Here is a 760,462-nt window from a genome sequence, read left to right as displayed (position 1 = left end):
TTCCAACCAAAGGAATCCGTCATATACATGACGGGGTTGTGCATCATGCACTGGCTTTTAACACACTGTTGAGTTCTCAAGAAACGGACGCGTACACCCGCTGACCGATCAGGTGGCATTTCGTTCCGTTGTGTCTCTATTCTCGCATTCCGCCCGATTCATGTCAAATTGACACTCATGAACGTTCCTGCGGGAATTTCGACCACCCCGTCTCCGGGGCAACCCTCGTAACTTACCGTGCCATCCGCGCGTTGTCGAATCAAACGGTTTTTCGCCGATCGATCGAAGACGCCCAGATGCCCCAGGCTCGATGATCACCGAGGCCGGGATGGCTTGTTCCGTGGGCTTGCCCGGGGCCCGTCCGCCAGATAGGCGTCCGGCTCACTCCCGGGGCGAAGAGAAGACTAGGTCGGGATTCGCCAGCCGTCAAATCACACGTTGGTCACGCCGTACACCAGCAAAAAGGGGCGGGCCGAGGCCCGCCCCCGCCAAGCGCGAGGTCAGCCGACCTCGACCCCGCCGATGCTCTTCTTGCCGCGCCGCAACACCAGGAACCGCCCCTGGAGGAGGTCGGCAGACCCCGGCACGAACTCCTCGTCCGTGATCTTCACGTTGTTGAGGTACGCCCCGCCCTCCTTGACCGCGCGGCGGGCGGCCGACTTCGACTCCACCAGACCGCTCTCGGCCAGCAGGTCGATGAACGACGCGCCCAGCGCGGGCACGGCCGCCTTGGGCACCTCGGCGAGCGCGGCCCCCAGGGTCGGCGCGTCGAGCTCCTCCAGCGCCCCCTGCCCGAACAGCGCCCGCGAGGCCGCGACCACCTTGGCCAGCTCGTCGGCCCCGTGCAGCAGCGTGGTGAACTCCTCGGCCAGCGCCCGCTGCGCCTCACGCGCGAACGGCCGCTCGGCCACCGACTTCTCCAGCTCCTCGATCTCCTCCCGCGAGCGGAAGGAGAAGATCTTGAGGAACTTCACCACGTCGCGGTCGTCGGCGTTCAGCCAGAACTGGTAGAAGGCGTACGGCGAGGTCATCTCGGGGTTGAGCCACACGGCTCCCCCGGCGGTCTTGCCGAACTTGGTGCCGTCGGCCTTGGTGATCAGCGGCACGGTCAGCGCGTGCACGTGCGCGCCCTCGACCCTGCGGATGTAGTCGACGCCCGCGGTGATGTTGCCCCACTGGTCGCTGCCGCCGAACTGCAGCGTGCAGCCGTAGCGGCGGTAGAGCTCCAGGTAGTCGTAGGACTGCAGCAGCTGGTAGCTGAACTCGGTGTAGCTCAGCCCCTCGCCGGCCAGCCGCGTGGCGACGACGTCGCGCGCCAGCATGCGGTTGACCGGGAAGTGCTTGCCGACGTCGCGCAGGAAGTCGATCGCCGACAGCCCGGCCGTCCAGTCGAGGTTGCTGACCATGATGCCGCGCGCCTCGTCCGACAGGTCCAGGAACCGCCCGACCTGCACCCGGATGCGCTCGACCCACTCGGCGACCAGCTCGACCGGGTTGAGCGCCCGCTCGGTGCTGCGCCCGCCCGGGTCTCCGATGAGCCCGGTGGCGCCGCCGACCAGGCCGATCGACCTGTTGCCCGCCTGCTGGAAGCGGGCCAGCGCGAAGAGCGGCACGAGGTTGCCGACGTGCAGCGAGGGAGCTGTGGGGTCGAAGCCGCAATAGGCCGTGATCGGACCCTTCGCCAGCGACGCGCGCAGGGCGTCGAGGTCGGTGGACTGCGCGATCAATCCGCGCCAGGCGAGGTCATCCAGGATGTCGGTCACGATCTCGGCTTTCCAGGTAGAAGTTGGCTAAGCACAGCCTGCCCGATCGGCGCGCGTGCGCGCCACTTGGATACGCTCGGTGCCCATGTGGAAGGTCCGTCGCGAGCTGGCCGTTTTCAAGATCCTAGGGGCTCTGCTGTGCGCGGGGCTCGGGATCTACTGGTACGTGCAGGGCGATCTGCGCGGTCTCATCCTGGCCGTCCCGGCGACGGTGCTCCTGGGCGCTATGGCGCTGCGTGATTTCCTGGTCCCCGTACGGCTGCAGCAGGACGAGTCGGGCATCACGGTGGTCCACGGATATGCGGGCAAGCGGCACATCCCGTGGGCGCAGATCGAGGACATCAAGGTGGACATCCGCAGAAGGTACGGCCTGCGCAGCGAGATGCTGGAGATCGACACCGGCGACAACCTGCACATCTTCAGCCCGAACGACCTCGGCGCGTCCTGCACGGAGGTCGCGGCGGTCCTGCGCGATCAGCGCCGCCGCGCCACGTGACGCCGGTACGGCGAGACCGTCGGGTCACCGTCGATCCAGAACCGCCACGGCGTGTCCGCCCCGGTCGACACCCCGGTGCGCGGTCCTGACCGGATGGCAGAGGGGGATTCACCCTCCAGGAGCACCAACTCCCCGTCACCGGAACAGGCGTCGAGACCGTTGTGCGCACGGTCGAACCCCATGGCGACTGCGAGCCGTGCGGGACCGCGCGCGAGATCCCGATCGGAGACCGCGACGCCCCGGCGGGCTCGGGCCTGCGAAAGCCCGGAAACGATCTCACCCGCCCGCAGCAACACGCCACACCCCATCCCCTCGGGCAGGCACGACAGGTTCGCGCAGAAATGCATGCCGTACGTGAAGTACACGTACAGATGCCCCGGCGGCCCGAACATCACCGCGTTGCGCGGCGTCGGCCCGCGGAAGGTGTGCGAGGCGGGGTCCTCGCCCGGCAGGCCGTACGCCTCCACCTCGGTCAGCCGGACCGCGACCGGCCCGTGCACCAGGATCCGCCCGAGCAGGTCGGGCGCCACCTCGTGCGAAGGCCGGTCGAAGAAGTCCCGCTTCAGGAGCCCGCTGCCCATGCCGCCTGGCCGTCGACGAGCTCGCGCAGCGCGGTGAGCTGGTCGCGGACCCGGTCGGGCGCCGTCCCGCCGGGCGCCTTGCGCGCGGCGAGCGCGCCTGGCACGTTCAGCACGTCGCGCACGTCCGGCGTCAGGTGCGGCGACACCTTCAGCATGTCCTCGTCGGACAGGTCGCCCAGGTCGACGTCGTTGACCTGGCACCACACGACGAGGTGGCCGACCGCCTCGTGCGCCTCGCGGAACGGCACGCCCTTGCGCACCAGCAGCTCGGCCAGGTCGGTGGCCAGCGCGAACCCGTCGGACGCCGTCGCGGCCATGCGCGCGGTGTTGACCCGCATGGTCGCCACCAGCCCGGCCATCGCGGGCAGGACGAGCAGGAGCGTGTCGACGGAGTCGAACACCGGCTCCTTGTCCTCCTGCAGGTCGCGGTTGTAGGTGAGCGGCAGGCCCTTGAGCACGGTGAGCATCGCCATGAGGTTGCCGATGAGCCGCCCTGACTTGCCGCGGGCGAGCTCGGCGACGTCGGGGTTCTTCTTCTGCGGCATGATCGACGACCCGGTGGAGTAGGCGTCGTCCATCTCGATCCAGCGGAACTCCTGCGAGGCCCACAGGACGATCTCCTCGCCGAGCCGCGACAGGTGCACCCCGACCATGGCCGCGTCGAACAGGAACTCGGCCGCGAAGTCGCGGTCGGCGACGGCGTCCATGGAGTTGGGCGCCGCCTCGGCGAACCCGAGCTCCTCCGCCACCACGACCGGGTCGAGCGGCAGCGAGGACCCGGCCAGCGCGCCGGATCCGAGCGGCGACACCGAGGCGCGTACGTCCCAGTCGCGCAGCCGGGAGACGTCGCGGGCGAAGGCGTGCACGTGGGCGAGCAGCTGGTGCCCGAACGACACGGGCTGGGCGTGCTGCAGGTGCGTCATGCCGGGCGCGGCGGTGTCGGCGTGCTGGGCGGCCTGCTCCATGAGCGCCGTCTCCAGCTCCACCAGGCGCGACACGATGGCCCGCGCGTTGTCGCGCAGGTAGAGGCGCAGGTCGGTGGCGATCTGGTCGTTGCGCGAACGGCCGGCGCGCAGCTTGCCGCCGAGCGAGCCGAGCCGCTCCAGCAGGCCGCGCTCCAGCGCGGTGTGCACGTCCTCGTCGGCGATCGTGGGCCGGAACTCCCCTGCCTTGCAGGCCTGCTCCAGGTCGTCGATCGCGGCCAGCATGCGGTCGAGCTCGTCCTGGGTCAGCAGGTCGGCCCGGCGCAGGACGCGCGCGTGCGCCCGCGAGGCGGCCAGGTCGTACGGCACGAGCCGCCAGTCGAAGTGCACGCTGACCGACAGCCGGGCGAGGGCGTCGGACGGGCCACTCTCGAACCGTCCACCCCAGAGCCGCATCGGCTTGCCACCATCACTCACCGTAAATTCCCTCCTCAGTTACCGCGACCATAAACCCTGTTGTCGTACGGCGGAGCCGTTCCCCCCGCCACCCGCCGACCGTGGACCCGTCCATCCGAAGAACGGTCCTCGGGCATGCGGTGGCGGGCCGCCGCGACGACGGCCCGCCAGGCACCGGGAAGAAAACTACGCCCGCTTCGCGTCCCTCGCCGCGGCGATCTTCGCGGGCAGCGAGAAGAGCTGCACGAACCCCTTGGCCAGCGACTGGTCGAACGTGTCTCCCGTGTCGTAGGTGGCCAGCGAGAAGTCGTACAGGGACTCCTCTGAGCGCCGCCCGGTCACGACGGCCTTGCCCGCGTGCAACGTCATGCGGATGTCGCCCGACACGTACTTCTGCGCGTCGGCGATCAGCGCGTCGAGGGCGCCCTTGAGCGGCGAGAACCACAACCCGTCGTAGACGAGCTCGCTCCACCGCTGGTCGACGCCGCGCTTGAACCTGGCCAGGTCCCGCTCGACGGTGACGTTCTCCAGCTCCATGTGCGCCGTGATCAGCGCGATCGCGCCGGGCGCCTCGTAGACCTCGCGCGACTTGATGCCGACGAGCCGGTCCTCGACCATGTCGATCCGCCCGACGCCCTGGGCTCCGGCGCGGGCGTTGAGCTCGGCGATCACCTGGTAGGGGGTCAGCGGGCGGCCGTCCAGCGCCACGGGCACGCCCTGCGCGAAGGTGATGACCACCTCGTCGGCGTCACGCTGCACGGACGGGTCCGCGGTGTAGGCGTAGACGTCCTCGGTCGGGCCGTTCCAGATGTCCTCAAGGAAGCCGGTCTCGACGGCGCGCCCCCACAGGTTCTGGTCGATGGAGAACGGGTTCTTCTTCGACGTCTCGATCGGCAGGTTCTTGGACTCGGCGAACTCGATGGCCTTGTCACGGGTCCACGCGAAGTCACGGGCGGGCGCGACGACCCGCAGGTCGGGCGCGAGCGCCGCGAGCCCGGCCTCGAAGCGGACCTGGTCGTTGCCCTTGCCGGTGCAGCCGTGGGAGACGATCGTGCCGCCGAACCGCTTGGCCGCGCTCACCAGGTGCTTGACGATGAGCGGCCGGCTCAGCGAGGACAGCAGCGGGTAACGGTCCATGTAGAGGGCGTTGGCCTGGAGCGCGGGCACGCAGAAGTCGGCGGCGAACTCCTCCTTGGCGTCCACCACGACGGACTCGACGGCGCCACAGTCGAGGGCGCGCTTCTGGATGACGTCCATGTTCTCGCCGCCCTGGCCCAGGTCGACGGCGACCGCGACGACCTCGGCGTTCATCTTCTCGGCGAGGAACGGGATGGCGACGGAGGTGTCGAGGCCTCCGGAGAAGGCGAGGACTACTCTTTCTTTCATTGCTTCAAGATCCTTAACTGGGTCGTACGGCTGGCGCTGGGGCTGGCCCGCTGGTGCAGCGGGCTAACTACGTCGGTCGGCGACCTTCAGCAGCGCGTCAGCGACGGCCTGCCCGCCCTGCGGGTCGCGGCTGATGACGAGGATCGTGTCGTCACCGGCCACGGTGCCGAGGATGGACTCCCAGTCGGCGTGGTCGATGGCCGAGGCCAGGAACTGCGCCGCCCCTGGCGGGGTGCGCACGATGACCAGGTTGGCGCTCGCCTCGGCCGAGACGAGGAGCTCCTCGGTGTATCGGTGGAGCCGGGCAGCGGGAGACTCGCCGGTGCCGAGCCTGGCCAGCGGGATCCGGCCGCCGCCCTCGCCGGGCAGCGCGTACACGAGCGAGCCGTCCTCGGCGCGCAGCTTGAGCGCGCCGAGCTCGTCGAGGTCGCGCGACAGGGTCGCCTGGGTGACCTCGACGCCGCTCTCGGCGAGCAGCTTGGCGAGTTCTGGCTGGGACCGTACGGCCTGCCTCTGCAGCAGGTCGGTGATCTTCGCCTGCCTTGCCACCTTGGTCATCGGAATGGTCATCAGTGGTTCACCAGCCAGTGCAGGAGCGCCTTCTGGGCGTGCAGGCGGTTCTCCGCCTGGTCCCACACCACGCTCTGCGGGCCTTCGAGCACGTCGGCGCTGATCTCCAGCCCCCGGTAGGCGGGCAGGCAGTGGAGCACGATCGCCTCTGGCGCCGCGTGCTGCAGCAACGAGGCATTGACCTGGTACGGCATGAGCGTCTTCACACGCTCCTCCTTACCATCCTGACCCATGGAGACCCACGTATCCGTGGCGATGACATGCGCGCCGCGCGCCGCCTCGGCCGGATCGGTGTAGGCCACCACACCCGGCGGCTGGTAGCCCTCAGGGGAGCAGATGCGCACCTCCATGCCCGCCAGCGCGCAGCCGAGCAGGTAGGAGGCGGCCATGTTGTTGGCGCCGTCGCCGAAGTAGGCGAGCGTCAGCCCCTCGGTCCTGCCGAACCGCTCCCTGACGGTCTGCAGGTCGGCCAGGATCTGGCAGGGGTGGTAGGCGTCGGTGAGCGCGTTGATCACCGGCACGTTCGACGCGGCCGCCATGGCTTCGAGGTTGGCCTGCGCGTAGGTGCGCCACACGATGGCGGCGACCTGCCGGTCGAGCACGCGGGCGATGTCCTCGGTCGGCTCGCCGCGCCCCATGAGGACCGAGACGTTGTCGATGACGAGCGGCTGGCCGCCGAGCTCGCCGATGCCGACGTGGAAGGAGACCCGCGTCCTGGCCGACGGCTTGTCGAAGAGCACGGCGACGGTCTTGGGGCCCTCGAAGGGGCGGTAGCCGTACCGGTCCTTCTTCATCGCGTCGGCGAGCTCCAGGACCTCCAGCTGCTCGGCCGCGCTGAGGTCGTCGTCCTGAAGGAAGTGTCTAGGCATGGGACAGCACCCCCGGCACGGCCGCGACGAACGCGGCGATCTCCTCGGCGGTCACGACCAGCGGCGGCGCGATCCGCACCGCGTCGGGCTGGAGTGCGTTGACCAGGAACCCGGCCTCGGCTGCCGCGGCTTGGACCTGGGCGGACACGGGCTCGTTGAGCACGAGGGCGAGCCACAGGCCGCGGCCGCGCACGCCCTTGAGCAGCGGGTGGTCGACGGCCTCCAGCCCCTCACGGAGCTGGGAGGCGACCGTGCGCACGTGGGCCAGGTCGACGTTGCCGAGTACGGCCAGCGCCGCCGCGCAGGAGACCGGGTTGCCGCCGAAGGTGGAGCCGTGGTCGCCCTTGGCGAACAGGGTGCCCGCCTCGCCGAAGCCGATACAGGCGCCGATCGGCAGGCCGCCGCCCAGGCCCTTGGCCAGGGTGAGGATGTCGGGGACGACGCCGTCCGCCTGGTGGGCGAACCAGTGTCCCGTCCTGCCGATGGCGGACTGGATCTCGTCGGCGACCAGGAGCGCGCCCGCGCTGGTGCAGATCTCGCGGGCGGCCTTGAAGTAGCCGTCCGGCGGCGGCACGACGCCCGCCTCGCCCTGCGTGGGCTCCAGGAAGACCGCGATGCAGTCGCCGGTCACGGCGTTCTTCAACGCGTCGGCGTCGCCGTACGGGACGAACTTCACCTCGACGGGGAAGGGGCCGAACTGCTCGCGGATGGACGGCTTGCCGGTCAGGGAGAGCGCGCCGATCGAGCGGCCGTGGAAGCCGTTCTCCGTGGCGACGAAGTAGGAGCGGCCGGTGGCCTTGCCGTACTTCACAGAAAGCTTGTAGGCGGCCTCGTTGGCCTCGGTGCCGGAGTTGGCGAAGAAGATCTTCGCCGGCTCGCCGAGGAGCTCCAGGAGCTTCTCGGCGAGGAGGACCTCGGGCTCGTTCACGAACAGGTTGCTGGTGTGCGCGATCGTGGCGACCTGCTTGGAGACCGCCTCGACCAGCGCCGGGTGCGCGTGGCCCAGGGACGTCACCGCGATGCCGCCGATGAAGTCGAGGTACTCCTTGCCGTCTGCGTCCCACACGCGGGTGCCCTCGCCTCGCGCCAACGCGATCGGCGGGACGCCGTAGTTGGGCATGAAGGCTTTCTCGAAACGCTCTTGCAGCGTCATCAGGGCATCACCATGGTTCCGATTCCGTGGTCGGTGAAGATCTCGAGCAGCAGGGAGTGCGGCACGCGGCCGTCGAGGACGTGTGCTTGGGGCACGCCGCCCTGGACCGCGGTCAGGCAGGCCTCCATCTTGGGGACCATGCCGCTGGACAGGGTGGGCAGCATCTCTTCCAGCTCGTCGGCCTGGAGCTGGGCGATCACGTCGGTGTCGTCGGGCCAGTTGGCGTAGAGGCCCTCGACGTCGGTGAGGACGATGAGCTTCTGCGCGTTGAGCGCGACGGCCAGCGCCGCCGCGGCGGTGTCGGCGTTGACGTTGTAGATCTCCCCGTCGACGCCGCGGGCGACGCTGGAGATCACCGGGATGCGGCCGTCCTTGAGGAGCGCTTCCACCGCGCCGGGCTCGACCTTGACGATCTCGCCGACCTGGCCGATGTCGACCGGCTCGCCGTCCACGATGGCCGGTTTGCGCTCGGCGGTGAACAGGTGGGCGTCCTCGCCCGACATGCCGACCGCGAACGGGCCGTGCCTGTTGATCAGGCCGACGACGTCACGGTTGACCTGGCCGGTGAGCACCATCCTGACCACCTGCATGGCCTCGGGCGTGGTGACCCGCAGCCCAGCGGTGAAGGTGGACTCGATGCCGTGCAGGTCGAGCGCCTTGCTGATCTGCGGGCCGCCGCCGTGCACGACGACGGGCTTGAGCCCGGCGTAGTGCAGGAAGACGATGTCCTCGGCGAAGCCCGCCTTCAGGCCCTCCTCGGTCATCGCGTTGCCGCCGTACTTGATGACGACGGTGGCGCCGTGGAAGCGGGCCAGCCAGGGCAGGGCCTCGATGAGCGTGCCGACCTTGTCGGTGCTTCTCATGAGGAGTACGCCGAGTTCTCGTGCACGTAGGCGGCGGTCAGGTCGGTGGTGTGGACGGTCGCCGAGTGCGCTCCGGCCGACAGGTCGATGGTGATGGTGACGTCGCGCGGGCGCATGTCGACCTTGGACCGGTCGTCGCCGACCGCGCCGCCCCTGCAGATCCAGATGCCGTTGATGGCGACGTTGAGGCGGTCGGGCTCGAAGACGGCGTCCGTCGTGCCGACGGCCGCCAGGACCCGGCCCCAGTTGGGGTCCTCGCCGTGGATGGCGCACTTGAGCAGGTTCGAGCGGGAGACCGTACGGCCGACCGTCACGGCGTCCTGCTCGCTGGCGGCTCCGACGACCTCGATCGCGATCGCCTTGGAGGCGCCCTCGGCGTCCACCAGGAGCTGCCTGGCCAGGTCGGCGCAGACCTCGGTGACCTTGCCCTCGAATTCGGAAATTTCGGGCTTTACCCCGGCGGCTCCGCTCGCGAGCAGCAGGACGGTGTCGTTGGTCGACATGCAGCCGTCCGCGTCGAGCCGATCGAACGTCTTGGCGGTGGCCGCCCTGAGCACCGCGTCCAGCTCCTCCGACGTCAGGTCGGCGTCGGTGGTGATGACGCAGAGCATGGTGGCCAGCGCGGGGGCGAGCATGCCGGCGCCCTTGGCCATGCCGCCGACCATGTAACCGCCGTCGCCGCGCTTGAAGGAGATCTTCGAGACGGTGTCCGTGGTGCGGATGGCGTCGGCGGCGGCCAGGCCGCCGTCGCGGGAGAGCTGGGTGGCGGCCTCGTCGACCCCGGCGAGCAGGGCCTCCATGGGGAGGCGCTCACCGATCAGGCCGGTGGAGCAGACCGCGATCTCGCCGGCGGAGTCCTGGAGCGCCTCGGCGACCTTCTCGGCCGTGGCGTGGGTGTCCTGGAAACCCTCGGGGCCGGTGCAGGCGTTCGCGCCGCCCGAGTTGAGCACCACGGCTCGCACGCGCCCGCCGGACAGGACCTGCTGCGACCACAACACGGGGGCTGCCTTCACGCGGTTGGCGGTGAAGACGCCCGCAGCGGCGCGCGAGGGTCCTTCGTTGACGACGAGAGCCAGGTCGCGATTGCCGGAGGACTTGATGCCTGCGGCGATACCTGCGGCGCTGAAACCGAGGGGGGCAGTGACGCTCACGCGTCCTCCTTCGTCGGACGCCTGAGCGTCACAAGAGTGCTGTGTTTATTGGTGCCCTCGCTCCGCTCGGTCACGGTCACGGTGCTACTCCATTGAGGGGAAGGCCGAGTTCTTCCGGCAGGCCGAGGGCGAGGTTGGCGCTCTGGATCGCGCCACCGGCCGTGCCCTTGGTGAGGTTGTCGATGGCGATGACGGCGGTCACGCGCCCGGCGCGCTCGTCGAGCGTCACCTGCAGGGCGGCGGTGTTGGCGCCGTAGGTCATCGCGGTGGCCGGCCAGACGCCTTCGGGCAGCAGGTGCACGAACGGCTCCTTGGCGTACGCCTCTTCGTAGGCGGCCCTGAGCCCCTGGCGGGTCAGGCCAGGCTTGGCCGGGGCCGAGCAGGTGGCCAGGATGCCCCTGCTCATCGGGGCCAGCGTCGGGGTGAAGGAGACGCGGGCGCCGAGGCCCTGCTCCATCTCCGGGGTGTGGCGGTGCACGCCGCCCACGCTGTAGGCGCTGACCGAGCCCATGACCTCGCTGCCCAGCAGGCTGGTCTTGAGCGACTTGCCGGCGCCGCTGGTGCCCGACGCGGCGACCACGACGACGTCGGGTTCGACCAGGCCGCCGGTGACGGCCGGCGTCATGGCGAGGATGACGGCAGTGGGGTAGCAGCCGGGGACGGCGATCCTCGTCGCCTCCCTGAGCACGTCGCGCTGGCCGGGCAGCTCGGGCAGGCCGTACGGCCAGGTGCCCGCGTGCTCGCCGCCGTAGAACTCCGCCCACGCCCCGGGGTCGGCCAGCCGGTGGTCGGCGCCGCAGTCGACGACGAGCGTGTCGTCGCCGAGCTGGGCGGCCACCGCGGCCGAGTGCCCGTGCGGGAGGGCCAGGAAGACGACGTCGTGCCCGGCGAGGGTCTCTGGCGTGGTGTCCTGGATGACGCGGTCGGCGAGCTGGGGCAGGTGCGGCTGGTGGGCGCCCAGGTGGGTGCCCGCGCTCGAAGCGGCGGTCAGCGCGCCGATCTCCAGCTCAGGATGGGACAGGAGCAGGCGCAGCAGCTCACCGCCCGCGTAGCCGCTGGCTCCCGCGATCGCCGCTCTCATTCCGACCTCCTGCATGTTCATGCATCCTACCTCATGTTCTTGCCTGTGAAGATGATGCACTGGAGGGGATGGATATGCAAGCCGGATAAGGGTTGCGCGGGTTTCCCGAATCGGACATTTCATGCATAACGCCGCATGATTCGGGGCCTAGCGCTCCGTACCTACCGGTCGGTACTGTGAAATATCCGGTTAACACAGCCCTGCGGGAGTCCTACGCATGAGTCTTAGCCACGCCCAGGTCCGAGCCCAGCTCACGGCCCCCGGCCAGCTCTTCGAGACCGAAGAGATCGCCGGAACCGGAGTGCGGACCTGGAAGCACGCCCCGCCGCACTTCCGCGTGATGCTGGAGAACAGCCGCTGGCAGGGCGCGAAGGACTTCCTCATCTACGAGGACGAGCACATCTCCTACGAGGAGCACTTCAGGCGCGCTGCCACGCTGGCCCGGCGGCTCATCGACGAGTACGGCGTGGCCAAGGGCGACCGGGTCGTCATCGCGATGCGCAACTACCCGGAATGGGTGGTCTCGTTCTCCGCGGTTCTGGCGGCCGGGGCGATCGCCGTGCCGCTCAACGCGTGGTGGACCGAGCAGGAGCTCGCCTACGGCGTCACGGACTCCGGCGCCAAGCTGCTGATCGCGGACGGCGAGCGCGCGCCGCGCCTGGCCGCCACCGGGGTGCCCATGATCGTGGCGCGGGGCTCCTACGAGGGTTCGCGGTCCTTCGAGGACGTCATGGGCGAGGTGCGCGCCGACGTCACCCTGCCGGAGGTCGAGCTCAGCCCCGAGGACCCGGCGACGATCTTCTACACCTCGGGCACGACCGGTCACCCCAAGGGGGCGCTGGGCAGCCACCGCAACCTCGGCCAGTCGCCGATGACGGTCTCCTACTCGCTGATCCGCGCCGTGGCCCTGGCGGGCAAGGACACGTCGAAGACGGCCGGGGAGCGCAGGGTGACGTTGCTGACCGTGCCGCTGTTCCACGTGACGGGGTGCTTCGCCGTACTCACCGGAAGCATGTTCACCGGCGGCGCGATCGTGCTCATGTACAAGTGGGATCCGGGGCTGGCGCTGCGGCTCATCGAGCGCGAGAAGATCACCGGCATGAGCGGCGTGCCGACGAACGCGTGGCAGCTCCTGTCGCACCCCGACGTGGAGAAGTACGACCTCTCCAGCCTTACCGGCATCTCGTACGGCGGCGCCCCGGCTCCGCCGAAGCTCATGGAGCGCATCCAGAGCGAGCTGCCCGGCCGGGCGCCCACCAACGGCTACGGCATGACCGAGACGACGGCGCTCGCCATCAACAACTCGGGCGCCGGATACGCCGCCAAACCGGACAGCATCGGGGTGCCTTCGGCGGTCGTGGACGTGCGGATCGTGGACCCGCTCGGGCAGGAGCTGCCGGTCGGCGAGGTGGGCGAGCTGTCGCTGCGCGGGCCCAACGTCATCCTCGGCTACTGGAACAAGCCTGAGGCCACGGCGCAGACGTTCGTCGGCGAGTGGCTGCACACCGGAGATCTGGCGCGTGTGGACGACGAGGGGTTCGTCTACATCGTCGACCGGGCCAAGGACATGGTGATCAGGGGCGGGGAGAACGTCTACTGCGCCGAGGTCGAGGCGGCGCTGTTCGAGCACCCGGCGGTGGAGGACGCGGCCGTGATCGGGGTGCCGCACGACGAGCTGGGCGAGGAGGTGGGGGCGGTGCTGCGGGTGTCGGCTCCGGTCACGCCTTCCGAGCTGCAGGAGTTCCTGGCGGCGCGGATCGCCAAGTTCAAGATCCCGGTGCATTACTGGTTCAGGGACACCGAGCTTCCGCGCAACCCCGGGGGCAAGATCCTCAAGACCCATCTGCGCAAGGAAGTGCTGGGCAGCTGACCCACCGCGGCCCCTGACCCACCACCGTGGTGCTTGGCGCGCCGCCGTTGCGGCGGCGCGCCGGGGAGCTCGGTGAGCGTCACCCTCCCAGGGAGCCCGGCCCCTTACGGCGGGTGGCGCGTCCCCTGGCTCCGCCGTACCCCCTGATGTTTGCAGGTCAAGCGGCGGTGACGCCCAGGTGCTCGGCGATGGCGGCGGTGAGCGGGGTGACGGTCGGCAGGCGGTCACCGGTGAAATGGCCGGGTTTGTGGGTACGCAGAAGGGCCTCGCCGCTGCGTGTCCACTCGAAGCCGCGCTTGTTGAGCAGCCGCGCGAACACCGCGCTCGCCTTCGCCGGGTCCCTCTCGGCCAGCCGCCTGAGCGGCACCGGCGACACCGCGTCACCACGCAAGTAGGCCGTCAGGACCTTCTTGTAACGGGCCTTGATGAGCAGCGTCGGGTCGGCGAACGCCTCCTCCAGCAGCCCGAAGTCGGCGTAGTAGCCCAGCCCCTCCACCTCGTCGAAGATCAGCGCGACCGTCTCCGCCTCCTTGAGGTGCGCGGGCAGGTCGAGGTCGGTGTGGCCGTCGAGCTTGTTCAGGTAGCCGCGCATCGTGCTCGTCAGGTCGTGTCCCGTGGTGACCACGAGGTCGGAGCCGAAATGCGCGACGAACCGCCGGCGCTGCTCGGCCTGCAGCTGCCTGGCCTTGGCGAGGGCGTCGGGGTTGCGGAAGACGTAGGGCGGGTTGTTCAGCGCCACGTGCGCCGCGACCGGCACCAGCGTGTCGCGGGCGTCGGCGGTGTAGACGGTCGGGGTGGCGCTGATGAACCACTCGCCGTCACCCAGGGGGACGAGCCTGCCGACGACGAACATGCCCTGCTCCAGGGGCTCGAACGCGTCCTCGCCCAGGTTGGAGTGGGCGAGGTAGGTGAGCTCGTCGACGAGGTTGAACAGGGCGACGCCGGTGCCGAGCAGGTCGCGGCCCTTGACCTCGAACACCCCCTCGACGACGTCCTTCCAGCCCAGGAGCAGCCGCTTGTCGGCGTCGTCGAGATCGGGATTGTCTTCCACGAACCGGTCGACCACCGTGTCTCCGGTCGGGAGGCGGTGCTGGAGGACGAAGTAGTCGATGGGCAGGAAAGCCGACGCCTCGTCCTTCGCGGGGCCGTCGGCGAAGAACCGGTCGAGGACCGTCTTCAGCTCCTTGGCGAACTGGCCCGCCGTCGCGTAGTGCACCAGCTGCGGCTTCAGCTCGGTCGCCCGTGCCAGCAGATCCATCGCCACTCCTCGTGTTCGCGCGATCGCAGGGCGCCACACTAACGGGACAACCCCCTCCCCCACGCCCGTTTCCCCCACTTCCCCACCCCTCCACCGCCCTGCCCCCTCACCACTGCCCTGCCCCCTCACCACCTCCGCCCTGACGGCGCGACCCGCCCGATCCCACGCCCGACTGCGGGCACGCCCCCCACGCCCGCCTTTGGACGCGCCACCCGTCAGATCCCGCACCCGCCTTGGACGCGCCACACCGGCCACCCACGCGCGCCTGTCCGCTCGACAGGCCCCATGACCTGGGAGACGTCCACCACCAGCGACCTGGAAACAAGTTTTCCGCCCTCGACCTGGAGATAGTGCTCGCCATTACCTCACGCGTAATCGCGCAGGTGATGCCCCGGATGACACGGTTGCTCCATCGGAACGAAACACCCCGAAGGAGCACAAGATGACCCCCATCACCGTCACCGCCGACCGCACCAGGTTCCTGCGCCTGGCGCTGGCCCTCGACGCCGTCGTCACCGGCGTCAACGGGCTGGTCTACCTTGCCGCCGCCGCCCCCGTCGGCGACCTGCTCGGCCCCGACGCCGGGCTGCTGCGGGAGATCGGGGTGTTCCTGCTGGTCTACACGGCCGGGGTCGCCTTCGTCGCCTTCCGCCCGAAGGACGCCGCCGTCAAGGCCGTGATCGCGCTCAACGCCGTCTGGACGCTCGCCAGCATCGCCGCCGTCGTCTTCGGCCTGCTGGAGTTCACCACGCTCGGCGCGGTCTGGGCCATCGCCCAGGCGCTCGTGGTCGGCGTGTTCGCCGAACTGCAGATCATGGGCCTCCGCAAGGCCAACCGCTAACCGACTTGCCCGACCTGTCAAAACCTTGAAAGGGATCACGATGACTCTCATCGACCGCTACCTCGCCGCCTGGAACGAGACCGACGCCGACGCCCGCGCCAAGGCCGTCGCCGAGCTGTGGACCGAGGACGCCACCTACACCGACCCGCTGGCCGACGTCGCCGGACACGAGGGGATCGCCGCGGTGATCGCCGGAGCGCAGGGCATGTTCCCGGGCTTCGTGTTCACCGCTGGGGAGGTCTTCGAAACCCACCACGACCTGGCCCGCTTCACCTGGCACCTGGCTCCCGAGGGTGCTGAGGAGCCGGTGGTGATCGGCTTCGACGTGGTACGGCTGGCCGAGGACGGCCGCATCCGCGAGGTGCTGGGCTTCCTCGACAAGCTCCCCGCCTGACCACCGCATCCCGCAACAGGCCCCCACCCTTGGGGGCCTTTTCGCGTCCTCCACTCCAGAGGCCCCTTCGCTTCTCTCCCACACAAGAGACCTCCTCGCGCCCTTTCCCCGCGAAGATACGGCCTCACGCGGCGGCCAAACGGGCGACGGAGCGACGCCCAGCCGCACGGTACTCAAAGACCCGAGCCACCCGACACGGGAGGCGCGCCGCGACGGGACCACTCCAGCGGCAGGGCGGGCGATGTTGCGGCGGCCGGCCACGTGGGTCTGGAGTGCCGTGATGGACAGCGCCTGGCCATGGTCGGCGGGTGGCGGTTGGTGCGGCTTGCCGTAAAAGACAAAGGACGGAAAGCAGCGGGCGGCGAGGAGGCCGTGGGCAGGCCGCCAAAGGGGACGGGCGGCTGCGTAATTGGTTTGCCTGGGGCAGCGCTGATGTCCACAATGAGACCCCGTGCGTGGTCTCCTGAAACACCTGTCGATGGATCTAGGGCCGTTGCGGGAGTCCAGGGACTACCGGCTGCTGATGATCTCCGGATTCATCACCATGTTCGGCACCTTCATCACCATGGTCGCCGTCCCCTACCAGATCTGGCAGCTGACCCACTCCTACGTCGCCGTCGGCGCCATCAGTCTCGCCGAGTTCGTCCCCATGGTCGTCTGCGGCCTCTGGGGCGGCGCGATCGCCGACGCGCTCGACCGCCGCAAGGTGATCCTCCTGTCCGAGATCGGCCTCATGGTCACCTCGGGCCTGCTCATGGTCAACGCGCTGCTCCCCAGCCCCCAGGTGTGGGTCATCTACGTGGTCGGCGCCGTCTCCACCGGCCTGGGCAGCCTCCAGCGCCCCAGCCTGGAGGCGCTGATCCCGCAGATTGTCCGCCACGACCAGCTTTCCGCCGCCGCCGTCCTGGCCAGCTTCCGCTGGAACATCGGCGCGATCGTCGCCCCCGCCCTGGGCGGCGTCCTGGTCGCCGCCTACGGCCCCGCCACCGCCTACGGCATCGACACCGTCAGCTTCCTCCTCTCGCTGGTCATGCTCTGGCGCATCAGGCAGGTGCCGCCGCCCGAGGACGCCGCTCCAGCCTCGCTGAAGACGATCGCCGAGGGGGTGCGTTACGCGGTCAGCAGACCCGACCTTATGGGCACCTACCTCGTCGACATCGCCGCCATGGTGTTCGCCATGTCCACCGCGCTGTATCCGGCACTCGCCCAGCAGCTCGGCGCCCCACAGGCGATCGGCCTCCTCTACGCCGCAGCCGCGGTCGGCTCGCTGATCGCCTCGCTCACCGCCCGCTGGACCGAGCGGGTGCACCGGCACGGGCTCGGCGTGATCATCTCGGCCGCCTGCTGGGGCGTCGCCGTGGCGCTCGCCGCGCTCATGACGGACATCTGGGCCGTCTTCGCCTGCCTGGCCCTGGCGGGCGCGGCCGACATGATCAGCGGGATCTTCCGCAGCACCATGTGGAACCAGACCATCCCCGACGAGCTGCGCGGACGGCTGGCCGGGATCGAGCTGCTCTCCTACGCCAGCGGCCCCATGGTCGGCAACGCACGCGCCGGGCTCATGGCGCAGCTCGGCGGCCCCAAGTTCGCGCTCGGCGCTGGCGGGCTGCTCTGCGTCGGCGCGGTGGGGCTGATGGCGGCGCTCATGCCGAAGTTCCGCCGCTACGACGCGCTCACCGACGAGCACGCGCTGCGCGAGAAGGCCAGGCGGGCCGCTCAGAGCTTGCCGAACACCTCCAGCGCATCGGTGTCGGAGTAGGTGGACAGGACGAACTCGCCCACCCAGCTCTCGACCTGGTCGTAGCCGGACTCGGCGACGATCCTGGCCGCCGCGGCCTCGGCGTCGAAGCGGGTACGGCGCAGCGACACCGCGCCCGTCTCCCCGTCGAGCAGCGCCCAGTGCGCCCTGGCCGCGCCGTACGGCATGCCGACGGAGCCCGGGTTGACGGCGAGCACCCGGTCGACGAGGCGCACGAACGGCATGTGCGTGTTGCCCATGACCACGGTGTCCGCCGTGACCCCGGCCATCACCTCGGCCCAGCGGGCGATGGGGCTGTCGACGAGGATGATCTCGTCGTCCCTGCGCGGGGTGGCGTGGAAGAACAGCGTGGAGCCCAGCGCGCCGAGGTCGAGCTGCCTGGAGAAGGGTAAGGAGGCCAGGAGCTCCACCTGGTCGGGTCTGAGCTGGCGGGCCGCCCAGACCCCGATCTCGGGTGTATCAGGGCCTGGGTGGACGAGCTCGCGGTCGGCGTTGCCGTTCACCCACAGCGCCCGCTCCCCCAGCGCGACCAGCGCGTCGAGGGTCTGGACGGGCATCGGGCCCGAGGCCAGGTCGCCGGTGAGCAGCAGCAGGTCGGCGCTCGCCACGTCGGGCTCGGCCAGAACGGCTTCGAGGGCGGGCAGGACCCCGTGGATGTCGGACAGGACGGCTACGCGCATGCCCCAACTCTGACGTGCGGGGCGGGGCGGTGACAGGGCGTTCTCGTCTGGCGGAATCAGTCGCTCTCGACCCAGCCGTCGTACTTCTCGGCGAGTTCCCCGACCCTGGCCACGGCGCCCTCGGCGAGCCCCTCGACCACGACGACCCACTGCGCGTCCTCGGCGTCGTCCTCGCCCGCCAGCGTCTCCCGCACGACGGGCGGCAGGCCGAGGGGCGGGAACCACTCGGCGAGCGTCTCCGCCACCTCTTCCGCGTCGTCGCGGTCAGCGAAAACCAGAAGGTGCCTCATGGGGCAAAAGCGTAGGGCTCGGACCGGCCTGCTCGTTCCCGGGGCGCGATGGACGTAGATTGCTACCGTAGTGACATGACGGCCGAAGCGGTGATCCCGAGCATGACTTCCTCACTGCCCGACTGGGTCTTCCCGCCTCCGGGCGGCTTTACCGCCGAGAGCCTCGATCACCTACCGGATTTGCCTGCGCACACCGAGTTGATTGACGGAAGCTTGGTGTTCGTGAGTCCTCAGCGCGCCTTCCACTCCACGATCCTGTTCGTGTTGCAGAAGGAGCTGGTCAAAAGCGTCCCGCCTGGCTTCAGGGTCCGCAGGGAGATGAGCATCATCCTCGACTCGAGCCAGCGACCTGAGCCCGACCTGATCATCCTGCGCCCCGAAACGGAGATCAACCGGGATACCACCAGCTTCTCGGCAAAGGATGTGCTGCTCGTCGTCGAAGTCGTCTCACCGGAATCCGCCGTGCGCGATCGCAAGCGCAAACCGCAGCTCTACGCCGAGGCCGGGATCCCGCACTTCTGGCGCATAGAGGACACGGTCGTCCACGTCTACGAGCTCGACGCCCCCAACCCCGTGTACGCCGTCACCGGTATCCACCATGACCGGCTGAAGCTCAGTGTCCCGTTCGACCTCGACATCGACCTCACGGAGGTCGACGCTCTCTGACGGACGAGCGCAGGGCCCGGAGGGTGTTCCCCCGAGCCCTACCGCCTCAGACTCCGCGGAGCTGCGCCCCCACCCGGTCGGCCGCCACGGCCACGGCTGCGTCGCGCGCCGCCGTCGTCTCCTCGGCGGTCAGGGTACGGTCACCCGCACGGAACCGCAGCGTGTAGGCCAGCGACTTGTTCCCCGCCCCCACCTGCGCCCCCTCGTAGACGTCGAACAACCGCACCGACTCCAGCAGCGGCCCAGCACCGTCACGCAGCGCCGCCTCCACATCGGCCACCGGCGTGAAGTCCGGCACGATGAGCGCGACGTCCTGCGTGGCGACCGGATAAGCGGACACCGAAGGCGCCTGAGCCGGACCGGCCATGGCCGCCTCGATGCGCGACAGCTCGACCTCCATCGCGCAGGTGCGCGGCGGCAGGCCGTACGCCTCGATGACGCGCGGGTGCAGCTCGCCCGCGTGCCCGACGAGCGTGTCGCCGACGTAGAGCGCGGCGCAGCGGCCCGGGTGCCACGGCTCGTGCTGGTCGGCGCTGACGCCGAGCTCGACCCTGGCCTCCCCCGCGACCAGGCGCGCGGCCTGCACCGCGTCCGCCCAGTTCGCCGCACGGCCCGCGCCCCACCAGCCGGACCGCTCGAACTCCCCGGCCAGCACCGCGGCCACCCGCTGCGGCTGGTCGGGCAGCGCCGCGGCGACCGAGGCCAGCTCCGCCTCGGACGGCCGCCGCTCGACGCCGAGCACGGGGGCCTGCGCAGGAGCGCCCTCGCGCGGCCGGTACACCAGCCCGGTCTCGAACAGCGCCAGGTCGGTGAAGCCGCGCCCGACGTTGCGCACCAGGGTCTTGAGCAGCCCGGGCAGCAGCGTGGTGCGCATGAGCGGCTCGTCCTCGGACAGCGGGTTGGCCAGCCTGGCCGCCCTGCGCCTGGCGTCGCCCTCGGGCAGCTGCAGGTTGTCGAAGTCGCGCTCGCCGACGAACGGGTAGTTGAGCACCTCCACGTAACCGGCCGACGCCAGCGCCCTGCCGACCCTACGGCGCAGGCGCTGCGCCTCGGTCAGCCCGGCCCCTGCCGACGCCTTGGGCAGCGCGGACGGCAGGTTCTCGTACCCTTCGAGCCTGATGACCTCTTCGGCCAGGTCGTTGGGGTCGGTCAGGTCGGGACGCCACGACGGCGGCACCACGGTGATCATGTCGTCGCCGGTCACGGCCAGCCGCGCCATGAGCTCGGCGTCGCCGCCGGACACCACGCCGGTCGGGTCGACGCCGCCCCTGCGCGGAGCGGGCGAGGCGCCCTCGGTGATGGTGCAGCCGACCTGCTCCAGCCGCCTGACCACGGTCTCCCTGGCGTACGGCACGCCGGCCACGTCGCCGGGGTGGCTGGTCGGGATGGCGATCCGCACCGGCTCCACGTCGACCTCGGCGTGCGTGACGCCGGGCACGACGGTCGCGCCGCCGAGCTCGGCCAGCAGCTGCGCGGCGCGCCAGGAGGCGACCAGCGGCAGCTCCCTGTCGACGCCGCGCTCGAAGCGCTTGGACGCCTCGGAGACCAGGTTGTGGCGGCGCGACATGCGTGCCGTACCGGTCGCTGAGAAGTGGGCGGCCTCGATGACGATGTCGGTGGAGGCGTCGGCGATCTCGGTCTCGAGCCCGCCCATGGTGCCCGCCATGGAGATGGCGCCCGAGTCGTCGGTGATGAGGATGTCGTCGGCGTCGAGCTTGCGTACGACGTGGTCGAGCGTCTCCAGCGTCTCGCCCGGCGCGGACCTGCGCACGACGATCTCGCCGCGGAGCTTGGCCCGGTCGAAGGCGTGCAGCGGCTGGCCGAGCTCCAGCATGAGGTAGTTGGTGATGTCGACGGCCAGCGAGACCGGGCGCATCCCGGCCCGCGACAGCCGTACACGCAGCCAGAGGGGGCTCTCGGCGGCCGGGTCGAACCCGCGGACCTCGCGCAGCACGAACCGGTCGCACGCGGTCGGGTCGGCGATCGAGGCCGGATAGGACGTGGCGCTCTCCTCCGGCAACGCGACCTGGGCCGGGTCGCGGAACGGCACGTCGAACGCGGTGGCGGCCTCGCGGGCCACGCCCCTGATGGACAGCGCGTAGCCGATGTCCGGGGTGATCTCCAGCTCCAGCACGTCGTCGCGCAGGCCGAGCAGGTCGACCACGTCGGCGCCGATCGGCGTGTCCTTCGGCAGGACCATGATGCCGTTGTGCTCGTCGCTGAGGCCCAGCTCGCGCTCGGAGCAGATCATGCCCTCGGACATGCGGCCGTAGGTCTTGCGCGCGCCGACCTCGAACCCGCCGGGCAGCACGCCGCCCGGCAGCACGACGGGCACGCGGTCGCCCGCGACGAAGTTGGTGGCGCCGCAGACGATCTCGCGCGGCGTGGCCTCGCCGACCTCGACCATGCAGTGCCTGATCGGCTTCTTGAAACCGGCCAGCTCCTCGACGCTGAGCACCTCGCCGACCACGACGTTCTTGACGTCGTGGCCGAAGGAGGTGATGGCCTCCAGCTTGAGCCCGGCGGCGGTCAGCTTGTCAGCCACCTCGTGCGCGGTGACGGCGGGGAGTTCGACGTACTCCCGCAGCCAGGAAAGAGGGACCTTCATCAGATCTCCGTTCCGAACGGGAGGGTGAAGCGGATGTCGCCTTCGACCATGTCGCGCATGTCTCCGGCGTTGTGGCGGAACATCACCGAGCGCTCGATGCCCATGCCGAACGCGAAACCGCTGTAGCGCTGGGGGTCGACGCCGCACGCGACGAGCACGCGCGGGTTGACCATGCCGCAGCCGCCCCACTCGATCCAACCCTCGGACTTGCAGGTGCGGCACGGCGGGTTGCCGGGGATCGCGCTGGCCCCCCGGCACACGAAGCACTTGAGGTCCATCTCCGCCGACGGCTCGGTGAAGGGGAAGTAGTTGGGGCGGAACCGCGTCGTGATGCCCTCGCCGAACATGACCTCGGCGAAGCGGTCGAGCGTGCCCTTGAGGTGCGCCATCGTCAGGCCCTCGTCGATCGCCAGCCCCTCGACCTGGTGGAAGACCGGGGTGTGGGTGGCGTCGAGCTCGTCGGTGCGGAACACCTTGCCCGGCGAGATCACGTAGACCGGCAGCTTCCTGCCGAGCAGGGCGCGGATCTGGACGGGACTCGTCTGCGTACGGAGCACCATGCCGGACTCCGTCGACTCCACGAAGAACGTGTCGTGGTCGGAGCGCGCCGGGTGGTCGGTGGCGATGTTGAGCGCGTCGAAGTTGAACCACTCGCCCTCGAGCTCGGGCCCCTCGGCCACCTCGTAGCCCATGGCGACGAAGGTGTCGGCGATGCGCTCCTGCATCGTGGTCAGCGGGTGGCGGGCGCCGCTCGGCCGGCCGTCCCACGGGAGGGTGACGTCGACCGCCTCCTCCACCAGCACGCGGGCGTCGCGTTCGGCCTCCAGCTCGGTCTGGCGGGCGGCCAGCGCCTCGCCGACGGCCTTGCGCGCGCCGCCGATGCGCTTGCCCGCCTCGGCGCGGGCGGCCGGCGGCAGGGCGCCGATCTCGCGGTTGGCCAGCGCGATGGGCGAGCGGTCGCCGGCGTGCGCCAGCCGTACCTGCTTGAGTGCGTCGAGGCTGTCGGCGGCCTTGATCGCGGCCAGCGCGTCGGCCTCCATGCGGGACACCTCGTCGGCATGCAACGGTGTCACCTCGACGGGGTCGTAGTCAGACAAGAGAGAGCTCCGTATCCAGGGCTGTGAGCGACAACGAGTCTAGTGGGGGGCGCCCACCGGGTTTCTTCCGCTTCGGCTTCAGGCGAAGTCGGGCGTGCCGGTGGGCACGGTAAATCGGAACTCCGCGCCGCCCTCCGGCGCGCGCTGCACGGTGATCGTGCCGCCGTGCGCCTCGACCAGGCCCTTGACGATGAACAGGCCCAGGCCGGTGCCGCCGCGCCTGCGGCTGTTGCCGCGCCAGAACTGCCTGAACACGCGCGGAGCCAGCTCGGGCTCGATGCCCTCACCCTGGTCGCGCACGGACACGGCAACTCCCCAGCCGACGGATTCGATGTCGATCGACACGGTGCCACTGCCGTGGCGTACCGCGTTCTCCACCAGGTTACCGAGAATCTGGTCGACCTTGTCCTGGTCGAGCCACGTCTCCGGCAGGTCGGTCGCCACGTTGAGCCGGAACCGGTCCTCGGACTCGCCCGCCGCGACCCGGCCCGCGATGATGCGGCGCGTCCTGGCGGGCAGGTCGACGACCTGCTTGTGGATCTCCAGGCGCCCCGACTCGATGCGGGACACGTCGAGCAGCTCTGTGATGAGCCTGGTCACCCGGTCGGCGTCGTTGTTGACGGTTTCGAGCATGACGAGCTTCTGCTGCTCGGTGAAGCGGTCCCACTTGGCCAGGAGCGTCGCGGTGAAGCCCTTGACGCTGGTCAGCGGGGAACGCAGCTCGTGGGCGACGGTGCTCACCAGGTCGGCGCGGCTGCGCTCCAGCCTGGCGCGGGCGCCGCCGTCGCGCAGGGTGATCGTGACGCGCTGGACCTCGCCGCCGCGCTCCCGCACCAGGCGGGCCGCGACGTGCAGCTCCTGGCCGCCGGGCAGGTGCAGCGGCCTCTCCGGGACGCGGGTGCGGGTGCACAGGCCGCTGTCGGGGTCGAGGCACTTCCACCACTCGCGGCCGTCGTGGTCACGGAAGGGGAAGACGTCGTTGATGTCGCGGCCCAGGGCGGCCTCGCGGTCGACGCCGGTGAGGCGGGCGGCGGCGCGGTTGACGGCCAGCACACGGCCGAACCTGTCGGTTACGATGAGGCCGTCCGGGAGGTCGTCGATCGCGATCGCGCACGCCGGATCGGCCATCCGACCGTCGGTGTCATCGCCGTGCACGAACCCCGCCTCCTCGACCTACAAGGCCGACAATAGCGGGTTTCCCGTCATGCGGCTTCTGTCGTCCCCAGCCGAGGATGACGGATGGTGGTTTCGGTGGGCGAGGCAACGGCATGGTGTGGGATTGGCTTGCTTCTGCGTGGGGGCGGGTTGAGAGGTTGATGACGATCGCCTCCCGGCCCATACCCCCCCACGCGGCCTCGTCGGCCCTCAGGACGTACGGCTGCGCAACCGTTCACCGTCGAGCGCGCGCCGTTCACGAGCGCTGGAAGGCACCGTCGCCCCGACCCGCCGACGCGGCGCTTGGAGCCTCCCCGCACAGGGCGTGTCTCGCGGTCCCCCGCCGGGCGAGACGGGTGGTCCGTACGGTGCCAGGAAGGGTCAGGGGTGGCGTTGGGCGCGGGCTGATGCGTACAGGCAGACGGCGGCGGCGGTCGCGAGGTTGAGGCTCTCCGCCTGCCCGTAGATGGGCACCCGCACCACGTCGTCGCACAGCGCCAGCACGTCCTCGGGCAGCCCCCACGCCTCGTTCCCGAACACCCACGCGGTCGGCCCGGACAGGTCGACGTCGTCCAGCGTGTGCTTGCCCGCCCCGTCCGCCGCCAGCACCCGCATCCCCCGGTCCTTCAGGTGCTGTACGGCCTGCGCCACCGGGCTGCCGATGACCACGGGAAGGTGGAACAGGCTGCCCGCGCTGGCCCGCACGCACTTGCCGTTGTACGGATCGACCGACGCGTCGGTGAACACCACCGCGTCCGCGCCGGCTGCGTCGGCCGTGCGCAGGACGGTGCCCGCGTTCCCCGGGTCGCGCACGTGGGCCAGGACGGAGACCAGCCGGGCGTCGTCACCGACCGCCGCCTCCAGCGGGACGTGCACGAAGCGGCAGATCGCCAGCAACCCCTGCGGGGTGACGGTCTGCGACAGTTCTGCCATGACCTCGCCGCTGGCCCGGTGGACCGGCAGGCCCTGCAGGGTGGCCTCGGTGAGCAGTTCCGCGTACTTGACCTCGGCCTCGCCGGTGGCGAACACCTCCACGGTCACACCGTCGAGCCTGAGCGCCTCGCGGACCGCCTGGGGGCCCTCGGCGAGGAAGGCCTTGTCGCGGTCGCGGAAGGCGCGCTTGGTGAGCCTGCGCGCGGCCTTCACGCGCGGCGCCCGCACGTTGGTGAGCTCTGATACCGCCATGCCCTTGTCCCCCAAGTCCGCGTAACCCGAACCCCAGAGAGAAACCCCTCTGTGTGCCGAACTCCAGGGGAAACCCCCTGGTCACCCCTGGACGGAAGACGCCCAGAGGCACCCCGCTCCTGCATAAGGAGCCCGGCCCCGCGCAGACGGGACACCCTCCCGAAGGACGTGCTGTCCGCATCCGCAGGGCCGTACCCCAGGAGGCCTCGCCCCGCTCAGGCGGGCCGTACCCCCGAAAAGGGAGAGGGGTTCACCGCAAGACCGGTGAACCCCTCTGTCAAACGCTGGAAAGTCAGCCGGCGACCGGCGCGTTGACGTTGGCGGGCAGCGCCTTCTTGGCGGCCTCCACCAGCGTCGCGAAGGTCTGGCTGTCGTTCACCGCGAGCTCGGCGAGGATCTTGCGGTCGACCTCGATGTTGGCCAGCCGCAGACCCTGGATCAGGCGGTTGTACGTCATGCCGTTCTGACGAGCAGCGGCGTTGATCCGCTGGATCCACAGACGACGGAAAGCGCCCTTGCGGTCCTTGCGGTCCCTGTAGGCGTACGTCATCGAGTGGAGCATCTGCTCCTTGGCCTTGCGGTACAGCCTCGACCGCTGGCCACGGTAACCGCTCGCCCGGTCGAGGACGACCTTGCGCTTCTTCTTGGCGTTGAGCGCCCGCTTCACGCGTGCCATGTTGTATCTCCCCGGGGGTTCGCGCTACTTAGCGAGCAGCTTCTTGATCTTCTTGACGTCGGCGTCGGCGACGACGACCTCACTCTTGAGACGGCGCGTCAGCGTGGACGACTTCCACTCGTTGTAGTGCGCGCGGTTGGAGCGGCGACGCTTGATCTTGCCGGAGCCGGTGATCCTGAACCGCTTCTTCGCACCGCTGTGCGTCTTCATCTTCGGCATTCGCCGTCTCTCCCTCTATTCGTCCGTGCCGCTGACCGGGTCGGTGGTGGGCCGGCCCGGTTTCGGCGTCTTCGTCTGCGGGGTGGCTGGGTGCCTGTAAGGCTAACCCGAACTCCGCGTCACTCTTCCGGTTCTGAAACCTCGGAAGGTGCCGCCTCGCCCTCGTCGCCACGCTGTGCCTTGGCTGCGGCCTTTTCGGCCTTGGCCTCGGCCTTCTTCTTGTGCGGACCGATCACCATGATCATGTTTCGGCCGTCCTGCTTGGCGTGGGACTCCACGAAGCCGAGCTCCTGGACGTCGTCCGCGAGCCGCTGCAGGAGCCGGAAGCCCAGCTCGGGTCGCGACTGCTCGCGCCCGCGGAACATGATCGTGACTTTGACCTTGTCCCCGGCCTTCAGGAACCGCACCACGTGACCCTTCTTGGTCTCGTAGTCGTGCGGGTCGATCTTCGGCCGGAGCTTGATCTCCTTGATGATCGTGTGCGCCTGATTCTTGCGCGCCTCGCGCGCCTTCATCGCGGACTCGTACTTGAATTTGCCGTAGTCCATGAGCTTGCACACGGGCGGTCGAGCTGTGGCCGCGACCTCGACCAGGTCGAGATCGGCCTCCTGGGCGAGCTTCAGCGCATCGTGGATGGAGACGATGCCGACCTGCTCGCCGTTCGGGCCCACGAGGCGAACCTCGGGAACTCGGATACGCTCGTTGATGCGGGGCTCAGTGCTGATGGGGCCTCCTAGGTATGCGATCCCTACGTGCTCGTCGTACGGAGGCTCTCATGGAGAAAGCCCCGCACGTCGCGCATGCGGGGCCACTGAGCTCTTTGGCTCGAATGGCCGTAAAGCTCCCCGGAGTAAGTCCGGCGTGATCCTGGACCCGGCCGCCTCGCGGCGACGTAGGTGGGAGGAGACCTCCGCTTGCGCGTCCAGCAAACATGCCGGACCGATCGGGTTGCTACGTTACCACAACCACGCCGCTACTCAGAATCTTCCCGATCCCCCGCGACGCCCGCCCATCGCACCCCGGACTTCAAGCATGACGACGTAGTGATCCTCGGCATTGCCGAGTACCGGCGCCTGTGCGGCGCGGCCGGCGCGGAGGATGGTCAATCCGTTTGAGTGGCCCGTCTGAGGATCTCCGCTTCGCCTGCCGCGCGCATCGCCTCCACCGGGACGTCGCTGCGGCCGGTCATCAGCTCCACCTGCCGCACCGCCTGGTGCAGGAGCATGGAGAAGCCTCCCACCACCTTTCCGCCCGCCGCCTGCACGGCTGTGGCGGCGCGGGTGGGCCATGGTGAGTAGACGACGTCGAACAGCGCCGGGACCCGCACCAGCCGCGAGGCGAACACGTCGGCCGCGCCCGAGGGCAGCGACGAGACCACCAGGTCCACGTCCAGCAGCGCGTCGATCTTGTCGAAGGTCGCCACCGACAGCGCCACCCCCAGGCGCTCGGCCACCGCGACCGTCTCGCCCGCCCGGCCCGTGTCGCGGACCACGAGGGCGGCGGCGCTCGCGCCCAGGTTGCGCAGCGCGGCGAGTATGGAGGCCGCGGTCGCGCCGCCGCCGAGCACCAGCGCCGACCTGGGCGCCGTGACGCCCGCCTCGGCCAGGGCCCGTTCCACGCCGTAGACGTCGGTGTTCTCGCCGTGCCTGGCGCCGCCGTCGAAGATGACGGTGTTGGCGCCGCCCACCTCGACGGCCAGGTCGGAGACGGTGTCCAGCAGCGGCAGGACGGCGCGCTTCAGGGGCATCGTCAGCGACAGGCCCGCCCAGGCGGTCTTGCCGTCGGGGTTGTCACCGCCGCGCACGGGCCTGAGCTTGTCCAGCATCCAGGGCAGCTGGGTGTCGTCACACTCGAACGCCTCGTAGCTCCAGCCACCCAGGCCCATGGCCCGGTAGGCGGCCTTGTGCAGGTGGGGCGAGAGGGAGTGGGCGATCGGCGCCCCGAGGACGGCGGCCCGCATGCTGTTCACCCCAGAACTCTATCGATCTCCCCTCCCAGACTGAATATGTCCGTACGGCGGAGCCGGGAGATGCCCAGTCGCCGTAGGTGGCTGGCGACATTCCAGGGACACGGCCGACCGACCTCCCCGCTGACCCGCCGCAACGGCCGCAAGGAACCGCGCCAAGGGCGGAACGCAGCGAGCGCCGCTCCTCGCGCCCGACCACGAAGGGCGCCTCACCCCACTCCGCGCACCAGCCTGGGCGACGTCGCCCACCACCGTCAGCGAACGCGCGGGAGCCCGGCGTCGCCGACAGCCCCTGCACCCCATCCACGATCACGGGCCGTCGACACTCGGGCAGCCTCCCCACCGGCACGCTGCCACCGGGCACCGCTGCACCTCGGCGGCCGGATCCATGCTCTCCACCGAGGTGCCGCAGTTGACCGGAAGGTCAGTTCCCCTGGTTCCTGTCGAACTCGGCCTTGAGCTTGAAGAAGTCCGCCTCGTTGTCCGCGAACTTCGTGATGCCCTTCTTCAGGTCCGTAGTCACGAAATACAGCCACTTACCCTTGGCCGGGTTCAGCGCCGCGCTCAGCGCGTCCTCCCCCGGGTTCGAGATCGGCCCCGGCGGCAACCCCTCGTATTCATAGGTGTTGTACTTCGACTTGCTGTGCGTCTGCGCGTCGCTCAGATGCGTGCCGTACAGCCCCAGCCCGTAGAACGTCGTGCTGTCCATCTTGAGCTTCATCGGCGGGTTGAGCGCCATCCGGTTGTAGATGACCCGCGCGATCTTCGGCATGTCCTCGGCGCTGCCCGCCTCGGCCTGCACGATGCTCGCCAGCGTGACCACCTGCGCCGGCGTGAGCCCCACGGTCTTCGCCCCCTTGACCAGGTCGACCTTGGTCGCCGCCTCGTCGAACCGCTCGACCATGGCGCCCAGGACGCTGGCCGGGGTGGAGTTGGGGGTGATCTCGTAGGTCGCCGGGAAGGCGTAGCCCTCCAGCCGCCCCTTGGCGTACGCGGGCAGCCCCAAAGCCTCCGCGTCCTTGGCCGCCGCGACGAACTCCGCCTTCGGCTTCTTCATCTTCTCGGACAGCTGCGTGATCACGTCGGTGAGCCGCAGCCCCTCCTTGAGCGTGATCTTGGACTGCAGCAGCTTCGCCGGGTCGAGCAGGGCCACCGCGTTGGCCGCGGACATGCCCTTGCGCATCGTGTAGTGGCCGGGCGTCAGCGAACCGGTCTTGCCGGCGGCGTCGGCCGCATTGGTGAAGGCGCGCGCGCTCTTGACCACGCCGGCGCGCTCCAGCATCTCGCCTACGACGGTCGCGTTGTCGCCCGGGTTGATCTCGACGACGACCTCGCCGGTGCCCGCCCCGGTGTAGTCCTCGGGGATCAGCGCCTTGTTGATCGCCAGGTAGGCGTAGTAGCCGCCGCCGCCCAGGATGCCCAGGATGATGATCAGGGCCAGCATGGGGGCGACGAAGCCGCCGCGCTTGCGGTTCCTGCGGCGCCTGCGGCCGCGTCCCGAACGGGAACGGGGACGTCTGGCGTCGTCCTCCGAGCCGAGCAGGGCGTCGATATCGAGATCGTTCATAGATGCGCTGGCCAATCTCCCGGTGTTACCGGGCCGGCGTCAATGGGGGGCGCCAAACCGGCGGGGGTTACCGAGCCGAACAGGGGCAGAGGCCGGTCGTGCGTCGACGACCAGCGCTCATCACTCTGGGTAGCCATGCTAGGGGACGCGCGGAGTGCGAGCGCCCGATCGGCGCTCGGGACGGGGGGTGTCCCGAGGAGCATCAGCTGGTCCCGAGGTTCTCGTTCAACTCTTCCCGGTATCTCACGAACTCGCTCTCTTTGTCGGTGAATTTCGTGATTCTATGCTCCGGATCGGTGGTGACAAACCAGTACCAATCTCCCCTGGCTGGATGCAATGCCGCCATCAGTGCCTTCTCCCCAGGATTGGAGATCGGGCCGGGCGGCAGCCCCCTGCGCAGGTAGGTGTTGTACGGCGAGCCGACCCTGGTGTCCTTCTCCGAGACCTTGAGCGTGCGCCTGCGCTGCGCGTAGAGGACCGTGGTGTCGAGCTGCAGCGGCATGCCGTCCCTGAGCCTGTTGTAGATCACCCTGGCGATCTTCGGGTAGTCGGCGTCCCTTCCGCCCTCCGCCTGCACGATGCTGGCCAGCGTGACCACCTGCAGCGGCGACAGGTGCAGCTGGGCCGCCCTGCCGACCAGCCCCAGGTTGTCCGCCGCCTGGGTGAACCGCTCGACCATGGCGGCAAGCACGTCCACCTGCGTGGAACCCGGCTCGACCTCGTAGGTGGCCGGATACAGGAACCCCTCGGGCCCCTTGGCGTAGGCGGGCAGGCCCAGGAGCTCCTCGTCGACCTGCTCGAAGCCGGACAGCGGCAGCCCGGACTCCTTGGCGATGCGCGGCAGCGCCTCGCTCATCCGCATGCCCTCGGGCAGCACGACCCGCTTGACGACCTTGGCGCCCGGGTTGAGCAGCAGGTCGAGCGCCGCACCCGCCGCCATGCCCTTACGCAGCCGGTAGTGGCCCGGGTGCAGGCTGGCCGCCTTGGCCCGGTCCTCGGCGATGTTGACGAAGGAGCGGGCACTGGCCACCACCCCCGCGTCGGCCAGAAGCGTCCCGATGTCGGTGGCCGAGGAGCCCGGCGCGATGCGCACCGTCACCGCGCCGCTGCCCGCCCCGTCGAAGTCGTCAGGACTGATGTACGGCTTGGCCAGCAGGTAGGCCCCGCCACCGAGCACCAGTACGGAGGCGGCAGCGCCCGCCAGAAGCAGCGGCGCCACGCGCCGGGCGGGCCGCTCCGTGGCGTCCGACAGCGGGATGACCTCCGCCAGCGGCTCGGTGTCCTGGGCCTCGGAGGCCTCGGAGCCGGGCTGTGGATCGTCGTCGCTCCGGAGCGGGATCACCTCGGCGAGGTCGTCGTCGTTCTTGTCGTCGCCGCCGCTCATGTCGCAGCCCCGCCGTCCGCCGCTGCGGGCGGATCGACGGGTCTGCCTGGTGGTCTGTCCTGGGCTCGCTCGGCGTCGAGCGCGTCCTGCAGCAGCACGACGGCCGCCGCCTGGTCGATGACCGACCGCTGGTTCTTGGCCTTGCGCCCGCTGGCCCGCATGCCCTGCTGGGCGGCCACCGTGGTGAGCCGCTCGTCGAAGAGCCGCACGGGCACCGGCGCGACCGCCCCGGCCAGCGCGACGGCGAATTCCCGCGCCAGCCCGGCGGCGGGCCCCTCGCGGCCGGACAGCGACGTGGGCAGCCCCACGATCACCTCGACCACGTCGTACTCGGCCACGAGCGCCGCGATGCGGTCGAGATCGCCGCCGCCGCGCCTGACCGTCTCCACCGGCGTGGCGAGCATCCCCGAGGGGTCGCTGCGCGCCACGCCGATGCGTACGGACCCGACGTCGACGCCGAGCCGTGAACCGAACCTCATGTCAGCCGAGCTGCCCCGCGATGGTCTCCTGGACCAGTCGCAACGCGTCGTCGATCGCACCGGCGTTCGTGCCGCCGCCCTGCGCGACATCGTCCTTGCCGCCACCGCCACCCCCAAGCGCCTTGGCGGCGACGCCGACCAGCTGGCCAGCCTTGAGACCGTGAGAGCGCGCCGCCTCGTTGACCGCGGCGACGACCACCGGCCTGTCACTGGGGGCACCGGCGATCACGACGACCGCCGCGCGGTCGGCCGGGAACCTGCCGCGCACATCAAGCGCGAGCTTACGCAGGTCGTCGGCCCCGGTGCCATCAGGCGCGCGGTGCGTGACCACGGAGACTCCTTGCAGGTCACGCGCCTGGGAGGCGAGTTCGCCCGCGATCGCCAGCACCTGCGAGGAGCGGAGCTTCTCCAGCTCCTTCTCCGCCGTGCGCAGCCGGGTGACGATGCCCTCGATGCGCTCGGGCAGCTCCTCGCGGCGCGCCTTGAGCTGCTCGGAGAGCTGCGCGACCAGCACGGACTCCTTCGCCAGGAAGCGGAAGGCGTCGATGCCGACCAGCGCCTCCACGCGGCGCACGCCGGCGCCGACGGAGTTCTCGCCGAGGATCTTGACCAGGCCGAGCTGGCCCGAGCTGTGGACGTGGGTGCCGCCGCAGAGCTCGCGCGAGTAGTCGCCGATCTCGACGACGCGGACCTCGTCGCCGTACTTCTCGCCGAACATCGCCAGCGCGCCCATCGCCCTGGCCTCGGCCTGGGAGGTGTAGAACGCGTTGACCTTCATGTCGTTGATCAGGACGGCGTTGACCTCGTCCTCGACGTCGCGCAGCACGCTGGGCGACACCGCGCCCGCCGCGGTGAAGTCGAAGCGGAAGCGGCCGGGCGAGTTCTCCGAACCGGCCTGCGCCGCGGTCTCGCCGAGGAAGTTCTTGAAGCCGCGGTGCACCAGGTGGGTGGCGCTGTGGCTGCGCGAGATCGCCTTGCGCCGCTCGACGTCCACCTCGGCCTGCACCTCGTCGCCGACCTTCAGCTCGCCGCTGCGGATCTTGCCGCGGTGCACGACCAGGCCCTTGATCGGCGACTGCACGTCGACGACCTCGACCTCGGCGCCGGAGGTGCGCAGCACGCCCTGGTCGGCGAGCTGGCCGCCGCCCTCGGCGTAGAAGGGGGTGCGGCCCAGCACGACCTCGACCGTGGTGCCCGCGCCCGCCGTGGGCACGTTGAGCCCGTCGACGAGGATGCCGATGACGGTGGACTCGGCGCTGGTGGTGTCGTAGCCGAGGAAGTCGACCTTGCCGGCCTTCTCCAGGAGCTGCCCGAAGACGGAGATGTCGGCGTTGCCGGTCTTCTTGAGCTTCGCGTCGGCCTTGGCGGCGTCGCGCTGCTCCTTCATGAGGCGGCGGAAGCCCTCCTCGTCGACCTGCAGACCCTGCTCGCTCGCCATCTCCAGGGTGAGGTCGATCGGGAAGCCGTAGGTGTCGTGGAGCTGGAAGGCCTGCGCGCCGGCGAGCGTGCTCTGCCCCTTGCGCTTGGTCTCCTCGACGGCCACGTCGAAGATCGCGGTGCCGGTGCGGAGGGTGCCCAGGAAGGACGCCTCCTCGGCGTCGATGATGCCGTGGATCTGCGGCGCGTCGACCTTGAGCTCGGGGTAGGTCTCGCCCATCGCGTCGATCGTGGTGGCGGTGAGCTCGTGCATGTAGCGCTCGTCGCCGGAGCCGAGCAGGCGCAGGTTGCGGATCGAGCGGCGCAGGATGCGGCGCAGCACGTAGCCGCGGCCCTCGTTGGAGGGCAGCACGCCGTCGGCGACCAGCATGGTGCCGGTGCGCACGTGGTCGGCGACGACCCGCAGGCTGATGTCGGCGCGCTGGTCGCGGCCGTAGCGGGTCCTGGTGAGCTCGGCCGCCTTGTCGAGGATCTTGAAGGTGGTGTCGATCTCGTAGAGGTTGTCGACGCCCTGGAGGATCGTCGCCATGCGCTCCAGGCCCATGCCGGTGTCGATGTTCTTGGCGGGCAGCTCGCCCAGCACGTCGAAGTCGGTCTTCGAGCGCACCTCGCCGAGCTGGTACTGCATGAAGACGTTGTTCCAGACCTCGAGGTAGCGGTCCTCGTCGGCGACCGGCCCGCCCTCGCGGCCGTGCTCTGGCCCGCGGTCGTAGTAGATCTCCGAGCAGGGGCCGCCGGGGCCTGGCACGCCCATGTGCCAGTAGTTGTCCTCCAGGCCGCGGCGCTGGATGCGCTCGGACGGCACGCCGACCTTGCGCCAGATCTCGATCGCCTCGTCGTCGTCGAGGAAGACGGTGACCCAGAGCTTCTCCTCGGGGAAGCCGAAGCCGCCCTCGGACTCGGACTTCGTCAGGAGGTCCCAGGCGAAGGGGATCGCCTGCTCCTTGAAGTAGTCGCCGAAGGAGAAGTTGCCGAGCATCTGGAAGAAGGTGCCGTGGCGGGTGGTCTTGCCGACCTCTTCGATGTCGGGGGTCCGCACGCACTTCTGCACGCTTGCCAGCCGGGCCGCCGGAGGCGTGCGCTGCCCCAGGAAGTACGGCTTGAAGGGCACCATGCCCGCAGGCACCAGGAGCAGCGTCGGGTCCTCAGCGATCAGGCTGGCCGAGGGCACGACCTTGTGCCCACGCTCCTCGAAGAAGCGCAGGAAGCGGCGGGCGATCTCTGCCGACTCCATATCAGCGGCCATCCTTTACGTTAGGTCAGTTGGTCTTTTCAGCCTGGTCGAGCCCGAACTGGGTCCGCAACTCGGTTTCGCGGTCGGCAGCTTCGCCGAGCGCGTCAGAGGTAAAGTCTCTCACCTGCGCGAGCATCCCCATCGCGCTGTCCGCCGTGCGGCGGGCGACGTGGTCGGGGCGCAGGGCGTTCAGCTTGCGCATGACCCATATCGCGCCGAACGCGCCGAGGGCCATGTAGAACAGCCTGCGGATCATCGCCTGATCGCCTTACGCCCGCCCTTGCGCGCCTGCCAGGCCCTGCCGATGCCGGTCAGGATGGCCGACAGCTTGATGAGCGGCCCGGTGACCAGGGTCTGGGTGATGCCGCTGAGCTTGGCGGCCTGGCCGCTGACCTGCTTGACGTCCCTGGCGATGGCGTCGACGGTGACGAGCTGGCGGTTGGTCTCGTTGACGGTGACCGTCACGTCCTCCAGCAGTGGCGTCACCCGGTTGCTCAGGTCGGAGACCATCTTGGTGGTCTCGGTGAGCAGCCTGGCGAGCTTGACGAGCACCATAGCGAGGAAGCAGACCAGGATCGCCCAGAACATGGCGACGATCAGGCCGGCGACCTCTCCCGCGGTAAGCATCAGCGGATCCGTCCCCGTAGGCAGCGTGGAATGGGAAAGACCCTATCGTGCCGGATAGCGGCCGATGGCCTCCTGCGCGCATGTGGCGCGTTCCCTTCAGGCAGGGAGGGTGGCGAAGGCCCGCACGGCCGTCCCGTCCGGCATGGGGACGGCGGAGAAGCGCGCCCCGGTGGGCGGCAGCGCCTCCAGCCCGGTCAGCCCGGTCGCGGCGGGCAAAGGAGGGCGGGTGCCTTCAAAAAACCCATCGACTCCGACCAGCGCCGCGCCGTGTTTCACCAGCCAGTCGGCCGCCTCGGCCGTGAGCTCGGCGCCCTCCCCGGCGGTGTCCAGCAGTACGGCGGCGCCGCGCACGTCGAAGGCCGCCAGCGAGCCGACGTCGACCCGCCGCGACCGGGCCCCGGCCAGCCGTACCACCACAGCGGGCAGCCCCACGGTCTCGGCCAGCTCCACCGGGCGCGACAGCAGCGTGCCCGGCCCCGTGAGGTCCACCACGGGGCCCCGGGCGGCGGCGGAGGGCCGGTCGGCCGGGCCGCCGCGGGTGCCCTTGTGCGGCTCGGCGAAGATCTCCACGTTGTCGAGCTTCACCTCGTCGGTCATCAGCAGCCCCAGCGAGGCGACGAACAGGGCGCCGATCTCCGCCTCCGTCGAGGAGGGGCCGGGCAGGTCCACGCGGAAGCCGTGCACGGCCAGGTCGCCGCCGTTGCTGAAGGCGATGGAGGCGTCGAAGGACGCCCGGAAGTCGGTCACCGTACAAGCTCCACTTCGAACCCCGCGTCGTTCTCCAGGTAGGCGGCGTAGTGCTCGGGGCCGCCCGCGTATGGGTGCCGGTCGGCGAACATCAGCGTCCAGCCGTGCCCGACCGCCTCCTCGACCAGCTTGTCCACGTCGTCGACGCGGAAGGCCAGGTGGTTGAGGCCAGGCCGCATCCTGTCATAGGGCTCGCGGCGTACGGCGGGCGACTCCTCCAGCACGATGTAGGTCTCGCCGTGCTTCCAGGAACGGCCGCCCTCCCAGTGCTGGAACGGCTCGTAGCCCATCGCCAGGAACAGCCATTCGAAGGACGGCAGAGCCGCCTCCAGGTCGCTGACCCACAGCTCCACGTGGTGCAGGCTCACGAACCGCCCCGCAGGAACTCGCGGATCTTGGCCCAGCGCTCGGCCACGGGCGCCTCCGCCCCGTGCTTGGTCGGCTCGTAGTAGCGCCGGTCGCGCACCACCTCCGGCGCGTAGTCCTGGCGGACGACGCCGTGGTCGAAGTCGTGCGGGTACTTGTAGCCGTCGCCGTGCCCCAGCTTGGCCGCGCCCGGGTAGTGGCCGTCGCGCAGGTGCTGCGGCACCTGGCCGATCAGCCCCTTGCGCACGTCGCCCGAGGCTGCGCCGATGGCCTTGATCACCGCATTCGACTTGGGGGCGAGCGCGCAGTGGATCACGGCGTGCGCCAGGTTGATCTGCCCCTCGGGCAGCCCGATCATCTGGACGGCCGTCGCGGCGGCGACCGCGGTCTGCAGGCAGGTGGGGTCGGCCATGCCGACGTCCTCGGAGGCGAAGATGACGATGCGCCTGGCGATGAAGCGCGGGTCCTCCCCCGCCTCGACCATGCGGGCCAGGTAGTGGAGCGCGGCGTCGGCGTCGGAGCCGCGCATCGACTTGATGAAGGCGCTGATGACGTCGTAGTGCTGGTCGCCCTGACGGTCGTAGCGCACGGCCGCCTTGTCGACGGCCTTCTCGACGACCTCGACGGTGACGTCCTCTTCGAGCATGGCCGCGGCTTCGAGGTAGGTGAGCGAGCGCCTGGCGTCGCCTCCGGCCAGCCGTACCAGGTGGTCGAGGGCCTCGGGGGCCAGCGTGTTGCGCCCGGCCAGGCCGCGCTCGTCGGTCACCGCGCGCTCCAGGACCGCGCGCACGTCCTCGTCGGACAGCGATTCCAGGGTCAGCAGCAGCGAGCGGGACAGCAGCGGTGAAATGACCGAGAAGTAGGGGTTCTCGGTGGTCGCGCCGATGAAGGTGACCCAGCGGTTCTCCACGGCGGGCAGCAGCGCGTCCTGCTGCGCCTTGTTGAAGCGGTGCACCTCGTCCACGAACAGCACGGTCTGCCTGCCGCTCATGCCCAGCTCGCGCTTGGCCGCCTCGATGGCGGCCCGCACGTCCTTCACCCCGGCGTTGACCGCGGAGATCTCCACGAAGCGGCGCTGGGTCACCCCGGCGACGACGTAGGCGAGCGTGGTCTTGCCCGTGCCCGGCGGCCCCCACAGGAACAGCGACATCGGCGCCTCGCTCTCGACGAGCCGGCGCAGCGGCGTGCCGGGGCCGAGCAGGTGCCGCTGGCCGAGCACCTCGTCGAGGTTGCGCGGCCGCATCCGCACCGCGAGGGGCTGCGGGGTGGCCTCCTCGGCGGCGGAATCGAACAGGCTATCCACAAACCGAGATTACACGCCCCACACGGCCCTCGCTCCTGAGTCGCCCGCCCTGAACACGTAGTAACCGGCGACGCCCGCGAGCAGCACGGTGACCACGGAAAGGACCACCGAGGCCGCCTTGTTCCTGACGAAGACCAGGAGGAGCGCGACAACGCCCAGCCCGATGACGGACATCAGCAGCGGGTTGGCGAAGCTCTGGTGGGTGGCGATGCGGCCGGCCACCGAGCCGTCGGCATGGGCGAACCTGGCCGCCCTGAGGCTCTCGCCGCTTTCCTTGGCGGCGAACACGGCGCCCGGAGCGGCGACGGCGAGCGCCACCACCGCCCAGGCCAGATACGGACGGAACCGGGGCAGGACGGCGTAGAGGACGGCCAGTAGAGCCAGGAGGGGGGTGAGCATGACGGCCGCGTGGATGATGAGCGGGTGGGCGGGCAGCCCCAGAATCTGGTCGAACATACTTCCCCTTACGGTTGCGGTCTTCAACTGGTTCCGAGGTCGCCACACTGGTCACGTTTCGCCACTTACGTCCAGCACATTCCCAACCCCGGTAACATGCGCGGAGTTGTTTGGTCATGTGTCGGCAAACGTGGAGGACATACCGTGAGCGGGGACGACCGCCAGAGCCAACTGGCTCAGGAGCACAAAGAGCGGCAGGCCAAGCGAGCGGCCGAGCAGACCAAGGGCAAGCGCAACACCGTGATCGGCGCGGTGGCCGCCCTGGTCCTGGTGGGCGGCGGCATCTTCGCCGCGACCGCGTTCGCCAACAAGGACGACGCCCAGCCCGCGGCTGAGGCTCCCGTCACGCCGTCGGCCTCGCCCACGGAGGATGCGGCCTCGCCGAGCGCGACGCCGACCGCGAAGGCGGGCCCGGTCTCGTGTTCCTACAAGCGTGACACCTCGGTGCCGAACAAGTTCGTCGGCCTGCCGGGCAAGAAGCCCAACATGAAGATCAAGACGCTGACGGTGGTGACCAACCACGGCAACGTCGTCATCGACGTCGACCCGCAGGTCACGCCGTGCACGCTCAACTCGTGGGAGTTCCTCGCCAAGAAGGGCTTCTACAACAACACCAAGTGCCACCGCCTGGTGACGCCGGAGACCGCGGGCCTCTCGCTGCTGCAGTGCGGCGACCCGCTGGCCAAGGCGGACGGCGTCAACCCGACCGACGGCATCGCCACGGCCGGTTACACCTACCTCGACGAGAACGCCGGGGCCGTGCCGTACAGCAAGGGCGTGGTCTTCATGACCCAGCCCGACGGCGCGGAGGGGCAGAACAACAGCCAGTTCGCCATCTCGCTGTCGGACGAGAACGGCTCGCTGATCCAGAACGCCTACACCGAGATCGGCATGGTCAGCAAGGGCATGGAGATCCTCGACCAGATCGTCAAGGACGGTGTGATCGTCAACAAGGACGACATCACCGGCGACGGCGGCTCCAGCGCGCCGAAGAACCCGGTGATCATCAAGAGGGTCCTGGTCAAGTAGCGGGGACGGGCCCCCTCGGGGGCCCTGGCCACGCCTCCCGTGATCTTCTAGGGTGCTTGCGTGCCGGACAAACTGCCTTTCGAGTTCCTGTTCACGCCCGAGTTCAGCAGAAACCCCTACGCCGTCTACGCCCCGATGCGCGCCGAGGGCCCGGTCTTCCCGATCGACTTCCCGCCCGGCTTCGAGGCATACCTGGTCGTCGACCACGAGCACGGCAGGGCCGCGCTCAACGACCAGCGGCTGTCGAAGGACCTGTCCCTGTTCGGCGACTACCTCCAGGTGATCGCCACCGAGGACGACATCCTGTTCGAGGCGAACATGCTCGCCGTCGACCCGCCGGAGCACACCCGGCTGCGCAGGATCGTGTCCGGCGCGTTCACCCCGCGCCGCGTCGAGCTGCTGCGCCCGCGCGTCCAGCAGATCACCGACGAGCTGATCGGCGCCTTCTCCGGCGGCTCAGTGGAGCTGCTCGACGCGTTCGCCTTCCCGCTGCCGATCATCGTGATCTGCGAGCTGCTCGGCGTGCCGTCCGACGACCGCGACCTGTTCAGGCAGTGGTCGGGGCTGCTGGTCAACCCGACGTTCGAGCCCGAGGAGGTACGGCAGCGCCAGGCGGCGGCCCGCGCCACCCGCGCCTACTTCCTCGACCTGATCAGGGAGCGTACGGCCCAGCCGCGCGACGACCTCATCAGCGCGCTGGTGACCGGCGGCGAGCTCACCGAGAAGGAGCTGGTCTCCACGCTGTCGCTGCTGCTGGTGGCCGGGCACGAGACGACGGTGAACCTCATCGGCAACGGCGTGCTGGCGCTGCTGCGCGAGCCGTCCCAGCTGGCCCTGCTGCGCGAGCGGCCCGAGCTGCTGCCGAGCGCCGTGGAGGAGTTCCTGCGCTTCGACGGCCCGGTGGAGCGCTCGACGCCGCGCTTCGCGACCGAGGACCTGGAGATCGCGGGCACCAGGATCCCCAAGGGGGCGATGGTGCACATCTCGCTCGGCGCGGTGGGCCGCGATCCTGCCGTGTTCGCCGACGCCGACCGGCTCGACGTCACCCGTACGGACAACAGGCACGTCGCCTTCGGTCACGGCATCCACTTCTGCCTGGGCGCGCCGCTGGCCAGGATGGAAGGGCAGATCGCGATCGGCGCGCTGGTGGAGCGCCTCCCCGGCCTCGCCCTGGGATGCGCCGAGGAGGAGCTGAGCTGGCGCCTGACGGGTTCCGTGGTGCGGGGGCTCGCCGCACTGCCGATCCGCTTCTGAGGGCGTGTACGGCCGTCGTACACGCCCTCCGCTGGGTCAGCAGTCGAGGGCTACGCCGTCGACCCGGTTGTCGGCCCAGCGCGGGAAGTTCCAGTACTGCCCGGGGTGCAGGGTGACGATGTGGATGTAGCCCTCGTCGTCGTCCCAGTCGTAGAGGCTGACGTCGACGTCCGTCCTGTTCCAGGCCGAGGACATGCGGTCGCCGATGCCCATGTCGTTGAAGTTGTAGAAGTCGCACTCGTCGAGCTCCGTTAAGAGCCGGCGGCCGCCGATCCCCGCGTAGAAGCACGCGGTGTCGCGCTGGCAGCGCCAGGACTGGCTGCCGGTCTCCGCCTGGGCGGGCGCCGCGAGGCTCGCGAGCACCAGGGCCGCCCCCGCGACCACGCCCGCCACCATCTTTCCGATCATGATGACCCCCTTCGTTGTTCCTCACCCCTTTGGATGCGGGCGGGGATCAAGAAGTTGGCCGAGATCCCATCTGTGACAAAGCCTCAACAGAACCCCAACAAATGTCCGTTTTCGCGCACCAAAAAAGGCCCTCGCCAGAACGGCGGGGGCCTTTTCGCGAGCTACTCCTCGGACTTGGGCTTGGCGTCGACGCCGGCTTCCTTGCGCTGCTCCACCGTGATCGGCGTCGGGGCGCCGGTCAGCGGGTCGAAGCCGGAGGCCGTCTTCGGGAAAGCGATCACGTCGCGGATCGAGTCGCCCCCGGCCAGCAGCATGCACAGCCGGTCGAAGCCGTAGGCGATGCCCCCGTGCGGCGGCGGGCCGTACTTGAACGCCTCCAGCAGGAAGCCGAACTTCGACTCCGCCTCCTCCTTGGAGATGCCGAGCACGTCGAAGACGCGCTGCTGCATCTCGGCGCGGTGGATACGGATCGAGCCGCCGCCGATCTCCATGCCGTTGCAGACCATGTCGTAGGCGTAGGCCAGCGCCTCGCCCGGGTGGTCCTGGAAGTTGTCGGCCCACTCCGGCTTGGGGCCGGTGAACGGGTGGTGGACCGCGGTCCATCCGCCCTCGCCGTCCTCCTCGAACATCGGCGCGTCCACGACCCACAGGAACGACCACACCGACTCGTCGATGAGCCCGCAGCGCCGCCCGATCTCCAGGCGCGCCGCGCCGAGCAGGTCGCGGGAGGCGCCGCGCGCCCCGGCGGCGAAGAAGATCGCGTCACCCGGCTTGGCCTCGACGTAGGCGGCCAGGCCGGCCGTCTCCGCCTCGGACAGGTTCTTGGCGACCGGGCCGCCGAGTGTGCCGTCCTCCTGGACCAGCACGTACGCCAGGCCGCGCGCGCCGCGCGACTTGGCCCAGTCCTGCCAGCCGTCCAGCTCCTTGCGGGTCTGGGAGGCGCCGCCCGGCATGACGACGGCCCCGACGTACTCGGCCTGGAACACGCGGAACGTGGTCTCGGCGAAGTAGGCGGTGACGTCCACGAGCTCCTGGCCGAAGCGCAGGTCCGGCTTGTCGGAGCCGTAGCGCGCCATCGCGTCGGAGTAGGTCATCCTGGGCAGCGGCGTGGGGATCTCGTAGCCGAGGATCTCCTTCCAGATGCGCCCGACCAGCGCCTCGCCGACGGCGATGACGTCCTCCTGGTCGACGAAGGACATCTCGATGTCGATCTGGGTGAACTCGGGCTGCCGGTCGGCGCGCAGGTCCTCGTCGCGGTAGCACTTGGCGAGCTGGTAGTAGCGCTCCAGCCCGGCCACCTGAAGCAGCTGCTTGAACAGCTGCGGCGACTGGGGAAGGGCGTACCAGTTGCCCGGCTGCAGGCGGACGGGCACCAGGAAGTCGCGCGCGCCCTCGGGGGTGGAGCGGGTCAGCGTCGGCGTCTCGACGTAGACGAAGCCGTGCTCGTTCATCACCTCGTTGGTGAGGTAGGTCGCCTTGGAGCGGACCCGCATCGAGTGGGCGATCTGCTGCCGGCGGATGTCGAGGTAGCGGTACTTGAGCCGCGCCTCCTCAGACACGCCCGCGTTGCCCTCGATCGGGAACGGCAGCGGCGCGGCCTCGCTCAGCACCTCGACCTCGGTGGCGACGACCTCGATCTCGCCCGTGGGCAGGTCGGGGTTGGCGTTGCCCTCGGGGCGGACGCGCACCTCGCCGACCACCTTGACGCAGTATTCCGCGCGCAGGTCGTGGGCGTGGTCCTCCTCGCGGAAGACCACCTGCGCCGAGCCGGAGGCGTCGCGCAGGTCGATGAAGACCACGCCGCCGTGGTCGCGTCGCCGCGCCACCCATCCAGCCAGCGTCACCTGCTCGCCGGCATGCTCCTTGCGGAGACTCCCGGCGGTGTGCGTGCGAATCACTGCAGCTTTCCCTTCAAAACTTCCACGACCTGGGCCAGCGGCACCTCGGTCTGGTCTCCTGTGGTCAGGTCCTTCAGCTGTACGGCTTCCGCCGCCAGGTCACGCTCGCCCAGGATCAGCGCGAAGCGGGCGCCGGAACGGTCCGCCCCCTTCATCGCCGCCTTCACGCCCTTGCCGCCGAAGGCCATGTCGGCGCTGACACCCGCCTGGCGCAGCTCGTTGACGAGCAGGAACAGCCGGCGGCGCGCGTCCTCGCCCAGCGGGACACCGTACACCTCGACGCGCTGGGACGTGAGGTCGTCCAGCAGACCCTCGGCCTCCATCGCCAGGAACGTGCGGTCGACGCCCAGCGCCCAGCCGACGCTCGGCAGCGAAGGCCCGCCGATCTGCTCGCTGAGCCCGTCGTAACGCCCGCCGCCGCCGACCGAGGCCTGCGCCCCGAGCCCGTCGTGCACGAACTCGAACGCGGTGCGGGTGTAGTAGTCGAGCCCGCGCACCAGCTTCGGGTCGTCGGTGAACGGCACGCCCAGCGCCGTCAGGAGCGCGCGCACCTCTTCGTGGTAGGCCTTGCACGCCTCGCACAGGTGGTCGACGGCCAGCGGCGCGCCGGCGAGCTTGGCCTGCACGTCGGGGCGCTTGTCGTCGAGCACGCGCAACGGGTTGATCTCGATTCGCGCGCGGGTGGCCTCGTCGAGGTCGAGCTTGCGCAGGAACTCCACCAGGGCGGCGCGGTAGGCGGGGCGGCAGTTCTTGTCGCCTAGCGAGTTGAGCAGCAGCGTCACCCGCTTCAGCCCCACAGCGGCGAAGCCCTGCCAGGCCAGGAGGATCAGCTCGGCGTCGAGCGCCGGGTCCTCCGCGCCGAGCGCCTCAGCCCCGACCTGCCAGAAGTGCCTGTACCGGCCCTTCTGAGCGCGTTCGTAGCGGTACTGGCTGCCGGAGTACCAGAGCTTGACCGGGAGCTGCCCGGCGTTCTGCAGGCTGTGCTGGAGTACGGCGCGCACGACGGAGGCCGTGCCCTCCGGGCGCAGCGTGATCGAGCGGCCGCCCTTGTCCTCGAAGGTGTACATCTCCTTCGTCACCACGTCGGTGGACTCGCCGACGCCGCGCTTGAACAGGTCGGTGTCCTCGAACGTCGGTGTTTCGATGTAGCCGTAACCGGCTCGCCGTACCGCCTCGACCAGGGTCTCGCGCACGGCGAGGATCCGGTCGGACTGCGGCGGCAGCCAGTCGAAGGTGCCTTTCGGTGCCTGGAAGCTCATTAGATCCCTCGTGTGGGACCGGCGTGCGGCGCCGCCTCTTTGAGATACGGGTTGGAGGCGCGCTCGCGGCCGATCGTGGTCTGTGGTCCGTGACCCGGCAGGACGACGGTCTCGTCAGGCAGCGGCAGGGCCTTGGTGGCCAGGCTGCGCAGGATCGTCGGATAGTCGCCGCCGGGAAGGTCGGAGCGGCCGATGGAGCCGGCGAACAGCAGGTCACCCGAGAACATGATCTCCTCGGCGGGCACCCTGAAGGACACCGACCCCCTGGTATGGCCGGGGGTGTGGTCGACCACGAGCTCCAGCCCGGCCAGCTTCAGCACGGCGTCGTCGGCGAGCTCCTTGACGTCGTCGGGCTCGCTCAGCGTGATGCCGCCGAAAAGCTGGCTCGACGTGGACGACCATCCGGCCGACGGGTCGCTCAGCAGGTGGCGGTCCTCCGGGTGGATCCACGCGGGGATGTCACGAGCGCCGCAGACCGGGGCGACCGACCAGACGTGATCGAGATGGCCGTGCGTGAGCAGGACGGCGACCGGCTTCAGCCGGTGCTCGCGCAGCAGCTCGTCGACGCCCTCAGCGGCGTCCTGGCCGGGATCGACGATCACGCATTCCTCGCCTGCCGCGGGCGCGACGAGGTAGCAATTGGTCTGGAAGGCCCCTGCGGGGAAGCCTGCGATGAGCATCTGCCTCACCAAAAAAGCGGATGGGAATGTAACCGAAGGGTACCGGTGCGGGTCGCCGGGCTGCGAACCATTACCCGTTGGCCGATACGATTCGCCCACCTCGGTTAGTTGACTATGGGAGGCAAAGCGGTGGCCACCGGCAAGGAGCGACAGAAGCAGTTGGCGCGCGAGCACCACGAGCGGCAGCTTCAGCGTCGTCTCGAGCGTGAAGCGCGCGTCAAGCGCACTGCGATCATCGGATCCAGCGTGGGGGTCGTGGTGGTCGTCGGCGGCATCGTGGCCGCGACCACGCTGCTGGGCGGTGGGAACGGAGACCCGCAGGCAGCGGCCTCGGCGACCGCGTCAGCCTCTACTTCGGCCTCGGCCGAGCCCACGCCGTCGGAGCCGCCCCAGCCGACCCCGACGCCGATCGACCTCAAGACGGTCTCGTGCACCTACACCAAGGACGCCCAGGGCAAGGTGAAGGACGTCGGCCTGCCGCCGAAGAAGCCGAACCTCAAGGCCCAGACGATGACGATCAAGACCAACGAGGGTGACATCGTCGTCGACCTGATGCCGAAGAAGGCGCCGTGCACGGTGAACTCCTTCGACTACCTGGCGTCGAAGAACTACTTCGACGGCACCAAGTGCCACCGCCTGGTGACGCCGGACACGGGCGGCCTGGCCGTACTCCAGTGCGGCGACCCCCTGGCGAAGGCCGACGGCAAGGAGCAGGGCGGCAACGGCGGACCCGGCTACAAGTACGCCGACGAGAACCTGGGCGGCATGAAGTACAACCGCGGCGTGGTCGCCATGGCCAACGCGGGCGCGGGCACCAACGGCAGCCAGTTCTTCATCGTCTATGGCGATGAGACCGCTTCGTTGCCTCCGCAGTACACCCCGTTCGGTACCGTCACCAAGGGCATGGAGATCGTCGACAAGGTCGCCAAGGGTGGATTCCTTGAGGATCAGACCTCTCCGAAGGTGCCGGTCGACATCAAAGACGTGACAATCACTGGCAAGAGCTGACGTAATACAACTAGGGACGGACAAAGTCCCGAAGGGTCTGATGGAAAGTGCGGGAGGACACGGTGAGCACCGACCCGTGGGGCCGGGTAGACGACGACGGCACCGTCTACGTGCGTACGGCTGATGGGGAGCGGGCCGTCGGCTCCTGGCAGGCGGGCGAGCCAGAAGAGGCGCTGGCCTACTTCCATCGCAAGTTCGACGAGCTGGCCGGGCAGGTGCAACTGCTCGAGCAGCGCGTCAAGGGCACCGACCTGGCTCCGGCCCAGGCCGAGGCCACCATCGTCAAGCTGCGCGAGGCCGTCGCCGACGCGCACGCCGTCGGTGACCTGGCCGCGCTCGTGGCGCGCCTCGACGCGCTGACCACGCTCGTCGGTCAGCGCCGCGAGGAGGTCAAGGCCGCCCGCGAGGTGGCCCGCGCCGAGGCGAAGGGCGTCAAGGAGCGCATCGTCGCCGAGGCCGAGCGCATCGCCGACGAGACCACCCACTGGAAGTCGGGTGGTGAGCGGCTGCGCCAGCTCGTCGAGGAGTGGAAGGCGGCCGAGCGCATCGACCGCGTCACCGAGGCGGCGCTGTGGAAGAGGCTCTCGGCTGCCCGTACGGCTTTCGCCAAGCGCCGCAAGACCTACTTCGCCGGGCTCGACGAGCAGCGCGAGGGCGTGCGTTCGCTCAAGGAGCGCATCGTGGCCGAGGCGGAGGAGCTGGCCTCCTCCACCGACTGGGGTCAGACGGCCTCCATCTACCGCGAGCTGATGCAGCAGTGGAAGACGGCGGGCCGGGCCTCCCGCGAGGCGGAGGACGAGCTGTGGGGCCGCTTCAAGGCCGCGCAGGACCAGTTCTTCCAGGCGAGGTCGGCGGTGTTCGCCGAGCGCGACGCGTCGCTGGCGGCCAACGCCACGGTGAAGGAGGAGCTTCTCGCCGAGGCAGAGAAGATCCTTCCGGTCACCGACGCCCGTACTGCTCGCGCCGCCCTGCGCGGGCTGCTGGAGCGGTGGGAGTCCGTGGGCGCGGTGCCGCGCGAGCAGCGTGACCGGCTCGAGGGCGGGCTGCGCAAGGTGGACGACGCCGTGCGCAAGGCGGAGGAGGCGGAGTGGAAGCGCTCCAACCCCGAGGCCAGGGCGCGCGCGCAGAGCACGGTCGACCAGCTGCGCACGTCGCTGGAGCAGCTGGAGAAGAAGCTGGCCAAGGCTCAGGCCGCCGGGCGGGCCAAGGACATCAAGGAGGCCGAGGAGGCCATCACGGCTCGCCAGTCGTGGCTGGAGGAGGCCGAGCGCACCCTGGCCGAGTTCAGCTGACGTCACGGGCCCGGTCCCCTCGGGAGCCGGGCCCCGTCACCTGATGGCGCAGAGGACCTTGTTCACGAGGTCCTGCGAGGCGGCGTCCTGTTTCTGGCCGGTGACGCCGTCCAGGCTCATGCTGGACACCGAGAGCACGATGCCGCGCCTGCCGTCCGCGACGAAGCCCTCGTAGGTGAGGTAGCCGGGCACGGCGCCGCCGTGCCGCCAGTAGCCGTCGCCGCACGGGAGGTCGCTCCAGGCCAGCCCTAGCCCGTACCTGCCCTCTTCTGCGGGGACCGTGCGTTTCATCAGGTCCAGCGCGAAGGGGCGCAGCAGCTCTCCGCCCAGCAGGGCGCCGAAGAAGCGCAGCAGGTCGCGGGGCGTGCTGATGATCGCTCCGCCCGCGTCGCCCGCGCTCGGGTCGAGCAGTGTGGTGTCCACCAGCGGGCCGTCCAGGCTGAAGCGCGTGTATCCCCTGGCGTGCGGCTCGGGCAGCGCCGGGCCGTCCCCGACGCTGGTCCCGGTCAGAGCGAGCGGCTCGATGATCCTGCGGCGCACCTCGTCCTGCCATCGCCGCCCGGTGAGCTTCGCGATCACCATGCCGAGCAGCACGTAGTTGGTGTTGGAGTACTTGTGCGTGACGCCTGGCGCGCTGAACGGCGCGTGCCGCATCGCCACCGCCACCAGCTCCTCGGCCGTGTAGTGCTGGTAGCGCCGCCGTTCGAAGGTCTCGCGCGAGGCGAACGGGTCCCACTCCGGCGCCACGCTGTAGTCGTAGAGCCCGCTGGTGTGCCTGAGCAGGTCGAGCAGCGTGATCCCGCCGCCCACCAGGCCGGGCAGGTGTTTCTCCACCGGGTCAGCCAGCGCCAGCCGCCCCTCGGCCAGGAGCTGCAGGATCACGGTGGCCACGAAGGTCTTGGTGTCGCTGCCGATCCTGAAGTGCCCGTTCCCGGGTACGGCCGGGCCGCTCGTGGCCGAGGTGACCCGCCCGTCCACGATCACCATGGCCTGCGCCCCGACGGCCCCGGCGTCCCTGATGGCACGCAGCCCGGCCCGCAGGTCGTCCGCCTGGTAGCCGCCGCACCCGGCGACCAGCGCGAGGACGAGCAGGATCCGCCTCACTCCAGCACCCGCCTGGCGATCGCCGGGGGCTCGCGGCCCGACAGCAGCCACGCCCCCGCGGTGGCCACTGCCGGAACCCCGGCGCACAACACGAGCAGCTGGCCCACCGGCACGGGAAGCAGCACCTCGAAGTCGCCGAAGTACACCGCGGCCACCCCGAGATACGCACCGGCGAGGCCCAGGAGGACGCCCAGCCCGGCCAGGGTGCCGACGGTGGCCGCGGTGATCGTCCTCCTGGTGGCGCGGGTGGCCCCGGCGGCCGCCAGCGTGCGCAGGTCGGCCGCGCTCTCCGCTCTGACGAGCACGACCGCCATGGCCAGCACACACAGCGCGACCGCCACGGCCACCCCGACGACGGCCTGCCGCGCGGAACGCAGCTCGGCCAGCGCCGCGCCGTCCCTGGCCACCACGAGCAGCCCTGACCCGCCCGCCACGGCCAGCGCCTGGCCGACCTGGGCGTTGGTCAGCGGCTGGGCGGACTCCACCAGGAACCCGGCGAACGCGGCGCTCCAGCCCCTTCGCGCCACGGCCGCCGGGGTGATCAGCGAGGTGGGCGCCATGGCGTAGGGCGGGACGTCGAGCCGCCGCACGCCGCCGACGACCTCCTCGTGGATCAGATGGCGCAGCCCGACCTCCCCCTGCCTGACGGTCAGGACCTCCACGCGCGGATCCAGGTCCGCGGGGTCGAGGCCGTAGTGGCGCAGCAACTCAGGGGTGGCCACGAACAGCGGGCCGGGCCGCGCCGTACGCGGGCCGTCGCCGATGAGGACGGCGTGCCGCCAGCCGTTGTTGCCGCCCCTGCCGGGACTCTCCTGCTCGTCGGGGTCCACGACCTCCAGCAGCTCGATCACGGCGGGACGGTCCAGGTGGGCGGCGAGCCGGTCGACGCTGGAGCGTAGGCCGGCGACCTCCTGCGGGGTGCGCGTGGTGACGAGCTCCCTGATCCTGTTGCCCTCCTTGGTCACGAGGAGCTGGCGCTCGGACAGGTTGCCGGTCGCCGCGTCCCGCTCGGCGACGCCCACGGCGACGATCACCGCTGCGGCGATGCCGAGCACCAGCCCGATCGCGGCCAGCGCGGCCCCCGACCGCGACTGGTAGCGGGCCAGATCCCGTACGGCGAGCCGTACCGCGACCGGGGCGGGGCCCGCGTGCGCGCCTACCCACCTGATGGCCACCGGCCCGAGGGCGAGCAGCCCGAGCACGACCGCCAGCGTCCCCCCGGCGATGAGCAGCGGCGGCGCCCAGCCCTCGCCGGTGAGGTCCACCGCGGCCAGCGCGGACACCCCGGCCAGCAGCAGGACCGCGGAGAACACGATCGACCTGCGCACCGGCGCGGGCGGGCTCGGCCTGCCGGACAGCGCGTCGGTGACCGGGATCCCGGCCAGAAACCGGGCCGGCCACCAGGCGGCGACCGTCGACGCCAGCACGCACACCGCCATCGTGGCGACGACCAGCCACCACGGCAGGAGCTGGAACCGGTCGATCCTGGCCTGGATCACGCCCTCGGCGTACGGCGCAGCCAGCACCCAGCCGAGCAGCCCCACGGCCGTCCCCAACAGAGCGGCGACCGCCCCGACGATGGCGCCGTTGGCCACCATGACCAGCCGGAGCTGGCGTTCCGTCGCGCCGATGGCGGCGAGCATGCCGAGCTGGCGCTGGCGCCGCCTGCCGATCACCGTGAACCCGGCTGCGGCGACGAGCGCGACCAGCACCATCGCCACCGTGCCCGCGACGAGGGCGATGACCGCCGCCATCACCTGGACCTCGCCGAGCTCCTGCCCGGCGACCCCGAGGTCGAAGCCGTCTGCCCCGGCCGCCGGGCCCGGGTCGCCGCGGGCCAGCACCGTGACGGTCTGCGGCGGCTTGGCGTGCTCCGGGGCGACCAGCGCGAAGTGGTCGGCCAGGTTGCTGGGGTTCTCCACCTGCCCGACGACGCGCCACGCGACGCCGTCGAGCGTGAACGTGGGGCCGGGGAACAGCCGGGCGACCCCCGGGGTGAGTGCGGTCTCGCCCGCGGCGCGCGGGTAGCGTCCCGCCGTGAGGGCCAGCATCGGCCCGGAGTACGGCCCGCCCGGCCGCTGCGCACGGAACTCCACCAGGCTCGCCGCTCCCGGCACCGGGACCTGCCTGCGGCCGATCACGTCGGCTTCGCCGTACCACTGCCTGATCCGGCTGACTCCTGAGGACAGCCGGTCCGGTTCCGAACCGGCGAACCTGAAGGCCAGGTTCGCGGTGCCGAACTCGGCGGCGTGCTGCGCGGGGACCAGGCCGTAGGCGGCTGAAGCGCCGCAGATCGCCACGGTGACGGCGACGGCGAGCAGCGACAGGATGAGGAGCTGGGTTCGCCACTCGCGGCGGACGAGACGTACCGCCCAGTGGATGAGGGCCCGCCGCGCGCTCATCGGCCCAGCAGCGACTCGGGGCCGGTGCGCGGCTCGCTGCGGTCCACCACGCGCCCGTCCCTCAGGAAGATCACCCGGTCGGCCCACGCGGCGAGCTGGGCGTCGTGCGTGCCGACCATGCCCGCCACGCCGCGCTTGCATGCCGCGCGCATCAGGCGCATGACGGCGTCGCCGTTGACCGAGTCGAGCGCGCCGGTCGGCTCGTCGGCCAGCAGGATCTGGCGCTCGCCCACCACGGCCCTGGCGATGGCCACTCGCTGGCGCTCGCCGCCCGACAGGTCGTCGGGGTAGTGCCTGGCCCGGTCGGCCAGCCCGAGCTCGGCGAGGATCTCCATGCCCGCCGCACGGGCCGCTTTGACGCCGTGCCCGTCGAGTTCGAGGGGCAGCGCGACGTTCTCCACCGCGGTGAGCCCGGCGAGCAGGTTGAAGTCCTGGAACACGTAGCCGATCGAGCGGCGCCTGAGGCGGGCCAGGTCGTCCTTCGACAGCTCGGCGACGTCGCGTCCGCCGATGTGGACCGTGCCGCCGCTCGCCCGCTCCAGGGTGCCCGCGATGGTCAGCAGCGTGGTCTTGCCGGAGCCGCTGGGGCCCATGACGGCGACCAGCTCGCCCGGCCGTACCTCGACGTCCACCTCGCACAGCGCCCGCACCTCGGCCGGGCCGCTGCCGAAGACCTTCGTGACGGCGCGTAACGCGATCATGTCCTGGCCTCCAGCCGCTGTGGGGCCTCGGCGTTCCTGTGGCCCTTCAGGCGGACCTCGGCGGCGTCGAGCCACCTGGCCACGCCTTCGAGCCTGAACAGCTCGGCGTCCACCACCAGGGCCAGGCCCAGCTCCGGCTCGTCCTCCTTGAGCTGGGTGTACTGCTGCATCTGCCGCACGACGTGCCGCCGGTGGATCTGCAGCAGCTCGCCCACGTCCACGCCGGGCACCCTGACCGCGACCAGCACCTTGATGACCAGCTCGTCGCGCGGCGGGGCGCTCGCCCCCGACGGGGTGCGCAGCCACGCGGTCAGTTCCTCGAGCCCGGCGGGGGTGAGCCGGTAGATGTTCTGCAGCCCCTCGCCCGCCGCCTCGTCCGAGGCGACCAGCCCGTCGCGGTCCAGCCGCTGCAGGGTCGTGTAGACCTGGCCGACGTTGAGCGGCCACACCTCCCCCGTGCGCGTCTCGAACTCCTGGCGCAGCTGGAGGCCGTATTTCGGGCCCTCGCTGAGCAGGGCCAGCAGGGCGTGGCGAATGCTCATACTCGGTATAATACTCAGTATATTGCCCGCGCTCCAGAGAGCGCGGGCGCTTTTTTCAGCCGTGCGAGTTGGTGCGCGTCCCGGCGAAGGTCTCGCAGGAGGGGCCGTTCGGGCCGCCGATCTTCACCGAGTTGAAGTAGTCGCGGAAGGTGATGTAGAAGTTGCCCTTCGCGCCGGCACCCGTGCCGGTCACCGCCGAGCAGCCCTGGTAGTTGGCCTCGGAGTAGAGGTGGATCAGCGAGCTCGTCCGGTTCCAGTCGGACTTGCCCCTGCTCGCCATGTTGAGCGCGGCCAGGTCGGGCGTGTCGCTCTGGATCTCGATGATGTCGCCGGTGCCGTCGAGCCCGGAGAACATGCAGTAGTAGCCGGCGTGACACCTGTCGTAGCCGGTGGCGGCCGCCTGCGCGGGAACGCTGCTCAGCACGGCGGCCGCCGCGATCGGCAGGGCCAGCAGGTGAAGCTTCTTACCCATCAGACCTCCATAGGTGAAACTTTCCTTCGGGCTGAACCATACAGTGAAGGATCTTGTCGAGGGAAGACTGAGTTAGCGTGGCGTCATGGATGAGGTGTCAGCGGCCCGCGCTCTCGTCGAGGAGCGCTTCCCCGAGGCCTCGATGGCGTTCCTGGCCGCCAACGAGGCGCGCACGGCGACCTCCGACCTGGACGTCGTGGTCGTGCTGCCGGGCCTGGGCCTGCCGTACCGCTCGTCCGTGCGGTGGCGTGGGTGGCCGGTGGAGCTGTTCGTGCACGGGGAGACGAGCCTGGCCGCCTACCTGGAGCGCGACTTCGCGCGCCGCCAGCCGTCCCTTCCCCGCATGTGCGGCTTCGGCGAGGTCCTCGCCGACGCCTCGGGGCGCGCGAAGGGGCTGCAGGAGCTCCTGCGGCGGCGTGTCGAGGCCGGTCCTGGCCCGTCGGACCTCGACGGGCGCCGCTACGGTCTGACCGACCTCCTGGACGACCTGACGGGCGGCGGGGACCCGGCCGAGCAGGCGATGGTCAGGTGGCGGATCGTGGAGTCGTCGGCCAGGCTCGCGCTCGCCGCCGCAGGGCGGTGGGAGGGGACGGGCAAGTGGCTGGTGCGCGAGCTCCGCGCGCTGGATCCCTCGCTGGCCGACGCCCTGCTGTCCGCTCATGACGACCCTGTACGGCTGGCGGCCGTGGCGGGCGGCGTGCTCGAAGGGGCGGGCGGACGCCTCTGGGAGGGCTACCACGCCGACGGCGACCCGTTCCACCAGCGGCTGCAGCACATCACGCCGGGGGACCTGAGCTCGGAGACCGCCCAGTCGTCCGGCATGCACCGCCTGGCCGCCGTGCGCGGCTCCAACCGCCTCTGGATGGGCCAGACCCGCGTCGCCCCGTCCACCGCCTCGGCCGACCACCATCACGGCGACTCGGAAACCGCCATCTACGTGGTGAGCGGGACTCCCCGTTTCGTCTTCCTGGAGGCGGGCGAGGAGGTGCGCCTGGAGACCGAGCCAGGCGACTACATCTTCGTCCCCCCGTACGTCCCCCACCGCGAGGAGAACCCCGACCCCTCGCAGGAGGCGGTCGTGGTGATCGCCCGCAGCACCCGCGAGGCGATCGTGGTCAACCTCCCCGATCTGCGGCTGCCGTAGTCTGGGTGCCCATGACGTGTGTGATCTTCGACCTCGATGGGGTCATCGTCGACTCGGAGCCCGTGTGGGAGCAGGTGCGCAGGGCCTTCGTCGCCGAGCACGGCGGCACCTGGCAGCCGGACACCCAGCGCAGGCTGATGGGCATGAGCACGCAGGAGTGGGCTGCCTATCTGAGTGGTGAGCTGGGGGTACGGCTGACGCCTGACGAGGTCGCGCGCGGGGTGGTCGACCAGATGGCGGCGCGGTACGCCAAGGAGCTGCCGTTGCTGCCCGGCGCCGTGGAGGCCGTGACCAGCGTGGCCGCCCGCCACCGGCTCGGCTTGGCCAGCTCCTCCCCCAGACGGCTCATCGACACCGTGCTCGCCGAAGCGGGGCTGGCGGGCTTCTTCGAGGTCACCGTCTCCACGGAGGAGGTCTCCCGCGGCAAGCCCGACCCCGAGGTCTACCTCACGGTCGCCGGTCGTCTGGGCGTGGATCCTGGCGAGTGCTGGGCGGTGGAGGACTCCAGCAACGGCCTGCGCTCGGCGGCGGCAGCGGGCATGCGCGTGATCGCCGCACCCCATCCCGCCTACCCACCGGACCCCGACGCATTGGCGGGCGCGGAGCACGTGATTTCCACCCTTTCCGACCTGGAGCCAATCGTGGCGGACCTCTGACATGAGCCGCTCCCAAGGTGAGCGCGGTCGGCAGAAAACCCGCATGACACACCGATGTTGCGGCGGGCCACCGTCGCCGATGGAGTGCCATGCTGGAGGGCCGGTCAGCCGCGTCGGCGCTTGGCTGTCTGCTGGCGAGAGCCGTACAGACTCTTTAGCTTCCGGCCCCTGAAACACGGTAGACGTCGAAGACGCCCTGGATGCTGCGGACGGCCTTGAGCACGTGGCCGAGGTGTTTCGGGTCGCCCATCTCGAAGGTGAACTTGCTGATCGCCACCCGGTCCCGCGACGTCGTCACCGATGCGCTCAGGATGTTCACGTGCTGGTCCGACAGCGTCCGCGTCACGTCGGACAGCAACCTCGGCCGGTCCAGCGCCTCTACCTGGATCGCCACCAGGAACACCGAGTCGTCGCTCGGCGACCAGCTCACCTCGACCAGCCGGTCCGGCTGCTCCTTCAGCTGCTGCACGTTCGTGCAGTCGTTCCTGTGCACGGACACCCCGTGCCCCCGCGTCACGAACCCGACGATGTCATCCCCTGGCACCGGCGTGCAGCACTTCGACAGCCGCACCCACACGTCCGCGTCCCCGGCCACCACCACGCCGGACCCGCCGCCGCTCCTGGGACGCCTGCTGAGGCGCGTAGGCAGCGAGGCCTCGGCGATGTCCTCCTCTGCGCCGTCCACCCCGCCTATGGAGCTCACGAGCTTCTGCACGACCGTCTGCGCGGCCACGTGCCCCTCGCCCACCGCCGCGTAGAGCGCGGAGACGTCCGGGTAACGCAGGTCGCGGGCCAGCGCCAGCAGCGACTCGCCCGACATCAGGCGCTGCAGCGGCAGGCCCTGCTTGCGCATCGCGCGGCCGATGGCCTCCTTGCCCGCCTCGATCGCGGTCTCGCGGCGCTCCTTGGAGAACCACTGCCTGATCTTGTTGCGGGCGCGGCCCGACTTGACGAACTTCAGCCAGTCCCTGGACGGCCCCGCGTCCGGCGACTTCGAGGTGAAGATCTCCACCGTGTCGCCGTTGCCCAGCCGCGACTCCAGCGGCACCAGGCGCCCGTTGACGCGCGCCCCGATGCAGCGGTGACCGACCTCGGTGTGTACGGCATAGGCGAAGTCGACCGGCGTGGCGCCCTCGGGCAGCGCGATGACCGTGCCCTTGGGGGTGAAGACGTAGACCTCGGAGACCGACAGGTCGAAACGCAGCGACTCCAGGAACTCGCCCGGGTCGGAGGTCTCCTTCTGCCAGTCGAGGAGCTGGCGCAGCCACGCCATGTCGCTGCCCTGCTTGACCTTGCCGGGCGGGCCGCCGACCTCCTCCTTGTACTTCCAGTGGGCGGCCACGCCGTACTCGGCCCTGTGGTGCATCGCGTGCGTGCGGATCTGCAGCTCGACCGGCTTGCCCTCGGGACCGATCACCGTGGTGTGCAGCGACTGGTACATGTTGAACTTGGGCATCGCGATGTAGTCCTTGAACCGGCCGGGCACCGGGTTCCACCGCGCGTGGATCGTTCCGAGCGCCGCGTAACAGTCGCGCACGCTGTCGACCAGGACGCGGATGCCCACCAGGTCGTAGATGTCGTCGAACGCGACGTCCCTGGCGATCATCTTCTGATAGACCGAGTAGTAGTGCTTCGGCCTGCCCTTCACCACCGCGCGGATCTTCGCGTCGCGCAGGTCGGCCGAGACCTTCTCGATGACCTCCTGCAGGAACAGGTCGCGGCGCGGCGCCCGCTCGCTGACCATGCGGGCGATCTCGTCGTAACGCTTGGGGTAGAGCATCGCGAACGCGAGGTCCTCGAGCTCCCACTTGATCGTGTTCATGCCCAGGCGGTGCGCCAGCGGGGCGAAGATCTCCAGGACCTCGCGCGACTTCTGGTGGCGCTTGTGCTCGGGCAGGTAGCGCATCGTGCGCATGTTGTGCAGGCGGTCGGCCAGCTTGATCACCAGGACGCGGATGTCGCGCGACATTGCCACGACCATCTTGCGCACCGTCTCGGCCTGCGCCGCGTCGCCGAACTTGACCTTGTCCAGCTTGGTGACGCCGTCGACGAGCAGGGCGATGTTGTCGCCGAAGTCGGCGCGCAGCTCGTCGAGGGAGTAGGCGGTGTCCTCGACCGTGTCGTGCAGCAGGGCAGCGCACAGGGTCTCGTCGTCGGTGCCCAGCTCGGCCAGGATCGTCGCCACGGCCAGCGGGTGCGTGATGTACGGGTCGCCGGACTTCCGCTTCTGGTCGCGGTGGTGGTAGGCGGCCACGTCGTAGGAGCGCTCGATGAGGCGCAGGTCGGCCTTGGGATGGGTGGCCCTGACCGTGCGGAACAGCGGCTCCAGCACCGGATTCATGGCCCCACCCCCAAACCTTCTTCGACGCGTACCATTGCCGCCGGGCACGCTCTCGGTGTTACCGGCGTCGGTTACGTCGGGCACGACCACATCACGGGGCACACAGACTCCTCACGTTCGAGTCCAGATCCCATCAGTGTATCCAGGTGTCAGACCTGGGCTGCTGTGGGTGCCTGTTTCAGACGATCACCAAGGGGCGGAAGTCCACTCCTGCGAGCCGTTCGCGGCCCTTCAGGAAGGCGAGTTCCATGAGTACGGCGACGCCGGCCACCTCGGCTCCGGCCCGGTTGATCAGGTCAACCGCCGCCTCGGCCGTGCCGCCGGTGGCCAGCACGTCATCGATGATGAGCACGCGGTCGCCCGGGGCGAACGCGTCCCTGTGGACCTCGATGGTCGCTGAGCCGTACTCCAGATCGTAGGACGCTCCGAGCGTTTCGGCGGGGAGTTTGCCCTTCTTGCGCACGGGGACGAAGCCGGCTTTGGCTTTGTATGCGGCGGGGGCGGCCAGGATGAAGCCCCGGGCCTCGATTCCGACGATCTTGTCGATGCCGGGGAACATGGTCGCGAGGGCGTCCACGACGGGCTCGAAGGCCTCCGGGGTGCCCAGGAGGGGGGTGATGTCCTTGAACAGGACGCCTGGCTGGGGGTAGTCGGGGATGTCGCGCACGTGGTCGAGGATCAGTTTCGTCAGGTCGCTCATGGCTCCGGCTCTCATGCTTCACGGGCGCTCAAGCCCACAACAGATCTTCCTGCCCCAAGGACTCATGCTTGGGGGATCTTCACCCTCTTGGGGCCTCCGCCCTCATCGGGTCCTCACCCTTCGAGCGTCTTCACTCCTCGGGAGTTCGCCTCGTGCAAGGCGTGTTGGGCCTCCGGGCCCCGGGAAATGCGAACGCCCCCGCCCGTGGGTGGGCGGAGGCGGGTCACATGGTGCTTAGCTCTTCGCGGTGGCCGCACGCTTGGCCGACTTCGCCCCACCACCGGTGGAGGCCAGCCTGCGCGCGATCGCCTGGTACTTCGGCTCCCGCTCCTTCAACGTCACCAGCAGCGGCGTGGCCACGCACAGCGAGGAGTACGTGCCCACCAGCATGCCGACGAACAGCGCCAGCGACAGGTCCTTCAGCGTGCCCGCACCCAGCAGGGTGGTGCCGATGAACAGGATCGCCGCCACCGGCAGGATCGCGACCAGCGAGGTGTTCAGCGACCGGATCAGCGTGTGGTTCAGCGCGTCGTTAGCCGCCTGCGTGTACGTCTTCTTGGAGGTCGTGCCGAGCTTGGCCGTGACCTCCTTGATCATGTCGAACACGACGACCGCGTCGTACAGCGAATAACCCAGGATGGTCAGGAAGCCCAGCAGCGTGGCGGGCGTGACCTCGAACCCCGACCAGGCGTAGATGCCCGCCGTGATCACGAGGTCGTGCACGAGCGCGACGATGGCCGCCAGGGCCATCTTCGGCTCGAACGCCATGCTCAGGTACAGGATGATCGCCAGCATGAAGACGCCCAGGCCGATCCAGGCCTTGTTGGCGACCTCACCGCCCCACGACGCGCCCACCTGCTGCACGTCGATCTGCTTGGGGTCGGCCTTGTACTCCTTGACCACCGCGTCCTGGATCTTGGCGACCTGCTCGGCGGGCAGCGTCTCCGTCGTCACCCGCCAGCGGTCACCCGCCTCCTGGACGATCGGCTGGTGCACGCCCAGCGTCTTGAACTCCGTACGGACCTGCTCGATGTTGGCCGTGGGGGCCTTGAACGAGAAGACCGTGCCGCCCTTGAACTCCACGCCCAGGTTGAGGCCGTTGATCAGCAGACCGGCGAGCGAGAAGATCAGCAGCAGGCCCGACAGGCTGTACCAGAGCTTCTTGCGACCGACGAAGTCGACATCGATCTCGCCACGGTAGAGGCGACGCCCGAGTCCCATGTCAGGCCTCCTGCGGGGTGGTCGTGTGGTGGGTGTCGGCCATGCGCTCGGCATCGAGACCGGAAAGCTTGTGCCCCTTGGAGAAGAACTTCAACCTAGCCAGAAGGGCGATGAAGGGCTTCGTGAACAGGAACACCACCACGATGTCGATCAGCGTGGTCAGGCCCATCGCGAACGCGAACCCAGCCACACCGCCGACGGCGAGGAAGTAGAGCACGACGGCCGCGATGAACATGACGGCGTCGGCGATCAGGATCGTGCGCCGTGCGCGGACCCAGGCCACTTCGACGGCCGCGCGCAGCGTCCGCCTGCCTTCCTTCATCTCGTCGCGGATGCGTTCGAAGTACACGATGAACGAGTCGGCCGTGATACCGATCGACACCACCAGACCGATGATGTGCGGGAGCGAGAGCGCGAAGCTCGCGTTCTTGCCCAGCAGCACCACGGAGAAGTAGGTGAGGACCGAGGCGACCACGAGGCTCAGCACCGCGACGATGCCCAGGCCCCGGTAGTAGAGCAGCGAGTAGAGGACGACCAGCCCGAGGCCGATCGCGCCGGCGATCAGACCGCCCATGAGCTGGTCCTGGCCCAGCGTCGAGGAGATCGTGATGGCCTCGCTGAGCTTGAACTTCAGCGGCAGCGCGCCGAACTTCAGCTGGGAGGCGAGGTCTTCCGCCGTCTTCTGGGTGAAGCCGCCGGTGATCTCGGCCTTGCCGCCCGGAATGGGGCTGATGATGTTCGGCGCGGTGATGACGACGCCGTCCAGCACGACCGCCACGCGGTTGCGCGGCTCCTGCGAGTTGTAGGCCTTCGTGGTCAGCTTGCTCCACGCGTCAGGGCCGTTGCCCTTGAAGGAGAGCTGGACGATCCAGTCGGTACGGCCCTGCGGAATGCCCGCGCTGGCCGAGTCGATGTCCGTGCCGACGACCTTGGCCACGTCGAGCAGGTACTTGGCGCTGCCGTCCGCGTCACAGGCGGCGAACTGCTTGTTCGGGTCGTCCTGCACACCCTTGCCGCGGTTCTTCGGGTCGGCGCAGTTGAGCGCCTGGAACTGCTTGACCACCGCCGGGTCGGCGCCCGAGAGGTCCATGCCCGCGTTGGGGTCCTGGCTCGGCTGGGCGGTCGGCTGCGTCGTGGCCGTGGTGGTCGGCGTCGCGCTCGGAGTCGCCTTGGCGTCCTTGCCCTTCGCCGTGGGGGTCGGGGTCGGCGCGGTCAGCGCTGACGACAGGGCCTTGCCGGTCGGCGACGCCGACGGCGTACCCGCCTGCTTGGACGGCTGAGTGGAGGGGGTTCCCGTGCCTGTGGCCGACGGCGTCGCGCTCGGCTTGGGCGCGTCGGTGGCCATCGGGTTGGCCGTCGGCTGCGTGGCCTGGACCGCCAGGACCTGGCGGAAGCGCATCTCGGCGGTCGTACCGACCTTCTTGATGACCTCCTCCTGGCCTGCGCCCGGCACGGAGACGACGATGTTGTCACCGGACTTGACGACATCGGCGTCGGCGATACCCGACCCGTTGACGCGGTCGCGGATGATGTTCACGGCACGGTCAAGGGCGTCCTGGGTCGGAGCCTTGCCGTCGAGCGTGACGGGTGAGAGCGTCACCGTCGTGCCGCCCGCGAGGTCGAGGCCCAGCTTCGGCGTGAACGCCTTCTGCAGGAGCATCGTCCCGCCCATGGCGAGGATGAGCGCCAGGAGCACCAGGAGCGTACGCCCCGGGCTGCTATGGCGGCTGGTCGGTCGGGCCACTGGTCGTCAGTTCTTTCAGGGTAGGGGTTTGTCGCAGAGCCTAGTCAGGACTTCTTGGTGCTCGAGTCCTGCTCGCCATCGCTTGTCTGGGTTTCCGCAGTATCTGCTACCTCAACGGTTTCCGCCACGGGCTCGTCGGCCACGGGCTCCACAACCTCCGGAGCCTCGTCCACCGGCGTGACCACGCGGCCGATGGCGGCCTTGACCCAGCGGGTCTCGATGCCGGGGGCCACTTCGAGGACGACGTCCTCGTTGTCGACGGCCACCACGGTGGCGAACAGACCCGTCGTGGTCATGACGCGGGTGCCCGGCGCCAGGGAGTTCTGCATCTTCGCCGCCTCCTGCTGCCGCTTGCGCTGCGGCCTGATCAGCAGGAAGTAGAACACCACCACCAGCAGAATCAGCGGCAGGATGCTTCCGAGTTGTCCCATGTCCATCGAGGGCGACCTTCCATCATCTGTACAAGATGTTGACACCGGCTTTGCGCCGGAAATTCCATGTGATGCGTCGGGCTTCGCCGCTCAGCCCCGTCAGCCTACACAGCCAGCCAAGCCACGGAGTGTAGGCCGTTGTTGCGAAACGCGGCAACGAGGCAGCGATTCGGCGCGCGGGGAAGTTCCCAATTTGCAACGGTTGGTACCGTTCCGTGATCAGTCGAAGAGCGTGGCTCCGAACGCATCCGGCGGTGGTGTCATGCCCAGGTGGTGCCATGCCGCCGCCGTGGCCACCCGGCCCCTCGGCGTACGCGCCAGCAGGCCCTGCCTGACCAGGAACGGCTCCGCGACCACCTCGACCGTCTCCGGCTCCTCGCCCACGGCGACGGCCAGCGTCGACAGCCCGACCGGGCCGCCGCCGAAGCGGCGCAGCAGCGCGCCGAGAACCGCCCGGTCGAGCCGGTCGAGCCCTTCCGCGTCGACTTCGTAAAGATTCAGCGCCGCTGAGGTGATGTCGCGGGTGATGAGGCCTTCCGCGCGTACGTCGGAGAAGTCGCGAACCCGGCGGAGCAGGCGGTTGGCGATGCGGGGCGTGCCGCGCGAGCGCCTGGCGATCTCGTTGGCGCTGTCCTCTGGAAGATCTACCTTGAGCAGCCTCGACGAGCGGCGCAGGACCTGCTCCAGCTCGTCGACCTCGTAGAAGTCCATGTGCGCCGTGAAGCCGAACCGGTCGCGCAGCGGGGCGGGCAGGAGCCCGGCTCTGGTGGTGGCGCCGACCAGGGTGAACGGCGCGATCTCCAGCGGGATCGCGGTGGCGCCAGGGCCCTTGCCGACGACGATGTCGACGCGGAAGTCCTCCATCGCGAGGTAGAGCATCTCCTCGGCGGGGCGGGCCATGCGGTGGATCTCGTCGATGAACAGCACTTCGCCCTCGGCCAGCGTCGACAGGATCGCCGCCAGGTCGCCGGCGCGCTCCAGGGCGGGGCCGGAGGTGATGCGCAGGGGGGCGGACAGCTCGGCGGCGACGATCATGGCGAGGGTGGTCTTGCCCAGGCCAGGGGAGCCGCTCATGAGGATGTGGTCCGGGGGGCGCTGGCGTCTGAGGGCGCTCTCCAGCACGAGGGAGAGCTGCTCGCGTACGCGAGCCTGGCCGATGAACTCGGACAGGCGCTTGGGACGGAGGGCGGCCTCGATCTGCAGTTCGTCCCTTTCCGCTTCGGGCGACACCAGATCACGTTCCAGACTCACCTCGCCACCCCTCTCTCCCCATCACCGGAAACCACCTGCTGGACTCCATCGGCGAGCGGCTGCACACCGGTCCCGCCTTGCGCCACGCCTGCTCGGCGACCGCAGCGCCTGGAGGGCGACGGCCACCGCCCCTCGACGAGTCCATCGGTCGCCCAGGTCGTCAGGTCTCTGCCGAATGTTCGGGGTGTTGGCGCGGCGGCTGTGGGGGTGGGGTTCATCGGACGCTCAGTGCTCGCAGGGCGCTCTTCAGCAGCGCCGCGATCTGCGGAGGACCGTCGATCTCCGCCTCGGGTTCGATGATCGCGATGGCCTCGTCCGCGTCCCTGGCGGAGTAGCCGAGCCCGACGAGCCCGGAATGCACCTGGTCGCGCCACGTCGGCACCTTGCGCCGTCCGTTGATCGCGGCGTTGACGGCCTCCTCCGGCGTACCCAGACGGTCCTTGAGCTCCAGCACGATGCGCTGGGCGCCCTTCTGCCCGATGCCCGGCACCTGCGTCAGCGCCTTGAGGTCGGCCGAGGCGACCGCCACCCGCAGGGCGTTCGGGGTGTGTACGGCCAGCATCGCGAGAGCCAGCTTGGGGCCCACGCCGCTCGCCGTCTGGACCATCTCGAAGACGACGCGCTCGTCGTCGGTGGCGAAGCCGTACAGGGTGAGTGACTCCTCGCGGACGACCAGCGACGTGGCCAGCCTGGCCTCCTCACCCACGCGGAGCGTCGCCAGCGTGCCCGGCGTGCAGTGGGCCAGGATGCCGACCCCGCCCACCTCGATCACCGCACCGTCCGGCGCGATCGCCGCCACCCTTCCGGCCACCGACGCGATCACCGCACACCTCCTGCTCCGTGTTGCTCACCGGCATGCCATCCCACCACAACCACCCGACCCGGCACGGCCCGCCGCGCACAACCACCCTGCGCCCACACCACCAGACGGGCGCGGCCTACCAGGCGGGCGCGGCCTACCAGGCGGGTGCGGCCTACCAGGCGGGTGCGGCCTACCAGGCGGGTGCGGCCTACCAGGCGGGTGCGGCCTACCCGGCGCGCCACCAGGCGGGCGCGGCGGACCCGGCGCCCCATCACCAGACGGGCGCGACCCACCGGGCGCCCCGCCAAACGGGCGCGACCCACGGGGCGCCCCACCAGGCGGGCGCGGCGGACCCGGCGCCCCACCACCAGACGGGCGCGGCACGCCCGGTGTTGCACCACCGGCCACACAGGATCCGCCTGAGGCCGCACCTCTGCCTGCACGAAGTCCTCGTGAGGACGCGTTGCCTGCCGTGAGCGGTTCTCCTGGCGTCCTTCCCCGAGACACGGTCGTGGAAGGACGCTCTGAAGCCCTGGGGTTCGCCTGTGCGGCCGAGGGGCCGTGGGTTCTTCGCGGCAGGTTGTGAGCTCGGGGTGCGCGGGTCGGCCGGGCGTCTGGGGTGTTCGCGGTGGCGGGGCTGGTGGGGTCATGGGCGGGACCTGGCCTTGGCGAGGGCTTCGGCGATGCGGTTCTGGGTGCCGCCGCGCCAGACGTGGCAGATGGCCAGCGCCAGGGCGTCCGCCGCGTCGGCGGGTTTGGGCATCTCGGACAGCCTCAGGAGCCGGGTCACCATTGTGCCCACCTGCTTCTTGTCGGCCGTGCCGCTGCCCGTGATGGCCGCCTTGACCTCGGACGGCGTGTGCAGGGCCACCGGGAGGCCGCGCCGGGCGGCGCAGAGGATGGCGATGCCCGCCGCCTGGGCGGTGCCCATCACGGTGCGTACGTTGTGCTGGCTGAAGACGCGCTCCACCGCCACCGCGTCGGGGCGCACCTCGTCGAGCCACTGCTCGATGCCCGCCTCGATGCCGACCAGCCTCGTGCCCAGGTCGGCGTCGGCGTCCGTACGGACCACTCCTACGGCCACGAGGGACAGCGGCGCTCCGGGACGGCCCTCGACCGAGCCGATACCGCACCGGGTCAGCCCCGGGTCAACGCCCATCACCCGCACGCAGCCCTCCCCGCCGCCGAACACCTGTTCGGCACAGGACTCTACCGCGAGGATCGCCCCGACGCACCGGGAACACGCGGCCCCGACGCCCGATCGCCCACGTGGCCAGGGGCCACACCCAGCCCGAGGAGGGTGGGCAGGTCTCCAAGGTCCCGCCCCAGAACGAGAGGGCGGGGTCATCGGCGGAGTGCTGGGCCAGGGCCCAGGGGCCAGGGCTGAGGGGCCAGGGCTGAGGGACGGGAGGCTGCGGGTGGGGCGCAGAGGGGCGGGGGCTCTGGGGGGGAGGGGGCGGGATGGGCTGGGGGTGCGTGGGAGGGGTGGGTTAGATGTCTGGGCGGGTCCAGCTGGTGCAGAAGATGCCGTCCCGGCCAGGAGTCCATTCGGCTTCCGGGGGTTGGGCGCATGCGCGGAACCAGCGTTTGTTGTCCTCCCCGTCCCAAGCCATCACCCCCGGCGTCTGCGCCCCCCGCGACACCAGTTGCGGCCCGCACCGCCGTACCTGGGAAGGATCCCCAGGCCTCTGGTGGTAGCTCCACTCCAGCCACACCTTGTCCAACTGGCTCGTAGGCCGGTCCAGGTGCGACCACACGATCCACTGCCCCCTGCTCACCTGCGTGCGCAGCTCCACCTGACGCACCGGATAGGGGTTCCCCGGCGGCCCGGGCTCGAAGAGGAGCACCGTATAAGCCGCCCCAGGATCAGCCACCACCCCCTCGGCACACGGCGCGAAGGCAGTCAAAGCCGGTGGCTCCCCCGCCGCGTTGGCCACCGTGATGCCGAGCGTGAGGCCGATGGCAGCGGCGACCGCCACGACCGCGACGGCCAGCCGTACCCGCCGACGAGGTTCGGTGACCAGGGCCTTGAGCAACGCCCTGGCAGACGCGTCGGAAAGGGCGGGCCCCGAGGGGGCATGCGCAGAGGGACGTCGCAGAGGGACGGGTTCGTTCTGGTCGGAGAGGATGCGCCGCCAATGCTGCTCCCACCGCGCCGTCTCCGCCTCGACCTCGGACGCGGATGCCCCGCCCAGCGCCAGGCACCCCGCCACCACCACGGTGACGAAGTCCAGCTTGGGCAGCGCGTCCGCGTATGTGCGGTTGCGCAGGTCGTAAAGGGTCGACTTGGCGATGCGCAGATCGGTGTACTGCCGCGCCGACGCCGACAGCACCGGGTGCGACGGCGACCCACTCCGGGTGTAAAGGTCAATCAGCGCTTCACGGAAGCTCCGTGCCGAAGTAGCCGACTCCAGCGCATCCTCGCTCATGTCCCGCATTATCCCGAGAAAAGATCAGATCCAGCCGCGCTTCGCCGCCGCTGCCCCGGCTGCGAAGCGCGACTCGACGCCCAGCACGTCCAGGACCGCGCGCACGTGGCGGTGCACGGTGCGCACGCTGGTCCCGATCTCCCTGCTGATCGCGGTGTCCGACCGTCCAGCAGCCAAGAGCCGCAGCACCCGAAGCTGCCCCGGGGTCAGCGAGGTGCGCTGCGGCGTGACCGCGACCGTGGCGGCGTCCGCCCACATCAGGTCGAACCAGGCCGCCAGCGCCCCCAGCAGGCCCGGGTCGGTGACGAGCAGCCGCCCCGCGACCGCCGCCCGGTCGTCGACGTGCACCAGGTCGAGCGGCACCCCGTGCCGGATCCTGGCCTCCTCCCCCGCCCGCAGGCCGGTCGACCAGACGGCGTACGACGCGTCGTACACCGTCCGCACCCGAGCCTCCGACGAGGGCGCGGACGCTGGCAGCCCCGACGTCACCACCGCCACCCGCACCTCCCGCCTTGCCGACAGCCGCAGCTCGATCGCGCGCTTGGCCGCCTCCTCGGCCCCCAGCAGCACGTCGCCACCGGAGGCGGCGGGCGCGACCAGGACGGAGAACTGCCGCCAGCTGTCGGCCAGCGCGCTGTGCCGGTCGGCCAGCTCGCGGTGCTGCCGCTCCAGCAGCAGCCGCAGCGCGATGGGCGGCGAGACCGGCAGCAGCCGCGCCTCGTTCCCGTTGAGGTAGGCGGCGCCCGCCTCGATGAGCTCCTCCGCCCCGGGCGACGGCTCGCCGCCCACCGGGACGACGCCCTCGCGCAGCAGCCGGTGGTAGAGCCGCTCGGCGTCGGCGCTCAGCAGTCCGCCCAGATCGGGCACAACCGTGGTGTTCATGGGCACCAGATGTCCCACATCGGCGGCGGTTCGTGCAGACTGATCAAGTTCGGCGTTCCGGACCCTGACCTGCGTCCGGACCGCCGGACGCAGGTCCAGACCCCCGAGGAAGTGCCATGTCCCCCGTTCGCCTCGCGCTCGCTGCGGCGCTCGCCGCGCTGCTCGGCTTCCTGGGCGGCCTGTGGGTGGCCTGGCCGCCGGGACGGGCCGCGTCGGCACCGCCCGATCTGGCGTTCGGCCCGTGCGCGGAGGCGATCCCCGTCGATCAGAAGGCGCCGCGCAAGGTGCTCGTCGGCGAGGTGGGGCCGGACGGCTACGCCAACCCGGATCGCCGGGTGGAACTGCTGGCGCAGCGGCAAGGGCGCGGGCTCGTCGTGTGGGCCAGGTTCACCACGTCCACGTCGATCTCCGACCGCATCTGGTTCGACTGGACGTATCACGACACCGACGAGGGCGACTACTCCAAGTACCGCCAGTGCGGCGCGCAGCCCGTCACCAGGAGCCCGGACACGCCCGCCGCGCTCGCCACGGACGCGGCCGGGCTGAACCGCATGTTCCGTGCCTGCGGGCAGGTCCCCGCCGCCGACCGGGTGCCGGGCGAGTCCGGCACCATCTGCACCCAGTGGGTCATACCGGCAACCCTGCCCGACCAGCAGCCCTGAGATAAGGCGCAGTTTCCGCCACTGTCAGAAATAGTCCAGCATGTACGGCTTCGCGGCGAAGGCCGCGTCGAGCGCCTCGTCGGCGGGTCCCGACAGCATCCCCGCCACCCGCAGTGTCGCCGTCGGCACCCCCGCGTAGAGAGCGGACAGCCCGTTGAGAGTCAGCCGCGTCCCCTGCTCAGAAGACGGCGTCGCCGTACCCACTCCGTCGGAGACCGTCAGGTGCCACGCGCCCGTGTTGGCCTGCCGTACCGGATCGACGACCTCCACCACGGTGTCCAGCGTGACCCCGGCGGGGAAGCCCCTGCGGGCGATCGCGGACGGCACGTCCACGATCCTGAACATCCACCGCACCGGCGTCACCGCGTCCCTGGTGCGCTCGCGCAGCATCCAGAGCACCGGGTCGTCCGGCGCCAGGCAGGCCACGACGTTCTTGGCGATCGAGGAGGAGCTGCCGACCAGCGACCACAGCGCCGCCGCCGTGTCGGGCGAGCCGGCGACGAGGTTGTCGACCTCCAGGTCGGACCCGTCCCAGCGGTAGACGACGAAGCCGTCGTCGGCGAGGTAGAGGAAGTCGTCCTCCTCCTGCAGCCACAGCCGCCAGGTGTGCTCGTCCCAGGAGATCGGGCCAGAGGCGTGCGAGGCGGCGTGCAGGCGGCCGAGCAGCGCGATCAGCTCAGGCGCGTCGTCGGGGCCCATCCTGCGCAGCTTGACCTGGTTGGACGCGCGTATCGCGCGCAGCGCGTCGGCCGGGATGGTGACGCGGAGCTGGGCTCCTGCGTGCTCGTAGCCGAGGCCGCGGTAGATCGGCGTGGTCGCCGGATAGAGGGCCGAGACGGCGTCGCCCAGCTCGGCGGCGCGCTCGATGACGGCGCGCATGATCTGCCCGCCGATCCCCCTGCCGCGATCCTCGGGGTTGACGGTGACCCCGGCGACGCCCGCCATGGGCTGCGGACGTCCGTGCCACCACTGGGTGAAACCGCGCAGCCGCGCGGCGGCGGCGATCCTGGCGCCGTCGAAGGCGCCGAGGTAGCGCCCGGCCTCCAGCTGGGGCAGCACCGTCTTGCGCCACTGCTCCCGGTCGGCGGCCGACAGCACGCCGAAGGAGCGTTTACGGATGTCGAGGACGCCGTCGAGGTCGTCGGGCGTCAGGTCGCGAATCTCCACGACCTGACACCCTACGGCTTCTCCTATGCGTCCAGCTTCTCCATTATTTCGTCGGAGACGTCGAAGTTGGCCCAGACGTTCTGCACGTCGTCGCTGTCCTCGAGCGCGTCGATGAGGCGGAACACCTTCTTGGCGCCGTCCTCGTCGAGCGGGACGTTCATGGTGGCCAGGAAGCTGGACTCGGCCGAGTCGTAGTCGACGCCCGCCTCCTGCAGCGCCTTGCGCACCGTGACCAGGTCGGCGGCCTCGGAGACGACCTCGAAGGACTCGCCCAGGTCGTTGACCTCCTCGGCGCCCGCCTCCAGGACGGCGTCGAGGATCTGGTCCTCGGTGTATTCGACCGTGGTGCCCTTCTTGGCGTCCGTCACGACCGACTTGGGCACCAGGATGACACCCTTGCGGCTGAACATGTACGACACCGAGCCCGGGTCGGCCAGCGAGCCGCCGTTGCGGGTCAGCGCGACGCGCACCTCGGAGGCCGCGCGGTTGCGGTTGTCGGTGAGGCACTCGATGAGCACCGCGACGCCGTTGGGGGCATAGCCCTCGTACATGATGGTCTGCCAGTCGGCGCCGCCGGTCTCCAGGCCGCCGCCGCGCTTGCGCGCCCGCTCGATGTTGTCGATCGGGACCGAGCTCTTCTTCGCCTTGGTGATGGCGTCGTAGAGGGTCGGGTTGCCTTCTGGGTCGGGGCCGCCGGTCCGTGCCGCTACTTCGATGTTCTTGATGAGCTTCGCGAACATCTTTCCGCGCTTGGCGTCAACGACGGCCTTCTTGTGCTTTGTCGTTGCCCATTTGGAGTGGCCGGACATTACCTAGAGCTCCCTCACCATGTTGACGAAGTATTCATGCACGCGTACGTCCCCGGTCAGCTCGGGGTGGAACGATGTCGCGAGCACTGGCCCCTGTCGGACCGCGACGATCCTATCCCCCGGCTCGGCCGTTGCCAGAACCTCGACGCTCGCGCCCACCGATTCCACCCAGGGCGCACGGATGAAGACCGCGTGGATCGACGCGCCGGCGAACGAGAGGTCGGACTCGAAGGAGTCGACCTGGCGGCCGAAGGCGTTGCGCCTGACGACCATGTCGATGCCGCCGATGGTCTGCTGGCCCTCGATGCCGTCCTCGATCCGGTCGGCCAGCATGATCATCCCGGCGCAGGAGCCGTAGGCGGGCATGCCGTCCTTGATCCGCAGACGCAGCGGTTCGAGCATCTCGAAGGTGTCGGCCAGCTTCCACATCGTGGTGGACTCCCCGCCGGGGATGACCAGGCCGTCGACCGTCTCCAGCTCGGCCGGGCGGCGCACGGACACGGCCGTGGCGCCTGACTCCTCCAGCGCGCGGGCGTGCTCGCGCACGTCTCCCTGGAGTGCGAGTACACCGATCCTGGGCACAGTCGTCCTTCCGTCGTGGTCCGGGTTTCCCTGAATTCAACACCACGGACGCGCGGCGTCTTCCTACAGGGCCACCTTCACGAACAGCGGCCGGTGGTCGGATCCGCCGAACGGCCCCAGACGGCACATCCTGATGGTGCCCTTCGGCGCGAACAGGTAGTCGAGCTTCTTGCCGTTTTCGTGGGTCGCACGCAGGCGCGGGTCGCACTCGTCGAAGCCCCGGTAGGCGGGCGCGACGGCCGGGTTGCCCGGCTGGGTGTTGAGATCGCCCCCGAAAACGGCCCTTTCACCTGCCGCAGCGAGGAGCTGCCTGATCTGCTTGGTCCTGTACGGCGAGCCGGGCTGCCGGTCGTCGTCCGCGCGTCCCGACGACAGGTGCGTGCCGCACACCTTGACCCCGGTGAGCCGCGCGCACAGCACCGCGCGCCCGACGTACCAGGGCGGCGAGGTCAGCTCGTGCGTACGGAAGGCCGCCTCACCGGCCACCGCGACGGTGACGCTCTGCGCGCCGCGCGGGCGGCCGTTGCGGTCGGGGTGGCAGGCGTACGGCGAGCCGTCCTGGCCCGTCAGCCCCCACGAACGCACGGTCCACTGGCGTCCGGTCGCGAGCTCGAGACCCTGCTCCAGGTCCCAGGTGGCGCTGGTGCAGAACTCCTGGAGGAAGATCACGTCCGCGCCTCCGGCCTGGCCGCTGACCGCCCAGGCCAGTTCCTGCGCCGTGGTGCGGTAGAGGGCGCAGTCGGCGTTGGTGCCGGCGCAGACGTTCCATGTCATGACGGAGAGCAGCAGCGCGTTTCCCCACATAGGCGGCTATCCAACCACGGCGAGCGCTCCCAGGTGCTGGCGCCTGCCGTACAGGATGGCCATGCCCACGAGGCAGCAGGTGGCCCCCAGCACGTACGGCACGGCCACGCCGACCTCCTCGCCCAGCTTCGTCGCGACGAACGGGGCGAGCGCGCCGCCCATCCAGCGCACGAAGTTGTAACCCGCCGACGCGACGGGCCTGGGCGCGTCGGAGACCTCCATGGCCGACTCGGTGAACACGGTGTTGCACAGCCCGATGGGTACGCCGGAGGCGATCGTGAACACGATGATCCCCGCGTGGCCGGACAGCGCGATGCCGACCTGACACACCGCGAGTACGGCCAGCGCCAGGTGCAGCACGTTGACCGAGCCGAGCCTGCGCTGCAGCGGCGGCGCGCCGAACACCGAGGCGAGCGCCACGCAGACGCCCCAGCCGAAGAACACGGCGCCGATGCCGTAGGCGTCCATGCCCAGGATGAACGGGGTGAAGGCGAGCACGGTGAAGAAGGCGAAGTTGTAGAACAGCGCGGTGAACGCCGTGGTCGACAGCCCGCCGTGGGCCAGCGCCCTGAGCGGCGCGCTCAGCCTGGTCTTCACCTCGGGGACGGGCGTGGACCTGAGCATGGTGGCGATGAGGACGAACCCGACGGCCATCAGGGTCGCGGTGCCGAAGAAGGGGGCGCGCCAGTTCCAGTCGCCGAGCAGCGCGCCGACCAGCGGTCCGGCGGAGATGCCCAGCCCGAGCGCGGCCTCGTACAGGATGATCGCCGACTCGGCGCCGCCGGTGGCCGCGCCGACGATCACCGCGAGGGCGGTTGCCACGAACAGCGCGTTGCCCAGGCCCCAACCGGCGCGGAAGCCGACGAGCTCGGCGACGCTGCCGGACGTCCCGGCCAGCGCGGCGAACACGATCACCAGCGTGAGGCCCAGCAACAGGGTGCGCTTGCCGCCTATGCGGCTGGAGACCCATCCGGTGACCAGCATGGCGACTGCTGTGACCAGGAAGTAGCTGGTGAACAGGAGTGACACCTGGCTCGGGGTCGCCTGCAGTCCTTGGGCGATGGAGGGGAGGATCGGGTCGACCAGGCCGATGCCCATGAAGGCGATGACCGCGGCGAACGCGGTGGCCCAGACCGACATCGGCTGGCGTAGGAGGGACATTTCTTTCTTTCCTTTCAGGCGCGCCCGAGCTTCTCCAGGACGGGGAGGGCCTTTTCGAGGGCTGACTGCTCGTCGGGGGTGAGGGCGGCGAGCTCGCGGGCGAGGTGGGCGATCCTGGCCTGCCGTACGGCACGCAGCCTGCGGCGGCCTTCCTCGGTGAGCTCGACGGTCCTTACTCGGGCGTCGGCGGGGTCTGCGGCTCTGGTGACGAGACCGGGGTCTTCGAGCCTGTTGATCTGCACGGTCATGGTGGGGAGCTGGACACCGTGCTCTTCGGCCAGCTCGGTCATGCGGCGGGGGGCGGCTTCGAGGGAGCCTAGGACTGCGTATTGCTGGCTGGTGATGGGTTGACCGGCGACGGTTCTGCGGAGGAGGAGAACCAGGTGGCGGAGGGCGGTGGACAGCTCGGTCGCCAGGGCTTCGGGGTCGGTCATACTTAGCTAGGCTAACTTAGCCTGGCTAACTATTCAACCAAAGCAGCCCCACCCCTCCCCCCGCCTTCCACCTGCCCCCATCTCCCCACACTCTCCACCGCTCCGCCCGCCCGCCCACCGCCGCCCACCCTCCCGCCCCCGGTCCTGCTGTGGCGAGCGACCTCTGGCAGTGACCGTCTGTGCACGCGACTCCTTTCATGACAACCTGGGTTGCGGCGGACCGCCAGGAGACGCCGTCCGAACGTAGGCAGCTCAAGACCGCTCAGGTCACATGGGAGCGACTGGCCAAAGGGGCGCTTACGCTCTCTGACAGCGCTCGTTTGACGTGCCCCTGGACCAACTGCGCGTGGCCAGTACACGCAAAACAGCGTGGGTGGCGTCACGCGCTCGGTGATCCTCCTTGGCGCCAGCCACCGGCTATGCCGAACTCTTCGGATGCCCTAAAACGCTGCGTCTCATGGGCAAGCAGCCCACAGCGTCAAATGCGATGTGGAGAACTCGCGGAGGCACCTCGTCCCGTCGTGGATCTTCCGGCGCTGCGGCCCTCCGCTCACCTCAGGGTTCCTGCCCCACTCCTAGCTCGCCCAATGACATCGGGGTGTCTTCGCCGCAGGCGGAGACGCCCCGCGCACAACCCAACGAACGGACGGACAGTGCCAGAGGTCGCCCGCCCCTGCAGGACCAGGGGCGGGCGGGTGGGCGGGCGGTGGGTGGGCAGGCGGGGGTGGGGGGTTGGGGGTGGTGGTGGGAGGTGGAAAGACGGGGGAGGTGGTGGGAGGGGGAAAGACGGGGGAGGCGGTGGGGATGGGTTAGGGGCGGTCGGTTTCGAGGCGGACGGTTTCTTCGATAGTGGTCTCCGGCAGCGACCGGGCCAGGGTCGGGTCCACTGGGCGCAAGTACGTCTGCTGCACCCCAGGCACCCGGTCCTCGATCACAAACGTGGCCTTCGTGTGGACCTCCGAGCCAGGCACCTGCACCCGGGGAACCACCTTGAAGTCCGCCGTCATCCTGTCGCGTTCGATGCGCGTCAGCACATAACCCCGCTGGTTGTTGTAGAACTTCAGGTGCGGGTTGATCTTCAGGAACGGCTGCGTCTGCGGGTCCGAGTCGCGCCCGTCACCACCCGTGGAGATCGAGCTCGCCACCAGCTCCGACCCCACAGTCGCAGTGGTCGGGTCGTCGTAGTTCAGCTTCAGGTCGCTCGCCCAATGCGCGTGCACGTCCCCCGTCAACACCACCGGGTTGCGGATCCCCGCATCCACCCACCCCTGGGTGATCCGCTGCCGCGAAGCCACGTACCCGTCCCAGGCGTCCATGCTCGTCACCTTCAACGGCCCGGCGTTGTTGTCGCGCTGCGCGAAGAACACCTGCTGCCCGATCACATCCCACTGCGCCCGCGAGCGATGGAACCCGTCGATCAGCCACCGCTCCTGCTCGTCCCCGGTGATCGACCGCGTCGGGTCGACGGCGGCCGGACAGTCCTTGTACCCGTCCCCGCACCCCTGGTCGCTGCGGTACTGCCGGGTGTCGAGCATGTGGAAGGTCGCCATCTGCCCCCACCGCACCCGCCGGTAGAGCTGCATGTCGATCCCGCGCGGGATCGACGTACGGCGCAGCGGCATGTTCTCGTAGTACGCGCGGAAGGCGGCCTCGCGCCGCTGCAGGAAGGTGGGCTGGTCCTCGGCGTGCTCGGGGATCTCGTCGGCCCAGTTGTTGTCGACCTCGTGGTCGTCGAACACCACCAGCCACGGCGAGGCCGCGTGCGCCGCCTGCAGGTCGGGGTCGGCCTTGTACTGGGCGTGGCGCTGCCGGTAGTTGGCCAGCGTGACGGTCTCGGGCCCCTCGTGGTCGCGGACGTTGCCGCCCGGAATGACGTAGGTGTCCTTGGTGTACTCGTACTGGTAGTCCCCCAGGTGCAGGATCACGTCCGGCCGCTCCTCGGCGAGGTGCCGGTAGGAGGTGAAGTAGCCGTGCTCGTACTGCGCGCACGATACGAAGGCCATCGTCAGAGCTCCGCCGTACGACAGGGGGTGCGGTGCGGTCCTGGCGCGTCCGACGGGTGAGACGTGGGCGCCGACCCGGAAGCGGTACCAGTACTCGCGGTCGGAGCTGAGGTTGTCGACCTCCACGTGCACGCTGTGCCCCCACTCGGGGGCGGCGAAGGTCACCCCGGCGCGCACGACCCGCCGGCAGCTCTCGTCGGCGTAGATCTGCCAGAGCACGGGGAAGGGCCGGTTGGGCATGCCGCCCATCCCGTCCTCGGCCAGGGGGTTGACGGCCAGCCGGGTCCACAGGACGAAGCCGCCGTGGTCGGGGTCGCCGCTGGCCACCCCGAGGGTGAACGGGTCCGCGCGCAGTTCTGGCGAGGCGGAGGCGGTGCCGGGGAGGGCCGCCACCGCGCCTGCGGCCAGTCCGGTGACGAGGAAGTGGCGTCGGTTGAGCTTGGGCATGGGGGGCTCCCTGGACGATCAAGGGCGGGGGACGCCCGTAGCCTCCCTCAACGCCATGAACCCCGAGTAAACGCAACACAACACCCATACGACGACATTCTTCGCCGAGTCTCAGCTCATGAAATTTTCCACCAGCGCCCGGTGGTCGTCGGCCCGGCGCACCAGCGCCACGGACGTCCGTACCGCCGAGTCGATCTCCCGGTAGACGACGCCAGGAATCCCGACACTCGCCACGCCCTCGGGTGCCAGCGAGACGCCCAGCCCGGCCCCGACGAGGGCGCACACGGTCTGCCACTCCACCGCCCGCTGCCCGATCACCGGCTCGAACCCCGCCGCCCGGCACACGCCGACGATGCGGTCGTGCACGGTCGGCGCGCTCTCCCTGGGCAGCAGGACGAACCGCTCCCCCGCCAGCGCCTCCACGGGTACGGCGGGCAGGACGGCCAGCGGATGCCCGGCGGGCAGCACGGCGACGAACCCCTCGAAGACGACAGGCCCCACCATCAGCGCAGGGTCGTCGGGCGGCTCGCGCATCAGGCCGACGTCGATGTCACCGGCCAGCAGCGCCGCCACCTGCGGCGCCGTGGTCATCTCCCGCAGGTCCAGCTCGACGAGGGGGTGGCGCCCCCGGTGGGCGCGCAGCAGCCGGGGCAGTACGGTCACCGCGAGCGAGGCGGCGAACCCCACCCTGAGCCTGCCCGCCTCCCCCCGACCGGCCCGCCGCGCCGCCTCCAGCCCGAAGGCGAGCCCGTCGATCGCGCTCCGCGCCGCCGGGAGGAGCTCGCGTCCGGCGGGCGTGAGCCGTACGCCGGAGGGGTCGCGTTCGAACAGCGGATGGCCGACCCGTTCCTCCAGCCGCCTGATCTGCTGGCTGAACGGCGGCTGCGCGACGCCCAGGCGGTCGGCGGCCCGCCCGAAGTGCAGCTCCTCTGCGAGCACGACGAAGGCGCGAAGGGACGGAAAGGTAAGCCGGTCCATATCTCAGGAGATATCACACGATACGTTGCCATATGTCGTACGGTGCCGGGATGAGTGAGCGACGAGCGATCCTGAGCGGGTCCACCTTCGAGGAGCAGATCGGCTACGCGCGGGCGGTCGTGGACGGCGACCGGATCCACGTGTCCGGCACCACGGGCTTCGACTACGCGGCGATGACGATCTCCGAGGACGTGGTGGAGCAGGCCGAGCAGTGCCTGCGCAACATCGGCGCGGCGCTGGAGGAGGCGGGGTCGGGGTTCGGCGACGTGGTCAGGGTGCGGTACCTGCTGACGGACCGCGACGATTTCGAGCCGTGCTGGCCAGTGCTGCGCGCGTGTTTCGGCGACGTGCGCCCGGCGGCGACCATGATGGTGTGCGGCCTGGCAGACCCACGCATGAAGATCGAGATAGAGGTAGACGCGAGACGCCGACAGTAACGCCATGAAGCGAAAACGGCCACCCGCGTCGGCGGGTGGCCGTTCCCTGGCGAAGCCGTACAGAAAGAAAGAGCTACCAGCCGCGCTCGGCGAGGCGGTGGGGCTGGGGGATCTCGTCGACGTTGATGCCGACCATCGCCTCGCCCAGCCCGCGCGAGACCTTCGCGATGACGTCCGGATCGTCGAAGAACGTCGTCGCCTTGACGATCGCCGCCGCGCGCTTGGCCGGGTCGCCCGACTTGAAGATGCCTGAGCCCACGAACACGCCCTCGGCCCCGAGCTGCATCATCATCGCCGCGTCCGCCGGGGTCGCGATGCCGCCCGCGGTGAACAGCACGACCGGCAGCTTGCCGGTCTTGGCGACCTCGGCCACCAGCTCGTACGGCGCCTGCAGCTCCTTGGCCGCGACGTACAGCTCGTCCTCGGGCAGCGAGGCCAGCCGCTTGAGCTCGCCGCGGATCGTGCGCATGTGGGTGACGGCGTTGGACACGTCGCCGGTGCCCGCCTCGCCCTTGGAGCGGATCATGGCCGCGCCCTCGGTGATGCGGCGCAGCGCCTCGCCCAGGTTGGTCGCGCCACAGACGAAGGGCACGGTGAACTGCCACTTGTCGATGTGGTTGGCGTAGTCGGCCGGGGTGAGCACCTCGGACTCGTCGACGTAGTCGACGCCGAGCGACATCAGGACCTGGGCCTCGACGAAGTGGCCGATGCGGGCCTTGGCCATGACCGGGATGGAGACGGCCGAGATGATGCCCTCGATCATGTCGGGGTCGCTCATCCTGGAGACGCCGCCCTGGGCGCGGATGTCGGCGGGCACGCGCTCCAGCGCCATCACGGCGACCGCTCCGGCGTCCTCGGCGATCTTCGCCTGCTCGGGGGTGACGACGTCCATGATGACGCCGCCCTTGAGCATCTCGGCCATGCCGCGCTTGACGCGGGCGGTTCCGGTGACGGGCGTGGTTTCGGACACGGTCTTCCTCACAACAGGCGGTAGTAAGTTCTCAACACCATCGTAGGTCCTGAGACGTCTGGCCCCGAACACGCCATCCTGTCGGGGTATGGCGTACGAACACTACGGAATGACAGGCTTCTTGGCCGCGAGGGCGATCCAGACCTGGCCCGGGGTGAAGTTCATCGGCTCGCCGGACTCGGTGGTGTAGGTGGTGCCCTCCTCCTCCGAGGCGCGCGACCACTTGGCCTTGTAGGCCTTGCCGTCCCGCAGCACGATCGCCGAGCCCTTGCCGACGGTGTGCACGAGCGGGGTATAGCTGCCCATGAAGTCGTGGAACTGCGAGCGCTCGGTCTTGGCGTACTGCACGACGATCGTCGGCGCGCTCAGCTGCCCGCCTTCGGCGGCCATGTCCTTCTTGCCGTCCTGCCAGATGAGCCACTGCTTCTTCTCGTCCGACCACTGGAACGTGAAGCGGGCGCCCGGCCACTTGACCGTCCACGACTTCTTGTCCACGCCGCCCTCGGCGGGCGCTTCGCCGAAGGTGAAGCCGATGTCCTTGGCCTTGCTGGCCTTGGGGTTCTTGGCCAGCAGCTGCTTGGTGTTGGCGAACAGGTTGTACGGCGCGTGCCGTCCGGGCTGGCGGAAGTAGGCGCCGGGGTTGCGGCTGTCGGAGGAGTCGAAGAGCGAGGCCTGCGCGATGAGCGGCAACATCTTGGTCTGCGCGCCGGAGTAGGCGAAGGCTGGTTTGCCGAACTGCGGCACGATGTGCAGGTCGGAGATGCGGGCGCTGCGCACGGGGCCGACCTGCTTGGGGATCTTCGAGGAGAAGATGGCCATGAGGCGGGTCAGCCCGGCCTCGACCTGCTCGATGTAGACGATGTCGGCGCTCTTCAGCCCCAGCTGGGGCTTGCCCGCGGCGGTGTTCTCGATCTTCACGGCGAGCACGGGCCTGCGCTCGTCGTCGGGCAGCCCGGTGAAGGGGTGACCGGGTCCAGCGGTCTCGGTGGGGGTCGGCGCGGCCGTCGCGGCCTGCGGCACTTTGGCGGGTGGCTTGTCCGACGAGCACGCGGCCACCGGTGCGAGGACGGCCAGCGTGACCACGATCATCTGGGGAACCCGCACGTAGACACTCCTCCGCTTTACCGAGAAAACGGGAGAAGCTTACCGGCCTGCCCCAAATCGGGTCATTCAGATGCCATAGTCTCCGGCGGATTGTCATCGATCTCGAAGAATTCCGGATAGTCCGTATGTCCGGCCAGGCGCAGCGTCCTGGCGAGCCAGCGCTTCTGCGCGGTGCGGGTCACGCCGACCGCGTTGTTGTAGAAGCGGCGCGAGTAGACGACCTTGGTGACGGCCGCGTCGAGCTGCTCGAGGAGCTCGGGGCCGCCGGGGCGCTCGGTGATCTTCTCGCGGAACCGCTCCTGGTCGACGGCCGCGCGCAGCGCGTTGGACAGGTCGCTCTCGGCGTGCTCGCGCTCGTCCGGCCCCGCCGTACGGGCCTCGTGCGCGGCTGAGGCCAGGAACAGCGAGGTGGCCGGGTCGAGCAGGCGGGAACCGGCCAGTTCGAGCACCACGGCCCTGCGCTGCAGCAGCGACGCGTCGAGGGACTCGCGGGCCAGCTCCAGCCTGATGTGCAGCCGGTCGAGCCGCCCGGCGCGCCAGGAGACGTAGACGGCGGCCAGCACCACGGCGATGCCGACCAGCAGAACAATGATCGTCGGTGTCATGCGTCCTCCTCCACCCGCGCGCCGGTGGCGACGGTCTCGTAGACGCGCACGACGTCGCGGGCGACCGTCGACCAGTCGTACTTGCGCACCGCGACCAGCGCCTCCTCGGCCAGCTTGGCCCTGCGCTCGGGCGAGTCGAGCAGCGCGGCGCACTCGGCGGCCAGCGAGGCCGGGTCGCCGTTGGTGAACAGCGCCCCCGCCTGGCCGTCGCCCAGCACCCTGCGGAAGGCGGCGATGTCGCTGGCCAGCACGGTCGCGCCGGACGCCATCGCCTCGGCCAGCACGATGCCGAAGCTCTCGCCTCGGGTGTTGGGCGCGCAGAACACGTCGACGGAGTGATAGGCGCGGATCTTGTCCTGCTCGCTGACCATCCCGAGTACGGTGACCCGGTCGTGGAAGCGCTTGGGCACCTTGGCGTACACGTCGTCGGCGTCGCCGGGCCCGGCGATGAGCAGCTTGACGTCCGGCCGGTCGGCGGCGAGCTTCTCGAACGCCTCCAGCAGGATCGGCAGCCCCTTGCGCTCCTCGTCCATGCGCCCGAGGAAGCCGATCGTGGACCCGTCGGGCCCCCAGCCGTCCAGCGGCTCGGCCTCGGTGTAGCGGGCCACGGTCACCCCGTTGGGGATCACCACGGTGTCGCCGCCGAACTGCTCCACCAGGCTCTTGCGCGCCGCGTCGGACACGGTGATGCGCCCGCTGATCTTCTCCAGGGCGCTGCGCAGCAGCGGCTCGGCGATCGCGATGGCCCGCGAGCGCACCCACGAGGCGTGGAAGGTCGCCACGATCGGCCCCTTGGCCGCCCAGCAGGCCAGCACGCCCAGCGAGGGCACCAGCGGCTCGTGGATGTGCAGCACGTCGAAGCCGCCCTCGCGCACCCACCTGCGCACCCGGGCCGCCGAGATGAAGCCGAACGACATCCTGGCCACCGACCCGTTGTACGGCACGGGCACGGCCCGGCCCGCCCCCGCCACGTAGGGCGGCAGGTCGGCGTCGTCGCCGGCCGGGGCGATGACGCTCACGTCGTGGCCCTGCGCGATGAGCGCCTGGGCCAGGTCGTCGATGTGCTGCTTGACCCCGCCTGGAACCTCCCAGGAGTAGGGGCAGACGATGCCGACCTTCACGGGCGCGGCTCCAGGTCCTCCAGCCACAGGCGCTGCAGCATGTGCCAGTCCTGGGGGTGTTCGGTGATGCCCTTCTCGAACGCCCTGATCAGGCTCTGCGCGACCTGCTGCGTACGCTCGGAGAGGGAGCCCTCGGCCGGGACCGGGATCTCCTCGTCGATGCGCAGCCCCCAGTCGTCGCCCTCGAACCACATGATCGCGGGCAGCAGCGCCGCGCCGGTCTTGACCGCCAGCAGCGGCGGCCCCGCGGGGACCTTGGTGGTCGCGCCGAAGAACTCCACCTCGATGCCGCTCTTGGTCAGGTCGCGCTCCGCGGGCAGGCAGACGACCCCGCCCTTGCGCACCCGCTGGGCCAGCGTGCCGAAGTTGTGCCCGTCGCCGCCGGTCAGCGGCAGGACCTCCATACCGAGCCCCTCGCGGAAGGCGACGTAGCGGCGGAACAGCGACTCGGGCTTGAGCCGCTCGGCCACCGTGGTGAAGCGGTGGCCGCTGCCGACCAGCCAGGCGCCCGACTGGTCCCAGTTGCCCATGTGCGGCAGGGCGAGCACCACGCCCCGGCCACTGGCCAGGGTGTCGAAGATGTGCTCCGCGCCGGTCACGTGGGTGCGGCGCACGACGTCCTCGCTGCGCATCTTGGGCAGCCGGAAGATCTCGTGGAAGTAGCGGAAGTAGGAGCGCATGCCCTGGCGGCTGAGCTCGCGCATCTCCGCGCTGTCGCGGTCGAAGCCGGTCACTCTGGACAGGTTGGACTCCAGCCGCCGCACCGAGCCGCCGCGCTTGCGCCACACCCGGTCGGCGACCTTCTCGAAGGCGGCGGCCGTCATCTTCTCCGGCAGCAGAGGCACGAGCTTCCACCCTGCCGCGAACCCGGCCGCGATCACGCGGTCCTGAAATGTCGTCATCACTCCCCCGGCTGCTGGGTCTGGCGGTAGACGTGCACGACGCGCTGCACCACGGTGATCGCGCTGGCGACCGCGAGGATCCACATCCCCGCGGCCAGGATGTACGGCACGCCGAGCCCGTCGAAGCCCGCGGCGACGAGCACGACGACGAGGCGCTCGGGGCGCTCGGCGAGTCCGACGTCGCAGGTGAGGCCGAGCCCCTCGGCGCGGGCCTTGGCGTACGACACCACAGCCCCCGTCACCAGGCAGAAGAGGGTGACCCCGACCATCAGATGGTCCTGCTGGACGGCGAAGTAGAGGATCAGCCCGGCGAAGATGGCCGCGTCGGCCACCCGGTCGAGCGTGGAGTCGAGGAAGGCCCCCCAGGTGCTGCCACCGCCGCCGCCGAGCCGCGCCACCACGCCGTCGAGCAGGTCGAACAGCACGAACACGGTGATGGCCACCGAGCCCCACCACAGGTGGTCGGTGGGGAACAGCAGCAGGGCGGACACGACGGTGCCGAGGGTGCCCACGGCCGTGACGGCGTTCGGGCCGATCCCGCGGCGGACGAGGGCCCTGCCCAGCGGGGTGAGTATCCGGGTCATGGCCGGGCGCAGGAGTTTCAGCATCGCGGAATCGATCGTAGGCCATTTTCTTTGGCCGCCACCTCTTGTGATATTCGCCACACGGGTAAATGGTGAACACACCGCGTCCTTGCGGTGACACACCTCGCCCGGGGCGCGGCGTTGGAACACCCAACCGACGACGCGGACAGGTGGCTGAGCCCGCCTGTCCTCGGGAAACGGAGGCGTTGTGGCGGAAAAGCACCCCGGCGGAACCATGGGAGCCGCGGGCAGGGCACCATCGGTCGACAGGGCGGACGCGATACGCAATGTCGTCCTGGTCGGCCACTCAGGAGCGGGCAAGACCACGCTCGTCGAACAACTGCTGGCCGCTACAGGGACCATCCAGCGCACGGGCCGCGTCGAGGACGGCAACACCGTCAGCGACTTCGACGAGGTGGAGGTGCGCCAGCAGCGGTCGGTGAACCTCTCCGTCGCCCCGGTGATCCACAAGGGCATCAAGATCAACCTCCTCGACACCCCCGGCTACGCCGACTTCGTGGGCGACCTGCGCGCAGGACTGCGCGCGGCGGACGCCGCCCTGTTCGTCGTCTCGGCCGCCGACGGCGTCGACGGGCTCACCCAGATGTTGTGGGAGGAGTGCGCCCAGGTCGGCATGCCCAGGGCCGTCGTCATCACCAAGATCGACCATCAGCGTGCCGACTTCGAGGAGGTGCTGGCCACCTGCCAGGACGTCTTCGGCGACGGCGTGGCCCCCCTCTACCTTCCCGTCATCACCAACGGCCACGTCAACGGGCTCATCGGGCTGCTGTCGCAGAAGTTCTACAACTACGCGACCGGCACCCGCATGGAGAAGGAGCCGGGCGCCGAGTACGCCACGCAGATCGAGGAGCACCGCGGGGTGCTGATCGAGGGCATCATCCAGGAGAGCGAGGACGAGTCGCTCATGGACCGGTACCTGGAGGGCGAGGAGATCGACGCCAAGGCCCTGGTGGAGGACCTGGAGAAGGCGGTCGCCCGCGGCAACTTCTACCCCGTGCTCTGCTCCGGCCTGGGCATCGGCGCGCAGGAACTGCTGGAAGTGATCACGCAGGCCTTCCCCTCGCCGCTGGAGCACCCGCTGCCCGACATCACCACGCTGGACGGCAAGTCGGTGCAGCTCAAGGCGTGCGACCCGGACGGCCCGCTGGTGGCCGAGGTCGTCAAGACCACGAGCGACCCGTACGTCGGCCGCATCAGCCTGGTGAGGGTCTTCTCCGGCGCCCTGCGCCCGGACATGACGGTGCACGTCTCGGGCCACGGCATGACCGACAGGGGCCACGAGGACCACGACATCGACGAGCGCGTCGGCACGCTCACCAGCCCGCTCGGCAAGCTGCAGCGCGGCATCGCCAAGGGCATAGCGGGCGACATCGTCGCCGTGGCCAAGCTGCAGCGCGCCGAGACCGGCGACACGCTGTCGGAGGTCGAGCGGCCGCTGCTGATGACCGCGTGGAGCATGCCTGACCCGCTGCTGCCTGTGGCCATCAGGGCCAAGTCGAAGGCCGACGAGGACAAGCTGTCGCAGGCGCTGCAGCGCCTGGTCGCCGAGGACCCGACGCTGAAGCTGACCAACGACGCGGAGACGCACCAGCTGGTCCTGTGGTGCATGGGCGAGGCGCATACCGACGTGCTCCTGGACAAGCTGTCCAAGCGGCACGGCGTCGAGGTGGAGCGGGTCGAGCTGCGGGTTCCGCTGCGCGAGACGTTCGGCGGCACGTGCAAGGCGATGGGACGCAACGTCAAGCAGACCGGCGGCCACGGCCAGTACGCCATCTGCCACCTCGAGGTCGAGCCCCTGCCGTCCGGCGGGGGTTTCGAGTTCGTGGACAAGATCGTGGGCGGCGTGGTGCCCAGGCAGTTCATCCCGTCTGTGGAGAAGGGCGTGCGGACCCAGATGGAGCGGGGAACCGTCTTCGGCTACCCGATGGTCGACGTGCGGGTCACCCTCTACGACGGCAAGGCGCACTCGGTGGACTCCTCCGACATGGCCTTCCAGATCGCCGGGGCGCTGGCGCTGAAGGAGGCCGCCGCCAAGATCCCGACATTGCTCCTGGAGCCGGTGGACGAGCTGTCGGTGCTGGTGGCCGACGACTACGTGGGCTCGGTGATGTCCGACCTGTCGTCCAGGCGCGGGCGGGTCCTCGGCACGGAACCGGTCGGCACGGGACGCACGCTGGTCAAGGCGGAGGTTCCCGAGCTGGAGATCACCAGGTACGCGATCGACCTGCGGTCGATGTCGCACGGGACGGGCACCTTCCAGCGCTCCTTCCTGCGCTACGAACCCCTGCCGCCGCACCTGGCGGAGAAGGTCGCCGCGGCCGAATGAGATGTGGTGTGGCGGGGCGCACTGGGAGGGGCGCCCCGCAACACCCGCCTCATTTGTCACACGAACATCACGAATCGATTTCTTTTTTTCGGCCAAAGCACCTCAGGGGCGATGCCACACTGAGGAACCATGCGAACCGGACGTCCCCTGCTTGCAGCCACCGCCATCGCCCTCGTCACCGCGGGAGCGGCTTACGTCCTCGGTCCAGGCGCCGAGGCCAAGCCCACTCCCCCGGCGTCTTTGTCGAAGAAAAAGGCGACTTGTACGGCTGACGCCAGGTTCCCCAAGCGGCAGCTCCGCGGGGTCTGGATCGCCACGGTCAAGAACATCGACTGGCCCTCCGACACCGGCCTGACGGTCGCCAAGCAGCAGGCCGAGTACGTCAGGATCCTCGACAACGCGGTCAAGCGGCGGCTCAACGCGGTCTTCGTCCAGGTGCGCCCCGCCTCCGACGCGCTCTACAAGTCGGCGCTGGAGCCGTGGTCGCAATACCTGACCGGTACGGCCGGCAAGGACCCGGGCTGGGACCCGCTTCCCTTCCTGGTCGACGAGGCCCACAAGCGGGGCCTGGAGTTCCACGCCTGGTTCAACCCCTACCGCGCCGCCTACGACACCAACCTGTCCAAGCTGCCCGCCAACCACCCGGCGCGGGTGCACCCGGACTGGACGGTCAAGTACGGCGACCGGCTCTACTACAACCCGGGCCTGCCCGAGGTGCGCGACCACGTGACGGCCGTGATCACCGACGTGGTCAAGCGTTACGACATCGACGGGGTGCACTTCGACGACTACTTCTACCCGTATCCGGGCGGCGGCGGGAAGTTCAACGACACCGACGCCTTCAGCAAGTACCGCAACGGGATGAAGCTGGCCGACTGGCGGCGCGACAACGTCAACAAGCTGGTCGCCCAGGTCGACAAGGCGGTTCACGACACCAGGCCCGAGGTGAAGTTCGGCATCAGCCCGTTCGGCATCTGGCGTAACAAGGCCCAGGATCCGTCCGGCTCGGCGACCAACGGCATGTCCGCCTATGACTCGATTTATGCGGACGCGCGGGCGTGGATCCAGGCGGGCACGGTCGACTACGTGATGCCGCAGCTGTACTGGCCGCGCGGGCTCAAGGTCGCCGACTACAAGGCGCTCGTGCCCTGGTGGGCGGACGAGGTCAAGGGCACCGGCGTCGACCTGTACATCGGCCAGGCCCTCTACCGGGTCGGCACCACCGACGACAAGGCGTGGACCAAGGTGGGCGAGCTGCCCGCGCACCTCACCCTGAACCGGTCCTACAAGCAGGTCGACGGCGACGTGTACTTCAGCGCCACCCAGGTCCGCACCAACCCCCTCGGCGTGATGGACAAGCTCGTCAAGGACCACTACAGCCGCCCGGCGCTGCTGCCGATCATCAAGGAGCGCGGCGGCAGCGCGCCCGCCAAGCCCGCCGGTCTCACGGCGGCCGGATCCGTGCTGCGCTGGACCGCCGCTCCCGGCGCCCGCTCCTACGCCGTCTACCAGCTGCCCGCCTCCGGCGCCGCCTGCGCCACGGTCGACGCGCGCAACCTCGTCGCCGTCGTCACCAGCCCCACGTTCGCCACGCGGGCGCCGGGCACGTACCTGGTCACCTCGCTCGACCGGCTCCAGCACGAGAGCGGCCCGGTGAAGGTCGTGGTGAATCCCGTCTGATTCCGGGTAGGGACCGGCGCTGGAGTCGCCGCCTGTTTACCGTGAGTAATCGGATCCGCCGGACCTGGTGGCCGATGTTCCCCTAACGTGCAGCGACGACGGGTCGAGCGCGGGAGGGCACGCGGGTGAGGCGGGCGCTGGTCTTGGGGTTCGTGCTGGTGAGCCAGCTGTGGTTCGGCGCAGCGCACGCCGATGTGGGTGCGCGGGTGGCGTTGATCGGGGTTCCCGGGTTGACGTGGAGTGACGTCGACCCGGTGGACACGCCGAACCTGTGGCAGCTGGCGCGGTCCAGTGCTGCCGGGTCGTTGTCCGTACGGACCGTGGGGTCGGTGACGTGCCCTTACGACGGGTGGCTCACGGTGTCGGCCGGGGTTCGGTCGGCGGCGGGACACCGGTGCGGCGCGCCTCCCCTGCCCTCGGGCACCCGGGTTCCCGTGGCCGCGGCGGAGCACTGGGGAACCCTGGGCGCTGCTCTCAGGGCGGCGGGCGAGTGCTCGATCGCCATCGGTCCCGGCGCGGCGCTCGCGCTGGCGACGCCCGACGGGCAAGTTCCGAACTATCACACCTCGCCCATCCAGGTCAGTACGGCCGACCTGGCGAGGTGCCGGGTGGTCGCCATGGACGTCGACGACCTCATCAGGCCCTACCTCGGCGGTGGCACGCTGCCCGCCGTACCGGAACGGTTGACGGAGCAGCAGCGGCGCGACGCCCTGCGCCTGGCCGACGCCAGGACCGGCGCGCTCCTGGCCGCGCTGCCGTCCGACACGACGGTGCTGCTGGCCGGGCTGTCGGACCACGGGTCGGTGCCGCACCTGCGCGTCGCCATGCTGCGCGCGCCCGGCGCGGCCGGTCACGCGCTGGGCGCGGCCTCCACGCACCGCGACGACCTGTCGATCCTGCCCGACCTGACCGCGACCGTCCTGACCACCCTCGGCGTCCCCGTCCCGAACACGGTGGTCGGCGTCCCTCTTCAGGTCGGCGGCCGGGCTTCCGGTCTCGTGGAGGCTGACGAGGCGGCGCAGACGGTCCGGGCGGTCAAGGGGGTGTTCTTCGCGGGTCTGGCGATGGCTCAGGTCGCCTTCTACGTGGCCGCCTTCATGCTGCTGCGCCGCCGCAGAGCCCTCCGTGCTGTACGGCTGGCCGCTGTCGCGCTCGCCTCGGTACCGGTCTCGTGCTACCTGGTCAACCTGCTGCCGTGGTCCACCGTCGCGGCGCTGGCAGGCGGGCTCGCCGCCTGCGTGGCGTTCGTGACGGCCGCGGCGCTCGCCGGGCCGTGGCGCAGGCACCCCCTGGGGCCGCTGGCCGTCGTGTCCGGCGTCACCGCGCTCACCCTCGCCGCCGACCTGCTGACCGGGACGACGCTGCAGCTCAACTCCGTCATGGGTTACAGCGCCGACGTGGGGGCGCGGTACTTCGGGCTGGGCAACATCCCGTTCGCGCTGCTCGCCACCGGCACCCTGCTGGCCACCACGGTGATCGCGCACCGGTGGCCGGGCCGTACGGGAGTGGTGGCGGTGGCCGGGCTCGGGGCGTTCGCGATGGTGCTGGGCGGGTCCGGGCTGGGCAGCGACTTCGGCGGCGTGATCGCCTTCGTGCCCGGCATCGCGGTGACCGCGCTGCTCGTCGCCGGTCGGCGCGTCTCGCTGGTCAAGCTGGGCGCGTTCTGCGCGGCGGGCGGGGTCGTCGTGACGGGGTTCGCGGTGGCCAACTACCTGCGCCCGGCGGCCGAGCAGACCCATCTGGGCAGGTTCGTCGGGCAGGTGCTGAGCGGCGAGGCGCTGGACGTGGTGGCACGCAAGCTGCAGGCCATGCTGGCCACCCTCCTCAGCCCCACCCTCATGCCGATCGTCCTGGCCGCGGCCGCGTTCCTCATCTACGCGATCCTCCGCCCGGGGGCGGCCAGCGCCGGAGTGCTACCCGCAGCCTTCGCGTACTCCCCCGCCCTCAAAGCAGGCCTGACCGGCACGCTGGTCAGTGGTGTCCTGGGCATGCTCGTCAACGACTCAGGCGCCGCCGTACTGGCCATGGCCCTGGCTCTGGCCGCCCCACTGACCATCTCGGCAGGCATCGCCGTCCTGCCTACTCCCAGGCCTGCGCCAGCATCTCCCGGGTGTCGTGAAGCAGTTGCGGCAACACCTTCGTCTGCGCCACGACCGGCATGAAGTTCGTGTCCCCACCCCAGCGAGGCACGACATGCTGGTGCAGATGCGCCGCGATCCCCGCACCGGCCACATGCCCCAGATTCATCCCCACATTGAACCCCTGAGCCCCACTCCCCTTACGCAAAGCCCTCAGCGCCCGCTGAGTGAAGTCCCCCAACTCCGTCATCTCAGCGACGTCCAGCTCGTCATACCCCGACACATGCCGGTAGGGCACGACCATGAGATGCCCGGAGTTGTAGGGATAAAGATTGAGCACAGCGAAGACGACCTCGCCCCGGGCCACGACGAGCCCGTCCTCGTCACTCAGCTTCGGAATCTCGCAGAACGGACACCCGTCCTCCGCACCGGACCCGGTGGGCTTGTTCTCACCCTTGATGTAGGCCATCCGGTGCGGAGTCCACAGCCGGTCAAAGTTGTCGGGCTCATGCATAACCAGCAGCATAGAGGGCGGGGTCAGTTGGGCTCCTTCGTGATGTGCTTGGCCTTGAGCGGCCCGTCGGGATTGCTCCACCAGCCCGACTTCGTGCCGCCTGACGCAGGCATCGTCCTGACGTACCAGTAGCCGGAACTGCCGATGTGCATCTCGAATTTGAAGGAGCCGTTGGACTTGGCCAGAGGCGTCCATGTGGGATCGATTTCCCTGGCGTCCTGCGTTTTGGTCGCGCGGAAGGAGAAGTGCAGGCGTGCCCCCGATGAGGCGGCGGTGTCTCCGGGGCTCGTCTCCCGCACAGAGCCCTTGAGGTAGTACACCTTGCCTGCCCGACCCGCGAAGGACTCGGTGTTGAACTTGGCGACTACCACCCTTGGCCCTGTCGCGTTCATCACCGACGTCTCGAACGCCGCGGTACGCAACGAAGTGGTGTCGGCCCGCCCCGCCTCCCTGGCCTCCTCGTCGTAGGTGACGCCCGCGTACTTGATCAGCCATGAGCCGCTGGCCTCCGCTGGCACACCGACCAGGAATTCGCCACGCCGGTCCGTCCTGAGCCTGACGACCTCCTCCCAGAGGAAGGACTCGGCCTCGCGGAACACCAGCACGACCTCCTGACCCACCAGTTCGTCCTCCGGCAGCCCCCCGAGGATGCCGCGGACGATCAACCGCTCGCCGTACTCGGCCGTCTGCGGATCGATGGTGAACTCGATCCTCGACAGGTTCTTGAATCCGGCGATCTCCACCGGGAACTCCAGCTCCAGGAGGTCCTCGCCGTCCCGTGCCTCCACTGTCCAGAGGCCTGGACTGCTGTCCTTCGGCAGCTCAGCCAGCGCCCGCCAGAGCGGGCCCTCCTGGCGCAGGTGCAGCTTGAGCCGCGTCTCCCCGTCCGGCGAGACCAGTTCCCCCTGGACGTCGGCGGATTCCGGGGCCGCGATCTCGACCACGAACGTGACGGAGTCGAACTCACCCCGCACGACCGGATTCGGGTCGACATTGATGGCGACGATCTCTGGCATGGTCAGCACACCTTCCTTGGTGGTGTCTCCGGGATGAGCCGCCGCCACTGGTCGTCCGACAGCGTCCGGTGGACGCGGTCGCAGACGGCCAAGGCGGCACGATCGGCATCGACAAGATGGCGCTGCAAGCCCCCGCCTGCAGCGATGCTGTAGAGCTCCCTTCCGTCAGCGCTGAAGGAGAGCGCCACTACTTCCTTCGCGTGTTCGGTGTACGGCAGGCCCAGCGGCACCCGGCTGTCCACCCGCCACAGTCGCACCCTTCCTGTGACGCCGCCGGCGGCAAGCAGGTTGCCATCCGGCGAGAAAGCCAGACGGACGAAGTCATCGTCCTGGCCGGCGGGCGCGGCCAAATGACCTGTTCTGGTCCTGCTCACCGCGTCCCACAGGTCCACGCCGCCGCTGGCGTTGCCGGTGGCGATCAGCCGGCCGTCATCGCTGACGGCCACAGAACGCGGCTGGCGGCCGAACGGGCGGGCGAGGTCGCCCCCACCGGACAGCGATGTCAGGGAGTTCTGCACGCCACCGATGGCCAGCGACCGCCCATCGGGCAGGAATGCCATCGCCGGGTCGGCCGGGCCTGCCGCGATCGGCATCCTCACCATGGCGCGCACGTCCCACACCTGGGCCGCTTCCTGTTCTCCCGTGTAGACGGCGACGGCGAGCTTGCTGTCGTCGTGACTGAAGGCCAGCCCGATGGCGCCACCCACCTGCAGCACGCCGGAGCGCACGCCTCGGGTGGCGTCCCAGAGGGTCACCTTGTCCGGCTCGGCCACGGCCAGGAGGGCACCGTCCGAGGTCAGGGCGACCGCCGAGGCCGCCGATGTACCCAGCGTGCCCCCGGTGCCCGCTTCCGGATTCCTGGGATCGCCGAGCCGAACCCCTGATGCGTTCACCACAGCCAGGCGCCTGTCTCCGGCGAGAGCCGCGGCCTTCACTCCCGTCCCGAGGGGCAGGGGGCCCGTGGAGCGGCTCACATCGACGATGGCGAGAGCACCGCGCCCCAATTTGTACGTGAGTCGCTGGTCGCGGGCGTCTATCCGCACCTCCTCCAGGGAGGAAACGTCGTCGACCGGCTGTCCGAGCAACCTCTCGCCTGTGGCCGTCCAAAGGGTGATTCCGCCGGATCCCCAGGTCATGAGGTACCGTCCGTCGGCGCTGTAGCCAATCCAGGCCGCCTCTGCCCCACGAAGGAGAGTGGCGGTCGGCTTCCCCGTGCGCACGTCCCAGAGCCGAGTGTCCACCCCCTGGCTCACGGTCAGCCGAGCACCGTCCGGGCTGAGCGCCGCCTGGGTACCTGGCACGCTCAGCAGGCTGTGGAAGGAGGCGTCGAGGACCTCAACGCGGTCGCGGTGGACGAGGAGGTGAAGCCGGTCACCGGCGGAGACGCCGATGCCGATCAGGTTGGGGTCGTGGCGGTCGAACATGGGTTTGCCGAGGCTTCCGGTGTCCCACACCTGCACGTGGTCGTCCAGCGTACGGGTGAGCAGCCGGCGGCCCGTGGCGCTGAACTCCACCACGTCGGAGCCGCTGCCGAAGGCAGGACCGACCGGCCGTCCCGACGCGATGTCCCACAGGCGCACCGAACGCTCTCCTCCGACGGCGAGAGTGCGCCCGTCCTGGCTGATCGCCGCCGCCTGCGCGGTGGGGTCGAGGCCGGTGAGGGTGGCGAGCGCGCGCTCGGAGTCGACGTCCCACACGGTCGCGGCTCCCCGGTCCACGGCCGCGGTCCTGCTGCCGTCCGGACTCAGCGCGAACGCGGCCGCGCCGCTGACCTGGGGGGCGGGGAACACGTGGAGCTCTCGCTGGGCGAGGGAGGAGTAGAGGGCGGCTCTCGCCTCGTCCACGGGGGCCAGGCGCCAGGCGGCGACGCTCAGGAGCATCGCGGTCCTCGGGTCGGACGTGCGCAGGGTGTCGGCCAGGGCGGCTGTCTTCCTGGCGGTGGCCAGGTCGCGGTTCTCGGCGGCTGTCGCGGTCTGGCGTACGGCGAGGCCGGTAGCGGCCAGGGTGACCAGCAGGAGGGCGGCCAGGGAGGCGGCCAGGTTACGGAGCAGGCGCACCCGGCGTCGGGTGGCGCGGGCCGCCGCGTTCTCCTCATAGGCGGAGGCTTCCAGGAACTCGGTTGTCAGGGGGGCCAACTCCTGGGCGGTCGTCCACTCCAGGGCCAGGGCGAGGCGGGCGCCGCGGTACAGGCCCGAGGGGTCGCGGTGGTCGCGTTCCCAGGCCAACGCCGCGTCCAGCAAGTGCTGCTCGACCAGCGCCCCCGCCCGGTCCTCGTCGATCCACGCGCGCAACGTCGGCCACGCGTGGATCAGCGCCTCGTGGGTCAGCTGCACGTGCTCCTCGTCCACCGTGACCAGCCGTTCGGCCGCGAACGCCTCGACGACCTCGGCGGGCACGTCGGCGAGCATCAGGTCGCGGTCCACCCGCCGCCTGGTGTCCTCCATGCCCTCGCCCACGTGCACGAGGCGCCGCATCAGCGCCCTGGCCGCGCGCCGGTCGCCGACGGCGGCCAGGGTCCTGTCGGCCGTCGCGGCCAGCGCGCCGTGGATGCCGCCCGTCTCCCGGTACCCGGCCACGGTCAGCTCGTCGCCCGAGCGCCCCTGCCACGTGGCCAGCAACGCGTGGGAGAGCAGCGGCAGCCGTCCCGCCTCGTAACGCGCGCCCAGGTCGGCGAGCAACAGCTCCACCAGACCGGGCTCCAGGGTGAGCCCGGCGAGCTCGGCAGGGCGGACGACCACCTCGCGCAGCTCCTCCGGGGACATGGGGCCCACGACGACCTGACCGTCGCCCATCGCGACGGCGAGCTGCGGGTAGGCGGCGCACCGCCCGTAGAAGTCGGCGCGCACGCACAACACGACGAGCGCGGAAGCCGACAGGGCGTTCAGGCGGGCGACGAACTCGGCGCGCGTCCCCTCGTCGCCGCATTCGGTGAAGAGCTCCTCGAACTGGTCGATCACCACCACCCGGTGCCCTGACGCCCGTTCCAGCGCGCCGAGCGGGTCGGCCGTCGGCGTCAGCACCACGCTGGACCAGGACGCCGAGCCGTACACCTCCAGGCCGCCCCTGGCGATGGCGGGCAGCAGGCCCGCGCGCAGCAGCGACGACTTGCCCGAGCCCGACGCGCCGGTGACGACGAGCGGGCGCGGGTCGTCCAGCCGGCGGGCCAGGCGGCGCAGGAGCTGGGTGACCAGACTGTCCCGCCCGAAGAAGAGCGCGCCGTCGCCCCGGTCGAAGGGGGCGAGGCCCTGGTACGGCGGGCCGTCGTGCACGCCCAGCGTCCCGCGCCGGGAAGGGGAGACGGCCTGCGCCGCGCGCGCCGGGTTGGGTGCCAGGACGAGCTCGCCCGCCGTACCGCTGGACCGGCAGCGCGGCCGGGGAAAGCCCGCAGCGGGCAGCGCGGTGCTCAGGTGGCGGTGCACGGCCTGCAGGGTGAGCGCGGCGGGCGCGTGCGGGTCGCCGTGCTCCAGCAGGCGCAGCAGCGCGCCGCCGAACGCGGTGTGCCGGTCGCCCTCCGGCGCGAGCGCCATCTCGCTGCGCCCCGAGGCCGTCACCACGAACGCGCCGTCGATCTCGGTGAGCCCCGCGACGTCGTCGGACGGCCCCATGGCCGACACCGCCCACCCGGAGAAGCAGCAGTCGAGCAGCACGATGACGGGCCTGGCCGCGCTGTCGAGCAGGTAGCGGCGCAGGGTGTCGTACGGCAGCGCCGTGTGCTCCAGCCGCGACCGCCGAGGGTCGGTGCGCGCGGTGGCCAGGTAGAGCGTGCCGGTCGGGCTCACGAGTCCGTGTCCGGAAAATGACACGAGAATCGGGCCCTGCGCCGACTCGGCGACGGCGGCGATCGCGTCGCCCATCTGCTCGGGGCCGGACAGCTCCGTGGCGACGTGCACGGCTTCCGGGCTGAGTCCGCTGCGCCGTACGAGGGCCTGGGCCAGGTCGGTCACGGTGGTGGCCACGGCGGGGACGTCGGGCAGCGTGGTGTAGACGCTCGTGCCGAGCAGTAGCGCCGTCGCCCCCGGGAGGCGGCCGAAAACCGTCACGTCCTCATGAAACGCGGCCAGAACTTCCGTGGGAAGAGAGTGGTTACCCGCAGAACATTCCGGCACAATCCGTAAGATCCGTGCATAAGGGAGCGTGCGATGACCGAGACCACAGCACCTGAACGTGTACAAGACCCCCTGACGGCCGCCGTGGTGAAGGGGCGGATCAAGGTGGCGGACGAGGTCGTCGAGAAGGTGGCCGCGCTGGCGGCGCTGGAGGTGTCCGGCGTGGCGGACATGGGCGGCGACCTGGCCAGGGCGTTCGAGTCGGTGCGCGACCGGATCGGCATCGGCTCCCGCCGCGGCAACCAGGGCGTCAGCGCCGAGATCGTGGACCGTCAGGTGGCGGTGGACCTGACAATCGTCGTGGAGTACGGGCACGTGGTCATGGAGGTGGCCGCCGAGGTCAAGTCGAACGTGGCCCGATCGGTCAGCCGCATGCTCGGCCTGCGGGTGAGCGAGGTCAACGTCACGGTCGACGACGTCCGCCTCCCCGGCCAGCCCCGCCACGAACCCCTCACACCGGAGGAGTTCCTCGACCACTGACCTGGCTAGGGTGAGGGCATGACCGACTCTCTTGAACCGATGCCCGGCGACTGGACGCGGGCCCTGGCGATCGTGGCGCACCCCGACGACCTCGAGTACGGCTGCGCCTCAGCCATCGCCGCCTGGACCGCAGCCGGCAAGCAGGTCGCCTACGTGCTGGCCACCAGGGGCGAGGCGGGCATCGACGACCTGGAGCCGGCCAAGGCGGCCCCGCTGCGCGAGCAGGAGCAGCGCGCCAGCGCCGCGGTCGTCGGGGTGTCGGTGGTGGAGTTCCTCGACCACCTGGACGGGGTGATCGAGTACGGCACGGCCCTGCGCAGGGATCTGGCGTCCGCGATCCGCAGGCACCGCCCGGAGCTGGTGATCACGCTCAACCACCACGACACCTGGGGCGGCACGTCGTGGAACTCCCCCGACCACAAGGCGGTCGGCCGCGCCACGATCGACGCCGCGTCGGACGCGGGCAACCGCTGGATCTTCCCCGACACCGAGGAGGAGCCGTGGGACGGGGTGCGCTGGGTGGCCGTGGCCGGCTCGCCGTACCCCACGCACGCGATCGACGTCACGGACACGATGGAGCTGGGCGTGCGCTCCCTGCTGGAGCACCGCACCTACATCGAGGCGCTCACCGACGAGGACCCGGAGACCTACGCCCGCGCCTTCCTCGACCGGGGCACTTCTGTGGCATTCCAGCTGTTCCCGCGGTGATTTATCGTTTGTCAACCATCTGTCACACGGTCCTCCCTAGGGTGACGTTCTCTTCAACGCGATCACTTTCGGAAGGTTCGTTCCCATGCAGAAGTCCTGGATCGTCGCAGTTCTGCTCTGCTTCTTCTTCGGCGTCCTAGGCGTGCACCGGTTCTACGTCGGCAAGATCGGCACCGGCATCCTCCAGCTCGTCACCCTCGGCGGGTTCGGCATCTGGGTGATCGTCGACTTCGTCGTCATCCTCATCGGTAAGTTCACCGACAAGCAGGGCCAGCCGCTCGCCAAGTAGGACATACGAAAGGCCCCCCGCACGGAGCAGGGGGCCTTTCGCGTATCTCAGACCTGCACGCGCCGCTCGACCGCGCTGACGATCTCGGCGACCGCGTCCTCCACGGACACGCCGTTCTTCTGCTCGCCGTTGCGGTAGCGGAACGAGACGGCGCCGTTGGCGATGTCGTCGTCACCGGCCAGCAGCATGAACGGCACCTTCGCCTTCTGCGCGTTGCGGATCTTCTTCTGCATCCGGTCGTCGGCCGTGTCGACCTCGACCCTGATGCCCCGCTCGCGCAGCTTCTTCGCGACGTCCTGCAGGTAGGCCACGTGCGCCTCGGCGATCGGGATGCCGGCGACCTGCACCGGGGCCAGCCACGGAGGGAACGCGCCCGCGTAGTGCTCGACCAGCACGCCCATGAACCGCTCGATCGACCCGAACAGCGCCCGGTGGATCATGGCAGGGGTCTGCCGCGTGCCGTCCGCCGCCTGGTACTCGAGGCCGAACCGCTTGGGCTGGTTGAAGTCGAGCTGGATCGTCGACAGCTGCCAGGTGCGCCCGATGGCGTCCTTGGCCTGCACCGAGATCTTCGGCCCGTAGAAGGCCGCGCCGCCCGGGTCGGCCACCAGCTCCAGCCCGGACTCCTCTGCCGCCTGGCGCAGCGCCTCGGTCGCCTCGTCCCAGTCGGCCTGCTCGCCGATGAACTTGTCGGAGTCGTCGCGGGTGGACAGCTCCAGGTAGAACTCCTCCAGCCCGAAGTCGCGCAGCACGCTCAGCACGAAGGTCAGCAGCGACTTGATCTCGTCGCCCATCTGCTCCTTGGTGGTGTAGATGTGCGAGTCGTCCTGCGTCATGCCGCGCACCCGGGTCAGGCCGTGCACGACGCCGGACTTCTCGTAGCGGTAGACCGAGCCGAACTCGCACAGCCGCAGCGGCAGCTCGCGGTAGGAGCGCCCGCGCGCACGGAAGATCAGGTTGTGCATCGGGCAGTTCATCGGCTTGACGCGATATTCGGTGCCGTCGAGCTCGAAGGCGGGGAACATGTCCTCGCCGTAGTAGGGCAGGTGCCCGGACAGCTCGAACAGCGAGGACTTCGTCAGGTGCGGGGTGTTGACGAACTCGTAGCCCGCCTCAGACTGGCGGCGGCGCATGTAGTCTTCCATCTCCTTGCGGATGATCCCGCCCTTGGGGTGGAAGACCGGCAGCCCGGAGCCGAGCTCCGGCGGGAAGCTGAACAGGTCGAGCTCGCTGCCCAGCTTGCGGTGGTCGCGCTTCTCCGCCTCGGCCAGCAGCTCCAGGTAGGAGTCCTGCTGCTCGCGCGACTCCCACGCGGTGCCGTAGATGCGCTGGAGCTGCGGGTTCTTCTCGCTGCCCCGCCAGTAGGCGCCGCCGGTGCGCATGAGCTTGAACGCCGGGATCGCCCGGGTGGTGGGCACGTGCGGGCCGCGGCACAGGTCGAACCAGCGCAGCTTGCCGTCCTTGGCGTCGTGGTTGTCGTAGATGGTCAGCTGACCGCCGCCCACCTCGACGTTCTCCTCGTCGGAAGCCCCGCCCTTGAGCCCGATCAGTTCGAGCTTGTACGGCTCGGCCGCCAGCTCCAGGCGGGCCTCGTCGTCGGAGACCTCGCGCCTGGAGAAGGTCTGCCCCTCCTTGACGATCTCCCGCATGCGCTTCTCGATGCGCTTGAGGTCGTCGGGCTGGAAGGCCTGGTGCACGTCGAAGTCGTAGTAGAAGCCGTTCTCGACCGGCGGGCCGATGCCCAGCCGCGCGTCGGGGAACAGCTCCTGCACCGCCTGCGCCATGACGTGGGCGGCGGAGTGGCGCATGATGGCGCGGCCGTCGGCAGAGCCGATCTCGACGGCCTCGACGACGTCGCCCTCACGCACGACGTGGGCCAGGTCGCGCAGCTCGCCGTTGACGCGGGCCGCGATGACCGTTCTGCCATCGGCTTCCAGCGCGTCACCGGCCGTCGTCCCCGCCGCGACCACACGCTCGGCTCCGGCGAGGGTGATGCGTAGCTCGGCTGACACGGTGACTCCCTTGGATAGCACTGGATCGGTGAGATCCGATGCTATCGCGGGTGGTAACCCAGCCTGGTCAGGTCCTCGCGGCTGCCGTGGAAGACGTTCCTGTCGACGGGGCTGTTGGAGTACTGGTGGATCGTCCAGTCGTTCCACGGCCTGGGCACCACGGGCTCGCCGCGCGGGCGGGCGGGCGAGGCGATCCACAGCGGGTATTCGGCCAGGCCGGCGCAGTTGCCCGAGCGCGCGAACCACGTGTAGGTGTAGACGAAGGGGCGCACGCCCGCCTGCTTCTCGATGATGCGGCACCAGCGGCGGGCGTACCTGGCCACCTGGTCGGGCGGCAGGCCGTCGTCGGCCTCCAGGTCGAGGGCGATCAGGTCGCCCTTGCGCAGCCCGCCCGCGGCCCTGATCGTGCGCAGGAAGTGTTGCGCCTGGTCGGCGGGGTCGCCCTTGGGCCTGGCGAAGTGGTAGGCGCCGCAGACCATCCAGCTCTCGCGCATGCCGTGCCAGTTGCGCTGGAACCACTTGTCGGTGAACCCGCCGCCCTCGGTGGCCTTGGAGAAGGCGAAGGAGATCCCGCTGTCGGCGTGCTCGGACCAGTCGACCGAGCCCTGCCAGTTGGAGACGTCGATGCCGTGCAACAACTTCTTCACCGAGCCTCCTTCGTCGGCACGGCGAAGAAAATCTTGCTGTGCCTCCTGGCTCGCTCGCTACGCTCGCTCACGTTGCCGGAGTTTATTGAGGTGTCACCCATTCAGGTCCTCGCCGCGCCGCGACAACCATAATGTGCGCTATGAGGCCGCCACCGAGCGTCGCCGGAAAAGTCATGGCGATCCTGGACACTTTCGCACACGGGGACGCTCCCCTGACGCTGAGCGAGATCTGCCGCCGCGCCGCGCTCCCCCTGGCGACCGGGCACCGCCTGGTGGGTGAGCTCACCCGTGGCGGGTTCCTGGAACGGCTGCCCGGCGGCTCCTACCGGGTGGGCGTCGGGATGTGGCGCATCGGGGCGATGGCCGCGCCTGGCGAGCTGCGCGAGCTGGCCCTGCCGTACATGGAGGACATCTACGAGGTCACCCACGCCAACGTCCAGCTGGCCGTACGGAACGGGGTGAAGGCCCTGTACGTCGAGAAGCTGCGCGGGCCGCGCAGCGTGCCGATCGTCAGCCGGGTGGGCGGCGAGCTGCCGCTGCACGCGACGGGCGTGGGCAAGATCCTGCTGGCCTTCGCGCCGGAGGAGGTGACAGCCGAGGTGGTCGCCGCCGGGCTGCAACCGCTCACCAGGCACACCGTCACCGACCCGGCACGGCTGCGCGCCGCGCTGGCCGAGGTCCGCAGGACCGGCGTGGCCGTGGTGCGCGAGGAGATGACGCTGGGCACCTGCTCGGTCGCTGCGCCGGTGCGCGGCGCGGGCGGTGACGTGGTGGCCGCGCTGTCGATCGTCACCACCCCGCGCACCGACCTGCGCACGTTCGTCCCCGCCCTGGTGACCGCGGCCAAGGCGCTGTCGCGCGACGTGAGCGGCCACTTTTCCACTGAGCGGAAGGGTAATGGCCACGCCGGGCCGTCGGCCCAGCACGATCGTCCCGACTGAAGGAGGTTGACGATGCGCACCCAGGTCGCCGTCATCGGCGCGGGCCCCGCCGGGCTGGTCCTGTCCCATCTGCTGCGCCGGCGCGGCATCGACTCCGTGGTTCTGGAGAGCCGCGACCGCGACTACGTCGAGCACCGGCAGCGGGCGGGGATGCTGGAGCAGTCCACGGTCGACCTGCTGCGTTCCATGGGCGCCGGCGAGCGGCTGGACCGGGAGGGGCTCACCCACCACGGGCTGGAGCTGCGCTTCGACGGCGCGGGCCACCGCATCGCGCTGTCGGAGCTGACCGGCGGGAAGACGGTGACGATCTACGCGCAGACCGAGATCGTGAAGGACCTCATCGCGCTGTCGGACGACCGGGTGCGGTTCGAGGCCGAGGTGCTGTCGGTGGATCCCGCCGCGCCGTCGGTGACCTTCCGCGAGAACGGGGTGGTGCGGACGCTGGAGTGCGACCTCATCGCCGGGTGCGACGGCTTCCACGGGGTGTCGCGGTCGGCGATCCCCGAGGCAAGGGCGTTCGAGCGGGAGTACCCGTTCGCCTGGCTCGGCGTGCTGGCCGACGTGGCGCCCTCGACGGAGGAGCTCATCTACGCCCACCACCCGCGCGGCTTCGCCCTGCACAGCCTGCGCTCCCCCAGCGTCAGCCGCCTGTACCTGCAGGTCGACCCGGCGGACTCGCTGGAGGCGTGGCCGGACGAGCGGATCTGGGACGAGCTGCGCACCCGCTTCGCCACCGACGACGGCTGGACGCTGAAGGACGGGCCGATCAGGGAGAAGGCGATCACCCCGATGCGCAGCTTCGTCACCGAGCCGATGCGCCACGACAAGCTGTTCCTGGCCGGCGACGCCGCGCACATCGTCCCGCCGACCGGGGCCAAGGGGCTCAACCTGGCCGTCGCCGACGTGGCAGCCCTGGCGGACGCGATCGCCTCGGGGTCGCCCGAGCTCCTGGACGGCTACTCGGCGGCGCGGCTGAAGAAGGTGTGGCGGGCCGAGCACTTCTCCTACTGGATGACGACGCTGCTGCACGCCGACCCCACGGCCGACGCGTTCGCGCGCAGGCTGCAGCTCTCGCACCTCGACTACGTGGTGTCCTCGCGGGCGGCCTCGGCTAGCCTCGCGGAGAACTACGTCGGCCTCTGACGCCCAGGACGACCAGCACCGCGCCGGCCAGGACGACCGCGAGGCCGATCCAGAACCACTGCATGGCTCCGGACATGAAGCTGCCGCCGACGTAGCCGAGCCCCTGCAGCACCCAGATGCCGCCCATCACCACGAGGATGGCGCCCAGCCATATCTTCACAGCAGTCCCTTCAGGAACGCCCTGGTGCGGTCGCGCTCGGCGAACTCGGCCGCGACGAAGTCGGTGACGCCTGCCTTGGCCAGGACGTCGATCTGGGCGCGCACGCTGTCCTCGTCACCGACGACGGCCACGTCGCCCGGTCCCGCGGCGCCCTCCTTGTCCAGCATGGCGCGGTAGGAGGGCAGCTGGCCGTACCCGGCGAAAACCTGGTCGGCCCGCGCCCTGGCGGTGTCCACGTCGTCGGTGACGCAGACGGGCAGCGCGCACACGACCCTGGGCCGCTCCCTGCCCGCCTCCTGCGCGGCCGCGGTGATCGCCGGAACGACGTGCTCGGCGACGGTCTTCGGTCCGGTCATCCACAGGACGGTGCCGTCGGCGACCGCGCCGGCCAGCTTGAGCATGCGCGGCGCGAGCGCGGCGATCAGCACCTGCAGCCCGGTGCCCGGCGTGGACAGGGTGAGGTTGGCCGTGACGGTCTCGCCCTTGAAGTCGACCCGCTCGCCGCGGGTGAGCGGCATGAGCACGTCCAGGTACTCCTTCATGTGCCTGGCGGGCCGGTCGAAGCTGTAGCCGAACATGTGCTCGATGACGATCTGGTGCGACAGCCCGATGCCGAGCGTGAAGCGGCCGCCGAGCGCGGCGTTCACGGTCAGCGCCTGCTGGGCCATGACGCCGGGGTGGCGCGGGTAGGTGGGCACGACCGCGGTGCCGAGCTCGATGCCCGGCACCGTTGTGCCCACCACCGCGAGCGTGGTCATGGCGTCCAGGCCGAAGATGTTCGATATCCAGGCGGACGGGAAGCCGTCGTCGGCGGCTCTGGCGATCCTGTCGCGCAGCGTGCCGATCGGGTCGTCGCCCTTGGGCCCGTCGAAGAAGAGTCCTATACGCATCGCTACCGAACTCCGTTCTGGTCGATGCGTCGAAGTCTAGTCCCCGGCTTGCTCCGGAACCGCGTCGGCCACCGTGATCCTGCGGTCGATCAGCCCGGCGGCGAAGAAGAGGTCGGCGGCGCGCTGCTGCTCGGCGACGAACTCGGCGGTGACCGGTTCGAGGCCGAAGGGCCGGTTGCGCAGCGCGTGCTCCCAGTCGTCCACCGATCCGCCGTCGTCGGCGGCGAACAGCTCGGCCGCGGCGCGGTAGTTGCGCGTGATCCACTCGTCGGACTCGCGGAGCGCGGCGACGATCCTGGCCAGCTCCTCCGGCTGCTGTTCCGCGAAGTCGCGCCGGGTGAACCAGAGCGAGCGGTGGCTGAACAGCCCCTGGGTCTCCACCAGCGTGCGGGTCTTCTCCTCCACCCTGCTGAGCGCGGGGTAGGAGCCCACCCAGGCGTCCACCTCGCCGCTGACGAGCAGGTCGGCAGCGTTGCCCCCGGCGTCGACCGGTTCCACGTCGCGCCAGCCCAGCCCGGCGTCGTCGAGGGCGAACAGCAGCAGCGTGGTCTGCCACGAGCCGTGCCCGAGCGCGACCTTCCTCCCCTTCAGGTCGGCCACCGAGGTGATCGGCGAGTCCGCGCGCACGACGAGCCTGCCGTTCTCGTGGCGCGGGCCGGAGACGGCGACGTAGACGATGTCGTGGCCCTTGCCCTGCGCGGTGACGGGCGGGGTGGAGCCGGTGCCGATGAAGTCGTAGCCGCCGTCGAACAGGTGGTCGCCGTGCAGCGACGGCAGCCCTTCCAGGGGCGAGGGGCGCTCGCCCTGCGGCAGCGTACGGAGGTCGACCCATTCGACGCCGCCCAGGATGTCGCGGTGCCGCAGGACCCACAAGGAGTTGTTACTGGGGAAAAATCCGATCTTGGTCATGATGCGCCTTTCAGTAGGGGAAGGACGTTCTCGCCCACGCGGTAGGCCTCCTCCAGGTGCGGTACGCCCGCCAGGATGAACGCGTCCACGCCGAGGCCGACCAGCTCGTCGAGCCGCTCGGCCACCTGCTCGTAGCTGCCGACCAGGCCGAAGGCGGGCCCGCCGCGCAGCAGGTGGAAGCCGCCCCACACGTTGGGCTGCACCTCCAGGTCGCGGTAGCCGTTCACCGCGCCCTGGACGAACGACCGGCTGCGCTCCCAGCCGATCGAGTCGCCCGTCGCGCCGCGCAGCACCGACGGGTCCACGTTGTCCCAGCCCTTGGCGATCTCCGCCCAGGCCAGTTCCTCGGTCTCCCGCGCGACCACGTCGATGCGCACGGCGAACTTCGCGCGCTCGGTCAGCAGGCGCACCTGGTGGAACTTCTCCTCCAGCGCCCAGAACGGCTCCAGCCACGACAGGTAGTAGTCGGCGTGCCTGCCCGCCGCCTCGATGGCCGCGCGCGAGGAGCCGGAGAAGAAGATCTCGGGGAACGGCTGGCGCGCCAGCGGCTCGGGCAGCCGCGCGCCCTCCACCCGGTAGAAGCGGCCGTCGAAGTCGAACGGCTCGCCCCGCCACACGCCCTTGAGCACGTCGAGGAACTCGCTGGTGCGCGCGTAACGGTCGTCGTGGTCGACCTTGTCGCCCCACCAGAGCTGGTCGGGCCCGCCGCCGCCGGAGATGACGTTGTAGACGACGCGCCCGCCCGAGGCGCGCTGCAGGCTGGCCGTCATGCGCGCCGCCTGCACCGGGTGCAGGAACCCCGGCTGGAAGGCGACCATGAACCGGTAGGTGGAGGTCTCGCGGGCCAGCGTCGCGGCTGCGGCCCAGGGGTCGTCTGTGTTGGGGAAGGACGGCAGCAGCCCGCCGACGAAACCGGCGCTCTCCGACGCCCTGGCCACGTCGCCCATGTGCTCGACGTAGCTGTAGTCGTCGCGCGGGCCAGGCGCGAGGCTGCCGGGCAGCGTCGGCGCCCAGTCGCCCCTGCTGGCCACCCGCCTCCTGAGCGAGGGCTGGTCGCCGTGCGTGCCGATCCGCCAGTACACGTCAACCGGCATGGACGTCCTCCTTGGCCAGCAGCGGCAGCAGGTGCTCGCCCAGCCGGTAGGTCTCCTCCAGGTACGGCGCGGCCTCCAGGAAGAAGGTCGTCACCCCCCTGTCCTGGAAGCTGCGGATGTCGTCGGCGACGCTCTCGTAGGAGCCGACCAGCCCCTCGAACCCGCCCAGCCGTACGGCCGCGTGCCAGGCCTCGTCCACGTCCTCGCGGGCCAGGACCGGCAGGCGCAATGCGTACTCGACGCCGGGCAGCCGGTCGATGGCGCCCTCCAGGTCGTCGTCGCGCTCGAAGACGTGCACGTCGGCGTGGCGCGCGGACAGCTCGAGCGCCCGCCGCGAGGTGCCTGACAGGTGCACGCGCGGGAAGGCGCTGCCGGACAGCGGCGGCTGGAAGCCCCCGGCGAGCACCTCGTAGAAGCGCCCCGCGAAGGTGTAGCCGGGCTCGTACCAGACGCCCTTGGCGACTGTCAGGAACTCCTCCGCCCTGGCGTAGCGGTCGGCGCCCTCGTGGAAGTCGCCCTGGGCGCGGGCGAGCGCCGGGTCGAGGTCGACGGCCAGCCGCCAGTCCAGGCGGCTGCCGGAGAACCGCTGCAGGGAGGCGGCGATCTTGGCGGCGTAGACCGGGGTGGCGATCCCGGTGTGGAACTCGGCGACCAGCCGCAGCCACCGGGTCTGGCGCAGCAGCCCGGCGGCCACGACCAGCGACTCCTCGCCCTCGGCGTCGAAGGGGGCCAGCGCGCCCGCGTACCCGGCCAGCTCTGCCGCGCGGCCGAGCTGGGTCAGGTGGTCGAAGGAGTTGCCGCCGCGCGGGTCGGTGATGAAGGGAGGGAAGGGCCGGTGCGCGTCCGGGTGCCAGTCGCCGCGCGGGCCGTCGCCCCTGGTGGGCAGCGTGACGTAGAACTCAGGCATGGACGGCCAGCCTCTCCCTGGCCTCGGCGAGCGGCTCCAGCGCCGCCCAGCCGTCGATGTCGACGTCACCTGCCAGGAAGCCGTGCAGGCGCAGGAACTCCTTCTGGATCTCCAGCAGGTCCAGCCGCTCGACCGACAGCTCAGGGTGCAGCGAGGTGTGGAAGTCGCCGCGGTAGGCGGTGGCCACGCCGTCCGCGCCCGACCGGGTCTCGCGGGCGAGGATGGCGCGGACCTCGTCGAGGTTGGCCGCCGCCCAGTCGGCCGCGCGCAGCGTCTGCACGAGGAAGTCGACGACGACCTCGGGCCGGTCGCGCAGGAGGTCCTCGTGCACGGTGATGGGCCGCGGGGTGCCGTTGTTGACGCGGGTGCGCGGGTCGGGGTGCACGTCGAGGTCGACGGCGACGACCGCGCCGATCTGCCTGGCCTGCTCGGCGGCGCGCGCCCCCTTCACGTAGACGGCGTCGACGGTCCCGTCGGCCAGCTCGGCGATGCCGGGCCAGGCCCACGCCCTGCCGTCGTCCCGCCCGACCGACGGGCGCGCGTTGGCGGGGACGTCCACGAACCGCACGTCGTCCAGCGTCAGGCCCGCCTGCGACAGCGCGCCCTTCGCGCCGTGCAGCGCCATCGCCCTCGGGAAGCTCTCGGCGCGGCTGTCGGCCCACGACGGCAGCGCGAACCTGGCCCCGCGCAGCCCTTCCGCGCCGGTGATCCCGGACCCCGCGCGGACCAGGATCGACTGCCACTCCTCGATCCAGGTCAGCCCGATCAGCCGCGTGCGCGCACCCTCGGAGCGGGCGGCCAGCGCGGGCACGTTGCCGCCCTCGCGGAACAACCCCAGGAGGTCGTGGTCGAAGTGGTGCCTGGCCAGCTCGGGCGGCGCGTCCTGCAGGACGCCGAACCCCTCCAGCCAGCCCAGGTTGTAGGCCAGCCCGGACGCCGTGGGCACCGGGCAGCGGGTGTACCAGAGACTCATGTCAGCACTCCAAGATGGGACAGGAACAGGGTTCTCAGGGCGAGGAACGCGGGGTCGGCGCGGTCGCGCGGGCGCGGCAGGTCGATGGGCACGTCGACGGCCAGCTCGCCGTCGCGCAGCACCGCCACCCGGTCGGCCAGCGCCACCGCCTCGTCCACGTCGTGGGTGACCAGCACGACGGCCGGCCGGTGCCGCGCGCACAGCTCGGCGACGAGCTGCTGCATCTGCAGCCTGGTCAGCGCGTCGAGGGCGGCGAACGGCTCGTCGAGCAGCAGCAGTTGCGGCTCGCGCACCAGGGCTCTGGCCAGGGCGACGCGTTGCGCCTCGCCGCCGGACAGCGTCCCTGGCCAGGCTCCGCCGTACCCGTCGAGGCCGACCTCGGCCAGGGCCCGCGCGCCCGCCTCGCGCCGGGCGCGTGGCAGGCCGAGCGTGACGTTGGCGAGCACCCTGCGGGCCTGCACGAGCCTGGGCTCCTGGTAGACCGTCGTACGGCGGGGCGGCACCAGCACGGTGCCGCTGTCTGGCCGCTCCAGCCCGGCCAGGAGGCGCAGCAATGTGGTCTTGCCGGTGCCGCTCGGGCCGAGCAGGGCGAAGAACTCGCCGGGGGCGATCGTCAGGTCGAGGCCGCGCAGCACGGCCCTGCCGCCGAACGCCTTGGTCACACCGGTCATCTCCATCGCAGGACCAGCCGTTCCACGCCGCGGATGGCCAGGTCGATGGCCAGGCCGAGCACCGCGTAGATCACGACGCACAGCACCATGTAGTCGCCGCGGAAATACTGCTGGGCGAGGGTGACCAGGTAGCCGATGCCCTCGGTGGCGCCGATCTGCTCGGCCGCGATGAGTCCGGTCAGCGACACCGACAGGCAGATGCGCAGCGCCATGAGGATGCTGGGCAGCGCGGTCGGGATGACGACGCCGAACGCGAGCCGCCACCCGCGCAGCCCGAAGCCGCGCGCCGCCTCCACCACCTTCCTGTCGACGCCGCGCACGCCGAGGTAGGTGTAGGCGTACATGGGCGCGACGGCCGACACGCCGATGAGCACCACCTTGAACGTCTCGCCGACGCCGAACCAGGAGATGAAGAGCGGCACCAGCGCGAGGAACGGCACGGCCCGCTTCATCTGCATGGTCGGGTCGACCAGCTCCTCCCCCAGTGCCGACAGCCCGGACACGACGCCGAGCACCAGGCCGATCCCGCCGCCGAGCAGGACCCCGAGACCGGCTCGGTGCGCGGAGGCGGCCAGGTACTCGGCGAGCTGCCCGGTGGCTGCCAGCTCGCCCAGCGCCCGCACCACGGCTCCGGGACCCGCCAGCACGTCGGCGGAGATGGCTCCACTGGCGCTGCCGTACCACCACAGGGCCAGCAGCAGCAGCGGGACGGTCACCCGGACGGCCAGCGAGGCGGCAGGAGCCCTGCGCCGGACCGCGAGGAACGCCGGGGCCTCCAGCTCGACGCGCTCCTCGACGACGGTCATTGGGCGGGCCGCAGGTCGGCGATGACGTCCTGGGGCTTCACCGTGACGGGCAGCACGCCGTACTTGTGGAAGGTGCCCGCCACGTCGGAGATGTAGCTCGCGTCAGCGGGGGTGACGAACCGGGGCGGCAGGGCGTAGCGGGACTTGGCCAGCTCCTCCTCCAGCCGCGCCCCGGACAGCGCGGTCGGCCCCTGGGTCTGGAAGACGTTCTGGAACTTCGCCGGCTCCGTCCTGGCCTGCTGGGTGAGCTCCTGCAGCACCTGCAGGTAGACGCGCACCGCCTCAGGGTGTTCCTGGAGCAGCTCTGTGCGCGCCGCCTGGATGCTGAGGTCCTGGTCGGGCAGGTCGCGGCCGTGCACCAGGACGCGCGCCCCCTTGGCGACCACCTCGGGGTAGGCGCGCACGATCGCCCACCAGGCGTCGACCTTGCCGGTGGCGAACGCCGAGGCCGCCTGGTCGGGGTTGAGGTAGACGCGTTTGACCTGGTCGGGGGCTATCCCGGCGCGCTCCAGGGCGAGCAGCAGCAGGTACTCGCCGCGCCCGCCCTTGTTGACGGCCACCTGCTTGCCGACGAGGTCCTTGACGCCCTTGACCTGGCTGTCGGCCGGGACGACCAGGCCGTCGGTCTGCGGCGCGGCCGCGTCGGTGACGCGGTCGGTGATCGAGAAGATCTTGATGTCCTTGCCGTTGGCCAGGTAGCCCAGGGCGGGCGAGATCGCGCCTTCCAGCACGTTCACCGAGCCTGAGCGCACGGCGTCGATGGTCGCGGTGAACGAGGCGTAGGAGCCGCCCCACTCGACCTTCGCGCCGACGGCGGCCAGCCGCTTCTCCAGGATCCCGTTCTTCTTGGCGTACGCCAGGGGGCCGGCGTTGCCCGGGTCCTTGATCTTGAGCACCGCACCGGAATCCTCGCCGGAGCAGGCGGTCACCGACAGGGCGAGTACGGCCAGCGCGATCAGAAGCCTCATATTTCCTATAATTCAGGTAGGTTTAATCTGAGTCAAGGGCTGTTTGTAGGCTTGCCCCATGACCCACGAGCGAGCGGGACAGCCCGCCCAGCCAGCCGACCTGGTCGACGTCGCCCGCCTGGTGACCGCCTACTACGCGTTGCACCCGGACCCGGCAGAGGTGGGCCAGCGGGTGGCGTTCGGCACGTCGGGGCATCGCGGGTCGTCGCTCAACACCGCGTTCAACGAGGACCACATCCTGGCCACCTCGCAGGCGATCTGCGAGTACCGCGCCGGGCAGGGCATCACCGGGCCGCTGTTCCTGGGCGTCGACACGCACGCGCTGTCGGAGCCCGCGCGGGTGTCGGCGCTGGAGGTGTTCGCGGCCAACGGGGTGACCGTCCTGGCCGACAGCCGCGACGGCTACACGCCCACTCCTGCCGTCTCGCACGCGATCCTCACCCATCCGGGCTCGGACGGCGTGGTGGTGACGCCGTCGCACAACCCGCCGGGCGACGGCGGGTTCAAGTACAACCCGCCGAACGGCGGGCCAGCCGACACCGAGGCGACCTCGTGGATCCAGGACCGGGCCAACGAGCTGATCGCGGGCGGCCTGCGCGAGGTGCGCCGGGTCCCCTACGCCAGAGCCGCCTTCGAGCGCTACGACTTCCTCGGCAACTACGTCGACGACCTGCCCAATGTGGTCGACCTCGACGCGATCCGCTCGGCCGGGGTGCGCATCGGCGCCGACCCGCTGGGCGGGGCGAGCGTGGCCTACTGGGGCGAGATCGCCGAGCGCCACAACCTGGACCTGACCGTGGTGAACCCGCTGGTCGACGCCACGTGGCGGTTCATGACGCTCGACTGGGACGGCAAGATCCGCATGGACTGCTCCTCGCCGTACGCCATGGCCTCGCTCATCGCGAACCGGTTCTCCTACGACATCTCCACCGGCAACGACGCCGACGCCGACCGGCACGGCGTCGTCACGCCCGACGGCGGCCTGCTCAACCCCAACCACTACCTCGCCGTGGCCATCTCCTACCTGTACGGTCACCGTCCCGGCTGGCCGTCGGGGGCGTCGGTCGGCAAGACGCTGGTGAGCAGCAGCATGATCGACCGCGTCGTGACCTCGCTCGGGCGTCAGCTCACCGAGGTGCCGGTCGGGTTCAAGTGGTTCGTCCCCGGCCTGCTGGACGGTTCGCTGGCCTTCGGCGGCGAGGAGAGCGCGGGCGCCTCGTTCCTGCGCCGCGACGGCTCGGTCTGGACGACCGACAAGGACGGCATCATCCTGGCGCTGCTGGCCTCGGAGATCCTCGCCGTCACCGGGCGCAGCCCCAGCGAGCACTACGCCGCCCTGACCGAGAGCTTCGGCGCGCCCGCCTACGCGCGGGTCGACGCACCCGCCACGCGCGAGGAGAAGGCCGTCCTGGCCAAGCTGTCGGCCTCGCAGGTCACCGCCTCCACGCTGGCGGGCGAGCCGATCACCTCCATCCTCACCTCGGCGCCGGGCAACGGGGCCGAGCTCGGCGGGGTCAAGGTGTCCACGGAGAACGCCTGGTTCGCCGCCAGGCCGTCCGGCACCGAGGACGTCTACAAGATCTACGCCGAGTCGTTCCTGGGGGCCGACCACCTGGCGCTCGTCCAGGAGGAGGCGCGCGCGGTCGTGTCGGCCGCGCTCAAGTGAGCTCCTTCTTCGCCGTCAGGCCGGCGCGGTTCAGGTCCGCCCGCCGGCCGGCCTCGACGCCGTCGCGGTAGCCGGTGCCGCTGGTCCTCGGTACGCTGCGGCGGATCTTCGGGTAGTGCTCGGCCACCGCCTGGTCGACCTCCCGCGTGCGGTCGGCCAGCACGAGCTCCATGCCCCGGCCCGCGCTCGACTCCTCGGCGCTCAGCAGCCGGTAGACCTCGTCGGTGAAGCCCAGCATCCACGAACGCCGGTAGGCCACGCCGGGCACCGGTACCCGGCCCAGGCCGGTGGCCATCTGCAGCAGCAGCGACGTGGCCAGGAGGTCGGCCCGCTCCAGGTCGCCGCCGAAGCCGAACACGTGCACGCGCTGCCCGCCGTCCCCCCTGCCGATGAGGAGGGGGCGGCAGCGTACGGCCTGCGCCACCAGGGACACCAGCCTGGCCTTCTCGCGCGCCCACGGGTCGGGCAGGGTCACGACGCGGTTGCCCGGCCTGGACCGCGTCTCGGCGGGCTCCAGGCTCTCGATGCCGTACTTCGCCATCAGGGCCGCGGCGGCCGCCATGAACGTGGCCCGCTCGTGCTCGTTGTCCGTGCCCTCGGCTTTGGCGAGCAGCTTGCGTACCCGGTCGAGTGTGCGCCTCACACCGCACACTATGCCTTGAGCACGAGGTCCTCATCCTGGATGGCGGGGAAGGCGCCCGTGTCGACGATGCCGTGCTCCTGGTAGAGCGCCTCGATCAGCGCGTGCGCGGCGGGCTCCAGCTTCCACAGCGCGCGGTACTCGCGCGCGGTGGACAGGGAGATGCCGATCTCCTGGGCGATGTCGACCGTGCGCGGCACGATCCGCTTGGCGATCTGCTTGTCCCAGTAGGTGCGGGCGTTGCGCATGAGCCGCGCCCGCTCGGCGGTGTCGACGATCTGCGGGGTGGCGTCGAAGACGTCGTCCTCGTGCTCGTCATCGTCCACGAGCTGGGCCAGGGCGGCGGGCAGGGCGGGGCGGGCGGGCACCGGCACGTGGTCGGCCTCCGGCTCCCACGGCACGCGCGGGTCGGCGTCGATGAGCGCCGAGGTGTTGTACAGGGCGGCGATCTGCGCCAGCAGGGCCTCCTGACGCTCCGGGTCGACCGCCAGGCCGGTGTGCTCGACGGCCTGGTCCATGGCCTTGTCGAGCTTGGCGAGCGCGATGCGCATCTTGCGGTCCGAGGCGCCCTGCTCGCGCAGCGCCTTGGCGCGCTTGGCGGCCAGCGCCACCCTGGTCAGCCTGCGGTGGGCGTCGACCTCGCTGGTGGTGCGGTCGCTGACCTCGGCCAGGCCCAGCCGTACGAGCATGCGCTCGGGGGTGAGCCGCCAGTTGATGCGGCCGGTGCCGCGGATGCGGTGACGCTCGATGGCCATGCCGCGCTCCCACAGCCAGGCGGCGACCAGCGGGGCCGCGAGCCTGAAGACGGCCTCGGCGGCGCTGCGCGCGTCCATGCTGGACAGGATCGCGGTCAGGCAGGTCAGCGCCCATACGGCGATGCCGTCGATGCCGGCGGAGAAGTTCTCGCGCATGTTGCGCCTGGCCCGCACGGCGCTGGTGACGACGGCGACCTCTATGAAGGCGAACAGCAGGATGCGCAGCGGCCCGTCGAAGCCCAGCACGTCACCGGAGAAGCGCCACATGCCCTGGGCGGAGACGCCGGTGGCGATGCTGGCCGCGACCACGGTCAGGACGTCCTCGATGGGACGGGGGGCGATGTAGCGCTTGAAGAGGTAGGAACCGACCCGCCAGGCTCCGCGCAGCGCGATGTACGCCACGACCATGCCGATGAGGCTGAGCACGCAGATGAACGCCGTGACGACCGGCTTTTCCGAAACGAATGCGGCAATCTCGTCGAAAGAGGGCATCAGTCACTGTCCGTCAGGTTCGATGTCCGGCTGTATACCGACGAGATCATTGCAGACTCCTGCGCTCCTGTACGCCAAATGGCAACTCACTACCCATAGGCCCCACCTGCCCTATAAGTCCCGATATTTCATGATCTCGCCAGGCTCGGCATGTGTTGCGTTCATGCGCGAGATCCACTCTGTCCGGTGCTCATCAGCACGACAGAGAGGCACCACCCCGATGCGGCCCGCGGCGCCGCGTTCTCCGCGCCCGACGGGTCGATGCTCTACAAGACGGTGGTGGAGAGGAATCCGAACGTCTTCCTCATCCCGGCCGGGCACGAGCACGGCGTGGGCACCAACGTGAAGCCGAAGGTGGGCCAGGTCGGCAACGGCGTGGTCGAGCTGCTGGCCGACTACCAGTTCTACACGGTGCCGGCCGACCGCCTCGGGCTCACCCAGATCGGCGGCTACAACCCCACCGACCAGCTGCAGTTCAACGTCCAGCGGTCGGAGCTGACCGTCGACACCTACTCGCCGCTGCTCGGCGAGTTCGGCGCCAACGAGTACGACACCCTGCACCGCTACGACGGGCGCGAGGACAACATGGTGCTGCCGGTCGACCTGACCTCGCGCACGACGACCTTCCAGACGGACTCCGTGGCGATCGGCACTCGTACGGTCACCTCAGGGCAGGTCGCGACCGTGCCCTGGGAGCGGCTCAAGCGGGACACGGCCTACGCGTGGTTCGTCACCGCCCGCTCCGCCGATGGCGGGGTGACGGCGTCCGAGCCGAGCGTGTTCGTCACCACGGACGAGCACGGCCGTCCTGGCAAGTGGGACACGGGATCGCCCCTGTACCCGTGGTTCAACCGTTCTTGATCCTCTGGCCGCCGCCCTCGTCCGGGGGCGGCGGCCCTGTTTCTGGAGCTCTACGACACATGCTGCGCTGGCTGCCCGCCCTCGTCCTGGCCTTCCTTTCGCTCCTGGCGGCTCCGGCGCGGGCGCATGACGCGACCACGACCGCCCACGCCACGCTGACCGGCTCAGGGCCTTCCGCGAGGGTCGTGCTCGACCTGGAGTACGACCTCCTCATGAAGTCCGCCTGGCTGTACGCCTCGGCGTACGAGGCCACAGGGCGGGACGCTCAGCTGCGCCAGCTCACGATCAACCGCGCCGCCGTGCTCTCCTACGTCAACGACCGCTTCGCCGTGGTCAGCGGCGGTCAGCGCTGCGCCGCCGTCCAGGCGGGCGACGCGGATGTACGGCTGCGCGGCACGAAGGCCTTCGCCGTCCTCACCTGCGCGGGCGGCGGGCCACGGGAGATCTCCAGCGCGCTCTTCCCCGACGCGGAGAGCTTCGTGCACAGCACCCGGACGCTCGTCGGCTACACGTGGGACGGCCTGCGCGGCTCCGCCGTACTCACCGCCGCCTCGCCCACCCTGCGCCTGGCAGAGCACCGGCCCTCGGCGCAGGTCGGCGAGTTCTTCCTGCTGGGGGCCGAGCATCTGCTGCTCGGGTTCGACCACATCTTCTTCCTGCTGGCCCTGCTCATCGGCGCGCGGCGGCTGCGCGACGTCGTGATCACCTCCACCGCCTTCACCGCCGCCCACAGCCTGACGTTCCTGCTGGCCGCTCTCAGCATCGTCGCCGTCCCCAGCGCTCTGGTGGAGCCGGTCATCGCCCTGTCGATCGTCATCGTGGCCGTGGCCAACCTCTTGGGGCGGGGTGAGGACCGCCTGGGCCGGTGGCGGTTGCCGATCGTCTTCGCCTTCGGCCTCATCCACGGTCTGGGCTTCGCCGGGGCGCTGGACATCAGCACGCGTGGTTCGTGGGAGCTGCTCCTCTCCTTGCTCAGCTTCAACGCAGGCATCGAGGCGGCCCAGCTGGCGATCATCGCCGTGGTCTTCCCGTTGCTGACCCTGGCCCGCCGCAGATCGTGGATCCCCGTAGCCCTGTCGATCCCCATCGTCGGAATGAGCCTTTACTGGCTGATCGACCGTATTTGACGGGTTTGACGGGTCGCCATCGGCCGGACGGCGGGGCGACAATGAAAGCCCTGCCCGAGGAGGGCCCGTGAGCAGGAGATCACGCAGACGCCGCGCATTTCCCAGCGGAGCACCGGGGTGGCTCCCCGGCTTCGGCCCAGGCGAGCCACACGGTCCGGACGAGGACGAGCAGCGGGGCGAAGGCGGCGTCCGCGAACCCCGCCGACCGAAGCCCGCACCCCCATCGCTGATCGCCGAAGCCCCCCTCCCCGACCCACCCCTCCACGCCAGGGACCGCTCCCTGATCCACGCCTCCCAGTAGAGCCCGTCCCGCAGGACCGCGGCGCGTCGGCTCCGGCAAGCCGCTCATCCCTCCCCTGGAGGACCAACGCGAAGAGGCCGTCTCCCCGAGGGGAAACGGCCTCTTGTGTGATGTGGGCGATACTGGGATCGAACCAGTGACCTCTTCGGTGTGAACGAAGCGCTCTCCCGCTGAGCTAATCGCCCGCCCTGTCCGGCCCTTGCGAGCCCGACGGGGAAAACCATACCGCATCCCTGACGCACGCGCGAAGCGGCGACGCTCCGAGGATGATTCGAGCAAAAGGCGGCGGTTGCCCATCGGCGCGGTAGCTCGTTGGCATAGCATCGTGCTGTTCCGGAAGGTGGTGAACGGGATCTTTCGCCCGAAAGATCCCGAGACGGCACGCCGGGACGGGCCCTACAACTCGCAAAACCCTAGCAAACATGGACCGATTGATGATGTTTAGCCAGGTAGATGCCTAAATGTCCTGCTGTGATGTGCGTTACAGAACGGCCCAGGAGCGGAATCTTTCCTACAGGTTTCTTCGTTCCGCGTCATAGCTCAGGACGAAGTCCGTCAGAGCAGTGAAAGCCCCGAAGAGGGGACCGTACGACGAAAAGGTTTGGCTGACGATGAACAGCACCACCGTCTCCGCCGAGCTTGGCCTTCGGCTTGTGGTCCCCGACCGTACCACCGTCCCCCTGCTCGCCGGACTGAGCTACACGGCAGACGACCCGTATGCCATCCGGATGGCTTTCCACGTGGGGAACGACGAGCCGGTCGAGTGGATCTTCGCCAGAGAACTGCTGACTGTAGGCATCGTGAGGCGAGTCGGTGACGGCGACGTGCAGGTGTGGCCCGCACGCGCCGACGGCGAACGAACGCTCCACATCAGCCTCACGTCACCGTTCGGACAGGCGCTCTTCGAAGTCCCGCTGGCTCCGCTCACGGAGTTCCTGCACCGCACCTACGAGAAGGTGCCCGCGGGCCGTGAGACCGATTTCATGGACCTGGACGCCGAGCTGACCAACATGCTCTGGCCATCCTGACGGGGAGCGGCAACGGCGCAACGTTGCCGCAACCCCGGCAAATCTAGGCTTTTGCCCGGTGTCCATGCCCGTCGCCCCCGTGCGGACGCGGACACGAACGCCGGGCGGACGGCCCGCCGTAGCCGTCCGTCCGGCACGGCAAGACACGGCGCGGCAAGACACGGCGCGGCATAAAACAGCTACAGGTCGTTGCCCGCGTACGACAGGTTGAAGCTCTTGTTGACCAGCGGGAAGTCGGGCACGATCGCCCCTTCCAGCGCCACGGGCAACGCGGGCCAGTTGAAGAACGACGGGTCCACGATCTTCACGCGCTCCAGCACCCCGGCGGCCCCCACCTCCACCCGGTGCGCGATCGTCCCGCGCCACCCTTCCACGAGTCCCACGCCCACCCCGGACCCCGAGCCGGACAGCACAGCGCGCCCCCCGGAGCCGAGCAGCCGCGCGATCAGCGCCACCGACGCCTCCACCTCGCGGGCCCGCACCTCGAAGCGCGCCAGCACGTCGCCGCCGTTCAGACAGACCGGCTCGAAGCCGCCCAGGGAGACGAACGGGTGGTCGGCCCGCGCGTCCAGGTCCAGCCCGCTCCCACGGGCGACGTAACCGAGCGCTCCCAGGTCGTGTGCGGCCTGCGCGGTGAGTACGGCGGTGCCGAGGAACCGGTCGGCGACGACGTGGTGCGACAGCGCCAGAGCGACGATCTCCGCCACATCCGCGGCGATCTCCGACAGCTCCTCGGGCGAGGGCAGCGCCGGCACCGAGCAACCACCCACCCGCACCGCCCCGCGCAGCAGCCGGTGCCCGGTGACGCGGGCGTTGATCCGCAGCAGCCGTTCCCGCACCCGCAGCGCCTGGGCGTTGAGGATGCTGTGGGCGACGTCGTTGCAGAGCGCCCCCAGGTCGGTCACGTGGTTGTAGAGGCGTTCCAGCTCCAGCAGCACAGCCCGCAGCACCTGCGCGTCGGCGGGCACCTCCAGACCGAGCGCGTCCTCGACGGCCAGGCAGTACGCCAGGGCGTGCCCGAGCGAGGTGTCCCCGCTCACCCGCTCTGCCAGAGGCAGCCCTTCAGCGAAACCACGCCCGTGGAACAGCCGCTCGATGCCCTTGTGCACGAACCACAGCCGCGCCTTGAGCCGCAGCACCGTCTCCCCCACCACCGAGAACCGGAAGTGCCCGGGCTCGATGAGCCCCGCGTGCACGGGCCCGACCGGGATCTCGTACACCCCGGGCCCCTCGACCTGGAGGAACGGGAAGGGCCCCTCGGGGTCGCCGAAGGCCTCCAGCGGCCCCGACGACCGCATCGGGTACCAGCCGCGCGGCCAGTGATGGTGGCGCACCAGCCGGCGGGGACGCGGATGGTCCAGCGGCACGATCCCGTACAGGTCACGCATCTCCCGCTCGAACCGCCCGGCGGGGAACGATATCTCCGCCAGGCTCGGCACCTCCAGGCGCGACGGCGACAGCCGTACGAGCAACTCCACCCTGCGGTCGGGGGCCCCGGCCACGAACAGGTAGGCGACGCTGTACTCCCGCGCCGACACCAGCGCCAGCCGGTACCCCTCCGCCAGCAATCGCGCCGCCTCCCCGGGCAGCTCGTCGGGCGTCACGGCGCCAGCCCCGCGACGGCCGCGTTCAGCAGCACCTGCAGCGGCCCCAGGAACAACCCCAGCACCGCGCACGCCCCCAGCCCGAGCACCAGCGGCACGACGTCACGAGCCGGTACGGCCGCGCCCCCGGGAGAGGGCCCGAGCAGCATGTCGCGCGCCCGCCGTCCCATCGCCGCCACCACCACCAGCATCAACGCCAGCGCCACGGCCACCGCCCACCCGAGCCCGGCTCCGAACCCGGCCCGCACGATGCCCACCTCGCTGGCGAACAGGCTGAACGGCGGCAGCCCCAGGATCGCGAACAGCCCGAGCGCGAACGCGGCCCCCAGGAACGGCGCCCGCACGGCCAGCCCGCGCACCCGGTCGGTCGCGCTGCCGCCGAAGGCCTGCTGGAGCTGCCCCGACGACAGGAACAGCGCCGACTTGCCGAGCCCGTGCCCCAGCACGTGCAGGAGCACAGCGCCGAGCGCGAGCCGCCCGCCGATCGCCGCGCCCAGGGACAGCAGCCCCATGTGCTCGATGCTGGAGTAGGCGAGCATGCGCTTGTAGTCGCGCTGGGCCAGCAGCAGGAGCGCGGCCACGGCGAGGGAGGCCAGCGCGGCGACCACGAGGATCGTCCTGGCGAACGGCGCGCCGAGCGCCGCGTCCGAGATGACCTTGACCCGCAGGATCGCGTAGAACGCGACGGCGGACAGCACCCCCGACATGAGCGCCGCGACCGGCGCTGGCGCCTGGCTGTAGGCGTCCGGCAGCCAGCCGTGCATGGGCGCGAGCCCCGCCTTGGTCCCGAACCCGAGCACCAGCAGCGCGATCGCCATCCTCGTCACCCCGGGGTCGAGGAAGGCGGCATGGGCGGTCAGCACGTCCAGGTCGAGCGAGATCACCCCGGCGTGCGCGGCGGCGAAGTGGATCATCACGATGCCGAGGAGGGCGAGCGCGATCCCCACCGAGCAGATCACCACGTACTTCCAGGCCGCCTCGGTGGCCCGGCGGGTACGGCGGAAGCCGACCAGGAACGCGGCGAGCACGGTCGTGGCCTCCACCGCGACCCACAACACCCCGAGGCTCGCCGCGAGCACGGCGACGGCCATCGCGGCGACCAGGGCCTGGGTGAGGATCCCGTAGCGGCGCAGGGCGCGCGGCCCGGTGCGTTCCGCCTTGAGCTCCGCGTCGAGGTAGGACGGGCTGGCCAGCATCGCCATCAGCGCCACCGCGCCGATGACGATCAGCATGAACGCGCTGAGCGCGTCGGCCCGCAGCAACCCCCAGCTCCCGGCCGGAGGCGCGATCCCGCAGGCCAGCACCCCGGCCGAGGCGGCGGCGCCGAGCCACGCGGTGACCCTGTTCCACCCCAGCAACGCGTAGAGCAGGGCGGCGAGCGCGGGAAAGGCAGGCGCGAGGAAGGTCATCAGTCGTGCAACTCCCGCAACTCGTCCAGGTCGGTGCCGCCGAACGCGGCCCGCATCCTCATGGTCAGAACCTGCAGCACCAGTACGGCCAGCAGCACGTCGAGCGAGACGCCCAGCTCCACCACCAGCGGCACCCCGCTGGTCGTCAGGAACGCCACCGCCGTGATCGCGTTGTCCATCAGCAGGAACCCCACCACCTGCGACAGCGCCCTGCGCCTGGTGACCAGGACGAAGAAGCCCACCAGCAGCACGGTCAGCGCGACCGGCACCGCCTGCGTGGCCGGGGTGGGCGAGAGCCGTACCAGCGGCTGGGAGACGGCGTAGGCGAGCATCGCCAGGACGGCCGCGACCAGCAGCGAGGCCGCGACGTTGACCAGCGGCCTGGTCTCGCGCTCGCCGTCGGCGGCGCGCAGCAGGAGCCAGGGCAGCAGCAGGGCGCGCAGCCCGCCGATCGCCAGGCCGAGCAGCAGGAGCCGGTTGTCGAGCGTGACGATGATCGCGCCGAGCGCCACCCCCTGCAGCGCGAACAGGCGCACGATCGCGCCCACGTCGCGCCGCCACAACACCAGCACCCCGGTCAGAAGGAAGGCGCCGCACGCCAGGTTGAGCATCGTTTCACCCCAGGAAGAAGGAGGCGGCCACGGCCAGCAGCGCCAGCAGGAACGAGCCGGCCAGCAGCTCGGGGATGCGGAACAGCCGCAGCTTGGCCATGAACACCTCACCGGCCGCCAGCAGCACCCCGAGCACGCCGACCTTGACGGCCAGCGCCACCACGGCCAGGACGGTCACCCCCGAGGTGGCGATGCCCTCGGGGACGAACAGGTTGGCCAGCAGCCCGAGCAGCACCGACAGCCGCATCGCCGACGCCCACTCGATCAGCGCCAGGTCGGGGCCCGAGTACTCGAGCACCATCGCCTCGTGCACCATGGTCAGCTCCAGGTGCGTCGAGGGGTTGTCGACGGGCACCCGCCCGGTCTCCGCGATCGTGACGACGGCCAGCGCGACCGCGGCGAGCACGCTGACCGGCGAGACGACGCTGGCCGGGTGGGTCACGGTGGAGGTGACGATCTGCCCCAGGTTGGTGGAGCCGACCCGTACCGACAGCGCGAACACCGCCATCAGGATCGTCGGCTCGACCAGCGCCAGCACGGTCATCTCGCGGCTGGCGCCCATGCCGCCGAACGCGGTGCCGGTGTCGAGCCCGCCCAGCGCGAGCGCCACCGACCCCAGGGCGAGCAGCGCGGCGACGGCGAACAGGTCGGCGCCGAACGGCGACTCCGTCGACACCAGCGGGATGAACGCGGCCACCACCAGGGCGGTACCGGCCAGAACGGGCGGGGCGAGCTGGAAGACCCACCCGGTGCCGCGCGGCGTGATCGCCTCCTTGCGGAAGAGCTTGCGCAGGTCGCGCCAGGGTTGCAGGATCCCGGCCCCGGCCCTGCCCTCCAGCCAGGCGCGCACCTGGCGCATCAGCCCGATGAGGAACGGCGAGCCGCCCGCGACGAGCACCACCTGCAGGAGCGCGGTCATCGCAGCACCGCCAGCAGGAGCAGCACGCCGGTGCAGGCGGCGAAGCCATAGGCGAGGTAGCGGTGGATGCTGCCGTCGGCCAGCCGCCTGGCGCCCGCGCCGAGCGCGTCGAGCCTGGCGATGAGCGGATCGTAGAGGCGGCGTTCGATCCGGTCGGGCACTCTCGCGTGGAAGCGCATGCGTTCCACCAGGTAGGCGGAGTGGCGTACCGGGGTGACCGAGACGTCGCTCTCGGGGGCGAGCACGTCGTCGAAGACGCGTTGCAGCGGTTCGGCGAAGGAGGTGGCGGTGTATTCCATCCTGGCCGACATGGGGCCGCCGCCGCAGTCCCAGAGCCTGGCCTCGCGCCGCCTGCCGCGCAGCCGTACCAGAGCCATGAGGCAGCCGGTCGCGGTGATCAGCGAGGCGGCGATGAGCAGCGGCGAGACGGCCCCTGAGACGCCGGTGAGCAGCACCGTCACCTGACCGGCGACGACCGGGGCGCCGGGCAGCACGACGGCAGCGGCGCGCTGCAGGACGGGTACGACGGTCGTCGGGGCCAGCGACAGGAGCAGGCAACACGCCCCGGCCAGGCCCATCCCGGCCAGCATGGCGGGCGGCGACTCGTGCGCGCCGGCGGCTTCCGGGCTGCGCGGCTTGGCCAGGAAGCCGACGCCGAACGCCTTGACGAACGTGGCCACCGCCAGCCCGGCCGTCAGCGCGATCGCCGCCACGGCCAGGGGCATCGTCACCGCGGCAGCCACGCCGTTGCCCGGCAGCGCGTGGATGAGGCTCTGCAGCAGCAGCCACTCGCTGAAGAAGGCGTTGCCCGGCGGCAGCGCAGAGGCGGCGAGCGCGCCGACGCCGAACAGGACCGTCGTGTACGGCATGCGGTCGCGCAGCCCGCCGAGCCGGTCGAGGTCGCGCAGCCCGGTCGCGTGCAGCACCGAACCTGCCGACAGGAACAGCAGCGACTTGAACGCGGCGTGGTTGACCACGTGCAGGAGCGCCGCGAGCAGGGCCAGCGAGGCGAGCGCCGGAGTGTCCATGAAGAGCCCGGCCGCGCCGACGCCGATGAGGATCAGGCCCATGTTCTCCGTCGTCGAGTAGGCGAGCAGCCGCTTGAGGTCGGCCGCGACGACGGCCTGGAGGATGCCGTAGAGCGCCGAGGCGGCGCCCAGGACGAGCACGAGCAGCCACCACCACTGCGGCCCGCCGTGCAGCAGGTCGAGGCCGACGCGGACGATGCCGTAGCAGCCCAGGTTGACCATCGCGGCGCTCATCAGCGCCGAGACCGGGCTGGGCGCCTCGGCGTGCGCGCGGGGCAGCCACACGTGCAGGGGGACGATGCCCGCCTTGCAGGCGAACCCGGCGAACGTCGCCAGGAAGACCGCGTTCCTGGCGGCGGGCGACAGGGCGGCGGCGCGCAGGTCGGCGAAGCTCTCGCCGTGGGTCGCGAACAGGGCCAGGCCGACGAGGATGGCGGCGAAGGCCAGGTGGGTCATCACCGCGTACCAGAGGGCGGCCCGGCCGACGGGCCTGCCGCGCCGGTTGTGCTCGGCGCAGACCAGGACGAGGGAGGTGAGTGCCATCAGCTCCCAGGCCAGCAGGAACGTGCTCACGCTCGCCGCAGCGGGCACCAGGAACATCGCGGCGGCGAACAGCGGCACGACGGCTCCGGCGCGGGCGCGGTAGCCGATGCCGTAGATCGCCGCGCACACCGTGACCGCGCCGGTCACGGCGAGGAAGAGGCCGCCCATGGGGTCCAGCGCCAGCCGTACTCCGGCGAAGGGGAGCAGCTGGGGCAGCCACAGCGACCAGCCGGTGCCCGCCACACCCGCGCCGACCGCGCAGGCTCCGGCGGCGGCCAGCACGAAGCCCCTGGAGAACACGGCGGCGAGCAGGCACAGCCCGAGGGCCGCTGCGAAGAGGATCATCGGCCGGTCAGCCCGCGCAGCGCCTCGATGATCGCCTCGGGCGGCGGCGGGCAGCCGGGTACCTCGACGTCAACGGGGACCACGTCGGACACCGCCCCGGCCACGCCGTAGGCTCCGGCGAAGACGCCGCAGTCGCGGGCGCAGTCGCCCAGCGCGACCACGACCCTGGGCTCGGGCACGGCCTCGTAGGTGCGGCGCAGGGCCATCTCCATGTTGCGCGTCACGGGTCCGGTGACGAGCAGCGCGTCGGCGTGGCGCGGCGAGGCGACCAGCCGCGCGCCGTACCGCTCCGCGTCGTAGACGGGGCCGAACGCGGAGGCGATCTCCACCTCGCAGCCGTTGCACGAGCCTGCGTCGACGTGGCGGATCTGCACAGACCCCGCCAGCTCCGGAAATTTCGGCTTACCGGGGGTGTGCTCAAGCTCAGGCTCAGCCACCCGGCCCGTCTCTCTGATCTTCCGCCACAGACCCCGCATTCGCTCATTGTGCTCAGTCGTTTACTTAGCGTGGTCGAACATGAAGATTTCTTCAACTGCTAACTTGAGCGGATGGATTCCCTGGCGTGGCGTGCGATGGAGGCGGAGCTGGTGGCCAGGTGGTCGGAGCCGCACCGGCGCTACCACACCCTCGACCACCTGCGCGCGGTGCTCGCGGCCGTCGACGAGCTCGCCGCCGACGCCGACGATCTGGAGGCGGTACGGCTGGCCGCCTGGTTCCACGACGCCGTCTACGACGGGCGGCCTGGCTGGGACGAGGAGCGCAGCGCGCAGCTCGCCCAGGCGCGGCTGCCCCGCTGCGGCGTTCCCGCCTCCCGGGTCGCGCAGGTCGCGAGGCTGGTACGGATGACCGCCACGCACGACCCCTCGGACGCCGACGGCCACGTGTTGTGCGACGCCGACCTGGCGGTGCTGGCGAGCCCCGGCTACGACGCCTATACGCGGGCGGTGCGCCAGGAGTACCGGCACGTGCCCGACGACCTGTTCAGGCTCGGCCGTGCCGACGTCCTGTCCAAACTGCTGGCCGTACCGAGGCTCTATCGGACGGAGACCGCGTATGAGAAGTGGGAGAAGGCGGCGCGGGAGAACGTGGCCGCCGAGCTAGCGGTGCTTTCTGCGGCGCAGTCCTGAGGCGATGAGGCGGGCCAGCAGCTCCTTCGAGCCGACCGGCTCCGCCCCCAGCTCGACGGCCTTCTGGTGCACGGTCTCGGGGACGTCGTAGTGGTCGCGGTCGAACGCCCTGGGCGGCACGCCGAGCGACTCGGCGAAGGCGTGCAGCTCCTCCAGGGAGCTGTCGCTGACCAGGTGGGACCACAGGAGACCGCGGGGGCCCGGCCAGTTCGGCGGGTCGATGAGCACCGTCACGCCCCTCAGGATAGGCGGGTGCGTCCCGTTACTGTGAGTTCGCCCAGGTCGCGGACCACCACGTGGGCGCCGCGTGCGGTCAGTTCCGCCGCCCTGCCGCCCCTGTCGAGCGCGACCACCAGCCCGAACCCGCCCTTGCCCGCCGCCTCGACCCCCGGCAGCGCGCTCTCCACCACCGCGACCCTGGACGCGGGCAGCTCCAGCCGCCTGGCCGCCTCCAGGAACAGCGCGGGGTCCGGGCGGCCGGGCAGGTTGAGCAGCGTCGCGTCCTCGCCGTCGACCATGAGATCGACCAGGTGCATCACCCCGGCGGCCGAGACGAGCTTGCGCCCGTGCATGCTGGCCGACACGACGGCCGTACGGCTGCCGCGCCGCCGTAGCTCGTGCAGCAGCGCGACGGTGGAGCGGAAGGCGGCCACGCCGTACTTGTCGACCTGGTCCAGGAAGAAGCGGTCCTTGGCCAGCCCCAGCCCGTGCACGGTCGGCGCGCCCGGCTCGTCGCCTGGATCGCCCTCGGGCAGGTCGAGTCCGCGCGCCGCCATGAACGTGCGCACACCGTCGAGCCTGGGGCGGCCGTCGACGTGGCGCAGGTAGTCGGCGCTGATGTCGAACGGCGCCGACTTCCCGCGCAGGTGACCGTCGAAGACGTGCTTCCACGCGGCGGCGTGCACCCGCGCGGTGTCGGTCACCACGCCGTCGTCGAACACCACCGCGCCGATGGCCGTGAGGTCGATGCCCATGTCTCGGACGGTACGCGTCTTACGCCCTGCTCACCAGGCGACGGGCAGCGACTCCACGCCGTAGACGATCGCGAGCTTCCTGAACGGCACCTCGCCGTTGACCCGCAGGTCCGGGAAGCGGCGCAGCAGCGCGGGGAAGGCGATGCGCATCTCCATCTGGGCCAGCGGCGCGCCGATGCAGCGGTGCAGGCCGTGACCGAAGGCGACGTGCGAGGCGGCGACCTCGCGCTCGGGCAGCACGCTGTCCATGTCCCTGCCGAGGGCCGGGTCGCGGTTGGCTGCCGTGAGCGAGCACAGCACCATCTCGCCCTTGGCGATCTGCTGGCCGCCCAGCTCCATGTCCTCCTTGGCGAAGCGCGGGAAGGCGACCTGGACGACCGTCATGTAACGCAGCAGCTCCTCGACGACCTGGACGACGTAGCCGTCCTCGTCGCGCACGCGGGCGGCCTGCTCGGGGTTGTGCAGCAGCCACAGGGTGCCCAGGGCGAGCATGCTGGTGCTGGTGTCGTGGCCGCCGGTCAGCAGGCCGTCCGCCATGCTGGCCAGGATGCGGTCGTCGATCTCGTCGCCGTGCTCGCGCAGCAGCATGCCGAGCAGGCCGTCGCCGGGGTTCTTGCGCTCGCGGGCGACCAGGTCGGTGAGGTAGGTCATGGCGTCGTTGATCGCCTGCAGCGACGCCTCGGGGCCGGCCGTGAAGTCGAAGCGGTCGGTCGACAGGCGCAGGAAGTCGGCTCGCTCGTCGTACGGCACGCCGAGCAGCTCGCACACCACGAGCGACGGGATGGGCAGGGCGAACGCCTGCACCAGGTCGGTCTCGCTGCCCTGCGCGGCCATCCGGTCGAGGTGCTCCTCGACGATGGCCTCGATGCGGGGCTCGAGGCGCTTGAGGCGGCGCATGGTGAACTCGGGGGTGAGGAACTTGCGCAGCCTGGTGTGCTCGGGCGGGTCGCGGAAGCCGAGGCCGCCGGGGTCCTCCTGGTTGGAGCCCATGCCGGTGATGTTGCCGAAGTCGTTGCTGAACCTGTCGGAGTCGCCCAGCACGGAGCGGACGTCGTCGTACCTGGTCGCCAGCCACACGGTGGAGCCGCCGGGGATCTCCATCGGGAAGATCGGCTGCTCGGTGCGGATGCGCGCGAGTTCAGCCACGGGGTCGAAACCCTCGCGCATGAACTGGACGAGTGGGAACTCTGTGTCTGACATCGAATCCGTCCTGCGGGAGACATCGCATGTTTTTGAGGGATAAATCCCTATAGAGATGGTCCCATCTGGACAGACGGCTTTTCGCCACCCCCAGGCATGAGTCTTCCCCTCGTCCCTGCGCATGAGACCCCCGCCCACTGGCAGGGTGACACACCCCACCCCGCGACGCCACGCCCCTGCCACTTCCGGCAGGCCCGCGCCTTAGGGGGCCCAACGAGAAAAACCCCAGGGAGGATCGCGAGTCTCGGTCCGCGGCCCGGGAGCCGCGGGCTGGGGTTTTTCGGGGCTCCGTGGGCGCGAAGGGGCTGCGGGAGAGGGCCGGGGCGCTGGGAGTGTTGAGGGGCTATGGGAGGGTTCGGTCAGCGGCGGCGGAGGAGGCGGAGGGCTACGGCGGCGCCTGCGGCGAGGGTTAGGGCGCCGGCGGCTACCAGGCGGCGTTGGTGGGCTATGCGGCGTTCCACCTCCGCGTACGGGACCGTACTGAAGGAGACCAGCTCGTAGCGCGACACGTACCGCCCAGGAAGCACGCGCTCCAACGCGTGTTCCACCCGCTTCTGCGCGAGAAACATCCGCGACGCCACCTTGTCCCGCATCTCCACGAAGTTGTCCAGCGCCAGAGACGCGATCGTGTCCGCGTTCACCTTCCGCCGCGACTCGAACAGCGCCAGCGCCGCCCCGAAGTCGTCCCCCGTAGCGTCCAGGCACCGGTCGAGCTCCACGCAGTCCTCGAACCCGCAGTTCGCCCCCTGCCCATAAAACGGCACGATCGCGTGCGCCGCATCCCCCACCAGCCCCGCGACCAGCCCAGCCCCCGCCACGTGCCAGGGCGAGCAGCGTACGGTCACCAGCCGCCCGACCGGGTTGGCCGCGTAATCGGCGGACAGGTCGGGCATCAGGGCGAAGGCATCCGGATACACGGACGCGAAATGTCCGGAAATATCGTGAATACCGAAGTCGGCCAGCGGCCAGAACAGCGTGCACGTGAACGACCCGTCCGGGTTCGGCAGCGCGATCATCATCGACGACCCGCGCGGCCAGATGTGCAACGCCCCCTGCGACAACCCCGACCCCGGCGGGATCGTCAGCTCCTTGTACCCGTAGTCCAGATACTCCTGGCTGTAGTCCACCCCCGGCAGGTTCCGCAACCGGGCCCGTACGGCACTGAAAGCCCCGTCCGCCCCCAGCACCACGGACGCCTTCTCCACGACGGACCCCGACGGCGTGTCGAACTCCAGCCGCCCCGTCTGCTCGTCCATGGAGGTCAGCCGGTGACCGAACCGCACCGTCACCCCGGGCTGCGCCGCCGCCTCGTCCAGCAGCAACCGGTTGAGGTCCCCCCGGCTGATCGAGTTGATGGACCGCCTGCCGTCCGCGCTGTAGGGCTGGAAGGTGAGCTCGCCGTCCTGAGCGTGCATCATCCGCCCCGACATGGGCAAAGCCGCGGAAAGGACCCGCTCCTCCAAGCCGAGCCGGCGCAACGCGTCCAGCCCGCGCTCGGAGATCGCCAGGTTGATCGAGCGTCCGCGCTCCGCCCCCGCCTCGCGCGGGTCCGGCCGGCGCTCGTAGAGGGTGACCTCATGGCCGCGGCGGGCCAGATAGCAGGTGAGCAGGCAGCCGACCAGTCCGGCGCCTACGACGGTGACCTCCACGGGAACACTCCTTACATGCGGGTGCGGGCCGACCACAGCTCGGGGAAGATGTCGCGGCGCATGCTCTGCTCCAGGAAGCGCAGCCCGTTGGACCCGCCGGAGCCCGGCTTGGCGCCCATCGACCTGCGTACGGCCAGCACGTGCCGGTAACGCCAGTCGGAGAACTGCACGGCCAGGTCGATCAGCGCCTCGGCCAGGTCGGCCAGCTCGCCGTCGCGGTAGGCGGCCACCCACGCGTCCTCGACCAGCGGGTCGGGCTCAGCGTCCTCCTCACGCACCCCGTCGGGTACGGCGAAGCCGCGCCTGGCCAGCAGCGACAGCACCGAGTCGTAGAGGCTGGGCGCGCGCAGCGCCGCCTCCAGCTCCTCGTGCACCTCGGGCACCCGGCGGTAGGGGCGCAGCATGACGCTCGACTTGTTGCCCAGCAGGAACTCCACGTGCCGGTACATCGCCGACTGGAACCCTGACGCCTCGCCGAGCGCGTCCCTGAACCCGTTGAACTGCTCGGGGGTGAGCCAGCTGAGCGAGGCCCAGGCGGCGTTGAGCGCCTCGAAGTGCCTGATGCTCCGCCGTACGGTCAGGGTGGCCGCGGCGACGTCGGCGGCGTCGAGCTGCGTCTGGGCCAGCCGCCACTCCGACCTCAGCAGGCCGAAGTAGAGCTCCATGACCTGGGTGGTGACGAGGAACGCGAGCTCCTCCGGCGCGTCGGTGACGGTGTGCTGGAGATTGTGCAGGACGTCGGTGCCGACGTAGACGTCATAAGGGGTCGCGCCGTCGAAGGCGAGCGTCGGACTGCCCTGGTTCGCCGCTGCGCGGGCGTCGCGTTGCGTCGCGGTGCTCGGCGTGATCATCGTCCCCGGCCTTTCCTGGTGCGGGTTGGTGCCCCTTCATCTTCTCTCCCCCGATTGCGGCTTTGAAGGCCGGTCGGGGCGCAGGGCGGCCGATTGGGTTTACGATCGGAAGCCATTCATCCCCTTTGACCTGTGATGTGGCGGAGAGTAGTCATGGACGCGATGGACTGGGCCCTTCTGGCCGAACTTCAGGCGGACGCACGGCTGTCGTACAGCGAGCTGTCCCGGCGCGTGCACCTGTCGGCGCCCGCCGTTGCCGAGCGGGTGCGCCGGCTGGAGGAGTCGGGGGTCGTGGCCGGCTACCACGCGCGCATCGACCCGGCGCTGGCCGGGCGGCAGGTCAACGCGATGATCCGGATGTCGTGTTACGGCCCGCTCTGCGTGCTGCGCTCGCCCGAGGTGCTGGCTTGGCCGGAGATCCTCCAGGTGGACCGGGTGACCGGCGACACGTGCTGCCTGCTGCGGATCGCCACGACCTCGATGACCGCCTTCGAGGAGCTCATCGACCGCCTCGCCCCGCACGGCCAGCCGTCCAGCACCATGATCCTGTCCACGCCCGTCCCGTGGCGCGCGGTCACCGGCTGAGGGTCTGGCCCGCTTCCACGGCGTCCCTGACGCTTCTGGCGAGGGTGGTCTCCAGGGCCTTGCTCTGCGCGTTGAGCTCGCGCATGCCCTGCTCGTCGTCGGTCTGGGCGAGCAGGTCGCGGTACTTGTCGTTGTTGGCCAGCGCCTCGCGGGCGCGCAGCGCGGCGTCGGCCTCCTGTACGCGGTAGGCGTAGCGCTCCAGGCCGCTCACCCGGGCGGTCACCGCGGCGATCGAGCGTTCCAGCGCCGCCTGCTGCGGCTCCAGGACCGCGCGCAGCTCGGGCGTGACGACGCCCTGCCTGGCCTTGCGCTGCTCCTGGCGCAGGTGCGTCTGCGCGCGCAGGATCCTGGCGATCTCCCAGAGTTGCTGCGGCAGGATCAGGTCGTTGGCCACGTCGTCCAGCAGGTGCTGCCGCTTGACCTCGGCGGTGTTGACCGTGGTGACGGCTTTCCTGGCCCGGTTCATGAGGACCTGCGAGGGCGCGGACAGGTCGGTGACCACGACGTAACGGTCCGTGTGCCGCAGAGGGGGACGGATGTGGCCGTCCACGATCTCCAGCGTCTCCTCCGGAGTCAGCGCGGGGTCGAGGACCATGTCGACGCTCTCGCGCACCATGGCGCGTTCCTTCTCCAGCCACCGCCGGGCCGCCGCGGCGTCGAGCCGCCGCCGCCGGACCACGGCGAAGATCACGGCTCCGCTGGCCACGGATAACAACAGGAGGGCGAAGGCGATCAGGCCTTCCATCCCCAGCGTCCCGGCCCCCTCGTAGACGGAGCTGCCCACCCACAGGATGCACCAGGAGGCGGGAAGTGCCGCCAGCATCAGCACGCATCCCGAGCGACGTCTGGCCACGCGACCCCCTGGAGCGAGATGCGTGTCAGTATAGAGCGCGCATTCGGGCGATTTCGACCGTTTGGCCGCTGGAAACGTCGCGCGCCATCAGCAGCATCCGCCGGTCCCGCCCCGCCTTCAGCTCCTCGACCGCCATCCGGACCGCACCCTGGTGGTGCCTGATCATCAGGTCGAGGAACATCCGGTCGAAGGCCGTCCCCCTGGCCGTCCTCAGCGCGTTGAGCTCGTCTTCCGAGGCCATGCCGTACGCATCAGAGCCGCCGTGGTGCCCCGCTGGGGCCTGCCGTCCCAGGGCGGTCAGCCACGAGGTCATCGCGTCGATCTCGGGCCGCTGGGTCAGGGCGATCTGCGCGGCCACCGCCCTGATCGCGGCGGTCGTGGTGCGTTCCGGCGCCAGCCCTGCCATCTCCAGCGCCTGGCGGTGGTGCGGGATCATCGCCTCGGCGAACCGGACGTCGGCCGCCGCCACCTCCGGTGTGGAGCCGATGCGCTCGCCGGGCGTCGCCGTACGGGCTGGGGAGCCTGGACCGCCGGGGACGATCACCGGCGTGCCCGTGCCCACCGGCGACCGGACGTCGGTGGCGGGCGAGCAGGCCGCCACGGCGAAGAGCAGAACCCACGCCTGGATCCTTGGTGGCATAGCTTCCATACTGGGCCACACAACCTAGGGGGCGTCCGTTGAACTCTGCGAAGCTGCGTGTCGGGGTGGTCGCGTTGCTGCTGGTGTCGGCCTGCTCGGGGCCCACGGGCACGGCGTCGCCCCCTCCCTCCCCCACGGTGTCGGCCCCGGCGACGGCAGCGACGCCGTCGGCGAAGCCGTCCGAGGACGTGCGGACCAGCGCCAACGTCAAGCTGGTCGCCGAGGTCAAGCGCGCTGCCCCGCTCGACGGCCCCGAGTCGTGGAACAGCGACCTGGCCTTCCAGGGCGACTACGCGTTCGGCGGCAACTTCTCCGGCTTCACGATCTACGACATCAGCACCCCGACCGCGCCGAAGGTGGTCAGCAGCGTGTCGTGCCCGGGGGCGCAGAACGACGTGTCCGTCTACGGCGACCTGCTCTTCCTGTCCGTCGACGAACCCCAGGGCGACGACGCCTGCAAGGGCAAGGAGGGCGACGACTGGGAGGGGCTGCGGATCTTCGACGTCAGCGACAAGAAGGACCCGAAGTACGTCACGTCCATCGCCACCGAGTGCGGCTCGCACACGCACACCATGATCCCCGGCGCCGACGCGGACACCCTCTACATCTACGTCTCCTCGCCCGGCCCCGAGCCTGACTCGAAGACCTGCCCGGCGCCGCACGAGCTGATCCAGGTCGTCAAGGTGCCGTTGAAGAACCCCAAGGACGCCAAGGTGGTCGCCAAGCCGGACATCTTCCCCGGCGGGCAGAGCCAGGAGAGTTACTCCGCCGGGTGCCACGACGTGACCGCCTACCCGGAGAAGCACCTGGCGGCGGCCGCCTGCTTCGGCGACGGGGTGCTGCTCGACATCACCGACCCGGTCAGGCCCAAGGTGCTGCAGCAGGTGCGCGACTCGGAGAACTTCCAGATCTGGCACTCGGCGACGTTCAACAACGACGCCACCAAGGTGGTCTTCAGCGACGAGCTCGGCGGCGGCGGGATGCCGACCTGCGACAGCAAGACGGCCAAGACCAGGGGGGCCAACGCGATCTACGACATCGTCGGCGGCAAGCTGGAGCGCAGGGCGTACTACAAGATCCCGCGCGAGCAGACCACCACCGAGAACTGCGTGGCGCACAACGGCTCACTGGTGCCGGTCAAGGGCAGGGACGTCATGGTCCAGGCGTGGTACCAGGGCGGGGTGTCGATCTGGGACTTCACCGACTCCAACGCGCCCAGGGAGATCGGCTTCTTCGAGCGCGGCCCGTCCCACAGCGGCTCGCCGATCGCCGGGTCGTGGTCGGCCTACTACTACAACGGCTACATCTACTCCAGCGACATCCTGGAGGGCCTCGACGTCATCGAGATCAACGACCCGATCACCGACCCCGCCAAGCAGGTCACGATGGACGACTTCAACGTGCAGACGCAGAAGACCTACTAGGTAGGGGTCTACTCATGTGACCACCCGCCTCCCCTCCGCACACTGCCGGTGGAGACGAGAGGGGACACACGATGTTGCAGATCACCGCGGAGCTGTTCAGCGGACGGCCCAACCCCACCTGGATCATCACGGACGAGGACGCCGCGCGCGAGGTCATCGGCGCGGCCGGGGAGTCCGCCGAGCTGACCGGCGCGCCGGGCGCCGGATATGACGGGCTCGGCTGGCGCGAGCTCGTCGTGACCTCGCTCGACGACGACGAGGACCGCTGGCCGGAGGGCCTGTCGCGGACGTTCGCGCTCGGCACCCTGGCCGCGCGCGACCTGCGCCGATCCGGCGAGCTGGCCCAGCGGATCGTGACGGACATGACCCGCTACGCCGACATCATCCGCCCCGAGCACGATCTGACGCCGATCGACGGCGAGATGCGCGACCTGGTCCTGTCGTGGCTCGACCGGTTCCTGCGCGAGCCCCCCGAGTGGGTACGGCCGGACATCCTGCCTCCGCAGAACCCGCTGCGCACCACGGTCCGCGACCGGCGCTGCGACCAGTGCACCTACGAGGTCAGCCAGTTCAACCCGGTGTTCTGGAACCGGCTGCAGGTCCAGCCGCGCAACAACTGCTACAACTACGGGCGGAACTGGCGCACCGACACCTTCGCCCAGCCGGGGCGGGCGCACGGGGCGCAGACGCGGGTGATGAGCTGCCCGACGGTGACGGCCGCGGCGCTGGCCGACGGGCTGAAGCATCGGTGCGACTGCCTGCCGGACGGGGAGTACCCGCGGCGGCACGTGGCGCTGGTGGTGGCGCCTGGCGGGGACTACCACTGGTACCGGGAGCAGCGCGACGGCTTCTGGGGGCACAAGCCGGGGCCTACGGCGGCGCGGAACACCGACAACAAGGGCGTCGTGATCACCGATCCTGAGTCGTGCGACCGCGGGTGGTACACCGACTTCTGCGGATACTTCTACGCGGGGCGATCGGTGGTCATCAGCTAGATGGTGGTGGAACTGGACGTGTTCAGCGGGAGGGCGAACCCCCGGTGGACGGTGGCCTCCGGCGATTTCTGGATATTTCTGGACTCGTTGGGGCCGGGGTCCGCGCCGGAGCCGCCCGGCCTGGGATACCGGGGTTTCGTCTGCCGTGACGGCGCCCGGTGGTGCCGCGTCTTCCACGACCGGGTGGACGGCTCCTCCGGCCCTCGCGCCGATCCCCTGCTGGAGGCGGAGCGGCGGCTGATCGCCACCATGCCGGACGAGTTCCGGAGACTCGTCGGCTGACCAGATGCCTTCCTCAGCCGGATTTGCCGTCATCCCAGGTGTAGAAGAGATCGTAGACCCGCGCCTCCGAGTACTTGCAGAAGAACGCGTCCCAGTGGCGCTTGGCCTTCAGTTTCCCTCCGGCCTTCCAGCACGCGCCCCATCCCGGATAGGTGGCGTAGTGATGCCAGACGGTGGGCGGCTTCGCGGCCGCCCCCGCCGTGGGTGCGAGGGAGCCGAACGCGGCTCCGCCCACGAGTAAAGCGATGGCCAGCCTTCTGATTCGCATAACCGCTCTCCCTCTCCGCGCGGACGGTTCCCGTCACCCAGAGCTATCCCAAAGTGGTCAGAGCGACAAGATCCCGACCTACGTGAATGTCGCCCACGGCACTGACCTCGAACGCGGGCCACAGCTCGGCGGCTATACGGAGAGGGGGTAACCCGGATCAAGGTTCGCGGCAGGGGCCCGCGCGAACCCACCTTCGTTGGCGTAGCCCGTCTCCTTAGGGGCGACGTTAGGGTGCGGCGGCCTGTTCGGTGGGCTACAGTGTGCGGCGATGACTCCCGGGATGGCCTCGCGCCGCACACAGTTGGGTGACCCGGTGCTCTTCTGAGCGCCGGTGCGGGCCCGCTGCCCCGCGCCCCGCCTCCCTCGTGTTGATGATCACAGTTGCACCCCATCAACCACGACAGGAGAGCTCATGCCCACCAAGAACCTGCACATCCCCACCCAGGACGGCCAGGCCGACGCCTTCGCCGCCTACCCCTCCGACGGCGAGCGGCACCCCGGCGTGCTGCTGTACACGGACGCGTTCGGGATCCGCCCCGAGCTGGAGAACAAGGCTCGCGAGCTGGCCGAGCACGGCTACTACGTGCTGGTCCCCAACCTCTACTACCGGCACCGCCCGGCCCCGGTGCTCGACCTTCCCGAGTACATCGGCGAGGACCTCCGCCCGGGGTTCATCGCCGAGGTGATGCCGCTGGTCCAGGCGCACACCACCGACCGCATCCTGCGGGACGCCGAGGCCTACCTGGGCTTCCTCACCGCCCAGCCCGAGGTGAGCGCGGGGCCGTCGGGGGTGGTCGGCTACTGCATCGGCGCGGCCCTGGCCCTGCGCACGGCCAGTGCCCATCCCGGGCAGGTGGCCGCCGTCGCCGGGTTCCACCCGGGCTTCCTGGTCACCGACGCCCAGGACAGCCCGCACCGCCTCGCCCACAGGCTGACCGCCGAGGTCCACATCGGGCTCGCCGTGAACGACATGACCCCCGAGACGATCACGGACCTCACGAAGGCCTTCGATGCGGCGGGTGTGGAGCACACGATCGAGATCTACCCCGGCACCATCCACGGCTTCACGATGTCCGACACGGCGGCCTTCAACCCGTCCGCGCTGGAGCGCCACTGGGACCGCCTCCTCCCCCTCCTCACCCGCACCCTGACCAGCGGCACGTGAGACCGGCCCGCCCTTGAGCCGACGTCCGGAAACCGCCCGGGTGGAGCGGCTTCCATCTCGAAATCCTCTGGGGTGACGGTGAGAGGCCGCGCCGGGCGCGGAGATGGCCGTGGACAGCCCTCGCGAAGGTGAGCCTCGTGCCGGGGCGTGACCCCCGGCCGAGATGGGCTATCGGGGGTCGAGGTTCTTGCTGGAGCGGTCGGCGAAGATCTCCATGGCCTTGGCGGTGATCGGGCCAGGATAGGCGGGCAACACCGTGTCGTCGACCAGCCGGATCGGCTGGATGTCGCGGGTCGTGGAGGTCAGGAACGCCTCCTCCGCCTCGTACAACGCCGACAACGGCACGTCCTCCTCGTCGCCCCCGCACCACTCCAGGGTCAGCGCCCGGGTCACCCCGGCCAGCGGACCGGCCTCCAAGGTGGGGGTGAGGAGCCGCCCGTCGCGGACGATGAAGATGTTCGAGCCCGTCCCCTCGCACAGGTTCCCGGCGAGGTTGCCGAAGATGGCCTCGCCGCCGCCCCGGGCCTTGGCGTACGCCAGGGCCTTGGCGTTGTCCCCGTAAGAGGTCGACTTGACCCCCGACAGCGCCCCGCGCTCGTTGCGCGGCCACGGCACGACGGTGACGTTCGCGCTGGCGGGGAACGGCTTCTGCTCGTCGACGATCACGACCGCGGTCGTGCCCTGGTCGCCGCGGTCGGACCCGAGGGGGCCTGGACCGCTGGTGTAGGTGACGCGGATGCGGCCGAGCGCCCACTTCGGGGCGACGGCCAGAACGCGCAGAATGCCGTCCGCGATGGCCTCCACGTCCGGGTCGGGCAGGTCCATGCGCTGCGCCGACAGCGTGAGCCGGTCGAGGTGGCGGGTCAGCGCGAAGGAGACGCCATCGACGATCTTGATGGTCTCGAACACGCCGTCCCCGACCATCAGCCCGTGGTCGAACACCGAGACGCTTGCCTGCGCCGGGTCGAGCAGTTCCCCGTTGACCCACACGGGAACGTTCATTCCATGCCTCCTGAGGATGCCAGTGCGATGAGTCTGGACGCCTTCAACTCGGTCTCGCGCCATTCACGCCCGGGGTCGCTGCCCCAGGTGATGCCCGCACCCGTGCCGAAGCGGATCTCCTGACCGGATATCCAGAAGGTGCGAATGCCCACTGCGAGCGCCGCCGTGCGCCGGTCGGCGTCGACCCAGCCCACTGCCCCACAGTACGGCCCGCGCGGCTCGGGTTCGAGCTCATTGATGATGCGCAGAGCAGAAGATTTCGGGGCACCTGTCACCGAACCCGGAGGAAATGTGGCAGCGAACACCTCAGGCCACCCGATTCCCGGCGCCAGCCTGGCGCGCACGGTCGAGACGAGATGCACGGAACCGGGGTATTCCTCCACGGCGCAGAGCGCGGGGACCTCGACGGTTCCGACGGCGGCGACCCGGCCCAGGTCGTTGCGGACCAGGTCGACGATCATGACGTTCTCGGCGTAGTCCTTGTCCAGCAGGTCGTCCTGGGTGACGCCGGTGCCCTTGATGGGGTGCGACTCGACGACGTCGCCGTCGCGCGACAGGTACAGCTCGGGCGAGGCGGACACCACGCACAGGCCTGGGACGTCGATATAGGCCGCATAGCGGGCGGGGTTGCCGGAAGCGAGCCGATTGGCCAGAGCGAGAGGCTGGGCGTCGGCAGCCAAAGGCGCCGTGAGGACTCTGGTGAGGTTGGCCTGGTAGACCTCGCCCTGCTCGATGTAGGAGCGGATGCGCTCGACGCCGTTCTCGTAAGCGGCCTGGTCGAGAGAGGTGCGCCAGTCGCCGGGCCTGGGTCCGTGCCAGGGACCGGCGGCGGGCAGCGGCGCCTGCCGTACATCGTCGAAACGCGCGCACGTGACCTTGCCCTCGTAGTCGACCACGACGGCCCACCAGCCCTCGCCGTCGAGCGCGGCGAGGTCGGTCGTCAGGTCGCGCAGACCCGTGGCGTGGAGTCCTGCGACGTGGGCGAAGCTGTCATGCACCGGCCCATTGTCCCAGCACCCCGACGAACGCGAGCGCGGCGGGGGACGGAACGTCCGGCAGGGCGGCGTAGACGTGCCGCCGCGGCGCGTGCTCGCCCAGCGGGCGCAGCACCACGTCGGCGGGTACGGCCCGCGCCGCCAGGCGGGGCACCAGCGTGACGCCGAGTCCGGCGGCGACGTAGCCGAACTTGCCCGACCACTCGGCGATCCGCAGCCCGCTGCGCGGCGTGAACCCGGCGGCGGCGCAGGCGGCGACGAGCAGGGTGGGCTGGCCGCGCGGCGCCGCCTCGATCCAGTTCTCCCCCGCCAGGTCGCGCAGGTCGACGACGTCGTGCGCGGCGGCCGGGTGGCCGGCGGGCAGGGCGACGAGCAGCTCGTCGTCGGCCAGCGGCACGATCTGGCCGCCCTCGGGCAGCCCGGCCGGGTAGTCGCTGATCACCGCGAGGTCGAGCGCGCCCGCGCCGAGCCTGTCGAGCAGCCGGGGCGTCAGCCCCTCGGTCACCCGCAGCTCGACGCCCGGGTGGCCGCTCGCGAACGCCTTGAGCGCCCTGGGCACGAGATCGACGTTCGCGGTGGCGAACGCGCCGATGCGCAGCGTGCCGCCGCTGCCGCGGTGGATGGCCGCCAGCTCCTCCCCCGCCCGGTCGAGGCGTTCGAGCACGGCGACGACGTGGCGGTGCAGCGCGACGCCCGCCGGCGTGAGCCGTACGCCCCTGGCCAGCCGCTGGAACAGCGGCCCGCCGGTGGACTTCTCCATCGCGGCGACGCGGCGGGAGACGGCCGACTGGGTGTATCCGAGCAGCTCGGCGGCTGCGGTGAACGATCCGCTGCGGGCGACCTCGTCGAACAGTCGCAAGTCATTCGATTCAAGCATGGCTGATATGCAATCTAGTTGTTTGTGGAATGACTCGCATCCCTGGAGGATCGTTGACGTGATTGCATTTCTCGGACAGGGACGCATGGGCGTCCCCATGGCCAGGCGGCTCCAGGACGCCGGGCACAAGGTGACGGTGTGGCGGCGCGGCACGGGCGTGCCGGTCGAGGAGGCGGTGGCGGGCGCATCGGTGGTCATCACGATGCTGCGGGACGGCGACGCCGTCGTAGAGGTTCTGAAAAAGGCTCTGCCGGGGTTGTCGGCGGGGGCGACGGTGGTGGAGATGTCCACGATCGGCCCCGAGGCGGTGCACGCTCTGCGGCGGCTGCTGCCGTCCGAGGTCGAGCTCGTGGACGCGCCGGTGCTCGGCAGCGTGGCACCGGCCGAGCAGGGGACGCTGACGGTCCTGGCGGGCGGTTCCGTGGACGGCGTGCGCGAGGTGCTGGAGGTGTTCGGCACCGTGCGCGAGTGCGGGCCGCTGGGGTCGGGGGCGGCGCTCAAGCTCGCCGTCATGAGCGCGATCGTGCCCGCCCAGGTGCTGCTCGCGGAGACCTTCGCGTACGGCGAGGCCCACGGCGTGCCGCGCGCCGTACTCCAGGAGGTTCTGTCGGCGACGCCCCTGGGCGCGGCGATCAGGGAGCCGTCGGCGGAGACCCGCTACGCGCTCGGCCTGGCCGCCAAGGACGTGCGGCTGGCGGCGTGGGAGGGGTCGACGCTGGCGGCGGCGGCGCTGGCCCGCCTGGAGGAGGCCGAGGCGGCCGGGCTGGGCGACCGGGACCTGACCGCGATCGGCGAGCACGTGCGCGCGGCGAGGGTGCACGCGGTCAACCCGCCGTCCGTGCCCGCCACCAACGGCATGTACTCCCACGCGGTCAGGCACGGCAACACGCTCTACGTCTCCGGCCAGGTCGCCCTCGACGAGCACGGCCAGGTGATCGGCGCGGGCGACATGGCGGCGCAGTCCGAGGCGGTGTTCGACGCGCTCGGCAAGATCCTCGCCTCCCAGGGCGCGACGTTCGCCGACGTCACGTTCATCAGGACCCACCTGACCGACATGGACCAGATCCTGGCCTATGGCGGGGTGCGCAGGCGCTACATCACCGGCACACCCCCGGCCAGCACGACAGTGGAGGTGTCGCGCCTGTTCCGTCCTGGCCTGATGGTCGAGGTGGATGTGATAGCGGCCCTCTAGTTGAGCGGCCCGGTCACCGACTCCGCTGCGGCCACCACGGCGCCGTCGGCCACCAGGCGGACCACGGACTCGATCTCCGGCGCCAGGAACCGGTCGGGACCGGGCGCGGGAACCGTCTCGCGCAGCGCGGCCACGACGGCGCCGGTCGCGGGGGCGGGCACCAGCGGGGCGCGCAGGTCGAGCGCTCGGGCGGCGGTCAGCACCTCGATCGCCAGCACCCTGCTGAGCCCGTCGACGGACCTGCGCAGCTTGCGCGCCGCGCTCCAGCCCATCGAGACGTGGTCCTCCTGCATGGCCGAGCTGGGGATGGAGTCGACGCTCGCCGGTACGGCCAGCCGCTTCATCTCCGACACGATGGCCGCCTGGGTGTACTGGGCGATCATGTGCCCGGAGTCGACCCCCGGGTCGTCAGCCAGGAAGGCGGGCAGGCCGTGGTTGCGCGAGACGTCGAGGAACCGGTCGGTGCGCCGCTCCGACATCGACGCGACGTCGGCCGCGACGATCGCCAGGAAGTCCAGGACGTACGCCAGGGGCGCGCCGTGGAAGTTGCCGTTCGACTCCACCCGGCCGTCGGCGAGCACGGCCGGGTTGTCGACGGCGCTGGCCAGCTCCCAGGTGGCGACGTTGGCCGCGTGCGCGACGGTGTCACGGGCAGCTCCGGCCACCTGGGGGGCGCAGCGCAGCGAGTAGGCGTCCTGGACGCGGGTGCAGTTGTTGGGGTCGCGATGGCTGGCCATGACGCCCGAGTTCTCGAGGATCTTCAGCATGTTGGCGGCGGCCAGCGCCTGGCCGGGCTGCGGGCGCAGCGCCTGGAGCTCGGGGGCGAACACCGCGTCGGTGCCCAGCAGGGCCTCGACGCTCATGGCCGCGCTGATGTCGGCGGTCTTGAGCAGCCTGGTGAGGTCGTCGATGGCCATGATCAGCATGCCGAGCATGCCGTCGGTGCCGTTGATGAGGGCCAGGCCCTCCTTGGCGGCCAGCTCGACGGGCTCGATGCCCGCCTGCTTGAGCGCCTCCCCACCCGGCAGGACATTTCCCGATTTATCCCTTACGACGCCCTCGCCCATCAGGGTCAGCGCCACATGCGCCAACGGCGCCAGGTCGCCGGAGCAGCCGAGGCTGCCGTACTCGTGGACGATCGGCGTGATGCCTTCGCTGATGAGCGCGGCGAGCGCCTTGGCCGTGCCTGGCCGTACGCCCGTGTGGCCGGTGGCCAGGGTGTGCAGGCGCAGGAGCATCAGCGCGCGCACGACCTCGGCCTCCACCTCCGGCCCGTTGCCCGCCGCGTGCGAGCGCACCAGCGAGCGCTGCAGCTGGGCGCGCAGCGACGGGTCGATGTGCCTGGTGGCGAGCGCGCCGAAGCCGGTGCTCACGCCGTACGCGGGCACGGGGCTCTCGGCCAGCTCGTCCACCCGCTGGCGGGCGGCCGCGATGGCGGCGACCGCGTCGTCGGTCAGATGTACGGCTGCGCCGCCCCTGGCCACTCTGATGACGTCGTCGAAGCTCAGCGGCTCAGGACCGACGTTCACGACTCCGTTGTCGCGCATGCTGCCACTCTCTCGCATCTAGGTAACCGGCAAATGCGATGTTAGCTCCTTACCGGAGAAGATCGCAGCCAGCCCCTCCCTGCCCGTGTCGGTGAGAACCACCGCGCGTGGCGTGGTGCCCCGCTTGTACCATCCCCTGTCCAGGAGTGCGCTGGTGAGCGCCGCGCCGAGGGCGCCGCCGAGATGGGCCCGGCGTTCGGTCCAGTCCAGGCACTCCGGTGCGAACCTCCGCCTGGTGCTCCGTACCCGGTCGAGGTCGACGCCCAGGGCGTTCATCACCTTCTCCCCCTCGGCGGTGACGTCCTCGCCGGTCAGGTAGACGTGCGTGCGCAGGCCGTCGAGCAGCCCGACGCCCGCCCGGCCCGCGAGGTGGTCGTAGCAGGTGCGCGCCTCCTCCAGCATGCGGGCCTGCCTGGACTGGCGCAGCGAACGGATCGGCGGGCGGGTGCCGAGCCTGGCCAGCACTTCCAGGACCTCGGCCACCTCGTGCCCGGCGAGGCGGTAGTAGCGGTGGCGGCCCTGCTTGACCACGTCGACCAGGTTGCCGTCGAGCAGCTTGGCCAGGTGGGCGCTGGCGGTGGCGGCGCTCACCCCGGACAACCTGGCCAGCTCGCCCGCCGCCAGCGCGCGGCCGTCGAGGAGCGCGGTGAGGATGGCCGCCCTGGTCGGGTCGGCGATGAGCGCCGCGACGGGCGCGATGTCGGCGTCCTGCACGATATGTTCCACGCCTCCGACGCTATCCCCGGAACACTTCGCCCGGCGTCGAAGGATGGCTCGGTTTGGGGACTGGGCGAGGATTCGCTAGAGTTCTCTCCGTCGCCGTGAACGAACGGCAACGCGGAAGTGGCTCAGTGGTAGAGCATCACCTTGCCAAGGTGAGGGTCGCGGGTTCGAATCCCGTCTTCCGCTCGCAGGTCCCGGGACGATTAGCTCAGCGGGAGAGCACTTCCCTGACACGGAAGGGGTCACAGGTTCAATCCCTGTATCGTCCACCAGCGCGAAGCCCCAGATCGGATGATCTGGGGCTTCGCTGTTTCTCACGGCTCAGGGATGAAGGACAGGACCTCGGTGCAGAAGGTCCGCCAGTCCGGCGTCACCTCCTTGAAGATCACCTCGGCGTCCGGGAACGGGGTGCCGGCGACGGTGTAGTCGTCGCGGATGTACGCGACGCCGTCCGACGAGGGAAACCCGGGGAACGCGGCCAGCTCGGCCATCGGGTAGGCGCGGGAGTAGTGGATGGCCACCCGGGTGCTCACGCCGTGGCCTCCATGCGCCGCCGCAGGCTCAGCGGACGCATGTCGGTCCAGACCTGCTCCACGTGGTCCAGGCACTCCTGCTTGGTCCCCGCGACCCCGACCCCGCGCCATCCGGCGGGCACCTGCCGCCCCTGGGGCCAGATCGAGTACTGCTCCTCGTCGTTGATCACGACCTGGTAGGTGTCAGACATCGTGCTTTCCTCTCGATCGGATCGTTGAACGGGTGGCGCTTCCCACCCATGCCCCGGACGCGGTCAGCAGCGCGCCGACCGCCACGGTTGCGGCGATGACCACCGGGCCCGAGCCCAGCCCCGCCAGCGAGGCCACCACGCCGGCCAGGTGGGCCACGTCGGCCTGGGTGGCGAGGAGGGCGAGCGGGACGCCCCACCCCGCCGCCCCTGCGAGGACCGCGACCACCGGTACGGCCCAGCCGCGCGCGACCAGCCCGATCGCCACGCCCACCGCGAGGGTCAGCTGCCAGAGGCCCACGTACCCGGCGAGCCACACGGCCACGGCCGCGCCGATGGTGCCCAGGGTGAGCCAGCGTGCGGTGCCCCCGCGGGGCGCCGCGCCCGCGGGTGCGGGCCTCCTGGTCAGGGTTGCAGTGTCCATGTCCGTCCCTTCGTGTAGGTTCCCGCGCCGTCGTGCAGGGGCTCGTAGGCGCCCGCCCGCCAGCCGGGGTAGAGGTTGCGGTACCAGGGGGAGACGGGGTTCTCGCTCTGGCCGCCGGGCAGCGCGGCCACGGCCTGGCCGGTGCCCCAGTCCATGACGAACCGCCAGCTGGAGCCGCCGATCACGATGCCGTGTCCCGGTGCGGCGCCCGGCCGCAGGAGCACGCCGGTGGCGACGTTGATGGTGCGCCCGTTGCCGTCGGTGGGCACCGGCGGTTCGTCGAGCGCCTCGATCCCGGCCAGCGAGGGCAGCATGCGCTGGTTGGCCAGGCCGTAGTTCCACTTCGACGCGTCCTTGCCGAAGTCCTTGGCCAGGTCGGCGACCATGGTGTGGAACGACTGGCGCATCGCGTCGACGGCGTTCCGCTTCGGGGTGCCCGGCGAGGTGAAGGCGGGGTTGTCCTGGTCGGTGAGAATCCAGTGCGACAGCGTCTCGCGCAGGACGGTTCCCGGCTGGGAGCCCTCGTAGGGCGCCAGGATGAGCGCCTCGCGCTTGGGCATCTTGGACCACGTCCACCAGGGCTGGAAGACGTCGTAGCTGAGCCGGTTGGCGAACCGCTCCCAGGCCAGCGGGGCGAGCTGGTCGGCCTTCATGGTCAGGTCCCAGGTGCGCAGCCGTTCGACGACGAGCTTCTCGTCGGCGGTGAGCTGCTGGCCTTCGAGCGCCTTGAGCAGGCTCGGCAGGACCATGCGGGCCTGGGTGTCGTGCGTGTCGAGCTGCAGGCGCTGGGTGTCGGCCGCGGTGAGGCCGCGCGCGTCCTTCAGCTGCCTGGTGAGCTCGGCCGCCCGCCAGCCCGGGTCGTAGAAGTCGTAGTTGCTGCCGAAGAAGTAGGGGTAGTCGTCGCTGACCTCGCGCTGGTTGGCGGTGATCACGACGCCGCTGTCGGGGTTGTAGACGGTGGGCATGGCGTCGTAGGGGACGGTGCCGATCACTTCGCTGCCGCCGCTGCCGGGCATCATCCCGTTGGGGTCGCCGCTGCGCACCTGCGCCGCGATGCCTGCGGAGACGGCGCCGATGTTGCCGGCGCTGTCGGCGTAGACGAAGTTCTGGGCGGGCGCTCCCCAGGTGCGCAGGGAGGAGCGGAAGGTGGCGAAGTCGGTGGCCTTGACCGCGCCGAGCATGGCGTCGAGGTTGTTGGAGGCGACCTGTCCCGCCCACCACACGGTGACGGTGCGGCCGTCCTTCTCGCTGATGACCGGGCCGCTGGCGGTCTGCCTGACGTTGTAGTCGACGTCGGCCTCGCCGCGCACCTTGATCTTCTCGGCGATCTTCTGCATGGGACGCCAGGAGCCCTGGTAGAAGTACTGGTCGGGGCGCGCCTTGTCGGTCTTCTCCAGGTAGAACAGGGTCTGCGTGTGCTGGGAGTTGGTCAGGCCCCAGCTGATCCTGTCGTTCTTGCCGATGAGGATGATTGGGATGCCGGGGATGCCCGCTCCGGAGAAGCGGTAGCCGGGCGACCGGGCGGACAGCTGGTACCAGTAGGCGGGCAGCGTGGTCTGCAGGTGCGGGTCGCTGGCCAGCAACGGCTTGCCGCTGGCCGTACGGGTGCCCGAGACGGCCCAGGCGTTGCTGTTGGAGATCGTGTGCATGGCGGTCTGGGGCAGCGTGTCCATGCGCGCGAACAGGTCGCCGATGGCGCGGACACCGTCCTGGCCGGTGTCTCCGCTGCCCTGGGCGCCGGACGAGGGAACGGCGACCACGCCGTCCAGCCGCTGCGGCGCCGGGTCCAGCGGCAGCTTCTTGTACGGTCCCCGGTCGAAGGGGTAGTAGAGCGCCGGGCCGTTGATCGGCAGCCACTCCCTGGCCCGCTCCTTGCCGAGCGCCTCGGCGACGAGCTGGTAGTTGAGCGCGCGGGCGTGGTAGCTGAGCTCCTGGGCCATCTCGCGCTGCACGACGAGCGAGTCGACCGGCGTCCACGGCCGGGGCTCGACGCCCAGCAGCTTGAACATCATCGACAGCTCGCCGCTGCCGCGCAGCTCATCGATGCCGGCGTTGACGCCCGCCGCGTAGTCGACGAGGACCTTGCGCGAGGGGGCGTCCTGCGGCAGTGCCGCCCATTCCGCCTCGGCGGAGCGCAGCAGCCCCAGGTCGCGCTCGAACTTGTCCGAGGCCACGCCGTCCGGGCCGAGCACCTCGGCCAGCTCGCCCCGGCCCCTGCGCCGCTCCACCTCCATCTGGAACAACCGGTACCTGGCGTGCAGGTAGCCGACGGTGCGGAAGAGGTCGGCGTCCGTGCCCGCCTTGATGTGCGCCACGCCGTTGGCCTCGAATCCCACCTCCGCCGGTCCGTCGAGGGCGGGAAGCTGCAGTGTGGCGTCACGTGGTAGTTGCGCGTCGCGTCCTGTAGCCCACACACCAGTCTGTGGGTTCGTCACAGAGCCGAGGGCGGGGACGGGCCCCACGCCCTGCACGGCGACGAGCATGGCCACGACGCTGGTCGCCAGCGCCACAGCCAGGCCTGCTCCTGATCTGACTGTTCTTCTCATGCCCCAAGTATCGTCACATATGACGATACAAAGCAATACACTCTTGCCATCGTAGTGCTACATGAGCGAAGCTTTGTAGCATCACAAACGTAGGAGATGTCATGACGGAGCTGACACCAGACCGATGCCTGCACGAGCTCTTCGAGGAGCGGGCCAGACTCAACCCCGACGCGCTCGCCGTGGTGGACGCGCGCATACGGGTGACATATGCGGAACTCGACGCGCTGGCCGACCGGGTCGCGCGCGCTCTCGGCGAGGTGGCGCCGGAGACCCTCGTCGGGGTGCTGGCCGACCGCTCGGTGCACGCGGTGGCCGCCTTTCTCGGGGTGCTGAAGGCGGGCGGCGCGTACGTGCCCGTCGACCCGGCCAACCCGCCGCACCGGCTCACCTACCTGCTCGCCGACGCGGGCGTGACGACCGTCCTGTCACGCGGCGAGCACCAGGTCCCCGAGGGACCGTGGGCGGTGGTCCGGCTCGACGCCGACCTCCCGTACGGCGAGCGCGGGAACACCGCACACCAGGACAACCTCGCCTACGCGATCTACACCTCGGGTTCCACCGGCGCCCCCAAGGGCGTGCTGGTGTCGCACCGCCAGATCGTGCTCTCGACGCTCGCCCAGTTCGCCTACGACCGGCCCGACCCCGGGGTCTTCCTGCTGCTGCCGTCCCTGTCGTTCGACGCGGCAGCCGACGGCCTGTACTGGACGCTCCTCTCGGGCGGCACCGTGGTGCTGCCCGGCGAGCAGATCCTGCTCGACCCGCTGGCGCTGCGTGACCTGATCGCCCGCGAGCAGGTCACGCACTCCGACTGCACGCCGTCCCTCTACTCGCTGATCCTCGGCGAGGACGCGGCGGGGCTGTCGTCGCTGCGGTGCGTCAAGGTCGGCGGCGAGGCGTGCCCGCCCGACCTGCTGCGCCGCCACCACGCGCTGCTGCCGGACGCGGTGCTGGTCAACAACTACGGGCCGACCGAGGCGACGGTGTGGGCGACCACCTACCTGAGCCGGTCGGCGCGGCTGCCCGGCGCGACGGTGCCGATCGGCGCGCCGATCCCGCACGCCCGCGTCTACCTGCTGGACGACCGCATGGAGCGGGTACCCGCCGGGGAGACGGGCGAGCTCTACATCGCCGGGGCCGGGGTGGCCCGCGGCTACCTGGGCCGGGGCGGGCTGACCGCCGAGCGGTTCCTGCCCGATCCGTTCCACGGGGGCGAGCGGATGTACCGCACCGGCGACCTGGCGCGGGAGGGGGCGGAGGGGCTGATCGAGTTCGCCGGCCGTACGGACGACCAGGTCAAGATCCGCGGATACCGCATCGAGCTGGGCGAGATCGAGAACGCGCTCACCGAGCACGAGCAGGTCCTGGTCGCCGCCGTCGTGGCGCACGACCTGGACGGCGCGACCCCGCAGCTCGTCGCCTACGTCCAGAGCACGGCGGACCCGGAGACGCTCAGGGACTTCCTGTCCGACCGGCTGCCCACCCACCTCATCCCCCGGCACATCGTCGTGGTCGAGCGGTTCCCGAGGACGGTCAGCGGCAAGGTCGACAAGGCGGCGCTGCCCAGGCCGGAAGCGGTGCGCGAGTACGTCGAGCCCAGGACCGAGCTGGAGGTCAAGGTCGCCGCGATGGTCGGCGAGATCCTCGAGCTCCGCGGCACCGAGCGGGTCGGGCTGACCGACAACCTGTTCGACCTGGGCGCGAGCTCGCTGCACATCTCGCAGCTCGCGCTGCGGATCTGGACGGAGCTGGGCGCGATGGTCGCCGTCCACGCGCTGTTCGAGATCCCGACCGTGGCCGGCACTGCTCTCGCCATCGAGGCGCTCGCGCTCAAGGACACCAACGCGTGGGACCTGGACAGGCTGGCCGAGGAGTGCGCGCTCGACCCGTCGATCGACGCCACCGGGCTGCCGCACGCGCGGCTGACCGATCCGCGCACCGTCCTCATGACGGGCGTGACCGGCTACCTCGGCGCGCACCTGCTGGAGCGGGTGCTGCGCACGACGCGGGCCGAGGTGTTCTGCCTGGTGCGGGCGTCGGATCCGGCGGCCGGGCTGGTCAGGATCCGCGACACGATGGCCGCCTACCGCATCGAGGCGGATCTGGACCGGGTCCGCGTCGTCGTGGGCGACCTCGGCGAGCCCCGGCTCGGCCTGAGCGAGCGGCTGTGGGACGAGCTGGCCGAGCGCGTGGACGTCATCTTCCACAACGGCGCCCTGGTCAACTTCCTCTTCCCCTACTCCAAACTCAAGGCGCCCAACGTCGAGGGCACCGTGGAGATCCTGCGCCTGGCCTCGACCACGACGGTCAAGGCCGTGCACTACGTCTCCTCGATCGACAGCTTCCTCAACACCGGCATCAGGCGGCCGTTCCTGGAGGACCCGCCGCTGTCTCCCGCCGAGGTGCCCGACGGGTATCCGCGCAGCAAGTACGTCGCCGAGCAGCGGGTCATCGCGGCCCGCGAGCGCGGCATCCCGGCCTGCGTCTACCGCACCGGCATGATCATCGGCCACACGGTGAGCGGCGCGACCGCGCCCGACTACATGCTGCTCCAGATCAAGGGAATGCTGATCTTCGGCGTGGTCCCGGCCGCTGAAGGGCTCGTGGACGCCATCCCCGTGGACTTCGCCGCCCAGGCCATCGCCACGATCGCCTCGCGCCCTGACTCGCTGGGCCACTCCTTCCACCTGTGGAACCCGCAGATGACCACGTTCGAGCAGGTCTACGAGTGGATCCGCTCCTATGGCTACATCTTCGAGTCCGCCTCCGAGCAGGCCGTGATGGAGAAGGTGCTCACCATCGAGCTCGACAACCCGCTGTTCCCCCTCCTGCCGCTGTACGCGGACCCGAAGTGGCGCGACCAGCCGGAGGACCTGCAGCCGGCCAGGGCGGCGCAGGTCGACGTCCGGCAGGAGCTCGCCAACACGCTGCGCGCGATCGAGGGCACCGGCCTGGTCTGCGCCCCGCTCACCGAGGAGTACGTGCACGGCTCGATCGACTTCATGGTCGAGACCGGCTTCCTCGACGCCCCCCAGGTCCAGCGCGCCAGGCTCACCCGAGGTGACTGACATGTACGAGTTGTTCCTGCTGGAGCCGGCCGATCTGCCCAGCGACCAGGAGTCCCTGTCCAGGGCGGTGCGCGCGGCGCGCGAGCCGCACGACCACCCGGCCATCTCCGACGCCGAGCTGCTCGGCCACATCGCCGCCGCGCTGCGCGAGGAGCCCGCCCTCGTGCCCGTCCCCCAGTCGACCGAGCAGATCGGCGGCAAGACCGGGCCAGGCGCGCTCGCCGAGCACGACTTCTACTTCCTGGTGCACCGGGTGCAGGGCGACCCTGCGGCGGTCTACCGGCACAGCGTGCTGCTGGCCTACCGGGAGCTGCTGGAGAGCGCCCGCGAGATGGGCTCGACCATGGACGACGGGCCGTGGTGCGCGTTACGCGACGGCTTCGACGCGATGTTGCACTACATCGGCGTGCCGTTCGCCGGGTTCGCCTGCGGGCGCAGACCGCAGCCGGCGGGCGAGCTGACCGCGGGCGACTACGACCCGCACCGGCGCTGGCGGGCCGGGCACCACCTGTTCTTCGTGCAGATCCAGAGCCTGGTGATCGCGGTCAACTGCCTGACCAGGGCGTTCGACGAGGACGACCTGGCCGGGGCCGAGTCGGCGCTGACCCTGATGACGGTGCTCATGGCGAGCTCGGCCGCCACGCTGCGGTTCGCCGCCGACTTCTCCCCCGCCGACTACGACGAGCTGGTCGTGCCGTCGATGAAGCCGCCCTACCTGGAGCCGGGTTTCAGCGGCATCCAGTCGCGCGACCACCTGTACCTGGTGCGGCTGCTCATGAAGCTCAAGCCCAGGTTCAGGACGCTCGACCCGCGGCTGGCGCCAGCGCACCAGCGGTTCGTCGAGGCGCTGGCCGACGCCTACGACGCGCACGCGCTGGTGTGCTCGCGCTTCGGCGGCGAGGACCGGCCGAGCCTGCTCATGGCGGGCGACGCGCCCCAGCTGGCCACCCAGGCGATCCGCAGTCTCAAGCGCAACAGACTCAGGACGGTGAACCCATGAGCTTCTCCAGCATCCTGCGGTCCAGGGCGGACGAGCGCCCGGACGGCGAGGCGTTCACGTTCCTGCTGGACGGCGACCTGACCGAGGTCACGGTCAGCTACGGGGAGCTGGACCGCCGGGCCAGGAACATCGCCGCCCTGCTCCAGGAGCGCGGCGGGCGCGGCCAGCGGGTGGTCCTGCTGTACCCGCCCGGACCCGACTACGTGGCCGCGTTCTTCGGCTGCCTGTACGCCGGGGCGATCGCGGTGCCGGCGTACCCGCCGCTGGAGGAGCGGCAGATGCCCAGGCTGCTGGCCATCGTGGCCGACTGCGACCCGGCCGTGGTACTGACCGTCAGCGCGTTCCGCGGCCTGGCCCAGGGTTCGCTGGCGTCGCTGACCTGGCTGGAGACCGACGGGTACGGCGAGGCCGAGCCGTCCCTCGTGGCCGCCGGGCCCGAGGACGTGGCGTTCCTGCAGTACACCTCGGGATCCACCGGCACCCCCAAGGGCGTGATGGTGACGCACGGGAACCTGCTGCACAACTCGGCGATGATCAAGGAGCGGTTCGAGCACACCGGGGAGAGCCGCGGGGTGATCTGGCTTCCGCCGTACCACGACATGGGGTTGATCGGCGGGATCCTGCAGCCGATCTACGCCGGGTTCCCGGTGACGCTGATGTCGCCGCTGGACCTCCTGCGCCGGCCGTACCTGTGGTTGAAGGCGGTCTCGCGGTTCGGCGGGACGACCAGCGGCGGGCCCAACTTCGCCTACGACCTGTGCGCGCGCAAGGTCACCGAGGAGGAGCGGGCCGGGCTGGACCTGAGCAGCTGGCGGGTGGCGTTCGACGGCGCCGAGCCGGTGCGTACCGAGACGATCGACCGGTTCTGCGCGGCCTTCGAGGGGTCCGGGTTCCGTCGCGAGGCGTTCTACCCGTGCTACGGGCTGGCCGAGGCGACGCTGATCGTCACCGGCGGCCGGGTCTCCGACGTGGCGGTCACGGCGTCGCACGAGGGCCGTACGCACGTGAGCTGCGGGACGTCCGCCGGCGACCAGTCGGTCGTGGTGGACGCGGCCGACGGCGAGGTCGGCGAGATCTGCGTGCGCGGGCCGAGCGTGGCCGCCGGGTACTGGGGCAATCCCGCCGAGAGCGCCGCCGTGTTCGGCGGCGGGTACCTGCGCACCGGGGACCTGGGGTTCCTGCGTGACGGCGAGCTGTTCGTCACCGGGCGGATCAAGGACGTCCTGATCGTGCGCGGGGTCAACCACTACCCGGACGACATCGAGCGGACGGCCGCCGAGGCGCATCCGGCGCTGCGTCCCGGGTGCGGGGCCGCCTTCCAGTCGGGCGACCGGCTGGTGCTGGCCTTCGAGCTGGACCCCAGGGCGGACGCCGATCCGGCCCAGATCACCCGCGCCGTACGGCAGGCCGTGTTCGCAGCGCACGGCCTGCACCTGGACGAAGTGGTGCTGCTCGCCAAGGGCGCGATCCCCAAGACGTCCAGCGGCAAGGTCAGGCGCTCGGCGTGCCGCGACACCTACGAGTCCTCCGCGGCCGGCGGTGCGTTGTTGCGTATCGCCCGTGAGGTGCTGGAGAGCGACGACGTCACCCCTGACGAGCCGCTGTCGTCGTTCGGGCTGGACTCGTTGCGCGCCATGGAGTTCTGCGCGCGGGCCGAGCGCGAGGTCGGCGTGGTGGACATCGCCGACCTGCTGAGCGGCTGCTCGGTCGACGACCTGGCCGGCCGGGTCAAACCGGTCACGACCGCGGACCAGCCCCTGGATGGGGAGACGCGGCTGACCGAGGGTGAGCAGGCCATGTGGTTCCTGCACCACCTCGCGCCCGCCAGCGCCGCCGCGTACCGGATCACGGTCGCGGCCGACGTGACCGGCGACCTGGACGTGGAGGCGCTCAGCCGCGCCTTCGACACGCTGGCCGCCCGGCACCCGGGCCTGCGCACCCGCTTCCCCCTCGTGGACGGCGAGCCGGTGCGCGTCGTGGACCAGCGGTTCCACCTGACCGTGCACGAACCCGTCCCGCTGGACTGCCGGTCGCTGGGGGATCCCGACCCCTACGACGTCAGCGTGCCGTTCGACCTGCAGAACGGGCCGCTCTGGCGGGCCGACCTCCACGTGCGGGGGCCGGGACGGGCGGTGCTGGTGATCAGCGCCCATCACATCGTCAGCGACCTCTCCTCGCTCGGCCTGCTGTTCGCCGAGCTGCGCAGCCTCTACGAGGGCGACGGGGCCGCGCTGCCCGAGCCGGGCGACCCGCGGGCGAGCGTCCGCCGGGAGCGGGCGCTGCTGTCCGGGAGCGGCCCGCTCGTGGAGTTCTGGCGCGACCGGCTCGACGAGGCGCCGGCCGCGCTGGAACTGCCCGCCGACCTGCCCCGCCCGCCCGTCCAGACCTACCGCGGCGCCACCAGGACCGTCACCCTCGGCCAGCCCGTCCTGGACGCGGTGCGGCGGGCCGGGTCGGGGGCCACTCAGCACGCGACCCTGCTGGCCGCCTACGCCTGGCTGCTGCACCGCTTCACCGGGCAGGACGACCTCGTCATCGGCACCCCGTCGGCGGCGCGTACCCACCACGACGTCTCCAGGCTGGTCGGCTACCGGGTGAACCCGCTGCCGATCAGGGTCGGCGTCTCCTCCCGCGAGCCGTTCGCCGCGTTCGCCGGGAAGGTCCAGGAGGCCATGGCGGCCGCGCTCGCCCACCAGGACCTGCCGTTCCCCGTCCTTGTGCAGGAGCTCGCGCCGCCGCGCGACGCCTCGCGCACGCCGGTGTTCCAGGTGTTCTTCGCCTCCCAGGACCTGCCTTCCGCCGGGGCGCTCGGGCCGTTCTCGCTCGGTGCCGGCTCGCTGCGGCTCGGCTCCGCCGTACTGACGCCTCGTGCCGGGGAGCCGGCCACGGCGCAGATGGACCTCATGCTGGAGGTGGCGTCCGGCGCTGACGGGCTGACCTGCAGGTTCACCTACAACGCCGACCTGTTCACCCCTGCGGTGATCGACCGCATGGTGGCCGCGTGGCGGACCCTGCTCACGTCGGTGGACGCCTGGATGCGCCCGCTCGACCTGGACCTGGTCGGCGACAGGGCGGCGGGCGCGCCCGTCGTCGCGGTCGACCTCACGAAGCCGCTGCACACGCTCGTCGAGGAGCAGGCCGACCGGACCCCTGCGGCCCTGGCCGTGGGCACGCTCACCTACGCCGAGCTGGACCGGCGCGCCAACCGGGTCGCCGCCGCGCTGCGCGAGGCGGGCGTGGGCGTCGAGGACCGGGTCGGGATCCGCATGCAGCGGGGCGTCTCGATGATCGTGACGATGCTCGGGGTGCTGAAGGCGGGCGCGGCCTACGTGCCGCTCGACCCGGGACTGCCCGAGGCCCGGCTGGCGTACATGGTCGAGCAGGCGGGCGCCAAGGTCGTGCTGACCGGCGAGCCCGAGCACGCCTGCGACGAGCGGGTGCCCGTCCAGGTGACCGGCGCGAACCTCGCCTACGTCATGTACACCTCGGGCTCGACCGGGGAGCCCAAGGGCGTGGCCGTGCCGCACTCCGGCGTGGTCAACCTCCTGGCGGCCTTCGACCACGTCGAGCCGCTGGAGCCGGGGGCCAGGTGCGGGTGGTGGACGAGCTTCGCGTTCGACGTGTCCGTCCACGAGATCTTCAGCGCGCTGTGCTCCGGCGGGTCGGTGCACGTCGTGCCCGAGGAGGTACGGCCCGACCCGCGCGGGCTGCTCGGCTGGCTGGCCGAGCAGGCGATCGAGGTCGTCTACGTCCCGCCGTTCCTGCTGGCCGACCTGGCCGGGCTGCTCGCGGCCGGTGCTCCTGCGCCGCCGCTGCGCCGCCTGGTCAGCGCGGTCGAGCCGATCCGCGAGCAGGTCGTCGCGACCCTCCTGGAGCACCTGCCCGGGGCCAGGTTCGTCAACGGCTACGGACCGACGGAGGCCACCGTGTACGGCACGGCCCACTGGACCGGCCGCTCCGGCCTCGGCGACGGCAACCTGCCCATCGGCACGGCCCTGGCCAACGTGCCCGCCTACATCCTCGACGCCGACCTGCGCCCGGTCCCGCCGGGCGTGACCGGGGAGATCTACCTCGGCGGCGCAGGGGTGACCCGCGGCTACCACGGCAAACCCGGCCTCACCGCGGAACGGTACCTGCCCGACCCGTTCGTCCCGGGCGGCCGCGTCTACGCGACGGGCGACCGGGCCAGGCATCGGGCCGACGGGGCCATCGAGTTCCTGGGCCGCTCCGACCAGCAGCTCAAGGTGCGCGGGCACCGGGTGGAGCCGGGCGAGGTCGAGCAGCTGCTCGTCCGCCACCCGGCCGTCCACGAGGCGCTCGTCCTGCCGCGCCCGGGGCCTGACGGCTCCACGCTCCTGGTGGGGTACGTGCGGCTGCTGTCGGCCGCCGACCTGGTGTCCTACCTGCGCGAGCACCTGCCCGGCTACCTGGTGCCGAGCGCCCTGGTCGAGGTCGGTGAGTGGCCGGTGACGCGCAACGGCAAGCTCGACCGCCGCGCCCTGCCCGACCCCGACTGGGGCTCGGGCACGTTCACCGCCCCGCGCACCGAGGCGGAGCGCGCCGTCGCCGACGTGTGGCGCGCCCTCCTCGGCGTCCCCAGGGTCGGCGTCGACCAGGACTTCTTCGCGATGGGCGGCCACTCGCTGCTCGCCGCCCGCGCGGTGACCGAGCTGCGCGAGCGGCTGCACGCCGACCTGCCGATCACCGCCGTCTTCGAACATCCGACCGTGGAACGGCTGGCGCGCGCCATCGGCGCCAGGCCGCAACTCCCTCCGATCACCGCGCTCCCGCGCAGAAGGGTGATGGCGCCATGACCGAGGACGTCTTCCCGCTGTCCTACGCTCAACGCCGGCTGTGGCTGGCCGAGCAGCTCGCCCCGGGCACGGCGCGGTACGCGGTCCCGGCGGCGCTGCGGCTGCGCGGCCCGCTGGACGCCGTGGCGCTGCGCCGGGCGTTCGACGCCGTGGTGGCCAGGCACGAGGTGCTCAGCACCACGTTCGGCGACCAGGACGGCGAGCCGGTGCAGTTCGTCGGCGGCTCCCCCGCGCCCGCGCTGGAGGTGGCGGAGCTGCCGCTGCCCGAGGCCATGGCCGCGCTGCGTGACCTGGCCGCGCAGCCGTTCGACCTGGTGCGCGGGCCGCTGGTCAGGGCGCGGTTGTGGCGGGTGGCCGACGACGACCATCTGCTGCTGGTCTGCCTGCACCACATCGTGGCCGACGCCTGGTCGCTGGGCGTGCTGCTGTCCGACCTGGCCGCCTGCTACGAGGGCCGGGACCTGCCCGCGCTGGCCGTGCAGTACGCCGACTACGCCGCCTGGCAGCGCGCGCACGTGACCGGGCAGGCGCTGGAGGGGCAGCTCGCGCACTGGCGGGAACGGCTCGCCGACCCTCCGCTCAGCCCGCCCAGGGAGAACGACCCCGGGTTCGCCGCAGCCACGCTGCGGGTTCCGCTGCCTCCCGCGTTGGAGGAGGCGGTGGGCAGGGTGGCGCGCGCGTCCGGGGCCACGCCGTTCGCGGTCGTGCTCGCGGCGTTCGCCGCGCACGCGGGGGCCGACGACATCGTGATCGGCACGGCCACGTCCGGGCGGACACGGCCCGAGCTGGAGCCGCTGGCCGGATATTTCGTCAACACGCTGGCCGTACGGCTGCAGGCCGAGGATGACCCGTCGTTCTCCTCGTTCGTCACGCACGTCAAGGAGCGGCTGGTCGACGCCTACACGCATGACGCCGTGCCGTTCGAGGTGCTGGTGGAGGAGTTGCGTCCAACGCGGCGGGCAGGGCGTGACCCGCTGTTCGACGTGATCGTGGCCGCCCGTGAGGATCCGCTGTCCGTCACCGGGATCGGTGCTGCCTCGCTGGAGCTGATCGACCTCGACACGACCCAGGCGAAAACGGACCTGACGGTGGAGCTGCAGCGTCTCAACGGGTCGAGCGTGTTGCGGTTCGACTACGCGACCGGGGTGTTCTCCTCGGCCGCGATCGAGGAGCTGGCCGCCGCGCTGCTCGCGGTGCTTTCCGCCGCGTCGTCTGATCCGTCGGTGCGGCTGTCGACGCTGCCGACGCTGTCGCCGTCCGAGGCTTTCGAGGTCCTGCACGCCTGGAACGCGACGTCCCGGCCGCTGCCGCCGGTGCCGACGATTCCCGCGGTGTTCGCCGATGTGGTGGCCGAGCGGTTCGGCGAGGTCGCGGTGGTGGACGGGGCGGTTTCGCTGACGTACGGCGAGCTGGACCGGCGTTCCGACGCGCTCGCCGCGGTGTTGCGCGAGCGTGGGGTGTCGGCGGAGAGCCCGGTGGGCGTGTGCCTGGAGCGGTCGGCGGACCTGATCGTCGCGCTGCTGGCGGTGGTGAAGGCCGGTGGGGCCTACCTGCCGCTGGATCCCGCCTATCCGGCGGACCGGCTGTCCTTCATGGTCGCCGACGCGGGTGCGCGGCTGGTGGTGACGTCGTCGCCGGGTTTCCCCGCCGACGTGCCGACGATCGTTGTCGGGCAGGAGCACCCTGTACCGGCCGTTCCCCTTCCTGTCGCCGACCCCGACGGTCTGGCGTACGTGTTGTTCACCTCCGGGTCCACCGGGACGCCCAAGGGGGTCGGGGTGACGCACCGCGGGGTGGTGCGGCTGGTCCGCGACGTTGGTTATGCGCACCTCGACGCCACCCGCACGATGCTGCACATCTCGTCGATCTCCTTCGACGCCGCCACCTACGAGATCTGGGGCGCGCTGCTCAACGGCGGCAAGCTGGTCGTGGCCCCGCGCCAGGCCTACAGCCCGGCCGAGGTCGGCGCGCTCGTCCGCGCGCACGGCGTCACGTCGGCGCTGCTCACCACCGCGCTGTTCAACACGATCGTGGACGAGGATCCGGAGGCGTTGCTGCCGCTGGAGGAGATCCTCACCGGCGGCGAGGCCGCCTCCCCCGCCCACATGGCGCGGGCCGCGCGGGCGCTGCCCGGCACGAGGATCGTCAACGCGTACGGCCCGGCCGAGATCACCGTGATCGCCACGACCCACCCGGTGGCGGACACCGGTGGCGCGATCCCGATCGGGCGGCCGATCACCAACACCCGCGTCTACCTGCTGGACGCGCACCTGCGGCCGGTCCCCACGGGTCAGGTCGGGCAGGTGTACGCGGCAGGTCCCGGGCTGGCGCGCGGGTACGTCGGCCGTCCTTCCCTCACCGCCGATCGTTTCCTCCCCGACCCGTACGGCTCGCCGGGCGACCGGATGTACGACACGGGTGACCTGGCCTGCCGCACCCCCGAGGGGGAGCTGGTGTTCGCCGGGCGGGTGGACGACCAGGTGAAGATCCGTGGCCGCCGGGTGGAGCTCGGCGAGATCGAACACGCCCTGACGCGGCTGCCCGGCGTCTCCCAGTCCGTCGTCGTCGCCCGGCCCGCCCAGGACGGGACCCTGCGGCTGGACGGGTACGTGGTCGGCGACGGCGCCACGGTGCTGGCGCGGCTCGCCCGGGTGCTGCCCGCGCACATGATCCCGGCGACGCTCACCGTGCTCCCCGCCCTGCCGGTGACCACGGGCGGCAAGATCGACCGCCGCGCCCTCCCCCTGCCCACGACCGCGACGGCCCGAGAGGCCACGGGCTTCTCGGGGACCGCCCATCCTGGCGAGGTCGCGTGGGCGCCTGGGACGGCAGCCGAGCGAGCGGTCGCCGCGGCCTTCTCCGACGTGCTGGGGGTGGAGGCCGGCGGGGATGACGACTTCTTCGCCCTCGGCGGCCACTCGCTGTCGGCCTCCCGTGCCGTCTCCCGCATCAGGGCGGCCCTGGGCGCGGACGTCCCGCTGCGTGCGCTGTTCGAGCACCCCACCGTCAGGGAGCTGGCCGCCTGGGTGGCTGCGGAGAGCGCCGCCGCCACCGGTCCCGAGCTGGTCAGGCGCGCGCACGACGGCGACGCCGAGGCCTCGTTCGGGCAGGAGCGGCTGTGGTTCCTCGACCAGCTCTCCGCCGACCCGTCCGTGTACGTCGTCCCCATGGGTCTCGACGTCGAGGGTGACCTCGACCTCGCCGGGCTCACCCGGGCCCTGGCCGGTGTCGTCGACCGGCACGAGACGCTGCGCACCTCGTTCACCGTCGCCGACGGCGTGCCCAGGCAGCGTGTGCACAGCGAGGTGACCGTCCAGGTGACCCTGGCCGACCTCCAGGGCCTGCCGCCGCAGACCGCGGCGGAGCACCTGGACAGGCTCACCGACGACCAGGCCGCGCGCGCCTTCGACCTGGCGCACGCGCCCCTGATCCGGGTCACCCTCGTACGGCTGGCGAGGCAGCGGCACGCGTTGCTGTTCGCCGCGCACCACCTCGTCTTCGACGGCTGGTCGGCGGCGGTCCTGGCGCGCGACCTGGTCGCCGGGTACCTGGGCGAGGGGCTGCCCGCCCTGACCGTCCAGTACGCCGACTTCGCCGCCTGGCAGCGCGCCTGGCTCAGCGACGACGTCCTGGAGGGGCAGCTCGCCTACTGGCGCGACAAGCTCCAGGGCGTCGAGCCGCTGGAGCTCGCGGCGGACCGGCCGCGGCCCGCCGTACCCACGCATGCGGGGGCCACCGTGCCCGTGCACCTGGGCAGGGAGCGGGCCGAGGCGGTCCGTGCGGTCGCCGAGCGGCACGGGGTGACCGCGTTCATGGTGCTGCTGGCCGGGTTCGCCGTCCTGCTGGCCCGGCACTCCGGGCAGCGGACGGTCACCGTCGGCACGCCGGTCGCCGGGCGGCCTCGCGCGGAGCTGGAGGAGCTGATCGGGTTCTTCGTCAACACGCTCGTGCTGCGGGTGGACACCGGGGGCGAGCCGACCGTGGCGGAGCTGCTGGCGCGGGTCAGGGAGGACACGCTGGGCGCCTACGCGCACCAGGACGTGCCGTTCGAGCGGCTGGTCGAGCAGCTCGCGCCGCGGCGTGACCTGTTGCGGTCGCCGCTGTTCCAGGTGATGTTCGCCCTGCAGAACAGCCCTGGGGCGGTGGTCGAGCTGCCCGAGCTGACGGCGACGTCGATCGTGGTGCAGCCGCGTACGGCCAAGTTCGACCTCACGTTGTCGCTGATGGAGGAGGACGGGTTCCTGGAGTACGCCACGGACCTGTTCGACGAGGACACTGCTACGGCCCTGGTCGCCAGATACCTGCGGGTCCTCGACGGCATCGTCGCGGAGGGCGCACTCGACCTGCTCGGCGCCGAGGACCGGACCCTCGTGCTGGAGACCTGGAACGAGACGCGCGCCTTCTACGACCCAGAGACGACCCTGCACGCGCTGGTCGCCGCCCAGGCGGCCCGCACCCCTGACGCGGTGGCCGTACGGTGCCCGGCCGAGCTGCTCGACGGGCCCGACTTCACGCTCACCTATGCCGAGCTGGAGGAACGGGCCGATCGTGTGGCCGGATACCTGGCCGGGCAGGGGGTCGGGCAGGACGACGTGGTGGCCGTGTGCCTGCCTCGCTCCCCCGACCTCGTGGTCGCGCTGCTCGGGATCCTCAAGGCGGGCGCGGCGATCCTGCCGCTCGACCCAGAACATCCCGCCGCCCGCAGGGAGTTCATGGCCGCAGACGCCGGGGCGAAGGTCGTCCTGGGCGCGCCGCAGTACGGCGCGGCGGAGCCGTACGAGAGAGCCCTGCCGCAGTCGGGGGCGTACGTGATCTACACCTCCGGATCGACGGGGCGGCCCAAGGGCGTGGTCGTGCCGCACGCCGCCATCGCCAACAACCTGCTGTGGATGCAGCAGGACTGGCCGCTCGCGCCGGGCGACCGGCTGCTGCAGAAGACGCCGATCACGTTCGACGTGGCCGTCAAGGAGGTGTTCTGGCCGCTGATCGCCGGGGCGGAGCTGGTCCTGGCCAGACCTGGCGGGCAGCGCGACCCCGAGTACCTCGCCGAGCTCATCGGCCACGCCGGGATCACCGTCGCGCACTTCGTCCCGTCCATGCTGGACGCGTTCCTCACCGTCGCCGCGCACCGCCCGGCCGGGCAGACGCTGCGGCTGGTCATGTGCGGCGCCGAGACGCTGTCCGTCGCCACCAAGGACCGCTTCTTCGACCTGCTCGACGCCGACCTCCTGCACATGTACGGCCCGACGGAGACCGCGATCGCGGTCACCGGCTGGCTGTGCGGCAGGGACGCGGCGGACGAGCGGGTGCCGCTCGGGGGGCCGATGCCCAACTCGCGGCTCTACGTGCTGGATGAGCGGCTCGACCCGGTCCCGCCGGGCGTGTGGGGCGAGCTGTACGTCGGCGGCACCCCCGTCGGCCGCGGCTATCTCGGGCGGCCGTCGCTGACCGCCTCGTCCTTCGTCCCCGACCCGTACGGCCGGCCGGGCGGCCGCCTCTACCGGACGGGCGACCTGGTACGGCACCGCCGTGACGGGCTGCTGGAGTTCCGCGGCAGGGCCGACCACCAGGTCAAGGTGCGCGGCTTCCGCATCGAGCTGGGCGAGATCGAGGCCGCCCTGCTGCGCCACCCCTCGGTACGGCAGGCCGTCGTCATCGCCCGCGGCGAACCGACCCGCCTCGTCGGCTACGTCGTCGCCGACGGCTCACCCGACCTGCGCGGGCACCTGGCGGAGACGCTGCCCGACTACATGATCCCCAGCCGGATCTGCGTCCTGGACGCCTTCCCGCTCACCACCAACGGCAAGGTCGACCGGGCGCTCCTGCCGGAACCAGCGGAGGAGCGGCCGGAGCTGTCCGCCTCCTACGCGGAGCCGGCCGACGACCGGGAGCGGCGGGTCGCCGCCGTGTGGAGCCGCCTGCTGGGCGTGGCGCGGGTCGGCAGGCACGACGACTTCTTCGAGCTCGGCGGGCACTCGCTGCTGCTCACCCAGGTCGCCGCGGGGATCCGCGCCGACTTCGAGGTGGAGCTGGCGCTGCGCGAGCTGTTCGAGGCGCCGACGGTGGCCGGGATGGCGGCTGCCGTCGCGCGGTCTTCCTCAGGTCCGGCCAGGCCGTCGATCAAGCGGCTGTCCAGGGCGGCCTATCGCACCCAGCAGGAGGTGAGCGTCCTATGACCGTCATGGCTTCCACCTACGAGTTCCCGGCGTCCTTCCGTCAGGAGCGGCTGTGGCTGCTCGACCGCGTCGGCGGGGGCCAGGTGTACCTGGTGCCTCTGGCGTTCGCGTGCGAGGGCGAGCTGGACGTGCCCGCGCTGGCCTCGGCGTTCGCGGCGCTGGTGGACCGGCACGAGTCGCTGCGCACGGCGCTGCGTCCCCGCGACGGCGCCTGCCGCCAGGTCGTCCACGACGACGTCACCCTCCGCTTCGACGTCGTCGACCTGACCGCCCTGGAAGGGGCAGAAGGGGTGGCGGATGCGTTGATGGCGGCTGAGGGGCGGCGGGGGTTCGACCTCGCCGAGGCGCCCCTGCTGCGGGTCGTGGTGGTACGGCTGGCCGGGGCCAGGTCGCTGCTGCTCGTCACCCTGCACCACGCGGTGTGCGACGCCTGGTCGGTCGGCGTGATGCTGCGCGACCTGGCGGCCCTCCACGGGGGCGCGGTCCTGCCCGATCCTGCCGTGCAGTACGCCGACTTCACCGTCTGGCAGGACGAGCAGTTCCACGGCGGCGGCTTCGACCAGCAGCTCGCCTACTGGCGCGACCGGCTGGCCGGGAGCCCGCCCACGCTCGAACTCCCCACCGACCGGGCCCGCCCCCGCCTGCCGTCCCACCAGGGGGCCGCGCTGCCGTTCGCGCTGCCGCCCGAGATGGCGGAGCGGGTCAGGCGGGTGGCCAGGGCGCGCGGCGCGACCCCGTTCATGGTGCTGCTGACCGCCTACGCGCTGGTGCTCGGAAGGTATGCGGGCACCGAGGACGTGGTGATCGGCTGCCCGGTGGCCGGGCGGACCGACCCCGACCTGGACGACCTGGTCGGGTTCCTGGTCAACACCCTGGTGCTGCGCGTGGACCTGGGCGGGTCGCCGAGCGTGGCCGACCTGCTGAAGCGGGTCAGGACGACCGTGCTCGACGCCTACGCCCATCAGGACGTGCCGTTCGAGCGGGTCATGGAGGATCAGGGGCGGCCGCCCAGGCTGTCGGTGCTGTTCGCGTTCCAGCTGCTGTCCGCCGGCGGGTTCACGCTGGGCGGGGTACGGCTGCGGCCGGTGTCGACGCACACCGGGGGCGCGCGGGCCGACCTGACGCTGTCGTTGCACGACGGGGCGGGTGAGCTGGCGGGGATCATCGAGTACGCCACGGACCTGTTCGACAGGGAGAGCGTGGCGGGGCTGGCGTCGAGCGTGCGGCACGCGCTCGTGGGGTTGCTGGACGCGCTGGAGCACGACCAGACCCGGCCTGCTGGCGACCTCGACCTGGCCGGTGACCTCGGCGCGCACCTGACCGCCTGGGAGACGGGCGCGGCCCCCGCAGCGTGGGGCGGCCTCGCCGTACCCGACGCGCTGGACCACATGCCCAACACCAGGATCATCTTCCCGGACGCGAGGGCTGACGGGGCGGTCGCGTTGGGTGACCTGCTGGCCTGGGCGGACGGGCTGGCGGCGCGGCTCGTGGAGCTCGGGGCGGGGGCCGAGTCGATCGTCGGGATCTCCTGCGACCGCTCCCCAGCCATGCTGGCCGCCGCGCTCGGCTGCTGGCGGGCCGGGGCCGCGTTCGTCCCGCTCGACCCCGCCTTCCCCGCCGACCGCCTGGCCTACATGGCCCAGGACGCGGGTGTGCGGATCATCATCAGCGACGGCGACCACATCCCGTTCCCCTGCGACCACGTCGTGGTGGCCGACCGGGTCAGCCCTGGCCCGGCCGTACCCAGGGAGCCGCTCGCGGCGGAGGCGCTGGCGTACGTGCTCTACACCTCCGGGTCGACCGGCCGTCCCAAGGGCGTGCAGATCAGCCACGGCGCGCTGACCAACTTCCTCGAGTCCATGGCCGTACGCCCGGGCCTGCGCGCGACCGACACCCTCGTCGCCGTCACCACGCTCGCCTTCGACATCGCCCAGCTCGAACTCTGGCTCCCCCTCCTGACCGGCGCCCGGCTGGTGGTCGCCGGGCGCGAGACCGCCACCGACGGCGCGGCGCTGGCCGGGCTCCTGACCACCTCCGGCGCGACCGTCATGCAGGCCACCCCCGCCACCTGGCGCATGCTGCTCGACGCCGCCTGGTCGCCGCCCCCGGGGTTCCGCGTGCTGTGCGGGGGCGAGGCGTTCCCGCCCGACCTGGCCGACGCGCTGCTGCGGGCGGGCGCCGAGGTGTGGAACCTGTACGGCCCGACCGAGACGACCGTCTGGTCCACCACCACCAGGGTCGACGACCCCGCCGCCATCACGCTGGGCGCGCCCGTCGCCAGGACCGCGATCCGCATCCTGGACGCCCACCTGCGCGCGTCACCACCCGGCGTGCCGGGCGAGCTCGGCATCGGCGGCGCGGGAGTCGCGCGCGGGTACCGCGACCGTCCGGCGCTGACGGCCGACCGGTTCGTCCCCGACCCGTACGGCCCGCCGGGCGCCCGCCTCTACCGCACCGGCGACGTCGCCCGGATCACCCACGACGGCCGCCTCGAATACCTGGGCCGCGCCGACAACCAGGTGAAGCTGCGCGGCTACCGGATCGAGCTCGGCGAGATCGAACACCACCTGGCTGCCGTGCCCGGCGTCGCCCAGGCCGTGGTGACGGTGACCGGCGAGGGCGCGGCCGACGCCAGGCTCGTCGCCCACCTGGTGCCCGCCGCCGGGCACGACCCGCACGACCTGACGCTCGCCGTGGTGAAGGGCGCGCTGCGCGACGCGCTGCCGCCGTACATGCACCCGAGCGGGGTCCTCGTCCACCACGCGCTGCCGCTGACGCCGAACGGCAAGCTGGACCGCAAGGCGCTCGCCGCGATCTCGGTGCGCGTCGGGCAGGTGCGGGAGGTCACCGGGCCGCGCACGCCGATGGAGGAGGTGGTGGCCGCCGCGTTCGCCGACTGCCTGAACGCGGGCGCGGTGGACGTGGAGGACGACTTCTTCGCCCTCGGCGGCACGTCACTCACCGCGTCGCGGCTGGTGGACCGGTTGCGCACGGCGCTGGGCACGGACCTGTCGCTGCGTGCCTTCTTCGAACAGCCGACGGTGGCGGGCGTCGCCGTCCTGCTGCAGCGAGGCCTGGGACACGCGGCAGCGACCATCCCCCGCGCCGTCCACGGCGACGGCGCGGTGCTGTCGCCGGGGCAGGAGCGGCTGTTCGTGCTGGAGCGGTTCGGCGACGCGTCGTACCACCTGTCGATGCGCCTGGAGCTCACCGGCGCCCTCGACGTCCCCGCGCTCGCCAGGGCGCTGGGCGAGGTGGTGGACCGCCACGAGATCCTCCGCACCGCGATCACCATGGACGGGCCGGAGCCGCGCCAGCACGTGAGAGCCGACGTCACCCTCCCCTTCGCGGTGATCGAGGCGAACGGGCCCGTCGGCCCGGTGTTGACGGGGGCCCCGTTCGATCTGGCTGAGCCGCCGCTCATCAGGGCCGCACTCGTCAGGCACGGTCCCGCGCGCCACGAGCTGCTCCTGACCGTGCACCACATCGCGTTCGACGGCTGGTCGGCCGGGGTCTTCGCGCGCGACCTGCTCGCCCGCTACCAGGGCGAGCACCTGGCGCCCCTGCCCCTCGCCTACGCCGACTTCGCCGCCTGGCAGCGCGGGGCGGACCCGGCTGACCAGGTCGCCTACTGGAAGGAACGGCTCGCAGGCGCGGAACCGCTGCGGCTGCCCACCGACCGGCCGCGCCCGGCTGTCGGGTCCGGGGTCGGGGGGTACGTGCCGATCCGCCTGGACCGGGCGCTCACCGCCCGGCTGCGCAAGGCGGCCGCCGACCATGCGGCCACGCCGTACATGCTGCTGCTGGCCGCGTTCGCGCTGCTGGCCGGGCGGCGGGCGGGGCAGGACACGGTCGTCGTCGGCACCCCCGTCGCCGGCCGGCCGGTGCCCGAGCTGGCCGACCTGGTCGGGTTCTTCGTCAACACGCTCCCGATGCGGGTGGACCTCGCGGACGGGGCCACGGTCGGTGAGCTGCTGGGCGGGGTCAGGCGGTCGAGCCTGGCCGCGTTCGCCCATCAGGACGTGCCGTACGAGCGGCTGGTGCACGAGCTGGGGCTGCGCCGGGCTCCGCTGGTGCAGGTCATGCTGGCGCTGCAGGACCGGCCGGTGCCCGAGCTGCGCGCCGGTGACCTGGTCGTCACGCCGTTGCCCGCGCACTCGGGGGGAGCGAAGTTCGACCTGTCGGTCTGGTTGCAGGACGGCTCGGACGAGATCGAGGGGATCGTCGAGTACGCGGCCGACCTGTTCGACGCGGCGACGGTCGAACGGCTGGCGGCCGACCTGGTCGAGCTGGTCGAGGCGATCACCGGCGACCCGACCCGGCCCCTGGCGACCTTCGCCGCCGACCCGCACCAGCCCCTGCCCGAGGCGGGAGAGGCGGCGGAAGCAGGGCCGGGTACGGCGGAGTGGGCTCTCACGCGGCGGGTGGGGCGGGTGATCGCCGAGGTGCTCGGCCTGCGGGACGTCACGCCCGAGGACGACTTCTTCGAGCTCGGCGGCACCTCCCTGGCGGCGGTCCGGCTGCAGAGCGCCATCAGGGCGGCCGAGGGCGTCGACGTCCCGCTCAAGCGGCTGATCGCCTGGCCGACCGTCGCCGGGATCGCGTCAGCCGTCGGCGGAGCCGTACAGACAGGTGGCGATCCGCGGGAGGACGGCGTGCTGGAGCCCGGGATCACCGCGGCCGGGCTGCCGGGGCCGAGGAGGTCGCGACCTGCCAGGGTGATGCTCACCGGCGCGACCGGTTTCGTCGGCGCGTTCCTGCTGCGCGAGCTCGCGAAGGAGGCCACCGTCCACTGCCCGGTCAGGGCGGCCACCCCGCAGGAGGGCCTGGCCAGGATCGAGGCCGGGATGCGCGAGCTCCTGCTGTGGGACGACGACCTGCGCCACCGCATCGTGGCGGTGCCCGCCGACCTCGCCAAACCACGGCTCGGGCTCGCCCAGGACGACTACGACGAGCTGAGCGCGGTGGACACGATCTACCACAACGGCGCCCACGTCAGCTTCGCCCTGCCGTACAGCACCCTGCGCGCCGCCAACGTCGGCGGCACCCGCGAGGTGCTCAGGCTCGCCACCACCGGCCACGTCAAACCCGTCCACTACGTCTCCACCCTCGACCTCAAGACGGAAGGCCGCATCACCGAGACCCCGCCCTCGCTCACCACCGGCGACACCTTCGGCTACACGCTCAGCAAGAAAGTCGGCGAGCTGCTCGTCCTGGCGGCGGGCGAGCGCGGCGTCCCGGTGAGCGTCTACCGGCCGGGGCTCATCGGCGGCGACACCCGCACCGGCGCGGGCAACCGGCAGGACTACCTGGCGCTCGCGCTGGAGCAGAGCCTGCGCACCGGCACCCTGCCCGACCCCGCCCAGCTCCGCGTGCACGCCACGCCCGTCGACTGGGTGTGCGCCACGATCGCCGCCAACACCGCCACCGGCATCTTCCACCTCTACGACCCCGGCCCCACCGACCTCACCGCGCTGCCCGGTGCGCTCGCCGCACACGGACACGACCTGACGGTGGTGGACCTCGCCGACTGGCTCGGCGGCGCGGAAGGCGCCCTGTCGGCCTACACCGGCCTGGTCACGGAACCCGACGTCGCCCTGCGCGCGGAGCTCACGCCGCCGCCCGCCCCGGCCGCCTACGTACGGCAGTGCATCGCTTATCTCCTCAGCAGGAAGGACCACGATCATGGCCACTGACCTGGCCGTCCAGCCCGCCCCCGGGCTGTTCACCGCGTTCCGCCACAGGGACTTCAGGCTCCTCGTGGCCGGGCAGACCTTCTCCACGCTCGGCGACCTGTTCTTCGCCGTCGCCCTGCCGTTCCTCGTGCTGCGCAGCGGCGGCGGGGTCGGCGAGCTGAGCCTCACGCTGACCGTCATGGGCGCGGCGCGGCTGGCCAGCACGCCGATCGGCGGGATGGTGACCGACCGGCTCAGCCCGCGCACCGCCATGATCGTCTCGGACGTGGCGCGCGCGGTCATCCTCGTCGCCCTGGCCTGGCTCGGCAGCGCGGGGCAGATACCGCTGGCGCCGCTGCTGACCGTCGCCGCGCTGCTCGGCGTCTTCGAAGGGGTGTACCTGCCCGCCTACCGGGCCATCACCCCGTCGGTGCTGCCCAAGGAGGAGCTGCAGAAGGGCAACTCGGTCGGTGAGGCCTCCTACACGGTCGCCGCGATCGCCGGACCGTTCTGCGCGGGCTTCGCCGTGGCGTGGTTCTCGGTGAGCGCGGTGATCCTGCTCGACGCCGCCACCTTCGTCATCTCCGCGATCACCGTGGCCGCCATGCGGCGCGTCGTCGCCGTACCGGAAGAAGAGGAAGAGCAGGGGGACGGCGCCGGGTTCTGGGCGTTCTTCCGCAGGTCCGCGCTGATGCGGGTGGTCCTGCTGATGACCGGGATGGTGGCGATCACCGCGACCGGCACCATAGCCGTCGCGCTGCCGCTGCTGGCCGAGAGCCGCTTCAGCGACGGCGCCCAGGGCTACGGGATCTTCCTGGGCGTGCACAGCATCGGCATGCTCGCCGGGGCCCTCGGCGCGGGCGCGCTCGCCGGTTCCAAACGGCGCGGGTACATCTCGCTGGCGCTGCTCACCGGGCACGCCCTGGCGCTCATCTCGCTGCCGCAGCTCGTCGACACGCCCGTCGCGATGTTCGCGGTCATCAGCGTGCTCGGCCTGGTCGACGGCGCGCTCGGCATCCTGGTCATGACGCTGCTGCAGCAGATCGCGCCGCCCGGCGTGCTCGGCCGGGTCATGGCCGCCTTCTCCGTCGTCGGCGTCGGCTCCTACCCGCTCGCCGTCGCGATCGCCGGCGTCGTGGTGTCCCAGTGGGGCGTCGGCCCCATGTTCCTGTTCGGCGGGGTCGGACTGCTGTTCGTCGCCGCCTTCGGCCTTACCCAGCGTCCCGTGAGGAGTATCTGATGAGGTTTCGCCCGGTCGACGCCGTCGACCACTTCAACACCATCGCCGACGCCTACGACAGCCGCTTCGGCGACGACTGCGCCCAGTTGCACGACCTCGTCCTCGACCGGGCCTCCGCCGACGGCGTCTCGCCGTCCACGGTCCTGGACGTCGGGTGCGGCACCGGCAGCCTGCTGGCCCGCGTCGCCACCGACTTCCCCGAGGCCACGCTGGTCGGGCTCGACCCGGCTGCCGCGATGGTGGCGGTCGCCGCCGAGCGCGTGCCCGGGGCCGTCCTGCACGTGGGGCGGGCCGAGGAGATCCCGGTGGCGTCCGGGACGATCGACGTGGCGTTCTGCACGACCTCGTTCGCGCAGTGGTTCGACCAGCGGGCCGGGCTGCGCGAGGTCGCGCGGGTGCTGCGGCCGGGCGGGCGTCTCTACCTGGCCGAGCACCTGCCGCCCGGGTGGCTGACGCGGCTCGTCTACCGGGTGCCGCACTTCAGGACCGCCGACCAGCTCAGCGGCCTGCTCGCGCAGGCGGCGCTCCGTGCCGAGCGGATGGAGACCGTGCGGTTGCCCTCGATCGACGACGACGTGCTCGTCGTGACGGCCGTCTCGCCATGAGCGGATGGCTGAGCCCAGCCGCGGGCGTGTCCTCGGAGACGCGCCTGCGGCTGTTCTGCCTGCCGTACGCCGGGGGCGGGGCCGGAGTGTTCCGCGCGTGGCGTGACCTGCTCGGCCCCGCCGTCGACGTGCGTGGCGTCTGCCTGCCCGGCAGGGAGAGCCGCTTCACCGAGCCCCGGTACAGGAAGATGGACGAGCTGGTCGACGACCTGGTCAAGGCGCTCGACGAGCACGTCACCGGCCTGCCGTACGCGTTGTTCGGCCACAGCCTCGGCGCGCTGGTCGCCTACGAGCTGGCCGCGCGCCTGGCCGTGCCGTCCGTGCGTCTCATCGTGTCGGGCAGCAGGGCGCCCAGGTTCGCGGGAACCGAGCGGCGGCTGAGCGACCTTCCGGACGGCGCCCTGGTCAGGGCGCTGACCGAGCTGGGCGGGATGCCGCCGGGGGTCCTCGCCGAGACGGAACTGCTGGAGACGATGTTGCCGATGGTCCGCGACGACCTGGCGCTGGCCGACGACTACCGTCCCGCGCCCCGGCCGCCGCTCTCGTGCCCGGTGACCGCGCTGTGCGGCGACGCGGACGGCAGCGCCCCGCCGTGGTCGATGACCGCCTGGAAGGAGGTGACCACAGGCCCGTTCACCCTGCGCGTCCTGCCGGGAGAGCACTTCTTCGTCCACGACGACCGGATCGTGCACGAGGTCCGGCAGAGCCTGTGACGCGAAGAGACCCTCACCCCTTTCGTCAAGGGGGTGAGGGTCTCTTCGCGTTCAGCTCACCGGCTGGTGCATCCGCAGCGGGCAGGTCTCCCCCGACGGGTCCGCGGTGTCGGCGATGAAATACTGCTTCCACTCGAAGTTCGACGGATCGCCGTAGGACCCCATGACGGGGTGCGACTCGATGGAGTCCCACGTCAGCAGCTTGTCGCGGATCCGACGGCGGGCGGCGGATCCCGCCGGGGTGCCGCCCTCGATGCCACGGAACACCCGGCGCGGCTGGAACAACATCAACATGCCGGGCCCGAGATTACGGCTGCGCCGCATCCGGTGCGTCGGCGCGGCCGCGAAGACGAACATGGCGGTTCCGTGAAAGCTGAACTCCCATTCCGGCTCCTCTGGGCGCCCCGGTATGTCCTCCGGCCAGGGCCTGGCGTCATGGTCGTGCAGGTACTGCAGCACGTCCCAGAAGGACCGCTCGTAGTGGTCGTGCTCCTTCCTTCCCTCCTCCGGCGGGAAGAAGGCGGCGAAGACGTTGCGCCGGTTCGGCTGGGTGGCCGCGAAGTCGAGGAACTCGCGCAGCTGACCGGCCAGGCGCTCCAGCTCCCCGCCCTCGGCGTACGAGCAGTAGAGCTCGTCGAGCTGGAGCGCCCGCCTGCCGAAGTAACACGGGTAGTCCCTGTCGCCGATCTCGGCGCGGAACCGGGCCAGCGCCCGGCCGAACCAGTCGGGACCGGGCACGTCCCCCGTCGCCAGGTGCACCGCGTGCGCGGTCAGGTCCGCGGTCTCAGCCATAGCGCCTGTCGATCTCTTCGGTGATCACCGGCTGGTGGTAGACGCACTCGCCCGACTGGACGACGGATCCGTGCAACCGGTGCTTGGGGATGAACATCATGTCGCCCGGCTTGAACTGGTGGGTCGCGCCGAAGCAGTTCCAGAACTCCATCTCGCCGCTCTCGATGATGAGCAGGCGGTCCTCGTCGTGCACGTGCGTGGTCGAGCACTCCTCCCAGGACTCCACGAACGTGTCGAGCTTGACCTGGATGCCGTTCTCCCTGATCGCCCGCTCCAGGCGGCGGGCCTTGTCGACGTAGTGCTGGGTCGAGTCGATCCAGCGCAGCTGCGTCATCAGGTCGCCGTCGTGCACGTCCTGGAGCACGGTGTACTCCTCGACGCCGCGGGCGATCTCGGCCAGCGCGTCCGGTCCCCAGCGTTCGGCGAGCGGGCGCACAACGCCGTCGACCAGCCCCGACACCACGTCGTTCGGCGCCGCTGCCCTGGCCGGCCTGTCCTGGCCGCCCAGCAGGGCGGTGAACATGGGCGCGTACGGCGGGAGCAGTGCCGTGGAGTCGAGCGTCCTGGCGCACATGGCGCCGATGAAGCGGAACGCGCGGGTGTGGTCGTAGTAGGCGGCGTTGAGGTAGTTCATGATCGCCAGCGTGGACGGCAGGTAGTACTGGAAGTACCAGTGCGCCTGGAAGTCCAGCCCGGCGGCCGCGGACACGCCCCGGGCCAGCTCGTCCAGCTCGCCCCGGTGCACGTCGAAGCCCTGCACGTCGACGACGTCCGTGCGCAGCCGCATGGGCGCGTTGAGCGCGGACGCCTGGAGCTGCAGGGTCATCGTGGTCGCCGCCCTGACCGGGTCGGGCGACCCGGCGACGTAGGCGCTGAGCCCGGCCGCGTGTCCCTCCCGCCGGTCCCTGATCGCGGCCAGCCGTACGGCCAGCGCCTCGACGTCGCCGGGGACCTCCTGCACGGCCTCGGTGACGTAACCGAAGACGTGGCGCTCCAGGAAGGGGCGGACGGCGTCGCCGAGCAGCCGGTTCTGCTCGGAGTAGAACATCCGGTAGTCGGCCCAGCGCTCGGGGGTGAACGTCACCGGCAGCAGCAGCCGCCTGGTGTCGTAGATGTTGAGCAGCATCCGGTGCGCGATGAGGCTGCTCAGCTCCATCGCCCGGTCGCGGGTGATCGGGGTGCTGTAGTCGATGAACGTGAGGTCCTCCGGCCGGACCGGCCGGCGGTAGGGGTTGTCGTCGATGACCAGCTCGCTGAACTGCGCGCTTCTGAAGAGCGGATTCTCCGCGTAGACCTTCAGCGGATCGGTGACGCGCTCGACGTCCAGTATCGGGGTTGGCGCCATGACTCCTGCCTCTCTGGATGACACAACTTTCGACACCATTGTGCTACTTGTAGCGCTACATGAAAAGGTATCTGTAGCGAATATGTGTGATGCTGTACGCTATTGACATGACCACGCCGTATGCATCATGGGAGTCGGCTCGGGCACAGCTGGTGCGCTCGGCGGAACAGCTCGAACACCAGGCGGCTCAGGTGCGCGCGCTCATCGCCCAGGGCGACAAGCTGTTCAGCGAGGCCCAGGCGGCGCTGCCTGGGCTGCCGTGGAGCGATCCCGATGTGACCACACAGTCGCGGCCCACTGTCGCGGCCCGGCTGGAGCAGCTGATGCGCGAACGGCCGGGTCACGAGTTCTCCGTACGCGAGCTCACCGAAGCCCTCGGTGACGCCCGTAGCGCCACAGTCAGGCAGACCCTGCTACGTATGGCGGAACGGGAGCAGGGGATCGAGAAGGTGGACACCCGGTTCAGGTGGTCGCCCGTCGAAGAGGGCTAGCACCTCGGCGACCAGCGTGTGCGACTCGGCGAGCGTGCGCTCGGCCTCGGCGAGCAGTGCTGCCACCCGGTGGTCCAGGTCGTGGTCGTGCATGGTGCCCCCTCGTTCAGGTTGGTAAGGCGATCCCGCGCCGATCGAGCAGCGCCGCGCGGCAGGCCTCCGTTGCCAGCGCGACGTCCAGAACGGCCGGGCCGTACGGGCAGACGAGGATGACCGCCTCGGGGTCGCGCCGGCCGGGATGCGCCCCGGCCAGCACGTCGCCGAGGCCCGCGCCCTCGGCGTCGAGCTCGCCCGCCGCGCGCATCCGCCCCAGCACCCCGGTCACCAGGCTCCAGTCGTCGACGAGCAGCAGGTCGGCCTCGTGCACGACGCAGGGCAGCACGCCGTCCGTCGAGAGGTCCACCACCACCGCGCCCGGACTCAGCCAGGAGTGTTCGATCGCGCCGACCGCGCCCCCGAGCGCGGCCACCACGAGGTCGGCGCCGAGCACCGCCTCCCGTGCGGACTCCGTCAGCGACAACCGCACCCCGTGCCGCCACAACAGGTCGGCCGTACGGTCCCGCATCCGCTCGGCCAGCTCGGCGTCCGGGTCGTAGACGGCGATGCCGGCCACCCCGGTGAGGGTGCTGGCCAGCAGCTCGACGTTCGCCACCGCGGCCTCTCCCGCGCCGACGACGCCGACGGTGATCACCGGCTGGCACAGCAGCGCCTGCGCGCTCGCCACCGTCACGGCGGCGGAACGCACCTCGGCGACGGGTGTGGCGGCCATCACGCAGCCGGGGTCGACCAGCACGATCAGCCCTCCGGCTCGGCCTCCGGCCGGAGGCCGGGGGGAGCGGCTCGTGAGCGTCGCACGGACGATCTCCACGGAGTCGATCCGCCCACACGCCCACCGCGTGTCCGCCTCGCTGAGGTACCAGAGTGTCTGCACGCTCCGCATCGTGCGCGCGCCCGCTGCCAAGACGGTTTCAAGCCGCCAAGTCCCGGTGTTGGCGAAGACTTAGCGGGGCGGCAGCGTTTTGACGGCGGGGTCGTCTTCAGTGGGAATCACCAAGCACCGGACGTGAACGAAAGCAGGCTCCCATGCAGAAGCGACGCATCACCGCCACGCTCATCGCGGCCACGCTCGCGCTCCCTTCCAGCGCGGCGCTCGTGTGCCTCTTCTCCCCCGCAGCGGTGGCCGGTCACGTGCTGGCGTCCGGCCCCACCGACGACAACACGCACTGGGGCGTCGACGACCCCGACAACCCGTGATCGCTCACCGGCCCGGGGGAACGTACCGGTGGAGGGAAAGGCGGTCGCGCAGCCGCTTCGCCTCCACCGAGTCCAGCCCCTCCAGCAACCTCCACGCCTCAGCGGCGATCCGGTCGGCGTCGGCCGGATCGTCCGCCTCCTTGGCCTCGGTCAGCACGACCAGGGCCAGCGCCTGCCACACCGGCAGGTGCAGGTCGCGGAAGATCTTCGCCGCCTCCTCCAGCCGCACGACGCCCTCGGCCGGGTGGCGCCTGGCCAGCTCGACCTCGCCCTGCTCGTACCGCACCCGCCCCTCGACCAGCCGCTCCCCTATCCGGCAGGACACGGCCAGCGCCTGGTCGAGGATGGTGTACGCCTGCTCGTAGCGGCCCTCCCTGTTGTAGACGCGGCCCAGCCCGTACAACGCGTAGGACTCGCCGATCCGGTCGCCGCCGTCGCGGACGATCCGCAGCACCCAGGTGAAGGCGTTGCCCGCCTTGTCCAGCTGGTCCTGCTGCAGCGCCGTCTCCCCCACCCGGTAGAGGACCTGCGCCTCCAGGCGCCGGCTCCCGGTGTCGCGGGAGATGCGCAGCGCCGTCTCCAGCAGCTCCTCTGCCTTGCCGTACTCCCCCTGGTCCAGCAGCGAGCGGGCCATGTTGCTGAGGACGTGCGCCTCGCTCGTACGGTCACCGACCGCCCTGAACACCCGCAGCGACTCCTCGTACTTGCGCAGCGCCTCGGCGTCGTCCCCGCGCAGCGAGTCGATGAAGGCCAGGTTGCGCAGCACCAGCGCGCACCCGTGCCGGTCGCCCAGCTCGGTGAAGAGGGCCAGCGCCGGTTCCAGCGCCTCGGTGGCCGCGTCCGGCTGCAGGTCGAACAGGCGCAGGCTGCCCAGCGAGTAGAGGGTGGCCGCCGTGCCGCGGCTGTTGCCCGCTCGCCTGACCGCGGACAGCGCCAGCTCGGTGGTGGAGCGCCAGTCGTCGAAGTAGCTCTTGGCCTCGAACAGGGTGACGGCGGTGAGCGCGAGGTCCCAGCACAGGTCGTCGCAGCCGAGCGCGGCCGCCTGCCGTACGCCGGAGACGAGGGCGGCGTGCTCGCCTTCGAGCCACGCCATCGGGTTGGCCAGCAGCCGGTCGGCGAGCGCGGCGGGCGGCGGCCACAGCGGCTCGTCGCTGTGCAGGATCGTGTAGTCGCCGCCGTAGGCGCGCCGGTGCGCGTCACCGGCCAGGGCGAGCCACGCGGTCAGCGCCCGGCGCAGGCTGGCGCCCCGGTCGTGGGCGCTCTCCTCGGCCAGGGCGCGGCCGCGGGCGAACGCGCGGACGAGCTCGTGCATGCGGTAGCGGGGCGCGCCCTTGGACCTGCCCGCGGTGCCCGCCTCGACGAGCTGCGCGTCGACCAGCTCCTCCAGCAGGTCCTCCGCCTCAGCGAGCCGCTCGTCGAGCAGCGCGGCGCCCACCCAGCTCGGCACGTCAGGAGTCTCGAGTACGGCGAGCAGCCGCAGCAGCCGCTTGGCGGGCGGGGCGAGTCCCTGGTAGCTGAGCTCGATGCTGGCCCTGATGCCGAGATCGCCGTGTTCGAGCTCGTCGAGCCTGCGGTTCTCGTCGTCGAGTCGGGCGGCGAGCTGGCGCAGCTGCCAGTGCGGGCGGGAGGCGAGCTTGGCCCCGGCGATGCGCAGCGCGAGCGGCAGGTTGCCGCACAGCTTGGCCAGCAGGGCCGCCTCCGCCGGTTCCTCGCGCACCCGGCGCTCGCCGATGATCCGCTCCAGCAGCGTGATCGCCTGGTCCTTGTCGAGCGTGCCCAGCTCGACCCGGTGCGCGCCGGGCAGCCCGGTGAGCCTGGTGCGACTCGTCACCAGGACGGCGCAGGTGGAGCTGCCCGGCAGCAGCGGCGTCACCTGCGCCTCGCTCATGGCGTCGTCGAGCACGACGAGCATGCGCTGGTCGCCCAGCCTGCTGCGGTACATCTCGGCGCGGGCGTCGAGCCCGTCGGGGATCGCGATCCCCGCCACGCCGAGCGCGCGCAGGAAACGCTCCAGGATCTCCAGCGCCGCGACCGGCTGACCGTTGCCGCCGCGCAGCTCCGCGTAGAGCTGACCGTCCGCGAAGTGCTCGCGCACGGTGTGGGCGACCTGTACGGCGAGGCTCGACTTGCCCACGCCGCCCTGCCCGCTGATCACGATCACCGGGACCGACCTGGACGGCCCCTCCATCGCGGTGAGCGCGCCGACCATGTCGGTGACGTGCTCGGCGCGCCCGGTGTAGTCGGCGATCGCGGCGGGGAGCTGGCGGGGGACGACCTGCATCCAGCCGGGGGTCTCGTGCGCCGGTGCGGGGCCTTCGCGTGCGGGGGCGGGGCCCACCCTGCCCTCGCCGCGCAGGATCGCCTGTTCCAGGGCGCGCAGCTCCTCGCCTGGCTCGATGCCCAGCTCCTCGACCAGCGTGGCGCGGGCCCTGCGGTAGGTCTCCAGGGCCTCGGCCTGCCGTCCGGCGCGGTGCAGGGCGACCATGAGGTGGGCGTGCAGCGTCTCCCTGAGCGGGTGTTCCTGCACCAGCGCGGTGAGGTCGCCGACCAGCTCGCCGTGCCTGCCGAGGGCGAGTTCGAGGCGCATGCGCTCCTCGACGGCCGCCAGGCGGCGTTCCTCCAGCTGGTGCGCGCTGCCCCTGACCACGCGGCCGGGGATGCCGTCGAGGGCCGTGCCGTACCACATGTCGAGGGCGGCGCGGAGGGAGGCGGCCGCCTCTTCGAGCTTGCCGCTCTCGGCCAGGGCGCGGCCCCTGGCCACCTCCCTGTCGAAGACCTGCGCGTCGACGCTGTCGGCCGGGATGTCGAGGACGTAGCCGGGGGCGCGGGTGACGATCACCTCGGACAGCCCGGCTTCGGCGAGCATGCGGCGCAGCGCGGAGACGCAGAACTGGATCTGGCCCTTGGCCGTGCTGGGCGGGTCGTCGTCCCAGATGGCCTCGGTGAGGCGCTCGTTGGACACGACGCGGTTCGGCTCCAGCGCCAGCATCGACAGAATCACCGTCGGCCTGGGTCCTGGTAGCTGTAATCGGCGCGTGCCGACCAGCACCTCCACAGGCCCGAGTAACCGGACGTGCACGACGTCCCCCCTGGGTAGCATCGCATTTCACTATAAAGGGGTGACGAGACGTTAATCGTTTACACCACGTTATTGCGACAATGTTGCTTTTTACTGGAATTGCCGACTATGAATGGCGAGAGTTTGTCAGATTCGGCTATTTCTGGTTATCTCGGCGACCAGGGGGTCGGAGCCACAGGTGAGGTACGGGTCCCAGGCGTAGGAGACGACCTTGACCACCTGATCTGCGGCGGCGGCGAGCTGGCGGTCCACGCGGGCCTTGGTGGTCCTGCCGCGCTGCGGGCCGTCCTTCCTCGGGCAGGGACCCGCCTCCGGCGACGGTTCGAACACCTCCAGGTTCATCCACAGCTGCACCCCTGGGGGCACGTGGCGGGCCGCGGCGACGAAGTAGTCGCGGGTCGGCGCGTAATAGCCCTGGCTGTTGGTGACCTGGCCGACGACCGGGACGAGGCCGGGGTCCACCGGCGCGTCGGCCTCCTCCGGGGTGTAGACGGCCGCCTTGCCGGTGCCCCTGCCGTCCTGCACCGCGACGATCATGGGCGCGCCTCCGCCGACGGCGGCGAGCTGGGCCATCCCTCTGGCGACCAGGCCGGGCGGGAAGCCGTTGCCGCGCCTGGCGTCCAGGTAGGGGCTGACGAGAATCGTCGTGCCCGGCGCGGTCGCGGCGACCACGGCGTGCTGCGCCTTGTAAAGGGCGAGCACGGGGTCATTGGCCGGGCGGCGCTTGAGCGCCATCTCGAACGACTGGTACACCCCGGCCAGGCCGGTGGCGCGCATCCGCCAGTCCTTGAGCACCTGCCCGGTCAGGGCGTTCAGCGGGCCGGCGAGGTCGGGGATCCACGGCTTGGCCGGGTCCTGCGGCGCGGCGGGCAGCCCGGCGTAGACGCGCATGCCGTACGCGGCCGCCTCCCTGACCAGGTGGCCGAGCCCGTCGTCGGCGACACGGACCACGACCAGGTCGTAGGTGCCCTTCGCGCACGAGCTGCCCGCGGTCGGCACGTAGAGCAGGTGGAGGTTCCCCTGGACGCGGTCCCTGCCGGGACACTGCAGCAGCCCGGGACCGACCTGCTCCCGCACCTCGTAGCTGTAGACGCGGACCACCTCGGGTCCGCGCCTGACGCCCTCGTAGCCGGGGTCGGGCAGGCCGTCGCGCAGCAGCCTTCCCTCGGCGTCGACGTCGCGCGGCTCCAGCCTGGGGCCCATGGTGATCAGCGTGTCCGCCCCCAGCCGGTGCGCGGCCTCGACGGACCTGCGGGTACGGCAGGCGTCCTCGTCCGGGGTGATCCAGTAGCCGGTGATCGCGTAGCGGGCCATCACCTTGGTGTCGCGCGGGGCGCACCCCGTGTCTCTTGTCGTCCCTGGTACGGAGCACCCGGACAGAAGCAGCACGACGGCCAGGAGGAGCCGCGTCAAAGCGGCACGGGGCGGTAGGTCACACCTCTACGGTAATTGACCGCCACCAGAATGACGTTCTAGTGTCCGAGGCATGCTGATCCACGCAGCCGTGCTGCGCGCAGCCGGCGAGCCGTACACGATCGAGAAACTCGAGCTGGCCGGGCCAGGCCCGGGACAGATCCTGGTGCGGATCGCGGGCGCCGGGTTCTGCCACACCGACCTGCTCGGGCGGGTGCCCGGCGACCTGGTGCCCAAGCCGGTGATCCTCGGGCACGAGGGCTCGGGGGTGGTGGAGGCGATCGGCGCCGGGGTGAACGGCGTGGAGGTCGGCGACCACGTCGTGCTGTCGTTCGACTCGTGCGGCGGGTGCGGCACCTGCCTCAGCGGGCGGCCCGCCTATTGCGACACGTTCTTCCCGCGCAACCTGGGCGCGGCCGAGGGGCCGATCGCCGGGGTGCTGACCGGGTGGTTCGGCCAGTCGTCGTTCGCCACGCACGCGATCACCGGGGTGCGCAACGTCGTCGTCGTGGACAGGGACGTGCCCCTCGAACTGCTCGGGCCGCTCGGCTGCGGCGTGCAGACCGGGGCGGCTTCGGTGCTGCTCGCGCTCGGGGTCACGGCGGGTTCCAGCATCGCGGTGTACGGGGCCGGGGCGGTCGGGCTGTCGGCCGTGATGGCGGCGCGGGTGGCGGGCGCGACCACGATCGTCGCGGTCGACCTGCACGAGCACCGGCTGGAGCTGGCGCGCTCGCTGGGTGCCACGCACACCTTCACCGACGCCTCCGAGGTCCCGCCGGTGCTCTTCGGGTTCGACACGACAGGCGTGCCGTCCGTGATCGCCGCCGCCGTCGGGGCGTTGCGGCCGACCGGGGTGCTGGGGCTCGTCGGGGTCGGGCAGGGCGACCTGGTGCTGGACGGCAACGCCCTGGCGTCGGGCAAGACGATCATGGGCATCCTGGAGGGCGGGGCCGTACCTCAGACGTTCATCCCGCGGCTGGTCGAGTTGTGGAAGCAGGGGCGGTTCCCGTTCGACCGGCTGATCACCACGTTCCCGCTCGGGGACATCAACGCGGCTGAGGCGGCCACGCTCAGCGGCGCGGTCGTCAAACCGGTGCTGCTGCCTTAGAGAAGAGACCGTCCGCCCTCTCTTTGTAAGACCTCCTAACAGAGAGGAGACCCTCCCATCTCTGCTCCTCGCTCCTTGTGAGAGGAGAGATGGGTGCTCATTCCGTTAGGAGCTCTTTGTCAGGTGTTCCTAGGAGGTTGTTGTGCAGACCATGACCATCGGCGGCGTCGGCGTCTCGGCGCAGGAGACGTTCGGCGTCGTCAACCCGGCCACCGGCGAGGTGCACGCGCAGGCGCCCTCGTGCGACAGGGACCAGCTCGACCAGGCGATGTCCGCGGCCGCCTCGGCGTACACCACCTGGAGGCGGGACGAGGCGGAGCGGCGCAAGGCGCTGCACGCGGCGGGCGACCTGCTCATGGCCAAGGCGGCCGAGCTCGCACCGATCCTGACGGCCGAGCAGGGCAAGCCGCTGCAGGACGCGACGTTCGAGGTGATCGGCGCCGGGATCTGGCTCAAGCACTTCGCCGACCTGGAAATGCCCAGGGAGGTCATCCAGGACGACTCACGTGCGCTCGTCGAGGTGGTGCGGCGGCCGATGGGGGTGGTGGCGGCGATCACGCCGTGGAACTACCCGCTGATCCTGGCCTGCTGGAAGATCGCGCCCGCGCTGCTGGCCGGGAACACGATGGTGCTCAAGCCGTCCCCCTACACGCCGCTGTCGACGCTGGCGATGGGGACGCTGCTGGCCGAGGTGCTGCCGCCCGGGGTGCTCAACGTGGTGTCCGGGGGCGACGCGCTGGGCGGGTGGATGACGGCGCACCCGGTGCCGCGCAAGATCTCCTTCACCGGGTCGGTGGCGACGGGCAAGAAGGTCGCCGCCTCAGCCGCGCCCGATCTCAAGCGGTTGACGCTGGAGCTGGGCGGCAACGATCCGGCGATCCTGCTCGACGACGTCGATCCCGCCGCGGTGGCGGCCAAGCTTTTCGCCGGGGCGTTCCAGAACAACGGGCAGGTGTGCTCGGCGATCAAGCGGGTTTACGTGCCTGAGCGGTTGTACGAGCCGGTGGTGGAGGCGCTGGCCGCTCATGCGCGTGCTGCGAAGGTCGGGGACGGGATGGCGGAGGGGGTGCAGTTCGGGCCGATCAACAACCGGCCGCAGTTCGACCGGGTGAGCGAGCTGGTCGCCGACGCGCTGGCTCACGGGGCTCGGGCGGCGGCCGGGGGGAGACCTGTCGACGGGCCTGGCTACTTCTTCGAGCCGACGATCCTGGCGGGGGTGTCGGACGGGGCACGGATCGTGGACGAGGAGCAGTTCGGGCCTGCGTTGCCGGTGGTGGCTTATCGCTCGGTGGACGAGGCGATCGACCGGGCGAACGGCACGCATTTCGGACTCTCGGGGTCGGTGTGGGGCACGGACACGGACCGGGCAGCGGAGGTGGCGGAGCGGTTGGAGTGCGGGACGGCGTGGGTCAACACGCATCTGGCGCTCTCGCCTGGGCAACCGTTCGGCGGCTTCAAGTGGAGCGGGGTGGGCGTGGAGAACGGCACGTGGGGCTTGCTGGGCTTCACCGAACTCCAGGTAATCCACCGCGCCCGCTAACCCACCCAGCCCACTAACCCACCGCGCCACCAATCCACCAAGCCCGCTAACCCACCCAGCCCACTAACCCACCGCGCCACCAACCCACCGCGCCCGCCAATCCACCAAGCCCGCTAAGCCACCGAGCCCGCTGACCCACCCCCGGCACCCGGCCACACGACCACGTCACGTTGCGCCTTGCGACCTCGCGACCCACAAGGGCCTCGCGCCCTTTCGACGTCGAGTGGTCGCGACATCGCGGCCACCCGATCTTGCGACCTCACGACGCCCAACCTGCGACCACCCGACCTCGCGACCTCGCGACGCCCGACCGCCTGACCTTTCGACCGCCCGGCCTTGCGGTCGTCCGCCCTCGCGACCTCGTGCTTCCTCCTTTTGAAGTAGCTCTTTCCTCCTTCAGGAGTTCTGGATACCTCCTACAGGAGTTCCGAGATGCGTGCGCGGATGTCGGCGGTGTCGAGGCCGCGGACGGTGAGGGTGGTGCGGCGGCGCAGCACGTCGTCCGGGGTCGCCGCCCACTCGTGGTCGCGGGCGTACACCGCCTGCGCCCAGATGTCAGGACCATCAGGATGGATACGCTCCCCCAACGCGGGATCGTCCCTGATCAGCCGCGCCAGGTCGAACGCGATCGACCCGTAGTGCGACGCCAGGTGCCGCGCCACCAGCGGGTCCATCCGCGCCCCAGGCTCCCGGTCCGACCACAGCCGCATCGCCACCGCGTCCGGGCTCGCCAGCCCCGGCAGCGGTACGGCGGGCAGGATCGTCGCCAGGTCGTCGCCGCCGAGCAACTTCCCGAGCGTCTCCAGCACCACCTTCCCGATGTGCCGGTACGTCGTCCACTTCCCGCCCGCCACGGAGAGCATCCCGCCGCTCCCCGTCGTGACGACCGTCTCCCGCTTCGCCGCCGTCACCTCGCCCGGCCCGCCCGGCAGGACGCGCAGCCCGGCGAACGTGTACGTGATGTCGTCGCGCGACACCCCGTGCACCGCCGTACCCGCCTCTGCCAGGATCTGGTCCACGTCCTGCGGCGTCGCCCGCACGTCGGCCGGGTCGCCCTCGTAGGCCTCGTCGGTGGTCCCGAGCAGCAGGTGGTCCTCCCACGGGATCGCGAACGACACCCGGTAACGGTCGACAGGGATGGTCAGCGCCGCCTTCCACGGCCGGTCGCGCCGCATGACGACGTGCGCGCCCTTCGACAGCCTGATGCTCGGCGCCGCGTCCGGGTCCTCCATGCGCCGCAGATGATCGACCCACGGGCCGGTCGCGTTGAGCACCAGCTTGGCGTCGACGCCGAACTCCGACCCGTCGAGCCGGTCGCGCAGGTCGGCGCCGGAGACCGTACCCCTGGTCGTGCGGAGGCCGACGACCTCCGCGTGGTTGAGCACGACCGCCCCCGCGTCGACCGCCGCCCGCACGGTCATGACGGCGACGCGGCTGTCGTTCATCTGGTGGTCGCCGTAGACGGCGGCTGCGCGCAGGCCTTCCATGCGCAGCGCGGGCACCATGGCGTGGGCCTGGCGCGGGCTCATGATCCGGCCCAGCTCGGCGGAGAGCGCCGAGTAGAGGAACACTCCGGCGCCGAGCTTGGCCGCGCCGTGCGGGCCGCCTTTGTAGACGGGCACGAGGAAGGTGAGCGGCTTGACCAGGTGCGGGGCGATGTCCCCACCCAGGGCGCGCCGTTCGCGGTGGTTCTCCGCGACGAGCTTGACGTTGCCGGTCTGCAGGTAGCGCAGGCCGCCGTGGACCAGCTTGGAGGAGGCGCTGGAGGTGGCTCCCGCGAAGTCGCCCGCGTCCACCATCGCGACCCGCAGCCCGGCCTGGGCGGCCATCCAGGTGACCGAGGTGCCGAGGATGCCACCGCCGATGACCAGGAGGTCGTAGGTGACCGTACCGAGCTCGTCGCGGGTCCGCGCCCTGGCGTCGACCGTTGCCGTGGTCATGAGCCCTCCGTCGTCGATACCTCGACAAGCTCGGTCATGCTGGCTCCATCCAATCGAGGGTGCGTTCGACGGCCTTGCGCCAGTTGCGGTATTCGCGGCTTCTGGCGGTCTCGTCGATCGCGGGGTGCCATTCGGCTGCCTTGTGCCAGTTGGCGCGCAGGCTCTCCGTGCCCGGCCAGTGACCGGTCGCGAGGCCTGCTGCGTACGCCGCGCCCAGGCAGGTGGTCTCGGCGACCATCGGCCGCACGACGGGTACGGCGAGCACGTCGGCGAGGATCTGCATGAGCAGGTTGTCGGCCGTCATGCCGCCGTCGGCGCGCAGGGTGGTGAGCGCGATGCCGGTGTCGGCGTTCATGGCGTCGACCAGCTCGCGGGTCTGCCAGGCGGTCGCCTCAAGGACGGCCCTGGCGATGTGGCCCTTGGTGACGTACGCCGTGAGCCCGGCGATCACGCCTCGGGCGTCGGAGCGCCAGTGCGGGGCGAACAGCCCGGAGAAGGCGGGCACGAAATAGCAGCCGCCGTTGTCGGGGACGGTCGCGGCGAGCGTCTCGATCTCGGCGGCGCTGGAGATGAGGCCGAGGTTGTCGCGCAGCCACTGCACGAGCGAGCCGGTGACGGCGATGGCGCCCTCGAGGGCGTAGACGGCGGGTTCGTCGCCGATCTGGTAGCCGACGGTGGTGAGGAGGCCGTGCTTGGAGACGACGGGTTCGTGCCCGGTGTTCATCAGCAGGAAGCTGCCGGAACCGTACGTGCTCTTGGCCTCGCCGGGTGAGAAGCAGGTCTGGCCGAAGAGCGCGGCCTGCTGGTCGCCGAGCGCGGCGGCCACGGGGATGCCGTCGAAGTGCCCGTAGACCTCCGCTGAGGGCCGGATCTCGGGAAGCATGGCCCGTGGGATGTCGAGCGCCGCCAGGAGGTCGTCGTCCCAGGCCAGCGTGTGGATGTTCATCATCAGCGTACGGCTGGCGTTGGTGACGTCGGTGACGTGGCGGCCGGTGAGGTTCCAGATCAGCCAGCTGTCCACGGTGCCGAACAGCACCTCGCCCCGCTCCGCCCGCTCGCGGAGCCCGTCGTGGGCGTCGAGGAGCCATTGGAGCTTGGGGCCGGAGAAGTAGGTGGTGAGCGGGAGGCCCGCGCGCTCGCGGAAGAGCTCGGCGTGGGGGGCCAGGTCGCGCACGATGCCGTCGGTGCGGGTGTCCTGCCAGACGATCACGTTGGCGACGGGGCGGCCGGTGGCTTTGTCCCAGACGATGGTGGTCTCGCGCTGGTTGGTGATCCCGAGCGCCGCGATGTCGAGGCCTTCCACGGCCTCGTGCATGACTTCCTGTACGGCACGCCAGATCTCGTCGGCGTCGTGCTCCACCCAGCCGGGTTTGGGGAAGATCTGGCGGTGCTCGCGCTGGGCCACGGAGACGATGCGGCCGTCGGCGTCGAACACCATGCAGCGGCTGGACGTGGTGCCCTGATCGATGGCGGCGACGTACACGACACTCCCTTGGTGTTCGACAATGCCGAACGATTCTCCAGTCGTTTGTACTGACATGTCAAGACTCCCCGACCCGGGGAACGGACAGTACCGCCAGGGATTGCCAGCCCTAGCAGAAGGCGGGCGGGCCGTGGGGGCGCCGCGGAGGGAGGCGTGGCGGGGCGGGTCCAGAGCGACGAGGAGGGGCGACGGGCAGAGACCAGAGCGGGCGGAGCGGGAGCGGGGGGCGGGGTGGGTGAGGGCGGAGCCGGTGAGGGCGGGTGGAGGGCGCGGGCAGGGTGGGGGCGGGGTGGGGTGGGGGGAAGGCGGATTAGGGCGGGTTAGGGCGGCGAAGGGCGGGTGGGTTAGCGGGTTAGGTCGCGGGTTATGGCTCGGGCGGCGTCGCGGACGTAGGAGATCATGTCCTTGCGCGGATCCCCGTCCTCGGTCAGGCGTTCCACCGCGCCCCGGATGCCGATCGCGCCCACCACCAGGCCCCTCGCGTCGCGGATCGGGGCGGCCAGGGAGACCTCGCCCTCCACCCACTCCTCCACGTCCGCCCCCCACCCCCTCGATCTCACCAGCTCCAGGTCCTTCGTCAGGTCGTCGGGGGTGACCAGGGTCCGTGGAGTGAAAGGGGCCAGGTCGCCAGGCTCGCCGTACGGGTCGAAGGCCAGCAGGACCTTGCCCAGCGCGCTGGCGTGCAGCGGCAGCAACGCCCCCACCTGCAGCACCTGCATGCTGTCGTCGGGCCTGAACACGTGGTGCACCACCAGCACCTGCCCCTCGTGGCTGGTGCCGATGTACACGCTCTCCCTGCTCCGCCCCGCCAGCGCGTCCGCCCAGTTGAGCGAGCGGGTGCGGAGTTCGTTGACGTCCAGGTAGCTGCTGCCGAGGTGCAGGAGGGTGCCGCCGAGGCGGTACTTGCCGGTGGCCGGGTCCTGCTCGACGAAGCCGACGTGCACCAGCGTGCGCAGGATGCCGTGCAGGGTGCCCTTGGGCAGCCCCATCGCCCGCGCGAGCTCGGCGACGCCGAGCTGCCTGGGACCCGAGGCGAGCAGCCTCAGGATCCCGGCGGCGCGCTCCACCGACTGGATCGTCTCTCCCATGGGGCAAGACTAGCGTCGTTCGATATTACCGAACACCTTCGCGACGAGGGCGGGGAGGCGGGAGGGGTGCAGGCCGGTTCCCGGGTAGCGGGCCAGGCGGCTGAGGGGGACGGACCCGATGGTCCTGATGTAGTCGTCGGTGAGGAAGCGCGATCCCGGGCTCATCTCGTCGGCGAGGACCGCGCGTCCTACGGGGACGGCCACCCATTCGGCCAGGGACGACTCCTCGGTGAGCACGGGGAGCGGCGGGGTGATGTCGAGTTCGGCAACCCCGGAAAGGCGCAGGTCGCGGGAGGACGCCCCGACGTGGATCCCGACAGGCCCGCCCTCGGCCGTCCAGCCAGCAGACGGATCAAAATAGGCGAAGTCCCGAAATTTCAGGGTGAAGCGGAGCGCCACGCTCTCGCCGGGCGACAGAAGCGTCTTCGACCAGGCGCGCAGCTCACGGACGGGGCGGCGCACCGCCTGGCTGGGCGCGCTCACGTAGACCTGCGCCACCTCCGCCCCCGCTCGCGAACCCGTGTTGGTGACCGTGAAGGAAACGGTCACCGTAGCCTCCTCGTCGCGCCCGTCGGTGGACAGCGTCAGGTCGGAGTAGGAGAAGGTCGTGTAGGACAGTCCGTGGCCGAACGGATAACTCACCTCACCCTCCACCGCGTCATGGTGCCGATATCCCACGAACACCCCTTCGGCGTACCTGACCCGGTCGAACTCCCCGGGAAAGGTCAGGTACGACGGAGTGTCGGCGAGTCGCACCGGGATCGTCTCGGCCAGCCGCCCCGACGGGTTGACCACCCCGAACAGCAGGTCCGCGATGGCCCCGCCGCCCGCCTGCCCCAGCAGCCACCCCTCCAGGATCGCGTCAGCGTGGTCCTGCCACCCCGACACGGTCACCACCCCGCCGTTGGCGAGCACCACGACGACCCTGGTCCCGGTCGATGCGACAGCGGAGAGTACGGCCAGCTGGTTGGAAGGCAGGTCGAGGTGCTCCCGGTCGAAGCCCTCCGACTCCTGTGAAGCGGGCAGCCCCAGGAACACCACGGTGACAGAAGCGCCCGAGGCGACCTGGCGCGCCTCCTCCTCCAGCAGCGGGTCAGGCGACGAGGTGTCGAGCCGGTATCCGGGCGCGAAGGGCACGTCGCCCAGGAAGGACAGCGTGTTGTCGAGCTGCGTCGGCGTCAGTTGCGAGCTTCCCGCCCCCTGGTAGCGCGGGCTGCGGGCCAGCTCCCCCACGACCGCGATCGAGTCCCCCGGGGTCAACGGCAGCACTCCGTCGTTCTTGAGCAGCACCGCGCACTGAGCGGCGACCTCCCGAGCGAGGGCATGGTGCGCCACAGCGTCAAAGACACCAGAACCAGGGGATGACCGTTCGACCAGGGCGCGCACCCGGTCGGCCGCCTGGGCGACCAGCTCCGCGGGCAGCTCGCCCCGCCGTACCGCGTCGACGAGTTGCGCGTCGGTGAAGCCGCCCGTCGTCGGCATCTCCAGGTCGAGCCCCGCACGTAACGCAGCCACCCGATCGTTGACCGCCCCCCAGTCGGACACGACGACCCCGTCGAACCCCCACTCCTCCCGCAGCACCTCGGTGAGGAGCCACCGGTTCTCCGAGGCGTATTCACCGTTGACCCGGTTGTAGGAACACATGACCGTCCACGGCTGGGCGGTCTTCACGATGTGCTCGAAGGCGGGCAGGTAGATCTCCCGCAGGGTGCGTTCGTCGGCCTCGGAGCTCACCCGCATCCGGCCGGTCTCCTGGTTGTTGGCGGCGAAGTGCTTGACGCAGGCGCCCACGCCCTGCGACTGCACCCCGGCGACGAGCGCCGCCCCGAGCACCCCACTCAGCCTGGGATCCTCGGACAGGTACTCGAAGTTGCGCCCGCACAGCGGCGACCGCTTGATGTTGACGCCCGGCCCGAGCAGCACCTGCACGTCCAGAGCGCGAGCCTCGACGCCCAGGGCCTCGCCGACGCGCCGCAGCAGCGCCGGGTCCCAGGAGGAGCCGAGCGCCACGGCCGGCGGGAAGCACGTGGCGGGCGAGGTGTGCCGCACGCCGTGCGGCCCGTCGGTCAGCGTGATCGAGGGCAGCCCGGCCGTCGCCTTGGTGGTCCACAGCCCGTCGCCCGAGGTGAGGGCGGCCTGGTCTTCCAGCGAGGAGGTCATGCGATCGTGTCCAGGTAGCGCGAGAGCTCCCCCGCCAGGTCGAACGAAGGCTCCAGCAGCCACTGCACCTGCAGCCCGTCGAGCACCGCGATGAGCTGCGGCCCGCTGGCGCGCGAGTTGACCTCACCCCTGGCCTGCGCCCGCTCGATGGTCCTGGAGAACAGCTCGCGGCTGGTCCGGTAGCGCTTGACGAAGAAGTCGTGCGCCGGATGCGTGGGGTCGGTCGCCTCGGCGGACAGCGTCACGAACAGGCGCACCATGCCCGGGTCGGCCATGTTGCGCCCGGCGAGCTCCATCATGGTCTGGCGGAAGCTGCCCGTCTCCTCCCACCGCTGCTCGAACCACGGGACGCTGGTGTCGGTGCGCTGCTGCAGCACGGACTCCAGCAGCTCCTCCTTGGACGGGAAGTAGTGCAGCACCCCGGCCAGCGTGAGGTTCACCTGCGCCGCCACGTCGCGCATCGAGGCGCCGCGGTAGCCGCGCACACTGAACAACTCGCCTGCCGCTTCGAGGATCTGCTGCCGCCTGGCGATGCCCACGGCGTACGGCTTTTTCGTCATGAGGGAGAGGCTAGCAAACACGACCAATCAGTTGGTAGGTTTTTGGCCATGCCTCTTGATCCTCTGATCGCGCCCCTGCTCAAGGTCGTGAACGAGCGGCCCAGACCCGAGTGGACCGGCGACGCCGCGGAGCGCCGCCGCCAGTTCGCCCAGCGCCCGGACAACCCCTACGCCTCCTTCGCCGAGGTCGAACCCGAGACGGACATACAAGTCGAGGGAAACGTCCGCATCTACCCCACTCCGGGGGCGAGAGGTGCGCTCGTCTTCTTCCACGGGGGCGGCTGGTGGCTCGGCTCGGCCGCCGACTCCGACATGCGGTGCAGGGCGTTCGCCGCCCGCGCCGGTGTCACGGTGTTCAGCGTCGACTACCGGCTGGCGCCCGAGCACCCCTTCCCCACCGCGCTGGAGGACTGCTACCAGGCGTTGACCTGGGCGGTCGACCAGGCGGACCGGTTCGGCTTCGACCCGGAGCTGGTCGCGGTGGCAGGGGAGAGCGCGGGCGGCAACCTGGCCGCCGCCGTCGCGCTGCTGGCCCGCGAGCGTGGCGGGCCGTCGCTGAAACTGCAGCTGCTGGAGATCCCCGCGCTGGACCTCACGCTCTCCTCGCCGTCCATCGAGAGGTACGCCAAGGGGTACGTGCTCAGCGCCGAGGATCTTCGCTGGTGCGTCGAGCAGTACATGAAGGGCCACGACCCGGCCGATCCCCTCGTCTCGCCGCTCCTGGCGGAGGATCTGACGGGCCTGCCTCCGGCGTACATCGCGGTGGCCGAGTTCGACCCGCTCGTCGACGACGGGCACCGCTACGCGGAGCGCCTGAAGGAGGCGGGCGTGCCGGTGACGCTGCGGGTGTTCGAGGGGCAGGTGCACGGCTCGCAGTCCCTGACCGCGCTCCTGCCCGCCGCCCGCGAGTGGCGGGACAGCGTGGTCGGCGCGGTCAGGGAGCACCTCAGTCCCGCATGAGCGCCAGCCGTTCGGCCGAACGCTCGGCCACGGCCCGGTTGATCGGGTAGGCGAGGAACGCGAGCGCCCCGACCACGCCGATCCCCGCAGGGATGAGGCTCTGCGCGAGCAGGATGCCGCGCAGGGCCTCTTCCGTCTGCTCGACGCCGCCGCTCCGGTAGCCGGTCAGCGCCAGCATGTAGCCCATCAGCCCGGCGCCGAGCCCGCCGCCCGCCTTGGTGGCGAACGACGTCATGGCGGCCAGCGACGCCTCCGTGCGGAAGCCGTACCGCTCCTCGGTGTAGTCGGTCAGCTCGGCGAGCAGCACCAGCCCGAGCGCGACCGCCCCGCCGAACCCGACCCCGGTCAGCGCGAAGCAGGCCAGGATGTACACCGGCTCGGCCGGGACCACCGCGATGGCCGCCAGCCCCGCGATCGCCAGCCCCAGACTGACCAGATAGTACGGCTTGGCCCCCGACCGCCTGGCCAGCCGCGGGATCACCAGCGCCCCCGCCACCATCGGCCCGGCCATGACGATCGCGACGATCGACAGGTAGCCGCGGTCGCGCAGGTAGTAGAGGAAGAAGTAGGGCAGCGCCGCCGTGAGCGCCCCGCTGGCCGCCTGCACGGTCACCTTCGACAGCAGCAGGATCGGTACGGCACGCCCGGAGAAGAAGATCCGCCGCACGTCGGCCAGCCGGTACCGCTCCGGCGAGACCGGCACGACCCGCTCCCGCACCTTGACCGCCATGAACGCCACCAGCGCGAACCCGAGGACGGCGAACAGCGTCACGTACGCCACCCAGCCGCCCCGCCCGCCGCCGAAGAGGTCGACCAGCGGCAACGTCACCCCGGTGGTGACCGCCCCGGCCAGCAGCCCGGTGAACCCGAACACCCCGGCCAGCTGCGCCCGAGCCTTCGGGTCGTCGGTGATCGCGGGCAGCAGCGCGGTCGCCGGGATCTGGAACAGGTCGAGCACCAGCCCCCACAGCAGGTAGACCACCCACGCCATGACGAGCGCGCCGGGCAGCCAGGCAGGTGCGGCGAACAGCGCCACCAGGCAGATCGCGCACAGCGCCCCGCCGATGAGCACGTAGAGGCGGAACCTGCCCCACCGGGTGACGGGCAGGTGGTCGACGACGTACCCCATGACGGGGTCGCTGGCGCCGTCGGCGATCCTGGCGACCAGCAGCAGCGTGGCCACGGAGGCCGCGCCGAGCCCGATCACGTCGGTGAGGTAGAGCAGGAGGAAGCCGGACACGCCGCCCATGAGCGCGCCGCCGAACACCCCGGAGAAGAACGCGAGCTTCTCCCCCGCCCTGGGCACGTCGCGAGTCATCGTGCGGTCCACGCGACCCCCTGAGCCGTGACCAGGTCGGCGAGGTTGCCCGAGTCGACGTTGAAGTCGACGGTGTGCAGCCCCAGCGGGAAGCCGGACTTCTTGAGCTCCTCGGCGCCGTCGACCTGCAACCAGTTCACCTGGCCCTTGGCCCCGGTGGCCTGGGCGCAGTGCCCGGTGACCCGCCCGGGGTACCCGGCGAACCCGGTGGGTACGGCAGGCGCACGGTAGTCGCCGAGAAGCAGCGTGAGCGAGCCGTTCGGGGTGAGCGCGTTGCCCCTGAGCAAGGGCCTGGCGGGCAAGTAGGGGCGGAACGCCGTGCCGCCGGTGAGGAGCTGCGCCGGGTTCACGCACAGCACCGGCTGGGCCGGGTCGGCGGTGCGGCCGAGCGCCGTCCTGTCGACGTCGGCCGGGTCCATGTCGTAGGCGGAGTAGGCGACGACGCAGCCGGTCGGCACCGGGTCGGCCGGACTGGGCCTGGCGCACGCGGGCAGGTGCTGGAAGGTCGAGGTCTTGACGTCGGCGCCGAGCAGGAAGGCGGACACGAGCTGCTCGCTCTTGGGCGTGCCGTCGAACTCCTCCTGGAGCAGCCTGGCCATCTGCGCCGCGCCCTGGGAGTGACCCAGGACGACCACGCCGCGCCTGCCCTGGTTCTCGGTGTTCCAGTACTCGGTGAAGGCCTGCTTGAGGTCCTGGTAGCCGGTCTCGAAGTCCTGCGGGAGGAGCAGGCCGAGCACGTAGGCGGTCAGCGGGGCCTGGCGGTAGAGCGGCACGAACATCCTGCACCGGCCGGTCAGCCTGCCGACCTGGGTGAGGGTGACGGCGACCTCGGCGTCGCGCGCCACCGGCGGGTTGTCGCCGATCGGGAGCATCGGATTGGGCAGCAGGTTGACCGTGGGATAGGCGTAGAAGCAGTCGATGGGCGGGTCGTCCGTACCCTCCAGGGGTTCTGTGACGCCGTCGACGGTGGCGTCGAGGTCGGTGGCGTAGCCGTCGGGGTAGCGGCCCTCGCAGACGTCGCCGGGCAGGCCCGGCTTGCAGAGCCAGACGGGTTTCTTCAGGGGGGTCGTCGCGTGCGCCGGGGCGCCGGGCACGAGGCAGGAAACGGCGACCACCAGGGCCAACAGGACTCTACGCATGAGCGGCTCCCAGAAAACCTACCAACTGATTGGTAGAGTTCAGGCTAGAGTGACTCCGCTCACACCGTCAATGGCCGGAAATTTCACCACTTCTGCCCCAGGAGTTGACTCACGTCTGTAGGGTTCGTTAGGAAGCTTTCCTAACCCCCAGAGGAGCCTCCGTGCAGACGCGACGTACCGTCCTGCTCACCCTGCTCGCCGCCGCCCCGGCCATCGCCCTCGCCGCCCCCAGCCAGGCCGCGGCAGCCAAGGACCTGTCCGACCCGCACATGAAGGACATCGCCCTGCAGATCGTCTCCAGCGCGGAGAACTCCGACCTCGCCTGGCGCGACTACTTCAAGTACATCGAGGACATCGGCGACGAGCGCGGCTACACGGCGGGCATCGTCGGCTTCTGCTCGGGCACCGGCGACATGCTCGAACTCGTCGAGCTCTACACCCGGCGCAAGCCGGGCAACGTGCTGGCGAAATACCTGCCCGCGCTGCGCAACGTCAACGGCAGCGACTCGCACAAGGGCCTCGACCCGGGCTTCAAGGGCGACTGGGCGAAGGCGGCCAAGGATCCCGACTTCCAGAAGGCGCAGGAGGACGAGCGCGACCGCGTCTACTTCAACCCGGCGCTGCAGCAGGCCAAGGCGGACGGGCTGCGCGCCCTGGGCCAGTTCGTGTACTACGACGCGATCGTCATGCACGGGCCCGGCACGGACAGGGAGAGCTTCGGCGGGATCCGCAAGGCGGCGCTGAAGAAGGCCAAGCCGCCGTCCCAGGGCGGCGACGAGGTCAAGTACCTCAACGCCTTCCTGGACGCGCGCAAGGTGATCATGAAGGAGGAGGACGCGCACGAGGACACCAGCCGCGTGGACACCGCGCAGCGGGTGTGGCTCAAGGCGGGCAACCTCGACCTGAACACGCCGCTGAAGTGGAAGGTGTACGGCGACAGCTACACGATCAAGAGCTGATCGAGCACGCTCGCGAGGTTGTCCCCCAGCGGGAGGGCCGAGTCCACCACGAGGACCTGCTCGGGCCACGGCCGCCACTCGGCCCGCCTGCGCAGGACCGACGCCCAGGTGGGCTCGGCGAAGGCCAGTCCCCGCTCCCTGGCCTCCAGGCGTTTCCTGTGGAGGTCCTCGTCGGAGCACACGCACTCGACGACGCGGAGCGGGACTCCGGCCGCGACCCGCCGCCAGCCGTCCCGCGCCTCCTCCACGTCGTTGACGGCGTCGGCGACGACGGTCAGGCCCAGCGCGAGGTGATCCGCGGCCAGGCGCTGGGCCACACCGTACGCGGCCAGTCCGGTGGTGAAGCCGTGCTCCAGCCCCGCCTCGATCATCACGGACTCGATCGGGTCGACGGACAGCACGGGAGCGCGCAGGGCGCGGCCGAGCGCCTCGCCCAGCGCGCTCTTCCCCGTCCCAGGCAACCCGGAAAGAAGGATCAGCACGTCAGATCACCGGCCAACCTGAAAGAAGGATCAGCACGTCAGATGGCCGACCAGCCGCCGTCGACGGGCAGGATGACGCCGTTGACGTTGCTGGCGGCGTCCGAGGCCAGGAAGACGATCGCGGCGGCGATCTCCTCCGGCGCGGCGACCCGCCCGACCGAGGCGTGGAACGGCCCCAGGACGGCCAGCCCCCGCTCGTCGAAGGACAGCCCGGTCATGATCCCGGTGGCCACCCCGCCGGGCGCGACCGCGTTGGTGCGGATCCCCCTGTCCCGGTAGGAAACGGCGAGCGACCTGGTCAGCCCCACGAGCCCGTGCTTGGAGGCGGTGTAGGCGGCACCGGCCGCGCTCCCCCGCAGCCCGGCCTCGGACGCGACGTTCACGATCGCCCCCTTCCCGCGCTCCAGCAGGTACGGCAGCGCCGCCCTGGTGACCAGGAACGGGGCGGTCAGGTTGATCCTGATCACCCGCTCCCACTCGGCGTCCGTGACATCCCCGGCGAGCGCCATCGTGTCCATGACCCCGGCGTTGTTCACCAGCACGTCCAGCCCGCCGAACTCCTCGGCCGCCGTCCGCGCCACCCGCTCGGCCACCTCGGGATCGCTCAGATCCCCCACGACGGCGACGGCGCCGTCGAGCGAGTCGGCGACGGCCTTGGCCGCCTCGGCGTTCAGGTCGGCGATGAGGACGCGGGCGCCCTGCTGGGCGAAGGCGGTGGCGGTCGCCCGGCCGATGCCTGAACCCGCCCCTGTCACGATCACGTTTACGCTCATGGAAGGACCCTAACCGGGTGCTTTTCCAACGGCGCAAATCCCGATAGCTTGATCTGTCTGACGACATACGGGGTTGAGAGATGTCAAACGGTGCTCGTCACGCGCTCGGGGTGATCGCGGGGCTGATCCTGACGCCGGTGCTGGCGGCGGGGCTGAGCTACGGCTCCAGCGAAGTGATCATCACCTGGCAGCGCACACTCGCCACCTCCTGGATCGGCATCGGGGTGGTGGCCGCGTGCGGCGTCCTGCTCGCCCTGATGGCCGGGTCGCGGCTGTCACCGGTCGCCTCGCTCATCGCCGGGCTGGCCTTCACGCTCGTCGGGGTGGCCTCGCCGGTGGCGCAGACGTTGCGCCTGGACTGGCCGGTGGTCCCCGCCGGCATGCCCAGATGGCTCCCTAGCTGGCTCGCCATGGGCTACAGCACGCTGATGTACAGCGGGATCTTCTTGTTCCTCGGGGTCGCGCTGCTGGTGGCGTCGATGTTCCCGTCGCGCTGGCGCTCCAGGCGTCCCGCTCCGGTGCCGCAGCAGTCCTACACCCCGGCTGAGCCGTACCGGCAGCCTGACGCGTTCCAGCAGCCCGCCTACCACCAGCAGCCGGACCCGTTCCAGCCGCCGCCGGAGCCGTACCGGCCCCAGCCCGAGCCGTACCAGCCCCAGCAATATCCGCCGCAGGCCCAGCCGCAGCAACCCCTCGCCCAGCCGCAGCACTTCACGCCGCAGCAGGTCACGCCGCAGCAGGTCAAGCCGACCCAGCACCTGCCCACCTTCCCCGCGCAGCCTCCGGAGGACCCGGAGGACAGCACGCGGCCGATGAACCGCGACTGACGTGGGCCTGTGGACCTGCCCCCAGTGCGACCGGGAGTTCGCCCGCGCCGGCCAGTCGCACGTGTGCGTGCCGGGTTGCACGGTGGACGAGGTGTTCGCCCCCTGGCCCGAGTCCTACCGGGAGATCTACGACCGGCTCACCGAGCACCTCGGCCCCGTGCACGAGGACGCGGTGGGCGTCGGCGTGTTCCTCAAGTCGGCAGGGAAGTTCGCCGAGATCAGGCCCAAGGCGCGCAGCGTGTCCCTGCTGCTGAAGCTGCACCGGCCGGTCACGCACCCCCGGCTGGGCAGGTCGTGGCCCATGTCGGGTGGCGGGTACTGGCACGTCTTCAAGCTGACCCAGGTGGAGCACGTGGACGACCTCCTCCTGGAGTGGATGGCGGAAGCCTGCGACGGCTCATGAGGGAAGGAAGTACGTGAACGTCTCGCTCAGGAAGATCAGCCTGGCCGACCTCGACCTCTTCGAGGAGCACCTGGGGTCCGCCGAGGGCACCGGGGACCTGCAGTGGTTCGGGCTCAGGACCTCGAACGCGATCAGGCGCCAGTGGGCGGAGGACGGGCTGATCAACTCCGAGGGCGGGCGGCTGACCATCGAGGCCGACGGACAGACCGCCGGGTACATCCGCTGGTCCAAGGCCATCTGGGGGCCGCCGGACAGCTCGTGGAACTGGCACCTGGGGATCCTGGTGCTCCCGCACGCGCGCGGCAAGGGGGTCGGCACCCAGGCGCACATCCTGCTGGTCGACTACCTGTTCGCGCACACCCGCGCCGAACGCATCGAGGCGACCACCGACGTGCGGAACCTCGCCGAGCAGCGGGCGCTGGAGAAGGCCGGGTTCGAGCGCGAGGGCGTGCTGCGCCGGGCGCAGTGGCGCGACGGCCGCTGGCACGACCAGATCATCTACTCAACCTTGCGAAATAACGCAGAGTAGCCGTCACAATGTGATGCGTGATCGTGCCCCTGATGCTCACCGCCGCCCTTCTGACGGCCCCGAACGCCAGAACGTTCCACGAGTACGTCGCGCTCGGCGACTCGTGGAGCGCCGACGTGTCGCTCACGCACCTGACGACCGAGCACGTGCCGAGCGGCTGCGCGCAGAGCAGCTACGACTACCCCAAGCAGGTGGCCGCCGCGCTCGGCGTCGCGGTGCTGCGCGACGCGACGTGCGGCGGGGCGACCACGAAGAGCATGACCGAGCCGCAGAACGTCGACTACGTCAAGGGCGTCATCGGCGGGGTCAACGCGCCGCAGTTCGACCGGCTGAGCGCGGACACGGACCTGGTGACGCTGGGGATCGGCGGCAACGACATCGGCCTGGCCGCCGCGGTGGCGCAGTGCGTCAACCTGCTGCCGACGCTGACCGTGGTGCCTGGGGCGCTGCTCCCCGCGCCGCTGGGCGCGCCGTGCAAGCCGAGGTGGGTGTCCGGCGGGGTGGACCGGATGTCGGAGCGGATCGTCGCGGCCGAGCCCAAGGTGCGGGCGGCGATCGAGGGCGTCAGGGAGCGTTCGCCGCACGCGTCGGTCCTGCTGGTGGACTACCTGGCGGGGCTGCCGGAGGTCGGGGGCTGTTATCCGTACGTGCAGGCGACCGATCTGGACATGGACTGGCTCGGGGACAAGCTGGTGGAGCTCAACGCCATGCTGGCCAGGGTGGCGCGGGCGAGCGGCGTGCAGTTCGTGGACACCTACACCTCCAGCCGCGGGCACGACGTGTGCCAGTTGCCCGGCGTGAAGTGGGTGGAGGGGCTGCTGCCGCTGTCCACCGACCCGCTGGGCCCGGCGATCCCGTTCCATCCCAACAGGCTGGGCGCCGACCACCAGGCGCGCGTCGTGCTGAAGACCCTGGGGGTCAGTACGCTTCGAGGCCGAGTTTGACGGCGATGCCCAGCCCGCACGCCGCGGCGAGGTAGCGCAGGCTGTTGCCCGGCATCCGGCGGGCGATGCCGGGCCCGATCCAGCCGCCCGCCAGGAACCCCAGGCCCAGCGGCAGCACCGCCCACCACGCCACCGGGCCGAAGAGCGCGAACCCGGTGGCGGCGACGAGGTTGGCCAGGCCGGACAGCACGTTCTTGATCGCGTTCACCCGCGCGGGTACGGCGTCGATCATGGCCGACAGCACCGCGAACATCAGCAGCCCGCCCGCGGCCCCGAAGTAGCCCACGTAGACGGCGACGGCGAACAGCCCCACCTTCATGTACCACCCCTCGTGGTGGTGCAGGGACGGCCGCCTGACCAGCAGCAGCGAGGCGAGCCCGATCAGCCACGGCGCGATCAGCTCGAACGAGCGGGACGGCGTGAGCAGCAGCAGCCCGGCACCGGCCGCGCCGCCGAGCGCGGTGAGCCAGCCCAGGCGCAGCACGGTGGGCCGCTGCCCGGTGAGCTCGGGACGGGAGCCGAGGATCGACCCGACGGCGGTGAAGACGAGCGAGACGGTGTTGGTGACGTTCGCGACCAGCGGCGGCAGACCGAAGGCGAGCAGCGCCGGGTAGGAGATGATCGAGGCCAGGCTGACCAGCGTGCTGGCCACCCCGGCCGCGACGCCGACGGCGAACAGCCCGAGCGCCTCGCCGATGTCCACCGCGCCAGGCTACTCGGCGCGGTCAGGCCGTTCTCGACTGGCTCAGCCCCAGCAGCCCCATCGCGGTCTCGCGCATCTCCACCTTGCGGATCTTTCCGGTGACCGTCATCGGGAAGCCGTCCACGACGTGCACGTAGCGCGGGATCTTGTAGTGGGCCAGCTTGCCCGCGCAGAAGGCCCTGACCGCGTCAGCGGTGAGCGGTGTGGCGCCCTCGCGCATGACCACCCAGGCCATCAGCTCCTCGCCGTACTTCTCGTCGGGCACGCCGATGACCTGCACGTCGGCGATGTCGGGGTGACGGTAGAGGAACTCCTCGATCTCGCGCGGATAGACGTTCTCGCCGCCGCGGATCACCATGTCCTTGATCCGGCCGACCACGTTGACGTAGCCGTCGGCGTCCATGGTGGCCAGGTCGCCGGTGTGCATCCAGCGGGCCGCGTCGATCGCCTCGGCGGTCTTGTCGGGCTCGTTCCAGTAGCCGAGCATGACCGAGTAGCCGCGGGTGCACAGCTCGCCCGGTTCGCCGCGGCCGACGGTCAGGCCGGTCTCGGGGTGCACGATCTTGACTTCGACGTGCGGCATGACGCGGCCGACGGTCTCGGTGCGGCGCTCCAGGCCGTCGTCGGACCTGGTCATCGTGGAGACCGGGGAGGTTTCCGTCATGCCGTAGCAGATGGCGACCTCGGCCATGTTCATCTCGCTGACGACGCGCTTCATGACCTCGACCGGGCACGGCGAGCCGGCCATGATGCCCGTTCTCAGCGACGAGAGGTCGAAGTTTCCCGCGATGGCGAGTTCGGCGATGAACATGGTCGGCACGCCGTACAGCGAGGTGCAGCGCTCCTGCTCGACGGCGCGCAGCGTGGCCTCGGGGTCGAAGCTGGGGGCCGGGATGACGATGCAGGCGCCGTGCGAGGTGGCGCCCAGGTTGCCCATGACCATGCCGAAGCAGTGGTAGAAGGGCACGGGCAGGCAGACGCGGTCGTTCTCGTCGTAGTGGATGAGCTCGCCGACGAAGAAGCCGTTGTTGAGGATGTTGTGGTGGCTGAGCGTCGCGCCCTTGGGGAAGCCGGTCGTGCCCGAGGTGTACTGGATGTTGATCGCGTCGTCGGCGGACAGGCCTGGGTCGGGATACGGCTTCTGCTCGGCCCTGAGGGCGTCCCAGCTGTCCTCGCCGAGGTAGACGACGTCCTGGAAACCGATCTCGTCGACCATCGCGCGGTAGTCGCTGGTCTTGTGGGTGACGGCGCTGACGAGCAGGCGCATGCCCGACTGCTTGACCACGTACTCCAGCTCGTGGCTGCGGTAGGCGGGGTTGACGTTGACGAGGATGGCGCCGAGCTTGGCCGTGGCGTACTGCACGAGCACCCACTCGGCGCAGTTGGGCGACCAGATGCCCACCCGGTCGCCCTTCCTGATGCCGCGCGCGTGCAGGGAGCGGGCCAGGGCGTCCACGTCGTCGTTCAGCTGGGTGTAGGTCCAGCGGCGGCCGGTCGGGACGTCGACCAGCGCCTCCCTGTCGCCGAAGCGGCGTACGGTGCGCTCGAGGTTCGCGCCGATCGTCTCGCCCAGCAGCGGGGTGTCGGCGGCGGCGCTGGAGTAGGACAGCATGGGGCCAGTCTGCGACGCCGTCCCCACGCGCACTACCCTCGGGGTTGGATCGATTCCATGTTCAGGCAAGACAACCTCCAGAAGGCGTGGTTTTCTGCGGCGCCGTGAGCGCGGGCACGCGGCCCGCCGCCCAGCGGCTCGGACTGCTTTCCCGACCTACTCGAAGATCAGCTTCTCGGCGGGCAGCGGGTGGCCGCTGACGAAGCGCACCCAGGTCCCGTGCATGGCGTCGGCCAGCGCCTGGGGCGGGGTCCCCGCCGTGCGTGCCACGCCGGGAGCGTCGAGCACGTCGAAGACGAACGGCAGGTCGAGGTTGTGCACCGCGCCGACCCTCCCGCCGCCGACCGGGCTCTCGACCGGCGACTCCCAGCGGAACTCGTAGGTGTGGGCGGGCCGCGCCTCGGCGATCCACTGGGTCTCGCGGCCGAACAGGTGCCGGGTGACGGCCTGCGCCGCCGCCTCGTCGAAGCCCGCCCGCCTGACGAACAGATCGGCCTCCTGGGAGGTGCACCCCACCAGGAGGGGCACGTCGGCGCGCAGCGCGCCCAGAGGCGGGCCGTGCAGGAGGTCGCCGTCCACGACCGGCTTGAGCGGCACCGACTCGTTGAGCCCGCCCGCCTGCCCGGTCAGCGGCGGCGGCTGGGCGTCGACCAGCGCCTGGGGCGTCAGGGCGGCGAAGTCGTCCCTGGTCGGCCTGATGCCGAGCCTCGCCGCCACTTCCTTGGCGTACGCCTCGGCCTCCTCACGGGTGGCGACCAGAGTGGCCGAGCCGCTCATCACGATCGCCCGGTGGAAGAGGTCGGCCGCGCGCGGCATGGACATCAGGGTCGCGACGGCCGCGCCGCCCGCCGACTGCCCGGCGATCGTCACCCGCGACGGGTCGCCGCCGAAGGCCGCCACGTTGTCGCGCACCCACTCCAGGGCGGCCAGCCAGTCGAGCACGCCCCTGTTCAGCGGCGCGCCCTCCAGCGCGAGGAACCCCTCGAAGCCCAGGCGGTAGTTGATCGCCACGCAGACGACGCCGTCGCGGGCGAAGCGGTGGCCCTGGTGCCAGGCCGCGCTGTTGGCCCCGATGGCGAAGGCGCCGCCGTGGATCCAGACGAGCACCGGCAGCCCCGCCGACCCCGGATCCGGGGTGTGCACGTCGAGGTTCAGGCAGTCGTCGCCCACGGCGAAGACGTCGGGGGCGAACAGCCCGATGTCCGTCGAGGCGGGCTGGGGTGCTGCCGGGCCGTGCGCGACCGCCTGCCGTACCCCCTCCCACGGGACGGGCGGCGCGGGCGCGGCGAAGCGGTGCACGCCGAACGGCGGGGCGGCGTACGGCACGCCGAGGAAGGCGTGCACACCCTCGGCGACAGTGCCCTCGACCTGCCCCGAGGTGGTCCTGACGATCACACCCATCCCGCTGTCCCTTCGACGATCCTGATCGCGGCCCTGGTCAGTGGTTCGAGGCTGGGTTCGTGCACCTTGTCCAGCGTGTCCGCGGAGTCGAACAGGTACATGGGCGCGGCGAGGAAGTGCACGAGCGGCACCCCCTCCGGGTGGAAGAACGCTCCGTCGGTGGGCGGCATCGGGGAGAACAGGTCGGGCGGCAGCACGAACGAGCGCCGCAGGTCCTCGGCCACCAGCGCGTCGTGCACCAGCTTCTCCAGGCGCGGCTCGCGGGTGGTGAACCACCAGCGCGGCTCCGGGTCGTCGGTCGGCACCAGCTCGCCGTCCACGCCCACGCACTGCCTGGCCGCGTGCTCCAGGTGGAGTTGCAGGACCACGTCGGGCAGCAGCGCGCGGTTCTCCTCGATGAAGGCCCTGGTGCCCGCCGCGTGTGCCATGTGCCCGGCGGTGAGCAGGAAGAGCAGGTTGTGCGGCCGCTCCTCCTCCGGCACGCTCGCCCAGTGCTTGGCCGCGGCCAGGACCAGCGCGACGCCCGAGGCGTCCTCGACGGCCGACGCCCAGGGCGCGTCGTGGTGCGAGCCGATGATCACCCACTTGTCCGAGCGGCCGGGCAGGGTGCCGATCACGTTGTGCGAGGTGGCCTGACCGGTCTCCGACTCCACGTCGAGCACGCCCGTGACCGGCCCCTCGTCCATCAGCGCCAGGATCCGCCGCGCGTCGGCGCCGGACAGCCACACGGCGGGCAGGTCCCGGTGCACGGCGTCGTAGGGCACGTAGTAGTCGCGCGTCTCCCACGGCACCCCGGTCAGCGCCCCGGCGAACCCGGCGGCGCCGCCCTCCAGCGCGCCGCCGATCACGTCCAGGTAGTCGAGCTGGAACGGCAGCACCTGCACCAGGTCGTCGAAGGCGCCCTCGGGGTCGTGCACCGAGGTGGCCGCGTCACGCAGCGCCGCCTGCGGCAACTCGGTGAAGGTGTACTCGGGCACCACGATGTGCCCCGGCACCACCTCCCGGCTCAGCGGCGCGGTGACCCGCGCCCTGGCCCTCGTGTACGGCAGAGCGAAGGCGGCCACCTCGACCTCCCCGGCGGTGAGCGTGGCGCGCACCGGCTTCCAGTAGGGCAGCTCGACCGGCGCCAGCCGTACCCCCTGCAAACCGAACCCGGTGAACAGGTCGGCGGCCCACGCGGCCACCCGGTCGTCGGCCGGGTAGCCGGGACGCCGCACCCCCTGGGCGACGATCGTCTCGATCCACCCCATGATCTCGCTCATCGCTTCACGCCTCCGAAGGTCAGACCCGCCACGTAGTACCGCTGCAACGACACCATCAGGATGAACGGTGGCACAGCGGTCACCAGCGCGGCAGCAGTGGTCAGGTGGTAGCTGAGACCGTGCTCGCTCTGGAAGTTGGCCAGCCCCACCGGCAGCGGCCACAGCGCGGGGTCGTTGGCCACGATCAGCGGCCACAGCAGGTTGTCCCACTGCGCCAGGAAATGCACCAGGAACAGGGTGACCAGGGCGGGCTTGAGCAGCGGCACCGCGATGCGGGCGAAGATCAGGAACTCCCCCGCCCCGTCGACGCGCGCCGCCAGCAGCAGCTCCTTGGGGATGCCGAGCGCGAACTGCCGCACCAGGAACACCCCGAAGGCGCTGATCATGCCGGGCACCATCATCCCCTGGAAGGTGTCGATCCAGCCCAGCTCCTTGACGATGAGGAAGACCGGGATGACCAGCACCATCGGGGTCAGCGCCAGCGTCCCGACGACCAGCGCGAACAACGCGCGGCGCCCGGGGAAGGAGAGCTGCGCCATCGCGTAGCCCGCCGCTGCCGAGAAGACCACGTCGAGCCCGGCCGTGCCGAGGCACAGGATGAGGCTGTTGCGCACGTACAGCGGGAAGTTGCCGTCGCCGAACAGCAGAGCCAGGTTGTCGAGCAGGTGGAAGCCGTTGAACACCAGCCCGCGCAGATCCGTGTCGTCGGGCGCAGAGGCCACGACCAGCATCGTGTAGATCGGCAGCAGCATGAAGCCGACGGCGGCCACCAGCCACGCGCCGCGCAGTACCTTCACGAGTCACCACCACGGAGGAAGCCGAACTGCAGCGCGGACACGATCACCATCACGGCCAGCAGCACCATGCCCATCGCCGAGGCGTAGCCCAGGTGCTCGTAGGGGAAGGCGTTGGCCCAGATGTAGTACGGCAGCACCTGGGTGGCGTCGGCAGGACCGCCGCCGGTGAGCAGGAACGCGGGCACGAACGCCTGCATCGCCCCGGCGACCGAGATGACCAGCACGAACAGCAGGGTCCTGCGCAGCAGGGGCAGGGTGATCCTGACGAACGTGCGCGCGGCCCCCGCCCCGTCGATGGCCGCCGCCTCGTACACCTCGCCGGGCAGCGCCTGCAGCCCGGCGGTGAGGATGATGACGAACAGGCCCATGCTCTTCCAGACCACCATCACCACCAGCGCCCAGATGGCCAGGTCCGAGCTGGTCAGCCACGACTGCGGCGCGACACCGAGGAAGCCGACCAGCGTGTTGGCCAGGCCCTGGTCGGAGTAGATGATCACCCAGACCATGGACGTGGCCGCCAGCGGCATGACGGCCGGGACCATGATCAGGGCACGCAGCCCGCGGTTGAGCCGTCCCGGCTTGCTCAGCGGCACCGCGACCAGCAGGGCGAGCACGATCGTGGGGACGACCGTGCAGACGGTGTAGATCGCGGTGATCCCGGCGGAGTTCCAGAAGCCGGGGTCGTCGAGCATGCGCCGGTAGTTGTCCAGCCCGATCCAGCCGGGCGTCCCCGCCATCTCGTAGTCGGTGAAGCTGAGATAGACGGCGGAGACGAACGGCACGAGCCAGAACACGACGAAGAACACGGCCACCGGGAAGGTGAGGAGAACGCCCGCTTTCGACTGGCTCACAACACCGGCCGGACGGTCGCGTCGAAGGTGCGCGCGGCCTCCTCCGGACTGGACTTGCCGTGCGCGACCGCGTCGACCGCGCTGGATGCGGCCTTGGCCAGCTCCACCGTGCCGGGGATCACCGGGCCGAAGTCGACGTGCGGCAGGCTGTCCGCGACGAGCTTCATGATCTCGGACTTGCCGCGCGGCCCCGCCTCGCGCCAGCCCTTCACCGGGATCACGATGCCGCTGTCCAGGTTGGCCGCCACCGACTCGGCCCCCTGCAGGTAGTCGATGACGTGCCAGGCGGCCTGCTGGTCGGGCGAGTCCTTGGCCACGCCCCAGCCCCAGGTGTAGGCGGGGACGACGGGGGTGCCGCCGTCCCAGGAGGGCATCGGGGCGACGCCGTACTCCTTGCCGTAGGTCAGGGTGCTCTTGCCCAGCTTCTCCAGGGCGGGGCCGAGGAAGGCGCCGCTGATGACCATGGCGGCCTCGCCGGAGTAGAACAGGCCGAGCGCGCCCAGGGGGTTGGCCAGCTTGGGGTTGCCGAGCCCGGCCATGTACCTCAGCGCCTTGATCCCGTGCTCGGTGGCCAGCGACGCCTTCGCGCCGTCGGCGCTGACGAGCTCGCCGTTCCTGCCGCCGATGAGCGCGGTCAGCGCCATCAGGGCCCACTGCGGGTCACCGTACAGCCATTGGATGCCCACCTTCCTGCGGTCGGCAGAGGTGAGGCGGCGGCTGTAGTCGGCGAGCTCCTCCCAGGTGGCCGGGGGCTTTTCCGGGTCGAGCCCGGCCTGCTTGAAGCGGTCCTTGCGGTAGTAGAGCAGGCAGGGGTTGAAGTCGATCGGCACGCCGTACTGCTGCCCCTTGTAGGACAGCGGGGTGAGCGTGCCCGGCTCGTAGCGCTGGAGCTGCTCCTTGACGGTCGCGGGCGCCAGGCGGCCCTTCCTGGCGTGCGAGGGGAAGCTCCAGTGCCCGATCTTGAAGACGTCTGGCGGGGTGCCGCCGCTGAAGGCGGTCAGCAGCTTGGCGTCGAGCTGCCCGACCGGCAGGTACAGCAGCTTCACGTCGACCTTGAACTCGGCGATGTAGCGGTGGACGAGCTGCTGGAACTGCGCGCCCGTCTCCTGCGAGCCGTGCAGCCAGACGGTCACCGACGCCGGGCCCTTGGCCGGGGTCCGGGCGCCGCAGGCGGCCAGGGAGAGCGCGCCTGCGGCCAGAAAGCCTCGCCTGGTCAGCGTCATGCCAGGCCCTTGGTGGCCTGGTCCTGCCAGGCGGTGTCGGCGAGGAGCTGGGGCGGGCTGCCCACGAAGGCGCCCCTGGCCAGTGCGTCGCCGCGCAGCTGGTACATCAGCCACGCGGTCAGGTAGCCGAGGAAGCCGCCGCCGGTGTTCTGGATGTCGTTGTGGCCCGCGCCCTTGAGCATGGCCTTGGCCGCGCCGTGCGCCGCCTGGTTGTAGTAGCCGGTCACGGCGGAGGACGGGGAGATGATCCAGTCCGAGGTGCCCGACATGAAGAAGACGGGGCACGGCAGCGCGGCCACCGAGAAGGCGTCGCCGGGGCTGACCCAGATCGGCGCGGGCAGCGCGATGGGCACCACGGTGGTGACCAGGCCGCCGGACAGGTTGGCCGCGTTCACCGAGCCGCCCGCGCCCTGCGAGTGGCCGACGGCCGCGACCTTGGTGACGTCCAGCTTGCCGTGGAAGGGGCTGGACGGGTCGGCGTCGAGGCCGACGAGGTGCTGGAGGGCGGCCAGCATCTCGGTGCCGGTGCCCGTCGTGGTGTCGGTCGAGGCGACGACGGCGAAACCCCAGGAGGCGAGCCTGTTCAGCAGGCCAGGGTAGTTGTCCGGGGTGGCCGCCGTGCCGTTGCCCCAGGTGACGATCGGGTGGCGCAGGCCGCCCGCGCCGAGGTCGGCGGGGTGGTACAGCCGGTGGCCGCCGGAGGTGCCGGTGGCGACCGCCCACGGGCCGGGGACGGCGAAGTGCGCCTCGATCGTCCCTGCCTGGGCGGCGGTGGTCCTGGACAGCAGCCCGGCTGACACCGCGGTGAGGAGGCCGGCCTGGAGGACGCGCCGGCGGGAAAGGTCTTGCATGGTCACCTCGTGGGATTCTTTGGAGACGTGAACGTCTCCCGATAGAGGGAAGTACGATCGGGGGGCGATGTCAAGACCACTTCCTCGCGGCAGGCACGGGCTCTCGGCGGAGACCGTGCGCAGCTCACAGCGGGCGCGCCTGATCGAGGCCATGCTGCAGCTCGTGGCCGCGCGCGGCTACGCCGCCACGACCGTTCCCGACGTGATCGCCGCCGCGCGGGTCTCGCGCAACGCCTTCTACGCCCAGTTCGCCGACAAGGAGGCGTGCTTCCTCGCGGTGTGCGAGCGCGACCTTCCCGAGATGGTCGCGTCGATCTACACGGCGACCGCGGGCACCGACGCGAGCTGGAGTGACGCGCTCTCGCTGGGGCTGACGGCCTACCTGCGGTGGTGGCAGGAGCGGCCCGCGTACGCCCAGGCGTACTTCGTCGAGCTGCCCAGGGCGGGCGCTCGGGCGCTGGAGCAGCGCGACGAGGCCTACCGGCCGTTCCTGCACATGATCGGGGCTCTGGCGGTACGTGCCCGCGCCGAGCCGTTGCCGCCGGCGGTCCCGCGGTTGATCGTCTACGGGATCACCGAGTTCATCGCCGCCGAGGTGCGCGAGGGCCGGGTGGGCGACCTGCTCGCCTCTGCGGACGACCTGCGGCACTTCGCCGTCACGCTGATCACGGCAAGCTGACCACCCCCTCTGCGCGGACGGTCCAGCCCTCCGGGAAGCACCGCTCGGCTGCCAGGTGCGCGACCGCGGTCAGGAGTCCGCCGTTGCCCGGCAGGTAGGCGGGCAGGTACTCGGGCCACTGCCGGTTGTGCCCGTTGACCAGGTAGGTGTTCTTGGGCACGTCCATGAGCAGCGCGCGCACCGCCGTCTCGGGCTCACCGAGCCGGGCCGCGCACAGGGCGAGCATCGGGTAGTCCCAGCCCCAGGTGCTCTCCAGGTCCCAGTCGTCCAGCACGTCGTGGAGGGTGGCGCGCATGGTCTCCGGGTCGATGAGCGGGGTCGGCGGCACCACCCCCAGGGCGCCCGTCATCGACGGGTGGTCGGTCCTGATCGTGTACGGCTCCGCAGCGATGGCCGCGTAGACGCCGTCGCGCACGCACGGCCTGGCCAGCCCGTCCTGGACCCGCGCCCACTCCTCGTCGCGCCCGAGGCCGAGCAGCTCGCGCCACCGCTGCGCGGTCTCCAGCCCCCACCACCAGTAGGCCAGCTCGAAGGTGGGGTTCACCACCCGGGCCCGGTCCTCCCAGTACGACTCCTGCGCCGGGACCAGCGGCGGCCCGAGCGCGTAGGCGCCCTCCTCGCGGCGGGGGAAGGACGCCATGAAGGCGGCGCTTTCGAAGACCAGGTCGCTGTAGTCGTGCAGCGCCTCCGGCCGGACCCTTCTGACCAGCTCGGCCAGGTAGATCGGGTGCGGCTGCTGCCAGAGGATGAACGCACCGATCGGGCTGGGACTCTCCCTGCCGTCGGGGCTTGTCTGCTTGGGCCAGCGCACGCCCGCGTAGCCCTGCCGCTCCGCGGTCGCCCGCGCGGCGGGAAGGATCCCGCGGTACCAGCCGAGGCTGCGCTCCAGCAGGTCGGCGCGGCCCCAGAGGGCGAAGTGGGCCGCGTGCCACCAGTGCATCTCCAGGTGGAACTTGCCGCCCCAGGAGTTCTGCAGCAGGCCGGTCTCCTGGGGCGGGGTGGAGCCCGCGCAGTGGATCGCGGTGAGGTACTGCGAGAGCACCACGCGGCGTTCCAGCTCGGCGGCCTGCGGCGGCCCGTCGAGCTCGACCGCTCCCCCGGTGCTCCAGAACCGCGCCCAGTGCTCGGCTGAGGCGGCCTTGACCTCCTCGAAGGAGGGCAGCTCCTCGCGGTTGTCGAACGCGATCACCACCTCCGGGCCGTCGAAGCGGAAGAGGTGTTGCCCCAGCCGCTCCCCCGCCGGTTCCGTGGTCACGTGGTAGCGGTCGTCGTCCAGGACGCGGGTGAGGTGCCTGCCCTCTGCCAGCGTGGTGTGGCGGTCAGGGCTGTCCCAGTCGGCCGTGGTGTGCCAGCCGTCGCTGGCGTAGGGAAAGGCGAGCGTGACGGGCGCGCCTCCCTCGACCCTGACGGCCAGCAGGTCGCGTGCCGGATGGCAGACGGTCTCGACCGTGTACGGCCTGCCGTACACGGTGAAGCAGCTGGTCAGGAGGCCGGTCCACAGGTCGAGCGTCTGGCGGGTGCCGGACAGGTCGGCCGGCGTGGCGTCGCCCGGGTCGAGGGCGATCCTGCCCAGGTGCAGCCGTTGCGGGTTGACGTGCAGCCAGGTTCCCGCCGCGTGGCCGCCGTGCAGGTCGGGGTAGCCGACGCCGTCGTAGTCGGTCAGCGCGTCGGCCAGGGTGTGGCCTTCAGGGTTGGGCATGGTGTGCCAGCCCCACTGGGCCTGCGTGCCGTACGGAACGAAGGTCTGCAGGCCCGTGACGTCGGCGGTGAAGGCGAACTCGCCGTTGCCGACGCTCAGCGGCGACTCAGGATCCGGCTCGGTCACCACGATGGTGTGGCGGGCGACGAGCGCCCGCCGGTCGATGCTCACGCGCAGCCCGGGGTGCCCGACGCCCGCTGGGTACGCATGTAGGTGACGTCGCCCGCGACGTCCTGCTGCGCCATGGGGCCCAGGTCGAGCACCACGTCGGTGAAGGCCAGCGACGCCTTGCGCATCACCGCGAAGTCGATCGCCTCGACCCCGAACTGCGGCGAGAACAACGTCTTGGGCGCCGCGATGGCCGCGACCGTCGGCAGCAGGTGCTGGTTGTACGGCGTGCCCTCCCCGCCGAAGCCGCAGTGGTGCGGCACGGTCCCGAGGTCTGCCGCCGACAGGCCCTTGAGAATGGCGGTGCGGCGCACGTCCCGGTACACGACGTGCTCCTTGACCAGCTCGCGCAGCGGCGTGCTGTCGGTCACCGGCACCCACAGCAGCTCGGTCAGCGCCGGGTCGGCGACCAGCCGGCCGTTCGACGCGAGGTCGTACTTCTTCGCGCCCAGGTGCTCCAGGACGACGACGGAGGACACCTTGCCCTGGTCGTACTCGGCGTCGAGCAGCGCGGCGAGCTGGCCGGCCCCGCCCTCGCGGACGGCCGGCCCGGTGAGGTGCTGGTAGAGGTGGCCGGTGACGAAGGCGAACTGGATCGTGCGCGGACGGCACGCGACCGGCAGCGCGGCGAGGTAGCGGGCCATCTCGATCATGGTGAGCGGGCCGTTGTCCCAGATCGGGCTCATGCCGTCGGTGTGGCTCTCCACCACGATCTTCTGCGCGCTCGCGCCGGGCAGCGTGGCGAGCACGGTGCGGGTGGTCGTGGGCGTCCAGGCCGCGTTCACGGTGAGCGTGGCCTGCGCCGCCGCCTTGAGCTGCGCGCCCTCCACCGCGCCGACGTAGATGCCGGGCAGGTCGTACGGCAGGCCCTCGTAGGGGGCGTACATGCCCTCGATCTGGTCGTGCGGCAGCTTGCTGACCTCGATCACGCCCTTGGCGCCCGCCGCCGCTGCCGCCTTGAGGTCGGCGTCCGCCGCCGCCGGGGCTTCGAGGGATTCCGAGCCGAGCGGGTTGATCGTGTGCGCCGGGTCGTACATGTGGTAGCCGAGCATCAGCGGGTAGAACAGCGCGTTCGGCACCGACTGCCAGGGCAGGTCCCTGATGACGATCTTCCCGGCCGAGTTGGCCGCGGTGATCGCGGTGCCCGCAGGCACGTGCACGAGCGGCGCGGTGACGCCGCCTGGACCGGTGGATTTCGAGAACGGGATCGGCGCAGCAGCGCGGCCCGGGGTGACGGCGGTGGACAGCGAGTCATAGCGGTCGATCTGGTACGGCAGCGCCGACAGCTGGATGCCGGGAATGGCCCCGACCTCCTGCTCCAGCCAGTTGACGTAGTTCGCGTGCGCCGCCGAGCCGGTGGGCCGGGGACCGAACGCGCCCTGCTGTTGCGCCAGGTCCTTCAGCCGCTGCTCGGTGGCGAAGGCCGCCGGGTCCACCCGGACGGGACAGACCGTGGCTTCGGCGGGAGACGGCACCGCGACCAGCAGCGGAGCCAACAGGGCGAGGAGAGCCAGTCGTTTCACAGGAGGATCCCTTTCTTGTTAAATCGTTTTAATCTCAGGCAAGGCGATCCCCCGATTCGCTGTTTCCCTAGGAGCGCGGAGGCCCCGTCGTCCCGCGCACGATCAGACCGGGCGACACCGAGGACACGACCGCGCTGTTGCGCCCCTCGATGCGCTCCACGAGCAGCTTGGCGGCCGTCGCCCCGATCACCCGGCCGTCCTGGTCGACGCTGGTCAGCGAGATGCGCTTGAGCGAGGCGATCCCGATGTTGTCGTATCCGGCGACCGACAGGTCGTCAGGCACCGACAGCCCGGCCTCGTCCGCGGCGCGCAGCACGCCGAGCGCGGCCACGTCGGCGCCCGCGAAGATCGCGGTCGGCGGGCGGTCGCTCGCCAGCAGCTCCAGCGCTCCCCGGTAGCCGCCCTCCTCACTGAAGGAGGTGGCCACCACCTGGGGTTCGAGCCCTCTGGCCGTCATCGCCTGCCGGTAACCCTCGGCGCGCACGGCGTGCGGCAGCCCGTGGGCGCGGCCCCTGTCGAGGTGGGTGATGTGGCCGATGGCGCGGTGCCCCAGCGCGGCCAGGTGCTCGACCACCAGCCCCGCGCCCATGACGTCGTCGTCCACCACGGCGTCGTAGGCGGACGCCGAACCGTGCCGCCCGACCACCACGACGGGCACCGCCGCGGCGAGCGCCGCCAGGTCGGCGTCGGCGATGACCGGGGAGATGAGGACGAGCCCGTCCATACTCCTGTCGATCATGGCGTCGGTCATCCTGGCCTGCGTGGCGGGTTCGACGCCGCCGGGGCCGAGCAGCACCTGGTACTCGGTGTCTGCGAGCTGCTCGATCAGGCCCTCGATGATGTCGGGGAAGAACGGGTTCCTGGTGTCGGACAGCAGCACGCCGAGCGTGTAGGTGCGCCCGCGCATCGCCCTGGCCGCCGCGTGCGGGCGGTAGCCCAGCTCCTCGATGGCGGCCCGCACCTTGAGCTGCATGGCCTCGCTCACGCCGTAGGCGTCGCGCAGCACCTTGGACACCGCGGCCGTCGAGACCCCAGCCCGCTTCGCCACGTCGGCGATCGTCACCCGCCCGCTCGACACATGATTCCTTTCGTAGAACGAAACACGAATGTACCTCACGGATGGCTCTTGTCAACGGTGAGCACCATGCTCTAGGAATGGAGAACGTTCTACACATCACTTGTTGAAGGAGTGCGGCGTGAGAGCTCCATCCCGTCTGCTCGGTGCGGCTATCGGCGCCGTCCTCGTCCTGTCCGGCTGCTCCACCTCGTCTGATTCCGCTGTTTCGCTGAAGCTCTGGCACAACAGCGCCGACCCGGCCCCCCTGCTGGAGATGTACAAGAAGTTCGAGAAGCAGTCCGGCGTCAAGGTCGAGCTGGTCTCCATCCCGTCCGACGGGTTCGAGGACACCACCCAGACCAAGTGGGCGACCGGCGACCGTCCGGACATCCTCGAATACCACGCGACGACGAGCGGCCTGCTCGCGCTCAATCCCTCCCAGAACCTCCGCGACCTGTCCGGCGAGGCCTACATCGCGAAATCGGGCGATCTCTACAAGTCGGCCGGGTCGGTCGACGGCAAGGTCTACGCGGCAATCACCGGCTTCCCGCAGGTCTTCGGCCTCTACTACAACAAGAAGCTCCTGACCGAGCCGCCGAAGAGCTTCGCCGACCTGGCCAAGGCCTGCGCCACGCTCAAGTCCTCGGGCGTGACGCCGATCTTCGAGGCGGGCGGGTCGATCTGGCCGGTGCAGATCCTCCCCATCCTCTACATGGCCAGCGCCAACCAGGGCAACGCGTACGGCAAGGCCGTCGCGGGACACACCGCCTCGCTGGCCGACTCGGGCTCCCCGTTCGTCGCCGGGCTCAGCGCCTACGCCGGGCTCAAGAAGGACGGCTGCTTCAACAAGGACATCGTCACGGCGACCTTCGAGGACTCGATGAAGGCGCTGGTGTCCGGCAAGGCGGCGATGGTCGCCCAGCACTCCGACATGCTGCCCGCCCTGCTCGCGGCGGCCGGCGGCGACCAGAAGGTCGTCGACGACACCGTCGGCTTCGTCGGCCTGGCCGGTGACACGCCCCTGGCCACCTACGCGCCCGGCCCGATCGGCACGTTCTACCTGCCGAAGACCGGCGACCCCGCCAGGGAGAAGGCGGCGCTGGACTTCGTCAGGTTCATGACCGGTCCCGCGTACGCCGACTACGTCTCGGCGGCCAAGACGTTCCCGGTGCTGGACGGCGTGCCTGACCCGCAGGGCGTGTCCACCGTGCTGCAGGACGTGAAGAAGGCCTACGACACCGGCGCCGTCATCGCCTTCAACTCCGACATCCCCGGCGTGGGCGGGCTGGCCACGCTGATGGCCGAGCTGATCGCAGGGCAGAAGGACCCGCAGCAGGTCGCCACCCAGTTGCAGGGCCAGGTGGAGCAGGCGGCCAAGGCGGCGGGGCTGAAGGGATGGTGAGATGGGCGCTCCCCGCGAGCGTGCTCGTCGCGGTGTTCTTCACCGTGCCGTTCCTCCTGAACGTGCGTTTCGCCTTCTCCTCGTGGACCGGGTTCAGCGAGGGCATCTCCTGGAACGGGCTGGACAACTTCGGCCTGCTCATCGAGCAGGGGCTGCTGTCCAACGCCGTCACCGTGACCGTCCTCTACGCGGTGGTCTGCATGGCCATCCAGAACACGGTCAGCCTCAGCCTGGCCCTGGCGCTGCAGCGCACCAGCCGGGTGAACACGGTCTTCCGTTCGCTGTTCTTCCTGCCCACGCTGGTGTCGCCGCTGGCCGCCGGGTACATCTGGCGCGGCATCCTGGCCCCGCACGGGCCGCTCAACTCGGCGCTCGGCATCGAGTGGGCCTGGCTCGGCGAACCCTCGACCGCGCTGGTGTGCGTGGCGTTCGTCGACGCGTGGAAGTGGAGCGGGCTGATCACGCTCGTCTACATCGCGGGGCTGAACGCCATCCCGCGGGCGCTGACGGAGTCGGCGATCGTGGACGGGGCCGGTGCGCTGACCAGGTTCAGGCGGGTGACGTTCCCGCTGCTGGCCCCTGCGCTGACCTTCAACGTGGCGGTCACGCTGGTGGGTGCGCTCAGCGCCTACGACGTGATCGCCGCCACCACCGGCGGCGGTCCCGGCGACCACACGCGGGCGCTCAACATCGTCATGCGCCAGCAGTGGGGGCAGGGCTTCTTCGGCTCGGCCAGCGCGCTCGGGTTCACGGTCACGCTGCTGGTGATCTGCACCGCCGTACCCCTGGTGTGGTGGCTGCGCCGCAGGGAGGTCACCGCATGAGGAAGTATCTGCTGCTGTCGGTCTTCGCCGTGCCGTGGGTGCTCGTGCCCATCTGGCTGGTCGTCGTCAACTCCGCCAAACCCGCCGGAGAGGCGGCCGAGCTGTCGCTGGCGCTGCCGCGCGAGTGGGCGCTCGCCGAGAACTACGCGATCGTGTTCGAGCGCGGCGGCTACCTGACCGGGCTGGCCAACAGCCTCATGATCGCGGTGCCCGTGGTGCTGGCCGTCGTGCTGCTGGGGGCGGCCGCCGCCTGGGCGTTCGGCAGGAGCAGGTCGCGGTGGCTGCAGGGCGCCTACTTCATCATGGGCCTGTCGGTGCTGATCCCGCCGTCGATCATCCCCACCGTCTACCTGCTGCGCACGCTGAACCTCGACGGCACCACGCTCGGCTACCTGCTGACCATGGTCGGCTGCCGGATGGGCATCGTGGTGTTCCTGGCCACGGGCTTCGTCAGGGCGCTCCCCCGCGACCTGGAGGACGCCGCCGCCATCGACGGCGCCTCCCAGGGACAGGTGTTCGCCAGGATCCTGCTGCCGCTGCTGCGTCCCGTCCTGTTCGTGGGCGCGGTGATCCTGATCATCAACGTGTGGAACGACTTCTTCTTCGCCCTGTTCCTGCTGCACGGCAGCGAGCGGGCCACGCTGCCGCTCAGCCTGTTCCAGTTCGCCTCCGGCACGTTGCAGAGCCTGAACTGGAACCTCGTCTTCGCCCACGTGCTGCTCACCACGCTGCCGCTCGTGGCTGTTTATGTCGTCGCGCAGAAGCGCGTCCTGGCCGGACTCACGGAAGGTGCCATCAAGGGATGACCTCGCACAAGATCGCGTTGGACTGGGTGCGGCGGGAGGTCGACTCCGGGCGGCTGCCGTGTGCGGTGTTCGGCGCGGCGACCTCCTCGGGGATCGAGGTCCTCGAGGCGTACGGCACGCACGACGGCCGCGCCACCCGCGTCGACGACCACTTCGCGCTGTTCTCCGTGACCAAGCCGATCGTCGGGCTGGCCGCGATGCGGCAGGTGGAGCGGGGGCTGATGTCGCTGCGGCGACCGCTGGCCGAGGTGCTGCCCGGCTTCGCGCGCAAGGACGTGACGCTGTGGCACCTGCTCACCCACACCAGTGGCATCTTCGAGCAGACGCTCAACCCGGACGACCTGGTCGAGCACCTCGTCACCGCGCCCTCCCTGTTCGAGGCCGGGACGCTCAGCCACTACAGCAACCTGGCGTTCACCGGGATCGCGGAGATGGTCAGGGACGTCACCGGCCGCGACGTGGCCTCGGTGATCGACGACGAGCTGAACCCGCTCGGCGGCCTCACCTTCGACCCCGACTGCTCTCCGGCCGAGGTGCACGGGCTCGACCTGTTCGGGCCTGGCTTCGACTTCCCGGCCTTCATCCGGCTGCGCCACCCGGCCGGGGCCTTGTTTTCCCGGGCTGAGGACCTGCTGGAGCTGGGCAGCGCCTTGCTGCGTGGCTCCGTCGTCCACCCGGTCACCCATGCGGCCATGACCACGCCGCAGACGACCGGGTTGGTGAAGCTGCAGCCTGATCCGGTCAACGCCGGGCAGGACTGGGGGCTGCCGTGGAACCTGCGCCACTCGGCTCCCGGGCTTCTTGAGCGTCGCCTTTACGGACATGGTGGGGCTTCGGGGTGCCAGTGGTGGATGTATCCCGACCATGACGCGTGTTTCGTGCTGCTCATCAACGTGGTGGCGCCGAGCCTGCGTGGCGTGGACATCGACAACCTCCACAACGCCTTCACCACCGGCCTCCCCACCACCCCGTTCAGCGCCGCCGCTCCCGATGCCCTCGCGTCCGGCGTCGCCCCTTCCGCTGCCTTCGGGAGCGGCGCGTGACGCGGTCGCCCCTGCCCTCCGACGGGCCTGTGCCCGCCATCCCTCCCCCGCCCACTGGTCACCTCGCCGGGCTCACCTGCGGCCTCGCCGACCCCGTGGGCGTGGACGAGCCGTCACCTCGCCTGTCGTGGCCCGCCCTCCTGGACCGCCCTTCCTTGGTGTCCGTCCGCTCGGCGGTCGGAGAGGTCTGGCGCCAGGAGGTCCCCGAGGGCGCGAACCACGTCGACGTCCCCGCCGACGTGCTCGCCCTGCTCACGGCGTACACCTGGACGGTCGGCGAGCAGATCAGCGGGACCTTCACCACCGGCCTCCGAGCGGACGGCGCCTGGGACGCGCCGTGGCTGGTCGGAGACCCGACCGCCGCCGTGAGCCTGCGCTGCACCTTCACCCCGGGGGACGCCGCCGAGGTGTGGCTGGCGGTCACCGCGCTCGGCGTCTACCGCGTGCTGCTCAACGGTCACCGGCTGGGCGACGAGGAGCTGGCCCCGGGCTGGACCGACTACACGGTGAGGGTCCGCTACCGCCTCTTCGACCTCACTCAGCTGCTCTTGCCCGGAGCGAACGAGCTGGAGATATGGCTGGCCCCCGGCTGGTACGCGGGCCACGTCGCAGCGAGCGGCCCAGCCAGGTACGGCGACCGCCCCCTCGCCAGCGCCCAGATCCGCACCGACGGCAACCCCCTGCCCCTCGACTGGACCCTGCACCCCCTCGGCCGCCCCCGCGCCGACCTGGTGATGGGCGAAACAATCGACGCGCTGGAAACCCGTGACACCGATTCACGACCAGCGGCGCGGGACACTCACGAACAGCCCGCCGTACCCGAGACCCGGGTTGTCGGCGGGCTGGTCGTGGAGGCCGATCCCGCGCCGCCCGTGCGGGTGATCGGGGTCGTGCGGCCGGTGCGGGTGACCGAGCCCGTCCCCGGCGTGCAGGTGCTCGACCTGGGGCGCAACGTGGTCGGCAGGCTCCGGCTGCGGGTCACCGGGCCAGCCCATCTGGTGGTACGGCACGGCGAGGAGCTCACCGCCGCCGGACGCCTCTACACCGACAACCTGCGCACCGCCGAGCAACGCGACGAGTTCCACGTCGGCCCGGGAGACCACGTCGTCGAGCCCGCCTTCACCGTGCACGGCTTCAGGTACGCGGAGATCACCGGCTGGCCAGGCGCGCTGCAGCCGTCCGACGCCGAGGCCGTCCTCCTGTCGTCCGCCCTGGAGGTCACCGGCGAGCTGACCGCCGACGACCCGGCGGTGCGCCAGCTCATCGCCAACATCACCGCCTCGGCCGAGGGCAACCTCGTCTCGATCCCCACCGACTGCCCGCAGCGCGACGAGCGGGCGGGCTGGACGGCCGACATCTCGGTCTTCGGCTCGACGCTCAGCTTCCTGCGGCACTCGCAGGCGTTCCTGTCGGGGTGGGTCACCACGCTCATCGACGGCCAGCGGGGGGACGGCGCGGTGCCGCATGTCGCGCCGGTGCTGCCCGAGTACGGCTACGACTCGCCCGTCTGGTCGGACGCGCTGGTCGAGGTGCCGTGGCTGCTGTGGCGGCGCTACGGCGACGACCGTACCCTGCGCCGCGCCTACGACCCGATGCGCCGCTGGGTCGACTACTGCCTGGCCGGGGCGCCGGACGGGATCCGGCAGGGGCGGGCGCTGGGCGACTGGCTGGCGCCGGGCACCGTCGAGACGCCCAAGAGCCTGATCGCCACCGGGGCGCTGGCCCGCAGCCTCCGCCTGGTGGCGCAGGCTGCCGACGTGCTCGGGGAGCCACACGCCGAGGAGTACGGCGAGGCGGCGGCGAGGGTGGTGGAGGCGTTCCGGAAGGCGTTCATGGACGGGCACCGGCTGCGCGTCGAGACCCAGACGGGCTACGCCGTGGCCCTGGCCTGGGACCTCGTGCCGTTGTCGGATCGGGACGCCGTGGCCGGTGCGCTGGCCGGGCTGGTCGTCGCCGACGGCCACCGCCTGATGACCGGGTTCGTCGGGACACCACTGCTGCTGCCCGTCCTTTCCGACACCGGCCATCACGACCTGGCTTGCCGGATCTTCAACCAGGAGGGCTACCCGTCGTGGCGCTACCAGCTCCGGGCCGGGGCGACGACGTTGTGGGAGCGCTGGGACTCGTGGCATCACAGGAACGGGCTGCAGACGCCGTCCATGAACTCCTTCAACCACTACGCCTACGGCTGCGTGGGCGACTGGCTGTTCCGGCACGTGGCGGGCATCGGCGACGACCCTAGGGGCGTGAGCGGCGGCTTCACCGAGCTCTTGCTGCGGCCGGGGCCGGTGCCGTTGATGCGGTCGGCGAGCGCCCGGTATGCGAGCGCCGCCGGGGTGGTGGAGTCCGGGTGGCGCGCGGAGCCCGACGGCCTGCAGTTCACCTTCACGGTCCCCGTCGGGGTGTCGGCCCGCGCGATCATGCCGGTCGGGGGGACGTGGGACGGCATGACCGTCAACGGCGGCTTCCTCATGGGCTTCGGCGAAGACCTCCCGGTGACGCGCCTGCCAGACGGCTCGTGCTCCCTGCACCTGCCCCCCGGCCGCTGGTCCTTCACCGCCCCAGCCGCAGCCGCCACCCCCCTCCTCGCCCCCTGGGACGACCTCTAGCGAGACGCCTTCCCAGCGCCGAGAGCGACGGCTTCCGGCCATGAACTGGCGGCTTCCGATAAAAGAACCATCAGCTTCTCGCACGAGGAGCGATGACCTCCCGCGATAGAACCGCGCACTTCTCGTGGGAGGACCGCCATCCTCGCGCGGGAGGACCGGCGGCTTCGCGGGAGGACCACCTCACGGGAGGAGCGTCAGCTTCTCGCCGGGAGGACCTCCCGCTTCCTTCAGGGGGTCCTTCTAGCGGAGGGCGTCGGCGATGGCTAGGGCGGTGGTGCGCCAGATGGGGGTTCTGGGGTCGATCACTGCGAAATGGTCGCCGGACATCTCGAGGTACGTGATGGTGTCGCCGCCCTCCTTGGCGGCCCTGGCGTAGCGGCGGCCGAAGTCCACGAGGTCCAGGTCGTCGCTCGACCCCTGCACGATGAGCTGCGGCACCTTCATCGGCAGCCGTAACAACGGGCTGGCCCCCGCGTGCACCTCGTGCGGCGTCGTGGCGTGGCCCAGGGCCGCCGCCACGGCGCCGGAGCTGAGCCACCGGCGTTCGCCCTCGACCAGGTCGAGCACCCCGGCCAGCGACACCGCGAGCGCCACCCGGGAACCGTCGGCAGCGGCGCGCAGGGCGAGCTGCCCACCGGCCGAGTGGCCGACGACGGCGACCTTGTCCAGGTTGAGCGGCGCGTCGACGGTGGACAGCGCGTCGAGCCCGGCGGCGACGTCGGCGGTGGTGGCGGGCCAGCCGTGGAGGTCGGGGCGGCGGTACTCGAGGTTCCACACGGCGAACCCGCGGGCGGCGAGGTCGGCGCAGAGGGCGTCCATGAGGTCGGCGCCCCAGATGGACCGCCAGTAACCGCCGTGAATGAGCGCCACCACCGGCAGGAGGCCCTTCGCCTCGTCGGGGAGGTGCAGCTCGGCCCACTGGTCGCGGTGCGGGCCGTACGGGATGCGGCGGCAGGGCCGTTCCGCGCGGTGTACGGCGTGCCTGATCGCCCAGGTGAGGCCACTGATCCCACGACCGTGCAGGTGAACCGCCCCCTCGGGGGCGTCGTCCTCACGGGTCAGATCCACCCAGACGACCGGCCTGGCGGGACCCGCCATCAACTGGCGCACCTCATCACTCGGCCCAGGCACCACCACAACAGCCGTCGCCCCACCCTCGGACGCCCCATCGACGGGTGCGGCTGTCGCCGGATGAGACGACCCGACGGGTGACGTCGACCCGACGGGTGACGTCGACCCGACGGAGGGCGGGGTCGCCCCATGAGTGGGCGTCACTCCGTGGCCGGACGAAGCGGGCGAGGTCGCCCCAGGTGGGGCCAGCCCGACGCTCGACGCGGAAGGAGGAGCCGACCGAGCCCATGGCGCCGCGGGTGATGGCGGCTCGGCGGTGGAGGGGGCGGGTGGGGTCACCCCGGGTGAGGTCCCCTCGGGTGAGATCGCCCCAGGTGGGGTCGCCCCAGACGGGGTCGCTCCCGGTGAGGTCGACTCAGGTGAGGTCGCCCCGGGTGGGGTTGGCCCAGGTGCGCTCGCCCCGGATGGGGGCAGCCCAGCGCTAGGTGAGGCGGGCTCGGCGGGGGGCGGGGTTGGTTCGGGGTTGGGCGGGGTGGTTTGGGGTGGGAGGTGGGATTGGACGTCTTCGGCGGTGTGGGCGTGAATCATTCGTCCCGACACGCCCAGGGCGGCGAACTCGCGCTCCGCCACCTCGCCGAGCAGCGCGCGATCGGCCACGACGCCGGGGCCGACGATCACCAGCACGTCCATCATGACACCCGACAGTACCCCTCAAACGGTCCTTTTCGACCCCACCGGCCGATAGCGTGACCCGGTGCGTGTCGATCATCTTCACCCCTGGCCGGTCACCGTCGAGGAGGCGGAGGAGGTCCAGCGCCGCCTGCGCCCGATGGTCAGGCTCGACGGGCCGTCGACGTTCGGCCGCGTGGCCGGGCTTGACGTGCACTATCGCGGGGATGACGAGCTGACCGCCGCCGTCGTGGTGCTCTCGGCGGACACCCTCGAGGTCATCGAGCAGGTGGTCGTGCACGGCAGGACGACCTTTCCCTACGTGCCGGGGCTGTTCGCCTTCCGTGAGGTTCCGGCCCTGGTGGAAGCGCTCGAACGGCTGGCCGTACCGCCGGATCTGCTGGTCTGCGACGGCTACGGCCTGGCCCACCCCCGCCGCTTCGGGCTGGCCTGCCACCTGGGCGTCCTGACCGGCGTGCCCGCGCTGGGCGTCGGGAAGACCCGCTTCACCGGCGAGAACGACCTCCCGGACAAGGAAAGGGGCTCCTGGTCGCCCATCACGATGGACGGCGAGACCGTGGGCCGCGCCCTCCGCACCCGCGACGGGATCAAGCCCGTCTACGTGTCCCCAGGCCACCTGATCAGCCTCGACACGGCCTGCGACCAGGTCCTGCGCCTCGCACCCCGCTACCGCCTCCCCGAGCCCATCCGCCTGGCCGACCACCTCGCGAGGCACGGCACCCTCTCCTGATCTACGCTTCCCTCATGGTGTGGCCGTTGGTGGGGCGGGAACCGCAGCTGTCCATGATCGACAGCGCCCTGAAAGGGCATGGCAGCGTGGTGGTCGCCGGGCCCGCCGGCGTGGGCAAGAGCCGCCTGGCCCGCGTCGCCGCGAAACGTTCCGGCCGGGCCGTACTCCAGGTCAGCGCCACCGAGGCGGCAAGACCCCTCCCCCTGGGCGCGATGGCGGCGCTGCTCCCCGCCGGGCCGGCCGGGGACAACCTGCTCGGCTGGGCCGCCAGGGAGATCCTCGCCAAGGACCCCGGCCTCCTGCTGGTGGACGACGCGCACCTGCTCGACGCCACCTCGGCCGCCCTCGTGCACCAGCTCGCCGGGCGGGTCCAGCTGGTGGTCACCGTACGCACCGGCGAGCCGTGCGCAGACTCGGTGACCGCGCTGTGGAAGGACCGCCTCGCCGAGCGCATCGACCTCGGCCCGCTGCTCAAAACCGAGGTGGGCGAGGTGCTCGCCCAGACTCTCGGCGCCCCCGCCGACCCCGCGACCGTCGACAGGCTGGCCGACCTCAGCCAGGGCAACCCCCTCTACCTGCGCGAGCTCATCACCTCCGGCGCGCTCACCCGGACCGGCAGGTGGCGCGGCGAGGTCGAGCTGCCCACCCGGCTGATCGAGCTGATCGCCGCCCGGATCGGCACCCCCGACCAGGCCCTGGAGCTGGTCGCCTTCGGCGAGCCCCTGGAGCTGCACGCCCTCACCAAGGCCACCGGCGAGGCCCCGGTGGAGGACGCGGAGGCCCGCGGCCTGGTCAGGATCGTCCAGGACGGCCGCCGCACCACCGTCCGTCTCACCCACCCGTTGTACGGCGAGGCCGTCAGAGCCGCGTGCCCCAGCCTCCGCACCAGGCGCCGCTACCGCGAGCTGGCCGAGGCGATCGAGGCCACCCCCGCCCGCCGCAGGCACGACGTGCTGCGCCTGGCCATGTGGCGCCTGGAGAGCGGCACGACCGAGGACCCCGAACCCCTCCTCGCCGCGCTGCAACTGGCCTGGGCCGCCCACGACTACCCCCTGGCCGAACGCCTGGGCAGGGCCGCGCTGAACGCGGGCGCAGGCCCGAGGGCGGCCGTGCTGCTCGCCCCCGTCCTGGCCTTCTCCGGCAACCCTGCCGAGGCGGAGAGGGTGCTCGCCGCCGTCTGGGACCAGCCGTGCGACGAACGCACCCGAGCGCTGCTCATCTCCACCAGGATCAACGTGCTGAGCTCCAGCGGCCGCATCCCCGAGGCCGTGCGCCTGCTGGAGGAGGGTGAAAGGACGCTCAAGGAGCCGGACAACCTCCAGGAGATGGCGTTCTGGCGGGCCAGCTACCACCTGGCGCTGGGCGAGTTCGCCGACGCGCTGCGCGTCGCCGACGCCATCGTCGCGGCCCCGTCGGGCGACGGGATGCTGGCGCAGGCGCTGATGATGCGCGCCTGGGTGCTGCTGTTCACCGGCCGCCCGCTCGACGCGGTCGAGATCACCGACCGCGTGCTGGCCATGCGGGAGCGCTGGGAGGGCGCGGTGCCGGTGATCTTCCGCGGGCTGTACGAGATCAGGCGTTCTGCCGCGATGTTCGCCGGTGACCTGCCCGGATACGCTGCCGCCACCGAGGAGCACGCCGCGCTCGTCGCCGACGGGCACTGGGAGCTGGCGGGCGTGGAGCTGGACCTGACGCGCGCCGTCCTCGCCCGGATGCGCGGCGAGGTGACGAAGGCCAGGACCGCCCTGCACCGGGCCGAGGTGTCCGGCGCGCCCGGACAGTACCAGGCGCAGGTCTGGGTCGAGCTGGCCCACGCCTCGGCGCTCGCCGGTGACGCGAACACCACGATGGAGCCGGGCGGCGCCCAGGTGCCGCCGGTGACGGCGCGGTTCAACGAGGACCTGGTCCGGCCGTGGGTGGCGGCGGCGCGCGGCGAGGGCGCCCCGGCGGAGCTGGCGATCGCCGCCGCCGACCGGATGCGGGAGTACGGCGCGCTGAGCCAGGAAGTGATCGCCAGGCACGACGCGGTCAGGCTGGGCGCGGCGCCGTTGGTCGCCGACCGGCTGGCCGAGCTGGCGGACGAATGCCAGGGGTGGTACGCCGAGGCGGCCGCGGCGCACGCGGCCGCCTGGGGCGACGGGGCGGCGCTGCTGACCGCGTCACAACGGTTCGAGGAGCTGGGGTTCGCGCTGCACGCGGCCGAGGCGGCGGCGCAGGCGTCGCGCGCCTTCGAGTCGGCGGGCCGTACGGCGTCTGCCAGGTCGGCGGGCGCCCGCGCGTGGACGCTGGCCGCGCGGTGCGCCGGAGCGCGCACCCCGGCGCTGTCCAGGTTGCAGGCGCCCGGCCTCACGTCGCGCGAGCTGGAGATCGCCCAGCTCGCCGCGGCCGGGCTGACCAGCAAGGAGATCGCCGGACGGCTGGTGATCTCGATCAGGACGGTGGAGAACCACCTGCAGATGGCGTACGGCAAGCTCGGCGTCACCGGCCGCGGCGAGCTCGGCGGACTGCTCTGACCTAGTGGTCGAAGGTCTGGGTGAAGGCGTCAGCGGGCTCGGCGAGCGTCTCCCTGACGGCCGCGTCCATGATCTCGTTGAAGGTCCTGAACGCCGCGTCGTCGCCGGGCCGCATCGTGCACGCCTGGATGCGCCGGTACCAGTACCGCTGCTCCTCCTCGATCCTGGCCAGGAGCTTGTCGCGGGTGAGGGATCCGGCCTCCTCGACGGTGAGCCGCTTGAAGCGTCGCATGCGGCGATTGTCGCACCCGTCACGCCTGCCGTACGGCCGCCCGCTCTCCCGAGCGCCACGCCCAGGTGACCAGCCACACGGTGATGCCGAACAGCGCCATCCCGAGCGGGACGTGCACGGCCGTCGCGCCGCTGCCGCCGAGCGCCGACTGCACGAAGCCCAGCAGCATCGCCACCAGGCTCGCCACCGCGGGCCAGAGCGGCCCGCGCCCTGGGCGCCACACCAGGACGGCGGCGACGAACGTCAGCAGCTGGAGCAGATGGACGGCTCCCGCACCCGTAGCGTGCATGCCGGACGAGCCGCCGCTGATCAGCTGCCCTGCCGAGACGGCCTGCACCAGCACGGCGACGCCGGTCAGCGAGATGAGGTACTTGAAGGCGGTGGTCACGCGATTCTCCTCTGGTCGGGGGGCCACCAGAATCGCGCGTACGGCGGCGCGGGACATCCGCCCCGCGTCGTCGTCCGTACTACACCGTGGGTTGTACGAAGAGCTCCTCGAGAACCGCGGCCACACCGTGCTCGTCGTTGGACAGCGTGTGCCGCGGGATCGCGGCCAGGACGCTGGGGTGCGCGTTCGCCATGGCGTACCCGGCTCCGGCGAACGCCAGCACGGCCAGGTCGTTGGGCATGTCGCCGAACGCCACCACGTCCGCCGGGTCGATGCCGCGCTCCTCGCAGAGGACGGCGAGCGTGCCCGCCTTGGTGACGCCGGGCGCGCTGATCTCCAGCAGCCCGCGCCCGCCGGAGTGGGTGACCTCCGCCCGCCCCTCCACGACCGCGACCGCCGCGGCGAAGGCCTCGTCCACCGAGTGCGTCGGCGACCAGGCGAGCAGCTTGGCGATCGGCTCCCCGCTGACCCACAGCCGTTCGAGCTCGGCCAGTTCCTCCCTGACGTGGTCGTCCCACGGCGTGGGCCTGCCGTACTCCGGCTCGGCCAGCACCCGCCACCCGGTCTCCACCGCGAACCCCAGGCCGGGCAGCACCTCGCGCAACGTCTCCGCCACCTTCCGCGCCGCCCCTGGGTCGAGCGCGTAGGTGGCGGTCACCTCGCCCTCGTCCAGGTCGAAGACGAGCGCGCCGTTGCTGCACACGGCGGTGCCGCTGACCCCTGCGGCCTCGGCGAGCTGGCGGATGCTGCGCGGCGGCCTGGCGGTGACGAAGACGACCTCCGCTCCCGCCTCCGTGGCGTGGCGCAACGCGCGCCGCGTGCGGGGCGACACGGCGCCCGTGGAGTCGAGGAGGGTTCCGTCAAGGTCGGTGGCGATCAACCGCGGGGAGGTCATAAGTGGATTATTCGCCACAGTAAGCTGCCCGGGTGTCAAGTGCCCTCCGGTTCATCACCGAGCTCGTCGCCTGGGTGGCCGCCCCCTGGGCGCTGGCCTCCCACTCCGTGCTGCTGGCCGTCCTGTCGGTGGTCGTCCTGATCGGCCTGCCGACGCTGTTCTCGACGCCCGGTGACAAGAACAGCGTCATCGTCGCGGTGCCCGGCTACGTGACCATCGCGCTGGTGCTGCTGCAGCTGGTGGTCGCCGTGGTGGCGTCGTGGATCGCCTGGTACCCGGCCGTCGCCGTGGTGGTGACCGTCCTGGCCGCCGCCACGGTCGTCACGGAACAACCCCGCTGGCGCAGGCTGCTTAACTAGAGGCGCATTTCGGATGGCATCAGCCGGTCGGCCTCCAGCAGCTCCACCCCGAGCAGCTCCCCCGACTCGGCGAAGTCGAGCACCACGTCGTCCACGACCTTCTGCCGCACCGCCTCGCCCACCGCGATCTCCCGCTTCATCGCGATGTAGGCCACGTCGTTGTCCTTGTCCCAGCTCACGTAGACGCTCTGCGGCCCCTCGACGTCCACGTCCAGCAGTCCCTCGCGCGCCTCGTGCGATCCGGCGAGCGCGCTGCGCACGACCACGAGCACCAGCTCGACGGCCTGCATCGAGTCCACGCCGGTCACCTTGCGCTCGTGCTCCCAGCCGTCGAGCCCGTCGATCCGGTAGGGGCACGACCACTCCCCCGTCGGCTCCTCGTACGGCAGGCCGATCGTGACGCACACGTCGCGCGCGGGGTCCGTGTGCAGCGACAACATGCGCTGGGCGATCTCGTACATGTCACGGGATCTACCCACGGAAGAGTCCATGCGAAGCTAGGGGATCGTGAAGAGAGTTCTGGTAACCGGGTTCGAGCCGTTCGGCGGGGAGCGCACCAACCCGTCCTTCGACGCGGTGCGGCTGCTCGACGGGGTGGTGGCGGTCGAGCTGCCGTGCACGTTCGCGGGGGCGCTGCCCGCCCTGCGCGCCGCGATCGCCGAGCACGAGCCCGATCTGGTGCTCTGCGTCGGCCAGGCGGGCGGGCGCGCGGCCGTGACGGTGGAGAAGGTGGCGGTGAACCTCGCCGAGGCCCGCATTCCGGACAACGCGGGCGCCCAGCCGTCCGACGAGCCCGTGGTCGAGGGCGGGCCTGCGGCGTACTTCGCCCATCTCCCGGTAAAGGCGATGGTCCAGGCGGCGCGCGCCTCCGGCGTTCCCGCGCACGTGTCCTATACCGCGGGCACGTTCGTCTGCAACCAGGTCGCGTACGGCCTGGCCCACCTGATCGAGACCGAGCGCCCCGGGTTGCGCGGCGGGTTCGTGCACGTGCCCTACTCCCCGGACCAGGTCGTGGACCAGGCGCAGCCGAGCATGGACACCGCCGTCGTCGCCCGCGCGCTGCGCGCCATGATCGCGGCGGCGCTGGAAACGGCCGGCGACCTGGCCGTCCACGCCGGGGCGACGCACTAGACATGTCGGTCACCGATCAGACCATCCAGCAGATCAAGAGCTCCATCGTCACGGGCGAGTTCGGGCCGGGCCAGCGCCTGCCCACCGAGCGGGAGCTGGCCGCCACGCTCGGCGTGTCGCGCAACACGCTGCGCGAGGCGATCAGGGCGCTGACGCTCGGCGGCATCCTGGAGTCGCGGCAGGGCGACGGCACCTACGTCACCAGCCTGGCGCCGGGCCGCCTGCTCGACTCCTTCGCGCTGCTCATCGAGATGTCGCAGGACGCCACGGTCCTCGACATGCTGGCCGTACGCAGGGTGCTGGAGTCGGAGGCGGCGGCCAGGGCGGCGGCGCGGATCACCGGCGAGCAGCTCGCCGAGCTGGCGGAGTGCCTGGCGGCCATGCGGCGCGACCCGCAGGCGGGCGACGGCAGCGTGGACGACGTGGTCGCCGCCGACGTGCGTTTCCACGAGGTGGTCATGGAGGCGGCGGCGAACCCGGTGCTGGCGGCGCTGGTGCAGTCGCTCAGCGGGCGCACGCTGCGGGCCAGGGTGTGGCGCGGCCACGCCGACCAGGGCGTCTTCGGCCGCGCGATCGGCGAGCACGAGGCCGTCTACCGCGCGCTGCTCGACCGCGACCCGTCCAGGGCTGCGGCCGCGATGGCCACGCACATAGCGGCCGTTGAGAGTTTCCTGCGTTCGACTAGTCTCGAACCGTGATGACTGAGTCGTTCGGTGAACGGCTGCGCGCCGGTCTCGACAAGCGCGGGCCCCTGTGCGTGGGCATCGACCCGCATCCCGGCCTGCTGCACGCCTGGGGGCTCGACGACTCCCCCGCCGGGCTCGAACGTTTCTGCCGTACGGTGACCGGCGCGGTCGGCGACCTCGCCGCCGTGGTCAAGCCGCAGTCGGCGTTCTTCGAGCGGTGGGGCAGCCGCGGCGTCGCGGTCCTGGAGGAGACGATCGCCGACCTGCGGGCAGCGGGCGCGCTGGTGCTGCTCGACGTCAAGCGCGGCGACATCGGCAGCACGATGTCCGCGTACGCCGAGGCGTACCTCGACCGGGGCAGCCCGCTCGCGGTCGACGCGATCACGGTCAGCCCCTACCTGGGGTTCGGGTCCCTGCGCGTGGCGATCGCCTCGGCGCTGGCCAACGACGCCGGGCTGTTCGTGCTGGCCCGCACGTCCAACCCGGAGGCGGCGGAGCTGCAGGCCCTGGTGGCCGACCAGGTCTTCGCGGGCGTGACCGAGGTCAACGCGGGGGCCAGCCCGATGGGGTCGATCGGCGTCGTCGTGGGCGTGCCGCAGGACCACCCGCTCGAGCGGCTGAACGGGCCGATCCTGGCGCCCGGGTTCGGCGCGCAGGGCGCGACGGCCGCCGACCTGCCGGGGATCGCGGGAGCCGCGTCGCACAACCTGGTGCCGTCGGTCTCCCGCGCCGTGCTGGACGACCCGGCCCTGATCAGGGAACGGGCCGCCCGCTGGCGCGACGACTTCGCCGAGCAGCTCTGAGAACACCTGGCGGATTGCCCCTCAAGAGCGCTCTTCTTCAGGCACTACGCGGGCGGATGAGCAGCACCCCGATCACGCCGCCCGCGACCATGAGCCCGCCCGCCAGGTCGAAGGCGGTGCCGAACCCCGTGGCCGCGTCCGCCGCCCGCTCCACGATGCGCCCGGTGATCACCGGGGCGAGCACGCCCGCGACCGTCGCGATCGCCTGGGTGATGCCGAGCACGGCGCTGCGTTGCGCGTCCGGGGTGATCTCGGCGAAGACGGCCTGGGTGAGCGGGAAGACGATGTAGCCGAGCGAGGCCGACAACGTCAGCAGCACCAGGTGCAGGGCCGGGCTGCCGGCCCGCGTCATGGCGACCGTGGCGACCCCGGCGACCATGACCGCGACGCCCGCCACGCCGCCGCGCGCGATCCTGCTGGACACGCCGCGCTTGAGCAACCGCTGGGTGATCAGCCCGGTGCCCAGGATGACGACGAGCCCGGCCACGTGCCACACCACCGACAGCAGCCCGACCTGCGGCAGCGTGTAGCCGCGCGCCTTCTGCAGATACTGCGGGAACCATGTGAGGGCCAGCGCGAGCGTCCAGTAGACGGAGAAGGCGGCCGCGGTGCCGCCGACGACCGTGCGGTTGAGGAGCAACTTTCGGTACGGCACGCGCGGCCCGGCCTCGGCCTTGGACGCCACGCCGTACGGGCCCTCCTTGCCCCAGCGCAGCCACACCGCCAGCCAGACCAGCCCGATCAGCGCCGTGGCGCCGAACGCCCAGCGCCAGCCGTACGCCGTGATGATCCACGTGAGCAGCGGCGCGCCGATCGTGACGCCCAGCCCGGCGCCCAGGGTGAGCACGCTGCTGGGCAGGTTGCGCTCCTTGTCGGGGAACCAGGTGAACGCGGCGTGGTTGGAGATCGCGTAGGCGGGCCCCTCGGCCGCGCCGAGCAGGACGCGGGTGCCCAGCAGCATCCCCGCGCCGGCGGCGGGCAGCAGCATCGGGAACTGCGCGACGCACCAGCCGACCATCATGGCGGCCAGGATCCACCGGGAGCTGATCCTGGTGGCCAGCCCGCCCACGACCGCGCCGGACACGCTGAACAGCAGGTAGAACGCGCTGCCGACGGCGCCGAACTCGGTGGCGGTCAGCCCGAGCTCCTTGATGACCGCGGTGCCCGACAGGCCGAGCACGGTCTTGTCCATGAAGTTGACCAGCATGAACCCGAGCAGCATCGCGACGACGGCCCACGCCTTGCGTCGGACCTCCGGCAGGGCGGTGGTTGTCATGGCCCTCACTGTGCGGGCACGGCAGGAGCCGGACAATCGCCCCCTCACCCACCCCCGCAGCTCCCAGATTGTGACATGTCACAATCTGGGGATGAGTGAGGATCCGGCCGTCGTCGCCGCGCGCATCGCCGCCCGCTGCGAGTCCGGCGTGAACCGGCTGGCCAGGCAGATCGTCAGCGAGCAGGAACGGATGCTGCCGATCATCGCCGAGCTGCCCGCCGAGGTGCGCGACGTGGAGATGGCCGGCACCTCCAGGCACGCGTTGCGGCTGTTCCTGCGCACCGCGCAGGGCTACCGGGCCACGCAGGAGGACATGCGGCTGTTCAAGGACAGGGCCGCGCAGCGGGTCAACGAGGGCGTGCACCTGGCGCCGCTGCTCAGCGCCTACATGGTCGGCAACCGGCGGCTCTGGCAGGCGCTCTGCGAGGTGACGCTGCCGGGCGAGGAGGCGGGGCTGCGCCACCTGGCCGACCTGCTCTTCGCCAGCCTGGAACGGACGACCGCCGCGGTGTGCGAGGCCTACCTGAGCGAGGTCATGCTGGCCGAACGGGGCGAGGCGCTGCGCGCCGTGGCGCGGGCGCTGCTGTCCGGCCAGGGCGCTTCCGACGTCGCGGCCAGGCACGGGGTGGAGCTGGAGCCCGCCTACCGGGTGGTGGCGCTGGTGCTGGCCGCGCCGTCCAGCGCGGTCGGGGTACGGCGGCGCCTGCGCGCGGTGGAGGCGGAGCTGGAGCGCTATGCGGGAGCGCCGGTGCTGGCCACGCTCGACGAGCACGGCGGGCACGCGTTGCTTCCGCTCTCGTCGGCGGAACCGGGCGAGCGGCTGCTGCGCAGGCTCGGTGGCGACGTCCACCTCGGGGTGAGCGCCGCCTGCCCGGTGTCCGGGATCCCCGAGGCGGCCAGGGAGGCGACGCGGGTGGCCGAGGTCGCCAGGGCCACCGGGCGTCCCTGCGGCGTGTACGGCCTGCGCGACGTGCTGCTCGACTTCCACCTCAGCACGCCGGGGCCCAGCGGCGACGCGATCGCCGCGCTGCTGGACCCGCTGGACGACGTGCTGGTCGAGACGCTGGAGGCGTACGTGGCCGCCGACCTCGACCGGCGGGCCACGGCGCTCGCCCTGGGCGTGCACCCCAACACGATCGACAACCGGCTGGCCCGCGCCGGCACCCTCATGGGCACCGACCTGCGCACGTCGGCCGGTCTCCTGCTGCTCGCCACCGCTCTGGCGACACGCAGGACCGGTTAGAGCGCGGCGTCGATCTCCTCGCGGGTCGGCATCGACGTGCTCGCGCCCGCCCGCTGCACCGACAGCGCGGCGGCCACCGTGGCGAAGCGCAGCGCCTCGGCCGGCGCCTTGCCCTCCGCGCGGGCCACCGCGAGCGCGCCGACGAACGTGTCTCCTGCCGCCGTGGTGTCGACCGCCTCCACGTGCTCACCCGGCACGCTCACCCGCTCCCCCGAGCGCGAGCCGTACAGGCAGCCCTTGGACCCGAGCGTGATCACCGCTTCCGGCACCCTCTTCAGGAGCGCCTCCAGTGCGCCCGCCGCGTCGGCGACACCGGTGATGGCCGCCGCCTCGTGCTCGTTCGGGACGATCAGGGTGACCGCGTCGAGCAGCTCGTCCGGCAGGGGCCGCGCGGGCGCCGGGGTCAGGATGACCGGCGCGCCGGACACCTGGGCGGCCTGCGCGGCGGCGGTGACCGCCTCGATGGGCAGTTCGAGCTGCAGCAACAACACGTCCGACCCGGCGATCATGGCCAGGTCGTCGCCGGACGGACCGGTGACCGTCCCGTTGGCGCCGGGGACGACGATGATCGAGTTGTCTCCCGCGTCGTCCACCACGATGTGCGCGATCCCGCTCGAACCGTCCACCTGGCGCAGCAGCGACACGTCCACGCCAGAGTCCACCAGGGTGGAGCGCATGGTGATGCCGAACCCGTCCTCGCCCACCGCGCCGATGAACGCCACGTCCGCGCCGGCCCTGGAGGCGGCGATCGCCTGGTTCGCGCCCTTGCCGCCGGGGATCGTGGCGAAGGTGCGGCCGGTGACCGTCTCACCGAGCTTGGGCGCCGTGGCGGTGTAGGCCACGAGGTCCATGTTGGCGCTGCCGAAGACCGTGATCATGACTCCATCATCCTCTGTGTGCGGTCGGCCAGCTCGTCCAGCCCGATGCCGTCGAAGCCGGTCAGGCTGCTGGCGAGGCTGTTCCTCATCGTCCACTGCCCGGGTACGCCGCCGTTGAGCGCCCCTACCACAGAGCCGACCGTCGCTCCCGCTGAGTCGGTGTCCCATCCTGCGGCGACGGCCATGGCGATGGAGGCGGTGAAGTCGCCGTCGCCGTGCACGAGCGCGGCGGCCACGACGGCGGCGTTGTTGATCGTGTGCACCCAGTGGAGGTGGCCGTGCCTGGCGTGCAGGCGGTCGATGACGCGCTCGGCGTCCCGTTCCTCCGTGGCGTCCTGTACGGCGAGCCGTACCGCCTCGGCCAGCCTGGACTTCTCGGGGACCACGGCGAGGCCCGCCTCGACGATCTCCCGCACCGACTCGGCCACCAGCGACCGCGCGCACATGGCGGCCACGAACATCGCCCCGTAGACGCCGTTGGCGGTGTGGGTGAGCCTGGCGTCGCGCCACGCGTACTCCGCGGCCGTCGCGGGGTCGCCCGGGTTGACCCAGCCGTAGACGTCCGCCCTGATCAGCGCGCCGATCCACTCCCTGAACGGGTTGCGGTAGGTGGCGGTGTCCGTGGGTTCCAGGCCGTCGAGCAGGTTGCGGTAGGCGACCCGCTCCGCGGTGAACGTGCGGCCCGCCGGGAGCTCGTCCAGCCAGAGCTTGGCGACGTCCTCGGTGGTGAAGCCGCGCCCGTGGCGCTCCAGGACGGACAGGGCGAGCAGCGGGTAGTTGAGGTCGTCGTCCTCGGGGATGCCGTCGACGTTCTCGGCGAGGGAGTTGACGGCGCTGCGGCGGTTCCACGGCCAGCGCTCGCCGATCTCGGGCGGCAGGCCCTTCGCGGTGAACCAGCCGCTGATGGGCCAGTTGCCGGTGGCCTCGGCGATGGCCCTGATGCCCTCGCGGGGGATCTTCTCGACGGGCTTGCCCAGCACGCACCCGGCCGCCCTCCCCTGCCACGCCCCCAGCACCCGCGCCCGGTCAACACGCGCGCGGGCAGCAGGCTCGCCGAGAGGTGCGGCGAGCTCGTCGAGGGGCGTGGGCAGTGCGGACAGGCGGTCGAGGAGCTTCTCCGCCAGGCCGCGCAGGTGTGCGGCGTCTCCTTCCGAGGCGCCCGCCCGCGGCGGGGCGTCGTGCCCTCCGGCCGCGTGCCACTCCGCGGTGATCGCGGCAACCTCCACGGGGTCCCGGCCGTCTTCTGACGCCTGGCGGAGTTCGTGGCCGAGCAGGTCCTCAGGCTGGACCCAGGTGAGCCTGATCATGAGCCGAGCAGCCCCTCGAACGCCGATTCGTGCGCCCGCCGCCGCGCCACGTCAGCCGCGTGCACCCGCCGAGCGACCTCGGCGATCGCCCGGCCGGGCGCCACGATGTCCGTACGGCTGGCCGTACCGATCTCCTCGACCCACTCCGACGGCACGGACGCCAGCCCGCCCAGGGCCCCGGCGATCGCCCCGCCCATGGAGGCGATCGAGTCCGCGTCGCGCCCGTAGTTGACCCCGCCCAGCACCGTCTCCCTGACGTCTCCCTTGGCGATCACCAGGAACGCCAGCGCCAGCGGCAGTTCCTCGATGCTGTGGATGCGCGACGGCCGCCGGGCCCCGAGCCCCTGGTCGCGGTAGGTGTCGGCGACCGTGTCGAAGGGCCGCATGGCCGCGCGCAGCGCCGAGAAGGACCCCTCCCAGTGCCCGTGGTCGCGGGCGGCCGAGCAGACCGCGTCGATGGCCGCCCTCGTCCCGTCCTTGGCCAGGCGCAGGCACGCCGCGATCACCGAGTCCACGGTCGCGCCCGGCCGCATGGCCTCGGCGACGGCGGCGGCCATGACCCCGGCCGCCTCGCGCCCGAAGCTCGACTGGTGCGCCCCGGTCAGGTCGATCGCCTCGGCGTAGGCGGCGTCGGGGTCGGCCGCGTTGACGATGCCGACGGGGGCGACGTACATGGCGGCGCCGCAGTTCACGATGTTGCCGACCCCGGCCTCGCGCGGGTCGACGTGCCCGTAGTGCAGCCTGGCCACGATCCACTTCTCGGCCAGGAAGATCCGCTGCAGCGGCAGCGCGTCCGCCTCCAGCTCGGGGATCCACACCCGCTCGCCCATCAGCTCGGGCACCAGCAGCTCGGCCATGGAGTAGGCGTCGAGGTGGCCGCCCGCCTGCTCGTACACCCTGATCAGCGCGTGCGTCATGAGGGTGTCGTCGGTGATGTGCCCGTCGCCCTTGTGGTAGGGCGCGATGGGCCGCGCGTTGCGCCAGTCGGCGTTGTAGGGCGGGACGATCCCCTCCACCGCCCCGCCGTACCTGGCCACGATCTGCTCGGGCGTCCAGCCCTCGGTGGCGCCGCCCAGGGCGTCACCGACCGCCGCTCCCGCCACGCATCCAGTGGCCTTGTCCTCAAGCGGCGTCATGCGATTCCCTCCACGATTTCCATAAGGTCTCTGCCGGCGAGTTCCGGCAGGCAACATCCGGCGAGCGTGCGCGCCGACGCGGTCCATCCCTCTGGGACCGCTTCGTACCCCCCGCAGGCTCCCGTCAAAGCGCCCGCGAGCGCGGGCGCGGAATCGGCCAATGGCGCCAGGCACACGGCAGCCGGTACGGCGGAGCCGATCCTGCCGCGCCCGGCCAGCGTGAGCGCCAGCGCCACGGGCACGGTCTGCGCCGCGCCCACCGCGTAGCTGTAGACGTGGTCCAGCAGCGCCGCGTCGAGCGCGGGGACCACGGAGAAGGCATCGTTCTTCCCGACGAGCCCGACGGCGAGGCGGGCGTTGTGCCCGATGGCGGTGTCCTCGGGCAGCGCGGCGAGCGCGGCCTCGACGGCCTTGGCGGCCGAGCCCGTGGCGACGGCCTCGGCGATCGCGGCCGCCATGGCCTGCGCGCCGAGCACGCCGTCGCCGGAGTTGGTGACCTGCGCGTCGTCGGTGGGGTCCCAGCCGAGCACGCCGAAGGCGACGGCTCTGACGGCTGCGGCGTCGTCGAAGAAGTGCGGGTTGTCGTGGCCGCTGGCCGGTGGCTCGACGCCCTTGGCGAGGTTGTCGAGCGCGGTGGCGACGGAGATGCGGGCGCGGAGGTCCTCGCGCCCGGCGAGCGCCAGGAAGGCCTCCGTCCGCGAACCGCCGAGGCCGAGGGCGGTCCAGGCCAGCCACTCCGCGTCGTCCGACGGCCCGATGCCCAGCGGCGGCTGGTTCAGCGCGAACGGCACCGGCAGCGTCGTGACCCGGTGCTCCTCGGCGAACGCGTCCAGCTCGCGGTAGAGCCGTCTGCTCCACGGCGCGTGCAGCGCCGTGCGATGCCGCGACGCCGGCCAACCGGCAGCGTCGCCTGCGGCGAGCCCGATGAAGGCTCCCCGGATTCTGTCCCCCGACATGCTCGTTAGAGTCCTCTCGCCAGTTCGTCGGCGACGTCCAGCACGTGTTTACCCGCGACGACCGGCAGGCACTTGCCCGTCACCGGCCCGATCCGCGCCGCCCAACGCGCGGGCACGCCGCTCTCGCCCTGGCCCGCGCCCGCCACCGCGCCGGCGATGGCGCCGATGGTGTCGGCGTCGCGGCCGAGGCTGACGGCGTACGTCACGGACTGCTCGACGTCACCCTGCCCGGCCAGGTACGCGGCGAAGGCCAGCGCGACGGCCTCGGGGGCCAGGTCGGTCCAGGGGTAGTGCTTGACGACGACCGCCTCGTGCAGGGCTTCTTGCGAGCCTCCCGCTGAGACGAGGTCGCGCACCCGCATGATGTTCCGCGCCGTCCACGAGTCGGTCGGCACCGCCGCGAGCCCGAAGGCGACCACCTCGGCGGGCGGCGCCCCGGTCATCGCCATGGCCACGGCTGCGGCGACGGCGCGACCGCCCAGGATGCCTTCGCCTGAGCCGCTCACCAGGCCGTCCTGCTCGACGAGCCTGGCCGCCTCTGCCGGGTCGCCTGGGCAGAAGATCCCGTACGGCGCGGCCCGCATGGCCAGGCCGTCCGACCAGCCGTGCGCGTGGACGTGGCCGGTCAGCGGCGGTTCTACGCCCCTGCGCAGCGCCTCGACGGTGCCGAGTTCGGAGAACCCGGCGCCCTTCATCGGCCCGTCGATCAACGGGATGATCTCGTCCCTGTACGCCTGGGCCACGTCGGCTGGCGTCAGGTCGTGGCCGTGCTTGACCAGGAGCGAGGCGGCGAAGATGGCGTACTCGGTGTCGTCCGTGCCGCCGCCCTCGATCTCGGTGAGCCTGCCCCAGCGGCGGACGATCTCCGCCGGGGTGAGGTTCTCCGCCGGGGCCCCGAGGGCGTCGCCGGCCGCCAGGCCGAGCAGACACCCCCGGGCGCGATCGTGGTAGCTCACTTGTTGTACCGCTCGAGCACCTTGTTGCCCTCCTCGACGAGCTTGGCCGCGGCGTCGTCGAGAGAGATCTTGTTGGCGTAGTACTGCTGCAGGACCGGCGTGGCGACCTTCGTCTTCCACTCGTCGTACCCGTTGACCTTGAGGAACGGGGCGACGACCAGGCTCTTGGCCGAGGCGGTCGCGACGTCCCAGCCGTTCTCCGTCGTGGTGATGGAGGCGTCGGAGGCGGCCTTGGTGGAGGTCGGCAGGAGCCAGTCGCCCTTGGCGAGCTTGGCCTGGTTCTCACCGTTCAGGAAGTAGGAGATGAACTTCAGCGACTCTTCCGGGTGCTTGCTGTCCGCGGCGACCGACAGGGTCTGGGAGACCGCGCCCTGCTCGGTCGTGGTGCCCTTGAGCGGCGGGAGGGTGATCCACTCGAAGCCCTTGGGCGCCTGCTCGGCGACCTGCTGGCGCAGGTAGACGCCGACCGGCAGCAGCGCGTACTGGTCCTTGTAGAAGCCGGGCAGCGGGTCGGCGGTGCCCATGCCGAGCGCCTTGGGGTCGGCGGACTTGTCGGTGTAGAGCTGGTTGTGGATGCGCTGGAGGACTTCCTTCTCCTCCGGGCCGACCTTGACGGTGGTCTTGCCGTCGGCGCCGGTCTGGAAGAAGGTGCCGCCGAAGTTGAGCGCCAGGTTCAGGGTCTTGTTGACCGGCGACTTCATCGGCCACGCGACGCCGAACGTCTTGTCGTTGGTCAGCTTCTTGCTGATCTCGGCGAACTCGTCCCAGGTCCACGGGTTGTCCGCGGTGGGGATGCGCACCTTGGCGGCGTCGAGCAGCTTCTTGTTGCCGATGATGACGGTCGACTCCTGCAGGAACGGCACGCCGTACACGCCCTGGCCGCCCTTGCCGTCACCGAAGGTGGTGGTGTCCCAGGCGCTCTGCGGGATGTCGCTCTTCAGGTCGGCGGGGATCTTGTCCTTGAGGTCGAGCAGGTAGCCGTCGGAGGCGAAGCCGGACAGCGCGGGCGAGTCGTTGTGGATCACGTCGGGCGCCGTGCCGCCGGCGAACTGCGTCACGAGCTGGTCGTTGACGTTGTCCCAGCTGCCCTGCACGTAGGTGACCTGGATGTTCGGGTTCGCCTTGTTCCAGGCGTCCACGATCTCCTTGTTGGCCGCCACGGACTCCTTCTGCCAGGCGAGGCTGAGGAAGTTCAGCTTGACGGCCTCGCCGGGCTTGGCGGCCTCTTCCTTCGTGCCACCGCCGCCCGAGGTGCCACAAGCTGCGGCGAGCGCGACGATCGCCGCAGCCGCCAATGCGGACTTGATTCGCATATGAGCCTCCTAGCCCTTGACGGCGCCGGCCATCAGGCCGGACTTCAAACGCCGCTGGATGATTGCGAAGAAGATCAGGCTCGGGATCGTCGCCATGAGCGACGCCGCCGCCAGCGGTCCGAGCCTGGCCACCCCCTCCGGGCCGGTGAAGCGCACCAGCGTCAGGGGAAGCGTCATCACGCCTGGCTCCTGGAGGATGACCAGCGCGAAGAGGAACTCGTTCCACGAGGAGATGAACGAGAAGAGCAGGGTCGCCACCACGCCGGGGGCGAGCAGCGGGGCCACGACGCTGACGATCGCGCGGAAGCGGCTGGCGCCGTCCGTCGACGCCGCCTCCTCCAACTCGACCGGCACCGAGCGCACGTAGCCCTGCAACATCCACAGCGCGAACGGCAGGGTGAAGGTGACGTGCACGATGACCAGGCCGGGCAGCGTGTTCACCAGGCCCATGTCCCGCAGCACCATGAACAGCGGAATGATGATCAGGATGAACGGGAAGACCTGGCTGACCAGCACCCACCCGATCGCGATCCTGTTGACCAGGCTGCGGTAGCGGGCCATCGCGTAGGAGGCGGGCAGCGAGATCACGACCGTGATCACGCTGGCGAACAGCGCGACGATGAGGCTTCTGGTGGCCGCGCCGACGAGGTCCTGCTCGCCGAACGCGTCGCTGAAGTTGGCCAGCGTCGGGTCCCTGGGGATCCAGGTCGGGTCGAGCGAGGCCATCTCCTGTGGCGTCTTCAGCGCGGTCGACAGCAGCCAGACCAGCGGGAAGGCGAGGAAGACGATGTAGGCGAGCAGCGCGAGATATTGCGGAACGCGTTTCACTTGGCCTCCCTCATCTGGCGCCACAGGTACAGCCCGAGCACGGCGAGCACGACGATGGCGAAGGCGATGCCCAGCATCGAGGCGTAGCCGAAGAAGCGGTAACGGAACGCCTCCTCGTAAGCGAAGATCATCGGCAGTCGCGTCTGCCCGCCAGGCCCGCCCTGGGTGAGCACGTAGACCAGGCCGAACTGGTTGATGTTCCACACGAAGTCGAGCGAGGTGATCGCGATGATGACCGGGCGGAGCTGCGGCAGCGTGATGTTCCAGAACCGGCGCCACCGGCCGGCGCCGTCCACCTCGACGGCCTCGTAGAGCTCCTTGGGGATGCCCTGAAGGCCCGCCAGCAGCACGACCGTGGTCTGCGGCATGCCCGCCCAGACGCCGACCACGATGATCGCGGGCAGCGCGAGCGAGAAGTCGGCCAGCCAGTCGATGTCGGTGCCGAGCATGCCGTTGAGGATTCCGGCGTCGGCGTGGTAGACGAGCTTCCACATCAGGCCGATGCACACCGGCGGCATCGCCCACGGCACCACGGCCAGCACCCGGGCCACGCCCCTGAACCGGAGGTTCTGGTTGAGCAGCAGCGCCAGGCCGAGCGCTGCCAGGAACTGCAGCACGGTCACCGAGACCGACCAGATCAGGCCGATCTTGAAGGAGGCCCAGAAGTCGCCGTCGCCCAGGAGCTGGGTGAAGTTCTCCAGGCCGGTGAAGCTGATCTCCCGGTTGCGCCCGGCGCGGGCGTCGGTGAAGGCCAGGCCGATGCCGTACAGCAGCGGGCCGACGCTGAACAGCAGGACCGGCACCAGCGCGGGCAGCATCAGGTAGAGCATCTCGCGGTTCTTGCGCGACCTGACCTTCCTGCGCTGCTTGGCCGAGGTCGTCGGCGGTCGCGTGGCGGTCGCCGTCATGAACCCTCCTCCGTCCTGCGTGCCTCTGCGTAGGGTGCCTCTTCCGAGGAGGCGGGCGCCGGTTCCGTCGCCGACGTCGACGCCCTGATCACGAGCCTGGGCTGGACGGTCACCACCCGAGGCGGCGCGTCACCGCGCTCCAGGCGGTCGAGCAGCAGTTGCGCCGCCGCCCTGCCACGCTCTGCCGCGCCGAGGCTGACGCTGGTGAGCGAGGGCCAGGAGGCGGCCGCGAGGTCGGTGTCGTCCATGCCGACCACGGCCACGTCGTCCGGCACCTTCCTGCCCGCCTTGCGCAGCACGTCGAGCGCGCCCAGGGCGATGAGGTCGTTGGCGCACACGAGGGCGTCCACGTCACCGGCCCTGGACAGCAGCGTCTCCACCGCACGGGCCCCGTCCGCGCGATAGAAGTCCCCGATCTGCACGATGGTCTCGTCGTACGGCAGGCCGAGCGCGTCGAGCGCGTCGCGGTAACCGGCGGCGCGGGCGTGGCCGGGCACGGTGTCGAGCGGGCCGTTGACCAGGCCGATCCGTCGGCGGCCGAGCGCGTACAGGTGCTCAAGCGCCAGCCTGATGCCGGTGCGCGAGTCGGTGCGCACGTTGTCGACCTGGGTGCCGTCGGGCACCGAGCCGATGATGACGACGGGGGCGCGGGCGGTGGCGATCATGCGCAGGTGCTCGTCGGTGACGCGCAGCGGGCTCATGATCAGGCCGTCGACGTAGCGCTCGCCGAGGCTGTGCAGCACGTCGATCTCGTCGGCGACGACGGCGTCGGTGGAGTGCAGCACCAGGCGGTAGCCCGCGGCCTTGAGCACCGGCTGGATCTGCCTGACCATGGCCAGGTAGTTGGGGTTGCCGATGTCGGCCATCGCGAAGGCGACCTGGTGGGTGCGGCGCGACTTCAGCGAGCGGGCCACCGCGTTGCGCACGTAACCGAGCTCTTCCGCCGCCGTCATGACCTTGCGTACGGTCTCCTGACGGGTGGGCAGGCCGTTCAGCACCCGCGACACCGAGGCGATCGAGACGCCGGCACGTTCGGCGATCGTGTTGATCGTGGGTCCGTTGGCCAAGGCTGTCCTTCCAGAAGTGCAAACGCTTCACAGAGCCCCGGCTGTAAACGTTTACGGCGATGGGGTTATGAAACATGTATGTTACTTCTGGGTCAAGTCACGATCCCATAACACCAGGTCAGAGTATATGTCGCTACAAACTGTGACAAGAGCCCACTTGTAGCGAGGATGACCTCTTCCCTTTCTCTACTCGCCGACGTATATTCGTAGACGAGTAGACAGTTTCGTGGGGAGGCGACGGTGGCGAAGCGGCGGCGGGTCGGCAATCTGCTGGCCCTGGCGGTGTTGTCGGTGGTCGTCCAGCGCCCCATGCACCCCTACGAGATGGCCTCGGTCATCCGCGCGCGCGGCAAGGACGAGGACATGCCGATCAAGTGGGGCTCGCTCTACACCGTCGTCGGCAACCTGGAGAAGCACGGGCTCATCGAGGACGCGGGCAGCTCCCGCGAGGGCGCGCGCCCCGAGCGCACGGTCTACCGGATCACCCCGGAGGGCCGCGAGGAGCTGGCCGACTGGGCGCGCGAGCTGGTCGGCACCCCGCAGCAGGAGCACCTGAGCTTCGAAGCGGGGCTCTCGGTGATGGGCATCCTCGGCCCCGACGAGGCGATCTCCCTGCTGGGCGTACGGCTGGGCCTCGTCGAGGCCGAGATCGCCCGTCGCAGGGCGGCGCTGGAGCGCGACGCCGCGGTGCTCCCGCGGCTGTTCCTGCTGGAGAACGAGTACGACCTGGCCGTCCGCGAGGCGGAGGCCACCTGGGTGCGCACGCTGCTGGAGGAGCTCACCAGCGGCGCCTTCCCCGGCCTCGACGGGTGGCGGGCCTACCTGGCCACCGGCGAGGTGCCTCACGACCTGACCGGCCTTTGAGCGAAAGGGCCCGGCCCGGTGTTGCAGCACCAGGCCGGACCCGTGATCCCGGAACCACATCCACCGAGGGACCCGGCCACGAGATGGCAACCGTAAGGATAGCCGGGCTCCCGATCCCCCCATGGGAGCGACCATGCCCACGACCACTTCCACCGATGGCACCACCATCGCCTACCTCCAGCTGGGCAGCGGGCCCGGCCTGATCATCCAGCACGGCGCGATGCAGACCTCGGCCAGCCAGCTCGACCTGGCCCGCGAGCTGTCCGCCGACTTCACCGTGTACCTGCCCGACCGCAGAGGACGCGGGGACAGCGGGCCTGTCGGGGACGACTACGGCGTCCGGCGCGAGGTCGAGGACCTCGGCGCCGTCGTCGCCGCCACCGGCGCGCGGTTCGTCATGGGGGTCAGCTCTGGGGCGATCATCAGCCTCACCACGATGCTGTCCAACCCGGCGATCACCAGGGCGGTCGTCTTCGAGCCGCCGTTCGACATCGACGGCTCCAACGGGACCGGCTGGGTGCCGCGCTTCGAGCGGGAACTGGCCGCGGGCAGGGTCTACGCGGCGCTGGTCACCAGCATGAAGGGCACCAAGCTGGGGCCTCCGGGGATCAACGCGATCCCCCGGCCGATCCTGGAGTTCCTGTCCAAGCGGATGGGCGGGTCGTTCGCCGGCCTCGCCCCGACGCTGCGCACCGACATCCGGGTCGTCGAGGAGACGGCGGACACGATCGAGTCCTACGAGCGGGTCGAGGCCGAGGTGCTGCTGATGGGCGGGGACCGGAGCGCCGACTACCTCAAGCTCGCCCTCGACCGCCTGGAGAAGGTCCTCCCCCACGTCAAGCGGGTCACCTTCCCCGGCCAGGGGCACAGCGTGACGGGCAACAGGGCGGACCGTGGCAACCCCGCCCTGGTGGCGGCGGAGGTCCGCCGCTTCCTCACGACCGCTTAGACCTCATTCCGCTATGAGCTCCTGGACCTTCACGGGCTCCCTGGTGGTGAGGGCGCGGATCGCCGGGGTGCCCGCCAGGGTGATCACGGCGGCCAGGACCGTCGGGATGATCAGCGCCACCGGCAGGGAGGTGTGGTCGGCGACGAAGCCCAGCGTCGCCGGTCCCATCAGCAGGCCCGTGTAACCCGCCGCGGTGATCTGCGACAGGGCCTTGCCGACCGCGCCGCCAGCCGCGCCGACCGCGCTGAAGATGACCGGGATGACCGTGGCCAACCCGATCCCGGTCACCGCCCAGCCGATCCAGGCGAGCGGCAGGCCGAGCGCGTGCGGCACCAGCGGCGACGCCAGCACCAGCAGGTAGCCGCCCGTGCCCAGGACGCCGGAGAGCCGGATGGTGCGCACCGGGCCGAGCCTGGCCCTGATCGGGTCGCCGAACAGCCGCACGGTCGTCATCGCCACGGCGTAGACGGTGAACGTCAGCGGCGCGAGCGCGGGCCCGGCCCCGAGGATCCACTTGGCGTGCAGGGCCGTCCAGTCCATGGCGGCGCCCTCGCTCAGGTGGGCGGCGAACGCGGCCAGGCCGAGCAGCGCGATCAGCCCCCAGCCGAGCGGGAAGCCCTTGGCCGCTGCCCCCGGCGTACCGTCCGCCTCGACGGGCTCGGCTGGCAGCAGAACCCTGGCCGGCGCGATGCACAGGAACGGGATCAGGATGCCTCCAGCCACCAGCAACGCCTGGCCGTTCACCCCCAGGCTCAGCAGCGCGGCCGTCAGCCCCCCGGCGGCGGCGCCGCCCAGGCTCCACGCGCCGTGGAAGGCCGAGATGATCGGCCTGCCGTACCTCCGCTCCACCTCGACCGAGTGCGCGTTGATCCCCACCTCGCTGATGCCGATGCCCACGCCGAACAGCACGGCCAGGACGCAAAGCTGCAGGTAGGTCGCGGCAAGAGCCGGGCCGAGCAACACCAGGGCGGAGAACGGCCCGGAGAACCAGCACACGACCCGGCTGGAGTACCTGTCCACCAGCGGCCCGGCCAGCAACATCGACACCAACGCGCCAGCCGAGACGAGCAACAGCGCCGCGCCCAGCTCGCCCGCGCTCAGATCGAGCCTGGCGCTCAGCGACGGCAGCCCGGCCGCCCACAGGCCGACGACGAGTCCCAGGAGAACGAAGTAGGCGAAGAGCCCGGCTCTGGCACGCTTCGCTGTGAGGTCTGGCAGCATTTTGTTCACGGCAAGAGCATAATGAGTCGAAGGAGGTTCGACAATGGGGGCGACCACGAGTGCGGAGCTGCGTGCGCACAACCGGGCGCGGCTGCTGCGCGCGGTGCACGACTGCGGCGCGAGCCGTACCCGGTCGCAGCTGACCCGCGACCTGGAGCTGGCCAGGGGCACGGCGTCGGTGCTCGTCGGCGAGCTGGCGGCCGACGCGCTCCTGCACGAGGAGCCCACCGAGGGGCACGGCAGGGGGCGGCCCACCCAGATCCCAGGACCGCACCCGGACGGGCCGCTGGTGCTCGCCGCCGACCTGCGCGAGGACGCGTGGGAGATCGCGGCGTGCGAGCTGGGCGGGCGCATGACGGCGCTGGAGACCAGCGGGCACGACGGCACCCCTTCCGGCGTGCTCGGGCCGCTGGGCGCCGCGCTGCGGCGGTTCACCGGTCCCCGGGTGGTGGGGGTGGGGCTGGCGGTGGCTGGGCCGGTACGGCACGACAACACCGTGGACATCGCCCATCTCGGGTGGGGGGAGGTGGATCTCGGCGAGCCGCTCGGGCTCGGCGTACCGCTGCTGGTCGGCAACGACGCCAGGCTGGCCGGGCTGGCCGAGGCTCGGCGCGGGCGGCTTCAGGGGGTGGGGGTCGGGCTGCACCTGCACGTGGACTTCGACCTGGGCGGGACGCTGCTGGTCGGCGGGAGCCCGCTGACCGGCGCGTCCGGCACCTCGGGCGAGTTCGGGCACATGCCGATGGGGGGCGATCCCTCGATCGTGTGCATGTGCGGGGCTCGGGGGTGCTGGGGGCAGCTCGTGGGCTCCAACGCGCTGCTGCGGGCCTTCGGGATGGAGGCTGGGTACGGCAGGGGGCGGGAGGAGGCCGAACGCATCCTGGTCGCGGCGGCTCGGGGGGACGCGGCGGCGATGGCGGCGGTGACGGAGAACGCGCGGGCGCTGGGGGCGGGGGCCGGGGCGCTGGTGAACGCGCTGGACCCTGAGGCGGTCACGTTGTCGGGGACGGCGGTGGAGGTGTTCATTCTGGCGGGTACGGCGGTGCGGGAGGCTTATGTGGAGGGGCTGATGGCGTTCCGTCGGTCCAGTCCTGCGCCGATCTCGACGTCGGCGCTCGGGCGGCGGGGGCCGTTGATCGGGGCGATGGAGTCGGTGTTCGACGCCTTTCTGACGCCAGAGGGGGTCGAGGGGTGGCGCGCGAAACAGTCCTCGTGAGGGTCCTCAACCCCTTGAGGACCCTCAGGACCCCAGCCCCTCGTGGACCTTGAGGACCTTGAGGACCTTGAGGACCTTGAGGACCTTGAGGACCTCAACCCCCTGAGGACCTTGAGGTCTTCCGGACCCTCAACCCCCTGAGGACCCCCAGGACCATCAGGACCATGAGGACCATAAGGACCTCCAGGACCATGAGGACCTCAACCCCGTGAGGACCTTGAGGTCTTCAAGGTCCTCACGGGGTTGAGGTCCTTGGGGTCTTCGGGGTCCGGCCTCTGGTAGAGGCCTTGGGGGCTGGCCCCTGGAAGGGTCGTGAGGGGGTTGCGACACGCCCGGGGGGCAATGTGTGACGAACGACACTTTTGACCGGTTACGGGCTATCTGGTGGCTTGCCGTACCAGATGGGGTTGTCGTTCCGGCGGGGATCTTGCGGGGTGGGCAGTGAGGGCTGTACGCATGGTCACGAAATCGCCGGAAATTTCGGGACCTTGAGGGGTATTGCGTGAACCTTGAACTCGCCCTCCGCATGTGCGAGGCCGCCATCAAGCAGGCGGCCCGCGAAGGCGCGCAGGTCTCGGTCGCCGTCGTCGACTCCGGCGGCCATCTGGTGACGTTCCAGCGTATGGAGGGTGCGGAGATAGCCGGACCGGTGCTCGCGCCGGGCAAGGCGTACACCTCGGTGGCCAACCGCATGTCAACGGCCGATTTGGCGCCGCTGACCCAGCCGGGAGGGGAGCTCTACGGCCTCGCCGGGGACCGCTTCGTGTGCTTCGGAGGTGGCATTCCGCTGTGGGCGGACTACGGTGAGGGAGAACGCGTGGTCGGCGGCGTGGGGGTCAGCGGAGGCACCGTGGCCCAGGACGTCGCGTGTGCCGAGGCGGCCGCTTCGGTGTGGCGCACACGTTGAGCGGGCGCTTTCCGCAACAAGCACCCCTGGTATCCGCCATGATTAGCCGCGGCACTACGGGTAACAGAGTCCCGAATCCTTAACTCCCCGAGGAGAGAAACAGATGGCACTTCCTACTCTCACCCCCGAGCAGCGCAAGGCGGCTCTGGAGAAGGCCGCGGAGGCGCGTGCCGCCCGCACCGCCCTCCTGGCCAAGGTCAAGGCCGGCGAACTGAGCTTCGCCCAGCTGCTCGAGCGTGACGACGACATCGCGAAGAAGATCAAGGTGTCGCAGGCGCTGCGCGCTGTCAAGGGCGTCGGCCCCGCCAAGGCGACGGCCCTGATGGAGGAGGCGGGCGTCGACGAGAAGCGCCGCCTCGGCGGCCTCGGCGCCCAGCAGCGCAAGAAGCTGGTCGACGCGCTCGGCTGATTCGACAGAGCCGACTGCCAGGCCCGCGCGGGCGACCGCGCGGGCGTGCAGCTCCCTTCAGGAGCGCGGACAGATCAGTACGGCTCCGATCAGGAGCGCAGGTAGGTAAGTACGGCGAGCACGCGGCGGTGCTGGTCTCCGTCCTCGGCGTAGAGGCCGAGCTTGGCGAAGATGCTCCTGATGTGCTTCTCCACGGCCCCGTCGCTGATGACGAGCTGGCGGCCGACCGCGGGGTTGGACTTGCCCTCGGCCATCAGCCCCAGGACCTCGCGCTCGCGGGGGGTCAGCTGGGCCAGCGGGTCGTCCCTGCGCCGCCGTACCATGAGCTGCGAGACCACCTGCGGGTCGAACACCGTCCCGCCGGACGCGACGCGGCGCAGCCCCTCCATGAACTCCTCCACGTCCACGACCCGGTCCTTGAGCAGGTAACCGACCGCCCCGCGGGCGTCGGCGAGCAGGTCGTCGGCGTAGGACACCTCGACGTACTGCGACAGGATCAGCACCGGCGCCCCTGGCACCCGGCGCCTGGCCTCGACGGCGGCGCGCAGCCCCTCGTCGGTGAACGACGGCGGCATCCGCACGTCGACCACGGAAACGTCCGGCTTGTGCAGCGCGACGGCCTCGACCAGGCTGTCGCCATCGCCGACCGTCGCCACCACCTCGCAGCCGAACTCCTCGAGCAGGCGCACCAGGCCTTCCCTGATCAGCACTGCATCGTCGGCCACGACTACACGCACGGAACCTCCGCCACGATCACTGTCGGCCCGCCGTCCGGAGAATTCACCACCAGCTCGCCGTCGATTGCGCGAAGCCGGTCGGCCAGCCCGGCGAGACCGTGTCCCTTGGCGACGTGTGCGCCGCCGACACCATCATCCCCGATGGTCAGCATGAGGGTGTTACTGGCATGGCTGAGCTGGATCGTGCACACCGTGGCGCGGCTGTGCTTGGCGATGTTGGTGAGCGTCTCGGCGACGACGTAGTAGATCGCGTTCTCGACCGCGGCGTTGAAGCGCCGGTCCACCTGGATGTCGAGCTCGACGGGTACCGTACACCGCCCGGCCAGCGCGGCCAGCGCTGGAGCCAGGCCGCGGTCGGCCAGGATGGGCGGCGCGATGCCGCGCGACAGGGCGCGCAGCTCGTCGAGCGTCTCGCGGGTGGCGGTGATGGCCTGGCCGATGGTCGCCTGCGCGGCCTCGGGGTCCTTCTGCAACTGCCGCTGCGCCCGCGACAGCTCCATGGCCAGCGACACCAGCCGCTGCTGCGGCCCGTCGTGGATGTCGCGCTCCAGCTTGCGCAGGGCGTTCGCCTCGGCGGACACGGCGGCCGCGCGGCCCTCGGACAGGTCCTCGATGCGCTCGCGCAGCTCGGCCACGCTGGTCAGCAGCGCCCGGCCGAGTCCGGCGCGCAGCATGGCCGCGCCGCGCACGGCGAACGGCAGGACGACCGTGCCGACCACGCCGAGCACGAGGTAGAAGATCGTGTTGGGCCAGTAGCCGTCGCCGAAACCGAGGATCTCGGCCAGCGTCGTCCCGTCGGTGTTGACCATGATCCAGCCGTAGAACGGGAACGTCAGCGAGAAGAGCGGGATCGCCCAGAACACCACGGTGATCACGAAGGAGACGATGGCGAACGGGAAGACCAGGATGCCGTGCAGCAGGTCGAGCCACGACTGGCCGCTGGTCATCGGGTTGACCATCCTCCTGAACCGCCCCGCTCCCGCCGGCGCCGGCTTGTAGCGCGGCCGTACGGCGGGCCTGCCCAGCACGTCCGACAGCCAGCCGCGCTCGCTGTCGGCGAACCCCCTGGCCACCATGAGCGTGCCGACGAGGATCGGCACGCCGATCCACACGACGGCGGTGCCGATGCCGGCCGCGAGTCCGGTGACCAGCAGGACGAAGCCGATCACCGCCGTCGGGAAGCCGACGATCAGGTAGCGCGTGTCGAGCAGGACACGCCTCATCAGGGAGCGCATGCCGTCAACGCTACGGCCAGGCGCGACGCCGATCGACCCGGTGCGCGGTAATCCCGGGGTAGGGCCAGCCCTACCACCGGGGGTAGTGCGATCTTGACCGCAAGACGGCGGCCCGCGTCACTGTGCCGGGAGGCGTTTCGCAAGAGCCTTGATGGCATGAGCCTCACCACGACCGCCGTGCTCGACCGCCCCCGCGTTCCCGTACAACGCCCGGCCCCCGCCAAGACGGCGCGCGACCCGTTCATCGACGTCCTGCGGGTGTTCGGCATGGCCCTGGTGGTGCTGCAGCACTGGACGATCCCGGTGCTGGCCTTCGACGGCGGGACGCTGACGACGGGCAACGCGCTGGCCACGCCGGGCGTGTGGGTGGTCACGTGGATCAGCCAGGTGATGCCGCTGGTGTTCTTCGCCGGCGGCGCGGCCAACGCGATCAGTTACGGCCGCGCGGTCTCCGGGGCTCCCGCGTGGATCTCGGTACGGCTGCGCCGCCTGGCCTGGCCGCTGCTCCCCCTCGCCGCCGTGTGGATCCCGCTGCCGCAGCTGCTGGCGAGTTTCGGGGTGCCTGAGCAGCCGCTGGAGGTCGGGTCCAAGCTCACCGGGCAGTTGTTGTGGTTCCTGGCCGTCTACCTGATCGCGGTCGTGGCCACGCCGTACATGACGCGGTTCAGCTGGCGGATCCTTCCGGTCCTGGTCGCCGGGGCCGTGGTGACGGACGTGGTGCGCTTCTCCACCGGGCTCGACGCGGTCGGCTACCTCAACATCGTGTTCGTCTGGCTCGCCGTGCACCAGCTCGGCTTCCTGTACGCCCAGGGCAGGCTGCGGCTGCCTCTGGTGTTCGCGGCCGGCGGGTTCGGGCTGGCCGCGCTGCTGGTGGCGGTCGGCCCCTACCCGGGCAGCATGATCGGCCTGCCGGGCGCCGAGGTGTCGAACATGGCGCCGCCCACGCTGGCGATGCTCGCGGTCGCCTTCGGGCAGATCGGGCTGGCGCTGGTGCTGCGGCCGCTGATCGTGCGCTACCACCCGCGCAGGGTGCTGGCCTGGGCGAGCACGCGCATCATGACCGTGTACCTCTGGCACATGCCCGCCCTGTTCACGGTGACCGGCGTGGTGGTCGTGGCGCTCGGCCTCGACAGCCCCGAGCCGCTCAGCGCCGGGTGGTTCGCCGGGTGGCCGCTGTGGTTCGGTGCGCTGTGCCTGGTGATGTGGCCGCTCCTGCGGGGGTTCGCGCGCTTCGAGGAGCCGCCGGCCCTGCCGTACGGCAAGGCCACCTGGGGCACTGCGCTCACCTCGGCAGGCCTGGTCGGCGGCGGGCTGCTGACGCTGACCGTGGCCGGGTTCGCGCCGGGCGCAGCGCCGTTCCTCGCCACGGTCGCGATCCTGGGCGGGCTGCTGCTGACCGGGCCGCGCGCCCGGGTCTGACTCACCCCGTGGACTGGCCCGCGTCAGTAGGCTGCTCCGTCGCCGTTGATGAGGGTGTGGTCGTCGGCACCGGGCTCGGCGGGTCGGTGCGCATGTGCGGGGCGAGGAGCGTGCCCCAGGCCCTGGCCATCTTGTTGTACTCGTCCTCGCACCGCATCGCCCGCCCCACGGGCAGCTCGCCGTCGGCCACCAGCGGCAGGAACGCGTTGTGGTTGGAGCCGTACAGGTAGCACATCATGTTGTAGTAGCGCTGACCGCTGAGCGAGTGCTCGTCGGCGAAGACGCCCTGGTCGAGCGGGCCGGTCTCGCTCTCCTGCGACATCCGCCCCCACGCCTCGATGGTGCTGATGATGTCGCGGTAGTCCTGGTTGTCCTCGGCGTTGCCGATCATCACCAGGGCGGAGAGCTGGTCGACAGCGTCCTCCTCCTTGCCGGTCGTCGGCAGGTCGTAGAGGTCGATGAGCGCGTGCCCCAGCTCGTGGTAGTAGATGCCGTTGAGCGCGCCCGCGACGCTGTCGTCCACCTCGCTCGCGCTGGGCGCGGCCTCGCCCTGCTCCGGCTTGGCGAACAGGTCCTGGAGGTAGTCGGTCATCTCGTAGCACATGGTGATCGACTTCTCGTCCGGGCTGTAGAACGCGTTGACGGTGTCGCACTGCTTGGCCACGACCGGCACGTTCACCGGCGGGATGAACCCCGCGTTGGTCACCTCAGCCCACTGCTGGACCAGCTTGCCCTCGCGCATGAGCTTCTCCGCGCCGAGCAGCTTCTTGTCGGTGGGCTGCTCGTAGGCGGCGGTGAAGGAGAACGTGGTCGTGGGGCTCGGCACGGCCTGCCCGCCCGCCTGGCCGCTCGCCTGACTCCCCGAGGGGCTGGGCGTTCCCATCGCCTTCTGGGGGCCGTTGCCGCAGGCGCAGAGGGCGAGCGCCAGCAGCCCGACCACGAAGAGTGGAGATTTCATAACTCTATGTAATCATTCGGGTTCGGCCGGTGTTCATGGACCCCTGTTGACTGCGGCAGTATGGGTTCCGTGAGCCTTCTCGTAGACCGTCTGCCCGATGACATCGACGCCGACCCCGACGCCATCTTCGACGCCTTCGTCGGGTGGAACGCCGAGCGGGGGCTCACCCTCTATCCCGCCCAGGAAGAGGCGCTCATCGAGGTGCTGTCCGGCAGCAACCTGATCCTGGCCACCCCGACCGGGTCGGGCAAGTCGCTGGTGGCCGCGGGCGCGCACTTCGCCGCGCTGACGCGCGACGTGCGCACCTTCTACACCGCGCCGATCAAGGCGCTGGTGTCGGAGAAGTTCTTCGACCTGTGCGCGGTCTTCGGTACGGAGAACGTCGGCATGATGACCGGCGACGCCAGCGTCAACCCGGGCGCGCCGATCATCTGCTGCACCGCCGAGATCCTGGCCAACGTCGCCCTGCGCGACGGCGCCGCCGCCGACATCGGCCAGGTCGTCATGGACGAGTTCCACTTCTACGCCGAGCCCGACCGCGGGTGGGCGTGGCAGGTGCCGATCCTGGAGCTGCCGAACGTGCAGTTCATCCTCATGTCGGCGACGCTGGGCGACGTCTCCATGTTCGAGGAGGACCTCACCCGCCGCACCGGGCGCCCGACGTCCGTGGTCAAGCACGCCGAGCGGCCCGTTCCGCTGATCTACACCTACCGCATGACGCCGCTGCACGAGACGCTGGAGGAGATGCTCAGCACCGGCCAGGGCCCCGTCTACGTCGTGCACTTCACCCAGGCGGCGGCCATGGAGCGGGCGCAGGCGCTGATGAGCATCAACATGGCGACGAAGGCGGAGAAGGAGGCCATCTCCGCGCTGATCGGCCACTTCCGGTTCACCACCAAGTTCGGCAAGGCGCTGCAGCGGCTGGTCAAGCACGGCATCGGCGTCCACCACGCGGGCATGCTGCCGAAATACCGCAGGCTCGTGGAACGCCTCGCCCAGGCCGGGCTGCTGAAGGTCATCTGCGGCACCGACACGCTCGGCGTCGGCGTCAACGTGCCGATCCGCACCGTGCTGTTCACCGCGCTGTCGAAGTACGACGGCAACAAGGTGCGCAGGCTGCGCGCCCGCGAGTTCCACCAGATCGCCGGGCGGGCCGGGCGGGCCGGGTTCGACACCATCGGCTACGTCGCCTGCCAGGCGCCCGAGCACGTCGTCGAGAACGAGAAGGCGCTCGCCAAGATCGGCGACGACCCGAAGCGGCGGCGCGGCTACGCGCGCAAGAAGCCGCCGGAGGGGTTCGTCGGCTGGAGCGAGGAGACCTTCGAGAAGCTGCAGACCGCCGAGCCGGAGCCGCTCAACTCCCGCTTCAAGGTCAGCAACGCGATGCTCCTGGCCGTCATCAACCGGCCGGGCGACTGCTTCGCCGCCATGAAGCACCTGCTGACCGACAACCACGAGGACCGCAAGTGGCAGCGGCGGCACATCAGCCAGGCCATCGCCATCTACCGCTCGCTGCTGGCGGGCGGCGTGGTCGAGCAGCTCGCCGAGCCCGACGAGCAGGGGCGGCGCGCCCGACTGACCATCGACCTGCAGGAGGACTTCGCGCTCAACCAGGCGCTGTCCACCTTCGCGCTGGCCACCTTCGACCTGCTCGGCACCGACCAGCCCAACTACGCGCTCGACATGGTCTCCATCGTGGAGTCCATCCTCGACGACCCGCGCCAGATCCTGTCCGCGCAGCTCAAGAAGGCGCGCGGTGAGGCGATCGGGCAGATGAAGGCCGACGGGATCGAGTACGAAGAGCGCATGGAGGCGCTGGCCGAGGTCATGTACCCGATGCCGCTGGCCGACCTGCTGCTCGGGGCGTACGAGACCTACCGGCGCGGGCACCCGTGGGTGGGCGACTACACGGTCAGCCCCAAGTCGGTGGTGCGCGACATGTACGAGCGGGCGATGACGTTCGGCGAGTACATCCAGTTCTACGAGCTGGCGCGGTCCGAGGGGACGGTGCTGCGGTACCTGGCCGACGCCTACAGGACGCTGTCGCGGACGATTCCCGAGCACCTCAAGACCGAGGACCTCATCGACCTCATCGAGTGGCTCGGGGAGCTGGTGCGGCAGGTGGACTCCTCGCTCATCGACGAGTGGGAGAAGCTGGCGAACCCGTCGGAGGCGCTGGAGCGGCAGCAGGAGCTGGAGACGTCGGTGCGGCCGGTCACGGGGAACGCGCGGGCGTTCCGGGTGCTGGTGCGCAACGCGATGTTCCGGTTGGTGGAGCTGTGCGCGCTGGATCGGCAGGAGGAGCTGGAGGAGCTCTATCCGGACGTCGACTGGGGGTCGATGCTGGACGCTTACTACGAGGAGCACGACGAGCTCGGGACGGGTCCCGACGCTCGTGGGCCGGCGCATCTGCGGATCACCGAGGAGGCGGGGGTGTGGCGGGTGCGTCAGGTCGTGGTCGACCCCGCCGGGGACGGCGACTGGGGGATCGACGCGGAGGTCAACCTGGCGGCGTCCGACGAGGAGGGGCGCGCGGTCCTGCACGTGCTCGGCCTCAACCGCCTCTGACCCTCATGAACGCGGGGCCCGCCCACCCGGGTCTCCGCGCCCTCGTACGGACCACCAGCCTCCCTCGTGGGGGCCACTGGCCTCCCCTAAGGGCCACCTGCACCCTGGCGCCCGCCACCCTCCGGCCCGCTATTGGCGCTCCTCCCTAGTGGAGGGAGAGCCCCGAAAGGCGGGAGGCCCGATGAGGTGAAATGCCTCTTTATGGGCGGCCGGGCGGCGCGGCGGCTTCGCCGTACAAGGAAAGTAGGTGGCGTGTGCCGGCGCGGACTGGCAAGGACGCCCCGGCACACGTGACACCAGTGTCCACGTGCGAGTTTTGAGGTCTTGTCATGACCACGTCTCAAGATCGTGACATTTCGCCGAATCGACCCTCTGGAGAAAGTCTCGAAGCCACGTCAACCTGCGACAGAGGCCCGGGAGTGTCAGTGGTAGCTGGCACCGACCGAGAGGAGACCGGGTGGACGCGGACTTCGTGGCCTTCGTGCGACGACGAGGAGACCATCACCTGAGAACGGCGGTCCTCCTCACCGGAGACTGGCACGCCGCCGAGGACCTCACCCAGTCCTGCCTCGGCAAGCTCTACCGCGTCTGGCACCGCCTGGACACCACCACCGACCCGGACGCCTACCTGCGCCGCATCATGGTCAACACGCACCGCTCCTGGTGGCGGGCGCGCTGGCGGCGCGAGGTCCCGCGTGCCGACCTGCCCGACCTCCCGGGCCCGCACGACCTGGGCGAGGCGAACGCGGTCGCCGAAGACGTGCGCGCCGCGCTGGCCGGCCTGCCGGTGCGCCAGCGTACGGCGCTGGTGTTGAGGTTCTTCGCCGACCTGCCAGAGGCCGAGGTGGCCGACCTCATGGGCTGTTCGCCTGGGACGGTGAAGACGCACACCCACCGAGGGTTACAGGCCATGCGGCGGCTGATCCCGCCCGCCACCGACGTCAACCGAACCGAGGAAGAAGGGAGTGGGATCCGGTGAGACACCAACACGAGGAGCCGTTCATGTCAGAGCGAGAAGTACGCGCCCTGCTCGTCGCCGCCACCGAGGACCGTCCGCACGGCATCGACCTGATGCCCGCGCCGCGACGGCGCCGGGTCCTGGTCCCAGCGCTGGCCGGGCTGGGGGTCGCTGCCGCAGCAGGGGCGATCGTCCTGCTGCTGCCGGGGGCGCAGCCGTCGGCTCAGGCGCAGGTGGCCGCCGCGGTGGCGAACACCAGCGGGGAGAGCTTCCACCTGCACGTCGGGGCCGGGGCGAAGAGCTTCGACGGGGCGTTCGACCCCAGCAGGGGGGTCGGGATCATCACCGAGGCGGGGACGGGGGCGGAGACCCGGTTCGTCGACGGCCAGATGTACGTCAAGGAAGGCGCTGCGGGGAGCTGGGTGGTCTACCCGCGCTCGTCGATCTCGATGAAGAACGTTCCCGCGGCGACGGCGCTGGTCAAGTCGGCTCCGCTGGATCCGCAGGCGGCGCTGGAGCGGCTGCGGTCGGCGACGGACGTCAGGGAGGACGGGACCGCTTCCGGCGAGGGGTGGACCGGCCACCGGTTCAGCTTCACGCTGACCGACACGGACGCCAAGGCCGGGAAGACGGAGGCGGCGTCGGGGTCGGTGGACGTCGACGACCAGGGGCGGGTGCGGCGGCTGGAGGTCGTGTTCGCCGACAACGGGCAGCGGGACGTCATGGACTTCACGGCGTACGGCACAGCCGTGTCGGTCACGGCCCCGCCCGCCGACCAGGTGGAGCAGCCCAAGGAGGACAGCAGCGGCAAGAAGCCCGGCGACGGCTCCTGACCGCACCCTCCCCTGCGCCCCGGCCCCTCGGCCGGGGCGCACCGCCGTGTCAGGGGTGGAGGCGGAGTCGGAGCCAGGTGGTGAGGCGGGTGTCGGGGTCGGCGAGGTCGAGTCCGGCGCTGGCGAGGCGTTTGACGCGGTACCGCAGGGTGTTCGGGTGCACGCCCAGCCGTTCGGCGGCCGCGCGCACGTCGCCGTGCCCCTCGATCCACGCCAGCGCGGACTCCTCGGTGTCGGTGGGCCAGGGCTCGTGGAGGAGCAGGTCGGGGTGGTCGTCCACCAACCGCCCGAGCTCCAGCAGCGTGGCCGCCGCCCGCACGTCGTCGATCGACGCGACAGCCGTACCGGAAGAGGGCGCTGAGCGGGACTTCAGGACGGACATCGCGAGGTCGGCGTGGCGGCGGGAGCGGGGCAGGTCCTCGGCGGCCACCCGCGCGCCCACCGTGGCGGCGAGCCTGCGGCGCAGGCCGAGTCGGCGCGTGAGGTCGGCGGCGGTCTCGCGGAGCACGGCCGGGTCGGGCGCGGGGAGCAGGCAGTAGACCGTGTCCCCGCGCAACACGCACGCCGCCGACCGGCGGTAGGCGTCGAAATACGTCGCCACCCCGTCCAGCAGGTGCTCCCCCAGCGGCGTGTCCCCGTCGACCAGCGACGCCACCGCCATCACCGCGATCCCCGCGTCCGGGTCGAGCCCGAGCCGGTGGCAGGCGGTGCGCGGGTCGCGCCCGTCGAGGGCCTGCCCGACCAGTTCGCCCCGCCGCTGCCGGTCCGCGCTGCGTGCCGTACGCATGCGCAGCAGATGCGCCCCCGCCAGCCGCGCGAACTCCTCCACCAGCACCAGCCGGTCGTCGGGCAGCTGCTCCTCGCCTTCGAGGATCCACAACATGCCCAGGGGTTCCGGCCCGCTGCGGATCCCGGCCCCGATGCGCCAGATGCGCCGCTCCTCGTCGTCGTACGGCGGGCCGGTGTAGAACCGCAGCGCCCGCTCGCTGGTCAGCAGCAGCCGCCGCGTCTCCAGGGGAGCGTTGCGCGGCGGCACGGTCTTGTTGAGGATGACGTCGCGCTGCAGGTCGTCGTTGACCTGCCCGGGGACGGCCGAGTAGGCGAGCAGCCGCCACTGCGTGTCCACGATGCCGACGGGCCGGTCGATGGTCTCGGCGATGGCGTTCGCGAGGGCGTTGAGGTCGCCGACGGCGACGCTGCCGAGGTCGGGGCTGGGCGCGGCGACGAGGCTGTCGCCGAGCAGGACGGCGTCCTCGACGAGCGTGTGCAGGTGGCTCCACGTCATGGTGCCGGGCAGCGCGAGCAGCGCCACCCCGGCCTCCGCGGCGGCGGAGGTCAGCGGCTGGAGGTCCTCCGGCGCCCCGCGCAGGACGGCGGCCGCGGCACCGGACAGCCCGGCGAGCACCGGGGCGGCGTCGGCTGGGCCGATCCCGACGAGCAGCACGATCGACCCGGGCCTGGGCGGGGCAGAGCCGATCGGGTCGTGGATGGACGGCCCGGCGATCGGCACCTCGAGCCCGCGCGGCGCTGCGACGACGCTCAGGTAGTCGGCGCCGACGCGCTCGATCACCTGGGCGAGGGACGGCTCCAGATACTCCACGTGGTCCATCGGCCAAGGCTACTGCCAGATCCCTGTCTGATCGGACAAGGCGATGGAGAGGGCGTTCGCCCACTCTTGGCTCATGGACACTTCGTGGGGCTCGGTGGCGACGCATCGGGACGCGTACGGCACGCCGTTGCTCGACGCCACCAGCGAGCCCGCCGCCTACTTCGGTCTGGGCTACGCGCAGGCGCGGGACGACCTGGACGGCGTGCTCAGGCAGTACGCGCTGGTGCGCGGCGAGACGGGCGACGGGGCGCGCGACGCCAACCAGCGGCGCTGGCAGGTCCTGGAGGAGGCGCGGCGCGGCTTCGACAGCCTGCCTGACGATCTGCGGGAGTGTTACACCGCGTTCGTCGCGGGGGTCGCGGCGTGGATGGACGAGCATCCCGAGCGGGTGCCCGGCTGGGCGCCGCCGCTGGAGCCCGCGCTGCCGATCGGCGTCAACCGCACGGTGATGTTGTACTGGGTGATCAGGGATGCCGTCGACGCGCTGAACGCGGCTCAGGTCCCCCTGCCTGGTGTGGTCTCCGAGCTGGACGTCGCGATGGCCACCCCGGGCTCCAACGCCTGGGTGCTCAGGCCGTGGCGCACGTCGGACGGGGAGACCTTCCTGGTCAGCGACCCGCACCTGCCGTTCGGCGGCACGTTCGCCATGTACGAGGCGACGGTCAGGGCGGGCGAGCTGCATTACACGGGGTTCAGCTTCCTCGGCGCGATGCTGCCGCCGCTGGCGCACAACCGCCACGTCGCCTGGGGGGTGACGACGGGCGGGCCGCGCGTGTCCGACGCCTACCGGATCGCCGTGGACGGCGACGTCTACCTGGTGGACGGCGAGGTCAGGAAGGTCCTTGAGCACGACGGCCACCCGTACGTGATCCACAACGGCGTGTTCGCACCCGTGGTGGCCAGGGACGAGCTCGCGATCTACGTGGTGTGCTCGCCGTACATGGGGCTGGCCGGCGAGACGGAGCGGCAGTTCATGGCGATGGTGCGGGCCAGGAACGCGGGCGAGCTGCGCCAGGCGCTCGACGCGTGCGCGTTCCCGCCGCAGAACCTGCTGGCCGCGGACTCCGCTGGGGACTGCTTCTACCTGCGCACCGGCCGGGTGCCGATCAGGGACGGCGTCGGCGTCCTGGACGGCAACACCTCGGCCACCGCCTGGCGCGGGATCCGGGACGCGGCCGAGCTGGTGCAGGTCGCCAACCCCGCGTCCGGGTATCTGCAGAACTGCAACACCGCGCCGGACACCGTCGCCCCCGACGAGGCCCTCGGCGCCGAGCACTGGCACCCCGACGTGTTCAACGACGAGCCGGGCCGTACCAGCAGCAGGGGCAGGCGGAGCGTGGAGCTGCTGCGGCGGGCCTACGCCGTCGACGTGGACGAGATCACCGCGTGGGCGGTGGAGGACTACTGGGTGGACACCCCTGCCTGGCAGTCGAGGCTCGCCGAGGCGGCCGAGGCCGAGCCGGAGCGCGTGGCCACCTGGCCGCGGGAACGCCGGGCTCTGCTGCGTACACTCCTCCACTTCGACGGGCACGCCTCGCCGGGGTCGCTGGACGCGACGGCCTGGCTGGCCTGGCGCGAGAGCGTCACGACGGACCTGCTCGGCGCGATCGAGCAGGTGACCGTACCCACCCGGACCTATGGGGAGCTGCACGAGATGGCCCCGGGGGTGCCGGGGCGCGGCGGGACGATCGGCGACCTGGAGGCCACGCTGCGCGCCACGTACTTCGCCGGCGGCAAAGCCGTGTTCGGTGGGCCGTGCCTGCGTATCGTCGCTTTCGGCGCGTACGGCATGCGGTCGTGGAGCGTGTCGATGCCCGGTCAGGCCTCGTTGTACGGCGGTGCCACCGTCAAACCGATCATGTTCGACCCGGTATGAGAGGGAGACCTTCGTTGTCCAACGTCTTCGGCGAACCCGGCTTCGCCACCCTGCCCGACGGGCGGCGGCTCCAGTACGTCAGCCAGGGCTCCGGGGGGCCGGTGGTGGTGCTGGAGTCCGGGCTCGGCGCCTCGCGCACGGAGTGGGGGCTGGTCATACCGTCCCTGGGGGAGCACACGCGGGTGGTCGCCTACGACCGGGCCGGGTACGGCGGCAGCGACCCCGACCCCCACCGCCGCGACCTGGCGAGGATCGTCGAGGACCTCCACCACCTGTTGAGCCACCTGGGCGCCGAGTCGTACATCCTCGCCGGGCACAGCCTGGGCGGCCCGATCATCCGCTCCTACGCCGCCGAACACCCGGAGCGGGTGGCAGGACTGGTCCTCATCGACCAGGCGGCCGAGGACCTCGACTTCTATTACGAACGCCCCCGCCGCGCCCTGGCCCTGACCATGCAGTCCGCCATGATCGCCCTGGCAAAGGCAGGCATCAAGATCGTCCCAGCCGAGGTGAAGCGCGTGATCGCCCTGTTCCCACCCCAGATGCGATCCGTGGCGATGCACGAGATGACCAGACCATCGGAGATCCGCACAGCCAGAGCCGAGTTCTCCGCCCTGGCGGAGGGCTTCGCCCAGCTACGCGACCACCCGGGCGTGTTGCCCGACGTCCCGATCACGGTCATCACCGGCACCCTCGCACCCACCAGGTTCGAACAGAAGGCCCGCCCCGTCCTGCTGGCCAGCCATCGCAAGGTAGCCGAGGCGGCACCCCAGGGAAGGCACGTGCTGGCGGAGCACGCAGCCCACATGGTCCCCCAGGACCAACCCGAGATCGTCATCGACGAGATCCTCCGCCTCCTCCCCCGACGTTGACGTGTTGTCAATGTCAGCCGCCTAACCTCCCGTTTCATGGCTAATGGGATGAACAGGTTGCGTAGGACGTTGGGTGAGGGCAGGGTGCTGCTGCCGGGGGACGCCGGGTTCTCGGCGGCCAAGACCGGCTTCAACCTCGCCGTCCAGCACCAGCCCGTCGCGGTCGTGCTGCCCTCCTCCGCCGAGGACGTCGCCGAGGCGGTCCGGGTGGCCGGCGCAGCCGGGTGGCCGGTCGCGGTGCAGACCACCGGGCACGGGATCGGGGTCCCGGCCGCCGGTGCGTTGCTCGTCAACACGCGTGATCTCGCCGGTGTCGCCGTCGATCCCATTGAGGGGACGGCGACTGTGGGGGGCGGGGTGCGGTGGCGGGCGGTGGTTGAGGCGGGCGCCACCTACGGGCTGGCGCCGCTCAATGGCACTGCGGTGGATGTGGGGGTTGCCGGGTTCGTCGCCGGTGGCGGGTTGCCCGTGCACGGGTCGCCGTACGGGTATGGGAGTGACCACGTCAGTTCGTTCACTCTGGTCACGGCGGACGGGCGGGTCAGGCGGGTCGACCGTGAGACAGAAGAGGACCTCTTCTGGGCGGTGCGTGGCGGGAAGTCGAACTTCGGGATCATCACCGAGGTCACGATCGGGCTCATGCCGCTGTCCACGATCTACGGCGGCACGCTCACCTTTCCCGGTGCGCTCGGGCCGCAGGTGCTCGCCGCCTGGGCGGAATGGCTCGCCGCACAGCCGGACGAGATGACCACGGCGATCAGCTTCTCCCGCGTGCCCGACCTGGAGCGGGTGCCGCCGGAGATGCGCGGCCGGCACCTGGTCAGCGTCCGCGTCGCCTACACCGGCGACGCCGCCAAGGGCGAGCACCTGGTCGCGCCGCTGCGCGCGCTTCGGCCGATCCTCGACACCGTCACCGCGCGGCCGTACAGCCGGGTGGGCGAGATCGCCGCCGACCCGACCGACCCCATGCCGTCGACCGACAGCTCAGGGCTGATGGACCGGCTCGACGCCGCCGCCATGGCCGCCGTGCTGGAGGTCACCGGTCCGGACGCCGCGCACGCCGCCGCCACCGTCGAGCTGCGCGCGATCACCGGCAGGCTGGCCTCGCCAGGACCGGTTCCCAGCGCGCTGGGGCCCGTGCGCGAGGCGGGGTTCACGTTCTGGATGGTCGACCTGCTGCTGCCTGGACGCGCCGAGGAGGTGGCCGCCGGGCACGCGAAGACGATGGAGACCATGGCGCCGGTGCTCAACGGGCACCGCTTCCCCAACCACCTGTCGCCGTCCGACCGGGCGGCCGAGGTGGTGGCCTCGTGCTACCACCCCGCCGACTACGGCAGGCTGCGCGCGATCAAGAAGGCGGTCGACCCGGGCAACACCTTCCGCGTCAACCACAACATCCCGCCCGCCGCCTGACGTCAGCAGGCGGCGATCCGGCAGACCTTGTCCACCATCTTGCCTTCATAGGCGCGCAGGTAGAGGTGGACGGCGAACGTGTCGGTGGAGCCCCACCTGTTGTCCCAGTCCTGGGCGCTCAGCACGCCGCCACTGTGCAGATCTTGGCGAGCATCCTCGTCGCGTCCTTGGTCTGCCGGGCGAAGTCCGCGGCGGCCGGCTTGCCCCACTCCCCCGCCTGCGTGTAGACGACGAGCGCGTTGGCCCGCCGTACCACGATCGCGCGCTCGCCGCCGATGGCGGGCTTGCCGCCCTGGTAGCTCTGCCCCGTGATGGCCTGGCCCTCGTCGCCGAGGGCGACGGCCCTGGTGGCGTATCGGTAGTCGGGCTTGCTGCACTTACGTACCGCGGCCTTGAGGTCGGCGAACGCCCTCGCGGCGGCCTCGTCGCCGGTGAAGAGGATGATCTGCTCGGACTTGGAGTAGTCGGGCACCGCGGTGTAGGTGATCGTCTTGGCGGCGGTGCGCCCGGCGCGGCCCAGCGCCGCCCTGTCGCACGGGTTGACCACCAGCTTGGCCGTCACCTTGGCGCTGACCGCCCAGCTCGTCTCCGGGTTGGCGTCCTTCTTGGCCGCGTCCTTCTCGTACAGCAGGAAGCCCTTGGGGACGGGCGCGGCGGCGAAGGCGGGGGACGCGAGGGCGGCGACGGTCGCGGCGGTCACCGAAAGGATCTTCATCATCACGAAAATGAGACGACTGGCGGCCGTGGATGGTTCAGACTGTCCCGGTGAAAGATGAAGAAATCCGGCGCGTTTTCGGTCTGCTCCACCAGGAGGAGACGCTGCGCGCCTTCGCCGCCCTCGTGCTCGGTACGGCGGGCGAGCCGTCCGAGAAGGTCCTGGAGCGCCTGGAGCGCGGTGGGCTGGCCGAGCGGGGCGCGGACGGGACGTGGCGGGCCAGGCCGGAGCGGTTCCGCGAGCTCCTCCAGGCCACGGCGGAGCCGGCGCGCAAGCTGAGCGCCGAGGAGAAGGTGCTGGAGACGTTCCTCGTGGACGGGCGGGTGCGCGAGTTCCCGGTGAAGCACGAGAAGCGGATGATCCTGCTGCGCCACATCTCCCGCGTCTTCGAGCCTGGCGTGCGTTACCCGGAGAAGGACGTCGACGTGGCGTTGCGCGCCTTCCACGACGACTACCCGGCGCTGCGCCGCTACCTCGTCGAGGCCGACCTGCTCAGCCGGGAGAACAACGTCTACTGGCGAGCGGGCGGCCCCGTCGACCTCTGAGAACAAAGACCTCCCACACCCCTCTCCCCTCAAAAGGAGAGGGGCACAGGTTTTTCTGGGCGCTTGGGAGCCCTAGGCGGAGCCCAGGTAGGCGTCCAGGAGGCGGGGTTCCGCGCGGAGCTGCGCGGACTCCCCCGACAGCGCGATCCTGCCGCGCTGCAGCACGATCGCCCTGCTGGTGATCTCCAGGGCGCGCCTGGCGTTCTGCTCGGCCACCAGCAGGGTGAGGCCCGTGGCCGCCAGGTCGCCGAGGGTCGCGAAGACCTGGGCGACCAGCAGCGGGGCCAGTCCGCTGGTGACCTCGTCCACCAGCAGGAGGCGCGGCCTCGCCATCAGCGCCCTGGCGATCGCGATCATCTGCTGCTGCCCGCCCGACAGCAACCTGGCGGGCTCGCGCAGCCGTTCGCCCATGCCGGGAAACCGTTCCAGCACCTCCAGCATCTCCTTACGCGACGGCCTGCGCGGGAACGCCCCCATCACGAGGTTCTCCTCGATGGTGAGGTCGCCGTAGACGCGCCCGCGCTCCGGCACGACCGCCATCCCGGCCCGAGCCCGCCGCCACGGCGTCCACGTCGTGACGTCCACCCCGCCGAAGAGGATCCGGCCGGAAGCGGCCTTCTCCCAGCCCATCAGCGCCTTGATCAGCGACGTCTTGCCCGCGCCGTTGGCGCCCAGCACGGCGCTCGTGGCGCCCTCCGCCAGCTCCAGCGACACCCCGGACACCGCAGACACCGCCCCGTAGCGAACCTCGAGCCCCTCGACGGCCAGCATCACGCCTCCCCCAGGTACGCGGCGATCACCGCTGGGTCCCGCCTGATCTGCGCGGGCGGCCCCGAGGCGATCAGCGCGCCGTCCACCAGGACCAGGATCCGGTCGCACACCGACAGCGCGAAGTCCATCGAGTGCTCGATCAGCACCACCGTCCGCCCGCGGTCACGGAGCGACCGCACGTGCTCGGCCAACTCCTGCAACTCCACGTCGGTCAGCCCCGCCCCTGGCTCGTCGAGCAGCAGCAGGCGCGGCTCCATCGCCTCCGCCCTGGCGATCTCCACCCGCCGCTGCACGCCCAGGGGAAGCTGCCCGGCCCGCCGGTCGGCCACCGGCGCCAGGTGCAGGTCGGCCAGGACCTGCTCCACCGCCGGGTGCCTGCGCGGCCTGGGCGCCAGCGACGGCAGCAGCGCCCGGTAGCGGTGCACCCCGGCTCCGACGGTGACCTGCTCGCGCACGGTCATGCTGGCGAACGGCCGGACGATCTGGAACGTACGGCCGATGCCGTGCCTGGCGCGCCGGTGCGCGGGCACCCGGGTGACGTCGGCGCCGTCCAGCACCACGCGGCCGGACGTCGGCAGCAGGTGCCCGGCCACGCAGTTGAACAACGTCGTCTTACCCGCCCCGTTCGGCCCGATCAGCCCCACGATCTCCCGATGGTCGACCGTGAACGAGACGCCCGACAGCGCCAGGTTCCCGTCGAACCTCTTGGTCAGCGCCTCGACCTCGAGCAACACCGTAAAGCCTCCTGAGCGGTGACCCGTGGCCGAGCAGGCCCGCGGGCATGAAGCGGATGATCACCACGATCAGCGCGCCGTACAGGACGAGCCGCCACTCCTCCACGAACCGCAACTGCTCGGGCAGGACGGTCAGCAGCACGGCGGCCAGCACCGGCCCGGCCAGGGTGCCCTCGCCGCCGAGGATCACCATCGCCAGGATCGTCACCGACTGCACGAACCCGAACCCGCCGGGGAAGATGCTGCCGATGTAGTGCGCGTACAAGCATCCGGCCAGCCCGGCGTACGCGCCGCTGAACGTGAACGCCCAGATCTTCGTGGCCGCCACCCCGACGCCGGTCGCCGCCGCCGCGCCCTCGTCGTCGCGGATCGCCGTCAGGCGCAGCCCGAACCAGGTACGCAGCAGCAACCACTGGGTGGCCAGCGTCACGACCAGGCAGAAGAGCACCAGCCACATGGTCTCGACGGCGGAGAACGGCAGCAGCGGGATGCCGACGATGCCCTGCGAGCCGCCGAAGTAGGGCACGAACTGGAACAGCCCCACGACCACGAAGTTGACGCCCATCGTGGTCAGCACGAGGAAGTCGTGGCGCACCCGCAGCGCGGGCACCGCGATCAGGGTGCCGACCAGCGCCGTCACCAGGACGGCAGGCACCACGTCGAACGGGAAGGCGACGCCGTACCTGGTGCTGGCGATCGCGGCGGTGTAGGCGCCGACCCCGAACAGCGCGCCCTGCGCCAGCGACACCTGACCGGCGTAGCCGACGACGAGGTTGAGCGACAGCGCCAGGATCGCCATGATCCCGGCGGACACCAGGACGGAGGCCAGATACCCGCTCATGGGCGCCGCCCGTGTCTGTTGATCCGCTCGACAAGCTCGCTCATGCCCGGCTCACCATGCCCTGCGGCCTGGCCAGCAGCACCAGGATCAGCACCAGGAACGCGATCGCGTCGCGCGGCAGGAACGACCCGGCGTACCGGGTGGACACGATCTCGGCCGCCGCGAGCAGGAAGCTGGCGGCGACCGCCCCGGGCACACTGCCGAGCCCGCCGAGCACGACGATGACGAACGCCTTGTAGGAGATGACGTCGCCCATGCTCGCCGTGACGCTGTTGGTGTACACGGCGGTGAGCAGCGCGGCGACCCCGGCCAGCGCCGAGCCGATCGCGAAGTTGGCGGTGATGCCCGCGTCCAGGTTGACCCCGTTGCCCGCCGCCATCTGCGCGTCGGCGGTGATCGCCCGCCACGACAGACCCAGGCGGGTACGGCGGACCAGCAGGTATACACCGACAACCGCGAGCACGGCGACGACGACGATCGTCACCTGGATCGAGCTCAACCCGGCCAGCGCGGGCAGCCCCGAGGAGGCGGGCAGCGCGTGGATGTCGGGCCCGAGCAGGAACGGCCTGGCCAGCAAGGCGGTGATCATGATGAACAGGCCGATGCTGGCCAGCAGCGGGATGGCGCGCGGCTGCGCGAGCAGCGGCCGGTAGACCAGCCAGAAGATCGCCACCCCGAGCAGGGCGGCCCCCGCCGCCGCCCCGGCGAACGCCACCCAGAACGAACCCGTGAAGGTATACGCCGTATACCCGCAGTAGGCGCCGAAGGCGTAGACGCCGGCGTGCGCGATGTGCAACACCCGTAGAACGCCGTAGATCGTGGTGAGGCCGACGGCGACGAGAGAGTACGCCGCGGCCGTCACCACGATGTTGGCCAGGGTTTCCGGCAACCGTCAGTCCCCCACCACGTCCGCCCACGGCAGGGAGGCGAAGTGCGTCCACTTGCCGCCCTTGCCGACCTGCAGCGACAGCGGCCGTTCGAAGTCGCGGGCCGCGCTGACCTTGTCGACCGGCCCGGTGACGAGGTCGACGTTCGTCAGCCCCGCGATCGCCTTGTTGAGGTCGCCGCCCTTGGCCGCGGCCAGGGCCATCGCGGTCACCGCGTCGTAGGAGGCGGCGGCCACGATGTCCGGCTCCACGTTGTACTTCGCCTTGTAGGCGGAGATGAACGACGACACCACGGGACGGTCGCCGCGGTCGAAGTCGGTCGTCAGGTAGGCGCCCTCGGCCGCGTTGTCCTTGGCCAGCTCGAACACCTTGTAGGAGTCCGAGGTCGAGCCGAACACGAACGGCGCGGTCAGCCCGATCTCCTTGGCCTGGGTGAGCAGCAGCGCGGCGTTGTCGTAGTAACCGGCCGCGTAGACCGCCTCCGGCGCCGCCGCCTTGATCCGGCCGAGCAGCGGGCGGAAGTCGGTGTCCGCGAGGGCGAACTTGCCGCCGTCGAACACCTCCAGCCCCTCCTTCGTGGCCCGCGCCTTGAACGCCTCGGAGATCACGATGAGCGGGTCGAGGTCACCGGTGATGACCGCGACCTTCTTCGGCGGCCCTGGCAGCTTGGTCTTGGTGAAGACAGCAGCGGCCGCGCCCTCGACGGCCCCTGCCGGCCCCGCGCGGTAGATGTACTCGCCCGCCTGGGTGATCTTCGGTGAGACGGCGTAGGCCGACAACATCGGGATCTTCGCCTGCTGCACGATGGGCGCCGCCGCCGTGGTCGGCGGGGAGTAGGCGCCGCTCACGATGCCCGCGACCTGGTCCTCCTGGATGAGCTTGCGGGCGATGGTCACGGCCTGCTCGGGTTTGCCCTGGTCGTCGTAGGCGACCAGTTCGACCTTCTTGCCGCCCTTCTTGTTGATGTCCTCGACGGCCAGCAGCGCGCCGTTCTTGGCGCTGACGCCGTCCGCCGAGGTCGCCCCGGTGATCGGGGAGAAGAACCCGATCTTCAGGGTGTCTCCTCCGCTACCACCCGAGCCGCATCCGGCCGCGGCGATGACGACCGCCAGCGCGACCGCGGTCCTCCTGATCCACATATTTCCTACCTCCGGCTACTTGTTACGAGCAGGTCGGGCTCGGCCGCGGGGTAGCAGCCGTCCATACAGGCGCGGCAGAGCCGTTCGCCGGGCCGTCCGCTGGCGGCGATCAGGCCGGGCAGCGAGAGGTAGGCGAGCGAGTCGGCGTCCAGCGCGGCGCGGATCTCGCGCACGTGGAGGGCGGCCGCGATCAGCTGGTCGCGGGTGGCGAAATCCATGCCGAAGAAACAGGGCCAGCGCACGGGCGGGGAGGCGATGCGCAGATGCACCTCTTTCGCGCCTGCCCCGCGCAGCGCGCGCACGATGAGCTTCTGGGTGTTGCCGCGCACGATCGAGTCGTCGACCACCACGATCCTGCGGCCGCGCACGGCGGCGGCGATGGGGGCGAGCTTGGCCCTGATCGCGGCGCTGCGCAGGGGCTGGCCTGGCTGGATGAAGCTGCGGCCCGCGTAGGGGCTCCTGACGAACCCCTGCCTGTACGGCAGGCCGGACTCCTCCGCGTACCCGAGCGCCGCGGTCACCCCGGAGTCCGGCACGCCGATGACCAGCTCGGCGCCCTCCGGCGGGGATTCGCGGGCGAGCAGGCCGCCCGCCTGGAACCGGGCCTCGTAGACGCTGCGGCCGTCGATGTCGCTGTCCGGCCTGGCCACGTAGACGTACTCGAACAGGCAGCTGCGTTGCTCCGCCGGCGCCCATCTGACCCAGCGCACTCCGCGATCGTCGAGCACGACCAGCTCGCCTGGGCCGACGTCCCTGACCACTCTGGCTTGTACGGCGCGCAGGGCGGCGGTCTCGCTGGCCACCACCCAGCCGCCGTCGGGTAACCGGCCCACGGTGAGGGGGCGGAAGCCGTTCCTGTCCCTGGCGGCGATGACGCGGCCGCGCTCCAGCAGGACCAGGCAGAACGCGCCCCGCAGGTGAGGCAGGACCCCCATCAGCGCCCCCTCCAGCACCCCACCCCGCACCTCAGCGGCACCCCGCCCCTCCGCGCCACCGCGCACGTGAGCGCTGCCCCGGACGTCAGCACCACCCCGCACGTCCGCGCCGCCTCGCACCTCCGCGCCGCCCGCACCTGCGCCGTGTGGCCCGGCTCCAGCACCGCGCCAGGCGGGCACGCCCAGGCTCATCCCGTTGGCAACTGGCCCGCTCGTGGTCGGACCCGACTGTGCCGACTCGACCAGGGCCGCGCTGAGACGGTCGACCAGATAGCGGGAGTCGTTGTCGACCGTCGGCGGCACCTCGAGGAGGTGTCCGTTGTGTGCCAGGGCAAATCCATCCCCCGCGACCGGCTGCGCGTTGGCGATCGTGGGCGGGCCGCTCGTCGAGTAACGCGTGTGCCCGATCACCACGGCCCCCGACAACCCGCCGACCAGCTCCGCGGGCAGCGCCTGCCCGACCAGCCCCAGCCCGCGATAGACCCGCAGCCGCTCCCCGTCGTCCACCGCCAGCCCAGCCGACTCCTCCCCCCGGTGCTGGAGCGTCTGCAGGGCGGTCGCGGCGAGGGCGGGCGCGGCGGAACCCGGCGCGTACACGCCGACCACCCCGCACGCCTCCCGCGCCGCGCTCATAAGACCTCGCTCACAGGACCTTGCACCTCGGCCCGGCGATCGACAGCTGCAGCAGGCATTTCACGTCGTGTCCCGTGGCCTCCTTGATGCGCTGCCTGCCCTCGTACTCGACCTTCTCGGCGACGCAGACGATGTCCCTGATCCGGGCGCCGCACCGCTCGATGGCCTGGATCAGCGCGATCATCGTGCCGCCCGTGCTGACGAGGTCGTCGACGATCACCACCTCGTCGCCGGGTTCCACGCCGTTTAGGTAGATGCGGCCCTCGGCGTACTCGGACTCGAAGTCCACCGAGACCTGCCCCTCCAGCCCGGACGGGTACCAGCGGGCCAGCCCGAACGGCAGGCCGGTCACCATGGAGACGGCGGCCACGAGCACCCCGCCCTTGTCCTCCTCGCCGACGACCACGCAGCCTGCGCCGAAGTCCCCTGCGGCGGTGAGCTGCCAGGCGGCTGCGACGAGCAGCTCCGCCGTGGTCGCCGGTACTTGCTCGGTGAGCGGGTTGATAACGAATTTCCGCCCCTTGACCTCGACTAGCGGTCGCTCGTCGAACGCCGCGCGCAGTTGGTCGGCCGTGTTCACATGATCTCCAGTCGGCATCTGGTGTCCCTCAACCCGTCGAGCGGCGCCCGCCCCGGTCCTGTCACTCCACCCACCGCCGCCGAAGGCGGCACCACCTCGCCCATCCCGCCGAACCCCTGACGCGACGCCCTCACCACGCCGAGCTCCCGGCCCGGAACCCTCGCCGCACGGGTCTCCCGACGCGGCACCACCAGGCCGCCGAGCAGCCCCCGCCACGGCATCACCACTCCGCTACGCGACCCCTGCCGCGCCTGTGGAGACCTCGCCCCATCCGACAAAGGGGTCACCGCCCCCTCGGACGGATCCCCCCGAGGTGCCGTCGCCCCCTCGGGCGGGTCCCCACGAGGGAGCGCCGCCCCTTCGCGTGGGTCGCCACGGGGAGTCAGCGGGCGGATCTGCCGGGTTGTCAGCCTTTCGAGCAGCGCCCTCGCAGCCCCCTCGTCGATGGCGGCCGCGGCCCGCTGGATGCCTTCGTGCACCGAGGGAGCCACCTGGGCGGTCCACAGAGCGAGACCCGCGCACAGGAGGACCACGTCGCGGCGTGGTCCCGGTTCGCCCGTCAGGACGGAACGGCAGATGGCGGCGTTCACCGCCGGTGCGCCGCCGCGCAGGGCGGCGGTGTCCGCCTGGGCCAGGCCGTACTCGCCGGCGGTGATCTGGCGGATGCCGTCGCGTCCGTACAGAAGCGTCGGGCCGGTGAGCGTCGGCTCGTCGGTGCCCGCGCCGTGCACGACGCTCACCTGGGTACGGCCCAGCCGGGTCAGCGCGCCCGTCACCGCCGGGAGGGCGTCGAGCCAGCCCACTCCAACGATCTGCCCGGACAGTTCGACCGCGGGGTGTGCGATCGGCCCGGCCAGGTTGAAGATGGACGGGAAGCCCAGGGAGCGGCGCACCTCGTTCAGCTCCGCGGGGAAACGGTGGACGAGCGGGGTGGCGGCCACCGCGAAGCCGTACCTGTCGAGCTGGGCGACGACCCGGTCGGCGGGCGGGATCTCCACGCCCAGGGCTTCCAGCAGGTCGAGGCTGCCGCAGCGGCCGGTGACCGCGCGGTTGCCGTGCTTGATCACCGGCACTCCGCAGGCGGCCACGACCAGTGCGGCGACCGTGGAGATGTTGAACGTGCCCGCGCGGTCGCCGCCGGTGCCGCCGATGTCCACGACGGCGTATCCGGGGTCGAGCCGTACGGCACGCCTGAGCATCGCCCGCACGCAGGCCTCCACCTCGGCCGCGGTCTCGCCCCGGCGATGCATCTCGCGTAACGCTGCCGCCATCTGCTCCTTGGTCCGGCGCCCTTCGAGGATCGCGGCGAACGTCCCTTCCAGAGAGCCGGCGCGCGCAGGACCGGTGGAGGTGCTCGCGCCTTGGCAGCCGTCCACCCCTTCGGAGGTGGACGGCACGTCGGAAGCGGGCTGCGCGGAAGGAGCAGGTCGCGTGAAGGGACCGGGCGGCACGCCGGAAGCGGACCGCGTGGAAGGGGCGGGCGCCGCGTCAGACACGGGCCGCGCGGAAGGGGCGGGCGATGGGGAGGGGGTGGGCCGCCGCGCAGAAGGGGTTGGGCCTGGAGGGCCCTGCGCGGCGGGGCTCGGGGGCGGGGGTTCATCCAAGGTGCTTCATCGCCTCGTCGACGCCCAGGCCGTCGTGCACGATGGTCTTGATGGCCGCCAGCATCCGCGCCGGATCGTCCGCCTGGATGATGTTGCGCCCCATCACCACGCCGGAAGCACCGGCCGAGATCGCCCCCTGCACCATCTCCAGGCTCCCCCGCACCGTCTTGGTCTTGGGACCGCCCGCGATGAGGATCGGCACCGGGCACGACTCCACGACCGCCCGGTACGTGTCGGCCGACCCGCTGTAGTCCGTCTTCAGGGCGTCGGCGCCGAGCTCGGCCGCCATCCGGGTGTGGACCTTGATGACGTCCGCCTCCAGGCCCCGCCCCTCGGCCTTGGCGCCCTGCGCCATCGGCTCGATGATGTGCGGCATGCCGTACCGCTCGCACTCCCTGGTGACCAGGGCGTTCTTGGCGACCTCGTCGGCCTCGGCGTCCGCGTCGTCGTAGCCGACGAACATGAACGTCAGCACCGCGTCAGCGCCGTAGCGGACCGCGTCCTCGACGTTGGCGATGAGCCTGTTGCGCCCCTCGCGGTGGCTGAGCTCGCGGCGGAACATGTTGCTCCAGTCGAGCCGCAGGATGAGCGCGGGCGCGTTCTTCCCGGCGAACTGGTCGGCGCAGAGCCTGGCGATGCCCGGCGAGACGAGCACCCCGTCGGCGCCGCCTTCCACGAGCTTGGCCATGGTGGCGCGCGAGTCGATGTTGCCCGGCATGGGGCCGTCGTCGAGGCCGTGGTCGAAGGCCACGCACACGCTGCGCCCGGTCTCGGGACGTAGGATCCTGCCGAGCCTGATCTTCTTGCCGCACTCCGTTGTCATGGTTGCCCTTCCGAGATGACGGGACTTCCCAAAAAACGCAGAGATTCAGGGGTGGACGACTGCTTTGAGTGCGTCACCGCGCTCCAGCTGCTGGAGCCCGTTGACGACGTCGTCCAGGCCGAGGGTGGTGTCGATGAGGCGACCCGCGTCGATGCGGCCGGAGGCGATGAGCCCGAGGGCCGCGGTGTTCTGCGCGGGCGTCGAGGTGAACGAGCCCACCAGGGTGATCTCCTTGTAGTGCACGAGGTTCGTGTTGATCACCGCGGTCGGCGCCGACGGCGGGAGGCCGCCGAACAGGCTGACCCGCCCGTGCACCCCCGCCAGCTCCACGGCCAGCGCCTGCGCCTCAGCCGTCGGCGTCGCCGAGATGACCACGTCCGCCCCCCGCCCGGACGTGGCGTCCTTGACGACCTCGCGCACGTCCTCGTGCGCCGCGTCCACCAGCAGGTCGGCGCCGAACTCCTTGGCCCGCGCCAGCCGTACCGGATTGATCTCCAGCTGGATCACCTGCGAGACCCCGCGGGCCTTGGCCATCTGCACGTGCAGGCAGCCGATCGGCCCGGCCCCGATGACCACGACGTGGTCGCCGAGCTGGGTGTCGACGAGCTGCTGCCCGTTGAGGACGCAGGCCACCGGCTCGGTGCAGGCCGCCTGGTCGTAGGACAGCCCGTCGGGGATGGGGTTGACGCACCCCATGGCGATGACCTCGGGCCCGACCGGCATGTACTCGGCCAGCCCGCCCGGGTAGTGGAAGCCGTGCGCCATGATCTGCGAGCACATCGTCAGCCACCCGCGCCCGCAGGGACGGCAGCGCCCGCACGGCACCGCCGTGGCGATCTGCACCCGGGACCCGACGGCCAGCGTGCAGCCGGACCCGGCCACGGCGACCTCACCGGCGATCTCGTGGCCGATGATCCACGGCGTCTTCAGGTGGGAGCTGCCGTGCCGGTAGGTGCGCACGTCGGACCCGCAGATGGCGCACGCCCGCACCCGCAGGAGGAAGCCGCCGTCGGGCGGCGAGGGGTCGGCGACGTCGGTGACGAGGAGCTGTCCTGGTTCGTGAAATACGGCTGCGCGCATGATCTCAACCTCCGAGGAGCTTGCTGACGAAAGAGACGGGCGCGACGTAGCCGAAGACGTAGTCGATGTTCTGCAGCGCCGCCTCGTGCCTGGCCTCGGTCGTGCCGGCCACGCACTCGCGCGGCACCACGACCCGGTAGTCGAGCTGGTGGGCGTCCTGCGCGGTGGCGCGGACGCAGACGTCGGTGGCCGCGCCGGTCAGGACGAGCGTCCTGGCGCCGAGCGAGCGCAGCAGCAGGTCGAGGTCGGTGGCGAAGAACCCGCTGTAGCGCCGCTTGACCACCACGTAGTCGCCGGACAGCGGGGCGAGCGCGGGAATGATCTCGTCGCCCCCCGTGCCTTCGAGGCAGTGGGCGGGCTCGTCGTTGGACATCTCCAGGTCCACCCCGTCGGCGCGGTGGACCTCCCTGGTGTAGATCACGGGCACCCGCGCGCCCCTGGCCGTCGCCAGCAGATCCTGTACGGCGGGCACGATGTCGCGGGCGCCCGCGCACTCGATGGGCGCCCCCGGGTCGACGAAGTCGCGCTGCATGTCGATGACCAGCACCGCGGGGTGCGGCAGTGCGTCGAGCGGCGTTTTCATGACCCTCCTGCGAACTACGACACGAACAGCTGCCTTCTGTCGGCCTCGACTTCGAAAGCTTCGAGGCGTTGCTGAGCCCGCCTGGGCATGGCGTCGCACATCGCCTGCAGCAGCACGACGGACAGCACCATGGGCGCGGCCTGCGAGTCGAACACCAGCCCGGTGCCCACGGCCGCGGGCAGGACCACGTCGGACACGGCGGCGGCCGGGCTCATCTGGGCGTCGGTGATGGTGACCACGGTCAGTTCGAGCTCGCGGCAGTGCCGGAGCAACTCGATGGACTCGCGCGGGTAGCGGGGCAGCACGATCGCCAGCACCGCGCCGGCGCCGTCGGCCGCCGCCTGCTCCAGCCGGTCGGCCGCGACGGACCCGCCCTCGTCGAGGACCCGCACGTCGGGGTGGAACTTGGCGGCGAAGAACCCGATGTACCTGGCCAGCGGGGCCGCCACCCGCTGGCCGACCACGAGCAGCGGCCGGGAGGCGGCCAGCACCCGCCCGGCGTCCACGATGGGCGCCGGGTCGGACAGGGTGTCGGCCAGGCCGCGCAGGTTGGTGATCTCGGCGGCGACGGCGTGCTCGAACTCGTTGCGCCGCACCTCGCCCTGGTCCTCCTGCGGGTCGCCGCCGTCGGACAGGTGCAGCTCGCGCAGCCTGCGCCGCAGGTCGGGGTAGCCGTCGTAGCCCAGGGCCATGGCGAACCTGGTCACCGACGGCTGGCTGACGCTGGTGCGCGCGGCGAGCTCGCTGCTCGACAGGAACGGCGACTCGACCGCGTTCTCGATGAGCCACTGCGCGATCCTGCGCTGGGTCGGGGTCAGCCGGTGCCCTTCGAAGAGCTCCAGCATCCGAGCCGACGGGGTCGCGGCCATGGCGCGTTTCACCATGCCGGGAACGTCGCATGAAATCCAACGCTCATCAATACCTTGAATGAGAACTTTCACAAAATGTATTGACTTGCCGCTGGAGCCGGGACACGTTGCTCGGTGAGTGGAGGTGGCCATGCGCGACTCGACCCAGATCCTCGTCATCGGCGGCGGTCCCGCCGGTTCGACGGCGGCCGGGCTGCTCGCCCGCCAGGGCTTCCAGGTGACCCTTGCGGAACGCGAGCACTTCCCCCGCTACCACATCGGTGAATCCATCCTGCCTTCGATCATGACCGTCCTCGACGTGCTCGGCGCCAAGGAGAAGATCGCCGCGCACGGCTTCCAGCCGAAGGGCGGCACGTACTTCTTCTGGGGTCCCGACGAGTGGGACATCCGTTTCAACGAGCTGTCGGACGGCACGACCAACGCCTACCAGGTGGTGCGCAGCGAGTTCGACCAGATCCTGCTGGAGCACGCCAAGACGCTGGGCGTGGAGGTGCACGAGGGGGTGACGGTCAGCTCGGTGCGCTTCGAGGGCGACCGGCCCGTCTCTGCCACCACCTCGGAGGGCGAGATCTCCTTCGACTGCCTGGTCGACGCGTCGGGGCGCGGCGGGGTGCTGGCCAACAGGCACTTCCGCAACCGGCGCATGCACGAGGTGTTCAAGAACGTCGCCACCTGGTGTTACTACCGGGGCGGCAAGCCGCTGGACCGGGGCCCGGTGGGCGCGATCGCGGTGTGCTCGATCCCCGGCGGCTGGTTCTGGGTGATCCCGCTGCACGACGGCACCCGCAGCGTCGGCGTGGTCATGGGCCGCGACGCCTTCAACGAGGCGCGCTCCAGGCTGGGCGGCGAGGAGGCGGTCTTCATGACTGCCATGCAGGAGTGCCCGGCGGTGCTCGACCTGCTGGACGGCGCGACCAAGGTGTCGGGCATGAAGGTGGAGCAGGACTACTCCTACGTCGCCGACGCCTTCTGCGGCCCCGGCTACTACCTGGCCGGAGACGCCGCGTGCTTCCTCGACCCGCTGCTGTCGACCGGGGTGCACCTGGCCACGCTGAGCGGCATGTTGTCGGCCGCCTGCGCGGGCAGCGTGCTGCGCAAGGAGATCCCCGAGGCCGAGGCGCAGAGCTTCTACGAGACGGTCTACCGCCGCGCCTACGAGCGGTTGCTGGTGCTGGTGTCGGTGTTCTACGAGAGTTACCGGGGCAAGGACTACCACTTCCACCACGCCCAGAGCCTGACCAGGGGCGAGCGGCACCGGTTGCACCTTCATGAGGCGTTCCTGCACATCATCACCGGCATCGAGGACCTGTCGGACGCCAAGGACGCCGCCTACGACCTTGCGGCGCAGGAACTGGCCGGTTCGCCTGCCGACAGCCCGATGGACAGGTACAACAAGGTCAAGACGATGCCGTCCGCGCCCGACTCTCCCGAGCTGGCGGTGAACGGCCTCTACCTGTCGACCGAGCCTGAGCTGGCGTTGCGGAGGGTCACATGACGGTGCACGTGGTGTCGCGGGTGCGCATCCACGACAAGGAGGCGATGGCCCGCTACGTGGCCGAGGCCCCGGCGACCGTGGAGGCGTACGGCGGGCAGTACCTGTACCGGGGTGGTGACGTGATGGCCCTGGAGGGGAGCTGGGAGCACGACCGGATGGTCCTGCTCGCGTTCCCCTCCGAGGAGCAGGCGCTGGCCTGGTACAACTCGCCGGAGTACCGCCCCCTGCGCGACCTGCGCCAGGACAGCGCCGAGGCGGTCATCCTGCTGGTCGGGTGAGCCGCGCCCGCAGGCGGGTGACGTCGGCCCGGCCGAACCCGGCCCGCATCAGGTACGGCTGCGCCCCGCCGTACTGCTCACGCAGGTAGCCGAGGGTCTGGAGCATCGTCTGTACGGTGACCTGGGCGGCTGCCGCCGGTTCCATCGGCAGCCGCTCCGCGGTGCGCGCGTAGTCCACAGCGATCTCATCCGGCGACACGCCAGCCACGTCCAGGGCCAGCGCGACCACTAGCCCGGTGCGGTCCTTGCCCGAGTGGCAGTGCACGAGGACGCCGCCGGGCGGCGCCCAGGCGATCGCGGCGAGCACGCGCGCCAGGTTGGCGCCGCCGCGGTCGAGGATGGCGCGGTAGATGGCGGGCAGCCCGTCGGCCATCTCCTCCAGCACGGTGTCCTCGTCGCGCAGGACGGAGATGTTGCGGTAGGCGGGGTGCCCGGCCAGCGGGCTGGGGTCCACCGTGCACTCGGTGTGTGCCAGCCGCAGGTCAAGCACGAGGTTCACACCGTAAGCGAGAGCCGCGTGCACGGTCTCCCGACGCAGCCGGTCGGCGCGCACGAGCGCACCCGTCGTGATCTTGCCGCCCCACGAGGTGGGAAGGCCGCCCAGGTCACGGGCGTTGGCGCAGCCAGGCCAGTCCAGCGCGGTCACGACGCCACCTCGACGGCCTGCCCGAGCATGGTCACGGGGCCTTCCTCAGGTTGCTGGTCCACGCCTCGATCGTGGCCTGCCACGACACCGGGTCCTCCGGCCGGCCGGGCACGCCCGGCCGGGTCTGCCACGGCAGCGGCCCCTCCTCGTGCCGGTACTCCACCCCGATCGCGTCCAGACGCTCCAGATGGACGGCCAGCCGCCGCCTGAACCCGGGAAGGTCACGCTCCGCCGTACTCCACACGGTCTCGGAGAACGCCGACAGCCGGGGAAACGCCATGTAGTCCACCCGCCGGTTGGAGTCGATCAGCTCCGTCCAGATCCCGCACTGCGAGCCGAGGATGCGCTCGGCCGCCGCGTCCCCGTGCAGCTCGGCGGGGATCGGCTCGAACGCGTAGACGTCGTCAAGGGTCAGGACGGTACCGAAAGGCACCGGCTCGTCCTCCCCCGGTCCCTGCCGGTAGTCGAAATAGACGGACGTGTTGGGGCAGGTGATGACGTCGTGCCCGGCCTTGGCCGCCGCGACCGCGCCGAGGTCGGCCCGCCACGAGGCCACGACGGCCCCGGGAGCGAGCCCGCCCTCGAGGATCTCGTCCCAGCCGACCAGCCGCCGCCCGCGCTCCACCAGGTAGTCGTCGAACTGGTGGATGAACCAGCTCTGCAGCCCGTCCTCGTCGCGCAGCCCCAGCTCGGCGATGCGCCGCTGCGCCGAGGGGCTCTCGCGCCACTGGTCCTTGGGGCACTCGTCGCCGCCGACGCACACCAGCGAGCCGGGGAACAGCTCCAGCACCTCGTCGAAGACGTTCTTGAAGAAGGTGATCGTCTCGTCGGAGACGTTGAGCACGTTGGAGCCGATCCCCCAGGTGGTGCCCACCTCCAGCGGCTCGGACAGGTTGCCGAGCCAGGGGTAGGCGGCGATGGCGGCCTGGGTGTGGCCGGGCAGGTCGATCTCGGGCACGACGGTGATGTGGCGGCGCCCGGCGTAGGCGACGATCTCGCGGATGTCGTCCTGCGTGTAGAAGCCGCCGTGCGGGCGGCCGTCCATGGCGCCGTTCCACCCGGCCTGGCTCTCCTTGCGCCAGGAGCCGATCTCGGTGAGCCGCGGGTAGCGCCTGATCTCCAGCCGCCAGCCCTGGTCGTCGGTGAGGTGCAGGTGCAGGTGGTTGAGCTTGTGCATGGCCATCAGGTCGATGAACCGCAGCACGTCCGCCTTGGTCATGAAGTGCCGGGCGACGTCGAGGATCACCCCGCGATACCCGAAGCGCGGCGCGTCCTCGATGCGTACGGCGGGCAGGGTGAGCGGCCCCGACCAGGCCTTCCTGTACGCCGTGGGCGGGAGGAGCTGCCTGAGCGTCTGCGCGCCGTAGAACGCCCCCGCCGCTCCCCCCGCGTCGATGGCGACCCCGCCCGGCCCCGCCGTCAGCCGGTAGGCCTCGGGCGGGAGGTCGTCGAGCCCGATGGTGATCGTTCCCGGGCCCGGCCTGCCCGGCGGCAGCTCGCCGCCGGTGACCGGGCTGAGCTCGCCCCTTAACCAGGCCGCCACCTCGCTCAGCGCCGGGTCGGCGACGAGCGCCGTCCCTGAGTCGAGGACGAAGTGGCCCGGGAGGGCCTCGTGCGTGACGGGCTTGGGAACGATCATCAAGCGTTTCCTCCTAGGAACAGGTGATGGTGGCGTCGGCCAGGTCGGCGTGGTCCGAGGTGGCGTTGTCGCCGCCGTTGGTCACGACGAGCCGGACGAACCTGGCGCCCTGGACGGACGCGGTGACCTTCTTCGCCGGTTGTGCGCCGGTGACGACGCCCGAGTGGGCGGCGCGGCCGTCGTCGGCCCAGACCTCGACGTCGACCGACCCGGCGTTGCCCGTGTCGTCGTCGACGCCCGCCTGCAGCTCCACGGTGCTGCAGCGGCCCGCGGTGTAGAACTCGATCTCGGCGGGGGCGTGCGTGCCCAGCCCCTTGGGGTAGACCACGCCGCCGATGGTGATCGGCGGGCCGTCGCCCTGGCCCTTGCCGCCGACGCTCTGGTCGCGCTCGACGGGACCCCAGTAGTTGGCCGCCTTGGTGAAGGGCAGGTCGCTGAGGTACGTCCTGCCGGGCCCCGGCCCCTGGGCGACGCGGACGACGGCTGCCGACCCGATCAGGTCGCCCGCCTTCCCGGTGAGCTCGTAGAGCTGCTGCGCGGCGTCGGCCGGCGGGGTGACGGCCCACTTCACGGTGAACGTCTCCCCGCCCGCGAGGGCGCGGGCCCGCGTGGGCGTGCGCGCCACGACCTGCCACCCCTGCGGTACGGCGAGCGTCACGTCCAGGTCGCGCAGCCGGTCGGTGGCCCCCACGTTGGTCACCGTGGTGACGACCTCGCGCTCCTTGCCGGGCTCGAAGGTGGAGGGCCGGTTGTCGCCGAGGAAGGCGGGCGGGTCGATCTCGAACGCCGTCAGCGGCCTGGCCTGCTCCCGGCTCGCGCTGATCCGGTACATGACCGAGGAGTGCGCGGGCACGGCGGCGGCCAGGTCGCCGGTGGTGGACCAGACGGCCCCGGTCCAGAGGTCCTCGACGCGGTAGCGCCGCGCGTCGGGCAGCTTGAGCCTGCTGCCCTTGACGGAGATCGTCGCCTCCCTGTCGCTCTCGTTGAACAGCACGACGGCCCGGTCACCGTTCTCCAGCGGCTTGACCACGACGTGGTACCAGCCGTCGGTCTGGGCGAAGCGGCCCATCGCGCCCAGCGGGTCCTGGTCGACGGCGATCACCTTGGGGTTGGCCACGATCGAGGCGGGGGCGTCGAGCGACTGCAGGATGAGCGGGGCCGCGGCGACCGACCAGAGGCTGACCTGGCTGCGGTACTCCGCCTCGGTCATCCCGCCGCGCCCCGCCTGGATGAGGTCGGGGTCGGCCCAGCTGCCCTTGACGCCGTAGTCGGTGCGGAGCATGGCGGTCTCCCAGACGGAGAACATGCCCGCGTAGGTGTCGGCGATGGGCCTGGAGGCCAGGTTGGTGCGCCACGTGGTGGCCAGCTCGGCGCCCCACAGCCAGGGGACCGTACTTCCCTCCTCGTTGTTCATGGCGAACGCGACGCCGTCGCCGAGGGCCTGGCGCATGGGCGGGTAGAGGGCCTTGGCGATGTCCAGGGTGGTCTTGCCGGGGAAGTCGGCGAGCGGGATGTTGCACCAGTCGTACTTGAGGTAGTCGACGCCCCACTCCCTGATCTGGGCGCCGTCGGCCGCCTCCCGCTTGTAGGAGCCGAGGCCGCCGCCCGCGCAGGCCTTCGTGCCCGCCGACAGGCTGAGGCCGAGCTTGAGCCTCTTGCCGTGCAGGTAGTCGGCCAGGGGCTTGATGCCGTTGGGGAAGCGGGCGGGGTCGGGGTTGCCGTCGGCGCCGCGCCAGCAGTCGTCGACGATCAGGTAGCGGTAGCCGGGTGGCAGCCGGTCGGCCGCCTGCCGTACGGCCGCGTCCGAGACCGAGCAGCCGAGCGTGCGGCTGCTCCACCCCATGGGCGGGGCGTCGATCGGCGGTGGGGCGGCGTTGGCGCTGGATAAGGGCACGACGAGGAGGGCCGCCGTCGTGAGGGCGGCCGCGAGGATGCGCATGGGTGTCCCGTCAGGCTGGGTGGAGTGCCGGGTTTCCCGGCTCGACGACGAAGGAGCCCGAGGTGTAGGCGGGGGCGTGCGGCTGGGTGATGACGCGCAGGGAGCGGAAGTCGACCTTCATCTCGGCCTGGGTGAGCTTGGCGTTGACGTAGCCGCGCCGGCCGTTGAAGAACTTGACGTGCGGGTTCTCGTTGAGGAGCTGCTGGGTGTTGGGGTACTCGTCCAGGCCGTTGCCCGCGCTGGTGATGGAGGTGGTGACCAGCTCGACCCCGACCGACCTGGACGCGGGGTCCTGGTGGTCGCGCTTGAGCTCGCCGGCCCAGTGGGAGTGCACGTCGCCGGTGAGGACGACGCCGTTGCGCCTGTTGTCGTCGATGGCGGCGGCCAGGCGGTTGCGCGAGGCGGTGTAGCCGTCCCAGCCCTCGTTGGAGTAGCCCTTGCCCTCGCCGTTGACCCAGTCCATCTCCATCATGAACACCTGCTGGCCGAGCAGGTCCCAGGTGGCCTTGGAGCCCCTGAGCTCGCCCTCGATCCAGGCCTCCTGCTCGGCGCCGAGGATCGTGCGGTTGGGCGCCAGGCGCTCGGTGCACTCGGGGCCGACGGTGCCCGACTTGCCGGTGCACGCGTACAGGTCGCGGTACTGGCGGGTGTCGAGCAGGTGCAGGTTGGCCACGGCGCCCCAGCGGATGCTGCGGTACAGGTGCAGCGCAGGGCCGTCGGGCTTCTGCGCCCTGCGCAGCGGCATGTTCTCGTAGTAGGCCTGGAAGGCGGCCGCGCGCCTGGGCAGGAACGGCGGGTCCGGCTGCTCGGGGATGTCGCCCGCCCAGGCGTTCTCGATGTCGTGGTCGTCCCACACGACCGCCCAGGGGGCGATGGCGTGGGCGGCCTGGAGGTCGGGGTCGGCCTTGTGTTGGGCGTGCCGCAGCCGGTATCCGGCCAGGTCGAGGCACTCCCCACCGGCCTGGTCGCGCACCGGGTACTTGTAGTCGCCGTACTCGTAGAGGTAGTCGCCGAGGAAGGCGACCAGGTCGGGGTGGTCCTCGGCCATGCGCCGGTAGGCGGTGAACCAGCCGGTCTGGTAGTCGGCGCAGGAGGTGAAGGCGAGGTTCAGCTCCCTGCTCGTGGTGCCGGGGGCGGGTGAGGTGAGCGTGCGGCCGGTCGGCGAGATCTCGGTGCCGACGCGGAAGCGGTAGAAGTACTCCGCGCCCGGCTGCAGCCCGTCGAGCTCGACGTGGACGCTGTGCGCCGCCTCTGGGCGGGCCACCTCGGCGCCCACCCGGACGACTTTCCGGAAGTTCTCGTCCTTGGCCACCTGCCAGAGCACGGGAACGGGCCGGTCGGGCATCCCGCCGAGCCCGTCCAGGGCGACGGGGTCCATGGCCAGGCGGGTCCACAGGACCATGCCGTCGGGAGCGGGCTCGCCTGAGGCGACACCCAGTTGGAAGACATCGGATAAGGGGGCACGCCGGGCTGCCGCGCGCACGGGTGAGGCACCCAGTGCGGCGGTCAGGCCCAGGCTCGCGCCCCCGGCGAACAGTGCACGCCGGGTGATCATTGAAAGGGGCTCCTACTTGATGGTCGCGTTGCCCTCGGTGACGGCCTGCTCCACGCCCTGCTTGGGGGTGAGCTTGCCGAGATAGACCTCGTTGAAGATCGAGTTCAGCTTCTGCTCGAAGCCGGTCCAGCCGGTCACGATCGGCATGTTGAAGGTGGTGCCCTTCGACTCCTCCAGGTACGGAGTCATGTCGATCTTCTTGGCCTTCCAGAAGTCGACGTAGCCCTGCGCCAGGCTGTCACCGACCAGGCCGGGGAAGCTGAAGCCCTGGTCGGCCATCGACTTCTGGGCCTCCTCGCCGCCCAGGTACTTGGCCAGCTTCATGGCCTGCTCCAGGTGCTTGCCCTTGGCGTAGACGGCCTCGCCCAGGCCGTTGATGTTGACCGCGCGGCCCTTGGGGCCCTCGGGCAGCATCGCGACGCCGATCTCGAAGTTCACCTCGGGGGCGACGTAGGGCAGCAGCGCGTTGTTGGCCGGGAACATCAACACCTGGCCGGACTTGAACAGGTCGGTCGCCTTGCCGGTGGGCGGGTTGGTCTGGGTGGCGGGAGGCGAGACGTGGTACTTGCTGATCAGGTCGACGCCGAACTGCACGGCCTGCGCCGAGGCGTCGTCGTTGAAGGCGTACTTGCCGAACGGCTTGTCGACGAGCTTGCCGCCGTTGGACTCGATCCAGTTCATCCACTGGGTCTGGGAGTGGTTCCAGGAGCCGAAGCCGTAGGTCTTGACCTTGTCGGGGTTGAACCCGGCGTCGTCGGGGTGCTTGCCCGCCTCGTCGACGGTGAGCTTCTTGGCCAGCTCCACCAGCGTGCCGGTGCCGTCGGGGGCCCAGGTGAGCTTGTCGGGCATCTCGACACCGGCGGCCTTGAAGGCGTCCTTGTTGTAGAGGACGCCGGGCATGCCCCAGTCCTTCGGCACGCCGTACAGCTTGCCGTCGTAGGTGTTGGAGGAGACCACGTTGGGGTGGAACTTCGCGGTGTCCAGCCCGAGCGGGGCCAGGTCGGCGAGCACGCCCTTGGTGGCGAACTCGGGGAAGTAGCCGGGCGACATCCAGAACACGTCGGGCGCGCTGCCCGCGACGGCGTCGGCGGTGAGCTTGGTCCAGTAGTCGTCGTAGGGCATCACCTCGATCTTGACCTTGATGCTCGGGTTGGCCTTCTCGAAGGCGGCCATGACCTTGTCGTAGCCGACCTTCTGCTGCTCGTCCCACAGGCGGTAGGTGAGCGTGACCGTGCCACCCCCTTCGGAGGAGGAACCGCAGGCGGTGAGAGCGGCCAGCAGAGCGCCCGCGAGGGCGATGTGCGCGATTTTCATCGGGGGGTGCACCTTTCACTTCAAACCGGTCAGCACGACCGACCGGACGATGTAGCGCTGGAAGAAGATGAAGATCACGACCATGGGGACAAGGGCGATCAGCCCGCCCGCCATGACCTGCGTGTAGTCGACGCCGATGCCGACCTTGAGCGCGGCGAGAGCGACGGTGATGACCTTGGTCTCGTCGCCGCTGGTGATGATGAGGGGCCACATGAAGCTGTTCCACGACGAGATGACCGTGATGATCGCCAGTGTGCCCAGGGCGGGCTTGCACAGCGGCAACAGCACCCGGACGAGGATCGTCAGCGGCCCCGCGCCGTCGATGCGGGCCGCCTCCTCCAGCCCGGCGGGCAGGCCGCGGAAGAACTGCCGCATCAGGAAGATCCCGTACGGCGTGCCGAGGATGTACGGCACCAGCAGCCCGCCCCAGGTGTTGACCAGCTCCAGCTCCCGCATGATGAGGAAGAGCGGGATGACGGTGACCGCGACCGGGACCATCATGGTCGCCACGAACAGCCAGAACAGCACCTCCCTGCCGCGGAAGCGCAGCCGCGCGAAGGCGTAGGCGGCGAACGTGGTGAAGACGAGCTGCCCGGCGGTGAGCGCGGCCGTCATGAGCAGGGTGTTGAGGATGTAGCGCGGGAACTCGCCGCCGAGCAGCTTCTCCAGGTTGGCCGTGGTGGGCGGCACGCCGGGCAGCCACGGCTCGGTAGTGTGGAGCTGCGCGGGCGCCTTGAACGCGGTCAGGACGACGAGCAGGTAGGGGAAGACGCAGACGGCCGCGCCGGCGATCAGGACGGCGTAGAGGAGGACTCTCTTCATGGCTCCTCAGCTCATGTCGTAGGTGGTGCGCTTGCTGAAGAACCTCACCTGGGCGGTGGTGACCAGGAGGATCGCCAGGAAGAGCACGATCGACAGGGTCGAGGCGTAGCCGAAGTCGAACTCCTTGAACGCCACGTGGAAGATCTTGTAGTTGATGACCGTCGTGGACTCGCTCGGGCCGCCTGCCGTCATCGAGTAGATGGTGTCGAACGCCTGGAAGGCGCCGATCAGGTTGGTGACGGTGACGAAGAACATCGTCGGGTTGAGCAGCGGCAGCGTGACCCTCCAGAACCGCTGGCCGTTCGTCGCCCCGTCACAGGCGGCCGCGTCGTACAGCTCCTTCGGGATGCCCTGGAGCCCGGCCAGGAAGAACAGCATGTTGTAGCCGGTGTGCTGCCACACGCTCACCAGCGCCACGGCGGGCAGGGCGAGCGTCGAGTCGGACAGCCAGGCGGGCCCGGTGACACCGAACAGGTCGAGCGCCTGGTTGATGGCGCCGTCCTTGGGGTCGAAGATCCAGCTCCAGACGAGGCCGAGGACCATCGGGGTGGCCATCCACGGGATGACGTAGAGGGCGCGCAGGAACTTCACGCCCTTGAGCTTCTGGTTGAGCATCATCGCCAGGGCGAGGGCGAGGACGGTCTGCAGCGGGATGCAGAGCAGGACGTAGAGGATCGTGGTGCCCAGCGAGCTCCACACCGAGCCGTCGGCCGCCAGCTTGGTGTAGTTGTCCAGGCCGACGAAGACGGGGTCGGACAGCAGCTCCCAGTCGAAGAGGCTGAGGGCGAAGACGATGACGACGGGTAAGAGCAGGAAGGCGACGACGCCGAACAGGCTCGGCGCGACGAACAGGTAGGCGTGCCAGCCGCCCTTGCGCTTCACGACGGTTCCGTCGCGGTGGGGACCATGAGGCGGCGGGTGGTCTCCAGCCCCCAGTCGTCCAGCGCGGCGACGGGGTCGCTGGAGCCGCGCAGCCCGCCGGTGGCCGCGATGTGCGCCGCCCAGGTCTCGCGCGCCTCGACCTCGGGCCTGGCCATGATGCAGTCCGGGTCGTTGACCCACCACCTGGCGTGCAGGAACTCCCTGGCTGCCCCGGTGAGCCTGGCGCCGAGCTGGGAGGGCTGGCTGATGTCGCCCGCCTTGGGGTGAAGGGTGGGGGCGATGTCGGGGCTGACGCGCATGATGTCGACGAGGCCGATGCTGGGCAGCATGGGCGCGCCGCAGCCGTGCAGCGTGGCGTCCTGTCCCGCGCCCTCGCGGATCAACTCCAGCCCGCGCCGGTAGGCGGTGACGGGGTCGACGTCCTCGTGACGGCGGCCCGCCAGGGCTCCGGCGTAGATGAAGTCGAGCTTGAAGTGGGTGATGCCCTTCTCGGCGAGCGAGGCGAAGACGTTCACCAGGTGGGCGGCGGCGTCGGGGTGGGTGACGTCGAGGACGGCGAGGTCCTGGTCCCACATGCGCCCGGCCGACGCGCCGCCGACCAGCCAGTCGGGGTGCTCGGAGAAGAGCCTGCTGTTGGAGGCGGCCAGGAAGGGCGCGGTCCAGATGCCCGCGCGCTTTCCTGCGGCGGTGACCGTACCGACCGCTCTTTCGAGCGAGCCGAACGAGGGCTTGGTCTCCAGCCAGTCGCCGATCTCGGCCTCGTAGCCGTCGTCGATGAGGAACATGTCGGCGCCGAGCGAGTGCCGCTCCGACAGCAGCAGGTTCTCCACCACGTCGGCCTCGGTGACCTTGTCCCAGTAGCCGTACCAGGTGCACCACATGGGCGGCACGGCGGGAAACGTCTTGGGCGCGTGGCCCTCGGCCATGGTGGTGGCCCAGGCGCGCAGGGCCGCGTCCATGCCGCCGTCGACCGTCCAGTGCAGCACCGGCCCGTCGGCGGAGACTTCGAGGTGCGTGCCGGCCACCCGAGCCCTGATGGACGGCACGGCCAGCGGGTCGGGCGCCGACCAGATCGACACCGGCCCGCCGTCCCCCGGATCGACGGCCAGCAGCCCCTCCCCCTGGAAAACGCCGTCGGGAACGGGCGTCTCCGGCCGGTAGGCCAGGGTCTGGATGGTGGCGTCCGCCGCTCTGGGCGGCCGCTCGTCCAGCCGGTAGGTGCCGCTCGGACTCCACGACTGCCAGCCGTGCTCGAAGACGAGGGCGTGCCGGCGGTCACAACTGATCTCGCCGACGTCTGCGAACGGCATCAGGAACTCTTCCTCTCGCGATACTTACGAAGGAGCGCTTCATTACTAGCACCGCGGGAATCGGAGGGTCAACGGTCAATCTGGTGGCATACTGCTGAATTATCTAGGAGACCTACATTAGGGATGGCGATGGCGGACCTGGGACAGCTGCGCCAGCTCAACTCGCTGTCGGCGATCAGGGCGCTGCGCGGGGCGGGCCCGCTCACGCTGTCGGCGCTGGCCGAGCGGACCGGGCTGTCCCGGCCGTCGGCCAAGGAGGTCGTCGACGAGCTGATCGACCTCGGCTGGGTGGCCGAGGTGCCGCCCAGCATCGGCACGATGGGCAGACCGGCGCGCCGCTACCGGTTCAGGTCCGACAGCGGGCACCTGGTCGGGGTGGACGTCGGCGCGCACAACGTCCGCGCCGCGCTGGCCGACCTGGAGGGCCGGGTGCTGGCCGAGACGCGCCAGCCGGTGCTGCCCGACGCGCCGCTGGCCGACCGGATGGCCGCCATCGAGCGCGCGGTCGCCGGGTGCCTGGCGCTCAGCGGCAAGACCATGGACGACGTGTGGAGCCTGGCCGTGGGCACCAACGGCGTCGTCTCCCCCGAGGGGCGCGTCTCCTACTCGGCCGCCATACCCGCATGGCGCGGGCTGGACCTGGCCGCCGAGCTGCGCGCCCGCTTCCCGTGCGAGGTGCTGATCGAGAACGACAGCCGCATGGCCGTACTCGCCGAGGCCAGGCGCGGCGTCGCCAGGGGCGCGTCGGACGTGGTGTTCCTGCACGTCGGACGCAGGATGGGCGCCGCGCTCATCATCGGCGGCAAGCTGCACCGCGGCTTCGGCGCGGCAGCGGGCGAGATCGCGATGCTGCCCGAGTCGCGCTGGTTCGACGCGCCGGAGCACCTCACCTCCTTCCCCCTGGACGTCGACCCTGGGGACGCGGCCGGGCACACGCTGGCCGCCGCCCGCGACGGCGACCCGGCCGCCGTCGAGGCCGTCGAGCGGTACGTCGAGGACCTGGCCGTCGGCACCGCCGCCATGGTGCTGATCCTGGACCCCGAGGTCGTCGTGCTCGGTGGCGGCTTCTCCCGCTCGGCCGACGTCCTGCTGCCCCGGCTGCGCGACCGGCTGGAGCGGGTCTGCATGCGCCTGCCCGACCTGCGCGCCTCCACGCTGGGCGACGAGTGCGTGGTGGTCGGGGCGATCGACTACGCCGTCGACCACCTCAACACCCGCCTGTTCAGCACCGACCTGCAACCGGCCGGGCAGTGAGGCACCGGCCATCGACCGGCCCGGCTGTGAGGTCAGCGGTCGCCTGGCTCGGCCGGGCAGGGGTCGCCGACGTGCACGCGCGGCACCGGATACAGGATGTTCCTGCGCCGCTCGGTCAGCTCCTTGAGCCAGGCGTCCTCGTACACGTAGCCGTAGCGGCTGCCCGCCCAGACCGGGCCGTACCGGTAGATGACGACGCGCCGCTCGCCGGGGTTGGTCCGGGTGGAGCCGCCGTGCATGAGCCCGTCCACGAACAGCAGCGCGTCGCCCTTCTCCAGGTAGGCGGGGATCGCGCCGGGCAGCGCGTCCATGCGGTCGCCCTTGGCGTAGTCGCCGGCCAGGGGGTGCGGGAAGTTGGACTTGTGCGAGCCCGGCACCACCATCGTCGCGCCGTCGCCCTCGCCGATGTCGGTGAGCGCCAGGATGACGTTCACCTGGCCGCAGCGGAAGACGCCGTGGTCGTAGCGGTAGCCGCAGCGCAGCGCGGTCCGGTATCCGCCGGAGTGCACCGGGTGGTGCCCGCCGGACTCGCGGATCGAGGCGATCGTCTCGTCCACAAAGACGCCGGGGATGTAGCTGTCCTCCTCGCCCGCGTAGTGCCTGACCAGGTCGAACCAGCTCGGATGGTCGACCAGCTCCTCGAAGGGACGCCCGGCCGCGACCGCCTGGTGCAGCTCGAAGCCGGTCTCCGGGGTGTAGTCGCGCCGCTGCGCCCCCCGGTACCAGTCTCCGCGGGCCAGCTCGCGCGGGAACGCGTCGAACTCGGCGTTGAGCCTGGCCAGCAGGTCGGCGTCCACCGCGTTCTTCAGGATGAGGTAGCCGTTGAGATCGAACATGAAGTCGTCGAGTTCTGACATGCCGACCACTCTGCGCCGCCCGCCCCGATGAGGTCATCCGGGCCCGTCGGCGAAGGTGTCGCGAATCCCGCAGGTGAGCGGTCGCTCGCGCAGGTCATCGGGTTGCGCGCGTCCCACGTCGGCTCCGGCCCGATGCCCAGGTCGCACATCCACCCCGAGCTGGAGCTCAACCTGGCGGTGTCCGGCTCCGCCCGCTACGCGACCGTCTCCGGCTTCGTGGACCTGCCCGTCGGGCGGCTGGCCGTGTTCTGGGGCGGCTACCCGCACCGGCTGGTCACCGCGCACGGCGTGGACCTGCTGTGGGCGACCGTCCCGCTGGCCGCCGTGATCGGCCATCCGGTGCTGGAGCGGGCGCTGACCGGCGCCTTCCTGTACGGCGAGGCCGACGAGGGCCCGCACGACGCGTTCCTCATGCGGCGCTGGGCCGGCGAGGAGCCAGGCGAGGTCGCGCTCATGGAGATGCACGCCCGCCTGGCCAGGCTCGCCGCCGGACCCATGATCGGGGGCGGCGAGGGGCTGGCTCGCGCCGCCGAGCGCATGCTGGCGGTGGTGGCGCGGCACTACACCTCCGAGCTGACCGTCGCCTCGATCTGCGAGCGAGCCGGGGTGCATCCCGGGTACGGCGCGCAGGCGTTCAGGGAGGCGCTCGGCATGCCGGTCTGGCAGTACGTCACGCAGCTGCGCCTGGCGCACGCCCGCCGCCTGCTGTCCGGCACCTCGTGGGGGGTGGACCGGGTGGCGCACGAGAGCGGCTTCCAGAACAGGTCGAGCTTCTACCGCGCCTTCCGCGACGGGGTCGGCTGCACGCCGGTGGAGTACCGCCGCCGGTAGTCGCGCGGCGAGACGCCCAGCTCAGCGCTGAAGGTGCGGCTGAAGTGGAACGGGCTGACGAACCCGCACGCCTGCGCCACCTGGCCGACGTCCATGTCGGTGATCTCCAGGAGCCGCGCCGCGTGCGTCACCCTGGCCTGCCGTACGGCACGCATGGGCGTCATGCCGGTCTGCTCGGAGAACACGTGGGCCAGCCGCGACGGCGACAGCGCCACCGCCCGCGCCAGCGACGCCACCGTGTGCGGCGCGGCGGGTTCAGCCGCGATCAGCGCCTGCACCCGCCTGACCCGCTGGTCGCCACCGCCCAGCGGCCTGGCGGCCGTCGTGGCCAGCAGCAGCACCTCCTCGATCGCGCCCAGCACCAGCTCGCGCGCCTCGGCCACCACGGGCTGCTCCGGCCTCGCGGGCTCGGGCGGCTCGCCGTGCCCGGTCCAGCGCGCGTCCGCGGCCGCGCGCAGGAAGGCCTGCTCGACCCGGTCGAAGCCGACGCCGCGCAGCAGGTAGCAGCCCGGGGCCAGGGCGTGCGGCTCCAGCCACGGCAGCCACGCGGTCCTCGGCTGGAAGTGCGCCCACCAGAAGCGCCACCGCTCCTGCCCTGGTGCCGTCCTGTAGTGCTGCTCCTGGCGTGAGGACAGGACCACCAGGTCACCGGGCCGGGTCTCGGTCCGCGCGCCGCCCTGCTCGACGAGGCCGCCGCCCTCCTGCGTCCACATGAGCAGCCAGCTCGGCGAGCCGTCCCTGCGCCGGGTGGCGTAGCTCGGCGGCTTGTCGTAGTGGCCGACGATCACCAGCTCGGCAGCAGGAACAGACATGTCCTCGACGGTCACGGGCATACCTTCTCACGCTTCTTCTGCCTAGCGTTCATGGCATGAGACTCGACGACTTCCACACCCGGGGCTTTGTCATCGTGCCGGGGCTGCTCTCGCCTTCCGAGGTCCTGTCGCTGCGCGAGGAGTTCATGCGCATCCACGCGCAGGGGCCCATTCCGGGGCACTTCTCGCCCACGCCGCAGGAGGAGGGCCAGCCGTACGACGTGTTGCGCGACTTCCCGCGGGTGATGCACCCGCACCAGGTGAACGCGCTCGCCCTCCGCTACCTGCTGGACGCCAGGATCGCCGACATCCTGCGCACGCTGCTGCAGGAGGAGCCGATAGCAGCGCAGAGCATGTTCTACTTCAAGCCGCCCGGCGCGAGGGGGCAGGCGCTGCACCAGGACAACTTCTACCTACGCGTGTCACCGGGCACCTGCGTGGCCGCCTGGATCGCGATCGACAAGGTGGACCGGGCCAACGGCGGGCTCGAAGTGGTGCCGGGGACGCACCTGATGGACCTGTTCTGCCCTGAGGACGCGGACACGTCGCTGTCGTTCACTCGGGAGTACGTGCCGCCGCCGCCGGGGCTGGAGCGGGTGCCGGTCGACATGGAGCCAGGGGACGTGCTGTTCTTCAACGGCAGCCTGGTGCACGGGTCGGAGCCGAACAGCACCTCCGACCGGTTCAGGCGCAGCTTCATCTGCCACTACGTGGGGCGCTCCACCGAGGAGATCTCCTCGTGGTACCAGACCCTGACGATGTCCGGCGAACCCGTGGGCATCGCCGCGGCGACCGGCGGCGGCCCTTGCGGGACAGAGGCGTCCGGACCGCACTAGATTCGGCGGCATGGGGCTCAGGCGGTGGTTGCTGGCGTTATGCATCCTCGTGGCCGGGATCGGGGGCGGCGTCGCGTTGCGCGCCTACCGGCAGGCCCCGGCCCCTCCCTCCGCAGCGCCGGTCAGCGACCTCGGCAGGCGCATCCCGCTCGGTCCCTCGCCCGACGGGCCGTGGCTGATCGTCCAGGCGACCGGGTGCGGCTACCCCAACTACGCGGGCGGGCGGCCCCATCCCGACCGGCAGACCTGCCGCCCCATCGTGCTCCTCGGCAACCGGGGACCCACCGACCTGCGGATCTCGCCCGGCTTCCTCACCCTGATCGACGACCGGGGCGACCCACACGCCGCGGTGCGCGACACTCGCGAGCCGCTCCTGCTCGCTGCGGGCGCCCGCCTGGCCGACCCCGGCTTCAAGTACGGCCTGCCGAAGGAGCGCACGGCGGTCAGGCTGGAAGGGGTGCCGCTGGCGGGCGGGCCCAGGATCGTCGTCCGCCTCGGTCCCGACCCGGCCGCCGGACCCTTCCGCATGGCCACGGCCATGGCCTGTGACGACGCGGCGATCGCCGACCCGAACGGCCAGATCGCCCAGACGACCGGTTCCGGCGCGTTGTGGAACCTCGACCGCACCCCGCCCGCCGGCGGGACCGGGGTCGTGGTGGGCGGCGGGACCGGTGACCTGTCCTTCGTGCCCGGAGCGCTGGCCAGGGCGGACATCGACGGCGACGGCTGCGCCGACCTGGTGGTCGGCAGCCCGCACACCGGGCACCTTGCGAGCGACGCCGGTGGCGGGGCCGTCGTGCGGTGGGGCGGCAGCCCGAACTCGACGACCCCGCTGGTCCCCGCGTCGCCGTCGAGCCGCCAGGGCGCCGAGCCTGGGCGGCGCTTCGGCTGGTCGGTCGCGGCAGCCGCTGGAACGGTCGCGGTCGGCGCGCCGTACGAGGACGATCCGGCGGCGGCCGACGCCGGGGCGGTCTACGTGTTCACCTTCGACGGGCGCACGCCGCGCCCCGCCAGGCGGATCAGCCAGGACTCCCCCGACGTCAAGGGCAACAGCGAGCCCGGCGACCTGTTCGGCTGGTCGGTGGCGCTCGGGCGGCTCGACGAGGACGCGGGCGTCGACCTGGCGGTCGGCGCGCCGTACGAGAACAACGACGGTCCCGGCGCCCAGAGCGGCCCCGAGGTGGGCGCCGACGCGGGGGCGGCCACCGTCATCTCCCTGGCCACGGGCCGGAGCACCCAGTACCGGCCGACCGCGGGCAGCCTGTACGGCTACGCGATGGCGGCCGGTGACGGCACGCTGGCCGTGGGCGCGCCGGGCGGTGCGGGCGCGGTCGACCTCGTGTCCGCCGGCCTGCGGCCCCGCACCCTGCATCCGCCCGTCGGGGGCGGGTCCTTCGGGTTCTCCGTGGCGATGAGCGGGTGGGAGGTGGCGATCGGCATGCCGGAAGCCGCCGCCGTCATCCGCGTGGACACCGCCACCGGGCGGGAGCGCGTGCTCAGGAGCGGGCAACCCGACCTGTACGGCTGGGCCGTGGCGTACGCGGGTGACGGCTGGCTGCTGGCCGGCGCGCCCGACCACGGCGCGACCGGAGCGGCGGCACTGGTCTCTCCCGAGGGGGCGCAGCGATGGCTGGCGCCCGGCGACGGGACCGTCCCGCTACCGTCGAGCTCCGACCCGGCGCCGGGCCGCAAGCTCAGGACCTTCGAACGCGGCACCGCCGTGGACTTCGGGGCCGTCCTCGCCTGAGGTGGTCAGCCGCCGGAGATGTCGGATTCGGCGTCTTCCGTGACGACGCCGTCGTACGGGTCGTCCAGCCACCCCTCGGGCAGGTGGACGCGGTCGCGTTCGCCCGACTTGCCGCGCGGCGTGTCGGTGTTCGGCGGCCAGGGCTGCGACGCGTCCAGCTTGGCCAGGCTCTCGCGCAGCCCGTCCAGCGACTCAGCCGTGGCCAGCTCCCGCCGCAGCTCCGACCCCACGGTGAACCCCTTGAGGTACCACCCGACGTGCTTGCGGAAGTCGGCGATCGCATACCGCTCGATGTCGAAGCACTCGGTCAGCCCCTCCGCGTGGCGGGCCATCACCGAGGCCACCTCGCCCAGCGTCGGCGTCGCCCGCTCGGTGGAGCCGTTGAAGGCGTTCTCCAGGTCCCTGAACAGCCACGGCCGCCCCAGGCACCCGCGGCCCACGACGACCCCGTCACACCCGGTGCGCTCGACCATGCGCAACGCGTCGTCCGCGCTCCAGATGTCGCCGTTGCCCAGCACCGGCACCTCCTGCACCGCGTCCTTCAACCGCGCGATCGACTCCCAGTCCGCCACGCCGCCGTAGTGCTGCTTCGCCGTACGGGCGTGGAGGGCCACCGCGGCGACCCCCTCCTCCACCGCGATGCGCCCCGCGTCGAGATAGGTCAGGTGGTCGTCGTCGATGCCCTTGCGCATCTTCATCGTCACCGGCAGCGGCCCCGCGTTCGCGACCGCCTGGCGCAGGATCGACCGCAGCAGGTTCCTCTTGTACGGCAGGGCAGAACCGCCCCCGCGCCGGGTCACCTTGGGCACCGGGCAGCCGAAGTTGAGGTCGATGTGATCGGCGAGGTCCTCCTCGGCGATCATCTTCACCGCGCGCCCCACGATCACCGGGTCCACGCCGTACAGCTGGATGCTCCTGGGCTTCTCGCTCTCGGCGAACCTGATCATCTTGAGCGTCTTGGGGTTGCGCTCCACCAGTGCCCGCGTCGTGATCATCTCGCACACGAACAGCCCGGCGCCCTGCTCACGGCAGAGCACGCGGAACGCGGGGTTGGTGATGCCCGCCATCGGCGCCAGCACGACCGGCGGCCACACCTCAATCGGCCCAATCTTCACTCCCACAGTATTAGCGCACGAAGGCCCCCGAGCGTTATTCGCGGATAGGCTGTGACCTGGTATCGACAGGGGAGGCGACGGGATGCTGCTGCGACTGCGGATCGCGCTGCCCGACAAACCAGGCTCGCTCGGCCAGGTGACGCGCGCCCTCGGAGCGGCGGGAGCCGACATCACCCAGGTCCTCGTCCTCGACCGCGGCGCGGGCAGGGCGGTCGACGACATCACCGTCTTCTGCCCGGACACCACCTCCAAGGGCGACCTGGTGAGCGCGCTGGAGAGCGTGCAGGGCGTGGCCGTGGAAGGCGTCTGGACGACGCGCGAGGCGCCGGGCACCTACCCCGAGCTGGAGATACTGAAATACATCGCCACCGCGGGCGACCGCGCGCTGGCCACCCTGATCGACTCGATGCCGGTGCTGTTCAGCGCCGACTGGGCGGCAGCGGGCACCGAGAAGGAGCCGCGCACGCTCGTCTACTCCAGCTGGCGCGCCCCGCAGGACGTGCCGCTGCCCGACGCCACCCCGCCCAGGCCGGTCGCCTCGACGCTGGAGGGCGGGCTGCACATCATCAGCGCGCCCCTGCCGCCGCTCGCGCTGACCCTGCTGCTGGCCCGGTCGGAAGGTCCCGCTTTCCACCGCATCGAGGTGCACCGGCTCACCAGGATCCTGGAGATCTTCCTGACCCTGCCGTCCACCGAGCGCAGCGTGGCGCGACAGCTGCGCAAGTGAGCATCCGGTCGGAAAACCCGCTAGAGTTTTCCTTGTCGCCGCGAGGCGGCAGCGCGGAAGTGGCTCAGTGGTAGAGCATCACCTTGCCAAGGTGAGGGTCGCGGGTTCGAATCCCGTCTTCCGCTCTACGGTGGAGTGGCCGAGAGGCGAGGCAGCGGCCTGCAAAGCCGTCCACACGGGTTCAAATCCCGTCTCCACCTCCAGTTTTACAGCTCGGACGATTAGCTCAGCGGGAGAGCACTTCCCTGACACGGAAGGGGTCACAGGTTCAATCCCTGTATCGTCCACCAGCGAAACCCCAGGCCCACAGCCTGGGGTTTTTCTTTTCAGAACGGCACGGCCTGGGTGAGCAGCCCCTCGCCTGAGCCGCGCCCCGACAGGATCCTGCAGAACTCGACGGCGTCCACGACGATCTCCTCGCCGCCCTGTCCCCCCTCGAACGTCCCGCCCGCAGGGCCGATGAGCGTCAGCTTGTACGGCCTGCCGTGGCGTCTGGCCCATTCGGCCACCACGCCCGCCACGATCGCCCCGTCGTGCTCGGCGGTGAGCACCGGCTTGCGTCCCGTCGCGCGACTGACGTCGATCCGGTGCATCCAGGTGTCGCGGGTGAGGATGATGTCGAACAGGTAGCCCAGCCGCCACGTCTCCTTCACCCCGTCCACCTCGGTCGGCATCGGCATGAGCCGCAGCGGCGCGGGCAGCCTGCCGCGCGAGCGGGCGCCGCGCGGGGCGGCGCCGTCCAGCCGGTCCAGGAGCTGCTCGACGGTGAGCGAGGCGCGCTCGGCGACCTGCACCTCGGTCATGCCGTCGATCGCCGGCCGGTCACCGGCCGCCTTGCCGCCCGCCCTGACCACGTGCACGAACTCGCGGACCGAGCAGGTGAACTCCATCATGCCGAGCACGTGCGCGGCCATCGCCCGCACGTCCCAGGCGGGGCAGTCGGTCTGCCTGGTCCAGTCCTGGGGTTCGAGCGAGCGGGCGAGCTCGGCGAATCTCTGGTTCTCCGTCGCTGCCTGGGTGATGTTCACGGTTCATCACTCGCCTTCCGGCGTTCGGAGATGTGCGCGAAGTACATCTCCACGGCTTCGTCGACCAGGCGGGTCCAGCGGGTGCCGCCTGGTTCGTTGGAGATCTGCTGGGCGGTCAGTCCTGCGCCGACCGCGGTCAGCAGGTCGAGGGACCCCTCGTCGGTGATGCCGATCTCGGCGAGCTGGCGCCGCATCCTGTCGAGCCCGGCCACCGACAGGGCGAACGTCTCCGGCGTCGGTTCGAAGCCGGGGATCGTGCGCTGGTACAGCAGCTGGTAGCGGACCGGGTTGTCGGTGCAGAAGCTCACGAAGTAGCGCATGCCGATCTTGAGGTCGGTGAGCGGGTCGCCGGTGAACGTCAGGGCGTCGTGCCCCTGGAGGAACTCCCTGCAGCCCTGGGCGAACATCGCATCGTAGATCGCGTGTTTGGAGGCGAAGTAGGAGTAGAGGGACGGCGCCCGCATGCCGACGGCGCGCGCCACATCACGCAACGTCAGCCCGGCCAGGCCTTCCGTCCCCGCGATCCGCCACGCCACTTCGAGGATCTCCGCCTTGGTGCCCTCATGGCGTTCGGATCTTCTATCCCTGATCGGTTCTCCTAACATAGTTAGACCATCTCACCCGCCGACTCCCCCGTCAAGACACAACCCCCATGAAGACCCGCCCCTCACCCCTCGAAAGACCTTCGCGAAGAGAGGAAGGGCCGTCCGGTCCGGCGCTCTGAGAGGGGCGGTGGCGTTGACACCTGACTGCTGGCGGATCAGGATCGACTACCCCCGATCGAGCGAAGGCTGCGATGAGCTCAGACGAAGAGGCGCCCCCAGGAGTGGACTCGCGGACGCCGAGCATGGCCCGCATGTACGACTACGCCCTGGGCGGCAAGGACAACTTCGCCGCCGACCGGGCAGCCGTGGAGAAGCTGTTCGGCATGTCCCCGGAGAACAGGTTCGTCCCCCTGGCCAACCGCCGTTTCCTCGGGCGGGCCGTGAAATACGTGGCCAGGCAAGGCGTCACGCAGTTCGTGGATCTGGGGGCGGGGCTGCCCAGCCAGGGCAACGTGCACGAGGTCGCCAAGCAGGTCCGCTCGGACGCCCGGGTCGTCTACGTGGACCACGATCCGGTGGTCGCCATCCACGCCAGAGTGCTCCTCGCCTCCGACGACCCGACCGTGGCTGTGGTCCAGGAAGACGTACGGCGACCGGAAACGATCCTCGCCCACCCCGAGGTGGAAAGGCTGATCGACTTCGCCGAGCCCGTGTGCGTGCTCTTCGTCTCCGTCCTGCACGGCATCACCGAGGCCGAGGACCCGGCGCGCATCGTCAGGGAGTTCGCCGAGCGCATGGCGCCGGGCAGCTACCTGATCCTGTCCCACCTCACCCGCGAGGGCCACCCGGAGGACCTGGTACGCAAGAAGGAGGAGGTCTTCGCCAAGTCCGCGACGCCGTTCTCCTACAGGAGCCGCGACGAGATCCTCCGCTACTTCGACGGCTTCGACCTGGTGGAGCCCGGCCTGACCACGGTGACCGAGTGGCGGGCCGACGAGGTCGAGCTGGGGCTGGAGGCCGCCGGAGCCTGGTGGCTCGGCGGCGTGGGCCACAAACCCAGCTAGAGGCGCGCGAACGGCAGAGCCGCCTCCAGCGCGGTGGCGAGCCGGAACACCGTGACGTCGTCGTACGTGCGCCCGACGAGCTGCACCCCCGTCGGCACGCCGTTCTGCGCCACCCCGGACGGCACCGACAGCACCGGGCACCGGCTGGCGATGTTGAACGGCAACGTCATCGTCCCCAGCATGTAGTGCCCCATCTCCCCGCACACCGGCAACGGCCCGCCGTCGTGCTCGGCCGGGAACCCCGTCGAGGCCGTCGTCGGGCAGAGCAACGCGTCGTAGCTCTCCAGCAGCTCACCCAGCGGCCGGTACAGCTCGCCCTCCAGCGACAACCCGTCGTGGTAACTCAGCGAGGACCGGATCGCGGCGAAGTCACGCGTGTAGGAGCACAGCAGCTCCTCATCAGCGTCGCCCACCGACGCGCTGAAGATGGCCGCGAAGTGCGCGTCGGCCGCCGCCATGATCTGCTCCCTCGTCCACGGCAGCTCCACCTCCTCCACCACGGCCCCCGCCGTACGCAGCGCCTCGGCCGCCGCGAGCGTGTTGGCCACCACGGCGGGCTCCACCAGGTAGTCGCCGAGCGTCACCGACAGCGCGACCCGCATCCCCCGCACGTCCCCGTCCAGCGGCGGCAACGTCAGCTTGGGACGCAGCGAGACCACGTCCCACGGGTGCGGCCCCGCGATGACGTTCTGCAGCAGCGCGACGTCGGCGACCGTACGCGCCATGGGCCCGTCGTGGCAGTACTGGTCGAGGTTGAACGGCGGCAGCGCGGGCACCCGGCCGAACGGCGGCTTGAACCCCACCACCCCGCAGAACGAGGCGGGAATGCGGATCGACCCGCCGATGTCCGACCCGGTGGCCAGCAACGACGTCCCGGCCGCCAGCGAAGCGCCGGACCCGCCGGACGAGCCGCCCGGCGAGAACGAGGGGTTCCACGGGTTGCGCGTCACGCCCCACAACCGGCTGTGGGTGAAGGCCGCGCAGCTGAACTCGGGGGTCGCCGTGCGGGCGTGCACGATGCCGCCCGCCTCGGCGATCCTCGTCACGATCGGGTGGGTGACGTCGGCGACGGTGCCCTTGAGCAGGAGCGAACCCTCCTCGTGGGTACGGCCGGCGATCGGCTGCTCCTCCTTGACCGCGACCGGGATGCCTTCGAGCGGCCTGGCCGTACCCCGCAGGAAGGCGGTCTCGGCGCGGCGGGCCGCCTCCATCGCGGAGTCGTAGAGCTCCTCGGTGAACGCGTTCACCACGGGCTCGATCGAGGCGGCGCGGGCGATGACCGCTTCAAGCAGCTCGACGGGGGACAGCGAGCGCTCGGTCATGCGGGCGTGCGCCTCGGTGGCGCTCAGGTCGTGCGGCAAGGCGGTGAGCCCTTCAGTGCGGGACGGAGTCGAGGAGGAGCTGGGTGTAGGGGTGTTCCGGCGCGGTCAGGACGCGCGCGGTGGGTCCTGACTCGACGATGCGGCCGTGCCGCATGACGGCCACCTGGTCGGTGACGCATCCGACGACGGCCAGGTCGTGGGTGATGAAGAGGTACGACACGTCGCCGGACGCCCGGATGTCGGCGAGCAGCCCGAGGATCTGCGCCTGCACCGACACGTCGAGGGCGGCGACCGCCTCGTCGAGGACGAGCACGCGCGGCCTGACCGCGAGGGCCCTGGCGATGGCGACACGCTGGCGCTGGCCGCCGGACAGCTCCCTGGGCAGCGCGCCCGCCTCCCGCTGGCCGAGCCCGACCTGGTCGAGCAGCTCGGCCACCCGCGGGGCGTGCGGCTCGCGGGGGAAGTGCAGCCGCAGGACCTCGGTCAGTGCCTCGCGTACGGCGAGCCGCGGGTCGAGCGAGCCGAACGGGTCCTGGAACACGATCTGGATCAGCCGCGCCCTGGCCTTCCGGTCGAGCACGGCCAGCGGCGTGCCGGCGACGAGCACGGTCCCGGCGTCTGGCCGTTCGAGCCCGAGCAGGAGCCGCGCCGTGGTGGTCTTGCCTGAGCCGGACTCCCCGACGAGTCCGAGCGAGCCTCCGGCGGCCAGGTCGAAGGAGACATCGTCCACCGCGGCCACGGCGCCGTAGCGTCGCCGCAGACCGCGTACCTCGAGATCGTTCATGGGAGAGCCTTCACGCAGGCGACCCCGTCGACGAGCGGCGGGGGCGCGGCCGTACAGATGTCCATCACGTGCGGGCAGCGAGGGGCGAACGGGCAGCCGGGAAACGCGGTGAGCAGGTCGGGCGGGCGGCCCGGGATGGGCGGCGGCAGGACGCCGAGGTCGGTCACGCGCGGGGTGGCGGCCAGGAGACCGGCCGTGTAGGGGTGGCGCGGGTGGGACAGCGTGCAGGACTCCATGATGCGGCCCGCGTACATCACGTACACGCGGTCGCAGATCATCGACGCCAGCTCCAGGTCGTGCGTGATGAACAACATCCCAGAAGAGGCCCGCACCTCGCGCAGCAGCCGGATGATCTCCGCCTGCGTGGTGACGTCGAGCGCGGTCGTCGGCTCGTCGGCCAGCAGCAGCCGCGGCTTCCCCGCCAGCGCCGCCGCGATCACCACCCGCTGCAACATCCCGCCGGACAGCTCGTGCGGATACTGCCGCAGGTGCCGTTCCGACAACCCGACCTGCTCCAGCAGCTCGACGGAACGCTCACGCGCGGCGGAACGCGACAACCCCATGGTCTCGGCGAGAAACGCGCCCACCCGGCGGAACGGACCGATCGCCGCCCGCGGATCCTGGTAGATCATGGCCGCCGAGTGCATCCGGTGCTCGCGCAAGGCGGCGGGAGCCATGGTGAGCACGTCGGCCCCGTCGAAGAGGATCTGCCCGGAGACGGCTGCCGGCGGGAGCAGCCCGAGCACCGCGCGGGCGGTCAGCGACTTGCCCGACCCCGACTCCCCCACCAGCCCGACCGTCTCACCGGGCTCCACCCGCAGCGACACGTCGTCGAGCGCCGGACGGGCCGTGCGCGGGAGCCGTACGGACAACGCGGAGATCTCCAGCACGGTCACCTCCTGGAGACGCGGTCGGCGAGGCTCTCGCCGACGATGTTGAAGGCGATCACGCTGACCACGATGGCCAGGCCGGGCACCAGGATCGGGCCGAGCGCGCCCTGCAGCACCGCCGTCTGCCCCTCGTTGATCATGGCTCCCCAGTCGGCGGCCGGAGGCTGCACGCCGAGCCCGAGGAAGGCCAGCCCGGCCAGGTCGAGCAGCGCGTAACCGAAGTTGATCGTGGACTGCGCCAGGATCACCGGCGCGATGTTGGGCAGCAGGTGGCGCACGCACACGGCCAGGCCGCCGAACCCGAGCGCCCGGTAGGCGGCGATGTAGGGACGGCCCATCTCCGCCCTGGCCACGCCGCGCACCAGCCGCCCGACGAACGGCGTGTACGCCACGGCCAGCGTGATCATGGGACCGACCTGGCCCGGGCCGTACATGGCGACGACCAGCATCGCCAGCAGCAACCCGGGGAAGGCGAAGATCAGCTCCATGGACCGCGACAGCGCCGCGTCCACCCAGCCGCCGTGCCAGGCGGCGACCAGCCCGGCGACCACGCCGAGCACCGTCGACAGGACGACCACGCCGAGCGGCCCGAGCAGCCCGGTCCGCGCGCCGTAGATCACCCGGGAGAACAGGTCGCGCCCCGAGGCGTCCGCGCCGAGCAGGTGGTCGGCCGAGGGACCGGCCAGCGAGGCGGACAGGTCCATGGCGTCAGGGTCGGCCGGCGCGATGAGCGGGGCGAGCACGGCGGCCAGCACCAGCAGCGCGATGACCACCAGGGCCGTCGTCCTGAGCCTGTCGCCCCTGATCCTGATGCCCCTGAGCACGAGGGCCGTCATGTCCGCACCCTCGGGTCGGCGAGCGGGGCCAGCAGGTCGACCACCAGGTTGGCCAGCACGAACACCGCCACGGTCAGCAACGTCAGCGCCTGCACCACGGGGAAGTCCTTGACCGTCACCGAGTACTGCAGGAGCTGGCCCAGCCCGTTGACCCCGAACGTGGTCTCCACCAGCACCGTCGAGACCAGCAGTCCTGGCACGAGCAGCCCGCCGTACGTGAGCGTCACGGTCATCGCGCCGCGCAGCACGTGCCTGCGCACGATCACCGGCTCGGGCACGCCGCGCCCGCGCGCGACCGTGACGTGCTCCTGGCCGAGCTGGTCGATCATCGCCGTGCGCGACACCCTGGCCAGCACCCCGGCGAAGGTGAGCGCCAGCGCGACGGCGGGCAGCACGAGGTGGTGCAGCCGGTCGGCGAACCCCTCCCCCGCGCCGATGGACGGGAACCAGCCCAGGTTCACCGAGAACACCACGATGAGGACGAACCCCAGCACGAACGACGGGGTCGCGACCGCGACCGAGCTGCCGACCAGCACCGACTTGTCCACCAGGCCCGGCCTGACCGCGCTCCACACGCCGAACGCCAGCCCGACCACCATCGTCATCACGAAGGCCAGCCCGATGAGCGACAGCGTGACCGGCACCCGGGCCGCGATCAGCGACCCCACGTCGGTGCGGAACTGCACCGAGCGCCCGAAGTCGCCGGTGAGCACCCCGCCGATCCAGTGCAGGTACTGCACGGGGAACGGGTCGTCCAGCCGGTACTGCGCCTTGATCGCCGCGATCGCCGTCGGGGTCGCCGACCGCCCGCTGAGCAGGAAGCTGGCCGGGTCGCCCGGCGCGAGCTGCAGCGCGCCGAAGACCAGGAACGACGCGACCAGGAGGATCCCGGCCATGCCCACCAGCCTTTTCAGCAGCATCATCCGGCCGCTCCCACATCGGCCGCCCACGGGTAGTACAGGTAGGAGATGCTGGTCGGCGCGCCGGTGATGCGCTTGCCGAGGAACATCACGTTGTCCAGGTCGGCCAGCGGGATCCAGGGCAGCTGGGTGGCCGCGGTTTCCTGCAGCTTGGCGGTCAGCACCGCCCGCTTGTCCCGGTCGAACTCGGCCTGCGCCTCGGCCACCAGCTTGTCGTAGGCGGGGTCCTTGAACTTCCCGTAGTTCTCGAACTGCGTCGACTCGAACAGCCCGTACAGCTCCAGCGGGTCGGTGGCCGACAGGTACCACATGGTCGGGAACAGGTCGATGCCCTTGCGCGCCTCCGGGTCGGAGAACAGCGCGGTGTAGGCGTCGGGCGCGACCATGCGCACCTCGGCGTCCAGCCCGATCTCCTTGGCCGCCGCCTGCACCGCGTTGGACATCACCGGGAACTCCGGCGCGACGCTGGAGGTGGCGATCACGATCTTCTTGCCCTGCGCGCCAGCCTCGGCGATGAGCTTCTTCGCGCCCTCGACGTCCCGCTTGACCGGCGGGGAGGACGGCCTGGCGTTCGGCACGTTGCGCCACGCCTCGACCGGGGCGGGCACCATGGTCGCCTTGCTGTACTCGCCGAGCGCCGCCTTGACCAGGCCCTCCCGGTCGATCGCCATCGACAGCGCCTGCCGTACCTTGACGTCGGCCAGCGTGCCCTGGTTCATGTCGGACACGATGAGGTCGGCGGTGGTCAGGTTCGGGCCGCCGTAGACGGTGCCCGCGCCCGAGGAGCGCAGGCGCGCGACGGAACTGGCCGGGATCAGGTAGCCGCCGTCCGCCTCGCCGGTGACCAGCGCGTTGGTACGCGCGGCCGGGTCGGGCACGAAGCGGAAGGTCACCTTGCCCGACAGCGCCTTCTTGCCCCAGTAGCCGTCGAACCGGTCGAGCTGGATGGACTGGCCCTTGGTCCAGGTGCCGAGCTTGAACGGGCCGGTGCAGTCGAGCGCGCCGTCGGAGGTGCCGAACGTCTTTTTCTTGAGCGCGGCGGCGCTGGCGATGGTGCCGGGTGAGGCGCCCATCTCCAGGTTGAACAGCGCGTCCGGCTGGTTGAGCGCGACCGTCACCTGCATCGGGCCGGTCTTGGTGATCGACTTGACGTTGCGGTAGGTGGAGACCCAGTAGGAGCCGACCTTCTCGTCCATGTGCCGGTTCAGGCTGGCCACCACGTCGTCGGCGGTCATCTCGGCGCCGCTGTGGAACTTCACGCCCTTGCGGATCGTGTAGACGAACGTCCTGTCATCGGGCCTGTCGACCTTCTCGGCCAGGCCCGGCTCCTCCTTCAGGTCAGGGGTCCAGCGCATGAGGCTCTCGCAGACGTTGGAGAGGATCATGTTCTGCGGGTAGTCGAAGGCGTAGACGTAGTCGAGGGTGGGCGGCTCGGCGTAGGAGACCCAGGTGAAGCCGTCGATCTCGCCTTTGGCCGCCGGGGTGTCCGAGCTGAGGGTCTTGGCCGAGGGGCTGGGCGCCGCGCTCTTCTGCGCGCCGCCGCACGCCGTACAAGCCAGAGCCAGTACGGCTACGGCCGTCAGGAGTTGTCTCATCTGTCACGCCTTCCTGGAGTGAACGAGTTCGCCCTGGACGTAGGTCGCGGCCACCTGGGTGGCGAAGATCTCCTCGGGCGGCCCGGCGAAGGGGTCGCGGTCCAGCACCACCAGGTCCGCGTACTTGCCCGCCTCGACCGTGCCGGTGACGTCGTCGAGGTGGTTGATCCAGGCGCTGCCCGCCGTGTACGCGGTGAGCGCCTGCGCCAGCGTGAGCGCCTGCTCGGGGAGCAGCGGCTCCTTGTCCGTCTCGCCCGGCCCCTGCCGGTTGACGGCGACGTGGATGCCCCAGAGCGGGTTGGGGCTGGACACCGACCAGTCGCTCCCCGCGACCAGCCGCGCGCCCTCGCGGTGGAGGTCGCCGAAGGGGTACTGGAGCCTTGACCGCTCCTCCCCCAGGAAGGGGATGGTCAGCTCGTCCATCTGCGGCTCGTGCGAGGCCCACAGCGCCTGGATGTTGGCCGCCGCGCCGAGCTGGGCGAAGCGCGGGACGTCGTCGGGGTGCACGACCTGCAGGTGCGCCAGATGGTGCCGGTTGTCGTTGGACCCGTTGGCGGCCAGAGCCACGGCCAGCGCGTCGAGCGCCTCCCTGACCGCGCGGTCGCCCAGCGCGTGGAAGTGCACCTGGAAGCCGAGCGCGTCCAGCTCGGTGACCGCCTCGCAGAGCAGGTCGGGGTCGACGAAGCTGAGCCCGCTGTTGGCGGTGGCGCAGCCGCACCCGTCCAGGTACGGCTCCAGCATCGCGGCGGTGAAGTTCTCGGCCACGCCGTCCTGCATGATCTTGACGCTGGTGGCGGAGAAGCGGCCCTTCCTGCCGCCCCTGCGCCGCTCGACCAGCTCGGGGATCTGCTCCAGGCCGCGCTCGCGCTCCCACCACAGCGCGCCGACGACCCTGGCCTTCAGCGCGCCCTCCTCGGCCGCGCGCAGGTAGACGCCGTAGTTGTCCGGCTGTCCCGGGAAGGCGCCGACCATGGCGTCCTGCCAGCCGGTCACGCCCATCTCGAACAGGTGTTGCTGGCCCTTGAGCAGCCCTCGGTAGGCCTCGTCCAGCCCGGCCACCGGCACGTACTTGCTGACCAGCGTCATCGCGCCCTCGTGCAGCGTCCCCTGCGGGAAGCCGCCCGGCTCGCGCTCGATCCTGCCGTCCACCGGGTCGGGGGTGTCCGCGTCCAGCCCGGCCAGGCGCAGCGCGGCGCTGTTGGCCCAGGCGCCGTGGCCGTCGCGGTTCGTGAGCAGCGCGGGCCGGTCGGGCACCACCGAGTCGAGCAGCCGCCTGGACGGCGTGCCGCCGGGGAAGGCGTCCATGGACCAGCCGCCGCCCAGCACCCACTCCTGAGAGGGGTCGTAGGCGGCGATCACCCGCAGGTATCCCTCGATGGTGTGCTCGCCGGACAGGTCGCACCTGAGCATCTGGCAGCCGCCGTAGACCGGGTGCACGTGGGCGTCCTGGAAACCGGCCATGAGCAGGCCGCCGCCGAGGTCGACCACGTCGGGATCGGTGCGGTCCACGTCGCCGACCGCCACGATGCGCCCGTCGCGGACCTCGACGTCCGCCTCGATCGGAGCATCGGCGGTACCGGTGAAGACCCGCCCGTTCACGAAGATCATCGCTGAACCTTTCGCCAGTGTTGGGGAGGAGTAGACGCCAGCGCAACATAGATGTCAACACTGTTGCGCTATCCGGAGACCGAACCGATACACTGTGTGGATCATGGCGAAGACAACTGTGCGGACGAAGCGCTCTGGCAGCCAGCTCAGCCAGGAGGCGATCATCGACGCGAGCCTGCGGCTGGCCGCGCGCGGCAGTGCCGACGCCTTCACCGTGCGGCGGCTGGGCGAGGAACTCGGCGCCGACCCGACGGCGATCTACCGGCACTTCCGCGACAAGGACGAGCTCGTGCTGTCGGTGGCCGACCGGGCGTACGGCGAGGTGCTCGACGGCGTTCCCGACGGCCTGTCCTGGCAGGACCGGCTGCGCGCGCTGGCCAGGGAGTCGTTCCGGGTGGCGCTGAAATATCCGGCCGTGGCGGCCGGGACGCTCAGCAGGACGACGCGGCGGCCCAACGAGTTCAGGATCGTCGAGCTGATCCTGGGCGCGATCGCCGAGGCAGGGCTGGACGGCGCGGCCGCCGCCGTCCACTACCGGGCGTGGGGCGACGCGATGCTGGCGCACGTGGGCCAGCACGCGGCCTACGCGCTCTACGACCCGGAGATCCGGGCGGGCGACGAGGGGTCGTGGACCAGGGAATACCGTACGGTCGACCCGGTGCGCTTCCCCAGGATCACCAGGCTGAGCGCCGAGCTCGCCGCGGTGACCACGCAGCAGGTCTTCGACGTCCAGGTGGAGGCGCTGATCCTGGCGATCGCTAACGCAGGGTCGAGTGGCTGATCCGCGGCTTGCCCGAGCCGATGTAGAAGATGCCCGGGTACCCCTTCGTCTCGAAGCCCAGGCTGGGATTGCGCAGCAGCTTGGAGTCTTCGATCGCCAGGGTGCCCGTCCTGTCGTTGCTGACGAACAACATCGCCCCACCGCCTTCGTTGGCGCGGTTGTTGCGCAGCAGCGAGCCGGTGATCCGTACCGTGAAGGTGTTGCCGTCGAAGTAGAGCGCTCCGCCGTTCCCGCCGCCCGGCGTTCCCTGGCGCGGCGGGTTGGCGCCCCTGCCGATCGCGCGGTTGCCGGTGAAGACGCTGTCGCGGATGTCCCAGGACACGCCGATGCTGCTCAGCGCGCCGCCGTTCGCGCAACTGCCGCCGGTGAAGGTGCTCTTCTGTACGGTCACCGGCAGGTCGTGGTACTGGTCGAGCACGCGTAGCGCGGCGCCGCCCGCGTCCGGGCCGGTGGGCTGGCAGCGGTTGCGCACGAAGCGCGTGCCGGCCACGGTCAGCCTGCCGCCGCGCACGAAGATCGCCCCGCCGCCCTCACCGTCGGCGACGTAGCCGTCGGCGAAGGTCAGGTTCTTCACGGTGAGCTGCGGCTGGGCCTGGTCGACGCAGTGGTCGGTGGTCCAGACCTGGGCCTTGTCGCAGGTGTTCATGTACAGGACGCGGCGCTTGCCCGCGCCGCTGAGCGTCACCTTGCCGCCACCGTCGAGCACGACGCGGGCGCTGGTGTTGCGCACCTTGGCGGTGGCCTTCATGACGATGGTGACCGGCGTGGGGCCGCAGGCGAACGTGATCACACCGCCCCTGGCGACGGCTCTGACGACGGCCTCCGAGGTGCAGCTCGCGGCGGTGCCGTTGCCGACCACCTGGCCCGTGGCCGCCTGAGCGGGGGCCGGTACGGCGAGCAGGACAACCGCGGCAGTCAGCGTGAGTCGCACGCGCCGGATGCTACTCCAGGTTTCGTTACGGTTTCGGACTCTTGACAACGGAACATGTCCGACTTCATATTTTCACCACTAACTTTATTACCGAAGAAAGTCCGGTCCCTGTATGGCAGGCACTGATCGCGGCGATCTGACCAGGACGGCGATCCTCGCCCTCCTGGGCACGGTCGGACCGCTCAGCCGCACGGAAATCGCCCGCGAGCTGGATCTCAGCCCGGCCTCCGTCACGCAGCTCACCCGCGAGCTGCTCGGCTCCGGCATGCTCGAGGAGCTCGACCTCAAGCCGTCGCGCGGGGGGCGTCCCGCGCAGCGGCTCGGCCTGATCGGCGGGGCGGGACGGGCGCTCGGGGTCAAGGTCACGGCCGATCACCTGGTGATCGTCGACGTGCGGCTCGACGGGCACGTGCTGGGGTCGTGGGAGCTGGCGTTCGACCCTTCTTCGCCGGACGCGCTCGACTCGCTGGCGCTCGCCGTGGAGACGACCCTGGCGGCGCTGGAGGAGGGGCCCGCGTTGCTGGGCGTCGGGATCGGCGTCCCAGGCAGCGTGGACGACCAGGCGGTGGGGACGGTGAACGCGCCCACGCTGGGCTGGCAGGCGATGCCGGTCGGCGAGCGGTTGCGGCGGCGGCTCAACCTGCCGGTGCTGGTGGAGAACGACGTCAACGCGCTGGCCGCTGCCGAGCGGTTGTACGGGCGGGGGCGGACACACCGCGACTTCCTGGTGCTGACCATCGGGCGGGGTGTCGGGGCGGCTCTGGTCGCGGACGGGCGGGTTTATCGGGGGGCTCGGGGTGGGGCCGGTGAGTTCGGCCATGTCCCGGTCGCCGAGGACGGGCCCTTGTGCGGGTGCGGGTCGCGGGGGTGTCTGGAGGCGTTCGTGGGGTCGGCGGGGCTGCTTGCCGCGGCCTCGGCCAAGGGACTCCCCTCCGGGCCGCGGGTCTCCGAGGTCAGGGCCGTGGACGCGCTGGGCAGGGCGGCGGCGGCCGGGGACCGGGTGGCTCAGGAGGTGTTCGCCGAGGCGGGGGCGATCCTGGGGCGGGCCACTGCCGGGCTCGTCAACGTGGTGGATCCCGAGGTGGTGGTGGTGCTCGGGGAGGGGGTGGCGCAGTGGCCGTTCTGGCAGCCGGGGTTCGACCGGGCGGTGCGGGCGCAGCTCATGCCTGGGCGTCGGGACATCTCGATCGAGGTGGAGAGCTGGGACGAGACGAGCTGGGCTCAAGGGGCGGCGGCGCTCGTGCTGGCGACGCCGTTCGACGCCGCTGGGGCTGCTGGTGAGCAGGGGCGCCTGGTCCGCGCCCGGCTGATCGGAGCAACCCCATGACCCACCCGGTCGACCGGGACGACACGGTCGCCAGCCCTGCCGAGCGGGGCGACGCGGTCACCAGCCCTGCCGCTCGGGGCGACGCCGCGACTGCTCGCCGTACAACAGCGCCGACCTCCACCGAAGTCACACCCCGCCGACCCGGCGCCGGAAAGCTCACCGGGGATGCGCAGACCGGCAACGCACCCGATGCCGCGCCCGACACGACCCCCGGTCCCACCCCCGGAGGTGCGCCCAGCACCTCGCCCGAAAGAGCGCCCAGTCCCTCCCCTGGGAATGCATTCGGCACCACGTCCGGAAGGGCGCCTAAGGGCGCGGTCGGCGCGAAGCATGGCAGGGTGGGGCGGACGGGCGGGCAGCGGTGGCGTTATGCGGGGACTGTGGCGGTCTTCCTGCTGCCCAGCCTCGTCCCCCTCACCCTGTTCACCCTCATCCCCATGATCGGCTCCCTCTGGGTGAGCCTCCACGACTGGGACCTGCTGCAGCCCATGCGCTGGGTAGGCCTCGCCAACTACGGCGAGTTGCTCGGCGACCCCGAGACCAGAGCCGCCTTCCTGCACACGCTCTACTTCATCGCCGGATACCTCCCCCTCGTCTACGCGGGCGGCCTGGGCCTGGCGATGTTGCTCAACCGGGCCATGAAGGGCCGCAACCTGTTCCGCGCCGTCTACTTCCTCCCGGTGATCACCAGCTGGGTCGTCGTGGCCCTCATGTGGAAATGGCTGCTCAACCCCGCCAGCGGCATCGTCAACTGGGCCCTCTCCCTCGTCGGCGTCGACGGCCCTGGCTGGTGGACCGATCCGGACTGGGCGATGCCGTCCATCATCCTGGCCAGCGCCTGGAAGGACCTCGGCTTCGTCATGATCATCCTGCTGGCCGGCCTGCAGGCGATCCCCCGCGAGTACCACGAGGCCGCCACGGTCGACGGTGCCTCCCCCTGGCAGCGGTTCAGGCGCATCACCCTCCCCCTGCTGTCCCCGTCGACCTTCTTCGTGGTGGTGATCTCGCTGATCAACGGCTTCCAGGTGTTCGACCAGGTGCACGTCATGACCGGCGGCGGCCCCGGCGGCGCCACCCAGGTCGCCGTCGAGGAGGTCTACAAGATGACCTTCCAGTACGGCAGAGCCGGTGCGGCCTCCGCGCTCTCGTGGCTGCTGTTCGTCATCGTCCTGCTCGTCACGCTCGTCCAGGTCAGGGTCCAGCGCAGGTGGGTGAACTATGGGTAAGGCGCTGAAATACCTGCTGGTGGTCACGGGCGCGCTGGTGATGTTGTTCCCGTTCGCCTGGGCGGTGATCACCTCGATCACCCCGGGCGGGTCCGTCCTGGCCTCCCCGCCCGACTTCACCCCCGACGGCGCGAACTTCGACGCGTACGGCAAGCTCCTGCAGGCCATGCCGTTCTGGCGGATCCTGGCCAACAGCGTCTGGATCGGCGTCGTGTCCACGGTGCTGCAGCTCGTGACCAGCGCGATGGCCGCCTACGCCTTCGCCCGCCTGCCCTTCCCCGGCCGGGGCGCGCTGTTCGCCGTCTACCTGGCGACGCTGATGGTGCCGCTGCAGGTGCTCATCGTGCCGCTGTTCATCGAGATGCGCACGTTCACGCTGACCGACACCTACTTCGCGGTGCTGGCCCCGACGGTCGCCTCCGCGTTCGGCGTCTTCCTGCTGCGCCAGGCGATCCAGCAGGTGCCGCGCGAGTTCGACGAGGCGGCCGTGCTGGACGGCGCCGGACATTTCCGGATTTTTGCCTTCATTGTGGTGCCGCTCATCAGGCCCGCGCTGGCCACGTTCGCGATCTTCGGGTTCATGGCGTCGTGGAACAGCTACCTGTGGCCGCTCGTCATCCTGCGCTCGCCCGAGTTCTTCACCCTGCCGCTCGGCCTGGCCGAGCTGCACGGCCGCTTCACCACCGAGTGGAACGTCGTCATGGCCGGTTCCGTGGTCAGCGTCGTGCCGATCCTCATCCTCTACCTGTTCGCCCAGAAGCACGTCATCGCGTCAGTCGCCCAGTCCGGGCTCAAATAACCGGAGTTCGCCATGAAGAAGACCCTCGCCCTCCTGGCTGTCGCCGTCCTAGCCACCGCCTGCTCGCAGGGCTCGGCCACCAAGGACACCTCCACCGCGGAGGGCGGCAAGGTGACGCTGCGCTACTTCACCTTCTCCGCCGCGCCCGACCACACCAAGGATCTGGACAAGATCGTGGCGGCGTTCGAGAAGGAGAACCCGAAGGTGGACGTGGTCGTCGAGACCGCCCCCTACGACCAGTACTTCACCAAGCTGCAGACCAGCATCGCGGGCGGCACCGCGCCGGACACCTTCGAGCTCAACTACGAGAACTTCGTCACCTACGCCAGCGCCGGCTCCCTGCTCGACCTGGGTACGGTGGCCGGGGACGCGGCGCCGACCGGGTTCGCCGAGGAGTCGCTGAACGCCTTCAAGCACGAGGGCAAGCAGTTCGGCCTGCCCGCCTCCTTCTCCACGGTCGTGCTCTTCTACAACAAGGACCTGTTCAAGAAGGCCGGGGTCGACGCGCCCACCGCCGACTGGACGTGGGCAGAGGAGCAGGCGGCAGCCGCGAAGCTGACCGACAAGAAGGCCAAGGTCTACGGCGACTTCCAGCCGGTGCAGTTCTTCGAGTTCTACAAGACGCTCAAGCAGGCGGGCGGGGAGTTCCTGTCGGCCGACGGCAAGAAGTCCACGTTCAACTCCCCCGCCGGGATCAAGGCGGCGAACTGGCTGGTGTCCAAGGTCGGCAAGACCATGCCGACGGAGGCGGAGATCGGCGGGACCGCCGACTACGACACCAACCTCTTCAAGTCGGGCAAGCTCGCGATGTGGCACAACGGCATCTGGCAGTTCGCCGGGCTGAAGGACGTGCCGTTCGAGTGGGACGTCGTCGTCGAGCCTGGTGACGCGGCGAAGGCCAGCGCGGTGTTCCACAACTCGGTGGCCGCCTCCACCTCGACCAAGCACGGCAAGGAGGCGTACGCCTGGGCCAAGTTCCTCGCCTCGTCCGGCGTCGCCGCGACGACGCGGATCGAGTCGTCGTGGGAGTTGCCGCCGGTGTCCGACCAGTCGGTGCTGGCCGGATACCTGAAGGACCCGAAGCCCGCCAACCGGCAGGCGGTGTTCGACTCGCTCAAGTCGATCGCGCTGCCGCCGGTGATCAAGCGGCAGCAGGAGATGCAGGACGCGGTGACCCAGGAGCTGGGTAATGCGGCGGCGGGCCGTACCTCGGTGGAGGACGCGCTCAAGGCCGCCGCCGCCAAGGTCGACGCCCTGCTCGGCTGACCCACCCCTCACAGCCCCATCCCCACAGAAGACAACCCCAAAGAAGAGCTAATCCCCCTCACGGACTACCCCTCCCCGGGGGACACCCCTCCCTGAGGGAGGGGCGAGCCTCCCTCACGGGGGCGGGCCTCCCTCACAGGACGAGCCTCCCTCACAGGGCGAGCCTCCCTCACGGGGGGCCTCCCTCGCGGGGGCCTCCCTCGCGGGGGCCTCCCTCGCGGGGGCCTCCCTCGCGGGGGCCTCCCTCGCGGGGGCGACCCGCCTTCGCGGGAGCGGGCCTCCCTCGCGGGGCGGGCCTCCCTCGGGGGCGGGCCTCCCTCGGGGGCGGGCCTCCCTCACGAGGGCGAGCCTCCCTCGGGGGCGGGCCTCCCCCGGGGGGCGGGCCTCCCTCACGAGGGCGAGCCCCCCCTCGAGGGGCGGGCCTCGCGGGTGCCTCCCTCGCGGGGGCCTCCCCAAAAGGCGAGCCTCCCTCGCAGGGACGGGCCTCCCTAGGGGCGACCCGCCTTCGCGGGGCCTCTCGGGGAGGCACCTCTTGGGGGTGTTCAGGAGTGGGATGGGTCGAGACGGAAGTATCAGGAGAACTGACCAAGTGATCGTAGGAAGCGACCTGGCGCGGGCTCGGCTCGTGTCACGCAGTGTCGATGTGATCAGCACGCACCAGTCGCCCTCGGGGGCCTATCCAGCAAGTCCTACTTTTTCCGCCTATCGCGGTTATGCCTGGCTGCGGGACGGTGCGTTCATCGCCGAGGGCATGAGCCGCACCGGGTTCACCGGGCAGGTGACCGAGTTCCATGCCTGGTGCGCGCGGGTGATCAGCGCTCGCGCCGCGCAGGTCGACGACCTGGTACGGCGGGCCGTTCGTGGGGGGCCGGTGTCCAACGCCGAGATGCTGCCCACCCGGTTCACCCTCGACGGCGGCGAGGGGACCGACGAGTGGTGGGACCACCAGCTCGACGGTTACGGCACGTGGTTGTGGGCGCTGGCCGAGCACACCGGGCGGCACGGGGTGACCGTACCCGGTGCTGGTGAGGCGGTGCGGGTGGCCGCGCGTTACCTGTCGTGGTTCTGGGACCGGCCTTGTTACGACTGGTGGGAGGAGCACGTCGGGCAGCGCCACGTGTCCACCCTGGGCGCGATCCACGCAGGCCTGCGCGCCGCCCTCGGGACCGGCTTCCTCGCCGAGGACGACGAACGGGCGGCGGCAGAGGCGGTCGAGGGCATCGCGGCGCTGGTCGCGGAGCAGGGCATCGCGAAGGCAGGCCACCTGCGCAAGTGGCTCGCCACCCCGGCAAACACCCACCCCGCCTCTCTGACAGAGCCCGACCCCCTCATCACGAGCTCCGGGGACGGGACGGGGGCCGGGGCCTTGGCGGAGGCAGCGCTTGGGGATCCGCCTGCGTTTGGGGTTGGGGCGGACTCGGAGTTGCTCGGTGGGGATGCCGTGGACGCTTCGCTGCTTGCCTGCGTCTATCCCTTCGGTCTCTATCCCCCTGAGCACCCGGTGGCTGTGGCGACGGTCGCGCAGGTGGAGCGGGAGCTTGCCAACGGTGGCGGGGTTTACAGGTACCTCGCCGACACCTTCTACGGCGGCGGGCGGTGGGTCCTGCTGTCCGGGTTTCTCGGGCTCAACCACGCGGCCGCCGGGCGGCGGGAGGAGGCGCTGCGGTATCTGGACTGGATGGCCGCGCAGGCCGACGCGGCCGGTGAGCTGCCCGAGCAGGTGTCCGACGTGCTGCTCGCGCCCGGGCGGTTCGAGGAGTGGGTGGAGCGGTGGGGTTCCGTGGCCTCGCCGCTGCTGTGGTCACACGGGATGTACCTGATGCTGGCAGACGCGCTGGAGGTCCGCGCATGATCACCCATCGTCCGTACGGCTCAGGCCACCCTTACGCGGAGTCCGAGGACCAGCGGGTCCCGGTCACGCCGCTGGACGGGGAGCCGGTGGAGCTCAGAGTGCGCGCGTCCGCCAAGGTGACGGCCGTCGTGTGCGAGTGGAAGGTGGACGACGCCGAGCCGCTCGACCTCGCCCTGGTCAACGCGGCCCACCGCGCGGGCGAAGAGCCGGGCGACGTTGTCGGCGACGTGGTGGGCGCGGAGGACGCCACGACGCCAAGTGGCGAGGGGGCGATCGACGGTGGGCACCTTGCCGCCGCGCAGGCGCGGGCTGCCAGGGCGGCGGAAGGCTCCTGGAAGGTCACCACTCCCCCGCTCCGGGCGGGCCACCGCTACGCCTACCGGTTCCGCGAGACGCAGGCGGGCGGCGCGAGCCGTACCACCAAATGGTTCGACGTGACGGCGGCGAGGTGGAGCGACAGTGGCGGGAAGCTGAGCGTCAGCAGTGGCCACGACCGTCTGGTGCCGGGCAGTGTGCGGTGGCTGGCTGATGGGGACGGGGTGGTGCGGGGGAGGTTCGCGCTGAAGCTCCAGCCCGGCGAGCACGTCGTCGGGTTCGGGGAGCGGTTCGACGCCGTCGACCAGCGCGGCAGGACGCTCGACGCCGTCGTGTTCGAGCAGTACAAGTCCCAGGGCGTGCACGGCCGCACCTACCTCCCCATGCCGTTCGCCATCGTGGTCGGCGGTGAGCGGTCATGGGGGTTCCATCTGGTGACCTCACGCAGGAGCTGGTACGACGTCGGCGACGACCTGGTCATCGAGGCCGAGGGCGACGACCTGACCGTCCAGATCTACGAGGGCACCCCGGCGCAGATCCTCGACGCCTTCCTCACCGACGTCGGCCGCCCGACCGAGCTGCCCGGCTGGGTGTTCCGCCTGTGGGCCAGCGGCAACGAGTGGAACACCCAGGACCGCGTCATGCATGAGATGGACGCCCACCGCGAGCACGACATCCCGGTCGGCGCGCTCGTCATCGAGGCATGGAGCGATGAAACGACGTTCACCGCGTTCCGTGGCGCACAGTACGAAGCGTCGGAAACCCCGCACAGGCTGAGCGACTACACCTTCCCGCAGGACGGCCCGTGGCCGGACCCCAAGGGCATGGTGGACGAGCTGCACGAACGTGACATCAAGGTGCTGCTCTGGCAGATCCCGCTGCAGAAGATGCGCCCCCACCCCAAGCACCAGGCGGCGATCGACACCAGGCAGATCCTCGACAAGGGCGTCAGGGAGGCGGACGGCCGGCCGTACCGCAACAGGGGCTGGTGGTTCCCGCTGGCGCTCATGCCCGACCTGTCCAGCCAGGAGGTGCGCGACTGGTGGACGGCCAAGCGCCGCTACCTGGTCGAGGAGGTCGGCGTCGACGGGTTCAAGACCGACGGCGGCGAGCACGCCTGGGGCCACGACCTCAGGTACGCCGACGGGCGCAGGGGCGCGGACGGCAACGGCCTGTTCCCCGTGCACTACGCGCGGGCCTTCGGGGACCTCCTGCGCCAAGCGGGCAAGGCGCCGGTGACCTTCAGCAGGGCCGGGTTCGCCGGGTCGCAGCCGCACGGCGCGTTCTGGGCGGGCGACGAGGACTCGACGTGGGAGGCGTTCCGCTCCTCGATCAGGGCGGGCATCACGGCGAGCGCCTGCGGCATCGTCTACTGGGGCTGGGACCTGGCCGGGTTCTCCGGCGACATCCCCGGCGCCGAGCTCTACCTGCGAGCGGCGGGGACCAGCGCGTTCATGCCGATCATGCAGTACCACTCGGAGTTCAACCACCACCGCAAGCCGCTCAGGGACCGTACGCCGTGGAACATCGCCGACCAGACCGGCGACGCCACCGTTATCCCGATATTTCGGCACTTCGCCAAGGTGCGTGAGCGGCTCGTGCCGTACCTCCAGCAGGAAGCCCGCAAAGCGATCAACGGCGGCGCGCCCCTGATGCGCGGCCTGTTCTTCGACCACCCCCACGACAGCGCCGTCTGGGACCACCCGCTGCAGTACAAGCTCGGCGACGCGTTGCTCGTCGTCCCCGTCACCGAGCCAGGCGTCCAGGAAACCGCGGCCTACCTGCCCGAGGGCGAGTGGGTCGACGTCTGGACCGGCGAAACCCACCACAGCGGGCTTGTCACTCTGCCCGCCCCCATCGAACGGCCACCCGTGCTCTGCAAAAAAGCGCACTGGCCTCAGCTGTCCCACATCTTCTCCGCGTAGAAAGAGGAGCACGTGAAGCGGTTACGGTCGGGCGTCATCGTCGCGGTGATCGTCCTGCTGGCCTCCCTGGTCCATGCCCCGGCGTACGCGCTGGACGGCGTCTTCCACAACCCCACCGGCATCGACGAGCTCTACTCCACCGAGCCCACCGAGCGCGCGCCGCGCGACCCGATGGCCGGGGACGCCGTCCAGATCAACGCCACGACCTGGCCGATCGAGTCGGGTCAGACCGTCTGGGTCACCTGGACCAAGAACGGGGTGAACCAGACCCCGATCGGCGCCGCCTGGGACCACAACACCGGCAACAACAGCTACTGGAAGATCAACCTGGGCACGTTCGCCAGGGGCGACAAGATCTCCTACACGGTCAACGCGGACGTGAACGGCGGCGGCCAGAAGAGCACCGGCCCGTTCGCCTTCACGGTGACGTCGTGGAGCACGGTCACCAACGTGACCGGCGTCACGAACAACACCACGTCGGTAGATGTCACGACCGGTGACAGCGCGGGAAGCTTCACGCCGAAGATCCGCTTCGCCTTCCCCGCCCTGGACCGCTTCCGCACCCAGATCGCCCCGAGCGGGTCGGGTCTCAATATTTCCGGAGTGTCCGGATACACGGTGACCGACTCGGCGGGCACGCTGACGATCTCCACCAGCTCACTCGTCCTGAAGATCCAGAAAACCCCCTACCGCCTGTCGGTCTACAAGGGCGACGGCGCCACGCTGATCACCCGCCAGTACGACCCGGCGACGTTCAGGAACATCGGCTGGGCCAGCGACGGCGCCACCACGGTCACCAAGATCGAGGACCACTTCCTCTCCCCGACGGGTGAGCGGTTCGAGGGCTTCGGCGAGCGTTACGACCGGCTCGACCAGCGCGGCACCGACGTGCACAACTACGTCTACAACCAGTACCGCGACCAGGGCACGACCCGCAGGACGTACCTGAGCGTGCCGTTCTTCCTCAACTCGGCGGGCTACGGCGTCTACATCCCGAGCACCCGCTACGCGATCTTCAACCTCAACACCCACCTGAGCGACCTGGCCGGCTTCTCCGTCGACACCAGCGGCGCGCTGAACTCCACGCTCGACTACCACTTCTTCGCCGGGACCCCGACGAAGATCGTGGACGACTACACGGCCGTCACCGGCCGCCCGCAACTGCCGCCCAAGTGGGCGTTCGGCGTGTGGATGTCGGCCAACGAGTGGAACACCCAGGCCGAGGTCGCCGCCGAGCTGAACAACACGGTCACCAACAAGATCCCGCACACCGCGATGGTGCTGGAGCAGTGGAGCGACGAGGCCACCTTCTACGTCTGGCACGGCGCGACGTACACCGCCAAACCGGGCAGCGGCAAGCTCGCCTACTCCGATCTGACCTTCCCAGCCGGTACGGCGTGGCAGAACCCGCAGTCCATGATCTCCGACGCGCACAGCAAGGGGATCAAGATGATCCTCTGGCAGATCCCGGTGCTCAAGGAGAACTTCGACACCAACCCCTCCACTCCCCCGCAGCAGCACCTCAACGACAAGTCGTACGCGCAGTCGCAGGGCTACGTGGTGCCCGGCTACAAGATCCCGACTGGGCAGTGGTTCGGCGACTCGGCGGTGCCCGACTTCACCAACGCGGCCGCGACGAGCTGGTGGATGAGCAAGCGCGACTACCTCTTCGACATCGGCGTCGACGGCTTCAAGACCGACGGCAGCGAGGCGATCTTCGGCAGGAACGTGACGTTCGCCGACGGCCGCAAGGGCGACGAGATGCACAACGCCTACCCGAACGCCTACACCTCGGCGTACAACACCTACGTCAAGAGCAAGAACGCGCAGAACACCATCTTCAGCAGGGCCGGGACGTCGGGGGCGCAGAACTACTCGATCTTCTGGGCGGGCGACCAGAACTCCAGCTTCTCCGCCTTCCAGGAGGCCGTGCGGGCGCAGCTCAGCGCCGGGCAGTCCGGCGTGCCGTACACGGCGTGGGACCTGGCCGGGTTCACCGGCACGTTCCCCAGCGCCGAGCTGTACCTGCGCTCTGCGGCGCAGGCGACGTTCTCGCCGATCATGCAGTACCACTCGGAGAAGTCGAACCCGGGCACCTCGGAGGCGCGCACGCCGTGGAACGTGCAGGCGCGCAGCGGCGACACGAGCGTGGTGCCGACGTTCCGCAAGTTCGCCAACGTGCGGATGAACCTCATCCCGTACCTGTACACCGAGGCCAAGGCCAGCTCGGCGACGGGCGTGCCGATGATGCGGGCGATGAGCTTCGCCTTCCCCGGCGACGCGACGGCCGCGTCGCTGGACCAGCAGTACCAGTTCGGCTCGCAGCTCCTGGTGGCGCCGATCACCACGCAGGGCGCGACGTCGAAGAGCGTCTACCTGCCCGCCGGTGAGTGGTTCGACCTGTGGAACGGCGGGCGCGTCACCGGCCCGGTCACCAAGACCTACAACGCGGGCCTGGACACGATCCCGGTGTACGCCAAGCCGGGGGCGATCATCCCGCTGAACCTCAACGCCGACTACCAGCTCGGCGGCGAGATCGGCAACAGCGTCACCACCTACACCAACCTCGCCTTCCGGATCTATCCGGCGGGGTCCACCTCGTACTCCTATTTCGAGGACTCGGCCGGGCTGAACCGGACGATCTCCTCGGCGGAGAACTGGGGCGCGCACACCGTTACGGTGACCGTACCGACGCTGACCACGACGAGCACCCTGCAGGTGGCGTCGACCAAACCCACGTCGGTGACCGGGGCGACCGCGCGGGCCACGCTCGCCGACCTCAAGGCGGCGTCCGAGGGCTGGTGGTGGGACCCGGTGCAGCAGCTCACCTACGTCAAGCGCGCCTCGTCCGGGACGGTCACGCTGAACGGGGTGGACAAGGCCGCCTACGAGGCCGAGTTCGCCACCGGCACCGGGACATCGACCAACACCGACCACCCCGGCTACACCGGGACGGGGTTCGTGGACGGCTTCTCGGCGAGCGGCGACGCGGTGACCTTCCAGGTCAAGGCGGACGCGGCGGGAACGCACGCGCTCAAGTTCCGCTACGCCAACGGCGTCGCCACGGCCGCGTCGGCGACCGTCCAGGTGGACGGGGTCTCCGTGGGCACGCTGTCGATGCCCTCCACCGGCAACTGGGACACCTGGGGGACAGCGTCGCTGTCCCCCAGCCTGACTGCGGGCGGGCATACTGTAAAGATCACCTATGGGGCCGGCGGGGTCAACCTCGACAACCTGGTGGTGGCACGGCCATGAGACGCATCCTGTTCATGCTGACCACCCTGCTACTGCCGCTGCTCGTCGCGCTGCCCGCGCAGGCGGCGGTGCAGCGGGTGCAGTTCACCAGCGGCTCCGCCTACCTCATCGTGGAGTTCCTCGACGACGACCTGGTGCATTTCGAGCTGGCCAACGGCACGAGCCCGGGGACGGGCTCGCCGGTGTTCACCACGACCCAGGTGGCCAAGACCAACTACACCGGGCCGTCGAGCTTCAACCAGACCGGCAACACGCTGACCACGGCCGCGATGAAGGTCGAGGTGGCGGCCAACCTGTGCGCGAAGGTCTACGACCCGACACGGCTGCTGTACGAGGCCTGCCCGCGCAACCTCGCCGCCGCGTGGAAGGGCCTGACGATCACCAAGGGCTCGATCCAGAACGCCTACGGGCTGGGCGAGCAGTTCTACATGGGCGGCAGCTCCGACGGCGACCTCGTCGGGCGCAGCCGTACCCCTGGCGGCAATTACGGCAACGCCATGGCGTACGACACCGACAACGGGCCGGTCGGCAACGCGCAGATCCCGGTGCTGTTCGCGGTCGGCGCGTCGAACCTCAACTACGGGCTGTTCCTCGACCAGGTCTACAAGCAGGAATGGAACATGACCGGCGATCCGTGGACCGTCGACACCTGGGGTGACCAGGTGCGGTGGTACACGATGACCGGGCCTGACCTGCCCGACCTGCGCAAGGACTACATGGAGCTGACCGGCAGGCCGCCGGTGCCGCCGAAGAAGGCGTTCGGCATGTGGGTGTCGGAGTTCGGCTACGACAACTGGGCCGAGGTCGACAACCGGCTGAGCGGGCTGCGGACGGCGAAGTTCCCGGTGGACGGGTTCGTCATGGACCTCAACTGGTTCGGCGGCGTGACGGCCGGATCCGACAACACCCGGATGGGCGCCTTAAGTTGGGACACCACCGCATTTCCTAGCGCATCGTCGAAAATTTCGTCGTATAGCGCGAACGATGGCGTCGGGCTGATGACGATCGAGGAGTCGTACATCGGCAAGAACAACCCGGAACACGCCGACATGGCCTCGCGCGGCTACCTGGTGCGCGCCGGCTGCTCGTCGTGCACCCCCACCTACCTCACCACCAACGACTGGTGGGGGCGCGGCGGCATGATCGACTGGACGCAGGACGCGGCGGGCGACTACTGGCACACGCTCAAGCGCCAGCCGCTCGCCAACCAGGGCATCCTGGGTCACTGGCTCGATCTGGGCGAGCCGGAGATGTACGACGCGTCCGACTGGACCTCCGGCGTCCTGCCCGGCAAGCACGCGCACGCCGACTACCACAACGTCTACAACCTCAAGTGGGCCGAGAGCATCGCCCGCGGCTACTCCACCGGCACCAAACGGCCGTTCATGCTGGCCCGCTCGGGCGCGGGCGGCATGCAGAGGTACGGCGTGGCCATGTGGTCGGCCGACATCGGCTCCAAGCTGACCGCGCTGGCGCAGCAGCAGAACGCGCAGATGCACATGTCGATGTCCGGCATCGACTACTACGGCTCCGACATCGGCGGCTTCCGCCGCGAGATGCTCAACTCCGACCTGGACGAGCTCTACACCCAGTGGTTCGCCAACGGGTCGTGGTTCGAGGTGCCGATCAGGCCGCACACGGAGAACCTGTGCAACTGCGCGCAGACCTCTCCCGACAAGATCGGAAATGTCGCCAGCAACCTGGCGAACCTCCGGCAGCGGTACGAGCTGACGCCCTACTACTACTCGCTGGCGCACCGCGCCTACAGCACCGGCGAGCCGGTCGTGCCGCCCCTGGCGTACTACTACCAGAACGACGCGAACGTGCGTGAGATGGGACACGAGAAGCTGATCGGCAAGGACCTGCTGGTGGGGGTGGTCGCGGGCGCGTCCGAGCGCAAGCGCAACATGTACCTGCCGTCGGGGACCTGGTACGACTACTTCTCCGGGGAGAAGCTGACCAGCACCGGGCAGTGGTTCAACGACCGGCCGCTGTGGGTGAACGGCACGTTCCGGCTGCCCGCCTTCGCGCGGGCGGGGGCGATCATTCCCAAGATGTTCGTGGACGACAAGACCATGAACGTGATGGGCAAGCGCACCGACGCCACGACGCGCAACGAGCTGATCGCGCGGGTCTACGCATCTCCTGCATCCTCGAATTTCACGCTTTCTGAGGATGATGGAGCGTCCACGGGCTACCAGGGCGGCGCCGTACGGACCACCGCGCTGAGCCAGCAACTGTCGGGCTCCACCGAGACCGTCACGGTGGCGGCGTCCAGCGGGACGTACACGGGGGCGCCTTCGTCGCGGCAGAACGTGGTGGAGCTGGTCGCGGACTCGCAGGCGTCTTCCGTTTCGCTGAACGGGACCGCTCTGACGCAGTACGCGAACAAGGCGGCCTTCGACGCGGCGGGCAGCGGCTGGTACAACGCGGGCGGCGGGATGATCGTGGCCAAGTCCGCTTCGCTGGCCGTGTCCTCGGCCAAGACCTTCGTGTTCACCCTCGGCCAGGCCCCGGTCTCGGTCACCTTCTCCTGCGCCAACGGCACCACCACGACCGGACAATCCGTGTACGCGGTCGGCAGCGCACCGCAACTCGGCAACTGGTCCGTGGCGAGCGCCGTGAAACTGTCGCCCTCGGCGTACCCCACCTGGACGGGAACGATCACCAACCTGCCACCCAGCACCACGATCGAGTGGAAGTGCGTCAAGCGCCAGGAGGCCAACTTCCCCGACACCGCCGACGCCTGGCAACCGGGCGCCAACAGCTCGGTGACCACCCCCGCAACCGGCTCAGGAGGCGCCACAACAGGGTCCTTCTAAGCGCGTACCGTCCTTTCATGACATATCGCGTCGCCATGGACATCGGCGGCACCTTCACCGACGTCGTCTGCTACGACGAGGCGAGCGGGGCCGTCACGGCGTCGAAGGCCCCCACCACCCCCGGCGACCTGGCCGAGGGCGTGTTCAACGCCCTCGCCAGGGTCGTCGGCACCCCCGCTGACATCTCCTTCTTCGTGCACGGCACCACCCAGGGACTCAACGCCCTCCTGGAGCGCAAGGGCGCGAAAGTGCTCCTGCTCACCAGCCAGGGCGCCAGGGACGTCTACCTCATCGCCCGCGGCAACCGCGACCGCATGTTCGACCTGCGTTACCGCAAACCCGTCCCCCTCGTCCCCCGCTCCGACGTCATGGAGGTGCCGGGCAGGCTCGACTGGCAGGGCGCCGAGCTGACCCCGCTCGACGAGGACGCCGTACGGCATGCAGCCAAGCGCGCCAAGGACGAGGGGTTCGACGCGATCGCCGTCTGCCTGCTGTTCTCCTACGTCAACCCCGCGCACGAGGTCAGGGTGCGCGAGATCCTCGGCGACGACGTCCTCGTCGTGCTCTCCCACGAGGTCGCCAGGGAGTGGCGCGAGTACGAGCGCACCTCCTCGGCCGTCCTGGAGGCCTACACCGGCCCGGTCGTCCGCGACTACCTGTCCCGCGTCGAGGAGCGCTTCGCCGCCCGCGGCCTGACGGTCCCCGTGCACGTCATGCAGTCCTCCGGCGGCCTGGTCAACGCCTCCTACGCGCGCCGCCGCCCCCTGCAGACCCTCCTGTCCGGCCCGGTCGGCGGCACCATGGGCGGCGTCGCGGCAGCCCGCCTGCTCGGCAGGGAGAACGTGATCTGCATGGACATGGGCGGCACGTCCTTCGACGTGTCGCTCGTGGTCGGCGGCCGGGCGGACGTCTCGGCCGAGGCGCACGTCGAGGGCTTCCCCGTGCTGATGCCGATCGTCAACCTGCACACCATCGGCGCGGGCGGCGGCTCCCTGGCGTACGCCGAGGCGGGCGCGCTGCGCGTCGGGCCGACCTCGGCAGGAGCCGTGCCGGGACCCGCCTGCTACGGCAGGGGCGGCACGCGGCCGACGGTCACCGACGCCAACGTGGTGCTGGGCCGGGTGGACCCGACGTGGTTCGCGGGGGGCCTGATGACCCTCGACGTCCCCGCGGCCTTCGACGCGGTCTCGTCTCTCGCGGCCGAGCTCGGCATGGAGACCGAGGCCCTGGCCCAGGGCATCTGCGACGTCGCGAACGCGAAGATGGCGCAGGCGATCCGCACGCTCACCGTCGAGCACGGGGTGGAGCCGAGGGAGTTCGCGCTGGTCGCGTTCGGCGGGGCGGGGGCGATGCACGCCGTGTTCATCGCCCGCGAGCTGGGCATCGGCGAGGTGGTCGTGCCGCGCTTCCCCGGCGCGTTCTCGGCTTGGGGCATGCTCGAAGCCGACGTGCGGCGGGACCTGGCGCAGCCGTACTTCGTGTCGGGCGCCGACCTGGTTCCCGAGGACCTGTCCGCCAGGCTCGCCCTCATGGAGTCCGAGGCTCTCGAGGCGCTCGCCGCCCAGGGGGTGCCCGTGGACCGGCGGCGGGTGGAGCACGCGGTGGACATGCGTTACGAGGGCCAGGACTTCACCCTCACCATCCCGGCCGGCCCGGCGCTCTCCCTGGAGCGGCTGGCCGCCGACCTGGCTGAGGCGCACACCTCCCGGTACGGCCACGCCACCCCTGAGGCGCCGGTGGAGCTCGTGGCGCTCCGCACAACCGGCTTCGGCTCCTTCGTCAAAGGCCCGGCGCTTTCCTCGGAACCTCAGGACGGGCCGCGTGCCGTACGAGATGTGATCTTCGACGGGGTCGCGCACCCCACCCCCGTCGTACGGCGGAGCGCGGTCGAGGAACTGGCCGGGCCCGCGATCGTGGTCGAGGAGACCGCGACGACGGTGATCCCGCCCGGCTGCCTGGCCAGGGTGGACGGCAACGGCTTCCTCATCATCAAGGTGGACGCATGATCGACCCGGTGACCACAGAGATCATCCGCTGCGCGCTGCTGCAGGCGGCCGAGGACATGAACACGACGCTGATCAGGTCCTCCTACACCCCGGTGATCTACGAGGCGAAGGACTGCGCCGTCGCGCTCCTCGACCGGGAGCACCAGGTGCTCGGCCAGTCGTCCGGGCTGCCGATCTTCCTGGGCAACCTGGAGGTGTGCACCCGGTTCACCGAGGAGCTGTACGGCGCGTCCGTGTGGGAGGAGGGCGACGTGTGGGTGCTCAACGACTCCTACATCGGCGGCACCCACCTCAACGACGTCACCGTCTACGGCCCGATCTTCGTGGACGGCGCGCTGGCCGGGTTCGCCGCCTCCCGCGCGCACTGGCTCGACGTCGGCTCCAAGGATCCTGGCGGGTCGATGGACTCCACGTCGATCTTCCAGGAGGGGCTGCGGCTCGGCCCGGTCCGCGTCTACGCGGCCGGTTCGCCGTGCGCGGACCTGCACGAGGTGATCGCGCGCAACGTCCGGTTCCCGCACGCCACACTCGGCGACCTGCGGGCGCAGGTGGCCTGCGCGATGACCGGGCAGCGGCGGCTCACCGAGATCGTCTCCCGGTGGGGCGTCGACACGGTGACGGCGGCGCGCGACGAGATCTTCGCCCAGACCGAGCGGCTGGAGCGTGAGGCCCTGGCCGCCGTTCCCGACGGGGTCTACCGGGCGGGCGGCTATCTCGACAACGACGGCATCGACCTGGACACGCCGCTGCCGGTGAACGTCACCGTGACCGTGTCCGGTTCGTCGGTGTCCGTCGACCTCACCGACTGCGCCGACCAGACGACAGGACCGGTCAACTGCGGCGCGGCGCAGGCCGTGGCGGCCGCCAGGGTGGCCTACAAGCTCCTGCTGAGCGCGGACGTTCCGCTCAACGGCGGTTCGTTCCGCCCGCTGACGGTCTCGACGCGGCCCGGCTCCATGCTGGCGGCCGAGTCCCCCGCCGCCTGCCAGTACTACTACTCGCACCTCGGCCTGATCATCGACCTGGTGGTGAAGGCGCTGGCGCCGGTGGTTCCCTCTCGGGCGGCCGCCGCTTCCTACGGCGACTCGCTGATCGTGCAGTTCGCCGGGACCGACCCCAGGACCGGCAAGCTCTATGTCTCCCAGGAGGCGACCGTCGGCGGGTGGGGCGCGTGGGACGGCGGCGACGGCGAGACCTGCCTGATCAACAACGTCAACGGGGCGTTGCGCGACATGCCGATCGAGGTGCTGGAGACGCTCTTCCCGGTGCGCGTGACCCGCTACGAGATGCGGCCCGACTCCGGCGGCGCCGGCCAGTGGCGCGGCGGGAACGGCGTGATCAGGGAGTACGAGATCTGTGGCGACACGGACCTGTCGCTGTGGTTCGAACGCTCGGTGACCCCGGCTTGGGGCCTGGCGGGCGGCTCCCCCGGCGCCCCGCCGCGGGTGCTCCTCAACCACGAACGTTCCCTGCTCAAGGTCAACGCGTTGCGGGTACGGCGGGGCGACACGCTGCGCTGCGAGTCCGGCGGAGGCGGCGGCTACGGCGACCCGTCGATGCGCGCCCCCGAAGCCCTTCATAACGACGTCCTTCAGGGCATAACAACGATTACGGAGAGTAATCTTTGACGATTTCCGGCGATTGGCAACTTTGACCTTCGGGCACCAACTGGCTGTCAAACGCCTTTTGGCCGCATAGACGGCCAATTTCCCGACATAAGGAATGGCATGCGTATTCGGCGAGCCATAGCGGCGGCGGTCATCGTGATCGCTCCCGCCCTGTTCATCTCGACGCCCTCCGCGAACGCGAAGACCACGACGCCGTTTCCCGGCGAGTGCTTCAACCTGCCGTACTTCGGTCCCTGGGGTCACGCCGACTTCGACTTCGGGCCGGACATCGTCAAGCAGCTCAACTCCAACGGCATCAAGCTCGAAGCCATCGCCCCGGTTCGCGTCAAAAGGGGCAATGCCGGGCTTTATATGCCTATTGGCTGGCAGCAGGATCATATCGACCCGTGCAGGGGCGTGTACTATCCCGGCGGAATCCGGATGATCAACGAGAAGACCGGCAAGACGATTACGGCGGAGAATTTCTGGCTTCGCCTGGATGGGGTGTATTTCAACATCTCCTCCGACGGCAAGGAGCCGACCGAGCAGCTGGTGGGCACCTACAAGCTCGCCGAGTTCCTGCCGGGGGTGCTGACGCCGCGGCCGCTGGAAGGCGGGATCGGGCCGATGGTGTGGCCCTTCTACGTCGGCCCAGGGTGGACGCAGGCGGTGGAGTCGCTGACCGGCTTCAAGACGCCGCCGGGCCAGTACCTCGGCAACCTCAACGCCGTGGTGAAGTTCCTCCCGTAGCCCAACCCGTGCGGGCCGCCCTCACGGCGGCCCGCACGTCCGTTTTATGCTCCTGGGCAGAGCACCCAACAAAACGCCTCTCTCCCCTCGAAAGGGGAGAGAGGCTTTGAGGGGAGGGTCTTTCCGGGCGCTGGGCTCTCAGTGCGGGGTGGCCAGGAACGGGAACGTCGGCGAGACGTCCACCGCGGGCCGCGTCACCTTGTCGAGCTGCTCCACGATCACCGACGGGTTCCCAGCCCCGGCCGGCTCGCCGAGCAGCATCCGCAGCGTGGTCCCGTGGATGTCGTCACCGATCCTGCGCCCGTTCGGGAACCCCTGCCGATCGTCCTCGACCAGCCCGAACCTGTTGGGCCTGACGGACGGCGCGATCCCCAGGTTGATCCGCAGCTCGTCGCACGGAATGACCCTGGCCGGATCGATGTCCCTGTTGAGGGTGTGCGCGTTGAGATCACCCTCGATCGGCCCGTTGTTCCCGCCGATCCCGGTCATGTACACCTGCCACAGGTCCGCCCGCGGCGTGGCGGGCAGCTTGACCCCCCAGTTCTGCGCCTTGATCAGCCTGGGCGCGACCGGATTCGTGAAGAACCCGGTGAACCGCGCGTTCCCCCTGTCCTCGGTCGGCTTCATCCGGTTGTACTGCTCCCCCATGGAGAACAACGTCATCACGTCGGTCGCCGGGTTTCCCATCCTGGACAGCTGCGGGTAGCTGTCGCCGTCCAGCGCCTTTCGTCCCGCCGTCGCCCAGATGCCGACGACCGGGTTGCGCGCCACGTCGCCGCCCAGCGCGAGCGACTTCTTCGGCACCATCAGCACCATGGCGTTGACGTTGCCGTTGAGCGCCACGATCAGGTCGATGTTCGGGATCAGCGCGTTGCCGGTCAGCGCCATGCCGACCACCTTGCCGTTCGTGAAGAACGAGTCCGCCGCCTTGGCGGCCAGCGTCCGCCCACCGCCCGGCAGCGCGGCGACCGCCTGCGCGCGCACGGGCCCGACGCCGGTGCGGGCCAGCGGCGCCGTCCCGTTCGCCACGAGCGTCTTCGTCTTCTGCCCCGGGCGGAGCTCCTCCAGCTTGTACGGCTGCGCGGCGCCCACCGGCGCGCCGAAGGTCCACCGGTAGGTGAGGTCGGCGGTGCCGGTCCCGTGCTGGTCGACGTGCACCTCGTACCTGGCGTCCGTCGCGAACGGCGTGCCTGAGCCCTGCTGCGCGGGTGCGTAGTCGGTGACGATGCACACCATCTCCGCGTCTTCCGGGCAGACGAAGGCGTACAGGTCGGAACCATCCATCTGCGGGTCGAGGATGAGCCTCGGCGCGTCGACGTGGCTGGCCGCCGTCCCCATTCCCGTGGTGGGGCCCGCGAGCAGGCCCGAGGTGACCAGGAGCGTGGCCCCGAGCACCGCCTTGTTACGACTTTTCATGCTTCCCCTTCGCCATTCCCGCCAGGACCGCACCGGCCCTGGCCGTCCAGAGGGGGGAGAAGTGGGGGTTGGTCGCGAGACTCCGCGACAGGTAGGTGCGCGCGGCCCGCCGGTGGCCGAGCGCCCGCTCGATCTGACCGCGGTGATAGTCGAACAACGCGTTGTGTCCCTCGCCCGCCCCTTCCGCGTTCTTGGGCGACGCCAGAGCGCCCGCCCTTTTCGCGTACGGCAGAGCCGCAGCGGGACGCCCCGCGCGGAAGAGCGCCCAGCCCATGGCGTCCGCCACGTCGACGCTCTGCCTGCGCCGCCACTCCCGCGCCGCCAGCCGTACCGCCTCGGCGGGATCGCCGTGGTCAGCCTCGGTCAGCACGTCACCCTGGACGGCGGCGTAATACCGGCCCGCCTCGTCACCGCGTCCGAGCGACTGGAGCAGCTCGCCCAGCTCGCGGGAGAACCGCGGCAGCGGCAACCGCGCGATCGCCGCCTCGTGCAGCGCGACCGCCTCGCCCGTGCGGCCGAGCGCCGCCTGCGCCCTGGCGGAGCCCGCGAGGGCCAGCGCGTAGCCGGAGTCCTGGTGGAGCGCGAGCTGGTAATGCTCGAGCGCCCCCGCCGCGTCGCCCTGGTTGAACCGCAGCTCGCCGAGCCGGAACCGGACGAAGGCGAGGTCGGCCGGGTCGGCGGCGGCGCTGAGCGCCCGGTCGAGGGCGAGCGCGGCCCTGTCGTTCTGGCCGCGCAGCTCGGCCAGGTGGGCGGCGCGGGTGAAGGAGGCCACGTCCGGGCGCAGGGCCAGCATCGTGCCGAGGACACGTTCGGCCTCGTCGTAGCGCCCCAGCTCGACGAGGGCGTCGGTGGCCGCGCCGTACGCGGACGACCTGCTGGGGTCGGCGGTGATCGCCCGGTTCGCCCACAGGTGTCCGGCCGCGAACTCGTGCCTGGCGTTGGCGAGGGCGGCCATCGCGATCAGCGCGTCGGCGTTCGCGTCCGGCTGAAGCTTGAGCGAACGCTCCAGCGCGCCCTGAGCCTTGGTGTAGAAGCCGGAGTCGCCGGTGCGCCTGGCCCGCTCGACGTAGGCGCTGCCGAGCGTGGCCCAGGTGCGGGCGTCGTCCGGCCGCTGTTTCAGGTACTCCTGGGCGTACGCGACCGGGTCCATGGCCGGGGCCTGCTCGGCCAGTCCCGGTCCGAACATCGCCAGGGCCGCGGCCGCGCAGGCGGCCGCCCCCAGCAGGTACCCCGTTCTCACATGCCGATCATGCTGTGCGATCTCAGGCCCAACCAATCACCACTGGTCAGGACGGGGTAATAAGACGACAAGCGGTGAAACTCCGCGCCGCCGTACCGGACCTGGGCTGACAGGATTCCGGCGATGAACACGATCGTGCTGGCGCTGCTGCTCGCCCATCCCCTGGGCGACTTCTCGGTGAACCACTACCACGGCCTCGCCGTCCATCCCGACCGCGTGGAGGACACGGCGGTGGTGGAGCTGGCCGAGATCCCGACGCTGCAGGAGCGGCCGGACGTCGACACGTCGGGCGACGGTGTGATCAGCGCCGAGGAGGCAGCGGCCAGGGCGGCGCGGGGGTGCGCCGACGTGGTGTCCGCGCTGCGCGCCGACGCGGGTGGCGACGTGCTGACGTGGGAGGTGGTGCGGAGCCTGGTGGAGTACGCGCCGGGCAACGGCGGGCTGCCGACCACCCGGCTCACCTGCCGCCTGTCGGCGCCCGCGCGGATCGACGGGCCGGTGTCGGTGCGGTTCGCCGACTCCGGCGCGGCCGGGCGGGTCGGGTGGCACGAGATCACCGCGGTGGGCGAGGGGGTACGGCTGTCGCACTCGACCGTGCCCGCGGTGAGCGCGTCCCGCGAGCTGCGCGCCTATCCGGAGGACCTGCTCGCCGACCCGCTCGACCAGCGGACGGCGGCGCTCGACGTGACGCCCGGGGCGGGCTCCGGCGGGGGCGCCGCGATGGGCTCGATCGCGCTGCCGTCCTGGACGGCGGCGCTGCAGGGGCGGTTGAACGCGCTGGTGGGGGCGTCGGAGCTGACGCTGCCCGCCGGACTGCTGGCCGTACTGCTGGCTCTGGTCCTGGGCGCGGCGCACGCCGCCCTCCCTGGCCACGGCAAGACGATCATGGCCGCTTATCTGGCCGGGCGGTCGGGGCGGCCGCGGGACGCCGTGGTCGTGGGGGCCACGGTCACGCTGACGCACACCGCCGGGGTGCTGGCGCTGGGGGTGGCGTTGTCGGTGTCGGCGGCTTTGGCGGGGGAGGTGGCTTTGGCATGGCTCGGCGTGATCAGCGGGGTGCTGGTCACGGCGATCGGCGCTGGTCTCCTGCTCTCCCGCCTGCGCACACACATCACCCCTCCCGCCCCTGACCCTGACCCTGACCCTGACCCTGTCACTGTCCCTGACCAGGAGGTCCTTTCGCCTGCCCCTGTGTTGGCGACCGTCGGCGCTCCTGTCGGCCACGGGCACGGGCACGGTCATGGGCACGGTCATGGGCACGGTCATGGGCATGGGCATGGGCATGGGCATGGGCACGGGCATGGGCATGGGCACTCGCGGGGTCTTGTGGGGATCGGTGTCGCCGGTGGGCTGGTGCCCAGTCCTTCCGCGCTCGTCGTCCTGCTCGGCGCGGTCGCACTGGGACGCACCGCCTTCGGCGTAGCCCTCGTCCTGTGTTACGGCCTCGGCATGGCCCTCGCACTCACCGCAGCAGGCCTTCTCCTGGTACGGCTGCGCCCCGAAGGCCTGCTGCCCGCCCGCATCGGCAGATGGCTCCCCGTCGCGACCGCGGCGCTGATCGTCGTCGTGGGAACCGTACTGACCCTGAGAGGTCTCACCGCCCTCTAGCAACTTCGTCACCCCCTCCCGCGCCTCTTGCGACGCCCGAAGAGAAGCAGCCCCCCAAGAGCCAGCACCACCAAGACGCCCGTCACCCACGGCCACCTGGCCTGCGGCGGCACGAGCTCGGCAACCACGCTCATGCTCTCCGTAGCGGGCTCAGGATCGGTGATCGACTCAGGCAACGTGACCTGGAACCTGTCGAGCATCGTCAGCGGATGGCTGAACTCCGCCGGAGCCCGCACATCCACCGCCCACGTGCGCGTCTCACCGGGCGCGAGGCTCGCCACCGCACAGGTCAGGACATCCAGCCGCAGCGAACACCCCTGAACCGGCGCAGCCGCCAGCGCCTCGGGCAGCCGATCGGTCACCGTCATCCCGGTCGCCGCCGACGGCCCCTTGTTGGTGATCGTCAGATGGTAGACAGCCTGCTCCCCCGGCCCCAACCGCTCCGGCGACACCCGCGCACCCACCTCGACATCAGCGCTGGGCCGAACGATCGTGTGCGTCCCCGCCCGGACGGGGTCACCGCAGTCGGCGCAGGTGGCGCTGGCCGTATCGGCAACCACACCCGCCGCCCTGGCGGGATCGACACTCACCTGTACGGTCACCCGCCGCGCCTCACCCGCAGGCACAGTCCCCAACCGCCAAGGCCCCGCCCCTTCCCCAGCGGCCGCGCCTTCTGGAAACACAGCCCCCGGCCGCCACGGCCCCGGATCCAGGGCACCCGGCCGCCACGGTCCCACACCGGCTCCAGCGGCCCCGCCTCCTGGAGACACGCTTCCCGGCCGCCACGGCCCCGCGCCGTCGCTTTCCCTCGAATCCGCCAGAGCAGGACCTTCCGTCATCTGCTCCACGAGCCCCCGCGCCGTAGGTCTCGCTGTGTACGCCGAACTCCCCGGCACCACCGTGAACCCCTCAGGCAGCAGGTCATCAACGACCACGTCCCGCGCCGCAGAAGGCCCCCCGTTGAACACCTCAACCGTGTAGGCGAACGCAACCCCCGGCACGATCACCGCCGTATCAGTCGTGACACTGACCGTCAGCCGAGCCCGGTCCTCCACCTCCGACCGCACCGACGCCGTGTCCCCACTCGGATCCGCGTCCTCCGTCGAAGACCGCACGACAGCGGAGTTGACCAGCTCCCGATCCGCCCCCACCTCATCCGGCACCGCCACGACAAGCTGGAACCGCTGCTGAACCCCAGGCCGCACCACATCCGCTGAACACCGAACCACCCGCCCCCGCCCCTCACACCCTTCCCCGGAGACAAAGGTGAGCGGATCAGGCAGCCGATCCTCAACCACAACCCGCCGACTATCCGAAGGCCCCTCATTCAGCACCGTAAGCGTATAAACCGCCCGCTTCCCGGCCCGCAGAACCGACGGCCCATCCTCATCCAGCGTGAGATCCGCCCGAGGAACAACCACCGCCCCCGCCGTAGCAGGCTCCGAAGCACCACACCCCTGACAACTGGTCCACAGAGTGACAGCCAGCTCCCCAGCATCCAGCGAAGGCGCGATATCAACCTGGAAAGCCGCCCCAGCAGTCTCCCCAGCGGCCAGATCCCCCAGCCGACACAGAACAGCCCCGCTCTGCGCGACACAGTTCTCCCCACCGGCAAAGACCAGCCCCTGGGGGAGCGCCCCACCCACCTCAACCTCATCAGCCCCGGACGGCGCGGTCACCTGAACGGAGTAGGACACAGCCGTGCCAGGGACAACCTGCGCGGCGGAGAAGACCGAGGTAGCCACAGTCACACTGGCAGGAAGGGGACCCAGCAGCCCCCAGACCAACCCGACAAGCGCTAAAACCCGCACACAACCCCCCTCCCACAGCGTCCGGGGGGATCACGAGTGGACCCCCTCAAATTACCCACCCCCACCCCCAACTAACCCAAACCCCCACCCAACCCACCCCCAACCCCAGACCCCACCCACCCCCAGCCCGTGACCCCACCCACCCCAAAGCCCCACCTCAGAGCCCCCAAGGACAACAGCCACGCCCCACGACCCAACGAAGCCCAACCACAGCCCACCCCACTACCCAGAGCCCGACCCCCACCCGCCCCACCCCGCCCTTCCCAGACCCGAGGCGAGGCGAGGCGACACCACGCGACCCAACCCGACATGACGCGACGCCACACGACCCCACGCCACACGACCCCACGCCACACCAGCGATGCGACCCCACGCGACGCCACGCCACGCCACCCGACGCCACCCCACCCGACACGACACGACACGACCCGACACCACCCGACGCCACGCCACCCGACGCCACGCCACGCCACCCGACACGACACGACCCGACACCACCCGACGCCACGCCACCCGACGCCACGCCACGCCACCCGACGCCACGCCACCCGACACGACACGACCCGACGCCACCCGACGCCACGCCACGCGACGCCACGCCACGCGACGCCACGCCACGCGACGCCACGCCACGCGACCCGACGCCACGCCACGCGACCCGACGCCACGCCACGCGACGCCACCCGACGCGACGCGACAGAGATGGGCTTGGGGTCTCTATTGGGCTCACCCAACCCAACCTTCAACACCCACACAGCCCGCCCCCGGCCCACCTCGCACAACAAGCCCACGTCGGCGCGCTCGCTGCAGCCCACCCCCACACCTGGGCCCACATGGCCCCAATCCCAACCGGTCCCACATAGGCAACCCGGCCCACGCACAAGGGATCCACTCCGTTCCCCAACGTGGGCAACCCCGCCCACGCATGGGGTGTCCACTCGCCCCCACACCCCCGCACCAGCCAAGCTGTCGTTGTGAACACCCCCGCCGACGACTCCCCCAAACCCCCCACCTACCGCAGATCAGCCGGATCCCCCCGAGCCACAGCAAGACGAAGGGAGCTCCTCGACCGCGTAACCGCCGACCTGGCCACCAACGGCCTCGTCGACTTCTCCCTCCGCCGAGCCGCCCGAGCCGCAGGCACCACCCACAAAGTGCTCCTCTACCACTTCGAAAGCGCCGACGACCTCCTCACCCAAGCCATCCTCGAACTCCGCGAACGCCGCATAGGCAACGCCCTCACCGCCATGGCGGCCCCAGAACTCCACACCCTCGCCGACCGAGTGCGAGCGATGTGGCCCATCCTTCTGTCCGACAAAACCGGCCTACGCGTCCTGGACCAGGCCATCGGCCTCACGATGTACGACCCAGCCCGCTACGCCACCCTGGGCCGCGAGGCGTCCCGCCAGTACCTCCCGACACTGCTGGCCATCTGCCCACCCCACTGGTCCGAGCAACGCAGGCTGGAGGTCTCGTGGATGATCCTCGCCACCCTCCGCGGCTTCCTCGTGGAGTGGCTGACCAGCGGCGACACCACCGGAACCACCGCAGGCCTCGAAGCCCTCCTCCGCGCCCTGGAACGCGAGGAATCCGCAGAAAGCTGATCACCCCTGGACGCAATGCGAACCAGGTGGTTCACTTCCTCCAAGAACGCATCCCACGGACGCACCCCCACGCCGCCTCCCCTACGCCCCTCCTCGCCATGCATCACCAACCCAACCGGGCGGCGCGAACGGTGCACATCGACCCAACCCAGTCGATCGCAACCGCCGCACTGAAGCACGGCACCAAGAGGAGCGCACATGGAGATCAACCTGTCCGCCGGAACCGTGACATACGAGGACACCGGCAGTGACGCCCCCACAGTCGTCCTCCTGCACGGCCTCATGATGGACGCCTCCCTCTGGAGCGCGACCATCACCGACCTGTCAGCCGACCACCGCTGCATCGCCCCGACCCTGCCGTTCGGCGCCCACCTCCACCCCATGAACCCCGACACCGACCTCTCCCTCCCCGGCATCGCCCGCCTGGTCATGGAGTTCCTGGACCGCCTGGACCTGCACGACGTCACCCTCGTCGGCAACGACACGGGCGGCGCCCTGGTTCAGCTGATCATGGGGTACGGCTCCGCCCGCGTGTCACGTGTGGCCCTCGTCTCGTGCGACGCCTTCGACAACCTCCCACCCGGCCTCACCGGAAAGACCCTGCGCCTGGTCGGCAAGCTCTCCCCCAGCATGTTCGGCGCCTTCATGCAGCAGATGCGCCTGAGAGCGGTACGGCGGCTGCCGATCGCGTTCGGCTGGCTGACCAAACGAGGAGACGCCGCCACCGCCCGCTGGATGCGACCGATCCTGGAACGCCCGGAGATCCGCCGCGACACCGTACGCATGCTGCGCGCATCCCTCGCCGACCCCACACTTCTCATCAAGGCAGCAGAACACCTACCGACCTACAACCACCCGGTTCTGATCATCTGGGCAACCGAAGACCGCGTGATGCCCCCAGCCCACGCCCACCGCCTGGCCGCCCTCATCCCCGGGAGCCAGCTGGTCGAGATCGAAGACAGCTACACCCTCATCCCCCTGGACCAGCCAGAACCCCTCACCAAAGCCCTCCGCGCCTTCACCACCGCCTAACCGCCCCACAGGGACGGCCAGCCACCATCACACCCGCCCCACACCCAACAGCCTCCCCGTCACACGCCCCCACGCCCTCCCGTCGCACGTCCCCGTACACAACGCCCTCTCCGTCGCACGCCCCACGCCCAACGGCCTCCGCGCCACACGTCCCCACGCCCTCTCCGTCACACGTCCCCACGCCTAACGACCTCCCCGTCACCACACCCTGCCGCGCCCGGCGCACTCCACAGCCACCTTCACCTCCCCCAGAAGCTCGGCAGCGATCCGCCCTGAAGCCCGCCGTCCAGGCCCCACGCCCCGGCACAGCCGTACCCCCTGACACCCGGGAAGCCCGCCAGAATCCGCCCACGACAGACCCCCGCAGGACAGCAAGGCCCAGGAGGAGGGCCCCGCCTGCTGCGGAGGACAAACGTGAACCGGGCAGGCCCATCCCGCCCAAGGAGAATCCGACGTTGCCGTCAGCGGACGTCGTGCGGGCGAAACTGGATGCTGATGCGCGGCCCCGTAGGCCGGGCCGTCTTGGGGATGGCGTGCTCCCACGTCCGCTGGCAACTCCCGCCCATCACCAGCAGATCCCCGTGCCCCAGCTCGTGCCGCAGCGACACCCCGCCGCCCCGCGGCCGTAACAAGAGCGTGCGCGGCGTCCCCACCGACAGGATGGCCACCATCGTGTCCTCCACCGCGCCCCTCCCGATCGTGTCCCCGTGCCACGCCACGCTGTCGCGCCCGTCGCGGTAAAGGCACAGCCCCGCCGTACACAGCGGATCTCCCCCGTAGTGAGCGTTGAGCGCGTCGCGCGCCTCCTCCAGCCCGCGGTCGGGCAGCGGCTCGCCCTCGTCGTAGAACTTGGTCAGCCGCGGCACGTCGACGACCCTGTCGTACATCTTCCGTCGCTCCGCCCGCCACGGAACCGCCGCCATCAGCCGGTCGAACAGCGCGTCGGCGCCAGCGAACCAGCCGGGCCGTACGTCGATCCACGCGCCGCGCGCCAGGTCAGTGCGTCGTACGGCGGCGCCGAGCGTGCGGGGCGCGGTGTCTTCACCCCAGTCGAGCAGCGAACCCTGGAAAGCCATGCGGCGACTGTATCAAACAAGTTTTCGAGATGAGAAACTGTCGGCGTCGAATGCCATCCTGAGCATCCAAGTTTCTGAAAGGATCCCCGCCATGCTCAGCACCCACTACACCCCCGGCGCGCTCTGCTGGCTCGACCTCGGCACGCCCGACGTCCCCGCCACGGTCGCCCACTACGAGGGCCTGTTCGGCTGGACCTACCAGCAGGCGGGCGACTACGGCTTCTTCCAGTCGAGAGGCCGCACGGTGGCGGGCCTCGGGCTGCTCACGGAGCCGGGCGCGCGCCCGGCCTGGATGCCCTACTTCCAGACGACCGACGCCGAAGCGACGGTCAAATCGGTAGAACAAGCGGGCGGTACGGCACGCACCCCCGTCATGGCCGCCGCGGATGTCGCCAGGCTCGCCCAGCTCACCGACCCGGCGGGGGCCGAGTTCGCGATCTGGGAGCCGGGCACGACGCGCGGCCTCGACCTGGTCAACGATCCGGGCTCGCTGGGCTGGGCCGAGCTCTACACCCCCGACATCCAAGCAGCCAGGGCGTTCTATCAGTCGGTGTTCGCGTGGCGCGTAGAGGAGATGCCGATGGGCGATCAGCTCTACCCGGTCATCTCCCCGGCGGAGGGCGACGACGCGGCGATGGCGGGCATCGTCGTCGATGCCGGGAGCCGTCCGCACTGGCTGCCCTATTTCGAGGTGGCCGACTGCGACGAGGTGATCGCCAGATCCCAGGCGAGCGGCGGCTCGGTGCTCGTACCGGTAGCGGAGGTGGACGCCATCGGCCGCTTCGCCACCCTCACCGACCCCCACGGCGCCCACTTCGCCATCATCACGAGCACGTTATGACCACACCCAAGCGCCTCGTACGGCCCAGCCGCTGGGCCCAAGGGAGAACCCGTTCGCGTCGCCACCGAGAAGAGCGCGACCAACTCCCCTCAACGCGGCGAGCACATCTGCCCACCGCACGGCAATCCACCACCCCTGAGAGGAGCTACGGAAGCATCCCTCGGAGGAGCCTCGAAAGCCCCTCCCCTATGGCGCCTGGCTGCCCCTTCCACCCGCCGCCCCTGACGAACGCGCACACCAAGCCACCTGCGCGTCACTTCGCCACGCCCAGCGACTCACCGATCCACCTCCGACCCGAGCCGCCATCCCAACCCCCTCAGGCATCCTCGCCGAGGCGTGTTGCACTGCCCGTCAAACATCATGAAAGGCGAACCCACTGAGGGTTGTTGATCTCCCACACTCACCTGTAACGTCATTCCAATGCTGAGACGTTACATAGCCGGTGCGGTTGCGGCACGGACGGGCAATGAGATGTCCGGCCCAGCCCTCTTGGTGCTTGGGCTGTCGTTGACCGGCTCACCCGTGCTGGCCTCGGCGCTCCTCGCCGGCCTCACCGTCTCAGCCGCGGTGGGCGGGCCACTGCTTGGAGTGCTGCTCGACCGTGCCCGCCGTCCCGGCGTGCTGCTCGCTCTCAGCCTGACCGGCTATGCGGCGGGACTCGTCGCGCTGCTGGCCGGGCTGGGACACCTACCCGACCCGTTACTGATCGCGACAGCCGTACTCACCGGCCTGCTCGGACCGGCGCTGGCCGGCGGATGGACCGCGCAGCTCCCCCTGGTCGTCCCCACCACATCCCTCCCAAGGGCCAACGCCCTGGATGCCATGACGTACAACGCCGCAGGGCTGGCAGGCCCCGCGATCGTGGGCGTATTGGCGACCGCAGCAGGCACCCCTTCCGCCTTGATCGCCTCCATAGCCCTCATCCTGGCCGCCCTCCCCACAGCCCTAACCCTCCCAACCCGCACAAACCCAGCGCTCCCAACCCCGGACCACCCAACTCGCACGGCCCCAACCCTCCCAACCCGCACAGCCCCAGCGCTCCCAACCCCGGGGGACTCTGCCCCTCCGGCCCGCACGGGCAACGCCGTCCCGACCTGCACAGCTCCCGCATCTACGTCCTGCGCAGTTCCCGCGCCTACGGCCCACACGGCCTCTGGCGCTCCTGCCCCGGCGGCCGAGGCTGCTCCGCCGACTATGCGTCCCCAGCCCGCCGACGCGACCTCCACGAGATCCTTTGGGGCTGCTACGCCTGCGCGGGATCTGGAGGTGGGCACTGCGACCGACGGGCTCGGTGAGCGGCCTCGGCTTTCGGCGGAGCGAGGTGCTGTGTCCGGAGGGGAATCGGGCGCTGTCGTGGAAAGCGCGGGGCGGAGGTCGTTGGGTGGGGAGTTGATGGATGGGTTCGCGGCCATCGGGCGGAGGAGGCTGCTGCTTCGCGCGACCGTGGTGTCGATGATCTCTTGTGCCGGTGAGGGCATGCTTGTGGTCTGCGCGCCGTTGATGGGGGTCGCGTTGACCGGCAACGCTGGGTATGGGGCGTTGCTTCTGACGGTGGTGGCGGCAGGGGCGTTGGCGGCCAATGCTGGGCTTGCGCGGCTGTCCGCTGGCACTTCGCGGGTTCGGGCCGTTCTGGGGGATCCTGATGTGATCCTGCTCGTGTCGACCGTTTTGCTCGCGGGGGCCATGGTGTTGGCGGCTGTCGCTGGGTCCTATGCGGTGGCGGTGGTGGCGGCTGTCGTGGCGGGGGTGGCTGAGGGGCCGCAGTTGACTGCCTTGTTCTCCGTACGGCATCGCGAGGCGCCTGCTCGGTTGCGCAGTCAGATCTTCACGACGGGTGCCAGTCTTAAGATCACCTCGTTTGCTGTTGGGTCGGCGATTGCGGGGCCGCTTGCTGCGCACTCGCTTACCGCTGCCCTGGTAGTGGCTGCCTGCTGCCAGGCACTGGCCGCTCTCACCTTCTGGCTGCTGTCCCCACGCCGCTGAACGTCAACGGGGTTTGGGCCGCACCTGAAGAGTCCCGCAGGGGAGGGACGTGCGGGCGTGGGACGCATGAGGCCCGTAGAGCGCACCACGCAGGGACACGAGGTGTCTGGCGCGTAGGCGCGAGTGCGTGGGAGTGGGGGCGTAGCACGTGGACGGCGCGTGGGCGCGTGGGGCTGGGGCAGCGCAGGACGCGGGGGCAGGGCGCAGCGCGGAGTCACGAAGCGGCGCAAGGGCAAAGCATGGCGCGGGGCGGGGCGCGGGGCGCGGGGTGCGGCGCGGGGCGCGGGGGCGCGGCGCGGGCCCAGGGCGCGGGGCGCTGGGGCGCGGCGCTTAGCGCGGTGCGATGCGGTGCGGGGTGCGCAGTGCGGGGTGCGCAGTGCGGAACACGGAGTGGCGTGGGGGGGCGGGGTTAGGGGCGGGTGGCTCGGTGGGCGGCTACGCGTTCTCGGGTGGCGCAGCGGGTGCTGCAGTATCGGCGTGGGCTGCCGCCGCCTGTGTCCAGGTACGGCTTGCCGCAGGTTGGGGAGGCGCATAGGCCGCCCGGGAGTCTCTGCTGGTCGGCGAAGAGGGTGGCCAGGGCCATCGCTGACTGGGCCAGGAACCAGTCGGCCCATGGGGTGTCGTCTTCGGCGTCCACGTGGAGGTGCCAGGTTGTGGTGCCCTGGTGGCTGGTCAGCCTTGGGGGGTTTGCTGTGGTGGTCAGCAGGTTGTTGAGGAGGGTGGCGGACTGGTCGGGGTCTTGGGAGCTGGCGAAGACGGCTGTCAGCTTTTGGGCGGCGGCTTTTAGCTGGGTGAGGTCGGTGGGGGTTAGGTGGAAGGGGCCTGGTTCGCCGTGGGCTCTCAGGACCTGTTCTATGGAGGCGGGGGTGGGGTTGTCGTCGTGGAGAAGCGCGATGCAGAGGGCTACCGTGCGGGCGGCCATTGCCTTGGTCGAATGTACGGGAGTGGCCACAGTGACCATCTTCCCTTATTTGGTGTGGATCTTGGGCCCCGATGGGCTTGGGTCGGAGGGGAGCTGGGGCCCGGCCGTCGCGAGGGAGTCTCGTTGGTCGCGGGCCGTAGCACCGTCCCGGGGGGAGAGGGGCCGCGGAAAGGTCCCCGTGGAGATGGGTTCCGTGGGGTGGGGTCGCATGGCACCGCCCCGCAGGAAGGGGTCCTGCGGGGAGGGGGTTCCATGGGTGGCGTTCCGGGGAGGGCGGCTGAGGGTGGGTGTCGACCGCCCTATGGATGCATCCCCGGGCGGCTGCCCTAGAGGCGCCGTCCCCAGGGCGACTGCCTTCAGGGTGCCGCCTCTGGACGACTGCCTTCAGGCCGCCGTCCCAGGGCGACTGTCCCAGGGGGCCGCCCCCGGATAACTCGCCCAGGGGGCTGTCCCTGGGCGAATGTCCTGGAGGGGCGTCCCGAAAACCGAAAAGGAGGGTTAGCCGCCGCAGGCGGCGAAGACGAAGGTGTCGGTGAGCATCGTGTACGAGTCACGCACCCTCACCGCCCCCGACGTGCTGTCGATCTGCACGATCGTCATCTTCGTCGGCGTACCGTCCATGTTGGCCAGGTGCAGAGTCACCTGCGACTCCCCCGTCCAGTCGATCTTGTAAAGATCCCCAGCAGGCAGCTTCACCTTGAACCGCCCCGTCGCCTGATCGCTCTCCAGGTCGTAAAGCACCAGCTCCGGCTTACCCCCCATCACCATGCTCGCCACCGTCCGCCCGTCCGCCGCCAGAGCCTGCGGCCCGTTCGACGCGACCACCTGCGGAGGCGTGTTCGCCAGCACCTGCTTCCCGTCGGTCCCGTACACATGCAGGTCGTACGTGGACTCCTCCCCGTCCGCGCCGGTCAGCACCTCGTCGGCGTCCGCGCTGAACCCGATGAACGACTCGGTGGTAGGCATCTTCCCCAGCAGCTTCCCGCTGGCGGTGTCGAAGATCCGGGTCGCCTTGGGCTTCTCCCCGCTGATGACGGCCGCGAGCCGCGACCCGTCGTCGGAGAGCTGCAGCGTCACGTCGTACTGCGCCACCCGGGGCAGCCCGACCTGCGCCCTGACCCCGCCCCCGAGCGTCCGCACGACCAGCCCCCCGGCCTTGGCGAAGTACGCGATCCGCTGCCCGTTGCCGCTGACCGCGATGGGCGCCACGTTGTTCCCCGACGACTTGCCCGACGCCGTGCGCGCGATCACTTCGGCGTCCTTGAGCAGCCGCTTCGCACCGCTGTGCATGACGAGCCGCCAAGGGCCGCACGGCTTCACCGAGCCGTCCTTGGTGTCGCACCCCTTGACCGACGCATACCGTACGGCGTCGCCGTGGTGGTGGTCCGCCGAGGCGGTACCGGGGACGGCCAGCGCACCCAGCGCGAGCGTGAGCACCGCCGCGATCCGCATCTTCATCGTCATCACTCCCCCGCCGCGTACCACGAGTAGTTGAGCTTGCTGATCGAGTAGCTGTCGGTCTTGCTGGTGGCGCCGGTCGCGACGTCCACGGTGAACTCCCGTATCACCGTCGGCGCCCCGTCCCCACCCGACTGGACCTTGACCGTCAGCTGGCCGTCCCCCGTCCACGCGGCCAGGTACGGCAGGGCCTCCGCCTTGAGCCCCAGCTCGACCGGGGCCGACAGCTGTCCCGTCTCGAGGTCGTAGAGACGCAGCCGCGGCGCCTTCTTGCCCGAGACGATCGCCGCGACCGTGTGGCCGTCGGCCGCCAGCGCGCGGGCGCCCGCGTTCATGACGACCTGTGGCGGCGTCTGCTTGACCGTGCTGCCGTCGACCCGGTAGGCCAGCAGCGTCGTGGTGTTGTCCTTGGCGTTGCGGGTGGCCAGCACCTCGTCGCCGTCGGCGCTGAAGCCGCTCAGGGTGTCCCCGGCACGGAACTTGACCATCGCCCCCGTGGCGACCGTCACGACCCTGCCGGGCACCTTCTCGTCCTGGCTGTGGACCAGGACGCGGTCGCCGGAGGGCGACATGAAGACGGACACGTTGTAGGTGCCGAGCGACCTGGGCACCAGCGCCTTGGGCAGCTCGGTGACCGCCCCGCCGCCCGCCTTGCGTACCACCAGGCGGTGGTCGCGGGCGCGCTCGTAGACGATCCAGCGGCCGTCGCCGCTGATGGCGAAGATCGCCTGCGAACCGGACTTCGAGCCGTTCGCGTCCTGGGAGAAGACCGCCGCGTCTGCGACGCTCTTCTTGGAGCCGTCCCGCATGATGAGCTGCCAGTGCCCGCAGGGGGCGGTCGACTCCTGCTCCTTGTCGGAGCATGACTTGATCCATACGGCGCGGGCGCTGCTGCCCGCGCTCGACGCGGCCTGGGCCGGCACAGCCGCGACCCCGCCGATGACCGTCGTCGCGAGGAGCGCGACGGCCGCTGAGGTGTGCCTCATGGGCGTCTTCCTTTCGTTCACGTCGTTAGACACGGAAGACGCGCTCAGGGTTGGTCACAGGACAGCCACAAACGCAGCGCCTTCTTGTCGGGTTTCGCCAGGGCGGTCAGCGGCAGCGCGTCCACGAAACGCACCTGTTTGGGGGCGTGCACCGGCCCCTTGCGCTCCTTCACGAAGGCGATCAACTCCTCGGCGGGCACGGAGGCGCGCGCCACCACCACGGCGGTGACCGCCTCGCCCCAGCGCGGGTCGGGCACGCCGACGACGGCGACCTGCGCGACCGCCGGGTGCTGGGCGAGCACGTCCTCGACCTCGCGCGAGTAGACGTTGAACCCGCCGGTCACCACCATGTCCTTGACCCGGTCGACGATGGTGAGGTACCCGCGCTCGTCGCGCCAGGCCAGGTCGCCGGTGTGCAGCCAGCCGCCGCGCAGCGTCTCGGCGGTGAGCTCGGGCTCGCGCCAGTAGCCCGCCATGACCAGCGGCCCGCGCACGCAGATCTCCCCCACCTCGCCGACCGCCACCTCGGCGCCGTCCTGTCCGAGCAGCCGTACGGCGATGCCGGGAACGGGCCTGCCGCACGTGGCCAGCGTCGAGGGCGTGTGGTCGGCCCTGCGCAGCGCGGTGACGGTGTTGGGCGCCTCCGTCTGGCCGTACAGCTGCATGAAGATCGGGCCGAAAAGGTCGATCGCCTCGGCCAGCCGCTCCGGCGACATGGCGGCCGCGCCGTACACGACCGTCTCGAAACCGGACAGATCCACGCCCGCGTCGAGCAGCGCGTAAATGATCGCAGGCACGAGAAAGGTGATGTTAGGCCGAAAAATCACGATGTTGGAGACAAACTCGTCGAGCGAGAACCGGCGCTGCAGGATCACCGTTCCGCCGCGCAGCAGGACCGGGATGACGATCACCCCGGCCGCGTGCGAGACCGGCGTCACCGCCAGGTAGCGCGGCCGATCGGGCAGGTCCCACCCGGCCAGCGTCATGACCGCGTTGGTGACGAGCACGCGATGCGGCAGCATGACCCCCTTGGGCACCCCCGTCGTGCCCCCGGTGAACGGCAGGAACGCCAGGTCGTCGGGCCCGATCTCCACGGTCGGCCGCGTCGAGGGCTGCGCGTCGTACGGCAGGCCGCCCACCGCCCACACCAGCTCAGGCACGTGCGTCAGCGCCTTGACATGCTCGCCGTACACCTCCTCCTCGAACAGGAACGCCGACACCTGCGCCCGCTCCAGCACCGCGCTGTGGTCGGCGGCCGACCCCAGCGGGTGCAGCGGCGTGTAACGGCACCCCGCCGTCAACGCGCCCGCCATCAGCAGGAAAGCCTCGGGATGGTTGGTCGACAACATCGCCACGCCGTCCCCCTCGCGCAGCCCGGCGGCGCGGAAGGCGTGCGCGATCCGGGCGATGCGCACGGCCGCCTCGGCGTAGGTGACGGAGCCGCCGTCCCACGCGAAGGCCACGGTGTCTGGCTCAGCGTCGAGCGCCTGGAACAGGAGATCCACGTAGGTGGGCATGACCTGGGAAAGTAGCCACTTGCGTACCGGCCGGTCTGCGGGCAGGCTCACAACGTTGCGAGGGGCGGTGTTGTGCACGTGGCCATCATGGAGATCATGGATCGGCTGGCCGGCCGGCCAGGCCCGGTCGCCGACCAGATCGTGGCCGCGCTGGTGGCCGAGATCCCCGCCTACTCCACGATGGACGCCCGTGTGCTCGGCGCGGTCAGGGAGATCGCCGCGCTCTACGTGGCCGAGGCTGCGACGCTGATCCGCGAGCGCCGCGACCCCACGGACGCGGAGATGGCCGGGTTCGCCGCCTCGGCGCGGGCGCGGGCGCGCGACGGCGTGTCGCTGGAGGACGTGCTGCACGCGTTGCGGCTGGGCTTCGTGGTCCTGTGGCGGGTCGTCGGCGAGCGGCTGGCGGACGGCGGGCGCGACTTCGACGCCGCGATGGAGGTCGGCACCCGCTTCATGCGCTATTTCGACCTGGCCGCCGGGGTGGTGAGCAGGCACTACCTCGACGAGCGCGAGCGACTGGCCGACTCCGACGACCGCCGCCAGGGCGAACTGATCGCGGCCCTGCTGGCCGACCAGGAGGTACGGCAGGCGCCCCGCTACTGGGCGCTGGTCCTCTCCCCCGGTTCCGCCGCGCTGGTCAGGACGTTGCGCCGGCTGCCGCTCGGCTCACCGGTCCTGGCTGTGCCCGAGGGCGACACGGTCCTGGCGCTGTGGCCCGCGCTCCCCGGCGACAGCCGCGCCGCGCTGGAGCGGGCCCATCACGCGCTCGGCCCCGTGCTGATCACCATCGCCGGGCCGTCGGCGAGCGGCCTGGACGCCCTGGCCGCCGAGGCCCGCGCGCTGCACCGGGTCGCTGCCGGCCGGCAGGGATTGTTCTGCCTGGAGGACCTGCTGCTCGACGCCCTGGTCCACCAGGCGGGCGGCAGGACGGGCGACGCCGTACGCGCGCTGGCCGACCCGCTGACGGGCGAGCTGCGCGCCACCCTCGCGGCCTACATCGCGTCGGGGCTGTCGGTGCGTGAGACGGCCGGAGCGCTGAACGTGCACCGCAACACCGTGCTCTACCGGCTGGGCCAGATCCACCGGCTCACCGGACGCGACCCGCGCGCGGTGACCGACCTGTTTCTGCTGCACGCGGCGCTCGGCCTCACGGCAACCGGCGGCGGCCGGGAAAGCCCAGGTCGGCCCGGTGGAACCAGCTGAGCGAGGTCTCCCCCTCGATCCAGCACAGGTAGACGGGCACGCCGTCGAAGCTGGCGGGGAAGTCGAGTAAGACCGGCGCGATGCCCTTGACCTCCAGGCCGTGGCCGTTCCAGCGGCTGAGGATCTCCTCCATCCGCGCCTCGATGGCCTTGATCTCGGCGAGCCCGCCCAGCGGGGAGGTGCCGGAATGCTCCCGGTCGAAGGCGATCTCGGCGAGGTCGGCCCGCGCGGCGATCAGCTCGGCGGCGTCCGCCATGATCGACGGCAGCAGGGCGCGCGCCTCGTCGACGGTGAAGGTCCTGTCCATGTCAGAACGTTAGCGGCTGGCCCTGCGGCTCGTAGGCGCGCAGGAGGAGTTGCTCGGCGTCGTCGAGGTAGGCGTCGAGGAACGCGCCCGCCTCCTCCACCTTGCCCGCCTCGACGAGCTCCAGCAGGCGGCGGTTGTGCTCGACGAACGGCTCGTGGAACGAGCGCGGGTTGTGCATGACGTGGAAGACGAGCCGCAGCTCGGCCAGGAGCTGGCGCATCGCCTCGTCCAGCCGCGGGCTGCCGTTGAGCGCGGCCAGCGCCTGGTGGAAGCGGATGTTGGCGGTGCCGACCTCCTGCCAGCTACCGGACTTCGCCGCCGTGGCGGCATCGGCGACGGCCTCCCTGAGGACGGCCATGGCCTCGGGGCCCGCCTGGCCGCTCCGCCGTACGGCAGCGCCCTCGATGACCTTGCGCACGCGGTAGAGGTCGGTCACGTCGTCGGCCGACAGGATGCGGACGAAGACCCCGCGGTTGAGCCGGTGGTCGAGCAGCCGCTCGTGCCCCAGCAGCCGGAACGCCTCTCTGAGGGTGTTGCGCGAGACGCCGAGAGCCTCGGAGATGGCCTCCTCGGACAGGCGCTGGCCGGGCTCGAAGAAGCCTTCTATGACGCGTTCGCGCAGGATGTCGGCCACCCGCTCCGCCGTACTGCTGCGGCCCAGCCGGGAGCGGTCCTGAGCAAGGTCGTCGACGGGGTTCTGCACAGTCACCAGAGAATCACCGAACAAACCTCTTGTCGAATTGTTCAACGATCCTTACGTTGAAAGCATGCCAACAGCGAGCTCCCCCAGGCGCGTGATCGTCGCCGGACTGATCGGCACGTCTCTCGAGTGGTACGACTTCTTCCTCTACACGACGGCGTCGACCCTCGTGTTCGGCAAGCTGTTCTTCCCGACCTTCGACCCGCTCAACGCCACCCTGCTGGCTCTGGCGGCCAACGCCGTGGCCTTCGTCGCCAGGCCGCTGGGCGGCGTCGTCTTCGGGCACTTCGGCGACCGGGCCGGGCGCAAGACCGTGCTGGTGGTCACGCTGCTGATCATGGGCGGCGCGACGTTCCTCATCGGCCTGCTGCCCGGCTACGACACCATCGGCGTGGCCGCGCCGGTCCTGCTCGTCACGCTCAGGTTCGTACAGGGGCTGGGCCTGGGCGGGGAGTGGGGCGGCGCGGTCATCATGTCGATCGAGCACGGCTCGCCCGAGCGGCGTGGCTTCAACGCGAGCTGGCCGCAGGTGGGCGTGCCCGCCGGGTACGTGCTGGCCACCGCGTTGCTGACGCTGCTCAACGCCGTGCTGCCCGACACCGCGTTCCTGGCGTGGGGGTGGCGGATCCCGTTCCTGCTGTCCGGCGCACTGGTGCTGGTCGGGCTCTGGGTACGGCTGCGCATCACGGAGTCGCCGCTGTTCGAGCAGGTCGACAAGGCCAAGATGCCGCTGGTCGAGGTCCTGCGCCGCCACCCGCGCGCGCTGCTGTCGGCGTTCACCGCCAGGATCGGGGTGGACGTGGCGTTCTACACCTTCACCGTCTATCTCTTCGTCTACATCGACAAGACCCTGCATCTGGAGCGCTCGGTGGGGCTCACCGCGCTGCTCATCGGGTCGGCGCTGCAGCTCGCGCTCATCCCGCTGTTCGGGGCGCTGTCCGACCGGATCGGCAGGCGCGCCGTCTACCTGGGCGGGGTCGTGGGCGCGGCGGTCTGGGTGTTCGTGTTCTTCCCGCTGCTCGACACCAAGTCGTTCCCGCTGATCGCGCTGGCCACCGTCGTGGCCCTGGTCACCCACGCCGCGATGTACGGCCCGCAGGCCGCGTTCATCGCCGAGCTGTTCAGCACCAGGCTGCGCTACAGCGGCGCGTCGATGGGCTACCAGGTGGCCGGGATCTTCGGCGGCGCGCTCGCCCCGATCATCGCGCTGAAGCTGCTCGACATCTTCCACAGCACGCTGGCCGTCTCCCTCTACGTGCTGGTCGCGCTGGCCGTCACCGGCGTCGGCCTGGCCATCGCCCCCAAGCCGGACGACGCGCGCGTCGTCGAGACCGTCTGACCCGCCGCGAGAGGGACGGGCGGCGGCTGCCACCGCCGCCCGTTTCGCTCTACGCGGTCGTCTTCTCCACGGTCGGGGCCGGGGAGCGCCACGGGCCGCGGAAGGCGGCGAGGGCGCCGGCGAAGACCACCTGGCCGACGAGCGCCACGATCAGCCACGTCTGCCAGCCGCCCACCTTGACCACGGCGGGGGCCACCAGCAACAGGACCACGATCATCACGCGGACGACCATGCCCCACAGCCCGAGCGCGGCCCCTTGCAGGCGCGGGTCGACGTCCTCCGCGTCCTCGGAGAAGTTCGCCATCCACGGCACGTAGCCGATGCCGAGCGCCACGAACAGCGCGCCGTACACGAGGGCGACATGGGTCGGGCTGGCGGGTGTGCCGAGGATGCTGATGTAGTAGGCCAGCACGGCGATCGTGAGCACCACCCCGACCAGGGTGAACGGCTTGCGCAACTGCCTGCCGTCCGACAACCGTCCGACGACGACCACCACGATGGCGTTGAGCCCGATGGCCAGCGCGACCACGCCGTTGGCCGTGGCCGTCTCCATCTTGAAGCCCGACGTCATGATCGCCACGCCGAAGATGGCGAAGGTCCAGTAGAGGATCTGCCAGGCGGTGTTGCCGAACACGTGCGCCCACAGGTGCGGGTGGCGCAGCAGCTCGCGCACCCGTCCCGGGTCGATCTTCTCCTCGACGTTGAGCTCGGACTCAGCCTGCATGACCTGGGCACGCAGCGCGGCGGACGGCTCGGCGATCTGCCAGATGATGATCGCGCACAGGATCAGCGAGACGACGCCCATGATGATCGCCTGCGACTGCCAGTGGTTGCCGAACAGCGGCAGCGTGGTGGCCGCGATCAGCGCGGCCAGCCAGGCCGCCCCCACCGGGCCCCAGGTCCAGAACGCGAACGCCTGCGCCCGCCCCAGCCTCGGGGAGAAGTCGCGCACCAGCGAGGCGGTGATCGTGATGCCGGCGCCCTCGATGAAGAGCATCAGGCAGCGCACCCACAGCAGCCCGTTCGCCGTGTCGACGGTGGCGAGCAGGAAGTTGCACGCGGCGGTGACGGTCAGCGTGGGGACCAGGATCGTGACCCGGCCCCAGCGGTCGGACAGGATCCCGCCGAACCCGGCCGACAGCCCGCCGACGAGCACGGAGACCGCCGCGATCACCCCGTAGAACTGGAGCGACATGTCCAGGTCCGCCATGAGCAGCGGCAGGATCGTGGAGATCGTGGTCTCGAAGTTGGCGATGAGGCTCGCGAGTACGGCTATCGCCAGCAGATAGATCCTGCGGCGTCCAACCGGGTACACGGTGAGCTCGCGGACATAGAACGGCTTCATCCATCCTCCACGGGACGGTGGTGCGGAAGGTCGCTCTAGAACGCGTTTCTAGTGGTTCCCAAAATTCACCTTTAGGGCTGATATGTCAACAATCCCAGCCGTCACAATGTGATGTCGGCCACAGTGAGACCCGTCGGCTTTTAGGGCCTATTGCACGCTTGGTGGGTAGACTGCGCGCCTGTGAGCTTGCCTGTGCGTCAACGTTCCCCCCGGCCAGGTGGCGGCCGCCACCGCGCGCCCGTTCCCACGTCCCTGCCCTCGGACGCCCCTGTTCTCGTGCTCGCCTCACCGGGCCCGGTCGAGGGGGTGGCGGCCGAGATCGCGGCCGTCGTCAGGGTCGGCAACCCGCAGATCGAGGTCGTCCTGGCGACCGTGGCGGACCTCGCAGAAGCGCTGCCGGAGGGCCGCGAGTCCGTCGTGGTACCGCTACTCACGTGGCCGGACCCGCGGATCATGACCGAGATCGGCAAGGCCGTGGCCGCCAGCGGCGCCCAGGCCACCGTGACGGAGGCGCTCGGGCCGCACCCGCTGCTGGCCGAGGCCCTGCACATCCGGCTGGCCGAGCGCGAGCTGGCCAGGGTCGACCGGGTCCGCCTGCTGAACGTCTCCAGCCCCGTCGACGCGGTCATCCTGGGCACGGTCGGCGGCGAGCAGGCCGTGCACGCCGCGCAGCCGACCGCGGTACTGCTGGCCTCCCGGCTCACGCTGCCGGTGGTCGCCGCCTCGCTGGACAGCTCGCCCGGCGTGGCCGTGGCCGCGGAACGGCTGCGCGCGGCGGGAGCGTCCCGCCTGGCGCTGTCTCCGTGCGTGATCGACGCCCCTTCCTCGCTGGTGGAGGAGGCGGCGGCAGCCGTACAGGCCGGGTTCGCCGAGCCGCTCGGCGCGCACAGCGCGGTGGCGGAACTTGTCGCGCGAGCTTACGGCAGTCAACTGGCCTCTTGACAAGGGTTGTAAAGATCAGATAGAAGGCGTTACCTTCTGCCCATGCGCTGCGTCCACGTCACCGGCCCGCGTCTCTGCCTCCGCGACGTCACCCATGCCGACGTCGCGGCGCTGCACGCCGTGTACGGTGACCCGGCGGCGACCGAGCACCTGCCGTTCAACCCGCGCAGCGTGGACGAGGTGACGCAGATCGTCTCCGAGGCGATCGACGCCGCCAAGGTGGAGCCGCGCCGGTTATACGTCCTCGCCGTCACCGAGCCGGACGGCGGGCCGGTCATCGGCGTGGCCAGGCTGCACGTCGAGGCCGACCACCCGCACAGCGCGGAGATCGGCCTCGGTCTGCGCCCCGACCAGTGGGGCAGGGGCATCGGCACCGACCTGGTGCGGCTGGTCGTCACGTTCGGCTTCCGCCAGCTGCGCCTGCACCGCATCTGGGGGGCGCGCTCGCCACTCAACGTGCCCGCGCAGCTGGCGATGCTGACGGCGGGCATGGTCGAGGAGGGGCGCATCAGGCACCACGTGCTCACGCCGTCGGGGTGGCGTGACTCGATCGTGCACTCGGCGCTGTCCGACGAGTGGGAGGGCGAGCGGCGCTGACCCTGCAGGCTTGCAGGTACCGCCAGGCCACCGGCCGGGTCAGGCTTTGGCCATGAACATCACGAAGATCAGCACCGCCCTCGCCACCGTCGCCCTGACCGCGACGCTGAGCGCCGCCCCCGCGAGCGCCTCCTCGGACAGCTGCTCGGGGCGGCCGTCCGGCACCTACTGCGTCACCACCTTCGGGAGCGCGCCCGGGTACCTCTACCCGGCCTCCGGCACCGACAAGATGTTCCAGGGCTACCTCTACGCCGGGAACAACTACGTCTACTGCCGGGCCTGGGGGCCGGAGAAGCGCGTCGGGTCGGACTACAACCACTACTGGCTGTGGACCACCCTGGACTCCACCGGCAACAACGGGTGGGTGTCCGCCTACTACCTCAGCAACTGGGGCAACGACCAGGCCAAGGACAACTCCGGCCGCGAGATCAAGGACTGCTGACCGGCTTGTCCCCCACCTCGGCCTGGACCCTGGCGAGTTCCGCCTCCAGCGCCGCGCGGACCTCGGCGTAGGCGGGGTCGGCGTGCACGTTGCGCAGCTCCCACGGGTCCTCGGCCAGGTCGAACAGCTCCCACTCCGGCTCGAAGACCCGGTCGGAGGTGCCGGGGAGGCCGAGCCCGTCGGCGTAGTAGTACATGAGCTTGTACCGGTCGGTCCGCACCCCGTAGTGCGCCCACACGTGGTGGATGCCGTCGTCGTGCTCCCAGTAGCGGTAGTACACCGACGTGCGCCAGTCCTCCGCCGCCTCGCCGCGCAGTTGCGTGCGGAACGAGCGGCCCTGCATGCGGGGGTGCTCGGCCACTCCGGCGAAGTCCAGGAACGTCTGCGCGAAGTCCACGTTCACGATGAGGTCGCCGTTGGCGGATCCGGCGGCGATCTCGCGCGGGTAGCGGATGAGGAACGGCATGCGCAGCGACTCCTCGTACATGAACCGCTTGTCGTACCAGCCGTGGTCGCCCAGAAAGAAGCCCTGGTCGGAGGTGTAGACGACGATCGTGTCCCGGCTCAGCCCCGCGTCGTCGAGGTGGTCGAGGAGGCGGCCGACGTTGTCGTCGACGCTCTGCACGCAGCGCAGGTAGTCCTTGATGTAGGTCTGGTACTTCCACAGCGCCTGCTCGTCCTCGGTCAGGCCGGGGGGCAGGATGCGTTTCAGGTCGTCCATGCGCAGGTGGTGCTTCACCGTCATCTGGGCGGCCCGCGCGGCCCGTCCCTCGTGCTCCTCGAAGAACGTCTCGGGCACCGGGAGGTCGTCGGGGAACAGGTCCAGGTGTTTGGCGTCGGGCTCCCAGTTCCTGTGCGGCGCCTTGTGGTGAACCATCAGGAAGAACGGGCGATCACGGTCGACGGATGACAGCCAGTCGACTGACAGATCCGTGATGATGTCAGTGCAATACCCGGGGATCGTTCGCTGCGATCCGTCCATGTCGAGGAACACCGGGTTGTGGTAGCGGCCCTGGTCGGGCAGCACGGTCCAGTGGTCGAAGCCCCTGGGGTCGTGGATGCCGCCGTGGCCGAGGTGCCACTTGCCGACCAGCGCGGTCTGGTAGCCGCTCTGGCGCAACATCTCCGGTAGGGCGGGCTGGCGGGCGTCGTACTCGGTGGAGAGCGTCTGGACGCCGTTCACGTGGTTGTAGGTGCCGGTCATGATCGAGGCGCGGCTGGGCGCGCACAGCGAGTTGGTGCAGAAGACGTTGTCCAGGCGCATCCCCTCCTCGGCGAGGCGGTCGATGTTCGGCGTGTGGTTGATCCTGCTGCCGTACGCGCTGACGGCGTGGGCGGCGTGGTCGTCGGCCATGATGAAGACGATGTTCGGTCGCACGCGGGCGTCCTCTTTCCCGGAAATGACGGTCAGCCCTCTGCGGTGAGGGCCCAGATGTGCAGGTTGACGTTGTTCGGGAAGTTGCCCGTCGGCTTGGCCACCGTGACCGACGCGACCTGCCTGCTCGCGTCGACGGCGAAGGTGTGCAGGTTGACGTAGGCCCCGGCGACCTTCTCGCCCTTGTCGTTGAAGCGGTACCTGGTGGCGATGGCCACGGGGGTGTTGCCCGCGCCGAGCCAGTCGGCGAAGGTCATCGGCAGCTCCTGCGTGGAGCCGTCGGTGTAGGTGACGGTGACGGTGGTCCTGCCGCCCGCGCCCCAACCGGCCGAGGCCAGCAGGTGCAGCTTGCGGTAGGCCCCGGGGGTGACGGGTAGCGGCTGGCCGTCGACACGGACGTTGTTCAGCTCGCCGTCCTCACCCGACGGCCACTGGAAGTGGATCTTCTGCGGGCTCTCCCAGGCGCCGGGCGCGGGCAGCTGGTCGGCCGGGTAGCGGCCCTTGTTGCCGTCGAAGTCGCCGTCGGCCGGGTTGGCGGGGGTGGAGATGCCGTCGTTGGTGAAGGCCAGGTCCATCGTGGTCATCGGGCCGAGGACCTGCAGCGCCGCGCTGGTCTCGTAGACGGGGTCGACGCCGCCGCCGACGACCGCGGTCACCTTGAGCGTGGCGTCTCCGGGCGTGATGGGCGCGGTGTAGGCGACGTCGACGGTGACCCTGGTGTGCGGCTGCAGCGCCCGCACGGTGGCGGTCGCCCGGCTGCCGCCAGGTCCGGCGAGCACCACCGTGCCGGGCGTGGTGGCCCGGTCGCCGCGGTTGGCCACCGTCACCGGTACGGTGACCGTCTCCCCCGGCCTGGCCTGTACGGCGGGCGCCTCGACGCCGACCAGCGCCTCCAGCTTGTGCTGGTAGCCGGGGCGGGCGAAGCGGAAGGTGTAGGCGCCGGTGCCCGGGTCGCTCACCTTGGACGTGTCGACGGTGATGGCGCCGTCGGCGTCGCGCGTCCACTTCAGCGGCCCCTGGTTGCCGAGCAGGTAGACCTTGTCGCCGTCCTTCGCCGGGACGGGCGCGGTGAGCTTCAGCGACGCGCCGGGCCACCGCAGCGCGGTGGCGTAGAAGGCGTGCGGCTGGGTGGTGTAGCGGATCGGGACGTTGGCGCCCTTGTCCTCTGCCTGGGTCCAGTAGCGCGAGCCGTAGATCGCCTCGCCGTTGACCTTGAGCCAGGCGCCGAGCTCGCGCACCCGGGCGGCCTGGGTCTCGTACATGCTGCCGTCGGCCTTGGGGCCCATGTTGAGCAGCAGGTTGCCGTTCTTGGACACGACGTCGACGAAGGAGTCGATGAGCTGGTCGGCGGTCAGGTAGTCCTCCGGCTTCTCCTCGGCGTTGTAGCCGTAGGAGTGGCCGATGCCGCGCGAGGCCTCCCACTTGGCCTTCTTGATGTCCGGCTCGACGGAGTACTCGGGGGTGGTGAAGTCGGCGGGCACGTTGGTGCCGCACCGGTTGTTGACCGCCACCTCCTGGCCGCGCGCCGCTGCCTGGTTGAAGTAGTAGGCGTTCAGCTCGGTCGAGTTGTTCACGTTGCCCAGGCCGATGTCGCACCAGACCACGTCCGGCCTGTACTGGTCGATCAGCTCCTTGAGCTGCGGGAACTGGTGATCCTTGACGTAGTCGCCGATCTCCTTGTAGCCGGTGTACGGAACTGGCTCGCCGGTGAGCCAGTTCTTGGGCGGGGTGCCGCCGAACCAGCCGCCACCGATCCTGGGCATCTTCGGGTTGAACCACTCCGGCATCGAGTAGTAGTAACCGCGCTTGAGCCCCTGGTCGACCTGGGCGAGCTCCTTCACGAAGTCGCGATGCGGGCCGTACTTGACGGTGTTCCTGTCCGTGGTTTTGGTGTCCCACAGCGCGATGCCGTCGTGGTGCTTGGTGACCAGCGTGTAGTACTTGGCGCCGCCCTCCTTGAACAACGACGTCCAGGCACGGGCGTCGAACCTGTCGGCCTTCCACTGCTGGAAGAAGTCGTCATAGGTCACCTGAGGGCCGTACGTGTCCAGGTGGTGCTGCTTGAACTCCGGCCTGGCGTTGTCCTGGAGGCGCTTCCAGTACCACTCCGCGTAGGCGCCGACCGGCGCGAAGGCGGGCACGGCGTAGGCGCCCCAGTGGACGAAGATGCCGAGCTTGGCGTCCTCGAACCACTGCGGGACCTCGTGCCTGGCGAGCGACTCGAAGGTCGGCTGGTACGGCGGCGCCACCGGCTGCGGGGTGAGCAGGGTGAGCGCCAGAAGGGCTTTGATCATGAGTGCGACTCCCATTCTTCGAGCGCCATGATCGGCTTGAGGTTGGTTTCCGCCTCGCCCTGGCTGAAGTAGCCGCGCAGCTTGTCGCCGGTCAGCGCGTTGCCGACGGCGGCCAGGAACATGCCCTGGTCCAGGGAGAGGTAGCGCTTGGACACCTGGCCCGACCTGACGGCGACCGCGTCGTAGAACCCGCCGGGTCCGTAGCTGTCGAGGTCGCGCCTGAGCCTGGCGAGGTTGTCGAGCGCCTCGCGCGGGGCGTAGCGGTAGGCCAGGGCGGAGGCGTGCGGGGTCACGACGCCGTCGCCCCAGGTGGCGGGCCGGGGCTGGGCCGTACGGCAGCCGTCGAAGCCGACGTCCACGGCGGTGTTCTCCTGGTCGGAGAAGTAGCCGCCGGTGCTGAAGCCGATCTCGTCCACCCCGTAGGCGCGGTAGCCGCCCGCCGGGTTGTTGGACGGCGAGAAGCCCCAGTAGCCGTAGCCCGCCTCGGTCAGTCCGTGCTGGATCTGCGCCTTGACGAACACCGGGTGGTTGCGCCCCCACGAGTTCGCGCCCCAGGTCTCCTCGGGCACGACGAGCGTGGGCATCAGCGCCTCGAACATCGAGCCGCCCGCGTTGGGCACCAGGCGCATGCCGCGGTAGCCGTACGTGCCCTCCCAGACCTGCTTGCCCAGGTAGGTCTGGTACGAGCCGACCGGCTTCTGCTCCTGGGCGCAGTTGGTGTCGGGCAGCGAGCGCCACGGGCCGAAGTACAGCTCCTCGGGGAGCTGGCGGAGCGAGATGCCGACGTAGGCGGCGATGCGGGTCTCGCCGAGGCCCGCGTAGTGGTTGCAGGTGTACCAGACGCCCTGGCCCTCGACCAGGCAGCGGCCGTCGTCCGGCTTGGCGGGGTAGACGCCGCCGCGCATCAGCCCGGCAGCGGGGTTGTAGTAGAGGCGGAAGTCCATTCGCGCCAGGAGCGCCTGCGCCTGGTCGTGGAGCTGCGGGAAGGCGGTGCGCGCCACCATCAGCCCGGCCGCGAGCCAACCGTTGTCGACGCTCGACAGGAACGGATATTTCTGGGCCAGAGTGGCGTCGGCCGGGTTGTACCAGTTGTAGAACATGCCCTGGTAGTTCGGCATGCCGCCGAGCGTGTCGAGCACCTTGCCCGCGCGGGCGAGCGCGTCCGCTGCCGTGATCAGGCCGGTGTCGCGGGCGGTGGAGACGCCCCACAGGTACATGCCGATGTTGGTCGGCGAGGTGAACGTGGCCCTGGAGCCTGGGCTGAGGTCGCCGCCGATGTTGTCGCTCGGCAGGCCGGTGGCGGGCTCGACCATGGCCGCCATCGACGCCCAGGTGTCCCTGGCGTACGTCTGGAGCGTCCCCGCGTCGTCGCGGGGCCTGGCGTTGAACTCCTCGACGGCCAGCAGCGGCCGGATCCGCAGCTCGGTCAGACCCCTGCTCCAGTAGTCGCGCAGGGAGTCCCCGGCCAGCGCGGCCATCACCATCGACTGGTCGAGCGTGAGGTACTCCTTGGCGACCGTTCCGCTCCTGACGGCAACCGCGTCGTAGAAGCCGCCAGGTCCGTAGACGTCGAAGTTCGCCTTCAGCTTCGCCAGGTTGTCGAGCGCCTCGCGCGGGGCGTAGCGCAGGGCCAGGAAGCTGGCGTGCGGGGTGACGACGCCGTCGCCGTAGCCGCCCGGCTCGCGCTGCGGCTGCCTGCAGCCCCCGAAGCCGGTGTCGGTGGCGGTCTTCTCCTGGTCGGAGTACGCGCCGTCGGCGCCCATGCCGATCGCGTCCACCCCGTAGGCGCGGTAGCCGCCCGCCGGGTTGTTGGACGGGGAGAAACCCCAGTAGCCGTACCCGGCGTCGTCGAGGCCGTGCTCGATCTGGGCGCGCACCCACAGCGGGTGGTTGACCGCCCAGCTCCTCCTGCCCCACTCCTCCTCGGGCACGAACAGGTTCGGCATCATCGCCTCGAACATCGAGCCGTTCCAGTTGGGCACGAACCGCATGCCGCGGTAGGTGTAGGCGCCCTCGAACACCTTCACCCCGCCGTAGGTCCTGTAGTCGCCGACCGGCTTCTGCTCCTGGCCGCACTCGGTGGGCGGCAGCGTCCGGTTCTGACCGAAGTACGCCTTGGCGGCCGGCACCTGGCCCAGCGCGATGGCGACGTAGCTGACCATGCGGGTCTCGCCGAGCGCGCCGTAGAAGTGGCAGGTGAAGTGCACGTCCCTGGCCTGCTCCGAGCAGGTGGTGCCGCCCGGCGGGACGATCCAGAAGCCGCCGCGCATCAGGCCGCCGCCCTCGTTGGCGCCCGTGGCGCCGTCCTGCCAGAACCAGCGGAAGTCCATCCGGCCGAGCAGCGGGGCGATCTTGTGGCGGAGCTCGGGGAAGGCGTTCCTGACGACCATCAGGCCGACGGCCGCCCAGGCGTTGTCCACGCTGGAGACGAACGTGGAGGCGGGCGTGCCGTCCTTCAGGCCGCCGGTGTACGGGTCGTACCAGCGGTAGAACATGCCAGAGGGCCGGTGGTAGTCGAGCTTGGCCAGCGCGTCCAGCGTGCGCTCCACGCGCTGCCTGGCGGTGCGGCGGTCGATCACGCCGGCGCGCCAGGCGCTGGTGCCCGACCAGAGGTAGCCGCCGAACGGGGTCGGCCCGGTCTGGTGGGAACGGATCTTCAGGGTGGCGTCGACGTAGCTGGCGGGCAAGCCGGTCTCGGGCGAGATCAGCCCCTCGTCCAGCGACCTCCAGGTGTCTTTCGCGTACTGCAGGAGAGTGGTGTCGGCCTTTGCCGGTGTGGCGACAAGCCCTGATAAGAGCAGGAGTAACACGAAGGCGGCGTGTCTCATTTGAGTCCTGTCGTGGCTATGCCTTGCACGAAGTGGCGCTGGAAGAAGACGAAGACGGCGATGACCGGGAGGACGAGCATCGTCGAGCCCGCGAGTAGCAGGCCGTAGTCGGTGTTCTGGTGGTCGAAGGCGAACAGCGCGACGCCCACCGGCAGCGTGAACAGGTCCTTGTCCTGGGCGACCATGAGCGGCCACAGGAAGGAGTTCCAGGAGCCGAGGAAGGTCAGGATGGCCAGCGTGGCCAGCGCGGGCCTGCACAGCGGCAGGATGATCCTGAAGAAGATCAGGAACTCCCCCGCGCCGTCGACCCGCGCGGCATCGGTGAGGTCGTCGGGCAGGCCGACCATGAACTGGCGCATCATGAACACGCCCATCGGCCCGGCCAGCGCGGGCAGGACGATGCCCGCGTAGGTGTTGATCAGGCCCATGCTCGCCACCACCACGAAGGTGGGGATGACCAGCACCATGCCGGGGACCATCAGCTTGGACATGACCAGGCCGAAGACGACCTTCTTGCCGGGGAAGTCCAGCTTGGCCAGGGCGTATCCGAGCATCGAGCAGAACAGCAGGTTGCCCGCGGTGATCGCGACGGCGATCACCACGCTGTTGAACGCGAGCCTGCCCAGGTCGAGCTGGGTCAGCAGCTCGGCGTAGTTGGCAAGCGTCGCCCGCTCGGGCAGCACCGTGGGCGGATATTTCCAGATCTCACCCTCGGGCTTGAACGAGCTCGACACCATCCACACGAACGGCAGCGTGACCACGACCAGCCCGATGACCAGCACGCCGTAGATCCACGGCTGCCCGCGATAGGTCCTCATCGCTCCCTCATCAGCCTGAACTGGATCATGGTCAGCGCGGCGATGATCGCGAACAGCACCCACGACATGGCGGCCGCGTAGCCGTACTGGCCGAAGCCGAACGTCGTGTAGATCTGGTAGGAGATCGAGTTGGTGGTGTTCAGCGGCCCGCCCTGCGTCATGATGAACGGCTCCTCGAAGAACTGCAGGTTGCCGATGACCGAGATGACGACCATGAACAACGTGGCCGGTCGCAGCATGGGCAGCGTCACCCCGCGAAACGCCTGCCACCGCCCGGCGCCGTCGATCTCGGCTGCCTCGTACAGCTCGCGCGGGATGCCCTGCAGCGCCGCCAGGAAGATCACCATGGCGAAGCCGGCATGCCGCCAGACCGCCATGAGGATCAGCGCGGGCAGCGCCGTCCTGGTGTCGTTCAGCCAGGCCGGGCCGTCGATCCCGACCAGGCGCAGCGCCGAGTTGATCAGCCCGGTGTCGGTGCTGAGCAGGTAGCGCCAGATGACCGCGACGGCCACGCCGCTGGAGACGACAGGGAGGTAGAAGCTCACCCGGAAGAACGTCTTCAGCCGGTTGACGCCCGAGTTGAGGGCGATCCCCAGCGCCAGCCCGATGGCCAGGGTGAACGGCACGCTGAACGCGACGAAGAACAACGTGTTGAACGTCGCCTGCCAGAACTTGTCGTCGCCCAGGATCCTGGCGAAGTTGCCGAGGCCGACCGCGTCGATGCTGAGCGGGTCGCGCAGGTCGGTCGAGCGCATGTCGGTGAAGCTCATCACGACAGACACGAGCAGCGGGACGAGCTCGAAGGCCGCGTAGAGCAGGACGAACGGCAGCGCGAACACCCAGCCCGCCACCGCCCGCCGGGTGCGCGCCGAGGTCATGTCAGGCCCCGGTCCCGATGCCCTCGGCGCCCTGCTGCAGCGCCTTGGCCGTGTCCTCCGGCGAGACCCCGCCGACGATCATCTTCTCGGTCTGGTCCTCGACCAGCTTCTGGATCTGGGCGTAGGTGGAGATGGCTGGCGTCGCCCTGGTGTCCTTCAGCTGCTCGCCGAACGGGGCGACCTTGTCGTTCTGGAGCGCCGGATCCGTCCAGGCGGACTGCACGCTGGGCAGGTCCTTCTGCAGGCCGTACCACTTGACCTGCACGGCGGGGTCGGTCAACCACTTGACGAACGTCCAGGCGGCGTCGCGGTTCCTGGAGTCCTTGAAGACCGCCAGGTCGGCGCCGCCGACGAAGGAGGTGCGGGTCCTGTCGCCTGGCACGGGGGCGACGGCGAACTTGTCGGCGAAGCCCGCGCCGCCGAGCTCGGTGAACTTGCTGACCATCCACGGGCCGGTGATCTGCATGGCCAGGCTGCCGTCGACGAACCAGCGCTCGGCGTCGCCCGGCTGGGTGGCGGTGGGGGCGAGCTTGCCGGTGAAGAACGACTGGTAGTAGGTGAGCGCCTTGACCGTCTCGGGCGAGTCGAAGGTGAACTTTCCGTCCGCGCCCAGGATGTCGCTGCCCTGCTGCCAGATCCACGGCATGAACACGTCGGCGGCGCCCGCCTTGCCCGGCGGCAGGTACATGCCGTACTTCGCGCCGCCCTTGGACTGCGCGGCCTTGGCCGCCGCCTTGAGCTCGTCCCAGGTCTTCGGCGCTTCCTTGATCCCGGCCTTGTCCAGGATGTCCTTGCGGTAGAAGAGCACCCGGGTGTCGACGTACCAGGGCACGCCGTACAACGTGTTGTTGACCGTCGGCGGCTGCAGCGAGCTGGGGAAGAACGCGCTCCTGTCGATCAGGCTGGGCACCGGGTCGAGCGCGCCCGTCTTGCCGAACTCCGACATCCAGGTCGTGCCCATCATCGTCAGGTCGGGCGTGGTCTTGGCGGCGATCGCGCCGGCGAGCTTGTCGTGCGCCTGGCCCCACGGGATCGCGGTGATCTCCAGCTTGACGCCCGGATTGGCGGCCTCGTACTCCTTGGCCAGTTGGGGCAGCTTCTCGCCCTCGCCGCCCATGGCCCAGACCTTGAGGGTGCCGGACTGCCCCTCCTTGACGTCCTTGGCGGCCTCCGGCACCCCGGTGTCCGCGGTGCGGCCGCAGGCGGTCAGGACCAGGGCGGCGGCGAGTAAACCGACGGCTAATCTCATGGTGATGCTCCTTGTGTAAGCGCTTTCACTCTTGGGTACGGCTGAACGCCGTTTCAGTGCTGTCCGCAGCTCGCGCGGACGGTGAGCTCGGTGGGCAGGATCTGGTGCCTGGGCTCCGTGCGCGCCCCGGACATGAGCTCGGCCAGCGCGCGGGCCGCCGCCGCCCCGAGGGCGCGCATCGGCTGGCGGACCGTGGTGAGCGGGGGCCAGGCGTGCTCCGCCGCCATGATGTCGTCCCACCCGGTGACCGCGACGTCCTCGGGCACGGCGAGGCCGAGCTCGCGCGCCGCCCGCAGCGCGCCCAGGGCGATCTCGTCCTGGGCGCAGACGAGCACGTCGGGACGCTGCTTCCGGCCGAGCACCAGCGTCGCGGCCCGATGTCCCGCGGCCACGCCGTACTCGGTCAGCTGGACGGCCTCCGGAGCGGGGACGCCGGCGTCGGACAGGGCGGCAACCACCCCTGACCACCGCTCGTCGACGTCGGCGCCCCCGCTCGGCCCGCCCAGGAAGGCGAACCGCCGGTGGCCGTGGCCGAGCAGGTGCTCGGCCAGTAGCCGGGCCGAGGTGGCGTTCTCGCTGGTCACGACGTCCGCCCCGGCCACGGGTGTGCGGGTCAGCAGGACGGTGGGCCTGCCGCCCGCGACGAGCTCGCTGACGACGTCGTACGGCGCCGTCCGCCCGAAGACGACCATCCCGTCGACGCGACCGGCGAGCTCCTTGATCGCCTCCTGGACCCGCGAGCGGCCCTGCGTCGACAGGATGATCACGGAGTGGCCCAGCTCGGAGCAGACCTCCTCGAAGCCGAGGAGGACCTCCGCGTAGTAGGGCCCGGTGAGGCTCGGGAAGACGATCCCGGTGGCGGCGTGGCGGCCTTCGGCGAGGCTGACGCCCAGGCGACTGGGGGTGAAGTTCAGTTCACGAGCCGCCTGGAGCACGCGCTCGCGGGTCTCGGCCCTGACCGACCCCGATCCGCGCAGCGCCCGGGAGACGGTCGCGATGCCCACGCCGGCCCGCTGCGCGACGTCGTAGATCGTCGCCTCAGACATCGGAACTCCCTTCGCTCTGGAACCGCTTCCAATCGCCTTGGAACCGCTTCCAAACGGAGTGTGCCATCGAGAGATCGGACCTGTAAACCCCCGCTATCGGATTGTGAGAACTCGTTGATCGGCGCGGTCCAAGGTGTGAGCATGCACCCCCTTCCCACCACAGGCGTGGCCAGGTTCCCCGGCGGCAGGCAGCTCAAGGTGACCACGGCCGACACGCACCGCGTCATCGACGAAGCGGTCACCGAGATGTCCATCAACCACGACGTGGACGCCAACACCATCGAGGTCAGGGTCGTCCCGGCGAACGGCGCCGGCCCCAAGATCTACGTGCTGTCCCGTTACGACGTGTACGGCTTCATGCAGCACGGCATCGCCGAGCCCGCCTACGACCCGGCCTCGAACTCCCCCAAGCACTACAAGACGTGGCCGATCCCCGGCCCCTACAGCACCGGCGACAAGCCGCACCCGTGGGACGTGGTCCAGGGCGAGAAGCAGGACTGCCGGATCCTGTCGGCGCTCCAGGTCCTGGCGCTGTGCCAGCCCAAGATCCTCATGCAGGCGCTGACCTGCGACGTCGGCGCGGGCACCTGCACGGTCATGCTCCGCCGTACACCGGGGCCCAAGGGGGTGGCGGCGACGACGGCGCCGCTGGAGGCGTTCACGTTCACCACCGCGCTGCCGTGCAAGTGGACGGGGCCCAACACGGCCACGCAGCTCCTGTACGCCGGGGCGGACTCGGTCATCGACTACCTGCCGCTGTGGCCGAGCTTCTTCGAGAAGGCGCTGGCCGTCATGTGGGGCGGGTACGGCGCGCTGGCCGGAGCCGAGGAGCGCAGCCTCATGTCGGCGCTCGGGATCACCACGATGCAGGCGATCCAGTTCACCAAGGCGGCCAGGACCGGGGAGCAGAACGTCCGCGGGTGGATCACGACCCTGTGCGACGCGTTCGCCGCCGGGTGCCCGACGACGGCTTTCATCATCGGGAAGCAGCACAACTACGGCATCGTCGGCGTTTCACCGACGCATGTGGTGGTGTGCGATCCCAACAGTCGGCAGACGGGCGACTACTACGCGCGGTGGAACGACTCCCCGCGGATCTTCGACGGGACGCCCGCCATGCTGCAGAGCTCGGTGAACTTCCCGATGAAGCTCACGTGGGCGCAGTTCTTCGAGAACTTCATGTGGGCCTACATCTTCCGCCCCTCGGCGTGAGTCCGCCGGATTGTCGGAGGCTCGCTCTACGATGAGCCGCATGCTCGACTCGCTGATCGTGCCGCTGTTCGTCACCACGGATCTGCCGCCTGGGGCGGAGCTGGCGGAGTTCGGTGCGCTGCTCACCGACGCCGCCAGGTCGCTGGACCATGGCGGGGTGCGTTATGACGGGTTCCTGGCCGGCAAGGTGTTCTGGCTGGATCGCCCGGTGATGCCGGGGCAGCGGCCCGCGGCTTCCACGGAGCTGCGGTTCGCGGCCATGCTGGGGTATCTGGCTGTTTCTGGGGGTGACCACGAGGTGCGGTCGGTGGTGGCGGACGTGCGGCGGGCGGTGGTGGCGGCGATCACGGCGCGCTATGGGGCGTCGGGGGCTCCTGCGCCGGCGGTGTTCGCGATCCGGGAGCGGGATGTGCGGGAGCGTACTCCTGAGGCGGCGCTGTTCATCGACACCCGCGACGCCGTCCCCGACCTCGCCACGGCCACCCGGGCTTACCTGTAGGGGTTCGCTTTCCCCGACCCTCCAGGTTCAGCCGCCTCTTTCCGCCTCCCCGATCGTCGGGGTCCGCTCTCTCTGGCAAGAACGCCCCTTTGGGGATGCGTGGGTGGGCGCCTCGCCAGAAGGCCGCATGGCTGGGAGACCGTGCGACCCGTTGAGGTCACGAGCCTTTGGCCGCCTTCGCGGGCCTCAGGAGGGTCGCGTGGATACTGGCCCCAGGCCCGCTCGCGAGGGGCGGCCCATGGAACTCCCCAATGCCGCCAGAGGGTCGCTACTGCTGCTGGGCCAGCCACTCCGCGAGACAGGCCTTGGCCGTACGCGTGCAACGCCGCGGTGATCCGCCCATGAGCCTCACGGACCACGGCGGGGTCGTCCACCCTGATCCCATGACCACGGCCGCATCGATCGCAGGAGTCGCGTCGCCGCTGGTCACGCCACTCAGCCGTTGGATCTACCCACGGCCGAGGAAGGCGAGGAGGCGGCGGTGGGCCGGAGCGTCGGGCTCTGGCTGGAGTTCGGCGTTGAAGACGCCCGGCAGGCGGTAGGCGTCCATGCCCATCGTGCGCATCGTGCCCAGCAGCGCGTCGCAGGCGTCCTCGTCCACCAGGTGCTCCTGCCCGGTGGCCACCGCCAGGTCGGCCCCGTGGACGACGAGCTCCGTCAGGTGGATCACCGCCGCCATCGGCCCCGGGAGCACACCCAGCGAGATCTGGACCTTGCCGTCGAGTGCGCCAGGACGCTGCCAGGCGGCCAGGTCCGCCGCCGCGGCCGCGCGGTAGGCACCCGCCGGGTCGGCGGCCAGCCAGTCGTCCTCGTGGTCGCCGTGCGCCCTGCCGTCGAGTTCGGCGGCGAAGATCTGCATCCCGCCCACAGTGTGGTTGAGCAGCGTTCGCACGTCCCATTCCGCACACGGAGTGGGCAGGTGCCACTGGTCGTCGGCTATGCCGTACACGATCGTGCCGGTGACGTCGATGGCCCGCTGGATCTGTCCGATCATGATGCCCTCCTTGAGTTAACGCTCGTTAGGTTACGCAGATTAGCTAACGGATGTAAAGTGAGATTCATGCAACAACGACGACGGAACGCGCGCGGCGAGGGAGCGCGGCTGCGGGACGAGATCATCGACGCCGCCACCGCGATCCTGGAGGAGACCGGCAGCGAGGACGCGATCACCCTGCGCGGGGTGGCCCGCCAGGCCAACGTGGCGGCCCCGTCCATCTACGCCCACTTCACCGACCGGGAGGAGATCGTCGCGGCGGTGGTGGCGCGGGCGTTCGGCGAGCTCGACGCGTCCCTCGCCGAGGCCGCCGAGGGCGGCCTGCGGGCGATCTGCGAGGCCTACCTGGACTTCGCGGCGGAGCGCCCGCACCGGTACCGGGTGGCCTTCGGCCGCCACCACAACCTCCCGGCCGGAGAGGTGTCAGCCGAGGGCCAGGCCGCCTTCACCCGACTGGTCGACGCCTGCGCGGGAAACCGGCAGACCGCGACCCTCATCTGGATCTCCCTGCACGGCTACGCCTCCCTGGCAGCCGCCGTCCCCGCGTTTCCCTGGCCCGACCGCCCCGCCATGCTCACCGCGATCCTCGCCCAAACCTGACAATGGGATCATGAGCACCTACGTCGAACCAGCAGAGTCCCAGCCCGAGATCCCCCTTGCCGGTGGCGACGTGACCGAGGGGGTGGTGCGCGTTGGGGACACCGTGCGCAGGCCGGTCGGGCCCAACTCACCCCTTGTTCACGCCCTGCTGCTGCACCTGGAGGACGTCGGGTTCGCTGGGGCGCCGCGGTTCCTCGGGATCGACGCGGCCGGGCGGGCGGTGCTGACGTTCGTCCCCGGGGAGGTCGCGGGACGGCCACGTCCGGACTGGGTCGCCGACGAGGGGCGGCTGGCGTCGGTCGGGCGGCTGGTGCGCGCGTACGACGAGGCCGTCGCGGGATTCGTCATGCCCGAGGGGGTGCGGGCTGACCTGGGGTTCACGGAGGCGCCGGGCACTCCCCCGGCTCCGCCGTACCCGGATGAGCTGGTCGGGCACATGGACTTCACGCCCGACAACCTGGTGTTCCGAGACGGCGAGGCCGTCGCGCTGATCGACTTCGACAACGCCAAACCGGTCACCAGGGTCGACGAGGTGCTCAACGCGATGCTCTACTGGGCGCCGCTCGGCGACCCTGCCGACGCCGACCCGCCGCTGCGCGGCGTCGACGTGCCGCGTCGCTGCCGGATCCTCGCCGACAGCTACGGGATGTCGGACGTCGAGCGGGCGCGGCTCGTCGAGGTCGCCGTCCTGCGCACCCGGCGCGCGTGGTTCCTGATGAAGCAGATCGCCGAGGAGCAGGGCGGCGGCTGGGCGCGCATGTGGGACGAGGGGGTCGGCGAGAAGATCAAGCGGCGGGAGGCGTGGCTGGACCGCCACGGGGCCACCCTCCACGCCGCCCTGGCCTGGGGTTAGGGGGTCAGCTCGATGAAGGAGACGGCGGGCATGGGGAGGTCGAAGGTCAGGACCAGCTCGCCGTTCGACGGCTCAGCCGTCGTGGGCGGGTGGAGCTCGTCCAGGGTGTTGGCGGCCTGGAGCTTCGGCCACTGGTCGTCGGTCGGCCAGTCGGAGTCGCCCATCGACTGCCAGACCGAGCGGATGTTGGAGTGGTCCTCGTCGATGCGGTGGTGGGTCACGGCGTAGCGGCCGGACAGGCCTGACACCTTCAGGGTCACCGTTCTGGCCAGCTCAGGGGCGCCGTCGGCCTGGGACTGGTTCAGGGTGCCGTTCCACACCAGCACGCCGATCCGGCCGTCGGGGTGGCGGGCTGCCCAGGTCTCCACCGCTGCCGCGTCGCCGGTGGTCGAGGTGGCGAGTTCGGCCGGGCCCAGGCGCTGGGCCAGGGTCAGGGCGTGGTACCTGGGCTTGCGCAGGTTGCCCACGGTGAGGAGGCCGAAGCCGCCGTGGAACAACCTGGGGGGACGGCCCAGCTCCTCGAAGTGGTCGGAGGCCACCCAGTGGGAGAGCGCCTCGATGCGTCCGGCCGAGGACTTCATGCCGTGCAGGAGGTACGTGGCCCCGAACGGGCCGTCGCCGATGCCGTGGAAGTGGGTGGGGGTGGGGCCCCACTCGGTCCACCAGATCGGAGTCCCCTCCCGGCCGTGCCTGGCCAGGGCGGGACGCCAGTCCAGGGGGGCGTTGCCGTACGTGTGGGTGGAGACGAAGTCGAGCGCGGCGCCTGACTCGGCCACGTGCGCGAGGAGTTCCTCCACCCAGCCGTTGGCGGCCGACGACGGGCCGCCCACGCGGAGCCGGGGGTGGACGTTCTTCACCGCGGCTGCCGTCACGTCGTAGAGGAGGAAGTACTCCGACGGCGTGCCGGACCAGAACACCGCGAGGTTGGCCTCGTTCCACACCTCGAAGGCCCAGTTGTCGATCAGCTCCTGGATGCCGTAGCGGTCGGCCAGGTGCTCGACCAGGGCGTGGACGAGGTCGGCCCAGGCCTCGAAGTCCTTGGGCGGGGAGATGATCGCGTTGTAGGCGAAGACCGTCTTGGTGGGGTCGCCGGCGAGGTCGCGGGGCATGTAGCCGAGCTCGACGATCGGGCGCAGCCCGAAGCTCATGATGGTGTCGTAGACCTCGTCGATCCTGGAGAAGTCGTAGACCGGGCGGCCGTCGACCTCCTTGTAGACGCCCAGGTCGTCGCAGAGGATCGCGTGCGCTCGTACGGTCTCCACGCCGAACTCCGCGCGCATCGTTCTGAGGGCTGTCGTCAGCTCCTCGCCGATGGGCCTGCCGCCTGAGGTGTCCTCGCACAGCATGTGGGAGAGGTGCTCTGAGCCGATCATGTACTGCCAGGGGCGGGGAAGGTCGCGGACGACCTCCCCCGCGTTCACCGCGATGGCGGCTGACGGCCGCACCGAGGCGGTCAGGGGGGCTGCCGTCACGGGCGAGGAGTGCGGGCCGGTGACGTGCATGGCGGCGATCGCGGCCACCGTGTACGACGCCGCGCCCTGACCCGTGTCCACGTAACGGCAGTCCGGGACGGCTGGGACGTCCACGTCCGGCTGCTTGACGGACACGCCGTCCCGGAACACGTGGTACCCGATGGCGCCGGGCACCGGATCCCAGGTCAGCGTCACGTGACCCGCCCCGGGCGCGGCCACCACCCCGCCGGGCGCCGCCAGCGTCACCGAGTCGACCGGCGCGACCTGCCCGGACTCCTGGTAGATCCGCTCCTGCCAGTCACGTCGTGCGGCGTCAGCCGTACTCATCAAAGGGTTCTCCCGTTAGTTGGTGGGCGCCGGGACGACGTCCCAGTCCTCGAGCTCCATCACCGGACGCAGCGCCGCCTCGACGTCGCGCCCGCCGAAGTAGCGGTGCATGTTGCCCGACGCGAGCACGTTGCCGAGCGCGGCCATGACCATGCCCTGGTCGAGCGCGAGGTAGTACTTGGACACGGCGCCCGACCGGACGGCGACGGAGTCGTAGAACCCGCCAGGACCGTAGGCGTCGAAGTTCTTGCGCAGCTTGGCCAGGTTGTCCATGGCTTCCTGGCGGGCGTACGGCAGGGCCAGGAACGAGGCGTGCGGCGTCACGACCCCGTCGCCGAAGGTCGTGGGCGCGGGCTGGGCAGGGCGGCAGCCCTCGTAACCCGGGTCGGTCTGGGTGCGCTCCTCGTCTGAGGTGTACCCCTCGGCCTGCAGCCCCAGCGGGTCGACGCCGTACTCGCGGTACCCGCCGCGCGGGTCGTTGGACGGCGAGAACCCCCAGTAGCCGTAACCGGCCTCACGCAGCCCGTGCTCGATCTGCGCCTTGACGAAGACCGGGTGGTTGCGCCCCCACGACCTGGGCGCCCACGACGACTCCGGCACGACCAGGTCCGCCATGAGCTCCTCGAACATCGAGCCGCCCCAGTTGGGCACGTACCGCGCGCCGCGGTAGCCGTACGTCCCCTCCCACACGTTGACCCCGAGGTACTGCTTCCACGACCCGACCGGCTTCTGGTCCTGCCACGCCCAGTCGCACCCGCTGTCGGGGAAGGTGCGGTAGGGGCCGAAGTAGTGCTCGCGCGGCAACTGCCCGAGCGCGATGCCCACGTAGGTGCCGATGCGCGTCTCGCCTGGCGCGCCGTAGTGGTGGCAGGTCGAGTAGACCTTGACCCCGGTGCCCGCGTAGTCGCTCTCCACCGAGCAGCCCTCGGGCTTCTCCGGCCAGAACCCGCCGCGCAGCAGCCCGGTCCCCGCGTCGGGGCGGGCCGCGGGGTCGTAATAGGACGAGAAGTTCATCGAGGTCAGCAGCTTGCGCGCCCGCGCCGCGTGCAGCGGCATGGCATTGCGCACCATCATCAGCGCGGTCGCCAGCCACCCGTTGTCCACACTGGAGGCGAAAAGCTGCACCTTGTCCCCGTTGTCCGGCCAGACGCGCACGAGCTGCAGCGTGGCCGGGTCGTACCAGTTGTAGAACTGGCCGGTCGGGGTGTTGCGCTCCATCCTCTCCAGCGCCTTGAGCACCTTGCCGACCCGCAGCGAGGCGTCGACCGGGTCGATGATGCCGAGGTCGCGGGCGGTGAGCGTGGACCAGATGTAGGTGGCCATGTTGGTGGGCGAGGTGACCTTGGCGCGGGTCTTGAGGTCGCCGGTGATCTTGTCGGACGGTACGCCGGTGGCGGGGTCGGCCATGGCGGCGAGCGACTTCCACGTGTCTCGTGCGTACTGATAAAGCGTGAAATTTCCGGAAGTAGCGGGTGCGGCGGTTAACGAGGTGGTGAGCAGGAGGGCGGAGAGAACGCGCATGGTGACCTCACTTGATTCCGGTGGTGGCGACGCCCTGGACGAAGAAGCGCTGCAGGAAGACGAAGAGGAACAGGATCGGCGCGATGACGACGACGGATCCGGCCACGAGCAGGTTGTAGTGGGTGCCTTCGTGCCCGTTGAGGATGTTGAGCGCCACGGGCAGCGTGTACATCTCCTCGCTCTGCGCGACCACGGCCGGCCACAGGAAGTTGTTCCACGACCCGAGGAAGGTGATCAGCCCGAGCGTGGCCAGCGGCGGCCCGCACAGCGGGAGGATGATGCGGAAGAAGATGCGGAACTCCCCCGCGCCGTCGACGCGCGCCGCGTGGATGAGCTCGTCGGGCAGGTCGGAGATGAACTGCCGCATCATGAACACGCCCAGCGGCGTGACCATGGTCGGCAGGATGATGCCGATGAACGTGTTGACCATGCCGAGCTTCGCGATGAGCACGAACTGCGGGATCATCAGCACGATGGCCGGGATGGCCATCTGGACCAGCACCAGCCCGAACACCAGGTCGCGCCCGCGGAAGGTCAGCTTGGCGAACGCGTAGCCGACCATCGAGCAGAACAGCAGGTTGGTGGCCACGAGCACGAGCGCCACGACCATGCTGTTGGCGAACGCGCCGCCGATGTTGACCCGGTCGAACAGCTCGGCGTAGTTGCCGAACGTGAACGTCTCCGGCCAGAACGTCGGCGGGTCGCGCCTGATCTCGCGCTCCGGCTTGAAGGAGCTGAGCGCCGTCCAGAGGAACGGCCCGAGGACGAGCAGCAGCCCGACGCTGAGGCCGAGATAGGTGATCCCCCGCTGCCTCCTGGTCCTGTTCACTTGTTCCTCCCGAGCCTGAGCTGGAGTACGGCCAGCGCCACGATGACGACGAACAGCACCGAGGAGGCGGCGCCCGCGTAGCCGTAGTTGCCGACGCCGAACTGCTTGAAGATCGCCAGCGACGCCGACAGCGTGGAGTTCAGCGGCCCGCCGCCGGTCATGATCAGCGGCTCCTCCATGAACTGCATGAACCCCACCGAGCTGTAGACGGTGCAGAACAGCAGCACGGGACGGAGCGAGGGCACGGTGATCGAGCGGAACTTCGCCCACCGCCCGGCGCCGTCCACGTCCCCCGCCTCGTACAGCTCGCGCGGGATGCTCTGCAGCGCGGCCAGCAGCACGACCATGTTGAAGCCGAAGCTCCGCCAGGCGGTCATCACGATGATGGACGGCAGCGCCGTGCTCTCGTCCTGCAGCCACGCGGGCCCGTCGATCCCGACCAGGCCGAGCAGCCAGTTGACCAGGCCCGCCTCGGGTTCGAGCAGGAACTTCCACGCCACGGCGATGCCGATGATGCTGGTGATGTTCGGCAGGTAGTAGCCGAGCCTGAAGAACGCGGCGGGCAGCCGCGCGATACCGGAGTTCAGCGCCACCGCGGCGGCCAGGCCGAGCCCGATGGTCAGCGGCAGGCAGGTGACCACGAAGATGGCCGTGTTGACCGCCGCCTTGCGCATCGCCTCGTCGTTGGCCAGCCGCAGGTAGTTCTCCACCCCCACCGGATCGACGCCGAGCGGGTCGGTGACGTCGGTGCTGCGCATGTCGGTGAAGCTCATCCCGATGCCGACCAGCAGCGGCCCCAGGTAGAACACCACGAACATGACGATGAAGGGGATGACGAAGATCCACCCGACGGCGGACCGCCTCACAACCCCGTGCCGATCGTGTCGGCCTGCGACTGGATCGCCTTGGCCGCCTCCTCGGGGGTGGACTTGCCGAGGGCGAGCTTCTCCAGCTCGGTCTCCAGGACCTTGGCGACCTGCTCCCACGTCGGGAACGGCGGCGGCGTCTTGGCGTCCTTGAGCTGCTCACCGAAGATCGCCAGCTGCTTGTCGGCGGTCAGCTCCGGCTCCTGCCAGGCGGTCTGTACGGCCGGCAGCGCCTTGACCGTCGTGTACCACTTGGCCTGGACCTTGGGGTCGCTCAGCCACTGCAGGAACTTCCACGCGGTGTCGCGGTTCTTGGTGCTCTTGAAGACGACCATGTCGGAGCCGCCGACGAAGCTGGTGCCCGCCTTGGGGCCCTTGGGGTAGAGCGCCAGGTCGAACTTGTCCTGGAAGCCCGCGCCGCCGTCGTTGTTGAGCACGCCGACCATCCACGGGCCGGAGACGAACCCGCCGACCTCGCCCTTGATGAAGTTCTGCGGGAAGCCGCCCTTGGGGGTGTCGTTGGGCGCCAGCTTCTGCTGGAACAGCGTCGCGTACTGCTTGAGCGCCGACACGGCCTCGGGGGTGTCGAAGGTGTACGTGTTGTCCTTGACGATCTCGCCGCCGGCCTGCCAGATCAGCGGCAGCAGCTCCTGCCAGGAGCCCTCGGTGTAGCCCTGGTTGAAGCCCTTCTTGGCGCCGCCCTTCTCCTTGAGCGCCTTGCTGAAGGAGATCATCTCCTCCCAGGTGGTCGGCGGCTTGACCCCCGCCTTCTCTGCCTGGTCCTTGCGGTAGTAGAGGACGCGCGTCTCGACGTACCACGGCACGCCGTACGCGGTGCCGTTCACGTCGACGGTCTGCCACGCGCCTGGAAAGAACGCGGACTTGTCGATCAGGTTGCCCGGGGTCGGCTCCAGCGCGCCGGTCTTGGACAGCTCGCCCGACCAGGTGGAGCCGATCATCGATACGTCGGGGGCGGCGTTGCCGGCGATGGCCGAGGTGATCTTGTCGTGCGCGACGTCCCAGCCCATCGGGGTGACGTTCACCTTGACGCCGGGGTTGGCCGCCTCGAAGTCCTTGGCGAACGCGCCGAGCGCCTTGCCCTCCTCGCCGATCGCCCAGACGGTGATCTGGCCCCCCGCCTTGTCGGTGGCGACGTCCTTGGCCTTCTCGGTGCCCGTGTCCGCGCTGCGCCCGCAGGCCGTCAGTAGGACGGCGAGGGCGAGCAGCCCTGCGGCTTTCTTCATGGGGATTCCTCCTGGGGGTGGTTACCGCAGCTCGATCTGATGACGAGCTCGGTGGCGAGGGTCAGGTGGGCCGGGGTGTCGCGGACCCCGGTGATCAGTTCGTCGAGCGCCCTGGCCGCGCGTTCGCCCAGCTCGCGCATGGGCTGGCGGATCGTGGTCAGTGCGGGGCGGGCGTGGCGGGCGGCCATGATGTCGTCCCAGCCGGTGACGGCCAGGTCGTCGGGTACGGCGAGGCCGAGCTCTTCAGCGGCGAGGATGGCGCCGAGCGCCACTTCGTCGTCGGAGCAGATGAGGGCTTGTGGCCTGTTGTCCGTACGCAGAAGGGTTCTGGCCGCCTCGTAACCGCTCTCAACGGTGTACTCGGCGGTCAGCACGGGCTCGATCGCGCTGCCGAGAACGGCGGATACGCCTTCCCAGCGTTGCGAGACGTCGTCGCCCTCGGCATAGGGTGCGCCGAGGAACGCGTAACGCGTGTACCCGTGCCCCTGAAGATGGGTGGCAAGCGTCCTTGCCGACTCGATGTTCTCGCTGCGCAGGGTGTCTGCGCCGTCGACCGGGTCGCGGGAGATGAACACCAGCGGCATGCCGATCAGCTCGCCGACGAGGTCGTCAGGCGCGGTGTCGCCGAAGATGACCAGGCCGTCGACCCGCCCGGCCAGCTCCTTGATCGCGTCGCGGACGCGGGAGCGGCCCTTGGTCGACAGGATGACGACGGATCGCCCCAGCTCGGCGGCGACCTCCTCGTAGCCGAGGAGGACCTCGGTGTAGTAGGGACCGGCGAGGTTGGGGAACACGATGCCGTTGGCCGCATGCCGCCCCTCGGCGAGGCTCACTCCCAGCCTGCTCGGGGTGAAGTTGAGCTCCTCCACCGCCTTGAGCACCTTCTCGCGCGTCTTGGACGCGACGGGGCCGGTGCCGCGCAGCGTCCTGGAGACGGTCGCGATCGACACGCCCGCCCGCTGGGCCACCTCGTAGATGGTCACATCCATCGTCTTCTCCTTCAGGGGTGTAAGCGCTTTCACAGTAGAGCGTGTAAGCGCTTACAGGAGTGCAGTGTGCCAGGCGGGTTAACGAGTCGTAAAGACCCCTTTGCGTGATGGTGCGATCACCGAATCGGGGGTAGACGGTTCGCATGTTGTATGGGAAAGAGCATGTTCTGCGGTATCAGGCGACGGACGGTGCGGAGGGGCACGAGTGGAATGGGACCACGGTCCTGCTGCTCACGACCACCGGGCGGACGTCGGGGCGGTCCTACACGACGCCGCTCATTTACCAGGAGGATGGGGGGTCGTACGTGGTGGTCGCCTCGAAGGGCGGGGACCCTGCCGACCCGGAGTGGTACAAGAACCTGCAGGCTTCTCCCGAGGTGGAGGTGCAGGTGAAGGGGGACCGGTTCAAGGCGGTGGCGCGTACGGCCACGGCGTCGGAGAAGGCGGCGTTGTGGCCGGTGATGACCAAGGCCTGGCCTAGTTACGACGACTATCAGACGAAGACGGACCGCGAGATCCCGGTCGTCATCCTCGACCCCATCCGCTGACCTCCCTCTTTGTGACCACCCCTCTCACACCGCCAGGACCGCTAGGGACCCACCGCCCGACGGTGGCTTGGGTCCTTTAGAGGCGCGGGGTACGCGAGTGCGCGGCGCCGGGTGCGGGGTGCGCGGCGCGGGGCGCGGCGCGGCGCGGCGGGGCGCGGCCTCGCCGATCGCAGGGGCGAGGGCTCGCGGCGCGGTGGCTCGCGGGCGGGCGGGCGGCGCGGGCGCGGGCGGGCGGCACGTGGGAGGGGCCGTGGGGTGGTCGAAGGCGCGAGGCGGGTTGTGGGGCCAGCAGGGGTCCGCAAGGGGTCCGTGGTCGCACGCGGGGAGGCCTGGGTCCGTGGTCTCCGAGGGTCCTCGGGTCGGGGGTGCGGCCCGAGGCCCCCTACTGGTCGTGGGGGTGGGATTCGAGGATGGGGAAGGTGCCGCTGAGTTCGGCCCACGCGAGGGTGCGCCGGAAACGCTCGTCCGGGGACAACAGCGCCAGCTCTCCCCCGCGCGACCGAGCCCGCTCCAACACGTCCACCAGCACCGCCAGCCCATTGCTGTCGATGAAGCGCAACTCGCTCACGTCCACCAGCACCCGCGAAGACCCCGCCTCCAGCGCGGACAGCAGGTGCCATCGGACCTCGCGCAGGTTGCCGATGTCGATCTCGCCGGACAGCGCGACCACGCAGTGCCCGTCCCCGGGGCGCAGCTTCACTCTGAGGGTCTCCACGGCGGTCACTCCCTTGGGCACACCCGTGGACAAGACACATCGAAGGTGACCAAGAGTATAGGTTCGGTTACTCCCGAGTGTCACCACCCAGTGCCCAACTAGAAGACCACCAGAGGGTCCCCCAGGAAGTCGGCGATGAAGTTGACGAAGAAGAACCCGAAGAACAGGAAGTTGAGCACCAGCACCACGTAGTGCCACACCCGCGGCCGAGCCGCCCGAGGCAGCCGGCTGTTGAGGTACATGAGCAGGAACGGGTAGATCAACGCCCCCAGGTTCGACATGTTCGCCGACCACTCCACCAGCCCCACCGGCAGCGACAGATGGATGACCACCGAGATGACCACCAGCAGCACCAGCATGAACGGGTAGTAGAACCGCCGGGGATCCCCCTCGACCAGCGCCCGCAGCCGGGGGCTCGTCGCGTGCGCCGCGTCCGTCGTCACCCTGACCATCGCCTCGAAGATGCCGAGCTGCGTGGAGAACAGGATCAGCACCCCGAGCACGAGCGCCAGGTAGAACATCCCCTGCCCGTAGTGGTCGCCGAGCGCGGCGGCCACGAAGGTCGGCACGCTGGCCCGCGTCGGCTTCTCCCCCGACAGCGTCACCGCCTGCGCCATGAGGATCGTCGGCAGCAACATCCCGAGCATGGCCCCGACGAAGAAGATCCCCCACATGTCGGTCAGCAGCAGCCGGTACCACCGCCGCCACAACGCGGTGTTGCGCGCGTCGTCGGGGAAGGTGACGCCGCTGGCCAGGATCTCCGTACGGCCACCACGCAGCCCGGAGATGAACCCGGCCCGGTAGCCCATGCCGTACCCCTTGTCGCGATAGTGACCCATCACGTACCAGTTGAGCCCGGACGCGAGCGCGGTGAACCCGGCCAGCGCGCCGAGCTGCGTCGCGGTGATGCCCTTGGGCGGCGCGGCGGGCGTGAAGAACCCGCTGATGCCCGCCCACCACTGCCCCCACGGCACCACGAACAGGTCGACGGCCAGCAGCCCGACGAGGATCGTCCCGACCATCACCCAGTTGGCCAGTTCGAGCGCCCTGCTGATCCGCCGGGCGGAGGCCGCGATGACGAACACGAGCACGAGCAGCCCGATCGCCCACAGCCGCGGCTCCTCGGCCCCGGTGGCGGGCGCGGCGCCGTGGACGAGCGCGTAGACGCCCTGGCCCGCCGAGGCGGCCCAGCCACCGGCTATGAAGGCAAAGATCACGATCAGGACGGAGAGCGGGATCCACAACCGCCACCCCGGCGGCACCCGCCCCCACCCGACGACCGGCGTCTCCCCGGTGGCCAGGACGTACCTGGAGCACTCGACGTTGTAGAAGGTCTGCAGCACCGCCGAGACGACGATCACCCACCCGACGCCGACGAAGCCGTACTGCCCGACGTTGAGCGGGCCGAGCAGCCATTCGCCGCTGCCGATGGAGATGCCGAGCGCGATGAGGCTCGGCCCGAGCGCGTACTTGACCAGTTCTTTGGCCCCGATCCTGGGGACCTTGAAGACCTCTTCAGGTGTGGGAAGGTCCACGACCTCGAGGTCCGGGCGGCTGACTCCGAGTGGGTACGGCATGCACGCCTCCAGCTGACTCTGCTGTCAGGGTGAGCCGAAACCCGATACCCGGCAAGACCCCTTTGCCTGTCCGGAAACTCCGCGTCCACGCCTTTCGTTGCACAGACATGGCTGACATCCCCTATGACAGGCGCGAGCAGCTCAAGCAGATCGAGAGCGGCCTCATGCGCGGCGAGCAGATCATCGCCGTCTACGACGCGATCGGCGCGGGCACCGGTTTCCTCGGCCTCACCGACCGGCGGGTGATCGTCCAGGACAAGTCGTTCGTCGGCAAGCGCGTGGCGATCACCAGCATCCCCTACAGCAAGGTCTCCGCGGTCAGCGTGGTGAGCAACAAGTCGATCGCGGGCAACTTCTTCTCCTCCGGCGCGATCGCCATCCACGTCGGCACCCATACCTATGAGGTCGAGTTCTGGGGAAGCGAGAAGGCGCACCACGTGCACGACGTGATCCTTCATTACACTACGGGGTCGTGAGGCGCCGTCCCCCGATCGCGTTCGCGCTTCTGCTGGCCGTCTGCGCGTGCGGCCCCGCCGCGGGTCACCGCGCCTCGGTGACCCCGGCGCCCGCCATCTCGCCCGAGCAGGTGGTGGGGCCGCCGCTCGACGGGCTGCCCGCCGTACCCGCTGTCTGCGAGCAGCCGGCGGCCAAGGCCGACGACTTTCGCGCCGCCGAGGTGCGCTCGCCGCTGCGGGTGGTGGCCAAGGACCGGGCGCTCGGGTCGTTCGACCGGCTGGCGGTCGGGGGCGACGGCGCGGTCTGGGCCACCTACACCGGCCAGGCGTGGAAGCAGGGGGCGCTGGAGTCGTCCGACGGCGGGGTGCGGCTGTGGGACGGCGCGAAGTGGCGCGCGTTCCCGGTTCCCGTGCTGCCCGGCCGGTCGTGGAGCCAGGTGACCGCGCTGGCGGCGGCCTCGGCCGACCGGGCGTGGGTGGTGGGCGTCTCGCACGGCGCGGGCACCGTGGGGTTCGTCGGCGCGTTCGAGGGCGGCGCCTGGCGCGTGCGCCCGCTGGAGGGCGCGGCGGGCCAGGTGATCGGCTGGGGCGGTACGGCTGCCGCCAGGACGGAGGCCGGGCTCTGGGCGGTCGGCGGCCGGGTCGCGCTGCTGTGGAACGGCTCCGCCTGGGAGTCCTACGCGCTGCCCGCCAAGGCCGGGGCGCTGAGCGGCGACTGGGCGGTGGGCGGCCCGCTGCCACCGGCCCCAGCGGTGATGCACTGGGAGGGGACGGGCTGGCAGGAGATCGGCGTCCCCGCGCTGACGCTGCCGCCGGGCGCAGAGGCGTCGCGCACGCACCTGGACGACGTGGCCGAGCTGGGGCCGTCCGACGTGTGGGCGGTGGGCGGGGTGTCGTGGATGGAGCCGGGCTCGTCGGAGCAGGAGAGGTACCGGCCGGTGGCGCTGCACTGGGACGGCGCGCGCTGGGACTGCTCGTGGGGCCCGCTGGGCGCGGCGACCTTCGCCCAGGTCGAGCCGGACGGCCGCGGCGGCGTGTGGGTGCTCGACTCGACCGGCTCCCGGCTGCTGCACCGCGCGTCCGGCCGGTGGACCTCCGCGAGGCTGAACGCCGCGGTCAGCGCGATCGCCGCGCGTCCTGACTCGGCCGAGGTCTACGCGGCGGGCTCGGTCGGGCCCGCACAGGGCGCGACCAGGGCCGTCCTGTGGCGGCTAGGTTAGAACAAGGCTGGGTTAGAACAAGGCAGGGTCAGAGCAGCGTCGCGTAGAGCTCCATCGTGCGTTCCGCGATGCGCTGCCAGGAGAAGTGCTCGACCGCGCGTTCCCTGCCCGCCTTGCCCATGGCGGCGGCGCGCGCGGCGTCGCCGAGCAGCTCGTTGACCCGCTCGGCCAGGTCGGCGGCGAAGCGGTCAGGGTCGTACGGCTCGCCGTCCGCGCCCTGGTCGATGGGCACGAGCAGCCCGGTCACGCCGTCGGCCACCACCTCGGGGATCCCGCCGGTGGCAGTGGCGACCACGGCGGTCTCGCACGCCATGGCCTCCAGGTTGACGATGCCCATCGGCTCGTAGACGGACGGGCAGACGAACACCCGCGCGTGCGTGAGCAGCTGGATGACCTCGGGCTTGGGCAGCATCTCGGAGATCCAGAACACGCCGTCCCTGTCGAGCCCCTCGACCAGCCCGCGCACCTCCGCGGCGATCTCGGGCGTGTCCGGCGCTCCCGCGCAGAGCACGACCTGCGCCTCCGGCGCGAAGGACCTGGCCGCGCGCAGCAGGTGCACGAGGCCCTTCTGCCTGGTGATCCGGCCCACGAAGACGACGTACGGCCTGGCCGGGTCGATACCGTGCTTGGCCAGCACGTCGAGCCCGGGGTCAGGGGCGTACTCGGCGGTGTCGATGCCGTTGTGGATCACCGACACCCGGTCCGGGGCGATCTCCGGGTAGGCGGCAAGGACGTCCCTGCGCATGCCGGCCGACACCGCGATGACCGCGTCGGCCGACGCCAGCGCGGTGCGCTCGGCCCAGGACGACAGCGTGTAGCCGCCGCCGAGCTGCTCGGCCTTCCAGGGGCGCAGCGGTTCGAGGCTGTGGGTGGTGACGACGTGCGGCGTGCCGTACAGGAGCTTGGCCAGGTGCCCGGCGAAGTTGGCGTACCAGGTGTGGCTGTGCACGAGGTCGGCGCCCTCGCAGGCGGCGGCCATCTCGAGGTCGACGCCGAGCACCTGCAGCGCCGGGTTGGCCGTCTCCAGCCCGCCGGGCACGCGGTAGGCGGCGACGCCGTCCTCCTCGCGCGGGGCGCCGAAGCAGCGCACCCGGACGTCGGCCAGGCGTCTGAGCTGCCCGGCCAGGTATTCCATGTGCACGCCGGCACCGCCGTACACCTCGGGGGGATATTCACGGCTCAGCAGATCTACGCGCACGCCGACGAGCCTAATACCCGACATAATGATCGTGTGACTCGCGCCCCCCGTGACGATCAACGTCTGAGCCCCGCGGCCATCGCCTCGGCAGCGTCCGACCTGGACCCCACGCTCGCCGTCCTGCTGTACACCTCCTGGTTCGCCCTTCCCGCCGCGGTCGTCGGCGGGCTGGCCACGGGGTCGCCCTCCTGGGCGCTGGCGATCGGGCTGGGCGCGGGCGTGCTGGTGGCCGTGCTCGTGGACGCGCAGGAGCTGCTGACGCTGCGCGCCGAGCGGGCGGGACACGCGGAGACGATCCCGGAGGCTGCCTTTCCCCGCGAAGGGGACGCGCACGACGAGATCAGGGCGGGCGAGTTGCGGCCGGGCGACTGGATCTGCCGGGTGTCCGAGCACGACAAGGTGGCGCGCCCGGTCAGGGAGCGCAACGCGAAACGGCAGCGCGACCACGAGCTGAGGATGCTCAGGGCCAAGGACGACGCCGCCCACCCGGAACAACCCGCGCTCGACGACGAGCCTGAGCCGCAGTTCCTGCCACTGGTCACCGCGGTCAGATCGGCGGACGGCAGGACGGTCACCTTCCACGTGGTGGGCCGCGACGAGCCGATCGAGCCGCATCTGGATGACTTCTTCTACCGCATCGCCCGCCGCCGGCCGCTCGCCGAGGGGGGTGGAGGCATCGCGGACCTGCTGAAGGCGCTGGACGAGGACTGGCGGCCCGAGGCCGACGTACCCGAGGCACAGGCGCAGGACGCCCTGCGCGCGTGCCTGATGACCAGGCTGGCCGAGCGCGAGGAGCGCGACCGGTCCTTCGAGGCGTGGACGCGGCTACGCAGGCTGCTCCGCGCGCCGGTCCCGCCGCCGAGGCGGATCAGGCTGACCACGCTCGGCGTCGCCTGGAGGAACGCCGACGAATCCCCGTGGCAAGGAGGCCCCGTGACGCAGATCAACATCAACAACTCCAGCATCAACCACTCGGTCATCGGCGGCACCGGCGACGCCGTGCACAACGAGATCCACCTGCGCCCCCTGCTCACCGAGGTGCTGGAGTACGTCGACGCGCACAGCGACCGGCTGGCGGACAGCGAGGACAGGAAGGCCGTCGAGAAGGCGCTCAAGGAGCTGCGCGAGCAGGCGTCGGCGGCGGAGCCCGAGCCCACGAAGGTGAAGAAGGCCCTCGGCGTGCTCACCAGGTTCGCCGGCGGCCTGTTCGTGGGCGTGGTGGGCAACGGGCTGTATGAGAGGATCGTGGCCCTGCTCGGCTGAATGTGCCGTTTCGGGGTAACGTCCTGGTCATGACGTCGCCCAGGGTCCTCGCAGTCGTACTCGCCGGTGGAGAGGGAAAGCGGCTGATGCCGCTCACGGCCGATCGGGCGAAGCCCGCCGTGCCGTTCGGCGGCATGTACCGGCTGATCGACTTCGTGCTGTCCAACCTGGCCAACGGGCACTACCTGAAGATCGTCGTCCTCACCCAGTACAAGAACCACAGCCTGGACCGCCACGTGTCGCGCACCTGGCGGCTGTCGGCGATGCTGGGCAACTACGTGACCCCGGTCCCCGCCCAGCAGCGCCTCGGGCCGCGCTGGTTCTCCGGCAGCGCCGACGCGCTGTTCCAGAACCTCAACCTGATCTACGACGAGATGCCCGAGCACGTGATCGTGTTCGGCGCCGACCACATCTACCGCATGGACCCGCGCCAGATGGTCGCCCAGCACGTCGAGTCCGGCGCGGACGTGACCGTGGCGGCGATCAGGCAGCCGCTGGCGCTGGCCGACCAGTTCGGCGTGATCGAGACCGACCCGGCCGGCCACCGGATCGTGGCGTTCCGCGAGAAGCCGAAGGACGCGGTCGGGCTGGCCGACTCGCCCGACGAGGTGTACGCCTCGATGGGCAACTACGTGTTCAAGACGCAGGCGATGATCGACGCGGTGCGCGAGGACGCGCTCGACCCGACGAGCAAGCACGACCTGGGCGGCAACATCATCCCGATGATGGTCAAGGCGGGCGGCGCCGAGGTGTACGACTTCGCCAACAACGTGGTGCCGGGGTCCAGCGAGCGCGACCGCGGCTACTGGCGCGACGTCGGAACGCTCGACGCCTACTACGAGGCGCACATGGACCTCATCTCGGCGCACCCGGTGTTCAACCTTTACAACGACCAGTGGCCGATCTACACCGGCCACGACCCGCTGCCCCCGGCCAAGTTCGTGCACAACGACGGCGACCGGGTGGGCCGGGCGATCGACTCGCTCGTCTCCCCCGGCGTGATCGTCTCCGGCGGCACGGCCCAGCGGTCCATCCTGTCGCCGAAGGTGGTGCTGCACTCGCACTCGCTGGTGGAGGACTCGGTGCTGATGGACAACGTGAAGGTGGGGCGGGGCGCGATCGTGCGCAAGGCCATCATCGACAAGAACGTGGTGATTCCGGACGGCGCCCGGATCGGGTTCGACCTCGACTACGACCGCACCCGCTTCGCCGTCACCCGCGGCGGCATCGTGGTGATCGGCAAGAACGAGATCGTGGACCGCTAGCAGACCTTCCGCTTCGGCACGTCGGGCAGGTGGGCCGCCCATTCCGCGTCCGTCAGCGTACGGCCCGCCCGCGCGCACACGGCGGCGGCCGCGCGGTCGCCGCCGACCGGGATCGTGGTCAGCGTGCCCTGCTGGTCCTGGGCGACCAGGCTCGACCCGTCGGCGGTGAAGGCGAGGCCGCCCTCGGGGAAGTCGCCGTGCAGCGGCACCGCGACCAGGCGGCGCTTGGTGGCGACGTCCCACACCTGCACGACCGTCTGCCCCGACTCCGACTCGGAGCTGTAGGTCGCGACCAGCGTGCCGTCCCCGCTGAAGGCGAGCTGGTCGGGCGACATCCTGGGCGCCCCGTGCAGCACCGGCGGCACCGGCGCCTGGCGGGACACGTCCCAGATGGCGACCGTGCCCTCGGTGCCGGTGACCGCCATCATCGGACCGACCGGGCTGGCGGCGACGAGGCCGCCCGCGGTGTTGAAGCCGGACCCCACCGGCTTGCCGGTGGTGACGTCGACGATGCGGCCGTCGGCCAGGATCAGCGACCTGCCGTCCGCGCCGAAGGCCAGCCCAGGCGGCGCGGACGTGGCGAGCTTCCTGATCTCCCTGCCGGTGCGGGCGTCGAGTTCGAGGAGGTGGTCGCGGGCCGGGTGGCCGTCGGGGTAGGGCTCCTGCAGCGCGACGACGAGCATCTTCCCGTCGGGGCTGAAGGTGAAGTCGTTGACCTGGATGCCCTCGGCGAGCTCGTGCTTCCAGAGCTGCCTGCGGCCGCCGGTGTCCCACGCGGCCAGCGTAGAGGTGCCGAGCGTGGTCACCATCGTGGTCGCCGCGCGGTCGAACACGACGCCCTTGCCGACCTCGACGCCGCCGGGCAGCTCGCCGGTGAAGCGGCGGGCGCGGACGTCCCACAGCCGCATCGGCTTGTCGCCCTCCGGCGCTGAGACGGCCCAGCGCCCGTCCTGGCTCAGCCCGAGCGCGGTCTCGCCCTTCGGCATCCGGGTCGAGGTGACCCGGGGGCGCAGGTCGAGCGTGACGACCGCGTCGTCCTGGAGGTAGCGGACGGCCTGGTCGGACGGGTCGAACCAGGCGTCCTCGATCGGCCCGTCGGCCGTGTGGGAGAAGCGCTCGTCGCCGGTCTCGACGTCCCAGACCCTGATGGTCTCGTCGGCGAAGCCGAGCAGCTCGGTGTCGCTCGCGTTGAGCCTGATCCCGCGGTGGGTGGCGTTGGCCGCCTCGCCGTCGCGCTGGCCCCACGGCCAGTACTCGGCGTCCTTCGGCTTGACCTCGCGGCCGGTGGCCACCTCGAACCGCCTGATCAGCTCGCCCGCGCAGAGGAAGTGGCGGCCGTCGTGGCTGTAGGTCATCATCGGCCCGCACCCCTTGGGGAGAGCGGCCGAGCCGACGCCCGCGTAGGTGCGGCCGTCCGGGGCGATGGCGATGGACTCCGTGCCGGTCAGCGGCGTGGGGACGACGTGGCCTGTGCGGTAGTCCCAGAGGAACTCCACGTCGCCCAGGCGGGCGACCGCCAGCGTCGTCGGGCTGAGCCCGAACGACGGGATCGCCAGACCGCTGCCGAGCGGGATCGGGTGGCTGCCGAGCTTCTTTCCCGTCGCGGTGTCCCAGACGGTGACCGCGCCCTGGGTGACGACGGCGAGCGCCTTGCCGCCCGCGTCGAGCGCGGCGCTCAGCGGGGTGACGCCCGACCAGCTCCACGAGCCCGTCTGGCGACCTGAGGCGACGTCGTAGAGGCGCACGCCCTCGGTCGCGGCGCTGGCCAGCAGCCGCCCGTCCTGGCTGACCGCGCGCACCGACGGGCCCTTGGCCGGGGGCTGCCTGAAGACGGCGCTCTCCGGCTGCACCAGCGACGCCATGAGGCTGGCGCGGGTGTCCGCGCCGGGCGCGAGCCGCCAGGCGGCCGTGCTGAGCAACATCGCCAGGACCGGGTCGGTGGTGCGCAGCCGGTCGGCCTCGGCGGCCGCCTGGCGGCCGCTGGCCACGTCGCGGCCAGCCGCGGCCACCTGGCCCTGCCGTACGGCGAAGGCCCCTGCCGCGACGGCCACCACGAGCAGGGCGGCCAGCGCGCCGATGGCCAGCCGCCTGCGCCGCGCGCGCCTGCGGGTGGCCTGGGTGGCGGCGTTGAGGAAGTCGCGTTCCTGCGGGGTCAGGGTGATGTGGCGGCGCCCGGCCACGGCCCAGCTCAGCGCGCTCTCCAGGCGGCTGCCCTGCAGCACGTCGCCGTCGCGCCGCCCGTGGTCGGCCCAGTGCCGCGCCGCGTTACTGATCTGCCCGAGTACGGCCAGGCCGTCGCGCTCGGCGTCGACCCACTGGCGCAGCCGCCGCCAGGCGCGCAGCAGCCCCGGCCTGGACAGCGCGACGAGCCCGTCCTCCTCGGTCAGCACGTAGGAGAACACCCGCAGGATGTGCTCGACCTCGTCGGCGGGCCGCCCTGCCATCAGCTCGTCGCGGTGCGCCGGCCGCGCCGCCTCCCAGCCGTCCTCGCCCACGGTGACCAGCCGCAGGAAGATCTCCGGCACCAGCTCCTGCTCGGCCTGCGGCAGCGCCGCGAAGGCCTGCTCGGCCAGCGCGCCCAGCTCGGGGTCGCCCGCCTCGCCGCGCACCCCGCTGGCGGTCCTGCTGCCCTCGGTGAGCAGGACGCGGAGGTCGGCGCTGTTGCCGCTGACCAGGGCGAGCAGCAGGTCGCGCGAGGAGGGCCGCCGCGCCGGGTCCTTGGCCAGGGCCGCGGCCACCAGCGGGCGCAGGTTCTGCGGGACGGCGCTCAGGTCTGGCTGCTCCGACAGCACCCGGTGCATCACGCTGCCCAGGTTGTCGGCCCTGAACGGGTCCTCGCCCGTGGCGGCGAACACCATGATCGCGCCCCAGGCGAACACGTCGGCCTTGGCTCCGGCGCGCTGGCCGGTGAACACCTCGGGCGCCATGTAGGTCGGCGTGCCTGACACGGCGCCGGTGGCGCTGAGGGACATGTCGTCGGTGCGGGCGATGCCGAAGTCGATCACCCGCGGGCCGTCGGGGCTGAGCAGCACGTTGTCCGGCTTGAGGTCGCGGTGCACGACCCCGGCCTCGTGGATGGCCGACAGCGCGGTGGCGATCGCGGTGCCGAGCCGGTAGAGGTCGTCGCCGGTGAAGATCCGCCGGGCGGTGCGCAGGCTGGGGCCCGGGACGTACTCGCTGACGATGTACGGCCTGCTGCCGTCCAGGTCGACGCCCAGGATGCGGGCGGTGCAGAACGAGGCGACCCGCTGGGCGGCCGTCGCCTCCCTGGTCAGCTGGTCGCGGTCGCCCTCGTGCAGCACCTTGAGCGCCACCCGGCGGCCCTCGCCGTCGTAGGCGTCGTAGACCACGCCCTGCCCGCCCGCGCCGAGCCGACCTGCCAGCCAGAAGTCCCCGATGCGCTGGGGGTCGCCTGCCGCCAACGGATTCATCTGCACGAGGGTACCCGGCGTGCCGGGTCAGATCTCCAGGGCGTCGAACGCGGCTGCCACCCTCGGCCCGAGCGCGGCGGGGTCGAACCCGGCGACGGCTCGCCCGGTGTTGTAACAGGCCAGCGCGACCAGCGGGGCGAGCGTCGCGGTCTCCTCCGACGCGCCTCCTTCGCGCAGGTGTCCTGCGAGCAGCTCGGCGAGGCGGCGCTGCTTGCGCGCCGCGCGGTCGCCCAGCTCGGGGTTGGCGGCGATGAGCCGTTCCCGCCTGGCGTAGTGGGCGGCGTCGGCGGTCGCCTGCGCGCAGAGAGCGAGGGTGAGCTCGCGCATGAGCGTCAGCGCCTGGCCCAGCGAGGGAGGTTCGTCGAACGCGAGACGTGCGCTGACGCCGTCCAGCCACTCCTGCTCGTTGGCGAAGACGACCTCCTGCTTGTCGCCGAAGTAGCGGAAGAACGTGGTGCGGCCCGCCTCGGCCCGCGCCGCGATGTCGGCGACCGTCACGTCGGCGTAGCCGCGCTCGTCGAACAGGTCGAAGGCGGCCTCGACGATCTCGTCGCGGGCGCGCCGCTGCTTCCTGGCGCGGAGGGTGGGCTCTTGCACGACTGCAGTCTAGCGCCGCCGAACACCATCCCTTATGGTACGGAGTACCAGTTTGTACGGCGTACCAGAGGAGTGCTCATGAGAGCGGTGCAGATCACCGAGTTCGGCGGCCCGGAGGTCGTGGTCGTGCGCGACGACGTGCCTGAGCCCGTGGCGGGTCCCGGCGAGGTCCTGGTGGAGGTGGCGCGGAGCGGGGTCAACTTCGCCGACACGCTGATGCGGGAGAACGGCTACATCACGGCGGCCACGCTGCCGCTGGTGCCGGGCGGCGAGGTCGTCGGCACGGCGGCGGACGGCAGGCGGCTGGCCGCGATGACGGAGCGGGGCGGCTACGCCGAGCGTGCGGTCGTCAGCGAGGGCTACGCGTTCGAAGTGCCTGACGACCTCGACGACGTCTCGGCCGTCGCGCTGCTGGCCCAGGGGCTGACGGCGTGGTGGCTGGTCAACCACACCGGGCGGGTACGGCCGGGCGACAGCGTGGTCGTGCACGCGGCGGCAGGTGGGGTCGGGAGCCTCGCCGTGCAACTGGCCAGGCTGGCCGGGGCGGGCCGGGTGATCGCGACGGCGAGCGCGCAGGACAAGCGGGACCTGGCGGTGTCGCTGGGCGCCGACGCGGCCGTGGATCCCGCCGAGGATGACCTCACGGCAGCATTGTGCGCGGCCAACGGCGGGAAGCCGGTGGACGTGGTGCTGGAGATGACCGGCGGGCGCGTCACCGACCAGAGTGTCGCGGCGCTGGCGCCGTTCGGGCGGCTGGCGTTCTACGGCATGGCCGGTGGGGTGGCGCCCACGCCGGTGGAGCCGCGCGAGCTGCAGCGGGGGTCGGCGACGGTGAGCGGGTTCTGGCTCATCCACGCCTTCGCCCGGCGCGACGTGCTCACCGCGGCCTACGCGGAGATGGCCAAGCAGGTCGCGTCGGGACAGCTCCGCGTGGTGCGCGGCGGTGACTTCCCGATGTCGCAGGTGCGGGAGGTCCACGCGGAGCTGGCCGGACGCAGGACGACAGGCAAGCTCGTCCTCGATCCCCGGCGTTAGTGCATGCGGAAGTCGAGGCTCTCCGGGAGGGGGGCGGGGTCCTGGCCGGGGTTGCGTAGTTCCTGGTAGCGGAACCACAGGGAGTCGAGGGAGTCCTCGCCTTCCCTGAGGTTGTCGACCACGATCCCCTCGTTCAGGAGGGCCTCGACGCGGTCGAGGTCCTGGGCGCCCAGCGCGGCCTGGGCTTCGAGGAGGCGCATCCGGCCCAGCGCCCGCTGCTCGTCGCCGAGCGCGTCGATAACCGTCAGCGCCTCGGCGCACCGGTCATCGGCGACCAGCGCGCGCACGGTCTCCACGCTGAGCGCCACGACGGACGGGGCCAGCGCGTGGGCCTCCAGGAGCAGGTCGGCCGACCGTCCCCCGGCCAGCCGCGCGCTCTCCGCCACGCACCGCAACGCCCACGGCGTACGGCACAGCCCCAGGGACTCCTGCCACGCCACGGAGGCCCCTTCCAGGTCGCCGAGCGCGTACCGCAGCAACCCCAGGTGGTAGCGGGCGTGCCAGTCGGCCGGGTGCTTCTCCAGCAGGTCGAGCCACCGCTGCCCGGTCACCGGCGCTGCGGGCGGGTCACTGACGGGCAGCCTGCCGGTGTCGAGCAGTTCCCTCCACGGGAGCTGCTCGGCGCCGAGCTCGCCGAAGTCGACGCCCAGGTCTTCCAGAGCCCCCCAGGCCGACCCACGGGAGAGCACCTCGGCCTCCCCGACGGCGCCGGAGGGCGTGAGCGGGCCCAGGCGTTCGACGGCTGCCGAGGCGGCGGACACCGCCGCCTCCCACGGGCCGTGCACCAGCGCCGGGTCCACCTCCAGCAGGCCGTACGCCTCCACCCAGCTCCACTCGGCGCCGCCCGGCATGGGCACGTGCTCCAGTTGCGTGCGCGCCAGCCCTGCCTGGATCTCCAGGTAAGGGGCGGACGGCCCGCTCAGCCACTCCTGCCAGCGCGCCCCGCCCTGCCCGGTCCCCCAGTGGAACAGCTTGCGCCCGCGCAGCAGCCCGGTCGAGGCCTGCACGAGCCCCTTGCCCTCGCCGTCGAGCGCCGCGATCCACGGGCGCGCCCCGGCAGGCAGGTCGAAGAAGTAGTCGGCCGCCGTGGGCACCCCGGTGGTGTAGCTGCGGTCCACCCCGTCGAGCACCGGGAAGTCCACCAGCCGCAGCGCCTCGGTGTAGTCGAAGTGGTAGGCGCGGGAGGCGGGTGCCAGCACCCGCACCCCCTCCGCCTCGGGAACCGCGATGTTCGACCACCAGTAGGCGGGCACCGTGTCCGCCGACGGGTTGGTCAGCGTCACCTCGACCATGAGCACCGGGGAGTCCTCCGGCAGCCAGGCGTCGATCCGCACCACGAGCCGCCGCATCCGCTCGAACTCGTACATCCGCAGCACCGGCGTCCCGTCCGGCCTGGCCAGCCGTACGGCGTGCAGGGGCGAGCAGGTGAGCGGCCAGTGGCCGGTCGCGCCGAGGTTCCACTCCACGCCCCCGGCGAACCACGCGTCGCGCAGCGCCAGGTTGGCCGGTTGCAGGATCGGGTTCCTGTGCAGCAGCTCCCGCCCCGACTCCCGGTGCACGAGGGACCACAGCCGCCCGCCGTACGACGGGAGGAAGGTGGCGGTCAGGTGCTCGTTCTCCAGCACCACGACGGGCAGGTCACGCTCGGTGCGGTCGCGGGTGTAGCCGTCCTGCATCGTGTACGGCAGCAGCGTGTGCGGCTGGCCGTACCCGAGCTGGGCGGTCATCTCCTCGTCCGCGCCGACGAGCCCCCGCCTGACGCCGGTGCCGCGCAGGATCGGCAGGGGGCTCGGCGTGGGCGGGTCGGCTGCGGGCAGCCGCAGGGTGTCGAGCCTGAGTGCGCTGGTCATGATGGTTCCCCGAGTGTGGTGGTCAGCGGACGGACAGGTCGTCGCAGAAGGCGGTGCCCGTGCCCGTGTGCCGGTAGCAGAAGATCGTGGCGCCGGTGGTGCTCGGGCCGGTGGTGAAGGTGAGGCTGGCCTGGCTGTAGGCGGATCCGGAGATCGGCGCGGTCAGCTGGGCGCCGCCGTACCCCTTGACGCCGAGCAGCACCTCGCCGCCCTTGGCCCAGCCGGACAGCGTGTAGGTGGTGGCCGGTTTCAGCGCGACGACCTGCTCGACGGTGGCGGGCGAGCCGCTGAGCCGCACCGCGTACGTGCCGGTGTGCGCCTGGCCGGTGACGACCGCCGCCTTGGCGGAGGCCCAGGAGCTCAGGTTGCCCGTTTCGAACCCGCCGTTGGCGAGGAGTTCCGGCCGTGAGCAGGTGCTGTCGTCGAAGGCGGACAGCTGGTGCAGGCCGATGTCGGGGGCGCAGAGCGCGGGCACGGGACCGCCGAAGTAGTCGCGCCCGCCGTTCCCGCTGACCGTCTGGCCCGCGCGCAGCGCCGGTGATCCCGCGCTGACGCGGTGGTCGGCGGCGAGCAGCGGGTCGGCGGTGATCGTGCCGGTCGCGCCTGAAGGGGCGGAGGCGCCGTTGATCACGTTGTTGCGTACGGCGTAGCCGCCGGAGCGCAGCGTGAACGAAGCCGTCCCCGCTCCGGTCTTGCGCACGATGTTGTTGGCGAACAGCACGTTCCTGCGCGTGGTGTTGTTCTCGTTCAGCACGGTCTGCGAGACGCCGTCGCCGATGACGAAGGTGTTGTTGTAGACCGAGGCGCTCTCGATCGGCCCCGAGCAGTTCTCCACGCCGCGGTAACGGTCGTCGACGCTGAGGTTGTAGCGCAGCACCGCGCCCCTGATCACGCCGTCGGCGTTGCACAGCAGGGCGAAGCCGCCCGCGTTGCCGTGGCTGTGGTTGTACTGGAAGACCGTGCCGAAGGCGTTCTGGTCCACGTCGAAGGCCATGCCGTCGCGGGTGGTCTCGCCGCCGGACACCTCGTTGAACTGGAAGAGCACGTCGTCGGAGTTGTGCGTCCACAGGCCCGCGCTGTAGCCGGCCGAGCGGCGCTGGAAACCCTGGATCCTGTTGTGCTCGGCGACCGCGCCGGTGACGCTGCCCAGCACGATGCCGTCGCCGCCGACGTCGGTGACGGTGTTGCCGCTGACCACGACCTCGGTCCACGGGTGGTACGGGCCGGGCCGCTTGCCCCATCCCGAGCGGTTCCAGTCGGAGAACAGGAAGATGCCCGACCTGTCGGCGTGGGTCACGGTGTTGCCGGTGATGCGCAGGTCGTCGAAGACGGTCGGGACCGTGCCGCCCTCGACCCAGGCGGTGATGCCGGCCGAGCCGTCGACGTCCTTGCTGTCGTCGCCGCTGACGTCGTGCACGTCGACGCCTTCGAGCACGAGGTGGCGCAGCGTGCCCGCGTCCTTGGCGCTGATCCGCACGCCGCGCCGCCTGGCCGTACCCGCTGCGGTGTTGGTGACGTCGAGGTTGCGGATCTCCCACTGCTGCTGGTTGTCCAGCACGACGGCGTCCGGCGCGCCCGCGCCGTCGATGCCGGGCTTGGCGCCGGTGCCGTAGGCGTCGATCCTGATGGGCGACCCCTCAGCGCCAGAGCCGCGCGGGGCCAGCGTGCCCGTGCAGCGGGTGCCGCGCTTGAACAGCACGGTGTCGCCAGGGGCGAGGGCCAGGGCGTTGACCTGCGCGAGGCTGGTGTAGGCGCCCGCCTGCCCGCCCGAGCAGTCGACGTAGTGAGTGGTGGCGGCCGGGGCGGCGACCGCCATCGGCGCGACGAGGAAGACGGTCAGTAAGGCGTTCATTTCCCGATCCCTACGGTCATTCCCTGGATGATGCGGGTGCCGAGCCAGGAGAACAGCGCCACCATCGGCGCCAGGATGATGCAGATGCCGGCGAACATGGTTCCCCAGTCGCGCCCGCTGTACTGCTGCAGGCCCACGAAGTTGACCAGGGCCACGGGCAGCGTCACCTTCTCGTCGCTGGTCATCAGCGCGATGGCGAACAGCGTCTCGTTCCACGCCCCGATGAACTGCAGCAGGAACGCGGTGATCAGCCCGCCGCGCGCCACGGGCAGCACGACGCGCACGAAGGTCCGCACGCCGGTCGCCCCGTCGATGGCCGCCGCCTCTTCGAGCACCACGGGGATGCCGGAGAAGAACCCGGTCAGCAGGTAGACGGTGAACGGCATGGCCAGCCCGATGTAGACGAGCGTCAGCCCGAGGAAGCTGTCGGTCAGCTCCACCGCTGCCAGCCCGACGAACAGCGGCACCAGCAGCACCTGGCCGGGCACGCCGAGGCCGAGCGCGAAGACCATGGTCAGCGCGTTGGAGGTGCGGTTGCGCCGCCGCGCGAGCGCATAGGCGGCCGGGGCCGCGAGCACCACGGCGACGAGCGAGGACAGGGTGGCCACGCCGACGCTGTTGAGCGCCGCGGCGTCGAAGCCGCCCTCCAGCCAGGCCTTGGCCCAGTTGCCGCCCTGCGGCGGGATGGGCGCGCCGAACGGCTGCAGGAAGATGTCCTTGCTGGTGCGCAGCGAGGTGACGGCGACCCAGACGAGCAGCGCGATGTCCGCGGCGACCAGCGCCCAGACGATGCCGTAGCCGACGCGCCTCACATCATCACCCGTTCCCTGCGCATGATGCGCCGCAGCAGGACCACCAGGAGGCCGACCATGACGAGGCTCACCATCGCGGCAGCGGCGGCCAGCCCGAACTTGGGCACGGAGCTGGGCGAGAACGCCGACAGGTAGACGTACATGGCGGTGGTCCAGGTCTGCACGGGCGCGTTGGACACCGTCGAGCCGCCGCCGAACAGCATGACGATCTCGAAGACCTTCACCGAGCTGACCGTCCAGAGCACGGCGCAGACGGTGACGACGTCCCAGGACAGCGGCAGCGTCACGTTGCGGAACCGCTGCCAGGCGTTGGCGCCCTCCAGCTCGGCCGCCTCGTAGAGGTAGCGCGGGATCTGGTCGACGGCCGCCATGATGATCGTCGTGTAGTAACCGGTGGACGTCCAGACCAGCGTGCCGATGATCATCGCGGGCAGGTTGTCGACCGACAGCCACTTGGGCGCCGCGTCGACGCCGAACAGCCGCAGCAGCTGGTTGACCGGCCCGTCAGGAGCGAAGATGAAGCCCGCCGCGATGCCGAAGACCAGCGCGTTGACCAGGTTCGGGAAGAACATGACCGACCGGGCGAACATCCGGCCGCGCATCTCGCGCAGCGCCATCGTCAGCGCGAAGCTGATGACGAACGTCGCCACCCCGCCGATCACCATGATCTTCAGGGTGTTGAGCACCGAGGTGTGGAAGGACGGGTCGTTGAGCAGGATCTCGTAGTTGCCCAGGCCCTTCCACTGCATGGCGCCCATGCCGTCCCACTTGTACAGGCTCGTGTAGGCCGCGTACGCGATGGGGGCGAGGAAGAGGGTGACGTAGAAGGCCAGGGCGGGCCCGACGAACGGCCAGAACAGCCTGCGCTGCTGCCGTTCGAGCGGGTCCACCCCGATCCGGAGTGCCACCATCAGCCGGCGGTCTTCCAGTAGGAGACCTGGGCTTCCTTGATCTTGGCCACGAACTGGTCGGCGGTCGCCTTGCCCAGCCACAGGTCGTTGAAGGCGGGGGTGAACACCTTGTCCATGTAGTCGCCAGGCGCGTTGTCCAGGATGATGCGGGCCGGGTTGTCGGTCAGCATCTTCTGCACGTCGGCCAGCTCCTCGGGGGCCGGGATGTCGGCGCGCGGGGTGATGTTCTTGGCCTCGGTGGAGATGCCGGAAAGCACGTCCTTCTTCAGGAAGTAGGCCATGAACTTCTTGGCCGGCTCCGGGTTCTTGGCCTTCTTGGGTACGGCGAAGCCGAACATGACCAGGTCCGCCTCGGTGTTGCCGCCCTTGGTCGCCGGCACCGGCATGGCCTTGACCTTGAAGCCGCTGGCCAGGTTGGCCTGCGCCTCGCTCGGCACCCAGCTGCCGTCCAGGTGGAAGGCGGCCTTGCCCTGCGCCCAGTTGGTCTGCTGCGCCGGGTACTTGCTGGCGTCGTAGCCCTTGAGGATGTATCCGGCCTTGACGAAGTCCTCGACGCGCTTGAGCGACTCCTTGAGCCCCGGCTGGTCCCAGGCGGCGCCGGTCTTGTCGTTGACGGCCTTGCCCAGGGCCCCGTTGCCGTTGTCGCGCACGATCAGGTAGTCGAGCAGCAGCTCGTTGGTCCAGGCGTTGTCGCCGTCCGAGGCGACGCAGGCCTTGCCCTTGGCCTTGAGCGTGTCGCAGAGCTTGACGAACTCGTCCCACGTGGCGGGCAGCGTGGCCAGGTCGGGGTCGGCGCCGTTGTAGTAGTAGGCGGCCGAGACCAGCTCGTAGGGCACCACGTACTTGCTGACGCCCTCGGGGTCCTTGGGCAGCGCGTCGATGTACTTCGCCGGCAGGACGTCGGAGACCTTCTTGCCCTCGCCGGGCACCTCCATGTCGTAGACGGAGGACAGGTCGGCCGCCTGGCCGCTGGAGGCGAGCGAGGTGTAGATGGAGTCGGCGCCCTGGTCCATGAGGTCGGGCGCCTTGTTGGCCGCGATGGCCGGGCCGATCTTGGTCTTCACGTCGCGGCCCTGCCACTCGACGGTGACCTTGACCCCGGTGTCCTTCTGGAACTTCTCGATCGCGGCCTTGATGACCTTGGCCTGCGGCTCGGTTTCCTTCCACATCGACCAGTAGGTGAACTGCTCGCCCTCCTTCTGGGCGGGGGTGGAGGTCCCGCAGGCGGTCAGGGCGAGGGCCGCAACCGCACCGGCCGCCAGGAGCTTGGTTCCGCGCATGTTGTCACCTTTCAGGGGAGCGTGTGCGGGAACACTAAGCGGGCTTTACCGGTCCAACAAGGCAGCAAATGCAACGCTTTGATCACATCATGCGTAGATTGCAGCATTGTGCTCATAAAAATGCAACATCGTGCAGGGAATGCGGGAAAAGGAGCGTCAGAACTGCTTCACGCTGTAGTCGTAGAGGCAGGGCAGCGAACCCTGGGGACCCTGGAAGTCCCACCACAGACCGTCGAGGGAGTCCTCGCCCTCGCGCAGGTCGTCGACGACGAGCCCGGTGTCGAGCACGCGCTTTGCCCGCGCCCGGTCGCCCAGGTCGAGGGCGGCGCGGCACTCGAGCACCCGGATCCGCCCGTGCCAGCGGTCGGCCGGGCCGAGCCGGTCGACGAGGGCGAGCGCGTCGCCCGGCCGTCCAGCGGCGATGAGCGCGTGCAGGGTCTCGATGGTGAGCGGGCGCAGCCGGGGTGACAGGGCGTGCGCGCGCAGGTAGAGGTCGGCGTCGCCGGACATCAGGGCGAGGTTGCGCAGCGCCCAGGCGTTCTCCGCCATGGCCAGCGACTGCTCCCAGGCGGCGCGGGCTCCCTCGCGGTCGCCGTCGTGGTAGAGGTTCACGCCCAGGTGGAGCAGGGTGAACCAGTTCTTCTCCCCTGCCTCCAGCAGCGCGCGCCACTCGGGGCCGACGGTGAAGGACGACGGCGGCAGCGACGGCGCTGGGGTGGGCATGGTGCCCTTGCGCACCAGGGCGAGCCACGACTGCTGGTCGCGGCCGATGGTGGCGTCCGCGAACGGCGTGGCGGGCAGGTTCAGGGCGCGGCTGCGCCGCTTGGCCAGGGCCCGGCGCTCCAGCGCGCCCCAGCCGCTGCCCACGTGCAGGCTCTCGTCCGGTACGGCTTGCGCCAGCCGTACGGCCGCCTCGTGTTCCCGGTCGAGCTTCTCGCGGGAGATCAGGCCGTCCACGGCCGCCGCACCGGCGCGCGTGGCGCTCGCCCAGTCCTCGTGCGCGCCGTCCACGTGCACGAGGCCGTAGGCCTCCGTCCAGGAGAAGGACGAGCGCGGGGCCAGGCGCAGGTGTTCGAGTTGGGTGCGGGCCAGTCCCGCCTGGATCTCCAGGTACGGCCTGCCCGGCCCGGACAGCCAGTCCTGCCAGTTGCGACCGGCGGCGGCCGTGCCCCAGCGGAAGTGTTTGCGCCCGCGCAGCAGGTCGGTCGAGACCTGCGCCAGCCCGTCGCCGCCGGCGTCGACCGCGGCGATCCAGCGGCGCTCTCCGTCCGGCACCTCGTAGAAGAAGTCGGCGGCCTGCTCGTTCCTGCCCGGGTAGGACTGGTCGCGCTCGTGCCAGGACGGCACGGGCACCCGCCTGAGCCTGCCGTCGTAGGAGAAGTGGTAGGCGCGGGTGGCCGGGGCGAGCACGCGGCCGCCCTCGGTCTGCGGCACGGCCGCGTTCGACCACCAGTAGACCGGCGCTTCCTCGGTGAACGGGTTGAACACCCGCACGTGCACGAGCAGCACCGGCGAGCCGGGCGGCAGGCAGGCGTCGATCTGGAAGACCAGGCGGCGCATCCGCTCCCACTCGTACATGCGCAGCACCGGCACGCCGTCCTGCCTGGTCACCCGCGCCGCGTGCACGGGCGAGCAGACCAGCGGGGTGTGCCCGGTGGTGCCGAGGTTCCACTCCACTCCCCCGGCGAACCAGGCGTTGCGCAGCCCGAGGTTGGCCAGTTGCAGGAACGGCGGCGCGTGCAGCAGCTCACGCCCGGTCGGCGTGTGCGTCAGGGTGCGCAGGCGCCCGCCGTACTCCAGGAGGAACTCCGCGCGCAGGATGCCGTTCTCCAGCACCGCCGTCTTCAGCTCGCGCTCGGTCCGCTCGCGGCCGTATCCGTCCTGGAAGGTGTACGGCAGCAGCGACTCGGCGTGCCCGTAGGCCAGGTTGGCGGCCATCTCCGCGTCCGCGGCCGCCGTCTCCAGGCGGGCACGCGGGTCGGGAAGGGTCCGCAGCGGCGGCAGCGGGTTCTCCGGGCCGAGCGGGGAGACCGGGAGCACGAGCGACGAGGTATGGAGCATTTGCCGCACATCTTTGCACATTTCGCGCAGGAACTGCATGATGGGCCGCGTGAACCGGTACGAACGCTGGAACGTGCTCCTGGAGCTGATCGCCGAGCAGGGCCAGCTCGACGTGGTGGAGACGGCGCGCAAGCTCGACGTGTCGACCGCGACGGTCAGGCGCGACTTCGACGGGCTGGCCGCGCAGCAGCTCCTCACCAGGACGCGCGGCGGCGCCGCCGCGCACAGCGTCTCCTACGACCTGCCGCTGCGCTACAAGGTCGCCCAGCACGCGCCGGAGAAGCAGCGCATCGGAGCGGCCGCCGCCGCGCTCGTCGAGGCGGGCTCGACCGTGGGGCTCAACGGCGGCACCACCACGACCGAGGTGGCCCGCGCCCTGGGGCTCCGCGGCGACCTGGGCAGGGACCAGCGCGGACCGGCGCTCACCGTGGTCACGAACGCGCTCAACATCGCGCACGAGCTGGTGGTGCGCCCGCACCTGCACGTCGTCACCACCGGCGGCTCGGCCCGCGCGCAGTCGTACGAGCTGGTCGGGCCGGTGGCCACGGACATGCTGGAGCGCATCGCGCTCGACGTGGCGATCATCGGGGTGGACGCGCTGGACGCCTCGCACGGGGCCAGCGCGAACAACGAGGGCGAGGCGGCGGTCAGCCAGCTGATGGCGGCCAAGGCGCGCTCGGTCATCGTGGTGGCGGACGGGTCCAAGCTGGGGCGCAAGGCGTTCGCCCGGATCATGCCGCTGAACCGCCTGAACATCCTGGTGACCGACGAGACCGCGCCGTCGGAGGAGGTCACCCGCTTCAGCGAGGCAGGCGTCCGCGTCATCCAGGTCTGAGTTAGAACAAATGACGAAAGACCTCCCACACCCCCGGTGGCGATCGGGCGGCTCGACCGGCGGATCGTGCTGCTCGGCCTGATCGCGCTGATCGTTCTCGCGAACCTGCTGGCGGCCCTCGCGCCGAACTTCGGGTGCTGCTGGCGTCGCGGTTCCTGGTCGGGGTGAGCATCGGCGGGTTCTGGGCGCTCGCGACGGGCATCGCCTTCGTCAGCCCGATCCTGCGTGAGGTGTCCGGGACCCTGGCCGTCCTGACCACGCTGGCCGTACGGACCACCAAGGCAGTGGCCTAACCCCAGGTCTGGCGCCAGGTGGTGGGGGTGGCGCCCCGGGTGCGTTTGAAGGCGACGCTGAAGGCGAACGGGTCGTCGTAGCCGACCGTCCTGGCCACCGCGGCGACCGTCGCGTCGGTGTCGCGGAGGAGGTCGGCGGCCAGGGTCATCCGCCACCCCGTCAGATACGTGAGAGGTGGCTCGCCGACCAGAGCGGTGAAGCGGGCGGCGAAGGCGGCGCGGGACATGCCGACCTTCCCGGCCAGCCCACCCACCGTCCACCGGAACGCGGGCTCCTCGTGCAGCAGCCGCAACGCGTCGCCGATCGCCGGATCCGCCAGCGCCCGGTGCCACGCGGGTGACGCCGCGTCCGGCCTGGCGCACCACGCCCGCAGTGCGAGGACGAGGACCAGGTCGAGCAGCCGGTCGAGCACCGCGTCCTGACCGGGCTCGTCGCGACCCACCTCCTCGGCCAGCAGCTCCAGTGGCGCCCGGGTCCGCGGACCAGCGGGCACCACGGCCAGCGGAGGGAGCATGCCCAGCAGCCGCTCCCCCACGTCACCCCTGAGCTCGTAGGCCCCCCTGAGCATGACCGTCGCGCCGGACAGCCCGTCGCCGTAGGTGCGGGGCGCGAGGCTCCGATGCACCTCTCCCCCGCCCACCGCGTACTTCCGTCCCCCGCTGATCACCACCTGCGGCGGCGTGGACGGGCTGTCGGCGATCGTGTAGCCGTCGACCCCGCTGATGAGCGCGATGTCCCCCGCGGAGAGACGCGCAGAAGTCATCGCGAGTTGGACCGAGGCGTGCCCGCCCAGCGTGGCGACGACGGTGAGCGGCGGGGCTTCGTCGAAGGACATCGCCCAGGGCGGGCGCTGGACGAGCCGGCGCACCGTCGCGTTCCTGGCCCGCGCCCGGTGCAGCAGGTCACTGAGAACGTCCACCCATCCAAAGCTAGACGATCACAAAGCCTTTCGCGACGAACTCCCATGGATCGTCCAGCAGATCGGCGGTTGGCTGAACGACATGAAGAACATCCTCGTAGCCGGAGCCACCGGCAAGGTCGGCCGCCGCGTCGTCGGCCGCCTCCGCGCCTCCGGCCACCCCGTGCGGGCCGCTTCTCGGACCAACCTCGACCTCGGCGACCCGACGACCTGGGCAAAGGCCCTCGACGGCGTCACCGCCGCCTACCTCCTGGAGCCCGACCTGCGCCCGGGAACGGACCACCACGCGCGCGTCCCCGCCTTCGTGGACCGGGCGGTGAGAGCAGGGGTGCGGCGGTTCGTCCTCCTGTCCGCCTACAACGTCGGCGACGACCACCCGCTCAGACCGGCCGAGCAGGCGCTGCGCGACTCGGGCGAGGACTGGACCATCCTGCGGCCCGACTGGTTCGCGCAGAACTTCAGCGAGGGCCCCTGGCTCCCCGGCGTGCTCGGCGGAACCCTGGCCCTGCCCACCGGCGACGGAGCCACCCCGTTCATCGACGCGGGAGACATCGCCGAGGTCGCCGCCAGGGCGCTCACCGAGGACCGGCACAGCGGCCGGACCTACCAGCTCACCGGCCCGCGGGCGATCACCTTCGCCGAGGCGGCCGACCTGATCGGCCGGGCGGCCGGGCGCACGGTCCGCCACGAGGACGTCGCGCCCGAGGTCCTGGTCGAGCGCTGGGTGTCGGCCGGCGTCCCCGAGGACGTGGCGCGGCTGCTCACCGGCCTCCTCGTGGACATCGGGGACGGCCGCGCCGCCCCCGTCTCCGACGGCGTGGAGCGGGCGCTGGGCCGTCCTGCCAGGTCGTTCGAGGACTACGTCACCGAGGCAGCCGCGTCCGGCGCCTGGACAGCACCACGAGAGCGGGCACCTGAGTGAGCCCGTAGACCACGTGGAACGCGTAGTGGTAGAGGGTCTGCTCGGGGTCGAAGGGCAGGAACGGCAGCGGCAGCACGCTGACGACCGCGCCACCGACCAGGTGCAGGCCCACCCAGCCGAGCAGGGCGAACCTGGCCACCGTGCGCGCGGGGGTGAACCACAACGCGACCAGCGCCACGTAGACCAGCGACGGGAAGAGGGTCTCCGGGCTGAGCAGGGTCTGCCCGGGGAGGTCGGCGACGTTGTGGATCACGAAACCGGCCCACGACAGGGTCACCGTACCCAGGAAGAGTTTCATCGCCTGCCCACCCACAACCCCGTCGCCCACGCGAGCAGCCCTGCGGCGAGTTGCTCCCAGCCGTAGCCGGCGCCTTCGGCCCGGCCGCCCGGGGTGGGCAGCGGCAGGCCGCGCGAGTAGACGGTGACCATGGTGACGGCGACCGCCGCGGCCACGACGAACCACCCGGCGGCCAGCACCCGGGCCGCCCAGCGCTCGCCGCGGCGGAACGCGGTCAGGGCGATCCAGCCCAGCAGGACGAACAGGGCGGTGCCGAGCACGGCCGAGTCGAGGATGTGCGCCCGCGCGGGCGCGGTGACCAGGTCGGCCAGGCCGTCCCGATCCATGGTGGACGGCGCTGCCGCCCAGAACCCGGTCAGCAGCGTCTCCTCCCCGGCCAGTGCGAAGAGACCGAGCACCACGAGGAAGGAGGCGGCGCGCGGCCGGCCGAGGCGGTCGCGCAGCAGGACCAGGACCAGCACGATCACCACGATGAGCAGCGCCCAGACGAGGGCTCCGGCCTTCATGTCAGCTCACCCTGGTCAGCAGGTAGGCCGCGGTTCCGGCGACGAGGCGGCGCGGCTGGGGCGCTCCCGACGTGCCCAGCAGCTCGATCGTGAAGTGCGCGCCGAACCGCTCGGCCACCTCGCCCGGCGCGATCGGCAGGAAGGACACCCAGCGGTCGAAGCGGCGCGGCGCCCATTCGAAGCACCACAGCAGGAACCGGGTGCCCGTCCTGGTCAGCGGGAGCACGTTGCGCACGTAGAGGTCGCGCCTGGCGGGCGACAGGTCGTCGAGCGTGCCGTAGTCGACGAGCAGGTCGAACACGCCGTGGTCGCCGGTGAGCGCGGTGAGGTCGTCGCGGCGGAAGTCGACGCTGACCCCGGCCTCGGCCGCCTTCGCCCTGGCCTTGACCAGCGCGGCGGGCGCGAAGTCGACGCCGGTGACGTCGAAGCCGTGTTCTGCGAGGAAGACCGAGTTGGCGCCGGTGCCGCAGCCGAGGTCGATCGCCCGGCCCGCGGGTAACCGTCCGGAGGTGACCAGCTCGACCAGCTCTTTGCGCGGTCCCAGTTCCCAGGGCATGCGGAAGAGCCGGTAGCCAAGGTTGTAGAGGTTCACGGCTGTTAAGGTATGCTGCACCCTATTAATAGTCAAACGATTTGAGTATCAACTTGTCTAACGACATCGCCCGTGAGGTCACCGAGCAGCTCTTCGACCTGAGCATCGCCCTCGACTTCATCGGCAACGCCGCCGCCGAGCGGATCGGCATCAACCAGACGGACCTGATCTGCCTGAACCTGCTGGTACGGCAGGGCCCCATGAGCCCCAGCCAGGTCGCAGCGGTGCTCGGGCTGAGCACGGCGGCGATCAGCGCGATGGCCAGGCGGCTGGAGTCCGGCGGATACGCCTACCGGGAGATCGACCCGGTGGACCGGCGGCGCATCCTCATGCACGCCTCACCCGCGGGCACCCAGCGGGCCTTCGGCCTGTTCGACGACCTCTACCAGGCGATGACGGGCCTGGTGGACGGCTACGGCGCCGAGGACGCGGAGAAGCTGGTGCGCATGCTCGGCGACTTCCAGCGCGTCCTCACCGAGCACGCCGAGTCGATCAGGACGCGGCGGTGACGGTCACCAGGCGACCGGGAGCCGGTGCACGCCGTAGATGTCCATGTCGTGGCGCATCGGCACCTCGCCGGGCGGCACGGCCAGGCGGAGCCCGGGAAACCGGCTGAACAGCGCGGGCAGGGTGGCGCGCATCTCGACGCGGGCGAGCTGCTGCCCCAGACACTGGTGCATGCCGTACCCGAAGCCCACGTGCCCGGTGGCCTGCCTGCGCAGGTCGAGGACGTCGGGGTCGGGGTACTTCGCGGGGTCGCGGTTGGCGGCGACCACGGACAGGGCGACCGTCTGACCTGCCTTGATCCGGTGGCCGTCCAGCTCGACGTCCTCCAGCGCGGCCCTGGCCCCGGTGTGGACGATGCTGAGGTAGCGCATCAGCTCCTCCACCGCCTGGGCGGGGTCCTCGTGCAGGGCGGGCCGCTGGTCAGGGTTCTCCAGCAGCGCGAACGTGCCGAGCGCGATCATGTTGGTGGTGGTGTCGAGCCCGGCCCCCAGCAGGAACGCGCCCACCCCGGCCAGCTCGTCGTCGGTCAGGTCCGTCCCGGTCAGGTCGCTGAGCAGGTCGTCGGTCGGGTCGGCGCGCTTGGCCAGCACCAGCTTCGCGATGTACGCGCCGATCTCGCCGAACGCGGCGTACTGCTCCTCCTGCGTCGCGTCCAGCCCGCTCAGCTTCGCCGCCGTGGCCTGGAAGAGCATCCTGTCCGCGTACGGCACGCCGAGCAGCTCGCAGATCATCACCGCCGGGACGGGAAGCGCGAACGCCTGCACCAGGTCGGCGGACGAGCCCTGAGCTGCCATTTCGTCCAGGTGCTCGGCGGTGACCTGCGCGGCCCGTTCGGTGAGCAGGTTCATCCGGCGGACGGTGAACTTGCCCGCCAGCAGCTTGCGGAAGCGCGTGTGCTCCGGGGCGTCCAGCCCGGTCATGACGCCGAGGGACGCGGGCGGCATCTCCCCGACATCGGCCAGCGGGTAGTGCATCAGCTCGTGGCGCGAGCTGAACCGGGGGTCGGCCAGCACGGCGCGCACCAGCGCGTGGCTGGTGGCCAGCCAGCCCTCGTGGCCGTCGGGGAAGACCATCGGGGTGAGCGGCGGCAGCTCGGCCAGCTCTACCGGCGGGTCGAACGGCCGGCCTGCGGGGCGCTGGGTGGGGAGGCTCACGATCACTTCCGGATTCCTTTCATGTGCGCACATCGTGCACTGATGAGAACACTGTACGCAGAGGGAACACTGTGCGCAAGCGGGCCTCGTGGTTAAGATGCGGTCGTGACCGAGCGAGGAGTAGTGCGCCGGATCCTGGCCCGCGCGGCGGCCAACACGGAAGAGCTGCGCCCGCAGGACGTCTGCCAGGCCTGCGTGAAGGGGCTGGACGTGCAGGGGGCGGCCCTGACGCTCATCGCGACGATCGGCGAGACGCGGATGGGGCCGACCCTGGCCAGCAGCGACCCGGTCGCGGCGCGGCTGGAGGAGCTGCAGTTCACCCTCGGTGAGGGTCCGGCCCTTCAGGCGTACGAGACGGGCGAGCCGGTGCTGGTGGAGGACCTGCAACAGGTCCCCTACACGCCGTGGCCGATGTTCACCGAGGCGGTCCGCGACCACCTGAGCGGGGTGGGCGCCCTGTTCGTCTTCCCGCTCCAGCTGGGCGCGGTACGGCTGGGCACCCTGAGCCTCTACCGGACGGAGGCGGGGCGCATCGGCGCCGAGGTGCTGGGCGAGGCACTGCTGGCGGCGGAGGCGGTGACGCTGACCATGAGCGGCTACCTGATGGCCGACCCGCCGAACACCGTGGCCGACCGGTGGTTCGAGCAGGCGTCCGACCGGCGGGTGGTGGTCTACCAGGCCACCGGAATGCTCATGCAGCAGCTCGGGGTCGGGGTGAGCGAGGCGTTCGTCCGGCTCCGCGCCCGCGCCTTCGCCGACGACCGCCCGGTGGCTGACCTGGCACAGGAGGTGCTGGACGGCAAGCTCCACCTGAACAACAACTCGTCGCCGGAGGAATGACTGGGCCGCGTAAACCCTGAGAGGGCGTAGGGGCTCGGGGCAGGACGCGGCCAGGGTCGCCCCGGATGCCCGCGCAGGTCGGGCCGATCAAGCTGAGCCCATGCGTATCAGCCGGGCCGGATGGGCCCTCATGACCGTGCTCTCCCTGGGGATCGTCGCCTATGCGGCCAAATATCTGGGCTTCGACCCGTCGGTCTACTTCGAGAACCAGCGCCTCGTCTACATGCAGCACGAGCTGGCGCTCGGCGCGCACATCGGCGGCGCGATGCTGGCCCTGACGGTGGGCCCGTTGCAGTTCGCCAAGCGGTTGCGCACCCGTTTACCGCGCGTGCACCGCACGCTCGGCGCGCTCTACCTTTTCGGCTGCCTGGTCGGCGGCATCGGCGGTCTGGCGCTCGCCACGACGGCGCACGGAGGTCCGGTGGCGGGGATCGGGTTCGCCGCACTGGCCGTGGGCTGGCTCGTGACGGGCGGCATGGGCCTGCGGATGATCCTCACCGGCCGGGTGGCCGAGCACCGGCGCTGGATGATCCGCAGCTTCTCGCTCACCTTCGCGGCGGTCACGCTGCGGGTCATGCTGGGCGCGTACGCGGGCCTGTCCGCCGCCGATCTGATCGACGTCTCGTTCACCACGGCGTACATCTGGATCGCCTGGCTCTGCTGGGTGCCCAACCTGCTGGTCGCCCTCTGGTACACCCGGCGTCCCGTTCAGGAGAGGGTTCTTGTGGGGGCTCACTAAGAGTGGAATGCTGTTTCGCTATGTGAAACATCGTGAAACAGGAGGCCAGATGCAGCTCTCCATCGCGGGCGGGGTGCGCGAGTTCGGCGCTGCCTCGCCCCAGACGGTCGCGGTGGTCGACGGCGACCGGCGGCTCACCTACCGCGGCCTCGACGACCGGTCCAGCCGCCTGGCCAACTCGCTGCTCGCCGCCGGACTGCGTCCGGGCGAGCGGGTCGCGGTGCTGCTGGGCAACCGGATGGAGTATCCCGAGGTGGCGGCCGGGATTGCGAAGGCCGGGCTGGTCATGGTGCCGCTCAACCCGCGGATGACGCCGGTGGAGAGCTCCTACATCCTGGGCCACTCCGCCGCGCGGGCGCTCGTCGCCGACCGGGCGCTGGACACGGTCGTCGACGGCGTCGACCTTCCCGGGACCGTGCTGATCGTGGATGGGGACTACGAGGCGGCGCTGGCCGCCGCGCCGTCCACCGATCCCCGGGTCGAGGTGGACGAGCGCGACCCGTTCTGCGTCGCCTACACCTCGGGGACCACCGGCAGGCCCAAGGGCGTGGTGATCAGCCACCGCTCGCGCTCCCTGACCTTCTACGCCTCCGCCCTGGAGTGGGGGCTGGGCCCCGGGCGGCGCTCGATCGCGGTCGCGCCGATGTACCACGGCGCCGGGTTCGCCTTCGGCTACGCGCCGGTGCACACCGGCGGGTGCGTGGCCATGTTGCGTGCGTGGGACCCCGAGGCGCTGCTGGCGATGGTCGAGCGGGAGCGGGCGCAGTCGGTCTTCCTCGTGCCCACCCACGCCCACATGCTCCGCGCGCTCGGCGAGTCCGCGCTGTCCAGGTACGACCTGTCCTCCCTCGACACCCTCTACTTCAACGCGGCCGCGTTACCCGGCCCGCTGAAGGAGTGGGTGATGGACAGCTTCCCCGGCGTCGGCGTGCACGAGCTGTACGGCTCGACCGAGGCGGGCATCGTGAGCAACTGCCGCCCGGCCGACGCCCGCCGCAAGATCGGCTCGGTCGGCACTCCCTGGTTCATGACCGAGATCAGGATCGTGGACGGCGAGCTGTTCAGCCGCTCGCCCTACCTCATGAACGGCTACCTGGACGACCCCGCTGCGACGGCCGCGTGCATGACCGAGGACGGCTTCCTGACCAGCGGCGACATCGTGGAGCAGGACGAGGACGGCTTCCTCGCCATCGTCGGCCGCAAGTCCGACATGATCATCTCGGGTGGGGTGAACGTCGCGCCGCGCGAGGTGGAGGAGGCCATCGCCGCCTTCCCCGGGGTCGCCGAGGCGGCCGTCGTGGGCCTGCCGGACGAGGCGTGGGGCGAGCGGGTGGCCGCCTTCGTCGTCGTCCTGCCCGGCGCGAGCGTGGACGGCGAGGCCCTGCTCGGGCACTGCCGTACGAGGCTGTCCGGGCCCAAGCTGCCGCGTCAGATCGAGTTCGTCGACGCGCTGCCGCGCAACGCGGCGGGCAAGGTGCTCCACCGCGAGCTCCGGTCGAGGTAGGAGCCGCCGGGCTCGCCGACCACCCGACCGTCGCGGTAGGCGACGCGCCCGCCGACGACGGTCGTCACCGGCCAGCCGGTCAGCTCCACGCCCTCGAACGGGCAGTGGTCCTGGCCGGACAGCAGCAGCTCGGTGGTGACCGTCCTGGTCAGGCCCGGGTCCACGATGGTGAGGTCGGCGTCGAAGCCCACGCCGAGGCTGCCCTTGCGCCCCCACAGGTTGTAGGCGCGCGCCGGGTTCGCCGACGCGATCTCGGCGAGCCTGGTGAGCGGCAGCCCGCGCTTGAGGTGCCCCTCGGAGAACAGCACGGGATAGAGCAGCGCGGTCCCGCCGAAACCGGGTCTGGCGGGCCACAGCGCGTCGCCCTTGTGCTCCTCCAGGCAGCAGGCGTGGTCGGAGGCGACCCAGTCGATGCGCCCGTCGGCGACGCCAGCCCACAGCGCCTCGTTGTGCTCGCGGGTGCGGATCGGCGGGTTGACCTTGCCGCCCAGGCCGCCGCGCGCGTCGAGGTCGTCGTGGTCGAGGCAGAGGTGGTGCAGCGTCGTCTCCCGCCGCCCGGTGGTACGGCAGGCGGCCTCGAGCGCCTCGGCGCTGGACAGGTGGAGGAAGTTGATCTCGACGCCGGTGTGCGCGGCCAGCGCCGCCGCCTCGGCGATGGCGACCTGCTCGGTCAGCGGCGGTCGGGCCTCGCTGTAGGCGCGCAGGTTCTGCGGGCCGCCGCGGGCCTGCACCCGGTCGATGAAGACGCGCATCAGCTCGGACTGCTCGCAGTGCAGGCTGAGCGAGATCCGCGTGTCGGGGTGCGCCTTCTGCACCTCGGCGAGCTTCTCCATGATCAGGAACAGGTGCCCGAGGTCGTACTCGTCGCCCATGGTGAAGGCGCGGGCGTCGCGGCTGTTGGCTGCCAGGTCGAAGCCCTTGTAGAACATGTAGTACTTGTAGGAGGTGACGCCGTGCTCGGCGACGAGCCGCGGGATCTCCTCGATCTGCTCGACCGTCATCGGCGCGAGGTGGAAGCCGTAGTCGGTCCAGGCCCGCCCGGCCACCGCGTCCAGGGCCTCGGGGAAGATCTCCTTGTACGGCCCGGTCCTGTCCAGGTAGTGCTGCCCGGTGCGGAAGTAGCTGAGCACCGTGGTCGCGCCGCCGACCAGGGACGACCTGGTCTCCTCGAAGGCGTCGAGCCCCATCTCCCGGTAGATCCCGATGTGGAAGTGGGCGTCCACCGCGCCGGGCAGCACGATCTTGCCCGAGGCGTCGATCACCTCGTTGGCGCCGTCGAGGTGCTCACCGATCGCGGTGATCCGTCCGCCGGATATGGCCAAGTCGGCGCGGACCTCACCGTGGTACGGAAGGACGAGCAGGCCGTCCTTGACGAGCAGGTCGTACATCGGGGGCGTCCTTTCTGTGGCCCAGCTGGGCGGAGAGCCGGTCGGTGACCTCCAGCAGCGCGGCGGCGCAGGCGTCCGCCTCGCCCATGAAACGTTCTGCGGGCCCGCAGACGCTGACGACCGCGCAGGGGCGGCCCATCCGGTCGAGCACGGGAGCGGCGACCGAGGCGGCGCCGCTCTGCCGTTCCGAGATCGACATGGCGTAGCCGCGCCGCCGGATCAGGCCGAGCTCGACGCGCAGCCGCCCGTGGTCGGTGACCGTGGCGGGGGTGAGCGCGGTGAGCGGGCGCGCCAGATAGGCCTCGATCTCGTCCTCGCCGAGGAACGCCAGGAACGCCTTGGACGACCCGCCCGCGTGCAGCGGGTACGGCACGCCGAGCGAGACCGACATGATGACCTCCCGCCGAGGGGTCACCTGGTCGAGGTAGACGCGGGTGTCGCCGGTGCGTATGGACAGCGTCGCCGTCTCCCCCGTGTGGCGCGACAGGCCGGGCAGCTCGGGCCCGGCGAGCCTGCGGATGTCGACCCGGTCGAGGTAGGCCAGCCCGAGCCGCATCGCGCCGAGCCCCAGCGAGTAGCGCCTGCTCTCGTCGTCGAGGTCGACCAGCCCGCGGCTGCGCAGCGAGGCGAGCACCCGGTGCACGGCCGCCTTGGACATGCCCAGGCTGTCGGCGATCTCGGTCACGCCGAGCGTCGCCGAGGCCGTCTCGGCGAACAGCAGGAGGATGTCGGCGGCGCGCTCGACCGTGGCGACGGTCTGGCTTCCCGTTTCCGTGGGCACGGCGGTCCGTTCTGTTGCGGCTGGAGTAACATCATTCCACAAATAGGAACACGGAGGCCTTATGTGGGAGCCGCTGGCCGGAGCCAGGGTGCTCGACCTGGCCCAGCCGATGCGCCGGGGCATGCCGCAGTCGCCCAACCACCCGCCGTTCCGCCTGTCCCTCGAACGCCGACACGGCGACGTGGTCCGCCCGGACGGCGGGTCTGCCGCCGCCGAGCTCATCGTGACCGGCGGCCACGTGGGCACGCACGTGGACGCGCTGGCCCACGTCTCCCAGGACGGCCTCCTGTACGGCGGGCGGCCCGCCGGCGAGGTGACCACGCGGGACGGCTTCAGCGAGCTCGGCATCGACGCCTTCGCTCCGTATGTCGGCCGCTGCGTGCTGCTCGACGTCGCCGCCGTGCACGGCGTGCCCGTGCTCCCGCCCGGCTACGAGGTCAGCGCCGCCGACCTCGAACGGGCCGCGGGGGCGCTGGAGATCCGCGAGGGCGACGCCGTCCTGGTCGGCACCGGGTGGTCAAGGCGGTGGCCGGAGCCCGGCTTCGACGGAGGCGTCGACGGCGCTCCCGGGCCGGGGGTGGAGGCGGCGCGGTGGCTGGCCGAGCGGCGTCCGCGCGTCGTGGGCGGGGAGACCATCGCGTTCGAGCACATCGCGCCGGGACACGGGCACGCCACCCTGCCGGTGCACCGGATCATGCTGGTGGAGTCGGGCATCAACATCGTCGAGACCATGCGCCTGGGCGAGCTGCTCGACTCGGGCGTCCGCGAGTTCCTGTTCGTGCTCAACCCGCTGCCGATCGTCGGCGCGACGGGCGCGCCCGTGCGTCCCTTGGCGGTCCTTCCATGACCACGCTGGTGGAGCAGCTCGCCGCCTTCGCCGTGGACTGCCGTGACCGCGGGGTGCCCGCCGGGGTGGCGGCCGACGTGCCCAACCGGGTGCTCGACGTGCTCGGCAACGCGCTCGCCGCCTACGCAGAGCCGGGGGCTGACGCGGCGCCCGCCGTGCTGCGTGCCGTACGGCGGTGGGCGGGCACGCCCGAGGCCACTGCGATCGGCAGCGGCGACCGCCTGCCCGCGCCGTCGGCCGCGCTGGTCAACGGCACGCTCGCGCACGCGCTCGACTTCGACGACACCCACCTGCCCTCCGTGCTGCACCCCAGCGCGCCGGTCGTCCCCGCCGCCCTGGCCGCCGCCGAGGCCACCGGCGCGGGCGGCGCTGCGCTGATCCCGGCCGTCGCGGCCGGGATCGAGGTGTGCAACAGGCTCGGCATGGCCTCCTACATGCCGGAGGCCGGCAACTCGCTCTTCTTCGAGAAGGGCCAGCACGCCACCTCCATCTGCGGCACCCTCGGCGCGGCCGTCGCGGCCGGGCTCCTGTACGGGCTCGGCGCGGACGGCGTGGCGCACGCGATGGGCATCGCCGCCAGCATGGGCGCGGGGCTGCTGGAGGCCAACCGCACCGGCGGCACGGTGAAGCGGGTCCACTGCGGGTGGGCGGCGCACGCCGGGGTCACCGCCGCCGTGCTGGCCGCCGAGGGGCTGACCGGGCCGCCGACGGTGCTGGAGGGGCGGTTCGGCTTCTTCCAGGCCTGGATCGACGGGCGTTATGACGACAAGGCGCTGGTCTCGGGGCTGGGCGAGCGGTGGGAGCTGCTGCGTACGGTCTACAAGCCGTATCCGACCAACCACTTCACCCATCCGGCGATCGACTGCGCGCTGGCCCTGCGCGCCAGGGGCGTGCTGGCGGGCGACGTCGAGGAGATCGAGCTGGGCGTGCCCGCGCCCGTGCTGCGCACCATCGCGGAACCGGCGGAGGAGAAGGCGCGGCCGGTCTCGCCGTACCACGCGAAGTTCTCCGGCCCCTACACGGTCGCGGCTGCGCTGGCCGGAGGGGGTGGGCTGGGGTTGTCGCTGGACGACTTCGCCCGGCTGGATCCGGTACGGCTGGCGCTGGCCGGGCGTGTGCGGTGCGTGGCGGACGAGCGGGCGTCCGCGATCTTCCCCACGGCGTTCGCCGCCGTGCTGCGCGTCCGGCTGCGCGACGGATCGGTGCTGGAGCACCGGGTGGACTCCTCCAGGGGCGGGCCAGAGCATCCGCTGACGGCCGAGGAGCTGTCGCGCAAGTTCCGCGCCAACGCCGCCAGAGCGTTGCCCGAGGCTCAGGTGGAGGCGCTCGACCGCGCCGTGCGCGACCTGCCCACCCGCACCGGTTTGAGTGCGCTCTTTCCTGTCGCGGCCGGTCCGCGGTGACCGATCGTCAATGTCCCGGCGCGGTGGCCGGTGCGTTGCTGGGGCTGGTCCTCGTGGTCGCGGTCGCCTGGTGACATGCGCGAAGCCCCGCCCGGGGCTTCCGGGCGGGGCTGGTCGGCGTGGTCATTTCTCCAGGTCCACCGCCTGCCGTACCCAGGTGGTGAACAGGTCGGCGTCGATGTCCTCCAGGCTGCTGAGCTTGACCGCGGCCATCTGGCGGGAGGCGGGCCGCAGCCGTCCCGACGGGTCGTCGATCTCCTGGCCGCGCCACAGGCCGAAGGTCACGTATGAGCTGTAGGCCTTGAAGAACACCACCGGGGTCTTGCCGGGGGCCGCGCCGAGGCTCCAGACCGGGTGGCCGTGCCAGACGGCGCCGGGCCGGTCGATCGCCTGGTCGACCAGGGTGGTGAGGGTCTCGCCGATCTCGCGGAGCGGGGTGGGGAGGGCTGCTGCGTACTCGGTGACGGTCATCGGGGGTCTCCCTGCGCGGGCTGGTAGTGAAGGTGGACGGCGCCGGTGGCGAAGGTGGTGGACTCCACGAGGGTGAGCGGCAGCCGCCCGACCGACTCGTCGAACAGGCGCATGCCCGCCCCCAGGACGATGGGGTGGACGTGCAGGTGGAGCTCGTCGACCAGACCGGCGCGCAGCAGGTGCCTGGTCAGGGTGATGCTGCCGGTGAGGCTGATGTCCTTGCCCGGTTCCTCCTTGAGCTCGGCGAGCTGGGCCGCGACGTCGCCGCTGATGAGGGTGGAGTTGTTCCACTCGGCCTTCTCCAGCGTGCTGGAGACGACGATCTTGCGGATGTTGTTGAGGTTGTCGGCCATCACACCGCTCTGGTGGGGCCAGGTGGAGGCGAAGGACTCGTAGGTGGTCCGGCCGAGCAGCAGGGTGTCCGAGCGGGTCTGCGCGGCGATGACCGCTGCGGCCATCTCGTCGTTCATCCAGGGGAAGTGCCAGTTCTGGGGCGACTCGACGACGCCGTCCAGCGAGACGAAGAGCCCAGCGACGATCTTTCTCATGACGATCTCCTTCGGTTTCGGTAGGTGCGGGGGGTCAGCGGCGGGTGGCGGCGACGAGAGAGACCCAGCCCATGGCGGCGAAGACGCCGACGGCGAGGGTGAGCGACCCTGCCCTGCCACCGGTCATGGCCCAGCCGTCGCCCAGGATGAGGATCACGGCGGCGACGCGCGAGGCGATGGCCAGGCCGCGCTGTCCTGCGCGGCTGAAGTGGCGGGCCAGGACGAAGCCGACGGCGATGAGCGAGAAGAAGCTCGTGGACCCGGCCGCCATGTGCGCGATGCCGTGCCAGCTCATCGTGGCGGGCATCCCGTACGGCGTGCCGAGCGGGAAACCGTCCGACGGATCCATGACCAGCACCCCGGCCGCCATCATGCCGATCCCGGCGATCAGGATCAGGCGTGGCGCCCACTTCCCGTACCCGGCCCGCTTGAAGCCGGCGGATCCGGCGATCAGCAGGACGCCGACGGTGAGGAAGTTGGCGATCTGCAGCCAGCCGAGCGAGCCGGTGGACAGCAGGCTCAGCGGGTGGCGGGTGAGGTCGAAGCCCTCGCGGGTGAAGACCTGGGCCAGGGAGACCCCGAAGAAGACCGGGGTGGCCAGGGCGCCTGCGGTGAGCAGGGTGCGGGTGCGGACGGTGGTCGCGGTCAGCGCGATGGCGGTCATTTCTGGCTCCTCGTTCGTTGTTCGCTTCTGCCCATACGTCGATCGGGGGATGTGACAGGGAATGCGCATCTGTAGAGTGCGATCCATGCGATTTCTCATGACGAGCGTGGGCGAGATGCGCGCCGACGAGGCGCTCTACCTGGAGATGGGCAACTTCATCGAGGAGCTGACGAAGGCCGGGTCGCTGGTGGCCACCGGCGGCATGGAGGTGGGCGGCACGGTGTTCCGGGCCTCGGGCGGCGAGCTCACCGTGATGGACGGGCCGTTCGCCGAGGCCAAGGAGCTGGCTGGCGGGTTCGCGCTGGTCGAGGTCGCCTCGAAGGAGGAGGCCATGGAGCTCGCCCGCCGCTTCTTCAAGATCATTGGCGAGGGTGAGGGACGGATGCAGCAGATCTACGGGTGAGGGACACCCTCGACGCGGTCTGGAAGGCGGAGTCCGCGCGGATCGTCGCCGCCCTGACCAGGCTGGTGCGCGACGTCGGCCTGGCCGAGGAGCTGGCGCAGGACGCCCTGGTGGCGGCGCTGGAGCAGTGGCCGTCGCAGGGCGTGCCCGACAACCCGGGCGCGTGGCTGATGACCATCGCCAAACGGCGGGCCATCGACCACATCAGGCGGTCACAGCGGCTGGAGCAGATCGCCCAGCCGCCGCCCGAGCAGCAGGAGCAGCAGGAGGACGACGTCCTGCGGCTGATGTTCATCTCCTGCCACCCCGTGCTGCCCGCTCGCGAGCGGGCCGCGCTCACCCTGCGCCTGCTGGGCGGGCTCAGCGCCGCCGAGATCGGGCGGGCGTTCCTGCTGCCCGAGCAGGTGATCGCGCAACGCATCGCAGCCGCCAAGCGCACCCTCGCCGAGCGGAACGTGCCGTTCGAGCTCCCCGAGGGGTCCGAGCTGGCAGAACGGCTGGCCTCGGTGCTGGAGGTCATCTACCTGATCTTCAACGAGGGCTACTCGGCCACCTCGGGCGACGACCTGATGCGCCCGGCGCTCACCCGGGAGGCGATGCGGCTGGGCGGGCTGCTGGCCGAGCTGGCGCCGCACGAGGCCGAGGTGCACGGCCTGGTCGCGCTGATGGAGATCCAGGCCTCGCGCGCCGAGGCCAGGACCGGGCCGTCCGGCGAGCCGATCCAGCTGCACGAGCAGGACAGGAGCAGGTGGGACAGGCAGCTCATCAACCGCGGCTTCGCGTCGATGTTGCGCGCCAGGCAGGCGGGCGGCCCGCTCGGCCCGTACGTGCTGCAGGCCGCGATCGCCGTCTCGCACGCGCAGGCTGCCAGCGCGGAGCAGACGGACTGGGCGCAGATCGCGGCGCTGTACGAGGCGCTGGTGCGGATGGTGCCGTCGCCGGTGATCCAGCTCAACCGGGCGGTCGCGCTGGGCATGGCCGGTGGGCCGCAGGCGGGGCTGGACCTGGTCGACACGGTCTCGGCTGATCCGGCGCTCAGGGACTACCACCTGCTGTCCGTGGTGCGCGGGGACCTGCTGGAGAGGCTGGGACGGCAGGCGGAGGCGAGCCGGGAGTTCACCCGCGCGGCGGCGCTGACCCGCAACGAGCCGGAACGCGCGTTCCTCCTCCGCCGGGCGGGCTCGTCGGCACCTGGCGAGGCCACCGTGGGCGACGCGGTGAGCCGGTTCCTGGCCCGTGACGACCTGGGGGCCGAGACCTTGCGCTCGTACGGCCAGACCATGCGCCGCCTGCTCCTCGACCTGGGCGCGGCCACCCCGCTCGCCGAGGTGAGCGCCTCGGACGTCGCCCGGGTCTTCGCCGTGGCCTGGGGCGGGGCGGGGGTGCGCACCTGGAACAGGCACCGCGCCGCCGTACGGGCGCTGTCGGCCTGGACGTCCACCAGAGACCTGGCTGCCGGGGTGCCCAGGAAGTGGGAAAGCCGCGTGCCGCGGCCAGCGGTCGGCGGGCCTGATCTGGAGGCGTTGTGGCGGCACCCGTCGCTGCGCGAGCGGACGTTCTGGCGGATGGTGCACGAGTCCGGCGCCCCGGCCAGAGCGGCCCTCGCCCTCGACGTCGACCGGCTGGACCTGCCCGGCCGCCGCGGGCGCGCGTCGCTCAGGGGACGCGAGGTCGAGGTCCGATGGGGGCAGGGCACGGCCGCCCTGCTGCCCGGCCTCATCGGGGACCGTACCCGCGGCCCGCTGTTCCTCGCCGACCGGCGGCCCGGCCCCGCGCGCATGCCCGCGCCCACGGATCTGTGCCCGGACACCGGGCGCGGCCGCCTGTCCTACGAGCGGGCCGAGTACCTCTTCAAGCAGGTCAGCGGCCAGACCCTACATCAGCTATGAGCCGGTCGAGCTCGGCTTCGGTGTTGTAGTAGTGCACGGAGGCCCGGACCACCGAGGTCAGGTCACGCGGCTCGAAGTCCCACCGGGCGTAGTCGGCGATGGAGACCGACACGTTGATCCCGTTCGCCTTGAGCGCCGACGCGACGTCCTGGCTGTCGCGGCCCTCGACGGTGAACGTCACGATGCCGCACTGCCGCGCTCCCCTGTCGTGCACCGTCACGCCGGGAACCCCGCGCAGGCCCGCGCGCAGGGTTTCGGCCAGCCCGGTGACGCGCTCCTGGATGGCGTCCAGCCCCAGGTCGAGGGCGTAGTCGACGGCGACGCCCAGCCCGATCTTCCCGGCGTAGTAGGTCTCCCAGTTCTCGAACCTGCGCGCGTCCTCACGCACCTGGTAGCTGTCCCGCCCCGTCCAGGTGGCCGCGTGCAGGTCGAGGAACGGCGGCTCCAGGCTCTCCCTGATACGCGGCGAGCAGTAGAGGAAGCCGGTGCCGCGCGGCCCGCGCAGGAACTTGCGCCCGGTCGCGGTGAGCAGGTCGCAGCCGATCTCCGCCACGTCGACCCGCATCTGCCCGACGGACTGGCAGGCGTCCAGCAGGTAGGTCACCCCCGCCTCCCTGGCCACCCGGCCGATCTCGGCCGCCGGGTTGACCAGGCCGCCCTGGGTGGGCACGTGGGTGACGGCGATCAGCTTCACCCGGTCGTCGACCATCGAGCGCAGCGCGCCGACGTCGAGCTGGCCGCTCTCGTCGTCGGGCACCACGTCGACCTGGACCCCGTGCTTCCTGGCCGTCTGGAGGAAGGCGATGGCGTTGCTGGCGTACTCGGCGCCGGCGGTGAGGATGCGGTCGCCCCGCTGCCACGGCATCGCGTAGAACGCCATGTCCCAGGCGCGGGTGGCGTTCTCCACCACCGCGATGTCGTCCCTGGCCGCGCCCACCAGGCGGGCGATCGCGTCGTAGGTGTGCTCGATACGGTCCCGCTGCGCGTCGGCGGCCTCGTAGCCGCCGATCTCCTCCTCCAGCCGGAGGTGCGCCACGACCGCGTCGACCACCTGCCGGGGCGGGAGCGCCGCCCCGGCGTTGTTCAGGTGCACGACGCTCGCGCATCCGGCCGTGTCCTGACGTACCCGCTCGACGTCGATGTGTTCACCCATAGACGGGGAGGTTATCCGCGTAGGCCGACAGCGGGCGCGCCGGGTGCCCGGTGACGCGCTCGACGGTGTCCGTCACCAGGGCGTTCTCCCCGTCGCGGATGGTGGAGAACAGCCCCAGCTGCCACGTGATCACCCGGTCGTCCGCGCCCGCCCGGCGCAGCCCGCCGGCGAACTCCTCCTCCGTCAGCGCCACGTAGCGAAGGCCTGGGCCGAGGATCGCCAGCGCCTGGTGGTGGTCCAGCGCCTCGGGACCGGTCAGCACGTAGGTCTGGCCGTGGTGGCCGTCCTCGGTGAGCGCGGCGGCCGCCACCTCGCCGATGTCGCGGGTGTCCACGAAGCTCACCGGCGCGTCCCCCGCGGGCAGCGCCAGGGTGGACTCGTCGCACAGGGCGGGGGCGAAGCCCTCGCCGAAGTTCTGCTGGAACCAGTTCGGCCGCAGGATGGTCCACTCCTTGCCCGAGGCGCGCACGTCGCGCTCCCACGCCGCCATCGGCACCACGCCGGGCAGCAGGTCGGCGCCCAGCACCGACAGCAGGACCACCCTGCGCAGCTCGGGGGCGCTCGCCAGGAGCTCGCCGACGAGCACGGCGCCGTCCTGCTCGCCGTACGGGCCGACGATGTACGCGCCCTCTGCGCCCTCCAGCGCGGGGGCCCACGTCTCGCGGTCGGCCCAGTCGAAGCGGACCTCGCCGCTGCGGCTGGCCGCCTTCACCTTCATGCCTCGTGCCCGCAGCGCTTCCACGACGGGCCTGCCGGTCTTGCCGGTCGCTCCGATCACCAAAATCGTCATGTCTTCACGGTAGGCAGTGGAGGCCGGACGATGAATGCTTCAGGATCCGGATTTCATGTCCTAGAGTCCGGAGGGTGGATGTCCTCTCCGAAGCGCTCGCCGCCATGCGCACCGGCCGCACCCGTTCCGCCCGCACCGACGTGCGCGCGCCCTGGGGGCTGCGCTTTCCCGCGGTCACCGGCACGACCTTCCACGTCGTCCTCCAGGGCACGTGCTGGCTGCTGCCCGGCGACGGTACGGCTCCGCTCCCCCTGAGCGCCGGCGACGTGGTCTTCCTGCGCGAGGGCAGCGCGCACGCCCTGGCCGACCAGCCCGGCTCGCCGCTGATCGAGTTCGTCCCCTCGCGCGAGACGCCCGACTCGCCCATCGGCCAGGTCCGCGTGGACGGGCCAGGCGACCGGGCGATCCTGCTCTGCGGCGCCTACCAGCTCGACCGCGCCCGCCCGCACCCCCTGATGCGCGACCTGCCCGCCCTCATCCACCTCACCCGGAGCCCCGAGCTCGGCCCCCTCGTCGACCTGCTCGCCCGCGAGCTCGACCTCAGCCTGCCGGGACGCGACGGCATCGTGCCGTCGCTGGTCGACGCGATGCTGCTGTACATCCTGCGCGCCTGGACCGGCGGCGACGCCTCCAGGTGGGGCCTCGCGCTGTCCGACCGCGCGATCAGCCACGCCCTGCGGGACATCCACGCCAGGCCGGAACACCCCTGGACCGTCGAGGAGCTGGCCACGCGCGGCGGCGTGTCCCGCTCGGTGTTCGCGGAGAGGTTCACCGCGCTCGTGGGACAGCCGCCGATGACGTACCTGGCCTGGTGGCGCATGACCAGCGCGGGCCGGATGCTCCGCGAGAGCGACACCCCGCTCAGGACGGTGGCCCAGAGCGTGGGCTACACCTCGGAGTTCGCCTTCGCCAAAGCCTTCAAGCGAGCGTACGGCACGCCGCCCGGCCGCTACCGCCGCCCGGCGTGACACCCGCTCAGCCCATCGCCCGCTTCAGCAGGGCGACGATCTGCGCCTCCACCTCGGGCGTCACCTCGGTCAGCGCGTAGGCGGCCGGCCACAGGGCGCCGTCGTCGAGCTTCGCCCCGTCGCTGAAGCCGAGCGTGGCGTAACGCGCCTTGAACTTCTCGGCGGGCTGGAAGTGGCACAGGAGCTTGCCGTCGAGCGCGTAGGCGGGCATGCCGTACCAGAGCTTGGGCGCGAGAGCCGGGGCGTGGGTGGTGATGACGGCGTGGACGCGCTCGGCCAGGACCCGGTCGGAGTCCTTCATCTCGGCGATCTTGGCGAGGACGTCGCGTACGGCCTCGGCCGCCTTGTCGGCCGCGCTGGTGCTCGCGGACTTCTTGAGGTCCTTGGCGTGCTCCTTCATCGCGGCGCGCTCTTCTGCGGTGAAACCGTCGTAGGTGCTGCGGGTGTTGGTGGCGCTCATCGCGTTCTCCTTCGTCGTTTTCCGCTGTGACATCAGGGTCGCGCGCCGGATGCATACATTCGCTATGCGCCGGCGATGCGGTCATCCATTAGATGGAGTTGACCCTCAACCGATGGATTGATGACCGTCTTTGCGTCCGCTTTATTTACCGTTACCAAATTGCGATATCGGCGTGACCGGTATTAGGGTCCTGCTTTATCGGCCGATGACCGGCCGACCGCCGAGTCCCGTTCAGGGAGCCGGGGACCCACGTTCCTCGGGGTGAATCCGCTGCTCGCAGCGGTAGGGCACTCCTTCGCCCGAACCCGTCAGCTAACCCGGTAGGCGGCAGAGGAGAACGGGGAGTACAACCCGTGGAAATGCTCGAAACGGCCATCCAGAGGATGGTCAAGATCCTCGACGCCGAGGTTGGTTACACCGAGAAACCGGACGGATACACGAAGTTCGGCGAGTGGTACACCGGGAACGTCGACGACAGTTACGACTTCACCAATGCGGCCTGGTGCGACATGTTCCTGGCGTGGGGGGCTCGGCAGGCGGGCCTCCAGGACGTGTACGGGCAGTTCGCCTACACGCCCGCGCATGCCGGGTGGTTCAAGGAGCAGGGCGCCTGGGGGACGAAACCGGCGCCGGGGGCGCTGGTGTTCTACGACTGGTCGGGGGGTGACTCCATCGACGGCATCGACCATGTGGGGATCGTGACGAAGGTCGACGGCGACCGCATCGAGACCATCGAGGGCAACGTCGACCGGCAGTTCGCCAAGCGCAAGGAAAGGGACCAGAGCAGCGTCGTGGGGTACGGCTACCCGGCCAAGGTCAAAACCTCCACCACCCCCTCCCCACCCGCCGCCGCTCCCGCACCACCGGCCACTCCGGACCAAGGAGCCGCGCCACAAAAAGGGGCCGTACTCGGGCAGGGAGCCGCCTCGGCACCACCCACCACCTCAGGGCCCTCGGCCGCTTTGGCGCTCTCTACCGGTCCCGGGCAGGGGGTGGCCGTTCCCGGCACCGTCCAGGGTGTTTCCGCGGCAGCTCTCCACGACGCGGCCGCGGCAGCCGTGCTCATCCCCGCCCTGACGATCATCCTCGTCCTGGCCGCCTTCGTGAAGAGGAGGTGGGTCACCCCGCAGGGCCGCCACGCCGCCGCCCTGTGACCCCCGGTGTCCCTGGTACGGCCCAGCCGTACCAGGGACGCCTGTACGTCACGCGCAGACGTTGCGAAGCTTGGCCCGTGACCCTGACCTACGCCCAGGCGCGGGCGTTGCTGGAGGGACAGCGGCGGGCGGTCATGGTGGAGTTCTTCACCATGACCGACGAGGTCGTCCTGTTCAAGGTGACCGCGGACGACACCGAGCCGGAAGTGGTCCGCCTCCCCCTCGACCAGGCGGCACTCAGACGTTTCGTCCTCACCACGTTCGGCCACGCGGGCGGGGTCCGCGAGATGGTCTCGATGGGCCTGGAAGACCTCTGGCACGCCCACGACAACCTGGTCGAGCCCCTGAGCAGATGGACGGACCCCGACGACCTGGTGATCCTCGTCCCCCACGGCCTCCTCCACTACCTCCCCCTGCACGCACTGCGGGTGGACGGCGGCCACCTCATCGACAGGAACCCGGTCTCCTACGCCCCCAGCGCCTCCGTCCTGGCGGCCTGCCGTAACCGCCGCAACAGGAACGCCGGGGCAGCCGTCTTCGGTGACCCGCGCGGCGACCTCCCCCAGGCGCGGGTCCGGGCTGAGGAACCCGCCGACCAGCACCAGCGCGACCGGCGCCTCGACGAGGAGCCGGAACGCCAGCAGGCACACCACCGCCGTGATCCACCAGGACGGAACCGCGTCGTCCAGCGGCCCTCTGATCGCCCACAGCCCCAGGGCCAGCGGCAGCGCCGTCAGGAAGGGCGAGATCCGGGGCCAGTGCCGCCAGTCGAGCCGGATCAACCGCGCACCCAGGACCATGGGGATCGTGAACAGCACAGCCCGGGTCACGTCGGCCGCGTCGGCGCTCGGCGGGACGAACCGGTAGACCTCGGGCAGGAAGACGATGCCGAGCGCGATGGTCAGGACCATCAGCCCTGGTGTCATCCGAAGCTTCACGCCTTCGCCTCCTATACCCCGCCCGCCAAAGGGAATTGCACGCCGGAAGGACGGCCCGCGACAATCCCCCGTCGTCTACTACTTCTTGGGGGAACCGCTGTGAGAACCCGCTTGCTGCTCGGCGTCGCCGTACTGGTCGCCGCCCTGGCCCCGCCCCTGACCGCGAACGCCGCGGTGGCGCGCGAGTTGATCCCCGAGGCCAGCGACGAGTTCAACGGCTCGGCCCTCGACACGGCCAAGTGGCGCAGGGGCATCTGGTACAAGGTGTCCGGCAACGAGCAGGACGGCGGCGCGTTCCGTCCGGAGAACGTGACCGTCAGCGGCGGCAACCTGGTGATCAGCGCCAGGACCGAGGACTTCGGCGGCAGGCACCACACCTACGGCGCCGTGGAGTCGCTGTTCGACGTGCCGGGCGACAACACCTACGTCGAGGTGCGCGCGAAGGTGCTCGACCGGCGGGCCAACGTGCTGAGCGCCATCTGGATGCAGTCCTCTCCGCTGTCGGTGGCGAACAACCCGAACCCCGAGATCGACATCCACGAGACGTTCAGCTACCGCCGCATGGTCTCCACCCTGCACCGCTGGGTGGTCAAGCCGGGCACGGCCGAGCAGCACGTGGGCGACGGCGACAAGCGGGTCGACTTCGGCGTCGAGGACAACAGCGCCGGTTTCCACACCTACGGCCTGCGCCGCCAGTACGGCATCCTGACCTTCTTCCAGGACGGCAGGCCCGGCTGGACCGTCACCCCCGACGACCCCGCCTACTCCAGCCTGGCCAGGCACCTGGTGCTCAGCCTCGAGGGCCACCTCGGCAAGCCGGACGAGCAGTACCTGCCCGCGAACTTCCTGATCGACTACGTCCGCACCTACCGCGAGCCCAACCCGTCCGGCCAGGCCGACAACCGGGTCACCTCCTGGCTCAAGAGCGACCCCGCCGCCGGGGGCGGCAGCGCCTGCTCCGACCGGCAGATCCTGCTCGCCAGGGGCCGCTACGCGTGGCAGGTCTACAACGACACCGCGGCGGAGCAGTCGCACACCTGGCCCAAGCCCGGATACCGCGAGATCGACCTGGACGCGGGCACCTACACCTGGACGGAATGCGTCACGCAGCAGAACGGCTCCTACGCGCAGACCTCCACACTCAAGCGCGCCAACAGCTCACTGCCCGCCGCGCAGGTGGCCGGGCCGAAGCTCGAACTGGACGCCGGGCGGACGGTGCAGTTCGGCAGCACCCTGCGGTGGCTGGTCAAGCGGTCCTGACCAGCACGGCCCTGGTGTAGAGCAGGCTGAAGCCCTGGCGGTGGGCGTTCTGCTGCGACTTGGAGCCCGGCTGGGTGGTGACGACGGCGAGGTCGCACCCGGCGGAAGCGGCGGCGGCGAGGCGGGCGGAGAGCAGCGCCGACTGCACGCCGCGCCGCCGGTGCTCAGGGGCGGTGGCGGCGCCGGTGAGCTGGGCGATCCCGTCCGTGACGCGCATGCTGGCGCCCCCGGCGAAGGCCCCGTCGCGCAGCGCGAGCAGGCGCCACGCGCCGGTCGCCGCCATGTCGCGGATGGCGTTCTCCACCACGGCGCGGGGGAAGTCCTCGTGGCTCGGCACGCCCTGGTTGTCGGCGTGCCCGAAGGCGTCGACCACGAGGTCGACCCAGGGGCCGAACTCCTCGTCGCCGCTCCGCCGCACCTGGACGCCCGGTGGTGGCGGCTCGCCCTGGAAGCCGTCGAGGGTGCGGCCGAGCACGTTCTCGAAGGAGACGAGCCGGTAGCCGCGGCCGGTCAGCAGGTCGCCGACCGCAGGGTCGGCGAGGGTGGACAGCTCGACCTGGATCGGGGCGCCGCATGCGGCGTAGGCCCGCTCGACGCGGTCGACGTCGGCCGGGGACGGCACGCCCTCGAAGCCGAGCCCGGCGACCTTGTTCAGGGGTGAGTCCGGCTCGGCGAAGCTCGCCACGCCACCGGCGTACGGCAGCGCGAAGCCCAGCGTGTCGCCCCTGCGGGCGCGGGAGGCGTCGCTGCTGTCGGCGATGAGCCTGGTCTCGGCCCGCTCGATCCGCGCGGCGAGGGATATGTCGCAGAACAACATCATCGGTCCACTCGGTAGAGGTAGGGGGTGCGCTCGACGACCGAGCGGATCATCGCCGTCCCGATGCCCCTGCGCATCGGCTCCGGGTCGCCGAGCAGAACGAGCAGGAGGTCCTGCTCGTGCAGCGGGCGCAGGGTGAACGGCATGATGCTGACGGTATTGAATCCTCGCCACCGCCAGCATCCCCATTTACTCAAATCCGTGTGCCTCGGCGGACAGCTCCTGCCAGTCGTCCCACGTCTTGAGCCGGTCGGCGTAGGCGCGCTGGATCATCGGGTAGAAGCCCTGGCCGAAGAGCACCCGCAGCGGCGGATTGCCGGAGTCGACGAGCTTGAGCAGCGCCTGCGCCGCCGCTGCCGGGTCTCCGGCGGGCTGCTTCCCCACCATCTCCCCGAGCCGCACGCGGAGCCCGTCGTAGGCGGGGTTGTGCTCGGCCACGTGCCCGTTGTCCAGCGGGTCCGGGTTCTTGCCCGCCCTCGTGGCGAACCCGCCTGGCGCGATCACGGTCACCTTGATCCCGAACCCCGCGACCTCCTGGGCGAGCGCCTCGTTGAGCCCTTCGAGCGCCCACTTGGAGGCGTGGTAGGCGCCGCCGAGCGGCATCGCGATGAGCCCGGCCACCGAGGAGAGCTGGACGATGTGCCCTGAGCCCTGTTCGCGCAGGTACGGCAGAGCCGCCTGCACCACCCACACCGCGCCGAACAGGTTGGTCTCCATCTGGTCGCGCAACTGCTGCTCGGTCAGCTCCTCGACCGCGCCCGTCCTGGCGTAGCCCGCGTTGTTCACGACGACGTCGAGCCGCCCGAAGTGCTCCACCGCCCGCTTGACGCCCTCGAAGACGGCCGCCCTGTCGGTGACGTCCAGCTCGATCGGGAGGACCGCGTCGCCGTAGGAGGCGACCAGGTCGTCGAGGCTCGCGGCGTTCCGCGCGACGGCGGCCACCCGGTCCCCGCGGGACAGCGCCGCCTCGACGAAGGCGCGGCCGAGGCCGCGGGACGAACCAGTGACGAACCAGACCTTGCTCATGATCTCTTTCCTTTTCTTTCCGAGTTACCAGGCGACGGTTCTTCCGAGTTACCAGGCGACGGGGCCGAGGCGGTCGACGAAGGTGCCGGTCGGCCCGTCGGCGTCGAGCATCGCGAGCCGCAGGATCGAGTCGGTGCCCTCGGTGACCGTCAGCTCGCCGGTGTGCCGGTTCATGTCGGTGGCGGCGAACTTGCGGTTGGCGACCTCGCCCGGGGTGGCGACGTTGAACTTGATCTCCGGGATCGCCTGGGCGTACCTGACGGTGATCATGTTGAGCGCCGCCTTCGACGAGCTGTAGGCGAGCTCGTGCATCTTCGAGGACGGCTGCTCGGGATCGGTCACGACCGCGAACGAGCCGACGGCGCTGGACACCATCACCACCCGCGGGTTGTCGGCCGCCCGCAGGAGAGGGAGAAAGGCCTGCGTGACCCTGACCGGCCCGTACACGTTGGTGTCGTAGACGGAGTGGATCTCGTCGGCCGTGGCGTCGGCCGGATCGATCCCCCTGCCCGGCGCCCCGGCGTTGTTGATCAGCACGTCCAGCCGGTCGGTGTGCTCGCGGACCAGCCGCACGGCGTCGCTCACCGACTCGTCCGAGGTCACGTCGAGCGGGACCAGGACCACGTTCTTCAGCCCGTCGGCCGCCGCCCGCCCCCGCTCCTCGTCCCGCGAGCCGAGGAAGACCGTCCAGCCGAGCTCGCTGAGCCGCCTGGCCGCTTCGAGGCCGAGTCCCTTGTTGGCGCCGGTTATCAATGCGTTTGTCATGCCCCCTGAGACGAAATGCCCTGCCCGGCTGTGACACGGTGTGACCGGGCTCACATCTGGCGCTGCGCTACCCTTCCTGACGTGACGAGAGCGACAGACTTCGAGCAGTTCAGGCCGCTGTTGTTCTCGATCTCCTACCGGATCCTGGGCAGCGTGACCGAGGCGGAGGACGCCGTCCAGGAGGCCTGGCTGCGCTTCGAGGCCTCCCCCACCGAGCCCGACTCCACCAAGGCGTTCCTCTCCGCGATCGTCACCAGGATCTCGATCGACGTGCTGGGCTCCGCCCGGGTACGCCGGGAGGCCTACGTCGGGCCCTGGTTCCCGGAACCGCTCCTCGCCGACCCCTACCAGGACCCGGAGCGCGCGGCCGAGCTGGCCGACTCGGTGTCGATGGCGGCCCTCATCCTTCTCGAACGGCTCAGCCCGCTCGAACGCGCCGTCTTCGTGCTGCGCGAGGTCTTCGACTTCAGCTTCCCCGAGGTCGCCGCCGCGGTGGGGCGCGGGGAGGCGGCGTGCCGCCAGCTCGCCTCGCGCGCCCGTCGCCACATGCAGGACGGCAGGCCCCGCTTCTCCGCGCTCCGCAAGGAGCGGGAGGACCTGGCGTCGCGGTTCTTCGACGCCCTCAGCCAGGGCGACCTCGCCGGGCTGCAGGAGCTGCTCGCCGCCGACGTGGCGATGTCCGGCGACAGCGGCGGCAACGCGCCGCGGCTCGCCAGGTCCATCGTGGGCGCGGACAACGTGGCCAGGCTGCTCGCCTCCGTCTTCCCCTGGATGGCGAGGATCGACGTGACCTCCGAGCCGCACGAGATCAACGGCCAGCCGGGCGCGATCTTCCGCGACCGGGACGGCAGGGTGCTCCACACCGTGACCCTCGACGTGCTCGACGGGCAGATCCAGGCGATCCGCCTGGTGGTGAACCCGGACAAGCTCGGTCACCTCGGCCCGGTGGCCGACGCCTGGGCCGTCGACCGCGAGCTCCGCCAGGCCCGCCGCCTTTGATCTTCCCCGTATCGGGACGTTAGGGTCCTTCCATGACGGATCGGGCGAGGCTCGCTCTCGGGCGGGCGCTCGGGCACGACGGCCAGGGGATGGTCCACGAGGAGCTCAACGGCAAGATCAACGGGCAGTACGACGTCGCCTACAAGGAGTTCGACCCCGAGGTCTTACGCCGGGTCGACCTCGCCGTCCTCGCCGCGATGACCCGGCTGTCCGGCCGCCTCCCCCCTCCTGACGCCGCCTGGCTATCGGCCAAGACGGCGTGGCCGGAAGAGCTGGTAGAGACGAACGGCGCGGTCACCGGATTCCTGATGCGTACGGTGCCCCCAGGGTTCGCGACGATCGACCTCCTGTTCCGCCACGACGGGGTCACCGACCGGGACCGGCTGCTGATCCTGGCCGACCTCGCCGACACGCTCGCCCGCCTGCACGCGATGGGTGTGGCCGTCGGCGACCTGTCCCCCGGGCACGTGCTGTTCACGGCGGGACCGCAGCCGGGGTGTTTCCTCATCGGCTGCGACGCGATGTGGCTGGGCGGGGCGCGGGCGCTGCCGCCGGTGGAGGCGCCGCCCGGATGGCAGGTTCCCGCTGGCGAGCAGCCTGGCACGCCGCAGGGCGACGCCTTCCTGTTCGCGCTGCTGGCCGTACGCGCCTTCGCCCGTGACCCGTCCTCCGCCGACGTGTCCCGGCTGGCCGCCGTCAACCCCGGCCTGGCCGACCTCGCGATGGCGGCGCTGCACCAGCCTCCGTTCGGCAGGCCGCTGCCTGCCCAGTGGGCCGTACGGCTGCGCGAGACGGCACACCCCGCTCCCATACGGTCCGGGCGGTCGAAGAAGGTCGGGATCGGCGCCGCGGCGGGAGCTGTCGCGGTCGTGCTGCTCGTGGCGGGCGTGAGGGCCGTGGTCAAGAACACGGTGCGGGGGACGCTGGCCGACCCGGCGAAGACCACGACCGAGCCGGCGCAGACCTACTCCCCCTCCCAGGAACCGACGCCGACGGACACTCCTTCCCCGACGCCCACGGACACCCCCACGCCGACGGAAACGCCGTTCGACCTCGGCGCCCTCAACAGCGAGGCCTCGGACCCGACCCCGATCACCGCCGACGGGCTGCTTCCCGTCTCCTTCACCAGCGACAAGGGGGTGCGCTTCGAGCTCAGGGCGAGCGGGGTGGAGAAGTGCCCGAGCCCGTGGCCGGACGCCCACGTCAAGGCGACCCTCCGTACGGCTGGCTGCAAGGACATGGCGGTGGGCGCCTACGTCAACATGGACTCCCCGGCGAACCGGCGGATCCTGGTGTCGGTGTGGATCGTGCCGCTGAAGAACGTGAGCAAGGCCCAGAGCGCCTACGCCAGGCTCAAGACCTACGGCGTGGAGGACTGGGGCATCCGCTGCCCGCGCGAGGGGCCGGGGTCGTCCGGCATCTGCTTCCACCCGGAGAACTGGCTGAGCGCCCAGATCTACGGATACACGGGGTACCGGGCGCGCTACGTGATCCACACCATCGCCGTCTACACGAACAGGACCGCCGCCTCCAGCGCGAAACCGTGGGTCAAGGACGCCTCGAAGGCCGGGTTCTCCAAGGTCGGCCCCGGAGTCTGAGCGCCGCGCGCCCAGAACCCTGAGGAGTGGAACCCTCCCCTCATCACGAGGAGACAGGGGTCATTCAGCTTGTAGATCCAAGTCCCGCGTTAACGGTGCGTCAGCGCCTGGATGAGGTTTTGTCGATCGCCGCCCGCCACGCTCTCCCCCGAACGAACTCGGGGAGGAACGATGGGCAAGACAAGAGCGCTCGCGGCCTGTGGGGCGGCCATGGTGAGCGTGCAGGCGGGCAGCGCCCTGGGCGTGTTGCTGCTGGTCTCGATGGCGGCCCCGGCCGCTTCGTGGCTCAGGCTCACGATCGGCGCGGCGATCCTGCTGGCGTGCGTCAGGCCGCGCCTGCGCGGCCGGCGGTGGACGGAGCTGCGCGATCCGCTGCTCCTCGGGATCTCCATCGCCGCCATGGTCAACCTGTCGGCGCTCGCAATGAGCAGGATCCCGATCGCCACGGTCAGCGCCATCGAGTTCCTCGGCCCGCTGACCCTCGCTTTCCTGGGCACCCGCCGCGCCCGCGACCTGCTCTGGCCGGTGGCCGCGCTCGCCGGGGTCCTGCTGATGACCAGGCCGTGGTCGGCGGGCGGGGACGACCTGCTCGGCTTCGTCCTGGCCCTGGCCGCCGCGCTGGCCTGGGCCCTGTACTTCTGCCTCGGCCAGAGGGTCGGCGACCACTCCTCCGGCGTCGAGGGCGCCGCGCTGCCCCTGGCCGTCGCCGCGGTGATCTCCACCGTGCCCGCCTGGCTGAGCGGCGGGGTCGGCGCGTTCGACGTCCCGGTCGCGGTGTGCGCCGCGCTGCTGGCCCCCACCGCCTACGTGGCGCTGGAGATCTACGCACTGCGCACGCTCACCACGGCCACGACCAGCCTGCTCAACAGCCTGTCGCCCGCGGTGGCGCTCGGTATCGGCGTCGTGGTGCTCGGCCAGTATCCGGACCTGCCGCAGGGCGTTGGCATCGCGCTGGTCTGCCTGGCGGGTTTCGGCGCGGCCAAGGCGGATACCCGTACCGCTCCTGGAGGTGACCCGGCCGATGCGGGTCCCCCGCTGGAAAGTGCCGCCCCCGGGATTCGAACCCGGATCCTCTTCATCCTGAATGAAGCGCCTCTGCCAATTGGGCCAGAGCGGCATTGTGTGGCCCCGGGCAAGGCATGGCGTGGGCCATTCCCCGGGGCGCAGGTTTCGTGTCCGTCAGAGGGTCGCCACTCCCGGCCGACAGACCGTCACCACGTCCGAGTGGCAGGATTCGAACCTGCGATACTCCTGCACCCAAGGCAGGCGGGCTGACCACTGCCCCACACCCGGTCGTTAATGCTGATATATCAACGGTAATGCGGTGTTTATATGGGATGCCACTGAATAAAAATGGAGGGCGACAAATGACACTTCCCAGACTCACCAGGGATGAGCTCACTCCGGAGCAGGCCGAGCTTTATGACACGATCCTCAGCGGCCCGCGCGCCAAGGGCCCGTTCGCGCTCCAGGACGCGGACGGCGGGCTGACCGGACCGTTCGGCCCCATGCTCCACGCGCCCGGCGTAGGCGGCCCGCTCCAGGAGCTCGGCGCGGCGGTCAGGTTCCGCACGGGACTCGGCGACCGGGTGCGGGAGATCGCGATCCTGAGCGTCGCGCACGCCACCGGCTCGGAGTTCGAGCAGCGCGCCCACGAGACCATCGCCCGGTCCATCGGCGTGACCGAGGAGGAGCTGGCCGCGATCGCGGACGGCACGTTCACCTCGGGCGACCCCTTGGAGACCGCCGCGTACGCCGTCGGCAGGGGCGGTCCCGTGCCGGAGGGCGTCGATCCGCGCAGCACGGTGGAGCTGGTGGTGCTGGCCGGTTACTACCGGACGCTGGCGCAGCTGATGGAGGCCTAGACCCGCTGCCTTGCACGGAAGGCGGCGGCCTTGGCGCGGTTGCCGCACTCCTGCATGCCGCACCACTTGCGCGACCCGGCGCGGGACACGTCGAGGTAGAGCCGGGTGCACAGCTCGTCGCCGCACTCCTTGATCCGCGCCGCCAGCGGCCCGCCCAGCATCTCGACCGACTCCCGGGCGACAGTGGCCAGCGCCGCGTCCAGATCCCCTGAACGGACCACCCGGCCGTCGGCCCCGAGCGACATCTCGACCGGCGGCCGAGTGGCGAAGGCGTTCAGCAGTTCCCTGTCGCCGTCGAGCCCTGCCCCCGTGGCCAGGCGGTAGATCGCCTCACGCAGGCCGACCGCGGCGTCGAGCGAATCGACGGAAGGCGGCGAATCCAGGAGCGCGGCCTCCACGACCCACGTCGCCAGGTCGGCCGGTGAGGCCAGCAGGTCGATGTGGTCGGTCCTGCGGTGCGCCACCGTGCCCGCGAAATCCAGCCCTGCGTTGCCGCTGATGAAGGTGAACACCCTCACATCGTAACCGCCTTGACAGGTTATCGCGAGACCCGCCAGGGTGGGATAACCACTTCAGGGGGTTACGAATGGCAGTCCAAGCGCAGACCAGGCCGACCAGGCGGACCGACGTGGCGATGCCGCCCGTGTTCGTCGTCCTGTGGAGCAGCGCCTTCATCGCTGGTGTCGTCGGCGTCGGCGCAGCGCCTCCCCTGTTCCTGACCGCGTCCAGGTTCCTGCTGGCCGCGGTGCTGCTGACCGGGTACGCGCTGGCGGTGCGCGCGCCCTGGCCGAAGGGCCGCGAGCTCGCGCACGTCGCCGTCTCCGGGCTGCTGGTGCTGGGCGTGCAGTTCGGGGCCATGTACACGGCGCTCGGGATGGGGTTGCCCGCCGCGATCGTGGCGCTCGTCCAGGGGCTCAACCCGGTGATCGTCGCCCTGGCCGCCGGGCGGTTGCTGGGCGAGCGGGTGACCGTACGGCAGTGGGCCGGGTTCGGGCTCGGTGCGCTGGGGGTGGTCCTGGCGGTGTCCGACCGGCTGAGCATGTCGCTGGCCGGGCTGGTGCTGTGCGTGGTGGGGCTGCTCGGGATGAGCCTGGGCACGATCTACCAGAAGCGGTACGCCGGGGGCATGGACGTGCGCACGGGCACGGCGGTGCAGTTCCTGGTCAGCGGGCCGGCGGTGGGTCTGGCGTCGCTGCTGTGGGAGAACCCGGTGGTCACCGACGGGGCCGCCTTCACCTGGGCGTTGCTGTGGCTGGGACTGGTGAACTCGGTCGGGGTCTTCCTGCTGCTCAACACCATGATCGCGCGCTGGCCCGCGAGCCGGGTGAGCACGATGTTCTTCCTCACGCCGTCGGTGACGGCGGTGATGGCGTGGCTGCTGGTCGGGCAGGCGCTGCACCCGCTGGCGGTCGTGGGCCTGGTGGTCGGCGGCGCAGGGGTGCTGATCGCCAACCGCAGGTAGTGTGCCGGGTGTGCGGCGGCTGAATGCGGCGGAGAAGCGGCTCTGGAAGGCCTACCCGAGCGGCGCGTGGATCGACCTGCGCGCGGGCTCGCTGGAGGCCGACGACCCGGCGGGCGGAGCGGGCTGGGGCCGGGAGCGCGAGGTGCGGGCCGAGGTCATCGCGGAGCTGCTGCTCGGGGCGGCGGGCCCGCAGCCGGGGCAGGTGCCCGGGGTACGGCTGGCCGGGGCGCGCGTCATCGGCCCGCTGCGCCTGTCCGACGCCACCATCGGGGCCGGGCTCCACCTGCTCAACTGCTACCTGCCCGACGAGGTCGACCTGACCGACGCCACGATCCGCGGCATCCGGCTGCGCGGGTGCGACGTGCGGCGGGTGAAGGCGGGCAGGGCGGTCGTCGAGGGGCTGTTCGACCTGGACGGCTCGGTCGTCCGCCAGGGTGTGCGGCTGGAGAACTCGCACGTCAAGGGCCAGCTCCGGATGTCGGTGGCGGAGATCCACCCGCGCCCGCCCAGGACGGCCGCCCCCTACGAGGACGTGCGCCGCCCCTACGACGGACTGGACTTCGACGAGTTCGGCAACGCCCGTCAGCCGTGGTCGTTATGGGCGGGCGGTCTCACCGTGGACGGCGCCGCGTTCCTGCGCGGGCTGCGCGCCACGGGCGGGCTGCGGCTGATCGGCGCGAAGTTCCACGGCGGCCTCTACATGCAGCGCGCCTCGATCACCGCCACCGGCGAGTACGCCATCCACGCCGACTTCATGGAGGCCGGTGCGGCCGAGCTGAGCAGCGGGTTCAGCTCAGAGGGCACGATCCGCATGCGCGGGGCGCGCATCGCCGGAGTGCTGTCGTTCAACCGCGCCACGCTCAAGGCGCCCGGCAGGGTGCTGCACCTGAGCCACATGCAGGTCGACGAGATCATCATGCGTCCCGCGGCCATCGAGGGCGACGTCAACTTCGGCTACAGCCGGTTCGGCGTGCTGCTCGACTCCCCCGACGCCTACCCCGCCGCCGTCCAGGTCAACGGCACCGTCTACGACACGATGCGCGGCGGCTGGACCCTCCCCGAGCGCGTCGCCTGGCTCAGCCGCGACCCCGACGGCTACCTGCCGCAGCCCTACGAGCAGCTGGCCGCCTGGTACCGCCGCATCGGCCACGAGCCGGACGCCCGCCGCGTCCTGCTGGCCAAGCAGCGCGAGCGCCGCGCCACCCTGCGCGGACCTGGGCGGAGCTGGGGCCGCCTGCTCGACCTCATGGTCGGGTACGGCTACCGCTCCTGGCAGGCCGCCGTGTGGGCGGTGGTGTTGCTGGCCGTCGGCACGACCGTGTTCACGCTGGTGCCGCCCGCCCAGGTGGACCCGACGGAGCTGCGGCACTTCCAGCCGCTCGTCTACAGCCTCGACCTGCTGGCGCCGGTCAGCGTGTTTGAGGTGCGCGGCGCCTACGAGCCGACCGGGTGGACGCAGTGGGTGGCCTGGACGCTGGTGGTGTCAGGCTGGGTGCTGGCGACGGCCCTGATCGCCGGGGTCACCCGGGTGCTGCGGCCCGCTCCCGGAGTCTAGGTCGAAGCGGAAGCGCGGCAGCGCCTCCGGATAGCGCGTCCTGATGAACTCGACCAGGTGCTCGCGGGCGTCGGCCTTGAGGTCCCAGACCGAGGCGGAGTCAGCCGCGCTCATCAGCGCCCGCAGCTCGACCATGCCGTTCGGCAGGATGTCGGTGACCTGCAGCGTCCAGTCCTTCTGGTCCCACAGCGGGTGGTCCTTGACGAAGCTGTGCAGCTCGGACCTGAGCGCGTCGACCGGCACGGACCAGTCGACCCGCAGGTAGACGTGGCCGATGACGCGGCTGCCGTGCCGCGTCCAGTTCTCGAACGGGTTCTGGGTGAAGTAGGAGACGGGGAAGACCAGCCGCCGCTCGTCCCAGGAGCGCACCACGACGTAGGTGAGCGTGAGCTCCTCGATCCTGCCCCACTCGTTGTTGACGACCACCACGTCGTCCAGGCGCAACGCGTCGCTGAAGGCGAGCTGCAGCCCGGCCAGCATGTTGCCGATCGTCGACTGGGCGGCGATGCCGACGATGGCCCCGGCGATACCTGCCGAGGCGAGCAGGCCGGTGCCGAGCGCGCGGACGGCGGGGAAGGAGAACAGCACCGCGCCGAGCGCCACGACGATGATGACGGCGGCCGCGACCCGGCGGACCAGGGTGATCTGCGTCCTGTAGCGCCGCGCCCGCCCGTCGCGCTCGCCGTCGATCAGCTCCAGCCGGTCGAGGACCACGTCGGTCACCGCGTAGGAGGCCTGGATGACCAGCCAGGTGACGGCGACGATGGTCAGCAGGCCGAGGACGCGGTCGACGGTGTCGCCGACCGCGCGCTCCTCGGGTCCGTAGCCGAACATGGCGGGGAAGTAGACGGTGTTGAGGGTGACCAGCACTGCCACCGCGAACCCCGGCCAGACGCAGCGCCGGAGGAAGTGTCCGGCCACCGGCCATTTGCGGGTCGCCCTGATGAGGATGCGACGGATCAGCTCGACCGCGACGATCGCTCCGACGACGGAGCCGACCAGGATGAGCCAATTCGTCGACAAACTCATGGCACCAATCTCTCAGAATGCCTCGTCGAACGACACATTGCCCTCAACTGCCACCTGGTACGCGGAGACACGCCGTTCGAAGAAGTTGGCCAGCTCCTGCACGTCCTGGAGCTCCATGAAGCCGAACGGGTTAGCCGTGCCGTACCTCTTGGGGATGCCAAGGCGGCCGAGCCGCTGGTCGGCGACGTATTCGAGGTACTCGCGCATCTGGTCGGCGGACATGCCGCCCATGCCGTCCCCGCACAGGTCGCGGGCGAAGGCGAGCTCGGCGGCGACGGCCTCCTCGATCATCCGGGTGACCTGCTCGACGAGCTTGTCGTCCCAGAGCGAGGGCTCCTCGGCGCGTACGGTGTCCACGACGCTGAAGGCGAACTCCATGTGCATGGACTCGTCGCGGAACACCCAGTTGGTCCCGGTGGCCAGGCCGCTGAGCAGGCCACGGCTCCTGAACCAGTACACGTAGGCGAACGCGCCGTAGAAGAACAGGCCCTCGATGCAGGCGGCGAAGCAGATGAGGTTGAGCAGGAACGCCCGCCGGTCGTCCTGGCTCTCCAGGCTCCTGAGCCCGCCCAGCGAGTCGATCCAGCGGAAGCAGAACTCCGCCTTGTCGCGGATCGACGGGATGTGCTCGATCGCGGCGAACGCCTTGACCCGCTCGTCGGGGTCGGGCAGGTAGGTGTCGAGCAGCGTCAGGTAGAACTGCACGTGCACGGCCTCCTCGAAGAGCTGCCTCGACAGGTAGAGGCGCGCTTCCGGGGCGTTGACGTGCTGGTAGAGGTTGAGCACCAGGTTGTTGGCGACGATCGAGTCGCCGGTGGCGAAGAAGGCGACGAGCCGGTTGATCAGGTGCCGCTCCTGCGGCGTCATCCGCGCCAGGTCGGCCAGGTCGTTGTGCAGGTCCACCTCCTCGACCGTCCAGGTGTTGCGGATGGCGGCCCGGTAGCGCTCGTAGAACTCGGGGTAGCGCATCGGCCGGAGGGTCAGGTCCATCCCAGGGTCAAGAAGCATTACTGGCAGGCCTCGCAGATCTCGGGGTTCTCAAGGGAGCAGGCGACGGCCTCTTCGACCGGGAGGGCCTGCACGGTGGTCTGGGCGATCCGCGTCGCTGGGCGGGAGCGCAGGTAGTAGGTCGTCTTCAGGCCCTGCTTCCACGCGTAGGCGTACATCGACGACAGCTTGCCGATCGTCGGCGTGGCCATGAAGAGGTTCAGCGACTGCGACTGGTCGATGTACGGCTGGCGCGCTGCCGCCAGGTCGATGAGCGCCTTCTGCGGCAGCTCCCACGCGGTCCGGTACAGCACCTTGAGGTCGGCGGGGACGCCGGGGATGTCCTGCACCGAGCCGTCGGCCCGCTTGATGGCGTCGCGCATCTCCTGCGTCCACAGCCCGCGCGCCTGTAGATCGGCCACCAGATACCGGTTGACCTGCAAGAACTCGCCCGACAGCGTCTCGCGCTTGAAGACGTTCGACACCTGCGGCTCGATGCACTCGTAGCACCCGGCGATGGAGGCGATCGTCGCGGTGGGCGCGATGGCGATCATCAGCGAGTTGCGCAGCCCGGTCCTGGCGATCTTCTCCCTGAGCTCGGCGGGCACGGCGACGTCGTAGTGGTCGGGGTGCAGGACGCCGTCCGACGCCCTGGTCTCGCCGTACGACGGGTGACGGCCACGCTCGACGGCCAGGTCGGCCGAGGTGTCGTAGGCGGCCAGCGCGATCTCCTCGGCGATCCGCGTGGACAGCTCCAGCGCCTGCGGCGAGTCGAACGGCAGCCGCAGCGCGAAGAACACGTCGGCCAGGCCCATGACGCCGAGGCCGATCGGCCGCCAGCGCAGGTTCGCCGCCTGCGCCTCGGGGGTCGGGTAGAAACCGAGGTCGATGGTCCTGTCCAGGAAGCGGACGGCGGTGCGCACGGTGGCGCGCAGCCGCTCGAAGTCCACGGCCCCGCCGCGCACGTGGGTGGCCAGGTTGATGGAGCCGAGGTTGCAGACCGCGGTCTCGCCGTCGCTGGTCACCTCGAGGATCTCGGTGCACAGGTTCGACAGGTGGATGACGTTCTCGGGCCGCGCGGTCTGGTTGGAGGTGCGGTTGGCGGCGTCCTTGAAGGTCATCCAGCCGTTGCCGGTCTGGGCGAGCGTGCGCATCATCCGCCCGTAGAGCACCCGCGCGGGGAGCTGGCGGACGTAGAGGCCCGCGTCCTCATAAGCCTTGTAGGCCTCGTCGAAGGCGGAGCCGTACAGGTCGGTGAGGGAAGGGACCTCCTTGGGGTCGAACAGCGACCACACGCCGTCGGCCTCGACCCTGCGCATGAACTCGTCGGGCACCCAGTTGGCCAGGTTCAGGTTGTGCGTGCGCCGGGCCTCCTCGCCGGTGTTGTCGCGCAGCTCCAGGAACTCCTCGATGTCGGCGTGCCACGTCTCCAGGTAGACGCAGGCCGCGCCCTTGCGCCGACCGCCCTGGTTGACGGCGGCGACGGAGGAGTCGAGGGTGCGCAGCCACGGCACGATGCCGTTGGAGTGCCCGTTGGTGCCGCGGATGAGCGAGCCGCGCGAGCGGACCCGCGTCCAGGCGATCCCGATGCCTCCGGCGTACTTGGACAGCCGCGCCACCTGGGCGTAGCGCTGGTAGATGCCGTCGAGGTCGTCGCGCGGCGAGTCGAGCAGGAAGCACGACGAGAGCTGCGGGCGGCGGGCGCCGGAGTTGAACAGCGTCGGCGACGACGGCAGGTACGACAGGGTCGACATGAGCGCGTAGAGCTCGGCGGCCTCCCCGACCGTCGAGGACAACCCGCAGGCGACCCGCAGCATGAAGTGCTGGGGGCGTTCGAGGACGGCGCGGCTGACCGGGTGGCGCAGCAGGTAGCGGTCGTAGACGGTGCGCAGCCCGAAGTACTCGAACCGGTCGTCCCCGGACGGGTCGATCAGCGCGTCCAGCTCATCCCGATTTTTCTGGACAAAGTCGGCCAGCGAGTCCTGGATGAGTCCCGCGGCGTGCGTGGCGGCGATGGAGGACGAGAACGAGGTCACGCCGTGCGTGGCCGCCTCGTCGGCGATCTCCTCGGCGAGCAGCCCCGCTGCCACCCGCGAGTTGGCCGGGTCGGCGATCACCCGGGCGGCTGCCTCCTCGATGGCCAGCCTGCGGTCGAACTCAACGATCTGCGTCACGCGCTCTCTCCTCGCGAGCGACCCCGGGGAAAGGCATGCGGCGGCACGCCCCAGACCCTCCCTCGAGGTCCATGGACAAAGACATCCGCTGGCAGGTCTTCGGACTCGCGGGCACGCCTCATGACGAGGCGCCTACTGGCCGTCGCTTCCCAGAAAGGTGCTTCCAGTGCTTCGTGACGGCGGTCGTTCCCACTCACCGCTGCGGGGCAGTCTCCGACTCTCACGGAGTTCCCTTTTGCTCCGGCTCCCCGGTTGAGGGGAAGCCGAACCAGCGAGACGAGATCCTACATCTAGTGGCCGCCGCCGCAACTATCCCCACAACTTGTGCCCGGCGTGTCGAGGAGCCCAAGATCGAACAGGACCTCGTGGGTCCGTTCCACCTCGGAGCCGAGCCACTGCGCGAAGGCGTCCCCGCTCAGCGGCAACGGCCTCCATCCTCCGGTACGGCAGGCGTCCTGCCACCGCTCGGACTCCGCGACGCGGTCGCACATGGCGATCGCGGCGGCCCGCGCGTCCTCCCGCATGCCGCCGGGCCCGAGCACCGCGCACCAGTCGGCGAAGTCGACCCGCACCCCGCTCTCCAGCAAGGTCGGCACGTCGAGTCCCTCGACCCGCTCGGCCGACGAGACCGCGAGCGCCCTGACCTTCCCCCTGTCGATGCGGGAACGCCACTCGCACAGCGGCCCCGCAGCCACGGCCGCCCGCCCGGCGAGCAGCGCCGCAGCCGCCTCGGCCGTGCTCGGGTACCCGGCATAGTCGACGAGCCTGGTGTCCGCGCCGAGCCCCTTGGCGATCAGGCCGAACAGCAGGTGGTCCGCCTCGCCCTCCGGCCGCCCGGCCAGCATGGTGCGGGACGGCTCCGCGGTGAGGTGTGCGGCGAAGGCGTCGAAGTCGGCGTGGCGCGAGTTGACCGGCACGACGACGACCTCGGGCTCGCCGACGAGCCTGGCCAGCGGGGTGGTGGTGTCGAGCACGGAGGCGCCCTCGTTGCGCTGCACGGTGGCCAGCGCGGTCAGCCCGGTGACGGTGATCGTCGTCGCGGCGCGCCCCTGCGCGAGGTAGCCGGCCGTACGGAGAGTCCTGGTCAGGGCCCGGGCGACGGGCACCCAGGGCTCGCCGCCCGAGATCACCGAGACCCGGCCGAGAACGTCGGCCGACGGGGTTCCTGCGGAGCAACCGGCCAGGCAGGCGGCCGCGGCGCCCAGCCCGAGCGCGAAGAACTGCCGACGGTGCATAACGCCACCCTCCCCCCGATGATCCCCAATACCATGGGTTATTACCAGATCACGGCGAGTTACCCCTTAATCTCCGGGAAGGGCGAACAGTCGGATGAGCATCGGCCGCGACCCGTCCCCCGCGTCCTCCACGCGGCGGCTGTACTTCTTCAGCAGCTCCATGTACTCCTCGAAGAAGGCGTCCAGCTCCGCGCTGGTCATGCGGCCGAGTCCGCGCGAGTGCCTGGCCCACGCGGCGTCGGCGGCGAAGGCGGCGGGCATCCTGGCCAGCAGGTCGCGGTCCTCCTCCACGCTCTGCCGGTAGAACTCGCTCAGCACCGGCAGGTCCTCGTCGGCGACCTGGTCGGGCGTGGGCAGCCTGATGTCGCCCGTCTCGACCCTGCGCCACCAGCGCTCCCTGCCGGTCGAGCGCTCGGCGATCTCCTCGATGAACCCGTACTTCTCCAGCTGGCGCAGGTGGTAGCTGGTGGTGCCGGTCTTGGCGCCGAGCAGGTCGCCGAGCGTGGTGGAGGTGGCCGGGCCGTGCACGTTGAGGTGGTGCAGCATCTGCCGCCGCATCGGGTGGGCCAGGGCCTTCAGCCGCTCCGGGTCGTCGAGCAGCCAGGGTCGCTCATCCTTCATGAGGAGCAGCCTAGTCCTGCAGAACGATATCTGCAGACATCCCTTTGCCGAGAGGTCTCTGCAGAGTAGCTTCGGCGATATGAGACTCGTTCTGCTCTTACTCACGACCCTGCTCACCCCGACCCCGGCGCCCGCCGGGGTGACCACGACGGAGGTGAGCTTCTCCGGCAGCGGAGGGCTCGCCATGCACGGCACCGTCGTGGCCCCAGCCGGGGCCACCTCCCCCACCCCAGGCCTGGTGCTGGTGCACGGCGCCGGCAGCGGCTCGCCGCGCACCAAGCTCATGGGCGAGGCGGTGGAGTTCGCCAGGCGCGGGCTGTCCGTCCTGGTCTACGACAAGCGCTCCGAGGGCTACTCGATCTTCGAGCGCTCCTACAGCACGCTCGCCGACGACGCGATCGGCGCGATCGGCGCCCTGCGCGGGCAGAAGGGCGTCGACCCTGCCAAGGTCGGCATCTGGGGGCTCAGCGAGGGCGGCTGGGTGGCCCCCCTCGCCGCCACGCGCTCGGCCGACATCAAGTTCGTCGTCGTGGTCGGCGCGAACGGCCTGGCCCCGCTGCGCCAGCAAACCTGGGCCGTGGCCGCCGGGCTGCGCAAGGCGGGCGTCGCCGGGCCGCTCGTCGACCGGGCCGAGCCGACGCTGTATCGGCAGGTCTCGGCCGGCGGCCTGTTCGGCGAGCCGTACCACGACGCGGAAGGCGTGCTACGGCAGGTCAAGCAGCCGGTGCTGGCCATCTGGGGCACCAAGGACCTGCTCACGCCGCCGCAGGAGAGCCCGCCGATCTTCGCCAGGGCGCTGACGCACGGCCACTACTCGCTGCGTTACTTCGCCGGCGCCGACCACGCCGCGCACCAGAGCCCGGACGGTGGCGTCACGCGGCTGCCCGAGCTGGCGCCCGGCTACGCCGACACGGTGGGCACGTGGGTGAAGGACGTCGCGGCGGGCAAGCTGCCGATGCGGGACGCGCCCGCCGCTTTGCCGACGCAGCCGTCTTTCAGCATCCCCGTGCCGCCGCCGTCCTGGTGGGAGGGGCCGGTCGTGCAGGTGGCCGCGCTGCTGGTGTTCCTCGTGGGCTTCCTCGGCTACCCGGTGTGGGCGCTGGCCAGGCGGGTGCGCGGGCGGTCCGCCACGGTGGTCCGTACGGCCCGGGTCGTGTCCGCCGGTGGTCTGGTGGCCGTGCTCGGCTCGATGGGCTACGTGATGTTCCTGGTCATGACCGGCGGCAAGCTCGCCACCCCGGGGCCCATGCTGGGCAGCCGCCCGCTCGTCTGGCTGGCGCTGCAGGCGCTGGCGGTGGCCGTCGTGGTCGCCACCGCGCTGACCGTGCGCGGCTGGCGCAGGTCGCAGGGTTCCGAGCGGGTACGGCTCAGCCTCCTGATCACCGCCGGGGCGCTGTTCGCGCCGTGGGCGCTGTATTGGGGGCTGCTCCTCCCGTGACGCTGTCCCGTTCTGCGGCTAGCGTCCTTCTTATGGATCATTATCCGTTCCCGCCTGGACCCCGGGGCGCTCCCGCGCAGGAGTACGCCTTACGGCGTGCGCGCGACCGCCTCGGCCTGGTCCGGCTCCCCAGCGGAGACACGGCCTACCTGACCACCACCTACGACGACGCCGCCGTCGTGCTGAGCGACCCCCGCTTCAGCCGCGACCTGAGCAGGCCGGGGTCGCCGAGGATGTTCGCCGGGTTCACCATCGGCGACGCCCCCGGCTCCCTGATCAGCATGGACCCGCCCGACCACACCAGGATGCGCAGGCTGCTGTCGGGCGTCTTCACCCCGCGCCAGGTCAACGCGTGGCGGCCCCGGCTGCGCGCGATGGCCACGGCGCTGATCGACTCCCTGCCCGCCGAGTTCGACTTCGCGCACGACCTCGCCTTCCCGCTGCCCGTGCAGATCATCTGCGGCGTCATGGGCGTGCCGGACATCGACACCGCGAAGGTGCGCGGCTGGTCGGACGCGATGATGTCGACCTCGCGGCTGTCGGAGGAGGAGAAACTCGCGGCGGCCATGGAGTTCTACGCCTACATCGCCGAGCTGATCGCCGCGCACCGCGACGACCCGGGCGACGGGCTGCTCGCCACGATGATCGGCGCGCGCGACGGCGAGGACCGGCTGAGCGAGGAGGACCTGGTGCGCAACACGCTCGGCCTGTTCCTCGCCGGGCACGAGACCACCGGCTCCGTGCTGTCGCGCTCGATCGTCAGGCTGCTCGACCCGCGTTCCGGGTACGAGGAGCTGGTCGCGCGACCCGAGCTGATCGCCGGGACGGTCGAGGAGCTGCTGCGGGTGGAGCAGCCGGGCGACAGCCCGCTGCTCAGGGTGGCCACCGAGGACGTCGAGCTGCCCTCGGGCGTGGTGCGCAAGGGCGAGGGCGTGATCGCCTCGTTCGCCGGAGGCAACTTCGACCCGTCGGTCTTCGCCGAGCCGCAGGAGGTGCGGCCCGGCCGGGAGGCGGCTCACCTCGCGTTCGGGCGCGGGGCGCACTACTGCCTCGGGGCGAACCTGGCGCGTATGGAGCTGCAGGAGATCCTGGGCGTGCTCGTCGAGCGGCTACCCGGGCTGGCGCTGGCCGTACCCGGGGAGAAGCTGGCCTGGACCGAGGGGTCCATCATCATCCGGCCTGTTGAGGTGCCGGTTCTCAAGGAGGTCCCATGACCGCGCTCGACAAGTTCCCCTTTCCCGCGCACCCGGGCGCGGCGCCCGACGAGATCTACGAGCGGCGGCGGGCGAGCTGCCCGGCCGGTCAGGTGGAGCTGCCCAGTGGCGACGTGGTGGCGCTGGCGGTCAACTACCAGGACTCCGCCGTGGTCTTCTCCGACCCGCGCTTCACCCGCAACCTGCACTACGAGGGCGCGCCGAGGATGTTCGACGGTTACAACCTCACCGACTCCCCCGGTGGCATCCTCAGCATGGACCCGCCCGAGCACTCGCGGCTGCGCAGGTTGCTGTCCGGCACGTTCACCCCGCGCCAGGTCGCCGTCTGGCGGCCGAGGGTGCGGGAGATCGTGCGCGAGCTGCTCGACGGGCTGCCCGACGAGTTCGACTTCGTCGCCGACTTCGCCTTCCCGCTGCCCGTGCAGGTGATCTGCGACGTCATGGGCGTGGACGGGATCGACACCGAGCGGGTGCGCGCCTGGTCGACGGCGATGGTCTCGTCCACCGCCGTGCCGGTCGAGGAGAAGGTCACGGCCGCCGCCGAGTTCTACGCCTACGCGGGCGAGCTCATCGCCGAGCACCGCGACAGTCCCGGCGACGGGCTGCTCGCCTCGATGATCAACGCCCGCGACGCCGAGGACCGGCTCAGCGAGCACGAGCTGACCAGGCTCACCCTCGGCATGTTCCTGGCCGGGCACGAGACGACCGGGTCGGTGCTGTCGAAGTCGATGTTCCGCCTCCTCAACACCGGCGCGTACGCGGACCTGACCCCCGAGACGATCGAGGCCGCCGTCGAGGAGCTGCTCAGGCTGGACACGCCGGGCGACGCCGGGGTCATCAGGGTCGCCAAGGAGGACGTGGAGCTGCCCTCCGGCCAGGTCATCGCCAAGGGCGAGGGTGTGATGCCGTCCGGCATCGGCGCCAACTACGACCCGGCGGTCTTCCCCGACCCCCTGGAGATGCGCCTCGGAAGGGACGCGGCGCCGGGGCTGACGTTCGGCCGCGGGCCCCACTTCTGCCTGGGGGCGAACCTGGCCAGGATGGAGCTGCAGGAGACGTTCGGGGTGCTCATCGCCGACCTGCCCAAGCTGCGGCTGGCCGTACCGGCTGGTCAGGTGCGGTGGACGGAGGGCAGCCTCGTCCACCGCCCCGACCATCTGCCGGTCAGCAAGAGCTAGCTACTCCACCGTCACGCTCTTGGCGAGGTTGCGCGGCTTGTCCACGTCGCGGTCCAGCGCGACCGCGGCGTGGTAGGCCAGCAGCTGCAGCGGGATCGTCAGCAGGATCGGGTCGAGCTCGATCTCGTTCTTCGGGATCACGATCACGTCGTCGGCCAGCTTGGTGTCCGGCTCGCGGTGGCCGACCATGAGGACCCGCCCGCCGCGCGCCCTGATCTCGCCCAGCGTGGTGAGGTTCTTGTCCAGCAGTTCGTCGTCCGGCACGATCGCGACCGTCGGCATGTCGGGGCCGATCAGCGCGAGCGGCCCGTGCTTGAGCTCGCTGGCCGGGTAGGCCTCCGCGTGCACGTAGGAGATCTCCTTGAGCTTCTGCGCGCCCTCGCGCGCCACCGGGTAGCCGCGGACCCGCCCGACGAACATCATGCTCGGGTGGTCGGCATACTTCCTGGCCAGCGCGGCGATCTGCTCGCCGTTCTTGATGATCTCCTCGACCTGCGCGGGCAGCTTGCGCAACCCGGCCACGATGCGGCGGCCGTCGGCGGGCGACAGGTCGTGCACGCGGCCGAAGTGCAGCGCGAGCAGCGCGAAGGCGATCGAGGTGGAGGTGAACGCCTTGGTCGAGGCGACCGACACCTCGGGTCCCGCGTGCAGGTAGATGCCGCCGTCGACCTCGCGGGCGATGGCGCTGCCGACCGCGTTGACGATGCCGATGACCCGGCCGCCCTTGCGCTTGAGCTCCTGCACGGCGGCCAGCGTGTCGTAGGTCTCGCCCGACTGGCTGATCGCGACGTACAGGGTGTCGGGGTCGACCACCGGATTGCGGTAGCGGAACTCGGAGGCGGGCTCTGCGTCGGCGGGGATGCGGGCCAGCTCCTCGATGAGCTGCGCGCCGATCTGCCCCGAGTAGTAGGCGGAGCCGCAGCCGATGATCTTCACGCGGCGGAAGGAGCGGGTCTCGCGGGCGTCCATGTTGAGTCCGCCGAGGTGGGCGATGTTGAACCGCTCGTCGAGGCGGCCGCTCATCGTGCGGGCGATCGTCTCCGGCTGCTCGGAGATCTCCTTGAGCAGGTAGTGCTCGTAGCCGCCGGTGTCGTAGTGCCCGGCGTCCCAGTCGACGGTCAGCGGCTCCTTGGCCGTCTCGCGGGCGTCGCTGGAGAAGGTGTGGAAGCCGTCGGCCTTGAGCACGGCCAGCTCGCCGTCCTCCAGGTGCACGACCTGGCGGGTGTAGCGGACCAGGGCGGAGACGTCGGAGGCGGCGAACATCTCCTTCTCGCCGAGGCCGAGCACGATCGGCGAGCCGTTGCGCGCGACGACGACCTCGCCGGGGCGCTGGGCGTCGAGGACGGCGATGCCGTAGGTGCCGACGATGCGCTTGAGCGCCAGCCGTACGGCCTCCTCCAGGGAGTCGGTCTCCTGGACGGTGGCCGCGATGAGGTGCGCGAGCACCTCGGTGTCGGTCTCCGACAGGAAGACGACGCCGTCGGCCTCCAGCTTGGCGCGCAGCTCTGCCGCGTTCTCGATGATGCCGTTGTGGACGACGGCGATGCGCTCGTCGGTGGACAGATGCGGGTGCGCGTTCTCGTCGCTGGGCACGCCGTGGGTGGCCCACCGCGTGTGACCGATCCCGACCTTTCCTGCGAACCTGGCCGGTACGGCTTTCGCCAGGTCGGCCACGCGGCCCTTGACCTTGCGCATCTTCAGGCCCTTGTTGGAGACCACGACACCGGCCGAGTCATAGCCCCGGTACTCCAGGCGCTGCAGCCCCTCCAGCAGGATGGGCGCCGCGTCCTTGGGGCCGACGTAGGCGACGATTCCGCACATAGCCGCTCCTATCCGTAGACGATTCTGCGGAGCTGGCGCAGCGTCAGCTCCGGTGCCGAGACCCGGCGCAGGGGTAGCTCCCCCGCGATCCTGGGAAAGATCTCGTCGTTGGTGAGGCCGCGGGCCTTCAGCTCGACGTGGCGCCGCCGTACGAACTCCTCGACGGGCTCGGAGAAGTACGAGAGCACGTCGGCCACCACGCGCGCCGCCTCGCCCGGTCCGAGCGGACTCGTCCGGGTGAGGTGCGCGATGAGGTCTTCGTACACATCGCAGGACACTACTTATGCCTGGCCGCCAAGGCCAATATCCTGCCCGATATCGGGCAGGAATTTACTCCTAGAGGACGCTGGAGCGCCCCCAACCCCTTTTCAGCCTCCAGCAGGCGAACGTTCCGGACACCAGACCGAGGCCGGTGAGGATGGCCGCGGCCCGCCAGTCGGCCTCCCCGCGTACGGCGGCGCGCAAGGCGGTCGTGGCCCAGTAGCCGGGCGAGATCGGCGCGATCGCCTGGGCCCAGTCCGGCATCATCGCCACCGGCACCAGCGCGCCGCCCAGCGCGCTGACCGCCAGCGCGCCGACGTTGCTGATCGTGCTGAGCTCGCCGTGGCTGCGCACCACGGCGGCGATGGCCGTGCCGAGGCCGAGCAGGGCGAAGCACCACGTGCACACGGCCAGGACGAGCGGCCACGCCGACCCCTGCGTGCGCAGCCCGACCGCGACGACCCCGTAGACCAGCAGCAGCGCCTGCTGGGCGAGCAGGATGCAGAAGACCGGCACCGCCTTGGCCACGACCAGCTCCAGCACGCTCGCCCGGGTGGCGCGCACCCGGTCCCAGGTGTGCCAGACGCGCTCGGTGAGCGTCGCGGTGGCCACGTCGGCCATCGACAACACGGAGAACATCACCAGCAGGCCGGTCACCGGCTGGACGGCCTCGCCGAACATCGGCTTGAACACCAGCATCAGCACCATCGGCATGACGAGGTAGCTGACCAGGTGGCTCGGATCACGCAGGCGCAACAGCAGGTTGTGCCTGGTCAGGACCGCGACTCGGTGCATCATGGGACAGCTCCCTGTACAGGTCGTCGAGCGACGGCTGGCGGATGTCGATCTCCCGCACCGGCCGGTCGAGGTCGCGCAGCAGCGCGGCCAGCGCCCCGGTGGGGTCGGTGGTGGTGACGGACAGCTCCTCGTCGTCCAGGCGGAGCCGCACCTCGGACGGCAGACCGCTGAGCAGCTCGGCGCTGGTGCCGCGGGCGATCACCCGGCCGTTCCTGGCGACGGCGAGGGTGGCCTCGAGCTCGGCGAGCTCGGGCAGGTAATGGGTGGAGTAGACGACGGCGGCGCCGTCCGCGGCCCTCGCGCGGACGGCGGCCAGCAGCGCCGCCCGCGTCTCCGGGTCGGCGCCGACGGTCGGCTCGTCGAGCAGCAGCAGCCGCGGCTCGGGCAGCAGCGCGGTGGCCGCCTGGGTGCGGCGCTGCTGGCCGCCGGAGAGCACGCCCACCCGCCGGTCGAGCACGCCGGTCAGGTGCAGCTCCTCGGCCACCTGCTCGATCTTCCTTCTCAGCGCCTGCCCGCGCAGCCCGGCGAGGCCGCCGAAGAGCCGCAGCGTCTCGCGGACGGTGACGCTCGGGTAGAGCGCGAGTTGTTGCGGGGCCACTCCGGGCGCGGCCCCGAGGACGATCTCCCCCGCGTCCGGCTTCACCAGGCCGGAGGCGATCTCGAAGAACGTCGTCTTACCTGCCCCGTTGTGGCCGACCAGCCCGGCGATCTCGCCGGGCGCGACCTCGAGGGAGAACCCGTCGAGGGCCTTGACCTGGCCGTATCGCTTGACCAGTCCTGTCGCTCTCAGCATGTTGCCTCCTCAGTCTACGGTGTAGACTGCTCTACACTGTAGACTGCGATCGTGCGGAAACTCAAGACCGAACGCCGGCCGGAAATCCTCGACGCGGCGCTCGCCATCGCCGACGAGCGCGGGCTCGACGCGCTGTCGATGCGCGCGGTCGCCGACCGGGTCGGCGTGACCCCGATGGCCCTCTACGGCTACTTCCGCAACAAGGACGAGCTGCTCGACGGCCTGGTCGGCAGGTTGCTCGGCGACATGCCGCCGGTGGACCCGGAGCTGGACGGCAGGGAGCGGCTGGGCGCGATGGCGCACGGCTTCAGGCAGGTGGCGCTGCGCCACCCGGCGGTCTTCCCGCTGATGTTCTCCCGCCCGTCGGTGACCCCGGACGCCGTGCGCGTCAGCGACGCCGTCTACCAGGCGCTGCTCGACTGCGGGGTGCCCGACGACCAGGTGCCCAGGATGGAACGGCTGGCCACGACGTTCATCATGGGCTGGGCCACCTCGGAGGTCAGCGGCCGGTTCTCCGCCAGCGCGGCCAGCGCCCGCGCGCGGCGCGGCGCCGACCTGCCCGCGCACCAGCGCCTGGCGCCCTACCTCGACGGGCCGCGCGACCTCGACGCCGAGTTCGACGCGGATCTGGCGGACCTCTTCCGCATCATCCGACCCGAGTGACCCATGCGTAACGGGGCATGATTACTCTATGTAGTCAAATGCCGCCGTTCCGTAGGAGTTGCCATGCCGCTCTGGGTCGCCGTCGTCCTCGCCACCTCCGTCCTCGTCTCACCGGCCCAGCCACACGGGCGGCAGGACGACTTCAGGGCAGCGGCACGCGAGTACGGCGTGCCGGAGAGCGTGCTGCTCGGCGTCTCCTACCTGTCCTCGCGGTGGGACGCCAACGGCGGGCAGCCGAGCGTGTCCGGCGGGTTCGGGCCGATGCACCTGGTGGACACGGAGTACGCGGCACCCGGCCTCGGCCTCGGCCTCGGCGAGGCGGGGATGGACGACGCGCGCGGCGACGAGGCTCGCCCGCTGCGCCAGGCGAGCCTCCCCGCCGCCGTCCTGCCGCCGTCCGGTGGGTCAGCTACAGGAGAGGCGACGGTGCAGGCGGCGGCCCGGCTCACCGGGCTGCCGCCCGAGGTGCTGCGCAGGGACGCGGCGGCCAACATCCGCGGCGGAGCCGCGCTGCTCGCCAGCTACCAGCTCCACGCCGACTCCGACCCTGCGGCCTGGTACGGCGCCGTCAACCGCTACGGGGCTTTCGCCGACGAGGTCTACTCGCTCCTGCGTACGGGCGCCGCGCGGCAGGTCGACGACGGCACGACGGTACGGCTGAGCCCCTCGCCCGTCGCGGTGCCGATGCGGCGCGCCGCGCCCTCTCCTGCGGAGTGCCCGGTCTCGCTGGGATGCGAGTGGATGCCCGCGGCGTACAAGCAGTTCGGCAAGGGTGACTACGGCAACCACGACAGGACCATGGACGGGCGGCGCATCGACTACATCGTCATCCACGACACCGAGGGCTCCTACCGGGGCGTCCCGACCATGGTCGCCGATCCCCGCTATGTGAGCTGGCACTACACCATCCGCTCCCGCGACGGACATGTCGCCCAGCACGTGCGGACCAAGGACATCGCCTGGCACGCGGGCAACTGGGATGTGAACAGCCGTTCCGTCGGGATCGAGCACGAGGGGTTCCTGGCCAAGGGCGGCACCTGGTACACCGAGGCGATGTACCGCTCGTCGGCGAAGCTGGTGCGTTACCTGGCCGACAAGTACGCGGTGCCGCTCGACCGGGCGCACGTCATCGGCCACGACAACGTGCCGGGCACCAACGCCAAGACGGTGCCCGGCATGCACGAGGACCCGGGGCCGTACTGGGACTGGGCGCACATGTTCGACCTGATGGGCGCGCCGATCAAGGCGGCGCGCAAGGGCACGTCGGTGATCATCCGGCCGGCCTACGAGAAGAACCGGCCGCTGTTCACCGGGTGCTCCAGCAAGCGCCCGACCTGCAAGCCGCACGGCGCCTCGACCGTGTGGCTGCGCACCGAGCCGAAGAAGGACGCGCCGCTGGTCGACGACATCGGCAAGCGGCTGGGCAGGGACTCGACGTACAGCGTCTACGACCACAGCGCGCGGGCCTCGACCGGGCAGCGGTACGGCGTGGCCGAGGTGCGGGGCGACTGGACCGCGATCTGGTACCTGGGGCAGAAGGCGTGGTTCTACAACCCGGCGTCGGCGCCGACGGCGGTGACCGCGCGGGGGCCGCTGGTGGCGCCGCTGACCGACAATGTCCGCGTGTACGGCCGCGCCTATCCGGAGAAGTCCGCCTATCGCGGGCGGGCGGTCTACCAGCGGCACGCGCCGCTGCAGTACAAGCTGCGGCTGGGGCAGACGTACTCGCTCGCCTACACCCTGCCGGGCTCCTACTACCGGGCCAACACCTTCGACCCGGCCAAGCACACGCTGATCAGCGGGAAGCTCCGTTACCACCAGATCCAGCTCGGCCACCGGGTGATGTTCGTGAAGGCCAGGGACGTCCGGGTGATCCCCTAATTTTTCGGACATTTAGTACGGCTTTCGCCTCGCGGCCCGCTCCTTGCACACGGGCACTCCGCGAAGACGATAAGGTTTCTTCGTGGCCAGTACGGCACGCGCGGAAGTGGCTCAGTGGTAGAGCATCACCTTGCCAAGGTGAGGGTCGCGGGTTCGAATCCCGTCTTCCGCTCGGAGTTCAACTCCTGGTGGAGTGGCCGAGAGGCGAGGCAGCGGCCTGCAAAGCCGTCTACACGGGTTCAAATCCCGTCTCCACCTCGGTGCAGGGCTGCGGGACCGTCAGGATCCGCTAAAGTAGTGCAGGCGCCATGCGGAAGTGGCTCAGTGGTAGAGCATCACCTTGCCAAGGTGAGGGTCGCGGGTTCGAATCCCGTCTTCCGCTCTGAGGGTGGTTAACTCAATACAGCAGTTCCCGGACGATTAGCTCAGCGGGAGAGCGCTTCCCTGACACGGAAGAGGTCACAGGTTCAATCCCTGTATCGTCCACTCCACCTTGTCGCAAGGGCCCACTCCGGTGGGCCCTTCTGCATTTCCCGGCGTTTCGGCGGTTGCCCTACCCACCGAAGGGCCAGACACGATGGCACGCCCCCGCAGGGATACCCGCGTGTGCCAACGCGACGGTCCCTTCACCACGGCGGCCCGACCTGCGAGAGTGACGCACCCCCTGGCGACCTTCGCTCCTGGAGACGCGAGCCACCATCCGCGGCTCGGCCCACCCAAGGGCTGGGCCACAGGAGGGGCGGCGGGCCACACGAAGGTGGCCCGCACGTGGAGTTGTCCACTCCCCTCACCATCACGCGGGGAGGGAGTGCGGGAGTTGCATGAGAAGCAATGTGACGTCGTCCCCCGGCGCCGACGGGTTCGGGAGGAGCACCGACAAGAGCTGGTCAGCGACCTCCTCCAGCTTGTCGGTCTCCGCCAGCCCCGCCACCAGCTCCCCCACCAGTAGCTCCACTCGAGCGTCGATGTCCGTGTCCGGCGTCTCCACCAGCCCGTCCGTGTACAACGCCAGCGTCGCCCCGTCCGGCAGCGGCAGCGTCGTGTGCGTGTGCACCAGCCCCCCGATCCCCAACGGCACCCCCACGGGTACGGCCAGCGGCCCCGCCCGCCCCTCCGGCGGCACGAGCAACGGCAGCAGGTGACCCGCCGACGCGACGGTGACCGTACCGGCGGAAGGGTCCACGATGAGGTAGCAGCACGTCACCATCTGCTCGGGCAGCTCCAGCACCAGCCCGTCCAGGGCGCGCAGCAGTTCGGCAGGGTTCATGCCCTGCTTGGCCAGGGCGTGCGCGGCAGGGCGCAGGTGGCCCATGACCGCGGCCGCCTCCAGCCCGCGTCCCATCACGTCGGCGATCAGCACCCCGATCCTGCCGTGGCCGAGCGCGATGAGGTCGAACCAGTCGCCCCCGATGCCGGCGCCCTCGGTGGCGGGCAGGTAGCGGCGCGCGCACGGCAGGTCGGGCAGGTCCGGGGGCAGGGTCATCAGGCTGCGCTGCAGGGTGAGCGCGACGTGCCGCTGCTGCTCGTAGACCCGGCGCAGCTCGGCGGCCGCCCGCTTGCGCGCGGTGATGTCGCGCGCGCTCACCGAGATCCCGGACAGCCGCCCCTCGTCGTCGTGCACGGGCCAGAGCGCGAGCTCGATGTCGACCTCCCTGCCGTCCCCGGTGACGGCCACGGTCTCGACCCGCTCGCCCTGGAGGTCTGGCCCTGGGGTGGTGTGGAGGCGGTCGAGGAGTGCCAGGACCTCGGCCGCCTTCTCCGGGGCGACCAGGCGCTTCAGGTGGTGTCCCGCCAGCTCGTCGTACCCGTACAGCCGGTGACCAGCCGGGTTGGCGAAGGTGACGACGCCGCCGGGTGACAGGGCGAGGATGGCGTCCCGGCTGGTCTGCACCATGGCCGCCAGCTCCGCCCGCCGCCGCTCCTCCCGCTGCCTGGTGGTCACGTCGCGGATGGCCGCCGAGATCAGCAACCCGTCCTCGGTGTGCAGCGGCGCCAGGCTGATCTCGACGGGAAAGGTCGTGCCGTCCTTGCGCCGCCCGCTGAGCGCCCGCCCGGTGCCCATCGGGCGGGGGCGCGGGTCGGCGGTGTAGGCGCCGCGGTGCGACCGGTGCACGTCGCGGAGCCCGTCCGGCATCAGCAGCTCGATCTCCGCCCCCACCAGCTCGCTCCCGCCGTACCCGAACACCGCCTCGGCCTGCGCGTTGACGAGCTGGATCACCCCGTTCTCGTCCGTGATCACCATCGCGTCCGGCGCTGAGGCGAGCAGCTCGGCGAAGCGCCGCTGCAGCCGGTCGCGTTCGCGTTGCGCGCTGACCCGGTCGGTGACGTCGGTGGCGATCCCGCACACCCCCGTCACCCGCCCCACTCGATCGCGTAACGGGACGAGCATGGTCAGGTAGTCGCGGCTGCCCTGCGGCGGGTGCAGCGTCACCTCCACCTGGATCGGCGCCCCTGCCTCCACCGCGCGGCGGTCGTTGGCGGTGATCCGTTCCACGTCGGCGGCGGGCAGGAGGTCGGCGGCGGTCAGCCCGGCGATGGACGCGGCCGGGCGGTGGAACAGCCGGGCGAAGTGGTCGTTGACCGCCAGGTAGTGACCGCGCAGGTCCTTCATGTAGATCGCGGCGGGGGTGTGGTCCATGAGCAGCCGCAGCCAGTCGAGCTCGCGCAGGCTGTCCTGGGCGCGGGCGCGCCCGCGTTCGATGCGCGCGGCGACCGCGACGGCGACGAGCGCGACGACGGTGAACACGCACACGTTGCCCACCACCAGCAAAGCGACGCCGAGCCTGGTGTCGTAGAGCCCGCGCCGCACCCCGGTGAGCACGGCCCAGCCGAGCAGCGGCGGCACCACCATGGTCGTACGCAGCAGCCAGCGCCCGAGCAGCGCGGTGTTGCCCTCGGCCGTCATCAGCCCGGCGATCCCGGAAAGGGGCCTGAGCAGGAACGTTCCATAGCCGAGCAGCCCGAGCGCGAGGGCCGCGTGCAGCGCCTGGCCGGGAAAGGTGGACGAGTGGGAGAGCGGCGGCACCTGGTACAGCGCGCCGTACCCGCGCAGCAGGGCGAGCAGCATGACCAGCAGCGCCAGCACCTGCCCCGTCCACGCCCACCCCCTGGCCAGCAGCAGCTGCGCCGCCCCCACCAGCGCGATGGCCAGCGCGGTGTTGAGCCCCATCCGGCCGGGCACCGTGCCGGGCAGCGCCGTCGGGTCCACGCCCGGCGCGGTCAGGAGGAGGCCGTCGATGCCGAGATCGGCCCCGGTCAGGTGTTCGGCCACCGTGAGCGCTCCCACGACGACCGCGCCTGAGGCGCACACGAAGGCGACGCGGCGGCCCTTGGTCCGGAACAGCAGCAGACCGGTCCCGGCCAGCAGCAGCCCCACGACCGTGTTCGGCTTCAGTATCGCCGGAGGGAAGAGGCCCAGCCATCCGGCCAGCCCCGAGGCCGCGCAGAGCAGCGCCACCACCGTCGCGCCGACCGTGATCCGGGCCGATCTGGCGAGCACGCGCGGGTCGGGCGGCAGCGTCGGACGGCGCTCGGACACTTCTGGCTGCTGCGTCACACCGACCTCGCCACCGCAGACGACTCAAACCCGGTCAATCAGCCCATAACGTAAAGAACACGCATGAATGCAGAAGGTGATATCTCTCTTGCGGGCAAACTTACCCCGCCAACCAGGCACTCGTCCCGATTCGACGGCAATCAAGGAAACAATTGAAACGTTCTTCACGGGAGGCACGCTGGCATGCCAGCGCTCCCACCAGGCCATTCGCGGTCATGAAGCACCCGGGAAGAGAGGGGGGCTTGTGCTGCAAAGAGAAGAACGTTTTAATCCCCCGTAACGCTCGCCTGACATGAGCGCCACAGCCGATGTTGGAACGGAGCGAATCCCTTGATCGTCTACGGCGGAGACTGGAACCCGGAGCAGTGGCCGGAGGAGGTCTGGAGCGAGGACGTCGCGCTGATGCGCGAGGCCGGCGTCAACCGGGTCAGCCTGGGCATCTTCTCCTGGTCCTGGCTGGAGCCCGTCGAAGGCGCCTTCGAGTTCGGCTGGCTGGACCGCTGCATGGACCTGCTCGCCGAGAACGGCATCCAGGCCTGCCTGGCCACCCCGACCGCCGCTCCCCCGCCCTGGTTCGCGCACACCTACCCGGAAGCGCTCCCACAGGACGCGGACGGCAGGACGTTCACCCACGGCAGCCGCCAGGCGTTCTGCCCCAGCTCGCCGATCTACCGCGACCGCGCGCTGCGCATCGCCGAGCAGGTCGCCCGCCGATACAAGGATCATCCCGCGCTCACGATCTGGCACATCCACAACGAGTACGGTTGCCACAACGCCCGATGCCATTGCGACACCTCCGCTGAAGCTTTCCGCGCCTGGCTATGTGAACGCTATCAAAGCCTGGACGCGCTGAACGAGGCCTGGGGCACCGCCTTCTGGTCGCAGCGCTACGGCGACTGGGCGCAGATCCTGCCGCCCCGCGCCACCCCGGCGATCGGCAACCCGGCCCAGCTCCTCGACTTCCGCCGCTTCAGCTCCGACGCGCTGCTTGACCTCTACCGGGCCGAGCGCGACCTGCTGGCCGCGATCGCCCCCGGCGTACCCGCCACCACCAACCTCATGGCCGGGATGCACTGGGAGATGGACTACTGGAGGTTCGCCGAGGAGCTCGACGTGGTCGCCTCCGACCACTATCTCAACGGCGACGAGCCGCACATCCAGCTCGCCTTCTCCGCCGACCTGGCCCGCAGCCTCAACAAGGGCCGCCCGTGGATCCTCATGGAGCACTCCACCAGCGCGGTCAACTGGCAGGGACACAACCCGGCCAAGGCCCCGCGCGAGCTGCTGCGCAACTCGGTGCAGCACCTGGCCAGGGGTGCCGACGCGATCATGTTCTTCCAGTGGCGCGCCTCACGCGAGGGCGCGGAGAAGTGGCACTCGGGCATGCTCCCGCACGCGGGCACGGACACCAAGATCTGGCGCGAGGTCGTGGAGCTGGGCGCGGCGCTCAGGGACCTGGCCGACGTCGAGGGCAGCACGGTCGGCGCCGACGTGGCGATCCTCATGGACTACGCCAGCATCTGGGCGCAGGACCACCCGGCGCAGCCGACCGCGCACCACAAGCCGATCGAGATCATCAGGCAGTGGTACGGCGAGCTGTGGAGGCTGGGCGTCACCTGCGACGTCCGCCACCCCGAGGACGACCTGTCCGGCTACCGCCTGGTGGTCGTGCCCGCGCTCTACCTGGTGAGCGACGCGGGAGCGGCCCGCCTGCGGCGGTTCGTGGAGGGCGGTGGCATCGCCGTGGCCGGGCCGTACAGCGGGATCGTGGACGACAACGACCGGGTACGGCTGGGCGGCTACCCCGGCGCCTGGCGCGACCTCCTCGGCGTGCGGGTCGAGGAGTTCTTCCCACGCGAGAGCGTCGAGCTGACCTCGGGAAGGAAGGGCTGGGTCTGGAGCGAGCTCGCGCACGCCACCACGGCAGAGGTGCTCGACACCTACGTCACCGGCGAGCCCGCCTGGACGCGCAACGCGTGGGGTGCGGGCGCGGCGCACTACCTGACGACGCTGCCGCGCGGCGCCGACCTGCGCGCGGTGCTGGCCGAGGTCTGCGCGGACGCGAGCGTCCCCACCGCCGACGCCGAGGGCCTCGAGCTCGTACGGCGCAGCCACCCCGACGGCCGCTCCTACCTGTTCGCGATCAACCACGGCGACACGGAGGCGACCGGCGGTGGCGTCACCGTCCCCGCCGGGGAATTTCGTGTCGCCCGCCTGGAAAGCGCTTCCCAGTGAGTTACCACAACCCCCTGGCCACCCCGGCGGACGTCGAGGGCTTCCGCCTGGAGGGCGAGGGCGCGATCTCCTTCCCCCAGGGCAGGATGCGCCTGGAGAGCCTGCGCCAGGACGCGAACATCGTGCTCTGGTGCCCCGAGGACTTCCCGCCCGACCTCGTCGTCGAGTGGGACTTCTGGCCGGTGCACGAACCCGGCCTGGCCATCCTGTTCTTCCACGCCCGCGGCAGGAACGGCGAGGACCTGTTCGACCTGGCCCCGCGCTCCGGCCCCTACGAGCAGTACCACCACGGCGACCTGGACGCCTACCACGTGTCCTACTTCCGCCGGATGTGGCCCTCCGAGCGCCGGTTGCACACCTGCAACCTGCGCAAGAGCCACGGCTTCCACCTGGTGGCCCAGGGCCCGGACCCGCTGCCCGCGGCGCTCGACGCGCAAGGGCCGTACCCGATGCGGCTGACCGTCGCGGGCGGCCTGATCACCTTCGAGGTGGCCGGGCTGCGCTCGTTCCGCTGGCGGGACGAGCGGCCGCTGGCGGGCGGGAAGCTCGGGTTCCGGCAGATGGCTCCCCTGATCGGGGAGTACGCCGACCTCCGGGTGCGTGCGCTGTGATCCGGCTGTACGCGGCCTTCGACGAGGTCTGGTGGGCGGCCAGGCTCAACCTGCTGTGGTTCCTGGGCACCCTGGCCGGGGGCGTGGTGCTGGGCGTCGGCCCGGCCACGGTCGCCGCCTACACCCTGGCCAGGCGGCACGCGCAGGGCGAGAGCTTCTCGCCGTGGCGCGCGTTCTTCGCGGCCTACCGGCGGGAGTTCCGGCGCGGTTCGCTGCTCGTGCTCCCCCTCGCGGTCTGCTTCCTGGTCACCACGAACGTCGTGGTCCTGCTGCTCCTGGCGGTGATCACGGCGTACCTGCTGCCGATGTACGTGCACTTCGACCTGCGCGTGCGCGACTGCCTCCCGAAGGCGTCGCTGTTCGCGATCACCAGGCCCGCGTCGTCGGTCGTGCTGCTGTTCGCCCTGCTGGCGGTGGCGTTCGCCGTCTCCCGCCTCCCGTTCCTGCTCCCCACGCTCGCCGTCGGCGGCTGGATCCAGCTGAACACCTGGCTCGTCCTGCGCTTCTTCGCCGAGAACGAGGCGCTCCTGCTTGCGAAAGGCAACTGATGAACACCACCTCCCGCCTCCTCACGGCCGGATTGTTAGCGCTATCACTCGCCGCCTGCGGTACCGGCGGCGGCGAGAAGGCGGCCGACGACAGCCTGACCATGATGGTCCCGCTGTTCGGCACCGCCCCCGACCCCAAGGGCGAGGTCCAGACGGCCGTGGAGAAGCTGCTCGGCAAGAAGCTCAGCATCACCTGGGTGCCGAACGCCGAGTACCCGGACAAGACCAACGTGACGCTGGCCTCGGGCAACATCCCCGACGTCATGGTCATCCAGGACCAGAAGGGCCCACAGTTCGTCAAGACCGCCGAGGCGGGGGCGTTCTGGGACCTCACCGACAAGCTCGACAAGTACCCGAACCTCAAGTCGAAGTCCGAGCAGGCCTGGCTCAACTCCAAGACCAACGGCAAGAACTACGGCGTCTACCGGGTCCGCCCGCTGCTCCGCTCGGCGGTGATGATCCGCAAGGACTGGCTGGACAAGCTCGGGCTGAAGATGCCGGAGACCACCGAGGACCTCTACACCATCGCCAAGGCCTTCACCGAGAAGGACCCGGACGGCAACGGCAAGAAGGACACCTACGGCATGATCCTGCCGAAGTGGCCCTCGCCCAACTTCTCCGCCTCCAGCCCCTACAACGTCATCGACGTCTGGTTCGGCGCGCCCAACAACTACGGCATCCGCGACGGAAAGCTCGTCACCGAGTACGACGTGCCGGAGTTCTGGGAGGCGCAGAAGTACCTCAAGCGCTTCGTCGACGAGGGCCTGGTCAACCCCGACTGGGCGACCCTGGACACGGCCAAGTGGAACGACCCGTTCGTCGCGGGCAAGGGCGGCATCATCATCGACGTCAACGTCCGCGCCGGCCAGCTCTACGACCTGTTCAAGGAGAAGGACCCGACCGGCTACATGAACAAGGTCGCCATGGCGGGCAACCTGAAGCGCCCCGACGGCCAGAAGTTCTCCTACCCCTTCACCGGCTTCAACGGGATCATCGCCGTCTCCAAGGCGCGCGTCAGGACCGAGCAGCAGCTCGACGACGTGCTGAAGACCCTGGACAAGCTGGCTTCCAAGGAAGGCTCCGTCCTGGTCAGCAACGGCATCGAGGGGCGCAACTTCAAGGTCGAGGACGGCCTGGCCTACCGGGTCAACGACCAGGACCCGGCGATGAAGACCATCGCCAACGACGTGGACAAGGCCTTCATCCAGCTCGGCACGACCTCCAGCGTGGGCGTGCCAGGCGACGCCTACGAGTGGGGCCGTCCGAGCCCCGAGGAGAAGGCGTGGATCAAGCAGCGCGAGGAGCTGGCCGCGCTCGACCTGGAGACCGCGGTGCACGACCCGTCGCTGCCGCACATCTCCAGGACCATGACGGAGAAGGGCGCCACGCTCAGCCCGATCCCGACCGACGCCCGGATCAAGTTCCTGGCGGGCCAGATCACCGAGGAGCAGCTCAAGGCGGAGTTCCAGCGCTGGCACACCTCGGGTGGCGACCAGATCCTGGCCGAGTTCCAGGGGCTGATCGGCAAGACCGGCTGACCGTACCGAGACGCGAGGGGCCCGGAACCGTCCGGGCCCCCGTACGAAAGGAGGCCGTCGTGCGCGCGACCCTGGTGCGCTACCGCTGGCTGTACCTGATGATCCTGCCCGGGATCCTCTACTTCGCGATCTTCAGGTACCTGCCGATGTACGGCCTGACGATCGCCTTCCAGGACTTCGTCCCCTTCCTGGGCTACTCGGGCAGCGAGTGGGTGGGGCTCAAGCACTTCGAGGCGCTGTTCACCGGCCCCGACTTCGGGCGCCTGGTCGGCAACACGCTGATCCTCGCGGCGCTGACGATGTTCGTCGCGTTCCCGATGCCGATCGTGGTCGCGCTCATGCTCAACGAGCTGCGGGTGCGGTGGTTCCAGCGGGCCGTCCAGTCGCTCGTCTACATCCCGCACTTCCTGTCGTGGACGATCGTCGCCTCCCTGACGTACGTCCTGTTCTCGGTGGACTTCGGGGTGATCGCGAACTGGCTGCACTCGGTGCTGGGCGGGCAGAAGGTCGACTACGTGGCGCAGGCCGCCTGGTTCCGGCCGATCATCCTGCTGCAGACGATCTGGAAGGGCACCGGCTGGGGCACGATCATCTACCTGGCCGCGCTCGCCGGCGTCAACCACGAGCAGTACGAGGCGGCCAGGATGGACGGCGCGGGCAGGTGGCGGCAGTTCTGGCACGTCACCCTGCCCGCGATCCGCCCGACGATCATCATCATGATCATCCTGCACACGGGCCATCTGCTCGACCAGAGCTTCGAGCAGCTGTGGCTGATGACCAACTCGCTCAACCGGTCGGTGGCCGACGTCTTCGACACCTTCACCTACTACGTCGGCATCACGCAGGGCGGCTACAGCTACGCCACGGCCGTCGGGCTGTTCAAGGGCGTCGTCGGCGTCCTGCTGATCTTCGGTACCAACTGGCTGGCCAAGCGCATGGGACAGCGGGGGCTCTTCTGATGAGGCAATCGACCGGCAGCCGCGTCTTCGACGTGGCCAACCTAGTGCTGCTCGGCGGCATGGCGGTGGTCACCGTCCTCCCGCTGCTCTACGTGCTGGCCGCGTCGTTCGCGGGCGAGGCGGAGATCGCCTCGCGGCCGTTCTTCCTGTGGCCCGAGCACTTCACGACCGCCACGTACGCGTACATCTTCGCCACCGGGACCTTCGTCAGGGCGCTGCTGACCACGATCGCCGTGACGGCCGTGGGCACGGTGATCCAGGTGCTGCTCACGTTCACCATGGCGTACCCGCTGGCCAAGCGGTATCTGCCGGGGCGGGCGCTGGTGCTCAACCTGGTGATCTTCACGATGGTGTTCAGCGGCGGGCTGATCCCGACGTACCTGGTGGTGCGGGACATGGGGCTGCTGGACAGCTACTGGGCGCTGATCCTGCCGCTGGCGATCAACCCGTTCTACCTGATCATCGTGAAGAGCTTCTTCCAGGAGCTGCCGCAGGCGCTGGAGGAGGCTGCGCGCATCGACGGGGCCAACGAGCTCGCGGTGTTCTGGCGGATCGTGATGCCGCTGTCCAAGCCGATCATCGCGACGTTCTCGCTGTTCTACGCGGTGGCGATCTGGAACGACTACATGTCGCCGCTGCTCTACATCAGCGACAACACCAAGTGGACGCTGCAGGTGCTGGTGCGGCAGCTCACCAGCCCCGAGGCGGCCAACGCGCTGGCCACGGTCGACTCGGCCAACTTCTTCCCGGTCGAGGGGATCAAGTTCGCTGTGGTGGTGATCGCGACGCTGCCGATCCTGCTGTTCTATCCCTTCCTGCAGAAGCACTTCGCCAAGGGCGTCATGATCGGGTCGGTGAAGGAATGACGGCGCTGCGCTGGCTGGAGGGTCCGCGCCCGCAGGGGGTCACGTGGGGTGTGCCGTGGCCGCGCGGGACCGTCCGTCCTGGCACGCCGTTCGCCTTGGCGGACGGCACCGCCGTACAGACCTGGACGACGGCCACGTGGCCGGACGGGTCGCTCAAGTGGACGGCGCACGCCATCGGGCCGTCCACGGCGGACTCCTTCGAGCTGGTTCCCGGAGTGGAGCCCGCCTCGCCCGCTCAGCCGGTCGTCGTGGACGGGCTGACGGTCAGCACGGGGGCGGTCACGTGGCGGCTGTCCCCTCGCGGGCTGCTGGAGTCCATCGTGTACGGCTCGCGCGAGGTCGCGCGGGACGTGCGGCTGGTGAGCCTTCGCCAGGACACGCCCGATGACGACGGTTCGCGCACCCGGGTGAGGACCGTGGCCACGGTCGAGCGGGTCACGGTCGAGCAGGACGGGCCCGTGCGCGCGGTCGTGCGGGTGGAGGGGCGGCACGGCGACTGGCTGCCGTTCACCGTGCGCCTGTACTTCTACGCGGGGTCGGCCGAGGTGCGGCTGGTGCACAGCTTCGTGTGGGACGGCGATCCGGCGAGCGACTTCCTGGCCGGGCTGGGGCTGGAGGCGGACGTTCCCATGGACGGGCCGCTGCATGACCGGCATGTCCGGCTGGCGGGGGCCGAGGGGTTCCTGACCGAGGCCGTCCGCGGGTTGACGGGGTTGCGCCGCGACCCCGGCCCCGCCGTACGGCGGGCACAGGTCGAGGGTCTGCCCGTCGTTCCCGGGCCGGAAGTCGCCGATCGGCTGCACCTCGTTCCCGCGTGGAACGACTACACGCTCGACCAGACCAGCGCGGACGGGTACCTGATGCGCAAGCGCACGGCGCCGGGGCACGCGTGGGTGACGATCCCGTCGGGGACGCGGTCGCAGGGGTACGGGTTCGTGGGCGGGCTCGGGTTCGGGCTGCGTGACTTCTGGAGGCTGCATCCCACGCGGCTGGACATCCGGGGCGCGGCCACCTCGCTGGCCACGGTGTCCGTGTGGATGTACTCCCCCAGCGCGCCGCCGATGGACCTGCGGTTCTGGCACGACGGCATGGGCCAGGACACCCACGCCGAGCAGCTCGAAGGGCTGGAGATCACCTACGAGGACTACGAGCCGGGTTTCGGTGACGCCTGCGGGATCGCCAGGACGCACGAGCTGACCCTGTGTGCCTTCGACGCCACGCCGCCGGTCGCCGTGCTCGCCGAGCGCGCCCTGTCGCTCAACTCCCCCGGCCTGCTGGTGGTCGCGCCGGAGCGGCTCAGGTCGGCGGGGGTCTTCGGGGTGTGGGACCTGCCCGTCGAGAACGCGCTGGAGGAGCGGCTCGACTGGCTGTTCGACTTCTACGCCGGGCAGCGGGAGCAGCGGCGGTGGTACGGGTTCTGGGACTACGGGGACGTCATGCACACCTATGACGCCGACCGGCACACGTGGCGTTATGACGTCGGCGGGTATGCGTGGGACAACTCAGAGCTCTCGCCCGACCTGTGGTTGTGGTACCAGTTCCTGCGCACCGGCCGTGCGGACGTGTTCCGGTTCGCGGAGGCGATGACGCGGCACACGGGCGAGGTCGACGTGTACCACCTGGGGCGGTGGAAGGGGCTGGGCACGCGGCACAACGTGCAGCACTGGGGGTGCTCGTGCAAGCAGCTGCGCATCTCCAACGCCGTCTACCGGCGGTTCTTCTACTACCTGACGGCGGACGAGCGGACCGGAGACCTGCTGGACGAGCTTTCCGCATCGCCAGTCGCCGCGCTCGACCCTTTGCGTAAGTACCAGTCGCGGGAGGGCGTGGAGCTGGGGCCGACCGTGGACTGGGGGTGCCTGGCCGCTTTGTGGCTGACCCGGTGGGAACGGCACGGCGACCTGGTCGCGCGGGACAAGCTGCTGGGCTCGATGGCCGACATCGGGGCGTTCCCGTACGGCTTCCTGACCGGCGGAACGCCCTTCGACGTGGCGACGGGCCGGTTCGGCGCGCCGGGGGACATCGTGGTGTCTCATTTGTCGGCCATGTTCGGGCTGCCGGAGATCTGCGCTGAGCTCATCGCGCTGGTGGAGGTGCCCGGGTTCGCGCGGGCGTGGGTGGAGTACTGCCGCCTCTACCTGGCCACGCCCGAGGAGCAGGTGGCCGCTGTCGGGCAGGTGCTCGGGGGTATCTCGCTGATCCCCGCGCACAGCCGCCTGACCGCCTACGCGGCGGCCGCGCTCGACGACCCGGTGCTGGCCTCGCGGGCGTGGCGGGCGTTCCACACCGACGAGGGTGACCAGCTCGGCAACGCCAGCCCGATGACCCGCGAGCCCACCTGGTCGGTGACGCGAGTGGACGGACCAGGCGTTCCCATGATCGTGGACGAGGCCCCGTTCGTCTCCACCAACGACGCCGCCCAGTGGGCGCTTGCCGCCATCCAGCTCCAGGCCCTGTTAGGCCCTCCACGTCCCCCAGCCGTCACAGCTCCTTGGCGGCGGCCCTGATCTCGTCCAGGAGCACGACCAGGTCGGTCTCCGTCGTGTCCGGGTGCAGGATGCAGGCGCGCAGGGCGGGCTCGCCGTTCAGGACGGTGCCGGTGAGGAACGCGCGCCCGCGGCGCTGGACGGCGACGGGCAGGGCAGCGTTGACCTCGGCCGGGGTGTAGCGGAAGGCGGCGATCGAGGTGGTCACCGGGGCGAGCAGTTCGAAGTCGTCCGACTCCACGACCATCTCGCCCAGCCTGGCCGCGAGCCGCGTCGTGCGGGTGACCAGGTCGGTCACGCCGTCGCGGCCGAGGTTCGCCAGGGTCGCCCAGACGCGCAGCGCGCGGAACGGGCGGGTCTGCTCGGGCGTGTACTCCGAGAACCAGCCCAGGTCGTCGGCGTCGTCGTCACGCAGGTACGGCGGGACGAGGCTGAAGGCGTCACGCGGGGCGGACGGGTCGCGCACCAGCAGGCACCCGCAGTCGACCGGGACGCCGAGCCACTTGTGCGGGTCGAGCGCCAGCGAGTCCGCCTCGGCCATCCCGGCGTAGGCGGCGGGGTTGACCAGCGTCCCGAGCGCACCGTAGGCGCCGTCGACGTGGAACCACAGCCCGTGCTCGCGAGCGACACCGGCGATGGCGTCGAGGGGGTCGACGGCGCCGGTGTTCACCGTCCCCGCGCTGGCGGCCACGAGGAATGGGCGCTTGCCCATTTCCCTGTCCTGGGCGACCAGGCGCCGTAGCTCGGCGACGTCCATGCGGTGGTCGGCGTCCACGGGGACCGTACGGAGGTGGTCGCTGCCCAGGCCGAGGAGCTCGGCGGCCTTGCGCAGGCAGCTGTGCCCCTCGGCGGACAGGTACATGGTGAGGGGCGGCCCGCCGTACATGCCGGTCTCCCGCACCTCGGGAAGGGCGCGCCGGCGGGCGGCGGACAGGGCGATGATCGTCGCCATCGACGCGCCGCTGGTGAGGATGCCGCCGCCGGGAAGGTGCGGGAACCCGACCAGCTCGGCCAGCCACCGCACGACCGTGCGCTCCAGGAGGACCCCGGAGTGCTCACCGCCCGCCGTGCTGGGGTTGAGCGCGGCCGCCAGCGGCGCCACGGCCACTCCGGCGCGCGACGGCGGCGAGTTGACCCAGCCGAAGAACCGCGGATGCCCGGTGCCCATCGGGTACGGAAGGACGTAGTCGCGCACCTCGTCCAGAAGCACGTCGAGCGGGCGACCGGCCGCGGGCAGCGGCTGGTCGGTCAGCCAGGCGCGGTCCCACTCGGTGATCGGCTGCCACACGGGCGCGTAGGGAACGTCGTCGAGGTAGGCGGCGGCCAGCGCCGCGGCCTTCTGGAAGTCTTCAGTCATGGCTTTGGCCCAGCTCCATGGCGAGGTAGTACACGCACGTTGTGTCGTGGTCGTTGGCGAAGGCGTGGCGGCGGTCGCCGGGGAAGTAGACGGCGTCGCCGGTGTCGAGGTCGTGCCGCTCGCCCTCGACGGTCAGGCGGAGCCATCCTGACTCCACCGCGACGTACTCGCGCGAGCCAGGCGGGTGGGGCGCGTACTCCCCCGCGTCCACCCCAGGGCCAAGCGTCGTGCGCATCAGTTCGAACTCCACGCCGGGCAGGACCGGCGACAGGATGCGCCGCTCCCACCCGGACGGGTCACGCACCACCCGCTGGGCGTCCCGCTTCAGCACGACCACCCCGGCGCGGGCGGGGTCGTCGAGCAGGCGGGCGATCGAGGTGCCCAGCGCGGTGGCCAGCCGGTCGAGGACGAGCACGCTGGGCGTCTTCGCGCCGCGCTCGACCTCGGAGACCATGCTGCGGCTGACCCCGCTCAGCTCGGCCAGCCGCTCGAGCGCCAGACCCCTGGCCCGGCGCTCAGCACGTACCCTGGCCCCCAGCTCGGCCATCGACAACCCGCTGGACAGGGCGTTGTCCTCGTTCATCCCTCCACTATAGCGCCGACTTATCCGCCATAGCGGATTCTGGGCCTCTCCGGCAGGGTCATGCCCTGGCCGATGAAGAAGCTCGGGTGTGGTGGCTGGTTGTAGCCGACGTTCTGCCACGCCACGCCGAGCCGGTACACCGGGTCGTGCATGAGCGTGCGGATGCGCAGCTCGGTGACGTCGGTGGTGGTGTAGACGCGCAGGAACGTGCTGTCAGCCCCGCGCCAGACCACCTCCTCACGCCAGTCGCCGAACAGGTCCGCCTGCAAAGCGGGAGTGCCCTTGGTGCCGTTGTTCGACAGTGTGCCCTCCGCTCTGAGCAGCGGCTCCGCCGTACCCCACTTGGTGATCGTCCCGACGCCGGACGCGCCGTTCCAGTCGTGGTCGACGATCTCGCGCAGCGGGTCGCCGTCCCACCACGCCAGGAAGTTGGCCGCCGGGATCGTGGTGCCGATCAGGTCACCGCGAGCCGACCGCAGCTCGCCACTGCGCGAGTTCCACTCGCCGGTCGAGGTCACCGCCCAGGCCTCCGCGCCCGGATGGGCGGGGTCGATGTCGCCGGAGGCCGCGCGGCCGGTGTCCTTGGTGGCGGGCATCGACCACAGCACCTCACCCGTCGCGGCGTCGCGGAAGGTCGCGCCCTTGTTCCCGCTGTGGCCCATGTCCTCGTGCGCGGCGAACGCCTCCAGGCCGGGACGCGCCGGGTCGAGGTCGCCGACGTGCAGGGCGTCGCCGTGGCCCAGTCCGGTCGTGTAGAGGCCCTCGCCGTCGTCGTCCACGGTCATCGAGCCGTACACGATCTCGTCCTTCTGGTCGCCGTCCACGTCGGCGACGGCCAGGTTGTGGTTGCCCATCCCGGCGTATCCGGGGTGGTCGTCGGAGTCGAACACCCAGCGCCGCTCGAGTTTCGCCCCGTCGAAGTCCCAGGCGGCCAAGACGGTCCTGGTGTAGTAGCCACGGCTGAAGACCGCGCTGGGGTGCGTGCCGTCCAGGTAGGCGACCCCGGCCAGGAAGCGGTCCACCCGGTTGCCGTAGGAGTCGCCCCACGCGGCCACGTCGCCGCGGGCCGGGACGTAGTCGACGGTGTCGACCGCCCTGCCCGTCGCGCCCTCGAACACGGTCAGGTACTCGGGGCCGCTGAGCACGTAGCCGCTGGAGTTGCGGTGGTCGCGGCTGGGGTTGCCGATCACCGCGCCCTTCGCGTCGATCGTGCCGTCCGCGGTCTTCATCATGACCTCGGCCTTGCCGTCCCCGTTGAGGTCGTAGACGACCATCTGGGTGTAGTGGGCGCCCGCCCGGATGTTGCGTCCCATCGCGACGCGCCACAGGCGCTTGCCCGCCATGGTGTACGCGTCCACGTAGACCTGGCCGGTGTAGCCGGACTGGGAGTTGTCCTTGGCGTTGCTCGGGTCCCACTTCAGGACGAACTCCAGCGTCCCGTCGCCGTCGAGGTCGCCCACCGACGCGTCGCCCGCGGTGTAGCTGTACGGCTGGCCGTCCTTGGTGTAGTCGTCGGCCGGTTTGTCGAGCGGGACGTCCTTGAAGCCCTGGCTCCACACGCCGAACTCGGCCGTCGCGTCGCCCTTGGCGGAGACCACCCGGTAGCGCGAGGCGGCGGTGCCGCCCTGGTCGAGGTAGTTGGTGGTGGTCTTGACGGGCTTGTCGTTGATCTTCGTGCCGTCGCGGTAGACGTCGAAGCCCAGGTGGTCGGCGTCGAGGCCGAGCTGGCGCCAGCCGAGGTAGACGCCGCCGCCGACCTTGACCGCGACCGGCGAGCGGTCCAGGAGCTCCATCTGCCGGGTCAGCTCGGCCTTGACCGGGGTGACCAGCGTCGCCGACCTGGCCGACTCCCCTCCCCTGTTCACGGCGGTGACCTGGTAGAAGTACGGGATCGTGGTCAGCACGCCGTCGTCGGTCACCTGGGGCTCGTCGACCGTGGCGACCTTGGCGTACGGCCCGGCCTCCTTCTCTGCCCGGTATACGCGGTAAACCAGCGCGTCCTTCACCTTCTGCCAGTGGAAACGCACCCGGGTGTCGGCCGTGCGGCTCAGCTGCAACCGTTCCGGCACGGCCGGCGGCTCGACCGCCGGGTCGACCGTGGCGATCTCGACGGGCGCCGAGGGCACGGACTCCGCGCCGGTGGGGTCGAGGGCGGTGACCGTGTAGGAGTACTCGCTGCCGATCTCGGCCGTGGCGTCGGTGTAGGCGGCCTCCTTGGTGGTGGCCAAGGGCTTGCCGTCACGGAAGACCCGATAGCCGTCGGCCGAGGCGGCCCAGGTCAGCTTCACGTCGGTGCCGTCGTACGCGCCCGCCAGCCCGGTCGGCGCGGTGAGGATCGGGGTGATCTCCAGGCCGTTGAGGTGCGCGGTCGCGCCGCTGACGACCACGTTGAGCTGGCCGTCGACGACCCTGACGCCCGGGATGGCGCGGGTGGCCACGCCCTTGCTCGCCGACAGGGCGACGGCCGCGCCGCCCTCGGCCGAGACGCTGGTGCGTACGGTCCCCAGCAGGTCGCCCGCGTAGACCTTCAGCCCGTAGAGGCCGTTGGGCAGGTCCACCTTGAACTCGTAGCTGCCGTTGAAGTAGGCGAGGAAGTCGCGGCCGACGTCGTCGAGGCCACTGCCCCGGTCCCTGTCGATCATGCCGGTCGCGTCGGCCAAGCCGTACCCCAGCTCCTTGGTATACAGCGTAGACCTGCTGACCTGCGTGTATCCGGCGGCGACCGGGGAGGCGGCCGGGCCGAAGTCGTAGCGGTGGGTGGCCCTGCGGGTGGTGAGGGCCAGGGCGTCGGACGGCTCCGAGGCGCCCTTGCCGTTCACCGCGGTCACCGTGACGCTGTACGTCTGCCCCTCTGCCAGACCGGACAGCTCGGCCTGCGGCAGCGTCGAGGTCGTCGCCAGGGTGCCGTCGCGGAAGACCTGGTAGATGTCGGCCCCCTCGACGGCCGTCCACTTCAGCACGGCCCCGGCGTTGGAGATGCTCCCCGCCACCAGCCCGGCGGGCCTGGCCGGTACGGTGGCCGGTGGCTCGATCTCCCTGACCTGCCCGGCCAGCGGCAGGTCCAGCCCCTTGACCGCGCCGGCCACCAGGCGGGCCATCTGGATGGCGCCGTACTCCTGGAAGTGCGTGTTGTCGGCCGCGCCGTTCGGGAAGGCCGGGTAGACCCCGGCCGGGACGTGCAGGAACACCGACGTGGCCGCTTCGAGCCCGATGGCGCCGAGGTAGGCGTGGCTGAGCGCGGACAGGTCGACCAGGGCCACGTCCTCCTCGGCTGCCAGCTCCTTCATCTTGGCGACGTACTCCGGGAAGGAGACGTTGGCGTCGAGCCGCGAGACGGGCGTCACCAGGATCGGGGTGGCACCGCGCTGCCTGGCGCCGTTCACGTAGACGCGCAGGTATTCCTTGTAGTCCGCGGGCGAGGCGTAACGGTCGGGAATGCTCACCGTGGCGTCGTTGTGCCCGAACTGCACCAGGAAGTAGTCACCCGGCCTGATCAGCCGCAACACCGTGTCGAGGCGGCCCTGGGAGATGAAGTTCCTGGAGCTGCGCCCGCCGATCGCGTGGTTGTCGAACGCGACCCCGGTGGAGAAGAACCGCTCCAGCACCTGCCCCCACCCGGCCTGCGGCACCCAGTAGGGGTCGTAGGTCTGCACGGTGGAGTCGCCCGCGATGTACACCGTCGGCAGAGCTCCGGCCGGCCGCGAAGGCAGCCTGGTGATCACCAGCGAGTTGAGCTTGCCGGTGACCGTGAGGTCGAGCCTGCCGTCGACCAGCGCGATCGGGAAGGACATCGCCAGGAACTCACCGGCGGGCTTCGTGGCGGGCTGCACCTTCTCCATCGACTCGGCGGTGACGGCGATGGAGCTCGCCTCGGTCTGGTCGCCGGAGACCAGCGCGACCGTGTAGTCGCCGTTGGGCAGGTCGACGGAGAACGTGGCCCCGGCCGCCGCGACGAAGTCGGTGCGCAGGGCGTCGTCCGCGCCGCGGTCGGCCGACGTCAGGCCGCCGGTGGCGGCGAAGCCGTACCCCTGGGCGGCGCTGTAGGCGGTGGCCTCGCTCACCCGCGTGTAGCCCGCCTGCAGGGCGCTGGTCGCGGTGCCGAAGTCGAAGGACAGCGCCTGATCGGCGAGCGCCGGTAAGGGTGTTAGCGCTAACATAGCGGCCATGAGGACGCGCATACGAGGGACTCCCTGGGGGTGAGGTTGGCGACGCACGCCATTAAAACGTGTGAAACATCCGGAGCGCCAGACCCCTTGACGGCCCGGCTTATGGCGGCGAATGATGTTAAATCGTTTGAAACCAGGAGCCTCAATGCAACGTGTCTGTTTCCTGCTGAAGGTCCGCTCCGATCGGCTGGAGGAGTACCGCGCCCGGCACGCGGCCGTCTGGCCCGACATGCTCGACGCGCTGCGCGCCACCGGCTGGCGCAACTACTCCCTCTTCCTGCGCGACGACGGCCTGCTCGTCGGCTACCTCGAGACCGACGACTTCGACGCGGCGCGGGCGGCGATGGCCGCGACCGAGGTCAACGCCCGCTGGCAGGCGGAGATGGCGCCGTTCTTCGAGGACCTGGACGGCCGCCCCGACGAGGGCATGAGCACCCTCGACGAAGTGTTCCACCTTTCCTGACTGGAGAACCCGTGCACGAGGCACAACTGACGCTCGACCCCGCCTTCTCCGTGGCCCCCGTACGGCGGCGTACGTTCGGGGCGTTCGTCGAGCACCTGGGCCGCTGCGTCTACACCGGCATCTACGAGCCGGGCCACCCCTCAGCCGGTGCCGACGGGTTCCGCGCCGACGTGCTGGAGCTGACCCGCGAGCTGGGCGTCTCCACGGTCCGCTACCCGGGCGGCAACTTCGTCTCCGGCTACCGCTGGGAGGACGGCGTGGGCCCCGACCGGCCCACGCGCCTCGACCTCGCCTGGCACAGCACCGAGACCAACGAGGTGGGGACCGACGAGTTCATGGCGTGGTGCCGCAGGGCGGGGGTCGAGCCGATGATGGCCGTCAACCTGGGCACCCGTGGCATCGCCGAGGCGGTCGACCTGCTCGAGTACTGCAACATCCGGTCCGGCACCGCCCTGTCCGACCTGCGGATCGCCAACGGCGCCAAGGAGCCGCACGACGTCAGGATGTGGTGCCTGGGCAACGAGATGGACGGCCCGTGGCAGGTCGGGCACAAGACCGCGCGCGAGTACGGCAGGCTGGCCGCGGGTACGGCGCGCGCGATGCGCATGGTGGACCCCGGGCTGGAGCTGGTGGTGTGCGGCAGCTCCGGCTCGACGATGCCGACGTTCGGCTCGTGGGAGGCCACGGTGCTGGAGGAGACGTACGAGGTGGCCGACTACGTCTCCTGCCACGCCTACTACGAGGAGAAGGACGGTGACCTGGGCAGCTTCCTGGCGTGCTCGACCGACATGGAGTATTTCATCTCCTCGGTCGTGTCCACGGCCGACCACGTGGGGGCGCGGCTCAAGTCCCGCAAGAAGATCGACATCTCGTTCGACGAGTGGAACATCTGGTACCTGTCCCGCCACCTGAACGCGGACCCGCCGGTCGACTGGCCGGTGGCGCCGCCGTTGCTGGAGGACCACTACCACCTGGCCGACGCCGTGGCCTTCGGCGGCCTGCTGATCACCCTGCTCCGCAACAGCGACCGGGTGACCGCCGCGTCGCTGGCGCAGCTGGTGAACGTGATCGCCCCGATCATGACCGAGCCGGGCGGCCGGGCGTGGCGTCAGACCACCTTCCACCCGTTCGCCCAGGCGTCGGCTCTGGCCCGCGGCGAGGTCCTGCGGGTGGAGCCCACGTCGTCGCTGGTGGAGACCGCCCAGTACGGGGCCGTCCCCGCCCTGCACGCGGTGGCCACCCGATCGGACGACGAGACCGTGATCTTCGCCGTCAACCGCGCCACGGACCGGCCGCTGTCACTGACCGTCGACGCCAGAGCCCTCGGTGCGGCGCGCGTCGTCGAGGCCACGACGCTGAGCGGCCCCGACCCGTACGCCAGAAACACCGCCGACCGGCCGGACACCGTCGCGCCCCGGCCCAACCCCGACGTCGAGGGGCACCGGGTCCTGCTCCCACCGGCTTCCTGGAACGTCATCCGCCTCCGGCCGTAACGGCGCCCGGCCACGCCCGCTCGCCGACCGTGCCCCTGGAGGGAGCCCGGCCACGGTCGGCGACTGGGGATCCCACGGCTCCGCCGTACCCCTAAAGGGGAAGGCTTCCGGTGGCCGACCAGGTGGAGCCGGTGGACTGGTAGGCGGCGATCGTGCGCTCGGCGATGCGCATCTGGTGGATCTCGTCGGCGCCGTCGGCCAGACGGGCCCACCGGGCGTGCTGGAACATGTGTGCCAGCGGCGTGTCCGTCGAGTAGCCCAAGGCGCCGTGCACCTGGATCGCGCGGTCGACGATGCGGTTGAGCGACCCGGCCACGAAGTGCTTGGCCATCGACACCTCGGTCCTGAAGTCCTCCCCCTTGTCGATCTTCGAGGCGGCGTGCAGGACCATCAGCTTGCACTGGTACAGCTCCATGGCCGAGTCCGCGATCAGCCACTGCACGCCCTGCTTGTCGGCCAGCAGCGACCCGTGGCTGCGCCGGTTGAGCGCCCGGTCGACCATCATGTCCAGCGCCGTCTCCGCCTGCGAGATCCACCGCATGCAGTGCGCCAGCCTGGCCGGTCCGAGGCGGTACTGGCCGAGCCGGTGGCCGTTGCCCCGGCCGCCCAGGATCGCTGACGAGGCAACGCGCAGGTCGGTGATGACGATCTCGCTGTGCCCGGTGGAGCCGTGCATCGTCTCCACCTCGCGCACGTCGTTCCACCCCTCCTGCGGCAGGTCGATGAGGAACGCGGTGTTCGCGCCACGCGAGCCTTCAGGGACGTCCTGCTCCGTCCTGGCGATGAGGATGGCGAAGCTCGCCCGGCGGGCGTTGGAGATGAACCACTTGTGGCCGTTGATGACCCACTCGTCGCCGTCCTGCTCGGCCTTCGTCTGGATGAGCGTGGGGTCGGACCCGGCCACCTCGGGCTCGGTCATCGCGAAGCACGACATCTGGGTGCCGTCGAGGAGCGGCCTGAGGTACTTGTCCTTCTGCTCGTCGCTCGCCCAGTGCAGCAGCGTGTGCATGTTGCCCTCGTCCGGCGCCATGCAGTTGAGCACCCACGGCCCGAGCCTGGTCTTGGCCGCCTCCGACTGCACCATGGCCAGCTCCACGTGGCCGAGCCCCATGCCGCCCCACTCGACCGGCATGTGCGGCAGCCACAACCCCTCCGCCTTGGCCTTCTCCCGCAGTTCGAAGATGACCCGCAGGTACTCGTCGCGCGGCAGGTCGTCGCCCACGGCGGGGATGACCGTCTCCTGGATGAAGGTCCGCACCCGGGTGCGGAGCGCCTCGTGCTCGGGCGCCAGCGTGAAGTCGATCGCCATTCCCACTCCTTTTAATACGAGTGCTTTATTACGCTAGCCGCATGCCACCGAATGCGGAAGAGACGTGCAGGCGCCTGATCGCGTCCGCCGAGCGGCTGTTCGCCGAGCGGGGCGTGGACGGGGTGTCCCTGCGCGAGATCAACGCGAACGCGGGGCAGAGGAACACCTCCGCGCTGCAGTACCACTTCGGCGACCGGGCCGGGCTGCTGCGCGCGGTGCTGGCCAGGCACCAGCCGGGGATCGAGGAGCACAGGCACCGGCTGCTGGACGCCTGCCGTCCTGGATCGTTGCGCGACCTGGCCGCCGCGCTGGTCCGTCCCGAGGCGGCCAAGCTGGCCGACGGCCGGGACTACCTGCGCATCGTCGAGCAACTCGTCCAGCGAGGTCAGCCCGCCGCTGACCCGGGGCACAGCGTCAACCGCTGGCGTTCGATGGTCGCCTCCCGGCTGTCACCGGAGGCCATCAGGCTCCACCAGCGGTTCATGGCGATCAGGGTGACCTATGTGGAGCTGGCCAGGCGGGCGTCCGCGCCACCCGCCAGGAGCGAGGAGCTGTTCACCAGCCACCTGATCGACGTCGTCACGGCCGTGCTGGCGGCCGAGGTGTCGGAGGAGACGGCCGCTCTCATGTCGGCGCGCGACGCCGGAAGTCGATGACCGCCACGCGGCGGGTGGCTAGGCCGTACGGCACGCCGGGCAGCGTGCGGCAGCCCTCCATCGCGAGGCCCAGCGAGCCCGGGTAGACCTCGGCGGCCGGGAGCAGCGGGGTGAACAGCTCCATGCAGGCCAGCTCCTCCACCAGGAACTCGCGGTAGCCCTCCCGGCGCCCCTGCCCGCCGCGCGCCCGCACCCGCCCCAGCACCTCGTCGACGTGCTGCTCGACCAGCGCGGCGAAGCGCGGCTCTGCCTGAAGGAACCCGTCGACGGCCATGCGCGCCTCGGGGTAGCCGGGGTGCGCGAGCCAGTTCCCCCACCGGCGCAGCACCAGCGGCATCGTCAGCTCGGCCAGGATGGGCTGGTTGCGCCAGATCCACTCGCAGCCGCGCCGCGCGGTCACGTCGTGAGCGTCCGGGACGGTCAGGTTGTGGCGGTAGAGGGTGTCGGCGACGGTCACGTGGCAGGCGGTGAACCGCTCGTTGACCCAGCCGACGAGGGCGCGCAGCTTCTCGCCCTCGTGGTAGTCCTGCCCGACCGAGATCAGCAGATGGCAGGCGTCCGCCGTACGCCAGTCCGGACCGCCGCGCCGAGCCACTCTGACCTTGTACACGCGTGCAAGGACAGCGTGATCTGGCGGCGCCGTCCCCCCTCTTGACCTGATCTTTCAGCAGTCACTACGCGGTGAGGAAGAGGACGACGCCCACGACGACGACCAGCGCGCCCGCCATCGTGTGCCGCCTGGCGCGCCGTACGGCGGTCCGCACCTGCCACGCGTGGATGAAGTCCAGGAGCTGGCGCTGCAGCCGCCTGGCCAGCTCGACGTTGGCGCGGGCGTCGGTGAGCGCCTGTTCCAGGGTCCTGAGGCGGCCCGGGTCCTGCTCGCCGGCGATCGCCACCGCGAGGTTGGCCGCGACCGTCTCGTGCAGCAACCGCCCCCGGCGCAGTTCGGCGGTCGAGGTGCCGAAGGGGCCGAAGAAGGCCTCGGGCTCCGCGGCGACCAGCGCCCTGAACGAGGCCAGCGGCCGGGTGTCGAGGGCGCCGAGGGTGGCGACGTGCGGCATCAGGGCCTCGCTGGTCGACCAGACGGCCCAGCCCACCCCGGCCATCGCGAGCGCCAGCCCGCCGAGGGCCTGGAGGAAGTCGCCCTTGCCGATCGCCGTCAGCGGGGCCGTGCCCAGGAGGAGGACGGCGACCGCACCGGCGGCCGCGATGATCCACCTGGCGACCGTGCGCAGGTCGGCGACCGCGTCGTTCTGGGAGGGGAGGGGCTCACTCATCGGGCTCGTCGCCGGACCTGAAGGTGCTGGGGTCACCTTCGGGAAGGCTGCGGTACTCGACCCATTCCGTCCCGTCGAAGACCTCGACCTCGTTGGCCGCGTTGAACCGGATGTCGCCGGGTTTGTGGGGGGTGGCGGTCATGGCGCGATTATCGCGTACGGGTCCCCGTAGCACGTATAAGCGAGCCAGGTCGGATCGTCCCCCTGCCTGATGCCCAGCCGCGCCAGCCGGGTGGCCTCGCCGAGCGGCTGCCGGTCCTCCACGAACGCGCCGTAGAACTCCTCGGCGAAGCGCCTGGCCCGCCCGCTGGGCACCGCCCACAGCGTCCCGACGAACGCCCCTGCCCCGGCGCGCATGAACGCGCCCGCCCAGCCGACCATCCGCGTGTACTCGTACACCGCCCCCGCGCTGCGGCAGGCGTTGAAGAACACCAGCGGGCTGCCGCGGCGCAGCGCGCGGGTGGTGACGGCGCTGCTGAGGTGCACGGGCCCGAAGTCGCCGTCGAGCATCGCGATGGACGATCCGCGGGCGTCGAAGCTGTTGTGGCAGGCGAAGTGGAGCAGCCCCGAGTCGCCCGAGCGGATGAAGGTGGCCAGGTCGTCGCGCCGGTTGAACAGCCGCCCCCCGGTGACGAGGCGGTTGATCGCCTTGACCTCGTCGACGGCCTCGGGAGGCGGCTGCCCGGCGAGGACGAAGCCGGGGTCGCGCAGGCGGAGGGCGCGGGCGCGGGCCTGGCCGTACACGCGGCGGGTGACGGGGAACTGCTCGACCAGGAAACCGGCGTCGTCGCGCTCGGACAGCGGGTGGAGCAGCTCCCAGGGGATGATGTCGTGGTCGGTGGCGATGCTGAACGCCCTGATGTCGCCGCGCAGCTCCCAGAACTGCTCCTTCACGGCCTGCGGCACCATCTGGTCCCAGAGGTTCACACCCGCCTCGCGCAACCACAGGCTGTCACCGGCTCCTCTGGCCAGGTCGTGTAAGGAGGCGATGGCCTGCTCGACAGCTCCTGACGGGTCACCGGCGAGGCTCTGCAGGACGGGGTCGTAGAGGTTGCCCTCCGACAGGAGCTGGAACACGTAGCCGTCGGGTGACCGTCTGACCTGCAGCGTCACCTCGCCGGACACCGGGTGCGGCCCGCCCATGGGGGCCGAGCGGGTGGCGGGCGCGGCGGGCGGCGCGGAGGTCTCGGCGGAGAGCTCCAGGGCGAGCTCGCCGAGGAACGTCCCGCCCGCCCAGACCGTGACGTCGACTCTCTGCAGGCCGACCGCCCCGACCGCGTACGGGAACCTGACCGGCTCTGAGTCGCCCGCGTGCGGGACCAGCAGGGTGCGCTCGGTGCGGTCGAGCGGGGCGAGCCCGCTGCTCGCCTGCGCGACCACCGACACCTCCAGCCCGCCGTACGGCACGGCGAACGGCTTGAGCGGCGCGGACGATCCGGGCGTCTCGGACGCGTCGAGCACCACCCGGACGATCAGGCTGACCTCGTCGCCGACCGAGGCCCGCGCGGGAAGCTGCCCGGTGAGCAGGCGGGACGGCTCCGGGGGATCGGGCGCAACGGAAGGTGGCGAGACCGGCGTCCAGATCACCGGCATCGGGGGCAGGTACCCGGCCGCTGCCCCGCCGGTGCCCGTCTTCTCCTCCTGCGCGTCGACGCCGTCGAACCGGTCGCGCAGGTCGGCGGGGAAGGCGATGATGTCGTCGGGATCCGACCGGTTGATCCACGTATCCACGCCGGGCGGCTTGGCACCGCGCCCGAAGCCGAGCCGCTCGAAGATCGGGTCGAGCCCCAGCGGGCTCCCCGTGGTGACCAGCAGGTCGACCTGTAGCTCCGGGTGTGCCCATAACGCCTCGTAGGCGACCACGCTGCCCAGGGAGTGCGCGACGACCAGGTAGGGCCGCTCCCGCGCGATCGTCGCGGCCACCTCCTCGCGCGCCCGCTCCCGCCTGGCCGGGCTGTCGAGGTACACGGCCGTCTCGCGGACGAACTCCAGCGCCCGGTCCCGTTCCTCGGGCCCCTTCGACCGGGCCAGCCACTCAGCCGCCTGCCGCGCCCTGCCCCGGTCCTGCGACGGCCCCATGGGTACGGCGCGCCGTTCGTGCAGCTGGTCCACCCACTCGATGAGCAGCCGACGCTCGCCCGCGGTCAGCTCGTCAGTGCCCTGGCGGACGCCCCGGTGCAGGTGGTGGGCGTAGAAGCTCATCGTGACCGGCCGATGCCCCAGCAGGGCGGACCACTCGGCGGCCAGCGCCCCGGCCGCCGCCTCGACGGTGCCCTCGGCCGTCAGGTACGCGTAGGCACCCGTCCCGTGCACACCGACGATCCCCGTCACAATGCGCAGCGTACGCCTACCAGGGGTCCAGCCGCGCGTACGCGTCGCGCCGCGGTCATCGGCATGTCCAGGTTCGTGCCGCACACGCTGACACTGAGTGTCATTTGAATACAAGCCCCAAAAGAAGATCGGTGCGATAGGGTGTGCCGCATGACAGACGAGCGCGCACTCCCGCTGCGCGAGCGCAAAAGGCTGCGCACCCGCAGGGCCCTCGCCGAGGCGGCGTTGCGGATGTTCACCGAGCGGGGCTTCGACGCGACGACGCTCGACGAACTGGTCGATTCCGTCGACGTGTCCAAGAGCACCTTCTTCCGCACCTTCCCGTGCAAGGAGGCCGCGGCGATCGAGGCGGAGACCGAGCTCTGGACGTCCTTCGTCGCCGCGCTGGCAGGTCGCGAGCTGACCGGCCTGGCGACGGACGGGCTGCGCGACGCCCTGGAGGAGGCGGCGCAGGGCCTGGAGCCCGGCTGGGACGAGCGGTACGTCGCGACGCGGCGGCTCATCGTCAGCGCGCCCTCCCTCATGGCCTACGTCGAGCACTACCGGGCCGGGGTCAGGGTCGAGGCGGTGGAGGTCCTCGCGGGCAAGCTCGGGCTGGACGCCGACGACCTGCGGCTGCCCGTGCTGGCCGAGCTCACGATGACGGCGTGGAGCACGTCGGGGCGCGTCTGGGTGCGTGCGGGCGGGCAGGGCGGCAGGAAGGTGCTCATCGACGGGATGAAGCGGGCCTTCGCCGCCATTCCCGCCGCGCTGAGCCTGTCCGCCGGTTGACCTGGTGCACTGGTCAGACCAGTGGATAAAGTGCTCCCATGACGGGATACGAGCAGCTGTTTCGCCTCGACGGGCGTCGCGCGGTGGTCATCGGGGCGGGGAGCGGCATCGGCAGGGAGTCCGCGCTGGCGCTGGCGGCCCAGGGCGCGTCGGTGACGTGCGCCGACGTGAACCTGACGGCCGCGCGGGAGACGGCCGGGCTGTGCGGCGGCGAGGCGTACGAGCTGGACGTGCTCGACGCCGACGCGGTGACGGCGGCTGCCGAGCGGCTGGGCGACGTTGACGTGCTGGTGTTCACCGCCGCGACCAACGTGCGCAAGCGGCTGCTCGACTACTCGGGCGAGGAGTTCGAGCGGGTCGTGCGGCTCAACCTGCGCGCCTCCTTCGACGTGATCAGGGCGTTCGGCGCGGGGATGGTGGCGCGCGGGCGCGGGTCGATCGTCGGGTTCGCGTCGATCAGAGCCTCGGTGACCGAGCCCGGCCAGGGGGTCTACTCGGCGACCAAGGCGGGTCTGGTCCAGTTGCTCCGTACGGCTGCCGCCGAGTTCGGCCCCAGCGGGGTGCGGGTCAACGCGGTCGCGCCCGGGGTGGTGGAGACGCCGCTGACCAGGCAGATCAAGGACAACCCCGCGTGGTATGACGCCTACGCGGCCAAGAGCGCGCTGGGCCGGTGGGCGCGGCCGTCCGAGATGGCCGGAGCCGTGGTCTACCTGGCGAGCGACGCGGCCAGCTTCGTGACCGGCTCAGTCCTCTACGTCGACGGCGGCTGGACGGCCGTCGACGGGCGGTTCGACCCGCCGAACTAGCGGCTCCCAGCCGAGGTCCTCGTACGCCGGGGTCCAGTCGAGGAAGCGCCGCTCGTGGTCGCCGGTGATCGTGTAGGCGGAGTAGCCCTGGACCGGGCGTTCCAGCGCGGCCACGAACGCGGCGGCCACGTCGCTCGCGGCCGTCATCACCTCGCTGCGCGGGCCGGAGCAGGCCAGCCACTCGTCGTCCGGCATCGGGCCGACCAGGCGCAACGCGGTCACGGTCATGCCGTGCTCGCGGGCCGCCGCCGCGCACACCGTCTCGCCCAGGCGCTTCGTCAGCCCGTAGGCGTCGACGGCGTCCGGTTCCGGGCGCTGCGCGTAGTCGCGGGTGTCGTAGTCGTCGAAGACCGACATGCTGCTCGCGTGCACGGCCAGCCGTACGCCCGCCCGGGCGCACGCCTGGAGCGTGACGTACAGCCCGGTCACGTTCACCGCGAAGTGGCTGGCCACCCAGTCGGGCCCGTCGCGCCAGCCGTCCTTGCGCCCCATCGCCAGGTAGACGAGCGCGTCCTGGCCCTCGGCCGCCGCTGCCACGTCCTCGGCGGAGGTGACGCTGCCCCTGCGGAAGTCCTCGACGCCCTCGGACGGCATGAGGTCCATCACCCGCACCTGGTGGCGGGCCGCCAGCGCGGGCACGACCATGCGGCCCACCGTCCCTGCGCCGCCCACGACGAGGACGCGCATCACGCGACCCCGGCCGGCTCGGCCGCGAAGGCGCGGGCGAACTCCAGCGCCCTGCCGTACGCCGTCGCCACGATCTTCTCCCCCAGCTCGGGCGAGGCCAGCCTGGCGTCGCCGAGCGCGCCGCCGGCCGAGAGCCGGTCGTAGGCGAGCGGCAGGTCCACCCGCGGCGTCGGTGGGGCGGCGTGCGGGAGCACGGGGAGCTGCGGGTCGGGCGGGCCGATGCGGTCGTGGCGGACGATCCGCGGCGCCAGCACCATGCCCACCGACGTCTCGCCCTCGCACGCGTGCCCGTACCGCTCGCTGCCGACCAGCTCGGCGATGGTGTCCGCGGCGAGCGTCGCCCACATCAGGTGCGCCATGACCACGCCGTGGTCGCGCAGCAGGCCGCGTGCGGCCAGCCGTACCGCGTCCATGTTGCCGCCGTGTCCGTTGACCACGACGACCCTGGTGATCCCGGTGGTCGCGAGGGACTCCGCCACGTCGCGCAGCACGCCGAGGAGCGTGTCGAGGCGCAGGGTGAGCGTGCCGGGGAAGGCGAGGTGGTGCTCGGACAGCCCGTACGGCAGGCCGGGGCAGAGCACGGCGTCCCGGCCGAGGTCGGCGGCGAGCCTGCGGGCGAAGGCGTCGGCGATCGCGTAGTCGGTGTCGAGGGTGAGGTGGCGGCCGTGCTGCTCGTGGGCGCCGATCGGGAGCAGCGCGACCTTGGCCGCCTTCAGCGCTTCCGCCGCCTCTGGGCTGGTCATGCGGGCGAGCTCGTTCACCTGGGGCCTCCGAGTCTGTCGAGGATGCGCATGGCGGGGAGGACGTCGTCCACGGTGCATCCGGGGCGGCGGCCGTGCGTGATGGCGTCGAGGAAGTCGCGGTCCTGCCTGGCGAGGCCGTCGGCCTCCCAGCGGTCCCCGCCGTCGGCCAGGATGCGGCCTCTGTCATCTGTCAGGACCCCGTCGCGCAGGTGCAGCGTGCGGGTCTCCGTGATGATCGTCAGATCCTTCGCGGCCGTCCTGGCGTGGTAGGACAGGGCGATCGTGGCCAGGTCGCCGTCGGGGGCGCGCAGCACGGCGCCGACGTCCATGGGCCGCCCGCTGCCCGGCCAGACCGGGCCGGTCGTGCCGAAGACCTCGGCTTCCCCGGCGTCGAGGAGCCAGAGGGCGGCGTCCACGGTGTGGGCGCCGTGGTGCCAGAGGACGTCGTCGGTCCACCCGCGTTTCCTGCCCCGCATGCCGGTGTCGTCCTGGCGGAGCATCAGGGTCCGGGCGACGACGTGGCGCGCGTCCCCCGCCAGCTCGCGAGCTTTGCGGTACGGCTCGCAGAACCGCAGCGTGTGGGCCACGGCGGCGTGCTTGCCTGTGCTTCTCGCGGTCCTCGCGACGGCCTCGGCGTCGCGCACGGTGAGGGCGACGGGGATCTCGCACAGCACGTGGAGGCCCGCGCGGAGGGCGGCCAGGGTCTGGTCGGCGTGGAAGGCGTGGGGCGAGGCGACGACGACCGCGTCGAGGCCGGGGTGTCCGTAGAGCTCGTCGGCCGTGCCGTAGACAGCCGCGCCCCTGGCCAAGGACGTGGCCTGGTCGCGGTCGGGGCCTGCCACCGCTGCAATCACGGCGCCCGCCTCGACGAGCGCGGACACGTGGAGTTCGGCGATCGCGCCTGGCCCGACGATGCCGATGCGGGGGCTCATGCGGTGACCGTGAAGAGGGCGCGGGCCGTGCCGCCGAGGATCCACGCGTGGTCCTCCTCGGTGAGATACGGCCGGTCCAGGACGTGCCGTACGGCTGCCGCGTAGTCGCCGGGCGCCCGGTCGGGACGGTTCCAGTCGCCGCTCCACGTGATGCGGCGCGAGCCGTACGCCTGGAGGGTTTCGCGCAGGTAGGGGTCGGCGTCCCGGTGCGGGTACGGCCTGCCGCTGTTGGCGTAGAAACCCGCCCACATGGTGTGCGCCGTGGGCCTCGCCGCGAGGGCGAGGAAGCGGTCGAAGTCCTTGTGGTCTACATCCGGATATGTCGTGAAACCGAGGTGTTCGAGCCTCACCCGGAGACCGGGCAGCTCGTCGAGGATCGCGGCGAACTCCGGGCTCGCCACGTCGGACAGAGGTCCGCGCACGCTGGCGACCATCCCCGCCCGGTCGATCGCCCGCCACAGCGCGAGCGGGTCCTTCCCCGGGGACCTCGTCGCCGCCCACAGCCGGACGCCGCTGAAGCGTCCGGTGGCGGCCAGCCGTTCGACGTGCCTGGTCGCGCCGTACGTCTCCGGCTCGACCATCGCGACGGCCGACAGCACCCCGGGGTGGTCGGCGACGCATCGGGCGAGATAGGCGTTGTCCGCGTTGCCGACGAACTGCACGAGCACCGCGGCTGCCACCTCTCCCCGCTCCGCCAGGTACTCCTCCACCGGCGGGTACTTCCACCGCCCGACGTGGACGTGCGAGTCGACGATCATGCTCATGCGAGGAGCGCCTGGGTGCCGCGCTCGCCCGGCGCCCGCCCGGCGAGCCGCCTGACCAGCTCGACGCCCTGCAGCGGGGGGCCCGCACGCCTGATCAGGTCGAGGTCCTTGAGCAGGTGCTCGATCGCGAACCCGGGTTCCAGGTCGCCCGCGGCCAGCTTGGACCACACGAAGTCGAACAACGCCGACCCGGCCACCCCCGGACCGATCGACGCGCGCGCCTTGCCCAGGTCGAGCCCGTGGTGGACGGCGAACGCGTAGGCCTCGCAGGCGGCCAAAGTGGTGCTCGCCACGAGGGTCTGGTTGGCGAGTTTGGCCAGCTGGCCGGAGCCCGGCGGGCCGTGGTGGACGACCGTGGCGCCCATCGCGTCGAGCAGCGGGCGCACCCGCTCGACCGCGTCCGCCGCGCCGCCGACCATGATCGAGAGGGTGCCCGCCGCCGCGCCCGCCGGACCGCCGCTGACCGGCGCGTCGAGCACGGCGACGCCCCTGCGCGCGCCCTCCTCGGCCAGCCGTACGGCGAGGCCGGGGCTCGACGTGGAGCAGTCGATCACGACCGTGCCCGGTTCTGGCTGGAGCTCGGTGTGGACGTCCTCCGGGAACGGCAGCATCGTCACGACGACGTCGTTGCCGGCCGCCTCCGCCACCGTGTCGACGACCGTCGCGCCCTGCTTTTCCAGGCGTGCCGTACGGCTCCGCGTCCTGTTGTGCACCGTGAGCGTGTGCCCGTGCTCGATCAGGCGATGGGCCATCGGTTCGCCCATCAGCCCTGTGCCGATCCATCCCACCCGCATGCTCCTCAGCATAGAAAAGACCTAGGTCCTAGTAAAGGCCGGGCTGGGGTTCTCCGACGATCACGTGGCCGTTCCGCACGGTCACCAGCTCCGGCCTGGTGGCGGCGAGGTCGCGGTTGGCTCTCGGGGCGTACTGCCTGCTGTTGTACTCGAACGCCGGCCAGTCGAGGTCCAGGGTGGCGGCGAGCCTGGCGGAGTGGGCCAGGGCCAGGTCCACGGCGGTGAGGTCTTGCAGGACCACGCGGAGACCGTGGGCCCTGGCGTGGGCGTGGCTGCGGAGGGCGAACGACTGGCCCTTGGCCGCCTTGACGACGAGGCCGCTCCAGCCGTGCTCTTCGAGGGTGGCCAGGTCCTTCTGCGTGGCCACGCCCTCGTCGGCGAGGACGGGGACGTGCCTGGCCAGCTCGCGCATGCCCGCCGGGTCCGGGGGCGCGTCGCGCGGGACGGGCTGTTCGAGGTAGGCGACGGCCGCGTAGGCGTCCGGGGCGGTTCTCCTGAGGGTTTCCAGCATGGCGGTGACGGCGGCCGGGGACTCGTAGGCCTCGTTGGGGTCCAGGGAGAGGGAGGTCGGGGTGATGGCGCCTGCGGTCAGGACGCGGTGGACGTCGGCCACGCGGGCGGCGTCCTCCCGGGGGTCACGGGCGGGGAGCTTGACCTTGACGTGCGCGATCCCCTCCAGGTCGACCCACTCCCGCAGCGAGACCAGGGGCTCCCGGTTGTCGCCGGGCTCCAGGGGATCGCCCACCCCCACCACGTGCTGGACGGGGAGCCTGGTCCTCGGGAGGCTCGGGGTGAGGGTCGTGTAGAGCTCCGCCGCCGGTCGGCCCGCCGCCCTGGCCCAGGCGTCGTGGACGGCGTTGTCGACCCCGGCCATCGCCAGCGACACCGCCAGATCCGGCATCGACCCGGGCACCAGCCGCAATCCAGCCAGCGCGTCGGCATGATCGAGAGGATCGGCCGCGTCCCCGCTGACGGCTGCCGCGGCGAAGCGGGAGGTCTGGGCGCGCATCTCCGCGTCGCGCGCCTCCCACGACAAGGGCGAACGCGGCCACGACCAGGGCACCGACAGCACACCCGCCCCCGTACCCTCGGCGACCCGCCCCCGCCGGTCCTCCACCACCGCCGTGACGAGGGCGAGCGTGAACCGGTCCACCGTCGCCCCGGCCAGCCGCAGCGGATGATCCAGCAGCACGTCGCGGAAGGTCACGGCGGTCTCGAGGATCCTGACATCCGTCGTACGCATCTCACCCTCACTTAGGACCTAGGATCTTTCCCAGCATTCCATCACATCGGAGGAGCGCCGTGAAGATCGTCTCCCTGTCGTCCGAGCCGCGCGTGGACCTGCTGCACCCCTCCTCGGCGGCCGCGCCGTACGCGCTGTGTTTCGTCCACGGCGGCGGGTGGCGCTCCGGCTCGCCCGCCGCCTGGCACGCGCAGATGCGCCACGCGGCGGCCAAGGGCGTGGTCAGCGCCTCCCTCGGCTACAGGACCGGCGAACGGCTGGCGGACCTGATGGCCGACGTTTCCTCCGGCTATCGCCGCTTCCTCGCCCATCTCGACGCGTCCGGCCTCGGTGACCTGCCGGTGGTGCTGATCGGCAGCTCGGCGGGCGCCCACCTGGCCACCCTCCTCAACCTCACCGGCCCGTGGGACTCCTCGCGCGCCCCGGCCGGTTGCGTGGCGCTCAACGGGCCGGGGACGCTCAAGCCGTGGCCGGACATGGATCAGGACATCGCCGCCGCCATCGCCCACCTGGACCCGTCCCTCAGCGGGTCGCCTGAAGATCACGTGAGGGCGGGGGCGGCGCCGTTCCTCTTCGTGGTCGTCGGGAAGGAGCGATTCTTCCCGCACGAGCACGTTTACGCGCTCGCGGAAAAGCTGCGCGCGGCGGGAAACCGGGCGCGGGTCGTCCTGCTGCCCGACGCCGAGCACGGCTTCTTCTACCGTACGGACACGGAAAGCTCACAGGCGGCCCAAGCCGAGATCGACGCGTTCATTTTGTCGGTGTCACCAGGCACGATGTCTACATGACCGACGCGCCCTCGATCACCGTCCTCGCCGACCAGGCCGCCTACGCGGAAGCCGTGCAGCTGGCGGCAGACGCCTCGGCCGCCTACTACGCCGACGGCGAGTCCACCCTCGACGACGACGCCTACGACCGGCTCGCCCGCGGCATCGCCGCCTACGAGGCCGCCCACCCCGACCAGATCCTCGCCGACTCCCCCGTCGGCAAGGTCGGCGCCGGGGCGCTCGGCGACGTTCCGCACACCGTGCCCATGCTCTCCCTCGACAACGTCTTCTCCCCCGAGGGCCTGGCCACGTGGGCGGCCGGTGTGGAGCGCAGGCTGGGCCGTCCCGTCACGGTGTGGAGCGTCGAGCCCAAGCTCGACGGCCTCGCGATCTCGGTGCGCTACCGCCACGGGCGGCTGACCCAGCTCGTGACCAGGGGCGACGGTCAGGCGGGCGAGGACGTCTCGCACGCCATCGGCACGATCACCGGCCTCCCCGCGACGCTGTCCGAGCCGGTGTCCGTCGAGATCAGGGGCGAGGCGCTGATGACGGCCGCCCAGTTCGACGACGCGTGCGCCAAACGCACCGCGCACGACGGCACCACCTTCGCCAACCCGCGCAGCGCCGCAGCGGGCACCCTGCGCGCCAAGGACCGCCCCTACACGTGCGAGCTGACCTTCTTCGGCTACGGCGCGCTGCCCGTCGAGGGCACCCCTGACGAGCTTGCCGTACGGCTGCGCACGGCCGCGCACAGCGAGGTCATGGACACCGTGGCCGCGCTCGGCGTGCAGACGACGGCGGCCACGCCGGTCGCCGGGGTCACCGCGGCGTCGGTCGAGGAGGCGCAGGCCAGGATCGAGCAGATCGCGGCCGCGCGCGCCGACCTGCCGTTCGGCATCGACGGCATCGTGATCAAGGCGGATCTGGCCGCCGACCAGGAGCAGGCCGGGTTCGGCTCGCGCGCGCCGCGCTGGGCGATCGCCTACAAGCTGCCGGCCGTCGAGAAGATCACCAAGCTGCTGGCCGTGGAGTGGAACGTCGGCAGGACAGGCGTCATCGCGCCGCGCGGCGTGCTGGAGCCGGTCGAGCTCGACGGGAGCACCGTCACCTACGCCACGCTGCACAACCCGGCCGACATCACCAGGCGCGGCCTCATGCTGGGCGACTCGGTCACCGTCTACAAGGCGGGCGACGTGATCCCGCGCGTCGAGGCGCCGGTGGTGCACCTGCGTACGGGGGACGAGCGGGCGATCGAGTTCCCGCAGGTGTGCCCGGAGTGCGGCGGCGAGATCGACACGTCGCAGGAGCGGTGGCGGTGCGTGAAGGGGCGGGGGTGCCGGGCGATCCCGTCGATCACCTATGCGGTGGCGCGCGACCAGCTCGACATCGAGGGGCTGGGGCTCAACCGCATCGTGCAGCTGCTCGACGCCGGGCTGATCGCCGACTTCGCCGACCTGTTCACCGTCACGCGTGAGCAGTTGCTGGGGTTGGAGCGGATGGGCGAGGTGAGTACGGACAACCTGCTCGCGGCGCTGGAGGAGGCGAAGGGGCGGCCGTTGAGCCGGGTGTTCTGCGCGCTGGGGGTGCGGGGGACGGGGCGGTCGATGTCGCGGCGCATCGCGCGGCACTTCGCGACGATGGAGGCGATCCGGGCGGCGGACGTGGCGGCGATGCAGGCGGTGGAGGGCATCGGGCCGGAGAAGGCGCCGGTGGTGGTGGCGGAGCTGGCGGAGATCGCCCCGCTGATCGACAAGCTGGTGGCGGCGGGGGTGAACATGGTCGAACCCGGGGTGCCCGCTGGGGGCGTGGCTGCTGATCTGGTCGATGAGGATGCGGGGTTGCCGCTGGCGGGGATGTCGGTGGTGGTCACGGGGGCGATGTCGGGGCCATTGGAGGCGCTGTCGCGCAACGAGGTGAACGAGCTGATCGAGCGGGCTGGGGGGAAGGCGTCTTCGAGCGTGTCGGCGAAGACCTCGCTGCTGGTGGCGGGCGAGAAGGCGGGGTCGAAGCGGGCGAAGGCGGAGTCGCTGGGGGTGCGCGTGGCCACCCCGGAGGAGTTCGCCCTCCTGGTGGCCGACCACCTGTAGCTGCACCCGGACCCGGCCCGCCCCGCCCGCCCAGCCCTTGGCGCGGACTGCCCGCCATTGCCTTGCGCGCCCGCCCATGGCGCGCCTTCGGCCGCGCCTTGCGGTGTGCTCGTCCCCTGCCTCTTCAGGCCTCTCGAGACGTCGCCTCTCCAGGGCGCCCGTGCTGTGAGAGGCGCACTCTCGCGGCGAGTCGGAGGGCGGGGGACGGTCAGTGGGTGGTGGACACGGCGGTGCTGATCGTTTCCAGGAGGTGGACGGGGGCCAGGAGTTCGGCGTCCGTGAGCGGTGAGGTGCCGGTGGCCAGCATCGTGAGGAACACGCGCAGGGCGGGGAGGGTGTAGTCCTTGCCCAGAGTGATGGTCTCGGCGGCCACTCCCCCGACCCCGGTGACCGACAGGTGGAACGGCACGGCCGCCTCAGGGGTGCGTTCGACCAGGTTGATCACTGCGTGTGCCCCGCCGACCCGCGCCGTCGCCACCACGCCCCCGGGCAGGACAGAAACGGTCAGGTCATCCGATGCCGATGGGGTCAGGAGGTGGAGGGCCAGCTCCACGGCGTGCACGCCGTAAAAGGAAACCCCGCCGTACACGCTGTCCCGCTGCACCGGGCCCGTAGCCACCACCGTGGTCAGCGGCCCCAGCTCAGCCACCCTGGCGCGGAAGGCGGCCAGCGAGTCCACCCACCGCAACGCGCTGTACGACGTCACCGGAACGCCTGCCGTACGGGCCGCTTCCAGGATGGCCTCCGCGTCGGCCACCGTCGTGGCCAAGGGCTTGTCCACCAGCACCGGGATGCCCGCCTTCAGCAGGGGTACGGCGTGCGCACGGTGCAGGGAGCCGTCCCTGTCCATGACGATGGCGGCGTCCACCAGGCCGATCAGGTCCTCCGGCCGGGAAACCACCGAGATGGCGCCGCCGGAGAGCGTGGCCGCGCGCTCCGCCGTACCGCCCTGGATGGCCACGACCCGCGCGGACCCCAGCGCGTGCTCCCCGTTGAGGTGGCGCACCGCGTGGTCCGCGTGCGTGTTGTCGATCCCGACCAGGCCCAGGCGCATCTCTGAACTCCCTCGAAGCGGCGGAAACTGCACGAGGAATCCTAGGACATAAGACCTCTCTTGGCCAGAAATAGCCTTCCCTTGACCATGGAGAGCGGTGATAACTAGAGTCCTAGGTCATAGTTGCCAACGTGGAGGAGGTTCCGTGCGATTCGGGATCGTGGGGTGCGGGGTGATCGGGGCGCTGCACGCGAAGCTGATCGCCTCCCTGGACGGCAGAGCCGAGCTGGTCGCCGTCGCGGACACAGCCGAGGGCCGGGCCGCCGAGCTCGCCGCGGTGTACGGCTGCGCGGCCGAGACCAGCCTCGAAGCGCTCTACGCGCGCGACGACCTCGACGCCGTCGTCATCTGCCTGCCCAGCGGGCTGCACGCGGACGCGGCCGTTCCCGCGCTGATGGCGGGCAAGCACGTCGTCATCGAGAAGCCCATCGACATCTCGCTCGCGGCCGCCGACCGCATCATCGCGGCGGAGCGCGCCTCGGGGCGTACGGTCACCGTGATCAGCCAGCGGCGGTTCGAGCCGTCGTTCCAGCAGGTCAAGGCGGCGGTCGACGCCGGGGAGCTGGGGCGGCTCACGTCCGGGTCGGCCGAGGTGACGTTGTGGCGGCCGCAGTCGTACTACGACTCGGGCGGCTGGCGCGGCACGTGGGCCATGGACGGCGGCGGCGCGCTGATGAACCAGGGCGTGCACGTGGTCGACCTGCTGCTGGCGCTGTTCGGGCCGGTGGAGGAGGTGTACGCCTTCGCGGGGCTGCTCGCCCACGAGGGCATCGAGGTGGAGGACACGGCGGCCGCCGTGGTGCGTTTCGCCGGTGGGGCGCTGGGGCGGTTGTTCGCCAGCACGGCGGCGTTCGGCGGGAAGAGCGTGGTGATCTCCGCGTACGGTGACCGTGGGCATGCGGTGGTGGAGAACGAGGTGCTGACCAGCTTCAAGGTGGGTGACGAGGACCGGATCGCCGGGGGTACGGCCGGGCGGTTGGGGGCCGAGTCGCACGCGGCGCAGCTGATCGACTTCATCGACGCGGTGGGCGAGGGGCGGGCCCCGGCGGTCACGTCCGCCGACGGGCGCGCCGCGCTGGCGCTGGTCCTGGCCGTCTACGAGTCCGCCCGCACAGGAACCCCCGTAAAGCCCGCCTGACCAGGACACCGTCGCCCACCCGCCAGGTGCCGGGTGGGCGGAAGGCCAGCTAGAGGGGGAAGAGGAAGCGGTAGGTGGCGTCGAGGCTCCACGTGACGCCCGGTGTGACCTGCTCACGGGACGGGCGGGAGACGCGGGTCGGGTAGACCTTGTTGTAGTCGGGCCCGTCGTAGACCCAGATCCCCCGCCCGGCCGACCCCGCGTACCCGGCGAAGAACGACGGCGACACCTCCACCGACAGGCTGGCCCCGTTCGTCGTGTTGTACATCTGCACGCCGCACGAGTCGGCCGGTGGCGCGCGGTGACCGGCGGTGGAGATGTCGTGCTCCACCGCCCGGTCCAGGTACCGGAACCAGGTGGTGACCGTGGGCGACCGCACCGCGGGCAGCATCGCCCCGTACGCGTACTCCACCGCCCGGCCCGCCTTCCAGTCCAGATCCCACCGCAACCGCAGCCCGTCCGAGGTGAACACGTGGCGCACGTGCATGTCGCCGAGCTCCGTCCCCACCGCGTCCGGGTCGAGCAGCACGGTGTCCTGCGCCAGCTCGAAGGTGGTGAGCGCGGTGACGGTGCCCGGCGCGGGCGCGCGGCGGCCGTCGGCGAGCAGGAGAAAGCTCTTCAGCAGCTCGTCCCCGTGCAACCCGCCGACGTGGTCACTCCCGTCGACGAGCCGCAGGGCGTACTCGTAGTTCCCCCCGGTCGTCAGGTCGAGGCCCTTGACCTCCCCGCTCCCCGGCACGGGCGCGTCGCCGGTAAGGTCCACGGCGCTGATCGCCTGGATCCGCCACGCGTCCAGCCGCAGCGAGGCGTTGGTGAACCGGCGCAGCTCGTAGCGGATCCACCGATGCCCCGCCGTACGGGTCCACACCCAGAGCTTGGTGTCGCTCGCCCGCTCCAGGAAGAGCGCGCCCCCGGACGGGCCGAAGGAAACGGTGGTCAGGAGCCCCGCCGCTGCCACGCTGCCGAAGAGTTTGCGCCGGTTCACGAGAGGTCGCCCAGCTTGTGCCAGTCGGCCGCCGCCGCGACCCCCGTCGCCACGTAGACCGCGCCGGACACCAGGGCGAGCTGCCCCACGAAGGACGGCTCGGCCGTGATCGCGGCAGAGACGGCGGAGGCCCCCACCGGCTGCCACGTGCCCGGCTTGCCGCCGACCGTGCACACCCATTGGAGCGGCTGCCCGGGGGCCGGGTTGCGCAACTGCACGACCATGCCCTTCTCCCAGTAGTCGGCGACCGGCAGCGCGTCGACGGTGACCACGAAGGAGAAGGTGACGTTCTCCGGCGGCGGGGCGGTCGCCGGGTACCCGGCGCGGAACATGCCTTCCTTGTTGCCCGTCAGGGTGTTCGCCCCGATCTCCACCCCCTTGGTGCGCTGGTGGATGTAGATCCCGTAGTCCTGGGTCTTGGTCGCCTGGTCGTCGAAGCAGCGGTTCCCGGTGATGACGATGTTCTGCGCCTTGAACCCCGTACGCGCATAAGTCCGGATCCCGCCGCGCGCCTCGTTGCTCAGCCCGCCGTCGTAGTTCTGGTAGTTGTTGTAGACCACGTTCCCGACCACGGTGACGTCGTCGGTCTGCCAGACGTTGATGCCGACCGTGTTGCAGTGCCCGACGATGTTGCCGGCCAGCACCATCTTCCTGCCGCGGTCGGTGGACAGCCCGGCGTCGCCGCCGAAGAACAGCACGTTGCGCTCGCAGATCCCGTCGAAGATGTCGTAGACGGCCAGCAGATCCGCGTTGCCGCCTTTGCCGTACGCCTTCTTGTTGCCGATGATCGTGTTGTCCATGGCCCGCACGTAGCGGTGCTTGTGCAGCGTCTGCTTGTTGCCGCCGGCGGTGATGTAGATCGGGTAACCGACCTGCGGATACGTGCCGCCGATGCGCTCCAGCCGGCACCGGCTGACGGTCAGGTGCTCGGTGTGGCTGGTCGCGTTGCCGAGCACGTGCACCCCGAACTGGGTGACGTCGTGCACGTCGCAGTCGTCCACGGTCACGTGCGTGCTGTTGCCCGCGACGTTGATCCCGACGTACGCCTGGGTGACCCGGCACCCGGCGACCAGCACCCGGTGCGAGTCGGTGACCCGGATCAGCGCCGTGGACGCCACCCCGGACTCGGTGTCGTAGGTCCCCGTGTGGATCCCCTCCACGTGCAGGTTGTCGAGCACCACGTCGGTGCTCCCCTCGACCTGTACGGCCAGCCCCACGGAGGCCCGGTCCGCGCAGCGGATCGCGAGGTTGCGCAGCCCCACGACGGACACCTGCCTGGCGTCGATCACGGTCGCGGCGGTGTACCCGGCTGACAGGGCGATGCTCGCCCGCGCCCGCTCCGACACCACCGCCACCCCCGTCTTCAGGTGCAGCGGCGCGCCGAGGAGGTAGGTCTTCCCCACCGAGAGATGCACGGAGCCGCCACCCGCGGCGGCCGCCGCGTCGATGGCGCGCTGGATGGCCGCCGAGTCGTCGGCGACGCCGTCCCCCACGGCTCCGAACAGGGCCGCGGGGTAGACGTTCAGGTCGTTCTCCTTGAAGTCCAGGGGCGCAGAGGTGAGGGGGACGGCTGCCACGGCCGAGACGCCGAGCATGGCCAGGACTTGACGACGCGCAGGAGGGGTCACCGTAAGGCCTTTCGCGAGAAACTTTGGACCTAGGACGGAAGATTGAGCGGAATGTAGCCCCGCGGTGAAGCGACGTCAACTCTTGACCCACGGGAAATCGGCTGTACCGTGGGCACACGCACATGGTCTGTCCTATGTCTTTATTGAAAGGCGTGAGCATGAGATTACGGATGGCGGCGCTCGCGGCCGCCCTCAGCGTGACGGCCGCCTGCGGCGGGACCGCTACGGGCGAGCAGCAGCTCACGATCTGGAGCATGTGGTCCGAGGGCGAGCCCAACCAGAAGGTGCTCGCCGAGGCGATCAAGGACTTCTCCCAGGAGACAGGGATCAAGGTCAAGGCGCAGTGGAAGGGCCGCACCGCGGTGAAGAACTTCCTGCCCAGCCTGAACACGGCCACCGTGCCCGCCGACCTCATCGAGGGCAACCACCGCGAGCTGACCCGCCAGTTCGCCGCCACCAAGGGCGCGCTCGACCTTTCCGACCTTTACGCGACGAAGGTCCCGGGTGAGCAGGCGACGGTCGGCGAGACCGTGGGCGAGGCGTACAAGCGCATGGCGACGAGCGCGGACGGCGTCCTGGCCCAGCTCCCCTACCAGGTCTCGACGTACGGCTGGTTCTTCAACGGCAAGGACTTCCCCGACCTCGCCGCCAACCCGCCGAAGACCTGGGACGACTTCGTGAAGCTGCTGGACGCGCAGAAGGGCAAGGGCAGGAAGCCGCTCGGCCAGGACGGCAGCATCCCCAACTACAACCTGCGCTACCTGGAGCACTTCGGCCGGGCGCTGATGGGCGACGAGGGCTGGCACGCGCTCGCCCCGGACAAGTCCGGCCAGGGATGGCTGAAGCCCGAGGTGCTCAAGGCGGCGCAGCTCGTCGAGGCGCTGGCCAAGGGCGGCTACTTCCCCGACGGCTTCAACGCGGCGAAGTTCCCCGCGATGCAGCAGAAGTGGGCCAACGGCGAGAGCGACTTCCTCTACCAGGGCACCTACCTGCCCAAGGAGGTCACGCCGTACGCCAAGCCCGGGTTCGAGTTCCACGCGTTCCGCTTCCCCGAGGTCGGGGGCAGGGCGCCGACGATGAACGTGACGGCGACCGGGTTCGGCATCCCGAAGAAGTCGAAGAACGCCGAGGCGGCCAAGAAGTTCCTGGCGTTCTTCCTGCAGAAGAAGTACCAGGACAAGGTGGCGGGCGTCGCGCTGGAGATGTCGGTGCGCAAGGACGTGCCGGCGCCGCCGGTGATCGCCGAGCTGAAGAAGGGGCTCGACGCGGGTGAGGTGAACAGGGCCGACGTCGTGGACATGGGCGACTTCAACAGCAAGGTGCTGCTGCCGCTCAGCGACCAGTTGCTGTTCGGCAAGGTCACCGCTGCCGAGTTCACCCGGCAGATGGCCGAGCAGGCAGCCGCGTACTGGAAGTCCAAAGGGTGACAACCATAGTCGTCCGAGCGGAAAATCCCTTCGAGAAGTCGCGCAGGCGGATGATCGGGCCGTTCCTGGCTCCCGCGCTCGTGGTGTACACGCTGGTGATGGTCGTGCCGAGCGTGTTCACCGTGTGGATCAGCTTCAACGACTGGGCGGGCGCCGGGCCGATGGAGTGGGCGGGCCTGGCCAACTACCGCGAGATGCTCCGCGACCCGGTGTTCGGGCAGGCGTTCCTCAACACGGTGAAGATCCTGGTCGGCGTCGGCGGCGCGGTGTTCTTCGTCTCGTTCCTGCTGACGATGTTGCTGCAGGACATGTTCGGCAGGAAGTTCGTCAGGGCGGTCGTGTTCTTCCCGAGCCTGGTCCCCGGGCTGGTGATCGCGATCATGTGGGGGTTCATGCTGGACCCCGACGGGCTGGCCAACTCGCTGCTGAAGTCGCTGGGCATCGCCGAGCCGCCGCTGTGGCTGGCGCCGGAGAACATGTTCGCCACCGTGATGGGCGGCCTGACCTGGCTGGCGGCGGGCACCTACACGGTGATCTTCATGGCGGCGGCCGACCGCATCCCGCGCACGTTCTACGAGGCAGCCGAGCTCGACGGCGCGTCGGCGGTGCGCAGGTTCTGGCACATCACGCTGCCGCTGATGTGGGACGTGATCGGGGTGTGCGCGGTGCTGTGGGCGATCGGCGCGCTGAAGACGTTCGAGTTCGTGCTGGTCTTCGCGGGCGCGACCGGCAGCCTGCCGCCGACGAGCCTGTGGACCTTCTCGGTGTACGCCTATGCGGGCGCGTTCCCCTCGGACGGCGTTCCCCGGTACGGCATCGCGTCGGCGTCAGCCGTACTCACCATGCTCCTCACGGTCGTGCTGACCCTCCTGGTGCGCCGGGTCATGGGGCGCAGGGAAGGGACGGACTACTGATGGCCAGGAGGAGTCGTGGCCCGCTGTTCCTCATCGCGATGCCGCTGGCCTGGTCGCTGGCGCTGTTCGACCTGTTCGTCGTGGGCTGGATGGCGCTGTCGTCGCTGAAGACGACGCGGGAGGTGGTGAACGACCCGTGGGGGTTGCCCGCCGTACCGCAGTGGGGCAATTACGGCGAGGCGTGGACGTCGGCCGCGTTCGGCGACGGGGTGCTGAACTCGCTGTTCCTGGTGACGGCGAGCGGCCTGGGGACGATCCTGCTGGCGGCGCCGGCGGCGTACGTGTTGTCGCGGTTCAGGTGGAAGCTGTCCGGGCCGGTCACCGTGTTCTTCGCGATGGGGCTGGGCATCCCGGGACCGGCCATCATGATCCCGATCTACCTCGGGCTCGACAGGCTCGGCCTGATCGACACGCTGGGCGGGCTGCTGGTGGTCTACATCGCCACGAACCTGCCGTTCTCCGTCTTCTTCCTGACCGCGTTCTTCGCCAGCCTGCCGCGCGAGCTGGAGGAGGCAGCGGCGCTGGACGGCTCAGGGCCGTACCGCACCTACTGGCGGATCATGCTGCCGCTGACCAGGTCGGGGCTGCTGGCGCTGTTCATCCTCCAGGCGATCGGCGACTGGGGCGAGACGTTCTTCTCGATGTCGTTCCTCCAGGAGAAGAAGACGATCTCGCTGACGTTGCTGAACTTCGTCCAGACCATGCAGTACACCGGGGCGCGCTGGTCGGTGCTGTTCGCCGGGATCTGCATCATCGTCATCCCCCTGCTGCTGCTCTACCTCTGGATGAGCAGCAGGCTCATCGAGGGCATCGCGGCCGGTTACGGCAAGTGAGGAGACCGCATGTTCACCCGCCGCCAGGTGCTCGGCACGGCCGCGCTGATCCCCTTCATCCGGATAAAAGGGGATTTACCCGTCGTTGAGAACGGCATCGCCAGAGCCGCGGTGACGGGGGACGCGGCGGAGCTGGTCACCTACGTGGAGCGCGCGACCGGCGTGCGCCTGCCGAGCGTGCAGGGTCCAGGCGACACCCTGATCATCGTCGGCGCGAACGGCCCCGACCCGGCCGTGCCCGGCCTGCTGGCGGAGCTCGACCGCGACGGCTTCCTCATCAGGCCGTTCAAGGACACGATCACCATCGTCGGCCCGACGCCCACCGGCACCGCGAACGGCGTGCGCGCCTTCCTGGAGCGGTACGTCGACGTCAGGTGGCTGCTGCCCGGCCCGGACGGCGAGGACGTGCCCAGGCGGACCACGATCAGCGTGTCCCCGCTGCCGGTCCGCGAGGAGCCGTCGTTCACGATGCGCTCGCTCAGCCCGCTGCGCGACGGCAAGTACCCGATCCAGCAGCAGTGGGCGCAACGTAACCGCCTGCAGGGCGTCGGCACCGAGCCCATCGCCTTCCACCACAACCTGCACACGCTGTTCCCGGTCGAGCGGTACGGCACGACGCATCCGGAGTACTACCCGAACGGCAGGCCGCCCGCGCCGGGCAAGCTGACCGGCTGGCAACCCGCCTTCACCGTCCCCGGCACGATCGACGCGGCCGTCACCGGGATCCTGGAGTACTTCGACGCCAATCCCGGCGCGCCGTCGTTCTCCCTGGGCGTCAACGACGGCGAGGGCTTCGCCGAGCTCGACCCGGTCCCCGCCTACTACGCGTGGGTCAACGAGGTCGTTCGCAGGGTTCTCCTGGAAAGGCCGGGCAAGACGTTCGGGCTGCTGGCCTACCGCAAGCTGGAGACGCCGCCCGCGTTCCCGCTGCACCCGGCGGTCGTGCCGTTCCTGACCAAGGACAGGTACACGTGGACGGACCCGGCGGCCGAGGCGGACGGGCACGCGCTGACCGAGCGGTGGCTGGCCGTCTGTTCCCAGCTGGGTTTCTACGACTACCTGTACGGCGCGCCGTACCTGCTGCCCCGGGTCTTCCCCCACGAATACGCCAGGACCATCAGGTACGCCAAGGAGAAGGGCGTCGTCGCCCAGTACGCCGAGCTGTACCCGAACTGGGGCGAGGGCCCCAAACCCTGGGTGACCGCCAGGCTGCTGTGGGACGCGCAGGCCGACGTGGACGCGTTGCAGCGGGAATGGCTCGTGCGAGCGGTCGGCGCGACGTCGGCCGGGTATCTCGCCGCCTATTACCAGCTGTGGGAGCGGTTCTGGGCGGAGCGGGTGCCCGCGTCCGACTGGTTCCTGCCGGACGCGACCTACCAGAGCTTCAACCTCCCCCAGTACCTCGAACTGGTCGAGGAGGCCGACCTGACGCGCAGCCGTACGCTCCTCGACTCGGCCGTCGCCAGGGCGGACACGCCCGCGCGGACGGCCAGGGCGAAGATCCTGCGCCGGGTGTTCGAGCTGTACGAGTCGTCGGCGCTCAGCTATCCGCGCCAGGTCGCCACCCCTGCCGACCAGGCGACGGCGCTCGCCGTGCTGCGGCACGGGGTGGACAGCTTCCAGAGCCGCCTCGACCTGGCCGCCCGCCGCCTCGCGCTGATCAAGGAGTTCGCCGCCGATCCGGTCCTGGTGCTGCAGATGAACCCGGCGTCCTTCCCGAACCTCACCTGGACGGGCTGGAACCCCAGCGAGTTCTGGAGCCTGGTCGAGTACCTGCGCGTGCACGAGCCGAGCGGCGGTCCGGTGACCGACGCGACGGCAGGTCATCCGTACGGTGACCTGATCGGGGCCGGGGTGGCGCGCCCCGACCAGGCCACGGACGCGTGGCGGCTGCTGCCCCGCTCCACCGGCACCCGCGCCTTCACCCAGACCGGCGGGCTCCTGCGGATCACCGGTCAGGGCTGGGGCGGGCCCAGCCAGATCGTCGACGTCGACCCCGGCCTGGCCCAGGTCACCGCCCGCTACCGCGCCCCCGCGGGGACGGCCGCCTCGGTGCAGGTCGCGCTCGACCTGATCGACACCACGAACACGCCGATCCCCAGCAGCTCGGTGCGCTCCCCCGTGATCTTCCTCCGGCCGACCGGCGAGTGGATCACGCTGCGGTTCGACGCCGAGATCCCGGCCACGGCGCGCAACAAGCCCGTGGACAAGGTCGAGCTCATCCTCCTGGTGGACAGCGCGGCCGACATCCAGGTGGAGTTCGACGACGTCGTCCTCCGCACGATCGCCAAGGGGCAACCATGAGCCTGCGCGTCACCGGCGTGGAGCGGATCACCCTCCATGTCCCCTTCCGCGAGCGGTCGCGCCCGTGGAACGAGATCCTCGTCGCCGAGTTCGCCGTGGTCGAGGTGGTGCGGGTCCGCACCTCCTCCCCCGGCCTGGTCGGGTACGGCGAGAGCCTCCCGCACTACACCTGGGCCAGGACGACGGACGAGGCGGTCGGCCGCGTGGTCGGGCGTCACCCGGCCGAGCTGATGGCCGACGACTCGCTCGGCGCCGGGCTGCAGATGGCGTTGTACGACGTGGTGGGCAAGGTCCTGGAAGCGCCGATCTACCAGTTGCTCGGGCAGCCCGCCGTACGCAAGTGGTGCCCGCTGGCGTGGTGGAGCACCAAGATGCCGCCCGAGGTGCTGGCCGAGGAGGCCAAGGACGCGCTGTCCGAGGGGTATCTCGCGCACAAGCTCAAGGCCAGGCCGTGGTTCGACATCCGGGAGCAGGTCGCGGCCATCTCCGCTGTCACACCTGGGACCTATGTGCTCGACCTCGACTGGAACGGCATGCTGCGCACGCCGGGCGAGGCGATCGAGGTGCTGCGCGAGCTCGATTCCCTCCGAAACATCGGGATGTACGAGTCGCCGGTGCTGCAGTCGGACGTCGCCGGGCAGAAGGCGGTCAGGGCCAAGGTGGACAGGCCGCTCGCCGAGCACTACAACCAGGCGTTGTTCCCGATCTGGATGCGCGAGGACGCCATCGACGGCTTCGTCTCCTGCAACGCCGGGGCGGCCGGCACGATCGCGCAGGGGCTGCAGGCGGCGGCGTTCAACAAGGACCTGTTCCTGCAGATCGTCGGGCCTGGACTGACCACGGCGTGGACGCTGCACCTGGGCGCGGTGCTGACGCACGCCCGCTGGCCGGCCGTGACCTGCCTCAACGTCTACGCCGACGACCTGATCACCGAGCCGATCGAGATCAGCGGCGGGTACGCCAGGGTGCCCGAGGCTCCCGGGCTGGGGGTGACGTTCGACGAGGGGGCGCTGGAGAGGTGGCGGGTGGCGGACGGCTTCACCCCGCCGGAGACGCGCAAGCTGCTGAGCTTCCACCTCGGCGACGGGCGGGTGCGTCTCTACGCGGGGATCAAGCAGCTCTTCCACGAGTGCCGCTACGTGGGAAACCTGCCGGTCCAGCCGCGGGGCGCACGGCTCGCCGTACAGGAGGACGACGGGTCCGGTGAGTTCGACGCCCGGTACCGCCGGGCGTCGAACTCACCGATCTGGCTGGCCTAGGAGGCGCGGAAGGGCAGGAACTTCAGCACGGGCGCCAGCGTGAACAGCGGCTCGCCCGCCTTCAGCACCGGCTGGCCGAGGATCTGGTTGACCTGCTCGGCCAGGAACGGCGACACGTTGAAGTGCCACGGCGTGACGCCGCCGCCCAGGCCGCCGTCCTTGATCCCGGCCACCGACACCAGGACCTCGGGGGCGAAGCAGCTCGCGAGCTGCACCTCCTTGGTCCACCTGACGCCGTTGATGACCGGCTTGGCGAAGGCGCCGCACGGGAAGATGCGGACGGCGAAGCCGTCGTCGATCCTGGCGTGCTTGCCGGTGGAGGTCTGGGTGATCGAGAAGCCGCCCGGGTAGCAGATGCGGCCGTCGAAGCCGATGCTGTCGTGCTGCATGCCGATGGGCATCGTGATGCCCAGGTCCTCGCCGGCCTGGCTGAGGATGCGGGTGACCGGCTTGAACGCGTCCCACGTCGCGCCGAACTGCTGCACGAGCTGCCTGATGTGCGGCGCCCACATCACGTCGGCCTTGCCGAACGGCGAGAAGTACAGGCCGCCGCCGGTGCTGGAGCAGTACTCCTGGCCGGGCGCGGGCGTGTCGGCCGAGGCCGGGGCGGTGGAAACGGACAGCAGCAGAGCGGGCGCTGCGGCCAGCGAGACGAGCAGGCGCTTGATGCGCATATTGATCCCTCCATCGAAATGGGGGGACATGACTACTCTAAGTAATCAACTGCTCCTCGTCGCCGCGGAAACGCCGTTGCACCCGTTCCAGGTGCGCCCGCATCTGCTGCTCGGCCAGCGCCGCGTCGCCCGTGCCCAGGCCCAGCAGCAGCGCGCGGTGCTCGGCGTCGCTCTCCGAGTGCGTCTCGCCGAGGATCTCGGTCAGCTCCTTGCCGCGCTCCCGCTCGGTGGCCAGCACGTCGGACAGCGCCTCGATGACGCCGCTGAAGAACCTGTTGCGCGCCGCCTTCACCACGCCGATGTGGAAGGCCAGGTCGAGCTCGACCCGGCGGCGCAGGTCGTCGCCCACCTGCTCCACCTCGTCGAGCAGGTCGCGCAGCGCGGCCAGCTCCTCCGGGGTGATCCTGGTGGCGGCCAGGCCCGCCGCCTTGGTCTCCAGCGCCAGCCGCATCTCGACGAGCTCGTCGATGGCCGCCGCGTCCGCCTGCATCGCCAGCCGGAAGTAGCTGTGCACCGCGACCGGGCGCAGCTCGCTGACCACGGCCTTCTTGCCTTGGCGGGTACGGATCACACCCTGCTGGCTGAGCGAGCGGAAGGCGTCGCGGACGACGCGCTGGCTCACACCGTACTCGTCGGCGAGCTTGGCCTCCGAGGGCAGCTCGTCGCCCTCGGCCAGCCCGGACTTGCGGATGTGCTCGGTGATCATGGCCGCGACGCGGGTGCCGAGCAGCGCGCGGTCACGCGTGGACGCCTCTGGCACGGACCAGCCCTCCCCTACTAAAGACCTATGTTCCACGTAAGCGTAGACCATCTCGCGCGGGAAAACGGCGCTTCCGCGAGCGTTTTCGGGCTCTACCTCAGACTCTTGACTTAGGTCCTTTGTTTGCCGAAGATGAGGAGCACCCTGACCCCCAGAAGGAGCCACCGCATGCGTGTGACCGCCGTCCGGCAGTGGATCGCCGAGTTCGGGTACTACAACGCGATCTACGTCCGCATCGAGACAGACGACGGCGTGTCCGGGATCGCGGAGGTCGCCATGCGCCGCCGCACCAGGGCGGTGTCCGCGCTGGTCGAGGAGCTGGGCGAGTACCTCGTCGGCAAGGACCCGACCCGTATCGAGCAGCACTACGAGCGGATGTACCGCGACTCCTTCCTCGGCGGCACGCTGCTGACGATCGGGATCTCGGCCATCGACGTCGCCCTGTGGGACCTCAACGCGCGGGCGCTGGGCGTGCCCGTGCACCGCCTCCTGGGCGGCAAGTTCCGCGACAGCGTCCCCGTCTACACCCACGCCAGGGCCACCGAGACGCCGGAGCAGTTCGCCGCCGAGATCGCCGACCGCATCGCGATGGGCTTCACCGCGATCAAGACCACGCTGCCCGGCTTCTACACCAAGGTGTCCAGCGTCCATCACGAGACGCCCGCCGCGATCCCGGCCAGGCACACCGAGACGGAGTTGCTGCCGAACTGGATCTGGTCGCTCATGGCGGAGTATTTCCAGGCGGCGCGGGAGGTGGCGGGGCCGGACGTGCACCTCATGCTCGACTGCCACGGGCGGCTGAACGTGGCCAACGCCTTACGGCTGTGCGAGGTGCTGGAGCCTTACCGGCTGGCGTTCATCGAGGAGCCGGTGCCGCCGGAGCGGCCCGAGTGGCTGGCCGAGGTGACCCGCAGGTCGTCCACGCCGATCGCGGCGGGCGAGCGGTGGGCGGGGCCGTACGCGGCCGCGCCGTTCCTGGAGCAGCGGGCGCTCGCGGTGGCGCAGCCGGACGTGATCTTCTGCGGCGGGATCACGGCGGCCAAGCGCATCGCGACGCTGGCGGAGGCCAATGCGGTGTCGATGGCGTTCCACAACCCGTTCGGGCCCTTGGCGAGCGCGGCGACGTGGCAGCTCGCGGCGACGCTGCCGAACCTGCTGATCTCGGAGTCGATGCTGACGCCTGAGCAGATGGTGTTCTGGGAGCGGTACACGGAGAACCCGCCGCAGGTGCGCAATGGGGAGTGGGTGGTGACGGAGGAGCCGGGGCTCGGGCCTGAGCTGCGGATCGAGGAGATCGTCAAGCACCCGTTCCGCCCCGAGTACGACCAGGGCGGCACCCGATGACCAACCGAGACCAGGTCAACGCCGTACACCCAGACGAACGGGACCAGGTTAACGCCGCACACCCAGACGAACGGGACCAGGTTAACGCCGCACACCGAGACGGGCGCGACCAGGTTAACGGCGTATACCCAGCCGCCCTGACCATGTTCGACAAGCGCGGCGCCCTCGACTACGCCGCCACAGCCGCCCACCTCGACTGGCTCGTCACCGAAGGCGTGCACGGCCTCGTCATCGGCGGCACCAGCGGCGAGTTCGTCGCGATGACCGACGACGAGCGCCGCCTGCTGCTGGAGGTGGCGCTGGAGACGGTGGCCGGCCGCGTGCCCGTCCTGGCCGGGACAGGCGCGTACGGCACCGCCCAGACGATCGCCCTGACCCAGCACGCCGCCCAGGCCGGCGCATCCGCCGCCCTGGTCGTCCTGCCGTACTTCCAGCGACCGTCACGCGGAGAGATCCTCGACCACTACCGCGCGATAGCGAGGGCCGTAGACCTGCCGATATGGGTGTACAACATCCCAGCCAACGCAGCGATCGACCCCCTGTCCCCCGCCGACCTGGCCGGCCTCTACAGGGAGGGCGTGGCGTCCGGGGTGAAAAGCACGCTTCCAACCGTCCACCAGGTCCACGAGCTCCGCCAGACCACTGACGACGGCTTCCGTGTGTTCTACGGCGGGGTCACAGCGCCACTGGAGGCACTGGCGGGCGGAGCACACGGATGGATCAGCGGCCTCCTCAACGTGGTCCCGGCGGCGGCGGTGGAGTTGTGGGAGGCGATGCAGAAGGGAGACCTGGCGGCGGCCCGCACTCACTGGGCAGGGCTACTGCCGTACCGGCGCCTGACCACAGACCTGGCCCTGCCCGGCGACCTGGCGGTGTATCGCGGGTTGCTACGCATCTGGGGACGGCGAGCAGGCCACAGCAGACTCCCCCTGCGCGACCTGACCACAGAGGAACTCAGCACCCTGGAACGAGCCCTCAAAGCGATCTAACCCAGCCCGGCCGGGCTGAGCACGGCCCAGCCCAGCGCGGGACCCAGCGCGGCGCGACCCAGCGCGGCGCGACCCAGCGCAGCCCGGCCCAGCGCGGCGCGACCCAGCGCAGCCCGGCCCAGCGCGGCGCGACCCAGCGCGGCGCAGCCCGGCCCAGCCCGGCCCAGCGCGGCGCAGCCCGGCCCAGCCCGGCGCAGCCCGGCCCAGCCCGGCGCAGCCCGGCGCAGCCCGGCGCAGCCCGGCGCAGCCCGGCGCAGCCCGGCGCAGCGTGCCCAACCCAGCACGCCCTGACCCAGCACGCCCTGACCCAGCACGCCCAACCCAGCACGCCCAACCCAGCACGGCCGGGCCCCGTGCTGCCCGGCCACTACGCACGCCAACCCCACACAAGCCCACCCGCACAGGTCGGCCCAAACAGGTCGGCCCAAACAGGCCACCCACGGGCCGACTCGATGCGGCTGGGTCAGTGGGGTCGGATGATGGCCATGCGGGTGACGGTGAGCTCCTCGATGGCGAAGCGTGGGCCTTCGCGGCCGATCCCCGAGTCCTTGACGCCGCCGTACGGCATGTTGTCCGCCCTGAACCCGGGCACCTCGTTGACCACGACTCCCCCGGCGTCCAGGCGGTCGATGGCGGCGAAAGCCGTACTCAGGGAGCGGGTGAAGACGGACACGTGCAGGCCGTACCGGGAGGCGTTGACGGCGTCGAAGGCCGCGTCGAGGTCGGCGACCTCACGGACGCAGACGACCGGCCCGAAGATCTCCTCGTCCCACACCATCGCACCCTCGGGCACATCGGTGAGAACCGTCGGCGCGATGGCCAACCCACACTCGTAAGGCGCGGTGGGACCACCCACCTCAGGCGCGGCCTGGCCACCCACCCCGGGCACGGCCTGGCCACCCACCCCGGGCGCGGCCTGGCTGCCCGCGTCGGGCGCGAGCAGGGCGGTGGGGCCATCCGCCTCGGGCGCGGCCTGAGTGCCCGCCTCAGGTGTGGGCTGGTTGCTCACCTTGGGGATGGTTTGGCCTGGTTCGTTCTCCTCCAGGCGGCCGCCCGTGACCAGGGTTGCGCCTGCTTCCACTGCCTTCTCCACCCAGTCCAGCACCCTCGCTGTCGAGCGGCCGTCGATGAGCGGCGCGACCCGCGTGTCCGCCGAGCGGGGATCCCCCACCACGACCGTGCTCATCCGCTCCGTCAGAAGCCCGACGAACTCCTCACGCACCGAAGCCTCCACCAGGACCCGCTGCACCGAGATGCACGCCTGGCCGGACGCGTAATACCCGCCCCGCACCACCGCGTCCGCCGCAGCCGCGAGGTCCGCGTCCGCCGCCACGACCAGTGCCGCATTCGATCCCAGCTCGAGCAACACCTTCGTCGGAGCCGCGTTCCTGGCGATGGCGTGACCGGCCGCCGCCGACCCGGTGAACGAGACCGCGCCTATCCTCCGGTCCTCGACCAGCGTCCGACCCACCTCCACGTCACCCGTGACGAGCTGTACGGCTGACGCGGGCAGGGCACCGGTCCCGCGAATCAGGTCGACCAGCCACAACGTGGCCAGCGGCGTCGCGGGTGCGGGCTTGACGATGATCGGGCACCCGGCCGCCAACGCCGGTGCGATCTTGTGGGCGGCCAGCAACAACGGGTAGTTGAACCCGGTGATCCCCACGACCACCCCGATCGGCCGCCGCGTCCAGAACCCGATCAACCCCTCCCCCGACGGCATCAGGTCGAGCGGCACCGTCTCGCCGTGCAGCCTGGCGACCTCCTCGGCGGCCGTGGCCAGCGTGACGAGCGTGCGCGCCACCTCGACCTTGCAGTCCACAAGCGGTTTGCCGGTCTCCAGGACGAGCAACTGCTCGAACTCCTCCTGGCGGGCCTTCAGCGCGTCGTGTGCCCCCATGAACGCGGTACGGCGGGCATGGGAGGGCACCTTCGCCATGACGGGGGCGATCTTCAGCGCCTCGTCGACGGCGCGACGCGCCAGCTCCGCCGTACCCACAGGAGCCTGAGCGACGGTGGAGCCGTCGTAGGGGAAGACCACGTCGGCGGTCTCCCGGGTGATCACCCAGCCGTCGCCGATGGGCAGGCCGTCGGGAAATTTCATGACACGTTGCTCCGGGCGCTGGGGAAGACGTCGAGGTACGCGGGCGCGCCCGCGCGGCCGGTCGCGGCCAGGACGGCGTGCGCGACGGCGCGGGCGAACACGTCGGCCCCCGCCGACAGGACGTCGTGCGTCTCGTCCTTGTCGGGGGCGGGGCGGGCGCAGGTGGCCAGGGCGAAGATGGTGTCGCCGTCGACCATCGTGTGTGCGGGCCTGATGGCCCTGGCCAGGCCGTCGTGGGCTACTCCGGCGAGCTTGCCGCACTGGGCTTTGGAGAGGGTGAGGTCGGTGGCGACGACGCCGATCGTCGTGTTGAACGGCGGGGTCTCGTCGGGTCGCCAGGCGTGGAGCTCTTGCTTGGACGGCTCGCGCAGGTCGAACTCCCCGGACAGCCCGTAGCGGGCGCCGGACAGGTAGCCGCTGCCGGGGTCGAGGACGGTGCCATGGGGGTTGACGACCGCCAGGGCGGCCACGGTAGCTCCTGATGGCAGGATCACCGACGCTGTGCCGATCCCCCCGGCAAACCCGCCGGCCACAGCCCCCGCTCCGGCCCCGATGGAGCCCTGGGCCGCCCCACCCGCCATCGCCACAGCCCCTGCCAGCGAAGCGCCGGAAAGGGCATCACCCGTCAAGGAACCGGCAGGTGCCGCGCCAGAGACGACGGCGCCCGCTTGGGCCGAGCCAGGGAGGGCGCCCGCGTGGGCAGAGCCGGAGAGGGCACCCGCCTGGGCAGAGCCGGAGAGGGCGCCGTGGGCAGGGCCGGAGAAGGCGGTGCTTGCCAAGGCGGCGTCGAGGGCGGCTGCGCCGAGTTGTCCGTCGGGGGTGGCTCTGAAGCGGCCGCCTCTCCCCAGGTCGTAGATGACGGCGGCGGGGACGATGGGCACGACACCGCCGTCCACGGGGAAGCCCACGCCTGCGTCGGCCAGGCGGTCCATCACGCCGCAGGCGGCGCTGAGGCCGTAGGCGCTGCCGCCGGACAGGGTGATGGCGTGCACCCGTTCGACGAGGTTGCGTGGGTCGAGGAGCTCGGTCTCCCTGGTCCCCGGGGCGGCTCCACGGACGTCGACGCCCGCCACCGCGCCTCCCTCAGGAGCCAGGATTACGGTGACGCCGGTCCGGTAGCCGTCGCCGATGCGGTGCGCGTGCCCTACCCGCAACCCCGCCACGTCCGCCAGCGAATTGCTGGCCCCGGGCTTCACGAGGCCGCGCCATCGTGGGAAAGGCCACCGGGGGAGGCGCCATCACGTGGAGCCCCGCCCCGAGAAAAGGCATCGCGAGAGGCCCCGGAGTCTGGGGTGGCGGAGTCTGGGGTGGCGGAGCCAGGGGTCGCAGAGGCGGGGGTCGCAGAGGCGGGGGTCGCAGAGGCGGGGGTCGCAGAGGCGGGGGTCGCAGAGGCGGGGGTCGCAGAGGCGGGGGTCGCAGAGGCGGGGATGGCGGAGTCGGGAGCGGCAGGGCGGGGGGTGGTCAGGAAGAGGCGGGCGGCCTCCGCGAAGACGCGGGTGCAGCGGACGATCTCCTCCACCTCCACGAACTCGTCCGCCTGGTGCGCGATCCACTTGCCCCCAGGCCCGTACACCACCGACGGAATACCACCCCAATGCGTAAGGATCGTCCCGTCCGTGGACCCGGGCACGCCGCCGTACACCGGCTCCTCCCCCGTCACCGCCCGGTGCGCCCCCGCGAGCGCCACCACCACGGGATCACTCACCGGCACGTCCACCGCCGGCCGGTCCACCAGCACCGTCACCTCAGCCACGATCCCGTCGAACGCCGCCAGCTCCAACACCCGAGCAGCCACGTCCTTGTGCACCACCCCAGGAATGGTCCGCACGTCCACGAAGACCGACGCCACCGCGGGAATGACGTTCACCTGCTCCTCGGTCCCCGCCTGGACGACGGTAGGCGTCACGTACACCTCACCAAGGTGCTCGTGCGCCGGATAAGCCGCCTGCAGCGAGGACTGCAAAGACCGAAGGCCCTCCAGCAGCGCCCCCACCGCCTGGATAGGGTTGCGCCCGTGCTGCGGCATCGCCCCGTGCGCCATCTTCCCGGCGAAGTCCACCCGCAGCCGCAAAGCCCCCTTGGCGACCGCGCAGATCTCCCCCGCCTCGGGCTCGGCGACGATCGCCCCGTCCACGTCCTCTCCCAGCCCGGAGGACACGAAGTGGTGCGCCCCGAGCATCAGCCCCTCCTCGTCGGCCAGCGCGCACACCTTGATCCGCCCAGGGAACGGTCCAGCCAGCTGCAAAGCCCGCGTGGCATACAAAGTCGCGGCAAGTCCGGACTTCATGTCCGCGCTCCCCCGCCCCCAAAGCCGCCCGTCGCGGATCTCCCCTCCGAAGGGATCCACGGTCCAGGTCGACAGGTCGCCCTCGGTCACCACGTCGGTGTGCCCCTCGAACATGAGCGTCGGCCCAGGCAGCCCGTACGAGACGACGGCCACCACGTTGGGCCGTCCAGGCGCCGCGTAGGAGATCGACGGCTCCCACCCCCAGGACCGCATCTTCTCGGCGACCAGCAATGCCGCCGGGTCCTCGTTCCTCCCCAGGGCGGGGTCGTTCGTGCTCGGGATGCGGACGAGCGCCTGGGTGAACTCGACCACGCCGTCGGCGTCGATTTCCATCAAAGGAGTCCCTCCAGTGTCGGTACGGCCTGCAGAAGGGTCTGCGTGTAAGGGTGCTGGGGCGCGGCCCAGACGGAGTCCACCGGTCCTGACTCCACGATCTCCCCGTCGTGCATGACGGTGACGCTCTCGCACACGTGCCGCACGACCGACAGATCGTGCGAGACGAAGACGAGCGTGAGCCCGTGCGCGTCGACGAGGTCGGCGAGCAGGTTGAGTATCTGCCCGCGTACGGACACGTCCAGCGCGGAGACCGGCTCGTCGGCGACCAGCACGGACGGCCTGGGCGCCAGCGCGCGGGCGATGGCGATGCGCTGCCGCTGCCCGCCGGAGAACTGGTGCGGGTACCGTTCTGCCGCAGAAGCGGGCAGCCCCACCTCGTCCAGCAGTTCCGCGACCCGCCCGCCGACCGGCAGGCCCAGGGCGACCAGGGGTTCTGCGACGATGTCGCGCACCCGCATGCGGGGGTCGAGCGAGCTCATCGGGTCCTGGAAGACGATCTGCAGCTTCTCCCGCAGGAACCGCAGGTTGGACCGCCCGACGATCTCCTGCCCCTCGAACCTGATGGACCCGGAGGTGGGCCGGTCGAGCCCGCACAGCAGCCGCAGCAGCGTCGACTTGCCCGACCCGGACTCGCCGACGATCCCGAACCGCTCCCCCTGCCCGACCGTCAGCGACACCCCTTTGAGCGCGTGGACGGGCGTGCGCCTGCGCTTGTAGACGCGGGTGAGCCCCGAGATCTCAATCACCGGGGTGCCAGCATGCGAAGGCATGGCCGTCTCCTGTCAGCACGGGCTCACTCAGGCACATATCGCTAGCAAAAGGACACCGATTCCTGAACACGCACCCGTCGGGGAACTCCCCAGCGGAGGGCACGGTCCCCTTGATGGTCGGCAGCCGCGTGCCGCGCGGCGTGAGCCGGGAGGAGTCGAGCAGCCCCTGGGTGTAGCGGTGGCGAGGCCGCGTGAACACCTCGCGCATGGGGCCGCTCTCCACGACCCGCCCGCCGTACATCACCAGGACCCGCTCGCACACCGACGCCACCACGGCCAGGTCGTGGGTGATGAACAGCAGCGCGGGCGCCACCTCGGCGATGAGCTCCAGCATCTGCTTCTGCACGGTCACGTCGAGCGCGGTCGTGGGTTCGTCGCAGATGAGCAGCGCGGGCTCGTTGGCCAGCGCGATCGCCAGCATGACCCGCTGACGCTGCCCGCCGGAGAGCTGGTGCGGGTAGGCGCGGGCGAGCTGTTCCGGCTGCGGGAGCCGTACCCGAGAGAGCAGTTCCAGCGCGCGGAGGCGAGCGTCACCACGGGCCACGCCGTGCAGCGTCATGACCTCGGCCACCTGCTTACCGACCCGCATGGTCGGGTTGAGCGCGGTCATCGGCTCCTGGAACACCATCGAGGCGACCCGCCCGCGCAGCCCCTTGAGCTCGCGCTCGGGAACCCCGACGAGGTTCTGCCCGTCGAGCGAGGCCTTGCCTGAGGCGGTGACGCCCTCCGGCAGCAGCCCCATCAGCGACAGCGCGGTCAGCGACTTGCCGGAACCCGACTCACCGATCAGCCCGACCCGCTCGCCGGGTGCGATCCCGAAGGAGACGTCACGCACCAGCTCCAGCGAGCCCGCGCGCACGGAGAGGCCCTCAACGCTCAGCACGGATCCTCCTGAGCTTGGGGTCGAGGTGGTCGCGCAGCCCGTCGCCCAGGAGGTTGAACCCCAGAACGGCCAGCGCGATCGCCAGCCCGGGCCAGATCGCCAGGCGCGGCGTGGAGAACAGCAGCTCCTGCGACTCCTGCAACATCCGCCCCCACGACGGGGTCGGCGGCCGGGTGCCGAAGCCGAGGAACGACAGCGCCGCCTCGGCCAGGATCGCGATGGCGAACGACACCGACGCCTGCACGATGAGCATCGGCCCGATGTTCGGCACGACATGGCGTACGGCTATCGCCCACGGCGTGCGCCCGGCGGCGCGGGCGGCGAGCACGTAGTCGGTGACCATGACCTGCATCGTGGCCGCCCGCGCGATGCGGGCGAAGGCCGGTACGGTCGCCACCCCGATCGCGATCATCGCGGTCAGCGTCGAGGCCCCGTAGACGGCGCCGAGCATGACGGCCAGCAGCAGCGCGGGAAAGGCGAAAACCAGGTCGTTGATCCGCATGATCGTCTCGGACAGCCAGCCGAACGGCGTCATGCCCGCCAGCATCCCGAGCGGCACGCCGATGAGCGCGGCGATGCCCACGGCCACGATGCCCACGTACAAGGTGGTCCTGGCCCCGACCATGAGCTGGCTGAACGTGTCCCGCCCGAACTTGTCGGCGCCCATCAGGCCACCGGTCGACAGCCGGCGTGAGGCGTCCACGAAGGTCGGGTCGTACGGCGTCCACACGAACGACACCAGCGCGGCCACGACCACGAGCGCGACGAGAAAGACGCCGATGACCAGATTGAGCTTCATCGCGCCCCCCGCAGCCTGGGGTCGAGCGCGGCGTACGCCACGTCCACCACGAAGTTGATCAGCAGCACGGCCACCACGAGCAGCATGACCACGCCCTGCACGAGCAGCAGGTCGCGCTGGGCGACGCCGTTGAGCAGCAGGTCGCCGAGGCCGGGCACGACGAAGACGCGCTCGACCACGACCGCGCCGATGAGCAGCGTGGCCAGCTGCAGGCCGAGCACGGTGACGACGGGGATCGCGGCGTTGCGCAGGCCGTGCCTGAACAGGGCGCCGAGCTTGCCGCGCCCCTTGGCGCGGGCCGTACGCAGGTAGTCCTCGCGCATGACCTCAAGCACCGCGCTCCTGACGTAGCGGGTGAGCACCGCGCCCTGGACCAGCCCCAGGGACAGCCACGGGAGCAGCAGGCTCCTGAACCACTCCACCGGGTCCTCGGCCAGCGGCACGTACCCGCCGGACGGCAGCGCCTGGGCCTGCACGGCGAAGACGTACACCAGCAGGATGCCCGCCAGGAACGCCGGGATCGCGATGCCGACCTGGGAGAGCGCCGAGATCGCCGCGCCGAGCGCGTTGCGGTGGTGCACCGCGGCGAACGTGCCCAGCGGGACGGCGATGAGCAGCGCGATCACCATGCCGCCGAGCACCAGCACCAAGGTCACGCCGAAGCGGTCGGCTATCTGCTCGCCGATGGGCGAGCTGGTGACGTAGGAGGTGCCGAAGTCGCCGGTGGCCAGGCCGCCGATCCAGTCGAGGAACTGCACGACCAGCGAGCGGTCGGTGCCGAACTGCTTGCGCAGCGCCTCGATCGCCTCGGGCGTCGCGTTGACGCCGAGCGCCACCTGGGCCGGGTCGCCGGGCAGCAGCGCCATGAAGGCGAAGACGACCACGCCGGCGACGGCGGTGCTCGCGAGGAGCACCGCCAGCCGCTTGAGCAGGTAGACGATCACTGCTTGGCGAGTCCGGTGAAGTCGAAGGACTCGGCGATGGCGTTCTTGGGCAGCCCGGTGATGCCCTTCTTGGCCACCATGAGGTTGGGGAAAAGGAACAGCCAGTCGGCGGCCGCGTCGTCGGACAGCAGCTTGGCCGCGGCCTTCAGGTTGTCCGTCTGCTCCTGCTCGGTGCCCTCGTCGGCCTTGGCGAGCAGCTTGCCGAACTCCGGGTTGTCGTAGCGGAAGTAGTACGACTTGTCGGAGAAGATGCCGAGGTCGCGGGGCTCGACGTGGTTGATGATGGACAGGTCGTAGTCGCCCTGCTTGAACACCACGTCCAGCCAGCGGGCCGGGAACTCCAGCGGGTCGATCTCGGCGTTGATGCCGACCGCCGCGAGCTGCGACTTGACCACCTGCGCCGCGGCGACCGCGTAGGGCAGGTTGGGGATGCGCATCTTCACGTTGAGCGGCTTGCCGCCGAGCAGTTCCTTGGCCTTGGCCTGGTCGAAGGGGTAGTCGCCGGTGCGGTCCTCGTACCAGGGGTCGGTCGGCGGGACCATCGAGCCGATGAGCTGCCCGTGCCCGGCCCATGCGGTGTCGAGCAGCGCCTTGTGGTCGATGGCGTAGCGGACGGCCTGGCGCGCCTTCTTGTCGTTGAACGGCGGGCGCGAGTTGTTGAGCGACAGCACCACCTCGCCGTTGGTGGTGCCCTCGACGGTCTGGAAGCGGTTGGTGTCGGCGAACTGGGCCAGCGACTCGGGCGCCTGCACCGCGGAGATGACGTCGATGCCGCCGGTCAGCAGCGCGTTGTTCATCGCGGTCGCGTCCTTGAAGTACTTCAGGGTGACCGTGGAGAGCTTGGGCTTGGCGCCCCAGTACTTCGCGTTGGAGGTGAGCTGGAGCGAGTCGCCGCGCTTCCACGTGCCGAGCTGGTACGGGCCGGTGCCGACGGGCTTGTTGGCCAGGTCGGACACGCCGGTGCGGCTGAACATCGCGCCCAGGCGGGTGGCCATCGAGTAGAGCCAGCCGTTGCTCGGGTGCTTGAGCGTCACGACGGCGGTGGTGTCGTCCTTCTTCTCCACCTTGTCGACGACGTCCATCTGCGCCTTGATCTTCAGCTTCCAGTCGGACTTGACCCGGTTGAGGGAGAAGACGACGTCGTCGGCGGTGAAGGGGGCGCCGTCGCTGAACGTGACGCCCTTGCGCAGGGTGAAGGTGTAGGTCTTGTTGTCGGGCGAGACCTCCCACTTCTCGGCGAGCAGCGGGCTGATCTTGCCGTCCTGGCCGAGCTTGACCAGGCCCTCGTAGACGTTGACGAGCAGCGCCTGCGGGATGGCCGCGCCCTCGGTCGCGGTGAAGTCGAGGTTGGCCGGTTCGGCGACGAAGCCGACGCTCAGCGTTTCCGACTTGGGGGCCGCTGTGCCTTTCGTAGAACTGCCGCCACACGCGGCCGCGCTCAGTAGGAGGCCGCCCACGGCGACCCAGGTCCCGATTCGCCTCATTCGTTTAGCCTCCTGGCTAGTGCACTGGTCTGACCAGTAGGCTACGCACACTGCCAGCCCAGGGACTTTCCGGTCAAGAGGGGTCTTGATGAGGTTTGAGCCCGTACGAACCGTGCGCGCTTACGAGCGCATCGTCGAGCAGATCGAGGAGGCCGTCGAGCGCGGGGACCTGCGTCCCGGCGAGCGGTTGCCGAGCGAGCGCGAGCTCATGGTGCAGTTCTCGGTGAGCCGGTCGACGGTGCGCGAGGCGCTGCGCGTGCTGCAGGCGCGCGGGCTGGTCAGGTCGCGGCCGGGCGATCCGAACGGTGCCGAGGTGCAGCCCTTCACGCCAGCCGCGCTGCACAAGTCGATGACGACGCTGGCCAGGGTGGACGAGCTGTCGATCGGCGAGCTGGTGCAGTTCCGCATGGTGCTCGACAGCGCGGCCAACCTGCTGGCCGCGCGGCTGAAGACGCCCGAGCAGCTCGCCGAGATGGAGGCGGCGATCGCCGCCATGCGCGCCTCGGCCGACCAGGGTTACGAGACCTTCAGCGCGGCCGACGTGGCCTTCCACGACGCGGTCGCCAGGGCCAGCGGCAACAAGCTCATCGAGATCTGCAACGACGTGGTCCGTTCGATCGTGCTCAACCTGGTCGCGGGCAAGCTCGCCGACGCCCCCGAGCTGATGGAGCGCAGCGTGCGCCACCACGAGGAGGTCCTTGAGGCGGTACGGCAGGGCGACGGGCAGAGTGCCGCGCGGCTGGCCCGCCAGACGATGTACGACTACTACGAGACCTACGTGCCCGAGGCCCAGCGCGACGCGCTGCGCGCGCTACTGGAGTAGCTTCGCGCTCTGCTCCGCCCAGTAGGAGAGCCCCAGCTCCTCGTGCCGGGCGACGGCGGCCCGCGCGTGCTCCCTTCCGAGATCCGTACGGCCCAGCCGGAACGCCAGCTCGGCGAGCACGTGATGCCCGCACCCCCAGGCCGAGCTGCCCGTGCCCACCACGGTGAGCAGGTCGGCCTGCGGCAGCAGCCGCTCGTAGAGCTCGGCAGGGTCGGGCGCGCCCAGCCTGGCGGCCACCTGCCCCCACATCGGGATGGCGAAGTCGGCCGCCCAGTCGAGCCGGAGGTCGGCGCCCCACCGCTCCAGCATGGCCCGCGCACGCTCGTCCTGCCCGAGGTCGAGCGCGGCCAGCACGGCCAGCGGCCGGATCGGCAACATCTGCGGCTCCTCGCCCGCCGCCTCCAGCTCGTCGGCGATCTCGGCCACCCGGCCCTGCCCGCGCCTGCAGGTGTAGGTGAGGCTGAGCCGCCGCGCCTCGATGCCCCACAGGCTGGAGCCGAAGGTGGGCTTGGGGAAGCGGCTCGCCATGTCCTCCGCCTCGTCCCAGCGGCCTTCGAGGGTGAGCCTGCCGGTCTCGGCGACCCGCAGCAGCGTCTCCAGCTCCGGCCGGTGCATCTCGGCCAGCAGCCGCTCGCAGGTGGCCAGCTCGCGCTTCCACTCGGCCAGCTCACCGGCGCGCAGCAGGCAGGACAGCCGGAACACCCCGCCGACCAGCCGCGCCGCCTTCGGCAGCCCGGGGATCGCGGTCATCTCCTCGGCCGCGCGCAGCCGTACGGCGTTGTTGCCCGGCACGAACGAGGCCAGCAGATAGTTCGAAAGCGTCTGAGCCAGCAAGGCCGGTTCGTCCAGACCGCGGGCGAGCTCGACCGCCTCCAGCGCCAGCCTCTCTCCCTCTGCGCGGCGCGGGCCGTAGTGCAGTTCGAGCCCCAGCGTGCCGAGCAGCGCCGCCCGGTCGCGGTCGGCCAGCTCGCCGTCGAGCAACCCCTCGACGGTGGCCACCATCGGGGCGTCGACGATCCCGTACGGTCGCCAGTTCCAGACGCTGAGCCCGCCGAACACGGTCACCGCGCCGATCAGCGCCTCCCGGTCGCCCAGCCGCTCCGCCTGGCCGATCGCCTCGGTGAGGTCGCGCATCGCGCCCGCCGCGTCGCCGATGGTGCGGCGGGCCTGGCCCAGCTCGGCCAGCGCCCGGCACCGCTCGGCCGAGTCGCCGGGCGGCAGGTGGGTGAGCGCCGCCTCCCACTGCTCGACCGCCTCGGTGTAGCCCAGGCGGTTCGTGGCCAGGCGGGCGGCGTCGGCCGCGTAGGTGGCCGCTTTGGCAGCGCCGCCGACCCGCGCGGCGGCGGCGAAGTGCGCGGCCAGGGCGAACGGGTCGGCCTGCGGCTGCGCCTCGAGGTATTCGCCGATCCGCAGGTGGAGCCGGGCGCGCTGGAGCCTGCCCAGCCCGGCTTCGAGCGCCTGCCTGACGAGGGCGTGCGAGAAGCGGTAGTCGGCCCCTGCGGGCGGCTCGGCCAGGAGCCCGGTGGCCACAGCGGGCTCCAACTGGGACATCACCTCCTCCAGCGGGCTGTCCGCCACGGCTGCCAGCAGGTCGGCGTCCACGTCGCGCCCGGCCACGGCCGCCGCCCTCAGCAGGGCCTGGGTGTCCTCGGGCAGGCGCGCCACCCGCCGGTCGATCACGTCGCGGGCGCCCTCGGGCACCTCGTCACGCTCGTGCGCGGGCAGCCTCAGCAGCTCGGTCAGGTAGAAGGGGTTGCCGCCCGAGCGTTCGAGCAGCGCGGGCGCCGACGCCTCGACCTGGCGCAGCCGCAGGAACGCCGACACCGCCGCCGCGTCGAACGGGGCCAGCGCCGCGCGGGCCGTCGCGGGCTGCCTGGCCAGCGCGGCGAGCGTCTCGCGCAGCTCCTCCTCGTGCCGCCCCGGCTCGGTCCGCACGGTCACCACCACGACGGCCGGCAGCCGCGCCAGCTCCCCCGCCAGGTGCGCCAGCAGCCGCAGCGAGGACACGTCCGCCCAGTGCAGGTCGTCGAGCACGAGCAGGAAGGGGCCTTCACGCAGCGCCGAGACGACCCCGTCGTACAGGTCGAAGAGTTCGGCGGCCGCCTCGGTGATCAGCCCCGCCTGGATCCACGGCCAGAACGCCGGGGCAGGGCCGTCGAGGCAGCGCCCCCACGCCACCCGGAAGCCGCGCGCCGCCGCCTCGTCGGCCGCCGCCTGGGCCAGCCGCGTCTTGCCGATGCCCGCCTCGCCGGTGATCAGCACGGCGCCACCGCTGCCGCGCCTGGCCTCGGCCAGCCGCTCGCCGACCAGGTGAAGCTGCTCGTCGCGGTCGACCAGCCCGGCGCCGAGCACCGGCTCGGCCGCCCTGGGCGGCTCGGCGTGCCTGGGCGCCTCCAGCTCGTCCGCCTGGTCGAGCACCGCCTGCTCCAACCGGCGCAGGTCGGGGCCCGGCTCCAGGCCGAGGTCGTCGAGGAGCAGGGCGCGCACCCTGCGCAGCGCGGCGAGCGCGTCCGCCTGCCGTCCAGCCCGGTAGAGGGCCAGCACGAGCAGCCCCCATCCTCGCTCGCGGTAGGGGTGCGCCTCGACCAGGCCTTCCAGGTCAGGCACGCAGGCGGCGGCCTCGCCCAGCGACAGCCGCGTCTCGAAGCGGTCCTCGATCGCGCCCAGCCGCACCTCGGCCAGGCGGGCGACGAACGGTTGCGCGAACTCCAGGTCGGGGAACTCGGCCAGCGGGTCGCCGCGCCACAGGGCCAGCGCCCGGTCGAGCACCTCGCGCGCCTCAGCGTGGTCGCCGCGCCGCACCGCCCTGCGCCCCTCCTCCGCCCACGCGGCGAAGCGGGCCAGGTCGACTTGGCCGGGCGCGACGTCGAGCAGGTAGCCGGGCTCGCGGGTGAGCAGCAGCTTCGGCGGGGTGCGCGGCTTGCGCCCAGGTTCGAGGACGCGGCGAAGGTGGGAGATGTAGGACTGCAGCGTGCCCGTCGCGGTGGCCGGGCCCTCGCCCGCCCACAGCTCGTCGATCAGCCGGTCGAGCGGCACGATGCGCCCGGGCTCGAGGGCGAGCATCGCCAGCACGGCCCGCTGCTTGCGGGTGCCGAGATCGACGCGCTCACCCGCGTCGTCGTCGACCTCCATCGGCCCGAACAGCCGAAACTCCATCAGCAGCCAACCTCAACTCGACCCCAAGTCGCGCCCAAACGACACCTGCCATCGTATGAGTCATGAACGAACTGAAGAACATCCTCCTCCCCGGCACCGACGGTTTCGACGAGGCCACCCGCCCCTGGAACCTCGCCGTGCACCAGCCCGTCGCGGCCGTGGTCCTGGCGGAGAGCGCCGACGACGTGGCTGCCGCGGTGAGCTACGCGAGGCTGAACGGGTTGACGATCACGGCGCAGGCGAGCGGGCACGGCGCCAGCGGCGACAGCGAGGGGCTGCTCCTGCTGCGCACCGACGGGCTGACCGAGCTGGAGATCCGGCCAGGGGAGCGAGTGGCCCGGGTGGGCGCGGGCGTGAAGTGGGGCGACGTGCTGGCCGCCGCCGGCCCGCACGGGCTGACCGGACTGGCAGGAAGCTCCCCCGTGGTCAGCGTGACCGGTTACACGCTGGGTGGCGGGCTGAGCTGGTTCTCACGCAAGTACGGCCTGGCCGCCAACAGCGTGCGCTCCTTCGACATCGTGGACGCCGAGGGCGTGCAGCGCACCGTGGACGCGGAGTCCGACCCCGACCTGTTCTGGGCGCTGCGCGGCGCGGGCGGCGACTTCGCCGTGGTGACCGCGATCGAGTTCGACCTGCACCCCGCGCCCCACCTGTACGGCGGGCGGATCATGTGGCCCGCTGACCGGGCCCCCGAGGTCCTCGCCGCCTACCGCGAGGTCACCGCGACCGCACCCGACGAGCTGACCGTGTGGTTCGACCTGCTGCAGTTCCCCGGCAGCCCGGCGTTCGTCGCCGTCGACTCCACCTACCTGGGCGAGGACCCTGGCGACCTGCTCGCCCCCTTCGACAAGATCAGCGGCGCCATCTCCGACTCCAGGGGCCCCCTCCAGGTGGCCGACCTGGGCACCATCGCCGCAGAGCCCACCGACCCGTCGCCCGGCCTCGCCAGGGCCGAGCTGCTGACCGCGCTGGACGACGACGTGGCCGAGCTGCTGCTGGCCGAGCCGATCGCGCCGCTGCTCAGCGTGCAGATCAGGCACCTGGGCGGCGCGCTGGCCCGGGAGGCGGACAGCGCGGCGGGGAACCTGGCGGAGCCGTACTCCATCTACCTGTTCGGCATCCCGCTGCCCGGCGTGCCGGAGAAGCTGCGCTCGCTGGGCGACACGCTGGTGCCGCACACCACCGGGCGCAGGCCGTACACCTTCCTGGCGCCCGGCGACAACGCCGCTTCCGCCTTCTCCGGCGAGACGCTCGCCAGGCTGCGCGAGCTCAAGCGGGCGCGCGACCCGCGCGGGGTGCTGCGCGCGAACTACCCGGTCGGCCAGGGGTTGTAGTCCACCTCGAGCTCCTCCTGAGCGGGGCGCTCCGCCTCGGGGACGTGCTGGAGGTTGACCCTGATCCGGTACCAGACGCTGCTGCGTCCCCGCATCCCGTCGACCAGTACGTCGGCCGGTTCCAGCAGGCCCGCCACCTCCGGGTGGCGGGCCTTCCAGCGTTCCAGCCCCTCCAGCGCCTCGGCCTTGTGCTGGGCGCGGGCGATCTCGATGAGCGGCAGCTCCTGCCGTTCCGGCGCGGGGCCCTGGGTCTCGGCGAGTTCGAGGAGCTGCTCGATGGAGCCCTCGTGCAGGTCCATGTCCTCCCACGGGTCGCCCCTGTCGGCGAACCGCTTGGGCACGGTGTCGATGGTGAAGGCGGCCGGGTCGCAGGTCGCGACCTCGTCCCAGGTCAGCGGGGTGGACACACGGGCGTCCGCGAGCGGCCTGACGGAGTAGGCGGAGGCGACGGTGCGGTCGTAGGCGTTCTGGTTGTAGTCGACGAAGACGCCGTGCCGCTGCTCCTTCCACCACCTGCTGGTCGCGATGTCGGGGGCGCGCCGCTCGACCTCCCTGGCCACCGCCTCTGCCGCCCTGCGCACCTCGGCGAACGTCCAGCGCGGCTCGATGCGGGCGTAGACGTGGAAGCCGCGCGAGCCCGACGTCTTCGGCCACGCGGTCAGCCCGAAGTCGTTCAGCACCTCGCGGGAGACCTGCGCGGTCATCAGCGTCTCCTCCCACGGCACGCCGGGGATCGGGTCGAGGTCGATGCGCAGCTCGTCGGGGTGTCCGAGGTCCTCGGCGCGCACCGGGTGCGGGTTGAGGTCGACGCAGCCCAGGTTGACGCTCCAGAGCACGGCGGCCAGGTCTCGCGGCACGACCTCGTCGGCGCTGCGGCCGGAGCGGTAGCGCAGCTCGGCCACCTCGATCCAGTCGGGGCGCTTGGAGGGGGCGCGCTTCTGGAAGAACGCCTCCTCCTCGATGCCCTTGACGAACCGCTTGAGCACCATCGGCCTGCCCAGCACGCCGCGCAGCGCGCCGTCGCCGACCGCCTGGTAGTAGCGGATCAGGTCGAGCTTGGTGTGGCCGCTGCGCGGGAACACCACCTTGTCGGGGTTGGTGATGCGGACTTCCCGCCCGTCGACCTCGATCTCCGGCATGTTCTTATGGTGACATGAAGGTACGGATCGGGATCGCTCCCCCACCCGGCGACTTCGTCACCCTTGTCGATCAGGCTGAGGCCGCGGGCGTCGACTCCCTCTGGCTCTCCGAGATCCTCTACGGCCCGGCCGTCGACCCGTTCGTCGGCATGGCCTACGCGCTGGCCCGCACCACCCGGCTAAAGGTGGGCACCGGCGTCGCCATCCTGCCGGGACGCCACCCGGTGCACGTGGCCAAGCAGCTCGTCTCGCTGGCCGCGCTGGCGCCCAAGCGGGTCCTGCCCGCCTTCGGCCTGTCGCCCGCCCGGCCGCGCGAGCGGGAGGCCTTCCCGGTGCCCGGCCCGCGCGGCGCGGTGTTCGACGAGTCGATGGAGCTGCTGCGGCTGCTGCTGGAACGCGACCGGGTGACGTTCAAGGGCGAGTACTTCAGCGTCGCCGACGCCTCGATCGGTCCCGCGCGGCTGGACGTGTGGCTGGGCGGCTCAGGCCCTGCCGCGCTGGCCCGCGTCGGGCGCTTCGGCGACGGCTGGCTCGCGTCCTTCCTCACTCCGGCCGAGGCTGGTACGGCCCGCCGTACCATCGCCGGGCACGCCTCGCGCTTCGGCCGGGCCATTGAAGAGGATCACTACGGGATGAGCATCGCCGTGGGCGAGCCGTCGGCCGAGCTGGCCGCCGCGATCGCGCGGCGCCGCCCGGACGCCGACCCGGCCGCCCTCGTCGCCCGCGATTGGGCCGCCGCCCGCGACCTGATCGGCCGCTACGTGGACGAGGGGCTGACCAAGTTCGTCGTACGGCAGACGCACCCGTCGCCCGGCTTCGTCGACGACTTCGTCAGGGAGCTCAAGCCCCTGGAGAACTGACCTTGCGCCACACGCCGCCGACGTAGCCGCTGTGCTCGGCGTCGCCGGCGTAGTCGTCGCCGGGGCGCCACAGCTCGACCGGCAGCACGCCGGGCTCCAGCAGTTCCAGACCGGTGACGAGCCCGGCGACCCGGTCCGGGCCGCGCAGTTCGAGGTCTCCGGCCGCCGTCCTGTTGTAGATGCGGCGGCTCTCGGCCACCATCTCGTCCTCGGAGTAGCTCGTGTAGGCGTGCGAGACCGCCAGGTACCCGCCCTCGGGCAGCGCGTCGCGCAGCGTGCCCAGGATGGCGGCGACCCGGTCGTCGTCGCGGAAGAAGTGCAGGATGGCCAGGACCAGGATGGCCACGGGCTCGTCGAAGTCCAGGTGGGCGCGGATGCGGGGGTGGTCGAGGATCGCCCGCGGCTCGCGCAGGTCGCCCTCGACCACGATCGTGTCCTCGGCGTCGGCCAGCAGCGCACGCGCGTGAACGAGGACGATCGGATCGTTGTCCACGTAGGCCACCCGGCCGCCCGGCACGGACGCCCTGACGATCTGGTGCACGTTCTCCCTGGTGGGCAGCCCGGTGCCGATGTCGAGGAACTGGCGCACGCCCGCGGCCGCGAGCTGGCGCACCACGCGGCCGAGGAAGGCGCGGTTGGCCCAGGTCGCCTGCCTGACGTCATAGCCGACCTGCCTGCTCATCTCCAGGATGGCCTCTGCGGCCTGGCGGTCGGACTCGAAGTTGTCCTTGCCGCCGAGCCAGTAGTCGTAGATGCGTGCGGCGCTCGGCACGGTGGGGTCGATGCCTGCGGGTGCCCGCTCCTCAGTCACGCCCCGATTCCACCATATTTCCGATCATGCCGTGCGAAGAATGTCCCGCATCCTGGCGATCTCGGCTGCCTGTCCTGCTTCGATGTCCGTGGCCAGGCGGGTGATCCCCGGATCGCTGCCCGCGCCGAGCACCTGAGCGGCCATCGCCAGCGCCTGCTCGTGGTGGGCGATCATCTCGGTGAGGAAGAGCCGGTCGAACGCCTTGTCCCTGGCTTCCTCGAGCCTGCTCTCGTGGACGTGGTCGTGCGGCGGCTGCCTGCCCAGCTTCTGCAGCCACGACGTCAGCCAGGAGATCTCCGCCTCCTGCGAGGCCTTGATCCTGGCCGCGGCCGCGACGATCTCCGGCCTCGTCGTACGGCCCGCGACCAGGGCGGCCATCGCCAGCGCGGCCCGGTGATGGGTGATCATCTCCTCGGCGAAGCGCACGTCGGCGGCGTTCGGCGCGCGGTCGGGGGCGAGCTTCTGGCCCGGGGTGGCGGTGGCGGCGCGGGCTCCGGGCTCGCCGGGCACGATGACCGGCGGGCCGCCCGTGGGAACCACGCCTGTGGTGGGCGGCTGCGCCGTACAACCTGCTGCGAAGAGCACTATCACCGCGGCAATGCGCACGTTACGGTTCATCCTGGGGAAAATCTACGACGAACGGGGTTAGCGTGCGACGGGGCTGGCTCATCGGGGTTCTCTTAGTCACGGCCTGTACGGCTTCACCACCTCCTCAGGTGGCGGTGAAACCGTCGGCCGTTTCATCGGCGCCCACTCCTGAGGGCGCGGCGATCCCACCGGACGCCATCAAGCAATACGACGCGTCCATCGACCACAGCGACAACCTCACCCAGGTGGCGAGCGTGCCGAGGACGGCGCCGTTCAACACCGAGGGGGCCATCAGCTCCGACCTGGCCTTCACCGGCGACTACGCCATCGGCGGCAACTACGACGGCTTCATCGTCTACGACATCTCCGAGCCGTCGCACCCGTCGATCGTGAGCCAGGTCTACTGCCCGGGGCCGCAGAACGACGTGACGGTGAGCGGCAACCTGCTCTTCCTCTCCGTCGACCTGCGCATGGACGGGCCGTCGTGCCAGAGCAAGCTCAACGCGATGGGCGGCGTCTGGGAGGGCCTGCGGATCTTCGACATCACCGACAAGCGCAACCCCGCCTTCGTCGGCGCGCTCGCGGTGCCGTGCGGCTCGCACACCGCCACGCTGATCCCCTCCGACGACCCGGCCAACGTCTACCTGTTCGCCACCTCCGCCCCCGGACGGTCGGGCAGCACGGAGTGCAAGGAGACGCAGAAGGGCAAGATGGTCGTGGTCAAGGTGCCGGTCGCCGACCCGGCCAAGGCCACCATCGCGGCGAACCCGATCGTGATGGAGGGCGGCCCTAGCCCGTCGGCCGACGGCGTCATCGTGGGCGGCTGCCACGACGTGACCGTGCACGCGGCCACGAAGCGGGCGGCCGCCTCGTGCCTGGGCGACGGGCTGCTGCTGGACGTCTCCGATCCGGTGGCGCCCAAGGTGCTCGACCGGGTGCAGGACCCCAAGCACTTCGGCTACTGGCACTCGGCGGTGTTCAGCAAGGACGGGTCCAAGGTGGTCTTCTCCGACGAGTTCGGCGGCGGGCAGTCGATCGTGTGCGACCCGTCGTCCAAGGACACCTGGGGCGCGAACGGCGTCTACACCATCAAGAGCGACAAGCTCCGCCTTGAGGGATATTTCAAGATTCCGCGGGCGGCGCTCGCGCCCAAGATGTGCAGTGCCCACAACGGCTCGCTGCTGCCGGTGGAGGGCCGGGACATCATGGTGCAGGGGTGGTACGAGGCCGGGGTGTCGGTGATCGACTTCACCGACCCGGCGCACGCCAAGGAGATCGCGTACTTCACCCGCGACCACGCCCCGACCGTCACTCCCGACGAGTTCGGCGGCTCCTGGTCGGCGTACTTCTACAACGGCTACATCTACTCCAACGACATGTTCATGGGCCTCGACGTGCTCAAGCTGACCGGACTGCCGCTGTCCACGGCCAAGCTCACCGAGTTCAACCCGCAGACCCAACGCTGACCAGCTCCCTCTCCTCGGCGACGACCTTGGGCCGCAGGGCGCCCGCCAGCAGCACCATGACCACCACGACGCCGGTGATCATCGCGAACGCGGCCTGGTAGGAGAGCGCGCCCGCGGCCCATCCGGTGACCGCGGGCGCGATCAGCCCGGACAGGTACGTGATCGTCGCCACCCCGGCGACGCCCTCGCCCGGGGTGGTGCCCGCGCGGCCCGCCGCGGCGAAAACCAGCGGCACGATCACCGCCACCCCGACGCCGATCAGCGCGAACCCGGCCATGCACACCCACGGCGTACGGCCGAGCACCACCAGGACGCCGCCTCCCGCGGCGACGGCTCCGCCGGTCCTGACCACGGCGACCGCACCGGCCCGCCGTACGAACCAGTCGCCGACCAGGCGGGTCACGGCCATGCACAGCATGAAGACGGTGAAGGTCGCCGCCGCGACGCCGGGACCGGCCGAGGCCACCTTGGTGACGTAGACGGCCGCCCAGTTGGACGAGGCGCCCTCGGCGAAGGTGCCGCAGAAGCCGACGAGGCCGACCGCGAGGATCGCCTTGGACGGGAGGGCGAACCTGCGCGGCTTGACCTCGTTCGTCCCTGTCGCGTCCTCCGCCAGCCCTCGTCCGGCCATTACGGCTATGCCGGTCAGGACGACGGCCATCACGGAGAGGTGCAGGCGGGCGTCGACCCCGGCCTGCGCGGCCAGCACGCCGATGCCGCCCGCCGCCAGGCTGCCCACACACCACATGCCGTGCAGCCCGGCGATGATCGAGCGGCCCATGCGGCGTTCGAGCAGGACGCCCTGGGAGTTCATGACGACGTCGCTGGTTCCCGCGGCCATGCCGTACAGGACGAAAACGGCGAACAGCGCGATCGGCGCCGGAGCGAGCGCGGGAAGGGCCAGGATCGCGCACCACACGACGATCAGGACGCGCGTCGTCCTGCGCCCGCCGATGCGGTAGGCCAGGCGGCTGGCCATGGGCATGGCGATGAAGGCGCCGATCGGCTGGCAGAGCAGCACGAGGCCGAGGACCGCCGGGGTCAGGGCGAGGTGGTCCTGCAGCCAGGGGATGCGGGTGGACAGGCTGCCCGCCACGGCACCGTGGAGGGCGAAGACGAGCGCGATGGAGCGATGAGGTGTCACGGCCGATAAATTAACAGGCAGGCTTCCTGATGAAAAGACCTATTAGGGAGGCTTCCTGATTATTATGGTTCCCGTGAAGACCGCGACCCCGGCCATGGCCCGTGCGATCAACGATCGGCTCGCCCTCGACCTGCTGCTGGAACACGGCGCTCTCACCGCCCCCCAGCTGCGCGAACACACAGGACTGTCCCGGCCGACGGTGGCCGACCTGCTGGAGCGGCTGCAGGCGGCGGGGCTGGTGGAGGCGCGCGGGGAGTACGGCGAGGACCGGCGCGGACCCAACGCGCGGCTCTACGGCGTGGTGGCGGGGCGCGCCCACGTGGCCGGGGTGGACATCCGCAGGACCGGCCTGACCGTCACCGTCGCCGACCTGACCGGCGCCACGATCGGCACCGCCACCCGCGGCCCCTCCCCCGACCTCGCCGGGACGATCGCCGCCGCGGTACGCGAGGCGTCCTCGGGCCGGGCCGTGAACACCGTCGTCCTGGGCGCCCCAGGCGTGATCCACCCCCACACCAGCACGATCGCGGGAGGCAACGGCGTCCCAGGCTGGACCGACTCCCTGCCCGCCTCCGTGGGCGCCGCCCTGGACGCGCGGGTCGTCCTGGAGAACGAGGTCAACCTGGCCGCGATCGCCGAACACCGGGAGGGCGCGGCGAAGGGCCGCGACGACTTCGCGCTGCTGTGGCTGGACGACGGTGTGGGCGGGGCCGTGGTCCTGGACGGCCGGCTGCGCAGGGGCTCATCCGGCGGGGCGGGCGAGATCGGGCTGCTGGACATCGACGGCACCACGTTCTGCTGCGCGATAGACCCCGCCCAGGTCCCGGACCTGACGAGGGAGGAACTGACCTCCCGGGTGGCCAGCGGCACCTTCGCCGTGATCGCCGTGCTGGACCCGGGGTTGGTCGTGCTGGGCGGCACGAAGGGCAAGGAGGGGGGCGACGAGCTGGCCGATCAGGTGGAGAAGCTGGTCGCCAGCCGCTCTCCCGCTGTTACCCGGGTCCGCCCGAGCACGGTGCGAGGCAACGCCATCCTCCAGGGCGCCGTATTGACCGCCCTGGACCTCACCCGCGACACCATCTTCAGCTGAACGCGCCGTGCCGCCCCTCGCCTGAGGCGAAGCGGGCGGCACCCCGCATGGCGTCGCCCAGCGAGGTCATGCCGTGCCGCAGCTCGTTGACCATGGCGTCGCGCTCCGGCAGGCCCTCCTGCTCCAGCGCCGACAGCCGGTCGCCGCGCAGGCAGGCCTGGGGGAAGGCGGCGATCTCGCGGGCGAGCGCCTCCGCTGCCTGCCGTGCCGTACCGGTGGGGACGACCCGGTTGGCCAGGCCCATCGCCAGGGCCTCGGCCGCGGAGACCGGGCGGCCGGTGAGGATCAGGTCCATGGCGCGGGAGGCGCCGATGAGACGCGGGAGCCGTACGGTCCCCCCGTCGATCAGGGGGACGCCCCAGCGGCGGCAGAACACCCCGAACACGGCATCCTCCTCCACCACGCGCAGGTCGCACCAGAGGGCAAGTTCCAGGCCACCGGCGACGGCGTGTCCGGCGACGGCGGCGATGACCGGCTTGGACAGACGCATTCTCGACGGGCCCATGGGCCCGTCGCCCTCTTCGCCGACGTGATTGTCGAGGTGCTTGAGGTCGGCTCCGGCGCAGAACGTGCCGCCTTCGCCCCACAACACGGCGACGTCGGAGTCCGACGCCTCGAACTCGGCGAACGCATCGGACAGGGCATCGGCTGTTTTGCGGTCGACGGCGTTGCGGGCCTCGGGGCGGGAGAGCACCACTGTGGTGACAGGGCCCTCGCGTTCGATTCTTACTGTCATCTGGGCCTCCTCTCTGACATCCTGCGCGAAATACTCACCACCGCAACCCTTAGGCGACGCTTTCTGACACCTCCCAGAGGCCATCGAACAACCGCAGGCAGTAGTCATACATCGCGCTGTCCGCCGAGAACACCAGGCACGGGGAATTTCGACCATGAACACCAGCCAGATACGGCGTGAAGTATGCCAGTCGATCGGTGACGATCACCCTCGCCGTGTGCTGCGCGTCAAGGAGTCGCAGTTCCACTTTCGAGTTCGCGGCGGCGACCGTCCTCATGTAGTCGACAGTGGCGGATACCTGCTTGGCCAGGAGCCCGCCTTCCATCCCCGGATCGGTGCGAACCATCTCCTCCTCACGCCTGCGCAGCCAGCCGCCGGGATCGGCGGGATCGGGGAGAAGCACACGTATGCCCTCCAGCCGGCGCTGCTCGTTTCGCCACACCTCCTGGAAGCTGTCTCTGGTCAGCTCGTTTCCCCGCCCGGTCAGCACCCTGATCCAGCGGGCAGCGCGCAGGTCCGCGCCCAGGTCGGCGTTGGCGGCCGACTGCGTGGCGTACGACCGGGCGATGCCGAGTCCGAGCAACCGCGACAAGAGCTTCACCAGGAGCCGCCGCGGCCATGCGACGCCCAACCAGCCCGCGCCCACCGTAAGCGCAGTGGCGATGAGCGAGCTCACCACTCCGATGATCAGTTCCTGCATGGCGCTCCCTTGACTCGTGACCGCGTCAGGGCAATATCGTGATCCGGCGTGCCATACCAGGTCTAGGGGTGCAACCTAATGATCGGTGTCATCACCGCGCTGCCCGTGGAGTCCGCCGCGCTGGCGCATGTCCTCGGCTCGGCTCCGGTCCAGCCCGTGCCCCATGACCGCAACCTCTACGCCGTCGTCGACCTGAACGCTTTGCGCGTCGTGACGACGTCGCTGGCCACGACAGGCAATCCAGCGGCCGCCGATGCCTGCGCGAACCTCGTCCGCAGCTTTCCATCGGTCCGCGCCGTGATCATGTGCGGCATCGCTCTGGGCGCGCCCGGACGGGGAGTGCTGCTCGGTGACGTCGTCGTCGGAAGCGGCGGCGTCTTCCACTACAGCCATCGTCGCGTCACCGACGAGGGAAGTTCTTCTCGCGGGCTGCCGCAGCCTGCCTCCCCCGGACTGTTGAGGCACGTCAACGAGGTGCGTGCTGCCGAGTTCCGCCGCGAGGCGCCGTGGCTGCGCTTGCTCACCGACCCACCGCCCGCCTTCGCCCGCCCGCCGTCCGACCACGACTGCCGGGTTCACTATGGACGCATCGGCAGTGGTGATGAGTTGTTGCGGAGCGCCGCGAGGCGCGATCAGTTGGCGGCCGCCGACGATCTTCTCGCCATCGAGATGGAGGCTGCCGGCGTTGCCGTGAGTGCGGCACTGAGCGGGCGTGAGTGCCTGGTCGTGCGCGGGATCAGTGACTACGGCGACGCGGACAAGAACGACGCGTGGCAACCCGCGGCCGCCCTCTCCGCAGCCGCCTACGTCTGGGGACTGCTCGAACAGGTCTCACGGTCCGGCCCGACCTCCGTCCCCGACGCCCTGACTCTCGTCGGGCTCATGGAACAGGTGCCGTCCTTGCAGACTCCAGAAGACCGGCACAGCGTTCTGCGCCTGGTCGATCCACGGGCTGCGGCCATGGCCCCCCAGGACCGCCGGACCAGGCCCGCGCTTCTCGGCTTGGTCAGTTTGCTCCAGCAGTACCCGAGCGGCCTCGACGATCTGGTCAGGGTGCTGCAGCGATTGGAGGGCGAGGACTCGGCTCCCGTGTGCGCGTTGGAGGCGGCCCTCAGGAACTATGACGCTCAGTAGTCGAACTCGCCATCCAACGTGCCCGCGACGAACGCATCCCACTCCGCCTGAGTGAAGACCAGGACGGGGCTCGCCTCATCCCCACCGTTGCGCATCAGGATGATGTCACCCACGAACGCGACTTCCACCGGGTCGGCAATGCCGTTCCCGTCCGCGCCTTTCACCCATACAGCGGAAGAAAGGTCAATATTCGCCACTTTCGGCTTGATAGGCAACATAGTTCGTATCTTATGACAAAAGTAGGATTTTTTCGCGTATTGCACGGTCAATGGATCACGCTGCCCGACGGCAGATAGAGTATCTGATCAGTAACGGTCCGCAATGGTTAAGGAGTGCAGCGATGCAGACGTCGCCCGTTTGGCGGAAGAGCAGCTACAGCACAGAGCAGGAGTTCGGTACCTGCGTAGAGGTCGCGCAATTGGGGGCGAACCTCGGAGTCCGCGATTCCAAGGACCCCGACGGCCCGCACCTCACGTTCAGCCCCGCATCGTGGGTGGCCTTTGTGAGCTCGATAAAGTCACATTCCATCTGACCGTTCGGGGCGCACCGGCGCCCCGAACGCCCCTTGTCTGACCATGGCGACAAAAGCCCGCCATGAACGTTTCGACACCACGAAGTACGGGCCAGGATTCACGCTGTCCCTGACGGCGCAATGGTCCCCGAGGTCGGCGACGCTGACACAACCGCCACCGCTTCCGTCACTCCACGTGCTCTTACGCCATGCAGACTCCATGTTCTCCGTCACATCTCCGCCTCTTCGCGTCACACCGCGATCGGATAGATGTCGCAGTTGGCCCGCCTCCCCTGCGCCCTCGACCTGATTGCGGGATGATCCTCACCCAGCACACGGCGGTACCCGGCAAGGGATTCGGCCAGCAGCGCAGCGGCCTCCGCATCCTGCCCGACTGCCTTGAGGTCGAGACTGAGGTTGAACATGCACGCCAGAGTCGTCGGGTGCTCGCTGCCCTGGCCGCTCATGAGCTGATCGAAGGTACGCCGGTCCAGTTCCAGCGCCTGCTCGTAGTCCCCCAGTTCGTACAGGTCGCTGGCGTAGTTGATGGCGCTGATGAGTGTCCTCGGGTGGTTTGCACCGAGCATCCTGGTGAGGTCCGCCATCGCTTTGCGATCCAGGTCCCTGGCCTCCTCCAGCCGGCCCATCACGCGGAGGGTGACCGCGATGTTGACAGCGGCGGTCGGCGAATTGGGATGTTCTGGACCAAAGATCTCCTCGTAGTGCTCCTTCGCTCGAATGCCCAGTTCCAGCGACTGGGAGAGGTCCCCTATGTAGCGCAGGTTGATCGCGTGGTTGAGCGTGATCGCCACAGTGGTCTGATATTTCTCCCCGTAACGAGCCTTGTAGAGGGACATCGCCTCCTCTGAGAGCTTGAGTGCATCCTCCTGACGGCCCGCCTTCCTGCTCATCACCGACAGCTGAGCGATGGCATCCATCGTTCCTGGATGCGAGTTCTGATAGTTGCGTCGCATCTCGTTGGTGTGCAGCTCCTGCATGCGCCTTGCCTCAAGGTAGTCGCCGCTCTCCATCACATCGATGATGAGGGCGACCCTGCTGCTGATGGTGCTGAGGCTGTCCGGACCGAGGACCTCCTCCTTGCGCCGCTGCGTGTCGCTGTCCAGCTCTCTGGCCTTTGCCGGGTCGCCGGTAAGCCGGTAGTCGATGGCCAGAAGGTGAGCCTGCTCCAGGGTGAGGGGGTCGTCGGAACCGAAGCGGCGGCGCAACGTCTCGTATGCTCGCTGATCGAGCTCCAGAGCCGCACTGAACCTGCCCAGGTAGCGGAGGTCGGCACCCAGATAGCCCTGCGCCTCCAGAGTGCGCTCGTGGTCGGGCCCCAGACGCTCGCGCAGCGCCTCGACGGCGTGGAGATGATGACGGTAGGCGCCCTGGAAATCGTCGAACAGGCGCAGGGCCCGGCCGAGCCGCAACTCCGCTGACAGGGTGGCGTCGTGGGTGGGCCCGAGCTGGGCGTTCCAGGCGTCGAAGGCCCGTTGTGCCAAGGCGAGGAACCCGTTGTGGTCGCCCCACAGGTACAGGAAGTCGATGAGGTTGAGGAACAGGCCCCTCGCCCAGGGGTCGCTGCACTCCTCCAGCTTGGAGGCGAACACGTGCGGGAAGAGCGCGTGATACTCAGGCCATCGCGCGCGGTTGCCGGGCGCCCTGGGGTCGGCGTTGGCCAGAAGAAGGTGGCCGCAGTGCCGCAGCCGCAGCCGCTCGTCCTCCGACAGCTGGCTGGTGACGACGCGCTGGACCAGTCGGTGCAGGGAGATGGTGTTGTCACGGTGGTTCAGCTTGGCCAGCGCGTACTGGTTGATCGCCCGGGTGGTGCGGCTCAGTGTGATCGGATCGCGCAGCGCTTCCAGCAACTCCGCGGGTCCCTCGAGATCGCGGCTGCTGCTCAGCAACGCCCTCGGAATGGGTTCGGGCGCCAGGAAGGCGCAGACCTGGAGCAACTGGAGCGCGGCGGGATCGCTCTCCCTCAGCCGGTCGAAAGAGACGTTCCATGCCGCGGCAACCGGCACCTCCGCCCCTTCGACGTGAAGCAGCTCATTGCGGTGGTCGTCGAAGAGCTGCAGATACTCCGAGACCGGCATGCCTGTCTCGGAGAGCCAGACGGCCGCCTGCTCGATCGCCAGAGGCAGGTCGCCGAGGCGGCTGGATATCTCGTCGGCGTCCGTGTCGCTCAACTCCGGCCCGCGCAGCCGGAGCAGTTCACGGCTCTCGACCCGGGTGAAGACGTCCACCTCGAGAGGCGCCGCGTAACTGAACCAGTCTCGCGAGCGCGAGGTCACCATGATCTTCCCTGGCCCGTTGGTGGGGAAGAACCTCCTGATCTCTTCAACGTCCTCGGCGTTGTCGAACACGAGCAGCCAGTCCGCGTAGGGACGGCCCAGCCGCAGGGCTTCCTTCACCGCGGGAACGGCTACGTTCGGCTCCGTGACATTGAGGTCCAGGTGCACTGCCAGATCCACGAAGGCCTGCCTGACCATGGTCAGGCGCTCCGACGGAATCCACCAGATCAAGTCGTACTTCTCCTGATGGCGATAGCAGTACTCAACAGCGATCTGCGATTTGCCGACGCCGCCAAGACCGTGCAGCGCCTCGGGCAACACCGCCGTCGTGCCGGCGGAGAGTCGCTCGTGGAGCTGCTCCAGCATCTCCTCCCGGCCGGTGAAGTTGACGTTCTTCTGCGGGACGTTCCATACCGGCGTCGGTTCGTGTGACTCACGTTTGGGGGCGCGTGGAACATCGCTCATCTTGATCGTTACTCCAAAGGGGTCCGGCGTCGGTGGTTCCTTCACCACATGGGGGTACACGCTGTCCTCCGGGCGGGGGAGATCGCGAGTGGAGGTATTCCCCGCTGTGACCAGGGCATCCCTGCCCCGATGGTCACTAAGTCCTGCTCTCAGCTGTCGCGCTGGAGCGATGTAGCCGCCCGCCATCGCCTCGAACGCCTCCAGCGCCGGGTCCACCAGCGCCTCCAGCTCAGGAGGCAGGTCCGGGACGACCGCGCTCGTCGGTGAGATGATCACATCACGCAGCGCACGTAGCTCGTCGATCTCCTCCCCGAGATGATCGGCGACGGCGACCAGCACCTCGGCTGTGGCGGAACGGCGCCCGGCCTGCAGCAGTTCCGCGCGTACGCCCGGCAGGAAGTCGTAGGGCACGGCCGGTTTCGAGGCGGGTGGGTACGACTGCTTGACCAGATCGCTGGCCAACACCTCTGCGAGGTGGGCCGTCGTCGCCCCCGGTACCAGTCGCCGCCGCACCATCTGCATGACGGACGGGGACAGCGGCGCGGCGGCCAGCCGTACGGCCAGCTCGAACGCGGTCGGTGAGACGCCCATCCGGAAACGCCAAACCCGTTCCTCCGGAGATACCACGTCGTCCGAATCAACCGGCTCCAGCAGTTCCTCGGCACCGGGCAGACACGGCAGCACCGCTCCCGACCAGCGGGTCTCCGTGGCCATCACGAACTCGGCCCATGCCCGCACCTGAGCCGGTTCAGGTCCGATCACCGGCACGGCGACCGTGCGCTCATCACCCGGAAAGTGGTAATCGGCGGCGGCAGCGGCAGGCCTGCTGGTACGTAACCGCCCGAGCTCTGGAGAGACGCCCGTACGCCGCCACAGCCGCGCAGGCAGTAGATGGATCACCGCGACGGCGCTCCGCTTACCCCATGACGCGAGCAGCCTGTGGGCTGCCCCGGTGTGCCAAGCGTCGCCGATGCCGTCGGTCAGCACCACGATGAGCCTGCGCCCGGTTCCGGGTGAGCTGGCCAGTGCCCGTAGTCCCAGCTCGTGCAGGTGCTTGACGTCCGTGTCCAGCAGGTGCGTTCTGATGACGCGGAATGCCGCCGAGTCCGCGAGGGCGGCCGTGAACCCGATCGCCATGCCCCGGTGCAGCGTGGAGAGGCGGCTGTCGTCGATGACCACCTCCAGCTCCATCATGCGCTCGCGCGGCTCGCTGAGGACGGGGAGCCAGAGGCCGTCTCCCGCTGCTCGAGTCGCTGTGGCGACCTCGTCCAGCTCCGCCTTGCCGTACGGGGAGATGATCCTGCGGCGGAAGGCGCGCAGCGCCTTGGTCATGGAACGTCTGCGCAGCCCCTCAGACAGATGCACGACAACGTCGTCGCCCGGCGTCTGACGGACCGGGCCGATGCCGACCAGGACGTCGGATCCGGGTTCTGGCTCGCTGGGAACCTGCGGCTGGGGCGTGGGGTCCGGAAGGGGCTCCTTCTGCGAGCGAGGGTCCTGCGCCGTGGTGCCTGCCGGCAGCGGGTCCGGCAGAGGCTGCTCGGCGAGAGTCGGATCGTCCTCGGCCGCCAGGGCTGCCAGCCAGAGGAGGTCGGCGGTCTCCTGCCAGGATGGTGGGTGACCTGCCGACGCGCTCACCCCTTGCCTACCTCGTCGAGCCGCCGCAGGACCACGTCGAGCATGGGCTTCCAGGACTCTTCCGTCCAGTCCTCGCCTCCCGTGATGACCAGGTGGAGGGCGCTGAGCAGTTGGTCGGCCGCCACCGGATGTCGGCTCCGATACCCGAGGAACTCGCTGATGATCCGTTCTGTGTAGGGCTCGGCCTTTCCCGCGAAATGGGCCGCGATCAGCTCCGCGAGTCGATCCTCGCTGGGCTCCGGCATCTCCAGGCGGACGCACCTGCGCAGGAAGGCCGGGGGAAACTCGCGCTCCCCGTTGCTGGTGATGACGATGAAGGGAAAGGCCAGGCAGGTGACCCGGCCGTCCCTGACCTCCGCTTTCTGCCCCGGATCAGCGGTGTACACCTGTACGGACGCTTCGCGGGCACGAGCTCTGACGAGTTCATTCAGCTGGAAGCTGCCCTCTTCGAGAACGTCGAGCAGGTCGTTGGCGAGATCGGGGTCGCACTTGTCGAACTCGTCGATGAGCAGTACGCGCGGCAGCTGGTAGGGAAGCAGGGCGGTACCGAGCGGGCCGAGTTGGAGGTAGTCGCCGATGCTCGGTTCCGCAGCCGCCACACGGGCGTCCTGCACGCGCGCCACCGCGTCGTACTCGTACAACCCGGACGCCAGGGTGCTCCGGCTGTTGATCGGCCAGCGGAGCACGTTGCCCAGGCGGAGCTCCCGGCTGACCTGATACGCGAGCGTCGACTTTCCCACGCCCGGGGGACCGGTCACCAGCAGGGGACGGCGCAGGCAGAGCGCCGCGTTGACCGCGATGACCTCTTGGGGGTCGCTCGTGCGCACGGGCGCGGACTCGACCTTGCCGAGCCGCCGATCGAGCTCGGCCAGGTCCTCGGCCGGCGGATCGATCGCCGGGCCTCCTCCGAACGTGCGCCAGGGAGGTGGGGGCGGAAGCACCTTGCGTAACGACACGTCCTGCAGCGGCCGGCCCGTTCCGCGATAGATGAGCCACCGCCTGGGTATAGCCGCCAGTTCTCCGTCCCCAGGTGGTCTTTCCACGCTCATCAGCGGATGGTCCTCACTTGGCTGAGAGATACGTGAGCTACCTATCGAAGGATCCCCTTCTTGGCCAACCCGCGCAAGGCTTGATCAGGAATATGATCTTAACCTGGGAGAATCAGGGATAGTACGGTGCGGATCATCCCAAAGGAGCGAAACACATCGGTATGAGAGCCGCGAGCTGCGAAGACGCAGAACATTCTGCGAGACGGAAAGAATCTGCTCCGCCCGAAGAATCTCTCCCATAGCTGCCCGAAAATCCTCATTTGCTTCAATATCGCGGCACCATAGGACAATCGGCAGTCCAGCATCCAAAGCTGCCGTCAACTGGGCAAGCCCCTCTACAGTGTCTGGAGGAGCAGAAAGCACGCACGCCACCAGATTCTCCCCATGGAGGAGGGTCTCGTGCACAGCGGCGAGGTCGACGGGCTCGCCGGGAACGACGTGAACCTCGCCCTGTCCACGGCTGAGCCGCTCTGCCCTCACATGAAGTTGCCGGATCCTGGCTCTGGGACGTAGCCGCTCGTCGGTGCGGAGCATCACCTCATAATCGGCGCCGAGTGGACGCGCGGGCAGGTGCGCGCTCACGCGTCTGGGCCACTCGTCCACGGCGAGGTTGACCAGTTCGGGAGAGAGCATGAACTCGAGGAGCAGCGGTCCGCCTCTGGCGGGCGTCCATTCCCCCTCCGTTTCCAGCGCCAGACCGACGACATAGGCTGCGATCTGGTCAAAGGAAAGCTCCACATCCTTCCCGCGCACCGGCCGCCAACTCATCGGGTCCGTGTGCGTCCAGTGCGAGACCAGGTGCGAATCGCCGCTCTCCGCAGTCGCGGGCAGCTGTTCGATCCTGATCACGAGGCACACCGGCAGGTCCGTACGAAACTCGAAAGGCGGAGCCTGCCTGATCAGCAACTCCAACTCGTTGGCGGCGACGTCGTCGTATCCGCGCAGCAGGTCGCGTTGGTTGTACAGCCAATGGCGCAGTTCTTCGACGACTTTCAGATCGTGCGAATTTGCCGGGCGATGGAGCAGCAATCGGTAGACCGCCCCCGCGAAGGCCAGGTGCGGCCCGAGCCTGCCCGGCTGGCTGTTGTAGTCGATCAGCGTGCCGAACACCTGGCCGGCGTTGGTCAGCCCGGAGGGGAACAGGCCGTGCTTGCCGTCGGTCACGATGCTGTAGATCGTGGCCAATTCGGCGATCTCGCACTGGCTGAGCAGTTCCTCGATTCGTTTCGCCTCTTCGGCCGCCAGGAGGGGTTCTGCCACGCTGAGCCGCTCGATGACGTGGCGTTGCCAGGTCGTGCCCTTACCGTGGAACTCGACCGCGCGCAGCAGTACGGCCCTGCCGTTCTCCAGCGCCATGCAACCCTGCACGATATTGAGGAAGTGGGCGTTCGGCAGAGGTGAATAGGCGATGTTGAGCGAATTCGGGGAGAGCAGACTGTTGATCGCGTTCAGCAGGTCCTCGGGTTTCAGCTGGGATGCCGTCGCCAGCACTTCGGCGATTTCGCTGGCGTGAACGAACTCCGGCACGCTCCTCCCCACCGATACCTCACCAAGGAAATTGCGGTGATTGTACTAGAACTCACCGCATCAAATCCCTCGTGAAGCATGAGATGGAGTAGATCGTGTGATTCTTCATGCATGCGAACGCCGCGGACCCTCCCGAGAGGCGATCAGATCAGCATCGCTCCCGCCAGAAGAACGTCGAAGTGGTCCTCGGCCGGGGCGTCGAGGCCGCGGAGCGGGCCGCGCTCGGCCAGGTGGGCCTCGGCGTAGAGGCGGGCGACCAAGCCCTTGCGGCCGTCGTCCAGGCCCCACCGGGCCTGGTCCTCCAGCAGTGCCGCCGCGTACACGTCGGCCATGAACTGGGCCAGCGGGTAAAGCCTGGCCTCGGCGGTCACCGGGTCCAGGGCCTGCCACGCGGCCACCGCCTTCTCCAATGCGTCCACGCTCCCGAGCACCAGCTCGGAGGTGGCCAGCTCGCGCAGCCGTTCCAGGAACGGCACGTGCGCCTGCTCGCGCAGCATCGCCCGCCGCACATCAAGGCACAGGATGTTGTCCCCGCCCTCCCAGATCGGGTTGACCTGGGCGTCGCGCAGCAGCCTGGCGACGGGCCACTGCTCGATGTACCCGTTCCCGCCGTGCACCTCGATGGCGTCGCTCGCCGCCGTCACACCAAGCCTCGCCGCCCGCAGCTTGATCAGGGCAGGGGCCAGCCGGAGCTTCGGACCCGCGAGGCCGTCGAAGACCATCGCCTGCGCCGCCTCCACCTCGACGATCAGCTCGGCGAGCTTCCGGCGCATCAGCGGCTGGCCGATGAGGGGCTTGCCGAACGCCTCGCGGGTGCGGGCGTAGCAGACGGCCTCGACCAGGGACCGGCGTGCGACGCCGACGCCCATCATGGCGACGCCGAGCCTGGAGGCGTTGGTCAGCTTCATCATGGTGCCCAGCCCCGAGCCGGAGGACTCCCCCGCCAGCAGGAAGGCCTCGGCTGAGGCGAACTCGACCTCGGCGGACGCCACCGACCGGGTGCCGAGCTTGTCCTTGAGCCGCCGGATGCGGACGCCGTTGCGCGAGCCGTCCCGCCGCTCCCACAGCACGAGGAACGGCTTGACGTCGCCCTCCGGCAGGCGGGCCAGCACCACGAAGGCGGACCCGTTGGCGTTGGAGGCGAACCACTTGAATCCGGTCAGGAGCCACGCATCGCCGGAGGGAACGGCCGCTGTCTCCAGCGCGGCCAGGTCAGAGCCGCCGGTCCGCTCGGTGAACATCTGAGCGGCCTCGCCGGAGTAGAAGCCGTTGGCGAAGATCGTGCGAACCCGTTCGAGGATGTCGGCCGGCGCGTGCTTCTCGGCGAGTCCGACCACCATGTCGCCGCCCGTGCCGAGCGCGCAGCCCATCCCGATGTCGGCCTGGTCGAGCAGGTACGTCCAGGCCGCTCCCAGTGCGCGCGGATCCGCCCCATGAGCGACGGCGTCGGCCACGAACCCGGGCGAGGTGAAGTTGTCGGCCATCAGCGCCCGGCGGGCCGTCTCGAAGGAGGGCGGCATGACGACCTGGCTGACGTCGCGCCCCCACCGGTCGTAGCGCTCCAGGCGGGGCGGGTTGCGGTCGGTCTCCTCTGCGCAGGTGGCGACCAGCCCGCCCATCAGCGCGCCGAGCCGCTCCAGGTGCGGTGCCGCCCAGGCGTAGCCGTCCCCGAGGTAGCGCCGCATGAGCAGCTGCAGCGTGGGATCGCCGGTCCACCAGTTGCGCCCGACGGCCCCCTGGTAGCGCTCGGTCGCGTAGCGATCGCTGCCGTCGAACGGTTCGATGAGATAGTCCGCCATGCTCGGAGTGTTACATATACTGGACACGCGATGGAAGACCGTAATACGTTCAAGCCGCTCACCGCCCGCTCCGCCGTGCTCAGCGCCCTGCTGGGCAGCCACCCGCCCCGGCTGGCCGCGCGCCACCTGGTGCGCATCGGCGAGCTGTTCGGCATCGCCGAGGGCACCGTCAGGGTCGCGCTGTCACGCATGGTCGCGGCGGGCGACCTGCTGCAGGAGGACGGCCGCTACACGCTGACGGTCAGGCTGGCCGAGCGGCAGAAGAGGCAGGACGAGAGCAGATCGCCGCACACCATGAGGTGGGACGGCACCTGGGACATGGCCGTGGTCACCGCGGAGCGCCGCGCTCCGGCCGACCGGGCCGCGCTCCGGCAGGCGATGACCGAGCTGCGCCTGGGCGAGCTGCGCGAGGGCACGTGGATGCGCCCGGCCAACCTGCTCATCGACTGGCCGGATCCGGTGACCGAGCAGTGCACGCTCATCGAGGCGCGCCCGCACGACGATCCCACGCCCCTGTTGTGGGATCTGGACGGCTGGGCGGCCGAGGCACGCAGGCTGGAGAAGGCGCTCGGCCAGGCGTCGGGCCTGACCGAGGGGTTCCTGGTCAACGCGGCCGTGCTGCGCCACCTGCTGGCCGACCCGCTGCTGCCGCCCGAGCTCCTGCCGTACGGCTGGCCGGGCGCCGAGCTGCGTGCCCGGTACGAGGAGTTCGACGCCAGCTATCGTGCGGTCCTGCTGAAACACCTCACAGACTGACCCCGAAGATCACCCGCTTGTTCCTGAACTCGGTGACGCTCCACAGCCGCCCGCCCTGCATGCACAGGTCCTCGGGCCCGAGCGGGAACGGGCGGGAGGCGACCTTGCCGCTCCCGTCGTCGACCAGCAGCCTGCCGTTGGTCGCCGCGTTGGCCGCCTGGCTGAGGTACCACCTGCCCTTGAACGACATCCCGCCCTGGATCTTGCGCTGCCCCATGGCGAACGCGTCGACGAGGCTCATGTCGTCCAGGCTCCACCTGGCGATCCGCCCTGCGGAGCCCTCCTCCAGGTACTCCCCCGCCACCAGCAGATCGGGCGAGGCGCTGCGGTCGACGGAGACGAACGAGAACATCGGCCCCGACGCCGCCAGCCTCCACGCGTCGGTCTGCGGCAGCAGGTAGCGGTAGCCGAAGGCGTTGAACCTGCCGCCCTGCCGTCCGATGAGCTTGGCGTCGCCGAGGTCCTTCTGCACGGTGCGCAGGTCGAGCAGGTGGTTCATGTCGAAGACACGCAGGCCGCGCGTGGTGTCGGCGACGTAGAGCAGGTCGCCGTACCAGGCGATGCCGCCGGCGTGGATGTTGATGGGGCCGTAGGAGCCGTCCGGCTTGGCCTCGACGAGCAGCGCGTGCTGGTACTTCAGCGTCTGCGGGCTGAGGAAGCTGATCCGGATGCCGCGCTCGACGACCCCGAGGGGCTTGAAGTACCAGCTGGCCACGAACACCGGCACGCCGACCTGGCCGGAGTCCTCACCGCAGGTCAGGCCCTGCGGGTACCAGTCCGGGGTGTCGTTGTCCTTCTGGTCGAAGGCGTACCACTCGGCGGGGCGCGGCTGCATCGTGCCCATCGCGGCCGACGCGCCCCGCTTGACCGCGAGCCGGTTGGCCTGGGCGAGGACGGCCTCGACCGAGGTGCTGCCGATCTCCCCGGCGAGCTTGGCAGCTCCGTCGGCCAGCGTCCCCGTGGCCCGCCGTAAGGTGAAAGGCGTCTTGTCTGTAGGAACCATAACGAGTTGGACGGCCCACAGGGGCAGATGGTTCGCCTAGGGCCACATGTGCACCGGGAGCCCGGACAGCGCCAGCTCGCGGTAGCGCATGACGAGGCCCTCGCCCTGGTTCTCGCGCTGCCACACCGCCCCCGTACGGCCCAGCCTGGTCCGGTCGGCGATGACGCCCAGCGCGGTGTCCGCGTCGGACGGCACGACGCCCGCTGCCAGCAGCCCGGCGCGCGCGGAGGGCAGCAGGCTCAGCACCAGGTCCCCGGCGCGCACCTGCCCGTCGAACCAGTCGAGCTTGGCGTCGAGCCCGTCCATGGCTGCGCGGTAGAAGTTCTGGTAGGCCATCGCGAACGGCAGCTCGGTCAGGTCGCGCTCCCCCAGCGCGAGCGTCAGCCCGAGCAGGAACGCGGTGTTGGCCGCCATGTCGGCGCACGTCGGGCCGGACGGGAGGGCGCGCATCTCGATCCGCAGGTGGCCGCCGTCCGCCGGGTCGTAGACGGGCCTGTTCCACTGCCAGACGGTGCCCTGGTGCAGCCGCAGCTCCGGCAGGCCTGGCTCGTCGGAGAGCATGGGCATGACCGGGTCGTAGTCCTCGACGTACCGCTCGAAGAGCTCGTAGGCGCCCTCGCGCACCCAGTCGGACCCGAAGCCGACCCGGCCGTCCCTGCGGGCGAGCCTGGCGATGTCCCTGTCGTCGGCCGCCTCCTCGAACAGGGCGATCCTGGTCTCCTCCCAGAGCGATTTGCCCAGGAAGAACGGTGAGTTGCCGCTGACGGCGAGCACCGGCCCGATGGCGAGCTGCGCCGCGTTGAACAGCCGGGCGAACCGGTCGGGAGGGGTACGCAGGTGGACCTGCCAGGAGGTGTTGGCGCTTTCCAGGATGACGTGCTCGACCTCCAGCTCCAGGTCGTCGATCTTGACGATGAACGGTTCGAGCCGCAGCCGCCGCATGCCCCTGGCCAGGGCGTGGTAGCGGGCCTCGTCGCTCATCGCCGCCCTGGTGAAGTCGCCGGTGCCGAGCGTGGGCAGGATCCCGATCGGCAGCGCGCCGCCGCCCACGCGCGCGGCAGCGGCGTCGACCATGGTGAGCGTCTCCTGGATCTCCGCGCCGAGCGCCTCGAACGGCCTGCCCTCCAGGGGCACCGGGGTGAGGTTGACCTCCAGGTTGTAGCGCCCCAGCTCGGGGGTGAGCCTGGGGTCGTCCAGCTCGGCGATCAGCTCCTCGCCGCGCGGCATCGGGTCGCCGTTCCCGTCGACGAGGAACAGTTCCAGCTCCGCGCCGATGGTCGTCGGGCCCTGGCCGAAGCCGGGCTCGTCGAGCAGGTCGCGGAGCTGGATCAGCTGCTCGCGCAGGCGTTCTCCGAAGCGGCTGAACTCCGCTTCGGAGAATCGTGCCTTGTCAACGTCTTGTCCCATCCCTCACTACTGTCCTGAGAGGAAGGGTCTATACCTACCAGGGGAGAACGCCGTCATCCTGGAGGTATGCGCCGGTCGGTCCGTCGGCGTCCAGGGTGGCGAGCTGGACGGCGATCGCCGCGCCCTGCTCGGCCGTACGGTACCCGGTGTGGCCGTTGAGATCGGTGGCGCAGTAGCCGGGGTTGGCGGCGTTGACCTTGATCGGGGTGTCCCACAACTCCTTGGCGTACGCCAGGGTGATCATGTTGAGCGCCGACTTCGAGGAGTTGTAGGCGGCGAAGTTGTACGGCCAGTACGGGCCGTCCGGGTCGATCGCCATCGACAGGGAGCCGAGCTCGCTGGACATGTTGACGATCCTGGCCGCCTCGGCAGCGCGCAGCAGGGGCAGCATGGCGTTGGTCACGGTGACGACGCCGAAGACGTTGACGTCGTAGATCTGGCGGAAGAGGTTGGCGGAGGTGGCGCTCGGCGGCGAGTCCCCCTGCAGGACGGCCACTCCAGCGTTGTTGACCAGGATGTCCAGCGTGCCGTACTCCTCCCCGATCCACTTGGCAGCGGCCTCCACGCTCGCCTGGTCGGTCACGTCGAGCCTGACGTACGGCTGGCCGAGCCGCTCGGCGGCCGCCCTGCCCAGCTTCTCGTCGCGCGCCCCCACGATGGCGGTGACGCCGCGCTCCGCCAGGAGCCTGGCGGTCTCGAAGCCGATTCCCTTGTTCGCACCGGTGATGAGAGCAGTCGTTGTCATGCCTCCAAGCTCCCGCTCCTGCCCAGAAAGCAGGAGAGACCCGCTCAGGCTGGGATCAGCAGTACCACCCACGCCCTGTTCGCATGAGCCACCATGAAAGACGTGAACCGCGAAGAACTGGCCGAATTCCTGCGCACCAGGCGCGCCCGCATCCTGCCGAAGGACGTCGGGCTGCCGCAGAACGGGGCGCGCCGTACCCCTGGGCTGCGCCGCCAGGAGGTGGCCCAGCTCGCGGGCATGTCGATCGACTACTACATCCGGCTCGAACAGGGCAGGGGCCCGCACCCGTCGCGCCAGGTGCTCGGCGCGCTGTGCCGCGCCCTCATGCTCAGCACCGACGAGCGCGACCACCTGTTCCGGCTGGCCGGGCAGCCGCTGGAGCCGCGCAGGCTGCGCGGCGACGTGCCGGAGGGCATCGTCAACCTCGTCGCGTTCCTGGAGGAGGTGCCCGCCTTCGTGCTCGACGCCAAGTACGACATCCTGGCCTGGAACCCGATGGCCAGCGCGATCATGGGCGACCTGGACTCCCAGCCGGCGAGCGACCTCAACGTCATCAGGTGGGTCTTCCGCTCCCCCGACCTGGCCCAGAGCCTCGGCGACGAGGAGAAGAGCAGGTTCGCCCGCGCCGCCGTCGCCGACCTGCGGGTGGCAGCGGGCCGATATGCCGACGACCCCGGCATCCAGGCGCTGGTCACGGAGATGCTCGCGCTCAGCCCGGAGTTCGCCGCGCTGTGGGCCAAGCACGAGGTGGTGGTGCGCAGGGAGCAGCGCAAGCGCATCGTCCATCCGGTCGTGGGCGTGATCGACGCGGTGTGCATGGTCATGCCTGTCCCGGATCGTGATGATCTGCGCCTGGTCCTGTACACGACTACCCCCGGTTCGCCATCTCACCAGGCCTTGCGCGAGTTGAGGCAGTTGACCCTAAGCTCATGAGATGCGAGCTGTGGCCTTTGACCTCTTCGGTGGAGAACTCGACGTCAGGGACCTGACCGATCCCTCTCCCGCGCGCCACGGCGTCGTGGTCCGGGTGGAGGCGACCGGGCTGTGCCGGAGCGACTGGCACGGCTGGCAGGGCCACGACCCCGACATCAAGGTCCTGCCGCACGTTCCCGGGCACGAGCTGGCCGGGGTGGTCGAGGCGGTCGGCGCCGACGTGCGCGGCTGGCGCCCCGGAGCCCAGGTGACCGTGCCGTTCGTCTGCGCCTGCGGCTCGTGCGGCGCCTGCGCCACCGGCGACCAGCAGGTCTGCGAGCGCCAGACGCAGCCGGGCTTCACCCACTGGGGCTCGTGGGCCGACCTCGTGGCGATCGACCACGCGGACGTGAACCTCATCGCGCTGCCCGAGGAGATGGCGTTCACCACGGCGGCCTCGCTGGGCTGCAGGTTCGCGACGGCGTTCCGCGCCGTCGTCCAGGTCGGCAAGGTACGGCCGGGCGAATGGGTGGCGGTCCACGGGTGCGGCGGCGTGGGCCTGTCCGCCGTGATGATCGCGGCGGCGGCCGGCGCCCGCGTGGTGGCCGTCGACGTCAGCTCGGACGCCCTGCACCTGGCGGAGGGCGCGGGCGCCACCCACTTCGTCAACGCCACGGCAGGGGACTCGGCCGACCAGGTCAGGGAGCTGACCAGGGGCGGCGCGCACGTCTCCATCGACGCTCTCGGCTCCTCCTCGACGTGCGCCTCCTCCGTGCTGGGGCTGCGCAGGCGCGGGCGGCACGTCCAGGTGGGGCTGCTGCCCGGCGGGCAGACCCCGGTCCCGATGGACCGGGTGATCGGGCACGAGCTGCGGCTGCTCGGCAGCCACGGCATGGCCGCGCACGCCTATCCGGCGATGCTGGAGCTCATCAGGTCGGGCACGCTGCACCCCGACCAGCTGATCACCCGCACGATCGGGCTGGCCGACGCGGGCAAGGCGCTGGTGGCCATCGGATCCGTCCCGGGCGTCACCATGATCGTGCCTTGAAAAGGCCCCGGATCTGCCACAATTCGCCTCGTGATCCGTCTCGCCCTCGTCGGCCGCGCCAGGCCCAGCAACACCGCAACCAGGCTGCGCGAGGTCGCGGCCGGACTCGGATGGGAGGTCTGGCCGGTCGGCGACCGGACCACGATCACCCAGGTGGGTATCGCGCAGGGCCTCGCCCCTGACGTGATCTTCAGCAGGATCTTAGGCACCGAGGACGACCTCGCCCACCTGCTGTTCCTGCAGCGTGACCTGGAGCGGCTCGGGATCCCCGTGCTCAACAAGGCCGACGCCGTCGAGATCGCCGTCAGCAAGGTACGGCAGGCCGCGCTCTTCCGCGCCCACGGGCTGCGCCACCCCAGGACCTGCGTGATCACGCCGTTCGCCGATCCGGCCCAGCTCGGGCTGCTGCTCGGCTTCCCCGTGGTGCTCAAGCCCGACCTCGGCCTGGGCGGGCTCGGCGTGGTGCGCGCCCACGACGCGCACGGGCTCGGCCTGCTGTTGCAGGAGGCGGCCATGGCCGGTCAGCGGACCATGGTGGCGCAGAGCTTCCTGCCCGAGGCTGCGGCCAACCTGCGCATCCTGGTCGTGGACGGGCAGGTGGTCGCGGCGGCCGAGCGGCGGGCCGCCGGGGGCGACTGGCGCAGCAACGTCGCCCAGGGCGCGGTGATGACCGCCGTCGTGCCCGACGAGGAGGAGGTACGGCTCGCCTGCGCGGCCACGGCCGCCGTCGGGCTCGACCTGGCCGGCGTGGACGTGATCCGTACGCCCGAGGGGCCCGTCGTGCTGGAGGTCAACTGCTCGCCGGGGCTCCTGGCAACCGAGCAGGCGACCAGGGCGCCGATCTGGGAGGACATCATGGCGGCGATCGCCCGCAGGGCGTCGTCCGGCCCCACCGTCCAGGGCACGCAGACGCTCACGATGCCCACGCTCGACGATCTGCGCCCCCTCGACGCCGTCTGATCGCCTCGCTAGCATCGCGGCCATGAGCGGTCGCTTGGTAGGGAAGCGGGTCCTGGTCGTCGGCGCGGGCACCAGGCCGTCGTCCGAGCCGGACCCGCCGGTGGGCAACGGGCGGGCCATCGCGGTGGCCGCCGCCCGCGAGGGCGCCGAGGTGGTCTGCGCCGACCTCGACGAGCCGTCGGCGGCCGAGACCGCGGAATGGATCAAGCGCGAGGGCGGCACGGCCGAGGTGCTCGGCGTCGACCTGGCGGACGCCGAGGCGTGCGAGGCGCTGCCCGGCCGCTCTGGACCGCTCGACGGGATCGTGCTCAACGCCGGGATCGGCGCCGGTTTCACGCTGGCCGGCACGAGCGCGGCCGACTGGGACAAGGTGTTCGCCGTCAACCTGCGCGCCCACTTCCTGGTGTGCAAGGCGGCGCTGCCGCTGCTCGGCGAGGGCGCCTCGATCGTCTTCGTCGGCTCGGTGGCGGGGCTGCGCCCGGGGAGCCTCGTCCCCGCGTACGACTCGTCCAAGGCGGGGCTGGTCGGCCTGGCCAAGCACGTGGCGCTGGAGGGCGCGGGGCGCGGGGTCAGGTCCAACCTGGTCGCGCCCGGACTCATCGACACCCCGCTCGGGCGCGACGCGTCCAGGCACTGGAAGCACCGGGACCGGGTGCGCGTGCCGCTGGGCCGCCAGGGGACGGCGTGGGAGGTGGCGAACGTGGCGGCGTTCCTGCTGTCCACGGACGCGTCGTACGTCACCGGCCAGGTGCTGGCGGTCGACGGAGGGCTGACATTGCTGTAGCAATACAGTGGGCGGATGGAATACACGCGACTGGGAAATACCGGACTCAAGGTGTCGCGCATCTGCCTGGGCATGATGAGCTACGGCGACCCCGCCAAGATGGAGTGGACGCTCCCGGAGGAGCAGGCGGAGCCGATCATCCGCAGGGCCGCCGACGCGGGCGTGACGTTCTTCGACACCGCCGACGTCTACTCCGCCGGAGCCAGCGAGGTCGTGACCGGCAACGTGCTGCGCCGGATCTTCCCGCGGCGCGAGGACTACGTGCTGGCCACCAAGGTGTACTTCCCGGTGGAGAAGGGCGTGAACGACCAGGGGCTGTCGCGCAAGCACATCCTCGCCGCCATCGACGACTCCCTGCGCAGGCTCGGCGTCGACTACGTCGACCTCTACCAGATCCACCGCTGGGACGACGAGACGCCCATCGAGGAGACGATGGAGGCGCTGCACGACGTGGTCCAGTCGGGCAAGGCGCGCTACATCGGCGCCTCCTCCATGTGGGCGTGGCAGTTCGCCAAGGCCCAGCAGGTGGCGCCGACGAAGTTCGTCTCCATGCAGAACCACTACAACCTGCTGTACCGCGAGGAGGAGCGCGAGATGCTCCCCCTCTGCCTCGACCAGGGCGTGGGCGTGATCCCGTGGTCGCCGCTGGCGCGCGGCGTGCTGGCCCGCGCGGGCGCGGCTTCCGAGGGGGGTACGGCACGCAGCGGCAGCGACGGGCGCATCGACTACCTCTACGACCCGGCCAACGACCAGCTGATCATCGACCGGGTCGCCCAGGTGGCCAGGGACAGGGAGCTGCCCGCCGCCCAGGTGGCGCTCGCGTGGCTGCTGCACCAGCCGGGCGTCGACGCGCCGATCGTGGGGGCCACCAAGGACAGGCACGTCGACGACGCCGTGGCCGCCGTCGACGTGCGGCTGTCGGAGAAGGAGCTCGCCTTCCTGGCCGAGCCGTACACTCCGCGGGTGGTCCGCTTCTAAGGGGTGAGCACCTGCCCTGACGTGACGGCCGACCAGTACAGAGCACTGGCGACCTGGGCGAACAGGCCCTTGGGGTGGTTGCGGAACATCGGCTCGACGCCGAACATGACCACGGCCGCCCCACGCTCGTCCCTGCCGCTGATCACCGCGGCCTGGCCCTTGGCTGCGTCGGGGCCGCCCGTTCCGTCCGCGTTGGGACGCCAGTGGCCGGAAACCAGCGCGTCGTAGGACTGCTCCACCTTCACCTCGGGGCCGAGCGCGGTGAACCAGCGCGGCGAGTACACGAACGAGTACGCGCCGGACGCCATCCGCACGACCCCGTTGGCGTCGCCGCGCCCGGCCACCGAGGTGGCGGTGAGCAGGCCGGCCGCCGCGTTGAAGTTCGCGCCCGTCGAGCCTCTGGTGACGACGCCGCCGCTGCCCAGGTAGGCCTGCAGGGCCGCCTTGGCCTGCGGGTTGAGCGCGGTGAACGACAGGCCGCTGGAGACGTAGAGCACGTCGGTCGCGCTCCAGTCGAACCCGGCGTTGAGTATGGCCGTCGAGACGGGCGTCACGGCGAAGCCCATCTCCCGCAGCGTGAACAGCTCGTCGGCCGAGGCGGCTGCCGCGATCCGCACCGGCGCGAGCACCGGCCCGCCCGCCGTACCCCTGGAGAAGCGCACGCCGTAGCGGTCGGCCACCTCGCGCGCCGCGGCCCGCGCAGACTCCGGCAGTACGGCGGAGCCGTCGCCCGGCCACGTGACCTGCACGCCCCTGCCCAGGAGGTCGTTGAGCGCCTGGACGTCCTTGCCGTCGGTGAGCTTCAGCGCCAGCCGCCCCTGCGGCACGTAGCCGGTCGGCGCTGCCACCGTGACGGGCACGGCCACCGCGCGCAGCTCGTTGACGGGGGTGACGCTCGCGCCCCAGAGCAGGGCGTGGCTCCAGCCGGAGATGTCGTACATGGCGTCGACCCTCGGGCTGATGTCGGCGCCGGGCTCCAGCATGACGTTGGCCATGCCGCGCTTCGGCTGGCGCATGTCCACGACGTACGTGCCCGCCTGGTAGATCGCGCCGCCCGCCCTGATGGGGAACAGCGCCCGCTCGACCCGCACGTCGTTGGCGATCAGGTGGTCCACCAGGCGCGCGGCGGCCGGGGTGCCGCCGGGGATGAGGTAGGCGCGCGGGAAGGTGGTGTTGTAGACGTCCTCGGGGCCGAAGCCGGGCACGATGCCCAGAGGTACGACCTTGGACGGCTCGCCCGCGGCGCCGCGCCTGAACACCTCGGTCTGGTCCGCGATCAGCCGGTCATGATTTTTCAGGACAAAGTCGGAGGTCGCGCGGATCGACGCGGACGCGATGGCCACGTTGATCTGGGCTCTGCGGCGCAGCTCCTCGACCGGCAGCGTGTTGTAGAGCGACCCGTTGACCTGCATCGGGAACTCGATGGTGTGCGCGGCGACGGTGCCGTGGAACGGCGCGTACTGCGGGGTGAAGATCGGCGGCCAGTCGTCCCAGCCCTCTTCCGAGTCGCGGAACGGGATCTGCGGCGGGAACACGCCGTCCTTCTCCGGGGTGTAGCCGAGCGCGAGGATGGCCTGCTCGATGCCGAGCGCGTTGCCGTAGGCGTTCCTGATGAACAGGTCGTACTCGTAGTTGGCGCCGTGCGGCGGCGTGGTCGGCTCGACGAGGGTGCCGTTGACGTAGCCGTGCAGGTCGATCATGGTGACCGGCTGCTTGTCGATCATGATCTGGCGCATCGCCCTGTCCTCGGGCTGCGAGGCGGTGACGAAGTCGCGGTTGAGGTCGAAGCCGTTGCCGTTGGCGCGCTGGCCGATGACGCGGCCGTCGGGGTTGGCGGTGATGTTGAAGTACAGCCTGGTGCGCTTGAGCAGGGCTTCGGCCTGCGGGCTCGTGGCGAGCTCCTCGATGACGCGCAGCGCGGCGTCGGTGCCCTCCCACTCGTTGCCGTGGATGTTGGCGTTGATGTACACGGGAGCCTTGTACTGGTTCGCGTTCACCCGGTCGCCGCTCTCGATGCGGCGGCGCAGCTGCTCCTGCCTGCGGGTCTCCGAGGCGCTCTCGGGCGCTGTGACGGTGACGAGGTAGAGGTCGCGGCCTCCCGCCGAGCGGCCGATGCGTTCGGCGCTGACGCGGTCGCCGAGGTTCTGGAGGGCGTTGAGCTTGGCGGCTATGGCGTGGTGGGGGATGAGGCCGAGCTTGATGGAGGCGTCCGCCGGGTTCTCAGGCGGGAGGGGGAGGGTGGTCTTGCGGGGGTACCCGGATTTTTCCGGTTTTGTCAGCTCTTCTTGGGATGTGAAGGCTTGGGCTTGCTCTTCCACCAAGGATGCTTCGTCGTTGCGCTCGGGGCCGTTGCCGAAGTCGCGGGTGGGCTTGGTCGGGTCGGCGTTCGCCGTACCACCGGATAACAGGAGAACGGATAACAGCGGGACGATGAGGACGCCTCGTCTCAACTCATGCTCCCTTCGCGAGCAGGTTGCCGATGGCCGTGCGCAGAGCGGGCGCGGTCGCGTCGCCGAACGGGCCGTCGGGGTAGTCCACGACCCACACGTGCAGCATCTCGGGGGTCATGGGCATCTTGGTGGAGCCGGACGGGCAGGTGCCGTCGGCCTTGATCTGGACGACGCCCTTGGTGGCGCCGCAGAGGTCGTTGTGGGCGTGCCAGTGGGTGAGCGAGCCGCCCACCGCCGGGCCCGGCCTTCCCGGCGGCATGATGAACATGGCGCCGAGCAGGATGTCGCCGCCCTGTGGCTTGCGGTAGAAGACGAGCGACTCCGGCCTGGTGGGGTCGAGCTCGCCGTCGTCGATGATCCACGGCATGTTGGTCATGTGGACGACGCCGCCGGTGTCGATGGCCACCTCGTATCCGGCCTTCATGGCTTTGTCGATGGTCGGCCAGCGTTTGGGGACCTCGCGTTTGGTGGCGGCGACCAGCACGTCGGCGGCGGCCCGCTCGCCCTTGGTGGGGGGCGGGGCCTGGGGGTCCGCGCCGTGCTGATGTCCCTGGGGTGCGGCCTGGCTCTGCGGCGCGGCCCCGTCGTGCTCGTGCGGCGTCCCTGCCGCTGCCTCGGCCGTCCCGTGGTGGTGTCCGGCGAAGGCGGGCAGCGTGGACACGCCCACCGCGGCCGCCACCCCTGCGGACATCAGGGCGAGGAGCGCGGTCTTGGCTCTGGTGAGCGGGGCGTGCTCGGTCCTCTCCGCCAGCATCAGCGCGCAGCAGACGAGGAGCAGTTCCAGCCCGGTGGCCAGGCCGTCCGGCACCCCCACGGGCTCAGGCGGCCCGCCGAACGGCACGCCGACCGTGCGGCTGACCGCCCAGACCGCGACGACCAGCAGGTTGCCCGCGATGCCCGCGAGCGCGACCGTACGGCTGGGCCGTACCAGGACCGCTCCGGACCAGACGAGCTGGGCCCAGCCGACGGCGGCGAAGAAGGCGCCGTGCGTCCAGGCGAGGGCGAAGTGTTCACCCATGGCGGCGAAGTGGATGGCGGCCGCTCCCGCGGAGAGGATCGCCAGTATCAGAGGCAGCGGGCGAGGGGTCATGATCGGAGTATGCGCCCCCAGATCTGTCGGGGCGATCCCCTAGTCTGAGCTTCATGGCACGGGCAAACGACGAGGCGGCGGCCGCCCTCGAAGAGTACGCAGAGCTGTTCGCGCTGACCGGCGGCGACGCCTTCCGGGTCCGCAGCTACCAGAAGGCGGCCAAGGCGATCGCCGGCTTCCCCGACGACATCTCCGTCGTCGACGTGCGCAAGGTGCCCGGCGTGGGCGAGGCGATCGCGCTGAAGATGGAGGAGTTCCTGCAGCGCGGCAGCTTCCGCCAGCTCGACGGGCTGCGCGAGCGGGTGCCCGACGGCGTGCGCAGGCTCACCAAGGTGCCCTCGCTCGGGCCCAAGACGGCGATCATGCTGTTCGAGGAGTTCGGCATCGACTCCCCCGCCGCGCTGGGTGAGGCGATCGCGGGCGGGCGGCTCGACGGCGTCAAGGGCCTCGGCGCCAAGACGCTCGCCAACCTGGCCAAGGGCATCGAGCAGCTGGAGCAGTCGGGGCGGCGGGTGCACATCGGCATCGCGACGGCGCTGGCCGAGAAGGTCATGGCCTCCCTTACTGATTCTTCCGACCGGATCGCCTACGCGGGGTCGCTGCGCCGGATGAAGGACACGATCGGCGACATCGACATCCTCGCCGTCGCGCCCGTCTCGATCATGGAGGAGTTCCGCGCGCAGCCGTACGTCGAGGAGGTCATCGCGGCCGGCGACAAGAAGACGTCGGTACGGACCACCACCGGGCTGCAGGTCGACCTGCGCGTGGTGCCCGCCGAGTCCTGGGGCGCGGCGATGCAGTACTTCACCGGCTCCAAGGAGCACAACGTGGCGATCAGGGAGATCGCTGTGAAGAAGGGGTGGAAGCTCTCCGAGTACGGCCTCTTCGAGGGCGAGCGGGTGATCGCGGCCGCGACCGAGGAGGAGATCTACGCGGCGCTCGGCATGCAGTACGTGCCGCCGACGCTGCGCGAGGACGGCGGCGAGGTGCGCGCGGCGCTGCGTGGTGAGCTGCCGGTGCTGGTGGAGCTGTCCGACCTGCGCGGCGACCTGCACACCCACACGGACCTGACCGACGGCATCGCGTCCCTGGAGGACATGGTGGCGGCGGGGGCGGCGCGTGGTTACTCCTACTACGCGGTGACCGACCACGCACCCGACCTGACGATGCAGCGCATGACCCTGGACAAGGCGCTCGAACAGCGCGGCCGGTTGCGCGACCTCCAGTCCCGCTATCCGGGGATGCGCCTGCTCCACGGCACCGAGCTGAACATCGCCCCCGACGGCTCCGTCGACTGGCCCGCCTCGGTCCTGTCCGGTTTCGACGTGTGTGTGGCCTCGGTCCACTCCCACTTCAACCAGTCCCGCGAAGAGATGACCCGCCGCTTCATCGCCGCGTGTGAGAACCCCGAGGTCCACATCATCGGCCACCCCACCACCCGCAAGATCGGCAAACGGGAGCCGGTGAACGCCGACTGGGACGCCGTCTTCCGCGCCGCCGCCCGTACGGGGACGGCGATGGAGATCGACTCGTACCCGGACCGCTCGGACCTGCCCGCCGACCTGGTGCGGCTGGCGCGCCATCACGGGGTGAAGTTCTCCATCGACAGCGACTCCCACGCGATCCCGCATCTGGCCCATCAGCGGTTCGGCGTGGGCATCGCGCAACGCGCCTGGCTGACGACGGAGGACATCATCAACACCTGGCCGGTGGACCGCCTCCTAACCTTCCTCAACCGCACCTAACCCACCCCACTACGCAATCCCCTGGGGTCGGGAGCACACCCACGCCCTCCCGCCCCATCCCCACTCCGCATCCCCCGCTCCCCGCCCTGCGCTCCCGACCGCACGACGCCCCTCCCGGGCGAGCACACCCGCGCCCGCTCCCCAACCCTCGCGCGCCCACACCCTCCCGCCTCACACCTCCACGCCTTCACACACCCGAGCCCCCTCCCCACGCCCTGCCCCGAGCCCCGAGAGGGCGCCCGCCCCTTCACGCGCCCAACCCACTGCCCCATGCCCTCACGCGCCCCCGCTCCACGACCCCGAAGCGGCGCGCCACCCGCACAGGCCAACCTCGCCCCTCGCCACCCTCGCCTCTCCTCCTGCCCCGGCCCCAGCGCGCGCCTCCTCATCCGCCCAACGCGACTGGGTCCCGTCTCCCCTCACGCCACCCTGCAGCGCGCGCTCCCTTTTGGGGGCGGCCACGTCCTCAGCACCGTCTCTTGGGTGGGATCGGTGGGGAAATCCGCCGGTCATGTCCCTATGTGGCTGGTCGTGTCTCAAGGGGTATTTGCGCAGGTCATGGCAGCATCGGAGACATGATCATTATGACCCGCCTGGTCATCGCGGCCATGGCGTTGGCGCCCGCCGTCTGGATGCAGGCGCAACCCGCCACCATCGCCTGGGATGCCGATCTCGCCGTCTCCGGTGGCGACGACTACAACGTACGGAATGTCCGAGGATTCGACCTCGCCCTCGACTCGCTGGAAGAGGGGGCCGCCTCGCTGGAGGCGCTGGAGGTGTCCGGGTATCTCACGCTCGCTCCTCGGCTCCTGCCGTCCCCTGTCACGTCCGTACGTGCGCGGGTGGAGGCGGCGGTGCCCGTCAATGCCGCCGTCGCGGTCGAGGTGCGCGGGCTCCGCGATGGTCAGCGTTGGACGGAGTGGTATCCGGCGGGCGGCACGTTGCCAGAGGCCGCCAGGAAGGTGCAGGTCCGTATCACGCTGACGGCCGTTCCCGGTGGCGCGGGGCCCATCGTGCATGCCGTACATCTGACGGCCACGCCCGCCCGGTCCGCCGCCCGCACCGGCACCACGGGCGACTGGCCCGACACCACCACCTCGCCCAGGCCCACGAAAGCCGTCGCCACCTCCCCCAAACCCCCGAAGAGCACCACCATGCCCCCGAAGAAGGGCAGCACGGCGTCCCCGAAGCCCTCGAAGGGCTGCGCGACCTCCCCCAAACCTCAGAAGAGCGGCACCACGTCGTCCAAGTGCACGTGCCCCACACCGTCCGCCTCGTCCAAGCCGAGGACGACCGCGCCGAAGGCCAAGACGACGGCTCCCGTCGGCAAGACGAGCCCGTCGCCGAAGGTCAAAACGCCGACCGGCAAGTCGCCCACAGCGTCACCCAAGGTCAAGCCCCCCGCCGGATCGCCGAGCGCGTCCGTCTCGCCGAAGGTCAAGTCACCCACGGGATCGCCGAAAGCCTCACCGAAGGCGTCCAGCTCACCGAAGGTCAAGACGCCCACCGGGTCGCCCACGCCGTCGGTGGCGCCGGTCAGCAGGTTGGGGCTGACGTATCGGGTGTTCGCCACCCAGGAGGGCAACGTCGGCGACCTCACCGCCAACGGGCACACGATCGCGCCGAAGGACCACTTCGTGGCTCTGCCGTCCCGTCGCGGCCTGTCGTCGACGCACACGGGTGAGTACTCCGTACGGGTCTGTGTGCCCAAGGGTGGGCTGTGTGAGTATGCCCCGGTCTGGGATGTGGGGCCGTGGAACACCAAGGACGACTACTGGAACGAGCCGACCCTCCGGCAGACGTTCGCCAACCTCCCCCAGGGTCATCCGGAGTCGCAGGCCGCCTTCCAGACGCGTTACAACGGCGGGCTGGACATGTTCAAGCGGATGGTCCTGAACCCGGCGGGCATCGACCTCGCCGACGGGACGTTCCTGAGCGGGCTCCGGCTGAGGGACAACGCGTGGGTGAACGTGACATACCTGTGGACGGGGAACGGGCCGACCGGCGCGGTGCTGGCCCATGCGGAGGTGTACGGTCTCCCGTCGATCACCGCGCCGGTGGTGGGGCTGGCGGCTAGGTATGCGCATGTGCCGATCAAGTGCCGGGTGACGGGCACCTCCGTGCAGGGTCCGCTCGGGCGGGACACCACGTGGTATCGCATCACGCGCCACCACTACGTCCCCGCCCCATACATCCGCCCCGCCGCCACCCGCCCCGCCTTCCCTTCCTGCTGACCTTCCTGTTTCGAGTACGGCAAGGCCCGGCCGGGGAGAGGCGACGCGAGGGGGTGGGTGCGGGCCGAGATGCGTGGAGTGGGCCGAAAGCGTGGGCGGAGGATGAGTGACGGGCCGCGGGGCGACAGAGCGGGTGGCCGAGGGCCGGTGGGCGGGGGCCAGCGGTCGAGGGGCGTTGGGCGGTGGCCGGGGGCGCTGGCAGTGGCCGAGGGCGGGGGCCGAGGGCGGGGGCTGAGGGCGGGGGCTGAGGGCGGGGGCTGAGGGCGGGGGCTGAGGGCGGGGGCTGAGGGCGGGGGTGGCGGGCGGGTCGGGGTGGGACGGGGGTGGCGGGGGATGGAGTGGCGGGCCGCGGGGTGATGAGGCGGGATGGGGGACGGCGGGGTGGCGGGGGGGTGAGGGCTGGATTGGATTAGGTAGTTTGTTGGTAGGAAATACACACATCATGGAGCTACTCCTGGAAACGATCGTCAAGCCGCTCCCCGCCCACCTCTTCACCCGCCACGAAGCCTCCGCCGAGATGCGCTGGGAGGCCATGGCAGGGCAACCCCTGCTCACCCCCACCGACCGCTTCTTCGTGCGCAACCACACCACCACCCCGACCATCGACGCATCCACCTGGCGCCTGAGGCTCCACGGCGACGCGCTGAGGAACGAGCTCGACCTCACCTACGACCAGCTCAAAGCCATGCCCGCCCAAACGCGGGAAACAGCCATCGAGTGCGCGGGCAACGGCCGCAGGTTCTACGGCGAGCAGCAACACGACCAAACCCCAGGCACCCAATGGGGCCTCGGCGCGATCGGCGTGGCGCGCTGGCGCGGCGTCCCCCTGAGATACCTCCTGGCCCAGGTAGGAATCTCCCCAAAGGCGACAGACCTCCTCCCCCAAGGTCTCGACGCCCCGTTCGAGGGCTACGGCCACGTCAGGCGCCCCCTCCCCGCGGAAAAGGCCATGGACGACGTCCTCGTCGCCTACGAGATGAACGGCGAACCCCTCCCGCCCGACCACGGTTTCCCGGTACGCCTGGTGGTACCGGGATGGGTGGGAATCGCGTCCATCAAATGGCTGGGAGATATCCAGGTGGCCACAACACACCTGAGTTCCCCGTGGAACACCGAGTTCTACAAAGACGTCCGCGTCCACCCGCCGAAGAGCGCCTTCGAACTCCCGTGGAATGCCGAATTCACCGCGGGCGAGCCGTACGTCCTGCGCGGCAGATCATGGTCGGGCGCGGGTACGGTCACCCGCGTCGAGGTCAGCACCGACGAGGGAAGGACCTGGCGCGAGGCCCGGACGAACCCGCATCCCGCCTGGTCAACGTGGCAGATCGACTGGACCCCCGAGAAAAGGGGACCCGCGACCCTCAGGGCCAGGGCGACCGACGAGAGCGGAGAAACACAACCGGCGAGCACGCCGACACACCCGTTCGGTTATCACTTCAACGCCGTCGTACACCACCCGATTCACGTTAGGTAATTGTCACCCACGCCCTGACCAGCCCATGTGTAAAAAGCACCCGAATTCATCTGAAAGACTCTCGCGGAAACCCGGGGGAAACCATTCGGCGCGATGCTGATCGCGGAGAGGGAGAGCCGATGACGCAGCTGACCGCACTCGACGCGCAGTTCCTCAACACGGAGTCCGGCACGACGGCCGCCCACGTGGCCGGGGTGGCGATCCTCGACGCCGACGTCACGCGGGAGGCGCTCGCCGCACTGCTGTCCGAGCGCGTGCACCTGTCCCCCGCGCTGAGCCAGCGGCTGACCGGCCTGCCGTTCGGCCTCGACCACCCGCACTGGGCCCCGGCCCCTGACTTCGACCTGGACAACCACCTGTTCGAGGTACGGCTGAGCCACGACGAGGAGCTGCCGGACGCGGTCGCGCGCATCCACGCCCGCCACCTGGACCGCGCCCACCCGCTGTGGGAGATGCACCTCATTAGAGGCGAAATCAGGGGCGAAAGGACCGCGGTCTACGTCAAGGTGCACCACGCCGCCATCGACGGCGTCTCGGGCGCGGAAACCCTCGCCACCCTGCTCGACCTGACGCCGGAGCCCCGCGCCGTGGAGCCGCCCCAACCGGCGGCGAAGGCCCCGAACACCACAGAGCTGCTCACCGACGCCATAAGGAGCGCGGCGACCCAGCCCGTGCGCACCCTTCGCTCGCTGGCCAGGGCGGCGGGCGACCTGGACGCCATCCCGGTGGCCTCGAAGCTCCCCGGCGCGCGCACGATCGCCAGGCTCTCCCGCCTGGCCATGGGCGACCGCCGCCCGAGGCCCGACCTGCCGGTCATGGACGTCCCGCCCACCCCGTTCAACGGCCCGATCACCGCCGAGCGCCACGTCGCGTTCGGCTCGATCCCCCTCAAGGACGTCAAGCAGGTCGCCAGGGCGCACGGCGTCAGCGTGAACGACGTGGTCATGACGCTCTGCGCCGCCGCGCTGCGCGGCTGGCTGGACGAGCGCGGGGCCCTGCCCGACCTCCCGCTGGTCGCCGCCGTCCCGGTCTCGATCCGTACGGCGGGCAGCGGCGAAGAAGCGCGCAACCAGATCTCCGCCATGATCACCCCGATGCCCACGAACGTGGCGGACCCGCTGGACCGCCTCAGGACCATGGGCGCCTCGATGAACACCGCCAAGCGCCGCTTCGCCGTGTCGTCGTCGAGCTGGCTGCACGAGCTGTGCGCGATGCTGCCCGCGCCACTGTCCAGTCTGGCCACACCGGCCGTGTTCCGGCTGGCCGCGCTGGCCTTCCCGCCGATCAACCTGATCGTCAGCAACGTGCCTGGACCGCAGTTCCCGCTCTACCTGTGCGGGGCGCGGGTGCTGTCGTACTACCCGCTCTCGGTGCTGACCGACGTGAGCGGCGGCGTCGTCATCACCTGCTTCTCCTACGACGGCGCGCTCGACTTCGGCCTGGTGGCGTGCCCCGGCCGGATGGACGACGTGGGCAAGCTGATGGCCCGCCTGAACGACGCCATGGACGAGCTCCTGCTAGCTGAGTGAGTGCGCGATCAGCTTGGCGACGGCGTCCGGGTCGATCTGGTGCCCGGTGAGCTGCGACAGGTTCTCCTGGTAGAGCAGGATCGCGGCGAACGTCGCCGCGGCCACCTCCAGCCTTGCCGTCTCGCCGCGCGTGGTGGGCAACGCCAGCTCCAGCGCGAACCTGGCCCGCCTGATCAGCTCGCCGTTCAGCCTGCCCAGCCGTTCCTTGACCGAGCCGTGCGTGTCGGCCTCGCGGAACAGGATGCGCCGCATCGCGGGTGAGGCGCTCAGCGGCAGCCGCCGCGCCAGCCTGGACAGCGTTCCGGCGGCGTCGCCGGGGACGGCGTCGACCTCGCGGCTCTCCTCTACCAGGGTGCGCTCGTCGACGAGCGCGACCAGCACGTCGATCTTGCGTGGGAAGTAGTGGAAGAGCAGCCCCTTGGGGACGTGGGCCAGCCTGGCGATCACCGCGGTGGGCGTCGCCGCGTAGCCGCCGTCCGCGAACAGCTCCTCGGCCGCGTCGAGGATGCGCGTACGGGAATCCGCGTGGTCTTCGTGCACAGCCCGAACTGTAACGCCAGGTAGGACGGGAAATCCATGCCAAGGAGGGGAGATCAGCGTGTGCTACAGTTGAGACAACTTTGTCGCAAATGAAACGGATATGTCTGATGGCGGTGGGACGTGAGCAGATCGTCACGTCGGCGATCCAGCATCTGAACAAGAGCCCGACGGCCTCGATGGCGCAGGTCGCCGAGGCTGCGGGGGTGAGCAGGGCCACGCTGCACCGCCACTTCACCAGCCGCGAGGAGCTGCTGGAGGCCATGGGGACGCGGGCGCTGGACGCCTGGGAGGCCGTACAGCAGGCCGTAAATCTCCATGAAGCTCTCAAGAACCCAGACGCGGAAGCGGTCGAGCGCACGCTGCGCGACCTTCTCGCCGGGCTGGTCGAGGTGGCCGACGAGCACGGGTTCGCGCTCACGGACTACATCCTGGAGGAGCACCCGGGGCTGCAGGCGCGCTGCGACGAGCTGGAGACGCACGAGATCGACCTCATCACCGCAGCTCAACGGCTCGGCGTGCTCCGTGCCGATCTCCCAGCGCGATGGGTAAGTAACACCGTGTACGGGGTGTTGGTCACCGTACGGGAGAGCCTGCGCCGGGGGGACATCGCGCGCAGGGACGCGTCACGACTCGCCGTCGAGACGTTCATGCACGGCACCGGGGGACACCATGACGCTCGCCAAGCCTGAACTCAAGCCGCATCCGCGCAGGTGGGGCGGCCTGGCCGTGCTGTCGGCGAGCTTGCTGCTGGTCGTCATGGACATCACCATCCTCAACGTGGCGCTCCCGGCGATCTCCGAGGACCTGCGCCCGGACCCGGTGTCGCAGCTGTGGATGGTGGACGTCTACGCGCTGGTCGTGGCCGGTCTGCTGGTCACGGTGAGCTCGCTGGGCGACCGGTGGGGGCGCAAGAAGATGCTGATGACCGGTTTCGCGGTCTTCGGCCTGGCCTCCGTGCTGGTCCTGTGGGCCGACTCCCCCGGCGACGTCATCGCGATCCGCGCGCTGCTCGGCGTCGGCGGTGCGATGATCATGCCGTCGACGCTGTCGATGATCAGGACGCTGTTCACCGACGCCAAGGAGCGGGCGACCGCGCTGGGCGTGTGGGCGGCGATGGCGGCCGTGGGCGGCGCGCTCGGCCCGATCCTCGGCGGGCTGCTGGTGGAGAACTTCAGCTGGCACGCCGCGTTCCTGGTGAACGTCCCGGTGATGGCCGTCGCGATCGTCGCGGCGATCTTCCTGCTGCCCGACTCGCGCAACCCGGAGCCCGGCCGCTGGGACCCGCTCGCCACGGTCCTGTCCATCGTCGGCATGGTCGCGCTCGTCTACGCGATCAAGCACGCGGCCAAGGACGGCCTGCTGGAGCCGACCGTGCTCCTGTCGGCCGCCGTCGCCGCCGTCACCCTCATCTGGTTCGTACGGCGGTGCCTGTCGCGCCCCGACCCGCTCCTGGAGCTGCGGCTGTTCAAGAGCACCTCCTTCACGGCAGGCACGGTGACCGCGCTGACCACGGAGCTGGCCATGGCGGGCATGATGCTGCTCATGGCCCAGTGGATGCAGCTCGTCATGGGCTACTCGCCGCTGGAGACCGGCATCAGGCTGCTCCCGACGGCCGTCGGCGCGTTCGTGATGTCGCCGCTGGCGCCGTCCCTGGCCAGGAAGATCGGCGCGCGCACCGTGCTGGCCGGGGGCCTCGCGGTGTCGGCCATCGGGATGATCATCCTGTTCGTGGCGCCCTCGCCGCTCGGCTACCTGCCGGTCGCGTTCTCGCTGCTGCTGGTCGGAGCGGGCATGGGCGCGCTGGCCATCGCCTCAGCGGTGATCATGTCGGGCGCGCCCGCCGAGAAGGCGGGCAGCGCGGCCGCTCTGGAGGAGACGAGCTACGAGCTGGGCGGCGCGCTCGGCGTCGCCATCCTCGGCTCGGTGGCCGCCGCGGTCTACCGCGCCGACATGCCGGGCAGCGACTCGATCACCCAGGCCCTGGACATCGGCGGGCAGGTGGCCGAGCGGGCCAAGGTCGCCTTCACCGACTCGCTGGCGGTGACGGGGCTGGCGGGCGGCGTCCTCATGCTGCTGGCCGCGCTGACCGTGTGGTGGCTGACGCCGCGCTCGCTCGACCTCAGCGAAGGACACTGAGCAGCATCGGGTAGGCCCGGTGCAGTTCCCGCTGCCAGAAGGTGTGGTTGTGCCCGCCGGTGTAGTAGTGGGTCCGCACCGGGATGCCCAGCTCGTCCAGGCGGCCGGTGAACGCCTGCGCCGCCCGGTAGGCGAGCCCCTCGACGACGTCGGCGTCCCGGCCGGAGGCGACGTAGAGCTTGACGCCCTTCAGCCGGGCCGCCTGGTCGTAGGGGTTGTGCGCGCGCCAGACGTCCTCCTGCTCGACCGGGTCGCCCCAGATGCGCTTCCAGTCAGTGCCGAAGCAGCCGACCGTGGTGCCCAGCATCACCGCCTGCGGCACGCCCGGCTGCAGGATGTGCAGGGCGCCGCTAAAGGAGGCGGCGGCCTGGAAGTACCCCTTCGCCGCGTAGAGCATCGCCCCCTGGCCGCCCATCGAGTACCCGGCGATCGCCCGCCGCTTCCCGGCGCGGTAGTGCTCCTCCAGCAGCGGGAGCAGCTCCTTGAGATGGTAGGTCTCCCACTTCGGCGAGCCGCTCCGCCAGTCGGAGTAGCTGCCGCACTTGCCGCCGTCCGGCATCACCACGATGACGTCGTCGTTCACGGTGAGCGCGTCGACGTCGGTCTTCGCCGTCCAGGAGGTGTAGGAGTCGAGGCCGCCGTGCAGCAGCCAGAGCACCGGCCAGGTGCGGTCGGCCTCCTTGGACCACCCCTTGGGCAACAGCAGCCGGACCTTCGTGTCAGAACCCAGCGCCTTCGAAGAGATCGTCAGCTCCATCCGCCTGGAGTCGACGCGCGTCTCCGTGACGTTGTCAGGCCGCGGGGCGGGCTCATCGTGGCGTAACGCCAGGACGATCAGTACGGCCAGCCCACCGGCCAGCACCGCGCCGATCAGGCACCCCCGCAGCCGGGCCGCCATGAAGCCTCCTATTGGATGTCGGGATAATAGCCGGATGAGATCAATCGGCACCACGAATCTGACCGTTTCCCCCATTTGCCTCGGCACCAATGTGTTCGGCTGGACCGCCGACCGGGACACCGCGTTCGCGGTCCTGGACGCCTACGTGGCGGGTGGCGGCACCTTCATCGACACCGCCGACGTCTACCCGGCCTGGGCGACCGGCGAGTCGACCTCGGAGATCATCATCGGTGAGTGGATGGCGTCGCGCGGCAACCGCGACGAGGTCGTGCTGGCGACCAAGGTCGGCATGCTCACCGACTACACCGGGCTGGCGCCGTCGACCATCAGGGCCGCGGTGGAGAACTCCCTGCGCCGCCTGCAGACCGATCACATCGACCTCTACTGGGCGCACGTCGACGACAGGACGATCCCGCTCGTGGAGTCGCTGGCGACCTTCGACGAGCTGGTCAAGGAGGGCAAAGTGCGGCACGTCGGCGCGTCCAACTACGGGGCTGAACGGCTGGCCGAGGCGTTGCGCGTGTCCGCCGAGGAGGGGCTCACCCCGTATGTGGCGCTGCAGCAGGAGTACAACCTGGTGGAACGCGACTACGAGGGTTCGCTGCGGGACGTGGTGGCGACGGCGGGACTGTCCAGCGTGCCGTACTTCGGGCTGGCCCGCGGCTTCCTGACCGGGAAGTACGCGCCCGGCGTCAGCGTGGACAGCCCGCGCGCGGGCAAGGCGGCCGAGTACCTCGACGTGCCCAGGGGCCCCCGGGTCCTGGAGGCGCTGGCCAAGGTGGCCGCCGAGCACGGCGTGGAGCAGGCGACCGTCGCCCTGGCCTGGCTGGCAGCGCAGCCGACGGTGACCGCGCCGATCGCCAGCGCCAGGAACGTGGAGCAGCTGCGCCCGCTGCTCGCGGCAGCCGAGCTCGTCCTCTCCCAGGACGACCTCACCCTTCTCGACAACGCCTCACGCTGACCTGGGACGCTATACACAACAGTTAACTTTCTTTACAATAATGAGGTGAGTTTGCCGCTCGCGCACCCCCCAATTCGCCGCGGCACCCGCAGAAGGGCAGTTCTCATGACGCGATTTCCGCGCCCGTTAGTCCTGGCAGCCTCATTACTCCTCGCAGCGCTCGCCGTCCTGGTCACCCAGACCTCGGCCAGCGCCGCCAACCTGCTCACCAACCCCGGTTTCGAGACCGGGGCCCTGTCCCCCTGGACCTGCACCGGCGGGCTCGGCTCCGTCGTCGCCACCCCCGTGCGCTCCGGCGCCAAGGCGCTCGCCGGGGCGGCCGGCTCGTCCGACACCGCGCAGTGCACCCAGACCGTGACCGTCAAGCCGAGCACCGCCTACACGCTGAGCGCGTGGGTGCGCGGCAGCTACGTCTACCTCGGCGTGACCGGCGGCCCCTCGACGTGGACCTCCTCGCCCTCGGCGTACGCGCAACTGACCGTGCCGTTCACCACGGCGGCGGGGCAGACGAGCGCGGTGGTCTACCTCCACGGCTGGTACGGCCAGGGCACCTACTACGCCGACGACGTCAACTTCGACGGGCCGGGCACGCCGCCGACGTCCACCCCGACGCCGACGGTCACCCCAACCGCAACGCCGACGGCCACCCCCACCGTGACCCCGACCGTCACGCCGACCGTGACCCCCACGGTCACGCCTACCGCGACGCCGACAGTGACGCCGACCGGCGGCACCTGCGCCGTGAAGTCCAAGCCAGCGGGCAAGGTGTTGCAGGGCTACTGGGAGAACTGGGACGGCGCGTCCAACGGCGTGCACCCGCCGTTCGGCTGGACCCCGATCACCGACGCGCGCATGGCCCAGCACGGCTACAACGTCATCAACGCCGCCTTCCCGGTGATCCGCTCCGACGGCACCGTGTTGTGGGAGGACGGCATGGACGCCACCGTCAAGGTCTCCACGCCTGCTGAGATGTGCCAGGCGAAGGCCGCGGGCGCGACGATCCTCATGTCCATCGGCGGCGCGGCGGCCGGGATCGACCTCAGCTCCAGCACCGTCGCCGACCGGTTCGTGGCGACCGTGGTGCCGATCCTGAAGCAGTACAACTTCGACGGGATCGACATCGACATCGAGACCGGGCTCACCGGCAGCGGGTCCATCGGCACGCTGTCGGCCTCGCAGTCGAACCTCATCCGCATCATCGACGGCGTGCTCGCCCAGATGCCGTCGAACTTCGGCCTGACCATGGCGCCGGAGACGGCGTACGTGACCGGCGGCTCGGTGACCTACGGCTCGATCTGGGGCGCGTACCTGCCGATCATCAAGAAGTACGCCGACAACGGGCGGCTGTGGTGGCTGAACATGCAGTACTACAACGGCAGCATGTACGGCTGCTCGGGCGACTCCTACTCGGCCGGAACCGTCCAGGGGTTCGTCGCGCAGACCACGTGCCTGAACAACGGGCTGGTCATCCAGGGCACCACGATCAGGGTGCCGTATGACAAGCAGGTCCCCGGCCTGCCCGCACAGCCTGGAGCGGGTGGCGGTTACATGTCGCCGTCGCTGGTGTCGCAGAGCTGGAACAGCTTCAGCGGGCAGCTCAAGGGCCTGATGACCTGGTCCATCAACTGGGACGGCTCGAAGAGCTGGTCCTTCGGCGACAACGTCAAGTCGCTGCAGGGCCGCTAGCCGTTGACGTGATCCCCGAGCGGGCGGATCCTCTGATCACGGGGATCCGCCCAGCTCAGGGAGGTTGGCCATGGACGAAGAACTGCTGTCCGAGCGGGTGGCCGGAGGGATCCTGCCGAAGGTCCTGACCACGTTCGACATGGTCGCGATCTTCGTGGCGATCGTGCTGTTCATCACCAACGCCGCGGTCATCCAGAGTGCGGGGCCCGCCGCCTTCGGGTGGTGGATCATCGCGTTCGTCCTGTTCCTCATCCCCTGCGCGATCGTCACCGGGCAGCTCGGCGCGATGTTCCCGGGCGAGGGGTCCATCTACCTGTGGACCACCAAGGCGTTCGGGCCGTTCTGGGGGTTCTTCGCGGGGTTCTGCGCGTGGTGGCCCGGCGTGCTCGTCATGGTCGCCACCGGCACGCTGACGATCTCCTTCCTCGGGTACGTCTTCCCCGGGGTCGGCGCGCTGCCCGTGCAGGCGCAGGGCGGGCTGATCGTGGTGATCCTCGTGCTCGCCGCGGTGCTGGCGGTCCTGCGGTTCAGGCTGACCCAGAACCTGGTCAACGTGGTGTTCATCGCGTACGGCCTGGCCATCCTGGCCATGTTCGCCGCCGGGGTCGTGCACGTCCTGCGGAGCGGGGCGGCCACCGATCCGTGGGACTTCGCCGCGTGGAGCCCGTCGGCGGAGCACGGGGTCAACTTCGCGAACTGGAGCTTCTTCGGGCTGGCCGTACTCGCGCTGCTCGGGGTCGAGGTGCCGCTCAACATGGGGGTGGAGATCAAGCAGGAGCGGGCCGTCACCAGGTACCTGCTGTGGGGGTCGCTGGCGGTCATGGCGGCCTACCTCATGGCCACGTGGGGGGTGATGGTGTCGGTGCCCGCGTCGTCGGCCGCGGGGATCACGGCGGTGGCGGCCGCGGTGGGGGTCGGGCTCGGGGCCTTCGCGGGGAAGCTGGTGGCGCTCGTGCTGGCGGCGATGTTCTTCATCATCACGGTGGTGTACAACTACTCGTTCGCGCGGCTGATCTTCGTGTCGGGGCTGGATCAGCGGTTGCCGCGGATCGTGAGCCACGTGAACGCGCAGAAGGTGCCTGACGTGGCGGTGTGGATCCAGACGGTGCTCGCCGGGGTGTTCACGGCGGTGGCCTTCGTGGTGGTGCCGTTCGCGTCCGCTCGTCCGGCTGACGCGCAGACGGAGGTGTACAACGTGCTGCAGGCGGCGGTGACGGTGATCTGGTGCCTGTCGATCGTGGTGCTCTTCGTGGACGTGCTGATCATCCTGCGTCGCTATCGTGCCCAGTTCGAGGCGCGGCGCCTGGCTTCACCCGCGGTCTTCTGGGTGGCCTCGATCGTGGGGGCGCTCGCCTCGCTGGTGGGCGTGGTCTCGACGCTGTCCGGCTCGTGGACCCCGCTGATCACCAACAACGCCGGTACGGTCTCCCTCTTCGGCGCGCAGATCGCCTATGGGACATGGTTCTGGCTCGTGGGAGGGATCGCGCTGGCCTCACTGCTCGTGGGCGCGTTGCTCTACCTCATGGGGTACGGCGCACGCCGTACCCCATGAAGTGAACTCAGTGACCTGTTGCCTTTTCTGCGCCCACGCCCGTGAGGGAGCGGACCTCGATCTCGGCGTACTTGGCCGCGTTGTACTCCTTGCTGAGCACCGTGCCCAGCCACCCGAAGAAGAAGCCCAGCGGGATCGAGATGATGCCCGGGTTCGACAGCGGGAACCAGTGGAAGTCCACCCCCGCGATCAGCGCGGTCACCGGCTTGCCCGCCGCAGGAGCAGGCGCAGAGACCACCGGCGAGAAGATCACCAGGATCAGCGCCGAGCCGAGGCCACCGTAGATGGCCGACACCGCGCCCGCCGTGTTGAACCGCTTCCAGAAGAGGCTGTACAGGATCGCGGGCAGGTTGCCCGACGCCGCGACGGCGAACGCGAGCGCCACCAGGAAGGCGACGTTCTGCTTCTGGGCCAGGATGCCGAGCCCGATCGCGACGGCCCCGATGACGAACGCCGCGATCCTGGCGACCACGACCTCCTCGCGGTCGGTCACGTTGCCGCGCTTGAAGACGTGCGCGTACAGGTCGTGCGCGAAGCTGGAGGACGAGGCCAGGGTGAGACCCGCCACCACCGCGAGGATCGTGGCGAAGGCGACGGCGCCGATGAAGGCCAGCAGGATCGTGCCGCCCACGTCGCCCATGAAGTAGGCGCCGATCTCCTTGGCCAGCTGCGGCGCGGCGATGTTGCCCGCCGTGTCGGTGGGCGCGAACTTGACCAGTGCGGCGGCGCCGAAGCCCAGGACGAGGGTGAGCAGGTAGAACGTGCCGATGATGCCGATGCCCCACAGGACCGACTTCCTGGCGTCCTTCGCCGTCGGCACGGTGTAGAAGCGGATGAGGATGTGCGGCAGGCCCGCCGTACCCAGGACCAGAGCGAGTCCGAGGCTGATGAGGTCGAGCTTGCCCGCCAGGCCCTGCGCGTCCGTCGCGTACTTGAGGCCGGGCTCCAGCATCTTGTCGCCCTTGCTGCTGGCCTCGGAAGCGGCTCCGAGCAGGGACGACAGGTTGAAGTTGTACTTGGCCAGCACCAGGATCGTGATCAGCGCGGCACCGCCCATGAGCAGCACGGCCTTGACGATCTGCACCCAGGTGGTGCCCTTCATCCCGCCGAAGACGACGTAGACGACCATGAGGACGCCGACACCGACGATCGTCCACGCCTTGCCCGCCGGGTCGGTGATGCCCAGCAGCAGCCCGACCAGCGCGCCCGCGCCGACCATCTGCGCCAGCAGGTAGAAGATGCTGACCACGATCGTCGACACACCGGCAGCCGTGCGGACCGGGCGCGGGCTCATCCTGAAGGCCAGCACGTCGGCCATCGTGAACTTGCCCGAGTTACGCATCAGCTCGGCGACCAGCAGCAGCGCCACCAGCCAGGCGACCAGGAAGCCGATGGAGTAGAGGAAGCCGTCGTAGCCGAACAGCGCGATCAGCCCGGCGATGCCCAGGAACGAGGCGGCCGACATGTAGTCGCCGCCGATGGCCAGGCCGTTCTGCACACCGCTGAACGAGCGGCCACCGGCGTAGTAGTCGGCGGCCGTCTTGGTGTTGCGGCTGGCCCAGAAGGTGATGACCAGCGTGAAGGCGACGAAGACCAGGAAGAGGATGGTCGCCAGCGTCTGCGACGTCACTTGGCCTCCTCCTCGACCTCGTGACGCAGCTTGTCGGCAAGCGGGTCCAGCTTCTTGTTGGCGTGCCTGGCATAGGCCCAGGCGATCAGGAAGGTGGACACGAACTGCAGGAGGCCGAAGACCAGGCCGACATTGATGTTGCCGAGCAGTTTGATGCCCATGAAGTCACGCGCCCAGCCCGACAACACCACATACAGCAGATACCAGGCAAGGAACGCCACGGTCATCGGGAAGACCCACGAGCGGAAGCGGCGCCGGAGTTCCTGGAACTCCCCGCTCGCTTGCACCCGTTCGTAGACAGATGTGTCGTGTTCTCGTGTTGTCACGGAACCTCCCGCTTTATGTGATGCAGATCACGCACAAGGTAAGAGCGCAAACTACCCTCCGTGTAGGGGGTAGGTCCCGCTCTTCGCCGAGGCGTCTACGAAGGGCGGTCAGTTGGTCCCGGCTTGCGGTGAATGGTCGGATTAATGCGACCAGAGGGAGATCGACGGACAGTTAACATCCGGTCAGCCCTTAACCGCCCCTGCGGTCAGCCCTTCGACGATGAAACGGCGGATGGCGGCGAAGAGCACGAGGGTCGGGATCACCGACACCACCGTGGCCGCCGCCATCGAGCCCCAGTCGATGTCGTACTGGGTGATGAAGGAGTTCATGGCCACCGGGATCGTCTTGGCGTCCTCGCTGTCGATGAACGTGATCGCCAGGAACAGCTCGTTCCAGCACTGCACGAACCCGAAGATGAACGTGGCCGCGATCCCCGGCACCATCACCGGGATCACCACCCGGACCATCGCCACCAGCCGGGAGGCGCCGTCCACCTGCGCCGCCTCCTCCAGGGCGACCGGCACCCGCTCGTAGAAGCCGCGCATGATGATCGTGGCGAACGGCACCAGCATGGCGACGTACACGACCATCAGCCCGGCCAGCCGGTTGAGCAGGTCGAGGTCGGACATCAGCAGGTAGAGCGGCCCGAGCGCGATGAACAGCGGGATCATCTGGGTGACGAGGTAGGCCATCATCAGCGCCCCGCGCCCGGGGAAGGCGAAGCGGGCCAGCACGTAGCCGCCGAGCACCCCGATCGCCGTGACCACGGCCGCGGCGACCAGCGAGACGAACAGGCTGTTGAGCAGGTAGCCGCCGAAGTCGGCGAAGGAGAACAGGTCGGCGTAGTGGTCGAACGTCACGCGGGACGGCCAGTAGCGCAGCGGGATCGCGAAGATCTCCGCCTTGGGCTTGAGCGAGGTGACGACGATCCAGTACAGCGGGAACAGGGTGATCAGCAGCCACCCGCCCAGCACGAGGACCTTAGCGAGCCGTTTCATCTGGGGACCTCGTGGCGTTGAGATAGAAGATGCTGAAGGCGAGCAGCAGCCCGAGCACGAGGAAGCCGACCGCGCCCGCCCTGCCGTAGTCGCCGCCCATGACCTGCTGGATGAGGAAAGTGGTGACGATGTCGGTGCTTCCCGCCGGGCCGCCGCCGGTCATGGAGTAGATGAGGTCGGGGAAGTTCAGGATCCAGATCACCCGCAGCAGCACGATGAGCGCCAGGGTGGGCCTGATGTGCGGGAGCGTGACGTGCCAGAACTGCCGCAGCCTGGACGCGCCGTCGACCTGGGCCGCCTCGTAGAGCTCCGCGGGCACCGACTGCAGCGCCGCCATGATCATGATGGCGAAGAAGGTCACGCCGTACCACACGTTGGCCACGACCACCGAGGTCATCGCCCAGCCGGGCGAGGCCAGGAAGCCGATCTTCTGGTCGATCAGCCCGGCCTTGAGCAGCAGGTCGTTGATCACGCCGAACTGGCCGTTGAACATCCACCGCCACAGCAGCCCGATGAGGAACCCGGACATCGCCCACGGGAAGAACACCCACGCCTGGTAGAACCCGCGTCCCCTGAAGTTCTTACGCAGCAGCAACGCCAGCCCGAACCCCAGCACGAACTGGAAGAACAGCGACACGGCCACCCACACGAAGGTGTTGCGCAGCGCCGTCCAGAACCGGTCCTCGGCCAGGACGGCGTCGAAGTTCTCCAGCCCGACGAAGGGCGTGGAGGTGAGGTCGAACAGGTTGTAGCGCTGGAACGCGATGATCGCGCCGCGCAGCATCGGGTAGTAGGTGAAGATCGCGACGAACACGATGCCCGGCAGGAGGCACAGCCCGATGAACCGGGCCCTGCGCAGGGTGAACGCGGGTCTCACGAGCCCTGTTCCGCCCAGAACGCGTCCCACGACTTCAGCACCTCGGCCACGGTCTTCTTGCCGGTGATGAGCGCCTGCACGTCCCGGTCGGAGTCGACGAGGAACTGGCTCCAGCCCGGGTAGTCGACCGGCCTGATGGTGATCACCTGCTTGGGGTCCTGCTGCGCCGCCAGGTACGCCTTCCAGGCGCCCTGGGAGAACTGCGGGTCGTTCTGCGCCTGGCGGGAGATCGGGATCAGCGAGTTGCCCTTGGCGAAGCGGATGCTCTGCTTGGCCTCGGACAGGAACTGCACCAGCTTGACGGCCTCTGCCGGGTGGGCGCTGAAGGACGTGGCGCCCCATCCGGCGTAGCCGACGGGCTGGTAGGCGTAGCCGGTCGGGCCCTTGGGGATCGGCGCGGTCGCCCACGCCTTGACGCCGCTCTCCTCGACGGTCTTGATCACCTCGGGGTCCTGGATGAGCATTCCGGTCACGCCCGAGGTGAAGCCCTGGACCATCTCCGGGTAACCCCACGAGACCGAGTCCGGCGGCGAGGCCTCCTTGAAGATCTTCACGAACAGGTCGAGCGCCTGCGCGGCCTCGGGCGTCGAGAAGATCGTTCGCTTGTCCTTCAGAAAGAAGGATTTTTCGGGATTGAGGGCTTCGCCGTTGTAGGCGCTGATCATCTGGACCGCGTAGTCGGCGCCGCCCTTGCCGCCCCTGAAGGAGTAGCCGAAGTGGCCGCCCGTGGTCATCTTCTTGCCCGCCTCGTACAGCTCCTGCCACGTCGTGGGCGGCTGGGTGACGCCGAAGTCGGTGCGGTAGAACAGCGTGCGCTGGTAGAAGCCGTACGGGATGAGGTAGCGCTTCCCGCCGACCTCCGCCGCCTTCTTCTGGGCCAGCTCCGTGAGGTCCGACCAGCCCGGCCAGTCGGGGAGCTCGCGGAGCCAGCCGTTGTTGGAGAAGGACTTGGCCGTGTGGTCGCGCACTTCCAGCACGTCCAGGTCCTTCTTCGTCTGCAGGATCTGGGTGATCTTCTGGTCGGCGCTGTCCAGCGGCGGCGAGATCAGCTCCACCTCGACCCCGGGGTTGGCCTTCTCGAAGTCGGCGAGCAGCGACTTGATGAGCTTGGTCCGCTCCGGACTGGTCAGGCTCTCGATCATCCGCAGCTTGACCGTGCCCGAGCCGGAAGAACCACATCCGGCCAGCACCAGGGCCATCGCGGTGACCACGGCTAAGAATCTCATGGGGGTGCCTCCGAACTATGACAGCGCTGTCATCACGCTAGGCGACGAACCCCCTCCAGCGCTAGAGCCAGATCCGCGATGAGCGTCCCGGCCGCCTCCAGGCCCACCGACAGCCGCACCAGCCCCACCGGGATGCCCATCGTGGCCCGCACGCTCTCCTCGATGGTCACCGCCGGGGTGATCACCAGGCTCTCGAACCCGCCCCAGCTCACCCCGATCCTGAAGTGGCGCAGGCGTCCCGCGAAGGCGGCCACCTCGGCCCGGTCGTCGCTGTCCAGTTCCAGGCTGAACAGCCCGGAGAAGCCGCTCATCTGCTTCAACGCCGGATGCCCTGAAAAAGCAGGATGATTTACGGCGCGCACCTTTTCGTGCGAAGCGAGAAACTCGGCAACGGCCAGGCCGCGTTCCTGGTGTGCCGCCATCCTGACCGGCAGCGTGCGCAGCCCCTTGATCGCCTTGGCGGCGTCGTGCGGCGACATGGCCGCGCCGTACAGCTGGTATTCGGTCAGGGCCAGCGGCCTGATCAGCTCGGTCGAGCCGCACACGACGCCGCCGACCAGGTCGCTGTGGCCGCCGATGTACTTCGACAGCGAGTGCACCACCAGGTCCACCCCGAGCGTGATCGGCTTCTGGAAGATGGGTGTGGACCAGGTGTTGTCCATCATGGTCCGCAGGCCGTGCTCGCGCGCCCACCCGGTCACCGAGGCGATGTCGACGACGGCGTAGCGCATGTACGACGGTGACTCAAAGTAGAGTAGTCGCGTGGTGTCCCTGATAGCGCTGTCACAGCCTGCGAGATCCTCGACGTGCGTATGCGTGACGCCGTACTTCTCCAGGTAGCGCAGAAACTGCGTGGTCGGCCCGTAGATCGCGCCGAGCACCAGCACGTGGTCTCCTGCCGAGACCAGCGAGCTGATCGCCGCCGAGATCGCGCCCATGCCGGAGCCGAAGCACTTGGCCCGCTCGGCCCGCTCCAGCGCGGCCAGTTTGCGCTGCAGCAGGTCCACGGTCGGGTTGGTGCCCCGCCAGTAGACGTACCGCTCGTCCTCGTCCTTGATCGCCTCGCTCAGCTCGGCCACCGAGCCGAAGGTGAACAGCGAGTTCTCGAACACGGGCGGATTGACCGCCCCGAGCTGCCACGGCTCGTCCTCGCCCAAACGGCCACAGATCCAGTCGTCATCCATGGGGGGACCCTATGACACCGCGCAAGCCCACGATGATCGACGTGGCCAAGCACGCGGGGGTCAGCCTCAAGACCGTCTCGCGCGTGGTCAACCAGGAGCCGCACGTCAGCGCCGAGGTGGCGGCCAAGGTGCAGGCGGCGATCGGAACGCTCGGCTACCGGCGCAACGAGGCGGCCGCCCGGCTGGCCCGCGGCGCCTCGATGCTGACCATCGGGCTGATCATGGAGAACATCTCCAACGAGTTCTACTCGCGGCTGGCCAAGTCGGTGGAGACGGCGGCGGCCGACCACGACGCCCTGGTCGTGTTCGGCTCCTACGAGGAGCGGCCTGAGCGCGAGCGCATGCTGGTGGAGTCGATGTACGCCAGGGGCGTCGACTCGCTGATCGTGGTGCCGTCCGGCGGCGACCACTCCTGGATGGCCGAGCATCCCGGCCTGCGCGCGGTCTTCGTGGACCGCGTCCCCGCCGGGGTGCCCGGCGCGGACGTGGTGATGCTGGACGACCTCAGGGGCGGCAGGCTGGCCACCGAGCACCTGATGGCGCGCGGCCACCGGCGCATCGCGCTGATCTCCGACGACGCGCGGCTGAGCTCGGTGCACGAGCGGGCGGAGGGCTTCAGGCAGGCGCTCGGCGCCGTCGACGAGTCGCTCGTGGTGCACGGCGTCTTCGACCCGTGGCGGGTCAGCGCGGAGGTGAACCGGCTGCTCGACCTGGCCGACCCGCCGACCGCGTTCTTCGCCACGAACAACCGGGCCGCGATCGGCATCATCCAGGCGCTGCGGGAGCGCCCTGAACGCCCTGCCTACGTGGGTTTCGATGACTTCGCGCTGGCCGACGTGTTCAGCCCCGGCGTCACCGTGGTCCGCTACGACACGGGCAGGCTCGGCAGGAGCGCGGTCGACCTGCTGCTCGACCCGGCCGACGAGCCGCGGCAGATCAGGGTGCCGGTGGAGCTGGTGGTGCGCGGGTCGGGCGAGACGCCTCACTGATGCCTGGGCTGCCAGTCGCCGCGGTCGAGGTCGAGGATCTCGGGGGTGTGCAGGCGCACCATGGTCCTGGCCACGCCGGCCGGGACCCGGTGCGGGGTCAGGAACGACACCGCGACCATGACGGTGAACGCGACGGGCACCGTCCAGGCCGCCGGTTGGGCGAGCAGCGCGCCGGCCAGCCCCTCGAACGGCCCTGCGGTGATCTGCGCCATCACCGCAGCGCAGGCCAGCCCGCCGCCGACGAACAGCCCGGCCAGCGCGCCGGTCGAGGTGAGCCTGCGCCACCAGATGCCCAGCACGAGCAGCGGGCAGAACGACGAGGCCGCCACTGCGAACGCCAGCCCCACCACGTCGGCGACCGGCAGCGCCCTGGCCCACAGCGCCAGCCCGAGCGGCACGGCGACGGCCATCAGCGTGGCGATCCTGAACGAGCGCACCCCGCCCTTGAGCAGGTCCTGCGCGATCACGCCGGCCACGGACACGGTCAGCCCCGACGACGTCGACAGGAACGCGGCGAACGCCCCGGCGGTGACGAGCGCGGTCAGCAGGTCCCCGAGGGTGCCGCCGACCATGCGGCCGGGCAGCGTGAGCACGACCGTGTCCGGCCTGGTCAGGTCGGACGCGTAGATCCTGCCCAGCCAGCCGTAGATCGCCGGGAGCAGGTAGAACGCGCCGAGCAGCGTCAGGACCACCAGCGTCGTACGGCGGGCCGCCCGCCCGTCCGGGTTGGTGTAGAAGCGCACGAGCACGTGCGGCAGCCCCATCGTGCCCAGGAAGGTGGCCAGGATGAGCGAGTAGGTGGAATACAGCCCGTACTCCTTGCCGCTCGACAGCGGCAGCGCCCAGACGGGGTCGGCGACCTGCGGCGACCCGTCCGCCGACCACGCCATCAGCAGGAACACCACCGGCAGCCCGAGCGCGGTCAGCTTGATCCAGTACTGGAACGCCTGGACGAACGTGATCGACCGCATCCCGCCGGACAGCACGTTGACCGCGACCACGAGCGCCACCAGCAGCCCGCCGACCCAGACCGGCGCCCCGGTGATCGTGCGCAGCACCAGCCCGGCGCTCTGGAACTGCGGCATCAGGTAGAGCCACCCGATCAGCACCACCAGGACGCTGGCCGTACGCCGGACGGTCATCGACTCCAGGCGCGCCTCGGCGAAGTCCGGCAGCGTGTACGCACCAGAGCGCCGCAACGGCGCCGAGACCAGCACCAGCAGCACGAGGTAGCCGCCGGTCCAGCCGACCGGCAGCCACAACATGTCGGCGCCGTAGGTGACGATGAGCCCGGCCACGCCGAGGAAGGACGCGGCCGACAGGTACTCGCCGCCGATGGCCGAGGCGTTCCACAGCGGGCTGACCGTGCGGGAGGCGACGTAGAAGTCGGAGGTGGTGCGCGACAGCCGCAGCCCGAACGCGCCGATGAGGATCGCCGCCAGGACGACCACCACCACGGCCGCCAGGCTCATTGGCGTTCGACCAGGTCGGCGAAGTGGCGCTCGTTGTGCTCTGCCTGCCGTACGTAGAGCCAGGCCCCGATCACGAAGGCGGGGTAGATGAGCGCGGCCAGGATCGCCCACGGCAGCGGGATGCCCAGGATGCTGGCCGAGTCGAGCTCGGGCACCAGGAGGAACAGCAGCGGCAGCCCGCCGACCACGCACGCCAGCACCGTGCACACGAACAACGCCAGCCGGAATTGCGTACGCAGCAGCGAACGCATGTAGACCTCGCCGAGGTGGGTCTGCTCGTCGATCTCCCTGGTGGCCGGGTAGCGCGTGCGCCGCGCGGCGGCCGTGCGGGGACTGGTGACCGCTACCCGCTTGGGCCGCTCGGCCTTCATGTCGCCTTCCTCGCCCTTCTGACCAGCAGGTCGCGCAGCTCCCTGGTGTGGCGGCGGCTGACCGGGATCTCGGTGTCGCCCACCCTGACGGTGCACCGGCCGGAGTCGATGTGCAACTCCTCGATGTGCTTGACCGCGACCAGGTGGCTGCGGTGCACGCGGACGAACCCGGAGGAGGCCCAGCGCTCCTCGAGGACGGCGAGCGGGATGCGGACCAGGTGGCTGCCCGACGGCGTGTGCAGGCGGGCGTAGTCGCCGTGCGCCTCGACGTAGAAGACGTCGGCGCTGGAGACGAAGCGGGTCACGCCGCCCAGCTCGACCGGGATGGTGTCGGACTCCCCCGTCTCGACCTGGACGTCGGCCGAGACGCAGACGCGCCTGATCGCCTCGGCCAGCCGTTCCGGGCGGACGGGTTTGAGCAGGTAGTCCTCCGCCTTGATCTCGAAGGCGTCGACGGCGTGCTCCTCGTAGGCGGTGACGAACACGACCCGCGGCGGGTTGGCGAACTGCGACAGCAGCCTGCCCAGCACCACGCCGTCCAGGCCGCGCATGCGGATGTCGAGGAAGACCGCGTCGACCGGGCGGCCCTCGGCCATCGCCCGGTCGAGTAACCGCAGCGCTCCCGCGCCGTCACGCGCGGTCAGGACCTCGCCGATACGCGAGTCGGCCCGCAGCAGGTACGACAAGTCCTCCAACGCGGGCAGCTCGTCGTCGACCGCTAGTACGCGCAGCGCCATAGACAGTGATGAAACAGACATAAGCTCCGGAGGTCAACGGGCTGATACGCCTGGGTGATACTTCGGCAACCGGACGTTGACCTTCGTCCCGGCGTTGTGCCCGGTCTCGACCACCAAACCGTACTCGTCCCCGTACACCTGGCGCAGCCGCTCGTCCACGTTCGCCAGGCCCACGCCGCCCTCGCTGGCCACCTCACCGGCCAGGACCAGGCGCAGCCGTTCGGGATCCATGCCGAGCCCGTCGTCCTCGACGCTGATGCGGCATTCCGCTCCGGCGTCCTCGGCGATGATGGTGATCCTGCCGACGCCCGCCTTGCTCTCCAGGCCGTGCCGTACGGCGTTCTCGACCAGGGGCTGCAGGCAGAGGAACGGCACGGCCACCGGCAGCACCTCGGGCGCGATGCGCAGCGTGACCTGCAGCTGGTCGCCGAACCTGGCCCGCTCCAGGATGAGGTAGCGGTCGATGGAGCGCAGCTCCTCGGCCAGCGTGGTGTAGTCGCCGTGCCTGCGGAAGGAGTAGCGGGTGAAGTCGGCGAACTCCAGGAGCAGCTCGCGGGCGCGCTCGGGGTCGGTCCTGACGAACGAGGCGATCGTGGTCAGGGAGTTGTAGATGAAGTGGGGGGAGATCTGCGCTCTGAGCGCGCGGACCTCCGCCTCCATGAGGAGGGTCCTGGAGCGGTCGAGCTCGGCCAGCTCCAGCTGGGAGTCCACCCAGCGGGCGGTCTCCTGCGCGGCGCGCACGAGGCCGGCGGAAGAGTGCGGGCCGTAGGCGGCCAGCGAGCCGGTGCTCAGGGGGACCACGACGGCGTGCCTGATGGGGCATTCGAGCAGCTCGCAGTCGATGGCGAGCACCTGGATGCGGCCGTCCTTGAGCGTGGCCGCGGCGTGTTCGAACGCCTCGTGCGCGTGGTGCTCGCCGTCGCCGTCGTAGACGAGCAGGCGCTCGCCGTCGGTGATGGCGATCGCCGGGGAGCCGAGCAGCTCGCGCAGGTGCTTGGACGCCTTCTCCGCGCCTTCCTGGGTGAGCCCGGCGCGCAGCGGGGGCGCGGCGAGGGAGGCGGTGTGCAGCGTCTCGAACGTGGCCCGCTCGGCAGGGCTGGTCCCCAACTCCCGCCGCCCACGCAGCACCCGCCACAGCACGATGGCGGGCACACCGACCAGCACGACGACCAGGGCCAGGACGAGCACGACTTCCACGGGGCGTGAGCCTACCTCCACCAAAACCGAGTTACCCACTCGTGATAGCACTCGGCACTCTAATGCATTAAGACGCCCTTTTCCCGAACACACCTAGCGTCTCCGCACAGAACAGGAGCCTTTCGATAAAAGACCACTCACAGCAGATCATTTTTGCGAAGGGTAAAAAATCACCACATCTCTGGAGAAAAGCATGTCCCCAAAGAAAGATCCTGTCGTCTTCGCTGTCACCAGAAGTACCTTGAACCGCTGGGCGGGGACCACGTGGCGCTTTGCCACAGCCGTCATCTTGCTCACCGCTCCAGCGATCGCTTTCCCCTTCTACCGCTCCCTGATCTCACCGAATCGATGCATCTGATCGCCATCAGCATCTGGATCAAGAAATACCTGAAGTAGTTTCTCTGAAGAGTCACCGTTAAGGGCGTAGCTGCCTACCCGTCAGGGGAGGCAGCTTTTTTTATCGCCGCGGCGTAGGTGGTGGCCTCGGTGTCGGAGTCGTACTTGGTCCGGGGCCAGAAGAAGCCGCGCAGGCCGTCCTTCTTGTTGCGGGGCACCACGTGGGTGTGCAGGTGGGGGACGCTCTGGCTGATCGTGTTGTTCATCGCCACGAACGTGCCGCCCGCCTCCAGGCCGTCCTGTACGGCACGCGCCATGCTCTGCACGCGCTCGAAATACGGCCCGACCTCCGTCAGGTCCGTCAGGGTGGCGACGTGCGCGCGGGGAACCACCAGCACATGACCCTTGAAGACAGGCCTGGTGTCGAGGAAGGAGACGGCCACCTCGTCAGACGCCACGACGAAGGCGGGCCGCTCCCCCGCGACGATCTCGCAGAAAAGGCAGGTGCTCACGATGCAGACCCTAGCGGTCCCTGAACGCCGTCCAGCTGGTGACGTTGCGCCCCTCCGCGTTCTCCGGCGCGTGCAGGTAGTGCTCGCCGACCCGCTCGACCAGCCGCGCCGACGGCTCGGCGATCTTGCCGCCCCTGCAGTGGTAGACGAGCCCGCCCTGCAGCTGCCCCATCGCCATCCACGGCAGCCACGGCGAGGTGCGGCACCAGGAGAACACGCTCGGCACGTCGTCCAGGTCGGACTCCATGTCGGAGGCCTTGGCGAAGAACTGGAACAGCTCCATCGCCCGGTAGGTGTCGCTCGCCGAGTTCTCGGGGTACTCGGCGACCTTCAGCGGCGACGGATAGGCGAGCAGGATGTCGGTGTTGAACACCACCTGGTCACCGACGCGCGTGGTGGGCACCTGGAAGTTGCCCAGGCGCTGGTTGACCGGGTCGTTGAAGACGTGCATGACGTCGACCGTCCTGCCGGTGAACGGGTTGTCCCAGGTGTCGATGACCTCCCTGGTCTTCGGGTCGAGGTAGATCGCCGCCTCCCTGGTCAGGAGCTGCCAGCCGCCGTCGACCTCGACGGCGCGCGCCGCGTTGACGCCTTCGAAGCCGAACAGGTGGTGGGGGCCGTCGTCCTGCTGCCAGCCGTACACGTCGCCGGTCCACCAGGAGACCGTCTCAGAACCGTCCGCCGAGGTGCGCACCCGGATGAATTCCCTCATGCGGGAAGCCTGCCGTCTCGTGCCCCTTGTTTCAAGACAGGCTGTTGCTATCGTTAGCAACATGGTGTCGCTAAACCAGCGCACGCAAGGCTGGCTCCCCCTCTTCGTCCTGGCCATCGGCGCGTCGATGATCGTCATCGACTCGACCATCGTGAACGTCGCGATTCCCGCGATCATCGCCGACCTCCATCTGACCGCCACCGACGTGGAGTGGATCAACTCGATCTACTCGCTGATGTTCGCCGCCCTGCTCATCCCGCTGGGCCGTACGGGCGACGTGCGCGGCAGGCGGCTGATGTTCATGCTCGGCATCGGCTTGTTCCTGGCCGCGAGCGTCCTGGCCGCTGCGTCGGTGAGCGCCGCCATGCTCATCGCCGCGCGCGTCGTGCAGGGCGTTGGAGCGTCCATGGCGGTGCCGATGACGCTGGCCGGGATCAACGCCCTCTACACCGGCTCGCGCAGGACCATCGCGTTCGCCGTCTGGGGGTCGGTGATCGGCGGCATGGCTGCGGTCGGGCCGCTGACCGGCGGCTGGCTGGTGACCGACTTCGGGTGGCGCTGGGCGTTCTGGGTGAACGTCCCGATCGGGCTGCTCGTCCTGCTCGGCGCGCTTCGCGTCCCCGAGTCGCGCGACCCTTCGGCGGGCGGCTGGGACGTGCCCGGCCTGCTGTTGTCCGTGATCGGGCCGTTCTCGCTGGTGTTCGGGCTGATCGAGGGCCAGCGCTACGACTGGGCGATGCCGATCCCGCTGGCGTTCTGCGTCGCCGCCGTGGCGCTGACCGCGCTGGTGCTGGTCGAGCGGGCGCGGGCGCGGGCCGGGCGCCCGATCATGCTCGACCTGTCGCTGCTGTCCATCAGATCTTTCCGGTACGGCGGAGCCGCCGGCATGGTCGTGTCGATTGGCGAGTTCGGCCTCATCCTCATCGTGCCGCTCTTCCTGCAGACCGCGATCGGCTTCACCGCCCTCCAGACCGGAATGATCATCGCGGCGATGGCCGTGGGCGCGTTCATCGCGGGCAGCGTGGTGCCGAAGCTGGCCCGCCTCATCTCCCCTCGGGCCATCGTGCAGGCCGGGCTCGGGCTGGAGGTGATCGGCGCGTTCGGCATCGCCTGGGTGCTCTCGCCGCACGTCGGGCCGTGGACGCTGGTGCCGTGGCTGTTCGCCTACGGCTTCGGCATGGGCTTCGCCTCGGCGCAGCTCACCGGCGTCACCCTGGCGGGCGTGCCCGCGCACAAGTCGGGCCGGGCGTCCGGGCTGCAGTCGTCGATCAGGCAGGTCGGTGCGGCCATCGGCATCGCGGCGCTCGGCACGGTGCTCGTCACCGGGCTCGGGTCGGCGATGACGCAGAAACTGCCCGACCGGCCCGACCTGGCGCGGGCCGTACGGGACAGCGGGGGCGCGGCCATCGCGGCGATCAGGGACCCGGCGACGCATGCCCTGGCGGTTGAGGCGTCGGTGTCCGCGACCCGCAGGGTGATGACGGTGACGGGGCTCGTGCTGCTGTTCGGCGTGGGCGCGACTATGCTCCTACCTGGGAAAGAGGAGGCGTGAACGGGTGCCCAGGATCAGCGCGGCCACGGTCGCCGACCATCGGGCCAGCCAGCACGCCGCGTTGCTCGAAGCCGCCATCGAGATCCTCAACAGCGAGGGGCACGCGGCGCTGACGCCCGCCGCCGTCGGCGCGCGGGTGGGGCTGGCCAGATCGAGCGTCTACCGCTACTTCTCCTCCACCGCCGACATCCTGGCGCAGCTCGCCGAGGAGGCCATCCCCCGCTGGACGGCCCGGCTGCGCTCAGCGGCGGCCGACGGCGGGGTGCGCGCGTTCGGGCTCACCACCCTGACGTTCGTGCACAGCCGCGACTACGTGCTGCTGCGCACCTTCGCCTCGATCGACGTGCCCGCCGGGTGCCAGGCCAGGCTCGACGAGCTGCACGCGGCGATGGTCGAGCCGCTGCGCGACCTGGCGGCCGCCCAGGGGCACCCGCACCCCTCGCTGCTGGCCCACCTGGGGTGGAGCATCCTAGGCGAGGGGTCGCGCCAGCTGGCGGCGGGCGGCGATCCCGCCGTCGTCATCGAGACCACGCTCGACGTGCTGTGCCGGGCGATGCTCACTTCACGGTGATCTCGAAGATCGCCTCGCCGGACTCCGGAGTGGTCTTGGCCGTGCCGCAGCGGTAGCAGTCGAAGAGCTTGACCTCGGTCGAGCCCGGCTGCTTGGCGTTGAACACGAAGTAGCTCGTGCCGCCCGCGCCCGGGGCGTCCGACTTCTGCTCGTGCTCCTTGCTGATGAACGACGCCACCTTGGCGTCGGGCACCGCCACCAGCTCCCAGCTGTCGCCGATCGAGGCGTTGTCCGGCACGGCCAGCGAGAACCGCTGGCCCTTGGCCACCTCGACCTGCACGGTCGTGCCCTTGGTCCCCTGGACGACCTTGCCGTAGTTGTTGACGGCAGAGCCCGGCGAGCACGCCCCGGCCAGGGGCAGGACCAGGGCAAGAACGAGGAGCTGTCGCCGCATCACTCAGGCAGCGTATCGGCCTTGGGCGGATCCCTGGGCACCGCGTACGGCTCGACTTCGACGGGCTGCCCCTCGGCGATCCTGCGCCCTCTGACCAGCTCTGCGTCGAACTCGGCGCCGAACAGCACCGCCAGGTTCGACAACCAGAGCCACACGAGGAAGACGACCACCGCGGCTAGTGCCCCGTACGTCTTGCTGTACGAACCGAACAGCGTCACGTAGAGCCCGAAACCCGCTGACACCGCCACCCACAGGACGACCGCGATCAGCCCGCCCGGCGTGATCCACCGGAAACCCGGCTGCTTCACGTTGGGCGCCGCCCAGTACAGCAGCATGAACAGGCCTGCCGCGATCAGGACGAGCACCGGCCACTTCGCGACGTCCCACACCGCCACGAACTGCCTGCTCAGCCCGACCGTGCCGCCGGCGACGTCGGCCAGCCGCCCGGTGAGCGTCACCGCGGCCGCGCCGATCGACAGCAGGATCATGACCAGGAGGGTGAGGCCGACGCGCAGCGGGGTGAGCTTCCAGAACGGCCTGCCCTCCTCGATGTCGTAGATCGCTTTGGCCGCCCGGCTGAACGCGCCGATGTACCCCGACGCCGACCACAGCGCGACCGCCAGGCCGACGATCGCCACCACGCCTGCCTGGGGGCGGTTGCGCTGGATGGCGGCGATGCCGTCCTCCAGCAGCTTGGCCACGTCCGGCGGGGTGACGACCGACAGGCTGTTGATCAGGTTGGCGGTGTCGGTCTGACCGAGGAGGCCGAGTAAGGACACCAGGACGATCAGCGCGGGGAAGATCGACAGGACGCCGTAGTAGGTGAGCGCCGCGGCCCAGTCCTGGACGTTGTCGTCCTTGAACTCGATGAACGTGCGTTTGAGTACGCCCCACCAGGCCCGCCTCGGCAGGTCGGTGGGGCGTCCTGGGGCGTTCACTTGCCGCGCTTCATCATCCTTCGAATGATGAGCGCGAGGATCGTGCCGACGGCGGCTATCACCAGGATGGGGCGCTTCTTCGCTTCCTGGGTCACGGTGTCCGCGGCGTCCTTGACCTGGTCGGGCATCTTGTCCATGGCGTCCTTGGCGACTTCCTTGGCCTTGTCCGCCGCGACCACCGCCTTGTCCTTGGCGATGTCGGCCGCCATGACGGCCTTGTCCTTGGCCATGTCGGCCGCGTCGCTCGCCCTGGCCTTGACGTCCATCTTGTCGGCCAGCGCCTCGACGGTGTCGCCTAGGTCCTTACGCGCGTCGCTTATGTCCTTACGCACCTGAGTCTCCTCATCGTTGTCGCTTACTTCACCGGTATCCGTGCGGTCGTCCGGTGGAGGCTCCGGGTTGTTCGGCGGCTCGGGGACGAACGTCTCGTGCGGCTCGCGGGCCGCCTCCGCCGCCAGCGCGTTCTCGGCCGCGCCCGGCCGCGTCTGCGGCACGTTGACGGAGCCGCTGTCGACCGGCGCGCCCACCGGCTTCCTGCGCGCGCCCATCTCGCCCGCGCGCCCCTGCTCGAAGCCCTCGCCAGGGTCGGTCTCTGTCATCGCCGAGCCCTCTCCTTCACCACGTCGATGTCGGCCTTGACGCTCTCGACGGTCTCTTCCGGCATCGGCGGCGCCGCCTGTCTCACTTGGTTCTTACCGACGAGAGCGAGGATCGCGGCAACGACGAGCAAAGCTCCAGCCACGATTCCGGCCGCGGCCCACGCGGGCATCACCAGCGCGAGCAGCAGGATCACGGTCGCCACCAGCGCGGCACCGCCCAGGAACGCGGCCACGACCGCCGCGCCGAACAGCCCGGCGCCGAAGCCGGCGTGCCTGCCTTTTTCTGCCAGCTCCAGCCTGGCCAGGTGCAGCTCGTCCTTCACGAGCCGCCGCACCTCGTCGGACAGCCGGCCGATCAGCTCGACGGTGGACAGGTGCTCCTTGCGTTCGTCGTTCACCTCGGTCGCCTCCCTCCGCTGGGAGGCGACTACCCAGGGACGGCGACCTCTATCATCACGCTGCGCGCGGAGATGGCGCGGTCAGCGGCGGCGCGAGGCGCGCAGGAGGAAGCCGACGACCGACGCGACGGGCGACGAGGGGACGTCACACCACTCGTCGGGCTTCGCTGGAGACTTGAACGGCGAGGGGAGGTCGCACCAGGCCTCGGGCTTGGCGGGAGCCTTGAACGGCGACGGGAGCTCGCACGGCGGCGTCGGCCGGTCGCGCCTAGATCCTGAAGGGTTCATACTTCGAGACTACGCCTCGCAGACCAGATGTGTGAGGGCCGCGACCCGGCGGTATGGATCGGTCATCCCCGCTCGTTCCTCGCACGCCAGGAGCTCGTCGATGTCGTCGGGCACCTGCGCGTCGTCGGCCGCTGTGTCGTTGAAGACGCGGACGCCGTAGAACTCGGTGACCTTCAGACCGTGTACGGCCAGCCGTACGGACAGGTCGTCGAGCCGGTCGGCGCGGGCGTCCACGCCGATGCGGTTGGTGTAGCCGAGGCCGTCGAAGGCGCGGGCCGTGGCCTGCCAGTCGTGCAGCAGGCCGGGGCGCATCGCCAGGGCGTCGCCGTTGCGTACCAGCAGGGACACCAGGCCGCCCGGGGCCGTGAGGGTGGCGAGGTCGGCGAGGAGGGGGTCGGGGTCGGGGAAGTACATGAGGACGCCGTGGCACAGGATCGCGTCGAAGGAGCCTGGCTCGAAGAGCTCGGTCAGGCGTTCCGCGGGGGCGTGGACGGTAGTGATCCGCATGTCGGGCTGGATGTCCTGTTCCAGCAGGTCGAGCAGGTCCCTGGAGGCGTCCAGGGCGGTCACCTGGTGGCCTTGGGCGGCGGCTCTGAGCGCCTGGGTGCCCTGGCCGCAGCCGACGTCGAGAACGCGGGCGGGGGTTTGCGGGAGGTGTCCGGCCAGCTGGCGGGTGACGAGCTCCTGCCTGATGACGTCACGCAGCTTGCCCAGCCTTTTCCGCCATCCCGCCTCACCTGCGGCGAACGTCATCACGCGCTCCTCTTCATCCGGCGATCCGATTTCCGGCAAATTGCCGAGCAGGTTAGCAGAGCCGGGCCGGGCTGTCGGTGGCGGCCGGTAGCCTGCCGGGGTGCTGGTCGTACACGGAGTCTGGACGGAGCTGGGCCTCGCCTTCTGGGGCGAGTCACCTGGGCCGGCCTCCCCTGCCCGCACGTCCGCGACCCCGCCCCACCCCTTCGCCGCCGACCCAGGGACCGTCGCCGATGCCCTCGGCGTGGAGGGAACGGTGGTGGAGCTGGAGCTCCTCCTCCCCGGGTCCGCCCGCGAGCCCGTCCCGTCGCCCGAGACCGGCCGCATCACCGACATCACCCGGCCTCGGCTGCGGCCGTGGCGCGTCCCCGCCCTCCTCCCCGCCGTGCGTGACACGTTGCGTGTGCTCGCCGAACCCGCCCCCTCGGCCACCGTCCGCCACTGGTCCGCGACGGCCCGCTTCGCCACCGACCTCGTCCGCCGCGGCCGCATCGTCCCCCAGCTCATCCCCACCCCGCACGCGACCCCGCCCCTTCAAGACGCCCCGCGCGCTGAAAAGGCCCCGCGCCCTCACGGGACCCCAGCCCTTCAAGACGCCCCCGCCCCCCAAGGGACCTCGACCCCGCAAAGCGGGCTGGGGGCCTTTCGTGAGGCCATGGCGGACGTGCTCGACGAGTCCATGGCCATGTGGGCCGTGCCCACCGAGAACGCCGAAGCCCGCTGGCGGGCCGTCATCACCGGCTCGGACGCCACCCACTTCCGCGAGCTCGCCCAGGCCATGCCCCCCGCCTGCCGCACCGCCGCCGCGGAACGCCCGTCCACCGACGTGCTCCGCGAAGCGCTCGACGCCTTCGCCGACGCCCAGGTGCGCGCGACCGTCACGCCACCGGCGACCGTACCCCGCACGCTGGAAGACCGCTGGCTGGCCGCCCTCACCGGCGACGACCCCGCCTGCGTGGACGTCCCCGAGCTCAGAGCCACCCTCACCGCCTGGCACGACACCGTCGCGGCCGCCGACGCCGCCACCCGCGTCTGCTTCCGCCTCATCGAACCGGCCGACACCGACGACTGGCGGGTCGAGCTGGCCCTGCAACCCATCGAAGACCCCAGCCTCTACGTCGAGGCCGAGCGGGTGTGGTCCGGCGACCCCGTCCCCGGCCTGCCCAAACGCGCGGAGCGGGAGCTGCTGGCCGGGCTCGGCCGCGCCGTACGGCTCTATCCCGGCCTCGACAGCGCCCTCAGGGTGGCGCGCCCGAGCGAGCTGGCGCTCGACACCGCCGGAGCGTTCACGTTCCTGCGCCAGGGGGCGCCGCTGCTGCAGGCCGCCGGGTTCGGCGTGCAACTGCCGCGCTGGGCCCGCCGTACCAAACTGGGCCTGAAGCTCACCACCCGCACCAAAGCCCAGACCGCGGCCACCGGCCAGGGGTTCGGCCTGCAGCAGCTCGTCGACTTCCGCATCGACCTGGCCGTGGGCGACGAGACGATCAGCGAGGCGGAGCTGGCCGAGTTGGCCAGGGCCAAGGTCCCGCTCGTGCGCGTGCGCGGCCAGTGGGTCGAGCTGGACGAGCGCCAGCTCAAGGCCGCCCTGCGCGCCGTCGAGGGGCGCAGGGACGGCGAGCTGACCGCGGCCGAGATCCTCCAGCACGTCATCCAGGGCGACGAGAGCGAGCTGCCGCTGCTCGAGATCGACGCGGACGGCCCGCTCGGCGACCTGCTGTCCGGCCAGGCCGACCGCCGCCTCACCCCGGTGCCGACCCCGGACGGCATCGACGCGCAACTCCGCCCCTACCAGGAGCGCGGCCTGGCCTGGCTGAGCTTCCTGTCCGAGCTCGGCCTCGGCGGCGTCCTCGCCGACGACATGGGCCTGGGCAAGACGATCCAGACCCTGTCCCTGCTGGTGCACGAGCGGGCGGCCAGGCCGACGTTGCTGGTGTGCCCGATGTCGCTGGTCGGCAACTGGGAGCGGGAGGCGGCCAGGTTCGCGCCGTCGCTCGGCGTCTACGTGCATCACGGCGCGGGCCGCGATCCGGCGCGGCTCGGCGGCGCCGACCTGGTGATCACCACGTACGGCACGGCCCAGCGCGACCTGGAGGCGTTGCAGCAGGTCGAGTGGCACCGGGTGGTGTGCGACGAGGCGCAGGCGATCAAGAACAGCGGCACGCTGCAGGCGCGGGCGGTCCGGGCGATCCCGACGTCGACCAGGCTCGCGCTGACCGGCACGCCGGTCGAGAACCACCTCGCCGAGCTCTGGTCGATCATGGAGTTCTGCAACCCGGGCCTGCTCGGCTCGCGGCAGCGGTTCAGGTCGCGTTACCAGGAGCCGATCGAGGCGCGCCAGGACGAGCAGGCGGCCCAGGCGCTGCGCCGCGCGACGGGACCGTTCGTCCTCAGACGCCTCAAGACCGACAAGTCCATCATCACCGACCTGCCGGACAAGATCGAGGTCAAGGAGTGGTGCTCGCTCACCCCCGAGCAGGCCTCCCTGTACAAAGCCGTCGTGGACGACATGATGGGCAAGATCGACGGCAGCGAGGGCATCGAACGGCGCGGCCTCGTGCTCGCCGCGATGGCCAAGCTCAAGCAGGTCTGCAACCACCCGGCCCACCTGCTCAAGGACGGTTCCAGGCTGGCGGGCAGGTCGGGCAAGCTGGCCAGGATCGAGGGGCTGGCCGAGGAGATCATGGCGGAGGGGGAGAAGGCGCTGTTCTTCACGCAATATGCCGAGTTCGGCGGCATGCTGCAGCCGTACCTCTCCCAACGCCTCGACCGGCCGGTGTTGTGGCTGCACGGCGGGCTGCCCAAGAAGGCCCGCGACCGGCTGGTCGACCGGTTCCAGAACGACGGGGAGCCGACGGTGTTCCTGCTGTCGCTCAAGGCGGCGGGGGTGGGGCTCAACCTGACGGCGGCCAACCACGTCGTGCACATGGACCGCTGGTGGAACCCGGCCGTCGAGGACCAGGCGACCGACCGCGCTTTCCGCATCGGGCAGCGCAAGAACGTGCAGGTGCGCAAGCTGATCTGCGCGGGGACGCTGGAGGAGCGCATCGACGAGATGATCGAGCGGAAGAAGGCGCTGGCGCAGAGCGTGGTCGGCACCGGTGAGGACTGGCTGACCGACCTGTCCACCGAGGAGCTGCGTGAGGTCTTCCGCCTGGGCGCCGAGGCGGTGAGCTGACGCATGCCTGGATGGGGTGGCCGCCCGATCAAGGTCGAGGGCGGGCTGAGGGCGAGGACGGCGCGCGGGTCGATCGGGTCGCAGTGGTGGTCGCGGCGGTTCATCGACATCCTGGAACGCGTCTGCGACAAGGGCCGCCTGGGCCGAGGGCGCGCCTACGCGCGTGGCGGGCAGGTGCTGTCGATCGACCTGTCCCCCGGGCTGGTGGCCGCCTCGGTGCAGGGGTCGCGGCGGGAGCCGTACACGATCAAGATCAGGATCGAGGCGTACGGCGAGCAGCGGTGGGCCGAGCTCACCGAGGCGATCGCGGGTCAGGCCGTCTATCGGGCGATGTTGCTGGCCGGGGAGATGCCGCAGGAGATCGAGGAGCTGTTCGCGGCGCGCGGCGTCGACCTGTTCCCGCGCGACCTCGACATGGACTGCACGTGTCCTGACTGGGGGTTTCCGTGCAAGCACCTGTCCGCTGTGCTGTATCTGCTGGCCGAGTCGTTCGACGACGATCCGTTCCTGGTGCTGGCGTGGCGGGGCAGGACGAAGGAGCAGCTGCTCGGGTCGCTGGCGGACGAGGAGCCTGAGCCTGAGCCGCTGCTGGTGTCCGACGTGCCGTTCGCGGACCGGTTGTCGGACTTCTACGCGCCGGGCGCGAGCGTCCGCCGCCAGGAGCGGCCGCACGTGGCTGCCACGCCGGGGTTGCTGCTGCGCCTGTTCCCGCCGCCCGGCGACCTCGGACGGCGGCTGGCCCCCCTCTACGAACAGCTCGACCCCCCGCGCTCTTGATCCTCTTCCTGCCACAGGCGACGCATCTCGGGGCAGGTGTCCAGGAGGTCGCCGGGCTTGCCGCGCCCGGCGACCGTGCCGCGATAGAGGACGACGATCTGGTCGGCACGATCCAGTACGGCCCGCCGGTGCGAGACGACGAGCAGCGTCGACGGGCCGTCGGCGGCGATGCGCTCCCAGAGCAGGCGTTCCGTCCCGACGTCCAGGGCTGAGGACAGGTCGTCGACGACGAGCAGCTCCGGCGTCCTGACCAGCGCACGGGCCGCGGTGGCCCGCTGCACCTGGCCGCCGGACAGCCGGACGCCACGCGGCCCCACGACCGTGTCGAGAGCGTCCTCGACCTCGGCGAGGTCGAAGGCGGCCAGCTCCAGGGCTCGCTCCACGTGGGCGTCGGTGCCCGGCCAGCCGAGCAGCACGTTCTCTCTCAGCGTCTCGGAGAACAGCCGAGGCACCTGCCCGGCGTAGGCGACGCGGCCGGGCACCAGGAAGGTGCCGGGGTCGTCGACGGGCTCGCCGTTCCACGCGACGGTGCCCGCGGTGACCGGCTGGAGCCCGAGCAGAGCCCGCACCAGCGTGCTCTTCCCCGCCCCGACCGCGCCGGTGATCACGGTGAACGACCCGCGCTCGACCCGCAACGACACACCCTCAAGCCGCCCAGGCACGCTCAACCCCCACGCCTCCAGCACTTCGAGCCGCCCCGATGCCGTCTGCCCGCGCGCCGGGATTGTGGGCGGAATCGGCTTTCTGGGGGTGAAGGTGGGGGTTCTCGCCGCCAGGTCGTGAGCGTTCTCGTGGGCGGCCATCAACCGCCCGAGCCGCTCGGTGGCGACCGCCGCCTGCGGGAGCCGGTACAGGATCGCCCCCACGGTCCGCGGCAGGGCCGTCAACCAGCTCACATAACTCGTGAACAGGGCGAGATCCCCCACCGTGAACTCGCCCCGCCGCATCGCAGCCGCCCCGAGCAGCAACACCAGCCCGATGCTGATCTCCACCGTCGCACCGGTAGCCGTGTCCATGAGGTCGGTCGCCAGCCGGTCCTTGATCGCGGCATCCCTGCGCCGCGCGTTGAGCTCACGCAGCCGCCGCAGCGCCGCCTCCTCCGCCCCAGCCGTCTTGAGCGCCAGCACGGCACCGAAGATCTCCCCGACGAAGGCGGTGGTAGCCGCCCCGAGCACCCGCGCCCGCAGGTGCAGCCGGTGGATCGTCCGCCGCATGAGCCTGCTCAACACCCCGACCACGATCATCGGCACGACCAGCACCACCGTGATCACCGGATCGATCGTCGCCATGATCACCAAGGCGGCCGTGGTGAACAGCGCCGACCCCACCAGCCCGACCACCTCGTCCACCAGCTCGACCGCGTCGGCCGCGTCGTCACGCAACCGCGCGACGGCCTCTCCCGACGAGCCAGGCAGCCGGGTGGCCGCTGGTCCGCGCGCCGTGAGGACTGACCGCAACACGTTGGTACGCAGGAGCGTGGCGGCAGCACACCACCACCAGTCGCCGTAGGTCCACGCGACCACCATCGACACCCCGCGCACCACCTCAACCCCCACGAAGGCGACACACAACCACAACGCGGATTGCGGGCTGACCGCGTACCGGTCGAACAGCTGCTGCAGCAACACCCCACCCAGCAGCGGCAACACACTGAACGGCATCCAGAGCAGCGCACCCACGAGGTATCGGCGCAGATCGAACCGCGCCAGCCCGGCGGCAACGACCATGACCGGCTTCATCGCACCCCTCCCACGTCGGCTGCCGATCCAGCGAAGGCGAGCATCCGGGCGAACCGGCTGTCGGGGTCGGCCGCCAGCTCCTCCCGCCTGCCGTACTCGAGGATCCGGCCGTCGCCCACGACGGCGATCCTGTCGACCTTGGCCAGCGACGACGGCCGGTGGGCGATGACGATGGCGGTCCGGCCGCCGAGCAGCCGGTCCATGCCGTGCTCGATGCGGCGCTCGCTCGCGGGGTCGAGCCTGCTGGACGCTTCGTCGAGCACGACGAGCCCAGGGTCGGTCAGGAAGGCGCGGGCGAAGGCGAGCAATTGGGCCTCCCCTGCAGAAACCGACGAGCCACCCGCGTCCGGCGAGGCATTGCCGAGAGTGGTGTCGAGGCCCTTGGGGAGTCTGGCCAGCCAGTCGCCGAGGCCGACCTCCTCCAGCACCTCGCAAAGCCGCAGGTCGTCCCCCAAAGCGGGACGGAACAGCGTCAGGTTGTCGCGCACGCTGGCCGCGAACAGCTGGACATCCTGGGTGACCACGCTGACCCGAGCCCGCAGCGAACCGGGCGAGACATCACGCAGGTCGACCCCACCCACCAGCACCCGCCCCTCCCCCGGGTCATAAAGCCGCACCGCCAACCGGGCCAGGGTCGTCTTGCCCGCCCCCGTACGCCCCACCAGGCCGAGCGTCTCCCCAGGGGCCAGCGTGAGGTCGACGCCCGACAACACCCGGGCTCCGCCGTACGCGAAACCGACCCCGTCAAAGCGCAGGCTGAGCGCCCCCAACCCAGGCAGCGGCACGGGCGCAGCAGGCACGGGCACCGTACGCGGCGTGGACAAAAGCTCCCCCACCCGAGCGAACCCCGCCAAAGCCGACTGATACTGCCGCAACTGGTCGATCAACCGCTCGAACGGCGTCCGCACCATCAGCGTGTACTGGAACAGCAACACCCCAGTCCCCACACTGAACGCACCGGAAGCCGCCAGCCCGAGCATCAGCGCGGTCCCCGCAGCGAACGCCACCGACGTCCCCGCGATGAGCCCGCTCCCGATCATCGAAGCCCGCCGCCCGGTCCAGAACCACTCGGCGCTCACCGAAAGGAACCGCCGCACAGCGTGCTCCCCCGCGCCGTTGGCCCGCAGGTCCTCCGCCCCGGCCAGCCGTTCCTCCAGCGTGCCGATCATGGTGGCGTTCGCCGCCCGAGCCTCGGCGGCAGAGGGTACGGCGAGGCGTTGCGCCAGGGCCATGCCGTACCCGACGAGCACGCAGTAGACCAGCAGCGCCGCCCCGAGGCGTACGTCGACGGCGAACACCACGACGAGCACCCCGCACAGCAGCAGGAACCCCGCCACGACGTCCATGAGGAAGGCGACCACGAAGTCCGCGATGGCGACGACGTCGCCGTCCACGCGTTCGATCATCTCGCCGGGGGTGTGCTCGCCGTGGAAGGCGAGGTCGAGGCCGAGCGCGTGCCCGGCGAGGCGTTCCCTGAGGCGGTTGGTGCCGTCCCAGGCCAGGCGGCTGGCCAGCCACGCGGTGAGCATCCTGACCGCCTGCCCGGCGACGGCGATCCCGAGGTACGCCAGGGCGATCATGGCCAGCGAGCCGGTGGTGGCGCCGCCGATCGCGTCGTCGACGAACGTGCGGGTGAGCTGGGGCGCCAGGAGGGGCAGCGCGGTGGCTGCCGCGATGGCGGCGGTGAGCGCTAGGACGGAGCTAGGCCGGGGACGAAGGGCCTGAAGTACGGGTGTCCTGGGAGACAAGCGTCATGTCCTTGTGAGAGGGAGAAGGTCCTTTCTGGGGTGACATGACGGCTGCGCGCATTTCGGGACTCCCGGGGGTTGTGGGTTGCTGCGTGGGAAGTACAGCAATGCCGGGGCGGTGCGGGCAACTGGTTTACTGGCCCGCGTGGAGACGCTGGCGGGCCGTACGGCCGTGGTGACCGGGGTGAGCAGGCGGGCCGGGATCGGGTTCGCCGTGGCTCGCGAGCTGCTGGCCTGCGGTGCCAGGGTGCTGGTGCAGTCGTGGACCGCGCACGACGACGAGCAGCCGTGGGGCGGCGACGACCTCGGCGCGCTGCTGGCCGAGCTGGGCGACGTCGCGCACGTGGCGGCCGACTTCGCCGACCCTGGCGCGCCCGCGCTGGTGATGGGGCGCGCGGTCGAGCTGTTCGGCCACGTGGACGTGCTGGTCGCCAACCACGCGCGCAGCTCCCAGCAGTCGCTGACCGAGCTGACCGCCGAGGAGCTGGACCTTTCCTGGGCGGTGAACGGCAGAGCCAGCGTGTTGCTCACCCAGGCGTTCGCCGCGCAACACGACTCCAGGCCGGGCGGCCGGGTGATCCTCTTCACCTCCGGCCAGCACCTCGCCCCCATGCCGGACGAACTCCCCTACGCCATCAGCAAGGGCGCGATCCACCAGATGACGCTCAGCCTGTCCGACGCGCTGGCCGACCGCGGGATCACCGTGAACACCGTCAACCCCGGCCCGGTCGACACCGGCTGGGCCACCCCCGACCTGGCCGCGCACGTGGGCCGCGCTCTCCCGGCGGGCCGGTGGGGACGCCCCGAGGAGGTGGCCCGGCTGGTCCGGTGGCTGGCCTCGGACGACGCGGCCTGGATCACCGGCCAGGTGATCAACTCCGAGGGAGGATTCCGCCGATGGACCCCGTGATCCTGGCCTTCCCTGAGCGGGACACTCCCGCGCCGCTCCGCGCCCAGGTCCTCGACCTGATCGCCGAGGCCTGGCCCCCGTACGGCTTCACCGGCCACGACCCCGCGCTGCACCCGCTGTCCATGCTCCTCGTGGCCGACGACGTGGTTCTGGCCACCCTGGACATCCTCACCAAACCCCTGACCCACGCAGGGAGGACGTACAGAGCAGGCGGCCTGAGCATGGTGGCCACCCGCAGGTCCGCCCGCGGCCAGGGCCACGGCCACCACCTGGTCTCCGCCGCCCGCGAAGCCATGGCCGCAACGGTCGACCTGGGCCTGTTCACCTGCGACAGACCCCTCCAGCCCTTCTACGAAGCCGCAGGCTGGTCCCACCTGCCGGGAACCGTCCTGGTCGGAGGTACGCCGGAGGCCCCGTTCCCCAGCGACCACCCCGGCTTCGACAAGGTCACCATGTGCGATTTCTTCACCCCGGGCATCGACCGCAAGGCCTTCGAGAACACCCGCATCAACCTCCACCCCGGCACCGTCGACAAGCTCTGGTAGCAGGCGCGCTTGACAGGTGGACGGAAGATCGCTTTTAATGGCCGCCGCGTCGCGTGAAGCCATCCGGGGAGAACGGTGGCGGCATGGAGGCGCCGTGACAGAGGGATGATGCCGTGCGTTCTCACACCACAGGCCGCGACTGATCTGACTCCCCGTGTGTACTCCGGGTTGAGCCGTCTTTTGTTCCTATTCCAGACAAGGATGTTTCTTGCGTTTCACTCGTCTTTCAGCGACCCCTTTTCAGCTCGACACCCTTCCTTCCGAGCTGCCGTCCGATGCCGATCTCAGCGCGCCCACCGCGGGATCCGGAACGTGGGTCAGTGCTCCGGGCGCCTCCCTCGACCGGGGCGTCACCGTCTACGTGCACGGGGGTGGGTTCCAGTTCGCCAATCCCGACGTGGAGCGGGTCATGGCCTACCGGCTCTCGCAGGCCACCGGGCGGCCGGTCATGGCGGTCGACTATCGGCTGGCGCCCGCTCATCGGTATCCGGCGGCGCTCGATGACGTGGTGGCTGCCTATCGCAGTCTCACCGTCCCCGCTTCCAAGGTCATTCTCGCTGGGGAGTCTGCCGGGGGGACGCTTGTCCTCTCGGCGCTGCTCGTGCTCAAGGAAGCCGGTGACCCGTTGCGCGGCGGGGCGCTCGTCGTCTCGCCGCAGACGGACATGACCCTGTCCAGCCCGTCGATCGAGGCCAATGACGGGCTGGACGTGGTCAACAGGTTCGTGCTCGATCACGTGCGTACCCAGTATCTCGACGGAGCGGCGCCCGATCGGGCGCCGCAGTCGCCGCTGCACGGGGACCTGCGCGGGCTGCCGCCCCTGCTGCTTCTCGCTGGAGAGCGGGAGGTGATGCTGGACGACGCCCGCCGCTTCGCCGAGGCGGCGTCGGACGCGGGAGTGGACGTCGAGCTCGATGTCTACGAGAACATGACGCACGCCTTCCACGCCGCCATCCTTCCCGGCGACCCGCCGCCGGTGGCCGCGACGCTCATGGAACGCATCAGCCGGTGGAGCGACCGCTAGAGGTTCAGCCCGTAGTAGACGCGGGGAGCGCCGTCCAGCCGTACCTTGACCTTGCCGTCGCAGGCGGTCAGCGTGCGCTCCCTGCCGAGGCAGTCCAGCTCGCGCACGGTCGTCCCTGACGCGGCCACCTTCAGGTCCGTCTTGGTCGGCCAGCCGTCCACCCACGGCTCGGGCGCCGCGAACCACGTGGCGCCCGGCTCGTGGTCGGTGTTGAGCACGTAGCCGTCCTTCCTGCTCCACAGGATCGAGACCGGGCCCTCCGGCGTACTGAACAGCAGGCCCTTGAGGTCGTGGTCGGCGAACGTCAGCCACCGCACGAACGTCGCGCGGTCCAGGACCTGCGCGGCGGTGGCGTAGGCGAGCATGGACGGCTTCGCGCTCGTGTCGCGGTTCATCAGGCCGTAGTGGTATTCGGGGTTGGCCGGGTCGGCCATCTGCGGTTTGCCCAGGACGCTGTCGTGCAGCTGGTACCAGTTCACGCACCGCACCCCCTCGGCCTTGGCCAGCGCGAGGGTGAGGAGGATGTTCTCGGCCGCCTGGCGGTAGGTGTCGTGCCACCAGCTGTTGGGTTTCGTGCAGGCGTACGCTTCGGTCAGCCAGAGCTCCTTGTCGCCGTACGCGGCGATCGTCTGGCGGGCTTTGCGGAGGCCGCCGAGGAAGTTCCAGTAGGAGCCGTTGTTCCCCTGTGTCCACTCCTCGGGCGGGGGTGCGTAGTCGGGGGTGAAGTTGCCCCTTCCCGGGTGGAAGGCGAAGCCGTCGATGAGGTCCCAGCCGCCGGCGGCGTGGAACTTCTCGGTCCAGACGTAGTCCATTCCGGCGAGGCCAGCGTTGAGGAGCTTGGGGCGCGGGCCGGTGCGGCGGTCGTGGACGGGGCGCAGGCCGTCGCGGACGTAGGCGGCGGCGGTGTCGCCGCTCATCCACGGCTTGTTCACCTCGTTGGCGACCTCGAAGTAGTCGGCGCCGGAACTGACGGCCTTGGCGGTGTTGGTGTCCGCCCAGGCGGCCACCTCGGTCGGAGTGCCGCCGAGAGGGATGCCCGCCAGCTCGATGTTGTGGGCGATTCCCGCGGCGTCGAGGGTGGCCGGCGGGAGGCCTGGGCCGCCGTCGTAGGAGATGCGGACGCGTTGGATGCCTATGCGCTTCATCAGGGCGATGACGGCTGCCGTGTCGGGTTTGAGGAGCCACGGGTAGTTGGCTATGCCGAACATGCTGTCCGGTCCTGCCTGGTAGGTGTGAGGTGGGAGGACGGCGAGGTTGGTGCGGGCGAACGCGGTGTCCGCGCCCGCGGTGGCGGTGACCTCGGTGAAGACGATGCCTCGGAGTGGGGAGGTGACGGTGAAGGTCTGGGTCCAGGTGGATCCTGGGGCGATGGTGCTGGTGACGGCGCCCGAGGCCAGGAGCTTGCCGTCGAAGTCGCGGGCCCACCAGGTGAGGGTCACGTCGCGCGGAACGGTGCCGCCGTTGACCACCTCCGCGTGGAGGGGCATGGGGCGGCCCGCGGCATCCCAGAGGGAGAACGGCTGGTCGGTCCAGACCTCCACTCCCAGCGCCTTCCCGCCGCCCAACGCACCACCGGCGGCGGGGCGCATGGACCCCAGCACGAGATCGACCTCGGTCAGTGCCCCCGTGGTGGAGGAGACGGCGACGGCAGACCCTGCGGTGGAGGTGGGGAGCCAGGTGGCGGGGGCGTGGATCCAGGTGGGGTTGGTCCAGGCGGGCGTGGTGCCGGCCAGGCGGAAATAGGCGCGGGTGTCGGGCCAGGTCTCCTGGTAGACGACCCCAGCATTCGTCTCGTACGGCACGCCGCCCCCCGCGTCGCGGTTCCACGTCGTCAAAGGGATGAAGGACTCCGGCGCGCTGGGAGAGAGCACCGTGCGGCCGATCATGAACCCGGCGGGGACCAGGGTGGAAGGACCACTGACCTCCCACCGGAGCTTGGCGCGGTGCGGGCCGACCTGGAAGATGCCGCGCACCGCGATGGCTGTGGTGGCGAGGGTGTAATCCACCTGGATGGCCTGCGCGCCGTCCGGGAGGGTGACCAGGGACGGGGTTCCGCCCGTGGTGCGCTGGATGCCCGCGACCGAGTCCTTGGCCATGAATCCGGTCAGCCGAATCCGGTCCACCCCGTCGTTCACGGTGATCACGCCATCCGCAGCGGCAGTGAGGGTGATGCCGTCGGCGGAGATGGACGGCGATGCCCCATCAGCCGAAGCAGGGGAACTGCCGGAAAGAGAACCGGTCGCCGCGCGGGCTGGAGAACCGGGTAACACGGGCGAGAGCAGTCCTGCCGCTACGGCTCCGCCGAGGAAGCGGCGGCGGGGGATGTCAGGCATGAGACCTCTTCCCAATAGACCTAATGCGGATTAGGGAGAGGTGTACCCCCGCCACTCAAACCCTGTCAAGGCCCGCCCGTAACACCCTTGACACCTTCCCCTAATGCGGATTAGATGCCTCCTAATCCGCATTAACCCAGAGGAGAAGCCATGGCCAGACGATGGATGGCGGGAGCGCTCGTGCTCGCCGTCGCGACGGCGGGCTGCTCGTCCGGCAAGGCGAGCCAAGACGGCACAGCCGACGGCAAGATCGCGATCACCGTGGCCGGAATGCCGCCCACCACCGCGGCCAAGACCCGCAAGCAGTTCCTCGACGCGGTCGCCGCCTTCGAGAAGGCCAACCCCACCATCAAGATCAAGCCCACCGACACCCAGTGGGACGCGCGCACGTTCGCGACCAGGCTGGCAGGCGGCAACGCGGAGACGGTCCTCACCGTCCCGCTCACCGAGCCCCCGGGGCTCATCGCGAGACGCCAGGTGGCCGACCTCAGCGCCGAGATCAAGGGCCTGCCGTACGCCAAGGACTTCGACCCCCGCGCCCTGGCCCCCGCGACCGGCCCCGGCGGCGCGGTTTACGGCCTGCCCGTAACCGAGTACGCCCTCGGCCTCGTCTACAACCGCGCCCTGTTCACCAAGGCCGGGCTCGACCCCGACCAGCCCCCCACCACCTGGGACGAGGTCAGGACCGCCGCCAAGAAGATCGCCGCGCCGGGCGTGGCGGGTTACACGCAGATGACGGTGAAGAACACCGGCGGCTGGATCCTCACCGCGATGACGTACTCGTTCGGCGGAAGGATGGAGAAGGAGGAGGGCGGCAAATACGTCCCCACCGTCAACGACGCCGAGCAGGCGCTGACCCACCTCGCCGCGATGCGCTGGCAGGACGACTCCATGGGCGCCAACCAGCTCCGCACCCAGCAGGACGCGGAACGCGACTTCGCCGCAGGCAAGATCGGCATGATGATCGGCACCGTCAACAGCTACAACCGATACGTCACTCTCTACTCTGGCAAACCCGATGACTTCGGCATCGCCGCGCTCCCCCAGAAGATCGCCGCACCCCCTCAGAAGAAGGCCACCCTCCTCGGCGGCCTCGTCGCGGCCGTCAACGCCAAGGCCACCAAGGAACAGCGCGCCGCGGCCGTGAAGTGGATCGACTTCTACTACCTCAAGCCCAACTACGACCCGGCGTCCGCCGAGCAGCTCGCCGTGGCCAACGCCGCTGACAAGCTCGCCGTCGGCCTCCCCACCCTCCCCTTCTACGGCACAGCCGTGTCGGACCCGGTGAACGCCGCGATCGCCAAGCACACCAACATCCCGGTCAGGAACTTCGCCCCCTACGTGAAGGACACGGCCGCGCTGGAGTACGTGGTCGAGCCCCCGGTCGCCGCCCAGGACCTGTACGGCGCGCTGGACACGGCCGTCCAGGCCGTCCTGACCCGCAAGGACGCCAACCCCCGCGACGAGCTGGCCAAGGCCGCAGCCCGCGTCGCGCCACTGATCGAGAAAGCCCAGTGAGAAGAAGCGCCGCCGCCCTGTTTCTCCTCCCCACCGTGCTGGTCTTCGGCGTGTTCTCGTGGTGGCCGATCATCCGCAGCGTGGTGCTCGGCTTCCAGCAGACGAACCTGGTCGAGGCCGCGACGTTCGCGGGGCTGGAGAACTTCCGCACGCTGCTCGCCGACCCCCTCCTGGGTACGGCGGTGCGCAACACGCTGCTGTTCACCGGCCTCGCCCTGGTGATCGGGTTCCCGCTGCCGATCTTCCTGGCGGTGCTGATGTCGCAGCTCAGGCGAGCCGCCGGGCTGATGCGGGTGCTGGTCTACCTCCCGGTGGTCGTGCCGCCCGTCGTGGCCGTGCTCATGTGGAAGTGGTTCTACGACCCGGACTCCGGCCTGTTCAACCAGGTCCTCGGGCTGGCCGGGCTGGGACCGTACCCCTGGTTGCAGTCCACCGGGATGGCGATGCCGAGCCTGGTCCTGGAGGCGACCTGGGCGGGCGCGGGCGGCGCTGTGCTGATCTACCTGGCCGCGCTGTCGAGCGTGCCGACCGAGCTGTACGAGGCGGCGCAGCTCGACGGCGCGTCGATTCTCCGCAGACTGTGGCACGTGACGTTGCCGCAGCTCCGCCCGATCCTGCTGATCATGCTGCTGCTCCAGGTGATCAACACCTTCCAGGTGTTCACCGAGCCGTTCGTGCTCACCGACGGCGGCCCGGAGGACGCGACGGTCACCGTACTGCTGCTCATCTACCGCTACGCGTTCGTCAACGGCGACTACGGCGCTGCCGCCGCGCTGAGCGTGAGCCTGGCCGTGGTGCTGGCCGCGCTGTCGGCCGTCTACCTGCGGCTCACCAGGACCTGGGGGACGAAGTGATCTCCGAGGCGGAACGGCGCGGCATGCGCGGGCGGCTCGGCGCCGTCCAGGTGCTGCTGATCGCGGCGCTGCTGCTCGAAGGGGCTGGCCCGATCTACTGGATCTTCAAGGGCGCGATCTCCTCCACCCAGGAGTCGCTGCGCGCCCCGCTGGCGCTGTGGCCGTCCGAGGCGCGCTGGTCGAACCTGGCCGAGGCGTGGACGAGCCTGGAGGTGGGCCACTACCTGGTCAACACCGTGGTGCTGGTCGGCGGCTCCTGGTTCACGCAGCTGTTCGTGGCGGCGACCGGCGCGTACGCGCTGTCGGTGCTGCGCCCCTCCTACGGCAGGTTCGTCTACGGCGCGGTCCTGGCGACGCTGTTCCTGCCCGGCACGGTGTCGATGGTCTCGCTCTACCTGACCGTCCTCGACCTGGGCATCGCGAACACGCCGCTGGCGGTGTGGCTGCCCGCCGGCGCGCACGCCTTCAACATCCTGCTGGTCAAGCAGTTCTTCGACGGCATACCCAGGGAGCTGTTCGAGGCGGCGCGGCTGGACGGCGCGGGGCCGTGGCGGATCTTCACGAGAGTGGTGCTGCCGATGTCGCGGCCGATCCTGGCCGTGGTGTCCCTGCTGGCTGTCATGAACGCGTGGAAGGACTTCCTCTGGCCGATGATCGCCATCACCGACACCGAGAGCCAGCCGCTGGCGGTCGCGCTGCCCCGGCTGGCCGACACCTCGGACCAGGCGCTGCTGATCGCCGGGATGCTGATCGCGATCATCCCGCCCGTGGCGGTGTTCCTGCTGTTCCAGCGGCAGATCATCCGCGGCATCGCGTTCACCGGGCTGAAGGGATGAGGGTCCTGGTGACCGGCGCGGCCGGTCGTCTCGGCTCCGCCGTACTCGAGGCGCTGGAAGGCCACGAGGTGAGGACGCTCGTGGGCGACGCCAGGGATCCCGCGGCCGTCAGGAAGGCCCTTCACCAAGTGGACGCGGTCATCCACACGGCCGCGCTGGCCTCGCCGGAGGTCGCCGCGCCCGAGGTCGTGTTCGCCACCAACACCCAGGCGACGTTCGTGGTACTGAACGAGGCGGGCCAGGCAGGGGTACGGCGGGCCGTCGTCGCGAGCAGCCTGTCGATCACCGGCCTGCCCTTCGCCAGGTCCCGGCCGCAGCTGCCCTACCTGCCGCTCGACACCGGCACCCCGCTGCAGATCGAGGATCCGTACGCGCTGTCCAAGCAGGTCGACGAGGCCACCGCCGCGATGATGCACCGCCGCCACGGCATGACCGTCGCCGCGCTGCGCTTCCCCTTCCTCGGCGACCCGGCACGGCTCGCCGCCCGCGCGGCGATGCTGGCGGAGAACCCGGCGGCGGGCGCCGCTGACCTGTGGAGCTACCTCGACCTGCGCGACGCCGCCCGCGCCTGCGTGCTGGCGCTGACCGCGCCCCTGTCCGGTGCGCCCGTCATCTACGTCGCCGCCCCCGACACCCTCATGACCGCACCGACCGAGGACCTGCTCGCCGAGCACCACCCGGGCGTGCCCTGTCGTACGGCGCTGCCCGGCAGGACGGTGGCCATCGACCTGGAACCGGCCAGGCGGCTGCTGGGATTCACCGCTGAGGAGCCACGACCATGATCATGCAGGAGACCCAGGCACCCTGGGAACCGAGGGACACGCTGCGCATCACCGGTGTGCGCACGATCGTCACCGCGCCAGGCGGCGTCCCGCTCGTCGTGGTCAGGGTCGACACCTCCGAGCCCGGTCTCCACGGCCTCGGCTGCGCCACCTTCACCCAGCGCTTCCACGCCGTGGTCGCCGCGGTCGAGCAGCACCTCGCGCCCATGGTCATCGGCAGGCACCCGGCCGACATCGAAGACATCTGGCGCATGCTGCACTTCTCCTCGTACTGGCGCGGCGGCCCGGTGCACAACAACGCGCTGTCCGGCATCGACCTGGCCCTGTGGGACATCGCGGGCAAACGCCTGGGCGTCCCGGTCTACGAGCTGCTCGGCGGCCGGGTCAGAGCGGCTGCCGCCGCCTACACCGGGGCGCGCGGCGGCACGGTCGAGGAGTCCGTCGACCGTGCGGCCGCCCTCGCCGAGCGCGGCTACCGCCACATCCGCCTCCAGGCCGGAGGTCCGGGCGTCGGCACGTACGGCGGAGCAGGAACGCCCGGCGCATATCCGGGCAGCCCGTACCCCGACGGCTGGGACGTCGCCCACTACCTCAGGACCACGCCCACGTTGTTCGAAAAGGCCCGCGAGGTCCTCGGCGACGAGCTGGAGCTGCTGCACGACGCCCACAACCGGCTCACGCCGAAGGAAGCGGTCGTGCTGGCGAGGTCGCTGGAACCGTACAGGCTGTTCTTCCTGGAGGACCCGCTCGCGCCCGAGCACTTCGACCGCCTCCCCGAGGTGCGCGCGGCAGCGCCCATGCCGATCGCCTCAGGCGAGCTCGTCTCCTCGGTCACCGACGCGGCGCGGCTGGTCACCTCGGGCGGCGTCGACTACCTGCGCCTGCACGTCTCCGCCGTCGGCGGGCTGACCCCGGTGCGCAAGCTGGCCGCGTTGTGCGAGCTGAGCGGGGTGCGCACCGCCTGGCACGGTCCGCCGGACATGTCGCCGGTGGGCGCGGCGGCCAACGTCACGCTCGACGTCACCAGCCCGGCGTTCGGCATCCAGGAGGCGCACGTCTATCCGGAGCCCGTGCACGAGGTGTTCCCTGGAACGTTGAGGACCGTCAACGGCTACCTCACCCCGTCAGGCGAGCCCGGCTGGGGCGTGGATCTGGACGAGCGGGCGGCCGCGCGCCACCCGCCCGAGACGCACCTGCACGAGCGGTGGGCCGCGCGGGTGCGCAGGCCGGACGGCGGGCTGGAAGCACCGTGAAAGGGGAAATTTCATGAAAGGTCGTCCTCGTCAGGCGGACATCGCCAGGCTCGCGGGGGTATCGCAGCCGACGGTGTCGCTGATCCTCGGCGGCGGCGCCGCGGCCGTGGGCATCGCCGAGGAGACCCAGCGCAAGGTCATGCGCGCGGCCGAGCAGCTCGGCTACGTGCCCGACCCGATCGCCACGCGGCTGGCCGCCGGGCAGAACAACCTGCTCGGCCTCTACACCTTCACCTCGACCTTCCCGACCGAGATGTCGCACGCCTACTACCCGTTCCTGGTGGGCATCGAGGAGGAGTCCGCGGCGCAGGGCTACGACCTGCTGATGTTCATCGCCTCCAGCATCACCGGCGAGCGCCCGCACGCCCAGGTGCTCAACCGGGTACGGCTGGCCGACGGCTGCCTGTTCCTCGGGCGGCACCTGCCGGTGCGGGAGATGGACCGGCTGCTCGCCACCGACCTGCCGGTCGTCTACATAGGGCGGCACGACGACTTCGGCGACCGCCTGCCGTACATCGGCGCCGACTACGTCTCGGCCGGCGCGGCCGTCGTGCGGCACCTGGCCGGGCTCGGCCACGAGCGCATCCTCTACGTGCGCGAGCCGGACGAGGCCATCACCTCCGTCGACAGGGAGGCGGGCTTCCGCAGCGGCATGGACGAGTGCGGCCTGGAGGCGTCCGTGGTGCGGACCGACGGGAGCGACCTCACGCCCGAGCGGCTGCTCGCCTGGCGCGCCCGGGGGTTCACCGCGATCGTCACCGAGGCCACCGACACCGACGCGGCCCACCTCGCGCTCCTGGCAGCCGCCGCGCAGGCCGGACTCCGCTTTCCCGATGACCTGTCCCTGGCCACGCTGGGCGATCCCAGCCGGGGCGGCGCCGGGCTCACCGGCTTCGCCGTACCGCGTCGCGAGATGGGGGCGGCGGCCGTGCGGCTGCTCACCCAGCTCATCGCGGGTGACCGTACGGCGCCCAGGCACCAGCTCCTGAGCTGCGTGCTGCAGCCGGGCGAGACCTCACGCTAGAAAGGCACTCCCCTCATGCCCGACATCCTCGTCGTCGGCGGCGGGCTGGGCGGCGTCGCCGCCGCCCTGTCCGCCTGCCGCGCCGGTCAGAGCGTCGTCCTCACCGAGGAGACCGACTGGATCGGCGGCCAGTTGACGGCTCAGGCCGTACCCCCTGACGAACATCCGTGGATCGAGGCGTACGGTTCCACCGCCACCTATCGCGAGCTGCGCGGATCCGTCCGCGACTACTACCGGCAGTGGTACCCCGTGACCGGCTCGGCACGGACGTGGCGCCAGTTGAACCCCGGCGCCGGATATGTCAGCAAGTTGTGCCACGAACCACGTGTCTCGTTGGCGGTCATGCAGGCGATGCTGGCCCCCTTTGTGGCCTCCGGCCGGTTGACGATCCTGCTGGAACACCGCCCGGCCGAGGTCTTCGTGGAGGGCGACCGCGTGCTCGGCGTCAGCCTGCTGGACACCCGTTCCGGCGACTCGCGCACGGTCACCGCCGCCTATGTTCTGGACGCGACCGAGACCGGCGAGCTGCTGCCCCTGTCCAAGACCGAGTACGTCACCGGGGCCGAGTCCTTCGACGAGTACGGCGAGCCGCACGCCCCTGCCGTCGCGCAGCCCATGAACATGCAGGGCATCACCTACTGCTTCGCCCTGTCCCACCACGAGGGCGAGAACCACGTCATCGACCGGCCGGACGACTACGGTTTCTGGCGCTCCTACCAGCCGGACTTCTGGCCTGGCCCGCTGCTCGGCTTCAGCGCGCCGGACCCGCGCACCCTGGAGCCGGAGTCGCGGTGGTTCTCCCCCAACCCGGCGGGCGACCCGCGCGGCGTGCTGGCCGACCAGAGCGCGCACGCGGGCGACAAGGACCTGTGGATGTTCCGCCGCATCCTGGCCCGCGGCCTGTTCGATCCGGGTTTCACCGACTCCGACATCACGCTGGTCAACTGGCCGCTGAACGACTACTGGCTGCGCCCGATCATCGACGTGGACCCGGCTCCGGCGCACCGGGAGGCCAGGCAGCTCTCGCTGTCGCTGCTGTACTGGCTGCAGACCGAGGCCCCGCGCCCCGACGGCGGCACCGGCTTCCCGGGCCTCAAGCTCCGCCACGACGTGGTCGGCACGGCGGACGGCCTGGCCAAGTCGGCCTATGTCCGGGAATCTCGCCGTATCCGCGCCGTCACGACGGTCACCGAGCACCACGTCACTCAGAAGAGCCATTTCCCGGATTCCGTCGGGATCGGCGCCTACCGCATCGACCTGCATCCGTCGACCGGGGGCGACAACTACATCGACATCGCGAGCGTGCCCTTCGAGATTCCCCTGGGCGCGTTGCTCCCGGTGCGGATGCGCAACCTCCTGCCTGCGGGCAAGAACCTCGGCACCACGCACATCTCCAACGGCTGCTTCCGCCTGCACCCCGTGGAGTGGAACGTCGGCGAGGTCGCCGGCCACCTGGCGTCCTTCTGCCTGCGCAGGGGCGTGGAGCCGCACGAGGTGCGGGAGTCCTTCCTGGAGGAGTTCACCGCCGAGCTCGACCAGCTCGGCGTCGAGCGCCGGTGGCCGTCGCCGGCAGGGTACTGAAGCGCCGGAAGGAGGGGCGGGCGGCTCCCGCTCGGCGTCTCAGCGGTCCTCGAAGGAGGAGGGGACCATGACACGGACGCCGTTGGGGACCACGCGTAGCGTGATCGGGGTGATCAGGCGGACCTCGCCGTCCACGTCCGCCGCCAGCGGCGGGTCGGTCTCCAGGAGCATCTCGCGGCCCACGACGAACGGGCCGCCCGCCAGGCTGCGCCACCGGCCCGTGGTGGCTCTGGCCAGGGTCTCGGCCAGCAGGCGGAGCTTCTTGCCCGAGCCCAGCTGATACGCAACCAGCTGGCCGTTGTCGATGCTGATGTCCTTGGCCACCTGCCATCCGCCGTGGAACCGCCCGTTGGCGATGTTGAGCTGGTGGGTGAGCAGCTCGTGGCGCTTGCCGTCCACCGTGATGAAGGCGCGGAACGGCTTGTGGCCCGGCAGGATCGTCAGGGCGGTCAGCGGGTAGGCGGGGCGGCCCACGATGCGCTTCAGCCAGGGCTTCACCTTCCCCGCCACCTCGACGGACACGCCGAAGCTCGCCAGGTTGGCGAACGGCCGGTCGTCGGCCATGCCGAGGTCGATGTCGGCGACCTTGCCGGACGCGAACACCCCGACCGCCCCCGGCAGGTCCAGCGGCAGCCCCAGGCTGCGGGCGAAGTTGTTGGTCGTGCCGAGCGGCAGCACCCCCAGCGCGACGTCGCGGTGCGCGATGTGCCGCACCGCCGACGACAGCGTCCCGTCGCCGCCGCCGACCACGAGCAGGTCGGGCTTGGTGGCCAGCGCCTTGTCGAGGTGGTCGCGCAACCGCTTGGGGTTGACGACGGAGAACTCAGCCAGCGGCTCGAAGCCGAGCCCGTGGATCAGGTCGAGCGCCTCGAAGTAGTGGCGGCGGCCACGGCGGGACCTGGTGTTGATCACCACGGCGACCTTGCGATCCCTCTGAATGGCCTCGGTGTGCTCGGCCTTGCTGCGAAGCTCCATGGGTCCTCATCGTAGGGGCGGCGTCACGGATACGACCGCCCCGACGTTACCCGGCAGCGGCGAGATGACCTTGAACCGTACCCCGAGAGGCCGCGTGGGGTTGCCGGTGCCGAGCACGTGCCCGTCGCCGAGCTCCGTCCCGTAGAGCTCGGTGGCGGGCGTCCCGTCCCGGTGCACGACCCTGGTGCTGTACGGCTGCGCGGCCGGGACCACGACGGACGCGTCGAAGTCGCGGTACCCGATCCCGTCCGGCCCGGCCTCGAACCCCGGGTACCAGGTCTGGGCGTCGGTGAACGACGGCACCCCCTTGAGCGCCTTGATCGACGTGCACAACGCCTCAAGGCACTCCTTGAAGGGATAGGTCGGCGCCGGCGAGAAGGCCGCGTTGGACGACTGCGCCCGCCCGTCCAGGATCGTCCCGTCCGTACGGCGGAGCGGATCGAAATGCGCGTCCACGAGCAGCAGCCCGCCCTTCGGCCCCATCGACGGCGGATCCCCCAGCCCCGTCAGCAGCACGTTGCTCGTGTATGTCGAGTCGCGGTACCAGACGAGCAGCCCGGGGGCGTTGTACCGCACCTTCTCCACCTTCCACACCCCGCCTTTGGTCGAGCTGGTGTCGTAGGCGTACCGCAGCCCCTTGTCGAACCCGTCGAAGTTGCGCCACTCGGCCAGGTAGAAGCGCGAGATCGCCCTGGTCCCGTCGTTGAGCGCCCACCCTCCACGCCACCCGTTGGCCCCGCGCTCGGCGTCGTCGCTCCACACCACGTCCTGCCCGCTGGTGAGCGCGAAGTCGTCGGCGTGCCAGCCGCGCAGCGTGGTCGAGTCGTCGGTGACGTACCGCAGGCGCAGCTTCACGGTCCTGCCCGCGTACGGCGTGAGCGGCACGTAGTCGCGCCGCCAGCCGGGCGTGGAGCCGGTGATCGCGACGGGCGAGCCGGTGGAGTCGAAGACGGGCAGGCGCGTCCAGGTGGCGCCGCCGTCGGTGGACGCCTCGACGTAGCCGAAGTCGTAGTCCTGCTCCATCTCGTAGTTGTCCCACATCCAGAACCGCACGTCGGTCCCCGCCGGGACGGCCAGGTCGCGCTGCAGGCCGAGGTCGGCCAGGTCCTGGCCGGTGCCCGACCACCAGGCCCGCCGCCCGCCGTGCGGGTCGATCATCTTCAGTGGCGCGCTGGTCAGGTTGACCTTGATGCCGTCCTGGGTGAAGCGGGGGGTGCGGGAGGACTGGCCGACGGTGACGAGCCTGGCCGCGTCGCCGGGGTTGAGCACCTTGGGGTTGGCCCAGCCGAGGATCCACTTGTCCCAGAGGCCCATGTGGGAGGGCATCGACTGGTAGAGGAGCCCGGCGTGCGAGCCGCTGGCCATCAGGTCCCAGAAGTCGACGTCGGTGGAGGACGTGCCCGTCGGGTCGTACAGGTCGGGTAAGCCGAGGTCGTGGCCGTACTCGTGGGCGAACACGCCGACCCCGGCGTCCTCGGGCTGCAGGGTGTAGGTGAACAGCCGCGTGCGCGTGCCCGGGATCGGGTGGCCGCCGGGCACCGCGCTGGAGTTGGCCCAGATGGCGTAGGTGCCCTGCGCGCCGCCGTCGGCCGACTTGTCCTTGCCTGCGTGGACGAGGACGACGTGGTCGAGCACGCCGTCGGGCTCGTTGAAATTGCCGTCGCCGTCGGCGTCCGTGACGTCCTCGACGTCGTAGGAGGCCCAGGGGAAGCGCGGCTGGGCCTTGGCGAGGGCGTCCACCGCGTCTATGGCCAGCTGGGAGGCGCCGAGGGGGTTGTTCGGGTGGCCCGACATGTCCTGGGGAGCGGCTCCGCAGGCGGCCGCGCCGTACCAGGCCTCGGAGTGCGGGACGCGGAGCCAGCCGACGGCCGCCCCGGTGATCGTGTAGGCGCCCTTGGACATCTCCTGGTACATGCGCTTCATCGTGTAGCCGGACACGTCGATGCCCGCCCGGCCGTCGCGGGGGTCGCGCAGGTCGGTGCGTACCCGCTGGGTGAGGCCGCGGTCGGTGTAGAGCAGGCGGGTGTAGTGGTCGGCGGCGAAGTCCCTGACCCAGAAGGTGTTGTTGTCGCCGCGCGGGGGCGCGGGGATGCGGTTGTGCGCCGGCCCGCTCAGGAACGTTCCAGAGGGTTCTGTGACGCAGTCGCCGGGGTCGGCGTTGATCGTGCGGGGACGGCGGAAGCCGGAGAAGTCGTCGCGGGCCTTCTCGTCGAACTCGACCAGCAGGGTGAGCATCCTGGCGCTCCTGGGCCGGACGAACGCCGCCGGGTTGCGTCCCGTGCTGATCGCCTGGCTCTCCCGCTGGGCCAGCACGCGGGCCGCCGCCGGGCTGCCGCCGGAGTATTTCCTGTCCACCTGCAGCGCGCGCGGGTCGGCCGGACGGGGCTCGTCGCGCGGCGCGCTGTAGTTGACGTAGTAGTCGCGCGGGCCCGGCAGATAAACGGCCGGGGTAGCGGGAGAGGCGAGAAAGGCGGCGAGGAGCCCCAGTGCGGGAATCGCCCGCGAAATGCTCATGACAGGCGACGGTAATCGCCGCACCACAAGAAAGTCCGCTAAATGCCTATATTTCAGAACATGACGAGTGCGGCCACCACCCCGCCCGCGACCGCCGCCCCGTAACAGACGAGCGCGATGACCAGGTCGAACCGCGCGATCCCGAGCACCTCCTCGCTGGTGAAGCGGATCCGGTGCGCCGCGTGGAAGAAGCAGAGCACGATCACCACGAGCAGCGCCAGCCGTACGATCACCAGGTCGAGCAGGCCCGCGAGGTGCTCAGCCGTCGGCCACGCGACCACGCCGAGCGGCATGAGCACGCCGAACAGCAGCACCAGCACGGGCAGCAGCAGCGCGGCCATCACCCCGCCGCCGCTGAACAGCAGCCAGAGGTACGGTTCCGGCGTCCTTTTCACGGCGACCTCATGATGAAGTAGGCGATGAGGATCGACAGCCCGATCCAGGCGGAATGGTTGCCGCCCTGGATCATGAAAGCGGGAACGCGCCAGCCGTCCAATCTGACCACTGTGGCTTTCGGGGCCAGATTGAGAAATGTGACGGAATGGAAGGCTGTGGCAATTAAGGCCACGACGTTAAGCGCGACCACCCAGATTTGCTGAGAAAAGGCGATAAATCCGGGGAGGTTCCCCGACAGCACCGCCGAGACCAGCAGCAGCACGTACACCGTCGCCCACGCCACGAAGACGCTCGTCGCCTCCCGCAGCACGAACACCGTGTAGGCCCGCGACCGCACGAACCACAGCCGGTCGCGCGGCGGGCGGTAGGTCACCGGGTTCATTTGCGCCCCCACGGCAGCACCGACCGCATCGCCGCGGTCACCTTGTAGCGCTGGATCGCCTCGGCAGGGTCCACGTGCTTCGGGCACGCGCTGGTGCACTCGCCGACGAACGTGCACCCCCACACCGCCTCTTCCAGGTTGAGCAGGTCGAACCGGTCCCCCTGGTCACGCGAGTCCAGGTTGTACCGCTGTGCCAGCGCGATCGCGGCGGGCCCGAGGAAGTCGGGGTTGAGCACGTACACCGGGCACGCCGAGTAGCACAGCATGCAGTTGATGCACATCGAGTACTGCTTGTACGCCTCCAGCTGCGCCGGAGTCTGCGCGTACTCGGTCGTCAGCGGCAGCTCCTCACCCTCGCGGATCAGCCACGGCTGGACGTGCTGCAGCTTCGCCAGGAAGTCGTCGATCTCCACCACGAGATCCCTGATCACCGGGAAGCCCTTCAGCGGCTCGATCCTGATCGGCCCGTCGCCGAACTCGGTGAAGAACGTGCCGCAGGTCAGGCGCGGCTCGCCGTTCACCGTCATCCCGCACGAGCCGCAGATCCCCATCCGGCACGACCAGCGGAACGACAGCGACCCGTCGAGCCGGTCCTTGACGTAGGCCAGCCCGTCGAGCACCGCCCAGTCGTCCATGAGCGGCACGTCGAAGCTCTCGAACACCGGCTCCTTGTCCTGCTCCGGCCGGTACCTGGCGACCTCCAGGGTCACGGTCCTGGTGGTGACGGCTTTTTCCTGGAGGTCAGTCACGGCCATAGACCCTTTCGCCTGGGGGCCAGCGGGTGATCGTCACGGGCAGCAACCCGACGGACGGGGTTCCGTCGGGCGAACGGTGCACCAGCGAGTGCGCCAGGTAGGTGTCGTCGTCGCGCAGCGAGAAGTCGGTGCGCTGGTGGGCGCCGCGCGACTCGCGCCGGTTGAGCGCGCAGGCGACGATCGTCTCGGCGATGTCGAGCATCGCGAGCAGTTCCTGAGCGGTGGTCAGCTCGGTGTTGAAGGTGGTGCTGGTGTCGTCGATGCGCGCGTCCTGGGCACGCAGGCGCAGCTCGGCGAGGGTGTCTGCGGCCTTGGCCAGCACGTCGCCGGTCCGGTAGATCCCGGCGGCGCCCTCCAGGGTGTGCTGCATCTCCTCGCGCAGGTCGGCGATCCGCTCGCCGCGCGGGTTGCCCTCCCGCGTGCGGAGGAGCCGCCGCTCCTCGTCACCCCCCTGGCTGCGTACGGCTGCCGCCTCGCCCTCGCGGTGTTCGCGGGCGAACGAGGCGGCCGCGATGCCCGCCCTGCGGCCGAAGACGAGGATCTCGGGCAGCGAGTTGGAGCCGAGGCGGTTGGCGCCGTTGATGCTGACGCAGGCCGTCTCGCCCGCGGCGTACAGCCCGGCGATCGGGGTCGCGCCGTCGAGGTCGGTGTGGACGCCGCCCATCATGTAGTGCACGACGGGACGCACCGGGATGAGGTCGGTGGCCGGGTCGAGGTTCTGGTAGCTCCGGCACAGCTCCCGCACGAACGGGATCCGCGCGTCGATCTTGGCCTCGCCGAGGTGGCGCAGGTCCAGGTAGACGACGGGTCCGTACGGAGTGTCCACCGTCCTGCCCTTGTGCTGCTCGGCGACGAACGCCTGGGAGAGCCGGTCGCGCGGCCCGAGCTCCATGCTGCGCAGCTTCGGCGTGGGGGTCGGCTGCCCGAGGTCGTAGTCCTGCAGGTAGCGGTAGCCGTCCTTGTTGATCAGCCAGCCGCCCTCGGCGCGGGCCGCCTCGGTGATGAGGATCCCGGTGAACGGCAGGCCGGTCGGGTGGTACTGCACGAACTCCATGTCCTTGAGCGGCGCGCCCGCCCGGTAGGCCAGGGCCATGCCGTCCCCGGTCTTGATCGCCGCGTTGGTGGTGAAGGGGAAGACGCGGCCGCAGCCCCCGGTGGCGAGGATGACGGTGCGGGCCGCGATCGTCTCGATGCGGCCGGTCCTCATCTCGACGGCGGTGACGCCGTGCACCCGGCCGTCGTCGACGACGAGCCGCGTGGCGTACCACTCGTCGTACCGCACGATGTCGGTGTATTTCAGGGTGGTCTGGAAGAGCGTGTGCAGCAGGTGGAACCCGGTCTTGTCGGCGGCGTACCAGGTGCGTAGCCGCTTCATGCCGCCGAACGGCCGGACCGCGACCCGCCCGTCGGGCTCGCGGCTCCACGGGCAGCCCCAGTGCTCCAGCTGGATCAGCTCGCGCGGCGCCTCGGCGACGAACGCCTCCACCGCGTCCTGGTCGCACAGCCAGTCGCCGCCGGAGATGGTGTCGTAGGCGTGCTCGTCGAGCGTGTCGCCGATGCCGATCACCCCAGCGGCGCCGCCCTCGGCCGAGACGGTGTGGCTGCGCATCGGATACACCTTCGACACGACAGCCACGGTTAACGACGGGTCGGTCTCGGCGACCGCGATGGCCGCCCGCAGACCAGCCCCGCCTCCTCCGACGATGAGCACGTCGATCATGTGCGTCAGCTCCCGTGGTCGGCCTGCAGGGACGAGTCCTTGATCCGTTTGCCGTCGTGGCGCACGGCGGAGATGTGGATGCTGCCGTCGTGGTACTCGTGCCTGATGCGGCGGCAGCCGCAGTCGAAGTACTGGTCGCGGATGAGCAGGCCGTACCCGTCGTCGTCGACGAGGCGCTCACCGCCCGACCTCTTGCCGCAGGGCGCCAACTCTGGTGAGAACGGGCTCTTCACGCCGGTCATCTAGGTCTCCTCGCTGGGAACCTCGTCTTCTGGGGCGTCCACCTGGCGCGGCTGCGCCGCTGCGGCGACACGTGGGTAGTGCAGGTCGAAGGCGGGGCGCTCCGACCTGATCGGGGGGATGCTGATGAAGTTGTGCCGGGGCGGCGGGCAGGACGTGGCCCACTCCAGGGAGTTGCCGTAGCCCCAGGGGTCGTCGAGGGTCACCTTCGGTGCCCGCTTCGCCGTACGCCAGACGTTGTAGAGGAACGGCAGCGTCGAGGCCCCGAGCAGGAAGGCGCCCACGGACGAGAGCTGGTTGAGCGCGGTGAAGCCGTCGTAGGCGCTGTAGTCGGCGTAGCGGCGCGGCATGCCGAGCACGCCGAGCCAGTGCTGGATGAGGAACGTAGTGTGGAACCCGACGAACAGCGTCCAGAAGTGGATCTTCCCCAGGCGGTCGTCGAGCATCCTGCCGGTCATCTTCGGCCACCAGAAGTAGAAGCCGGAGAACATCGCGAACACGACGGTGCCGAAGACCACGTAGTGGAAGTGGGCCACGACGAAGTAGGAGTCGGACAGCGGGAAGTCGAGCGGCGGCGAGGCCAGGATGACGCCGGTCAGGCCGCCGAGCAGGAACGTCACCAGGAACCCGACGGCGAACAACATCGGCGTCTCGAAGCTGAGATGGCCACGCCACATCGTGCCGATCCAGTTGAAGAACTTCACCCCGGTCGGCACGGCTATGAGGAACGTCATGAACGCGAAGAAGGGCAGCAGCACCTGGCCCGTCGCGAACATGTGGTGCGCCCACACCGTCATCGACAGCCCGGCGATGGAGATGGTCGCGCCGACCAGCCCGATGTAGCCGAAGATCGGCTTGCGGCTGAAGACCGGGATGACCTCGGTGACGATGCCGAAGAACGGCAGCGCGATGATGTACACCTCGGGATGGCCGAAGAACCAGAACAGGTGCTGCCAGAGCATCGCGCCGCCGGTCGCCGAGTCGAAGACGTGCGTGCCGAACTTGCGGTCCGACTCCAGCACCAGCAGCGCCGCGGCCAGCACCGGGAAGGCCATCAGGACGAGCATGCTGGTCAGCAGCGTGTTCCAGGTGAACAGCGGCAGCCGGAACATCGTCATGCCCGGCGCGCGCATGCCGATGATCGTGGTGATGAAGTTGACCGAGCCGAGGATCGTGCCCAGGCCGGACAGCGCCAGCCCCATGATCCACAGGTCGCCGCCGACGCCGGGCGAGTAGGTGCCCGTCGAGAGCGGCGTGTAGGCGAACCAGCCGAAGTCGGCCGCGCCGTCCGGGGTGAGGAACCCGGCCACCACCATCAGCCCGCCGAACAGGAACATCCAGTACGCGACCGCGTTGAGCCGGGGGAACGCCACGTCGGGCGCGCCGATCTGCAGCGGCATGATCACGTTGGCGAACCCGGCGAACAGCGGGGTGGCGAACAGCAGCAGCATCACGGTGCCGTGCACGGTGAACAGCTGGTTGTACTGGTGCTGCGAGACCAGCTGCATGCCGGGTGCCACCAGCTCCGCCCTGATCACCATCGCCATGACCCCGGCGAGGAGGAAGAAGCAGAACGAGGTGATCAGGTAGAGGTACCCGATCACCTTGTGGTCGGTCGTCGACATCCAGGAGACGATGACGGTCCCGGTACGGCGGCGCCTGACCTGCTCGAAGGACGTCTCTCGAACAGTCGTCACGGCAGCTCCCTCGGCGAATGGAGTGTGACCCCGATCACCCCATTGGACTCCGGCGATCGCCGCCTGGGAACCCGTTCGGGCATATTTCCCGGTGAGATGCGGCGTGAGCATGGGATCCATGCGAGATCGTCGCTGGTGGAGGCGGTGTCGCGGTTCTACCGTCGGGAGGCATGACGACCATCGGCCTGCACACGCCCAACGCCTTCGCCGGGGCCTCTCGACAGGGTGCCGCGCGGATCGCGCGGCTGGCGGAGGAGCTGGGGTACGACTCGCTGTGGGTGGCCGACCACGTGGTGCTGCCGAGCCCGTTTTCTGCCCCCTCCCCTCTTGAGCCTTCCGCGCCGCTGCTGGACCCCGTGGTCTCGCTGGCGTTCATGGCCGCGCACACCGAGCGGATCCTGCTGGCCACCGGGTGTGTGGTTCTACCGCAGCGTGAGCCTTTGGTGCTGGCCAAGCAGCTGGCGAGCGTGGACGTGCTGAGCGGCGGGCGGCTGGTGTTCGGCGTCGCCGTCGGCTACCTGGAGCCCGAGCTGCGTGCCCTCGGCGTACCCCTGGAAGGTCGTGGGGCGCGCGCCGAGGAGTATCTGCGGGCGATCAGGGAGCTGTGGGAGTCCGAGGCGCCCGCCTTCCACGGTGAGCACGTGTCGTTCAAGGACGTCGACGCCCACCCGCGTCCGGTGCAGCGGCCGGTGCCCGTGGTGATGGGCGGCCACTCGCGCGCCGCGCACCGGCGCGCGGCCGAGCTGGCCGACGGGTGGTACGGGTGGATGCTCGGGCTGCGTGCCACAGCCGCACAGCTGGAGTCGTTGCGCGCTCTGTCGGGCAGGCCGCTGCACATCACGGTCAGCCCGTCGCGGCCGCTGACCCCAGACACCGTCCGCGCCTACGCCGACCTGGGCGTCGACCGGCTCGTCGCGGTGCCACCGCCCGGGTTGTCCCTACCCGAGCTGGAGGACTTCGTCAGGGCGCACGCCCCCGACTCGCTTGTCAGGGCTTACGCGCCCGCGACGACCAGCCCGGACTCGTAGGCGAACACGACGGCCTGGACCCGGTCGCGCAGGTCGAGCTTGGTGAGGATGCGGCTGACGTGCGTCTTGACGGTGTGCTCGCTGACGACCAGGCCCGCGGCGATCTCGGCGTTGGACAGGCCGCGCGCCATCAGCCGCAACGTCTCCGACTCCCGCTCGGTCAGCTCGCCGAGCCGCGCGGCCAGCCGCGGGGCGACGCCGTGGCTGGGCCGCCTGACCAGGTCCTCCAGCAACCGCCTGGTCGCGGCGGGGGCCAGCAGCGCCTCACCGGCCGCCACCACCCGGACCGCGGCGGCGAGCTCGTCCCTGCGGATGTCCTTCAGCAGGAACCCGCTCGCCCCGGCGCGCACGGCGTCGTAGACGTACTCGTCGAGGTCGAACATGGTGAGCACGAGCACCTTGGCGTCGGTGACCGCGCAGATCCGCTCGGTCGCCTCGATGCCGTTCATGACCGGCATGCGCACGTCCATGACGACCACGTCGGGGCGCAGCTCCTCGGCCAGCGCCACGGCCGTCGCGCCGTCGGCCGCCTCACCGACGACCGAGATGTCGGGTTGCGCGTCGAGGATCAGCGTGAATCCGGCCCGGAACAGGTCCTGGTCGTCGGCGACGAGCACGCGCAGCATGCGCCCTATCCAACAGGAAAAGCGGCCTTCACCACGAATCCCCCGGCAGCGCCTGGACCCGCGTCCAGCGTCCCGCCCACAGCCGCTGCCCGCTCACCCATCCCGACCAGCCCGAACCCGTCCTTACGCGGCCCGCCCCTGCCCTTGTCCGCGACCTCGACCTCCAGCCGCTCGTCACTCCAGCGCAGCCGTACGGTCACCCGCTTCGTCCCCGCGTGGCGCAGGACGTTCGTCAGCGCCTCCTGCACGATGCGATAGACCGCCACCCCCGCACCGGCGGCGATCGGGCGCGGCTCGCCCTCGGTGGTCAGCGTCGCGTCGAGCCCGGAACGGTCGAGCAGCCCCGGCAGGCCTTCGAGGCCCGGCTGCGGCTCGGGCTCGCCCGGCCGGCGCAGCGCGGACAGCAGGCCGCGCAGCTCGGTGAGCGCCTCCCTGCCGGTGTCGGCGATCGCGTCGAACGCCGCGACGGCGCGCGCCTCGTCCTTGAGCACCAGCGGTCCAGTCTCGGCCTGCACGACCATGCGGCCCACGGAATGGGTGACGATGTCGTGCATGTCGCGGGCGATGCGGGTGCGCTCGCGCTCGATCGCCGTGGCCCGCTCCTGCTCGATGCGCAGCGCGCGCTCGCGGTTGGCGCGTGCGCTGGTGCCGAGGGCGTACGCGGCGACGAACGCCGTGCCGATGACGCGGTAGGTCTCCGCGTTCTCCGCCGGAAGGATCAGGGACACCGCCACGCCCGCCGCCACCACGGGCACCGCGAGCAGGCGCGCCCAGCGCGGAGCCAGGTCCGCGATGGTGTAGATGCCGACCAGCGGCCCCCAGGGCAGGTAGGGCTTCTCCCACGTGACCAGCACCGTGATCGCCACCCCGACCACGAGCGCGGTGCTCAGCGGCCACCTGCGCCGCCACAAGACCGGCAGCGAGGCGGCCAGCCCGAGCCCGACGATCCACCACGCGGGCGGCTGCGGCCACATCATCGGCAGGACGGTGGCAGCGACGACCACGACGGTGATCGCGGCGTCGATCACCCGGGGCGGCAACTCGCGCATGAGAGCAGTATCGCGGTCCATATTCCGGACATTCACCGGGAGCAGGGGGCCGGATCTCCTATCCTGCGTGCATGCAGTCCACCGCCCTGAGCGAATACGAAGCCCTCGTAGCCCGCGGGCTGAGCCTCGACCTGACCCGAGGGAAGCCCTCGCCTCACCAGCTCGCCCTGTCCGACGCGATGTTGTCACTGCCCTCGACGCACGTCGCGGCCGACGGCACGGACGGCCGCAATTACGGCAACCCGCAGGGCCTCAAGGAGCTGCGCGAGCTGTTCTCCGCTCCGCTGCAGGTCCCGGCCGATCAGCTCGTGGTGGGCGGCAACTCCAGCCTGGCGATGATGCACGACACGATCATGTTCGCCCTCCTGGGTACGGTTCCCGGCGCCACGCAGCGCTGGGTGGAGCAGGAGATCACCTTCCTGTGCCCGGTGCCGGGATACGACCGGCACTTCGCGATCTGCGAGAAGTACGGCATCAGGATGGTCGCGGTGCCGATGGACGCCGACGGTCCCGACATGGACGTCGTCGAGCGGCTGGTCGCGGAGGACGCCTCGGTCAAGGGCATCTGGTGCGTACCCAAGTACAGCAACCCGTCGGGCATCTCCTACTCCGACGAGACCGCGCGCCGCCTGGCCGCGATGCCGACCGCCGCGCCCGACTTCCGGATCTTCTGGGACAACGCCTACGCGGTCCACCACCTCACCGACACCCCGGCGCAGCTCGCCGACATCCTGGCCCTGTGCGCGGAGTACGGCAACGCCGACCGCGCCTTCGTGTACGGCTCGACGTCCAAGGTGACCTACGCGGGCAGCGGGGTGTCGTTCTTCGGCTCCTCGCCCGCCAACGTCGCCTGGTATCTGGGCAACACCGCCAAGCAGACGATCGGCGCCGACAAGATCAACCAGCTGCGCCACGTGGAGCTCCTGCGCGACGCCGACGGGCTGGCCGCGCACATGCGTAAGCACGCCGAGCTGGTGTGGCCGAAGTTCGAGGTCGTCGACCGGATCCTGAGCAAGGAGCTGGGCGACGTGGCGACGTGGACGAGCCCGCAGGGCGGCTACTTCATCACCCTGGAGGTGCCTCACGCCAGCGAGGTCGTCGCCAGGGCCAAGGCCGCCGGGATCGCCCTGACCCCGGCCGGTGCGACCCACCCGTACGGCAAGGACCCGGACGACCGCTTCATCCGCATCGCTCCGACGTTCCCCGACCTGGAGGAGCTGGAGCAGGCCATCACCGGCCTGGCGATCTGCGTCAGGGCCGTCAACGCCTGAAACCGAAGATGTACTCGCGCGTCTCGCTGGGGTGGAAGGAGACTCCCACCCCAGGCTCGAACACCATGTTGTCGCGCGCGCAGTAGTAGAGCCCTTCCCACACGGCAAGGGCTTTCTCCCTGGCCGGGGCCTCGGCGACGTCGCGTTTGCGCGCGCCGAACGAGCCGAGCACGAACATCAGCCCGAGCCCCCAGAACAGCCCGGTCAGGCACAGCGGCGCCAGCAGCACCTCGGCCCACGTCGACTCGCGCGCCATGGCGAGCACGAGCGCCACGACGAGGTGCAGCGGCGCCGCGATGCCGAGCAGCACGTAGCCCTGGTTGCGCACCCACGGCGTGTAGTGGCGGCTGGGGAACGACAGCCAGACGGCGAGCTGGGTCCGGCTCATGCGGTGCTTGGACCCGCCCAGCGACGGAGCCGTGGGCAGGTCGGCCACGTCCTTGCCGGCGGGCAGCCGCACCCGGCCGATGGCGTACGTGGTTCCCGCTGCGACGACTCCGGGCACCGAGGCCACCTGGTCGGCTTCAGAGCACACCGGACAGGAGAGAGTCATCCGGGAAGTCTGTACGGATGGGACTGTCCACGCAAACCGTAAGGTTCTTTCGTGAGCGCAATTGATGCATTGGTGACAAGTCTCCCCGAAGGCCGCGTCGTGACCGACCCGGACGTCATCGACTCCTACGCCCGCGACCGGACCTTCCTGGAGCCGGGCAAGCCGCTGGGCGTGGTCCTGGCGACCTCGCGCGACGACGTGGTGACGACGATGCGCTGGGCCACCGAGCATCGGGTGCCCGTGGTGCCGCGCGGCGCAGGCACCGGGCTGGCCGGTGGCGCGACCGCCGGTGACGGGACGGTCGTGTTGTCGCTCGCGAAGATGACCGCGATCAGGGAGCTGTCACCCGCCGACGAGATCGCCGTCGTCGAGCCAGGCGTGATCACCGCCGACCTGGACAGGGCGGCCCGCGCGCACGGCCTGATGTACGCGCCCGACCCGTCCTCGTACGAGATCTCCACCATCGGCGGCAACCTGGCCACCAACGCGGGCGGGCTGCGGTGCGTCAAGTACGGCGTGACCCGCGACTCGGCGCTGGGCCTGGAGGTGGTGCTGGCCGACGGGCGGGTGCTCGACACCGGGCGGCGCACGATGAAGGGCGTGACCGGGTACGACCTCACCGGCCTCTTCGTCGGGTCCGAGGGCACGCTCGGGGTGATCACGGCGGCGACCGTACGGCTGCGCCGGGCGCCCCTGCAGGCGCCCGCGACGTTCGCGGCCGAGTTCGGCTCGCTGCGGGACGCGGCGGCGGCGGTGTCGGCGATCATCGCGGCCGGGTGCCAGCCGTCGCTCATGGAGCTGCTCGACCGGGCGACGCTGGTCGCGATCGACGACTGGCGGCACATCGGGCTGGAGGCGTCGACGCAGGCGATGCTGATCGGGCAGTCCGACGCGGCCGACGGGCAGGAGGTCGCTTCGCGGATGGAGCAGCTCTGCATGGACAACGGGGCGTCGTTCGTCGCCGTCTCGTCCTCGCCCGCGGAGGCCGAGGAGCTGATCGCGGTGCGCCGGATGGCGTACCAGGCGAAGGAGCGGCTGGGCGCCTGCCTGGTGGAGGACGTCTGCGTGCCGCGGTCGGCGCTGCCGGACATGATCACCGCGATCGAGGCGACAGCCGTACGGCACGGCGTTCAGATCTGCACGGTGGCGCACGCGGGGGACGGCAATCTGCACCCGGTCTTCATCTTCGACCACGGCACGGTGGAGCCTCCTGCCGAGGTGTGGGCGGCGGCGGACGAGATCTTCCGCCACGCCCTGTCGATGGGCGGCACCTTGACCGGCGAGCACGGGGTGGGGTTGCTGAAGCGCCGATGGCTCGCCTTGGAGTCCGGGCCGGTGGTGACGGAGGTACAACACGGCATCAAGGCCGTCTTCGACCCGTTGGGCCTCCTCAACCCCGGCAAGGCCATCTAGCCCACCCCTTCTCCCTACGGAACCCCACTCGGCCCAGTGGACAACCCGCCCGGCGGCGCGCCTCCGGCCCCGTGGAGTGTCGTCCGTACCCCACCCTGCGGGGATGGGACGTGGACTGTTCACCAAGACGTGACCTACGAGGCGGGCGTGGACACGACCTGCGTCGATGCCCTGACATGTGGCGTCAAGTCGTCGTAGGGACGTGAAAGATCCTCAGGGCGGCAAGACGCACCAATGGTCACACTGGTAGCTTTTTGTCCCACCTATCGGGGTACATATGGGGGTTCGCTGTGAATCAGTTCCAGCCGTTGGCGGCGGAGGACCCGCGACGGTTGGGTGCGTACGACATCGTCGCCCGGCTCGGCGAGGGCGGCCAGGGGGTCGTCTACCTCGGCCGCGGCGCGTCCGGTGAACAGGTCGCCGTCAAGCTGCTGCACAACGCGCTGGTCGCCGACCAGGACGCGCGAACCCGGTTCCTGCGCGAGGTGGCAGTGGCGCAGCGGGTGGCGCGCTTCTCCACCGCGCCGGTGCTGCACGCCGACCTCGACGGCAGCCGGCCGTACATCGTCAGTGAATACGTGCCCGGCCCGTCCCTCCGCCAGCTCGTCGACAACGAGGGGCCCCGTCGCGGGGCTGCCCTCGAACGGCTGGCGATCAGTACGGCTACCGCGCTGGCGGCCATCCACCGGGCCGGGATCCTGCACAGGGACCTGAAGCCCGCCAACGTGCTCATGGGTCCCGAGGGGCCCGTGGTGATCGACTTCGGGATCGCCCGCGCGCTCGACGCGCCTGGGGCGACCGCGACGGGGATGGCGATGGGGACGCCGTCGTACCTCGCGCCCGAGCAGCTCAGCGGGTCCACGGTCACCGAGGCGGCCGACGTCTTCGCGTGGGGCGTCACGATGGTGTTCGCGGCCACGGGGAAGCCGGCGTTCGGGTCTGACTCGATTCCGGTGGTGATGAACCGGATCCTGCACCACGAGCCGGAGATGGAGGGGTTGGAGGGGACGCTGGGTGAGCTGGTGGCCGCCTGCCTGTCCAAGGACCCGGCGGAACGGCCTACGGCGGACGAGATCATCGTCAAGCTGACCGGCCAGCCGGTGCCGAAGGCGGCCATCGAGCCCGTGCAGCCCGCGGCGCCGCCGGTGCCTTCGACACCTTTCACCGCGCAGCCCAACCCGTTGGCAGGGCTGGCCCAGCCCGCCCACTCCCCCAACAAGCCTTTGGCCGGCCTCGCCCAACCCCCGGCCGCCGCTTCCGCCTCGGGTCCCTACCCCGGGGCGCCGGGTGCTCAGCCTGGTGGCGCGGCAGGCGTTTCGGGGCCCCAGCCCGGCACCCCCTCGGGGGGCCCGGCCCAGGCTGGCCCCGCCGCAGGCGCGTCAGGACCCTACCCAGGGGCGCCAGGCGCTCAGCCCGGCGGTGCTGCAGGCGCCTCAGGGCCTCAGCTCGGCTCCCCCCTCGGGGGCCCGGCCCCCGCCGCAGGTGCGTCAGGTCCCTACGGTGCCGCAGGCGGATCGGGCTCTTCGGGGGCCTACCCTGGTGCTTCGGGGGCCGTCTCCGGAAGCTCAGGGTCTGGCGCTTCGGGGCCCTACGCTGGTGCGGCTGGTTCTCCGTACGCGCCGTCGTCGGGTTCCCTCGGGGCGCAGAACGCTGGGCCGTTCGGTGACAATGCCGCACCGACGCCCCCGCCCATCCCCGGGCGCTCCGCGCTCACCAGGGCCGCCACGGCGCGCCCGGCGGGCAAGCCCCGCCGTACCCTCCTCCTCGCCCTGTCCGGCGCGGCGGCCACCGTGCTGGTGGTCGGCGGCGTGGTGGCGGTGACGCAGATGACCGGCGCCCCGGCCAAGCTCGTCTCCGCCCTGGGTCCGTCCGCGAGCACCACCCCCGGCGGCGGCGCGGGCCAGCCCGGCGAGCCCGTGACGGAGGAGCCCACCGAGGAGGCGGTCACCCCGACGGAGGCCCCGTCCCCCACCGCCGAGCCCACCAAGAAGCCCAAGAAGCCGCACAAGACCCTGGTGCCGCTGCCCACGACGTTGCCGACGACGCAGCCCACCATCCGCCCCACCACGCACGAGCCGACCCCGACGGCGACCGCGAAGCCGAAGCCGACGAAGCAGCCCACCGCATCACCGACGCCCACCAAGAAGGACAACATGGTGGATCCGTCGAACCCGGTCATCACCGGCGACCCGTCCGACGCGGGCACCAGGCCGAACACCAACACCCCCGAGGCCGTGTGCGGCGGCGGCTTCAAGGTGATCGACGGCCACGCGCTGGGCGACAAGGCGACGATCTTCCTGCTGTACAACACGGCGGCGGGCAAGAACTGCGTCGTGACGATGTCGAAGCTGATCTATCCGAACAAGGTCCCGATGAACGCGATCCTGCAGGTGCAGGGGGGCGGCAGCGGCACCAACCCGGGCAACTTCGAGGCGTACGCGGGGCCGGTACGGCAGGCCGCGGTCAAGAAGTGCGTGATCTGGGGCGGGAGCTGGAAGAACCTGACCTGGAAGAGCGGCTGGAGCCACTGCACCTGATCCGAGCCGGGAAGGGCGGTCACCGTGGGGGTGGCCGCCCTTTTCCATGCCCACCCCTCTTTCCCACACATCTCGCCGCGCCACCTCCACCACCGCCGTCACCACGCCACCTCCACCACCTCCGTCGCCACGCCACCACCTCCACCACCACCGCCGCGCACCACCACCGCCGCCACCACCGCCGCCACCACCGTCACCACCGTCACCACGCCACTGCCGTCACCACGACCACGCCACCCGCCGTCACCACCGCCGTCACCGCACCGCCGTCACCACCGCCGTCACCACCGCCGTCGCCGCGCCACCGCCTTCGCCGTCGTCGCCTTCTCCGCCTGCGCCGCCGTCGCTGCCTTCGCCGTCGCACCCGCGACTCCCCCGGGTCGCGTCATCCGACGCGTGGGGTCCCACGCGTGGGATGTCACACACGCCGCCCACCTCTTGCACGCACCGAAAGCACCCTGTCTTTGAGGGCACACACCTTCGCAAGCATGCGGATCTCCACCCCGAAAGGGTGCCTTCCGTGGGCGGGTTGAAGCGGGGTATCGTAGTTGACGTGATCGTCAAGTTGACCGCCCGCGGGAAGAAGACCCGGGCGGCCCTGGTCCAGGCGGGCCGCGACGCGTTCGAGGAACACGGCTTCGACGCCGTACGCGTGGATGACGTCTGCGCCAGAGCCGGAGTCTCCCACGGCACGTTCTACACCTACTTCGACTCCAAGGAGTCCCTGTTCAGCGAGGTCGCCGCCGCGGTCGTGGGCGAGATGTTCACCGCGAGCGTCGTCGGCCCCACGGTCCCCGACGACCCCTACGCCCGCATCGAGGCCGCCAACCTCCTCTACCTCCGCGCCTGGGCCACCAACTCCCGGTTGGTCCGGATGCTGGAGCACGCCGCCTCCACCGACGACCGCTTCAGCGGCCTCCTGCTGGAGCTCCGCGAGGTGTTCGTACGGCGAGGCGCCGAGGGTCTCAGACGCCTCCAGGACCAGGGGCTCGCCGACAAAGCACTCGACCCCAGGCTCACCGCCGTCATGCTGGGCGGCATGGTCGAGCACTTCGCCCACGTCTGGCTCGACCTCGGCGAGCAGGCCGACGAGCGCGCAGCCGTAGACCATCTCACCCGTCTCTGGGCCAGGGCCATCGGCCTGACGCGACCGTCAACTGAGGAGGCCGTCCGATGACGGACCAGACGAGCGCCCGCCGCGCGGCGATGCTCGCCAAGCTGGCCGACCTCGAAGCCGAGCACGCCAAGGCGGTGGCCGGAGGTGGGGAGAAATATGTCGAACGGCACCGCAAACGCGGCAAGCTCCTCGCCAGGGAACGTATCGAGCTGCTGATCGACCCGGACTCGCCGTTCCTGGAGCTGTCGCCGCTGGCCGCCTGGGGCAGCGACTTCCCGGTCGGCGCGAGCGTGGTCACCGGGATCGGCGTCATCGAGGGCGTCGAGTGCGTGATCACCGCGAACGACCCGACCGTGCGTGGCGGCGCGTCCAACCCGTGGACGCTGAAGAAGACCCTGAGGGCCGCGGACATCGCGCTACGCAACCGCCTGCCGTACATCAATCTGGTGGAGTCGGGCGGTGCGGACCTTCCCACCCAGAAGGAGATCTTCATCCCGGGTGGGCAGATCTTCCGCGATCTGACCCGGATGAGCGCGGCGGGCATCCCGACCGTCGCACTGGTCTTCGGCAACTCGACGGCCGGGGGCGCCTATGTGCCCGGGATGAGCGACTACGTGGTGATGGTGAAGGAACGGGCGAAGGTGTTCCTGGGCGGGCCGCCGCTGGTGAAGATGGCGACCGGCGAGGAGTCCGACGACGAGTCGCTGGGCGGGGCGGAGATGCACGCCAGGACGAGCGGGCTGGCCGACTACCTGGCGGCGGACGAGCACGACGCGCTCAGGATCGGGCGGCAGATCGTCAGATCCCTCAACTGGCGCAAGCAGGGCGTCACACCCGGCGAGGTCGAGGAGCCGAAATTTCCGGCGGACGACCTGCTGGGGATCGTGCCCGAGGACCTCAAGGTCCCGTTCGACCCGCGCGAGGTGATCGCCAGGGTGGTGGACGGCAGCGCGTTCGAGGAGTTCAAGCCGCTGTACGGTCCCAGCCTGGTCACGGGGTGGGCGACGATCCACGGCTATCCGGTGGGGATCCTGGCCAACGCGCAGGGGGTGCTGTTCAGCGCGGAGTCGCAGAAGGCGACGCAGTTCATCCAGCTCGCCAACCAGTCGCGCACGCCGCTGGTGTTCCTGCAGAACACGACGGGTTACATGGTCGGCAAGGAGTACGAGCAGGGCGGGATCATCAAACACGGCGCGCTGATGATCAACGCGGTGTCCAACTCGACCGTGCCGCATCTGACGATCGTGATGGGCGCTTCGTATGGCGCGGGCAATTACGGCATGTGCGGCAGGGCGTATGATCCACGCTTCCTGTTCGCCTGGCCGAGCGCGAAGTCGGCGGTGATGGGTCCGGCACAGCTGGCCGGGGTGTTGTCGATCGTGGGGCGGGCGTCGGCGGCGGCGCGCGGCCTGCCGTACGACGAGGAGGGGGACGCGGCGATGCGGGCGATGGTGGAGGCGCAGATCGAGGCGGAGTCGCTGCCGTTCTTCCTGTCGGGGCGGCTGTATGACGACGGGGTGATCGATCCGCGCGACACGCGGACGGTGCTGGGGTTGTGCCTGTCGGCGATCAACAGCGCTCCGGCGCCTGAGGCTGCGGGGTTCGGGGTGTTCCGTCCATGATCACTCGTTTGCTGGTCGCCAATCGGGGCGAGATCGCCCGCAGGGTCTTCCGCACGTGCCGGGAACTGGGCATCGAGACGGTGGCCGTCTTCACGTCAGCGGACGCCTCCGCCCCACACGTGACCGAGGCCGACCATGCAGTACGGCTGCGCCCACCCGCCCAACCAGACGCCACCGTACGGCCAACCGCCCCACAACCAGACGCCGCCGTACGGTTGGGCGACGCCGCAAAGCCAGGCGACGCCGTACGGCCAAGTGCGACCCCACAGGCAGGCGACGCTGCCCGGCAACGCGACGCCGACGGACCTGCCGCGACCGCACAGCCGGGCGACGCGGCACCACTGAGCGACGCTAAGGCGTACCTCTCGATCCCAGCCATCCTTGAGGCCTGCCGCCTGTCGGATGCGGACGCGGTGCATCCGGGTTATGGCTTCCTGTCGGAGAACGCGGCCTTCGCGAAGGCGGTCGTCGACGCCGGGCTCACCTGGGTCGGCCCGCCACCGGCGGCGATCGCGGCGATGGGCTCGAAGATCGAAGCCAAGGCCCTGATGACCGAGGCCGGCGTCCCCGTGCTGCCCTCCCTGACAATCAACAGCACAGACGCCGCAGACGGCCCGAACGGCGCGGGCGACGTGAGCGGCACGGGCGACGTGAGCGGCACGGGCGACGTGAGCGGCACGGGCGACGTGAGCGGCGTGGACGCTAGTGGCGACGCACGCAGCGGCAACAACAAGGGCGCCAGTGGCGACGCGGACTCCACAGGCCACCTCCAGCACGCGGGCGACCCCGGCGATGTTGGCGGGGAGTGGGGTTATCCGTTGTTGGTGAAGGCGTCTGCTGGGGGTGGTGGGCGGGGGATGCGGGTTGTGCGGGAGGCGGCGGCGCTCGGCGCGGAGATCGCCTCTGCTCGGCGGGAGGCGGAGGCGGCCTTCGGGGACGGGACGGTGTTCGTCGAGCCGCTCCTTGAGCAGGCGAGGCACATCGAGGTGCAGGTCGTCGCCGATCAGTACGGGACCGTATGGGCGCTCGGCGAGCGGGAGTGTTCGATCCAGCGTCGCCATCAGAAAGTCGTCGAGGAGTGTCCTTCTCCTGCGGTCGGGTCTGAGCTGCGGGAGCGGCTGGAGACGGCCGCTGTGAGGGCGGCGGAGCAGGTTGGGTACGTCGGGGCTGGGACGGTGGAGTTCCTGGTCAAAGGGGACACCGTCGCCTTTCTGGAGATGAACACGCGGCTGCAGGTCGAGCATCCGGTCACCGAGGAGGTGTACGGCGTAGACCTGGTCAGGTTGCAGCTTGAGATCGCGGAGGGTGCTCGGCTTGATCCGGCTCCTCCGCAGCCGCGCGGGCACGCGGTGGAGGTGCGGCTCTATGCGGAGGACCGTCACTACGTGCCGCAGTCAGGTGAGCTGCACCTGTTCGAGGTTCCCGGCGGGGTTCGGGTGGATTCAGGGGTGGAGTCTGGTTCCGTGGTCTCCACGCATTACGACCCGATGCTGGCGAAGGTCATCGCGTACGGCGCGAGCCGTACCGAAGCCATCAGAAAGCTCACCACGGCCCTGCACCGAGCCAGGATCCACGGGCTGACCACCAACCGCGACCTCCTCCTCGATGTCCTGAAAAATCGGGACTTCTTGCGTGGGGACACCGACACCGGCTTCCTCGACACCCACGACTTCCCCCAGGACGAAACGCCGCTCGACCTGCTGGCCCTCGCCGCCGCCCTCGCCGGAGCCGCGGCGAACCGCCGCCGGGCCAAGGTCAACGGCGGCCTGCCGAGCGGATGGCGCAACGTACGCTCCCAGCCCCAGACACTCCGTTTCGAGGAGATCGAGGTCGTCTATCAGCCCCTTCCCGAGGGAATCGACCTGATCAGCGCCACCCCGACCGAGGTCGTCCTGGAAAGTGGGGGGTTGCGGCACAGCTTCGCCGTAGCCCCTTACGACACCATCGTCCACGTCGACTCCCCTCTCGGCTCGGCCCGGCTCACCCCGATCCCCCGGCTCCCAGAACCCGTCGAACACGTCGCGCCTGGCTCCCTCCTCGCCCCCATGCCGGGTAGCGTGCTGCGCGTCGAGGTCAAACCCGGCGACCCGGTGACGAAGGGGCAGGTGGTCCTGGTGCTGGAGGCGATGAAGATGGAGCATCAGATCGCCGCCCCCGCCGACGGGGTGGTGGACGACGTACGCGTCGAACGAGGTCAGCAGGTCGAGGCGGGAGCCGTACTGATGAAGGTGAACCAATGACGCGTCTGGTGCACAAGGAGCTCGAGAACGGCATCGCGACGATCACGCTCGACTCGCCGCCGAACCGCAACGCGCTGTCGGTGCGGCTGCTGGGCGATCTCGAGGATCGGCTCAACTGGGCGCTGGCCGATCCCGAGGTGCGGGTGATCGTGCTGACCGGCACCGGGCCGGTGTTCTGTTCCGGGGCCGATCTCAAGGAGCAGCGGATCGAGCCGTCCACCGGGGCGCACGATGCGCCGGTGACGGCGTCGTTTCCGGAGATCCTGGCGCTGATCTGGGAGAGTCCCAAGCCGGTGGTGTGCCGTCTCAACGGCACCGCGCGGGCCGGCGGGCTGGGGTTGGTGGCGGCCTGCGACTTCGCCATCGCGCCACTGACGGCTTCGTTCGCGTTCACGGAGGTACGGCTGGGCGTCGTTCCTGCGATGATCTCGGTGCCGGTTTTGCGGAGGATGAACCAGCGGGCTGCGGCTGAATACTTCATGACGGGCGAAGTTTTCGACGCTGAAACGGCGGTGGCGACCGGGTTGCTCAGCCGGGCCGTACCGGCTGAGGAGCTGGACGCGACGGTGGATCGGTACACGGAGATGCTGGTCAAGGGCGGGCCTGAGGCGCTGGCGATCACCAAGCGGCTGGTGCGGGACATTCCTTCCGTGTCGTTCGACGAGGGGTTGCGGCAGATGGCGACGCTGTCGGCGCAGCGGTTCACCTCGGAGGAGGGCCAGGAGGGGATCGCGGCTTTCATGGAGAAGAGGCCACCCAAGTGGACGGCGTAAACCCCCACGGGGAAGGGACCTCGCCCGAGAGCCGCAACGCTCCCACGGCGGTGGGACGCGATGCCCGGGGAGCCGGTGATCGGGAGATCGGGGTTCGGGGGGCCGCAGATGACGGGGCCGCCAATCGAGCGGTCACGGGCCGGGCAGTCACGGGCCGGGTGCTCGCGGATCGGGTGGCCACGGACCGGGCGGTCACGGACCAGGCGGTCGCAGAACGGCAGGCTGGGGAGCGGCAGGTCGGGGAGCGGGGCGTTCTGCGGATCGCTAACTGCAGTGGGTTCTACGGTGATCGGCTGTCGGCGGCGCGGGAGATGGTCGAGGGTGGGCCTATCGATGTGCTCACCGGGGACTGGCTGGCTGAGCTCACCATGCTCATCCTCGCCGGCAACCGACTCAAGGGCCGCCCCGGATACGCGCCCACGTTCCACAAGCAGCTCGAACAGGTCCTGGGCACCTGCCTAGACCGCGGCATCAAGATCGTCTCGAACGCCGGTGGGCTCGACCCGGCGGGATGCGCGCAGGCCGTGTCCGAGCTGGCCGTACGCCTGGGTATGGACGTCCGGGTAGCCCACGTGACCGGCGACGATCTGATCGGCCGCGACCTCGACCTCACCAACCTCGACACCGGCGAGAAGCTCGCAGCCACCCCGCTCACCGCCAACGCCTACCTCGGCGGCCGCCCGATCGCCGCCGCCCTCAGCGCGGGCGCTGACGTCGTGGTGACCGGCCGCGTGACCGACGCGGCGCTGGTGACGGGTCCGGGCATCTGGCGGTACGGCTGGCAACCGGACGACCTCGACGCGCTCGCCGGGTCCGTCGTCGCGGGACACGTCATCGAGTGCGGCTGCCAGGCGACGGGCGGCAACTACGCGTTCTTCCAGGAGGTGCCCGACCTGGCGCACTGCGGCTTCCCGATCGCGGAGCTGCACGCCGACGGGTCGTCGGTGATCACCAAGCACCCGGGGACCGGTGGGCTGGTGTCGATCGGCACGGTCACCGCGCAGCTCCTGTACGAGATCGGGTCGCCGCGGTATCTCGGGCCTGACGTGGTGGCGCGCTTCGACACGATCGCGCTGTCGTCGGACGGGCCGGATCGGGTGCGGATCTCGGGGGTTCGCGGGGAGCCGCCGACGGACACCCTGAAGGTGGCCGTGAACTACCTGGGCGGGTATCGCAACACGATGACCCTCGTGCTGACGGGGCTGGACGCCGAGGAGAAGGCGCGGGTGGCGGAGGAGGCGCTCTGGGCTCGGGTGCCGAGGGAGTCGTTCGACGAGGTGCACGTGTCGTTCGACCCGCCGTTGTTGCGGATCACGGTGATGGCGCAGGACCGGCGGGTGGCTGGGCGGGCGTTCTCGTCGGCGGTGGTGGAGACGGGGCTGGCGAGCTTTCCCGGTTTCTACGGCCTCACGCCTCCGGGCGACGCTTCGCCGTACGGGATCTACTGGCCCACCCTGATCCCCGCGTCCGCCGTAACCCCCGAGGTCTTCCTGGACAACCACCCCATCCCACCCAGCCTCCCAAAGGGGGGCTCCACGGCGACGGCCTTCGCGGAAGGTGCGGGCCGTCCCAGAGTGGAGGGCATGGAGAAGGCGGACCATACGGGCGCGAAAGGCCAGGAGGCGGGCGCGACAAACGCGGGCCGTCCAGGCGCAGGCACGTCAGGGGCGGGCGTGCAAGGTGCCGGGGCTTTGGGGAGTGGCGCGCAGGAGGACGTCGTGGTGGGGCAAGCTGCTGGTCCCTCTGGGGCGGGTCTCTCCCAGGCGCCGCAACGGCCGGACGAGGTACGGCGGAGCCCGGCGCCCATGAGCGGCGACCAACCAGAAAAGCCCACCCACCCAGAGGCCAGCGACCAGCCAACCAAGCGAGCCCCCCTGGGAAGGATCGTAGGCGCAAGGTCAGGCGACAAGGGCGGCAACGCGAACCTGGGCGTCTGGGTGAAAACCCCAGAGCAGTACGCCTGGCTGCACGCCTATCTCACCCCAGAAAAGCTCAAAACCCTCCTCCCCCACCTGACCCCCCACCAGATCGACCGCCACGACCTCCCCAACCTCCAAGCCCTCAACTTCGTCATCCACGGCCTCCTCGGCAGAGGCGTCGCGGCAAGCCCCAGACTCGACCCCCAGGCAAAAGCGCTGGGCGAGGAGCTGCGCGCCCAGGAGGAAGACCTCCCCGTCACCCTCATGTGAACAGCTCCGCGTCCAACCGATCCCGAGCCAGACAAGCCGCCCCCAACGCCACGCACTCCACCCCCAGCGAAGAAACCCGCAGCTCCGGCATACGCAACACCATCGGACGCAACGCCGCTCGCAAGGGCTCCAGCAACACGTCCCCCGCCCGCGAGAACCCCCCACCCAGCACGATCAGCTCAGGATCGAGCGTGAGCACCAGCGCGGCAGCCCCCCGCGCCAGCACCCCCGCGTACTCACCCACCAGCGCGAGAGAGGACGCATCCCCGGCCCGAGCGGAGGCGAACACCTCCACAGGCGCGTCCCCGAGGATCGACGAGGCCGTGCTCCACCCGATGAAGCCGAGCAGCCCGACCTCCCCCGTGGCCCCGCTGTACCCGTGCAACAGCTTCCCGTCCACGATCAGCCCAGCCCCCACCCGCCGCCCCACGTGCAGGAACACCAGGTCGGAAGACCCCCGCGCCACCCCCTGACGCGACTCGGCGAGCGCCGCCAGCTTGCTGTCGTTCTGCACGAGCACCGGGCACCCCAGCATCCCGCCCAGGTGCCCGGCGAGGTCGACGTCCGCCCACCCGTCGATGGCCGCGGAGACCACGATCTTCCCGGTCCGCGAGACCACCCCGGTGGTCCCGGCGGTCGCCGCCCAGACGGCCCCGGAGGGAAGCCCCGCGGTGTCCAGGCAGGTGGTGACCGCGCGGGAGACGGCGTCCAGGTGCGCAGCGCTGCCCGGCGAGCCGACCTGCTCGCGCCCGGACGCGATCACCCGGCCGTCGAGGTCGGTGGCGACGGCGAGCACCTTGTGCAGCCCGATGTCGAGGCCGAGCACGTACCCGGCGTCGGCGCGGAACCGGTAGCGGCGCGCCGGCCGTCCCATGCCGCCCTGGACGGGTTCGAGCTCGCGCACCCAGCCCTGCGCGATCAGCTCCTCGACGACGTCGATGGTCGACGGCCGGGACAGCCCGGTGCGCCTGGCCAGCTCGGTGATCGCCAGCGGCCCGCCCTCGCGCAGCGCCCGCAGCACGGACAGGGAGTTGATCCTGCGCAACTGCTGCAGCCCGCCGCCGACCGCCACGTATGGTCCCCCTTAACGGTATTTATGCTGGAATACATCATAAGTCCAGCCGCCAGGCGAGCAGGGCCGCACCGAGCATGCCCGCCTCGACCCCCAGCGCCGACACCTCGACCGGCGGCGGCTCGCGGAAGGCGAGGCGGGCTGCCAGCCGTTCGCGCAAGGGAACGACCAGCGCGTCGGCCGCCTGGGCCAGCCCGCCGCCGATGACGATCATCGAGGGGTCGGCGACCAGCACGTAGGTGGCCAGGGCGACGGCCAGCGCCTCGACCGCCTCACCCCAGACCTGTACGGCGAACGGATCGGTCCTGCGCGCCACTTCGGCCGCCGAGGTCTCGCCCGCGCGGCGGGCGATGGCCGAGGCGGAGGCGTACGCGCCGAGGCAGCCGAGCTGGCCGCACGAGCAGGGCAGCCCGTCGGGCCACACCGGGATGTGGCCGATCTGGCCCGCCCAGCCCTTGGCCCCGCCGTACAGAGTGCCGTTGAGCACCACCGCGCCCGCGATGCCGGTGCCGATGGGCAGGAAGAGCACGTTCTCGCCCGACCATCCGTAGGCCAGCTCTGCCTCGCCCGCCGAGCGCACGTCGTGCCCGAGCGCGACCGGCAGGCCGACGGCGGTGAAGGCGGCGGCGGGCACGTCGCGCCACCCGAACGCGGCCGAGTAGACGGCCGTGTCCCCGGAGACCAGCCCTGGTACGGCGAGGCCGACGGCGACCGGCCGCGCCAGCGTGCCCAGGTGGTCGACGAAGCCGGAGATCGCGGCGATGACCCGGTCCGGCCCCTCCGACCTGGGCGTGGGCCACCGCTCATGGTGCAGGATGGTGCCGTCCCGGGCGACAAGTCCGCCTTTCATGAACGTTCCGCCGACATCTACCGCGATCACCGAGTCCATGATGAGAAGTATGACGAAAGTACGCAGACTCACCCTTGACGATCTCCCCGCCTGCACCGCCCTGGCCAAGGACCGCGACTGGCAGCCCGAGGACCGCAAGTGGCGGTTGCTGTTCGACCTGGGCGAGGTCTACGGGATCGACGCCGAGGACGGCGACGGGCTGGCGGCGACGAACGTGGTGACGTTCTACGGCCCCGAACGGGCGGTGATCTCCATGGTGCTGACCGCCTCCAGGTACGGCAGGCGCGGCCTGGGCAGGCAGCTCATGGACCACGTCCTGAGCCGGGCGCAGGGCGCCGTCGTCTCGCTGTCGGCGACCGAGTACGGCAGGCCGCTGTACGAGAAGCACGGTTTCAAGACGGTCGGCACGATGGTCACCCACAAGGGCTTCTTCACCGGCCGGCCGTCCGGCACGACTCGCGTCGCCGACGACCTGGGCGCGGTGATCGCCTATGACACGCCGCGTTTCGGCGCGGACCGGTCGAAGGTGCTGCTGTCCGGCTATCACCAGCAGATCCGGGTGGCCTCCGACGGCGACCGGATCACCGGCTTCGGCGGGATGTGGCGCGCACACGACCACCTCACCATCGGCCCGGTCGTCGCCGACGACGAGGACACCGCGCGGGCGCTGATCGCCGACCTGGCGGCGGGGGCGGAGGAGCCGGTCAGGCTCGACCTCGACCAGGCGCGCCCCGGGCTCGTGGCATGGGCGGAGGCGAACGGCGTGCCGTACTACTTCACCACTTCCACCATGGTCCACGGCGGCGAGCTCTCCGGCGAGCCGTACCTGCCGACCATGCAGGCGCTGGGGTGACCGTGGTAGATTCGCACACCAGAACATCATTCGGTAGAGGGTGCCCATGACCTCCACGCACATCGACGTCAACCTCGTCGACTTCGGCGTGCTCGGCGCGTGGATGGACGAGCAGGGCCTGCCGGGCGGCGAGATCACCGGCGCGTCCCCGGTGCTGGGCGGCACGCAGAACGTGATGATCCGCTTCGAGCGCGGCGGCGTGCCGTACATCCTGAGAAGGCCGCCACGGCACCAGCGCGCCAAGAGCAACGAGGTGCTGCGGCGCGAGGCGCGCGTGCTGGGGGTGCTGCGCGACACCCCGGTCGCCGCGCCCAGGCTCATCGCCGCGCAGACCGCGAGCGAGCCGGTGTTCTACCTGATGGAGCCGGTCGACGGCTTCAACCCGACCACCGGGCTGCCGCCGCTGCACGCGGGCGACCCGGCCATACGCTTCCGCATGGGGTTGGAGGCGGCCGGAGCGCTGGCCGAGCTGGGCCGGGTGCCCGCCGCCACGCTGCCCGGTTTCGGCAGGCCGGAGGGGTTCCTGGAACGGCAGGTGCCGCGCTGGATGGCCGAACTCGACTCGTACGGCAAGCTCGACGGATACCCGGGACCCGACATCCCTGGCCTGGCGGAGACCGCCGAGTGGCTGGAGCGCAACCGGCCCGCGTCGTTCACGCCGGGGATCATGCACGGCGACTACCACCTGGCCAACCTCATGTTCGCCAACGACGGGCCGCGCGTCGCCGCGATCGTCGACTGGGAGATGTGCACGATCGGCGATCCGCTGCTCGACCTGGGCTGGCTGCTGGCCACCTGGAACGCCGACCACATCCAGGGGCTGCCGTCGGCGCGGGAGATCACCGCCTACTACGCGGAGCTGTCGGAGCGCGACCTGTCCTCGATCGACTGGTACACGGTGCTGGCCTGCTTCAAGCTCGGGATCGTGCTGGAGGGCACGCACGCGCGTTCCTTCGCGGGCAAGGCGCCGAAGGACATCGGCGATCTGCTGCACGCGACGACGCTCGCCCTGTTCGACCGTGCCCGATCTATACGAAATATGACTGTTTAGGAGACGATGATCGTCTTTCGCCGTACAATTGCTCGCAATTGCGACTTCGTACGGGGAAGGACTGTCATGCGGATGCGGTTTCTCGGCTCCACCTCGGAGGCGGGCGCCTGCCCCACCCTCTACGAGACCGACCGCGGCACCATCGTCGTCCAGGGGATGCAGGTGACCGACCCCGAGGCGCTCGCCGACCTGCGCGACGTTCTGGACGGCGAGGGGGCCGTGGAGGTTCCCAGGGAACTGCTGGTGGACATCGCCAGAAGGGTCCTTTCCTGAGCAATTTCTGCAAGCCGGGTCACGATTGCGAATCAGGGCCTGGCATGATCACCATCTGTAGGTCTACCGTCTAGCGGCGTGACGTCCTTCCAGCAGGCCCGGGTCGACATGGGCGCGCAGTTGCGACAGCTCCGCGAGGCTGCGGGGCTGTCCGGCAAGGACCTGGCCGAACGGCTGGGCTGGCAGGCGTCGAAGGTCTCGCGGCTGGAGAACGCCAGGCAGAGCGCGACCGACGACGACGTCGCCGCGTGGGCGCAAGCCGTACAGGCCGGGCCCGAGACGCTGGAGGCGCTGCTGCAGCAGGCTGCGGCCATCGACGCGCGCCGCTCCGACTGGCGGCACTGGGCGGGCAGCGGCCTGGCCGCCTCGCAGCAGGACGTGCGCGAGCAGGAGGCCAGGACCAAGCTCTTCCGTGTGTTCGAGCCGGGTGTGGTGGTCGGGCTGCTGCAGACGGCGGAGTACGCGCGGCACATCTTCCTGTCGCTCAAGCGCCTCTACAGCGCGCCAGGCGACGTCGACCAGGGCGTGCAGGCGCGCATGCAGCGGCAGGAGATCCTCTACGACCGCTCGCGCACCTTCCGCTTCATCATGCCGGAGACGGCGCTGCTGACGAAGCTGGCTCCGTCGCCGGTGATGCAGGGGCAGCTCGACCGGCTGCTGGCGGTCAGCACGCTGCCCAACATGGAGCTCGGCATCGTGCCGCTGGAGGCGCAGCACCCGTCGGTGCCGCTCACCGGGTTCTGGATCTTCGACGACGACCAGGTGCTCGTGCCCACGCGGACCAAGGAGAACCGGTCGCGGGAACGCGCTGACGTGGAGTTTTACGCCGGAGTCTTCGACGATTACCACAAAGTGGCGCTCTATCGCGAAGAAGCACGATCCATCATCATGCGCGTCAATCGCCAGTATGCGAAACAATCGGAGAATTAACCCCAGACAATTGCTTGCTAACCTCCGCAAGATCGTGCAATTCTAACGCGAGATGTTGCGGAGGTGGCAGATGATGCTGGACACCACGCTCTTCCTGGAGCGATTCGCCCATGCCGCGGCTCGTCACGCGGACCTGGCGGTGCAGAACCTCGCGCTGACCTGCGACCCGGAGTACGTCTCCGTGCGCAACCGGTTCTCGCAGAGCCTGGCGGAGACGGTGATCTGCTCCTCCGACGGAGCGTTCGTCACCTCATGGGGTTACCGGCTGGGCAGCACCGACGATGTCGAAGGAGCCGCCGCGCGGCTCGCCTACCTCCTGGCGGCCATGCCCGCCTGATAAGCGGTCGCCACCGCCGCGATCCACCGGTGCACGCAGTCCTCACGCCCGGCCAGCGGGCCAGGCACGTATCCACGCGACGACACCCCGCGCTGAACGCTCTCACACGCCGCCCAGTCCTGCCGGTTGGTCAGATCCCAGAAGTCCACGGCATAGGCGGGATCCACCTCCTCGTCCCTGAACAGCCACTCGCAGGTGATGCGGGTGGTGCTGGGCGTCAGCGGCTCCACCAGATGGGTCAGCACGTAGTCGGGGTGCATGCTGAGCAGCAGGTTCGGATAGAGCTGCACGTAGATGACCTTGCCGGGGTTGCGGTCCGTGCTGGTCGGGGAGCGGCCGTCCAGCGACATGGTGTCGCCGTTGAGCGTCATGCTCCCGCCCGCCCAGCGCGCCTGGCCCGGGTCGTAGTTGTCGCCGCTGTCCGGAGGCGAGGCGCGGCACAGCTCGGGGTGGATCTCGGGGCAGTGGTAGCACTCGTGGTAGTTCTCGGCGACGAGCTTCCAGTTGGCCCGCAGCACGTACTCGTGGGTCGCCCTTACCGCCATCCCGCTCATCTCGTACGGCGCGGCCAGCTCGTCCAGGCCGGCGAGGTAGTCACGCAAGGGCGGCGCGTCGCCCGAGGCGTTGACGAAGACGAACCCGTGCCACTCCTCGACCGGGACCTCGATCAGGTCGGTGCCCGTGCCCGGCCTGGTCTGGCGGCCCTGGGTGTCGTAGGTCCAGCCGTGGTAGGGGCAGGCGATGGTACGGCCGCGCGCGGTCTGGCCGCAGGGGAGGAGCTCGTGGGCGCGGTGGCGGCAGACGTTGTAGAAGGCGCGCAGGGTGCTCCGGTCGTCGCGGACGAGCAGGATGGAGTCGTCGCCGACCTGCTGGGCGCGCCTGGACCCTCTGGGCAGGGTGCTGGACCGGCCTGCGCAGACCCAGCCGCCGGCGAACAGGGCTCGGCGCTCGAAGGCGAGGACGTCGGGGTCGAGGTAGGCCTGGGCGGGAAGCATGCGGCCGGGGGGCTCGATGCAGGCACGCAGCTCGTCGAGATCCATACCCCGATTTTTCACCATGCGTGGGCTATGCGGCCATGACGTCCGTGCGTGGTGACGGCGGCTCTGAGGCTGTTGAGCACGGCCTCCTCCACGGCGTCGAGGGTGGCGGCGAAGAGCGGGTTCAGCCGGTCGTCAGGCGGTGGCGGGCCCTGGGTGGTGGAGAAGGCGATCGCGTAGTCGCCGCTGCCGTTCGAGTAGTTCGCCCCGACCCTGGCCAGCGCGAACACCGCGCGCCTGGCCACCCGGGTGAGCTGCCGGGCATCGAGGGGAGCGTCGGTGGCGATCACCAACATGCACGACCCGTCGTCGGGCGGCTGTTCACCGACGCTCTTCCGCCCTCGGAGGGTGCCGCCGAAGTTGGCCTGGACGAGGGCGCCGAGCGTGCCCAGCTCCACCGTGCGCGAAGCCGTACCGATGCCTGCCTTGAAGCCCATCGCGACCGTTCCCGTGCCCGCCCCGACGCACCCCTCGGCCACGGGACCGGCGGTGGCGGTGTCGAGCGCCTCCAGCACGTGGGCCTCGGTGATCGGGCGGGCGGCGATGTCGGACAGCCAGCCGTCGTTGCACTCCCCCACCACCGGGTTGACCGACAGCAGCCCGGGGTCGCGCCGCAACATCCACGTCACCAGCGCGTCCGCCGCGCGGAACGCCGACAGCGTGGCCGTCAGGACGATCGGCGTCTCCAGGACCCCGAGCTCGGCGAGCTGGGTGGAGCCGATCAGCTTGCCGTACCCGTTGCCCGCGAACACCCCGGCTGCCGCGGGAAGCCTGTCGGGGACGATCGCCGTGACACCCGTGTGCACGTCCGGCGGACGCACCACGCTGACCTGTCCCACGCGCACTCCGGGGACGTCCGTGATCCCACCCATCCGCTCAGCCCGCGCCGGTGAACACGCCAGGGTCGATGTCGACCTCGCGGGCTGCCGCCATCCTGGCGTGTTCCAGGAGCCTGGCCCTGGAGAGCACGTTGGGGTGCAGGGTGTAGCGGATGATCAGCCCGTCGAGCATCGCGTCGATGCGCTCGGCCGCGCCCGCCGGGTCCTCGCAGGAGAACTCGCCCGCGTCGACGCCCGAGGAGATCACCTGCTGGAGGGCGTCGAGCCAGGTGGTCTCGACGCTCAGGACGATCTGGCGTACGGCGGGCTCGCGCAACGCGGTGTTCCAGGCGTCGAGCCAGAGGAGCCAGCTCTGGTCGTCCCTGGACTCGGGGATGTAGAACTGCAGCACCTGGTCGAGCCGCTCCACCGCGCTGCCGTCGCCGGTCACCAACGCCTGGAGGGCGGCGGACTCGATGTCGAGCGTCGCCCTGAGCATGGCGGTGATCAGCTCGTCCTTGGTGGCGAAGTGGTAGTGGATCAGGCCGCCGCTGACGTTGACCGCTTTGGCGATGTCGGCCACGCGGGTGTTGGCCAGGCCGCGTTCCAGCACGACCCGGCGGGTGGCTTCGAGTAATTCGGCCCTGCGCTGGTCAGCCTGTTCAGCTCGGCTGTTCCTCGAGCCCTCCGCACTTCGCACGGCCAAAGACTATCCCGGCGAAGGCGGCGGGAGCGCTCCCCCACCCCCTTCTACGCGCACGGCGAAGCCACCCCGCGCCGCAGGTGCCAGGGCCACCATGCCCCGGCACCACACGGATCCCACAGCGCCCCGCATGACTCTCAGGGCAACGCTCCCAGAGGAGGCCCGCCCATAGGGGCGCCACCCCTTTGGCGGTGGCGCCCCTTTGGTGGTGGTGCGGCCCCACCGGGGTGGTGCGGCCCCAGGGGGTGTGGGTGAGGTCAGGAGGTGCAGTCGTACAGGCCGTCCTGACCGTCGACGGCCTGGCAGTTGGCTTGGACCCAGGTGGTGACCTCGTTGTTCCCGCCTCCTGGGCCGCCCCTGTCCTCGCCTGCCATCACGTAGCGGAGTTGCCCCGAGGACACCAGGTCCTTGAGGCGGGTCACGGTCATCGCCGGGTCGCTGCCGGTGAAGCCGCCCATGGCGATCACGGGCTTGCCGGTTTGCAGGATGATCGACGACGCGGACTGGGCGCTGGAGACGGCCACCAGCCAGGCGGCGCTCCCCTGGTTGGCCTCCAGGTACTTGATCAGGGAGGCGCTCACCTGGCCACCGCGCATCCGGCCACCCGTGGTTTGGGGCTGTTCTCCCGTGGGCTGCTGCCCCGCGGGAGGTTGCTGGCCTGCGGGGGGTTGCTGGCCAGCACCGCGCATGCCGCCGGGGAACTGGCCGCGGCCCATACCACCGAACCCCATCCTGCCCGTGGAAGGTCCCGCTGTCGGGTTGGTGCCGTTGACCTGGGACTGCAAGGGCGTGACCGCATACGCGGCAGGACCGGCCAGCCCGGCGAACAGCGCCGCGATCAGCGCCACGGCCCCTACCTTGACCTTGGCGTACCTGCTCAGAAGCAGACCCAGCGCCGCCACCGCAGTCGTGCCCAGGACAGCCCACGCCAGCCATGGAACGAAGTCAGGTGTACGGCGGAGCACCACGAAAGACCACGCGCCGGTCGCGGCGATCGCCACGGGAAGGACCCAGCTCCATGACCGCGACGAGCGCCACATGAGCACCGCACCCATGCCGGTGATCGCGGCGACAGCCGGGGCCATGGCGGTGGTGTAGTACGGGTGGAAGGTGCCGCTGGAGAAGCTGAACACCGCGAAGTGCACCAGCAACCAGCCACCCCACAACAACCACGCCACTCCTCCCTGGCTCCGCCGTACGGCTGCATACACCAGGGCGATGGCGCAGAACGGGAGGAGCCAGGAGATCTGCCCCGCCATCGTCTCGTTGAAGAGGCGGTCAGCACCGGAGGCCCCACCGAACGAGGCACCACCACCCCCGCCCCCCTGCCCGAAGATGCGGCCGAGCCCGTTGTAGCCGATCACCAGGTCCCACACCGTGTTGTCCGAAGACCCACCAATGTAAGGACGCGACGAAGCAGGCCAAAGGTCGACGATCACCATCCACCAGGCGCTCGACACCACCAGCACCCCGCCCGCAGCCACCACATGCCAGAGCCGCCGAACCACCGGCACCCGCGCACAAACCAGATAAGCCACCACGAACGCCGGAACCACCAGATAGGCCTGCAACATCTTGGTGTTGAACCCCAGCCCCACGAACAACGCGCAGACGAGCAGCCACCGCAGCCGCCCCCGCCGGATCGCCTCCAGGCAGCACCACGCCGCCACCACGAGGAGCAACACCAGGACGGTGTCCGGGTTGTTGTCCCGGTTGATCGCCACCGTGATCGGCGTGAGCGTCATCACCACGGCCGCGACCAGCGCGGCGGCGTGCCCGGCGCTCCGCCGTACAGCCGAGTAGAGCACCCCGACAGCGGCGACCCCGGCCAGGGCCTGGGGCAGGAGCATGCTCCACGTCCCGTACCCGAAGATCCGCGCGGACAGCCCCATCACCCACAGCGCGAACGGCGGCTTGTCGACGGTGATGAACGACCCGGAGTCGAGCGCGCCGAAGAAGAACGCCTTCCAGCTCTTGGTGCCGGACAGGATCGCGGCGGAGTAGTACTCGTTGGCGTTGCCCGCCAGCGCCCACGCGTAGAGGACAAAGGCCGCGAGCAGTACGGACCACAGCGCGGGACGCGCCCACCGCGGATCACCGGCGGGCCCCAGGAACAGCCGTCTCATCGGGCGTCCTTCCGCCGGGGGTTGAACACCCACGCGCGGAGCAGCAGGAACCGCACCAACGTGGCCAGCGCGTTCGCCACGACCACCGCGAGCAGTTCCACGCCGTGCGTGGCGCCCGAGGGGACCAAGGCCAGCCCGCCGGTCGTCAGCGCGAGCCCGACGAGGAACGCGATGAGCCCCTCGAACTGCTGACGCAGCGCCCCGGAGGTCCCGGTGACGCCGAAGGTGAACCGCCGGTTCGCCGCCGTGTTGGCCACGGCCGTCACCAGCAGCGCCAGCGCGTTGGCGGCCAGCGCGGGCATCAGGAGCCGGAGCAGCGAGTAGAGCAGCAGGTAGGCGACCGTGCTGATCACGCCCACGACGGCGAAGCGCGGCAACTGCCTGGCCATGCCGACCGGCAACTGCGCGCGCACGGGCACCTGCGTGTCCCCCGACAGCGTCTTGCGCGCCACCCGCAGCATGCCGCGCAGGTCGTCGCGCGCGGTCTGAACGATGTCGACCCTGCTGTCCGGGTCGTCCACCCAGTCGACGGGCACCTCGTGGATGCGCAGCCCGTGCCGCTCGGCCAGGAGGAGCAGTTCGGTGTCGAAGAACCACTCCTCGTCCTCGACGGCGGGCAGCAGGGCCTGGACGACCTCCGTACGGGCCGCTTTGAAGCCGCACTGGGCGTCGGAGAAGCGGGCGCCCATGATCGAGCGGAGCAGCAGGTTGTAGGAGCGGGAGACGAACTCCCGTTTGGGCCCGCGCACCACGTTGGCCGCCCTGGCCAGGCGGGTGCCGATGGCCAGGTCGCTGTGACCCGACATCAGCGGGGCCACGAGCGGCAGGAACGCGTCGAGGTCGGTGGAGAGGTCGACGTCCATGTAGCTGACGACGTCCGCGTCGCTGGCCGCCCAGACCTGGCGCAGCGCCCTGCCGCGCCCCTTCTCCGCCAGGTGTACGGCACGCACATGGGTGAGGTCGCCGGCCAGTTCCGTGGCGATCTGCCAGGTGTCGTCGGTGCTGGCGTTGTCGGCGATCGTGATGCGGAAGCCGTACGGGAAGGTGGTCGTCAGGTAGGCGTGCAGGCGTCTCACGCTGCCGGCGAGGGCGCGCTGCTCGTTGTAGACCGGGACGACCACCTCGACCAGGCGCGTCTTGATTGCTGTGTGCATGTGTTAACGCTCACGGGCGGGTCTGGGACGTTGCTAAGGCGCCTATGAAGGGTCCGTGAGAATGCAGTGGTAGAGGCCGGTCGCGGCGGTTTCGGTGCAGGTCTGCTGGATCCAGGCGAGCCTGGGGTCGTCGTCGGCGCCCTGGCCGCTGAAGCCGCCGAGCTGGATGTATTGCAGGTCTTTGTCCTTGATGAGGGTCTTGAGCTGGTCGAGGGTGATGGCCTGGTCGGTGGCGTTGAACCCACCGAGGGCTCCCCGCTGGCCATCCCCCACCCTGACAGGCGCTCTGCCAGAAGGAGCCGCACCATCAGAGGACGGTGTGGCGCTGTTGGAGGTGGTTGGCCTTCTGGCAGGCGGCTGGCCGCCACCGAAGCCCGTGCTGGGCCCTGCGGTCGGGTTGACCGCGCCCATCGGGCCCGGGCCGTTGAGGGGAACGCTCGCCGCCCACGTGGCGGGGGCGGCGATCACCGTCACCCCGGCCAGCACCGCCCCTGCGAGGGCGACGCGGAGGGCGTATCGGGTGCGGGTCCACAGCCGTCCGGTGATCAACGCCAGCACGGCGAGCGCCCCGGAGACGGCGAGCACCGCTGCACCCGCCGCCAGAACCCTCCGGATCCGAAGAACAGGTAGGCCGGGAACAACGCCGGAACCACCAGCCAGGCCGCCATCATCTTCGTCGTGAACCCAGCCCCCACCAGCACCCCAGCGCCGACCAACCGCCGCAGCGCCCGCGGAGAGGACAGCGCCCGAGTCACGCAATAGGCAGCACAGACCAGCAGCACCGCCACGGTCGCCACCCCGAACACCACCTGCGGCAGGATCAACGCCCACCTGTGGAACCCGAACACCTTCACGGAAACCACCTGCGCCCACAACGACGCGGGCGACTTGTCCACCGTGGAGACATCCAGCGGATCGAAGGCCCCGAAGAAGAAGTTGCTCCAGCTCTGCGACATCGACCGCACGGCAGCCGCGTAGTAGGCGTTGCCGTACCCGCTGGTGTCGAGCGCCCAGCCGTACAGCAGCGCAGCGGTCACGCAGGCGAGGACCATGACGATGGTGGTGCGTCTCCCGGCCTGGGACGCCCGTGAGCCCCGCGTCAACGCGAGCTGAGAACGGCGGAGCCGGGCAGCGTGAGCGTGACCACGACGCCGCCACCAGGGGCGTTCTCCAGCCGTACGGCCCCGCCCGCCACCTCGACCGCCTGCGCCACGATCGCCAGCCCCAGCCCCGATCCTGGGAGCGGGCGGGCGGACGGCGAGCGCCAGAACCGTTCGAACACGTGCGGCAGCTCGTCCTCCGGGATGCCCGGCCCGTGGTCGCGCACGGTCAGCGTGCCGTTCGCCAGGGTCACCTCGATCGCGCCGGGGCTGAACTTGGCTGCGTTGTCGAGCAGGTTGACGACGGCGCGTTCGAGCGAGGCGGGGTTGCCGACGGTGAACCACGGGTCGAGCGAGGCTTCCACCTCGGCGCCGCGGAGGCGGGCGCGTTCGATGGCGGACTGGACGACGTCGTGGAAGGCGAGCTCGATGTGCGGTTCGTGGTCGGTCTCGCCCCGGGAGAGCTGGAGGAGGTCGCCGACGAGGGTGGAGAGCTCGGCGAACTGCGCTTTGACGTTGACGAGCAGCCGTTCCTTGGCGCCTGGTTCGAGGGCCCGGCCCTGTTGCTCGCTGCGGAGGAGGAGGTCGATGTTGGTGCGGAGGGTGGTGAGGGGGGTTCTGAGCTCGTGCCCGGCATCGGCGACGAGCTGGCGCTGGCGGTCGCGGGAACCGGCGAGGGCGGTGGTCATGGAGTTGAAGGAGGTGCTGAGGCGGGCGATCTCGTCGTCGCCCTCCACGGGGATGGTGGTGTCGAGGTCCTCGGTCTGCGCGATGTGCTCGACGGCCCCGGTGAGCCGCTCGACAGGCCGCAGGACAGTACGGGAGATCGCCCGGCCTGCCCACGCCGCCCCGAACACGCCGACACCGGCCACACCCACGAGGAGGAGGGCGAGCTTGCGCAGGGCTCCCTGCATGCCGTCGATCCGGGCGCCGTTCATGATGGCCATGCCGGGGCCGACGTTGGCCGTGTAGACACGCAGGGCGGTTCCGTCGGGAGCCGTCCCGTTGTGGAGGCTGCTCCCGCCCTTGGCGGCGATCGCCAGGTCGTTGGCGGTGATGGTGATCGCGGTGGCGTTGTAGCAGGTCGGCTGCCCGTCGGCGTAGATGATCTGGCTCATCTCTGGAGCGGGGCCATGCCAGTTGATCGGAGCGGGCCTCCGCTTGCAGTTGCTCAGGAAATCCTCGAGCTCATAGGGGTCCTGGGACCTTCCCGGCGGTGGCATGACCCGCCGGTTGACCTCGTCATTGAGCGCCTTGTTCACGATGAAGAAGGACGCGCCGAGGCAGATGGCGATCGCCAGGGCCACGGCCACCGTGACCAGCAGGGTGAGCCGCGACCTGAGGCTGCGTCGTTTCACTGGGGTGTCCTGAGCGTGTACCCCACGCCCCGCACCGTGTGGATCAGCCGCGGCTCTCCCCCCGCCTCCGTCTTACGCCGCAGGTACATCACGTAGACATCCAGCGAATTGGACGTCGGCTCGAAGTCGAACCCCCACACCTCCCCCAGGATCTGCTCCCGGGTCAGCACCTGACGTGGATGCGCCAGCAACAACTCCAGCAGCAAATACTCCGTACGCGTCAGATCCAGCGCCCGCCCCCCACGCGTGACCTCCCGCGTGGCCGGGTCCATCCGCAGGTCACCGTAGGAAAGCGCACTGTCCCCACCCGCCGCGTTCAACGACCCACGCCGCAGCAGCGCCCGCACCCGCGCCAGCAACTCGTCCAGCTCGAACGGCTTCACCAGGTAGTCGTCCGCCCCGGCGTCGAGCCCCGACACCCGGTCCCCCACCGCGTCCCGCGCGGTCAGCATGAGGACGGGCACCTGGTTGCCCGACGCCCGCAGGCGACGGCAGGCGGTGAGCCCGTCGAGCCGGGGCATCATGACGTCCAGCAGCACGGCGTCGTACGACGAGCGGGCGACCTCGTCCAGCGCCGCCTGCCCGTCGTTGGCGGTGACGACGGTGTAGCCCTCGAACTCGAGGCTGCTCTGCAGCGCCTCGCGCAACGCGGGCTCGTCGTCCACCACCAGCAACCGTGCACCCTCACTCATGCCGACTACGCTAGAGGGCCTTCATGAGAAGCCGATGAACGACATCACCAAGAAACAGGCAGCGCCTCGACCCCGAAGACGGCTGCGCCGTACTTGAAGGTCAGTTCCTCGTCGGGCACGGTCACGGTCAGGCCGGGGATGCGCTCGAAGAGCGTGCGCAGCGCGATCTCCAGCTCGGCCCGCGCCAGGTTCTGCCCGAGGCACTGGTGCACGCCGTACCCGAAGGCGACGTGGTGCCGGTCGCCGCGGGTCACGTCGAGCACGTCGGGGTTCTCGAACGCCCGCGGGTCCCTGTTGGCGGACGCGCCGAGCACGTAGATGCCCTCCCCCGCGCGCACCTGGACGCCGCCGATCTCCTGGTCGGTGGTGGCGACGCGGTCGAAGGCCACCCAGTCGACGATCGAGTGGTAGCGGAGCAGCTCCTCGACGGCCTGCGGCCAGAGCGAGGGGTCGGCGCGCAGCAGCGCGAGCTGGTCGGGGTTGCGCACGAGCGACAGCACGCTGAGCGGGATCATGTTCGCGGTCGTCTCGTGCCCCGCGATCAGCAGCAGCACGGCGGCGCCGACGATCTCGTCGTGGGCCAGGACCTCGGACTTGATGACCCGCCCGATGAGGTTGTCGCCCGGCTGCTTCTCCGCCTCGGTGACCAGCCCGTCGAGGTAGGAGCGGATCTCCGGCAGCACGGTGAAGTCGCCCATCACCAGCTTGCGCGTCCTGGAGTGGAAGAAGTCCCTGTCCTCGTACGGCACGCCGAGCAGCTGGCAGATCACCAGCGACGGCACGGGCAGCCCGAACGCCTGGACCAGGTCGTCGCCGGGCTTCATCTCGGACAGGAAGGTGTCGACGGCCTCCTGGATGCCGGGACGCATGTCGCGCACCCTGCGCAGGCTGAACTCGGGAATGAGCAGCTTCCGAAACCTGGTGTGCTCGGGCGGATCGAGGTCGATGAACTGCCCGATCGCGAACTCCATGAACATGGCCAGCTGCTCGGGCGTGGGCGGCTCCTCCTCCATCATGACGTTGGGGTGTCCCGGCGTCATGGGGTTGGTGCTGATGCCCGGGTCCCTGAGCACCTGCTGCGCCTCCGCGTGCCTGGTGACCAGCCAGACCTTTCCGCCGGGAAGCTGGGCTCGCACCAGCGGCGCCTCGTCCCTGAAGGTGGCGTACTCGTCCGGCGGTGCGAACGGGCAGCTGCGCTGGACGGGGAAGGAATGGGTCATAGTCTTGCTCCCTACAAGCCGGATCGCATTGCTTACTTACACGAAAGTAAGCAATGCCGCTCCGGTCGTCAAGGAGTTGGGAGAGCATGGCCGGTCGGCGCACTGACACGAGGCAGCGCATCCAGGAGATCGCGCTGGAGCTCTTCTCCGAGCGGGGATACGAGCAGACGACCCTGCAGGAGGTGGCCGAGCGCCTCGAGATCACCCGTCCGGCGCTCTACTACCACTTCAAGGCGAAGGAGGACATCCTCAACGGCGTCATCGAGGACCTCAACGCCTCGCTCGACGAGCTGGTGGAGTGGGCGCGCGCCCAGCCGCACACGGCGGCGGCCAAGCGCGAGATCCTGGGCAGGATCGCCGACCTGCTGGAGGATCGCTGGCGCCCGCTGTTCAGGTTCGCCCAGGTCAACCAGACGGCGATGGAGCGGATCCCGGCGGGCGAGGGCATGCAGGAGCGCCTCATCACGCTGCTGTCCGTGCTCACCACACCGGGAGCCGACCCCGTGCGGCAGTTCGAGGAGCGGCTGGCGGTGTTCGCGCTGATCCTGGGCACCCTCCCGTTCCTGTTCGAGATGGAACTGCCCGAGGACCAGCGCACGGCGACGGCCATGACCGTCGCGGCGAAGCTGGTGTCAGGTCAGTAGCGCCATCGCGGCGTTGTGCCCGGGGATGCCGCTGACGCCGCCGCCCCTGCGCGCGGCAGCGCCGCACATCAGGATGCGCTCGTGCTCCGTCTCGACGCCCCAGCGCCCCTCCTGCGCGGGCTCCTCGGCGTACGGCCAGGACAGGTCGCGGTGGAAGATGTGCCCGCCGGGCAGCCCCGCCTCGTTCTCCAGGTCGACCGGGGTCTTGACCTCCAGGCAGAGCTCGCCCGACGGGGTACGCAGCAGGCAGTCCTCCAGCGGCTCGGCCAGCACGGAGTTGATCGACGCCAATGTGGCCCGCAGCGCCTCTTCTCGGGATTTTTCCAGATTGGTGCGGAAGAGCCGCGCGGGCATGTGCAGCCCGAACAACGTCATCGTCTCCGCGTGCCCGCGCAGCGACGGACCCAGGATCGACGGGTCGGTCAGCGAGTGGCAGTACACCTCGGCGGGCGGCAGGTCCGGGATCTCCCCCAGCACGGCCTGCGTGTAGGCGCGCGAGAGCTGGTCGCCGCTCTCGTTGATGTGGAAGGTGCCGCTGAAGGCCGCCCGCGGGTCGACGGCCGCGTCCTTGAGCCTGGGCAGCCGCGACAGCACCATGTTGATCTTGAGCTGCGACCCCTCGGGGTCCTGCGAAGGATCGAGTACGGCGGGCGGCAGGTTGGCCAGCACCCGCTCCCCGGTCACCGTGTGCTCGCCCTCGGCGTCCACGAAGGTGACCTCGCCCGACGGGTCGATCCCGATGACCTCGGCCCCGGTGCGGATCTCCGCCCCCGCCGCGCGCGCCGCCGCCTCGATCGCCCCGGAGACCGCGCCCATGCCGCCGACCGGGACGTTCCACTCGCCGGTACCGTCGCCGATCACGTGGTAGAGGAAGCACCGATTGGTCAGCAGGTCGACGGACGGGTCGGCGAAGGTGCCGATGAGCGCGTCGGTCAGCACGAGGCCGCGCACGGTGTCGTCGTCGAACCGCTCGTCCACCGCCAGCCCGATGGGCCGCTGGAACAGGTCGCGCCACGCCTCGGGGCCGACCAGCGCGGCGACCTCCTTGGGCGAGCGCAGCGGCTCCAGCAGCGTCGGCGCGAGCGCCTGGGCGACGGCGGCGGTCATGCCGTAGAACTCGCCCCACGCCCGGTGGTCGTGCCCGTCGCCGGTGACCTGCGCGAAGGACGCCGCGGTACCGGCCTGGTCGTCGTTGTCCTCCAGCAGGCCGGTCGCGCCGACCGGCGTGTAGGAGGCGTAACGCCTGCGCCGCAGCTCCAGCTTCAGCCCCAGATCCTTGACGATCTTGGAGGGCAGCAGGCTGACGAGGTACGAATACCGCGACAGCCGCGCGTCGACGCCGGGGAACGCCTGGGCCGAGATGGCCAGCCCGCCGACGTGATCCTGCTTCTCCAGCACCAGCACCCGGCGGCCCGCTCTGGCCAGGTAGGCGGCGGCCACCAGGCCGTTGTGACCTGCTCCTGCGACTACGACGTCATAACGCATACCAGGCATTTCACCAGATCTCACGGCCGCGAGGCTATGGCGAGGAGCGTGGCGGCCGGGCCGGTCAGCGAGCGACCCCTGCGCCACACGGCCCTGAGGCTGCGCACGAGGTTGAGCCCGGCCAGCGGAACCTCGATCAGGCGCCCGGTGGCCAGCTCGGCCTCCACCGCGTAGCCGCTGAGCACCGCGGGGGCGGCCCCCGCCTGCGTGGCGCCCTTGACCGCCGAGTTCGACCCCAGCTCCAGCCTCGGCCTGGCCTGGTGCAACCCCTCGAAGGCGCGGTCCAGGGTCTCGCGCGTGCCCGACCCGCGCTCGCGCACCACCAGCGGGGTGGCCGCGAGCTCCGCCCCGCGGAGCGCCGTACGCCGCCTGGTCCACGGATGGGCCGGGTCGACGACCACGACCAGCCGGTCGGTGCCCACCACGCGGCTGTCCAGCCCGTCCGGCACGTGCGGTCCCTCGACGAACCCCAGCTCCACCCCCTCGGCCAGCACCCGCGCGGCCACGTCGGCCGAGTTCATCACGTCCAGGCCCACCGAGATGCCCGGCGAGCGGTTCTGCAGCTCGCCGAGCCAGCGCGGCACGAGGTACTCCGCGACCGTCATGCTCGCCGCGACCCGCAGCTGGGCCGCCTCGCTGTGCCGTACGGCCTGGGCCGCCCGCATGAGCTCCTGGGCCGCCGCCAGCACCTGGGTCGCCCACCCGGCCACCATCCGCCCCTCGCCGGTCAGCGTGGACCCGCGCGGCGTGCGCTCCAGCAGCGGCAGCCCCAGGCGCCGCTCCAGCTGGGCGATACGCTTGCTGGCCGACGGCTGCGCGATGCCGGACGCGCGCGCCGCCTGGCCGAGGCTCCCGAGCTCGCCCACGTCGACGAGAAGCTTCAGCGAGTCGAGGTCCGGCAAGCCAGTCATAGCCATAGGCTATGACCTGCCAGGCAACGCATGGCTACTGACCCCTCCCGCGCGCCGGTTGACTGGGATCATGGTCTCCCTCCCGGTCACCCGCACCTGGCCGCGCGTCAACCTGCCCGGCATCGCGGCAGCGGCGGTCGCCGTGGCGTTCGCGCTGGTCGTGAGCCGCTACGTGCCCGCGCTCAGCCCCGCGGTGATCGCGGTGATCGCCGGAGCCGCCCTGTCCAACCTGGGCCTCCTGCACGACCGGCTGCGCCCCGGCCTGCAGTTCGTCGCCAAGAAGGTGCTGCGCGCGGCGATCGTGCTGCTCGGCCTGCAGATCGCGCTGCCCGAGGTGCTGACTCTCGGCCGCCAGACGCTGCTGATCGTGGTCGTGGCGACCGGGGTGACGTTCGCAGTGACCCCGATGATCGGCAGGCGGCTCGGGCTGTCCGAGGGCACCTCGCTGCTCGTCGCGACCGGCGTCTCGATCTGCGGGGCCGCGGCGATCGCGGCCATGCACGAGACGGCCGACAGCGACGACGACGACGCGGCGAGCGCGCTGAGCGTCGTCGTCCTCTACGGGAGCATCGCGATCGGCGTGGTGCCGCTGCTGGCCGCCTGGCTGGGGCTCACCCCGCAGCAGCTCGGCGTGTGGACGGGCGCCTCGGTGCACGAGGTGGCGCAGGTGGCGGCGATCGGGGCCGCGTCGGGCGCAGCCGTACTCACCATCGCGGTGACGGTGAAGCTGGCGCGCGTGGTGCTGCTGGCCCCGCTGGTGGCCGTCACGTCGTTCAGGCAGCGCAGGACGCCGGACGCGTCCGTGAAGAGCCCGCCGATCATGCCGCTGTTCGTGGTCGGCTTCCTGGCGATGGTGGCGATCCGCAGCCTCGGCTTCATCCCCGCTCCGGTCACCTCGGCCGTGCCGCAGGTGACCGCGTTGCTGCTGGCCGCCGCGCTGTTCGGGCTGGGTGCCGGCATCGACCTGCGCCGCCTGATGAAGGGCGGGCGCACGCTCCTGCTGGGCGCCATCGCCACCACGATCATCGCCGCCGTTTCGCTGGCTGGTGTGCTTTTCCTCGTATGATCCGTCAACTAGTGCTTTTTGGAACAAAGCCCAGCTAGTAGACCGTTCCAATTAGGCACTTGCCCGCCTTTACGAGGAGTTCGAAGCACGCATGAGCACCATCCTCCGCCCGTCAGACGAAGTCGCCTCCGCACTCACCGACGGCAGGCCCGTCGTCGCCCTGGAGTCGACGATCATCTCCCACGGGCTGCCCCAGCCGAGGAACCTGCAGGTCGCGCGGGAGCTGGAGGAGATCGTCAGGAAGGCGGGCGCCGTGCCCGCGACGATCGCGGTGCTGGACGGCGTGGCCCGCATCGGCCTCGACGAGGTGGAGCTGGAGCGCATCGCCACCGAGTCGGGCCTGCGCAAGCTGGGCCAGCGCGACCTGCCCCTGGCCGCGGCGCTGAAGGCGAGCGGCGCGACGACCGTGTCGGCGACCTCGTTCCTGGCGGCCCGCGCCGGGATCCGGATCTTCGCGACCGGCGGCCTGGGCGGCGTGCACCGCGGCTGGACCGAGGACCAGGACGAGTCCGCCGACCTCGACACCCTCGCGCGCACGCGCATCACCGTGGTCTGCGCCGGCGTGAAGTCGATCCTGGACGTGCCGTCGACGCTGCAGCGGCTGGAGACCCGCGGCGTGACCGTCGCCGGGTACCGCACCGACACCTTCCCCGGCTTCTACCTCAACTCCTCCGGCGAGCCCATCGACTGGCGCATCGAGACGGCCGAGGAGGCGGCGGCGGTCATGCGCGGCCAGGACGCCTTCGGCGGCCCTGAGACCGCGCTCATCGTCGCCAACCCGGTGCCGGTGGAGCAGCAGCTCGACCCGGCCCTGCACGACCGCGTGCTGGCCGAGGCGCTCGCCGCTGCCGAGGCCGAGGGCGTGACCGGCCAGGCGATCACCCCGTTCCTGCTCGGCTACCTGGTGCGCGGCACCGACGGCGCCTCGCTGGAGGCGAACCTGGCCGCGGTGCGCGGCAACACCGCCGTCGCCGCCGAGATCGCCGTGGCCTGGTCTCGAGGATGAGCGGGAACGGCCTGCTGGTCGTGGGCGACGTCGTCACCGACGTCGTCGCCCTGCACGACACCCCGATCAGCTCGGGCACGGACACCCCTGCCGACATCGCGCTGCGCCCCGGCGGCTCCGGCGCCAACACCGCGGCGTGGGCCGGTCACCTGGGCGCCGACGTGCGCCTGCTGGCCAGGGCCGGTTACGACAGCGGCGAGTGGCACGCGGGCGAGCTGGCGAAGGCGGGGGTGCGCCCGGTCCTCAGGATCGACGCCGAGCACCCGACGGCCATGGTGATCGCCATGGTCGACCTCACCGGCGAGCGTTCCATGCTCACCAACCGCGGCGCCGGCGGGCGCATCTCGACGGCCGACTGGGACGAGACGCTCCTGGACGGCGTGCGCCACCTGCACCTGTCCGGCTACACCCTGTTCACCGAGTCGGGGCTGGAGCTGGCCAGGCGCGCCATGGCAGAGGCCACCGGCAGGGGCGTGTCCATCAGCATCGACCCCGCCTCGACCGGCCCGCTGCGCGACTTCGGCGTCGACCGCTTCCTCGCCGAGTCGGCCCCGGCCGACCTGATCATCCCCAACCGGGACGAGGCTCTCCTGCTCACCGGCGCGTCCACCCCGGAGCGCGCCGCCGAGCTGCTGAGCGAGCGGTACGGCACGGCCGTCGTGAAACTGGGCGCGCTCGGCGCCCTCGCGGCGGGGCGCGGCCGGATACTCGCAGTAGCCGAAGGAGTGCCCGGCGAGGTCATCGACACCACCGGTGCGGGCGACGCGTTTGCTGCGGGTTTCCTGACAGCCCGATTGGGCGGCGCGGACGAAAAGGCAGCTCTGGCAGCGGGTTGCCGTGCTGGAGCAGAATGTGTGGGGCTCGTCGGTGGCCGTCCCCGGTACGGTTTGGGCTCCAACCGTCTTTACCCTATTCACACCGATTGATAGCTTGCCGCGTAGGCTGCACCATTAGCCACACGCGTCACTCTGGGGAGGAAACGGTTCGCCGATGGACGTCGAGTCATCGATCTGCCTGAGCGACCTGGTCCCTGCCCTGCGGTGGAGCCGACCTCAACAGGTCGCGGAAGCGCTGGCCGACCCCCGCCTGCCGGCCGGCTGGTGGGCGTCGCTGGCGCTGCCGCGCGCCTTGGGCACGACGGGACTCGACTGGGTCTGCGAGCGGATGGCGCGGTTCGCCGCCGCCCGCTGGGACCACCTCCCTCTCGCCGACCTGCTGCCGGCCCTGCAGGTGCAGCACGTCGACCCGGCGCTGCCCGGCTGGCCCGACCAGGCCAGGTCCGCGGTCAACGGCCTGGGCGGCTGGAGCAGGCTGCGCCGCCTGTGTCCCGGCGACCTGGCCGGTACGGCTGAGCTCGTCATCGGCCCGGTGTTCCGCGAGGTGCTCGGCAGGATCCCCGCCCAGCGCCCGGCCCCCTCCCCCGCGTCCTACCCTGGCCACCCGCCCATCGTCGGCCAGCCGTTCTCCCCGGAGGCAGCCCCTCCGGCCCCCTCGGGACCGTCCACGGGCAGCTTCCCCGCCCAGCCGGTCACCGGCGGGTTCCCCGCCCAGCCCGTCACCGGCGGTTTTCCCGCGCAGCCCGTCACTGGTGGTTTCCCCGCCCAGCCCGGCCTGCCCACCCGGCCGGCTCCTCCCGCCCAGCCCTCGACCGGTGGTTTCCCCGCGCAGGTCCCGATGGCCGCACCCGTCGCCGAGACCCAGGCGCCCCAGCTCGACGAGACCGACCACGCCATGGTCCGCGTCGTCGACGGCCTGTTCCGCGGCTTCGACCGCCTTGAGCTCGCGGTCGCCGCCCAGCGCCTGTTCGCCGCCGAGCCGATCAGCCTGCGCGCCCTGGCCGACAAGCTGCTCGTCGACCGCGACGTGCTCTCCATGGCCCAGCGCACCGCCGAGGAGCGGATCCTGCACTGGCTGCGTTCCTCCGAGTCGGCCCCGGTCACCGGCCACATGTTCCGCCTGACCGAATGGCTCGGCGCGGCCGCCACGGAAGAGCAGCTCATCGGCGCCGACCCCGCCCACCCTGCCGTGGTGCCCACGCTGCGCGCCGAGCTGTGGCGCGTCCTGGTCACCCTCATGCCCGACCGTCGCCTCCAGGACGGCTGGCTGGTCGTCGGCGACCTGACCGGGCTGCAGCGCCGTACCAGGCAGCTCCTGGCCACCACGCGCCCGGACGCCGACGTCGTCGAGGCGCTCGGCGAGCTCGGCATCAGGCGGCACTCGGCGCAGGCGTGGCTCGACGCGCTGCCCACCGAGGCCGCCGCGCGCCAGGCCGTGGCCCACCAGCCCGACGTGCAGCAGCCGCTGCCCCGCCGTACGCCAGGGGCCAACGGACACCACCACAGGGGCGGCCAGCCGGTGCCCGCCGCCGGGTCCATCGACCCGTCGGCCGCGCTCGCGACGCTGTCCGCGCTGTCCGGCGGGCGCAACGGCATGATGCCCGGCCATCTCGCCGGAGCCCCGGCCACGCCGCCGCCCCCGCCGCCCAGCCCCACCTCCGACCCGCGCCGCTGGCAGCGCATCGACGTCACGCCCGAGCACCTGCGCGGCGGGCCCGTGCCGGTCTCCGAGGGTTACGCGGCGCAGCTCGGCATGCGTCCAGGCACGCTGCTGTCGGTGACCGGGCCGGGCAACAACGCGGTCGTGCTCGTGTGGCGCGACCACCAGCCGGTCTTCGACTCCCTGCAGCCCGTCCTCATGCGGCTCAACGCGAGGCCTGGCGACCAGGTCTACGTCACCGTGGACGGCTACCGCCTGGAGGCGCAGCTCACGGGGTGAACAGCCCGGCCCGGTGCGCGGTCGCGGCCGCCTCGCCGCGCGAGCCTACGCCGAGCTTGGCCAGGATGTTCGACACGTGCACGCTGACCGTCTTCACCGAGATGAACAGCTCGCCGGCGATCTCCCTGTTGCTGCGCCCCGCGGTCAGCAGCCGCAGCACCTCCAGTTCGCGCGCGGTCAGCCCGAGCGCGGGCGGCGCTTCGGGCGCGGCGTCCTCGGCGACAGCGACCCGTGCTCTCCTGGCCAGCGCCACGATCTCGTCGAGCAGCGGCATCGCGCCCAGCTCCTCCACCAGCTCCCTGGCCCTGGTCAGCCGCCTGCCCGCCTCCTGGCGCTCGCCAGCCGCGACGGCCGCCTGACCCGCGCCGAGCAGCGCCCTGGCCTGTGCGTACGGCTGGCGCAGACCCGCCCACGCCGCGACGGCAGCGTCCCATTCGGCCAGCCCGCCGCCGTCCACCGCCAGGAACGTCAGCCGGTGTGCCTCCTGCAGCGCGCCCTCGACGTCGAGCACCGCGGCCAGCGCCCGCACCTCCCCGGCGAGCCCGGCGTCCAGCCGCGCGCTCGCCACGATCAGCGGCCACGTGTAGCGCGGGCTGGCGGTCAGGTCCGGCTCGGCCAGCACCCGCTTGGCCGCCTGCACGGCCTCGTCGTGCTCGCCGCGCGCCGCCAGCAGCTCGATCTCCCTGCGCGCCTGCGGCAGCAGCGACTGCGGCCGGTAGTGTCCCCTGCTCAGGACCGCCTTGGAGGCGCTGAGCAGCGACTCGGCCCGGTCCAGGTCGCCCCGGCCGAGCGCGATGTCGGTGCCCCAGCCCTGGAGGCTGGCCCGGTAGGGGGCGGGCGGCGACAGGTTCAGCGCGTCCTCCACGACTCCCAGCGCCTCGTCCCAGCGGCCGAGCGAGACGAGCGGCTCGGCCAGGTTCATCGCCAGGAAGGTGCCAGACGTGCGGGACAGTCCGTACTCCTCGGCCTCCGCGATGCCGCGGCGGGACACCTGGGCCGCCTCCTCGTGCCAGCCCGCGCCCTCCAGGTGGTCGGACTCGGAGATCGCGCCGCGCAGCATGACGTTGTACGCGCCCGCCCGCGCGGCCAGGCGGTTGGCCTCCCTGAACGCGCCGCGCTGCTCCTCGATCCTGGTGTAGCGGAACCTGGCCCAGGTGAGCGTGATGAGCGCGTCGGCCTCGGTGGTGGCGTCGCCCACGCGCTTGGCGATCGCGATGGCCTCCTCGGCCGTCGCGATCTTCTCCTGCCACTCGTCGGGCTTGTTGAGCATCATCGACAGCGAGGCCAGCACCTTGGCGCGCAGGTCGGCCCGGCCGTCGTCGGGAACCAGCGCGGCGGCCTGGCGCAGGTCGTCGACGAAGCCGACCCGGCCGAGGTCGAAGCGCAGCAGGCCGCGCAGCCGCAGCACGCGGGCCGCACCGGCAGGGTCGGCCACCTCGTCGACCTCGCGCAGCGCGGCCGTCGCGATGGCGATGCCGCGCTCGAACTCGCCCGCCAGGCGGGTGACCATGCAGGTCTGCGTGTAGACGTCCACGTGCGTGGCCTCGATGCGCTCGGCGGCGTCGGGGACCTTGTCCCAGAGTTCGAGCACCCGCGAGAGCATGCGGAGCTGCTCGTCGTAGGCGGTCGCCTTGCGCGCGGCCGCCGCCGCCTTCCACGCGCTGACCAGCGCGCTGGGCGCGTCGTGCGCCGCGTGCCAGTGGTGGGCCAGCTCGATCGCCCAGCGCGGCGCGGGCAGCAGCCCCGGGTTGGCCTCCAGGGCCTGGGCGAAGCGGGTGTGCAGGCGGGTGCGCTCCCCCGGCAGCAGGTCGTCGTGTACGGCTTCACGGATCAGCGCGTGGCGGAACGCGTAGCCCTCGCCGTCCACGATCAGCACGTTGCCCGCGACGGCCGGGCGCAGCGCCCGCGACAGCGCGCCCTCGTCGAGCCCGGCGACGGCGGCCAGCAGGTCGTGCTCGATCCGCCCGCCGCCCGCGCTGGCCACCCTGAGCAGCTCCTGCGTCTCGTCCGGCAGCCGCTCGACGGAGGCGAGCAGCAGGTCACGCAGCGACTCCGGCAGCATGTCGCCGCCCGCCGCCTCGCCCAGCAGCGCCTCGACGAACAGCGGGTTGCCCTCGCTGCGCGCGTAGATGAGGTCCATGTCGGCGTCGGACGGCTCCCGCCGCAGGATGCTGACCGCCTGCTCCAGGACCTCCCTGCGGGTGAGCCTGCGCAGGTCGAGGCGGGAGACCCAGGCGACCCTGCCCAGCTCGGCCAGCAGGGGGCGCAGCGGGTGGGTGCGGTGCAGCTCGTCGGCGCGGTAGGTGACGACCAGCAGCAGCCTGGAGTCGCTGCGCTGGTAGCGCACGAGGAAGGAGAGCAGGTCGCGGGTGGAGCGGTCGGCCCAGTGCGCGTCCTCGACGATGACGACGACGGGCTCGTCCTCCGCCAGCCGTTCCAGGAGGCCCAGGACCTGCTCGAACAGGCGGGCGCGGGCCTCGGCGCCGTCGGCGTCCGGCTCGCCGAACTCGGGCAGCAGCCTGGCCAGGCCCTTCGTGGTGCCGCCTGGGACGAGCTCGGCGATGCGGTCGTGGCCGAGGTCGCGGGCCAGGCGGCGCAGGACGGCGGTGAAGGGGGCGAACGGCAGGCCTTCCGTGCCGAGCTCCAGGCAGCCGCCGACGAGCACTCTGGCGTCGCCGGCGTGGGTGGCGAACTCGTTGATGAGCCGCGTCTTGCCCACGCCCGCCTCGCCGCCGACGAGGACGGTGGACGCGGCTCCGGAGCGCGCCCCGGCGAGCGCCCGCCTCAGGGCGGCGAGTTCATCAGCCCTGCCGACGAAGAGGGGGCTCACCTGGTGGATACTCACGGCACCAAGGATGCCATCCGAAACCGACAGAACGGACTTAACGCAGCACCTTGCGGTAGAAGGTGGCCGATTCTTCATAACCGAGCGCGTGATAGAACTCCGGCGCCCGCCTGGTGGCCATCGCCACGTAACCCGCCTCGCGGGTGCGCGCCCACTCCTCGAACTCCTCCAGCAGCGCCCTGCCCAGACCCTGCCTGCGGGACCCTGTCTGGATCATCGCTTCTTCCACCCAGGCGACCGGGCCGTTGGCGAAGAGCGTCAGGTGGACGAAGCCCAGGAGGTATCCCAGCACGCGGCCGCCCACCACGGCGGTGAGCAGGAGCGCGTCGTCGTTCTTGAGCAGGTGGGGGAGGGCGAGGTCGAAGGCGTCGCGCTCGGGGCGGAACGTCAGGCCGAACTCCCGGGCGAGCGCGAAGATCTCGTCCGCGTCCGCCTTTTCCGCTCTCCTGACGAGCAGATCATCCGACGTCATGGGGGCGACCATACCTCTTCCCCCCTCCCACCCGCGCACCCACCCCAGCCCACCACCTCACGGAGACAGCCACCGACCCACCACTCGGGCGACGCACAGGGAGATGCCCTCAACAACCCCAACGCGGGGGGCGCTAGAGCCACGAGACGAAAGCTCGAAGGGCCGTGGGGCGCGGGGCCGTACGGCGTGGGGCTGTGGAGAGCCGGGCTGGGGGGAGCCGGGCGCAGGCCAAGCGCGGCGCGGGGCGGCGGGGCGGCGCAGGGCAGCGGGGCGGCGTGGCCCGGGGGCGCGGGCGGGTGGGGCGGGGCGCGGGGCTAGCCCTGGAGGTTTTTCACGAGTTCCTTGGCGATCTCCTCGGCGCCCCTCATGAGGACGTCCTCCGGCACCGGGCGTGTCTGGTCGCCCTCGGCGAGGATGTCCTTGTTGAGGTTGTCCGTACCGTGGTACCGCAGGTCGATCGTGGCGTTCCCCATGACCACGAACGCCCACACGTTCGTCGTCCCCTTGAGGTTCTCCGTGTACATGGCCTGCGCCGCGTCCCCGATCCCCGCCAACTGCTTCACCTCGCCGTAGGTGGAAAGGAACCGCAGCCCCGGGTTGTCCTCCTTGGTCCCGCCCATGTCGTTCATGCTGTCGAACATGTTGTCCGCGTCCTCACGCGCGTCCGCCACCGACGGCCACACGTTGACCTTGACGTAGATCGACCGCGACTCGTTGGCCCCGTTCCTGATGTTGAGCGCCGCCTGCGTCCAGTCGCACCCCTTGCGCAGCGCGCCGTACCCGTCCTTGGCCACCCCCACCTCGGACACGCTCTTGGGCGCCAGCCGCTTCGTCAACGCATCGGGCAGCAGGTCGCACACCTCGGGCACCGCCTTCAGCGCCGGGAACGTCGAACTCGGCTGCGGCGTCGCCGACTCACTGGGCGAGTCGGAGGAAGGCACGCTGCTGGGCTTGAGCGACGGCAACCCCGACGGCAGCCCGAAAGTCGGCTCAGCGAGCGGCGGCGAAGGCGTTGTGTTGATATTTCGGACAGCGATCAGCCCGCCGCCGAGCAGCGCCACGGCCGCCGTACCGCCGAGGATCGCCTTCGCCCAGCCCGGCATCCTCGGCGAGGAAGGCCGGTCCGTGCCCTGGTCAGGCCAGTAGGACGGGGGTGGCACCGGGGGCGCGCTGGTCATGACCACTCCGAATGTCGATCATTACGAATGGGCAGCTATTGGTCCCTTAAGTGGGTAAACATAGCGCGCATAACACTATTGTTCCCTTCGTGCCTGGCATGGGGGATTCAAAAATCGCCAGCCGCTATCGAGTGCTTCGTGCGCTTGGCCAAGGGGGCATGGGGACCATCTGGCTCGCGCACGACGAGCTGCTCGACCGACAGGTCGCGGTCAAGGAAGTACTGCTCCCCCAGTCCCTGAACCCGGCCGAGCGGGCGGAGGCGCTCCAGCGGGCGGTGCGCGAAGCCATGGCCGCGGCGCAGGTGCGCCACCCGGGGATCATCACCATCCACGACGTCCTCAGCTTCGACAACCGGCCGTGGATCGTCATGGAGATGCTCCGCGGCCGCGACCTCAAGCAGGCCGTCGAGGCGGAGGGCCCGTGGTCGCCCGAGCGCACGGCGGCGATCGGCCTGCGGGTGCTCGACGCGCTGGGCGCCGCCCACGCGCACGGCATCCAGCACCGCGACGTGAAGCCGGCGAACGTCTTCCTGTCCGACGACGGCCGCGTGATCCTCACCGACTTCGGCATCGCACGGCTGGAGGACCAGGCCACGCTGACCGAGTCCGGCCTGCTGATCGGCTCGCCGGGCTACATCGCTCCTGAACGGCTGCGCGGCGAGCGCGGCGGCCCGGAGTCCGACCTCTGGTCGCTGGCCGCCACCCTGTACGCCACGGTCGAGGGCAGCGCCCCCTACGTCGGCACCTCCCCCATGGCGGTGCTGCGCGACGCGCTGACGCTGCCGCCGCGCCCGCCGGTGCGCGCCGGTCACCTCGGTCCCGTCCTCATGCAGATGATGGCGCGCGACCCGCGCCAGCGTCCGGTCGGCCAGGCGTTCGCGCAACTGCTGCAGCGGGTCGCCGACGGCCACCAGGCGCTCGCGCCGCTCCCCCGGAAGAGAAGCCTCAAGCTGCCGATCCTCGCGGGTGTCGGGGTCGTGGGCGCGATCGCGGCGGCGGCCGTGACCGTGGTGATGCTGAACTCGCCTGAGGTCACGCCTGCCGTACCCACACCGAAAGCCGTGGCGGCCACCTCCGAGAAGCCGAAACCGACCCCGACGCCGACACCGACACCGCAGGAGAGCGAGGAGCCCAGGTTCACGCTGCCCGTCGACTTCTGCACGCTGCTGACGGCCAGGCAGGCGCAGGCGCTCGTCCCCAGGAGCAAGGCCAAGCGGGACGGCGACGGCTGCGAGTGGGCCCTGCCGGGCAACGGCGTCGGCGCGGAGCCGATCAAGGTGGTCAGCGAGGGCGATCCCTGGGACGGGACGATCGACGAGGCGATGGAGACCTTCTCCAACCGCTTCAACGCCTACTCGGGCGACTCCAAGATCACCTGGCAGTGGCCGGCGATCGGCATGACCAAGGCCATCACGCAGCCGCGCAAGCCGGCAGAGGAGCTCAAGGGCGTCGGCGACGAGGCCTTCTCCAACGACTACGTCAATTCCAAGGGCCAGGTCGAGCGGACGGACGTGGTGTTCCGTCTGAGCAACCTGGTGGTGTCCGTCCAGTACGTCGACGTCCGCAGGATCGGTGACGACGCCGCGATCCGCAAGTCAGCGCGCGACGCTGCCCGGCAGCTCGCCGCCGCGCTGAACCGCCAGGAGTGAGGCAATGAACCAACCCCGACTCGTGGGCGGCCGCTACCAGCTGCTCGAACCCCTCGGCCAGGGCGGCATGGGCATCGTCTGGCGCGCGCACGACACCGCCATCGGCCGCGAGGTCGCCATCAAGGAGGTACGGCAGGCAGGCCCGCGCGAGCGCATCCTGCACGAGGCGCGCAACGCCGCCGCGATCAGGCATCCCGCGGCCGTCGCCGTGCACGACGTGGTCGACGACTTCGGCGAGCCGTGGATCGTCATGGAGCTCATCAAGGGCCGCTCCCTCGACCAGCTGATCAAGACGGGCGGCCCGGTCTCGCCGGAATGGGCGGCGTCGATCGGCCTGTTCGTCCTGTCCGCCCTGGCCACCGCACACGCGCGGGGCATGCTGCACCGCGACGTCAAGCCGGGCAACGTGCTGCTCGCCGACGACGGCAGGATCCTGCTGTCCGACTTCGGCATCGCCACCCAGGCGGGCGCCGCCACATCTGGAGGCACGGCCGGCCCGATGGGCACGCCCGGCTTCACCGCGCCTGAGTCGCTGACCGAGGAGCACCTCGCCGGGCCCGCCTCCGACCTGTGGTCGCTCGGCGCGACCCTGTACGCGGCGGTCGAGGGCGTGCCGCCGTTCCAGCGGCCCACCGCGATGGCGATGCACGGCGCGGTCATGACCGAGCCGCCGAGGCCGCCGCAGCGGGCGGGCGCGCTCGGGCCGCTGCTCATGGCGCTGCTGTCCAAGAACCCCGCCCAGCGCCCCGACCTGGCCTCGACGCGCAAGGCGCTGCAGCAGATCACCGGCAGCACCGCGCCGACGCAGCGGTCGGCGCCCACCGCGTGGGTCGTCTCCAAGCCTCTGGCGTACGGCTCGGCAGCGGCGGCGCTGGTGGCGTTCGTGGCGGCGGTGACGCTGATCCTCACCACGTCGTCCGCGCCGGCGCAGCAGCCCGTCGCCGCCAAGCCGACCCCCACGAAGCAGCAACAGCAGCCTTCGAAGAAGCCGGAGCCGTCGGCCGAGCCGTCCGCTCAGCCGTCCACCTACGAGACCGGCAAGATCACCGCGATGCCGCGGCCCTGCCAGCTCCTCACCAGGCAGCAGGCCACGCAGATCTTCGGCCGCTACCTCACCACGGCCGGTGACCGCGGCGACGAGTGCATCTGGTCCTACGCCGACATCACCGCGCCCGACAGCAGGCAGATCGCCCTCTTCTCGCACTTCTGGCTCTATCCGCAGCAGGGCGACGGCTACGAGACCAAGCTCGCCCAGGAGCACATGGCCGGCGCGAAGGCGGCGGCGGGCGAGAAGGCCGGGCGCGGCGGCTCGGGCGAGAAGCAGGGCGAGGTGTTCGACATCCCCGGTGCGGGCGACGAGGCCTTCGGCTACGAGCTGGCCAAGACGAAGTTCGGCGGCAAGCGCGAGTTCGAGGTCCACGTGAGCTTCAGGGCGGGCAACATGGTCGGCGAGTTCCGGCTCAACCGCCGCGTGGCCAGTGACGCCCGGCTGCGCGACAAGGCGGCAGAGGCGGCCAAGCTCATGGCCGCCGCCATCAACAGCAAGGCCTCCTGACGCATGCGGATGATCGCGGGACGGTACCAGCTCCTCACGCCGCTCGGTTCCGGCGGCGCGGGCACCGTGTGGCGCGCGCGCGACGAGGTGCTGCACCGGGAGGTGGCCGTCAAGGAGGTACGGCTGCCGCCCGAGCTGAACGGCAGCGAGACCGCGCTGATCGACACGCTGCGCGAGGCCAGGGCGGCCGCCGCGCTGAACCATCCGTCGATCATCACGGTGCACGACGTGATCGCCGAGTACGGCCAGCCGTGGATCATCATGGACCTGCTGGCGGGCCAGTCGCTCGGCGACCTGGTCAAGCAGCGCGGGCCGCTGCCGTACGGCCAGGTGGCCACGGTCGGTCTGGGCGTCCTCGACGCCCTGGAGGCCGCGCACGCGCGCGGCATCCTGCACCGCGACGTGAAGCCGGGCAACGTGATGATCACCGATGCGGGCGAGGTGATCCTCACCGACTTCGGCATCGCCGCGCACTGGAGCGACCGGCCGGGGGCGGCCACCGCCGCTGCCGCCTCGCAGGAGGGCAGGATCACCGGCTCGCCCGGCTACATCGCGCCCGAGCACCTGCGCGGCGAGCCCGCAGGACCGGCAGCCGACCTGTGGTCCCTCGCCGCCGCCCTCTACGCCGCCGTCGAGGGGTACCCGCCCTTCCACCGCGACACGACGATGGCGACGATCGCCGCCGTGCTCACCGTGCACCCCGCGCCGCCGCAGCGCGCCGGGCCGCTGGGCGGGCTGCTGATGGCGATGCTCGACAAGAACCCGGCGGCGCGGCCGCATCCGCAGGTGGTCAGGCAGGCGCTGCAGTCGATGGCGCTGCCGCTGCCCACGCGCCGCCAGGAGACGGCGCCCGCGACCGTCCCGGTGAAGGCGCGCAGGAGCAGGGTCCCGCTGGTGGTGCTCGGCGTCCTTGCGGGTACGGCGGCGGCCGTCACGGGCGTGGTGCTGGTGAACGGCGGTTCTGCCACTCCCCCCGCCTCCTCGCCCTCGGCATCGCCGGTAGCCGCCTCTTCCACCCCGGTGCCGACGAAGGCGGCGACAGCCGTACCACCTCAGGCCAAGCGCGGGGACGGGACGTTCGGCAGGCTCCCCGACGCGTGCGAGCTCCTCACCGACGCCCAGGTGCAGGAGATCATGCCGGAGGGCCGGTTCCAGAGCTCCTCGGCCAAGCCCACGAGCTGCACCTGGACCCGCGGCGTCGTGGAGCACACCTTCGAGATGAAGGTCAGGCGGCTGGAGACGGTGGCCGACGCCAAGCGCTACTTCGGCGAGATACGCAAGCGGCAGGTCTCGCTCGCCTACGTTTCCGAAGGCACCACGCGCAAGGCCGTGCGCGACCGGACCGGCGTCGCCGACGAGGCCTTCACCCAGGACGAGTGGTCGACGTCCTTCCCGCAGTCGCACGCGCACGCGTGGATGCGGGTGAGCAACGTGATCATCGAGATCGACGCGGCGGACTTCTCGTCGGCCACGCTGGCCGGCTGGCAGCCGCAGGCAGCACTCAAAGCCGCACGGACGATAGCCGACAACCTCGGGAACCTGACATGAACCCCTCCCCCGCCAACGGCGTCAAGGTCACGCCGCTGCTCCTCTCCGGCGTCATGGCCGTGGTCGTGCTGATGCTGTTCACCGTGGTCTTCCTGCTGACCAGGGCGCCGGAGCCGGTGAAGAAGGTGGCGGCGGTGACCGTACCGACGGCCTCGGAAGAACCCACTCAGTCCGCAGAGCCCTCGCAGGAGGCCGTGCCGACCGGGGAGGCGAGGTTCACCACCGAAGCCGACCCGTGCGCGCTGGTGGACGAGGACCTGCAGAAGAAGTACGTCCTCTATCCGGACAAGTCGCAGATCTACCGGGAGGAGTGCGAGTGGCAGAGCCTGCCCAGGGGCGCGCAGCTTCCCGACAACATGGGCTTCCGGCTCAAGGTCTACGTGAAGGTGTTCACCGAGGGGCTCGGCAAGGCGCACGAGCAATACCTGGCCAGGCGGGCTGACGCGACGCTGCTGCCGAAGAAGTACAACGACGCGGGCATCGGCGACGCGTCGTACTCCACGGTGTGGACGCTGCCGGGCGACACCGGTCGCGGGCCCACGACGGCCACGGTCGGGGTACGGCTGAGCAACGCGGTGATCGAGGTCTCCTACGAGCGCCGAGTGGACGCCGACCCCGAGGGACGGCTCACCAAGGGCGCGCTGGAGGTCGCGAAGGCCGTGGCGGACAAGGTCGGCGCCTGAGAAATACTCTGCGGCCTCCGCCCGTTGGGCATGGTCAGTAGCCAAGGTTTGCAGGGCGATCGCCACGACGTCTCAGCAGTCCGAAGAAACAACCGCTGAGAGTGTGAGGTCGTCTTGAACACCGATCCGATCATGGGCGAACGACGCCAGCTGATCAACGTCGCCTACCGGCTCCTCGGTTCCCTGGCCGACGCCGAGGACGTCGTGCAGGAGACCTTCGTCCGCTGGTACGCCCTGTCGCCGGAGCAGCAGGACGCCATCCAGGTGCCGGGCGCCTGGCTGACGACCGTCGCCAGCCGCATCTGCCTCGACCTGCTCGGCTCAGCGCGGGCCAGGCGGGAGCGGTATGTGGGCGAATGGGTCCCCGAGCCGCTGCCCGACGGCTCCACGGCCGACCCCGTCGACCGGATCACCCTGGACGAGTCGGTCACCATGGCCTTCCTCGTCGTCCTGGAGTCGATGACCCCGGCGGAGCGGGTCACGTTCATCCTGCACGACGTCTTCCGCTACCCCTTCGGGGAGGTGGCCGAGATCGTCGGCCGCACCCCGGCCGCCTGCCGCCAGCTCGCCACCTCGGCCCGGCGCCGCGTGCGCGCCGCCCAGGCGGCCCCGGCACCTGCGGCGCGGCAGGCCGTACTCGTCAAGGACTTCAAGAAGGCGTGGGAGGCCAAGGACATCAGCGCCCTCATCGGCCTCCTCGACCCGGACGCCACGGCGATCGCCGACGGCGGCGGCGTGGTGAGCGCGGTGCTGGACCCGGTCGTGGGCGGCGAGCAGATCGCCCGTTACACCGTCCAGATCGCCGCCCTGGCGGGCGACGCGATGACGATCCTGGAGAGCACGGTCAACGGGCAGCCCGGCCTGGTGGCCCAGGTGGACGGCGTCACCGTGATGGTGATCGCGTTCGACGTGGTGGACGACCGGATCAAGCACATCTGGGCGGTACGCAATCCCGAGAAGCTCCGCCCGTGGGCATAGGGTGGCTCCCCGTGTATGTGGGGAACGCGAACGTGGACGCGCCGGGGGACGCGGGGTGGCTGCTCGGCCATTTCAAGCCCGTGGACGACGTACGGCACAGCGAGGACGTCGAGATCAAGTGGGGCGTGCACAAGCGCGGCGACGAGCGTGCGCAGTGGGTGAGAGGTGAGCGGCGCACCGCCCTGTTGTTGCTGGTGAGCGGCCGGTTCCGGGTGGAGCTGCCGGACCGCGACGTGATCCTGAGCGAGCAGGGCGACTACGTGGTGTGGGGCCAGGGCGTCGACCACTCGTGGTACGCCGAGGAGGACTCGGTGGTGATGACGGTCCGCTGGCCCTCGATCCCCGGCTACCAGGTGTCCGCCGAGGGCTCGGCCCGCCAGGAAGAGGAGAGTCCGAGCCCCGTCGCGTGAGTTACAGGTCGGAGAGACCGAGTTGGCGGGCGATCAGCATGCGCTGGACCTCGCTGGTGCCCTCGCCGATCTCCAGGATCTTGGCGTCGCGGTAGAAGCGGCCCACCGGGAACTCGTTCATGAAGCCGTACCCGCCGAACACCTGCGTGGCGTCCCGGGCGTTGTCCATCGCCGCGTTCGAGGCCACCAGCTTGGCGATCGCCGCCTCCTTCTTGAACGGCTCGCCGGCCAGCATCTTGCGCGCCGCGTGGTAATACGCCAGCCGCGCGGTGTGGGCCCTGACCTCCATGTCGGCCACCTTGAACTGGATCGCCTGGTAATGGCCGATCGGGTGGCCGAAGGCCTGGCGTTCGCGGACGTAGCGCAACGACTCGTCGATGCAGCCCTGGGCCAGGCCGACGCTCAACGCGGCGATCGCGATGCGGCCCTCGTCCAGGGTCTGTAGGAACTGGGCGTAGCCTCGGCCGCGCTCACCCAGGAGGTTGGCTGCCGGGACCCGGCAGTCGGTGAAGGACAGTTCGCGGGTGTCCGAGGCGTTCCAGCCGACCTTGGAGTACTTCTTGGAGACCGTGAATCCGGGCGTCCCGCTGGGGACCAGGATGGTGGAGATCTCCTTTTTTCCGGAAATTTCGCCGGTGATCGCGGCCACGCCCACCACGCCGGTGATCGAGGTGCCGGAGTTGGTGATGAAGGCCTTCGAGCCGTTGATCACCCATTCTGCGCCGTCCAGCACGGCCGTGGTGCGCATCCCGCCGGGCACGTCAGAGCCGCCGCCCGGCTCCGTCAGGCCGAAGGCGCCGAGCATCGAACCTGACGCCAGCGCGGGCAGCCACTCCGCCTTCTGCTCCGCCGTACCGAAGCGGTAAATAGGCATGGCCCCCAGGGAAACCGCCGCCTCCAGCGTGATGGAGACGGACGAGTCGACCCGGGCCAGCTCCTCCAGCGCCAGGCACAGCGCGAAGTAGTCGCCGCCCATGCCCCCGTGCTCCTCGGGCAGCGGCAGGCCGAACAGGCCCATCGCGCCCATCTGCCGGACGATGTCGTAGGGGAACTCCTCGCGCTCGTAGAGGTCGCCGATCACCGGCGCGACCACCTCGCGGGCGAACGATTCGACCGTCTTGCGCAGCTCTTCGTACTCTTCGGTGAGCATGGTTCAGCCTTTCGCCAGAGCCTGGACGACGCGCGACGGGCTGGGTCTGCCGAGCCGCGAGGCCAGCCAGACGCTCGTGGCGACCAGCTTGTCCAGGTCGAGTCCTGTTTCGATGCCGAGGCCCTGCAACATCCACACGAGGTCTTCCGTGGCGAGGTTGCCTGTGGCCGATTCGGCGTAGGGGCAGCCGCCGATGCCACCGGTGGAGGCGTCGACGACGGTGACGCCCGACCGCAGCGCGGCCAGGGTGTTGGCCAGTGCCTGGCCGTACGTGTCGTGGAAATGTACGGCGAGCCGCTCGGGGGAGCCGAACGCCGAGATGAGGGCGGCCGCGTGGCCGGGGGTGCCGACGCCGATGGTGTCGCCGAGGGACAGCTCGTAGCAGCCGAGGTCGAGCAGCCGGTTGCCGACGTCCACGACCTGGGCGACGGGGGTCGGCCCCTCCCAGGGGTCGCCGAAGACCATCGAGACGTAGGCGCGCACGCGCAGCCCCGCCTCCAGCGCCCCGGCGACCACCGGCTCGAACATCTCGAACTGGGAGTCCAGGCCGCGGTTGAGGTTCTTGTTGGCGAACGTCTCGGTGGCGCTGGCGAAGACGGCGATCTCCTCGATGCCGCTCGCCAGCGCCCGCTCCAGCCCGCGCATGTTCGGCACCAGCACCGGATAACGGATGCCTGGCCTGCGCTCCAGGATCTCCAGCAGCTCCCCGGAGTCGGCGAGCTGGGGCACCCACTTCGGGTGCACGAAGCTGGTCGCCTCGATCACCGTGTGCCCCGCGTCGGCGAGGCGGTCGATGAACTCCGCCTTGACCTCGACCGGGACGATCGCCTTCTCGTTCTGCAGGCCGTCGCGCGCGCCGACCTCGTAGACGGTGACCCGCGACGGCAGGCCGTCAAGCTGGTACATCAGTGGCCTCCACAACCGCGAGAACCGCGTCCATGTCGACGGGCTGGCCCGCCTTGACCGGGAGCTCGCGCACGACACCGGCGACGGGCGCGGTGACGGCGTGCTCCATCTTCATCGCCTCGACGATCACGAGCGGCTGCCCGGCGATGACCTGGTCGCCGACGGCGGCCTTCACCAGGAGTACGGTCCCCGGCATCGGGCTGCGCACCACGCCGTCTCCAGCCCCCGCCACGCCTGGGCGGTCGCCCGGGTCGCCGATGAGGTGGCGGGTGAGGGACCAGGCCTGGCCGTCGCGGCCGAGCCAGAGCGTGTCGCCGTCCTTTGCGACGGCATAGGAGCGGGTACGGCCGGCATGCACGACCACGAGCTGCCCGTCCCTGAGCAGGATCTTCGCTGGACCGGCGTCGCGGACCTCGGCACCCTCCTGCGGCAGCCCTCTGACCTGCACCTCGTGCAGGCCGTCGCGGGACTCCAGCCGCCAGGTGGTCCAGGCGGCCGCACCGAGCCGCCACCCGTCGGCGACATCCCAGGGATCGCCCCCCGCAGCAGCCTCGCCACGGGAGATCTGGGCGTTGCCGCTGTGGAAAGGCGTGCTGTCGTGGAAGGCGAGGGCGCCTGCCACCAGCACGTCCTCGGGGACTTCCGCGGAGGGCAGCACCTCGGGCAGGACCCGCTCGACCAGCCCCGTGTCCAGCTCCCCGGAAACCACAGCCGGGTGGGTGATCAGCCCGCGCAGGAACGGGATGTTGGTCGTCACCCCCAGCACGACCGTCTCGCCGAGCGCCCGGTCGAGCGCGTGCAGCGCACCCTCGCGGGTGGGCGCCCACCCGATGACCTTCGACAACATCGGGTCGTAGTCGCTCCCGACGACCGCCCCCTCGACCAGCCCGGAGTCCACCCGCTCGCTCGCCGACTCGCGCAGCGCCAGCACCCGCCCGCCGGTCGGCAGGAAGCCCCGCGCCGGATCCTCGGCGTAGACGCGCGCCTCGACCGCGTGCCCGCTCAGCCGTACGTCGTCCTGACCGAAGCCCAGCGGCTCCCCCGCCGCGACCCGCACCTGCAGGGCGACCAGGTCGCGGTCGACGACCAGCTCGGTGACCGGGTGCTCGACCTGGAGCCGGGTGTTCATCTCCATGAAGTGGTAGTCACCGGTGGTGCCGTCGACGATGAACTCGACCGTGCCCGCGCCGGTGTAGCCGACGGACCGCGCCGCCTCGACGGCCGCCGCGCCCATCTCGGCGCGCATCCGCGGGCCGACGAAGGGCGAGGGCGCCTCTTCGATGATCTTCTGGTGGCGACGCTGGAGGCTGCACTCGCGCTCTCCCAGGTGCACGACGTTGCCGTGCGTGTCGGCCATCACCTGGATCTCGATGTGCCGCGGGTTCTCGATGAACCGCTCGATGAGCAGCGTGTCGTCCCCGAAGGCCGCGAGAGCAGTACGGCGGGCGGAGGCGAGCGCCTCGGGCAGCTCGCCGGCCGACCGCACCACGACCATGCCCTTGCCGCCGCCACCGGCGGAAGGCTTGATCAGCGCGGGAAATTCATGCCACGACTCAAGCCCTTCCGAGGCGCCGGGAACCACCGGAACGCCGGCCGCGGAGACCGTGGCCTTGGCATGAATCTTGTCGCCCATGGCCTCGATGGCCTCCGGCGGCGGGCCGACGAAGACGAGCCCCTCCTCGGCGCACCGCCGCGCGAACGCGGCGTTCTCCGCGAGGAACCCATAACCGGGATGTACGGCTTGCGCCCCCGACTCCCGCGCCGCGCGCAGGATCGCCTCGATGTCCAGATATTTCGGGACCTGGAGGGCGATGTCGGCGCCACCGGTGTGCGCGGTGTCGCCCTCGGTGTAGACGGCGACCGAGGTGATCCCCAGCTGCCGCAGCGTACGGATGATCCGTACGGCGATCTCGCCCCTGTTGGCGATCAGAACGGTGTGGAACATCACGAGCGACCCCGGCGTGGCGAGTGTGGATCTGGCGAGTGAGTCATGTGCGCGTCACATCCTGAAGACGCCGTAGCCGATGGGGTCGAGCGGTGCGTTGGCCGCGGCCGAGAGGGCCAGGCCGAGCACCGTGCGCGTGTCGAGCGGGTCGATCACGCCGTCGTCCCAGAGCCTGGCGGTCGAGTAGTACGGGTTGCCCTGGTGCTCGTACTGCGCCCTGATCGCGTCGGCGTCCGCGTTGCCGACCGTGGTGAGCACGTTGGCGGCCTGCTCGCCGCCCATGACCGAGATGCGGGCGTTGGGCCACATCCACAGGAACCGGGGCGAGTAGGCGCGCCCGGCCATCGCGTAGTTGCCCGCGCCGAACGACCCGCCGATCACGACGGTGAACTTGGGCACCCGCGCGCACGACACCGCGGTCACCATCTTGGCGCCGTGCTTGGCGATGCCGCCCGCCTCGTAGGCCTTGCCGACCATGAAGCCGCTGATGTTCTGCAGGAAGACCAGCGGGATCTTCCTGCGGTCGCACAGCTCGATGAAGTGCGCGCCCTTGAGCGCGGACTCGCTGAACAGGATGCCGTTGTTGGCGATGATGCCCACCGGGTGGCCGTGCAGGTGCGCGAACCCGGTGACCAGGGTGGGACCGTACTCGGCCTTGAACTCCAGGAAGCGGGATCCGTCGACCAGCCGGGCGATGACCTCGCGCACGTCATACGGCGTCCTGGTGTCCGCGGGGACGATTCCGTAGAGGTCGCGGGGGTCGTACTTGGGTTCTTCCGTGGAATGAATCGCCCAGGGTCGTTCCGCTCGGGGTGCGAGCGTGGAGACGATGTCGCGCACGATGGCCAGCGCGTGGGCGTCGTCCTCGGCCAGGTGGTCGGTGACTCCGCTGGTGCGGGCGTGCAGGTCGCCGCCGCCGAGCTCCTCGGCGGTGACCTCTTCACCGGTGGCCGCCTTCACCAGGGGCGGGCCGCCCAGGAAGATCGTGCCCTGGTTGCGGACGATGACCGCCTCGTCGCTCATGGCCGGGACGTACGCGCCGCCCGCCGTACAGGAGCCCAGGACGGCGGCGATCTGCGGGATGCCGCGCGCCGACATCGTGGCCTGGTTGTAGAAGATGCGGCCGAAGTGCTCGCGGTCGGGGAACACCTCGTCCTGCTTGGGCAGGAACGCGCCGCCCGAGTCGACGAGGTAGACGCACGGCAGGTGGTTGAGCAGCGCCACCTCCTGCGCGCGCAGGTGCTTCTTGACCGTCATCGGGTAGTAGGTGCCACCCTTGACCGTGGCGTCGTTGGCCACGATCACGCACTCGCGCCCGGAGACGCGGCCGATGCCGGTGATGATCCCGGCCGCAGGAGCCTGGTCGTCGTAGAGGCCGTTCGCGGCCAGAGCGGACAGCTCCAGGAAGCGGGAGCCGGGGTCGAGGAGGCCGTCGACGCGGTCGCGCGGCAGCAGCTTGCCGCGCTCGACGTGCCGCTGCCTGCTCCTTTCCGGTCCGCCCTTCGCCGTCGCGGCCAGCCGCTCGCGCAGCTCGGCGGCGAGGCGCTCGTTGACCTCGGAGTTGCGCGCGAAGCTCCCCTGGTCAACCGCTGTCGGAAAAACCGGCCAGTCACTCATGCCACGAAATGTTAGTCATCATTAACTCGCCTGTCTAGAATGTGAGATGTGAGCACTCCTACCAGAAGCCGTCGCGTCGAGATCATCGAGGCGGCCGCACGGCTGTTCGCCGCCCGCGGGTACCACGGGGTCTCGATCGAGGACATCGGCGGTGCGGTCGGCGTGTCAGGACCGGCGCTGTACCGGCACTTCAGCGGCAAGGAGGCCCTGCTCGCCGAGATGCTGCTCGGCATCAGCTCACGCCTCTACGACGGCGCAGCCGCGCTGGTCACGGCGGCGGCCACGCCCCGGGAGGCGCTGGAGGCGCTGCTGGACGGGCACGTGGCGTTCGCGCTGGCCGAGCCGTACCTCATCACCGTGCACGACAGGGAGCTCGGCAACGTCGCCGAGCCGCAGCGCAGGCAGATCCGCAGGTTGCAGCGCCTCTACGCGGAGGAGTGGGTGACCGTGCTGACCGAACTGCACCCCTCGTGCCCGCCGCCCCGGCTGCGCGCCGCCACGCACGCCGTCTTCGGGCTGCTGAACTCCACCCCGCACAGCGCGGGCGAGCTCGCCCAGGAGGACGCGGCGGCGATGCTGCGCCGGATGGCGCTTGGAGCTCTTGTTAACGTCAGTTAACGTCTTGTTGGCCCAACTATCTAGATATATCTTTCGGGTATCTCGATAGTTGGAGGCTTCGCCATGCACGAACCCTTCCCCCCGCAGGACCACTTCTTCGTCGCGGGCCCCGAGCCGTTCGACCCGCACATGCCCCCGCTGCCGCCCCCTCCACCCTTTCCGCCACCCGGCCACTTCCCGCCGAAGGTCAGGAAGGGCGACGTGCGGGCGGCGCTGCTCAGCCTGCTGGCCGAGGGGCCGATGAACGGCTACCAGATGATCCAGGAGATCGAGGAACGCAGCCGCGGCGTGTGGCGGCCCAGCCCCGGATCGGTCTACCCGGCGCTGCAGCAGCTCGAGGACGAGGGACTCGTCGCGGGCGACGAATCCGGCGGCAGCCGTACATATCAGCTCACGGAGAGTGGCAGACAGCAGCGCGTCCAGCGGGCACCATGGGATGAGGTGGCCCGTTCCGTCCCCGAGGACCGCCACGAGCTCCGCCTGCTCTGGGCCCAGCTCAACGAGGCCTTCTCGCACCTGGCACGCACCGCCAACGACGGCCAGGTGGCGGCGGCCAAGAGGTTGCTCAGGGAAACCCGCAAATCCGTCTTCAAGATCTTGGCGGAGGACTGATGAACCCAGCGATAGCCGTACAAGGCCTCAAGAAGACCTACGGCAAGGTCGAAGCCGTCAAAGGGGTGGCTTTCGAGGTCGCCCCCGGCGAGGTGTTCGGCTTCCTCGGCCCGAACGGCGCCGGCAAGACCACCACGATCAACATGCTCTGCACGCTGGTCAACCCCACGGACGGCACCGCCAGCGTGGCCGGCCACGACGTCGTGCGCGAGCGCGACGAGGTCCGCAGGAACATCGGGCTGGTCTTCCAGGACCCGACCCTGGACGGTTACCTGAGCGCGGAGCAGAACCTCCGTTTCCACGCTGAGCTGTACGGCGTGCAGAAGAGCGTGGTCGGCGACCGCATCAGGCAGGTCATGGAGATGGTCGCGCTGTGGGACCGCAAGGACGCCAAGGTGATGACGTTCTCCGGCGGCATGAAGCGGCGCCTGGAGATCGCCCGCGGGCTGCTGCACTCGCCGCGCGTGCTGTTCCTGGACGAGCCGACCGTGGGCCTGGACCCGCAGACCCGGTCCGCCATCTGGGGATACATCAACAAATTACGGCTGTCGGAGGACATCACCATCTTCATGACGACGCACTACATGGAGGAGGCCGAGTTCTGCGACCGGATCGCGATCATCGACCACGGTGAGATCGTCGTCATCGACTCCCCGGAGGCGCTCAAGGCCGGCATCGGCAAGGACCGGGTGCAGATCCACACCGGCGACGACCCAGCGGCCATCGAGGCGCTGCGCGAGCGGTTCGGCATCGAGGCGGCCGTGCACGAGGGCGCCGTCACGTTCGCCGTGGCGTCAGGGGAGGAGTTCGTGCCGCGGCTGTTCGCCGAGCTCGGGCAGCCCATCAAGTCGGTGAGCGTGTCCCGGCCGTCGCTCGACGACGTGTTCATGAACTACACCGGCTCCACCATCCGTGACGCGGAGTCGGGCAACTCCGGCAACGAGTGGATGAAAGCGATGGCCAGACGATGACGACCTCGGCGATCAGCGTCACGATCCCCCGGCACACGACCGGGCACGACCTGCGGGCCGTCAAGATCGTGTTGCACCGGGAGCTGCTGCGCTTCCTCAACGACCGCACCCGCATGCTGTCCATGCTGCTGCAGCCCGTGTTGTGGCTGTTCGTCATGGGGACCGGGCTGGGGTCGCTCGTGCAGGGGTCGATCCCGGGGGTCGACTTCCGCACGTTCATGTATCCGGGCATGATCTCGATGACGGTGATCATGACGGGGATGTTCTCCGCTGCCTCCATCGTGTGGGACCGGGAGTTCGGGTTCCTGCGCGAGATGCTCGTCGCGCCCGTGTCGCGCGGGTCGATCGTGGTGGGCAAGTGCCTGGGCGGGGCGCTCGTGGCCACCGGGCAGGGGGTCATCATCCTGGCGATGGCGGGGCTGGTCGGCGTGCCGTACTCGCCGTCGCTGATCCTCACGCTGCTGGCGGAGATGTTCCTCGCGGCGTTCACGATCACGGCGTTCGGGGTGATGCTGGCGGCTCGGATGAAGAACATGCAGTCGTTCTTCGGGCTGATGCAGATGGCGATCATGCCGATGTTGTTCCTGTCGGGGGCGATGTTCCCGCTGGCCAACCTGCCGTCGTGGCTGCACGTGCTGACCACGGTCAACCCGCTGACGTACGCGGTGGACCCGATGCGGCAGGCGGTGTTCTCCCACCTGTCGGTGCCGCCCCAGGTGAACGCGATGCTCAACCCGGGGGTGTCGTGGGGTTCATGGACGGTGCCTGTGCCGGTGGAGCTCGGGCTGGTCGCAGTGCTGGGGGCGATCCTGCTGGGGGTGGGCATCGTGCAGTTCAGGAAGGCGGACTAGGACAGGTTTTGGATTTCCAGGCGACGATCTCATCACGGAGAGTAGCTTTCCGGACGGAGAACCCCCTTCGAAAGGATGCAGATGCTGGATCTTGAAGCCGCCATCCACGACCTACAAGTCCGTGTCGCCGCCCTGGAAGCTCGGGCTGCGAGCGGTCTGCCCGCCGTCAGCGAGAACACGGCGCGCGTCGATGCGCGGATCGACCGGGTCTATCTGCGGCTCGACAAGCACGACGGCCGGTTCGACCGGCTGGAGTCGTCGATGGACAGCGGATTCCGCGACGTCAGCATCCGGTTCGAGAAGATCGAGGAACTGCTGCGTGCGCTGGTGGCGAGGAACAACTAGCACCACGTGAAGAGGCCCGGAGCCGGTCGGCTCCGGGCCTCGTTCATGCGTGGAGGCTAGTGCTTGACGCGCACGTAGTCCCTGCGGCTGCTGTCGCCGTAGAAGTCGTCGTCACCCTTGAAGACGAACTTCCAGTACCCGGACTTGTACGCCTTGACCTTGGTGTACAGCCTGCCGGAGTCGTTCGACCACGTGGTCTTCACGTACTGCCACGAGCTCGACCCCTTGGGCTTGAAGTACAGCGCCACCTTGCCCGCGTACCCCTCCCAGCCGTTGTCGTCGACCAGGAGCTGACCGCTGAAGCGCAGGTAGTGCCGGTACTTGACCGGCTCAGGGTAGGCGTTGAAGTACTTCAGCCAGCTGTCGCCCTTGGTGGACGGCGGCGGAGGCTGGTTGACCGTCACCCAGTCGACGTCGCTCTCCGACCCCTTGACCGTGTCGCTGCCCTCGTAGACAGCCTTCCACAGCCCGGACGTCTGCGCCGTGGCGCTCGCCCAGTAGCGGCCGAGGGATCCGGTGACGTCGGAGGTCACGTACTCCCACTTGTCTGAGCCCTTGGCCTTGAAGAGGATGGAGACCTTCTGGCCGCTCAACCCCTCCCAGCCACTCTTGCCCGCGACCTGCAGCGCACCCTTGAAGTGCAGCGTCTCGCCCTTGTCGACGGGCTCGGGGTACGCGTCGAAGGAGAGCCGGCTGTCTGCGGCGACCGGCTTGATGTCGACCCGGTCGGTGTCACTGACCGAATCCTTGGCCGCAGGGGTGGCGAGGAACTCCGCCCGCCACCAGCCGGTGGCCTCCGCCTTGGCCTTGGCGCTGAACTCGCCGTTGGCGTTGGTCGTGGCCTTGTCCACGTGACGGTAGGCGTCGGTGCCCTTCTCACGGAAGGTGATCAGCACTGACTGCGCGCCGTACCCCTTCCAGGTCGGGTCCTCGATCTGGAGCTGGCCGGACAGCGTGATCACATCGCCCTTGGCGACGAGGTCGGGAGTGGCGTCGAAGTCGACGATCTTGGTGGCGTGAGCCACGGTTGGTGTTGCCGAAGCCGTGGTCGCGGGCGCCAGAGCTAAGCCCAGCGCGAGCGCTACGGCGACGGCACCGATGCGTTGCAACATTCGGGTTCCGTCCTTCCTGTGGAGAACCCTGATGGTTGAACGCGGCATTGAGGGTGCCACGTGCCTTCATCTAGTAGACGTTTAGGTCAGGCAAAGAGTTGTTAAATCTGACAAATCGTCATTAAGAACTGTCAAATCGGAGCGCTCCAGAATCCTGGCCCCCGCAGCAGCCTCTTGGGGGGCATAATCGGGCTTGTGGCGCGCGACACTGTTGAGACACATTTCACCCAGACGGTTGCGACGCTTAAGGCGGGCCAGCCCCGAGATCCCGGCCTGCCCGTCCGCGACGGCTCGACGCTGACCGGCGCTGGTGCCCGTTCCCTGTACCAGCACCAGCTGGGTAGCAGGCTGCTCGACATCGCCGCGCGCTGGCTGCGCGAGCAGGACGAGGGCTTCTACACCATCGGCTCGGCCGGTCACGAGGGCAACGCGGTCGTCGCCGCGGTCACCCGCACCACCGACCCGGCGCTGCTGCACTACCGCTCGGGCGCGTTCTACCTGACCCGGTCCACGATGGCCGGCAGGCTGGCCGACCAGGGGCTGCGTGACGTGCTGCTCGGGTTGTCGGCCTCGGTCGAGGAGCCGATCGCGGGCGGCAGGCACAAGGTGTTCGGCCACCCCGACCTCGCCGTCATCCCGCAGACCTCCACGATCGCCAGCCACCTGCCGCGCGCGGTCGGCGTGGCCTTCGCCATCGAGCGGGCGCGGGCGCTCGGCGTACCCGGCGCCTGGCCGGACGACGCGATCGCCATCTGCAGCTTCGGCGACGCCTCCACCAACCACGCGAGCGCGCTGTCGGGGTTCAACACCGCTTCCTACGCCACCTACCAGGGCCAGGCGCTCCCCATCCTGTTCGTCTGCGAGGACAACGGGCTCGGCATCAGCGTCAAGACGCCCAAGGGCTGGGTGGCCGCCGCGGCGCAGCGCCCCGGCATCGAGTACTTCGCGGCCGACGGCTGCGACCTGGCCGAGGCGTACGACGTGGCGGCCAGGGCGGCCGAGCACGTACGGACCACCCGCTCCCCCGCGTTCCTGCACCTGTCGACCGTGCGGCTGATGGGCCACGCCGGCTCCGACGTCGAGGCCGCCTACCGCACCCAGCGCGAGATCCGCGCCGACCTGGAGCGCGACCCGCTGCTGCGTACGGCCAGGCTCCTGGTCGAGGCCGGGCAGGTCACTCCGGAGCAGCTGCTCAAGTCCTACGAGTCCGAGCGCGAGCTCGTCCTCAGGATGGCCAGGGAGACCACCCGCTCCCCGCGCCTCACCTCGCGCGAGGAGGTCGTCGAACCGCTGGCTCCGCGCAGGGCCGACCTCATCGCGAAGATCAGCCCGGTGGCGGCCGAGCCGTCCGCCCGCGAGAAGGCCTTCGCCGGGACGCTGCCGGAGAACGAGAAGTCCATGACGCTGTCGCAGGCGATCAACAGGACGCTCGCCGACACCCTGGCCGTCTACCCGGAGATGATGGTCTTCGGCGAGGACGTCGCCAAGAAGGGCGGCGTGTACGGCGTGACCCGCGGCCTGCAGAAGCGCTTCGGCGGCGGCCGGGTGTTCGACACGCTCCTCGACGAGCAGGCGGTGCTCGGGCTGGCGCTCGGCTCAGGGGTGTCGAACCTGCTGCCGGTGCCGGAGATCCAATACCTCGCCTACCTGCACAACGCGCTCGACCAGATCCGCGGCGAGGCGGCCACGCTGTCGTTCTTCTCCAAGAGCGCCTTCCGCAACCCGCTGGTGGTGCGGGTGGCCGGATACGCCTACCAGAAGGGCTTCGGCGGCCACTTCCACAACGACAACGCCGTCGCGGCGCTGCGCGACATCCCCGGCCTGGTCATCGCCTCGCCGTCCCGGCCGGACGACGCTGCGGCGATGCTGCGCACCTGCCTGGCTGCGGCGCGCACCGCGGGGTCGGTGTGCGTGTTCCTGGAGCCCATCGCGCTCTACCACACGCGCGACCTGTTCGACGAGGGCGACGGCGGGTGGCTGGCGCCGTACGCGCCGCCGTCCCGCTGGGCGGAGACGCACGTGCCGATCGGCCGCGCCAGGTCCTACGGGGACGGGCGCGACCTGGCGATCGTGACGTTCGGCAACGGCCTGCGGATGAGCCTGCGCGCAGCCGTACGGCTGACGCAGGAAGGCTACAGCTGCCGTGTCCTGGACCTGCGGTGGCTGTCGCCGCTGCCGATCGACGACCTGATGCGGGCGGCGGAGCTGACCGGCAAGGTGCTGATCGCCGACGAGACGCGCCGCTCCGGCGGGGTGTCCGAGGGGATCGTGGCGGAGATGCTGGACGCCGGGTTCACCGGGCAGATCGCCCGGGTGACGTCGTCAGACAGCTTCATCCCGCTGGGCGCCGCCGCCAACCACGTGCTCCTGTCCGAGGACGAGATCGAGCAGGCGGCCAGGAAGCTCCTGGCCTAGTAAGGGCTGGGCGCGCCGAACATCTCCGGCACCCGCGACGCGAACGCGGGATCGCCGGTGATCTTGAGCTTGCCCGACATCAGCAGCGCCGCCGGGTTCGCGACGCCCGCGATCAGCCGCAGGACGTCGGCCGCCGGGAGCTCCAGGATCACAGCGGCGTTGCGCGCCGATCCCTGGACCGCGCGCGCCTTGTCGCCTCTGACCTGGATCGTCCACACCGATCCGCGCCCCAGCCGGAACTCGATCTCACCCTTGAACCCGAACGCCTTGGCCGGGTCGAACTGGCGCGCCATCAGCGCGAACAGAACCCGCTGCTGGCCGGGCCCGAACCAGCGCTCCAGCTGCGCGTCCGTCCGCCCCTCGACGATCCGCCCGAAGACGCCGCGCGCCCGGCTCCTGATCGTGGGCGCGACCTCCGCGTCCTCGTCGATGACGTACGGCGTGGCCAGCCGCCTGGCCGGTTCCCGCCTGGCCAGCGCGGCCTCGACCGCCGGGGCCAGCCGTTCCGCCTTGGCCTGTTCGCGCTGGTCGCGCCCCTCCGCGAAGATCGGCAGCACCTTCTTGCCGAACAGCTCCAGGCTCTCGCAGATGTGCTCGTGCCTGTTGGGCCCCGCCTGGAGCACGAAGATCATCTGGTCGACGCCGACGGCCTCGTAGCGCCTGACCAGCTCGACGAGCTGCTCCGGACTGCCCAGCGCCCCGGCGAGCGGATCATCCCCTCTGACCCCGAGTTTCGGGCTTTTTGCCGCGAAATCATCCCAAATACTGCCCGTGCCGGGGGCGTGCTTCGAGGGTCCGTAATAGTGTCCGAGCGCGTAGGCGAAGAACCCGGCGCCCAGCGAGCCGCGCTCCCTGGCCACCTCGGGGTCCTCGTGGCACATCATGGGCAGGACCACCGCGAGGTTCGCGTTCACCGCGAACCCGGCGGGCACGCACTCCTCGCTCGCGATCAGCCGGTAGTAGTCGTCCACCCACTTGCCCGCGTCCTCCGGGTGCACGAACGCGAACGACAGCGCCCCGATGCCGTTGCGCGCGGCCAGGTGGATGGTCTCGCGCCGCGAGCACGCCACCCACAGCGGCGGGTGCGGCTTCTGGACGGGTTTGGGGATCACGTTGCGCGGGGGCATCCTGATGTACGGCGACTGCCAGCCGGCGAACGGCTCCTCGACGAACATGCGGGTGACGGCGTCGATCGAGTCCTGCCACATGTCCCGTTTCCGGTCGCGCCGGACCCCGAACCCACCGAGCTCGGCGGCGGAGCTGGCCTCCCCTGTCCCGAAGTCCACCCTGCCACCGGACACCAGGTCGAGCGTCGCGATCCGCTCAGCCACCCGGGCAGGATGGTTGACCTGCGGCGGAAGCTGAACGATCCCGTGCCCGAGCCGCATGTTCACGGTGCGCTGGGAAGCGGCGGCCAGGAACACCTCGGGCGCGGCCGAGTGCGAGTATTCCTCCAGGAAGTGATGCTCCACCTCCCAGACGTAGTCGAACCCCAGCCGGTCGGCCAGCTCCACCTGGTCGAGCGCGTCCTGGTAGAGCCGCAACTCCGCCCCCGCGCCCCAGGGCCTCGGCAACTGGTGCTCGTAGAAGATCCCGAACCGCATACGTCGACCGTCCCCCGAACTGGATTCGACGTCAATACGCCGGGGGTGGGCCGAGGGGTTCTGCGTGGCAGAAGAAGACGACCTGGCGGCGCTCCGGTGAGTCGTCCGCCTCCTCCCCGCGGCTTCGCCACCGTTCGATCAGCGCCTCGAGCTCCGCGTCGAACTGCCGCATGTCCTCGGGGGTCATCCGCATCGGTCCCTTACGGCCCAGCGTCGCGGCGTCCTGCCAGTCCGGGGGCCAGGCGTGCATGCCCTCCACCCACCGCCGCATCTGCTCGGCGGTCACGTCGATCCACTGCAACATCAGCTCCCGCGAGGCGACCCGCCCCACGGGGTCGTCCACGAACTCGGACGGCGTGATCGACAGGCTCTCCGTGGGCACGAAGCGCCACCAGCGCTCGCGCCGGTCGCGGGCCAGCTCCGGGACCTCTGCGACCAGCCCGTGCGCGGCCAGCTGCCGCAGGTGGTAGCTGATCACACCGACCGGCTGCGACAGGTGCGTGGCGAGCATGCCGACCGTGACGGGCCCGATCTCGTCGATGGCCAGGAGCAGCCGCATCCGGAGCGGATGGCTGATCGCCTTGAGCGCGCCGGTGTCCTTGGGGCCGAGGTGCCGGCTCCGTGCCTCTTCCATACGGCCAACCATACTAGAAAGGTTGTACAAGGATTCTTGTACAACTATCGTTGTGCAATATGCAGCCCTTAAGAAAGAACCTGCGTTTCCAGCTCTTCTGGGTGGGATCGGCCGCCTCCGAGCTGGGCACCACCCTCACCTGGCTCGCCTATCCCCTGGTGGTGCTGGCGCTCACCGGCTCCCCCGCCCAGGCCGGGCTGCTCGGCGCGGTCGGGCTGGCCAGCGGCATGCTGTTCGCGCTGCCCGCAGGCGTCCTGGTCGACCGCTGGGACCGCCGCCGCGTCCTGCTCGGCGCCGACCTCGTCAGGGCGGCCACGATGGGCAGCGTCGCGCTCGCCGCGTTCACCGGCCACCTGACGCTCCCCCACCTGGTGGCCGTCTCCATCGTGAACGGCATAGCCGGGGCGTTGTTCTCACCCGCGCACACCGCTTCCCTGCGCGCCCTCGTGCCCGGCGAGCAACTGCCCAGCGCGTACGCCCAGGAGCAGACGCGCGAGCACGCGGCCGGTCTGGCCGGTCCGCCGCTCGGCGGCCTGCTGTTCGCGGCGGGCCGCGCCGTACCCTTCCTGGTCGACGCGATCTCCTACCTCGTCTCGTTCGTGTGCGTCGCGTTCGCCAGGGTCCCCAGGCACGCCGCCGAGCCCGCGCCTCGTCAGAACATGTTCACCGGCATCGCCGAGTCGGTCCGCTGGATGTGGGGCCAGCGGCTGCTCCGCGCGATCTGCGGCCTGGCGCTGGTGGTCAACCTGGCCTTCAACGCGATCATGCTGCCGCTGATCGTGTTCATCGGCTCGCCGGTCCAGGTCGGGCTGGCGATGGCGTGCCTCGGCGTCGGCGGGCTGGTCGGGGCCGCGCTGTCCGGCCGGCTGACCAGGCTCCTGCCGCCGGGCCGCCTCATGCTCGCCGTGTGCTGGTATCTCACGCTCGTCGCGCCGCTGACGGTGCTTCCCCTGGGCCCCTTCTGGCCGCCCGTCGTGCTGTTCGTCTGCGGCCTGGGCATCCCGGCGGTGAACATCGTGCTGTCGGTCGAGGTGGCGCGGGCGGCGCCCGACCACATGATGGGCCGCGTGCAGTCGGTGCTCAACGTGGCCACCATGGGCATCACGCCGCTGGCGCCGCTGGTCGGGGGCCTCCTCACGCAGTACGGCGGAGCCGTCGTGGCGATCCTCGTCCTCGGCGGCTACCTGGCGGTGTGCTGCGCCCTCGCCAGCCTTTCTCCCGCGCTCCGCCGTACCCTCGAAACGGTCTAGAAGGCGCGCTCCAGGAGGGTGCGCAGGCGGCGCGCCCGAGTCCAGTGCCGCCGGGCGCGGTGGGGGTCCCCGGCCAGGTGGCGCGCGCACGCCAGGATCAGCAGCGTGCGCGACCGGGCCAGCCACTGGCTCGTGTCCCGCTGGGTGCGCGACGCCTGGACGGCCAGGTCGGCGCCGCGTTCCGCCTGGCCGAGGCCGAGGCAGGCGGCGGCCTGGGCGGCCCGCGCCCTGGCTTCGAGGGTCGCCGGGCCCTCGGCCGACTGCGCCACGCGAAGGGCGCGCTCGTGCTCGCCGAGCGCGCCGTAGGCCTCCGCCAGGGTGACCAGCGTTTCCGCCTCTTCGAGGCGCTCGCCGGTGCTGGTGGCGAGGGCCAGCACGGCGTCGAGCTGTTCCACCGACTGCCGCGGGCGGCCCAGGGCGAGTTCGAGCCTGGCCAGCCCGAGGAGCGGGCCCACCTCACGCCGCAGCTCGCCCGCCTGCCTGGCCAGGTCGAGGGCGTCGGTGAAGGCGGCACGAGCCTGGCTGTGGCGTCCCGCGTCGAGATGGACCAACCCGATGCCGGTGAGCGTCCTCTCCGTCTCGTCCACGGTGACGATGCCGCGCAGGATCGCCAGGGCGCGCTCCTTGGCGTCGAGGGCCTCCTTCAACCGCCCCTGCCCGTGGCGGATGGTGCCCAGATTGCTGAGCATGATGGCCTCCCCGCGGGGATGCGCGGCGCGCGCGAACACCGGGACGGCCGCCACCAGCCAGAGGGCGGCCGCGTCGAGGTCGCCGAGCTCCTCGTGGGCGCAGGCGAGGTTGTTGAGGTTGGAGATCTCGCCCAGCGGCGGTCCAGGGTGATGCCGCGCTGGAGCGGCATCCCGCTGGCCGTCTGCTTCCTGCTCTTCATCCCCCAGTTCTTCGGCCCGCCCGCCTTCAGGATCGGCCACGGCGTCCTGGCGGCAGCCGGAGGGATCTGGCTGGCCTGGGCCCTGTGGAGGTCTCGCCGCTTCTGACGACCCGCGCCCCCTCCGCCCGCCTCGGCCCGATTCTCATGGGATTCTCAGCATCCTCCGGGAGGATCCCAGCGACGGGTCGACTACCGTGGGCTTCTACGAGGGGGAAGCGGTGGCATCAACACGCGCGCCGAAAGCGCGGAACTGGGCGATCGTTGTAGTGGCTTGCGTGGTCGTGGGGGCGCTCGCAGTCGCTGTACTGATCTACAACGCCCGGTCAGGGGCGAGCCCGGCCGCGGGCAAGGTGACCAGCACCACCGCTCCAGGCAAGATCGGCAAGCCGCCGCCCGTGGACGCCGCGTGGCCGCGCTACGGGCTGACGCACACCCAGCTCAGCGCCAACAACGGCAAGGAACAGCTCCAGGACGTCGTCGCCGGCCCGCTGTCCAAGACGCCGATGCTGCAGAACCAGCACATCATGGGGTTCGGCGTCGACAACCCGGAGGAGAGCCCTGGGCGGTTCGACTTCGAGGACCTCGACGACCGCATGCGGCTCATGGACCAGTCAGGCGGCGTGCCCGTGCTCACGCTGTGCTGCGCGCCCGACTGGATGAAGGGCGGCCCGGCCGGTCAGACGTCGTGGGAGAAGGAGCACCTGGAGGCGGCGCCGGAGCCGAAGCACTTCGACGACTTCGCCAGGCTGGCTGCCGAGGTGGCCAAGCGCTACGACCACGTCAAGTACTTCATGGTGTGGAACGAGCTGAAGGGCTTCTGGCCCGACCACAAGCAACCGCCGGACATCCAGGGCTACACGCAGCTCTACAACAAGGTGTACGCCGCGGTGAAGGCCGTGCGCCCCGACGCCCTGATCGGTGGTCCGTACCTGGGGATGAACAGCAACGAGGGCGACAACTCCGAGCTCAAGGGCGCGTGGGGGTCGGTCGACCAGCTCGTCCTGGACGCCTTCGACTACTGGTGGAAGAACAAGAAGGGCGCCGACTTCGTCGTCGTCGACGGCGCCTCGCCCACCGACGACCACCAGCTCCTGCCGGACGCCTTCGGGGCGACGGGCAAGTTCAGCGCGGTGACGTCGTGGCTGCGCAAGCGCACCGGCGACATGCCGATCTGGTGGTCGGAATACTACTTCGAGCCCGAGGACGGCTCGGCGAACTGGACGCCGCAGATGCGGCTGGCCGTGCAGGCGGCGGCGCTGATGGAGTTCGCCAGGAGCGGCGCCTCGACGGCGCTCTACTGGAACCCGGAGACCAAGTCGGGCGACTGCGCCGGCTGCATGTGGAACCAGGGCACCGGCGCCTGGCTGCCGACCGGCGAGCTGCTGTCCAACTTCACCAAGTGGTTCCCCGCCGGGGCGAAGCTGGAGTCCGTCAAGTCCTCCAGCCCCGGGATCAGGGTGCTGGCGCAGCCCGGCCAGCTCGTCATGGTCAACACCACCGACGCGCCGATCTCGGCCACCGTGGACGGCAAGCAGGTGACGCTGCAGCCGTACGAGGTGAAGTGGGCGGGGCGCTAGCCCTTGATCGCGCCCTCCTCGACGCCGCGGAAGAAGAAGCGCTGCAGGGTGGCGAAGACGATGACGATCGGGATGAAGGCGATCATCGTCCCGGCGGCGATCAACCGCGGGTTGGCGCTGAACGTGCCGTTGAGGTAGTTCAGGCCGACCGTGAGCGTCAGGTTCTCCGGGTCGGTCAGGACGATCAGCGGCCACAGGAAGTCGTCCCAGGCGCCGATGAAGGCGAACAGGCTGATCACGCTGAGCATGCCGCGCACGTTGGGCAGGCCGATGCGCAGGAACCGCTGCCAGGCGTTGGCGCCGTCGACGATGGCGGCCTCGTCCATCTCGCGCGGGATGGCGGCGAAGGCCGTACGCATCAGCAGGACGTTCAGCATGCTGATGGCGTTGGGCAGGGCCACTCCGGCCAGGGTGTCGGCCAGGCCCATGCTCTGTACGGTGACCAGCTTGGAGATGATCGTCACCTCCTCCGGCAGCACCAGCGTCGACACGAAGGCCGCGAGCATCAGCTTGGCGCCGCGGAAGCGCAGCCTGGCCAGCGCGTACCCGGCCAGCGTCGCGCCGATCGCGTTGCCGGTGATGGTGAGGAAGGCGACGATCACCGAGTTCCAGGCGTATTTCAGCACCGGCAGCGTGTCCAGGACCGCGCTGTAGTTGGCCAGCGTCGGCTCCTGCGGCAGCAGTTGCGGCGTGGCGGTGAAGATGTCCTCGTTCACGCTCTTCAGCGACGTGGAGAGCTGCCACAGGAACGGCCCGACGGTGATCAGCAGCACCAGCACGAGCAGCGCGTAGCGCAGGGCCTTCTCGCGCGAGGTCATCAGGACTCCTTCCTGCTGAGCCGGGTGAGCAGCAGCATCGGGCCGATCGTGATGACCAGCAGGATCAGGCTCAGCGCCGAGGCGTAGCCCAGGTGGCCGGTGAAGCCGCGGCTGTAGAGCTGGATCAGCATGACCATCGACATGTCCCGCCCGCCGGGCCCGCCGGTGCCGTTGGACAGCACGTACAGCTCGGAGAAGACCCGCAGCGCGGACACCGAGATCAGCACCGACACCAGCATCATCGTGTTGCGCACGCCGGGCACGGTGATCGCGAAGAACCTGCGCACCGCCCCAGCGCCGTCGACGGACGCCGCCTCGTGCAGGTCGCGCCGCACGTTCCCGAGCGCGGACAGGTAGACGATCATGTAGTAGCCCATGCCCTTCCACACCGTCAGGCTGATCGCGCTGAACAGCAGCAGCCACCGGTCGGTCAGGAACGGCAGCGGCTCCTTCAGGAAGCCGAGCTGCTGCGCCAGCCCGTTGATCGCGCCCTGGTCGTTCAGCATCCACCCCCAGATGATCGCCACCACCACCGCGGAGGCGATCACCGGCGTGTAGAACGCGGTGCGGAAGAACGTGATGCCGGGCAGCTTCTTCTCCACGAGGACGGCCAGCAGCAACGGCAGGAACGTCAGCAGCGGCAGGCAGACCAGCATGTAGACCACGCTGTTGAGCAGCGCGTTGCCGAGCTGGTCGTCGTCGAGCGCGCGGGAGAAGTTCGCGAGCCCGGTGAAGTGCCCGCCGCCCAACGGCTTGGCGTTGGTGAACGACAGCACCACCGTGTTGATCGCGGGCCACACCGAGAAGACCAGCAGCCAGACCGCCGCGGGCGCCAGAAGCACCCACGGCGTGAACCAGCGCTGGTTTCTCACTGAGTCAAGAGTTCGTTGCACTTCGCTACCGCGTCGTCGAGGGCCTGCTTGGAGGTCGCACCGCCGCTGATCGCCAGGGCGAACTGCTGGTTGGTGACCTTGTCCATCGCGCTGTTGAACTCGACCGGCTGCAGCATCTTGGCCGTTTCGAGCTGCTTGAAGGCGATGACCTTGGCGTCACCGGCGTTGGTGCCGTCGCTCTTGCTGAAGAACGGGTCACTGGCCGAGGACTTGGTGCTGGGGAAGATGGCCACCAGGTGGGCGAAGGCGGCCTGGTTCTCCGCGCTGGTCACCCAGCGCGCCAGCGCCTGGGCGGCCGGGAGGTTCTTGCTCTTGGCCGACACCGACAGGCCCTGCACCCACAGCGGCGAGGTCCCGATCGACTGCGAGGGCACCACCTTGGGGGCGAGCGTGGGGTTGTCGGTCTGCAGGCTGGTGATGTGGTTGCCGCCACCGGTCGTCCAGGCGACCTTGCCCTCGGAGAACAGCTTGGCGTTGCCCTGGAAGGTGTCGGTCAGGATGTCCTTGGGCAGCAACCCGTCCTTGAACGCCTGGGCGTACTTGTCGAGCAGGGCCGCGGCCTCGGGGGTGTTGAAGGTGAAGCTCTTGCCGTCGTCGGACATCAGCTTCACACCGGCGTTGGCCAGGTCGCTCAGGCCGGGCTTGCGGCTCATCAGGTAGATCTTGCCGCCCGACTTCTCCTTGACGGTCCTGGCCTGCGCGATCAGCTCGTCCAGGTTGGTCGGCGGCTTCTTGGCGTCCAGGCCGTACTTGGCCATCAGCTCGGAGTTCCAGTAGTTCACGTCCGTGCCCAGGTACCAGGGGTAGCCATAGGTGCCGTCGACGCCCGCGTACTTGTAGGCGTCCAGGCCACCGGGCACGTACTCCTCGTTCACCTTGGGGTCCGCCTTGGCGACGTCCAGCAGCAGGCCCTGCTTGGCCAGCGGCAGCGCGAAGTCGGGCGGCAGGTTGGTCACGTCGGGCAGGGTGCCGCTGGCCGCCTGGCTGAGGACCTTCTCCGAGTAGCCGTCACCCGGCTGGTCGAGCCACTCCACCTCGACGCCCGGGTACTTCTTCTTGAATCCGTCGATGACGCCCTGCACGTAGTCGGTGAACTTGGGCTTCAACGCCCACGTCTGCAGCGATACCTTGCCTTTGACCTCTCCCGAGGTGCTCGCAGACGGCTGCGCGGCCTGCTCGGATCCGAGGCCGCACCCAGTGATCGTCAGCGCGGCTAAGGCCAGCGCCGCCCAGTACTTCCGCATGATCGTCTCCTGGACTTGCTAAACCGTTCTAGTTGTCGGGACTATCTACCTACGAAACTTCTCGTGTCAAGGGGGAAACGTGGCGCGACCCACGATCGCCGACATCGCGCGCAGGGCCGGGGTGTCCAAGGGCGCCGTCTCCTTCGCACTGAACGGCAGGCCGGGTGTGAGCGACGCGACCAGGGCGTTGATCCTGCAGGTCGCCGAGGAGATGAACTGGCGCCCGCACAGCGCCGCCCGCGCTCTGGTGGGGGCGAAGGCGCAGGCCGTGGGCATGGTCATCGCCAGGCCCGCGCGCACGATCGGGGTGGAGCCGTTCTTCGCCCACCTGCTGTCCGGCCTGCAGGCCGGGCTGTCGGCGAAGGCCGTCGCCCTGCACATGCTGGTCGTGGAGGAGACGGCCACCGAGATCGAGATCTACCGCCGCTGGGTCTCCGAGCACCGCGTCGACGGCTTCATCCTGGTCGACCTGCAGGTCAGGGATCCGCGCATCGAGGTGCTCGAAGAGCTGGGCATCCCGTCGGTCGTGCTGGGCGGGCCCGGCAGGCACGGGTCGCTGTCGAGCGTGTGGGCCGACGACCGGGCGGCGATGTTGTCGATCGTCGACTACCTGGCCGCGCTCGGGCACACGAGGATCGCGCACGTGTCGGGATTGCCCGCCTTCCAGCACACCCAGCGCCGGATCAGGGCGCTGCGCGACTCGGCGCGCAGGCTCGGCCTGGGCGACCTGGTCTCGCTGCCCACCGACTTCAGCGACGCCGAGGGCGCGGCCGTGACCAGGGCGTTGTTGTCGCGCAAGGACCGGCCGACGGCGATCGTGTTCGACAGCGACGTCATGGCGGTGGCCGGGCTCGGGGTGGCCAACGAGATGGGCGTCGCGGTGCCGCGCGAGCTGTCCATCGTGGCGTTCGACGACTCGTTGCTGGCCCGCATCGTGCACCCGACGCTCACGGCGCTGTCGCGGGACACGTTCGCGCTCGGCGAGCAGGTCGCGGCCACGTTACTGGAGACGATCGCCGAGCCTGAGCAGCCGCGCACGGTCAAGACGCCGACGCCGCGGCTGACGGTCCGCGAGAGCACAGCCTTGGCAAGGACTACTAAAGCGGTTTAGGGTCACCGGCATGCGGTTCGGTGCCAACTACGTGCCCTCGTCCGGCTGGCTGTACAGCTGGCTCGACTTCTCGGCTGACGACGCCCGGCGGGACTTCGCCGACCTGGCGTCGCTGGGCCTCGACCATGTACGGATTTTTCCGATCTGGCCGTGGATCCAGCCCAACAGGACGCTGATCAGGCAGCGCGGCATCGACGACGTGCTGGCGCTCATCGACGTGGCGGCCGAGTTCTCCCTGGACGTCGCCGTCGACCTGGTGCAGGGGCACCTGTCGAGCTTCGACTTCCTGCCGTCGTGGGTGCTGACCCATCATCGGCGCAGCCTGTTCGAGGACGAGGCGGTACGGCAGGGCCTGGCGGCGTATGTTTCCGCGCTGAGCGAGGCGGTGGCCACCAGGCCGAACGTCTTCGCGATCACGCTGGGCAACGAGGTCAACAACCTGTGGCCGTCAAATCCGACTTCTCTCGAAATTTCGCGTGATTGGGCGCGGGAGCTGGTCGGCGTCGTGCGGGAGAAGGCGCCGGGCGTCCTGGCGCTCCACTCCCTCTACGACGACACCTGGTACGCCCCCGACCACCCGTTCCACCCGGCCGACAACGTGGAGCTCGGGGATCTCACGCTGGTGCACTCCTGGGTGTTCAACGGGGTGTCCGCGATCGACGGGCCGCTCGGCGGCGCGACGGTCACGCACGCCGACTACCTGGTCGAGCTGGCCGCCGCCACGTCGCCCGACCCTTCGCGGAAGGTGTGGCTGCAGGAGGTGGGCGCGCCCAGGCCGGACGTCGGTGCGGACGACGCGGCGCCGTTCACCAGGGGGCTGCTGGAGGCGGTCGGGCAGAACCCGGCGCTGTGGGGGGTCACCTGGTGGTGCTCGCACGACCTGGACCGGTCGCTGGCCGACTTCCCCGAGCGGGAGTACGACCTGGGGCTGTTCACCGTGGACCACGTGGCCAAGCCCGCCGCCAAGGAGCTAGCCGCCCACGTGGGCGCCCGCCGTACCCCGCCTGCGTCAAGACCCGCGCTGACCTGCGACGTCGACCTGCTGCGCCAGCCCGAACGGCGGGCCGAGGTGGCGCCGGGGAGCGCGTTCCACCGCGAGTGGGCACGGCTGCGCGCCGCAGGGCCCGTCGCGATCGTCACCGCCTCCAGGTCGGGCGACCCGGAGTATCTCAAGGCTCGGGGGATCCACACCGTTCGCTAGGAGAAATGCATGAAACGTGCCCTCTTACCCCTGCTGTTGGCAGTGGCCTTCCTCACCCCTGGACAGGTCGCACACGCCGACAGCGGCACCCAGCCCTACGCCTCCTACTGGTACCCCAGCACCATCCTGAACTGGAGCCCGAGCACCGACCCCGACGCGCGGTTCAACCGCTCGAAGGTGCCGCTGCAGCCCCGCAGGTCCGACCCCGCGCTGAAGGCCAACGCCAACGCACGGGCCGGTGAGGGGCGCATCGCCTCGCTCGTCTCGTTCGGCCCGACGTCGGCCAACCCGTCGCAGGGCTCGCTCGACCCGAACTACTACGCCTTCGGCTACTGGCAGTACATCGACACGCTCGTCTTCTGGGGCGGGTCGGCGGGCGAGGGGCTGATCCTGGCCCCCAACTCCACCGTGATCGACGCCGCCCACCGCAACGGCGTCAAGGTGTACGGCACCGTGTTCTTCCCGCCCACGGCGTACGGCGGGCAGATCCAGTGGGTGCGCGACTTCGTGAAGCAGCCGGTGATCGACAAGCTGGCCGAGGTGGCCAAGTACTACGGCTTCGAAGGCTGGTTCATCAACCAGGAGACCGCCGGGGGCGACACCGCGCTGGCCACCTCGATGCGGCAGATGATGGCGTACGGCAGGACCAAGGGCGTCGAGCTGATGTGGTACGACGCCATGACCGAGTCCGGCTCGATCTCCTGGCAGAACGCGCTGACCTCGGCCAACGACGCCTTCCTCACCGACTCGAACTCGATGTTCCTCAACTTCGGCTGGTCGGCCTCCGGCCTGGCCTCCTCGCGGACGCTGGCCAGGTCGATGGGGCGCAGCGAGTACGACCTGTACACCGGCATCGACACCGAGGCCAACGGCTACGACAGCAGCGTCTCGTGGAACGGCCTCTTCCCGAACGGCCAGCCGCACGTCACCTCGCTCGGCATCTACCGGCCCGAGTGGACGTGGAAGTCGTCGACCAGCCGCGCCGACTTCTACGCCAAGGACTCGCGTTACTGGGTGGGCGCCAACGGCGACCCGTCCAACACGACCACCTCGTCGTCGTGGAAGGGCCTGGCGAACTACGTGGCAGAGTCCACGCCGATCACCGCGAAGCCGTTCCTGACGTCGTTCAACACCGGGCAGGGCGACTTCTACAACAGCGGCGGCGCGCGGGTGCGCACGGGCGGGTGGAACAACCTGTCGCTGCAGGACGTGCCGCCCACCTACCGGTGGCTGGTCTCCTCGACCGGCACGAAGCTGACCCCGTCGATCGACTTCGCCGACGCCTATGACGGCGGGTCGTCGTTGCGGCTGTCCGGGTCGCCGTCTGCGGTGAACACGGTGCGCCTCTACCAGACGCAGTTGCCCGTGGCGTCGGACACCAAGCTGGCCGTCGTGGTGAAGACGCCTCCTGCCGGGCTGAAGGCTGCGGTGTCGTTCACGGACGCTCCTTCGACCTTCGTCTCCCTGGATCTCGGCGCCGCGTCCGGCAGCGGGTGGGAGCGCAAGACGGTCGACCTCTCGGCGTACGCGGGCAAGACGATCGCGCAGATCGGGCTGCAGGCTCCGGCCGGGGCGCTGGACACCAGGATCGGGCAGCTCGCGGTCTACGACGGGAGCGTGGACGTCCCTGCCGCGGCCTCGGGCGTCACCGTCGCCGGCGTCACGGACGTGTCGGCCACCCAGAAGTCCCTGCGGCTGACCTGGACGGCCGGTGGGCCCGCCCATCACTACGAGGTCTACCGGCGCAACCCGGACGGCAGCCGCACCTTCCTGGGAGCGACGCCGAACGACGCCTGGTTCGTGCAGCAGCTCGACCGGGTGGGCACGGAGGCGAGCACGACGCTGGAGGTGGAGGCGGTGTCGGCCGAGTACGGCCGCTCCCCCGCCGCCACCACCACGGTGTCGTGGTCGGGCGGCCCTTCGGAGAGCAACCTGGCCCTTGGGAAGGCCGCTACGGCGTCGGGCTCGTGCAACGGCAACGAGACCGCGCCCAAGGCGGTCAACGGCAGCACGACGGACAAGTGGTGCACGCTGACGTCGGCCAAGTGGCTGGAGGTGGATCTCGGGTCGGCGCGCTCGCTCACCCGGTTCGTGGTGAAGCACGCGCAGGCGGGCGGTGAGACGTCGTCGTGGAACACCCGGGACTTCACCATCCAGGTGCGCTCCTCGACCAGCGACCCCTGGACCACCCCGGTGACGGTCACCGGCAACACCGCAGGAACCACCACCCACCCGGCCACCGTCACCGCCCGGTACGTGCGGCTGAACATCACCAAACCCACCCAGACCACAGACCCCGCAGCCCGTATCTACGAGCTCGAGGCCTGGGGGTCGTGACGTCTAGCGGTTGAATCTCGTCCTGGCCCAGAGGTAGCCGCCGAGGGCCAGGGCGAGGCACCACCCCACCGCCACCAGGCCGGTCGTGCCCACCGGGGTGCCCATGAGCAGGCCGCGCAGCGTCTCGATGATCGGGGTGAACGGCTGGTACTCGGCGAACCAGCGGATCCCCGCCGGCATCGACTCCGGCGTCACGATCGCGCTGCCGAGGAAAGGCAGGAACTGCAGCGGCAGCGCCGCGTTGCTCGCCGACTCCGGCGTCTTGCACACCAGCCCGAACGCCGCCGCCACCCACGTGAGCGCGAACGTCAGCAGCGCCAGCAGCCCGAGCGCCCCCGCCCACCCGGCGACCCCGGCGGCAGGACGGAACCCGCACAGCACCGCCACGCCGATCACGAGTAAGACGCTCACCATCGTCTGGATCACGCCACCGATGACGTGCCCGGTCAGCACCGACGACCGGGTGATCGCCATCGTGCGGAACCGGTTGATGATGCCCTCGGTCATGTCGACGCACACCCCCACGGCCGTCGCCATGGAGCCCGACGTCGCCGCCATGAGGATGATCCCGGGCGTCACGTAGTCGATGTAGTCCTCCGCACCGAGCCCGCCGCCCAGCGCGCCGCCGAAGACGAACACGAAGAGCAGCAGCATGAGGATCGGCATCGCGATCCCCGAGATCGTCATACCGGGGTACCGCTGCGCGTGGCGGAGGTTGCGGCGCAGCATGATCATGGAGTCGGTCATCGGGCACCGTCCTTGCCGGTCAGGGCGAAGAAGACATCGTCGAGGTCGGGGGTGTGCACGGACATCTCATCCGCCTCCAGGGCGGACCCGTCGAGCCGGTCGAGCAGCGCCCGCAGCGAGCTGGAGCTGCCGTCACTGGGCACCTGCAGCACGAGGCCGTCGTCGTCGCGCTGCGACTGCCCGAAGAGCCCGGCCGCCGCGTCGAGCCGGCCGGGGTCGCTGAAGCGCAGCCTGATGTGGCCGCCGGGGACCAGCCGCTTGAGCTCCTCCGGGGTGCCCTGGGCGACGATCCTGCTCTCGTGGAGTACGGCGAGGCGGTCGGCGAGCTGGTCGGCCTCCTCCAGGTATTGGGTGGTCAGCAGGATCGTGACGCCGTCGGCGACCTGCCGCCTGATGATCTGCCACATGGTGTGGCGGCTGCGCGGATCGAGCCCGGTGGTCGGCTCGTCGAGGAAGATGACGCGCGGCCGCCCGACCAGCGTCATGGCGATGTCGAGCCGCCGCCGCATCCCGCCCGAGTAGGTCGAGGCGGGCTTCCCCGCCGCCTCGACGAGGTCGAACCGGTCGAGCAGCTCCGCCGTACGCCGCCTGCCCTCCGGCCGGGGCAGGTGGTGCAGGTCGGCCATGAGGAGCAGGTTCTCCTCGCCGGTGAGCAGGCCGTCGACGGCGGCGAACTGGCCGGTGACGCCGATGGCGGCGCGTACGGCGTCCGCCTCCTTGACCACGTCGTGCCCGGCCACCTCGATGCGGCCGCCGTCCGCCGCGATGAGCGTGGACAGGATCTGGACCGCGGTGGTCTTGCCCGCGCCGTTGGGACCGAGCAGGGAGAAGATCGTCCCCTGGGCGACCTCCAGGTCGATGCCGTCGAGCACCAGCTTGTCGCCGTAGGACTTACGCAGGCCCGTGGCCCTGATCGCGTACATGTCCCGCCCTTTCGCGATAGTACGTGTTTCTGTACGGCAAAAGCTACGTTGCGTTTATGGTTATGTCAACAGAAAAGATGCGTGATTGCAATGATTGTGACGGTGAATGCAAGACCCCCGTTGCAATAGACTGTGGACGAACGCAAACGAGGGAGGTCCCGATGCCGGGTGGCAGGCTGACGCACGAGGAGCGCGAGCAGATCGCGGCCGGGCTGGCGGGTGGCCTCGGCTACTCGGAGATCGCCAGGGACCTCGGGCGGCCGACGTCGACGGTCAGCCGGGAGGTCTCGCGCAACGGCGGCCCGGACGGCTACCTCGCCGACGCGGCGCACAAGGCGACCGAGGGGCGGGCGCGGCGCGGCAAGCCCGCCGCGGCCCAGGCGTCGACGGCCGGAGACGACTCCGGATATGGGCGCGACGGGGCCGCCGTGCGCGCCTTCGAGGAGTCGATCACCAACGTGCTCGTCGCCACCGGCCTGCCGCGCATGGTGTCCAGGGTGCTGACCAGCATCTACATCACCGACAGCGGCAGCATGACGGCCGGGGAACTGGCCGGGCGGCTGGGAGTGAGCCCGGCCTCCATCTCCAAGGCCGTCGCCTACCTGGAGGAGCGGGGCCTGGTCAGGCGGGAGCGGGCGAGCAGGCGCGGCCGCGAGCGCTACGTGATCGACGGGGACATGTGGTACCAGTCGATGATCGCCAGCGCGCGGGCCAACGAGACGGTGTCGGCCGCCACCCTCCAGGGCGCGCGGATCCTCGGCCCGGACACCCCGGCGGGCGCCAGGCTGCTCGACGCGAGCGAGTTCCTCGGGCAGATCAGCAAGGCGATCGTCCAGGTCGTGGAGGACTGGCGGGCTACAACCAGTCGCGGCGCTTGAAGACGAAGTAGAGGATCAGGCAGACCCCGGCCATCAGCACGACGGCGAACGGGTAGCCGAACACCCAGTGCGTCTCGGGCATGAAGTCGAAGTTCATCCCGTAGATCGTGCCGACCAGGGTCGGGGCGAAGAGGATGGCCGCCCAGGCGGAGATCTTCTTGACCTCCTCGCCCTGGGTGATGCTGGCCTGGGTGAGCGCCTGCGTGACCATGGTGGAGTTGACCAGCAGGATGTCCTGCAACATCTGCCTGAACGACGCGATGCGCTCGGCCACGGTGATCGCGTGGTCGGCGACGTCGCGCAGGTAGCTCTGCAACTCGGGGTTGAGCCCGTACTTCGCGGCCCCGGCGATGAAGCCGTCGATCATCGGCACCAGCGGCTTGGTCGCCCGCTGGAACTCGATCACCTCGCCGGACAGCTCGTAGACGCGCCGCGACACCGAGGGGTCGCCGCTGAAGACCTGCGCCTCGATCTCCTCGATGTCCTTCTGCAGCCCGGCGATCACCGGCGCGTAGCCGTCGACCACGGCGTCGAGGATGGCGTAGAGGACGGCCTGCGGACCCTGCCTGAGCAGGTCGGGGTCAGACTCCATACGCTTGCGTACGGCCTGCAGGTCGGGAGCCTCCGCGTGCCGTACGGTGATCACGAAGTTGGGCCCGACGAACACGTGCAGCTCGCCGAAGGCCACCTCCTCCTCGTCGTCGAGGTAGCGCGCCGCGCGCAGCACGACGAACAGGGTGGCGCCGTAGCGGTCCGCCTTCGGGCGCTGCGAGCCGACGATGGCGTCCTCGAGAGCCAGCTCGTGCAGCTCGAACTCCTCGGCGAGCTTGACCAGCTCCCACTCCTTGGGCCGGTAGAGCCCGATCCACGCCATCGCGCCCGGCTGCTCCTTGAGCCGCTCGAACGCGTCGGCCAGCGAGCCCGGGTTGTCCACGCGCTGGCCGTCCACGTAGATCGCGTTGTCGATCACCGTCGGACGGTACGGCTGCTCCTCGGCAGCCCTGGGATCCATCGAAAGCTCCGGCGCGGCCCCGCGCAGGATTCTCATCCTGGCCATGTCTGTTCGACCTCGTCCAGGGCCTTGCGCGCCCCATCGCGAATGGACTTGCGGAACATGGGGGTCCATCCGAGCACCACACCGGCCGGCTTGCCGAGCGCCATCTTCGACCAGTGGCGGAAGTCGTACTCGTCGTGGTGGCGGACGATCAGGTCGTCCTCGAACCTGAACAGCGCGTCGATCTCGTTGACGACCTCCCTGCCCGTGCCGGTGAAGGTGTAGCGGCAGGTCCAGTGGGCCGAGCCGGTGAAGTCGTCGGCGGTCACGTCGCGGAAGTCGGCCAGCAGGTCGCTCCTTCTGCCCAGCTGCAGGCGCCACATCGCCATCACCCTGTCCCGCCCCTCGACCTCCTGGAAGATCGGGTCGCCGAAACTGACTTCGGGGTGGTAGCAGCGGGCGATGGCGTCGAGGTCGCCACTGCCGAGAGCTTCGTAGAAGGCGTGGATGAGCGCCACGTGCCGATCGTTCACTGTCCTATCAGACCATGGCTGCGCCGTTGTCCCAGCATACGGCCCTCAACCAGGCGTCTCCGAGCTCAAGCCGGTCAAGTGCGTGCAACTGGTGCGCATAGGGATGGGGGATGGTCGGGAAGTCACTGCCGAGCACCACCTTCCCCGCCAGACCGAGATCATGCAGCGCGGGTTTCAGCCGGGCGGGGAACGGCATGCCCAGCTCGCTGAAGTCGGTGAAGGTCATCGTGGTGTCCAGGGCCACCCGCTCGTACGCCAGAGCCAGGTCGAAGAAGGGGTCGTACTCGGGCATGCCCAGATGCGCGATCACCAGCCGCAGCGCGGGATGCCTGCGCAGCACCTCGCCGATGGGCTCGGGCCCGACGCAGCCGCCGGGCACGGGCACCGAGCTGGCGTGCACGACGACGGGCAGCCCGGCGTCGGCGAGCATCCCCCAGACGGGGTCGAGTTCGGGCAGCCTGGGATCGAACCCGCCTACCTGGAGGTGGATCTTGAAGATCCGCGTGCCGTCCTCGATGGCCCGCCGGACGTATGCCTCAACGCCTGTCTCGGGGTAGAAAGTGCCCGACCTCAGGCACTCCGGGGTACGGCTCGCGAAGTCGGCCGCCCACGCGTTGAGGTCCTCGGCCATGCCGGGTTTGTGCGCGTAGGAGAGCGCCGGGAACGCGCGCAGGCCCATCTCGCGCAGCCTGGCCACCCGCTGCTCGACCGGCCACTCGTACTCGATCTTCCAGCCGTTGCCCATGAGCGGGCCGCCGTGGTTGAAGTGGTGCCAGACCCGGCGCTCCATCCGTTCCGGCAGGAAGTGGACATGGAGGTCGATCAAGCCCGGCAACCCCAGGCCCTGCCACCAATCCCGGACATCAGAATCATGTTCTACAGGCACAACCGAGACCATACCTGGATAGGGTCTTGGGCAATGAGCAAGTTGCTGACCCACCTGTTCGCGGCGCAACCCACTCCCGAACCGTGGGTCGTCGGAGTGTCGGCTTTCGCCGCGTTCCTGATCGTCGCCTACACCACCACCTGGCAGCTCACCCGAGGGCTGATCACCATCGCGCACGAGGGCGGGCACGCGGTGGCCGCGCTGCTCACCCGGCGCAAGCTGCAGGGCATCAGGCTCCACTCCGACACCTCGGGCGTGACCCTGACCAGGGGCAGGCCGAACGGTCCCGGCATGGTCCTGACGGCCATGGCCGGTTACGTCGCGCCGTCCCTGCTCGGCCTCGGCGCCGCGTGGCTGACCGCAGAGGGCCGGGTCACGCTGCTCATCTGGTCGGTGCTGCTGTTCCTGGTCTGCATGCTGCTGCTCATCCGCAACCTGTACGGCGCGCTGATCCTGCTGGTGACCGGCGGCGCCGTCCTGGCCCTGTCGATCTACGCCCCGGACCAGGTCCAGCAGGTCGCCGCGCAGGTGGCGGTGTGGTTCCTGCTGTTCGGCGGGGTGCGGCCGATCATCGAGCTGCAGCGCAAGCGGCGCAGGCGCCAGGCGTCGGACTCCGACGCCGACCAGCTCGCCCGGCTGACGTTCCTGCCGGGCGGCTTCTACGTGGTGTTCTTCCTGCTGGTGGCCGGCGCCGCCGTCGCGGGCGGCGCCGTCCTCATGTCGCCGTTCTAGTTGCCGCCGAGGACCTGCTTGCCCTTCTCGGTCAGCTGGCCCTGGAGGTCGACCAGCCCCTGGTCGAGGCGGTCCTTGAGCTGCTTGAGCGCGGTCACCGGGTCGTCTGAGTACTTCACCGCGTCGGTGTTGTAGACCCCGGCGTCCTTGAGCCGCTGCAGCTCGGCCTTGGCCTGGTCCACATTGTCCGTCAGCTGGATCTTGAGGTTCTCCACGGCGTCGCCGACCTGCCCTGCCGCCTGCGACGCCTTGTCCTTGGCGTCGGAGGCCATGGACGAGGCCTGGTCCTTCGCCTCCGACGCCATGCCGGAGGCGGAGGCCATGGCGTCGGCGCCCTTCGACTTGAGGTCGGAGGCCTTGGCCCCCGCGCTGTCGAGGACGGACGGCAGCGCGCTGGCCGCCTGGCTGGCCTTGCTCTCGGCGTTCTGCTTCTGGCTGTCGCTGCACCCTGCCAGCAGGATCCCGGCAGCGGCCAGCCCCACGGCGAACGTCTTCAGCATCGCGTCATCCCCCCGATAACGGCCTGCCCCCCGACAGGTCACAAATGCACCTATGCCCACTTGCGCCCGAAATTCCACACTAAACTCCCTGTCGGGGACAGGGGGGATAGCTGTGCAGCCAGTCGAGGACGCCCCCGGCTATCGGGTGCTCGATCAGGCCGGGCAGGGCGGTTTCGCCATCGTCTACCGCGCCTTCCAGGAGCGCCTCGACCGGGTGGTCGCGCTCAAGGTGCTGTCGGTGGACCGGGTCGACCAGCGCACGCTGCGCAGGTTCCAGCGGGAGTTGCAGCTCACCGGGCGGCTCACCGCGCACCCGAACGTGGTGACGGTCTTCGACACCGGCACCACCCGCAGCGGCAAGCCGTACATCGCGATGGAGTTCTTCGAGAACGGATCCCTGCGCGACCGGGTGCGCAACGAGGGACCGCTGCCGCTGGCCGACGTGCTGCGCGCCGGGGTGAAGCTGGCAGGAGCTCTCGCGGCCGTGCACGAGGCGGGGGTGCTGCACGGGGACATCAAGCCGCAGAACATCCTCATCTCCCGGTACGGCGAGCCGGCCATCGCGGACTTCGGGGTCGCGCGGGTGGTGGATTCTTCTGAGGTGTCGGCTGCCGCTGCGGCGTTCACTCCCCTGCATGCGGCGCCCGAGGTGTTGAGCGGGCAGCCGCACAGCGTCTCCACGGACATCTACTCGCTGGGGTCGACGCTTTACCACCTGCTGGCGGGGCAGCCCGCTTTTCACAGCCCGACGGATCCGTCGATCGCGCCGCTGATGTTCCGGGTGCTGAGCAACTCGCCGCCACCGATCGGGCGGTCGGACGTGCCCGCTTCGGCGGAGGCGGTGATCATGCGCGCGATGTCGAAGCAGGCGCACGAGCGGTACGGCACGGCCCGGTCGTTCGCGCGCGCGTTGCAGGAGGTCCAGAGGGAGCACGGGCTGCCGGTGACGGACCTCATCGGCGCCGACCCGCTGCCGGGGTCCGCCACCGTCCCCCGCTCCGACGTCCCGCCCCCCGCCGCTCCCCCAACCCCGACCACCCCGCCTCCTTCCGTCACGACCACGGGCCAGCACGCCGCCGCGGCCTCCCCCTACGCACCGCCCACATCACCGGGCGTTGCGAGCTCAGGCCCCTTGAGCGGCGGGCCCCCGAGTGCTGGGCCCCCTGGGGGCGGGCCTCTTGGAGGTGGGCCTCTTGGAGGTGGGCCTTTGGGTGTGGGCCCGCCCCAGGGGTTCGGCATGTCGCCACCGGCGGCAGCGCCTCCCCCGCGCGTGGAGCCCCCGCGTGTGGCGCCGCCGCATGTCGAAGCCCGGCGCGTGGAGCCGCCGCGTGTGGACCCGCGTGTGGAGCCTCTGGCTGTGCAGCGGTCAGAAGCTGAGGCGCGGCCCACCTACCCCGTGCCGCCTGCCGTACCCCGGGCGACGGGGTTGGGGAGGGCGGCGGCGGGGTCGGCGAAGCGGGGGAACTCGCGGGTGAAGCTGGTCGTCGGGCTGGCGGTCGGCCTCCTCGTCGTGCTGGGCACGGGGACAGCCGTCTATCTGTCCAGGACGCAGGACCCGGCCGTCGTCGTGAGCCAGAAGAGCGGTGAACCCGCCGTCAAGGAGCACCAGACCGCCCAGCCCATCGACCCGGCCGCCGTCAAGGCGCTCACCCCACGCAAGGTCAGGGTCGTCGCCGACAACGGCGCGACCGTGACCCTCAAGTGGTCCCTCCCCCCGGCAGCCACCCGCTACCCCGTCGTCCTCCAGCGCGAGCCGTTCGAGGAGAACGCCCAGCGCATCACCGCGCTCAAAGCAGGCACCACAGGCACCAGAGTGCTCGCGCTCAACCCCGACCTCGGCTACTGCTTCGTCATAGGCGTCGCCCTGCAGATCTCGGAAGCCTCCACCGTCGCCTGGTCCGAGCCCGCCTGCATCCGCGGCGCCGTCCCCACGAACTGACCGAGTTCCACTGTGCGGCACCGCGACGGCTTGACCTCGACTGTGTGACGGAAGACACTCCGTTTTGTATCCAATCGAGGAGTGTGCACGTGACCGCAGCGGCCCTTACGGTGATCGACCTCGTCAAGGACTACGGTGTGGACCGGCGCGCGCACCGGGCCGTGGACGGGGTGAGCGTCGAGATCGGCGAGGGCGAGTTCCTCTCGCTGCTCGGCCCGAGCGGATGCGGCAAGACGACGACGCTGCGCTGCGTGGCCGGGCTGGAACGTCCTGACGAGGGCCGCATCGAGCTGGCGGGAACCGAGGTCTACGGCCGAGGCGGAGCCGTACCGACCGAGCGCAGGGACATCGGGATGGTGTTCCAGAGCTACGCGATCTGGCCGCACATGACCGTCTTCGAGAACGCCGCCTTCCCCCTGCGGGTGGACGGCAGGCGCAGGAGCAGGTCAGAGGTGCAGAACCTGGTGGAGGAGGCCCTGGCCGTCGTGCGGCTGGCCGACCTGGCCGGCCGTTCAGCCACCCAGCTGTCCGGCGGCCAGCAGCAGCGCCTGGCCCTGGCCAGGGCGCTGATCAGGCGCCCCAAACTGCTGCTGCTCGACGAGCCGCTGTCGAACCTGGACGCCAAGCTGCGCGGCCAGATGCGCGCCGAGATCAGGGACCTGCAGCGCAAGCTGGGGGTCAGCACCCTGTTCGTCACCCACGACCAGGCCGAGGCGCTGTCGCTGTCGACCCGCGTGGCGGTCATGGACCAGGGCAGGATCGTGCAGCGCGGCACGCCCAGGGAGATCTACGAGCGCCCGGCCACCCGCTTCGTCGCCGACTTCGTCGGCACGGCGAACCTGGTGGACGCCGAGGTGGACGGCGACGGCACGCTGCGCACCCCGGCCGGTTCCATCCGCGCGACCTGCGACGGGCTGAAGAAGGGCGACCGGGTCACCGCCTGCTTCCGCCCGGAGAACGTCCTGATCAACGCCTCGAAGGGGCTGAAGGGCACGGTCGAGCGCGTCGACTTCCTCGGCGAGACGCTCGACTGCCGGGTCAGGCTGGACGGCTGCGCCCAGCGTGTGACGGTGCGCTGCCACCCGGCCGACGGGGTGCGCGAGGGCGACGCGGTGTTCGTCGAGCCCATCGCGGAGCGCTGCGCCGTACTGCTCTGACCCCAGAAACCGCAAGGCCTTCGGGGGCCCGTAAGGATCGATTGGATTCAGAATACAAAGGAGGGTCCGATGCGCAGGACGATCGCCGTTCTCACCGCCGCAGGGCTCATGACGGCCGCATGCGGCTCCACCGGCACCACGAGCACGGTGGCGGGCCCGGCCAAGACCCAGGCGGCCGCGACGACGTGCAAGGCCACCCAGCTCGGCCCGGTCACCCGGTGCGAGAACTTCTACACCGACTACTGGCCGACGCTCAACGCCAACCTCAACGCCCTCTACGAGGAGGCCAAGAAGACCGACGGCGGCCGCCTGGTCGTCTGGGACTGGTACGAGCTCAGCCCCGACACGATCAAGGCGTTCACCACCCGCTTCCCCGGCCTGACGGTCAAGACGCGCGGCCTGACGTACAACCTGTCGAGCGCGATCATCTCGGCCAAGGCGACCGGCGAGCGCAACACCGACCTGGTGTCCGGCTCGATCACCAGCATCACCGCGATGTACGACCAGGGCTTCTGGGAGAAGGTCGACTGGACCAAGTTCGGCGTGCCCAAGGAGTGGCTGACCGTCGGCGCACCGGAGTTACTGCCCGACAGCGTCAACGGGCCGCTGGTGAAGTACAACACCACGAAGGTCAAGAGCGTCCCCGACACCTGGGAGGCGTTCCTGTCGCCGGAGTGGAAGGGCAAGCTGGCGATGGCCAGCTATGACTCGCAGGTCTTCACCGGCTACGGCATGAAGTACGGCAAGGACAAGATGGTCAAGCTCATCAAGGACCTGCCGCTGACGCTGACCGACAACCCGCTGTCGCTGCTGTCCGGCGGCGACAAGCCCGCGGTGTTCGGCGGCCCGCTCTACGACGCCAACCCCGATCTGGCCGTCAGCCCGGTCCAGACGGAGAACATGTACCTGCAGTTCTCCGGCGTCAACGTGGACGGCAAGAACAAGCCCGCCGCGCAGCTGTTCGCGCTGTGGAACGCCTACGACCCAGACTGGCTCAAGCTCCGCATGACCGACAAGCGGTTCACCACGGAGCAGACGCCGTTCCCCGGACTGCCGAGCACGGTGTTCGACCAGGCCAACCCGCTCATCAAGCGCAACCAGTCGGCGTTCTTCGACGCGATCGGCAAGGGCTGGGCGCTGTTCGAGACGCAGGCCAACCGCGACCAGTACAACGACCTCATCAAGGCCGCGCAGGCAGCCATCGAGGCCAAGTGAGGCGGACAGGCAGGGGGTTGAAGCTGATCACCGCGATCTCGGTCGCGGCGATCGGCTACCTCCTCATCATCCCGCTGGTCCTGCAGGTGGTCAGCGCGTTGCGCGGCCCCTACCTGCCGTTCGGCGTGCCGAGCGCGCAGTGGGGGGTGGCGAACTTCGTCACCCTGTACGGCACGCTGGCCCCCGACCTGCTGGCCACGGTCCGCGACACGGTGCTGTTCGTCGGCGGGTCCGTGCTGATCTCCACCGGGCTGGGGTGGGCGCTGGCGTGGCTGGTGGTCCGTACCGACCTGCCTGGACGGAACCTCATCACGGTGCTGGTGATCGTCCCGTTCGTGATCCCGCCGATCGTGCGGGCGCAGAGCTACTTCCTCATGCTCGCGCCGGAGTCGGGGCTGCTGCGGGTGGATCCGTTCGACTTCACCACGATGACGATCGTGCAGGGGCTGGCCTACGTCACGTTCCCGTTCATGCTGCTCATGCCGATCATCCAGAACATGGGCAGCTCGCACGAGGAGGCGGCCAGGGCCAGCGGCGCGTCGGCGTGGCAGGCCTTCCGCCGGGTCACCTTCCCGATGCTGTGGCCGGGCACGCTCGGCGTGGTCGCCATGCTGTCGATGCTGACGCTGGGCAACCTGGAGATCCCGGTGCTGTTCGGCCAGCAGGAGGGGCGCAACATCTTCTCGCTGAAGTTGTGGTCCCTGATCACGCCGACGCCCGGCGAGCTGCCCAGGTACGGCCTGGCCGCCGCCTACGCGGTGAACTTCCTCGTGCTGGTCGCGGTGATCTTCCGGATCTACCTGTGGGCCACGCGCGACGCGGCGCAGCGGGCGTCGGTGACGGGTAAGGACTTCCGTCCCGTACGGCTGCCGCTGGGCCGCGCCAAGGCGCCGGTCACCGTGCTCGTCTGGCTCTACCTGATCCTGACGGCCGTGCTGCCGCTGGTGGCGTTGTTCTGGTCGTCGATCATGCCGTACGCGTTGCCGATCAGCTGGGACAACCTCGTCAAGCACGCGGGGCTCGGCGCGTTCGCCGCCGCGGCGGCCGATCCGGAGTTCTGGGCGTCGCTCGGCAGGACGGGCGTCATCTCGGTCGGCAGCGCGACGCTGGCGGTGGCGCTGGCCATGGTCGCCGCCTACTACACGGCGCGCGGCAAGGGCTGGACCGTGCGGTTCGTCGACACGCTGACGTCGTCGTCGCTGGCGGTGCCCGCGACGATGGCCGGGTTCGCCGCGTTCCTGCTGTACTCCTCGGTCAACCGGTGGATCCCGCTGGTCGGGACGGTGTGGGTGCTGATGCTGGCCTACTCCTACCGGGTGGCCGTGGCGTACCGCATCGCGCACAGCTCGATCCTGCAGATCAACCCCGAGCTGGAGGACGCGGCCAAGGCCAGCGGGGCCAGCCCGCTTTCCGTCTTCCGCCGCGTGGTGCTGCCGCTGCTGCTGCCGACCGCGGCGGCCGCGTGGATCCAGATGGTGATCCTCGGGGCCAACGAGTTCACCATCGCGGCGTTCCTCGCCACCCCCGAGTCCAGGCCGCTGTCCTGGTACCTCTACAGCCGCATCAACCCCCAGGCCGCCCAGCTCTACGCCCCCGACCAGGGGGCGGCCATGGCGGTCATCTTCACCGTGTTCGTGCTCGTCTTCGGGTACGGCGTGCGGATCCTACTCACGAGGAGAACCAATGAACGACGAGGTCGCCCTGCGCAACAAGGAGATCGCCTTGGAGATCTGGGGGCGTGACATCGGCAAGCGGGAGGACCCGGACAGCGAGGAGTTCGCCGAGCACTTCCGCCAGTACTACACCGAGGACTACTGGAACCACGCCTCGGCGCCCGGCGAGGACCGCGGGTTCGAGAACGCCAAGCTGGTGCGGCGCTCGTTCCAGCTGCTGTTCACCGACGCGAAGTTCGAGATCGAACTGGCCGTCGCGGACGGCGACCTGGTGATGCTCAAGGGCATGTTCACCGCCCAGCACACCGGGGGCACGCTGTTCGGCCTCCCTGCCGAGGGGCGGTTCGTCAGCCAGCCGCACGTGCACATCCTGCGGTTCCGCGACTTCAAGGTGGCCGAGCACTTCGTGGTGCGCGACGACTTCCCGATGTGGCAGCAGATGACGGCGGACACCCGCGAGGCGGGCATCACCGCGTTCTACAAGGAGAGCCAGAAGTGAACCCGCTGGAGGGCCGCTGGGTGTTCGAGGGCGGCAACAGCTCGATCGGGTTCTCCGTACGCCATCTGATGATCTCCCGGGTGCGCGGGAACTTCCGCCGGTTCTCCGGCTCCTTCGAGGGCACGACCGTCGAGGTGGAGATCGAGGCGGCGAGCGTCGACACCGGGATGGAGGTGCGGGACAAGGACCTGTGCGGGCCCGACTTCCTCGACGCCGACCGGCACCCGGTGCTGCGTTACGTCGGCACCGCCGTACGTGAGGACCGGGTGGAGGGCACGTTGACGGTCGCCGGGGTGACGCGGCCGGTCGCGCTGGACATGGTGTTCCAGGGCGCGGCCACCGACAACTGGGGCAACCACAAGGCGGTCTTCTCCGCGACGGCCACGCTGAACCGCGAGGACTTCGGGCTGACCTACAACAGGACGCTGGAGACCGGCGGGGTGCTCATCGGCTCGCAGGTCGAGGTGGAGATCGAGATCCAGGCGAAGCCGGAGGGATGACCGTGCCAGAACTGTTCGACGTGCCGCTGGAAGACCGCGTGATCGACCAGGTCGCGGGCGACCTCCGCCGCGAGCCGGCCAGGCGGCGGATCCGCGCCTACTTCAACGGGGTGGCCGTGGCCGACTCGGTCGAGGCGCTGCTGGTGATGCGGGCCAGGCACATGCCCGTCTACTACTTCCCCGTTTCCGACGTACGGATGGATCTTCTGGCGGACTCCGGGCGTACGGCGAGCGAGGGCAAGGCGCTGCTCGACCTCTCGGTCGGTGGGAAGGATGCCAGGGGCGCCGCGTGGTCCAGCCCCGATCTGCCCGGATTTATCGCCTTTTATTGGAAGACCATGGAGGCCTGGTTCGAGGAGGACGAGGAGGTCTACGTCCACCCGCGCGACCCCTATCACCGCGTGGACGTGCTGCACAGCTCCAGGCACGTGCGAGTGGAGGTGCTCGGCGGCACCGTCGCCGAGAGCTCCAGGCCGTGCCTGCTGCTGGAGACCAACCTTCCGCCCCGGTGGTACCTGCCCAAGCAGGACGTGCACCTGGACAAGCTGGTGCACTCCTCCACCACCTCGCAGTGCCCCTACAAGGGGAAGGCCTCCTACTACTCGGTGCGTTCCGGCGGGCAGCTCATCCACGACATCGCCTGGAGCTACCGCTTCCCCGTGCCGGAGTGCCCGAAGATCGAGAACATGATCTGCTTCTTCGACGAGCAGGTCGACGCCGTCTACGTGGACGGCGTGCGCCAGGAGCGGCCCACGACCGCGTGGAGCCGCCCCGCGAAGATCACCCCTCTCTGAGCCGCTCGCCCAGCCTGCCCAGCCGGTAGCCCGCTCCCGGCTGGGCTTCGAGCAATCCCTCCTGGCAGAGGGTGGAGCAGAGGGCGTGCACGGTGCTGCGCGGGATCCCGGTACGGCAGGCCAGCTCGCGCACCGACAGCGGGTGGGCGGTGTCGGCGAGTGCGCGCAGCACCCAGGCGGCTTTGGAGACGGCGCGAACGTGAGACATGACCCACCTTCACCAGCGCGGGACCCCCGGTTCAAGCGTCGGTGCCGTGAGACGGAACCCTTCGCGGGATCACCAGCACGGCGGCGGCGCCGAGCACGGCCATGACGATCATGACGAGGAAGACGTTGTGGACGGCGCCGGCGAGGGCATCCTTGATCGCTCCGGTGCTGTCGTCGCGCAGCGCGCGCACCGCCTCGTCGACGGAGGCGCGGCCGTCGAGGCGGTTGGCGAGGGTGGTGTTGGCGACGGCGGCCAGGATGGCTGCGCCGAGCGCGCCGCCGCCGATCCTGAAGAACACCACACCGCCGGTGACCACGCCGCGCCGCTCCCAGCCGACCGTGTTCTGCGCGCCGACCAGCATGGAGACGGAGACCAGCCCCAGCCCGGACCCGTTCACGAACGCGCACACGCCCGCGTAGATCAGCGAGGAGTCCGCGCCCATTCCCGCGAAGAGCAGGGCGGACACGAGGATCAGCGACAGCCCGACCAGCGCGGTGTCGCGGAAGCCGTACCGCAGGTAGAGCCTGGCCGACATGGACACCGAGATCGGCCACCCGATGGACTGCACGGCCAGCGCGAACCCCGCGGCCACGGCTCCGGCGCCGAGCACGCCCTGGGCGTACGTCGGGAGGTAGACGGTCGGGCCGACCAGCACCATGCCGACGATGGCGCTGCCGAGGAACGAGCCGAGCAGCACCCGGTCCTTCCAGATCCACGGCGGGATGAGCGGCTCTGCCGCCCTGCGCTCCCACCAGGCGAAGGCCACGAGTACGGCGAGCCCGGCCGCGATGGCCCACCAGGCGCTTTCCTGGAGCCCGAGCATGACCGCGACCACGCCGCAGACCAGGAGGGCCGCGCCCAGGACGTCCACGCGGGCGGGCTTGCGCTCGAAGTCCTCGTGGAGGAAGGCCACGATCGCGGCGATGGCGGCGACGCCGACGGGGACGTTGAGCCAGAAGATGAGGCGCCAGGAGGCGAGCTCGGACAGCAGCCCGCCCACGAGGGGGCCGAGCAGCGCCGACACGCCCCAGACGGAGGAGAGGAGGCCGCTGATCCTGCCGCGCTCCTCCAGCGGGTAAAGGTCGGCCGCGACGACCTGGACGATCGACTGGATCGCGCCGGCTCCGACGCCCTGGACCACGCGGGCGACGATCAGGATCGGCATGGTGGTGGCGAGGGCGGCGAGCACGGAGCCGAACAGGAAGATGGCCATGCCGGTGGCGAGCATGGGCTTGCGTCCGTAGATGTCGGCTAAGCGGCCGTAGATGGGGGTGCATACGGCTTGGGCCAGCATGTAGCCGGAGATCACCCAGGGGAACAGGGAGAAGGAGCCCAGGTCGCGCACGATGGCCGGGACGGCCGTCGCCACGATCGTCCCGTCGATGGCGGCGAGGGCCATCGCCATCATGATCGCCGCGGTGACCGGGCCGCGCCGGGTCGTCACGTGGCCGTCTCTACCGTCGTCTTCTTGGGCCTTTTCGCGGTTTCAGGCGGTTTCTTGGCGCTCTCCGGTGGCTTGCGGCGGCGGGACTTGACCGGTTCCGCCTCCGCTTCCTCGGAGAGCACTTCGATGATCTTGCGGGCTACCCGGTCGAGATGCTCGCGCAGGTGGTCCTCCGCGGCCTCGACGTCGCCTCTGCTCGCCAGCTTGGCCAGCTCCCGGTGGCCGCCCTGGTCGTGGCCCACGCGCAGGCCCAGGAGGTAGCGGCCGACGGAGTTGCGCAGGTCCTCGATGATGCCGACGGCCACCGGGTTCTCCTGGGCGTCGTACAGCTCGCGGTAGAACGCGACCCGCTCGTCGACCAGGGAGGAGCTGTCGTGCGGGGCGTCGAGCGCGGTGCCCAGCTCGCGGAGCCTGGCCGAGCGGGCCGAGGTCATCCTGGCGACGGACTTCCTGAGGGCGTGGGTCTCGAGGAGGGCGCGCAGCTCGTAGATCTCCCTGACCTGCTCGACCGTCAGCGTACGGACGACCGCGCCTCTGTGGGGGTGGAAGGAGACGAGGCCTTCGGACTCGAGCTGCATGAGGGCGGTGCGTACGGGGATCCTGGAGACGCCGAGCCGTTCGGCGAGCTCCTCCTGCCTGAGGTGCTCGCCGGGCGCCAGCACCCCTGTGATGATGCACTCGCGGATGATGTCGTAGGCCATTTGTCCGACTGTTTTGTATCCAGTCGACATGCGGCCGACAACATCAGCGAACGAGGGCGGGGGCGCAGCGTCCACGTCGATCCTCCCAGCGGGAACCCGGTTTTCGGATGCAATCCAAGCACAAGTGTCCCGCCCCACGGGACACCCCTCGCCACCACCCCGCCCTCTGCTCGCCGTACAGGGCGCCGACCACCACCGTCGCCCGTGCCCGCCGACGCGGCGCCCGGGGGTGCAGCCCCGTAAAGAGCGCTACCCCACGAGCGGCGGGAGGGCCCGGGGTGAGGAGGGGTTAGCGGAGGGCGGGGAGGACCTCGGTGCCCAGGAGCTCGATCTGCTCGAACCACCGGTGGAACTTGAACCGGAAGTCGAACACCAGATGCTCCACCCCCGCCGCCTCGAACTTCTTCACCTCGTCCACGATGTCCGCAGGGCTGCCCACGATGAGCTGCCCCTCCAGATCCTCCACCGTCTCGAACCGTCCGGAAGCAGGCTTGACGGCGAACTTCGCCTTGTTCGCCCACGCCAGCAACCCCGGCACGTTGACGTCCTTCAACGCCTCCTCCCGCGTCGACTCGACCGACGTGGGCGGGATGACGGCGACCGTAGGCAGCGGGCGACCGTTCTGAGCCACGATCGAGCGCATGCTCTCGACCCGCTGCGCGATCCCCCCGAGCGAGATCCGCCCGGGCATCCACCCGTCAGCCCACTCCGCCGCCAGCCGCGCCGACCGGGGCGTCGCCCCGCAGTACCAGAACGGCACCGGCCCACCCACCGGCTTGGGCTCGATGGTGACCCCGGAGAACGTGAAGTTCTCGTCCGAGTAGGCGACGTCGTTCTCCACCGCCACCCGCCGCAGGATCTCCGCGTTCGACCGGACCAGCGACACCCGGTCCCGGTCCCCCCACCCGATCGCGTCGAACTCGTGCTGGTACGTCCCAGCACCGAACCCCAGGATGAGCCGGTCCCCCACGAGCTGCGTCATCGTCCCGAGCTGCAACGCCGTGGTCAGCGGATGCCTGAACGGGATCAGTGACCCCGTCCCCAGCTGGATCCGCGACGTCACCGCCCCGATCGCGGTCAGCGTCGTCAGCGCGTCGTAGAACTCCCTGTTGGGCGACTCCATCTCCCCGTGCGGCTCGAAGACCAGGTGGTCGCGCACCCACACCGAGTCGAACCCCAGCTCCTCGGCGAGCTGCGACCCGCGCAGGATGCGGTCCCCGCTGGCGTACTCGCCGAAGTGGGGCAGCAAAAGACCAAATTTCATGAGAACGGCTCCTTAGGCTTTCTGTCCGTGACCGGGCGACCCGGTGACCCGGCCGTCCGCGTAGACCTCCACGCCCCTGACGAGCGTGCGGTCGATGCTCACCCCGCAGGTCAGTCCGTCGTACGGTGTCCAGCCGACCTTCGACAGCACCCCGGCGTCGGTGATCGTCCAGGGCGCGCCCGGATCGGCGATGACGATGTCCGCGTCGCGCCCCGGCAGGAGGGCGCCCTTGTGCGGCAGCCCGAAGTGCGCGGCGGGCGCGGTGGCCGCCATCTCCACGACCCGGTGAAGGCTGATCTTCCCGGCCTGAGCGGCGTCCAGCAGCAGCGGGTAGAAGTACTGGATGCCCGGCGTCCCGGTGTGCGAGCTCCACATCTTCGTCCAGCCGATCTCCTTCTCCTCGCGCGTGTGCGGCGCGTGGTCGGAGGCGGCGATGTCGATCGTGCCGTCCCGCATGCCCTCCCAGACCGCCTCGCGGGCGTCGTCGGGCACCCAGTAGGACAGCGCGTACGGCCCCAGCCGCTCGACGTGCTCGCACTTCGACAGGAACGGCATCCAGTGGTTGACCTCGCAGGTGATGTCGACGCCGCGCGCCTTGGCCCGCCGTACCGCGTCGACGGACCGCCTGGTCTGCATGTGGGCCAGGTGGACGGGGCAGCCGGACGCCTCGGCCAGCCGGAGCACGACGTCGATCGCGGTGTCCCAGATGACGCCCTCGCGCTCGGCGTACGCCTGGGCGTAGGCGGCGGGGGTGTTGTCCCCTGCGGCGAGGTAGCGGCCCTCGATGTAGTCCATGAGCGCCTGGTCGTGCGGGTGCACGATGAAGCGCTTGCCGGTGCCCGCGATGGTGTCCATCATGCGCAGGAGGTCGCCGTGGTCGTGCATGCCGGTTCCCGCGGGGTGCGGGTAGGTCCTGCCGGTGTCGACGACCATGTACACCTTGAAGGCCCTGACCCCGGCGTCGGCCATCTTGGGAACCTGGTCGACCAGGGTGGCGGCGGGGTTGTGGTTGTAGTCGACGATCGAGGTGGCCGCGTAGCGGGCGAAGACGTCCTCGAGCGTCTCCAGGGTGGTGGTGGGCGGGTCGAGGTTGGGCATCCCGAAGATCGTCGTCACGCCGCCGGCCGCTGCCTGGCGGGTGGTGGTGAGGATGTCCTCCTTGTGGGTGAAGCCCGGCTCGCGGGTGTGCACGTGCACGTCGACCATGCCCGGCAGCACGAGCTTTCCGGTCGCGTCGATCACCGGCGCGTCGGTTAGCACCCCCGCGTCCACCAGCCCGAGGATCTTGCCGCCGCCGACGAGCACGTCGGCGCGCAGCTCCCCCGCCGGCGTGACCACGGTGCCTCCGGAGATCCGCAGGTCAACTGGCATCGATGCGCTCCTCACCGGCGGGGGTGGACACGACCAGGTGCGCCGGTCCCAGGTGCCGCTCGAACCACGCGACGATGCGCGGCGTCACCTGCTCCCAGTAGCGGTCGTAGGCCGCGTAGTGCGTGGTGTGCCGCTGCATGATCAGCTCGCGCGGGCCGCGGGCGTTGGCGTAGATGCGCTCGGCGTGGTCGGTCGGCGTCGTCGCGTCGCCCTCGATGCCGATCACCAGCAGGGGCGTGTCGACGAAGGCCGACCCCGGCTGGTAGGCCAGGATCTCCTCCACTGCGGGCGCGAACGCCACCGCGGTCGGGATCTTGTCGTCCACGTCCGCCTTGACCGTGGTGTTCCGCCGCTCCTGCGTCGGGACCATGATCTCCTCGCGCGGGTGCACGAGCCGTCCCTTGCCGGTCAGCACCCGGTCGGTCCTGTCCGCCTCCACCGAGGCGAGGAAGTCCAGCCACTCGTACTCGCTGCGCATCCTGTGCAGCCAGTCGGCCCCGTCGGCCACCGGAAGCTGGCTCACCGCCGCCCGCACCCGCCGGTCGGCGGAGGCCAGGAGTACGGCGTTGCCGCCGCCCGTGCCGCCGCTCCCGAACACCCCGATCCCGTCGGGCACCACGTCGTCCCTGCTGGACAGGTAGGTGACCGCCGACCGCAGGTCCTGCAGCTGCCTGGCAGGTGACAGCACCGACCTGTCCCCCTCCGACCCGCCGAACCCGCGGTAGTCGAAGACCAGCACCGCGAACCCCGCGGCGGTCAGCGCCTCGTGATAGCGGACGTACAGCTTGGCGTCCTTCAACCCCAGCCATCCGGGCCCCTGAACGATCGCCCGGTACGGCCCGGCCCCCTCGTCGGGGGTGCGCCACAGGGCGCTGACCCGATCGCCGTCGCTGTACCAGCTCACCTCTTCTGTACGCATGCACGTCCCTTCTCGTCGGCTTGCGGACCCAAGCGTGAACTTTGTATCCAATCCTGTCAATGCTTGACTCCATGAGCCGTCCCGTGGCACAGGACAGCGATGAAAGACCAGGAAATATCCGTCCTTGACCGCGATTTGGATCGATGAATAATGTAGCCATCTCTTCCATCGGAAGGACGGAGCGCGTATGGCGAACGATCCGATCATCCGGATCCGCGACCTGTCGGTCCGCTATCACGTCGCGAGGACGGGCGCCTGGCTCACAGCCGTCCGGCACGTCGACCTCGACGTGTACGAGGGCGAGTTCCTGACCGTTCTCGGACCCAGCGGCTGCGGCAAGACCACGGTCCTCAACTGCCTGGCCGGCCTGGTCGCCCCCACCTCGGGCGAGCTGGCCGTCGACGGCCGCCCGGTCACCGGGCCTGGACCGGAACGGGCGGTGGTGTTCCAGGACTACGCGCTGCTCCCGTGGCGTACGGTCACCGACAACGTCAGGTTCGGCCTGGAGATGCAGCCCAGGCTGCGCGCCGGGGCCGACGAGCGGATCGCCGAGGCGATCCAGCTCGTCGGGCTCGCCGGGTTCGAGCACTCCTACCCGCGCGAGCTGTCCGGCGGCATGCAGCAGCGGGTGGGCCTGGCCAGGGCGCTGGTCGCCGACCCGCGCATCCTGCTCATGGACGAGCCGCTGGGCGCGGTCGACGCGCTGACCAGGGAGGTCATGCGGGCGGAGCTGGAGCGCATCATCGCGGCGACCGGCAAGACGGTCGTCTTCATCACCCACGGCATCGACGAGGCCATCCAGCTCGGCGACCGGATCGCGGTGTTCAGCTCGCACCCGGGGACCATCAAGGAGATCGTCCCCGTCGACCTGCCCAGGCCCCGGTCGGCGCACGCGAACACCACCGCCTACCAGGACCTGCGCCACCACCTGTGGAAGTGCCTGGAGGCGGACGCCACGGCCGCCGCCATGGGGGCGACGGAATGACCGCCGTCCGGCACGACGTCATGGATCTGCGCGCCGCAGGAGCGGACCCGCCGCCGGAACCGTGGTGGAAGCGGCACAGGACGCCGCTCATCGCGGTGGCCGACCTGGTGGTCTTCGTGGCGGTGTGGCACGTCGCGGTGGTCAACCTGCAGCTCGTCAACCGGGTGTTCTTCCCGTCGCCCGGCGACGTGGCCGCCTCGTTGTGGACGCTGGCGAGCAGCGGCGAGCTGGGCAGGCAACTCGCCGCGAGCGCCGCCAACTGGGCCGTCGGCTACGGGCTCGGCGCGGTGGCCGGGATCGCGACCGGGCTCGTCGCGGGCAGCGTCACCTGGGCCAACCGGCTGCTGATGCCGCTGCTGTGGTCGCTCTGGGCCACCCCGCTCATCGCTTTGCAGCCCACGCTGACCGCCTGGCTCGACTACGGCTCTGGGCCGATCCTCGTCCTGGTGTTCCTCAGCACGATGATCCCGGTGGCGCTCAACACCGCGACCGGCGCCACGCAGATCAGGGGCTCGATGCTCAGGGCGGGCCGGGTGTTCGGCGCGAACCGGCTGGCCCTGTATCTCAAGGTGCGGCTGCCGTGGGCGGTGCCGTACATCATCGGCGGGCTCAGGCTGTCGGTGCCCACCAGCATGATCGGGCTCCTGGTGGGCGAGATGGTCGGCTCGCCCAGCGGCATCGGCTCGATCATCGTCAACGCCACCTCCAGGTTCCGCACCGGCGAGGCGTTCGCGGCGATCACCGTCTACGTGGTGCTCTCCGTGGCTCTGGTGCGAATCCTGGATCTGTGGGAGCGGCGTGCCGGCACGTGGAGGACCGGTGGTTGACAGGAAATCCGCCGCCGTGGCGCTGGAGGTCGTGGCGCTCGTCGGGCTGTGGGAGCTGGCGGTCAGCGGGCTGCACCTGGCCAATCCGGCGTTCGTGCCGCCGCCGAGCCGCGTGTGGGCGGCGTTCACCACGATGCTGGCCGACGGTTCGCTGGCGGGCCACGCGTGGTTCAGCACGCAGAACGCGGTCGCCGGGTTCCTGCTCGCGGTCGTGACCGGCATCGGGGCCGGGCTGGCGCTGGGCACGTCGCGGCTGGTCAGCGACATCGCCGGGCCGCCGTTCTGGACGGCCTACGCGATGCCGCGCATCGCGTTCCAGCCGCTGCTGGTGTTGTGGCTCGGCTTCGGCGCCGCGCCCAAGATCCTCATCATCTTCCTGATGGCCGTGTTCCCCGTCGCGATCAACACGATGGACGGCATCAGGGCGGTCGACCGCTCCCTGGTCAGGGCGGCGAGGGTGTACGGCGCGAGCCGTATGGAGGTGTTCTTCAAGGTCCAGTTGTGGGCCGCGCTGCCGATGATCCTGACCGGCGTCCGCATGGGCGTGGCCAGGGCCATGGTCGGCATCGTGGTCGGCGAGTTCATCGGGGGCAGCCAGGGACTCGGCTATCTGATCTTCCGCAGGTCAGCTGACTTCGACCTGGCGTCGGCGCTGGCACTGACGTTGTCGCTCGTGGTCATCGCCAACCTGCTGATGGCGCTGGTGAGCCTGGTTCGCAGGCTCGTGGCGCCCTGGTTCTCCGAAAGCCAAGGAGTTTTCTCATGAGGCGTGTCGCCGCTCTTGTCGCCTTACTCGTCATTACCGGCTGTGGGAGTACGGCCGAGCCGCCCAAAGCCCTGGCCACCGGCCCGATCGCGGCGCCGGAGAAGACCACGCTCAAGATCGGGATGCGGCTGCCCAACCTGGACACCAACGCGCCGATCGAGATCGCCATCGACAAGGGCTTCTACAAGGAGGAGGGGCTGAGCGTCGAGCGGGTGGAGGTGCAGTCGATCCGCGAGGGCCTGGTCGGCGGCTCGCTCGACTTCGGCGCCGAGGCCTCCCCCGACGTGGTCGCCGCGGCCACGGCGGGAACCGGGCTGAAGATCGTGGCCGGGTACCGCAACCGCGAGCCGTTCGTGGTGGCCGTGCAGCCGGAGATCGCCAAGCCGCAGGATCTGGCGGGCAAGCCGATCCTGCTGGGCGCCAACCCGGGCACGATCGAGTACGACGTGCGCATGCAGTTGCTGAAGGAGGCCGGGTTCGACCTCACGGGCGTGGCGGTCAAGCCGGTCAACCTGCCCGGCGGGTCGAACGCGTGGGTGGAGCAGTTCAAGCAGAAGAAGCTGGCGCTGACGGTCATCTTCCCGAGGCACAAGAACCTCGTCCAGGAGGCGGGGGGACGGCTCGTCCTGGATGTCATGAAGGAGTGGCCGAACGACAGCCTCACGGCCACCCAGGACTTCGTGGCCAAGAACCCGAACACCACGGCGCGGTTCATCAGGGCGACGTTGAAGGCGATGAAGCTCTACAAGGACCCGGCGCAGCAGAAATACGTGCAGGACATGATGAAGGCCAAGGGCTTCATGGTGACGCCCAACGAGCTCAAGCCCGAGGTGTACGCCTTCGGCCCGCAGCTCTACGACGAGGACATGGGACTGAACGCCAAGGGCTTCGACGAGCTGCTCGCCGTACTGAAGATGCCTCCGGCAGCCTTCGACTCCTTCACCGACCTCACCCAGTTGCACCGCGCGCAGGACGCGCTCGGCGTTACGAAGCGCCCATGAGGGCCGCCAGATTCGACGGGACGCTGACGCTCCAGGACGTCCCCGTTCCCGAGCCGGGTCAGGACGAGGTGCTGGTCGAGGTGCACGCCGTAGGCGTGAACCAGCTCGAAAGGCAGGTGATGGCGGGCGCGCTGCTGGGACGGCCGTCGCTGTCGCCGCGAACGGTCGGCCTCGACCCGGTCGGCGTGATCGTCTCGGGCGACCGCGCGGGCGAGCGCGTCGCGGTCAAGCCGAACGTCCCGTGCGGGACCTGCGCGTTCTGTACGGCGGGGCACGAGGCGGACTGCCTCGACCAGCGCGTGGTCGGCGTGCACCGGGACGGCGGCGCCGCCGACTACGTGGTGGTGCCCTCCAGCGTGGCCTTCCCGATCGGCGACATCCCGTTCGCCCAGGCGGCGGCGGCCGTGCACAGCGTGCCGATCGCCCTGCACATGGTCAGGCGGGCGGGCATCTCGGACACGGTCCTGGTCACCGGGGCGGCGGGCGCGCTGGGCTGCGCCGCCGTCCAGGTGGCCTCGGCGCTGGGCGCGCAGGTGATCGCCGGGGTGCTCGAGGGCGAGCCGGTCGAGGAGCTGCACAAGCTCGGGGCCGACGAGGTGATCAGCTACCCCAGGAGCGGAGCCGGGCTCTTTGAGGCGATAAATCCGTACAAGGTGGGGCTGGCGCTCGACTGCACCGGCAGCGGCACGATGATCGACATCGCGCTGCGCTCGGTCCGCTGGGCGGGCAGCGTGGTCGTCGCCGCCGCACTCCCCGAGTCGTCGTTCACCGTCGACACCCGCCACTTCTACACCAGGAGGATCACCCTGTACGGCTGCGCCGCCGCCGACTTCGCCGACGTCCGCGACGGCCTGGACCTGGTGGCGTCAGGACGCGTACGCCCCCCGGTGGCCGCCACGTTCCCGCTGGAGGAGATCGCGGCCGCCTTCGACATGGCCGGCCGCAGGGACCACCTGGGCAAGGTGGTCCTGACCGTGAGAGATGAGGACTGAATGCCGCTGAGCGGACTGCGGGTGATCGAGGTGGGCCAGTACATCTCGGCCCCCTACGCCGGAAAGCTGCTGGCCGACCTGGGCGCCGAGGTGGTGAAGGTGGAGCCGCCCGGCGGCGACCCGATGCGGCGCTGGCAGGGCGGCGGCTCGCGCGCCTACAGCCCGCAGTTCGGCGCCTACAACCGGGGCAAGCGGGCGGTCACCATCGACCTCAAGGAGGACCTGGAGGCGCTGTTCGAGCTCACAGCGGGCGCCGATGTCCTGATCGAGAACTTCCGCCCTGGCGTGGCCGACCGGCTCGGGTTCGGGTGGAACGTGATGAAGGTGCGCGAGCCGCAGCTCGTCTACTGCTCGATCACCGGGTTCGGCCCCGGTGGTCCGTACGCGAAGAGACCCGCCTACGACACGATCATCTCGGCCATCGGCGGCATGTACGGTCACCTGGTCCCGCTGGAGGATCCGCGGCCGATCGGCCCCGCCTTCTCCGACCTGCTGTCCGGCATGTCGGCCGTCCAAGGGATCCTGGCCGCACTACACACCGGGCAGGGCATGCGGGTGGAGGTGTCGATGCTGGGTGCGCTGACCGACTTCCTCACCGAGGCGATCGGCACCTACCTGGAGACCGGTTCGGTCGTGGCGCCCTCGACGCGGGCCGTGCGGGCGCAGGCGTTCGGCTGCGTGAGTGGTGACGGGCTGCCGTTCGTGATCCACCTGTCGGTGCCGGAGAAGTTCTGGGAGGCGCTGCTGCGGGTGCTCGACCTGGCGCAGGACGAGCGGTTCTCCACCCGCGAGCTGCGGTGCGACAACTACGGGGAGCTGGAGCAGGTGGTGCGCGCCGAGTTCGCCAAGCGGCCGCGCGACGAGTGGTTCGAGCTGCTCACCGCCGCCGACATCCCGCACGGACCGCTCAACACCGTGGCCGACCTGGTCCAGGATCCGCAGGCACTCCACCTGGGCCTCATCAACGATCATGGCACCCGGCCCGGCACCCGCTTCTCCACCCACGAGCGCCGCCTGCCACGAAGGGACCCCGCGTGAAGGCCATCGACGTCCACACCCACCCGCAGACCGAGGAGTTCCTGGCCGCCATGGGCCGCAGGCGCGGGCAGATGGGCAGCCACTTCGGCAAGGAGCGCACGCCCATTTCCTTCGCCGCGCAGGCCGACATGTACCGCGAGCGCGACATGATGGCGGTGATCGTCAACTCCGCCGGGCTCCCGTCGCTCAACGACGCCCTGGGCAAGGCTGCGAGCACCCATCCCGATGTGTTCATCCCCTTCTGCGGTATCGATCCCCTGAAGGAGGGGGCGATCGAGGAGATCAGGCGCTGCCACGGCGAATACAACGTCAAGGGGGTGGGCGAGCTCAATCCGGGCCGCCAGCACTTCCACCCCAACTCCCCCGAGTTCTACCCGATCTGGGAGGTGTGCCAGGAGCTCGGCCTCGCGGTCATGTTCCACGGCGGGTTCCTGGGCGCGGGCGCGGGGACGCCGGGCGGGATGGGCTACAAGCTGGAGTACGCCAAACCCATCCCCTACCTGGACGACGTGGCCGCCGACTTCCCCGCCATGAACGTCATCGCCGCGCACCCGGCCTGGCCGTGGCACCTGGACAACCTGGCCGCGTGCTGGCACAAGTCCAACTACTACATCGACCTGTCCGGCTGGGCGCCGCGCTACTGGCCGGCCGAGGTCGTCCACTACGCCAACAGCATCATCACCAAGCGGGTGCTGTTCGGCACCGACTGGCCGGTGCTCGACACCGACCGCTGGACGAAGGAGTTCACCGAGATGGACTTCAAGGAGACCTCCAGGCAGCGCATCCTGCTCGACAACGCCAGGGAGCTGTTCGGCATTGGCTGAGATCGTCGGCGTCTACGGCACGACGCACAACCCCCTGCTGTGGCGGGCGCGCGGCGACGACCTGGCCGCGACCCGCGCGGGCTTCTCGCTGCTGGCGGAACGGCTGGCGGCGGCGCGCCCCGACGCGATCGTGGTGGTCGCCACCGACCACCTGACCCAGTGGTTCTACGACAACATGCCGTCCTTCCTGGTGGGCAAGGCGCCGTCGATCCCGGCGACGTTCTGGAACGAGGAGCGCGAGTTCGGCCTGCCGTACCGGACGCTGTCAGGGGACGGGGAGCTGGCCCGCGACCTGCTGGGCGGCGGGATCGAGCGCGGCGTCGACTTCGCCGCCTCCGACGACTTCCGCGCCGACCACAGCATGCTGCTGCCGCTGCTCTACCTGACGCCGGAGCTGGACGTGCCGATCGTGCCGGTGTTCACCAACTGCATGGCGCCGCCGCTGCCGCCTGCCGAGCGCTTCTTCCGGCTCGGCGAGGTGATCAGGCAGGCGGTCGAGGACTCGCCGCTGACCCGCAGGGTCGCGGTGGTCTCCAGCGGGCACCTGGCGACCGAGGTGGGCGGGCCGAGGCACTTCGCCGGGTCGCCCGACCCCGGGTTCGACGAGCAGGCGGTGGAGTGGATCCGCACGGGCGACGTGGACGGCGCGATGAAGGCGCTGAGCTACGAGCGGCTGCGCGAGGCGGGCAACGTCACCCACCAGTTCCTGAACTTCCTGGTCACGATGGGGGTGGCGGGCGGCTCCCCGGCCTCCTACGCGGAGGGCGCCGTCTCCCGCTTCGCCACCTCCCCCTTCTTCGAGTGGACGCCATGAGTCTCTACGGGGTGAACGCGTTCATGCGCGAGATCAACATGCAGCCGCTGCGGCACGCGGCCTACGTCGCCGATCAACCCGGATATGTCAGCTCCTGGGAAAGAGCTCCCCTTTCGGAACACGAGCGCGCAGCGCTGAGCGCCCGTGACTACGGAGCTCTCTATGCCATGGGGGCGCACCCCTACCTGCTGTGGAGCTTCACCGAGGCGGTCTGGGTGCCGGAGGTCACCAGGGCCGAGCTGGTGGAGAGCTTCAGGGCCAGGGCGATCGGCTATCCCGACGTGGCGACCTGAAGGAAGCGGCGCACGTCCTCCAGTTCCTCCGTCACGTCCAGCGGTCCGCCGAACGGCTCCGCCCCGCCGCCGCGCGTCCACGTCCCCGCCACGACGCCGTCGGTGAGCACCACGGCGCGCAGCATGCCGCCGCCCGGGAAGACCTTGCGCGCGTGCTTCTCCGGCAGGATGGGCGCGCGGCTCTTCCACCCCATGAGGTACTCGTCGAAGGCGGGCAGCAGCCGCAGCGGCACCGTCGCCTCGTCATGGGCGGCGGGTCCGGGCCAGGCCTTGCGGCACTCGCCGAGGGCCAGGCCCGACCAGGCGGCCAGGTCCTCGGGGGTGGCGTCGGCGTGTGCCCGGCGGTAGCGGACCGCGAGCTCGGCGAGCGCCCTGTCCCTGTCCTTCTCGAAGGCGATGGGCACGTCGAGCCAGACGTAGGTGGGCTTGCCCAGCCGCGCGGGCCCCAGCACGGCCAGGCCGTGGGAGGCGGCCAGCGCGACCAGGTGAACGATCCCCTGCCCCTTGATGCCCAGGCTCTCCTCCAGCTGGGCCTTGGTGAGCGGACCCTGACCCTCCAGCGCGCCCCTGATCAGCGCCACCGGGTCGGCGGCGGTGACGCCTTCCTCGGCCAGGCGGCGCAGCGTGCCCGTACGGCGGGTGGTGAGCGAGAGCAGCCACGGCAGGTCCTCTGCGGCCATGAAGTGCAGCGTGCCGCGCGGCCCCCAGGTGCGCACGATCTCCCCCGACGCCTGCGCCGCCTCGACGTCAGCGACCGTGAGCGTGGCGGAGCGGGCGCGGAAGGCCAGGTGGGCCGAGGTGAGGTCCTGAGCCTGTACGGCGAGCAGGTGCCGGACGACGTCACCCACGTCCAGTCCGTCCGGGCGGTGAAGGAGTTGCGCGGCGACCCTGCTCCGAAGACTCACAGGGAGGAACCTAGCAAAAGGCCGAATTCTGAAGCTAAGCTCAGTTTCAGTTTCGACCAAGGGATGCCATCATGAACGATGCCCTCATCGACCGTTTCTTCGCCGCCATCGAGGCGGGCGACGTCGACCTGGTCCGCGCCCTCTACACCCCTGACGCGGTGATCTGGCACAACGACGACCTTTTAGAGCAGAGCGTGGAGGACAACCTGCGGGTGCTCGGCGGGCTGCACCGCGTGCTGTCCGACCTGTCGTACGAGGTCGTCAGGCGGGCCGAGGTGCCCGACGGCGTCCTGCAGCAGCACGTCCTGCACGGCCGCCTGCCCGACGGGCGCGAGGTCGCCCTGCACTGCGCGATGTACCTGCGGGTGCGCGACGGGCGGGTGGCCCGCATCGAGGAGTACCTCGACTCGGCCCAGCGCACCCCGATCCGCGAGGCGCGCGAGGCGCTTCAGGGCCGCCAGTAGATCGACTTCACCCAGACGGTGGCCAGCGTGTCGATGGCGCGCTCGTCGTCGAACGCCGTCTCGATGCGCTCGCCGCCCTGCCCCTGCCAGATGTAGCAGAAGTGCTCCAGCATGGCCGACAGCGCCGAGGCGGTGAGCACGGGGTCGATGCCGGGGCAGTAGCCGTCGGCCTGCGCCCGCCTGATCTCGGCCGCGATGCGCTGCAGGGCCTCCGCCCTGATGTCCAGCCACCGGTCGAGGAACTCCTCCTCCAGCATCGAGGCCTGGAAGATGCCGATCAGCTCGCCGCGCCGCTTGCTGTAGGTGCGCCAGAACCCGGCGACCGCCTCCCGCAGCGCCGCCTCGCGCGACAGCCCGCGCCGGTACGGCAGCACGGCCATCTCGGTGGCCTCCTGGTGGAACTCGCCGGCGAGCGCGGCCAGGAGGTCGGCCTTGGTGTCGTAGTAGTTGTAGAAGGACGCGACCGACTTGCCCGCCTCTGCGGCGATGTCGCTGATCTTCGCGTTGAGGTAGCCGTCGCGGGCGAAGACCTTCCTGGCCGCCTCGCGCAGCGCCTCGTCGGTCTCGCGGCCCTTCCTGGTGACCTTCTTGTCCGCCCTGTCCGCCTCGACCTTCCTGGCAGGCGTGAACGTGTGTTTCCTCATCGTCGCACCAGCCTAGGACACACGCCTGGTCCTTCCCGTCCAGTACGGCTCGCGCAACGGCTCCTTCAGCACCTTGCCCGTGGCGTTTCTGGGCAGGGCGTCGACGAAGGTGACGGCGGTGGGGCACTTGTACCCGGCCAGCCGTACCCTCGCCCACGCGACCAGGTCGGCCTCGCTGCCCTCGCCCGCCACCACGGCGTGCACGCTCTCGCCCCAGGTCTCGTGCGGCACGCCGATCACCGCCACCTCGCGCACGCCGGGGGCCTGGGACAGGACGGCCTCGACCTCGGCGGCGTAGACGTTCTCGCCGCCGGTGACGATCATGTCCTTGAGCCGGTCGACGATGGTGAGGTAGCCGTCGGCGTCGAAGACGCCGATGTCGCCGGTGCGGTAGAAGCCGTCGGGGGTGCGCGCGGCCCGGGTGGCCTCGTCGTCGCCCCAGTAACCGGGGACCGGGATGGCGCCTCTGACCTGGATCTCGTCGTGCTCGCCCAGGCGCACCTCCCAGCCCAGCGACGGCCGTCCCGCCGAGGCGAGCCTGCCGCGCGCGGGGTCGTGGTCCTCCGGGCCGAGCGTGGTGATCGGCAGGGGGCCCGTCTCGGTGCTGGCGTAGTTCTGCCTGAACCGGCAGCCCAGGGTGTGGACGGCTCGCTCCAGGGCGTCGGGGTGGATGGGTGAGGCGCCGTAGACGACCTCGACGAGGTCGGGCAGCTTCACCCCGCGTGCGCGCACCTCGGCCTCGACGGCGTTGATCAGGGTGGGGACGAGCTGGGTGAGCTGGATGCGGCGGCCGATCAGCTCGTCGACGAACGTGGCGGGGGTGAAGGCGGACATGAGGTGCAGGTTGCCGCCGGTGAACAGCGAGTAGGCGAGGTTGGCCAGGCCTGCCGCGTGGAAGAGCGGTAAGGCGCTGAGGTGCCTGGCGCCGGGGGCTGCTTCCGGGACTTCGAGCTTCATGAACACGATGGCGGCGACGAGCATCTCGTGGCTGATGGGGACCAGCTTGGGGCGGCCGGTGGTGCCGCTGGTGTGCAGCAACAGGCACGGCTCCCCACCACGCAACCGCTCGACCGGCCGCTCGGGCACCGCATCATCAGGCCTTGCCCGCTCAGCGCCGTCGCCCAGTCGGCCTCCCATAGCCAGCACGTCAGCGGCCACGAGCCCTGCGCAGGCATCGTCGGCCACCACCCTTCGCGCTCCCGCCAACCCCACCAGCGCGGCGAGCTCGGGTGGCGACAACCGCCAGTTGAGCGGTGCCGGCAGCGCGCCCGCCCGCACCAGCCCGAAGAGAGCGGCAACCCACTCGACGCTGTTGTGCGCCACCATCGGGACGACCTCACCCGGAACCACCCCGGCGGCGGCGAACCGGCCAGCCTCCCGCTCGACGGCGGCAAGCAGCTTCGCGTAGGTGAGCGACCCCCCGCGCTGGTCGCTCAGCGCCACCGTGTCAGGGGTGACGGCGGCCCGCCACTCCAGCACGTGAATCCACGACACCATGGTCAGCGCCTGTCGGCGGCGGTCTTCGGGGTGTGGACCACATCTCCCGGAGCGCCCATCTCGCGGCGCCAGCACGCGAACTCCAGCAGGATCCCGTCCGGGTCCTGGAAGTAGAACGAGCGCACGTACACGTCGTCGGTGAGCGTGGTCGAGAACCCCAGCGGGCTGTCGTCGTGGTCGATGATCGGGCTGACCCTGACCCCCTTGGCCTTGAGCTTCGCCCGGTACTCCAGGAACCGCTCCTCGGGCACGTGCATCGCGACGTGGTTCATCGTCCCCACCGCCGACGTCCACTCCCCGATCCCCGGTACGGTCACCGGCTGCGAGACGCCGGGAACCCCGTCCGGCGCGTCCTCGAACCAGAAGAACGCCAGCGCGTTACCCCCTCCCATGTCGAAGAAGAAGTGCTGCCCAGCCCCCTTGGGGAACTCCACGGTCTTGATCAGCCGCATCCCCAGCACGTTGGTGTAGAAGTCGACCGTGCGCGCCATGTCGGAGCAGACGAGCGCGAGGTGGTTGACCCCGCCGATCTCGAATTCCGGATTCTGCCAAGCCATAAAACTGAATCTAAACTTAGTTTCAGAGATGCGCTAGTGTCGGCCGCATGAAGGAGTTCGTGGGGCTTCCCTCGCCCCTGGTCGGCCGGGCGGGCGCGGGCGGGCATCCCTGCCAGGGCGTCTACCACCGGCCCGACGGGCAGCGGCCCAAGGTCGCGTTCATCGCCACCCACTACAACATCGACTTCTCCGAGCACTACCTCGCCTCCTACCTGGCAGAACGGGGTTACGGCTTCCTCGGCTGGAACACCCGCTTCCGCGGCGCCGAGCCGTACTTCCTGCTCGACCACGCGCTCGCCGAGATCGGCGTCGGGGTGCGCTGGCTGCGCGAGCAGGCGGGCGTGGAGACGGTCGTGCTGCTCGGCAACTCGGGCGGCGGCTCGCTCATGGCCGCCTACCAGTCGCAGGCCGTCTCCCCCAACGTGGTGCCGGTGGCCGGAGCCCGTCCCGTCGAGGCAATCGAGGACCTGCCGGCCGGTGACCTGTTCGTCGCGCTGGCGGCGCACTCGGGGCGGCCTGAGGTGCTGACCGCGTGGATGGATCCGTCGGTGACCGACGAGACGGACGCGCTGTCCGTGGATCCGGCGCTCGACCCGTTCGACCCGGCGAACGGCCCGCCGTACAGCGCGGAGTTCCAGCGGCGCTACCGCGCGGCGCAGGTGGCGCGCAACGAGCGCATCACCGACTGGGCGCTGGAGCGGCTGGAGACGCTCAAGGGGACGCGGGCCCGCGACCAGCTCTTCAACCTCTACAGGACCTGGGCCGACCTGCGGATGATCGACCCGTCGATCGAACCGTCCGACCGCAGGCCCAACTGGTGCTACCAGGGCGAGCCGGTCAGGGCCAACTACGGCGTGTTCGGCATCGGGGCGCTGTGCACGCTGCGCACCTGGCTGTCGATGTGGAGCCTGCGCACCTCGCAGTGCATCGCCGGGCCGCACCTGGCGCGCATCACCGTGCCGTCGCTGGTGGTGCACGCCACCGCCGACGCGTGCGTGTACGACAGCGACGCGCGTTCGGTCTTCGACAGCCTCGCCGCGGCCGACAAGCGGCTGGAGTTCGTCAAGGCCGACCACTACCTGCAGGAGCCGGGCGGGGCCAGGACCGAGGGCGCCGACCTCATCGCCGCGTGGGTGGCCGAGCGCGTCTAAGCTTCTGCTGTGCAGAAAGCCGATCCGCCCGCGTACCCCATCTCCTCGGTCGACAACGCGTTGCGCCTGCTGGGGATGTTCAGGGAGCACGAGCGGGTCCGGCTGTCTGACGCCAAGGACTACCTGGGCGTCGCGCACTCCACCGCGCACCGACTGCTGGCGATGCTGGCCTACCACGACTTCGTGCGCCAGGAGGCGGACTCCCGCGCCTACGTGGCCGGGCCGGCGCTGGTGGAGATCGGCCTGGCCGCGGTGGGGCACATGGACATCCGCGCCCTGGTCAGGCCGGTGCTGGAGGAGCTGGCCGTACGGTTCGCCGAGACCGTGCACCTGGCCGTGCTGGAGGGCGGGGAGGTGCGTTACCTCGACGCGGTGGAGAGCACGCGGGCGTTGCGGGTGGCGGCGCGCACGGGGTCCAGCTTCGCGGCGCACTGCACGGCGTCGGGCAAGGCGCTGCTGGCGGCGCTGGGTCCCGTCGAGCTCGCTGCCGTGTTGCCCGGCGACGGGCCGCTGGCCGCGCAGACGCCCAGCTCGATCACCTCACGCGAGCAGCTGGCCGTCGAGCTCGCCAAGGTGCGCGAGCGGGGTTACGCGTTCAACCGCGAGGAGAGCGAGGAGGGCGTCGCCTCCGTCGCGGCGGCCATCCCGGCGGGCAGGCACACCCCTCCTGCGGCGCTGGTGATCTCCGCGCCGCTGTCCCGCCTGCCGCAGGAGCGCGTGGAGGAGATCGCCCAGGCCCTGCGCGCCGCGGCAGCCACACTCACCTGATGCCGATGCCACCGTCGGAGTGGATCGTGGTGCCGGTGATACCGCGCGCCCGGTCGGAGGCCAGGAAGACGTAGCTGCCCGCGTGGTCGGCCGGGGTGAGCGCCACCCCGAGCGGCGTGCGCGCCTTCAGCTCCGCCTCCCGGTTCCCGTTGGGGAGGGTACGGCCCGCCTCCCCGAGCGCCTGGGAGCCGCGCAGCTCGGTGCCGAGTGTCCCACCGGGGGCGACGCCGTTCACCCTGATGTCGGGGGCAAGCTCGTGCGCCAGCGCGAGCACGCTGCCCCGCACGGCGAACTTCGACCCGACGTACAGGACGCCGCCGCGCCCCGGGTAGAACCCCGACGTCGACACGGTCAGCACCACGCTCCCGCGCGACTCCCGCAGCGCGGGGAGCGCCGCCTTGACCGAGACGAGGTGGCTCCTGACGTTGACCCGGTAGATCTCGTCGAAGGCGGCGTCGAACGCGTCGTCGTCCAGGTCGCCGAGCCCGCGGTAGAAGTCGAAGACGCCGACGCAGTTGACCAGCACGTCCAGCCGGTCACACGCTTCGACGACCGCCCGCGTGTCGGCCAGCGACAGGGCGTCGCCGCACCGCACGACCTCGCCGGGCAACCGTTCGCACTTGGCCGGGTCGATCTCCAGCGCGGCCACCCAGGCCCCCTCCGCCACGAAGGCGTCCAGCACCGCCCGCCCGATCCCGGAACCCGCGCCGACCACCAGGGCGCGCCTGCCCTCCAGCCAGCCCATCAGTGCTCAGGCCCGTGCGGCGTCTCCAGCAGCCTGGAGAACAGGTCGTGGTCCTGCCAGGTGAGCGTCTCCAACTCCAGCGGGCACAGCAGGATCTCCCGGCCGCTGTGCGGGCTCGCGATGCGCAGCCGTACCCCGTTGCGGGTGGTGACCGCCTCCACGGTGACCTCGGCGTACTCGTTGGCCAGCCTCACAGGAAGATCGCCAGGTTCTGCGTGCGCAGCACGGACTCGTCGACCTGCACCTCGCGCCTGGCCAGCCGCAACTCCCCGCCGACCCTCCTGAGCAGATCGGTACGGCCGGCCGAGACGGTCTCCGCCTCCCTGGTGTCGCCCCTGCTGCGGAACAGCAGCACCGACGACTCCACCAGCAGCCCGTCCCCGGTCGCGAACGCGCGCACGTTGGTCACGAAGTGCCGGGTCCGCGACGGCGGGTCCTCCGTCCAGGCGTGCTCGGTGGCGAACCGGTCCACCCGCTTGCGCAGCGAGTAGAGGTCCTCGTCGAAGTGGCCCATGTCGGCGAGCGCGTCGAAGGCCGCGCCGCGCGCCGTCGTGACCCGCACCGGCATGACGTACCGGATGTCGTCGCACATCAGCGCCAGCCACCCGGCGAAGTCGTGCCGGTCGAGCAGGGCCGCCTCCTCCACCAGGAACTGGTGCGCGTCCTGGTGGTCGGGCTCGGTGTAACGCAGGGGGTTCATCGTGCCTCCAGGTGGTCGGCCCACATCGACAGCCAGTGCCGCTGGTTGAACTCGCCGAACCCCTGCCGCGCCTCCCCCGGCCCGGAGAAGCCGGACATGGGCGGCTTGATGGGGTCGCCGTCCGAGGTCAGGCCCATGCGGCTGTTGAGGTGGAGCCGGTGCGCCATCGACCCGGACGCCATCTCGGTGATGGACACCCAGTTCTCCACGTCGTCCTGCTCGAACATGCCCGAACTGCCGAAGCACATGACGTACGCCTTGGAGGAGTCGCGTTTGAAGCTCTCCGGAGCCTGGCTGTCGACGGCGAACCAGGACAGGATCTCGGTCTCGTTCTGCGACACGGGCTGCCACTGCCGTACCGAGATGAACGGGACGACGGTCCCCTGGTCGTCGATCTGCGGCCAGTTGTGCACGAAGCTCAGGTTCGGGAAGAGCGTCGCGGCCGAGACCATGAAGCCGTCGTCCTCGACCAGCGCCCGCTGCGGGCCTGTCCAGGCGGACCGCATGCGCTCGATCATCTCCGGCGGGTAGCCGACGTAGGCGAGCTTCTCCGCGAAGTCGCCGGGCGGCAGCTTGTAGGTGGTGCCCGCGCCAGGACCGGCCAGGTAGAGCGCGCCCTCCTTGCGCTTGCTCGCCTTGGGCTCCCTGAACAGCCCGATGTCGACGACGCTCGCGTGCGTGTGCGGGGTGTGGTAGCTGTCGCCGGCGAAGTTCTCCGCGCCGATCTTCCAGTTGGCCTTCACCCGCCAGCGCTGCGGCCCGCGCAGCTCCAGCCCGCCCTCGCTCTGGCTGGCGTAGAAGTCGAGGTAGAAGGCGAAGTCGCCGAGGAAACCCCTGAGCGGGGGCGCGTCCGCGTCGAGGCTGACGAAGACGAAGCCCTGGTAGGTCTCCATGGACGGCGCGGGCAGCAGCCTCTGGCCCTTCCTGGCGAAGCCGTCCTCGCCGCCGTAGGCGTCCTGGTGGAAGGGCAGCCCGACCAGCCGCCCGTCGTTGCTGTAGGTCCAGGCGTGGTACGGACAACGGAAGTGCGAGGTGTTGCCCAGCTCCGCGCGGCACACCTGCATGCCCTTGTGCAGGCACATGTTGAACATCACCCGCACCTGCCCCCGCTCGTCGCGGGCGACGATGAAGGAGTCGGCCAGGACGCGGCGCACCACGTAGTCGCCGGGCGACGGGATCTCGGACTCGTGCGCCACGAACACCCACGACCTGGCGAACAGCCGGTCGCGTTCGAGCGCGAAGATCTCCTGGTCGTTGTAGACGAAGGCGGGGATCATGCCCTCCCGCACGTCGGCCAGGACCTTGTCCAGCTCAAGCACCTGATCTCCCTTCCAGGTAGCGCCAGATGGCCTCCTCGTTGAGCGCGGCCCCGAGGTCGGGCAGCTCGGCGAGGTCCGCCTCGGGCAGCGGGCGCAGCGTGCCGCCCGCCCGCACGACGTCCAGGGACAGGCGGGCCAGATGTTCCAGGCCGACCGCCCTCGTGACCGCTTGGGCGAGGGTGGTTCCGGTGACGGTGACGCCGTGGCCGCGCAGCACGCAGACCGGGCGGTCGCCCATCGCCTCCAGCATCTCCGCCGCCAGGTCGGCGCGCCGGATGAGGACGGCGCGCGGGTAGACGGGCACGCCATCCCTCACCAGCCGCATCGTGGGGATGTCGTAGGCGCCGACGATCGGCAGCAGCGGCACCCCGGCGAGGTCGGCGGCGACCAGGGCGGGCGGATGGGCGTGCACGACGGCGTTCACCCCGGGGTGGCGGCGCAGGGTCTCGGCGTGGATGGGCAGCTCGGCGGGCACCTTGTAGCCGCCGGGCAGGTCGTACGGACCGTCCAGCGGGACCTCGTGGATGTCTTCTGCCGAGGTGTAGAGCAGGCCGCGTTCCCGGGGTCCCCTGCAGCGGATGAGCATCCCTCCGGGCGTGCGCAGACTCACATGCCCGAGGACATCTCTGGCCAGTCCCTGATGAGCAAGCACCCGACAAGCCACCACCACCTTGTCCGGAAATTTCATGCTTCGGAAGTCTGCCCTGCAGAAATGATTTCTGCAATGATCGGGCGCATGCAGAGCTGGATCCATGTTCTGGAGTGGCGCGCCACGGTCTGCCCCGACGTGCCCGCGCTCATCGACGACAGGGGAACCCGCCTGACCTACGCCGAGCTGCTCGACCGGATGGAGCGTCGGGCGGGCGGCTGGGCCGCGATGGTGAAGCCGGGCGACGTGGTGGCCGTGATGGCGAGGAACAGCGCCGACTTCTTCGTCCACACCTTCGCCCTCATGCGCGCGGGCGCGCTGCCCGCCCTGGTCAACTGGCGACTCGGTACGGCGGAGCTGGACGACCTCTTCGACCTGCTCCAGCCGGTGGCGGTCGCGGCCGACGCCGAGTTCGCCGCCACGCTGGAAGGCACCGGGGTGGTGATCGGTGGCGGGGCCGTCGAGGGCTGGACGTCCGGCGACACGCTCGACGCGGACCCTCCACCCCGGCCGGTCGAGCAGCTCAGCGGCAACGCGCCCATGGCGCTCGTGCACACCAGCGGCACCACCGGCCACCCCAAGGCCATCCCGCTGCGCCACGGCGCGCTCATCACCAGCGTCGCCGCGTTCGCCCTGGAGATCGGCGACCAGGTGCGCGGCTCCCGGCACCTGCAGCTCATGCCGCTGTTCCACCTGGGCGGGCTCGGCCAGGCCATGCAGGTGTTCCTGACCGCGGGAACCCTCCACGTCCCGACCGCGTTCAGCCCGGCCGCGACCCTCGACACCATCGAGCGCGACGGGATCGAGTTCTTCACCGCCGGCCCCTCGCTCATCGACCTGCTAGTCGCCGAGTTGCGCTCGCGCAGCCGTACACCTGACCTGTCGTCGCTCGTGGAGATCGCCTACGGCTCCGCCCCGATCACGCCGTCGTCGCTCGCCGCCGCGCTCGACGCGTTCGGCTGCCGGTTCCGCCAGATCTACGGCAACACCGAGAGCCAGAGCATGATCAGCCTGCTCGCCCCCGAGGACCATCGCCCCGACCACCCGCACCTGGCCAGCGCGGGGCGGGTCTCGTTCGGCTGGGAGGTGAGGATCTCCCCCGAGCCCGTCGGGGAGCTGATGATCCGCGGCGAGTGCCTGTTCGACGGCTACTGGCGCGACCCCGAGGCGACGGCCGCCGCGTTCGACGACGGCTGGTACCGGACCGGCGACATCGCCAGGCTCACCCCCGACCGCTACCTCTACATCCTCGACCGCGCCAAGGACATGATCATCAGCGGCGAGGAGAACATCTACCCGGCCGAGGTCGAGAACGTCCTCTCCGCCCATCCCCAGGTCGCCGAGGTCGCGGTCATCGGGCTGCCCGACCCGCGCTGGGGCGAGGCCGTGCACGCCGTCGTCGTGCGCGGGGGCGAGGTCTCCGCCGAGGAGCTCATCGCCTGGAGCAAGGAGCGGCTGGCCGGGTTCAAGTGTCCCAAGAGCGTCAGGTTCGTCGAGACGCTCCCGCGGACGACCACCGGCAAGGTACTCAAGCGGGAGTTACGATGACCCGGCTCGGACTGTCCATCGCCTCCCACAGCGGCCTGCGCGCCGCGCAGATCGGCGCGCACGCGGCTGCCGCCGAGCGGGCGGGCTTCGCCGCTGTGTTCGTCGCCGAGGGGCACGGCGACGCGCTGTCGCTGTGCCATCCCGTCGTCGCGGCCACCGAGCGGGTCACGGTCGGCACCGCGGTGGCCAACGCCGCGCTCCGCTCCCCCGTGCTGGCCGCCAAGGCTGCCGTCGCGCTCGACGCCGCCTCGGGTGGGCGGTTCGTGCTCGGGCTCGGGGTGGCGAACACGATCATGAACGCCCGGTTCGGCCTGCCCGCGATGCCGCCGCTGCGGATGATGGAGGAGTACGTCGGGGTCGTGCGCGCGGTGCTTTCCGGCCGTACCTTCTCCGGCGAGCTCTACCAGAGCGGGCAGATCCCGCTCGACCACCCGCCGCACCGCGCCGGCCTGCCCATCCATCTGGCCGCGCTCAGCCCGCGCATGCTGGAGCTGGCCGGGCGGATCGCCGACGGGGTGATACTCAACCTCATGTCGCCTGACCAGACGGGTGAGGCGGCCGCGCGGGTGCGGGCGGCGGCCGACGGGCGGCCCGTGGAGATCACCTGCGTCGTGCACTGCTGCCTGGCCGACGATCCCGGCCTGGCGGCCGAGGCGGCGCGGGCGGTCGTGCCGCGTTACGTGCTGCACCCCTCGGTCGCCCGGCTGTTCGCCGGGCACGCCACCGCGCTCCAGGCGGTCGCCGAGCTGGTCCTGGCCGGTGACCGTACGGCTGCAGCCGGGAAGGTGCCGCAGGAGGTGGCCGACGCCTTCGTGGCCTCCGGGTCGGCCGAGTCGATCCGGGCGCGGGTCGAGGAGTATCGCGCGGTGGGTGTGGATCTGCCGGTGTTGTTCCCCATGCCGGTGGCGGGCGACTGGGGCTACGAGCGGGTCATCGCTATCTGAGGAGGAGGCGGCGGCGCAGGCGGGCCTTGAGCGGGGTCTTCTTGCGTACCTGGGCGCGTACGGCGTCGCTGCGCCGCCACGCCTCGTCGGCCGCCTCGGCCGCGACGTCGTCGGGGGCGTAGCGCACGAAGTTGGAAATATCCGCCAACGGCCTGAGGTGGCTGGAAATGTCGCCCGGGTGGCGGTCGACCACCTCGGCGGCCGTCAGTGCAGGCTGGTGGCGCAGCCCCAGGTCGTCGCAGGTCTGCTGCCACGCGCCCAGCACCTTGCCCTCGGGGTCGGGCACGTTGCGCCGTTTGCGCCTGCGCCACCACGGCAGCGCCAGGGCGACGACGACGTAGACGAGCAGGATCGCCGTGCCGCCCGCCGGGACGGCCACCCACAGCGGCACGCCGTCCCCCGGCTCGGTACCCTTGCCGCCGACCGGCCGGGTCGCCTTGGGCTTGTCGGTGCCGCCCTGGCTGAACTCGCCCTCCAGCTCCTCGCTCTCCTTGATCTGCTGGGAGACCACGTCGTGGTCGTCCTTGGCCCCGCTGCGTCCTGGCGTGGGGTAGAAGGGCCGCCAGCCGAGCTTCTCGAACCTGATCTCCGCCCACGCCATCACGTGCCCGGACTTGACGTGATAGACGCCGTTGACGGCCTCGCCAGGACGGAAGCCGACCACCACCCGCGACGGCAGCCCCAGCGTCCTGGCCATCAGCGCGAACGACGTGGCGAACTGCTCCGACGTGCCCCGCTGCGTGGTCTGCAGGAAGAACTCCAACCCCTTGAGCGAGTGTCCGGGAGGCGCGGTGATGTCGTATTTCGCGTTCGCCCGCAGGTAGCCCTGCAGCCGGTAGGCCTGCTTGATCGGGGTGTCCGCGCCCTTGGTCGCCTCCTGGGCCAGCTCGCGGAACAGCTTCTCCTGCGGGCTCGCGGGGAACTCCACCAGCGCCGGATCCTCAACCGGCCGCGCGTCGAGCAGCTCCGCCTTGGACGGCTCCGCCACCCGGGACAGCACGTGGTAGGTGAACCCCTTGGCCGGTTGCTCGGCCGCCAGCAGCGCTCCGCTCGCCGGATCGACGGCCAGCCCCGGCACCCCGGACACCTCGGCGGGCCGTTCAGCCGACGGCAGCCACGTGCCCGGCAGGCCGTCGAACGTGACCGTCTGGTCGACCGTGCCCGTCTTGCCCGTCCAGTCCCCAGCCGGGACGCGTCCACCTGTCGGCTGGAAGCGGGCGGACGAAGTCCAGCGGACCCCGTCATACCGGTCGAGTACGGCCAGCCGCCAGTTCGCCGGACGGTCGGACTTCACGGTGAACAGCTCCCGGTCGGGGAGCTGCAGCCACGCCGAGACCCGGTCGAGCGGGCTCACGCTGTCCACCCTGACGGGTGGCGGCAGGTCGACGTCCTTCCTCGGGTTGTACGGCTCAGCCGCGATGGGCAGCAGCGGCCCGGCCACCAGCGACACCGCGGCGAGCACGGCCGCTGCCGGGATCCCGGCCAGCAACCACACGGGCGGGCGGTCGTCGCGCAGCAGGCAGAGCGCGGCGGCGAGCACCAGCAGGACGGCTGCGGCGGGCAGGTTGGAGCCCTCGCCGTCGACGCCGAGCAGCAGCGCCACGCCGTACACGAGAAGACCGGGGAGGGCGGGGGCGAGGCGGGTCCGCGTGCGGGTGAGGGTCTCCGCGCCGGCTACGGCGGCCAGCCAGACGAGGGTGTGCACGAGGATGAGCAGGCGCGGCTCGGGGGTGGCGGGAAGGAGCGTGGTGAGCAGGGCCTCCCAGGAGTTGGCGAGGTCTCTGACCAGGCCCGGCGCGACGCCCTTGTAGAGGGGGACGGTGGCGGCGAACCACAACACGACGTTGAGCACCAGCGACAACCACAGCGGGCGCTTGCTGGTCAGAGCCGCCACGAGCACGGGGACGACGGCCGCCGGGGCGACGGCGAGGAGGAGCTGCGTGCCGGGGAAGACCCGGTGGAAGGCCCATCCGGCCGTCGCGCCGATCGCCGCGACCGCGACGAGCCCGATCACCCCACGCCACGTCAGCGGCCGCCCCGGACCCTCCGGGCCACTCGTCGTGGGGCGACCCCGGCGGCTCATCGGGAGCTCCAGGCCACGGGCAGGGCGTCCAGGGTCGTGATGGGGGCCATGGTGACGCCAGGCGCGCCGGCCATGCCCTCGCCGACGAAGACGCAGATCACGCGGTCGAACCTCTTGCGCACCCCGGCCAGCCGTCCCGCCTCAGCCGGGTCGGCCGTGACGAGGACCAGCGAGCCGCCGCCCTTCGCCATCCTGACCGCCTCGGTGACCCCGTGGTCGCCCGCCCGCACCAGCGCGAGGCGGTCGAGCACCAGATCGGCGTCCGCCTTCGTCTCGGCCAGCGGTCCCTCGCCGGTCAGCAGCCGCACAGGGAAGCCCGCCCGCGCGGCCGCCACCGCGACCGAGGCGGCGGCGTCGACGGCGAGTTCCGGCAGGTTCCTGGTGTCCAGGACGACCGTGGTGGTGGGCAGGCTGGCGTCGATGAGCTGGCGGACCATCAGCGTGCCCGTGCGGGCGCTCGACTTCCAGTGCACGTGACGAAGGTCGTCGCCCACCACGTACTCGCGCAGGGTATGGAAGGTGACCGTGCCACTGGGCGCGTTGTCGCTGGTCGGGCCCTCCAGGTGGTGCGCCCTGCCGGACGGCGCGACCGGCAGCGCGACCGTGCGCGGGCGGACGAGGAGGGTGGCGGCCTCGCCGTACTCGCGGACCCTGCGGGTCAGGCCCAGCGGGTCGGCCCGCACGAGCAGCAGCGGGCCCACCGGGATCTCGCCGCGCGTGTCGGTGGGCAGCGGGTAGGAGACCATCTTCAGCGTGCCCCTGGGCAGGCGCGGCAGGTCGACGGTGTGCTCCGCCGTACCGAAACGGTCGCGGGCCCGCAGGCCGGACAGCGCCCATCTGCCGTGGTTGGTGACCTGCAGTACGGCTACCGCCGCGTCGCCGCGCGGCACCTTGAGCGGGGTGACCTCGCGGCGCACCTCCAGCTTGGGCTTGGGGGCCGTCCAGGCGAGGGCGGCGGCCAGCGCGAGCAGGCCGCCGGTGGCCAGGACGACGGGTTCCGGGTAGCCGAGGGCGAAGCCGATCCCGTAGAGGAGCACGGATCCGGCCAGCGTCCCCCAGCCCAGCGGTGTCAGCACCCTACGCCGCCTGCGATACCGGCATTCCGGCCAAGATCTCGGCCAGGACGTCCTGCGCTGTGCGCTCGCGCAGCTCGGCCTCCGGGGTGAGGATCAGCCGGTGGGCGAGCACCGGGATGGCCAGCGCCTTGACGTCCTCGGGCACCACGTAGTGGCGGCCCTGGGCGGCCGACCTGACCCGCGCCGCGCGCAGCAGCGCCAGGCTGCCCCGGGGGCTGGCGCCGAGCCGCAGGTGGGGGTTGGTGCGGGTGGCGGCGACCAGGGCGACGATGTAGTCGTAGACGGGGTCGGCGACGTGGATGCGGGTGGCGAAGTCGATCATCCCGCCGACGTCCGAGGCTCGGGCGACGACCGGGAGGCGTTCCACCTGGGGGCCGGTCGGCATGCCCTTGAGCACCTCGACCTCGGAGACGTGGTCGGGGTAGCCGACGGAGATCTTCATGAGGAAGCGGTCGAGCTGGGCTTCCGGGAGGGGGTAGGTGCCGTCCATGTCGACCGGGTTCTGGGTGGCGACCACCAGGAACGGCCTGGGCACGGGGTGAGGCTCGGAGTCCACGGTGACCCTGCGCTCCTCCATGACCTCCAGGAGCGCGGACTGGGTCTTGGGGGAGGCGCGGTTGATCTCGTCGGCCAGGACGATGTTGGCGAAGACCGGGCCGTGGTGGAACTCGAACTTCTGGTGGGCCTGGTTGAAGATCGACACACCGGTGATGTCGCTGGGGAGGAGGTCGGGGGTGAACTGGATGCGCCGCCACTCGGCGTCGATGCTGGCGGCGATCGACCTGGCCAGGGTGGTTTTGCCTGTTCCCGGGACGTCCTCGATGAGGAGGTGGCCTTCGGAGAAGAGGCAGATGAGGGCCAGGTCTATGGCTTCGCGCTTGCCTCTGATGACGTGCTCGATGTTCTGGGCGAGCAGGTGGAAGCGCTGGGCGAACTGGCCCGCGAGGGTGGCGAGGTCGGCTGGCTGCTGTTCGTAGTACTGGTTGGTCATGTCAATCCGTGCATTCGAAGAGCGGCGCCGCCGGGAACCCCCCACGCGGCGTGGTCACCATCGTGTCGCTGAAGTAGCCATTGCCCCACTGCGACTCGATACGGTCCCAGACGTCGCTGGTCTCGCCCGACTGCGTGTCGGTGACCGACTTGCCCTTGGCCTGGCAGATCACCGTGATATTGCCATAGGTGTCCTTGGGGATGCTGCCGCAATCTCCCGAGCCTGATGGGCTGCAACGGATCAGCGAGTTGGTGTCGCCATTGTTCTTGTTCTGGTAGGTCTGCCGTGGATACGCCAGGTCCACCTGCGCTGATGCCGCGTCCTGGCTCTCCCCCGCCGCGTTCTTCGCCTTCAGCTTGAACTCGTGCTTCTGGTTGTTCTGCAACCCCTCCACGCTGAACGACGTGCCCTCGAGCCCGCTCTTCGACGTAGCCCCCGACAGGATGTACGTCACCCCGTTGTCCGCATTGGCCGGAGCCCCCCACGTCAGGTCAGCCCCCTTGTTCTTCGCCTTCGCCGCGAAGTTCGACGGCGCCCCGGGCGCCACGCACGGCCGCGCACCACCGCTGGGGTCGGACTCCACCTCCCCGCCCTCCCACTCGGCGACGACCGTGAACGTGTACTCCTTCGCGCAGTCGCCCCCGCTGAACTCGAACTGGAACGGCCCGTTGGCGTCCACCGACGACGGCGACACCTTGCCGTCACCCCCGGACACCTTCACCGTGTACTTCTTCACCTTGCCGCCCGTAGCCGGGCTGAAGTTGATGTCGATCTTCCCGGGCCCCGACCTGGCGCTGACCGAGCCGGGCTTGCTGGGCGCGGTCGGCGTGGGAGTGGGTGTCGGCGTTGGGGTCGGCGTAGGCGTGGGAGTGGGTGTCGGCGTGGGAGTGGGCGTCGCCGTAGGAGTCGGCGTCGGCGACTTCTTGGGGGTCTTCGTCGGCCCGGGCTCGTCGTCGTCGCTCTTCGTCGGATCCGGGTCCGGCTTGCCGGTCGGGTCGGGACGGTTCGTGTTCGTCGGCACCGGGTTCGGGGTCTGCTTCGGCTTCGGGGTGTTCGTGGGGCCGGGGACGTCGGTGTCGTCCTTGTCCACCTGGTGCTTGCGCCCCTCGGGGTCGATGACGACCGCCTTGTCGCCGTTCTGGTCGTTCGCCCAGAGCAGGCCGTCCTTGACGAACACCTCCAGCGGGCCTGGCTCGTCTGCCACCTGGATCGTCGTGGGGCGGTTGCCGGAATCGGCGGTGTCCCACACGATCAGGCCGCCCGTGCTCTCGTCCGGCACGTAGACCTTGCTGCCCAGCACCTGCGGCACGCCCGGCCTGCCCGCCGCCAGCTTGGTGCTGAGCACGGCGTTGGACATGGTGTCGATCACCACGAGCAGCCCGTTGGGGCCGGGCACCAGGAGCGGCACCAGCGAACCCTCGGTCGAGGCGGGTGCGAGCACGCCGCCCTTGGCGGCCTGCGCGACCTCCTTGGGCAGGGTGATCTCCCCGGCTCCGCCGTCCGAGCCGATGATGACCGCGGTCGCGGCCCGGGTGTTGGTGATCACGGGCAGGCTGCCCGCGACGGTGACCGCGAGCTCCTCGCCGGGCTCGCCGACCTTCACCCCTCGTTCCTGTACGCCGGAGGAGATCGGGACGACCTCGCCCTTGGCCGTCACCGGCACCCAGAGCTTGCCGCCCCCGTCGATGCGGGGGGCGCCGAGCGGACCCGGCAGCTGCAGCGCCGTACCGACGGAGTTGAGGGTGGACGGGTCGATCTGCTGCACCGTGCCCGCGGGGTTGACCGCGTAGGCGGCGGTGCCGGACACGACGAGCTGCATGCCGACGGCGCCGAAGTTGCGCGTCTGCGCGACGTCGAGCTGGCTCGGCTCGATCCTGCTGACGAAGCCGGACTTCTCGTCGACGAGCAGCACGGTCGAGCCGTCCTGGACGACCTTCAGCTGCTTGCCGGCCGTGGCGTCGAGGTAGCCGTCCACCTCGCCGGACAGGCCGTTGACGTGCACGACCTTGCCCTTGACCTTGGTCCAGAGCCAGGCGCCGACATCGGCCAGCTTCGGGTTCGCGCTCGACACGCCGACCCCGAACACCGCGGCTGCCGCGACCAGACCGGCCACCACCACCGCGGCGACCACCGCCGTCGCCCGATCGCCCCGGAGCATGCGGATCCCCATCCGTCACTCACCCCGTATGTACGATTACTGAGAGTTTGCCCCCGTTTTAACAGGGCTCACCCTAGCGGTCACCCACCCCGGACGTCAGGTTCCCTTCAAGATGGTCCGAGACTGTCGGAGCGAACCCGTACCTTAGAGCGCGTGCTTGAGGAGCCCCTGACCCTTGACGCCGCGCTCTCCGAGGAGGCGGTGCTGTCGACCTATCGGCGCATGTTCGCCGCGCTCGCCCGCGACAGCGGAGCGGTGGTCGAGGACCCGGCGCTGGTCGACATCGCCGAGACGCTGTTCGCCGCGTTCGCCGAGGCGGGCGAGGAGTGGCTGACCCACGACCAGATGCGCCACGCGTGCCGTTCGTTCACCTCCGAGGCTTTCGAGAACCGGCTGCGCGTGCTGCGCGGGCTCGGCGCGATCCGCGAGGTGTTCCCCAAGCCCAACCAGCTCCGCTACCGCGCGTCGTTCACCAGCGTGGTCGGGCTGATGTTCATCCGGCGGATGATGGACGACGGCGGCCAGTCCGAGATGCACCGGCTGCTCGCCCTGGAAGACCTCAACGTCGCCGACCCGCGGACCACGATGGAGGAGGCGCGGGGCTCCGCGCTCAACCTGGCGCGCGCCTTCCGGCTGTGGGCGCTGGAGCTGATCACCCTGTCGTCAGGGACGATCGAGGAGCTGCGCGAGCAGGCGCCCAAGCTGTGGGGCACCGAGGAGATCGCGCGGCGGGCGCAGGGGTTGCACGGCACGATCCTGACCCGGTGGCCCGACCTCGACCGGGTCTGCACGGATCTGCGCTCGGCCATCTACGCCTACAGCGACGCCTCCCGCCGCGCGGCGGGCCGCCTGGCCGACTCCGCCGGGACGACCCGCAACCTGACGCTGCTGCCCACGGAGACGTGGCGCACGTTCACCCAGACGGCGTCGAAGGAACGGCTGGCGGCGGTGCTGGACGGCTTCGTCTTCGACGCGCCGGCGCCTTGGCACGATCCAGCGGCGATCGCCCGCGCGGTCGACGAATCTCCCCGCCCAGCCCCCGCCCAGCCGACGCCACCCCGCTCCGCCCTCCCTGACTCGGGCCCCGGCTCGGTGATCGAACCCCCAGGCGCAGCGGTCGCCCGCCTGGCCGAGGTAGCAGAAACCGCCCTGTCCGGAAGCAACCGGGTAGCCCTGTCCTCGATATTGGGCTCCGACTGGCCCTCGGCTCGGCGCCTGCTGGCCGACCTGACCAGCGTTGACCTGCGGCCTGAGCTCCCGTACCGCCTGGTGTGGTCGGACGGCCTGACCATCGACCCCTCGGCCGAGCCCACCTGGCTGTCCCACGGTCACCTCGAGCGCACCGAGGAGCCCACCCCATGACCACCCCCAACACCCCGGACCGCACCACCCCCTCGCCGGACTCGTCGGCCAAACCCACCGCGCCCACGCCCACCCCCGCCTCCTCGGCGTCCCTCACACCCACCCCGGCTTCCCCGGGGTCCCCCACGCCGACCGCTGATTCTGTGGGGTCGCCACCATCCGCCCCCGCCTCCGCGGCGCCCTCCACGCCCGCGGCCACCCCTGCCTCCGCAGAAGCCTCCTCGCCTGTGCCTGACCCGGCCTCCTCGCCCATGCGCGCCCCTTCGTCCCCTGCGCCCACGGTCGAGCCTTCCTTCGCCACTGCGGAGGCACCCAGCAGCGCTCTTCCCCCGAGGCCTTCCGCCGTGGACAGCCCGTCCGGGCCGCCCACCGGCGATGCGGCTGGAGGTACTCGGCGCGGGCGGGGGCGGCTTCGCCGTACCCCTCTCTCCCACGTGCAGGCCCGCAGCGCAGGCCCCGTACGGCTGGCGTCCGGAGAGCCCGCCCCACCGGGAATGGTCCGCCTGACGAACGCCGACACGACCGGCGTCGCCCTGTCCGTCTGGCCGGACGGTGTCACGCCAGCGCTCCTGGAGGAATACCAGCTCCCACCCATCTCCGTAGAACGCTCAGGCGAGACCAGACGGGTCCTGGCCGCGTGCCTCAAGTGCTGCTGGCCCGACCTCTCCATCGACCCATGGCCAGGCGAACCGGCGCCCGCCGAGCTGATCCTCGACACCTACCGCGCCCTGATCGGCCGTACGGACGACGTGATGCGCAACTGGGCCATCGGCGCCCTCCGCCGCCTGCACGACTCGGCGTGGATCATCATGTCCGACGGCGTCGTCCGCCTCGGCCCCCGCTGCGCCACCTGGCCCACGGAGGCGCACGCACAGCTCCAGGAGCTGGTCCGCCGCATCCCGGACGCCCCCCGCACCACCCTCACCGTCGTCGACGACACCGCCATCATCGCCGCCATCACCTCCCCCAAGGACTCCCCAGACACCCCCGCCACCACCGAAGTCCCCGACGTTCCCGCCATGTCACCCGCCTCCACCGACATCCCCGCCACCACCGACGCCCCCATCTCCACCGACGTCCCCGCCTCCACCGAAGATCCAGACGCCCCCGCTGCGCCACCTGCGACCGCGCCCATCAGTAGTGCGCCCGCAACCACCCACGCCGCGGAGGGCACACCCACCGCGCCCACTTCTCTCCTCTCCGCAGAGACCGCCGCGTCCGATCAAGGCCTGGACGGTCCCGAGGCGTCCGATGACTCGATGGATGGCGCTTCCGACCACGCGGCCGATGACGACGGGGCCACAACGGCAAGTAGCGACGGGGCCGCGGCGGCGAGTGGAGTGAAGAAAGCGGCTGTCCTGTCGAGTGTCGGCGGGCGGGTTGAAGGCGGAGAGTCCGCCGACTTCGACGACCTCCTCGATCCCTACGACGAGCGTCGTCGCGCCGAGCTTGTGGCCGCGTTCATGGCCGTCGAGCACGCAGCGGAACCCGTCCCAGAAGCCAGACTCGTAGCCCTGAGAGACCCCGCCCTCCGCCACACGCTGTCCGAAATGCTGGCCCGCCGCGGCCGCACCCTCATCCAGCACCGCGAACGCTGGACCTCCGGCTACGACGACACCGTCGCGGAACAGACGGGATCAGCCCTCGGCGTAGCAGAGCGGGCCGTGCTCACGCTGGTGCTCGTCCACTCCGTAGCCATCCCCCGCGCCGAAGGCGTCCTGCCCGAGGACACCTGGCTCTCCCCCCACCCTGCGCCCGTGGAAGAGCTCCGCAGACACACCCAGCTCCCCATCGGCGAGCTGGACGCCGCCCTGCGCGCCCTGCGCCACGCGGGGCTGCTGTCGCAGGTGAAGGCGGGCGAGGAAGCGGGCGGGTACGTGCCTGGCCCGCAGTTCCACCGCCTCACCCCCACCGCCAGGAGGCGCCTGCAGGAGGAGCTCATCCTCGCCGCAGGACCGCACTCGCCGCTGGCGACAGCCGTACGGGCGCGGAGGTCAGCAGGGTGACGCAGAAGCAAGAACTGTCGAAGGGGTCGCAGATGGAGAACATCGTCGGGGATCGGGTGCTGATCGCGGTACAGGCGGTCAACATCTCGCGGTTGTCGACGCATCCCGTGCCCACGGTGCCCGGCACGCTGATCGTGGTGGCGGGCGCGGGGCCGAAGGACTCCAACGGCGCGGGCAAATCCTCGTTCATCGCCTCCATCACGGCGCTGCTGGGTGACGAGCAGTGGCGGTTCGCCTCTGGCGCGAAGGCGGTGTCCGAGCTGCTGTTCAACGCCGAGCTGGCCAGCGGAGCGGGCGCCAGGCAGTGGGCGAGCGCCGACCACGGCTACATCGTCGGCGTCTTCGGCCCCGCCGACCTCCTGGCAGAAAACGCGCAAGCCGTACAGCAGGAAGAGGACGCGCTGTTCGACGAGCCGAACGCCGACTCGGTGACCGTGTGGCTGCGCGTCAACCAGGAGGCCCCCCACCTCGAGATCCGCTGGCGCGCGGGCGTGCACCTGTCCTCGGCCGCCTCCGAGGCGGAGCGGGTGGCCCGCGCCGACGAGATCTGGGCGTCCCTGCCCAGGTCGGCGGGGCGGCGTGACGTGGTGGCCCGCGACCTGACCAAGGTTCTGTACGGTGACCGGATCCGCTGCGTCTCCTTCCTGTCCACCTCGGTGCGCAGCAAGGTGGCCACCAACCTGCTCTCCCAGCCGCTCAACGAGATCACCCCCGAGCGCGTCTTCGAGGCGATCGCCGCGCTGACCGGCCTCGACGCCGAGCTGGAGCAGGAGCGCGAGGCGAGGCGCGACGAGCACGCCAGGCGGGTGCGCGCGTTGCAGGCGGGCGACCGGCTGGCGGAGTTCGAGGCGGAGTCGAAGGCGTTGCTGGCCACCTTCGACCGGCGCGACCAGGCGAGGGTACGGCTGGCCGACGCGTTGCGCTGCTGGCGCGGCAGGCAGTCGCGCAAGGTGGCCGACGCCGCGGATCGCGACGAGCTGCTGGCGCAGGAGCTGGAGAAACACCAGGCGGCCGAGGAGCGGGCGGCCGAGGCGATCGCCCAGGTGAAGGCGGAGATCGCCACCCTCAAGGACGACACCCTCGACCGCCAGGTCGCCGACGCGCGCAGGGAGCTGGCCGCGCTGCAGGCGAAGGCGGCCAAGCTGGACGCGGACCGGGCGGTGGCGGAGAACTCGGCCGACGAGCTGCGCGGGCAGATCCCGGCGTTGGAGGAGCGGCGCAGGTTCGCCGACGGGCGTGACGTGCCGACGGCGGAGGGCGAGCTCAAGCAGGCCAGGTTCGGACTGAACGAGGCGCTCAAGGCGATGGGCGTGGCCGACCGCGAGGCGTCGTCGGCGCAGGCCGCGCTGGACGACGCCGAGGGCGGTCCGGCCGCGGCCCAGCTCAACGCGCTGACCGGCGCGGGTCTGGCGGCGACGGGCCTGCTCGACGCCCTCGACGTGGCCGAGCAGGCCCGCGACCACACGCTGGTGCTGGACGGGCTGCGCGGGTGGCCCACCGAACACGCCGTGATCGTCGACGCCGCGCACCTGGACGAGGCCGCGCTGGCTCTGGCCGACCTGCCGGGTTCGGTGCTGGTGAGCGCGGCGGGCGTGAGCGTGGTCGGCGCGTTCGACGGCATCGCGACCGGGCGCGAGGCGCGCATCAAGGCGGCCGAGCACCGCCTCAACCGCGCCAAGGACACGCAGGAGGAGGCGGCGCAAGCCGTACGGCAGGCGGAGGAAACTCTCACCCAGGCACAACGACGGCTCGAAGGGGCCAGGGCGGGCGTGCAACTGGGCGACATCGAGGAGAAGCTCGCGGTACGGCGGGCCAGGCTCACCGAGCTGACCGAGGCGCTCGCCGAGCTCACGCCGACGGTCGCCGAGTACGAGCAGCAGGTCGGCGCGCTCGACTTCCGCGCCCGCACCCGCGACATGGAGACCGAGCGCATGGAGGGCCGCCGCCACCGGCACGAGTCAGAACGCGGCGCGGCGCGGGAGCAGGCGGCCAGGACCACGGCGGAACGGCTGGCGCTCAAGCTGGACGAGCTGGTCAGAGACTGGGGCGGCTCGGTCGACGGCGCCAGGGAGTGGATCCAGGCGCTGCCGGAGGAGGAGCGGCCGAGGTCGGCCGAGGAGTGGTGGCGCATCGCCGAGCGCCACTTCGACCAGGCGTTCCGCGACACGTTCCCGGGCGAGGAGGACGAGGTCCCCGAGGAGCTGCGGTTCCTCATGGGCGAGCGGGCTGGCCGGACGAGCAGGGAGCAGGCCACGTTCGCCGCGGTGTGCGGGGCGCTGGCCTCCTACCTGCGCGGGCAGGAGGACTACGAGAAGCACCAGCGGCGGCAGATCGAGGCGCAGATCACCAGCAGGCAGCGCGACCTGGTGGCCGCGACGAAGGGCGCTGAGGAGGCGGCGCAGTCGACGGCCGTGCACCGGGCGGCGCTGAGCGCGGCGATCAAGGCGCGGCTGACCAGGGTGGCGGAGGAGTTCGAGAAGCTGGACACCTCCTACGGCGGTTACGGCGCGACGCTGGAGTTCCCCGTGCCGCCCGCGCCGGCCGATCCCGAGCAGCGGTGGCAGTGGCGGGTGACGCCGAAGTGGCGGCGCGGCGAGGGGCAGGGGTTCGTGCCGTACAACCGGCGGGCCAACACCGCGCTCATGGACGAGAAGGCGGTCAAGCTGGTGTGCGCGGCGGCGATCGCGTCGTCGGGCGGCGGGCATCTGTGCCTGGTGCTCGACGAGCTGGGCCGCAACCTGGGCAAGGAGCACCGGCGGGAGGCGGTGGCGCTGTTCCGCCGGATCGGCGAGACGTACGGGATCACGGTGATCGGGGCGCTGCAGGACGACATGGAACCGTACGCGATCGACGCCTGCGGGCAGTACATCAAGCTGCGCCGGTCCAGCGACGCCATGCCGTACAACGAACCGCCGGTGATCGTCGGCCACGACGAGCACGCCGACCGCGTCCGCGCCCTGTCCGCCTACGTCGAACGGCCCGCCTAACGCGGGCCCTCGACGGCGGCGGGCGGGGTCGGGGCCGTGGCCGGGTGGATGATCCCCATCACGAACGGCTGCAGCCCGGCGAGCAGGATGGTGACCACGCCGGTCGCCACCGCGACCGTGACCGAGGACGCCCAAGCGGACAGCGACCACAGGTTGTGCACGTCGACCAGCCGCGCCGTGCGGTGCCCATGTGCGGCGAGGACGCGGCGGTCGGCGAGCATGCCGAGCGTCATGGTGAAGGCGAACAGCTGGGCGGCGTTCAGCAGCAGGCCGCGCCAGTCGCCCCCGGTGCCGTTCACGATCGCGCCGACCAGCCCGGGCAGGATCGCGGCGAAGAACAGCCACCGGCTCTTGGCCAGCCCGCTCGCGCCGCGCAGGAGCGGGTAGAAGTACCCGAACAGCAGGCCGTAAGCGGACCACGTCAGGACCAGCGGCGCGATCGACGTGATCGCGACCAGGACCGGATACGGATCGTCGCTCAGGGCCAGCCGGTCGGCGCCGACCAGTCCGAGTACGACCCAAGGCAGCCCGATCACGGTGCCGGTGGCGAGACCCCACACGGCCCGCCGCCACGGCACCTGGCTGTCAAGGGCGCCGAAAGCCCGCTGGTATGTGCTCACCGTGACGGCCCCCTTGATCCTTGCGGGCACGTCGACGGCCTGCGCCTCCAGTTGCTCGATCATGCGCTGCCCGTCGTCGAAGGCCAGGTCGGTGGATGCGGTCCGGTCCCTGACGGACTTGCTGAGCGACGGCAGGACGCGGCGGGCGGCCCCCGCGCGCAGCGCCCAGGTGACCGCCCGGTTCCGCACGGCGGGCAGCTGGGCGAGGATGTGCGCGGCGCGGTGGACCTGGTCGGCGGGCATCAGCACCCACGCGCCGAGCGCCGACGTGCCGAGCACGAGCGGGAGCGGCGCCCCGACCAGCATGTAGCCGTCGGACAGGGCGAGGAACCAGGCGAGCAGCCCGAGGACGCGGTGGTCGCGCAGCGCGGCGGCGTCGAGCGGCGCCGACCCCAGGTTCCGCAACGCCCGGACGGCGACGGCGACCAGCACGAGGCCGAGCAGCCAGTCCACCCGAACGAGGTAGGTGTAGGCACCCCAGAACGACACCTCGTCCACACTCAGCCGTCCCCAGGGGACCGCGACCAGAACAGCCGGTACGGCCAGCAGCGCGCATGCCCGCCCGCCCAGACTCGTGCCGGTGATCGCGGTGTGCGCGAGCCTGGTCACGGCCAGCCCTGCCAGCGCCCCGGTCACCAGGAGGACGAGCCAGTTCAGCCCCGCCCCCAGCCGCGCGTCCTCGCCGACCAGTGCGACCAGGACGGGCAGGACGGGCAGCAGCGCCGCCAGCTGCACGATCCGGTAGCCGCGGCCACGCCACCGGCGGCTGAGCACGACGGCCGCGTAGATCAGGAGAACCACCAGCGCCCCCAGGACCGTGCCGCGAAGTTCCGCGGGCGCTGCGCCGGGCTCGGCGAGCATGGTCCGCAGCGCGAGCGCCGCCGTACCGGCAAGACAGGCGATGCTCTCCCACGGGGACCATCGCGACAAAGGCCAGTCGCGAAGCTCCCGCAGCGGTGTCGCGACCATGACGGGACAGAAGCCCAGAACCACCAGGATGACGACCAGGGCGGGCCAGCTGCCGGCGAGCTCGGCGGGGTTGCCCGACCAGCCGTCTGCCACGAGGGCCACGACCCCGGCCAGCCCTCCGGCCAGTGCCAGAACACCGGCGACGGCCTGACCCCACCGCGGCGAGCCGGATCTGGGAAGGAGTGCTCGGCGCAAAGCCCCGAGCACCCAGGTGATCAGGAAGCCGAGCAGGACGAACACCGCCAGCGCCATCAGCACGACCCCCAGCGCCGCGGGCCGCCACGCCCCGGCGCCGCCGGGCGCCACCGCGTGCGTGAGCAGGAACTCCATCCCCCCCAGCGTCGCCCCCAGGCAGACGACCACCAGGAGCGACCGCCGTACGGGGTGGGAGGGGGCACGGGTCGACCAGGGCAACGCGCCGCACACCACGATGGATACGAGCAGCACGAGGGCGCCGTATCCCTGGGCGTACCCCATCGGCCGCCACAGGCCGGCCTCGCTGATCGCCTCACTGATCGGCGCGAAGGAGAACAGCAGGTCGAACGGCAGCGCCGCAGAGGCGGCGCCCAGGAGCAGGTGGGCGAGGAGCACGGCGCCGATCGCCCACTGGGCCCGCTGCCACGAGGGGTCGGCGCCCAGCCTGCCGAGGCGGCCGAACCTCCCGGCGAGGAACACGACCGTCCAGCTGAAGGCTCCGAGCAACGGCACCCAGAGGCTGTCCAGGTAGTACGGCACCCACCGCTCGGGTGCGGCGGTGACGGCGGACGGATCGGCCGGCTCCAGGTCGACCTCGATCCGGCCGCCGCCGGCGCTGGTCGCCTTCACCGAGGTGGCCGTCTGGCTCGTGACGGGCAGGTCGGACCCGGTGAGCCCGGCGACGATGAGCGAACGGGTCTTCAACTCGACCGTGCCGGGCCCCAGGAGGACGAGCTGCACGTTTCTCGGGCCTCTCGCCGTGCCGTTCTCGGCACCGCTGGTGGTGATGGTGACGGACCCCGTGGTGCCGGACGATTCGAGGGCTGGTGGCGTCCAGAGCATCGCGGACCTGGACACCGAGACGTAGCCGACCACGTTGCTGACGAACGTGCCGGGATCCTTGATCGCCGCGCCGGATCTGACCTTCGCCACCACCGGGTCCGAGGCGAGGAGCACCAGTTTCGCCGTCGCCTGGAAGAGCCCTTGCTCGTTCTCGACAATGCTGACGTCGGCTTTTCTCCCGAAGACGGGTTGCGACGAAAACGGATCGAGCCACAGGCAGTAGGACTTCAGCGGGGGATCGCAACTGTTCGCGGTGCGGTTCTGCTGGGGCAGTGCGGCCCCGAAAGCAGAGACGGCCACGAGGAGGCCCCCGGACAGCGCGAGCAGGGCCACGACACCCGCGACGAAGCACATCACCCGTCGCACCACTTTCCCCAAGGTCACTCAGGGATATTGGGGAAATCTCGCCGTTCGTTACCGTCTGACAGGTCTTGACTGGGTTGGTGAGATCGACTAGACCACAGGGAGCCTGTCGATCACCCCCTCGGAGGACATCATGTCGAGCACAGCGCTGGTAAGGCTCGCGGTCACCACCGCATCCGCCGCGTCGCTCATGGCGTTGACGACCATGCCCGCTTCCGCCTCGGCCGACCGGCCGCCGCGCACGACGCACGGGCCGTGCCAGTACACCTCGACGCCCGACGACCCCGCGGTGCGCAAGGTGCCGCTGCCGCCGGACCCGCGCAGGACGCCGACGCGCCCGGTCTCCGCCGTACTCAAGACCAACCACGGCGACATCGGCCTCACCCTCGACCCGGACAAGGCGCCGTGTACGGTGCAGAGCTTCGTGCACCTGATCAGGCACAAGTTCTACGACGTGACCTCGTGCCACCGGATGACCGCCTACGACCGGCTCAAGGTGCTGCAGTGCGGCGACCCGAGCTTCACCGGCGAGGGCGGGCCGGGGTACAAGTACAAGGACGAGCTGCCCACCGACCTGCCGCCGTGGCCGGGCGACACGACCGGGCTGCGCAAGACGTACGCGCGCGGCGTGCTGGCGATGGCGAACGCTGGGCCGAACACCAACGGCAGCCAGTTCTTCCTGGTGTACGGGGACTCGGGGCTGCGGCCTGACTACACGATCTTCGGCACGGTGGACGCGGCTGGCCTGGCGGTGCTCGACAAGATCGCGGCCGGAGGCATCCAGCCGGAGCCCGACGGCCCGACCCCGCCGGTCGACGGCAAGCCGGTCCTCCCTGCCAACATCGAGGACGCCCGCGTCTGCCGGTAGCACCTGCGAAGAACGCCCAAGGGCCTTCTCTCTTCGTGAGGGAAGAGTTGGAGCCTTTCAAGGGGACCGTCCCAAAGGACGGTCCCCTTTGCGGTGGTACAGGCCTTTCAAGGGAGGGCGGGGCATAGGAGTGCCCGGACCAGAAAAGGCGCGGCGCAGGGGTGGGCGCGCCGGGGGGTGGGGTTGGGGCAAAGGAACGGCAGCGTGGACGAGTCGTGTCACGAGTGCGTGGCTCGCGCGGGTTATCGTGCGAAATCTGATGACCTACACCTCCTCCGACGCCGACGGGCATCGGGCCATGGCTCTGGCGCTCCGCGTCGGTGAGCTGCTGCTGGGCAGCGGCGAGGCGACCGAGAACGTCGCGGGCGCCATGCGCAGGATCACCCAGGCGTACGGCCTGCGGCACGTGGAGGCCGACGTCAACCTCTCGGCGATCACCCTGTCGCACGTCCCCGACGACGGCAGGGCCGCCGCGACGGCGGAACGGCGGGTGCGCAGGCGCCAGCCCGACTACGACCGGCTGATCGCGGTCCACACCCTGGTCGGCGAGATCACCAGGGACCAGCTGGAGCTCGCCGAGGTCCAGGAGCGCCTGCGGGAGATCACCAGGCGGGTGTCGGTGTATCCGAGCTGGGCCGTGGTCAGTGCCCTCGCCCTCATCGCGGCCAGCGCGGCCGTACTGATCGGCGGCGGCCCGACCGTGGCCGCGGCCGCGTTCGTCGCGACGGTGCTCGGCGACCGGGCGTCGGTGTGGCTGGCCAGGCGCGGGGTGGCGGAGTTCTTCCAGTTCGCGGTGGCCGCCGGGTTCGGCACGCTGGTCGCGGTGCTGCTGATCTGGCGCGAGGTGCCGGTGCAGGCGTCTGCCGTGGTGGTGGGCGCGGTGATCGCGCTGCTGCCCGGCCGTCCGCTGGTGGCGTGCGTGCAGGACGGCATCGCGGGCGAGTACGTGACGGCGACGGCGCGGCTGACCGAGGTGGTGTTCATCGTCGCGTCGGTGATCTCCGGCGTGGGCACGATCCTGGCGCTTGCCGTACGGCTGGGCGTGCCGTTGACCGTCGACAACGTGCCCACCGCGCCGCTGACGCTGGCCGCGCCGCAGCTCGTGGGCGCGGTGGGGGTGAGCCTGACGTTCGCGGTGGCGCTGCTGGTGCCGCCGCGCCACCTGCTGGGCGGCGCGCTGGGCGGCGGGGTGATCTGGGTGACCTTCGTGTATCTGGCCGGGTTCCACGGGTTCCCGCCACTGATGGCCACGACGATCTCGGCGGCGGTGGTGGGCCTGCTCGGCACCGCCGCGGCCAGGTGGGTGCGGGTGCCGTCGATGGTGTTCGTCATCCCGGCGATCGGTCCGCTGCTGCCCGGCAGCGTGTTGTACCGCGGGATGCTGGAGATCAGCATCGGCGAGCTGTCGAACGGCACCCTGCACATGGTCGAGGCGCTGTCGATCGCGCTGGGCATCGGCGCGGGGGTGATCCTGGGGGCCGAGGTGCTGCGCGCGTTCAGGGGGCGCGATCTGGCGCGCCGGATCCGCCCGGCGTCACGGCGCACCCGCGGTTACTAGCTTGGCGACGACGTCCTCGTCGAAGGCGATCCCCAGGCCCGGCCTGTCCGGCACCTCCAGACGTCCATCCGCGAAGCGCTGCCGGGTGTCCTCGGTGAGCAGCTGCTCGAAGTTGTAGATCCCCTTCTCCCTCGCGAAGAACTCCACCACGAAGGTCCCCGGCAGGTGGACGTGCAGGTTGTGGTGCCAGTGCGGCGCCATGCGCAGCCCGAAGGCGTCCGCCAGGTGCGCGATCCGCAGCCATTCGGACACCCCGCCCGCGACGCCCGCGTCGGCCTGCAGGATCGCCGCGGCCCGCGCCTCGACGATCTGCCTGAACTCCCACCTGGTCTGGTGGATCTCCCCGGTCGCGACCGGAGTCCTGATCTGTACGGCAAGCTCGGCGTGGCCGGCGATCGCGTCGGGCGACAGCGGCTCCTCGAACCACCACAACCCCTCGGACACCCGCTCGAAAGCCTCGATGGCCGCCCGCGCCTCGGCGACCGACCCGTAGGCGTTGTTGGCGTCCAGCGCCAGCCGTCCCGTCCCGTCGATCGCCTCGACCGCGGCGGCCACGCGCCGCGCGTCCTCGGCCACGGACAGCCCGCCGACCTTGATCTTGTGGTCGGTGAACCCCTGCGCCCGGTTGAAGGCGATCTCCCGCCGGACCGCGTCGGCCCATTCGCCCTGGTCCGGCTGGTAGTAGCCGCCCGAGGCGTAGGCGGGCCTCGGCTCCGTCGACCCGCCGAGGAGGACGGCGAGCGGCTGCCCGGCGCGTTTCGCCTTGAGGTCCCAGAGGGCGATGTCGATCGCCGACAGCGCCCTGATGACCGCGCCGCGCCTGCCGGACAGCAGCGTCTCCTGGTAGGCGCGCTCCCAGAGCCCGTGGACGTCGTCCGCTGGCGCGCCGAGGTAGACGGGCGCGAGCAGCTCGACGGCGGCGCAGGTCAGCGCGCCGCCCGCCGTACCCGCGTAGGTGTAGCCGATCCCGGCGGCGCCGTCGGAGTCCACGACCTCGACCAGCACGTAGTGGCGGTCGGCGAGCACCCGGTTGGACATCCTGGTCGGCTGGTCGACCGGGACGGCCACGGCCCTGGACGTGATGCTGGCGATCATGCGGTGCCCCCTGTGCGTACGGACTGGAGATTGGCGAACTCGAGCGCGCCGTGGATGCCCAGCTCGCGGCCGTGGCCGCTGGCCTTGACGCCGCCGACGGGCAGGCGCGGGTCGGACTCGGAGATGCGGTTGACGAACAGCGACCCGGCCTGCACACCCAGCGCCTGCGCCCGCTCGACGTCGGCGGTCCACACCGAGGCGCTGAGCCCGTAGATCGTCTTGTTGGCGACGTGTACGGCTTCCGCGACGGAGCCGACGGCGAGCACGGCTCCGAGAGGGCCGAAGGTCTCCTCGGTGAAGGCCGGGTTGTCCGTACCGTCGACCTCGACCAGCGTCGGCGGGAACCACGCGCCTGGCCGGTCGTCGCGGTCGCCGCCGAAGAGCAGCCGGCCGCCGGCCGACAGGGTCGCGTCGAGCTGGCGCCGCAGCTCGTCACGCAGATCGGCGCGCGCCATCGGCCCGACGTCCGTCGTCTCATCGAACGGATCACCGACGGCAAGCCTGCCTGCCTCGTCTTTCAGAGCCTCCACGAACTCCTCATGGACGGCTTCGTGGACGGTGATGCGCTTGGCGGCGATGCAGCTCTGCCCGGCGTTGAGGAACCGCGACCGCACCGCTGCGGCGGCCGCTGCCTCGACGTCGGCATCGTCGAGCACGATGAACGGGTCGGACCCGCCCAGCTCCAGGACACATTTCTTGACCACTCCCCCGGCTCGCGCGGCGACGATGGCGCCGACGCGGTTGCTGCCGGTGAACGCGACGGCGGCGATGCGCGGGTCGTCGATGAGCGGGCCGATCCGCTCGGCGGGGAGCACGACCGTGGTGAGCACGCCTGGACCGAACGCCTCGTCGAACAGGTCTTGTACGGCGAGCGCGCAGCCGGTGACGTTGTCGGCATGCTTGAGCACTGCGGTGTTGCCGATGGCGAGGGCGGGGACCATCGACCTGATGACCTGCCAGAACGGATAGTTCCACGGCATGACCGCAAGAACCACCCCGAGCGGCAGCACCCTGACGTGCCCGATCTCAGCGGGTTGCGGCACGGTCAACGCGAGCCCCGCATAGTACTCACAGGTCAGGGCGCACTTGTCGATCTCCGCCCGCGCCTGGGCGATCGGCTTGCCCATCTCGGTGGTGATCAGCGTGGCGTAGCGCTCCCGCCCCATACGCAACCGCACGGCCAACTCCCGCAACCCCACCTCCCGAGAGCCCTCCATACGCCCCCGTACGGCGAGGTCGAGGGCGGCGGAGAGTTCGTCGGGGGTGGTGTAGGGGTGGGCGGCCAGGTGGGTGCCGTCGGCGGGGTTGATGGTGACGGGGCCGATCATTGTGACGCCAGCCAGTCGTGGAAGCGGCGGCCGAGGATGACCGGGTCTTCGAGCAGCTTCGGCACGTCAGCGGCGTTGCCGGGTTCGATGCGGGCGTGCAGGAAGGCTGGGCCGTCCGTCGTCAGCATCCGGGCCAGTTCCAGGCCGAGCTCGGCCGGTGTGGCGGCTCGCCGTACCGACCAGCCGGAGGCCTCCGCCAGCGCGCCGAGGTCTACCTGGGCCGCGTAGGTGGGCAGGTTGCCGGTCGAGCCGTACACGCCGTTGTCGAGCAGGACCATCGCCAGGTTGGCCGGGCGCAGGAAACCGCCGGTGGGTAGCACGTTGGGGTTCATGAACAGGGAACCGTCGCCCTCCACGGCGACCACGCGCGTGCCCGGCAGGCCGAGCGCGACACCCGTGGCTACGGATCCGGCCAGGCCCATGGAGTCGAGCAGGTAGAGGTGGTTGGGGCGGTCGGCGACGGCGGCGAGCTCACGGCTGGTGGCGGCGCAGGTCACCACGAGCGGCACGTCGGCGGTGTGTTCCGCGAGCACGCGGAGGGCCTCGATGCGCCTCATGCGGCTGCCTCGGGGTTGGTGGCCCAGAAGCTGGCGAGGACGACCACGGGGCGGAAGGTCATCCTGGCGTGGGCGCCTGCTTCGGTCACGACGGCCTGCCAGTCGGCCGGGGTGGTGCGGCGGTCGAGGGTGAAGACGCGCAGGCCCAGGTGGTCGAGCAGCGCGGGCACGTGCTGGCAGAAGGTGTGGATCATGGAGTTGTACTCGCCGAGGCCGCCTCTGGTGTTGGCCACGATCAGCAGCGGGAGGTGGTAGGCGGCGTTGAACGTGGTCAGGGCGGTGAGGGCGTTGCCGAATCCGTTGTCCTGCATGACCACGGCGCCGAAGCGGCCGGTCAGGGGGAGGGCGCCGAGGACGCCCATTGCTTCCTCTTCGCGGGAGAGGGGGAAGACGCGCTCGGGTGAGCCGAGGGCGGTGATGACGGGGGCGACGCTGACCGAGGGGACGTATCCGACTAAGTCCGCGCCCGAGGACCAGATGCCTTGGGCCACGGCGGTGGCGTGTGTCATGCGAGGTAACGTACTACCGGCTCCGAGTTGCATGCAACTCCAGATTGGAGAGAGGACCGAGGAGGTGTCCTTGGGTCTTCCGCCCTGCGGGGGTTGGGGTCTTTCGAGGGGGGTCTCACAGGGGGACCTACGGGGGTGGGGTCTGGCGAGGGCGCGGGGCCAGCGGAGGCGGGGCGGGAAGGGGTCCGGCCGGGGGGAGTCTGCGGGGCCAGCGGGTGCAGAGCGCGGGGGGCTGGCCAGGGGGCAGGTGGGGGCCGGGGATCGGGGTTGGGGGCAGGGGCCGGGGCCGGGGTTGGAGGTTGGAGGTTGGAGGTTGGGACCGGGCCGGAGGGCCGGGCACCGGGACGAGGGGCCAGGGACGAGGGGCCAGGGACGAGGGGCCAGGGACGAGGGGCCAGGGACGAGGGACTGGGGTGTGGCCGGGGGGACTGGGGTGTGGCCGGGGGGCCGGGCCGGAGGGCCGGGGGCCGGGGGCCGGGGGCCGGGGGCCGAGGGCCGGGGGCCGGGGGCCGAGGGCAGGGGCCGAGGGCAGGGGCCGAGGGCAGGGGCCGAGGGCCGGGCCGGGGGTTTGGGGGACGAGGGGCCGGGGGCCGGGGGGCCGCGGGGTTGGGGTGGGGGGTTTGGGGGTCGCGGGTTTGGGGGTTGGGGTGGTTCGAGTGTGGGGTGGGGGTGGTTCAGGAGACGAGGTCGGCCCAGCGGCGCCATTCGGCCATCAACGCTCGGTTGTCGCCGCTGGAATGCGCCACCAGCAGGTCGCCCGAGCGGATCAAATGCTCCCGCATCGCCTGCTCGGCACGGACCCCGTCCCTGAGGCGCAAAGCCTCGACGATCGCCCAATGGTCACGCAACGCCACCTCGACCGGCTGGTGGTCGGGCACGCTGTGCCATCCGTCCAACGTCAGCGTCTGACGCAGCTCAGAGACAATGCGAGCCAGCCGCTCGTTCCCGCTGGCGCGCAGGATGTGCTCGTGCAGGCGTTCGTCGGCGGCGAAGTACTCCGGCCCGCCATCCGCCCGAGTCTCCATGATCTTGAACTCGGCGGCCAGCACCTCGTCGTCGCGCCCCGTCCACACCGCGGCGGCCGCGTGTGCCGCCCTCGGTTCAAGAAGGACCCGCAGGCTGCACAGCTCGACCACGCCGCGCCCGTCCGTGCCCAGGACCCGCGCCCCCCGATTGCGCTCGATCCGCACCAACCCCAGGTCGGCCAGCTTGAGCAGCGCCTCGCGCACGGGTGTCCTGGAAGCCCCGAACCGGTCGCCCAGCTCCCTCGCCGAGTAGAGACCGCCACGCTGGAGCTCGCCCGACCTGATCGCGTCGCGGATGTCCGTCGCGATCTGCTCGGACTTGTTCTCAGGATGCTCCTGAGGCGACGGCGACAGCGACGGTGGCGGTGGCGGTGACGATGTCAAGGGACCCCCTCTACGGCAGGCCCCAGCATAACGTCGTCAGGACGGGACGGCCGCCGGTGCCCGGTTCCGCCACAGGGCGCCGATCACCACCATGGCCAGCGCGTTGGCCAGGATCATCACCGCCATCGACAACCCGTCGTTGCCGCCCGAAGCGTCCTGGATCCACCCGACCGCGAACGGGCTCACGAACCCCGCCGCGTTCCCCATCGAGTTGATCAGCGCGATCCCGCTCGCCGCCCCGGCCCCCGCGAGCAGGCCGGTCGGCAGCGACCAGAACAGCGGCTTGGCCGTCTGCGCCGCCATCGTGGCGACCGTGATCGCGGCGAAGGCCACAGCCGGCGTCCCGAGCGTCAGCGCCGTCACGGTGAAGGTCACGACCGACACCCCCAGCGCCACCAGCACGGGTACGGCGGAGCGTTCGTTCCGCACCAGCCTGCCGCAGACGTACATGCAGACCGCCGCCGCCAGGAACGGAACCGCGGACAGCCACCCGATCTGCGTGCTCGACAACCCCCCGCCCACGTGCTTGATCACCGTCGGCATCCAGTAGGTGAGCGGATACGCCCCGCACAGCAGCAGGAAGTAGACGAGCGTCAGCCCGAGCACCCGCCGGTCGCGGAAGACGGCGCGGTGCCCGGATGGCGCGCCGGCCGCACTGCGCTCCTGCTCCTCTGCCGCCAGCGTCGTCGCCAGCCACTCCTTCTCCTCGGCGCTGAGCCAGGCAGCCTTGGCCGGGCCGTCGGCGAGGAAGGCGAAGTAGACGGCGCCGAGCACGATCGCGGGCACGCCGCCGAGGATGAAGACCCAGCGCCAGCCCTCGATCCCGGCCACGCCGTCGAACGCCGACAGGATCCACCCGTTGAGCGGGCCGCCGATGACGCTGGCCAGCGGGATCGCCATCATGACCGTGGCCACGACCTTGGTGCGCGCCTTGTTCGGGTACCAGCGGGTCAGGTAGAGGATGATGCCGGGAAAGAACCCGGCCTCCGCCGTACCGAGCAGGAACCTCATGATGTAGAGGGACTCGACGTTGGGGACGAACGCGGTGAGCGCGGCGACGATCCCCCAGGTGACCATGATCCTGGTCAGCCAGATCCTGGCGCCCACCTTGAGCAGGGCGATGTTGCTCGGCACCTCGGCCAGGACGTAGCCGACGAAGAAGATCCCGGCGGCGAAGCCGTACTGCGTGGCGGTGATCCCGAAGGTGTCCTCCATGCCGAACTTGGCGAAGCTGATGTTGATGCGGTCGATGTAGCTGACGACGTAGCCGAGCATCAGCAGCGGCACGATCCTTCTGGTGACCTTGCGTAATGTCACGAGCGCCTCCTTGGATGTCACTATGGAGGACTTGCATGCTACTCATGCCTGTGATGGGCTCACAAGAGTGAACTTCCTCAGGTGATGGGGGTCCCGGTGTACGACGCACGCAGGCGCAGCAGGGTGCCCTTGCGGTACTCCTCCATGGCGTGGGCCAGCCATCCGGCGGTCCTGGCCACGGCGAAGACCGCCTCGCCGGAGCCCGGGCGCATTCCGGCCGAGGTGGTGAGGGCGGCCAGGGCGAAGTCGACGTTCTGCTCGGGCAGGCGCCGCCTGCGGATCTCGGCGAGTACGGCGAGCACCCGGGACTGGTCGGGGACGGCCCTGGTGACGAGGTCGAGGAGCGCGGTGCCGCGGGCGTCGCCGTTCTTGTAGACGCTGTGGCCGAAGCCGGGGATGCGCTCGCCGCGCCTGATCCGCTCACCCACGACCCTGGACGCGTCCTCGGGGTGGACGACCTCCTGGAGCAGGCGTTCCGCGCCGAAGGACGCGCCGCCGTGCAGGGGGCCGCTGAGGACGCCCAGACCGGTGAGGACCACGGCGTAGGGGTCGGCCCTGGCGGAGGCGGCCACGCGGGCGGCGAGGGTGGAGGCGGCGAGTTCATGGTCGGAGAGGAGGACCAGCGCGGCACGGAGGGCTTCCAGAAGGGGTTCCGTGGCGGGCTCATCCGTCAGCTTGGCCCACAACCGGTCGGCTATCGACTCACCGCGAGAGGCCTGAAGGCTCGGCATGGCGTCCACCAGACCGGCGATCAGGCGGCGGGCCGTGGCGGCCACGGACGCCTGGTCGAGCTGGTGGCGCAGGGGGTCGGTCGCGCCGAGCACGGTGGTGATCACGTGGAGGCGGTCGATGAGGAGGAGATCGTCCGGCAATCCGCGCTGGGCGGTGACCGCGGCCTTCACGGCGGCCGGGTCAGCGCGCCACACCGCAGCATCGGAGGACCACAGCCACTCGGCGACCTCCTCGAAGGTCGAGGAGGCGGCCAGGGTCAGGGCGTCCCTCCCCCGGAAATACGGGCGGTCCAGGCCGAGGTAGGTGATCTCGGACTCGATGACCAGCTCGGGCGGCTGGCTGCGGGGACGGCCGCGCCGGGCGAGCTGTTCGATCTCGCCCGCGTCGAAGAGACTGCGCCTGCCGTCCTCGGCGTGCCGCCGCTTGAGGACGCCCCGGCTCACGTACGCGTAGAGCGTGGCGGGCTTCACCCCGAGCCGGGCGGCCGCCTCCGCTGCGTCGATCCACTCGTTCATGTTGATGAAAATCAATATTGATACACATTGAGGAGCCATGTCAACGTGAGAGGCATGGCGAAAGTTCACTTTCTCGACGTGACCAACAGGGACGGCGTGCAGACCGCGCGCACCGGCCTGTCCAAGTTCGGCAAGACCATGGTCAACTTCTACCTGGGCAAGCTCGGCGTGGCGCAGTCGGAGATCGGGTTTCCGTTCCTCTTCCACGAGGTTCCCTACGTGCGCGCCCAGGTGGCGCTGCACGAGGCAGGCGCCTTCGGCGAGCTGCGGCTGAGCGGCTGGTGCAGGGGCGTCGTCGAGGACGTGGACAAGGCCCTCCCCCTCGGGCTCAAGCACTACAACCTGTCCATCTCGACGTCCGACTACATGATCCAGAACAAGTTCAAGGGCCGCCTCGACCGTGCGGCGATCATCGGCGAGATGACGAAGGCCGTCAGAGCGGCCAAGGACCAGGCGGAGACCGTCGGCGTCAACGCCGAGGACGGCTCGCGCACCGACGACGGGTTCCTGCTGGAGTTCGCCCTGGCGGCCAAGGAAGCGGGCGCCGACCGGGTCCGCTACTGCGACACCATCGGCGGCGACACCCCGGACCGCATCCGCGAGCGCTTCGCCAGGCTGGCCACGGCGGTGGGGCTGCCGATCGAGACGCACTGCCACAACGACCTCGGCATGGCCGTCGCCAACTCCGTCTCAGGCGCGCTCGGCGATCTGGAGGCCGGTCAGGACGCGTGGATCAACACCTGCGTCAACGGCATCGGCGAGCGGTCGGGCAACGCCGACCTGCTGTCCACGATCCTGGCGTTCGAGCACGGGTTCGGCCTGGAGAAGGCGGAGATCGGTGACGCGCTCGACCTGTCGTGGGCCAGGCGGTTCGGGCTGTGGGCGAGCTACGCGTTCGGTCAGGCTCTGCCGTACAACCAGGTGGGGGTGGGGCGTAACGCCTTCGCCCACGAATCGGGCATCCACGCGGACGGCGCGCTCAAGGACCACGGCAACTACGAGCTGTACGACGAGGCGACGCTCGGCCCCTTCCCCGCCGACTGGCACGCGAGGAGCGGGCGGGTGGTGCTGACCGGCGAGTACGGGGGCAAGGCCGGGTTCAGGCACGTCATGGACGGGCTCGGGATCGAGCCTGCCGACGAGGAGCTCGCGTTCAAGCTGGTCCAGCTCTGCAACGCGATGACGAGCAGGCCGCTCACCGACGACGAACTCCGCCTGATCGCGGCCTACCCGCGCGAGCTCATGCTGCTTTTCCCAGGCCATGCCTGACGTCCTCCTCCAGCCGGATGGCCTCGCGGCGGAACAGCGCCGACAGGGTCCAGTCCGCCAGCACGCGGACCTTGTGGTTGAAGGTGGGCACCCAGGCCAGGTGGTAGGCGCGGTGCGCGAGCCACCCCAGCACCCCGGTCAGCCGTAGCTGGTAGACCTGGGCCACCCCCTGGTGGTGCCCGAGGCCGGCGACCGAGCCGAGATAAGCGTGCTTGTACGGCTTGAGCCGCTTGCCTCGCACGTAGGCGACGATGTTCCTGCCCAGCACCTTGGCCTGCCGTACGGCATGCTGGGCGTTGGGGCCGGTGAACGTGCCCGGGTTGGTCAGGTCGGGCACCGCCGCGCCGTCACCGGCGGCGAAGGCGTCCGCCAGGCCGTCCACGGTCAGGTACTCGGTGGCCTTGATGCGGCCGATCGCGTCGACCGGCAGGTGGCTGTCGGCCGCGAGCGGGTTGGGCCGCCCGCCCGCCGCCCACACGAGGGTGCCCGCGTCGAGCTCGGTGCCGTCGTCGAGCACCACGTGCCCGCCTTCTGCCGAGGCCAGCCGGGTGTGCAGCCGGATGTCCACCTGGCGCTTGGCGAGCGCCTCGGCCGTCCAGATGCCTAGGTTCTCGTGGAGTTCCGGCAGGATGCGCCCGGTCGCCTCGACCAGCACCCAGCGCAGCTCGCTCCGCTCGATGCCGCGGTAGCGCACGGCGTCGTCGGCCAGGCCCTGCAGCTCGGCCAGCGCCTCCACGCCCGCGAACCCGCCGCCGACCACGACGAACGTCAGCGCCGAGGCGCGCAGCGCTACGTCATCCGTCGACGCCGCCGCCTCCAGCTGCTCAAGCACGTGGTTGCGCAGGTGGACGGCCTCGGCGAGGCTCTTGAACCCCACACCGTGCTCGGCCAGGCCGGGGATGGGCAGCGTGCGGGTGATCGAACCGGCCGCCATGACCAGGATGTCGTAGCCGATGGTCCTGGCCGGACCCTGCGCCGGCTGGAACTCCACGCTCCTGTCGTTGTGGTCGACCCTGGTCACCCGCCCGGTCAGCACCTTGGCGCCCTTGAGGACCCTGGCCAGCGGGGCGACCACGTGGCGCGGTTCGATCGCGCCGCCGGCCGCCTCGGCCAGGAAAGGCTGGTAGGTCATGTAGCCGCGCGGGTCGATGACCGTGACGGTCGCCTCGCCCGAGCGGATCAGCTTGCGTAGTCCCATGGCGGTGTACATGCCGACATATCCGCCACCAACGATCAGTATGTGCTTGCTCATACCTCTAGGACGGGACAGCGTCCTCCGATGTGACATGCCTGAAGTCGATTTTCTCCAGCGCGTCCGCCTGCCGCCTGTCGAGCACGACGACACCGTACGCCGGAGGCAGCGAACCCCCTCTGGCCTGGGCGATCAGCTCCTGCCACCGCCGCACGTGGCGGGCGAACGTGGCGTCGGCGACGACCCGGCCACGGGCGATCTGACCGGCTGCCGCGGTCTCCGGCTCGACGTCGAGCATGATCAGGTAGAGCCTGCCACCGCTGGCGCGGGCCAGCCAGGCGAAGCCGTACAGCAGGTGGGGCCAGGACGCCCGCGAGTGGGCCACGACCGAGCGGCCCGCCATCACGGCGCGGGCGATGCGGGAGACGTGCGTCAGGTGGACGGCCAGCGTCCTGCCCTTGCGCGGCAGGCGCGGCAGCAGCCCGGCGAGGCTCACCCGGGCCTGGCGGGAGTCGATCACGAGGACGCCCTCCGCCTCGACCGGCTCGCTCTCGTCGCCGCGCAGGCCGTACAGGCGGTCGAGCAAGGTGGTCTTGCCGGCGCCTGGCAGGCCGGTGATCAGCACGAGCGAGCCCGGGGGAAAGTCCATGCCTGACATTACAGCCTAAGATCGGCCGTTTCCGGCAGGGCGAGCAGGCAGAGCAGGCTCAGGACGGCCATGGCGCAGACGTACCAGCCGACGCCAGCCCCCAGCAGCGTGGCGATCAGTGGCGGTACGGCGCCGCCCAGCACACCGCCGAGCGCGTAGGACACCGAGGCGCCGCTGTAGCGGCACTCGGTGCGGAACAACTCGGGCAGGTAGGCGCCCATCGGCCCGTAGACCAGGCCCATCACGCCCAGCGCCGCCACCGGACCGACCGGTAGCCACACGATGAACGGCCCGACCGCGATCGCCAGGAGCGTTCCCGCGATCAGCGTACGGCGGCGCCCGAACCGGTCGGAGAGGCGGGCCGAAACCACGGTGCCCGCGGCCATGAAGACCACGCCGAGCATGATCAGCGCCAGCATCCGCTGCTTGGGGACGCCCAGAATGGCCGTGCCGTACGACAGGCAGTAGGTGGTGGCGACGTAGAAGAGGGTGTAGGCGATCACCATCGCCCCCGCCCCCAGTAGGACCCGCCCCCACGGCAGCTCCCTGAGCGGCACCCGCGCCCTGGCGGTCGCCGCCAGGAAGACCGGCGTCTCGGCGATCCGCAGGCGCACGTAGAGGCCGACGAGCACCAGAACCAGGCTCGCGAGGAACGGCAGGCGCCACCCCCACGCCCGGAAGTCCGCCTCGTCCATCACCGCCATGATCGCCAGGAACGCCCCGTTGGCCAGCAGGAACCCGGCGGGCGGGCCGAGCTGCGGGAACACCGCGTAACGACCGCGCCTGCCCTCGGGCGCGTACTCGGCGGCCAGCAGCGCCGCGCCGCCCCACTCGCCGCCCAGCCCGATGCCCTGCGTGAACCTCAGCAGCGTGAGCAGGATCGGCGCGGCCACCCCGATGGCCGCGTATCCGGGCAGCACGCCGATGGCGACCGTGGAACCGCCCATGAGCAGGAGCGAGACGACGAGCGTCGACTTGCGTCCCGCGCGGTCACCCCAGTGCCCGAAGATCGCCGAGCCCAGGGGTCTGGACAGGAACGCGACGGCGAACGTGGCGTAGGCGCCCAGCGGGTTGTCCTCGGCGAAGAACACCGTGGAGAACACCAGGGCGGCGGCCGTGCCATAGATGAAGAAGTCGTAGAACTCGATCGCGGTGCCGACGAGGCTGGCGAGGATGACACTTCGCGCACGAGTGGTCACTCCACGCGACTTTACCCTGCCGTTACGCTCAGTGTCGATCCGTTGCGCGCCTTGGATACGCGCAGTTGGGCCGGGATGCGGGTGCGCAGCTCGCCCACGTGGCTGACGATGCCCACGGCGCGGCCGCCGTCGCGCAGGCCGTCGAGGATGTCGAGCACGCCGTCGAGCGTGTCCTCGTCGAGGGTGCCGAAGCCCTCGTCGACGAAGAGCGTGCCGATCTCGGCGCCGCCCGCCTCGGCGGTGACCACGTCGGCCAGGCCCAGCGCGAGGGCGAGGGAGGTGATGAAGCTCTCGCCGCCCGACAGGGTGGCCGGGTCGCGGTCGACGCCGGTCCAGCCGTCGGCGATCCGCAGGCCCAGGCCGCCGCCGGAGCGGGACCTCGCTCCTGCGGTCTTGCGCAGGTCGTGCTGGAGCTGGTAGCGGCTGCCCGACATGTGGTCGAGGCGTTCGTTGGCGGCGTCGACGACCTGCCTGAGGCGCTCGCCGAGCACGAACGACGACAGGCTCATGTTCCACTGGTTGTCGCCCGAGGTGCCGGTGGCGAGGGCGGCCATACGTTCGGCGAGCGCGTGCCGGTCGGCTGCGGGTTGCCAGGCGCTGAGGCAGGCTTCCAGGTCGCCGTACAGGGCTTCGAGCCTGCGCTCTCTGGCTGCGGCGCTGTCGCGTGCGGACGCCAGGGCGGTGTGGTCGCGCTCCGCCCCGTCGGACTCGGACTGGATCGCGGCGAGGTCCGGGGGCGGCAGCTCCGCTGCCGCGACGAGTTCCGGGTCGGCGAGGGTCCGGGTGGCTGCGGCGTATTGGGCGTCCAGTTCGCGCAGCAGCTCGGCCTTGGTGTCGCGTTCCGCCGGGGGTCTGGCGGCCGCCTGGGCGTCCGACGGGCCGGCGAAGCCCGCCTCGTGGGCCGCTCGGGTGGCTGCTTCGACGGCGTTGGCGTGTTCCGTGGCGGCGGTGGCGGCCTGGGTGGTGGCGTCGAGGGCCTCGATGAGCAGGTCGGCCTCGTCGTTGAGGCGGGACAGGCGGGCGGTGAGCGACGGGTCGTCGCCGCGGGCGCTGTCGAGGCGCGCGGTGAGCCTGCCCGCGTCGCCGCTGAGCTCTTCCTGCCGGGTACGGCAGGCGGCCAGGCGGGCGGTGACGCGGCGCGACTGCTCTTCCATCGCCTGGCGTTCCTGGGTGAGCTGCGCTAGACGCGCTTCCAGCCCGGGAACCGCCCTTGCCGCCTCTTCCAGAGTGACCAGCTCCGCCTCGACCTGCCGCAACCGCTCATGCGGCGACACGCCCCACGCCTGCGGCACCTCCCCGACGGACCCGGCCCCCTGAACAGGGGCCCCTGCCTCTCGCGCGCCCTCGGCGCTCTGGCCGTGGACCTCGTCGGAGGACCTGGCGCTCTGGCCATGGGCCTCGTGGGAGGGCCTGGCCGGGTCGTTCGGTGTCTCCGGGAGTCTGGCCAGGAGGCGGGTGCGTTCTGCTTGGAGCTGGGTCTGGTGGGTGCGGTGCGCGGCCAGTGCCTCGCCGACCTCGCGGGCGCGGTCGCGGGCCCTCTCGCGGTCGGACTCCACCGCCTCCAGCTCCCTGGCCAGCGCCGGTTCCTGGTCGGCCGCCACCTGCAGCGACGCCAGCTCCCCCTCCGCCGCCTCCAGCGCGGCGAGGGCGGAGTCCACGTCGAGGCCGCCGGTGGCGTCCGTGGCGTCGGCGAGCCGGGACTCGATCGTCGCCACCGCCAGCTCCGCAGCCTCCCGCTCGTGCAGCGCCATCTCGTGGGCGCGCTCGGCGGCCTGCTCGTCGTCGGGCGACGGGGCGCTGGGGGCGGGCGAGGCGGGGTGCGGGTGGTCGGGCGAGCCGCAGACCGCGCACGGGTCACCGTCCGCCAGGCTGACGGCGAGCTCGGCGGCCATGCCGTCCACCCTGGCCTGGCGGATGTCGAGCCACTGCTCGCGCAACGCCTGCGCCCGGTCGACGGCGGCCCGCTGGGTCGCGGTCGCCGCGCCGAGGTCGGCGGTGAGGGCGTCGCGGCGGCGGGTGGCGTCGAGGGCGGCGCGGGCGGCGTCGCAGGTGGCGCGGGCGGCGGGGATCGCGGCCGCCTGCTCCCTGACCGCGGACAGCCTGGCCGACACCTCGCCGATCCGCGCGGGCAGCTCGGCCTCGGTCGCCGCGACCTCGGCCTCGCGGTGGGTCAGCCGTTCCAGCTCGGCGTCGAGGGCTCGCAGCTCTCGGTCCACGGCTATGAGGTCGGCAATGGCGGCTCGTACGGCTTGCGCGGCCGGGATCCCGGCGGCATCCGCCCGCGCTCTCGCCAGCCTTCGCTCGGCGTCTTCGATCAGGGTGGGGAGCTGGGTCAGGCGTTGCGCGGTCGCCTCGTCGGCTTCGGCGAGGTCGGCCAGCTCGGTCTCCACCCTGGCGAGGTCGCGGCGGACGACGGAGAGCCTGGCTTCCTCGGTGAGGAGGGCCGACAACCTCGCGATCTCCGCCTGGCGCTCCCGCTCAAGCTCGCCGAGGAGGGACGGCTCGACAAGCCCGTCGTATCGCACCCCGGCAGAGGTGCGCCCACCCGCAGCGACGCGTCCGCCCGTGGAGGTGTGCCCGCCTGCGGCAACATGTCCGCCCTTGGGGACATGTCCACCCGTGGCTGCGTGTCCATCCACCGGGGCGGTGTGTCCGCCCGTGGAGGTGTGCCCGTCTGTTGGGGTGTGCCCGCCTGTAGAGGTGTGTGTGTTCGTGGAAGGGGTGGGGAGGAGGGGGCGGGCGCGGGCTACGGCGTCGGCGGCCAGGGCTCGGGCCTTCGCCGCTGCCTCTGCTCGTTGTTTGACGGCGATGACGAGCGGGAGGACGCGGTCGGCGCGGGACGCCTCGTCGAGGATGGCCAGGAGGTCGGCGCGTTCCTCGGCGCGTTCGTCGAGGGTGCGGCGGAGGGTGAGCGCCTCCGCGTGCCGTCGCTGCCGGGCGGCGAGGGCTGCGGCCTGCTCGTGGCGGGTTCTGGCGGTGCGAAGGGTGTGTTCCGCGGTGGCGCATCGTTGGGCGGCGTCGGTGGCGACGGCTCGGGCGGCGGCCAGCAGGGCGCCTGCCCACACGAGCGGCTCCTTCTCCGGCGTCGGCACTTCCGCAAGCACAGGCTCGTGGGTGTGGACGACCGCGGGCTGAGGGGCCTCGGTAGCGGGGACACGACCTTCTTGACCCGTCTCACGGCCAGGGAGGTCGAAGAGCGCGTCCGTCGAGCCGCCCTCGCTCGCGGGACGACCGTCGCTGGACGGGCCATCCCCGGCGGGGAAACCGTCCTCCATAGCCGGGCCGTCGGTGGTGGCCTGACCGCCAGTGGTGGTGGCTGCAGCGGGCGAGGCGGCGGGTGGGGTGGTGGGCAGAGCCGGGGTGAGAGAAAGGCCGGGGCCCGCGGCTTCCTGGATGCGTTGGACGGCGAAGTCCACCTGCTGCCGCAGCCCCTGCTGCTCCCGCCACGTCTGCTTCCTGTGCTCAGCCAGCCACGACTCCGCCTGCGTGAACACCTTCACGGTGAACAACCGCTCCAGCAGCTTCCGCCGATCATCCCCGTCAGCCCGCAGGAACCGCGCGAAATCCCCCTGCGGCAACATCGCCACCTGGCAGAACTGGTCCGCGTTCATCCCGAGCAACCCACCGATGAGGTCCCCGGCCTCGTCGGCGCGCGTGGTGAGCCCCTGCCACGCCGTACCCACCAGCTCCGACAGCACCACCTTCGCCTTCTCCTCGGTCACCCCGCTCCCCCGCAGCTTGGGCCGCTGCCACGCGGGTGACCGCGAGATGCGCAGCCGCCGCCCCCGCACGGTCACCTCCAGCGTCACCGAAGGCCCGACCCCGGCTGGCGCGTGGTCGCAGCGCAGGCTGCGGGCGCTGTTGCGCTGCCCGGGCACCTGCCCGTAGAGCGCGAAGCAGAGCGCGTCGAGGATCGTGGTCTTGCCCGCCCCCGTGGGCCCGTGCACGAGGAAGAGCCCCGCCTCGGCGAGGGTGTCGAAGTCGACGGTCTCGGTGCCGGGGAACGACCCGAAGGCGGTCAGGGTCAGCGAGTGCGGTCTCACGCCAGCGCCTCCTTCAGCCGCGACGCCTCGATCGCCCGGCGGAGCAGCTCCTCCTCGTCGCACGACGCCGCCTCGCCGCGCACCTCGCGGACGAAGTCGAGCGCCACCTCCGCCTCAGGCCGCCCGGCCAAGGGCGCGATGGGAGCACCGGCGGGCGCTCCAGACGGCTCGAAGGAGAGGGCGAGCGTGTGCGGGAAGCGGGCGCGCAGCCGGTCCATGGCGGCCTTGGGCCGTACGGGGTCGGTGAGGATCACCTGCAGCCAATGTCCCGAAAAATCGTCATAAAGCACCGAGGTCAGCAGCTCATCCAGCGTCCCGCGCAACACCCCGATAGGGCGCGGCACGGGCGCGGGCACGAAGTCCACGTCACCCCCGAGCGTCACCAGCCACGACCCCTTCACCTGGTTGACCTCGGAGAACGAGTACGCCAGAGGCGAACCCGAATAACGCACCGACGGCGAGAGCTGCTGCCGCCCGTGCAGGTGCCCCAGCGCGACGTAGGACACCCCGTCGAAGGCGGACAGCGGCACGTGCGCCACCCCGCCGACGGAGATGTCCCGCTCGCTGTCGCTGCCCTGACCGCCCGAGACGAAGGCGTGGGCGAGCACCACCGAGTGGCTGTGCCGTACCGCGGAGGCCCTGACCCGCTCCATCGCGTGCGACAGCGCCGCGGTGTGGCTGCGCTCGGCCAGCTCCCACGGCCCGCGCACGAACTCGGGCTCCAGGTAGGGGATGCCGTAGAAGGCCGTGTCTTCGATGACCACAGGCTCCCACGACAGGGCGGGGTCCGTACGCAGATGCACACCGGCGCGGCCGAGCAGCGAGGCCCCGACCCCCAGCCGCCGGGCCGAGTCGTGGTTGCCGCTGATCATGACCACCTGCGCACCCGCGCCGACGATCCGGCGGAGCGCGGAGTCGAACAGCGCGACAGCGTCGACCGGCGGCAGCGCGCGGTCGTAGACGTCGCCGGACACGACCACCACGTCGACCCGCTCGGACCTCACGGTCTCGACCAGGTGATCGACGTAGGCCGCCTGGCCCTCGAGGAGGCTCTCCCGGTGGAAGGAGCGGCCGAGGTGCCAGTCGGAGGTGTGCAGGACGCGCATGTCCCAGCAAGCTAACAGCTCTCACCGACAAAGGCGGCCCCTCACGCCACACACGCCGGGAGTAGGCTGAAAGATCGGCGGGCAAACCAACGCACATGGGGAGGCCGATGCGCACCGGGCGTGGCACTCTGGGGGTCGCTGCCGGCTTGGTGCTGGTCGCGCTCGCCACTGTCGGCTATGTGCTGCCGCCTGCCTTCGACCCGCCGCCGCTCCAGGCGGGGCCGATGTTCCAGGCGATCCCGGCGCAGCCGCGCGACGAGCTGCGTCCCGTGGTGTCGGCCGGGCAGATCAGCGTGCAGAACATCTCCATCCCCGCCGAGGGCCAGACGCTGGAGGGGACCGTACGCGCCCCGACGACGCCGGGCCCGCACCCCGCGCTGGTGTTCGTGTCCGGCTCTGGCAACGGGTCGCGTGAGGAGTTCACGCCGCAGGCGGAGTTCCTGGCCAGGGCGGGCGTGGTGACGCTGGCCTTCGACAAGCGCACGGTCGGCTACAACTTCCGCGACCGCGACTTCGGGCTGCTGGCCGACGACGCGTTGCGCATGGTCCGCTTCCTGCGCGCCCGCTCCGACGTCGACCCGGCCCGCACCGGGCTGTGGGGCGTGAGCGAGGGCGGCTGGGTGGTGCCGATCGCGGCGGCCAAGAGCTCGGACGTGGGCTTCACCATCCTGGTGAGCAGCCCGAACGTCTCCCCGCTGCGCCAGGTCGCCTGGGCGCTCAACGAGCAGTTGCTGCGCCTGCACGCCCCGATCGGCGTGCGCGACCTGCTGACCAGGGCGATGGGCGGGGTGGGCTTCGACTTCCTGCGCTACGACGCGATGCCCGCGCTGCGGCAGATGAAGCAACCGGTCCTGGCCTTGTACGGCACGGCCGACCCGTCGATCCCGTTCCTGGAGAGCACGCAGGCGCTGACGAAGGCGTTGCACGAGGCGGGCAACGACCAGTACACGATCCGGTTCCTGGACAAGGCCGACCACGCGATGCGCATCAACGGCGGCCCGTTCACCCCCGGCTACCTGGAGACGCTCGGCAACTGGCTGACCGGCCTGCCGGGCACCGCCAAGCCGCAGCTCCACCTGGCCGGGGCCACCCCGGTGCAGCGGTTCGAGGCAGCCGACGTGCCGGCCGCGCCCTGGTACGCGGGCGGCACGATGCTGGGCCTGACGTTGTGCCTGGCCGTCGTCGGCTACGTGGCCGGCCCGTTCGCCGTCATGGTCGTACGGCTGCGCGGACGCAGAACCACCCCGCAGGAGACGAACGCCCGGCTGTGGCCGCCGATCAGGCGCAGGCTCAACCGCATGGCCTGGACCGGGCTGGGCCTGCTCGCCTCGGTGGTGGCGTTCATCACGCTGCTGGTGCTGTTCTCGGTCAACCAGGCGGGCGCGTGGCCCGCCGTGCTCGGCGGCTGGCTGGTCGTGCGGGTGCTTGCCGTACTCATGCTGGTGCAGGAGGTCACGGCGGTGGCCGCCGTCGTGTCGGGGCTGCGCGAGGGCATGCGCCCGAGCCGCTGGCAGCACGTGGCCATGGCCGGGGTGCTGGGCGGCACGGGGCTGCTGCTGGTCGCGGCCGCCTATTACGGCTTGTTCTCGTTCCCCTGGTAGACATACGCCGTCATCCAGCGGTCGATCTCGGCGAAGACCTGCTTGCGCACCGGTTCGGCGGACAGGATCAGGTCGTGCACGCCGTCCGGGATGCGCACGCAGGTGACGTGGTGCCCGACCGAGGTGGACCAGCGGGCGATCTGCTCGGGGTCGAGCACGATGTCGGCGGCCCGCGCCTCGGGCACGAAGTCGCGCACGTGCAGCCCCTTGTCGGAGGCGAGCACCAGCACGGGCACGTCGACGCCGAGCCCGCGGTGCAGCCGCTGCTGCGCCCTGCGGATGGCGGCCAGCCACATGGCGTGTACGGAGAACCCGCCCAGGGGCTTGAGCTCCAGGTCGTAGTCCCATTCGCCGCCGTGCTCGCGGTGCAGGGTCTCGCCGTACACCGTGCTGATGCCGAGCGGCAGCGGCCTGCTGGTGTAGGACAGCGGCGTCTTCAGCAGGTCGGCGGCGACGCGCAGCGGGGTCGGGACGTTGAGGTCGAAGAACGGGCTGTTGAGCACGAGGCCCTGCACCCGACCGCTCCCACGCACGCGGTCGGCCCAGAGCACGGCGACGAGGCCGCCGGTGGAGTGGGCGTTGATCGTCACCTCGTCGTGGTCCTCGCGGATGATCCGTACGGCCTCGTCGATCTCCGGGAAGTAGTCGGTGACGCTGCGGATCAGGCCGCGGGTCTGGTGCGGGAGCAGCGATCTGCCGTACTTGCGCAGGTCGAGGGCGTAGAAGTCGATGCCCTGCGCGATGTAGTGCTCGGCCAGGTGGTCCTGGAAGAAGTAGTCGGTGAAGCCGTGCAGATACAGGACGGCCCTGCGGGAGCCGACGGTCCTGGACACCAGCGTCGCGACCACGTCGCCCTCGAAATCCGGCGCCATGGGCAGAACGGTGATCTCGTACATATCACCCACCGTAGGGGTTGTCCGGCCAGGACGGGAGGTCGGCCTCGCTGACCTTCATCGGGAATTTGGCCGGACGTTTCTCCAGAAATGACGTGACGCCCTCGACAGCGTCCGGAGCCCCGCCGAGCTCGGTCATCAGCTTGGAATCCGCCGCGTGCGCCTCCCACGGGGACGAGGCAGACAACCCCGACCACATCAACCGACGGATCGCCGCCACGGAGACGCCGGAGGTGTTGTCGGCGATCTCGCGGGCGAGCGCGTACGCGGCCGGAAGGAGCTCACCTTCCGGATACACCTTTGACACCAGCCGCCCCTCCAGCGCCTCGGCGGCCGGGAAGACGCGGCCGGTCGCCGCCCACTCCATGGCCTGCGCGATGCCGACCAGCCTGGGCAGGAACCAGCTCGAAGCCGCCTCGGTGACGATGCCGCGCCTGGCGAAGACGAAGCCGAACTTCGCGCTCTCCGAGGCGAGCCTGACGTCCATGGGCAGCGTCATCGTGACGCCCACACCCACGGCCGGGCCGTTGATGGCGCCGATGACGGGCTTGATGCAGGCGGCTATGCGCAGGGCGACCGTGCCGCCGCCGTCGCGCGGGTATCCTTCGACCTTGTCGGCTCCGCCGAACATCTCCTCGGACTTCTTGTAGTTGAACGTCTCGCCGCCGCCACCCAGGTCGGCTCCGGCGCAGAACGCTCGGCCCGCGCCGGTGACCACGACAACCCGCACGTCGTCGTCGGCGTCTACCAGGTCGAACGCTTCGATCAGCTCACCGCGCATCGTGAACGTGAACGCGTTGAGCCGCTCGGGGCGATTCAATGTGATGGTGGCGACACCGTCGGCCACGGAGTACGCGATGTGAGAGAAGCCCATGCACCGAATCTTATTCGGTCGGGTGAGTTCGGTCGCTGTTCACTCGCCTATAAGGACATATTTGGCACTCTTTCGTAGGCTGCCCCATCAACTTCGGCCTACGGTGTACAGCACGGGGAAGCGGGGATGGCGTGGCGCGCAGAACGGAACGGGTCGGCACCGGGGCGGTGCTGGGCTGGACGCTGCTCTCGGTCATGGTGCCGGGGGCGGCGCACCTGCGCGCGGGCTGGCGCAAGACGGGCCTGGCCCTGCTCGGCGCCTACGCCGCGATGTTGCTCGGCATCCTGGCGCTCTACCTCGTCTACGGCGTCGCCCTCGTGGGGACGATCACCGCGAGCGCCACGTGGGTGAACGTGGTCATCGCGGTCACGATCCTGCTGGGTCTGGCATGGTTCGCGCTGGTCGTGCACTCCTTCATGGTGATGCGCCCCGGGGCGCTGCCGCAGAACGGGCAGATCCTCACCGGCACGCTCGCCGGGCTGATGGCAGTCGTCGTCCTGGCGCCGTTCGCCTACGCGACCCAGTTCCTGGTGTCCACGCAGAGCCTGGTCGGCTCGGTGTTCAGGGAGACCGGGGAGGAAGTCGAGGCAGGAGAGAAGCCGCGCACCGAGGCCGACCCGTGGGCGGGCCGTCCGCGGGTCAACATCATGCTGATCGGCGGCGACGCCGACGAGCACCGGCCCAGCGTGCGCACCGACAGCATGAACGTGGCCAGCATCGACGTGGCCACCGGCAACACCGTGCTGATCAGCCTCCCGCGCAACCTGGAGTACGTGCGCTTCCGCCCGGACACCCCGATGGCGCAGAAGTTCCCCGACGGCTTCCGGCTGCCGCCCGACCCGGGCGGCGGGCGCAGCGACCTGCTCAACAGCGTCTGGGAGTACGCCGACGCGCACCCCGAGCTGTTCGGCGGCAGGAAGAACATGGGCTCGAAGGTGCTGGCCGACACGATCGGCTACACGCTCGGCCTGAAGATCGACTGGTACGCGCTGGTCAACATGTGGGGGTTCGCCCGGCTGATCGACGCCATCGGCGGCGTCACGATCACCGTCGAGCAGGACATCGTGTTCGGCAAGTACAACGAGGGCCTGGTCAAGGCGGGCACGCGCAAGCTGGGCGGGGCCGACGCGATGTGGTACTCGCGCTCACGCACCAACAGCGACGACTACACCCGCATGCGCCGCCAGAAATGCGTCATCGGCGCGCTGCTCGACCAGGCCGACCCGGCGACCGTGCTGACCCGCTTCACCGCCATCGCCGGCGCGACCAAGGAACTCATCAAGACCGACATCCCGCGCCCGATGCTCAAGCCGCTGGTGCCGCTGGCGCTGAAGGTCAAGAACGCGAAGGTGACGAGCGTGCAGTTCGTCCCGCCGCTGATCAAGACCTACGCGCCCGACTGGGAGAAGATCCGCACGATCACCGCGAAGGCGCTCAGCGACTCAGTCACCAAGCGCCCCCTGGCCGCCTCGGCGACCCCCGACCCGACCAAGTCACCGAAGCCTTCCGCGACCCGTTCGACGAGCCCGGTCAAGGGCCTCACCGAGGGGTGCGGCACCCTCTAGACCAGCACGCCCGGGTTGAGGATCCCCGCCGGGTCGAGCGCGGCCTTGGCGGCGCGCAGGGCGAGCGCGAACGGTTCCGGCCGCTGCCCGTCGTACCAGGGGCGGTGGTCGCGTCCGACGGCGTGGTGGTGGGTGATCGTGCCGCCCTCCCGCATGATCACCTCGGAGACGCGGCGCTTGAGCTCGTCCCACTGCTCGACCTCGGCGCCGCGTTCCGCGTTGGTCATGACCGTGTAGTAGGGCGCCGGGCCGTCCGGGTAGGCGAAGGCGAAGCGGCACGTCGCCGTCGTCTCCGCCATGACCGCGGCGTGCAGGGCGGGGAACCTGTCCCAGGTCACGGCGGTCTCGAACGTCTCGGCGATCACACCCAGGCCCGGGTAGGCGTTCCTGAGGTACGGCATGCGGGTGAAGGAGCCCTTCCACTCCTGGCCCTGCCTGGGCTCACCCGCCACTCCCCCATGGTTTCCTGCGACGAGCAGCGCCGCCGCCATCGAGGCGTCCACCGCTCCTGACTCGAAGCCGACGATGAGTACGGCGTGCCGTCCGTCACCGCCGGACGCCAGAGCAGCCTCGCGGGCGTCCAGCAGGCGGCAGTTGGAGGGGTTCAGCCCCGACTGGGCGAGATCGTGCACCGCGTCCACCGCGGCGCCGAACTCGGCGAACCGCACCGGGACCGAGAGCTTGTGGACCGGCCGCTCCTGCAGCCGCACCCAGGCGCTCGTGATCACGCCCAGCGCACCCTCCGACCCCAGCAGCCAGCGGTCCGGCGCGGGACCTGCCCCACTGCCGGGCACCCTGCGCGACTCCCACACCCCGGCCGGGGTGACCGCGCGCACCGACTCGACGAGGTCGTCGATGTGGGTGTGCAGGGTCGCGTAGTGGCCGCCCGCCCTGGTGGCGATCCAGCCGCCGAGCGTGGAGAACTCGTACGACTGCGGGAAGAACCGCAGCCGCAGCCGCTCGCCGAACTGCTCGTTGAGCACCGGTCCCGAGGCGCCCGCCTGGATCAGCGCCGCCCTGGAGCGCTCGTCGACGGCCAGCACCCGGTCCATACGGCGCAGGTCGAGGCTGAGCGCGGGGCCGTCGAAGCGCGCCTCGACGCCGCCGACCACGCTGGTGCCGCCGCCGTACGGGATCACCGCGACACCCTGGGCGGCCGCCCACTCCAGCGCCCGCTCGACCTCGGCCTCGTCGCGTGGGTATGTCACCAGGTCGGGCGCGTTGGCGAAGTCGCCGCGATACGCCCTGATCAGGTCGCGGTAGGCCTGGCCGTAGGTGTGGATGATCCGGTCGTACGGCTCCGCCGTACAGAAGGCTGGGACCGGCACCCGGGGCGGCGGGAGCCGTACCGCTTCGAGGGGGACGGGGTCCTCCCACGTGTCCAGGTCGCCCAGGCCGGTGTGCCCGGCGATGAGCTCGGCCGTCTCTTTCAACCCCGTGGGCTCCGGGCCCCAGGCCCAATGACTGGTCCGCATTGCACCATCCTGCGCTACGGTTCTCGGGTGTTAATGCTCTACGAAGGCATGGGCCTGGTCCTGCTGGCGTTGTGGATCTTCTGCATCTTCGACGTGCTCACCACGCCCGAGGAGATCTGCCGCAACGCGCCCAAGGTGTTGTGGCTGATCCTGGTGCTGTTGCTGCCGCTCATCGGCTCGGTGTTGTGGCTGGTGGCCGGGCGTCCCGAGCGGCGTCCCCAGACGGCCCCTGGCAGATTCCCCGAGTACGACCGGCCGGGGCGGTTCGTCGCCACGAACCCGGACGACGACGAGGAGTTCCTCCGCAAGTGCCGCGAACGCGCCGAGGAGCAGCGCCGCAACGCCCCCAAGCGGCCCGAGGACGACTAGTTCGTGAAGACCGCTCGCCAGCGGCCGTGGACGTTCTCGACCTTCTCCTCGGTGAGGCCATCGGCGGCGAACGAGCGGATCTCGGACGGCGTGAGCTGCCAGGGCGGTGCGGCGACCGGGCCGCCCTCCAGGCGCGCCGAGGCGATCACCAGCAGCGTGCCGCCGGGCGCGACCAGCTCGCGGACGGCGGCGATGGCCGGGGCGTGCAGCGTCTCGGGCAGGGCCTGGACGGTCATGATCTCCACGACGAGGTCGAAGGCGCGCAGCCATTCGTGCGGCGGGTTCATCAGGTCGGCGACCTGGTAGTAGACCTTCGACGCCGGGAACCGTTCGCGGGCCCCTCGCACGGCCGACAGCGACACGTCGAAGGCGACGGTGTCGTAGCCGAGGCCGGACACGAACTCCGCGTCGTCGCCCAGCCCACACCCGACGACGATGGCGCGCGCCCCTCTGCCGTCTCGCCCGTCGGCCCACTCCTGCAGCAGGGGGTGTGCCGTGTTGGTGTCCCACGGGACGACGGCATCGCCGGTCGCCGCCTCGGCGTAGAGGCGCTCGAACCAGCCGGTCGGGTCTTCCGGGTGTTCGGCGGCGAGCCTGCGGGCGTCGGCGTCAGGGTCTTTCACAGCGTCTCCCGAGAGGTCCAGCCCGTGTGGCGCGCCCTGCTCCACCTGCGTGGCCAGTTCTACCACGTCGATCACGTCGCCAGAGGGACCGACCATGCGCCGCTGCGTGAGCGGATGCTCGTAGACGTACCCGTCTGGTGGATAACGCCATGGATCACACGATATTGGTGCGAAGGCTAGGCGGTGAAGGAGTCGGTGGCGAAGCGGCGGACGCGGTCCTCGTCGATGATGTGGCCCAGCCCCGGCTGCGTGAAGGGAACCGCCACGATGCCACCCGCAGCCCCCACCGCCGGAGTGACGATCTGGGCATTACGCGGCGGCTGGGTGACGTCGCAGGGCAGGGTGCACCCCGGCAGGCTCGCCACCGCCACCGTCGCCGCCCGCGCCAGACCGGCGCCGCGACCGCCCGTGCACTGGATGTCCCATCCCGCCGCCGCAGCCTTGTCGTGGGCGCGGCGCGCCTCGCTCAGCGACGCATACGCCGTCGGGCGCAGGATCAGCGCCCTCGCCGCCCGCAGCGTCAGATAGTCGTCCAGGTCGGTGGTCTCCACCGCCACCTTCGCCCCCACCTGGTCCTGCAGCGCCGCATGCGCATAAGCGTCGGACACCGCGAACGGCCGCTCGATCACCTCGACCCCGTAGGAGTCGAGCGCCACCAGCTGCTCGCTGTCCGTATAAGCACCCCCGCAGTCGACCGCGAGCGTGAGCGCCGGAAACGCCAGCCGCACCGCCCGCACCGGCTCGACGTCCCACCCGGGCCTGACGTCCAGCGTCACGTGCCCGTACCCGCCGCACACCTGCTGGTTGACCCGGGTGACCAGGCTGTCCAGCGAGGGGTCGGGCGTGAGCCGTACGGTCGCCATCAAGGACGTACGGCTGCCGCCGAGCGCGTGCGCCAGCGGGACACCCCGCATCCTCGTCCAGAGATCCCAGCAGGCCATGTCCACCGCGGAGTCCCCGGAACGCACAGAATCGGGGTGTTCCCAGTCCACCCCGATCAACTGCGCGCCCAGCGTCTCGCCGAGCCTGGCCCAGGTCTTGGGGTCGGGCTCGACGGCCTCACCCCACCCGACCATGCCGCCGTGGTCCGTGAGCCTCACGAGCAGGCTCTCCAGCCGCCTGCCGTACGGCAGGACCAGCCGGAAGACCTCAAGCTCCCGCACACGCGGCATACATCCTCCTAAGAACGAACCTCTTCCATGGTGCCTGCTCCGGCGGACTGGGCCAAACGGGGCGCCACCAGAATCGCAAGGACGGCCAGGACAAAGGTGAAGAGGAACCCGATGAGGTACGAATCGCCCGCTGCGGTGAACAGCGCTCCTGAGACGGCCACGGCCACGACCGTGAACACCGACTCGCCGACGCCGACCGCCGCGCTGTTCTGCCCCTCCTCGCCCTCGCGCGACATCTCCAGCACCAGCACGGAGACCGTGGGGTGCAGCGCGCCGATGCCGAGGCCGGAGATGGCCATCGCGATGTAGGCCAGCCAGATCGGGACGGACGGGATGAGCACCACGGCCATCAGCGCGATGCCGACCGCGATCATCGTGGCGCCGCCGCGCAGGGCCGCCAGGTTGCCGATGCTGCCGCGGCCCTTGATCCAGGAGCCGGTCGACCAGCCGAGCGCGCCGACGGTGAGGACGATCCCGGCGCCGGTGGGCGTCATGCCGCGCTCGCTGATCAGCATCAACGGGATGAGCACCTCGGTGGCCATCAGCGCGCCGAAGGCCAGACCGCGCAGCACGGGGGCGGTGGGCAGGCCGCGGGCCGCTCTGAGGGAACCGCGCATCAGCAACTTGGGCAGCGCGACGGCCAGCAGGATCACGCCGAGGGCCAGGAGCGGGATTCCGGCCAGCTCGAGTGCGCTGCCGTACTGGATGAGGGCGGCCGCGACGGCGGTCAGCGTGGCCCAGACGAGCTTGCGTCCGAGGCCGGGGGCGGGCTCGGCGGCGCCGTCGGAGCCCAGCCTGCCTGCAGTACCCCTCCACAGCAGGAACGCGGCGGGAACCACGATGAGGGCCACGCCGAAGAAGATCCAGCGCCAGTCGGTGTTCTGCACGACGAATCCGGCGATCGCCGGGCCGATCATGGAGGGCACCACCCAGGCCGCGGAGAACAACGCGAACACCTTCGGGTGCATCGCGGGCGGGTAGACCCTGGCCACCAGCACGTAGAGGGCCACCTGGATCATTCCGCCGCCGAAGCCCTGGACGAACCGGCCGGTGACGAACACCTCCATGTTCGGCGCGAACCCGGCGATCAGCAATCCGGCCACGAAACCGACCACACCGACGGTGATCGGCGGCATCGGGCCCTTGACGTCACTCCATCTGCCGCCGAGCACGGTGGCGATCACGCTGGCCGCGAGGGTGGCGCTGAAGGCCAGGTTGTAAAGGGACATGCCGTCGAGCTCGCGGGCCACGACCGGCATGGCCGTGGCCACCGCCATCGCCTCGAACGCCACCAGCATCACCAGGGCGACCAGGCCGACGGACAGAGCTCGGTACTTCGCGGAAACCACACTGACAGGGGGACTCTCAAGCAACGTCGTCATGTAGGAGAACGTACGGTTTCCCGCTGCCTGTCACATCGGGCGTCGGTCCCGGTCGGTCCTAGGCAATAGGACCTACTTCTCCACGTAGGACGCGATGCCCGCGATGAGCAGGTCGAGACCGAACAGGAACCGCTCGTCGCCCCCGCCCCCCACCATCTCGTCCACGTGCCCGGCGATGTAGGGGAACCGGTCGGCGGGCAGGCTGCGCATGTACGTCTCGACCTGGCCGAAGTACTCGTCTACCCACTTGTCCATGGGCTGGCCGGAGTTGGCCTGCTTGATCAGGTAGAGCGAGCCCTCGTAGGCGTCTGAGGCGATGTAGAGGGCGAGCCGGTCCAGCCCCCACGCGGCGATCTGCGGCGGGACCCCGCCCTCGATCATGATGGCCAGCATTCCCTCCGCCATGCGCAGCGAGTTGGGACCGGTCGGGACGGCCGCCAGCGACACCTTGGCGATGTCGTTGTGCGAGGTGAACAGCCGTTGCGAGTCGACGCACACCTCGCGCAGCTGTTCACGCCAGCGCGGCGGGTCGGGCTTCGGGAACTCCAGCTCGCCGACGACCTCGTCGTAGACGAGCTCGAGCAGCTCCTCCTTGTTGGACACGTGCGCGTAGAGGGAGGCTGGGCCGGTTTCGAGCTCCTGCGCCACCCGGCGCATGCTCACCGCTTCCAGACCTTCCGCGTCGAGCACGCGCAACGCGGTCCGCACGATGAGCTCCTGGCTCAGCTGCGGCTTCTTCGAGGCGGACTTCCGTTCCTTGCGCCAGGGCGGCGTCGGCACTGCGGTCTCCATGACGAACACTGTACTTGACACGAACGGTGTTCGCCAGTAGAACAGTGATTGTTCAAGACGAACAGCGTTCGAAGAAGGAACATCGTTCGCTCACTAAGGAGCCCCCCGCATGACCGTCACAGCCCCCGCGGCCGCCACAGAGGTCCAGCCCTACCGCTGGCGCTGGGTCGCACTCTTCGTCATCCTCGCAGCGGAGGTCATGGACCTCCTCGACGCCCTCATCACCAACATCGCCGGGCCCAGCATCCAGAAGAGCCTCGGCGGCTCGGCCAGCATGATCCAGTGGCTGATCGCCGGTTACACCCTGGCCATGGCGGTCGGGCTGATCACCGGTGGACGGCTTGGCGACCTCTACGGGCGCAAGCGCATGTTCATCGTCGGAGCCTTCGGATTCACCGCGATGTCGCTGGTCTGCGGTGTGGCCGTCTCACCTGAGATGCTGATCGGCGCGCGGGTCCTGCAGGGACTGTTCGGCGCCGTGATGTTGCCGCAGGGCCTTGGCCTGATCAAGGAGATGTTCCCGCCCAAGGAGATGGGCAAGGCGTTCGGCGCCTTCGGACCCGTGATGACCATCTCGTCGGTCGGCGGGCCCGTGCTGGCCGGCTGGCTCGTCGACGCCGACCTGTTCGGCACCGGCTGGCGCATGATCTTCCTGATCAACCTGCCGCTCGGACTGGCCGCCGCGATCGCCGCGATCAAGTTCCTGCCTGAGTTCCGGCTCTCCAACGCCACCAAGCTCGACCTGGTGGGCATGCTCCTGGTCTCCGCAGCGGGCTTCCTGCTGATCTTCCCGATCATCCAGGGCCAGGAGCTCGGCTGGCCCGCCTGGACCTGGGTGTCCATGGCCGTCTCGATGGTGCTGTTCTACGTCTTCGGCCGCCACCAGGCCTACCGGCAGCGCACCGGCAAGGACCCGCTGGTCACGCCGAGCCTGTTCCGCAAGCGCGCCTTCACCAGCGGGCTGGTCGCCGGGCTCGCGTTCTTCTCCGGCATGATCGGGCTCAGCCTCGTCTTCACCCTCTACACGCAGCTCGGTCTGGGATACAGCCCGCTCAAGACCGGCCTCACCAGCCTCCCGCAGGCCATCGGCGGTGTCATTGGCTTCGGGCTCGCGATGTCCGGGCTGCAGGAGAAGCTCGGTCGCAGCCTGCTGCAGATCGGCACCGTGGTGATGGCGCTCGGCGCCGGCGTCCTCGGCCTGACCGTGCACCTGGCCGGGCTGTCGATCACGCCTTGGCAGCTCGCTCCCGGGCTGGCGCTGGTCGGGATCGGGATGGGCCTGACCATGGCCCCGTTCTTCGACATCATCCTGGCGGGCGTGGAGCCGCACGAGTCGGGCTCGGCCTCCGGGACGCTTACGGCGGTGCAGCAGCTGGGCAGCGCGCTCGGCTCCGCGATCCTGGGGACGATCTTCTTCAACCTGCTGAAGGACCGGGTGGGCTTCGGGTCGGCGATGCAGACGACGATCTGGGTGGAGATCGGGCTGCTGGGGCTGACGTTCCTGCTCGCCTTCCTCCTCCCCCGCAAGGCGCTCCCCGAGTCCTCCTCCCACTAGCCGGTACGGCCCAGCCCCGCCCTCCCCCGGGAAGGCGGGGCTCCGCCGTTCCCGCTCTATCGGGCGTGACGTTCCGCCCATTGGGTGAGATCACGGCGTTCGATGGCAGCCGCCATGAGGTCGGGAAACGCATCCGGAGTGCAGGCGAACGCGGGCACCCCCATAGCCGCCAACGCCGCCGCATTGTCGTGGTCGTAAACCGGCGCCCCCTCATCGGACAGCGCCAGAAGCACCACCACCTGCACCCCCGCCTGCCGCATCTCCGCCACCCGCCGCAGCATCTCCTCCCTCACCCCGCCCTCATAAAGATCACTGATCAGCACAACCACGGCATCCCGCGGCCGCCCGATCAACCCCTGCGCATAGGTGAGCGCCCGGTTGATGTCCGTCCCCCCACCCAGCTGCGTACCGAACAACACCTCTACGGGATCGTGCAACACCCCCGTAAGATCCACGACCGCCGTATCGAACACCACCAAACTCATCCGAAGCGCCCGCAACCCCCCAAGCGCCGCCCCGAACACGCTCGCATAAACCACGGACTCCGCCATCGACCCGCTCTGATCGACGCAGAGCACCACCTCCCGATGCACCGCCCGCTGCCGCCGCGCGAACCCGGTCAACCGGACAGGCACGACCGTCTTCCGCTCAGGCAGGTAGTGCTTGAGATTCCCGCGGATCGTCCGATCCCAGTCGATGTCGGCCGCGTTCCTGGGCCGATGCGTACGCGCCGACCGATCCAACGCCCCCGTGACCGCGGACCGGGTCTTATGAACGAGCCTCCGCTCCAACTCCGAGACGACCGTACGGACCACCGCCCGCGCCGACTCTCGCGCCTTGTCAGGCATGACCCGGTTGAGCGCCAGCAGCGTGCCCACCAGATGCACGTCGGGCTCGACCGCTTCGAGCATTTCGGGTTCGAGGAGCAGGCGGGTGAGGTCGAGCCGCTCGATGGCGTCCTGCTGCATGACCTGGACGACGGTGGAGGGGAAGTAGGTGCGGACGTCGCCGAGCCAGCGCGCCACCCTCGGCGCCGACGCCCCCAGCCCGGCGGTCCCGGCACGCCCCTCGCCCGGCCCGCCGTACAGCGCATCGAGCGCCCCATCCATGGCCGCGTCAACCCCCTGCAGGGACCCCCCAATGCCGTCCCCCTCCCCGCCTCCCAACACCATCCGCCAGCGCCGCTCCCGCTCATCCACGCCCAGCCACCCCCATCGCCTCACACCCTGCGGAGCACCCGCACACCCCCGCCATACCGCGCCCTCCAGAGCGACCACACACCCCCACTGCACCCTGCCTGCAGGGGCGGCCGCACACCCTCACACGAGAGGAGCCAGGCATGCCCCTCCCCCACGCCGCCCTGGCCAGAATCAGATCTCCCAAGAGACGACCCGCAGAGAGCCCACTACCTCGCGCCATGGAGAGTCGCCCCCCTGAAGATCGTCAATACGGTCTCCACCGCTGGGCCCGCTCGCCGGTCGTCGACCTCGCCGCTGGGGGTCTCCCGACGACCTGAGCGAAGCCGTTCCCCGATGGCGCGCCGTTCGGGGGCGGCGAAGGTGGCAAAGGTACGGCGAAGCAGGGGCAGCACCTCCACGAACTGTTCGGCCGACAGGCCGGACAACCACCCATCGACCAGCCCGAGCAGGCGAGGATCGTGCACCAGCAGCAATCCGCCTCCGCCCAGGAACCCCTCCGCCCAGGCCGCCACCCGTGCAGGCGGATTCCCTCGGGAGGTGGCCCTCGCCATGCGATCTTCGACGTCATCCAACTCACCGGCGTCGAGCAGCAACCGCGTCAACCGCCCCTCCACCAGCCCGTGCACCCCCTCCCTCCCACACACCACCCGCAACGCCCCCACCCACCGCGCCCGCACAGCCTGCCCCGCGCCCACCCGCGAAGGTGCGGGACTTGCAGGCGCCTCAGCGGCGGACACCCCGAGGGTGGCGGGCGTCCCAGAGGCAGAGGGCGGCCCGAGTGTGGCAGACGGCCCAGAGGAGGCGCGCCCCTCAGAGGAGACAGGCCGCCCAAGCGCCTCAGGGGCGGCAGGCGGCTCGGAGGGGTCAGGGGCCCTGAGCGTGGCTGGCGCCTTGGGAGTGGCGGGCGCCCCGGCAGGATCGGGTCCACGCGTGACGGGCGCTCCAGGGATGG

The 760,462-nt window shown here is 70.6% G+C and carries 674 protein-coding genes, 12 tRNA genes, 4 pseudogenes and 2 riboswitches; of the genes and pseudogenes, 284 read left to right on the top strand and 406 right to left on the bottom strand.

Annotated elements, in window-relative coordinates:
* Nucleotides 1-500 precede the first annotated feature (500 nt).
* Nucleotides 501-1,763: a tyrosine--tRNA ligase gene (gene tyrS / locus ACIBG8_RS36995; RefSeq protein WP_397347793.1), complete on the bottom strand. Its 1,263-nt coding sequence runs from the start codon at nucleotides 1,761-1,763 to the stop codon at nucleotides 501-503.
* Between the two features lie 85 nt (nucleotides 1,764-1,848).
* Here tyrS and ACIBG8_RS36990 point away from each other — a divergent pair, with 85 nt between their 5' ends.
* The gene (locus tag ACIBG8_RS36990) at nucleotides 1,849-2,259 is read left to right on the top strand and encodes a PH domain-containing protein (protein WP_397347792.1); all 411 of its coding nucleotides are present in this window, start codon (nucleotides 1,849-1,851) and stop codon (nucleotides 2,257-2,259) included.
* Here the strand turns inward: ACIBG8_RS36990 and ACIBG8_RS36985 are convergent.
* The 9 genes from ACIBG8_RS36985 to argC form a co-directional block, all read right to left on the bottom strand.
* Entirely contained in the window at nucleotides 2,238-2,840 is a 603-nt protein-coding gene (locus tag ACIBG8_RS36985) for a DNA-3-methyladenine glycosylase (RefSeq protein WP_397347791.1), read from the bottom strand. The genes ACIBG8_RS36990 and ACIBG8_RS36985 overlap by 22 nt on opposite strands.
* Nucleotides 2,822-4,240 carry an argininosuccinate lyase gene (gene argH, locus ACIBG8_RS36980; RefSeq protein WP_397347790.1) on the bottom strand — a complete coding sequence of 473 codons (1,419 nt, stop codon included), beginning with the start codon at nucleotides 4,238-4,240 and terminating at the stop codon, nucleotides 2,822-2,824. The genes ACIBG8_RS36985 and argH overlap by 19 nt, the downstream gene beginning before the upstream one ends.
* 165 nt (nucleotides 4,241-4,405) lie before the next feature.
* Complete coding sequence (locus tag ACIBG8_RS36975) at nucleotides 4,406-5,605, bottom strand: argininosuccinate synthase (RefSeq protein ID WP_397347789.1); 1,200 nt, start codon at nucleotides 5,603-5,605, stop codon at nucleotides 4,406-4,408.
* Nucleotides 5,606-5,668: 63 nt separating this feature from the next.
* The gene (locus ACIBG8_RS36970; protein WP_397347788.1) at nucleotides 5,669-6,175 is read right to left on the bottom strand and encodes an arginine repressor; all 507 of its coding nucleotides are present in this window, start codon (nucleotides 6,173-6,175) and stop codon (nucleotides 5,669-5,671) included.
* Nucleotides 6,175-7,044, bottom strand: coding sequence for an ornithine carbamoyltransferase (gene argF / locus ACIBG8_RS36965; RefSeq protein ID WP_397347787.1), 870 nt, complete (start codon nucleotides 7,042-7,044; stop codon nucleotides 6,175-6,177). The genes ACIBG8_RS36970 and argF overlap by 1 nt, the downstream gene beginning before the upstream one ends.
* Nucleotides 7,037-8,197: an acetylornithine transaminase gene (locus ACIBG8_RS36960; RefSeq protein WP_397347786.1), complete on the bottom strand. Its 1,161-nt coding sequence runs from the start codon at nucleotides 8,195-8,197 to the stop codon at nucleotides 7,037-7,039. Before ACIBG8_RS36960 ends, argF begins: the two co-directional genes overlap by 8 nt.
* Nucleotides 8,197-9,060: an acetylglutamate kinase gene (gene argB / locus ACIBG8_RS36955; RefSeq protein ID WP_397347785.1), complete on the bottom strand. Its 864-nt coding sequence runs from the start codon at nucleotides 9,058-9,060 to the stop codon at nucleotides 8,197-8,199. The genes ACIBG8_RS36960 and argB overlap by 1 nt, the downstream gene beginning before the upstream one ends.
* Nucleotides 9,057-10,211: a bifunctional glutamate N-acetyltransferase/amino-acid acetyltransferase ArgJ gene (gene argJ, locus ACIBG8_RS36950; RefSeq protein ID WP_397347784.1), complete on the bottom strand. Its 1,155-nt coding sequence runs from the start codon at nucleotides 10,209-10,211 to the stop codon at nucleotides 9,057-9,059. The genes argB and argJ overlap by 4 nt, the downstream gene beginning before the upstream one ends.
* A 76-nt stretch (nucleotides 10,212-10,287) precedes the next feature.
* Complete coding sequence (gene argC, locus ACIBG8_RS36945; protein ID WP_397347841.1) at nucleotides 10,288-11,307, bottom strand: N-acetyl-gamma-glutamyl-phosphate reductase; 1,020 nt, start codon at nucleotides 11,305-11,307, stop codon at nucleotides 10,288-10,290.
* 202 nt (nucleotides 11,308-11,509) lie between these two features.
* On the opposite strand from argC, the gene ACIBG8_RS36940 reads away from it, so the two are divergent.
* On the top strand, nucleotides 11,510-13,162 hold the full coding sequence (locus ACIBG8_RS36940; protein ID WP_397347782.1) for a class I adenylate-forming enzyme family protein: 1,653 nt from the start codon (nucleotides 11,510-11,512) through the stop codon (nucleotides 13,160-13,162).
* A 157-nt stretch (nucleotides 13,163-13,319) separates the two neighbouring features.
* Here the strand turns inward: ACIBG8_RS36940 and ACIBG8_RS36935 are convergent, their stop codons facing one another.
* A complete protein-coding gene (locus ACIBG8_RS36935) occupies nucleotides 13,320-14,420 on the bottom strand; it encodes a hypothetical protein (RefSeq protein WP_397347781.1) in 1,101 nt (366 codons plus the stop codon).
* A gap of 442 nt (nucleotides 14,421-14,862) precedes the next feature.
* Here ACIBG8_RS36935 and ACIBG8_RS36930 point away from each other — a divergent pair, with 442 nt between their 5' ends.
* From ACIBG8_RS36930 to ACIBG8_RS36920, 3 genes are all read left to right on the top strand, one after another.
* Complete coding sequence (locus tag ACIBG8_RS36930; protein WP_397347780.1) at nucleotides 14,863-15,261, top strand: hypothetical protein; 399 nt, start codon at nucleotides 14,863-14,865, stop codon at nucleotides 15,259-15,261.
* Between the two features lie 40 nt (nucleotides 15,262-15,301).
* The gene (locus ACIBG8_RS36925; protein ID WP_397347779.1) at nucleotides 15,302-15,655 is read left to right on the top strand and encodes a nuclear transport factor 2 family protein; all 354 of its coding nucleotides are present in this window, start codon (nucleotides 15,302-15,304) and stop codon (nucleotides 15,653-15,655) included.
* Between the two features lie 451 nt (nucleotides 15,656-16,106).
* Nucleotides 16,107-17,414, top strand: a complete 1,308-nt coding sequence (locus ACIBG8_RS36920; RefSeq protein ID WP_397347778.1) for an MFS transporter — start codon at nucleotides 16,107-16,109, stop codon at nucleotides 17,412-17,414.
* On the opposite strand, the gene ACIBG8_RS36915 is transcribed toward ACIBG8_RS36920, so the two are convergent.
* Both ACIBG8_RS36915 and ACIBG8_RS36910 read right to left on the bottom strand, forming a co-directional pair.
* Entirely contained in the window at nucleotides 17,372-18,094 is a 723-nt protein-coding gene (locus ACIBG8_RS36915) for a metallophosphoesterase family protein (RefSeq protein WP_397347777.1), read from the bottom strand. The two genes, ACIBG8_RS36920 and ACIBG8_RS36915, sit on opposite strands and share 43 nt — an antisense overlap.
* 56 nt (nucleotides 18,095-18,150) lie before the next feature.
* On the bottom strand, nucleotides 18,151-18,384 hold the full coding sequence (locus ACIBG8_RS36910; protein ID WP_397347776.1) for a hypothetical protein: 234 nt from the start codon (nucleotides 18,382-18,384) through the stop codon (nucleotides 18,151-18,153).
* Between the two features lie 75 nt (nucleotides 18,385-18,459).
* Between ACIBG8_RS36910 and ACIBG8_RS36905 the strand changes: the two genes are divergently transcribed.
* Complete coding sequence (locus tag ACIBG8_RS36905; RefSeq protein WP_397347775.1) at nucleotides 18,460-19,050, top strand: Uma2 family endonuclease; 591 nt, start codon at nucleotides 18,460-18,462, stop codon at nucleotides 19,048-19,050.
* A 46-nt stretch (nucleotides 19,051-19,096) separates the two neighbouring features.
* Here the strand turns inward: ACIBG8_RS36905 and ACIBG8_RS36900 are convergent, their stop codons facing one another.
* From ACIBG8_RS36900 to ACIBG8_RS36815, 18 genes are all read right to left on the bottom strand, one after another.
* Nucleotides 19,097-21,658, bottom strand: coding sequence for a phenylalanine--tRNA ligase subunit beta (locus ACIBG8_RS36900; RefSeq protein WP_397347774.1), 2,562 nt, complete (start codon nucleotides 21,656-21,658; stop codon nucleotides 19,097-19,099).
* Nucleotides 21,658-22,698, bottom strand: a complete 1,041-nt coding sequence (gene pheS / locus ACIBG8_RS36895) for a phenylalanine--tRNA ligase subunit alpha (protein WP_397347840.1) — start codon at nucleotides 22,696-22,698, stop codon at nucleotides 21,658-21,660. Before pheS ends, ACIBG8_RS36900 begins: the two co-directional genes overlap by 1 nt.
* A gap of 135 nt (nucleotides 22,699-22,833) precedes the next feature.
* The gene (locus ACIBG8_RS36890; protein WP_397347839.1) at nucleotides 22,834-23,883 is read right to left on the bottom strand and encodes an ATP-binding protein; all 1,050 of its coding nucleotides are present in this window, start codon (nucleotides 23,881-23,883) and stop codon (nucleotides 22,834-22,836) included.
* Between the two features lie 408 nt (nucleotides 23,884-24,291).
* Nucleotides 24,292-25,095, bottom strand: coding sequence for a TrmH family RNA methyltransferase (locus ACIBG8_RS36885; RefSeq protein ID WP_397347773.1), 804 nt, complete (start codon nucleotides 25,093-25,095; stop codon nucleotides 24,292-24,294).
* Nucleotides 25,096-25,387: 292 nt separating this feature from the next.
* Nucleotides 25,388-25,771, bottom strand: coding sequence for a 50S ribosomal protein L20 (rplT, locus tag ACIBG8_RS36880; protein ID WP_397347772.1), 384 nt, complete (start codon nucleotides 25,769-25,771; stop codon nucleotides 25,388-25,390).
* Nucleotides 25,772-25,795: 24 nt separating this feature from the next.
* Entirely contained in the window at nucleotides 25,796-25,990 is a 195-nt protein-coding gene (rpmI, locus tag ACIBG8_RS36875) for a 50S ribosomal protein L35 (RefSeq protein ID WP_397347771.1), read from the bottom strand.
* A 119-nt stretch (nucleotides 25,991-26,109) separates the two neighbouring features.
* Nucleotides 26,110-26,715 (bottom strand): translation initiation factor IF-3, encoded by a 606-nt coding sequence (infC, locus tag ACIBG8_RS36870; RefSeq protein WP_397347838.1) that lies wholly within the window; start codon nucleotides 26,713-26,715, stop codon nucleotides 26,110-26,112.
* A 377-nt stretch (nucleotides 26,716-27,092) separates the two neighbouring features.
* Nucleotides 27,093-27,950, bottom strand: a complete 858-nt coding sequence (locus ACIBG8_RS36865) for a shikimate dehydrogenase (protein ID WP_397347837.1) — start codon at nucleotides 27,948-27,950, stop codon at nucleotides 27,093-27,095.
* Nucleotides 27,951-28,380: 430 nt separating this feature from the next.
* Nucleotides 28,381-29,523: an endolytic transglycosylase MltG gene (gene mltG / locus ACIBG8_RS36860; RefSeq protein ID WP_397347770.1), complete on the bottom strand. Its 1,143-nt coding sequence runs from the start codon at nucleotides 29,521-29,523 to the stop codon at nucleotides 28,381-28,383.
* A gap of 202 nt (nucleotides 29,524-29,725) precedes the next feature.
* The gene (gene mltG, locus ACIBG8_RS36855; RefSeq protein WP_397347769.1) at nucleotides 29,726-30,907 is read right to left on the bottom strand and encodes an endolytic transglycosylase MltG; all 1,182 of its coding nucleotides are present in this window, start codon (nucleotides 30,905-30,907) and stop codon (nucleotides 29,726-29,728) included.
* Nucleotides 30,904-31,386, bottom strand: a complete 483-nt coding sequence (gene ruvX, locus ACIBG8_RS36850; protein ID WP_397347768.1) for a Holliday junction resolvase RuvX — start codon at nucleotides 31,384-31,386, stop codon at nucleotides 30,904-30,906. The genes mltG (ACIBG8_RS36855) and ruvX overlap by 4 nt, the downstream gene beginning before the upstream one ends.
* A 1-nt stretch (nucleotide 31,387) precedes the next feature.
* Complete coding sequence (gene alaS / locus ACIBG8_RS36845; protein WP_397347767.1) at nucleotides 31,388-34,057, bottom strand: alanine--tRNA ligase; 2,670 nt, start codon at nucleotides 34,055-34,057, stop codon at nucleotides 31,388-31,390.
* A gap of 25 nt (nucleotides 34,058-34,082) precedes the next feature.
* Nucleotides 34,083-34,313, bottom strand: a complete 231-nt coding sequence (locus tag ACIBG8_RS36840; RefSeq protein WP_397347766.1) for a hypothetical protein — start codon at nucleotides 34,311-34,313, stop codon at nucleotides 34,083-34,085.
* Complete coding sequence (locus ACIBG8_RS36835) at nucleotides 34,310-34,684, bottom strand: DUF948 domain-containing protein (RefSeq protein WP_397347765.1); 375 nt, start codon at nucleotides 34,682-34,684, stop codon at nucleotides 34,310-34,312. Before ACIBG8_RS36835 ends, ACIBG8_RS36840 begins: the two co-directional genes overlap by 4 nt.
* A gap of 96 nt (nucleotides 34,685-34,780) precedes the next feature.
* Nucleotides 34,781-35,431 (bottom strand): hypothetical protein, encoded by a 651-nt coding sequence (locus tag ACIBG8_RS36830; protein ID WP_397347764.1) that lies wholly within the window; start codon nucleotides 35,429-35,431, stop codon nucleotides 34,781-34,783.
* A complete protein-coding gene (locus ACIBG8_RS36825) occupies nucleotides 35,428-35,799 on the bottom strand; it encodes a VOC family protein (protein WP_397347763.1) in 372 nt (123 codons plus the stop codon). The genes ACIBG8_RS36830 and ACIBG8_RS36825 overlap by 4 nt, the downstream gene beginning before the upstream one ends.
* Entirely contained in the window at nucleotides 35,796-37,040 is a 1,245-nt protein-coding gene (locus ACIBG8_RS36820; RefSeq protein ID WP_397347836.1) for a replication-associated recombination protein A, read from the bottom strand. The genes ACIBG8_RS36825 and ACIBG8_RS36820 overlap by 4 nt, the downstream gene beginning before the upstream one ends.
* 69 nt (nucleotides 37,041-37,109) lie before the next feature.
* A complete protein-coding gene (locus ACIBG8_RS36815) occupies nucleotides 37,110-37,556 on the bottom strand; it encodes a hypothetical protein (RefSeq protein ID WP_397347761.1) in 447 nt (148 codons plus the stop codon).
* A 144-nt stretch (nucleotides 37,557-37,700) separates the two neighbouring features.
* On the opposite strand from ACIBG8_RS36815, the gene ACIBG8_RS36810 reads away from it, so the two are divergent.
* The gene (locus tag ACIBG8_RS36810) at nucleotides 37,701-38,585 is read left to right on the top strand and encodes a peptidylprolyl isomerase (protein WP_397347760.1); all 885 of its coding nucleotides are present in this window, start codon (nucleotides 37,701-37,703) and stop codon (nucleotides 38,583-38,585) included.
* Nucleotides 38,586-38,645: 60 nt separating this feature from the next.
* The gene (locus ACIBG8_RS36805) at nucleotides 38,646-39,839 is read left to right on the top strand and encodes a cytochrome P450 (protein ID WP_397347759.1); all 1,194 of its coding nucleotides are present in this window, start codon (nucleotides 38,646-38,648) and stop codon (nucleotides 39,837-39,839) included.
* Nucleotides 39,840-39,875: 36 nt separating this feature from the next.
* On the opposite strand, the gene ACIBG8_RS36800 is transcribed toward ACIBG8_RS36805, so the two are convergent.
* From ACIBG8_RS36800 to ACIBG8_RS36785, 4 genes are all read right to left on the bottom strand, one after another.
* Entirely contained in the window at nucleotides 39,876-40,247 is a 372-nt protein-coding gene (locus ACIBG8_RS36800; protein WP_397347758.1) for a peptidase inhibitor family I36 protein, read from the bottom strand.
* Between the two features lie 161 nt (nucleotides 40,248-40,408).
* Complete coding sequence (aspS, locus tag ACIBG8_RS36795) at nucleotides 40,409-42,145, bottom strand: aspartate--tRNA ligase (RefSeq protein ID WP_397347757.1); 1,737 nt, start codon at nucleotides 42,143-42,145, stop codon at nucleotides 40,409-40,411.
* Nucleotides 42,142-43,404 (bottom strand): histidine--tRNA ligase, encoded by a 1,263-nt coding sequence (gene hisS, locus ACIBG8_RS36790; RefSeq protein WP_397347756.1) that lies wholly within the window; start codon nucleotides 43,402-43,404, stop codon nucleotides 42,142-42,144. The genes aspS and hisS overlap by 4 nt, the downstream gene beginning before the upstream one ends.
* A complete protein-coding gene (locus tag ACIBG8_RS36785; RefSeq protein WP_397347755.1) occupies nucleotides 43,404-44,084 on the bottom strand; it encodes an MBL fold metallo-hydrolase in 681 nt (226 codons plus the stop codon). Before ACIBG8_RS36785 ends, hisS begins: the two co-directional genes overlap by 1 nt.
* Nucleotides 44,085-44,198: 114 nt before the next feature.
* On the opposite strand from ACIBG8_RS36785, the gene ACIBG8_RS36780 reads away from it, so the two are divergent.
* Together ACIBG8_RS36780 and ACIBG8_RS36775 are read left to right on the top strand one after the other, a co-directional pair.
* Nucleotides 44,199-45,092, top strand: coding sequence for a peptidylprolyl isomerase (locus ACIBG8_RS36780; RefSeq protein WP_397347754.1), 894 nt, complete (start codon nucleotides 44,199-44,201; stop codon nucleotides 45,090-45,092).
* 62 nt (nucleotides 45,093-45,154) lie between these two features.
* A complete protein-coding gene (locus ACIBG8_RS36775; RefSeq protein WP_397347753.1) occupies nucleotides 45,155-46,384 on the top strand; it encodes a DUF349 domain-containing protein in 1,230 nt (409 codons plus the stop codon).
* 36 nt (nucleotides 46,385-46,420) lie between these two features.
* On the opposite strand, the gene ACIBG8_RS36770 is transcribed toward ACIBG8_RS36775, so the two are convergent.
* Genes ACIBG8_RS36770 through ACIBG8_RS36750 form a run of 5 tightly spaced genes read right to left on the bottom strand, consistent with a single transcriptional unit; the run spans nucleotide 46,421 to nucleotide 51,605 of the window.
* Entirely contained in the window at nucleotides 46,421-47,488 is a 1,068-nt protein-coding gene (locus tag ACIBG8_RS36770) for a serine hydrolase domain-containing protein (RefSeq protein ID WP_397347752.1), read from the bottom strand.
* Nucleotides 47,485-49,890 carry an FtsX-like permease family protein gene (locus tag ACIBG8_RS36765; RefSeq protein ID WP_397347751.1) on the bottom strand — a complete coding sequence of 802 codons (2,406 nt, stop codon included), beginning with the start codon at nucleotides 49,888-49,890 and terminating at the stop codon, nucleotides 47,485-47,487. Before ACIBG8_RS36765 ends, ACIBG8_RS36770 begins: the two co-directional genes overlap by 4 nt.
* Nucleotides 49,887-50,591, bottom strand: coding sequence for an ABC transporter ATP-binding protein (locus tag ACIBG8_RS36760; protein WP_397347750.1), 705 nt, complete (start codon nucleotides 50,589-50,591; stop codon nucleotides 49,887-49,889). The genes ACIBG8_RS36765 and ACIBG8_RS36760 overlap by 4 nt, the downstream gene beginning before the upstream one ends.
* Nucleotides 50,588-51,133: a PadR family transcriptional regulator gene (locus ACIBG8_RS36755; protein ID WP_397347749.1), complete on the bottom strand. Its 546-nt coding sequence runs from the start codon at nucleotides 51,131-51,133 to the stop codon at nucleotides 50,588-50,590. The genes ACIBG8_RS36760 and ACIBG8_RS36755 overlap by 4 nt, the downstream gene beginning before the upstream one ends.
* Before the next feature lie 55 nt (nucleotides 51,134-51,188).
* Nucleotides 51,189-51,605 carry a peptidase inhibitor family I36 protein gene (locus ACIBG8_RS36750; RefSeq protein WP_397347748.1) on the bottom strand — a complete coding sequence of 139 codons (417 nt, stop codon included), beginning with the start codon at nucleotides 51,603-51,605 and terminating at the stop codon, nucleotides 51,189-51,191.
* Nucleotides 51,606-51,690: 85 nt separating this feature from the next.
* Here ACIBG8_RS36750 and ACIBG8_RS36745 point away from each other — a divergent pair, with 85 nt between their 5' ends.
* Both ACIBG8_RS36745 and ACIBG8_RS36740 read left to right on the top strand, forming a co-directional pair.
* The gene (locus ACIBG8_RS36745; protein ID WP_397347747.1) at nucleotides 51,691-52,749 is read left to right on the top strand and encodes a cupin domain-containing protein; all 1,059 of its coding nucleotides are present in this window, start codon (nucleotides 51,691-51,693) and stop codon (nucleotides 52,747-52,749) included.
* Nucleotides 52,750-52,760: 11 nt separating this feature from the next.
* A complete protein-coding gene (locus ACIBG8_RS36740) occupies nucleotides 52,761-53,405 on the top strand; it encodes an HAD family hydrolase (RefSeq protein ID WP_397347746.1) in 645 nt (214 codons plus the stop codon).
* Nucleotides 53,406-53,559: 154 nt separating this feature from the next.
* On the opposite strand, the gene ACIBG8_RS36735 is transcribed toward ACIBG8_RS36740, so the two are convergent.
* The 7 genes from ACIBG8_RS36735 to ruvA all read right to left on the bottom strand — a co-directional run bounded on the left by ACIBG8_RS36735 (nucleotide 53,560) and on the right by ruvA (nucleotide 61,916).
* A complete protein-coding gene (locus ACIBG8_RS36735) occupies nucleotides 53,560-55,746 on the bottom strand; it encodes a RelA/SpoT family protein (RefSeq protein WP_397347745.1) in 2,187 nt (728 codons plus the stop codon).
* A 178-nt stretch (nucleotides 55,747-55,924) separates the two neighbouring features.
* Entirely contained in the window at nucleotides 55,925-56,446 is a 522-nt protein-coding gene (locus tag ACIBG8_RS36730; protein ID WP_397347744.1) for an adenine phosphoribosyltransferase, read from the bottom strand.
* Between the two features lie 234 nt (nucleotides 56,447-56,680).
* Entirely contained in the window at nucleotides 56,681-57,667 is a 987-nt protein-coding gene (gene secF / locus ACIBG8_RS36725; RefSeq protein ID WP_397347743.1) for a protein translocase subunit SecF, read from the bottom strand.
* Nucleotide 57,668: 1 nt separating this feature from the next.
* Nucleotides 57,669-59,363, bottom strand: coding sequence for a protein translocase subunit SecD (gene secD, locus ACIBG8_RS36720; protein ID WP_397347742.1), 1,695 nt, complete (start codon nucleotides 59,361-59,363; stop codon nucleotides 57,669-57,671).
* A 92-nt stretch (nucleotides 59,364-59,455) separates the two neighbouring features.
* The gene (gene yajC, locus ACIBG8_RS36715) at nucleotides 59,456-59,842 is read right to left on the bottom strand and encodes a preprotein translocase subunit YajC (RefSeq protein WP_397347741.1); all 387 of its coding nucleotides are present in this window, start codon (nucleotides 59,840-59,842) and stop codon (nucleotides 59,456-59,458) included.
* A gap of 219 nt (nucleotides 59,843-60,061) precedes the next feature.
* Nucleotides 60,062-61,093 (bottom strand): Holliday junction branch migration DNA helicase RuvB, encoded by a 1,032-nt coding sequence (ruvB, locus tag ACIBG8_RS36710; protein ID WP_397347740.1) that lies wholly within the window; start codon nucleotides 61,091-61,093, stop codon nucleotides 60,062-60,064.
* A 214-nt stretch (nucleotides 61,094-61,307) separates the two neighbouring features.
* Nucleotides 61,308-61,916: a Holliday junction branch migration protein RuvA gene (gene ruvA, locus ACIBG8_RS36705; RefSeq protein WP_397347739.1), complete on the bottom strand. Its 609-nt coding sequence runs from the start codon at nucleotides 61,914-61,916 to the stop codon at nucleotides 61,308-61,310.
* 32 nt (nucleotides 61,917-61,948) lie between these two features.
* On the opposite strand from ruvA, the gene ACIBG8_RS36700 reads away from it, so the two are divergent.
* Nucleotides 61,949-62,371: a hypothetical protein gene (locus ACIBG8_RS36700; RefSeq protein ID WP_397347738.1), complete on the top strand. Its 423-nt coding sequence runs from the start codon at nucleotides 61,949-61,951 to the stop codon at nucleotides 62,369-62,371.
* Between the two features lie 170 nt (nucleotides 62,372-62,541).
* Here ACIBG8_RS36700 and ruvC read toward each other — a convergent pair whose 3' ends face one another.
* From ruvC to ACIBG8_RS36685, 3 genes are all read right to left on the bottom strand, one after another.
* Complete coding sequence (gene ruvC, locus ACIBG8_RS36695; RefSeq protein ID WP_397347737.1) at nucleotides 62,542-63,063, bottom strand: crossover junction endodeoxyribonuclease RuvC; 522 nt, start codon at nucleotides 63,061-63,063, stop codon at nucleotides 62,542-62,544.
* 322 nt (nucleotides 63,064-63,385) lie between these two features.
* Entirely contained in the window at nucleotides 63,386-64,324 is a 939-nt protein-coding gene (locus ACIBG8_RS36690; protein ID WP_397347736.1) for a hypothetical protein, read from the bottom strand.
* Nucleotides 64,325-64,348: 24 nt separating this feature from the next.
* Nucleotides 64,349-65,206: a LuxR C-terminal-related transcriptional regulator gene (locus ACIBG8_RS36685; RefSeq protein ID WP_397347735.1), complete on the bottom strand. Its 858-nt coding sequence runs from the start codon at nucleotides 65,204-65,206 to the stop codon at nucleotides 64,349-64,351.
* Between the two features lie 116 nt (nucleotides 65,207-65,322).
* Between ACIBG8_RS36685 and ACIBG8_RS36680 the strand changes: the two genes are divergently transcribed.
* Entirely contained in the window at nucleotides 65,323-65,868 is a 546-nt protein-coding gene (locus ACIBG8_RS36680) for a hypothetical protein (RefSeq protein ID WP_397347734.1), read from the top strand.
* Nucleotides 65,869-65,892: 24 nt separating this feature from the next.
* Here the strand turns inward: ACIBG8_RS36680 and eis are convergent, their stop codons facing one another.
* The 8 genes from eis to ACIBG8_RS36640 form a co-directional block, all read right to left on the bottom strand.
* Nucleotides 65,893-67,035, bottom strand: coding sequence for an enhanced intracellular survival protein Eis (gene eis, locus ACIBG8_RS36675; RefSeq protein WP_397347733.1), 1,143 nt, complete (start codon nucleotides 67,033-67,035; stop codon nucleotides 65,893-65,895).
* A gap of 23 nt (nucleotides 67,036-67,058) precedes the next feature.
* A complete protein-coding gene (locus tag ACIBG8_RS36670; RefSeq protein ID WP_397347732.1) occupies nucleotides 67,059-67,844 on the bottom strand; it encodes a YebC/PmpR family DNA-binding transcriptional regulator in 786 nt (261 codons plus the stop codon).
* Nucleotides 67,845-67,847: 3 nt separating this feature from the next.
* Nucleotides 67,848-68,426, bottom strand: a complete 579-nt coding sequence (gene pdxT, locus ACIBG8_RS36665; RefSeq protein ID WP_397347731.1) for a pyridoxal 5'-phosphate synthase glutaminase subunit PdxT — start codon at nucleotides 68,424-68,426, stop codon at nucleotides 67,848-67,850.
* A 63-nt stretch (nucleotides 68,427-68,489) separates the two neighbouring features.
* The gene (locus tag ACIBG8_RS36660; RefSeq protein WP_397347730.1) at nucleotides 68,490-69,200 is read right to left on the bottom strand and encodes an endonuclease/exonuclease/phosphatase family protein; all 711 of its coding nucleotides are present in this window, start codon (nucleotides 69,198-69,200) and stop codon (nucleotides 68,490-68,492) included.
* 36 nt (nucleotides 69,201-69,236) lie between these two features.
* Entirely contained in the window at nucleotides 69,237-70,391 is a 1,155-nt protein-coding gene (locus ACIBG8_RS36655) for an MFS transporter (RefSeq protein ID WP_397347729.1), read from the bottom strand.
* Between the two features lie 14 nt (nucleotides 70,392-70,405).
* Nucleotides 70,406-70,825, bottom strand: a complete 420-nt coding sequence (locus ACIBG8_RS36650) for a MarR family winged helix-turn-helix transcriptional regulator (protein WP_397347728.1) — start codon at nucleotides 70,823-70,825, stop codon at nucleotides 70,406-70,408.
* Between the two features lie 809 nt (nucleotides 70,826-71,634).
* Nucleotides 71,635-73,275 carry an alkaline phosphatase D family protein gene (locus ACIBG8_RS36645; protein ID WP_397347727.1) on the bottom strand — a complete coding sequence of 547 codons (1,641 nt, stop codon included), beginning with the start codon at nucleotides 73,273-73,275 and terminating at the stop codon, nucleotides 71,635-71,637.
* A 111-nt stretch (nucleotides 73,276-73,386) separates the two neighbouring features.
* A complete protein-coding gene (locus tag ACIBG8_RS36640; protein WP_397347726.1) occupies nucleotides 73,387-74,253 on the bottom strand; it encodes a LysR substrate-binding domain-containing protein in 867 nt (288 codons plus the stop codon).
* A gap of 50 nt (nucleotides 74,254-74,303) precedes the next feature.
* Here ACIBG8_RS36640 and ACIBG8_RS36635 point away from each other — a divergent pair, with 50 nt between their 5' ends.
* Nucleotides 74,304-74,690, top strand: coding sequence for a RidA family protein (locus ACIBG8_RS36635; protein WP_397347725.1), 387 nt, complete (start codon nucleotides 74,304-74,306; stop codon nucleotides 74,688-74,690).
* Between the two features lie 73 nt (nucleotides 74,691-74,763).
* Here ACIBG8_RS36635 and pdxS read toward each other — a convergent pair whose 3' ends face one another.
* The 6 genes from pdxS to pgsA form a co-directional block, all read right to left on the bottom strand.
* A complete protein-coding gene (pdxS, locus tag ACIBG8_RS36630; RefSeq protein WP_397347724.1) occupies nucleotides 74,764-75,660 on the bottom strand; it encodes a pyridoxal 5'-phosphate synthase lyase subunit PdxS in 897 nt (298 codons plus the stop codon).
* Between the two features lie 102 nt (nucleotides 75,661-75,762).
* A complete protein-coding gene (locus ACIBG8_RS36625) occupies nucleotides 75,763-76,764 on the bottom strand; it encodes a DUF3048 domain-containing protein (protein WP_397347723.1) in 1,002 nt (333 codons plus the stop codon).
* Between the two features lie 62 nt (nucleotides 76,765-76,826).
* Nucleotides 76,827-77,369, bottom strand: a complete 543-nt coding sequence (locus ACIBG8_RS36620; RefSeq protein ID WP_397347722.1) for a hypothetical protein — start codon at nucleotides 77,367-77,369, stop codon at nucleotides 76,827-76,829.
* Entirely contained in the window at nucleotides 77,366-78,490 is a 1,125-nt protein-coding gene (locus tag ACIBG8_RS36615; protein WP_397347721.1) for a glycosyltransferase family 4 protein, read from the bottom strand. The genes ACIBG8_RS36620 and ACIBG8_RS36615 overlap by 4 nt, the downstream gene beginning before the upstream one ends.
* The gene (locus ACIBG8_RS36610) at nucleotides 78,487-79,392 is read right to left on the bottom strand and encodes a phosphatidylinositol mannoside acyltransferase (protein WP_397347720.1); all 906 of its coding nucleotides are present in this window, start codon (nucleotides 79,390-79,392) and stop codon (nucleotides 78,487-78,489) included. Before ACIBG8_RS36610 ends, ACIBG8_RS36615 begins: the two co-directional genes overlap by 4 nt.
* Complete coding sequence (gene pgsA, locus ACIBG8_RS36605; protein ID WP_397347719.1) at nucleotides 79,392-80,000, bottom strand: phosphatidylinositol phosphate synthase; 609 nt, start codon at nucleotides 79,998-80,000, stop codon at nucleotides 79,392-79,394. Before pgsA ends, ACIBG8_RS36610 begins: the two co-directional genes overlap by 1 nt.
* Before the next feature lie 184 nt (nucleotides 80,001-80,184).
* Between pgsA and ACIBG8_RS36600 the strand changes: the two genes are divergently transcribed.
* The 3 genes from ACIBG8_RS36600 (at nucleotide 80,185) to ACIBG8_RS36590 (ending at nucleotide 86,165) form a co-directional block, all read left to right on the top strand.
* Nucleotides 80,185-82,323, top strand: a complete 2,139-nt coding sequence (locus tag ACIBG8_RS36600) for an elongation factor G-like protein EF-G2 (RefSeq protein ID WP_397347718.1) — start codon at nucleotides 80,185-80,187, stop codon at nucleotides 82,321-82,323.
* 129 nt (nucleotides 82,324-82,452) lie between these two features.
* Nucleotides 82,453-84,003, top strand: a complete 1,551-nt coding sequence (locus ACIBG8_RS36595; RefSeq protein WP_397347717.1) for a glycoside hydrolase family 10 protein — start codon at nucleotides 82,453-82,455, stop codon at nucleotides 84,001-84,003.
* Between the two features lie 125 nt (nucleotides 84,004-84,128).
* Complete coding sequence (locus ACIBG8_RS36590; RefSeq protein WP_397347716.1) at nucleotides 84,129-86,165, top strand: hypothetical protein; 2,037 nt, start codon at nucleotides 84,129-84,131, stop codon at nucleotides 86,163-86,165.
* On the opposite strand, the gene ACIBG8_RS36585 is transcribed toward ACIBG8_RS36590, so the two are convergent.
* The 3 genes from ACIBG8_RS36585 to ACIBG8_RS36575 are packed head-to-tail and all read right to left on the bottom strand — an operon-like array spanning nucleotide 86,083 to nucleotide 91,651.
* Complete coding sequence (locus ACIBG8_RS36585; RefSeq protein WP_397347715.1) at nucleotides 86,083-86,595, bottom strand: HIT family protein; 513 nt, start codon at nucleotides 86,593-86,595, stop codon at nucleotides 86,083-86,085. The genes ACIBG8_RS36590 and ACIBG8_RS36585 overlap by 83 nt on opposite strands.
* Before the next feature lie 23 nt (nucleotides 86,596-86,618).
* On the bottom strand, nucleotides 86,619-87,611 hold the full coding sequence (locus tag ACIBG8_RS36580; protein ID WP_397347714.1) for a hypothetical protein: 993 nt from the start codon (nucleotides 87,609-87,611) through the stop codon (nucleotides 86,619-86,621).
* Between the two features lie 2 nt (nucleotides 87,612-87,613).
* On the bottom strand, nucleotides 87,614-91,651 hold the full coding sequence (locus ACIBG8_RS36575; RefSeq protein ID WP_397347712.1) for a hypothetical protein: 4,038 nt from the start codon (nucleotides 91,649-91,651) through the stop codon (nucleotides 87,614-87,616).
* Nucleotides 91,652-91,750: 99 nt separating this feature from the next.
* On the opposite strand from ACIBG8_RS36575, the gene ACIBG8_RS36570 reads away from it, so the two are divergent.
* The 3 genes from ACIBG8_RS36570 to ACIBG8_RS36560 all read left to right on the top strand — a co-directional run bounded on the left by ACIBG8_RS36570 (nucleotide 91,751) and on the right by ACIBG8_RS36560 (nucleotide 93,194).
* Nucleotides 91,751-92,197, top strand: a complete 447-nt coding sequence (locus ACIBG8_RS36570; protein ID WP_397347711.1) for an Asp23/Gls24 family envelope stress response protein — start codon at nucleotides 91,751-91,753, stop codon at nucleotides 92,195-92,197.
* Nucleotides 92,198-92,215: 18 nt separating this feature from the next.
* On the top strand, nucleotides 92,216-92,905 hold the full coding sequence (locus tag ACIBG8_RS36565; RefSeq protein ID WP_397347710.1) for a PIG-L deacetylase family protein: 690 nt from the start codon (nucleotides 92,216-92,218) through the stop codon (nucleotides 92,903-92,905).
* A gap of 85 nt (nucleotides 92,906-92,990) precedes the next feature.
* On the top strand, nucleotides 92,991-93,194 hold the full coding sequence (locus ACIBG8_RS36560) for a TM2 domain-containing protein (protein WP_397347709.1): 204 nt from the start codon (nucleotides 92,991-92,993) through the stop codon (nucleotides 93,192-93,194).
* A gap of 47 nt (nucleotides 93,195-93,241) precedes the next feature.
* Here the strand turns inward: ACIBG8_RS36560 and thrS are convergent, their stop codons facing one another.
* Entirely contained in the window at nucleotides 93,242-95,227 is a 1,986-nt protein-coding gene (gene thrS / locus ACIBG8_RS36555; protein WP_397347708.1) for a threonine--tRNA ligase, read from the bottom strand.
* Between the two features lie 20 nt (nucleotides 95,228-95,247).
* Nucleotides 95,248-95,853: a glycoside hydrolase family 25 protein gene (locus ACIBG8_RS36550; protein WP_397347707.1), complete on the bottom strand. Its 606-nt coding sequence runs from the start codon at nucleotides 95,851-95,853 to the stop codon at nucleotides 95,248-95,250.
* Nucleotides 95,854-95,993: 140 nt separating this feature from the next.
* Between ACIBG8_RS36550 and ACIBG8_RS36545 the strand changes: the two genes are divergently transcribed.
* Together ACIBG8_RS36545 and ACIBG8_RS36540 are read left to right on the top strand one after the other, a co-directional pair.
* Nucleotides 95,994-96,794: an IclR family transcriptional regulator gene (locus tag ACIBG8_RS36545; RefSeq protein WP_397347706.1), complete on the top strand. Its 801-nt coding sequence runs from the start codon at nucleotides 95,994-95,996 to the stop codon at nucleotides 96,792-96,794.
* A 12-nt stretch (nucleotides 96,795-96,806) separates the two neighbouring features.
* On the top strand, nucleotides 96,807-97,937 hold the full coding sequence (locus tag ACIBG8_RS36540; protein WP_397347705.1) for a 4-hydroxybenzoate 3-monooxygenase: 1,131 nt from the start codon (nucleotides 96,807-96,809) through the stop codon (nucleotides 97,935-97,937).
* Here ACIBG8_RS36540 and ACIBG8_RS36535 read toward each other — a convergent pair.
* Genes ACIBG8_RS36535 through ACIBG8_RS36495 form a run of 9 tightly spaced genes read right to left on the bottom strand, consistent with a single transcriptional unit; the run spans nucleotide 97,906 to nucleotide 105,315 of the window.
* Entirely contained in the window at nucleotides 97,906-98,097 is a 192-nt protein-coding gene (locus tag ACIBG8_RS36535; RefSeq protein ID WP_397347704.1) for a hypothetical protein, read from the bottom strand. The genes ACIBG8_RS36540 and ACIBG8_RS36535 overlap by 32 nt on opposite strands.
* On the bottom strand, nucleotides 98,094-98,987 hold the full coding sequence (locus ACIBG8_RS36530) for an LLM class F420-dependent oxidoreductase (RefSeq protein WP_397347703.1): 894 nt from the start codon (nucleotides 98,985-98,987) through the stop codon (nucleotides 98,094-98,096). Before ACIBG8_RS36530 ends, ACIBG8_RS36535 begins: the two co-directional genes overlap by 4 nt.
* Before the next feature lie 36 nt (nucleotides 98,988-99,023).
* Entirely contained in the window at nucleotides 99,024-99,896 is an 873-nt protein-coding gene (locus tag ACIBG8_RS36525) for an ABC transporter substrate-binding protein (RefSeq protein ID WP_397347702.1), read from the bottom strand.
* Nucleotides 99,893-100,990 carry an LLM class flavin-dependent oxidoreductase gene (locus ACIBG8_RS36520; RefSeq protein ID WP_397347701.1) on the bottom strand — a complete coding sequence of 366 codons (1,098 nt, stop codon included), beginning with the start codon at nucleotides 100,988-100,990 and terminating at the stop codon, nucleotides 99,893-99,895. Before ACIBG8_RS36520 ends, ACIBG8_RS36525 begins: the two co-directional genes overlap by 4 nt.
* Nucleotides 100,980-101,897, bottom strand: a complete 918-nt coding sequence (locus ACIBG8_RS36515) for an LLM class flavin-dependent oxidoreductase (protein WP_397347700.1) — start codon at nucleotides 101,895-101,897, stop codon at nucleotides 100,980-100,982. The genes ACIBG8_RS36520 and ACIBG8_RS36515 overlap by 11 nt, the downstream gene beginning before the upstream one ends.
* Complete coding sequence (locus tag ACIBG8_RS36510; protein ID WP_397347699.1) at nucleotides 101,890-102,870, bottom strand: ABC transporter substrate-binding protein; 981 nt, start codon at nucleotides 102,868-102,870, stop codon at nucleotides 101,890-101,892. The genes ACIBG8_RS36515 and ACIBG8_RS36510 overlap by 8 nt, the downstream gene beginning before the upstream one ends.
* Nucleotides 102,867-103,547 (bottom strand): ABC transporter ATP-binding protein, encoded by a 681-nt coding sequence (locus ACIBG8_RS36505; RefSeq protein WP_397347698.1) that lies wholly within the window; start codon nucleotides 103,545-103,547, stop codon nucleotides 102,867-102,869. The genes ACIBG8_RS36510 and ACIBG8_RS36505 overlap by 4 nt, the downstream gene beginning before the upstream one ends.
* Nucleotides 103,538-104,347 carry an ABC transporter permease gene (locus ACIBG8_RS36500; RefSeq protein ID WP_397347697.1) on the bottom strand — a complete coding sequence of 270 codons (810 nt, stop codon included), beginning with the start codon at nucleotides 104,345-104,347 and terminating at the stop codon, nucleotides 103,538-103,540. The genes ACIBG8_RS36505 and ACIBG8_RS36500 overlap by 10 nt, the downstream gene beginning before the upstream one ends.
* Nucleotides 104,344-105,315, bottom strand: coding sequence for an NrtA/SsuA/CpmA family ABC transporter substrate-binding protein (locus ACIBG8_RS36495; RefSeq protein WP_397347696.1), 972 nt, complete (start codon nucleotides 105,313-105,315; stop codon nucleotides 104,344-104,346). Before ACIBG8_RS36495 ends, ACIBG8_RS36500 begins: the two co-directional genes overlap by 4 nt.
* Nucleotides 105,316-105,373: 58 nt before the next feature.
* On the opposite strand from ACIBG8_RS36495, the gene pgm reads away from it, so the two are divergent.
* Nucleotides 105,374-106,981, top strand: coding sequence for a phosphoglucomutase (alpha-D-glucose-1,6-bisphosphate-dependent) (gene pgm, locus ACIBG8_RS36490; protein ID WP_397347695.1), 1,608 nt, complete (start codon nucleotides 105,374-105,376; stop codon nucleotides 106,979-106,981).
* Here pgm and ACIBG8_RS36485 read toward each other — a convergent pair.
* Nucleotides 106,974-107,624, bottom strand: a complete 651-nt coding sequence (locus ACIBG8_RS36485) for a DUF2786 domain-containing protein (protein WP_397347694.1) — start codon at nucleotides 107,622-107,624, stop codon at nucleotides 106,974-106,976. The two genes, pgm and ACIBG8_RS36485, sit on opposite strands and share 8 nt — an antisense overlap.
* Nucleotides 107,625-107,632: 8 nt before the next feature.
* Entirely contained in the window at nucleotides 107,633-108,868 is a 1,236-nt protein-coding gene (locus ACIBG8_RS36480) for a hypothetical protein (RefSeq protein ID WP_397347693.1), read from the bottom strand.
* A 186-nt stretch (nucleotides 108,869-109,054) separates the two neighbouring features.
* On the opposite strand from ACIBG8_RS36480, the gene ACIBG8_RS36475 reads away from it, so the two are divergent.
* Together ACIBG8_RS36475 and ACIBG8_RS36470 are read left to right on the top strand one after the other, a co-directional pair.
* Nucleotides 109,055-109,729 carry a hypothetical protein gene (locus tag ACIBG8_RS36475; protein WP_397347692.1) on the top strand — a complete coding sequence of 225 codons (675 nt, stop codon included), beginning with the start codon at nucleotides 109,055-109,057 and terminating at the stop codon, nucleotides 109,727-109,729.
* Nucleotides 109,730-109,788: 59 nt separating this feature from the next.
* Entirely contained in the window at nucleotides 109,789-110,856 is a 1,068-nt protein-coding gene (locus ACIBG8_RS36470) for a HupE/UreJ family protein (protein WP_397347691.1), read from the top strand.
* A gap of 414 nt (nucleotides 110,857-111,270) precedes the next feature.
* Here the strand turns inward: ACIBG8_RS36470 and ACIBG8_RS36465 are convergent.
* Nucleotides 111,271-111,342 (bottom strand) — tRNA-Val (locus tag ACIBG8_RS36465).
* 426 nt (nucleotides 111,343-111,768) lie between these two features.
* On the opposite strand from ACIBG8_RS36465, the gene ACIBG8_RS36460 reads away from it, so the two are divergent.
* Nucleotides 111,769-112,185, top strand: coding sequence for an SsgA family sporulation/cell division regulator (locus tag ACIBG8_RS36460; protein ID WP_020547189.1), 417 nt, complete (start codon nucleotides 111,769-111,771; stop codon nucleotides 112,183-112,185).
* 179 nt (nucleotides 112,186-112,364) lie between these two features.
* Here the strand turns inward: ACIBG8_RS36460 and ACIBG8_RS36455 are convergent, their stop codons facing one another.
* Genes ACIBG8_RS36455 through ACIBG8_RS36430 form a run of 6 tightly spaced genes read right to left on the bottom strand, consistent with a single transcriptional unit; the run spans nucleotide 112,365 to nucleotide 119,120 of the window.
* Nucleotides 112,365-113,789: an NADH-quinone oxidoreductase subunit C gene (locus ACIBG8_RS36455; RefSeq protein ID WP_397347690.1), complete on the bottom strand. Its 1,425-nt coding sequence runs from the start codon at nucleotides 113,787-113,789 to the stop codon at nucleotides 112,365-112,367.
* Nucleotides 113,786-115,198, bottom strand: coding sequence for a proton-conducting transporter membrane subunit (locus ACIBG8_RS36450; RefSeq protein WP_397347689.1), 1,413 nt, complete (start codon nucleotides 115,196-115,198; stop codon nucleotides 113,786-113,788). The genes ACIBG8_RS36455 and ACIBG8_RS36450 overlap by 4 nt, the downstream gene beginning before the upstream one ends.
* Nucleotides 115,198-115,809: a hypothetical protein gene (locus ACIBG8_RS36445; protein WP_397347688.1), complete on the bottom strand. Its 612-nt coding sequence runs from the start codon at nucleotides 115,807-115,809 to the stop codon at nucleotides 115,198-115,200. Before ACIBG8_RS36445 ends, ACIBG8_RS36450 begins: the two co-directional genes overlap by 1 nt.
* A 4-nt stretch (nucleotides 115,810-115,813) precedes the next feature.
* Nucleotides 115,814-116,728, bottom strand: a complete 915-nt coding sequence (locus ACIBG8_RS36440; RefSeq protein WP_397347687.1) for a respiratory chain complex I subunit 1 family protein — start codon at nucleotides 116,726-116,728, stop codon at nucleotides 115,814-115,816.
* Nucleotides 116,725-118,644 (bottom strand): proton-conducting transporter membrane subunit, encoded by a 1,920-nt coding sequence (locus ACIBG8_RS36435; RefSeq protein ID WP_397347686.1) that lies wholly within the window; start codon nucleotides 118,642-118,644, stop codon nucleotides 116,725-116,727. Before ACIBG8_RS36435 ends, ACIBG8_RS36440 begins: the two co-directional genes overlap by 4 nt.
* On the bottom strand, nucleotides 118,641-119,120 hold the full coding sequence (locus ACIBG8_RS36430) for an NADH-quinone oxidoreductase subunit B family protein (RefSeq protein ID WP_397347685.1): 480 nt from the start codon (nucleotides 119,118-119,120) through the stop codon (nucleotides 118,641-118,643). The genes ACIBG8_RS36435 and ACIBG8_RS36430 overlap by 4 nt, the downstream gene beginning before the upstream one ends.
* 72 nt (nucleotides 119,121-119,192) lie before the next feature.
* On the opposite strand from ACIBG8_RS36430, the gene ACIBG8_RS36425 reads away from it, so the two are divergent.
* Entirely contained in the window at nucleotides 119,193-119,771 is a 579-nt protein-coding gene (locus tag ACIBG8_RS36425; RefSeq protein ID WP_397347684.1) for a metal-dependent phosphohydrolase, read from the top strand.
* Here the strand turns inward: ACIBG8_RS36425 and ACIBG8_RS36420 are convergent.
* The 5 genes from ACIBG8_RS36420 to ACIBG8_RS36400 form a co-directional block, all read right to left on the bottom strand.
* Nucleotides 119,742-120,005 carry a DUF4031 domain-containing protein gene (locus ACIBG8_RS36420; RefSeq protein ID WP_397347683.1) on the bottom strand — a complete coding sequence of 88 codons (264 nt, stop codon included), beginning with the start codon at nucleotides 120,003-120,005 and terminating at the stop codon, nucleotides 119,742-119,744. The two genes, ACIBG8_RS36425 and ACIBG8_RS36420, sit on opposite strands and share 30 nt — an antisense overlap.
* Nucleotides 120,006-120,010: 5 nt before the next feature.
* Nucleotides 120,011-120,745 carry an HAD family hydrolase gene (locus tag ACIBG8_RS36415; RefSeq protein WP_397347682.1) on the bottom strand — a complete coding sequence of 245 codons (735 nt, stop codon included), beginning with the start codon at nucleotides 120,743-120,745 and terminating at the stop codon, nucleotides 120,011-120,013.
* 30 nt (nucleotides 120,746-120,775) lie between these two features.
* On the bottom strand, nucleotides 120,776-121,945 hold the full coding sequence (locus tag ACIBG8_RS36410) for a cytochrome P450 (RefSeq protein WP_397347681.1): 1,170 nt from the start codon (nucleotides 121,943-121,945) through the stop codon (nucleotides 120,776-120,778).
* Between the two features lie 359 nt (nucleotides 121,946-122,304).
* Entirely contained in the window at nucleotides 122,305-123,594 is a 1,290-nt protein-coding gene (locus tag ACIBG8_RS36405; protein WP_397347680.1) for an FAD-dependent oxidoreductase, read from the bottom strand.
* Between the two features lie 11 nt (nucleotides 123,595-123,605).
* Nucleotides 123,606-124,445: a tryptophan 2,3-dioxygenase gene (locus tag ACIBG8_RS36400; RefSeq protein ID WP_397347679.1), complete on the bottom strand. Its 840-nt coding sequence runs from the start codon at nucleotides 124,443-124,445 to the stop codon at nucleotides 123,606-123,608.
* 153 nt (nucleotides 124,446-124,598) lie between these two features.
* On the opposite strand from ACIBG8_RS36400, the gene ACIBG8_RS36395 reads away from it, so the two are divergent.
* Entirely contained in the window at nucleotides 124,599-125,030 is a 432-nt protein-coding gene (locus tag ACIBG8_RS36395) for an Lrp/AsnC family transcriptional regulator (protein ID WP_397347678.1), read from the top strand.
* Here the strand turns inward: ACIBG8_RS36395 and ACIBG8_RS36390 are convergent.
* Together ACIBG8_RS36390 and ACIBG8_RS36385 are read right to left on the bottom strand one after the other, a co-directional pair.
* Nucleotides 125,020-125,883 carry a hypothetical protein gene (locus tag ACIBG8_RS36390; protein WP_397347677.1) on the bottom strand — a complete coding sequence of 288 codons (864 nt, stop codon included), beginning with the start codon at nucleotides 125,881-125,883 and terminating at the stop codon, nucleotides 125,020-125,022. The genes ACIBG8_RS36395 and ACIBG8_RS36390 overlap by 11 nt on opposite strands.
* A 25-nt stretch (nucleotides 125,884-125,908) precedes the next feature.
* Nucleotides 125,909-126,523 carry a DUF305 domain-containing protein gene (locus ACIBG8_RS36385; RefSeq protein WP_397347675.1) on the bottom strand — a complete coding sequence of 205 codons (615 nt, stop codon included), beginning with the start codon at nucleotides 126,521-126,523 and terminating at the stop codon, nucleotides 125,909-125,911.
* Between the two features lie 38 nt (nucleotides 126,524-126,561).
* Here ACIBG8_RS36385 and ACIBG8_RS36380 point away from each other — a divergent pair, with 38 nt between their 5' ends.
* The 3 genes from ACIBG8_RS36380 (at nucleotide 126,562) to ACIBG8_RS36370 (ending at nucleotide 129,224) form a co-directional block, all read left to right on the top strand.
* Nucleotides 126,562-127,947, top strand: a complete 1,386-nt coding sequence (locus ACIBG8_RS36380; RefSeq protein WP_397347674.1) for an LVIVD repeat-containing protein — start codon at nucleotides 126,562-126,564, stop codon at nucleotides 127,945-127,947.
* A 71-nt stretch (nucleotides 127,948-128,018) separates the two neighbouring features.
* Nucleotides 128,019-128,942: a hypothetical protein gene (locus ACIBG8_RS36375; RefSeq protein ID WP_397347673.1), complete on the top strand. Its 924-nt coding sequence runs from the start codon at nucleotides 128,019-128,021 to the stop codon at nucleotides 128,940-128,942.
* The gene (locus tag ACIBG8_RS36370) at nucleotides 128,943-129,224 is read left to right on the top strand and encodes a hypothetical protein (protein ID WP_397347671.1); all 282 of its coding nucleotides are present in this window, start codon (nucleotides 128,943-128,945) and stop codon (nucleotides 129,222-129,224) included.
* A 13-nt stretch (nucleotides 129,225-129,237) separates the two neighbouring features.
* Here ACIBG8_RS36370 and ACIBG8_RS36365 read toward each other — a convergent pair whose 3' ends face one another.
* Nucleotides 129,238-129,492: a hypothetical protein gene (locus tag ACIBG8_RS36365; RefSeq protein ID WP_397347670.1), complete on the bottom strand. Its 255-nt coding sequence runs from the start codon at nucleotides 129,490-129,492 to the stop codon at nucleotides 129,238-129,240.
* 412 nt (nucleotides 129,493-129,904) lie between these two features.
* On the opposite strand from ACIBG8_RS36365, the gene ACIBG8_RS36360 reads away from it, so the two are divergent.
* Entirely contained in the window at nucleotides 129,905-130,657 is a 753-nt protein-coding gene (locus tag ACIBG8_RS36360; RefSeq protein WP_397347669.1) for a dienelactone hydrolase family protein, read from the top strand.
* A gap of 168 nt (nucleotides 130,658-130,825) precedes the next feature.
* Here the strand turns inward: ACIBG8_RS36360 and ACIBG8_RS36355 are convergent, their stop codons facing one another.
* From ACIBG8_RS36355 to ACIBG8_RS36345, 3 genes are read right to left on the bottom strand one after another with little or no spacing between them, the layout of a single operon-like run.
* A complete protein-coding gene (locus tag ACIBG8_RS36355) occupies nucleotides 130,826-131,659 on the bottom strand; it encodes an aminotransferase class IV (protein WP_397347668.1) in 834 nt (277 codons plus the stop codon).
* Nucleotides 131,656-132,657 (bottom strand): chorismate-binding protein, encoded by a 1,002-nt coding sequence (locus tag ACIBG8_RS36350; RefSeq protein WP_397347666.1) that lies wholly within the window; start codon nucleotides 132,655-132,657, stop codon nucleotides 131,656-131,658. The genes ACIBG8_RS36355 and ACIBG8_RS36350 overlap by 4 nt, the downstream gene beginning before the upstream one ends.
* Nucleotides 132,650-133,531, bottom strand: a complete 882-nt coding sequence (locus ACIBG8_RS36345; RefSeq protein ID WP_397347665.1) for a LysR family transcriptional regulator — start codon at nucleotides 133,529-133,531, stop codon at nucleotides 132,650-132,652. The genes ACIBG8_RS36350 and ACIBG8_RS36345 overlap by 8 nt, the downstream gene beginning before the upstream one ends.
* A 58-nt stretch (nucleotides 133,532-133,589) precedes the next feature.
* On the opposite strand from ACIBG8_RS36345, the gene ACIBG8_RS36340 reads away from it, so the two are divergent.
* Complete coding sequence (locus ACIBG8_RS36340) at nucleotides 133,590-134,723, top strand: Rid family hydrolase (protein WP_397347663.1); 1,134 nt, start codon at nucleotides 133,590-133,592, stop codon at nucleotides 134,721-134,723.
* Here the strand turns inward: ACIBG8_RS36340 and hutH are convergent.
* Nucleotides 134,720-136,270, bottom strand: a complete 1,551-nt coding sequence (gene hutH, locus ACIBG8_RS36335; RefSeq protein WP_397347662.1) for a histidine ammonia-lyase — start codon at nucleotides 136,268-136,270, stop codon at nucleotides 134,720-134,722. The genes ACIBG8_RS36340 and hutH overlap by 4 nt on opposite strands.
* Before the next feature lie 18 nt (nucleotides 136,271-136,288).
* Nucleotides 136,289-136,996, bottom strand: a complete 708-nt coding sequence (locus ACIBG8_RS36330) for an ArsR/SmtB family transcription factor (protein ID WP_397347661.1) — start codon at nucleotides 136,994-136,996, stop codon at nucleotides 136,289-136,291.
* A gap of 111 nt (nucleotides 136,997-137,107) precedes the next feature.
* Between ACIBG8_RS36330 and ACIBG8_RS36325 the strand changes: the two genes are divergently transcribed.
* Both ACIBG8_RS36325 and ACIBG8_RS36320 read left to right on the top strand, forming a co-directional pair.
* Nucleotides 137,108-137,179 (top strand) — tRNA-Gly (locus ACIBG8_RS36325).
* 11 nt (nucleotides 137,180-137,190) lie between these two features.
* Nucleotides 137,191-137,265, top strand: a tRNA-Val gene (locus tag ACIBG8_RS36320).
* A gap of 42 nt (nucleotides 137,266-137,307) precedes the next feature.
* Here ACIBG8_RS36320 and ACIBG8_RS36315 read toward each other — a convergent pair.
* The 4 genes from ACIBG8_RS36315 to ACIBG8_RS36300 are packed head-to-tail and all read right to left on the bottom strand — an operon-like array spanning nucleotide 137,308 to nucleotide 140,684.
* Nucleotides 137,308-137,526: a hypothetical protein gene (locus tag ACIBG8_RS36315; RefSeq protein ID WP_397347659.1), complete on the bottom strand. Its 219-nt coding sequence runs from the start codon at nucleotides 137,524-137,526 to the stop codon at nucleotides 137,308-137,310.
* Nucleotides 137,523-137,717, bottom strand: coding sequence for an MbtH family protein (locus ACIBG8_RS36310; protein ID WP_397347658.1), 195 nt, complete (start codon nucleotides 137,715-137,717; stop codon nucleotides 137,523-137,525). Before ACIBG8_RS36310 ends, ACIBG8_RS36315 begins: the two co-directional genes overlap by 4 nt.
* On the bottom strand, nucleotides 137,710-138,138 hold the full coding sequence (locus ACIBG8_RS36305; RefSeq protein ID WP_397347656.1) for a hypothetical protein: 429 nt from the start codon (nucleotides 138,136-138,138) through the stop codon (nucleotides 137,710-137,712). Before ACIBG8_RS36305 ends, ACIBG8_RS36310 begins: the two co-directional genes overlap by 8 nt.
* The gene (locus tag ACIBG8_RS36300; RefSeq protein WP_397347654.1) at nucleotides 138,120-140,684 is read right to left on the bottom strand and encodes a penicillin acylase family protein; all 2,565 of its coding nucleotides are present in this window, start codon (nucleotides 140,682-140,684) and stop codon (nucleotides 138,120-138,122) included. The genes ACIBG8_RS36305 and ACIBG8_RS36300 overlap by 19 nt, the downstream gene beginning before the upstream one ends.
* 101 nt (nucleotides 140,685-140,785) lie before the next feature.
* Between ACIBG8_RS36300 and ACIBG8_RS36295 the strand changes: the two genes are divergently transcribed.
* Genes ACIBG8_RS36295 through ACIBG8_RS36260 form a run of 8 tightly spaced genes read left to right on the top strand, consistent with a single transcriptional unit; the run spans nucleotide 140,786 to nucleotide 163,972 of the window.
* Nucleotides 140,786-143,749 carry an amino acid adenylation domain-containing protein gene (locus tag ACIBG8_RS36295; protein WP_397347652.1) on the top strand — a complete coding sequence of 988 codons (2,964 nt, stop codon included), beginning with the start codon at nucleotides 140,786-140,788 and terminating at the stop codon, nucleotides 143,747-143,749.
* Nucleotide 143,750: 1 nt separating this feature from the next.
* On the top strand, nucleotides 143,751-144,749 hold the full coding sequence (locus ACIBG8_RS36290; protein ID WP_397347651.1) for a hypothetical protein: 999 nt from the start codon (nucleotides 143,751-143,753) through the stop codon (nucleotides 144,747-144,749).
* Nucleotides 144,746-149,563: an amino acid adenylation domain-containing protein gene (locus ACIBG8_RS36285; RefSeq protein WP_397347649.1), complete on the top strand. Its 4,818-nt coding sequence runs from the start codon at nucleotides 144,746-144,748 to the stop codon at nucleotides 149,561-149,563. Before ACIBG8_RS36290 ends, ACIBG8_RS36285 begins: the two co-directional genes overlap by 4 nt.
* A complete protein-coding gene (locus ACIBG8_RS36280) occupies nucleotides 149,560-155,739 on the top strand; it encodes an amino acid adenylation domain-containing protein (RefSeq protein WP_397347648.1) in 6,180 nt (2,059 codons plus the stop codon). The genes ACIBG8_RS36285 and ACIBG8_RS36280 overlap by 4 nt, the downstream gene beginning before the upstream one ends.
* Nucleotides 155,736-161,435 (top strand): amino acid adenylation domain-containing protein, encoded by a 5,700-nt coding sequence (locus ACIBG8_RS36275; RefSeq protein WP_397347646.1) that lies wholly within the window; start codon nucleotides 155,736-155,738, stop codon nucleotides 161,433-161,435. Before ACIBG8_RS36280 ends, ACIBG8_RS36275 begins: the two co-directional genes overlap by 4 nt.
* Entirely contained in the window at nucleotides 161,425-162,654 is a 1,230-nt protein-coding gene (locus tag ACIBG8_RS36270; protein WP_397347644.1) for an MFS transporter, read from the top strand. Before ACIBG8_RS36275 ends, ACIBG8_RS36270 begins: the two co-directional genes overlap by 11 nt.
* The gene (locus ACIBG8_RS36265; protein ID WP_397347642.1) at nucleotides 162,654-163,259 is read left to right on the top strand and encodes a class I SAM-dependent methyltransferase; all 606 of its coding nucleotides are present in this window, start codon (nucleotides 162,654-162,656) and stop codon (nucleotides 163,257-163,259) included. Before ACIBG8_RS36270 ends, ACIBG8_RS36265 begins: the two co-directional genes overlap by 1 nt.
* Nucleotides 163,256-163,972, top strand: a complete 717-nt coding sequence (locus tag ACIBG8_RS36260; RefSeq protein ID WP_397347641.1) for a thioesterase II family protein — start codon at nucleotides 163,256-163,258, stop codon at nucleotides 163,970-163,972. The genes ACIBG8_RS36265 and ACIBG8_RS36260 overlap by 4 nt, the downstream gene beginning before the upstream one ends.
* Nucleotides 163,973-164,023: 51 nt before the next feature.
* Here the strand turns inward: ACIBG8_RS36260 and ACIBG8_RS36255 are convergent, their stop codons facing one another.
* Both ACIBG8_RS36255 and ACIBG8_RS36250 read right to left on the bottom strand, forming a co-directional pair.
* Entirely contained in the window at nucleotides 164,024-164,764 is a 741-nt protein-coding gene (locus ACIBG8_RS36255) for a YqcI/YcgG family protein (RefSeq protein WP_397347640.1), read from the bottom strand.
* The gene (locus tag ACIBG8_RS36250) at nucleotides 164,757-166,109 is read right to left on the bottom strand and encodes an AraC family ligand binding domain-containing protein (protein ID WP_397347639.1); all 1,353 of its coding nucleotides are present in this window, start codon (nucleotides 166,107-166,109) and stop codon (nucleotides 164,757-164,759) included. Before ACIBG8_RS36250 ends, ACIBG8_RS36255 begins: the two co-directional genes overlap by 8 nt.
* A gap of 107 nt (nucleotides 166,110-166,216) precedes the next feature.
* On the opposite strand from ACIBG8_RS36250, the gene ACIBG8_RS36245 reads away from it, so the two are divergent.
* A complete protein-coding gene (locus tag ACIBG8_RS36245; protein ID WP_397347638.1) occupies nucleotides 166,217-166,600 on the top strand; it encodes a hypothetical protein in 384 nt (127 codons plus the stop codon).
* 106 nt (nucleotides 166,601-166,706) lie between these two features.
* Here ACIBG8_RS36245 and ACIBG8_RS36240 read toward each other — a convergent pair whose 3' ends face one another.
* The gene (locus ACIBG8_RS36240) at nucleotides 166,707-167,531 is read right to left on the bottom strand and encodes a hypothetical protein (protein WP_397347637.1); all 825 of its coding nucleotides are present in this window, start codon (nucleotides 167,529-167,531) and stop codon (nucleotides 166,707-166,709) included.
* A 152-nt stretch (nucleotides 167,532-167,683) separates the two neighbouring features.
* On the opposite strand from ACIBG8_RS36240, the gene ACIBG8_RS36235 reads away from it, so the two are divergent.
* Nucleotides 167,684-167,854: a hypothetical protein gene (locus tag ACIBG8_RS36235; protein WP_397347636.1), complete on the top strand. Its 171-nt coding sequence runs from the start codon at nucleotides 167,684-167,686 to the stop codon at nucleotides 167,852-167,854.
* 4 nt (nucleotides 167,855-167,858) lie between these two features.
* Here the strand turns inward: ACIBG8_RS36235 and ACIBG8_RS36230 are convergent, their stop codons facing one another.
* Together ACIBG8_RS36230 and ACIBG8_RS36225 are read right to left on the bottom strand one after the other, a co-directional pair.
* Nucleotides 167,859-170,954 carry a BTAD domain-containing putative transcriptional regulator gene (locus tag ACIBG8_RS36230; RefSeq protein WP_397347635.1) on the bottom strand — a complete coding sequence of 1,032 codons (3,096 nt, stop codon included), beginning with the start codon at nucleotides 170,952-170,954 and terminating at the stop codon, nucleotides 167,859-167,861.
* 105 nt (nucleotides 170,955-171,059) lie between these two features.
* Nucleotides 171,060-172,346 carry a DUF4434 domain-containing protein gene (locus tag ACIBG8_RS36225; protein WP_397347634.1) on the bottom strand — a complete coding sequence of 429 codons (1,287 nt, stop codon included), beginning with the start codon at nucleotides 172,344-172,346 and terminating at the stop codon, nucleotides 171,060-171,062.
* Between the two features lie 73 nt (nucleotides 172,347-172,419).
* Here ACIBG8_RS36225 and ACIBG8_RS36220 point away from each other — a divergent pair, with 73 nt between their 5' ends.
* A complete protein-coding gene (locus ACIBG8_RS36220) occupies nucleotides 172,420-173,454 on the top strand; it encodes an NAD(P)-dependent alcohol dehydrogenase (protein ID WP_397347632.1) in 1,035 nt (344 codons plus the stop codon).
* A 151-nt stretch (nucleotides 173,455-173,605) separates the two neighbouring features.
* Nucleotides 173,606-174,994 carry an aldehyde dehydrogenase family protein gene (locus tag ACIBG8_RS36215; protein ID WP_397347835.1) on the top strand — a complete coding sequence of 463 codons (1,389 nt, stop codon included), beginning with the start codon at nucleotides 173,606-173,608 and terminating at the stop codon, nucleotides 174,992-174,994.
* 416 nt (nucleotides 174,995-175,410) lie between these two features.
* On the opposite strand, the gene ACIBG8_RS36210 is transcribed toward ACIBG8_RS36215, so the two are convergent.
* The 5 genes from ACIBG8_RS36210 to ACIBG8_RS36190 form a co-directional block, all read right to left on the bottom strand.
* Nucleotides 175,411-176,934: an FAD-dependent oxidoreductase gene (locus ACIBG8_RS36210; RefSeq protein ID WP_397347631.1), complete on the bottom strand. Its 1,524-nt coding sequence runs from the start codon at nucleotides 176,932-176,934 to the stop codon at nucleotides 175,411-175,413.
* Nucleotides 176,935-176,968: 34 nt separating this feature from the next.
* On the bottom strand, nucleotides 176,969-178,474 hold the full coding sequence (gene glpK / locus ACIBG8_RS36205) for a glycerol kinase GlpK (RefSeq protein WP_397347630.1): 1,506 nt from the start codon (nucleotides 178,472-178,474) through the stop codon (nucleotides 176,969-176,971).
* A gap of 287 nt (nucleotides 178,475-178,761) precedes the next feature.
* Nucleotides 178,762-179,505, bottom strand: a complete 744-nt coding sequence (locus ACIBG8_RS36200; protein ID WP_397347629.1) for an IclR family transcriptional regulator — start codon at nucleotides 179,503-179,505, stop codon at nucleotides 178,762-178,764.
* 9 nt (nucleotides 179,506-179,514) lie between these two features.
* Nucleotides 179,515-181,665 carry a glycoside hydrolase family 3 C-terminal domain-containing protein gene (locus ACIBG8_RS36195; protein WP_397347626.1) on the bottom strand — a complete coding sequence of 717 codons (2,151 nt, stop codon included), beginning with the start codon at nucleotides 181,663-181,665 and terminating at the stop codon, nucleotides 179,515-179,517.
* A complete protein-coding gene (locus ACIBG8_RS36190; RefSeq protein ID WP_397347625.1) occupies nucleotides 181,662-182,225 on the bottom strand; it encodes a TetR/AcrR family transcriptional regulator in 564 nt (187 codons plus the stop codon). Before ACIBG8_RS36190 ends, ACIBG8_RS36195 begins: the two co-directional genes overlap by 4 nt.
* 48 nt (nucleotides 182,226-182,273) lie before the next feature.
* Here ACIBG8_RS36190 and ACIBG8_RS36185 point away from each other — a divergent pair, with 48 nt between their 5' ends.
* Nucleotides 182,274-183,185 (top strand): alpha/beta hydrolase, encoded by a 912-nt coding sequence (locus tag ACIBG8_RS36185; RefSeq protein ID WP_397347624.1) that lies wholly within the window; start codon nucleotides 182,274-182,276, stop codon nucleotides 183,183-183,185.
* Here ACIBG8_RS36185 and ACIBG8_RS36180 read toward each other — a convergent pair.
* Together ACIBG8_RS36180 and ACIBG8_RS36175 are read right to left on the bottom strand one after the other, a co-directional pair.
* Nucleotides 183,172-184,503, bottom strand: coding sequence for an MFS transporter (locus ACIBG8_RS36180; RefSeq protein ID WP_397347623.1), 1,332 nt, complete (start codon nucleotides 184,501-184,503; stop codon nucleotides 183,172-183,174). The genes ACIBG8_RS36185 and ACIBG8_RS36180 overlap by 14 nt on opposite strands.
* Nucleotides 184,500-185,642 (bottom strand): DUF3089 domain-containing protein, encoded by a 1,143-nt coding sequence (locus ACIBG8_RS36175; protein WP_397347621.1) that lies wholly within the window; start codon nucleotides 185,640-185,642, stop codon nucleotides 184,500-184,502. Before ACIBG8_RS36175 ends, ACIBG8_RS36180 begins: the two co-directional genes overlap by 4 nt.
* A gap of 161 nt (nucleotides 185,643-185,803) precedes the next feature.
* Here ACIBG8_RS36175 and ACIBG8_RS36170 point away from each other — a divergent pair, with 161 nt between their 5' ends.
* On the top strand, nucleotides 185,804-186,601 hold the full coding sequence (locus ACIBG8_RS36170) for a chitosanase (protein WP_397347620.1): 798 nt from the start codon (nucleotides 185,804-185,806) through the stop codon (nucleotides 186,599-186,601).
* Here the strand turns inward: ACIBG8_RS36170 and ACIBG8_RS36165 are convergent.
* Together ACIBG8_RS36165 and ACIBG8_RS36160 are read right to left on the bottom strand one after the other, a co-directional pair.
* Complete coding sequence (locus tag ACIBG8_RS36165) at nucleotides 186,583-187,083, bottom strand: AAA family ATPase (protein ID WP_397347619.1); 501 nt, start codon at nucleotides 187,081-187,083, stop codon at nucleotides 186,583-186,585. The genes ACIBG8_RS36170 and ACIBG8_RS36165 overlap by 19 nt on opposite strands.
* A 38-nt stretch (nucleotides 187,084-187,121) precedes the next feature.
* Complete coding sequence (locus tag ACIBG8_RS36160; RefSeq protein WP_397347618.1) at nucleotides 187,122-187,856, bottom strand: glucose 1-dehydrogenase; 735 nt, start codon at nucleotides 187,854-187,856, stop codon at nucleotides 187,122-187,124.
* A gap of 80 nt (nucleotides 187,857-187,936) precedes the next feature.
* Between ACIBG8_RS36160 and ACIBG8_RS36155 the strand changes: the two genes are divergently transcribed.
* The 4 genes from ACIBG8_RS36155 to ACIBG8_RS36140 are packed head-to-tail and all read left to right on the top strand — an operon-like array spanning nucleotide 187,937 to nucleotide 190,559.
* On the top strand, nucleotides 187,937-188,683 hold the full coding sequence (locus ACIBG8_RS36155; RefSeq protein ID WP_397347616.1) for a hypothetical protein: 747 nt from the start codon (nucleotides 187,937-187,939) through the stop codon (nucleotides 188,681-188,683).
* Between the two features lies 1 nt (nucleotide 188,684).
* Complete coding sequence (locus tag ACIBG8_RS36150; protein WP_397347615.1) at nucleotides 188,685-189,086, top strand: DUF5655 domain-containing protein; 402 nt, start codon at nucleotides 188,685-188,687, stop codon at nucleotides 189,084-189,086.
* Nucleotides 189,087-189,099: 13 nt separating this feature from the next.
* Nucleotides 189,100-189,615, top strand: a complete 516-nt coding sequence (locus tag ACIBG8_RS36145) for a GNAT family N-acetyltransferase (RefSeq protein WP_397347613.1) — start codon at nucleotides 189,100-189,102, stop codon at nucleotides 189,613-189,615.
* A 17-nt stretch (nucleotides 189,616-189,632) separates the two neighbouring features.
* Entirely contained in the window at nucleotides 189,633-190,559 is a 927-nt protein-coding gene (locus tag ACIBG8_RS36140; protein ID WP_397347611.1) for an SGNH/GDSL hydrolase family protein, read from the top strand.
* On the opposite strand, the gene ACIBG8_RS36135 is transcribed toward ACIBG8_RS36140, so the two are convergent.
* The 8 genes from ACIBG8_RS36135 to ACIBG8_RS36100 all read right to left on the bottom strand — a co-directional run bounded on the left by ACIBG8_RS36135 (nucleotide 190,534) and on the right by ACIBG8_RS36100 (nucleotide 199,259).
* Nucleotides 190,534-191,262 carry a sulfite exporter TauE/SafE family protein gene (locus tag ACIBG8_RS36135; RefSeq protein ID WP_397347610.1) on the bottom strand — a complete coding sequence of 243 codons (729 nt, stop codon included), beginning with the start codon at nucleotides 191,260-191,262 and terminating at the stop codon, nucleotides 190,534-190,536. The two genes, ACIBG8_RS36140 and ACIBG8_RS36135, sit on opposite strands and share 26 nt — an antisense overlap.
* 22 nt (nucleotides 191,263-191,284) lie before the next feature.
* Complete coding sequence (locus ACIBG8_RS36130; protein ID WP_397347609.1) at nucleotides 191,285-192,874, bottom strand: AMP-binding protein; 1,590 nt, start codon at nucleotides 192,872-192,874, stop codon at nucleotides 191,285-191,287.
* Nucleotides 192,875-193,030: 156 nt separating this feature from the next.
* Nucleotides 193,031-194,275 (bottom strand): carboxylesterase/lipase family protein, encoded by a 1,245-nt coding sequence (locus ACIBG8_RS36125; RefSeq protein WP_397347608.1) that lies wholly within the window; start codon nucleotides 194,273-194,275, stop codon nucleotides 193,031-193,033.
* Nucleotides 194,266-195,537: a M28 family peptidase gene (locus ACIBG8_RS36120; RefSeq protein ID WP_397347606.1), complete on the bottom strand. Its 1,272-nt coding sequence runs from the start codon at nucleotides 195,535-195,537 to the stop codon at nucleotides 194,266-194,268. The genes ACIBG8_RS36125 and ACIBG8_RS36120 overlap by 10 nt, the downstream gene beginning before the upstream one ends.
* A complete protein-coding gene (locus tag ACIBG8_RS36115; RefSeq protein WP_397347605.1) occupies nucleotides 195,534-196,334 on the bottom strand; it encodes a carbohydrate ABC transporter permease in 801 nt (266 codons plus the stop codon). The genes ACIBG8_RS36120 and ACIBG8_RS36115 overlap by 4 nt, the downstream gene beginning before the upstream one ends.
* A complete protein-coding gene (locus ACIBG8_RS36110) occupies nucleotides 196,331-197,185 on the bottom strand; it encodes a carbohydrate ABC transporter permease (protein WP_397347603.1) in 855 nt (284 codons plus the stop codon). Before ACIBG8_RS36110 ends, ACIBG8_RS36115 begins: the two co-directional genes overlap by 4 nt.
* Nucleotides 197,182-198,408, bottom strand: coding sequence for an ABC transporter substrate-binding protein (locus ACIBG8_RS36105; RefSeq protein ID WP_397347602.1), 1,227 nt, complete (start codon nucleotides 198,406-198,408; stop codon nucleotides 197,182-197,184). The genes ACIBG8_RS36110 and ACIBG8_RS36105 overlap by 4 nt, the downstream gene beginning before the upstream one ends.
* Nucleotides 198,405-199,259, bottom strand: coding sequence for an alpha/beta hydrolase (locus tag ACIBG8_RS36100; RefSeq protein WP_397347834.1), 855 nt, complete (start codon nucleotides 199,257-199,259; stop codon nucleotides 198,405-198,407). The genes ACIBG8_RS36105 and ACIBG8_RS36100 overlap by 4 nt, the downstream gene beginning before the upstream one ends.
* 67 nt (nucleotides 199,260-199,326) lie before the next feature.
* Between ACIBG8_RS36100 and ACIBG8_RS36095 the strand changes: the two genes are divergently transcribed.
* Nucleotides 199,327-199,938 carry a TetR/AcrR family transcriptional regulator gene (locus tag ACIBG8_RS36095; protein WP_397347600.1) on the top strand — a complete coding sequence of 204 codons (612 nt, stop codon included), beginning with the start codon at nucleotides 199,327-199,329 and terminating at the stop codon, nucleotides 199,936-199,938.
* Here ACIBG8_RS36095 and ACIBG8_RS36090 read toward each other — a convergent pair.
* From ACIBG8_RS36090 to ACIBG8_RS36080, 3 genes are all read right to left on the bottom strand, one after another.
* Nucleotides 199,925-201,808 carry a hypothetical protein gene (locus tag ACIBG8_RS36090; protein ID WP_397347599.1) on the bottom strand — a complete coding sequence of 628 codons (1,884 nt, stop codon included), beginning with the start codon at nucleotides 201,806-201,808 and terminating at the stop codon, nucleotides 199,925-199,927. The genes ACIBG8_RS36095 and ACIBG8_RS36090 overlap by 14 nt on opposite strands.
* Complete coding sequence (locus ACIBG8_RS36085; RefSeq protein WP_397347598.1) at nucleotides 201,805-203,328, bottom strand: hypothetical protein; 1,524 nt, start codon at nucleotides 203,326-203,328, stop codon at nucleotides 201,805-201,807. The genes ACIBG8_RS36090 and ACIBG8_RS36085 overlap by 4 nt, the downstream gene beginning before the upstream one ends.
* Before the next feature lie 67 nt (nucleotides 203,329-203,395).
* Nucleotides 203,396-204,445 (bottom strand): LacI family DNA-binding transcriptional regulator, encoded by a 1,050-nt coding sequence (locus ACIBG8_RS36080; RefSeq protein ID WP_397347596.1) that lies wholly within the window; start codon nucleotides 204,443-204,445, stop codon nucleotides 203,396-203,398.
* 79 nt (nucleotides 204,446-204,524) lie between these two features.
* Here ACIBG8_RS36080 and ACIBG8_RS36075 point away from each other — a divergent pair, with 79 nt between their 5' ends.
* Genes ACIBG8_RS36075 through ACIBG8_RS36055 form a run of 5 tightly spaced genes read left to right on the top strand, consistent with a single transcriptional unit; the run spans nucleotide 204,525 to nucleotide 211,069 of the window.
* Nucleotides 204,525-205,787, top strand: coding sequence for an ABC transporter substrate-binding protein (locus ACIBG8_RS36075; RefSeq protein WP_397347595.1), 1,263 nt, complete (start codon nucleotides 204,525-204,527; stop codon nucleotides 205,785-205,787).
* On the top strand, nucleotides 205,781-206,611 hold the full coding sequence (locus ACIBG8_RS36070; RefSeq protein ID WP_397347594.1) for a carbohydrate ABC transporter permease: 831 nt from the start codon (nucleotides 205,781-205,783) through the stop codon (nucleotides 206,609-206,611). Before ACIBG8_RS36075 ends, ACIBG8_RS36070 begins: the two co-directional genes overlap by 7 nt.
* Nucleotides 206,608-207,417 carry a carbohydrate ABC transporter permease gene (locus ACIBG8_RS36065; RefSeq protein ID WP_397347593.1) on the top strand — a complete coding sequence of 270 codons (810 nt, stop codon included), beginning with the start codon at nucleotides 206,608-206,610 and terminating at the stop codon, nucleotides 207,415-207,417. The genes ACIBG8_RS36070 and ACIBG8_RS36065 overlap by 4 nt, the downstream gene beginning before the upstream one ends.
* A complete protein-coding gene (locus ACIBG8_RS36060) occupies nucleotides 207,414-208,460 on the top strand; it encodes a serine hydrolase domain-containing protein (protein WP_397347592.1) in 1,047 nt (348 codons plus the stop codon). Before ACIBG8_RS36065 ends, ACIBG8_RS36060 begins: the two co-directional genes overlap by 4 nt.
* Nucleotides 208,457-211,069, top strand: a complete 2,613-nt coding sequence (locus ACIBG8_RS36055) for a family 78 glycoside hydrolase catalytic domain (protein ID WP_397347591.1) — start codon at nucleotides 208,457-208,459, stop codon at nucleotides 211,067-211,069. Before ACIBG8_RS36060 ends, ACIBG8_RS36055 begins: the two co-directional genes overlap by 4 nt.
* A 240-nt stretch (nucleotides 211,070-211,309) precedes the next feature.
* On the opposite strand, the gene ACIBG8_RS36050 is transcribed toward ACIBG8_RS36055, so the two are convergent.
* Nucleotides 211,310-212,167, bottom strand: a complete 858-nt coding sequence (locus tag ACIBG8_RS36050) for an alpha/beta hydrolase (RefSeq protein WP_397347833.1) — start codon at nucleotides 212,165-212,167, stop codon at nucleotides 211,310-211,312.
* Nucleotides 212,168-212,894: 727 nt separating this feature from the next.
* On the opposite strand from ACIBG8_RS36050, the gene nfi reads away from it, so the two are divergent.
* Both nfi and ACIBG8_RS36040 read left to right on the top strand, forming a co-directional pair.
* A complete protein-coding gene (gene nfi, locus ACIBG8_RS36045; protein WP_397347590.1) occupies nucleotides 212,895-213,560 on the top strand; it encodes a deoxyribonuclease V in 666 nt (221 codons plus the stop codon).
* Nucleotides 213,561-213,574: 14 nt separating this feature from the next.
* Entirely contained in the window at nucleotides 213,575-216,073 is a 2,499-nt protein-coding gene (locus ACIBG8_RS36040) for a LuxR C-terminal-related transcriptional regulator (RefSeq protein ID WP_397347588.1), read from the top strand.
* 1 nt (nucleotide 216,074) lies between these two features.
* On the opposite strand, the gene ACIBG8_RS36035 is transcribed toward ACIBG8_RS36040, so the two are convergent.
* The 3 genes from ACIBG8_RS36035 to ACIBG8_RS36025 all read right to left on the bottom strand — a co-directional run bounded on the left by ACIBG8_RS36035 (nucleotide 216,075) and on the right by ACIBG8_RS36025 (nucleotide 217,588).
* Nucleotides 216,075-216,305 carry a hypothetical protein gene (locus ACIBG8_RS36035; protein ID WP_397347587.1) on the bottom strand — a complete coding sequence of 77 codons (231 nt, stop codon included), beginning with the start codon at nucleotides 216,303-216,305 and terminating at the stop codon, nucleotides 216,075-216,077.
* 19 nt (nucleotides 216,306-216,324) lie between these two features.
* On the bottom strand, nucleotides 216,325-216,693 hold the full coding sequence (locus tag ACIBG8_RS36030) for a hypothetical protein (RefSeq protein WP_397347585.1): 369 nt from the start codon (nucleotides 216,691-216,693) through the stop codon (nucleotides 216,325-216,327).
* 79 nt (nucleotides 216,694-216,772) lie between these two features.
* A complete protein-coding gene (locus ACIBG8_RS36025) occupies nucleotides 216,773-217,588 on the bottom strand; it encodes an HAD family hydrolase (protein WP_397347584.1) in 816 nt (271 codons plus the stop codon).
* 32 nt (nucleotides 217,589-217,620) lie between these two features.
* Here ACIBG8_RS36025 and ACIBG8_RS36020 point away from each other — a divergent pair, with 32 nt between their 5' ends.
* Nucleotides 217,621-217,947: a hypothetical protein gene (locus tag ACIBG8_RS36020; RefSeq protein WP_397347582.1), complete on the top strand. Its 327-nt coding sequence runs from the start codon at nucleotides 217,621-217,623 to the stop codon at nucleotides 217,945-217,947.
* Here the strand turns inward: ACIBG8_RS36020 and ACIBG8_RS36015 are convergent.
* Nucleotides 217,944-218,426 carry a DUF2283 domain-containing protein gene (locus ACIBG8_RS36015; RefSeq protein WP_397347581.1) on the bottom strand — a complete coding sequence of 161 codons (483 nt, stop codon included), beginning with the start codon at nucleotides 218,424-218,426 and terminating at the stop codon, nucleotides 217,944-217,946. The two genes, ACIBG8_RS36020 and ACIBG8_RS36015, sit on opposite strands and share 4 nt — an antisense overlap.
* Nucleotides 218,427-218,454: 28 nt before the next feature.
* Between ACIBG8_RS36015 and pcp the strand changes: the two genes are divergently transcribed.
* From pcp to pyrF, 3 genes are read left to right on the top strand one after another with little or no spacing between them, the layout of a single operon-like run.
* Nucleotides 218,455-219,078 (top strand): pyroglutamyl-peptidase I, encoded by a 624-nt coding sequence (pcp, locus tag ACIBG8_RS36010; protein WP_397347579.1) that lies wholly within the window; start codon nucleotides 218,455-218,457, stop codon nucleotides 219,076-219,078.
* Between the two features lie 2 nt (nucleotides 219,079-219,080).
* Nucleotides 219,081-219,776, top strand: a complete 696-nt coding sequence (locus ACIBG8_RS36005) for a FadR/GntR family transcriptional regulator (RefSeq protein ID WP_397347577.1) — start codon at nucleotides 219,081-219,083, stop codon at nucleotides 219,774-219,776.
* Entirely contained in the window at nucleotides 219,776-220,567 is a 792-nt protein-coding gene (gene pyrF / locus ACIBG8_RS36000; RefSeq protein WP_397347832.1) for an orotidine-5'-phosphate decarboxylase, read from the top strand. Before ACIBG8_RS36005 ends, pyrF begins: the two co-directional genes overlap by 1 nt.
* Nucleotides 220,568-220,604: 37 nt before the next feature.
* Here the strand turns inward: pyrF and ACIBG8_RS35995 are convergent, their stop codons facing one another.
* Complete coding sequence (locus ACIBG8_RS35995; RefSeq protein WP_397347576.1) at nucleotides 220,605-221,843, bottom strand: MFS transporter; 1,239 nt, start codon at nucleotides 221,841-221,843, stop codon at nucleotides 220,605-220,607.
* 91 nt (nucleotides 221,844-221,934) lie between these two features.
* Here ACIBG8_RS35995 and ACIBG8_RS35990 point away from each other — a divergent pair, with 91 nt between their 5' ends.
* Nucleotides 221,935-223,086, top strand: a complete 1,152-nt coding sequence (locus tag ACIBG8_RS35990) for a PucR family transcriptional regulator (protein ID WP_397347575.1) — start codon at nucleotides 221,935-221,937, stop codon at nucleotides 223,084-223,086.
* On the opposite strand, the gene rbsK is transcribed toward ACIBG8_RS35990, so the two are convergent.
* From rbsK to ACIBG8_RS35945, 9 genes are read right to left on the bottom strand one after another with little or no spacing between them, the layout of a single operon-like run.
* Nucleotides 223,083-223,964, bottom strand: a complete 882-nt coding sequence (rbsK, locus tag ACIBG8_RS35985; protein WP_397347574.1) for a ribokinase — start codon at nucleotides 223,962-223,964, stop codon at nucleotides 223,083-223,085. The genes ACIBG8_RS35990 and rbsK overlap by 4 nt on opposite strands.
* Nucleotides 223,961-225,271 (bottom strand): ADP-ribosylglycohydrolase family protein, encoded by a 1,311-nt coding sequence (locus tag ACIBG8_RS35980; RefSeq protein ID WP_397347573.1) that lies wholly within the window; start codon nucleotides 225,269-225,271, stop codon nucleotides 223,961-223,963. The genes rbsK and ACIBG8_RS35980 overlap by 4 nt, the downstream gene beginning before the upstream one ends.
* Complete coding sequence (locus tag ACIBG8_RS35975; RefSeq protein WP_397347572.1) at nucleotides 225,268-226,407, bottom strand: ADP-ribosylglycohydrolase family protein; 1,140 nt, start codon at nucleotides 226,405-226,407, stop codon at nucleotides 225,268-225,270. Before ACIBG8_RS35975 ends, ACIBG8_RS35980 begins: the two co-directional genes overlap by 4 nt.
* Entirely contained in the window at nucleotides 226,404-227,363 is a 960-nt protein-coding gene (locus tag ACIBG8_RS35970) for an ADP-ribosylglycohydrolase family protein (RefSeq protein ID WP_397347570.1), read from the bottom strand. Before ACIBG8_RS35970 ends, ACIBG8_RS35975 begins: the two co-directional genes overlap by 4 nt.
* Nucleotides 227,364-227,368: 5 nt before the next feature.
* Nucleotides 227,369-228,319, bottom strand: a complete 951-nt coding sequence (locus tag ACIBG8_RS35965; protein ID WP_397347569.1) for an ADP-ribosylglycohydrolase family protein — start codon at nucleotides 228,317-228,319, stop codon at nucleotides 227,369-227,371.
* Nucleotides 228,316-229,632 (bottom strand): ABC transporter substrate-binding protein, encoded by a 1,317-nt coding sequence (locus ACIBG8_RS35960; protein ID WP_397347568.1) that lies wholly within the window; start codon nucleotides 229,630-229,632, stop codon nucleotides 228,316-228,318. The genes ACIBG8_RS35965 and ACIBG8_RS35960 overlap by 4 nt, the downstream gene beginning before the upstream one ends.
* 9 nt (nucleotides 229,633-229,641) lie before the next feature.
* A complete protein-coding gene (locus ACIBG8_RS35955) occupies nucleotides 229,642-230,460 on the bottom strand; it encodes a carbohydrate ABC transporter permease (RefSeq protein ID WP_397347567.1) in 819 nt (272 codons plus the stop codon).
* Complete coding sequence (locus ACIBG8_RS35950; RefSeq protein WP_397347566.1) at nucleotides 230,457-231,368, bottom strand: carbohydrate ABC transporter permease; 912 nt, start codon at nucleotides 231,366-231,368, stop codon at nucleotides 230,457-230,459. Before ACIBG8_RS35950 ends, ACIBG8_RS35955 begins: the two co-directional genes overlap by 4 nt.
* Nucleotides 231,365-232,435: a LacI family DNA-binding transcriptional regulator gene (locus ACIBG8_RS35945; protein ID WP_397347565.1), complete on the bottom strand. Its 1,071-nt coding sequence runs from the start codon at nucleotides 232,433-232,435 to the stop codon at nucleotides 231,365-231,367. The genes ACIBG8_RS35950 and ACIBG8_RS35945 overlap by 4 nt, the downstream gene beginning before the upstream one ends.
* A gap of 240 nt (nucleotides 232,436-232,675) precedes the next feature.
* Between ACIBG8_RS35945 and ACIBG8_RS35940 the strand changes: the two genes are divergently transcribed.
* Entirely contained in the window at nucleotides 232,676-233,299 is a 624-nt protein-coding gene (locus ACIBG8_RS35940; protein WP_397347563.1) for a PadR family transcriptional regulator, read from the top strand.
* 133 nt (nucleotides 233,300-233,432) lie between these two features.
* Nucleotides 233,433-234,248 carry an alpha/beta fold hydrolase gene (locus tag ACIBG8_RS35935; protein WP_397347562.1) on the top strand — a complete coding sequence of 272 codons (816 nt, stop codon included), beginning with the start codon at nucleotides 233,433-233,435 and terminating at the stop codon, nucleotides 234,246-234,248.
* 3 nt (nucleotides 234,249-234,251) lie between these two features.
* Here ACIBG8_RS35935 and ACIBG8_RS35930 read toward each other — a convergent pair whose 3' ends face one another.
* Complete coding sequence (locus tag ACIBG8_RS35930) at nucleotides 234,252-235,469, bottom strand: MFS transporter (protein WP_397347831.1); 1,218 nt, start codon at nucleotides 235,467-235,469, stop codon at nucleotides 234,252-234,254.
* 43 nt (nucleotides 235,470-235,512) lie between these two features.
* Between ACIBG8_RS35930 and ACIBG8_RS35925 the strand changes: the two genes are divergently transcribed.
* The 3 genes from ACIBG8_RS35925 to mihF all read left to right on the top strand — a co-directional run bounded on the left by ACIBG8_RS35925 (nucleotide 235,513) and on the right by mihF (nucleotide 238,001).
* On the top strand, nucleotides 235,513-236,685 hold the full coding sequence (locus ACIBG8_RS35925; protein ID WP_397347561.1) for an ROK family protein: 1,173 nt from the start codon (nucleotides 235,513-235,515) through the stop codon (nucleotides 236,683-236,685).
* A gap of 502 nt (nucleotides 236,686-237,187) precedes the next feature.
* The gene (locus ACIBG8_RS35920; protein ID WP_397347560.1) at nucleotides 237,188-237,592 is read left to right on the top strand and encodes a heme-binding protein; all 405 of its coding nucleotides are present in this window, start codon (nucleotides 237,188-237,190) and stop codon (nucleotides 237,590-237,592) included.
* A 103-nt stretch (nucleotides 237,593-237,695) separates the two neighbouring features.
* Nucleotides 237,696-238,001, top strand: a complete 306-nt coding sequence (gene mihF, locus ACIBG8_RS35915) for an integration host factor, actinobacterial type (protein WP_184962109.1) — start codon at nucleotides 237,696-237,698, stop codon at nucleotides 237,999-238,001.
* Between the two features lie 89 nt (nucleotides 238,002-238,090).
* Here mihF and ACIBG8_RS35910 read toward each other — a convergent pair whose 3' ends face one another.
* Nucleotides 238,091-238,738: a response regulator gene (locus ACIBG8_RS35910; protein ID WP_397347558.1), complete on the bottom strand. Its 648-nt coding sequence runs from the start codon at nucleotides 238,736-238,738 to the stop codon at nucleotides 238,091-238,093.
* Nucleotides 238,729-239,973: a sensor histidine kinase gene (locus tag ACIBG8_RS35905; RefSeq protein ID WP_397347557.1), complete on the bottom strand. Its 1,245-nt coding sequence runs from the start codon at nucleotides 239,971-239,973 to the stop codon at nucleotides 238,729-238,731. The genes ACIBG8_RS35910 and ACIBG8_RS35905 overlap by 10 nt, the downstream gene beginning before the upstream one ends.
* A 156-nt stretch (nucleotides 239,974-240,129) precedes the next feature.
* Between ACIBG8_RS35905 and ACIBG8_RS35900 the strand changes: the two genes are divergently transcribed.
* Nucleotides 240,130-241,392, top strand: a complete 1,263-nt coding sequence (locus ACIBG8_RS35900) for an acyltransferase family protein (protein WP_397347556.1) — start codon at nucleotides 240,130-240,132, stop codon at nucleotides 241,390-241,392.
* Nucleotide 241,393: 1 nt separating this feature from the next.
* On the opposite strand, the gene ACIBG8_RS35895 is transcribed toward ACIBG8_RS35900, so the two are convergent.
* A complete protein-coding gene (locus tag ACIBG8_RS35895; RefSeq protein ID WP_397347555.1) occupies nucleotides 241,394-242,350 on the bottom strand; it encodes a DUF4344 domain-containing metallopeptidase in 957 nt (318 codons plus the stop codon).
* Between the two features lie 60 nt (nucleotides 242,351-242,410).
* Between ACIBG8_RS35895 and ACIBG8_RS35890 the strand changes: the two genes are divergently transcribed.
* The 3 genes from ACIBG8_RS35890 to ACIBG8_RS35880 all read left to right on the top strand — a co-directional run bounded on the left by ACIBG8_RS35890 (nucleotide 242,411) and on the right by ACIBG8_RS35880 (nucleotide 246,709).
* Nucleotides 242,411-244,918, top strand: coding sequence for a DEAD/DEAH box helicase (locus tag ACIBG8_RS35890; protein WP_397347554.1), 2,508 nt, complete (start codon nucleotides 242,411-242,413; stop codon nucleotides 244,916-244,918).
* Nucleotides 244,919-245,375: 457 nt separating this feature from the next.
* Nucleotides 245,376-245,897, top strand: coding sequence for a SigE family RNA polymerase sigma factor (locus tag ACIBG8_RS35885; RefSeq protein WP_397347552.1), 522 nt, complete (start codon nucleotides 245,376-245,378; stop codon nucleotides 245,895-245,897).
* A 23-nt stretch (nucleotides 245,898-245,920) separates the two neighbouring features.
* Nucleotides 245,921-246,709 carry a hypothetical protein gene (locus ACIBG8_RS35880; protein ID WP_397347551.1) on the top strand — a complete coding sequence of 263 codons (789 nt, stop codon included), beginning with the start codon at nucleotides 245,921-245,923 and terminating at the stop codon, nucleotides 246,707-246,709.
* A 49-nt stretch (nucleotides 246,710-246,758) separates the two neighbouring features.
* Here ACIBG8_RS35880 and ACIBG8_RS35875 read toward each other — a convergent pair whose 3' ends face one another.
* Nucleotides 246,759-248,318, bottom strand: a complete 1,560-nt coding sequence (locus ACIBG8_RS35875) for a PucR family transcriptional regulator (RefSeq protein ID WP_397347550.1) — start codon at nucleotides 248,316-248,318, stop codon at nucleotides 246,759-246,761.
* Nucleotides 248,319-248,391: 73 nt separating this feature from the next.
* Between ACIBG8_RS35875 and ACIBG8_RS35870 the strand changes: the two genes are divergently transcribed.
* The 3 genes from ACIBG8_RS35870 to ACIBG8_RS35860 are packed head-to-tail and all read left to right on the top strand — an operon-like array spanning nucleotide 248,392 to nucleotide 252,479.
* Nucleotides 248,392-250,194 (top strand): penicillin acylase family protein, encoded by a 1,803-nt coding sequence (locus tag ACIBG8_RS35870; RefSeq protein ID WP_397347549.1) that lies wholly within the window; start codon nucleotides 248,392-248,394, stop codon nucleotides 250,192-250,194.
* Between the two features lie 14 nt (nucleotides 250,195-250,208).
* Nucleotides 250,209-251,066, top strand: coding sequence for an alpha/beta fold hydrolase (locus tag ACIBG8_RS35865; protein WP_397347548.1), 858 nt, complete (start codon nucleotides 250,209-250,211; stop codon nucleotides 251,064-251,066).
* Between the two features lie 36 nt (nucleotides 251,067-251,102).
* A complete protein-coding gene (locus ACIBG8_RS35860) occupies nucleotides 251,103-252,479 on the top strand; it encodes an FAD-binding oxidoreductase (RefSeq protein ID WP_397347547.1) in 1,377 nt (458 codons plus the stop codon).
* 2 nt (nucleotides 252,480-252,481) lie between these two features.
* Here ACIBG8_RS35860 and ACIBG8_RS35855 read toward each other — a convergent pair whose 3' ends face one another.
* On the bottom strand, nucleotides 252,482-252,604 hold the full coding sequence (locus tag ACIBG8_RS35855; protein WP_397347546.1) for a hypothetical protein: 123 nt from the start codon (nucleotides 252,602-252,604) through the stop codon (nucleotides 252,482-252,484).
* Entirely contained in the window at nucleotides 252,598-253,197 is a 600-nt protein-coding gene (locus ACIBG8_RS35850; protein WP_397347545.1) for a hypothetical protein, read from the bottom strand. Before ACIBG8_RS35850 ends, ACIBG8_RS35855 begins: the two co-directional genes overlap by 7 nt.
* A gap of 47 nt (nucleotides 253,198-253,244) precedes the next feature.
* On the opposite strand from ACIBG8_RS35850, the gene ACIBG8_RS35845 reads away from it, so the two are divergent.
* Nucleotides 253,245-253,739, top strand: a complete 495-nt coding sequence (locus ACIBG8_RS35845; RefSeq protein ID WP_397347544.1) for a DUF2087 domain-containing protein — start codon at nucleotides 253,245-253,247, stop codon at nucleotides 253,737-253,739.
* 72 nt (nucleotides 253,740-253,811) lie between these two features.
* Here ACIBG8_RS35845 and ACIBG8_RS35840 read toward each other — a convergent pair whose 3' ends face one another.
* The 12 genes from ACIBG8_RS35840 to ACIBG8_RS35785 form a co-directional block, all read right to left on the bottom strand.
* The gene (locus ACIBG8_RS35840; RefSeq protein ID WP_397347543.1) at nucleotides 253,812-254,510 is read right to left on the bottom strand and encodes an ABC transporter ATP-binding protein; all 699 of its coding nucleotides are present in this window, start codon (nucleotides 254,508-254,510) and stop codon (nucleotides 253,812-253,814) included.
* Nucleotides 254,510-255,241, bottom strand: a complete 732-nt coding sequence (locus ACIBG8_RS35835) for an ABC transporter ATP-binding protein (RefSeq protein WP_397347829.1) — start codon at nucleotides 255,239-255,241, stop codon at nucleotides 254,510-254,512. Before ACIBG8_RS35835 ends, ACIBG8_RS35840 begins: the two co-directional genes overlap by 1 nt.
* The gene (locus ACIBG8_RS35830; RefSeq protein ID WP_397347542.1) at nucleotides 255,123-256,085 is read right to left on the bottom strand and encodes a branched-chain amino acid ABC transporter permease; all 963 of its coding nucleotides are present in this window, start codon (nucleotides 256,083-256,085) and stop codon (nucleotides 255,123-255,125) included. Before ACIBG8_RS35830 ends, ACIBG8_RS35835 begins: the two co-directional genes overlap by 119 nt.
* 40 nt (nucleotides 256,086-256,125) lie before the next feature.
* Entirely contained in the window at nucleotides 256,126-256,974 is an 849-nt protein-coding gene (locus ACIBG8_RS35825; protein WP_397347541.1) for a branched-chain amino acid ABC transporter permease, read from the bottom strand.
* Between the two features lie 3 nt (nucleotides 256,975-256,977).
* Nucleotides 256,978-258,111 carry an ABC transporter substrate-binding protein gene (locus tag ACIBG8_RS35820; RefSeq protein ID WP_397347540.1) on the bottom strand — a complete coding sequence of 378 codons (1,134 nt, stop codon included), beginning with the start codon at nucleotides 258,109-258,111 and terminating at the stop codon, nucleotides 256,978-256,980.
* A 5-nt stretch (nucleotides 258,112-258,116) separates the two neighbouring features.
* On the bottom strand, nucleotides 258,117-259,679 hold the full coding sequence (locus tag ACIBG8_RS35815; RefSeq protein WP_397347539.1) for an amidophosphoribosyltransferase: 1,563 nt from the start codon (nucleotides 259,677-259,679) through the stop codon (nucleotides 258,117-258,119).
* A gap of 10 nt (nucleotides 259,680-259,689) precedes the next feature.
* Nucleotides 259,690-260,259: a phosphoribosyltransferase family protein gene (locus ACIBG8_RS35810; protein WP_397347538.1), complete on the bottom strand. Its 570-nt coding sequence runs from the start codon at nucleotides 260,257-260,259 to the stop codon at nucleotides 259,690-259,692.
* Nucleotides 260,256-261,710, bottom strand: coding sequence for an anthranilate phosphoribosyltransferase (gene trpD / locus ACIBG8_RS35805; RefSeq protein WP_397347537.1), 1,455 nt, complete (start codon nucleotides 261,708-261,710; stop codon nucleotides 260,256-260,258). Before trpD ends, ACIBG8_RS35810 begins: the two co-directional genes overlap by 4 nt.
* A gap of 145 nt (nucleotides 261,711-261,855) precedes the next feature.
* Nucleotides 261,856-262,686 carry a class I fructose-bisphosphate aldolase gene (locus ACIBG8_RS35800; RefSeq protein ID WP_397347536.1) on the bottom strand — a complete coding sequence of 277 codons (831 nt, stop codon included), beginning with the start codon at nucleotides 262,684-262,686 and terminating at the stop codon, nucleotides 261,856-261,858.
* Nucleotides 262,687-262,731: 45 nt separating this feature from the next.
* Nucleotides 262,732-263,766 carry a zinc-dependent dehydrogenase gene (locus ACIBG8_RS35795; protein ID WP_397347535.1) on the bottom strand — a complete coding sequence of 345 codons (1,035 nt, stop codon included), beginning with the start codon at nucleotides 263,764-263,766 and terminating at the stop codon, nucleotides 262,732-262,734.
* Nucleotides 263,767-263,770: 4 nt separating this feature from the next.
* Complete coding sequence (locus tag ACIBG8_RS35790; protein WP_397347534.1) at nucleotides 263,771-264,349, bottom strand: cysteine hydrolase family protein; 579 nt, start codon at nucleotides 264,347-264,349, stop codon at nucleotides 263,771-263,773.
* Nucleotides 264,350-264,363: 14 nt separating this feature from the next.
* The gene (locus ACIBG8_RS35785) at nucleotides 264,364-265,233 is read right to left on the bottom strand and encodes a MurR/RpiR family transcriptional regulator (RefSeq protein WP_397347533.1); all 870 of its coding nucleotides are present in this window, start codon (nucleotides 265,231-265,233) and stop codon (nucleotides 264,364-264,366) included.
* Nucleotides 265,234-265,348: 115 nt separating this feature from the next.
* Between ACIBG8_RS35785 and ACIBG8_RS35780 the strand changes: the two genes are divergently transcribed.
* Both ACIBG8_RS35780 and ACIBG8_RS35775 read left to right on the top strand, forming a co-directional pair.
* Nucleotides 265,349-266,713 (top strand): NAD(P)/FAD-dependent oxidoreductase, encoded by a 1,365-nt coding sequence (locus ACIBG8_RS35780; RefSeq protein WP_397347532.1) that lies wholly within the window; start codon nucleotides 265,349-265,351, stop codon nucleotides 266,711-266,713.
* Nucleotides 266,710-266,991, top strand: coding sequence for a DUF1330 domain-containing protein (locus tag ACIBG8_RS35775; RefSeq protein WP_397347531.1), 282 nt, complete (start codon nucleotides 266,710-266,712; stop codon nucleotides 266,989-266,991). The genes ACIBG8_RS35780 and ACIBG8_RS35775 overlap by 4 nt, the downstream gene beginning before the upstream one ends.
* On the opposite strand, the gene ACIBG8_RS35770 is transcribed toward ACIBG8_RS35775, so the two are convergent.
* From ACIBG8_RS35770 to ACIBG8_RS35735, 8 genes are read right to left on the bottom strand one after another with little or no spacing between them, the layout of a single operon-like run.
* On the bottom strand, nucleotides 266,972-267,637 hold the full coding sequence (locus ACIBG8_RS35770; RefSeq protein WP_397347530.1) for a tyrosine-protein phosphatase: 666 nt from the start codon (nucleotides 267,635-267,637) through the stop codon (nucleotides 266,972-266,974). The two genes, ACIBG8_RS35775 and ACIBG8_RS35770, sit on opposite strands and share 20 nt — an antisense overlap.
* Nucleotides 267,638-267,668: 31 nt before the next feature.
* Entirely contained in the window at nucleotides 267,669-269,276 is a 1,608-nt protein-coding gene (locus tag ACIBG8_RS35765; RefSeq protein WP_397347828.1) for a beta-N-acetylhexosaminidase, read from the bottom strand.
* 13 nt (nucleotides 269,277-269,289) lie between these two features.
* Nucleotides 269,290-271,215, bottom strand: a complete 1,926-nt coding sequence (locus ACIBG8_RS35760) for an NPCBM/NEW2 domain-containing protein (RefSeq protein ID WP_397347529.1) — start codon at nucleotides 271,213-271,215, stop codon at nucleotides 269,290-269,292.
* A 10-nt stretch (nucleotides 271,216-271,225) separates the two neighbouring features.
* A complete protein-coding gene (locus tag ACIBG8_RS35755) occupies nucleotides 271,226-272,770 on the bottom strand; it encodes an alkaline phosphatase D family protein (RefSeq protein ID WP_397347527.1) in 1,545 nt (514 codons plus the stop codon).
* 12 nt (nucleotides 272,771-272,782) lie between these two features.
* Complete coding sequence (locus ACIBG8_RS35750) at nucleotides 272,783-274,084, bottom strand: ABC transporter substrate-binding protein (RefSeq protein WP_397347526.1); 1,302 nt, start codon at nucleotides 274,082-274,084, stop codon at nucleotides 272,783-272,785.
* A gap of 15 nt (nucleotides 274,085-274,099) precedes the next feature.
* Nucleotides 274,100-274,906: a carbohydrate ABC transporter permease gene (locus ACIBG8_RS35745; protein ID WP_397347525.1), complete on the bottom strand. Its 807-nt coding sequence runs from the start codon at nucleotides 274,904-274,906 to the stop codon at nucleotides 274,100-274,102.
* 6 nt (nucleotides 274,907-274,912) lie between these two features.
* Nucleotides 274,913-275,788 (bottom strand): carbohydrate ABC transporter permease, encoded by an 876-nt coding sequence (locus ACIBG8_RS35740; protein ID WP_397347524.1) that lies wholly within the window; start codon nucleotides 275,786-275,788, stop codon nucleotides 274,913-274,915.
* Nucleotides 275,785-277,098, bottom strand: coding sequence for a glycoside hydrolase family 36 protein (locus ACIBG8_RS35735; protein WP_397347523.1), 1,314 nt, complete (start codon nucleotides 277,096-277,098; stop codon nucleotides 275,785-275,787). Before ACIBG8_RS35735 ends, ACIBG8_RS35740 begins: the two co-directional genes overlap by 4 nt.
* A gap of 129 nt (nucleotides 277,099-277,227) precedes the next feature.
* Here ACIBG8_RS35735 and ACIBG8_RS35730 point away from each other — a divergent pair, with 129 nt between their 5' ends.
* Complete coding sequence (locus ACIBG8_RS35730; protein ID WP_397347522.1) at nucleotides 277,228-278,352, top strand: ROK family protein; 1,125 nt, start codon at nucleotides 277,228-277,230, stop codon at nucleotides 278,350-278,352.
* Nucleotides 278,353-278,384: 32 nt separating this feature from the next.
* Here ACIBG8_RS35730 and ACIBG8_RS35725 read toward each other — a convergent pair whose 3' ends face one another.
* Nucleotides 278,385-279,209 (bottom strand): phytanoyl-CoA dioxygenase family protein, encoded by an 825-nt coding sequence (locus tag ACIBG8_RS35725; RefSeq protein WP_397347521.1) that lies wholly within the window; start codon nucleotides 279,207-279,209, stop codon nucleotides 278,385-278,387.
* Between the two features lie 27 nt (nucleotides 279,210-279,236).
* Here ACIBG8_RS35725 and ACIBG8_RS35720 point away from each other — a divergent pair, with 27 nt between their 5' ends.
* Nucleotides 279,237-280,040, top strand: a complete 804-nt coding sequence (locus ACIBG8_RS35720) for a helix-turn-helix domain-containing protein (protein ID WP_397347519.1) — start codon at nucleotides 279,237-279,239, stop codon at nucleotides 280,038-280,040.
* On the opposite strand, the gene ACIBG8_RS35715 is transcribed toward ACIBG8_RS35720, so the two are convergent.
* Nucleotides 279,983-280,852, bottom strand: a complete 870-nt coding sequence (locus ACIBG8_RS35715) for a helix-turn-helix domain-containing protein (protein ID WP_397347517.1) — start codon at nucleotides 280,850-280,852, stop codon at nucleotides 279,983-279,985. The two genes, ACIBG8_RS35720 and ACIBG8_RS35715, sit on opposite strands and share 58 nt — an antisense overlap.
* A gap of 56 nt (nucleotides 280,853-280,908) precedes the next feature.
* On the opposite strand from ACIBG8_RS35715, the gene ACIBG8_RS35710 reads away from it, so the two are divergent.
* Nucleotides 280,909-281,688, top strand: coding sequence for a phytanoyl-CoA dioxygenase family protein (locus ACIBG8_RS35710; protein ID WP_397347516.1), 780 nt, complete (start codon nucleotides 280,909-280,911; stop codon nucleotides 281,686-281,688).
* Nucleotides 281,689-281,698: 10 nt separating this feature from the next.
* Nucleotides 281,699-283,435 (top strand): hypothetical protein, encoded by a 1,737-nt coding sequence (locus tag ACIBG8_RS35705; RefSeq protein WP_397347515.1) that lies wholly within the window; start codon nucleotides 281,699-281,701, stop codon nucleotides 283,433-283,435.
* Nucleotides 283,436-283,440: 5 nt separating this feature from the next.
* Here ACIBG8_RS35705 and dusB read toward each other — a convergent pair whose 3' ends face one another.
* The gene (gene dusB / locus ACIBG8_RS35700; protein WP_397347514.1) at nucleotides 283,441-284,550 is read right to left on the bottom strand and encodes a tRNA dihydrouridine synthase DusB; all 1,110 of its coding nucleotides are present in this window, start codon (nucleotides 284,548-284,550) and stop codon (nucleotides 283,441-283,443) included.
* Between the two features lie 82 nt (nucleotides 284,551-284,632).
* Between dusB and ACIBG8_RS35695 the strand changes: the two genes are divergently transcribed.
* The 4 genes from ACIBG8_RS35695 (at nucleotide 284,633) to ACIBG8_RS35680 (ending at nucleotide 285,567) form a co-directional block, all read left to right on the top strand.
* On the top strand, nucleotides 284,633-285,277 hold the full coding sequence (locus ACIBG8_RS35695) for an ACT domain-containing protein (RefSeq protein ID WP_397347513.1): 645 nt from the start codon (nucleotides 284,633-284,635) through the stop codon (nucleotides 285,275-285,277).
* Nucleotides 285,278-285,330: 53 nt separating this feature from the next.
* Nucleotides 285,331-285,402, top strand: a tRNA-Gly gene (locus ACIBG8_RS35690).
* 4 nt (nucleotides 285,403-285,406) lie between these two features.
* Nucleotides 285,407-285,480, top strand: a tRNA-Cys gene (locus ACIBG8_RS35685).
* A gap of 12 nt (nucleotides 285,481-285,492) precedes the next feature.
* Nucleotides 285,493-285,567, top strand: a tRNA-Val gene (locus tag ACIBG8_RS35680).
* A 36-nt stretch (nucleotides 285,568-285,603) separates the two neighbouring features.
* Here ACIBG8_RS35680 and ACIBG8_RS35675 read toward each other — a convergent pair.
* Together ACIBG8_RS35675 and ACIBG8_RS35670 are read right to left on the bottom strand one after the other, a co-directional pair.
* On the bottom strand, nucleotides 285,604-286,305 hold the full coding sequence (locus ACIBG8_RS35675; RefSeq protein ID WP_397347512.1) for a maleylpyruvate isomerase family mycothiol-dependent enzyme: 702 nt from the start codon (nucleotides 286,303-286,305) through the stop codon (nucleotides 285,604-285,606).
* A complete protein-coding gene (locus tag ACIBG8_RS35670; protein WP_397347511.1) occupies nucleotides 286,302-286,910 on the bottom strand; it encodes a TetR/AcrR family transcriptional regulator in 609 nt (202 codons plus the stop codon). Before ACIBG8_RS35670 ends, ACIBG8_RS35675 begins: the two co-directional genes overlap by 4 nt.
* 191 nt (nucleotides 286,911-287,101) lie before the next feature.
* Here ACIBG8_RS35670 and ACIBG8_RS35665 point away from each other — a divergent pair, with 191 nt between their 5' ends.
* Nucleotides 287,102-287,914 carry an SAM-dependent methyltransferase gene (locus ACIBG8_RS35665; protein ID WP_397347510.1) on the top strand — a complete coding sequence of 271 codons (813 nt, stop codon included), beginning with the start codon at nucleotides 287,102-287,104 and terminating at the stop codon, nucleotides 287,912-287,914.
* Here ACIBG8_RS35665 and ACIBG8_RS35660 read toward each other — a convergent pair.
* Genes ACIBG8_RS35660 through ACIBG8_RS35630 form a run of 7 tightly spaced genes read right to left on the bottom strand, consistent with a single transcriptional unit; the run spans nucleotide 287,911 to nucleotide 295,869 of the window.
* The gene (locus tag ACIBG8_RS35660) at nucleotides 287,911-289,275 is read right to left on the bottom strand and encodes an amidase (RefSeq protein WP_397347509.1); all 1,365 of its coding nucleotides are present in this window, start codon (nucleotides 289,273-289,275) and stop codon (nucleotides 287,911-287,913) included. The genes ACIBG8_RS35665 and ACIBG8_RS35660 overlap by 4 nt on opposite strands.
* 13 nt (nucleotides 289,276-289,288) lie before the next feature.
* Nucleotides 289,289-290,020, bottom strand: coding sequence for an ABC transporter ATP-binding protein (locus ACIBG8_RS35655; protein ID WP_397347508.1), 732 nt, complete (start codon nucleotides 290,018-290,020; stop codon nucleotides 289,289-289,291).
* A complete protein-coding gene (locus tag ACIBG8_RS35650; protein WP_397347507.1) occupies nucleotides 290,017-290,910 on the bottom strand; it encodes an ABC transporter ATP-binding protein in 894 nt (297 codons plus the stop codon). Before ACIBG8_RS35650 ends, ACIBG8_RS35655 begins: the two co-directional genes overlap by 4 nt.
* A 2-nt stretch (nucleotides 290,911-290,912) precedes the next feature.
* Nucleotides 290,913-291,746 carry an ABC transporter permease gene (locus ACIBG8_RS35645; protein ID WP_397347506.1) on the bottom strand — a complete coding sequence of 278 codons (834 nt, stop codon included), beginning with the start codon at nucleotides 291,744-291,746 and terminating at the stop codon, nucleotides 290,913-290,915.
* Nucleotides 291,743-292,669 carry an ABC transporter permease gene (locus ACIBG8_RS35640; protein WP_397347505.1) on the bottom strand — a complete coding sequence of 309 codons (927 nt, stop codon included), beginning with the start codon at nucleotides 292,667-292,669 and terminating at the stop codon, nucleotides 291,743-291,745. Before ACIBG8_RS35640 ends, ACIBG8_RS35645 begins: the two co-directional genes overlap by 4 nt.
* On the bottom strand, nucleotides 292,666-294,261 hold the full coding sequence (locus ACIBG8_RS35635) for an ABC transporter substrate-binding protein (protein WP_397347504.1): 1,596 nt from the start codon (nucleotides 294,259-294,261) through the stop codon (nucleotides 292,666-292,668). The genes ACIBG8_RS35640 and ACIBG8_RS35635 overlap by 4 nt, the downstream gene beginning before the upstream one ends.
* Before the next feature lie 3 nt (nucleotides 294,262-294,264).
* The gene (locus ACIBG8_RS35630; RefSeq protein ID WP_397347503.1) at nucleotides 294,265-295,869 is read right to left on the bottom strand and encodes an amidohydrolase; all 1,605 of its coding nucleotides are present in this window, start codon (nucleotides 295,867-295,869) and stop codon (nucleotides 294,265-294,267) included.
* Between the two features lie 103 nt (nucleotides 295,870-295,972).
* Between ACIBG8_RS35630 and ACIBG8_RS35625 the strand changes: the two genes are divergently transcribed.
* Nucleotides 295,973-296,650 carry a TetR/AcrR family transcriptional regulator gene (locus ACIBG8_RS35625; protein WP_397347502.1) on the top strand — a complete coding sequence of 226 codons (678 nt, stop codon included), beginning with the start codon at nucleotides 295,973-295,975 and terminating at the stop codon, nucleotides 296,648-296,650.
* On the opposite strand, the gene ACIBG8_RS35620 is transcribed toward ACIBG8_RS35625, so the two are convergent.
* Nucleotides 296,628-297,581 (bottom strand): hypothetical protein, encoded by a 954-nt coding sequence (locus ACIBG8_RS35620; RefSeq protein WP_397347501.1) that lies wholly within the window; start codon nucleotides 297,579-297,581, stop codon nucleotides 296,628-296,630. The genes ACIBG8_RS35625 and ACIBG8_RS35620 overlap by 23 nt on opposite strands.
* Nucleotides 297,582-297,693: 112 nt before the next feature.
* Between ACIBG8_RS35620 and ACIBG8_RS35615 the strand changes: the two genes are divergently transcribed.
* The 12 genes and pseudogenes from ACIBG8_RS35615 (at nucleotide 297,694) to ACIBG8_RS35560 (ending at nucleotide 316,731) form a co-directional block, all read left to right on the top strand.
* Complete coding sequence (locus ACIBG8_RS35615; protein ID WP_397347500.1) at nucleotides 297,694-298,908, top strand: ROK family protein; 1,215 nt, start codon at nucleotides 297,694-297,696, stop codon at nucleotides 298,906-298,908.
* 338 nt (nucleotides 298,909-299,246) lie between these two features.
* Nucleotides 299,247-300,134, top strand: a complete 888-nt coding sequence (locus tag ACIBG8_RS35610) for a carbohydrate ABC transporter permease (protein ID WP_397347499.1) — start codon at nucleotides 299,247-299,249, stop codon at nucleotides 300,132-300,134.
* Complete coding sequence (locus ACIBG8_RS35605) at nucleotides 300,127-300,933, top strand: carbohydrate ABC transporter permease (protein WP_397347498.1); 807 nt, start codon at nucleotides 300,127-300,129, stop codon at nucleotides 300,931-300,933. Before ACIBG8_RS35610 ends, ACIBG8_RS35605 begins: the two co-directional genes overlap by 8 nt.
* Before the next feature lie 12 nt (nucleotides 300,934-300,945).
* Entirely contained in the window at nucleotides 300,946-302,199 is a 1,254-nt protein-coding gene (locus ACIBG8_RS35600; RefSeq protein WP_397347497.1) for an ABC transporter substrate-binding protein, read from the top strand.
* Between the two features lie 187 nt (nucleotides 302,200-302,386).
* Nucleotides 302,387-302,443 (top strand): annotated as a pseudogene (locus ACIBG8_RS35595) (hypothetical protein); the annotation flags it as partial.
* 345 nt (nucleotides 302,444-302,788) lie between these two features.
* Nucleotides 302,789-304,051 carry a glycoside hydrolase family 15 protein gene (locus tag ACIBG8_RS35590; protein WP_397347496.1) on the top strand — a complete coding sequence of 421 codons (1,263 nt, stop codon included), beginning with the start codon at nucleotides 302,789-302,791 and terminating at the stop codon, nucleotides 304,049-304,051.
* Nucleotides 304,048-306,291 carry a TIM-barrel domain-containing protein gene (locus ACIBG8_RS35585; RefSeq protein ID WP_397347494.1) on the top strand — a complete coding sequence of 748 codons (2,244 nt, stop codon included), beginning with the start codon at nucleotides 304,048-304,050 and terminating at the stop codon, nucleotides 306,289-306,291. The genes ACIBG8_RS35590 and ACIBG8_RS35585 overlap by 4 nt, the downstream gene beginning before the upstream one ends.
* A gap of 12 nt (nucleotides 306,292-306,303) precedes the next feature.
* Nucleotides 306,304-309,546, top strand: coding sequence for a TIM-barrel domain-containing protein (locus ACIBG8_RS35580; protein ID WP_397347493.1), 3,243 nt, complete (start codon nucleotides 306,304-306,306; stop codon nucleotides 309,544-309,546).
* Nucleotides 309,543-312,368 carry a TIM-barrel domain-containing protein gene (locus ACIBG8_RS35575; RefSeq protein WP_397347491.1) on the top strand — a complete coding sequence of 942 codons (2,826 nt, stop codon included), beginning with the start codon at nucleotides 309,543-309,545 and terminating at the stop codon, nucleotides 312,366-312,368. Before ACIBG8_RS35580 ends, ACIBG8_RS35575 begins: the two co-directional genes overlap by 4 nt.
* Nucleotides 312,369-312,385: 17 nt before the next feature.
* Nucleotides 312,386-314,374, top strand: a complete 1,989-nt coding sequence (locus ACIBG8_RS35570) for a hydantoinase/oxoprolinase family protein (RefSeq protein WP_397347490.1) — start codon at nucleotides 312,386-312,388, stop codon at nucleotides 314,372-314,374.
* Nucleotides 314,371-316,002, top strand: coding sequence for a hydantoinase B/oxoprolinase family protein (locus tag ACIBG8_RS35565; protein WP_397347489.1), 1,632 nt, complete (start codon nucleotides 314,371-314,373; stop codon nucleotides 316,000-316,002). Before ACIBG8_RS35570 ends, ACIBG8_RS35565 begins: the two co-directional genes overlap by 4 nt.
* A 99-nt stretch (nucleotides 316,003-316,101) precedes the next feature.
* Nucleotides 316,102-316,731: a hypothetical protein gene (locus ACIBG8_RS35560; protein ID WP_397347488.1), complete on the top strand. Its 630-nt coding sequence runs from the start codon at nucleotides 316,102-316,104 to the stop codon at nucleotides 316,729-316,731.
* A gap of 138 nt (nucleotides 316,732-316,869) precedes the next feature.
* Here the strand turns inward: ACIBG8_RS35560 and ACIBG8_RS35555 are convergent, their stop codons facing one another.
* Both ACIBG8_RS35555 and ACIBG8_RS35550 read right to left on the bottom strand, forming a co-directional pair.
* Nucleotides 316,870-318,147 (bottom strand): DUF4331 domain-containing protein, encoded by a 1,278-nt coding sequence (locus ACIBG8_RS35555; RefSeq protein WP_397347487.1) that lies wholly within the window; start codon nucleotides 318,145-318,147, stop codon nucleotides 316,870-316,872.
* Entirely contained in the window at nucleotides 318,134-319,387 is a 1,254-nt protein-coding gene (locus ACIBG8_RS35550; RefSeq protein WP_397347486.1) for a tetratricopeptide repeat protein, read from the bottom strand. The genes ACIBG8_RS35555 and ACIBG8_RS35550 overlap by 14 nt, the downstream gene beginning before the upstream one ends.
* Nucleotides 319,388-319,510: 123 nt before the next feature.
* Here ACIBG8_RS35550 and ACIBG8_RS35545 point away from each other — a divergent pair, with 123 nt between their 5' ends.
* The gene (locus ACIBG8_RS35545) at nucleotides 319,511-320,995 is read left to right on the top strand and encodes a High-affinity nickel-transporter (protein WP_397347485.1); all 1,485 of its coding nucleotides are present in this window, start codon (nucleotides 319,511-319,513) and stop codon (nucleotides 320,993-320,995) included.
* Nucleotides 320,996-321,003: 8 nt separating this feature from the next.
* Here the strand turns inward: ACIBG8_RS35545 and ACIBG8_RS35540 are convergent, their stop codons facing one another.
* Both ACIBG8_RS35540 and ACIBG8_RS35535 read right to left on the bottom strand, forming a co-directional pair.
* Entirely contained in the window at nucleotides 321,004-321,585 is a 582-nt protein-coding gene (locus ACIBG8_RS35540) for a hypothetical protein (protein ID WP_397347827.1), read from the bottom strand.
* A gap of 303 nt (nucleotides 321,586-321,888) precedes the next feature.
* Nucleotides 321,889-322,416, bottom strand: a pseudogene (locus tag ACIBG8_RS35535) (hypothetical protein); the annotation flags it as partial.
* A gap of 1,364 nt (nucleotides 322,417-323,780) precedes the next feature.
* Between ACIBG8_RS35535 and ACIBG8_RS35530 the strand changes: the two are divergent.
* Both ACIBG8_RS35530 and ACIBG8_RS35525 read left to right on the top strand, forming a co-directional pair.
* The gene (locus ACIBG8_RS35530) at nucleotides 323,781-324,410 is read left to right on the top strand and encodes a hypothetical protein (protein ID WP_397347484.1); all 630 of its coding nucleotides are present in this window, start codon (nucleotides 323,781-323,783) and stop codon (nucleotides 324,408-324,410) included.
* 198 nt (nucleotides 324,411-324,608) lie between these two features.
* On the top strand, nucleotides 324,609-325,442 hold the full coding sequence (locus ACIBG8_RS35525; protein ID WP_397347483.1) for an alpha/beta fold hydrolase: 834 nt from the start codon (nucleotides 324,609-324,611) through the stop codon (nucleotides 325,440-325,442).
* 461 nt (nucleotides 325,443-325,903) lie between these two features.
* Here ACIBG8_RS35525 and ACIBG8_RS35520 read toward each other — a convergent pair whose 3' ends face one another.
* On the bottom strand, nucleotides 325,904-326,518 hold the full coding sequence (locus ACIBG8_RS35520; RefSeq protein ID WP_397347482.1) for an alpha-ketoglutarate-dependent dioxygenase AlkB: 615 nt from the start codon (nucleotides 326,516-326,518) through the stop codon (nucleotides 325,904-325,906).
* A 91-nt stretch (nucleotides 326,519-326,609) separates the two neighbouring features.
* Between ACIBG8_RS35520 and ACIBG8_RS35515 the strand changes: the two genes are divergently transcribed.
* The 3 genes and pseudogenes from ACIBG8_RS35515 (at nucleotide 326,610) to ACIBG8_RS35505 (ending at nucleotide 329,342) form a co-directional block, all read left to right on the top strand.
* A complete protein-coding gene (locus ACIBG8_RS35515) occupies nucleotides 326,610-327,359 on the top strand; it encodes a VOC family protein (protein ID WP_397347481.1) in 750 nt (249 codons plus the stop codon).
* Between the two features lie 420 nt (nucleotides 327,360-327,779).
* Nucleotides 327,780-328,289 (top strand): annotated as a pseudogene (locus ACIBG8_RS35510) (MFS transporter); the annotation flags it as partial.
* A 462-nt stretch (nucleotides 328,290-328,751) separates the two neighbouring features.
* Nucleotides 328,752-329,342, top strand: a complete 591-nt coding sequence (locus tag ACIBG8_RS35505; RefSeq protein WP_397347843.1) for a hypothetical protein — start codon at nucleotides 328,752-328,754, stop codon at nucleotides 329,340-329,342.
* Nucleotides 329,343-329,751: 409 nt separating this feature from the next.
* On the opposite strand, the gene ACIBG8_RS35500 is transcribed toward ACIBG8_RS35505, so the two are convergent.
* From ACIBG8_RS35500 to ACIBG8_RS35485, 4 genes are all read right to left on the bottom strand, one after another.
* Nucleotides 329,752-330,264, bottom strand: a complete 513-nt coding sequence (locus tag ACIBG8_RS35500; protein WP_397347479.1) for a CGNR zinc finger domain-containing protein — start codon at nucleotides 330,262-330,264, stop codon at nucleotides 329,752-329,754.
* Nucleotides 330,265-330,762: 498 nt separating this feature from the next.
* Complete coding sequence (locus ACIBG8_RS35495) at nucleotides 330,763-331,722, bottom strand: hypothetical protein (protein ID WP_397347478.1); 960 nt, start codon at nucleotides 331,720-331,722, stop codon at nucleotides 330,763-330,765.
* Nucleotides 331,723-331,727: 5 nt separating this feature from the next.
* Nucleotides 331,728-332,708, bottom strand: a complete 981-nt coding sequence (locus tag ACIBG8_RS35490; protein WP_397347477.1) for a TolB family protein — start codon at nucleotides 332,706-332,708, stop codon at nucleotides 331,728-331,730.
* 44 nt (nucleotides 332,709-332,752) lie between these two features.
* Entirely contained in the window at nucleotides 332,753-334,303 is a 1,551-nt protein-coding gene (locus ACIBG8_RS35485) for an AMP-binding protein (protein ID WP_397347476.1), read from the bottom strand.
* A gap of 9 nt (nucleotides 334,304-334,312) precedes the next feature.
* Between ACIBG8_RS35485 and ACIBG8_RS35480 the strand changes: the two genes are divergently transcribed.
* Nucleotides 334,313-335,428 carry a PucR family transcriptional regulator gene (locus ACIBG8_RS35480; RefSeq protein WP_397347475.1) on the top strand — a complete coding sequence of 372 codons (1,116 nt, stop codon included), beginning with the start codon at nucleotides 334,313-334,315 and terminating at the stop codon, nucleotides 335,426-335,428.
* On the opposite strand, the gene ACIBG8_RS35475 is transcribed toward ACIBG8_RS35480, so the two are convergent.
* Nucleotides 335,373-335,735: a DUF2203 domain-containing protein gene (locus ACIBG8_RS35475; protein WP_397347474.1), complete on the bottom strand. Its 363-nt coding sequence runs from the start codon at nucleotides 335,733-335,735 to the stop codon at nucleotides 335,373-335,375. The genes ACIBG8_RS35480 and ACIBG8_RS35475 overlap by 56 nt on opposite strands.
* 1 nt (nucleotide 335,736) lies before the next feature.
* The gene (locus ACIBG8_RS35470) at nucleotides 335,737-336,444 is read right to left on the bottom strand and encodes a GntR family transcriptional regulator (RefSeq protein ID WP_397347473.1); all 708 of its coding nucleotides are present in this window, start codon (nucleotides 336,442-336,444) and stop codon (nucleotides 335,737-335,739) included.
* A 58-nt stretch (nucleotides 336,445-336,502) separates the two neighbouring features.
* On the opposite strand from ACIBG8_RS35470, the gene ACIBG8_RS35465 reads away from it, so the two are divergent.
* On the top strand, nucleotides 336,503-337,774 hold the full coding sequence (locus ACIBG8_RS35465) for an MFS transporter (protein WP_397347472.1): 1,272 nt from the start codon (nucleotides 336,503-336,505) through the stop codon (nucleotides 337,772-337,774).
* Nucleotides 337,775-337,823: 49 nt separating this feature from the next.
* On the opposite strand, the gene ACIBG8_RS35460 is transcribed toward ACIBG8_RS35465, so the two are convergent.
* Nucleotides 337,824-339,119: an MFS transporter gene (locus ACIBG8_RS35460; RefSeq protein ID WP_397347471.1), complete on the bottom strand. Its 1,296-nt coding sequence runs from the start codon at nucleotides 339,117-339,119 to the stop codon at nucleotides 337,824-337,826.
* Nucleotides 339,120-339,395: 276 nt separating this feature from the next.
* On the opposite strand from ACIBG8_RS35460, the gene ACIBG8_RS35455 reads away from it, so the two are divergent.
* The 3 genes from ACIBG8_RS35455 to ACIBG8_RS35445 are packed head-to-tail and all read left to right on the top strand — an operon-like array spanning nucleotide 339,396 to nucleotide 341,100.
* A complete protein-coding gene (locus ACIBG8_RS35455; RefSeq protein WP_397347470.1) occupies nucleotides 339,396-340,061 on the top strand; it encodes a sirohydrochlorin chelatase in 666 nt (221 codons plus the stop codon).
* Nucleotides 340,062-340,103: 42 nt separating this feature from the next.
* Nucleotides 340,104-340,658: a GNAT family N-acetyltransferase gene (locus ACIBG8_RS35450; RefSeq protein ID WP_397347469.1), complete on the top strand. Its 555-nt coding sequence runs from the start codon at nucleotides 340,104-340,106 to the stop codon at nucleotides 340,656-340,658.
* 52 nt (nucleotides 340,659-340,710) lie between these two features.
* The gene (locus ACIBG8_RS35445) at nucleotides 340,711-341,100 is read left to right on the top strand and encodes a hypothetical protein (protein ID WP_397347468.1); all 390 of its coding nucleotides are present in this window, start codon (nucleotides 340,711-340,713) and stop codon (nucleotides 341,098-341,100) included.
* Here ACIBG8_RS35445 and ACIBG8_RS35440 read toward each other — a convergent pair.
* From ACIBG8_RS35440 to ACIBG8_RS35410, 7 genes are read right to left on the bottom strand one after another with little or no spacing between them, the layout of a single operon-like run.
* On the bottom strand, nucleotides 341,087-342,478 hold the full coding sequence (locus ACIBG8_RS35440; protein ID WP_397347467.1) for a sulfatase: 1,392 nt from the start codon (nucleotides 342,476-342,478) through the stop codon (nucleotides 341,087-341,089). The genes ACIBG8_RS35445 and ACIBG8_RS35440 overlap by 14 nt on opposite strands.
* Before the next feature lie 29 nt (nucleotides 342,479-342,507).
* Nucleotides 342,508-344,769, bottom strand: a complete 2,262-nt coding sequence (locus tag ACIBG8_RS35435; protein WP_397347466.1) for an alpha-L-fucosidase — start codon at nucleotides 344,767-344,769, stop codon at nucleotides 342,508-342,510.
* Nucleotides 344,766-347,597 carry a glucoamylase family protein gene (locus ACIBG8_RS35430; protein WP_397347465.1) on the bottom strand — a complete coding sequence of 944 codons (2,832 nt, stop codon included), beginning with the start codon at nucleotides 347,595-347,597 and terminating at the stop codon, nucleotides 344,766-344,768. Before ACIBG8_RS35430 ends, ACIBG8_RS35435 begins: the two co-directional genes overlap by 4 nt.
* Nucleotides 347,594-348,415 (bottom strand): carbohydrate ABC transporter permease, encoded by an 822-nt coding sequence (locus ACIBG8_RS35425; RefSeq protein WP_397347464.1) that lies wholly within the window; start codon nucleotides 348,413-348,415, stop codon nucleotides 347,594-347,596. Before ACIBG8_RS35425 ends, ACIBG8_RS35430 begins: the two co-directional genes overlap by 4 nt.
* A complete protein-coding gene (locus ACIBG8_RS35420) occupies nucleotides 348,412-349,293 on the bottom strand; it encodes a carbohydrate ABC transporter permease (protein ID WP_397347463.1) in 882 nt (293 codons plus the stop codon). The genes ACIBG8_RS35425 and ACIBG8_RS35420 overlap by 4 nt, the downstream gene beginning before the upstream one ends.
* A gap of 1 nt (nucleotide 349,294) precedes the next feature.
* Complete coding sequence (locus ACIBG8_RS35415; RefSeq protein WP_397347462.1) at nucleotides 349,295-350,542, bottom strand: sugar ABC transporter substrate-binding protein; 1,248 nt, start codon at nucleotides 350,540-350,542, stop codon at nucleotides 349,295-349,297.
* A 53-nt stretch (nucleotides 350,543-350,595) separates the two neighbouring features.
* A complete protein-coding gene (locus ACIBG8_RS35410; RefSeq protein WP_397347461.1) occupies nucleotides 350,596-351,588 on the bottom strand; it encodes a LacI family DNA-binding transcriptional regulator in 993 nt (330 codons plus the stop codon).
* A gap of 141 nt (nucleotides 351,589-351,729) precedes the next feature.
* Between ACIBG8_RS35410 and ACIBG8_RS35405 the strand changes: the two genes are divergently transcribed.
* On the top strand, nucleotides 351,730-352,800 hold the full coding sequence (locus ACIBG8_RS35405; RefSeq protein WP_397347460.1) for a hypothetical protein: 1,071 nt from the start codon (nucleotides 351,730-351,732) through the stop codon (nucleotides 352,798-352,800).
* A 40-nt stretch (nucleotides 352,801-352,840) separates the two neighbouring features.
* The gene (locus tag ACIBG8_RS35400) at nucleotides 352,841-353,299 is read left to right on the top strand and encodes a hypothetical protein (RefSeq protein WP_397347459.1); all 459 of its coding nucleotides are present in this window, start codon (nucleotides 352,841-352,843) and stop codon (nucleotides 353,297-353,299) included.
* A gap of 448 nt (nucleotides 353,300-353,747) precedes the next feature.
* Here the strand turns inward: ACIBG8_RS35400 and ACIBG8_RS35395 are convergent, their stop codons facing one another.
* On the bottom strand, nucleotides 353,748-354,293 hold the full coding sequence (locus ACIBG8_RS35395) for a TIGR03086 family metal-binding protein (RefSeq protein WP_397347458.1): 546 nt from the start codon (nucleotides 354,291-354,293) through the stop codon (nucleotides 353,748-353,750).
* A gap of 66 nt (nucleotides 354,294-354,359) precedes the next feature.
* On the opposite strand from ACIBG8_RS35395, the gene ACIBG8_RS35390 reads away from it, so the two are divergent.
* Both ACIBG8_RS35390 and ACIBG8_RS35385 read left to right on the top strand, forming a co-directional pair.
* Nucleotides 354,360-354,893 (top strand): TetR/AcrR family transcriptional regulator, encoded by a 534-nt coding sequence (locus ACIBG8_RS35390; protein WP_397347457.1) that lies wholly within the window; start codon nucleotides 354,360-354,362, stop codon nucleotides 354,891-354,893.
* 10 nt (nucleotides 354,894-354,903) lie between these two features.
* On the top strand, nucleotides 354,904-355,746 hold the full coding sequence (locus ACIBG8_RS35385) for a phosphotransferase (protein ID WP_397347456.1): 843 nt from the start codon (nucleotides 354,904-354,906) through the stop codon (nucleotides 355,744-355,746).
* Here ACIBG8_RS35385 and ACIBG8_RS35380 read toward each other — a convergent pair.
* Genes ACIBG8_RS35380 through ACIBG8_RS35355 form a run of 6 tightly spaced genes read right to left on the bottom strand, consistent with a single transcriptional unit; the run spans nucleotide 355,743 to nucleotide 362,994 of the window.
* Nucleotides 355,743-357,545, bottom strand: a complete 1,803-nt coding sequence (locus ACIBG8_RS35380; protein WP_397347455.1) for a hypothetical protein — start codon at nucleotides 357,543-357,545, stop codon at nucleotides 355,743-355,745. The two genes, ACIBG8_RS35385 and ACIBG8_RS35380, sit on opposite strands and share 4 nt — an antisense overlap.
* A gap of 15 nt (nucleotides 357,546-357,560) precedes the next feature.
* Nucleotides 357,561-359,066, bottom strand: a complete 1,506-nt coding sequence (locus ACIBG8_RS35375; protein WP_397347454.1) for a glucoamylase family protein — start codon at nucleotides 359,064-359,066, stop codon at nucleotides 357,561-357,563.
* Nucleotides 359,067-359,073: 7 nt separating this feature from the next.
* On the bottom strand, nucleotides 359,074-359,895 hold the full coding sequence (locus tag ACIBG8_RS35370) for a carbohydrate ABC transporter permease (protein ID WP_397347453.1): 822 nt from the start codon (nucleotides 359,893-359,895) through the stop codon (nucleotides 359,074-359,076).
* A complete protein-coding gene (locus ACIBG8_RS35365) occupies nucleotides 359,892-360,761 on the bottom strand; it encodes a carbohydrate ABC transporter permease (protein ID WP_397347452.1) in 870 nt (289 codons plus the stop codon). Before ACIBG8_RS35365 ends, ACIBG8_RS35370 begins: the two co-directional genes overlap by 4 nt.
* Nucleotides 360,758-362,005: a sugar ABC transporter substrate-binding protein gene (locus ACIBG8_RS35360; protein ID WP_397347451.1), complete on the bottom strand. Its 1,248-nt coding sequence runs from the start codon at nucleotides 362,003-362,005 to the stop codon at nucleotides 360,758-360,760. The genes ACIBG8_RS35365 and ACIBG8_RS35360 overlap by 4 nt, the downstream gene beginning before the upstream one ends.
* On the bottom strand, nucleotides 362,002-362,994 hold the full coding sequence (locus ACIBG8_RS35355) for a LacI family DNA-binding transcriptional regulator (RefSeq protein WP_397347450.1): 993 nt from the start codon (nucleotides 362,992-362,994) through the stop codon (nucleotides 362,002-362,004). Before ACIBG8_RS35355 ends, ACIBG8_RS35360 begins: the two co-directional genes overlap by 4 nt.
* A gap of 143 nt (nucleotides 362,995-363,137) precedes the next feature.
* Between ACIBG8_RS35355 and ACIBG8_RS35350 the strand changes: the two genes are divergently transcribed.
* Nucleotides 363,138-363,542: a nitroreductase family deazaflavin-dependent oxidoreductase gene (locus ACIBG8_RS35350; protein WP_397347449.1), complete on the top strand. Its 405-nt coding sequence runs from the start codon at nucleotides 363,138-363,140 to the stop codon at nucleotides 363,540-363,542.
* A 382-nt stretch (nucleotides 363,543-363,924) separates the two neighbouring features.
* Here ACIBG8_RS35350 and ACIBG8_RS35345 read toward each other — a convergent pair whose 3' ends face one another.
* Both ACIBG8_RS35345 and ACIBG8_RS35340 read right to left on the bottom strand, forming a co-directional pair.
* Nucleotides 363,925-364,257 (bottom strand): STAS domain-containing protein, encoded by a 333-nt coding sequence (locus ACIBG8_RS35345; protein ID WP_397347448.1) that lies wholly within the window; start codon nucleotides 364,255-364,257, stop codon nucleotides 363,925-363,927.
* 98 nt (nucleotides 364,258-364,355) lie between these two features.
* Complete coding sequence (locus ACIBG8_RS35340) at nucleotides 364,356-365,834, bottom strand: Nramp family divalent metal transporter (protein ID WP_397347447.1); 1,479 nt, start codon at nucleotides 365,832-365,834, stop codon at nucleotides 364,356-364,358.
* 107 nt (nucleotides 365,835-365,941) lie between these two features.
* On the opposite strand from ACIBG8_RS35340, the gene ACIBG8_RS35335 reads away from it, so the two are divergent.
* Together ACIBG8_RS35335 and ACIBG8_RS35330 are read left to right on the top strand one after the other, a co-directional pair.
* Nucleotides 365,942-366,310: a PH domain-containing protein gene (locus ACIBG8_RS35335; protein WP_397347446.1), complete on the top strand. Its 369-nt coding sequence runs from the start codon at nucleotides 365,942-365,944 to the stop codon at nucleotides 366,308-366,310.
* Nucleotides 366,307-367,509, top strand: a complete 1,203-nt coding sequence (locus tag ACIBG8_RS35330; RefSeq protein WP_397347445.1) for a hypothetical protein — start codon at nucleotides 366,307-366,309, stop codon at nucleotides 367,507-367,509. The genes ACIBG8_RS35335 and ACIBG8_RS35330 overlap by 4 nt, the downstream gene beginning before the upstream one ends.
* A 28-nt stretch (nucleotides 367,510-367,537) precedes the next feature.
* Here ACIBG8_RS35330 and glgA read toward each other — a convergent pair whose 3' ends face one another.
* Complete coding sequence (gene glgA / locus ACIBG8_RS35325) at nucleotides 367,538-368,707, bottom strand: glycogen synthase (RefSeq protein ID WP_397347444.1); 1,170 nt, start codon at nucleotides 368,705-368,707, stop codon at nucleotides 367,538-367,540.
* A gap of 33 nt (nucleotides 368,708-368,740) precedes the next feature.
* Here glgA and ACIBG8_RS35320 point away from each other — a divergent pair, with 33 nt between their 5' ends.
* On the top strand, nucleotides 368,741-369,970 hold the full coding sequence (locus ACIBG8_RS35320) for a hypothetical protein (protein ID WP_397347442.1): 1,230 nt from the start codon (nucleotides 368,741-368,743) through the stop codon (nucleotides 369,968-369,970).
* Between the two features lie 29 nt (nucleotides 369,971-369,999).
* A complete protein-coding gene (glgC, locus tag ACIBG8_RS35315) occupies nucleotides 370,000-371,235 on the top strand; it encodes a glucose-1-phosphate adenylyltransferase (RefSeq protein ID WP_397347440.1) in 1,236 nt (411 codons plus the stop codon).
* On the opposite strand, the gene ACIBG8_RS35310 is transcribed toward glgC, so the two are convergent.
* Together ACIBG8_RS35310 and ACIBG8_RS35305 are read right to left on the bottom strand one after the other, a co-directional pair.
* A complete protein-coding gene (locus tag ACIBG8_RS35310) occupies nucleotides 371,232-374,666 on the bottom strand; it encodes a protein kinase (protein ID WP_397347439.1) in 3,435 nt (1,144 codons plus the stop codon). The two genes, glgC and ACIBG8_RS35310, sit on opposite strands and share 4 nt — an antisense overlap.
* Nucleotides 374,667-374,693: 27 nt before the next feature.
* Nucleotides 374,694-375,263 (bottom strand): TetR/AcrR family transcriptional regulator, encoded by a 570-nt coding sequence (locus tag ACIBG8_RS35305; protein ID WP_397347438.1) that lies wholly within the window; start codon nucleotides 375,261-375,263, stop codon nucleotides 374,694-374,696.
* A 78-nt stretch (nucleotides 375,264-375,341) separates the two neighbouring features.
* On the opposite strand from ACIBG8_RS35305, the gene ACIBG8_RS35300 reads away from it, so the two are divergent.
* On the top strand, nucleotides 375,342-376,298 hold the full coding sequence (locus tag ACIBG8_RS35300; protein ID WP_397347437.1) for a zinc-binding alcohol dehydrogenase family protein: 957 nt from the start codon (nucleotides 375,342-375,344) through the stop codon (nucleotides 376,296-376,298).
* Here ACIBG8_RS35300 and ACIBG8_RS35295 read toward each other — a convergent pair.
* The 6 genes from ACIBG8_RS35295 to ACIBG8_RS35270 all read right to left on the bottom strand — a co-directional run bounded on the left by ACIBG8_RS35295 (nucleotide 376,295) and on the right by ACIBG8_RS35270 (nucleotide 385,064).
* A complete protein-coding gene (locus tag ACIBG8_RS35295; protein WP_397347436.1) occupies nucleotides 376,295-378,148 on the bottom strand; it encodes a DUF5107 domain-containing protein in 1,854 nt (617 codons plus the stop codon). The genes ACIBG8_RS35300 and ACIBG8_RS35295 overlap by 4 nt on opposite strands.
* A gap of 22 nt (nucleotides 378,149-378,170) precedes the next feature.
* Complete coding sequence (locus tag ACIBG8_RS35290) at nucleotides 378,171-380,000, bottom strand: right-handed parallel beta-helix repeat-containing protein (protein ID WP_397347435.1); 1,830 nt, start codon at nucleotides 379,998-380,000, stop codon at nucleotides 378,171-378,173.
* Nucleotides 379,997-380,812, bottom strand: coding sequence for a carbohydrate ABC transporter permease (locus tag ACIBG8_RS35285; RefSeq protein ID WP_397347434.1), 816 nt, complete (start codon nucleotides 380,810-380,812; stop codon nucleotides 379,997-379,999). The genes ACIBG8_RS35290 and ACIBG8_RS35285 overlap by 4 nt, the downstream gene beginning before the upstream one ends.
* Nucleotides 380,809-381,723 carry a carbohydrate ABC transporter permease gene (locus ACIBG8_RS35280; protein ID WP_397347433.1) on the bottom strand — a complete coding sequence of 305 codons (915 nt, stop codon included), beginning with the start codon at nucleotides 381,721-381,723 and terminating at the stop codon, nucleotides 380,809-380,811. Before ACIBG8_RS35280 ends, ACIBG8_RS35285 begins: the two co-directional genes overlap by 4 nt.
* Complete coding sequence (locus ACIBG8_RS35275) at nucleotides 381,723-383,003, bottom strand: extracellular solute-binding protein (protein ID WP_397347430.1); 1,281 nt, start codon at nucleotides 383,001-383,003, stop codon at nucleotides 381,723-381,725. Before ACIBG8_RS35275 ends, ACIBG8_RS35280 begins: the two co-directional genes overlap by 1 nt.
* A gap of 156 nt (nucleotides 383,004-383,159) precedes the next feature.
* Complete coding sequence (locus ACIBG8_RS35270) at nucleotides 383,160-385,064, bottom strand: DUF5107 domain-containing protein (RefSeq protein WP_397347429.1); 1,905 nt, start codon at nucleotides 385,062-385,064, stop codon at nucleotides 383,160-383,162.
* A 49-nt stretch (nucleotides 385,065-385,113) separates the two neighbouring features.
* On the opposite strand from ACIBG8_RS35270, the gene ACIBG8_RS35265 reads away from it, so the two are divergent.
* Genes ACIBG8_RS35265 through ACIBG8_RS35255 form a run of 3 tightly spaced genes read left to right on the top strand, consistent with a single transcriptional unit; the run spans nucleotide 385,114 to nucleotide 386,192 of the window.
* Nucleotides 385,114-385,899 (top strand): DeoR/GlpR family DNA-binding transcription regulator, encoded by a 786-nt coding sequence (locus ACIBG8_RS35265; protein WP_397347428.1) that lies wholly within the window; start codon nucleotides 385,114-385,116, stop codon nucleotides 385,897-385,899.
* Between the two features lie 36 nt (nucleotides 385,900-385,935).
* Nucleotides 385,936-386,067, top strand: a complete 132-nt coding sequence (locus ACIBG8_RS35260) for a hypothetical protein (protein ID WP_397347427.1) — start codon at nucleotides 385,936-385,938, stop codon at nucleotides 386,065-386,067.
* Nucleotides 386,034-386,192, top strand: coding sequence for a hypothetical protein (locus ACIBG8_RS35255; protein WP_397347426.1), 159 nt, complete (start codon nucleotides 386,034-386,036; stop codon nucleotides 386,190-386,192). Before ACIBG8_RS35260 ends, ACIBG8_RS35255 begins: the two co-directional genes overlap by 34 nt.
* On the opposite strand, the gene ACIBG8_RS35250 is transcribed toward ACIBG8_RS35255, so the two are convergent.
* Nucleotides 386,189-387,112: an AraC family transcriptional regulator gene (locus ACIBG8_RS35250; protein WP_397347425.1), complete on the bottom strand. Its 924-nt coding sequence runs from the start codon at nucleotides 387,110-387,112 to the stop codon at nucleotides 386,189-386,191. The genes ACIBG8_RS35255 and ACIBG8_RS35250 overlap by 4 nt on opposite strands.
* Nucleotides 387,113-387,194: 82 nt before the next feature.
* Here ACIBG8_RS35250 and ACIBG8_RS35245 point away from each other — a divergent pair, with 82 nt between their 5' ends.
* Nucleotides 387,195-388,034, top strand: coding sequence for an SDR family oxidoreductase (locus tag ACIBG8_RS35245; RefSeq protein ID WP_397347424.1), 840 nt, complete (start codon nucleotides 387,195-387,197; stop codon nucleotides 388,032-388,034).
* On the opposite strand, the gene ACIBG8_RS35240 is transcribed toward ACIBG8_RS35245, so the two are convergent.
* Genes ACIBG8_RS35240 through ACIBG8_RS35230 form a run of 3 tightly spaced genes read right to left on the bottom strand, consistent with a single transcriptional unit; the run spans nucleotide 387,976 to nucleotide 389,430 of the window.
* Nucleotides 387,976-388,332: a hypothetical protein gene (locus ACIBG8_RS35240; protein ID WP_397347423.1), complete on the bottom strand. Its 357-nt coding sequence runs from the start codon at nucleotides 388,330-388,332 to the stop codon at nucleotides 387,976-387,978. The two genes, ACIBG8_RS35245 and ACIBG8_RS35240, sit on opposite strands and share 59 nt — an antisense overlap.
* Nucleotides 388,329-388,838 (bottom strand): hypothetical protein, encoded by a 510-nt coding sequence (locus ACIBG8_RS35235; protein WP_397347422.1) that lies wholly within the window; start codon nucleotides 388,836-388,838, stop codon nucleotides 388,329-388,331. Before ACIBG8_RS35235 ends, ACIBG8_RS35240 begins: the two co-directional genes overlap by 4 nt.
* A gap of 1 nt (nucleotide 388,839) precedes the next feature.
* Nucleotides 388,840-389,430, bottom strand: a complete 591-nt coding sequence (locus tag ACIBG8_RS35230) for a class I SAM-dependent methyltransferase (RefSeq protein ID WP_397347421.1) — start codon at nucleotides 389,428-389,430, stop codon at nucleotides 388,840-388,842.
* A gap of 53 nt (nucleotides 389,431-389,483) precedes the next feature.
* On the opposite strand from ACIBG8_RS35230, the gene ACIBG8_RS35225 reads away from it, so the two are divergent.
* Nucleotides 389,484-389,939 carry a MarR family winged helix-turn-helix transcriptional regulator gene (locus ACIBG8_RS35225; protein WP_397347420.1) on the top strand — a complete coding sequence of 152 codons (456 nt, stop codon included), beginning with the start codon at nucleotides 389,484-389,486 and terminating at the stop codon, nucleotides 389,937-389,939.
* Between the two features lie 3 nt (nucleotides 389,940-389,942).
* On the opposite strand, the gene ACIBG8_RS35220 is transcribed toward ACIBG8_RS35225, so the two are convergent.
* On the bottom strand, nucleotides 389,943-391,124 hold the full coding sequence (locus ACIBG8_RS35220) for a cytochrome P450 (RefSeq protein ID WP_397347419.1): 1,182 nt from the start codon (nucleotides 391,122-391,124) through the stop codon (nucleotides 389,943-389,945).
* A 72-nt stretch (nucleotides 391,125-391,196) separates the two neighbouring features.
* Between ACIBG8_RS35220 and ACIBG8_RS35215 the strand changes: the two genes are divergently transcribed.
* The 3 genes from ACIBG8_RS35215 to ACIBG8_RS35205 all read left to right on the top strand — a co-directional run bounded on the left by ACIBG8_RS35215 (nucleotide 391,197) and on the right by ACIBG8_RS35205 (nucleotide 394,174).
* Complete coding sequence (locus ACIBG8_RS35215; RefSeq protein ID WP_397347418.1) at nucleotides 391,197-391,931, top strand: GAF and ANTAR domain-containing protein; 735 nt, start codon at nucleotides 391,197-391,199, stop codon at nucleotides 391,929-391,931.
* A 100-nt stretch (nucleotides 391,932-392,031) separates the two neighbouring features.
* Nucleotides 392,032-392,670 (top strand): DUF2306 domain-containing protein, encoded by a 639-nt coding sequence (locus ACIBG8_RS35210; protein WP_397347417.1) that lies wholly within the window; start codon nucleotides 392,032-392,034, stop codon nucleotides 392,668-392,670.
* A 49-nt stretch (nucleotides 392,671-392,719) separates the two neighbouring features.
* The gene (locus tag ACIBG8_RS35205) at nucleotides 392,720-394,174 is read left to right on the top strand and encodes a class I adenylate-forming enzyme family protein (protein ID WP_397347416.1); all 1,455 of its coding nucleotides are present in this window, start codon (nucleotides 392,720-392,722) and stop codon (nucleotides 394,172-394,174) included.
* On the opposite strand, the gene ACIBG8_RS35200 is transcribed toward ACIBG8_RS35205, so the two are convergent.
* Nucleotides 394,099-395,562 (bottom strand): dihydroorotase family protein, encoded by a 1,464-nt coding sequence (locus tag ACIBG8_RS35200; RefSeq protein ID WP_397347415.1) that lies wholly within the window; start codon nucleotides 395,560-395,562, stop codon nucleotides 394,099-394,101. The two genes, ACIBG8_RS35205 and ACIBG8_RS35200, sit on opposite strands and share 76 nt — an antisense overlap.
* The gene (locus ACIBG8_RS35195; RefSeq protein ID WP_397347414.1) at nucleotides 395,510-396,343 is read right to left on the bottom strand and encodes an IclR family transcriptional regulator; all 834 of its coding nucleotides are present in this window, start codon (nucleotides 396,341-396,343) and stop codon (nucleotides 395,510-395,512) included. The genes ACIBG8_RS35200 and ACIBG8_RS35195 overlap by 53 nt, the downstream gene beginning before the upstream one ends.
* Nucleotides 396,344-396,404: 61 nt before the next feature.
* Between ACIBG8_RS35195 and ACIBG8_RS35190 the strand changes: the two genes are divergently transcribed.
* Entirely contained in the window at nucleotides 396,405-397,190 is a 786-nt protein-coding gene (locus ACIBG8_RS35190; protein ID WP_397347413.1) for a cyclase family protein, read from the top strand.
* Nucleotides 397,187-398,593 (top strand): MmgE/PrpD family protein, encoded by a 1,407-nt coding sequence (locus tag ACIBG8_RS35185; protein ID WP_397347411.1) that lies wholly within the window; start codon nucleotides 397,187-397,189, stop codon nucleotides 398,591-398,593. Before ACIBG8_RS35190 ends, ACIBG8_RS35185 begins: the two co-directional genes overlap by 4 nt.
* A gap of 123 nt (nucleotides 398,594-398,716) precedes the next feature.
* Here ACIBG8_RS35185 and ACIBG8_RS35180 read toward each other — a convergent pair whose 3' ends face one another.
* Genes ACIBG8_RS35180 through ACIBG8_RS35170 form a run of 3 tightly spaced genes read right to left on the bottom strand, consistent with a single transcriptional unit; the run spans nucleotide 398,717 to nucleotide 400,276 of the window.
* On the bottom strand, nucleotides 398,717-399,064 hold the full coding sequence (locus ACIBG8_RS35180; protein ID WP_397347409.1) for a DUF1801 domain-containing protein: 348 nt from the start codon (nucleotides 399,062-399,064) through the stop codon (nucleotides 398,717-398,719).
* Nucleotides 399,061-399,612 carry a dihydrofolate reductase family protein gene (locus ACIBG8_RS35175; protein ID WP_397347408.1) on the bottom strand — a complete coding sequence of 184 codons (552 nt, stop codon included), beginning with the start codon at nucleotides 399,610-399,612 and terminating at the stop codon, nucleotides 399,061-399,063. The genes ACIBG8_RS35180 and ACIBG8_RS35175 overlap by 4 nt, the downstream gene beginning before the upstream one ends.
* 34 nt (nucleotides 399,613-399,646) lie before the next feature.
* Complete coding sequence (locus ACIBG8_RS35170) at nucleotides 399,647-400,276, bottom strand: DUF998 domain-containing protein (protein ID WP_397347407.1); 630 nt, start codon at nucleotides 400,274-400,276, stop codon at nucleotides 399,647-399,649.
* A gap of 85 nt (nucleotides 400,277-400,361) precedes the next feature.
* Here ACIBG8_RS35170 and ACIBG8_RS35165 point away from each other — a divergent pair, with 85 nt between their 5' ends.
* Together ACIBG8_RS35165 and ACIBG8_RS35160 are read left to right on the top strand one after the other, a co-directional pair.
* Nucleotides 400,362-400,679, top strand: a complete 318-nt coding sequence (locus tag ACIBG8_RS35165) for a YciI family protein (RefSeq protein ID WP_397347406.1) — start codon at nucleotides 400,362-400,364, stop codon at nucleotides 400,677-400,679.
* Nucleotides 400,676-402,568: a sigma-70 family RNA polymerase sigma factor gene (locus ACIBG8_RS35160; RefSeq protein ID WP_397347405.1), complete on the top strand. Its 1,893-nt coding sequence runs from the start codon at nucleotides 400,676-400,678 to the stop codon at nucleotides 402,566-402,568. The genes ACIBG8_RS35165 and ACIBG8_RS35160 overlap by 4 nt, the downstream gene beginning before the upstream one ends.
* Here the strand turns inward: ACIBG8_RS35160 and ACIBG8_RS35155 are convergent.
* Both ACIBG8_RS35155 and ACIBG8_RS35150 read right to left on the bottom strand, forming a co-directional pair.
* Complete coding sequence (locus ACIBG8_RS35155) at nucleotides 402,540-403,721, bottom strand: aminotransferase class V-fold PLP-dependent enzyme (RefSeq protein ID WP_397347404.1); 1,182 nt, start codon at nucleotides 403,719-403,721, stop codon at nucleotides 402,540-402,542. The genes ACIBG8_RS35160 and ACIBG8_RS35155 overlap by 29 nt on opposite strands.
* Nucleotides 403,714-404,511: an NAD(P)H-binding protein gene (locus ACIBG8_RS35150; RefSeq protein WP_397347403.1), complete on the bottom strand. Its 798-nt coding sequence runs from the start codon at nucleotides 404,509-404,511 to the stop codon at nucleotides 403,714-403,716. Before ACIBG8_RS35150 ends, ACIBG8_RS35155 begins: the two co-directional genes overlap by 8 nt.
* A gap of 74 nt (nucleotides 404,512-404,585) precedes the next feature.
* Between ACIBG8_RS35150 and ACIBG8_RS35145 the strand changes: the two genes are divergently transcribed.
* The gene (locus tag ACIBG8_RS35145) at nucleotides 404,586-405,479 is read left to right on the top strand and encodes an AraC family transcriptional regulator (protein WP_397347402.1); all 894 of its coding nucleotides are present in this window, start codon (nucleotides 404,586-404,588) and stop codon (nucleotides 405,477-405,479) included.
* A 7-nt stretch (nucleotides 405,480-405,486) separates the two neighbouring features.
* On the opposite strand, the gene ACIBG8_RS35140 is transcribed toward ACIBG8_RS35145, so the two are convergent.
* Complete coding sequence (locus ACIBG8_RS35140; RefSeq protein ID WP_397347401.1) at nucleotides 405,487-405,939, bottom strand: iron chaperone; 453 nt, start codon at nucleotides 405,937-405,939, stop codon at nucleotides 405,487-405,489.
* Nucleotides 405,940-406,147: 208 nt separating this feature from the next.
* A riboswitch (cyclic di-AMP (ydaO/yuaA leader) is annotated at nucleotides 406,148-406,279 on the top strand.
* A gap of 19 nt (nucleotides 406,280-406,298) precedes the next feature.
* Between ACIBG8_RS35140 and ACIBG8_RS35135 the strand changes: the two genes are divergently transcribed.
* A complete protein-coding gene (locus ACIBG8_RS35135) occupies nucleotides 406,299-407,093 on the top strand; it encodes a CHAP domain-containing protein (RefSeq protein WP_397347826.1) in 795 nt (264 codons plus the stop codon).
* 77 nt (nucleotides 407,094-407,170) lie between these two features.
* The gene (locus tag ACIBG8_RS35130; RefSeq protein ID WP_397347400.1) at nucleotides 407,171-409,291 is read left to right on the top strand and encodes a CHAT domain-containing protein; all 2,121 of its coding nucleotides are present in this window, start codon (nucleotides 407,171-407,173) and stop codon (nucleotides 409,289-409,291) included.
* Here the strand turns inward: ACIBG8_RS35130 and ACIBG8_RS35125 are convergent.
* The 4 genes from ACIBG8_RS35125 to ACIBG8_RS35110 are packed head-to-tail and all read right to left on the bottom strand — an operon-like array spanning nucleotide 409,278 to nucleotide 411,899.
* On the bottom strand, nucleotides 409,278-410,111 hold the full coding sequence (locus ACIBG8_RS35125) for a GNAT family N-acetyltransferase (protein WP_397347399.1): 834 nt from the start codon (nucleotides 410,109-410,111) through the stop codon (nucleotides 409,278-409,280). The genes ACIBG8_RS35130 and ACIBG8_RS35125 overlap by 14 nt on opposite strands.
* The gene (locus tag ACIBG8_RS35120) at nucleotides 410,108-410,254 is read right to left on the bottom strand and encodes a hypothetical protein (protein ID WP_397347398.1); all 147 of its coding nucleotides are present in this window, start codon (nucleotides 410,252-410,254) and stop codon (nucleotides 410,108-410,110) included. Before ACIBG8_RS35120 ends, ACIBG8_RS35125 begins: the two co-directional genes overlap by 4 nt.
* A gap of 43 nt (nucleotides 410,255-410,297) precedes the next feature.
* Nucleotides 410,298-411,134: an SDR family NAD(P)-dependent oxidoreductase gene (locus tag ACIBG8_RS35115; RefSeq protein WP_397347397.1), complete on the bottom strand. Its 837-nt coding sequence runs from the start codon at nucleotides 411,132-411,134 to the stop codon at nucleotides 410,298-410,300.
* Between the two features lie 48 nt (nucleotides 411,135-411,182).
* Nucleotides 411,183-411,899, bottom strand: coding sequence for an SDR family NAD(P)-dependent oxidoreductase (locus tag ACIBG8_RS35110; RefSeq protein WP_397347396.1), 717 nt, complete (start codon nucleotides 411,897-411,899; stop codon nucleotides 411,183-411,185).
* Nucleotides 411,900-411,980: 81 nt separating this feature from the next.
* Here ACIBG8_RS35110 and ACIBG8_RS35105 point away from each other — a divergent pair, with 81 nt between their 5' ends.
* The 3 genes and pseudogenes from ACIBG8_RS35105 to ACIBG8_RS35095 all read left to right on the top strand — a co-directional run.
* Nucleotides 411,981-412,898, top strand: coding sequence for an RNA polymerase sigma-70 factor (locus tag ACIBG8_RS35105; RefSeq protein ID WP_397347395.1), 918 nt, complete (start codon nucleotides 411,981-411,983; stop codon nucleotides 412,896-412,898).
* Nucleotides 412,899-412,930: 32 nt separating this feature from the next.
* Nucleotides 412,931-414,496 carry a hypothetical protein gene (locus ACIBG8_RS35100; RefSeq protein WP_397347394.1) on the top strand — a complete coding sequence of 522 codons (1,566 nt, stop codon included), beginning with the start codon at nucleotides 412,931-412,933 and terminating at the stop codon, nucleotides 414,494-414,496.
* A gap of 111 nt (nucleotides 414,497-414,607) precedes the next feature.
* Nucleotides 414,608-415,402, top strand: a pseudogene (locus tag ACIBG8_RS35095) (EamA family transporter); the annotation flags it as partial.
* A gap of 137 nt (nucleotides 415,403-415,539) precedes the next feature.
* On the opposite strand, the gene ACIBG8_RS35090 reads toward ACIBG8_RS35095, so the two are convergent.
* Together ACIBG8_RS35090 and ACIBG8_RS35085 are read right to left on the bottom strand one after the other, a co-directional pair.
* Nucleotides 415,540-415,613, bottom strand: a tRNA-Leu gene (locus ACIBG8_RS35090).
* A 102-nt stretch (nucleotides 415,614-415,715) separates the two neighbouring features.
* Nucleotides 415,716-415,789: transfer RNA gene (locus tag ACIBG8_RS35085), tRNA-Pro, on the bottom strand.
* Nucleotides 415,790-415,863: 74 nt separating this feature from the next.
* Here ACIBG8_RS35085 and ACIBG8_RS35080 point away from each other — a divergent pair.
* Nucleotides 415,864-416,361 carry a carboxymuconolactone decarboxylase family protein gene (locus ACIBG8_RS35080; protein ID WP_397347393.1) on the top strand — a complete coding sequence of 166 codons (498 nt, stop codon included), beginning with the start codon at nucleotides 415,864-415,866 and terminating at the stop codon, nucleotides 416,359-416,361.
* On the opposite strand, the gene ACIBG8_RS35075 is transcribed toward ACIBG8_RS35080, so the two are convergent.
* Nucleotides 416,358-416,873, bottom strand: coding sequence for a CGNR zinc finger domain-containing protein (locus ACIBG8_RS35075; protein WP_397347392.1), 516 nt, complete (start codon nucleotides 416,871-416,873; stop codon nucleotides 416,358-416,360). The genes ACIBG8_RS35080 and ACIBG8_RS35075 overlap by 4 nt on opposite strands.
* 74 nt (nucleotides 416,874-416,947) lie before the next feature.
* On the opposite strand from ACIBG8_RS35075, the gene ACIBG8_RS35070 reads away from it, so the two are divergent.
* Both ACIBG8_RS35070 and ACIBG8_RS35065 read left to right on the top strand, forming a co-directional pair.
* Nucleotides 416,948-417,823 carry a DMT family transporter gene (locus ACIBG8_RS35070; RefSeq protein WP_397347391.1) on the top strand — a complete coding sequence of 292 codons (876 nt, stop codon included), beginning with the start codon at nucleotides 416,948-416,950 and terminating at the stop codon, nucleotides 417,821-417,823.
* A gap of 10 nt (nucleotides 417,824-417,833) precedes the next feature.
* Nucleotides 417,834-419,378, top strand: a complete 1,545-nt coding sequence (locus ACIBG8_RS35065) for a hypothetical protein (RefSeq protein WP_397347390.1) — start codon at nucleotides 417,834-417,836, stop codon at nucleotides 419,376-419,378.
* On the opposite strand, the gene ACIBG8_RS35060 is transcribed toward ACIBG8_RS35065, so the two are convergent.
* The 5 genes from ACIBG8_RS35060 to ACIBG8_RS35040 form a co-directional block, all read right to left on the bottom strand.
* Complete coding sequence (locus ACIBG8_RS35060) at nucleotides 419,307-420,407, bottom strand: mechanosensitive ion channel family protein (RefSeq protein WP_397347389.1); 1,101 nt, start codon at nucleotides 420,405-420,407, stop codon at nucleotides 419,307-419,309. The two genes, ACIBG8_RS35065 and ACIBG8_RS35060, sit on opposite strands and share 72 nt — an antisense overlap.
* A gap of 12 nt (nucleotides 420,408-420,419) precedes the next feature.
* Nucleotides 420,420-421,397, bottom strand: coding sequence for a ribonucleotide-diphosphate reductase subunit beta (locus ACIBG8_RS35055; RefSeq protein WP_397347388.1), 978 nt, complete (start codon nucleotides 421,395-421,397; stop codon nucleotides 420,420-420,422).
* Between the two features lie 17 nt (nucleotides 421,398-421,414).
* Nucleotides 421,415-423,568, bottom strand: coding sequence for a ribonucleoside-diphosphate reductase subunit alpha (locus ACIBG8_RS35050; RefSeq protein ID WP_397347387.1), 2,154 nt, complete (start codon nucleotides 423,566-423,568; stop codon nucleotides 421,415-421,417).
* A 72-nt stretch (nucleotides 423,569-423,640) separates the two neighbouring features.
* Nucleotides 423,641-423,856, bottom strand: a riboswitch (cobalamin riboswitch).
* Between the two features lie 2 nt (nucleotides 423,857-423,858).
* The gene (locus tag ACIBG8_RS35045; protein WP_397347386.1) at nucleotides 423,859-424,803 is read right to left on the bottom strand and encodes a tripartite tricarboxylate transporter substrate-binding protein; all 945 of its coding nucleotides are present in this window, start codon (nucleotides 424,801-424,803) and stop codon (nucleotides 423,859-423,861) included.
* A gap of 66 nt (nucleotides 424,804-424,869) precedes the next feature.
* A complete protein-coding gene (locus tag ACIBG8_RS35040; protein WP_397347385.1) occupies nucleotides 424,870-425,424 on the bottom strand; it encodes an ArsR/SmtB family transcription factor in 555 nt (184 codons plus the stop codon).
* Nucleotides 425,425-425,503: 79 nt separating this feature from the next.
* Here ACIBG8_RS35040 and ACIBG8_RS35035 point away from each other — a divergent pair, with 79 nt between their 5' ends.
* From ACIBG8_RS35035 to ACIBG8_RS35025, 3 genes are read left to right on the top strand one after another with little or no spacing between them, the layout of a single operon-like run.
* Nucleotides 425,504-426,862, top strand: a complete 1,359-nt coding sequence (locus tag ACIBG8_RS35035) for an alpha/beta hydrolase family protein (RefSeq protein WP_397347384.1) — start codon at nucleotides 425,504-425,506, stop codon at nucleotides 426,860-426,862.
* Between the two features lie 32 nt (nucleotides 426,863-426,894).
* Entirely contained in the window at nucleotides 426,895-428,076 is a 1,182-nt protein-coding gene (locus ACIBG8_RS35030) for a cytochrome P450 (RefSeq protein WP_397347383.1), read from the top strand.
* Entirely contained in the window at nucleotides 428,073-429,254 is a 1,182-nt protein-coding gene (locus tag ACIBG8_RS35025; protein ID WP_397347382.1) for a cytochrome P450, read from the top strand. Before ACIBG8_RS35030 ends, ACIBG8_RS35025 begins: the two co-directional genes overlap by 4 nt.
* Here the strand turns inward: ACIBG8_RS35025 and glmS are convergent, their stop codons facing one another.
* From glmS to ACIBG8_RS35005, 4 genes are all read right to left on the bottom strand, one after another.
* The gene (glmS, locus tag ACIBG8_RS35020; RefSeq protein ID WP_397347381.1) at nucleotides 429,255-431,075 is read right to left on the bottom strand and encodes a glutamine--fructose-6-phosphate transaminase (isomerizing); all 1,821 of its coding nucleotides are present in this window, start codon (nucleotides 431,073-431,075) and stop codon (nucleotides 429,255-429,257) included.
* 8 nt (nucleotides 431,076-431,083) lie between these two features.
* Nucleotides 431,084-431,341 carry a hypothetical protein gene (locus ACIBG8_RS35015; protein ID WP_397347380.1) on the bottom strand — a complete coding sequence of 86 codons (258 nt, stop codon included), beginning with the start codon at nucleotides 431,339-431,341 and terminating at the stop codon, nucleotides 431,084-431,086.
* Nucleotides 431,342-431,411: 70 nt separating this feature from the next.
* A complete protein-coding gene (locus ACIBG8_RS35010; RefSeq protein ID WP_397347379.1) occupies nucleotides 431,412-432,134 on the bottom strand; it encodes an ABC transporter permease in 723 nt (240 codons plus the stop codon).
* A complete protein-coding gene (locus tag ACIBG8_RS35005; RefSeq protein WP_397347378.1) occupies nucleotides 432,079-432,927 on the bottom strand; it encodes an ATP-binding cassette domain-containing protein in 849 nt (282 codons plus the stop codon). Before ACIBG8_RS35005 ends, ACIBG8_RS35010 begins: the two co-directional genes overlap by 56 nt.
* A 51-nt stretch (nucleotides 432,928-432,978) precedes the next feature.
* Between ACIBG8_RS35005 and ACIBG8_RS35000 the strand changes: the two genes are divergently transcribed.
* The 6 genes from ACIBG8_RS35000 (at nucleotide 432,979) to ACIBG8_RS34975 (ending at nucleotide 435,957) form a co-directional block, all read left to right on the top strand.
* Entirely contained in the window at nucleotides 432,979-433,590 is a 612-nt protein-coding gene (locus tag ACIBG8_RS35000) for a TetR/AcrR family transcriptional regulator (RefSeq protein ID WP_397347377.1), read from the top strand.
* 63 nt (nucleotides 433,591-433,653) lie between these two features.
* Nucleotides 433,654-435,471: an N-acetylmuramoyl-L-alanine amidase gene (locus ACIBG8_RS34995; protein WP_397347376.1), complete on the top strand. Its 1,818-nt coding sequence runs from the start codon at nucleotides 433,654-433,656 to the stop codon at nucleotides 435,469-435,471.
* 100 nt (nucleotides 435,472-435,571) lie between these two features.
* Nucleotides 435,572-435,643, top strand: a tRNA-Gly gene (locus ACIBG8_RS34990).
* A 15-nt stretch (nucleotides 435,644-435,658) separates the two neighbouring features.
* Nucleotides 435,659-435,729: transfer RNA gene (locus ACIBG8_RS34985), tRNA-Cys, on the top strand.
* Between the two features lie 52 nt (nucleotides 435,730-435,781).
* Nucleotides 435,782-435,853 (top strand) — tRNA-Gly (locus ACIBG8_RS34980).
* Nucleotides 435,854-435,885: 32 nt separating this feature from the next.
* A tRNA-Val gene (locus tag ACIBG8_RS34975) sits at nucleotides 435,886-435,957 on the top strand.
* Between the two features lie 307 nt (nucleotides 435,958-436,264).
* On the opposite strand, the gene ACIBG8_RS34970 is transcribed toward ACIBG8_RS34975, so the two are convergent.
* Complete coding sequence (locus ACIBG8_RS34970; RefSeq protein ID WP_397347375.1) at nucleotides 436,265-439,009, bottom strand: PAS domain S-box protein; 2,745 nt, start codon at nucleotides 439,007-439,009, stop codon at nucleotides 436,265-436,267.
* A gap of 348 nt (nucleotides 439,010-439,357) precedes the next feature.
* Between ACIBG8_RS34970 and ACIBG8_RS34965 the strand changes: the two genes are divergently transcribed.
* From ACIBG8_RS34965 to ACIBG8_RS34935, 7 genes are read left to right on the top strand one after another with little or no spacing between them, the layout of a single operon-like run.
* On the top strand, nucleotides 439,358-441,262 hold the full coding sequence (locus tag ACIBG8_RS34965) for a beta-galactosidase (RefSeq protein WP_397347374.1): 1,905 nt from the start codon (nucleotides 439,358-439,360) through the stop codon (nucleotides 441,260-441,262).
* The gene (locus tag ACIBG8_RS34960) at nucleotides 441,259-441,873 is read left to right on the top strand and encodes a DUF1961 family protein (protein ID WP_397347373.1); all 615 of its coding nucleotides are present in this window, start codon (nucleotides 441,259-441,261) and stop codon (nucleotides 441,871-441,873) included. The genes ACIBG8_RS34965 and ACIBG8_RS34960 overlap by 4 nt, the downstream gene beginning before the upstream one ends.
* Nucleotides 441,870-442,421, top strand: coding sequence for a YesL family protein (locus tag ACIBG8_RS34955; protein WP_397347372.1), 552 nt, complete (start codon nucleotides 441,870-441,872; stop codon nucleotides 442,419-442,421). The genes ACIBG8_RS34960 and ACIBG8_RS34955 overlap by 4 nt, the downstream gene beginning before the upstream one ends.
* On the top strand, nucleotides 442,421-443,959 hold the full coding sequence (locus ACIBG8_RS34950) for an extracellular solute-binding protein (protein WP_397347371.1): 1,539 nt from the start codon (nucleotides 442,421-442,423) through the stop codon (nucleotides 443,957-443,959). The genes ACIBG8_RS34955 and ACIBG8_RS34950 overlap by 1 nt, the downstream gene beginning before the upstream one ends.
* A 59-nt stretch (nucleotides 443,960-444,018) precedes the next feature.
* Nucleotides 444,019-444,918 carry an ABC transporter permease gene (locus ACIBG8_RS34945; RefSeq protein ID WP_397347370.1) on the top strand — a complete coding sequence of 300 codons (900 nt, stop codon included), beginning with the start codon at nucleotides 444,019-444,021 and terminating at the stop codon, nucleotides 444,916-444,918.
* Nucleotides 444,918-445,784: a carbohydrate ABC transporter permease gene (locus ACIBG8_RS34940; protein WP_397347369.1), complete on the top strand. Its 867-nt coding sequence runs from the start codon at nucleotides 444,918-444,920 to the stop codon at nucleotides 445,782-445,784. Before ACIBG8_RS34945 ends, ACIBG8_RS34940 begins: the two co-directional genes overlap by 1 nt.
* Entirely contained in the window at nucleotides 445,781-448,291 is a 2,511-nt protein-coding gene (locus ACIBG8_RS34935; RefSeq protein WP_397347368.1) for a Tat pathway signal sequence domain protein, read from the top strand. Before ACIBG8_RS34940 ends, ACIBG8_RS34935 begins: the two co-directional genes overlap by 4 nt.
* Here the strand turns inward: ACIBG8_RS34935 and ACIBG8_RS34930 are convergent.
* The 3 genes from ACIBG8_RS34930 to ACIBG8_RS34920 are packed head-to-tail and all read right to left on the bottom strand — an operon-like array spanning nucleotide 448,266 to nucleotide 454,367.
* A complete protein-coding gene (locus ACIBG8_RS34930; RefSeq protein WP_397347367.1) occupies nucleotides 448,266-449,627 on the bottom strand; it encodes a pyridoxal phosphate-dependent decarboxylase family protein in 1,362 nt (453 codons plus the stop codon). The genes ACIBG8_RS34935 and ACIBG8_RS34930 overlap by 26 nt on opposite strands.
* Nucleotides 449,620-450,210: a helix-turn-helix domain-containing protein gene (locus ACIBG8_RS34925; protein WP_397347366.1), complete on the bottom strand. Its 591-nt coding sequence runs from the start codon at nucleotides 450,208-450,210 to the stop codon at nucleotides 449,620-449,622. The genes ACIBG8_RS34930 and ACIBG8_RS34925 overlap by 8 nt, the downstream gene beginning before the upstream one ends.
* Before the next feature lie 20 nt (nucleotides 450,211-450,230).
* Nucleotides 450,231-454,367, bottom strand: coding sequence for a fibronectin type III domain-containing protein (locus ACIBG8_RS34920; RefSeq protein WP_397347364.1), 4,137 nt, complete (start codon nucleotides 454,365-454,367; stop codon nucleotides 450,231-450,233).
* A gap of 154 nt (nucleotides 454,368-454,521) precedes the next feature.
* Here ACIBG8_RS34920 and ACIBG8_RS34915 point away from each other — a divergent pair, with 154 nt between their 5' ends.
* Both ACIBG8_RS34915 and ACIBG8_RS34910 read left to right on the top strand, forming a co-directional pair.
* Entirely contained in the window at nucleotides 454,522-454,839 is a 318-nt protein-coding gene (locus ACIBG8_RS34915; RefSeq protein WP_397347363.1) for an L-rhamnose mutarotase, read from the top strand.
* Nucleotides 454,840-454,850: 11 nt separating this feature from the next.
* On the top strand, nucleotides 454,851-456,332 hold the full coding sequence (locus ACIBG8_RS34910; protein ID WP_397347362.1) for an alpha-N-arabinofuranosidase: 1,482 nt from the start codon (nucleotides 454,851-454,853) through the stop codon (nucleotides 456,330-456,332).
* Between the two features lie 91 nt (nucleotides 456,333-456,423).
* Here the strand turns inward: ACIBG8_RS34910 and ACIBG8_RS34905 are convergent, their stop codons facing one another.
* Entirely contained in the window at nucleotides 456,424-457,641 is a 1,218-nt protein-coding gene (locus ACIBG8_RS34905; protein ID WP_397347361.1) for an acyl-CoA dehydrogenase family protein, read from the bottom strand.
* 41 nt (nucleotides 457,642-457,682) lie between these two features.
* On the opposite strand from ACIBG8_RS34905, the gene ACIBG8_RS34900 reads away from it, so the two are divergent.
* Nucleotides 457,683-458,297: a TetR/AcrR family transcriptional regulator gene (locus ACIBG8_RS34900; RefSeq protein WP_397347360.1), complete on the top strand. Its 615-nt coding sequence runs from the start codon at nucleotides 457,683-457,685 to the stop codon at nucleotides 458,295-458,297.
* Here ACIBG8_RS34900 and ACIBG8_RS34895 read toward each other — a convergent pair.
* From ACIBG8_RS34895 to ACIBG8_RS34880, 4 genes are all read right to left on the bottom strand, one after another.
* Entirely contained in the window at nucleotides 458,266-458,907 is a 642-nt protein-coding gene (locus tag ACIBG8_RS34895) for a hypothetical protein (protein WP_397347359.1), read from the bottom strand. The genes ACIBG8_RS34900 and ACIBG8_RS34895 overlap by 32 nt on opposite strands.
* A gap of 64 nt (nucleotides 458,908-458,971) precedes the next feature.
* Complete coding sequence (locus tag ACIBG8_RS34890; RefSeq protein WP_397347357.1) at nucleotides 458,972-459,574, bottom strand: hypothetical protein; 603 nt, start codon at nucleotides 459,572-459,574, stop codon at nucleotides 458,972-458,974.
* Nucleotides 459,567-459,716 carry a hypothetical protein gene (locus ACIBG8_RS34885; protein WP_397347356.1) on the bottom strand — a complete coding sequence of 50 codons (150 nt, stop codon included), beginning with the start codon at nucleotides 459,714-459,716 and terminating at the stop codon, nucleotides 459,567-459,569. The genes ACIBG8_RS34890 and ACIBG8_RS34885 overlap by 8 nt, the downstream gene beginning before the upstream one ends.
* Nucleotides 459,713-461,905, bottom strand: coding sequence for a CHAT domain-containing protein (locus ACIBG8_RS34880; protein ID WP_397347355.1), 2,193 nt, complete (start codon nucleotides 461,903-461,905; stop codon nucleotides 459,713-459,715). The genes ACIBG8_RS34885 and ACIBG8_RS34880 overlap by 4 nt, the downstream gene beginning before the upstream one ends.
* A 150-nt stretch (nucleotides 461,906-462,055) precedes the next feature.
* Between ACIBG8_RS34880 and ACIBG8_RS34875 the strand changes: the two genes are divergently transcribed.
* Nucleotides 462,056-462,676 carry a TetR family transcriptional regulator gene (locus ACIBG8_RS34875; RefSeq protein WP_397347354.1) on the top strand — a complete coding sequence of 207 codons (621 nt, stop codon included), beginning with the start codon at nucleotides 462,056-462,058 and terminating at the stop codon, nucleotides 462,674-462,676.
* 38 nt (nucleotides 462,677-462,714) lie between these two features.
* Complete coding sequence (locus ACIBG8_RS34870) at nucleotides 462,715-463,482, top strand: SDR family NAD(P)-dependent oxidoreductase (protein WP_397347353.1); 768 nt, start codon at nucleotides 462,715-462,717, stop codon at nucleotides 463,480-463,482.
* On the opposite strand, the gene ACIBG8_RS34865 is transcribed toward ACIBG8_RS34870, so the two are convergent.
* Genes ACIBG8_RS34865 through ACIBG8_RS34840 form a run of 6 tightly spaced genes read right to left on the bottom strand, consistent with a single transcriptional unit; the run spans nucleotide 463,420 to nucleotide 468,645 of the window.
* On the bottom strand, nucleotides 463,420-464,169 hold the full coding sequence (locus tag ACIBG8_RS34865; protein WP_397347352.1) for an NAD-dependent epimerase/dehydratase family protein: 750 nt from the start codon (nucleotides 464,167-464,169) through the stop codon (nucleotides 463,420-463,422). The genes ACIBG8_RS34870 and ACIBG8_RS34865 overlap by 63 nt on opposite strands.
* On the bottom strand, nucleotides 464,169-464,930 hold the full coding sequence (locus ACIBG8_RS34860; protein WP_397347351.1) for a creatininase family protein: 762 nt from the start codon (nucleotides 464,928-464,930) through the stop codon (nucleotides 464,169-464,171). Before ACIBG8_RS34860 ends, ACIBG8_RS34865 begins: the two co-directional genes overlap by 1 nt.
* Nucleotides 464,927-465,844, bottom strand: coding sequence for a Gfo/Idh/MocA family protein (locus tag ACIBG8_RS34855; protein WP_397347350.1), 918 nt, complete (start codon nucleotides 465,842-465,844; stop codon nucleotides 464,927-464,929). Before ACIBG8_RS34855 ends, ACIBG8_RS34860 begins: the two co-directional genes overlap by 4 nt.
* A complete protein-coding gene (locus ACIBG8_RS34850; RefSeq protein WP_397347348.1) occupies nucleotides 465,841-466,608 on the bottom strand; it encodes an amidohydrolase family protein in 768 nt (255 codons plus the stop codon). Before ACIBG8_RS34850 ends, ACIBG8_RS34855 begins: the two co-directional genes overlap by 4 nt.
* Nucleotides 466,605-467,402 carry an NAD(P)-dependent oxidoreductase gene (locus tag ACIBG8_RS34845; RefSeq protein ID WP_397347347.1) on the bottom strand — a complete coding sequence of 266 codons (798 nt, stop codon included), beginning with the start codon at nucleotides 467,400-467,402 and terminating at the stop codon, nucleotides 466,605-466,607. The genes ACIBG8_RS34850 and ACIBG8_RS34845 overlap by 4 nt, the downstream gene beginning before the upstream one ends.
* Nucleotides 467,403-467,430: 28 nt before the next feature.
* On the bottom strand, nucleotides 467,431-468,645 hold the full coding sequence (locus ACIBG8_RS34840) for an enolase C-terminal domain-like protein (RefSeq protein ID WP_397347346.1): 1,215 nt from the start codon (nucleotides 468,643-468,645) through the stop codon (nucleotides 467,431-467,433).
* Nucleotides 468,646-468,704: 59 nt separating this feature from the next.
* On the opposite strand from ACIBG8_RS34840, the gene ACIBG8_RS34835 reads away from it, so the two are divergent.
* Both ACIBG8_RS34835 and ligA read left to right on the top strand, forming a co-directional pair.
* A complete protein-coding gene (locus ACIBG8_RS34835) occupies nucleotides 468,705-469,433 on the top strand; it encodes an alpha/beta hydrolase (protein WP_397347345.1) in 729 nt (242 codons plus the stop codon).
* Nucleotides 469,430-471,499 carry an NAD-dependent DNA ligase LigA gene (gene ligA, locus ACIBG8_RS34830; protein ID WP_397347344.1) on the top strand — a complete coding sequence of 690 codons (2,070 nt, stop codon included), beginning with the start codon at nucleotides 469,430-469,432 and terminating at the stop codon, nucleotides 471,497-471,499. The genes ACIBG8_RS34835 and ligA overlap by 4 nt, the downstream gene beginning before the upstream one ends.
* 208 nt (nucleotides 471,500-471,707) lie before the next feature.
* On the opposite strand, the gene ACIBG8_RS34825 is transcribed toward ligA, so the two are convergent.
* A complete protein-coding gene (locus ACIBG8_RS34825; RefSeq protein WP_397347342.1) occupies nucleotides 471,708-472,553 on the bottom strand; it encodes a Gfo/Idh/MocA family protein in 846 nt (281 codons plus the stop codon).
* A 145-nt stretch (nucleotides 472,554-472,698) separates the two neighbouring features.
* Here ACIBG8_RS34825 and ACIBG8_RS34820 point away from each other — a divergent pair, with 145 nt between their 5' ends.
* Entirely contained in the window at nucleotides 472,699-473,691 is a 993-nt protein-coding gene (locus ACIBG8_RS34820) for a Gfo/Idh/MocA family protein (RefSeq protein ID WP_397347341.1), read from the top strand.
* A gap of 49 nt (nucleotides 473,692-473,740) precedes the next feature.
* Here ACIBG8_RS34820 and ACIBG8_RS34815 read toward each other — a convergent pair whose 3' ends face one another.
* Nucleotides 473,741-474,676 carry a hypothetical protein gene (locus tag ACIBG8_RS34815; protein ID WP_397347340.1) on the bottom strand — a complete coding sequence of 312 codons (936 nt, stop codon included), beginning with the start codon at nucleotides 474,674-474,676 and terminating at the stop codon, nucleotides 473,741-473,743.
* The gene (locus ACIBG8_RS34810; protein WP_397347339.1) at nucleotides 474,673-476,271 is read right to left on the bottom strand and encodes a right-handed parallel beta-helix repeat-containing protein; all 1,599 of its coding nucleotides are present in this window, start codon (nucleotides 476,269-476,271) and stop codon (nucleotides 474,673-474,675) included. The genes ACIBG8_RS34815 and ACIBG8_RS34810 overlap by 4 nt, the downstream gene beginning before the upstream one ends.
* A 191-nt stretch (nucleotides 476,272-476,462) precedes the next feature.
* Between ACIBG8_RS34810 and ACIBG8_RS34805 the strand changes: the two genes are divergently transcribed.
* Genes ACIBG8_RS34805 through ACIBG8_RS34785 form a run of 5 tightly spaced genes read left to right on the top strand, consistent with a single transcriptional unit; the run spans nucleotide 476,463 to nucleotide 483,041 of the window.
* On the top strand, nucleotides 476,463-477,731 hold the full coding sequence (locus tag ACIBG8_RS34805; RefSeq protein WP_397347338.1) for an ABC transporter substrate-binding protein: 1,269 nt from the start codon (nucleotides 476,463-476,465) through the stop codon (nucleotides 477,729-477,731).
* Nucleotides 477,728-478,645: a carbohydrate ABC transporter permease gene (locus ACIBG8_RS34800; RefSeq protein WP_397347336.1), complete on the top strand. Its 918-nt coding sequence runs from the start codon at nucleotides 477,728-477,730 to the stop codon at nucleotides 478,643-478,645. The genes ACIBG8_RS34805 and ACIBG8_RS34800 overlap by 4 nt, the downstream gene beginning before the upstream one ends.
* Entirely contained in the window at nucleotides 478,645-479,478 is an 834-nt protein-coding gene (locus ACIBG8_RS34795) for a carbohydrate ABC transporter permease (RefSeq protein WP_397347335.1), read from the top strand. Before ACIBG8_RS34800 ends, ACIBG8_RS34795 begins: the two co-directional genes overlap by 1 nt.
* A gap of 9 nt (nucleotides 479,479-479,487) precedes the next feature.
* A complete protein-coding gene (locus tag ACIBG8_RS34790; protein WP_397347334.1) occupies nucleotides 479,488-481,782 on the top strand; it encodes a DUF4838 domain-containing protein in 2,295 nt (764 codons plus the stop codon).
* Nucleotides 481,779-483,041 carry a mandelate racemase/muconate lactonizing enzyme family protein gene (locus ACIBG8_RS34785; protein ID WP_397347332.1) on the top strand — a complete coding sequence of 421 codons (1,263 nt, stop codon included), beginning with the start codon at nucleotides 481,779-481,781 and terminating at the stop codon, nucleotides 483,039-483,041. Before ACIBG8_RS34790 ends, ACIBG8_RS34785 begins: the two co-directional genes overlap by 4 nt.
* On the opposite strand, the gene ACIBG8_RS34780 is transcribed toward ACIBG8_RS34785, so the two are convergent.
* Both ACIBG8_RS34780 and ACIBG8_RS34775 read right to left on the bottom strand, forming a co-directional pair.
* Nucleotides 483,038-483,715, bottom strand: a complete 678-nt coding sequence (locus ACIBG8_RS34780; RefSeq protein WP_397347331.1) for a hypothetical protein — start codon at nucleotides 483,713-483,715, stop codon at nucleotides 483,038-483,040. The two genes, ACIBG8_RS34785 and ACIBG8_RS34780, sit on opposite strands and share 4 nt — an antisense overlap.
* Nucleotides 483,716-483,752: 37 nt before the next feature.
* Nucleotides 483,753-484,475, bottom strand: a complete 723-nt coding sequence (locus tag ACIBG8_RS34775; RefSeq protein ID WP_397347330.1) for a FadR/GntR family transcriptional regulator — start codon at nucleotides 484,473-484,475, stop codon at nucleotides 483,753-483,755.
* Between the two features lie 168 nt (nucleotides 484,476-484,643).
* On the opposite strand from ACIBG8_RS34775, the gene ACIBG8_RS34770 reads away from it, so the two are divergent.
* Both ACIBG8_RS34770 and ACIBG8_RS34765 read left to right on the top strand, forming a co-directional pair.
* Complete coding sequence (locus ACIBG8_RS34770) at nucleotides 484,644-485,819, top strand: mandelate racemase/muconate lactonizing enzyme family protein (RefSeq protein ID WP_397347329.1); 1,176 nt, start codon at nucleotides 484,644-484,646, stop codon at nucleotides 485,817-485,819.
* Entirely contained in the window at nucleotides 485,816-486,808 is a 993-nt protein-coding gene (locus ACIBG8_RS34765) for a dihydrodipicolinate synthase family protein (RefSeq protein WP_397347328.1), read from the top strand. The genes ACIBG8_RS34770 and ACIBG8_RS34765 overlap by 4 nt, the downstream gene beginning before the upstream one ends.
* Here the strand turns inward: ACIBG8_RS34765 and ACIBG8_RS34760 are convergent.
* The 9 genes from ACIBG8_RS34760 to ACIBG8_RS34720 all read right to left on the bottom strand — a co-directional run bounded on the left by ACIBG8_RS34760 (nucleotide 486,805) and on the right by ACIBG8_RS34720 (nucleotide 496,415).
* Nucleotides 486,805-487,092 (bottom strand): hypothetical protein, encoded by a 288-nt coding sequence (locus ACIBG8_RS34760; protein ID WP_397347327.1) that lies wholly within the window; start codon nucleotides 487,090-487,092, stop codon nucleotides 486,805-486,807. The genes ACIBG8_RS34765 and ACIBG8_RS34760 overlap by 4 nt on opposite strands.
* Nucleotides 487,093-487,271: 179 nt before the next feature.
* Entirely contained in the window at nucleotides 487,272-488,912 is a 1,641-nt protein-coding gene (locus ACIBG8_RS34755) for an aldehyde dehydrogenase family protein (RefSeq protein ID WP_397347326.1), read from the bottom strand.
* Nucleotides 488,909-490,108: a P1 family peptidase gene (locus ACIBG8_RS34750; protein WP_397347325.1), complete on the bottom strand. Its 1,200-nt coding sequence runs from the start codon at nucleotides 490,106-490,108 to the stop codon at nucleotides 488,909-488,911. The genes ACIBG8_RS34755 and ACIBG8_RS34750 overlap by 4 nt, the downstream gene beginning before the upstream one ends.
* Nucleotides 490,105-491,532 (bottom strand): ArgE/DapE family deacylase, encoded by a 1,428-nt coding sequence (locus tag ACIBG8_RS34745; protein WP_397347324.1) that lies wholly within the window; start codon nucleotides 491,530-491,532, stop codon nucleotides 490,105-490,107. The genes ACIBG8_RS34750 and ACIBG8_RS34745 overlap by 4 nt, the downstream gene beginning before the upstream one ends.
* Nucleotides 491,532-492,305, bottom strand: coding sequence for an ABC transporter ATP-binding protein (locus tag ACIBG8_RS34740; protein WP_397347323.1), 774 nt, complete (start codon nucleotides 492,303-492,305; stop codon nucleotides 491,532-491,534). Before ACIBG8_RS34740 ends, ACIBG8_RS34745 begins: the two co-directional genes overlap by 1 nt.
* A complete protein-coding gene (locus tag ACIBG8_RS34735) occupies nucleotides 492,274-493,188 on the bottom strand; it encodes an ABC transporter ATP-binding protein (protein WP_397347322.1) in 915 nt (304 codons plus the stop codon). Before ACIBG8_RS34735 ends, ACIBG8_RS34740 begins: the two co-directional genes overlap by 32 nt.
* Entirely contained in the window at nucleotides 493,175-493,987 is an 813-nt protein-coding gene (locus tag ACIBG8_RS34730) for an ABC transporter permease (protein ID WP_397347321.1), read from the bottom strand. The genes ACIBG8_RS34735 and ACIBG8_RS34730 overlap by 14 nt, the downstream gene beginning before the upstream one ends.
* Nucleotides 493,984-494,931 (bottom strand): ABC transporter permease, encoded by a 948-nt coding sequence (locus tag ACIBG8_RS34725; RefSeq protein ID WP_397347320.1) that lies wholly within the window; start codon nucleotides 494,929-494,931, stop codon nucleotides 493,984-493,986. The genes ACIBG8_RS34730 and ACIBG8_RS34725 overlap by 4 nt, the downstream gene beginning before the upstream one ends.
* Nucleotides 494,928-496,415 carry an ABC transporter substrate-binding protein gene (locus ACIBG8_RS34720; RefSeq protein ID WP_397347319.1) on the bottom strand — a complete coding sequence of 496 codons (1,488 nt, stop codon included), beginning with the start codon at nucleotides 496,413-496,415 and terminating at the stop codon, nucleotides 494,928-494,930. Before ACIBG8_RS34720 ends, ACIBG8_RS34725 begins: the two co-directional genes overlap by 4 nt.
* An 88-nt stretch (nucleotides 496,416-496,503) precedes the next feature.
* Here ACIBG8_RS34720 and ACIBG8_RS34715 point away from each other — a divergent pair, with 88 nt between their 5' ends.
* Nucleotides 496,504-497,238, top strand: a complete 735-nt coding sequence (locus tag ACIBG8_RS34715) for a FadR/GntR family transcriptional regulator (RefSeq protein ID WP_397347318.1) — start codon at nucleotides 496,504-496,506, stop codon at nucleotides 497,236-497,238.
* Here ACIBG8_RS34715 and ACIBG8_RS34710 read toward each other — a convergent pair.
* Nucleotides 497,227-500,394 (bottom strand): BTAD domain-containing putative transcriptional regulator, encoded by a 3,168-nt coding sequence (locus tag ACIBG8_RS34710; protein WP_397347317.1) that lies wholly within the window; start codon nucleotides 500,392-500,394, stop codon nucleotides 497,227-497,229. The two genes, ACIBG8_RS34715 and ACIBG8_RS34710, sit on opposite strands and share 12 nt — an antisense overlap.
* A 62-nt stretch (nucleotides 500,395-500,456) precedes the next feature.
* On the opposite strand from ACIBG8_RS34710, the gene ACIBG8_RS34705 reads away from it, so the two are divergent.
* Nucleotides 500,457-501,728, top strand: a complete 1,272-nt coding sequence (locus ACIBG8_RS34705) for an FAD-binding oxidoreductase (RefSeq protein ID WP_397347316.1) — start codon at nucleotides 500,457-500,459, stop codon at nucleotides 501,726-501,728.
* Here the strand turns inward: ACIBG8_RS34705 and ligD are convergent.
* Nucleotides 501,704-502,867, bottom strand: a complete 1,164-nt coding sequence (ligD, locus tag ACIBG8_RS34700) for a non-homologous end-joining DNA ligase (RefSeq protein ID WP_397347315.1) — start codon at nucleotides 502,865-502,867, stop codon at nucleotides 501,704-501,706. The genes ACIBG8_RS34705 and ligD overlap by 25 nt on opposite strands.
* A 14-nt stretch (nucleotides 502,868-502,881) precedes the next feature.
* Between ligD and ACIBG8_RS34695 the strand changes: the two genes are divergently transcribed.
* Complete coding sequence (locus tag ACIBG8_RS34695) at nucleotides 502,882-503,727, top strand: TIGR03854 family LLM class F420-dependent oxidoreductase (protein ID WP_397347314.1); 846 nt, start codon at nucleotides 502,882-502,884, stop codon at nucleotides 503,725-503,727.
* On the opposite strand, the gene ACIBG8_RS34690 is transcribed toward ACIBG8_RS34695, so the two are convergent.
* The gene (locus ACIBG8_RS34690) at nucleotides 503,708-504,538 is read right to left on the bottom strand and encodes an SAM-dependent methyltransferase (protein ID WP_397347313.1); all 831 of its coding nucleotides are present in this window, start codon (nucleotides 504,536-504,538) and stop codon (nucleotides 503,708-503,710) included. The two genes, ACIBG8_RS34695 and ACIBG8_RS34690, sit on opposite strands and share 20 nt — an antisense overlap.
* 24 nt (nucleotides 504,539-504,562) lie before the next feature.
* A complete protein-coding gene (locus tag ACIBG8_RS34685) occupies nucleotides 504,563-505,156 on the bottom strand; it encodes a DUF305 domain-containing protein (RefSeq protein ID WP_397347312.1) in 594 nt (197 codons plus the stop codon).
* 98 nt (nucleotides 505,157-505,254) lie between these two features.
* On the opposite strand from ACIBG8_RS34685, the gene ACIBG8_RS34680 reads away from it, so the two are divergent.
* Complete coding sequence (locus ACIBG8_RS34680; protein ID WP_397347311.1) at nucleotides 505,255-506,592, top strand: LVIVD repeat-containing protein; 1,338 nt, start codon at nucleotides 505,255-505,257, stop codon at nucleotides 506,590-506,592.
* Here the strand turns inward: ACIBG8_RS34680 and ACIBG8_RS34675 are convergent.
* Entirely contained in the window at nucleotides 506,570-507,736 is a 1,167-nt protein-coding gene (locus tag ACIBG8_RS34675; RefSeq protein ID WP_397347310.1) for an MFS transporter, read from the bottom strand. The two genes, ACIBG8_RS34680 and ACIBG8_RS34675, sit on opposite strands and share 23 nt — an antisense overlap.
* A gap of 73 nt (nucleotides 507,737-507,809) precedes the next feature.
* Here ACIBG8_RS34675 and ACIBG8_RS34670 point away from each other — a divergent pair, with 73 nt between their 5' ends.
* Nucleotides 507,810-508,826: an ROK family transcriptional regulator gene (locus ACIBG8_RS34670; protein WP_397347309.1), complete on the top strand. Its 1,017-nt coding sequence runs from the start codon at nucleotides 507,810-507,812 to the stop codon at nucleotides 508,824-508,826.
* Here ACIBG8_RS34670 and ACIBG8_RS34665 read toward each other — a convergent pair.
* Both ACIBG8_RS34665 and ACIBG8_RS34660 read right to left on the bottom strand, forming a co-directional pair.
* Nucleotides 508,819-509,562: a crotonase/enoyl-CoA hydratase family protein gene (locus ACIBG8_RS34665; protein WP_397347308.1), complete on the bottom strand. Its 744-nt coding sequence runs from the start codon at nucleotides 509,560-509,562 to the stop codon at nucleotides 508,819-508,821. The genes ACIBG8_RS34670 and ACIBG8_RS34665 overlap by 8 nt on opposite strands.
* A gap of 49 nt (nucleotides 509,563-509,611) precedes the next feature.
* Nucleotides 509,612-510,262, bottom strand: a complete 651-nt coding sequence (locus tag ACIBG8_RS34660) for a hypothetical protein (RefSeq protein WP_397347307.1) — start codon at nucleotides 510,260-510,262, stop codon at nucleotides 509,612-509,614.
* A gap of 78 nt (nucleotides 510,263-510,340) precedes the next feature.
* On the opposite strand from ACIBG8_RS34660, the gene ACIBG8_RS34655 reads away from it, so the two are divergent.
* Nucleotides 510,341-511,396 (top strand): hypothetical protein, encoded by a 1,056-nt coding sequence (locus ACIBG8_RS34655; RefSeq protein WP_397347306.1) that lies wholly within the window; start codon nucleotides 510,341-510,343, stop codon nucleotides 511,394-511,396.
* On the opposite strand, the gene ACIBG8_RS34650 is transcribed toward ACIBG8_RS34655, so the two are convergent.
* Nucleotides 511,390-511,614, bottom strand: a complete 225-nt coding sequence (locus ACIBG8_RS34650; RefSeq protein WP_397347305.1) for a DUF397 domain-containing protein — start codon at nucleotides 511,612-511,614, stop codon at nucleotides 511,390-511,392. The genes ACIBG8_RS34655 and ACIBG8_RS34650 overlap by 7 nt on opposite strands.
* A 50-nt stretch (nucleotides 511,615-511,664) precedes the next feature.
* On the opposite strand from ACIBG8_RS34650, the gene ACIBG8_RS34645 reads away from it, so the two are divergent.
* Nucleotides 511,665-511,928: a DUF397 domain-containing protein gene (locus tag ACIBG8_RS34645; protein ID WP_397347303.1), complete on the top strand. Its 264-nt coding sequence runs from the start codon at nucleotides 511,665-511,667 to the stop codon at nucleotides 511,926-511,928.
* Here ACIBG8_RS34645 and ACIBG8_RS34640 read toward each other — a convergent pair.
* The 5 genes from ACIBG8_RS34640 to ACIBG8_RS34620 form a co-directional block, all read right to left on the bottom strand.
* On the bottom strand, nucleotides 511,914-512,129 hold the full coding sequence (locus ACIBG8_RS34640; RefSeq protein ID WP_397347825.1) for a DUF397 domain-containing protein: 216 nt from the start codon (nucleotides 512,127-512,129) through the stop codon (nucleotides 511,914-511,916). The two genes, ACIBG8_RS34645 and ACIBG8_RS34640, sit on opposite strands and share 15 nt — an antisense overlap.
* 29 nt (nucleotides 512,130-512,158) lie before the next feature.
* Entirely contained in the window at nucleotides 512,159-516,304 is a 4,146-nt protein-coding gene (gene fxsT / locus ACIBG8_RS34635) for an FxSxx-COOH system tetratricopeptide repeat protein (protein ID WP_397347302.1), read from the bottom strand.
* Entirely contained in the window at nucleotides 516,301-517,260 is a 960-nt protein-coding gene (locus ACIBG8_RS34630; RefSeq protein ID WP_397347301.1) for an AAA family ATPase, read from the bottom strand. The genes fxsT and ACIBG8_RS34630 overlap by 4 nt, the downstream gene beginning before the upstream one ends.
* A 177-nt stretch (nucleotides 517,261-517,437) precedes the next feature.
* Complete coding sequence (locus ACIBG8_RS34625; protein ID WP_397347300.1) at nucleotides 517,438-518,880, bottom strand: hypothetical protein; 1,443 nt, start codon at nucleotides 518,878-518,880, stop codon at nucleotides 517,438-517,440.
* Between the two features lie 143 nt (nucleotides 518,881-519,023).
* Nucleotides 519,024-520,679 (bottom strand): acyl-CoA dehydrogenase family protein, encoded by a 1,656-nt coding sequence (locus ACIBG8_RS34620; RefSeq protein WP_397347299.1) that lies wholly within the window; start codon nucleotides 520,677-520,679, stop codon nucleotides 519,024-519,026.
* 30 nt (nucleotides 520,680-520,709) lie between these two features.
* Between ACIBG8_RS34620 and ACIBG8_RS34615 the strand changes: the two genes are divergently transcribed.
* Complete coding sequence (locus ACIBG8_RS34615) at nucleotides 520,710-521,435, top strand: PaaX family transcriptional regulator C-terminal domain-containing protein (RefSeq protein WP_397347298.1); 726 nt, start codon at nucleotides 520,710-520,712, stop codon at nucleotides 521,433-521,435.
* On the opposite strand, the gene ACIBG8_RS34610 is transcribed toward ACIBG8_RS34615, so the two are convergent.
* From ACIBG8_RS34610 to ACIBG8_RS34600, 3 genes are read right to left on the bottom strand one after another with little or no spacing between them, the layout of a single operon-like run.
* A complete protein-coding gene (locus ACIBG8_RS34610; RefSeq protein WP_397347297.1) occupies nucleotides 521,425-522,438 on the bottom strand; it encodes a hypothetical protein in 1,014 nt (337 codons plus the stop codon). The two genes, ACIBG8_RS34615 and ACIBG8_RS34610, sit on opposite strands and share 11 nt — an antisense overlap.
* Before the next feature lie 36 nt (nucleotides 522,439-522,474).
* A complete protein-coding gene (locus tag ACIBG8_RS34605) occupies nucleotides 522,475-523,845 on the bottom strand; it encodes a glutamate--cysteine ligase (RefSeq protein WP_397347296.1) in 1,371 nt (456 codons plus the stop codon).
* A gap of 34 nt (nucleotides 523,846-523,879) precedes the next feature.
* Nucleotides 523,880-524,590: an SDR family oxidoreductase gene (locus ACIBG8_RS34600; RefSeq protein WP_397347295.1), complete on the bottom strand. Its 711-nt coding sequence runs from the start codon at nucleotides 524,588-524,590 to the stop codon at nucleotides 523,880-523,882.
* A gap of 93 nt (nucleotides 524,591-524,683) precedes the next feature.
* Here ACIBG8_RS34600 and ACIBG8_RS34595 point away from each other — a divergent pair, with 93 nt between their 5' ends.
* From ACIBG8_RS34595 to ACIBG8_RS34575, 5 genes are read left to right on the top strand one after another with little or no spacing between them, the layout of a single operon-like run.
* Nucleotides 524,684-525,523 (top strand): helix-turn-helix transcriptional regulator, encoded by an 840-nt coding sequence (locus tag ACIBG8_RS34595; protein WP_397347294.1) that lies wholly within the window; start codon nucleotides 524,684-524,686, stop codon nucleotides 525,521-525,523.
* Nucleotide 525,524: 1 nt separating this feature from the next.
* A complete protein-coding gene (locus tag ACIBG8_RS34590; protein ID WP_397347293.1) occupies nucleotides 525,525-526,550 on the top strand; it encodes a zinc-dependent alcohol dehydrogenase family protein in 1,026 nt (341 codons plus the stop codon).
* 30 nt (nucleotides 526,551-526,580) lie between these two features.
* Nucleotides 526,581-527,510: a RimK family alpha-L-glutamate ligase gene (locus tag ACIBG8_RS34585; RefSeq protein WP_397347291.1), complete on the top strand. Its 930-nt coding sequence runs from the start codon at nucleotides 526,581-526,583 to the stop codon at nucleotides 527,508-527,510.
* A gap of 22 nt (nucleotides 527,511-527,532) precedes the next feature.
* Nucleotides 527,533-528,294, top strand: coding sequence for an SDR family NAD(P)-dependent oxidoreductase (locus tag ACIBG8_RS34580; RefSeq protein WP_397347290.1), 762 nt, complete (start codon nucleotides 527,533-527,535; stop codon nucleotides 528,292-528,294).
* 15 nt (nucleotides 528,295-528,309) lie between these two features.
* Nucleotides 528,310-529,272 carry an aldo/keto reductase gene (locus tag ACIBG8_RS34575; RefSeq protein WP_397347289.1) on the top strand — a complete coding sequence of 321 codons (963 nt, stop codon included), beginning with the start codon at nucleotides 528,310-528,312 and terminating at the stop codon, nucleotides 529,270-529,272.
* On the opposite strand, the gene ACIBG8_RS34570 is transcribed toward ACIBG8_RS34575, so the two are convergent.
* Together ACIBG8_RS34570 and ACIBG8_RS34565 are read right to left on the bottom strand one after the other, a co-directional pair.
* Nucleotides 529,269-531,722, bottom strand: coding sequence for a M14 family zinc carboxypeptidase (locus tag ACIBG8_RS34570; protein ID WP_397347288.1), 2,454 nt, complete (start codon nucleotides 531,720-531,722; stop codon nucleotides 529,269-529,271). The two genes, ACIBG8_RS34575 and ACIBG8_RS34570, sit on opposite strands and share 4 nt — an antisense overlap.
* Before the next feature lies 1 nt (nucleotide 531,723).
* Nucleotides 531,724-532,812 (bottom strand): hypothetical protein, encoded by a 1,089-nt coding sequence (locus ACIBG8_RS34565; RefSeq protein WP_397347287.1) that lies wholly within the window; start codon nucleotides 532,810-532,812, stop codon nucleotides 531,724-531,726.
* Nucleotides 532,813-532,865: 53 nt separating this feature from the next.
* On the opposite strand from ACIBG8_RS34565, the gene polX reads away from it, so the two are divergent.
* The 4 genes from polX to ACIBG8_RS34545 all read left to right on the top strand — a co-directional run bounded on the left by polX (nucleotide 532,866) and on the right by ACIBG8_RS34545 (nucleotide 539,794).
* Nucleotides 532,866-534,557, top strand: coding sequence for a DNA polymerase/3'-5' exonuclease PolX (polX, locus tag ACIBG8_RS34560; RefSeq protein ID WP_397347286.1), 1,692 nt, complete (start codon nucleotides 532,866-532,868; stop codon nucleotides 534,555-534,557).
* A gap of 575 nt (nucleotides 534,558-535,132) precedes the next feature.
* Nucleotides 535,133-536,791, top strand: coding sequence for a hypothetical protein (locus ACIBG8_RS34555; RefSeq protein ID WP_397347285.1), 1,659 nt, complete (start codon nucleotides 535,133-535,135; stop codon nucleotides 536,789-536,791).
* 442 nt (nucleotides 536,792-537,233) lie between these two features.
* A complete protein-coding gene (locus tag ACIBG8_RS34550; protein ID WP_397347284.1) occupies nucleotides 537,234-538,265 on the top strand; it encodes a sulfite oxidase in 1,032 nt (343 codons plus the stop codon).
* Between the two features lie 119 nt (nucleotides 538,266-538,384).
* The gene (locus tag ACIBG8_RS34545; protein WP_397347283.1) at nucleotides 538,385-539,794 is read left to right on the top strand and encodes a wax ester/triacylglycerol synthase family O-acyltransferase; all 1,410 of its coding nucleotides are present in this window, start codon (nucleotides 538,385-538,387) and stop codon (nucleotides 539,792-539,794) included.
* On the opposite strand, the gene ACIBG8_RS34540 is transcribed toward ACIBG8_RS34545, so the two are convergent.
* Complete coding sequence (locus ACIBG8_RS34540; RefSeq protein WP_397347282.1) at nucleotides 539,783-540,334, bottom strand: TetR/AcrR family transcriptional regulator; 552 nt, start codon at nucleotides 540,332-540,334, stop codon at nucleotides 539,783-539,785. The genes ACIBG8_RS34545 and ACIBG8_RS34540 overlap by 12 nt on opposite strands.
* Before the next feature lie 107 nt (nucleotides 540,335-540,441).
* Here ACIBG8_RS34540 and ACIBG8_RS34535 point away from each other — a divergent pair, with 107 nt between their 5' ends.
* Together ACIBG8_RS34535 and ACIBG8_RS34530 are read left to right on the top strand one after the other, a co-directional pair.
* Entirely contained in the window at nucleotides 540,442-541,023 is a 582-nt protein-coding gene (locus ACIBG8_RS34535; protein WP_397347281.1) for a TetR/AcrR family transcriptional regulator, read from the top strand.
* Entirely contained in the window at nucleotides 541,004-542,470 is a 1,467-nt protein-coding gene (locus ACIBG8_RS34530; RefSeq protein WP_397347280.1) for an MFS transporter, read from the top strand. Before ACIBG8_RS34535 ends, ACIBG8_RS34530 begins: the two co-directional genes overlap by 20 nt.
* Here the strand turns inward: ACIBG8_RS34530 and ACIBG8_RS34525 are convergent.
* Entirely contained in the window at nucleotides 542,454-543,368 is a 915-nt protein-coding gene (locus ACIBG8_RS34525; protein WP_397347279.1) for an alpha/beta hydrolase, read from the bottom strand. The genes ACIBG8_RS34530 and ACIBG8_RS34525 overlap by 17 nt on opposite strands.
* Before the next feature lie 34 nt (nucleotides 543,369-543,402).
* On the opposite strand from ACIBG8_RS34525, the gene ACIBG8_RS34520 reads away from it, so the two are divergent.
* The 3 genes from ACIBG8_RS34520 to ACIBG8_RS34510 all read left to right on the top strand — a co-directional run bounded on the left by ACIBG8_RS34520 (nucleotide 543,403) and on the right by ACIBG8_RS34510 (nucleotide 547,567).
* Entirely contained in the window at nucleotides 543,403-544,329 is a 927-nt protein-coding gene (locus ACIBG8_RS34520; RefSeq protein ID WP_397347278.1) for an aldo/keto reductase, read from the top strand.
* A 105-nt stretch (nucleotides 544,330-544,434) separates the two neighbouring features.
* Nucleotides 544,435-546,015 carry a glycosyl hydrolase family 18 protein gene (locus ACIBG8_RS34515; RefSeq protein ID WP_397347277.1) on the top strand — a complete coding sequence of 527 codons (1,581 nt, stop codon included), beginning with the start codon at nucleotides 544,435-544,437 and terminating at the stop codon, nucleotides 546,013-546,015.
* A gap of 70 nt (nucleotides 546,016-546,085) precedes the next feature.
* A complete protein-coding gene (locus ACIBG8_RS34510; RefSeq protein ID WP_397347275.1) occupies nucleotides 546,086-547,567 on the top strand; it encodes an APC family permease in 1,482 nt (493 codons plus the stop codon).
* A gap of 7 nt (nucleotides 547,568-547,574) precedes the next feature.
* On the opposite strand, the gene ACIBG8_RS34505 is transcribed toward ACIBG8_RS34510, so the two are convergent.
* From ACIBG8_RS34505 to ACIBG8_RS34480, 6 genes are all read right to left on the bottom strand, one after another.
* On the bottom strand, nucleotides 547,575-549,197 hold the full coding sequence (locus ACIBG8_RS34505) for a cation acetate symporter (protein ID WP_397347274.1): 1,623 nt from the start codon (nucleotides 549,195-549,197) through the stop codon (nucleotides 547,575-547,577).
* Entirely contained in the window at nucleotides 549,194-549,523 is a 330-nt protein-coding gene (locus tag ACIBG8_RS34500; RefSeq protein WP_397347273.1) for a DUF485 domain-containing protein, read from the bottom strand. The genes ACIBG8_RS34505 and ACIBG8_RS34500 overlap by 4 nt, the downstream gene beginning before the upstream one ends.
* A 183-nt stretch (nucleotides 549,524-549,706) precedes the next feature.
* On the bottom strand, nucleotides 549,707-550,522 hold the full coding sequence (locus ACIBG8_RS34495; RefSeq protein ID WP_397347272.1) for a carbohydrate ABC transporter permease: 816 nt from the start codon (nucleotides 550,520-550,522) through the stop codon (nucleotides 549,707-549,709).
* Complete coding sequence (locus ACIBG8_RS34490; RefSeq protein WP_397347271.1) at nucleotides 550,506-551,399, bottom strand: carbohydrate ABC transporter permease; 894 nt, start codon at nucleotides 551,397-551,399, stop codon at nucleotides 550,506-550,508. Before ACIBG8_RS34490 ends, ACIBG8_RS34495 begins: the two co-directional genes overlap by 17 nt.
* Nucleotides 551,396-552,625, bottom strand: a complete 1,230-nt coding sequence (locus tag ACIBG8_RS34485; RefSeq protein ID WP_397347270.1) for an ABC transporter substrate-binding protein — start codon at nucleotides 552,623-552,625, stop codon at nucleotides 551,396-551,398. The genes ACIBG8_RS34490 and ACIBG8_RS34485 overlap by 4 nt, the downstream gene beginning before the upstream one ends.
* Nucleotides 552,626-552,657: 32 nt before the next feature.
* The gene (locus ACIBG8_RS34480; RefSeq protein WP_397347269.1) at nucleotides 552,658-553,809 is read right to left on the bottom strand and encodes a trans-sulfuration enzyme family protein; all 1,152 of its coding nucleotides are present in this window, start codon (nucleotides 553,807-553,809) and stop codon (nucleotides 552,658-552,660) included.
* 11 nt (nucleotides 553,810-553,820) lie between these two features.
* Here ACIBG8_RS34480 and ACIBG8_RS34475 point away from each other — a divergent pair, with 11 nt between their 5' ends.
* Nucleotides 553,821-554,798, top strand: a complete 978-nt coding sequence (locus tag ACIBG8_RS34475; protein ID WP_397347268.1) for a LacI family DNA-binding transcriptional regulator — start codon at nucleotides 553,821-553,823, stop codon at nucleotides 554,796-554,798.
* Here ACIBG8_RS34475 and ACIBG8_RS34470 read toward each other — a convergent pair.
* The 6 genes from ACIBG8_RS34470 to ACIBG8_RS34445 all read right to left on the bottom strand — a co-directional run bounded on the left by ACIBG8_RS34470 (nucleotide 554,792) and on the right by ACIBG8_RS34445 (nucleotide 560,135).
* Nucleotides 554,792-556,270: a cation acetate symporter gene (locus ACIBG8_RS34470; RefSeq protein WP_397347267.1), complete on the bottom strand. Its 1,479-nt coding sequence runs from the start codon at nucleotides 556,268-556,270 to the stop codon at nucleotides 554,792-554,794. The genes ACIBG8_RS34475 and ACIBG8_RS34470 overlap by 7 nt on opposite strands.
* Nucleotides 556,267-556,641, bottom strand: coding sequence for a hypothetical protein (locus tag ACIBG8_RS34465; protein WP_397347266.1), 375 nt, complete (start codon nucleotides 556,639-556,641; stop codon nucleotides 556,267-556,269). Before ACIBG8_RS34465 ends, ACIBG8_RS34470 begins: the two co-directional genes overlap by 4 nt.
* Nucleotides 556,638-557,378: a LytR/AlgR family response regulator transcription factor gene (locus ACIBG8_RS34460; RefSeq protein ID WP_397347265.1), complete on the bottom strand. Its 741-nt coding sequence runs from the start codon at nucleotides 557,376-557,378 to the stop codon at nucleotides 556,638-556,640. The genes ACIBG8_RS34465 and ACIBG8_RS34460 overlap by 4 nt, the downstream gene beginning before the upstream one ends.
* Nucleotides 557,379-557,411: 33 nt before the next feature.
* Nucleotides 557,412-558,575 carry a sensor histidine kinase gene (locus ACIBG8_RS34455; RefSeq protein WP_397347264.1) on the bottom strand — a complete coding sequence of 388 codons (1,164 nt, stop codon included), beginning with the start codon at nucleotides 558,573-558,575 and terminating at the stop codon, nucleotides 557,412-557,414.
* Nucleotides 558,576-559,006: 431 nt separating this feature from the next.
* Nucleotides 559,007-559,423 (bottom strand): HIT family protein, encoded by a 417-nt coding sequence (locus ACIBG8_RS34450; protein WP_397347263.1) that lies wholly within the window; start codon nucleotides 559,421-559,423, stop codon nucleotides 559,007-559,009.
* A 10-nt stretch (nucleotides 559,424-559,433) separates the two neighbouring features.
* Nucleotides 559,434-560,135: a DUF1838 family protein gene (locus tag ACIBG8_RS34445; RefSeq protein ID WP_397347262.1), complete on the bottom strand. Its 702-nt coding sequence runs from the start codon at nucleotides 560,133-560,135 to the stop codon at nucleotides 559,434-559,436.
* 61 nt (nucleotides 560,136-560,196) lie between these two features.
* Here ACIBG8_RS34445 and ACIBG8_RS34440 point away from each other — a divergent pair, with 61 nt between their 5' ends.
* Together ACIBG8_RS34440 and ACIBG8_RS34435 are read left to right on the top strand one after the other, a co-directional pair.
* Nucleotides 560,197-561,687, top strand: coding sequence for a DHA2 family efflux MFS transporter permease subunit (locus ACIBG8_RS34440; RefSeq protein ID WP_397347260.1), 1,491 nt, complete (start codon nucleotides 560,197-560,199; stop codon nucleotides 561,685-561,687).
* Between the two features lie 4 nt (nucleotides 561,688-561,691).
* Nucleotides 561,692-562,258: a TetR/AcrR family transcriptional regulator gene (locus ACIBG8_RS34435; RefSeq protein ID WP_397347259.1), complete on the top strand. Its 567-nt coding sequence runs from the start codon at nucleotides 561,692-561,694 to the stop codon at nucleotides 562,256-562,258.
* On the opposite strand, the gene ACIBG8_RS34430 is transcribed toward ACIBG8_RS34435, so the two are convergent.
* The 6 genes from ACIBG8_RS34430 to ACIBG8_RS34405 all read right to left on the bottom strand — a co-directional run bounded on the left by ACIBG8_RS34430 (nucleotide 562,245) and on the right by ACIBG8_RS34405 (nucleotide 565,628).
* Complete coding sequence (locus ACIBG8_RS34430) at nucleotides 562,245-562,652, bottom strand: protease inhibitor I42 family protein (protein WP_397347258.1); 408 nt, start codon at nucleotides 562,650-562,652, stop codon at nucleotides 562,245-562,247. The two genes, ACIBG8_RS34435 and ACIBG8_RS34430, sit on opposite strands and share 14 nt — an antisense overlap.
* Complete coding sequence (locus tag ACIBG8_RS34425) at nucleotides 562,652-563,590, bottom strand: YihY/virulence factor BrkB family protein (RefSeq protein WP_397347257.1); 939 nt, start codon at nucleotides 563,588-563,590, stop codon at nucleotides 562,652-562,654. The genes ACIBG8_RS34430 and ACIBG8_RS34425 overlap by 1 nt, the downstream gene beginning before the upstream one ends.
* Nucleotides 563,587-564,189 carry a DUF3618 domain-containing protein gene (locus ACIBG8_RS34420; RefSeq protein WP_397347256.1) on the bottom strand — a complete coding sequence of 201 codons (603 nt, stop codon included), beginning with the start codon at nucleotides 564,187-564,189 and terminating at the stop codon, nucleotides 563,587-563,589. The genes ACIBG8_RS34425 and ACIBG8_RS34420 overlap by 4 nt, the downstream gene beginning before the upstream one ends.
* Nucleotides 564,186-564,587, bottom strand: coding sequence for a phage holin family protein (locus ACIBG8_RS34415; protein ID WP_397347255.1), 402 nt, complete (start codon nucleotides 564,585-564,587; stop codon nucleotides 564,186-564,188). Before ACIBG8_RS34415 ends, ACIBG8_RS34420 begins: the two co-directional genes overlap by 4 nt.
* Before the next feature lie 81 nt (nucleotides 564,588-564,668).
* On the bottom strand, nucleotides 564,669-564,875 hold the full coding sequence (locus ACIBG8_RS34410; RefSeq protein WP_397347254.1) for a hypothetical protein: 207 nt from the start codon (nucleotides 564,873-564,875) through the stop codon (nucleotides 564,669-564,671).
* A 9-nt stretch (nucleotides 564,876-564,884) separates the two neighbouring features.
* Nucleotides 564,885-565,628, bottom strand: a complete 744-nt coding sequence (locus ACIBG8_RS34405) for a class I SAM-dependent methyltransferase (protein ID WP_397347253.1) — start codon at nucleotides 565,626-565,628, stop codon at nucleotides 564,885-564,887.
* A 100-nt stretch (nucleotides 565,629-565,728) separates the two neighbouring features.
* Here ACIBG8_RS34405 and ACIBG8_RS34400 point away from each other — a divergent pair, with 100 nt between their 5' ends.
* Complete coding sequence (locus ACIBG8_RS34400; protein ID WP_397347252.1) at nucleotides 565,729-568,803, top strand: SNF2-related protein; 3,075 nt, start codon at nucleotides 565,729-565,731, stop codon at nucleotides 568,801-568,803.
* Between the two features lie 3 nt (nucleotides 568,804-568,806).
* Nucleotides 568,807-569,580 (top strand): SWIM zinc finger family protein, encoded by a 774-nt coding sequence (locus ACIBG8_RS34395; protein ID WP_397347251.1) that lies wholly within the window; start codon nucleotides 568,807-568,809, stop codon nucleotides 569,578-569,580.
* Here ACIBG8_RS34395 and ACIBG8_RS34390 read toward each other — a convergent pair.
* Together ACIBG8_RS34390 and ACIBG8_RS34385 are read right to left on the bottom strand one after the other, a co-directional pair.
* Nucleotides 569,550-571,319: an ATP-binding cassette domain-containing protein gene (locus ACIBG8_RS34390; RefSeq protein WP_397347250.1), complete on the bottom strand. Its 1,770-nt coding sequence runs from the start codon at nucleotides 571,317-571,319 to the stop codon at nucleotides 569,550-569,552. The two genes, ACIBG8_RS34395 and ACIBG8_RS34390, sit on opposite strands and share 31 nt — an antisense overlap.
* Complete coding sequence (locus ACIBG8_RS34385; protein WP_397347249.1) at nucleotides 571,316-573,067, bottom strand: ABC transporter ATP-binding protein; 1,752 nt, start codon at nucleotides 573,065-573,067, stop codon at nucleotides 571,316-571,318. The genes ACIBG8_RS34390 and ACIBG8_RS34385 overlap by 4 nt, the downstream gene beginning before the upstream one ends.
* A 145-nt stretch (nucleotides 573,068-573,212) precedes the next feature.
* Here ACIBG8_RS34385 and ACIBG8_RS34380 point away from each other — a divergent pair, with 145 nt between their 5' ends.
* The 3 genes from ACIBG8_RS34380 (at nucleotide 573,213) to ACIBG8_RS34370 (ending at nucleotide 575,546) form a co-directional block, all read left to right on the top strand.
* Nucleotides 573,213-573,977: an SDR family oxidoreductase gene (locus ACIBG8_RS34380; protein WP_397347248.1), complete on the top strand. Its 765-nt coding sequence runs from the start codon at nucleotides 573,213-573,215 to the stop codon at nucleotides 573,975-573,977.
* Nucleotides 573,965-574,522, top strand: coding sequence for a GNAT family N-acetyltransferase (locus ACIBG8_RS34375; RefSeq protein ID WP_397347247.1), 558 nt, complete (start codon nucleotides 573,965-573,967; stop codon nucleotides 574,520-574,522). Before ACIBG8_RS34380 ends, ACIBG8_RS34375 begins: the two co-directional genes overlap by 13 nt.
* 208 nt (nucleotides 574,523-574,730) lie before the next feature.
* Nucleotides 574,731-575,546 (top strand): alpha/beta hydrolase, encoded by an 816-nt coding sequence (locus tag ACIBG8_RS34370; RefSeq protein ID WP_397347246.1) that lies wholly within the window; start codon nucleotides 574,731-574,733, stop codon nucleotides 575,544-575,546.
* On the opposite strand, the gene ACIBG8_RS34365 is transcribed toward ACIBG8_RS34370, so the two are convergent.
* Complete coding sequence (locus ACIBG8_RS34365) at nucleotides 575,543-577,879, bottom strand: hypothetical protein (protein WP_397347245.1); 2,337 nt, start codon at nucleotides 577,877-577,879, stop codon at nucleotides 575,543-575,545. The genes ACIBG8_RS34370 and ACIBG8_RS34365 overlap by 4 nt on opposite strands.
* Nucleotides 577,880-578,029: 150 nt before the next feature.
* Between ACIBG8_RS34365 and ACIBG8_RS34360 the strand changes: the two genes are divergently transcribed.
* From ACIBG8_RS34360 to ACIBG8_RS34330, 7 genes are read left to right on the top strand one after another with little or no spacing between them, the layout of a single operon-like run.
* A complete protein-coding gene (locus ACIBG8_RS34360; protein ID WP_397347244.1) occupies nucleotides 578,030-579,397 on the top strand; it encodes an ABC transporter substrate-binding protein in 1,368 nt (455 codons plus the stop codon).
* On the top strand, nucleotides 579,394-580,251 hold the full coding sequence (locus ACIBG8_RS34355; RefSeq protein WP_397347243.1) for a carbohydrate ABC transporter permease: 858 nt from the start codon (nucleotides 579,394-579,396) through the stop codon (nucleotides 580,249-580,251). The genes ACIBG8_RS34360 and ACIBG8_RS34355 overlap by 4 nt, the downstream gene beginning before the upstream one ends.
* Complete coding sequence (locus ACIBG8_RS34350; RefSeq protein WP_397347242.1) at nucleotides 580,248-581,087, top strand: carbohydrate ABC transporter permease; 840 nt, start codon at nucleotides 580,248-580,250, stop codon at nucleotides 581,085-581,087. The genes ACIBG8_RS34355 and ACIBG8_RS34350 overlap by 4 nt, the downstream gene beginning before the upstream one ends.
* Complete coding sequence (locus ACIBG8_RS34345; protein ID WP_397347241.1) at nucleotides 581,084-581,869, top strand: NAD-dependent epimerase/dehydratase family protein; 786 nt, start codon at nucleotides 581,084-581,086, stop codon at nucleotides 581,867-581,869. Before ACIBG8_RS34350 ends, ACIBG8_RS34345 begins: the two co-directional genes overlap by 4 nt.
* The gene (locus ACIBG8_RS34340) at nucleotides 581,866-583,122 is read left to right on the top strand and encodes an enolase C-terminal domain-like protein (protein ID WP_397347240.1); all 1,257 of its coding nucleotides are present in this window, start codon (nucleotides 581,866-581,868) and stop codon (nucleotides 583,120-583,122) included. The genes ACIBG8_RS34345 and ACIBG8_RS34340 overlap by 4 nt, the downstream gene beginning before the upstream one ends.
* 13 nt (nucleotides 583,123-583,135) lie before the next feature.
* Nucleotides 583,136-584,146, top strand: coding sequence for a LacI family DNA-binding transcriptional regulator (locus tag ACIBG8_RS34335; RefSeq protein WP_397347239.1), 1,011 nt, complete (start codon nucleotides 583,136-583,138; stop codon nucleotides 584,144-584,146).
* A gap of 15 nt (nucleotides 584,147-584,161) precedes the next feature.
* Nucleotides 584,162-585,727, top strand: a complete 1,566-nt coding sequence (locus ACIBG8_RS34330) for an FAD-dependent oxidoreductase (RefSeq protein WP_397347238.1) — start codon at nucleotides 584,162-584,164, stop codon at nucleotides 585,725-585,727.
* Nucleotides 585,728-585,766: 39 nt separating this feature from the next.
* Here the strand turns inward: ACIBG8_RS34330 and ACIBG8_RS34325 are convergent, their stop codons facing one another.
* The 8 genes from ACIBG8_RS34325 to ctaD are packed head-to-tail and all read right to left on the bottom strand — an operon-like array spanning nucleotide 585,767 to nucleotide 594,406.
* Nucleotides 585,767-586,702 carry a diacylglycerol/lipid kinase family protein gene (locus tag ACIBG8_RS34325; protein WP_397347237.1) on the bottom strand — a complete coding sequence of 312 codons (936 nt, stop codon included), beginning with the start codon at nucleotides 586,700-586,702 and terminating at the stop codon, nucleotides 585,767-585,769.
* 6 nt (nucleotides 586,703-586,708) lie between these two features.
* On the bottom strand, nucleotides 586,709-589,216 hold the full coding sequence (locus ACIBG8_RS34320) for an immune inhibitor A domain-containing protein (RefSeq protein ID WP_397347236.1): 2,508 nt from the start codon (nucleotides 589,214-589,216) through the stop codon (nucleotides 586,709-586,711).
* Nucleotides 589,217-589,269: 53 nt separating this feature from the next.
* On the bottom strand, nucleotides 589,270-589,611 hold the full coding sequence (gene frdD, locus ACIBG8_RS34315; protein ID WP_397347235.1) for a fumarate reductase subunit FrdD: 342 nt from the start codon (nucleotides 589,609-589,611) through the stop codon (nucleotides 589,270-589,272).
* Nucleotides 589,608-589,994, bottom strand: a complete 387-nt coding sequence (locus ACIBG8_RS34310; RefSeq protein WP_397347234.1) for a hypothetical protein — start codon at nucleotides 589,992-589,994, stop codon at nucleotides 589,608-589,610. The genes frdD and ACIBG8_RS34310 overlap by 4 nt, the downstream gene beginning before the upstream one ends.
* Nucleotides 589,991-590,743, bottom strand: coding sequence for a succinate dehydrogenase iron-sulfur subunit (gene sdhB, locus ACIBG8_RS34305; protein ID WP_397347233.1), 753 nt, complete (start codon nucleotides 590,741-590,743; stop codon nucleotides 589,991-589,993). The genes ACIBG8_RS34310 and sdhB overlap by 4 nt, the downstream gene beginning before the upstream one ends.
* Nucleotides 590,736-592,469, bottom strand: a complete 1,734-nt coding sequence (frdA, locus tag ACIBG8_RS34300; protein WP_397347232.1) for a fumarate reductase (quinol) flavoprotein subunit — start codon at nucleotides 592,467-592,469, stop codon at nucleotides 590,736-590,738. The genes sdhB and frdA overlap by 8 nt, the downstream gene beginning before the upstream one ends.
* Before the next feature lie 5 nt (nucleotides 592,470-592,474).
* Entirely contained in the window at nucleotides 592,475-592,711 is a 237-nt protein-coding gene (locus ACIBG8_RS34295) for a hypothetical protein (RefSeq protein WP_397347231.1), read from the bottom strand.
* The gene (gene ctaD, locus ACIBG8_RS34290; RefSeq protein WP_397347230.1) at nucleotides 592,712-594,406 is read right to left on the bottom strand and encodes a cytochrome c oxidase subunit I; all 1,695 of its coding nucleotides are present in this window, start codon (nucleotides 594,404-594,406) and stop codon (nucleotides 592,712-592,714) included.
* Nucleotides 594,407-594,576: 170 nt separating this feature from the next.
* On the opposite strand from ctaD, the gene ACIBG8_RS34285 reads away from it, so the two are divergent.
* Entirely contained in the window at nucleotides 594,577-595,434 is an 858-nt protein-coding gene (locus ACIBG8_RS34285) for an LLM class F420-dependent oxidoreductase (protein ID WP_397347229.1), read from the top strand.
* Here ACIBG8_RS34285 and ACIBG8_RS34280 read toward each other — a convergent pair.
* Both ACIBG8_RS34280 and ACIBG8_RS34275 read right to left on the bottom strand, forming a co-directional pair.
* A complete protein-coding gene (locus ACIBG8_RS34280) occupies nucleotides 595,401-596,060 on the bottom strand; it encodes a response regulator (RefSeq protein ID WP_397347228.1) in 660 nt (219 codons plus the stop codon). The two genes, ACIBG8_RS34285 and ACIBG8_RS34280, sit on opposite strands and share 34 nt — an antisense overlap.
* 5 nt (nucleotides 596,061-596,065) lie before the next feature.
* The gene (locus ACIBG8_RS34275) at nucleotides 596,066-597,109 is read right to left on the bottom strand and encodes a sensor histidine kinase (RefSeq protein WP_397347227.1); all 1,044 of its coding nucleotides are present in this window, start codon (nucleotides 597,107-597,109) and stop codon (nucleotides 596,066-596,068) included.
* Between the two features lie 71 nt (nucleotides 597,110-597,180).
* Here ACIBG8_RS34275 and ACIBG8_RS34270 point away from each other — a divergent pair, with 71 nt between their 5' ends.
* Nucleotides 597,181-598,380, top strand: coding sequence for an aminotransferase class I/II-fold pyridoxal phosphate-dependent enzyme (locus ACIBG8_RS34270; RefSeq protein WP_397347226.1), 1,200 nt, complete (start codon nucleotides 597,181-597,183; stop codon nucleotides 598,378-598,380).
* On the opposite strand, the gene ACIBG8_RS34265 is transcribed toward ACIBG8_RS34270, so the two are convergent.
* On the bottom strand, nucleotides 598,370-598,933 hold the full coding sequence (locus ACIBG8_RS34265) for a hypothetical protein (protein WP_397347225.1): 564 nt from the start codon (nucleotides 598,931-598,933) through the stop codon (nucleotides 598,370-598,372). The two genes, ACIBG8_RS34270 and ACIBG8_RS34265, sit on opposite strands and share 11 nt — an antisense overlap.
* A 51-nt stretch (nucleotides 598,934-598,984) precedes the next feature.
* Here ACIBG8_RS34265 and ACIBG8_RS34260 point away from each other — a divergent pair, with 51 nt between their 5' ends.
* From ACIBG8_RS34260 to ACIBG8_RS34230, 7 genes are all read left to right on the top strand, one after another.
* Complete coding sequence (locus tag ACIBG8_RS34260) at nucleotides 598,985-600,346, top strand: FAD-binding oxidoreductase (RefSeq protein WP_397347224.1); 1,362 nt, start codon at nucleotides 598,985-598,987, stop codon at nucleotides 600,344-600,346.
* A gap of 290 nt (nucleotides 600,347-600,636) precedes the next feature.
* Nucleotides 600,637-602,883 carry a protein kinase gene (locus tag ACIBG8_RS34255; protein WP_397347223.1) on the top strand — a complete coding sequence of 749 codons (2,247 nt, stop codon included), beginning with the start codon at nucleotides 600,637-600,639 and terminating at the stop codon, nucleotides 602,881-602,883.
* A gap of 553 nt (nucleotides 602,884-603,436) precedes the next feature.
* Nucleotides 603,437-604,060, top strand: a complete 624-nt coding sequence (locus ACIBG8_RS34250) for a TetR/AcrR family transcriptional regulator (protein ID WP_397347222.1) — start codon at nucleotides 603,437-603,439, stop codon at nucleotides 604,058-604,060.
* Nucleotides 604,057-605,622 carry an acyl-CoA carboxylase subunit beta gene (locus ACIBG8_RS34245; RefSeq protein WP_397347221.1) on the top strand — a complete coding sequence of 522 codons (1,566 nt, stop codon included), beginning with the start codon at nucleotides 604,057-604,059 and terminating at the stop codon, nucleotides 605,620-605,622. Before ACIBG8_RS34250 ends, ACIBG8_RS34245 begins: the two co-directional genes overlap by 4 nt.
* Nucleotides 605,619-607,862, top strand: coding sequence for a biotin carboxylase N-terminal domain-containing protein (locus ACIBG8_RS34240; protein WP_397347219.1), 2,244 nt, complete (start codon nucleotides 605,619-605,621; stop codon nucleotides 607,860-607,862). The genes ACIBG8_RS34245 and ACIBG8_RS34240 overlap by 4 nt, the downstream gene beginning before the upstream one ends.
* The gene (locus ACIBG8_RS34235; RefSeq protein WP_397347218.1) at nucleotides 607,859-608,635 is read left to right on the top strand and encodes an enoyl-CoA hydratase-related protein; all 777 of its coding nucleotides are present in this window, start codon (nucleotides 607,859-607,861) and stop codon (nucleotides 608,633-608,635) included. The genes ACIBG8_RS34240 and ACIBG8_RS34235 overlap by 4 nt, the downstream gene beginning before the upstream one ends.
* A gap of 254 nt (nucleotides 608,636-608,889) precedes the next feature.
* Nucleotides 608,890-610,824, top strand: coding sequence for an acyclic terpene utilization AtuA family protein (locus ACIBG8_RS34230; protein WP_397347824.1), 1,935 nt, complete (start codon nucleotides 608,890-608,892; stop codon nucleotides 610,822-610,824).
* On the opposite strand, the gene ACIBG8_RS34225 is transcribed toward ACIBG8_RS34230, so the two are convergent.
* Together ACIBG8_RS34225 and ACIBG8_RS34220 are read right to left on the bottom strand one after the other, a co-directional pair.
* Nucleotides 610,817-611,896, bottom strand: a complete 1,080-nt coding sequence (locus ACIBG8_RS34225; RefSeq protein WP_397347217.1) for an ROK family protein — start codon at nucleotides 611,894-611,896, stop codon at nucleotides 610,817-610,819. The two genes, ACIBG8_RS34230 and ACIBG8_RS34225, sit on opposite strands and share 8 nt — an antisense overlap.
* 37 nt (nucleotides 611,897-611,933) lie before the next feature.
* Nucleotides 611,934-612,785: an ROK family protein gene (locus ACIBG8_RS34220; RefSeq protein WP_397347216.1), complete on the bottom strand. Its 852-nt coding sequence runs from the start codon at nucleotides 612,783-612,785 to the stop codon at nucleotides 611,934-611,936.
* 10 nt (nucleotides 612,786-612,795) lie between these two features.
* On the opposite strand from ACIBG8_RS34220, the gene ACIBG8_RS34215 reads away from it, so the two are divergent.
* The 5 genes from ACIBG8_RS34215 to ACIBG8_RS34195 all read left to right on the top strand — a co-directional run bounded on the left by ACIBG8_RS34215 (nucleotide 612,796) and on the right by ACIBG8_RS34195 (nucleotide 616,190).
* A complete protein-coding gene (locus ACIBG8_RS34215) occupies nucleotides 612,796-613,599 on the top strand; it encodes a GNAT family N-acetyltransferase (RefSeq protein ID WP_397347215.1) in 804 nt (267 codons plus the stop codon).
* A gap of 46 nt (nucleotides 613,600-613,645) precedes the next feature.
* Complete coding sequence (locus ACIBG8_RS34210; RefSeq protein ID WP_397347214.1) at nucleotides 613,646-614,650, top strand: phosphotransferase family protein; 1,005 nt, start codon at nucleotides 613,646-613,648, stop codon at nucleotides 614,648-614,650.
* 66 nt (nucleotides 614,651-614,716) lie between these two features.
* Nucleotides 614,717-614,923, top strand: a complete 207-nt coding sequence (locus tag ACIBG8_RS34205; protein WP_397347213.1) for a hypothetical protein — start codon at nucleotides 614,717-614,719, stop codon at nucleotides 614,921-614,923.
* A gap of 78 nt (nucleotides 614,924-615,001) precedes the next feature.
* Nucleotides 615,002-615,853, top strand: coding sequence for a helix-turn-helix domain-containing protein (locus ACIBG8_RS34200; protein WP_397347212.1), 852 nt, complete (start codon nucleotides 615,002-615,004; stop codon nucleotides 615,851-615,853).
* A gap of 70 nt (nucleotides 615,854-615,923) precedes the next feature.
* Nucleotides 615,924-616,190 (top strand): hypothetical protein, encoded by a 267-nt coding sequence (locus ACIBG8_RS34195; RefSeq protein WP_397347211.1) that lies wholly within the window; start codon nucleotides 615,924-615,926, stop codon nucleotides 616,188-616,190.
* Here the strand turns inward: ACIBG8_RS34195 and ACIBG8_RS34190 are convergent.
* The 10 genes from ACIBG8_RS34190 to ACIBG8_RS34145 form a co-directional block, all read right to left on the bottom strand.
* On the bottom strand, nucleotides 616,163-617,230 hold the full coding sequence (locus tag ACIBG8_RS34190) for an SRPBCC family protein (RefSeq protein WP_397347210.1): 1,068 nt from the start codon (nucleotides 617,228-617,230) through the stop codon (nucleotides 616,163-616,165). The genes ACIBG8_RS34195 and ACIBG8_RS34190 overlap by 28 nt on opposite strands.
* A gap of 11 nt (nucleotides 617,231-617,241) precedes the next feature.
* Complete coding sequence (locus ACIBG8_RS34185) at nucleotides 617,242-618,099, bottom strand: P1 family peptidase (RefSeq protein WP_397347209.1); 858 nt, start codon at nucleotides 618,097-618,099, stop codon at nucleotides 617,242-617,244.
* A gap of 4 nt (nucleotides 618,100-618,103) precedes the next feature.
* Complete coding sequence (locus tag ACIBG8_RS34180) at nucleotides 618,104-618,745, bottom strand: TetR/AcrR family transcriptional regulator (RefSeq protein WP_397347208.1); 642 nt, start codon at nucleotides 618,743-618,745, stop codon at nucleotides 618,104-618,106.
* A gap of 260 nt (nucleotides 618,746-619,005) precedes the next feature.
* Nucleotides 619,006-620,874: a glycosyltransferase family 39 protein gene (locus ACIBG8_RS34175; protein ID WP_397347207.1), complete on the bottom strand. Its 1,869-nt coding sequence runs from the start codon at nucleotides 620,872-620,874 to the stop codon at nucleotides 619,006-619,008.
* Nucleotides 620,871-622,028, bottom strand: a complete 1,158-nt coding sequence (locus tag ACIBG8_RS34170; protein WP_397347206.1) for a glycosyltransferase — start codon at nucleotides 622,026-622,028, stop codon at nucleotides 620,871-620,873. The genes ACIBG8_RS34175 and ACIBG8_RS34170 overlap by 4 nt, the downstream gene beginning before the upstream one ends.
* A 42-nt stretch (nucleotides 622,029-622,070) precedes the next feature.
* The gene (locus ACIBG8_RS34165) at nucleotides 622,071-622,613 is read right to left on the bottom strand and encodes a hypothetical protein (protein ID WP_397347204.1); all 543 of its coding nucleotides are present in this window, start codon (nucleotides 622,611-622,613) and stop codon (nucleotides 622,071-622,073) included.
* Entirely contained in the window at nucleotides 622,574-623,065 is a 492-nt protein-coding gene (locus ACIBG8_RS34160; RefSeq protein ID WP_397347203.1) for a glycosyltransferase family 39 protein, read from the bottom strand. The genes ACIBG8_RS34165 and ACIBG8_RS34160 overlap by 40 nt, the downstream gene beginning before the upstream one ends.
* Nucleotides 623,066-623,127: 62 nt before the next feature.
* Nucleotides 623,128-624,486: a sensor histidine kinase gene (locus ACIBG8_RS34155; protein ID WP_397347202.1), complete on the bottom strand. Its 1,359-nt coding sequence runs from the start codon at nucleotides 624,484-624,486 to the stop codon at nucleotides 623,128-623,130.
* Nucleotides 624,483-625,178, bottom strand: a complete 696-nt coding sequence (locus ACIBG8_RS34150; protein ID WP_397347201.1) for a response regulator transcription factor — start codon at nucleotides 625,176-625,178, stop codon at nucleotides 624,483-624,485. The genes ACIBG8_RS34155 and ACIBG8_RS34150 overlap by 4 nt, the downstream gene beginning before the upstream one ends.
* 44 nt (nucleotides 625,179-625,222) lie before the next feature.
* On the bottom strand, nucleotides 625,223-626,398 hold the full coding sequence (locus tag ACIBG8_RS34145) for a cytochrome P450 (RefSeq protein ID WP_397347200.1): 1,176 nt from the start codon (nucleotides 626,396-626,398) through the stop codon (nucleotides 625,223-625,225).
* Between the two features lie 86 nt (nucleotides 626,399-626,484).
* Between ACIBG8_RS34145 and ACIBG8_RS34140 the strand changes: the two genes are divergently transcribed.
* The gene (locus ACIBG8_RS34140) at nucleotides 626,485-627,042 is read left to right on the top strand and encodes a TetR/AcrR family transcriptional regulator (protein WP_397347199.1); all 558 of its coding nucleotides are present in this window, start codon (nucleotides 626,485-626,487) and stop codon (nucleotides 627,040-627,042) included.
* Here ACIBG8_RS34140 and ACIBG8_RS34135 read toward each other — a convergent pair.
* The gene (locus tag ACIBG8_RS34135) at nucleotides 627,031-628,527 is read right to left on the bottom strand and encodes a phytoene desaturase family protein (RefSeq protein ID WP_397347198.1); all 1,497 of its coding nucleotides are present in this window, start codon (nucleotides 628,525-628,527) and stop codon (nucleotides 627,031-627,033) included. The genes ACIBG8_RS34140 and ACIBG8_RS34135 overlap by 12 nt on opposite strands.
* 20 nt (nucleotides 628,528-628,547) lie before the next feature.
* On the bottom strand, nucleotides 628,548-629,438 hold the full coding sequence (locus tag ACIBG8_RS34130; protein WP_397347197.1) for a LysR family transcriptional regulator: 891 nt from the start codon (nucleotides 629,436-629,438) through the stop codon (nucleotides 628,548-628,550).
* Between the two features lie 70 nt (nucleotides 629,439-629,508).
* Here ACIBG8_RS34130 and ACIBG8_RS34125 point away from each other — a divergent pair, with 70 nt between their 5' ends.
* The 4 genes from ACIBG8_RS34125 (at nucleotide 629,509) to ACIBG8_RS34110 (ending at nucleotide 634,285) form a co-directional block, all read left to right on the top strand.
* The gene (locus ACIBG8_RS34125; protein ID WP_397347196.1) at nucleotides 629,509-630,504 is read left to right on the top strand and encodes a YeiH family protein; all 996 of its coding nucleotides are present in this window, start codon (nucleotides 629,509-629,511) and stop codon (nucleotides 630,502-630,504) included.
* A gap of 91 nt (nucleotides 630,505-630,595) precedes the next feature.
* Nucleotides 630,596-631,510: a pseudouridine-5'-phosphate glycosidase gene (locus tag ACIBG8_RS34120; protein WP_397347195.1), complete on the top strand. Its 915-nt coding sequence runs from the start codon at nucleotides 630,596-630,598 to the stop codon at nucleotides 631,508-631,510.
* Nucleotides 631,507-632,436, top strand: a complete 930-nt coding sequence (locus ACIBG8_RS34115) for a carbohydrate kinase family protein (protein ID WP_397347194.1) — start codon at nucleotides 631,507-631,509, stop codon at nucleotides 632,434-632,436. Before ACIBG8_RS34120 ends, ACIBG8_RS34115 begins: the two co-directional genes overlap by 4 nt.
* Before the next feature lie 64 nt (nucleotides 632,437-632,500).
* Nucleotides 632,501-634,285 (top strand): hypothetical protein, encoded by a 1,785-nt coding sequence (locus ACIBG8_RS34110; RefSeq protein WP_397347193.1) that lies wholly within the window; start codon nucleotides 632,501-632,503, stop codon nucleotides 634,283-634,285.
* On the opposite strand, the gene ACIBG8_RS34105 is transcribed toward ACIBG8_RS34110, so the two are convergent.
* The 3 genes from ACIBG8_RS34105 to ACIBG8_RS34095 form a co-directional block, all read right to left on the bottom strand.
* A complete protein-coding gene (locus ACIBG8_RS34105; protein ID WP_397347192.1) occupies nucleotides 634,275-637,130 on the bottom strand; it encodes an AAA family ATPase in 2,856 nt (951 codons plus the stop codon). The genes ACIBG8_RS34110 and ACIBG8_RS34105 overlap by 11 nt on opposite strands.
* 37 nt (nucleotides 637,131-637,167) lie before the next feature.
* Nucleotides 637,168-637,602 (bottom strand): GNAT family N-acetyltransferase, encoded by a 435-nt coding sequence (locus ACIBG8_RS34100; RefSeq protein ID WP_397347191.1) that lies wholly within the window; start codon nucleotides 637,600-637,602, stop codon nucleotides 637,168-637,170.
* Between the two features lie 314 nt (nucleotides 637,603-637,916).
* On the bottom strand, nucleotides 637,917-638,780 hold the full coding sequence (locus tag ACIBG8_RS34095; RefSeq protein ID WP_397347190.1) for a hypothetical protein: 864 nt from the start codon (nucleotides 638,778-638,780) through the stop codon (nucleotides 637,917-637,919).
* Between the two features lie 98 nt (nucleotides 638,781-638,878).
* On the opposite strand from ACIBG8_RS34095, the gene ACIBG8_RS34090 reads away from it, so the two are divergent.
* From ACIBG8_RS34090 to ACIBG8_RS34065, 6 genes are all read left to right on the top strand, one after another.
* Nucleotides 638,879-640,429, top strand: a complete 1,551-nt coding sequence (locus tag ACIBG8_RS34090) for a serine/threonine-protein kinase (RefSeq protein ID WP_397347189.1) — start codon at nucleotides 638,879-638,881, stop codon at nucleotides 640,427-640,429.
* 4 nt (nucleotides 640,430-640,433) lie between these two features.
* Nucleotides 640,434-641,984, top strand: coding sequence for a protein kinase (locus ACIBG8_RS34085; protein ID WP_397347188.1), 1,551 nt, complete (start codon nucleotides 640,434-640,436; stop codon nucleotides 641,982-641,984).
* A 9-nt stretch (nucleotides 641,985-641,993) separates the two neighbouring features.
* The gene (locus tag ACIBG8_RS34080) at nucleotides 641,994-643,532 is read left to right on the top strand and encodes a serine/threonine-protein kinase (RefSeq protein ID WP_397347187.1); all 1,539 of its coding nucleotides are present in this window, start codon (nucleotides 641,994-641,996) and stop codon (nucleotides 643,530-643,532) included.
* The gene (locus ACIBG8_RS34075; RefSeq protein WP_397347186.1) at nucleotides 643,529-644,215 is read left to right on the top strand and encodes a hypothetical protein; all 687 of its coding nucleotides are present in this window, start codon (nucleotides 643,529-643,531) and stop codon (nucleotides 644,213-644,215) included. The genes ACIBG8_RS34080 and ACIBG8_RS34075 overlap by 4 nt, the downstream gene beginning before the upstream one ends.
* 114 nt (nucleotides 644,216-644,329) lie before the next feature.
* The gene (gene sigJ / locus ACIBG8_RS34070) at nucleotides 644,330-645,193 is read left to right on the top strand and encodes an RNA polymerase sigma factor SigJ (protein ID WP_397347185.1); all 864 of its coding nucleotides are present in this window, start codon (nucleotides 644,330-644,332) and stop codon (nucleotides 645,191-645,193) included.
* An 11-nt stretch (nucleotides 645,194-645,204) separates the two neighbouring features.
* Entirely contained in the window at nucleotides 645,205-645,603 is a 399-nt protein-coding gene (locus tag ACIBG8_RS34065; protein WP_397347184.1) for a signal peptidase I, read from the top strand.
* A 1-nt stretch (nucleotide 645,604) separates the two neighbouring features.
* On the opposite strand, the gene ACIBG8_RS34060 is transcribed toward ACIBG8_RS34065, so the two are convergent.
* The 4 genes from ACIBG8_RS34060 to ACIBG8_RS34045 are packed head-to-tail and all read right to left on the bottom strand — an operon-like array spanning nucleotide 645,605 to nucleotide 651,221.
* Nucleotides 645,605-646,753, bottom strand: coding sequence for an acyl-CoA dehydrogenase family protein (locus tag ACIBG8_RS34060; protein ID WP_397347183.1), 1,149 nt, complete (start codon nucleotides 646,751-646,753; stop codon nucleotides 645,605-645,607).
* A 3-nt stretch (nucleotides 646,754-646,756) separates the two neighbouring features.
* On the bottom strand, nucleotides 646,757-647,659 hold the full coding sequence (locus tag ACIBG8_RS34055; RefSeq protein WP_397347182.1) for a hydroxymethylglutaryl-CoA lyase: 903 nt from the start codon (nucleotides 647,657-647,659) through the stop codon (nucleotides 646,757-646,759).
* A complete protein-coding gene (locus ACIBG8_RS34050; protein WP_397347181.1) occupies nucleotides 647,646-649,604 on the bottom strand; it encodes an acetyl/propionyl/methylcrotonyl-CoA carboxylase subunit alpha in 1,959 nt (652 codons plus the stop codon). Before ACIBG8_RS34050 ends, ACIBG8_RS34055 begins: the two co-directional genes overlap by 14 nt.
* 54 nt (nucleotides 649,605-649,658) lie before the next feature.
* The gene (locus ACIBG8_RS34045; RefSeq protein ID WP_397347180.1) at nucleotides 649,659-651,221 is read right to left on the bottom strand and encodes a carboxyl transferase domain-containing protein; all 1,563 of its coding nucleotides are present in this window, start codon (nucleotides 651,219-651,221) and stop codon (nucleotides 649,659-649,661) included.
* 48 nt (nucleotides 651,222-651,269) lie between these two features.
* On the opposite strand from ACIBG8_RS34045, the gene ACIBG8_RS34040 reads away from it, so the two are divergent.
* The 5 genes from ACIBG8_RS34040 (at nucleotide 651,270) to ACIBG8_RS34020 (ending at nucleotide 654,618) form a co-directional block, all read left to right on the top strand.
* On the top strand, nucleotides 651,270-651,839 hold the full coding sequence (locus ACIBG8_RS34040) for a TetR/AcrR family transcriptional regulator (protein WP_397347179.1): 570 nt from the start codon (nucleotides 651,270-651,272) through the stop codon (nucleotides 651,837-651,839).
* A 63-nt stretch (nucleotides 651,840-651,902) separates the two neighbouring features.
* Nucleotides 651,903-652,451 carry a PadR family transcriptional regulator gene (locus ACIBG8_RS34035; protein WP_397347178.1) on the top strand — a complete coding sequence of 183 codons (549 nt, stop codon included), beginning with the start codon at nucleotides 651,903-651,905 and terminating at the stop codon, nucleotides 652,449-652,451.
* The gene (locus tag ACIBG8_RS34030) at nucleotides 652,451-653,422 is read left to right on the top strand and encodes an ATP-binding cassette domain-containing protein (protein WP_397347177.1); all 972 of its coding nucleotides are present in this window, start codon (nucleotides 652,451-652,453) and stop codon (nucleotides 653,420-653,422) included. Before ACIBG8_RS34035 ends, ACIBG8_RS34030 begins: the two co-directional genes overlap by 1 nt.
* The gene (locus tag ACIBG8_RS34025) at nucleotides 653,419-654,273 is read left to right on the top strand and encodes an ABC transporter permease (protein ID WP_397347175.1); all 855 of its coding nucleotides are present in this window, start codon (nucleotides 653,419-653,421) and stop codon (nucleotides 654,271-654,273) included. Before ACIBG8_RS34030 ends, ACIBG8_RS34025 begins: the two co-directional genes overlap by 4 nt.
* Nucleotides 654,274-654,354: 81 nt before the next feature.
* Nucleotides 654,355-654,618: a hypothetical protein gene (locus tag ACIBG8_RS34020; RefSeq protein WP_397347174.1), complete on the top strand. Its 264-nt coding sequence runs from the start codon at nucleotides 654,355-654,357 to the stop codon at nucleotides 654,616-654,618.
* Nucleotides 654,619-654,674: 56 nt separating this feature from the next.
* On the opposite strand, the gene ACIBG8_RS34015 is transcribed toward ACIBG8_RS34020, so the two are convergent.
* A complete protein-coding gene (locus ACIBG8_RS34015) occupies nucleotides 654,675-655,730 on the bottom strand; it encodes a hypothetical protein (RefSeq protein WP_397347173.1) in 1,056 nt (351 codons plus the stop codon).
* A 195-nt stretch (nucleotides 655,731-655,925) separates the two neighbouring features.
* Between ACIBG8_RS34015 and ACIBG8_RS34010 the strand changes: the two genes are divergently transcribed.
* Complete coding sequence (locus ACIBG8_RS34010) at nucleotides 655,926-658,145, top strand: thiamine pyrophosphate-dependent enzyme (protein WP_397347172.1); 2,220 nt, start codon at nucleotides 655,926-655,928, stop codon at nucleotides 658,143-658,145.
* Here the strand turns inward: ACIBG8_RS34010 and ACIBG8_RS34005 are convergent.
* On the bottom strand, nucleotides 658,142-659,749 hold the full coding sequence (locus ACIBG8_RS34005) for an LLM class flavin-dependent oxidoreductase (protein WP_397347171.1): 1,608 nt from the start codon (nucleotides 659,747-659,749) through the stop codon (nucleotides 658,142-658,144). The genes ACIBG8_RS34010 and ACIBG8_RS34005 overlap by 4 nt on opposite strands.
* Before the next feature lie 31 nt (nucleotides 659,750-659,780).
* Nucleotides 659,781-660,383 (bottom strand): helix-turn-helix domain-containing protein, encoded by a 603-nt coding sequence (locus ACIBG8_RS34000; protein WP_397347170.1) that lies wholly within the window; start codon nucleotides 660,381-660,383, stop codon nucleotides 659,781-659,783.
* A 59-nt stretch (nucleotides 660,384-660,442) separates the two neighbouring features.
* On the opposite strand from ACIBG8_RS34000, the gene ACIBG8_RS33995 reads away from it, so the two are divergent.
* Nucleotides 660,443-661,633, top strand: a complete 1,191-nt coding sequence (locus ACIBG8_RS33995; RefSeq protein ID WP_397347169.1) for an MFS transporter — start codon at nucleotides 660,443-660,445, stop codon at nucleotides 661,631-661,633.
* Here the strand turns inward: ACIBG8_RS33995 and ACIBG8_RS33990 are convergent.
* On the bottom strand, nucleotides 661,630-662,322 hold the full coding sequence (locus ACIBG8_RS33990; RefSeq protein ID WP_397347168.1) for a tetratricopeptide repeat protein: 693 nt from the start codon (nucleotides 662,320-662,322) through the stop codon (nucleotides 661,630-661,632). The genes ACIBG8_RS33995 and ACIBG8_RS33990 overlap by 4 nt on opposite strands.
* 18 nt (nucleotides 662,323-662,340) lie before the next feature.
* Here ACIBG8_RS33990 and ACIBG8_RS33985 point away from each other — a divergent pair, with 18 nt between their 5' ends.
* Complete coding sequence (locus ACIBG8_RS33985) at nucleotides 662,341-662,628, top strand: hypothetical protein (protein WP_397347167.1); 288 nt, start codon at nucleotides 662,341-662,343, stop codon at nucleotides 662,626-662,628.
* A 175-nt stretch (nucleotides 662,629-662,803) separates the two neighbouring features.
* Nucleotides 662,804-664,099, top strand: coding sequence for a xylan 1,4-beta-xylosidase (locus ACIBG8_RS33980; RefSeq protein ID WP_397347166.1), 1,296 nt, complete (start codon nucleotides 662,804-662,806; stop codon nucleotides 664,097-664,099).
* On the opposite strand, the gene ACIBG8_RS33975 is transcribed toward ACIBG8_RS33980, so the two are convergent.
* The 3 genes from ACIBG8_RS33975 to ACIBG8_RS33965 are packed head-to-tail and all read right to left on the bottom strand — an operon-like array spanning nucleotide 664,096 to nucleotide 667,054.
* Nucleotides 664,096-664,917 carry a carbohydrate ABC transporter permease gene (locus ACIBG8_RS33975; protein ID WP_397347165.1) on the bottom strand — a complete coding sequence of 274 codons (822 nt, stop codon included), beginning with the start codon at nucleotides 664,915-664,917 and terminating at the stop codon, nucleotides 664,096-664,098. The genes ACIBG8_RS33980 and ACIBG8_RS33975 overlap by 4 nt on opposite strands.
* Entirely contained in the window at nucleotides 664,917-665,789 is an 873-nt protein-coding gene (locus ACIBG8_RS33970) for a carbohydrate ABC transporter permease (RefSeq protein ID WP_397347164.1), read from the bottom strand. Before ACIBG8_RS33970 ends, ACIBG8_RS33975 begins: the two co-directional genes overlap by 1 nt.
* On the bottom strand, nucleotides 665,786-667,054 hold the full coding sequence (locus ACIBG8_RS33965) for an ABC transporter substrate-binding protein (protein WP_397347163.1): 1,269 nt from the start codon (nucleotides 667,052-667,054) through the stop codon (nucleotides 665,786-665,788). Before ACIBG8_RS33965 ends, ACIBG8_RS33970 begins: the two co-directional genes overlap by 4 nt.
* A 79-nt stretch (nucleotides 667,055-667,133) precedes the next feature.
* Here ACIBG8_RS33965 and ACIBG8_RS33960 point away from each other — a divergent pair, with 79 nt between their 5' ends.
* From ACIBG8_RS33960 to ACIBG8_RS33950, 3 genes are read left to right on the top strand one after another with little or no spacing between them, the layout of a single operon-like run.
* The gene (locus ACIBG8_RS33960) at nucleotides 667,134-668,165 is read left to right on the top strand and encodes a LacI family DNA-binding transcriptional regulator (RefSeq protein WP_397347162.1); all 1,032 of its coding nucleotides are present in this window, start codon (nucleotides 667,134-667,136) and stop codon (nucleotides 668,163-668,165) included.
* Between the two features lie 10 nt (nucleotides 668,166-668,175).
* Nucleotides 668,176-669,366 carry a glycosyl hydrolase gene (locus ACIBG8_RS33955; RefSeq protein WP_397347161.1) on the top strand — a complete coding sequence of 397 codons (1,191 nt, stop codon included), beginning with the start codon at nucleotides 668,176-668,178 and terminating at the stop codon, nucleotides 669,364-669,366.
* A 9-nt stretch (nucleotides 669,367-669,375) separates the two neighbouring features.
* A complete protein-coding gene (locus tag ACIBG8_RS33950) occupies nucleotides 669,376-671,703 on the top strand; it encodes a discoidin domain-containing protein (protein ID WP_397347160.1) in 2,328 nt (775 codons plus the stop codon).
* Between the two features lie 3 nt (nucleotides 671,704-671,706).
* Here ACIBG8_RS33950 and ACIBG8_RS33945 read toward each other — a convergent pair whose 3' ends face one another.
* On the bottom strand, nucleotides 671,707-672,450 hold the full coding sequence (locus ACIBG8_RS33945) for an ABC transporter permease (protein WP_397347159.1): 744 nt from the start codon (nucleotides 672,448-672,450) through the stop codon (nucleotides 671,707-671,709).
* Entirely contained in the window at nucleotides 672,447-673,373 is a 927-nt protein-coding gene (locus tag ACIBG8_RS33940; protein WP_397347158.1) for an ATP-binding cassette domain-containing protein, read from the bottom strand. Before ACIBG8_RS33940 ends, ACIBG8_RS33945 begins: the two co-directional genes overlap by 4 nt.
* A 161-nt stretch (nucleotides 673,374-673,534) precedes the next feature.
* On the opposite strand from ACIBG8_RS33940, the gene ACIBG8_RS33935 reads away from it, so the two are divergent.
* Entirely contained in the window at nucleotides 673,535-674,251 is a 717-nt protein-coding gene (locus ACIBG8_RS33935; protein WP_397347157.1) for a helix-turn-helix domain-containing protein, read from the top strand.
* On the opposite strand, the gene ACIBG8_RS33930 is transcribed toward ACIBG8_RS33935, so the two are convergent.
* From ACIBG8_RS33930 to ACIBG8_RS33920, 3 genes are read right to left on the bottom strand one after another with little or no spacing between them, the layout of a single operon-like run.
* Nucleotides 674,229-675,263, bottom strand: a complete 1,035-nt coding sequence (locus tag ACIBG8_RS33930) for a magnesium and cobalt transport protein CorA (RefSeq protein WP_397347156.1) — start codon at nucleotides 675,261-675,263, stop codon at nucleotides 674,229-674,231. The genes ACIBG8_RS33935 and ACIBG8_RS33930 overlap by 23 nt on opposite strands.
* A gap of 32 nt (nucleotides 675,264-675,295) precedes the next feature.
* Nucleotides 675,296-675,778 carry a nuclear transport factor 2 family protein gene (locus tag ACIBG8_RS33925; RefSeq protein WP_397347155.1) on the bottom strand — a complete coding sequence of 161 codons (483 nt, stop codon included), beginning with the start codon at nucleotides 675,776-675,778 and terminating at the stop codon, nucleotides 675,296-675,298.
* A 7-nt stretch (nucleotides 675,779-675,785) separates the two neighbouring features.
* Nucleotides 675,786-676,604, bottom strand: coding sequence for an amidohydrolase family protein (locus ACIBG8_RS33920; RefSeq protein ID WP_397347154.1), 819 nt, complete (start codon nucleotides 676,602-676,604; stop codon nucleotides 675,786-675,788).
* Nucleotides 676,605-676,697: 93 nt separating this feature from the next.
* Between ACIBG8_RS33920 and ACIBG8_RS33915 the strand changes: the two genes are divergently transcribed.
* Nucleotides 676,698-677,396, top strand: a complete 699-nt coding sequence (locus ACIBG8_RS33915) for a M50 family metallopeptidase (RefSeq protein WP_397347153.1) — start codon at nucleotides 676,698-676,700, stop codon at nucleotides 677,394-677,396.
* Here ACIBG8_RS33915 and ACIBG8_RS33910 read toward each other — a convergent pair.
* Nucleotides 677,393-677,896, bottom strand: coding sequence for a hypothetical protein (locus tag ACIBG8_RS33910; protein ID WP_397347152.1), 504 nt, complete (start codon nucleotides 677,894-677,896; stop codon nucleotides 677,393-677,395). The genes ACIBG8_RS33915 and ACIBG8_RS33910 overlap by 4 nt on opposite strands.
* Before the next feature lie 112 nt (nucleotides 677,897-678,008).
* Between ACIBG8_RS33910 and ACIBG8_RS33905 the strand changes: the two genes are divergently transcribed.
* The 7 genes from ACIBG8_RS33905 to ACIBG8_RS33875 all read left to right on the top strand — a co-directional run bounded on the left by ACIBG8_RS33905 (nucleotide 678,009) and on the right by ACIBG8_RS33875 (nucleotide 685,673).
* Nucleotides 678,009-679,835: a serine/threonine-protein kinase gene (locus tag ACIBG8_RS33905; protein WP_397347151.1), complete on the top strand. Its 1,827-nt coding sequence runs from the start codon at nucleotides 678,009-678,011 to the stop codon at nucleotides 679,833-679,835.
* A gap of 89 nt (nucleotides 679,836-679,924) precedes the next feature.
* A complete protein-coding gene (locus ACIBG8_RS33900; RefSeq protein WP_397347150.1) occupies nucleotides 679,925-680,992 on the top strand; it encodes an ABC transporter ATP-binding protein in 1,068 nt (355 codons plus the stop codon).
* 69 nt (nucleotides 680,993-681,061) lie between these two features.
* A complete protein-coding gene (locus tag ACIBG8_RS33895; protein ID WP_397347149.1) occupies nucleotides 681,062-682,207 on the top strand; it encodes an ABC transporter substrate-binding protein in 1,146 nt (381 codons plus the stop codon).
* Nucleotides 682,204-683,949: an ABC transporter permease gene (locus ACIBG8_RS33890; protein ID WP_397347148.1), complete on the top strand. Its 1,746-nt coding sequence runs from the start codon at nucleotides 682,204-682,206 to the stop codon at nucleotides 683,947-683,949. Before ACIBG8_RS33895 ends, ACIBG8_RS33890 begins: the two co-directional genes overlap by 4 nt.
* Entirely contained in the window at nucleotides 683,891-684,379 is a 489-nt protein-coding gene (locus ACIBG8_RS33885; RefSeq protein ID WP_397347146.1) for an ester cyclase, read from the top strand. The genes ACIBG8_RS33890 and ACIBG8_RS33885 overlap by 59 nt, the downstream gene beginning before the upstream one ends.
* The gene (locus ACIBG8_RS33880) at nucleotides 684,376-684,879 is read left to right on the top strand and encodes a YceI family protein (protein WP_397347145.1); all 504 of its coding nucleotides are present in this window, start codon (nucleotides 684,376-684,378) and stop codon (nucleotides 684,877-684,879) included. The genes ACIBG8_RS33885 and ACIBG8_RS33880 overlap by 4 nt, the downstream gene beginning before the upstream one ends.
* 2 nt (nucleotides 684,880-684,881) lie before the next feature.
* Nucleotides 684,882-685,673, top strand: a complete 792-nt coding sequence (locus ACIBG8_RS33875; RefSeq protein ID WP_397347144.1) for a DUF427 domain-containing protein — start codon at nucleotides 684,882-684,884, stop codon at nucleotides 685,671-685,673.
* On the opposite strand, the gene ACIBG8_RS33870 is transcribed toward ACIBG8_RS33875, so the two are convergent.
* From ACIBG8_RS33870 to ACIBG8_RS33845, 6 genes are all read right to left on the bottom strand, one after another.
* The gene (locus ACIBG8_RS33870) at nucleotides 685,660-685,881 is read right to left on the bottom strand and encodes a helix-turn-helix domain-containing protein (protein WP_397347143.1); all 222 of its coding nucleotides are present in this window, start codon (nucleotides 685,879-685,881) and stop codon (nucleotides 685,660-685,662) included. The genes ACIBG8_RS33875 and ACIBG8_RS33870 overlap by 14 nt on opposite strands.
* Before the next feature lie 31 nt (nucleotides 685,882-685,912).
* Nucleotides 685,913-687,325 (bottom strand): MFS transporter, encoded by a 1,413-nt coding sequence (locus ACIBG8_RS33865; protein WP_397347142.1) that lies wholly within the window; start codon nucleotides 687,323-687,325, stop codon nucleotides 685,913-685,915.
* Nucleotides 687,322-688,026: a GntR family transcriptional regulator gene (locus ACIBG8_RS33860; protein WP_397347141.1), complete on the bottom strand. Its 705-nt coding sequence runs from the start codon at nucleotides 688,024-688,026 to the stop codon at nucleotides 687,322-687,324. The genes ACIBG8_RS33865 and ACIBG8_RS33860 overlap by 4 nt, the downstream gene beginning before the upstream one ends.
* A gap of 289 nt (nucleotides 688,027-688,315) precedes the next feature.
* Nucleotides 688,316-689,290: an LLM class flavin-dependent oxidoreductase gene (locus ACIBG8_RS33855; RefSeq protein ID WP_397347140.1), complete on the bottom strand. Its 975-nt coding sequence runs from the start codon at nucleotides 689,288-689,290 to the stop codon at nucleotides 688,316-688,318.
* A gap of 12 nt (nucleotides 689,291-689,302) precedes the next feature.
* Nucleotides 689,303-690,661 carry a dihydroorotase family protein gene (locus ACIBG8_RS33850; RefSeq protein ID WP_397347139.1) on the bottom strand — a complete coding sequence of 453 codons (1,359 nt, stop codon included), beginning with the start codon at nucleotides 690,659-690,661 and terminating at the stop codon, nucleotides 689,303-689,305.
* The gene (locus ACIBG8_RS33845; protein ID WP_397347138.1) at nucleotides 690,651-691,580 is read right to left on the bottom strand and encodes an alpha/beta hydrolase; all 930 of its coding nucleotides are present in this window, start codon (nucleotides 691,578-691,580) and stop codon (nucleotides 690,651-690,653) included. Before ACIBG8_RS33845 ends, ACIBG8_RS33850 begins: the two co-directional genes overlap by 11 nt.
* A 187-nt stretch (nucleotides 691,581-691,767) precedes the next feature.
* Here ACIBG8_RS33845 and ACIBG8_RS33840 point away from each other — a divergent pair, with 187 nt between their 5' ends.
* From ACIBG8_RS33840 to ACIBG8_RS33800, 9 genes are read left to right on the top strand one after another with little or no spacing between them, the layout of a single operon-like run.
* Nucleotides 691,768-692,565, top strand: a complete 798-nt coding sequence (locus ACIBG8_RS33840; protein ID WP_397347137.1) for an ABC transporter ATP-binding protein — start codon at nucleotides 691,768-691,770, stop codon at nucleotides 692,563-692,565.
* A complete protein-coding gene (locus ACIBG8_RS33835; protein WP_397347136.1) occupies nucleotides 692,562-693,392 on the top strand; it encodes an ABC transporter permease in 831 nt (276 codons plus the stop codon). The genes ACIBG8_RS33840 and ACIBG8_RS33835 overlap by 4 nt, the downstream gene beginning before the upstream one ends.
* The gene (locus tag ACIBG8_RS33830; protein ID WP_397347135.1) at nucleotides 693,385-694,158 is read left to right on the top strand and encodes an ABC transporter permease; all 774 of its coding nucleotides are present in this window, start codon (nucleotides 693,385-693,387) and stop codon (nucleotides 694,156-694,158) included. Before ACIBG8_RS33835 ends, ACIBG8_RS33830 begins: the two co-directional genes overlap by 8 nt.
* Complete coding sequence (locus ACIBG8_RS33825; protein WP_397347134.1) at nucleotides 694,155-695,159, top strand: ABC transporter substrate-binding protein; 1,005 nt, start codon at nucleotides 694,155-694,157, stop codon at nucleotides 695,157-695,159. Before ACIBG8_RS33830 ends, ACIBG8_RS33825 begins: the two co-directional genes overlap by 4 nt.
* A complete protein-coding gene (locus tag ACIBG8_RS33820) occupies nucleotides 695,156-696,151 on the top strand; it encodes a zinc-binding dehydrogenase (protein ID WP_397347133.1) in 996 nt (331 codons plus the stop codon). The genes ACIBG8_RS33825 and ACIBG8_RS33820 overlap by 4 nt, the downstream gene beginning before the upstream one ends.
* Complete coding sequence (locus tag ACIBG8_RS33815) at nucleotides 696,152-697,189, top strand: CaiB/BaiF CoA transferase family protein (RefSeq protein ID WP_397347132.1); 1,038 nt, start codon at nucleotides 696,152-696,154, stop codon at nucleotides 697,187-697,189.
* Entirely contained in the window at nucleotides 697,186-698,013 is an 828-nt protein-coding gene (locus ACIBG8_RS33810) for an amidohydrolase family protein (protein WP_397347131.1), read from the top strand. Before ACIBG8_RS33815 ends, ACIBG8_RS33810 begins: the two co-directional genes overlap by 4 nt.
* Nucleotides 698,006-698,827, top strand: coding sequence for an extradiol ring-cleavage dioxygenase (locus ACIBG8_RS33805; protein WP_397347130.1), 822 nt, complete (start codon nucleotides 698,006-698,008; stop codon nucleotides 698,825-698,827). The genes ACIBG8_RS33810 and ACIBG8_RS33805 overlap by 8 nt, the downstream gene beginning before the upstream one ends.
* Nucleotides 698,824-699,120 carry a hypothetical protein gene (locus ACIBG8_RS33800; RefSeq protein WP_397347129.1) on the top strand — a complete coding sequence of 99 codons (297 nt, stop codon included), beginning with the start codon at nucleotides 698,824-698,826 and terminating at the stop codon, nucleotides 699,118-699,120. Before ACIBG8_RS33805 ends, ACIBG8_RS33800 begins: the two co-directional genes overlap by 4 nt.
* On the opposite strand, the gene ACIBG8_RS33795 is transcribed toward ACIBG8_RS33800, so the two are convergent.
* Nucleotides 699,099-700,025, bottom strand: coding sequence for a winged helix DNA-binding domain-containing protein (locus ACIBG8_RS33795; protein ID WP_397347128.1), 927 nt, complete (start codon nucleotides 700,023-700,025; stop codon nucleotides 699,099-699,101). The genes ACIBG8_RS33800 and ACIBG8_RS33795 overlap by 22 nt on opposite strands.
* 71 nt (nucleotides 700,026-700,096) lie before the next feature.
* On the opposite strand from ACIBG8_RS33795, the gene ACIBG8_RS33790 reads away from it, so the two are divergent.
* Nucleotides 700,097-700,489, top strand: coding sequence for a nuclear transport factor 2 family protein (locus ACIBG8_RS33790; protein ID WP_397347127.1), 393 nt, complete (start codon nucleotides 700,097-700,099; stop codon nucleotides 700,487-700,489).
* On the opposite strand, the gene ACIBG8_RS33785 is transcribed toward ACIBG8_RS33790, so the two are convergent.
* From ACIBG8_RS33785 to ACIBG8_RS33775, 3 genes are read right to left on the bottom strand one after another with little or no spacing between them, the layout of a single operon-like run.
* Nucleotides 700,474-701,133 carry a TetR/AcrR family transcriptional regulator gene (locus ACIBG8_RS33785; RefSeq protein ID WP_397347126.1) on the bottom strand — a complete coding sequence of 220 codons (660 nt, stop codon included), beginning with the start codon at nucleotides 701,131-701,133 and terminating at the stop codon, nucleotides 700,474-700,476. The genes ACIBG8_RS33790 and ACIBG8_RS33785 overlap by 16 nt on opposite strands.
* A gap of 12 nt (nucleotides 701,134-701,145) precedes the next feature.
* Entirely contained in the window at nucleotides 701,146-702,630 is a 1,485-nt protein-coding gene (locus ACIBG8_RS33780; protein WP_397347125.1) for a class I adenylate-forming enzyme family protein, read from the bottom strand.
* Between the two features lie 2 nt (nucleotides 702,631-702,632).
* Nucleotides 702,633-703,187, bottom strand: coding sequence for a VOC family protein (locus ACIBG8_RS33775; RefSeq protein ID WP_397347124.1), 555 nt, complete (start codon nucleotides 703,185-703,187; stop codon nucleotides 702,633-702,635).
* A 47-nt stretch (nucleotides 703,188-703,234) separates the two neighbouring features.
* Between ACIBG8_RS33775 and ACIBG8_RS33770 the strand changes: the two genes are divergently transcribed.
* Nucleotides 703,235-704,338 (top strand): alpha/beta hydrolase, encoded by a 1,104-nt coding sequence (locus ACIBG8_RS33770; RefSeq protein WP_397347123.1) that lies wholly within the window; start codon nucleotides 703,235-703,237, stop codon nucleotides 704,336-704,338.
* 9 nt (nucleotides 704,339-704,347) lie between these two features.
* Nucleotides 704,348-705,106, top strand: a complete 759-nt coding sequence (locus ACIBG8_RS33765) for an IclR family transcriptional regulator (RefSeq protein ID WP_397347122.1) — start codon at nucleotides 704,348-704,350, stop codon at nucleotides 705,104-705,106.
* On the opposite strand, the gene ACIBG8_RS33760 is transcribed toward ACIBG8_RS33765, so the two are convergent.
* The 5 genes from ACIBG8_RS33760 to ACIBG8_RS33740 are packed head-to-tail and all read right to left on the bottom strand — an operon-like array spanning nucleotide 705,099 to nucleotide 708,558.
* Nucleotides 705,099-705,851 (bottom strand): SDR family oxidoreductase, encoded by a 753-nt coding sequence (locus ACIBG8_RS33760; protein ID WP_397347121.1) that lies wholly within the window; start codon nucleotides 705,849-705,851, stop codon nucleotides 705,099-705,101. The two genes, ACIBG8_RS33765 and ACIBG8_RS33760, sit on opposite strands and share 8 nt — an antisense overlap.
* A complete protein-coding gene (locus ACIBG8_RS33755) occupies nucleotides 705,851-706,045 on the bottom strand; it encodes a hypothetical protein (protein WP_397347119.1) in 195 nt (64 codons plus the stop codon). The genes ACIBG8_RS33760 and ACIBG8_RS33755 overlap by 1 nt, the downstream gene beginning before the upstream one ends.
* Complete coding sequence (locus ACIBG8_RS33750) at nucleotides 706,042-706,551, bottom strand: 3-phenylpropionate/cinnamic acid dioxygenase subunit beta (RefSeq protein ID WP_397347118.1); 510 nt, start codon at nucleotides 706,549-706,551, stop codon at nucleotides 706,042-706,044. Before ACIBG8_RS33750 ends, ACIBG8_RS33755 begins: the two co-directional genes overlap by 4 nt.
* Nucleotides 706,548-707,870, bottom strand: a complete 1,323-nt coding sequence (locus ACIBG8_RS33745; RefSeq protein ID WP_397347117.1) for a Rieske 2Fe-2S domain-containing protein — start codon at nucleotides 707,868-707,870, stop codon at nucleotides 706,548-706,550. Before ACIBG8_RS33745 ends, ACIBG8_RS33750 begins: the two co-directional genes overlap by 4 nt.
* Nucleotides 707,863-708,558, bottom strand: coding sequence for a class II aldolase/adducin family protein (locus tag ACIBG8_RS33740; protein WP_397347116.1), 696 nt, complete (start codon nucleotides 708,556-708,558; stop codon nucleotides 707,863-707,865). The genes ACIBG8_RS33745 and ACIBG8_RS33740 overlap by 8 nt, the downstream gene beginning before the upstream one ends.
* Before the next feature lie 48 nt (nucleotides 708,559-708,606).
* Between ACIBG8_RS33740 and ACIBG8_RS33735 the strand changes: the two genes are divergently transcribed.
* Together ACIBG8_RS33735 and ACIBG8_RS33730 are read left to right on the top strand one after the other, a co-directional pair.
* The gene (locus ACIBG8_RS33735) at nucleotides 708,607-710,067 is read left to right on the top strand and encodes a class I adenylate-forming enzyme family protein (protein ID WP_397347115.1); all 1,461 of its coding nucleotides are present in this window, start codon (nucleotides 708,607-708,609) and stop codon (nucleotides 710,065-710,067) included.
* Entirely contained in the window at nucleotides 710,064-711,011 is a 948-nt protein-coding gene (locus tag ACIBG8_RS33730; protein ID WP_397347114.1) for an LLM class flavin-dependent oxidoreductase, read from the top strand. Before ACIBG8_RS33735 ends, ACIBG8_RS33730 begins: the two co-directional genes overlap by 4 nt.
* Here ACIBG8_RS33730 and ACIBG8_RS33725 read toward each other — a convergent pair.
* Genes ACIBG8_RS33725 through ACIBG8_RS33710 form a run of 4 tightly spaced genes read right to left on the bottom strand, consistent with a single transcriptional unit; the run spans nucleotide 711,004 to nucleotide 717,319 of the window.
* Entirely contained in the window at nucleotides 711,004-713,094 is a 2,091-nt protein-coding gene (locus ACIBG8_RS33725; protein ID WP_397347113.1) for a DUF3488 and transglutaminase-like domain-containing protein, read from the bottom strand. The two genes, ACIBG8_RS33730 and ACIBG8_RS33725, sit on opposite strands and share 8 nt — an antisense overlap.
* The gene (locus ACIBG8_RS33720) at nucleotides 713,091-714,170 is read right to left on the bottom strand and encodes a DUF58 domain-containing protein (protein ID WP_397347112.1); all 1,080 of its coding nucleotides are present in this window, start codon (nucleotides 714,168-714,170) and stop codon (nucleotides 713,091-713,093) included. The genes ACIBG8_RS33725 and ACIBG8_RS33720 overlap by 4 nt, the downstream gene beginning before the upstream one ends.
* A 1-nt stretch (nucleotide 714,171) precedes the next feature.
* The gene (locus ACIBG8_RS33715) at nucleotides 714,172-715,161 is read right to left on the bottom strand and encodes an AAA family ATPase (protein WP_397347111.1); all 990 of its coding nucleotides are present in this window, start codon (nucleotides 715,159-715,161) and stop codon (nucleotides 714,172-714,174) included.
* Nucleotide 715,162: 1 nt separating this feature from the next.
* Complete coding sequence (locus ACIBG8_RS33710; protein WP_397347110.1) at nucleotides 715,163-717,319, bottom strand: hypothetical protein; 2,157 nt, start codon at nucleotides 717,317-717,319, stop codon at nucleotides 715,163-715,165.
* Between the two features lie 153 nt (nucleotides 717,320-717,472).
* Between ACIBG8_RS33710 and ACIBG8_RS33705 the strand changes: the two genes are divergently transcribed.
* The 3 genes from ACIBG8_RS33705 to ACIBG8_RS33695 all read left to right on the top strand — a co-directional run bounded on the left by ACIBG8_RS33705 (nucleotide 717,473) and on the right by ACIBG8_RS33695 (nucleotide 723,674).
* Nucleotides 717,473-718,681 (top strand): hypothetical protein, encoded by a 1,209-nt coding sequence (locus ACIBG8_RS33705; protein WP_397347109.1) that lies wholly within the window; start codon nucleotides 717,473-717,475, stop codon nucleotides 718,679-718,681.
* Between the two features lie 434 nt (nucleotides 718,682-719,115).
* Nucleotides 719,116-720,687: a hypothetical protein gene (locus ACIBG8_RS33700; RefSeq protein WP_397347108.1), complete on the top strand. Its 1,572-nt coding sequence runs from the start codon at nucleotides 719,116-719,118 to the stop codon at nucleotides 720,685-720,687.
* Nucleotides 720,684-723,674: a chromosome partitioning protein ParA gene (locus ACIBG8_RS33695; protein ID WP_397347107.1), complete on the top strand. Its 2,991-nt coding sequence runs from the start codon at nucleotides 720,684-720,686 to the stop codon at nucleotides 723,672-723,674. The genes ACIBG8_RS33700 and ACIBG8_RS33695 overlap by 4 nt, the downstream gene beginning before the upstream one ends.
* Here ACIBG8_RS33695 and ACIBG8_RS33690 read toward each other — a convergent pair.
* On the bottom strand, nucleotides 723,671-726,670 hold the full coding sequence (locus ACIBG8_RS33690) for a hypothetical protein (protein WP_397347106.1): 3,000 nt from the start codon (nucleotides 726,668-726,670) through the stop codon (nucleotides 723,671-723,673). The two genes, ACIBG8_RS33695 and ACIBG8_RS33690, sit on opposite strands and share 4 nt — an antisense overlap.
* 127 nt (nucleotides 726,671-726,797) lie before the next feature.
* On the opposite strand from ACIBG8_RS33690, the gene ACIBG8_RS33685 reads away from it, so the two are divergent.
* The gene (locus ACIBG8_RS33685; RefSeq protein WP_397347105.1) at nucleotides 726,798-727,532 is read left to right on the top strand and encodes a peptidylprolyl isomerase; all 735 of its coding nucleotides are present in this window, start codon (nucleotides 726,798-726,800) and stop codon (nucleotides 727,530-727,532) included.
* Between the two features lie 259 nt (nucleotides 727,533-727,791).
* Nucleotides 727,792-729,090: a threonine/serine exporter ThrE family protein gene (locus ACIBG8_RS33680; RefSeq protein WP_397347103.1), complete on the top strand. Its 1,299-nt coding sequence runs from the start codon at nucleotides 727,792-727,794 to the stop codon at nucleotides 729,088-729,090.
* Here ACIBG8_RS33680 and ACIBG8_RS33675 read toward each other — a convergent pair.
* From ACIBG8_RS33675 to ACIBG8_RS33645, 7 genes are all read right to left on the bottom strand, one after another.
* Nucleotides 729,067-730,185, bottom strand: coding sequence for a mandelate racemase/muconate lactonizing enzyme family protein (locus ACIBG8_RS33675; RefSeq protein WP_397347102.1), 1,119 nt, complete (start codon nucleotides 730,183-730,185; stop codon nucleotides 729,067-729,069). The genes ACIBG8_RS33680 and ACIBG8_RS33675 overlap by 24 nt on opposite strands.
* Entirely contained in the window at nucleotides 730,182-731,513 is a 1,332-nt protein-coding gene (locus ACIBG8_RS33670; RefSeq protein WP_397347101.1) for an aldehyde dehydrogenase family protein, read from the bottom strand. The genes ACIBG8_RS33675 and ACIBG8_RS33670 overlap by 4 nt, the downstream gene beginning before the upstream one ends.
* On the bottom strand, nucleotides 731,510-732,070 hold the full coding sequence (locus ACIBG8_RS33665) for a thiamine pyrophosphate-dependent enzyme (RefSeq protein WP_397347100.1): 561 nt from the start codon (nucleotides 732,068-732,070) through the stop codon (nucleotides 731,510-731,512). Before ACIBG8_RS33665 ends, ACIBG8_RS33670 begins: the two co-directional genes overlap by 4 nt.
* A complete protein-coding gene (locus ACIBG8_RS33660) occupies nucleotides 732,067-732,579 on the bottom strand; it encodes a hypothetical protein (RefSeq protein WP_397347099.1) in 513 nt (170 codons plus the stop codon). The genes ACIBG8_RS33665 and ACIBG8_RS33660 overlap by 4 nt, the downstream gene beginning before the upstream one ends.
* A gap of 674 nt (nucleotides 732,580-733,253) precedes the next feature.
* A complete protein-coding gene (locus ACIBG8_RS33655; protein WP_397347098.1) occupies nucleotides 733,254-733,988 on the bottom strand; it encodes a GntR family transcriptional regulator in 735 nt (244 codons plus the stop codon).
* Between the two features lie 36 nt (nucleotides 733,989-734,024).
* Nucleotides 734,025-735,305, bottom strand: a complete 1,281-nt coding sequence (locus ACIBG8_RS33650; protein ID WP_397347097.1) for an MFS transporter — start codon at nucleotides 735,303-735,305, stop codon at nucleotides 734,025-734,027.
* A gap of 77 nt (nucleotides 735,306-735,382) precedes the next feature.
* Nucleotides 735,383-736,552, bottom strand: a complete 1,170-nt coding sequence (locus ACIBG8_RS33645; RefSeq protein WP_397347096.1) for a citrate/2-methylcitrate synthase — start codon at nucleotides 736,550-736,552, stop codon at nucleotides 735,383-735,385.
* Nucleotides 736,553-736,606: 54 nt separating this feature from the next.
* Here ACIBG8_RS33645 and ACIBG8_RS33640 point away from each other — a divergent pair, with 54 nt between their 5' ends.
* Nucleotides 736,607-737,821 carry a hypothetical protein gene (locus ACIBG8_RS33640; RefSeq protein ID WP_397347095.1) on the top strand — a complete coding sequence of 405 codons (1,215 nt, stop codon included), beginning with the start codon at nucleotides 736,607-736,609 and terminating at the stop codon, nucleotides 737,819-737,821.
* Here ACIBG8_RS33640 and ACIBG8_RS33635 read toward each other — a convergent pair.
* From ACIBG8_RS33635 to ACIBG8_RS33615, 5 genes are read right to left on the bottom strand one after another with little or no spacing between them, the layout of a single operon-like run.
* Nucleotides 737,793-739,073: an NAD(P)/FAD-dependent oxidoreductase gene (locus ACIBG8_RS33635; RefSeq protein WP_397347094.1), complete on the bottom strand. Its 1,281-nt coding sequence runs from the start codon at nucleotides 739,071-739,073 to the stop codon at nucleotides 737,793-737,795. The two genes, ACIBG8_RS33640 and ACIBG8_RS33635, sit on opposite strands and share 29 nt — an antisense overlap.
* Before the next feature lie 4 nt (nucleotides 739,074-739,077).
* Nucleotides 739,078-739,662, bottom strand: a complete 585-nt coding sequence (locus ACIBG8_RS33630) for an AAA family ATPase (protein WP_397347093.1) — start codon at nucleotides 739,660-739,662, stop codon at nucleotides 739,078-739,080.
* 8 nt (nucleotides 739,663-739,670) lie between these two features.
* Entirely contained in the window at nucleotides 739,671-740,861 is a 1,191-nt protein-coding gene (locus ACIBG8_RS33625; protein WP_397347092.1) for an MFS transporter, read from the bottom strand.
* A gap of 11 nt (nucleotides 740,862-740,872) precedes the next feature.
* Nucleotides 740,873-744,904, bottom strand: coding sequence for an AAA family ATPase (locus ACIBG8_RS33620; protein ID WP_397347091.1), 4,032 nt, complete (start codon nucleotides 744,902-744,904; stop codon nucleotides 740,873-740,875).
* Nucleotides 744,901-746,010, bottom strand: coding sequence for an exonuclease SbcCD subunit D (locus ACIBG8_RS33615; RefSeq protein WP_397347090.1), 1,110 nt, complete (start codon nucleotides 746,008-746,010; stop codon nucleotides 744,901-744,903). The genes ACIBG8_RS33620 and ACIBG8_RS33615 overlap by 4 nt, the downstream gene beginning before the upstream one ends.
* Before the next feature lie 107 nt (nucleotides 746,011-746,117).
* Here ACIBG8_RS33615 and ACIBG8_RS33610 point away from each other — a divergent pair, with 107 nt between their 5' ends.
* On the top strand, nucleotides 746,118-747,611 hold the full coding sequence (locus ACIBG8_RS33610; RefSeq protein ID WP_397347089.1) for an alpha/beta hydrolase family protein: 1,494 nt from the start codon (nucleotides 746,118-746,120) through the stop codon (nucleotides 747,609-747,611).
* Here ACIBG8_RS33610 and ACIBG8_RS33605 read toward each other — a convergent pair.
* Together ACIBG8_RS33605 and ACIBG8_RS33600 are read right to left on the bottom strand one after the other, a co-directional pair.
* Nucleotides 747,584-748,507 (bottom strand): alpha/beta hydrolase, encoded by a 924-nt coding sequence (locus tag ACIBG8_RS33605; protein WP_397347088.1) that lies wholly within the window; start codon nucleotides 748,505-748,507, stop codon nucleotides 747,584-747,586. The two genes, ACIBG8_RS33610 and ACIBG8_RS33605, sit on opposite strands and share 28 nt — an antisense overlap.
* A gap of 1 nt (nucleotide 748,508) precedes the next feature.
* Nucleotides 748,509-749,378, bottom strand: coding sequence for an enoyl-CoA hydratase-related protein (locus tag ACIBG8_RS33600; RefSeq protein WP_397347087.1), 870 nt, complete (start codon nucleotides 749,376-749,378; stop codon nucleotides 748,509-748,511).
* A 131-nt stretch (nucleotides 749,379-749,509) separates the two neighbouring features.
* On the opposite strand from ACIBG8_RS33600, the gene ACIBG8_RS33595 reads away from it, so the two are divergent.
* The gene (locus ACIBG8_RS33595; RefSeq protein ID WP_397347086.1) at nucleotides 749,510-750,943 is read left to right on the top strand and encodes an LCP family protein; all 1,434 of its coding nucleotides are present in this window, start codon (nucleotides 749,510-749,512) and stop codon (nucleotides 750,941-750,943) included.
* On the opposite strand, the gene ACIBG8_RS33590 is transcribed toward ACIBG8_RS33595, so the two are convergent.
* Nucleotides 750,940-752,418, bottom strand: coding sequence for an FAD-binding oxidoreductase (locus tag ACIBG8_RS33590; RefSeq protein ID WP_397347085.1), 1,479 nt, complete (start codon nucleotides 752,416-752,418; stop codon nucleotides 750,940-750,942). The genes ACIBG8_RS33595 and ACIBG8_RS33590 overlap by 4 nt on opposite strands.
* Nucleotides 752,419-752,451: 33 nt before the next feature.
* Here ACIBG8_RS33590 and ACIBG8_RS33585 point away from each other — a divergent pair, with 33 nt between their 5' ends.
* Complete coding sequence (locus ACIBG8_RS33585; RefSeq protein WP_397347823.1) at nucleotides 752,452-752,787, top strand: PLDc N-terminal domain-containing protein; 336 nt, start codon at nucleotides 752,452-752,454, stop codon at nucleotides 752,785-752,787.
* Here ACIBG8_RS33585 and ACIBG8_RS33580 read toward each other — a convergent pair.
* The 4 genes from ACIBG8_RS33580 to ACIBG8_RS33565 all read right to left on the bottom strand — a co-directional run bounded on the left by ACIBG8_RS33580 (nucleotide 752,784) and on the right by ACIBG8_RS33565 (nucleotide 756,756).
* A complete protein-coding gene (locus ACIBG8_RS33580) occupies nucleotides 752,784-753,506 on the bottom strand; it encodes a class I SAM-dependent methyltransferase (protein WP_397347084.1) in 723 nt (240 codons plus the stop codon). The two genes, ACIBG8_RS33585 and ACIBG8_RS33580, sit on opposite strands and share 4 nt — an antisense overlap.
* 80 nt (nucleotides 753,507-753,586) lie before the next feature.
* Nucleotides 753,587-754,582, bottom strand: coding sequence for an enolase C-terminal domain-like protein (locus tag ACIBG8_RS33575; protein ID WP_397347083.1), 996 nt, complete (start codon nucleotides 754,580-754,582; stop codon nucleotides 753,587-753,589).
* An 8-nt stretch (nucleotides 754,583-754,590) separates the two neighbouring features.
* The gene (locus tag ACIBG8_RS33570; RefSeq protein WP_397347082.1) at nucleotides 754,591-755,964 is read right to left on the bottom strand and encodes an MFS transporter; all 1,374 of its coding nucleotides are present in this window, start codon (nucleotides 755,962-755,964) and stop codon (nucleotides 754,591-754,593) included.
* Between the two features lie 72 nt (nucleotides 755,965-756,036).
* The gene (locus ACIBG8_RS33565; RefSeq protein WP_397347081.1) at nucleotides 756,037-756,756 is read right to left on the bottom strand and encodes a TetR/AcrR family transcriptional regulator; all 720 of its coding nucleotides are present in this window, start codon (nucleotides 756,754-756,756) and stop codon (nucleotides 756,037-756,039) included.
* Nucleotides 756,757-756,865: 109 nt separating this feature from the next.
* On the opposite strand from ACIBG8_RS33565, the gene ACIBG8_RS33560 reads away from it, so the two are divergent.
* The gene (locus tag ACIBG8_RS33560; protein WP_397347080.1) at nucleotides 756,866-758,311 is read left to right on the top strand and encodes an MFS transporter; all 1,446 of its coding nucleotides are present in this window, start codon (nucleotides 756,866-756,868) and stop codon (nucleotides 758,309-758,311) included.
* Nucleotides 758,312-758,367: 56 nt separating this feature from the next.
* Here the strand turns inward: ACIBG8_RS33560 and ACIBG8_RS33555 are convergent, their stop codons facing one another.
* Together ACIBG8_RS33555 and ACIBG8_RS33550 are read right to left on the bottom strand one after the other, a co-directional pair.
* On the bottom strand, nucleotides 758,368-759,483 hold the full coding sequence (locus tag ACIBG8_RS33555) for a VWA domain-containing protein (RefSeq protein WP_397347822.1): 1,116 nt from the start codon (nucleotides 759,481-759,483) through the stop codon (nucleotides 758,368-758,370).
* 233 nt (nucleotides 759,484-759,716) lie between these two features.
* Complete coding sequence (locus ACIBG8_RS33550; protein WP_397347078.1) at nucleotides 759,717-760,187, bottom strand: DUF5682 family protein; 471 nt, start codon at nucleotides 760,185-760,187, stop codon at nucleotides 759,717-759,719.
* Nucleotides 760,188-760,462 lie beyond the last annotated feature (275 nt).

Source organism: Nonomuraea sp. NPDC050556 (assembly GCF_044457355.1).
GTDB lineage: Bacteria > Actinomycetota > Actinomycetes > Streptosporangiales > Streptosporangiaceae > Nonomuraea.
The sequence above is the reverse complement of the archived record's forward strand: the minus strand, read 5'-3'. Positions and strand labels throughout refer to the sequence as shown.

What these genes read in the sequence shown, in the direction of transcription:
- ACIBG8_RS36300 (WP_397347654.1), bottom strand. Translation starts at nt 140,684, where the DNA reads ATGAGAAGAACAGTCAGATCAGGAGCAGGCCTGGCTGTGGCGCTGGCG.
- ACIBG8_RS33590 (WP_397347085.1), bottom strand. Translation starts at nt 752,418, where the DNA reads ATGCGGACCAGTCATTGGGCCTGGGGCCCGGAGCCCACGGGGTTGAAA.
- ACIBG8_RS36780 (WP_397347754.1), top strand. Translation starts at nt 44,199, where the DNA reads ATGGGAGGCAAAGCGGTGGCCACCGGCAAGGAGCGACAGAAGCAGTTG.
- ACIBG8_RS35290 (WP_397347435.1), bottom strand. Translation starts at nt 380,000, where the DNA reads ATGAACGCCTTACTGACCGTCTTCCTCGTCGCGCCGATGGCGGTCGCC.
- ACIBG8_RS35270 (WP_397347429.1), bottom strand. Translation starts at nt 385,064, where the DNA reads ATGCTCCATACCTCGTCGCTCGTGCTCCCGGTCTCCCCGCTCGGCCCG.
- ACIBG8_RS34110 (WP_397347193.1), top strand. Translation starts at nt 632,501, where the DNA reads ATGGACGTCGAGTCATCGATCTGCCTGAGCGACCTGGTCCCTGCCCTG.
- ACIBG8_RS34515 (WP_397347277.1), top strand. Translation starts at nt 544,435, where the DNA reads ATGACGCGATTTCCGCGCCCGTTAGTCCTGGCAGCCTCATTACTCCTC.
- ACIBG8_RS34510 (WP_397347275.1), top strand. Translation starts at nt 546,086, where the DNA reads ATGGACGAAGAACTGCTGTCCGAGCGGGTGGCCGGAGGGATCCTGCCG.
- ACIBG8_RS36430 (WP_397347685.1), bottom strand. Translation starts at nt 119,120, where the DNA reads ATGCGGGGTCTGTGGCGGAAGATCAGAGAGACGGGCCGGGTGGCTGAG.
- ACIBG8_RS35360 (WP_397347451.1), bottom strand. Translation starts at nt 362,005, where the DNA reads ATGAAGAAAGCCGCAGGGCTGCTCGCCCTCGCCGTCCTACTGACGGCC.
- ACIBG8_RS34615 (WP_397347298.1), top strand. Translation starts at nt 520,710, where the DNA reads ATGGAAGACCGTAATACGTTCAAGCCGCTCACCGCCCGCTCCGCCGTG.
- ACIBG8_RS35155 (WP_397347404.1), bottom strand. Translation starts at nt 403,721, where the DNA reads ATGGGTGAACACATCGACGTCGAGCGGGTACGTCAGGACACGGCCGGA.
- ligA (WP_397347344.1), top strand. Translation starts at nt 469,430, where the DNA reads ATGACCGACGCGCCCTCGATCACCGTCCTCGCCGACCAGGCCGCCTAC.
- ACIBG8_RS35715 (WP_397347517.1), bottom strand. Translation starts at nt 280,852, where the DNA reads ATGTCTGTTCCTGCTGCCGAGCTGGTGATCGTCGGCCACTACGACAAG.
- ACIBG8_RS34115 (WP_397347194.1), top strand. Translation starts at nt 631,507, where the DNA reads ATGAGCGGGAACGGCCTGCTGGTCGTGGGCGACGTCGTCACCGACGTC.
- ACIBG8_RS33600 (WP_397347087.1), bottom strand. Translation starts at nt 749,378, where the DNA reads ATGGGCTTCTCTCACATCGCGTACTCCGTGGCCGACGGTGTCGCCACC.
- ACIBG8_RS34220 (WP_397347216.1), bottom strand. Translation starts at nt 612,785, where the DNA reads ATGGACTCGGTGATCGCGGTAGATGTCGGCGGAACGTTCATGAAAGGC.
- frdA (WP_397347232.1), bottom strand. Translation starts at nt 592,469, where the DNA reads ATGATCGACGTGCTCATCGTCGGAGGAGGCGGGGCTGGTCTGCGGGCG.
- ACIBG8_RS34770 (WP_397347329.1), top strand. Translation starts at nt 484,644, where the DNA reads ATGCGTGTGACCGCCGTCCGGCAGTGGATCGCCGAGTTCGGGTACTAC.
- ACIBG8_RS34950 (WP_397347371.1), top strand. Translation starts at nt 442,421, where the DNA reads ATGAACACCACCTCCCGCCTCCTCACGGCCGGATTGTTAGCGCTATCA.
- ACIBG8_RS36230 (WP_397347635.1), bottom strand. Translation starts at nt 170,954, where the DNA reads ATGCTACCCAGGGGGGACGTCGTGCACGTCCGGTTACTCGGGCCTGTG.
- ACIBG8_RS34030 (WP_397347177.1), top strand. Translation starts at nt 652,451, where the DNA reads ATGAACCCAGCGATAGCCGTACAAGGCCTCAAGAAGACCTACGGCAAG.
- ACIBG8_RS36400 (WP_397347679.1), bottom strand. Translation starts at nt 124,445, where the DNA reads ATGATCACGCCGAGCACCGCGACGCAACGCGACGCCCGCGCAGCGGCG.
- ACIBG8_RS34665 (WP_397347308.1), bottom strand. Translation starts at nt 509,562, where the DNA reads ATGACAGTAAGAATCGAACGCGAGGGCCCTGTCACCACAGTGGTGCTC.
- ACIBG8_RS33575 (WP_397347083.1), bottom strand. Translation starts at nt 754,582, where the DNA reads ATGCCGCGTGTGCGGGAGCTTGAGGTCTTCCGGCTGGTCCTGCCGTAC.
- ACIBG8_RS34900 (WP_397347360.1), top strand. Translation starts at nt 457,683, where the DNA reads ATGCCACCGAATGCGGAAGAGACGTGCAGGCGCCTGATCGCGTCCGCC.
- ACIBG8_RS36520 (WP_397347701.1), bottom strand. Translation starts at nt 100,990, where the DNA reads ATGCCGGTTGACGTGTACTGGCGGATCGGCACGCACGGCGACCAGCCC.
- ACIBG8_RS36130 (WP_397347609.1), bottom strand. Translation starts at nt 192,874, where the DNA reads ATGCTGTCCTACTCCAGCGCCGCCGCCGACACCCCGCTGCTGGGCGAG.
- ACIBG8_RS34080 (WP_397347187.1), top strand. Translation starts at nt 641,994, where the DNA reads ATGATCGCGGGACGGTACCAGCTCCTCACGCCGCTCGGTTCCGGCGGC.
- ACIBG8_RS35490 (WP_397347477.1), bottom strand. Translation starts at nt 332,708, where the DNA reads ATGAGGCACACCTCAGCGGCCGTCGCGCTCCTCGCGACGACGGTCATC.
- ACIBG8_RS36990 (WP_397347792.1), top strand. Translation starts at nt 1,849, where the DNA reads ATGTGGAAGGTCCGTCGCGAGCTGGCCGTTTTCAAGATCCTAGGGGCT.
- ACIBG8_RS35995 (WP_397347576.1), bottom strand. Translation starts at nt 221,843, where the DNA reads ATGACAACCACCGCCCTGCCGGAGGTCCGACGCAAGGCGTGGGCCGTC.
- ACIBG8_RS35135 (WP_397347826.1), top strand. Translation starts at nt 406,299, where the DNA reads ATGCTCGAAACGGCCATCCAGAGGATGGTCAAGATCCTCGACGCCGAG.
- ACIBG8_RS36700 (WP_397347738.1), top strand. Translation starts at nt 61,949, where the DNA reads ATGCCATCCCACCACAACCACCCGACCCGGCACGGCCCGCCGCGCACA.
- ACIBG8_RS36635 (WP_397347725.1), top strand. Translation starts at nt 74,304, where the DNA reads ATGAGTGAGCGACGAGCGATCCTGAGCGGGTCCACCTTCGAGGAGCAG.
- ACIBG8_RS35705 (WP_397347515.1), top strand. Translation starts at nt 281,699, where the DNA reads ATGGGGCTCAGGCGGTGGTTGCTGGCGTTATGCATCCTCGTGGCCGGG.
- ACIBG8_RS34195 (WP_397347211.1), top strand. Translation starts at nt 615,924, where the DNA reads ATGATGCTGGACACCACGCTCTTCCTGGAGCGATTCGCCCATGCCGCG.
- ACIBG8_RS36235 (WP_397347636.1), top strand. Translation starts at nt 167,684, where the DNA reads ATGCAGAAGCGACGCATCACCGCCACGCTCATCGCGGCCACGCTCGCG.
- ACIBG8_RS35005 (WP_397347378.1), bottom strand. Translation starts at nt 432,927, where the DNA reads ATGCTGAGAGCGACAGGACTGGTCAAGCGATACGGCCAGGTCAAGGCC.
- mihF (WP_184962109.1), top strand. Translation starts at nt 237,696, where the DNA reads ATGGCACTTCCTACTCTCACCCCCGAGCAGCGCAAGGCGGCTCTGGAG.
- ACIBG8_RS33895 (WP_397347149.1), top strand. Translation starts at nt 681,062, where the DNA reads ATGCGCAGGACGATCGCCGTTCTCACCGCCGCAGGGCTCATGACGGCC.
- ACIBG8_RS34590 (WP_397347293.1), top strand. Translation starts at nt 525,525, where the DNA reads ATGCGAGCTGTGGCCTTTGACCTCTTCGGTGGAGAACTCGACGTCAGG.
- ACIBG8_RS36470 (WP_397347691.1), top strand. Translation starts at nt 109,789, where the DNA reads ATGCTGCGCTGGCTGCCCGCCCTCGTCCTGGCCTTCCTTTCGCTCCTG.
- ACIBG8_RS35040 (WP_397347385.1), bottom strand. Translation starts at nt 425,424, where the DNA reads ATGAAGGATGAGCGACCCTGGCTGCTCGACGACCCGGAGCGGCTGAAG.
- ACIBG8_RS35220 (WP_397347419.1), bottom strand. Translation starts at nt 391,124, where the DNA reads ATGTGCGCACATGAAAGGAATCCGGAAGTGATCGTGAGCCTCCCCACC.
- ACIBG8_RS36035 (WP_397347587.1), bottom strand. Translation starts at nt 216,305, where the DNA reads ATGCGACGCTTCAAGCGGCTCACCGTCGAGGAGGCCGGATCCCTCACC.
- ACIBG8_RS34055 (WP_397347182.1), bottom strand. Translation starts at nt 647,659, where the DNA reads ATGTACCAGCTTGACGGCCTGCCGTCGCGGGTCACCGTCTACGAGGTC.
- ACIBG8_RS36970 (WP_397347788.1), bottom strand. Translation starts at nt 6,175, where the DNA reads ATGACCATTCCGATGACCAAGGTGGCAAGGCAGGCGAAGATCACCGAC.
- ACIBG8_RS34920 (WP_397347364.1), bottom strand. Translation starts at nt 454,367, where the DNA reads ATGTTAGCGCTAACACCCTTACCGGCGCTCGCCGATCAGGCGCTGTCC.
- ACIBG8_RS35735 (WP_397347523.1), bottom strand. Translation starts at nt 277,098, where the DNA reads ATGCCGTTCGCAGACGTCGGCGAGATCAGTTGTGACCGCCGGCACGCC.
- ACIBG8_RS34855 (WP_397347350.1), bottom strand. Translation starts at nt 465,844, where the DNA reads ATGAGCCCCCGCATCGGCATCGTCGGGCCAGGCGCGATCGCCGAACTC.
- ACIBG8_RS33825 (WP_397347134.1), top strand. Translation starts at nt 694,155, where the DNA reads ATGAGGCGTGTCGCCGCTCTTGTCGCCTTACTCGTCATTACCGGCTGT.
- ACIBG8_RS33555 (WP_397347822.1), bottom strand. Translation starts at nt 759,483, where the DNA reads ATGGTGTTGGGAGGCGGGGAGGGGGACGGCATTGGGGGGTCCCTGCAG.
- ACIBG8_RS34550 (WP_397347284.1), top strand. Translation starts at nt 537,234, where the DNA reads ATGGAGCTACTCCTGGAAACGATCGTCAAGCCGCTCCCCGCCCACCTC.
- ACIBG8_RS36070 (WP_397347594.1), top strand. Translation starts at nt 205,781, where the DNA reads ATGGTGAGATGGGCGCTCCCCGCGAGCGTGCTCGTCGCGGTGTTCTTC.
- ACIBG8_RS34740 (WP_397347323.1), bottom strand. Translation starts at nt 492,305, where the DNA reads ATGCCTTCGCATGCTGGCACCCCGGTGATTGAGATCTCGGGGCTCACC.
- ACIBG8_RS35415 (WP_397347462.1), bottom strand. Translation starts at nt 350,542, where the DNA reads ATGAGATTAGCCGTCGGTTTACTCGCCGCCGCCCTGGTCCTGACCGCC.
- ACIBG8_RS36480 (WP_397347693.1), bottom strand. Translation starts at nt 108,868, where the DNA reads ATGCCCTCTTTCGACGAGATTGCCGCATTCGTTTCGGAAAAGCCGGTC.
- ACIBG8_RS34495 (WP_397347272.1), bottom strand. Translation starts at nt 550,522, where the DNA reads ATGAAACGGCTCGCTAAGGTCCTCGTGCTGGGCGGGTGGCTGCTGATC.
- ACIBG8_RS35125 (WP_397347399.1), bottom strand. Translation starts at nt 410,111, where the DNA reads ATGATGTTGTTCTGCGACATATCCCTCGCCGCGCGGATCGAGCGGGCC.
- ACIBG8_RS34555 (WP_397347285.1), top strand. Translation starts at nt 535,133, where the DNA reads ATGATCATTATGACCCGCCTGGTCATCGCGGCCATGGCGTTGGCGCCC.
- ACIBG8_RS34015 (WP_397347173.1), bottom strand. Translation starts at nt 655,730, where the DNA reads ATGTTGCAACGCATCGGTGCCGTCGCCGTAGCGCTCGCGCTGGGCTTA.
- ACIBG8_RS34095 (WP_397347190.1), bottom strand. Translation starts at nt 638,780, where the DNA reads ATGACCAGCGCGCCCCCGGTGCCACCCCCGTCCTACTGGCCTGACCAG.
- ACIBG8_RS36960 (WP_397347786.1), bottom strand. Translation starts at nt 8,197, where the DNA reads ATGACGCTGCAAGAGCGTTTCGAGAAAGCCTTCATGCCCAACTACGGC.
- ACIBG8_RS34060 (WP_397347183.1), bottom strand. Translation starts at nt 646,753, where the DNA reads ATGCTCACCGAAGAGTACGAAGAGCTGCGCAAGACGGTCGAATCGTTC.
- ACIBG8_RS35450 (WP_397347469.1), top strand. Translation starts at nt 340,104, where the DNA reads ATGCGCTGCGTCCACGTCACCGGCCCGCGTCTCTGCCTCCGCGACGTC.
- ACIBG8_RS35210 (WP_397347417.1), top strand. Translation starts at nt 392,032, where the DNA reads ATGCGTATCAGCCGGGCCGGATGGGCCCTCATGACCGTGCTCTCCCTG.
- ACIBG8_RS34285 (WP_397347229.1), top strand. Translation starts at nt 594,577, where the DNA reads ATGACGACCATCGGCCTGCACACGCCCAACGCCTTCGCCGGGGCCTCT.
- ACIBG8_RS33940 (WP_397347158.1), bottom strand. Translation starts at nt 673,373, where the DNA reads ATGTACGCGATCAGGGCCACGGGCCTGCGTAAGTCCTACGGCGACAAG.
- ACIBG8_RS34755 (WP_397347326.1), bottom strand. Translation starts at nt 488,912, where the DNA reads ATGAAATTTCCCGACGGCCTGCCCATCGGCGACGGCTGGGTGATCACC.
- ACIBG8_RS33760 (WP_397347121.1), bottom strand. Translation starts at nt 705,851, where the DNA reads ATGGGCTGGCTGGAGGGCAGGCGCGCCCTGGTGGTCGGCGCGGGTTCC.
- ACIBG8_RS33965 (WP_397347163.1), bottom strand. Translation starts at nt 667,054, where the DNA reads ATGCGGAAGTACTGGGCGGCGCTGGCCTTAGCCGCGCTGACGATCACT.
- ACIBG8_RS34215 (WP_397347215.1), top strand. Translation starts at nt 612,796, where the DNA reads ATGACGAAAGTACGCAGACTCACCCTTGACGATCTCCCCGCCTGCACC.
- hisS (WP_397347756.1), bottom strand. Translation starts at nt 43,404, where the DNA reads ATGAGCTTCCAGGCACCGAAAGGCACCTTCGACTGGCTGCCGCCGCAG.
- ACIBG8_RS33730 (WP_397347114.1), top strand. Translation starts at nt 710,064, where the DNA reads ATGACCCGGCTCGGACTGTCCATCGCCTCCCACAGCGGCCTGCGCGCC.
- ACIBG8_RS34150 (WP_397347201.1), bottom strand. Translation starts at nt 625,178, where the DNA reads ATGAGTGAGGGTGCACGGTTGCTGGTGGTGGACGACGAGCCCGCGTTG.
- glgC (WP_397347440.1), top strand. Translation starts at nt 370,000, where the DNA reads ATGACGTCGCCCAGGGTCCTCGCAGTCGTACTCGCCGGTGGAGAGGGA.
- glpK (WP_397347630.1), bottom strand. Translation starts at nt 178,474, where the DNA reads ATGTCAGTACAAACGACTGGAGAATCGTTCGGCATTGTCGAACACCAA.
- ACIBG8_RS36310 (WP_397347658.1), bottom strand. Translation starts at nt 137,717, where the DNA reads ATGTCTGACACCTACCAGGTCGTGATCAACGACGAGGAGCAGTACTCG.
- ACIBG8_RS34205 (WP_397347213.1), top strand. Translation starts at nt 614,717, where the DNA reads ATGCGGATGCGGTTTCTCGGCTCCACCTCGGAGGCGGGCGCCTGCCCC.
- ACIBG8_RS34780 (WP_397347331.1), bottom strand. Translation starts at nt 483,715, where the DNA reads ATGCGCATCAAGCGCCTGCTCGTCTCGCTGGCCGCAGCGCCCGCTCTG.
- ACIBG8_RS36190 (WP_397347625.1), bottom strand. Translation starts at nt 182,225, where the DNA reads ATGACGAAAAAGCCGTACGCCGTGGGCATCGCCAGGCGGCAGCAGATC.
- ACIBG8_RS35875 (WP_397347550.1), bottom strand. Translation starts at nt 248,318, where the DNA reads ATGGACCACGTGGAGTATCTGGAGCCGTCCCTCGCCCAGGTGATCGAG.
- ACIBG8_RS34645 (WP_397347303.1), top strand. Translation starts at nt 511,665, where the DNA reads ATGGATCACGCTGCCCGACGGCAGATAGAGTATCTGATCAGTAACGGT.
- ACIBG8_RS33800 (WP_397347129.1), top strand. Translation starts at nt 698,824, where the DNA reads ATGAGTCTCTACGGGGTGAACGCGTTCATGCGCGAGATCAACATGCAG.
- ACIBG8_RS35545 (WP_397347485.1), top strand. Translation starts at nt 319,511, where the DNA reads ATGAACACGATCGTGCTGGCGCTGCTGCTCGCCCATCCCCTGGGCGAC.
- ACIBG8_RS35435 (WP_397347466.1), bottom strand. Translation starts at nt 344,769, where the DNA reads ATGATCAAAGCCCTTCTGGCGCTCACCCTGCTCACCCCGCAGCCGGTG.
- ACIBG8_RS34650 (WP_397347305.1), bottom strand. Translation starts at nt 511,614, where the DNA reads ATGTTGCCTATCAAGCCGAAAGTGGCGAATATTGACCTTTCTTCCGCT.
- ACIBG8_RS35400 (WP_397347459.1), top strand. Translation starts at nt 352,841, where the DNA reads ATGCTCGACTCGCTGATCGTGCCGCTGTTCGTCACCACGGATCTGCCG.
- ACIBG8_RS35710 (WP_397347516.1), top strand. Translation starts at nt 280,909, where the DNA reads ATGAGACTCGACGACTTCCACACCCGGGGCTTTGTCATCGTGCCGGGG.
- ACIBG8_RS34765 (WP_397347328.1), top strand. Translation starts at nt 485,816, where the DNA reads ATGACCAACCGAGACCAGGTCAACGCCGTACACCCAGACGAACGGGAC.
- ACIBG8_RS36415 (WP_397347682.1), bottom strand. Translation starts at nt 120,745, where the DNA reads ATGGGCATCGACCTCACGGCCATCGGCGCGGTGGTGTTCGACGACGGC.
- ACIBG8_RS34470 (WP_397347267.1), bottom strand. Translation starts at nt 556,270, where the DNA reads ATGAGCCTGGCGGCCGTGGTGGTGGTCGTCCTGGCGGCGATCCTCATC.
- ACIBG8_RS33955 (WP_397347161.1), top strand. Translation starts at nt 668,176, where the DNA reads ATGCGGTTCGGTGCCAACTACGTGCCCTCGTCCGGCTGGCTGTACAGC.
- ACIBG8_RS33860 (WP_397347141.1), bottom strand. Translation starts at nt 688,026, where the DNA reads ATGGCCTACGACATCATCCGCGAGTGCATCATCACAGGGGTGCTGGCG.
- ACIBG8_RS36210 (WP_397347631.1), bottom strand. Translation starts at nt 176,934, where the DNA reads ATGACCACGGCAACGGTCGACGCCAGGGCGCGGACCCGCGACGAGCTC.
- ACIBG8_RS35200 (WP_397347415.1), bottom strand. Translation starts at nt 395,562, where the DNA reads ATGTACGACCTGCTCGTCAAGGACGGCCTGCTCGTCCTTCCGTACCAC.
- ACIBG8_RS36620 (WP_397347722.1), bottom strand. Translation starts at nt 77,369, where the DNA reads ATGACACCGACGATCATTGTTCTGCTGGTCGGCATCGCCGTGGTGCTG.
- ACIBG8_RS33710 (WP_397347110.1), bottom strand. Translation starts at nt 717,319, where the DNA reads ATGCTCCGGGGCGATCGGGCGACGGCGGTGGTCGCCGCGGTGGTGGTG.
- ACIBG8_RS33990 (WP_397347168.1), bottom strand. Translation starts at nt 662,322, where the DNA reads ATGCTCAGCAATCTGGGCACCATCCGCCACGGGCAGGGGCGGTTGAAG.
- ACIBG8_RS35055 (WP_397347388.1), bottom strand. Translation starts at nt 421,397, where the DNA reads ATGGACCTGACCCTCCGGCCGATGCGCTACCCCGAGTTCTACGAGCGC.
- ACIBG8_RS36585 (WP_397347715.1), bottom strand. Translation starts at nt 86,595, where the DNA reads ATGCATGAGCCCGACAACTTTGACCGGCTGTGGACTCCGCACCGGATG.
- ACIBG8_RS35555 (WP_397347487.1), bottom strand. Translation starts at nt 318,147, where the DNA reads ATGAAAAGTCGTAACAAGGCGGTGCTCGGGGCCACGCTCCTGGTCACC.
- ACIBG8_RS33615 (WP_397347090.1), bottom strand. Translation starts at nt 746,010, where the DNA reads ATGCGCGTCCTGCACACCTCCGACTGGCACCTCGGCCGCTCCTTCCAC.
- ACIBG8_RS35300 (WP_397347437.1), top strand. Translation starts at nt 375,342, where the DNA reads ATGAGAGCGGTGCAGATCACCGAGTTCGGCGGCCCGGAGGTCGTGGTC.
- ACIBG8_RS35585 (WP_397347494.1), top strand. Translation starts at nt 304,048, where the DNA reads ATGATCACCCATCGTCCGTACGGCTCAGGCCACCCTTACGCGGAGTCC.
- ACIBG8_RS34995 (WP_397347376.1), top strand. Translation starts at nt 433,654, where the DNA reads ATGCCGCTCTGGGTCGCCGTCGTCCTCGCCACCTCCGTCCTCGTCTCA.
- ACIBG8_RS34480 (WP_397347269.1), bottom strand. Translation starts at nt 553,809, where the DNA reads ATGGATGACGACTGGATCTGTGGCCGTTTGGGCGAGGACGAGCCGTGG.
- ACIBG8_RS34245 (WP_397347221.1), top strand. Translation starts at nt 604,057, where the DNA reads ATGACGGACCAGACGAGCGCCCGCCGCGCGGCGATGCTCGCCAAGCTG.
- ACIBG8_RS34340 (WP_397347240.1), top strand. Translation starts at nt 581,866, where the DNA reads ATGATCATGCAGGAGACCCAGGCACCCTGGGAACCGAGGGACACGCTG.
- ACIBG8_RS35165 (WP_397347406.1), top strand. Translation starts at nt 400,362, where the DNA reads ATGCGATTTCTCATGACGAGCGTGGGCGAGATGCGCGCCGACGAGGCG.
- ACIBG8_RS36690 (WP_397347736.1), bottom strand. Translation starts at nt 64,324, where the DNA reads ATGAGCGAGGATGCGCTGGAGTCGGCTACTTCGGCACGGAGCTTCCGT.
- ACIBG8_RS36360 (WP_397347669.1), top strand. Translation starts at nt 129,905, where the DNA reads ATGCCCACCAAGAACCTGCACATCCCCACCCAGGACGGCCAGGCCGAC.
- ACIBG8_RS35905 (WP_397347557.1), bottom strand. Translation starts at nt 239,973, where the DNA reads ATGCGCTCCCTGATGAGGCGTGTCCTGCTCGACACGCGCTACCTGATC.
- ACIBG8_RS36975 (WP_397347789.1), bottom strand. Translation starts at nt 5,605, where the DNA reads ATGAAAGAAAGAGTAGTCCTCGCCTTCTCCGGAGGCCTCGACACCTCC.
- ACIBG8_RS35795 (WP_397347535.1), bottom strand. Translation starts at nt 263,766, where the DNA reads ATGCGCGCAGCCGTATTTCACGAACCAGGACAGCTCCTCGTCACCGAC.
- ACIBG8_RS34520 (WP_397347278.1), top strand. Translation starts at nt 543,403, where the DNA reads ATGAGATCAATCGGCACCACGAATCTGACCGTTTCCCCCATTTGCCTC.
- ACIBG8_RS34025 (WP_397347175.1), top strand. Translation starts at nt 653,419, where the DNA reads ATGACGACCTCGGCGATCAGCGTCACGATCCCCCGGCACACGACCGGG.
- ACIBG8_RS36500 (WP_397347697.1), bottom strand. Translation starts at nt 104,347, where the DNA reads ATGACCGTCGTCGAGGAGCGCGTCGAGCTGGAGGCCCCGGCGTTCCTC.
- ACIBG8_RS35405 (WP_397347460.1), top strand. Translation starts at nt 351,730, where the DNA reads ATGCACCCCCTTCCCACCACAGGCGTGGCCAGGTTCCCCGGCGGCAGG.
- ACIBG8_RS35240 (WP_397347423.1), bottom strand. Translation starts at nt 388,332, where the DNA reads ATGAAACTCTTCCTGGGTACGGTGACCCTGTCGTGGGCCGGTTTCGTG.
- ACIBG8_RS34320 (WP_397347236.1), bottom strand. Translation starts at nt 589,216, where the DNA reads ATGAGCATTTCGCGGGCGATTCCCGCACTGGGGCTCCTCGCCGCCTTT.
- ACIBG8_RS36865 (WP_397347837.1), bottom strand. Translation starts at nt 27,950, where the DNA reads ATGCGGGCCGCCGTCCTCGGGGCGCCGATCGCCCACTCCCTCTCGCCC.
- ACIBG8_RS36370 (WP_397347671.1), top strand. Translation starts at nt 128,943, where the DNA reads ATGGTGGTGGAACTGGACGTGTTCAGCGGGAGGGCGAACCCCCGGTGG.
- ACIBG8_RS36925 (WP_397347779.1), top strand. Translation starts at nt 15,302, where the DNA reads ATGACTCTCATCGACCGCTACCTCGCCGCCTGGAACGAGACCGACGCC.
- ACIBG8_RS36650 (WP_397347728.1), bottom strand. Translation starts at nt 70,825, where the DNA reads ATGACCGACCCCGAAGCCCTGGCGACCGAGCTGTCCACCGCCCTCCGC.
- ACIBG8_RS35310 (WP_397347439.1), bottom strand. Translation starts at nt 374,666, where the DNA reads ATGAATCCGTTGGCGGCAGGCGACCCCCAGCGCATCGGGGACTTCTGG.
- ACIBG8_RS34565 (WP_397347287.1), bottom strand. Translation starts at nt 532,812, where the DNA reads ATGACCCCTCGCCCGCTGCCTCTGATACTGGCGATCCTCTCCGCGGGA.
- ACIBG8_RS35475 (WP_397347474.1), bottom strand. Translation starts at nt 335,735, where the DNA reads ATGGACAGGACCTTCACCGTCGACGAGGCGCGCGCCCTGCTGCCGTCG.
- ACIBG8_RS33770 (WP_397347123.1), top strand. Translation starts at nt 703,235, where the DNA reads ATGAAGGAGTTCGTGGGGCTTCCCTCGCCCCTGGTCGGCCGGGCGGGC.
- ACIBG8_RS36060 (WP_397347592.1), top strand. Translation starts at nt 207,414, where the DNA reads ATGACCTCGCACAAGATCGCGTTGGACTGGGTGCGGCGGGAGGTCGAC.
- ACIBG8_RS36105 (WP_397347602.1), bottom strand. Translation starts at nt 198,408, where the DNA reads ATGACGCTGACCAGGCGAGGCTTTCTGGCCGCAGGCGCGCTCTCCCTG.
- ruvX (WP_397347768.1), bottom strand. Translation starts at nt 31,386, where the DNA reads ATGAGGTTCGGTTCACGGCTCGGCGTCGACGTCGGGTCCGTACGCATC.
- ACIBG8_RS33950 (WP_397347160.1), top strand. Translation starts at nt 669,376, where the DNA reads ATGAAACGTGCCCTCTTACCCCTGCTGTTGGCAGTGGCCTTCCTCACC.
- ACIBG8_RS36270 (WP_397347644.1), top strand. Translation starts at nt 161,425, where the DNA reads ATGGCCACTGACCTGGCCGTCCAGCCCGCCCCCGGGCTGTTCACCGCG.
- ACIBG8_RS33870 (WP_397347143.1), bottom strand. Translation starts at nt 685,881, where the DNA reads ATGTCTCACGTTCGCGCCGTCTCCAAAGCCGCCTGGGTGCTGCGCGCA.
- ACIBG8_RS33780 (WP_397347125.1), bottom strand. Translation starts at nt 702,630, where the DNA reads ATGGTGTCGTGGATTCACGTGCTGGAGTGGCGGGCCGCCGTCACCCCT.
- ACIBG8_RS33845 (WP_397347138.1), bottom strand. Translation starts at nt 691,580, where the DNA reads ATGCGTACAGAAGAGGTGAGCTGGTACAGCGACGGCGATCGGGTCAGC.
- ACIBG8_RS35565 (WP_397347489.1), top strand. Translation starts at nt 314,371, where the DNA reads ATGATCGACCCGGTGACCACAGAGATCATCCGCTGCGCGCTGCTGCAG.
- ACIBG8_RS36540 (WP_397347705.1), top strand. Translation starts at nt 96,807, where the DNA reads ATGCGCACCCAGGTCGCCGTCATCGGCGCGGGCCCCGCCGGGCTGGTC.
- ACIBG8_RS36355 (WP_397347668.1), bottom strand. Translation starts at nt 131,659, where the DNA reads ATGAACGTTCCCGTGTGGGTCAACGGGGAACTGCTCGACCCGGCGCAG.
- ACIBG8_RS36385 (WP_397347675.1), bottom strand. Translation starts at nt 126,523, where the DNA reads ATGCCACCAAGGATCCAGGCGTGGGTTCTGCTCTTCGCCGTGGCGGCC.
- ACIBG8_RS34035 (WP_397347178.1), top strand. Translation starts at nt 651,903, where the DNA reads ATGCACGAACCCTTCCCCCCGCAGGACCACTTCTTCGTCGCGGGCCCC.
- ACIBG8_RS34580 (WP_397347290.1), top strand. Translation starts at nt 527,533, where the DNA reads ATGAGCGGTCGCTTGGTAGGGAAGCGGGTCCTGGTCGTCGGCGCGGGC.
- ACIBG8_RS36460 (WP_020547189.1), top strand. Translation starts at nt 111,769, where the DNA reads ATGAACAGCACCACCGTCTCCGCCGAGCTTGGCCTTCGGCTTGTGGTC.
- ACIBG8_RS34620 (WP_397347299.1), bottom strand. Translation starts at nt 520,679, where the DNA reads ATGGCGGACTATCTCATCGAACCGTTCGACGGCAGCGATCGCTACGCG.
- ACIBG8_RS34145 (WP_397347200.1), bottom strand. Translation starts at nt 626,398, where the DNA reads ATGACCCATTCCTTCCCCGTCCAGCGCAGCTGCCCGTTCGCACCGCCG.
- ACIBG8_RS35900 (WP_397347556.1), top strand. Translation starts at nt 240,130, where the DNA reads ATGAGCCTCACCACGACCGCCGTGCTCGACCGCCCCCGCGTTCCCGTA.
- ACIBG8_RS36180 (WP_397347623.1), bottom strand. Translation starts at nt 184,503, where the DNA reads ATGACTCGCGACGTGCCCAGGGCGGGGGAGAAGCTCGCGTTCTTCTCC.
- ACIBG8_RS34660 (WP_397347307.1), bottom strand. Translation starts at nt 510,262, where the DNA reads ATGCAGGAACTGATCATCGGAGTGGTGAGCTCGCTCATCGCCACTGCG.
- ACIBG8_RS35890 (WP_397347554.1), top strand. Translation starts at nt 242,411, where the DNA reads ATGGGTTCCGTGAGCCTTCTCGTAGACCGTCTGCCCGATGACATCGAC.
- ACIBG8_RS33665 (WP_397347100.1), bottom strand. Translation starts at nt 732,070, where the DNA reads ATGAGGCGCATCGAGGCCCTCCGCGTGCTCGCGGAACACACCGCCGAC.
- ACIBG8_RS35755 (WP_397347527.1), bottom strand. Translation starts at nt 272,770, where the DNA reads ATGATCACCCGGCGTGCACTGTTCGCCGGGGGCGCGAGCCTGGGCCTG.
- ACIBG8_RS34595 (WP_397347294.1), top strand. Translation starts at nt 524,684, where the DNA reads ATGAAAGACGTGAACCGCGAAGAACTGGCCGAATTCCTGCGCACCAGG.
- ACIBG8_RS35235 (WP_397347422.1), bottom strand. Translation starts at nt 388,838, where the DNA reads ATGAAGGCCGGAGCCCTCGTCTGGGCGCTGCTCATCGTGGTGATCGTG.
- ACIBG8_RS36745 (WP_397347747.1), top strand. Translation starts at nt 51,691, where the DNA reads ATGGATGAGGTGTCAGCGGCCCGCGCTCTCGTCGAGGAGCGCTTCCCC.
- ACIBG8_RS33995 (WP_397347169.1), top strand. Translation starts at nt 660,443, where the DNA reads ATGCAGCCCTTAAGAAAGAACCTGCGTTTCCAGCTCTTCTGGGTGGGA.
- ACIBG8_RS35635 (WP_397347504.1), bottom strand. Translation starts at nt 294,261, where the DNA reads ATGAGACAACTCCTGACGGCCGTAGCCGTACTGGCTCTGGCTTGTACG.
- ACIBG8_RS36730 (WP_397347744.1), bottom strand. Translation starts at nt 56,446, where the DNA reads ATGAGCGACCTGACGAAACTGATCCTCGACCACGTGCGCGACATCCCC.
- mltG (WP_397347769.1), bottom strand. Translation starts at nt 30,907, where the DNA reads ATGAGCGGCGGCGACGACAAGAACGACGACGACCTCGCCGAGGTGATC.
- ACIBG8_RS33915 (WP_397347153.1), top strand. Translation starts at nt 676,698, where the DNA reads ATGAGCAAGTTGCTGACCCACCTGTTCGCGGCGCAACCCACTCCCGAA.
- ACIBG8_RS35035 (WP_397347384.1), top strand. Translation starts at nt 425,504, where the DNA reads ATGAGACTCGTTCTGCTCTTACTCACGACCCTGCTCACCCCGACCCCG.
- ACIBG8_RS33635 (WP_397347094.1), bottom strand. Translation starts at nt 739,073, where the DNA reads ATGAGCAAGCACATACTGATCGTTGGTGGCGGATATGTCGGCATGTAC.
- ACIBG8_RS36450 (WP_397347689.1), bottom strand. Translation starts at nt 115,198, where the DNA reads ATGACCTTCCTCGCGCCTGCCTTTCCCGCGCTCGCCGCCCTGCTCTAC.
- ACIBG8_RS34885 (WP_397347356.1), bottom strand. Translation starts at nt 459,716, where the DNA reads ATGACCGCCACCCCCCACAAACCCGGCGACATCCGGTTCAACGCGGCC.
- ACIBG8_RS33560 (WP_397347080.1), top strand. Translation starts at nt 756,866, where the DNA reads ATGACCGTCACAGCCCCCGCGGCCGCCACAGAGGTCCAGCCCTACCGC.
- ACIBG8_RS34185 (WP_397347209.1), bottom strand. Translation starts at nt 618,099, where the DNA reads ATGGGTGGGATCACGGACGTCCCCGGAGTGCGCGTGGGACAGGTCAGC.
- ACIBG8_RS34365 (WP_397347245.1), bottom strand. Translation starts at nt 577,879, where the DNA reads ATGCCTGACATCCCCCGCCGCCGCTTCCTCGGCGGAGCCGTAGCGGCA.
- ACIBG8_RS34805 (WP_397347338.1), top strand. Translation starts at nt 476,463, where the DNA reads ATGAGATTACGGATGGCGGCGCTCGCGGCCGCCCTCAGCGTGACGGCC.
- ACIBG8_RS36750 (WP_397347748.1), bottom strand. Translation starts at nt 51,605, where the DNA reads ATGGGTAAGAAGCTTCACCTGCTGGCCCTGCCGATCGCGGCGGCCGCC.
- ACIBG8_RS36820 (WP_397347836.1), bottom strand. Translation starts at nt 37,040, where the DNA reads ATGCGGCCGCGCAACCTCGACGAGGTGCTCGGCCAGCGGCACCTGCTC.
- ACIBG8_RS33570 (WP_397347082.1), bottom strand. Translation starts at nt 755,964, where the DNA reads ATGACGACGTTGCTTGAGAGTCCCCCTGTCAGTGTGGTTTCCGCGAAG.
- ACIBG8_RS35830 (WP_397347542.1), bottom strand. Translation starts at nt 256,085, where the DNA reads ATGAGCGGGTATCTGGCCTCCGTCCTGGTGTCCGCCGGGATCATGGCG.
- ACIBG8_RS35465 (WP_397347472.1), top strand. Translation starts at nt 336,503, where the DNA reads ATGCCAACAGCGAGCTCCCCCAGGCGCGTGATCGTCGCCGGACTGATC.
- ACIBG8_RS36560 (WP_397347709.1), top strand. Translation starts at nt 92,991, where the DNA reads ATGCAGAAGTCCTGGATCGTCGCAGTTCTGCTCTGCTTCTTCTTCGGC.
- ACIBG8_RS34810 (WP_397347339.1), bottom strand. Translation starts at nt 476,271, where the DNA reads ATGCTCGGCGTCTCGGCCGTGGCAGCCGTCCCCCTCACCTCTGCGCCC.
- ACIBG8_RS33945 (WP_397347159.1), bottom strand. Translation starts at nt 672,450, where the DNA reads ATGACCGACTCCATGATCATGCTGCGCCGCAACCTCCGCCACGCGCAG.
- ACIBG8_RS34235 (WP_397347218.1), top strand. Translation starts at nt 607,859, where the DNA reads ATGACGCGTCTGGTGCACAAGGAGCTCGAGAACGGCATCGCGACGATC.
- ACIBG8_RS36755 (WP_397347749.1), bottom strand. Translation starts at nt 51,133, where the DNA reads ATGAGCATTCGCCACGCCCTGCTGGCCCTGCTCAGCGAGGGCCCGAAA.
- ACIBG8_RS36510 (WP_397347699.1), bottom strand. Translation starts at nt 102,870, where the DNA reads ATGAGTCTCTGGTACACCCGCTGCCCGGTGCCCACGGCGTCCGGGCTG.
- ACIBG8_RS35665 (WP_397347510.1), top strand. Translation starts at nt 287,102, where the DNA reads ATGAGCTCAGACGAAGAGGCGCCCCCAGGAGTGGACTCGCGGACGCCG.
- ACIBG8_RS34445 (WP_397347262.1), bottom strand. Translation starts at nt 560,135, where the DNA reads ATGAGGGAATTCATCCGGGTGCGCACCTCGGCGGACGGTTCTGAGACG.
- ACIBG8_RS34140 (WP_397347199.1), top strand. Translation starts at nt 626,485, where the DNA reads ATGGCCGGTCGGCGCACTGACACGAGGCAGCGCATCCAGGAGATCGCG.
- ACIBG8_RS36290 (WP_397347651.1), top strand. Translation starts at nt 143,751, where the DNA reads ATGTACGAGTTGTTCCTGCTGGAGCCGGCCGATCTGCCCAGCGACCAG.
- ACIBG8_RS35395 (WP_397347458.1), bottom strand. Translation starts at nt 354,293, where the DNA reads ATGATCGGACAGATCCAGCGGGCCATCGACGTCACCGGCACGATCGTG.
- ACIBG8_RS36785 (WP_397347755.1), bottom strand. Translation starts at nt 44,084, where the DNA reads ATGCTCATCGCAGGCTTCCCCGCAGGGGCCTTCCAGACCAATTGCTAC.
- ACIBG8_RS36910 (WP_397347776.1), bottom strand. Translation starts at nt 18,384, where the DNA reads ATGAGGCACCTTCTGGTTTTCGCTGACCGCGACGACGCGGAAGAGGTG.
- ACIBG8_RS36245 (WP_397347638.1), top strand. Translation starts at nt 166,217, where the DNA reads ATGACCACGCCGTATGCATCATGGGAGTCGGCTCGGGCACAGCTGGTG.
- ACIBG8_RS34125 (WP_397347196.1), top strand. Translation starts at nt 629,509, where the DNA reads ATGGTCTCCCTCCCGGTCACCCGCACCTGGCCGCGCGTCAACCTGCCC.
- ACIBG8_RS33715 (WP_397347111.1), bottom strand. Translation starts at nt 715,161, where the DNA reads ATGACCAACCAGTACTACGAACAGCAGCCAGCCGACCTCGCCACCCTC.
- ACIBG8_RS35110 (WP_397347396.1), bottom strand. Translation starts at nt 411,899, where the DNA reads ATGACAAACGCATTGATAACCGGCGCCAACAAGGGACTCGGCCTCGAA.
- ACIBG8_RS35205 (WP_397347416.1), top strand. Translation starts at nt 392,720, where the DNA reads ATGCAGCTCTCCATCGCGGGCGGGGTGCGCGAGTTCGGCGCTGCCTCG.
- ACIBG8_RS34475 (WP_397347268.1), top strand. Translation starts at nt 553,821, where the DNA reads ATGACACCGCGCAAGCCCACGATGATCGACGTGGCCAAGCACGCGGGG.
- ACIBG8_RS35070 (WP_397347391.1), top strand. Translation starts at nt 416,948, where the DNA reads ATGGCAGTCCAAGCGCAGACCAGGCCGACCAGGCGGACCGACGTGGCG.
- ACIBG8_RS36655 (WP_397347729.1), bottom strand. Translation starts at nt 70,391, where the DNA reads ATGTCCCTCCTACGCCAGCCGATGTCGGTCTGGGCCACCGCGTTCGCC.
- ACIBG8_RS34310 (WP_397347234.1), bottom strand. Translation starts at nt 589,994, where the DNA reads ATGAACCCGGTGACCTACCGCCCGCCGCGCGACCGGCTGTGGTTCGTG.
- ACIBG8_RS35515 (WP_397347481.1), top strand. Translation starts at nt 326,610, where the DNA reads ATGCTCAGCACCCACTACACCCCCGGCGCGCTCTGCTGGCTCGACCTC.
- ACIBG8_RS36985 (WP_397347791.1), bottom strand. Translation starts at nt 2,840, where the DNA reads ATGGGCAGCGGGCTCCTGAAGCGGGACTTCTTCGACCGGCCTTCGCAC.
- ACIBG8_RS34045 (WP_397347180.1), bottom strand. Translation starts at nt 651,221, where the DNA reads ATGAGTGACTGGCCGGTTTTTCCGACAGCGGTTGACCAGGGGAGCTTC.
- ACIBG8_RS36285 (WP_397347649.1), top strand. Translation starts at nt 144,746, where the DNA reads ATGAGCTTCTCCAGCATCCTGCGGTCCAGGGCGGACGAGCGCCCGGAC.
- ACIBG8_RS34865 (WP_397347352.1), bottom strand. Translation starts at nt 464,169, where the DNA reads ATGCGCGTCCTCGTCGTGGGCGGCGCAGGGACGGTGGGCCGCATGGTC.
- hutH (WP_397347662.1), bottom strand. Translation starts at nt 136,270, where the DNA reads ATGCGCGACAACGGAGTCGTGAACGTCGGTCCTGAGCCGCTGAGCTTC.
- ACIBG8_RS36670 (WP_397347732.1), bottom strand. Translation starts at nt 67,844, where the DNA reads ATGTCCGGCCACTCCAAATGGGCAACGACAAAGCACAAGAAGGCCGTC.
- ACIBG8_RS36155 (WP_397347616.1), top strand. Translation starts at nt 187,937, where the DNA reads ATGTCAAACGGTGCTCGTCACGCGCTCGGGGTGATCGCGGGGCTGATC.
- ACIBG8_RS34850 (WP_397347348.1), bottom strand. Translation starts at nt 466,608, where the DNA reads ATGAGCATGATCGTCGACTCGCACGTCCACGTCGGGCGGTGGAAGTAC.
- ACIBG8_RS36160 (WP_397347618.1), bottom strand. Translation starts at nt 187,856, where the DNA reads ATGAGCGTAAACGTGATCGTGACAGGGGCGGGTTCAGGCATCGGCCGG.
- ACIBG8_RS35570 (WP_397347490.1), top strand. Translation starts at nt 312,386, where the DNA reads ATGACATATCGCGTCGCCATGGACATCGGCGGCACCTTCACCGACGTC.
- ACIBG8_RS35010 (WP_397347379.1), bottom strand. Translation starts at nt 432,134, where the DNA reads ATGATGCACCGAGTCGCGGTCCTGACCAGGCACAACCTGCTGTTGCGC.
- ACIBG8_RS34935 (WP_397347368.1), top strand. Translation starts at nt 445,781, where the DNA reads ATGACGGCGCTGCGCTGGCTGGAGGGTCCGCGCCCGCAGGGGGTCACG.
- ACIBG8_RS33610 (WP_397347089.1), top strand. Translation starts at nt 746,118, where the DNA reads ATGCGCACCGGGCGTGGCACTCTGGGGGTCGCTGCCGGCTTGGTGCTG.
- ACIBG8_RS36425 (WP_397347684.1), top strand. Translation starts at nt 119,193, where the DNA reads ATGGATTCCCTGGCGTGGCGTGCGATGGAGGCGGAGCTGGTGGCCAGG.
- ACIBG8_RS36025 (WP_397347584.1), bottom strand. Translation starts at nt 217,588, where the DNA reads ATGACCTCCCCGCGGTTGATCGCCACCGACCTTGACGGAACCCTCCTC.
- ACIBG8_RS33855 (WP_397347140.1), bottom strand. Translation starts at nt 689,290, where the DNA reads ATGAAATTTGGTCTTTTGCTGCCCCACTTCGGCGAGTACGCCAGCGGG.
- ACIBG8_RS34925 (WP_397347366.1), bottom strand. Translation starts at nt 450,210, where the DNA reads ATGAACGAGGACAACGCCCTGTCCAGCGGGTTGTCGATGGCCGAGCTG.
- ACIBG8_RS36645 (WP_397347727.1), bottom strand. Translation starts at nt 73,275, where the DNA reads ATGCCCAAGCTCAACCGACGCCACTTCCTCGTCACCGGACTGGCCGCA.
- ACIBG8_RS33725 (WP_397347113.1), bottom strand. Translation starts at nt 713,094, where the DNA reads ATGAGCCGCCGGGGTCGCCCCACGACGAGTGGCCCGGAGGGTCCGGGG.
- ACIBG8_RS36120 (WP_397347606.1), bottom strand. Translation starts at nt 195,537, where the DNA reads ATGAGCGAGATCATGGGGTGGATCGAGACGATCGTCGCCCAGGGGGTG.
- ACIBG8_RS35960 (WP_397347568.1), bottom strand. Translation starts at nt 229,632, where the DNA reads ATGCGAATCAAGTCCGCATTGGCGGCTGCGGCGATCGTCGCGCTCGCC.
- ACIBG8_RS34795 (WP_397347335.1), top strand. Translation starts at nt 478,645, where the DNA reads ATGGCCAGGAGGAGTCGTGGCCCGCTGTTCCTCATCGCGATGCCGCTG.
- ACIBG8_RS35505 (WP_397347843.1), top strand. Translation starts at nt 328,752, where the DNA reads ATGGATGGGTTCGCGGCCATCGGGCGGAGGAGGCTGCTGCTTCGCGCG.
- ACIBG8_RS36345 (WP_397347665.1), bottom strand. Translation starts at nt 133,531, where the DNA reads ATGCTTGAATCGAATGACTTGCGACTGTTCGACGAGGTCGCCCGCAGC.
- ACIBG8_RS35560 (WP_397347488.1), top strand. Translation starts at nt 316,102, where the DNA reads ATGCGTATTCGGCGAGCCATAGCGGCGGCGGTCATCGTGATCGCTCCC.
- ACIBG8_RS36885 (WP_397347773.1), bottom strand. Translation starts at nt 25,095, where the DNA reads ATGGCGGTATCAGAGCTCACCAACGTGCGGGCGCCGCGCGTGAAGGCC.
- ACIBG8_RS36610 (WP_397347720.1), bottom strand. Translation starts at nt 79,392, where the DNA reads ATGACGACATTTCAGGACCGCGTGATCGCGGCCGGGTTCGCGGCAGGG.
- ACIBG8_RS36835 (WP_397347765.1), bottom strand. Translation starts at nt 34,684, where the DNA reads ATGCTTACCGCGGGAGAGGTCGCCGGCCTGATCGTCGCCATGTTCTGG.
- ACIBG8_RS36760 (WP_397347750.1), bottom strand. Translation starts at nt 50,591, where the DNA reads ATGATCGCGTTACGCGCCGTCACGAAGGTCTTCGGCAGCGGCCCGGCC.
- ACIBG8_RS35140 (WP_397347401.1), bottom strand. Translation starts at nt 405,939, where the DNA reads ATGAGCGCCACCAACACCCGCAGCACCTACGACGGTTTCACCGCAGAA.
- ACIBG8_RS35670 (WP_397347511.1), bottom strand. Translation starts at nt 286,910, where the DNA reads ATGTTAGGAGAACCGATCAGGGATAGAAGATCCGAACGCCATGAGGGC.
- ACIBG8_RS33675 (WP_397347102.1), bottom strand. Translation starts at nt 730,185, where the DNA reads ATGATCGCCAGCATCACGTCCAGGGCCGTGGCCGTCCCGGTCGACCAG.
- argB (WP_397347785.1), bottom strand. Translation starts at nt 9,060, where the DNA reads ATGAGAAGCACCGACAAGGTCGGCACGCTCATCGAGGCCCTGCCCTGG.
- ACIBG8_RS35625 (WP_397347502.1), top strand. Translation starts at nt 295,973, where the DNA reads ATGGCGAAGACAACTGTGCGGACGAAGCGCTCTGGCAGCCAGCTCAGC.
- ACIBG8_RS36735 (WP_397347745.1), bottom strand. Translation starts at nt 55,746, where the DNA reads ATGAATCCGGTGCTGGAGCCGCTGTTCCGCACGGTCAGGGCCACCCAT.
- ACIBG8_RS34640 (WP_397347825.1), bottom strand. Translation starts at nt 512,129, where the DNA reads ATGGAGTCTGCATGGCGTAAGAGCACGTGGAGTGACGGAAGCGGTGGC.
- ACIBG8_RS36930 (WP_397347780.1), top strand. Translation starts at nt 14,863, where the DNA reads ATGACCCCCATCACCGTCACCGCCGACCGCACCAGGTTCCTGCGCCTG.
- ACIBG8_RS34940 (WP_397347369.1), top strand. Translation starts at nt 444,918, where the DNA reads ATGAGGCAATCGACCGGCAGCCGCGTCTTCGACGTGGCCAACCTAGTG.
- ACIBG8_RS33850 (WP_397347139.1), bottom strand. Translation starts at nt 690,661, where the DNA reads ATGCCAGTTGACCTGCGGATCTCCGGAGGCACCGTGGTCACGCCGGCG.
- ACIBG8_RS35615 (WP_397347500.1), top strand. Translation starts at nt 297,694, where the DNA reads ATGGCAGGCACTGATCGCGGCGATCTGACCAGGACGGCGATCCTCGCC.
- ACIBG8_RS35275 (WP_397347430.1), bottom strand. Translation starts at nt 383,003, where the DNA reads ATGCGCGGAACCAAGCTCCTGGCGGCCGGTGCGGTTGCGGCCCTCGCC.
- ACIBG8_RS33565 (WP_397347081.1), bottom strand. Translation starts at nt 756,756, where the DNA reads ATGGAGACCGCAGTGCCGACGCCGCCCTGGCGCAAGGAACGGAAGTCC.
- rpmI (WP_397347771.1), bottom strand. Translation starts at nt 25,990, where the DNA reads ATGCCGAAGATGAAGACGCACAGCGGTGCGAAGAAGCGGTTCAGGATC.
- ACIBG8_RS34085 (WP_397347188.1), top strand. Translation starts at nt 640,434, where the DNA reads ATGAACCAACCCCGACTCGTGGGCGGCCGCTACCAGCTGCTCGAACCC.
- ACIBG8_RS35525 (WP_397347483.1), top strand. Translation starts at nt 324,609, where the DNA reads ATGGAGATCAACCTGTCCGCCGGAACCGTGACATACGAGGACACCGGC.
- ACIBG8_RS35790 (WP_397347534.1), bottom strand. Translation starts at nt 264,349, where the DNA reads ATGAAAACGCCGCTCGACGCACTGCCGCACCCCGCGGTGCTGGTCATC.
- ACIBG8_RS34335 (WP_397347239.1), top strand. Translation starts at nt 583,136, where the DNA reads ATGAAAGGTCGTCCTCGTCAGGCGGACATCGCCAGGCTCGCGGGGGTA.
- ACIBG8_RS36595 (WP_397347717.1), top strand. Translation starts at nt 82,453, where the DNA reads ATGCGAACCGGACGTCCCCTGCTTGCAGCCACCGCCATCGCCCTCGTC.
- ACIBG8_RS34410 (WP_397347254.1), bottom strand. Translation starts at nt 564,875, where the DNA reads ATGAACCCTTCAGGATCTAGGCGCGACCGGCCGACGCCGCCGTGCGAG.
- ACIBG8_RS36915 (WP_397347777.1), bottom strand. Translation starts at nt 18,094, where the DNA reads ATGCGCGTAGCCGTCCTGTCCGACATCCACGGGGTCCTGCCCGCCCTC.
- ACIBG8_RS35060 (WP_397347389.1), bottom strand. Translation starts at nt 420,407, where the DNA reads ATGAGTTTGTCGACGAATTGGCTCATCCTGGTCGGCTCCGTCGTCGGA.
- ACIBG8_RS35575 (WP_397347491.1), top strand. Translation starts at nt 309,543, where the DNA reads ATGAGACGCATCCTGTTCATGCTGACCACCCTGCTACTGCCGCTGCTC.
- argF (WP_397347787.1), bottom strand. Translation starts at nt 7,044, where the DNA reads ATGCCTAGACACTTCCTTCAGGACGACGACCTCAGCGCGGCCGAGCAG.
- ACIBG8_RS33660 (WP_397347099.1), bottom strand. Translation starts at nt 732,579, where the DNA reads ATGACACACGCCACCGCCGTGGCCCAAGGCATCTGGTCCTCGGGCGCG.
- ACIBG8_RS33820 (WP_397347133.1), top strand. Translation starts at nt 695,156, where the DNA reads ATGAGGGCCGCCAGATTCGACGGGACGCTGACGCTCCAGGACGTCCCC.
- ACIBG8_RS36260 (WP_397347641.1), top strand. Translation starts at nt 163,256, where the DNA reads ATGAGCGGATGGCTGAGCCCAGCCGCGGGCGTGTCCTCGGAGACGCGC.
- ACIBG8_RS34605 (WP_397347296.1), bottom strand. Translation starts at nt 523,845, where the DNA reads ATGGGACAAGACGTTGACAAGGCACGATTCTCCGAAGCGGAGTTCAGC.
- ACIBG8_RS33605 (WP_397347088.1), bottom strand. Translation starts at nt 748,507, where the DNA reads ATGTACGAGATCACCGTTCTGCCCATGGCGCCGGATTTCGAGGGCGAC.
- ACIBG8_RS35420 (WP_397347463.1), bottom strand. Translation starts at nt 349,293, where the DNA reads ATGACCTCGGCGCGCACCCGGCGGGCGGTGGCGGGCTGGGTGTTCGCG.
- ACIBG8_RS34905 (WP_397347361.1), bottom strand. Translation starts at nt 457,641, where the DNA reads ATGGCGATCGACTTCACGCTGGCGCCCGAGCACGAGGCGCTCCGCACC.
- ACIBG8_RS34000 (WP_397347170.1), bottom strand. Translation starts at nt 660,383, where the DNA reads ATGGAAGAGGCACGGAGCCGGCACCTCGGCCCCAAGGACACCGGCGCG.
- ACIBG8_RS35295 (WP_397347436.1), bottom strand. Translation starts at nt 378,148, where the DNA reads ATGACCAGCGCACTCAGGCTCGACACCCTGCGGCTGCCCGCAGCCGAC.
- ACIBG8_RS34440 (WP_397347260.1), top strand. Translation starts at nt 560,197, where the DNA reads ATGGTGTCGCTAAACCAGCGCACGCAAGGCTGGCTCCCCCTCTTCGTC.
- ACIBG8_RS34695 (WP_397347314.1), top strand. Translation starts at nt 502,882, where the DNA reads ATGAAGGTACGGATCGGGATCGCTCCCCCACCCGGCGACTTCGTCACC.
- rbsK (WP_397347574.1), bottom strand. Translation starts at nt 223,964, where the DNA reads ATGATCACGGTCTTCGGCAGCGCCAACATGGACCTCGTGGCCTACACC.
- ACIBG8_RS34745 (WP_397347324.1), bottom strand. Translation starts at nt 491,532, where the DNA reads ATGGAAATCGACGCCGACGGCGTGGTCGAGTTCACCCAGGCGCTCGTC.
- ACIBG8_RS34600 (WP_397347295.1), bottom strand. Translation starts at nt 524,590, where the DNA reads ATGACAACGACTGCTCTCATCACCGGTGCGAACAAGGGAATCGGCTTC.
- ACIBG8_RS35950 (WP_397347566.1), bottom strand. Translation starts at nt 231,368, where the DNA reads ATGACGGCGACCGCCACGCGACCGCCGACGACCTCGGCCAAGCAGCGC.
- ACIBG8_RS34275 (WP_397347227.1), bottom strand. Translation starts at nt 597,109, where the DNA reads ATGCGCGAGTTGCCGCCCCGGGTGATCGACGCCGCGATCACCGTCGTG.
- ACIBG8_RS34460 (WP_397347265.1), bottom strand. Translation starts at nt 557,378, where the DNA reads ATGGCGCTGCGCGTACTAGCGGTCGACGACGAGCTGCCCGCGTTGGAG.
- ACIBG8_RS35600 (WP_397347497.1), top strand. Translation starts at nt 300,946, where the DNA reads ATGAAGAAGACCCTCGCCCTCCTGGCTGTCGCCGTCCTAGCCACCGCC.
- ACIBG8_RS34325 (WP_397347237.1), bottom strand. Translation starts at nt 586,702, where the DNA reads ATGGAGCTTCGCAGCAAGGCCGAGCACACCGAGGCCATTCAGAGGGAT.
- ACIBG8_RS36395 (WP_397347678.1), top strand. Translation starts at nt 124,599, where the DNA reads ATGGACGCGATGGACTGGGCCCTTCTGGCCGAACTTCAGGCGGACGCA.
- ACIBG8_RS33585 (WP_397347823.1), top strand. Translation starts at nt 752,452, where the DNA reads ATGCTCTACGAAGGCATGGGCCTGGTCCTGCTGGCGTTGTGGATCTTC.
- ACIBG8_RS36660 (WP_397347730.1), bottom strand. Translation starts at nt 69,200, where the DNA reads ATGACATGGAACGTCTGCGCCGGCACCAACGCCGACTGCGCCCTCTAC.
- ACIBG8_RS33815 (WP_397347132.1), top strand. Translation starts at nt 696,152, where the DNA reads ATGCCGCTGAGCGGACTGCGGGTGATCGAGGTGGGCCAGTACATCTCG.
- ACIBG8_RS35760 (WP_397347529.1), bottom strand. Translation starts at nt 271,215, where the DNA reads ATGCGCATCCTCGCGGCCGCCCTCACGACGGCGGCCCTCCTCGTCGTG.
- ACIBG8_RS33735 (WP_397347115.1), top strand. Translation starts at nt 708,607, where the DNA reads ATGCAGAGCTGGATCCATGTTCTGGAGTGGCGCGCCACGGTCTGCCCC.
- ligD (WP_397347315.1), bottom strand. Translation starts at nt 502,867, where the DNA reads ATGCCGGAGATCGAGGTCGACGGGCGGGAAGTCCGCATCACCAACCCC.
- ACIBG8_RS34075 (WP_397347186.1), top strand. Translation starts at nt 643,529, where the DNA reads ATGAACCCCTCCCCCGCCAACGGCGTCAAGGTCACGCCGCTGCTCCTC.
- ACIBG8_RS36940 (WP_397347782.1), top strand. Translation starts at nt 11,510, where the DNA reads ATGAGTCTTAGCCACGCCCAGGTCCGAGCCCAGCTCACGGCCCCCGGC.
- argC (WP_397347841.1), bottom strand. Translation starts at nt 11,307, where the DNA reads ATGCAGGAGGTCGGAATGAGAGCGGCGATCGCGGGAGCCAGCGGCTAC.
- ACIBG8_RS35385 (WP_397347456.1), top strand. Translation starts at nt 354,904, where the DNA reads ATGAGCACCTACGTCGAACCAGCAGAGTCCCAGCCCGAGATCCCCCTT.
- ACIBG8_RS35030 (WP_397347383.1), top strand. Translation starts at nt 426,895, where the DNA reads ATGGATCATTATCCGTTCCCGCCTGGACCCCGGGGCGCTCCCGCGCAG.
- ACIBG8_RS35935 (WP_397347562.1), top strand. Translation starts at nt 233,433, where the DNA reads ATGCCCACGACCACTTCCACCGATGGCACCACCATCGCCTACCTCCAG.
- ACIBG8_RS33835 (WP_397347136.1), top strand. Translation starts at nt 692,562, where the DNA reads ATGACCGCCGTCCGGCACGACGTCATGGATCTGCGCGCCGCAGGAGCG.
- ACIBG8_RS33975 (WP_397347165.1), bottom strand. Translation starts at nt 664,917, where the DNA reads ATGACCTCGCGCGAGAAGGCCCTGCGCTACGCGCTGCTCGTGCTGGTG.
- ACIBG8_RS34790 (WP_397347334.1), top strand. Translation starts at nt 479,488, where the DNA reads ATGTTCACCCGCCGCCAGGTGCTCGGCACGGCCGCGCTGATCCCCTTC.
- ACIBG8_RS36065 (WP_397347593.1), top strand. Translation starts at nt 206,608, where the DNA reads ATGAGGAAGTATCTGCTGCTGTCGGTCTTCGCCGTGCCGTGGGTGCTC.
- ACIBG8_RS36125 (WP_397347608.1), bottom strand. Translation starts at nt 194,275, where the DNA reads ATGGGTGTGATCGTCAGGACCACCTCGGGGCAGGTCGAGGGCACTGTC.
- ACIBG8_RS35975 (WP_397347572.1), bottom strand. Translation starts at nt 226,407, where the DNA reads ATGACGCCGCTTGAGGACAAGGCCACTGGATGCGTGGCGGGAGCGGCG.
- ACIBG8_RS35820 (WP_397347540.1), bottom strand. Translation starts at nt 258,111, where the DNA reads ATGTGGATCAGGAGGACCGCGGTCGCGCTGGCGGTCGTCATCGCCGCG.
- ACIBG8_RS36050 (WP_397347833.1), bottom strand. Translation starts at nt 212,167, where the DNA reads ATGGCGGGTCCCGCCAGGCCGGTCGTCTGGGTGGATCTGACCCGTGAG.
- ACIBG8_RS36890 (WP_397347839.1), bottom strand. Translation starts at nt 23,883, where the DNA reads ATGGCCGATCCGGCGTGCGCGATCGCGATCGACGACCTCCCGGACGGC.
- ACIBG8_RS34710 (WP_397347317.1), bottom strand. Translation starts at nt 500,394, where the DNA reads ATGGAGTTTCGGCTGTTCGGGCCGATGGAGGTCGACGACGACGCGGGT.
- ACIBG8_RS35025 (WP_397347382.1), top strand. Translation starts at nt 428,073, where the DNA reads ATGACCGCGCTCGACAAGTTCCCCTTTCCCGCGCACCCGGGCGCGGCG.
- ACIBG8_RS33785 (WP_397347126.1), bottom strand. Translation starts at nt 701,133, where the DNA reads ATGAGGAAACACACGTTCACGCCTGCCAGGAAGGTCGAGGCGGACAGG.
- ACIBG8_RS36530 (WP_397347703.1), bottom strand. Translation starts at nt 98,987, where the DNA reads ATGCGTATAGGACTCTTCTTCGACGGGCCCAAGGGCGACGACCCGATC.
- pheS (WP_397347840.1), bottom strand. Translation starts at nt 22,698, where the DNA reads ATGGAGGCCGACGCGCTGGCCGCGATCAAGGCCGCCGACAGCCTCGAC.
- ACIBG8_RS35445 (WP_397347468.1), top strand. Translation starts at nt 340,711, where the DNA reads ATGAACATCACGAAGATCAGCACCGCCCTCGCCACCGTCGCCCTGACC.
- ACIBG8_RS35800 (WP_397347536.1), bottom strand. Translation starts at nt 262,686, where the DNA reads ATGACAACGGAGTGCGGCAAGAAGATCAGGCTCGGCAGGATCCTACGT.
- ACIBG8_RS34545 (WP_397347283.1), top strand. Translation starts at nt 538,385, where the DNA reads ATGACGCAGCTGACCGCACTCGACGCGCAGTTCCTCAACACGGAGTCC.
- ACIBG8_RS35870 (WP_397347549.1), top strand. Translation starts at nt 248,392, where the DNA reads ATGGACACTTCGTGGGGCTCGGTGGCGACGCATCGGGACGCGTACGGC.
- ACIBG8_RS36255 (WP_397347640.1), bottom strand. Translation starts at nt 164,764, where the DNA reads ATGGCTGAGACCGCGGACCTGACCGCGCACGCGGTGCACCTGGCGACG.
- ACIBG8_RS36515 (WP_397347700.1), bottom strand. Translation starts at nt 101,897, where the DNA reads ATGCCTGAGTTCTACGTCACGCTGCCCACCAGGGGCGACGGCCCGCGC.
- ACIBG8_RS36280 (WP_397347648.1), top strand. Translation starts at nt 149,560, where the DNA reads ATGACCGAGGACGTCTTCCCGCTGTCCTACGCTCAACGCCGGCTGTGG.
- ACIBG8_RS34190 (WP_397347210.1), bottom strand. Translation starts at nt 617,230, where the DNA reads ATGGATCTCGACGAGCTGCGTGCCTGCATCGAGCCCCCCGGCCGCATG.
- ACIBG8_RS36275 (WP_397347646.1), top strand. Translation starts at nt 155,736, where the DNA reads ATGACCGTCATGGCTTCCACCTACGAGTTCCCGGCGTCCTTCCGTCAG.
- ACIBG8_RS35815 (WP_397347539.1), bottom strand. Translation starts at nt 259,679, where the DNA reads ATGAGCGCGGCGCGGGAGGCGTGCGGGGTGGTCGGCGTGTACGCGCCG.
- ACIBG8_RS35765 (WP_397347828.1), bottom strand. Translation starts at nt 269,276, where the DNA reads ATGATCGTTCCCAAGCCCGTCACGCACGAGGCCCTCCCGGGCCACTTC.
- ACIBG8_RS33775 (WP_397347124.1), bottom strand. Translation starts at nt 703,187, where the DNA reads ATGGCTTGGCAGAATCCGGAATTCGAGATCGGCGGGGTCAACCACCTC.
- ACIBG8_RS34345 (WP_397347241.1), top strand. Translation starts at nt 581,084, where the DNA reads ATGAGGGTCCTGGTGACCGGCGCGGCCGGTCGTCTCGGCTCCGCCGTA.
- ACIBG8_RS35520 (WP_397347482.1), bottom strand. Translation starts at nt 326,518, where the DNA reads ATGGCTTTCCAGGGTTCGCTGCTCGACTGGGGTGAAGACACCGCGCCC.
- ACIBG8_RS34465 (WP_397347266.1), bottom strand. Translation starts at nt 556,641, where the DNA reads ATGAAGGCCGAGCGGCCCAAGCGGGTAGCGGTCACCAGTCCCCGCACG.
- ACIBG8_RS34845 (WP_397347347.1), bottom strand. Translation starts at nt 467,402, where the DNA reads ATGCGGGTGGGATGGATCGGCACAGGGCTGATGGGCGAACCGATGGCC.
- ACIBG8_RS35925 (WP_397347561.1), top strand. Translation starts at nt 235,513, where the DNA reads ATGGGGGCGACCACGAGTGCGGAGCTGCGTGCGCACAACCGGGCGCGG.
- ACIBG8_RS36215 (WP_397347835.1), top strand. Translation starts at nt 173,606, where the DNA reads ATGACCATCGGCGGCGTCGGCGTCTCGGCGCAGGAGACGTTCGGCGTC.
- ACIBG8_RS34530 (WP_397347280.1), top strand. Translation starts at nt 541,004, where the DNA reads ATGACGCTCGCCAAGCCTGAACTCAAGCCGCATCCGCGCAGGTGGGGC.
- ACIBG8_RS35775 (WP_397347531.1), top strand. Translation starts at nt 266,710, where the DNA reads ATGACGGTGCACGTGGTGTCGCGGGTGCGCATCCACGACAAGGAGGCG.
- ACIBG8_RS36640 (WP_397347726.1), bottom strand. Translation starts at nt 74,253, where the DNA reads ATGGACCGGCTTACCTTTCCGTCCCTTCGCGCCTTCGTCGTGCTCGCA.
- ACIBG8_RS34050 (WP_397347181.1), bottom strand. Translation starts at nt 649,604, where the DNA reads ATGTTCCACACCGTTCTGATCGCCAACAGGGGCGAGATCGCCGTACGG.
- ACIBG8_RS35725 (WP_397347521.1), bottom strand. Translation starts at nt 279,209, where the DNA reads ATGTCAGAACTCGACGACTTCATGTTCGATCTCAACGGCTACCTCATC.
- ACIBG8_RS35335 (WP_397347446.1), top strand. Translation starts at nt 365,942, where the DNA reads ATGGCTGACATCCCCTATGACAGGCGCGAGCAGCTCAAGCAGATCGAG.
- pyrF (WP_397347832.1), top strand. Translation starts at nt 219,776, where the DNA reads ATGACTGAGTCGTTCGGTGAACGGCTGCGCGCCGGTCTCGACAAGCGC.
- ACIBG8_RS35045 (WP_397347386.1), bottom strand. Translation starts at nt 424,803, where the DNA reads ATGCACCGTCGGCAGTTCTTCGCGCTCGGGCTGGGCGCCGCGGCCGCC.
- ACIBG8_RS33790 (WP_397347127.1), top strand. Translation starts at nt 700,097, where the DNA reads ATGAACGATGCCCTCATCGACCGTTTCTTCGCCGCCATCGAGGCGGGC.
- ACIBG8_RS35745 (WP_397347525.1), bottom strand. Translation starts at nt 274,906, where the DNA reads ATGAAGAGAGTCCTCCTCTACGCCGTCCTGATCGCCGGCGCGGCCGTC.
- ACIBG8_RS36800 (WP_397347758.1), bottom strand. Translation starts at nt 40,247, where the DNA reads ATGATCGGAAAGATGGTGGCGGGCGTGGTCGCGGGGGCGGCCCTGGTG.
- ACIBG8_RS34280 (WP_397347228.1), bottom strand. Translation starts at nt 596,060, where the DNA reads ATGCTGCGCGTGCTCGTCGCCGACGACCAGGACCTGTTCCGGGCCGGA.
- ACIBG8_RS35605 (WP_397347498.1), top strand. Translation starts at nt 300,127, where the DNA reads ATGGGTAAGGCGCTGAAATACCTGCTGGTGGTCACGGGCGCGCTGGTG.
- ACIBG8_RS35115 (WP_397347397.1), bottom strand. Translation starts at nt 411,134, where the DNA reads ATGAGCAAGGTCTGGTTCGTCACTGGTTCGTCCCGCGGCCTCGGCCGC.
- ACIBG8_RS34390 (WP_397347250.1), bottom strand. Translation starts at nt 571,319, where the DNA reads ATGAAGCCGGTCATGGTCGTTGCCGCCGGGCTGGCGCGGTTCGATCTG.
- ACIBG8_RS34170 (WP_397347206.1), bottom strand. Translation starts at nt 622,028, where the DNA reads ATGCACACAGCAATCAAGACGCGCCTGGTCGAGGTGGTCGTCCCGGTC.
- ACIBG8_RS34825 (WP_397347342.1), bottom strand. Translation starts at nt 472,553, where the DNA reads ATGCGCCTGGGCCTGGTCGGGATCGACAACACGCACGCGGACCACGCG.
- ACIBG8_RS35350 (WP_397347449.1), top strand. Translation starts at nt 363,138, where the DNA reads ATGTTGTATGGGAAAGAGCATGTTCTGCGGTATCAGGCGACGGACGGT.
- polX (WP_397347286.1), top strand. Translation starts at nt 532,866, where the DNA reads ATGGCACGGGCAAACGACGAGGCGGCGGCCGCCCTCGAAGAGTACGCA.
- ACIBG8_RS34175 (WP_397347207.1), bottom strand. Translation starts at nt 620,874, where the DNA reads ATGAGACGGCTGTTCCTGGGGCCCGCCGGTGATCCGCGGTGGGCGCGT.
- ACIBG8_RS36505 (WP_397347698.1), bottom strand. Translation starts at nt 103,547, where the DNA reads ATGGAGATGACCGGTGTGACCAAGGCGTTCGGCGGCAGGGCCGTGCTG.
- ACIBG8_RS35280 (WP_397347433.1), bottom strand. Translation starts at nt 381,723, where the DNA reads ATGGTGGCACTCCGGATCGGGGTGGACCCGCTCGAACGGCAGCAGCGC.
- ACIBG8_RS34360 (WP_397347244.1), top strand. Translation starts at nt 578,030, where the DNA reads ATGGCCAGACGATGGATGGCGGGAGCGCTCGTGCTCGCCGTCGCGACG.
- ACIBG8_RS36185 (WP_397347624.1), top strand. Translation starts at nt 182,274, where the DNA reads ATGCCTCTTGATCCTCTGATCGCGCCCCTGCTCAAGGTCGTGAACGAG.
- ACIBG8_RS34875 (WP_397347354.1), top strand. Translation starts at nt 462,056, where the DNA reads ATGACAGACGAGCGCGCACTCCCGCTGCGCGAGCGCAAAAGGCTGCGC.
- ACIBG8_RS35495 (WP_397347478.1), bottom strand. Translation starts at nt 331,722, where the DNA reads ATGAAGATGCGGATCGCGGCGGTGCTCACGCTCGCGCTGGGTGCGCTG.
- ACIBG8_RS36545 (WP_397347706.1), top strand. Translation starts at nt 95,994, where the DNA reads ATGAGGCCGCCACCGAGCGTCGCCGGAAAAGTCATGGCGATCCTGGAC.
- ACIBG8_RS34890 (WP_397347357.1), bottom strand. Translation starts at nt 459,574, where the DNA reads ATGAGTGAGCCCCTCCCCTCCCAGAACGACGCGGTCGCCGACCTGCGC.
- ACIBG8_RS35840 (WP_397347543.1), bottom strand. Translation starts at nt 254,510, where the DNA reads ATGCTGGCCGTCGAGGGGCTCGAGGTTCGCTACGGGGCGGTGTCTGCG.
- ACIBG8_RS33750 (WP_397347118.1), bottom strand. Translation starts at nt 706,551, where the DNA reads ATGAACCCCCTGCGTTACACCGAGCCCGACCACCAGGACGCGCACCAG.
- pgsA (WP_397347719.1), bottom strand. Translation starts at nt 80,000, where the DNA reads ATGCTGAAACTCCTGCGCCCGGCCATGACCCGGATACTCACCCCGCTG.
- ACIBG8_RS36410 (WP_397347681.1), bottom strand. Translation starts at nt 121,945, where the DNA reads ATGTCAGACACAGAGTTCCCACTCGTCCAGTTCATGCGCGAGGGTTTC.
- ACIBG8_RS35780 (WP_397347532.1), top strand. Translation starts at nt 265,349, where the DNA reads ATGCGCGACTCGACCCAGATCCTCGTCATCGGCGGCGGTCCCGCCGGT.
- ACIBG8_RS35245 (WP_397347424.1), top strand. Translation starts at nt 387,195, where the DNA reads ATGAAGAACATCCTCGTAGCCGGAGCCACCGGCAAGGTCGGCCGCCGC.
- ACIBG8_RS35980 (WP_397347573.1), bottom strand. Translation starts at nt 225,271, where the DNA reads ATGATCAGGCTCACCTGGGTCCAGCCTGAGGACCTGCTCGGCCACGAA.
- ACIBG8_RS33645 (WP_397347096.1), bottom strand. Translation starts at nt 736,552, where the DNA reads ATGAACGAGTGGATCGACGCAGCGGAGGCGGCCGCCCGGCTCGGGGTG.
- ACIBG8_RS36435 (WP_397347686.1), bottom strand. Translation starts at nt 118,644, where the DNA reads ATGATCCTCTTCGCAGCGGCCCTCGGGCTGTGCCTGCTCGCCGCCGTG.
- ACIBG8_RS35185 (WP_397347411.1), top strand. Translation starts at nt 397,187, where the DNA reads ATGACCACGCTGGTGGAGCAGCTCGCCGCCTTCGCCGTGGACTGCCGT.
- ACIBG8_RS36680 (WP_397347734.1), top strand. Translation starts at nt 65,323, where the DNA reads ATGTCCCCCGTTCGCCTCGCGCTCGCTGCGGCGCTCGCCGCGCTGCTC.
- ACIBG8_RS35170 (WP_397347407.1), bottom strand. Translation starts at nt 400,276, where the DNA reads ATGACCGCCATCGCGCTGACCGCGACCACCGTCCGCACCCGCACCCTG.
- ACIBG8_RS33985 (WP_397347167.1), top strand. Translation starts at nt 662,341, where the DNA reads ATGCGCGGCGCGCGCGAACACCGGGACGGCCGCCACCAGCCAGAGGGC.
- ACIBG8_RS35080 (WP_397347393.1), top strand. Translation starts at nt 415,864, where the DNA reads ATGACACTTCCCAGACTCACCAGGGATGAGCTCACTCCGGAGCAGGCC.
- ACIBG8_RS36100 (WP_397347834.1), bottom strand. Translation starts at nt 199,259, where the DNA reads ATGCAAGACCTTTCCCGCCGGCGCGTCCTCCAGGCCGGCCTCCTCACC.
- ACIBG8_RS35150 (WP_397347403.1), bottom strand. Translation starts at nt 404,511, where the DNA reads ATGACGATTTTGGTGATCGGAGCGACCGGCAAGACCGGCAGGCCCGTC.
- ACIBG8_RS36815 (WP_397347761.1), bottom strand. Translation starts at nt 37,556, where the DNA reads ATGTTCGACCAGATTCTGGGGCTGCCCGCCCACCCGCTCATCATCCAC.
- ACIBG8_RS34655 (WP_397347306.1), top strand. Translation starts at nt 510,341, where the DNA reads ATGATCGGTGTCATCACCGCGCTGCCCGTGGAGTCCGCCGCGCTGGCG.
- glmS (WP_397347381.1), bottom strand. Translation starts at nt 431,075, where the DNA reads ATGTGCGGAATCGTCGCCTACGTCGGCCCCAAGGACGCGGCGCCCATC.
- ACIBG8_RS36840 (WP_397347766.1), bottom strand. Translation starts at nt 34,313, where the DNA reads ATGATCCGCAGGCTGTTCTACATGGCCCTCGGCGCGTTCGGCGCGATA.
- ACIBG8_RS36935 (WP_397347781.1), bottom strand. Translation starts at nt 14,420, where the DNA reads ATGGATCTGCTGGCACGGGCGACCGAGCTGAAGCCGCAGCTGGTGCAC.
- ACIBG8_RS36765 (WP_397347751.1), bottom strand. Translation starts at nt 49,890, where the DNA reads ATGAGCGCGCGGCGGGCCCTCATCCACTGGGCGGTACGTCTCGTCCGC.
- ACIBG8_RS35390 (WP_397347457.1), top strand. Translation starts at nt 354,360, where the DNA reads ATGCAACAACGACGACGGAACGCGCGCGGCGAGGGAGCGCGGCTGCGG.
- ACIBG8_RS34525 (WP_397347279.1), bottom strand. Translation starts at nt 543,368, where the DNA reads ATGGCGGCCCGGCTGCGGGGGTGCCTGATCGGCGCGGTGCTGGCCGGT.
- ACIBG8_RS34840 (WP_397347346.1), bottom strand. Translation starts at nt 468,645, where the DNA reads ATGCGTACGACGGATGTCAGGATCCTCGAGACCGCCGTGACCTTCCGC.
- rplT (WP_397347772.1), bottom strand. Translation starts at nt 25,771, where the DNA reads ATGGCACGCGTGAAGCGGGCGCTCAACGCCAAGAAGAAGCGCAAGGTC.
- ACIBG8_RS33930 (WP_397347156.1), bottom strand. Translation starts at nt 675,263, where the DNA reads ATGGATCCCAGGGCTGCCGAGGAGCAGCCGTACCGTCCGACGGTGATC.
- ACIBG8_RS35375 (WP_397347454.1), bottom strand. Translation starts at nt 359,066, where the DNA reads ATGCGCGTTCTCTCCGCCCTCCTGCTCACCACCTCGTTAACCGCCGCA.
- ACIBG8_RS34130 (WP_397347197.1), bottom strand. Translation starts at nt 629,438, where the DNA reads ATGACTGGCTTGCCGGACCTCGACTCGCTGAAGCTTCTCGTCGACGTG.
- ACIBG8_RS36195 (WP_397347626.1), bottom strand. Translation starts at nt 181,665, where the DNA reads ATGACCTCCTCGCTGGAAGACCAGGCCGCCCTCACCTCGGGCGACGGG.
- ACIBG8_RS35180 (WP_397347409.1), bottom strand. Translation starts at nt 399,064, where the DNA reads ATGACCGTCACCGAGTACGCAGCAGCCCTCCCCACCCCGCTCCGCGAG.
- ACIBG8_RS35645 (WP_397347506.1), bottom strand. Translation starts at nt 291,746, where the DNA reads ATGACGGCCCTCGTGCTCAGGGGCATCAGGATCAGGGGCGACAGGCTC.
- ACIBG8_RS35785 (WP_397347533.1), bottom strand. Translation starts at nt 265,233, where the DNA reads ATGGTGAAACGCGCCATGGCCGCGACCCCGTCGGCTCGGATGCTGGAG.
- ACIBG8_RS33885 (WP_397347146.1), top strand. Translation starts at nt 683,891, where the DNA reads ATGAACGACGAGGTCGCCCTGCGCAACAAGGAGATCGCCTTGGAGATC.
- ACIBG8_RS35720 (WP_397347519.1), top strand. Translation starts at nt 279,237, where the DNA reads ATGAGGTCATCCGGGCCCGTCGGCGAAGGTGTCGCGAATCCCGCAGGT.
- ACIBG8_RS33580 (WP_397347084.1), bottom strand. Translation starts at nt 753,506, where the DNA reads ATGGTCGGTCCCTCTGGCGACGTGATCGACGTGGTAGAACTGGCCACG.
- ACIBG8_RS35355 (WP_397347450.1), bottom strand. Translation starts at nt 362,994, where the DNA reads ATGGATGTGACCATCTACGAGGTGGCCCAGCGGGCGGGCGTGTCGATC.
- ACIBG8_RS36525 (WP_397347702.1), bottom strand. Translation starts at nt 99,896, where the DNA reads ATGACCAAGATCGGATTTTTCCCCAGTAACAACTCCTTGTGGGTCCTG.
- ACIBG8_RS35860 (WP_397347547.1), top strand. Translation starts at nt 251,103, where the DNA reads ATGGCTAATGGGATGAACAGGTTGCGTAGGACGTTGGGTGAGGGCAGG.
- alaS (WP_397347767.1), bottom strand. Translation starts at nt 34,057, where the DNA reads ATGGAGTCGGCAGAGATCGCCCGCCGCTTCCTGCGCTTCTTCGAGGAG.
- ACIBG8_RS33680 (WP_397347103.1), top strand. Translation starts at nt 727,792, where the DNA reads ATGACCTACACCTCCTCCGACGCCGACGGGCATCGGGCCATGGCTCTG.
- ACIBG8_RS34135 (WP_397347198.1), bottom strand. Translation starts at nt 628,527, where the DNA reads ATGCGTTATGACGTCGTAGTCGCAGGAGCAGGTCACAACGGCCTGGTG.
- pgm (WP_397347695.1), top strand. Translation starts at nt 105,374, where the DNA reads ATGACCCACGAGCGAGCGGGACAGCCCGCCCAGCCAGCCGACCTGGTC.
- ACIBG8_RS35175 (WP_397347408.1), bottom strand. Translation starts at nt 399,612, where the DNA reads ATGAGAAAGATCGTCGCTGGGCTCTTCGTCTCGCTGGACGGCGTCGTC.
- ACIBG8_RS36445 (WP_397347688.1), bottom strand. Translation starts at nt 115,809, where the DNA reads ATGCTCAACCTGGCGTGCGGCGCCTTCCTTCTGACCGGGGTGCTGGTG.
- ACIBG8_RS36220 (WP_397347632.1), top strand. Translation starts at nt 172,420, where the DNA reads ATGCTGATCCACGCAGCCGTGCTGCGCGCAGCCGGCGAGCCGTACACG.
- ACIBG8_RS33670 (WP_397347101.1), bottom strand. Translation starts at nt 731,513, where the DNA reads ATGATCGGCCCCGTCACCATCAACCCCGCCGACGGCACCCACCTGGCC.
- mltG (WP_397347770.1), bottom strand. Translation starts at nt 29,523, where the DNA reads ATGAACGATCTCGATATCGACGCCCTGCTCGGCTCGGAGGACGACGCC.
- ACIBG8_RS35380 (WP_397347455.1), bottom strand. Translation starts at nt 357,545, where the DNA reads ATGAGTACGGCTGACGCCGCACGACGTGACTGGCAGGAGCGGATCTAC.
- ACIBG8_RS34210 (WP_397347214.1), top strand. Translation starts at nt 613,646, where the DNA reads ATGACCTCCACGCACATCGACGTCAACCTCGTCGACTTCGGCGTGCTC.
- ACIBG8_RS34930 (WP_397347367.1), bottom strand. Translation starts at nt 449,627, where the DNA reads ATGACTGAAGACTTCCAGAAGGCCGCGGCGCTGGCCGCCGCCTACCTC.
- ACIBG8_RS35880 (WP_397347551.1), top strand. Translation starts at nt 245,921, where the DNA reads ATGTCAGAGCGAGAAGTACGCGCCCTGCTCGTCGCCGCCACCGAGGAC.
- ACIBG8_RS36440 (WP_397347687.1), bottom strand. Translation starts at nt 116,728, where the DNA reads ATGACCGCGCTCCTGCAGGTGGTGCTCGTCGCGGGCGGCTCGCCGTTC.
- ACIBG8_RS35895 (WP_397347555.1), bottom strand. Translation starts at nt 242,350, where the DNA reads ATGAAATCTCCACTCTTCGTGGTCGGGCTGCTGGCGCTCGCCCTCTGC.
- ACIBG8_RS36900 (WP_397347774.1), bottom strand. Translation starts at nt 21,658, where the DNA reads ATGAAGGTCCCTCTTTCCTGGCTGCGGGAGTACGTCGAACTCCCCGCC.
- ACIBG8_RS34330 (WP_397347238.1), top strand. Translation starts at nt 584,162, where the DNA reads ATGCCCGACATCCTCGTCGTCGGCGGCGGGCTGGGCGGCGTCGCCGCC.
- ACIBG8_RS35970 (WP_397347570.1), bottom strand. Translation starts at nt 227,363, where the DNA reads ATGTCGGGGGACAGAATCCGGGGAGCCTTCATCGGGCTCGCCGCAGGC.
- ACIBG8_RS36740 (WP_397347746.1), top strand. Translation starts at nt 52,761, where the DNA reads ATGACGTGTGTGATCTTCGACCTCGATGGGGTCATCGTCGACTCGGAG.
- ACIBG8_RS35500 (WP_397347479.1), bottom strand. Translation starts at nt 330,264, where the DNA reads ATGGCCGCCCGCACGGTAGCCCTCTGCATCGCGCTTCTCCACGACGAC.
- ACIBG8_RS33740 (WP_397347116.1), bottom strand. Translation starts at nt 708,558, where the DNA reads ATGAAATTTCCGGACAAGGTGGTGGTGGCTTGTCGGGTGCTTGCTCAT.
- ACIBG8_RS35655 (WP_397347508.1), bottom strand. Translation starts at nt 290,020, where the DNA reads ATGAACGATCTCGAGGTACGCGGTCTGCGGCGACGCTACGGCGCCGTG.
- ACIBG8_RS35630 (WP_397347503.1), bottom strand. Translation starts at nt 295,869, where the DNA reads ATGATCTTCGTGAACGGGCGGGTCTTCACCGGTACCGCCGATGCTCCG.
- ACIBG8_RS35480 (WP_397347475.1), top strand. Translation starts at nt 334,313, where the DNA reads ATGGAGATCATGGATCGGCTGGCCGGCCGGCCAGGCCCGGTCGCCGAC.
- ACIBG8_RS34575 (WP_397347289.1), top strand. Translation starts at nt 528,310, where the DNA reads ATGGAATACACGCGACTGGGAAATACCGGACTCAAGGTGTCGCGCATC.
- ACIBG8_RS35425 (WP_397347464.1), bottom strand. Translation starts at nt 348,415, where the DNA reads ATGAGGACCTATCGCGGGCAGCCGTGGATCTACGGCGTGCTGGTCATC.
- ACIBG8_RS36040 (WP_397347588.1), top strand. Translation starts at nt 213,575, where the DNA reads ATGGTGTGGCCGTTGGTGGGGCGGGAACCGCAGCTGTCCATGATCGAC.
- ACIBG8_RS36265 (WP_397347642.1), top strand. Translation starts at nt 162,654, where the DNA reads ATGAGGTTTCGCCCGGTCGACGCCGTCGACCACTTCAACACCATCGCC.
- ACIBG8_RS33935 (WP_397347157.1), top strand. Translation starts at nt 673,535, where the DNA reads ATGCCGGGTGGCAGGCTGACGCACGAGGAGCGCGAGCAGATCGCGGCC.
- ACIBG8_RS34100 (WP_397347191.1), bottom strand. Translation starts at nt 637,602, where the DNA reads ATGACGTCGGATGATCTGCTCGTCAGGAGAGCGGAAAAGGCGGACGCG.
- ACIBG8_RS34295 (WP_397347231.1), bottom strand. Translation starts at nt 592,711, where the DNA reads ATGACCGGCGTGAAGAGCCCGTTCTCACCAGAGTTGGCGCCCTGCGGC.
- ACIBG8_RS34705 (WP_397347316.1), top strand. Translation starts at nt 500,457, where the DNA reads ATGAACGAACTGAAGAACATCCTCCTCCCCGGCACCGACGGTTTCGAC.
- ACIBG8_RS35850 (WP_397347545.1), bottom strand. Translation starts at nt 253,197, where the DNA reads ATGATGAAGATCCTTTCGGTGACCGCCGCGACCGTCGCCGCCCTCGCG.
- ACIBG8_RS36685 (WP_397347735.1), bottom strand. Translation starts at nt 65,206, where the DNA reads ATGAACACCACGGTTGTGCCCGATCTGGGCGGACTGCTGAGCGCCGAC.
- secF (WP_397347743.1), bottom strand. Translation starts at nt 57,667, where the DNA reads ATGGGACTCGGGCGTCGCCTCTACCGTGGCGAGATCGATGTCGACTTC.
- ACIBG8_RS35190 (WP_397347413.1), top strand. Translation starts at nt 396,405, where the DNA reads ATGTGGGAGCCGCTGGCCGGAGCCAGGGTGCTCGACCTGGCCCAGCCG.
- ACIBG8_RS35120 (WP_397347398.1), bottom strand. Translation starts at nt 410,254, where the DNA reads ATGCCGTTCACCCTGCGCCCGCTGCACGAGCAGGACCTCCTGCTCGTT.
- ACIBG8_RS33910 (WP_397347152.1), bottom strand. Translation starts at nt 677,896, where the DNA reads ATGCTGAAGACGTTCGCCGTGGGGCTGGCCGCTGCCGGGATCCTGCTG.
- ACIBG8_RS35750 (WP_397347526.1), bottom strand. Translation starts at nt 274,084, where the DNA reads ATGAAAATCGCGCACATCGCCCTCGCGGGCGCTCTGCTGGCCGCTCTC.
- ACIBG8_RS34685 (WP_397347312.1), bottom strand. Translation starts at nt 505,156, where the DNA reads ATGAACCGTAACGTGCGCATTGCCGCGGTGATAGTGCTCTTCGCAGCA.
- ACIBG8_RS34430 (WP_397347258.1), bottom strand. Translation starts at nt 562,652, where the DNA reads ATGCGGCGACAGCTCCTCGTTCTTGCCCTGGTCCTGCCCCTGGCCGGG.
- ACIBG8_RS34715 (WP_397347318.1), top strand. Translation starts at nt 496,504, where the DNA reads ATGAGGTTTGAGCCCGTACGAACCGTGCGCGCTTACGAGCGCATCGTC.
- ACIBG8_RS36005 (WP_397347577.1), top strand. Translation starts at nt 219,081, where the DNA reads ATGTCGGTCACCGATCAGACCATCCAGCAGATCAAGAGCTCCATCGTC.
- ACIBG8_RS35930 (WP_397347831.1), bottom strand. Translation starts at nt 235,469, where the DNA reads ATGCTGCCAGACCTCACAGCGAAGCGTGCCAGAGCCGGGCTCTTCGCC.
- ACIBG8_RS36565 (WP_397347710.1), top strand. Translation starts at nt 92,216, where the DNA reads ATGACCGACTCTCTTGAACCGATGCCCGGCGACTGGACGCGGGCCCTG.
- ACIBG8_RS34120 (WP_397347195.1), top strand. Translation starts at nt 630,596, where the DNA reads ATGAGCACCATCCTCCGCCCGTCAGACGAAGTCGCCTCCGCACTCACC.
- ACIBG8_RS36375 (WP_397347673.1), top strand. Translation starts at nt 128,019, where the DNA reads ATGTTGCAGATCACCGCGGAGCTGTTCAGCGGACGGCCCAACCCCACC.
- ACIBG8_RS34005 (WP_397347171.1), bottom strand. Translation starts at nt 659,749, where the DNA reads ATGCGGTTCGGGATCTTCTACGAGCACCAGTTGCCGAGGCCCTGGGGC.
- ACIBG8_RS35430 (WP_397347465.1), bottom strand. Translation starts at nt 347,597, where the DNA reads ATGAGACACGCCGCCTTCGTGTTACTCCTGCTCTTATCAGGGCTTGTC.
- ACIBG8_RS34020 (WP_397347174.1), top strand. Translation starts at nt 654,355, where the DNA reads ATGCTGGATCTTGAAGCCGCCATCCACGACCTACAAGTCCGTGTCGCC.
- ACIBG8_RS35100 (WP_397347394.1), top strand. Translation starts at nt 412,931, where the DNA reads ATGACGGATCGGGCGAGGCTCGCTCTCGGGCGGGCGCTCGGGCACGAC.
- yajC (WP_397347741.1), bottom strand. Translation starts at nt 59,842, where the DNA reads ATGGGACAACTCGGAAGCATCCTGCCGCTGATTCTGCTGGTGGTGGTG.
- ACIBG8_RS34720 (WP_397347319.1), bottom strand. Translation starts at nt 496,415, where the DNA reads ATGAGGCGAATCGGGACCTGGGTCGCCGTGGGCGGCCTCCTACTGAGC.
- ACIBG8_RS34785 (WP_397347332.1), top strand. Translation starts at nt 481,779, where the DNA reads ATGAGCCTGCGCGTCACCGGCGTGGAGCGGATCACCCTCCATGTCCCC.
- ACIBG8_RS36200 (WP_397347629.1), bottom strand. Translation starts at nt 179,505, where the DNA reads ATGGGAGAGACGATCCAGTCGGTGGAGCGCGCCGCCGGGATCCTGAGG.
- ACIBG8_RS34090 (WP_397347189.1), top strand. Translation starts at nt 638,879, where the DNA reads ATGGGGGATTCAAAAATCGCCAGCCGCTATCGAGTGCTTCGTGCGCTT.
- ACIBG8_RS34405 (WP_397347253.1), bottom strand. Translation starts at nt 565,628, where the DNA reads ATGACGTTCGCCGCAGGTGAGGCGGGATGGCGGAAAAGGCTGGGCAAG.
- ACIBG8_RS36175 (WP_397347621.1), bottom strand. Translation starts at nt 185,642, where the DNA reads ATGCGTAGAGTCCTGTTGGCCCTGGTGGTCGCCGTTTCCTGCCTCGTG.
- ACIBG8_RS35695 (WP_397347513.1), top strand. Translation starts at nt 284,633, where the DNA reads ATGCTGCTGCGACTGCGGATCGCGCTGCCCGACAAACCAGGCTCGCTC.
- ACIBG8_RS34240 (WP_397347219.1), top strand. Translation starts at nt 605,619, where the DNA reads ATGATCACTCGTTTGCTGGTCGCCAATCGGGGCGAGATCGCCCGCAGG.
- ACIBG8_RS36365 (WP_397347670.1), bottom strand. Translation starts at nt 129,492, where the DNA reads ATGCGAATCAGAAGGCTGGCCATCGCTTTACTCGTGGGCGGAGCCGCG.
- ACIBG8_RS34485 (WP_397347270.1), bottom strand. Translation starts at nt 552,625, where the DNA reads ATGAGATTCTTAGCCGTGGTCACCGCGATGGCCCTGGTGCTGGCCGGA.
- ACIBG8_RS36250 (WP_397347639.1), bottom strand. Translation starts at nt 166,109, where the DNA reads ATGGCGCCAACCCCGATACTGGACGTCGAGCGCGTCACCGATCCGCTG.
- ACIBG8_RS36495 (WP_397347696.1), bottom strand. Translation starts at nt 105,315, where the DNA reads ATGAGGCTTCTGATCGCGCTGGCCGTACTCGCCCTGTCGGTGACCGCC.
- ACIBG8_RS35990 (WP_397347575.1), top strand. Translation starts at nt 221,935, where the DNA reads ATGAGTGAGGATCCGGCCGTCGTCGCCGCGCGCATCGCCGCCCGCTGC.
- ACIBG8_RS36295 (WP_397347652.1), top strand. Translation starts at nt 140,786, where the DNA reads ATGACGGAGCTGACACCAGACCGATGCCTGCACGAGCTCTTCGAGGAG.
- ACIBG8_RS34420 (WP_397347256.1), bottom strand. Translation starts at nt 564,189, where the DNA reads ATGACAGAGACCGACCCTGGCGAGGGCTTCGAGCAGGGGCGCGCGGGC.
- ACIBG8_RS33685 (WP_397347105.1), top strand. Translation starts at nt 726,798, where the DNA reads ATGTCGAGCACAGCGCTGGTAAGGCTCGCGGTCACCACCGCATCCGCC.
- ACIBG8_RS36905 (WP_397347775.1), top strand. Translation starts at nt 18,460, where the DNA reads ATGACGGCCGAAGCGGTGATCCCGAGCATGACTTCCTCACTGCCCGAC.
- ACIBG8_RS34395 (WP_397347251.1), top strand. Translation starts at nt 568,807, where the DNA reads ATGCCTGGATGGGGTGGCCGCCCGATCAAGGTCGAGGGCGGGCTGAGG.
- ACIBG8_RS34265 (WP_397347225.1), bottom strand. Translation starts at nt 598,933, where the DNA reads ATGACTCTCTCCTGTCCGGTGTGCTCTGAAGCCGACCAGGTGGCCTCG.
- ACIBG8_RS36095 (WP_397347600.1), top strand. Translation starts at nt 199,327, where the DNA reads ATGTCAAGACCACTTCCTCGCGGCAGGCACGGGCTCTCGGCGGAGACC.
- ACIBG8_RS36570 (WP_397347711.1), top strand. Translation starts at nt 91,751, where the DNA reads ATGACCGAGACCACAGCACCTGAACGTGTACAAGACCCCCTGACGGCC.
- ACIBG8_RS34610 (WP_397347297.1), bottom strand. Translation starts at nt 522,438, where the DNA reads ATGGTTCCTACAGACAAGACGCCTTTCACCTTACGGCGGGCCACGGGG.
- ACIBG8_RS34535 (WP_397347281.1), top strand. Translation starts at nt 540,442, where the DNA reads ATGGCGGTGGGACGTGAGCAGATCGTCACGTCGGCGATCCAGCATCTG.
- ACIBG8_RS34730 (WP_397347321.1), bottom strand. Translation starts at nt 493,987, where the DNA reads ATGAAGCTCAATCTGGTCATCGGCGTCTTTCTCGTCGCGCTCGTGGTC.
- ACIBG8_RS34375 (WP_397347247.1), top strand. Translation starts at nt 573,965, where the DNA reads ATGGACCCCGTGATCCTGGCCTTCCCTGAGCGGGACACTCCCGCGCCG.
- ACIBG8_RS36580 (WP_397347714.1), bottom strand. Translation starts at nt 87,611, where the DNA reads ATGCCAGAGATCGTCGCCATCAATGTCGACCCGAATCCGGTCGTGCGG.
- ACIBG8_RS35410 (WP_397347461.1), bottom strand. Translation starts at nt 351,588, where the DNA reads ATGTCTGAGGCGACGATCTACGACGTCGCGCAGCGGGCCGGCGTGGGC.
- ACIBG8_RS35340 (WP_397347447.1), bottom strand. Translation starts at nt 365,834, where the DNA reads ATGCCGTACCCACTCGGAGTCAGCCGCCCGGACCTCGAGGTCGTGGAC.
- ACIBG8_RS34270 (WP_397347226.1), top strand. Translation starts at nt 597,181, where the DNA reads ATGCAGTCCACCGCCCTGAGCGAATACGAAGCCCTCGTAGCCCGCGGG.
- ACIBG8_RS35730 (WP_397347522.1), top strand. Translation starts at nt 277,228, where the DNA reads ATGGCGGACCTGGGACAGCTGCGCCAGCTCAACTCGCTGTCGGCGATC.
- ACIBG8_RS36305 (WP_397347656.1), bottom strand. Translation starts at nt 138,138, where the DNA reads ATGGACACTGCAACCCTGACCAGGAGGCCCGCACCCGCGGGCGCGGCG.
- ACIBG8_RS35460 (WP_397347471.1), bottom strand. Translation starts at nt 339,119, where the DNA reads ATGAAGCCGTTCTATGTCCGCGAGCTCACCGTGTACCCGGTTGGACGC.
- ACIBG8_RS34870 (WP_397347353.1), top strand. Translation starts at nt 462,715, where the DNA reads ATGACGGGATACGAGCAGCTGTTTCGCCTCGACGGGCGTCGCGCGGTG.
- ACIBG8_RS34915 (WP_397347363.1), top strand. Translation starts at nt 454,522, where the DNA reads ATGCAACGTGTCTGTTTCCTGCTGAAGGTCCGCTCCGATCGGCTGGAG.
- ACIBG8_RS33640 (WP_397347095.1), top strand. Translation starts at nt 736,607, where the DNA reads ATGGCGAAAGTTCACTTTCTCGACGTGACCAACAGGGACGGCGTGCAG.
- ACIBG8_RS35640 (WP_397347505.1), bottom strand. Translation starts at nt 292,669, where the DNA reads ATGATGCTGCTGAAAAGGCTGGTGGGCATGGCCGGGATCCTCCTGGTC.
- ACIBG8_RS33630 (WP_397347093.1), bottom strand. Translation starts at nt 739,662, where the DNA reads ATGGACTTTCCCCCGGGCTCGCTCGTGCTGATCACCGGCCTGCCAGGC.
- ACIBG8_RS33840 (WP_397347137.1), top strand. Translation starts at nt 691,768, where the DNA reads ATGGCGAACGATCCGATCATCCGGATCCGCGACCTGTCGGTCCGCTAT.